The following is a 922,746-nucleotide window of genomic DNA, read 5'->3' on the forward strand; positions in this document are numbered from 1 at the left end:
TCCCCAGGACCCCGCCGCTTTGATTGATTTCGTTACAGGCAATCTGCGCGGCCCGGATGATCTCGGTACCATACATGCTCACCAATCCGGTTAAGGGTGACATCAAGCCAAGGCGTACGGTTTTTGTAGTGGACTGATCGGACACGGCGGTTAACGATATATGATGTTAATTGATAAACAGGTTAATAATCGCTGATTTAGCGGCCTGTTGCCACACCCAATTCGGCTTTAAAGCAATCCAGCCAACCACAATCTGGCGCGCAATCCCCATTCGCTGGTGTAGCCGGCACTGGCAAACGCGATGTTGCCTTGTTGATTGATGAAAAACAACGCGGGCACGCTGCGGGCGCCATACCCTTGACTGATGGCGGCATCGCTATCGTTGACGATGGGCCAGTCGAGTTTGTGCTGTTGTATATAAGCGGACAATTGGCCTTGATCATCGGAGCGTACGGCCACCGTCAAGCCGGGATAATTGTGTAAAACCGCGCTGACATTAGCTTGCATGGTGCGGCACACTCCGCACCATTCGGCCCAGAAATACAGCAATGCCGGTCCGTGGGCAATATATGGCATGGCCTGATTTCCGTTCAGGGTGCCCCGCTTGATCACTGGAGGTTGGCCGGTCACCAGGCCGCTGCCGAGCAAAAACTGGCCGGCGAAAATGAATAAGGCGGCGAAGATATAAAAAACCGATTTTTTCAGCATCACAGGCCTAGCATCAGACTGGCGCCGTGCTGTTTCAACCAGTGTCTATGCTGGAGATAATCCGGCATATGTTCGGACACCAGCGCCCAGAAATCCCGCGTGTGGTTCTTTTGTTTGATATGACACAACTCGTGCACCACGACATATTCCATGATCACCGGCGGCGCCAGCATCAGCAACCAGTTCAAGTTGATGTCATTTCGCGGCCCGCAACTGCCCCAGCGGCTTTTCTGGGTCTTGATTCGGAGGCTGCGCGGCAGTAGTTGATGTTTTTGACTGTGTCGATCGATCATCTGTAACGCATGTTGACGGGCCTGATGTTTCATCCAGCCTTCCAAGGCCAGCCTGATCGAGTCGGAGCCGTGTTCCGGCAAGGTCGAATTCGGCTGATAAACCAGGATTTGATCTTGCGCCAGCAATTGCACCCGGTGGCTTTTCGCCGATGTCGGCTTGATCGCCAACTCTATCCGCCGGCCTTGATAAGGCACCAGCGCCCCCGGCATGTATTGCGGCGGAGCCAGGGAATTGACGGCTTGAGCGCGATGACCGACGCGTTTGATCGCATCCCGGATCCAATCATGTTGGGCTTCGACGAAAGCGCGGATTCGGCGTTCGGAAACCTTGATCGGCGCCACCACCTCTATTTTTCCGGCCGCGACGATAATCCGGGTTTTCTTGGCCCGCTCGCTACGGCGCAGCTGGTAAGTCAAGGAGCAATCGCCGGCATGAGTCAAAAGACTGTTTTCCGGGCCTGAATCATTATTGGCTGACATCAAGGCTATCGCTCGCATCCTGATTGATCATATGCGTGGCCAAGTGTTGCAACGCAGCTTGAAGATTGGCGTGTAAACGCGGGTCCATCGGTATTTCGTCCAAGGCCTTGTTCATGCACAGCATCCATTGGTCGCGCTCGGATTCGCCGATTTTGAACGGAAAATGGCGAGCTCGCAGCATCGGATGGCCGAACTCCTCGATATACAGATTGGGGCCGCCCAGCCAGCCGGAAAAAAATTTGAATAACTTGTCCTTGGCCGAAGCCAAATTGGGCTGGTGCATGGCGCGTATGCCTTGCGCCTCCGGCAAAATGTCCATGTAAAAATAGAATCTATCCACCAGGCTGCGGATGGCCGGTTCCCCGCCTATAAAATCATAGGGCGTTTGTGCTGACATAGGTATTTACGCTCTCTTGGCTATTTGTTGTTTATACTAACAGTATGGACGGCAATTTTCGGAAACTCTACCGCAATCGCACAGTCCTATCGGCTACTTATCATTCAATATGGAGGACACTACCATGCGTTTAAATACCGCCGTTCGTTCGGAAGCCGGCATTCTGGAGACTAATAAAGTTCTCAGAAACACCTATATGCTGCTGTCGATGACATTGTTGTTCAGCGCCGCGATGGCTGCGGTGGCGATGACATTGAATCTGCCTCATCCGGGTTTGATCATCACCTTGGTGGGTTATTTCGGTTTGCTGTTTTTAACCGGCAAATTCAGTAACAGTGCCTGGGGCATTGTTTTCGTATTTGCCTTGACCGGTTTCATGGGCCTGACCCTCGGCCCGATTTTAAATATGTATATTCATGCCTTCAGTAACGGCCATCAGTTAATCCTGACCGCGCTGGGCGGCACCGGCGTAATCTTTTTGGGTTTGTCGGGCTATGCCTTGACGACCCGCAAGGATTTCAGTTTCATGGCCGGATTTTTGATGGTCGGCGTGATGGTGGCTTTTTTCGCGGGCTTGGCGGCACTGCTGTTCTCGGTACCTGCATTGAGCTTGGCGGTTTCGGCCATGTTCATTCTGCTGATGGCGGGCATGATTCTGTTCCAAACCAGTGAAATCATCCATGGCGGCGAAACCAATTACATCATGGCTACCGTGTCGCTGTATGTATCGCTCTACAATCTGTTCACCAGTTTGTTGCAGTTGCTGGGCGTGTTTGGCGGTGATGATTAAAATCTAGCCGTACAAATTAAAAAGCCCGGCTAGACCGGGCTTTTTTGTGTGAGGTAAAAAGTCAAACTTTAAGCAATTGCTAAAATTTCAATTTTTACTTTAGTGAGCCCGGCGTGGACAAATCCAAGCTCTTTGGCGGCTTTTTTCGACAGATCAACCAAATGCGTGTTCGATTTTGCTAAGCGATCGTTGACACGTACAATCACACTACGATTGTTTTTGAGGTTGGTAACGCGTAACCGGGTGCCCAAGGGTAACTTATTATGAGCAGCGGTCATGTCGTTTTTATCGTAGGCTTCGCCGCTGGAAGTGGCTCGACCATGATATTTGTCGTTATAAAATGAAGCGATACCCGCTTTGCGGGAATCCGCGTGATCTTGCTTTTCAACTTTTGCAAGACTGGCGGAAAAAAAGGACATCAACGAAATTGAAAGCATGGTTTTAACTAACCATCTGTTTTTCTTTCGCATCCTCTACCTCCTTACGTTCAGTAAATGATAAAAGAGGCTTCAGGTTAACCCGCAAGGAAAGGTTTGGCAACCCTTTGACCGTCTCTAATTTGCACCAAATGTTGCTCTATAACAACAATATTTGCCGCAAACGCCGTAAGGGCGGGTGTTAGCGGCGAGTCATTTTCAGTGAAATTTTTTTTAAAAAAACCAAAAAAATTGTTTGCCGCTGGCAATTTTTGCAATGATCAGCAAACAAACAATGGCAACTATCGACGCCAACCGACGTTTTAGGCCGGTTTTTCGCATCGCCACCATGCCCAGACCGATGTAAACCGTCAGCAAGATCAGTTTGGCGACTATCCAGCCATAATCCCTCGACAGTCAATCACCCTGAAAAATCAACGCGATACCGCTCAACAACAATAACGTATCGATCAAATGCGGAGTGACTTTTAACCATTTTTGCCGCAGTCGCTCGGGAGACAACTCGGCCAGCAGAATACGCCCGGTGAAACTGATAAAAACCATAACAACCAACAGCAGATGCAGATGTTTGAGCATCCGTCACTGTGACGCTAATTGCGGGAGAAACCAGGTACTCAGCCACGGCACATAGGTAATGATAAACACCGCGAGCAACAGCATCAGCATGAACGGCAAGGTGGCCTTATACAGTTCCGTGATGGATTTATTGAAGCGATAGCTGGCGATAAACAGGTTCATGCCCACCGGCGGGGTCAAATAGCCGATTTGCATGTTGGCCAGGAAGATGATGCCCAGATGAATCGGATGTATGCCGTAACCGATCGCAATCGGCACGATCAACGGCACCACGATCACCAGCGCCGAGAAAATATCCAAAATGGCACCCAACACCAGCAAGAACAGGTTCAACAACAGCAAAAAACTGATTTTACTGTCGATGTGCGCCTTAACCCAGTCAAACAACCGCATCGGCACTTCGGCGTCGATTAGGTAATTGGTAAAGGCCATCGACACGCCCAAAATCAGCAGGATGCCGCCCAGCATTTGCATGGCGTCAGTTACTACCTTAGTCAGGTTGGCGAAGCGGATTTCCCGGTAGACAAACATCTCCACCACCAACACATACAGCGCGGTAGCGGCCGCCACCTCGGAAATAGCCAAATAACCGCCGAAAATCCCGCCGACGATGAACAGCGGCAGCGGCAATTCCCAGGCTATGGCTTTTATCGCCGCGAAGGCCTCGGCCCAGTTGAACTCGGTTTTGTCCAGTTCGACATGGCGATTGGCCCACAAGGCCCAGACCGACAGCAGAGCGATCATCAATAGCGTAGGCAGCAACCCTGCCATGAATAGTTCCGGCAAGGTGAATTTTTCGCCGATGTTGATCTGCTGCACAATGACACCGTACAAAATCAACGGCACCGACGGCGGCAATAACAGTCCCAGGCTACCGGAAGTGGTAACCAAGCCCAGGCTAAATTTAGCGTCATAGCCTTCCTTGACCAGTACCGGCAACAACAAGGCACCCAAGGCGATAATGGTCACGCCGGAGGCCCCGGTAAACGCGGTAAAGGCGGCGCAAGTCAACAATGAGATGACGGCCAGTCCAAACGGCATCCAGCCGAACAAGGCGCGCGTCAGACGCAACAGGCGCTCCGAGGTATTACTCTCGGATAATAAGTAACCCGCCAGAGTGAACAAGGGTAGCGCGACCAGCAACGGTGTGTTGGCGATGCGGTATAACTCGGCGGTGATCACCGTTAAATCGATTTCGGCGCTGTAAAAACCCAGCATGGTTGCCGCCAGGATCACCGCAAACAACGGCGCCCCCAGAAGCAACATCAAGACCAGCAGTATCGCAAAAGCAAGAGTCATCGGTTCGGATTCGAAGGTTCGGCCATCAGTGCGGCGGCGCCGTAGCGCAAGGCGATGACGACAAAGGCAAACGGGATGATGGCTTCACACCACCAATTGGGAATCTCGGCGAATGCCTTGTCTCCATAGGCGTATTCCCGCATCACGAAGTCGCCGCCAAACCAAGCACCGGCAAAACAGATCAGCGCGGTCAAGCCGTCGCTGATCCGTTGACCCAGTGTTTTCCATCGGCCAGGTAAGCGTTGTATCAAAATATCGATAGCGATATGGCCATGTTGGCGACTGGCGATCATCGCTCCTATCATCGCAATCCACAGCACGCTGATGCGGGTATAGGCATCGGCCCACAGCAAACCACCGCCTAAAAAATTGCGCATCAGAATTTGAGCAACGGCGATCAAAATCAGCGATATTAGGATCATCACCAGCAGTAGGGTTTCGGCCTTTAGCAGCAGTTGATGCAGTTTTGCTAGAACACTCATCATGATCAGGGTTTGGCTTGAGCTCTAATTTCATCCAAAAGACCATGCAGTTTGCTGGTTTTTTCCGGGCTCAAATTGGCCGTTTTCTCAAACTCGGCATTGGTGGCGGCAATTTTTTGCTTCAGCTCATCGACGTCTTTTGGTGTGGGTTTGACCAGTTGAATACCCTGGTTTTGCAAGGCGGTAATGGCTTGTTGGTTATCCTGGCGGCTATGCTGGTCGATTTCCTTGATTACGCCCGCCATTACCTGGCGAACGATTTGCTGGTCGGCGGCGGCGATTTGGTCGAAATCCTGTTTATCGATCGCCAGTACGCCAAACAGGTATAACATGGGCAGGTCGGTGATATATTTGATTTTGCTATGCCATTGCAAGGCCAGCGCACCGACCGGTGAGCCGGCCACGACATTGATCATGCCGGTTTGCAAGCCCATCAAAACGTCCCGTAACGGCAATGGAATCGGTGAAATGTCAAAGGCTTGAAAGGCACTGATGGCGATTTTGTTGTCATCCGGCGCCCAGGCTTTCTGGCTACGCATGTCGGCCAGGGTTTGAATCGGCACGGTCGACATCATATAGGCGAAGCCGACATCGGCAAAACCCAGCGCCACTATGCCTTGCTGCTCCATGCCCAGCATCAATTCGGCGTCCATTTTTTGCCGGACATAGTCGACCTCCTGCTCGTTACGAAACAATAGAATCTGGTTATAGAGCTGAATATCGGGATAAATGCCGTTCAAGGCCCCGCTGGTCACGGCGGCGCCTTGCAATTGATGCAGGCGCATTTTGCGCAATACGGTGGCATCATCGCCCATCACGCCGCCCGGATAAAATTTCAAGCTCACCCGGCCGCCGGTCTGTTTTTCGATCTCGTCGCCGCCGGCTCGCATCTTTTGCATCCAGTAGGAACCATCAGGCGACAGCGTGGCGATTTTAAGGGTGAGCGCCGATGCGGTTTGGCTGCCGAGCAATAACAGTCCGAAAGCCAGGGATTTGAGTAGAGTCTGTTTCATGGGGATGCCGATGGTATTAAAAATAATCGTTGGCGCTATCCAGCAACCGACGGGCTTGCTGTTGCGCCAGGGTATTGATCAATGTCAGACCGGGGGCCTCGGCCTGGGCGGTCAGGGTTTGTTTTAATAGATTGTCGTGCAATTCCCGTTCAAATACCATCCGGGCATAGTGTTTGGCATATAGCACCTTGACCATCAGATTATCGGGAGCCAGTTGCGCGGCGCGTTCAAAATGTTGTTTGGACAACTCGGGCTTGCCGCCCAGCGCTTCCGGAATCAGGCTTTCCATCACCGCCAGGTAAAGATGAGCGCTACCTTGTTTGTAGGTTTCGTCCATTTCCAGAACCCGTTGCATGATCAGTTTGACTTGGGCAAGTTGGGCCACCGCGTTCCAATCGCTTTTGCTGGCCTGTATCCAGGCTGCCCAAGCCACGGCAACGCTGTAAAGTTGATCGATGTCATCAGTATCAGTTTGAGCGATCAACGTTTGCAGGTCGTCGAACGATTTCTGCTGCAAACCGCACCAACCTTGGTTATGCGCGCAAATACCGCGTAATGCAAAATCCAGGCTTCTGCGGCTTAAGCGCTGTTTGCGTAGCTCATCATCCGGCAACAGGTTCAAGTAAGCCCCATAAAGGTTGGCGGTCGATAGCAACAGATTTTCATCGCCGTTGTCTCCGGCCACCGAAGCTTCCAACATCAGCATATAGGCCGGCAAGGCTTCGGCAACGGTTTGCGGATCGTTATGCTCCATGACGGTTTGTTTCAATCGCTCGGAAAAATCCTGAGTTGCCGAATTGATCATAAAACCGCAGCCGTTGAGCCAGGCCGGCAGGGCTAACAGCAAAGCAATTTTGTAGTAAGTTCGGTTAAGCACGTTGTTCCTCATTTGTTGATTTCATCCAGCATTTTTTCCAGGCGCTCGCAATAAGCCTTGATGATTTTGATGCGCGCATAATATTTATCATTGGCCTCAACCTGTAACCAGGGCGACTTACTGGTACTGGTGCGAGCGATCATTTCATTGACGGCTTTTTGGTAATCGTCCCATTTCTCGCGGTTACGGTAGTCTTCTTCGGTGATTTTGAACTGTTTGTAACTAATCTGCTCGCGGCGCTTGAAACGCTCGATTTGCTCATCGCGATCGATATGCAACCAAAACTTTAGGATCACGATGCCATGGGCCAACATGGCTTCCTCGAAATTAACGATCTCCGAATACGCGCGTTGCCATTGCTGGGGTTTGGCCAAACCTTCGACGCGCTCCACCAATACCCGGCCATACCAACTTCTGTCATAGATGGTGACTTGTCCGGCGCGCGGCATGTGCCGCCAGAAACGCCAAAGATAATGGTGGGCGCGTTCTTCATCGGTCGGTGCGGCAATCGAAATGACCTGATAATGGCGGGCATCCATCGCTTCGATCAAGCGCCTGATGGCACCACCCTTGCCGGCGGCATCCCAGCCTTCGAACACCAGTATACTGGAGCGTTTGGCGGCCAACGCATGCCGGCTCAACTCGTTCAGTTTGCCCTGGTATTTTTCCAATTGCTTTCGGTAGTCGGATTTATTCAGTTTCAAACTCAAATCCAACGCATCCAGCAGATTGTATTGTTCGACCCGGCTGTTGGGCGGTTCAGCTTCAGCCGCCGCCGATAACCCATTGTTATACTGCAGGACGTGCTGCTCGATACGCTCCAGCACATGCTGCCCCACCGTCAGACTACTGTAACGAATGTCCGAGCCTTCCACGATCAACCAAGGCGCATGCGCCTTGCTGGTTTCGGTCAGTACTTGTTCCGCCACGCCGATGAAGTCGTCGTACAAACCAAGATGCTGCCTATCCTTGTCGGTTACCCGCCATTTAGTAGCAGGATTCTTGGCGAGCGCTTTCAATCGGTCGATTTGCGCTTCTTTTTTCAGATGCAGCCAGCATTTGATGATCAGGGTATTGTCGTCGGACAACAATTGTTCAAGCTGATTGATCTGGATTAATTCATTTTGCAGGGCGTTGTTGTCGATTTTTTGATAGACGCGCTGGGCAATCGGATCGCTATACCAGGAGCCTACATAAACACCTATGGTGCCCTTGGCCGGCAATGTTCGCCAGAAGCGCCAGAATTTAGGGCGCTCGCGTTCTTCATCGGAGGGAGGGCCCAGCGCAATGGTACGCATGTAATGTACATCCATCCATTCGTTCAGGCGATTGATGACGTCACCCTTGCCGCCGCCATCCACACCGGAAATGATGATGATGACCGAAAACGGACAGACCTTAAGCTGGCTCTGAATCGTCAGCAGCCTGGCACGCAACTCGGCGGATTTTTCTCGGTACACCGATTTTTCCACGGTGTGGCCTAATTCAGCAACTTCAAACATGGTTTACGCTCCTGATTTTTTTAGCCGCCACTTTACCGGACAATCGCCTTTAAAACACGTTTTGAAATAATGTTTTGACACAAAACAAAATTAAGTGTAAAAAATGTCCCGTCGACCAAAAACAATACTAACTTCGACATGCAACTCGAGTTGCCCCTTAATTAAGGGCTTTATTATTACAACAATCTAATGAGGATTTAAAAATGGCTGAACAAGAAAAAGATAACACAATGACCGTTGTCATCGCAGTTACTCTGATTGCAATCATCGGCGTTTTCCTGTTGAAAAAAGACGAAACCAAACACCTTCAAATGAGCGGCGAAACCACTGCTGCTGCTGAAGCTCAAGTTTTGGCCAAACACAAAGACTTCAACAACGACGTTTTGAGCCAAGCAAAATAAGTAAAGCTACAAAAATAATAAGATCTTAAGTCGATTCAGCCACCCCTTGCCGCGGCATCGGGTGGCTTTTTTATTTATGAGCAAGAACATTTAGCCTTTCACCCTTCAAAAAGCGCGGCAGCTGCATTCAATTATCCGAATGTACTGTTAAAATGCCCCCCTCTTAAATACTACCTGATCGAAAAAATGGACGTTATCCAGCGTATTGCCGAAGAGCTAACGGTTAAATCTCAACAAGTAGCCGCCGCCGTGGCTTTGCTTGACGAAGGCGCCACCGTGCCGTTTATTGCCCGCTACCGGAAGGAAGTCACCGGCGGCCTCGATGATACCCAGCTGCGCATGCTGGAAGAGCGTTTGATTTATCTGCGCGAACTCAACCATAGACGCTCCACCATCCTGGAAAGCATACGTTCGCAAGGCAAACTGACGCCTGAGTTGGAACAAGCTATTGTGGGCGCCGACACCAAAACCCTGCTGGAAGACTTGTACCTGCCGTACAAACCTAAACGCCGCACCAAGGCCCAGATCGCCCGCGAAGCCGGACTCGAGCCCCTGGCCGACGCACTGATGGAGAATCGCGATCTGATTCCCGAACAAGCCGCTATCCTTTATATAGATAGCGACAAAGGTGTGCCCGACATTGCCGCCGCGCTGGACGGTGCCCGCCAAATCATTATGGAACGCATTTCCGAGGATGCGGAATTGCTGTCCGAACTGCGCGAACGCATTTGGAACAAAGGTATTCTGCAATCGGCCGTAGTCAGCGGCAAGGAAGCGGAAGCCGCTAAATTCAAGGATTATTTCGAATACAGCGAAGCGATCAATAAAATCCCCTCGCATCGCGCCTTGGCACTATTCCGAGGCCGTAACGAAGACCTGTTGAATTTAACCCTGAAGCCGGCCGAACTGGATCAGGATGAACATCAACTTTGCACCCAGTTCGTTTCTCTACGCCTGAATATTACCGACACCCAAAAGCCCGCCGATGCCTGGTTGGCGGAAACCGCCCGTTTTGCCTGGAAAGTCAAACTTTTTACCCGCATTGACATGGATTTAAAATTGCGTTTGCGCGAAGCCGCCGAACAGGAAGCGATTCGGGTGTTTGCCAGCAATTTGCGCGATTTATTATTGGCTGCCCCGGCCGGCCCCAAAGCCACCATGGGACTCGATCCCGGCATCCGCACCGGCGTCAAGGTTGCCGTGGTCGATGCCACCGGCAAAGTTTTGGCAACCGACACCGTTTATCCGCATCAACCGAAAAACCAATGGGACCAATCGATTGCAACGCTGGCGCGCCTAATCGCCCAATACGGCGTGCAACTGGTCAGTATAGGCAACGGCACCGCGTCGCGCGAAACCGATCAACTGGTCGCCGATTTGATGAAACGGCATAAAGAACTGCTGTTCCAGAAAATCACGGTTTCGGAAGCCGGCGCCTCGGTCTATTCGGCATCGGAACTGGCCGCCAAGGAATTCCCCGATCTGGATGTATCGTTGCGCGGGGCGGTTTCCATCGCCCGCCGCTTGCAAGACCCACTGGCCGAACTGGTCAAAATCGACCCCAAATCGATCGGTGTCGGCCAGTATCAACACGATGTAAATCAAGTGCAGCTGGCCAGAATGCTGGATACCGTGGTGGAAGACTGCGTAAATGCGGTCGGCGTCGATGTCAATACCGCCTCGGTGGCGTTGCTGAAGCAGGTGTCAGGCCTATCCAATAGTATCAGTGAAAACATCGTGGCTTTCCGCGATGCCAACGGCCCGTTCACCAATCGTGGCCAGTTGAAAAAAGTACCTCGGCTTGGCGATAAAGCCTATGAACAGGCCGCCGGATTTTTACGCATCATGAACGGCGACAATCCGCTGGATGCTTCGGCCGTGCATCCCGAAGCTTACCCGGTGGTCAATGCCATTCTGGATGACACCGGTAAATCGATCCGGGATTTGATCGGCCAAAGCCAATTCTTGCGCAGCCTGAATCCGGCCAACTTCACCAGCGCCGGATTCGGTTTACCGACCGTGACGGACATCTTGCATGAACTGGAAAAACCCGGCCGCGACCCTCGGCCCGAATTTAAAAGTGTGCAATTTATGGATGGGGTGGAAAAAATTACCGACCTGCAACCAGGCATGACGTTGGAAGGCGTGGTCACCAATGTGGCCAATTTCGGCGCTTTTGTCGATATTGGCGTACATCAGGATGGCTTGGTGCATATTTCGCATCTGGCCGACGATTTCGTCAAGGACCCGCGCGACGTGGTCAAAGCCGGCGACATGGTGAAAGTTCGGGTACTGGAAGTGGATGTCGCGCGGCAACGGATTTCGCTAAGCATGAAAAAAAATGTCGATAGCAGCGACATCGTCCGCAGCGAAAAGCCGCAAAAAACCACCTATAAACCCAAGCCCCAACCGGCCGCGCAAAATAGCATGAGCAACGCCTTTGCCAAGGCACTGAAAAAATAAAATAAAAATGCTCTGCTATACTTTTGCTCCGACACGGCGGGCTAAGTTTCCGGTTTGATCCAACGTAGTAGGGGCTTGAGCGATTGCAGTCTTATCGCTTAACCCCGCCTAGACACCGAGCCAAATTTTAAGGCTGTCATGTGAGTCTACCTTTCGCAATCAAGCCTGTACGACCGCTGAAATATCCGCTATCGCACCCATACACAGGAAAAGTTATGAAACACACTACCCCTACCCTTGCATGCATGCTGCTAGTTGGCTCGTTCGCCGTCATGAGCCCGGTGCAGGCCGATGTTCCGGCTGAAAGTTACGGTGAAATTGTGGGGCGTAAGTTGCTGAGCGGACTAGGCAACATGACTACCGCAGTGGCGGAGGTGCCTAAAAACATCATCATCGTCAATAACGAAAGTAATTTTGCCTATGCGTTTTCCGGTGGCCTGCTGAAGGGCATACTGCATACGGTAGGCCGCATGGGGGTGGGCATAGCGGATCTGATTACCGCGCCGATTCCGACCTATCCAATTGTCCACCCCGGCTTTGTTTGGGAGGATTTTTATAGCGAAACCACTTACGGCCCCGCCATGGTAGGCCAAAGCACCAACCACTAGGCTTTGGGCGGCAACAGCCCGAAGACTGTTGCCGCCAATCCGTCAGGCCACCATTTTCAGCTCGCTGAAGCCGTTGGGCTTTTTCACCAGCTCGATTTGAGTCTTGATGCGTTTTCTGACGCCTTCCACGTGCGAAATGACGCCCACGGTCTTACCGTGAGTCTTCAGACTTTCCAGCGTGCTCATGGCCAGATACAGGGCATCGGCATCCAGATTACCGAAACCTTCGTCCAAAAATAACGAATCGATAGCCTTACCGTTATTGGCAATTTCCGCCAATCCCAGCGCCAGCGCCAGACTCACTACGAAGCTTTCGCCGCCGGACAAGGTTTGCGGCAAGCGCCGCACATTCTTCTGTTTGGTATCCTCGATTTCCAAAGCCAAGCCAAGATCGCTGTCGCCGCTGCGCACATAATAACGGCCGCTCAATTTTTCCAAAATCTGGTTGGTTTGCGCCAGCAGTTTATCCACCATCAGCCCCTGAATACGGCGCCTGTAACCGGCCGGATCGTCATTGATCAACCGCATTTCGGTTTGCGCCTGATCAAACAAGCGCTGCTGCTGATCGGCTTGCACCTGAATGGCTTGATATTTGTCCCGATATTGTTGCTGCTTATCCAGCTTGTTTTCCAGACTCAGGACTTCCTGCCGGGCGATGTCGAGTTTCCGGTTGATCTCGGACAATTCTCTTTCGATGTCGGCTTGCGACGACTCACCAGCGGTCGCCGCTTCTTCCTCAAGCTGTTCCTCCAGTGTCTTCAGCGATTGCTCGGCTTGGGCCAAGGCTGCGCGTTCGCTGTCCAGCTGTTGCCGAATTTGGCTTTCCCGGTCGATCAGGTGTAACAGTTGTTTTAATTCTTCCACCGATCCAAAGCCAGTCCCCACCATTTTGTCGGCCAGCATTTGCAAGATGGTTTTGTATTCGATTTGGGCAATCCGCAGATTTTGTTCTTGATCGACGATCAGCTTCTGTTTTTCAATGATCGCGATGTGTAAACTCAAGCGCTCTTGTTGGCTTAAACTCTCCAGACTGCTGGTGATTTGTTGCTGGTAATTTTCGATCTTGTTTTCGCTGTCCAGCAACCTTTCGTTCAATGCCGTAATTTCTTTTTGCAATCCCTGTTGGCGCAGGACGTAAACCTGATAATCCTGGCGCCGGCTGGTCAGCCGGTCGAACATCTGGTTTTCCTTGCCTTTGGCCGGCAGTTTTTCATTGAGCGCGCTTAATTGTTGCTCCAACTTTTCGATCAAGGCTTTTTCCTCGGCGACACAGCTCGTGTACTGCTGCTCGATTTGGTCGTATTCCGGCGGCCGATTGTTCCAGCTGGTTTCCAATTCCAGGACCGACTTAGTCAGCTTTTCCAGCTGAGCTTGTTTGCCGGCTATATCCGCCGTCATTTTGGCGATGTTACGCTGCAATTGCGCATGTTGCTTGACCAGATCGGCGACTTTAGCCAGCTCTTCGCTTTCTTCCGCCAGCAACTGCTTTTGCAGCGACGAATTGCCGATTTCCATGCCGTCTCGCATGATATTGAGCCGGTTGGCCAGCGTGGTCCATTGCGAATGCATTTGCCGCAAGCGCTGCTGTCTGGCCGACAATTGCGAGCCGTATTTTTGCGCGGCCTTCAACTGCGTGCCGGCGCTATCGATGCGCGATTTCAAGGCTTGTATTTTGCCGCGCTGATCGACCAAGGCCTTTCTGGCGTCGGTATACACCGGCGGCTTTAGTACATACGGATGGCTAATCGAGCCGCATAAATAACAAGGCTGGCCATCCACCAACTTGGCGCGATCGCCGCTCATTTTTTTGATCAAGGCCTCGTTACGTAATGCCTGCTCCAATACCTTGATGATGTTTTCTTCCCGGCTCATTTCCAGTTTAAGCTCATCGAAACGTGCCTGTAATTCAGCTTCATCGGGCGGAATATCGGCCTGTCTCTTAAAGCCCAACCAGCTGAAAAAGCCCTTGTTGGTCAATTTTGCCGTGACAGTAGCCAGTGATACCAACTCCTGCAAGTCGTTGACCCGTGCCTGCTGCTCCTGCTGCAACTCTTTCAGTTCATCGAAACTCTTGCCTTGCGCTATGTCCAGCAAGGTTTGCTGATCGGCTTCAATTTGAGCGGTCAAATCGGCCAGGTCGTTTTTAGTCGTTTGCAAAGCCGATTTGTTTTTATTCAACGCGGTTGAAGTGCCCTTGATCCAGTTGGCCTGAGATTTCTGCTTTTTACCGAGATCGATCTTGTCGTTTCTGAGGTTACGTAAACGGACGACATCGGGGAAATCCTCAACCAAACTAGCATCACTTTGATGTGCCCGCAGCCAAACCTCCAATTCCGCCAATGCGGACTGATTGTCGCTTAACTGCCGCCGAATCGACTGCGACAGTTCGCGCTGCCGAGGTAATTCCATTTTTAATTCGCTGACCGATAGCTTCAAGGCATCAATGGCCTGTTTTTGCTCGGCAAGCGACTTATCCGAAGCCGGCAACGCCGATTGATCCGCATCACCGCCCAGTTGCTGTTGCAGCATTGACAATTCCTTACGGTAACTGTCCAGAGTGGCTTGGTGCTGATCGACTTGCGCCTGTTTGCTATCCAGCAAGACTACTTCAGAGCGAAACCGCAGTGCCTCTTGCCCGTCCGCGATACGCTGTAAATCCTGTTGATAATGGTCAATCTTGTTCAGCAACTCCTGCTGCAGGCGTTGCTGCTGTTGCCGTTTAATTTCGAGGCTGGCGATATTCCGCAATGTTGCCAGTTGCTGCTGGGATTGGCGTTGCTGTTGTTTAAATTCGGCAACTTGCTCCTTAAAATCCTGCAGATCGTGACTGGCGGCTTCCAGAGTTTCCTCGCTCAACAATGGAATGGTGCTTAGATCCTGTTGCAACTGGGTTAGCCGGGTTTGTGCCTGGGTAAACTGGCTTTCGGTTTGCCGGCGATAATCGGCGTACAAATCGCTGCCGCTGATTTTCTCCAAAATATCCATGCGCTCGCTATCCAGCGCATTCAGGAAAGCGGCAAAGTCGCCTTGCGGCAACACGATCGATTTGCTGAATCGATGAAAATCCATGCCGGTCAATTCCGCAATCCGATTGCGGACTTGATGAGGCGTTTCGGCCAAAAGCTCTTCCTGCCCGTTGATCCGGCTCAGCGTCATACTCGGTAACGGTGGCTGGGTTTCATCAATTGTCACGGCCCAACTGGAGCGGAATTTGTCCTCGCCCAGCGCGAATTCGACTCGCGCAAAACATTCGCGAGTCTGCTTGGTCATCACATGAGCGGCCGGCTTATCAAAACGGAAGGTTTCGCCGTAGAGTCCTAGGGTAATCACGTCCAGAATGCTGGATTTCCCCGAACCATTGGGACCCGTAATCGCAAACACTCCGCTCTCGGCAATCGGGCCTTGATCGAAATAGACCCGTCCTTCGCCTTCCAGAGAGTTGATGTTTTTGAAGGAAATATTCAGTATGCGCATAAGGTGTTGTTTTAATTTGGCATTGTTAATGAGCGCATGTTTAGTGGGTACACGCCTTGGTACACAAATTTCAATAGCTTACATGGTACACGATGCGGCTGATTCAGAAAACAACCCAAAAGCTCGCAACGCGGGAAGAATGGCCCGCATAATTTTCGACACGGAACGACAATAGCCATTATAGATGCGATTCGCGCGAGTTCCTGATGAAAAACAGCGCCAACTGAACTACTATTGTCAACTTTCCAACCAATCTAAAAAGGATAGCCGTGAAACACACTAAAACATTGGCAGTCTTCGCAGCATTGATGCTGGGCGCGGGCTGCGCATCCACCAACAAAACTCCGGCGCAAGCCGAGGCTCAACCCGCGCAAGCCGGCAAACCCGCCGACTCACGCATCGATGGTAATTTTCCGGCCGACAGCCCGTTCGCAAAAATCAAACTGGGCATGGCACAGGGCCAAGTCCACGAAATCCTCGGCCAGCCGACCGATACTAAGTCCTATCAAACCGGAAAAGCCTGGATCCCGTTTTATTTTGGCCCGGACGTGATGCGCACCGATGAGTTTTATAAGGGCGTCGGCATTATCACCTACACCGGTGCGGGTATAGGCGGCGTGCATTGGACGGTGTTCCGCGCCGTTTACAACGCGGCCGAAGACGGTTACCCGGATAATTAAGATCAGGCTACGAATTATGGATCACAACATGCAAAACGGTTTCGACTTCGATGTCGTGGTGGTTGGCGGCGGCCCGGCCGGGTCGACTGCGGCCACCTTGCTGGCGCAACACGGCCACAAGATTTTACTATTGGAACGCGACAAGCATCCGCGCTTTCATATCGGCGAATCCATGCTGCCGTTCAGCGAACCGGTGGTGCAACGCTTGGGCATCGATTGGAGCGAGGGCAACCAGTTCAAGAGCGGCGCCGTCTTTATCGACGAAAACACCGACCAGCGCATGTATTTTCCGTTGAGCGTCTATCGCAAGACCTATCAACTGGAACGTGGCCCATTCGATCAGAAGTTATTCGAAAACGCCGCCAAGCACGGCGTCGAGACCCATCAGGAAGAGAAAGTACTCGAAGTGTCCTGTCAAAGCGGCGGCGTCGAAATCGTCTCCGATAAAGGCCGCTACCGTTGCCGTTATCTGGTGGACGCCACCGGCCGCACTGCGCTGATGGGCAGGAAGGACAGGACTATCGATCGGATCGAAAACCTGGGCAAGTTTGCCGTCTATACCCACTTCGAGCAGATTCAGCCCGGCGAAGAGGCGGACGAATTGTTCCGCTCCGGCAGCATCTATGTACTGGTGGTGGACATCGGTTGGATCTGGATCATTCCGTTGTCCGGGCGGCGCTTGAGCGTGGGCTTGGTGGTGCAGAAAGAACGCCCCAAGGACTGCGAAGTGGAGGACTTGTTGCAGCGTTATCTGGCGGCCTCGCCCATTCTGAATCGATTACTGGCAGGCGCCCGGCAATCGGCGCCGATTCGGGTCGAGGCCGATTTCAGCTACACCAACCAGAACCGCCATGGCTTGCGCTACGCCTGCTGCGGCGATGCCGCCGGCTTTTTGGACCCGGTGTTTTCCTCCGGCGTATTTCTGGCCTTTACCAGCGCAGCCCGTGTCGCCGATCGCATCCATCAGGGTTTTATCGAAGGCCGCGAAGCAGACCCGATGCTGCATGCCGTGGATGACGAAGAATATTTGCTGGGCTTTAACACCATGCGCCTGTTTGTGGAACGCTTCTATCAATCCAACATCGTGCATAATCTATTCTTCGAGGCCCACCGAGACCCTGATCTGAAAGACCAGATCGCCAGACTATTATCCGGTGATTTATGGGTCGACAATAATGCCTTGCAGAAAAGTTTACTGGCTAGCCGGCCAATGCCGGGTTAAATTTTCGCCCGCTACGACGGTTAAGCTTAGAAATCACTTCACGATATTCCACCACGGAGACACCGAGCTTGAAAACTCGCTGCTCTCCGTGACAACAGCGCTGATTATCATTCGCTGATAATGATGGCTAGACCATTTTCATTCAAGCCCTCTGCTTTAACACTATCGATCTTTTGCGGAGACCGAATTACCGAACTCCGTAACTATTCAGTGCGATAGCCCGTTTAACTTTTCCGAACATCAAGGATACCTCGAGTTAGCGGACAAGTAGACCTGAATCGATCAATTCCGATCGATCTCGATATTTTCTTTGCTGCCGCTATTGGAGACTGCGAGCATGATGCCAATACCAATTGCGATAACGACACCGATCAGGGTCCATTCTATCCCGATGCTGGCCAGTACGCCCAATTTCCAGAGCGCGGCCACAAGGCCGCCAATCAAGATAACGTAACCCAATAGAAAAATACCAGTCCATTTCATGAGTCCCCCTTGGTCTGATTCAAACCTTTATGTTATCTAAGGTGATTTTTGAGAAAGTTTGTAGCCACTGCCGATGCCAAACAAGTCGCTGGCTGAGCAGACTTGTACTGAGCAAAGCCGAAGTAAGTGTATCTCTTCTTGAAGCCGGACATATACTGTTTCGTTTCATCCGTCACAGGCTGGCTCACAGACTTAAGCTGCATCGTTCGATGGGTAAGACTCTATCACTAGCCGATCAAAGCCAGCAATCCCTTGATCAACGCCAACGGCGTCGGCGGACAGCCTGGAATGACCATGTCCACCGGGATCACATTGGATACAGAGCCGCAGCTGGCGTAAGACACGCCGAACTCGCCGCCGCAAGCGGCGCAGTCGCCGGCCGCGATCACCCATTTCGGATTCGGCGTGGCCTCGTAGGTGCGGAGCAATGCGGTTTGCATATGCCGCGACACAGGGCCGGTCACCAACAATACATCGGCGTGGCGCGGCGATGCGACGAAATGGATGCCGAAGCGTTCGATGTCGTAATAAGGATTATTCAGCGCATGGATTTCCAGCTCGCAGCCGTTACAAGAACCCGCATCGACTTGGCGAATGGCGATGCTGCCGGCAAATTTGCGGTCGATATGCCGCTTGATTTCCATGCCCAACTGTCCCAGCTCCGCGTCTTTATCGCTGTTTGGATGGGAGCGTAACTTAACCGGTTCGGTCACGATGCCGGTGGTGATGATTTTTTTAAACAGTCGCAGCATGATCGTTGCCTATAAATCGTTGGCCGAATACGAGCCGTTCACGGATTTGTTGCAGACCGGAAAGTCCGGCACGATATTGTTCAGCACCAGCTTTTCCAGCGCGGGCCAGTTCAGCATGCTGGGGTCACGCGGATAGAAACGGCTTATTATATTGTCCGCATCGAAACGCAAATAACTGACGATTTCACCGCGCCAGCCTTCGACAATACCCAGTCCTTCGCTACCGCCGGCAGGCTGTTGCCAGGCACTCACAATCTCGCCGGGTGCCAGCAAGTCGATAAACTGCTCGATCAGTTTCAATGCCGCCATGATTTCCTTGTAGCGTATCCAAAATCGGGAGGCGATATCGCCCTGCGTTTCCAATGCCACTTTAAATTTGACCCGGTCATACGGCGGATAGGCCGCATCGCGGCGTACGTCGAAATTCTGACCGCTGGCGCGGCCGACATAACCGACGGTGCCATAGCCAACGGCAATTTCTTCGGACAAAAAACCGGCGGTGTAAAGCCGGTCTTCCAGCGATGAATTCAGATCCAGCGCGGTGATGATGTCCGCCAATTCCTTCCGCAACTGGATGATTTCCTGCTTGATCGATAGACAAGCCGCTTCCGGCAGGTCGGATCTGACCCCACCCGCTATCACGCAGTCCATCAGCAAGCGATGACCGAAGATATGGGCATTGGTCCGTTGCCAGTTTTCCCTCAGACGGCTGAATTGCATCTGCGCGAACACGAACGCCACATCGTTACAGATAGCGCCGATGTCGCCCAAATGATTGGCCACCCGCTCGCGCTCGGCCAACACGCCGCGTATCAGGGCCGCGCGCGGCGGAATATCGATGCCCGCCGCCTGCTCCATCGCCATGCAGGCCGCCCAGGCATGGCCAACCGTGGTATCGCCGGATACTCGCCCGGCCAAACGCGCCAGCGACTCGGGCGTTCTGCCTTCGGCGATTTTCTCGATGCCTTTATGCACATAACCCAGGCGTTCTTCCAGGTTCAGGATGGTTTCTCCGACCGCCTGAAACCTAAAATGGCCCGGCTCGATGATGCCTGCATGCACCGGGCCGACCGGAATTTCATAAGTGCCGGCGCCATGCGATTTAACAAATTGATAATCCAGATCCGGTGGGGTAATGGCTTCCGGCGAGCCTTGCACCGGAAAATCCTTGCGTAGCGGATAACTATGCTTATCCCAGGCCTTGTGCCGGGTCCAGGACCGATGATCGGGATGGCCGATAAATTTGATCCCAAACATGTCCTGGGTGTGGCGCTCGCTACGGTTAGCGGCCGGATAGACAGTAGCCTGGCTGGGTAATTCGGGTTTCGCATGGCCGATCGTGGTGCGCGCCAGCAAATAGATGCCCTGTTTTTCCAACAAGACATTCACAAAAAACTGCTCCGCGAGTTGCTCAGCCCAGCCGGCCGACCAACGCAGCCCTTGTTCCATGGCCAGTTCCGCCAACTGTTGCCAGTGTTCAGCGGCTACTTGCCATGACAAGATATTGCTCGTGCGCGCGCCGCCATTGACCTGAACGGCGATGCCGGACGCCATCAGTTGTTGTTTAAAAGTTTCGGTCCAATTCAAAGCCGTCATAACGGCGTACTCCCGGAGATCAATAAGGTCGCGCGCGAAAACCAGTCGGCCAGAAAACCCGGAATCGCCAAGCCCAGCCATAACACCAGGACCAGATGTATCATCACCGGCCATAAGTTAGCTTGAATCGGCAACTGGCCTTCGGGCCGTTCGCCGTAAACCATTGGTTGGATGTGTCTGAATAAACCGGCGAAGGCGATGCCGATGCCCAATAACAGGAAGGGAGCCAGCCACGGATACAGATGCATGGTCGCCAGCAACACCAGAAATTCACTGGTGAACACTCCGAACGGCGGGAAACCGGCAATGGCAACGGTACCTATCAGCAAACCCCAACCGATCGTGGGCTGGGTTTTGATCAAACCGCGAATCCGCTCCATGCTCTGGCTGCCGGCCAGTTGCGCGGCGTGGCCGACGGTGACAAAGATGGCGGATTTGGTCAGCGAATGCACCGTCATGTGCAACAAGGCGGCAAAGGTCGCTAAAGGTCCGCCCATGCCGAAGGCAAAGGTCATCACGCCCATGTGCTCGATCGACGAATAACTGAACAGGCGTTTGATGTCTTTTTGCCGGTGTAAAAACAAGGCCGCCACCAAAAACGACAATAAACCAAAGCCCATCATCAGCAGTCCGGCCATATTATCGTGCGTGGCGCCATCGACCAGCATTTTGTTACGCACCACCGCATACAATGCGTCGTTCAACAACAAACCGGACAATACCGCCGACATCGGCGTCGGCCCCTCGGAATGTGCATCCGGCAACCAGTTATGCAAGGGCACCAGGCCAATCTTGGTACCGTAACCGACCAGCAAAAACACGAAAGCGATTTTCAGAATTTCCGGATTCAACTTATCCGCGTTTTGATACAGCACCGACCATAGCAAGGCATTTTGGCCGTCGCCGATTTGCACGGCGGCGTAATACAACAAGATGGTGCCGAACAAAGCCTGAGCGATACCGACCCCGCACAGGATGAAATATTTCCAGGCGGCCTCGATAGCCTCCGGCGTACGGTACAAACTGACCAACAACACGGTTGCCAGCGTCGCGCCTTCCATCGCCACCCACATCACCCCCATGTTGTTGGTGGTCAGCACCAGATACATCGCCAACATGAAACCCTGATACATCGAGTAATACAGCTTCAAGCGCCTGTCGGTCAGTTTGCCCAATTCCTTTTCGTGCGCCATGTACGGGCCGGAAAAAATCGAGGTGGTCAAGCCCACGAAGGCGGTCAGCACAATCAGGTAGACATTGAACGAATCGACCAATAAGGCCTGCCCGGCGGAGTACAGGCTGCCGCCGTTTAATACCATGGCCGCCAGCCAAATCGATGCCAGGAAGCTGATGGCATTAAAGCCGGTATTGAGCTTGCCGGTATCGTCGCGATGGCCGGTCAGCGCGAAAAAAACGATGCCGAGCAACGGAATCAGCAGTAATACATAGGCGGCGATCATTGATCTATCTCATGTAGACGGTTTAAACGGTCGACGTCCAGTGAATCGATGCTGGTGCGGATATGCAGAAAAAAGATACCGAACAATACCGCCGCCACCAGTACGTCAAAGGCGACACCCAATTCAACCACCATCGGCATGCCATTGGTAGCGACGATGGCGGCGAAAAACAAACCGTTTTCTATCGACATAAATCCGACCACATGCGCCACCGCCTGCCGGTGCGAAATCATCAACAGCATGCCCAGCAATACCACGGACAGGCTAACGGCCAAGGCATTGACCATCACGGTCGACGAGGTTTGCACGATCGGATGCAGCACGTAATAGCTGAACACCATCAGACTGGCTCCGCCCATCATCACCGCCGTATTGTTTTTTAACGCCTCCACGTCACGGTGCATGTTCATCGCCAGGACCTGCTTTCTTAACATCCATGGAATGAATATTACTTTCAGCACCAGGGTCAATCCGGCTGAAATATACAGATGATGGTTATTCAGGCTGTAAGCCGCCAGTGCCGTGGTCAAGGTCAACAGCAGGCCTTGCACCGCAAACACAAATATCAGCCTTAACAAGCGCCCCTGTCCCAGCATCAAAAAAGAAGCCAGCCCGACCAAGGCCGCCATCGACAGGATGGCCTGCGTATAAAAATCTTGTTGTTCGATATTCATCAGCGCGAGGCCTCCAGAATGATGTGGCTCAACATGCCCAGCAACCCCAGCAAATAAGCAAAACTGAGATATTCCTGTACTCTGAACAAGCGCATTTTCGCCAGCAAGGTTTCCGAAATGGCCAGTATCACGGCCAACACCGCCAGTTTTGCGGAGATGGCCAGCAAGCCGTAGCCTAATGCCGGCAGGCTAAAGTCTTGGGCGATGCCCCAAGGAAAAAAGATATTGGCGATCAAAACCCCATACAGCATTAACTTCAGCTGGCTGGCCCATTCGATCAAAGCCAGATGGCGGCCGCTGTATTCCAGAATCATCGCCTCATGAATCATGGTCAGCTCCAAATGAGTGGCCGGATTATCGACAGGAATCCGGCCGGTTTCCGCGATTGCCACCAGGATCAGCGCAAACAAGGCAAATACGAACGAAGGCCGCAGCACCAAGCCTTCGTTCAACACGTGTTCGATCGCAAACGACAGGTTGGTGGTCGAGGCGGTCATGGTCAGGGTAAAAACCGCCATCAACATGGCCGGTTCGGCCAACGAGGAAATAGTCATTTCCCGCGACGAGCCCATGCCGCCGAATGCGGTGCCTATGTCCAAGCCGGCCAGCGCTAAAAAGAACCGGGCAAAAGCAAAGAACCCCACCAACACGATCACATCGGCGCTGGCCGAGGTCGGCAAATCCACCGCAATCAAGGGTACTACCGAGGCCGCCAGCACCATGGCCGAAGAAATGATGTAGGGCGCACGGGTAAATATCCACGAGGCATGTTCCGCCACTACCGGCTGCTTGCGGGTTAATTTCAGCAAGTCCCGATAAGGTTGCAGCAGCGATGGCGCTTTGCGGTTCTGCAGGTGGCATTTACACCATTTCAGCCAGCCGGCCAATAACGGAGCCAGTCCGACAAACAACGCGGTTTGTAAAACGGCAATTAACCAGTTCATCAGCTGATCACCCATAGCATCAGGATTAATGTGACAAACGAATAGCCCAGATAAACCCGGATATTTCCGGTTTGAATCCGGCCAACCTGTTTGGCCAGTTGGTTGACCCCATGCGCGATCGGCTGATACAGCCTTGGCCAACAATGATCCTGAATCTGCAAGCGATAATGAACCGCCGCGACCTCCATATCCAATGCGCCTTTCATATCCTTGTCGATTTGTTCGTCCAGCAGCCAGACTTTGGCGAAAATCCGCCGGAACGGCATGGTAAAAGCGCTACCGCTGTATTGCATGCGCGGAGTTAAGCCGCCGAAACCGCAATCCCAGGCCGCCGCGCGGCGCATGGTTTTGGTTTCCGGATTACGGCGCAGATAGCGAAAACTAACGCCACCAGCCATCAATACCCCCACCAATACCAGGAGCGGCGAATACGAAACCTTATTGGCGGCAACCGGTGCCAACCATAACCAACTCGCCGCGCTGTCGCTGGGCAGAGAGTGGCCCAGCAATTGCCCGGCAACGCCATTGATTAGATTAATCACGCCCGAGGGGAATATTCCGAACAAGAAACATAAGCCCGCCAACAGCGCCGGGCCGTACAGCATCGATTTGTCATCGACTTCGTGGGCTTTTTCGCTATTGCGCGAACGCGGTAGGCCCAGAAACATCATGCCGAATACATTGACGAAACAGGCGGCGGCCAAGGCGGCGGTCAACGCTAATGCCGCCGCCGACACCGGAATCAAACTGCGCAACACGCCATTGTCGAGCGCGCTGACCTGTAGCGCGGTCTGGAAAGCCAACCATTCAGAGACAAAGCCATTGAAAAGAGGCAGCGAGGAAATACTCATACAGCCGACCAAAAATAGAAAACTGGTATGCGGCATGCGTTTGATCAAACCGCCCATGCTGTCGATATTCAAATCGTGGATTTGATGCTGCAGTATCCCCGCGCCCAGAAACAACAAGTTTTTGAACAGCGCGTGATTGAAGGCATGAAACAGCGCCGCCAGAAAACCCAGCGCAGCCAGTTGCGGATGGCCGTTGGCCATGAAAATCATCGCCAAACCCAGCACCATGAAAATAATACCGATATTTTCCACCGAACTATACGCCAGCAAGCGCTTCAAATTGGATTGCATCATCGCGTACAAAATGCCGCCCAGCGCGGAAACCGTGCCCAATATCAGCAATACCACGCCCCACTGCCATTGCACCTGGCTTAGCAAATCGAAACAAAACCGGATCAGCCCATATACCGCGACCTTAAGCATCACTCCGCTCATCAAGGCCGAGATGTGCGACGGAGCTACGGGATGCGCTTCGGGTAACCAGACATGAATCGGCACGATGCCGGCCTTCATGCCGAATCCCAGCAAGGCCAGCACGAAGGCGATATTGGCCCAGGTTGGAGACAGCGCGGCTTGGCGCAAGGCGTCGAAAGTAAATCCATCGGTAAAACCCGCCAATACTCCAAAAGCCAAAATAATGGCCAAGGCCCCGACTTCGGCCATCAACAAGTAAATAAACGCGGCGCGGCGGTTGGTGGAATATTCGTGCTGAAACGCCACCAGAAAATAACTGGCAACCGACATCAATTCCCAGGCAATCATGAAAAAGAACGCGTCGTCCGCCAATAGCACCAACAACATGCCGGCCACGAACAAGCCGGTAAACAAACCCAGCACGGCGAAAGGGTGTTGGCTTTCCTGGTAATCGGCCACATAGGCCGGACCGTACAGGCTGACAGCGCCGACGCCGATGCCGACGATCAGGAAGAAAAATCCCGACAAGCCGTCAAAGCGCACATGCCAGGGCAACCAAGGTAAGCCCAACGGAATTTGGCCGCTGAAAACCTGTTGGCTAATCAACACCGCCAGGCCGGCCAACACGGCAAACAGTCCGGACAGCCCCAGCAGTACGAACACCGCCTTCCGCAACAGTAACGGGTAACGATTTTCGTCGAGAGAATAGTCCAAAACCAACCGGCGGCGAGAGCCATCGGAATATCGGGCTAAATAACGCCGATCCAGCGCCAGCAGTAGCGGACGCCGATTCGTCAACAGCGCAAGCAAACCGGAAGCAAAGCTGAATAACACGGCGGCATAGGCCAGCATTAAAACCATCATCGTTTCTCACCTTCTAAAATCCGGTCGGCGACAATACACTCAGCCGAGAGCTGTCTCATCTTATGAACACCTGTTAAGTTCGAGCATACCGCTAGCCGCGGCCCTTGTCGTTATATATTCATGGCCACGAAAACATTTGCGCCACAAGCCAACATGACGGCAATCATCCACGCCGAAGGCAGATGAGATTCAGCAAGGATCAGGCCAAACAAAAATCATCATAAAAATAAGTGGGTTACAAAGCCTATGCCGCCGTACCAGCCCGATTGCCCGGATTAATGGTTGGCTTGAACCGATGACTGGTTGTGCTGAACCGCAGGTGTTGGCTGTTGATGCTTTCAACGCCCATCGTGCCATTTTGGCCCGTTAGGAAACTTAACCTATTGCCGACCTGCCGCTTTATCATGCTTTAACATGGACAGCCTTAATCATCCGCGTATAATTTCCGCAATTGCCGATGCGACCTGCTTGAGCCGCTGATGCGAACAGTCAAAAATCAACCCTAATCTTCCTGAGTTTCCATGAAAATTGTCATTCTTGGCGCCGGCGTCACCGGCTCTTCGGTTGCCGGCGCGCTAGCCAGTGAAGAAAACGACATTGTGGTGATCGATCAAAAGCCGCATCTGTTGTCCGCGTTGAAAGGCCGACTGGACATCGCCACCATCGAAGGTAACGCGGCCCACCCCAGCGTACTGGAGCAGGCAGGGGTCGGCAGCGCCGACATGGTCATCGCCGTCACCGATAGAGACGAAACCAACATGCTGGCCTGTCAGGTCATCAATACTTTGTACGATAAACCCAAAACCATCGCCAGGGTTCGGGCCATCGACTTTCTGAACCACCCGGAACTGTTTCAGCCCGGCGGCATCGACATCGTCATCAGCCCCGAACAAGTCGTCACCGATTCCATCCGCAATTTGATCAAATATCCCGGCGCATTGCATGTTTCCGATTTTGCCAATGGTCTGGTGCGGCTGTTTTCGATTCGGGTGGTGCCGTCCGGCTTCTTGACCGGTAAACGCATCCAGGCCGTCAAGGAAAAACTGGCCGACAGCATGATCCGGGTAGCGGCGATATTCCGCGACGGCAAAGCCATCGCGGTCAATGGCGAAGCGTTGATCGCCACCGGCGACGAAGTGTTTTTTGTCTGCCCGCGCGACAAGGTGCGTAAAACCCTGGTGGATTTGCACAAGCTGGAATCGCCGATCAAATCCATCATGCTGGCCGGCGGCGGCCATGTCGGCAAACGCCTGGCCATGGCCTTGGAGAACAATTATCAGGTCAAGGTCATCGAGCAAGACATCAATCGGGCCAAGGAAATTTCCAACGATCTGCGCAATACGCTGATCTTGCATGGCGACTGTACCGACGAATCCCTGTTGCAGGAAGAAATGATCGAAGATATCGATCTGTTCTGCGCCATTACCAATAACGACGGCATCAATCTGATTTCGGCCGGACTGGCCAAAAAACTCGGCGCCAAAAAAGCTATTTGCTTGATCAACAATAATTCCTATCTGAAATTACTGGACGGCACCGACATCGATCTGGCCATACAACCCAAACTGGAAACCTTGGGCGGCATCTTGAAACATGTCAGAAAAGGCGATGTGGTGGGCGTCAGTTCGGTATGCGGCGGTAGCGCCGAAGCGATTGAAGCGATTGCCCACCGCAGTTTGACTGCCGCATCGGTGGTCGGCTTACGGGTCGATCAGATCAATCTGCCCGACGGGGTTATTCTAGGCGCGCTGATTCGGGAGAAGGAGGTGATTCCGGTGCATCACGACACGGTATTCGCCGAAGGCGATCATGTGGTGATGTTCGCGTTGGATAAAAAGCTGATCAAAGCCATCGAAAACTATTTTCAACCGATTTAGGCGATTCTTTAATATAGGGTTCGCGGAGCGCGAGCCGGGTCAAAGCGAACGACAATATCAAGCGTCGCCATCGATAAACGCCAAAGTCTTTTGCGGCAGACTCTCGCGACCGTCATTCTCTAATGATAGCAAGCTATCCTCATGCACGGCCGTCATGAATTGAATCAGCTGCATTTCAATCTTCAGTTTTTCCTGGGCATCCTGCTCGTCCCACATCCGGTTAAGCAATAGCTTGGCATGATGGTGAATAGTGAAGGCTACCGCTTCCGGCAAATGCACATAACTGGCCCGTAATGATTGCTTGAGTTTGTCCAGCGACTGCAAATATTGCTGATAGTCTTTTAAATCCTGTTTGCACTGCACTTTTATCATCGCCAGTTCGTTACTGTTTCTGGCCTCGGCAACGGCCAACTCATGCGCCAACTGTTGCTCCTGCTTCTTCAGTTGCGCCAACAACGCCATTTCGGACAGCGCCTTGGAACGCTGCAAGTTAGCCACATCGTCCTGCCGGTTCAAGCGCCAATGCAAAGCTTCATCCCGCTTGTCGCGCCAAAGCTCCCAAGCTTGGTTAAACCACTGGCCTAGTATCGACATAAGACCTGATCGCGCAATGCCAGCATCGCTTCGGGATTGGCTTGGCTGTGATGCTGTTTCAAACTCTTATGCAGCGATTTCTCGCCGCCGGGTAGGCCATCATGCCCTTTCAATTCGACACTGATGGCATTGAACAATTCGCGGCTATGCTGCTTATTATTGGCCGCCAACAGACGCTGACGTTTTAATTGGTTTAAGTAATATATCTGGCGCTTTTCCAGCATCAGCCGTTGTTTGGCATCCCGCTGGCGTACTTGCAACATGATCACTCTGCGCATGGCCATGGCTTCGCGGCGGAAATAAAGCACTATATTCCGGCAACAAACCCGTATTAATAGACCGACGCCCAACAGGAACAATACTCCAAAAGCCAGCAGGATGATTTTGGTAGCCAGCGGATAGAGCACGCTCGCCAACCAGACTAGGCCGAGTTGCCAAGCGGCGAAACCGGCGACAAACATTAGCATTGCCAAGCAGAAAGCCATCAAAGCTCCGTGGAGCAATATTTTAGACATGTCTATCAGGCCGGCCGTTCGATAAATTCTAGCGCGTTGCCGTCCCTGTCCCGGCAAAACAAAGCCTTGCGTCCGGAAATACTCATCGTATAAACCATGCCGGCCTTGTCCAGGTCTGCGCGCAAGGCGTCGACCGAACTGCAATGCAAAGCCACATGCCGATCGCGTCCGCCATGTGCGGGGCGGCCGGTCGTTGGATCGGGATTATCCAGTTCCAGTAAATGAATCTGCTGTTCTCCGATTTGCAGCCAGGCACCCGGAAAAGGTAGGGGGGGGCGCTCGGTGGGTTGCATGCCCAATATATCCCGATAAAACCGCAAGGATTGCTCGGTATCCGACACGATCAGGCTGGCATGATGAATGGTGAGATTGAATTTAGACATGATAACGGCCCGTGGTTTAACGCGCGCGGATTATAGCGCGACTGAGAGTTTCGCCCGACCGGTTTTCAGCCAGTCCAGACTTTCCGAAGTATTGCCTAGTGGTTTGTATTCCGCCCCCACCCAACCTTGGTAGGGCGAATCGGCTATCAAATCGAACAATTGCTCGAAATCGACATCGCCGGTTCCTGGTTGGCCGCGGCCGGGACAATCGGCAAATTGGATGTGGCCGACTTTATCGGCATGCCGGGCTAAAAATGCCGCGCAATCTTCCCCCATCCGGCTCATGTGGTAAACATCGTATTGCAGGCGCAGATTGGGATGATTGATTTCAGCCAGTAACGACAGCATCTTCGGGCTGCCGTCGACGATAAAACCCGGCATATCGTGGCTGTTCACCGCTTCGAACACGGTCGTCACGCCGACTCCGGCAAACGTATCCGCGGCAAGGCGCAAATTGGTTTTAAAAGCTTGCAGATACTCATCCAGACGTTGCGGATTCAGGCAACAACCGGGCAAGACGTTGATCGCCTCAGGCTTTAACAGCCTGGCATAGGCTAGCGTTTGCTCTACCGCCGCCTCGAATTGCACCCGTTTCTCAGGCACGGCCGCCAAGCCTTCGCCGCCCCGCAGCAGGTTGTCGGCATCGACATTGAACAGCACTAGTTTGAGATTATATTCATCCAACGCGGCCCGGATGTGTTCGGCCGGCAAGTCGTAGGGAAACTGAATTTCCACCGCATCGAATCCGCATTCCTTCGCGGCCCGGAAACGTTCAAGCAACGGCAATTCGGTGAACAGCAGACTCAGATTGGCGGTGAAACGCAGCATCAGACTTTCCGGTAAAGCTTGATCAAGGTCGATGGATCTTGCTCCAAAAATCCCCGGCCACCATGCAATTGCATCATTTGGGCCGCCAAACCGGACATCGGTATCGCATTGCCCTGCTCGGCCGCCAATTCGACGGCCATGTTCAAATCCTTTAACAGGGTTTTGACTCGCCATTTCACCGGCTCGAATTGATCCGCCGCCATTTCCGGGCCGATGATTTGCAACGGTTTGGAATCGGCAAAACCGCCAGCCAAGGCTTCCGGAATTTTTGCGCTATCGACGCCAGCTTGTTGAGCAAGCGCCATCATTTCCGCGATCACCAACACATTACAACCGACGATCATTTGATTACAGATTTTTGTGGTCTGCCCGCTGCCGACCGGGCCCATGTGGGTCAAGCGACTATATAAAGGTTTCAATACTTGGCGGGCCACGGCTATATCTTCGGCATCGCCGCCGGCCATGATGGCCAATGTGCCTTGTTCGGCACCGGCCGTACCGCCCGACACCGGCGCATCGACCCAGTGCATGCCCGATTGTTTGAGTCGGACCGCCAGTTGCCGGCTGGTTTCCGGATCAATACTGGATAAATCGATCACTAGTTTGCCGGATTCAGCGCAAGGTAATATCTGTTGTTCGACTAGGGTTTCGACCACGGCCGTGTCGGCCAGGCACAACAAAATCACATCCGAACGCATCATCAGTTCGGCGATGTTCTCGCATACCCGCGCGCCGCCCTGTTCGAGCGCCGCCAGTTTACCGGCACTGCGATTCCAGACATTGACCTCGAATCCCGCCGCCAGCAGGCGCAAGACCATGGGCTTGCCCATCAGGCCGATGCCGATGAAGCCGAGTTTATAGCGTTGTTGCGTCATACTTATTCGTACAGGGCGTCGCTCAAATCCGGCGCTTGCGGCAAGGTTTCCTTGGCTATGCGCTGACCGTAATCGTGGCTGGTGCCGCCGGCTGGAGCGTGACTCTTGATCAAATTGGCATGCACGATATTAAAAGCTTTGTCGAAATCGGCATTGATAAAGCCGCGAGATAATTGCTCGCAGATATTGTAAAGCGCCGAATAATGAATGCTCTCGCCGGATGAGCAGCTATTGATCTTATCCGCCAGCACCCGCATCACCGACAACACCGATCCGTCCTGGCGCCAACGTACCGATGTCGCGATCACATCATCGCCGCGACAGGCAATGGCCGCCAAGGCGTTATAAGCCAGATCCACCAGTCCGGCCAATATCTTGGCCAAGTCGCCGGCGGTAATGGCTTTGAAAGTCTCGCTGCCGCAATCCATCAACAAGGCCTGGCGCATGACAATATCCATGTCGGACAAATGAGTGGTTTCCGGGTAATCGGGTTGCTCGATCCCGAATTGCTCGTGAAATGCTCTGACCAGTTGCAAATGTTTGTTCATGACACACCCCCAATCAATATAAATTGATCAGGCATGGTACAGGGTGAAACTGAAAAGCGCAAAAACCAGGCTTATGAAGTTCAGGTTTTTTATCGGGCAAAACCAACCGCGGTGTGCGAAGCGGGCGGAGATTTCTCTGCCCGCTTCGCGTCAAATAGCAGGCAAATCCTAAATATCGAAGTCCAGTTCAAAACCGCCGTAGGCGAATAAGGGCATGCCGGGACGTGGACCGTAGGGTTGACGTGAAACGATGTACTGTTCGTTGGACGCATTTTGTACGCCGCCGAGCACCTTGACGCCTTTGGCAACCTTATAATAGGCGGACACGTCCATGATCACGTATTCATCGGTTTTGCCGAAACGGGAATCCGGCGCGCCTACACCATTGAGTTGCTGATCGGTATTGTTGGCGCTGGTAAAGGTCTCGCCGACATAATTAGCCGCCACTTCGACCCCCCATTTCTGGAAGTGCAGCCCACTGCCGAAACTCAGCGCATACTCAGGAATATAAGGCACTTTGTTGCCTTTCTTGCCGTAGCTGAATATCGATTCGGCATCGGTGGACGCGGCATCGTTCAGTTGTTCGGTATCGGTATAGGTAAAGGATAGGAAGTACGGATTACGGAAGCCCCAACCCATGGCTTCGCCGGCATCGAAGTTCATCGCCAACTCGACACCTCTAGTATCGACCATGCCGAAGTTTTCACTCGCCCCGGTTCCGGTACCGCCGATGCTGCTGACCACCAACAGATTTTCAAACTGGGTGTAAAAACCGGTCACTTCGGCACTGAAAGCACCGTGCGTATAGCGACTGCCTAATTCATAGGCATTGCTGGATTCTTCATGCAACTTATCGACCACGGCATTTTGCGGGCTGGGCGGCGAAAATCCGCGATGGGCACTGGCAAACACCATCAAATCGTCGTTGAAGGTGTAATCCAAACTACCGCCACCCGCATACAGATCAAGCGAACTTCTGCCGTTGGTGTTGGGACTAAGATTATTGACATATTCTTGATTCAAATGCTCATAGCGGATACCGGGGGTAAAGCCCCAATTTCCCAACTCGATTCTATCCTTCAAATGAAAAGCATATGCATTGGTAAGCCCTGAGCGGTCATCCTGGCTGCCTGGCGCGCCCACTACGCTATTGGTAATGGTTCCAGTGGCTGATTGTGTATATCGGGTGTCATGCTGAAAACGAACCTCCTTATCCTCGTGATAACGGAAGCCCCCATTTAATTCGTGATGCGTTTCCCCCAGATCGAAGCGATACGTCGCAACGTTTTCCACTCCGGCGGCATAATAACTACGATTATTATCCCGTACCGTGAAATTACAAGCGCGCGTTCCCTTGAGGCAGGCCAGATTGTTAAGGTTGGTGACACTGCCGCCCGCCAATGCCTGTGCCCACTGGTTACCATCCAACTTGGCCCAATTCCGATCGAATTCCCTGTAATAAGCCGTGGTAACGATGTCCAGATTATCGGTCGGAGACACGAAATAGCGGGCAAAACCGCCGATTTGTTGGCTTTCGATATTGTCGAACCGCGTCGCCGCATAACGACGGTAAGGATCATTCTGGAAATCCTGCTCACTCAAGCCCAAATAAGTCTCGTCAGCGTCCATGCTGGAATAGCCGAATTTGACTTCCAGTTTCTGATACATCGCCGTATCGGGCTCCCAGGACAGGCGCAGCATGGGTTCGGTTTGCTGGAACCCCGTCTCGTCGCCATTGCGAAAATCCGGCGTGGTGTCGATGGTTTTGAAACCGTCGGAGCCACGATAATAACCCTCGACCAGATACCCCACCTTGCCATGCGCGGTATCCAAGGTATCGCCGACAAAACCGTGAGCCCGAAACTCGCCGTAACTGCCGTATATGGTTTTTAAATAGGCTTTACCTTCATAGGGAATAGGCGTGGACTGATAATTCATCACCCCGCCGGTGATGTGCGGGCCGTATTTGATCTGGCTGCCGCCTTTCAAGACTTCGACGCCGCTCATTCTGCCGCCGGCCGGATTGAAATAGGCCGCGGGCGCGGAATAAGGCGCCGGCGCGATCATCACACCGTCTTCCATCACGGTGATTTTTGCGCTACGGGTAGTATCGACACCGCGGAAGCTAATATTCGGGAATAAGCCGAAACCGTCTTCCTCGCGAATATTCACGCCTGGCGCCTTGCGTAGAATCCGATTGATGTCGCTATAGCTTTGGTCGCGAATTTCCTCGGTACCAATATAAGTAGCCGATGCCGGCAGATCCTTGACATCTTCCGCATCACCAACCACGCTGACCAAATCCAATGCCTCGGCCTCGGCATTCTTTTCGGCGGCCTGCGCCGCTGTCGTGGAAAGCCATATCAGCGACATAGCCCCGACAAGTCGTTTAGATTCGAACATATCAATCCCCGTTAAGTCATTGCAAAATGTAAAAACATGTAAACATGGGTCACATGATACATTTGACATCAATGAGAATCAATATCATTTTCATGCAAAGGGAATTTACTTTCCCATCGCTATTTACCTACAACCGAAACCTCCAAAGATTGCTTATCGGCAACCCTGGAACTCGTTCCGAAGAAATATGGCAGTTGCTAGTCTTTTAACTTTTCGGGCCAGCCCCGCAACGAGCAGTGGTTCTGTGCTATCGGCAACCGAATGATAGCCTCATCTATTTCTGGCTGACCTCGGCCTCCGCAATCAAAGCCTGCTTTTTCATCCGAGAGAGCTTTTTAATCGTACTTTCCCGCTGACTGGCGCTGGCGCGCGTGAAGCCAGTCTCGCGATAAGCAATTGCCAGTGGTCTTCGGCCTCTGAAAAATTTTGCGCCCTTCCCGGTCTGATGCTGACGAAACCGCCTTTCAACGTCGGTGCTGATACCGGTATACAAGCTGCCATCACTGCATAAAATGATATAGACCGACCAATTCGTCCGCATCGAATCAATCAGCGGACTTATTCAGCCACAAATTCACCCCGGCCGCCGCCATCAAACCGACTGCGATATAAGCGTAGCGAACGATAAAAATCAGCAAACCGCTCTGGTTATGAATGGCGGCGTCCTTGACACCCGGTGTCACAATCAGACTCCACAACAGCGCCGCCAAAAAATACACCACCACGCCCGATACTCCCCATGAAACCGGCGGACGTCCTGAACGCGATGCCGTGCTGTAAAACCAAACCCCAACCACTGTTGCCGCAATAACTCCCAACATAAAACTATCCCCCAACTTGTTTCATTGTGAACCTGATCGGCTTATGCCCAGATTAGCCAAGCTGTCGGCCCGTTCATTGCCATCATGACCGGCATGGCCTTTTACCCAAATCCATTCGATCGTATGTTGCTGAATGGACTGATCCAATCGACGCCATAAATCTTCATTCTTGACCGGTTTATTCGCGGCCGTTTTCCATCCGCGTTTCTTCCAGTTACTCATCCATTCGGTGATACCTTGCAACACATATTTTGAGTCGGTGTGTAATTTAACCGCGCACGGCCGATTCAAAGTTTCCAACGCTTGTATCGCCGCCATCAATTCCATTCGGTTATTCGTGGTTTGCGGTTCGCCACCGCACATCTCTTTTTCCTGCCCCTTGTAAGCCATGCAGACCCCCCAGCCACCCGGTCCCGGATTGCCCTTACAAGCGCCATCGGTATAAATCGTCACAATTTCAGTCATGTTGTCTTTCTGTCTTGAGTAAATTCGACTCCAAGCCCATATTGGCGGTCACCAACTTGGTTTTACCTTGGGTAACCGGGGTCAGTGGAATCAACGAATATTGCCTTTTTACCGCTTTTAAACCATAAGCCATCGAGAAAAAAGCGCTTGCCGCCGATGCGAACCCCCCATGAGTAATGATGAAGGTATCCAGTCCAAATTCGGCCGTGTTCAATAACTCAAAATTTAATAATTTGAGCCAATCCAAAACCCTGGCTCGCGACATAAAATGCGCTCGCCAGGATTCCCCCAGTTTTTTATCCCATAAAAACTGAAATCGCACATAGAGACTGATCGGATTGAAATTCAACACGACCAACTCGCCGCCAGGCTTTAAAACCCGATGCACTTCCCGCATCGTCCGAAAACGATGCGCATCAAATTCCAACAGATGCGGAATAATCACCAAATCCATCGATTCGGTCTGGACAGGCAAACTGTAGGCTTTGGCGTTCACCTTCAGAGCCTCCCCGGCGCCCATGCCCTTGCCATCGAGAATCAGATAATTTCGATACAAGGAACAATCGACGAATTCGCCCTCCCAGCCCAGCCCGCCGACTTGCAGCTGTTTTTGCTTGCAGCTAACGGTGATGCAGCGCTTTAGATACTGTGCTTCCATGGTCTGCAACAGTTTGCCGCGCGGCGTTTGATATAGGGTAAACAGAAATTCTCTTTTCATTGGATACTGCCCAAATGGGTAGGTTTTTTGGCTTTCAGGCGTAAGCCATGGTAGCATCTGATTCTTTTATTTTACGAGTAAAGACAATGCCCCGCTCAATTTCAAAAAAATCGGCCCGACATCTGTCCTATCTGCTGCCTGTTTTGCTGGTAACTGGATGTAGCCAAACGGCTCATAAAGACCCGCTAACACAAGGCTCAACCAGTAAATTCTCGGTTTTCACCCGTAATCACAACAGCCATCTTTCCAACAAAAAATCGGGCGAATTAAAAGATAACGCCACCATTTGGGATCGGATGCTGTCGCTCTATGCACTACCCGAAATCGATAATGCTCGAATTGATCGCGAGATCAGTTTTTATCTAAAAAATCCCGAGTATTTGAGCCGGGTTCAGCAACGCGCCGAGCCTTATTTATACTTCATTCTCAACGAAATCGAAGCCAAAAACATTCCCGGCGAGATGGCATTGCTGCCCGTGGTCGAAAGCGCCTTCAGACCGGATGCCGAATCACCGGCCCAGGCTTCCGGACTTTGGCAGTTCATTCCGCCAACCGGCCGCCTCTACGGGCTGGAACAAAACAGTTGGTATGACGGCCGCCGTGACGTCGTGGAATCGACCCGGGCCGCCACGACCTTTCTGAAACAACTCAGTGAAGAATTCAATAACGACTGGCTGTTGGCGCTGGCGTCATACAATGCCGGCAAGGGCAATATCCGGCATGCGATAGATAAAAACCTCGGCCAAGGCCAAGCCACCGACTACTGGTCGCTGGACTTAAACAGCGAAACCGCGGCTTACGTCCCCAGACTATTGGCAGTTGCCAAAATTTTCGCCAATCCGGAAAAATACAATGTCAATTTACATCGGATTGCCAACGCACCCTATTTCGAACTGGTTGACGTTCAATCCCAAATCGACTTGAGCAAAGCCGCGGAGATGGCGCAAACTCCGCTGGACGATTTCATTAAATTGAATCCCGGATTCAACCGTTTAAGCACGGCCCCGGACGGTCCGCACCGTCTGCTGATTCCGGTTGAAAAGGCCGATGGCTTTAAGGAAAAACTAGCCGAATTGGCCCCGCATGAAAGAATCCAATGGGAGCACCATGCCGTCGGCAAGAGAGAAACGCTGCAAAGTATTGCTCAAACACATCACACCAGTGTCGAGCAAATTCAGGAAGTCAATCATCTGGATAGTGATGAGGTTGCCCAAGGTAAAACCCTGCTGATCCCGATGTCGTATAAATCGTCCAAGGGGCAGTCCGAGTCGGCAGTCGCCTCTTCCGAACCACAAACACCGCCGCCACCGCAGGTCAGCAAGCAGACTTATACCGTCAAGAAAGGCGATACCCTTTGGAGCGTCTCTCAACGTCTATCAGTGGACAAAGACGACATCCTGAGCTGGAACAAACTATCCAAAAAAGCCGCCTTGAAACCCGGCCAAAAACTGACTATCAAGAAAACCGGCGGCAACATTCAGGTGGCGTCCACCGCGCCAAGCTTCAAACAAATCAGCTATACCGTCAAACCCGGCGATACCTTGGCGAAAATTTCCAAAAAATTCAAAGTCAACGTCACCGATATACGCAAATGGAACAACGTGCCTAAAAACCGCGCCGAAATCAAACCCGGCTCGAAGTTAAAAATCACGGTCGAAACCGGCCAGTCTTCATCGTAAGACACCGTTCCCAAGAACGCAAAACGGCGTGGTCATCATAAACTGGCCACGCCGTTTTGCGTTTCAACATAGCGGACAAATCCCCCGATCCCCATTGCCCATGCGGCTCGCATTATCGGCCACCATCAGAAATGGGGCACGCGTCATGGTTACCGCATTAACCCGCCATTCCGCCTAATCCTGCTTTACAATAACGGCATGAACACCGATGCCGCTAACGTCAAATCACTTTTCCCAGATCTCTCCGAAACCGATCTCGATTTGGTTAACGCCGCGTTGTCGTTGGTCGAACAGGCTTGTGCAAACGATTCGGCCGCCGGTAGCAGCGCCCGCCCTCGTGGCATTGACGTGGCCAGCATTCTGACAGCCGTCCATATCGACCTGTATTCAATTCTAGCCGCCGTACTGAGCGATTCACGGCTTGAAGGCCATGCGGACCAGGCGTCCATCACCGCGCAATTCGGCCCCGTGGTGGCGTCGTTGGTCAAGGACGTGCAATGGCTGAATAAAGTCAGCATTTATAATCCGGAAATGGCTAATCAGCCCAACCAGTCGGAAATTCTGCGCCGGATGTTGCTGGCGATGACCCACGACGTGCGTTCGGTGTTGATCAAACTGGCTTACCGCATTCAGCGCTTGCGGGGCTTGGGCCGGGAAAACGAAGACATACGCCGCTTCATCGCCCGCGAAACCCTGGATATTTACGCCCCCCTAGCCAACCGTCTCGGCATCAGCCAGTTCAAATGGGAACTGGAGGATTTGGCTTTCCGCTACTTGGAACCCGAACGCTATCGCGGCATCGCCCAATCCTTGGCCGACAAGCGGGTCCAACGCGAAGCCTGCATCGAGACTTTTCTGCATGACTTGCGTCAAGCCTTAGCCGAACACCATATCGACGCCAAGGTCTATGGCCGCCCCAAACACATCTACAGCATCTGGTGCAAAATGCGCCGCAAGCAACTGCCCATCGACGAACTCTACGATCTGTTGGCGGTGCGGGTAATCGTGGACGATTTGACCGCCTGCTATACGGTGCTGGGACTGGCGCACGGCCAATGGCAATATATTCCGAAGGAATTCGACGACTATATCGCCAATCCCAAGGAAAACGGTTACCAATCGCTGCATACCGTGGTGGTCGACAAGCAAGGCAACCGTATCGAAATCCAGATTCGCACCCGCGCCATGCACGAATTCGCCGAGTTGGGGGTAGCCGCGCATTGGCGTTACAAGGAAGGAGGCCGGCACAATGCCGCCTCGGAGAAAAACATCACCTCGCTGCGCCTATTACTGGAAGATCGCGGCCACGACAATCTGCTGGAAAGCTTTCATACCGAACTGTTTTCCGATCGGGTTTTCGTATTAACTCCGACCGGCAAACTGGTCGACCTCATCAAAGGCGCCACCCCGCTGGATTTCGCCTACGCGATTCATACCGACATCGGCCACAGTTGCCGTGGCGCCAAGGTCAACGGCCAGATCAAACCGCTAACCTATATTCTGCAATCCGGCGAACAAGTCGAAATCATTTCCGTCAAAAACGGCCACCCCAATCGTAATTGGCTCGATCCGAATCTGGGGTATTTGAAAACCCCGCGCGCCATCGGCAAGGTCAAAAGTTGGTTTAAACATCAGGAATACAGCGACAACATCGCCGCCGGCAAAAGTCTGCTGGACAAGGAAAGCAAACGCCTGGGCCTGAAACACATTGAGCTGAACGACCTGCTCAAGCACTTCAAAATGCCGGATGCCGAACACCTGTATCAGGCATTGGGACGCGGTGACATCAACAACCGGCAGCTGGCCAGCGCATTAAAAATCCCGGAACTGGCACCGGTCTCGTTCAAACTGACCGCGCCCAAAACCAGTCCCCAATCGGCCGTTACCGTGGCCGACATGGATAACGTGGTCACCACCCTGGCGCACTGCTGTTCACCGGTTAACGGCGATCAAATCATCGGCTTTATTTCGCACAAACGCGGCATCACCATCCATCGGGTCGACTGCGACAATATTCTGCACTTAACCCCCGAGCAACAAACTCACCTGCTCAAGGCGGAATGGAGCGGCAGCCACAGCGCCCGGCATAACGTACCGATTGTGATCGAAGCCCTGAATGCGCAAAACCTGCTGATTGAGGTCTCGCAACTATTGCACTACGCCAAGGTACAGATTACCGACGCCTCGCTAAAAACCCACGCCGACCAGTCCGCGACCCTGACCATGCAAATCCAGATCGAAAACACCGCCCAGTTGAGTTCGGTGCTGGGCCGTATCAGCCAATTACCGAATGTGGCCGAGGTCAAGCGTAAGGTCTAAAACCTAATAAGTTGACTTGCCGGGAGAGCCACTCTCGCCACTGACTTGCCCCACGTTTCAGCCAAGTTTCAAATCGATTTATTCATCCCTCCTTGAAAAATCCCTTCCTCGTCCCCAACTCGCCCCAGTCCCGTTTTTTTAACTTGCATGAGTGTAAATATGACTGTTGAAGCAAAAAAAGAAACCTTGGGTTTTCAAACCGAAGTGAAGCATCTGTTGCATCTGATGATTCACTCGCTGTACAGCAACAAGGAAATCTTCCTGCGCGAGCTGATTTCCAATGCTTCCGACGCCGCCGACAAATTACGTTTCGAGGCGCTGGCCAACGACAGCCTGTACGAAGGCGACAGCGAACTGAAAATCCGCGTCGATTTCGACGAAGCCAAAAAGACCATCACCATCAGCGATAACGGTATCGGCATGACCCGGCACGAAGTGCAGGATCATATCGGCACCATCGCCAAATCCGGCACCAAGCAATTCTTCGAAAAACTGACCGGCGACCAAGCCAAGGACAGCGAACTGATCGGCCAGTTCGGCGTCGGCTTTTATTCGGCCTTCATCGTCGCCGACAAAGTCACGCTGACCACCCGCAAGGCCGGCGCGGCGCATGAAGAAGGCGTGCGCTGGGAATCGGCCGGAGAAGGCGACTACAGCATCGAAACCGTCGATAAAGCCGGACGCGGCACCGAAATCGTGCTGCACATCAAGGAAGGCGAAGAAGAGTTTTTGAATAGCTGGAAGCTACGCTCCATCATTAAAAAATTCTCCGACCATATCTCCCTGCCCATCATCATGAGCAAGGAAATCCCGGCCGAGAAAGACGACGAAGGCAACGAAACCGCACCGGCCCGCGTCGAGGACGAAACCGTCAACAGCGCATCCGCCCTGTGGACCAAGTCCAAGGACGACATCAGCGCCGAGGATTACAACGAGTTTTACAAACACGTCGCCCACGATTTCCAAGACCCGCTGGTACACGTCCATAGCAAGGTCGAAGGCACCAACGAATACACCTTGCTGTTGTACGTCCCCGGCCGCGCGCCGTTCGACTTGTGGGACCGCGACGCCAAGCACGGCGTCAAGCTGTACATCAAAAAAGTCTTCATCACCGACGATGCCGAGCAACTGATGCCGCGCTTTTTGCGTTTCGTTCGCGGCATCATCGACACCGACAGCTTGCCGCTGAACGTATCGCGCGAAATCCTGCAACAAAGCAAACAAATCAGCAACATCAAGGCCGGCGCGGTCAAAAAAGTACTGGGCATGCTGGAAGACTTAGCCGAAAATGACGCCGAAAAATACCAAACATTCTGGGAACAATTCGGTAACGTGATCAAGGAAGGCCCGATCGAAGACCACAAAAACAAGGAGCGCATCGCCAAACTGCTGCGCTTCTCGTCCACCCATACCGACGACAAGACTCAAAACGTGTCGCTGGCCGACTACGTCAGCCGGATGAAGGAAGGCCAGGACAAAATCTATTTCGTCACCGCCGACAGCTTTGCCGCCGCCAAAAACAGCCCGCATCTGGAAGTATTCCGCAAGAAAGGCATCGAAGTCTTGCTGCTGTGCGACCGCATCGACGAATGGCTGGTATCCAGCCTGACCGAATTCGACGACAAACACATGCAATCGATTACCAAGGGCGAGCTGGACCTGGACAAATTCGACAGCGAAGAAGAGAAGAAACATCAGGAAGAAATCAACAAAGACTTCGAATCGGTGCTGAAACAAATACAGGAAGCCTTGAAAGACAAAGTCAGCGAAGTACGCGTCAGCCACCGTCTGACCGATTCGCCGGCCTGCCTGGTCACCGGCGCCTACGACATGAGCTTGAACATGGAGCGCATCATGAAGGAAGCCGGCCAAGCCATGAACATGATGGGCATGGGTGGCAGCAAACCGATCTTCGAGGTCAATCCGGATCACGCCATCGTCAAGGCGTTGAAAAACGAGCAGGATGATGCGCGCTTTGCCGACATCAGCCAGATTCTGTTCGACCAAGCCATCCTCAGCGAAGGCGGCCAGTTGGATGATCCTTCGGCGTTTGTGCATAAGTTGAATGGGTTGTTGCAGGGGTTGTTGAAATAACCTGTTTTTGATTGGAAAAGGCCGGGGAACCGGCCTTTTTTATGGTTGTTGTGCTAAAGTCGCCCTCTATATCCGTTAGTTTGGGATGATATACAGATCCATTTAATTACTTGTTGGGCGGTATAGGGAAAGTGGTACTAAGATGAAATACTACAATACAGAAATCAACTGGAAAGGAATTGGTGATTATATTTCAGCAGCACGAACTATCTCGCAGCATGGAACAAGTAATACATCTGGACCTCGAATCCATTGCCAAGGACTGGCGCTAGAGTTAGCGCTAAAATATTACCTTTGGGACAAGAATGGAGCCTATCCTGGAACGCATGACTTAGAGGCGTTGGCATTCAATAAATGCCAAGATCTTAATTTCTCTGACGAGGAAATAGTCGGAATAAAGAATCTAAATAGCCAATACTTAGTAGATGGGGAATTCCCATACCCATCTCGTTACCGTCCTTCGGCTGGGAGAGTTTTTGTGTCCATTTCTCAAGACGTTCTTGAGATAGTGATTTCAAAAATAATCCAAAATACTAGTCACCCGGAGTTAGTGAAACGTATTTTGGCAAGGTAAAAAATATAAACTTAACACTTATTGAGATTGAAATGAGAAAAATAATTTGTGAATATCGCCTAACGAATAAGGTTAGTCAGGTAGGTCACGTTGCCGCGATAGCGGTTACGTGACATTTCAAAGTCATGGGCCCAAAATTTGTCAGGGAACGCTATCGCGCACCCTGACCTACGCGACTTCCAAAATATTAATTGATTTCAAACTCCGTGATGGGTTTTCTCCCGTTATGCCGCGCCGAGCACCGGAGGGTTTGAGCGGGTCAGGACCATAGGATGTGCTGAACGAAAGTGAAGCGCATCGGTCGAGGAACCAAAAATTTATTTCGCTGCCGCGAAACCTAATTTAACGCCGGTTCGCGGACCGGCAACCGCGATACTTTTCTTTGGACGGCCAAAGAAAAGTATCCAAAAGAAAGGCCGCCCCATGCCGCTTAGCTCACTCAGCACATCCATGTGCCTCGCCCTTCGGGTGCGATGCATGCAAATCGGCTATCCTGCCGATTTGTCCTGCGCTCCTCGGGTTTGAACGGGGTTTTTCGAAGGGGCATCCCAGCCCCCGCGAAAAACGCGCGGCTTCCCTGCCGCGCCCCTATCGGGCAAATCCGCTCAAACCCTCCGGTGCTCGGCGCGGCATCAGGGGAATGAAACCCTCTCTGCGGCATAAGGATCGTCGATCAAAATTCTTTGGTCAATGACTGCATTGCCACGAGGCACGTAGGGACGAAAAAACTGTTTTGGGGTCCCATAGGCTACCCACGCGTTAATCGCTCCGCGCCTATGGGTCGCAAGCAAAAAAATATCGTGCAACCGGCCTTTTCGCCTTTACAAAATCTTGTCCGCTGCTATCGGCAATTTTGACGAGACAATGCAGATGCATTACGATTTAAGGAGTTTACTTTTACCCTGGAGGGTGTAATGCCAACCACACTCGAAATCGAATCCACGTTAACCGATCGTTATCAAACTACCGTGCCGGAAACCGTTCGACGCGCACTCAAGCTGGGAAAACGCGACAAAATCCACTACTCGATTCTTCCTGATGGCGCGGTTCTAATGAGTCGCGCCACGCAATCACAAGAAGATGATCCTGTTCTTGGGCGTTTTTTAGGCTTTTTAGCCCGCGATATCGCTAATCATCCCGAACACCTCCAATCGATCAATACAGACCTTGTCACACGGCTCCAGTCACTGACCGCTAATATCGAGGTCGATCTCGATGCGCCACTTTCCGCTGATGACGAATGAGTCAACCTTCATCGACTTTTTTGGTGATCAATGGTTGGTCAATTTTTGCCCATCCTTTATTTCTCGATCAGCTCGATATTTTAATCAAGCAGGTTGAAGCATTGCGTGAGAAAGCACCTGCTGGATACGGCCGCAAAAATGCCAGCAAACGCCTCGCAGCAATCGCCAAATTAGCATTCGAAATTATTCCGCAAGATCCGGCTAGAGCTGAATATCGCCAAGGAAATACACTTGGCGAAGAGCACAAACATTGGTTCAGAGCCAAGTTTTTTCAGCAATACCGCCTATTCTTCCGCTACCACGCCCAATCTAAGATTATTGTTTACGCTTGGGTCAATGACGAAAATACCAAGCGAGCATATGAGAGTGACTGTGACGCTTATCGGGTCTTTCGTAAAATGCTGGAAAGCGGACACCCACCTGATGACTGGAATAGCCTAATGCCTGAGGCTAAAGCCCATTCGGCTCGTTTGCAATCAGCGACTGAGCAGGCAATTCAATTATGATTCCATGAAACTGTATGAAAGCTGAAGAGTTCGGCAAACAATTCGACGACGACATCGACATCAGCCACGTCCTGGATTTGTCGCAAGCTCAACGGGTTATGCAAACCCAAAAGCGCGTCAACGTCGATTTCCCAACTTGGATGATCGAGTCGTTAGACCGCGAAGCCTGATTTGCCGCGTTGATCCTATGCTCCTCGGGTTTGAACGGGCAAATCCGCGCTCTAACCGCAAAACTTCATTTGATACAGGCCACTGGCATCAAGCATTAGGCATTTAAAACTGCCTCGAAGGCGCATCTTTTCAGGAGATTTAGACTTCCGGTCACGGTATTGGTCTATAAAGTGGCCGCGAAGGCATGCTGCATGGAGCCGATGGCATATAAAAATATCTTGAAGCTACCTTCGAGGAATCGGAACACGCCTTCGGCTGCGTTGGATGCGCCTTCGAGACTTTCGGGCATACCTTCCAGGTTTGCCGCCATGCCTTCGCGGTCTGTTAGAGTGCCTTCGCGTTCAATGGGAATCCGCTCGGATTCATCGGAAATCCTTGCAAACCAATTGGCTATACCTTCGCACGATTTTAAAATCCATTGGGAGCGCTGGATGAGTTCGCCCCTGCAATGAATTAATTCCAACCTAATCCTGATCAGTTAACCTGGCAAGCAAAAAGCCCTTGCAACCAGCCCTTTCGCCTTTACAAAACCCTGTCCGGGACAACATTCTGATTTACCTCAAACCCTCGTTCCTCGGGATGGTTATAATGCCCGCCTTTTAATTAACCGTCCGCCCCTGCGCTTTAACCGAGTAACAAGCTCTTTATTATGAATTTATTACTGAAATATCTTTCAAGTTGCTGGTTCCTGAACGATCCAACCCAGTTAACCCCGACCAAATCGTTCATGTGGAAAAACGTGACGTTTTATTTCATTTCCGGCTGCATCGTCGAAGGCCTGATCGCCGACCCGGCCGACGGCACGCTGGAAGTGACGGGTCGCACCATCATGGCTTTTACCACGGTGGCGTTGCTGCTGTTGCTGGAGAAAAAATGGCATTTCTACAGCCGTTTATACACTTCGATTTTCGTCTGCGAGAACTTCATCATGACTCTGGCGGTCGGCGCGGAGATGTTGGACTTGTGGATGACCATGCAGCACATCGAAAACCGCGAGGAAATCAATATTGGCGCGGCTACATTTCTGGTGACCTGGTATATCGCCATCGTCAGCTACATTTTCCGCCGCTTTTTTGCCTATCCAACCAGCGTCAGCATCATTTACGCCGTCGGTTATTTCGTGATGACCTACGGTATCCCGATGCTGCTGATGGACATTTAAAACCCGCTGGCTTAACCGGCGTAAAGACCGGATAATCAGCGGCCTTTTTATGTTTGCAAGCATTTCATGGAATTCAAACTCAAAACTACCGACGGCCTGGCTCGACGCGGCCAACTGACCTTTTCGCGCGGCGTGGTACAAACGCCGATCTTCATGCCGGTCGGCACCTACGGCGCGGTCAAATCATTAACCCCGGAAGACCTGGAAAGTCTAGGTGCGCAAATCATCCTCGGCAACACCTTTCACTTGATGTTGCGCCCCGGCATGGAGGTGATGAAGGCGCATGGCGATCTGCACGACTTCATGCGTTGGCAAAAACCGATTCTGACCGATTCCGGCGGTTTCCAGGTCTTCAGCCTGGGCGCGTTGCGTAAAATCAGCGAACAGGGCGTCACCTTCAAATCGCCGGTCAACGGCAGCAAAATATTCATGGGCCCGGAAGAATCGATGCAGGTGCAGCGCGATCTGGGTTCCGACATCGTGATGATATTCGACGAATGCACGCCCTACCCCGCTACCTACCAGCAAGCCGCCGATTCGATGCGGCTGTCGCTGCGCTGGGCGGAACGCAGCAAACGCGCCCACGAAGGCAATTCATCCGCGCTGTTCGGTATTGTCCAGGGCGGCATGTTTCCGGAATTGCGGCGCGAATCGATCAACGGCCTGACTAACATCGGCTTTGACGGCTACGCGATCGGGGGTCTGTCGGTCGGCGAACCCAAGCACGAAATGCTGGAAACCTTGGACGCGATCATGCCGGACATGCCGCAAGACACGCCACGCTATCTGATGGGCGTCGGCACGCCGGAAGATTTGGTCGAAGCGGTACGGCGCGGGGTGGACATGTTCGATTGCGTGATGCCGACTCGTAACGCCCGCAACGGCCACCTGTTTACCCGCTACGGCGTGATCAAAATCCGCAACCAGCAGTACCAGTTCGATACCCGGCCGCTTGATGAGGATTGCAGCTGTTATACCTGCCGCAACTATTCCAGGTCATATTTAAAACATCTGGACAAGTGCAAGGAAATGCTCGGCTCCAGGCTGAACACCATCCACAACCTGCATTATTATCTGGAGTTGATGCAAGGCATCCGCGATGCGATTGAAGCCCAGCGCTTCGACCAGTTTGTACGGGAGTTTTACCAACTGCGCGGCGTCACCATGCCGCATTGAAATAATGCTTTAGGACTGAAACGGTATTTGCTGAAAAGCAAACCCGATATCCCCGGAGGGAGCTAACGTTGTCTCCGGCTTTCTAAAAGGCTCATGCTTGATGCCTACCGTACAAAATCAGGTGGGGCGCATTGGCAAGTAGATCATCCCTTGACCATCCACTTGCCGTCAAAGCTGCTTATTCCTTAGGTTCCGGCGGGGTGGCCAATACCTTGGCATCCGGTCCCATCGGGATTGAAAAGTCATTCGAGGAGATGATGTTTTGGCTGGCCAATTCGACTACCCGCAACGATACATAGACGTTTTGACGTCCCGCCGCATAGGTGCCTATCACCAAGGCGCTTGCATGCACATTGTCCAAGGCTTCCCTGGTTTTTTCCGGCAGTTCTAAAATACCTGCTTCATTTTTACTGAAAATTTCAGTCGGCAGTTCCATGCCCATTACCCGATAACCGGCGCGATGCAGCGCCGAAGATACCTGGTCGGAGACGATACGGCCAAACGGCAGGGTTTGCCCCATATCATTGACATTGACCAATGAATTGATGACGATCAGGCTACCTCGGGGCAATGGCTGTTTCAAGTTGAGCAGCAACTGGTTGACAGTCTCGTAACTCACTTCCACCAAATTGTCGTCTTCGATTTCGCTGTGCCGGTAATATGGGCCGCAACCGTTGAGTAGGGTAAGCGCCAACAAAGCGGAAACAAGCGTTCGATTGTTATTCATAAGACATCTCCTGTTAATTTTGAGGGTATTAAGTGCTGAAAATAGCCGGTTAGTCAATGTTACTTGCGCCAAAGCCGATCAAATCCCAATCGTCTCCAGCCGTTATCCCTTGGTAATATACACGGATGAGCACAACACCCAAAAAACCGAAAAACCCGTTATTCAAGCCACAAGACCGTTATTTCGTTAACCATCGAGGCTGGTGGTTTTATACCGTGGATAAAATCAGCGGCCCTTACCCAACCAAGGCGGATTGTGTCGATGCCTGCCGTTTGTATATTCAACGCCGCGACGGGGTTTTATCCTAAACGTTCGATCATGCTTTCCGCCTGCTTGGCGAAAGCTTTTAAATCACCGGTTTTGACCGTTTCGCGCGGTATGACGATGGCCGCGTCAATAGCAATGTAAATGTAGACGTAATCCTTGTGTTTCTCGACCCGCAGCATATCGCTCCAGAGCGTTTTATGTTTGCCGCCGGGCGACTTTTCCAATAAATGCTCGGGTTCTATCTTCAAGCTATGAATACCGAACATGGCCTTTTTTTCGGCTTCGGTATATTTATCGAAAAATTGACGGCGTAAGTCGATTTTCATGATGAACGGTGAAGCGATGCCCCAGCCTATCGCCAGCAAGGTAATATAGGCGGTGGTCATCATGTCGACATAGTAAACATAATAAAACAAGCCGAAGACCAGCATCACGCCCGGCACCAACATACGGTTTTGACGAAGCTTTTTTTGCAATACCGGATCGCTTGCCAACCTTAGCTCGTTAAAGTGAATCAGGTCTTTCTCGCGGAATTCGTATTCTATTTCTAACATTCAGATGTCTCGCTGGGTTTAAAGTTAGTGCATTTTGATTTTTGCGTGCGTGCTGCGGCGGAATAAATTCGACAAAGTCAGCATCGTGGTGCGGAAATAACCGTGAATCGCGACTTGGTGCATTTTGTACAACGACAGATACACCACATAGGCGATGAAACCGCCGACGCTGACCGTGCCCATCAAGCTGCCCATCAGAGAGCCGACCGTGCTGAATTTGCCCAGCGACACCAACGAACCATAATCGTGATAAACGAACGGCACCGCCGGTTTGCCTTTCAAACGGTTGACGATGGTTTTCGCCACGGCCGAAGCCTGTTGGTGCGCGGCTTGAGCGCGTGGCGGCACGTTGCCGGTATGGCCGGCCCAAGCGCAGGCGGCACAGTCGCCGATGGCAAAAATGTCGTCGTCGCTGGTTTTCAGGGTTTGATCGACCACCAACTGGTTGATATTGTTGGTTTCCAGCCCATCGAGATTTTTCATCCAGTCCGGCGCCTTGATTCCGGCGGCCCAAACTTTCAAATCGGCATCGAACACTTCGCCATCGTGAGTGTGAACGGCGGTTTCGGTGACTTCCGTAACTCGCCGGCCCAATTTCAAATGGATGCCCAGCTTGACTAGCTGTTCTTGGGTTGCCTGCGATAACCGAGGCGGCAAAGCCGGCAGTAACTGAGTGGCGGCTTCGATGATGGTAATATCGACTTTAATCGAACCTTCCAAGCCATAGGTCGCCAGCAACTTGGTCACTTCGTGCAATTCGGCCGACAGTTCGACCCCGGTGGCGCCCGCGCCTACGATAACGATAGACAGCGGCTTGTCTCGTTGGCGATTTTGATTGGCGTACGATTGGATGTAATAAGTTTCCACCAACTGCTTTTGAAACCGATATGCCTGAGTGGTGGTATCGATGAACATGCAATGCCGGTCGACGCCCTTGATACCAAAGGTGTTGCTGACGCTGCCGACCGACATGACCAAGGTATCGTATTTGAAGACGCGGCTCGGAATCAGTTCGACGCCTTGCTTGTTGGTGATGGGGCCGACGACGATTTCCTTGGCCGCCCGATCTAATCCTTCCATTCTGCCGAACAAAAAGCGGAAATTATTGCGGTGGGCTTGCGCCAGATATTCGATTTCTTCCGCTTCGGCCAGCGTGCCGGACGCGACTTCATGCAGCAAGGGTTTCCAGATATGGGTGGATGCAGCGTCCAGCAGCGTGACCTCGGCCAGTCCCGGCTTACCGAGTTGCCGGCCTAGATGGGTTGCCAGTTCCAGACCCGCGGCCCCGCCACCGACAATCAGAATTTTATGTATATCGTCAGCCATTATTACCTTTCCCCCGCAATAGATGCCGCATGGCGGCGCGCACGAATGTGTCTGTTGTTATTCTAAATTTAGATCGAGAGTCATTATAACCAATCCGCTGCTGGCTGGCCGATTTTGACTTCCAAGGAGGTGCGGTTCAATTGGGAGTATCGATACGCCAACAGTTGGCGCCGCGAAGTGCTTGTCGAACGCTTTTTGCCTGTTGGCCATAACAACACCGATCTCGCGTGATTGATGGGGTATACGCTGTTCGGCCCGTCCCATGGGCTATTTGAATATACGGTGCAACCAGGATTGAAAGGATTGTTTCGGGGTGGCGGAATCCATGCAGATGTTTTCGAAATAGTTTGTAACGCATCCCCGCAGCCGTCCGGCCCGAGAAGGCGGCAAGGACCTATTCCAACACATCCGCCGCCTTGCGCCCAATGCCAAAATTTTCCAACAGCATCAAACCCACGCCAATACAAATCGCCGAATCGGCAATATTGAAGGCCGGCCAGTGCCAAGTTTGATAGTACACATCCAGAAAGTCGATCACATAACCGTAAGCTACCCGGTCGATCAGATTGCCGATCGCGCCGCCCAATACCAGCGACAAGGCTACCGCCATCAGAGTCTCGTGCTTTTTCAGACGCGCCAACCAGACGCCGATGATAGCGCTCATCACCAGCGCCAAACCGGCGAAAAACCAGCGCTGCCAGCCCCCTGCCTCGCTGAGCAAGCTGAAGGCCGCGCCGGTATTATGCACATAGGTCAAATTGAAGTAGGGCATCAGCGGAATCGACTCGAATAATTGCATGGCATTATCCACCGCCAACTTACTGGCCTGATCCAGCAGCAAGGTCACCAGCGACAGCCACAACCACTTAAGCATAACGGCGGGTCTCGCCATTGCCGGCCACGTTTTCGACGCAGCGGCCGCATAGTTCCGGATGCTCGGCGTGTTCGCCGATGTCGTAACGTTGATGCCAGCAGCGTACGCATTTCGGGAATTCGGAAACGGTGACTTTCAGTTTAACCCCCTCCAGCTCGGTGGCAACCGCATCGTCCGGGCAGAATTGCAGACCGGCGACGCCGGCGTTGGAGGTGATGAACACAAAATGCAGCTCTTTACCCAATTTGTTGAGTTCATCGGTATAGCTGTCGTCACAAAACAGCTCGACTTCGGCATTCAATGAGGCACCGATCGCACCCTTGCCGCGTAGTTGCTCCAATTCCTTGCTGACCACGGTGCGCACCGACATCACCTTGTCCCAAGTGTCGCGGTTGATTGCGGCGCCGGCATCGAGCGGAAACAGGCCTTCGTACCAGGTTTCCAAAAACACCGATTCGCCTCGTTGGCCGGGAATGGCTTGCCAGATTTCATCGGCGGTATAGCTGATGATGGGCGCCAGCCAGCGTACCAGGGCTTCAATGACGTGATACATCGCGGTTTGCCCGGAACGCCGCGCCAGGCAATCTTCCTTGGCGGTGTATTGGCGGTCCTTGATAATGTCCAGGTAAAACCCGCCCAGATCGATGCTGCAGAAGTTCAGCACTTTTTGATAAATCAGCTGGAATTGATAGGTGTTGTAAGCCGCCTTGATTTCCTCTTGCAACTGCCAAGCCCTGTCGACTGCCCAACGGTCCAGCGCCAGAAGGTCGTCGTTGCCGACCAGATGTTGGGAGGGATCGAAACCGTCCAGATTCGACAACAGGAAGCGGGCGGTGTTGCGCAGCCGGCGATAAGCGTCGGAAGTGCGTTTCAGGATTTCGTCGGATACCGACATTTCGCCGCGATAATCGGTACCGGCCACCCACAAGCGCAATACGTCCGCGCCCAGCGACTTCATCACCGTTTGCGGCAACACCACGTTGCCCTTGGATTTGGACATTTTCTTGCCCTCGGCATCGACGGTGAAACCGTGGGTCAGCACTTCCTTATAAGGCGCCACGTCGTTCATCGCCACCGAGGCCAATAGCGAGGACTGGAACCAGCCGCGATGTTGGTCCGAACCTTCCAGATACAGGTCGGCCGGGAAGCGCAGTTGCTCGCGCCGTTCCAGTACGGCGGCATGGGTGACGCCGGAGTCGAACCAGACATCCAGTGTGTCGCTCATTTTTTCATATTGCTCGGCATCGGCGCCTATCAGCTCAGCAGCGTCCAGTTCGAACCAGGCGTCTATGCCTTGCTGCTCGATGCGTTGCGCAACCTGTTCGATTAGTTCGGCGGTACGCGGATGCAGTTCGCCGCTTTCCCTGTGCACGAAGAAAGCAATCGGCACGCCCCAGGTGCGTTGGCGGGAGATACACCAATCCGGGCGGTTGTTGAGCATGGCTTCGATGCGGGCTTGCCCCCAATCCGGAATCCAGTCCACCCGTTTGACTTCGTTCAAGGCAGTATCGCGCAGGCCGTTTTTCTCCATGGCGATAAACCATTGCGGGGTGGCGCGGAAGATGATCGGAGTTTTGTGGCGCCAGCAATGCGGGTAGCTGTGCAAGAGCGCGTGATGATGGACCAGCTTGCCGCGCTCGCGCAGCACCTCCAACACTTTGTCGTTGGCGCTGAACACATGCTGGCCGGCGAACAGCTCGGTGCCGGGCAGAAATACACCGTTGCCGCCAACCGGATTATCCACCGGCAAATCGTATTTCAGGCCGACCGCGTAGTCTTCCTGGCCGTGGCCTGGAGCGGTATGCACCGCGCCGGTACCGGCATCGGTAGTGACGTGGTCACCCAGGATGATGGGCACCTGTCTATCGTAAAAAGGATGTTGCAATAGCTGATGTTCCAGCGCACTGCCCTTGCAGTAACCAACGATGTGGTGCTCGCCGATGCCGTAACGCAGCACCGCGTCTTTCAGCAAGGCTTCGGCCAATACCAAACGTTCGGTTTGACCGTCGATCTCGCATTGCACCACCGCGTATTCCAGCTCGGGATTCAAGGCCACGGCCTGATTGGCCGGCAAGGTCCACGGCGTGGTGGTCCAAATCACTACCGACAACGGTCCCTTGCCTTCGCGGTCACCGGCGTGATGGCACTTTTCCATGAAAGCGTGCTCATCCACTACCGAGAAACGCACGTCAATGGCCGGCGAATGTTTGTCTTCGTATTCCACTTCGGCCTCGGCCAGCGCCGAGCCGCAATCGGTACACCAGTGCACCGGTTTAGCGCCCTTGCTCAAATGGCCCTTGACGGCGATCTTGCCCAGCGCGCGAACGATGTCGGCCTCGAAGGCGAAATCCATGGTCAGATAGGGATTATCCCAATCGCCCAGCACGCCCAAGCGGATGAATTCTTCCTTCTGGATGTTGACTTGTTTCTTGGCGTAAGCGCGGCATTCCTTGCGGAATTCGGCCGGACTGACCTTGACGCCGGCCTTGCCGACCGATTTTTCCACCATCAGTTCGATCGGCAAACCGTGGCAGTCCCATCCCGGCACATACGGCGCATCGAAGCCGGCCAGGGTTTTGGATTTGATGATGATGTCCTTCAATACCTTGTTGACCGCATGGCCGATATGAATCGCGCCATTGGCGTAGGGAGGGCCATCGTGCAACACAAACTTGGGACGGCCGGCGCAATGTTCGCGGATTTTTTGATAAAGCTGGTTTTCGTTCCACTTTTTCAGCATCTCGGGTTCGCGCTGGGCCAGATTGGCCTTCATCGCAAACTCGGTTTTGGGGAGGTTAAGAGTCGTTTTGTAATCCGTGGTCATGATGATGTTGTGAGCGCCGCATGCAATCGTAAGTTAGAGTGATGCCGACTAACCTGACCAACCTTTTCCCTGACAGTTGCGTCGAATAGCCGTATGATTCTTGAAATTTTGAACAAAGGATTTTAGCATTAACTGGCAAACTCTATAAAGCCGGTAGACATTTACATTGATCAAAACCACTAGCTCCGAATGCCCTTTGAACTTTATTAAACGGCACGGCAGCCCATAATCCGCGCGGCATGATGCCGCTAGCCGGATGGCATGTCGCCCCGCATTTATTCTGCTTTACAGCAGCGGCAAGCTAAGTAATAGTTGCATTTTCGCAGTCGACATAAAGGAATGTCATGAAAAATAAAATTCTGATTCTCGCCCTTTGCCTTTGTTTCGATGCCGAGGCTGGGGTCTATAAATGCATAGACGCTTCGGGACACAGTTATTATCAAGCGTCCCCCTGCACCGAAGCAGACAAGGCGGTTCAAATCAACCCCAAAACCGGCAATAAAGTCGATCTAAATCAATTGGAAGATCAACAGACCCAAGAAGCGGAACAAAAAAAACAATTGGAACAGCAACACCAAGCCGAAGAACAAGCCAGACTGGAAGCCATCGCCCAACGCCGCCAATTGACACAAGCACAAAGCGCATTGACTCAGGCATTGGTCAAGCAAAACCCGCAGCAGTTTTCCGCTTACGCAATCCCCCCCTATGATCCCGACAAACTGCCGCCGGTAGTTAAGCCGTTTGAAGACCGCTTGCCGGACATCGAAAAATTCCGCCGTCTTGCCGCCCAAAAAGCCTTGGCCAGCGGCCAATGTCAACGCGTGGAAGCAGACGAACTAACGGCCAAAAGCACTAAAGACATGCTGGTAATTCTGGTCAACTGCAGTTCCGGAGCCGGCTTGTATTTCAATGAGGCAGAACTTAAAGAATGAAGCCAATCCCCCAAACTGTTTTTATCACCGGCTGTTCATCCGGCATTGGTCATACCACCGCCACCAGTCTAAAAAATCGCGGGCATCGGGTAATTTGCTCGGCACGCAAGTCCGACGACGTGAACCGCTTAATTGCGGAAGGCTTCGAATGTTTGCCATTGGATCTGGCCGACTCGGACAGTATCCGGCAAGCCGTGGCTCAGCTGATAGCCATCACGGACGGCAAAATCGATGCATTATTCAATAACGGCGCTTTTGGCCAGCCCGGCGCCGTCGAAGACCTGAGTCGAGAGGTACTCAGAAATCAGTTTGAAACCAATTTTTTCGGCACCCACGAACTGACCAACCTATTGATTCCATTGATGCGCGCACAGGGTCATGGCCGGATCATTTACAACAGTTCGGTACTGGGATTGGTGGCAATGAAGTTTCGCGGCGCTTATAACGCCAGCAAGTTTGCGCTGGAAGGTTTAGCGGATACCTTGCGGCTGGAGTTGCGCGGATCGGGCGTTCACATCGTGCTGGTCGAACCGGGCCCAATCGAAAGCCGCTTTCGTCAAAACGCCTTTGCGATGTACCGGAAAAACATCGATCCCGAGCACAGCGTCCACCGCGAAACTTACAAGGCGATGGAAGCCCGTTTGCAAAAACCCGGACCGGCGGCGCCATTTACGCTGCCGGCCACGGCGGTAGCGGAAAAAGTGATTCATGCGCTCGAATCCCAACGCCCAAAATCCCGCTATGCGGTCACGGTTCCGACCCACCTGTTTGCTTGGCTAAAACGCCTTTTACCGACAACCTGGCTGGACAAAATTTTAGTCAGCGTCGAATGAGCGCAAACCGATATTTTAGCGCCCAAATCGGGCAACAAACATACTATCAAACCGCACGAACTGTGATATTATCAGTTACAGCATGTAACCGATAAAAACCCATTATCAGCTATATGTTTCTTATAAAAACAACTGTGAGGTTCCATACATGAAAATTTTAAAAAGTGCTGTTATTGCTTTCTCTTTGACCACTGCCATGGGCGCTTTCTCGACTGCCGCAGTTGCGGAATCCGATCCAGGCAGGGTTTCTCATGCTCCTAGTGAAGTGATCAAAGAAGTTTCAGCTCGCATTACTGCTGCTGAAGCAGCGATCGATAACGGTGCTTCTCCCGACGAAATTAACGGCCTAATCAAAAAAGCCCGTGATTTCACCAAAGAATTGAATGCCAACGACAAAGTGGCAAGAGAAACCGCAAAAGTCAGAGACCACATGAAAGCCGCTGAAAAATCCGTCAAGGAAGCCAATTCATCGGAAGCCAAAGCTCACTTGCAAAAAGCCAAGGAAGCAAACGAAGGCCTGAAAAAACTGCTGTAATTGTTTCGTAATCGGGGCGCGGATACGGTGCCCCGATTTACACCTCCTTCCCCCGCGGCCCGATAATCCAGGCGGCTGATCAAAGACTGAATTTCACTGATTCAAGCTGATTTTCCATCCAAACCAACAATTCTTTTGCGTTTCTAGGATTAGCATCTCGCCAAGCCAATGCCTCGCCGCCCATGACTAACTCCCAACGCTGCAATAAGGCTTTTAGCCTCAGGTCACTGGTCACGCTAAAATGAAACTGTCCAGCTATTTGCCGATATAGCGGCGAATCTTCCACCACCGGCATCATTTGCCGCAACCGGTTCAATTCAATCAGCAGCTGCTCGATTGCCGCCAGCCGTTCACCCATCCAGCTTTCCACCAGCGCTTCATTAATATTGGCAATGGCATTTTCCGCATTATCGGAAACCACCTTAACCACATGAATCAACTCGCTGGAACTAAATTTAACCGCCATTTCATAAAAGCCGGCCGCCTCCATGTCGTATAAACAATCATCGGCATAGTCGACACGCGACCTTGCATGGGTCGTCAACGGTAGAGTCGGGCAAAACGTCGCGAACGGCAATTGAGGGAAAAAGCACCGGCCCGATTCGCTGTCGGTAATTTTATGCGCCAGGCAGAGCGCCCCCAACGGGTAATCGCGATGCCCGGCAATTCCCAAGTTAATCAGTAGCGGCCAGCGTCGGTGGTTGGGAAATAGCCCCAAACCGTATCCAACCGCTCCGGCCATTGCCAACTTACCCACGCCGCTAATGATCAAAACCATTTCATCGGCCGCATAAACCATAAACGCATGTTCCTTGCCAGGCAATTTCTTCAGCCGCCTAGCCTGAATCAGCGGCCTGGCTTCGCAGGCTAGCGCACAAAACACAAAAACCGAGGGTGACAATTCAGTCATTTAGCAAAATTAGTTGCTGCCATGCGGCGAGATTAATAATTTGACGTCACACTTTATCGGCGCGGCGAAACAGAAAAGCCCAAGGCTCGCAAAACCATGGGCTTGCTAGATTGGCTATAGAAAGCTTGATGATCGATTCAAAGCCAATGTTGGACAGTTATTTGCGGCCCAACCAGCCCCATCCTTCGCCGGCCCAATTCATATCCGACAAAACATGTATCAGGGCTGACTTTCAGTCGCTCCGGTTATGCCGGAACTCGGGTGTTTCGCCCCCCTGATAAACAAGTCTTTCAGGCGATTGAAAGCCGCCAACAAGGTTCTGTCCATTACCACCTGGTTGCCGATAGAGACGATCACTCGCGCCAATTCCGGCATTTTGGTTTTGGTGGCCAGCATGTAGATCGGTTGCACATAGAGAATCGAATTCCCCATCGGCAAAATCACCATCCGGCCCTTTTTAACCTCAGCGCCTTGCTGATTCCACAGTGTAAATTGCGCGGCGATATCCGGATTCTGATCGATCAAGGCATTGACCTGCGCCGGCCCATTGACCTGTACTTCCTTGGGAAATTTAAAAATGGTGATGCCGGGCTTGTAGCTATTCGGATCGCACAACTGGTGATCCATGGTGCCGGCGATACCGACCATACTCAAATTGTTGCTATTCACCGGGGTCATTGGATTAACCATCACAAACTCCTCCATACCGTTGCAACGCTCGAAATTCATGGTAATGAAATACGGCAGTACCGGCTCGCCGCCAACCGAGGCGTATTGCCAGGTTTCAGCCTGCTCATAAAACGCTTCCGGGGTATTCTGATGATATTTGGCGAAGATTTTCATCTGCATGTAATAAAGATCACGCGGATAGCGCAGATGGGCTTGCAGATGTTTCGGCATTTCATCCAGCTTGTTAAAAACACCGGGATATGCCCGGCTGTAGGCGGCTATGATCGGATCCTTCGGGTCGGCAATGTAATAATCGACATTGCCATTGTATGCATCGACCACCACCTTTACCGAATTACGGATGTAATTGAATTTTTGCGAACCATCCAAAAAGTCATCGGCGGCGGGCTTGGCCGCCGGGTACATATTGGACAAGGTGTAAGCATCCTGTATCCAGTAAAACCGGTCATTGCCGACGACCAGATACGGGTCTTTATCCAGATGTAAAAAAGGCGTCAGCGTGGCAATCCGCTCCGCGATATTGCGGCGAATCAATAAGGTACTGTCGGTCGATATATTGGGCGAGAAAAATATCTTTTCGTCCCTGAAATGAAAGGCAAACAGCAGTTTTCTGAAATAGGATGGAATCGGTACGCCGGTATTGTCCAGATAATCCCGGCTGATCTCCGGCTCTGTACTGCTGATATTCTGCGTCACCAACTTATTGGGCACAATCGCGTACTTGTAGTCTTCCAATCCGTAATAGATGTCCGGATACTTGACCGAAAAACCCACATTGGAGCTCAAGTTAAGATCGCGCAAGTACCAAACGATAGGAATATCGGCGTCCTGGGCGGCGGGGGAAATCACGGCGCCGTAGCCGTGCGTGTAGCGCAAATGGGTGTTCTCCCAGTTTTGCGCTTCTTTATTCAAGTTGCCGACATTGGCTTCGCGCGCCGCCAGATTGACTTGCTGATAATGGCCGCGAATGAAATAACGGTCTTCATCGACGGTCGGAAAGGTGTAATAAGGCCGAATACCCTGCAACTGCTTATAGCTATCGATCAAGTACTCTCTATCCCAGACCGGAATATTCTCAAAGTTCTTTTGATTGGCCCATTGTTCGATGTCTTTGGTGGCATCCAGATTGACGGTAAAGTTAACGGTATCGATGTTATTCAGATCATACGCCGCCATGGTCGCATCGATGTTATAGCGCATGGATGGGCCTTCGGTGCGGGTGAAATTAGGCTTGACGATAAACTTGTCGATCAACCGAGGCATAAACTCGACACTTTGTAAACTTTGTATCGCTAAAAAGCCGACGAAAGCCAAAAACACCTGCAATTTACTGCGGTGTCTCTCGGCGAACACATAAAACACGACCGAACCGGCAAACAGCAAAAATGCCACTATAGCCAACCAGATCAGCGGCAGGTTATAGCGCAAATCGATAAAACTGGGGCCGAAAAACACCGGCTCTCGAAGCGAGCCATATAGCAACGAAAAGCGGTCCAGCAAAAAACCCCAGACCACGAACAACGCCACAAACACAAACAGTACACTCAGATGAATCTTGGCGCCGAGCGGAAACTCCTTACCCTGATTCGGAATGAAGACATGCTCCATCCAATACAACATACCGGTTGCAACCAGCCCCACCACCGCGGAGGTTAGCAACTCCTTCTGTATCAACATATAAATGGGGTAGGAGAACAGATAAAAGCTGATGTCGTTGTTGTAAACCGGATCTTCGATACCCGATGAGCTACCGAAGAAAAACAACAGGGCATCTTCCCATTGCAGGTAAAACGGAATCGCGATCGCGATTGCCAACACTAAGGAAATTACACTGTAAACCTTGATGGACCCAGCCAGGAAAACATCGGTAAAACGCTGAAACCGGCGTCTTTTTCTGTCGTCCAGCAACACCTCGTCCGGCGGATTGAGACCAAGATAATGCGAAGCTATCCAGAAGTGGAACATGAAAATGGCGAAGAAAAATATCGTCACCGCGCCGGAAAAAATAAAGCGGTACAAAATTCTCAGCCAAAAATAGGCTTCAAAGTCCAAGGATCTAAACCACCACAAATCCACGAAAAAATCGAGAAACACGAAGTAGAATGCAACATACAGGACGATGGCGCCAATGATCGTAGCGCCAGCCAACGCAGGTAACAGTTTCCGGTTACGCATAATTTCCTCTTAAATTTAGAATTTTGAGCCCGCTTGGAATCGACTCCATGGCCGGCTTTAGATCTCAGCGTCTATCTGGCGCCATTCTATCATCCAAACCCGGAATGTGATTGTCCCGCGTTTGTAAGGTTGCCCGCCCTTCCCAATTCAGCGTTGTCCGTCCAGCGAAAAAAGAGTATGTTCAAAGCAAAACAAGAAGCTTAGTTCCATAAGACATACTATAAAGGGGGAGTACATATGACAGCTATCAATACGAGTCGGCGTCGATTTTTACAACAATCCGCGTTAGCCGCGGCCATGGTCAACTTTCCGTCCGTGCTGTTGGCGGGAACCGGCGGCCTTAAGAGAGCCGCGACGCCGGGCTTTAATCCCGACTTGGAAATTGAGTTTATTGCCCAAACGGCTCAAATTCCGATTTTGGCGAACGGGCCGACCACACGGGTTCAAAAATTCTCGGCAACCTTGCTGAAAGGCCCGCAACAAGCCTTGCAGCAATTACCGGGCAACTATCTGGGGCCCATTCTGAATTTTCAGCAAGGGCAAAAAGTCAGGATTTTTTTCAAGAACAGTCTGAATGAAGCGTCCATCATTCATTGGCATGGACTACATGTTCCTCAACACAGTGACGGCCACCCGATGTATTCGATCGAACCGGGCCAACAATTCGTTTACGAGTTCGAGGTACTGAATCGGGCCGGTACCAGCTTTTATCACTCACATTCTCACAACCTGACCGCCGAGCAGGTTTATCGCGGCTTGGCCGGCTTGATTACCGTCAGCGACGGCGATGAACAAAAGCTGGATTTGCCGAGCGGCGAATTCGATTTGCCCCTGGTGATCCAAGATCGCAGCTTTAATGAGCAAAACCAACTGCAATATGTACATAAGATGCATGACCGGATGCAGGGATTTTTGGGCGATACCATTCTGGTCAACGGCAAACCCAATGCCGAGTTTCGAGTTAAATCCCGGGCATATCGATTCAGAGCCGCAAATGGTTCCAACTCCAGGATTTACAAACTGGGTTGGGATGACGGCACGCCGCTGACGGTGATCGGCACCGACGCCTGCCTGTTGGGCAAACCGGAAACTCGCCCTTACATCATGCTGGCGCCGGGCGAGCGCGTCGATTTATGGCTGGATTTCAGCGGCCGGGCAGTCGCCGACAAATTGGTCATGTACAGCCTGCCTTTTTCCGGCACCTTGCCGGGCATGGCCGAAAACATGCAAAAACGCGGCGGCATGGGCATGATGCATCACGCTTTACCGCAAGGCGGCAAATTTGCCATCGCCACATTCAGCGTCACCGAAAAAGTCAATGATTCGCCCAAATTGCCTGAAACGCTGGTCCCGTTTCAGCGATTGACCTTGCAGGATGTCGACAATAGCGATAGCCCGCTACCCATTGCCATCTCGATGCAACCGATGCGGCCTTTAGTGAATGGCAAGAGTTTTGCGATGGATAAGGTGATGGATTTCGAGCGGGTTGCCTTGGGCTCGATCAAACGGATCAGGATTTTCCACGATCACGAAATGCACGGCGGCGGCATGGGCATGATGAAAGGCATGAGGCATCGCAACGCCCAACACGAAGCAGACGATAGTTCATCCGGCAATAAAATGGGCATGGGCGGAATGATGATGGACATGGCGCATCCGATTCATTTGCACGGGCAGCAGTATCAAATCCTGCGGCGTGTGACCGATAAAGTTCGCTCCACGGACTACGCCGGTGTCAAGGATGGCTTCGTCGACAGCGGTTGGAAAGATACCGTGCTGGTGATGCCTGGAGAGGAAGTGGAGATCATCAAGCCTTTCCAAGATTATAAAGGCCTGTTTTTATACCATTGCCATAATCTGGAACACGAAGACTTCGGCATGATGCGGCAATTCCTGGTGGAATAATCACTCAAACCTAAGCGGATAACACAAAAAAACCCGCGCGGCCTTTCGGTCGGCGCGGGTTTTAAAAGCGGGATAAAAAATCCCGTGGCTTATTTCTTCCCGAACAAGGCCATGATTTTTGCTCGTTTGACGAACAACAAATAGCCCAACAAGCCTAGGATAAAGCCGTAAAACAATTGCCCGATGAAAGATGACTCGTTCGCTGCCACTGCCTGGCTTGCGGCATCACTCGCCGGTTTCGCGGCTGGCGGAGCCGGCACAAAGGCTTTTTCCTTGGTAGTCCGAATTTCCGGCAAGCCCAAGCTTTTCCAAGCATCGTAATCCTGCCAAGCCGGATATTTGCCTTGCCAGAACTCCTTGGTGAAATAAGGCGCCAGACTCATGCCATGCACTTGCGGAATACCTTTTTCATCCGAAAAGCCTTTGTAAACCACCAGACTGATGTCTCCACCCTCGCCGATACCATCGGTGGTGAAGGATTTTTCAACGTGGTCATGAAACATCCACACACCTTGGCCAAAACTATTCAAACCGTCATCGACACCGCTCAACTCTAAATCCAGCCGTTGCGCCGGCACCATGCCATGCACATCGCGCTTGATGTATGAGGACGGGCCGTTATCGACACCATCGTAATGGGTAACCATCGGCTTATGACCATGAATATGCATCGCAAAGGCTTCTTCGTGACCGTTTAAGATCCGTAGTTTTACCTTTTTGTTCTCTTCCATCAGAATCAGCGACTCCCTCAATGTATAAGGAAAAGAACGGCCATTCAGCATGAAATAATCGGGCTCGGAGTCGGTGATGTCGTACTCCTGATTCAAGCGCTTGCCTATCAGACGCGGATCGTTAGCGGAACGCGCCATCAGATGCAGTTCCTTATCCGCCGATTGATAGTGCAGATCGTATTCTCCGGAATATTTTTCCTTGACCGCTACCGATGGGTGGCGAACCTGCCCGCCGCCGACATTGAATACCTGCACCCAGTTGTTGGGGCGATTTTCCTCGACTACGAAAATACCTTGCAAGCCCATTGGGATATGCACATGCGGTTGCACATGGCAGTGGTAATACATGGTGCCGGGTTGGCGCGGCTTGATCACATAGGTTTTGCTGCCGCCGGGTAATACGTCCATCTGCCCGGTTTGACCAACTCCGTCGTTACCTTCGCCGCTATGATCCATATAAGGATGATCGATACCGTGCAAATGGATGGAGTGCGGCAAATAATGGCTATTTTCCAGCACCAACCAGACGATATCGCCCTGTTCAACCCGAATCACTGGCGAAGGTGCGCGCAGCAATGGATTGGCGATAGGCTCATACAGACTCAAAGTCGACATATCGCGGGTTTTTGGGGCATAGACCCAAAAAGTCGGCTGTATGCCAGGCGCAATATCGAACGTGGTTGTGGGTTCGCGCATATCCGGCGAATGGCCATTCAATTCGGCAATTTCCAGCTTGATGATGTAATGATCGGGATCGCCGTCACCGTCCATGTCATCGCCCAGGGTGATGGCATCGGCGGCCAACTGCGTTTGCATCAGTGTCGCCATCGAAACATTGTTGGTACCTTTGACGAAAGCGGCAATATCGGCTGGATTGTCAGGGTTACACATCCTTGATTCTTGAATTTCCACTCCATCGACTACCTGGGCATCCCGCCATTTTGGATCCGTGAATTCGGAACACACTTCCTCCACCGCACCTAGTTTGACGCTGCTGGTGGGTGGCAGACTATTAGTAACCGCTGCGGCCAAGGGCGACAAGGGTAATAACAGGACTCCACACAAAATGGGAAGAACTTTTTTATGCATAGAAAGCCTCATAAAAATTGACGACGAGCTTATTGGATGACGAAACGTGGGTCCAATATCAGAAAAGCCAGATACTGTAACCAGAACCCATGGGCAAAGTACAGAAAATATTTCGAAAACTACAGTTTAACAAAGCGATTGGACAGGGCAAAAAGCCTACATGTTGGAAAATCGTTATAATCCCCCCAAAGAGCCTGTTTACCCAAAACGATTGCCACTCCGATCTCACGACATCTTATGCACCCAGCCAGACTATTGCTTTGTACTTTATTCATTCTTTTAGTTCACGGCGGTGTTAGCTGGTTTATCAATCAACCACAAAATGCCGGCACCGATGTACCCTCCGGGAAGCTAACCAGCTTATCTTTTGCCCCGTTTCGAGAGGGTTTTAGCCCACTGGAAGAAGTATTCCCGCCCATTGAGCATATCGATGAAGATATGCGTCTGTTGGCGGACAAAACCCATAGCATTCGCACCTATGCCAGCACGGGCGGACTCGAAGCCGCGCCCGGTATTGCCCGCAAATACGGTTTGACCATGATCCAGGGCGGCTGGCTCGGATACGGTGTTCTGGATAATAAGAAAGAAATGGCTGCCTTGATCGAATCCGCCAACAGCAATCCCGACGTAGTCAAACGCGTGATCGTCGGCAACGAAGTGTTGCTGCGCGGCGAAATGGATGCAAACCGCCTGATCGCGTATATCCGCCAGGTCAAAAGCGCCGTCAAGCAACCGGTCTCGTATGCCGATGTCTGGTCGATGTATATGAAACATCCGGAGTTAATCAAGGAAGTCGATTTCATCACCATCCATATTCTGCCTTATTGGGAAGACGAGCCGATTTCGGTGGAGCATGCCGGCGAACATCTGGAAAAAATCGTCAAGCAAGTCGAGGACGAAGCCCGCGGCATCGCACCGGGAAAACCAATTCTGATCGGCGAATCGGGCTGGCCCAGCGCCGGCCGCCAACGCGGCATGGCCATACCCGGCGTGGTCAATGAGGCCAAGTTTATTCGCGACATGATCCAGGTGGCCAATCGCCACGGCTTTGATTACAACATTGTGGAAGCCTTCAACCAGCCTTGGAAAAGTAACCTGGAAGGCGTGGTCGGGGCCAATTGGGGTTTGCTGTCGGCCGATAGAAAGCCCGTCTTCCCATTAACCGGGCCGGTCTACGAAAATCCCGATTGGCCACTGCATTTCGCGGCAGCCACCGTACTTTGGCTACTGATTATCGCGGCTTGTTTCAAGCAACTACGGATTGCATCCGTCGCTCGGCTCGTTGTTTTTCTGACACTGGCCCAGCTATTTAGTGCGTGCATGGTCACCCTGGCCGATTTCCTTTGGTATACAAGCTACAGCATGCTACAGCGCGGTTATACCTTATTTATAGTGTTAGCCAACGCGATGCTGGGATATTATTTAATTCGCCGCTACTTAGATATTTTGCACGGCAAGCCCGGCGATGAGCGGCTGGCAAAACGGCTGAGAAATATCTATCTGTTTTTTATCGCTTTGGCTTTATATAAAACCTACGGCTTGGCGGTCAATGGCCGCTATTTGAGCTTTCCTCTAGAACAATTTGCCATCCCCGTACTCGGCATCATCGGCCTGATCGTGTGTCAATGGCTATGCCAAGGCAAACCGAATGGCCAAATGTTAAGACTCGATTCATTAATCGGCGGGAATTTAGCCAGTCGCCGCGATCGACTGATTGCTTATTTTTTGAGTATTGCCGCAGTTGCCATGGTCTTAGGCGAAACCAAAGCCTTCATGGATGGCCGGGATTTTATACAAGCCCATCCAGGCCTATCGGAAGGCCTCCCCGTAGCCTTGAGCTACACGCTCAACAACCAGCAATTAGTCGGCTGGATTGCCTGTCTCTTGGCGTTATCCTTGCCTTTCTGGATCAGCAACACGGACCATAAAACCCAGCGTTGATACCCCGCACGCGGGCCGGCCTAGCCGACAACCCGCGTAACGATTTACGAACATGACAGTTTGCCGCGCGGCAATTTGTCACATTTTCAATGCCACATCAATTATTTAAACTATCTGCAACTCTTGTATGCGCTCCCTCTCCTAAGGGTAAAGAGTTTTAATATCCTTCCTCAATGCGGCTTAATGCCGCATCTTTTTTGGACGAGGTCTATGTATGGAAAGAAACTATCAGGTAGCCGCCTCCGCTTTCGTACATCCCGACGAATTACACTGGCGCACGGCCTTTCATGAAGCGGGCCACGCCGCAGCCATCCATATCCGCAACCAACAAAAACAATTACCCCCGGTATTTTTTGAAATCCAGGTCAAAAGACCCGCCAAACACACGGATGAATTCTTTGCCAAAGTCATCGATGGTAATTTGATTCAAAACCTACCGATTGCCGTCATCGAAAGCTTTTCCACGCTATCGAATACGGTGCAACATAGCTGTCAACGCGCCTACGAAGCCGACGTAGTAAATCTGTTAGTCGGCCCCTTGGCGGAAGCCAAGTACGTATCCATCCGTGACGATGAAATTTTCAATCTGAATTTGATCAATTTGAATGCCTTGCGCAATTACGGAGGACACAGCGATCTGGAAAGGGCAAACCATTATCTCGAATATTTCATAACCTCAAAAGCGCACCGCGAACAAAAACTGGCGGAACTGCTTACGCAGGCGTACCAGTTTATTAATACCCCTAATTATTGGAAATGTATCCAGTCGCTGGCCCACTTTATTCTGGACAGCCAGCAGGAAGTCATCACATGCGATGAGGCGATCACTATTTTCGACTGCTGCCTATTGGCGCAGCAACATACGCGTTGGGGTAATTTTATCGAATTCGCCGGACGATAAGCCTTAAACAGCTACAAGCCCATTTCGTTAATAAAGACCGCGCATTGATTTCGGCCGGCCTGTTTGGCCTGGTATAAAGCCTGATCGGCCCGCACAAACACATCGTCATGCTGATCGTGGCTGGTAAATTCGCAAATACCGCAGCTGAGCGTCAGGCTGATACTCTCGCCGTTATAGTTAAAGCCGCAGTGCTCAATCATATCTCTGATGTTTTCAGCCATTTCCAACGCCCTTGGGGCCGGGGTATTTGGCATCAGCATCACGAACTCCTCGCCGCCATAACGGGCGACAAAGTCAGTGGCCCTGCAGTTATTCAACAACAATTGCCCCACCAAAGCCAAAGTTTTATCGCCCGCCTTATGCCCATAACTATTGTTGATATTTTTGAAAAAATCGATATCCCAGATAGCCAACGATAGCGGCTCCCGATAGCGTTTCCAACGGTTTGCTTCCATTTCAACCCTATCTTTGTAAGCAAGCCGATTAGGTAAACCGGTCAACACATCGCACAAAGCCCGATCGTGCTCGATTTTCAGTTTGGTACGCAAGGTCTCGGTCTCGGTCTCCAGGGCTTGCAGCTTTTCCGTCATCAAGGAAATTTGCTGTTGCGCCTGCCGCTGCCGCTCGTCCTCCATCTGCTTTTGCTCGACCAATTGCAACATCAGACGATCCAGGTGCTCGCCGGTCATATTTTTTAATGACGCCAGTTCCTTGGCTTGATGGGTGGAATCCTTGATGTTGCTCAATTCAAAATTGATTTGAGCATTGAGCTGATCGCGATGATCCAAGGTCAGTCGCGCTGATTGCCCTACGATTTCCGCGTGCTGTTCGATTTCGCCTAATTGATCGGTTAAATTGGATAAAAATCCGTCTATCCCTTTTTGCTCGGCAACCGCATACTCTTTAATATCCAACAATAGCGCGACAGCCGAATCAATGACCTTATTCAATGACTGAGGGTCTGGGTTGGCCTTAACTCTCTGCCTCAGCCGGGCTTTTTGCTGCTGAAATCGCATGGGCACGGCAGTATTCAGCAACAACTCATCAATTCGCTGCAACAAATAATCATTTTGCTGTTGCGGCGAGTCTTCCGGCCCGACGTTTTGTTCGGATTGTTTCGAGATATGCAGCAAGGTCTTGGAAACGGCCTGCAACTCGGGCGCCAGCTCGCTCAAACTAGCGCCAGTTTTCAGGCGCTTACCAATTCGAAGCAGATGCGGCTCAAGCAACTTGTGGCTGCCCTGACAAAAAATCAAAAACTGTATCACCAACTTATAAAGCAGCTTTTCTTGCTCGACGGACGAAGAATTATTCATTCAGTTGACCCGCGACCTAAGCCAATACACATTGATTACGACCGCTCTGCTTTGCTTGATAGAGTGCCCCATCGGCACGCACGAACAGGGACTCGTTATTGTCGCCGTCGACATATTGGCTTAGACCACAGGAGAGCGTAATTGAAACCCGGTCGCCATTGGCATTAAACCCGCTCCGCTCCACGATTTCGCGTAGCTTATCCACCATCACCAAGCCATTCCTAGCTTCGGTTTCCGGCAACAACATCACAAACTCTTCTCCGCCGAAACGCGCCACAAAATCGGCTTCCCGGCAATATCGGGATAACAGCTTGGCGATAATAACCAATGCCTTGTCTCCGGACTTATGCCCATAGGTATCGTTAATGTTTTTGAAAAAATCGATGTCCCATACGGCTAGGGTCAATGCGGTACCGTATCGGCGGGCTCGGGCCACTTCGTCCGCCAACCGCTCTTCGAAAGCCAGCCGATTCGGTAAACCGGTCAATGAGTCACGCGTGGCCCGTCGCTGAGCCAAATCCAGCCGGGATTGCAACTCCAGGGTTTCCGACTCCATTTCCCGGAGTTTTTGCATCAAGGCCCTTAACTCGCGCTGTGTTCTATCTCTTTCGACCTGTTCCTGTAGCGTATGCGTCTGTAGCTGCTGACTGATACTGTGCAAGCGTGTGCTGATTAGCTGCTTCAAGGGTTCCAGCTGGGTGGCGGTGGCGGATTTTTTCTGTAAATCAGCCATTTGCGCGGCAACATCTCGGTCCAGGTTACTGCGTTTTTTTAGTGTATCTTCATTGGCAATGTTGACACCCGAAGTTTTCAAACCCAGCTCGGCCAACTCTTCGGTCAACGTTGACAGAAAATCCGCCATTTCCTGCTGTTCGACCTCCATGTGTTTTTTGATCGACAACAACAATGTCACCGCGTCATTAAAGACCGGCCCCAAAGCCTGCCCATCCTGTAAACGAATTTTTAGCTGCTTGGCATCGTCGGCAAAAAGATCGGGTAGTTCCGCGCTATCCAACAGGCGAATCATATGTTCACTGATGGTCTTGCTATCAGCCAGCGCCAATTCGGCGGCAAAACCGTCATTATCTTGGTGTTTTTCGTCAATCAGTTCGGCCAAGGCCAAAAATAAACGCTGAGGATTGGCAATCTCGCGGCCATCGTATTGCTTTTGAATCGTCTGTAATTCGGTCTGGCAATCCGGGTATTGATAGCCGAGAAAATCGAATAACATGGAAGTATCGCCCTGACTACCGACGGGCGTCTCTTCAAGCACCATCAAGGCATTGGTGAATACCTGCAACTCCTTTTGCAATCTCTGGCTTTGTACGCCTGTCTTTAACAGATCGCGAATGCGGTCCAGATGGGGATCGAGTGATTTATTGAAACCCTTGACGGCTAGCGCAAAACGGACAATGGTCTTGCACAGCAAATCTTCGTTTGCTTGATAATTTTTTTCGGCTTGTTCCTGGCTATCCAACAACTTGAAGTATTTTTCCTTCCAATGCTGGGGACTGCCGTCCTTGATTTTCGAAAAACCCATGAAATCTTGGCGCCTCGAGTAGAGAGTTTACAAACAGGCAATTATAGACCATCGGCCAAGCCATGCTGGCAACGAATCAATAAGCCCAGAAAAATCATTTAACCCCCGAGATCACGAAGAACCATCAATGCGTTATTCAATAAAAACACCGACTTGCCATTAACAGCAAAGATAAACCGGGCTCGATCAATAAACCATTGAAATTCTTCGCCCCCCTTGGCTTTACTCGGAACGAATTGACGTTACCGAAAGTGAATCCGCCAAATAGCAAAATGCTTCGTGACTATTTTGCCCCGGTTTCTTGCTGGATCAGCTGATTGGTTACCGCAATCATGTTGTCTTGCGACTTGGCGGTAGTGGCCGTCACCCGGTATTTGCCATTCACGATGATCGCCGGCACACCGGTGATACCGTAACGCGCGCCCATGGTTTCGGCCTGGCGCATTTTGGCGTCGACCAGAAACGAGCCGTATGCGGCGCGGAAATCTTCATCCTTAACCCCATGCGCGGCAAAAAATTTCGCCAATTCGTCTTCCGAAGTCAGCTTTTGCTTTTTATTTTGTATGGCGTCGAACAAATCGGCATGGACCTTTTCAGTGACGCCCAACGCCTCCGCGGTAAAAAAGGCTTTGGCATGCTTGCCCCATAATTCGCTGAATACCGCCGGCTGCCGGATAAACTCGACATTGGCCGGTTTGGTTTTCAGCCAGGCAGCCATCGAGGGCTCCAGACTATAGCAATGCGGACAGCCATACCAGAAAAATTCGATGACTTCGATCTTGTCCGGATTTTGCACCGGCTGCGCGGGTGACACGGCTTCATAGCCGCCCTCGGCTTTTACCAGAGAGGCAAAACAAAACAGGCCTATAAAGGCGATTTTTTTCAACATCAGAGTTCTCCGTAAGAATGTAATCCAGATAAAAACATATTCACGCCCAGAAACGCAAACAAGGTGACAAAAAATCCGACCACCGCCCACCAGGCCATCGGTTTGCCGCTCCAACCCTTGCTCAAACGCATGTGCAACCAAGCCGCATAATTGAGCCAGACGATCAGCGCCCAGGTCTCCTTGGGATCCCAGGACCAATAACCTCCCCAAGCTTCCGCCGCCCATAATGCACCCAGAATAGTCGCCAACGTAAAAAAGGCAAAGCCCAGTGCAATAGCCTTGTACATCAGATCGTCCAATAAGGCTAAATCAGGCAACCGCGTCTGCAGCAAGCCGTTTGGATCAGCAGTCCGAGCCTGGCTTTTCAGCACATAAACCAAACCTATCATCGCCGCCAGCGAAAACGCGCCATAGCCGACGAAATTGGCCGGCACATGAATTTTCATCCAGTAGCTGTTTAATGCCGGTACCAACGGTTGAATACCGTCGGCGTGCCGATCGAAGGTATACCATAGCAAGAAACCAACCGCCGCGCTGATCACCAACAGCACAAACGCACCCAATCCACGAGTTTGGTAATGTTGCTCATAATGCAGATACAGTAGCGCGGTGATGATCGAAAACAGGATGAAGACTTCGTATAAATTGCTGACCGGAATATGGCCGATGTCGGCACCCATCAAATACGACTCACGCCATCTGACTATCAATCCGGTCAAACCCATGGCGGTTGCACTCCAGGTTAAACAGGAGGCCACCTTGCCGACAAACTCGCGCCCTGACAATAACAAGCCAAAATAGGTCAGCGTCGCCATCACATACAAGGCACTCATCCACATGATGGCCGATTGGCTGGCAAACAGATATTTCAATAAAAATGCGCTGTCGGCCCGACCCAAATCACCGCCATACAACGAAATCGCCAGCAAACTGAATATCGCCACCGTCAGATTAAAGCCTTTTAATGCCGGCCAACTCCAACCCAGCCAAATCAGTAATGGCGCGGTAGCCAACAGAATAGCCACTTCATAGCCATCCATCAACGCATGATATTGGCCGAATACATAAGCGGCAGCGCTGATTACCAACCCGGCCCACAGCCAGTCGTGGAGGCTTCTTAATTGAAAATAGGCAAATTGCCGATGGGGGTGTTGCCAGGTGTTATCCATGAAAGTCTCGCTACGCAAAAGTGGCGTTTTGGGTCAGTTGCTGTTTGATAAGTTCAAATTCCTTGTCAAAATCATAGCGGTTACGTAACGCGCTACCGGCCAGCAACATCGCCGTGCCGGTTCCGCGTGCTTCCAGCAAAATCCATAAGCGGCGCTGAGGCAGGTAAAACATGCAAAACACCCCCACCACCAACAATAAACAACCGGGGAAGACCAGCCATTTACCTGGCGAACGGGTGATTTGCAAGCCGGTGGCTTCGATATGCTGGAAGCTTTTCAACTCCAGAAATAGCGGTGCATTATAGAAATGCGCCAGATTGACGGCTTCCACCGCATCCGAAAAAAACTGCGTATCGAATTCAGTCAACGATTTGCCGGTATCAATGCCTTCGTCGCGCAAAATCTCCAAATAAAGATTTTTTAGCAGACGCTGCAAAACCGTGACATAGACTTGCGAAATCTCCTGGCGCCTGCCCTCTTCCAGTGATTGATCAATGCCGGCGGAAATTTTTTCATAACCGCCCTCGACGAACTGGCCGGCCAGTGACTGCATGAATTGCGCCACGGCCAGCCTTTCTTGATCCGAGGATTGTTTACTGTTTTCCGTGGAAGCGGCGGTTTTCATGGCAATGGTTTTGATGACTTCCGGATTGCGCAAGGCCTGATAAAACGCCATGAAACGGCTTAACCGCTTTTCGCTATCAGCCGGCATAAACCAGTAATTGAACGGCTCGGATACTTTTGCGCGCATGCCGCTCAAATAAAACCAACGACCTTCCTGCAAAATCGGCTGCATGTAGGTCAGATATTCGTTGGCGGTTCCATCCGGACGGCGTAGTTTGTACTGAAAGCTGGGGCCGAGACTAATAAATTTCTTGTCGCCGCTGGGAGCGGGATTGACGTTGAACGGCCTAAAATCGGAAATCTCTAGTTGCTGGCCGCCGGCCTGAGTAAATTGCTTCACCGTGGCTTGCAAGTCAGCCACCAGTTGGTTTGCAGACATCGGCCACGCTTTCAGATTCAGTCTCGACCCGCCATCGCCAAAGCTATTTTGATAGATCGTGTAGCCTTGATAGGTCAGCGGATGATTCACCGAAATAGTCTGTTTTAAAGGTTCGGACAACGCGGGATCGATAATTACCAAATCGCTTTCGAAGGATTTGGGCTGGCCGCTGGGATAATGTTCGATCCGAAAATCATCGACATAAATGGCGAACGGCAGTTTTTGCAGCAAATAACCGTTTTTATAATCGATGAAGGCCAGATCGGCTTGCCCGCCCTCGGCGATATCGACATTGGCGCGAAAAGACAGGTTAGCGGCGGATAAGGTACTGATGGGCGGAATCTCGCCGGCCGGGATGCGCCGGGTTTCCACCGCGATCTTGCCGCGCCATTCGGCGATTTTCAAGGGCAGATTACCGTCCATCAGGCCGCCGATACAAATCACGATAATGGCGGCATGGCTAAAAATATAGCCGAGCCGGCCGCCACTGCCCTTTTTAGCGGCAATCAGCACATCCACGCCATCGCTACGCTGCCTGAAATTATACCGATGGGCCTTCAACAGTGCCGCTATTACGGTCAAATTATCCCGCACGCTGCCGGCGGTTTCCAGTTGCACCCTATGCTCCAGTTTCAGCAAGGCATTGCGCTGGCTGTGTTCGCGGTAATCATTCACATCGCGCAAGATACGCGGCAGATTGCGATAGACGCAAACGCTGGTCGACAACACTAGAAAGCCGAGTATGGTCAAAAACCAAGCCGAGGAATAGACATTGAACAGATCGAGGCTCTTGAACAGTTCGAACCAAAACGGACCGAATTTCAGCACATAGTCCGGATAAGGCTGGTTTTGCCGCACCACCGTACCGATCACGGCGGCGATGGCAATGGCGACCAGCAGGGTAATCGCCAGGTTCATCGAACCTAAAAACCGGAACAAGATACGTATTGTCGATTGCGGCATGAAGAGCGGAGTCAAGAAAGGTCAATCACTGTACAACCGACAGCGATTAAAACAGCTCCGGCGGCAAACACTGCCGGAGCCGGAGCAAGCAGATTATTTCATGGTCGAGATGTAATAAGAAACGGCCTTGATATCCTCATCGGTCATTTTTTTCGCAATCATGTACATCATATTTTCACGATTATTGGTACGTAAACCGTTTTTGAAATCGGTCAAAGTCTTGATCAAATAATCGGCATGCTGCGAATGCAAGGACGGATAGGCGGCGGGTTTATTGCCTTCGGCATAAGGGCCATGGCAGGCCACGCAAGCCGACACTTCCCGGCTGATATTACCGTTGCGGTATAAATCACTACCCTGATCGATCAAATCAGCCAATTCGGCTTTTTTCTGCTCATCGGTTTTTGCCGGCGCATCGTCATCCTCGTCGCTAGCGGGCAGTACCGGTGCCGGATTGGGTGAAATTCTATTGGCTGAATAATAAGCCGCAATCTCCTCCATGCTCTTGTCGTCAAGCGACATGGCTAACGGCGCCATCATCGCCGAATTGCGCAAACCGCCCTTGAAGGCTTGTAATTGCTTAACCAGATAAGCTTGGTGCTGACCCGCAAGCTTTGGAAAGCCGGGCATCATGCTATTGCCATCTTCGCCGTGGCAACCGGCGCAAGAGGCTGCTTTTTCCTTGCCCACGCTGGACGACTTACCTTGTGCGTAAGCAAAACCGGTGCTGGTGACGAGCGCCAAGGAAATGGAAACAGTCAGCAGTTTTTTTATCATTATTGGCCCCTGTTCAGGAAGGTTAATCGACGTAAAGCAGCCTGTAATACGCCGCCAGACGCTATAATGCTCGGATTCTAACCGATTTATAAGCCTTAAGCGAGATAGCGATGAATCCAGTGTACCATCAGGCCCAGTTCATCAACAGCGCCCCCCGATTGCAGGACGCCCCCCCGGATCAAGGCATGGAAATCGCTTTTGCCGGGCGCTCCAATGCCGGCAAGTCCAGCGCCATCAACACGCTGGTACAACAAAACGCGTTGGCCAGAGTCAGCAAAACTCCCGGCCGCACCCAGTTGCTGAATTTTTTTGCGATAGACGACCAGCGCAAACTGGTGGACTTACCGGGCTACGGCTATGCCAAAGTACCGGAAGCGATTAAAAAAGACTGGCAACAAATGATGGAAAATTATCTGAAAAACCGCAAAGCGCTGTGCGGCATCGTATTGGTGATGGACATCCGCCACCCCCTGACCGAATTCGACTGGCAAATGATCAATTGGTGCGAGCACTCCAATCTGCCCCTGCACATCTTGCTGACCAAATCCGACAAACTGAAATTCGGCGCGGCGAAAAACACCCTGTTGAAAGTCCAAAGAGATTTGAGCCAGGTCAGCGTCGTGGTGACGTTGCAATTGTTTTCCGCACTCAACAAAATTGGGATTGATGATGTTCATCAGGTTTTGGATGAGTGGTTCCAGTATTCGCAAACGGCAATCGAATGATCGAGTTCAATCCGTAAAAATCGGCCAACAGTCCTTTAACGGTTGGCGTATCCCTTGAGCAAAGACTGCCCTGCGCCCTTAGCGCTCGAGCCATTCGGCTTGGTTTAGCGCGATCTTCATGCCGCGCCAGCATTGCAGCTTTTGCTGATAAGACAGGGCGGCATGGGCCGGACTAGTCGATGGCAGGCGTTGTAAGTTGAGCGAGCGCTCAACCAATTCCGGCAATACCAATCGCCGAAAAGCCTGTTCGGCGGTAGCGCCGTTGAAAAATACCGTATCAACGCCTGGATGATCGGCCAAGAAGCCGTTGAAGTTGTTCGCCACAATCGAGTGTTTAGCGATAGCCGCATCCAGACTGCCGGGGCGGTAGCAAGATTTCATTACGTCCCACAACGCAATATCCGCCTCGATTAGCGCCTGGGTTCTCGTGGCATAGTCAGACAGCGGGTCGAACCCCACTATGTCGCCAAGTATCCGCCAAAATTGGTTGCGGGGATGAGCGTAATATTGGCCGGCATCCAGCGATGCCTTGCCCGGCATGCTGCCCAGAATCAACAACCGGGCGCTGGAGCCGGCAATCGGCGGAAAGCTCTGTATATTCGACATGATCTTGATTAAGCCGGCCTATTCCAACCCATCTTCCGCCGAACCAAACTTGTCGGATAATTTTAACAGCACATACAACGCGCCGGTGCCGCCGGCCCTCGGCGGGGTGGAGCAAAAAGCCAGCACATCCTGGTGTTGGCGCAACCACAGATTGATGTCGTTTTTCAGTACCGGTTGATTATCCGGCGAGTTATACCCCTTACCGTGGATAATTTGCACGCAACGGCAGCCGTCTTCCACGCAAAAATGTAAAAACCGCAATAACTGGCGTTGGGCTTCGCGACTGGTCAATCCATGCAGGTCTATATCCGCATCCAAGCCGAAATAACCCTTGCGTAATTTTTTCAACACATTTTTCTGCAAGCCGGGAGCGATGAAACCGACCTTGTCTTCCTGGAACAAGGTTTCCAGTTCGTCTTGCACCTCGTTTTGCAAGGGATCGACCTGTTCCAGCGGCTTAAACGTAGGGACCGGGCGCGGTTTCTTGTCGGGTTTTAGAACCACCGTATTGGTATCGATACGCCGGACGTTGCCGACGGCGTTTCTGAATAAATCGCCGTCTTCTGTAAAAGTGGTTTTTTTTGTCACGTAAGCTGCTGGTTTTGCGGTTTTTTTGCTAATATGGGCCAATTCTAAAGCGTTTCATAGCCGCATGCACATTCTGATTAGCAACGACGACGGGTATCTGGCTCAGGGCATCAATACCCTGGCGGCTACCTTACAGCAATACGCGGAAGTATCCGTGGTTGCTCCCGATAGAAACCGCAGCGCGGCCAGCAACTCATTGACGCTGGATATGCCCTTGCGCGCCACGCCTTGCGACAACGGTTTCGTCAGGGTCGACGGCACACCTACCGATTGCGTGCATCTGGCGGTCACCGGCTTACTGGAGAGCGAGCCGGACATGGTATTCGCGGGGATTAATCATGGCGCCAATCTGGGAGATGACGTGCTGTATTCAGGCACAGTGGCGGCGGCGACCGAAGGCCGCTTTCTGGGCTTGCCGGCCGTGGCGATTTCACTGGTCGGTAGCGACCCCAAGCATTTCGATACCGCCGCCCAGGTCGCGGTAACCTTGTTGCGCAAAATTCAAGCGCATCCCTTGCCGGAGGATACCTTGTTGAATGTGAACGTCCCCGACTTGCCGCTGGATCAGCTCAAGGGTTACCAATCGACCCGCCTGGGCCAGCGGCATAAAGCCGAAGCTGTCATACGCGGCAACGATCCGCGCGGCCATACCATCTACTGGGTAGGCCCGCCGGGTAGCGAGCAGGATGCCGGCCCCGGCACCGATTTCGATGCTATTCGCAACGGCTACGTTTCAATCACGCCCTTACAACTGGATTTGACTCGCTACGACCGCCTGGAAGGCTTGCGTGATTGGCTGGCATTGGAGACTACGGCATGAAGCATCGTTTGCAAGGCATGGGCATGACCTCGCGCCGCACCCGCGACCGCATGGTGTCACGGCTTAGACAACAAGGCATTAGCGATCCCAAGGTGTTGGCGGTGATGGCTGACATTCCTCGCCATGTGTTTGTCGACGAGGCACTGGAAAGCCGTGCCTACGAAGACACAGCCCTACCCATAGGCCATAACCAAACCATATCCCAACCCTATATCGTAGCAAAAATGACCGAGCTGTTGCTGGAAAAACGCTCCTTGGGTCGAGTGTTGGAAATCGGCACCGGCTGCGGCTACCAAACCGCCATTCTGGCCAGGTTAGCCGAGCAAGTCTATACCGTGGAACGCATTGCGCCATTGATGAAAAAAGCCCGAGACTTGCTATGGGAATTGGATATTAAAACCGTTGGATTCAAGCATAGCGACGGCGGTTGGGGCTGGCCCGAACATGCGCCTTATGACAGCATTCTGGCGGCGGCGGCACCGGCCGAAATCCCGGAAGCCTTATTACAGCAAATGGCTGTCGGCGCTGTAATGGTAATTCCGGTCGGACGGGAAGGCATGCAGGAACTACACCGCGTTACCCGTGCCGAAGACGGCTTCATTGACGAAGTGATAGAACGGGTGACCTTCGTGCCGTTTCTATCCGGCGTGAGCCAGTAGTCCCTCAACAATTCCAATCTTATTCCGACCCGACTGATACCGGCCCATCTAACCCAGCTCAATCATGGAGGCCGGCGCTTGCTGGTCGAGATCTTCCGCCTGTTTTTGCCATCTGACCAACTCAAGGCTGCCATCGTGATGTTCGACGATAGCGGTACAACTTTCGACGAAATCGCCGGTATTCACATACAAAAAACCTTCAATTTCCTTGATTTCGGCATGATGGATATGCCCACAAATCACGCCGTCGACGCCCTCGTTTTTCAGAGTCTTGACGATGGTTTGCTCATAATCCGACATAAACTGCACCACGTTTTTGACCTTAAACTTGATGAAGGCTGCCAGGGAAAAATGCGATTGCACCCCGAACATGCGCCGGCACAAGCGCAAGAAACGATTGATTTCGATCAGCCAGTCGTAGCCAACACTACCCAGCTTAGCCATCCAGCGATGATGTTGGGCAATGGTGTCGTACTCGTCACCATGCACCACCAAGAAGCGCTTACCTAGCCCGGTGGTATGAATATCCGACTTTTTGACCACGATGTCGCCGAAGATGTAATCGTCGTAATCCCTGACATTTTCGTCGTGGTTACCGGGAATATAGATAATTTGGGTGCCGTGCCTGGCCTTGCGTAAAATTTTCTGGATGATGGTGTTGTGATCGCGGGGCCAATACATTTTTTTGGATAGCGCCCAAAAATCGATGATGTCCCCGACCAGATATAGCTTGTGGCTATCGTTGTGCTTTAAAAAATCCAGCAGGGCGTCGGCCTGGCACTGGGTTGAGCCGATATGAAGATCGGATATCCAGATGGTTCTATATAACGCGGTAGTCATCGTTTAAATCTAAGTGGTCTCATGTTTAAAACGGATGTTCTATTTGTTCAAAGACCTTGTTCCAGTGATTCATTAACCGCTCGGAGATCCCTTGGCGAACGAAGCCGCGCAATCAGGTCTGGCGCCAATTGTAGGCAATCCAGGTTACGCTAATATGACAGACAGCGGTTCAGGTCAAATCCGACAGGCCGGTCAATTCCTGCAATGCCTGACCGGACCTGGCATGCAAATGGCTAAATGCCTTATGCAAAACTTCCCATCCTTCGAAAGCGATAAGTACCCAACGGCCGGTTTTGCGATCCCATTCGTTATCAAACAGCGCACCCAGCTTTACCAGGCGAATAAACGATTCATCGCTGGGCGAATCGATATAAGCCTGCGCAGCCTCCAGTTGGTCGGTTGAAATCAAGCGCGCCGCCGGTCGTCCGTTGCTGGCATGGTGGTTGGTATACATCACAAAACCGGGGTCGATTCCCACTCTTTTCAGGCCATGGCAGTGGCTTTCGAAGTTTTCAATTTGAAACGGCAGCAGCGAGGGCATGGTCATTCTCCAGTCAGGTGTTGAGCTATTATGCAGAATAACCTACAAGCCAATACCATTCCAGTCGATACATGATCCAAGGAGATTCCCACGGCCGAAATCGGGTAAGGTAAAATTCGGACTTATTTTCCATCATGCGCTTCCAGGGGTGAATAAGGCGTCGAAGCCTTCGTCATACACTGCTTTCAGGCACCGGCAGTCCATACTGGGACGCCAACGACTAATGCGAAATAACCATAAATTTCATTAAAGGGCTAAGCATTAACTTAGCCCGACATGGTATTGTGCGAAATCGATTTATTTACTAAACGTCAATCCATCCGTAGCGGTCTCCACCTTGATCACATCCCCCGGCACAAACCGGCCGGACAGGATTTCGTTGGCCAGCGGATTTTCCAGTTGGCGTTGGATGGCCCGTTTCAAGGGCCGCGCGCCGTAAACAGGATCGAAACCGACTTCGCCGAGCAAATCCAGCGCGGACTCGCTGATCTCGAAACCGATGTCGCGTTCCTGCAGGCGGCGGTGCAATAGCTCGATTTGGATTTTACAGATCGCTCTAATTTGGCCTTGGCCGAGCGGATGGAACACCACGGCTTCGTCGATGCGATTGATAAATTCGGGGCGAAAATGCTGGCCAACGATCTCCATCACCGCGTCTTTCATCGTATTGTAGTTTTCTTCACCCGCCAATTCCTGTATCAAGCTGGAACCAAGATTGGAAGTCATCACGATCACGCAGTTTCTAAAATCAACGGTACGGCCCTGGCCGTCGGTCAGCCGGCCGTCGTCCAACACTTGCAGCAGCACATTGAACACGTCGGCATGCGCTTTTTCGATCTCGTCCAGCAAAATCACTGAATAAGGTTTGCGGCGTATCGCCTCGGTCAGATGGCCGCCTTCCTCGTAGCCGACGTAGCCCGGAGGCGCGCCAATCAAGCGGGCCACCGAATGCTTCTCCATGAACTCGGACATATCGATCCGCACCATGGCTTCTTCGGTATCGAACATGAATTCGGCCAAGGCTTTGCACAACTCGGTCTTGCCCACGCCAGTCGGACCGAGAAACAGGAATGAACCATTGGGCCGGTTGGGGTCGGACAGCCCCGCGCGGGAGCGGCGGATCGCGTTGCTGACGGCTTTCAGGGCTTCGGTTTGGCCTATTACCCGTTTGGCTAGCTCATCCTCCATCCGCAGCAGCTTTTCGCGTTCGCCTTCCATCATTTTCGAAACCGGAATGCCGGTCCATTTGGAGACGACTTCGGCGATTTCTTCCTCGGTAACCTTGCTGCGCAGCAACGTGGTTTCCTGCATCTCGGCTTGCGAAGCCAAATCCAGCTCCTTTTCCAGCTTGGGAATTTCGCCGTATTGCAGCTCGGACATGCGGGTGTAATCCTGAACACGGCGGGCAGCTTCCAATTCAAGCCGAGCGTGCTCCAGATGCTCCTTGATGGTGGCCGTGCCTTGTAATGCGGCCTTTTCAGCCTTCCAGATTTCGTCCAAATCGGAATATTCCTTTTCCAGTTCGGCGATGTCGGCTTGCAATATTTCCAGGCGTTTTTTCGACGCGGCGTCGGATTCGTTTTTCATCGCTTCGCGTTCGATCTTCAGCTGGATCAACCGTCGGTCGAGCTTGTCCATGGCTTCCGGTTTGGAATCCATTTCCATCCGTATCCGGCTGGCGGCTTCGTCAATCAAGTCGATGGCTTTGTCCGGCAACTGCCGATCGGAAATGTACCGATGAGATAGCATTGCCGCAGCTACGATCGCAGGATCAGTAATATCGACGCTGTGGTGAATTTCGTAGCGTTCCTTCAAGCCCCGCAGAATGGCGACAGTGTCTTCCACGCTGGGTTCGTCAACCAACACTTTCTGGAAACGGCGCTCCAAGGCGGCGTCTTTTTCAATGTATTGGCGATATTCGTCCAAGGTTGTCGCGCCGACGCAATGCAGTTCGCCGCGCGCCAGGGCCGGCTTCAACATGTTGCCGGCGTCCATCGCACCTTCGGCTTTGCCGGCGCCGACCATGGTGTGTAGCTCATCAATGAACAAAATCACCTGACCTTCCAGCTTGGCGATATCGTTCAACACGGCTTTCAGGCGTTCTTCGAATTCGCCGCGAAATTTGGCACCGGCAATCAAGGCCGCCATGTCCAGCGACAATAATTGTTTGCCCTTTATTCCCTCGGGCACTTCGCCGTTAATGATGCGCTGTGCCAGGCCTTCGACAATCGCGGTTTTACCGACGCCGGGTTCGCCAATCAGCACCGGGTTATTTTTGGTACGGCGCTGCAGGACCTGAATGGTGCGGCGGATTTCGTCGTCGCGGCCGATGACCGGATCCAACTTACCTTGTTCCGCGCGCTCGGTCAGGTTGATCGTGTATTTTTTCAAGGCCTGCCTCTGATCTTCCGCATTTTGATCGTTGACGTTTTGGCCGCCGCGCATGTTGTCGATAGCTTTGTCTACCGCGGAAGCAGTGACGCCGGCGCGTTTCAGAATGTTCTGCAAAGTACCGCTGGTTTCCAATGCGGCCAGTACAAACAATTCACTGGAGATAAAGGCGTCCTTGCGCTTTTGCGCCAGTTTGTCGGTCAGATTCAGCATACGCGACAATTCGTTGGAAAGCTGCACGTCACCGCCGGCACCGGATACGCTGGCTAGCCTATCGATGTCCTTAACAAGATCGCTACGCAAGGCATTGACCTGAATACCGACTTGTTGCAGCAAGGGTTTGATGCTACCGCCTTCCTGATCCAATAGGGCCAGCATGACATGTAGCGGTTCGATGAATTGATGGTCCTTGCCCAAGGCCATACTTTGAGCATCGCCGAGTGCCTGCTGAAATTTGCTGGTGAGTTTGTCCATTCGCATGCTGTGTACCTCTAAAAAATGGGATGTTGCCGCTTAGATGAGGCCCCATTGGTTTTTTTCAAGTTGCTTCGGTCGTATTCAAGTATATATTTCATCCGCCAATATACCTGTACTGTTCAGCATGCAGTAAAGCTGATTCGGCAGTTAGTGCTGGAGGTAGCCTTGATAAATAAATCACAGTACAATTGCTAAGCTCGGATAAAGATATTGAGTTGAGCCTTGACCATTACGGAATGGGGTAACAACATGTTTTTTCCGGGTAACTATCAGTTTAAATTTGTAGGAGTTTTAAAATGGCAATAGGCACAGTCAAGTGGTTCAACAATACCAAGGGTTTTGGATTTATCGAGCCATCCGAAGGTAAGGAAGATGTTTTTGTTCACCACTCGGTGATTTTGGGTGATGGATTCAAAACCTTATCTCCCGGCCAATCGGTTCAATTCGACATCGAGTCGGGTCCAAAAGGTTTGACTGCTGCAAATGTTCAGCCTAAATAATCCATAAAGGCTCCGTCATAAAAGGCTCTTGAAATCAAGAGCCTTTTTTTTGTCTGTCAAAAATGGCATGCTTATCAAGCAGGCAGGCTATAATCGAAATACCCTTTCAAACTACCTTTCTTGCAACTATGGCCCGCGACTTTTCATCGTTAAAAAATCTGGATATTCCGGTCAAGGTTCTGTTTACAGGCTATCTCACCACGGTTGCCGTGGGTTATTTGTTCGCCTTGATTCAGATTCTGTTCACTCATGGCATGGCCGACGGTAAGTTTGGTTTATCGATAGACGATATTGTCTACAGCTATTACGGCAACCGCTCCGGTACCATGCTGGAAACCAAGCTGAATGGTTCGATGAAGGAAAATGCGTCGGAACAGGAGCGCTTCGTAATCATGCAATGGGTTCGAGATGGTGCCGATCAGGATGATTATGCCGACTCGGGCGCGGAAAAAGTCATACAAGAACGCTGCGTGATGTGCCACGGCAAGGATGCGCCAGTCCCCGATTTCACCAATTTCGAGGTACTAAAAGAGCTGACCCGTGAAGACGAAGGGGCTACTTTTAGTTCCTTGACCCGCGTGTCACATATTCATTTGTTTGGCATCAGCTTTATCTTCATGTTTGTCGGCTTGATTTTCAGCTTTGCCGAAACCAGTACCACCAAATACAAATCCATCGCCATTGGTATGCCGTACCTGTTTTTATTAGTGGATATTTTGTCTTGGTGGTTGACCAAATTGCATCCGATGTTTGCGATCTTGGTGATCCTGGCGGGTGCCGGCATGGCGTTGTCGTTTATGTTTATGTGGACGGTTTCCGTGTTGGAAATGTGGTTATTCGACAAAGTATTTCTGGATGTCAACGGCCAGCCGCGCCCCCAGTGGAGCACCCTGGTTGAAGCCAAACTGCAACAGGTCGGCTGTGATCATGCTCTGACGCTGGGAAACCAGCTATGTTGCATGACAAAATCCACGGCTATGCAATTGTGGCAACAATGGCTTGTTCGGGGCTTGCCATGGATCAGGCAATGGCTGCAAGAACGTTTGGGGAAGAAAAATTAGCCGACAATGTGATACGGCTTGCAAATGCGTAAACAGTTTTCAACTTATGACTATCCTTGCCGATAGCCATAGCATTAAGATTGATACTCAAACACGGGAGGTGTGATATGAACATAAACCCATTATCCAGCGCAACCAACCTAATTAGCTCCGCTCAGCAAAAAGCCGGTAACGCAGCGCAGACAATTGCCAGCATTCCGGTTCAAAGTCAAGAGGTCGGAGGCAACGAAGCGTTTAAATCCACCGATCTGTTCAAACCGGTTTTGAGTTTAAAAGAAGCCGAATTCGAGACTTCCGCCGCGACCAAAGTCATAAAAGCTCAAAACGAAATGCTGGGCAGCTTACTTGACATCAATGCCTAGGATTGCGCCAAAAGATAACGTCCCCAAATTAGTCGCCCTCGGCAAGAAGCCGGTAATTTCAGCAAACAACCAAAATGCTCCGCGTGTTTTCAATGAACTCCGCGGGGCATTTCGCTGAAATCATAAATGCATTCCCCTGGATGTTTCTTCCTCGCTATTGATTCTGGCAAGACCATGCATCAAAGAGGTTGGCGAGGTTTAATCGAGCATGCCGAGCATCAGGATGGATAACGCAAAATCCGTCCCTTCCAACGCCAATCAATCGCCGAAGGTTTCAATCTGAACAAACCAGACTAAGCATCATCTAACCTTGCCGCGCTTCAAATAATAGCCTAGGCCGTCCCCCTGTAGCGATGAGTCTGTTTGATGAATCATAGGCTTACAACATAAATAACGCCAAGAAATACACCACGGGATCGGCCCGTCTTGGCAACGAGGCATTCCAGCCTAAAAGCAATGAGTGTTCCAGTCGAAAATAACGGATCATTGGGCTATTGGGCGGTTGCGCCGGATTAGGCGCTATCACAACCCGGAATACCATACGATCAGGTTTACCTCTTGCTTCCACCGACAAAAAATCAATCGTTTGCGATTGAGTTAGGCGTTCGGCCTTTTCAGCTAGAGTGATATCTTGGCGATCAACATGGTAACGAGTGTATTCAGCTGAAATCCATCTTTTCAAGACATCCGTGGCTTCAGGGTCAATACTCAAATGTGCAAAAAACAATCTGAATACTAAAAAACACAAAGCGAATATGCCTAACGACGACGGCTTTAATACTAGTTTCAACAAGGGTATAAACAATTTATCTATAAATCAGCAATGCCAGTTAGTTATCTCTGACTCCCTCAAGCGCCCCTGCAATTTCACCTGTTTTATCTACTTGCTTGAGATAGGTAACCACTCTTGATCGCCCGCGCCAGTTCATGCACGGCCATCGCGTAGTGAGTGCTCTGGTTATAACGAGTAATCACGTAAAAATTTGGGTGGCCCAGCAAATATTCATCGGTGTCTTGATGCCGGAGCTGTAGCAAACGCAACGGATAATCACATTGGCAATTGTCGGCTGGCGATAGACCTATTTGTTTGAGGACAGTCAGCGGATACTGATTATCCAGTCCCGGCTCCAGGCTGCCTGCCGCGGCCAGATTACCGCGAATAGGGGAAACCACGGGTTGTCCCGATTTCCAGCCATGCTGGGCAAAGTAATTGGCAACACTGCCTATACAGTCTTCAGGGTCCCACAAATCGCGGCGACCATCGCCGTTAAAATCCACGGCCCATTCCAAAAAACTACTAGGCATGAATTGACCCAACCCCATGGCGCCCGCGAACGAACCAACAGGCTTGGCGGGATCGATGCCTTCACCGCGCGACATCACTAGAAAATTCTCCAATTCCCCCCGAAAGTAATCGCCGCGCCGCTGATAATCGAAAGCCAAGGTAGTCAGGGCGTCGATCACCCGGTGATTGCCGACATAACTGCCAAAGGTGGTTTCTACCGCCATGATGCCAAGGATATATTCAGCCGGCACCCCGTATTGCTGACTGGCGCGTTGCAAGGCGGTTCGATGCTTTTGCCAAAAATCGACACCACTATTGATATGCCTGTCATCCAGAAATTTGGCCCGGTAACGCGACCAGCTACCCTTCCCCGGTTTGGCCTTTAAGCTTTGATCCGATTTTACCAGGTAATCCAAGGTCCACTGCTTGCGCTTGGCTTGCGAAAACAGGCCGTTCAAGTAAGCCCGGTCAAACCCATGTTTTTGCGCCATGAAATCGATAAACTGATTTAAAGTGGAATAACCGGCATAATCGCCGGAAATCGACGCCGCCCGGTATCCACCGACGGCCGCTAGAGGGCGTAAGTCGGGCGTCGCCGTCCTGGATTGGCTGGGGACGGGTTGTTGCGTGAGAGCGCGCACGGGTTGCACAACGGCTTGAACTTTCTCGGCTTGATTCGCGCAACCGGCAAAAAATAATAGGGTCAAGCCCAGGCTGAAGCGTTTTGTAAAAGATACTGCAAGATTCATGTTTTAGGGGTATTTAGCGATACAGGCTGCCATTGTTTTCATCGGTCTCGGTCAAATGCATCTCGTCGTTGTCGAAATTGGCGTTTTCGGCTCCCAGTTTGATCATCAACCGGACTTCGTTTCTGGAGTCGGCCGAATTCAGTGCATCTTCGTAGCTGATTTTACCAGCTGTATACAGATCGTATAGGGCCTGATCGAAGGTTTGCATGCCATGTTCGCGGGAGTTTTTCATCAATTCCTTCAGTTTATGCACCTCGCCCTTGCGAATTAAATCCGATACCAACGGGGTGTTCAGCAAAATCTCAATGGCCGGATAACGTCCCTTGCCATCGGCACGCTTGACCAATTGCTGGGCGACGATGCCGCGTAAATTCAATGACAAATCCATGAATATTTGCCCATGCATCTCTTCCGGGAAGAAATGCAAAATCCGGTCCAGCGCCTGGTTGGCATTATTCGCATGCAGCGTGCACAAGCACAAATGTCCTGTTTCGGCAAAAGTAATAGCATGCTGCATGGTTTCCTTGGTCCTGACCTCACCGATTAGAATCACATCCGGCGCTTGCCGTAGTGTGTTTTTCAGCGCCACTTCGTAAGATTCGGTATCCAGCCCGACCTCGCGCTGAGTGATGATGCAGCCTTTATGTGGATGCACGAACTCGATCGGATCTTCGATGGTGATGATATGGCCGTTACTGTTTTCGTTGCGGTGCCGAATCAAAGCCGCCAACGAAGTCGATTTACCGGTACCGGTAGCGCCCACGAACATCACCAGACCGCGCTTGTACATGATCAGATCTTTCAAAACCGGCGGCAAATGCAACTCTTCCGAAGACGGAATATTGGTTTCGATGCGGCGTAACACCATGCCTGCGGCATCGCGCTGGGTAAAGGCGCTGACCCGGAATCGGCCCAAACCTTCGACGCCCATCGCAAACTGGCATTCCTTGGTATGTTCGAATTCGTCTTTCTGACGTTGCTCCATAATGCTCAAAACGATTTTCAGCGCCTGGTCGGCGGTCAAAATGTTTTTGGAAATTTCCACCACCTTACCGTCGATTTTCATACAGGGCGGCTTGCCGGCGGTAATAAATAAATCCGATGCCTTTTTTTCAACCATCAAGGCTAATAGTGCTTTGAAATCCATAGTGCCTCCCGATATTAGCGGAACATGTCTTTATTGACGGCTTTCACCATCGCGGCTTTGGCGGTAATCAAACCTTTGTCAACCAGTTCCTTGAGGTTTTGATCGAGAGTCTGCATGCCTTCCTTACGTCCGGTTTGAATCGCCGAATACATCTGCGCCACTTTCGCTTCGCGGATCAGGTTACGAATGGCGGCGGTGCCGACCATGATTTCATGCGCGGCGATCCGGCCACCACCAACTTTCTTCAACAGGGTTTGCGAAATAACCGCCTGTAGCGATTCCGACAGCATGGAACGAATCATGTCTTTTTCCGCCGCCGGAAATACGTCGATGATACGGTCTATGGTTTTGGCGGCCGAGGTGGTATGCAAGGTGCCGAACACCAAATGGCCGGTTTCGGCGGCGGTCAGTGCCAAACGAATGGTTTCCAAATCCCGCATCTCACCCACCAGAATGATGTCGGGGTCTTCCCGCAACGCGGAACGCAAGGCTTCGTTAAAGCCCAGGGTGTCGCGATGCACCTCACGCTGGTTGATCAGACATTTTTGGCTCTCATGCACAAACTCGATAGGGTCTTCCACGGTCAAAATATGCGAGTAATCATTGCAGTTGATGTGATTGATCATAGCCGCCAGCGTGGTGGATTTACCGGAGCCGGTCGGGCCGGTCACCAGAATCAAGCCACGCGGTTTAGTACAGACTTCCTCGAAAAATTTCGGCGCGCCCAACTCTTCCAGCGTCAACACCTTGGATGGAATGGTCCTAAATACCGCACCGGCGCCTCTATCCTGGTTAAAAGCGTTAACCCTGAAACGAGCCACGCCGGGCAACGCAAACGAAAAATCGGTTTCCAGAAACTCTTCGTAATCTCGCCGCTGCTTATCGTTCATGATGTCGTAAATCAGCGCATGTACTTCCTTATGATCCAAAGCCGGGATATTGATACGGCGGATGTCGCCGTCCACCCGGATCATCGGTGGTAGGCCGGCGGAAAGATGTAAATCCGAAGCTTTGTTTTTAACGGAAAAGGTCAATAATTCGGCGATGTCCATGGTTTATATCCCGGCTAGGTGGATGCAATAAATTGATAATAGAATAGTATAGATTAAGCGGTTTCCGGCAAGGCTAGCCTGCGCTCGCGAGGCCAGCCGGCAATATCGGGAACCAGAATGCGGGATTGCGAAAGCAATTCCGGTTCGGCCAAGGCGCGCCTAGCCGCCGGATACGGATGAATAATCAATTGGCCGTGAATGATCTCGCCGACGATATTGTCCGGCAGATCACCTAAATCTTCATATTGGGCAAACCGAGCCGTCGAGCTGTTCATGCTTACTTTCGCTCGCTACGTTCCGCGCAGCGAATGCATTGATTGGCATAGGGCAACACCGCCAAACGCTCCTTCTTGATCGGCTCGCCGCAAATCAGACAAATACCGTAGGTACCGGCGTCGATTCTGGAAATTGCCTGCTTGATTTTTTCCACTTCATCGCGGGCAGTGTTACCCAAGGCATCCAGCACTTCATCGTTTTCAGCTTCCACGGCCTGCTCGGAAAAGTCCTGGTCCAACGGTTTATCGACATGTCTGACATCATCGGTAATTTTGCTCAACCGGTCGTCAAGCTCTTCCAACATGTCGAGTAAATGGGTACGCACTTCTTGGTATTCTTTCATGATGTTCTCCGCAGCTAAGCTGCCATGGTGGCTGCCATTATAACGGCGTGCCGGGCGTCGGGTTCTTATACAATGAACCGAGAAGCGGTGCAATAATGCTTATCGATAGCCAGCAACAAACCGGAGCCGTTGGGCCGGGCGGCTCGCAATACTGGGATTTATGACTCACTTTCGGAGCATGGCATGACAAAAATACGCGTATTAAAGCCGGTGGTTGAAATCGATGGCGACGAAATGACTCGCATCATCTGGCATTTCATCAAGGACAAACTGATTTTGCCGTATCTGGATTTAACTATCGATTATTACGATCTGAGCATCGAACACCGCGATGCCACCGACGACCAAGTCACGATAGACGCCGCCAACGCCATCAAAAAATACGGAGTCGGCATTAAATGCGCCACCATCACCCCGGACGAAGCACGGGTCGAGGAGTTCGGCCTAAAAAAAATGTACAAGTCCCCCAACGGCACGATCCGTAACATCCTAGACGGCACCGTGTTCCGCGAACCGATCATTTGCAGAAACGTGCCTCGTCTAGTCCCGAACTGGACTCAACCAATCTGCATCGGCCGTCACGCCTTCGGCGACCAATACCGTGCCACCGACTTTATCACCCAAGGCAAAGGGAAACTCAAAATTACTTTCACGCCAGACGACGGCAGCGCCGAACAGTCCCACGAAGTCTACCACTTCGACGGCGACGGCGTGGCTCTGGCGATGTACAACACCGACGCCTCCATCGCCGGCTTCGCTCGCAGTTGTTTCAACGTAGCGCTGGATCGCGGCTGGCCACTGTACCTGTCCACCAAAAACACCATCCTGAAAAAATACGACGGCCGTTTCAAGGACATCTTCGAACAGATTTACCAGGCCGAATACAAAGACTTGTATAAAGCCAAAGGCATCATCTACGAACACAAACTGATCGACGACATGGTGGCTTCGGCCTTGAAATGGAACGGCGCCTTTGTCTGGGCCTGCAAGAATTACGACGGTGACGTGCAATCCGACACCGTCGCCCAGGGCTTCGGCTCGCTGGGATTGATGACATCGACGCTGGTCACGCCGGACGGCAAGGTCATGGAAGCCGAAGCTGCCCACGGCACGGTCACCCGCCATTACCGGATGCACCAACAGGGCAAGCAAACCTCGACTAACCCGATCGCCTCGATTTTCGCCTGGACTCGCGGACTGGCTTTTCGCGGCAAGCTGGACGGCAACGCCGAGTTAGTCAAATTTTGCGAAACCCTGGAAAAAGTCTGCGTCGATAGCGTGGAAGCCGGACAGATGACCAAGGACTTGGCTCTATGCATCCACGACGACGATCTCAACGACTCGCATTATTTGACGACCGAGAAGTTTCTCGAAACTTTACGAGAAAATTTGGAGCGAAGTCTGGCTCTTTAATACCTTAAAATAACCGAAGAAAGCGGCCGAAAGAGCGCCCAGCCATCATTGGCGGCCCCCTAGGATTTAATCCTCATAAACGTGAACGGCAAAGCTAGCGAGGCAGCAACCGAATCGAGTGAAAACTAACCAATCTTTGCCGTTGTTCATCCCACAGGTTCAACCATAACGATTTAAGACTATTGCGCAAGGTTAACGGCCTCACTGTCTGCAATAACGGTACTTCATCGAGGCAGCGCTGCAAATTGTAGTTGGGAATATTGGCCCTAACATGATGAATATGATGCAGACCGATGTTACCCACTATCCATTGCAACACTTTTGGCAACTTATAATAGGAGCTGCCGGCCAGCCCCGAATTAATCAGATCCCAATTTTGCTGGCGTGCCCAATACACATCTTCATACTGATGTTGAACATAGAACAACCACATCCCGGCAACAGACGCCATCAGGATAATCGGCAGTTGAATCAACAAATAATTTTTAAACCCCAAAGTCAAACTCATCAAAACAATAACCGCAACGATAGCCAAATTAGTGAACATCACACTGTTTCGTTCGCGTTTTTTGGCTCCGCGACTGGGGAAACGCTGAAGGATCAAAAACAACACCAACGGGACGACACCGAACAACACCAGCGGATTGCGAAACAACCGATAAGCCAGGCGCTTAGCTCGCGAAGCCGACAGATATTCGTCGACGGTTAGGGTCCAAATATCGCCCACGCCGCGCCGGTCCAGGTTTCCCGAAGCCGCATGATGAAGAATATGAGTGCGCTGCCAATCTTCGAAAGGCGTGAAAGTCAAAATACCGGCGACATATCCCAACACCCTGTTCGCCGCGCGCGACGGAAAGAAAGCACCATGGCAACAGTCGTGAAAAAGGATGAACAGGCGAACCAAAAAACCGGCGGCAGGCAGGCTTAATAATAAGGTTGCCCAATAAGGAAAATCATATAGCACGGTAACAATCATCAATACCCATAGCCCGAGATATGGAGAAAGGGTATTGGCGACTTGCCAAAACGCCTGACGATAATCTGGTTGCGCATACTTCGATACCGCCTGGATCAATTCTTGCCGAAAAGCCTGGGTATGTTGGTTAAAGATGGATGACTGGGGTTCGAGGTGAATAATTGGCTGCGGCATAAGTAAAAAAGGGAATGAGGGGACAAAGCCGGCAATGGGCTGACGGTTAATGAAGCGGCGGGAAATAGATTGAGGATTTCGAGCGGAAACAAACTGACTATTGGCGCATTGCAAGACATCTATTACACGCAAACTTCGGAGTCTTCACCCCACCCTATCCGACCGGACGCCTGCAGTGGTGCGGACAGGAAAGTGGCCTGGATCAGCTGGGGAAGAAGAGTTAAAAACCGAAGCTTAAATTGCAAAAAGTTATGTCGGCAATTTCTTACTAAATCGCTGTCTTTTTCAATAACTGGTCTTTAGTGATAAAAGCCATGTGGGAAGTTCAACAAAGATGAGAAAAAATATCCGCCCCCGGCGTAATTGCCGAATAGGTTGTGAACGTAGTCTTCTGTACCGCAAATAGACTCGTATTGTTTCTTCCTATTGCTTTGGTTGGGTCGCCAGCTAGAAGGCATAGAGAAATTTGTATTACCTTTCCAAGTATTTATTAGTTCAGGAATGGTTGTGGGAAAACAAAAATTCTTACACCCTCTCTATTGGCGGTTGGCACTGGCGGTATTTTTTCGCACCTGTCTTAATGGTTCGCTTAACGTAATGAATGCGACTGATACGCCTAGCGCCTTGGCGGCAAACTATGGCTCCTCCGTTCTTGCCAAGACCATAAGATGGCTGCAATAGCAAGGAGGCGTTTGCGCCGCGAGGAATCGTTTGACATTCGGCGCAATACCTATCGGCTTCCTGAGCGAGATGTATACCGGACCCCGTCTACCTACGCGCCTAAACAATTTAACTGACAAGAATTATCAAATTCGCAGCATGTCAAACCACACATTTAACAAGGAAATATGAGCGATTTCACTCGCTCTCTCAGCCCTCAAACTCCGCAACCAACATCATTCAATTCCATAACATATTGTTTTTTTAATTACAAACATCGTTTGGCATGCCATCCGCTATTTAGTGGGAGAGTGCGGCTTTTTCAAGACCGCGGCTCGCAAGGGGCCTTGTAGGGAGTTTCGCCTGGAACAAATTGGAAGGCTTTGAATTTCATCGGGGCCGGCCGATTGAGGCGGAAAGGGAACGAAATTTCTCCCGATGTCAATTGCGCTTGGGTTTGACGCGTCCGGTTATGAAAGGAGCGTCGGTTTCGATTTACGGACAACATAAGGTCTATATGAAATATCAAACAATTTCAGCCGCGCTTGCCTTGCTGGTGAACGTATCTTCCGCATCGGCGAGTTTAATTGCCGGCGATCTTCCCGCGCGTGCGGGCGAGGATGGCCTAGGCATCGACTACGCCTTTCAAATGTATCTCGATCCCTCTTCCGGATTGGTAACAGAAAACCAGGCCGGGCCAGTAGGTTCGAAAGCTTGGTCAGACCCCTCCAATATCAACGGGTCCAACGGCATACCGTTGGGCTGGACCCATACCTCGGTTTGGGGATACATCCGTTTGCAAACCGATGCCAATGTTCAAATCAGCTTGTCTCCAAACGGCGGCGACCTAGTGCCGGCCTGGTCCTTATGGCGCGGCGCCGAGAACGATGGCGGAAACTTCCATACCTATTATCAAGACGCCGTGCCGGCATGGGTAGACGCCGCCGGCTTTGCTCACATTGACCACGTCACTACCGGACCCGGACCTTATTCCGGACAAGCCGCGACATTATCGTTGTTCCTCACGGCTGGCGAATACACCATCGCAATCGGCGGAAACGACAACAACAGCGCCGGACATCAAGCCAATTATTCGTTTTCGGTGAACGCATCTCCGGTCCCCGTGCCTAGCGCAATTTACCTATTCGCCAGCACGTTAGCCGGTTTTCTCGCGGTCCGCCGTAAACACGCCATCTAAATTTGGAATTCGAGAATCAACATCATGAAAAATAACAAAAAGGCTATTCGCGGTTTACTGATGGTATCCGTCTCTGCGGTATTTCTAGGCGCTGGCCAAGCAAACTCGGCCACATTTTCCGGATTAGGCGCTTTCGCCAGCAACGCTACCGGCATTTCCGCTGACGGTTCAACCGTGATCGGTTACGGACCCAACGCCCTCGGCACCGAGGCGTTCCGATGGACTCAAAGTGGCGGTTTACAATCCCTCGGCGTCATTAGCAATGGCGTAGACCATAACAGTTACGCCGGCGCCGTGTCTGCCGACGGTTCGGTGATTGCAGGTTACAGCACGACAACGTCGGGAGCCTTTAACGCTTTCCGGTGGACTCAGGCGACCGGCATGGTTTCGCTGGGAGGCGTTGGCGGCAACGATGGGTTTACGCGAGCCGACGACATGAGTGACGACGGCTCCACTATCGTCGGCTACAGCCAAACAGCGGCCGCGCCGAACGGTGCCGGTTATCGATGGAATCAAGCTAACGGAATCGAGAATATCGGAACGTTGTCCGCGCCTTACAACGTTTGGAGCTGGGCGCGCGGTATCAGCACCGATGGCTCTACCATCGTCGGACAAAGCAATAGCTTTAGCAGCGGCCATGCGTTTCGCTGGTCAGAATCCGGCGGTTTTGTCGACTTAGGTGTTGCGGCTGGAGCAAGCAGTTCCGGCGCAACGGATATCGCCAACAACGGTACGATTGTCGGTGGCGGCAAGGTCGGTACTTCCAACCTAGCCATGATCCGGACCGAGGTCGGCGGCTGGGAAATTCTTGGAACCTTGGCCGGCTACAACAATAGCAGCGAAGCAGGCATTTCCGCCGATGGCTCTCTTGTTTACGGAATGGTATTCAATCTACCGACCACGTCCACGCCGTTTACGCAAGAGGGCATGGTATGGGATAGTAACCACGGCATGCGTTTTGCTGATGACTGGCTGACCCAAGACCATGGTCTCGATTTGTCTGATTGGACGATTCAATACGTCAGCGGCATCTCAGACGACGGCTTAGTAGCCGTCGGTTATGGTTTACATAACGGTAACGTGGAGGCATGGGTTGCCGATCTAAGACCGGTTCCGATTCCAGGCGCAGTTTGGTTATTCGGTTCAGCAATAGCCGGTTTAAGCGTTGTCGGCAGAAAGCGCAAATAGCCACCTACCCGTTCGCGCGGTGCCGAGTTCGCCATCGCGCGGTATTGTTTGTCGAATTATCGGGGAATTTGCTACGAGACAGACCGATATTTTCCGGCATCTGCCGCTTGTTGCCATGTTGTGGTAAGCAAACGGCTGCATGAAAAAGTTGGGCCGACTTACGACCGTTCAGGACGGGGATTATCACCCCCGTCCTGAACGTTTAAAACCAGCGTGAATCCATTCTACGCGGAAATTTTTGAATGTCTCCGATTGGCCAAGCTAAAGAATTCAAAATTTGGCCTGATATGTTTTTGGACAGTCGGCAATTTTCAGCGGAATACGCATTTATTCACCGAAACAGCGATTTGCGATAGAGATATAAATGCAGGCCCAGATTGACGACAAATAAGTAGCCAGTCATGGCATGTAAGCGTCTCCAGCGTTTCTTGCGTGCCGTGGCGAGGGCTAAAGAAGCCGCCAAACTGCCCATCATGACTATTTTGTTATAGCGGTTGATGCGTTTTTTCGTCAATAACGGCGGCGTTAGCGGTTCGGCTAAGACCTTGTCGACGGCTGTATCAAGTTTTGTTTCCAACACTGCTATTTCAATGACGTTGGGATCAAAATTCACCACAACGCTACCGGTGCGGGCATTGCCTTGCAATTCGGTGATGGCCGTAATGTTCAACAGCTGTTTGCTAAGTTCATTTAATCGCGCCTGGTCACGCAGGCGTTTGTCGCGGATTCTGATACGCCCCGGCAACGAAGATACTATTCTGCTCATTCTCCACTCGTCCATATTGGATAGATAAATTGATATGCCTTGTTTCGGCGTAGCATATGCTACAGCAGTTTGGGGCTTATTGGATCGGTCCGCTGGCCGCGAAGCCACGGACCATGGCAAGCGGTATAGTTGCAAGAGGTATTACTCGAACCGACAATCGAGCATACCTCTAGGGTAAGACGTGCTGCGCGCGGAAACGAGGCCAATCGTTAGCCGCGAAATGATTTTTACTCATCCTGTACTCGCCAGACCGACGCTGCCGAAACCAGCCTGCGCGCCGCATCAAAAAATCGATGAGGCCGATGGATGAATAATATTCAGAATCTCCAACGGATAGAGCAACGCTTCCGACGTCGCTGACTGGATAACGTCCGGCGATAATTGCAAAAACTCTAAAACGCCCTGGTTGAATTCCGCAGCCTGGGCATTGATGTCGTAAGCCTGATGATGGCAAGGTTGGATGTTATTGGATATTTTTGCCGCCACATGCAGTATGCAAGCTTCCCCTTGCGGTGCATTTTCGTTCAACGGATCGAACTGGTACAAAACCAGCCGGGAAATTTCATCGGGCAACTTCCATTCTTGCAGCAATGCCGCGCCCAATTCCGCATAATCAAAGCCGAATAACTCCTTTTCCAACTGCAATATCGCGGCATCGCTTTGATCGGGATGACTCAATATCCGCGCCGACTGTTGCGGATATTGGCTAAACAGAATCAATTGTCCAAGACTGCTCAATAAACCGGCTATATAAAATCGCTCGGGATTATTGAGTTTAAAATGCTTGGCCAGAATTTTCGCCAGTACGCCCTTGACGACACTGTGATACCAAAAGGTATTCATATCGACCAGAGTCTCCGAAATGCTATCGAACTGGGCCGTGACGGCAACCCCCAACACCAGATTTTTCAACTCCTGCAAGCCCAGCATTGCCACGGCACGGGAAACGCTATCGATTTTATTGGTGAAACCGTAATACGGGCTGTTAACCAATTTCAGCAGTTTCACTGTCAATGCAGGATCATGCAGAATCACCTCTTCCAGCTCGGTGAAATTCGGCTCCGCCGAGTTCAATATTTGATTGATCGTCACCACGATTTCGGGTAACGAAAAAACATTCCGCACTTGTCGGGCTAAGGTTTGGGCATTCATCTAGTAACCTTTTCGGCAATTGATTCGCTCATATCGAATCGGGATAAACCGTTGAATTTTGCTTAAATATCCAGAAAAACACTTAGTGTGCAATCGAGCGGCATGCGAGCCGATGACGCGGGGCTATTACAACGCAATTTATGCTAAAAGCCTATTAAAAATCATGAACAATTGCCCTTCACCCGCTGGAGAGAACATATTGTGCCTCGCGCTGAATCGTTACGAAAATCGCCATAAATCCACTTTGCTTTGAAAATCGCCGGTCTGGATGTAGTCTAATCAAAATAATCCACTCGCTTCTATTCAACACCCGCCATGAACAGCAAAACTCTCATTTTCGTTGTCGTGTTGACGATAGCCGGTGCCGTATTTTTTTATAGCAAACGCCCCCAACCGATTGAAGTGGAGGCTTATACCCTATCCGAGGGTGAGGTGCAGTCCACAGTGGCCAATACCAGAGTCGGCACCATCAAGGCATGCCGCAGAGCTTATCTGGCGCCGGCCACCGGCGGCCAGATTGCCGCTTTGCATGTAAAAGAAGGTGACAAAGTCAAGCAGGGTCAATTGCTGCTTGAAGTTTGGAATCAGGACCTGAAAGCGCAAGTTGTCTTGCAGAAAGCGCAAATAGGAGCCCACCGCGCCAGTGCCGAACAGGCATGCCAATTGGCCGGTGGTGCCGAGCGGGAAGCGGCGCGACTGTCAGAATTGCAGAAACGCAATAACGTAGTATCCGAGGAACAGGTCGATAAGTCAGTGACCGGCGGCAAGTCGCAACGCGCCGCCTGCCGGGCCGCGCAGCAAACTATCGAAGTCGCTCAAGCCCAGTTGGCCGTCGCCGAGGCGGCAGTACGCCGAACGTTGGTGTTGGCGCCGTTCGACGGTACCGTCGCCGAAGTTAATGCCGAGCTTGGCGAATTCGTCACGCCATCACCACCCGGCATCCCTACCCTACCGCCGATCGATTTACTGGATCTCAGTTGCCTGACCGTATCAGCACCGATAGATGAAGTCGACGCGGCCGCGATCAAAACCGGCATGAGCGCTTGCGTGTCGCTGGATGCCTTTGCCGACAAACGTTGCTCCGGCATTGTCACGCGGGTAGCGCCTTATGTATTGGAAAAGGAGAAACAGGCACGTACCGTGGAAGTGGAAGTTACGCTACGCGACCCGAAGGATCTGGCGGAACTGATGCCCGGTTACAGCGCCGACATCGAAGTGCTGTTGTCGAAAAAAGACCGGACTTTGCGCCTGCCGGCCGAAGCGATCTTGGAAAATAACCGGGTGCTGTTGATCGACGAACAGCAGGTGTTGCACGAACAACATTTTCAGGCTGGATTATCCAACTGGAGTTATACCGAGGTATTGTCCGGACTGAAGGTCGGCGATCGCGTTGTGCTGTCGGTGGGTAAGGAGGGTGTGGCCGATGGTACTAAGGTCGACATCAAGCCATGATTCAACTGAGTAATATTCATCGCTATTTTCAGGTGGGCGAGCAGACCGTACATGCGCTGAACGGTGTGGATTTATCGGTTGAGCGCGGCGAATATGTGTCGGTAATGGGGCCGTCCGGCTCAGGTAAATCGACGTTGCTGAATATCATCGCCCTATTGGACCAACCGAGTTCCGGTGGTTATATATTGAATGGGCATGATGTTACCCGGCAAACCGACGATGAACTCGCCAAAATCCGCCGTGACAACATCGGTTTCGTGTTTCAGTTTTTTCATTTGATTCCCCGCTTAACCGCGGCCGAGAATATCGAAATGCCAATGATCCTGGCTGGCATCGATAGCAAGCAGCGTAAGGAGAAGGTACGGCAGTCCTTGATTTCGGTGAATTTACTCGACCGCGCCGAGCACAAACCCAATCAGTTATCCGGCGGCCAATTGCAGCGTATCGCTATCGCCAGGGCCATGATCATGCAGCCGGCCATTCTGTTAGCCGATGAACCCACCGGCAATCTCGACAGCAAGTCCGGGCTGGAAATCATCGACTTATTGGAAGCCCTGAATCGTCAGGGCGTGACCTTGATGATCATTACCCATGACAACAACATCGGCGAACGGGCCAAGCGTCGGATCAAAATTGTGGACGGTATTATCGCTGATTGACCATGCCCGGCTGTATTACGGTGAATACGTGTTTCAACACATCGAGCTTATGCCGCCGGATTTGTAGGGACTCATGCTGCATATGGCTGCACAAGGCGCAGGTGGTGCCGGATAGCAGCTTCAATTCATCCGCCGAAATTTCATCGCCACAGCGGGAACAATAGACATTTTTGTGTACCTTTTTCATTTCCCCTCCCATTGAATAACAGGCTGACAGAATAAGTACAAATATCCGGAAGATCCGTGGAGCTGTCGGCACTTCTTCCGCGTTGATGCTTTGGTAATGTGATCTGGATAAAGTTCTGGCTCGATAAATTAAATGGGCGCCATTCAGGCAAACCGTCGATGGAACGGCTTGCTCTGAGTAAATGACCGTGGTCGGCGGAATATTGTATCAACGAGGCTAAGCGCCGCTATTGCTTGATGGTTTTATAACCTTCCTCGCTTTCGCGCATAACTTTCTGGCCTTCTTCAACTAGAGCCTGACCTTGTTCAATTTTAGCCTGGCCATCGCGTTGCATAGCCTGTCCCTTCTCAACCATTTTTTTGCCTTCTTGCCAGCGACTACCCAATTGCGCAATACCTTGGCTATCGCGCAACATTTGTTCGCCGGACAGAATTTTTTCTTGCGTGGTCGGCGGCGCGACTGGCTCGCTGGCGCAACCCGCCAATAGTAAGGCCAAACCCATGCCTTGCATATTGAGTAGGAAACGGTTTGTTTTCCGCATTGTAATACCCTCTTAATTTTGCTGATCAAAAATCGAAAAAAATAATGCTAACGGCCACCTTATCGCCATTGCTATCCGATGGACGAATATCCTAGCTTACCCGCCATACCGCGTATAGGGCAATACAGAAAACCAAGGTACTGGGAATTACCGCCATCAGCATGGGATTCATCTCGTACACCAAACCAAGATGGCCGGTTATTCTATCCATGATGTTAAAACTCATGCCGATCAACACCCCCATCATGATTCTGCCGCCGGTACCAATACCTCGGCCAATGCCGATCACGAACGGGACCGAGACCATCAGCATCACGAAGGTAACCAAGGGGTTGATCAAGCGACTCCAGAAGGCTAATTCATAGCTTTGTGATTTCTGGTTGTTGCTTTTCAGGAAGTCGATGTAATTGAACAGATCATACAGCGACAGGTTGTCGGAATTGACCACGGCCACCTTTAACAAATCCGAGTCGATCGAAGACTGCCACTGCATACTAGGCTGGCTATCGGCGTTTACCCGTTGCGGACTGATGAACGATTGCGCGACATTGCTCAATTGCCATTGTTTGTTACCCAGAAATTTCCCATGCTCGGCCTGGGTCACTTGACTAAGTTTATGCTGCCCATCAATTTCATAAACCCGAATATCACCCAGCGAACCGTCATCCAGAATTCTACGCACATTGATAAAGCGGTTACCTTCACGCAACCACATGCCGTATTGCGTGCGCATCACCACCCCATTGTTTTGAGCCGTGGTTTTTAATAACTGGGCGGAGCGCTCGCTGGAAGGGGCGACGAACTCGCCGACAAACACCGCCACCATCACCAGTAACAGACCGGCCAACATAATGCTGCGTATGATCCAGGCGGTCGATAAACCGGCGGCCCGCATCGCCACGATCTCGCGGTTGTTGGCCATGGCCCCGACCACAAACAAGCTACCCAGTAATGCCGCGGATGGCACCAATTCATAAAAAACCCGAGGCGACGTCAGCGCCAGAAACATCAGGATTTGCTTCAAGCCATAGCCGCCATGCCCCAGTTCCTTTAGTTCGTCACTGAAGGTAAACAGGTTGAACAGCGTCAACAGCAACAGCAAGGCTAGCAAAGAACCCTTGACGACTTCTCTGATGATATAGAAAGTCAGAACATTCATACCGTCACCTTGCCGGTCAATTTAAGTGCCACCCATTTCCAGCTGTATAAACGTACCAGCATGAATAAACCAACGATGAGCAACAAGGCTTCCACCCAAAAATAACCCAGCCAACTCGGCACAATGCCGCTGACGACCCAGCTATGGTTGATACGCTGTAAATTTCCGTAGGAAAAATAAATCCCGAATGCGATCAATACGCTGCCGTAAACGCCGCCGCGAGGCGAGGATTTGGCCAACGGTACCGCCAGAAATGCCAAAATTAGCACGCCCAACGGCACATTCAATCTGTCCTGCATCAGGGCAATCTCGGTAACGGTAGTCGATTTCCAGATTTTTTCGGTCGGCAAGGCTTCGATACGCGGCACAAAAGCGATGGCTTTTTTCTCCACCAATACCGCATATTCCCTAAAAGTTTCGATGGTGTAATCTTTTTGGCCGGGTATGCCTTGAACGCGCTCGCCCTGCTCCAGAATCAAATACAAGCCGCCGGGCAAGTACTCCAGTTTGCCGAACTCGGCATTCACCACGCCCAGCTTATCGCCTTGTTTGTTTTGGACAAACACATTATGCATTCGACCGTTGACATCGACATTTTCGGTATAAAAAATCAATTCGCCACTGCTATATTCGCTAAAACGGCCGGCGGAAATACCGCGGATATCGGAATTTTCCCTATCCTGATGCATCAGCAATTCGGTTTGCGCTTCCGCCCATGGCGCGGCAACCATCGATAAACCCGAAGCACAGACGCTTAGAGGCACCACCAGCCAGAATACCGCGCGATAAATGGTGGATACACCGCCTCCCGCCGAGGCGATCGCCGCGATTTCCTGCTCTCTATGCATGCGTCCCAGCACCATTAAGACCGCCATGAACAATGAGGCCGGCAAAAAGGTGGTAGCGGCAATCACGATTTTCAATCCAAGTAGCGCCAGCACGGTTTCACTGGCGATATTGCCTTCAATCGCCTGCGCCAAGACTTTAATGAATTTGCGGCTGACGATGATTACCACCAGCACGGTCAGAACCGACACGACGGTTTTAAACAGGTCCTTAATGATCATTTTGTCCAACACCGTCAACAGCCGGAAAGGCCTGCTAGCGCCGGGGATTGCTCGATCTATGCTCAACAATATTCTCCAGGTTTCAAATCGGCATTTGCCGTTATTTTAGATGGGCTGCATTAACCGTCGGCTTAAGTCCGGCCTCATGCTTGCCCGCGCTGTCATGTATAATTTATCTAACCCCCGCATCGGGAACTCTTTACTTTACGACAATCACAGACACTGACATGGACTATTCTATAGAAAGCGTAACCTTAGACAAACTGCAAAGCGACTGTCTGTTGGTTGGCATATACGAAAATCAGCAACTCAGCCCTTCCGCCACTCATCTGGATAGCCTTTGCAACGGTCTGGTCAGCAAACTGATTGCCCGTGGCGACATTAAGGGTAAAAATGCCGAAACGTTATTGATCAACAATTTGCCCGATACCGCTATCGACCGGGTGGTATTGGTGGGTTTTGGCGAACGCGGCAAGCTCACCCGCAAACAATTCCGTAAAGCATTGGCGGCGGCGACTAAAGTCGTCAAGTCGGGCAAGATTCAAACCGTCGGTTGCGCATTGCTGGATATGGAGGTCGAAAAATCCGATGCGCAGTGGTTGGCTAGACAAATCGTCGAAGTTTTCAATGACGGTCTGTATCAATATACCTTTACCAAGCAATGCGACGACAAAATATCGTTGCAACACTTAAGCATTATTGTCAACGATGCCAATAAACAGCTGGCCGAAATCGGCTTGCAACAAGGCATCGCCATCGCTCAGGGTATGGCGCTGACCAAACAATTGGCCGATTTGCCGGGCAATATCTGCACCCCGACTTATTTAGCCGAGCAGGCATTGGTTTTGGCCGGACAACACGACAAACTGACTTGCGATATTCTGGAAGAAAGCGATATGGAAGCCTTGGGCATGGGAGCCTTTCTGTCGGTGTCGCGCGGCAGCCGGCAACCGGCAAAGCTAATTTGCCTGGAATATCATGGCAACGATACACATGCCAAGCCGATTGTGTTGGTCGGTAAGGGTCTGACTTTCGACGCCGGCGGCATCTCGTTGAAACCCGGCCAAGGCATGGACGAAATGAAATACGACATGTGCGGCGGCGCCAGCGTGTTGGGTATTTTACGCGCCGCTAGTCTGATGAATTTAAAACTTAACATCATCGGCCTGATTCCGTCATCGGAAAATTTGCCGGACGGCAATGCCAACAAACCCGGCGACATCCTGACCAGCATGGCCGGCAAAACCATCGAGGTATTGAATACCGACGCCGAAGGCCGTTTGATCCTGTGCGACACCCTGACCTATGCCAAAAAATACGATCCCGAAGTGGTGATCGACATGGCCACGCTGACCGGCGCCTGCATCGTCGCCCTGGGCCGCGTGCCCAGCGGCTTGTTCGGCAACGACGACAAATTATGTGACGACCTGCTCGGCGCCAGTGAAACCGCTTGCGATTTACTGTGGCGGATGCCGATTTGGGAAGAGTATCAGGAGCAACTGAAATCCAATTTTGCCGATCTGGCCAACATTGGCGGTCCGGATGGCGGCAGTATCACTGCTGCGGTATTTTTATCCAAATTCGCCGAGGAATACCGTTGGGCGCATATCGACATTGCCGGCACTGCTTGGCGCACCGGCGCGGCCAAGGGCGCCACCGGCCGGCCGGTGGCCTTGTTGAGCCAGTATTTGATCAACCGTGCGGCGGCCTGAAGTCGTATTTTATGTCCTGGCGTCCACGTCTCAGCCTGAGCGCCAGGATTTTGCCTGCAAGCTGATCGAAAAAATTTATCGTAGTGGACAGTTTTGCTATGTATTGACCGACCATGACCAACAAGCCAGCGAAATCGATAAACTGCTGTGGACTTTTCGCGCCGGCAGTTTCGTCCCGCACCAGTTATATCGGGGCCAACTACCAACTTATCAAAACACCGTCTTGATCGGCGGCGGTAACATTCCGGAAAACTGGCAAAAAGTGATCGTCAATTTGTCCACTCACTTTCCTCCCACCGTCGCCCCTACCGAGCGCATCGTGGAAATTCTGGATAATAGCGAGGAATGCAAGCAAGCGGGTCGGCAGCGTTACCGGCACTATCTCGAAGCAGGACTGGAGATCACCACGCACAAAAACGAAGGCGGCATCTGGTTGGAAACGCGCACCCAACGCTAAGAGGCTGGGCGCGTGATGCAAACCCAGCCAATTGTTAACTTTATAGAGATTTATAAAGCGCTAATGCCTTATTCAATTCTTCGGTCGCCCTACTGACGTTTCCGTTTTTCGAAAGAATCTGGCCTTGGATCAGTATGGAATGAGCTTTTTTCGCAACATCCGAATTTCCAGCAATCAATTCAGAAGCCGTTCTGGCGGCTTTCAAATGAACTTGGGCGGCGGAGAAATCGCTTTTACTAACTTCAACCAAGGCTTTCTCGATATGCGAAATAACTTCACTTGTGCTAGAGGTTGATGAAGTCGCCGCCGCCGGAGCTTGAGCTTCTTCTTCCGCAAATACGCTAACGCTTGCCAAACTGAAGGACATGGCCAGGGACACTGTAAACGCTGCTTTTGTAAAAATATTCATGAAGTAAATTTTGTGTGATGGTTGATAAGGACCAATGCCCTAAAAAACACGTCATCACAGTATAGATTTCTTGAGCCAGAACGGCATATGGCTAGTATCACCATCCCTGCAGACTGGAACAAGACCCTCGAAAGGGCTTGACGCAAATCCATGCTGATTAAAGGTATCGTTTTTGCTATTGGTTTAGCTGAAAAGCACGATCGCTTTTCAGCTCCCATCATATCGGATATGGCGGCTTGCCAATGGCTTAATTGATGCGACAAGTTGTCGCGTGGCCGCAGACCATCCGCGCATTTTTCAGAACTTACTCCACCGTCCCCTGTAAACGGGTAATCCAGGCATGTTTGGCCAACGGATCGACATTAAACGCCAATGCCCAAGGCTTGTGCAACAAGCCTTCCTCGCCGGAAGCATTTGGATTGAGCTGGCGTTTCTGCACAAAATCCACCATGCGCTTCAGATTATAAATCAGCAAAACCCGATTGCACTCTCCGCCGCGATAGATCAGATAGCCAACGTTGTCTTCAGCCAGCGCCGGATTTCTGTCGATCAGCGCCGTCAACGCACTATCGCCGTCTTGAGCCAGACTTTTCAACACCGAATCCTTATGCCGGGTCATCATGGTTTTATAATGTCGCGCCAGGCCGCCGCCAATTTGCTGTTGCTGCAGATATTCGATGTCTTCGTCGTACAACAAAAAACTTTCCGCAACCAGATAATGTTGGTCGCGTTCGCCGTCGTTGGCAAACAACGACAACTTGGCCAGCGCACTATCTTGCAGGGCTAGTAGGAAGGAGTGCGGCGAGCGGATGTGTTTATCGATAGTCACCACCCAAGGCAGGGCGCGGCCGGTAGCGGCAAAACGCGACTTGACGCTACCGATGACGCCGGAACGCGATAATTCCTGTTCCCGGCCGGCTGGCTTGACTAAAAACGCGTCGACGGCGGTTATCTGGGTGTGGAAGCCGGCCGCCCGAAATTGATTGATCACGGTGGAATAGCGTGGTTGATAAGGAATCCCGGTACCGTCGTACAAAATATTGATCCGGCTTTCCCGTGCATGCTCGGCCACCAGATCGCGCAAACGGTTGGCAAAGGGTTCCACATAGACGTAATCGTCGCTATGGTGATCGGCCGCGGTCAGCAGGCAATACAAATCGCTCAGTTTGCGGAATTCATCCAGCGAGGCTATCACAAAATTATCACCGCATTGGGCTTGGGCGATTTCCTCCACTGCGGTTTTGCCGGCCCCCGCGCCGCCCATGCACATAAAGAGCTTGGGTTGCTCGACCGGCGTTTTGCCGTTAAAAATCTTGTCCAACGCAACTTGCAAGGCGCGATTAATCTTGGCCAGACGTTGGTAGGCAATTTCCACCGTACGCCGCAAACGCGGCTCGCTCCGGGTGGCCGCCAGCATTTTCCTCTTTAAAGACGGATTATCGGCCAAGGCAAATACATTGGCTTGTTCGCCGACGAATTGCTTGATCAAGTCCAGTAATTCGGCATGACTTGGCGGACGCAGGCTGGTCAAAATATTGATATCCAGGCAAAACAACGGCGCCACGCCATCTTCTCGTATCGGAATCGCATCGATCGCTGTTTTACCGGGCAAACGCAAATCCTCGGTACCCGGCAGGAAGCCGATGACCTGTTCGGACACGCTCAGCGGATTATCGACGAAATGTTGGCCGGTGATGAATTGATCGACCTGAATAGTTTGCAGCGGCACCAAGCCACCATTCACGGTGACCAGACACTCGATACCGTCGGCGGTGGTATGCGACAAAAACGGGATGCCTTGTAAAAAACGTTTGTTTTCCGGCCATTTGCCATAGCCATTGGCCTTGTTCGCCAGATTTTTGCTACGGGTCGGATCCAGCGCATGCCTGAATGCCTTACCGAGAGCGGCATGGGTACTGGCCGGATCATGCAGTGCCACGGCATCCGCCGGCGCCAGACGGCGAAAGTCGATGCCTTGTTCATAGACCGCTTTAAAAGCCGGCAAATTGCCCAGCGCCGTGATAAAAAAATCCAGCGTGATGCGATTGCCATAAGAGTAAGGCCGAATACAGCGTAACTCTTGATAGAAGCCGGCCAAGCGTTCGGCAATATCCTGGCTTTGAATCACGAAACCGTTATTGTCGAAGATCGCGCTATCTTGATTGCTGTCGCCATTCAACACCAGCCGCTCGATGGCAATCCGGAACCGCTTGCGCTGCTCCTTATCCAACATGGTTCCCGGCCTATGGTTGACGGTAATCTGTTCTCTCCAGTCGTTGAACATCTCTCTGTGTATGCGCGAAAACAGACCGGTCATATAGGTAACGCGCTTGGTTTGGTCGTGGGAGACCGTGGCCTCCAATTCCTGTAATAATTTTGACAGAAGCCGGCTACCTTGGGCGATCGCCAGAGCGGTGCGCAACCGCTTCAATTGCCGGTAAGCCGGGATGTTGCGGTGGGGATTTTGCTGCATATCTAGCCTTCCTATTGCTGGCCCGGCTCTTGATTGGCGGGCTCCGCGTTGTTTTAATAATTGTTATGGTGGCCGTCCTTTGCTGGGTGGGGATAGAATCGATGCCGGACATCTCATCATCAAGCTCGAAGGTTGTTGCCGATCCACGGAAACAGTATTCCCCCGCATCAGATTAACGTGCGACAGGATTTTTTCCAAGCAAAGCACATCGGCAATAATCGCATCGAGACAAATCAACCGCACCGCCAGCTTCCAAGGGACTCTGGACAGCTTGACATTCTTTGCTTGCAGCCGCTCAATCCGGGCTGTATCGTTGCCGATTTGATTATTTAGCCGCAGCCCAAGCATGTCCGACATTTCCGCAAACAAACTGATTCTGGTCGACGGCTCGTCGTTTTTATTCCGCGCCTTTCATGCCGTTCCGCCACTAAGCAATGCCCAGGGCCAGCCTACCAATGCGATTTACGGCGTGTCCAACATGCTGCGAAAGTTGATCAACGATTACGACACACCTTATGTCACGGTGGTGTTCGACGCGCCGGGCAAGACCTTTCGGCATGATTTATACGATCAGTACAAAGCACATCGGCCGCCGATGCCGGACGATTTGCGGGTACAAATTCAGCCGCTGCATGAATTGATCAAATCATTGGGTTTGCCTTTGATCATCGAACATGGCGTCGAAGCCGACGATGTATTGGGCAGCCTGGCGCAAAATGCCGCCCGGCAAGGCTTTGACGTGGTCATTTCCACCGGCGACAAGGACATGGCACAACTGGTGACCGAGCGGATCACGCTGGAAAACTCGATGACCAATACTCGGATGGATATTGCCGGCGTCGAGGAGAAGTTCGGCGTCAAGCCCGAGCAGATCATCGATTACCTGGCCTTGATGGGCGATGCGGTGGACAACATCCCCGGCGTGCCGAAAGTCGGTCCGAAAACCGCAGCCAAATGGCTGCAACAATATGGCACATTGGACAATCTGATCGCGCATGCCGGCGAGATCAAGGGCAAGATCGGCGATAACCTGCGTGAAGCTTTGCCGCAATTGCCGTTATCGCGGGAATTGACCACCATCAAATGCGACGTGGCCTTGCATTACAGCCTGGAGGAGTTGAAGCGCAAGCAGCCGGATATGGCCGCCTTGAAACAGCAACTGGGCACACTGGGCTTCAGCAGCTGGCTGAAGACCTTGAACGGCGAGCAAGCATCAACACTTTCTCCCACCGAGGAACAAAGTAAAGCGGCGGCGAGCAAACAGGAAACGGAGCAACGTAGGCATCAAGAGCCGATTGCTTGGTTAGCCCGTGACTATCAAACCCTTCTCGACCAGGCCGATTTCGATCGCTGGCTGGACAAACTAAGACAAGCCGAGCTATTCGCTTTCGATACCGAAACCACCAGCCTGAATTACAGCAATGCCGAAATCGTCGGCGTTTCGTTCGCGGTGGCAGCCGGACAAGCAGCTTATCTGCCGCTGGCTCACGACTATCCGGATGCACCGGCGCAACTCGATCGGCAAAGCGTGCTGGACGCGTTAAAGCCGCTGCTGGAAGATGCCGAAAAACCCAAACTGGGCCAGAATCTGAAATACGATGCCCATATTCTGGCCAATCACGGCATCAAACTGCGCGGCATTCAACACGACACCATGCTGGAATCCTATGTGTTGAACAGCACGGCGACCAAACACAACATGGACGACCTGGCCAAGCATTATCTGGGCGCCGACACCATACATTTCGAGGACGTGGCCGGCAAGGGCGCCAAGCAGATCGGTTTCCAGGAAGTGGCTGTCGAACAAGCCGCGGAATATGCCGCCGAGGATGCCGATATTACGCTACGCTTGCATCAGACCCTGTCGGAACAATTGAGGCAACATCCGCGCCTGTGGGCCTTGTATAACGAGATCGAAGTGCCGCTGATCGATGTGTTGGTACGAATCGAGGAAAATGGCGTACTGATCGACAGCGCGATGCTGGACCAGCAAAGTCTTGAGCTGGCCAATCGCATGATAGGCATAGAGCAGCAGGCGCATGATCTGGCCGGCTCGGCTTTCAATCTGGGTTCGCCCAAACAGATACAGGAGATTTTATACGACAGGCTGAATCTGCCGGTGCTGAAGAAAACCCCCAAGGGCCAGCCCTCCACCGACGAATCGGTATTACAGGAGCTGGCGCTGGATTATGCCTTGCCTAGGCTGATCCTGGAATTTCGAGGCATGAGCAAGCTGAAATCCACCTACACCGACAAACTGCCGCAGCAAATCAATCCCAAAACCGGCCGGGTGCATACCTCCTATCATCAGGCGGTGGCGGCCACCGGCCGCTTATCCTCGTCCGACCCTAACCTACAGAACATCCCGATCCGTAGCGAGGAAGGCCGCAAGATACGTCAAGCCTTTATCGCTCCGCCCGGCTACAAAATTGTTGCCGCCGACTATTCGCAGATCGAACTGCGCATCATGGCTCATTTATCCGGCGATGCCGGTTTATTGGCGGCATTTTCGCAGGGTCTGGATGTACACAGCGCCACTGCGGCGGAAGTGTTCGAAGTGGAGGTTGGCCAAGTTACTCACGAACTGCGCCGTTCGGCCAAGGCCATTAATTTCGGTTTGATTTACGGCATGTCGGCCTTTGGCTTGGCCCAACAATTGGGCTTGTCGCGTAACCAGGCACAAGCCTATATTGATCTATACTTTAGCCGCTACCCCGGCGTGAAACAATATATGGATAACATCCGCGAACAAGCCAAACAACTTGGATACGTTGAAACGCTTTTCGGCCGGCGCCTATATTTGCCGGAGATTAATGCCCGCAATCCCGCCATGCGCCAGTATGCCGAACGCACCGCGATCAACGCGCCGATGCAGGGCACGGCGGCCGACATCATCAAGCGAGCGATGATAGGCTGCGACGCCTGGATTCGGAACAGCGGCGCCGATGTCAAGATGATCATGCAAGTGCATGACGAGTTAGTGTTCGAGGTGGCGGAGCCGCAATTACAGGACAACACGGAAACGATACGTGACATTATGTCCGGCGCAGCCGAGTTGCGGGTGCCTCTGCTGGTGGAAGCCGGTTGCGGCGAGAATTGGGATCAAGCGCATTAATTGAGGAATAGAGCCTTGTGACGACTATAAACGACGACCAATTGCTGACCTTTGTCGACAAAATGCCGGCTTTTCGCGGCAGTGTTCAACGATTGTTGCAGTTGGCGGCGGATATCAATGCCGACAGTCGCGAAATTGTACAGGTGATCGAAACCGACCCGATCATGACGGTAAAAGTCCTGAAAGTGATCAATTCGCCATTTTATGGGCTGGCGCAAAAAATTAGTTCCGTGCAACGAGCAGTGGTGCATCTGGGAATCAACACCGTAAAAAACATGGCATTGTCGGTAGCCGTAATGGGCGTACTGCCGGCGCAAAATCAGGCCGGCTTCGATAATCGGGCCTTTTTGTTGCATTCCTTAACCAGCGCGGCAATCTGTAAATTATTGGCGGAACGGTTGAAAGTGGCTCCGATTCAAGGTAGCGATTATTTCGTCGCCGGTTTATTGCATGATTTCGGCAAAATCGTGTTTGCCGAATTTGTCCCGGCCACCTATAAAACCGTACTCCAAACCGCCAGTGAGCAAGGCATGGCACTGAATCAAGTAGAAATCGATATATTGGGGGTTGACCACAGCCAGGCCGGCAAATTGCTGGCGGAACATTGGGGGCTGGGGCCGGGATTGATAGAGGCAATAGACCACCACCACAGCGACCATCAACGCTCGGCGCTGAGCGATTGCTTGTTTGCCGCCAACCAAATCAGTAAAAAACTCGAATTTGGTTTTGCCGGCAATTCGGTGATAGAGGAGTTGCCGCCCGAGACCGAGCAATGCTTTGGCATGGGCCTGGATGGGCTGATTGCCGATTTGGGCGATATAAGCCGAGTAAAATCAGAAGCCATGGCGTTTATTGACTAGGGATATGCGGCAATGAAATTCAAATTTTGGGGCGTAAGAGGTTCAATTCCCACACCGGGCGCCAGTACAGTCAAATACGGCGGCAATACCACCTGCATTGAAATTCGAACGGTAGACAATGATTTATTGATTTTGGACGCCGGCACCGGCATCCACGCCTTGGCGCAAAGCCTGCTTGGCCAGGCGCCGCTGGTCGCGCATATCTTGATTACCCACACCCACTGGGACCACATACAAGGCTTGCCGTTTTTCCTGCCCTTTTTCGCGCCCGATAGCCATGTGCATGTTTATGGCGGACTGGACCCCGTTACCCAGCAAGGCATAGAGCGAGCCTTAAGCGTACAGTTACAATACAGTTACTTCCCGATCAGCGAAGCCCAACTCAAGGCACGGGTTCACTACCATACCCTGATGCCGGGGGAAACCGTGCGGATAGGCAGCGCCAAGGTTACTCCGACGGTGCTGAGCCACCCGGTCCTGAATTTCGGCTATCGGGTGGAGGATAGCGATGGACGCTCGCTGTTTTTCACCGGGGACTACGAAATGACGCAAAACCCCTATCGGACCGATGACCCCGACTTCGCCTCCAACCAGCAATTTATCGATGACAAACGGCTTGAAGTGCAGGCCGCGATGCGGAACGTCGACGTGCTGATAGCCGATTCGTCTTACACCGACGCCGAATACGCCGCCAAAAAAGGCTGGGGGCATAGCACTTACGGCGCGGCCATGCAGTTAGCCGAACAAGCCAAGGTTAAAAAACTGTTTTTTACCCATCATGAACCGACCCGTAGCGACAGCCAACTGGAAACTATTTTTCAAGATGTGTGTTTACACGCCGCGAATCCGGATTTTGAGATGTTTCTGGCTCGAGAAGGTGATGAATACCAAATACCATAGATGCAACCTCTTGCACGCCAATTATCGGCCTCTTGGCTCCTTGCCCCAGGAGCCTACAGAGCGCTTATCCACATGATTTTAATAGGTTTATTTATAAATCCTGGTGTTTTACGCAAAAAGCAGCAAATAAAAACCTATAAACCATTGTGATGGTTAAAACTTCAAGTCAAACAGGCTCCTAGCACGATACTTCAATTTCATAGCCGGTAAACTTGCGGATATTGATCACGCCGCTATCCAGCAGCAGATACTGGCCCTTGATTCCTTGCAATACGCCGGACACGACGGGGTCTTTATCCAGATTGAAGGATTTGACCTTGGTGGGGTATTGCAATACCGGATAGTGAATATCCAGCATTTCGGCATCGGCCAAAAGCTGCAACGCCTCTCCACCGAATTGTTCGGCAATAAGTGCTAGTCTATCGCTGCATTTTGCCAGCAGCTGATCGCGCAATGCCGGTAAATCCAATACCTGAACATTGTTTTTCAACATCTGCTGCCAGCTGGTTTTATCACTGACATGCGCGGCTAACGCCACCTCCACTAAACCCGAAACATGCCGGGAAGCGACTCTAAACACCGGCAGGGCCTGCACGGCGCCCTGATCGATCCAGCGCGTCGGAATTTGTGTTTGCCGGGTAATGCCGACCTTGATTCCGGATGAATTGGCCAGATAGACGATATGCGGCTGAAAACAAAATTCCTCGCCCCAACTCGGCTCGCGGCAAGTGCCGGCGGCATAATGGCAGGTTTCCGGCTTCATGATGCACATGTCGCATTGCGCCAGCTTGATGAAACACGGATAGCAATAGCCTTGGTTAAAACTTTTGGCGGTCTTTTTTTGGCAATGCACACAAAAAATCCGGCCGCTGTAGCGCAGCTCCAGCCTTTGTCCCAACAGCGGATTCAATTCCAATTCGGCATCCCCTACTGGTAACCGGTATTGCACCGGCTCCGCCAGTTGCGTCGTCATTTTTTCTAAACTGCCCAGCACACTCTTAACCTCGGTCTCGTTAAATCAGTCGGCTATAATGACAGTGTTTTTTATTTGCACAAGGCAGAAGTTCATGTCGTTTCTACTTGCTAGCCGTCTATTTCGTTACCCGATCAACGATGTTGCGAGCCCTACCGATGCGCGCTGCTCGAATTGCGCGAATCCTCGCAAGTCAGACCAGGGGTCTTAGACCTTGGCCATCAGCCCGAAACCCTCTGTATCCAGACCGAAACCCGCCGCGCGCAACGCCTCGAAGCCGGGCAAGCCGCGCCTACAACCGTCCGCAACCGGCAACAAACCTCGCAAATCCCCTGCCCGCAAACGCCAGCCCTCGTCTCCGTTCTGGAGCCGGAAAAATCTGTCGCTGATGACGCTGGAAGTGCTGGGCTTGGCAATCAGCGCCCTGCTGGGAACCATGCTGGCACTGGGCTCTTCGGCCCACACATTCTCGGGTTCGAATTTTTTTGCCAATTTGTTGCCGTTTGCCGCCGGCGTGGCCATTTGGGTAGTGGTAGCCGCCGGTCTGCTGTTGGCCTGGATTAAACTGCGTGGCCCAATTCGCCAGCGTTGGACCGGATTTCCGGCCCTATTGGCTGTCGGTCTGAGCTGCGGGCTGATTTGGTTTGTGTTTCATGACGGCTACATTCCGGTCTTCACCGATTTACGCAGCCTGGTGGGCGGCAAGCAACAGGCGGCCAGAACCACGCTGGCGCATCAGGTGTATGCCGCCTACCGGCGCCATGGCACCTCTCAACTGCGGAAACTGATTGAACGCGCCGAAGCATACAATCCGGATATTCAACAGGCGGCCGAAGCCTTTAAAGTGGACATCAACCTATTGCAAGGGGTTGCCGCGGCCGAATCGTCCTTCATGCCGCGCACCAGTCACGATGGCGGCCAGGGCTTGTTCCAAATTACCGCCGTGCCCAAGTTTATCCTGCAACAAGCTGGTGAAGCACTTGGCGTCGACAGTCCGGATGTCGCCAATCCGCGCCACAATGCCTTTATCGCCGCAGCCACTCTGAAACATTATTTGGCCGAAATGAAGGACGATTTATTCCTGGGCCTGTTGGCTTATAACATCGGCCCACGCAACGGCGGCCTACGCTTTATCATGCAGCAATACGGCGCCGACGACTTTGTCAGCTCACAGCCCTATCTGCAACAATTGCCGCGCGATTATCCGATCCGGGTTTTAGCCTATGCGCTGGCGTTCAAACTCTGGCAACAAGACGGCAAATTGCCGGCTTACGAGGAGGGCGATAATGCCGTTTATATTCAACGCCTGGGTATTCCCGGTTTTGCGCCTGCATTTTAAACCTCGAATTTAAATGCCTCCGCCGCCACCGGCTGGCTGAAATAAAAGCCCTGATAAAACAAACAGCCCTTGGCTCTCAGGAAATCCACCTGGGCCTGATTTTCCACGCCTTCGGCAATCACGTTCAGCCCCAGGCTTTTGGCCATCATGATGATGGTTTCCACGATGACCGCCGAGTTCGGATCATCGATATGCCTGACAAAGCTTTGGTCGATTTTTAGCTGACTCAAGGGCAGACTCTTCAGATAGGACAATGAAGAATAGCCTATGCCGAAGTCGTCGATCGAAATTCTGACGCCCATCTTCCGCAGAGCCTGCATTTTGGCGATGGTGTCATCGATATTCTCGATCACACAGCCTTCGGTCAACTCTATCACCAACCTTTCCGGATTCAAGCCGGCATCCATCAAGGTTTGTCTGACTTGCTGGACAAAATTGGCTTGGCGAAATTGCCTCGAACTGACGTTCACCGCGATATGGCCGATCGCATGGCCCTGGCTATCCCATATTTTGATTTGGCGACAAGCTTCCCGCAAAACCCAGCCCCCTATCGGCAAAATCAATTGAGTATCCTCGGCCAGCGGGATGAATTCCAACGGCGAAATCATGCCTTTGCGCGGATGTTGCCAGCGAATCAGGGCTTCGGCGCTGACTACCCGGTAAGACTCATCCATTTGCGGTTGGTAGTACAGAACAAACTGATTTTCCTGTAAAGCCACTCGCATTTCTTTTTCCAGGGTCAGGCGGCGATCGGCGGTTTCCTGCATCGACGGACGGAAAAAACTGATGCTGTTGCGGCCGCTTTCCTTGGCCCGATACATGGCGGTATCGGCTTGCTGGATAACCTCTTCCGGCTGCTGCACCGTTTCCGGGTACAGGGTAACGCCGATACTGGTGGAAAAATGGTGTTCGTTGCCTTGCACCACAAAGGGCTGATTGATGGCCAGTAGGATTTTTTCGGCCAGCATCGCCGCATGATTGGTGGCCTGTTGCAAGCTCGGGTATCGCACCGGCACCATCACGATGAACTCATCCCCTCCCAAGCGGCAGGCGGTATCTTCATCGCGGATGATGGATTTCAAGCGTTGCGCCACCTGAACCAGCAACTCGTCCCCCACCTGATGGCCACGGGAGTCGTTAAGATTTTTGAAATGATCCAGGTCCAAAAAAAACAACGCCCCATAACTCAACTGGCGTTTGGCCACGGCAATTTCCTGTTTCAATCGGTCCAGCATCAGGCGCCGATTGGGTAAATTGGTCAGCGGATCGTAAAAGGCCAGATTATGGATTTCCTTTTCGGCGGCTTTCTGAGCGCTGACATCGGAAAAAATCGCCACATAATGGGTCAGGCGATGGTGTTCGTCGCGCACCCCGGTTACCGTCAACAGTTCCGGGAAGACTTCACCGTTTTTACGCCTGTTCCATATTTCGCCCTTCCATTGATTTTTTTTCGCAAGTTCCTTGTACATTTGCTGATAAAACTGCTTGTCATGATAGCCGGACGACAATATGCGCGGATTTTTGCCGATGGCTTCCTCGGCGCTGTATCCCGTTATTTCGCTGAAGGCTTTATTGACCCGCAAAATGATGCCATTGGGATCCGCCACCACTATGGCTTCATGCGATTCGAAAGTGGTCGCGGCCACTCGCAGTTCGTTTTCCTGCTGCCTGCGAATTGCGATTTCCTGATTCAAGGCTTCGTTGATACGCGATAAATCCAGGGTGCGAACCGCCACCAAGTCTTCGACGCGCGCGGTGCGCCCAGTCAACAACAGCAAGCCGAAACCGCTGAGTCCGCATAATATCAAGCCGCCCAGCAACATCCACCAGGACACCACGGATTGTTGTTGATGGAAAAATTCGGCCGCCGGCAAATAATGCAGTTGCCAGCCGCGGCCGGCGAAATCGATAGTCCGGGTCTTACCCAGGTTTGAAAACTGCAAACTCCGGTGATAATCGGCCGGCAGGTTGCTGTAGATCAGGTTGCCTTGATCGTAAATAACCAGCAACAATTGCAGCTGCTCGGCGCCCAACCAGTTAAAAATCGCCCGAATATCGGCCTCGACCCGAAAAACGCTGGCGACAAAACCGGAAAAAGCCGCCCGTTTCTCCTGCACGCTATTCAATGGCTGATGCTTACGATAGACCGGCGAATAAATCACCGTGCCGACCTGGTAGCTAACGTCCTGAATCAGCTGAATAGGTCCGGTGGCCAAGGTTTCCCCGCTATCGATGGCCTTGAAAATCACGGGGGCAATTTGCGGATTGCTGCTGATGTCATAGCCCAAGGCTCGTTCATTGCCGGCTTCCGGCACCATATAGCTTACCGGGAAATAAAAATCCTTGGATTCGGCCGGCAGCAAATCCCTCTCGCCGCTTAATCGGCGGATAGGCGCATGGTTCATAGCCTGCCAAGCCAAGCGTTCGGCTTGACTGACGCGCGGCGTCCACTCCAGAACACCGCTGCGCTGGTTGCGAATAGACTCGGCAAAACGGATAAACTCTTCGCGCTCCACGCCTTCCGAACTGTCGAACAACGCCTTTAGTGTCGCTACGGTCGCCATATGATCATGTAAGTGCTCATCGATCGAGCTATGCAACAACTCGACCTGGCGCTCGAACAAACTTTGTATCCGCTGGTTTTCCTGATAGCGGCTAAATTCAAACGCCGCCACAACCAGTAAAACCACCAGTAACATCGGATAGAACACGAAGCGCCGCCTGGCCTGCCAAATCGCCTTCGGTTGCCCGATAAAAAGCAGTAATAACGGGGTAAAGATAGTTGCGCCTATCATGTCCCCCACCCACCAGGTTCCCCAGCTACCTATGATGTCCGATAAACCGATGACGCCGCGAACATACAAGGACGCCACGCCGACCGTAGCCGCCACCAGGCAACTGACGGCGATCAAGACAAAGAAGCGCAGAATTTTCCTATCCTCGATCAATGCATCGTGCGGCCCAACCCAGCGATTGATCAGTTGCATGCCTATCCAGGCCTGTAAACAGGAGCCGATGCCGGCCAATGTTCCCACGCCCAACGATTCCGGAATTTTTGCGAAACTCGATGCGTCGAGAAAGGCGTAGACCTGGGCAACCAATGCCCCAAGGAAAATGCCCGGTATCACCGATTCCCCAAACGCCAAGGTAAGTGCCAGCGCGACACCGGCCGCCGGCCAGATCGGGCTGGCATTACTGGGCGGCGTGGCCAACAAGGTTCCCAGCCAGCCGCCAACAAAATAGCCGGCCCCGGCCATCAGATTCAAAAAAATCAGTGTTTGCGGGTTTCGCATAACAGGCTCGGCATCAATTTGTCGTCGGCCACTGCAAGCCGCCTTGGGCATCGACGGCAAAAGCTTTACCGAAACCGGCGACAAACTGGCCTCGCTCCGGTGTCAAGGCAAACAAATGAAAGTCGGGCAAGCTCCGCAACAAGTTAACGGTCTCGCCAAATTTCGCCGCCATGCCGTCCAGAATTTGGCCATGGGCCGGATCGTTTTTGTTGATTTCCCGAACCCGGCAATCAAAGGTCAAACGCCGGCGCGCGAACGGATTGGCCGCCTCGGTTTCCGGCTCTATGAATAGCACCGAGGCTTGCGGATAACTCAGCAGGTTTTGGGTGTGTCTGGCCAACTGGCTGACAAAAATATAAAAATCGTCACCATCCCGCAGATAGGGCGCATAGCTAATGTCGGCCTTACCCTGTTCCGAGCGGCTGGCCAATAGCAGGCTTTGCTGGTGCTGGATTAAGCCGTCGCACGCACGTTGCAGGCCGTCGCGTTCGGATTCGGTCATGATGTAGCCAGTTGGGGATGGCGATAGCAATCGGTGGTATGGTCATTCACCATGCCCACCGCCTGCATGTAGGCATAGCAAATGGTTTTGCCGACGAATTTGAAGCCGCGCTGCCGCAAGTCTTTGCTCATCTGTTCGGATTCAGGGCTAAAGGCCGGTAACTGCTCATGGGTCCGCCAACTATTTTGCATGGGCCGCCCCTCGACAAACCGCCAGATGTAGGCATCGAAACTACCGAATGTTTGGCTGACATCCAGAAATGCCCTGGCATTGACCACGGCGGCCCGGATTTTCAAGCGGTTGCGGACGATGCCCGTGTTAGCCAACAAGGTATTGATCTTGTCTTCGTCATAAGCCGCGATTTTTTCCGCGTCGAAGTTGTCGAAGGCGGCGCGATAAGCCTCCCGCTTATCCAGAATAGTACGCCAGCTCAATCCGGCCTGCGCGCCTTCCAACAGCAGAAACTCGAACAACCCATGATCGTCATGCAACGGCACGCCCCATTCGTTGTCGTGATAGCGCTCTTCGCTGGCACTGGCCAAGGCCCATCGGCATTTGATCATTCGTCTTTTTGCAGCATTTTTTTCAAATCGGCAAACGGATTGAAGGTCGCTTGCGGCCCCTTGGATTCGCCACCGGCCTTGCCGCCAAAGCGGGTTTGCTCTTCGTAACGCTGATGTTCGTTATCGTGGCAATAAAGGCACAACAACTCCCAGTTGCTGCCATCGGCCGGGTTATGGTCGTGATTGTGATTGGTGTGATGTACGGTCAATTCGCGCAGATTTTTATGATCGAATTCGCGGGCGCAACGGCCGCAAATCCATGGAAACAGTTTTAACGCCTGTTCCCGGTAACCTTTTTCGCGCTCTTCTTTCTGACGCCGGGCTTCGGCAACGATTTGATGGGCTTTGCTGTGTGACATGGCTTTCTCCGCTTGCGTTAGCCGCCGGTGGCGCTCATATGGCGCAAGATGACCGGCTGTTCATGGATGTTGAATTCGTGCTTTTCGGGTTTGATCCGCATCGCGGTTATGATAGCCTGCTTCAATGCCTCGATGTCACCGGGATATTGCCTGACCACGGCTTTCAAATCGACCGAATGTTCATTGCCCAGACACAACAGCAAGCGGCCTTCCGCCGTCAGCCGCACCCGGTTACAACTGGCGCAAAAATTGGCGCTGTGGGGTGAAATAAAGCCCACTCGGCTATCACTGCCCGACACCTGAAAATAATCCGACGGCCCCCCGGTTTTATCCGGCACAGCCACTAAATCAAAACGCTGCTGTAAATCCTGTTTGATCAACTGGCTGGGGTAATAGGCGTCGGCCCGGTTATGGCTGTCCACCGTGCCCAGCGGCATTTCCTCGATAAAACTGATGTCCAACCCGCGATCGACAGCAAATTGCACTAAATCGGCAACTTCTTGATGATTGCGGTTTTTTAGAATCACCGCATTGATCTTGATACGCTCAAATCCGGCATCTCGGGCCGCATTGATGCCTTTCAGCACATTCTCCAGGTCACCGGTGCGAGTCAACACCTTGAATTTAACCGGGTCCAGCGTATCGAGGCTGATGTTGACGCGCTTGACCCCGGCGGCTTTCAGATCGTCGGCCATCCGCGCCAGCTTTGAGCCATTGCTGGTCATCACCAACTCCTGCAACCCCGGAAGTTGCCCTATCTGTTGCAACAAACCCAGCGCGCCCTTACGCACCAGCGGCTCGCCGCCGGTAATCCGGATTTTGCCCACGCCCAGTTCGACAAATGCCCGGCAGATGAATTGAATTTCTTCCAGACTCAAAATCTGTCCGCGAGGCAAAAACACCATGTCTTCCGCCATGCAATAGACGCAACGGAAGTCGCAGCGATCGGTAATCGAAACGCGTAAGTAATTGACTATGCGACCGAAACGATCGACCAGCCGTGTAGTGTGCGGAAAATCAGTCATGGCTATGCTTAAAAAATTGACCCGCAAATGGTAACACAGCCCGGCCCGACTGCTGATTGGCTATCTCGGCCGGCGACACGAGGAATCGCCCATCGATTTTTTGTCACATTTTTCGTTTATGTTGTCAGGATGTTGAGCCGCTTGCATATTTAACTCTTAGCATTTTTTATGCTGAAAGATTACCGCCGCCAAATATGGTCTTATTGCCCATTCCCCGCGGAATTTAGCCCTTATGAAGGCCGCAATCGATGGAAAAACAACCCGGACTAAAACAAAACACCTCAACAGATTGCAATTTTCAAACTATAGGCTAAACCTTAATACATCCTAAATTTGTACGGGAGAAAAATCATGAAAACCGTTGATTTTTTTTGTCTGAACAGCCACGTCATCCAATGTTTTTTCGTTGGCGTTCTAATCTGCCACGCCGGCTCAACCCTAGCCGAACCGCCCGCGCTGGAGGCTTTTAGCCAATCTTCGGATTTGGTACTGACGCTTTCGGATAAATGGCTGGAGTCCGACACCAACTCGGCGGATGAATTCCATAAACCGACCCGGAATTTGATTACAGCGAAGTCAAAACCCAAGCCCGCCAATATCGGTTGCGGCATGGATGTCAACTCTCTGCCTACTGACGATGACTCCATAGCCAGTCGGGTCGAAGGCAAATGTAACTTCAACTATCATTACTGAGTACCGTTGAAAAAGGACTAGTCAACCGACTTAGACTCGGTAGCCGATTAAGCCGGGAATGGTGGAAATCCTACCCCAAAGCCACCGTTCACAGAACAGCACCCCGATCGTCCGTTCCATCGTAGCTAAAACTAAACTAACACTAATGTGTTCATTGTGCTTATTAAAGGCACCCAAAAAACGCAGAAAGGCCTTGATAGCTTCACACGCTCCATCACGTTCAATCCGACAAAAACCATAATCGACAACAGCAACCAAAACAAGTAAAAGCGATGGTATCAAAATGAGGATGACTATAAAGAGTGGAAGAAAGTACCTACGCGCGATTGTGGCGACAGCAGGCATCACTGCCATGCTCACGGTGCGGGCAGAGTTGAGCAATCAGGAACTTGCCAAGATGACTCAAAACCCGGTCAGTGAAATGATCAGCCTGCCCTTCCAGAACAATACCGATTTCGACACCGGTCCACGTAAAGAGACAAAAAACATTCTGAACATTCAGCCCATTATTCCCCTAACAAGCAACGGCGACTGGAAAATCATCACTCGCACAGTCTTGCCGATCATTTCTCAACCGCGAGAGTGGCGCGGACAGGACTCAAGGGTCGGTCTGGGTGATACTCAATTCAGCGTGCTTTTATCGCCTGCCAACCAAGAGGGACTCATTTGGCGTATGGGAGCCGTGACCCAAATCCCCACAAATACGGATATTCGGTTTGGTAACGACAATTGGGGACTGGGCCCCGCATTTGTGATGATACATGTCGAAAAGGGAGATCCCTGGGTATACGGTGTGATCCTGAACAATATCTGGTCCGTATCCAACGACAGACCAGGAGGTAGCTACAACAGCGGCCTAGTCCAACCTATCATTAACTACAATTTCCCGGGTGGTACCTATCTGACCTCGTCACTGATGAACACAGTGGACTGGAAAACTGACAGTAGTCAGCGTTGGACCGCGCCAATCGGCGGCGGAATTGGTCACGTATTTCGTATTGGCAAACAACCAGTAAATGCGCAGCTATCCGCCTATTACAACGTCGTCCATCCAGACGACGCCCCGAGTTAGCAACTACGGGCTCAGGTTCAATTTCTGTTCCCTGAATAATTTATTTGGATTTATTCACTGATACCGCCAGGCTGAAATCCATCACTCGGGTGAGTTTAAAAACTGACGTTCAAACCTAACTCACCACCATAGCTTATTACTTGCGGATTGAAAAAAACCGATGAAAGTGATCCACGTAGCATCACCTGCGAGTTAAGCTTGTAGGAAGCACCGACCGATGCATTGGCCCAATCCGAAGCCACTTGGGCTGCATCGACGCTGTAGGATGGGGCGGCAACTGAGGTAAGCGAGGCTGTTACCATGCGATCCTTATCAGCCCACTCATGGTTCCACTTCGCTTCAACGAACGGTTGCCAATTGTCCAGGTCCGCCAATACCCGCCAGCCGAACTGGCTGACAAGCGAATCCCGTGTCTGGCTGCCAAACGACAAAGCCGTGACACCACTGGTGCCGGTTTCAGTGAAGCTATTGAGATGGACTTGTTGCATTACTACGCCAAACACTGGGCCGGTGGTAATTTGCCCTAGCTTGAAATCGCCGCCAACGCGAAACGCAAACAACGGAGACTCGCCACTGGTGTTGGCATTGTTATTGTCCGTGAAGATACCGAGTTGCACTTGCCGTGAGATCTCGTCCTGAAACAACCCATAGGTTGCCACCGCGCTCCCCCATACAGGCCCAACCTTATAGGCGGCATAAAGGCTAGGCGCTTCATCCACCTGATCAAAATGGCCTCCCGAGGAGAAATCCTGTGTCTGACTGCCCGCTGTAAACGCCGCGCCCACGATAACCCCACCAGACGTCCGATAATCCACCCCCACCGTCCCCCCGAAAGGCGTGCCGGAGCTGTCGGAGAAGCCCGAGGTATTTTCCACCTTCAATGTATTGGCCCCAGCACTGGCCCAGACGTTGATACCGTTTGGTCCCCTATGTTGGCCAGAAAGATCAAGTTGTCCCTCGATGGTGGCAACGCGCGCCAAACCAACCTGCACGGCGCTTTCCGCCACCAGGGAAATCTGGCTCGGCGCGATGAGCAGGCTGTAGGTGTAATCCGCTTCGATTGTCTGGCCTGCCGTGGTGAAGTGTGGGCCGGCGAGGAACAGAAAATTCTGTTGTTGGGCTGGGCTGGCAACGGCGAGAATGGCTGGGAACACTGCCCCCGACGGAGCATTCGCTGGCAATACCGAAGCGGGGGTGAATCCGAAAAGAGTCGGATTTTTCACAACGAATCTGAACAGGCTGTCGTTATCTGCCGGAATGAAGTGCACGCCCGCAGCGGTCAGGCTTGCCCACTCACTTGTTCCGAGCGCCACCGTACGCGCATAAGCGGCGGCATTGTCAGGGGGTATGTCGCCGCCCAAACCAGCAAAATAGGCGGAATCATAAGAATTCCGCACCACGATGGTTCTTGCGCCAGCGGCTTGCAGACGCGCGACTTCCACGGCCAGGGCGGCTGCCCCGTCGCTAAGGTAGTTGGGGTTCGTAGCGCGAAAAGCGGCGCCTTGATTGGTATAATAGGTCGCGTCGTTGTCGCCACTCTTGATTACATAAAGCGCGTTGGGATTGGCGACGCCGTTGACTGAAGAGAGGTAATTCTCAATCTGCTGAATAGTGGTCACATTCGTGGCTACGATCGGTGCGTTGTTGGGCACAGTGGTTGTGCCGCCATTGGCATAGTTGGTCCCGCCACCACCGATAGGCGCTGCGCTCAGGCCAAACTTTCCGGCCAGTATTGTGGTATTCATGACCCCATTCCCGGCCCAACCGCCGGTGGCACCTTGACTAATGGCGATACTGATATCTCGATCTAATGCCGCGTCTCCCGTTGTGTGATAGCGGAAATATCCGGTATCCAGGGTGCTGTCGCCAAATGCGATGAACTGATTGAACCCTTCGGCGTTGGCCACTCCGGATATGCATGAAGCGATAAAGGCAAGAAATGCAGCTAAAAAAGTAGGATGTTTCATTAGGTGCTTCTCCAGAGTTGTGTTCGCCATCTTAATAGAGGCGGAGTTGAGTCGCGTGAAATTCAATGAAACAAATGGCGAAAATGTTTCATTGAATTTCTTGAATCATCAGGCCTGTCAAGGCTTTCGAGCAGGTTTTAGCCTCTAATTCGCGTAAGTTCCAAACGAAAATTGAGGAACAGCAATCAGTGACACTGTTCCTGAGTCATAATCTCAATGAAGGCATACAAGAAACCTAAACTATCAAACAGTTACTCCTTCGCCATTTCACGGCAAGCCGCTACCCGAAAGGTTGGGCTCGCCTCGGTGTAACACAGTTCTAGCTTGTTATCCATCAAGGTACCGGTATAGACTCCGTTTTCGTCGCTCATCAGCAGGGTTTTGCCATCGCCGCGGATCACGCCCACCACATCCTCGCACTTGTGTTGACTGCACCAACGCGCATGGAAGGAGCGATTATCTTGCTGCTCCACGGTTAGCGTAAAGCTCAGATCGGCATTAGCCGCGTAACGGTCGCCATCTTGGCCTCCGTGGCTTGAAATACCAGCTTTAGCACCATGCCGGCTTCCTTCGATTTCCACCCACTTTCCGACTAGATTCCCATCAGCCAGTCCGGTATTACTAACCATTAAAAGCCCAACTGTTAGAGTAACTCCGATGTTATTCATTAGCTTTTCTCCTATTACAAGGCATTCAGGAGGATTAGATAAGAGTTTCAACCACATTTCCAATCCAGTTTTAGGCAAGCTCGGAATTTACGCTGATTTTTTTGATAAGACAATTTTATTACTCACGAATCAATGCTCTTGCTCACTGTGTCCATGTAACTCCAGTTGATTAATGAATAGATAAATATCTTTTCATTAATCAACTGGAGTTACATGGACACCATCAATGCCGAAACGGAGGCTGATGATGCATCCCTCCTCGTAAGACATCAAGACCACGGGATTGGTGAAATCGGCGACTGGCTTGCTCAATATTGGTAAAAGTGATTTTGAAGTGATTGCCCCCTCTGTGAGGGATCAAAATATCAGCAAGAAAGAAGTGATCAGCCTCGCCTATCAAGGCGTAGATATTTTCAAGTAGACCACGAAAAAGGGACTAGAAGTCAACATTCAGGCAAAAAAAGCCCACTATGCCTTTTCAACCAGGCATTCCAGATAGATATGCGAACTTCCGCTTAGGGGTCGAAGCCTAGCCGTCGCGCTCCATCGACCTAGAGCCTGCTCGGAATGAACGTAAGCAGTTAACTGTGTCTGGGTACCCGCGAATAGACTCCTCGCCAACAGCCCACCAAGGCTTTTTACCACGGCAGCAGCCATCACCCGAAAATAATCGATACTTGCCTGCACAAGTTGTTTTTCTCCGGCCATCCCGACAAACATTCTCGCTTCGAGGCCGGCTGCGCTAAAATTGGCCTTTGCATAATCAAAATAGGCAAGGCTCCACGATGAATCCGACTATTCTGTTGTTAATCTGTTTTACGCTATTTTCTAAACTTGGCATCAGCGCCGAAACACCCACTATTCGGCTGGGCGTCATGACTTCCGGCACACTGGCCTGGGAATTGGCGGCGATGAAAAACGAGGGGTTATTGGAAAACGCCGGCTTTACGCTCGAAACCGTCGCCCTCACCAATCAACAAGCCGGCAAAGTGGCCTTGCAGGCCGGCAGCGTCGATATGATCGTTTCCGACTGGATTTGGACATCCAGCATGCGCGCGGCGGGCAACGACTACACTTTTCATCCTTATGCCGACACCTCGGGCGGACTGCTGGTGCCGGCCAATAGCCCCATTAAAACCCTGGCCGATCTGAAGGGTAAGAAACTGGGTGTCGCCGGCGGAGAGTTGGACAAAAACTGGCTGTTACTACAGGCACTGAGCCAGCAACAAGGTATTGACCTGAACAGTTCACTGGAAAAAGTTTACGGCGCTCCGCCGCTGTTGAATCAGCAACTGGCCAGCCAACGCATCGACGCGCTGTTAACCTACTGGCAATTTGCCGCCCGCCTGGAAGCGCAAGGTTACCGGCAATTGCTGAGCGGCGAGGACATTGTCCGCCAACTGGGCATCACCGAATCGGTGCCGAGTCTGGGTTATGTGTTCAAGCAAAGCTGGGGCGATCACTATAAACCGGCTCTACAGCAATTTCTGAAAACCGCGCAAGCCGCCAGGGACAAACTGTGCAACTCGGATCAATCCTGGCAAAAAATCGCCAATCTCACCGAAACCGACGATGCAGGCACCCAGCAGCAATTAAGAACCCGCTACTGCCAGGGCCGCGTCGAGCGCTGGGGCGAAGCAGAGCAAAAGGCCGCCGAAAAAATTTACCAAATGCTGCACCAACTGGGCGACAACAAACTCACCGGCAAAATTGAGCAATTGCAACCGGGCACTTTCTGGCCCTCAAATTGATGCGATCGACCGGATTTTATCGGAGCCACCTGCCGGCGGTTTTATCGATAGCGCTGTTGCTGGCGATCTGGCAAATATTGGCGTTTGCCTTACAAAGCCCGACCTTGCCGGCTCCGGCGCGGGTCGCCGTCGTGTTATGGCAAGCCACGCTTTCGGGCGAACTGCCCTATCATTTGGGCGTGACCCTGTTGCGCCTGTTGGGTAGTTTCAGCGTGGCCATGCTGCTGGGCTGCGCGATAGGCATCGTGCTGGGTAAAAACAAAACCCTGAATGCTTTTTTTGACAACTGGCTGGTGATTTTCCTGAACATCCCCGCCCTGGTCACCATCATCCTGTGTTATGTCTGGTTTGGCCTGGTGGAATCGGCGGCGATACTGGCGGTGGTAATCAATAAGCTGCCCAATGTAATCGTCACCATCCGCGAGGGCGCGCGGACATTGGACCGAGACTTGCTGGAAATGGCGCAAAGCTACCGTTTCAGCCGGCGTAAAACCTTTCTGCATGTGATCTGGCCGCAATTGCATCCGTTTGTGATGGCGGCCACCCGCTCCGGCTTGGCGCTGATCTGGAAAATCATTCTGGTGGTGGAATTACTGGGCCGTAGCAACGGCATGGGTTATCAACTGCACATCTTTTTTCAGTTGTTCGATGTCGCCAGTTTGCTGGCCTATAGCTTTGCCTTCGTGGCGGTGATTCAGCTGATTGAAGTTATGCTGTTAAAACCTCTGGACAGAAAAACCCTAAGGTGGCGGCGATGAGCGACATTCGCATCCGCATAGCCAACAAAACCTATGTCTTGGAGCACGATACCGCCCAGCGCCATCATGCGATTGCCGGACTCGATTTTACCGTGCACCCCAATCAGTTTGTCTGCCTGGTCGGCCCCTCCGGCTGCGGCAAAACCACGTTGTTGAACATGATCGCCGGCCTGGACCGGCATTACGATGGCCAGATCAACATGGGCCGCCCCGACAAAGTTCCTGCTATCGGCTACGTTTTTCAAAATCCTCGACTTTTGCCCTGGCATACCGTCAGACAAAACATCGAACTGGTTTTCGAGGATCAGCCGCCTGCCGCGTTGATAGACAGCCTGCTGGACAGCATGCAATTGCTGGATGCTCAGCATCAATATCCGGAGCGGCTGTCGCTGGGTATGCAACGCCGGGTAGCCATCATCCGCGCCTTTGCCATCAATCCCGACATATTATTGATGGACGAGCCTTTTGTGTCGCTGGATGCGCCAACCGCCCGTCAGGTTAGGAGCCTTTTATATTCGCTATGGCAACAGCGGCCTCATACTGTGTTGTTTGTCACCCACGATTTACGCGAAGCCATCGCCTTGGCCGATAGGCTGATTTTTCTGTCGCCATCGCCGATGCGGATAGTCAGCGACATCAATGTAGCGATTGCCCGCGAGCAACGCCACGACGAAAGCCGCATCGACGCTTTTCGCGAACAATTGCTGCAACACCACCCGGAAATCAGCGGACTGTTGTAAGGTGAAAATCGTCGTAAAAACCCGCGAATACGAGGAGACTATCAAGAAATCCCGCTTCATCGGTATTATCAGTCCCTGCGCATCTGAACGCGAAGCTTTGCTGCTGCTGAAAAAACTGCATGACCAGCATCCCAACGCCAACCATATCGTCCATGCCTACCGGATTCAGTCGCCGGACGGTTTAATCCGCCGCTTTCACGATGCCGGCGAACCGAGCGGCACCGCCGGCAAACCGGTCTTTCAGCATCTGGAAGGCAAACAATTGATTAACCTGGTTGTGGCGGTAATCCGCTATTTTGGCGGCATCAAGTTGGGCGCGGGCGGACTGACACGAGCCTATGGCAATATTGCCAAACAGGTGATCGAGTGCGCGGAAATCATCGATTACATCGAAATGGCCGATGTGCGGTTAACCTTGGACTACAGCCAGCTTCAAATGCTGGACTATCAACTCAAAAAACTGGACGGTGAAGTTCTGCAACAGGATTTCGCCGAACAGGTTCACACCGTGATCAAAATCCCCAAACAAAATCTCGAAGCCTTGCGGCTTATCTTCCAATAATCCGGCAGCCTACTAAAGAACTGTGACAGATTCATGACTCATTGTTCTTTATTTTGAAACAAAGCATGCACAATTAACCTTATTGTAAATAAAAAAATAAGCGTTATAGTTAAGCCGTCTTCATTGAATTGACTGAAATCAGTCTAGGAGCTTCAAATGAACAAATCCAGCAACCTATATAGAGACATTGTTACCGGCATTTTTTTTACAACCGGCGTGTTCGGTTTTATGTCCGGTGAGTTCATTCTTTCCACTATGTTGTTCGGCGCGGCCACTATCTCGAGCAATCTCGATTTTACCGGCTCGTTTAAAGCTTAAGTTTTTTGTCGCACTTCCCTCGTTGTTAAGTAACAGTCAATCAAGCGCTGTTAACTACTCTGCCCCGCAGTTAGAAGCGGGGCTTTTTTTGTTTTGCTCATAGCCGCTTCAAACACTCTCTTACATACAAGCTTTTAAAGCCCTGAATTCAGTCATTATCTCGCCGGGCTGAATCTGGTTGACAGCGTTTTTCCGCTCTAAAACCCTGGTAAATTCGGCATAAGGCCGCCAATAGACCTGATGCCCCATGCCGGAAAGCACAATTACCCCCAATCCCAGCGCACCGGCTATATGCGCGCTACCACCCTCGGCGCTGATCACCCATTCGCACTGGGAAACTTCCCGAATGAACTCTTCGACATTTTGAGTCGAACACCATTGGGCACCGTATTGTTCCAATTCCCGATAAACGCTGCTTGCATTTTCGGTAAACAGTATGACTTTGTTAACCTCGTTGTTGCTCAACAATTCGGTTACGACTTGGGCATACTGATTTATCGCATATCGGCTTTCCATTCTCTTAACGTCGGGACAAATCGCCAACCAATTATCCTGTTTGAGGCTATTGCCGACCATCCGCGTATACGGCAATGGATCCGGCAACGCCAAGCCGGCATTGCGCGCGATATGCGCCATATCGTCGACATGATGCTTGCCATCCATCACGAGTTCATGCACGCCTTTATCGAAGGCCAGGTCATACAACGTGCCTTTTTTGGACAACATCCCGACGTTATATTTGCCTTTTACCCAAAAAACCAATTGCGCTAAAACCGAGGAATAGCCGCCAAGCCCAATAACCAGATCAAACGACTCGCCACGCAAACTCAGCAACAACGGGTGCATGAATAAACTGAGTTTCCCGAGCAGCCATTTTTCGTCAATCCGATGAACTTTATCCACATACGGGCTATGCTGAAATATCACTGCATTGTATTGACTAGCCAGAACATGTATTTCGATTCGGGGCTGGCATTGTTTGATACCTTCAATAACCGGCAACAGATTAACCGCATCGCCCAGACGATTCCGCCTTATCAATAATATTTTATTGACAGGCGCGGGATACTCTCTAGTCCTTACTATTTTTGCCAAACATTTATAGATAACAAATGAAATCGCCCGTTCAAAATCCAACCAAGGCTGCTTGATAATATCAACCGGCTTTTTTATTCGACATCTATACATGCTGAAGATATTCACCTTTGATATATTCCTAATCTGTTAACAATCCGAATCCTATTGACTCTACAGCACAAAACTTAAAGTATTTTTCCGCCCCGGCATCAGTTATATTCCATGCTTTTCTAATGCACCAATTGCATTTAACAAACTACGAGCGCGATTTGAATAAGTGTGATCACTAATTACTCGATTATAGGCGGCTTCAGCAACTACTCTAGCTTGATCAAAATGAGATAGGTAATGTCTAATTTTGCTAACACACTCATCCATATCACCAAAGTCGATCCATTGTGTATTCAGATCAAAATCTAATGCCGCATGTTGGCGACGGTCAGATAATAGAAAACCTCCACACGAAGGAATACCATAGCATCGTTCGGGCAAACCCCAGCTTATTTCACCATTATTATCGGCGGCAGCGGAATAATTAAGATTTATCCGGCTATGCTGAATTATTTCGACTTGATCTTTGACTTTCATATTTTCACTTTCAAATATAGCAATATTAACCCCAAAAACATGCAACTTAGCTTTTAATTGATTTAAAAAATCTAGCCTTTTTCTATGTTCAGGATATCGGTCTGCATTGATATTACCTATGAACGACACATCATATATGTAGCCACCGGAATATCTTAAAGATTCTAAAGTACGTCCATATAGATGATATTTTTCTATCCAAGCAGCATTTGGCAGATATAAAGACTGAGCAAAGCGATTCGATTCCTGGATGGAATGGGATGCATAAATATCCAATAGCTTCAGTTTTGACATTAACCAAAGCTTATGCCGTTTAACGCCTTTATGCCAAGGAGCATCCCTATCTATCCCAATTAAAATAGTTCCCGATTTACGTGAATAGCGATTCATTTGCCATAGGCGTTTTATGTGACGCGCACTATCACAAAAATCCACCAGACATGCGTCAAAGCCTTCTAATCCAAACTGTTCCCAATTGTAATCCCTGACAATTTCACAACCCTCAACAAACAATGCTTGTTCAAGAGCGACGAATGGCTTACGAAAGTCAATAAATATTCGCATTGATCACATTCCAAAGACACATTTATTTAACAGATAAGCTAACTAAGTATAATCTCGCAAACCACTACGACCTTGCATAAGATCAATGACACTTTTATAAACCAAATCAACCGAAATTTGATCCATGCATATATTTTGCTGACATTCCCTGGTTGTCCGGTTGCAACGCCTTACCCAGAAAACCGGTCGTTTGAACAATAGATTTTGATCCCTGCAAGGAATGTTGTCTACAATGATCGCCTTATAAAAACGATGATTGTTAAAGAACGAACCCTTGCCAAACAAAACATCCGAACCCTGCCCAAATAATACGATGACCGGCGTATCGGTTATCTTTGCCAAATGCGCAACACCGGTATCCGGGCATATCACCAATATTGCATGCTCGATCAAATCCCATAATTGGGGCAAACTTAAATTGGAATAGGCTGTAAATTTGTGCAGTGGATCGATTTGTTCAATGATTGCTTTCTCCTTATAACTGGCGGTCCAAACCACTTGATAACCCAAAGCATCGAGTTTGTTAGCCAAATCGAACCATTTTTCGCTTTGCCAATACTTAAGCGGGGTGGAAGCGCCCACATGCAAAATGACATAATTCTCGGGCCTTGGATAGGCTTCAAAAGAAGGTGCCGGCCAATCTTTCTTATTATATAAAACAACTGATTTTTGCTTATCGGGCTGCTTGGAAGCGGAATTAATCAACTGTAAGTTCATATCCTCCCAATTGATAGCTTCCTTGGGCAAAGGCACAAACTCATCCACAAACAAGTTTTTCAAACCGCTACCCGGCACATCTTCAAATGCCACAATCCATTTTGATTTGAGACTATAAGCCAACATCGAAAAGCGGTTATCGCCGGGAATAAAAGCTATATCGACCTGTTTGATAACCTTTTTTAGATTATCAAAAGAGTTTGGAATTCGTGGATCATAGCCGATTGCCCTAACATTATAGGGCGACTTTTCATACAACCCGGCAAACTGTTCCGAAACCAAAAAATACATGACGGAATCGGGATATAGATTGCGCAAATTCGCCAACATGACCGTCAGCATTAGGGTATCGCCCAGCAATAAATGATGGGCAATCAGAAAATAGCGGGGTTGTCTGGGCCGACAACGCTTTTTAAAAATGTTAATCAAAAAGTTATATAGCGCATGAACAAAAACCAACACCCTGAAATAGAATCGTCCATTTTTTTTATTATTCATTTTTACCACTAACTTTTTGAACTCAAGAACAACATAAAATAGGGTTCCGTTAAATTATTCCATCGTTTGAAATTGCATATTATGCAACTTCGCGTAAGCCCCGTTAAGCGCCAACAGCTCTTGATGCGAACCACTCTCGATAATTTGGCCTTTATCCATCACTAAAATCACATCGGCGTTTTCTATCGTGGACAGGCGATGAGCTACCACCAACGTGGTGCGGCCTTTCATGACCCGACTCAATGCGGCCTGAATATAGCGCTCCGACTCGGTATCCAGCGCCGATGTCGCCTCGTCCAGAATCAAAATCGGCGCATCTTTCAACAAAGCGCGCGCCAAAGCCAAGCGCTGGCGCTGCCCGCCGGATAGTTTGACGCCATTTTCGCCGATTTGAGTATCCAAGCCTTGCGACATTTTGCCGATAAACTCCATCGCATAGGCATCGGTTGCCGCCTGCTCGATTTGGTGACGTTCGGCATCTTGCAAGGCACCGTAGGCAATATTGTTCGCAACCGTGGTATTGAACAGGGTGACATGCTGAGTGACCAACGCGATCTGCTGCCTCAAACAATCCATTTTATAATGTTTCAATTCGATGCCATCGATCAAAATCTCGCCGTCAACGTAATCGTAAAACCGGGGCAATAAATTGATCAGCGTGGTTTTCCCACCACCGGAGGCGCCCACCAAAGCCACGGTTTTTCCAGGCTCGATAGTCAGATTAATATTATTCAAGGCTGGGGTATCGCTACCCGGATAGGTAAAACGAAGGTTCTTGAATTCAATCCGCCCCTGGCAACGCTGAACCTGATGCGTTCCCTGATCAACTTCCACCGGTTGATCCAATACTTCAAATAACGATTCGGCGGCGGCTATGCCGCGCAATATCTCGGCGTTGGCATCGCTAAGCTGCCGAATGGGTTTCGGCAGCATGAAGGCGGCGGTCAAATAAGCCACGAATTCGCCGGCACCGGCATCCTTCATCAAAATTAGAGCCAGATACATCATGCCGGCCAGTGCCAGCGAAATGATCAACTGCATCGTCGGGTTATTGATCGACACAGTCATGATTAGTTTTCGATACTGTTTACGGTTCTCCAGGCTGCAGTCCCTAAAGCGCTGGCGCTCGTAAGCCTCGCCGCCAAAGCCCTTGACGATGCGGTTACCCATCACCATTTCCGAGGTGATATGAGTCAGATCACCCACCGTGTCCTGCATGTTGCGGCTCAAGCGCTTCATGCGCCCGCCCACATATTTGACCATCAAGGCCACTACCGGCGCTATCGCCAGAAACACCAGGGATAACTGCCAGTTGGTATAAGTCAGATAGATCAACAAACCGGCCGCGGTAAATCCTTCCCGGACAAACGAACGCACCGAATCGGTGGTGGCGCGAGTCACTTCGCCGATATTATTGGTGATGCGGGAAATCATGTAACCACTGTTGTTGGCATCGAAATATTGCACCGATAGCCGCGTGTAGTGATTGAAAATCTCACAGCGCAATTTATGAATCACATTACCCGAGATCCGGGCCAGATAATAATTGCCTAAAAACGAGCCGACGCCCCTGACCACGAAGAGTCCTACAAACAGCAAGGGCAAATAAGCAATGTCCTTTTTATCCTGACTATTCAAGGTATCGATAATATGTTGAATAATCATCGCGAATATTGGCTGAGTGCCGGCATATATCGCATAGCCGATACTGCTGATAATGAACATGCGCCAATAAGGCAGCACGTAGCGCATTAAGCGTTTATATACGGCCGTATTCGACATGCCCGAATGTGTCACTTTATTCAATAGTTCACCTTTTTTAAAATTGTACTGTCCGACTCCGGTTCGCAGCCCCGGTAACCCCCGGCCAAGCCTTGCATTCCGCTATCGGTGGCAAGATACTGTTCAATCCGCTAGAATCAGCGAGAATCGGATTATTCTTGGTGCTTGCCTAAATTATTCCAAGAAACTAACCAACATTTTTTGCCAGCCGGAGTCATCTTGCCCGGCAAGCCCAACATCCATGCCCAATCAAAATCCCAAACTTAGCGTCATTATCATAACCCTAAACGAGGCGGAAAATATCCGCGCCTGTCTGGAATCGGTTAGTTGGGCCGATGAAATTATCGTGGTCGACGCCGGCAGTAGCGATGAAACAGTAAAAATTTGCCGGGAGTTGGGAGCAAAAGTGCTGATTAATTCGGACTGGCAAGGCTTCGGTTTTCAAAAAAACCTGGCCCTAAAACAAGCTACGGGCGATTGGGTGTTGTCGCTGGATGCCGATGAACGCATCAGCCCGACTCTGAGACAGTTGATCCAAAATATCCTGGTTGCACCCAGCGCCGACGGTTACCTATTACCGCGTCTGGCCTTTTTCCTCGGGACGGCCATGCACCATGGCGGTTGGTGGCCCGATTATGTGCTGAGACTATTTCGGCGCGAGCTTGGCGAATTTAGCCCGGTGCTGGTACACGAAACCGTGTTGCTTCAAGGAAAAGTCGAAAAACTGCAAGAACCGATTATTCATTACAGTTATGTCAGCCTCGAGCAATTACTCGAAAAAATTAACGCCTATTCATCCGCCGGCGCCAGCCAAGCGCACGGCAAACAAAAGCGAGGAGGCCTGGCCAAGGCCCTGGCCAGAGGCGGCTGGGCCTTCTTTAGGGCCTATTGTTTACGCGCCGGTTTTCTGGATGGCTCCGCCGGCTTAATAGCCGCGATCAGCAAGGGTGAAGAAACCTATTACCGTTATCTCAAATTAAGTTTCCTAGCCAAATAATGCAAAGCTATCTGAAGGATAAAGTCGACTTTTCCCAAGTACAACGGGTACTGGTGATTAAGTTGCAACATCTGGGCGATGTACTACTGACCTCTCCGGTATTTTCGACCCTGAAACGGCAATATCCGCATCTGGAAATCGACGCCTTAGTCTATGCTGATACCGCCTGCATGCTGGAAGGCAACCCGCATATCTCAAAAATCCTGACTATCGATAGAGCTTGGAAAGAACAGACGCTGCAAAAAGTTATCCAGGAATTCCGCCTATATCGTCGCTTAAAACAACGGAATTATCAGTTGCTTATCGGCTTGACCGACCGCATGCGCGCGGCCTGGTTGGCACGTCTGCTTGGCCCTACCTATAGCGTGGCGCAAAAATATCCGCACAAACGCGGTGAGTTTTGGCGCAACAGTTTTTCGCATGTTTACAGCCAACCGCAAACCCCGCGTCATACGGTGGAAACTCATCTGGATGCCTTGCGCCGTATCGGTCTCTACCCGCTAGCTGAAAACAAACCATTGCTGATGCCGATTAACACCGTCGCGGTGAACAAAATCAGCAGCCTCCTCGAATCGGAGAACCTGCAAGCCGGCCACTACATCGTTATTCATCCCGCTTCGCGCTGGATGTTTAAAAGCTGGAATACCCGCGGTTTTGCCAAAGTGTTGCAGGCATTGACCTCGCGCAACATTGCCACGGTCATGGTTTCCGGCCCCGATGCCGCCGAATGTAATTATGTGCAAACCATCCTTCGACATCAACCAAATACTGCAATCGACTTATCGGGACAATTAAGCTTGCCGGAGCTTGCTGCGTTGATTGCCAAGGCCCGCTGTTTCATCGGCCTGGACTCGGTAGCGATGCATATCGCCGCCGCCGTTGATACGCCCTGTGTCGCCTTGTTTGGCCCCAGTAGCGAGCAATCCTGGCACCCCTGGCACGTACATCATCGTATCCTGACCAGCCCCTTCAGTTGCCGGCCTTGCGGCCTCGACGGCTGCGGTAACGGCAAAATCAGCGATTGCTTACAAGCGATTCAGGCTGATGCTGTGATCCAGGCGACTCTGTCGTTGATAGGGGAACCCAGGGCTTGAAGATCGCCATCATCCGCCAGCGCTACAACCCTTATGGCGGAGCCGAACGCTTCGTCAGTCGCGCACTATCGGCTCTGAGCCAGCGGCGTGGTGTCACCTTGCATTTAATCGCCCGAAAATGGGAGCCCATCGAAGGCATACAATTTCATGCCTGCAACCCGTTTTATCTGGGCCGTCTGACACGGGACTTGGGATTCGCCGTTTTTGCCTGTAAAACCGCCGAAAAGCTGGATGTGGATTTAATCCAAAGCCATGAACGGCTGTGCTGCTGCGATATTTACCGAGCCGGCGACGGTGTCCATCGTGAATGGCTGAAACAGCGTTCGCGCCAGATGAATAGCCTTATGGGCTTTCTGCTGCAAGCCAATCCGTATCATCTGTATCTAAAGCTGGCCGAACGAAAAATGCTCGAAGGTGGTAGATTGCGAGCCGTGATATGTAATTCGGACATGGTCAAGAACGAAATGCTGGGCTATTTCCGGATTGCGGAACATAAAATCCACGTCATTCCCAACGGCATCGATACTCAAGCATTTCATCCGGGTTTAAAACAGGAGCGAGACCAACTACGCCAACAATGGCGGATTCCGGCCGATGCACCGGTTTATCTGTTCGTCGGTTCCGGCTACCAGCGCAAGGGACTGAAACAAACGTTGCAAGCCTTCGCTTTGCAGCAACAAGGTTACCTGCTGGTTGTCGGCCACGACAAACACGAACAGCGCTATCGGACTCTCGCTAAGCAGTTGAATATAGGCGAGCGGGTTTTATTTTTCGGCTCTCAACAAGACGTAAAGCCGTTTTATGGGCTGTCGGACGTGTTTGTGCTTCCCACGCTTTACGATCCTTTTTCGAACGCGGTATTGGAAGCCATGGCTAGCGGATTACCCGTCATCACCAGTCTAAAATCCGGCGCGGCCGAGATTTTGACCAACGGCGTGAACGGCTTTGTTTGCGATGCGCTGGATATTCAACAGCTGGCTGATTCGATGCAAAAACTCAGCGATCGCCAACTGGCTCACGACATGGGCCTCCTAGCCAGAGCCAGGGCCGAAAGCCACGACTGGAGCATTATCGGCGACGCGCTGACCCATTTATATCAATCATTAGGCGTATAAATAATGAAAATAGTGCATACCGAAGCTTCAATGGGCTTTGGCGGACAGGAAATGCGGATTCTAACCGAAGCCTTGGGACTCAAAAATCGTGGGCATCAGCTGACCTTGCTGTGTCCCCGCCATGCTGAAATCTACAGCATCGCCCAAACACGCGGCCTTGATGTGGTTGCCCTGCCGATAGGCAAAAAACGCCTAGCCGGACTGTGGGCAATCTATCGCTGGTTGAGCGCCAATCGTCCGGACGTGGTCAACACCCATAGCTCCACCGACAGCTGGCTAACGGCTCTGGCGGCAAAACTGATGCCTAATCCACCCGCCATTGTCCGCAGCCGGCACATTTCCGCGCCCATTGGTGACAATGCATTCAGCCGCTGGCTGTATACCAAGGCCAGCCGGCATATCGTCACCACCGGCGAAAAACTGCGCCGCACCTTAATCGATACTAACGGCTTTCCGGCCGAGCAAGTCAGCTCGATCCGCACCGGCATCGATCTACAACGCTTCAAACCCGGCGACAAACAGCAGGCGCGGCTTCAACTGAATTTACCTAGCGATAAAACGATCATCGGCATTGTCGCTACTTTGCGCAGCTGGAAAGGCCATCGCTATCTGCTGGAAGCCTTTGCAGCATTACCGGAACGGGAAAATTTACACTTATTGATTGTCGGCGATGGCCCGCAATGGGATGCCCTGCATGAACTAGTCAAACAATTGAATCTGGTGAATAACGTCAGTTTTGCCGGGCGCCAAAACAATATTCAAACTTGGCTGCAAGCGCTGGACATCTTTTGTCTGCCTTCCTATGCCAACGAAGGCGTCCCTCAAGCGTTAATGCAGGCTCAGGCCTGCGGTATTCCCGCCGTGACCACCTTGGTCGGCAGTATCGATGAAGCGGTTTTAGCGGGTGAAAGTGCGCTGATCGTCAGTCCAGAAAACACCGCTGAGTTGCAACAAGCCCTGGCCGCTTTAATCAATAACCCGGATAAACGCCGGCAAATGGGCGCCAAGGCGGCTGAATTCGCGGCGGAAAACTTCTCCGATAGCGCGATGCTGGATGCGATGGAACGGGTTTTTATGAATGCCTGCGCCCAATCCCGATAGCGCTATTGCGTTGATCCAGACCAGCCCACCACAACCCAATCAATAACAGCGTTAATAGTCCGTGCTCGGTATGCAGCGTGGTGTTGAGCAGACCGTTGACCAACACGACTTGAATGGCTCCGAAAGCAGCCAGCCAACTGCACCAATAGCTATTCGAGTCAGCTAACCTGGGGCGATTTTTGTACAACAAAAACCCAATTCGCCCCAATACCAGCAAGGTGATGCTGAAGCCAAACACCCCCTGCTCCGCCAACGTGGATAGATAAAAGTTATGCACATGCGCACAGGCTAAATATTGCCCTTCCACGAAGGCTTTACCTTCGGCACTCAGCCATTCTGATTGCAATTCCACAGTCGCTTGGCCAAAGTTTTTGATCCCTAGACCGAAAACGGGGAACTGACGCCAAGCCAGCAGACTACTGTTCCAAATTGCCTGCCTCTCCCCCAGATAAGGGCCTTGTGATGTTTGTTGAACATGCTTCTGCACCACTTGGGCATCTTCAAAATACAATCCAGCCACAGTTGTGAAAATACTTAACAGTAAAACCAACAACGGCCATTTACTCCGTTTCAACCATGTCAGCCCAAATGACATCGCAATAACGGCAATAGTGAAAATAGTGGCTCGGCTATTGGAAAGCACTACACTGGCCGCAGTGATCAGCAGACAGAAGATCACAAAGGCTTTCGAGGAAATTGAATCGGTTTTTTTTAATGTCAGACTCATCGCCAATGCCAACGCAAAGTTCAGTCCCAGATAAATGGCCGAATGGTTAACATGACCGACCGAGTTTAACTCCAACGCTGACTGTTGCTTGGTAACAAACAGTTGCCAAAGCCCCGCAGCCGTGGCTAACAAAGTGGATAATATAATAACCATGGAAACGGTTTGCCTGAGCCTTTCACTCAGTGAAATATTTTTTAAAACCAACAGAAACAATGACAGCTTTAAAATCCCAGTAGCCCCATCCCATTCCTTATGCTGAATACCGGCAAACCAAGCCACCACAAAACCGCTCAACATCCAAAACACTAACAATGTATCGTCGTGTTGCCAGCGATGACTTTCTCTATTTTTCCATATTGAATAGATGCCCAATAGATAAAATAAACATAAAAAGACCGTTTTCGGCGTTTCAAATACGGGTAGAACCAGAATAAACGCCAAAAGGCTCAACACAGGCGCTGCCTGCCATTTTTCGAAAACCGGCTTGAATACTTGCATTAATTTTTAAATATAAATAGATAGGGGCGTTTATCGCCCATGTAATCGAACCAACAAAACCGCCTCATCACGAGTTAAACCGCAACTTTTCACCAACTCTTCGACATTGGCACCTCGACGTATTTTTTCTATGGCCAGTTGGTAGCCTTGATCGTGGTGATCGTGATCCTGATCTTGCTCTTCGTCATGCTGAACGGCCTCTTCATAGCGGGCTTGCGATGATGATTGAGGCTGGAAGCTGATGCTATCGAGTAAGTTACTTAGCCGCGACTCGTTGGCGGCTAAGCGCTTGTCTACGGCAACGGCCGCCGAACACAAGCCGGCAATGTCATCGTTGCCACGCTGAAGTTGCGAGGCCAGAGTTCGCACATCCCGTATAAGCTTTTTTTGTTCGCGCCAAAGCCGAATCAAGCCGATAGCCAACAATGTAGACGCCAACGCTAAAACACCCGCAATACCTGGCAATAAAAGATCATTCATCACACAATTTCATCAATATGCCGAGCGGGCTGATCATTTCGAGTCGGCTGTTTGCCTGCCGACGTATCATCCTTGGATTGTTGTTTACTCTTGTCACTGTTCCGCTCTTTCTCGCGCTCGACTTTATGCACCACCGGCAGTGGCGGACTAGGCGGTATCGGCATGATTTCCGACATAGCTCAGCACCAAAATTACAAGCCAAATTAGAACATGTCCAACTCGGCTTTTTCGTCCTCGCTGAGGAATTTATTTAAATCGACCAAAATCAGCAACTTGTTATCACGACTGGTCACGCCCTGGATGTATTTGGAACTTTCCTCGTTACCGACATTCGGCGCGGTTTCGATTTCCGATGCCCGCATTTCCACCACTTCAGCAACACTGTCGACCAAAATACCGATAATATGCCGGTCGGTTTCGATAATCACCACCCGCGAGGCATCATCGGTTTCCTTTGAAGGCAAGCCGAAACGATTACGGGTGTCGATTACCGTCACCACGTTGCCGCGCAAATTGATAATGCCCAGCACATAGGACGGCGCGCCAGGAACCGGTGCGATTTCAGTGACCCGCAGTACCTCCTGTACCTGCATCACATTGATACCGTACTTTTCTTCACCCAGACAAAAAGTCACCCACTGCATGATGGGGTCGCTTTGTTTTCTATCTTCGCTCATGTTTTTCATCCAAAAGGGTTAGATTTATGTTCTTCGATGCGGCACCAACTCTTGCAAGTCGATTATAGCGGTCAATTCCTCAATCACGGTGCCGATCAGCCAGGGTCTTTTTTGCCGGCTAGTACGCCATCTGACCTTCTCTGGCTTTAGCTTACCTATCGACAAGATTTCGTCGCAAGCCAGACCCCAACGTTTATCCCGCGTAATCAGAAGGTTTGTAAATGGCTTGCTTTCCAAGTCCCGCTGACTGCCGCGACTTTTGCCAAAAATCAATTGCCCGGTGTCCAATACTCCGATGCGGCTGTCATGTTCATCCAACAATCCCATGAACCAAGACGGCTGGCCAGGTATTTTGCCGGGTTTACGCCCAATTTTGATGGTTCTGGACAATTCGACCAGAGGTGTGGCCAAAATCAAATGCTCAACTTTAAAAAACAAGGCTTGAAATTCGTGCTGAGCCCAATCGGGCATCACGGAAAGTGGATGTAGTTTAGCCGGATTTTCGAACGCTACAAGCTGGTTTTGCAAGGGTTCGATCAGGGGCTTGGCGCTAATGACCGGCTTGGGTGATTGTGTCACCGACTTCGGCGGATGTTTTGCCTCCGAGGCCAAGCCAAGCGGCGCCTGATCGTCTATCGGGGTAACCTCCGGAATTTCATCCAATAAGGTTCTCAGGTAGGCATCCAGGGCCAGTTGCTGATGAACGATACGCTGCGGGGGTTTTGCCTGATTCATGTCCGGTTCGCCAAGGGTTTGTCGCCGGCTTTATCAAGCAATAACAGTTCCAATAATTCCGAATAAGCTTCGACGGCCTTGGCGCTTTTATCAAACAGCGGTAAAGGCACGCCAACCCGACTGGCATCTCGCACCTTGGTATCGACCGGAATAACCGAATCCCAGACATTCGCCGGATACTGTTGATGCAGGGCCACCAAACTTTCTCGCGCCGCCTTGGTTCGTTTGTCGTACATGGTGGGTACGATGGTAAATTTGGGCGGTGTTTTGCGCGAATGGAATACCATGTTGATGGTATGCACCATTCTATCCAGCCCTTTTAGAGCTAAAAACTCGGCCAATACCGGAATGATCAAATGATCACACGCCGCCAAGGCATTGATCATCAACACCCCCAACATCGGAGGGCTGTCGATGATAGCGTAGTCATATTGGTCTTTTAATTTAGCCAGTGCGCTGGCAACCACCAAGCCCATGCCGCCCATTTGCGCCACCTGGCGGTCCAAGGTCGCGATAGCGGTCGACGCCGGCATCACTGCCAGCCCATCAAATTCGGTCTTAGCCAAATACAGTTCGGGGTCGACGTTTTTCCTTTTCTCGCCGGTATCGCGAAACAGGTTATAAACGCCGAACTCGACTTCGTCGGGATTCATTTTGAAATAACTGGTCAACGAACCATGCGGATCCAGATCAACTAACAGAGTTCTAAAGCCCCAGGAAGACAACAGCCCTCCCAGCGTCACCACCGAGGTGGTTTTACCCACTCCGCCTTTTTGGTTGGATACAGACCATATTTTCATAATTGAGCCGGGGCATCCGGCGCCTTTTCAACCGGTTCCGGTTGTTGAGTTTCGGTTTGCGGCGCCAATTTTAACGCTTTGGCGCGCTCGATATCGGTCATGCCATAGCGCGCAAATGCTTGCGACATCAGCACCAACACCACGCGCCGATTTTTGAATCGGCCCGCTTCGTCCTTGTTATCGGCAATCGGATGAAACTCGCCAAAGCCGACGGCCGATAATCGGGTCGGTGGAATGTTATTTTTGACCAATTCCTTGACCACGCTGGTGGCGCGAGCCGAAGACAAATCCCAGTTGGATGGATAAATTCCGGTCGAAATCGGCACATCATCGGTATAGCCTTCGACGTTAATCACATTCGGCACGTCGCGTACCACCTCGGCTACTTTTTCCAGAACCGGAATCGCCTTGCCCGACAGTTCGGCCTTGCCGCTGGCAAATAACAATTCGCTATTCATTTCCAGTTCCACCCAAAAGTCGTGTTTTTTGATGCCGACCAACTGGCTTTCGACAAAAGGCTGCAGCGCGCGTTGGAACTCATCGGACACTTCATTCAAGCGGCGTTTTTCTTCCATGATTTCCTCGCTCAACTGATGCTCTTCCTGGGTTACCGTAATCAGATTGGGCAATTCAATCGGCTGGATGCGCGTCGGAATGGTTCCCACCTGAATCGGCTCGACCTCCCTTAACACTTTTTCACTGTGAAACAAGGCTTTATCCAGAGACTCGGAAAATGTCTCGTACTTACCCTTGTTCACCGAAGATATCGAATACATCACCACAAAAAACGCAAACAACAAGGTGATGAAATCGGCGAAAGACACCATCCATCGATCCTGATGCTCAGCTTCCTCGATAACTCTTTTTCTGCGCCTGGCCATGGTCAATGCCGGAATCTATTTTTCCAGCAGAAAGCCGGACAATTTCAATTCGATATTGCGCGGATTTTCACCCTCCGCAATCGAGGAAATACCTTCAACTATCATTTCCCGAGCCTGCGTGGCCTGAAAAATGTGCGCTTTTAATTTATTGGCGATCGGAATGAATAGCAGATTGGCCAAACCGACACCGTAAATGGTTGCGACAAAGGCCGTGGCAATGCCGCTACCCAGTAATTCGGGTTTGGCCAGGTTTTGCATCACATGAATCAGACCGATCACCGCACCGATAATGCCTATCGTCGGCGAATAGCCACCCATCGCATCGAATACTTTAGCCGCCTGTAAATCCAGGTGTTCCTTGGTAGACAGTTCCACCTCCATGCAGTCGCGAATCACTTCGGGCTCGTTACCATCCACCAAAAGTTGCAAACCTTTCTTGGCAAAGCTGTCTTTTTCACCGTCGATAACGGTTTCAAGCCCCAGCAAGCCTTCTTTTCTGGCCATCGTACTCCAGCGCACAATTTTATCGATCTGCTTGTTCAGCATCAGCTTTTCCGGCTTAACAATCCAGACCACGATTCGTAAGCCGCGCAAAAAGACCTTGGGTGGAAATTGCAACAAGGTTGCGCCCAGAGTACCGCCCACCACAATCACAAAGGCATGCAAATTCATCAAAGAGCCTAATTCGCCACCCGCCATCAGGTTACCGCCGATGATGGCGGAAAACCCCATAAGAACTCCGATGATGCTTAAAATATCCATCAACTCAACTTGTTAAATGCGTTGGCAAATTCACCCAAGCTTTGGTAGTTTGACAGCGACAATCGCAATATCAATTATGCTTGGCTCTTTTTCGCGCCGCTGCCGGCCCGGCCTAAGGCAATTTCCCGCGAAACATATAGCCGGCATTAGCAGGCATATTTTTTCATCAATCCCGGCACATCCAGAATCAGCGCAATCTTGCCGTCACCGGTAATGGTTGCTCCGGACAATCCCTCCAGACCATGCAGCTTGGCGCCTAAAGCCTTGATGACCACTTCCTCCTGGCCGACCAGCTGGTCGACCACGAAACCGACTTGCCTACCGCCGGCGTTAACCACGACCACATGACTACTGGAGGACTTTTTATTGACGTTGTAATAAGGATCATTGACCAGCCATTCGCTTAAATAAAACAAAGGCAAGGCTTTGTTTCTGACCATCACGACCAGTTGGTTATCGACTTTGTTGGTTTTATTCAGATCAAGATCAAGAATTTCAAGCACATTGGCCAAGGGTAAGGCAAATGCCTGCCCGCCCAGTTTAACCATCAGCGTCGGCATGATGGCCAAGGTCAATGGTACTTTAATGATGATATTACTGCCCCGTCCCTCCACCGAATCGATTTCGACCACGCCGTTCATTTGGGCAATACGGGTTTTCACTACATCCATGCCGACCCCCCGGCCGGACACATCGGAAATCTCGGTCTTGGTGGAGAAACCCGGCATGAAAATCAGATTGTAGCATTCCTTATCATCCAGTCTGGCCGCGGTTTCTTCATCCATCAGACCCTTTTCGACCACCTTGGCCCGCAACAGATCAGGGTTCATGCCCTTGCCATCGTCCTGGATGGAAAGCTGGATATGGTCGCCTTCCTGAGAAGCCTTCAGTATCACCACTCCTTCGCGTGGCTTACCTTTTGCCTCGCGCTCGTCGGGCATCTCGACACCGTGATCGACCGCGTTTCTGACCAAATGCACCAATGGATCGGCCAGCGCCTCCACCAGATTTTTGTCCAGATCGGTATCTTCGCCGATCAATTCCAGCCGGATTTCCTTTTTCAAATTGCGGGCTAAATCGCGCACCACCCTTGGAAAACGGCCAAATACTTTTTTGATCGGCTGCATCCGGGTTTTCATCACCGCCAACTGCAAATCAGCCGTTACCACATCCAGATTGGAAATGGCCTTGGATAATTGCTCGCCGGCTTCGGAATTCGCTTTCAGGGTTTGGAATCGGTTTCGCACCAGCACCAGCTCGCCGACCATATTCATAATGTCGTCGAGTATCTGAGTATCGACACGTACTGTAGTATCGACTTGCGGCGCGGCGGCCTTGGCTTTATCAGCGGAAGTATCCGGGACGCTGGCTTTATTGACGGCTCTTTCCGGCTCGCTCGGTGCTAGGGCCTCCAACGCAGGCTTTTCGACCGGCTCGGGTTTAGCTTTGGGCTTTATCGGCTCCGGCTTGGCGGGAGCAGGAGGCTCAATCGGCGCATGTTCCATGGCTTTTTGGGCAATACTGGCGTCGAATTTACCTTTGCCATGCAATTGATCCAGCAGTTGATCGAACTCTTCCTCGGTGATGTCGCCCGAATCGGCCGAAGGCTGTGCCGGAGAAGCAGGCGCTTTGAACTTGCCCTTGCCGTGCAGTTCATCCAACAGGTTTTCGAACTCATCCTCGGAAATCTCGTCGTCCTCCACCACGACGTCGTCAAGCGGTTTTTTGGCCGTGGGGGAGCCGCCTTTTCCATGCAGGGCATCCAGCAGATCTTCAAACTCCCGCTCGGTAATTTCATCGGTTTCCGAACCGGGTTCGGAACGGGCCAGCAATTCGTCCGCATCCAGCATCGCATCGAATTCCTGAGCCACCAGATCTTGCGGGGAAGGGCTTTGGCTGAAATGTTCCTCGACTTCAGGCTCAACCGTCGCGGGCGCCATTTCTATCTGAGCTGGCCCCGCACTGTCGGCGCTGGCAAAGGCTTTTACCCTGGCCAGCAAATCCGCGGGCGCCGCCGCCGGTAAATTTCCGGCGCGCACTGTGGCAAACATCTCGTTGACAATATCCAACACCTGCAGGATAACATCCATTAACTCGGGAGTAACCCGGCGATCCCCCTGTCTCAGGACATTGAATACATCCTCGGCGCTATGACAAATTTCGACCAAAGCATGAATGGCTAAAAACCCGGCACCACCCTTGACGGTGTGAAAACCACGAAAGATCGCGTTAAGCAAGTCGAAATCATTGGGCGATTGTTCAAGCTCAACCAGTTGCTCACCTAGCAGCTCAATAATTTCTCCGGCTTCAACCAAAAAATCCTGCAGAATTTCGTCGTCCTGATCGATCGTCATCTGTTGTTCCTCAGAAGCCTAGACTGGACAACAAATCATCGACATCCACCTGACTGGTAGCCACATCTCCATCCCTGTCGTCCACGCCCGGCACCACGGGTCCCGGCAGCTCATGCGGGGCCTGCCCCCCTGCCCTGCCCGTGCCGGTTTTTTGCCCGGAAATACTGATCAACTTGACCATGCTGATTTCCAGTTCCTGTACCAATTCGATCACTCGACGAATAATTTGCCCGGTAATATCTTGAAAACCCTGCGCCATCAGTATGTCGTTCAAGCCGGCTTGAACCTGCTCCAACCCACCCTTCGATTCCTTGAAATGCCGCGAAATCTCGACACTCATGGCCTTAAATTCCTCCAGCGGCATTTCCCGATCCAGAAAGCGCAACCATTTGCCGGCTAATTGCTCGACTTGGTCGTTCAATGTTTGCGAAATAGGCAGCAGGTTTTCGACCGCCGTCAAGGTTTGATCGGCCGCTTGCTCGGTCATCGTAATCACGTATTGCAAGCGCTCCTTGGCATCGGGAATATCGTGCTCGGTCATCGCCGCGATTTTGGCATCGACGCTAAAACTGACCATGGTGTCGTGCAGTTGCCGGGTCAAGCGGCCAATTTCCTTGAATAACTGAGTCTCGCGTAAGCCCGCCAACTCATCCAATAAGGCATCGGCGACCACCTCGTCCCCTTTCTCCAGCGCGGCAACCAAGTCTTTGGCCAAGCTCAGAAGATCTTCATTCATCTTTCAATCCCCTAATTTAGCCTTCAATACGTTCAAAGATTTTTTCGATTTTTTCTTTCAGGGTCGCTGCGGTAAAGGGCTTGATCACATAACCGTTCACGCCGGCCTGTGCCGCCAAAATAATCTGCTCCCGTTTAGCCTCGGCCGTCACCATCAATACCGGCATGTTGGCCAAATTTGGATTGGCCCTGACGGCTTTCAGCAAGTCTATCCCGGTCATGCCCGGCATATTCCAGTCTGTAATCAAAAAATCGATACCGCCTTTTTGCAATATAGGCAATGCAGTCTTGCCGTCATCGGCCTCGACGGTATTGGTAAAACCCAGGTCTTTTAACAGGTTTTTTACTATTCTCCGCATTGTCGAAAAATCGTCGACAATCAGAATCTTCATGTTTTTATCCAAGGATAATCTCCACCCAGATTACTTTATCATTTAGGAACGAGCCCTCATTCGCCGCCAAAACCGGATAAAAATCAGTAGTCACGGCAAATCAACCTCTTGCGCCATTATCTTTCCGATCCAACCAATCCGCAAGCCTGGCCCGGAGCCGCAACATGGCCTGACTGCAAATCTGGCTGACTCGGGACTCGCTGACATCCAGTACCCGGCCTATCTCGCGCAAATTCAATTCGTCATCGTAATAGAGCGACACCACCAAGCGCTCCCTTTCCGGCAATTCGGCGATGGCCTTGGCCAAGGCTTGGTGAAAATTCTGCTGTATCAGTTGTTCTTCGGGTTGATAATTGGTATGGACATCATCAATGATGCTGTCTTCTCCCTGAATCAACTCCTCGACACTAAAGGTTTTACAAGACACGGTGTCCTGTAGGATCTGGCGGTATTCCTCCAGCCCTATTCCCATTTTACTCGCCACTTCGCTATCCTTGGCATCGCGGCCGACTTGATTTTCCACTTCACGTATCGCTTCGGCGACCATCCGGGCTTTTTTATGCACCGAACGCGGCGTCCAGTCGGCTCGGCGTAATTCATCCAACATGGCGCCACGAATGCGGATGCCCGCATAAGTCTCGAAACTGGCACCCTGGCCGGCATCATAATGCTTGATGGCTTCCAATAATCCCAGCATACCGGATTGAATCAGATCATCGATCTGAACGGTATCGGGCAAGCGCCCCATCAGATGGTAGGCAATGCGTTTGACTAACGGTGCATGCTGAATCACCAACTTATCGGTGTTTTCGGCCTGCACCGCGGCATACATTGCCGCTTTATTCATGCAACATCCTCGCGGGTGCTGTATTGAATCATGCGTTCGACGAAAAATTCCAAATAACCGCCGGCCTTGAGTTTGATCGGCCAATGATCTATTTTGCGCGCCAGATTTCGAATCGCCAGCGCGGACTTGCTCTGCGGAAAAGCTTCGACCACCGGAGTTTGTTTCTGCACGGATTTTTTCAAGTAGTCATCCTGGGGAACCGCGCCGACAAACTGTAAAGTCACATCAAGATAACGATCGGTCACCTTGCTTAATTTATTGAACAGGGCCTGACCGTGTTCGGCGGATTGCACCATATTGGTAATAATATGAAAACTGTTCAACCCGTAATCCCGATTCAGCAATTTGATGTAGGCATAAGCGTCGGCCAGTGATGTCGGCTCATCGCACACCACGACAATGATTTCCTGGCAGGCGCGGGCAAAATTTACCACGCTCGCCGAAATACCGGCCGCGGTATCCACGATAAGCACATCCAACTCCTTGTCGATTTCACTAAATGCCCGAATTACCCCGGCCTGCTCGGCATTGCTTAAATCCGACATACGTTGGATACCGGAAGATGCCGGAATAATTTTCACCCCGGCCGGTCCGGTCATCATGATTTGCTTCAAGGTTTTTTCGCCGCTCAGGACATGCGACAAATTAAATTCCGGAAACATGCCCAACAAAATGTCGACATTGGCCAAGCCCATATCGGCATCCAGTATCGCCACGCGCCGACCGACCTTGGCCAATGACACGCCGATATTGACCGATAAATTAGTCTTGCCGACCCCACCTTTGCCGCTGGTCACGGCTATCACTCGCACGGGTTTCATGTTTCTCATCTGTCTTATTCCAGTTGCCTGGTCGAATGATTTATGCATGGCTTTCGGCCATCCAATTGTCATAATTCATAGTATCAGCGTACTGGTCTTCATCTTCCAACTGCATGCACTGCTGAATTAATGAATCCGCCTCGGGCGCGTAAATATCCTCGGGTACTTGTTGACCGTCGGTAATGAATGATAATGGCATACGCCGCTCAATCAATGCCGACAAGGCCGACGCTTTTGTGACCGCCTCATCAAACTTAGTTAGTATAGTGGCTTGTGGCTCAAGAATCTGGAATGCATCCATAATTTCCAGCGCGGCCTTGTATTGCGTGGTTGCCGACATCACCAAATAGGATTGGATCGGCAGGTCGCCATGCTGCAAGGTTTTCAGTTGCTCGGCAAGCCGCAAGTCGCGTTGACTCATGCCGGCGGTGTCGATCAGGATCAAGCGCTTGTCGGAAAAACTATGAATATGCTGATGTAATTCTTCGGCATCGCCAGCCACCCGTACCGGCACATCCAGAATTTTACCGTAAGTGTTGATTTGCTCGTGAGCACCGATCCGGTAATTATCGGTGGTAATCAAGGCAATCTCCCTTGAACCGTGTTTCAGGATAAATTGCGCCGCCAATTTGGCGATAGTCGTGGTTTTACCCACGCCGGTTGAACCGACCAAGGCCGCAATACCGCCCTGTTCCAACAGGCGGTCGTCGGCGATCGGCATCACTTTGCTCAGCATTTCCCGCGACTTAGCCAAGGCCGTTGCAAGTTGTTTATGGCTACCGAGACGATTGACGATTTTGCCGGTAAGCGTTTTGGAGAAACCACAATCGACTAGGTGTTCCTGCAGCTCATGCCGGACCGGTTGTTCGTTTGACTGGGGCAACAGAGCGATACTGGACAACTTGGTATCCAGCAACGTCCGCATGTCCTGCATTTCCTTGCGCATTTCGTCGATGAATTTATCCGTGGTGGGTGACTGTACCGGTTTGGGAGCCTCGGTTACCGGATTACGCTTGACCTCGGCGGCGGCCCAGGCCGGCTTTTCCGCCACCTTTAATTTCTCGGAAATTTTTTGAGCGTTGACGCTGGCCAACTGCACTTTTTCCGCATAACCGATGTACTGGTCCAGATTCCGACGCACGGGGTTTTCAGCTTCATTGCCTTTTTTGCGGGCGCTACTAAGTAAATGCGCCGGTTTATTGTCGCCGGCAAACTCGGGCAAATCGTATTTTTTCAGACGTTTTGCCACCACTTCCTCTTCATGCTGCTGCTTCAGGTTTTTATGAATCACCTGCTCGTCGAAATCGCGTGCCGCCACGATCTCGACGCCACCATCAACGGAGCGATTGGACATAATCACCGCATCGGCGCCCAGTTCCTCTTTAACCATGCGCATGGCTTGGCGAATATCTGCTGCAAAAAAGCGTTTAATTTTCATCGCTTGTCCTCGTTAAACATTTAAGCACGCTGTCCGACCGTCGAAATCACCCGGATTTGCCTATCCTGAGGAATTTCGTTATATGCCAGCACATGCAAACCGGGTATCGAATGACGAACGAAGCGTGCCAGCCAGGGCCGGATGAAGGAGGAAACCAGCAATACCGCTGCTTGCCCTTCCATTTCCATCCGTTGCGCACTTTCTTCCAGAGATTGGTGCATTTGTTCCGCTAAACCAGGCTCCAATCCCGCACCACCGTCGCTCGCCGTCTGCAAGGATTTATGCAATATCTGTTCCAGGCTTGGATCCAACGTAATCACGGGAATCTCCATCCGTACCCCATTGATTTCATGGATAATTGAGCGCCCCAGCGAGGCCCTGACCGCCGAGGTCAAGATGTCCGGATCTTGACTCTTAGTCCCGTACTCCGCCAAAGTTTCGGCGATAGTGCGAATATCGCGAATCGACACCCGCTCCAACAATAGGTTTTGCAGCACTTTGACTACCACGCCCAACGGCAAGGTCTTCGGCACCAAATCCTCCACCAACTTAGGCGCAACCTTGGCTAAATTATCCATCAGTTGCTGAGCTTCCTCATAACCGAATAAATCATGCGCATTACTTTGCAAAATATGACTAAGATGAGTCGCCACCACGGTACCAGGATCGACCACGGTATATCCCAGGGTTTGAGCTTGGTCTTTCTGCGATAACTCGATCCACACCGCATCCAGTCCAAAGGCGGGATCCTTACAGGCTACGCCCTGCACGGTGCCGAACACCCGCCCAGGATTGATCGCCATTTCCTTGTCGGGCATGATTTCGGCTTCACCCACCGAAACCCCCATCAACGAAATACGATAGGCTGTCGGCGATAAATCCAGGTTATCCCGAATATGCACCGAAGGAATCAGGAAACCCAAATCTTGCGACAGTTTCTTCCGCACGCCCTTGATCCGGGTCATCAACTGCCCACCCTGATTCCTATCCACCAACGGAATCAAGCGATAACCTACTTCAAGGCCGATCGTATCCACCGGCATCACATCATCCCAGCCCAATTCCTTGATCTCGGCCTTGGCCAACTGCTGTTGCGGGGTGACGATGCGTTCCATTTCCAGGGCTTTTTCTTCCTCCAGCTTACGCCGGCGATCGATTAGATAAGCCGCCCCCACCAACGCCAGCGACAACAGGATAAACACCATATTCGGCATGCCGGGAATGATACCCAGCAAGCCCATCACCGCCGCAGTCACCAGTAAGGTTCTAGGATCCTCGAATAATTGGGCCGAGACTTGCTGACCTAAATCCTGCTTACTGCCTCTGACTCGGGTCACGACCATCGCCGAAGCCACCGACAATAACAAGGCCGGAATTTGCGCCACCAGACCGTCACCGATCGTCAACAGTACATAGACATTGGCCGCGTCGGCAAAACTCATTCCATGCTGCCCCACACCTATCGCCAAGCCACCGATCACGTTGACGAATAGAATGATGATGCCGGCCACGGCGTCGCCACGCACGAATTTGCTGGCACCGTCCATCGAACCGTAAAAATCAGCTTCGGCCGCTACTTCCTCGCGCCTTGCCCGGGCCTGGTCCTGATTGATCAAGCCTGAATTCAAATCGGCATCGATCGCCATCTGCTTGCCCGGCATCGCGTCCAAGGTAAAACGGGCACTCACCTCGGCCACCCGGCCGGCACCCTTGGTGACCACCACAAAGTTGATCACCACCAAAATGGCGAACACAACGATACCCACGGCAAAATTGCCGCCGATCACAAACGATCCGAAAGCCTCGATCACCTTACCCGCGGCATCGCCTCCCTCATGCCCCATCATCAACACCACCCGGGTAGAGGCGACATTCAGCGCCAAGCGAAATAGGGTCGCTACCAGGATCACGGTCGGAAACGAGGCGAATTCCAGTGGCTTCAGGGTATAAATCACCACCAGCAGGATGATCAACGAAAAAGCGATATTGAAGGTAAAAAACAAATCCAGCAGGAATGCCGGCAATGGCAGTACCAAAAGAGCCAGCAGCATGATGATGGCAAGCGGAGCCCCCAGTCCCATGCCTGTCAGTGATTTCAATGCGTTTATGATTTTTGCAAAATCCATGTTAGGCTCGTTTCGCTTTTATTGCCTGAATTCGTCGGGAACGTCTACATCACTCGGCGGCACTGGCTTTACCCAGCCTTGTTGGGACGCCGCCCTGAGCTGAAAAACGTAGGCCAGCACTTGCGCCACCGCCAGAAACAACCCCCGCGGAATCTCTTGATTCAGTTCCGTCGAATAATACAGAGCCCTGGCCAGAGAGGGTGCCGCCACCAGCACCACTTTATTGGCCAACGCCAGATTACGGATCTGGGCCGCCACCAAATCCGTACCCTTGGCCACCAGCACCGGGGCGCCGCCGCCATTTTGGTCATATTTTAATGCCACCGCAAAGTGTGTGGGATTGGTCACGATCACATCCGCGCTGGGCACAGCCTCCATCATCCGCCTTTGCGCGGCCTGCATCTGCATTTGCCGGATTTTGCCCTTGACTTCCGGACTACCCTCCGACTCCTTGGCTTCGTCGCGGATCTCCTGCTTGGTCATCTTCAACTGGCGCTGGTGATTCCATAACTGGTACGGCACATCGATCAACACCAACAATATAAAGGTCGCACTCAATACCAGCACGGACATCACAATGATTTCGCCAACCCGAAAGATACCGGCCTCGAGCGTTAACCTGCTCAAACTCATGAAATCATCGAAATAGACTTTGAACAGGTTCCAGGCCACGAAGCCGATCAATATCACCTTGATAACGGCCTTGACCAACTCCATCACGCCTTGAATGCCGAAAATCTTTTTGATGCCTTGCAGCGGATTAAGTTTGGAGAATTTGGGTTCGAAGGCTTCTTCCGAAAAATTCCAGCCTCCCATCAGCAACGGCGTCAATAAATCGGCGATCATCAGAATAATCATCAACGGCAACACGACCGAATAACCTTCAACCATAGCCATTTTGAAATGCATGACCGGCGTGATGGGGTCAAAGATGGTATCCCGCGACAACTGAAACTGATGTTTCATCATCTTCAGCAAGCCCTGTACCATGTACTGTCCCGTATAAAAAAACAGCGCGGCGCTGACAATCAACGTCACAAAGGTATTGAGTTCCTTGGAACGCGGTACCTGACCTTTCCTGCGCGAGTCAGCTAACCGCTTACCAGTGGGCTCTTCGGTTTTGTCGTCGGCATCTTCCGCCATCAGCTCATCCTCAACATTTCACTGATCAGGACAAAACCCGCGTGCAACCAATCGCTAAAGCCTTCCAGCATGGTAGCCAGCCCGACCCAAATCAGCGCCATTCCTAATAAAATAGTGATCGGAAATCCGACGCCAAACAGTTGCAATTGCGGCGCCGCTTTTGAAGCTACGCCGAAACTGATGTTGACAAACAACAAGGTCGCCATGATAGGCAGGGACAGCAACACGCCACCGGCAAATATCTGACTACTCCAAGCTATCATGCGCCACAGGTCGGACTTGTCCAAACTGTCGGCAGCCACCGGCAAAGTGCTAAAACTCTGTGCCAACATCTCGATCAGCAACAAATGCCCGTCAACGGCCAAAAACAACAAGCTGGATCCGATCACAAAAAGCTGCGCAATCACCGGGGTTTGCACGCCGGTTGCAGGATCGACCAGCGAGGCAAACCCCAATCCCATGCCGTAGGCAATCGTCTGACCGGCAAATAGCATGATCGAAAATACCATTTGCAGAATAAAGCCGGTCGAAATCCCCAACATGACTTGCTGTATGGTCACCATCAACCCCTCGGGACTGAATAAAGCAACCGCCGGCATCGGCGGCAAGGTGGGCACCACTGCAAACGTAATCAATAGACTCAGCATCATTTTCAATCTGGCCGGCACACTATTGACGCTAAAAACCGGAATTGAAATGAACATTGAGCTTATCCGCATGAATGGCCAAACAAATGAGGCGAGATAGGCTATGAGTTCGTCTTCTCGAAAGTTCATCCTATCAAGGTAGGAATTTCACGCATCAAATCGTGGAAATAATCGATCAACATTTGTAGCATGCCGGGACCGGCAATCATTAATACCACAATAATCGTTGCCAGCTTGGGTATGAAGGACAGAGTCTGTTCCTGTATCGAGGTGGCGGCCTGAAACATCGACACCAGCAAACCTACCGCCAACGAAGACAACAAAATCGGCCCCATCAGTTTCAAAGACACCAATACCGTTTCCTGCGCTATATTCGATATGGTTTCCGGAGTCATTTCGGCATCGTTAGCTTAGACATAAAAACTGGCGGCCAGCATTTCCAACACTAGCGACCACCCGTCCGCCAGTACAAACAGCATGATTTTGAAGGGCAGTGACACGATCATCGGCGACAACATCATCATGCCCATCGACATCAACACGCTGGCCACCACCAAGTCGATCACCAAAAACGGCAAAAAAATCAGAAACCCTATTTGAAAGGCGGTTTTGAGCTCACTGGTTACATAGGCCGGTAACAACAGCGAAAAAGGCACGTCCTCGGGTTTATCGATATTTTCCTTGCCGGAAATCCGGATAAACATATCGATATCCGCCTCGCGGGTCTGCTTCAACATGAATTGCTTGAGCGGTTCCGATGCATTGTCTATGGCCGTGGTCACATCGATCTTTTCCTCCAAATAGGGCTGCACCGCCGTTTCGTTGATCTTTTCCAGAACCGGCATCATGATGAATATGGTCAGAAACAAGGACAATCCCAACAATACCTGATTACTCGGCGCCTGCTGCGCGCCTAAAGCCTGTCTCAACAAACTCAGCACGATCATGATTCGGGTAAACGAAGTCATGGTTAACAACAATGCCGGCAATAGCGTCAGCATGGTCATGAGGGCCAAAATTTGAATCGTCACCGTATAGCTTTCCCCGCCCTTGGGGTTGCTGGTAACGGTAATGGCTTCTATGCCCGGCACGGCGGCCCAGGCCCCCTCCGGTAACAACAGGTTCAAAACGACAAGCCCGAATAAAACCAGCGTGGAATTAAACATCGGCCTTGCCCTGCAAGACTTGTTGCAACTTTTTCGCAAACAAACCGCTATCGTTATCGCCCGGTTGCTCTTGAAACAAGCGTGATTCACCTTCTAGTTCCAGCAATTTATCCACTCGCCCAGGCGTTACCCCCAGCAACAGCTGTTTCTCGCCGACTCTGACCAACACCAGCTTCTCCCGCATGCCTAACGACAAACCGGAGATTACCGCTAATTGACTCTTTCCGGCAAAAGACAAGCCGCCGGTTTTGCGTAACAACCAAATTAACAGCCCAAAAATTGCCAGCACCAAACCCAAGGCCAATACCCATTGCAAAACATCGGCATAGGAGACGATTTTTGCCGCCTGCCTTTGCGCGTCAACCTCTTCGGCATGCGCGGCAAAGGTATTCAGTAACCCCAGGCCAAAAACAATCGAACATTTTTTGTTCATCAGCCCAGCTTTCTAACCCGTTCCGACGGACTGATAATATCGGTCAAACGAATGCCGAACTTGTCGTTTACCACGACCACTTCGCCATGCGCCACCAAGGTTCCGTTCACCAACACATCCATCGGCTCCCCGGCAAATCGATCCAATTCCACCACCGAACCCTGATTGAGCTGTAGCAAATTCCGAATATTGATTTTTGTCCGACCGATTTCCAAGGAGACAGTGACCGGCACATCCAGAATCACATCCAACTTGACTTCATCGGAATTCGTATAGTTTTTCTGTTTCAGATCTTCCAGATTAGGGAACTCGGCCGCCGCATAACCGCCCGCCGGATTGGCGCCCGCTTGCTGCTCCTTCATCGCCTCACCCCAATCGGCCCCGGCCTGCTCGTTCAGGGCATCCGCCCAGTCATTACCTATTTCGTCGTTCTCGCTCATATTTTTGGCCCGTCTAATCCGTCACATATTGTCCAGCGATACCTTTTCCACTATTTCGATTGCATAATTGCCATCGGATAGCCCCAGCTTGCCCTTAAAAACCGGCACATTTTCGACTTCCAGCAATACGGTTTCCGGCATATCGATAGGAATCACATCGCCCTTCTTCAGCTCGATTACTTCACTGATAGACATTTCCTTCTCTATCAATTTGCTGTTTAACATAACCTCGCTACGCATGATTTCCGCCCTCAGCGACTCTTGCCAGCGGCCATCGACTTCCCCTCGATCGCTGGTCACCGCATCCAACAACTCCCGGATGGGTTCTATCATGGTATAAGGCATGGCAATGTTGATATCGCCACCACCGCCCTCCAACTCAACGTGGATAGTCGAAATCACCACGATTTCGGAAGGACTCACAATATTGGCAAACTGGGGATTAACCTCGGAATTGATATATTCAAATTCCACATCCATCACCGGCTTCCAGGCCTCGGACAAGTCCTTGAAAATCATATCGAGAATCAAGCGGATGATCCGCATTTCCGTCGGAGTAAACTCGCGGCCTTCCACCTTGTTATAAAACTGGCCGCCCCCGCCAAAAAAGTTATCTACCGCGGTAAACACCAAGCGTGGCTCCATCACGATTAACGCCCTTCCTCGCAACGGCGACATCCGAATCACATTCAAATTGGTCGGGACGAACAAACCCTGAATAAACTCGGAAAATTTTTGGACCTGAATTCCGGATACCGAAATCTCCGCGGCCCGCCTCAGAAAATTGAATAACGCAATCCGGAAATAGCGGGCAAAGCGCTCGTTGACCATTTCCAGCGTCGGCATACGGCCACGGACAATGCGTTCCTGGCTGTTGAAATCATATAATCTGGCGCTCTTGACCTCTTCATCATCATGAACGGTTTCAACATCGCCATCATCAACACCATGCAGCAGGGCATCGATTTCATCCTGGGAAAGTAGGTCCGCAGTTGACATTTATTGCAGTACAAATTCAGTAAAGTAAACATCTTTAGCTGTGTTTTTCCCAGCCATTTTCTCCATCACCTTGCCTATCTCGTTCAGCATCATCGCCTGCAACTCCTGTTTACCTTCCAATGTTTTGGCCTTGTCGGCACCAATCGAACTGATTGCCATCAATAAATTATTTCGAATCATCGGTTCGTGCTTTTTAAGAACACCCACGCTTGCATCGCTCTCAACCAATACGGACAAAGATACTTTGATGATCTTAGCGCTGGATCCGGGCGGAAAATTGACCAGTAGAGGGGCTGCCAAATCGTAATAAACCTCCGGAATGATTTCAGCCGGCTTAGCAGCTTCATTCTTGCCCCCCTCGCCATCCGTTACTTGGCCATGCGCCGTTTCGGACGACTGCTTCATAAAAAAGAAATAGCCCGCGCCCCCTCCGGCCAACAATAGTAGCAGCGCAGCCAACACTATGATTATGATCAATTTAGTAGATATTTTTTTTTCGCTCGGTTTCGTTTCAGCCATGCCTTACCTTTACAATTTTTATGCACGAAATAAGCCATGATGTAAACCCATCAATGCTCCGTGTTATTAATCCACTCATCGTTATTGATAATACAAGAAAAAACATTGTATTAGAAGAACAGCCCGAATGCCGGCGAAATCCAGATACTCCGGAAAAGCGGCGATAATTTGCAGAATATGTTTTGACGTGATTGCACCAGTCAAAGTTTTGACTGGTGCAACAAAGAGCGAGGACAGTCAAGAAATGTAGATTCTTTACCGTCTCCTTATTGATTTACAACGAATTTACCGCATTTAACTCTTGGAATGCTTGCTCTAAACGAGTCACCATACCAACCTGACCCGCACGTTGCCAAACGCGTGGATCGTAGTATTTTTTGTTTGGTTTGTCGGCGCCTTCAGGGTTGCCGATTTGACCTTGCAGATAACCTTCATTTTTCTTGTAAAACTCCATCACACCCGCCCAACTTGCCCATTGGGTATCGGTGTCGATGTTCATTTTAACCACGCCATAACTGATGGATTCCTTGATTTCTTCTGGAGAAGACCCGGAACCGCCGTGGAATACGAAGTTCAATGTGTTATGCGGCAAACCGAATTTTTCGGAAACATATTTTTGTGAATTTGCCAGAATGGTCGGAGTCAATTTAACGTTACCTGGCGAATAAACGCCGTGAACGTTGCCAAACGACGCCGCGATGGTGAATCGGTGGCTGATTTTGCTCAATTGCTCGTAAGCGTAAGCCACGTCTTCCGGCTGGGTGTACAACGCCGAGTGATCCATGCCGCTATTGTCAACGCCGTCTTCTTCACCTCCAGTGCAGCCCAACTCGATTTCCAGGGTCATGCCCATTTTCGACATGCGCTCCAGATATTTGCCGCAAATTTCGATATTTTCTTCCAGGCTTTCTTCGGACAAATCCAGCATGTGCGAGCTGAATAAGGGTTTACCGGTCGCCGCAAAATGTTTCTCGCCCGCATCCAATAATCCGTCAATCCATGGCAGCAGTTTTTTCGCCGCGTGATCGGTATGCAAGATGACTGGCACGCCATAATGCTCGGCCATCAGATGCACGTGTTGAGCACCGGAAATGGCGCCGACGATAGAACAACCTTGGCCTTCCAGTTTCAAACCTTTACCGGCAACGAACGCCGCGCCGCCATTTGAAAACTGAATCACAACCGCCGATTTTACTTTCGCGGCTGCTTCCAAAACCGAGTTAATGGTATCGGTGCTGATCACGTTGACCGCTGGCAACGCAAAATGGTTTTCCTTGCAGATTGCAAAGATTTTTTGTACATCTTCGCCGGTTACGACACCGGGTTTAACAACATCTAAAATTTTTTGTGACATGCAATGAGTCCCGCTGAGGAATCGGATTGCCGATAAAAACAATCCGAACTAAATCGAAATTGGAGCGTGCGCGGAGACTAAAGACTCCGCGCACAGTCTTTTTATGCTTCCAGGCTAGCCAAACGATCCGACAACAATTTTTCCAAGGTTTCCAACGCTTTGGCGAAACCGTCGATACCTTCCGCCAATTTATCCTTGGCCATGCGGTTCTCTTCGTGCATACGTTCGAAAGTCGCTTTGTCGACAGAAATTTTCTCGATGGAGGAAGTTGCTGCTTTTGCTGGGTCCAATTTACGTGGCAGATCGCCTTCAACGGATTGCAGTTCGGCCAACAGAGATGGAGCGATGGTCAATAAATCGCAACCGGCCAGTTCGGTGATTTCGCCAATGTTTCTGAAGCTGGCGCCCATAACTTCGGTTTTGTAACCGAATTTTTTGTAATAGTTGTACACATCGGTAACCGACAATACACCCGGATCTTCTGCTGGTGCATATGAATCGCGACCGGTGTCTTTTTTGTACCAATCCAGAATACGGCCCACGAATGGCGAAATCAGGGTAATGCCGTTTTCCGCGCAAGCGATCGCTTGGTGCATGCCGAACAGCAAAGTCAGATTACAATGAATGCCTTCTTTTTCTAAAACAGCGGCGGCTTGAATACCTTCCCAGGTCGCGGCAATTTTAATCAGCACGCGATCTTTAGAGATACCGGCGGCTTCGTATTGCGCAATCAGGTCACGACCTTTTGCAATGGAGCCTTCGACATCGAAAGACAAACGCGCGTCGACTTCGGTTGAAACTCGACCTTCGATGATTTCCAAAATTTTCAGACCAAAAGAAACCGCCAAACGGTCGAAAGCCAAGGAAACAACTTCGGCCGCTGATGCATCCGCGCCCAGAGTCGCTCTTGCACCTTTCAAGGTATCGTCAACAATTCCTTGATATTGCGGCATTTGAGCAGCGGCGGTAATCAGGGAAGGGTTGGTGGTTGCATCTCTCGGCTTAAATGTCTCAATCGCCTGAATGTCGCCTGTATCCGCGACAACGACTGTCATTTCGCGGAGTTGTTCAAGTAAATTTCTTGCCATGAAAATATCCTCGTTATGTAAATTAAATTTAAATCTGTATTCGACATTTCCGCCTAGACTTCGGTCGAGACGGAATGTTTCCGTAAGAAGTGACTGAAAACAATTTTTTCGATTGTTTTAGGTATTTGACTTTAAGAGCAAAATCGCCACTCCTTGCAACCTTAGCCTACACAGGGCAGTCAACTAAGGCGCAACTTGTGGCGATCTGGTCTAGCAATATCGTTTGTATACTAAATGTACAGTGCCCCAAACTTGAATCGAATTTTCAGTAAGCGCCACCCAATAGAGCTATTAGCCTTTATCGCGCAAATATTTTTCAACACCGGTAGCGCGCGCCGCTGCGGCTTCTTTGTCCTTGACGATCTGCTTGGCCATATATTTTGCCACGCCCGTAGCGGGATTAGCTGTTTGTTTTTCCAAATATTTAGCCACGCCGGTTTTATTGGCACCAATTTTTTCCAGGTACTTTTCAACCCCAGTCGCACCAGTCGAAACCGCATAATCCTCCGCCGCCGAGCCAGCAACCGATTTGGCGGATTTTTTGTTATAAACAAAAAATCCAGCTACAGCCAACAGAATCAAACCGATATATGAAAAATCGGAAGAAGCTGCCTTTTCATTCTGGATGACATCTACCGCTGCTTCCGCGGAAGTTGCGGAAGCGGACGATGTTGAAGAAGAGCCAGCGCTTGGAGCCGACGCGCTGTGTTTATACGCGGGGTCACTGTACAGTACTTTGGGTTGGAAGTTTGTCGCCGGATAAGCTGGATCCGCTTCGACCTCGGTTGCTGTCTGTTTCACAGCCGCAGTAGGTGCGGACTCTGATTTAGTTTCAGACGCTTTATAATCAGGGTCGCTATAAAGCACTTTAGGCTGATAGTCCGACGCGGGATAGTCAGACTCAGCCATTACCGAAGAGCTGGCAAGTACCAATGCAGCCAAGATGGCTTTAGTCAATTCATTCTTTTTCACGTTTATCACCTATGATTCGTTGAACCCTATTGAGGCTTGGTATAGCAAGCCTCAATTTGTTATTTTTACAGCACTGCTTCCACGTTGGCTACGACATTTTCCACGGTAAAGCCGAACTCCTTGAACAGCTGTCCGGCTGGCGCGGATTCGCCGAAGCGGTCTAAACCTACGATTTTGCCATTGCTGCCGGCATATTTCCACCAACTATCGGTGACGCCAGCCTCAACCACCACGCGATTGCCGATGCTAGGCGGCAATACGCTGTCTTTGTAAGCTTGGTCTTGCGCTTCGAACACGTTGGTCGACGGCATGGACACCACGCGGATTTTCTTGCCTTTGGCAGCCAAGGCTTCCGCGGCTTTCACGGCCAGCTCGACTTCGGAGCCGGTGGCGATGATGATCGCATCCGGTGTACCGTCGCTGTCTTTCAAGATGTAGCCGCCTTTGCCGATCGCGTCGATCTGCGCTTGGCTGCGTGCCATGTGCGGCAGGTTTTGACGCGAGAAGATCAGAGTGCTTGGGCCGTCTTTACGTTCGATGGCGGCTTTCCAGCTAACCGCAGACTCGACCGCGTCGCAGGGGCGCCAGACTTGCATGTTGGGAATCATGCGCAAGGTAGCGGTTTGCTCGATCGGTTGGTGAGTCGGACCGTCTTCGCCCAGACCGATGGAGTCGTGGGTGTAGACGAAGATGGTCGGTGCTTTCATCAGTGCCGCCATACGCAGGGCGTTACGGGCGTATTCCGAGAACATCAGGAAGGTGGCGCCGTAAGGCTTGAAGCCGCCGTGCAGCACGAGGCCGTTCATGATGGCGCTCATGCCGAATTCACGGACGCCGTAGTAGATGTAGTTACCGTCATGACCGGGGGCGCAGACGTCTTTGCAGCCTGACCACAAGGTCAGGTTAGAACCGGCCAGGTCGGCGGAGCCGCCCAGCAGTTCCGGCAACAACGGGCCGAAGCCGTTCAGGGTGTTTTGCGAGGCTTTGCGGCTGGCGATGGTTTCGCCTTTGGCATTGACTTCGGCGATGAAGGCATTGGATTTTTCCGCCCAATCGGCTGGCAGTTCGCCGGCCATGCGGCGTTTAAATTCCGCAGCCAATTCGGGGTGAGCGGCTTGGTAAGCAGCAAATTTGTCGTTCCAGGCACTTTCCAGACGTGCACCTTTGGCATTGGCATCCCAAGCCGCTTTGATGTCGGCGGGGATTTCGAACGGCGCATGCGGCCAGCCCAGTTGTTCGCGGGTCAGTGCAATTTCAGCTTCACCCAGCGCGGCACCATGACACTCTTCCTTGCCTTGTTTGTTCGGCGAACCGAAACCGATGATGGTTTGGCAGCAGATGATGGTCGGTTTGTCGCTGACTTTTTTGGCTTCTTCGATGGCTTTTTTGACTGCATCGGGGTTGTGGCCGTCGACTTTGGGGATGACGTGCCAGCCGTAGGCTTCGAAACGTTTCGGAGTGTCGTCCAGGAACCAGCCGTTAACGTTGCCGTGACCACGTACTTCGCCGTCGATGGAAATGTTGTTGTCGTCGTAGAAGGCGATCAGTTTGCCCAGTTTCATCGAGCCGGCCAGTGAGCAGGCTTCGTGGGAGATGCCTTCCATCAGGCAGCCGTCACCCATGAATACGTAAGTGTGGTGATCGACGATGTCGTGACCGGGACGGTTGAATTGACCGGCCAGGGTGCGTTCCGCCAGGGCGAAACCCACGGCATTGGTGATGCCTTGACCCAGAGGACCGGTGGTGGTTTCAACGCCGTCGGTATAACCGTATTCAGGATGGCCTGGGGTTTGTGAGTGCAGTTGGCGGAACTGTTTCAATTCTTCGATCGGCAGGTTGTAGCCGGCCAAATGCAACAAGGAATAAATCAGCATGGAGCCGTGACCGTTGGACAGGATGAAACGGTCGCGGTTGGCCCATTTTGGGTTGCTAGGGTTGTGTTGCAGAAAATCGTTCCACAATACTTCCGCAATGTCAGCCATCCCCATCGGGGCTCCAGGGTGTCCTGAGTTGGCTTTTTGTACGGCGTCCATGCTGAGTGCGCGGATGGCGTTCGCTAAGTCTCGGCGCGAAGGCATGTTAGTCTCCTTTTTATTATGTTTAGGTTCGACGTTTGCTTATCCAAACATCGTTATGGCTGAGGCTTGATGAATTGCAAGGACAACCAACACCACACTCTCGTTTTCAGACTGCTGGAATCGGTAACACCTTGACACCCAAAAAAGTAAAAGACCCGCGACCTCAAACGGCCGCGGGTCAAACGCTTTACTCTAAGTTAGCGTGTCTTGATCTCATCTCTTCTTCCGGAATGCCCTTGTCATGAATCACATGAGAAATAGTGGCTTCCAGGAAAAACAATGTTGACAGTTCAAACACAGTACCCATGGGCATGCCTTTGACTTTGCCATATTGCTCTGCTCTGCCGATTTGCAGGGTAACATCAGCCATATCGCCAATAGTCGAATCATCTTTTGCGGAAATCAAGCAGATTTTAGCGCCGATTTCCTTAGCTTTTTTGGTGAATGCCACAAGCTGTTCAGTTTCACCGGAACCGGAGATGATGATCAACAGATCCCCGGCTTTGATACTGGGCGTAACGATTTCACCAACCACGCTGACATCGTAGCCGCTGTGCATCAGGCGCATGGCAAAAAAACGACCAATCAAACCTGAACGGCCGGCGCCGGATACGAATACCCGCTTAGCCTGATCCAGCATATCGGTCAAAACTTTGTCGTACGAATCAGGAGTTGCTTCCAGAATACCGGAAATTTTGTCAATAATTAACTGCTGATGCATGACTTATACCGCCGCTGCGTCAACCAGTTCACGAATTTCACGTGCAGCTTCAGCAGGTGATGGAGCGCCGTAAATAGCCGCGCCAACCACGATAATGTTTGCACCGGCCTCAACGACTTGTTGAACGGTTGCGGGTTTGATACCGCCGGCAACGGAAATGCGAACACCCAGACCCAGACGAGCGATGTCATTCAAGTCGCCGAATGGTGTTTGGCCGGCTGCTTGTGCATCCAGACCGGTGTGAATACCGACGATTTGCGCGCCCAATTTTACAGACTCTCTAGCGCATTCTGCTTTGTCCGCAACATTGATTAAGTCGATTTGGGTTTCAGCAGCGTATTTTTTCGCGGCTTTGATCACGCCAGCGATAGTAGCCAGGCCTGATACGCCCAATACGGTACAGATGTCAGCGCCAGCGGCATAGAACGCACCGGCTTCGTATTCGCCAGCGTCCATGGTTTTCAGGTCAACCAACAACAGTTTGTCTGGAAAGCGTTGTCTCAATTCTTTAACCAGATTGATACCGTTGTATTTGATGCAAGGGGTACCAATTTCAAAAATATCAACATAAGGCGCTACTTGATCAGCCAATGCTACGGTTTGGTTGAAGTCCAGTGAGTCCAACGCCATTTGAATTAATGGTCTTGCCATGTGATGTGCTCCGAAAGTTTTAATTTTTAGTAATAGCCGATTTTGCCAACTGCCGCAATCCGCTAGGCTTGTCACATACTTGTGATGCGTCTGTAACTGTAAGATAGAAATGGGATGCCTGTCAATGCCTGCGATTCCACACTAACCCAGCATTTCTGATTGAACCCGCTGCTGGCGAACCCAAGCGTCATCCAGCAGTTATTTACTCATGAAGTCGTTTGATCGGGGGGCATGGCCCAGGCCGGACAATGCCCCCGTCATTCTAACTGCTATTGTTTGGTTTTTTTGGCGGTATCTTCCTTCTTGGCTGGCTCAGCCACTTTTTCCACCGGCCGGCTTTCAGCGGAATTCCCGGTAAACAAAATGTCTTTTTCATTGGCTTGAATGGTTTTTTCACCTATGCCGCTGACCTTCTCGAGATCTTTCAACGATTCAAAATCTCCGTGTTCTTTTCTATATTGAACAATGGCTTCCGCTTTCTTAGGCCCTATCCCGGTTAAGGCTTTCGAAATGGTTTCCGGATCTGCCTGATTAATATTAACCGGCTCCGCCAAAACATGCAGCGGGCACAAAAGCAGAATAAACATGAACTTTTTCATGGAATCTCTCCTAAATTATGGGGTTATGAATAACACAGGCCCAGGAAAGTCCCTTCCCCCCAAGAAAAATCCACCGAACCCGACCACTAGCTTAGACCGGGTTGATTTTTTTACAATCCTTGCTTACCACACAATTACTCGACACTGGCAATAATAATCGCCCTAACCGGCGCCGGCAGCCCTTCGCAAGTCAACTCATCATTTGTGGGATCAAGAAAATCCCGCAACGAATTAAATCGCATCCACTCCGTGCCACGCTGCTCTTGCACGGTTGTTTTAGAAACATCACACAGCCTGACGTTTTTAAAGCCGCAGCGCCGCATCCATAGCATCAAGGCTTCGATACTCGGCAGAAACCATACATTACGCATTTGGGCATAGCGCCTCTCGGGCAGCAATACCGTAGAGGCATCACCCTTGACCACCAAGGTTTCTAGAACCAACTCACCACCCGCGCGTAAACAACCTTTCAATTCCAGCAGATGATCGATTGGCGAGCGCCTGTGATACAAAACTCCCATTGAAAATACAGTATCGAAAAACTTCATCTCAGCCGGCATTTGCTCAATACCCAATGGCAGCAAGTAGATCGCCGCATCCCCGTACAATTTGCGCAAAGCCTTAAACTGCATAATATTGAGCAACGTCGGATCTACCCCAACAGCCAACCGCGCCCCGGCCCCCAGCATGCGCCAGCAGTGATATCCGTTTCCACACCCGACATCCAGAACCGCCCGATTATGCAGCGGCGAAATATGATTTTTCAATCGATCCCATTTCCAATCCGATCGCCATTCGGTATCGACATCAATTCCAAATACCCGATAAGGACCTTTACGCCACGGATGCAATTGTTGCAAACTTTCCCGTAACCGCGAACGAAGTTGGTCCGACAAATCCTCGCAGTTACCGATCCGAACCGACTCGAGTAAATCGACACTGCTTGGAGACAAGTTAGGCAAGCCATCCACTACCTTTTGCCAACGAGCCAAATCGCCGTGCGATTGCTGATCGAAAGCGATCTCGACCTGTTCGGAAATCCACTTGACCCAAGCAGCCCCGCCGGCCTGTTCCAACACCTGGTAAAACGGGCTGTAATCCATCATTTCAACGCCATCATCGAAGCGAAATGAAATACTGAAACCAGATTTCCGCGCCAATGAAGCCCGCAATTAAAAAACGTTGCCGATGCACCGAGAACGATTCCGCCAACAACCCTATCGCCGAGATTATGTTCGGAAACACATTGACTACGAATTCATCAAATTTAACTGTCGCGATTTCGCCAAGCGGGTTGGCATGAAGAGAATCTTTGTGAAATGACATAAGGGATTGCGTCCCGGCTCGTTAAAACCGGGACGTGGAACGGGGAAATTATGAATGGTTGTTGCCGGCCAGGGCTTCGTTATTGCGTTTAGCCAATTGATTGATCACTTCCTGCAAGGAACCGGTACGCTCGACTTCGTTTTTGAAGCTGGTTCTATAGTTTGTGACCAAACTGACCCCTTCGATCAAAATATCGTAAACCTTCCATTCGCCCTTGTTGAACAACATCCGGTAGTTCACCGCGATAGGTTGCAAACCAGGCTGCAATATTTCGGTTTTGACCATCACCTTACGCTCGTCTTCTTCGGGGTTGATCGGCAAAAACCTGACATTCCATTCCTTGAATTCGACAAATGCCCTAGAGTAGGTTCTGATCAATAAGGTTTGAAACTCTCTTTTAAACGCATCTTTTTCCGATAAAGACGCTTCTTTCCAGAGCTTACCCAGCACCAACGAGGAAATCAGATCGAAATCCGCGCGCGGATAGATTACTGAATGTACAAACTCGGTAATCTTGCGAAAATCCTTGGTAAACCCGGGATCCTGCATCCGCACTTTTAACTGACTGGATGCATCTTCGATCAGCTTTTGCGGCTCGATTAAATCAGCAGCACTGGACTGGGCCACCACCAGAACGTTTGCAAAAAAACTAAACAACAAAATTAGTACTACTTTTAAATAACGTTTCATGATTGTTATAACCGCCTAAGATGACGTATCACCGGCTAAATTCAAGCTGCCGGAATCGATACACTGTTACAATAATATCTACAATTTCTCGCCAATCTCAAATCAGACCAGCAAAGACTTTATTATTTTACTATGGAAAAGATGTCACCCCCTAAAGACTTTTTCCCCGCTACTCGCTTGCGCAGAATGCGCTATCAGGCATTCTCGCGCCGCCTAATGCGAGAACATCATTTATCGGTCGACGATTTGATTTGCCCTTTGTTTGTAATTGAAGGCAATAACCGACAAGAACAGGTTGCCTCCATGCCGGGCGTCAGCAGACTATCGCTGGACCTATTACTCAAGGAAGCCGAATCCTTGCTCAATCTTGGCATACCGGCGGTTGCGTTGTTTCCGGTCATCGATCCCAACCAAAAATCACTGGACGCCAGTGAAGCCTTCAATCCCGGAGGATTGGCGCAGCGTAGCGTCAGGGCACTGAAAACCGCGTTTCCAGAATTGGGCGTCATTACCGATGTTGCGTTGGACCCTTTCACCTCGCATGGTCAAGACGGCCTGATCGACGATCGTGGTTATGTCGTCAACGACCCAACCGTCGAAGTGCTTTGCAAACAAGCCCTATCTCACGCCGAAGCCGGCGCCGACATCGTCGCCCCCTCGGACATGATGGACGGCCGTATCGGCGCCATCCGTCAGACCCTGGAAAACCATGGCCACGTCAACACCCGAATACTGGCCTATTCCGCCAAATATGCCTCCGGCTTCTACGGCCCTTTCCGCGACGCGGTTGGTTCCGCCGGCAATCTCGGTGGCGGCAACAAATACAGTTATCAAATGGATCCGGCCAATTCCGACGAAGCCCTGCGGGAAATTGCTCTGGATTTACAAGAAGGCGCGGATATGATCATGGTCAAACCCGGCATGCCTTATCTCGACATCATCCGCCGCGCCAAGGATCAATTTGGAGTACCGACTTTCGCTTATCAGGTCAGTGGCGAATACGCTATGTTAAAAGCCGCCGCGCAAAATGGCTGGCTGGATGAAAAACAAGTCGTCATGGAATCACTGTTGTCGTTCAAACGCGCCGGTTGCGATGCCATTCTGACTTATTTCGCCAAATCCGCCGCCCAATGGCTGATTGATCACCACCACTAAGGTAAACAATTATGCATGTACCCGATTCCGACGAATTCGAAGACGAACAACCCCTTCCCTCCCGCCGCCACTTTGGCATCGAAGAAGGGGTCTTTATCTTACTGATCATTTTGTCGCTACTGGGCATCATCATTACCGACTTTTCCGTGCACGACGGCTACGGCTACTGGCTGTTGATGGTGTTTGTGTTTAGCTTGCTCTCGCTATTCGTATCCTGGTTGCAAGCCAAAACCAGGGAAGAAGACTTTGGCCAAATCGTCAAACAGCAAGGGCTGCACTGGCTGCATACCTTGATCATTGTCGGCGCGGCGTCGCTGCTGAATAAATCAGGGCAACTGTCTGAGATCGGCGCCACCTTGGTTATTTTGCTGATACTGGCATTATCCACCATGCTCGATGGCGCCCGCATCGGTTGGCAGTTCAGCCTGCTCGGTTTTTTCCTGGCGGCCTGCGCCATCATCGTCGCCTACGTCCAGCCCTTTATCTGGGCCTGTGTATCGCTAGCCATCGTTGTCGTAATCGGCAGTTTTTTATGGGGCTATTGGGCTAGTAAATACCGTACCGAAGATGAAAGTTGACGCCTATGCCGTTTTCGGCCAACCGATTACACACAGTAAATCGCCGCGCATACATCAGTTGTTTGCCGAACAAACCGGGCAAACCCTGAGTTATATTGCCCAGGAAGTATCCGCCGACGCCTTCAATTCAGCCGCCGACAAGTTTTTCAGTCAAGGCGGCAAAGGCCTGAACTGTACCGTCCCGCTGAAGGAACTGGCTTGGCGATACGCCGATAACCTCACCGAACGCGCCCGTCTAAGCAAGGCCGTCAACACCCTAGTCCTGCAAGACGACGGCGGCATCCTCGGTGAAAATACCGACGGCACTGGCTTGGTCACGGATTTGACCATCAACCACGCGATAAAATTATCGGGCCGACGGATTTTAATTCTGGGCGCGGGCGGCGCCACTCGCGGCATCCTTGCGCCAATGCTGGAACACCACCCGGAGCAAATCACCATCGCCAACCGCACTCTAGGCAAAGCCGAAATCATTGCCGCCGAATTCGCCCATTTAGGTGAGGTGATCAGCAGCGATTATCCCAACCTGGATCGACAACGGTTTGACTTGATTATCAACGCTACTTCCGCCAGCCTGAACGGTCAATTACCGCCGCTAGCCGACAACCTGCTATCCGAACAAGGTTGCTGTTACGATCTGGCTTACGGCAACGAGCCAACGACATTCGTACGCTGGGGTATTGCACAACATGCCCGCCTGAGCCTTGACGGACTGGGCATGCTGGTGGAACAAGCGGCCGAAGCATTCGCGTTATGGCGAGGTATCCGGCCTCAAACAAGCGCAGTCATCGAACTGCTGAATAGCGAACGCGGTAAAACCCTTCCGTCCGCCTGACTATTGACCCAGGCTGTGGGCACTGGGAAAATCGCCAATAACCACGGCCTAGATTCAATGCGACAAAATCAGGAAAGAAATGGCTTCAATCAAAGGTTTTTTTGACAAACTCTCTTCATCCGAGCCTCGTTTCGGTGAAAAGATTTCGCCCGAAGTACTTGCACAGCTTTTTCCGATTCGAAATCTTAGCGAAGAAATCCGTCAAAGCTTTGCGATGGAAAATCACGTTGAGCTGATCGCCGCCGGCACCACCTTGTTCAAGATCGACACCCCGTCCGATTGCGCGATTTACCTGATTAGCGGCAGCATCAACGTTACCGATCAGAACGGCCGCAGTTATACGGTTGAAGCCGGTAGCGCCCAGGCCAAATTCCCGATTTGTTGCTGCACCAAACATCCCACCACGGCGGTTGCACTATCCGATATCGGCATACTGCGGGTATCGCTAAATATCATGTCCGTCAGCAACCGTTTCCAGCATAAAGCATTGGAAATACCGGAGAAACTACGCGACAACCAAGTCTTGGCATTATTCGCCGACCACTATCAAAACCATGAACTGGAAATACCCTCGCTACCCAAGGTAGCGATGCGTTTACACCAGGCAATCCAACAAGATGTCAACCTGGAAGATGCGGTAAAAATCATTCAACTCGATCCGGTCATTTCCGCCAAGCTGATCGAAGTAGCCAATTGCCCGCTTTACCTGACCGTGGTCCCGACCCGAAACTGCCTGGACGCCGTCAACCGCATCGGCCTTAACGCTACTCGCAGTTTGGTCATAGCGCTCAGCATCAAACAGATTTTCACCAGCAACTCCCAAGTCATCAAAGAGCGCCTGGAAAAACTGTGGCGACAAAGCCTGTATCTGTCGGCCTTATGTCATGTTTTGGCCGCATCCAGCAAGCAGGCCAATCCCGAAGACGCGCTATTGGCGGGCCTAGTCTGCGACATCGGCGCAATACCCTTCCTCAGTTTTGTCTCCAACCTACCCAAGGAATTCATCATTGAAGAGGAAATTAAGCAGGCCATGCCGGTTGTGGTTGGCGCGGTGAGCGCCACCGTGCTGAATGAGTGGAAGTTCGCCGATGAATTCATCCACGTAGCCTTGAACTCCAGAAACTGGTATCAAAACAACAGCGAAACACTGTCGTTGACCGACATCGTCGTACTATCGCGTTTACATGCCCTGATCGGCAAAAAATCCACCAACGAATTGCCGTCCATCACCGCCATCCCGGCCGCCGGCAAGTTGAAAAACATCGCTCTCTCGCCTGAAAATACCTTGTCCATACTGCATGATGCCAAGGCTAAAATTCATGCCGCATTGACTTTATTTGCCGGCTAACAAGCCCATGTTCTGGAGCTTTTTAAAAAAATCCCCAAAAAAAACAGAGACGAGCGTCCGCGCGCCGACAACCGCGCCATCAACCCTGCCCTTGGATTTTTTACAAAAACTGATTCCGGTGGGGGATTTACCTATCACCGAACTGCAAACGCTGCCTGTCACCCAGCGCCATTTCAAGCCCGGACAACTCATATTCAATCGCGGCGAAAGCGCGGACAGCTTGATATACCTACATTCCGGCCAGGTATTTCTGGAAGCCGCCGACGGCAACGGCTACAGTGTCGACGACACCACCTTTAAAGCCTGTTACCCTTTATCCACCCACACCGAACATCATTTCAGCGCGATAGCCCAATCGGCGGCCAGTATCATCTACCTGCCGCTATCGGCCTTGCAACGTGGCGCCAAGGCGGCTTTTATCAATAATCCGCTGATCAATCCGCAAGACATTCCGCCGGATTTGGTCAACAGCGACTTTTTTCATGGCTTTTGCACCGCGTTTCGACAGGATAATCTGCGAGTCCCCAGCTTACCGGATGTCGCCATAAGACTAAGAAGCGCCCTGCAAAAAGAAATCAGCGTCGCCGACGCGGTAAAAATCATCAATCTGGACCCGGTGATCTCCTCGAAACTGATTCAAGTCGCCAATAGCCCGTTGTACAGGACGGTAAACCCCGCCGCCAAAAGCCACGATGCCATTAATCGCCTAGGATTGAAAACCACGCAGAACTTGGTCACCAGTATCAGTCTGCACAACTTGTTCCGTAGCGGCAATAAGCATCTAAACCAGCGCGTGCAACAACTGTGGAAGCAAAGCATACAAATCGCCAGCCTCAGTTACACATTGGCCAGCCTGACGCATAAAATCAATCCCGACGAAGCCCTGCTGGCCGGGCTGATTCATAATATCGGCGCATTGCCCATCATCACCCATGCCGAAACCCTGAAAGACGGCCAATACACTGACCTGGAACTGGATCGGACCATTGCGGTTTTACAAGGCTTGGTCGGAGTATTCATATTGAATAAGTGGCATTTTCCCGAACACTTGTTGCAAATCCCCACTCAAACCGGCAATTGGTATCACGACGAAAAGCCGGCGCTACAAATGAGTGATATAGTGTTGTTGGCCCGTTTTCACGCCCAGCTCGGCGGCGGCCAAAGCCACAATCTGCCGCCGCTCAATACCTTGCCGGCATTTCTAAAGCTTGGAGAAAGCAGACTGACGCCAGACATGTCGCTGCAGGCATTACATGAGGCTAAACAACAAATTACCGAAGCCATGGGTTTTTTCAGGGCCTAAGTCATGAATTGGTTTACAAATTTGTTCGGCAAGTCGGTTTCGGACGACTCCGGGGAGACACAAGCGGCCAATCGCGTTTCCACGCCGATTGCCCGCCCCGTGCGTCCTGGCCCTTCTCAAGCATTAGTCGAGTGCCAGCAAAACCTGAGCGTTGAACAATTAAAAAAATTCGCCCCTTTACGCGACATTGACCCACAAATAGTCGCAACCCTTGCCCATACCAGCTTGCTGTATCCCAAGGACGCCATCATCTTTGAACACGACCAGCCATCCGATGGCGTTTACTATCTACTGGAAGGCGAGCTTAGCTTACATCCCGATAGCGAAAACCATTACGAAGTCCGCGAAGGCACGACTCTGGCCGCACTACCGCTGAATAGCGGTAAAAACTTCGGCGCCACGGCCCATGCGCTGACCGATGTCACCATTCTAAAGCTATCTTCCGAAATCAATCTGCTATGGGCCAAACAGTGCCACGAACAAGTATCCTGCGTGGAACTGCTGGATATTCAATTACCCGAAGAAATCAGCAACCGGCAGTTTTTCGATAGTTTTACTCACGCCTATCGAGAAAACAAATTACGCCTACCCTCGCTGCCGAACGTGGCCTTGAAACTGAAGCAGGCCATGAACCGCGACATCGGCATCAAACAAGCGGTAGACATCATCCATATCGATCCACCCATCGTCGCCAAACTGATTCAGGTTGCCAACAGCCCGCTCTATGCATCGGCCATACCGATCAAAAACTGTCTGGATGCCGTCAATCGGATAGGCCTGAATGCCACGCGCAAATTAGTATTAGGTATCAGCCTGAAACAACTGTTCAACTGCAAGAATCCCGAACTGATGAAAGGCATGCAACAGTTGTGGAAAGACAGCCTGTATGTTTCCAGCCTCAGTTTCGTTCTGGCTCTGGAATGCAGCAACATAGACCCCGAAGACGCCCTGCTGGCGGGCCTGGTCTGCGACATCGGCGCGATTCCGTTGTTGCATTTTGCCGAACAGTTCCCGGACAAAAGTCCCAATCTCGCCGAGCTGCAATCCTCGCTGCCCTACCTAAGAGGCCCGGTCGGATCATTGGTGCTGCATACCCTGGGCTTTTCGGCCGAACTCTGCAACATCCCTTATCTGGCGGAAAACTGGCTGTACGATGGCGGCGACCAGCTAACCCTGCCCGACATTGTGATTCTTGCCAAACTGCACAGCTACTTCGGCACCCGAAAATCCACGGGGCTACCCTACATAAATTCGATCCCGGCCTACTCGAAAATCAATGAAGGCAAACTCAATCCGGATTTCTCGCTATCCATTCTGCACCAAGCCCAAAACCGCATTCATGCGGCCATGCAACTGTTATCCTAACGTTTATTGACCCTATAAATAACCGACATGACCAATCCCTTGCTCGAAAATACCGAACTTCCCCAATTTTCCCAAATTCTGCCCGAACACGTGGAACCGGCCATCAACCAGCGACTGTCAGACGCCCGGCAAACCATAGAAAGATGCTTGCAAGCCAGTGCGCCTTATACTTGGGACAACCTGATCGAACCGATCGACGAGGCCGAGGATAGGCTGAATAAAACCTGGTCGCCGGTCAGCCACATGAACTCGGTGGTCAACAGCGAAGCGATGCGCGATGCCTACAACGCCTGCCTAGCCAAACTCAGCGAATACGCCACCGAAGTCGGCCAAAACAAAGCACTTTACCAAGCCTACCAGTCCCTCCGCGACAGCGCCGAGTTTGCCTCCCTGGACCGGGCTCAGCAAAGAATCGTCACGAATTCATTGCGCGACTTTCATTTGTCCGGCGTCGACTTGCCAGCCGACAAGCAAGCCCGCTACAAGGAAATCAGCCAACAATTATCGAAACTGGGCAGTCAATACGAAGAAAACCTGCTGGATGCGACCAATGCTTGGCATAAACAGATCACCCATGGCGACGATCTGGCCGGCCTGCCCGAATCGGCGCTGGCGCAAGCCAAACAAGCGGCCGAGGCCGAAGGCAAGGATGGCTGGTTGATTAATCTGCAATTCCCGTCCTATCTGGCGGTCATGACCTACGCCGACAACCGCGAACTACGCCGTGAACACTACGAAGCCTTCTGCACCCGCGCGTCCGACCAAGGCCCGCATGCCGGCCGTTGGGACAATTCGGAGGTGATGGAACAAATCCTGGCCCTACGTCATGAAAAAGCCCAATTGCTGGGTTTTAACAACTACGCCGAATATTCCCTATCGACCAAGATGGCCAAATCGACCGACGATGTAGTGAAATTTCTGGAAGACTTGGCGGATAAATCCTGGCGTCAGGCTCGTAGCGACCTGACCGAGCTGAAGGAGTTCGCCGCCGCCGAACACGGCATCCACGACCTGCAATCCTGGGACATAGGCTATTACTCGGAGAAAATGCGCCAGCATTTCTACCAACTGTCGCAGGAAGAAGTGAAGGCTTATTTCCCCGACACCAAGGTCGTGCCCGGCCTGTTCGCTATCGTCGAGCGGCTTTATGGCCTGCAAATCAGCGAAATCAAAGACTTCGATAGCTGGCATCCAGACGTGCGTTTCTACCAAATCCTCGACCAAAACGGCCAGTTACGGGGACGCTTCTACCTGGATTTGTACGCCCGCGCCAAAAAACGCGGCGGCGCCTGGATGGACGACTGCGTTTGCCGGAAAAAAACCAGCGACGGCTTGCAAAATCCGGTCGCCTATCTGACCTGCAATTTCACGCCGCCGACCGGCAACGAGCCGGCCCTGTTGACCCACGACGAAGTGCAAACCCTGTTCCACGAATTCGGCCATGGTTTGCATCACATGCTGACCCGGATCGACCATTTGGGCGTGTCCGGCATCAACGGCGTCGAGTGGGATGCGGTGGAACTGCCCAGCCAATTCATGGAGAACTGGTGCTGGGAAAAAGAAGCCCTAAGCTTGATTTCCGGCCACTATCAAACCGGCGAAGCATTGCCGGACGCCTTGTTCGACAAAATGCTGGCGGCCAAGAACTTCCAGGCCGGCATGCTGATGGTACGCCAACTGGAATTCAGCCTGTTCGACTTCAAAATCCATCAAAACTATGACCCGGATAAAGGCGGCCGGATTTATCAAATCCTACAACAGGTCCGCGACCAGATCGCGGTGGTAAAAGTACCGGAATTCAACCGCTTCGCCCATAGCTTCTCGCACATTTTCGCCGGCGGTTACGCGGCGGGCTATTACAGCTACAAATGGGCGGAAGTATTGTCGGCGGACGCCTTTTCGCTGTTCGAGGAAAAAGGTATCTTCGACCGCGCCACCGGCGAATCCTTTTTGCAAAACATCCTGGAACAAGGCGGCAGCGACAATGCGATGAACCTATTCATCAATTTCCGCGGCCGGGAACCCAATATCGACGCCTTGTTAAGACACAATGGCATCGCCGCCTAAGCTTATCGGCATTCATCAATTTATAACAAATGTCGACCCGCAGCCTTGATAACTATCGATCAAGGCTGCTCCATTTAAGGAGAGTTCATGAAAAACTGCCCAAAATGCGGCCAACCCAGGCAAGGCGAGGAATACAAATGTCCCAGTTGCGACGTGTTTTATTCCCAGCTGGACGAACTGCTGTATGAAGATCAGGAAAAGCGGGAAAGAAACACCTTCAAAGGCGCCCTGAAACGGATTCGGGCGGCGGAAGATCGTAAACAGGCCTTGAAAGCTGAATTAGCAACCGCCTGGCGCAATACGCCGCTGAAAACCAAGATTGTGATTTGGACGGTAATTGCGTTTGTATTTGTGTTGGTGGTGCCGATTTTCTAATCAGCCGTGGAGACATGGAAGGAATAGCGGCCTTTGCTCTATTCCGAATGTGTCTTAGAAATACATGCCCCGGCTTGTGTCTGATCGTAATGCCGCCGCCTCCGCTCCGCATTCAGCAAAAATTGTTGGCGTAATCGAGAATCGGCCCGCGACCAATTGCAAATTTCTTCCAATGATCGAAAACAACCCAAACAAATGTTGTGCTCATTCAGGCAGCAATTGCGCACACAGGGCGATTCGATATTTTTTTCGTTGTCAGACATGCGGGTGTTGCCGGAAAAAATCATGCGCGGCTTCGATGTCGCGCTGGATTTGACTTTTCAACGCGGCCAGTGATTCGAAGCGGGCTTCATCGCGCAGCTTGGCTTTGAAATGAACTTCGACATAGTGGCCATAGATGTCGCGATTGAAATCGAATAAATGGGTTTCCAGCACGGCTTTGCCTCCACCTTCGAAAGTTGGCCGATTACCCAGATTGGCGACGCCTCGCAGCTCACAGCCCCCCAGCCCGGTCATCGTCACCGCGAATACCCCCACCAGCGGACTGTTCTTGCGGAACATTTGCAGATTGGCGGTCGGAAAACCCAGCTCGCGTCCACGCTTATCGCCATGAGCAACCCGGCCGCATACCGAGTAATCGCGCCCCAACAAGGTTTTAGCCTGTACTAAATCGCCCTCGCCTAGCGCGTCGCGAATCAGGGTGCTGCTGATGCGTAGACCGTCCAGCTCGAACGAATCGGTGGATTCGACCGAAAATCCGAACTCCTGGCCACGGTGTTGCAGCAAGGCAAAATTGCCGCGCCTGGCTTTGCCGAAATGAAAATCGTCGCCGACGACCAAGTGCTTGATGTTGAGTTTATTCAGCAAAATATCCAGAATGAAATGGTCGGCGTCGTAATCGGCCAGCACGCGATTGAACGGCAATACCAGCAACTCGTCGATCGGCAATTTGGCGAATTGAATCACTTTTTCACGTAAGCGGGTCAGCCGCGACGGCGCATGATCGCCGAGAAAATATTCCAACGGTTGCGGCTCGAAAATCATCGCCACCGTCGGCAATTGCAAACACCGGCCATGCTCGGCCAGGCGTTCGATCACGCGTTGGTGCCCTAAATGCAAGCCGTCGAAATTGCCTATCGTCAGCACGCAGCCGTCATGTAACGGCTCAAGATGATTCAAACCCCGGATTAATCGCATGATTGGATGGAAGGCAAAGACTGGGATTTTATCAGTAACCGACCGCGTGAACCTACCGGCAATGCGTTTGAGCCACCGCGCGATTTTTGTCGACTATCCATTCGCTCCAGGAGCCGGCATATAATTTCGAACCGCTCAATCCCGCAAGCTCCATCGCCAACAGGTTATGACAGGCGGTGACGCCGGAACCACACATGTGTACGACTTGCTCTGGAGGGCGGGGTCCGATCAAAGTCTGGAACTGTTGTTTTAGCTCGCTAGCCGGCAGAAACAAGCCAGTATTATCGAGGTTCAATTGAAAAGGCCGGTTCAGGGCCTTGGGCACATGGCCGGCAACCGGATCGATCGGCTCCTGCAATCCGGCAAAGCGTTCCGGAGTGCGGGCGTCGATCAAGGTAATGCCGCCAACGGCCAGGGCGTTTTCGACTTCCGCCGCCTTCAGCCATTGCTTGTGGTCCAGATAACCGCGGAACTGACTGGGGCTTATTCTCGGCAATACGGTGGTCAGAGGTAAGCCTTGTGTTTGCCAATGCCGAATGCCACCGTCCAGTACCGCCACCTGTTCATGGCCCATGCAGCGTAGCAACCACCATAGCCGGCCGGCAAAGGCGCCGCCGGCATCATCGTAGGCCACGACCTGAGTACGGTTGCCGACTCCCCAAGTCCCCAACTTTTGGGCCAACTGCGCAAAGTCCGGTAGCGGATGGCGGCCGGTATAGCTTTTAACCGGCGACGACAAATCGTTGTTTAAATCCGCATAACGGGCGCCGGGAATGTGGCCTTGGCGATATGCCTTGGCTCCGGCCTTGCCGTCGGCCAGCGAGAAGCGGCAGTCGAAAATCACCCAGTCGGTTTTTTCCAGGTTATCCGCCAATGTGGCTGCGGAAATGAGTGTGGTATGGGCCATTTAGATCTCCAGTATGATTTTGCCGAAATGTTGGTTGCCGGCCATGCGGGCATGGGCTTGCTCCGCGTCCGCCAGCGGAAATACCGAGTCGATTACGGGTTTAATGTTACCCGCCGCCAGCAGCGACCAAACCTTTTCCCGCAATTTCCCGGCAATCTCGCCCTTGAAGCCGTCGTCTCTGGCCCTGAGGGTGGAGCCGGTAATGGTCTGGCGTTTGAGCATGACATGCCATAAATTGATTTCGCTTTTGCCGCCGTTTTGAATCGCGATTTGCAGCAAGCGCCCGTCGATCGCCAGGCATTTCAGATTGCGCGGAAAATAATCGCCGCCGACCATGTCCAGAATCAGATCCACGCCCTTGCCATCGGTCAGGCGGTTGACGGTTTCGACGAAATCCTGTTGCCGGTAATTAATCGCGGCATCGGCGCCCAAGTCGAGACAGCGCCGACATTTTTCCTCGCTGCCGGCCGTGACATAAATGCTGTTGCCCAAGGCTTTAGCCAACTGGATGGCCGTGGTGCCGATACCGCTGCCGCCGCCATGCACCAGCAGGCTTTCTCCGGGCAACAAATGGCCGCGATCGAACAGATTACTCCAGACCGTGAACAGGGTTTCCGGCAAGGCGGCTGCCTGCGTGAAACTAAAGCCTTGCGGTACCGGCAGGCAGCAGGCCGCGCTGGCCAGACAATATTCGGCATAACCGCCGCCGGTAACCAACGCGCACACCGTATCGCCGACTCGATAAGCACTGTCCTTGTCGCCGATTTCAGCTATGGTTCCGGCCACCTCCAACCCCAGGATAGGCGAGGCGCCGGGTGGAGGCGGATATACGCCCTGACGTTGCATCAAGTCCGGGCGGTTGACACCGGCAGCGGCGACCTTGATCAATACCTGATCCGCGGCCGGCGAAGGGCGCGAAAACTCACCCAACCGCAACCGGTTTTCGACGGAATTTGGAATTATTTCAATCGCACGCATGACTTAAGGGTTTTTAGGATGGCCGATAGTCTTTATTATATGCGGGTTATGGATTTGGCGGCACGGCGGTTTTTGCCGGCCTGATCCTCTTTATACTGGTAATTAGCGAGACGGACAAAACATGATACGGGCTGGCATAGTGGGCGGGACCGGGTATACCGGGGTCGAATTGTTGCGGATATTGGCATTGCATCCGGCAGTAGAGGTTGCCACGGTAACCTCGCGCGCCGATGCCGGGCAACGGGTGGATAATTTGTATCCCAGCCTCAGAGGTTTGTGCGACCTGGTGTTTACGCTGCCCGACCTGGACAATTTAGCCGGCTGCGACGTGGTGTTTTTCGCCACCCCAAACGGCACGGCTATGACCATGGCGGCGGATTTGCTGGCGCGCGGTATCAAGATCATCGATCTGTCGGCCGATTTTCGGATCAAGGAGGTGCATGAATGGGAAAAATGGTACGGCATGCGTCATGCCAGTCCCGAGCTGATTGCCGAAGCGGTCTATGGCTTGCCGGAAGTCAATCGGCAAGCGATCAAGCAGGCCAGCCTGATCGCCTGTCCGGGCTGTTATCCGACGGCGGTGCAACTGGGCTTTTTGCCGCTGCTGGAAGCCGGCCTGATCGATGCGGGGCATCTGATTGCGGACGTCAAATCCGGCGTCAGCGGCGCGGGGCGCAAGGCGGAAATTTCATCCCTGATGAGTGAAACCGGCGAAAGCTTCAAGGCCTATGCGGTGTCCGGCCACCGGCATTTGCCGGAAATCCGGCAAGGCCTGCAACTGGCCTCGCCGCAAAACGTCGGTCTGACCTTTGTGCCGCATTTGACGCCGATGATACGCGGGATTCACGCCACGTTGTATGCGCGCTTAAATACCGGCGTAGATCTGCAAACCGTGTTCGAGCAACGTTATCAAACCGAGCGTTTTGTCGATGTATTACCGGCCGGCACCCATGCCGATACCCGCAACGTGCGCGGCAGCAACCGCTGCCAGATTGCAGTGCACCAACCGCAAGGCGACGACACGGTGGTGATTTTGTCGGTGATCGATAATCTGGTGAAAGGCGCATCGGGGCAGGCGGTGCAGAACATGAATCTGATGTTTGACTTGCCCGAACAACAAGGTTTGGAAACCGTGGCGTTGTATCCCTGAGCCAGCATGACTGTCATTAATGATGCCATCTTTGGCGCTGGTGGGCATTTAGCAAAATGCAAACGCGAAATCAGGCACCATGAACGACGCTGCCGGAAGCCAATCGGCCCTGGCTCTGGCTAGCTGGAAAAATTATTCGGCGATCTCGCCGAAATCGAGGCCTCGACAGAAGAACACGCTGTCCACCAGCATCAACGGAAAACAGGCTGGCAAATCGGCTTTAGCTATTTCAGTAAATCCGTTCTTACGGTAAAAACGCTGGGCGGCGGTGAATTGCGCAGTAGTCCCCAGATAGATTTGCCGTATCCGGTTCCGTCGGCTCCAGGCCAACAGTTCCGCCAGCAACGCATCGGCAACGCCATATTGCTTGCCGCGCCACGGCGCGGCGACGAACATTTTACGTAACGCGGCCTGATTATTTCCGATGTCCAGCAGAGCAATACAGCCGATCACCACGCCATCGTCCAGCGCCACCCAGAAATTGCCGCCGCCGTTTTGATAAAACACGGGGACTTCCAGTAAATCGGGCTGCTCCGCCAACGTTATATCGATACCGAATTCGCGTTGCTGGATTGGTAAAATCAATTCAATGACACCGGTTTGGTGTTGGAGCGAAAACGGTGTGATTTCAATCATGCCAACATCAATGCTCGCTAAACTTTTAAAAATTTTGATTTCATGGATCGTATCGGCATATCACCCCGCTAGATGATTTGCAACGCCCCCGGAATAACGCGCCGTGACGGCGAAGTTGTTCGCGTCGGTTCATTCTCTTTATAAATCACCGATGCCCGGCCTTCGAAATTAAAACACCGGAGCTAACGGATTAAACCATTCCCGACAAGTTCGGATAAAATCCTCGGCATCGACAGCTGTCCATGCGCTTTCTTGTTATTGTTCGGAGCTAGCCTCAATCTCATCATCATCCAAATAACAGCCCGGATCTTCGGCCCAAAAATCCCCGCTGATTTGATGAGCCCGCACCCGGGTGTTGCCGTTACAAATGGCTTGGTAATGGCAGCTACCGCAGCGGCCCTTTAGCGGCCTGGGTACGGATTTCAAACCCGCCATTAACGGGTCGGACACATCTGGCCAGATTTCGGAAAACGGCCTGTTCCGAACATTGCCTAAGCCATAGTGCCACCAAAAGGTATCGGGATGCACGTTGCCGAGATTATCGATGTTGGCGACGTTAACGCCGGAGGCATTGCCGCCCCATTGCCGCAGTTTGGCCTGCATATGTTCCGCGTGCTCGGGAAAGCGGCGCTTGACCCAATGCAGAAAGTACACCGCGTCGGCATCGTTATTGCCGGTGACCACTTCCCGCTGCAATCCCTGTTGCTCCCAACTTAAAGATTTCTCGAACAGCATATCCATCACCTGCCGGGTCAATTGGAACGCGGCATCGTCCTTACGGTTTTTGTTGCCGCGGCCGCCGTAATTCAGATGCGACAGATAAAATTTATCGATGTCTTCGTCGTCCATCAATTGCAACAGCGCGTCGAAATCGTGGGCATTATCCTGCGTCAACGTGAAGCGCACGCCGGCTTTGATATTGTGCTCCCGGCACAAGCGAATCCCCGCCAACGAGGCGTCGAATGAACCCTGTTTCTGGCGGAACTTGTCGTGCGCTTCGCGCATGCCATCCAGGCTGACGCCGATGTATTGATAGTCGATGGCGGCAATTTGCTCGATATTGTTTTCATTAATCAGCGTGCCGTTGCTGGACAAGGCCACATAAAAGCCCATGTCGCGGGCCCGCTGCGAGATGGCAAAAATATCCGGATGCAGCAGCGGTTCGCCGCCGGACAAAATCAGCACCGGCACTTTGAAGGCTTTCAGGTCGTCCATCACCGCGTATATTTCCGGCGTGGACAATTCGCCGGGGAAATTGATGTCGGCGGAGGTGGTATAGCAATGCTTACAGGTCAGGTTGCAACGGCGGATCAGATTCCAGATTACCACCGGCCCCGACGGTTTGCGCGGCGGGGTCAATGGCGTCGGCTGCAATAGTTCGCGCGTGTATTGGCTGAGTCGAAACATCTGTTACCCCGTTATCCGTAAGCCGGTTTTCTTCAAGATTTTGCTGCTGTACAGCACCGTCTGCCGGCGGGAATCAGCACCCAGCAAATCGGCAATAATGGCTATCTGCCGCTCTGCGTCCTGCTCGGTCTTGCCATGCACCATGGCGAACAGGTTATACGGCCAATCCGGCAGATAGCGGGGCCGTTGATAGCAATGGCTGACAAAGGGCAGTTCGGCGACACGTTGCCCCAGCATGTCTACGTGGTTATCGTCGACATCCCAGACCGTCATGCCGTTATATCGATAACCGAGTTTGTAATGATTGGGCACGGCGGCGATACGGCGGATCACGCCGGCCTCCCGCATGTCGGCCATGCGCAGCATCACTTCCTGGGCGCTCAGGCCCAATTGCTCGGCCACGGCCCGATACGGTTCGGCCACCAATGGCAAACCGGCTTGGGTGGCCTGGATGATTTGTCGGTCTATCGCGTCGAGTTTCATCAGGCTTCCAGCTGCAAACCCACGTAATATTCGCTGATTTTCGGCATGTTGTAGACGCTCAGACCGGTTTGCAGTTCGATTTGCCCGATTACGTCTTGCACTTGTTCCGGCCTTTCGGTAGCCAGCACAAACCACATATTCAAACTATGGTTCCTGGCATAGTTATGCGCCACTTCCGGAAAACCGTTGACGATTTCGGTCACTTCCTCGAAACGTTCATCCGGCACCTTGAGAGCCGCCAATGTCAGCGCGCCGCCCATGTGCTCGGCGTGATACATCGGCCCGAAGCGCGACAACACGCCGTCGGCCAGCAAGCGTTGCAGCCTGTTCAGTAAATCCGCTTCGGTGATGCCGAGTTGATCGGCCACCCGCCGATACGGCGCTTCGCAGATTGGAAAATCCTGTTGCAGCCGGTTGATGATGGTTTTGTCGATGTCATCCATGGCCGACCTCCAGCTGTGGCTGCCGATAAAGCGCCCCGCGCTGCTTGAAACAGCGGCGGCTGAACAGTACTTCGAACGCGATGCCGGACAAGCCGCAGCTTTGCTGCAACGCCGCCCATTGCTGCAGCACCAATTCGCGGCTCTTGCCGTGTATCATGCAATACAGGTTGTACGGCCAGGTTTCGCCCTGCCGCGGCCGCTGGTAGCACAGATTGACGCATTGCTGTTGACTGACCCGTTGGCCAACCGCCGCCACATCTTCGTCCGGAATATCCATCACGATCATCGCATTGGCCCGGTAGCCCAGCTGCCTGTGTTTGACCACCACCCCCCAGCGCTTGATCAATCCTTGGGTTTTCAGACTCATCAAGCGGTTGATGACGTCCTGCTCGCTGAGCGCCAATTGCTCGGCTATCGCGGCATAGGGCCGGGCCGCGATCGGCAGGCCGGCCTGCACGGCCGCAATCAGCTGAAAATCGATAGCGTCAATCATGCAGATTCAACTCGAAACCCAGGTTGATGAAATAATCGGCCAACATCGGCAGCGGCATGGCTCGGTAACCGGTTTTTGCTTCAATATCGGCAATCACCGCCTGCAGATGGGCTTCGCCGTCAGCAATCAACACAAACCACAGATTGAAGCGGTTTTCCCGCTCGTAATTGTGATTGACTTCCGGATAGGCGCTGACCAATTCGGCGACGCGCGGCAAATCCGCTTCCGGCACCGCCATCGCCACCAGCGCGCTGTTGCCTATCGCATTCGGCGCAATCACCGGGCCGATGCGGCTGATCATTTGTTGCTCGGATAAGGCCTGAAACGCCGACAAAACCTCGTCCTCGCTGACACCCAACTGCTCGGCAATATCCCGATACGGAGTGGGGCTGAGCGGAAAATCCTGCTGATAATTGTTTAACAGCTGCTTGTGCAAGGGCGACAACATGCTTACAAACCCAGTTGATTGGCGCGGTTACTGAAGAAAATCCCGCTGGGTTTTTGCGCCGGCAAGCGGGCGGTTTCAGCCAGGGTTTCGGTGTCGTACACCATCACCCGGTCTTCATCGCGTACAGCCAGCCAAACCGCTTCGCCGCGCGGGCTGAATTCCATGTGCAGTACCGCCTTGCCGGGTTGCAGAGTTTTAACCACCTTGAAATCCTTGACGTCGATCACCTGCACGGTCTGATTGTCCGGGAAGGCGAAATTCACCCACACCTGCCGTCCATCCGGGCGAGACATCACGAAGACCGGCTGGCCGGCCACCGGAATGCGCCGAACCAACGACCAATCCCGGGTATCGACCACCAGCACTTCATGGCGGCCGATGGCGGGCACCAACAACCAGTTGCCGGCCACCGTCCAGCCTTCCAGATGCGGCATTTTATAAACCGGGGTTTGCGCGTCGTCCTTGCCGTAATCTTGCAGGATGTGTTTGACGCCCTGCTCCGGCTGCCACAAATCCAGCAGAGCCAAGCCTTTTTCGCCGAACAGACCGGCAGCGTAGAAATGCCCATCCGGCGTCAACAAGGCATCGTAGGGCTGCTTGCCGATGTCCTGGAATTTTTGCACTTGCGGTTGGCGCGGATTCTTGGCATCGATCAGCCAGATTTGGTTGCCTTCAAACAAGCTGCAGACGAAACGTCGACCGGGCGCATCGACCAAGCCGACCACCTTGGATAATTGATTGTCTTCACCATAAACCGCCGGAATTTCCGCCAGTTGCTCCAGCGTATCGGCATCAAACAGTTTCACGCCGCCCGGCGTGTAGTTGGACACGGCGATGACCTTGCCATCCTGCGAGATAGCTCCGCCTATGCTGTTGCCGGCCTGGATGATGCGGTTGGCTATCTTGTCTTGCAGCAAATCGATCTTGCTCAAACCGCCGTCGCGCCCAAACACGTAGGCGTAGTGCTGATCGCGGGAAAACACCACCGAAGCGTGGGACAAGTCGCCCAAGCCCTCGATGCGGCTAAGCATGGCGGGCTTGCTGGTGTTGACGATTTGCACGCTGCCTTGCTCGCGCTCGATCACTACGCCGAGGTCGCCGGTGGCGCGCAATTCGGCCTGGCTGCATGCCGCCAACAGCAAAGGAAAAATCAACGGTAGGGTGTTAAATAGGGGTTTCATAATCTTGAATGCTTAGTCGGCGAATACTTCCTGCAAGTCGATCGTGCAATCCGGAAACAAATAAGGGCTGGCGCTGTCTTCGCCGGCAAACATGTTCAGCAACCGGTATAGATCCTGTTCTTCGTCGAGCACAAATTGGTGCACCGCCTGCTCGAATGGATAAACGATCCAGTATTCCTTGACCCCGCTTTCCCGATACAGCTCGAATTTGGTCTGGATTTCCTTTTTGGAGTTGCCCTTGGACAAAATCTCGATGATCCAGTCCGGCGCCCCCAGGCAACCGCGTTGATCGAGCTTTTCGGTATCGCAAATCACGCATAAATCGGGTTGGACGACAGTAAAAATATCCTGATTGGCCACCACCGATTTGCGGCGGTCATACAGGCGCACATCGAAGGGCGCGGCAAACAACTGGCAAGCTTGCCTCTTGAACTGCGCGTAGAGAATACCCGTCAGCCGCGTGGCAATTCGCTGATGATCCAGACTCGGCGCCGGGCTTATCAAACTGACCTTGCCCCTGAACAATTCTATGGTTTCGTCCAAACGCCAAGTCAGGTAATCCGCATAAGAATATCTGCCGTTTAAATCCAGTTGAGAAAGATGCGTGACTATTGCCATGAGTTTACCTCTGGGTTTAATGCCTGCGTTCCATGATTGTAAAGCTAACCCGGACTATTGATAGGTGCGCCCGGCATGCTGGAGCCAGCCGCCAACATGCCGCCGCTGGGGATCATGGTGGGTCCAGTGCAAGGTGCCGCCCTTCTCGCTCCATTCGTATTCGCCGAAAAAGGCTACCTTATCGCCGATCCGCAAAGCCTCTATCCTGTCCGCCAGATCGATATTGTGCGCAATCAACAGGGTTTGCCCCGAGTTCAAGCGCAGAATAAAGCGTTGGTGGCGGCTGCCGTGATTGTCGTCCGGCAATAGTTTAATCACCGTGCCTTCGCCTTCGATTTGCAAATCGCTACGTTGCTGCCGGTAGGCTTGTTCGATTAACCCATCAGCGGCTGAATTGTCGGCCAAAACCAGCTGCTGCAACGAAATCAGCACGCTAAACGCTAATAGCACAACTTTGTTCATTGCCCGAATCCTTGCCGCAATTGGCGAATCAGCCAAGCCGTTTCCTCGACGTTCAAAAACGGCTGCCACGGAGGCATTGCGGTGCCGGCCCGACCTTTTTGGATCGCATCCAGCAACAGTTCGTCGCTCTTGCCGGCCAACGCCTCCGGCATCAACGACGGCCCCAAGCCGCCCTTGGGCGGCAGGCCGTGACAGGAACCGCAATCGTGCTTGAGCATATTCAGCAGTTCCTGCTGCCGCTGCGGATTTGGTGCGTCCGCAACAGCGACATTGCAAAGCAAGGCTATCAACCAGACAAAGCGCATAAGCTACGGCTTGACGCTACCGTAATAACCGGCGATGTCGTTGATTTCGGCATCGGTCAGAGAGCCGGCAATCGCGTTCATAATATCCGACACACGAGTTTTATCACGATATTGCTTGATGGCGGTTTTCAGGTACTCGGGATCACGACCACCCAAGGGCGGAAATGGCGCGTCGGCGCTAGGCATGCGAATGCCGTGGCATTGCGAGCAAACCGCCGCCGCTTTGGCTTGCCCGACATACAAACTGGCCGCCTGGCTGGAGCCGGCCAGCGACAAGCCCGCTAGCAGTACAATGGAGGATTTCAATTTCATTTTGATTGCTCCATTTCGTCGGGTGACAAACCACGGGTCATGTATTTGACGCGGCCTCTGGAGAAAATCCCGGCCGGGCTTTCCATCGGAACGGTAGCAACTTTTTGTAACGAGGTGGAATCGTAAACCACCACTTCGTCGCCGTTATAGCCGGCGCTGATATATAAAAACTTGCCGTCGGCGCTATATTCCGGGAAGTAAGCGTGGCCGCCGACATCCAGGGTTTTCACCACTTCCAGAGTTTTCTTGTCGATCAACTGCACGGTGCGGGCGCGTCTGTCCTTGCTGATGATGTCCACCGCTACGTAGGGCGCGTTGGCGTGCGCGGCGGGCGATTCGGTGCCGCCGGAAACCGGGATTTGTTTGACCACTTCCATTTTATCCAGGTCCCAAACGCTGACCACCATCTTGTCGCAATCGCCAAAGTTGGTACCGAAGCCCAGGGTTCGGCCGTCAACCTTGACCGCCGAACCGCCACCGACATGCGGCACACAACCGGCCGGCAGTTGTTTGATCAACTTGCGCTCTTCCAAGTCGATGGCGGCGACGATGCTGTCGTCGTAAGAAGCCACCATCAATTTTTTACCGCCGTGAGTCAGGAAGGCGTCATGTAAATGACGACCGACTTTCTCGATCTTGGTAACCGGAAAACCTTCTTTTTTGTAATCGACAATCCAAACCTGGCCGGCATTTTCCAGCGCAATGGCGAAAATATCGGCATACGGTGTGCCGATGATCATGCCGGAATCGGACGACACCTGTTTACCGTCGGGGTCAATGCCTTCCAGCTCGAAAGTTTTCAACGGCTCCAACGTATCGGCATCGAGAATCACCGCGTTATGCGGCACGAAAGAGCCGGCCATGATGTATTTGCCGTCGCGGGAAACTCCCATGCCGGGGCCGTTCCAGCCGGTTTTGATGCTACGGGTGGCTTGCATGGAATACAAATCGACCTTGAAAATCTCGGCGGTATCGGTTTTTACATAGGCCCAACGCGGATTGGCCGGGTTGAAGTCGATAATGTGCGCGGCGGTACCGGTAGACACTTCGCCGACTTTTTGGTGCGTGGCGCTGTTGATAAAAATCGCTTTGGAACCTTCGCCACGACCGTATTTACCGCGCGCCGCCACCCCGATCAGATTTTCAAACTTTTCGTCGATTTGGAAAGTAGGCTTGGCCGGCAAGGTGCTTTCATCTTTAACATAGACTTTCAGCGACTTTTTCATGTCGTCGATAGTCCAGGCCGGATTCGGTTGCTTTGGCGTTTCCTGCAGATGTTTGATGACGCCGCGAATCTCGTCGTCGGACAGTTTGCCGTAAAACGGAGGCATCAGGGTGTCAAAGCTGCCGGCCATCACAATAGTACGAAGCGCGGTCGGGCTGCGACCTTTCAAGGTTTCGCTATTCAGGGCCGGCGCCAGATAACCGCCGTGATCGGAACCGTGGCAACTGGCGCAGTTGTCCTGATACAGCTGATGCATGTTGTCGGATTTTGCCATTGCCATCCCGGATGACAATAACGTGGCGATCGAAACCGCTAGAAGGGATTGATTCAGTCGTTTTGTATTCGTTATTTTCATTATGAATTCCTGTCATCCGCGAGTTAAAAAAAGAGCCAACGCGAGAGCATTAAACCATAAAAGCCAGGCTATACCGCCTTTCACGCACCGTTATGGAACAATTTCTGGTTGACTCGAGGCCGAATGTTATAAAATTTCGAGTCGCTATTAAACTGCCTGAGCCGCGCGCTTGTCAACCCCAGGAGCAATGATAGAATGCACCTTATGTCACAGACCGATATTTACGAACTCATAGAATGCATGACCGCGCTGATACGCTCCGAAGAGCGTAAAAAATGCACGGAGCTGGGCTTGCAACCGGTACATTTTCAGGTATTGAACTACCTGTCGCGCTGCAACAAATACAGCAATACGCCGGCCGCCGTCGCCAATTACCTAGGCATGACCCGTGGCACGGTATCGCAGTCGCTGATCATTCTGGAAAAAAAAGGCTTCATCGAAAAGACCCCGGATCCAAGGGACAAGCGTGTGATTCATCTGCGCTTGCTGCCGGAAGGCATAAGCATTTTGAAGCAAGCCCGCCCGTCCGGCCTGTTCAACAGCGCAACCGACATTCTGAAAGGCGGCGGCCCCGTACTTTCCGATGCCAATGTGTTCGAACAAGCCCTGACCGCGCTGCAAAAAGCCAATCAATCCCAATCGTTCGGCGTTTGTAAGACCTGCCGCAATTTTAGCGAAAAAGACGGCGAGTTTTTCTGTCAGCTGACTCAGGAAAAGCTGACCGACGGTGACAGCGAGCAAATCTGTCAGGAACACAAACCGGTTTGACCGGGCACACCTTGAACACCTCATCATGACACATACCGAATCAGTGCCGCGCATCGCCCTGACGCCGGGCGAACCGGCCGGTATCGGCCCCGATTTATGCGTGCAACTGGCACAGGAACCGCAGTCTTGCCAATTGATTGCCATAGCCGACCCCGATCTTCTCCGCCAACGTGCTGAACAACTAAGTTTGCCGCTGAATATACGACTGTTTGACCACACTCAACCGGCCTCCGTGGCAGCGGCCGGCAGTCTGACCGTGTTGCCGGTGAAGCTGGCCGCGCCCGCGGTTTGCGGCCAACTCAATCCGGCCAACAGCCACTATGTGATGGAAACCATCCGCATCGCTGCTCGGGGTTGCCTCGACGGCACTTTTGCCGCCATGGTCACCGCACCGGTGCACAAAGCCGTCATCAATGATGCCGGCCTCCCATTCAGCGGCCACACAGAATTCATCGCAGGCATCACCGGCGGCACCCCGGTGATGATGCTCGCCACCTCCGGTCTGCGGGTTGCCTTAGCCACCACCCACCTGCCGCTGTCGCAAGTCAGCGCGGCAATCACCCAACAGTCACTGACCGAAGTCATCCGCCTGCTGGACCGGGACTTAAGACTACGTTTCGGCCTTGCCCAACCCAACATTCTGGTTTGCGGCTTGAACCCGCATGCCGGCGAAAACGGCCATTTGGGCAGGGAAGAAATCGAAGTTATCGAACCGGTATTAAATCAATTACGCGGCGAAGGCATCAACCTGCAAGGCCCGTTGCCCGCCGACACCCTGTTCACTCCTAAATATCTGGAAACAGCCGATGCGGTACTGGCGATGTATCACGACCAAGGTCTGCCGGTACTGAAATACAAAGGCTTCGGCCAGGCCGTCAACATCACCCTGGGCCTGCCCATCATCCGTACCTCGGTCGACCACGGCACCGCCCTGGAACTGGCCGGCAGCGGCAAGGCCAATCGGGGTAGTTTGCGGTTTGCTCTGGAAACCGCGCTCAACATGATCCCATCACAGACAAAAACCCCATGACGCACCAACCCCGCAAACGCTTCGGCCAGAATTTTCTGCACGATGTCAATATCATCAACAACATCCTGTCTCACGCCCATCCGCAAACCGGAGAACATTGGGTGGAAATCGGCCCCGGCCTTGGCGCGTTGACCAAGCCTTTATTAAATACCGGAGTAAAGCTGGATGTGGTGGAATTGGACCGGGATTTGGTCAGCCGCCTGCAAAAACAGTATGCCGGCAATGAAAAGCTGACTATTCACAGCGCCGATGCACTAAATTTCGACTTTAACGCGCTGGCAAAAGCCGGCGAAAAATTGCGTGTAATCGGCAATCTGCCTTACAACATCTCGACGCCGTTGATGTTTCATTTGCTGGAAAATAGCGGTTGTATCGAGGATATGCATTTCATGCTGCAGAAGGAAGTCGTTAACCGAATTTGCGCCGAACCCGGCAGCAAAAAATACGGCCGCCTCAGCGTGATGATGCAATATTTTTGCGAAACGGAATGGCTGTTCGATGTGCCGCCGGAAAGTTTCGACCCCGCCCCGCAGGTCATGTCGGCCATCGTGCGTTTGGTGCCATACGCCAAACCACCGGTTGAAATTACGGATTTTCAGCATTTCAGCCGATTGGTCACCCAGGCCTTCTCGCAACGCCGGAAAACCCTGCGTAATTCGCTGAAAAACTATATCGCCGAAGACGCGATAGCGGCATTGGGCATCGATGCCAATTTACGCGCCGAATCGGTGTCGCTGGAGGAATTTGCCTTGATTAGTCGGCATAGCCAGCCTTAAGGGCCAATCTACGGGCAATTGCCGTAACCCGATTTGGAAGATTTCGATTTTGGATGTCGCTATCGCGACAGTTTTATCTAAGTCGGTTCTCGGACCGACAGCCGCTTCTCGCTTTTGACGAGGGTTTTCGAAGGGCCATCCCTGGCCCTGCGAAAACGAGCGGCATCCATGCCGCCCCCACCCCCCTTCAGGCCTATTTCGCCAAAAGCTGCGATGCTCGAGGCGGAATAACGGGAACAACCCCGTCGCGAGCTGAAAGGCTATTAAAGGATTTTGAAAGCCAGGAATTGTAATTGTGTTGCAGGACGCTACCGACGATAAAAGGCGCATCTAATGAAAAGCAGGCGTAGGGTGGGCACATGCTTTTTGTGCCCACGCGGAATAAACCATAACGTTTGAATTAACCCTCACAAATACAACCGAAAACAATGTCCCGTTACCGCCGCTCCCAAACACCCGGTGCAACGTATTTCTTTACGGTGGTGACCTATCGGCGGCAAGCGATTTTGTGCGATGCGCCGATACGCGAGGCCTTGCGCAAGGCGATTGCGGCGGTGCGCGCCAAACGACCGTTCACCATCGATGCCTGGGTGTTGTTGTCCGACCATTTGCATGCTATCTGGACTTTGCCGCCCGGCGACGCGGATTTTGCCACACGTTGGGCTGTGACCAAACGGCAGGTGAGCGTGAAGTGTGCGAAGGATTATCGGCGCGGCGATTGGATTGGCCCTTCGAAACAAAAACATCGGGAATCGACGCTATGGCAGCGCGGGTATTGGGAGCACCAAATCCGGGACGAATACGATTTCGAACGGCATATGGATTATATTCATTTCAATCCGGTCAAGCATGGGCATTGCCGGCAGGTTACCGATTGGCCGTATTCGACTTTTCATCGATATGCTGAACAAGGGGTTTATCCATTGGATTGGGGAGGCGGTAACGTGGATGATAATTTGGTTGCGGGAGAATGACGTGTTCTCGTGGGCACGAAAAAGCCGTGCCCACCCTACGCATTCCGAAGGTGTATTTCCCGTTATTCCGCCCCGAGCATCGCAGCTTTTGGCGAAATAAGCCCGCAGGGGAGCGGAATGGATGCCGCTCGTTTTCGCAGGGCCAGGGATGGCCCTTCGAAAACCCTCGGCAAAAGCAAGACGCGCAGGAATCTGGCGGAATCCGGGTCGCCTTTTCTTTGGATACTTTCTTTTGGCGAAACAAAAGAAAGTATCCCGCCTGTCGGTGCGGGAACCGACTTTAAATCATCCGTCGCGATAGCGACACCCATAAAACAAAAGCCTACGCCCCACCAAAGACACTTGCATATAAAATACAAGTCCCCAACCTACAGCCAAAAACCAACATTTAACGGCATTCCTATAAGGTTTGCGCTAAAATGCCCGATTTTTTAACGGCTTCCGTAGCCTGATCCGCTGCGGACACCAAACTATTAATATAGACGGCAAAAAGCCGCATTCATGCACCGGAGTTATTGATATGCGTATTATCCTGTTAGGTAGTCCTGGTTCGGGTAAAGGCACACAGGCCCAATTCATCACCGAAAAATTCGCCATTCCGCAAATTTCCACCGGTGACATGCTGCGCGCCGCCGTCCGCGAAGGTACTCCGCTAGGTATCGAAGCCAAAAAAGTCATGGATGCCGGCGGCCTGGTGTCCGACGAGATTATCCTCGGCTTGATCAAGGAACGCATCGCCCAGGACGATTGCAAAAACGGTTTCTTGCTGGACGGCTTTCCGCGCACGATTGCCCAGGCCGAAGGCTTGGCAAACATGGGTGTCGAGCTGGATTATGTGGTGGAAATCGCCGTCGAAGACGAGGAAATCATCAAACGCATGAGCGGTAGACGCGTGCATCTGGCTTCCGGCCGTACTTATCATGTGGTATTCAATCCGCCGAAAGTGGAAGGATTGGACGACGTCACCGGCGAAGCGCTAATCCAGCGTGACGACGACAAGGAAGAGACCGTGCGTAAACGTCTGACCGTCTACCACGAACAAACCAAGCCGCTGGTCGGCTTTTATTCCGCGCCCGGTCAAAAAGCCAAATTTTCAACTATCGCCGGCGTCGGCTCTGTCGGCGAAATCACCGACAAAGTATTCGCGGTGTTGAATTAAACCATCGTAGGGTACGCATCGCGTACCTTTAGCTTTCGGTACGCGGTGCGTACCCTACCTAAAGAGAAACCAAAATGGCAGGTAAAACCTTATACGACAAACTCTGGGACGACCATGTCGTCCATACCGAAGACGACGGCTCATGCCTGATTTACATCGACCGGCAATTGCTGCACGAAGTGACATCGCCGCAAGCCTTCGACGGCTTGCGTCTGGCCCATCGCCAACCCTGGCGCATCGCCAGAAATCTGGCGGTGGCGGACCACAACGTGCCGACCACCGACCGCGACAAGGGCATCGCCGATCCGGTTTCGCGTTTGCAAGTCGAAACCCTGGAAAACAACTGCAGAGAATTCGGCATTACCGAATTCGACATGGCCGACATTCGCCAAGGCATCGTCCACGTCATCGGCCCGGAACAAGGCGCTACGCTGCCCGGCATGACCATAGTCTGCGGCGATTCTCATACCTCGACTCATGGCGCTTCGGCGGCTTTGGCGTTCGGTATCGGCACATCGGAAGTCGAGCATGCGCTGGCGACCCAATGTCTGGCACAGAAAAAAGCCAAAAACATGTTGATTAAAGTCAACGGCAAGACTGGTCCGGGCGTCACCGCCAAGGACATCGTGTTGGCCATCATCGGCCAAATCGGTACCGCCGGCGGCACCGGTTACACCATCGAGTTTGGCGGCGACGCGATTTGGTCTTTGTCGATGGAAGGCCGGATGACGGTCTGCAACATGGCCATCGAAGCTGGCGCCCGCGCCGGCTTGATCGCGGTAGACGATACTACTATCGATTATTACCAAGGCCGCCCTTACGCGCCCAAAGGCGACGACTGGAACATGGCGGTGCGCTATTGGCAAAATCTGCGCTCCGACAGCTACAGCGGCGATTTATTCGACAAAGTCATCAATATTGATGCCGCCGGGATAAAACCACAAGTCAGCTGGGGCACTTCGCCGGAAATGGTGGTGGCAGTCGATGCCAACGTACCCGATCCTGCGCAGGAAGCAGACCCAACCAAACGCCAAAGCATCGAACGGGCTTTACAATACATGGGTTTACAAGCCGGTCAAAAAATCACCGACATCAAGTTGGATAAAGTCTTTATCGGTTCTTGCACCAATTCGCGGATCGAAGACTTGCGCGCGGCGGCGGCTGTGATTAAAGGCCGCAAAAAAGCGGCTTCCGTCAAACAAGTGTTGATCGTACCCGGCTCGGGTTTGATCAAGCAACAAGCCGAAGCGGAAGGCCTGGACAAAATCTTCACCGCCGCCGATTTCGAATGGCGCGATCCCGGCTGCTCGATGTGTCTGGCAATGAACGCCGACCGCCTGGAAGCCGGCGAGCATTGCGCATCGACATCGAATCGCAACTTTGAAGGCCGGCAAGGCTACGGCGGCCGCACCCACTTGGTCAGCCCAGCCATGGCCGCGGCGGCGGCGATTGCCGGTCATTTTGTCAACATTGCGGAGGACGTCGCATGAAAGCCTTTACTACCTTGACCGCTTTGGTTGCGCCCTTGGACAGAGCGAATATCGATACCGACGCGATCATCCCCAAGCAGTTTTTAAAATCGATACGCCGCGCCGGCTTCGGCCCCTATTTGTTCGACGAATGGCGTTATCTGGATCACGGCGAGCCCGACATGGATTGCACCAACCGTCCATTAAATAAGGACTTCGTGCTGAATCAGCCTCAATATCAAGGCGCGCAAATCCTGCTGACCCGCGAAAACTTCGGCTGCGGCTCCTCGCGCGAGCATGCGCCTTGGGCGCTGGAAGATTACGGTTTCCGGGCGATCATCGCGCCGAGCTTTGCCGACATCTTCTTCAACAACTGCTTCAAGAACGGCATCCTGCCAATCGTGTTGCCTAACGATGACGTCAACAGCCTATTCGACGAATTAAACGACGGTTATCAATTAACTATTGATTTAGAGCAACAAACGATTACAACGCCTTCGGGTAAAATCATCGGTTTTAATATCGATGAAACCCGCAAATATCGTTTATTGAACGGCCTGGACGATATTGCGCTGTCGCTGCAGCATGCCGACAAAATTAAAACCTATGAAGCCGAACGCGCCAAACGTGCTCCCTGGTTGTTCAAAGACGCATAAGTTCCATTGAAAGGTAAAAAAATGCCCAAAAAAATTGCAGTCCTGGCCGGCGACGGCATAGGCCCGGAAATCGTCGCCGAAGCTATCAAGGTTTTGAGTTTTCTGAACACCGACATGAACCTAGGTCTGGTATTCGAGAATGCACTGGTCGGCGGCGCGGCTTATGACGCTTTCGGCACACCACTGCCGCAACAAACCCTAAATCTGTGCAAAAACGCCGATGCAGTATTACTGGGCGCGGTCGGCGGCCCTAAATGGGAACCGCTGGCGCATGCGGTACGTCCCGAGCGAGGCTTATTGGGCATCCGCGCGGAACTGAACCTGTTCTCGAATCTGCGTCCGGCGATTCTGTATCCGCAATTGGTTGATGCATCGACCCTGAAACCGGAAGTGGTATCCGGCCTGGACATCATGATCGTGCGCGAACTGACCGGCGGCATTTACTTCGGTCAGCCACGCGGCGTGCATATCGCCGAAAACGGCGAGCGGGTCGGTATCAACACCAAAATTTACAGCGAATCGGAAATCCGCCGCATTGCTCATTCAGCCTTCCGGATTGCCCAAAAACGCCATAACAAGCTATGTTCGGTCGACAAGGCCAATGTACTGGAAGTCACCGAACTATGGCGGCAAGTCATGACCGAAGTCGGCAAGGAATATCCCGATGTCGCATTGAGCCACATGTATGTCGACAATGCCGCGATGCAACTGGTGCGGGCGCCAAAGCAGTTCGACGTGATCGTCACCAGTAATATGTTCGGCGACATTCTATCCGACACCGCCGCGATGCTGACCGGCTCTATCGGCATGTTGCCATCCGCATCGCTGGACGCCAACGGTAAGGGCATGTACGAACCGATTCACGGTTCGGCGCCGGACATCGCGGGATTAGGCATCGCCAATCCATTGGCAACAATATTGTCGGTGGCGATGATGCTACGCTACACCTTTAATCAAAACCAAGCCGCCGAACGCATCGAGCAAGCCGTCAATACCGCGCTGGACTCGAATGTCAGGACGGCGGATATTTATTCCGAAGGCATGACCAAGGTCAGCACTTCCGGCATGGGCGACGCCGTACTCAACGCCTTAAAAGGATAACTCCATGTCAAAAACCTATGATGTCGCAGTCGTTGGCGCCACCGGCGCGGTCGGTGAAACCATGATCGCTATCTTGGAAGAGCGTAATTTTCCGGTCGGTAAAGTCTATGCACTGGCCAGCGAGCGTTCGGCCGGCAAGCGTATTCCTTTCAAAGGCGGATCGCTGGTAGTTGAAGACTTGGCGACTTTTGATTTCTCCAAGGTCCAGATCGGCCTGTTCTCGCCCGGCGCCTCGGTGTCGGCCGAATACGCGCCGAAAGCCGCCGCAGCCGGCTGCGTGGTAATAGACAACACCTCGCAATTCCGCTATGACGACGATATTCCCTTGGTCGTACCGGAAGTCAATCCGGAAAAAGTCGCCGACTATAAAAATCGTGGCATCATCGCCAACCCCAATTGTTCGACTATTCAGATGCTGGTCGCCTTGAAGCCGATCTACGATGAAGTCGGCATCAGCCGCATCAACGTAGCCACCTATCAGGCAGTGTCAGGCACTGGCAAGGAAGCGATTGAGGAACTGGCGACGCAAACCGCCAATCTGCTGAACGCAAAACCGGTCAGCGCCAGTGTTTATCCGAAACAAATCGCCTTCAACGTATTGCCGCAAATTGATGTTTTCATGGACAACGGCTATACCAAGGAAGAAATGAAAATGGTATGGGAAACTCAAAAAATCATGGGCGATACCGATATTCTGGTGAATCCGACGGCGGTTCGTGTGCCTGTATTTTATGGCCACTCGGAAGCAGTACATATTGAGACCAAACAAAAAATTTCGGTGGCAAGGGTTCGTGAATTATTGGAATCCGCTCCTGGCGTGACAGTGTTGGATGATCGTGTCGATGGCGGCTATCCGACCGCCGTAACCGAGTCTTCCGGACACGACGATGTCTATGTCGGCCGGATTCGTGAAGACATCTCTCATCCTAACGGTATAGACTTATGGGTAGTGGGCGACAATGTTCGAAAAGGTGCGGCACTTAACAGTGTGCAGATAGCCGAGGTGCTGGTAAAAAATTACATCTAGTCTAAGATTAGCAAGCGTATTTGATGCATCTGTCCGAAAGTTCCGAGGTAATCCCAGTGAAGGAAAAGAATGTGAGTAATTTAACTAAAACCTTAGCGGTTGTATCGTTACTGGCGCCAATGAGCGCACAACCGTTAGGAATTGGCGACATTCAATTACATTCCGCTCTGAATCAAAGGCTTAACGCCGAAATCCGGTTGAATTTGGCTGCTGGCGAGAACCCGGCCGACATAAGCGTCAGACTGGCGCCACCGGAAAAATTCGATAAAGCCGGCGTACCTTGGAATTACTTCTTATCAAAAATCAAATTTGAACCGGTAGTGCAATCCAACGGCGCTGTGATCATCAAAGTCACTTCCCGCGAACCTCTCACCGAGCCGTTTCTGGATTTTTTGCTGGAAGTCAACTGGCCGCAAGGCAGTCAAATTCGCGAATTTACCGTATTGATCGACCCGCCCGCCGAATACGGCGCGCCGGTCATGCCGACTTTGGCCGCCAGCCCTTACCAAGTCGAAGCGCTTGACGAATACCAACCTCCGGTCAGAAAACCCCGCGCGGCCAAGAAACGAAGCGTCCGAACCGAAACGGCCTCCAACATCACGCCGCAAACCCCGACCAGCGGCGAATATGGTCCGACTCGGACCGCCGACACCCTATGGCGCATTGCGGAACGACTGGGTAGCGAACGCAATGTTCCCACCAATCAAATGATGCGGGCTTTATATCAGGCCAACCCCGACGCATTTGTCGGCAACAATATTGATTCGTTGAAAAAAGGCGTGGTGCTGAAAATTCCGGAAACCGACGCCATCCTGCAATCGGGCGGCCCCCGTGGTAAGCAAACGCCTCCGGCGCCGAAAGCCGTGGCCCCAAGCCCCAAAGCCCTGGAATTGGTGGCTCCGACCGAAGCAAAAATTACCGACACCCATGAACCGGTCAAACCAGGCCAAGAAAGCGGCGAACCCGGCGATGTTTCCAGCACGGGTGGAGGCACATCTCCGACTGGTCAAGATGTTGAACTGCAAACTCGGATAGATCGACTCGAACAACAGTTAAACATGATGCAGCAGTTACTGGCGCTGAAAGACCAACAACTGGCCGCCCTGCAAAGCAACGACAAACAAGCCGCGCAGCAAGCCGCCGACAGCGCGCAGAACCTAACGCGGCCGACACCTACACAGACTCCGGAACCGCAAACCACGCCGGCCACACAACCCCAAACAACTGCGGAGCCAGCGGTTCAACCGCCAGCCGTTGTAGCTACGCAACCACCCACTGTCCAACCGACGCCTCCGGCACCGGTGAAGCCAAAACCTAAACCGGCTAAACCGATAACACCCGCGCCGGTCGAAGCGGAAGAGGGCTTGTTTTCCTCGCCTCTCTACAATCTGGCAATGGGTGGTATGGGGGCCGGCATACTCGGTCTGCTCGGCTGGTTGTTGTGGCGCAAACGCAATATCGAGAATCAGACCAATACCGAAAGCATGTTTGCGTCGGCTAGCCAAATCAAAATGCCGGATTCGGACAGCAGTTTGTCGGTCCCCGTAATGGATATGAGCAGTACCGGCGCTTACGATGTCGGTACCGTGGGAGAAAGCTCCTTCATCAGCGATTTCACCCCTAGCGATTTCGAAGCCTTCGACACTGACCAAAGCGAAGTCGACCCCTTATCCGAAGCCGATGTCTACCTGGCCTACGGTCGTTATCAGCAGGCTGAAGATCTGATTCGCCACGCTATCAAGGATCAGCCTGAAAAAGACGAATACAAACTGAAATTACTGGAAATATTCTACGCCAATGAGAATAAGGATCGCTTTGCGGAATACGCCCAGGAATTGGCCGATGCCGGTAAAAATACCGATAGGCCGTTCTGGACCAAAGTCACCGACATGGGTAAGGAACTCATTCCAGAATCAGTCTTGTTTGGCGGCACGACCAAGGACTTTAGCCACGACCATTCGGCCCCCCAAACTAGCGACTCACACGCATCGGCGAAAGCAGCACCAACGAGCGAACAGGCGCATTTCGACAGCGTGGACGATTTGGATTTTGGCCAGGAATCAAGCCATGACGATCTAGCCGACCTGAATACTCTGTCGCTACCCGATATGGCATTGATGGATGACATCAATTCCGAGCTTGCCGAACTGCAGTTGACTGGCCCCGAAGAAACGCCAGCCGATGACAATAGCTTGGACTTTGACCTGAGTGCATTCTCCGGCAAAGCCGACACCGAACAAGCAACAATCCGCGAGGCGGCTCCCGACATTGAATCAATTGACTTCGATCTAAGCAGTCTCGCCCAGACCGCACCCAAACCGGCGGATACCGCGGAAGAAAAAGCAGCCGACACCCTGGAAGGTTTTGACTTCAACTTTGACCTTGAATCTACCGAGCCATCCTCCGAAGACGGAACGCCCTTGGCCGACACCAAAGCTTCGCTTGAAGAGCCCTTGGACATGGCCAGCCTGGAAAGCTTTGATTTTCCTGAGTTTGAATCGCTTAGCACCAAGGATAAACCCGATCAGGTCGGGCCAGCCACCAATAACAATGCCATCGATACGCCGGATGAATTCGACTTCAACTTCGATTTTAACGCCCCAAGCAGCCTGAGTATTGACGATGACGTTGATCTTGGCGTGGCCGATCTGACCGATATGGACGAATTCGAAACCAAAATCGATCTGGCGAAGGCCTATATCGACATGGGTGATGCCGCCGCGGCAAAAGCCATTGCGGAGGAAGTGCTGAAAAAAGGCACTGCGGAGCAACAACAAGCCGCGCAAGCCCTTCTGGACGAGCTGAAATAACCTCGCGGCGTTGATAGAGACAGCATTAAATAGACCGTATTTTTAATGGCATGCCAGCATGATGCATCGGCGGGGCCTAGCCGCGAAAATCGGCTTAAAGCAAGGGTTTTACATTTAACCCCGCATGGCAACGGTATAGCGCCGATAACTTCGTTAGGTCTCTAGCCTCCATTGAACCATGGAATACCGCCTGGGCACATCCGACCGAGACAGCGGCAGACTATAGAATGAACAATCTTCAAACTAAGGCGATTTATGGCAATAAATGTACCCAATCCAAGCAATTTGCCGTTGACTGAGCGGAGTCGAAGTCAACCGTTCGCTTCGACTCCGCTCAACGAACGACTTATTTGGCACCGGCAATGGGTACAAACTTTCTCAAAAATCACCTAAGTATCGCCCATCAGGACCCGATCCTGCCCTCCGGATTTGATGTACCCAGCATAATCTCCAATCGAAACACATCATGCCTACCCAAACTCCCGTTCCGGACGCCCCATTACCCGACGATGATCTGACGCTACTGCGCCCTGACACACTGGTCGCAACCTCGACCGAAGCACGGCAAAACAATTCACGATTTCCCAGCCATCTGACGGTTTTGGATATGATCGATCAAGGCGGTATAGGCCGGGTCCACCTAGCCTATGATGAAACTATCGGTAGAAGAGTGGCGGTCAAGGAACTGCTGGATGCATATACCATTAACACCCCCTCGAATATCGAAGTCGCCAACACATTTGTACACGAAGCCAAGATTACCGGCAAGCTCGAACATCCGGGCATTGTGCCGGTCTATGAACTGGGCCGGCGCAACGATGGACAGCCTTATTATGTGATGCGCTACGTCAAGGGCGAAACGCTGGAGCAGTTGATTAAAAATTGCGCTCAAACAGGTTCCGAAACGGCGTTTACCCATCGCCTCAAACTACTGGACAACTTGATCGCCGTCTGCGACACGGTGGCGTATGCCCACTCCAAGGGCGTCATTCACCGGGATCTGAAACCCGGCAATATCATAGTCGGTGGTTTCGGCGAGACCATCATTCTGGATTGGGGCTTGGCCCAGGTACTCGAGGACAACGACAACACCTATTTTTATCGCGAAGTTCTAACTCACCAACGCCACACCTTGAGCGACAACACCACGTCCGAAGTCTTGGGAACTCCGGCCTACATGGCCCCCGAACAATTCACCGGCCAAGCCGGCAAGACCAGCGACGTTTACAGCCTCGGCGTCATCCTATACCGCATACTGGCCGGCAGCCTACCCTATCGAGGATCGGTAACCGACATTCAAAGGCAGATCGAATTACCCCACGCGTCGCCGTCGGTCAAGCAAGCCAACCCATCCGCGCCGCCCGAACTGGTTGCCATCTGCGAAAAAGCCATGCGTAAACAAGCCGAGGAACGGTTCGCCGATGCCGGCGAATTGGCCACCCAATTAAAAGCTTTTCGGGAGGGCCGCATAGTCAATATCTACGCCTATTCCAAACAGGAGTTATTACGCCGCTTTCTGGCGCAAAACAAGACCATGATCGTGATGGCCGGCTTGCTATTGATGGCCGTGATCGGCGGTGCCGGCTTTTCGATTTACTATGCCAAACAAATGGAACAGGCTAAAACGCAAGCCGAGGAATCTCTGGTCATTGTAACGGCTTTCGGCGAACGGGCGCAGCAACAGGCACGGGCGATCGCCAAAACCATTTCATCCGGAACAGAGAGGCTATTTTCCGGACTAAATCAGGCTGCGGCTCAGATCAATGTCTCGGACCCGGAATCAGCGAAGCAAGTGTTGGCCCAATTGCACATTCAATATCCAAAATTCGAGTCCTTTACCCTACTCGACGCCTCCGAAATTTCGACCGCATTTAGCAAGGATGGCGATAATAATGCACAACAACTAGCAAGACCCATTGCCCAAATAGAAAACAATCGATTGGCACTGGTTTTTCGTGCCCCCGTAGCACAAGACGATGTTATTACTCACTACCTCGAAGCACGCCTATATCCTGAAAAAGTGCTGCCTGATTTTTTTCCTCTCAACACCAAGTCCGATACTCATCCCAGGGATGTCTGGATCATGCGCAACGACGGGCTGATTATCTATGACGAATCGCCCGATTACATTGCCACCAATCTGTTTATCGACCCGGCCAGCAACCGTTCGCCGTCCCTGCAGGCTTTCGCCAGGCTGATGCTGACTGACGACGATAGCATAGGCTATTATTCCTTTAGCGACGGCGACACCGAAGTTTCCAAGATTGCTGCTTGGGACTCGGTCGACTTCGGTACTGGCCACTATTGGAAAATAGTGGTGAATTATGCCTACATGCGCAAAAAGGCCATCCAATAAACTAAAAACCATAAGATGCCAGCGATAACCCAACCTTGGCTTCGACGCTGCTGATGCTGCCCATGGCCTTGCTTCAAACCTCCAGCCCCAGGAATGTCCAGAAATCCTGCTGCCTGGGCATATCCAATATCGCTTGCGCGGCCAATTGGGCGGAGACGCTGACCCCGGCCACGCCGCCGCCCGGCCGGGTCCAATGTCCGGTGTGATACAGCCCATTCAACACGCCACGCACGCCGGGCCGATTCGGACCAATCTGATCCGGCGTGGGCGCGAAGCCGTAGGCCGCCCCATGCTGGTTGAGGGTGTAGCGCTCCAGGGTTCTGGGCGAGCCGGACTCCACCAATAATAAATGCCGATTGAGGCCGGGGAAATAACGCTCGGCTTTTTCCAACAATCGCTGCTGAAATTCTTGTTTGGCTTGGCGCCATGACGATCCGGTCTGAAATTGGCACAGAGTGGTCAACAACATAATATGCCGGCCCTCGGGAGCCAGGGACGGATCGGCCAAGGACGGCAAGGTAGCCGAAAACCAATTGGATTGACCTTGTTGTGTCAGTGCGTAACCAGCCTCGTGATCGAAGGACTCGTAGAAAAAGGACTCATGGCTATGGCTTTGCTCGGCAAGCGGCAAATCGGTAGCCACATAGGCTGCGAAGATCGACAAGGAAGGACTCAGCTTTTCCAGGCCTTCGCAATGGCCTGGCGGCAGATGCTCCCGCCCGATCAGCAGGTCGGCGGTCAGGCGGGCATCGATATTCGAAACCACCGTCCCGGCCCGGATCACTTGGCCATTTTCCAGTACGATGCCGCAAACTTTACCTTGTTCGACGCTGATCTTACGCACGCTGGCGTTCAATAATACCTCGCCACCGAGCCCTTCAATGGCTTCGGCCAGCCGATTGGCATACACCTGAAAACTACCCCGGCAATAAAAACCGCCTTCATAGGTATAGCCCGCCATCATGCTGGCCCAATACAGAAAGGATAGCTTGGAAGGCGGCAAGCCTAAATAGGGCCACAGCGATGCGCATGCGCTCTTCAAGCGATTATCGACCAGAAACTCATCCAGCACCTCGGCCAAACTGGTGCGGCGGTAGCGCAACAGATTCGCCAAGACTTGTACCGGCGAAACGCGGGCCGACCTGCCCTGATCCAGTACCTCTTCCGCCAGCATGGACTCTTCGGCCAGCACCCGACATAGCCGGATCAGCGCTAGCAGATTGTCTTTTTCGCGTGGAAAATGTTCGGTCAATCCGGCTGCAAAAGCCGCCTCACCGGTCCGCAACGGCACTTCGAACTCAGGAAAAACCGCGCGCGCATAAGAATGGATAGGCAGAAAGATAGCCTGTGGATCGATGCCCACCGCTCGGTTGATCTTGTTGATGGTACTGCCGTTGCTATAGCCTTCGGGGCCGCAACCACTGACCAGATGCACGCCCGAATCGAAATGAAAATCCCGCCGCCTGAAGCCATGGGCATAACCACCCGGCCTGTCATGCCGCTCAACCAGCAGCACCGACTTGCCGGCCTTCGCCAACAATGCGGCCACGCTCAAACCGCCGATCCCGGCGCCGATAACGATCACATCATAAGTTTCATTTTTGGATTCGGTGTGAACGCCGCGCATTGATTGTCTTCCATGAGAATAGTTTCAACAGAGCTTAGGAAAAACCTTGGCAAAAAACAAGGACTGATTATTGTCCAAAGTAATCGGCGATGAAAAACTTCTTGTTCATTTTTTCAGGAAATTCCGGTAGGGTAGCGCCATGCCGAAAAACATGTTTTTATCATCGTGTCTCTCGGGTGCGGCTGTGAGTTTCGGCCCCACTTTCAGCCATTGAGGCCTATCTCGATTCAGAAACTGTTTGCAGTTTAGATGACCGGTAAGGCTATTTGGGGGAAAGCTTGTACCCATGGTCGATGCCAAATAGACCGTTCGCTGGGCGGATTCGAAGCCAATAATTAACTTCGACTCCGCTCAGTCAACAACAATCAACGACAGTTTTTTGGATGGGGTAAATCCATAAATCACCCAAGTTGGCGATGTTTGCCCCTTTACCCTACCGGATTTTCACACGGCCAGGGGCCACAAAACCAGCCTGATTGTTTCCTCTCGTTGGTTTAATGCTTCAATTATGGTCTGAACAGGGTAAAATCAGAACATGACGATGCCGGCTAGCTTGGCCGGCGAAAACTGCTAGGCATACGATAACGTTAAACCAGGAATTTCATTCGCGTAACGATGATAACGAAGCCGCACGCCCAAAAATATTCACACCACAGGTATGCTTGGTTTGCATTGGCAGCCTTTCCCTATGCCGCGACAGCGTCTGGATTGAATACGGACACGCCCGTTGCCGCGGTTGAAGCCAGCGTTCCTGCAATCGTTAGCCTTCCGGAGCTTGTGAAGCCTAATCCTATTCCGGCCGACAATCCAATTGGCGCCATTTTGCTCGGCAAGCAACATCCATTACTATTGCGCGCCGATTTCAGCCGCGTCAGCGAGCTTGTTAGCCAAATTTATCAAAGCACTGCCTTTCAACCGATCTGGTTTACCGCCAATCGCTCCGAAAAAAATTAATGGCTATGAACAAGTTGCAGGTTGAAGAAATACCGGGTCATGTGTGACGCATAGCGTGAGTAATCGGTTAGGAATCTGGTTTTCCCAAAATCGTCGATTCAACCGATAGCAAAATTCGTCGAGATATTCCTGTACATAGTTACCTGACACACCATGGTAAGTACCCAGCAAATAGCTTTTAAGGTTACTGATGACCACATGAACCCAAGGTAACCATTCACTCGCCATTTCAGGAGGGGTTACCTTGGCGATATGGTGATGTTCCTCGGCCAGCACATTGAGCGCAGCCAGCGCATCGGTATGCAGGGTTTGGCCTGGGGCAAGCGTTTGTTGGGCGAATGCTCTAACACTCTCGTGCGTCACCTGCTCAACCACCTTCATAGCCACAAAGCCGGGCTTACCATCATTATGTTCGCAAGCCACTAAAATAGTGGTTTTACCGGCGGCGCCTCGCCCGCGTTTACCGGCACGTTTGCCGCCGATAAAGGCATCATCGAATTCGATAATGCCGCTTAGTTTGTACAGATTATTCTGATCACCCATGGCCGTGCGTAATTTTCTCAACAGCCGTTGCGCCGTCAGCCAGGAAACACCAATTAGTTTGGTCAGCCGCAATGCGGAGATACTACCCTTGTCCGACGATACCCAATAAAGACTCCAAAACCATTTCACGAGCGGTAATTTGGTGTTGTGAAACAAGGTGCCGGCTGTCACCGATGTGTGATGATGACAAACTGCACATTCGTAGACATGTCGTGTCTGGAGCAACCAACCTTTCTGATGGCCACAGCGTGGACAGCAAAACCCTTCAGGCCACCTGAGGTTGATGATGGCTTGAAGACAACTTTTTTCATCGGCAAAGTGCTGTTGCCACTCCCAAAAACTCGTGATCTTTGCTTGCATGACCGCTCTCCAGAATATCCCACTAAAATTCAGATCGGGTAACCTGTGGTAAGTTCATAGCCATGAAAAAATTTGAACGACTTATTAAGCATAATAAGCGACGCGCCGAACGATGCGTTAAATCCGCTCAACTATGATGTCGACCGGCTCCGGAAATGGATCGGTGACCACAATCCCGAGAGCAGCACGACAGCCAGTTACGACGTGGCCTTGACGGTGTCCTTGGTCCGCTACCTGCACGATTTGCGGCAAGGCCAAGTCGATCCGCGCGATGTGCAATATCCGGTACATATCGCGCCAAAACCGCCTTTAGATCTGGTCGGCTTGCTGAAGCAACACCTGTCGTCAGAAACTTTAACCGAACTGGTCATCCAGTTTGAGCCTAAAGCCAGGCAGTACCGGCAACTCAAACAAATTTTGAACCGTTTGCAGCAGCTGGGTGATCAAGCCGAAGCAGACGAATTTAAACCCGACAAGGTGTTGCGACCAGGCGATAAGCATCCGCAAATTGCTTACTTGCGCCAACGCCTGCGAGCCATGGGCGCAATAGGCGAAAACATCGACACGGTTAGCAACACCTACGACGGCGATTTGGTGGCCGCCGTCAAAAAAGTGCAGCAACAACAGGAACTGAAAACCGATGGTGTAATTGGCCCTGCCACCGCCGCCTTATTCAACCAATCGGCCCAAGAAAAAATCGCTCAAATCGAACTCGCCATGGAGCGTGCCCGCTGGATTCCTGACCCTACAGACGGCCCGATGATCTTGGTCAACATACCCGCGTTCGAATTGTGGGCCTTCAATTCGACCGACGACCCAAACCCGCTCAACATGAAAGTCATCGTCGGTAAAGCGCCTGATAAGCAGACTCCGGTCCTGTGGGAAGAAATGAAATATTTGGAATTCATGCCGTATTGGAATATTCCGACAACGATCTTTAAAAAGGAAATCTTGCCGAAAACAGCAAACAATGAAGGCTATCTGGCCAGCCAGGAAATAGAACTGATTCGGCATCAAAACAGTGAAGAACAAGGCGGCGGCAGTTACACTCGCGCTCGGCAACGCCCCGGTAAGAAAAACCCATTGGGCCGGGTTAAATTCGTGTTCCCGAACACGGCGGACGTGTATTTACACGACACCCCCGGTCGGGCCGCGTTCAATCGGCCGCGCCGCGATCTAAGCCACGGCTGTGTTCGGGTGTCGGAACCGGAACGACTGGCCGAATTCGTGCTGGGTGATCAGGAAGGCTGGGACAAGGAAACCATCAAACAAGCGATGTCCGCGCCTAAAACCCGCCATGTGACGCTAAAACGCGCGGTACCCGTGTTGTTTTATTACGCAACCACCTTTGTCGACCACGAAAATCAATTGCGTTTCTACCCTGACGTGTATGGACAAGATGAGCAATTGAAAAAGGCCCTGCTCAAACTACAAACTCCCGCCACGGCCTATTCGAGTCCGAATAATCAGTTAGTGGCGAGCAAAACCATTGATGCGGCAGCCAATCCGTAGCACATAAAATTCGAAAACAAAAAAGCGCCTTTCAAGGCGCTTTTTTATGGCTGAGTGCATTACAACGACCAGGTTCTGAAGGTTCCGGTATCCAGATGAATAAAGTTGGACTCGGGATAGTAGCCCACTCCGCCACGGTGCATGGCTACCGCCGCATTGTGGATACGACGCAAATCGAAACGTTCGATGCGAATATCGACTGCCCGGCCATACATATGAAAACTGTTATTGGCCACGCCGGAATGTTCGGCATGGAGCTTGGCATTAGTCAAAGGCGAACGATAACCGCAAATCACGTCGAACGGTTGATGTAAACCCAGCATTTGTTTCAAATCGTGTAATTGATCCAGCAGCCCTGGATCGATGGCATGTACATCGTCCGTGCGGTGATCACGTAGCAAAAAGTTTATTTCCTCCAACGCATCATTCAGATAACGGCCTTTTTCGAAATAAGTCAGTGTCAACTTATCGCCGGTGTGCGGATTTTGAAATGCCAACGAACGGTGGGTCGCGAAACGGCCGTGATCCGCTAAAAACAGCGGCTCTTGCGCGGGCTGGATAATCGGCTCTTTTTGACCGGGTTGAATAATCGAATGCACTCTACCGCCGGCATGATGATTGTGGCGGTCATGGTTGGATGCGGTATTGACTGTCTGTTTTTTACCGGTGAAAACATCGCGCACCCGGGTGTTGTGCCGCGCATTATGATCGGCATGCGCGGCCTGTATATGCCCCTGTTTAACGGCAGCGGATTTATGGTTATTGGTCCCGGCGTTTTTACTTGATTTGCCGGCTTGAGCCAATTTAGCGGACCGAGATTTACCGGTTTGGTGCGCCGACCTATCGGCCTTAAGCGCGCTGTGCTTAGGCAAGCGCACGGCAGTCTTGGCCGAGTGTGCCAATCGATGGTTTTTATCCGCTTTTACAGACTCGCTTTTTGCGGCATGAACCACGCCGGGTATCCCTATCGATAAAAAAGCGCCGACAGCCAGACGCCCGAAAAAACTGCGTCGAGACAGTTCCACCTCGTCCTGCTCATTACTATGATTTTCTACATTATGTTTCAGCATCCATAATTTCCCAATTCAACATCATTCGGATAGTTATTGATTCCGATGGCAAAAACCCAAAAGGGCACGGCTTGATTATAGCACTCCATCTTGGTTCTATTTAGCTTTTACCCTCATTAAAGATTGTAAACCACGAGCGTAATTAATAGAAGCCAATGACAATCGCCCCTGGCCCCTAAGCGGCAAACACCGATTTTTTTACCGGCGATGGCGCTGAAAGCCATAAAGACTGGTAGTCTGCGCCAGGTTGCGCTTATAGTATAGTCTCACCCTCTAAACCAATCCGGCCAATAATTTTTCCATCTCCGAGTTCAGTAGTTTACCCGCCTGATTGCGGGGAATGGCGTCCACATATAGAATTTTTCTGGGTAGAAAAACCTGATCCAGATAAGGCTGAAGCGCTAAGCGTATCGTCTGTTTATCGAGCCGGCTGACCACTACGGCCGCCAGCCGGCCTTCTCCGGGCCCATCCCCCTGAATAAAGCAAAAACCGTCTTCCACCCCGTCTATATCCTTCAGCCTACGGTTCAATTCGGCCAGGGACGCGCGCTTGCCGCCGATCTTGACCATGTCCCGCCGCCGGCCCAGCACCTCAAAGCCGCCGTCCGCATTGATTCTCATCCTGTCTTGCAGAAGCGCCGGAACCGGCAAATGCGGCGATTCCAGGTAGGTATGGCCGCTATGGTCCAGGACCAGTCGGCTGCCCGCATAGGGTGTCCACGGGTTTTCGGACCGTGTTTGTCGACTGGCAAATGACAGGGTCTCGGTACTGCCGTAGATTTCACGCGGGTATTGCCCTAAAATTGCGCCAGTTTCGGCGGCCAGCTTCTCCGACAAGGTATCGGTTGCCGAGATCACGCCGGCCAAATTGAGCCACGGGCCGCTGGTTTTTACCAAGGAACGCAAGTGCGTGGGCGTGGTCAGCAGCATGGTAGGCCAAGCGGCGGTTTCTACCGTATGGCGCGCGTCTTCCGGGAAGAAGGGCTTGGTATCATGCAAGATCAGGTTGGAAAACAATGGCCAAAATACCGAGGTTTCCAGGCCGTACATATGCTGAGGCGGCGTGGTGGAAAGCATCAACAACGTTTGCCGCTCAAGCCCTAGACTGCGCACGGCCATCTCGGCCGAAACCCTGAAAGTTTCGAGACTATGGACGCAAGGCTTGGGCTTGCCGGTGCTACCCGAAGTGAAGGCAATCAACCGACCTCGAGGCCAATCGATGGCGGCCTCCTCGGCTATATCCTCGGACCTCGGTTGTTTTGGCCCGAACCATGCCAGATCCGGCAAACCGGGATCTTGTTCGCTGACGAGATAAGCATCGGGATAATCGGCTAAGATTTCCCGAACCACCGCCAACTGGTTGGAAGGCGGCAGCAGGCAAACCTGCCCGCGAACAGCCGCCGCCAGCAAGCACAGACAAAACAGATAACGGTTTTCGCATAAATTGAACAGATAGGGCCGGTCGGGCAAGCACGCAGCCAGCTCCTTTACATCGGCCCAAAAGTTTCCCCGGCTGACTACCCTGCCCCGATACACGGCAAACGGCAGGTGCTCGGTCGGCCGCATAACAGGGGGAGTGGTGGGATGTTGCGGAAAACTGAGCATGAATCGAACCCTGAAAGAGACCTTGAGCTAAAATTAGGTTGGACATCATTTTAACCGGACCCGAGGACCATGGACACAATGGATGCGGATGTATTGATTATTGGTGCTGGCCCGGCCGGCAGCGTCGCCGCGCGGATGCTGAAACTGCTTGGGCGGCGAGTCGTGGTACTGGAGAAGGAACGCTTCCCGCGTTTTTCGATCGGAGAAAGCCTGCTGCCGCAATGCATGGAATTTCTGGAACAGGCCGAAATGCTGGAGCCGGTGACGGCGGAAGGCTTCCAGTTCAAAAACGGCGCGGCATTTTCGCATGCCGGCAAACTGACGGAATTTGATTTCACCGAAAAATTCACGCCCGGCTGGGGCACCACTTATCAAGTTCCTCGCGGCCGTTTCGATCAGATTCTGGCCAATAGCGCCGAACAAGCAGGAGTGCCGATTCACTATCAACACAGCATCGTGGCGGCCGACTTCGATACGCCGGGCCGGGCCCGCTTGACCAGTGTCGACAAAAACGGCGGGCAGCGCGACTGGACCGCGTCGATGGTACTGGATGCCAGCGGATTCGGCCGAGTATTGCCGCGCTTGCTCGATCTGGAGACACCGTCTTCTCTGGCGCCGCGCCGCGCATTGTTCACTCACATCGAGGACAAGATAGCCGTCGACAATTATGATCGTAACAAGATACTGATCGCCATTCATCCCAAGTTCCATGAAGTCTGGTATTGGCTGATTCCGTTCAGCAACGGCAGAAGTTCGCTGGGCGTGGTGATGCCGCAAGGTTTTACGGATGACCGAACCGGCGATCCCTTGCAAATATTGCGCGAAATTGTGATGGAGGAGCCTCGCTTGGCGGAACTGTTAAGCAACAGTAACTTCGATACTCCAACCAATCAAATCGGCGGCTATTCGGCCAATGTCAAACAGCTGCAAGGCCAAGGCTTTGTGTTGCTAGGCAATGCCGGCGAATTCCTGGACCCGGTGTTTTCGTCCGGCGTGAGCATTGCCTTGAAATCGGCGTCCCTGGCCGTACCGCTGGTCGACAGGCAATTGCAAGGCCAGGAAGTGGACTGGCAAGTTGAGTATGAACAAACCTTGCGGCAAGGTATCGAGGTATTTCGAGCTTATGTCGACGCCTGGTATGCCGGAAGTTTCCAGCGCATCATCTTCGAACAGCGTCAATTGGCCAATATCAAGGCCATGATCAGTGCCATCCTGGCCGGCTATGCCTGGGACCGGACCAATCCGCTCACACAACGTTGCGCGCAAAAAATCGAGGCTATCGCCGACCTATGTCCGCCGTTGTGAAGCGGATTTCCCACGGAGATCAGGCTTGTATTTACAAGACTTAGGCATAATCTGCGCCCTGGGTGCCAACAAAGCCGATGTGTTGACGGCATGGCTGGCGGGCCGGCGCATTCAACCGGCACCGGCTGGCTGGCTGGCTTCAGATATTCCCGCATTCGGCGTACAAACCGAGTTGCCTTCTATCCCGCAAAATCTGCATCAGTATGCCTGCCGCAACAACCGCATGCTGTTGGCGGCTCTGAAACAGATCGAGCGGTCGATAGCCGCGGCCATCGCGGCTTACGGTTCCGAGCGCATGGGCTTGGTAATCGGCACCAGCACCTCGGGCATCGCCGAGGGCGAACATGCCGTTAATGTATTGTGTAAAACCGGGCAAATGCCGTCCGGCTACCATTACAAGCAACAGGAGCTGGGAGGGGCCGTGGAATTTCTGGTTCGCTATCTGGGCATTAAAGGCCCGGCCTACACGGTTTCGACCACCTGTTCTTCCAGCGCCAATGCCTTGGCCTCGGCTCGCCGCTTAATACGCTTGGGCTTATGCGATGCGGTGTTGGTGGGCGGCGCGGACAGCCTATGCAGAACCACGCTAGAAGGCTTTGCCGCGTTGGGCGCGCTGAGCAAGACCGACTGCAATCCATTCAGCAAAAACCGCAACGGCACTGTGCTCGGCGAGGGCGCGGCGCTGTTTTTGATGACTCGGGAACCGGCGAATTTAGCCCTGTTGGGAGTCGGGACCAGTTCGGATGCCTATCATATTTCCGCGCCACGCCCGGATGGCAGTTGCGCCCGCGCGGCAATGCTGGCCGCGCTAAAGGACGCCGACCTGGCTGCTGGACAAGTGGATTACATCAATCTACACGGCACGGCCACTTGGCAAAACGACGCGATGGAAAGCCTGGCCGTCGGCCAATTATTCGGAAACATCACCGCTTGCGGCTCGAGCAAACCGGCTACCGGCCATTGCCTGGGCGCGGCCGGCGCGATCGAAGCGGCCTTGTGTTGTCTGATTCTGTCCGACTTGAACCCAAACCGGTGCTTGCCTCCGCACCTTTGGGATGGCGAAGCCGATCCCGAAATGCCGGAGCTTGGACTGGTATCGCTGGAAAAAACCCGGCCAAATTCGCTACAATATTGCCTTAGCAACTCATTTTCTTTCGGCGGCAACAATGTGTCTTTGCTCATCGGGCACTCATGACAACCCGGCAGCGTTCCCTTACCCCATCGAAACCCTGTTGCCTCAATCCCGGTCAATGGTACTGCTGGATAGAATGCTTGAGGTGGGAGATGACCATATCGTGGTGGAACTTACCGTGCGCGAGGATGGCTTGTTTTCCCGTTCCGACCATACCGTGCCCGCCTGGGTGGGCCTGGAATACATGGCGCAAGCCATTGCCGCGTTTTCCGGCTACCACAGAAAATGCCTGGGCCAGGAGATAGAATTGGGCTTTTTATTAGGCACCCGTCACTACCAATGCTCGGTCGACCATTTCGACTGCGGTGTTCACTTGAAGGTGAGGGCCGAAAAAATCATTGAGGCAGCCAACGATATGTCGGTGTTCGCCTGCGACATCAAGGGTGATAGTATCCACGCCACATCGACGCTAAACGTGTTATTACCCAAGGACTCAAAAGAATTTCTCGCCGGAAAAGGAATATGAAGCAAAAAACCATCCTGGTCACCGGCTCCAGCCGGGGCATAGGCCGCGCCATCGCCTTGCGTCTGGCCCGTGAAGGATACAACATCGTGGTGCATTGCCGCGGCCGCATGGACGAAGCCTTGCAAGTACAAGGCACCATCATCGGGATGGGCCGGCAAAGCCGCGTACTCAAATTCGACCTGTCCGACCGCAACGCGGCCCAAGCGATACTCGAAACCGACATCCAGGCGCATGGCGCCTATTACGGCGTGGTATGCAATGCCGGACTGACCCGCGACAACGCCTTTCCGGCCATGAGCGGCGAGGATTGGGATCTGGTGCTGCATTCCAATCTGGACGGCTTTTACAACGTGCTGTATCCCTTGATCATGCCGATGATACAGCGCCGAAAACCGGGCCGCATCGTCACCTTGTCCTCGACCTCCGGATTAATCGGCAATCGGGGCCAAGTCAACTACAGCGCGGCCAAGGCCGGCATCATCGGCGCCAGCAAGGCGCTGGCGGTGGAACTGGCCAAACGCAACATCACGGTTAATTGCGTGGCTCCCGGACTGATAGAAACCGACATGCTGGACGGCCTGCCGTTGGACGAAATCATCCCGGCCATCCCGGCCAGGCGCATGGGTACTCCCGACGAGGTGGCCGCGCTAGTGGCGTTCCTGATGTCCGACGATGCCGCCTACATCACCCGCCAAGTCATTTCGGTGAATGGGGGCTTATGTTGAGCCGGCGGGTAGTGGTTACCGGCATGGCCGGTTTTTCGCCGATCGGTAACGATTGGGAGCGGATACACGCCTCTTTGCTGGCCAAACGTTCGGGCATACGCTACCTGCCCGACTGGGAAAAATACAACGGCCTGCTGACCCGCCTGGGCGCACCGGTGGAAAATTTCGAGCTGCCCGCCCATTACACCCGCAAAAACACCCGCAGCATGGGCCGGGTATCCTTGCTGGCAACCCGCGCCACCGAACTGGCCTTGATCGATGCCGGCCTGCTGGGCGATCCTATCGTCAGCAGCGGGCGTACCGGCGTGGCCTACGGTTCATCGGTCGGTTCGACCCCAGCCATTGCCGATTTCGGCAAAATGCTGATCAATCAGGACATCGGCAACCTCAACGCCACCACCTATCTGAAGATGATGGGGCATACCAGCACCGCCAATGTGGCCTTGTTTTTCCAGGTACGCGGCCGGGTCATCCCCTCCGTCAGCGCCTGCACTTCGGGCAGCCAGGGCGTGGGTTTTGCCTACGAAGCGATTAAGTTCGGCTTGCAGGATGTGATGCTGGCCGGCGGCGCGGAAGAGCTATGCCCGACCGAGGCGGCCACCTTCGACGCGCTGTACGCCACCAGCACGCGTAACGACACGCCCGAACTCACGCCGCGCCCATTCGACCGCGACCGCGACGGCTTGGTGATAGGCGAAGGCGGCTGCACCCTGGTACTGGAGGAACTGCAACATGCCTTGCAACGCGGCGCGAACATTTATGCCGAAGTTGCCGGTTTCGCCACCAATGCCGACGGCACCCACGTGACTCAGCCCAACGCGGAAACCATGCAGATAGTCATGCGTCTGGCTTTGGAGGATGCTGCAATATCGCCGGCCGACATCGCCTATATCAGTGCCCACGGCACCGCCACCGAACAGGGCGACATCGCCGAAAGCCACGCCACCTGGGCCGTATTCGGTTCAGGCACGCCTATCAGCAGCTTGAAAAGCTATACCGGCCACACACTGGGCGCTTGCGGCGCCTTGGAAGCCATGGTCAGCATTCGGATGATGCGGGAAAACTGGTTTCACCCCACTCTCAATCTCGACCATCCCGATCCGCGCTGCGCCGAATTGGACTACATCACCGGCGACGGCCGCCGGATCGAGTCCGAATATGTGATGAGCAATAATTTTGCCTTCGGAGGCGTCAACACCTCACTGGTTTTTCGGCGCTGGAAAACCTGATATGGCGGATGCCATGCAATCTTTGCCTGCGCCGGCCCCGGAATCGGCCGCCCCGGAAAGCCAATTGCGTTTCAGCCTGAATTACTGGTGTTTATGGCAATCGGAACCCCATGCCGCCGAGCATTGCTGGCCCGGCGGCGAAGTCTTGCCAAGCCATCGGGGTTGCGCCGACGTCGGATTTTTACCGATGATGCAAAGGCGCAGACTGTCGCCCCTGGCCCGAGCCGCCTGCGCGGTAGCCTGGCGCTGTCGGCAACAAGATGGCGACATGCCGTCGGTATTTTTTTCCAGCCATGGCGAAAGCCAATATTATCTGGAAATGCTGACCGGCATTGCCGACGGCGAAAGCCTTTCGCCCAGCCGCTTCAGCCTGTCGGTACACAATGCGGTCGCCGGCCAATACAGCATCCACGGCGGAAGCTTTCTTCCCTATGTAGCCCTGGCCGGCGGCACGGAAGGCATGTTTGGCGCATTCGTCGAAGCGGCCGGTCTGCTGCTGGAAACGCCCAAAGTCTTGGTGGTCTGGTACGAACAGCCGTTACCCAAGGCTTATAGCGCCTACCTGCCCTGCTCCGAAACCACCTGGGCCTTGGCCATGGTTTTGAGCTTGGCCGGCGAACCCAGCCGGCAACTACGGCTAACCCGGAGATCGGGCCTCGATCAGATTGAAACCCAAGCCGATAGCCCAGATTTGGTTCGGGCCATTCTAAACGGCCGACGCAACGGCTACAGCCAACAGAATGGTTCCATCTGGCACTGGAGTCTGAACGATGCTTGAGCGCATCAACTATTTTTGGCGGCTGGCCGGCACCGGTTTCAGCTTTTTCCTGTTCGGCGCGGTAGGTGTGTTGTTTTGGGGAATGCTGTTCCCGCTATTCGAGCGATTTCTGGGAAAAGGCAGCCTAAAAACACGACGTTCAAGACTGTTGATGACGCACATATTCCGGCTCTATATGAACTTCATGCGCGCCATCGGCATCCTCGACTACCAAGTACGCGGCGGCGAGCGGCTAAATAGCGCGGGCAGGCTAGTGATCGCCAACCATCCTTCATTGTTGGACATCGTGTTTCTGATTTCCCAAATACATAACGCCACCTGCATCGTCAAGCCGGCCCTGGCCGCGAATCCGTTCATGCGCATCCCGATTCGGGCCATGGGCTATATTTACGCCGAGGATCCGGCTGATTTGGTCGAGCGTTGTGCAACAGAATTGCGCGAAGGCGGCTCATTGATCATATTCCCGGAAGGCACTCGCACCACGCCCGGCAAACCAATCAAATTCCAACGCGGCGCGGCGGCGATTGCGCTGCAAGCCGAAGCTAAAATTCTACCGATTACGATAAGCTGTTCGCCGACGACGTTGACCAAGCAGGAAAAATGGTATCGTATCCCCGAAAAGAAGTTTACTTTGAGCCTGGATGTGGGGGAAGATATTGGACCAATTATGATGGACAAAAACGGTAACCGCTCGCTGGCAACCAGGCGCATTACTCGGCAATTGGAACAATATTTCATTGAGCGAATGGCCCACAATGAAAAGCCTTAAGACCCAACCAAAACGATAGAATAGCGATACTTGAACAACTAATCAGAACTTCCGCCATTTGGCGTGATACTAAACCGATAGCATAACCCTTTCGAAGGGGAACGGCCTGAAACAAAATTCGACACTCACATCGATACCGCCACAACCACGCTGACCTTATAATGTCGCTCCGGTCAAAAACCAAACTGGTTCCCCGGTACACCAACTAACAATCCAACCCTTATGAAAACCCAAGAAGAAGTATTCGCCACCTTACGCCAAATCATGTCGGACATGTTCGAACTGGCACCCGATGACATCGTGTTGAGCGCCAATCTGAGCACGGATCTGGACATCGACAGCATAGACGCCGTCGATTTGATGGTCAGACTACGCGACATTACCGGCAAACGCATCAATCCGGAAGACTTCAAAAACGCCCGCACCATACAGGACGTGGTCGACACCGTATATAGGATTAACGCGGACTAAGGATCATGCCAAAACCGGCACTGAACCAATGGCTCCCGTTCGTGCAGTTGAATGACGACCGGCACGGCGCCGGACAACCCGGCGAAGAACGCAATCGGCCGCTCCCCAAGCGTATATCAAGACTTCATCATAAAATCCTGAATAGCATCTTATTGCTGGTAACGGTCGGCTATCCCTTCCTGGTCTGGTTTTCGCGGGATTATGTTCAACCTCGTTCGCTGGCCTTAATTCTGGCCGGGCTGTTTCTGCTGCGCGGCCTACTGCAAAAGGAACGGCTAACCGGCGGCATGTTGCTGATCGCGCCAGCCTGCGTACTATTTCTGCTGACGGTCGCACTGATCAACCAAAACAGTTGGTTACTGACTTATCCGGCATTCGTCAGCCTGCTGTTTTTCACGGTTTTTTCGTATAGCCTGGCTTATCCGCCGACACTGGTGGAGCGACTGGCGAGACTCGAAGACCCGCAATTACCCGCCAAGGGTGTAGCCTACACACGCAAGGTCACCCTAGTTTGGTGCGTGTTCTTCCTGACCAATGCCACAGTGTCCCTGGCGACCGTTTGGTACGGCGACCCATGGCTGTGGAGTTTATATAATGGCTGCGTATCTTATATTCTGACCGGCCTGTTGATGGCCGCGGAAATGGTCGTACGCCGCAAAGTCAAGGCAAGCTATTGAAACCCTCTAGCCAACAGGACACAACTATGGTTGTGTTTCCCGAGATACTCGGAACCAATCCCGCTGACAAAGGCATTATCCTGAACTTACGGATACCGGAAAACTTGGCCTATTTTGACGGCCATTTCGATCAAATCTCCGTCGTCCCCGGCGTGGCGCAAATCCAGTGGGCGGTGCATTATGCCCGGCTGCATTTGGGATTAACCCTGGCGTTTAGCCATATGGAGTCGATCAAATTCAAAGAACTGTTATTACCGGGACAAGTCTTGCAGCTTGAATTACGTTACCTAACGCAGTCTCGAAAACTGGAGTTTTGTTATCGTTCCGACACCTCGGAATATAGCTCGGGTAGAATCTATTTCCATGATGACCGCATTTAATCCTTGCCTGCTTATCCCAGTCTACAATCACGAAGGCCCGCTACCCAAAATCGTGGAACGGCTGGCCCCTCATCGATTGCCCTGCATTTTGGTGGATGATGGCAGCGATGCCGCCTGCGCCGCCACCATCCGTGAGTTGGCCGGCCAATATCCCGAGGTGCAAAGTATTAGGCTGGATGTAAACCAGGGGAAGGGCGCGGCGGTCAAGACCGGCATTCTGGCGGCTCGAGCTCAAGGTTTTTCCCATGCCGTGCAAATCGACGCCGATGGCCAGCATGATCCGGATGATCTGGAAAAATTTCTGGCCGCCGCCCGGCAACATCCGGAAGCCGCCGTGATCGGCCGGCCATTATTCGACGAATCGGTTCCCAAACTGCGCTATTACGCCCGCTATCTGACGCATATCTGGGTCCATATCAACACCTTATCCTTTGCTATTCCGGACTCCATGTGCGGCTACCGGGTTTATCCGATCGAACCCAGCGCGAAGTTAATCCAACGCATCGCCCTGGAAGATCGCATGGCCTTCGATACCGAGATACTGGTGCATCTTTACTGGCAAGGCGTGCCCGTCGTTTCAATCATTACCCGCGTCCGTTATCCGCAAGACGGCATTTCGCATTTTCGGGGCTGGGAGGATAATTTGCGCATCAGCCTGACCCATGCCCGCTTGTTCTTTGGCATGCTCCCGCGCATTCCGAAACTGTTGGCGAGGCATTTTCGATGAGGCCCGAAAACGCTTCCGCCACCCGGCATTGGGCGGCGCTCGAGGAAACCAGTCTGCTCTGGGGTATCCGCATATTGGTGACGGTGTACCGGTTGTTCGGCCGCTGGGTTTTCCGGCTATTCCTGCGCCCGGTCGTCAGTTATTACTTCCTGGCCGGCCGGGTTGCCCGCGAGGCTTCAAGGGATTATTTACGCCATTTGGACCGGTTTTACCCGGAATTGGGTATAGGCAGCGGTTGCTGGCAAAACTATCGCCATTTCCTCAGTTTCGGCGAGACCTTGCTGGACAAAATCGTGGTGTGGACCGGCAACATAGCTCAAGATCAAGTGGATTTTCCCAACCGTAAACTTTTGCTCGATTTGATCGAGCAAAAGCGGGGCGCCATGCTCCTCACGGGCCATATCGGCAATTTTGAAATCTGTAAGGCCATCGCCAACCAGCGCGGCCACATCCATCTGAACATCCTGGTACATACCCGGCATGCCGAGAAATTCAACCGCCTGCTGGGCGGCAACCAAGGCAGTGCCACCATCAATCTGATTCAAGTCACGGAACTGAATCCGGCAATCGCCATCGATTTGCAGGAAAGAATCGAACGCGGAGAATTTCTGGTGATGGTGGGCGACCGGATTCCGGTTGACGGCAGCCGCACGATACCGGCCGACTTTCTCGGCCAGCCGGCCGAATTTCCGCAAGGCCCTTATCTGCTGGCTTCGCTGCTTCGCTGTCCGGTCTTCACCTTGTTTTGTTATCCGGTCAACGATCGCTTTGAAATTCACCTGCAGCCTTTCGCCGATGCTATCCGCATTCCGCGCACCGAACCGCAACGCCGGCAAATGCTTGAAAGCCTGGCCCGGCGTTATGCCGAAAGGCTCGAAAACCATTGCCGGGCTGCCCCGCTGCAATGGTTCAATTTTTATCCGTACTGGAAACCGTCAACCGACACAAATGATGCCAGCCCCGATTCAGAGAATGTGAAGCCATGATACGCGCCGAAGTTGAATTGACAGTGCCTTTTTTCGACATCGATATGTTGGGCATCGCCTGGCACGGACATTATTGCAAATATATCGAAGTCGCCCGCTGCGCGATGCTGGATTCAATCGATTACGGCTACATGGCGATGAAGGACACCGGCTATGTCTGGCCCATCGTCGATATGCAATTACGATTCGTGCGGCCGGCACGCTTCGAGCAACGCATTCGGGTATCGGCGGAGTTAGTGGAGTGGGAATACCGGATGAAAATCAAATACCAGATAAGCGATGCCGAAAGCGGCGAAGTGCTGGCCAAGGGCCACACCATTCAGGCGGCCGTCAACGCGAGCAGCGGCGAAATGAGCTACGCCTCCCCGGCTGTCTTTCTGGAAAAACTCGGAATCAAACCCGGTGCGGCCTAACCGTAATCTGGTGTTCTTGATCCCTGTCCTGGTCTGGCTGGGATGGTATCTGTTGCCGGATGATGCCCCGCCGTTTTGGGCAATCGCCAAGCACTGGCGCATCACCTTGACCATGGCTTTCGGCTCCTTCATCGCCGGCGCCACCAGCGAAGCCGGCGGCGCCGTGGCCTTTCCGGTGTTCACCAAGCTACTGGCCATTCCACCACTCCACGCCAAACTGTTTTCGCTGGCCACCCAGAGCATAGGCATGGGCTCGGCGTTCTTGACCATACTGTTATTGCGTATCCGGGTCGAATGGCGCGCCGTTCTGTGGGTGGTGATTGGCTCGATACCGATGTTGCCGGTGGGATTTGCGCTGGCCAATCAGTTGCCCACCAGCGCGGTGCGTATCGTATTTACCGTAGTCCAAGGCAGTTTTGCGCTAGCCCTATGGTGGCATAATCGGGATCCCGAGCGCGACCGTAACGATGGCCTGCCGCGTTTCGCCGGCCTGGAAAAAGCCACGCTGCTGGGCTTCGGCATGATAGGCGGCCTGATCAGCGGCTTATTGGGTAGCGGGCTGGAAATCATCGTGTTTTCGCTGTTGGTACTGTGGTTCAGAATGTGCGAGAAAGCCGCGACGCCGACCGTGATCGTGATGATGGTGCTGACCTCCTGGTCCGGCTTCGCGATGATACTCGGCAGCGGGCAGTTTGTAGCGCCGGTCAGCGAATACTGGCTGGCCGCCATTCCCGTCGTGGTAGTGGGCGCCCCCTTGGGCGTGTATGTCTGCTCCCGCATGTCCAGAATGCTGGTGGTGAAAACCCTGATCGCATTGATCCTGCTGGAACTGGTTTCGTCGCTGGTGCTAATTCGGTTGACGCCTGAAATCGCCGCCGTTGCGGCTTTGCTGTTCCTGGGATTTTCTTGCGTGTATTATGGGATGTACCGTTCGCGGCGCTATGTTTAGGCTATTTTTGAGTAAGCTTGTACCCATTGCCGATACCAAATAGATCGTTCGAAACGAATAGTTGACTTCGACTCCGCTCAGTCAACCACGGTTTTTTTTGCAGTCGCGACCGCAAACGCGCGCCACCATCCCGTAACCCTTTACCTGAGGATATGCCTGTGTTCAGAAAAACCGTTATCTTGACCCTCATGGGTCTGGCCGTTTTATCGTTTGGCTGTCAAAAGGATCTGAAACCCAATCCACCGGCGGCAAGCCTGCAACCGGCGCAAATCTACTACACCCAGTTCAGCCTGTTTCAAGAAAAAGACAGTTTCCGCACCACTAATTACCGCAAGGGCCAACTGATTCCGATCAATACCGCCGTCACACTGCAATCGATGGAGTCCGACGAAGCGAAGCTCAAGCTGGTGGACAATGGCCGGCCCCTAACCATCGAAAATGTGGCCAAATTTACCAAGGACGACATGCAAACCGCCTTCAATAAAATCGCCGGCCCCAACAAAGTCGACCTGAGCCGGTTCAGCGCCGACGAGAGAGACGCCATTCAGGCCGGACAGGTCAGGCAAGGTATGAGCAAGAAGGCGGTTCTGGCGGCGATCGGCTACCCGCCCCAACATGAAACCCCTTCGCTGGAAGGCAATACCTGGACTTATTGGTCCAACCTGTTTAACAAGTTCATCGTGAAATTCAAAAACGACAAGGTGGAAAGCATTGTTGATTAATGCCTCGATTCCCCGCCGCTGCGATGTGTTGGTGATCGGCGGCGGCCCTGCCGGTGCCAGTGTCGCGGCCTTGCTGGCCAAACAGGGCGTGGAGGTGGTATTGCTGGAAAAAGCCAATCACCCCCGGCCGCAAGTGGGTGAAAGCCTGATTCCGCATGTCTGGAAATACGCCGACCTGAGCGGTGTTTCGCCGTTGATCGAGCAGGAAGGTTTTGTCGCCAAGGCCGGCGGCATTACGGTCTGGAACGGCAAAATCCACCGTATCGCCTTTTCCGAATTCGGCTTCAGCCGGCCGGCCTTGCATGTGGAACGCGACGTGTTCGACGATTTACTGCTGAAACACGCCGCAAGCTTAGGCGTAAGCGTTTTCCAGCAAGTAACCGTGCGCGAGGCCGAACTGAATTCCGACACGCCCGAAGTAACCTATCTGGACCGGCGCGGCGGCGATACGGCGGCGGGCGGTATCCATTGCCGTTTCGTAATCGACGCCAGCGGCTCATCGGCGTTGTTGGCCGGCCAGTTCAAGTCCAAACAACTGGTGGATTCGCGCATGCGCTTTTTATCCTTGTGGGGACATTTCAAGGGTTCGCGTTATGTCGCCGCCGATGGCCGCAGCTATCCAGCCAGCGAAGTCGGCAAAACCAAACCCGTGACCTTCGTCACCTCGTTCGAGGACGGCTGGATCTGGCACATCGCGATGCGCCAATACGCCAGCGTCGGCCTGGTGATTAACACCGACCGCGCCCGCGCCATGGACAAGGCCGAGCGCGAGAGTTTCTTCCTGGACACCTTAAAAACCGCGCCTTACGTCGACCGGCTATTGGAAAACACCGAATATCTGCCGGACTCTTTCAGCCAAAGGCCGGATTACTCCTATTACTCCACCCGCTTGTGCGGAGAGAACTTTTACTGCATCGGCGACGCGGCTTCCTTCGTCGATCCGATTTATTCGCACGGCGTGTTGAACGCCTTTTACAATGCCTCGATCACAGCCCTGGCCATCGGCGAATCCCTGAAAGACCCGAGCTACCGTTCCCGCCATGCCCAGCTTTGCGAGAACCGCATCCGGCAGTTTTACGGCTTTTCCCGCTCGCTGGCGCTGGGCGAATTCGGCGGCGATGGGGTGGACGCGGAACTGGTTCGGCGCTTCATGCGCCAGGTGCCGGCGCTGGAATTGGAACTGATGCTGGCCGCCTCGGCCATGTCCGAACGTTCCGGAAACTTTCACCAGCTGGCGCAAAATGCCGGTCTTCACTTACCCGCGACTCGCGCAAGAACGCATTTCATGCAGGAGTTGATGCTGTAAAGGCGGAGTCCGACTTTCACCACCGAGAAAGCAAGGATTCTAGTTTACCCAACGGATTGATGAATTCCCGACGACGAATTCCACCAACCTCATAGTATCAAGCGCATCGGCAACATCTCCGAAGCCTTAAATCCCTGCCGCCGGTAAAATTGCTGTGCCGCCTGATTATCCTGGTCGGTCAGTAAGGTTATCCTGCGGCAGCCGTTCTGTTTGGCAAAGGCCAGGGCATGCTCCAATAACAAACGCCCTACCCCCATGCCGCGCGATTCCTGGGCCACGACCATATCCTCCAACCAAGCCACCCGTTCTCCCAGTGCAGTGGATACCGAGTACAACAAACTGACCATACCCATTACCCGCTGTTGCCGCCGGGCCACGAAGATATGCCCGATGGCCGGATCGGCGATGATCTGAGTCAGGCCCCGCTGTTGAGCTGAAGTATCCGGTTGAAATTCGACTTCCTGGCTGAATAGTTCGGCCAATAAGCGGCAAAGCGCCGGAATATCGGCTGCAGTGGCAAGATTGATTTTCATCTCAGGCTCCGGACATTGATCGGACAATGTGCTTAAACCGCAAGGTTTCCAAGCGCCGGGCTACAAAGTTCTTGTATAAAGGCAAACCTACCCAACCCGATGACGCTTAATCTATGCGATTATTAGCCTTGAACCACAATCACCAGGGTGCAAGGTATAAAACATGTCCGTTGTAAAAAAATTCGTTGTGGCTTTTTGCTGCTTGTTGTTAATCAATGGTTTCGGCATTGAGCCGTTGTCCGCGCAAGTCTCGCCTTTATATCGTCCAGCCACGGCCTTGGCCGCGAAGGACTTGGCGATTATCGTCAATGACAACGACCCGCTCAGCCAGCAGATCGCCGATTATTATCGGCAAATGCGCAAGATTCCGCCAGAGCAGCTCATTCACATCCGTCTACCGGCGCGGCGTGCTATTTTGACCAAGGGCGAGTTCGAGCATATCAAGCAGCAAGTCGACGAACAAACGCCCAAGCATGTGCAGGTGTTTGCATTGACTTGGTTACAACCGTTTCGGGTTGAATGCATGTCGATTACCACCGCCTTCGCCGCCGGATTCGATCCGGCATTTTGCTCGGAGGGTTGCCAGCAGACCCGCAAAAGCCCGTATTACGCTTCCGAAGCCGCTAAGCCGTTCGACAAGCATGCCTGGAGGCCGACCATGGTATTGGCGGCGCACAACCTAGCCGAAGCCAAGAAACTGATCGACCGGGGCATTGCCGCGGATTTCTCGCGGCCATCCGGCTCGGCCTATTTATTGAAAACCTCCGATCAGGCCCGCAGTTCGCGAGCAGGCGGGTTTAAAACTATCGCGGAAAAATTCAACCCATTCTGGCCAGTTAATTATCTTGAGCAGGATTATATTGCAGGGCATCAGGATGTGATGTTTTACTTTACCGGCCTGATCAGCGTCCCACATATCGGCGAAAATCATTTCTTGCCGGGCGCGGTGGCCGATCATCTGACCTCGGCCGGAGGCGTAATGTCGGGCAGCAGTCAGATGAATATTATGGAGTGGCTGAAAGCAGGCGCGACCGGCAGCTATGGCGCGGTGGTGGAACCCTGCAATTTTCCGGCGAAGTTTCCCAATCCAGGCGTGTTGATGTATCACTACCTGAGGGGTAGCACGTTAATCGAAGCCTATTGGAAAAGTGTGGCCCAACCGGGCCAAGGCATTTTTGTCGGCGAACCCTTGGCCAAACCCTTCGCCTTTCCTGTACAGATGTCTGCTAATTGACGACAGTTGGTTGACAAGGCGGGCATTGCGCCCGCCATCCAGCCTTATTTGCGGGTCATGAAAAGATACAGAAATTTACATTTCAAAGTCATCTGATTCCCGCTCATTTCCACTACCGAGCAATCTTCGTATTTTTCCCGGCCGGGCGTGAGTTGTTTTTTAATCACGCCATCAGCCACGCTGTATTTGATCGGGATATTCATTGCACCAATTCCGCTACGAGCGTCTTCACCCGTGGTGACTAATGTCCCGTCCTTTTGAAATTCCCAAGTCACATGCAAGGGTTTCTTTTCTCTGTCCAGCGCGAGAGCTTCGTGAGTGACCTGCCATGTACCCAGGATTTTAGAGCTGTCTTCGAGTTTGATTTCCGCCCGCGCGGAAAAAGCCACAAGTGCCACAAACAGGGATAAAAGTGTTGTTATTGTTTTCATTGAGTTCTCCCGACCGAGCGAAAAGATAGATTGAATCAGGAATATAGCATATTCAATTTGGCCGACGGTTATTTTCTCCGGGCATGAAATACGGGCGGGTTTTGGACAAATGATCGTGCCAGCTCAGCCGGTTTTTATCGAACAAGCACCACAGAAAACCCAGTCCCAGAAACGCCCAGGATAGGATGGCGGCGAAAAAGCGCAGGCTTGCCCTGCGCCAGCCGATACCGCTGCCGTCCAGGTTGCAAAGCTTGATTTTCCAAGCCCGCAGGCCCAGCGTTTGACCGCCATGAGTCCAGAACCAGGCATAAAACAAATAACTTATGCCGAATAGATAGAGCGGAAAATAGTATTGTCCAGCGGTAAAAGCCTGTCCCGAGTTGAAGGGCAAGGCGATGGCGGCGGCAAAAAACAACACTGCCAGCAGTAGCAACGCGTCGTAAACAACCGCGCACATTCTACGCAAAAAGCCCGGCGCCGAAGGTTTTTCGGCGCCGGGCTTTTTGGAGGTATTGCGTTCGTAAGTCTGCAATTACTTGCGAAACAATTCGAGTTTTTGCCCCATGTACATGCTCATAGCCACCAAAGCGCCTACCATCAACACCGAGAACATAAATGGTGGTCTATGGAACAGCAGCAGCGCAAAATCAGCTACAAACAAACTGGTGAATAAAGGCTGGTCAATAAAACCATTCAAAATTTTCTTAAACATTTCCCCACGCTCCTAATTTAGTTGCTGATCACATCAAACAACATGATGTATCGACTTAATTTTTTTGTGTCGCCTAGTATGGACACCACCAACTTGGCGATTCTACTATATTGCCCGACAATGTAAAAGATAGCGGCGGATTGAGCTGTAATCTTGCGCGGTGTTATGATAAGTCCATGGACGGCTTACGCTTGCGCTGCTTGATAGCAACCGGCGAGCGAGCATTAAAAATTCAAAAAAAGGGTTATAGCCATTTTTAAATTCTTCAAAAAAATATTTTCGGTTAGCGATTTGCCGGTTAACGAAGCGGGGGCAGAGCCTAAAATCCAGGTTAAGATCTACCCGCGTCCCGAACATTGTATTTCCCGTTCTCAAATCAGCGAAAACGCATTAAAGGTGTTACAACGCTTGAAAAAAGCCGATTTTGAGGCCTATCTGGTCGGTGGTTGTGTCCGGGACTTGCTACTGGGCAGGGAGCCCAAGGACTTCGATGTCGCCACCAATGCCAGTCCGGAACAGGTAAAGCAGGTTTTCCGCAACTGCCGCATCATCGGCCGCCGCTTTCGGCTAGCGCATGTGTTTTTTGGCCGCGAGATTATCGAAGTCGCCACTTTTCGCGGTTCCGAACCCGAAGAATCGGATCAACAAGTCATACACGAAGATGGCCGATTGCTGCGCGACAATGTGTTCGGCACCTTGGAACAGGATGTCTGGCGCCGCGACTTTACCGTGAACGCCTTGTACTACAACATTCGGGATTTTTCGGTGGTCGATTTTACCGGCGGCATACGGGATCATGCCGATGCGATATTACGCTTGATCGGCGATCCCGATGTGCGTTACCGAGAGGATCCGGTGCGGATGCTGCGGGCCGTCCGCTTCGCGGTAAAGCTAGGATTTACCTTGCATCCGGACACCGAACGACCGATTTATACCCAAGCCGAATTATTAAAAAGTATCCCGGCCGCGCGCCTCTACGACGAAGTTCTGAAACTATTTCTGGCCGGCTACGGCGTGCAAACCTTCGAAATGCTCAGGCATTACGGCTTGTTCGCGATGCTGTTTCCAGCTACCGACCGATGCCTGGAAACGCAGGACCATGACTTTCCGCGCTTGTTCCTGATTCGGGCCTTGGAAAACTCCGATCGGCGTTTTTCCGAGGGCAAAAGCCTGACCCCTTACTTCTTATTGGCTGCCTTGTTGTGGGAACCCTTGCAAATCAACGCCAACAATCGCATTCAGCAGGGCGAAAACGAAACCCTTGCCTATCAGAATGCCGCCAATGAAGTATTGAGCCGACAAATTAAAATTACCGCCATGCCGCGCCACATTACCCAGTCAATGCGCGATGTCTGGTTTTTGCAGACTAAATTTTCCAGAACCGTCGGCACCCGGCCCTATCGACTGCTTGAGCAGGCGAAATTTCGGGCGGCATACGATTTTCTGCAGTTGCGAGCGGAAACCGGCGGAGCCGATCCGGAGTTACTGACTTGGTGGACCCGCTTTCAGGAAGCCGACGAAGATTTGCAACGAAAAATGACGGCGCCGCCGAAAGGCGGCGCCTCCAAACCGCGCGGCAAACCGCGGCGCTACCGTAACCGCGCAAAACCCGGCCCACAAGAATGAACGTGGCCGCCACCTGGATTGAGGCTTATATCGGCCTCGGCAGCAACCTGAACGACCCGCTACGGCAGATCGAGTCCGCGGCCGAAGAAATCGCCAAACTGGAGTTGGTCGAAGAGGCGGCTTTATCGCCGCTATACGCCAGCCAACCGGTCGGCCCGCAAGATCAACCCGACTATATCAATGGGGTGATGCGGATCAAGACCCGGCTGACGGCCACGGATTTACTGGCACAATTGCAACAAATCGAAAACCGGCACGGGCGAATACGGATGGTACGTTGGGGCGCCAGGACCTTGGATCTGGATATCCTGTTGTACGGTGATCAACTCATCAACCTGCCCGACTTGGTGGTACCCCATCCGGAATTGCCCAATAGAGCCTTCGTACTTTATCCACTGGCCGATTTAGCGCCTGTCGGCTTGACTATTCCGGGCCAGGGCAATTTGGCAAGCTTGCTGGCCGCTTGCCCAGCAATCGGTTTAGACAGGATAACCCCAGTATGAGCCTCTATGCGGATTCGCTAAAAACCTTGTCGGTTACCGATCTGGCGGCGATGAAGCAAGCCAGGGAAAAAATCAGTTGCTTGACCGCCTACGACGCCAGCTTTGGCGCCTTGCTGGATCGAACGGGGATCGATGTGATCCTGGTTGGCGATTCGCTGGGCATGGTAATTCAAGGCCACGACAGTACCCTACCGGTCACCATCGAAGACATGGTCTACCATACCCGTTGCGTTGCTTCCGCCAGAAAACGGGCATTTATCGTCTCGGACTTGCCGTTTGCCAGTTATGCCACACCCAACGATGCCCTGCGAAATGCCGCGCGATTACTGCAAAAAGGTCAAGCACAGATGGTCAAGTTGGAAGGCGCCAGAATCGATGTGATCGGTTTTTTGGTTGAACAGGGTATCCCGGTCTGCGCTCATCTGGGCTTGCTGCCGCAATCGGTCAACAGGATCGGTGGCTATAAGGTGCAAGGCAGAGATCCCGCGCAAGCGCAAAAAATTCTCGACGATGCCTTAGCTGTCGAGCGCGCCGGCGCGAATTTATTGGTTCTGGAATGCGTTCCGGCACTGCTAGCGGCAGGAATTGCCCAAAAACTGTCCATCCCGGTAATAGGGATAGGGGCCGGTGTTGGTTGCGACGGGCAGGTGCTGGTGCTTTACGACATGTTGAATATCGGTGCCGGCAACCGGCCCCGTTTTTCCAAAAACTTCATGGCCGGAGCCGAAAGCATAGAAGACGCCGTGCGCCAATTTCATCGCGCCGTGAAAGCCGCGGAATTCCCCGCGGATGAACACTGCTATTAATTCGATGCATACCGTAACAACCATTGACGCCCTAAGACACTCTATTCAGCAATGGCGCCAAGCCGGGCACAGCATTGCCTTCGTGCCGACCATGGGCAACCTGCACGCCGGCCATTTCAAACTGATCGAAACCGCCCGGCAACAAGCCGACAAAGTTGTCGTCAGTATTTTCGTCAATCCGACCCAATTTGGCCCCAACGAGGATTTTGCCAGCTACCCGCGCACCGAACGGCAAGATAGCCAGAATCTGACCGCCCGAGGCACCGATCTACTGTTTTTACCCTCCGTGGCGGAAATGTATCCTCGGCCTTCGCAAACCCGTGTTTCCGTCGGCGGCCTGTCGACCCTGCATTGCGGCGCCATCCGCCCTGGACATTTCGATGGCGTGGCAATGGTGGTTTGCAAATTGTTGAACATGGTGCAGCCTGATCGTTTATTGCTCGGCGAAAAGGATTTTCAGCAATTAGCGGTGATTCGGCGCATGGTGGCCGACCTGAATATTCCGGTGGAAATTCAAGGAGTCGCCACCGTCAGGGAAGCCGACGGGCTGGCGATGAGTTCGCGCAACGGCTATCTATCCAGCCAGGAAAGGCCTCTGGCGCCGCTGCTGTATCAAGCCTTGCGCACGGTGAGAGATGCCGTGCTTCAAGGCTCTCAGGATTACCACACGCTCGTTGACCAGCAATCACGAATACTGACTCAGTCCGGGTTTTTAATGGATTATTTTCAGGTCTGTCGCAGCATCGATTTATTGCCTGCAACAGCCGAGGACCAAGACTTAGTCATTTTGATCGCCGCCAAGCTAGGCAAAACCCGTCTGATCGATAATATATATTTCTCTCGACAAAATGTCTGATCAGACTAGATTTCAGTCTAATTCAGCACATGCTTAAATTTGATAGCCTGTTCGATTTCAGGCATAATTTAAGGCTCCCTAGTATTTGAAGATGTTCACTATGCATATAAACATGCTTAAAGCCAAGTTACACCGGGCGCGTGTAACGCATTCCGAACTCGATTACGAAGGTTCGTGTGCCATAGACGGCAAGATTCTGGATTTTTCAGGAATCCGGGAGTACGAGCAGATTCACATTTACAACATCAACAATGGCCAACGTTTCACCACCTATGCGATTCGGGCTGAAGAAGGGTCCGGGGTATTTTCGATCAACGGTGCTGCGGCACGCTTGGCTTGTCCGGGCGATTTGATCATCATCGCCGCTTTTGCCAGTCTTGATGAAAAGGAATTGAAAAATTACAAGCCTACCCTGGTTTATTTCGACGGCAATAACAAAATCAGCCATTCCAGCCATTCCATTCCGGTTCAGGCTGCCTGAGTTTAGAATCAACCGCCGCAAACTGCGGCGGTTGAGGTTTTATTTAGGCTTCCGATACGTCAATTTCACTGACTTTCTCGGTCAGCGTGATGCTCTGTTCGATCGAAACCAGCACTTTTTGTAAGCCGATGCGCTTTTCGCTATTGATGACCAACGGCGATTTGATCGAACCTTTGATAGTCGGCTTGCCCGAATCGTCGTCATCCTTATGTAGCACGATCAAAATCAACAAATCGTCACTATTAGTGACTTGAAGCAGTTGCTCTTCCTCGTCGGTCAACACAAAGTTGTAATTGATGTTGAAATGGGCCGGGTGTGCCACGGACAAGGTCAGCTCTTCGTTATCGACCCCTTGCAGCCAATAGACGATTTCACTGCCTTCCTGATGCAGCAAGGTAAAGCGAGTTTGATCTTCAAACCCCGGAATACCGTGTGGAAAAGTAATAATGGTGTCGGGATTAACCTGTTGATTGCCTAGCAGCTTAGATTGAATTTCCATAATGTCGCCCGTAATTTTTTTGATGGTGAACTGTTTTAACTTGGGTTAGCAAGTTATAGCATGGAACAGGCTTTTTGCAATATTTCCGCACGCGGCCCAGGCATTTATACCTATTTAAGCTGTACATTCTCGATCGTCACACCCACCCAGATTGTTCCGCGGCCTCTTTCAATTTGCTTACCCGTTCGGCCTCTGCTTTCGTCAGTTGCCCAACTACGTTTCAGTCCAATCCGTTAGGCTCGCACCGTGGTCGTCGGGCGAAATACCTCCCGTCGTAAAAGTCAAAACAATCAGGTCAAATATCGGCTAAGACGTCACGGCATTGCAACGGTCTGTTTGCTGAGTTGGATCATGATCAGTAAATTTCTGGACCATTTAGCCTTGAAATCGAACTATACTGCCAGTCTAAAGCACGAAAATTGGCGCTCGCAATAATCCGTTATTGACTCAGAACCTGTTCACATAATGCCGGTAACGGGGGAGGTGGTATCGGCGGCGCATGCTTTGTCGGTGCTTTTGCTTCTTTGGAAAACCACCACGCCAAACCGGCATCACAGCCATCGCCTTCAGGCAAGGTTTCTTGTCCTTCGCAATGCAAATTGTCTTTAGGGCATTTCAAACGCACATGAAAATGATCATCGTGCTTCCACCAAGGACGGATTTTTCTGAGCCACCCAGCTGATGAATCTGTTTTATGCTCGCATAGCGTCTGCTTGATGCTTGGATTGACAAAAATCCGGTCAACTTCCTGCTGGCTCGCCGCCAGTTCGAGAATTTTTTCATGCGCTCGAGTCCATCGTTGGTAGTCCACGGTATCCGCTTTTATATCCACCATTGACGGTGCATTCCAAGTTTCGCGTTCGTTATGGGTCAGCAACCGGTTATTCAGTTTTTCCGACAACAAAAACCATATATCCACGTCCAAACCAGTTTGATGGCTGCGATGGCCATTAAGAGTTGGCCCTCCACGGGGCTGGGCTAAGTCCCCGATTAACAAAGTTCCTAGATTTTCAGCATCCGCTATTTGCCCTAACTGCTGTATAAATTCGATTAACAAAGGATGTCCATAATATCGGTTGCGCGACAAACGCATGACTTGATAGCCCGAGCCGGATATAGGCAAGGCTACGGCACCACTCAGACAACCGCTGTTGTAGGCGCCTATGCTTTGACCATTGGAGCTTGTTGTGGGAATTGTAACTGCCGCCCAATCTTGGGCTGTTGTGGCTGCAAAGCTGCTAGCACTGATTAGAACAGCCGCAAGACAGCTTAGGTGGAAGGATTTATTATGTGCCAGCATCAGGTCCGCAGCAACGGTAAGAATGTAAGCTCTATCATACACCGCTTCATCATGAGCTATCTAACAAAGTGTATCCGCGCAAGCGAGCGGGCAAAAAAAAGCCCATCATGAGTAGATGGGCTTTTAAATTTAAGAGCTTGGCGATGTCCTACTTTCACATGGCAACCTGCCACACTATCATCGGCGCTAAGCGGTTTCACTTCCGAGTTCGGGATGGGATCGGGTGGTTCACGCTCGCTATGTTCACCAAGCAAACTGGTTTGGCTGGATCTATTATCCAACCGTCATGCACAGGTTAGGTTCATGGCCTCATTGGGCTTTGTTCCCTTAGGCTTTTCTCTCGCGTGCTCACTTTTGATGGGTGTTCACCGCGGCTTTTGCCTTGACCTGTTTTTCATGGAAATCTGTATCGAGTTTTTCGTTCTCAGTTGCTTATCAGCTATTGTCGTCTGACCTACCCAAACGCATTGGGTGTTATATGGTCAAGCCTCACGGGCAATTAGTACACGTTAGCTACGCCCATTACTGGACTTCCACACCGTGCCTATCAACGTCGTAGTCTCCGACGGCCCTTCAGGGGACTTATAGTCCCAGTGAGATCTCATCTTGGGAGGGGCTTCCCGCTTAGATGCTTTCAGCGGTTATCCTGTCCGAACGTGGCTACCCAGCAATGCCCTTGGCAGGACAACTGGAACACCAGAGGTTCGTCCACTTCGGTCCTCTCGTACTAGAAGCAGCTTCCCTCAAATCTCAAACGCCCACGGCAGATAGGGACCGAACTGTCTCACGACGTTCTGAACCCAGCTCGCGTACCACTTTAAATGGCGAACAGCCATACCCTTGGGACCTGCTTCAGCCCCAGGATGTGATGAGCCGACATCGAGGTGCCAAACACCGCCGTCGATATGAACTCTTGGGCGGTATCAGCCTGTTATCCCCGGCGTACCTTTTATCCGTTGAGCGATGGCCCTTCCATACAGAACCACCGGATCACTAAGACCTACTTTCGTACCTGCTCGACTTGTCCGTCTCGCAGTCAAGCACCCTTATGCCTTTGCACTCATTGCCTGATTTCCGACCAGGCTGAGGGTACCTTCGTGCTCCTCCGTTACTCTTTGGGAGGAGACCGCCCCAGTCAAACTACCCACCAGACACTGTCCCTAATCCAGATAATGGATCGAGGTTAGAACTCCAAACATACCAGGGTGGTATTTCAAGGTTGGCTCCACAAGAACTGGCGTTCCTGCTTCAAAGCCTCCCACCTATCCTACACAAGTAGGTTCAAAGTCCAGTGTCAAGCTATAGTAAAGGTGCACGGGGTCTTTCCGTCTAGCCGCGGGTACACTGCATCTTCACAGCGATTTCAATTTCACTGAGTCCCAGGTGGAGACAGTGTGGCCATCGTTACGCCATTCGTGCAGGTCGGAACTTACCCGACAAGGAATTTCGCTACCTTAGGACCGTTATAGTTACGGCCGCCGTTTACTGGGGCTTCGATCAAGAGCTTCTCCGAAGATAACCCCATCAATTAACCTTCCAGCACCGGGCAGGCGTCACACCCTATACGTCCACTTTCGTGTTTGCAGAGTGCTATGTTTTTGCTAAACAGTCGCAGCCACCGATTTTTTGCAACCCCCTTCCGCTCCGTGAGCAAGTCACTTCACGACATGAGGGCATACCTTCTCCCGAAGTTACGGTATCATTTTGCCTAGTTCCTTCACCTGGGTTCTCTCAAGCGCCTTAGAATTTTCATCCCACCCACCTGTGTCGGTTTAGGGTACGGCCACTTGTAACCTGAAGCTTAGAGGTTTTTCTTGGAAGCAGGGCATCTATCACTTCGCTGTTCCGAAGAACAGCTCGTCATCACGCCTCAGCATAGAGACTCCCGGATTTGCCTAAGAGTCATGCCTACACGCTTAAACTGCCACTTCCAACCGACAGCTGATATAGCCTTCTCCGTCACCCCATCGCAGTTACAACTGGTACAGGAATATTAACCTGTTTTCCATCGACTACGCCTTTCGGCCTCGCCTTAGGTGCCGACTAACCCTGCGTCGATTAACGTTGCGCAGGAAACCTTGGGTTTACGGCGAGAGGGTTTTTCACCCTCTTTATCGTTACTTATGTCAGCATTCGCACTTCTGATACCTCCAGCCAACTTCTCAATTGACCTTCGCAGGCGTACAGAACGCTCCTCTACCACTCACGCTTAACGCGTAAATCCGTAGCTTCGGTACTATGCTTAGCCCCGGTAAATCTTCCGCGCAGACCGACTCGACCAGTGAGCTATTACGCTTTCTTTAAAGGATGGCTGCTTCTAAGCCAACCTCCTGGCTGTCTGTGCCTTTCCACATCGTTTCCCACTGAGCATAGATTTGGGGACCTTAGCTGACGGTCTGGGCTGTTTCCCTTTTCACGACGGACCTTATCACCCGCCGTGTGTCTCCCGTGCTTGCACTTGCTGGTATTCGGAGTTTGCATCGGGTTGGTAAGTCGGGATGACCCCCTAGCCGAAACAGTGCTCTACCCCCAGCAGTGATACACGAGGCGCTACCTAAATAGCTTTCGAGGAGAACCAGCTATCTCCGAGCTTGATTAGCCTTTCACTCCGATCCACAGCTCATCCCCGTCTTTTTCAACAGACGTGGGTTCGGCCCTCCAGTTAGTATTACCCAACCTTCAGCCTGGCCATGGATAGATCGCCCGGTTTCGGGTCTACACCTTGCGACTAAACGCCCTATTAAGACTCGCTTTCGCTACGCCTCCCCTATTCGGTTAAGCTTGCCACAAAATGTAAGTCGCTGACCCATTATACAAAAGGTACGCAGTCACCCCACGAAGGGGCTCCCACTGCTTGTACGCATACGGTTTCAGGTTCTATTTCACTCCGCTCTCCGCGGTTCTTTTCGCCTTTCCCTCACGGTACTGGTTCACTATCGGTCAGTAAGGAGTATTTAGCCTTGGAGGATGGTCCCCCCATATTCAGTCAAAGTTTCACGTGCTCCGACCTACTCGATTTCACTAAAGAGACATTTTCGTGTACGGGGCTATCACCCTGTATCGCCGGACTTTCCAGACCGTTCCACTAACATTTCTCTAGCTTAAGGGCTAGTCCCCGTTCGCTCGCCACTACTTAGGGAATCTCGGTTGATTTCTTTTCCTCCGGGTACTTAGATGTTTCAGTTCTCCGGGTTCGCTTCAGTGAGCTATGTATTCACTCAAAGATGACGCGCTTATGCGCGCCGGGTTTCCCCATTCAGACATCTCCGGATCAAAGGTTGTTTGCCACCTCCCCGAAGCTTATCGCAGGCTACCACGTCTTTCATCGCCTCTTACTGCCTAGGCATCCACCGTATGCGCTTATTCACTTGACCATATAACCCGAATACGTCTGCTGTCACTCGGCTTTGGATTTTCATCTTTGGCTTCGTTAGGCTTACTTATCTAAGTTATTTGTCAGCTGACATGTTCGCTGATGTTTTGCTTGAGAACGCTTTGCCGTTTGTTTTTTAGCGCTTGTTTTGCAACAATTGCCACCACAAACTGCAACTCGTTTTAATCGCGATCTTGGCAGATCGTGATTTTTGTTACAGATTTCCACATTGTTAAAGAGCTATTGATACGAATACCAATGCTATGCAGTCTTTATCGGATCGATAAAACCGCATAGCGCTGATGTTCCTACAAGCTTCAAACCGACAACACCTTTTACTCTCACCTCGCCACATCATGACAAATGGTGGAGCCAGGGAGGATCGAACTCCCGACCTCCTGCGTGCAAGGCAGGCGCTCTCCCAGCTGAGCTATGGCCCCTAATCAGATCAAAGACGATTGCCTTTTTTCGTTAGTTGGTGGGTCTGGGAGGAGTTGAACCTCCGACCTCACCCTTATCAGGGGTGCGCTCTAACCAACTGAGCTACAGACCCAGGTGTGTCTTTCAATCGAAATAATTTGTTGTGAGTACGTGAATCGGTGTTCCGTCTTTGTAAGGAGGTGATCCAGCCCCAGGTTCCCCTAGGGCTACCTTGTTACGACTTCACCCCAGTCATGAATCACAAAGTGGTAAGCGCCCTCCCGAAGGTTAAACTACCTACTTCTTTTGCAACCCACTCCCATGGTGTGACGGGCGGTGTGTACAAGGCCCGGGAACGTATTCACCGCGGCATTCTGATCCGCGATTACTAGCGATTCCGACTTCATGCAGTCGAGTTGCAGACTGCAATCCGGACTAAGATCGGCTTTTTGGGATTTGCTTACTCTCGCGAGTTCGCTGCCCTCTGTACCGACCATTGTAGCACGTGTGTAGCCCTACCCATAAGGGCCATGATGACTTGACGTCGTCCCCACCTTCCTCCGGTTTATCACCGGCAGTCTCCCTAGAGTTCCCGGCATGACCCGCTGGCAACTAAGGATAAGGGTTGCGCTCGTTACGGGACTTAACCCAACATCTCACGACACGAGCTGACGACAGCCATGCAGCACCTGTCTCAGAGTTCCCGAAGGCACTCCACTATCTCTAACAGATTCTCTGGATGTCAAGGGTAGGTAAGGTTCTTCGCGTTGCATCGAATTAAACCACATGCTCCACCGCTTGTGCGGGCCCCCGTCAATTCATTTGAGTTTTAGCCTTGCGGCCGTACTCCCCAGGCGGTCAACTTAATACGTTAGCTCCACCACTAAGTTCTTTAAGAACCCAACGGTTAGTTGACATCGTTTACGGCGTGGACTACCAGGGTATCTAATCCTGTTTGCTACCCACGCTTTCGTACCTCAGCGTCAGTTTTAGTCCAGGGAGCCGCCTTCGCCACTGGTGTTCCTTCAGATCTCTACGCATTTCACCGCTACACCTGAAATTCCACTCCCCTCTACTAAACTCTAGTTGCCCAGTATCAAATGCAGTTCCCAGGTTAAGCCCGGGGCTTTCACATCTGACTTAAACAACCGCCTACGCACGCTTTACGCCCAGTAATTCCGATTAACGCTTGCACCCTCCGTATTACCGCGGCTGCTGGCACGGAGTTAGCCGGTGCTTCTTGTATAGGTAATGTCAGTCTACCGGGTATTAGCCGATAGGTATTCCTTCCTATTGAAAGTGCTTTACAACCCTCAGGCCTTCTTCACACACGCGGTATTGCTGGATCAGGCTTTCGCCCATTGTCCAATATTCCCCACTGCTGCCTCCCGTAGGAGTCTGGGCCGTGTCTCAGTCCCAGTGTGGCTGATCATCCTCTCAGACCAGCTATGGATCGTCGCCTTGGTAGGCCTTTACCCTACCAACTAGCTAATCCAACATAGGCTCATCTATTAGCGCAAGGCCCGAAGGTCCCCTGCTTTCACCCGTAGGTCGTATGCGGTATTAGCGTGAGTTTCCCCACGTTATCCCCCACTAATAGGCAGATTCCTATGCATTACTCACCCGTCCGCCACTCGTCAGCGCCCGAAGGCCTGCTACCGTTCGACTTGCATGTGTTAAGCATACCGCCAGCGTTCAATCTGAGCCATGATCAAACTCTTCAGTTTAATTTTAACTTGATACTAAATAAGATTAGTATCCAATCTTGGCTCGACTACAGAACATCTCTTCTTGCGAATTGACGTGGATTCTGTGTCGACTATTTCTGACAGAAACAGGTCGATCCACATACCCACACAAATTATTTCGATTTAAGTTTTTAAAGAGCCAGGACGTTTCGTCCTGTTGAGCCGATGCATTATACAGCGATTTAAATCGTTGTCAAATTTATTTTTTCAGGTCTTTCGCAAAAACCAACAACCCAAAAATAAAACATAAACCCAACACTAAAAAACACTTACCGCATCAACCAGGGCGCCTTCAACTTCGTTTCCCGTCAACCCTGATGAGCCGCCCATTTTACATCGTTTATTACTCTCGTCAAGCAATTATTTAAAAAATCCTAAATAAGCGTTTAGCACACCTCAGATAATTCACAATCCGCGCCTATTTCAACGAACAAATCCGAGACTATCTTACTGAAATTATTCTTGATTTGATTTTTTAGCGCGAGGATGAGCTTTATCATAGACACTTGCTAGATGCTGAAAATCCAGATGGGTATAGATTTGGGTCGTACTGACATCCGCGTGCCCCAACAACTCTTGAACGGCTCTGATGTCCTGACTGGATTCCAACAAATGACTGGCAAAAGAATGCCTCAACATGTGCGGGTGAATATGCTCCGACAAGCCATTTTTACTACACCATTTTTCCAAGCGCAATTGAACACTGCGTTGCCCCAGCCGCGCGCCGCGCGCCGAAACAAATAATGCCGACGTCTCCACGTCGGGGCGATGTTTCAACCACTTCTCAACCGCGCACAGTGCTTTTGCTCCAACTGGCACCTGCCTTTGCTTTCCGCCTTTACCGAAGCGTACACGCAACACACCCTCGGTGAAGTTAATATCTTTCACATCAAGCATCACCAGCTCGCTGAGCCGAAGACCCGACGAATAAAACAACTCAAACATGGCTAGATCGCGTACTTCCAGTACGACATCGGGTTTCGCATCGAGCATACCCGCCACTTGATCCACATCCAGATTTTTCGGCAATTTTTTTGCGGCTTTAGGGGCTTGAATAGTCAGCAGTGGATTTTGTTCGGCGATTTGATTTTTCAGCAAAAACCGATAAAAGCTTCGGAAAGCCGCCAATTCACGCTGGATCGATTTTGCGCCGATATTGCCCTTATGCCTGCCGGCAATATACAGCCTTATGTCGGCCGGCTTTAGCTCCCGCCAATCCTGGATGTTGTGTTCGGAACAATAATTTTGCAGTCGGGCCAAATCCCTTTGATAGCCGGACAAGGTATGCTTTGAAGCCCTTTTCTCACCGCTCAAATAGTTCAAAAACTTGATTACGGCCTGCCGGGCTTGATCGGACATTTTTATTCCATGTCCTGAAGCAGTGAAATTAAGCGGGTACCGATGATTTCGCTCATCTGAGTCAGAAATAAACTCCCCATACTGTAATGGAATCGCGCTTCGTCCCGACTGCCAATAGCCAATAAACCTTCCAGCCGAGTAAATGCCATTGGAATGATCGCGCTCGACCGTACTTCCGCCGCCGCATCGCCAAACAGAAAGCGGGCTTGCGCCAGAGTCGGACGCCCGCATTTCGGTTGATTGCCAGTTAATTCACTAGTGAAATGCTTCCAGCCCGCATCATCCGGATCAACAAAAATATTATTTAAAGGCGAGTTCGGATGTTGCTTGATAATTTTAATCGCCACGAAATCGGTAAGAAAACATTCCGCCAATACTTCACTTAAATTGGCGACCGCATCTTCCAATGAATTCGCCTCCAACATCGCCAGAGTCAGTTCGTGCATGCGATTGAAAGCCGCGTCATTCTCGCGAGCAATATCGATCAATGCGGTCAACTGATTTTCTTGCTCTTGATGTCGAGTTCTGAAAAGCTCCAATTGCTTGGCAATCAACGATATGGCATTTCCGCTCGGATGAGGAATATGCATGCTCTCCAGCAAATCAAGATGAGCATGAAAAAACTCGGGATGTTGCTGTAAATAAGCCGCTACCTGTGCTTCGCTTAATAGCGCGTGCTGCTGATCGTTCATGTCTGTATTTGACCTTCGTAAACCGAAACGGCTGGGCCTGTCATCAAAACCGGATGCCCACGCCCAGCCCATTCAATCATTAAGTGCCCTCCAGGCAAGCTGACACCGACCTTATCATCGAGTAAACCCTGCTCAATACCAGCCACCACTGCTGCGCAAGCGCCACTGCCGCAAGCCAGTGTCTCGGCCGCGCCGCGCTCATAAACCCGCAGTTGAATCTCTCGTCGGCTTAAGACCTCCATAAAACCAACATTGACTCGTTGCGGAAACAATTTATGCTGCTCCAATTGAGCCCCGATTGTTTCAACAGGGGCCTGCCTGACATCTTCTACCTGAATCACCGCATGTGGATTGCCCATCGAAACAGCGGCAAAATTGACCGGTGTGCCGCCTATTTCTACATGATAAAGCAGCGACTCTTCTTTCATTAATAGAGGAATTTGTGCAGGTGCATGCTTCGGAATACCCATATTAACCGTGATCAAGCCTTCGGCATCGAAACGCAGTAACAGTTGTCCGGCATCGGTATCGACGACAACCTCACTTTTATCGGTTAGTTTTTTATCCCGGACAAAGCGAGCAAAGCAGCGGGCGCCGTTGCCGCATTGCGCCACCTCGCCGCCATCGGCGTTGAAAATCCGGTATTTGAAATCGGCATTTTCCCTGACCGGCCTTTCCACCAACAGCAGCTGATCGCAGCCCACGCCAAAATGCCGATCCGCGATAAAACGAATTTGCTCGGCAGTCAAGGCAATGGCTTGATTGATAGCATCGATAACGACAAAATCATTGCCTAAGCCCTGCATTTTGGTAAAGTTAATCTGCATAATTCTTCTTAAGGCAGCAACTGCTCGCCAGACCACAATTGCTCAATGCCTTCTCTGGCTCTGATCAAATGCACTCGGCCGCCATCGACCATCACTTCCGCCGGACGCGGACGCGAATTGTAGTTTGAACTCATGGTAAAACCGTAAGCGCCAGCCGAACGCACCGCCAGCAAGTCGCCGGGCAGGATTTTCATTTCCCGATTTTTACCCAGAAAATCGCCGGTTTCACATACTGGGCCTACGATATCCCAGGCCTGCTGTTCGGCGTAACTCGCGGTATCGGCCGGAATAATCTCTTGCCAGGCGCCATATAAAGCCGGCCGCACCAAATCATTCATTGCCGCATCGATAATCGCAAAATTTTTACCCTCCGTCGGCTTCAAATACTCCACTCTAGTCAGCAAGATACCGGCATTGCCGACAATGGCACGCCCTGGCTCCAGCATGATTTCAAAATCCCGCCCAGCCAATCGCCGCAGGATGGCCGAAACATAATCGAATGGCAACGGCGGCTGTTCGTCTCGGTAACAAATGCCCAGGCCGCCCCCCAGATCGAGATGACGTAAGACAATACCCTCGTCCCTCAACTGATCGACCAATGCCAAGACACGATCCAACGCATCCAGGAAAGGCGATACTTCGGTTAATTGCGAGCCGATATGGCAATCGATACCGACCACCTTGATATTAGGCATTTGCGCCGCGCGGCGGTATTCGTGAATGGCCTGCTGAATATCGATGCCGAATTTATTTTCTTTTAAGCCCGTGGAAATATAGGGGTGAGTCTTGGCATCGACATCCGGATTGACCCTGAATGATACCGGCGCAACCACGCCCAACTCACCCGCCAGACGATTAATCCTATCCAACTCGCCGCTGACCTCTACATTAAAACAACGTATGCCAACTTGTAAGGCCGCCCGAATTTCATCCTCGCGCTTGCCGACGCCGGAAAACACGATTTTTTCCGGTATGCCGCCGGCCGTCAACACTCGCCGCATTTCACCGACCGAAACGATATCAAAACCTGACCCCAGACGGGCCAGCAAATTCAATATCGCCAGATTGGAATTGGCCTTGACGGCATAACAAATTAAATGAGCATGCCCATTGAAGGCGTTATCGAATGCATGCCAATGCCTTTCCAAGGTCGCGCGCGAATAAATATAGCAAGGTGTACCGAATTCGGCGGCAATTTGGTCAACGGCAATCTCTTCGGCAAAAAGTCGATTTTGCCGATAATTGAAAAAATCCATAATTATTGATCTTTTGTATGCACTTCTTTCGGCACATAAATGGGTGGAGGGCTATCGGGCAAATATAACGGACCGGTTTGTCCGCAAGCTTGGGCAAGCATTGCCAGCAAAACCATTGAAAAAACTTTGTTATAGCTCATAGCAGCATGAATTATCCGAGGCGCGGAAGGCTCCGCAATAAAGGTAGCAAAATATAGCACAGACCATCCTACAAAAGCATAAATGGGAAAACCACCGGTCAATTCAGCAAGCCGAACCAAACGAGTTAATCAAACCCTTGTTGCGACAGACAACAATCCGACCATCATTAATACAGAGACCCTTAACAGTACCAAAGCAGACGCGATAAATAAGCGTAAAGGATGTTGCGATTTTAAATGCTTTAAGCCAACACAATCGGCCAACACGCAAAAATTGGATTTACTGATCATTAAACTAATAGGCCACCGCAGTTAGACGCCATCAATCCGAGCTTCACAGTTCCATTTTGACGACAGCCTGGTGTAGAGGTTCGGGCTTGGTGCCGAAGCATTTAACTTCGAATCTACTAAATCGATCATAATATGCGCCAACTCATCACCCCTTACCAGAAAAACCAGAATTTTTTAGCATTGAAAGATGAATACGACCGCAACTCCAATTAACAGAATCCCTTCAATTGACGCTTTGCGTGGCTTATTGATATTACTTGTCGTCGTAGGACATGTACTCCAGTTCAGCAGTCCTGACTACGATTCAAATTTAGCGTTCCGCTTAATATATTCATTCCACATGCCGCTTTTCATTTTTATAAGTGGCTACGTCTCATCAAATGATTCAAAAACACCGTGGCTCACACTAAAAAAACGCTTTCTGAGTTTGGTTATACCGTTTTTTGCTTGGCTGCCATTAACATTCCTATGGATGAACTATTCACAAGGTGAGTCTACAATTAGCATCAGCGATTTTATATTCCAAGTCATTAAGTCCCCAGATGCTGGCGGACTTTGGTTTTTATGGGTGCTATTCCTTCTCAATTTTCTAATCATAATTTGCCGAATAATTTCCAAAATACACACACTCACTATTGCTTTAGCGTTCTATTGCTTATTGAATATGATCGCGCTTTTATATCCCAGTTCAAACATCCTTGGGTTTAAGCTTGTTTGCTGGCATTTCCTATTTTTTATCATGGGTACCGCCTGGCGAAAATATCACGCAAGTCTTCAACCAAGTAATGGCACCATGCTAATATCTGGACTTGCATTTTTGATGCTATTTCCTATCTGGCAACGTGTTGGGAACAGCTCATTGGAACTATTTTTTTCTGACTCTCCAAATATAATTTTATTAATTGTAAATCGTATATACAACTACGTAACTGCTTACGCTGCAATTTTTGCGCTACTGGGGTTATTTGGAATATATTTCGATAAATTCAAACCAAATTTTCTGGTATTAAGGTTCTTTGGCTCCATTACACTTGAAATATATGCGACACATATTTATTTCATCTCCTGGGGAATATCACTCACTTCGCAATTCATCAATTATCCTTTACTGCGTACTACTGTAATTTTTTTAGTCGCCCTTACAGGTGCGGTGTTTACTCAGGCCGCAATCAAGCGAATCGATTTAATCTCATTAATATTTTTTGGGAAAAAGCCATTAATAAATCCCGGATATAAGTTGCAACCATATCCCCAAGCTCAATTGCAGGATGTTTTTAACCGCGTATTGCTCAAGTCAACCAAGAGGAAATGATGCTCACCAATCAGTTGTTGCGTACATGCCGTCATCAATACAGAAAACAAAAAAAACTACTCTCGCCTTAGAGAATTGATATTCCCAGCCAGTACGATGGCAACCTGGCCAAGAATAAGCAGCAATTTATTCCTCTTCTTTGTTCCGGTCGCGATTGATGATTTTTTCATCTATGGCTTTATGCAACAGACGCACCAGCTCGGCGGAACCATCTTCGCCAAACTCAAGTTCGTCCGGCTTATTCAGCGCGACATTCACCACCATGCCGCGGACACCTTCTTTAAGGGTGATGATGTATTCGGCTTCGGCGTAGTCATTGTTGAAAAACACATCCAGTACGCTCTCTTCCTTGCCACCGGTATCGGGGTCGTATTTGACCTGGAAGCGGGTTTCTTCCCGGTTTTTGTCCAACACTTCAATATTGCTGATTTTGAGTGCGGTAGCTACCATCTCCCAGGCCCGTTCAGGACGGGTTTTCAGCGTCAGTACCGGTTTACTGCCATCGTCTTCAAAAGCCATCAGGTCCGCCAAGGCCGATGACCTGGGCTTGAGATCGTCTGGGGCAACTACCGGTTGGGTATGCGTGTGCTCAATCGGCAACACTGGCGGCATTTCTAGTTGGTGGATGTCGCGGTATCGATCGGAGGTATCCGCGCAACCCAACAACAGCAAGGTCGGCAAACCGTAAACCAAGTTTTTCAACATAGCTTTCATTCGCAAAAATACCGGCGGTGTTCAAGAGCCGGGAAGGCGGCACGAGTCTTTTCAAGCCGGCTTTTATCCACATCGGCGCAAACAATGCCTGGCCCGATTTTAAAACAATCCAGCACGACTCCCCAGGGATCGACAATCATGCTGTGGCCGAAGGTTTGCCGGCCATTGACATGAAAACCGCCTTGATTGGGTGCAATTACGTAACACAGGTTTTCGATCGCCCGCGCGCGTAACAAAACTTCCCAATGCGCCGCGCCGGTTTTGGCGGTAAATGCCGATGGAATCACCAAAATATCCAAGCCCTTGCGGGACATAGGGCGGAAAAACTCAGGAAAACGCAAATCATAGCAAACCGCGATGCCCAAACGGCCAAACGGCGTATCGATCACGCAAGATTGATCGCCGGCTTCCACCGAATCGGATTCGCGGTATTCTTCGGCGGTATCCGGAACACTAACATCGAACAGATGCACCTTATCATACCGGGCCACGCGATGGCCTTGATCGTCGTAAACCAAGCAACTGGCGCGTACTTTTCGGTCCGCGTTGGCGACCATCGGCAGCGTGCCACCGACCACCCAGACCGCGTATTTTTTAGCCACCGAGGCCAGAAAGTCCTGAATCGGGCCATCGCCATCGGTTTCCCGAACATTGACCTTATCGTATTCGTTCATACCCATGATGGCGAAGTTTTCCGGCAATGCGACCAGTTTGGCGCCGGCCTTGGCGGCTTCGGCAATTTGCCGCTCCGCTTCCAAAAGATTGGCATTGACTTGCGGGCCCGAGGCCATCTGTATGGCTGAACAGATTGTCATAGAGTATTCCTAGGTTGTTTATTATTTTTGAAATGCATCACCACGAATATCAGGCGGTCGCCGGAAGACTATAGGCAAGCCTGGCAATCACAACTGACCCTGACCCATATCTGTTTCATCAATCAGTGAGCCAGCCGAAATCAGTTAGTCCACGCCAGGTTTTATTCAGCAAACCATCCTCGTCATGCAAGGGCGTGACCTGGACGTTGCCCCAGGCACCCGACAACTGATATTGCGAGCCGAAAAAATAGCCCTCTTTATAATCATCGGTCACCACCTGGGTGATGATACTGGCGATACCTCCCACGATTGTACCAGCAATGGGCACCGCGCCGGAACTCTTGGGCACTACGGCGACCCGCTGATCCAGCGTCTTGTCGGCCAGATTGACGAAACCCGCCAAATTAAAGGTTGCAGCCACCGCGTCCACTGTCAGATCGTCGGTAAATGCCATCCCATCCTTGATTTTATACCGGCCCTTGATTTGATCGAAAGCCAATCCCTGCCGATAGACATCGCTGAAATCCAGACTCAACCGCTTGACCCACTGTTCCATCGCGATTAATCCCAACAAACGGCCAAAGCCGGGCTCGATACTGGAAATACGCCCATCCTTCAGGTCGATCTGCAATTGGCCATTCAGTCTATCCAAACCAAATTGATGCGGCCCGCCTCGCCAATCGCCCTTGAAACTGATGTCGGCCGTGGTTTCCTTAATATCGTCGGTAAATCCCAATTGAGATAGAAACTCGCCGAAATCATCGGCTTGCAACTTACCTTTGATTTGAGTTGTCGTGCCCGTCAACTGTTTGAGCCAGTCGGCCGTCAGATCGATTTTGCTTTTTGGACCGTGCAATTGAACTTTCTTGAAATGAATACCATTGATCAAGCGCTCGGTCTGCAATTTAAGCGCCCCTAGCTCCACCGATCGCCACCATAATTGTTTGCTCTGGATGTCGATCAACGGTAAATCGGTCACAACCTCGTCGGCTGCCTCGAGACTGAATTTATCCATGGCCGAAAGGTTAAGAAAATCCATATCCAGGTTGATGCGATTGTTGCCGCCAAGCTGATCCGGAATAATGAAACGCCCCTTGGCCATCGCGCTATCGATACTGCCTTGCCAGCTCTGATTAAGATGCCGCAGGCGCGATTGGAATGCCCCCAGTTCCCGGCCTTGCCAGATCAATTGGTCGGTATCGATATTAACTTCTCTAGCTTCAAGTTGCTTGGCTTTGTCACTCGCGCTGAAAGCGGCTAGCGCTTGAGAGAGATTAAAAACGGGCTGCCTCACATCCAGTTTTAGACCCACGGGTTCAAAGCGATAAGCCTGGCCCGGACCGAATACGATATGCGCCGAATGCAGCGTGTCGCGATTTTTATCGATCAAAAACAAAGCCTGTAATTGGTCGCTATAGTGCAGTTCCAGTGGTAATTTCGCCGTATCGTCGAATTGAAAATCCAGGCTTAGCGGCTTCTCCTCGTTCGGGCTTTTGGTCAGCCCCGTCAAACCCTCGATGCTGACGCCTTTTAATCCGGTGGTTATACTCAACAAGCCCGGCAACTGAGTTTGGTAAGGTAGCGTCAGGCGGGCGTTATAAGAAAATGCGCCATTGACGCTGTCATGGTGCAAAAGAGCGAATTGTTTTTCCAGCATCTCGACGCTAGTTATACCTTCGATAGCCAAATAGGTCGCTTGGTCGTCACTACTCAAATGGCCCTGGACCGGATAACCCAAGGTGCGGGCATCGATGCGAGTGCTACCGATACGCTCTTCGGTGAAATTCAAAATCCCCTTGATGCCGTCCACTCTTAAATTAATCGGCTTGACGGTTAATTGCGCGCCATTTAGATGTGCATCAACATTGACCTTGACCGGTTCGGTCTCGGCGTAAGGAATTTTTAAATCCAGATCGACGCGGGCATCGCCTTCGCTGTTGATCAGTTTAGCTATGGGATCTATCTTTTGCCTTAGCGGGGATTTTTGCAAAAAAGCCAGGCTGTTCATGATTTTTGAGTGGACCTGTCCCCAGACATAGACATGCTCGCTATCGGCCAAGGCCGGAATGGTGACCAAAGCCTGATCGATCTCGACCTTTTCACTGCCGCCTTCCGCTATCGCCACCTGCAGGTCCTCGCCCCAAAACCGCACATCGGCATACAAATCGCGCAGATGCGGCCACTCTTCGTTGAATTGCAGCTCGCCGTTTTCGATGACGAACACGGTTTCGAATCGTCCCGGCCCGTTGGCGAACGGAAATTGATCCAACGCACCGTTGACAACCAGCTCGCCTTGATTGACCTGGCCAAAGATGAAAGCATGGTCCAACCAGTCGACCGCGCCCTCGTCCATGATTTTGGCCGGTAAATATTTAGGCGCTTGGCTGATGTCGTTAAACTGTCCAAACTTCGTGCGCAAATCGAGCACCGGTGAAGCATCGGACTTGGGCAACAGCAAGTTCAGATTGCTGACCGTGGCAAAATCGGCGCTGTCGGCCGCCAACCCTTGACTAAAAAACTGCCAGGCATCGGCCGTTTGCCACCAATGCAGCGTGCCGTGCAAGCGTTTGATGTCGATGGCATTTCTGAACCAGTTCGGCGCGTCGAATTGGGCATTTTGACTGTCTAATATAATTTGGCCGTAATCGTGAGTGACGCTGAATTGTCCGCTCAGATTTTGCAATTTCGGCATTGCTTCAAACTGTTGATTACCCAGTTGGTCGAATTTACCGCTGGCGGCATATTGCTGAAAACCCTTGTCGACATAGACACTGACATCCCGCAGACGGCCCTTGGGATTCAGCGCCAACCACTCGCTGTAATCGTTATCGGCCGGCATCACCAGCGGAGCTAGCAGCATGGCCGCCGGTAAATCCAGTTGCTTGATGACGGCGGATAGGTTTTCTTGCGCATCCAGTTGTAGATAAAACGCCCCGTCAGGCCAACGTTGATGATTGGCGAAGATGTTGACGTCATAGCCCGCCAGCCGCCAACGCCCATCGTTATCGCTCCAGGTGAAGCTAGCTTCAAAGGTATCCATCGCCAGCGGCTTGCCCTGATTTTTGCTGATTTTGAGCTGTTGGGCCTGAATATAACCGGCCACTTGGTAAGGGCTGGAATTTCGCCAAAAGCTCCAAAGCCGGATGTCGCCGGCGCCCGATTGCAGATTCAAACCTAGCGGCAAGTCGCCGGTGATCAACGGGCCGGCTTGCAGGTCGCTGCCCTCAATGTAAAGCTGGCCTTCGATGTCCTTGCCTTCGAAAATATTGCCCTTGAGCAGGGCGGAAATGCGCAGACTGTCGCCATAATGCCGAGGTAACTTGCTGGTTAAATGCACTTCGTGGCTTTTGTCGAAATAATGGTTTTTCAACACCAAATCGAAACGATCGAAATGCACGGCTTCGCCATGACGCTTCAAATCTTGCCAGGTAATTTCGCTGTCCAGAATTTCGTATTTTCCACCCCGTAACAACCACAACGGCTGTTCGTCACTGGCCTGCAATCCCTTGACAATCAAACTGCCGTCCAGATTGCGAATCAGGCTGACCTTGGCCCCCACCAGCGTCACTCGGCTGGACGATAGCAGGTCGCGGGTCAGCAGCAAATCCATGAAATCGATACCGAGCCGAATTTCCCGCAGCTGGATATCCGGCTTATTACGCGGATCGGCCGCCTCGATGCTGATCCCTCTGAGTATCACTTCGGGATTGAAGCCGCGCATGCCGGCTTCCATGGTACCGATACGAATCGGAAGATCGGTGGTCAGGCGGATTTTTTGTTCGAGCGCGGCCTGATAATCTTCTATATCGGCCAGAAAAATTCGCACCACGCTCAATAAAATCGCGGCCGCAATCAGCGACCAAAACAATAAATGACGGGTAGCGCGGGTCAGATGATGAATCACAAAACTTAATACCTACAACAAAACCACGTCGTAATGTTCCTGATTGTATTCGGATTCGGCCCGAATTTTGATCGCGACCTTCAGGAATACTTCCAGCTCGGCCAGCATATCGGCTTCCTCGTCCAGCAGCATTTCCACCACCTGCTCGGAAGCCAGCACCAGAATCTGCTGCACGCTGTATTGCCGCACCACCCGGATGATTTCGCGGAAAATCTCCAGGCAGATCGATTCGGCGGTTTTCAGTACACCGCGGCCGCCGCAGGTAGAGCAAGGCTCGCACAGGATATGCTCCAGGCTCTCGCGGGTGCGCTTGCGGGTCATTTCCACCAAGCCCAGCGCCGACACTTCGGTGATCTTGGTCTTGGCGTGATCCTTGTCCAGATTGCGCTGCAATGCGGTCAGCACCTGCTTCTTATGGTCATCGCTCTGCATATCGATGAAATCAATGATGATAATGCCGCCCAGATTTCGCAGCCGCAGTTGCCTGGAAATGGTCTGCGCCGCCTCCAGATTAGTCTTGAAGATGGTTTCTTCCAGATTACGGCCACCGACATAGCCGCCGGTGTTGACATCGACCGTGGTCATCGATTCGGTCTGATCGAACACTAGATGGCCGCCGGACTTGAGCTTGACCTTGCGGTCCAGCGCCTTGCTGATTTCGTCCTCGACGTTGTAGATGTCGAACACCGGCCGCTCGCCGGAATAATGCTCGATCACCGAGACGATTTCCGGCACGAAGGTTTCGGCGAACTCCACCAGGCGTAAAAAGGTTTCCTTGGAATCGACCCGGACTTTTTCGATGCCTTCCTTGTACAAATCGCGCAAGGTGCGCACGCTGAGCGGCAAGTCCTCGTGGATCAGGGATTTGACCTTGGCCTTTTTGCTCTTGTCCAGGATCGATTCCCACAGCTTGTGCAAAAAGGTCATGTCGGAATACAGAATCACGTCTTCCACGCATTCGGCGGCGGTACGGGCGATGAAGCCGCCGGGCACCGTGTGCTTTTGCAAATAGCTCTCGATACAGGCCCTAAGCCTTACCCGCTCTTCCTCGCACTCTATGCGTTGCGATACGCCGGAATTCGCGGCATAAGGCATGTAGACCTGATAGCGGGACGGTATCGAAATGTCGGTGGTCAGGCGAGCGCCCTTATTACCCAAGGGGTCCTTGGTAACCTGCACCACGATCTTTTGGCCTTCCTTCAAATAATGTTCGATATTGTCCGATCCGCCGGCCAACTCCTGGCTGTTGAAATCGGATAAATGCAAAAAGGCCGCCTTGTCCAGACCGATGTCGATAAACGCTGCCTGCATTCCGGGCAAAACCCGGCAGACCTCGCCCTTGTAAATATTGCCAACCAGGCCTTTCTGGCGCACGCGCTCGATGATCAATTCCTGCAATACGCCGTTTTCGATCACCGCCACCCGGGTTTCCGGCGGCGTGACGTTAATTAATATTTCTTCACTCATGCGATGACTTTAATCCCTTGTTTGGCTAATAGTTGTGCGGTTTCAAACAGCGGCAAGCCCATCACGCCGGAAAAACTGCCCGTAATCGATTCGATAAAAATACTGGCCAAGCCTTGAATGGCGTAAGCACCGGCCTTGTCACACGGCTCGCCGGTGTGCCAGTAGGCAACGATTTCCGCCTGACTCAAGGGCCTGAATCTGACCTCGCTGACGCTGACCGCCTGCCAATGATGATCGCCGCGTAGCGATACCGCGCTATAGACCTGATGGCTGCGGCCGGACAAGCGGCCAAGCATGGCGAAGGCATGCTCAAGATTATCCGGTTTGCCCATGATCAGACCGTCGCAGACCACGCTGGTATCGGCGGCTAAAACCGGCAGATTATCCTGCAATAATGCCCGGCAAGCCGCCGATTTTTCCGTTGCCACCCGCTCCACATAAGCCAAGGGCGATTCATGCGGCCAAGGACTTTCGTCTATATCCACCGCCTTGATCAAATGGCGAATGCCGATCTGAGTCAGTAATTCACTGCGGCGAGGAGAGGCGGAGGCAAGCACAATCTGTGGTGTCATGGAATTAACGGTGATAAGGATGATTATTTAATAGACTCCAGGCGCGATAGATTTGTTCAGCCACAATGACTCGCACCAGGGGGTGGGGGAAAGTCAGCGGGGACAGGCTCCAGGATTCCCGCGCCATATCCCTTACCTCGGCGGACAATCCTTCCGGCCCGCCCACCATCAACGCCACCGGCTGGCCATAACTCAGCCAACGTTCCAGCGCTTTGGACAAATCGGGCGTAGTCCAGGGTTTGCCGGGTATGTCCAACGTCACCATATGCGCACGGGCGGGTAGCGCCGCCAACATGCGTTCGCCTTCGTCCTTGGTGATACGGGCAATGTCGCCGCCACGGCGCTTATCGGGGGCGATTTCCTTCAACACCAGCTCGCATTCGCGCGGCAGGCGTTTAGCATATTCATTATAACCTTGCCGCACCCAGTCCGGCATTTTGTTGCCGACCGCAATTAGATGGATTTGCATGCTTTATGCGAGGCCGGACGGCATATCGCCTTGCGGAGACGGCCCGCTAAATTCAGCCGAATATAACGAGGCCGATCGGTCATAAATATGGCGGCATTGTGGTGCATGGCTTCGGAGCCCCTCTGGACAAAACTGAAAAAATTGTGGCCGGCTAGAGTACACGATGCCACCGGCTTTGCGAAATCAAACCAGCGGGATCATGATAAAAAATTCGGCCGCCCTCGCCATTTAAATAGCGCATGGCCGGATAAAACGCCCAGCCAAATGGGTTGAAATAAACCAATTTTTTTAAAATTGGCCTATTTCAACCAAACTCCTTTAGAATGTACCGCATATTGGACTTAACGCTACTTCTAACAATGGCAATCTTAAGCGCACTGCTGTGGACCCCGGCGCTGGGGGCGCTAATATTGGTTCCGGTTTCCGGCGACCGTATTGGCCTAATCAGAATCCTCGGCAATTTGATCACCTTGAGTGCATTTTTACTGACTTGCTGGCTGCTGATGGACTTCGATGCCGGCAATAGCGCAATGCAATTCGGCGAATTCTATCCACTCAATCCCAAGCTGGGCAGCGCCTACGCACTGGGTGTCGATGGGCTGTCGATGCCCATGCTGGTATTGGCAACGTTATTGACTTCCATCGCTTTGCTGGCGTCGTATTCGATAACCGACGGGGTCAAGGGCTATCACATTTGCATTCTGCTGCTGGAATTCGGCATGCTCGGCGTGTTTATGGCGCAAGACTGGGCCTTGTTTTATATCTTTTGGGAAGTCACGCTAATCCCACTGTTTTTTCTGATCGGCCGCTGGGGCGGCAAGCGCCGGCACGCGGCCAGTTTGAATTTTGTGCTGTACACCATGGGCGGCTCGGTGTTCATGCTGCTCAGCCTATTGGCGATCAGTCAATACGATCTGGAGCATCAAGGCTCGTTGATGGTTTCGATGGGGCAAGCGGCGCAAAGCATGCCGGTGCTGGAACAAGTGCTGGTGTTACTGGGCTTTTTGCTGGGTTTCGGCGTGAAGATGCCGATATTCCCGCTGCACGGCTGGCTGCCGCTGGCGCACGTCGAAGCCCCCAGCCCGGTCAGCATACTGCTATCCGGCATACTGTTGAAGATGGGTGCCTACGGTTTGCTGCGCACGGTGGTGATGCTGCCGGTTGCGGCTAAATTGATTCAGCCTGTGCTGGTGTTTTTGGCTTTGTTCGGCATGATTTACGGCGGCTTGCTGGCCTGGCGCCAACGCGATCTGAAGGCCATGGTGGCTTATTCGTCGCTGAGCCACATGGGCGTGGTGCTGCTGGGCATCGCCGCCTTGAATCAGACCGGTTTTACCGGCGCCATTTTGCAAATGAGCGCGCACGGCCTGATTGCCGGCGCCTTGTTTCTGCTAATCGGCCTGCTGTACGAACGCACCCATACCCGCAATATTCAGGATTACAGTTCGCTGGTACAGGTGATGCCGCGCTTCGCCGCCTTCACCACGCTGACGTTGTTGGCGGCCATGGGCTTACCCGGCTCGGTCGGCTTTATCGCCGAACTGCATACGCTGATCGGCGGCTTTCAACAATGGGGCGGACTGATGCTGTTTTTTAGCCTCGGCATCCTAATCAGCGCCGCCTATGCCATGCGCACCATCGGCTTGTTGTTCACCGGTCCGGTCAAACCGCAGATGCAGCGCATCAGCGACCTGAAACCGGTCGAATTAATGGCTTCGGGCATCCTGGTGATCGGCATTGTCTGGTTCGGCTTGCTGCCCGCGCCACTGATCGAATTATCGACCGCGACAGTGGGACGGATGATGGCGGTGATCGGAGAGCGACTGCCGTGAACCCTGCAAACATCCTCGGACTTAAACCCTCTTTCGCCTTGGCTCACCCACCAGTTTAATCATGCAAGCGCCCTCAGCCAATCACGATTCCATGCGCAAAAGCATACTCGATGCCATTCACCACCTGGATCATGTGCTGCCAGGGCAGGCGCCGATTCACGACTTCGTGCATCACAACACCTTGCACGGCTTTCAGCATTTGCCGTTCGAACAGGCTTTGGCCGAGTTTACCGCGCTGACCGGCATAAGCTGTTATTTGCCAGACCAGCAATTTCGAAGCTTTTATCGCGAAGGCCGCATCAGCGACGACGACATTAATACGGTCCTGGAGCGGCAATTCGCGCTATCCGCACAGCCCGAGGTTTGCTCGGTAGCCGGCAAAACCGTTACCCGCCAACAACTTTACCGGTTGGCATTGCTGCACGACCCGCAGCCAATAACACCCAGCCAATTGCGCTGGCAAATTCAGGAACTGGGCATACTGGATACACGGGCCGAGGACGAAACAGGCCACGCCTTGTGGAATGCCATATTGGATCAACTGGAACTGCAATTACCGGAGCTGCATCCCGAGGACTTGCTGGACTTATCCACCGAACAAGCCGCCAGCTGGCTACCCAATTCCGCGACCAAGGTCGAGCAACGCATGCGGCAACACGCCGCCGACCAGTTGACCGCTTTATTCGCGGCTGTCGGTGAAGGCCTATCCCTACGCGGACTGGTGCTGGCGTTGACCGGCCAGGACGTGCTGGACAAGGTGCGCCCCCAACTGATTCGCCTGTGCGCCTCATTACTGGATGAAGGCCTGGCGGCATGGCGTTTACCTAGCCGGCGGGACTTGGGCCTGTACCAGGCTTGGTTGCATAGCGCCGATTACGATGCCTTGCCGATTTTTCAAGAGTTGGCCGACTGGCAAAGCCTAAAAGCGGGACTGCCGGAAGATGCGGTCGAAGCGATTATTCAACAACTCCAAGCCCTTGCCATCCCATCGGATCGCTGGCCCGGTTATTTACAACGTCTGGCGCTGGAACTACCCGGCTGGTCGGGTTTGATCAACTGGCGCCAAACCCATCCCCATTATCATGCCGATGAAGCCACCCAGCCTTTACTGGCCGATTATCTGGCGATGCGTTTGATCCTCGATCGCTTGTATCTGCGCCAACTCTGCAAGGAACAGTGGCGTTGCGAGGCCGGTTACGACAAGTTGCGGGCTTATTTCGATAAAAACAAGGCCGAATTTGCCGTCAGGCAGGCCTTGTTCGGCGGCCAATTGCCGGAATATCTGGCGCAATCCGGACAAGCACTGGCAGGCGAAGCCTCGGCTAATCCTCGAGCGTGGCAAGCGTTGGCCGAACGTATCTGGACCTGGCAACACAGTCCGCTGGCAAGCCATCCCTCCAACAAACTCAGCGTCTATAACCATGGCTGGCGCCTGTTCCTGATTTGCCGGTGGCTGGAATTGAAATCCGGCGAAGTTCGGCAGTTAAGCAAAAATCAGTTACTGAGCTGGCTGGACCTGATCGACAGTTTTAATCAACAGCAACGTAGCCTTGCCTGGCTGAATGCCTACGAACGGCATTACCAGCAAGACCTCTTGCAAGCCCTGCATGCCAATCACGATCGCGGGCGCTGGGCGCGGCGCGACCGTCGACCGGAAGCACAAATCGTGTTCTGCATGGACGATAGGGAGGAAGGTATCCGCCGCCATCTGGAGGAATTGAACCCTGCAATCGAGACGCTAGGCGCGGCGGGCTTCTTCGGCGTGTCGATGAACTATCAAGGTCTGGACGACAGCAGGCTCACGCCGCTATGCCCGGTGGTGGTGACACCGTCCCACAACGTCCGAGAACAGAGTCAAGCCGGCCAGGAAACCCGGTTAAATCGCCATCGGCACGGTCTTAAATTGAAGCGGCGCATTGCCGATTTGCTGCATCATGGTTTGCGCCGCGATGCACTGTTGGCTTATCCGTTGATCAACGCAATCGCGCCGTTGACGCTGGCCGGTTTGCTGGCAAAAAGCTTCTTTCCCAAGGCTCAACAACGCCTGATGGCCGCCATGGCTGGGGCCGTCGCGCCGGAGCCGGCCACTTACTTGGATTTCAACGCCGCCGACCCGGACAGTCCGGCCACGCCGCAACAGCCACGCCCCGGATTCAGCGATAGAGAGCAGGCCGAACGCATCGCCGGCTTCCTGCGCAATACCGGCTTGACCTACGGCTTTGCCGAGCTGGTGGTACTGATGGGCCATGGTTCGATCAGCCAGAACAACCCGCATCTATCCGCCTATGATTGTGGCGCCTGCAGCGGCCGCCACGGCGGACCGAACGCACGCCTATTCGCGGCGATGGCCAACCGGCCCGAGGTACGCAAATTGTTGGCCGAAGGCGGCATCGCCATCCCGGAAGACACCTGGTTTATCGGCGCGGAGCACAATACCTGCGACGAAGACATTGTTTGGTTCGACCAAGCCGATGTGCCGTCCGAGCGTCTGCCGGCACTGGCTGGATTCATCGAACAAATGCGTCATGCCCAACGCCTGTCCGCGCACGAACGCTGCCGGCGGCTGGCATCGGCGCCTCGCCGGCCGTCCCCGCAACAAGCCTTGCGGCATTTCCTGGGGCGAGCGGCCGATTTTTCCCAGGCCCGCCCGGAACTCGGACACGCCACCAACGCCTCGGCCTTGGTCGGTCGGCGTTCGTTAACCCAGGGCGCGTTCTTCGACCGCCGTTTGTTTTTGATTTCCTACGACCCGACCCAGGATCCTGATGGCACGGTGCTGGAAGGCATCTTGTTGGCGGTCGGACCGGTCGGCGCCGGCATCAATCTGGAATATTACTTCTCCACGGTCAATAACGAACGCCTGGGCTGCGGCTCCAAGGTGCCGCACAATTTGACCGGGTTTTTCGCGGTGATGGAAGGCGCCGGCAGCGACTTGCGCACCGGTTTGCCCCGGCAGATGATCGAGATTCACGAGGCGATGCGGCTACAACTGGTGGTTGAAGCCAAGACGACGGTGTTGGAGAAAATCTACGCCCGTCAGGAAAGTTTGCGGGAATTGATAAGCGGCGGCTGGGTGCATCTGAGCGCCAAGGACCCCGACAGTGGCGAGATTTTTGTGTTTGAACGCGGTATCGGCTTCGCGGCCTGGCGGCCGGTGGATATTGAATTGCCGTTGCGTAACGATTCGCCTGACTGTTATCGAGACCAGACCCAGCCGGTGCCGCCGATGTTGATCAATCAACCTGATTTAATCGGAGCCGTTTGATCATGGCTGCCTGGATTGTGTTTGTCCCTTTATTGCCATTGCTGGCGGCCCTGCTGATCGGCGGCCTGCATTTTTTCCAGATTATCGACGGCGAAGCCGATGAAAAATCCACGGCACGGATTGGCTTAACGGCCATCAGCTTATCGGTGTTGATCTCGCTGGCAATCTTGGCTGGCGATTTATCCGGCCAGCTTGCGGATTCGTATCATGTCGGCAACTGGCTGGATAGCGGCAAACTGACGATAGCCTTTAAATTACAAACCGGAGGCTTTAACCTGTGGCTGGCGACCTTGTTTGCGTTGCTGCTGCTGATCGTGATGCGGTTTTCGGTGAACTATTTACACCGCGAGGCCGGCTTTCACCGCTTCTTTTTCATTCTGAATCTATTCGCGGCGGCCATGCTGTTGCTGGTGTTGTCCGGCAACGCACTGTTCACCTTTGTCGGCTGGGAAGTGGCCGGGGTCTGTTCATACTGGCTGATCGCTTACGCCTACAACAGGCCGGTGGCCGCGCATAACGCCACTCGCGCCTTCGTCACCAACCGGGTGGGCGATGGCGGATTTATGCTGGGCATCGCCCTGGCCTTGATCTGGCTGGAAAACTGCGATTGGCAAGCCATCAACGGCGGCGTGGCCGATCTGGCGCGCGGCGACGCCACGCTGCTGGCCTTGAGTTTCGCGCTGGCGGCCTTCGCCAAATCGGCGCAAGTCCCTTTTACCCCTTGGCTGGCCCGGGCGATGGAAGGGCCCACGCCATCCAGCGCGGTATTTTACGGCGGCGTGATGATACATGCCGGCGTGTTTTTGATCATTCAACTGCAACCCTTGTTTAGCCAGGCGCCGTTGGCCATGTGGGTTTTGGCCATGGTCGGCGGGTTGACCGCAATTTACGGTTATTGGGTGGGCTTGAGCCAAACCGATATTAAAAGTTCGCAGCTGTTCGCCACCTCGGCGCAACTGGGTTTGATGTTCCTGGAATGCGGCTTGGGCTTCTGGACGCTGGCGGCCTGGCATCTTTGCGCGCATGCCGTGGTGCGCTGTTATTTGCTGCTGACGGCACCCTCGATTTTGCATGCTACCCACGGCCGGCCAACCAAACCGGTACCGTCGGCTTTAGCCAATTGCCGTTGGGCTTTTATGGCTTCGTTGCAGCGTGGCTGGCTGGAGCCGGCCATGGATTTAGTCCTGGTCAAACCGATACTGCAACTGGCCAGGGATATGCGCGCGATAGACGACCGTATTATCGACCCGGCCTTGGGCGTACCCGCCCCGGCCATCAAAGCCATTTCCTCGCTGGCGCAATGGGAAGAACGGAAAATGGGAGCCAATCTGGATAGCGAGGAAGATAGCTTTGCCCAGGGCAGCGGCCTGGCCGGCAAGCTGGCGCAATGGACGGCGGCGTTGTTGAGTTGGTTTGAATACCACTTTATCTTGCGCGGCATCGGCAGTGACTCGATCCATCTCGGCCGGCGCCTGGGACGGACCGCCAATCGTTTCGAGCAATTGTTGTTAAGTCCGCGCTATCTGGCGCTGTTTGTGTTGATCACCCTGATGGTGGCGCTGGGGTATCAATGATGACCGATATCGTTTACTGGTCTTCGGCCACTTTTTTTCCGCTGTTAAGCACGCTGACCCTGGTGCCGTTGCTGAGCATGGCGGCGGTGCTTCTGACCCGCCCCTTTTATATCCTGCCTCTGGCGCTCGCCGGCGCTCTATTGAACGTATTGCTGAGCCTCTATTTATTGCACGTATTCGATTCGGAAGCGCCCGGCATTCATCTGGCTGAAAACCTGAATATTTTGGGCTTGGGCTACCGGGTCGGGGTCGACGGCACCAATGTGCTGTTCATACCACTGACGGCCATTCTGGGTTTGCTGGCTTTGATATATACGATGATTACCCGCCATCGTAGCGACCGTTTATTCGTGGCCTGCCTGCTGGCCTATCAGGCTATTTTGATCGGTGCATTCGCGGCCCTGAACGCGATGCAATTCTGGTTTTGGTGTTTGCTGGAACTGGTACCGGTGGTACTGCTGACGGTGTCGGCCGGCACCGGCCGGCAGCGTAACCAGGTGATCAAAACCGTGTTGCAATATTGGCTGTCCGGACTGGCGATGAGTCTGGCCGGTTTCTTGCTGCTAGGCTTCGGCCTGGCGGAAAACGGCATGGCCTTGAGTTTCGACTGGCTGGCTCTGAAGCATCATAATCTGGCAATTCCGAACGAAACGCTGATTTTCATCCTGTTATTTTTCGGGTTTGCGGTGAGGATGCCGCTGTTTCCATTTCATGCCTGGCTGCCATTGTTGGCCGAACACGGCACCGCCGCCAGCGCGGCGATTTTCCTGACCGGCCTGAAGCTGGGAATCTACGCCCTGATTCGTTTTATTTTGCCGTTGGTACCGGGCGCCGCCGAGCAATGGGTTCATTTCGTGGTCGGCCTAGGGTTGATCGGAATTTTCTACGGCGCCTTGCTGGCACTGATGCAAATCAACATGCGCCGCCTGCTGGCGTTCGCGGTGATCAGCCATACCGGCATGTTGGCGATTGGGGTATTTTCGTTTAACGATTTTGCGTTGGAAGGCAGCATTCTGCTGTCGGTGGCTTACGGCTTGGCTACAGCCGGCATGCTGTTCAGCATCGGGTTGATTTACGAGCGCACCCGCACCTCGTTTTTACCACGCCTGGGCGGATTGTTCGTAACCAATACCACTATCGCCTTGCTGTTTCTGGTTTCGGCCCTGAGCACGATGGTGATGCCGGGTACTCCGGGTTTCGATGCCGCGCATTTGCTGATCGAAGGCACCATCGAGGAGCACGGCTGGCTGACCGCGATCGCCATTTTACTGGGCAACGTACTGGCGGCCGGCTTTCTGCTGTGGGCGTTCCAGCGCCTGTTCATCGCCAACTCCAAACGCCGTATCCAGCCCTACAGCAGTATTCATCACCCGGTATTGCTGGAGAGGATTATCGCCTTGACGATTTGCGGCCTGCTGATCGGTACCGGATTTTACACCACGCCCTGGCTTAAGTTTATCGATCAGGAAGCCAGTGAAATCGGCGAACATTATCCCAAGCATCACAGCCACCATATGAACGTTCCGCATCATGATTGATAGTTTCCCCTTGCTTTCGTTATGCCTGACCTGGCCGATACTGGGCGCGGTGCTGCTGGCTTTTATCCGGAATCCGCAATGGGCCAAGCGTTTTACCCTGCTGGTGGCCGGCCTTGAGTTAGTGATCGCGCTGGTGGTCGTGCATGGATTCGACCCCAATATTGGCGGGTTTCAACTGCGGGAAGAATATGCCTGGATACCGGGTCTGAATATTCATTATCAATTAGGCATCGACGGCATCTCGGTGTTGTTTTTGCCGATGACGGCCTTGGTTACGTTGATGGCATTATTGGCCAGCTGGAATACGGTACAACACTTGAGCCGTTTTCATCTGGCGCTGATGCTGCTGCTGGAAACGGTCACCATCGGCGTGTTTACCGCGCTGGATCTGGGGCTGTTTTTTCTGTTCTGGGAGCTGACATTGCCGCCGATTTTCTTTTTGATCGGCCTCTGGGGCATAGGCGCCGAGCGGCGCTATGCGGCAATGAAATATACCTTGTATATGCTGTTTGGCGGGATTCCGCTGTTGTTTGGCTTTATTTTGCTGGCGCTTAATCATGCCCATCTTACCGGGGGCGATATTCCTGGGGATTTGGTGTTTAGCCTGCCGGTTTTGTTGAACACGCCGCTCGCCACGGCGGACCAAGGCCTGATTTTTCTGTTGTTGATGCTGGGATTTGCGGTAAAAGCGCCGTTGCTGCCGTTTCATACCTGGCTGCCGACCGTGGCAATGGAGGCACCGACCCAAATCAGCGCGTTGTTGATGGCGTTGAAACTCGGTGTGTACGGAATTTTGCGCTTTGCCATTCCGCTAGCGCCCTCGGCGGCCATCGAACATCGTTGGCTGTTGGCTATCATCGGTGCCATAACGCTGGTCTATGCCGGATTGATTGCGCTACAACAAACCAATCTGCGCCGATTGCTGGCCTATTCCGGCATCAGCCACGTCGGCCTGGTGTTGATGGGGATTGCCTCGTTTACCTTACAAGGCTTGCAGGGCGCGGTGATGCAGTTGCTGAATTTCAGCATCGTGGCCGGTAGTTTGATGTTGGTCGCCGGCATGATACAGCAGCGCCTGGGCAGCACTGATCTGGTTCATCTCGGTGGTCTGGCCAAGCCGATGCCGCGTTTAACCACGCTGTTTTTTCTATTTGGCTTGTCCAGTATCGGCGTCCCGCTGACCAACGGTTTTCCGGCCGAACTCTTGCTGTTGATAGGCGTATTAGAAGCTTACCCATCCTTGGCAATAGCCGGTTTATTTGCCGCCGTGTTAGGCGCGGCCTATTTGTTGGGGTTTGTCAGGCGCGGTTTTTTCGGGCCGATCACACACGCCGACGTTGCCGGGTTGCGGGATATACGGCCACGCGAACTACTGTTATTGGCGGTGCCAGCTTTATTGGTGCTGATGTTGGGCCTGTATCCTCAATGGCTGTTATCCAGCCAGGAAGTCACGCTGATTGGCTGGCTGCAGCGTTTACATCAACCCACCGGCGTGCTGGTAACCCGCATCTAACGGATGACAAGCCGGGACAACGATTCCATCGATCCGGGTCCAATTGAGTTGGGTAGGGATACAGCACATTTTTAGGATTAGCCGACAAATTCAATAGCGATTCAAAACTAATTCTTGAACAGTTTAAGCATTTGCCATATAGTTTCGATTCGATATATTAATTCAACCGACCGATACTCCTTGCTTGTTGTTGAACCGATGAACAATCATGCTTAAACGCCATCTACACCCTTGCAAATTAACCTAATAAAGGATGAGTCTTATGCTTACACCCGAGAAGTTATTACTGGAAAACAAAGCCTGGTCCGAAGAAGTCAGCAAAAAAAATCCTGAATTTTTTCTGCAGTTGGCAAAGGAACAAAAGCCCGAATTTTTATGGATAGGCTGCGCCGATAGCCGCGTGCCGGCTGAAACCGTGGTCAATGCACAACCCGGAGAAATCTTCGTGCACCGCAATATCGCCAATCAGGTGATCATGACCGACTTCAACTGCCTGAGCGTGCTGCAATATGCGGTGGACGTCCTGAAAGTGAAGCACATCATCGTCTGCGGACACTATGGCTGTGGCGGTGTCAAGGCTGCGTTACAGCCGCAGAAGTCCAATCTGGTAATCGCCAACAAATGGCTGATGCACATCAAGGATGTCTATCGTTTGCACCAGGAAGAACTGGAATCGATTTCACCCGAGAAAAAAATAGACCGCATGATCGAATTGAACATCATCGAACAGGTTTACCGGCTCGCCCACACCTCCATCATTCAGTGGGCCTGGAAGCATGGCCACAAGCCTTCGCTGCACGGCTGGGTATACGGTCTGAACGACGGATTGATCGATGAGCTGATCAAACTGGATCACAACACCCAAATCAATCCGATTTATCGATACGCCGACTAGTACCTGCCGCTGGGCAATGACTTAAGAGAACTTAATAATGAAATCCCATGTCAATTATTATCTGAGTAACCTGGGCAAGGATATTCCGGCCAGCATTGTTGTATTTCTGGTGGCATTGCCGTTGTGCCTGGGGATTGCGCTGGCCTCCGGCGCGCCGCTGTTTTCCGGCGTGATTGCCGGCATCATCGGCGGCATCATCGTCGCCTGGGGCAGTGGCTCCCATCTGAGCGTTTCCGGACCCGCCGCCGGCCTGACCGTGATAGTGTTCGACGCCATAGCAACCCTGGGCAATTTCAACGCATTTTTATTGAGCCTGGTGTTTGCCGGCGCCTTGCAAATGACGCTGGGTTTTCTGAAGGCCGGCTTGATCGGAGCCTTCTTTCCGGCTTCGGTGATCAAGGGCATGCTGGCGGCAATCGGCATGATTCTGATCATCAAACAGACACCGCATGCCACCGGTTACGACACCAGTTTCGCCGGCGATGAAAGTTATATGCAGGAAACCGCCAAATCGAGTTTTTTCGAACTGGTCGAAGCCTTACAAGGCATCTCGCCCGGCGCGACCGTGGTCAGCGGTGTGGCCCTGCTGATCCTGATCGTCTGGGAAACCGGATTTCTTAGACGCCTAAGCCTGGTGCGCATGATTCCTGGACCGCTGCTGGCTGTGGTGTGGGGCGTGGGCTATAACATCTGGGCCCAGCAGTATATGCCGGAGTGGGCCATCAGTGAAAAACACATGGTGTCGTTGCCGGAGCTGGGATCGGCCTCCAATTTTATCGCCCAGCTCCGCCTGCCGGATTTCAGCTATCTCAACAATCCCAAGGTCTACAGTATTGCGGTGACGCTGGCGATCATTGCCAGCCTGGAAACCCTGCTCAGCATCGAGGCGGTCGACAAACTGGACCCTCATAAACGCATCGCGCCGACCAATCGCGAACTAAAGGCACAGGGCTTTGCCAATATGACCAGTGGATTGGTCGGCGGACTACCGATTACCGCCGTTATCGTGCGTAGCGCGGCCAACATTAACTCCGGCGGTCAGACCCGCATGTCCAGTTTCTTTCACGGTATTTTGTTGCTGGTCAGCGTACTGTTTTTTGCCCAATATTTGAACATGATACCGCTGGCTTGTCTGGCGGCCATTCTGTTGCAAACCGGTTATAAACTGGCCAAGCCAGCGCTATTGGTCGAGTTTTACCGCAAGGGCTGGAACCAGTTCCTGCCCTTTGCCATCACCGTTATCGCCATTTTGTTTACCGACTTGCTGGAAGGTATCGTCATCGGCATGGGCGTGGGCATATTCTTCGTGTTACGGGCTAACTTCCATGAAGCGATGACGCTGACTCAGCACGGCCCGCATTATTTGCTGCGCCTGCACAAGGACGTCTCCTTTTTAAATAAGGCATTGCTGCGCAAACATCTGAGCAGTATCCCGGAAGACAGCGAATTGCTAATCGACGGCAACAAGGCGCTGTTCATCGATCAGGATATTCTGGAAACCATCGCCGACTTTATGCTGGCGGCTCCGGACAATAATATATCCGTCGAAATTCAAGGTTTTAGCGTGGCCAATGTCGTGCCGAGTTCGGGACACTAGCCAGGACAATAAAGGATGTAATCCCATCTCAACCTAACCCGCCTGGAAAGCCCGTCCCGCGTTACCGATGTCGTTCCCACTGGGGCTTTGCCCCTCGCAATGGGCTGCACTGTTCCGAGTGCAGCCCTTTTTTCGGACTTGAGCCGTCAACCGGCCCCGCGTAATGCCTTAATCAGCCGTTCGATTTCGGCGCGCCGGCCAGCGATATCCGAGCACAAGGCAAACTGAGCCAGTGCCCGTTCCAGGTTATGCCGTGGCCTGTCTACCTTGAAATAACGGTTGCCGTTCAAATAGTCGCTAAAGAAACGCAAACCCAACTCGAACGGAATCAACCATATGGCCGGATATAGAAAGTCGTAATCGCTTGCGCTGAAAAAACTCCCGGCTTCTTCCAGATAGCTTTTCAGGATAATCGCGCAACGATCGAGATCGAAGCGATTGCCGGCTTTGTCATGACAGCTCGAGCGCAGGCAGTCGCCGATGTCGTAATGCACCAGTCCCGGCTTGACGGTATCCAGATCGATCAGGCTGACGATGCGGTGGCTGCCCGGTTCAAACAGAAAATTGTTCAGCTTGGGGTCGCCATGTATCACGCGCGGCTGTAACTCACCGGCTTGCATTGCCTGCTCCAGAACATCGATATGACTTTGCCGGGATTCGATAAAGGCTTGGCAATAACGAAAGTCGTCATCGCTTGCCACTTGCGCCGGTTGACTGATCAGTTCCCGATATTGTTGGAAATAAGCGGGGGTGACATGAAAGCCTGGCAAGCTGTCATGCAGCAAGGCCGGCGACAGGTCGCTGCACAGCCGATGAAAATGGGCCAAAGCCCAACCGATTTGCCCGGCCTGGTCGGCATTCTGTATCTGCTCGCGGCTTTCCGCCGGGCTGATCAGTTGCAGTGCGCGCCAAATTTGCTTCTGTTCGTCCTGATAAAACGGCTTGCCATTTAGGCTATAGACGATATCCGGAATTTTCAGGCGCACCGAGCCGGCCGGTTTTTGCCGAATATGCCGGCTCAGTTGAGCCAGATTATGCATGACTTGTCGCGGATGCGGGAACACCCGAGGATTGATGCGTTGCAGCACAAAACTATCCACGCCGCAGCTGACCAAAAAAGTATCGTTGATCAGGCCATTCCCCAATGGCCTGATATCGATCAGACTGTGGCCCTGGGCAAATTGCCCGGCCACTTCGAATAAGCGCGCAGTCACCTTCCTAGCAGCTGTTGGCTGAGTAATCTCAAGGCCTGGCCGCGATGGCTGATGGCGTTTTTCAGCTCCGGCGCCAGTTGCGCCGACGAGCATTGATGCTCGGCCACCCAAAACACCGGATCATAACCAAAGCCGTTTTCGCCCACAGCCTCAGGCAAAATACTGCCTTCCCATACCCCTTGGGCAATCAGAGGAGTCGGATCAGATGCGTGGCGCAGGTAGACCATCACGCAAATAAAGCGTGCCGAGCGTTGTGCCCGCGGGACGGAATGCATGTCCAGTAAAAGTTTGTCCAGATTGGCTTGGTCGGATGCGCCAATGCCGGCATAACGGGCCGAAATCACTCCAGGCGCGCCATTCAAGGCGTCCACCACCAGCCCGGAATCGTCGGCAATGGCCGGCAGATTGCAATGCAGGGAAGCGTTGCGGGCCTTGATGATGGCGTTTTCGATAAACGTCATCCCGGTTTCTTCGGGTTCCAGCACATTGAATTGCGATTGCGGCAAAATTTTATCGTTTTGCAGAATAGCCTGAATCTCGCGAATCTTGCCGGGATTACTGCTGGCTAAAACAATCGAGCTCATGCGTCTCGGGCCGCGTTTTCGCCGATTTGTTTGGCGATTTTCAGCGCTTCGCGCTGTTTTTCGATCAGTTGGTTGATGCCGATCTCCGCCAGTTCCAGCATTGCGTTGAGTTCGTCTTTTCTAAACGCATGGCCTTCCGCCGTACCTTGCACCTCGATGAAGTGTCCAGCTTCGTTCATCACCACGTTCATGTCGGTTTCGGCCTGGCTGTCTTCGGCATAGTCCAGGTCCAACACCGGCACGCCGGCGAAAATACCGACCGACACCGACGCCACCTGGCCGTGCAGCGGGCTTTTCTTGATGCGTTTGGTTTTTAGCAGATGTTCGATCGCAATCGACAAGGCAACGAAACCACCGGTGATCGATGCGGTGCGTGTACCGCCGTCGGCCTGAATCACGTCGCAGTCGATGGTGATGGTGTGTTCGCCCAGTGCTTTCATATCCAACGCCGCGCGCAGGGAACGGCCGATCAGGCGCTGAATTTCCAACGTGCGGCCGCCCTGTTTGCCTCGGCCGGCTTCCCGGTCCATCCGGCTGTGGGTGGAGCGGGGCAGCATGCCGTATTCGGCGGTAACCCAGCCTTCGCCCTTGCCTTTCAAAAAGCGCGGCACATTGGTATCGACACTGGCCGTGCATAACACCCTGGTATCACCAAATTCGACCAACACGGAACCTTCGGCATGCTTGGTGTAGTGGCAAGTAAAACGTATTTCGCGCAGTTGGTCGGGGTTGCGTCCGCTAGGTCTCATGATGGTCTCGCAGGATAGAAAACTGCGGCATTATACGTGCTTTAGCGGGCTATTTTTGAACAATTGGCGCGGCTGCGCGAGCCATGTCCACCCAAACCGGGCACGACCAGCTAATGACAGTAATTTACTACCACATCAGGCATTTAGGGCCTGCTCCAACTCGGCAACGGTTTGAGGGCGATCGGCGGGATTTATCTGCATCGCCCAATCAATGGCTTGCAGCAAAGACTCGGGAAACTTGCGTTTATAAGCTTTTACCGCCGGAAGCAACCCGTCATGCCCGAGGCGGTCGGTCGACGCGGGGGGAACCTTCAAATCCAGGCAAGCCCGCATGCTGGCGCCGACCGCATAAATATCCGTCCACGGCCCGATATTGCCACGATTATCGTATTGCTCGACCGGCGAAAAGCCATTGGTCAGTACCTTGGCCCGGTTAGAGGATGGGGGGCTGGGAAACTTGCGAATGGCGCCAAAGTCCAGTAACAAAGGATCACTGTCGGCTCTGATCAAAATATTGGCGGGCTTGATGTCCAGATGCACCAAATGGTGACTGTGAATGACCTCGACCCCCTTCAACAACAACCTGAATACCGTCAGCAAAAAATCATCGGTGATCGGCAGGATTTTCTTTTGCAGTATCCTGTCCAGCGTGATGCCGTAATCGTAAGTCATCACCATGTAGACCGTTTCATTGGCCTGAAAAAAATTGATGACCTCGACGATGTTGTGATGCTTCAAGGTCGCCAACACCTTGGCTTCCTCGAAAAACAAGGCTCGCCCGCGCATGAACATCTGCCGGGCTTCTTCGTCATTGGGCGTGACGACATTGTTCCAGGTTCGGTGCGCCAGCTTCCGGGGCAAGTATTCCTTGATCGCCACCTGAATCTGATCTTCCAACTGCCTGGCCAGATAGACAGAGCTGAAACCGCCATGCGCAAGCTCCCGCTCTATCATGTACTGATCTATAATGGTGCCCGATTGCAGGTAGTTCCACTGCTGAGGGTAGGTTTCCGGGTCGTAATATTCGGCCATTGTTAATACGTTTCGCGGGTTATCGCGCGATTATAGGTGAAAAATGATCAGAAGCATGACTGCGTTTGCGGACGGCGAAATTAACGTCGAAAACTTGACCATCCTCTGCGAACTGCGCTCGGTCAATCATCGCTACAGTGATGTCAGCGTCAAACTGCCCGAACGCCTGCGCTTCGTTGAAGCCGATGTGCGCCGCCTAATCGGCGACAAGCTTAAACGCGGCAAGATCGAATGTGGATTAAGCTATAAAAAACACCCCAGCGCCCAGAGTTTCAATATTAATCCGGAAACCGTGCAAAAGTTGCTGGCCGCCACGACGGAAATCGAAACCCACATGGCTAACCCTCGGCCATTCTCCGCCTTGGATGTGCTGATGTTTCCCGGCGTGCAGCAGGACTCCGAAACCGACAGGGATGAATTGCGCGACAAAATCATTACCTTGCTGAATCACACCTTGGACAAGATGCTGGACACCCGCGCACGGGAAGGCGCGCAACTGGCGGGACTCCTGGCGGACCGGTGCGAAAAAATCGGCCAGTTGGTGGATGCGGCCAACCTTCGCATGCCGGAAGTGCTGAATAATTTGCGTACCAAACTGATCGCGCGAGTCACCGAACTGGTGGCCGAACCCAACTTCGACCGTTTGGAACAAGAACTGGCGCTGATGGCGCAAAAACTGGATGTAGCCGAAGAACTGGATCGTCTGCAAACTCATGTCACCGAAGTCACCCGCGCCCTTAAACAGGCCGAGCCGATCGGCCGCCGCCTTGACTTTCTGATGCAGGAAATGAACCGCGAAGCCAATACCCTAGGCTCGAAGTCCTCGGACCGCGACATGACCCAAATATCGATCGACCTTAAGGTACTGATAGAGCAAATGCGGGAACAGATACAGAACATTGAATGATGTTTCAGACTGTCCCTGACAGTCTCTCCACCCCACTACAGGCCGCGTAAATCGCGGCTTTTTTGTGCCTTGCTGTTTCATATTATCCCAGGGAAGCGCATAATATATGGACACCAGCGACTCAAAACTGTCTTTTTTACTGGTGCCACCTATTGCCGTTGAAAGCGGCTTTGCCGATCTTGATTTCTTCCATCGAACCTGCAACGGCAACGACAGAATTTCGTCGGATTCTTACCGCCCCGCAGTGCTGGCAAACATCCTTTGGCCCCCACAACTCGCCGCATTCGTGGCATTTGGCGGCTTCCTTTTCCTCTTCCGACGGCTCACGTTTGGCCTTTTCGGCGCCATCGTCAAGCGTGTGAGCGCCGTTGAAATAAAGATCCTCCCATTGATCCTGTAACCTCAAAAAGTTGCCAGAATGATCAATCCACAAGGCAAAATCCTTGCCGGGAAACGGGCGCATAGGGCGGCCCAACTGCTGAACATGGCTTGAAAACGACTTAGTAATGGCCGCGCCGATAAACGTTGCTTGCAACTCAATGCGGCGGCGGTGATCTTTGCGCATAATCACCCATCCGGAAAAACAGAACCCAGTTCGGCGGATATAAAGATTACCAACAAACTGATAGAGGCCTTGGGCTTGGTTGATGTCCGGGTGTTAGATCACTTCATTATTGGCAATGGTAAACCGTTTTCGTTTGCTGAGCGTGGAATGATAGACCGGCAATAGCTCAATGAAAAAATTCAACATTAACAGAAAAGCTGTATGTCGAAGCACTGGCACCCAAAACAAAGCGGCTGCGCAAGAAATAGTCTTAAAATGACTGATGAAAGCTGGCGGCGACCTTGATTGGCTTGCCGGTTTTTTCTTTTTCATACTTGTTTTTAAAAATCAAGTATGAAAAACTAGTTGATCTTATAACCTAATGACTCTTAAGCAAAAATATCATGAAAATACCAGCAATGCCGCCAAATATTCAGGATATTTTGGAGGCTTCATTTGAGCAAGACCATGCCAAAGCTTTTCAAATGATGAGTACTTTTCAGCCGGTTGACGAAAAAGGGCGCTATTTGCACTGGGATAAGTTGCGTCATTTGCCTAATCCTGATGGGTTCAGTAGTGAGCAATGGTGGTGTGGCATCAAATTCGCTCGTAGCAAATTGTATCAAGTATTGCCATTAGTTGATAAATATCAACAGCCATTTCAATACTGTATAACCGATAGCGTACAGAGGAAACTGCATTGGCTGGATCGTTATGCATCCGGAAGTATTCAGACTGAGAATGCCATTACCAATCCCCAAACGCGCTCCACGTATTTAGTTAGATCGCTTATTGAAGAGGCGATCAATTCTAGTCAATTGGAAGGTGCCTCGACGACGCTCAATGTTGCTAAGGAAATGATCAGACAACAACGTAAGCCGTCTGATAAAAGCGAGCAAATGATCTTTAATAACTACCGGGCTATGCAGTTTATTCGTGAAGTTAAAGATGAACAGCTTACTCCCTCAATAGTATTCGAGTTACAGCGCATCGTGACTGAGAATACCCTTGACGATAATGCCTTGGCTGGAAGGCTAAGAACTAATCGGGATGATATTCATGTCGTGGATAATGCCTCTCAGCAGATTTTACACACACCGCCCGATGCCGGCGAACTGGAAGCAAGAATAGAAAGGTTATGTAAATTTGCCAATAGTATTGATGATGGCGGAGACAATTCGTTTCTGCACCCGGTAATAAAAGCCATTACGCTGCATTTTATGCTGGCGTATGACCATCCTTTTTGCGATGGTAATGGTCGCACTGCGCGCGCCTTGTTTTATTGGGCTATGGCTAGGCATGGCTACTGGTTGATCGAATTTGTATCGATTTCGCGCATTATTAAGGAAGCGCCTGTTCAATACGGTAAGGCTTTTTTGTACACCGAAACCGATGATAACGATGTAACTTACTTCTTGCTTCATCAGCTCACAGTTTTGCATCGATCAATAGAAGCTTTACACTCGTATTTGGATACGAAATCGAAAGAGCTAAGTGTTACGGAAAAACTATTCCAGAATAATAAACGCTTGCGTGGCAAATTGAATTTCCGCCAGATTGCTCTTATAAGACATGCACTAAAACACCCCAGGTTTGCTTATATCGTACAAGAGCATCAAAACTCACATGGAATTTCCTACGACGTCGCTAGGAAAGATTTATTGGAACTTTCGGATGACCTTAAATTGTTGATTAAGACTAAAGAAGGTAAGCGTTATCTTTTTGTGGTGCCGCCTGATTTTGAGCAACGGATTAGCAAATGATCATGAGTACTCGCAAAAAATGAGCACCAATGCGGGCACCAGCAGCAAAGCCATACCGGAATATTTCCTTTAAAACCAATTACTTGTATATCAAATGTATATTCAAATTCAGTTACGACCAAGGAAATCATCTTCGCCGGGCGGGTTATTCAAACCAATCGAAACATTTTTGCTGCTTTCGAATCAGTCGAAAACGTTCGGGTCGGGTCATAAACCTCGCCCACTCAGGAATATGGTCGCGGAGTCGAGCAGCAAATAGAAAGCATTCAAGAAGTCTAGATACTCGCCCCACGCTTTTACTGTTGCTTCTGTGGGAAGAGGTATGTTGCCCTCATTAGGCTGAACTTGTTCCAATGCTTCGACCCGGAGCATGATTCTTCCGTCTCGGCAAACCTTTATCGTGTAGGTCGAGGTCTCATGCAAGAACACTTCTTCCACCATTTGATCGTAAAACCAGCCCTCACGGCTTTGGTTCGAAAAGTCGACCTTGCTGCCAGCCCAGAATGGCCTAGATGGGTAAAAAGCAGTGAACTGACTGATTGGCATACTAGCACTCAGATTGGTGACGCCCAGCGCTCTGCGTAACTGGCGCATTTGGAGTGAGCGTAGCGAATGAAAAATGCGTCCGCGTTTACGGCTTTGTTAAGTGAAGCCTCTCTGTCACACCGCAAATATATCTTCATGCCCTGTTTCCAATATTGCATGAATAGTATGGCTGCCGTTTCTAAGAAAGTGCTTACCTGTTATTAAATAGTGGTCATACTCGCCCGGCTCCTGCTCTTTGAACAGCGCCATCTCAAAATCATTCTCTGCCTCGTTAATAATAAAAAACCTAACGATTAAGGAACGGATATCGTTATGAGAGTGTGAGCATACAAAATTGTAAACGGACCTGTATTCGTCAACCATTCCTGCTTTATCAAATTTTTCAAATTGATTTAGTGCCTTATAACCTTTGCCTCGAAGCTCGGCCAGCTTATTTTTTTGCTCTTGTACCTGTGTGTCTAGCGTTGGATCCTCGGCTATTGATGCTAGAAACGCATTTTTCTTTTGGCTGGCCTCCTCAATTATTTTAAGCCATTCTTTGGCATAGCTAGCTTCCATGTTGTAACCATACAATCTATCTTCTGCAAGGTTCCTGAAATCAACATAAGCCTCAAGTAAGCCTCTAAAAACAACCGGAATGGCAATACACTTATCGTTTTCTACGAGAAATATCAGTGAATCGAAGTATTCGATAAGGGAACAATACAGAGCGATTAAGTTCCGATGCCAGGGATGCTGTTTATCGAATTTCAAGTGCTCTGCGTAGGCTAGAGCATTCTTGATTTCTTGCTTGAACTCATCCATTTCTTTCACCTAACGATAAGGGTAACTTGCCGGCGAAAGCGTAGCGACGAAAGGAGCGTAGCTTTTGCCGGTCAAGTTGACCCGCTGGTTAGCGATTAGGTCCCAGAAATATCTAAGGCTCATTTTTCGTCGTGACCATGGCCCCATACCGTTCTGTAAGGCAGCGCTTTAGCGCATAGAATTCTGTTTTCTCATTAGGGGTCAGTGGGGTGCCAAGACTACGAAAAGCAAACTGGACTTTGCTACCGCCAACAACATCTTCGATTCTTACCTCTGGTTCAGCAACTATCCAGCCCGCTGAATCCACGAAATCGAACCAAAAGCTAATCGCCTCAGCAGTAGGCTGTTCTCTGACCTCAGCCCAACGCCCTCCTTTTTTGTAACCACAAGCGAACCCAGCATCCAAGACTAATGGATGTACTTGCTCTTTTGTCTTCTTTGGAAACAAAACCTCGATATTAGAGCTATATATCCTATCCCCGTAGAAGCATCCAGTTAAAAGGAGGCAACCTACAGCAATTGCAACAGCCCGTATATCAGATGAGAAGTGCCGCACTGTAAGAAATATGGGAAGAGGGATAAGGTTCGAATGCATAATATTAGCTAACTAGTAATTAGATAGTTCTGTATATCTACCGAGAATTAGTCCTCGATCGGATAATTTATTAATTAATATGAGATTTTTCCTTCTGTATATCATCGGAACCTAGTAGATATGACTGGTAACCATCAAATTGCCGCCATTGAATCACATCAGGCGATAGGCAGCAAAGGGTCGGTTTTTGCCTGTCACTCCTTGGATTTTGCCATAACCCCTTCTCCAATCACCTTTACCTGCTTTAAGTTCTTCGTTAATTTCAAAGCTAGCTCATTTCAAAAATCATGAGATTTGACACTGCTTGCCGATTGACGAGTGATTTTTGTCGATTCAAGCATCTTTTTTACGTTGACTTTCAAATCTAATCAACTTTAACAAAGTATTTCAATGGTTTGATTTGAATCGATTTAGGTAAAACTCGACATTCTAAGCAAAGCGCGATTGTTAAAAAGACTATTGATTTTGCTGGAAGAAGTGGCAAACTCGCCGATCATTCATCGGATTTCGAGGGGGCGCCATGAAAATATTAACCATAATGGTATTAGCCGTTTTGGCCTACGGCTTTGTGCGTTTTATGATTGGTTTTATCAAAGAACTGGCTGAATTCGCGGCCGAGGCTTGGCATAGCGGAGAAACCGAGCTTTAACCCGTAGTTTCAAGCCTTATTAAGACAGTTTTACAGCAATATAGCGCCCGCCGAGTAGAGTAGCGCCAAAGAAAACGCCAAGTTCGAAGCTCAACTGCATAGGGCTGGAAGTCATGCATTTATTCGGCTATTCATCGGGCTTCAAGTCAATTATCGGCCGTTGCAATAAGCCGTAGCCGACACGCCATTGTTTATTATCCGTCGCGCGGAGCGTGACGGATTTCTGATTCAGGCGAATGATACAACCTTCGATATACCCGCCGTCGGTGGCAATGAAAGCAACATGGTCACCGGTTTTCAAGTGATGTCGCTCCAGTTTCTGGCCTTGGGGTAACACGACATCGACAGACTGGCCGCTCAGGTTCAGCATATGGGGCAGGATTTTGTAACGCCGTTGTTCGGCCAAATCCAGAACAACGACGTACTTCTGCAATATTTCCAGGATTCGGCAGGGGTGTTGTTGGTGAGTCTGGGCATCGAAATAATGAAGCTCCTGGCCGACACGCAGGCTGGCAAACAAAAGCCGTTGCCGGACCGGACTATCCAGTTCGTCATCGATTAGCACCCTCAGCCGGTATAGATCGAAGCTAGAAGCATGCTTTAGGGCATGGAGCCAATCGGTAAAAGACAGCTGCTTCATTCAAATCTTACCTCGCTCCCGCTTTTGCAGCCCATCAAGCCTTTTCGTGGTAGCGCGGACTCAGTTCTTGCACCGCATCCACCATCGCGGCAACGTGTTCGGGGTTGATGTCCGGCAGAATGCCGTGACCCAGATTAAACACATGCCCCGAACCCTGTCCATAGCGCTGTAAAATGTTGCCGACTTTTTCGCGTATCACGTCGGGTTGCGCATACAAGGTGATCGGGTCCATGTTGCCTTGCAAGGCAACCTTGTCGCCGACTCGGGCTCTGGCATTACCGATGTCGGTTTGCCAATCCAGGCCCAGCGCATCGAAACCGGTGGCCGCCATCGCTTCCAGCCACAAGCCGCCGCCCTTGGTGAACAAAATGGTCGGGATTTGTCGGCCGTCGCGGCTGGTATTCAACAATTGCCTGACTTGCTGGGCATAGCGCAACGAAAACTCCAGATAATCGTCATGACTCAGCATGCCGCCCCAGGTGTCGAACACCATCACAGCATCGGCGCCGGCGGCGATTTGCGCATTCAGGTATGAAGCGACCGATTGCGCCAGTTTATCCAGCATTTGGTGCATCAAACTCGGCTGCTCGAACATCATGCTTTTGACTTTTTGAAAGCTCTTACTGCTTTTGCCTTCCACCATGTAGGTCGCCAAGGTCCACGGACTACCGGAAAAACCGATCAGCGGCACCCGGCCCTGTAAATTGGTCTTGATCAAACGCACCGCGTCGATCACATAGCGCAATTCCATTTCCGGATCGGGAATCGGCAGTTTGGCAACATCGGCGGCGGTTCTAACCGGATGAGCAAACTGCGGCCCCTCGCCCTCGGCAAACGATAAGCCCAGGCCCATCGCATCGGGAATGGTCAGGATGTCGGAGAACAAGATCGCCGCATCGAAACCAAAGCGGTCCAGCGGCTGCAAAGTCACTTCACAAGCCAACTCGGGATTGGTGCATAGCTGCATGAAACTACCGGCCTTGGCCCGCACTTCGCGATATTCCGGTAAATAACGCCCAGCCTGACGCATCATCCAGACCGGAGTGCGTTCCACGGGTTGTCTTAACAGGGCGCGGAGAAATAAATCGTTGTCTAATTGAGTCATATTGAATGGGGGTTGAATAAATCAGCGCCGGCTTTCTTGTTGCACGGCTTTAAAACTTTTTTCCAGGGCCTGCTTAAATTCGCCCGGCATGATTTCCTTGTATTGGCGCGCTTCGGTCACCGATTCAAAGGAGCCGTAGATGACCACAAATTTTTCTTGGCCGTTTTTGGTGACAGGATAATAGGTCAGGCCTTCGCCGTAATCGGCGTACTTCTTCATGAACCGCTGCGCCGCGTCTTTGGTGGACAGGGTCATTACTTGCAATGTGACATTCTTGGGAGGTTGGGCCATGATCCAATCCTGCCCGCTACCGGTCGCAGAAGTTTTGGTAGCTTTACTATCCGCCGTTTTTTGTTCCGGTACCAGCAAAGGTTCCGCTGTCGGCGTGACTTGAACGCTGCTATCGGACGATGTCTTAGCATTATTATCCACCGGTTTGGTCGTTTCCGACTGAGAAACCGCCACATCAGTTTCTACTGGTTTTTCCGTTATAACCGGAGTTGCCGGCTTGGCCGGTTCGTTCGACTTGACGGGATGCGCAACCAACGGCGCTGGAATGGCTGTGGAGGTATTGGGTAGCGTAGACGCCGAAGGAGGTTCAGCCAATGGCGCAATTTGCATGGGTGCCGGCATCGGTGCGGCGGGCAAACTGGCAAGAGGAGCGGCTTCATTGGATATTTGCGGTTGCTCCATTGTCGGCTGGGCAGGCGGCGAAACGACATCAAGCTGTACTGGGGGTTCTGAGTCGGGCGCGGGCTTGGCATTACCGCCAGTGTTTTCCATTGCAAGATTTGGTGCGGCTGGTTGCGGCTGGGCGGCAAGCTGTTCGCTGCCCGGAAAAATCGGCGGGTTTTCCGGCAGCAAGGATTTGGCGACAAAACCGGCGGCAGCAACCACCATCGCCACTCCCACCCACAATCCCCAACCGCGTTGCCGCCGGCTTTGGTATTGGTTCAATTTGGGCAATTCATTCAGCAATTTGCCCGGTATGCCTTGTGTTTGACAGTACAACGTTTCAACCAGGTCGTCGGTGACCGCCTTGAACGACAGCGGCGTCCCCGGTTGCGCGGATAGGTTTTGCAGATATTCCAGGCATTGGCGCTGGTTCAGCGGCGGCAATTCAATGTAATGGCAGTCGTCCAGGGCTTTATCGGAGGCGGATTTGGTCTGGAATTGGTCGAAATTCATCGAAAACACCAGGCGTAATCCGGATAACGAATCGGCGAAATCGATCAGCTCGCCAATCAGGCCGGGTACCAGATCGCCGGCATCATCGATGATCAACACCACTTTTTGTTTTTCGCAAAAAGCCCGCAACGACGACATATCAAAATGAACACTGTTGCTGCTTAAATTTAAAAACTGGCTTAATTGAGTGATGACGGACTCGAAGCTTAAGCCCGACGAACCCCGCAGGATACAAATCGGCCAGACCTCTCCGTGGCTATCTTGCAAGGTTTTTAGCAAGGTGGTCTTGCCTATGCCATCCGGACCGCTGACAATCAAGGACTGCCGCAGGTTGGTCAATAAATGAATCAATAAATCCAGCTTTTGCGAGCGATCCGAAGTCAGCAGCACGCGCTCCGGCTGCATACCGCCACCCGCGATACGCCTGGGCTTGCCGTAGGTCAGATTATCGTTATCCAGCATAATCGCTCAAGGTTGCTTGCAATTGCGCCAGGTCGACGTTGACCGGCAGCGAGGCTTTGCCGACGGCTTCCAACAGAATCACGCGGATTTTGCCGTCGACATTTTTCTTATCCACCGCCATCAAATCCACATACTGCTCGGTAGTCATGCCGGCCGGTGGCGTCACCGGCAAATTGGCGGCCTTGAAAATCGCCACGATCCGTTCGACATCGGCATCGTTCAGCCAACCCAAACGCCGGGATAAATCAGCGGCAAAGCAAGTGCCTATCGCTACCGCCTCGCCATGCAAATAATGGCCGTAACCACTGCCGGTTTCGATCGCATGGCCGAAGGTATGACCCAGGTTCAACGTGGCGCGCACGCCGGATTCGAATTCGTCTTCGCCGACCACTTCAGCCTTGTTGGCGCAGGATCGCTCGATGGCATAGGCCAGCGCCGGCTTGTCGCGGGCCAATAGTTTAGGCATATTGGCTTCCAGCCATTGCAAAAACTCCGGATCGCGAATCAAACCGTATTTGATGACTTCCGCCAGTCCGGCCGACAGTTGCCTATCGTCCAGAGTGTTCAGCACCTCGGCGTCGGCAATCACGCATTGCGGCTGGTAAAACGCGCCTATCATGTTTTTGCCCAGCGGATGATTGACGCCGGTCTTGCCGCCGACCGAGGAATCGACCTGGGCCAGCAAGGTGGTGGGGATTTGGATAAAAGCGATGCCGCGCTGGTAGCAGGCCGCCGCGAAGCCGCCCATATCGCCGATCACGCCGCCGCCTAAGGCAATCAAGGTGGCGTTGCGGCTAAATTTTTTCGCCAACAACTGATCGAAGATTTTTTCCAAATATTGCAGGGTTTTATATTGCTCGCCGTCCGGCAAAATCACCGGCTCCACTTGATAATCGATCAACGCCGCGTGCAATTTCGCCAGATAAAGTGGGGCAATGGTCTGGTTGGTGACTATGGCTACCTGTTTCGAGCAAATATGCCGGGTGAGTAAATCTCCCTGACCTAGCAAACCGGAACCGATGTAAATCGGGTAACCGCGGGCATTATTTAATTCAACTTGCAATACTTTCATGATGTTCCAACGCAGCCTGATATTGCTGCAAAATGGTTTTGACCACGGTTTTTCCGGGCAAAGAACCGGAATCAATTTTAAAATTCGCGCATTCCATATACAGCGGCTCGCGTTCGGCCAACAAGGTTTGTAAGCGTTGTCGCGGATTCTCGGTGCGCAGTAGCGGTCTTTGAGTGTCGTGGCGGGTCCGATATAAAATTTTATCGATAGAACAATGCAGATAAACCACAAAGCCGTTGGCTTTTAATGCTTCGCGGTTTTCAGCTCTCAACACCGAACCGCCGCCGGTGGCCATTACGATACCCGGTATGCCGGTTAGCTGCCGGATGATACACTCTTCGCGCAACCGAAACCCCTCCTCGCCTTCATAGGAAAATATGGTCGGAATATCGACGCCCATGCAATCTTCGATAACCTTGTCGCTATCGTAAAACGGCCGTTGCAGCGCTTTGGCCAACTGCTTGCCTATGGTGGTTTTACCCACGCCCATCAGGCCGATCAAATAGATATTCTCCAGTTTTTTCATTGAAAACGGGTTAAAGCATGGAAAGGCCAGCATTATGCCCATTTTTCATGTTGAATAAAACGTTAACCGGTACGGAGGTTTAACCTTTTGCCATACACTCTCGACGTGGCACTGCATTCTTGATCAGACTTTGTGATAATAGCTCACGGGTTTTAGGCTGACGCCACCGGTTTAGCCGCTCATCACTCATTTCCGATGCAACGAATTCATTATTATTATGCCGCTTTGGCCGGATTTTTCGGCTTGTTTCTTTTACTGATGGCCTGGCCTACCTTGTTGGCGCCGTCGACCAAATTTCCGACGGCATTATTGCTGATCGTCGGCGTAGGCCCACTGTTGCTGCCTTTTAAGGGCTTTTTGAATCGGAATTTGAAAAGCTGTACCTGGATGAGCTATCTGAGTCTGCCCTATTTTATTCATGGCGTAACGGAAGCCTACGCCAACCAGGGTCAACGCTCGCTAGCCTTGCTGGAAATCCTGTTTAGCCTACTGCTATGCTTCGGCGCCGGTTTTTATGTTTACAAAGCCGAAAAGGCCTGACTATTTTGGGCATGCAGGTTCCGTTACAGTTTGAATTTCAGAGCAATCTGACCTTTGCCAGCTTTTTTGCCGGCAATAATGCCGAAATTCTCGACCAATTGCAGGCCTTGGCCGACGATGGCGAAGAACAGCAAATTTATATCTGGGGTGAAAACGGCAGCGGCAAGAGTCATTTATTGCAGGCCTGTTGCCAGCACGCCAAAATCAGGGGAAAAGACCCGTTCTTTCTGAAACTCATGGCCGACCAGCTGCCGTCGCCGGCATTGTTGGATGGCCTGGAGCATATGGAGCTGGTTTGTTTCGACGACATTCAACACATCGCGGGCCACGCCGACTGGGAAACCGCACTGTTCGCTTTTTACAACAGCCACCGCCAAAACAATCATAAATTGCTATTGGCGGCCGATTGCCCTCCCAAATACCTGCCTTTTGGCTTGCCCGACCTGAAAACACGGATGAGTTGGGGATTAACCCTGAAAATCCAGCCCTTGCGCGATGATCAGATCATCGACGCACTGGCCTTCAAGGCCCATTTTTTGGGCTTCGATATTCAGCCCAAGGTGGGGCGCTTCCTGCTGAACCACTACGTTCACGATTTACCGGCTTTATGGCTCTTGTTGGAAGAAATCGACCGCGCCACGCTGGCGGCGCAACGCAAACTGACGATTCCGTTTTTGAAGCAGATTCTGGCCGAGCAAGTATGAGTGACAAAATTCTGATTGTAGGAGCAGGCGCCATCGGCGCATTTTACGGCGCACTACTGGCCAGAGCCGGCGCGCAAGTTTCGGTGGTATGCCGCTCGGACTATGCCATAGTCAAACAGCAGGGCTTTATGATCGAGAGTTACAGCTTGGGCAACTGGCAATTTCAGCCCCGGCAGGTCTTACGCCATTGCGCCGACTACCGGGACGAAGCCGATTATCTGATTTTATGCACTAAAGTGACCGATCAAGTCGCTCGAGCGGAATTAATTCGCCCCGCTATCCGCAAAAACACCGCGATTGTTTTGATTCAGAACGGCGTCGAAATCGAAACCGAAATACGGAATGCCTTTCCGGATCGGGAACTGATCAGCGGTCTAGCCTTTATTTGTAGTAACCGGGTCGCGGCGGCCCAGATTAGCCACTTGGCCTATGGCAAGCTCTCCCTGGGAAATTATCCGGCTGGCGTGACCGCCAAGGCCCGGCATTTACAAAGCCTGTTTTTTCAGTCAGGCATAGAATGCGACACCAATGAAGACATCACCAGTGTGCGCTGGCAAAAATGCGTCTGGAATGCTGCGTTCAATCCCTTATCGGTACTTTCCGGCGGCCTGCCGACCCTGTCGATATTGCAGCATCAGGAAGGCTTGATCCGTCAAATCATGCGGGAAGTATGCGACATTGCCGCCACTTGCGGCCATCCACTGCCGGATGATGTGATAGAAGCCAATTTACAACGCACTTATGCGATGCCGCCCTACAAAACCAGCATGCTGCTGGATTTTGAGCGCCATCATCCGATGGAAACCGAAGCCATTCTCGGCAATACTGTCCGCGCCGCTCAACGCCAACAAATCGCCTGCCCCACCCTCCAAACTTTATACGCACTGATGAAACTAAGGGAACTACAAATTCAATTGGAAAGCCAAGAAAAATGCTGAAACACAATTGACATTCTGTTTTTTTTGATTTTCGGGTAGAATAGGCGGATTTTTCATTGACACTGTTCTTGAAGAAACCGAGGCAATGGTGCCAAGGGTTTTAACGTTTTCATCTCCACTTAGAGTACAACCATGACTGATCTATCGCTATACAGAAACATCGGCATCTTCGCGCACGTCGATGCCGGTAAAACCACTACCACCGAGCGGATTTTGAAGCTGACCGGAAAAATCCACAAAATCGGCGAAGTACACGATGGCGCGGCGACGACAGACTTCATGGTGCAGGAGCAAGAACGCGGCATTACCATTCAATCGGCCGCCACCACCTGTTTTTGGCCGGGTAGCACCAACCAATTCAAGCCACACCGTTTCAATATCATCGACACCCCGGGCCACGTTGACTTTACCATCGAAGTTTATCGTTCCTTGAAAGTATTAGACGGCGGTGTCGGCGTATTCTGCGGTTCCGGCGGTGTTGAACCGCAATCAGAAACCAACTGGCGGTATGCGAACGACTCCAAAGTAGCCCGCGTCATTTACGTCAACAAATTGGACCGTCTGGGTGCCGATTTCTATCGCGTTGTCAAACAAGTCGAAGACGTATTGGGCGCGAAACCGGTCGTGATGACCCTGCCTATCGGCACCGAAGAAAACTTTGTCGGCGTGGTCGACTTGCTGACCCGTAAAGCCTGGGTTTGGGATAACTCCGGCGACCCGTTGAAATACGAAATCAAAGACGTACCTGCCGACATGGTGGAGCAAGTCGAAGAATGGCGGGCGAAACTGATCGATCAAGTCTCCGATCAAGACGACGACATCATGGAGAAATATCTGGAAGGTGAAGAGCCTACCATCGAAGAAATCAAACGTTGCATCCGCAAGGGCACCATCGCGATGGATTTCTTCCCGACTTTCTGCGGCTCTTCGTTCAAAAACAAAGGCGTGCAATTGGTGCTGGACGGCGTTATCGAGTATTTGCCGAATCCTACCGAAGTCAAGCCGCAGCCCGAGACCGACATCGAAGGCGTTCCAACCGGCGAATACGCGATTGTCGATGCCGACCGCCCGTTGCGCGCACTGGTGTTCAAAATCATGGACGACCGTTTCGGCGCCTTGAACTTTGTCCGCATCTACTCCGGCCGTATCAAAAAAGGCGACACGCTGTTGAACACCTTCACCGGTAAAACCGAGCGCATCGGTCGTATGGTGGAAATGCACGCCGATGACCGCAACGAGATCGAATCAGCGCAAGCCGGTGACATCGTGGCCTTGATCGGTTTGAAAAACGTGCAAACCGGCCATACCTTGTGCGACCCGGACCAACCGGCCACGCTGGAACCGATGGTATTCCCGGACCCCGTTATCTCGATCGCGATTTCGCCAAAAGACAAAGGCAGCAACGAGAAAATGGGCATCGCGATCGGCAAGATGGTTCAAGAAGATCCATCATTCCGCGTCGAAACCGACCAAGAATCCGGCGAAACCATCATCAAAGGCATGGGCGAGTTGCATCTGGACATCAAAGTCGACATTTTGCGCCGTACCCACGGTGTGGACGTCAACGTGGGTAAACCACAGGTGGCTTACCGCGAAACCATTACCCAACGCATCGAAGACAGCTACACCCACAAAAAACAATCGGGTGGTTCCGGCCAATACGCGAAAATCGATTACATCATCGAGCCAGGCGAGCCAGGCAGCGGTTTTGTATTCGAATCACAAGTGACCGGCGGTAACGTACCTCGCGAATACTGGCCCGCGGTTGAAAAAGGCTTTAAAGCCAGTATCGACAAAGGTGTTCTGGCCGGATTCCCTTGCTTGGACTTCAAAGTCATTCTGACCGACGGTGCCTTCCACGCGGTTGACTCCTCGTCCATCGCGTTCGAAATCGCCGCCCGCGCCGCGTATCGTCAATCGATTCCAAAAGGCAATCCGCAATTGCTGGAGCCGATCATGAAAGTTGACGTATTCACTCCGGATGCGCACGTCGGCGACGTAATCGGCGATTTGAACCGCCGCCGCGGCATGATCAAATCGCAAGACGCGGGCGTTACCGGCGTCCGTATCAAAGCCGACGTACCGCTGAGCGATATGTTCGGTTACATCGGCGATTTGCGCACCATGACCTCCGGTCGCGGCCAGTTCTCGATGGAATTTTCACACTACACCGCTTGTCCACGCAATGTCGCGGAAGAAGTGATCAAGGAAGTGAAAGAACGCGAAAAAAATAAATAATCCCAATCCGGGCAACTGAAGCAGGTATTCGCCTGTTTCAGTTGTAAGCCCCCGTGATTTGTGTAAGTTAGCAACCTGCCGCGCCGCGGCAGTTTCTTTTTCAACCATAAAGCTTCCGCCATGTACGGAAGCTTGTTCCATCACCTAACCCTGGAAGAACATTATGGCTTTTGTTGTCACCGAGAACTGTATCAAATGCAAATTCACCGACTGCGTTGACGTCTGCCCAGTCGATTGTTTTCATGAAGGCCCCAACTTTCTGGTAATCGACCCGGACGAATGTATCGATTGCACTCTGTGCGAACCGGAATGCCCGGCTAATGCGATTCATGCCGAAGATGAAGTACCCGAAGGCCAAGAGCATTTCATCGCACTGAACGCCGAATTGGCCAAAGCATGGCCCACCATTACCGAAGTGAAGGATGCATTGCCCGACGCGGATGAATGGAATGGAAAACCCGGCAAATTTGACTTGTTGGAAAAATAATCTAAAAACAACCGATCAAATTATCCGCCCTAAGCGGTCGATTTTTTGGTCGGTTATTTTGATCCAGACAAAAAACCTAGAGGATTGAATCCTATGGGCTTTTGCGCACGAAGTCACCGGAACTGCTGAACTGTTCCGAAATATCTTTAATTATTTCCAGATCATTGCCGCGGCGGCGATCATTGATGCGCCGATCCAAAATATTCTTATCCACAACCCGGCGGGGATTTTGCCTGGGATCTTTATGCCAATCGCGGATAAAATATTGCCTGACGATAATAAGTTTTCCTTTAAATCGACTGCCTTTTAGTTTTCTAATTGCACGTATCCCTACCGCATCGGGCTCGACACTAACCAAACCGTGAAACTCCAAGGTATTTAAGCGCTTATCTTGTAATGCAAGAATCTTGACCGCGGTTATTCTCCCCGATTTTCTAAACAAGCCACCTTTTAGAGCAGGCCCGACGAAATCGATCAGTTCACTTGCCTTGGTTGCGGCGGGAATTTTTCTTATAAAAATAATCATTAGGGATTAAATTTAAGACGATGGCTAGATCACGCCGAATTCAACCACCGGCGTTATCCAATAATAGATATTCTTGCTGGAAAACCGAGTTTTGAGTGTTTCCAATAATGCTGAAATAACCTGCCTGGTGGCATAGATTTGAAAGCGGCGCGACTTTTGCTCCGGGCCTTCGTGTTCGGTCAGAAAACGGGTAATACGATAATCCTGCGCCTCATCTAACGGATGATCCGAATTGGATTGTTCCAATTCAAAACTGACCAGGCACTCCGCTACCGCCATTTCAATCTCGGCCGGCACGATAAAGGTCACCTGAAATTGTTGGTGATTAAAGGTATTCACAAAATCGGCCTCGGTATTGTAATGATCCGAGATGTTTTTGATAACTTCCAAATGATTGCCTCGCCGGCGATCGCCGTGACGCTTCTCAAGAATGGCATGGTTATCGACTTCGAGTTGATTCTGGCGCGGGTCGTTATTCCAACTACGATGATAATATGGCCTTACCATCACATAACGGCCATTCAAACGACGGCTTTTGAGTACATTGACCGCCTGATTTACCGACCATTCGGAATCCAAGGTCACCAGCCCATGATATTCAATCGAATCCAGCCGGGTATCTCGTAGCGCCAGGATCTCGATATTAAGGATACGCCCCGGCTTTCTAAAAAAACCATTTTTCAGCGCCGGTTTCACAAAATCCGAAATTTCAATGTGCTTGGTATTGGCGGGAATCCTTCTTAAGAAAATATTCATATAGCATGACTCAATAGCCTAAACTTGCCGCAACCTTTAGTCCCAAATTACGGCCCCCGATCAAAGATTAGCATCCAATCTCAATTACTGCACAAAAATAGTTTAAATCTCACCATGTTCCAGCACGGGCACTATCCAATAATGTAAACCGGTACCGGTAAATTCGGCTTTAATTTTATCCAATAAAGCCGGGACATGATCTTTATCAATATACATCTGAAAGCGCATTTTACGTTGCCGTCCAGTGACCTGCTCGGATACCGACAGCCCTTGATTTCGATGATCATGCGCGCTAACTGGAAAGCTGGAGAAACCCTGCGCCGTTTCAAAGGTCAACAAACAATCCACCATGGATTCTTCAAGACTCGGCGAGACATTGATGGTTACCAAATATGTGTCAAAGATCATTCCGCATCCTCCCGGCCTTGCCCGAATAATGTATACAAAATCGGCAATAGAATCAGCGTTAAGCATGTCGATGAGACCAAGCCGCCGGTCACCACGATGGCCAACGGTCGCTGGATCTCCGAGCCTGGCCCGCTAGCGAACAACATCGGGATCAAGCCAAAGGCGGCGATACTGGCGGTCATTAACACCGGCCGCAAACGCCGGGCCGAACCCACGATGACTGCTCGCGAAACCTCCATACCACTGGCGCATAGCTGATTAAAATAACTGACCATCACCACCCCGTTCAATACCGCGATACCCAGCAAGGCGATAAAGCCGACCGAAGCCGGCACCGATAAATATTCGCCGGATAACCACAATGCAAAAACCCCGCCTATCATCGCCAACGGAATATTGGATAACACCAGCGCGGCCTGCCTAATAGAACCGAAGGTTGAAAACAGTAACAGAAAAATCAAGCCTAGAGCCACCGGGATCACCAGCGTCAATCGTGCCGCAGCGCGTTGTTGGTTCTCGAACTGGCCACCGAACTCAACTCGATAACCGGTAGGCAACGACACCTTTTCGGCCACCAGCTTGCGCGCCTCATCGACAAACCCTACTAGGTCACGGCCTTCGACATTGCTGCGAATCACCACAAAGCGCTGCCCCTTCTCCCGTCCGATCGACACCACCCCTTCCACTTGCTCGATTTTAGCCAGCGCGGTTATCGGCACATGGCCGCCATTGGGCAGGGTAATTTGTAGATCGGCGAAATTAGCCGTGTTGCTATCGCCACGCAACAATAAAGGTGTTCTTTTGATGCCTTCCTGCACGATACCAAGTTGCACACCTTCGATTTGGGCACGCAGCATGTTTTCGATGCTGTCGCTATCCAAACCGAACCGGCCCGCCGCTTGTCTGTCGATACTCAGTTGCAGAAACTGCATGCCTTCGTTTTTACGCATGAATACATCGCTGGAGCCGGTGATGGTTTTCAACAAAGCTTCGATTTCCTCGCCCTTGTGATTCAACACATCCAGATCGCTGCCGAATAATTTGATCGCCACGTCGCCGCGAGTACCGGTCAACATTTCCGATACCCGCATTTCGATCGGCTGGGTAAACCCGAAAGCAATGCCGGGTGTGTGGGACATAATGGTTCGAATCGCTTCGATCAGCTCTTCCTTACTGTGCATGCGCCATTCGTCCTTGGGCTTCAATATTAAAAAAGTATCGGTTTCATTCAAGCCCATCGGATCCAGGCCCAGTTCATCGGTACCGACCCTCGACACCACGGTTTTCACTTCCGGGATGTGCTGCAGAATATTTTTCTGCACCTGACTATCCAGTTCCACCGAATCCTGCAAGGTAATCGAGGGCAGCTTTTCCAGTTGCACGATGATGTCGCCTTCATCCATGGTCGGCATAAACGTGCTACCGATTTGAGTAAAGACCAACACGGTCAAGACCAGTAACGCGCCGGCGCCGATAAATATTTTTTTACTGTTTGAGAGGCTCCATACCAGCATGGGCTGATACAACCTCAACAGATGCCTGGGTAGCCACGGCTCTTCGTGCGAGACATTTTTCAACAGAAACGACGCCAGGACCGGAATCACGCTCAGGGACAGAATCAGCGAACCGCTCAACGCAAAGACGATGGTCAAGGCCACTGGGCCGAATAATTTGCCTTCCAAGCCCTGCAGAGTCAGTAACGGTAAAAACACAATGACGATGATCAAAATACCCGAGGTTACCGGAACCGCCACTTCGCGGGTGGCGCGGTAGATCATGTGTAATCGTGGCAAGCGTTCGGCCTTTTCATGATCGGCCAGCTGGGTAATGATATTCTCCACCACCACAACCGCACCATCCACCAGCATGCCGATCGCAATCGCCAGACCGCCCAGACTCATCAGGTTGGCCGACATGCCGAACGCCTGCATCAAAATAAACGTCACCAGCGCCGCTAACGGCAAAGCCAATGCCACAGTCAATGCGGCGCGCAAATCACCTAAAAACAGGATCAGCAACACCACAACCAGCACAATCGCCTCGAACAAAGCCTTGGTCACGGTATTGACCGCCTTGCCCACCAATACACCCCGGTTATAAAACACCTCGACTTTGACATCCCGCGGCAAAGTAGCTTGCAGATCGGCCAGTTTGGCTTCGATCAACTCGACGGTTTGCCGGGCGTTGGCTCCGCGCAGGCTAAGAATCACGCCGGTCACGGCTTCACCCTTACCATCCTTACTCACCGCGCCATAGCGGGTCAATGCACCGATTTTCACTTCGGCGATGTCTTCCACTCTGACCGGCAGATCGTTATTCCGGGCCACCACGATGGCTTTGACATCCTGCTCGTTTTTGATCCGGCCTTCGGCCCGCACGATCAAAGTCTCTTCACCCTCGGCCAAGCGCCCGGCGCCATCATTTCGGTTGTTGTTTTGCAAGGCCGTAATCAATTGCTCCATGCCGATATTGCGAGCCGCCATCCGCGTATTGTCGGGTATTACTTCGAAACTGCGCACCAAGCCGCCTAGCGCATTGACGTCGGCGACACCCGGCACGGTGCGTAATGCCGGACGAATCACCCAGTCCAACAGATTACGGCGCTCCATCAAGCTTAAATCACCACCTTCCACCGAAAACATGAACATCTCGCCCAAGGGCGTGGTCATCGGCGCGATGCCGCCCTGCACACCGGCCGGCAAATTGCCCCACATGCCATTCAAGCGTTCGGCTACCTGTTGTCTTGCCCAATAAATATCGGTGCCTTCCTCGAAATCGAGAGTTATGTCGGTAATGGCGTATTTTGCCAGCGAACGCAGCATGGTCTGATGTGGGATGCCGAGCAGTTCGACCTCAATCGGCGAGGTGATGCGGGTTTCGACCTCTTCCGGCGTCATGCCATCGGCCTTGACGATGATTTTGACCTGGGTTGGCGAGACTTCCGGAAAGGCGTCGATAGGAATGTTTTTAAAGGCGTAATAGCCGCCCCCCATCAGTAACAATATGAACAAACACATCATCAGGCGCTGCGACAGCGCAAAGCGAATCAGCCTGACCATTATTCGTCTCCGCCCAAGCCAAGCCAATTGGCCTTCAATGCCACCGCGCCTTGCACGGCAATTTCCGCACCACTAGCCAAAGGACCATTAATTACCGTATCCTGATTTTGCTTACCGACTACCGCGACTTCCGTGACCGCAAAGCCATTCGCATTGCGGACGAAAACATAGCTATGGCCGGTATTTTGCGCGATGGCGGTATTAGGTACCTTAAAAGCCGCTTGTCGATCGTCCTGCAAAACTTGCACATTGACATGCTGGCCAACCTTAAGTCTATCGGCTTGGCCTTGAATCACCGCGCGCGCCAACAGTGTTTGAGTATCCCTATCGATGCTTTGCCCAAGCATGCTGATTTTGGCGCTAATCCCAGTATTAGCAATACTGACCAGATCACCAATTCGCAAGCTCTGTACACGCTCCTGTGGAATGCTGATTTCCAGCCACAGTTCCGACAAATCAGCGATACGGTATAAAGGTGCCTGCATGTCCAGGCGTGTTCCTAATGTCGCCAGCCGCTCCAGAATCACGCCACTCATCGGTGAGCGAACTTGCAACATGCTGCTGAGTTTGTGGGTTTTTGCCAGACCATTGATCTCGGACTCGGTCATGCCGGCCATGATCAACAATTGCCGGGATTCTCCGGCAAGCGCGGCCTTGCTGCTGTGCATGGCCTGAGTTTCCTGCCAGCGCCTTTCCGCAATCACTCCTTCCCCCAGCAATTTTTTGTCTCGCTGTTGTTCCAACCCAACCAAATTCAGATCACTCTGGGCGGTTAAAAATTGCTGCTGCAAAGCCACCAGCTCGGAGCTATGAACCTGTGCCAATACCTGGCCTTTTTCGACTTTATCGCCGATATTGGCCTGTAATTTTGTTAGAAGGCCCGGTTGAGGGGTACTCAACAATAATTCATGACTAGCCGGCACCACGACTGTAGCCGGAGCCGACAGCAGAGGAACTTGCTGACTGGCCGCCACCGGCGCAACTTTAATTGCCAAATTATCGATTTGCTCCGGCGTAATTCGAATTTGCATGTCTTCGGCGGAAACGGCGGCCGCTCCAGTCAACAACAGGCTGATTAGGGTTTTTCTCATGGCAATACTCCTACCGCCTGGTTATATAGGGCAATGTTGCGTTGCAGTTTGACTTCCTGCTCGTTGGCATTGCGGATGGCTTCCATACTGCGGGCTTGAATTTTCAATAAATCCAGCAAATTAATCTCGCCTGATTCAAAACTGATTTGCATCATTTTCAGATGTTGCTCGGCAATATCCTTCATTTGCTTGGCAATAGTCAGCTCCGCGCGCGTCACCTCCAAGCCATGTTCGGCTTCGTGCAGATTTTTCTCCAGTACTCGCATCAGATGCTCGCGTTGCGCCAACGTCTGATTTAACTCCAACTGGGCAGCTGCAATCTCGGGTGCGTCGTAGGTGCCGTGGCCGAACGGAATCACCACGCCGATATTGGCACTTTGCATGTCATCCATACCACGTTGATCCCTGCTGGTTTTGGCACCGATACTGACCTTGGGCTGATTGATACTGTCGGTGGTTTTAGTCCATTCAATGCCGGCTTGCTTGCGGGCAACCATGGCATTAATGGCTTCCAGTAACGGATGATCGGGAGGAATCGCTTGAATTGCACTCAATGGTTCCTGGTAATTGCCGGGAATGTGAGTGGTTTGAGTCAGACTGGCATAACTTTTCCGGCTATGCATCAGTTCGGCTTCGGCTTGAGTCAACAGCGTTTGGGTTTGCAGATGATCGCTTTCCATCAGCAACAAATCGGCGCGCGGCAAATCACCCAACTCCACCCGGCGCTGTACCTTGGCCAATAGTTGCGCCGATAACTCCCTGTTAATCCGGGCCTGCCGCAGCCGGTTTTCAGCTAAGGCCATATCCCATAGGGCTTCTCTTACCAGTCGCGCTACTTCCAGCTTCACGGCGGCCGATTGCTTCAGGGCGGAAAAATGCGCTTGTTCCGCTACATTTTGCGCGGCGGAACGTTGCCCCCAATTCCAGATAGTAAATTCCAGATTGGCCGACGCTTCGCGAGAGCCTTGGTCGCTGGCAACCCTATCGTCGGCATAATCCAACGCCAGCGCGGTTGAACCGGCCAGCCAGCTATCGCCGCGCTCTTGCAAGGCATCGGCTTCCCGCAGCAAGGCTTCGTTGATCAATCGGTCGGGATATTTTTCCAGGGTTTGCTCGACCAACAGCGGCAGCGTCATCATTGGATCGATTTCGACCGGGTCCAAATGCTCGATGGTCAAGGTTTCGGAGCCTTCGGCTTTGTCCGTTTGACCGCTGATGATAGGTTGATCCGCAATGCCCTCCGCATGACAAGGCGCAACGGCCAGCCACAGCAAGGGCAAACAGCATGTAATATGACGGGGTAGTGTCATATTGAACTCCAAACAATTATTAATTCAGGGAAACCGTTATAAACGGTAAAAATACAGAATGGGGCTAAGGAATTGCCAGACAATGCGGAACACCGGCTGGATAATTACCCTGAATCAGAGAAGCGGAGGCGCTCGAGAGGGATTTTGACTTAGGCAGGGCTCGGTGGGACAAACCGAAACGTGAGGCGAAAAATTAATAGTTCCGACCATCCGCTGGTCAACGAACGGCACATCGTCGCCATGTAAATAATAAACGGCGGAAAAATCTTCGGCATGCTGCCGGACTTCAATCAGCTGCCCCAACTCGACGATGGCGTAGGGCGAACTGGCCGAATAATCGGTTGCCGTAACCAACAAGGCATCGGGTTTGACATGTAGAGCTTCAAATTCGTGCAAATGCAAACCACGGGCGAGGCCCGATTCATCAACATGCGCATGCACCAGCGGTGCCGCAAATTGCAGCAACACTAAAAGCACAACAATAAATTGACGCAAAAATGCAACCATTTGAATAATCTGAATGTCAGTGTAGCGTCCCGACACTATACAGTAGTTGTAGAGAGCCTGACGAAAGGCTATTCTACTTGAAATTACTAATCCGACCCTAAAATTAGTTAATACTTTTCCACTAAGAAGGCAACAAAAACCATGAACAGAAAATTCGGTATCCTGGCTTCGCTTTTCCTATCGCTGGTCTTGATGATGACCGGCATCCACGAGGCACAGGCCAAACGCATGGGCGGCGGCAAATCCTTCGGCAGCAGACCGAGCTATAGCGCGCCCTACCAACGCTCCACATCCCCTGGCGCGACAAGTCAAACCACCCGCTCGGCCAGCCAGCAACAAGCGGCGACCCAAAATCAAGCGGCTCGCCAAAGCTGGGCCGGTCGTGGTGGACTGATGGGCATGCTAGGCGGTTTGGCACTGGGGGGATTGTTAGGCTCGCTGTTTTTCGGCGGCGCATTCGAGAACCTCAACCTGATGGACATGCTGGTGTTTGCCGGTATCGCCTACTTGTTATATCGCTTGTTTGCGGCTAGGGCCAAACAATCACAACCCGCCGCCAGTACCGGGTATAGCCGTTCCAGCTATAACGGTAACGAAGGCCAAGATGACAGCAGTACTCCGCGGACCGGCACCAACCCGGCCGGTTTCAATACCGACGTCATGTTTGGCAAAGCCAACCGAAACCAAGCCGTCAACTCAACCGAAGACGTTGCGCAAATACCCGCCGATTTCGATAAGCCCGCGTTTTTAGCCGGTGCCGAAAGCGCGTTTCGCTATTTGCAATCGGCTTGGGACAAACGTGACCTGGCCGCCATTCGTGGATTAACCACCGACAAAGTTTTCGCGGAAATTCAAGACCAACTTAAAGCCTCCAGCACCGACAACAAAACCGAAGTATTGAAACTGACTTCCGAATTGTTGGAAGTCAGAGAAGAGGGCACGGAAATGGAAGCCGTGGTGTTGTTCGATAGCATCATGCGAGAAGATGACGGCGAAACCGAACAAGTTCGTGAAGTCTGGCATTTCATCAAACCAGTGAACAGCAAACAAACCAAGTGGTTTCTGGACGGCATTCAACAACTGGAAATTTAAGCATGCCCGCCAGCGCCGAAAAAATCCGCCAGCGCTACGACAGGCTGGCGCCATGGTTCGACAGCCTGGAAGGTTTCCTGGAAGGCTTGATTTTTCGCCGCTTACGCAAAAAACTCTGGGCCATGGCCGAGGGCGAGCATATTTTGGAAGTGGGCGTTGGAACCGGAAAAAATTTCACATTTTACCCCGACCACGCCCGCATGACCGCGATAGACTTTAGCCCTAAAATGTTGGAACAGGCTCAACGCAAACGCGAGCGTAAACAGGTCAAGGTCGATCTTGATCTGATGGACGTGCAATCCTTATGTTATGCAGACAACAGCTTCGACACCGTGGTAGCCAGTTTTGTATTTTGTTCGGTGCCCCGCCCCAGAAAAGGCCTGAAAGAACTGTATCGGGTGCTGAAACCCGGCGGGCAGTTGCTGTTGCTGGAACATGTCTTGAGCTCCAACAGACTGATGGCCAAAGTCATGAATCTGATCAATCCGTTGGTAGTGAAAATTGTCGGCGCCAACATCAACCGGCAAACCGTCAAAAACGTTCAGGCCTGCCCTTTCCGCAGTATCTTTGTCGATCCTCGCAGCAGTGACATGATCAAGCTGATTCGGGCGGTAAAATAAGTCTGCATATTCCCTGCTCCCAATAAAACCGGACCGCTTGCCACATAAAGCGGTTTATTGCTTACCCATCGTATTGATAAAAGCATCCGCTTCGTTGATGGATTTTTCCATCGCCGCGATCAATGTCGACACATCGGACTGAACGCTGCCGAGTTGGCCTTTCAACGAGGCTATGGCCTGAGCATTCAGATTGTGCTTCAGGTAAAGCACCTGATCCCTGAATACGCTGAGTACGGGTTCGATCTTGGCTTCAGCCTGGCGCATTGCCGTAATCAATTGTTTGTATTGCGCACGAGTGGCTGTTAGTTTTTGTTGACTGCCCTGCCTCAAGGAAGCATTGCTATATTGATTCAGTTCGGCCTCCCATTCGCTGAACAATGCGCCGGACACGTCCTCGATATCGCCGATGCGTTTGTTAACGTCTTCGGCCATTTGTACGCTGGCCTCATATTCGCCGTTGAGTTTGTTGTAGGTACTCTCAAGGTTCCCGCCCTTGAACTGGGTAACGGCAGTAAACTGTTCCAACGCCGACTTAAATTGCTGCTTGGTTTGTTGCTGGCTATCGCGGGCTTTTTCTACCCGGTGCACCATCACATCCCGCTTGGGAATGCCGATTTTTTCCAAACCACTGTAATACAGACTGGAACAAGCGGATAAACCTATCGCAAACCCAAACATGGCCAAGCGTACTGTCAATTTCATGCCGATCTCCTGTTAATCAGGCTGTCATTATAGAGAAATCGCCTTCACGGAACACATGCAGCATGATGGCCGCCGGTCCGAAAATACTATTTTCCTAGTAACAAAACTGGCGACAATTTGTCGCGCGGCAATCCGCCACATTTTCCTGATGGCTGTTATTGATTAGACTCACCGCCACTCGTAAGCCCGTGTTTGCGAGTGTCAATCCATCGAAAATTATAGGGAGATAAACCATGCAAAAAAACACCATTATCTTGATTGCAACCGCATTAGTGCTGGTTTTGAGTGCATTTAAAGTGATCAGCGCCGAAGAATCGACTCAGGGGGCCGAAGCAAAATCGGTGGCCTGGTATGTAGCCAACGTCAAGGAGGCGCAAGCCAAAAATCAGCAATGTCACGACAATCCCGGCATACAGTCTTCCCCGGACTGCGAAAACGCCTTACACGCCCTACAAATCAGCTTTAAAGGGGGTAATTGATATAAATCATCAATAGTTTTGGAGGTTAACAGCCCGCGCTGTCAACTTATCTAAAAAACTAGGCAAATACTTGTATTGAGCGCGAACCATATTGCTCATGTCGCTACGCGGCACCTTATCATCTCTCTCCCGCAAGGGAGAGAGGCGATCACGGCGCGAATGTATCCTGCTAGGGAATCAACCAAGCTCGAGATCGTTAACGCGAAAATACCTTAAGGCCCATGCACCCAAGTTATCCATTCCTCAACCAGCCATTAATGCTGGACTGCGACAGTTTGCCGCGTGTGACAATCCGTCACATTTTCAACTTGGCACATCAACGCTAAACTGGCAACAACTCAAGTATTGTTATGCGCAACTGAGTTGCTTTACCCTTCTTCTTTAAGCGGCCAATGGCCGCTTTTTTTTGCCTACGACTTTTGCTCTTTCATCCAAAAGTTACAACTCTTCCCGCAGGCGTTGATAAATACCGCCAAAACTGCCGTTACTCATCAATAACACATGGCAAGGGCCTTCCGATTCCGCCTTGATCGCATCAATGATCGCGTCCAGGCTACTGCAAATGCGGATGTTTTTAGCATATTGCAGCAATTGGCTTAAATCCCAACCCAGATTTTCCGGCTGGTAAATAATGGCCTGGTCGGCTTCGGCCAGCGATTCCGCCAATGACTGAGTGTGAACGCCCAAGCGCATGGTGTTGGAGCGCGGCTCGACGATCGCCAGGATTTTTTGGTTACCGACTTGTTTGCGCAAACCGTCCAGCGTGGTTTCGATGGCCGTCGGATGATGGGCGAAATCATCGTAGACGGTGATGCCATCTTTACGGACGATGACTTCCATTCGGCGTTTGACATTTTGAAACCGAAGTAACGCCGCAATGGCGTCATAAGCTTGTATACCGATATGCCGGGCCGCGGCAATGGCCGACAGGGCGTTATAGACATTGTGACAACCGCTCAAGTCCCATTCGACGACGCCTTGTTCCCGACCTTCAAAGCTAACCTGAAAACAACTGCCGTCGGCTTTTAACAATTCAGCCCGCCAATCGGCCTCGCCGGCTATCGCGGTTTTGACTACGGGCGTCCAACATCCCATCCCCAGCACCTCCGCGATATGCTGTTCGCGGGCTGGCGCGATAATCAGCCCGTCGCCGGGAACGGTACGGACTAAATGATGAAATTGTTTTTTGATGGCATCCAGGTTTTCGAAAATATCGGCGTGGTCATATTCCAGATTATTCAAAATCGCGGTGCGGGGCCGATAGTGTACGAACTTGGAACGCTTATCGAAAAAAGCGCAATCATATTCGTCGGCTTCAATCACAAAAAAATCCGACTCGCCCAGACGGGCGGAAATACCGAAATTCAAGGGTATGCCGCCGATTAAAAAGCCGGGTTTGAAACCGTTGAATTCCAGGATCCAGCTCAACATGCTGGTGGTCGTGGTTTTGCCGTGAGTACCCGCCACAGCCAGCACCCAGCGCTTTTGCAATACATGCTGGGCCAACCACTGCGGGCCGGAGATGTAGGGTAGATTGCGATTCAGCACCGCTTCCACTTCCGGATTACCGCGCGACATAGCATTGCCGACCACCACCAGGTCAGGCTTGCAATCCAGATTCTCGGCCTTATAGCCGTTCATTAGGCGGATGCCCTGTTCTTCCAGCTGGGAACTCATGGGCGGATAGACATTTTGATCCGAACCGCTGACGCTGTAGCCCAGTTCGCGGGCAATCAGGGCCAATCCACCCATGAAGGTGCCACAGATGCCGAGGATATGAATATGTAAAGGTTTTTGTTGTGAAATCATGGTTTGGGTTATTGTGGTTTTTCTTCGGCGGGTTTGGGTTGATCTTCCGGTTTCGCTTCGGCGTCCGGGGCTGATTCGGGACTTGCCTCCGTCACCGCTGATTTTGCACCGGCGGTTTCCAATAATTTGACAATAGCCTCGCGCTCAAGCTTTTTGGCCTTGTCGATGACTTTTACACCTTGATTATCGGCCGCATTGACGTTAGAACCGGAAGCGATTAGCAATTTGACAATGTCGACGCCGCCAAAAAGCACGGCATCCGACAATGCGGTTGAGCCGAGTTTATCGGCGCTATTAACATCGGCGCCATAGCTCAGCAGTAGTTTGACGATGCGTAAATTGCCGTTGAAACTGGCGGCCATTAAGGCGGTTCTGTCTTGCTCTATCTTGCCGTTAACATCCAAGCCTTGCGCCAACAGGGCTTGAACCCTTTCCAACTTACCGCTGGCCGACGCCGCGAATAAATCCTTGGCGTCTTCCGCAAATACGGGTCGTGACATCATCAGAATCAAGGCGAACAGCGCCGTACTTATCTTCATCAGGTAGCTTGCGTTTGCGTATCAGTTAGGTTGAAATAGGGATAATTCAGAGTCACATAATCTATCAATGAGCGAAAAATACAAAGTTTTAGTTGAGGCGAAACCACATTACATTGAGGCCCAATCGTCGCCGGAGCAAAACCGGTTTGTATTTGCTTATACCATCACCATCACCAATGTCGGTTCGGTGCCGGCACGCTTACTGACCCGCCATTGGCTGATCACCGATGCCAACGGCAAGGTGCAGGAAGTCAACGGCGAAGGCGTGGTGGGCGAACATCCTCACTTGAATCCCGGCGACTCGTTTCGTTATACCAGCGCGGCGATGATTGAAACGCCGGTGGGTGTGATGCAGGGCAAATACCAGATGCAATCCGACACGGGTGAAAGTTTTAGTGCTTCTGTTCCCAAATTCACCTTGTCGATTCCCAGAACACTGCACTGATGGCAATTTATGCTATTGGTGACATTCAAGGTTGTTACAACGAACTGCGTCGCCTGCTGGATGTCATAAAGTTTGATCCGGATCAGGATCAACTTTGGCTGGCGGGCGACCTGGTCAACCGCGGCCCACATTCCCTCGAAACGTTACGCTTTGTCAAAAGCCTGGGCGATTCAGCCATTACGGTACTGGGCAATCATGACCTGCATTTGATTGCTACCGTGGCTTCGTTGAGCAAAACAGGTAAAAAAGACACACTGGGGCCAATCTTACGCGCGGCCGATTGTGATGAGCTAATCGACTGGTTGCGTAACCAGCCGTTATTTTATCACAACGACCAATTCTGCATGCTGCATGCGGGACTACCGCCGCAATGGGATTTTGAGCAGACCAAGACCATGGCCTCGGAAACCGAGCAAGCCATCCGTGGCGAGGATTATCAGCGCTTCTTCAGATCGATGTACGGCAATAAACCCACGGCCTGGCAAGACGACCTGCCAAAAACCGAAAAACTACGCTTTGCGGTCAACTGCTTTACACGCTTACGTTATTGCACGGCCGATGGCGAACTGGACTTTCATCACAAAGGCCCACCCGGCAGTCAGGCAGGGCATCTATTGCCATGGTTTGCCGTTCCGGGGCGTAAAAGCCGCGACATGTGCATCATCTTTGGGCATTGGTCCACGCTGGGCTTTTATCAAGAACACAATGTATATTCAATAGACACCGGCTGCCTATGGGGCGGACAACTGACCGCATTAAGGCTGGATCAGCCCGCGCAGCGTATCAGCATTGATTGTCAATGCGTACACAAACCCTCGGAGCTATAAACGATCAGCTCTTGAACTTTAGCGCCTAACCAACGTCCATGCCGAGTCGGATGTTAGACACGGATGTTTATTACCACTACCCCGGAGGCCGTTATGAACAAGAAAACTCTACTGTTAGCCACCGCGTTATCGTTGCCGCTTACCGTTTTTGCCAGGCAAGGCATGGAAGGACATGAAGCACCGCCCCATCACCGCTTGGAGCGCTTGGAAAAAGAATTGCAACTAAGCCCGGAGCAAAAGGCCAAATTGGAAGTGATATTCAAGGAACAGCATGACAAATTTCAGGCTATTCACGATGAATCACATTCCCGGATCAAAGAGGTGCTCAGCCCCGAACAAATAACGAAATGGGAGAAAATGAAACAGCAGCAACAAGAAAAACGCCGCGAAAAAATGCAGCAACGCCAGCCCACTTCGCAATAAGCTGGAAGTAGCGTGCATGTTGACCTCGCCGCGCATTGAGTCTCGCTGCAAATAATCAACAATATCAATTTGACAAATTGCCTGGTTCAGGCGCATTGTTGCTCCATGGCCTTACAACACTAGCGGTTTAGGTCTATGCTTGTTTCAAATTAGAGTCTAATATTTTTGTTAGAAGTTTTTTTTCGTGCCTGCCCGCGCGGTTTCGGACGGTATCAAATCTGTAAAACAAGGAGCTACTCATGAATAAAAATAAAATATTAGCCGCCTGCGTTCTATCCGGCGCATTAATGACGGCACCCACGGCACAAGCAGAAAGTTATTTTACTGGCTTTAGCAATAAAGTGAGTCAAGGCTTTGCCAATATTGCCTTTGGGTTCGTCGAAATCCCTAAAAATATCATCAACATTAGCAATCAACACAATATTTTCGTGGGCATGTCCTGGGGGCTGTTGCGTGGCGTTGGCCATACCGTTGGCCGCACACTGGTCGGAACGGCCGAGCTTGTGACTTCGCCGATCCCAACCCGTGAATTTGCCGCCCCGGCCTATGTCTGGGATCGCTTTAGTGAGGACAGTCGTTACTTTGGTCTGAATTACCCAGGTTATTGGACTATTTATGGTCCATTGGATAATGGCGACAACGAGTAAGCCTGTTGCGACTAATTGAATCACGAGGATATTATCATGAAAAAAAAATACGTAACCCTGCCGCTCGCGGTTTTAGCCCTGTCTCTGACCGCTTGTAGCACACCCAAAAAGGACTCCACCGATCTAAAAGCGGCAATTGATGCATCCAGAGCCGGCCACTATGGTCAAGCCATGCTGCACGAGGAATTGTCCGAAAAAGATCTGGAAGCAGCAAACATCATCCTGGGTCATCTGGAAAAAGATTACTACTGGAATATCAACGAGAAACAAAAAGGCTTGGATCTCGCTCAATCGGCCGCTCACCATCGTCTGCAATCGGAAAAAGAAATGTGCCAATGGCTGACGGAAGTTCATGCGCAAAACCATCACCATGTGGAAACTATTCATGAAACAGTGGCGTACTTTAAAACCGCCAGCGACGTTCCGTTCAAAACCAAGGACGAAACCATTCGCCATATAGGTCATTTCTTGCATGATCATCCCGATTCGACCGCAAACGTGACCGCATCGACCGACACGGTGGGTAAACCGGCCTACAACCAGGATCTCTCGGTGAGAAGAGCCCGGACTGTCAGCGATATGCTGGTCAAATTCGGCGCCAAGCCTTCTCAACTTGTCGTAAATGCAACGGGTGAAGCACATGGTCCCGATAATACACCAGACCAAAGCCATCGCGTTGCCGTCGTGATCACGGCGCATCCCGACTACATCGATTGCCCGAATGTAAAATAAGGCTTACTCTCCCGCCCCGCTGACTATCGGTCATGCGGGGCTTTCCTTACCGCGCCACCAGCTCCCGCATTCAAATTCTCGGCTTGTCACAAATCATCCAGCTGCTTTTTCTGCTCCACCGCATTTTCCAGAATTTGTTGTTCCACATCCTTGGCTTTATCCAGCGGTTGATTCATCTCATCGGCAATTGCTTGCCGCTTGGTTTTGTCGTTAGCCGCATCATCATTGTTCGAGCAAGAGCAAGCGGCTAACAAGATGAATAGAGCCGATGCAGCGATAATATTTTTCATGACAAACTCCGATAAAATTTTAAGCTAAAAAGCATGTTCCACCCTGAAGTTAAATCGGCCCATCCCGAGCAAGATCGAATGGAACAAACCGATGAAACAACCGTCGAAGTGCCAAACTTATAGCCGGACTCTCCATAATCGCCCTATGCCTTAGTTGCCACTCTTGCCGCTTGCCGCACAGTGAGCATAGAATGCCGGTTTTATACATTCAGCGTGAGGATATTCCGATGTCAGATTCATATTGGTTCAGAACCGGCGAAGCCACCGTATTTTCCAGCGAAGGCCAAGGCACCGATGCCATGCCGGAAATTCTGATTGGCGATGTAAAAGGTCCGGCCGGACATGCGTTTGCCAACCTGATGGGACAAACCGAGGGCCATACCCGCATGTTTGCGATTCGCGCCTGTAACCAGCAAGTCCGTCCCGCCACCATTATGGTGCCTAAAGTCACCATTAAATCCTCGGCTTATGTCAGTTTGTTTGGCGGTCCGGTGCAATCGGCTATTGCCGACGCCGTGATTGACAGTGTCGCGGACGGCATCATACCGCGACTGCAGGCCAACGATTTGTGCATTATCGCCATGCTGTGGATAGACCCATCCTGCGCAACCAACCCTAATCTCGATCGCAAGGATCTGTACCGGACCAATTACGAAGCCATGAAACTGGCGATTCAACGGGCGATGAGCAATTCCCCCAGTATCGACGAATTAATCGCCAACCGGCATAAAATCGTACACGAAATGTACGATCCCGAGACTGGCGAGTCGCAATGGTAATCCAAGTTCAGCCGAGGACTTAACACGAGTTCGCCACGAAACACTCAGCGGTTTAGATTTAGCAGTGTTTCGTGGAATAATCCCCTACCCCGAAACATGCCGTGCATTGCTTTACCGCGTATCAAAGCCGATATAGCGGCTGCAATGTATCGGACTCTATAGGATTTTTGTTCGGCGTGGAATCCTGTTTTGAAAACGCCCGCCATAAAGCCTCGCCGTCCCAGGCCTGTTGTTCACCGGAATACAACACGTGATTCAAGGCCAAAATTTCCTCGGATAACGGTCCGGAGCAACAATCGGCAACCGCCGTCAAATTGTCCGCCGCAAATTGCCGCCTACCCCAATCCAACAATGCTTGTTTCGCGGCGTGGGGATTATTTTGTTGGCAGGCTTTTTTTAGAGCTGTTTGCTGATCAAGCCTGGCCGCTTCGACTACCGGCATTTTGTCGACGGGGGATTTTTGTCTTTTGTCGCGAAAAAACCAAACCATGGTCAACAACCAACCCAAACCCAGAAAACCGGATAATGCTTGCCATAACAGATTGCCGTCAGTTGCCGAAACCGGCGAGGCTTGCTGATGGCCCGGTTCGATTTGCGCTTGCGACGGGGCCGTCGCGGCCGGCTGACTATCCTCGGTAGCGAGGGCCTTAATCCTCACCTCGGCTAGATGCGCGACTTCGGTTTTTTGAGTTTTGGTGTTGAACCAGTTGATAGTCAGCGCCGGCAGGGTATATTCGCCCGGTTTGCTGGAGATATAGGCAATTTTTTCCTCGCGCACAGCATTCAGACCATCGCTTGACTTGTCTTCCCGCAATAACGGCTGGTCGGGATAGGTCTTAATGCCATCAATGCCGGATTGTCCGGCCAATTCCGGCAACTGCCCGACCGTGGCACCTTTCGCCGTCAACTTAATAGTTCGGGTCAGAGGTTCTCCGACCTTGCCTTGTAAGCGATCATCCGACCAACTTTGGCTAAGTTCCAGCGATTCGGCGCTCAACCAGGCTGGTCCGGTAAAGCTGGCCGGTACCGGCTGCACATTCAAGGTAATAGCCTTGGAAGACACTCGCCGGCTTTCGGTAATCTGGCGATTGAAAAAACCGTTGAAACGCGGGTTTTGATTAGCGACCACCTCCGCCGTCAAGGTCAGCGGCTCAATGGTGAAAATACCGCTCTGTTGCGGGAAAATCGCGTATTTGCGCTCGGTCACCCAATAATCCATGCCCTTGACCTGGGTACTGTAGGTACTGTCCTCTCCCAGCTTTTCCACCACGGCATCCTTGATTTCCGGGTCGTTCAGGCTGGCCTGGGTAATCTGCACCCGTCGGTACAATTTCAAGGTATACAGTACTTGCGATTGTACATAGGGTTTTTCCGGCGTGACTTGCACTTCCAGGAATACCTCGTCGCTACTACTGGTCGTGAGCGGCGCGTCGTTCACCACCACTTTTAACGGTTTACTGCTGTCGGCGCCAAAGGCTATCGGCGGAATCAGCAGTTCGCCGGACTGCCTCGCTATCACACTGACTAGCCATTGCTCGTTACGGCTGCTCTTGCCGTTCACCCAGGATACATTACTGCTACGTTGTTGATTCAGAATCTCGAAATTTTGCAGCAGCGGGGCAAAATCCGGGCTGCCGTCCGGTGGTTCGCCTGCGCTAAAGGTAATCTGAAACGATTCGCTCAGATTGACCGGATTACGGTCGACACTGACCTGAATCTCCGCGGCGGCGGCTTGAAATGTCAGCAGAAAACCGCAGAGAAACCAATACAGCCAGATATAACGATTATTTTTAAGCATGATCATACTCGAGCTTAGAGGTTCTGAAATTGATCAACCCAGCCGTCGACACTCACCAGTCCGGACCGACATGAGCCGGCGGATTGCGTTGACCGTACTGGTATTTGAATTTGCGTTTCAACAAGCCGGTGGGCTCGTCGGGAATGCGCCGTAATAATTGTTCGTCGGCCCGTTTGGCTTCGTCCCGGTCAGCCGTGGCCGGTTCTTCTGCTTGCCCGGTTTGATTGGGCTGCTCCGGTTTGGGTTTCTCGGCCGAATGGCCGGCATCGTCCGGCTGATCGCCTTGCTGTTCCGGCCGGGGCGGTTGTTCCTGGTTTTCCGAAGGCTTCGGTTGCGAGTCACTACCGGATTGATCCTCGGCCTGTTTTTGCCGGTCTTGATTTTGGCCCCGCTCCTGATTTTGCTTGTCGGATTGACCGGGTTGCTGATCTTGTTGTTTTTGATCTTTTTCTTGCTGGCTCGGAGGCTGTTGATCGTTACTCTGCTGATTTTGCTGCTGCAGCTGTTTTTCCACCAGCTCCTTGTTGTGCTTGGCGTCGGCATGCTCAGGATCAATATTCAACGCTTGCTGATAGGCTTGCAGGGCTTCCCGCAACTGCCCGGCCTTGGCCAAGGCATTACCACGGTTGTAATGGCCGTCGGCGCTTTGAGTCGCTTTTAGGGTTTCGGCGGCCTCTTGATATTGACCGGCTTTATACTGGGCGGCCGCGCGCCAATCCGGATCGTTGAATTGTTCAGCGGCCTGCTGGTATTGCTGTTGCCGGAAGGCCTGTTGGGCGCGTTGATCCAGAGTTTGCCACAGGCTTTGCCAGTCCAGCGCCCAAGCGTCTTCTGGTAGCGGCAGCAGGCAGATTAGGGCAAACACCAACAAACCTTTCCTGAAACGTAGCGCTGCCCAAGGCAGCACCAGCAACAGTAGCCACGGGCCTTTTTCATCCCATTGTTGCAGCAGCAAATCGGTTTTTTCGGCCTTGTCGTTGCCGTTGGCTTGGTTAAATAAACCGCCCAGACGTTCGATGTCGTCGTCATTGGCCGTCACGGTTTGAAAAATGCCCCGCCCGGCCGAGGCCAGCGCCGATAATTCCGCCGTATCCAGTTTGGCAACCACCAGACTTCCTTGCCGGTCTTTTAAAAAACCGCCTCCGGGTAACGGAATCGGCGCGCCTTCCGGGCTGCCCAGCGCCAGCACCGATAACCGGTAATCGCCCAAAATTCGGCCGACTCGATCCACGCTATCGGCATCGGCGCCGTCGGTCACCAGCAATATGTGGCCTTGTGCCAGTCCGGCCTGATGCAATAAATCCACGGCTTTGCCGACGGCAATAGCGGTGTTGCCGCCGGGACTAGGCATGATGTCGGTAGTCAGCGCTTCCAGCTGGCTGTTGATGGTGGCGGTATCGGTGGTAAGCGGGGTCACGGTAAAAGCATCGCCGCTATAGACCATCAATGCCGTTTGGCCATCCTTGCGCAATTTCAGAATATCGCTAATTTTGTAGCGAGCACGGCTGACACGGCTGGGTTTGGTGTCGGTGGCATCCATGGATCTGGATAAATCCAACGCAATCACCAAGGCCGAATCGTTGCGAAAAGCAGGGCCTGGTAACCTTTCCCAGGTCGGGCCGGCCAGAGCCAGAATACTCAAACTGGTTGCCAGCGAGGCCGCAATCCAACCGCCGGCAAGAGGCTTGCTGGGCTTCTGCTGCAAAATATACGGTAACAATTCCGCATCGCAGACATCCGTCCAGTCGCCGCGTTGATATTTGTTTTTGATCAGCAAAAACAGCAAAACCGCCGCCGGCAACAAAGCCAGCAACCACCACGGCCTGAGGAAATGAAAATCCGCCAGCATCAAGACCTCCTCAAACGGCTGCCCGCCAACAGCCCGGCCAAAGCCAGTGCCAAGGCCAGCGGCCAATAATACAACTCCGATTTAGGCCGAAAAAACTGTTTGTCTTTTTCCACCGGTTCCAGTTGATCGAGAATGAAATAAATCTGGTTCAATTCCTCGGTGTTACGGGCGCGGAAATAACGGCCGCCCGTGGTATCGGCAATGGCTTTCAGGGTTTTTTCATCCAGGTCGGCGGACGGGTTCACCCGGCGGGTACCAAACAAGCTGCGCACCAGCATTTCATCGGCGCCGATCCCGATAGTGTAGATTTTCAGATGATGCTGGGCGGCGATTTCGGCGGCTTTCAACGGCGCCAGTTCACCGGCGGTATTGGCGCCGTCCGTCAATAAAATCAGCACCCGGCTCTGGTTTTTTTCGTCCTGCAAGCGTTTGACGGCCAATCCGATGGCGTCGCCGATCGAGGTTTGCGGCTCGTCTTCGGTGATACCGATAAAAGCTTCGTTCAGTAGGGTTTGCACGGTTTTACGGTCGAAGGTCAGCGGCACATGCAGATAAGCCTGAGTGCCAAATAAAATCAGGCCGATACGGTCGCCGATACGGCGTTGGACGAAATCGCTGACCACGTATTTGGTGGCGGTCAACCTATCGTAGCGCTTGTCCTTGATGATGAAATCCTTTTCGTCCATGCTGCCCGACACGTCCACCGCCAGCATCAGATCGCGGCCATTGACCGCCAGTTCCAACGGCTCGCCCAGCCACTGCGGACGGGTACAGGCTATCACCAGAAATATCCAGGCGAAACCCGCCAGCCGCAACGGCCAACGTCGTTGCGGACTAACTTGGCGCGGCTCGATACCCGGAAAATCATCCAGAAACGGCACGATCAAAGCCGCCTGTTCGGCCTGAAACTTGGCCGGCAGCAACCAGCGTAGTAAAAAAGGCAACGGCAACAACAACGCCAGCCAGGGCCATTGAAAGGCGATCATGATTTTTTTTCCCTCTGCTTCAGCCAACGCTCGCACAGAGCAAACAAAGCCTCGAGATCGATATCGTCGGCGACGGTGGGGCGATAATGCGCATCGGCCAAACAGCGGCCGATACCTTGCCCGAAAGGTTGGTCCGGCAAGGAACGGTCCAGATAATCCAGCCAAGCCTGACCTCGTAGGCTTGCCACCTCGGACCGGGCGGCGCTGGTACTGATCGCGGTGCGCCGCAGCAGCGCCGACAAGTCGGTCAAGGTACGCAATCTATCGTTTTGTTGCCGGCGAATATCGGCCAATAATCTCCGCGCGCCGCCGATAGCTGTTTTTCGAGTCAAGCGCTTGTACAATGCGCGCGCGGCCAAAATCACCAAAACCAGGATAATGGGCAACAGCCACCAACCGGGTGCCGGCGGCCACCAGCCTATGACCTCGGGCAAATGAATGTCTTTTAACGCTAAAGGTTCCATGGGCTTAATCAAGCATATTTCGTCAGGCAATCATCCAAGCGGCGTTGAGTTTGCGTTAATTCGGCAAAACCGGCGCGGGCGGCTTCCGTTTCCCCCTCCCAGAATTGATGCATTAGCACATCGCCTTTATGTAGCAATTCCGCATGCAGGGCGGCAAGTTGCGCCAGCCACTGCTTATTATACTGATCTTGATACTGGGCTTGCTTGAGCCAACGGCCAAAATGGCTTTTGCCCGGCAGCATGATGGGCCAATGATTGATACCGGCGATGCCGCCATTCAAGCATTGATTTATCCGTTGCAGCCATTGCTCGAGATCGATTCGGCGAATGGCGACTTGGATTTGCAGCGCCGTCAGCTCCTTGCCGGCATAGTCCCGCCACTGCGGATAGGGCCGATAATGGCTTATCCAGTCCAACATCTCCTCGGCCGGCATCGGCTTGGCTATGGCATAACCTTGGGCCAAATGACAGTCCATCAACAACAACATCAAGCCCTGTTCTTGGGTTTCCACGCCTTCGGCAATCACCTCATGGCGGAAAGCTTGGCTCAGGCTAATCACACTTTCGACGATGGCGTAATCATCCGGGTCATCCAGCATGTCCCGAACGAAGCCCTTATCGATCTTGACCGCGTTAACCGGCAGATGGCGTAAGTGGGCCAACGATGAATAGCCGGTGCCGAAATCATCCAGCGCGGTCGTCACGCCCAATGCGTCGCGGCAGACTTTGATGACCCGATTCACCGCCGACAAATCGTCCAGCGCGGTGCTTTCCAATATTTCCAATTGTAGATAACGGGAGGCGATGCCCGGGTGACTAGCCAGCGTGGTTTCCAGATGCTCGACAAACTTCGGCCATAACAAGTGGTAGGCGGAAATATTGACGCTGACTTCAAGCATGAAACCCAATTGTTGCCAAGCACACAGTTGTTGCCAGGCCTGTTCAATCACCCAGTTGCCGACGCGAATTTCCAGTTCGCTGGAAGCGATCACCGGCAAGAACGCTTGCGGCGCCAGCAGGCCACGTAGCGGATGTTGCCACCGGATCAGTGCCTCCGCCCCGGCAACCTGGCCGGTTTTGATGTTGACCTTGGGTTGGTAATACAGGCAAAACTGGTCATCGGCAAACGCCGTTTCGATATCGTGCAACTGCTTATGCAGATCGATCATCAGCTGGTCATGGCTGGCGTCGAACAAATGGTAACGGTTTTTACCGGACAATTTGGCCTGGTACATGGCGTGATCGGCATGCCGCAAAAGGGTATCCGAATCGGCCGCGTCGAGCGGAAAAATGGTAATGCCGCTGCTGACGCCGATGTTGATCGTGTGCTCGTTGATCAGATAGACCTCGGCGATGGACTGATGAATACGGCCTAGGGTTTGCGTGCACTCTTCGATGGTATGTAAATCGCCCATCAGCAAGGCGAACTCGTCGCCGCCGTGCCGCGACACCGTATCTTCCTCGCGCAGACAGGATTTAAGCCGCTCGGCAACCTCGATCAATACCTGGTCGCCCGTTTCGTGTCCGAACTGGTCATTGACAGGCTTAAAGCCATCCAAATCCAGAAAACAAATCGCCAGCAGGGATTTTTCGCGTTTGCTACGGGCAATGGCTTGTAACAGCCTGTCGGCAAACAGCGTGCGATTCGGCAAACGGGTCAAGGGATCATAATGAGCCAAGAGCTCCAGCATCTGTTGCTGATTTTTGAAATGGGTAATATCCGAAAACAAGCCCAGATAATTAATCACCTCGCCCTGGTCGTTGCAAAGGGCCGACATGGTCAACAGCTCGGCATAAAGTTCGCCGTTTTTTTTCCGATTCCAGACTTCGCCCTGCCAATGCCTGCAACTGGTTAAGGTATTCCACATCTCCTGGTAAAATTCGCGGTTATGTTTGCCTGATTGCAAGATGCGCGGATTCTTACCGATGATTTCTTCGCGGCTATACCCGGTGATTTCGCTGAACGTAGGATTGACATCAATAATGATAGCGTTGGCGTCCGTGATCAAGATCCCTTCGTGTGCCTCTCCGAAGACCCGCGCGGCCAGTTTCAGTTCCTCTTCGGCGGCTTTGCGGGCGGTAATATCGCGGGTCAAGCCCAATAAGGCCACGATATTGCCTTCGTTATCGCGCATCGGCACCGCATGGGTATCCATCCAACGGTGCGTGCCTTTCAGTCCGGTTATTTCGAATTCCAGCGTGGCCGGTTCACCGGCGAACACGCTCTGAATACTGTCGGTAAATGCCTGTTGGTATTTAGGCTGCACCAGCGGCAGCACGTTTTGGCCCTTGACCTGTTCAAGGCTGTCGGCCTCGATCAATGCCAGCCCGGCTTGATTCATGTCCAGCAAGCTGCCGTCGCGCGCCAACAATTTAACGCATTCCGGTTGCGATTGAACCAAGGTGCGCAATTTGGCCTCTGAAGCCTGTAAATCGCTGGCTATGGCCTCGAGTTCGGCATTGGCGGACTCCAACTCCCGGGTACGGGCATTGACCAGGGCTTCCGCCTGCGCCGTACGGCCGGTCATGACCAACAGCAGCACGGTCAGCAAACTGGTAAAGCACAACCCGCCCAACAAGGTCGCCCAGGGCAGGATAGAGCCGTGCTCGGTGATAAAGTTTTTATCGGCAACGATGCTAAGCAGCCAGCCGCGGTCACAAAACTGAAATTCGCGTTGCCGGTATTTGAGACCATAACTACGGTGAACCTGATTGGCTACGGCTTTCAGAAACAAATTGGCTTGCTCCGGCGGCGCGTCCGTATCTCTCAAACTGATGCCGAACTGATCGCTGTTTATGCCTTGCAGTGCGATTTGCGCCATCCTCGCCGGCAGCAACACGGTAGAGACAAACCCGGCTAAATGTTCGGCACCTGCCCCCGGCTGGTCGAAAACCGGTATCGATACCAGCACCCCGATTTCGGTGTCATCTTGTTGGGCCAAAGTCAGCCGCCGAGAAACACTGGGCTGGCCGGTGCGGCTCGCAATCCGCTTGGATTCGAGGCTTACCGGATTAGAAGAGGAATCCAGTCCGAAGGCTTTTTCGTTGCCGGCCATGGGCTCGACGAATAAAATCGGGAAATACTCATCGCGCCGGCCGACGGGGATTAGCGAGCCATCGGCCGCCCTTTCCGTTACCTTGAAATCGGCAAATCCTTCGGCCCTGACGGCTTGCTCGAAACTCGGCAACTGCTCCCAGGTAACGCGCGGCAACCATTCCAGGGCTTGTACCTCCGGATGGCGTTTCAACAAGCCTTGGGAGAAGCGCGAAAACTCCCGGCGGTCGACGATTTCCGAGGCACTCAATAAATCTTTCAGCACCAGGGTGCTATCCAGCACGTTGCCGACATATTCCAGCATCAAACTTTCGATGGCGGCCGCCTGACTATCGAAGGTCATTTGAATTCTGGCCTGTTCGGCACGGAAAACAAATACGAAGGCGGTGGACAAGGCCAACAACGCCCCCAGCAACGGCAGCGCCACCCGCAGCATTCGCGGTTGCCAAAGTGGCCTAGGCTCGGCAAACAGGCAAAATGCCAATGGCGCAACCAACAAAACCCCCAGGCTATCGCCGAACCACCAGTTCCACCAGGAAACCTTTAATTCGGAGGCGGGTAATACCTCCAGCAGATACAAACCGGTCACGCCGATACAAGGCGCGATTAAACAGGCCAGCGGTCCGGTCAGTAGAAAAAAAGTTAAAACTTGGCGAGGATTATCCAGCCGTGGCACACCGCAATCGACGAATTTTTTGCCGAGCCGAACCGCAATTAATGCTTGAATAGTGCTGGCCAAGCCGATCAGCGCCGCCGAGCAGACAACCGTGGCCGATAACTCCCCGACGGCATCGAGGCCGGCTGAAATATTGTTGGCGAAGGCACCTATCCAGATGGCGGGCCACAAACGTTTGCCGCTCAATAGCAGAGCCGCCAAGGCAATACCGGCGGGCGGCCAAATCGGGCTGGCATATCCCGGCGGCACCGCCATTTTCAACCCCAGCCAGCCCCCCAGAAAAATCAGGCCACTGACCAAAACGATGCGATAAAAGACGGACGGCATGGTATCGGGACAATGTGTCGTAGGTTAATACGATCTTGATTTTATGGGCGGCGAGGTCAACGCCGCCAGGGCCGACTGGTTGGTAGCGCAAGACAACAGACTCAGCCGTAATTTTTGGCTAAGCTGTTGTAAATACAGCTGTCTCTGTTGATATTGGTGCCGGTAATCCCGTAGGACTTTTTTGTCGCTGCTGTCGATGATGATGTCGCGGATTTTATCGGTAAAACGGTAGCGGCCAGTCTCGGGCAAATGGCTTTCCAACGGATCGTAAATTTGCAGCAATATCACTTCGCAATGCCGCGCCAACAGGGCCAAATGATTCTCCGCCACGCCATTCAGGCCGCGAAAATCGCTGATGATATAAACCCGGCTGCCGGGGTGGGCATGAAGTTGCAATCGGGCCAGAGCCAGTTCCAACCTATCATCGCGGGTGTTGGTATAGTGCGGGTGTACCAAGGCGTTAAAAAATTGCAGCAGCGCGGCCTTGCCGCTGCGCGGTTTCAATTCCAGGCAACCTTCGGCGCTAAAAACCTGTCCGCCAACCCGGTCGCCCTGTTGCAACGCGGCCCAGGCCAACAATCCGGCCAGTTTGGCGGCTTGTACCGATTTGAATACGCCACGGCTAGCAAACTTCATGGTCGGCCGATAATCGACCGAGATGAATAGCGGACGTTCCCGCTCTTCTTGGAAGATTTTACTGTGGGGTTTGTCGGTACGCGCGGTGACGCGCCAGTCCATGCGCCGCACATCGTCGCCGGGTTGATACAAGCGGGTTTCGGCAAAGGCCATGCCCCGGCCTTTAAAGTGCGACAGATAATTGCCGCTTTGCGCCGCGCCCACCCGCATTGGCGGCAACTTCAGCGCGGCCGCCGGCTTGGCCAGATCAAACAGGGTTTTCAAGCTGACGGCGATACGCTCGTTGGGATCGGTAGCGGCGGAGCTCATCGTCCCCAAGGCATCACCGGTACGGTGGAAATACTGTTGACCGGCGCCCCTTCGATCAGTTTACGGCTAATGGCCAGATAGACCAGGGTATTGTGGGCGTTGTCCCATAACCGCATCACTCGGGTTTCCTTGAACAGTAATGAGGTGTTTTCGGAAAACACTTCTTCATCTTGAGGCAGGCCGTTCGGCACCGAAATCGGTCCGGTCTGGCGACAGGCCAGCGAAAATTGAGAGGGGTCCTGCGCCAGCCCCAGCGTGCCGGAGACACCGCCGGTTTTCGCCTGGCTGACGTGGCAAGTCACCCCGGGAATTTTGGGGTCGGAAAACGCTTCGACGCAAACTTTATGATTGGCGCCGATCAATTTCCAGGCTGTCGTCACGCAGCCGACGGTCTCGGCCCGAGCCAGGGCCGATGCCGCCAGAAGCGGCAAAATAAGGCAAAATTGTTTCCGCATGAGTGGCATTCCTGAGTTGATGGCTAGGCGGTGACGGGAAAATAGCATGAATGGGTGTTTACGGTACCGCAATTCTGGCAATCAATTGTTTGATCACATCATCGCTGGTAAGCCCTTCGGCCTCGGCTTCGTAGGACAGAATCAAACGGTGCCGCAATACGTCGAAGGCAATCGCTTGTATATCGCCGGGATCGACGAAACTCCTTTGCTCAAGCCAAGCCTTGGCCCTGGCGCAACGATCCAGGGCAATGCTGGCGCGGGGACTGGCGCCGTACTCTATCCACTTGGCAAGATCCTGCCCATACGCGGCCGGGGTGCGGGTTGCCAGAACGATTTGCAGCAGATACTGTTCCAAGGCTTCGGCCATATAAATATCGAGCACTTCGTCGCGAGCGTCAAACAACGATTGTTGACTGATTTTCCGGACGCCGACGGCGTTTTTTTGCCCGGCTCCCCTAGCTTCCGCCCGAGCCAAGTGCAGAATGGCTTGTTCGTGGACCGCATTGGGATAATCGATTTTGACATGCATTAAAAATCGATCCAATTGCGCTTCGGGTAGCGGATAGGTACCTTCCTGCTCGATCGGATTTTGGGTCGCCATCACCATGAACAAGGGTGGCAACGGATAACTGGCCTTGCCGACGGTGATTTGGCGCTCGGCCATCGCCTCCAGCAATGCCGCTTGCACCTTGGCCGGTGCGCGGTTGATTTCGTCGGCCAAAACCAGATTGTGAAACAGCGGGCCTTTCTGAAATTCGAAACTCCCTTGTTGCGGCCGGTAGATCTCGGTGCCGGTCAAGTCGGCCGGCAACAAATCGGGCGTAAACTGTACACGATGAAAGTCCGCTTCGATGCCTTGGCTCAAGACGTTGATGGCACGAGTTTTTGCCAGGCCGGGCGCGCCCTCGACCAATAAATGGCCATCGGCCAGCAAGGCGATCATCATCCGCTCCACCAGCACGTCCTGACCGATGATCTGGGTGTTGATATGCGCTCTGAGTTGGTGCAGAGCGGTTTGCGCCGGGGTCAAGTCGGTTGCGGTCATGAGTATCAAAATCCTCCGTTTGAAAAAAGTAAATTACGGCGTGGGATGCCGGCGCTGCTGGTTTTTCCATTCCCGGTGATCGGCCATGATGCGGACGACTTCGCGCGGATCGTCGGTGACGGTGATTAACTCCAGATCTTCCGTCGATATGGTGCCGTATTCGAGCATTTTGGTTTTCAGCCAATCCATTAACCCACCCCAAAAATCGCTGCCGAACAATACCAAGGGCAACGGGTAAGCCTTGTGGGTTTGCATCAATGTCAACGCTTCGAAAAATTCGTCCAGCGTGCCGAAGCCGCCCGGCATGCAGACATAGCCCATCGAATAGCGCACAAACATCACTTTACGCACGAAAAAATAGCGAAAGTTCAGTGACAAACTTTGGTACGGATTGGGCTTTTGCTCCATCGGCAGCTCGATGTTCAGGCCTATCGAGAGCTGATCCTGCAACTGCGCGCCCTTGTTGGCGGCTTCCATCACGCCCGGTCCGCCGCCACTGATGATGGCAAAGCCCTCCTTGCTCAGCAGTTCCGCCAGTTCCACGGTTTTTTGGTAGTAAAAGTGTTCGGGCGCCAGGCGCGCGGAACCGAAGATAGAGATAGCGTCGCACAGGCCGGATAATTCGTCGAAGCCTTCGGTAAACTCGCTGATAATGCGAAAAATCCGCCAGGACTGATCGCCCTTTAAATCATCAATGATGCTGGGCGAGCTTGAGCCGGTGGCGGAACGATTTTTGATACACGTCATGTTGTTTCCTGCGCTACTACCCGATGTGATGGGCGTATAAAGTTATTATTATTTTCGGCGCGATGGATCGGCATCGCTCCCGCAATGCCGATTCATCAATTCGAGGTCATCCGCGATCCTGCAAACTGTAAAGCAAGCGTCCTTCCAGCAAGGTATGCGTGACTCTGCCGGTCAAGGTTTTCCCCCAGTAGGGCGTATTATGGCCGGCACTCCGCCAGGTCCGTGGATCGACCCGCCAACTGTGTTGGGGATCGAAAATACAGACGTCGGCGCGCATGCCCGCTGTCAGGGCTCCGGTATTCAACCCCAGAATCGCCGCCGGATTTTGGCTCAGGCTGGCGATAGCTTCCGACAAACCGATGCGCTGCTGTTGTGCCAGAGCCAGCGTCAACGGCAACAGGGTTTCCAAGGCGGCGATGCCGGGCTCGGTTTCCGGAAAAGCGCCGAGTTTGGCGTCCAAATCGTGCGGTTGGTGATCGGAACAGATAGCATCGATGGTGCCGTTCGCCAATCCTTCGCACAGATATTGGCAGTCCTCTTCGCTACGGAACGGCGGTATCACATGATAATGGCTATCGAATGGGACCACATCGTCCTCGGTTAAATGCAGCTGATGTATCGCGACGTCGGCCGTGACATTCAGACCGTATTTCTTGGCTTGCTGGATTTTGATTACCGACTGCTTGCTGCTGATCTGGCTGATATGAATCCGGCAACCGGTCAGTTGCGCCAGCTCCAGACACTGGGCCAGCGCAATCGATTCGGCGGCAACCGGAATGCCGGGCAATCCGTAACGGCTGGCAACCTCGCCTTCGTGCGCGCAACCGTTGCCGCTCAGAGCCGCTTCGTTGGCGCGGTATATCAACAGCAAATCGTGGCTGCTGGCGTATTCCATCGCCCGCCGTAATATCAGCAAATTTCCCACCGGAGCCCGCGCGTTGCTGACGGCGATGCAGCCGGCCTGCTTCAGCGCAAACATCGAACTCAGTTCGCTACCGTCCAGGCGTTGAGTCAACGCACCGATGCTGTAAACGTGTGGATAAGCGGCGGCTTCGGCCTTGTCCTTGATATATTCCACCACGGCCGGGGTATCGATACAGGGCTTGGTGTCGGGCGGCAAGCAAAGCGACGTGACGCCGGCACTCAGCGCGGCCCGTGTTTCAGTTTTAATCGTGCCTTTCTGGCTATGACCGGGTTCGCGTAGCCTCACGCTCAAATCGACAAAGCCGGGACAAACGACGCTACCGGTGGCATCGATGATTTGGTCGGGAGTGAAATCGGCCGGCGGCGTCATCAAATGCAGTATCTTTCCATCGGCAATGCACAAGGAACCGACAGCATCGATGGCATTGGCCGGATCGATGATCCGGCCGTTTTCGATCAAAATCCTGGTCATGACGCACCTCCGTGGCTACCCATGGTCATGGTCATCACCGCCATACGCACCGCTATACCGTTTCCAACCTGCCTCAGAATGACCGACTGCGCGCCGTCCGCTACGCTGGATGCGATTTCCACGCCGCGATTAATCGGCCCCGGATGCATGACGATTGCATCGGGCTTGGCAAATCGCAGCGTGGATTCGGTCAAACCGTAACAACGGAAAAATTCGCTTTCGCTGGGTAAAAACGCCGAATTCATGCGTTCTTTTTGCAAACGCAGCATGATAATGACATCGACATCCCGTAATCCTTCATTCAAGTCATGCAGCGGAATCACGCCCATGGATTTCACGTGTGCCGGCAACAGGGTTTTGGGGGCGATCACGCGCACTTCGGCGACACCCAGGGTATTCAGCGCCAAAATCTGCGAGCGCGCTACCCGCGAGTGCAGTATGTCGCCGACGATAGCGACTTTTAGATTCTCAAATTGCTTTTTATGCTGACGGATCGTGAACATATCCAACATGGCCTGGGTCGGATGAGCGTGCTGGCCGTCGCCGGCATTGATCACACTGATGTGCGGCGCGGTATGCTGGGCAATGAAATGGGCCGCGCCGCTCAATGCATGGCGCACCACGAACATATCGACATGCATCGCTTCCAGGTTATGGATGGTATCCAGCAAACTTTCGCCCTTTGAGGTAGCCGAGGTAGCGATATTCATGCTCAACACGTCCGCCGATAAGCGGGTCGCGGCCAGTTCGAAAGTGGTGCGGGTGCGGGTGCTGTTTTCGAAAAACAAGTTGACGATGGTCTTGCCGCGCAGCAGCGGTACTTTTTTGACCTGATGTTCGGAGATGCCGGCAAACGATTCGGCGGTATCTAGGATTTCGGTCAGCAAAGCCTTATCAAGGCCTTCAATAGTCAGAAAATGCTTGAGCTTGCCGTGTTCGGTGAGTTGTATATGCGGGGTCATATCAAGCGGCGCGGGCCATGGTCTCTACATGAATACCCAACGGTTCGGGGCCGGTGAGTTTGATGCGTTGCCCTTCCGGCAAATCGATGCGGGCGGCCCGGCAATCGGGTTGCAAGGGTATTTGCCGGCCATTGCGCTCTATCAGTACGGCCAGCAACACTTGGTTAGGGCGGCCATAATCGAAAATCTCGTTCAACGCGGCCCGAATGGTGCGGCCGGTGTAAAACACATCGTCGATCAGAATAAGGTTGCGACCCTCCAGATGCGGAGGCAACTGACTGGCTTTAACATTGGGATGCATGCCGATTTGGGAAAAATCATCGCGGTAAAAAGTGATGTCCAGCAGCCCCAGCGGCTCGCTAATACCCAAGCGCTGGTGCAAGTGCTTGGCAACCCAGGCTCCGCCACTGTGTATGCCGATCAACAGCGGATTGTTAAGTTTGCGTTCGGCAATTTGCCGGCGAACGGCGGCTTCGAGATTGTCGAGCAATTCGGCGATGTTTAGCTTTGCGGTTGGCATTGTCGGCTTACGGTTAAGATTGTTTTTTCTAAAAAATTCAGGCAAAAAGCGAAAAAACCAAGGAGCAACCCTGTTCGCCTTATATCTTTCGTCTACTTATCAAACCAGCTTTGCAGGATCAGTTGGGCGGCAAGTTGATCTTGAACTGCCCATAGTTTACCAGCACTAACTTTAAGGTCATCAAATAACAATTGCTTGGCGGCAAAAGTAGTCAGAGCTTCATCGACTTGATGCACCGGCAGGTTGTAACGGCCATTCAGTTGCCGACAAAACTTTTGCATGCGCGGGGTGATGATATTGTCCGAGCCATCCTGCTGGCGTGAGATGCCCACCACCAATCCGATCGGTCGCCATTCCGCTATCAATTTGCCTATCGTATCCCAGTCCGGAACCTGATTCACGGAACGTAGGGTTTGCAACGGACTTGCGATACCGGTATCGGCATAGCCGACCGCAATGCCGATTTTTTTATTGCCGAAATCAAAGCCCAAATAAGCATCGCTGCTGAGTTTGGCGGCCAGCGGATCGTGTTTAACCATGACCGGCCGTGGTCGTCAGACGGTTGATATCGATGCCCAGCTGGCTGGCGGCCGCGATCCAGCGTTGATTTATCGGAGTTTCATACAAAATGGCTTCGCCGCAAGGCGTATTCAGCCAGGCGTTTTCGATGATTTCCTTTTCCAGTTGACCGCTGCCCCAGCCGGCATAGCCCAGAGCAATCAGAAAATGATCCGGCCCCTTGCCCTTGGCTATCGCCTCCAGAATATCTCGGGAACTGGTCAGGGTGATGTTGTCGGCGGTCGAAATGCTGGAATCCCAGTGTTGTTCACAGGGGCTATGAATCACGAAGCCGCGTTCTTGCTGAACCGGGCCGCCGGCAAAAACCGGGGTATTCAATACGCGCTCCAGATCGGTATGGATGCCCATTTGCTCGAAGATGTCCTTCAGCTTCATGCCGGTGGGGCGGTTGATCACGATCCCCAAGGCGCCTTCCTGATTATGTTGACACAGGTAAGTCACGGTATGAAAGAAATGCGGATCGAACAAGCCCGGCATGGCGATCAGAAACTGATTGTTGAGATAAGTGCTGTTGATCATAACAATGATGAGTTAGGCTAGCGGGCAGTCATACCGGTTTCGTCGGAAAACTTCCAGACCCGGGTAACGACTAATACATTGACTTCCTTAAGCAGTTCTACCGGCAATTCCGCAAAAGGCGCGCTCATTTTAACGATGCGTTTGGCGGCTTCGTCCAATGCCGGATTTCCCGATGACCGGGCGATACGCATGCTGTAAATACTGCCGTCGGCGTTAATACCGACCTCCATCGTCAGCGATTGCGAACTGCCGGCTTTTCGCGCGGCCTCCGGATAATTCAGATTACCGGTGCGCTCGACCTTGTCCTCCCAATCCTTGACGTATTGTGCCGCCAGGTATTTATGGGTGCTGACGGAATTAACGAACTTGATTTTGCTGTCCTGCGTACTTTGCCGGCTATTGCGGATCTGTTCGCCCAGTTGAGCTATTTGTTGCTGCAAGGCTTCGGCGGTCAGTTTGGGTTTTTCTTCGACGGTTTCTTCCGCCGGCTCTTCTACCGTTTCGACTGGTGCGGCAATTTTTACCGGGGCCTTGGCTTGTGTCAGCACTTTTTGCGGGGTCGGTTTTTTGCTTTCGCGGGCCGGCTGTTTTTGCGGCTCGGCTTTGGTGGCGGGTACCGGCTCGGTCTGCGGCGTGGGTAGGCTCAGTTTAGGCGGGACCGGTTTTTGATTGTCGTCGCCCGCACCCAACTGATGGTCGGGCGCCAAATACTTGGCCTGTTTCGGAGCTTTTTTCAGTGGCGTGTGCGACAGGGTGATCTCAATCGATTTATGGGCTTTCGCGGGTTGCGGCGCTTTGAAATTGATACCCAGCAAAATACCGACATGCACGACCGCCGCGATAAACACCGCCAATAGCAATGAATCGTTGTTTGATAGTGGCGAGGGTGTCAGATTCTGCTGGTACATATTAACGGTGTTACTTGGAATCCATGCGAGATTGGATGTGATCCATTAACTGGGCGCTGATGTTGATGCCGAATTGCTTGTCAAGTTCCTGCACACAGGTTGGACTGGTGACGTTGACTTCGGTCAGATAGTCGCCGATCACGTCCAGGCCGACAAATACCAGACCTTTTTCGCGTAGCGTCGGGCCAACCTGCTCGGCAATCCAGCGGTCTCGTTCGCTGAGTTCGCGTCCCTCGCCGCGGCCGCCGGCGGCCAGATTGCCGCGGGTTTCGCCGCTGGCTGGAATTCTGGCCAAACAATAAGGTACCGGTTCGCCGTTGACCATCAAGATGCGCTTGTCGCCGTCCTTGACTGCCGGCAGATATTTTTGCGCCATGATGTAACGCGAGGCGTGCTCGGTCATGGTTTCCAGAATCACGCTCAGATTGGGGTCGTTTTCCCGCACATGGAATATCGACGCTCCACCCATGCCGTCCAGCGGTTTCAGGATGATTTCACGGTGTTGTTGCAAAAAATCACGGATTTTTTGCGGATCGCGGGCCACCAGCGTGTCGGTGCAGCATTGCGGAAACCATGCGGTATACATTTTTTCGTTGGCATCGCGCAGTGACTGCGGCTTGTTGACCACGTAAACGCCCTGACGCTCGGCTTGTTCCAACATATAAGTGGCGTAAATGTATTCTTGATTGAAGGGTGGGTCCTTACGCATCAGGATCACATCCAGTTCGGCCAGATGAAGTTCCTGCTCGCCAAGAAACTGATGCCATTGGTTTTCGTCGCGCTGAACCTTAACAATCCGGGTTCGGGCAAAAGTCTCGCCATTGCGCAAAAACAGATCGCCCAATTCGATATAGTGCAACTCCCAGCCGCGCGATTGCGCTTCCAGTAGCATGGCGAAACTGGTGTCTTTCTTGATGTTGATCTGGTCTATGGGGTCCATGACCATGCCGAATTTGAGAGTCATTAAAGTCCTGTTTTCATAAGTGTTCGATAAAGAATGCTAAAATTCTATCAAATTTATTTTTCATAAGGTGGTTTACCGGTAAAAGTTTTTTTGGTATAAAGCTCGGCTATTTTGAATCAAACGCTCGCATTGAGGTAGTCATGTCCAGAGTATGCCAAGTAACAGGTAAACGTCCCGTCACCGGGCACAACGTTTCACACGCAATGAACAGAACCAAAAGACGTTTTACGCCGAATCTGCATCACCACAGATTTTGGGTGGAAAGCGAAAACCGCTGGGTTCGCCTGAGAGTATCGTCGAAAGGCATGCGTATTATTGACAAGAACGGTATCGATGCTGTGTTGGCTGACATGCGTAGCCGCGGCGAAAAAGTTTAAGGAGAATTAACATGCGTGACAAAATCAAATTGGTTTCTAGCGAAGGCACCGGCCATTTCTACACCACCACCAAGAACAAAAAAACCATGCCCGAGAAAATGGAGATCAAAAAATTTGATCCCGTGGTTCGCAGACATGTGATTTACAAAGAAGCCAAAATCAAATAAACCTTTGGTTGTTACTGCTTCAAAAGCGACAGGCTAGTTTGGCATAACTGCTCGAACTAGCCGCCGCCTTTTATTCTCCCCAGCTCGGCCTTCAACGCCTCCAGTTGCCTGGTTATTGAAGCGCACTTCAGCTCCAAAGCCATTTTATCGGCCTCCAGCGCACTACATTTTGCCTTGAGTTCCCGCACAAGCTGATGCAAATCGGTTGCCTCCGACAATACATTGCCGGTTTCGGAAGGTATTCTTGATTCAGGCTGACTGGCTGACCCGGAAAAACTGCCAGGTTCATTACTGTCATCAATCACAAATAACGCGGGCTCCGCCTGTAATTGATCCGGCCGGAGTTTGGCGATACCGCCCCTCAGAATCAGCGCATTGAATTTGTGCCTCAGTAAAATAAATGCAGCGGTTTCGCTGGTTCTGCCGTCCTTGCAGACTACAATAATCGGCCGCTGCCGGTTCAGGCTTTTGAAATACATGCGTAACGAAAAAAACGGCACATTAATGCTGTTCGGCAGATGACTTTTCTTGTACTCGTCCGGCCCTCTGACGTCGATCAAATCGGCGCCATTGCGCACGCAGTCCTGAATATCTTGAAACTCGATATATTTTAGCGACGGAATCTTGATCAGCTTGATAAACTGCTCCTTGTTCAGCCGCAACAACGAACTCTCGACCAGCGCGGTAACCGAAACATTTCTCGGCTCATCGGAAATCAGCGCATCCTCGCCGAAGGTATCCAGATCGCCCAATTGTGCCAGTTTAATTTCCTTGGCGTTGGGTGTCGGTTTGCGGCTGATCAGGACCTGGCCTTTTTTGATGATGTAATAATAATCACCCTGTTCGCCTTGATTAATAATGACCTCTCCAGCTTTATAACTGACCTCTTCCAGGCTTATCAGGATTTTTTGCAAATTGGCGGGTGGAAGCCCCCGGAATATGGGTGACTTCAATAATGTCGTCATCCAGTCATCTTTGTCTTCCAAATCTTCGACCATCATAATGCTTTCATTCTCTTCGTAAGCTGTTTCCTGAGACGTTTTCATCATATCAGCATTCAGGCGTAAAAACTGAACTCTGCTGCCGGCAACCGCGTCGACTTTTCTGGGGCATTGATGGGCTATCGCAAAGCGCGCGGAATTGCTACCCGCGGTAATGGTTTCGATTTTAAACGCTTCGGTTTGCAAATCGACCGAGCCATCCAGCAGATAATACAGATCGCAATTCGCATCGCCGCGCCTGAACAAGAACTGCCCTTGTTCGGCAATTTCGATTTGCAATTGTCCGCACAAATTAGCAAATTTATGGGAAGGCAAAGTTGATACGGGTATCAATTGCCGGATGATGCGTGCTTCTTCGGACTGGGTATCGACAGCCATGGGTTTATGCGGGATTAGAGCGCTGTAAATTGCTGCGAGTAACAGTGGGTATCATAGACGATTATGCGTTAATATTTTCAATGAAACATTTTTTTAGCCAGATTGTCATTAGTCGCAACTTAACTGCTGGAAGCAAAATTATGATCAACAAAACCAAAATACTGCTGATTTTTGTTCTAGGGTTTGCCGGCTTGCAAGCTCGCGCCGCATTGCCGCTGCAAGTCGAGGGTGAAAATTTGCCCTCGTTGGCGCCGATGCTGGAACGCAGCATGCCGGCGGTAGTCAATATCTCGACCTCCACCAATGTCAAGATGCAGGAAAATCCGTTGATGAACGATCCGGTATTCCGCCATTTTTTCGGCATACCCAACAACCCGCGCCAACAACAACGAAACAGCCTGGGTTCGGGCGTCATCATCGACAAGGATGAAGGCTATGTGTTGACCAACAACCACGTCATAGACAAAGCCGATACCATCACCGTCACCCTACGCGACGGCCGGCAACTGAATGCCAAGTTACTGGGGGCTGATCCCGAGGCGGATGTGGCGGTGATTCAAATTCCGGCGGACAACCTGACAGCGCTGAAAATCGCCGATTCCAATCAATTAAAGGTGGGCGATTTTGTGGTGGCGATCGGCAACCCGTTCGGCTTGGGGCAAACCGTCACCTCCGGTATCGTCAGCGCTCTGGGCCGTTCCGGACTCGGCATTGAAGGATATGAAGACTTCATCCAAACCGACGCATCGATCAATCCAGGCAACTCCGGCGGCGCGCTGGTGAATCTACGCGGTGAATTTGTCGGCATGAATACCGCGATACTGGCACCCAGTGGCGGCAATGTCGGCATCGGTTTTGCGATTCCGTCCAATATGGCGATCAAGCTGATGGAGTCGTTGGTTCAACACGGCGAAGTACGGCGCGGTTTGTTAGGCGTGACCACGCAGGACTTAACCCCGGAACTGGTAAAGGCCTTCAATTTGAAAAGCCAGCACGGCGCGGCGGTCAGCCGAATTGAAGCCGGCTCGCCCGCCGAAAAGGCCGGCATGGAACCCGGCGACATCATCGTTGCGGTCAACGGCCAGGAAATCAAAAATGGCAGCAGCCAGATCCGTACGGCCATCGGCTTATTGCAGATCGGCGATACTGTCGAGTTAGAGGTCATGCGCGGGGAAGAACGCAAAACGCTGCATGCGACCATAGGCAAACCGAAACGCCCGCAATTGGCTGGCGATAGCTTGCATCCTACCTTAAAAGGCGCCACCTTGAGTCCGACCACCAAGGATCAGATTGAAGGCATCTTGCTGGAAAAAATCGAAACTAATTCCCATGCATGGAAAACCGGCCTACGTCCGGGCGACATCATCATCACCGCCAATCGCTATCGGGTCAGGAGCCTGGATGAATTGAAACAGGTCGTCAATCCACGCGCGCCGTTACTGGTCAACCTGCAACGGGGTGGCGAAGCCTTCTTCGCGGTATTGCAATAAATCATTGCCCGATGCTGGCTCGGATCAAGCCAGCATCGACTTCAATTGCGCCAGGCTGGCTTTACCCCGTTGTTTGATTTCCTCAGGGGCCAGCTGTTTTCTGTTGGCCCATTCCAAATCCTCATCCGGTAATTCGCTTAAAAAACGGCTGGGTTCGGATTCGCTGATCTCGCCGTAGCGTTTGCGGTGAGTGCAATAGCTAAAGGTCAAGGTCTTTTGGGCTCGGGTAATGCCGACATAGGCCAGCCGCCTTTCTTCTTCGATATTGTCGGTTTCGATGCTGTTTTGATGCGGTAACAAGTTTTCTTCCATGCCGATCAAAAACACATGCGGAAACTCCAAGCCCTTGGCGGCATGCAGCGTCATCAAGCTGACCTGGTCGCCGGCCTCCTGTTCCTGGTTGCGCTCCAGCACATCCAATAACATGACCTTGGCAATCACATCGGCCAGCGATTTCTCCACCCCCTCTTCATTGCCGGCAAGCCGTTGCAGCCACTCGATCAATTCCAGCACATTGCTCATGCGCCGCTCGGCCGCCGCCGGCGTTTTGCTGTTTTCCTGCAACCATTGCTGATAATGAATTTGCTCCAGCATTTGATGAATCACCTTGAAGGTGTCCTCGCGCTCGATTTTTTGCCCGGTTTCGATGATCCATTCGCGGAATTTTTGCAGGCGCGAAACCGACTTGTCGGATAAACGCTGCTGCAAACCAAACTCGGAACAGGCGTCAAACAAGCTGATGTGGCGCTCGTTGGCATAGGCTCCCAGTTTTTCCAGCGTAGTTGGGCCGATCTCGCGCCGGGGCGTATTGATGATGCGTAAAAACGCCGCGTCGTCGCCGGGGTTGACCATCAAGCGCAAATAAGCCAGCACGTCCTTGATTTCGGCAAAACTAAAAAACGAGGCATTGCCGCTGATGAAGTACGGCACATTGTTTTCGCGCAATTCCCGTTCGAACAAGCGCGACTGGTGGTTACCTCGATACAAGATGGCGTAATCGGCATAACTGCCGCCATGCTTGAAACGATGATGCACGATTTCCGCCGCGATCTGCTTGGCTTCGAGTTGGTCGGACTTATGGCTCAACACCCGCAACGGATCGCCGTAACCCAGCTCGCTCCACAATTTTTTCTCGAAGGTATGCGGATTATTAGCGATCAACTGATTGGCCACCTTTAAAATGCGGCCGGATGAACGATAGTTTTGCTCCAACTTGATGACTTGCAGCCGATTGTAATCTTTTTGCAATTGACTCAAGTTTTCCGGCTGAGCCCCGCGCCAGGCGTAAATCGACTGATCGTCGTCGCCGACCACGGTAAAACGGCCGAGATTGCCGGCCAATAGACGCACCAGTTGGTACTGGGTGATATTGGTGTCCTGATACTCGTCCACCAGCAAATAGCGGATTTTATTCTGCCACTTCTCTAATACCGGCGCATGTTGTTGAAACAATAGCACCGGCAGCAAAATCAGATCGTCGAAATCCACCGCGTTATAGGCTTTCAAACTACGGGTATAGGCGTCGTAGAGCAGCGCAGCCGAAAAACTTGAACTATCAGCTCTGCTGACGGCTTGCTCCGGGGTGACGAAAGCGTTTTTCCACTGGCCGATTTGTCGGTTGTAGTCGTCGACCTGATCGATGTCGCAATCTTGCATGCCATGACTGATCAGGTTGCGCAGCAAGGTCAAACGGTCCTGCTCATCAAACAAGGTGATGGTAGCTTTGTAACCCAGAGTCTTATGCTCGGCGCGCAGGATATCCAACCCTAATGAATGGAAGGTCGAAACCCTGAGGCCGCGACTTTGCTTGTCGTCCAGCAAGCGACTGACCCGACTTTTCATCTCGCGAGCGGCCTTGTTGGTAAACGTTACCGCCGCGATGTGCCGGGCGGCAATCCCCTGCTGTACCAGATAGGCGATTTTCTCGGTAATGACCCGGGTCTTGCCGCTGCCGGCGCCCGCCAGCACCAATAAAGGCCGATCAATGATTTTAACAGCGGCTTGTTGTTGCGGATTCAGTTTGGTGGACATCAAGGTTAATTCGAAGGGCAAGAGGCATTAGCCGCCATTGCTTATTTGGAGTGGCGGTCAACTGGGGCGATATTTTAAACGATCAGGCATTATGAAAGCCTAATAAAATCGCCCCCAACTTTCATATTATGAAGGGGTTGGGGGGGTAAAATGGAGCTAAATCAAGCAATGCGAGAATTTGGTCAATGCCCTTGCCGATCAAGTAATTACTGAAGGTTCAGTCCTACCGGTTCGTTGCTTGACTTGGCAAAGCTGTTCGGCAATATCCACCAGCTCCGCCAGAGCGACTTGAGCATCCTGGTCGTGATTGCGTACGTCGCGCTCGTAGCGCTCCAGATAGATACGCAGGGTAGCGCCTACCGTGCCGGTACCGGACAGACGGAAGACGATGCGCGAACCGTTGGCAAAGCCGACACGAATACCTTGGTTGCTGCTGACACTGTTATCGACCGGATCGGTATAACTGAATTCGTCGGCATATTTAACCGTGTAATCGCCCCAGCTTTTTCCGGGCAGGCCGCTTAATTGGCTACGCAAGTGTTCGACTATACCGTTGGCGCTATCGGAGTCGACAGCTTCGTAATCGTGGCGGCAGTAAATATCGCGGCCGTATTTTTGCCAATGCTCATGCACAATGTCCGAAACAGATTGGCGTTTACGAGCGATTAAATTCAACCAGAACAATACTGCCCATAATCCGTCTTTTTCGCGGACGTGATTGGAGCCTGAACCGAAGCTTTCCTCGCCGCAAATCGTGATTTTGTCGGCGTCCAGCAGATTGCCGAAGAATTTCCAGCCGGTCGGGGTTTCGTAACAAGGCAGGCTCAATTTGTCGGCGACGCGGTCGACCGCCTGGCTGGTCGGCATCGAGCGCGCCACGCCGCTGATCCCCTTGGCATAGGCGGGAATGGAGCGGGCGTTGGCGGCCATGATGGCCAAACTGTCGCTGGGCGTAACGAAAATATTGGCACCCATGATCATATTACGGTCGCCGTCGCCGTCCGAAGCCGCGCCAAAAACGGGAGGGTTGTCACCGAACATGATTTCGGTCAGTTCATGGGCATGCGCCATGTTAGGATCCGGGTGACCGCCGCCGAAGTCTTCCAATGGTATGGCGTTGAATACCGAACCCGGCGCGGCACCCAGCACGTGCTCGAGAATATGTTTGGCGTAAGGACCGGTGATGGCATGCATCGCGTCGAACTTTAACGTAATCAGACCTGCCGCTATGCTTTGTTTGATCAAGTTGAAATCGAAAATCTTGGCCATCAGTTCGGCATAATCGGCAACCGGATCGATGACGCGAATTTTCAAGCCGTCGATTTGCAGTTCACCGACGGCATCCAGATCAATATCGTCAATTTCGGCGATTTGGTAGCTGCTGATTGTCTTGCTGTTTTGGTACAAGGCATCGGTGAATTTTTCCGGTGCCGGGCCGCCATTGCCGACGTTGTATTTGATGCCGAAGTCTTCGTCCGGGCCACCGGGATTATGGCTGGCCGACAGCACGATGCCGCCGAAAGCCTGATATTTGCGGATAATGTTGGATGCGGCGGGGGTTGACAACAGCCCGCCCCGACCTATGATCAGCTCGCCAAAACCGTTAGCGGCCGCCATTTTGATGATGATCTGAATCGCCTGGCGATTAAAATATCGGCCATCGCCACCTAAAACTAGAATTTTTCCCTGAAAATCTTCTAAACTATTGATAATGGATTGGACAAAATTTTCCAGATACCGAGGCTGTTGAAAAACTTTAACTTTTTTTCGTAAACCCGATGTACCTGGTTTTTGGTCATCATAGGGTGTGGTGTTATAGGTTTTTGTTTGCATGCGCTACCCTTAATGCGACAATTGGAAGTCTTTAACTTACACTAAAACTTTAGCAATTTGTAGATTTACCGAAACATTGGCCATGAGACAGAAAACGTTGCTACGAAATTTGATATTAAGCTTTTGTATTGTTTCATCCAGCAGTTGGGCCGCCGACCCCGACGTCTGGTTGCTAATCGATACCCATACTCGCAATCTTGAAGTCAAAAAAGGCGATGAAACCTTGGAAATATTAGAAAATGTGGTTATTGGCCGAAAAGGAGCCGGGACCAAGGAGCATCGTGGAGACGATATTACGCCACTCGGCAATTATCGGATCGGTTGGATCAATGAAAAAAGTGCTTTCCGTAAGTTTTTTGGTTTGACCTATCCCAATGTTGAGCATGCCGAAAAAGCCTTGCTAAAAGGCCAGATTAATCGAGATACTTATGACGCCATTGCTAGAGCCGAAACCACTGGCCAAATTCCGCCACAAAATACCGATTTGGGCGGTCAAATTGGCATACATGGATTGGGGAGCGGGAGTTTAAGTATTCACGAAGTATTTGACTGGACTCATGGCTGTATTGCTTTACGGAATGATCAAATCGATCGCCTCAGCCAATACGTTGAAGAAGGGACGCTAGTGACCGTGAAATAATGTTGGTAAAATCCAAAAAAATGTTGGAAAATTGCCACCGTATGTATTTTCTGTTTTTTAAACCACAATCAAGGGGAAAACCATGATGAAAGCTGTAAAATTATCCGCACTTGTTGCTGTTGCTGCTCTGGCTACTGGTTGCGCAAGCACATCAGACATCGAAAACCTGCAAGGTCAAATCGACAGCCTGAAACCACAAGTTTCTGCTGCCGCTTCCGACGCTGCTTCTGCTAAAGCTGCTGCTGCTGAAGCTTCTGCTAAAGCTGCTGCTGCCGAAGCTGCTGCTAACCGTGCTGCTCAATATGCTCAAGATACCAACAGCAAATTGGACCGTATGTTCAAAAAATCACAACACAAATAAGCTTTATTGCTGTTGTTGATTTAAAAAGCCCGTGAACCGCAAGGCTCACGGGCTTTTTTATTGCTGTTTGAATGTTATTGCGCTTGAGTTTGAGCGGTAGTGCTGACGGGGCGCTCGAAAATGGCAACTGGAATGCCGGTGGCTTTTTCCAAGGCTAGCTTAAGCACCGAGCCTTTTATCACCGGCATTTGTCCGCCATTGGCTTGCTCGATCAAATTTAATGCCGTATGCAAGCGTTGTTCGTATGTCGCCGGCATTTCCTCCAACTCGGGGTAGACCTCCATATACAAAGTATCGTGATACCAGCCTAGCTTGATGGATTGATTGACGATGTTGACCTGAGTACCCGTCCTAACCATCGGGAAAAATTGTTCGATATCGGCCGGATACATCCGAATACAACCATGACTGACGCGCATGCCAATGCCGTTGGTTTTTGTGGTGCTGTGAATCAAGTAGCCGGGAATCCCCAGACGGAACGCAAACAAACCCAGTGGATTGTCCGGTCCAGGCGGGTAGTAAGGTTCCAACACATCACCCTCCGCCAAATGTTCGGCAATGATAGACGGCGGCGGCGTCCAGGAAGGGTTTTCCATTTTTCCGGCAATTTGGGTTCTACCTAACGGGGTCTTCCAGTTATTTTCTCTGCCGATGCCGATGGCGTAAGTAACGACTGTGTTAGCGTCGGGGTAATAATAAATTCGCATTTCCGGCAAATTGATAACGATACCCTTGCGTGGCGCGTTGGGCAGTATGAAACTGGTCGGGATGCGCACCGGCGTTCCCGCCCCCGGCAGCCAGCGATCGACATGCGGATTGGCCAGCACAATTTCGTCCTGCCCCAGCCGGTGCTCAACCGCAATATCAATCAGAGTGTCTTCGTATTTCGCCGGCACATATTTAACCTGATGCGGCGGACTGCCGATCAGACTGTCACCCGGCCGATCGGGCGCCGGCAAAGTGAGCGCCGATGCAGCCGTGTTGGTGAGCGCCAATAGGCAAGATAACAACGCACGTTTCATTAGGCATTACCCTCGACATTAAACAATTCAAGCAGACGCGGAAAGAACTGGGCAAGTTCCGCCGTCATAATAGAAAAATCGGCATCGAATTGCTCGACCTCGTCGATGGTTTCGATGTCTGCGGCCTGCTCCTGAATCAAGTCCAGAAATTTCAGGCGTTTGACTGACAGATTTTCATCCAGCACAAACGATAATCTTTCGGCCCAACTCAGCGCCAGCTTGATCACTTGCTTGCCGTTGTCGAGATGATTTTTGATTTCCGGCAACGCCAAATCGTGGCGTTTACAACGAATGATGCCGCCTTCTTCTTCGGGAGAACGTAATTCGCATTCATCCTCGATGACAATGTCTTTTGGCGCGTCATGATGCAGCAACCATTGAGTCATCACCGTTGCCGGCTTGATCGATGCGCCGATGGGTACGACCGGGAGCGAGCCCAGACATTTGCGCAATTGGCTGAGCAAATCTTCGGCTTTTTTCGCCGATGCCGCATCCACGACCAGCCAGCTGCCTTGGCTATCGATATAGGCGTAAGTTTTACGCGAAAACGAGAAGGCGCGCGGCAACAGCTCAAAAATCAGTTCATCCTTGATCCGCGTGCGCTCCTTTCCAGGTAATTTACGCGCCTCCAGCTCCTCTATTTCGCTGATTTTTTCTTGCAACATTTCGTTGATGACCGAAGCGGGGATGACTTTTTCCTCTTTTTTTGCGCACAGCATGAAGAAGCCATTGTTGGCGTGCACTAAGGCATCGGATGCCTTTCCAAGAGGCGAAGTCCAGCCGAAACTGAATTCATCATGCCCACCGCAAGGGCGAAACGGTTGTTGCTGCAGTTTTTGCTCCAAAACCTCGGATGTTAATGTGAAGGGCTCGGTAAAACGATAAACCGCCAGATTTCTAAACCACATGTATCAACTCAATTAAAAACAGGTGATTATCGCAAATTTATCGTAGGCATAGAACCTCGCCGGCCAAAAATTACCCTCCAGGCGTCTGTCGGCAACCATTCGCTCCTTCAGTTTATGCACATTTTGCATCAAAAACATAGAAAGGAAATGCACTTGACAGTCCAACTGATTGATATTGAAACATAGTTTGTAACATTTTGATTTGTAATAACTAAAGTACAAAACTGCTCGCCATGCGCTTTAGCTGTATGTCAGGCCGATTGAGTGTAAACACCGGTCCTCGGCAACTTACTCACAGACTTATCCACAGGAACCATTATGCCGATTAAAACACTTTGCCAGCCCATTTCAGGCTGACTGACGACAAATAGATTTAATTCATCGTTCGATTCGGATGAGTTTTTTAACCCCTAGCCAAAGCAAATCGATGTGACGGCGCCAAGGTTTGCTAGAATGCCGACAAGACTGAGTTTGTACAGCCTCATCAATACTACCAACCGATTGGAGTCATCATGTCGACCATGGAAAACCTCGCGCTCGGTGCACTGGCTTTATTACTGCTATTTTGGGTGCGGCCCGGCATCAATGCCGCCATCGCGCGCGGCAAGCAAACCCCAGCCGATTGGCAGAGCCTGGTTTTACCAATAGGTTTAGTCGTGATGTTTGTGCTTTTTTTAATTGCAATGGTTTGAAATGATAGATCAAGAATATTACCAAGAAGAAGACGATGAAGACGTCGAGTATTACGCGGTACGCCCCAATAAAACTCGAATCAAGCAAGAAATTGCCCTCGTTTTTGCAATGGCGGAGGAGATTTGCCAATTGACTCCGGCACAAATCACCGAATTTAATTTGCCCGAGCGCGTTGAGTCTGCCTTATTCGATGCGGGAAAAATGGGCCAAAACGCCGCGCGTAAACGTTTGCTGAAATACATTACCGCTCAACTTAGAACGCTGGATACCGAAGCCGTCCAAGAAAAGCTGGCTCGAATGAAAAACAGAAGCGCGCACGCGGTAAGAGAACACCATCAAGCTGAACGCTGGCGCGATCAATTGCTGGCCGATAGCGGCAATCGCCAATTGACACTGTTGATGGGCGATTATCCCGATGCCGACAGCCAGCATATTCGTCAATTACAACGGAATGCGCAAAAAGAGGCCAAGGAAGATAAACCGCCGAAATCGGCACGTCTGCTGTATAAATATTTGAAAGATTTGATTTCGGATCAGACTCCATCCGATCTGGATTTTAAATCGGATCAAATGGATGAGCAGGACATTTAATTTCAAGCTCCGTTTTCAAGGCTCCAAATTACGCATTTGCCGCAAAACCCAGCTTTGCCGGCGACCTAAATAGGCCGTCGGCTTATCAGCCTTCAATGCCGCTGGATTCGGCAGAGTAGCGGCCAATAGTGCTGCCTGGCTAGCTGAAAGCCGCTTGGCGGAGATACCGAAGTAATGCCGGCTGGCAGCTTCAATACCATACAAATGATCGCCGAATTCGGCGATATTCAAATACATCTCCAAAATTCTGGATTTATCCCATAACGTTTCAATCAACAAGGTAAACCAGATTTCCAATATCTTGCGCCCAAAATTCCGCGCGGGACTCAAAAATAAATTTTTCGCCACCTGCTGGCTGATAGTGCTGGCCCCGCGCAATTTACCGCCCCTCAAATTATGTTTGTATGCCTTGTAGATAGCATCAAGATCAAAGCCATAATGCTGATAAAAACGCTGGTCCTCGGATGCGATAACAGCCGCAAATGCGTACTTGGATATTTGTGCATTGCTAACCCAGTGCTGCTGAATGGGCCGATAAGACTTACCCGCAACCAAGTCGTCAATATGCTGGTGCAACATAAATGCCGAAGTCGGCGCTGGCAGGAAACGCAAGATTGCCGTCAAGACTATTGAACTAAGCAATAACGCGATTACAAAATAGGCCAAACCACGCAGCAAGCGTTTCGATACGGAAGTTGCGGCCCGATAGGTTTTGACTGGCTGACGTGAGTAACGTGAAGTTTGATAACGATTCAATGGGCTAATGGAGTGAAAATAATTGTGCATTATCCCTGATTCGGCAACGCAAGCCGAACAAGCCGGCTTGTTTTTATAAAAACAGGTGAAATCCCTACTTCATCAGGCTAAATAACATAGTTTATCTGTTAGATTGTACCGATCACTCCTTCAAGGCCTAGTAAAAACAAGGATTATAAAAGTGGCATGACTTTCGCTATAAATATGTCAGGTGTCAGGGATTTTGAGTTCTCTCCCCCGTGAACATGGAAAATTAAGATGCCAAGGAATAACCCGGATACTAGCATAAGGAATATGCTTTTATCCGGGCAGGGATGGCTCTCGGCGCCCTTGCCGCTTCAGCCCGGCTTGCTTAATTGAATAGCTCGAAACCTGGACATTTACCTCTTCCTCCCCAAGCAGTCCCGCCGTCATTTTTACTTGATCATGGCGCTCAATTAGCCACCATACACTAAAGCCGTTAAACCGAAATTCATCTTAATCGCCTGGCAAGGCAACACTCGTCAGACTGATTTATTCTTGTCAAGCAGCGCCTATTTCCTTATTCTTTACGGTTAATTCTAATGAGGAGAGCACCATGCGCGTCGCCGAGCTGATGACCAGCAAAGTATTTACTGTCGAACCCAATGATTTGATCGATCGGGTTTTCTTTTTAATTCATTACGAAAAAATCCGTCATCTGCCGGTGGTGGAAAAAGGCAAACTGGTGGGTATCGTCTCCGACCGCGATTTGTACAAGGCTCTGGGGCCTAAAAGCAACTCCAATGCGGTTGAAGCCAATAAGGACAACACCCAGCTGCATGTCATATCTCAAAAAGTAGTGCATATCATGCACCGTGGGGTCTATACCGTCACCCCCGATACGCTACTGTCGGATGCCGCGGCGATGATGGCCGAGCACCGTATCGGCGCCCTGCCGGTAGTAGAGAACAACAAGCTGGTAGGCATTTTGTCCGCCACCGATATCCTCAGAATATTCGCCAAACAGGAACATGCTCGAGAAGAGCGTGAAAAAAAGAGTAGCGAAAGCCAGGGTTAAGCAACATTTGTCTACATTACCGTGCCCTTTCGACCGGGAAGTTCTGTATAATCAGCAGCAGAGTTGGCCGAACAGCCGCCGTTTCATGCAAATGAGAGGGAGGAAAGTCCGGGCTCCATAGGGCAGGGTGCCAGGTAATGCCTGGGAGGCGCGAGCCTACGGAAAGTGCCGCAGAAAATATACCGCCTGGTTTTTCGAAACTCGGTAAGGGTGAAATGGTGCGGTAAGAGCGCACCGCGCGACTGGTAACAGGCGTGGCAGGGAAAACCCCACCCGGAGCAAGATCAAATAGAGGAACATACGCGTGGCCCGCGCGGTTCCTGGGTAGATTGCTTGAGCGACAGGGTGACCTGTCGCCTAGATGAATGGCTGTTCTCGACAGAACCCGGCTTACAGGCCAACTCTTTCTCTTCTCTTTTGCAATTCGCAAAATCTTTCTTGATGACTTTAAAAACCGACGAATTTTACAGCAAGGCCGACGAGCTGATTGCCGCCGGTCGTTTCATCGACAATAAAGGCTGGGTGCCCGCCACCAGTGGCAATTTTTCCGCGCGATTGGCTGACGGCAATATCGCGATTACCGTCTCCGGCCGCCATAAAGGCCATTTGCAGCGCGACGACATCATGTTGATCAACGCAGAGGGAAAGTCGCTGGACGGCAAGAAACCCTCGGCGGAAACTCTGCTGCACACGTCTATTTACCAGCGCTATCCCGAGGTGCGAGCGGTTTTGCATCCGCACTCGATGAATGCCACGCTGGCCGCGCGCTTGTTTAAACATGAAATCGTGCTGGAAGATTATGAGCTATTGAAAGCCCTGGCCGGCATAGACACTCACGAAACCCGCATCGCCATCCCGATTTTCCCTAACGACCAGAACATTCCGCGACTGGCCGCCGTGGTGGAAAATCATCTGGATAAGCACGGCGATATTCATGCCTATGTGATTGCCGGCCACGGTTTCTACACGTGGGGGCCTTCCGTGAATGACACGCTACGCCATTTGGAAGCATTGGAATTTTTATTCGATTGTGAAATACGTTTGCACGGAGTAAAACAAGCATGAGCGCCTTAACCACCTATCGAGCTGACCAACCTCAAAACGGTACCACCACGCGCGAGTTTGCCGCCATCGCCGAACAATTGCATGCCATCGGCGTACAATTCGAGCGCTGGCGGGCCGAATGCGAATTCGGCGCCGACGCCGAAGCGCAAGACGTCCTGAATGCTTATCAAGGTTCGGTAGACAGGCTCAAGCAACAATACGGCTTTCAGTCGGCCGACGTGATCAGCTTGAAAGCCGACCATCCCAGCAAGGATCAATTGCGGCAAAAATTCCTGTCCGAACACACCCACAGCGAGTTCGAAGTACGCTTCTTCGTCGAAGGACGCGGCCTGTTTTATCTGCATATAGCCGACAAGGTGTATGCGGTGTTGTGCGAACAGGGCGACCTGATCAGCGTTCCGGCTAATACCACACACTGGTTCGACATGGGCGAAAATCCCGATTTCAAATGCATCCGCCTGTTCACCACCGAAGACGGCTGGGTGGCGCAATATACCGGCAATCCGATCGCGGAAAGCTTCCCTACCCTGGACCACTATCTGGCGACATTATGATTAAGGCCATCGTCACCGATATCGAAGGCACGACTTCATCGCTGTCTTTTGTAAAGGATGTGTTGTTTCCCTACGCCCGCGCCCATTTGCCGGAGTTTGTAAAGCAACACCAGGATGAAGCCGAAGTTAAAGCGTTGCTAGCCGATGCCCGTCGCGAAGCCGGCTCGGAATTGGGCCTAGAACAACTCGTCGCCCAATGCATAGACTGGATAGACCGCGATCAAAAAATCACGCCGCTGAAATCCTTGCAGGGCCTAATCTGGGAAGCTGGCTACCGGCGGGGCGATTTCAACGGCCACCTTTACGAAGATGCCGTCCGAAACTTAAATGCCTGGAAAGAAGCCGGCTACGCGCTTTACGTGTATTCCTCCGGCTCGGTCCACGCCCAGAAGCTGTTGTTCGGGCATACCGAATACGGCGATTTGACACCGCTGTTTTCCGGCTATTTCGACACCCATATCGGCGGCAAGCGGGAAGCCGTGTCCTATCAACGCATTGCCGAACAGATTCAGCTTCAACCCGAGGAAATCCTGTTTCTGTCCGACATCAAGGAAGAACTGGATGCCGCTAGCCAAGCCGGCTTGAACACCTACTGGCTAATCAGAAATCGGACTGCCGACCCGCAAGCCGCTCATCGCCATGCCTATGATTTTGACGCGATCCGGCTGTAATCGGAATAGCTTTTCTGAATGAAAATAGCCATTCTTTCCCGCGATGCCACGCTGCATTCCAGCGTGCGTCTGTTGGAGGCCGCCACGGCACGCGGCCATCAAGCTCGAGTGCTGGATCCCACTCACTGCTACATGAACATCACCTCGATGAAGCCATCGATTCATTACCAAGGCGAAAATCTGGTCGGTTATGATGCGGTGATTCCGCGCATCGGCGCGTCGATCACGTTCTATGGCACGGCGGTACTGCGGCAATTCGAGGTAATGAACACTTTCTGCCTGAATAATTCGGCCGCCATCAGCCGCTCCCGCGACAAAATGGCTTCCAGTCAATTACTGGCCCGCAAGGGCATCGACCTGCCGATCACGGCTTTTGCCCATAATCCCGATAATATCGAGGATCTAATCGCCGAAGTCGGTGGCGCGCCGCTGGTCATCAAACTGGTGGAAGGGTCGCAAGGCATAGGCGTGGTACTGGCTGAAACCGACAACGCTGCCCGTAGCGTGATTCAGGCCTTCATGGGCCTGAATGCCAATATCATGGTGCAGGAGTTTATTCAGGAAGCCAAGGGCAGCGACATTCGCTGCTTTGTGATCGGCGACAAGGTGGTAGCCGCCATCAAGCGCCAGGGCCGAGAAGGCGAGTTCCGCTCCAACCTGCATCGCGGCGGTAGCGCCACACTGGAACGGCTAACACCGCTGGAGCGCACCACGGCAGTCAGGGCGGCCAAGATCATGGGCCTGAATGTCTGCGGCGTCGACCTACTGCGTTCCAAGCGCGGCCCCTTGGTGATGGAAGTCAACTCATCACCGGGCCTTGAAGGCATAGAAAAAGCCTCCGGCAAGGACATTGCCGGCTTGATGATCGAATATATCGAAAAAAATATCGCTACTAAAAATAAGTCGGCGGCCTTGAGCCTTTAGCTCTCGGAGTAACGAACCGCCACCGGACTTATTTCTCCAACGTCACAAACGCCAACTTGGCAATACCGGCATGTTGCACGGCCGCCATCACTTCCGCGACTTTACCGTAATTTACCGCTTGATCGGCGTAAACATGCACGGTCAGGTCCGAGTTTGCAACTAATTCTTTTTGCAGTGTCGCTTCCAACATCGCCAAATCGGCAATGGGATTTTTATTAAGTGTCACGCCGCCCTGGGCATCGATACCCAGCTGCATGGGCTGCTTGTCGACATCCGGTGTAGTGGATGCTGTTTTGGGAAGCGCCACGTTCACTGATTGGGTTAACAAGGGTGCGGTAACCAACAAAATAATCACCAATACCAACATGACATCCACCAGCGGCGTGACGTTAATCTCACTAACCGCGTCGTCGTCGTCCGATTGTGTTTTAAATCCCATCGAGTTACTCCTACTCCTTGGTAGAGCTGTCGCCAAAGGCGATATGTAAAAAACCGTCGACAAAATGTTCGAGCGAGGCCCTGTGATGTTTGGCGCGGCGTTGAAAAAAGTTATAGGCTAAGACCGCCGGTACCGCCACCGCGATACCGATGGCGGTGGCGATCAAGGCATCGCCAATCGGGCCCGCCACCACATCCAGGCTGGCCGAGCCGCTGGCGCTAATATCATGCATGGCATTCATGATCCCCATCACGGTACCGAACAAACCGACGAACGGCGCGGTACTGCCAATACTGGCCAGCATGGTCAAGCCGCTTTCCATGCTGCCTTGTTCTTGTTGAGTCTGTTTGCGCAAGGCCTGCTCCAGCAAATCCTGGGGTGAACCGCGAAATTTCAGACTGGCCGCGGCAACCGGGTCATTCAATTCAGCCAGCCAGGCAAAACCACAGGCGGCGATGCGCGATTTGGGGCCGCGTCTTATGTCGTCCGGTAATTGCTCGGCGGCCTTAAGATCGGAGGCATCCCAAAACGCGACGCCATAGCGTTTGTTGTAATAATTATTTTTGGCAAACTGCCAGACTTTGAAAAAAATCAAAGTCCACGTCACCAGCGAAAACGCCAGTAGCGTGTACAAAGTGCCATCAATGATGAAGGCAGTTTCAACATGAAAAGGCATTAAAGTCTCCTGATTTTAATTGCGCAAGGTAAATACAATCGGCACGATGACCGAACTGGCTACGGGTGTTTCGCCGCGTTTTGCGGGAATAAATCGCCATTTTTGAACTGCCTCAATGGCTGATTCATCGAGTATTTCATGGCCGCTGGATTGTTCGACGGCAACTGCATCGCTCAAACCCTCGGCCGACACTTTGACCCTCAACAAGACTTTTCCCTGCCAGCCGCGACTCTTGGCTATGGTCGGATACTCCGGCTTGGGGTTGTGGGCATAGTTGGCTCGAAAATTGGCTTCGGTAAAAGTCTCCGCGGTATTGGTCGACACGGCCTGACTCGGCGCGGCATTACTCGTGCTGGCCGACTGCGTGACCTGAGGTGTTGGCGCCGGCGCGGGCTCAACCGGTTCGGCTGGCGCAAAATCCGGGGCCTTTTGCACAACCAGCGGAGTTTTTTTGACAACCGGTTTAGGTGGCGTCTTTTTCGGAGGAGGCGGCTTTTTTTCCGGCGGCGGTGGCGCGGGCTTGGGTGGTGCGGCGGCCGGCTTCGGCGCCGAGATGGCAATCATGGAGACTTCCATCACCAAGGGCACGGCCTCGGTGATTTTCTCGACAGGCCGCATCAGCCATGTCAATAACCAAACGTGCAACAGCAAAACCAGTAATGTCAACAGCAACATCATATGGCTTGGCCGTTCTTCGCCCAGCAAAGCCACCCAAAAACGCCGCCCTCTCATTGTCATGTTGGCCGATGATCCGCCGAATAATGCCAAATCGTTGTTCTGCAAAGCACCCTCATTGCTTTTGTAATGAAAAAACAGTTGTATGACAAACTGATCAAAATTACTCGCATTGTAAGGGATAATCGGATTCGGCGTCAGTCCTAATCACGCGGTAAAATTGATCTGCTTTTCCATGGACGTTGCAACGCGGAAACGCCCTCGGCCCGATTACAATTTAGAGGTAGAAAATACAATATGTGGCATAATTTCCACACCTGTCTCTTTTCCGCAGATACCTTATGTCCGCAAACCACCCCGTCCAATCCAAACAACCGCTATCCAGCTTGGCTTTAAGCGCTATTGGCGTGGTTTTCGCCGATATTGGCACCAGCCCGTTGTATGCGGTTAAAGAAGTGTTTCATGGCGGACTACCCGCCGATACCCTTCATATCCTGGGCGTTTTGTCGTTGATTTTCTGGGCATTGACCCTGGTAGTGACCACCAAATACACTATTTATATCATGCGCGCCGATAACAGGGGCGAAGGCGGCATCATCGCCTTGATGGCTCTTGCCTTGCAAGGCTCCAAACTGCAGCCGAAACGCAAATTGCTGATCGTCACCCTCGGCTTGCTTGGCGCCTCGTTGTTTTACGGCGACAGCATCATTACACCGGCCATTTCGGTACTCAGCGCCATCGAAGGCATCAAAGTCATCGCTCCCCGTTTCGAAAACCTGGTAATTCCGCTCACCCTAATCGTGCTCGCCGCATTATTTTTATTGCAAACCAAGGGCAGCCGCCACCTTAACAAATTTTTCTCGCCCATCATGCTGGCCTGGTTTTCCGTGCTGGCTATTCTGGGGCTGATCAACATCCTTCGTTATCCTAGCGTATTGATAGCTATCAACCCCTATTACGCAGCGAATTTATTGGTCGAACTAGGTTGGCACGGTTTTGCGATCATGGGCGCGGTGGTATTGGTAATTACCGGCGCGGAGACTTTATATGCCGATATGGGCAACTTCGGCTTAAAGCCGATTCGGCTAGCCTGGTTTGGATTCGTATTTCCGGCTTTGCTACTGAATTATTTCGGTCAGGGCGCATTACTGATCAATAATCCCGACGCGCTGGCCAATCCTTTTTATCTGCTGGCACCGGCCTGGACCCAATACCCCTTGTTGATCTTGGCGACATTGGCCAGCGTGATCACCTCGCAAGCCGTCATTTCCGGCGCGTTTTCGGTGACCCGCCAGGCGATTCAGCTGGGTTATTGCCCGCGCATGGATATTCAGCATATTTACAACCAAGGCGTGGGGCAGATCTATATAGCGTCCATCAACTGGCTGTTAATGGCTTCGGTTTTGATTCTGGTCTTGAGCTTCAAGTCTTCCTCGGCCCTGGCCTCCGCTTACGGTATTGCGGTAACCGGCACCATGATAGTCGACACCATTCTGGCCTTCATCGTGATTCAGGCCCTATGGCAATGGGGTAAAATCACCAGCATCGCCTTCTTATCGGTATTCTTGTTGATCGATCTGACCTTCCTATTGTCCAACAGCCTCAAAATCCCGACCGGCGCCTGGCTGCCGTTGGCTGTTGCCGGAGTAGTATTTGCCATCATGACCACCTGGATAAAAGGCAAGGAAATGCTGGCAAGGTATCTGGAAGAGAAACGCGTACTATTCGAAGAGTTACAGGAACAATTAAAGGATCGTCCCTTGGCCATGGTCCCAGGTACGGCCATTTACATGGCGCGTAGCTTACATGGGGTACCGCAGGTTTTATTGCATAACCTGGAACACAACCATGTCATGCATTCAAAAATCGTGGTACTGACGATAGTCACCAAGGAAGAACCCTATGTCGACGAAGCACACCGGGTAAAAATTCGCTCGTTTGGCGATACCGGCAATTTTTTCCGGGTAAAACTGTATTTCGGCTTTCAAGAAGAACAAGACGTGCGCCGCGCCTTGCAATTATGTTGTCATGAAGGCTTGGACATCGATCAAAAGACCGTTTCGTTTTTCATCGGCAGCGAACGTTTGTCCTTCCGCCGCAAAAACCCGATGCCTACTTGGCAGCGCTCCTTGTTTAAATTTTTAACCCATAATTCCGCAAGCGCGATTGCCTTTTTCAAAATCCCCGTGAATAGAGTCATCGAGTTGGGCATACGCGTCGAGCTTTAAGGCCATTTCAGTCCGATTCCACCGCTTCGACCATCAATCGCGACGGCGGCCAAAACCGTGCCGGTCTTGGCCCTCCATGGAAAATGGAGACGGCCCTGAACGATGTTGCAACCTGCCTAAACTGCCCCTTAATTCCCGGTCGGGCCGCCAATCACGTCTCGACTCACTGTTGGATTGACGTTGTTGGGCTCGAGCCGCCCAAGGTCTATGTGGCGAGTCCGATCTATCTTCGCTCCAGCGTTTTTGCTCGCCGTGCTCTCCATGTTGCCGAGAACCGCCTTGTCGACGCGCTGAACTCGACCAATCCCTATCGCGCCCACGCCAATCATCGTGCCCATCATGCAGATGGGGGTAACTCGGCGCCAGATACTGCTGCTGATAACGGATAACGCCACCCGGCTGGTAATACGATCTGACCGGGTAATCATAATAACTTTGCCCAACATAAGCGCTGGAATGGCCGGAACTATAGCCGACATATCCGCGCTGATAACCGTTGTATGCGCAACCCGACACCCCTAGCATGAGTACCGAAAAAACCACGGGTAAGATCTTCATAATTGCCTCTTGGCAAATGCCTCAATTTTATGTCGAATTCAGCATAATCCACAGCGACTTAATCCAGGCTTAATACCGTCATTTAACGACGAATTATTCCGGCTCGGCAATTACCGGATTGGTCAGCGTACCGATAGACTCGATTTCAATCCGCACGGTTTGTCCAGGCATTAGATAACCGCGCGGTTTCATTTTCACGCCAACGCCGGCCGGGGTACCGGTGCTGATCACATCACCCGGTTCCAGCGTCATGGCCTGGCTCAGATAAGCCACCATTTCGTAACAGTTGAATATCATCTCGCCGGTATTGGCACTTTGCCGTAATTCGTCGTCGACCCAAGTTTTAAGGCCGAGATTATGCGGATCGGCGATTTCATCCGCCGTCACCAGCCAGGGCCCCATTGGCCCATGGGTATCGAAGGATTTGCCCAAGGTCCAGGTCGGCGTGCGCTGCTGCCAGTCACGGACCGTGACATCATTGCAAATCGTGTAACCGGCAATCACTTCATGAGCCTTATCAACCGGCACATTTTTACAACGCTTGCCAATCACGAATGCCAACTCGCCTTCGTAATCGACTTTTTCGGAGATATTCGGCACATGAATCGCCTCGCCGTTGGCAATCACGCAGGTACTTTGCTTGGTAAAAAACGTTGGATATTCCGGTTTTTCCCGCCCGGTTTCGCTAATATGGTCGGCATAGTTCAATCCAATCCCAAGAAACTTGCCCGGCCTTGGAACCGGCGCCAGCAAGGTAACGGCAGTCATCGGAATGCGGGGGGCGCTGCTATCGATTTGCCGTTGCAATTCGGTTTTGGCGGATTCGCCCGCCGCCAAAAATTCCATCATGTCGTTTGGCAGTTCGCCGCTGGCCGCAACGATAGCATCATCAATCAACGCCCCGATGTTGCTTTGTCCGTTACAGATAAACGTAACCAGTTTCATACATTACTCTCAATTTCCAATAGAAATCGGCATTGTAGCTCAGAGCCAACCGCTCCACACAGCAGTCGAGCAACCGTTGCCGTCCTACTTGGCGGCCGGAACTCTACCGTCCGCGAGAAAGGGAGAACAACGCGGCGCCTTACGGCTTGCACGATAAAACTGGACGTTTGATTTTTAAGCACTGTCTAGTTTCTAAACGCTATTACGGCAGCCCGGCTCTTACAAACAAAGGAGCCATTTATACGCAACTCGTTAATAGTTATAGGCTTTTAAAATAACACCAATACTGGTACGCATGTTGCTCTAGTGCATGGAGGCTGGCGCCAGAGCAAACGATGAAAGCCGTTCAAGACGACAGAAAAGCTCCCAACCGTTGAATGGCGCCGGCCTCATTTATTCCTATAAACCAATCTATGAGGAGTCAACATGGCTATAAGTGCTGCTACCAAAGCCGCAACCGATGCGCTGGCCATCAACCGCGCACCGACCAGCGTCAATGCCCAGGAAGTTCACCGCTGGTTACAAAGTTTTACTTGGGACTTTGATAAAAACCGCACCAAGTACCCCACCAAATACAAAATGGCCAACGAAACCAAGGAACAGTTCAAGCTGATCGCCAAGGAATACGCCAGGATGGAATCGGTCAAGGACGAACGCCAGTTCGGCAGCTTGCAGGACGTGTTGACCCGTCTGGATGCCGGCAACCGCGTGCATCCAAAATGGGGCGAAACCATGAAAGTCGCGTCCAACTTCCTAGAAGTGGGCGAATACAACGCCATCGCCGCGACCGGCATGCTGTGGGATTCCGCTTCCGCGCCGGAGCAAAAAAACGGCTATCTGGCCCAAGTGTTGGACGAGATTCGCCACACCAACCAATGCGGCTACGTCAACTATTACTACAGCAAGCATTACCACGATCCCGCCGGCCATAACGATGCCCGCCGCACCCGCACCATCGGCCCGCTGTGGAAAGGCATGAAACGGGTATTCTCGGACGGCTTCATCTCCGGCGACGCGGTCGAATGTTCGATCAACCTGCAACTGGTGGGTGAAGCTTGCTTTACCAATCCGTTGATCGTCGCAATCACCGAATGGGCGGCCGCCAACGGCGACGAAATCACTCCGACCGTGTTCCTGTCGATCGAAACCGACGAACTTCGGCACATGGCCAACGGTTACCAAACCGTGGTGTCGATCGCCAACGACGAAGCGGCTTCGAAATACTTGAACACCGACCTCAACAACGCCTTCTGGACCCAGCAAAAATACTTCACCCCGGTGTTGGGCATGCTGTTCGAGTACGGCTCCAAATTCAAGGTCGAGCCTTGGGTTAAAACCTGGAACCGCTGGGTTTACGAAGATTGGGGTGGCATCTGGATCGGCCGCTTGGGCAAATACGGCGTCGAGTCGCCACGCAGCCTGCGCGACGCCAAGAAAGACGCTTACTGGGCACACCATGACCTGTTCCTGTTGGCATATGCGTTGTGGCCGACCGGCTTCTTCCGCTTGACCTTGCCGACCCAGGAAGAAATGGACTGGTTCGAGGAAAACTATCCCGGCTGGTACGACCACTACGGCAAGATCTACGACGAATGGCGCGCGCGCGGCTGCGAGGACCCCAACAGCGGCTTCATTCCGCTAATGTGGTTCATCGAAAACAACCATCCGATCTATATCGACCGCGTCTCGCAAGTGCCGTTCTGCCCATCCTTGTGCAAGGGCGCCAGCACCTTGCGCGTACACGAGTGGAACGGTAAACGTCATTCGTTCAGCGACGATTGGGGCGAACGCATGTGGTTGAGCGAACCCGAACGTTACGAGTGCCAAAACATGTTCGAACAATACGAAGGCCGCGAACTGTCGGAAGTGATCGCCGAACAGCACGGCGTGCGCAGCGACGGCAAAACCCTGATCGCCCAGCCGCACACCGATAAAAACGGCAAGCTATGGACCCTGGACGACATCAAAAAACTGGGCTGCGTGTTTAAAGACCCGCTGAAAGCACTATAAAAGTCGATCCCATCATCTTTCAAAGGAGACATCTTAATGTCTGTACAAGTACAACAAGGAAAACGCGGATTAACCGACCCGGAAATGGCGAAAGTCATCCTGGATGCGATTCCGGACCAGCCGCTGGATACCCAGCGCAAAATGAATTACTTCGTCAAACCGCGCGGCAGACGTTTATCGGAATACGAAGTGCTTTGCTGTTACGCCCAGCCAACCCCGGATTGGATACCCGGCGGCCTGGATTGGGGCGACTGGACCCAGAAATTCCACGGCGGTCGCCCGTCCTGGGGCAACGAAACCACCGAGCTGCATTCCACCGACTGGCATATGCACCGCGACCCGGCCAAACGCTGGCACGCGCCCTATGTGAAGGACAAGGCCGAGGAATGGCGTTACACCGAACGCTTTCTGCTGGCTTATTCCGCCGAAGGCCAGGCCCGCTCCATTGATCCGACCTGGCGCGACGAAGTGTTGAACGATTATCTGGGCGCATTCTGCTTCAACGAATACGGCTTGTTCAACGCTCACTCCTCGGCCTCGCGCGACTGCCTGGGCGATACCCTGCGGATGAGCATCGCGATGATCGGTTTCGACAAGGTCGACAACGCCCAGATGATTCAAATGGAAAGAACCTTTTTGGCCAAACTGGTGCCCGGTTTTCCGGAATCCACCGACGAGCCTAAGAAGGAATGGACCCAAGGCGCTATCTACAAGGGTGCCCGCGAAACGGTTCAGGACATCTGGCAAGCGACCTACGACTGGAACGAAATCCTCTGGGCCTGCCACATGGTCTATGACCCGCTGTTCGGCCAATTCGTGCGCCGCGAGTTCTTCCAACGGCTATCGTCCTACTACGGCGACACGCTGACACCGTTCTTCATCAACCAGATGCAGCTGTATTTCTCGCAAACCAAGGGCATCACCTCCGACATGTTCTTCGACTGCCTGGGTGACGATGCCGAGTTCGGCGATTACAACCGGCGCATGATGCGGACCTGGACCGATAAATGGCTGCCGCGCACCGTGCAAGCCTTGCGCGACTTCATGGGTATCTTCGCCAAGATTCCGGAAATACCCGGCGTCACCAGCAAGGATGCGGTGGAAGCCGCGCTGGAACGGGTACTGGACGACTGGAAGATCGATTTTGCCGACAAGGTCAGTTACAAGTTCGACAAGGCCGCCATCATTAAAACCGTCATGCAAGGCATGAAATAAGGAGAGCAACATGTCAGTCAGTTCAAACGCATACGGCGCGGGCATTATGGCCAAAACCGGCAAAGCCTTTGCCGACGAATATTTTTCGGAAGAGAACCAGGTCGTGCATGAAAGCAACGAAGTGGTGCTGGTGCTGAAAAAGTCCGACGAAATCAACATCATCGTCGACGAAATCCTGCTTGGCGAGCGCAAGGCCGACAACCCAACCCTGGTGGTTGAAGACCGTGCCGGTTACTGGTGGCTGAAAGCCACCGGCAAAATCGAAGTCGATTGCGAGGAAGCCTCGGAAATTCTGGGCCGCAACTTCAGCGTCTACGACTTCCTGGTGGACGTGTCATCCACCATCGGTCGCGCCTTCACCCTGGGCGAGAAATTCACCATTACTTCGGAATTGATGGGCCTGGATCGTCAATTGGAAGACCTGAAATCATAGGAGTTAAGCATGGCAAATTACAAAATTCATGACAATCCGGTACGCGATGAATGGATCAAAAAAATCGGCGCCCTTAACACGCTGGCCAAGGGCGTTGAAATGTTGGGCGATTTTCGCCGCAAATACACCACACCGCTTCGTGACAGCTATGATCTTGAACTCGATTGGGGCTGGATCGAATGCAAACTGGAAGAAAAAGTAGCGCTGTTGAAACACCATGAGTTCAACGACGCACAGATTCTCAACCAATGCGCCAGCGGCGGCGATGCACAAAAACAAGCCGACGAGGTGCTAAAAAAAATGGCGGCTTGCACCGACAAATACGAGGCCGAACGGATTCATATCGGTTTCCGGCAAGCCTTCAAGCCACCCATAATGCCGGTCAATGTGTTCATGGATACCGACCGTATCCTCGGCACCAAATTGATGGAGCTCAGAAACATCGGCTATTACGACTTACCGTTGACTGAGTTGCGCAAGGTTCGCGGCGTTAAAGTGCTTACCTTGCAGTAACCGTCCGTAACTTGTCTCGGTGCCGACTCTTTTAATGTATGCGGGGGAGTCGGTAGGGCATGTTAGAGCGCCGCGCGAAATGCGCGGCGCTCACTTTTAACGTTAAACCGGTGTGACGCATGGGCAAACAATGCGAGTTCGGTCATCCGAATAAGCCACGATATTCAGGCTTGCGGACGGTTTAGCCGCCCAATGCCAAGCTGTTGCGTAACATCAAATCATCAATCATTAAACCGACAGATTCAGCATGATGGATTTATTTTCAACTATTAAATCGTCCCCACCGCCAGCCTTTCCCGGCGAAAACGCCAACATCACCAAGTTATACGATGACTCTTCCTACACGGCATTCAGCGAAGACCTGGAATTCATGTGGCGCTGGACCATCTATCGCGACAACAAACTGGTGCAGGAAGGCTGTTCATTAACGCTGGATGCATCGCGGCACGCCGTCAAGCATGTCTTGGCATTTTTCAACATCGCCGCCCAAAGTCAGCGACAAGGAGAATTAAGGTGAACGCCCATCAAGTCAAAATCACCACCGAGGATGGCGAAACAGTCTGCTTCGACTGTAATGAAGACGAAGACATTGTCAGCGCCAGCTTGCGCCAGGATATTTACCTGATGACTTCTTGCCGGGAAGGCGGTTGCGCCACCTGCAAGGGATTTTGCACCGAAGGCGACTACGAAATGGGTAAAGTCAGCGTGCAAGCCTTGCCGCCCGAGGAAGAAGAGGAAGGCTATGTCTTGCTTTGCCGTTGCTATCCGACCAGCGATGTCGAAATCGAAGTGCCCTATACCTACGACCGCATTTCGTTTTCGCCGGACGATCTCGGCTTCGAAGCCGAAGTAGCCGAACTGAGCAAAGTGTCCTGCAATGTGATGAAACTGCGCTTACATAAGCTCGGCGACAACCAACAGATCAAGCTGGATTCAGGCCAATATTACAACCTGGAAATTCCCGGCACCGATATTTTCCGGTCTTATTCGCCGGCCAATACCGCCAACAATCGCGGCGAGCTGGAATTTCTGATTAGGATCGTCGACAACGGCAAATTCTCCAGTTATCTGCAAAACGACGCCTATATCGGACAAAAGCTCAACGTCACCGGTCCCTTGGGTATTTTCGGGCTGAAGGAAAACGGCTTCACCCCGCGCTATTTCGTGGCAGGGGGTACCGGCCTGGCACCTATATTGTCCATGGTCCGGCGCATGCACGAATGGGAAGAACCTCAGCCTTGTGTCATTTATTTCGGCGTCAATACCGAGGAAGAGGTGTTTTACGCCGAGGAATTACAACGTCAGCAAGCCCAAATGCCAACTTTGTCGGTACGGATTTGCGTCTGGAAAGCCAGCGACAATTGGAGCGGCGAAAAAGGCAGCGTGGTCGATGTATTGCGGCGCGACCTGCGGGGAACCGGCGTCAAACCGGACCTGTACTTATGCGGACCGCCTGGCATGGTCGATGCCACCTACGCCGTTTGCGCCGATGTTGGCATACCGCAAAACAAGATCTATCTGGAAAAATTTTTACCTAGCGCCGCCTGAGTCGCATGAGATCCGAAGATCAGGACTTTATCATCCAAATGGTTAAGGAACTGGAACAAAGCATACGCCATCTGGTTGCCGAAGAACGAAGGCTGACAGACAAACTGGGCCAGGAGCGCGTGGCCGAACTGCTGGAATTCTGGCAAAAACGCATGCCGGCCGAGGAGGAGGAGGCCTTCAAACTGGCGCTCGACCATAATGATAAAAAGTTGACCTGGATCTGGCTACGGCTGAAACGAGCCCGACAGTCACGCGCCAAGGCCGGCCAAGCGTTGATGAAAGACCGAACCTAACTTTTTGGCGAACTAGTTATCTGGATTTATTCCCCTTCAACACGGGAGATCGAGAGGGGATTCATTTAAAAAATCTCCCCTAGCCCCTCTTTTTTCAAAGAGGGGGAATTCCATATCACTAGTTTTGCCCCAATAACCGCAGACGACATCACCATGAGCAAACAAATCATCTATAACCCCGAAGCACGGCAACGCATCATGCATGGCATGAACACCGTCGCCCGCGCCGCCAGCGTTACGCTGGGCAGTGCCGGACCGGCCGTCCTGATTCAGCACCGGACCGATGGTATCGCGCCGATTTTCACCCGCGATGGCGTCACCGTCGCCAACGCCATTATCCAGGAAGACCGAATAGCCGATCTGGGAGGACGCATGCTGCGCGACGTGGCCGGTTCCGTATCCAGGCAAGTCGGCGACGGCACTACCACCGCCATCGTGCTGGCCCGCATCATCGCCAGCGAATGCCTGAAAAGCGTGGCGGCCGGCTTTCATCCGCTGGAGCTGAAAAAAGGCCTAGATCTGGCGTTGACCTTGGTCGAGCAGCATCTGCACAGACAAGCCGTCACCGGCGTCACCGCCGACTGGATCGAGAAAATCGCCGCCGTCGCCACCAAGTCCGAACCTGGAGTGGGACAATTGCTGGCTCGGGCCTTGGCTGAACTAGGGGCCGATGGAACCCTGAGTTTTCAATTAGGTAGCGCGTTACAGGATCAACTGGACATCGTCGAAGGCATCCATTTCGGCCAAGGTTATCTGTCGCCGTACTTCGTCACCGACAAAACCCGTAACGAAGCGGTGCTGGATCATCCCTACATCCTGCTTTACGACCGGGAAATCACTGACTTGATGAACTTGGTCCCCATCCTGGAACAAGTCGCCGACCAAAACCGGCCACTGTTGATTATCGCGGAAAACGTCCATGATCAGGCCTTGACCGGCTTGCTGCTGAATCACATTCGCGGCGTGTTCAACGTGGTGGCAATCAAGCCGCCTGGATTTGGCGACAAACGCCTCAACCGGCTCAACGACTTGGCCTTGCTGACCGGCGGCCAGGCCTTGCACGAAGGGCGCGGAGACCAGCTCGAACGAGTCACGTTGGCCCAACTCGGCCAGGCCCGCCGCGCGGTAATTACCGCCGAACAAACCACCATCATCGGCGGTATCGGTGACCAAGCGCGCATCCGCCAACTCAGCCGGTCGCTTCGCCAGCAAGCCGAGGCCATACGCGCGCAAAAACCCGGTCAAGGTTCGGCCACCGGCAACCGGCACGACATCGACGAACTGGAAGAGCGCATCGCGATGCTGGCCGGCAAAGTAGGCCATTTTCAGGTCGGCGGGATTACCGATGTCGAAATCAAGGAACGCCTGGTGCGGATCGAAAACGCCTATATGTCGGCCAAGGCCGCGCTGGAAGAAGGCGTGCTGCCGGGCGGCGGCGTAGGGCTGTACAACTGCCTGCCGGCCATCGCCGAAGTGATCGCCGAAAACGCCGAACAACAGCAAGGCATAGCGATCATGCGTCAGGCTCTCGCCGCGCCGTTGCAACAATTGCTGGCCAACTCCGGGTTGAGTGGCGAAACGGTTCTCGCCAGACTTGACGCGGAATCGGATCGTCGGCAGGCTTTCGATATCCAACACCAACGCTACGGCCATTTTCTGGAGATCGGCATTATCGATCCGGTCAAAGTCACGCGTCTGGCATTGCGTAATGCGGTCAGCGTCATCACCACCCTGATGGCCACCGAGTCGGTGGTGATGGAGATACCCGACCTGAGCATTATGGATGGCTATTCACCGGAATGGGCCGCCGCCACCCGCGAAGACCCAAGAATGTAATTTCCTCAGCAACACCCCTCACCGAAAGTTCAATAGTCCTTTATTCCGCAATAGAATAAGGCAATGTGACGTTATGTCGCATTGCCTCTTTTTCGGAATTTGTTATTTTGACTGCACATTCATCAAAACAGCTAAGTCACTGTTTTTTATGTTTATGTTTTGCGCCGAAACTATTGCCGCGCGCCAAAATAAAGAGGAAAAATGGATATTGCCCTACATCTGCCCCACAACGTTAAAATCATCCAGGAAGCCGTTGCGTTTAAGCGTTCACTTGCTTATGAAATCGATCGTCCGGTTCAAGCCTGGCGCTGGATGATTCAATCCCGCTGCGTTCCCGATCATGCCGACTGGGTCAGGCCCGAAGTTTCGGAATCCTGGCGCCGCTGTCTGGAAGACTATCAACTGCCGTTAGGCAATTACGCCTGCTGGGAACATCTTCGCGATGCGGCGGAACCGGCCAAGGCCAGCCATAAGGCACAAGACGTGGTTAATCTGCTGGCGCACTTGGGTCATCAGTTTCATATTTTTCTGAAAGAAGCCGGCGTCATGTTGGTGCTGACCGACACCGACGGCAGCCTGTTGCAAGTGTTAGGCGAAAATCCGTTTCCGAGCCCGTTCATGACCTGTCTCCACCAACAAAACAGCCGCTGGAGCGAAGCCGTTTTAGGCAACAATGGCATCGGTACCGCCGCGCAACTGAAAAAACCGATTGCGTTTCAAGGCATGGAACATTTTCTGAGCCTGCTGCATCCCTTTACCACGGTCGGCTATCCCTTGCTGGATCAAGACGGCAACCTGATAGCGGTAATCGGCTTGATCAGCGATCGCCAGGAATGCATGAATTCACTGTTTGCCTTTCTGCATTTGCTGTGCGTACTACTCAACACCAATCTACCCCTGACCCAAAATCCGCTGGCACAGGCGCGGGTGTTGGAAAAAATCCCCTTCCGCCTGGCGAAGAAACCGCCGCAACACAACGAATCGGCAATGTCAGAAGCGTTGACTGCGTTAATCGATAAGGCCGTCAAACTGCAGAACCATAAGATCCCGATCCTAATCACCGGCGAATCCGGCGTCGGTAAGGATCACTTCGTCAACCTGATCAAAAACGCCGGCCCGCGCCGCCATCAAACCTTGATAGCCATCAATTGCGCCTCGATCCCGCATGACTTGATCGAAAGCGAATTATTCGGCTACGAAGCCGGCAGTTTCACCGGCGCTCGCAACGCCGGCAAACCCGGCAAATTTTTGCTGGCCGACAAGGGCATACTGTTTCTGGACGAAATCGGCGACATGAGTTTGGATTTGCAAACGACGCTATTACGAGTCTTGGAAACATCGGAGTTTACTCCGGTCGGTGGCAGCAAACCAATTCGAGTCGACGTGCAGATCGTAGCCGCCACCAACGTTCCCTTGCTGGAGGCGGTCGAAGCCGGCCGCTTCCGCCGCGACTTGTATTACCGGCTCAACGGCGCTCAAATCCATTTACTACCGCTACGCGAGCGCGAGGACAAGCAAGCCATCATTCATCATATTCTACAGCGCGAACTGGCCAATCTGCCGCATGCGGAATCCATCAGCATTTGCCCCAGCGTGATCACCCTGATCGAACAACATCCCTGGCCCGGCAACATTCGGCAGTTGATCAATGTGATCCGAGCCACGCTCTACACAGCCGGAGATGCTTTGATAACGCCCGGCGATCTGCCGCTGGATTTTGTCGAAGAACTGGAAAAAACCACCCAAGCCAGCGACATGACCCAACAGGGTCATGCGCCCGCTTTATTTGAGCAACGACTGAACGGCAAAGCCATGACCTTGGAAGAATGGGAGATCCAAGGCATCAAAACCAGCCTGCAGGCCTGCGCCGGCAATATTTCCCTGGCCGCCAAACAACTGGGCATTACCCGCACCACCCTATACAAAAAAATCGACCGCTTCGGCCTAGGCAAAACCGACTGGCGCGAGCGACCCCGCCCCGATTAATCGGCATTGAGCCTATCGAGCCATCCCAGCTGCCGTTCTCCCAAAATCGGCCCAAGATAGCGAAACTTGGGCGGCTCACAGACCATGGCTAGTGCATGGAGCGCTGGCCCACGGTTGTTGCCGTGAACGTCGTAGCGTCTCACTCCCTACACCCCTTGCTTACCTGTTCTTAAAAAATGCTTCCAAGGCCGCAGCTCTATCCTTGCCGACCTGTTGCGCATGGGGACGGCTTTCTATCAACTGCATATAGGCATCGATACCAGGAATGTGCTCGGCCACCAAGTTCTTGCCGTAAATTTGTTGGGTGGCGAACGACACCAATTGCAGATGCGGCCAAGCCACGATGTCGGCGGCACTGAAATGGTCGCCCAAGGCATACGGCGATAATGCCATCAACCGAGCCAAACCAGCCAAACCGGCTTCGACCTTGGTCCTCACTTCGTCCTTGGTTTCCTGCGATACCGTGCCGCCGAAAATGGCCTCGGAATAGATGCGGCGGGCAATCAGCTCGACATTCAATTCGATATGCTGGATGAACTCACGGCATTTGCCACGCTGGAAAACATCGGCCGGATAGAGCGGATTTTCCGGAAAGGCTTCTTCCAGATATTCCAGAATGGCTTGCGACTCGGACAAATAACCGTCCTCGGTCTTAATAAACGGTATTTTGCCCAACGGTGAGCGCTTTAATACGGCATCAGTTTGAACCGGTGCCAAATCTTCTTCGGCAAAAGCGATGCTTTTCTCCAACAGGGCGAATTTAACTTTGTTGTAATAGTTGCTGATGGCAATACCGTACAGTGTGATCATGATGTTATCTCCGTGAGTTACTAAATGTTACACCTATACCGACCGGTCGGTATGTTGAAATAATACATACCGGTCTGTATAGTTGCAAGTTTATTTATTCCTGTTTTTTATGACGCGTAATCTTCAAGAACATATTTTGCAGACAGCCTCCCAGCTGTTTTACAGCCAGGGCATCAAAACTACCGGTGTCGATGCGATCGTCAAGGCGGCCGGCACCACCAAGATGAGCCTATATAAATACTTTCCATCGAAGGACGATCTAGTGCTGGCGCATTTGCGCAAAAGCCGAGCCGCCATGCTGAAGCACATCCAAAATGGTATCGAAAACAGCGCCGGTGATCCTAGGCAAAAACTGCTGGCGGTATTCGACGTGTTTCAGTCGCTACTGAACACGCCGGAATTTCGCGGTTGCCCGTTCATCAATGCCGCCGCCGAATTTGCCGCCGAAAATAACCCGGTGCAACAGGCCGCCGCCGAGTTTTACACCGACTTCCGCAAGCTGTTGGCCGATCTGGCAACGCAAGCCGGCATCACCGACGCCGAGCTGCTGGCGACACAATTAACGACCTTAATCTCCGGCGCTATCGTCGGCGAGCAAATCCAAAGACGCGCCGATACCATGCGCAATGCCAATGCCGCCGCGAAAATCCTGATCGACTACTATCTTGCCGCCAGCCGATAAACAGGTTTCTTCATCCCTCCAACCTTTAATTTAGATTGTTGAGCCGCCCATGTGGATTCAAAAGGAAATACGCCTCAAACCGAAAAACCGTGGCTTTCATCTGGTCACCGATGAAATCCTCTCCCAGTTACCGGAACTGCGCGCGGTCAAAATCGGCCTGTTACAGGTATTCATCAAGCATACCTCGGCCTCGCTGACGATTAACGAAAACGCCGATCCGACCGTGCGGCAGGATTTCGAGAGCTATTTCAATCGCGCCGTGCCGGAAAATCAGCCTTATTACCGGCATCTGGACGAAGGTGACGACGACATGCCGGCGCATCTGAAAAGCAGCATCCTCGGTTGCAACCTAACCATTCCCGTCAGCAACGGCCGCCCCAATCTGGGCACCTGGCAAGGCATCTATATATGTGAACACCGCAACCACGGCGGCGGCCGCGCGCTGCTGTTGACCCTGAACGGCGAATAGGGCTTTGTGCATTACCCGCCCCGGCAGCGTACAATATGCTCTGTTTGAAAAGCCGATACGGGGGTATTTTATGAAACGCTTGAAAATGATGGTTAGCACTATACTGCTGGCGACGAGCATGACGACTACGGCCGAGGAAGCGGTCGACCGGGAAATGACCGTTTATCGCAGCCCAACCTGCGGTTGCTGCGGCAAATGGATAGAACATGTCAGCCAAAATCATTTTGCGATCAAGGACATCGTCAGCGACGACATGCAGGCGATCAAGCAAAAATACGGCGTGCCGGAAAAATTGGCGTCCTGCCATACCGCCATTGTCGATGGCTATGTGATCGAAGGCCACGTGCCCGCCGCCGACATCCAAAAACTGCTGCAAACCAAACCCAAAGTGGTCGGTATTTCCGCGCCCGGCATGCCGATGGGTAGCCCCGGCATGGAAATGGGCGGCCGGCAGGATAATTATGATGTGGTGTCGTTCGATAGCGCCGGCAATGTGCAGGTGTTTTCCGAGCATAAAGCCGGTCAATAAATTCTATTAGCCAGATTAGCGTAACCGTCCCGACCAATCACTTGATGCGCCCGATTTAAAACCGATGCAAATCCAGACCACACTGCAAAAACTGCTCGACCAGCAAAACCTTAGCGGCGATGAAATGCGCGCGGTGATGCGGGCGATGATGAACGGCGAATTGAGCGACGCTCAAATCGCCGGATTCCTGATTGCCTTGCGCTGCAAGGGCGAAACCATAGAGGAAATCGCCGCAGCGGTCGGCGTGCTGCGCGAATTGGTGCGGCACGTTCCCGTGACCGGCGAGCATGTGATCGATACCTGCGGTACCGGAGGCGACGGCGCCAACACTTTTAACATTTCCACCACGGCGGCCTTTGTCGTGGCGGCGGCCGGCGGCAAGGTCGCCAAGCACGGTAATCGTTCGGTTTCCAGCAGTTGCGGCAGCGCGGACGTACTGGAAGCCGCCGGCATCAACCTGGATATGCCGGCCGAACAAGTCGCCGACTGTGTCAATCGAATCGGCGTCGGCTTTTTATTTGCCGCCAAACATCACAGCGCGGTGCGCCATACGGTCAATGCCCGCAAGGAAATGGGGGTCAGAACCCTGTTCAATCTGATCGGCCCGATGTCCAACCCGGCCAATGCCCCGCATCAATTGATCGGCGTATTCGACAAACAATGGCTGGTACCGGTGGCCGAAGTGCTGAAACAACTCGGCAGCCGCCATGTACTGGTTGTGCATGCCGAGGACGGCCTGGATGAGATCAGCATCGCCGCGACGACCGATGTGGCCGAATTGAAAAACGGCGAGGTGACCAGCTACCGCGTCACGCCCGAGCAATTTGGCTTGCAACGCGCCGATCTGGCCAGTTTGGCGGTAACTGATGCGCGGTCCAGCCTGGAAATTATCCGCCAGGTGTTGAATAATCAACCTGGCCCGGCGCGAGACATCGTGGCCTTGAACGCCGGCGCGGCGATTTATGCGGCCGATTTGGCCGATTCGTTGGCGTCTGGGGTGAAACGGGCGCATGAGGTGTTGGTTGATGGGACTGCGTTAGGGAAGTTTGAGGCGTTGATAGAATATTCTCGGGCAACGTAGTTTTTAGTTTTGTATCGCTATCGCGATAGGGTCTTTTAGAAGTCGGGTCTCGGCCCGACAGCCGAGATACTTTTCTTTGCTTGTCCAAAGAAAAGTATCCAAAAGAAAAGACACCCCAATGCCGCTTTGATCCTGCGCTCCGAAGGCTTTGAACGGGGTTTTCGGAAGGGCTATCCATAGCCCTCCGAAAACGCGATGCCTCCCTGCATCGCCCCTAAAGGGCAATTCCGCTCAAACCCTCCGGTGCTCGGCGCGGCAAAAGGGGAAAAACTCGTTGGGCGAATATAAGTTGTTGGATTATTTTTTAGGACCGTAGGTCCGATTAGCGGAGCGTAATCGGACGCATGTATAAACTCATAATCCCGAAATTTTAAAATCCATGCCCAATTACCGATGCGCATTTGTCCCAGGTGGAACATGGTTTTTTACGGTGAATTTGCTGGAACGAAAAAACAACGATTTATTGCGCAAAACCGTGCGCGCGGTAAGAGAACGGTATCCGTTTAAAATCGACGCCTGGGTGGTGTTGCCGGAACACATGCCTGCGGTTTGGACATTGCCGCCGGGCGATGCGAATTTCAGCAAACGCTGGCGATTGATTAAAAGCGGGGTTTCGCGAGTGATACCGAAAACAGAGTATCGGTCGGATGTGCGTAAAGCCGCGAACGAACGTGGAATATGGCAACGGCATTTTTGGGAGCATTCGCTACGGGATGAAGCCGACTTTGAACGCCATGTGGATTATGTTCATATCAATCCGGTTAAACATGCGATTGTCAAAAGAGTCATTGATTGGCCGTATTCCAGTTTTCATCAGTATGTTGAAAAGGGAATTTATCCGGAAAATTGGGGTGATGATTTGGATTTGACGGTAGCAGGGGATGATTAACATTCGCTGACATGCGTCCGATTACGCTTCGCTAATCGGACCTACCGATCTGAAACGGTTTTCTCCCCTGTTGCCGCGCCGAGCACCGGCGGTTTCGAACGGCATTGCCCGACAGGGGCGACGCAGGGATGCATCGCTTTTTTCGCAGGGGCAGGGATGCCCCTTCGAAAAAACCAGTTCGAAACCGTTGGAGCGCAGGAAATATGCGGCATTGGGGTGTCTTTTCTTTTGGATACTTTTCTTTGGACAAGCAAAGAAAAGTATCGCGCCTGTCGGTGCGCGAACCGACTTAAAATATAATCAGTCGCGATAGCGACACCTCACTAAATCGAACATAAAAACATGACAGATACTCCCGACATCCTAAAAACCATCCTTGCCAAGAAAGCCGAAGAAGTCGCTCGCCGCAAGGCCAACACGCCGCTCTCGATGCTGCAGGAAATCGCCGGCAGCGTGCAAGGCCCGCGCGGTTTTTATCAGGCCTTGCGCGGCAAAGCCGATGCCCAAAAACCGGCCATCATCGCCGAAATCAAGAAAGCCTCGCCCAGCCAGGGCGTGATTCGGGAAGATTTCAGACCAGTCGAGATTGCGGTGGATTATGCGATGAACGGCGCCAGTTGCTTGTCGGTGTTGACCGACAAGGAATTTTTCCAGGGCTCCGAAGCCAATCTGCAAATGGTACGGGATAAATGTCCGCTTCCGGTGATTCGCAAGGACTTTATGATCGATCCTTATCAAATTCACGAATCCCGCGCACTGGGCGCCGATTGCATCTTGCTGATCGTCGCCGCCTTGGACGATGCCCTGTTGAAGGAACTGGCCGACACCGCCACCGGACTGGGACTGGATGTATTGGTGGAAGTACACGACGCGGCCGAACTGGAGCGGGCATTAAAGCTGAATACCAACATGATCGGCATCAACAACCGTAATCTGCGCACTTTTGAAGTGTCGCTGCAAACCACGCTGGACTTGAAAAACACCATTCCCGCCGACAAACTGATCGTTACCGAAAGCGGCATCCACACCCCGGCAGACGTCAAATTGATGCAGGACAACGGCATTTATAGCTTCCTGGTCGGCGAAGCCTTCATGCGCGCCGAGCGTCCGGGACTGAAAATGCGCGAACTGTTCTTTTAAGCGGCCGTGGCGCGCCGTAACAGGATAGACTTGAGACGCGCGCCATCCAGGCAAAACTCGACATCCGAGGCAGGTAACTATTATGGCGATAGCCCAGGTTTTCAATCGATATTATGTTTGCGGCAAAACCGATTGCGGTCAGCGCCGCGCGCATAATGAAGACACCATCCTGATCAACGACGATGCCGGAATAGTGTTACTGGCCGATGGCATGGGCGGCCACCAATACGGCGACAGGGCCAGCGCCGAAGCGACCCAGTTAATCAACCAGCTACTCGAACGTTATTTACCGCCGGCGCCCAACAAACCGGTTCAAACCGGCTTTTGGCAAAAAATCATCGGCCTCCTGAATCGAGCCGGCTCTTCCGACCCTTACCAGGCGCTCGAAACCGATGGCCAAATTATTGCGGACATTCTGATTGAAACCAACCAAACCATTTACCGCTATAACCAGGATGCGCAAATGGCCGATGGCAACGGCATGGGCACGACGCTGGTCGGCTGTAAATTCAGTGATACGTCGGCTAACATGCACGTGTTTCACCTCGGCGACAGCCGGCTTTACCGCTGGCGAAACCAGACCTTGACGCAACTGACCAAGGACCATTCGGCTTATCAAAATTGGCTCGACAATGGCCGAATCGGCGAAGCTCCGGGCTCGAACGTCATATACCAAGGCATAGGCCCCAAGCCCGAAGTGAAGCCGGATATTCAAATTATCGCTATCGAAGCCAACGATAGTTTCCTGCTGTGTTCGGACGGCTTGACCGATTTGGTCGAGGATGACCTGATAGCCGATATTTTGAAAAATCTTTGCCGAGAAAATATCGAGGAAAAGACCCAGGAGTTGATAGACATCGCCAACCAAAATGGCGGCACCGACAATATCTCGGTTATTTTGATCTGCCAATAGGAGTTATTCTTCCATAAACTTCAATAACAGATTTTTGATGGTGATACTGTCGTCATTACTCAACTTGATTTGTGAACTTAACTCGCGGCCATTCAGTTTGACCAGTTTATTCTTTCTCGGAAACAGATAATAACTATTGCCGATACGTGAAATCTCGGCCACCAGTTTCGGGGTAAACCAGCCGCCGACGCACAGGTCGCTATGCTTACTCTTACCGATGGAATAGTAATCCCGATTCAGTAATAACTTATTGATATTGCGTTTTTCGCCATGCACCAATAAATAACAATTACTAGCCTTTTGCGTGCCGGCGGCGGGCTGGCTGTTGCCGACCATCATCGTCCTGTCACTGTCGTCGCTTTGGTGAATATTCTGCGCTTGTCCGCCATGGCCGCGTTCGTTGACAAACTTCAAATCATGCTTGCAAATACTGATGGTGTCGCCGAATTTTAGTTTCTGCTTACCCTCTATCTTCACTCCATTTAAATAGGTGCCATTGGTGCTATTTAAATCCTCGATAAACCATTCTTTATTTTGTTGTGTAATAGCGGCATGCAGCAATGAAACGCCTTTATTATCTATTTGAATGGGGTTATAGCCGGCCCGGCCGATAGTCGCGGAGTTACTCTCGATTTCAACCGAGTTCTGTAGCGAACTATTAAAATAGATTTCAATAAAACTCATTTTGCTAGCTCCACATCTGGGTTTGTATTCGTTTCAAAACAGGGCTGTTTATTAGGATAGGCTTGGGTTGAAGCGGTCATCTGTCTGTTTCTATCTTATACCCGAATGCGTGAGTTAAAAAGACCATCATCAGCGCGTCGCCGCCCGCCGGAGCCTCCTTCCCAAGCCTCAATCGGTTAAATCAGGCAGCAAACTGTAATCGGCTTGCAGGCTATACTGGCTGCCCGGTTGAATCTGAATCAGGTCGAACGCTATATTTCCCACCTCTACGCAAATAAATTGCTGGTAAGCGATGGGGGCTAAATCCGGCATTTTTTTGATGGTTTTGGCCCAGGGATTCCAGACTACTGCCGTGCTGGTGTCGGGAGAGCTAACCCGAATCCGGCGCTTGAACACTGAATCCACGATAATCAAATCCTTTAGCGCGTTGGTGTAGACCCGATCGACTTCCCTGGTAACCGTGATGGCGCCATTTTGAGATTTTTGGGTGCCATGATCCAATTTATCGAAATACTCGCAATCCTCCAGCCCTAAAACCTTCACACGCTTGATATGGCCGATCCGAAAATAACTATGAAAAGCCTGGGTAATCGAGAAAGGCTTATCGCCGGTATTATATGTCGTCAGCTTTAATTGCAAGCTGGGACCGACGCTAATCTCCAGCATCAACATAAACGCCTGCCGCCAAGTATTTTCTTTTTTAAAGCTTTCGTTGAACAGCAGGCTGACCTTGGTTTCGGCCTCGCTGATTGCTTCCGTTTTCGCTAGCTGCCAAAAGTGATTACGAACGAAACCATGATTGGGGCGCTGCAAACCCTTGGGGTCCGGCCCGAACCAGGGCCAACACACCGGAATGCCGCCGCGAATAGCCTTGCCCTCGGCATACTCGGATTGTTGGCTCAAAAATAACATATCCTCGTTTTGATCCAACCGCTGATACGACAACACTTGCGCCCCATACACCGAAATCAAGGCCCTGGCGCTGCCATTGTCGATTTTAATCATGGGCAAGCCGCCCTGGCCTGAAATTATTTCAAGCTGGTTTGCAATACTAAAATCACGGTTTAATTGCTGAATATCCATGGACCCACTGTATTAAAATCGATTATGGCTGGCTTCATCCAACCGCCACCGTCCATGGCTCTGGATGCCCGAGTCCCGCGGGCATGACGACACACTATTTTACAGATGACATGTCACGTAACCGCTATCGCGGCAACGTAACCTACCTTACTTTATTTTTCTAGCGGGACGGGGTTAATCCCGTTTGCCGCGCCGAGCACCGAAGCTTTTGACGGGATCAGCCCGTTAGGGGCGATGCAAGGATACATCGTGGATCCGGGGTTCTGACTCGCGCCGTCCAGGCGCTCGCACGTCGTACGCCGTTGGCTTCCGCTAGGCGGGAACCGATATTAGATCAGGCCGCGATAGCGAATCATAATTTTACAGGACGACGCAGCGCGTCTAAGGCTGCATTTCCACGTAGAACGTGGGAACGATTAATAAGAGCATTTCCATCTTAAGTGTGCTACCACACAGACTCAGTATAATCAAATATTTATTATGTATAGCAAGGGACATTACTGCCTGGTTCTTCAAATTGATTTGTTGCAATTTTAAGATCTACCAAAATGGCTGAAGGAACATAGATTTTTTTTATTTGGAGAATACGACATGAGTAAACAAGCTTTCATAAAACCAAGCATTTGCTTAGCTTTAGGATTGAGTTTAATGGCACCTTCCGCATTTGCTAGCGTACCTTGGGTAGGCAGTGTGGATTATTCCCAAGCGCCAAGTGCACTTGGTACGGAACCAACTGTTGGACCGTTTGATACATATGACTTTGGGGCCGGTGTTACTCTAATTCAGCTAACCAGCGGCAGCACCTTTAATGGTTATTATCAAACCCTGGTTAGTGGGCATTTTTTGAACAATATCGGCATTAACGTTCCGGGACTTGATATTTCCGGAACTGGCGCCGGATTCGAGGTAACCGCAACCGCATCGTTTAGCGGCACTTATTCAAATGTCGGAAATTTATCAAACATAAATTATACGTCTGGTGAAGTCAATGTGTATTTCGATCCAACCTCGAATTACAGTTTTACATCCGATACCGGCTTTGATGATGGTGATGCTATATTATCGGGTACGATTACCGGTGGTTCAGCATTTATTGACTTGACATCCGGCTTGGGTGTTTCACAATTGGAATTACAGCTCTCGGGCACGGATGTCTTTTCTCCCAACACCATTAACGGTGGCTCTGCACTTTTTTCAATCAATCTAAGCAATCCGGACTTGCTGACCGGTATCACTAGTGTACTGGGGCAAGATGTTGCCGGTGGTGGCTTTTCCCTTTTATCGGCGGCCGATGGCTCGATACAGCTCACAGCTGTTCCTATCCCAGCGGCTGCGTGGCTGTTTCTCTCAGGGCTCATGGGATTTGTAGGGTTAACTAGACACAAATCCACGCTCAACGCTTGATAAAAAACAACCTGTAAGCTGGGGACTCTCCCGGTTCAACCGGGATGTTTGTCTCCGCCATTTCTCCGGCGGATCGCCTAATGGCATCCGCCCTTACATACCCAACCTAATCCCCCCAAAATACCTCTCCAAATCAATCCGAATCGGCATGAAATACACATTCAAACCGCTGGCCGCCGCCGAGGCGATTACCTGATTGGCAAATTCGACGTTCCAGTCGTAATCCGGCCGGAAACTCTTGGGAAACCTGACCTTGTTTTTGACTTCCCAGTAATTCTTCGAAGCCTGGGTGGTGATCGGGCTGATACCGATATAGGTTTCCAGACCGTGCATGTGTTCGGCGTAGATTTCGATCAAACGTTTGTCGTAGAAAGGCTGGGAGAAAAAGCCGGTGGCGCCGGCATCGGCCTTGCGTTGGGTATAGTCGCATTCATCCTGCAATCCTTGCCGGTGCGGATCGAAGCCGGCGTAGATAGCCAGCTTGGGGAAATATTGGCGCACCGCCCGGATCAAATCGACCACGTCGGTATTGTAATAAGCCCGCTTCAAGCCTTCCGGCGGATCGCCGGACACCAGTAACACGCTATCCAGCCGGTATTCCTCGATAATGCGGAACAGCTCGCCGCCATCGATTTTAAAATCGATCGCGCGAAAATGCGGAATAAAGCGGAATTTACTGCGATCGATACGGGTAGCCAACTCCCAGCTACGGGTATCGAAGCGCTGAATGTCCGGCACATTGATGATGTTGATGCCGTCATCCAGCTTTTCCACGAAGGCATATTGTTCGTCAAAAGCCTCCAGGCTTCTGGGTACGATTTCAAACGAGATGTTCATTGCCAACGTTATTCCACGGTCACCGATTTTGCCAAATTGCGCGGTTGGTCGACATCGGTTCCTTTCAATACCGCCACGTGATACGACAGCAGTTGCAGCGGTATGGTGTAAACAATAGGCGAAATGATGTTGGCGACGCTGGGCATTTTCAACACGAACACGTTTTCGTCGCTAGACTCATCCAAGGCTTCGTCCATGAATACAATCAACTGGCCGCCACGGGCACTGACTTCCTGGATGTTGGATTTGAGTTTTTCCAACAAACTGTTATTCGGTGCCACGGTCACCACCGGCATTTCCGCATCGATCAGCGCCAACGGGCCATGTTTCAATTCCCCGGCGGGATAGGCTTCGGCATGAATATAGGAAATTTCCTTCAGCTTCAACGCCCCTTCCATCGCAATCGGATAATGAGTGCCACGGCCCAGAAACAAGGCGTTCTGCTTGTCGGCAAAGCGTTGCGCCAGGATTTCAATCGCCGAATCCAGTTTCAAGGTTTGCTCAATGGCGCCCGGCAAACCGAACAACTCGGAAACGATGGTTTCCTCCAATTCCTTGGTCAACGCAAACCTACGTCCGACCGCAATCACCAGCATCAGCAATGCTACTAATTGGGTAGTGAAGGCTTTGGTCGATGCTACCCCGATTTCCGGACCTGCGCGGGTCATCATCACTAAATCGGACTCTCTGACCAGCGAACTTTCGGGGGCGTTACAGATCACCAGTGAATGCTTGACACCCAGTCTTTTGGCTTCTTGCAGTGCTGCCAGGGTATCGGCGGTTTCACCGGATTGGGAAATCGTCACCACCAAGGTATCCGCTGCAATGACCGGATTGCGGTATCTGAATTCGCTGGCAACTTCGATCGAGCAAGGAACCCTGGCCAGTTTTTCAAACCAGTAGCGCGCCACCAGGCCCGCGTGATAGCTGGTACCGCAGGCCAGGATCTGGATGGATTTGACTTGGTCAAACACTTCCGCCGCATTGTGGCCGAAGGCGTTGTCTTGCAGCCGGTTACCGATGAAACGCCCTTCCAGGGTTTCGGACACCGCCCATGCCTGCTCGTAAATTTCCTTCAGCATATAGTGGCGGTATTTGCCCTTATCCACCGAATCGGCTTTTAGCTGGCTTTCGATGACTGGACGCACCACTCGGCTGCCGTTTTTGTCGTAAATACTGGCGCCATTGATGGTCAATTCGGCGATGTCGCCATCTTCCAGAAAGATAAAACGTTGCGTGACAGGCAGCAGGGCCGCTATATCCGAGGCGATGAAATATTCACCTATACCGATCCCTATCACCAACGGACTACCTTTGCGGCAGGCAATCAAAATATCCGGCTGGTCGGAATACACCACGCCCAATGCGTAGGCACCCTGCAGGGTGGCGACGGTGCGTTTCACCGCATCCAGCAGACTATCTGCTGTTTTCAGTTCCTCGGCGATTTTATGGACAACGACTTCGGTATCGGTTTCCGAGGTGAACTGGTAGCCGTTTTGTTGCAGCGCGGTACGCAGGTTGTCGTGATTTTCGATGATGCCGTTATGCACCACCGCCACTTTATCCTGGCTTAAATGGGGATGGGCATTGCTGGTGCTTGGTTTGCCATGAGTGGCCCAACGAGTGTGCGCGATACCGACATTGCCTTGTATCGGATCACTGGCGATCAAGGCTTCCAGGCCCTTAACCTTACCCAATTCCCGTTTGCGGAATATTTCACCCTGATGAATCACCGCTAGCCCGGCGGAATCGTATCCCCGGTATTCCAGCCGTTTCAGACCTTCGATCAAAATCGGCACCACGTTACGTTGAGCGATGCCCGCGACTATGCCACACATTATTCTTTCTCCGACTTACAGGGATGTAATGAGTGCAGAGAACTGTCTGGAACAGTTTCCGCTAATTTTACCGGACGTTGCCAGCTTGCGACGCTAACCTGTTTGACTCGGCTCAACGTCAGTTGCTCCGCCGGCGTATCCTTGGTGATTGTCGATCCGGCACCTATCGTGGCGTTTTTGCCGACCGTTACCGGCGCCACCAACTGGGTGTCGGAACCGATGAAAGCGCCGTCTTCGATGATGGTCTTGAATTTATTCACGCCATCGTAATTGCAAGTGATGGTGCCGGCGCCGACATTGACCTTGCTGCCAATTTCGCTGTCGCCAATATAGCTCAAATGGTTGATTTTGCTGCCACTGGCTACCGTGGATTTTTTGATTTCGACGAAATTGCCGATATGCACATGATCGGCCAATTCGGCTTGCGGCCTGAGGCGGGCGAACGGCCCGATCCTGCTGTCGGCGCCAACCACGGCATCTTCAATCACACTGTTGGCGAGTATCTCCACCCCATCGGCAATCGTGGCATTTTTGATCAGGCAATTGGGGCCGATTTTAACATACGAGCCGATGCGGTTGACGCCCTCGAAGATTACGTTGATATCGACATCAATGTCCTGGCCCAGAGCGGCAAATTCGCCTCTGACATCCGTCCGATTCGGGTCGCGCAAGGTCACGCCTTTTTCCATCAACATTTCCGCTTGCTGGAGTTGGTAAACCCGCTCCAGATGCGCCAGTTGGCTGCGATTGTTGACGCCCAATACTTCATCCTGACTGTCGGCCTGGGTCGTTTCTATCGTCAAACCATCGTCCACCGCCATCTCGATAATATCGGTCAGATAGTATTCGTTTTGCGCATTGTTATTGCTCAAGCGGGACAGCCAGTTTTTCAACTGTTTGCCTTTGCAGGCCAAAATGCCGGTATTGCCTTCGCTGATTTGCAATTCCACTTCATTGGCATCTTTTTGCTCGACGATTTTGATCACGGCATGGTCCTTGTCTCGCACGATGCGTCCGTAGCCGGTTGGGTCATCCAGCGTCACGGTCAATAAAGCCAAGGATGTCGCGCTGACTTTTTTCAGCAGCGTTTGCAGGGTGCTTGCCTTAAGTAGCGGAACGTCGCCATACAAAATCAACACGGTATCGCCGTCTTCGACGTGATGTATGGCCTGCTGTACGGCATGCCCAGTACCCAGCTGCTGTTTCTGCTCTATCCAAGTCGCATCCAATTGGCTCAGGCTCTGTTTGACGGTTTCGCCGCCATGGCCGTAGATGATGAAGACCGTATTATTGTCGAGCGACAAACTGGTTTCGTGGACGTGTTGCAACAATGGCTTGTTGGCGATTTCATGCAACACCTTGGGACGGGATGAACGCATGCGCGTGCCCTGACCGGCGGCCAGAATGATGGTTTTTATCGACATGTCTTATTCCTTTAAACAAAAAAGCCCGATGACGCTAACGTTATCGGGCTTGGCTATTCACGAAGTTAATTGTTTACGAACCACGTTTTCTCAATCTTTCCAGCGTTTTTAGCTGCATCACCGCCTCGGCTAGTTTCGCCTGGGCAATAGCGTAATCTATCTTGCCTGATTTGTCGCTCAACATTTCCTCGGCGCGAGCCTTGGCTTGTAAAGCCTGGGCTTCGTCGATGTCATGGGCGCGTATCGCGGTATCCGCCAACACGGTAACCAGATGCGGCTGAACTTCCAACAGACCACCGGAGACATAAAACTCCTGACTTTCCTTGTCACTGATTTTTACCCGCACTTCACCCGGTTTCAAGCGGGTAATCAGCGGGGCGTGACGTGGAGCAATACCCACTTCACCCAGTTCGGCGGGCGCGAACAACATCTCGGCCAGACCCGAGAATACTTCCTGCTCGGCGCTGACGATGTCTACATGAATGGTCATGGCCATATAGTAACTCTCCTCTGTTGAGTCGGCTTACATGCCTTTGGCTTTTTCAATGGCTTCGTCTATGGTTCCGACCATGTAAAACGCTTGTTCCGGCAAATTGTCGTAATCGCCGTTAATGATGCCTCTGAATCCGGCAATGGTTTCCTTCAATGAAACATATTTGCCTGGCGAACCGGTGAATACTTCCGCCACGAAGAAAGGCTGCGACAGGAAACGTTGAATCTTACGGGCGCGAGACACGGTCAATTTATCTTCTTCCGACAACTCGTCCATGCCCAGAATCGCGATGATGTCGCGCAATTCCTTATAGCGTTGCAGGATACCTTGCACCGAACGCGCGGTATCGTAATGTTCCTGACCGATAACCAGAGGGTCCAACTGACGGCTGGTTGAGTCCAACGGGTCAATCGCAGGATAGATACCCAACTCGGCGATTTGGCGAGACAGTACCACGGTCGCGTCCAAGTGAGCGAAGGTTGTAGCCGGCGACGGGTCGGTCAAGTCGTCCGCTGGTACATAGACCGCTTGGATCGAGGTAATGGAACCGGTTTTGGTCGAGGTGATACGTTCTTGCAGAACGCCCATCTCTTCGGCCAGCGTTGGCTGATAACCTACCGCGGACGGCATACGGCCCAACAGCGCCGATACTTCGGTACCGGCCAGGGTGTAACGGTAGATGTTGTCGACGAAGAACAGTACGTCGCGGCCTTCGTCACGGAAAAACTCCGCCATGGTCAAACCGGTCAACGCCACGCGTAAACGGTTTCCGGGTGGCTCGTTCATTTGGCCGTAAACCAGCGATACCTTGTCGATAACGTTAGAATCGGTCATTTCGTGGTAAAAGTCGTTACCTTCACGGGTACGTTCACCGACACCGGCGAATACCGAGAAACCGCTGTGCTCGATCGCGATATTACGGATCAGCTCCATCATGTTAACGGTTTTGCCTACACCGGCGCCGCCGAACAGGCCGACTTTACCACCCTTGGCGAAAGGGCAAACCAAGTCGATAACCTTGATGCCGGTTTCCAACAGTTCGTTGGCGGGCGCTTGCTCGTCGTAGGAAGGCGCATCACGGTGGATGACCCATTTTTCTTTTTCGCCGATAGGACCTTTTTCGTCGATGGCTTCACCCAACACGTTCATGATCCGGCCCAGAGTCGCTTGACCGACTGGGACTTTGATCGCGTCGCCGGTGTTGCTGACTTCGATACCACGGCTCAAACCGTCGGTCGAACCCATCGCAATGGTACGAACCACGCCGTCACCCAATTGCTGTTGAACTTCCAGCACCAATCCGCCTTTTACATTCAGCGCATCATATACTTTTGGCAGGTTATCGCGTGGAAACTCCACGTCTACCACCGCTCCAATAATCTGAACGATTTTACCCAAACTCATTGTGTCGTCCTCTATTAAAATCTATCTAAAACTTGTGAATGCATTAAACGGCCGCGGCTCCGGCAACGATTTCCGAAATCTCTTGCGTAATGGCCGCTTGTCGGGCTTTGTTGTACACAAGTTGCAACTCTTTAATGATGTTGCCAGCGTTATCGGATGCGCTCTTCATGGCCACCATGCGGGCCGCTTGTTCGCAGGCGTTGTTTTCAACCAGGCCTTGATAAACGATGGATTCGACATAGCGCTGCAGTAAAACATCCAGAACATCTTTCGCGCCAGGCTCGTACAGATAATCCCAATGGCCGCTTAAATCTTCTTCAAGTTCGTTGGCTTCCACCGGTAGTAACTGAGTCATGACCGGTTTTTGGGTCATCGTGTTAACGAATTCGTTATTGACCACGTATAACTGGTCGATGCTGCCTGCCGTGTAGGCATCCAACATGACTTTAATCACGCCGACTATGTCGACCTGATGCGGCGTATCGCCCAGCTTGCTGACCTGTCCGATCAAATTAGCGTTGATATTGCTGAAGAAGTTAGCCGCTTTGCCACCAATGGTGCAAACATCGACTTCGATAGCGCGGCCGCTCCATTGCTGCATCTGATTCAGCACGTTTCTGAACAGATTAGCATTCAAACCACCGCACAAACCTCTGTCCGAGCTGATCACAATAATGCCAACCCGTTTGACTTCGCGCGCAATCATGTACGGATGTTTGTACTCGGGATTGGCGTGTGACAGATGCTTGATGATCTGGCTAATCTTTTTCGAGTACGGCCGAGTGGCCTGCATGCGGTCCTTGGTTTTACGCATTTTACTCGCGGCCACCATTTCCATGGCGCGGGTGATCTTCTGAGTATTCTTGATACTCGCGATCTTGGTACGTATTTCTTTGCCAACAGCCATGGACTATCCCTTTACCAGCTACTTGTTTTGACGAAACGTTCAATGGCACTGTGCATGCCCTTTTGGATTTCGTCGCTGAAGTCGCCTTTTTCGTTGATTTTCGCCATCAATTCGGATTCTTCGGTTCTCATAAACGACAACAACGCCGCTTCGAAATCCCGCACCTTTTTCACTTCCAGATTATCCAGGAAGCCGCTGTTGGCTGCGTACAGAGAAACGCCCATTTCCGCGACCGACATCGGCGCGTATTGGTTTTGTTTCATCAGTTCGGTGACGCGTTGGCCACGCTCGATTTGTTTGCGAGTGCTTTCATCCAGATCGGATGCAAACTGGGCAAATGCCGCCAATTCACGGAACTGCGCCAAGTCCAGACGAACACCGCCGCCCAGTTTCTTGATGATCTTGGTTTGCGCCGCGCCACCGACCCGCGATACCGACAAGCCGGCGTTGACAGCGGGACGGATACCGGAGTTGAACAAGCCGGTTTCCAGGAAGATCTGGCCGTCGGTGATCGAGATCACGTTGGTTGGCACGAACGCGGAGACGTCGCCACCTTGAGTTTCGATGATAGGCAGCGCGGTCAATGAACCGGTTTGACCTTTTACCTTGCCGTTGGTCAGTTTTTCGACTTCGGCGGCGTTGATACGCGCGGCGCGTTCCAGCAAGCGCGAGTGGATGTAGAACACGTCACCCGGATACGCTTCACGGCCTGGCGGACGGCGCAGCAGCAAGGAAATTTGGCGATAGGCCCAAGCTTGCTTGGTCAAATCGTCATAGATAATCAGTGCGTCTTGGCCGTTGTCGCGGAAATATTCGCCCATCGAGCAACCGGTGTACGGTGCGATGAATTGCAGCGCGGCGGATTCGGAAGCCGAAGCGACGACGACGATGGTGTGCTCCATCGCGCCATGTTCTTCCAGCTTACGCACCACGTTAGCAATCGAAGAACGTTTTTGGCCGATCGCGACATAAATACATTTGATACCGGTGCCTTTCTGATTGATGATCGCATCAACCGCAATGGCTGTTTTACCGGTTTGGCGGTCGCCGATGATCAACTCACGTTGACCGCGTCCGACCGGAATCATCGAGTCGATCGCTTTCAAGCCGATTTGTACCGGTTGATCGACCGATTGTCTGGCAATAACGCCGGGCGCAATTTTTTCGATCGGAGAAGTCAAGTCGGTATCGATGGCGCCCTTGCCGTCAATTGGATTACCCAATGCATCGACCACCCGGCCCAATAAAGCCGTACCAACCGGTACTTCCAGAATTCTGCCGGTGCATTTGACGGTATCGCCTTCGGTGATATGTTGGTAAGCGCCCAACATCACCACACCGACCGAGTCTCTCTCCAGGTTCAATGCCATGCCGTAAGAACCGCCGGGAAATTCCAGCATTTCGCCCTGCATCGCGTCCGACAGACCATGTACACGAACGATACCGTCGGTCACGCTGACTACGGTGCCTTCCGAGTGCGCCTCAACTTGGGCGTCGAAATTCTCGATCTTCTTCTTGATCAGATCACTTATTTCAGATGGATTTAATTGCATTTTATTTTCCCGATCTAGCTCTTAGAGCCTTTTGGCTAATTGATGAAGCTGGCCACTGACAGAACCGTCAATCACTTTGTCGCCTGCTTTCGCAAGTATGCCGCCAATCAACGATTTATCGACTGATACCACGGCATTGACCTTTTTGTTTAAATGCTTTTCCAGCATTGCGACATATTTACTCTGTTCGGCTTTGGTTAAGGCAAAGGCGCTATACAGATCAACATTAACGTAGCCTTCGTCATCGGCTTTGTATTGTTCGTACATAACCGAGATAGTCGGCAGCAGTTTCAGTTTGCCGTTTTCGATCAATAATCTCAGAAGGTTGGTTGCTTCCGTATCGATCCGATCCTGACAAATATCCAGCAGCAGTTGCTTGATTTTTTCCTTGCTAACCCTGGGATTTTTGACGATGGCCGTCATATCCGAATCCTGAACCACCGCCGATAAAAACCGCAACGCATCCGACCAGGCGTCGGCCTTCCCGGTTTCCTTCGCCAGCTTGAAAGCCGCCTCGGAATAGGGTCTTGCTAATGTCGCTAACTCAGTCATTGCTTAACCCAGTTGTTCCGCGGTTCTGCTCAGAAGTTCATGATGCTTGGCTTTGTCGATTTCTTCTTTCAAAATCTGTTCAGCAGCGCGCAAGGCCAAGGTAGACACTTCTTTGCGTAAATTTTCTCTGGCTTGCAGCATTTCCTGCTCGATTTGAGCCTTTGCCGCTTCCAATAAACGTTCGCCTTCTTTTTGAGCTTGAAGCTTGGATTCTTCAACCAGTTCGTTGGCGCGTTTTTGAGCTAAATTGATTATTTCAGCCGATTGTTCCCTGGCCTCTTTAAGAACGCTTTTGGCTTTCTTTTCAGCCAATTTGACTTCTTCCTGGCCTTTTTCGGCTGCAGCCAGGCCTTCAGCTATCTTCGCTTTACGCTCTTCCAGAGCCGCGATGATGGGCGGCCAGACATACTTCATGGTAAACCAAACCAGAAGCGTGAAGGTGATCATCTGCCCGATCAGAGTAGCATTGATGCTCATTGATGCATTCCTCGTATGCTGTTGTCGTACTATCCGTCCGCTGACGCGGCTATCGATTTATATTCGGATAACCGAAGAAGGCATTTGGCCTTCTTCCGACGAATCGCTGTTTTGCTAATCAGCCCGCGACAGATTGAACGGCTGCGAGGAATGGGTTGGCGAAAGTCAGCATCAGAGCCAGACCAACACCGATCATGGTTACCGCGTCAAGCAAACCGGCGATAATGAACATTTTGACCTGCAACATAGGAACCAGCTCGGGTTGACGTGCCGCGCCTTCCAAAAATTTACCGCCCAACAAACCGAAACCGATCGCGGTACCGATAGCGCCCAAACCCAAAATGATGCCAACTGCGATGACGGTGAAGCCTTGTACGTTGGCAATTAATGATGCGAGTTCCATAGTGTCTCCTAAGTATGTATATGAAATTAAAAATAAAACTGTTAGTGATCTTCGTGAGCCAGACTCAGATAAACGATGGTCAACACCATGAAAATGAAAGCCTGCAGGGTAATGATCAAGATGTGAAATACCGCCCAGGGGAAACCCAGCAATGGCTGGACGATAGGGGGCAACAACGCGATCAAAATGAATACCAGCTCACCGGCATACAGGTTGCCGAATAACCGCAAGCCAAGAGAGATAGGCTTAGCCAGCTCTTCGACCGTTTTCAGCAACAGATTGAACGGCATCATTTTAGGACCGAAAGGCGTGCAGGTCATCTCCTTGGCGAAACCCCAAAGCCCCTTTACCTTGATGCTGTAAAAGAAAATCAAGATAAATACACTGATAGACAAGGCAAAGGTGCCGTTCAAATCGGTACTCGGTACCACGCGCATATATTCCATGCCCATCAAGCTGCCTATCATCGGCAACAAATCCACCGGCAACATATCCATCGCGTTCCACAGGAATACCCAGCAGAATATGGTCAACGCCAATGGCGCGATCAATTCGCTTCGTCCGTGAAAACTGTCTTTTACCTGGGTATCGACGAATTCGACGATCATTTCGGCGAAATTCTGCGCCATGCCCGGCACGCCGGATGTCGCCCGTTCCGCAACCGATTTAAAAAACCAGATAAACAATCCGCCCAATCCCATCGAAAAAAACAGGGTGTCCAGATGCAATGTCCAAAATCCCTCACCCACCGATAATGGTGTCAAGTGATGGACAATATAACCTGTTGAGCCACCTTCACTAGCCATTTTGCCTCGCAATAATACTAATCGCGCCAATAATAAAGCGCGAACCAAAAAACCGACAGCACTGCCACATAACCTATCAGCAGCCTTATAAAATCAACAGAGGGAATCTGTAAAACAATCGTAAACAAGGCCGCGGTCAGTATTAGCTTACCTGCCTCACCCGCATAAAATGCATTGACAATACCTTGCGCTGGTTGATTTCTGGCAAGATAAACTTTATACGCAAAATAAAGATTGGGCAGTAACGCTACACCGCTTCCCATGAGTGGAGACATCGCATAATCCCAGCCTCCGATCATCAAAAACCCCGCTACCACTGCTACGGCCATCAGGATTTGCGCGTACAAAACTTTACCGACAGTAGAAAACTGATTTCCAACTGCCATTTTAATCCTCTCGACTGTTAAGCGCGGCGATTATATCCAGCCCACTGATTTAAAGCAAGGAAGCAGGTTTTTTGAGCTCTCGGCGGAACAAAATCGTTCAATCCGAATCAGCTTGGCCGGCCTTTCTATCGCCCTCGAATCAGTAAGTTGTCGTCAAATCTAGCTTCAGTGCCCCAATATACAGACAATTTACATGCCAACCCATAAAGCATTGATTTTATTTCATTTGTATTTATAAGGTTTTGTAGCACATCCAACAAAATTAGCCAGCCCAACTACAACCTTGCTAATTTTGTTGTTTTTGCGCCATGACCAAGGCTTGCCTCAATTGATCTTGTTAATGATGCCTTCCAGTTCTTCCAGACTGGTATAACTGAAAATCAATTTACCCTTGCCGCCACTTTGGTGATTGATCTCGACTTTGGCCCCGGTCCGCTCGCTCAACTCTCGTTGCAATCGCAAGGTATCGGGGTCAAGCTTTTTCGCCGCGACCGGCTTTTCTTCGTGCTGCTCGCGCACCAATTTTTCTACGGCACGCACCGTCAAACCCTGCTTGACCGCCTTGTTGGCGATTTCGATCTGCTTGTCCTCGTCCAAACCCAACAGCGCCCTCGCATGCCCCATTTCCAGCAAACCTTTGCCGAGCATGGTTTTGACCTCGGGCGCCAGTTCCAACAACCTTAATAGATTGGTCACGGTAGTACGGGATTTGCCGACGGCTTGGGCAATTTGTTGATGAGTCAATTCGAACTCATCCTGCAAACGGTGCAGGGCTTCGGCTTCTTCCAACGCATTCAAGTCTTCGCGCTGAATGTTTTCGATCAAGGCAATCGCCATCACCGACCTGTCGTCTATGTCCTTGATCAGGACCGGCACTTCCTGTAGTTCGGCCAGTTGCGCGGCGCGCCAGCGACGTTCGCCGGCAATGATTTCGTATTTGTCGGCGGCGACTTTACGTACGATGATAGGCTGAATAATGCCCTGCGCGGAAATCGAATCCGATAATTCCTTCAGCTTTTCCGGATCCATATCTCGGCGCGGCTGATATTTACCGCGCTGCATGAACTCGATTGGCAGGGTTTGTACATCCCTAGGCTTTTCCTGGGCCGGAGCGGCGGCTACATCGCCCAGCAACTCACTCAACCCCCGCCCTAAACCGCGCTTCTTATGCATCATTTTTTCGCTGCTTTTTCTTTTCTGATCATTTCGCCGGCCAATGCTATATAGGCCACCGCGCCACGGGAAGCCTTGTCGTAAGCCATCACCGGCACACCGTGGCTGGGCGCCTCGGCCAACCGGATATTTCTGGGGATCGTGGTCCTGAACACCTTATCGCCGAAATATTCGATCAGCTGATCCGACACATCCTTGCCTAGGCGGCTACGGTTATCGACCATGGTCCGCAAAATACCTTCCAACACCAAGCCCGGATTGACGGTGTCGCGAATATTGCGCAAAGTCGACATCAACGACGACAGCCCTTCCAGAGAATAATATTCACACTGCATCGGGATCAACACGCTATTGGCCGCCACCATGGCGTTCAGGGTCAGCATATTCAGCGACGGTGGGCAATCTATCAGGATGTAATCGTAATTTTCCTTGATGGGTAATAAGGCATCGGCCAAGCGCCGTTCGCGGTGTTGAGCCGTCATCAACTGAACTTCGGCGGCGGTCAGATCGGCGTTGCCGGGAATCAGATCAAAACCCAATGATTTATTTTTGATAATGATTTCCGAGACCGGCACCTCTTCCAGCAATAATTCACAACTGGAATATTCGATTTCATCCTTATTGACGCCGCAGCCCATCGCCGCATTGCCTTGCGGGTCCAAATCCACCAACAACACTTTGCGCTTGGTCGCGGCAAAGGCCGCCGCCAGATTAACGCTGGTGGTGGTTTTACCCACACCACCCTTTTGATTGGTTATCGCGATAATCTTAGCCATGCTTGCCTTTCTCCATACATATCAGACAGCGCTCGGCGGCGATGCCGGGCACTTCAAGTGGGATTACGCTGTAATCCGAGCCTAATTCCGCCAATTCCTGCTCGGGAATTTGACCTTTCATGGCCAGTAACAAACCATCCTCGGCCAATAAATGTCCGGTCAGCTTGACTATGTCGCTCATGCCGGCAAAAGCGCGGCAAATTACGGTAGAAAACAATTGTTGCGGCTTGATTAATTCCACTCGACTATGCACCACATCCACATTTTTCAACCGCAACTCCAACACCGCCTGTTGCACGAAACGAGTTTTCTTGGAGTTGGAATCGACCAAGGTGAAATGGCAATCCGGCTGGCAAATTGCCAACGGAATACCCGGCAAACCGGCACCGGTACCTATATCCGCGACATTTGGCGCCTTGACGTGCGGCAAAATGGCCAGACTATCCAGCAAATGCAGGCTAACCATTTCCAACGGATCGCGCACGGCGGTCAGATTATAGGCCTTGTTCCATTTTGCGATCAGTTTGATGAAATTCAGCAAAGTTTCGATTTGCGGCTCAGTTACCGGCAAAGCCAGTGTGGAAAGACCGTGATGCAGTTTATCCCGACAATTATCCATCAAGCGCTTTTCTTTTTCAGATGCACCAACAACAACGAAATCGCCGCCGGTGTGATGCCAGGTATCCGAGAGGCTTGACCGAGGGTTTCCGGACGTTGCTTTTTCAATTTTTCGCTGACTTCGTTCGACAAGCCGGACACCAAACTGTAATCAACATTATCCGGCAGTTTCAAATGCTCGTAACGCAACGAACGGTTGATTTCGGTTTGCTGGCGGTCGATGTAACCGGCATATTTGGCCTGAATCGCCACCTGCTCGGCGACTTGTTCGTCCACTTCGCTTTCGTCGCTAAATTGCAGCAGATTGTCGACATCCACTTCCGGACGCCTGAGCATTTCCATCAGACTGGCTTCCTTCAGCAGCTTCTTGCCCCATAACTGCTCGGCCAACGCGGCTTCGTCGCTTTCCGCCCTGATCCATTTCTTGGCCAGTTTGCCTTGTAGATTGGCAATCGCTTCGCGTTTTTCCTCGAAGCGCCGCCAGCGTTCGTCGCCGACCAAACCCAACTCCCGGCCTTTTTCAGTCAGTCGTAGGTCGGCGTTATCCTCGCGCAACTGCAAGCGGTATTCGGCGCGGCTGGTGAACATCCGGTACGGCTCTGAGGTGCCACGCGTGATCAGATCGTCGATCATCACGCCAATATAAGCTTCCTCGCGGCCGGGACACCAACTTTCCAGCCCTTGCGTCAGCCTGGCGGCATTCAAGCCCGCGATCAAACCTTGCGCGGCGGCTTCTTCGTAGCCGGTAGTGCCGTTGATCTGGCCGGCGAAGAACAAGCCGTTCATGTGTTTGGTTTCCAGCGAGGTTTTCAGGTCGCGCGGATCGAAGAAATCATATTCGATCGCGTAACCGGGCCGAATGATTTCGGCGTTTTCGAAACCCAGCATGGTGCGGATGAAGCGATATTGAATATCAAACGGCAGACTGGTCGAAATACCATTCGGATACACTTCGTTGGTATTCAGGCCTTCCGGTTCGACGAAAATCTGATGCGAATCCCTATCGGCGAAACGCACCACCTTGTCCTCGATCGACGGGCAATAGCGCGGGCCAACGCCTTCGATGATGCCGGAATACATCGGCGACCGGTCCAGCCCCGAGCGGATGATGTCGTGGGTTTCGCTGTTGGTGCGGGTGATATGGCAGCAGATTTGACGGGGGTGCTGGTCGCGGCAGCCCATGAACGAAAACACCGGCAGCGGCGTGTCGCCGTGCTGCTCTTGCAATTTGCCGTAGTCTATGGTTCTGCCGTCGATGCGCGCCGGCGTGCCGGTTTTCAAGCGGCCGACGCGGAACGGCAACTCGCGCAAGCGTTCAGCCAGCGCAATCGACGCCGCATCGCCGGCGCGGCCGCCGCTGTAATTTTCCAGGCCGATATGTATGCGTCCGGCCAAAAAGGTACCGGCGGTCAATACCACCGCTCTGGCATTAAACTCCAGGCCCATCTGGGTTTTAACACCCACCACCCGCTCGCCCTCGACCAGCAAATCGGACACGGTTTGCTGAAACAGCGCCAGATTAGGCTGGTTTTCCAACGCCGTGCGCACGGCCTGTTTGTAAAGCATGCGGTCGGCCTGCGCTCGCGTCGCCCGCACCGCCGGGCCTTTGCTGGCATTCAAAATCCGGAACTGAATCCCGCCTTTATCGATGGCCCGCGCCATGATGCCGCCCAATGCATCAACTTCCTTGACCAGATGCCCCTTGCCGATACCGCCGATGGCCGGATTGCAGCTCATTTGACCTAATGTTTCGATGTTTTGGGTCAACAACAAGGTCCGAACCCCGGCGCGCGCGGCAGCCAAGGCCGCCTCGGTTCCGGCGTGACCACCGCCCACCACGATCACATCAAAGTCTTTCTGGAATTTCACAGGCAATCTATGTTCAAATAAACGGTTAAAATTAAATTGCTATTTTAATAGCTTATGGAGAAAAAAGCATGAGAAAACAAAACAAAGCCAAGGGCTTGGATGACTTAGCCCTTAAAAACCCGGTGGCAAAATTTGCCCATCGCTTCAACAAAGCCCAGGTTTTTGCCGACAAACGCAAATATCAACGCAAAGCCAAACACTCGGGCCTGGGGCCTTTCTCAATCGTTTCGGGCGAAATGATCGAGAAAGGCTCTAGCGCTTTAGCGCTTAATGCCGCCGATTGAGGATTTCAAATTCAGTGAAAGCAACGATAGAAGACAAAGTTCAAACCCGGATTCCCACCAAACACGGCGAATTTATCCTGCACTATTACAGCAACAGCCTCGACAACAAAGAACACGTGGCTTTCGTCAAGGGCGATGTAGCCGGCAAGGATAACGTCCCGGTGCGCATCCATTCCGAATGCTTCACCGGCGACGTACTGGGTTCGCGCCGCTGCGATTGCGGCGCGCAACTGGATATGGCGCTGGACATCATCAACCAGACTGGCCACGGCGTGTTGATTTATTTGCGCCAGGAAGGCCGAGGCATCGGCTTACTGAAAAAATTACAGGCTTACAACCTGCAGGATCAAGGACTCGATACCGTCGATGCCAATATCAAATTGGGACACTTGGCCGACGAACGCGAATACGACATCGCCGCGCTGATTCTAAATAGCCTGCGGCTGCATTCGATTGCACTGATTACCAACAACCCGCAAAAAATCGACGAACTGACCAAACTGGGCATCCAGGTCAACGACCGCATTCCCATCGAAACCCACATCCACCACGACAACCTCGGCTACCTGAAAACCAAAGTAGAACGCATGCGGCATCTACTTAAAATGCCGGACAAAAAATAAGCCTCACATGCTGGAACATTTAAAACTAGCGCCATCGGCGCTGAAACTGGCTATCGATTTGCCGGCATTGGCACCGTCCAACAGCTCGCGCCGGCAAACCAGCATCGTTGGCCAATCCAGGGCACAATCGGCGCTAACCTTCGGCGTAGCGATGAAAGCGCCAGGCTACAATATTTTCGTGATGGGCGAACCCGGCACCGGCCGTTTATCGATGGTCAGCCATTACTTGGCTACCTATGCCGAACAGCAAGAATCACCGCTGTCCTATGCCTATGTCGACAACTTCGAAAATCCGCGCGAGCCGGTGGCTATCGAATTACCTTCCGGCGAGGGCCACGCCTTCAGCAAGGACATCGAAAAACTGATCGATAACATTTTGGCCACTTTTCCGGCCGCGTTCGAAAGCCCCAGCTACCAACAAAAAAAAACCGCGATCGAACGCCGCTTCAATCAGCGCTACAACGCCGCTATCGATCTAGTCGATTGCAAGGCCCGCGCCATGAGCGTGGCGCTTTACCGCGACAGCGAAACCATAACCTTTCTGCCGATTCGCAACGACAAGGCGCTGGATGAAGAACAATTTACCTTGCTGCCGCAAGCCGACCGCGACGCGTTTCACCAACATACCGAGGAACTGGAAGAATATTTGGGCGATGTGCTGTTGGAATTGCCGCAATGGCGTCGCACCCTGGTCGAGGAATTGCGCCTGTTGGACAATGAAACCATCAAACAGGCCTTGGAACCTTTGTTCACCGAGCTGAACGATAAGTACCAAAACGTCGATGATGTAATCACCTATTTGGCGGAAGTCGAGAAAAACCTAAGCAACACCATCAGCGATTTTCTGATGCCCAGCCGCAACCAGGAAAGCCGGGAAAGCATCGCCAAGCGCTTGATGCTGACCGAACAATACCTGCCCAACATCCTAGTGGATTGCAAGCATGACGGCAGCGGTGCGCCGGTGATTTACGAACCGCACCCGATTTATCAAAACCTGTTCGGCCGCATCGAATACGTCAGCGACCAAGGCACGCTAGTCACCAATTACCGCCGTATCTGCCCCGGCTCGCTACACCGGGCCAATGGCGGCTACCTGATCCTGGATGCCGAAAAAATCCTGACCTATCCCTTCGTCTGGGAAGGTCTGAAACGGGCCTTGCAAACCGGCAAAATCGAAATCGAATCGCCCTATTCGGAGCTGGGCATCAACACCATCACCCTGAAGCCCGAGGTGATACCGCTCAACGTCAAGGTGATCCTGGTCGGCTCGCGTGACATTTACTATCTGCTGGAAGAGATGGATAGCGAGTTTAACGAGATGTTTCGGGTGCTGGCCGATTTTGACGATCACATCAGGCGCACGCCCGATAATGTCGCCGAATTTACCCGGCTGATGATCACCCAGGCCAAGGACGCCGGCGCCAAACCGCTGACCGACGCCGCGCTGTTACGCTTGATCGAACACAGCTGCCGGCTGGCGGAACATCAGAACCGTTTATCCGCGCACGTCAATCTGTGCCTGGAAATCATCGCCGAAGCCAATTTGCTGGCCGATCAAACCCACGCCGCCAGCATCGGCAAGAACGAAATCGAACTGGCTCTGTCGGCCCGCGAACAACGCAACGGCCGCATCGCCGAAGCGATTCTGGAAGAAATGCTGGAAGGCACCATCCTGATCGACACCGACGGCGAAGCCATCGGCAAGGTCAACGGCCTGACCGTGATGGACATCGGCGGCAGCAGCTTCGGCGCGCCAGCCCGCATTACCACCACCGTGCACCCGGGTTCGCGCGGCATCGTCGATATTGAGCGCGAAGTGGAACTGGGCCAGCCCATACATTCCAAGGGAGTGATGATCTTGAGCGGTTATCTGGGCCATTGTTACGCCCAGCAATTCCCGTTGGCAATTTCCGCTAGTATCGCGATGGAACAATCCTACGGCCATATCGACGGCGACAGCGCGTCGCTGGCCGAATTATGCTGTTTGATCTCGGCCCTGACCCGGATTCCGATTCAACAGGGCATCGCACTAACCGGCTCGATCAACCAATACGGCGAAGTCCAAGCCATCGGCGGCGTCAACGAAAAAATCGAAGGCTTTTTCAGTTTATGCGCGGCTCGCGGCCTAACCGGCCGGCAAGCCGTTATCATCCCGGCATCGAACAAACCCAATCTGATGCTGAAACAGGACGTGATAGCCGCGGTCGAACAGGGTTTGTTCGCGATTTATACCGTCTCGAATGTCGACGAAACCCTGAGCCTGCTGATGGGCCAGGAAGCCGGCGGCATGAATGCCGAGGGCCAATATCCGGAAAACAGCATCAACTTCAAAGCCGTGGCGCGTTTGAAGGAAATTTCCGATATGTCTTCCGACGACGACAAGGAAACCGAAACGGGTTGAGCCTTTAGCTCAACCACTCCCAGTTTTTGAACCAAGCGGCCTGGCCGTGATAGACGCCTTGTTGATCATGGACATTCCAGATCACCGCGTCCTGTATCCGAAAACGCTTGCCGGTCTTTGATATGCGAACGCCTGAGTAATCATCGACAAAGCCGTTAGCCGAGACTGTCGCCATGATGCGTTCGCGTGCTTGCTGATTGACCGGCTCGACTGACAAACGTGACGGCATACCGAAAAACTCTTCCCAGCTCAATTCAAACAAATCCAGCGCCGTCTGATTGGCGTAATTAAATAAAGGATCCGGATCGGTATTATGTGACAACAACGCAAAATTCGCGCTAAACACCTGCCGTTCCAAATCATGGCTGTCAACGCTGTCCAGCAGCTGCCGGTTTAATAAGCGCCGATAGCTGTCCAGCAACAAAGCCACATGATCCCGATAAAAATGGTTAGCCTCGCAAGGAGGCAGTTGCCTATTCATTTTGATGATAGTAAAAGTTTCAGTGTTTTAAATTATTGCCACTACCGATAATCAAGTAGCGTTTTTTCTAGCGGCAGCCAAGAAAATAGGTTCCGCCGATTAAAACTACCCCTTACCGGATAAAGGACTAAACTTAATCGGCGGGCAATAGTCTATTGTCGTCATCGGCTCTCAATCAACCCAAGAGGTGGAACATGTCATTACAAACCGATTTTGAAAACTTACTCAGCAAACTGAATACCGAACGCGAAGAACTGCGGTTAAAACTGCATCTCGCCGGCATGGACGCCAAGGAGGAATTCGAAGAAGCCGAAAAACAATGGCAACAAATCAAAACCAAAGCCTCCGAAATCGCCGACGATTCGATCGAAACATCGGAGGAATATATCGCCAAAGCTAAAATCATCGGCGAAGAACTAAAAGAGTCTTATCACCGTATCGCGAAACGTTTGTCTGAATGAACCCCATCAGCCGGTTTCGGCGGGACGGATCAGTTTTATCATTCGTCCTGCATCCGGCCGATCGCTATACTCCAACGCGCTTACAACTGAGTTTTAGTGTTATTTTTCAGTTGCATTCATCCCGAAATTTTAGCTAAGCTAGCCATTGGTTATATCGGATTCAACAAACTCTCAACCCAGAAAGGTAAACAAGATGATCCTAATTTTGAAGAGAATTAGCCCTTCTACCCTGGTTCCCGACATTGAGTGTTTCATTACCCCGGCCTTGAAAGGCGGCTTATTTGCAAAATCAGGCAAATTGGAAAATATCACTGTTCAGATAGTGAAGGAAACCGAAACCCATAAATCCGAGTGCAACGCGCTGGTTAGTATTGAGCCGGCCATTGCCGGCAAGCGCGTGATTAAGCTGCTGAACCGAAAAGCCCTCAACGGTAAGCCCATCAATATTTCCGAGTACCACTTCAGGCATCGGGATAACGACCGCCGAACCGGCCGTTATCAACTAGCAAATGACAGGCGCCGACAAGACCGCAGACGCATGGGTTTGACGATTTCCGATATCACCGCGCAAAGAAAATCAGCCTCGCTCAATCAATCCGTTTCCGGCTGGAACACCGACATTACGCTTTGATACAGGCCCAACATAAGCGTTTGATCACCTCTTTTACTTGCCCCCTACGCTGAACCCGGCAACGCCTACTCGGGATTCCTTCAAAAATTAAATTCCCAATAATCGAATGTCCTGTTGGGGCGAATTCATTCGCCATGGGCGATTAAAATCGCCCCTTGTATGATGAATTTTAACAACCGATAGCCTAGAAGAACCGATTAAGCTGTCATCGTTCATTGGGAGGCCGTTCGCCCCTGAGGACTGGTAAATACCAGAGCCTGTGCTGTAGATTGGCCCCCGCCCTATTCACCCATACCGTGGAGTATCCGAGGCTTAGAGCCTGCATACACAAGGAAGGTAGGTGCATGCGCAGGGTCGGGAACCGGTGAATAGTGTACTTAACCTTTAACTGAATTAAAAAACGATTATGACGAACCTCCCAATCAATGCCATCGCTGAATCTATCCACCGCCTGTTTGCCGGCGTGGATGTCGGAGCCGATGAATTGGTGCTGGTGATCCGCAAGAACGGCAAGTCGTTCGATCCACAAAAATATGCCAATACCCGCTCTGACCGTGCCCGCTTGGTCAACAAGCTGATCAAGCTGCCGGGCATCAAAGTCTGCCTGGAAGCCACCGGCATTTACCATTTCGACCTGGCAATTGCGTTGCATGACGCCGGTATTCCCGTGATGGTCGTCAATCCCAAGGCCTCGCATAACTTCGCCAAGGTGTTGATGAGAAACAGCAAAACCGATGCCGTTGATGCCAATACCCTGGCCGAATACGTCGAGCGCATGGACTTTGTCGCCTGGACCCGGCCATCGAATCAGACCCTGGCTTTGCGCGGGTTTGCCCGCCGCATTGATGCGCTGACCGGTCAGAAAGCTGCCGCGAAAAACCATCTGCATGCACTGAGTGCGACTCAGGAAACTCCAAAGGCGTTGCTGCGCGATGCCAAGCTGGCGATCAGTCAATTGGAAAAACGCATCGATACCTTGGCCGCCGAAGCGATGACCTTGATCAACCAGCACCCGGAACTCAAGCGTGTTTTTGAGTTGCTGACCGGCATCAAAGGCATTGCCCAAACCAGCGCCATTGCTTTGATGGGCGAACTGCTGTTATTGCCACCCAACCTGTCGCATCGCGAATGGGTCAAGTTTGCCGGGCTCGATCCCAAAGCCTTTGAATCCGGCAAAAGCGTACATAAGAAAATGCGGCTGTCCAAGGCGGGTAACCGGCATATTCGCTCGGCATTGTATATGCCGGCCTTGAGCGCCAAACAGCATGATCCCCATGTCAGCGCTTATTTCCAGCACTTGGTCGACAACGGCAAGAAACCTTTACAGGCCGTCTGCGCAGTGATGCGTAAATTACTGCATGCGATCCATGGCATGCTAAAGCACGACCAGCCGTTCGATAACACACGGTTTTATGTCATTCCGACACCCATCATCGCTGAGTGAAAAAGTGATGGAATTTTGTTGACTTGGAACAGAGTATCTACAATCAATTTAGAGAAATTATTTCAAACCAAATTTATTCCACCCGCACCGGAATTTTACCGATCCTGGCCTGCCAGTGCTTGGGGGCGGTGTTGTGTATCGATTCGCCCCGGCTATCCACCGCCACGGTAACCGGCATGTCCTCGACGACGAATTCGTGAATCGCCTCCATGCCCAGTTCAGGGAAGGCAACGACGCGGGCGCGGCGGATGGCTTTGGACACCAGATAAGCCGCGCCGCCAATCGCGATTAAATAAACCGCCCGATGTTTCTGGATCGCGGCGACCGCCACCGGGCCGCGTTCTGCCTTGCCTATCATGCCCAGCAGGCCGGTCTTTTCCAATACGGTATCGGTAAAACCATCCATACGGGTCGCGGTGGTGGGGCCGGCCGGGCCAACCACTTCATCGCGCACCGGATCGACCGGGCCGACATAGTAGATAAATTTGTCTGTAAAATCGACACCGTCCGGCAAGGGCTCGCCTTTTGCTAACAAATCGACGATGCGCTTATGGGCAGCGTCGCGCCCGGTCAGCAAGCTGCCGCTGAGCAACAGGGTTTCGCCAGGTTTCCAGTCGGCGACGTCCTGCTTGGTGAGAGTGTCTATATTGACCCGGCGGGCGTTGCCGGCCGCTTGGGTGATGAGCGGCCAATCCTCCAGTTTCGGCGGCGTCAACAGCGCCGGGCCGGAGCCGTCCAGCACGAAATGCGCATGGCGGGTAGCGGCGCAGTTGGGGATAATCGCTACCGGCTTGTTGGCGGCATGGGTCGGGTAATCCAGGATTTTCACGTCCAGCACCGTCGTCAATCCACCCAGACCTTGCGCGCCTATGCCCAGCGCGTTGACCTTGTCGTACAATTCCAAGCGCAATTCTTCCAACGCATTGCCCGGCCCACGGGCGATCAAATCTTGAATGTCTATGGAACCCATGCAGGCCTGCTTAGCCAATATCATGGCTTTCTCAGCGGTACCGCCGATGCCGATGCCGAGGATGCCGGGCGGACACCAGCCTGCTCCCATGGTTGGCACCGTTTTCATCACCCAGTCGACGATGCTGTCGGAAGGATTCAACATCACAAACTTGGCTTTGGCTTCCGAGCCGCCGCCCTTGGCGGCCAGTTCCACTTCCACCTTGTCGCCCGCCACCACTTCCATATGGATTACCGCCGGGGTGTTGTCCTTGGTATTGATACGCTTGCCGGCCGGATCGGAGAGGATGGAGGCGCGCAGTACATTGTCGGGATTGAGATAAGCCCGGCGCACGCCTTCATTGACCATGTCGCCGACGCCCAACTTCGCATCCCAGCGCACGTCCATGCCGATCTTCAAGAACACCGTGACGATACCGGTATCCTGACAAATCGGCCGCCGGCCTTCAGCGCACATGCGTGAGTTGATCAGAATTTGCGCCATCGCATCCATGGCTGCCGGGCTTTGTTCCTTTTGATAGGCTGCATACAAGGCCTCGATGAAATCCTTGGGATGGTAATAGGAAATGTATTGCAAGGCATCGGCGATGCTTTGGATGAAATCGTCTTGGCGGATGGTAGTCATAGTAAATTCCAAACGGGGTGATCACTGATTTGGGAAATTTATCACGCTAGCTATCACTAAGACTAATCCCATGCCAATCAGTAGCGTTTTGACTTGTCAAATCTCCGCATATCGAGGACTTATGGCATTCCATGTAAGCGTTTCCTGACTGAATCGAAACCAACCGACGATGAGCGATTTACCCGGCATTCAAGACAGCCCCTAGCATCAAAACAGAATTACTCCCGTCCGAATCCCGCATGGTTATCGTCTAAAATTCCTTTTTGTCGGCAACAGCGTACAATTAGCTTCGGACTTGATATTGCTTCCGTCCCAGCATGTTTGGCTGTTAAAGGATTATTTTTAACTCTATGCCCTCGCTTCCCCTAATCCGGAACATTTCCAACGCCTTGCTCGCTTACCCGACGGCGCATGCGGTCTACCTTGCGCCCATCCTGGCCGGCATCGGCTATTATCTTGGCGCGGTACTCGGCGTTAAGGCTTCGATTATGTCGGAAGGTATCGCCATTTTGTGGCCGCCGAATGCCATTTTGCTGGCGGCATTATTACTGTCGCCACCACGGCACTGGCCCGCCTTTGCATGCGCCATTATTCCCGCTGAAATTTTGGCCGACTGGCCAACCTTCAGCATCAAACAGGCATTAATGTTTGCATCAGTCAATATTCTGGAAGCCGTTCTGACCGCTGTTTTGCTGAAACAAACCATCGGCCTGCCGGTCAAACTGGATCGTCTGCGGCACGTCGCTTTATTCGGTTTTTTTGCCCTAGTCTTGGCCAGCGGCTCGGCGGCACTACTGGGCGCCGGCGTTTATACCACAACGGCCGGCGGCGAAGTGTCCTATTGGGCTAACTGGCGCATCTGGTGGTTTGGCGACGGATTGGGGCTGCTGATTATTACGCCGGTATTGCTGAGCTGGTTGCAGTCTCAAAGCGATGATAAACCCGTACCTACGGCCCAGCGCCTGCCCGAAGCCGCGCTGTTGGTAATTACGACTATTGCGGTGGGCTTATGGATATTTTCTCAATCCGAGTATTTGACCAACCAGTTTCCGGTCAGCCCCATGCTATTGCTGCCAATGACGATTTGGGCCGCCGGGCGTTTCGGCATGCGCGGGGCGGCTTCGATCAATCTGCTGATTGCCGCCATCAGCATTTATTGCACCATCAAGCACCTTGGTCCATTCGTTTCGATGCAAGAGGCCGACAATGTACTCAGGCTGCAGGAATACATTGCCGCCTTGGCTTTGTCATCTCTGGCATTGGCCGCGCTACTACAGGAACTGCAATTACAAAATCAGCAGCTCAGAATTCTTGGACGCGCGATAGAAGCCGTCAATGAAGGCATTTTGATCGCCGACGCCAGAACAAAGGATAACCCGATTATTTATGTCAACAGCGGTTTCGAAGCTATCACCGGTTATCAAGGTGACGAAGTCAAGGGCAGGAATCCGCGTTTTTTGCAGGCCGGATTCGAACCGGCCGTGCTCGACAAAGTCAGGCAAGCTATTGCCGATCGGCGGCAGGTGCGCGCCTTATTGAGAAACCGCCGAAAAGACGGCTCGATTTTCTGGAACAATATCATCATCGATCCGGTGTGCGACGAAAGCGGCCAGGTCAGCCACTTCATCGGCATTCAGCATGATATTACCGACATCATGGAAACCGAAACCGCCTTGCGTAGCGCCAGGGATGAACTTGCGGCGATTAATCGCGATCTGGAACAGCGCATCGAACAACGCACCTGGGAGCTTAAGCAGGCCAATCAGAAGCTTGAAGGCTTGGCCGCAACCGATCCGTTGACCGGGGCTTATAACCGCCGCTATTTCCTGACCCATGCCGGCGAGGAACTCGAACGCGCCATTCGGCATCAGCGACCGCTGTCGGTTATTGCCATCGATATCGATCATTTCAAATCGATAAACGATCAATATGGACATGTTACCGGCGATAAAATATTGGTCGCGCTGACCGAGACCGCTAAAAAAGCGCTGCGTCCCGCCGATATTTTCGCCCGCTTTGGCGGCGAGGAATTTTTTATTTTGTTGCCGGAAACCTTACTGGACGAAGCCATCAACGTTGCCGAACGCCTGAAAGCCAGGATATTGGAGATCCGGGTTGCGGATGTAGGCTTTACCGTCAGTATCGGCATCGCCCTGCGGGCGGACGACACCGACATTCAGCCGTTGCTGGAGCGCGCCGATCAAGCCTTGTATGTCGCCAAAAACCAGGGCCGCAACTGCATTCGTACCGCGGCCTAACGATCCTGAAGCCTGTCGGCAAACTAGCGCGATATTTCGCTCCCGGATTCAACCCCGATTTGCACCAAGAAATCCCGAACCCGCTCGGCGTCGAATGGCCAGCCCAGTTCCGACCCGCTCGGCAGGTGCAGCAACACCGGTATGCGAATCGCATAGCGCTGCTGCCATTGTTCGTCGGCCATGATGTCTTGCTTGTCAAAACTCAAACCAGCCCGCAACAGCAATTGCTCGGCGTCCTCGCACAAATGGCAGCCATCGGTGCCAAACAACAGGAAAATGGTCATCAGTGTTTGGAAATTTTGTCCAGATAACCCATGATGAATGCGGAAAGCACCAAAGTCAGATGGATGATGACGTACCACAGCATTTTTTCGTTTGCGGTATTTTCCACTTCCATGAAAACTTTCAATAACCTGATCGACGAAATGGCGACGATGGAAGTGGCGACTTTCAGTTTCAGCGAGCCGTAATCGTGGGTACCCAGCCAATCCAGCTTTTCGGCTTCGCTGCCGATGTCCAGCCGCGAGACGAAATTCTCGTAACCGCTGAACATCACGATCAAGGTCAAACTGCCGACCAGGGTCAAATCGATGAATGTCAACAATTTCAAAATGATCTGGCCGTCGTCGACTTCCAGAATATGCGGCACGAAGTGGTACAATTCCTGGAAAAATTTAACGGCCAATACCAGCAAAATCAGGCTCATGCCCAGAAAAACCGGCGCCATGATCCAGCGGCTGGCATACATCAAGCGTTCCACAAAATGTTCGAGGCGTAACTGCATACTCTTTACCGGTCTCAATGGTGTAAATGCGCCGCCAACCAGCGTTCCGCCACTTCGATATTCAAACCTTTACGTTTGGCGTAATCCTGCAACTGGTCTTGATCTATCTTACCAACGTTGAAATACTGCGACGCCGGATGCGAGAAATACCAGCCACTGACTGCTGCGGTGGGATACATGGCAAAATTCTCGGTCAACTCGATGGTTGTGGATTCGGTCACGTTCAATAGCTCAAACAACTTGGCTTTTTCGGTGTGGTCCGGGCAGGCGGGATAACCGGGCGCGGGACGGATGCCCTGATAGGCTTCCTCGATCAAGGCGTGGTTGTCGTGGTCCTCGTCTTCGGCGTAGCCCCAATAATCGCGGCGCACCGCCTGATGCATGTATTCGGCGAACGCTTCGGCTAAACGGTCCGCCAAGGCTTTCAGCATGATCGAACTATAATCGTCGTGGTCTTTTTCGAATTCGGCCAGTTTGGTTTCGATACCGATACCGGAGGTGACCGCAAAACCTCCCAGATAATCGGCGATGCCGCTGCCGACTGGCGCGATAAAGTCGGACAGACAGTAATTGGCCCGGCCCGGCGCCTTGACGTTTTGCTGACGTAAATGGTGTAACACCTCACGTTGCTGGCTGCGACTGTCGTCGGTATACAGCACGATGTCGTCGCCGTCGCTATTGGCCGGAAAGAAACCGATCACAGCCTTGGCGGTTAGCCAGTTTTCGCGAACCAGCTGTTGCAACATGGTCTGCGCATCTTCGAACAACTTGGTCGCTTCAGTGCCGACTATGTGGTCGCTGAGAATCGCCGGATAGCTACCGGACAATTCCCAAGTCTGGAAGAACGGGGTCCAGTCGATGTAACGCACCAGCGTCTCCAACGGAAAATTGGCTATGACTTTGGTACCGAGGAATTTTGGTTTAACCGGCTGGTGGTCGGCGTAATTGAATTTATTTCTTCGCGCTGCTTCCAGGTCGTGCTGCGGATTCTTGGCGTGGCGGCCTTTATGACGTTCGCGCACCTGTTCATATTCGGCACGGGTTTTCTCGACGAAATCGGCTTTCAAGTCGTCGCTGAGCAGGGCGCTGACCACGCCGACGCCGCGCGAGGCATCGGTGACATAAACCGTCGGCGCTGCCTGATAATTGGGTTCGATCTTGACGGCGGTATGCGCGCGCGAAGTTGTGGCGCCGCCGATTATCAACGGAATCGTGAAGCCTTGCCGCTGCATTTCCTTGGCGACATGCACCATTTCGTCCAGCGACGGAGTGATCAGGCCGCTTAGACCTATCACATCGACTTTTTCATCGCGCGCGGTTTTCAAAATCGTCTCGGCCGGCACCATCACACCCAAATCAATGACTTCGTAGTTGTTGCATTGCAGCACCACGGCGACGATGTTTTTGCCGATGTCGTGGACGTCGCCCTTCACGGTGGCCATCAACACCTTGCCGTTGGTTTGGCGTTCGCTGCCATCGACTTCCGCGTCCATGAACGGCATCAGATAGGCCACGGCTTTTTTCATCACCCTGGCCGATTTCACCACCTGCGGCAGGAACATCTTGCCCTCGCCGAATAGATCGCCGACCACGTTCATGCCGTCCATTAACGGGCCTTCGATGACGTGTAGCGGTTTTTCGGCTTCCAGTCGCGCCTGTTCGGTGTCCTCTTCGATGTAATCGGCGATGCCTTTTACCAGCGCATGTTCCAAGCGTTTAGTAACGGGCCATTCGCGCCACTCCAGGGTTTCCACCTTGGCGGCCTGGCCGCTGCCGCGATATTTTTCGGCAATTTCCAGCAGTTTTTCGGTACCTTCCGGGGTGCGGTTCAGGATTACGTCTTCGACGGCGTTACGCAATTCCTGCGGAATATCGGCGTAAATCGCCAACTGGCCGGCGTTGACGATACCCATGTCCATGCCGGCTTGCACCGCGTGATACAAAAACACCGCGTGGATGGCTTCGCGCACCGGGTTGTTGCCGCGGAACGAGAACGAGACGTTGGAAACGCCGCCGGAAATCAAGGCATGCGGCAAGGTCTGCTTGATGATGCGGGTGGCTTCGATGAAGTCGACGCCGTAGTTGTTATGTTCTTCGATGCCGGTGGCGACCGCAAAAATGTTCGGGTCGAAGATGATGTCTTCCGGCGGAAAGCCGACTTGCTCGGTCAAAATTTTATAGGCGCGGCTGCAGATTTCCACCTTACGGGCCATGGTGTCGGCTTGGCCTTGCTCATCAAACGCCATCACGATCACTGCGGCGCCATAGCGGCGCACCAGCTTGGCGTGCTTAATAAACGCTTCCTCGCCTTCCTTGATGGAAATCGAGTTGACGACACCCTTGCCCTGGATGCATTTCAGGCCGGCTTCCAGAATCTCCCACTTTGAAGAGTCCAGCATGATCGGCACCTTGGCGATATCCGGCTCGGCGGCGAGCAGATTCAGAAATCGCACCATCGCCGCTTTCGAATCCAGCATGCCCTCGTCCATGTTGATGTCGATGATCTGCGCGCCGTTTTCGACCTGCTGTTTGGCAACGTCCAGCGCTTCTTCGTAGCGCTCTTCGACAATCATTTTTTTGAACACCGCCGAGCCGGTGACGTTGGTACGTTCACCGACGTTGACGAACAAGGTATCCGGACCGATGCTCATCGGTTCCAATCCGGCCAGATGACAGCGTTTTTCCAGTTCCGGGATCTGTCTCGGCGGATATTTACTAACGGCGCCGACAATGGCGCGGATGGTATCCGGCGAGGTACCGCAGCAGCCGCCGATAATGTTCAAATAACCGCTGGCGGCCCAATCGGCCAACTCTGCGGCCATTTGTTCCGGGGTTTCGTCGTATTCGCCGAATTCGTTAGGCAGGCCGGCGTTGGGGTGGGCGGAGACGTAGGTGTCGGCGATGTTGGACAGTTCTTCGATGTACTGGCGCAGCTCCTGGGCGCCCAGCGCACAGTTGAAACCGATCGAAATCGGTTGCACGTGTTTCAAGGAATACCAGAACGCGGCGGCGGTTTGTCCTGACAGCGTACGGCCGGAGGCGTCGGTAATGGTGCCGGAGATCATTACCGGCAATTTGTAACCGAGTTTGTCGAAAGTCTTTTCGACCGCGAATATCGCCGCCTTGGCATTCAAGGTGTCGAACACCGTTTCGATCAGAATAATGTCGGCGCCGCCGTCTATCAGACCCTGGGTGGCTTCGCTGTAGGCTTCGACCAAGTCGTCGAAGGTGATATTGCGGAAGCCGGGATCGTTGACGTCGGGCGACATCGACGAGGTGCGGTTGGTTGGTCCCAATACGCCGGCGACGAAACGTGGTTTGTCCGGTGTCAACTCGCTGACTTCTTCGGCCGCCTGTTTGGCGACTCGGGCCGAGGCGACGTTGATTTCATAGGCTAGTTCCTCCATCCGGTAGTCGGCCATCGCCACGCGGGTGGAGTTGAAGGTATTGGTCTCGATGATGTCCGCGCCGGCATCCAGATAGGCGCGGTGTATGGCCTTGATGATGTCGGGCTGAGTCAGCGACAGCAGGTCGTTGTTGCCTTTCAGATCGACCGGCCAATCGACGAAGCGTTCGCCCCGATAATCCTTTTCGCCCAGCTTGTAGCTCTGTATCATGGTGCCCATGGCGCCATCCAGATATAAAATTCGTTGTTTTAATTGCTGGTTTAATCGTTGTATGCTGTTCATCGGCGAATAATCGGGTGTTAATCGAACTGCGGCACCGGCTTGCCGCGCTTAATTTTGAACCATTGGATAAGGGAAATCATGACCAAGCCCAGTCTGCTGCACGTAGTAAAAAGTGTTCTTGCCGCCGCTATCGGCGTACAGAGCAACAAAAATCGAGAAGTGGATTTCAAGCATGGCTCGCTGCCAGCTTATATCATCGTTGGACTTATTGGGACAGTGCTATTCATTTTTGCGATCATCTCAATCGTATCGCTGGTGACAGGCTAAATTAGTATTGTTCAGCCACAAAAAAGCCCAAGTCTGCTTGGGCTTTTTTGCCGGCAACAAACCTTAATTACTGGATGTTTTGAAGCTGTTTTTGATGCTTTCGAACATCTCTTTGACGCCACTAAACAGATTGGCCGGTGTCAAAGCCTCTTTCAGGATGAACAGAGTGCGAATCACTGCCACCGCCAAGAAACCCGCGATTGGGGGCAATAGTTCAAAGACAACAGGCATAAACCATCCGCCCGCGCCTTCCTGAGTTTTACGGTCGCCGACGCTGGTTAATTCGCGATCATATTCGCCGCCGACATCCTTACCGTCCATCGCATCCACGAGCATGATGTTTACATTGTAGAACAACACCTGGATCACTAGAAAAACGATAGCACTACCCGCAACCCACATCAAAACGTTGCTTTTTTTTGCTCTCATCAATGATTGGTAAACCCAGATCACCGTCAAAACCATCACAATACCGCCAATCATATTCTTTCCCCTTATAATTAAACTGTTATTATTTTTGTAAAGTCAGCTTGAAATCTCATACTACCTATAATCCGGCAAGATGGCAATTTGTGGCGTCATCTTTCTTTATTAGCTATCAATTGCTTGACTTTAGAGACAGCTAAAGTAACATATCAATCTCGAAAGCCACGAGGCTGGCAGATTTTTTATAACAACTAAACTAAAGGTAGGAGGCACCCATGGGAGCGATCTTAGACTTAACAGAAATGTTAAAAGAACCATCAGGTATGATTGGAGCGGTAGTTATTATCGCTGCAGGATACTTCTTCGTAAAATGGGTGTTCGCTGAGCCTAAAGACGAAGAATAAGCTAGATTGCTTCTCGAAGCCTAGTTTTTCTGATTAAAGGCGGCACGGTATACCGAAGCCGCCTTTTTTATGCCCGGTTGTTTTTCGCGGCTTAAAATACCCTATAATTTGTGCATTTTTGCCTTCCAGGTTAACGATGTACCAATTACTCGCCTCCAAAATCCACGCGCTTTACCTGCAACAGGCTCCCGCCACCGGCATCGGCTTATTTCGTTTACTGTTTGGCCTGGTTACGCTGCAAGAAATATTCTTCCTGATTTATTTCAATCATCTGATTTTCGATCCGATTCCGTTCATGGATGTGGAATTCCCGATGATCACCACGTTCCTGTGGCTATGGGCGGCAATTGCTGTTTGCCTAATGGTAGGCTACCGCTGCCAAACGGCAAGCATCGCCAACTATCTATTCTGGCTGATTTTTGTCAATTTCACGCCGATGCAACGGGATTTCGACGGCGGCTTTGACCTGTTCATGATAGGCGCCAATTTCTTCCTGATCTTCATGCCCATCGATAAAGCCCTTGCAATCGATAGCCTCAGGAAAAAACTAGCCACGCCATTTATCCACGACTCCCAGCTTCACCCGGTAGCGGTATCGAGACTGACCTACTATCTTCCTATCATCATTTGCCTGGGTTTTTTATATTTCGATTCGGCCATACACAAGATGTTTGCCGAACATTGGCGTAACGGTCTGGGGGCCTGGCTGCCGTCGTCCATCCCTTATTACATTTCGGCGCTGGACATGTCCTGGCTTTTGAACATCGAAAGTCTGCAAAAGCTGATTGGCTATACGATCATCGTATTTCAGTTCACTTTTTTACTGTTTTTTCATTTCCGCCTGTTAAGACCATTATATCTATTGCTCGGCATGGCTCTGCACCTGGGCATTACTCTGTCTTTCAATATTTATCCTTTCGGCATGGGCATGCTGATTTTCTATAGCTTGATGATGCCGTTCTCCTGGTACCGCCAAATTGGGGTATGGCTCAAAAAACCTCGGCCTATTCTGACGGTTTTTTACGACCAATTATGCCCGCTGTGCAACCGCACCGTACTAATCCTGAATCATTTCGACATTTTGCAGGCGGTGGATTTCAAACCGGCTCAAATCCATGCGCGCGACTATCCGGCACTCAATGGACTGGATGATAAAACCTTATTGGTCGATCTCTATGCACTGAATGCGGAACAGCGGCTTTATGCCGGCATTGACACCTATGCCCAAATTTTTATCGCGATGGGCTACACGGCATTGATCGGTTGGATCATGAAACTGCCACTGATCCACAGCTTGGCGTCGTCTTGCTACCGCCGTATAGCCGATAACCGCGCTCGTTTGACCTGTGACGTCAGCTGCATTAAACAATCGAATCCGGTATTTCCAGCCACACTGTATGATCAAATTTTTGCGGTGGAACAGCCTAAACAACAAAAACGCCATGCTTATAAAATCGCAAAAATATTGATGGTGATTATTCTGTTTCAACTCAACTGCAGCTTGCACTATGGTTTGCTGTACCGGCTTAAGGTAGATACCCGTCAATCGCCGATCACCAGCGCCATGGCGGACATGAGTAATGCACTACTGATGTTCTCGCACACTTTTTTAGGGATTACGCCCCACGCCCTGTACCTGCACGATCATTTCGAAGGCTATAACCATTTATTGGCCATTACCTATCTAGACAGCAACGGCACCGAGCATTGGCTGCCGTTCATCAACGAACAAGGTCGCCTGTTGGCACCCAATTGGGGACGAGTACATTCGATGTGGGCCAACATTGCCGTCACCCCCAATATCGACGAAGTCAGGCTGAAAAAATTCATTATGAAAGTGACTGCTTTCTGGGGCACCAAAGTCAATCTGGACCTGGAAAACACTCGATTCATCATCAAAATGAAGAAAATAAATGCACCTTCTATCTGGGAAAAAGACTTGAGAAATAACAATTTAGCTGGTGACTGGCGGGCGATAGGCACGGCTGAATGGCGAGATAGAGAAATCAAGATCAACCTGCCTAAAGACATCGACGCGCTCTAAAAAATTGGTTCGAATTGGGTATTGCATACAAGGTTTTGTCATGTTATAAAATTTAGCGTGTCCGTCGGAGGGCACAAAAAATTATAAAAAACCTTATTTAATTCGGAGGATGTTATGAAAAAAGTATTTTCTGTCTTGGCTATGGCCCTTATGATTGTTAGCTTGAGCGGTTGCATGGACGATCCCGACCAAGGCAACCCGAAACCTAAAAACTATGGCACACCTAACCAACAAGGTACTGGCGTCAACTGATCATAGCACTGACAGGTTTTCAAAATCCCTGCGTAAGGCCCACAACCGTGGGCCTTATGCACATATAAGTACTTAATTTCTTCCAAAATATTTTTTTTAGTTTGCGCCAGCAGTTTTGCCATGATATAAATTCCGCCGTGCTTAATTTACTTTTAGTACACAAAAAATATAAAAACTTTTAATTGGAGGATGTTATGAAAAAAGTATTATCTCTTTTAGCGATGACCCTGATGATTGTTGGCTTGAGCGGTTGCATGGACGATCCTGATGCGTCAAAACAAAAAGTTTCTAGCTCTACTTCAGTACAGCTTTAAATTTTAGATGTAAGGCCCATTTAGGTGGGCCTTATGTTTTTTTCAGAACACCTTCTTTTTAAACTTCCTTTCCTTCAATACCTCAAGCCTCTATTGCGATACGATTCATGGCTTGAGCTATCCATTGCTCGGTTTCGGCAATAATTTCCTTTGTAGTTTTGTCCTGGGTTGAAATCAGCGGCCCGATTTTGACTTTTATTATCCCAGGGTATTTTAAAAAGCTGTTGCGAGGCCAAAATTCGCCGGCGTTATGCGCCAATGGAATCACCGGGAATCCGGATTTTTGCGCCAGCATCGCTCCTCCGGCATTGAACTTTTTATAGGCACCCGGGGCAACCCGAGTTCCTTCCGGAAATATCAATACAAATAAGCCCTCCCGCAGACGAGCAATGCCTTGATCCAGCAGCATTTTTAATGCTTCCTTCTGGTTACTCCGGTCAATCGCGATAGGCTTCAAGGTCGCCAATGCCCAGCCACCGAACGGAATTTGTAACAACGATTTTTTTAGCACCGCGGTTTGCGGCGAAATAATCTGGCGCAAGGCAATGGTTTCCCAGGCCGATTGATGCTTGCTGAGTATCACCGCCGCCTGATTTTTGGGGATATTTTCCAACCCTTCCACTTCGTAGCGCAAGCCACAGCAAAGATTCAGCATATACAGCAAACAATTGATCCAGATGTCGGCAAACTTATAGCGCGTGGCAAACGGCAGAAAAAAACCGCCCAGGATTGCCACACCGACGATAGGCGTCGAAAACACGACATAAATAAAAAACAGGGTAGAACCCAAATATACTTTGAAATTAGCTGGTCGAGACGATATGCGTGGCTGCGTCATAAAGATTGTCAAAAATAGGGAGTTTGAGTTGTGGATGGTTATGAATGGTTTGCCGGCCCTTACCGGTTTTTACCAGCATCGGCTTGGCGCCTGCCGCCAGACTGGCTTCGATATCCCGGTACGAATCGCCAACCGAATACACGTTTGTCAGATCAATCCGCTTTTCCTGGGCAAAAGCCTCAAATAGTCCGGGCTTGGGTTTACGGCAAGTGCAATGATCCTCGGGCCCGTGCGGGCAAAAATAAATCGCCTCGATCCTGCCCCCCATTTCGGCCAGCATTCGCCGCAGCTTATCGTGCATGGCCTCCAATGCCGCTAGATCGAACAAGCCCCGGGCAATACCGGATTGATTGCTGATCACGACCACCTTGTAGCCATGCCGGTTTAACTCGGCAATGGCTTCCAGGCTACCGGGAAGCGGCAGCCATTCGTCCGGTGATTTAATGAAAGTGTCGGAATCGACGTTGATGGTGCCGTCACGGTCCAGAATGACGTAACGATCCGTCACGATTGCAACTTGGAAATATCGGCGATTTTCAAGAACTGGTTGGATAACATAGCCAACAAGGCCAGACGGCTGTTACGCAATGCCACATCGTCGGTATTGACCATTACGTGATCGAAAAACGCATCGACCGTGTCGCGCAACTGCGCCAGCCGACTCAAAGCTAGCGGATAATTTTGCTCGGCCAACATCGGCAGAATCTCGGCATCGGAATCTTCGGCCGCCGACAGCAGATTTTTTTCTTGCGGCTCGACCAAAGTACCGATATTTTCCGAAATAGCTTGTTCGGACTTTTTCAGGATATTAATGATGCGCTTGTTGGCGGCAGCCAGACTTTCCGCTTCCGGTAAAGCGCGGAAAGATTGGACGGCGCGGATGCGCAGCATGAAATCCAGCGGCCGGGTCGGATTAACCGCCAGCACCGCTTCGAACTCGTCGCTGCTGTAGCCTTGATCTAGGCAATAGCCTTTCAGGCGGTCAAAGATGAAATCGATCACTTTCCGGCGGGTTTCGGTCTTGTCGAATTTGTGACTGAATTGCTCCAACGCCGCATCCAATAATTCGACCACGTCCAACGCGATGCCGTTTTCGATCAACACCCGCAAGATGCCGAGGGTCGCGCGACGCAAAGCATAGGGATCTTTGTCGCCGGTCGGAATCAAGCCGGCGCTGAAGATGCCGGCCAAGGTGTCGATTTTTTCTGCCAGCGCCAGCACTTGGCCGATCTGGCCGCTGGGCGTCGCGCCACCGGATTGTTTCGGGTAATAGTGTTCTTCCAACGCCAACGCCACCTCGGCATGCTCGCCATCGGCAGCCGCGTAATAACGCCCCATGGTGCCTTGCAGATTGGCGAATTCGCCGACCATGTTGGTCATTAAATCGGTCTTGGCCAACAGCGCGGCGCGCTTTACCAATGCAACATCGGCGCCCAGTTTTTCGGCGATCAAAGCCGACAGATTAGCAACGCGTTGGGTCTTGTCGAACAAGGTGCCCAGATCTTTTTGGAAGACGATGGTTTTCAGGCTGTCAACGCGGTCGGCCAGCGACTGTTTTCTGTCTTGTTTCCAGAAGAATTCGGCGTCGACCAGACGCGGCAACACCACCCGCTCGTTGCCTTGGCGAATCGAATCCGGGTTGGAGCTTTCGATGTTGGCGAAGGTGATGAAGTGCGGCAACAAGCCACCTTTGTCGTTCTTGACCGGGAAATATTTCTGGTTGGATTGCATGGTGGTGATCAACACTTCCTGTGGCAATTCCAGGAAGCGGGCGTCGAAGTTGCCGACCACCGGCACCGGCCATTCGTTCAGCGCCGCGACTTCTTCCAGCAAATCGTCCTCGATATGCGCAGTGCCGCCGACCTGGCTGGCGGCCTGATTGGCGGCATCACGGATAATGGTCATGCGTTCTTCGAAGTCAGCCAACACCTTGCCTTGCTGTTTCAAGGTTTCCAGATAATCGTGCGGGCTGGCGATGCTCAAATCCTGTGGCGCGTGGAAGCGGTGGCCACGGGTGATGCGGCCGGTAGTGCGGCGCAGTATTTCGGTTTCTATCACTGCGTCGCCGAACAACAATACTGCCCAATGCACCGGACGGGCGAATTCGGCGTCAAAATTGCCCCAGCGCATGCGCTTGGCGATCGGCAGATTGTTCAGGCTCTTGCGGATGATGTCCGGGATCAATTCGGCGGTGGCTTGGCCTTTGACCGCTTGCTTGAAAATCAGCCAGGAGCCCTTGTCGGTTTCCAGCTTTTCCAGTTGCTCGAAGCTGGCGCCGCAACTGGACGCAAAGCCCAGCGCTGCCTTGCTCGGTGTGCCATCGGGACCGTACGCGGCTTGCAATGCGGGGCCGCGTTTTTCCACGACCTTGTCGGCTTGGAAGGTTTGCAGATCGTCGATCAATACCGCCAACCGGCGCGGCGTCGCATAAGCACGGCCTCGGTTGTAGCCGAGGCCTGCCTCGTTCAAGCCGGCGAGGATGTTGTCCAGCAAGGCCTGGCTGAGTTTTTTCAAAGACTTTGGCGGCAATTCCTCGCAGCCCAGTTCGAACAATAAATGATTGGTCGCAGTCATGGTTACGCTCCCTGTCTGGCGAGAATCGGAAAGCCCAGCGCTTCCCGGCGGTTGTAATAGGCTTCGGCCACCGATTTGGCCATGTTGCGTACCCTTAGGATGAAACGTTGACGCTCGGTGACCGAGATGGCGTGGCGGGCATCGAGCAGGTTAAAGGAATGCGAGGCTTTCAACACCATTTCGTAAGCCGGCAGCGGCAGGTTTTTATCGAGCAGCATCAGGCATTCGCGCTCGTAGGTGTCGAAACAGTTGAACAGGAAATCGACATTGGCATGGTCGAAGTTGAACTCCGACATCTCCACTTCGTTTTGATGAAACACGTCGCCGTAGGTGACCACGCCTTGCGGGCCGCGGGTCCAGACCAAGTCGTAGACCGACTCCACGCCTTGCAGATACATGGCGATACGTTCCAGACCGTAGGTGATTTCGCCGGTGACCGGCTTGCATTCCAAGCCGCCGACTTGTTGGAAGTAGGTAAACTGGGTGACTTCCATGCCGTTCAACCACACTTCCCAGCCCAGTCCCCAGGCGCCCAGGGTCGGCGATTCCCAGTTATCTTCGACGAAGCGAATATCGTGTTCCAGCAAATCCAGACCCAAATGCCGCAACGAGCCCAAGTAAAGCTCCTGGATATTGTCCGGCGACGGCTTCATGATCACCTGGAACTGGTAATAATGCTGCAAACGGTTGGGGTTTTCGCCGTAACGGCCGTCGGTGGGGCGGCGTGAAGGCTGTACATAAGCCGAGTTCCACGGCTCCGGCCCGATGGCGCGTAAAAAGGTGGCCGGGTGAAATGTCCCCGCGCCTACTTCCTGATCCAAAGGTTGTAACAACACGCATCCTTGCTCCGACCAGTATTGCTGCAAGGTCAGAATCAGGCCCTGAAAGGTAGAGACATCGTTTTTGCTAGTCGACACGTTGTAGCCACTTGAGTGATAAAAATGGGCCGATTATAACTGAAAAACCGCGATCAAGCAGGCTGACGCCGGCTTGTGCCGCCTGCTTACGATCCTTCCGAATAGCCAGAACTTTCGAGTTTTTCCCGCAAAAATGCCGGAATGCGTTTATCCAGCCAATAAGCAGCACTATGCAGCTTGCGGCCACCGACAAAGCCCACATGCCCACCTCCGCTACAAACTTCCATTACCATACACGGAGCCAATTCGGCGGCATCCGGCAAAACCGATCGCGTCATAAACGGATCATCCTTGGCCTGGATCAACAATGTCGGCACTCGAATCGCCGGTAAAAACTGCCTTGAACTCGCTCGGCTATAGTAATCGGCCACATCCTTAAAACCATGCAACTTGGCCACCACCCGGTCATCGTATTGCCAAAACGAATGTATGTCGGACAAGTCGCCTAATCGCCGCAATTTTTCGGCTTCCTGATCAAAGCCATGCTGATCCAGATAACGCTGCTTATTGCGGATGTAATGTTTCAATTCCGTCAGTAAATAGCGGCGATAGATTCTGGAAAATCCCTTATCCAGTTTACTGGCGCATTCGCTCAGCACCAACGGCACCGAAACCGCCACCGCCGCAAACAAGGATAATTTGTCCCCTTGTTCGCCCAGCCATTTCAGCAGCACATTACCGCCCAACGAAAAACCCACCGCCGCCATGGCGGCATCGGGATAGCGTTGGCGCAAGCTTTGATAAACAAAAGCAATGTCTTCGGTTTCACCGGAATGGTAACAACGCGCCAAGCGATTCGGCTCACCACTACAGCCCCTGAAATTCATCGCGACACTGCTGAAACCCTGATCCAGTAAAACCTGTTGCAAACCCAGGATATAGCCTGAGCTGGAACTGCCGGATAAACCGTGCATAAGAATGACCAAAGCCCGATTGTTATCGCCATACCAATCCAGATCAATAAAATCACCATCCGCTGTGGATAATCGCTCCCGCCTTCTATCCAGAGGAACGGCTTTGCGCCACAATGCCGGATACAGCGTTTGCAAATGGGGATTATTCAGCCACCAGACAGATTTAAAGTCGCGTTGTAATACGGGCATCGCTCGGCATCCGAACAGCATTTAAAAAATTGACGATGTATTCTACTTTTTATACGCGATCCAGTTTACCAACACTACTTACCTGACGTGACAGTATTCACGAGGGGGATATGTGCAATACAAGGACTATTACCAAATCTTGGGCATCAAGCGCGATGCTCCGCTGGCGGACATCAAAAAAGCCTTTCGAAAATTAGCCCGAAAATACCATCCCGACGTATCCAAGGAACCTAATGCCGAAGCCCGAATGAAGGAAGTCAATGAAGCCTATACCGTGCTGTCCGACACCGAAAAGCGCGCGGCTTACGACCAACTCGGACGTGGTTATCAACCCGGTCAGGAATTCAAACCACCACCCAACTGGGATGCGGGCTTCGAGTTTTCTGGACGCGGTTTTAATCCGAATGAAGCGGCCGAGTTCAGCGATTTTTTCGCTGAACTATTCGGAAACATGCGCGCTGGCAAATCAAGCAAGGGTGGCTTTTACACTCAAGACAACTTTAACGCCCGTGGCGAGGATCATCACGCTAAAGTCATGCTGGATCTGGAAGACAGTTTCAACGGCAGCTCCAGGCAAATTTCATTGCGGGTACCGCGCATGGATACGCAGGGACGTGTGTTGCTCGAAAATCGGGTGTTAAATATAAAAATCCCGAAAGGCGTTTATGAAGGCCAAATCATTCGTTTAGCCGGACAAGGCGCTCCGGGAGCGGGCAGCGGCAAAGCCGGCGATTTATTACTGGAAGTCTGTTTCAACCCGCACCCCCGGTTTCGTATCGATGGCCGTAATCTGCATTTGATCCTACCCGTCACGCCGTGGGAAGCGGCATTGGGGGACATGGTCAGCCTCAATAATATCGATGGCAATCTGAAAGTAAGGATACCCGAGGGCACCCAAAGCGGTCGGCAATTACGCCTGATAGGCAAAGGCATCCCCAGCAACCCTCCCGGCGATCTAATACTGAACATACAAGTGGTTTTACCACCCGCCACCACACCGAAGGCCCGACAACTTTATCAAACCATGGCCCAGGAACTGGCTTTTGATCCACGCACCCACTAGGAGGTAAGCCATGCATAATTCGGAAATTTTGATTACCTCGATAGAGGTAGAACAAACCTATTTGACCGTTGAGCAATTGGCATCGCTGTGCGCGGTCGAAGCGGATTGGGTACTGCAACATATCAGTGACGGTCTTCTGCCCGCCCATAAGCTTGATAGCGGCAACTGGTGTTTCTCCTCGGCGCAATTAACCCGAGCCAAACGTATATTGATGGTGGAACGTACCTTTGATGCCATGCCAGAACTCGCTGCGCTTGTGGCGGATATGCAGGAAGAGCTGGATAGTTTACGGCGTCGGTTGCGGCGCGCCGGCCAAAGTTAAACCATGTTTCCCAACAACACCTGGCGCCGCCACCTCTGGAGTAACCGTATCCATACCCTGCTGTTAATCTTGCTATTGCTGGCTATCAGCAGTTTGGCGGGCGGATTGCTGCTAGGCGAAATGGGGTTATGGCTGGCGGTTGGCGGAGCGATATTTGCGCTGTTTGTCGAGCCGATTGCGGCTTGGCGCATGACGTTGAGCCTATACAGGGCCAGACCGATTTACCCCGAGGAAGCGCCAGACTTATGGCGTATCACACGGACACTGGCCAGCCGCGCGGAATTGCCGAGTACGCCGGTTTTGTATTACATCCCCAGCCCGGTGGTCAATGCATTCACGGTGGGGCACGGCAACCATGCCGCCATTGCGTTAACCGACGGCCTTTTGAGCCGATTGACTCTACGCGAATTAACCGGCGTTTTGGGGCATGAGATGGCTCATATTGCCAATGGCGATTTGTTGGTAATGGGACTGGCCGATTACATCAGCCGGCTGACAAATTTGTTTTCGGTCGGAGGACAACTGATGTTGCTGTTTTCGCTACCGCTATTATTCATTGAGGGATACGCGGTAAGCCTCAATTTATTTTCGATGCTGCTACTACTTTTTTCTCCCCATCTGGCAATCCTGGCTCAATTAGGTTTATCCAGAGTCCGCGAATACGATGCCGACCTGAAAGCCTCCACGCTTACCGGCGATCCGATGGGCTTGGCGTTTGCGCTTGCCAGAATAGAACAAACCAGCCGATCTTGGATCGAGATTTTGCTGCCCGGCTGGGGCAACCCACAGCCTTCCTGGTTAAGAAGCCATCCGGCGACGGAAGAACGCATCAAGCGCTTGCAGGAACAAGCGGCTACTTTTTACCTTTCTCTTGATTCGCTCTCGGCTAGCGATCATCCGATTGGCTACATCACCAAAGCCATTCAACGCCAACCCCGTTGGCGCGCGGGAGGATTCTGGTATTGAGTTTTAAGAGTAGGGGATTTGGTAAAGATCCCTCTCCCTGTGTTGTTAACAGCGAGAGGGAAGCAACGAGGCTCAGGCGGAATGTAAAAAATTACCTCTAACATGCCGCTGCTGTTGATGTGCTTTTGTGGTAATGCTGCTCATTGAGCTGGATACTTGCGATTTAGTCTCGCTTACCTTAGAAATTTCTTTGTCGGGCGGCAATAAAAAAACCAATGCCGCGAATGCCGCCAGTGTTAATGCGATATCAAATGTTTTAATTTTTATCATTACTCTCACCTGCCGCTGTCATTTTTATAAACCAATTTTGGCTGGCTTAGGGTTGTTGATAAACAATCCCTCCAACACCTGCCGATACCCGGTTATAGCCATTAGCGTGCCAAGTCATTCATTTCAAAAAACACGCTCGCTTTTTTATAAAAATATACAGCCGGCTTAAAGGCTTACGCCCCTAAAAAGCATTTAAGCCATTGTTTATAAAAGCGATTAAAACTTTAACATTTATTTAGCGCACCTTACCTTCCCTTGATTATTTTCCAAGGACGATATGCCAAGTTAGGATTCGTGGCCTTTCCGCGTTTGTTGATGCCACTAGAACGCTGTTCGCAGCTGACATCCTTGGCATAACTGACAAAAATGTCAGTTATGCCAGCCCGGGTCCGGCTGAGTAAACCGAACCGCCCGATGTTTGGTTTATGCAAACGCCTTTTTAAAAAACTCCGGCATCGCCAAACTGGCTTTATGAATATCGCTGTTGTAATAAACCGTATCGAAACTCTTGTTGAGGGCATCCTGTTCCCGGAACTTCGATAAATCGCCTTTGCTGGCCATCGTCGCGCTCCACCAGCCGGACGGATAAATACATTGCGGGAAAAACACGGTTTGCATATGTGTGAAACCGCCGGCCTGCATTTCCTCGCGCATTTCCCGCAAAATCTTCATGTGCAGCAGTGCTGATTCGCTTTGCTGCACCACGATGCCGTTTTCGCTCAAGGCTTTGCAGCAGTCTTTGTAAAAGTCGGCGCTAAACAAACCTTCCGCCGGACCTACCGGGTCGGTACTATCAACGATAATGATGTCGACGCTGTTCGGCGCGGCATCTTTCACCCATTTGATACCGTCGATGAATTTCAACTCGGCGCGCGGATCGTTGTTGGATTCGCACAATTCGGGAAAATAAATTTCAGCCAGACGAGTGACGCGCTCGTCGATGTCGATCTGCACGGCTTGCTCAACACCGGGGTGTTTCAGCACCTCGCGCAAGGTACCGCAGTCGCCTCCGCCGATAATCCAGACTCTTTTCGGATTGGGATGGGTGAACAAAACCGGATGGCTCATCATCTCGTGGTAGAAAAAATTATCGCGAGAGGAAACCATGGTACAACCGTCGATCACCATCAGATTGCCGAAGTGCTCGGTCTCGTAAATTTCCAGAAACTGGAACTCGGATTGCTCTTCGTGCAACTTGCGTTTGATTTTCAGGGAGAAGGCGGAGCCGTCGGAAGCGACCGGTTCGCTGAACCATTGTGAGTCGAGCATGAGGTTTCCTCAAAAAGTCATAAAAGTCGTGGCATTATACTTTAGAATTTCCACCACTTTATGACAGTACTTAGGAGTGTGTGTGCAAACACAACCATGGTCGATCGAGCAATCCAAACAACTTTATGCCATTCAACAATGGGGTAACGCTTATTTTTCGGTAAACGGCCAAGGCCACGTCTGCGTCAAACCGCAAGCAGACTGTCCCACCGAGATCGATTTGTTCGAAATTGCACGGGCCTTGCGGAGCAAAGGCTTGAACTTTCCGGTGCTGGTGCGTTTTACCGATATTCTTCGCGATCGGATTCGGCAGCTGCAACAGGCCTTCGATCAAGCCCGGCTGGCACACGCTTACAGCGGACACTACACACCGGTTTACCCTATCAAAGTCAATCAACAAGGCAATGTTGTGGAAAGCATCGTTTCCGCCGACAACATCGGCCTGGAAGCAGGCAGCAAGCCGGAATTGCTGGCGATACTGGGCTTGGCTAGACGCGGCGGCACCATAGTTTGTAACGGCTACAAGGATAGGTTGTATATCCGAATGGCCTTGATGGGACAGTTGATGGGCTTGTCGGTGTTCATCGTCATCGAAAAACCCTCGGAACTGGAATTGATTATCGAGGAGGCGGCCAAATTGCAGGTGCGTCCGTTAATTGGTTTGCGGGTTCGGCTATCGACCATCAGCGCCGGCAAATGGCAGAACAGCGGCGGCGAAAAATCCAAGTTCGGCCTGCATGCCAGCGAGGTATTACAATTGATCGCCCGCCTGAAGCAAGCCGAAATGCTAGATTGCCTGCAATTGATGCATTTCCACATGGGTTCGCAGATCGCCAATATTCACGACATCAAACTGGCGCTGAAGGAAGCCGGCCAGTTTTATCTGCAATTGCATAGGCTGGGCGCCCCTATCACGACCGTCGACGCGGGTGGCGGACTGGGAGTCGATTACGACGGCAGCGGCTCGCGCCGCGAATGCTCGATCAATTACAGCATGGGCGAATACGCCGACAACATCGTCCGTAGCTTTGCCGAAGTCAGCCGCGAGCATAGCTTGCCTCAACCTAACATCATTACCGAATCCGGCAGGGCCATAACCGCTCACCACGCGGTGCTGATCACCAATGTCACCGAAGTCGAAAGCCTGCAAGGCGCGGACAATCCGCTCACGCCGGTTTTCAATAACATCAGCGAAGCCTATCACAATGCCCAGTTCGACATGGCCGAAGCCCGCGCCCAATTCGTCCAAGGCGATTTGCCGCTCACGGGACTGGCGGAAGCGGAAAAACATTATGTCAGCCTTTGCCAGCAAATCCAGCGCGAGCTCAATCCGGATAATCATCACCACCGTGAAATTTTGCAGGAATTGGACGAAAAACTGGCCGACAAGGTGTTTTGCAATTTTTCCTTGTTTCAATCGATGCCGGATATCTGGGGAATAGACCAGATTTTCCCTATCATGCCTATTCATCGGCTCGATCAGCAACCGACAAAGCGCGCGGTTTTACAGGATTTAACCTGCGATTCCGATGGCCGCATCGACCATTATGTCGACCGGCAAAACATCAGCAATACCCTGCCGTTGCATGCCATTGGCGATGACGAAGATTATTTGATCGGCTTTTTCATGGTCGGCGCTTACCAGGAAATTTTGGGCGACATGCACAATTTGTTCGGGGACACCCATTCCATCAACATCGAACTGGACGCCAACGGCTACCGCTTCGGCGAATTCATGGAAGGCGAGGATGTCAGCGAGCTGCTGGACTATGTGCATATCAATACCGAAGCCTTGAAAGCCGCCTATCGGCAAAAGCTGGACGAAACTTCGCTGAGCACCGAACTAAAATGCGTGTTCGAACAGGAGTTACTGGCCGGATTAAATGCCTATACTTATCTGGAAAAATGAGGTTCGGCGAAAGGCAAAAATATTATAGGATTGTATAGAGGGAGTTTAGGCGATGAAAAAATGGATAATTTGTATAGTTTTGTTATGTTGCGTAGCTTGCAACAAACCCAAGCCACTGTTGAGCAAACTGCCGGATGACGCAGTGGTTCTGGCGTTCGGCGACAGCCTGACTTACGGCACCGGGGCATCGGCCGAGCATGATTACCCATATATTCTTAGCCAAATGATCGGCCGCGAGGTCATCAATTCCGGAGTGCCGGGTGAAATCAGCAGTGAAGGCCGGGAACGCTTGCCGACCGAACTCGACGAATATCAACCCCATTTATTGATTCTGATCCATGGCGGCAACGACATTTTACGCAAACTGCCGGCGGAGCAAACCCGCGATAATTTAAAGGCCATGATCAATGAAGCCAAACAGCGCAACATTCAGGTCGTCATGCTGGGCGTACCCAAGTTCGGGCTGGTGTTGTTGCATAGCGCGGAATTTTACACGGAACTTGCCGAATCGGAAGGTATAGCTAACGATCTTGAAGCCTTGCCTACTATCCTCGCCAGCAATGAACTTAAGTCCGATACGGTGCACCCCAACGATAAAGGTTACCAACGTCTGGCCGAAACGATTGCCGCCTTGTTACAACAACAGGGGGCGCTATAAACCGATGCCGACCCACACTATCGCTAACCCGAACCACGATACCAAAACGTTGCGACCATGATTATCGGAGAATCCAGAAAATGAAAACGGGCATGATCGGTTTAGGTGCGATGGGCCAGGGCATGGCACGCAATTTAGCCAAGGCTGGTTATCTGACTGCGGTTTATAATCGTACCAACAGCAGGGCGGAAACCTTATCCAAGGAATTGCAGGTCCACGTTTGCCAGACCCCACAGGCTTTGGCGCAACAAGTCGATCTGATACTGGTCTGCGTTTCGGCGGATCAAGACCTGCTGGATGTGATTGAAGCGATTGCCGAAACCATAAAACCCAATTCGGTGGTGGTCGACACGTCGACCGTCGCCAGCGACACCGCAAAACGAGCGGCCGCCATGCTGAGAGCCAAGCAGGCCGATTTTCTGGATGCTCCGGTATCCGGGGGCGTGGAAGGCGCCAGCAAGGGCACGCTGGCGATGATGGCCGGCGGCGACGCCAAGGTATTGGAACGTGTACGGCCGGTTCTGGCCGCCATGACGGCACGCATTGAGCACATGGGCGACACCGGTTCCGGCCAAGCTTGTAAAGCAGTGAATCAAATCATGTGTGCCGGCATCAATCAGGCCGTCACCGAAGCACTGGCATTTGCCGAGGCTCAAGGGCTGGCTTTGGAAAAAGTCATCGATGTGGTCTCCGGCGGCGCGGCCGGTAACTGGTTTTTGCAGCATAGAGGCAAGACCATGACTCAGGGTATTTTCCGGCCCGGCTTCAAGCTGAGTCTGCATCACAAGGATTTGCTAATTTGCCGGCAAATGGCTGAACAAGTCAACGTCGATTGCCCTTTAACGGAATCGACATTAAGCGATTACGCGCATTTGATGCAACAAGGTTTCGGCGACGAAGATATATCGGCGCTGTATCGGCTTAAACGGAAACAATAATTCACAAAGAGGTGTGAGGATGAAAATTACGGTATTTGGTAGTGGTTATGTAGGCCTAGTGACGGGTGCTTGTCTGGCCGAAGTCGGCAATCAAGTCATGTGCATGGATGTCGATCAACATAAAATCGAACAGCTCAAGCAAGGCATCATTCCGATTTACGAGCCCGGTTTGGAAGAAATGGTCAAGGACAATCAAGCCGCCGGACGCCTGCATTTCACTACCGATGTCAAGGAAGCCGTGGATTTCGGTTTGTTTCAATTCGTCGCGGTCGGCACCCCGCCGGACGAGGATGGTTCGGCCGATTTGAAATACGTTTTGGCGGTAGCGAAAAGCGTGGCCGAACATATGAGTGACTATAAAATCATCGTCGACAAATCCACGGTACCGGTCGGCACCGCCGATAAAGTCAAACAAACCGTGCTCGATGTACTGGCCCAACGCGGCGAAAACCTGGAGTTCGACGTGGTCTCCAATCCGGAGTTTTTGAAGGAAGGCTCGGCGCTGGACGATTTCATGAAACCCGACCGCATCATCATCGGTACCGACAACCCCAGAACCGCCGAATTGCTGAAAGCCCTGTATGCACCGTTCAACCGCAGCCGCGAACGGGTGATCAACATGGACATCCGTTCCGCCGAACTGACCAAATATGCCGCCAACGCGATGTTGGCCACCAAGATCAGCTTCATGAACGAACTGGCCAATCTGGCGGAAAGACTAGGCGCGGACATCGAACACGTTCGCCACGGCATCGGTTCCGACAGCCGCATCGGCTACAGCTTCATCTACCCCGGCTGCGGCTATGGCGGCTCCTGCTTTCCGAAGGACGTCAAGGCACTGGAACGAACCGCCAAGGAAATGGGCTATCACGCCGAACTGTTAAGCGCGGTTGAAAACGTCAACGACAGACAAAAATACCGCCTGTTCGAAAAAATCAGCGCGCATTATCCGGACGGCGTGAAAGGCAAAGTATTTGCGCTGTGGGGCCTGGCCTTCAAACCCAATACCGACGACATGCGCGAAGCGCCCAGCCGGGTAGTGCTGGAAGCCTTGATCGAAGCCGGCGCCAGTGTACAAGCCTATGATCCTGAAGCGATGCATGAAGCCCAACGGATTTACGGCGACAAGGCCGGCTTGAAATATTGTCCTAAACAAAACGAAGCGCTGGAAACTGCCGATGCGCTGATCATCGTCACCGAATGGAAACAATTCCGTAGTCCGGATTTCGAACAATTGAGCCAGCAGTTAAAAGACAAGGTGATATTCGACGGCCGCAACATGTACGAGCCAAAAATGGTGAAACAGGCGGGATTGCAGTATTACGCGATCGGGCGCTAGGATTTGTCCAATCCGGTTGACCTGAATCGCGGTTGAAATTGGCAGCGCTTATCCGGCGCTGCCTACCCATTGCGAGTAAAAATTTAACGCTGCGGTATTCTGCCTACGGCATCGGATTGGCTTTTCCGACACTTCCCGTACACCGTGGAGAAAAGTCGGGAATAATAACTTAGCTATTCTTGCGACGTACAAAACCTATCATGCCAACTACTGCCGAACCAAATAACCATGCGGATGCAGGCAAGGGAACAGCGCTTACTGTCGCGCTAAATGTTGCGGTTGTGAAATTCTCGAATGTGGTTTTACCCAGCGATGTCTCTACATCTATCCATTGCAATGGATCATCCACATCGGAAACACCTACTGTCAGGGGACCAAAATCCGAAATCAGATCATAAGTCAGAAATCCATTATCAAACAAGCCAAACAAATCTCCCTTGTCGTTATCGCCGAATCCTGCAAAACCGCCATCCTGACTACTATAGATGTAAAGTAAATTATCGAACGTAGCCGTACCTAAATCGCCAAGATCAATTGTTCCGGATAAATTGACGTATGTCGGTAATGTGGGAGGAGGTTGGACATCCACGTTATCGGCATTGAGTGTTACGGTAAAAGCAGTGTTATTGTGATTTGTGCCGTTTAAGGTCAAATCACCTATGCCACTAAAAGTAAACGTGATTGGCGATGCTTGTGCCAAGGTATTCACTAAGATCAATATAATAGTAAGTGCTGTTTGTTTAAGCATTGCGCTCTCCTTAATAAGGATGTTTATGTGATGGTATCTGACTATAAACCACATAAAAAACACTCTTTACAGCCATTAGGCCTCATGTTAGACCATTATTTGCACCTGTCAATAAAACCCTTGTAAAACCTTCAAGTCTTTGGCTAACAAAAAGCTCTTTATAGAGGATTAAGCCGGCTATGCTTGATGCCATAACCAAAGTAAATCCCAAACCCAATCAAGAGCCAGACTAACAGTCTCACCCAGGTGTCGAAAGGCAATCCCGCCATCAACGCCAAACAAACCAAAATCCCGGTAACCGGCACATACGGCGACGCCGGACATTTGAAATGACGTTCCATTTCCGGATGACTACCGCGCAACACCAACACACCACCACAGACCAACACAAACGCAAACAAGGTGCCGATACTAACCAACTCGCCGAGTTTTTCGATCGGCATGAAACCGGCCAACAACGCCACCGCCACACCCACCATCATGGTCGACAAATGCGGCGTGCGGAATTCCGGGTGGACCTGGGCAAACAAAGGCGGCAGTAACCCATCCTTGGCCATGGAAAAGAAGATACGGCTTTGCCCCATCAACAACACCAACATCACCGAGGTCAAGCCGGCTATCGCGCCGATTTTAACGATCGGCGACAACCAACTCATGCCGATATGATCGACGGCCAGCGCAATCGGCGCGGCCACGTTGAGTTCGGTATAGGAAATGATGCCGGTCAAAACTCCAGCCACCAAAATATACAATACCGTGCAAACCGCCAATGAAACGATGATGCCGAACGGCACATCCTTTTGCGGGTTGACCGCTTCCTGCGCGGCCGTCGATACCGCGTCGAACCCGATATAGGCAAAGAAAATCACTCCGGCCCCGGTCAAAACTCCGCCGAATCCGAACGGGGTAAAGTTGGACCAATTTTCCGCCTGGATGTGGCCCGCCCCGGCAAAGATAAACACCACGATAACCGCCAGCTTGATCAATACCATCGCGAAATTGAACATCGCCGACTGACGTATACCGACCACCAACAAACCGGTTAATAGCAAAATAATGGCTACCGCCGGCAGGTTGATAAATCCGGCAACCGGATCGGCCAAATAGGCCGTGGTGAGATAGCGCGGCAAATGTACTCCCAGCGAATCCATGAAACTGGTCAAATATCCGGCCCAACCTATAGCCACCGTACTGCTGGCCAAGGCATATTCCAGTACCAAATCCCAACCAATGATCCAGGCCATCAACTCGCCCAAGGTTGCATAAGCATAGCTGTAGGCGCTGCCCGATACCGGAATCATCGCCGCCAGTTCGCTGTAGCACAAGGCCGCCAGCGCGCAAGCAATTCCAGCCAACACGAACGATACGGTAATCGCCGGTCCGGCGTATTTGGCGGCGGCAATGCCGGTCAACACGAAAATGCCGGCTCCGATAATCGCGCCGATACCCAGCAAGGTTAAATCCTTGGCGGTCAGGGTCTGTTTCAGACTGTTTTCGATGGCGGTCAATGCATCGACCGATTTACGCTGGAACAGTTGTTTGGGGATTTGCATGAGTATGCCCGTTATTGGCCGAGACCGGCGGGTAGGTGTTGAGCGCCTTCGAAACGGGTGCCGGTGGTGATGGCATTAGTGAAAATCGCATCATGTAACTTGGTGGACGACAAGTTGGCGCCGCTCAAATCAGCTCCGGTCAGGTTGGCACCATCCATTTCCGCCGAAAACAAATCGGCATTTTTCAGATTGGCGTTGTTCAATTTGGCGTGTTTGAGCATAGCGCGGCCGAATTGGGCATTACTAAGGTTGGCGCCGGTTAGATTGGCGCCTTTCAGATTGGCGCGCATCAAACCCATCGACTGATTTTTCATATCCGCGGCCCAATTGGCATTGCTGACATTGGCGTTGGTGAAATTGGCCCCCTCCATCACCGCAATTACTCGGCTACCGCTGAAGTTGGCATTGCTGGCATCGGCATGCATCATACTGACCCCGAAAATACTGGTATTGGCCAGATTGGCGCCGACCAGTTTGATATTGGTCATCACCGTCAAATCCAGATTCAGCCCCGACAAATTGGTGCGGCTGAAATTGGCCCGCCGCAGATCGGCGCCCCATAAATCGGCGTGCCGAAAATCCAGCCCGGACAAGTCCAGATCGGTCAAATCCTTACGCCGCAGCGGAGCCGGATGGTCCTTATCGGCTTTTGCCAATAACTGCTCGACCTGCTGACGAGTCATCTCGGCGGCCTGCGCCAATGGAATGCCTAGTGCTAGCAGAGCCAGCACCGCCGGGATTTTACTAAACGGTCTCATATAACCCTCCTGATAAGGATATGTTTTAAAATGTAGGGCCGAATCCATTCGACCAACTGGTTAAACATAGGCTACCAACAAACCGATAAAAACCGCCAGACCAAACCAATTATTATTCAAAAATGCTTTGAAACAATCGGGTTTATGAAAATGAAAAATCAATTTTTGCTGGTATAGCGAAAACCCGCCGGCAACCAGCAAACCCAGATAATACGGCCAATTTAAATGCTGCATCAGGCCCACCGCAACCAGCAACATCATTATGATGAGTTGCAAAGTGGCGGTTATTTCCCGCACCCGCTTGCCGAACAGAATCGCGGTGGATTTGACCCCGATTTTCAAATCATCGTCGATGTCGACCATGGCGTACATGGTGTCGTACACCAGCGCCCATAGCAGCACCGCCAGATACAGCATCCAGCCGACTGTTGGAATTTCGTTGGTTTGCGCGGCAAACGCCATCGGTATCGCAAAGCCAAACGCAGCGCCCAGATAAGCCTGCGGCAGATGGGTAAAGCGCTTCATGAAAGGGTAACTGGCCGCTAGAAAGGCGCCAATAAAAGACAGGGCGATGGTATAGAGATTCATCAATAATACCAACCCAAACGCAGTCAGGCACAGCACCGCAAAAACGATCAGCGCTTCTTTCGGCGTAACCTTGCCGGCGGCAATCGGCCGCAGCTTGCAACGGTCGACATGCGGATCGAAATCCTTGTCGGCGTAGTCGTTGATCACGCAACCGGCGGCACGCATCAGTACCACGCCCAGCACGAACACAGTTAATACCAGCAAATCGGGTTTGCCATTGCCGGAGATCCACAAGGCCCACAATGTCGGCCAAAGCAGAATCAAAATACCGATGGGTTTATCGAAACGGGCCAGGAGCCAGTATTGGTGGAGGCGGTCGTTGAGTGTATTGGGAAACATATTGGAATTGATAGTAAGCTGGTAAAAGCTTTTAAGCTAAAGAGCTGGAGCTTATTTCGTCTATTAGGTTTACCAGCTCTTCATCTATTTGTCCTATCGATGCGATTATGTTGGCAAGGCAACCGCGCATTTCATCCCAATGATCGAAGCTATTAAGACCCAAATTGGTGGAGATGTAGCGGCACAAACGCATCAGACTCTTTTTTCCGTCCAAAATACGCGTTAGCCTTTCCCAGCGCTCCGCAGGATTGACATTGCTCCGATCAAATGACCTAATTTTTTCGGCATCGTTACTAATATCGGGACAAGCAGGAGCAGGAAATTGTCTTTTTAGAAATTTATCGATTTCCTGGGATAAATCTGAACCGGATGGAATATTGGTTCCAAAAGCCGGGCTCGGTGATTTTTGGCCGTTTGCGACAGAATAGGTCGTCAACGCAGTTACTTGAATAATGTCGTCAACTTCCACTAAAAATGTTTCGGCGGAAATATCTGGTGTCGGAGAACGAGAGATTCTTCTCGAAACTTCGTAGGCGAAGGCCTCCGGTTGCAATAAATAATTTTCCAATTCCCAACGGCGTAATACGTGAATATTTTCTCCATAAGGGTCAGAGGCATGGAATTTGGTATCGTCCGCCTCCCAAAATAAATCAAGCTTGGCATCGGATAGTAAAACGTCGCGATCGACAATGCCGTAAGCCTCGATTTTTTGACTGTTTGCTTCGGCGACTTTATTAATTACCGCCATACACCCGCCACCACCCGATTGTTCGCCTTCCGCGCTCACAAAACGCAATTTATCCTGTTTGTGACTAAACCAATGCTCGCTGAAGATACGCACATCCTCCGCCGACTCCAAATAGACTTTGATCCCACCTTCGTATTTTGCGTCAACAACCGATGTTTCAACTTTTTTAAAACTCGCCATAGTGCTATCTCAAATCCGTTTCTTCGATGAGTTCGCCGCCCAAATAGAGACTTTCTCTTTCCTGGCCCATGGTCGCGGTAAATCGCCGTAATATTTCAATGGAATGGGTGGTCAATATCACCGTAAAACCAGGGTTATCCTTGGCTAGTTTTTCCAAGGCGTTATATAAACGGTGTTGCCAGCGAATATGTAAATGAATATCCATTTCATCGATCAAAATAATGGTGTTGCGGGTGCTGTGGGCTCCCATGCGCAAAAACAGATAAGCCAAACTTTTTTCGCCGCTGCTCAATCTGTCTAGCCGATGGGTTTGGTTATTACCGGTATCGATAATGGCTTCGGGCGGATTCCGCCGCACTCCCTTTAATAACTTTGGCGTACCATCAAATAATTCTTTATTGATCCACTCTTGGGCTTTTTCAAACGAACCGTTATCGAGCCATTTAAGCCAAACCAACAAATTGTCCAGCGAGTTCTTCCAATAAGCGCTATGCGCTTCGAAAGCATGAACAGGCTGATAATTCCAATGGTTAGGTGTTGAAATACTACGTTCGTTTACGAACTGGGCCGTTTGCGGAATGCAGTCGTGATTGTCGTTATTCGGGTAGGGAATATCCCGGTAAGCGGAAAAATATAAAACGGTCGGCAAATGAAACGACGGTTGCAGAAAGTTATCCTCTGGTGCCGTTTCGCTGGCAGCACGGAGAGTCGCAAGTAAATCTTGTAACAGATCATCGCTTTTCAGCGCGATGCCTTCGTACCTTCCAGGAACCGGACTGCGAAATCCGGCCTTGTGCCAACTCTCGGCATTAAAAGTTTGCAGTTGATCCGGCGACCATGGATTTAAAAACGTTTCTTCACCAATAACGCCAGCCAAAACCGATAACACAATACCGATATTTCTACCTTGCCAGCGCAACCTAACCCAAAAATCCAGTTGCGCCCGGCCGTCGCGTTTGTCTAAATCCTCATGACCGTAGCTGTCGATAGTCTTTTTGCCCAACAGATTCATCAGGCACGAGAAGGTTTCCAGCGATGTGGTTTTGCCCAAGCCATTGGGCGAAACCATCATGAAGAAATTACAAGGATGATTGTTGTTGTCGGTGAAATCGACTTTATAAAAGCTTTGGAAAGGCCCCACCCGATCCAGTGTCAAAAGTAAGGGTTTAAATTCATAGATTAATAGGTCGTCCATTACATGCTCCTTATTTTGAATAAACTACCGGCAATAATGCGCAATGGCTTGGGCGATGTTGTCGTCAGTCAGTTTGGCACCGTGTAAGCGTATCGGATCCGGCTTATCGGTTAATTTAACTAACATATCGCCTTTACCCAATAAGGCTTCCGCGCCTTTGGTATCCAAGATAATGTTGGACTCGGTGTGTTTCTGCACACGCAATGCGATCCTGACCGGAATATTACTTCGCAACAAACCGCTAAACGTCGCGGAATCCGGTCTTTGTGTGGCAAGAATCAAATGTATGCCGGCGGAACGGGCCTTTTGCGCCAATCGTACCAGCGGAGTTTCGAGATCGCGAGATTGCATCAAAAGGTCGGCCAACTCCTCTACAACCGCGACGATGCGCGGCATCTGTATTTTTTGGCTGGCCTCTTCATAATTTCTGACACCCAGCTCGATGAAATGCTGGTTACGCGCCTCCATTTCATCGACCAAGGCATTGAGAATGTCGGCGGCTTCAACGATATTTCTGCCGATTTTACCGCCGAACAAATTAGCCAGTTTGCCATAAAGGGAAAACTCTGTGCCTTTGGGGTCGATCAAGGCCAGCTGGACTTGGCTGGCAGTTAAGGTCAGTAACAGTGAACAAAGCACGCTGTGCAAGCATACGGTTTTACCGCTGCCGGTCGCGCCGGCAATAAGGATGTGCGGTGCTTCGGCTAAATCCATTGAAAAATCGTCGCCCAAAACAGTACAGCCCAGCCAAATCGGCAATTTTTCCGGTCGTTTTGTTATAGCCCATTCGCTAAGGCGTTGAGCCGGCACGATCCGCCAGAATTCAGGGTTTCTAGGGATGTAAAGATTGGCGATACCCGCTTCAGAACCGAGTTCCAAGGTAATACTGTCGTCAGGAACGCCGAGCCGAAACGATAATTTGCCTAAACCTTTTTTCAGCAGGTCCAGATGATGGATATTGGCAAGATAAAGCGCATATTTGTTAAGACGTATGCCTTGTTTAGTTTCTTTGATTTCTGCAGTTAAACCGATTTCTTTCAACGCTGCTTCCAAGTGTTCCTGTTCGACTTGGGTGTCGGCAAGATTTTCATTCATTACTGATGAATCGGAAATCAGCTCTTCGCGTAACCAATGAATAAAACTATGGCCGCGATTCCAACTGGTTCGGATTTCTCTCAAGCCCCGGCGAATATGTCGTTGTAACAGCTTCTTATAGCGGGCATCTGCGTTGAATAAATCTTCGTTGTGATAAACGCTCAATACCACCCGAATTGCGTCATCGAAGTCTAAGCCTCCGTCGTTTTTGGTGTTACCGAACCCGGTGACTTGTTCCAACGAGTATTCGGAGCCCCTGCCGACCAACGTATCCAAATCATCACTAGGCGGAGTATTGATTGACAACGATTTGGCAAGAGCCAGTCTTAACACCCGATATTTCGGTGCTTTAGGCGTACGAAAACCATAGGTCTTAACCTGTTCGATGATATTTTCGTCATCGTGACTTGTATAAATGTCAGCCATGGCGATATTCCTTACCCGGCGTTACACATACGACTTCGGTGTTTTCCCCGTCAGGGTTGTGTAGATGAAACTCTCGATAAATATAGGGTTCGAGTAATCGGTGTTTGCGTTCATCTAGCTCCGAGTCTGTTGGCAACAAAATGACCTGTTTGGCTGCAGTGGGGTAATAACGACTCAGCAAATTATCCTGATGCTGCTTATCGATACGACCCAAAGGCGTATCGATAATCACCGGCAATTGTCTGCCGCAAGCATCCTTTAAAGCCCACAATAAGGCAGTGGCCGCAAGCTGTTTCATCCCAGCAGAGATGCTGCTCATAGCAACCGGCGCGCCAGTTACGTCCAGATAGTGCAGTTGAAAAAACTCGTCGATTTTGGTTTCCGCGATCAAGTGGTTGGAATCCAGCAGGCTACCCAGGTGTTGGTTAAAAAACTTTTCCAGTGCACCGCGTTGCTGTTCCTTGAGCTTTTGTTTGTAGGCGGCTAACAGCCGTTGCATTTTATCCAGCAACTCGATGCGCGCCCGACCTTGTTCGGATTGGCGCGCCTGTTTACGCAATTCGCTAATTCTCTCTTCCAGCGGCTTAAGGTCTCGCTCGATGATCGATAACTTGTGCAGAACATCTCTTTCTTCGTCTTTAAGCTTAAAAATGTCTTCCTGCTGACGAGCTTGCTGGTCGTGCAACTGTTTTAATTGTTGTTTGTTATCGTCGGAAAGCTGTCGCACTTCCAGCAAGGTTTTGTCAATCTCACTAATGATGGTATCGGCGCGCAATGCCTGCGTTAAATCATCTCGTAAACTGGCTTCAGGAGTGTATCGGGGTGTATAAGCCGTCAACATGGTTAACAACTTTTTGGCGCGTTCGGTGTCCAGACGGAACGGCATATTCTCGTTCTCGTCAATATCTCGAGAATCGAGGAGTTTGGTTATGCGCTTTTGGTAAAAGATGACTTGCGATTCGCTAAGCCGATATTCCGGGTAGGGCGGTGTGGTAAAAATTTCCTTCAAGGGCTCGCGTAACGACAGCAACATCTCCGATGTGGCACCGCGTTGTTCGTTAGCGCAATTTTCCACGGCCGGCAAGGCTTTTTGCGCGAGGTTTGCATTCAAACGCAGAAATGCATCGCGCTCGAACGCTTCGGACAAGCCGGTTAGCGCTTGTTCCAGATTATTGAGTTCGGCTTGCTTTGAAACTTCGAGTTTGGCGTTGTTTTCGATGGTACTCTGGCCACTAAGTATCTGGATTTTTTGCCGGGTATCGCGTAATTCGTCTTCAAGAGTATCAATATTGGAATGAACGGATTGTTTTTGGCTCTGTAACTCTTCACGCTGAATCAATAACGCCCGATTTTGGCTTTCGGCCTCATTTAAACGCTGCTTGATGTCTTTTGCAATGAACTCGCTTTCGACATTTCGCTTCAGCTCTTTCAAGCATATATTGAGATTGTCGGCTGAACGAATATTGAGTAACAGCTCCATTTTTTCTATCTGCTGATTGCGATTGGCCTCGGCTAAGTAACCGATTTCCTCGGCGTCAAAAAAAAAGAACGGAATGTAATCGAGTGGCAACAAGCCTGACAGATATTGCTCAGCAGCATTATCGGTTAATGGCGCGTGAAAAGGGGCTTTAACGGTTAGCTGATTTTGGTAATTGTCGTTATTTAAATTCCAGTTGCGCTCTAGAGCGATTTCGCGATGGTTTTCGTCCAGCAGAATGGCTGAAACTGAGCAATTAAAATGGCCTTCGCTTTTGGCTCGATGATTCAAGATACCCCACCAGTCTTTGTCACCCAACACAAAGCCTTTTTCGCGTGGCGGTTTGTCACGTTGAACACTCTGACACAACTCCTTGGTCACACCCCCGAACAATAACTTAACGCCATTTAGAAAACTGGTCTTACCAAAACCGTTACGCCCCATAATAACTACAATATTGCCATCATGATCGGGATCAGGGGCTAAATCGAAGGTTCGAGGACCGTAATAGGAAAAAATATTGTTGAGTGTGAGGCTTTTAAAGATCATTCCATTTCTACGAGTTTATTCCTAAAGGCGGATTCCAGGACTTTTTTCAGTTCGCCGGTTAATTCAGTTTTGCTGCCCCATAGGCTCAAATCAGGGTATTTCTGCATTAAAACAGCCATGTCCTCAGCAATTCCCAATGGAACTTGATGCTCCTTGGCCAGAGATTTAAGTAATTCAGTTGATTGATTTAGTGAGTTTTGTGCAATATCTTCCATGGTTCCCTGCCAAATTGTTCTGCGATTATAAAAGCGCTGTCCATAATATCGAAGTCGGTAGTCCATTGTTTCTGAATCTCCACGATTTCTTCATCTGAAATCAAGGGTTGACTGACCTCTTTTTCCGCCTCTAACAAACGTTGCAACATTTCTTTACGCGTCGAGGCAATAAAAGGCCCGTGACCTTCGGTACCGTTTCTTCTAACCGGACTACGCCGGGATTCGTCTTCTCGAATCTCTTTCAACCAATTCCGGTAATCGTTGAGCGGTTTCATCCATTCCTCGCCGTTTTCGATAAAACTTTCCATCGATTTATCGGTTTTAACGACAGTGCAAGTCCAGCAGCCGAAACGGCTGCCGCCGCAAGAAGGTGTGTTTAAATCCATCACCACCGGACATTCACCGCCGTTCGCCTGCCGGTACAAGTCCAGCATAAAGTCGTGACTACCGCCCCACGGCGGAGGATTGTTGGTAAACAGATATTCCCAGACATCGTCGCTGGTCCAATCCGCTATTGGGGCTAACACCAAGGCATTAGCAATTTCATGATGCGGGTTCAATTTACGGCTGCTCAACTCCCTCTTACCCATGGTATAAGAACGCTGACTACTTTCCGAGGTGCGAGTACCCAGCAATAAAATCACGCTGCCGAATTCAGCAATCACATTTTCAATTGCTGTCTGCATGGGTTTGATTTTCATCTTGGACGTACACCAACGAAACCAACGCGTCGGCGGCGGATAACCTTTACCGATCAAGTTAAACCAAAAGCTCTGTTCGACAGTGGGTTGTGCCAACTCGGCATGTATCGGCAGATCGTTTGCTGCCGCGTGTAGACTGATTTCCTTAATGCGCTGATCCAGATAGCTTTCCACATTGGGCGCTTCCACTCGGGTATCGGAAGCGATAACAAACACCGGTTTCCGCTGTTCTTTTTCCAAAGAATAGATCAGTTCATACACAAGCTGCAGAACCAACGTTGAATCTTTGCCGCCGGAATAGGCGACAACCCAAGGCCGGTTGTCGGCAAGATAATTACTCAGTAGCAATTCTTTGCTCAACTCCACATGAGAGGTTTGCTGGTCGGTTATGGAGTGCGCGGTTTTTGCCATTAATTTGCTTTGTAATTAAAATTCTTTAGCCATTTTAACCTTTTAGAGTGGCGTTCGCCATGGACCTCCAATTTCAAAGGATTTCGACATTTAGTATCCGCAACCGACTAATTGTGGGTTTTATCTTTAATCGTCTGAATAATCGCCGTAGTCGAATGCCCCTCGATAAACGACAAAATCTTCACTTCGCCGCCGTTGGCCAATACGCTATCGTGGCCGGCGATGCTGGTGATGTCGGTGTAGTCGCCGCCCTTGACCAGAATGTCCGGCAGCAATTGGTCTATCACCTGTTTCGGTGTGTCTTCCTCGAATTCCACCACCCAGTCCACGCATTCCAAGGCCGCCAACATTTCCATGCGGTGATCCAATGGATTGACCGGACGTTCCGGGCCTTTCAAGCGTTGCACCGAAGCATCGCTGTTGACCAACACCACCAAGCGGTCGCCCAAGGTCTTGGCCTGTTGCAGATAACGTACATGGCCCGGATGCAGGATGTCGAAACAGCCGTTGGTGGCGACGATTTTTTCGCCGGTTTTCTTGGCCGCTTCGCGTTCCAGCAAGATTTCCGCCAACGAGCAGACGCCTTTGTGATGCGCGCGCGGGCCGTGTAAAGCTTCCGCCAGTTCTTCGGTATTGACGGTGGCGGTGCCCATCTTGCCGACCACGATGCCGGCACCGACGTTGGCCAGTTGGGTGGCTTCGGCCAGGGATTTTTTTGCGGCTAGGCTAGCGGCCAATACCGAAATCACCGTATCGCCGGCGCCGGTGACATCGAACACTTCGCGGGCGTGGGTCGGCAGATGCAACGGCTCGGCTTCCTTACTTAATAAAGACATACCGTGTTCGCCGCGCGTCACCAACAAGGCCTCCAGTTCCAATTCAGCCATCAAATTCAAGCCGCGTTCGACGATTTGTTGCTGGTCGGCGCAACGGCCAACCACCGCTTCGAATTCGCTCAAATTGGGCGTGATCAAGGTCGCCTGTTGGTAAATGGAGAAATCGCTACCCTTGGGATCGACCAGCACTGGCTTTTTCAATTGCTTGGCTAATCGGATGAATTGCGGCACCTGACTCAACGTGCCTTTGCCGTAATCGGACAGCACCACCACTTGCGACTGCATCATTTCCGCATGATATTGATGTAATAGCGTATCGCTATCTACGTCCTGAAAACCATCCTCGAAATCCAGCCGGATCAATTGCTGATGCCGGCTCATCACCCGCAACTTGGTAATGGTCGGATGATGCGGCACACCCTGAAACAGACACAATACGCCGGCTTTTTTCAACAAGGTTTCCAACGCCACCGCGGCTTCGTCCTCGCCGGTAAAACCCAATAGGGAGGCTTTTGCCCCCAGCGCGGCAATATTCAAGGCCACGTTGCCGGCGCCGCCGGCGCGTTGCTCGTCGTGCTTAACATGCACCACCGGCACCGGCGCTTCCGGTGAGATACGTGAAGTAGGGCCGTGCCAGTAGCGGTCCAGCATCAGATCGCCGACCACCAGCACGCGGGCCGAGGAATAATTGGGTAATTGCATGGCTTTGTACGCGGTGAAAAAAACGGAATGCTATTATAACGGCTTGTCGAGAGTCTAAGGGGTGTAAACCATGAGCGTCAAAATCTATCACAACCCGCGTTGCGGCAAATCCCGCGAAACCTTGAAGCTACTCGAGGATCAAGGCCTGAAACCGGAAGTCATCGAATACCTGAAACACCCGCCCACTAGCGCCGAATTGCGCGACATCTTGGGTAAACTGGGCCTTCAACCGCGCGAGCTGATGCGCACCAAGGAAGCCGAATACAAGGAAAACGGCCTGGACGACAAATCCCTCAGCGAGGCCGAGCTGATCGAAGCCATGATCCGAATTCCAAAACTGATCGAACGTCCGATCGTGTTGGCCAACGACAAGGCCGCCGTCGGCCGCCCGCCTGAATCGGTACTGGCGATACTGTAATGGCTAAAATCCTGATTATTTACTACAGCCGCAACGGCAGCACCGCCAAGATGGCCCGGCAGATCGCCCGTGGCGTGGAATCGGTTGCCGGCGCGGAAGCGATCGTGCGCACCGTGCCGGAGGTATCGGCGCTCTGCGAGAAAGTGGCCGACGCCATTCCGGCAAGCGGCGAGCCTTATGCCTCCTTGCAAGAACTGGAAAATTGCGACGGTCTGGCTCTAGGCAGCCCGACCCATTTCGGCAACATGGCGGCATCACTCAAGCATTTCATCGACGGCACCAGCGCGATGTGGTTTTCCGGCGCATTGTCCGGCAAACCGGCCGGCGTGTTTACCTCCACCGGCAGCATGCATGGCGGGCAGGAAACCACCTTGTTGTCGATGATGCTGCCGTTGATGCATCACGGCATGCTGATGATGAGTTTGCCGTGCAATGAAATCGCCTTGCGCGAAACGATCAGCGGTGGCACACCCTATGGACCCAGCCATCGTTCGGAAACCGATAGCGAGTTGACCGATCACGAGAAGAGATTATGTTGGGTTTTGGGGCAGCGCTTGGCGAAAACGGCGCTGGCGTTAAAAACGATAGCCGTTTAATCCAATCTCTCAAGGATTCCCGGTAAAAATTAGGCGTTGGTTCGTTGGCGGTCAACACTCGATCAAATTGACCGCCAGGCCGCCGCGCGAGGTTTCCTTGTATTTGGTCTTCATGTCGGCACCGGTTTCGCGCATGGTCTTGATCACCTTATCCAGCGATACGAAGTGGGTACCGTCACCGCGCAAGGCAATCCGCGCCGCGTTGATGGCCTTGACCGCGCCCATCGCGTTGCGTTCGATGCAAGGCACTTGCACCAAACCGCCGACCGGATCGCAGGTTAGGCCCAGATTATGTTCCATGCCGATTTCGGCGGCATTTTCGACTTGCTCCGGCGTGCCGCCCAGCACCTCGGCCAACGCGCCAGCCGCCATCGAACAAGCCACGCCGACTTCGCCCTGGCAACCGACCTCGGCCCCGGACAGCGAGGCATTCTCTTTATATAGAATCGCAATCGCCGCCGCCGTCAACAAAAAACGGACCACGCCGTCTTCGTTGGCGTCCGGGCAAAAGCGCCAGTAATAATGCAATACCGCCGGAATGATGCCGGCCGCGCCGTTGGTCGGCGCAGTCACCACTCGTCCGCCCGAAGCGTTTTCCTCGCTGACCGCCAGTGCGAATAAATTCACCCATTCCATCGTCCCAACCGGCAAATTCGGAGTCTGTCTGGGGATTTCCCCACTTAATTGCCGATACAGATTCGCGGCCCGGCGCCTGACTTTCATGCCGCCCGGCATCACACCTTCTTCGCGCAGGCCGCGTTCAACGCAAGCCTGCATGACTTGCCAGATATTCAGCAAACCGTGGCGTATCCTCTCTTCGGGCAGCCAAGCCTTTTCGTTACTCATCATCAAGGCGCTGATCGGCTTGCCATGCGCCTTGCACAATTTCAGCAAGGTCTCGCCGGTTGTGAACGGATAAGGCAGACAGGTATCGTCATTGCTCAAACGATCGGCCGCGGCCGCCGCGCCGGTGACCACAAAACCGCCACCCACCGAATAATAATCGGCTTGCACCAATTCGGCGCCACTTGCATCGAAAACGGTGAAACGCATGCCGTTGGAATGATAGGGCAACAACTTGCGCTGAAACAGTAAATCGGTTTTTTCATTGAATGCCACCGGGTAGCGTTGCAACAACCGCACGGAACCCGTGTCCCGAATCGCCGCCAGCCGTTGCGGAATAATCTCGGGCTCGATCAAGTCCGGCGCTTCGCCTTCCAATCCCAGCAATACCGCCCTGTCGGTGCCATGGCCCTTGCCGGTCGCTCCCAGCGAGCCGAACAACTCGACCCGCAACCGCCGGACTTGGCCGATCACGCCCTGCTGTTCCAGCTTGCCGGCAAATGCCATCGCCGCCCGCATCGGTCCGACCGTATGCGAGCTGGAAGGGCCGATACCGATTTTAAAAATATCGAAGACGCTGATCGCCATGGCTCACCTGATGAGAGTAAAAAAGATTCACTACGAATTTACACGGTGTATCAAGCAATCACCATACCACCATGCTGAAAATCGCGATCACACAATCAGTACAGTGTATTTAGGATAAAATGCGCGCCTTCCAAACCTCGCCTACCCGCCGCTATGCCCGATTATCCTTCTCCGCAAGTTGCCATTATCGGTGGAGGGCCGGCCGGGTTGATGGCCGCCGAAGTCCTTAGCCTTGAAGGCTTGCAAGTAGATGTTTACGACGCCATGCCATCGCTTGGCCGCAAGTTTTTACAGGCCGGCGTCGGTGGTTTGAATATCACTCATAGCGAAGCCTACCAGGCCTTCCGCGCTCGCTATGGCGATAGGCAGCCACTGATGCAAGCGATGCTGGACAGATTCCCCCCGAGCGAACTGCGCTCGTGGGTACACGCACTGGGTATCGAGACCTTTGTCGGCAGCTCTGGCCGAGTATTTCCCACCCGGATGAAAGCCGCGCCGCTATTACGGGCTTGGCTGCATCGTCTGCGCAGCGGCGGTGTGCGCCTGCATGTGCGTCACCGCTGGCTAGGCTGGGATGCCGATGGCGGATTGAGATTGGCCAATCCGGACGGCGAAATTTCGATCAAGCCGCAAGCGACGGTATTGGCACTGGGCGGTGCCAGTTGGCCGCAACTAGGGTCGGACGGGGCCTGGGTGCCGTGGTTACAGACTAAAGGCGTAGAAATCGCGCCATTGCAAAGCGCCAATTGCGGTTTCGAGGTGGCATGGAGCGCGCATCTACGGGACAAATTTGCCGGCGCACCGCTCAAATCGGTAGCCCTGACCTTTACCGACGCATTGGGCCGCAGCGAACAGCGCCAGGGCGAAATGGTGATCAGTGCGCATGGCGTGGAAGGCAGTCTGATTTACGCGTTTTCGCGGCGACTGCGCGAGCACCTGAATACCCACGGCAGCGCCACATTTACGATTGATTTGGCCCCTGGACGCGCTGCTGAACGGGTGCTGGCCGAAGTCAACCACCCTCGCGGTTCCCGATCTTGGTCTAACCATTTGCAAAGCCGCGTCGGACTTAACAGCATCAAAGTGGCATTGCTGCACGAGGTTCTCGGCAAGAACCAATTGGCCGACACGGCCACATTGGCGGCGGCGATCAAGGCCTTGCCGATCACCGTCCGCGCAACCCGCCCCATCGCCGAAGCGATCAGCACCGCCGGCGGCGTGTGCTTTAGCAGCCTTGATCAAAACCTCATGCTCACCACAATGCCCGGCGTGTTTGTCGCCGGCGAGATGTTGGACTGGGAGGCACCTACCGGCGGTTATTTACTCACAGCCTGCTTCGCCACCGGTGTTTGCGCGGGGCATGGCGTGCGTAACTGGTTAACTCTCGGCAATTCGTCTTGATAAATAACTGGAATGCGGAACGCCCGGAGGCACTAGCCCACCAGCTTAATTTGTAGTTTTTAGCTTGCATAAGGATTAACGGCGTCTAATTTATCAGAACTTGTTGGTTATCCGTATCACTGTAGTGATACGATTAAGCCCATCTAAACACCACTCATTACAAACAGAACGCAAAACGTTTCAGTCGGGCTTGATCCGATCATCGGTCCGCCATTTACAGGCCGATGATTCAATGAATACCTTGCCGTGGCGATGAATAAATACGATCAAGCTTCCCTATAAACCCGGTTATGACCCATGTTTTTTTCTGTTGATTGCCGCAAAGCCAGCTTGTTATTTTTTTTGCTGAACTTGATGTATCGGGATGTGTTCGCCGCCGAAAATACCGCTGACGCACTGCAATCAACCAGCGAACTATTGCCGTTAAGCTGGGAAGAGCTGACCGAACTTGATGTTTCCAGTCTGGCCCGGCAGGAACAATCGGTAAAAAACAGCCCGGCCGCGGCATTTGTGATAACCGCGGAAGACATTCGCCGTTCCGGCGTAACCAGCCTGCCAGAAGTGCTGCGGATGGTGCCTGGCATGAATGTGGCCAAAATCAATGCCTGGAACTGGGCGGTCAGCGCGCGCGGCTTCAACGATCTGTATGCCAATAAACTACAGGTAATGATAGACGGCCGCAGCATTTACGACCCATTGGTAAGCGGGGTGTATTGGGGCCAACAAAATCCGGCTCTGCAAGACATCGAGCGCATCGAGGTTCTGCGTGGCCCCAGCGGTAGTTTATGGGGAGCCAATGCGGTCAACGGCACCATCAACATCGTCACCCGTTCCGCGCGCGACACCCAGGGGGGTCTGTTGTATGGCGGCGGCGGCACCGAGGAACGCGGTTTTGGCGGCGTCCGCTACGGTACAAAACTTTCCGACTCGACCTATTTGCGCGGTACCCTGAGCACTATCCACCGCGATGCCAGCATCGACCTGGCCGGCGATCAAGATACTCACGACACGGGCGATACCCAAACCGGTAATTTTCGGCTCGACAGTCAATTGAGCGAGCACGACCAATTGATGCTGGAGGCCAACGTAACCCGTTACCGTCAACACGGCTATTTTATCGGGGTAACCTCATTGAATCCGCCCAGTTGGCGAAACGACGACTTTGGCCGGGATGGCGTGATGGGCAGCCTGCAAGGCAGTTGGAAACATCAAACCGACAGCGGCCATAATTGGAATCTGAATACGGCTTTCACTCAAACCAACTGGTTGTTGGCGGTAAATGAGATGAGCCGTTCCCAATATGTACTGGATTTCGAACACAGCCTTCCGGAATTTGATGACCATCATCTGATGTGGGGGCTCAATTACCAATACATCGACGACCAGTTTGACAATAGCCTGACCCTGGGTTTCGAACCCGATCAATTCACCCAACACAATGTCGGCGTGTTTTTACAAGATCAAATCGATTTGTTGGACGATTTGAAATTGACCCTTGGCAACCGCGTCGAGCACTTCACCTTCACCGGCTGGGAAACCGAGCCGAATGCGCGCCTTTTGTGGACGCCCAATAAACAGCACAGCCTATGGGCCGCGGTTTCCAGGGCGGTCGTACTACCCAACCGGGCACAACACGGCATTCGTCTGTTCAAACCCATTCCCGGCACCAATACCTTTTTCGAGGCCAAAGCCAATCCCGACATGAAGACCGAAAATCTGTTGGCTTATGAACTGGGCTGGCGTTGGCGGATAGCCAATAACCTGGATGTCGACACGGCCTTGTTTTATAACATCTACGACCGCATGCAAGGCACTAAATTTACCGGCATCACATTGGATGACCCCATAGCCGGCACCCGGCAGGCCACGGTCGGCAATTATCGGCAAGTTAAGAGTTACGGTCTGGAAATGTCGTTGGATTATCGGGTCAGTCACGACTGGCGCTTACAAACCTCATATAGCGCCACCCAATTCGATGTGATTTACGACCCAAGCCAACCTTGGTTTCGTGACCCGCTGACCGAACAAAATTTCAATCCCAGCCAGAGCGTATCCCTACGTTCGCTATTCAATCTGACCGATGAAATCGAGCTGGATGCCTGGGGGCGCTTTGTGGATGAATTGACTATCGACCGGCGCAGTATTCCGGCCTATTTCACGCTGGACTTGCGCTTGGGATGGCATCCGCATAAAGACCTCGAATTATCGCTGAGCGGCCAAAATCTACTCGATAATCAGCACCCCGAGTTTAGCGATATTCTGTATATTCCGGTCGCCAGCCAAATCCAACGCGGCTATCTGGCGCAACTTTCTTGGCGGTTTTGAGATAAAGACCGTGGCGAAAATCCTTCTTACCTGGTTGCTACTGAGCATTGGCGTTTGCTTATACAGCAACAGTCAAGCGAACGAAGACATTAGCGTCAACAACCGCGAGTATCAGCTGAAAACCGCTTACCTGCTGCATTTTGCCGAATTGACGGAATGGCCCGAATTGAAACCGGTGACGATTTGTTTGGAGGGCTCCAGTGCCTTGCGCACCTATTTGCCAATCCTGGAAGGCATGAAAGTCAATAACAATGCGGTGCATGTCATTGTTGGCGAATACCGGCCCAACAATGATTGTCGAATCCTGTTTCTTAGCGAGCTGACGGCGCTTACCAAACCAATACGGGAGCAGGCCAAAATTCGCCACATCCTTTTAGTCAGCGATGCCGAAAATTTTGCCGTAAATGGCGGAATGATTCAATTTTCCTTGCGCGACAACAAGCTAAAGTTGGTCGTGAATTTATCCTCGGTCAAGGATGCCGGATTAAAACTGAGTTCAAAACTACTGCGCATGGCGGAAATACTGGAATGAATACGAGCCCAATCCCCCGGATATCCATCACCCAAAAGCTGGCGAGAGTTTTGCGTCTGATGGCCGCCATGACGCTGCTGGTGGCGACCCTAACCCTTTTGATTCGCGAGTACGAAACCCTGCAGGGAAATCTCGCCAACAGGCTTGCGCTGACCGCCGACATGATCGGACATAACAGCAGCGTCGCGTTGATCTTCGAAGATAAAAAAACCGCGCGGGAAGTGCTTGCCGCGTTGGAACACGATCCGGATATCATTGCCGCCGTAATACAAACCAGTTCCGGCGAAGTGTTTATTGCTTATTCTAAATCCGGTCCTCCTTGGCAAGACTGGTGGCCCGACTTTCTGCCTAAAACTCGCCAAATCCGCCGACCTATTTATTATGACAATCAAACGATTGTCGGCCATATCACGCTAACGGCGGATTTGGGCCGACCTTATCATGCTCTGCTGCGCAACACCGCTATCAATGCCGGGATAGTGACGCTGGCATTAGGCTTGGCGGCATTGTTCGTACTGCGCCTGCAACGCTCGTTGCTGCGGCCTATTTTGAAATTGGCCGATACTGCCCGCCAAATCGAGCGGGATCATGATTACAACAAACGCTCCAACTATGAAGGCAACGATGAAATCAGTGATTTATCGGACGCATTCAACAGCATGCTGACCCAAATTCAGCTCAACGAAGCTTATCTGGAAAATAAGGTATTTACCCGCACCCGTGAATTGGAATTGGCCAAACAGGATGCCGAGACCGCTAATCGGGCCAAGGGCCAATTCCTAGCGAATATGAGTCATGAGATCCGCACACCGATGAACGCGATTGTCGGCTTGGTGGAACTGTGTCTTAACAGTCCCCTAACCGCCAAGCAGCGCATCTATTTGCAACGAGTGGAAACCGCCTCCCGTTCGTTGATGACCATCATTAACGATATTCTGGATTTTTCCAAAATGGAAGCCGGCAAAATGCAGCTGGAACAGATTCCGTTTTTGCTGGAGGAAATGCTGGATCAGGTTTATTCCACCATGACCCAGTTATCCGCTCGTAAAGGCCTTAAATTAATCCATCCCGCGACAGAGCATTATCACGCCGTGGTTGGCGACCCAAATCGTTTACGACAAGTGCTGATCAATCTGATCGGCAACGCGATCAAATTTACCCCGCGTGGCGAGGTCGGCATCAGCCTAACCGAACTCTGCCGTAATGCCGATAAAGTCTGTTTGCAATTTTGTGTCAGCGATACCGGAATCGGCATCGGCGCGGAACAACAAAAGCAGTTGTTTCAAGCGTTCGGACAAGGCGACAGTAGCGTGACCCGTAACTATGGCGGTACCGGTTTGGGTCTGGTGATTTCGAAACAGCTCATCGAGCAAATGGGCGGCACGATTAGTTTCACAAGCCAGGAAAATGTCGGCACTAGCTTCACGTTTACGGTGACATTAGGAGTCTGTGACCCGGCCAGTATCCGCCGCATGGAACAAAAGCATTCTAACCCGGTTGACAACCCCCGCTATGCAACGCTTCGCGGTGCGCGCGTGCTATTGGTCGAAGACAACGATATTAATCGGATGGTGGCGGTGGAATTATTGGAAAAACTTCATCTGGAGGTTGATATAGCCGAAAACGGTGCGATTGCCCTCGCTAAATTGCGGCAAACCGATTACGACTGTGTATTAATGGATGTGCAGATGCCGATAATGGACGGCTGCATGGCGACTCGCCAGCTAAAACAAATAGAAACCTGCCGAGACTTACCCGTGATTGCGATGACCGCCAACGCCATGAACGATGACAGGGCCAAGTGTCTGGATGCCGGCATGGTGGATTACATCAGTAAACCCATTCTGCCGGATACCCTGTACCAGGTACTGTCCAAATGGATCAAACCCGGCAAGGATGTACGGCAAATTACCTGATAACAATAATCCGGTTGAGCCTATCTTTCTATATTACTCGGCGCAACCAAATCGGAATGGATCCGCCCTATTTACCCTGTTCGGTCACAATCACACCGATACCATTCTTTTGCAGCAATTCCTTGATAGTCGAAACGCTGGAGGGATTGTCGTAAGGGCCGATTTTGATCCGGTGCCATATCACATTGCCGACTTTGGCTTTTTCCACCCAAGATTCTATGCCGAGCAAGGCCAGTTTGGCCTTATGGCGCTCGGCTTCATCAGCTTCGCGGAAAGAACCGGCCTGCATCACATACTTAGTGGCCTTGGTTTTGCCCACCAACTCTTCACGCACCCGACTCTTGATTTCATAATCCGGTACCACGGTTTCCGCTTGCGGCAGGATCGTGTAGAAATCATAGCGAGGTTCTTCCGGTTGCACCGGCTCCGGCTCGGGCTCAGCTTTCTTTTCCGGCTCGGCGGTGGCGACCTCAGGTTTGGCCTGTACCTGAACTTCCTGGGTAATTTTTTGCGCTGGCTGGGCCGTTTCCGATTCCGGCTTGCCGGCAATCAGTTCGGAAACCATATTCCGCACCATGTTCAAGAACACTACAAACGCCACAACCAGCACGGCAACCAGCAACCAGCGCCACCATAGAGTCGGCGCTTTCTTGCCTCTTCTACGATTGCCGCCGTAACTGGGGTTCTGGACGCGGTGTTTGTAGTCTCTGGCCATTACATCGATTCGGGAGTATTGATTTTCAGCAAGGTCAGGGCATTGGCCAATACCTGTTTCACCGCGCAAATCAGGTTGAGACGGGCATTGCAGACCTTGTCATCTTCCACCAAAAATTGATGGGCGTTGTAATAACTGTGGAATTGATTGGCTAATTCACGCAGGTACTGAATCAACTGGTGCGGCTCGTACTGCTGCGCCGCGCGTTCCAACACTTCCGGATATTTCGACAGCGTGGTCAACAACGCCGTTTCCTGTTCCTCGGTCAACAGATTCAAATGCTCCATGCCCAGGAGTAGATTGCGCTCGCGGCCTTTTTCGTCCAACTGCCGTAACACACTACAAACCCTGGCATAAGCGTATTGCACATAATAAACCGGGTTCTCGTTGCTTTTGGACGTCGCCAGCTTCAGGTCGAAATCCATGTGCTGCTCGGATTTACGCATCACGTAGAAGAAACGGCAGGCATCCTTACCGACTTCGTTGCGCAATTGGCGCAGAGTGACAAACTCGCCGGAACGGGTAGACATCTGCACTTTTTCGTCGCCGCGATATAACACCGCGAATTGAACCAACAGCACTTTCAACTTGGATTCGTCGGCACCCAAGGCTTGCATCGCCGCTTTTACTCGCGGGATATAACCATGATGATCGGCACCCCAGATATTGACGATCCGATCGAAACCGCGATCCAACTTGTTCATGTGATAGGCAATGTCGGAAGCAAAGTAGGTACTTTGGCCGTTGTCGCGAATCACGACCCGATCTTTTTCGTCACCCAAACGGCTGGAGGCAAACCAGGTAGCGCCTTCCTGTTTATATAGATAGCCGGCGTCATCCAGCCGTTGCAAGGCTTGCTGAATGGAACCGTCGTCCATCAACAGGCGTTCGGAAAACCATTGTTGGTAGCTGACGCCGAATTCGGCCAGATCGTCCTTGATGTCGGCCAGTATGTCATCCAGGCCTGCCTGAAAAATATCGCTATATTGCGCCGGCCCCAGCAGGGTTTTCGCCCGCTCGATCAAGGCGTCGATATGTTTTTCCTTGTCGCCACCCTGGTTTTCGTCGGCGGGAATGTCCTCCAACACCAGATCAGCCGGCCTGCGGTAATCATTACCAGCTTTTTGGTGCAGATTGACGGCGATTTCGCGCACATATTCGCCGCGATAACCGTTGCAAGGGAATGGCAGCACTTCGCCGCACTCTTCCAGATAGCGTAGCCAGACGCTGGTAGCCAGAATATCCATCTGCCGGCCAGCATCGTTGACGTAATATTCGCGCTCGACCTTGAAACCGGCCGCCTCCAACAGGTCCGCCACCGCGGAACCATAGGCCGCGCCGCGGCCATGACCGACGTGTAACGGTCCGGTGGGGTTGGCCGAAACAAATTCGACCTGTATCCGTTTGCCATTGCCGATATTGCTCAAACCAAATTTGGGGCCGGCATCGTGAATCTGTTTGACGATCTGAAACTGGCTATCGGGATTGATAAAAAAATTGATGAAGCCGGGGCCGGCGATCTCGACCTTGCTGACCAAGCTGTGTGCGGGAATTTCGGCGACGATTTTTTCCGCCAGTTGCCTTGGATTGGTCTTGGCCGGTTTGGCTAGCAACATGGCCAGATTGGTGGCGAAATCCCCATGCTGGGTATCGCGAGCGCGCTCCAAAACTACTTGCACCGCCAGCTCGCGTTCAAGAACACCTTGCGTTTTCAGGGCTTCGACAGCGTGTTGCAACAGGTATTCGAGCTTATGTTTCATTATCGGAGCAAAGAAGATGTGGATAAAAAATAGTCATTATTATCCATTAAAAAGCCCCTAATAGCTACCAAGGGCCCGGTAACGGATGGAACGAGGTTTATAGCCGTTCGCCGAACAGCGCCGTGCCTATCCTGACCATGGTCGCGCCTTCCATGATAGCCGCCTTCAAGTCGCCACTCATTCCGAAGGAAAAACTGTCCAACGTTGGGTCGTTGAGTTGCCCCACGGCCTGATATAACTGGCGATACGGTTGGCGCTGCTTGGGATAGCTGGTTTCCGGTTCCGGAATTGCCATCACGCCGCGTAAACGTAAACCCGGTAATGCGCGCACGGCTTGGACCAGCTCCGGCAATTCGTCGAGACTAACGCCTGATTTACTGGCTTCACCGCTGATATTGACCTGCAGGCAAATATTCAGCGGCGGCAAATGGGCCGGGCGCTGTTCACCAAGGCGTTGGGCGATTTTCAAACGATCGACGCTATGCACCCAGTCGAAATGGCCGGCTATCGGCTTGGTTTTATTGGATTGAATCGGTCCGATGAAATGCCAGGTAATATTGAATGCGGCCAAGTGCTGTTGCTTGGCCAAGGCTTCCTGCAGATAATTTTCGGCGAAATGCCGCTGCCCGAGCCGATACAGCGCGGCAATATCGGTTGCCGGCTTGGTTTTGCTGACGGCCAGTAATTGCACGCTATCGCGCGGCCTGCCGGCAATGCCGATCGCATGCCTGATCTGGCTGCGTATATGTTGAAACCGCTCGGCCACATTTTCCATGGCTTAACCATCCCGTCTTTTGCCGACAAAAAGCCTGGAAAATAACAAGCCGGACTCGAATAACAGACACATCGGCACCGCCAGCAAGGTTTGCGACAAAGCATCCGGCGGCGTCAGGAACATCGCAACCACAAACACACCGACAATCACATAGGGACGTTTATCCGCCAGACTCTCCGGGGTGGTAATTCCCGCCCAGACCAGCACTATGGTGAAAATCGGTATTTCGAACGATATTCCGAACGCAAAAAACATCGCCAGAATAAAATCCAGATACGTCGCTATATCGGTCATTACCGCCACACCGGTCGGCGCGGCAGAAGTCAAATAACCGAACACCAGCGGAAACACCACGTAATAGGCAAACGCGGCACCCGCGTAAAACAATACCGTGCTGGCGATTAACAACGGCAGCACCATCAGTTTTTCATGGCGGTACAGGCCCGGGGCCACGAAGCCCCAGAACTGATACAAAATATAAGGCACCGAGATGAACGCAGCCACCACGAACGCCAATTTGATAGGCGTGAAAAACGGCGAAGCCACGTCTATCGCGATCATGGTGCTGTTTTTCGGCATATGTTGCAGCAAGGGTTCGGCCAGATATTGATAAATCTCGTTGGCATAAACCGCCGTGCCGATAAACACCAGCAACACGCATAAAATCACCCGTAACAACCGATCGCGCAGTTCAATCAAATGGCTGATGAAGGGTTGTTCGCCTAGCGGATCAAACTGGTTTGTCATCGTTTTGGCTGTTTTCGTTGCCGTTTTGAATACTGGTTTTGATCTCATCCACCGTAGCCTGGGTGTCGCCGGCTATTTGCCGCAACTCATCGGCGATGGAATGTTGCTGTTGTAACAGCTGCCGCATTTCCTCGGCATGCAATTCCTGTTTGATTTCCGCCTTGACATTGGCGATGGTCGTGCGAGTTTTGCCCAGCCAAAAACCTGCAATCCGCGCCGCTTTTGGTAAACGTTCCGGGCCGATCACCAACAAGGCAATCAACCCCACCATGATTAATTCAGAGAAACCGACATCAAACATGGTTAGAATTAGGCCTGATCTTTTTCTTTATGAGTTACTTCACCTTCCAGGGTCTCGCCTTCCTTTTCGGCCAGATTTTTTTCCGCGCCACCTTCTTTCATCGCGCTACGAAAACTTTTAATGGCATCGCCCAGGTCGCTTCCGACATTTTTCAGCCGCTTAGTCCCGAACACCAAAATCACAATAACCAGTACGATTAACAATTGAGTCATGCTAACGCCCATCTTTCACTCCTTATTATATAAATGATTAGGACGAACCGCGTTGCGCCTTTTCCCGTAGGCCGGACAGGCCGAAACGGCGTTGTAATTCGTTGATGACCAATTCCGGACCCAGACCCTGATCGGCCAGCATTACCATACAGTGAAACCACAAATCGGCGGTTTCATAAATAATTTTATCCTTGTCGCCGTCTTTGGCTGCTATTACGGTTTCCGTAGCCTCTTCGCCGATTTTTTTCAGAATATGATCCAGGCCCTTGGCATACAGGCTGGCAACATAGGATTGATCGGCTGATTGTTGTTTGCGTTGTTCCAGAACTTCGGCCAACTGTTGTAAAACATCATTCATTAACGCTTACTCTTGATTGAATACTCAAAAAATCATAACACGTTGAGCAGCCAGCTAAAACGACAGACAAAAAAAACCTCCCAATGCTTGCGCAGAGGGAGGTAAAAAACCAAGCAGAGTGCTATGAGGAGATTCCGCTTGTTATTACAACACCAGGAGGTAGTTACAAATTCTTTAGCTTCAGCCGTTGATATGCGCCTTGCCCGCCATATTGCTGAACAAGGAGGTAGTGGCAAAAATCACGGTTGAAATCACAAACAAACCCGAGATAAAGCTCCAAATACCTGCTATAAACAGGGAGCCAATCAGGACATCTTTGCTTAAGTCGTTCATTTAGTTTTAATTTCCTATTAAATTAAAGCTTATCTTGACAAAGCAGCTTTGCTTTGCTCTTCAGTTGCTGCATACTATACAGTATAAAAAAATGTTTACAATTAGGTGTTTATAAAATAAATTGTATACAATAAAGAAACAATTAGAATGTCAAACATTTTTTTACTTAACCTTATTCTCGCGTGAGCCGCTTATGGACAAATTAACCAGCATGAACGTGTTTGTTCGCGTCGCCAAGGCCGGCAGCTTTGCCGGTGCCGCCAAGGATCTGGACATTTCCAGAGCCATGGCAACCAAACACATCATGCAACTCGAGAGCGAGTTGAACACTCGCCTGTTTAACCGCACGACACGCAGCTTAAGTCTGACCGAGGCCGGCGAGGAGTACCTGGAACGTTGCCAACAAGTCCTGTTGGATGTAGCGGAAATGGAATCGGCCGTCACCAAGCTGCAAACCGAACCGCGCGGAGTACTAAAAATCTGCGCACCGCCTGTGATAGGTGCGACCCATATCGCCCCTGGGCTAACCGAATATCTAAAGAGTTATCCTGATCTTTCAGTTGATATGATACTAAAGGGTGGACAAGTCGATTTGATCGACGAAGGCGTCGATATCGCCATTTATCTGGGCCAACTGACCGATACCAGTTTGGTGGCTCGAAAATTGGCCAGCTCGTCGCTGGTAGTTTGCGCATCGCCGGATTATCTGAAGGCCCACGGTACGCCGCAAGATCCGGAGGATTTGGCGGATCATAGTTGTCTAATCAACTGGGCGATTCCGCCTCGAAATAAATGGCGATTCAAAGGTATACTCGGCGACCGCACAGTCACTATCACCGGCCGCATGCAAGCCAATATGGCCGACCCGGTTCGCAACGCCGCCGTCAACGGGCTTGGCCTAATCATGTTGCCTCGCTACATTGTAGGGCGCGACATCGAACTGGGCCGTTTACAGGTGATCATGGAACAATATGCCATCAGCCCGCTGGCCATATATGCGGTCTATCCGCATCGTAAATACCTGTCGGCCAAGGTTCGCTCGTTTCTGGACTTCATCCAAGCCTGGTTGCCGCACCGCATCGGCATGGATCCGCCTTGATTGAGTTGCAGGCAAAATGGGATGCGATTTATAGCGGCCATCAACCGGAATTTAACGTCGCCGACGTGCTATCGAACAACCGCCATCTATTACCCAATCATGGCGCAGCATTGGATTTGGCCTGCGGTTCCGGAGGCAACGCCTTATTTTTGGCGGAACACGGCTTGCATGTCGATGCCTTGGATATTTCACCGGTGGCGCTGGCCTGCTTGCAAGATCAAGCCGGCCAGCGCCAACTATCGGTCACGACTCGTCAAGGCTTTATCACCCCCGATAGCCTTGATCAAGATCATTATGACGTGATTGTCATCAGTCGTTTTCTTGACCGTTCTCTGTGTAATGCGATAATGTCGGCTTTAAAATCCGAAGGCCTGTTGTTTTATCAAACATTTACCCGTGACAAGCTTGATCAACATGGCCCCAGCAACCCGGACTATTTGCTGGAACGCAACGAACTATTGGACTTGTTCTCCCCATTAACCCTTGTCTATTATCAAGAAAATGCCGGAATCGGCGACTTGCGACACGGCAATAGAAACGAAGCCTGCTTCATCGGACATAATATCGACCCGGTATCAAAATGATAGAAAATCTCGACCCCAAACAAGCCTGGGCTGTGCTGCGGGACAATCCGGCAGCCGTACTGATCGACGTTAGAACCAGCATCGAACACAGCTTTGTCGGCCATCCGCCTAAAGCCATCCATATCGCCTGGAAAGAATTCCCCGGCATGCAGTTGAATAACGCCTTTGTCGAACAAGTACAGCAACACGTCCCCGATAAATCGGCCCCGGTCTTATTATTGTGCCGCAGCGGAGTACGTTCGGTGGATGCCGCCAAGGCACTGGAAGCCTGCGGCTACCAACACCTGATCAATATTCTGGATGGTTTTGAAGGCCCGCTGGATGAAAACAAACATCGAGGTACAGTCGGTGGCTGGCGTTTTCATGGCTTGCCTTGGCAACAAAGTTAATCCCACGAAATTTTAATTATTGGTTGGGCTAACGCTGCCCATTCCACTTTTTCCTTACCCAAAATCCCAAGTAAATCCTGTGATAGAAAAACTTAGAAACATCGCGATCATCGCCCACGTCGACCACGGCAAAACCACGTTAGTCGACCAACTTTTACAGCAATCCGGTACCTTCGACGCCCACACCAAAGTCGACGAACGGGTCATGGACTCCAACGCGCTGGAAAAAGAGCGCGGCATTACCATCTTGGCGAAAAACACCGCGATCGACTGGAACGGCTATCACATCAACATCGTCGACACCCCAGGCCACGCCGATTTCGGCGGCGAAGTCGAGCGGGTGTTATCGATGGTGGATTCGGTTTTATTGTTAGTGGATGCCGTTGATGGCCCAATGCCGCAAACCCGCTTCGTGACCAAAAAAGCCTTTGCCTTGGGTTTAAAACCCATTGTCGTAATCAATAAAGTGGATCGCCCCGGCGCCCGCCCGGATTGGGTGGTTGATCAAACCTTTGATTTGTTCGATAACTTGGGCGCAACCGATGAGCAATTGGATTTCCCTATTGTCTATGCCTCGGCGTTGAATGGTTTTGCCGGATTGGAAGCCGATGTGTCGGGCGGCGATATGACACCGCTGTTTCAAACCATTGTCGACAAAGTAGCCCCACCTCCGGTTGAAGTCGATGCACCGTTCCAAATGCAGGTCATCAGCCTGGATTACAACTCTTATGTCGGCGTCATCGGTATCGGCCGTATTCAACATGGCAAAGTCACCCGCAATATGCCGCTAACCATCGTCGATAACGAAGGTAAAACCCGTAGCGGCCGGATGTTGAAACTCTACGGTTTCCATGGTTTGGAACGGGTTGAAGTGGAAACCGCGCAAGCGGGCGACATTATTGCCTTCTGCGGTATTGAGAATCTAAAAATCTCGGAAACCTTGTGCGACCCTAATAATGTAGTTGCCTTGCCGCCACTATCGGTCGATGAGCCGACCGTCAGCATGACCTTCCAGGTCAATAACTCACCGTTTGCCGGTAGAGAGGGTAAATTCATTACCACCCGCCAAATTTATGACCGCTTACAAAAAGAGTTACAGCACAACGTAGCCTTGCGGGTTGAAACCACCGATGATCCGGATAAATTTAAAGTATCGGGTCGTGGCGAATTGCATTTATCGGTCTTGATCGAAAACATGCGACGCGAAGGTTTCGAGATGGGCGTTTCACGTCCACAAGTGATTATCAAGGAAATCGATGGGGTTAAATCGGAACCCTATGAAAATGTCACGATTGAAGTGGAAGAGCAACACCAAGGCGCGATCATGGAAAAACTGGGCGACCGCAAGGGTGATCTAAAAGACATGGTGCCGGATGGTAAAGGCCGTATCCGTTTGGAATATGTGGTGCCTTCGCGTGGCTTGCTGGGCTTCCAAACGGAATTCCTGACCGCAACGTCCGGATCGGGTTTGTTCTATCACGTATTCGACCATTACGGCCCGGTGAAAGAAGGTGCCGTGGGTAATCGAATTCGTGGCGTTTTGATCTCTATGTCCAAGGGCAAAGCGGTAGATTATTCTTTATATCCACTACAGGCTCGCGGTGAGCTATTAGTGGTGAATGGTGATGAAATCTACGAAGGTCAATTAGTTGGTATCCATTCGCGTAGCAATGATTTGGTGGTTAATCCAACCAAACCCAAGCCATTAACCAACATTCGCGCAGCAGGTACCGATGACAGTTTGACCTGCGCCAAAATACAAAAAATGACTTTGGAGCAAGCTTTGGAATTTATCAGCGACGATGAACTAGTCGAAGTCACACCGAAGTCGATTCGATTACGTAAAATTTTATTGACTGAAAACGACAGAAAACGCGCCTCTCGCTAAGCGGAATAAACGCGACCGTTCCCATAGATATGGGAACGGCTTCCTATCCTACCCTTGAATATTTCAAACCGCGGTCATAGCGCGAGTTAATTAGCGCCACAATGTGAACTTTCCAGCTGCGCTTGATTGGCTTGCAACAAGCGCGATAGTTCACGATTCTCCCGTTGCAACTCGTAAATATCGAAAGCATCCTTGATATGCTGGCACAGCGCCTCGTCTTCCCAGGGCTTGGTCAGAAACTTGTAAACCGCGCCCTGGTTCACCGCATCGATCACCGAATTCAGTTCGGCATAACCCGAAAGCACCATGCGCATCGTGTCTGGATAAATTTGCTTGACCCGGCGCAGGAATTCGGTACCGGTCATTTCCGGCATGCGCTGGTCACAAAGCACAACTCCCGGCTGATAAGTGGCCATCAAATCAAATCCTTCTCTGGCACTGGTGGTACTGAGGATACTGAAACCTTTACGGCGCAACGAGCGAGTCAGTGCGGAAATAATATTCGGCTCATCATCCACCAACAGCAACACCCGTTCGGGTTTATCGATCTGTCCAGGCGGTATGCTGCGCCCCTCGCGCAATAGTAAGGCAAAGTCATCCGCAAGCAACGGACGGCTGAAGAAATAGCCCTGAATTTCCTCGCAGCCCACCCCGCGCAAAAATCCTAGCTGACCTTCGGTTTCGACACCTTCGGCGATGACGGTCAAGCCCAGACTGTGGGCCATCCCGACAACGGCACGGACGATGGCCGCGTCGCTGGGATTGGAGGTAATATTGGTAACGAACGATCGATCGATCTTGATACGAGCGGCTGGCAGCCGCTGCAAATAACTCAATGAAGAATAGCCGGTACCGAAATCATCCAACGCGAAACTGACACCATCCGCATTCAAGTCGTGCATGGTGCGGATTACATTATCGGCATTCAGCAGCACGATACTCTCGGTCAGCTCCAACTCCAACCATCTCGGTTCAAGACCCGACTCATCCAGAATACGTCCAACCATGGCCCGAATATCGCCGCTGAGAAACTGCCTGGCCGAAAGATTGACCGCCATCCTGATCGGCGGCAATCCTTCGTTCTGCCAATCTCGAGTGCAACGGCAGGCCTCCTGTAACACCCATTCACCGACTTCGCTGATCAGTCCATTCTCTTCCAATAATGGAATAAAATCCTGGGGCGATACTAAACCGTAATCACGACTCTGCCAGCGCAACAAAGCCTCCGCACCGATAATTTTACCGGTGGACAGTTCCAACTGCGGTTGAAAATGCAGGATGAACTCATTGCGTTCCAATGCCCGGCGCAGGGCGGTATCGAGATTTAACTGCCGACGCGACCCTTCATCCATGTCGGCAAAAAAGAAACGGCAGGTGCTGGTTGTGTCCTGGGTAGATGCCGCCTGTATGGCATGCTTCAATACCTCGGCCGGTTCGCCATCCAAGGGATAACGCGCGATGCCAATGAATGGGTCGAGGAAGAATTCCTGATGATTGACCGCTATGGACTCAGCCAATCCCTTATGAATCCGCCATGCCATCTCTTCGACTAGATCGAGTCCTTCGGGATCTAGCAGCATGAGCGCGAATTTGGATTCGGTGATACGCGCTACAGTAACGCCGGTCACTACCGTTTCCAGCCTGCTTCCCATGGCTCGAATGATGTCTTGGCCGGCATCGGGCCCCAACAATTGCACGATGCCATGAAAGCGACGCAGATTAACAACAACCACGACCACCTGCTGAGCGGCTCCATTCTTACACGCCTCGATTAGCCGCTCCTCGAATAATGCTCGGCTGGGCATGCCGGTTTGGGAATCATAGTAAACCAGATAACGCATTTTACTTTCGGCGGCGATGCGTCTTTCCTCAAGCCTGATCACATCGAGAGCAAACGAAATATCATCCACCACTTCCACCAGCAAATTGACTTCCGCTTCACGAAAAATCCCGGCCTCGGTAGCCGCAACATTGAAAGCGCCGATGATTTTACCTTCTAGCCGGATAGGGAAGGAACTTCCCGCATGTAAGCCCAACTGCTCGGACATATTGCCCCATGTAGTCCTACACAGATCCTCGCTGGCTTCCTTGTCGCCGCTAAAGGCTACGGTGTTGCATTTATTCAGCTTCTTCAGTTGCGATATCGTGATTGCACCGGCCGAGGCAACCGGAATAACGTCATCCATTTCTGGATTGAGTAATCCAACCCACGCCAGCGCAAAACCGCCTTGTTCGACGGCGATACGGCAAGCGGCACGGTAAAGCTCTTGCGGATCCTTTGTACGAATAATAATCCGGTTGATATGACTCAGCATGGCATAAAGCTGCATCTGGCGTTTCAGCTCGGTTTCCGCATTGATCGATTCAATCCGCAAATCACTCGCTTCCATGATTGTCTCCCAACAGTTTATTGATACAAGCCTGCATACCCAACGATCCAATGGTTTAGTAACGATCTCAAATATCCCGGCAGGGCCAGACAGGCTTGAGAACCATCATCGAGAGTGATCACCATAACGATAGGATTATTAGTAGCAACCAACGGCTACTTAGGCTAATCGATAACTTCATCCCCGGACTAGCAAGACTGATGAAGTGAGTAAAATCCGCTCGAAACATGTGGAGCTTTCTTCATGTTGAGTAATACACGTTGGTTGCGATACCTATTTAATCGGATACATCGATGCAACCTAAATTAATCAGAGCTATGAATTTCGGTAGCTGGCGGATTTGGGTAGCTTATCGAAATTTCAATTTTGCGTAAGATTTTCTAACATCAATTCTCTTGCTAAGCCGTAAGGAATGCAAGCCTTTTCCTTGCAAAGCTCTATCAGGAAATGTTATGAGATTTGTATGATTGGATAAGCGAGGCTGGTTGGCTCGGAATGTATTTCCCGCTAAACCCAACTTGGCCAATAGATTGGCAATCAGTCCGATTCTAGATCCGGCTTCAGCCGCAATTCAAAGTTAACTATTGCGCTTGAAGCCGTTTCTTAAGAAACCACTGTTATTGAAGAACGAACTTGAAACCGATAACCATCAACAAAGTCGCCAGCACCGGCCGCAAAAAATATTCCGGTATTTTGGCGCTCAAATGGCTCCCTATCCATATGCCAGGTACAGAACCCAACAACAAGCTCCCCAATAATTCCAGATCGAAATTTCCCATGCTCAAATGGCCTAATCCCGCCACGGCCGTCAACGGAATCGCGTGGGCAAGATCGGTACCGACCACCTTTACCGTGGTCATACGCGGGTAAAGAAACAACAAGGCTACCGTTCCCAGTGCGCCGGCGCCTACGGAAGATAGTGTTACCAATACACCTAACACCATACCGGTCAATACCGTGGCAATTTTTTCCCAACGCGGTGAAAAACGGCCACTGTTCTCCGGGGTACTATGCTCGTCATCGACTAGCTCCTGTTTCGCCGCTCTATGCAACAGCACGCTACGCACCAACAATGCGGATGCCGTCAACAACAAGGCTATTCCCAGGGTGAAAGTAATCATGCCGGTGATTTCCTTGCCCACGTCCATCAAGTTTTTCAGCACATAAAGGGTAATGCCGGCAAACGGTAAACTTCCCAACGATAACCAACCCACGATTTTCCAATCCACCGATTGATGTTTGCCGTGATGAACAAACACGCCGGCGGATTTGGTTATTGCCGCATAGAGCAGATCGGTACCCACCGCTACCGCCGGTTTGAAGCCGAACAAAAATACTAGCAACGGTGTCATTAAAGAGCCACCGCCAACTCCGGTGATGCCGACCAGGAAACCGACCCCAAATCCGGAAGCCGTGTACAGTAAATTCATGAATCTAGTCCTTCAAAAATAGCTATGTTAGAAAATACTATATCAGTCGGACCATTGAATACTTAATGATTAATCGACATATCCCTATTCAATTTTTAGATAAGCAGCCATCGAATATTATCCCAGCCTTGATCGCCAATTACTTGAAAACAGACAATTCATCCTAACAACAGCCGAATGCGTCAAGCCCGACACAAGTTGCCGTTTACCCGTATCATTGTAAAGACTGTACAAGCAATTCCAATGGCGACAATGAAATGATTGCTCTGAACAGTAATACATTATTGCTGCCGACCAAACCGAAACATTCATAGTCCAACGCCGTAGCGGACGGCTCACCAAAATCGTGTTCAGACGAATTCCGAGCCGGTTTGATCAAAATATGCAGCGCATCGGTGCTTTTCAGTTGGGACAACCCAGTTCGATCAACACTGATTTTATGTGAAGTGAAAACCATCGGATTTTTTTCGAAATCGTGACGTTTTTTCAAGGCCTTTTCCAACAAGGCGCTGGACAGCAAAGAACAAGGAAACATCTCCGGAAAAACGACCTTATCCTGTAATTCATCGAAAAACTCGGTTTGATCCCGCAAGGAACCACACAGAAAATTTTTTGCGTTACTGGTGGTCATGAATTTACGTTTTAAAAAATGCCCGCTAGCGAGAAAAGTTCGATCGGGTTCAGACCGTAAATCGCCCATTCCGGAAAAATCCGCATCGGCCAGATACAGGGGTTCCGCGCTTTCCTTTTTATACCCCAGCAAGGCCAGACTAGCATCGCTTTTGACCATGATCCGATTACTCAACATAGGCAAGGGCTGCGTTTTGAACTGAGAAGCCTTGATCTCCACTTCAACGAACTGGCCAGGTTTGATGGCGCTGGCGAATGAAAACTGATAATTACTGAAGTTCAGCCCATGTTGTTCGATCAAGCCATACTCATCGGCTTGACGCCGGTAGGCGGCTATCTTGCCTTCCACCAGCGATTCCAATTGAAAACCTAGCGTTATCGGCCCGTTGAAAGGATTGCCCTTGATCTTGTGCCAGTTTCTGCTGTCATGAAACAGGTTGAAATCATCCGTGGAATTTCGGGCAACATCGATATGAAGTTGAGTGAAAATATCTGCGTTGATCTCATACATAGTTGATTCCTCTGTCTATGAAGCACGGTCAATGTGACAAAATTTTAACATCCGCTATGGCGAAAACCATTAGGCACCACCCCAACTCAGAAAACCCGTCTATCTTAAGCACAGCTGTTAGCAGCTTGTGTGAAGTAATTAGCCAAAGCTGTGGATAAACTGCTGTAAAAAATACCATCTCAAGTTATCCACAATCAGTAAACAAGCACGAACCCGGACAAACCACAATATTATTTTTCATACAAAGCTATGATTTTTATTAAAAATAATAGCTTTTCCACAACAAACATCAATGCTAGTAGTAATAATTAAATAAAGATATTTATATGTTTATAATTATTAAGCAACGGCAGTCTTACGGCAAACAACCTTGTTTAAACCTTGATGAATTGGTCAAGCTAACTGCCTTGATCTTGCTGCATTTGCTCGGTCAAACTTTTTGGCAACTTCTTCTTGACCTTCACGCCTAATTCCTCAAAAGCGCTGGCTTGACGGAGCAGATTGCCACTGCCGGTACTCAGTTTGTTGACAATACCGTCGTAAGTCTTGTGGACAGTGTTGAGCTGGTTGCCGAGTTTTTCGATGTCTTCCACGAAGCCTCTGATCTTGTCGTACAAACTGCCGGCCTTATCGGCGATCAGTCTGGCGTTTTCGTTCTGTTGCTCGTAGCGCCAGATGTTTTGCACGGTGCGCAGCGTCGCCAGCAAGGTGGTCGGGGTGACGACGACGATCTTGTGTTCGAAGGCATCGTTGAACAGCTTTTCATCGGCCTGAAACGCAGCCATGAAAGCGGCTTCGATCGGCATGAACAGCAACACGAAATCCAGCGAGCGCAGGCCTTTCAGGCTGGAATAATCCTTGTTGCTCAGGCCCTTGATGTGGTTACGCACCGCTTCGGTGTGCTGTTTCAAGGCTTCGATACGCTGGTTGTCGTCTTCCGCCGAACAATAACGCTCATAGGCCAACAAGGATACTTTGGAATCGATGATCACATCCTTGTTTTCCGGCAGGCGGACGATGACGTCGGGCTTGAACAAGCGGTTGTCTTCGTCGCGGAACGCGCCCTGGGTTTGATATTCGATACCCTTGCGTAAACCGGATTGCTCCAGCACTTTTTCCAAAATCATCTCTCCCCAGTTGCCCTGGGCTTTGTGATCGCCTTTCAAGGCGCGGGTCAAATTCAGCGCTTCCTGGTTCATTTTGGCGGTATCGCGGCGTAGGGAAACGATTTCCTCGCGCAGACTGATCCTGTCCTTGGTTTCGTTGTCGTAGACGCTTTCGACGCGGTTTTTGAATTCACCAAGTTGCTGTTTCAGCGGTTCGACTAAGGTTTCTATGCTGACTTTATTGTGTTCTGCAAATTGCTTGCCGCGTTCTTCAAAGATCTTGTGCGCTAGACTCTCGAACTGGGCTTTTAACTGATTTTCCGCATCTTGCAGCAAGCGAATTTTTTCGGCATTGCTTTTATGTTGTTCCTGCTGGCGGGCGTTGAGATCGGCGTTTTCGGTTTTCAGTTGTAACAATTGCTGTCGCAGGGTCTCCAGCTCGGCTTCCTTGGTTTGCAACAAGGTCAGTCTTTCCTCGGCCACCGCCAGTTTTACGGCTTGTTGCTGGAGTTGCTGTTGCTGCTCTTCGATTTGCCGGCTTAGTATCAACCGGCGTTTGCCAGTTAGCCAGGCGCTAACGCCATATCCAACCAATGCAGCAAGCACTGTGGTTATTGGCAAAATCCAAGTTTCAATCAAAATCCTTGCTCCAAGATGATAACAACGACGATAGTCGGCCAATGCATCTCCGCCCAGCCATTATCAAATTATGCATTCGTTCCGCTGCGAAACCTTGGAAACGAAGCGTTAGCGAGTGAAGGTTGAGTAGTCCCTGGAAGCCGTAGCGCCGGGCGGTTTTTCGACTAGAAAAACTGCAAGGCATCGCGAAACGGCGTCGAGTCATGCGAGAGCCAAGGCTTTGATCCCCTTGTTGGGTCAAAGGCGAGGCGACGCGGACGGCCAGGGCCGCCGCAGGCAATCACGTGGCGGTGTAGGCGCGATTGCTAGCCAGGGATGGCTAGCAATCTTTCCCGCCGGAAGCCGACACTCGCCGACTGGTTCCCACGCGCTGTGTGGTAACCCAGATTTCGCCGCGCTGCGGCGAGAAAGCCCGGCATTCCCTTGCAGCGAGTGGGAATGAGGAATAACAGCTGTCATAGGGCAGATATCCGCCCTTGTACGGGTTACACGTTGCGGAAAGCAGGTCGCGGTGTCGCCCACTAGATTAGAGGTCACTGTCGCTCCCTTCCCCAGCAAGCTCTTTAAGTTCCTCAAGACGCTCAGACGTGATTCTAGAAACGCACCGCCCATAGCTAACGGAGTTGATCCCTCCATGAACTATTTGCTCAAGATCACATTCAGACTTTTTGTATTTGACCCAACTCTCCTGGGATTTAACCAATGAGTCTCGTGCATTATCCATTTTATTTTTCTTGTATTCGACCAGGAGTTGTTTGTACAAAACATTAATTTTTGATTGACCGTCATCAGCGCTCTTCCTGGCAATACACGCAGAAAAATAAGTGCTCCCGTCAGCCTCTCCGCAGTCGTCAAAGGAATAGGCTTGAGATGCAAATAATGCTGTAAAAAACATAGCTAAAACTCTAATGCCCATGTCGCAACCTCTAACAAGTAATCAAAAAATTTCCGCATATCATCCCAAATCAACCTCACAACCCCTTAAACACCTCACCCGCAGCATCCACAGTCGCCTGCAAATCCTGATCCGTATGCGCCGCCGAGACGAAACCAGCCTCAAATGCCGAAGGCGCCAGATACACGCCTTGTTCCAGCATGCCATGGAAGAAGCGTTTGAAACGGTCCTGATCGCACTTCATCACCTGGGCGAAACGGCTGATGGATTTTTCCTCAGTGAAGAACAAACCAAACATCGCGCCAACCTGATTGGTGGTGAAGGCGATGCCGGCCTGGTCGGCGGCAGCTTGCAGGCCGGCCAGCAATTGCGTGGTTTTGGAGGTCAAGGCCTGATAGAAACCCGGTGCGCTAATCAATTCCAGGGTTTTCAAACCCGCCGCCATTGCCACCGGATTGCCAGACAAGGTGCCGGCCTGATAGACCGGACCCAGCGGGGCCAGATGTTCCATGATCTTGCGGCTGCCGCCGAAGGCGCCGACCGGCATGCCGCCGCCGATGATCTTGCCCAGCGTGGTCAGATCGGGTTTGATGTTGTATAGGCCTTGCGCGCTATGCAGATCTACTCGGAAACCGGTCATCACTTCATCGAAAATCAGCACGCTGCCGTATTGGTCGCAGACTTCACGCAAGGTTTGCAAAAAGCCCGGTTTCGGCGGAATGCAGTTCATGTTGCCGGCCACCGGCTCGACGATGATGCAGGCGATCTTGTCGCCGAGTTCGACGAAGGTGCTGCGTACCGCGTCGCTGTCGTTATAGGTCCGCGTGATGGTGTCGGCGGCGACAGAGGCCGGCACGCCGGGCGAGCTGGGCACGCCGAAAGTCAATGCGCCGGAACCGGCCTTGACCAATAAAGAATCGGAATGGCCGTGGTAGCAGCCCTCGAATTTGACGATCTTGTCGCGGCCGGTGTAGCCGCGCGCCAGACGCAAGGCGCTCATGGTGGCTTCGGTGCCGGAGCTGACCATGCGCACCATGTCTATGGACGGCAGCATTTCGCAGACTTTTTGCGCCATGCGGGTTTCGATTTCGGTCGGTGCACCGAAGCTCAGGCCTTTTTCGGCGCTTTGCTTGACGGCTTCAATGACATCCGGATGGGCGTGGCCCAGGATCATCGGTCCCCAGGAACCGACGTAATCGATGTAGCGTTTGTTTTCGCTGTCATAGACGTAGGCGCCCTGGGCGCGGTCGAAGTAGACCGGCGTGCCGCCGACGCCGCTAAAGGAGCGCACAGGGGAATTAACGCCGCCGGGGATGAATTTTTTGGCTTGGGTGAATAGGTCGCTGGATTGTGTCATGGAGAATCAGAAATTTGGCTTAATCGGAAGGCTTGGGTTAGCTCGAAAAAGACTAACCCAAAACTCAGGCTGACAGGTTGGGTTACGGCTTATTAAACCCAACTGAATAATATGACTACTTGCCGAACAAATGCGGTCCCTTGGGTTGCGGCTTGTTTTGCAGACAGAAAAAAGCGGCGGCGTCGAACTTGATTTGCAAGGTATGGGTATCTTCGTGATCATCCAGATATTTCTCGGCATCCACTTCGGCCAAGTCTTCGACAATATGTTCGGCGATACAACCGCAGGATTCGGTAAAGCGTTTTTCGTCGATGTCTTTATTGACCGAATTTTTCATTTCCCGAGTCACGCAATTTTTGGCGAAGGTTTTTACGAATTTTTGTTTAACCGTATCGCTAGCTTCACCGGCATCGACGTTGTTATTGTTGACCGGTTTGGTTTTGGCGGCGGGTTTTTCCGGTGCGGCAGTGTCTGGTTTGTCGTCTGAACAGGCAGTCAGCAAGATTGCCGACATCGAAATTATTAACAAACCCAGAAACCTTTTTGTACTTTTTGTGTTTTTCATCATTGTCATCTATTGATTAGTTAAGTAAATCTTCCAGCAACGGCGCTAATACCTGTTGCTGCCGGTTTTGAAGTAGACGGTTGGCTATGATCACGCTCTTTAATTGATTCAATGCCGTGGCAAAATCGTCATTGACGATCAGATAATCGAACTCGGGATAATGGCTCATTTCCGTAACGGCATCGCGCATACGTCTGTCTATCACCTCGGCGTTATCTTGACCGCGATTTTGTAAACGCCGCTTTAGCACCTCGATCGAGGGTGGCAAAATAAAAATGGAAACACTTTCCGGCAACATTTGCCTGATCTGTTGCGCACCTTGCCAATCTATTTCCAGAATCACATCCAGCCCTTGGGCCAGGTTATCTTCCACGGTTTTTTGAGCCGTGCCGTAAAAATTGTCGAATACCCGAGCATGCTCCAGAAAGGCCTGATGTTCGATCATATCTTTAAACTGATCGATCGAAACGAAAAAATAGTCGACGCCGTTGCTTTCTCCGGCACGCATGGCGCGGGTGGTATGGGATACCGAAACCGCCAGCATGTCCATCTCTATCTTAAGCTGTTTAACCAGACTGGTTTTGCCGGCGCCGGAAGGAGCCGAGATGATGTAAAGTTTGCCTGTAATCATTTGAGTTTGAAGGTGTAATCAGTGCGGCCGTCATTTTTTTCTGATAACGTCCAAGAGTCAAGCCAAAAAACCGTCCGGCGGGGGGGCTGTGGTATTATGAACAGCCTTTCCAACCCCATTTATACATGCCAATGAGCGCTATTTGGAACAATTGTCTGGCCAAACTTGAGCACGAAATACCTACGACCGATTTCAGTACCTGGATAAGGCCATTACAGGCCGTGGAAACCGATAGCCAGTTGAAATTGCTGGCCCCCAACCGTTTCATCATCGACCATATCAAGCAACATTTTTTTTCCGCAATAGAAGACGCGGTTAATGAATTTTCCAATGCAACCCTGGCCGTGCAATTTGAAATCGGCAGCAAAAAAGCCCCAGCCATCAAGGCTCCCACGCTGAACAAAAGTCCGACTCAAAAAAAGAACCAGCCTAATTTTTTGAACAAAGCTTTTACCTTTGAAAGCTTCGTCGAAGGTAAATCCAATCAACTGGCCAGAGCCGCATCGGTGACGGTTTCCGATAATATCGGCAAAGTCTATAACCCGCTGTTCATTTACGGCAGTTCCGGTTTGGGCAAGACTCATTTGATGCATGCGATTGGCAATGCCGTGTTGCTGAAAAATCCCAATGCCAACATCGTTTATCTGCACTCGGAAAAGTTCGTGCAGGACATGGTCAAAGCCTTACAACAAAACAGCATCAATTACTTTAAAGACTACTATCGTAACATCGACGTATTGTTGATGGATGACATCCAGTTTCTGGCCGGCAAGGAACGTTCACAAGAAGAGTTTTTCCACACCTTTAATAATTTGTTGGATCAAAAACATCAAGTGGTACTGACCTGCGATAAATATCCCAAGGAAATCGTTGGTCTGGAAGACAGACTGAAATCGCGTTTCGGCTGGGGTTTGCCGGTGGCGATCGAACCGCCCGATTTGGAAACACGCACCGCGATTTTGATCAAAAAAGCCATGCAGGCCGGCGTAACCCTGGAACAGGAAATAGCCTTCTTCATCGCCAAACGCATTCCTTCCAATGTTAGAGATCTGGAAGGCGCATTAAGACGTGTGGTTGCCAACTCGCAATTTACCGGCCGTGAAATCACCCTGGAATTTACCAAGGAAGCCTTGCACGACTTGATCAGCCTGCAGGATAAACTGGTTAGCATCGACAACATTCAAAAAACCGTGGCCGAGTATTTCAAAATCCGCGTGGCGGATTTGTCAGCCAAAAGCCGTAAACAATCGTTGACCCGCCCCCGGCAAATTGCCATGTGTCTGGCTCGAGAATTAACTTCGCATAGTTATCCGGAAATCGGCGATGCCTTTGGCGGTCGCGACCACACCACGGTCATCAACGCTTGTAAGCGGGTTGCCGAGTTGAAAGACGACGATGTAAAAATTGCCGAAGACTATAAAAACCTGTTGAGAACTCTATCGCATTAATTGCGGATAAGTTGGGGATAAACCGGGGTGAAATCGTGCTAGTTGAGTTATCCCCAATCCTCCAACAGGCTAAATTTGAGATAAGCAACAAGTTAAAACTTAGCTAAACTTATGTTTATTCAGTATAAACAATGGTTTTCCACAGCTTTTTGTCTACATAGTAGTAACAATAAATAAAAAATATTTATATGAAATTTATTATAAGCAGAGATCAAATCTTAGCGCCGCTACAACAAATCGTCAGCGTGATCGAGAAACGGCAAACCATGGTCATCCTGTCCAATGTGTTGCTGCAAGTAAACGATGGACGCTTGGTAATGACCGGCTCGGACACCGAAATTCAGATTGTCAGCCAGCTTAATCTGGAATTACCGGCGGACGATGGCGAAATCACGGTTCCAGCCCGTAAATTTTTGGATATTTGTCGCTTACTCCCTTCCGGCGCCGAAATTAAATTTGAACTACAGCAAGACAAAGTTAAATTGGCATCGGGACGCAGCCGATTTTCATTAAGTACCCTTCCCGCCGAAAATTATCCCGAGTTCAACGAGTCCGAATTTGACTATCAGTTTTTCCTAAATGCTGGAAAATTCAAGAAAGGTTTGGATAAAACGCTGTTTTGCATGGCTAACCAGGATGTGCGCTATTACCTAAATGGTTTGTTACTGCATGTCAGCAACTCCAAACTGAAATTAGTCGCATCGGATGGCCATCGTTTATCGATTTTCGAAGGCGATATAGGCCAAGCCACGGGGTATGAGGCTCGTATCATCCTGCCTAGAAAGGCTGTTCAGGAAATCAACCGTTTATTGGATGATGTCGATGCCGAACTCAACATCCAGTTTTCCAATAATCACATCCGTATTTTGTATAAAGACGTGGTGTTCTCGTCGAAACTGATCGACGCAAAATTCCCCGACTTTAGCAAAGTGTTTAACCAATCCTTCATGAGCCCTTTACTGATTCAAAAGCAATTGTTGAGAGAGGCACTGACTCGTGTGGCGATTCTCTCCAATGAAAAATACAAGGGGGTGACATTTGATATTGGTGGCGACTTATTAAAACTCAGCACGCATAATCCGGAGCATGATGAAGCCGAGGAAGAATTGATCATCGACTATCAGGGACAGTCATTGAACATTGCTTTTAATTCACAATACATGTTGGATGCGGTTTCCAATCTGGATTCAGAACTGGCAGTGATGACAATAGCCAGCAATGCCAGCAGTTGCATCATAGAGGAACCCGAACAACCTTTATTCAAGTTTATTGTGATGCCGATGCGGATGTAAGCACCAATCATGACCTTGTTAAAACTGGATGTTTTGTCGGTTAGAAACATTCAATCGGCTAGTATTTTGCCTTCACCAACAATCAATTTCATCACCGGTGACAATGCCAGCGGTAAAAGTTCGTTATTGGAGGCAATCTTTATTTTGGGCAGAGCCCGCTCATTCCGCACCCATCACATCAGACAATCCATCAGCTTCGAGCAACCGGGCTTGATAGTGGCCGCGCAACATCGTCAACACACTGGCTCTGTCAGCAGTATCGGCATCAAGATCGATACCAAACAATGCGAAATTCATATCGATCAGGAAAATTGTCAAAAAGCCGAGTTAGCCTACAGGTTGCCGGTACAATTGATACACCCGAAAAGCTATCGGTTATTGGATGCGGGTCCGCAAATCCGCCGCGAATTTCTGGATTGGGGGATTTTTAACCACAGCAAAAACTTTTTACCTAATTGGCGAAAATTCAGCAAAGCGCTTCAACAGCGCAATGCCTTACTTAAGACTCGTCAGGTAAAACAGCTTTCTGCTTGGGACAAGGAACTGGTCGAGTACGGCAGCGTGGTAAACGATTTCCGGAATGAATACCTCCAAGCCCTACAACCGGTGTTTTTAGACTTGGCTAGGCAATTTCTCGACACGGCACGGATCGAGTTTCGTTTTAGTTGTGGTTGGGACGCTAAAAGTAGCTTGGAACAAATACTGAAAACCGATCTTGAAAAGGATCTGCGTTACGGTTTTACCCATAGTGGTCCGCATAGGGCTGACTTTCAAGTTCTGCATAATTCAAGAATCGCTAAGGATTATCTATCGCGCGGGCAGCTAAAACTGTTAATGCTGGCTTTAATGTTGTCGCAAGTTAGTTTGCTAAACCTCGAAGGCCAAAATGACTGCTGTATCTTGATTGATGACCTTACCGCCGAATTGGATACAGAAAACAGGGCAAAATTGCTAAAATACCTGGCTAGGATCGGATGCCAGGTTTTCATGACCAGTACCGAACTAGCCGATTTCGGCGATTTGATTACCCTAAATAATTATAAAGTGTTTCACGTGGAACACGGTTGCATCCGGCAATTTTAGTGTTTCACGTGAAACATCAACAACACACATCAAGCACGTTTCTTCAAACTCTTTTGTTTGTTAAACAAAAGCAGACGCGGCATTGTTGTACAACACCAAACAATGGAATACAAAACCATGAGTGAACAATACGATAGTTCGAATATCACAGTACTTAAAGGACTGGATGCGGTAAGAAAACGCCCCGGTATGTACATCGGCGATACCGACGATGGTTCAGGGTTGCATCACATGGTATTCGAGGTTGTCGACAATTCCATCGATGAAGCACTGGCGGGTTACTGCAAGGGCGTTGATGTCGTGATTCACGAAAATGGTTCAATATCGGTCTATGACGACGGTCGCGGTATCCCGGTCGATATTCACCAAGAAGAAGGACGCTCGGCGGCGGAAGTCATCATGACCGTGTTGCATGCCGGCGGTAAATTCGATGACAACGCCTACAAGGTTTCCGGCGGATTACATGGCGTGGGCGTATCGGTAGTCAATGCGCTGTCGGAAGAATTGACCCTAAAAGTACGCAAGGGTGGCAAGCTGTACCAACAAAAATATCTGCTGGGGGAACCGGTAGCACCAATGGCTGTAGTAGGAGAATCGGAAGGTTCCGGTACCTATATCAACTTCAAACCCAGCCCCACGATTTTTACCCATATCGAGTTTCATTACGACATCCTAGCCAAACGTTTGCGCGAACTGTCGTTTTTGAATTCCGGGGTGAGGATCTCGCTACGAGACGAAAGAACCGGCAAGGAAGACGTATTCGAATTCGAGGGCGGCATCAGTGCCTTCGTCCAACATCTGAATAAAAACAAAACCCCGCTGTTTGAAAAAGTTTTCCATTTCATAGCCGAAAAGGAAGGCGTCACCGTGGAAGTTGCGATGCAGTGGAACGATTCCTACCAGGAAAACGTGTACTGTTATACAAATAACATCCCGCAACGTGATGGCGGTACTCACCTGGCGGGTTTCAGGGGGGCATTGACTCGCACTATCAATCAATACATCGAAACCAACGGTCTGGCGAAGAAGGAAAAAGTCGCCACCACCGGCGACGACGCCCGCGAAGGCTTAACTGCGGTATTGTCGGTGAAAGTGCCCGATCCCAAATTTTCCTCCCAAACCAAGGATAAACTGGTCTCGTCGGAAGTGAAGCCGTTGGTCGAATCGACCATGAACGAAAAGCTGCAGGAATTCCTGCTGGAACAGCCTCAAGTGGCCAAGGCTATCGTCAACAAGATAATTGATGCCGCCAGAGCGCGAGAGGCCGCGCGTAAGGCCCGCGAGATGACGCGGCGCAAGACAACCCTGGATATTGCCGGCCTGCCCGGCAAATTGGCCGACTGCCAGGAAAAAGACCCAGCCTTGTCCGAACTGTTCATCGTGGAAGGGGACTCGGCGGGAGGATCGGCCAAACAAGGCCGCGATCGCCGCACCCAAGCCATCCTGCCTTTGAAAGGTAAAATCCTCAACGTCGAAAAAGCCCGCTTCGACAAAATGATTTCGTCCGAGGAAGTTGGCACCCTGATCACCGCGTTGGGCTGCGGCATCGGCAAGGACGAATACAACGTCGACAAACTGCGCTATCACCGTATCATCATCATGACCGATGCCGACGTCGACGGTTCGCACATCCGTACCCTGCTGCTGACTTTCTTTTACCGGCAACTGCCGGAACTGGTCGAGCGCGGCCATATTTACATCGCCCAACCGCCGCTGTACAAAGTCAAAAAAGGCAAACAGGAACATTACGTCAAGGACGATAGCGCGTTGAACCAATACTTGATTCAACTGGCACTGGACAAAGCTCAACTGCAAACCGATGCCGATACCCCAATTATTCAAGGCCAAGGCCTGGAAAAACTGGCGACTGAATTTGCCGAAGTCACGGCCGTGATTAACCGTCTGTCCAGACGATATGACGATCTCTATCTGGAACAGATGACTTATCTGCAACCCTTGGACGAAGCAACCAAAGCCGACAAGGATAAATTAAGCGCTTGGTTTGCCCAGCTCGAAAGCAACCTGAATGTCGGTAATAACAAAGCCGTATTTAGCACCGAGCTGAAATATCACGGTGGCGACGATTTCGACGTTACCGTCAATAAACGCCTGCACGGGATTACCAAAACATTTGTTTTGCACGCGACTTTCTTTACCGGCAATGATTACCAAAAAATTGCCCGTTACTCTGAACAAACCTTGAGCTTGTTCGGCCCGGATTCCGTGATGCGCATGGGCGAACGCGAGCAATCGGTCAGCAACTTCAAGGAAGCCTTCGAATGGATGATGAAGGAAGTCAAAAAAGGCCAGCATATCCAGCGCTACAAAGGTCTAGGTGAGATGAACCCTGAACAGCTCTGGGAAACCACCCTGGACAGCAACAGCCGCCGCTTGCTGCAAGTCACCATTAACGACGTCATCGCCGCCGACGAAATCTTCACCACGCTGATGGGCGATGTCGTAGAACCTAGACGAGATTTTATTGTGAAGAATGCGTTGGATGTGACGAATTTGGATGTTTAATGATGAAGCCGTCGGAAGCCTTGGAATCCAAGCGCATGGTGATTCGCCAGTTGGTCGGTCGGTTCCGGGCGGCCAACCCAAGAGTTTTTGGCTCGGTGCTTTACGGCACCGACCGCGACGGCAGCGATCTTGATTTGTTGGTGGATACGCTGCCCGGAGCGACCTTGTTTGATCTCGGCGGATTGCAACTTGAACTAGAAGATTTGTTGGCAGTTCCCGTCGATCTGCTGACTCCCGGCGATCTTCCTTCGAAATTCCGCGATCGGATATTGGCCGAAGCCCAACCAGTATGATTGTCAATCGCCTTGCCGATTATCTCGACCACATGCAACAAGCCGCATCCGATGCTTGTAGTTTTGTCGAAGGTTTGAGCAAGGAAGAATTTCTTAGCGATAAACGCACGCAACAAGCGGTAGTGATGAGTTTGATCATCATCGGTGAAGCCGCAACCAAGGTGATGGATCGTTATCCCGCCTTCATCGAAAAGCATTCGAATGTGCCCTGGCGGAACATGCGCGGCATGCGCAATCGGATTGCCCACGGTTATTTTGAAATCAACTTCGAAGTGGTTTGGGATACGGTTTGTTCTGCTTTGCCGGAGCTATTGAGTCAACTGTCGTTGGTGCGTAGCGATGCCGATGCAGAAGATGATTAGCGCCCACGGTTTTTTCACATAAAGCCGGAAAATCCTGCTCAAAATGTTTTTATAGCGGATCCATTTCGTTCAATTTAGTCTGCGTTCCCAGCCTTCTCATAAAGGATTACATGAAGTTTACCGAAGATACGCGCGTCAAGATTCCAGTCATCCTGCATTTGGTTCGTCTCGGCTACCAATACTTATCACTGAAGGAACAGCGATGGGATTTGGAGAGCAACTTATTTCCCGATTTGTTTAAAGCCGCAATCAGCAAGATCAATCCCGGTATGGCCGATGCGGACGTAGATCGTTTGTTCGCGGATGTAAAACTCACGCTGGACAACGACGACCTCGGCCAAGCTTTCTACCAAAAACTGATAGACCGCTCCGGCACCAAGCTGATCGACTTCGAGAACTTCAACAATAATAGCTTCCACGTCGTTACCGAGCTAACCTACCAAAACGGTGACGAAGAATTCCGGCCCGACATCACCTTGCTGATCAACGGCATGCCGCTGGTGTTTATCGAAGTTAAAAAGCCTAACAACCGCGAAGGCATACTCGCCGAACGAGACCGCATCAATAAACGCTTCCAAAACGCCAAGTTCAAGCGTTTCGTCAACGTCACTCAGTTGATGATCTTCTCCAACAACATGGAGTACGACGACGGCGACGTTCAGCCGATTCAGGGCGCGTTTTATGCCAGCCCGTCTTATCTGGAACCGCAATTCAACTATTTCCGCGAAGAAGAAGTGTTGAATTGGACGGCTATGCTCAAGCCCTTATCCGACGAGACGGAACGGAATGTCCTGAAAGACAATAATCTGGAAGTCATCCGCAGCAATCCGGAATTCATCACCAATAAAGACCCTAACAGACCAACCAATCGGATTTGCACCTCGTTGTTGAGCCGAGAGCGGCTGGCGTTTGTATTACGTTACGCCTTGACCTACGTTCATGAAACCGACGGCTTGCAAAAGCATGTCATGCGTTACCCGCAGCTATTCGCCACCAAAGCCATCGAGCGTAAACTCAACGATGGTATTAAGAAAGGCATCGTCTGGCACACCCAGGGCAGCGGCAAAACCGCGCTGGCCTATTACAACGTGCGTTTTTTGACCGATTACTTCCAACAGCGGCAAATCGTCCCCAAGTTCTATTTCATCGTCGACCGTATCGACTTGCTGACTCAAGCGCACCGGGAATTCACCAGTCGCGGCTTGACCGTGCATACCATCGACTCGCGCGAAGCCTTCAGCCGCGACATCAAAGCCACGCAAGTGATCCACAACCATTCCGGCAAGCCCGAGATCACCGTCGTCAACATCCAAAAATTCAAGGATGACCCGGATGTGGTTTCCACCAAGGATTACGACGTTGCCATTCAGCGGGTGTACTTTCTGGATGAAGTACACCGCAGCTACAACCCCAAAGGCAGCTTCCTGGCCAATCTGGACCAATCCGACCGCAACGCCGTCAAAATCGGCCTGACTGGCACGCCGTTGCTGGGCGACGATTACAACTCCCGCACCCTGTTCGGCGACTATATCCACAAGTATTACTACAACGCCTCTATTGCCGACGGCTACACCTTGCGACTGATCCGGGAAGAAATCGCCACCAACTATAAAATCGCCCTGCAACAGGCACTGGCGGAAGCGGAAGTATTACAAGGCGACGTCGACAGGAAACTGGTCTACGCTCATCCTGCCTTCGTCGAACCGATGCTCGATTACATCGTCACCGATTTCGAAAAAAGCCGAGGCGCGCTGAACGATGCCAGTATCGGCGGCATGGTGATTTGCGACAGCGCGGAACAAGCCCGGCAACTGTTCGAGCTATTCAATGCCAAATACGCAAAAGCCCCTGTTCCGGCAGAAGCAGCCGCCAATGATCCCGACTTTCCCCAGTTAAAACAGGCAGCCGAAACGTCCGGCTTTTACCGAGTCAAACGCAAACAAGATAACAAGGTCAGATCGGCGGCCTTGATTCTGCACGATGTCGGCGGCAAGGAAGAACGCAAGGATTGGGTGGAGGATTTCAAGGCCGGCAAAATAGACTTCCTGTTCGTATACAACATGTTGCTCACCGGTTTCGATGCCAAGCGCCTGAAGAAACTCTACCTGGGCCGGGTGATCCGTAAACACAACCTGCTGCAAGCCTTGACGCGGGTCAACCGCACCTACAAAGACTTTCGCTATGGCTATGTGGTGGATTTTGCCGATATTCGCCAGGAGTTCGATGCCACCAACAAGGCCTATTTCGACGAACTGCAAGCCGAACTTGGCGACGAGATGGAGCATTACTCCCACCTGTTTAAATCCCAGGAGGAAATCGCCGCTGAAATCGAACATATCAAGGATATGCTGTTTCGATTCGATATTGAAAATGCCGAAGTGTTTTCCCAACAGATCAGCGCCATACAAGACCGGGAAACCGTACTGGCCTTGAAAAAATCCCTGGCCGATGCCAAGAGCCTGTACAACCTGATCCGCTTGCAGGGCGAATACGGCTTTTTGGAACAGCTGGATTTTCAAAAACTCAATCAGCTCTACCGGGAAACCAGCAATCGCCTGGATTTGCTCAATCTCAAGGAAACCATCGAACAGGGCAGCGATACCATCAACCTGCTGAACGTCGCGTTGGAAGAAGTGATCTTCAAGTTCATCAAGATCGGCGAAGAAGAGCTGGTATTGGCCGACAAGCTGAAAAACACCCTGCGCCGCACCCGTGAAGCGCTGGCCAGCAACTTCGACCAACAAGACCCCAAGTTCGTCACCTTAAAGGAAGAGCTGGAACGGCTGTTCAAGAAAAAGAATTTGTCCGAAGTGACGCAGGATGACATGAACGCCAATATCGACGCCCTGAACAAAATTCATGAGCGCATCAAGGAACTGAACCGCCAGAACCAGCAACTGCGCGATAAATACCACGGCGATGCCAAATACACCCGCATTCATAAACGCCTGATCGAACACGGCGGCCTGTCCGATTCCGAACGTCAAATCTTCGCGGCACTGACCGGCATCAAACAGGACGCCGACCAGCAAGTGCTGCAAAATACCCAAATGCTGGATAATGAAAGTTATTTCGAGCGCACCATGATGCCGATTGTCATCAACCGCTTCATGAAACAGCAACACATCAAACTCAATCCTGACGCCAGCCATTACATCAACCATCTGGTCGTCGCGGAATACCTGAAAGAATTTAATACCGGAGCAAGTAATTGGTAGAGCTGGAATTTCAACAAAAAACCAAAGCCCTGATCGACAGCCTGAAAGCCATTTGCGCCAATTATGGCCTGGGCAATGACGGCAACGAATTCAAAATCATCACCCAGACTTTTCTCTACAAGTTCTTAAACGACAAATTCGCTTTCGAAGCCAAAAAGCTGGATGCATCCATCGCCAAGGCCGACAAATGGGAAGAGGCGCTGGCCCAACTCAGCGCAAACGATCTGGAAATGCTGCAATTGCAACTGGGCCCGGACACCGCGCGCCTGAAACCCAGCCATTTCATCAATTACCTGTTCAGCCAGCAAAACGCGCCGGACTTCGCTAAGCTGTTCGACGACACCCTGATGGACATCGCCATCAGCAACAACGACGTGTTCGCGGTCAAAACCGACGGCGGCGCGAAAGTGGTGCTGTTCGACCGCCTCAGCAACTACATCGCCGACGATTCCAAACGCGACGAATTCTGCCGCGCCATTATCAACAAACTGGTGGAGTTCAGCTTCGAGCGCATCTTCAATCAAAAATTCGACTTCTACGCCACCATCTTCGAATACCTGATCAAGGACTACAACAGCAACAGCGGCGGCAAATACGCCGAGTATTACACCCCGCACGCCGTGGCCCGCATCATGGCGGCGATTTTGGTGCCGGAAGATCAACAAGGCATCGTCAAAAACGTCAGCGTCTACGATCCGTCGGCGGGTTCCGGCACCTTGTTGATGAACGTCGCCCACGCCATCGGCGAAAACCGTTGCTCGATATTCACCCAGGACATTTCGCAAAAATCCTCCAACCTGCTGCGCCTGAATCTGATCCTCAATAATCTGGTGCATTCCATCCCCAACGTCGTCCAGGGCAACACCTTGCTGCACCCGTCGCACAAGGACGGCGGCGAACTCAAGCGTTTCGATTACATCGTCTCCAATCCGCCGTTCAAAATGGACTTCAGCGATTTCCGTGACGACCTCGACACCAAAGCCAACAAGCAACGCTTTTTTGCCGGTATCCCCAAGATCAAGGCCAAGGCCACCGACAAAATGGAAATCTACCAGTTGTTCCTGCAACACATCATTTACTCGCTTAAACCCAGTGGCAAGGCGGCGGTCGTGGTGCCGACCGGCTTCATCACCGCCCAAGCCGGCATCGACAAAGCCATCCGCGAACATCTGGTCAACAATCAAATGCTGGCCGGCGTGGTGTCCATGCCCAGCAACATCTTCGCCACCACCGGCACCAACGTTTCCATCCTGTTCATCGACACCCTGAATCTGGGCAAGGTGGTGATGATCGACGCCTCCAACCTGGGCGAGAAGATCAAGGACGGCAAAAACCAGAAAACCGTGCTCACCGCCGCCGAAGAGCAACGCATCATCGACGTCTTTAACGGCAAGCAGCAGCAGGACGATTTTTCGGTGGTGGTCAGCTACCGCGACATCGCCGCCAAGAATTACTCGCTCAGCGCCGGGCAGTATTTCGATGTGAAGATTGAATATGTCGATATAACGCCGGAGCAGTTTGCCGAGAAGATGCGGGTGTTTAATGAAAATTTGGATAGTTTGTTTGGTCAGTCGCGGGAATTGGAAGCCGAGATTAAAAAACAGATTGCAGGGTTAAAGTTCAATGCCTAGAAATGTCGAATTGGCTTGTAATATTACGACTGGAAAGCTAGATACCAATTGGCTTGTAGGATGTGCCGACGCAAGGAGGCGCATCGATCGCGACCGATGCGCTTCACGTAGTTCAGCACATCCTACGTCCTTAAGGCTGGTGAGAAAGTAAATGCAAGCATATAAAACCAAGCCTTTAGGCGAATTAGCAAATGACATTACCGTTGGATTTGTTGGCACTATGGCAAGTGAGTACGTTTCAAATGGAATACCTTTTCTCCGATCATTAAATATTAAGCCGTATAGGTTTGAATCAACGGACCTGAAATATATAACAAAAGAGTTTCATGAGAAGATTAAAAAGTCGGCCTTAAAACCCGGAGACGTAGCTGTAGTAAGAACCGGAAATCCTGGAGCATCATGCGTCATCCCTGATTCTCTTGCCGAGGCAAACTGCTCAGATTTAGTAGTGATTAGATGCGGAGAAAATTTAGATCCTCACTTTGTTTCTTATTATATAAATTCGGTAACTCATTCACATGTTAAAAGTCAGCTTGTTGGTGCTATTCAAAAGCATTTCAACATTGGGTCTGCTAAAGAATTGGCGTTCCCGAATTTAACAAAACAAAGGCAATCTGAGATTGCATCAATATTGAAGATACTCGACGCCAAAATCGAACTCAACAACCGCATCAACGCGGAGCTGGAAGCGATGGCGAAGTCCTTGTATGACTACTGGTTTGTGCAGTTCGACTTTCCCTTCGACTTCGCTTCCTGCCCTGAGCGGAGCCGAAGGGAAGGCAAGCCTGCCGCCAACGGCAAACCCTACAAATCCTCCGGCGGCAAAATGGTCTACAACCCAATCCTGAAACGGGAAATACCGGTGGAGTGGACTGTTAAAAATTTAAATAATTGTGTTGATACAATTCTTGACCATCGGGGTAAAACACCAACAAAACTAGCTGGCGAATGGTGTAATGATGCTGACGGAATAATAGCTATTTCTGCAAAAAATATAAAAAATGGAAAACTAGTTAATCTTGAGTCTGCAAATAAAGTTAATCATGAATTGTTTAACAAGTGGATGCCCGATAAGCTGAAAGAAGGCGATATTCTGATGACATCTGAAGCACCTGCGGGTGAATTCTACTTCATCTTAGGTGAAACTAAATACTGCATGAGTCAAAGGATTTTTGCCATAAGAGCTAACTTAAGTGTCATTTTTCCTTCAGTGCTTTATTTTGAACTATCAAAAGGTAACGGACTTAGCCAAATATTATCAAGTTTGAGTGGTAGTACTGTTTTTGGCATCAGACAGGATGTGTTAAGAGAAATAAAGGTTTTGGTTCCAGAAATTTATTTGCAAGAATTATTCAATAGCATCGTATTGCCACAATTAAAGAAAATAGAAATTATCGATCAAGAGACCAAGCACTTGGAACAAATTCGTGACTGGCTCCTCCCCATGCTGATGAACGGTCAGGTAACGGTTCAATCATCGACGGGTGGCTAAAAACACGGATTTTTTCAATAATAATGTCATCCGGCTATCGCCTAAAAAAACCGATCATTCTGAATAAACATGAATACCAATGACGTTCAAACCATTGCCCGCCAAAGCCGCGCGGCATCGCGCCAGTTGGGCTCAGCCCCCGAAGCCATGCGAAACCTGGCCCTGGCGAAAATGGCCGAGGCGCTGGAGTCGGTCAAGCAGCAGGTGCTGGAGGTCAATGCTCAGGAAATCGTCAAAGCCCGCGATGAGGGCCAACCGGATGCGATGGTCAAGCGGCTGACGATAGACGACAAAACTTTTAATTACATGTTGTCGCGCCTGAAAAAGGTGGCGCAGTTGCCGGACCCGCTGAATCGGATACTGACAGGCCACACCAATCCGGCCGGGCTGCGGGTCTATAAAAAATCGGTGCCGCTCGGCGTGATCGGCATCATCTATGAGTCTCGGCCCAACGTTACCACCGATGCCGCCGGCGTCTGCATCAAAAGCGGCAATGCGGTGATCTTGCGCGGCGGTTCGGAAGCGCTGCAAACCAATGCGATATTGACCGACGCGATGATAGCTGGCGCAGTCGCCGCCGGCCTGCCGCAACATGCGATCCAAATCATCCGCACGCCCGGCCACGAAGCGGTCGGCGAACTGCTGAAAATGGACGACTATATCGATGTGTTAATCCCGCGCGGCGGCAAAGGCCTGATCAAGCGCATCGCCGAAGGCACGCGGATTCCGGTCATCAAGCATTACGACGGCATTTGCCATTTGTATATCGCCGTAGACGCCGATCCCGAGCAGGCCATCGCCTTAGCCGTCAACTCCAAATGCCAGAGCGTGCAGGTCTGTAACGCGCTGGAAACTTTGTTGGTCGATCAACATTGTGCCGAACAACTGTTGCCGCTACTGCATGAAGCCTTTATCGCCAATAACATCGAGCTGCGCGGCTGCGAAGCGACGCAAAGGCTATTGCCCAATGTCCAAGCGGCGACCGAAGAAGACTGGCATAGCGAATATCTGGCGCCGATCCTGTCGGTCAAGGTCGTCGACGGCATTCAACAAGCCATAGACCACATCAATCACTATGGCTCGGGGCACACCGACGGCATTGTCACGCAAAGCCTGAGCATGGCTCGGCAATTTGAAGAACAGGTGGATTCGGCTTCGGTGATGATCAACGCCTCCACCCGCTTGTCCGGCGGCGGCGATTACGGCTTAGGCTCGGTAGTCGGCATCAGTACCGATAAACTTCATGTCCGCGGCCCGGTCGGACCAGACGAGCTGACCACCTACAAATGGGTGGCTTATGGGGATGGGCATTTGCGGGGATAGAAAACAGTGCCGTAGGATATGCCGACGTAAGGAGGCGCATTGATCGCGATCCATGCGCTTCACATTGTTCAGCATATATATTTTTTCCATATTTTTTAGGAGTCGATCATCATGTTGACCACGGTACAAGGCCATTATCATCATGGTGTCATCCAACTGGATGAATTGCCGCCTGACTTGAGCGATGCACGCGTCATCGTCACTTTTCTGGTAGAAGCCAAATCCATCACCCCAAAAGCCAAGCGCCCGTTGGGATTGGCTCCGGATCGCGGACAAGCGTTGCCGACCGATTTCGATGCGCCATTGCCAGAGGACATCATGGCGGCTTTTAGTGGGCAAAACGAATGAAACTCCTGCTGGATACTTGTGCGTTTCTATGGATAGTGCGCGACGCACCTCAGCTTTCCGATAAGGCGCGCGCCTTGTTCGAGGAGCCGGATCACGAGGTTTATCTTAGTGTCGTTTCCGTATGGGAAATTGCGGTAAAGCATCGTCTGGGACGTTTGCCCTTGGCCGATCCCCCTGGAATCTATATTCCCCGCGAACGCGAAAGGCATGGCATAACGCCGCTGATACTGACGGAAACCGATGCCTTGGAGCTGGAAAAACTACCGGATCACCATCAAGATCCCTTTGATCGCATGCTGATTTGTCAGGCAAAAGCTAATGATTTGGTATTGTTGACACCCGATAGATGGATTCAAGCTTATCCGGTTGCTACAGCTTGGTAACGTTTGAAATAGTAAAGCAAGGGAATGATGAGTGCCGTAGGATGTGCTGAACAGCGTGAAGCGCATCGGTCGCGATCAATGCGCTTCGCTACCGCTCAGCATATAGCATCATTCGACAGCTGATTTCGCGTATAAAACCAATCCGAGCGCACTTCCAGCCGCCGCGACCGCATATAAACCCAAGCCGGTGGCGTATAAAAAGGTCCGGAAGGCATGCCCCAGGGATGCGGTGCTACCCTCCGTGCTTTTGAATGCGCCTTCAAACCTGTCGGCCGTGTCTTCCAGGTTGGCGAAGGTGCGTTCCTGACAGTGGGATATGCCTTCGGGAGTGTTTTATACGCACTCGGGACTGTTTAGGATGCCTTCGCGAGCGTCGGAAACCCGCCCGGATGCTTCGGAAATCATAACAAGGCGATTGGTCATGCCTTCGCCCGGTTTTATCGCTCCACGGCGCGGCATTTTGCCGCACTTGTAGAAGAGGAGAGCTTGCCTATAATTCCCGGTGACACAGTCTTAATGTTAGAAATCCTGTCGATCGTTTATGACCGCTCTGTCGGCTTTCGGATTCGCCGATTGCCGCATGGCTTGAATATCTTTGTTTTAAAAGGAGAGCACCCTATGGCTAAATCGGATTATTTTCCGCGTCCCGATGGCGAGTTATTGATATGGCATGACCGATTTATCTTGAATCTTGCCAGTTTGAAAACGCAGTTGGGCTTATCGGATGAGGATATTGCAGGTTGCGGTAGCGACAATAAAGAGCTGCACGGCAAAGTGGCCGCCGCCAATATTGCCGCGGCGGCCTCCCATCATGCCACCGCCGAGAAGCAAGCCTATCGCGGCCAATTGGAAAATAGTGTAAGAGCATTGACTCGGCGTATCAAAGCCCATCCCAGTTATACGGAAGCACTCGGCAATCTGTTGGGTATCATCGGCCCGGAAAGCAGTATGGATTTATCGGATGCCAAACCGGTGCTTAAAGCCGCCGATCAGACGGGCGGTATTGTGATATTGAGTTTCCAAAAATTTAAAAGCGATGGCATCAATATTTATTCTCAGCGCGATAATGAAAGTGAATTTATATTTCTGGCGCGCGACACCCAAACCCGTTATGCCGATAATCGTCCTCTATTGGTTGCCGGTAAGCCGGAGCTGCGCCGCTATACCGCTGTCTATGTGCATAAAGATGCGGAAGTCGGCCAATATAGCGATGAATTGGTCGTCAGCTGCGCGCCTTGATCTGGCATCCATGGTCAGTTTGTCGGTTTTTGCAGGCTATTAAAGCTTAAAAATATCAGTGGGCATGGGTAAAATCCGTTCGTGCTGAGGATTCGGTAACAAACAACTTACCGGTTGGACCTTGTGGGAGGGGCTTTAGCCGCGACGATAAGCCTCTTTGGTTGCGGCTAAAGCCCTTCCCACAATGGCGACATGCAATCGTCAAAAACAGGAAGTTATTTTTGGTGAAATCCTGCTCTTCGGCTACGCTCGGGAGAGCTTTATCGAAGCGCGAGCGAATTTTACCTCCAACTCATTGTGTCATTCGGCGGCTTGCTTGACCTTGTACCAGTCCATGTCGAATTTGAATGTTTGTTTTGGCTCGGCGGCGGCGGATACGCGTTTGATCCGTTCCTCGGACAACGGATGGGTTTGAAACAGTTCCGGAATGTCCCCCGAAATCGAATCCGCTTTTTGGATTTTTTCGAAAAAGGCCGCCAGATGTTGCGGGGATAAACCGGCGGCTGTCATGATTTTAATCGCTCCATCATCGGCATTGCGTTCCTGGCTGCGGTCGAAAGACAGGCTGTCCAGTTGCGAGCTTAATTCGATCAGTTGCGATAACGCGGTAACATCGCCGAACACGATGCCGATCAATACGCCCAATCCGGCCTGCCGTACTAATTTGCGCATGCCGTGGCGTTCCAGCACATGGGTTATTTCATGAGCCAGCACTCCGGCAACCTGGTCGGGGTTATCGGAATTTTTGATCAAGCCGGTCGTCACCACCACATAGCCACCCGGAAAGGCAAAGGCATTGATCATGTCCGCATCGACTACCGCCACTTGATAAACGATCTCGGCGCCGTCGAATTGGTCTATGCGATTGACGATGGTATTGACGGCGTCATTCACCGATTTGTCGCTGACGGTTTTTTTCCCGATTTGATAATTTTCAAAGGCAAAGGAACCGATTTTTTGCTCCCATTGGTAGGGAATCAAATCGGCAACCAGCGGCGCCGAATAATGTAGCGCGAAGTAGCCGCCGATAAAAAATACCGCAATAAGGCTCAAATAGAGCGGTACCCGGTGTTGTTCGCCCTTTAAGCCTTGTTGTTGCTTTTTTTGTAGCGTTGCTAGTTGTGCCAAAGTCGGAGCAGGCAAATTAAGCCTCAACAATGTGTCGAACAACGCCGGCTCCGGGCAGAGCAAGGCATGCCGACCGTTCTCGCCGTCCCAACTGATTTGCAATGTAGTTTGGGGATCGCCAATCAGGTCCAGTAAGGTATTGTGCAGGGAAATTTCCAATCTGTTTTGTTCACCGACTTCAATTTCCGCCACGCCATGCCTGGATATGGAAAACCGGACGCTAAATCTGTTACGTCCGGCATAATACAGTCCATTGAAGTAGGTTTCTAAAGACATATCGGTTTGTTGATTGTTGAAGATTTCGGTGATTTATCGGGTCGGAATAAACTGCCGAATCCATGAACCGAAACCGGGCGAATTGCGGGTTTGGATATAAACATCCCCCGGCCCATGAAAGCGGCAAACCAAGCCTTCGCCGCTGGTGAAACTGGAAACCCAGCCTTTCGAGGCTTTTTCGATTTTATAGTTGGCATTGGCGCTCCAGGCCACCATGTGGCTATTATCGATAATACGAGTTTCGCCCGGCGCCAGCGTGAGTTTTTGAATGCCGCCGTAGGTACTGATCGCCAATTTTCCCCTCCCGCTGATACGCATCACGAAAAAGCCTTCGCCGGAAAACAAACCCTTGGTTAAATTCTGCGCCTTGGTGGCAACTTGCACCGAATGTTCGGCGGCCAAGAAACCGTCTTTTTGTAATAGGAATTCTTCCGAACCGTCCAGTTCCAGAATTTGAATTTCGCCGGGATAAGATGACGCCATCATTACTTCACCGGGACCGCGCGAAGCGGTGATGGTTTGAAAAAACAAGGATTCGCCGGTCAGTAGTTTACGGGACAATCCGCCCAGCAAACCTTTTTCCATTTTGGAATCGACATCCAGGGTCTCGCTCATGGTAATCATGGCTCCCGATTCGGCCTTGATGGCTTCGCCTTGTTCGAGATGCACCAGCAATGTAGAAAAGGCCCCCGGATTGGTGATATTGAATTTCATGAATCTCTCCTGTATTAATGATAATGAACGTCGAACCTAACAGTTATTATTATTCCAGTAATGCGCAAAATCTAATTTAAATTTTTATGCATTCGAAACCAGGTAAGGTGATTCTTGAGAAAGTTTGTAGCAATTGCCAATGTCAAATATGTGTCGTCCGCTCAGTCAACGGCAAATTGCTTGGATTGAGTACATTTATTGCCATAAATCGCCTAAGTCCGAAAGCGTCATGTCTATGTCAGATACAGGTCATCCGTTTGACAAAATCCTGCAGACTTTGCCCTTCAACGTCGGTAAAGGTCGCGCTATCCGGCTCAATGTTTTGAATCCGATCCAGCCGGAAATTGCGAAAGTCGTCGCGCAGTTCGCACCAGCCGACCAAGGTCCAGACGTTCCCCCAAAAATACAAGCCTAGCGGGCGGATGCTGCGCAGGCTTTGTTCGCCGTCGGCACGGCAATAACACAAGCGTAACAGGCGTTTAGCATCAATGGCCTTGCGACAAATATCCAGGTTCACATCCAAATCCCGGCGCGGCGTGAATCGCAACGAAAACAGCTTGCTGTCTTCGATCTTGTCCCTCAGTTCGGCCGGGATCACGGCGGTAATCTTGTCCAGCGCCGATTGCGCCGAGTAACCCAGTTCGGTTCCGGCCCACGTTTTTGCCATCCGCGCCCCGACCACCAATGCCTCGATTTCGTCCAAGCTAAACATGATAGGCGGAATATCGAGGGTGTGCCGTAACCGGTAGCCGACACCGGCTTCGCCCTCGATCGGCACACCGGATAGGCTGAGATCTTGAATATCCCGATAGATGGTGCGCTCGGATACCTCCAGGCGCTCGGCCAGCGCCTTGGCGGTAACCAAGCGCTTGTTACGCAGGATTTGTACGATTTGAAATAAACGGTCGGCGCGGCGCATGGTGTGGGGCAGGCGGTCTTGCTCGGACCACCTGCCGATCAAGGTTGATTAGGAGGGGGAATATAAGCCGACCCGGTTGCCTTCGCTATCCGAAAACAGCGCGAAGTAGCCGCATTCGCCGTCATGAATGGGTGTTTTAGGAACCAATACGCTGCTGCCCTGTTTGACCGCCCTATCCAACGGCATGCTCAAGTTTTCTCCACCGTTGAAATAAACCACCGCGCCGGTCTGGCTGGGCTGATACTGTTCGCCCAGAATCAGCATGCCGCTGACCGAGCCTTCGTCGGCATTGAAAATCGCCATCTGATAACCGCTCATAGTTTCGTCTTTGAAGGATGCTTGCAGCACTTCTTGATAAAAGGCCTTGGCGCGCTGCATATCGGTGACCGGAAGTTCGAACCAGGTTGCTACATTATTGTTCATTGTGATCTCCATCTAGCAAAAGTTAAGGAGTTGCCATGTTAGGCCAGCCCTCCTGACAGCGTGGTGTCAGGAGGGTTTTGAGAGTTCTGAAAATTTCGCTCGCGGGCGGAGCCTAAGCGCGCATCTCTCAGTGTTGCAACCTTGCCAATCGGTGCAAACCTACCGTCGGTTGCGCGCCGAAAGTCTTGCGGAATTCGTGGCTGAAATGGGCTGAATCGGTAAAGCCTGTGGCATGCGCGGCGGTAGTAAAGTTGTGGCCTCTGATGATTTCGCGGATAGCTTGCCGCATCCGGTTCCAGCCCCGGTAGCGGCGGAACGGCACGCCGATTTGTTGGGTAAATAGGTGCTGAAACCGCGACGGCGATAGCCCGATCTGCCCGGCCAGTGTTGTCACCGAGGTCAGATCGTCACCGTTTGCGAATAAATATTCCAGCACTTGCGAGATGCGAGGATCGATAGCTGCGGCTCTTGCCCGCCGTTGGCTAAATCCCATCAGATCGGCCAACGGCTGTGCGTTCCAGTGTGGGTTATAACGGTCTTCGTAAAGCTCGCGCATGAAGGCTACCTCGCCACCGCTACCAACTAAGGCGCCGTTAACCTGGCGGCTGTTACGGATGAGCGGCTTCAGAGCCTCGGCTCCGGCTATGGTCGGTTCGATATAAAACACCGTCAGCGGGTCGCCGCCGACATCCAGTTCGTGCAACACACCGGCTGGAATCACGGCGGTGCGGCAAGACAGCCAATTTCCACCCTGTAATTTCAAACGAAAATTGCCGTAAAGCCCGGCAAGAAACACCGGGGCGCCGTGCTGATGGCTAGCGTTATAGTACAGTGGCCCGCTAAAAAGGGTGCGCCCGTCGCTGATGTCCCAAAGGGCATCGAACGCGCTATGCATCGCCGTAGCACGTTCATACAAGCGAGGTCTGTCGATCATTGTTTATGCTCCTTAGCGTCTCGATCCGTTCGCATGGGCGCAGTCTAGCCATTGCGGCCGTTATTGGCAATGCCGCAATAGGATCGGATAGCCGAGTTCGGCGAGCAACAACCAGAAATAAAAATCCCAAATAACGATGAGGACAAATATGACAACCCCTAAATCTTTATACGCACCTATCGCAACGGCAAACTTTGTCTTGCTGGCCTTTGCCATATTCTGTCTTGCGATAGCGCTTGCCATTGCTTGGATGCTGGGCATCACGCTATTTTTTCCCGACGGCAGGTTGGCGGGTCACCTAGTCGAGCGGTCCGACATCATCAGGGCGCATATCGACTATCTGATGATGGCGCAATTTCTATTCATCTTTTTCCTGTTGTTTCGACAGTACGCTATCAATCCACCCATCTGGCTGGTCGCCGCCTGCAGTTTCGGGGCATTTTTCAATCCATTGGCGTTTTTGATCAGGGGTTTGAGCGCGAAACCGGACGCCGTTGCCGCGGCGCTGGTCGAGCCGCACTTTCCGCTGCAAGCCGCGATCAGTTTTACGCTGACCACTGTCGGCTTTCTCGGCTCCACGCTGTTGGTCGGACGCGCGGCATGGCAATCGATTGCCGCGAGAACAGACTAATCCGCGTCGAAATCCGGTTTGCTTTTGGACCGAGCATTATTGAATAATCGAGTCTTTTGAATCAGCCTTGGTCTTTCGCAAAAACCTATGTTCGAACTTTATTTAGATAGCGCAAATTTAGCCGAAATCCGGATTTTATCCGAAAGCTTGCCCTTGGCCGGCGTGACCACCAATCCATCGATTCTGGCCTCGGGTGGTGCGGGTTTGACACAAGTGCTGCCGGAGTTGGCGGAAATTTTGGGCTCCAATAGCCGCTTTCATGTGCAAGTAATCAGTCACACGGTAGAGGATATTGTGGCCGAGGCCATGCAGTTGCATGCCCTGCCGTTCGACATTGTGGTCAAAATACCGGCTCATGCCACCGGCTTGGCCGCGATCAAACAAATCAAGCAACACAATATTCCGGTATTGGCCACTGCGATATACAACGTTCAGCAAGGTATGCTGGCGGCTTTGAACGGTGCGGATTACTTGGCGCCGTATCTGAATCGCATCGATAACCTGGGATTCGACGGCATCGGTGTGGTGGCTGACTTGCAGGGCATGATAGACCGGTATCAATTACCGGCCAAACTGCTGGTCGCCAGTTTCAAGAACGTACAACAAGTGTTGCAGGTTTTAAAGCTCGGCGTAGCTGCGGTCACCTTGCCGTTGGATATTGCCCAGCAAATGCTGACCAATCCGGCCACAGATGCCGCCGTGGCGAAATTCGAACAGGACTGGCAAACGGTGTTTGCGGATAAGCTATCGTTCGAAAGTTAAGGCGATTTATGGCAATAAATGTACCCAATCCAAGCAATTTGCCGTTGACTGAGCGGAGTCGAAGTCAACCGTTCGCTTCGGCTACTTCGGCTTTTTCCCAAAAATCACCTAAGTTCGCTGATTCCTAAGTGTAGGTAGATAGACCGCTGGCGGCGGAATGCCGGTCAGCAAACCAACCGAGACGGTTCAAACATGTTGAGCGCATTCGCCGATGTCTTCGAACCAGATATGCGGAGATTGCGCAATAAACCGCCGCATCAGCGCAGTGCATTGCTCGTCGTGCATTTCGATGACCTTGACCCCGGCTTCGCGTAGCCAGTCCAGATGGCCTTCGAAGTTTTCCGATTCACCTACCACCACGGTGCCGATATTGAACTGTCGGATCAGACCGGAGCAATACCAGCAAGGTGCCAGCGTGGTGACCAAAATCTTGTCTCGATAATTGGTTTGACGGCCGGCCTTGCGGAAGGCGTCGGTTTCGCCGTGGACGGATGGGTCGTTATCCTGCACCCGCCGGTTGCGTCCGCGTCCAAGCAGCTGGCCTTCGGCATCGAACAAGGCCGCGCCCACCGGCACGCCGCCTTCGTCGAATCCGGCCTGGGCTTCGGCAAATGCCACGCTCAACAGTGTTTCATAGTTCATCGAGGTTCTCCAGGGTGTGATGCCAATACAGCGATTCGATATGCGGGGCTAAATTAGGATTTTCCTCGATCCGAGTCTATTGGGTCGAGTTTTTTTCATCGCGTGTTTGCCTATCCACCAAGGCGGCAATCACCAGATCGCCGCTAACGTTCAAGGTCGTGCGGCACATGTCCAAAAATCGATCCACGCCCAGAATCAAGCCCATGCCTTCGGCCGGAATGCCGATTTGCTGGGTGAGAATCATGATCAGCGGTAATGAGCCCCCAGGCACGCCGGCGGTACCGATGCCGGCCAGAATCGCCATCAGCACCACTTGGATTTGCTGCGACAGGCTGAGATCGACGCCGTAGACCTGGGCCAGAAACAATACGGTAACGCCTTCGAACAACGCCGTGCCGTTTTGATTGGCGGTGGAGCCTATGGTCAGCACGAAGCGAGAGATTTCCGGCGCCAGCTTCAGGCGCTGCTCGGCCAGCTCCAGCGAGCGCGGCAAAGTGGCATTCGACGAGGCGGTGGCAAATGCGTAAAGATACACTTCGCGGCATTGTTTAAAGAACGCCAGCGGCCGCAGATTGCCGAACAGGCGCAGCATTAGCGTGTAGACCACGCCTTGCTGCAATAACAGGCCAAACACCACGACCAGCAGATAAAAGCCTAGCGACAGTAAAATCTGATAGCCGAACTTAAAGGTCGATTGAAATACCAGCGCAAACACCGCCAATGGCGCGAATTTCATCACCGTATCGACGATCAGCATGCAGGCGGCATAGGTTTCTTCCAGCACTTCCACCCAGCGCGACGGCTTGCCGGCGCTGGTCAAAGCCAATGCCGCGCCAAACACCAGCGAAAAAAACATCAGCGGCAGCATGCCGCCTTCCAGTGCCTTGCCGGCGACATCGAACGGATTTTTCGGAATGATTTCGAGCAAGGCCTCCACCATCGGTTTGGCCTGTTCGGCGTTTTGCTGGATGTTGCGCACACCGGTAATATCGCCGTGTAGTTGCGGAATATCCATCCCCCTACCGGGCTGAAAAAAATTTACCAGCCCTACACCGATTACCACCGACGCCGAACTGGCCAGCACGGTAAAAAACAGTGTGCGTTTAGCTACCTGTGCCAGACCGTGATGACTGCTGAGTTGAAACACCCCCAGCATCAGCCCGCTGACCACCATCGGTGTCACGATCATGAAAATCAGCCGCAAAAACAACTGTCCGACCGGCTCTATCGCGTAACGGTTGAACTGTTGCAGAAGGTCATTCTCGCCGAATTGATGCAACGCCAGCCCGGCACAAGCGCCAAGCAACAGACTCAACAATAATCGGTGGTGATTTTTCATAGGCGAGTCGGCAAAGGCTGTTGGGGTTGGATTTATCCTGGATTACACATCGGTTAATCCAGGTTACGATTTTTCCGAGATAATGGTTACTCAATAAAGTTGCCTAATTACAAAGATGCTTCAGCTAATTCGAAAGTACGTCCCGTAAGTCGTCATTTCGGGAGGGGTTGCCGAAATCCAGTCCGCTTGGATAGCTCAAAACTTGCCATCCATGGCAGCTGGATGCTCGCACTTGTACCCTGGGGTTCCCTGAATGCATGGATGGACCTTTGGGTTTAGTTTAAGCATTAATCAGCAAGCTGTCTTCTGGTGGAGGGTTGTTCCGTAGGTAATCCCGTGCTTCGCAAATAATTTGCTCCGCCGTTTCCATTCTTGGTTGGCATTTTTCCGCCCAATGTCGACCAGGGTGTAATACATCCCAGCGAGGCCGAAGTCCGGCGTGTCTCCCGCTGCCAGGGTCGTGATTGCCAAATCCATCAATGAGTTTATTCCATAAGGGATCAAACCTGGCGATTAGCAAAGATTCGCCGAGGGGAATCCATATATCGTCAACGATCAAATAACGGCAATGGAAATCAGCAATATCAAGGTTGGATGCCTCCTCGATACTTTTAAAATGTTGCGTTAACCGGTTATATAAAACCTTACCAGGACTTGATTCCAGGTCGCCACCCTTGCGCGCGCCCTTGGGAACGGCTTTACCAACATAAATAGGCGCATTAAATTTGCCATTGGTATTACGCTGCGTAATGGCTTCATAGGCGGGAAATCCGCCCGAATAGTAAATGGCATAGATTCCGGCGCCTTCAAAAGTTTTCAGGTCGGTCATGGATGTCACGGCTTGCTGAAGCATTGCTTGGCCGACGCTTTCCCCCAAATGACGCTTGTCGAGAGGATTGAATGGAATGATTTTCCTGATTGTCATGCGCTACGCCTTTGCCTTGAACGAACAAGCGTACGCATTTGCGCTTCCGCTAACCGCTCCGCAATGGAAGCAGCCACTCGTCGTCCCAAGGTCACGGGTACCGCATTGCCCAATTGGCGCATGGTTTCGCTCCATGATCCGTGAAAAACGTATCCATCCGGAAAGGTTTGTAGCCTCGCCGATTCGCGCGCGCTGAAATAGCGGACTTCCCCATTCTCGAAAACCATCATGTTTTCCCCGCCGGGCACGCCGTGATCTCCAGCCTTCAAAGTCTTTGCCGGCAAATCGAGAGGGCTGCCGGTATGACCCGGATACGCTCTTGCCCCACTCTGGAAATTGTGGTTTAAAAAATTGCGCGCATTGGCAAGGCGAGGGTCGGGAATATCGATCAGGGCATCGCGGACGGTTCGCCAAGGCTTTTCCTCGGGCGGCAGGAGCGAAGAGAGCTTGCGAACGCTTGGCTCCAGCCGAGAGCAGAGTGGTGGTTTGTTATTGTTCCCGATTTTATGATGCTCCCAGTATTCTCCGGTAATCCATTGTGAGTACAACAGGGAATCGAGCCCATGCGTGGGGCGAGGAAAAGACCAGCGTACATCAAGATCGGAGCGGAATCCCACGATAAAAACCCTTTCTCGTTTCTGTGGTACGCCATAATCCGCGGCATTAACCAAAGTTGGGACGACGCGATATGTCAAGCCGGATAAGTGTAGTGCTCCAGATGATTTTTCCGTTTGCAGTCGCTTTAGATGCTCCAGCCATGTTTCACCATCCTTGCGAGAAACTTCCGGAAACTCTAGTTGAAGAAGAATGTATTGATAATAGTTGGCGAAGCTGGATCGAGTCAGGCCTTTGACGTTCTCGATAATGAATGACTTGGGACGCAGTTTTCTAACCACATCGACCGTAGCGGGAAACATGTCGCGATTATCGCCAAAGGCACGGTGTTTGCCGCCCATGGAAAAGGGTTGGCATGGTGGGCCGCCAGCCAATAAATCGATATTCTCGGGAATGGAGGACCAATCGAATAAACGAACATCGCCTTCCCATAAAGGCCAATCTTGGACAATTGGAAACCCACGTTTTTGGTTTTCCCGGATTGTGTCGCAAGCCCATTTATCCCATTCGACAACGGCCAAGGATTTAAATCCCGCGAGGGATATACCCATCGCCAGCCCACCAGCACCGGCAAAAAGTTCAACTGATTTCATTACTATTTACCTGTTCGGTGTCCAGAAATTCTTTAACTCGCAAAGATACAGTTTCAAGATCGTCCATTTCGCATTCCCAAATAACCAAGACCCTCCACCCAAGTTCCCATAATTGTTTCTGGTGCGTTATGTCGCGCTGTTTATTGCCTTCCAATTTTTCAACCCAGAAATCCAGTTTGGATTTCGGCAGTCTGGCTAATTTACAACCGGGATGCCTATGCCAAAAACAGCCGTGCATGAATATTACCGAGCGTCTGCCTGGAAAAACCAAATCCGGTTTTCCAGGCAGTTTGCCAACATGCAATCGATAGCGGTAACCCAAGCCATGAACCAGTCGTCGCAATTTCATTTCCGGGATCGAATCCTTGTTTCGAACCCTGGACATGCGCTCGCTTCGTTCTTCTGGAGAAAGCGTGTCGCTCAAGCCTTACCTCGGTAAAAAACTGCCCAGAAAATTAAGTTTTAGCGCTCCAAAAAATTCCTCAACATGTCATGCCCATGCTCGGTCAAAATCGATTCGGGATGGAACTGCACGCCTTCGACGTCCAGGGTTTTGTGGCGCACGCCCATGATTTCATCAATGTTGCCGGCTTGGTCCTGGGTCCAGGCCGTCACTTCCAGGCAATCCGGCAAGCTGGTTTGTTCGATCACCAACGAGTGGTAGCGGGTCGCGGTGAAGGGGTTGCTGAGTCCTTTGAACACGCCGACATCCTTGTGATATACCGGCGACACCTTGCCGTGCATGATTTGCTTGGCGTGGATGATGTGGCCGCCGAAAGCGTAGCCTATGCTTTGGTGGCCTAGGCAGACGCCCAATAGCGGGATTTTACCGGCGTAAGTTCGGATAGTTTCGACCGAGATGCCGGCTTCCTTGGGCGTGCAGGGGCCTGGGGAAATGACGATCTTGTCCGGGCGCAAGGCTGCGATGTCATCGACGGTAACTTCATCGTTGCGTACTACGGTGACGTCGGCGCCGAGTTCGCCGAAGTATTGCACCAGGTTGTAGGTGAACGAATCGTAGTTATCGACCATCACCACTTTGACGGCGCTCATGCTTTTCCTCCCAGACCGGCTTCGGCCATGCTGACGGCGCGGAACACCGCTCTACCTTTATTCATAGTTTCATCCCATTCGCTGCGCGGCACCGAGTCATAGACGATGCCGGCGCCGGCCTGGATGTGTAATGTTTGGTCCTTGATCACGGCGGTGCGGATGGCGATCGCGGTATCGAGATTGCCTGACCAGGAGATATAACCCACCGCGCCGGAATAAATGCCGCGCTTGACCGGCTCCAGTTCGTCGATGATTTCCATGGCGCGGATTTTCGGCGCGCCGCTGACGGTGCCAGCCGGAAAGGTGGCCGCCAATACATCGAAGGCATTTTTGCCTTCCTGCAATTCGCCGGTTACGTTGGAGACGATGTGCATCACATGCGAGTAACGCTCGATGATCATCTTGTCGGTGAGTTTGACGCTGCCGATCTTGGCGACCCGGCCGGTGTCGTTGCGGCCCAGGTCGATCAGCATCAGATGTTCGGCGATTTCCTTGGGGTCGGCCAACAGCTCTTTTTCCAGTTCCAAATCCTGTTCGTGGGTTTCGCCGCGGCGGCGGGTGCCGGCGATAGGGCGCACCGTGACTTCGTTGTCTTCCAGCCGCACCAGAATTTCCGGAGAAGAGCCGACGATGTGGAAGTCTTCCAGATTTAGGTAATACATATACGGCGATGGATTCAGGCAGCGCAGCGCGCGGTAGAGATCGAGCGGCGAGGCGCTGAACGGTATCGACATGCGCTGCGACAGTACTACCTGCATGCAATCGCCGTCGGTGATGTATTGCTTGGCCTTGCGCACCGCATCCTCGAAACCCTGTTGGGTAAAACCGGAGACGAAGTCGTTTTCGTGGACGTGCTTGACCGACGCATGCGGTTGCGGATGGGCGTGGGGTTCGCGCAGTTTCGCCACCAGCCGATCCAGCCGGGCCTTGGCATTGTGATAGGCATTGTCCTGGGCAGGGTCGGCGTGAGTCAGCAGCAGCATTTTGCCCGACAGGTTGTCGAACACCAGCAAGTCCTGCGAAACCATCAACAAGATGTCCGGCGTGCCGATAGGGTCCGGCTTGGCGCTGGCTCGCAGGCGCGGCTCGATATAGCCTATGGTCTCGTAGCCGAAATAACCGACCAAACCGCCGTTGAAACGCGGCAGCCCCGGCACGTCCGGTACTTGATATTGTTGGCGGAACTCTTCTATCCACTCCAATGGCTGGGCATGTTCGAAGGTTCGGGTGTCGCTACCGTCCTGTTCCACGGTGATCGTAAGCCCACTGATTTTGACCCTGGTTTTGCAAGGCAGGCCGATGATGGAATAACGTCCCCACTGCTCGCCGCCGTGTACCGATTCGAATAAATAAGAATAAGGGCCGTCCGCCAATTTTAAATAAGCGCTGAGCGGCGTATCCAGGTCGGCCAGCACTTCGCGGCAGACGGGGATGCGGTTGAAGCCTTGTTGGGCGTATTCGGTAAATTCGGCGGGTGTCATTGTTATTCTCTGGTTGCAACCGGTTATGCAACCCAAGATTGTAACGCACAACGCGCCGAGCAGCGACCCAAGCGGCTTAAAACAATTCGCCCAGCCAAAAGGATAGATGATATATAGCTACAAGGCTTTAGACGGTTGGCCATATATCATTCGATGATGTTCTTGGCTTTTAGCGCTTCAAGGCTCAATTGCTGGCGCAACGGCAGGTCGGCTTCGCTACGGATGTCGATGCTGGTGGCGAAAAACCAGATGTCCCGCGTTGTTTCCACATAGCCGACATACCAGCCGGTTTGCGGCTGCGATCGCGCGGCCCAGCCGGTCTTGGCAAAGAGGGAAAAAGCCGGAGTCAGCTCTACCAACATGATCCGCCGTAGCGTTTGGTAGGACAAGGCACTGAAGGGCAACGAACGCTGATACAGTTTTTTCAGGAATGCCACTTGTTCCAGCGCGGAGATTTGTAGTGCGCCATCGAGCCAGAACGTAGTGAGATCGAAAGTCTCGGTTAGCTCGCCGTAAGCCGATTCCTGTAAGTAATACCGGTATTTTTCCACGCCAATCCGACGCGCCAACGCCTGAAAACACCAGACACACGACGTTTTGAAGGCGCTTGCCAGCGTCTGATCCTTATTCCATGCCGGAAATTCATAGTGTTGGCCATCCCACTTCAGCACCTGGTCTTCGCCCGCGATGGCCTTTTCTTCCAACGCAATCAGCGTGTTCAGTATCTTGAAGGTGGAGGCCGGCGATAGTTTTCGGTTGGCGCGGGCATCGTTGTGGATGAAAGTCTGACCGCCGCCGAGCGATGAGATCACCATCGTTCCGCCTACGCCTTGCCGGGCGAAGAGTTGGGTAATGGTTGCATCTTCGGCTGAGAGGCCGACTGAAAATAGACAGGCAAATAGGGTGAAAGCAAGTTTGGGCATAGTGAAATTGGAAGCTAATTCCGTTAGGTTAGGCAAAGCGAAGCATTTTGGGTTTAACCTAAGACTTCGATGATGGACATGCCGGTATCAATCCGAAAATCTCGATTCGGCAACGGATGCATTGGCTGTGAAGTAGCGTTTCCAAAGCGCCGAGCTCCAATTTTTGAAGTCGTCCAGATAGGTATAGGCCACCGGAATCACCAATAGGCTGAGCAAGGTGGAGGTCACCAGGCCGCCGATCACCGCAATCGCCATCGGGCTGCGGAAGGATGAATCGGCGTTTCCCATGCCGATCGCAATCGGCAGCATGCCGGCACCCATCGCGATGGTGGTCATCACGATCGGTCTGGCCCGCTTATGGCAAGCATCCAGTAGCGCCTCCATGCGGCTCATGCCGTGCTCGCGCCGCGCGACAATGGCGTATTCGACCAGCAGGATGGAGTTCTTGGTGGCGATCCCCATCAGCATCACCAGACCGATCAACGACGGCATCGAAAAGGCCTTGCCGGTCAACAACAGCGCCACGAAGCCGCCGCCGAACGCCAGCGGCAGCGCCGCTAAAATGGTGATGGGTTGTAAAAAATCCTTGAACAGCAATACCAGCACGATAAAGATGCAAAGCACGCCGGTCAGCATCGCCAGGCCGAAGCTGCCGAACAACTCTCCCATCATTTCGGCGTCGCCGATGTTGACGCGCTTGACGCCGGCCGGCAAATTCTTGATGCTGGGCAGATTTTCCACCGCGGCGGTGACGTCTCCCAGCGGCATGCCGGACAATTCGATTTCAAAATTGATATTGCGCGAACGGTCGTAGCGGACGATCACGGCCGGCCCGTTGGATAGTTCCAGCTTGGCCACTTGGCTGACCATCACCGCGCCGATGCCGGCTTTAGCGGACGGCACCGCCAGACGTTCCAACACGGACAGATCGTGCCGTCCTTCCGCGGCCAACTTGACGACCACCGGTACTTGGCGATTTGCCAGGTTGAGTTTGGACAAAGACCAATCGTAATCGCCGATCGTGGCGATGCGCAGGGTTTCCGCCAGTGCGGTGGTGGTGACGCCCAAATCGGCGGCGCGGGCAAAGTCGGGTCGTACCGCAATTTCCGGCCGCACCAGCGCGGCGCTGGAGGCAATGCTGCCCAGGCCGGGAATGGTTCTAAGATCGCGCTCCAGGCTGCGGGCCGCGCTGCTCAAGGCTTGCGGATCGTCGCCGCTCAACACTAATATATACTTCTCGCCGGAAGCGCCCAGCCCGACTTTGGTGCGCACGCCGGGCAGCTTTTCCAGCGCCTTACGGATGTTTTGCTCGATGACCTGCTTGCGCACCGGCCTATCTTGGCGATTGGCCAAGGTAATCGTCAGCGTGGCCTTGCGGACCTCGCCGCTGCCTTGGGCGCCAGCCATCGGGTCGGTGCCGGCGGAGCCGCCGCCGATGGTGGTGTAAACATTTTTCACAAAATCGATACCGGCGACCAATTGTCTGGCGGCTTCGGCCGATGCTCTGGTTTGCGCCAGGCTTGAACCCGGCGGCAATTCCACGAAAACCTGGGTTTGCGGATTGTCGTCCGCCGGGATGAAGCCGGTGGGAAGTAATGGAATCAAAAACAGCGAGCCGATAAAAAACGCCGCCGCACCGCAGATCGTGATTAATCTATGCTTCAAACACCAGCCGGCCGATTGCATATAGCTGCGCATCACGAAACCTTCCTTGGGCGCCGAGTGATTACTGCCTTTCAACAGATAGGCGGCCATCATCGGCGTCAGCATCCTGGCGACCACCAACGAGGCCAACACCGCCAGCGCCGCCGTCCAGCCGAATTGCTTGAAAAACCGGCCGGCGACACCACTCATGAAGGCGGTGGGTAGAAAGACCGCGACCAGCGCCAGGGTGGTCGCCACTACGGCCAGGCCGATTTCGTCGGCGGCCTGCATCGCGGCTTGGTAGGGCGATTTGCCCATCCGCAGGTGGCGGACGATGTTTTCCACTTCGACGATGGCATCGTCCACCAAGATGCCTATCACCAAGGACAAAGCCAACAGCGTGATCACATTGAGCGAGAAGCCCAAATAATCCATGCCCAGGAAGGCCGGAATCACCGACAGCGGCAGCGCGACGGCGGAAATGAAGGTGGCCCGCCAGTCGCGTAAAAACAGCCAGACCACCAATACCGCCAGCAAGCCGCCTTCGTAGAGCATGGTCATCGAGCCCTGAAACTCTTCCTCGACCGGGGTGACGAAGTTGAAGGCTTCGGTGAATTCGATATCCGGGTTGGCAACGCGCAGTTCGCTTAGCGCTTTTTGCACGCCGGCGCCAACTTCCACTTCGCTGGCGCCCCGGCTGCGGGTGACTTCGAAGCCGACGACCGGTTTGCCGTTCAGCATGGCCAAGGCGCGCGGTTCGGCGACCGAGTCGTCGACCTTGGCCACTTGATCGAGCCGGATACGGCGGCCGTCGGCCAAGGACAGTTGCAGCGGCCGCATTTCATCCACCGAGGCCACGTTCGCCATGGCCCGTAGCGGTTGTTCGCCGCTGCCCAAGTCGATGCGGCCGCCGGCGCTCTCGCGTTGCATTTCGTGCAATTGGCGGGAAATGTCGGCCGCCGTCGCGCCCAAGGCCTGCAGCTTGACCGGGTCCAGCGCGATGGTGATCTCGCGGCTGACGCCGCCCACCCGATTGACCGCGCCCACGCCGCGCACTGCCAACAGCCGTTTGGCGACCGTGTCTTCGACAAACCACGACAGTGCTTCCTCATCGCGTTGTGCGGAGCCGACCGTAAACGCCAAGATCGGCGAACCGGCCAAATCCAGCTTGGTAACGATGGGGTCGCGTAAATCGCCGGGCAAATCGGCGCGGACTTTGGACACGGCGGAACGTACGTCGTCCAAGGCTTCCTGCACCGGTTTTTCCAGGCGGAATTCGGCGGTCATTGTGACATTGCCGTCCTGAACGATGGAGCTAATGTGCTTCAAACCCTGCAAGGTGGCGATGGCGTTTTCGATTTTTCGCGCCACCTCGGTTTCCAGTTGCGACGGTGAAGCGCCGGGCAGCGATGCCGAGACGGTGACGGTAGGCAGCTCCAGATCGGGAAAATTCTGAATCTTCATGGCTTTAAAGCTGAGCATGCCGCCGAAACTGAGCAATACGAACAGCATCATCGCCGGGATCGGATTGCGGATACACCAGGCCGAGACGTTCATGGGGTCACCACCCTGACGCTATCGCCGTCGGCCAGGAAGGAGGCGCCGCCGGCTACCAGTTGGTCGTCAGGCTGAAGCCCGGACAAAATTTCCAATGCATCGCCGATTCTGCGGCCCAACTGTACTTTGACCTGCTGAACGCGTGCCCGGTCGCCGGCTTGATCGGCCAGACGGAATACATAGCTGAAGCCGTCCCGGAGCGACAGCGCTTCTTGCGGTACGGTCAGGCCGGCACTGGCGCCCAAGTGAAATTCGCCTCGGGCAAACATCCCGGCGCGCAATCCCTTGAGTGTGGCATCTGGCAAATCGACGTAGACCAGACCGTTACGGTTTTGAACATCCAGGGTCGGGGCCAGAAAGCGCACAGCGCCATCAATGCTGCCGACATTGGGCACTTCGACCGTCACGCTAATACCGGGCTTGAGTTGGGGCATTTCAGCGGCGGTGACTTCGCCGCGCCATTCCAGCCGGTTTTGCCGGATCAAGCGAAACAACTCCTCGCCCTTGGCCGCAACCGCGCCCAAGGTGGCGCTGCGCGATGAAATCACGCCATCGTCGCTGGCCAATACCTTGGTGTATTTCAGCCGTAGCAATTGCGCATCCAGTTGCGCCTTGGCCAATTGCAGCTTGGCAAGGGCGGTTTTCTCGGTCGTCAGATATTGATCTACTTGTTGAGCACTTAAGGCCTTGCTGGCGAGCCTTGTTGCCCGATCGGCGTTAACCTTGGCATCCGCCAGGTTGGCTTCGGCCTCGGCCACGACCGCTCGGCTTTGAGCCACATCGGCCTGCACGCTTTCTTCGGAGAAAGTCGCCAATATCTGGCCCTTCCTAACCGCTTCGCCCACCTGCACATTGACAGCGCTCAGGCGCAGCTCGCCCACTTCAGCGCCGATCACAGCCTCCTGCCAGGCCGCGATCGAACCGTTTGCCGTTAGGCTAACCGGAATATCACGCATTTGCGGCCTGACTACCGAAACACTGAGCGCCGGATTGGCGGCTGGCGGCGCGTCCGGTGGACTTGGCCTGTTGGCGCGGCTGATTGCCACGCCAAAACCGACGAGTAATACTAGGGTGGCTAATAGCGTGGCTATTTTTCCTTGGGTCATGATTTTCCACCGATGAACAGGGCAAGATAAGTGAATGACCGGCGACGCGGCAGGAAAAAGTTATTCTTCATGAATGCCGCCCTCGGCACGGCGCGCGGCTTCGCCTGCTATCATCGCTACCGCGTAGCCGGCCAGACGTTCGGCCAATACATCAACGGCTTTGGGGGCGCTCAAAATTTGCGGCGAGATGGCCGACACGATTTCTTGTCCGACATAAAAATGCACCGCCATGCCTATCATCGCGAAAACCAGCCTATGCAAATCCGCATCGATGCGGCGCAAACCCAAATGTTGTTTGAGCAGCGAAGCCAGCGCTTCATGTTGCGGCTTGATTTCCGCGTCGATTTCCTGTTGCCAGGCACCGGTCGGCTCGATCATTTCCCGGTAGTGCAGCTTCATCACCAGCCCCAACTCCTCGCCTTTTTTCAGAGGCTCGAGAAACTCGCTGAAAAATCGGCCCAGCACTTCGGCCAACGGTAAGTCGGCATAAGTTGCGACATTGGAACCACAAGATGTGTCGCCCATCGGCTCGGTAAAGGCGGCACGATACAGGCCGGCCTTATCGCCGAAGTAATAACGTATGGCAGAAATATTTGCCCCCGCCGCTTCACAGATATCTCGGGTGGAGGCGGCCTTGTAGCCTTTTTCGGCAAACAGCCGCAATGCCGACATCACCAGCCGGCTGCGGGCGTCGGGAGTTTCTGTTTCGGAATTTTCGCTAATGCCCATGCTGCCTCGGTAAAATGTCGGCTAGAAATAAATCAATCGATTGATTTAAACGGTATCAATCAATCGATTGATTGTCAATCCGAGGGCTTGCTGTCTCTGCATGTGGCCTATAGGCGCTGGAAACGGCTGGCAAAACGGGAAGTTATTTCTAACCAATTCCTTACCGGTGGAGTAGTGTTAAACTGAAGCCAGATAAACACTCGGATCTTTGGCCAACATCGGGAGAAAGAATATGAAAGGCAACGAACAAGTCATCGCACATTTAAACGAATTATTGGCTGGCGAATTGACCGCCATCGATCAGTACTTCATCCATTCCCGGATCTACGAAAACTGGGGTTTCGGCAAATTGTACGAACGCATCGCTCACGAAGTAATGGACGAAACCAATCATGCCGACGCATTGATCAAGCGCATCTTGTTTTTGGAAGGCATGCCGGATTTATCCCAGCGCGAACCTCTAAATGTTGGCCATAGCGTCGAAGAAATGTTGAGAAACGATCTGGCCGTGGAACTGAAAGTGATCCAAGAGTTGCGCAAGGTCATGGCGTTTTGCGAATCGGTGCGTGACTATCAGACACGCGAGATTTTACGCGTCATGTTGGATGACACGGAACACGATCATGCCCATTGGCTGGAACAGCAGCTCGGCTTGATCGGCAGTATTGGCCTGCAAAATTATCTGCAATCGCAAATGTAACCAGCCGAAGTCGCCAAGTTGAGTGGCTAGCCGGTGCTCTGCTTGGCGAGAGTTTTTTACTACCCTATCGATTTTTCACTCAGGACCCCTCGGCTCTGATCGACAAACTTTTCGGTTTCCGCGTCCAATTGCCGGCTGGACCGTCCCAGTGGTTGATGGATGTAAAGCGACTTGGAAAGGGCTTTGGCACTGGCATGCCGAACATCGCGAACCGGCGGCTTCATTTGATATTGTATCGGCGATTTATGGTCGGCCAACTGCAGGGCGGGGTTGAATACTTTATCGAATTTCCAAAGATTCCTGACGAAGTTGGTCTGGCCGCGCATTAAGTTTCCGGCAATTATTTTAGACATGCCACGCATCGCGGTCCAGCCCATGTGCTTGGTGAACATCACCCGTTGCGTTTCGACCAGTTCGGCGTAAAACTCGTCGAGTGGCAAACGAGTCGGCAGTACCGCATGCTGTATGTCGAACAATCGATAATCATGGGTCGTCAGATTGCGCGACTCGGTCAGCCAACTTTCCGTGCCGGGATAGGGCGTATTGACACTGATATTGACGATTTCCGGCACCTCCTTACACCATTGCCTGATCACCCGAAAACGTTCGTGATCCCAATCGGTATCGGCAATGATGTTGATCGCAACCTGAATGCCCAAGGAGCGGGCAAATTCCAGCGCCTCGAAGTTACGGCTCAAATCGATACGTTTGCGGTATTTTTCCAAGCCTTCCGCATCAATGGATTCAATGCCTAAAAACATATATCTCATGCCGAGTTCTTTCCAGAACTTAAACACATCTTGGTTACGCAGCAGCACATCGCCACGGGTTTCCAGGTAATACTCTTTTTTAATGCCTTTTCTGGCGATGGCTTCTCCTATCTGGAAGCCCAGTTTTTCTTGAATGAAAGCAACATCGTCAACGATAAAAACGCCCGGTTCCCTGATCCGCTCCATTTCTTCAAGCACTTTTTCCGGACTCATTACCCGGTAACTACGGCCGTAAAAAGTCCAGGCACTGCAAAACGAGCAGTCCCACGGGCAGCCCCTGGAAAATTCGATCGAGGCACAAGGATCCATCGTGCCCAGAAAATATTTCTTGCGATATTTGATCAAGTCTCTGGCCGGCGACAGATTGTCCAGGTCGGAAACGAAAGTCGGCTGCGATCCTTCTCCCCTCGGAGTCACGACACCCGGCACATAATGCACGTTCTCGCGATCCTCCTTGATGGCTTGCAGTAACAGCGGCAAGCCCGATTCGCCTTCGCCTTTCAGAATGGCGTCGATTTTGCCCTCGCCGTGTTCGAGCAACTCTTCCGCGGTAAACGACGCGCTATGGCCGCCAATAAAGACAAAGCTATGCGGCAGTCTGGTTTTGGTGAATTTTGCCAAATCGATGACTTCCGGCACATTGGCCAAATAGTTCAACGAGAATGCCACGACATCCGGTTGCCAATCTTCTAGTAAGCGGGCTAGGTCTTGATGGGATTCGGTTTGTAAATCGATCAAGCGTGTCTGGCAGCCATGCCGCCTGGCCGTTTCAGCCACCAACTCCAAGCCCAGCGGCTCGAGGCGTAAAAATACCTTGGTATACATTAAGGGACTGGGATGCACGGCCAGAAATTTCATATCGTTTAATCCTTAAGCTAATGATTCATAAGCTATATTCGCGCGATTGCTAGACGGTGTAAGACGAAGAGCAGCGCGACCAAATCCATGCTCACTTCGACAAACAATCCGATCGGCATGGACTACGGTTGATAGAGATAAGGCGATGTCGCTAAGGTAGCACAACGGCGATTCGAAAGCAGGTTTGGCTTAGCGTCATTCACCAACAGGGCTAAATGCTGTCGAATTTGCGAGTCGCCCAATTTCCGATGACTACTCCTATAATGTCACTGACCTCACAAGCCTACTTGATAGATACTGGTAATGAACAATTCAATCCGATTGGCGATTTTCGATCGCCTCGCCGCCGCCATTCCGGAGCCGACCACAGAACTGAACTACAGCACGCCGTTCGAACTACTGGTCGCGGTGGTGTTGTCGGCTCAAGCCACCGATAAGGGAGTCAACAAGGCTACTGAAAAATTGTTTCCGGTTGCCAACACGCCTCAAACAATTCTGGCGCTGGGCGAGGACGGACTCAAGGAATACATCAAAACCATCGGCCTGTTCAACAGCAAGGCCGCCAATATCATCAAATTGTGCGAGGCGTTGTTAAGCCGGCATCACGGCCAGGTGCCGCAAAGCCGTGAAGCATTGGAAGCGCTGGCCGGCGTCGGCCGCAAGACCGCCAATGTGATTTTGAACACGGCCTTCGATCAGCCGACCATCGCGGTTGACACCCATATTTTCCGAGTCGCCAACCGCACTGGCTTGGCACCCGGCAAGAATGTGCTGGAAGTGGAGAAAAAACTGGATAAAACCGTACCCAAGCAGCATAAAAAAGATGCCCATCATTTGCTGATTCTGCATGGCCGCTATGTGTGCGTGGCTCGAAAACCGCGCTGCCCAAGCTGTTGCATCGCCGATTTATGCGAGTTTAAGGAAAAAACCTGGCAGTGAGTTTACAATGGAGGAGACTGAACTTAAGGATGAAGCATTGGTCGCAGATGCTCGGCCTTTCAGCTGAAGCCAAATAATAAAAAACTTGAGAGAGGATACATCATGAAAAAATTCAACAAAACTCCTTTAACACTGGCGATGGGTACGGCGGTTATCTCCGGCTTTGCGGTCAATGCCAATGCCGAATCCAATCCGTTTGCGATGAATGAGTTGTCTAGCGGTTACATGGTGGCGGCTGCCTCCAACAAAAGCAGTCACGGCGCTTGCGGCGGGAATGTCGCCGATGCCAACGGCAATAAAATCAATGGCGCCCACAAGGAAGACAGCAAAATCGCCGCCAAAACCAAAAAAGCCGAGGGTTCCTGCGGTGAAGGCATGTGCGGTGGCATGATGCAAGGCGGCAAAATGAAAAAAGGCATGGAAGGCATGTGCGGCGAAATGATGAAAGGCAAGGAAGGCGCTTGCGGCATGATGGGCGGCATGGGTGGTATGAATCATGGCGATGATCAAAAGGCCAAAACCGAGGAAGGCAGCTGTGGCGCCATGATGAAAGGCGACGACGCTAAAAAAGGCGCTGAAGGTTCCTGCGGCGGCATGATGAAGGGTGGCGAAGGTAGCTGCGGCTCCAAGGTCGATGCGGATAAAGCCGCCGGCGAATAAGCCCGGTGCTTTGATCTGATATTTCTCGGCCATGGATAAGCAAAACACGCTTGTTAACGATGCCGGTTTAGGATTACGGCGGTCTTTTCTGAACGAGATCGTCGTTAATCCGCCCGCCAATGTTAGTTTTTATGAAGTGGCGCCGGAAAACTGGATGACCTTGGGCGGCAAGCTGGGCAAGCAGTTCCGGGCCATGACCGAGCGTTTCGATTTTATCTGCCACGGTTTGTCGTTATCGATAGGCAGTAGCGACGAGCTGGACGAAAACTTCGTCCGTGACCTGAAAAAGTTCATGGCCGAACACGGCATCAAGTTTTATAGCGAACACTTAAGTTATTGCAGTCACGACGGTCATTTATACGACCTGATGCCGATGCCGTTTACCGAAGCTGCGGTCAAGCACGTTGCCGGCCGGATTCGGCGGGTACAGGACATTCTCGAGCACAAAATCGCCATCGAAAACATTTCCTACTATGCCGCGCCCGGCCAAGAAATGTCGGAAATCGATTTTTTCAAGGCGGTGGTCGAGGAAGCCGATTGCAATGTGCTGATCGACATCAACAACATCTACGTCAACAGCGTCAATCACGTTTACGACGCCGAAACCTTTTTAAAAGCCATGCCGGGCCATCGCATCGCCTACGCCCATATAGCTGGCCATTATGTCGAGGCCGAGGATTTTCTGGTCGATACCCACGGCGCGCCGGTGGTCGATCCGGTCTGGGCCTTGCTGGACAAGGCTTATGAAGTATTCGGCGTGTTTCCGACCTTGCTGGAACGCGATTTTAATCTGCCTCCGTTGGCGGAATTATTGAGGGAAGTAGACACTATCCGAACCATTCAGCAACAGGCTTCCAGCCATCCCCCGCAGCGGGTTGCTTGATGAACGCGGGCTTCAAAACCAAGCAGGCCGAGTTTGCCGCCTATATTCGTGATCCCGATACCTATCCGGTCCCGGCCGATGTCGACCCGCGACGCATGGCGATGTACCGCGAGCTGTTTTTTAACAACATCGACAGCTTTGTCAGCAGCAATTTTCCGGTGATGCGGACGATATTGAACGATCAACAGTGGCAATCCCTGACGCGGGATTTTTTTGCTCGACATCGTTGCCGGACTCCGCATTTTTCCGAAATTGCCGAAGAATTTTTGGAATATCTGCAAAGCGAGCGCCAATCGGATCACGATTTCCCGTTTCTGCTGGAACTAGCGCATTACGAATGGGTGGAGATGGCTTTATCGATAGCAAAGGACACTCCGGTATTCGGCGAAGCGGCGTTTGTAGACGATGTGTTCAACCAAACCATCGCCCTTTCACCTTTGGCCTGGCCGTTGGTCTACCAATATCCGGTGGAACGGATAGGCCCGGACTACCTGCCTCAATCCGCGCCGGAACAAGCCACATATCTGATTGTTTACCGAGATCGTGACGACGAGGTACATTTCATGCAAACCACGCCGATCACTTACCATTTGTTGCTGTTGATAGAGCAGCAAGGCGGCATCGGCGGCGAAGCCAGTTTATGGGCTTTGGCGGCCGAATTGGCTGATCGGATCGATCCCCAGTCCCTGATGCAATTCGGCCAGCAAACCTTGCGGGAACTGGCCGACAAAGGCGTCATTATTCCGGCTGTTGCCGATTGAAGCGGTGCACCCACACTAGCGCATCCTCGTTCCACTCCATGCTGGCATGCATTTTCAGGATAATGTCCCTATACATCGCCAGACTCGGATAACCTTCCGCCCGAGCGTCGGCATCGGTCATATCGCCGATACGTTGCCGGTCAACGCCGGTGACTACGAACGAAACCCCCTCCAGTACGAAGGTTTCGCCGGGATAAGCGTATAAGCCATCGCGGCGTTGCTCGGTCTTTTGGCCATTGATGGCGGCCTCGACCAGTTTCGGATGGCGGATCAGGCGATCAATCTCGCAGGTTTTTTCAGGGTATGCGTTCACGGTAACTTGTGCCTTATCAATTAATCAGCCGGCAGCCTAATGCAAACGCCGGGTGCGATCAAGCAAATTGCATGGAAACTTGGTGGTGGGCCACGATATGCTGCAAATACTCCCAGGCTGCGACAGTAAGCTTGCCGGGGCTCTCCCGGGGTGCCTTCGGAGCATGGTCCTACCTAAATTCTTCGTCTGTTGTATTCGTTTGCAGACAAAATGTCGGAAATTTCTCAGAGAAATCCTTGCTGAAAAATCAGGATATGCCGATTGTTGTGTTGTTTCGATTTGTCTATTTTATATGTTGAGGAGTTCACCAAAATTAACTTCCCGATGTTCAATTGACGGTTACCAGCTTAGTCAGGGTATCTTTTTAAATTGCCATACCTGCATGCCCTCTAGGGAAAATGGATTGCCGGAGTCGTAGACCGCCAAGCAAATCCAGACTCCAGCGTGCCTCCTTGGCTCTGAATATCCGCTCTTGTGCCCGGTTGATAGGACCAACTTCTGAATAATCCGACAAATAACTAAGTTGGAGTTCTTGAATTGTCCTAATTACAAGGAACTTGAGGACGAACAGCTTATATCTGACATCGGCATCGTTTTGACTTGAGCGAGTCAATCTGTCGGCTAGGATAAAGGCGGTTTCACCCTCGATTAAGATGGATCGACCAGAAAGTTTAGCTGACATTTTTATGTCCAAATGTCTAACATGGACTATAGTGACTGCAGTCAAGGATGCCAAAAATGGCGTGGCACAAGTTCATTGCGCTACTCGTGTTGAATACCCGTAACCGGGCGACCAAGAGGCCAAACTTGACCGACAAATCATTCCACATAGAAAATACTGCGCGACAATTGCCACACCTATTCTGTGGTAAAAGCAAATATAAGGCGCACGACCAAAGCGGCTTCAGCTTTTTGCCTTATGCGCTTTCAACCTTAATTCAGGAGTACGCAAATGCAAACCCTGGCTATTGATGGCGAATTAACCATTTTTACCGCAGCCAAGCGGAAACCTCATTTACTTGAATTTTTGAAATCCGCCGACGAGCTGGAGCTCAATCTTGCGGCTGTCACCGAAATCGACACGGCGGGCCTGCAACTACTGATTTTATTGAAGCGCGAAGCCGCTCGAGCAGGAAAAAGCCTGAGTTTTGTGATGCACAGCAACGCCGTGCTGGAGACATTGGAGCTTGCCAATCTCACCAGCTCGTTTGGCGATCAGGTTATGCTGACCCGCGGCCAGGAGTAATCAGGATGAACTTCGATGCGGAAATGCGCGATGCGCTTAAAACCTTCACCGTCGAAAGTCTCGAACTATTGCAGGATATGGAAGACGGATTACTTGGCCTGGAACAAGACCCGGATCCCGCCGAACGCATTAATGCCATATTTCGAACCGCTCACACCATCAAGGGTTCCGCCGGTCTGTTCGGGCTGGATCATATCGTCGCCTTCACCCATGTGGTGGAAAGCGTGCTCGATAGCTTGCGCGACGGTAAATTGTCGGTCACCTCGGAACTGGTCGCCGCGCTACTGCCTTGCCGCGATCATATTTCCGTGTTGATAGGCTGCGTTGCCGACGGCCAAACCGAGGAAGACTCTACGCTGACAGCCGCCGGCCGGCAACTGCTGGACGGATTACAGCCTTTTTTGAATTCCAGGCCGAACAGCAGCGTAACTGCGGTTGCCCAGCCTGACGACAAGGTCGAGGCCGTCGGTGGAGGGGTTATCGAAGCCGGTAACTGGCATCTATTCCTGCAATTCGGCGAAAACAGCCTGCGCGATGGCATGGATCCCTTGTCGTTTATTCGCTATCTGGCAACCTTGGGCGAAATCGTGCATATAGCAACCCTCAGCCATTCGATACCGGATGCGGAGAATATGAACCCGGAAAACAGTTACCTGGGTTTCGAAATTATCTTGAAAAGCGATGCGAGCAAGGAAACCATCGACAGGGCATTCGATTTCGTCCGCGACGGCAGCCACATTCACATCTTGCCGCTGGAAAATCGTATCCCCTATTACGTCGAACTGATCGAGTCGCTAACGGAAGACAACGCCCAACTCGGCGAACTGCTGATCAAAAGCGGGGTGATTACCCAACGCGAACTGGAACAAGGTCTGAAAACGCAACAAACTCAAGCTGAAACCTTGCCGGAAAACGCCCGCATCGGCGAAATTCTGGTGGATCAGCAAGTGGTACAGCAGCCATTGATCGATGCCGCGCTGGAAAAACAAAAACAGCTTAAGGATACTAAAGCCCGCGAAAACCAAAGCATCCGGGTCGACGCCGAACGCCTGGACAAATTGATAGACTTGATCGGCGAATTGGTGATTTCCACCGCCGCCGCCAGCCTGCGTGCTCAGCAAATTGGCGATGTAGCCTTACAGGAAACCAATGCCGGCGTAATCAGCCTGGTCGAGGAAGTGCGCGACAGCGCGTTGCAATTGCGGATGGTGCCGATAGGTACCACCTTCAGCCGCTTTCAGCGCGTGGTACGCGATGTCAGCAAGGAACTGGGCAAGGACATCAAGCTGGTGATCAGCGGCGCTGAAACCGAAGTCGATAAATCGGTGGTCGAAAAAATCGGCGATCCGTTGATGCATCTGGTGCGCAACGCGATGGACCACGGCATCGAACGCGCGGAGATCCGCGCCGAACGCGGCAAACCCGTGCAAGGCACCTTGCGGCTCAACGCTTATCACAGTTCCGGTAACATTGTGATCGAAGTCGGCGACGACGGCGGCGGATTGGACCGCGATAAAATCATGGCCAAGGCGGTCGAACGCGAACTGATACCAGCGGGAGCAACGCTCAGCGACCAGGAAATTTACGCGCTGATCTTCGAACCCGGTTTCTCCACCGCCGACCAGGTGTCCAGTTTGTCGGGACGTGGGGTCGGCATGGACGTGGTCAAACGCAACATCACCGAATTGCGCGGCATTATTCATGTCGACAGCCTGCCCGGCCAAGGCACCACGCTACGCATCCATCTGCCGCTGACGCTGGCGATCATCGACGGTTTCCTGGTCGGCGTCGGCGATACCTCGTATGTGATTCCGCTGGATCGGGTGGTGGAATGCGTGGAGCTGCCGGTCGACGACAACCGTGACTACATGGAACTGCGTGGCGAAGTGTTGCCGTTTATCCGCTTGCGCAATCTGTTCCGTAAAAGTGGCGGATTGGCGCGGCGGCAAAACGTCATCGTCGTCGAGCATCTCGACCTGAAAGCCGGCTTGGTGGTCGACAAATTGATGGGAGAACTGCAAACCGTGATCAAACCCTTGGGCAAATTGTTCGGCCACGTACAGGGTATCGGTGGGTCGACCATCCTCGGTAGCGGCGAAGTCGCGCTGATTATCGATGTTCCGACCATGCTTAGACAGCAAGAACAAGGTTCCGCAGCCGGCTGAGTTGGGTTAATGCCAACGCGGGACGGAATGCGTATCCCGTCCCGAATATTTCGATTTAGCGCTAAATACAGGCAAACGTTTGGGGGCGGTGACTAGGATTTGGTTGGAAATAATTTCCTTGAATTGATTGTAGGGGCGATTTTAATCGCCCTGGGCGAAAGAATTCAGCCTACAGGATATTCGAATATCGGGAACTTATTTTTGACGGAATCCTAAGTTGCCCCGCTAGGATGTAGGGCGAACGCCCATAAGCGATCCGCCCGTTAGGATTCATCACGAGGGTTTGTTGGTTCCTCTGTCATTGATCGGGAGAAGAAACATGTTTAAAAATATGAAAATCGGGATGCGACTCGGCCTAGGGTTTGCCGTGGTGTTGCTGTTGATGGTGGTTTTGACTTATGAAGGCCTCGGTGGCTTGTCGACTATCAATGGCAAGCTGGATAAAGTCCTGGATGAAAACAACGTTAAAACCGCCCTTTGCAATACCATGGCCGAGAATACCCATATTGTTACGCGTGTCATTCGGACCCTCATTTTGGTGACAACGGATGACGAGATGCGGACGGAAAAGGAAAAAATCGATAAGGCGCGAGCCGCCTATAACAAAGCCAGAGAGGAGCTGGAAAAGTTTCCGGCCAGTGAAAAAGGCCAGGCGATCAGGAAAGCCATCGACGACGCGGCCGAGGCAGCCCGCGAAGTGAACAACAAGGTCATCGAACTGGCGCTGGCCAATAAAAATGCCGAAGCGACCGAGTTACTGATAAAAACCGCCGCGCCGCTGACCAATAAATGGCAGGAGGCCATCGATGACAATCTGCAACGTCAGATCGAGAACAACGAAGCCGATGACAAGGCCGCCGAGGAGGCCTATAACGAGGTGCGCAGCCTGATGTTCCTGTTGGGCGGTATCGCCATCGTCATGGGCGTCGGTATTGCATTCTGGGTGACGCGCTCCATCACAGTACCCCTGAACACCGCGATGGATACCGCCCAAAAAATTGCCGCCGGCGATTTGTCTTCCAATATTCAGGTCAACAGCAGCGATGAAACCGGCCAGTTGCTGGCGGCGATGAAAGCCATGACCGACACGCTGAAAGGCGTACTGGCCGACACCGATATATTGATCAAGGCCGCCGCCGTCGGCGAACTCGAAACCCGTGCCGATGCCAACAAATACCAAGGCGATTTTCGCAAATTGGTACAAGGAGTCAACGATACCATTACCAACATTGCCGAACCACTGAAAGTGACCTCCGGCTATGTCGACCAGATTGCCAAGGGCATCATTCCCGCCAATATCACCACGGACTACAAGGGCGAATACCGAGTAATCCGGGATAACCTCAACACATTGGTCAAGATGATGGGCGATCTGCTGGCGCAGACCGATGTCATCATTCAGGGCGCCACTAGTGGCGTGCTGGATAAACGCGCCAACGCCGACATGTTTCAGGGCGGCTGGAATCAATTGGTGGCCGGCATCAATAAAACCCTGGATGGCATCGTGTTGCCGATCAATGAAGTGGTCGAAGTGTTGACGCAGGTGGAACAAGGCGACCTGACCCGCACCGTCAAGGGCAACTATCAAGGCCAGCTCGGCGACTTCAAGGACACTGTCAATAACACCATCGCCAAACTCTCGCAAACCATCGCCGAAGTGATCAGCGCCGCCGATCAGCTTGGCAATGCGTCCGAGCAAATCAGCGCCACCTCGCAATCCCTGTCGCAAGCTTCCAGCGAGCAGGCCTCCAGCGTCGAGGAAACCAGTTCCAGCATCGAGCAAATGGCGGCCAGCATTAACCAGAATACCGAAAACGCCAGGGTCACCGACGGTATGGCCAGCAAGGCTTCGCAGGAAGCCAGCCAAGGCGGCATCGCCGTCAAGCAAACCGTGGAAGCAATGAAAAGCATCGCCGGCAAAATAGGCATCATCGACGATATCGCCTACCAAACCAATATGCTGGCGTTGAATGCCGCTATCGAAGCCGCTCGTGCCGGCGATCACGGCAAGGGTTTCGCGGTGGTGGCGGCCGAGGTGCGCAAATTGGCCGAACGCAGCCAGGTGGCGGCCCAGGAGATCGGTGAGTTGGCGGAAACCAGCGTCAAAACCGCCGAAAGCGCCGGCCAATTGCTGGATGCCATCGTGCCCAGCATCGCCAAAACCTCCGATTTGGTGCAAGAAATCGCCGCTGCTTCACAGGAGCAATCGGCCGGAGTCGGGCAGGTCAACACCGCGATGAACCAGATGAACCAGATTACTCAGCAAAATGCGTCGGCCAGCGAACAACTGGCGGCCACCGCCGAGGAAATGACCGGCCAGGCCGAACAACTCCAAAATCTGATGAGCTTTTTCAAAATCGGCCAGGACAGTAAATCCGGCTTTAGACATTCCGGTACGAAAGTCGATAAAAAAGCCGACAGACCCAAACAGATTTTGCAGGTTAACCGTGTCGGCGGCGATGGCGACATTAATGCAAGCAAATTTGAACGTTTCTAGGAGCGGATCATGTCAGTCATCGCAACTAACGACCAATTACCGGCCGTGCTGGCGGAAAACCGGCTTGCCGGTGCCGGCCAATACCTCACCTTCGTGCTCGGCAGCGAGGTCTATGCGCTTGGGATTTTGCACATCAAGGAAATTATCGATTACGGCAATTTGACCGAAGTGCCGATGATGCCGGCCTGCGTGCGTGGCGTAATCAACCTGCGCGGTAGCGTGGTGCCGGTAGTCGATCTGATGGCGCGTTTCGGTAAAGGCAATACCTCGATTGCCAAGCGCACCGGTATTGTCATCGTCGAAACAGTTGGTCAATCCGCCGATAATCAGCAGGATATCGGCATCATTGTCGACGCAGTCAACGAAGTGATCGATATAGCCCGGCAAGACATAGAGCCTCCGCCCAGTTTCGGTGCCGGCATCAGGCCGGAATTCATCAACGGCATGGCCAAACGCAACGACCGCTTCATCATACTGCTCGACGTCAATAAGGTCTTGTCGGTGGAAGAGATGGTGGCTTTAGGCAAAAGCGGCGATAGGCTTGCCGCTCCGGAATAAATAGGCACAATTTATTTCGAAGTACCCGATCCGATTCATCCCGCAACATAAGATGGAGAGAGTCGGATGATCCTGAACTTGAGTTATAGGCTTGATGAATGAAGCGCATCCGTCAGAGAGGGGAAGGAATAAAGCATGAAAAATATCAAAATTGCAGCCAAGCTCGGCCTTGGTTATGGCATGGCTATCTTGATTCTGTTGGCAATTGGAGGGTTTTCCTTTCTAACTTTGGACAAGGCCGACACACAGTGGCATAGCTTCGAAAACAATGACATCGTCAAGAAGGACTTGATCGCCAATGGCAACCGTACCCTGGGCGATGCGATTCACCATTTCAAAAACTATCTGCTGCGCGGCGCCCAATACGACCGGAAATTCTCATCTGATATCGAAGCCCTCAAGCGCATTGTCGCTTCCTATCGAGCCATTGCCAAAACCACCGACGAAGAGCGCGCATTGCTCCGAGAGATCGATGCGGCGGCGGATGCCTATCTGGCGGATATGGGAAAACTGGTTCAATTGCGGGGCGATGGAGCTAACATCGAGGCTTTGGACACGGGCATCAAGGGCGCGGACAAACCTATTTATGCCGCATTCGAACAGTTGCAAATTCTGTCCGCAAAACAATTCAGCCAGTCGACTCAAGAATTTGGCGAGGCATTGGATAATGCCAAGGCCATTATCGGAGTCATGATGCTGCTGGCCTTGGTACTGATGGCCGTACTGTCGGCAAGCATCACCTCGGCGATTACTCGGCCGCTACGGAATGCGCTGGAAGTGGTCAATCGTATTTCCGAGGGCGATTTTCGCAATAGCCTCGACATCAACCGCAAGGACGAAATCGGCCAGTTATTGGCCGCCATGAAACGGATGAGCGATACGCTAACAAGCGTGCTGCTTGATACCGATAACCTGATAGAAGCCGCTTCGGTGGGTAAACTCGATGCGCGGGCCGATTCGGATCAATACCATGGCGATTTCCGCAAACTGGTTGCCGGCCTCAACCAGGCTATCGCTACCATTGCCGAACCGGTCAAATTAGCCTCGGTCTATATCGATCAAATTGCCGTGGGTATGATCCCCGCCACTATCACGACCGATTACAAGGGCGAATACCGGGTCATTCGCGATAATCTCAACATCCTGGTTAAGCTAATGGGCGACTTGCAGGCCCAGATCGACATCATCATTCAGGCGGCAAGCGATGGCGAACTGGATAAACGCGCCGATGCCGAGATGTTTTCCGGGGACTGGAATAAATTGGTAAAAGGCATCAATCAATCCCTGGATTGTATTGTTCTGCCAATCAACGAAGTCATAGAGGTTTTAGCTCGGGTCGAACAAGGCGATTTGACGTATAGCGTCAAGGGTAACTACCAAGGCCAGCTCGGCGATTTTAAGGACACCGTCAACAACACAGTCTCGCAACTATCACACACCATGGAAGAAGTCGTCGACGCGGCCGACCAGTTGGGCAATTCTTCCGGCCAGATCAGTTCCACGTCGCAATCCCTATCTCAGGCAACCACCGAACAGGCGGCCGGCGTCGAGGAAACCACCTCGAGTATCGAACAGATGGTATCCAGCATCAAGCAAAATGCCGAGAATGCCCAAGTCACCGACAGCATGGCGGGCAAAGCCTCCAAGGAGGCTATCGAAGGCGGCGAGGCGGTGAAACAAACCGTGGAAGCGATGAAGGTTATCGCCGATAAAATAGGTATTGTCGATGACATCGCCTATCAAACCAATATGTTGGCCCTGAACGCCGCGATCGAAGCCGCTCGCGCCGGCGATCACGGCAAAGGCTTCGCGGTAGTGGCGGCGGAGGTGCGCAAACTGGCCGAACGCAGCCAGATCGCGGCCCGGGAAATCGGGCAACTGGCGGAAACCAGTGTCAGTACCGCGGAGAATGCCGGGCAACTGCTGGATGCCATCGTACCCAACATCGCCACGACCTCGACCCTGGTAAGGGAAATCGTTGCCGCGTCGCGGGAACAATCCTCCGGGGTGGTACAGATCAATACCGCAATGAACCAGATGAACCAGATCACGCAGCAAAACGCCTCGACCGCCGAAGAGCTGGCGAGCACCGCCGAGGAAATGACAGGCCAGGCCAAGCATCTGCAAACGTTGATGAGTTTTTTCAAGATCGGACAGCATACCAACGCGGGCATGGCCGGAGCGGAGATTGATATCGACTTGAATGAAGCCATCCAGGCGCATGGCGAATGGAAAACCAAATTGGGCAATGCGTGCCAATTCAGAGAACACATGGATAGCGCCACCATCAGCCGCGACGACTGCTGCAAACTTGGCAAATGGCTGCATGGCAAGGCCAGGCGCGATTATCGGCAACTGGGCGGTTATTCGGATTGTGTAAAGAAACATGCCGCTTTCCACCGCGAGGCCGGCAAGGTGGCCGAATTCATTAATAGCGAGCAGTATGCCGTGGCTGAAACCATGCTGAAGAACGGTAGCCGGTATGCCTCGGTATCCGCCGAGGTCTGTAAGGCTATTGTGGCGTTGAAGAAAGAAGCGGGCTTGTAACCGGGTGCAAAAAAGAACCTGTAAGCCATGGCCGGCCGGATCATATTTCAGGGCCGATTGGTTGCCACCATCAAGATTAGCAACTGAACGGAAGAGCTAACAAGGGAGGGGGTTATGTTTAACAACATGAAATTAGGGGTACGTATCGGCTTAGGGTTTCTGATTGCGCTGTTTTTCCTGATTACTACCGGTATCAATAGCGTCGGCAATTTGAAATCGGCAAATCAGGGTTTGAAAACGGTTTATGAAGACCGAGTACTACCGTTGAAAGGGCTTAAAGTCATCGCGGATGCCTATGCGGTCAGCGTGATAGACGCCGTTAATAAAACCAATGCCGGTCTTATGAACGCGGAGGATGCACTAAAGAGCATTCAGGATGCCGACCGACTGATTAAACAAGAGTGGGATGCCTATATGGCTACCGAGTTGACGGTGGAGGAAAAAAGGCTGGCGCAACAAGCTAAAACGTTGTTCGATGCGGCCAACCGGGATATTCAGCACCTGGTATCGGCTCTATCCGGCAAAACCGGGAATATTCAGGGACAATTGGCGGTATTCGACGGGCCGTTATACGCGAATATCGATCCTATCGGCGGCAAGGTCACCGAATTGATCGAATTACAACTCAGGGTAGCCGAGCAGGTCTATCAAACCGCTTCGGCTGAATATCGCGATACGCTGAAGCTGACTATCGCGATAATTATTGCCGCTGTTGTTATCTCACTATTGACCGGTTTTGCGATCACGCGTAGCGTGACTAGGCAGTTGGGCGGAGAGCCGGATTTCGTCGCCACGCTGGCCAATAAAATTGCCGCCGGCGACCTGACTACCCGGATCGATCTGAAGCCCGGCGATGCCGCCAGCGTGATGGCGGCGATGAAAAGCATGGTATTTGCCATTCAGGCGCTGGTTGACGATATGGCCGAGTTGTCCAAGGCGGCGGTGGAAGGCAGGTTGGAGTCGCGCGCCGATGCCGGCCGGCATCGGGGCGATTACCGCAAGATCACCGAAGGCGTCAATGCCACGCTGGATGCGGTGATAGGGCCGCTCAACGTAGCGGCCGATTATGTCGACAGTATCGCCAAGGGCCGGATCCCAGCTAAAATCACTGATTCCTACAACGGCGATTTCAACATCATCAAAAACAACCTCAACACCTGCATCGACTCTATTGATTTGATGCGCGCCGATGTGCGCACCCTTTCGATTGCAGCGCTTGAAGGACGGTTGACCACGCGCGCGGATGCTAGTCAACATCAGGGTGCCTACGGAAAAATCATTCAGGGTTTCAACGATACCCTAGACAGCGTGATACAGCCTATCAATGAGGTGGTGGAGGTGTTGGCCCGAGTGGAACAAGGCGATCTGACGCATAGTGTAAGCGGCAATTACCAGGGGCAGCTCGGCGATTTCAAGAACACCGTCAACACAACCATTGCCAAACTCTCGCAAACCATTGCCGAAGTCATCAGCGCCGCGGAGCAACTGAGTAATGCGTCCGAACAAATCAGCGCCACCTCGCAGTCATTGTCGCAAACCTCCAGCGAACAGGCCGCCGGTGTCGAGCAAGCCAGTTCCAGTATTGAGCAGATGTCGGCCAGCATCAATCAAAATGCCGAGAACGCCAAAATCACCGATGGCATGGCCGGTAATGCTACACGGGAAGCCGGCGAAGGCGGCGCCGCGGTCAAGCAAACCTTGGAAGCGATGAAAAGCATAGCCGGCAAGATTGGTATCATCGACGACATCGCCTATCAGACCAACATGCTGGCGTTGAACGCCGCGATCGAAGCGGCCAGGGCGGGCGATCAAGGCAAGGGGTTCGCGGTGGTGGCCGCCGAAGTGCGCAAACTGGCGGAACGTAGCCAACTGGCGGCCCAGGAAATCGGCGAACTGGCCGGAACCAGTGTCAGAACGGCTCAAACCGCCGGTCAGTTACTGGATGATATTGTCGGCAGCATCGTCAAAACCTCGGGTCTGGTGCGGGAAATCTCCGCCGCATCGGGGGAACAATCGGCGGGCGTCAATCAGATTAACCTCGCGATGAACCAGATGAACCAAATTACTCAACAAAATGCGGCGGCCAGTGAACAACTGGCTGCCACCGCCGAGGAAATGACCGATCAGGCCGAACAGTTGCAAAACCTGATGAGCTTTTTCAATATCAGCCTCGCCAAGGGCGATTCGGGATTTTCGGTGCCGAAAACCGGCAAGAAGAAATCCGCCATATTATTGGCATTCGATCGCAGTAGCGTCGGCGGTAAATTCGGTCGGTTCTAGGAGGCACCGAACATGTTGCTATCCGAATCTGTATTTCAACCGGAAACCTACGGTCCGCCGGTTTTGCAAAAACACGAGTTTTGCTGGATAAGAGAATATTTGTATAAAACGGCCGGCATTGCGCTGAACGATAGCAAACGCGCGCTGGTATCGGGGCGGCTGGACAAACGCTTGCGTCATCACGGCATGTCCAGTTATGGCGAATATTTCCGATTAATTGGCAAGCCAGGGTTCGAACGGGAAACGTCGATAGCTATCGATCTGCTGACAACCAACGAAACCTATTTCTTTCGGGAACCCAGGCATTTCGAGTTTTTGACGCGGCAAGTTTTTCCTCGGCTAGCGGCGGGCCGGCCGTTACGCTTTTGGAGCGCGGCCAGCTCCAGTGGTGAAGAGGCTTATACGATGGCTATGTTGGCGGCGGAATATTGCAAGACGCGGCAATGGGAAATTATCGGTACCGATATTTCCTATAGGGTATTGGAAAAGGCCAGAAAGGGTTTATATCCAATAAGCTGCGCCGAAAAAATACCGGTCCTTTTATTGAGAAAGTACTGTCTGAAAGGTAGCGGAGATTACGACGGTTTTTTTCTGATAAATTCGGCCTTGCGCAAACACGTCAAATTTATCCACGCCAATCTGAATGACAAGCTGCCGAACCTGGGCCGGTTCGACGTCATTTTTTTACGCAACGTTATGATCTATTTCGATATTCCGACCAAAGAGAGCCTGGTTCAGCGCATGCAGGCCTACTTGCGCCCCGGCGGTTATTTGATTGTCGGTCATTCCGAATCGCTGAATGGCATGAAAAACGATTTGCGGGTGGTTGCACCATCGATTTACCGCAAAATTGCCGACAAAGAGTGAATTACACCTCCTGTTTATGTCATCGGCATTTTTGCCGGCGACGGTTTTCACCGATAATACGGTAAATTTAACACCGGAGGATATTATCGTGCGTTATCTACACACTATGGTCAGGGTTAAAAATCTGGACGAATCGCTGGATTTTTATTGCAACAAGCTAGGCTTAGCCGAGGTACGCCGCATGGAAAGCGAGGCGGGCCGCTTTACCCTGGTTTATCTGGCCGCGCCGGCCGACCTCCCGCAAGCCGGTGAAAGCGATGCGCCGCTGCTGGAACTGACTTATAACTGGGATCCCGAAGATTACAGCGGCGGCCGTAATTTTGGTCACTTGGCCTTTGAAGTGGACGATATTTATCGGGTTTGCCAAACACTGATGGATCAAGGCGTCACCATCAACCGCCCGCCACGCGATGGCTGGATGGCGTTTATTCGCTCGCCGGATCAAATATCGATCGAATTATTGCAAAAAGGCGCGGCATTAGCGCCGCAAGAACCTTGGATCAGCATGGCCAATATCGGCGCTTGGTAAGGAGTAACTGTTGCCGCCGCTGAGTCTTTATATCCATTTCCCCTGGTGTATCCAAAAATGCCCGTATTGCGACTTCAATTCGCACGCGGTTAAAACCGGCATTCCGGAAATGCAATACGTGGCGGCATTGCTGGCCGATCTGCGCGCCGACTTAAGTTTGTTCGATACGCCACCAAGCATACACAGCATTTTTATGGGTGGGGGTACGCCTAGTCTATTTTCTCCGGCCGCCTTGCAACAGTTATTGGCCGGGGTGAAACAGCTGGCCGACTTGAGTTCGAACTGCGAAATCACGCTGGAGGCCAATCCCGGCACTTTCGAGAGCGCTAAATTCCAGGCCTTCCGTGACCTAGGCATCAACCGTTTATCGATAGGCATACAAAGCTTCAATGATAGGCATTTGAAATCGTTGGGGCGTATCCATGATGCCGAGCAGGCGGTTAATGCCGTAAACATTGCGTTGCGGGCGGGTTTCGACAATCTGAATCTGGATTTGATGTTCGGTTTGCCGGCACAAACCCAGGCCGAAGCCTTGGCGGATATTAATACCGCAATTTCGCTGAAGCCGACCCATATTTCGTTTTATCAGCTGACGCTGGAGCCCAACACTTATTTTTATAAATTCCCGCCTAAGCTGCCGGAAGACGAAAGTATTTTTGCACTGCAAAAAGCCTGTCAGCGAATACTTGCACGGAACGGCTATCGCCAATACGAGATTTCGGCCTATGCCAAGCCCGGTTATCAATCCCGGCATAATCGCAATTATTGGCAATTCGGCGACTACTTGGGCATAGGTGCCGGCGCTCACGGCAAGATCAGCCGGACTTTACCGCGCGACATCATTCGCACCGCCAAACCGAAAAGCCCGGAGCAATATTTGAAGCAAGACTATCCTTCGACTTTGTTTGGGGCGAATTCATCCAGCCGGGAAACGATTTCCATCGAGCAATTGCCGCTGGAGTTTGTCATGAATCATCTGCGCCTGAAGGAAGGTTTTAATTTGGACGATTACCGGGCCTTGACCGGCTTAGCCCCCGAAACATTGGAACCCGCCCTAACCGAATGCCTGAATCAGGGCTTGTTGATCAAACACCAGCAGCAGGTGTTTTGTTCCGAACAAGGTTGGGACTTTCTCGATGAAATTCTGGAAAAGTTCATTCCATGAAATCGCGCGGGTTATAATGCCCAGCCTGTCTGACCGGATAATATTTATATGCTTGAATATCAAAACCAGTTCATCCACTACGCCCTGGATTGCGGCGTGCTTAAGTTTGGCGAATTTCAATTAAAATCCGGGCGCATCAGTCCTTATTTTTTTAACACCGGCTTGTTCAACACCGGTGCCCAACTGGATAAACTGGGGCAATTCTATGCCCAGGCCTTGATCAATGCCCAGGTTGAAATCGATGTACTGTACGGTCCGGCCTATAAGGGTATTCCACTGGTCAGTACCACCTCGATTGCCTATTCACGCCTGCATCGCGATATCCCTTTCGCCTTCAACCGCAAGGAAGCCAAGGATCACGGCGAAGGCGGCATGTTGGTCGGCGCGCCATTACAAGGCAAAGTCTGGATTTTGGACGACGTCATCACGGCCGGTACTTCGGTACGGGAATCGGTCGAGATCATCCGCGCGGCGAATGCAACGGTGGCCGGTGTCGTGATAGCGCTGGATAGGCAGGAAAAAGGCCAAAATCAACTGTCCGCCGTACAAGAGGTTTCCCAGCAGTTCGGCATCCCGGTGATTGCTATCATTTCCTTAGCCGAAATCATCGAGTTCATCGAACACGACAGCCATTTTGCCGACAAGTTACCGGTTATCCGCGCTTATCGTCAACAATACGGCATTTAGTTTATGATGCGCGCGTACCTTCCGCTTATTCGTAATTAGTCTACAATTAGCGCTTATTATTCGCCCTCCTAGTAATGAGTACAGTTAGCAGAAAGGCTTGCCATGAGAAATCTGGAATTTAAAGAACAATTACACGAATATTCGAATTGGCGTGAGCAACTGATACAAGCAATCGAGATGTATCGGGAATGGCGAAACCGTTATAAATTCAGCGACCCACAAAGTACCGACACCTTGCTGAATATTCTGCAAGGTTTGAATATGGACCGAGTTACCCTAGCCTTCGTTGCCGAGTTTTCCCGTGGCAAAACCGAACTGATCAATGCCTTGTTTTTTGCCGAAACCGGCGTACGTCTATTGCCGTCTTCGCCCGGCCGCACCACCATGTCGCCGACTGAATTGTTCTGGGATGAAGCCGGCGGCAGTTATATCCGCTTGCTGAATATCGAAAGCCGTCTGGAAGATATTTCGCTGATGGATTTCAAACGCAATCCGGATCGCTGGACTCAAATCGGCCTTAATATCGACTCTCCCACCCAAATGCAGGAGGCCTTCAAGGAGCTGATCTCGGTCAAAAAAGTCAGCAAGGAAACAGCCGATAAACTGGGCTTGTGGAACGAACGCGAAGCGGCCGAACAAGGCATCATCAATCCCGAATTCGTCGAAGTGCCCTGCTGGCGGCATGCGCTGATCAGTTTTCCGCATCCCTTGTTGAAAGAAGGCTTATGCATCCTCGATACGCCGGGCCTGAATGCCTTGGGTACCGAGCCCGAGCTGACCCTCAGCATGCTGCCCAGCGCCCAAGCCATCGTGTTTGTATTGGCGGCCGATACCGGTGTCACCAAAAGCGATTTGGAAATGTGGAAAAGCCACGTGTGCAGTTCCAGGGGCCAACGCCGCCAAGGTTTGGCGGTGGTAATGAACAAGATCGACTCCATGTGGGACGATCTGGCCGGCGAAACCGGCTACGATGCCGCGATTCAAAAACAAATCGAGACCTCGGCCACCATTTTAAACTTGAACCAGGACGTGATTTTCCCCGTTTCCGCCAAGCAGGCCTTGTTGGCCAAGGTCAAGGGCGACGATACGTTACTGGAAAAAAGCCGCCTGAAAAAACTGGAGCACTATCTTTCCGAAGATATTTTGAATCAGCGCCGTGAAATTTTAAAAGGTGTGGTCGAAAAAGACATCGGCTTCTTGGTCAGCGAATCGATCAAGCTGATGAATACCAAAGTCGTCAATGCGTCCAAGCAGCTGGACGAATTCAAACAAATCGATTTCGAAAATCAGGAAATGACTGGCAAGCTGATGGCCGAAACCCGTGATCGTCAAAATGCCTACATGGCCAATATCGAAAACTTCCAGGCCAGCCGCAAGGTGTTTGCGGTACAGGCCAGAATGCTGATCGATTCGTTCTCCAAGGAGAAAATCGACGAAATCATTCAGCGCACCAAACAGGATATGAGTAAAAGCCTGACAACCTATGGCATGAAGCAAAACATGCGTAAGTTATTCGACGAACTGCGCGATTTGTTACAAGACTCGGTCGACATCACCGAAGAGACTCGTCGCCTGATCAAAGCCATCCACAAGAAATTTCAGGATGAATACGGCTTCAAGGAAATAGAGCCGCAACTGTTTTCAATCAAGCAATACCAGTTCGAACTGGAGCAGATCTTTGAAGAGGGCGAAGCTTTCCGCAACAGCGCCAGGACCACGATGACCGAACAAAGTCTGGTGGTTAACAAGTTATACAGCACCCTGATCGCTAAGGCTCGCACTATCTTGCAGCAGGCGCACAAGGACGCGGCAACCTGGAGCAACAGCGTGCTAACACCGTTGATGCACCAAATCAAGGATCATAAGAAACAGATCGAAAGCCGTTTAGTCATGCTGCGGAAAATCAACGAATCCAAAGGCACGGTCAGCGAAAGCATGGCCCAGCTTGAAGCCGAACTGGCGCCTTTGAAACAACAACGGCAAGAATTACTGGCCATTATCAGGGCCATGCAAATCAATATTACCGATGCCGAAACCATCTAAGGGTTTGGTTGCAAATAATGGCCTTAAATATAGATACGGCGGCGGTTTTTTAATCGCCATGGGCTTTAATCCATACCGTTAAGTTAAGGCTCGCTGTTCTGCTTGAAAGAATCCGGGCAATCCATGCCCATCAATGCCTTCTCCCGGAGGGAGAAGGCATTGAGACAATCAACTAAAATTACGGCCGTAGAAAATCTCGGCCATTTCGTCCTGTAATTGCTCCTGGATTTCCACCTTTTCATCTTCGCTGAAATTACTCTCTTTTTCGAACAAATAGTTCTCCAGCTCGGTTTCCTTCAGCATCATCTTGGTATGAAAGATGTTTTCCTGATACACGTTGACATCGATCATTTGATACAACTCTTTGGTGCTTTCGGCAATGTAATTTTGGATTGAGTTGATCTTGTGGTCGATGTAATGTTTTTGACCGGAAATATCCCGGGTAAAACCACGCACCCGATAATCCATGATGACGATGTCCGACTCGAAACTGTGAATCAGATAATTCAAGGCTTTCAGCGGAGAAATCTGTCCACAGGTCGATACGTCTATATCGGCTCTGAAGGTGCAAATATCGGTATCCGGATGGCTTTCCGGATAGGTATGTACCGTAATATGGCTTTTATCCAAATGCGCCAGAATCGTGTCCGGTAAAGGCCCGGGGGATTCGGAATTCATGCCGGCCGGGATCACCGCACCTTCGGAAATCAGCATGGTTACGCTGGCGCCTTGCGGATCGTAATCCTGGTGGGCAATATTCAAAATCTGCGCGCCGATAATGTTGGCGACATCTTTTAAAATTTGCGTCAGCCGCTTGGCGTTATAAGCTTCATCGATATATTCGATATAGGCTTTTTCCTGATCCTTGGGCGCATAACAAACATCGTAGATGTTAAAACTCAACGACTTAGTCAGGTTATTGAACCCGTGTAATTGTAATTTGCTCAACCGATCAACCCTCTATAACTTCAAAATCATGACTAATTTCCACGCCGGCCTTGCTCAGCATGATGGATGCCGAGCAATATTTTTCCGCCGATAATTTAACGGCACGCTCGACGGCGGCGGCCGGTAAGTTTCTGCCTACCACTTTAAAATGTAAATGGATCTTGCTGAATACGGCCGGCACGGCATCCACCCGTTCGGCGCTTAATTCAGCAGTACAATCGATGATGTCATGCCGGCCTTTTTGCAGAATATCGATCACATCGAATGAGGAACAGCCGCCGACACCCAACAAAATCATTTCCATCGGTCGCACCCCTATGTTGCGCCCGCCGTGATCCGGTGGCCCATCCATCACCACGGCATGCCCACTGCCGGACTCGCCGACAAATAACCTACCGTCAACCCATTTAACCGTTGCTTGCATGCTGAATTCCGCAAAAATAAAAATGCTGTAAATTTTACAACGATACCGCTAAATAAATTGTTTTTTTTGCAAAAACCCCATGTTTTGGGTAGGGTAGTGGAACTATACGGAAAAAATTATTACAACCATGAACTCGGTAAAAAAAAATAACAAGATTTCCCAGGCTGCCTTGGATGCATTTTTACATGTGTGCCATGTCCGCAGCTATCCAGCCAAATTGACCATCGTCAGGCCCGGAGACATCGGCGACAAGCTGTTGTTCGTGGTTGACGGCTCGGTTAGCGTCAGCGTCGAGGATAATGAAGGGCATGAATTGATTCTGGCCTATCTGAATAAGCACGATTTTGTCGGCGAGATCGGCGTATTTAAAAATGCCGAAGTGCGTAGCGCTTATGTAAAAACCCGCAGCAAATGCCATATGGCCGAAATCGGTTACGATCGATTCAAGATGCTGCTAAACACCGACCTACGCGAGCATGCCGTGGAAATTCTGACGGTGCTGGGCGAACAACTGTCCAGCCGCTTATTGATCACCAGCCGAAAATACCGCGATTTGGCCTTTATGGATGTCGAAGGCCGCATTGCCCGTACGCTATTGGATCTGACCAAGGAACCGGACGCGATCACCCATCCCGACGGCATGCAATTGCATATTACCCGCCAGGAAATCGGCCGGATTGTCGGTTGCTCCAGGGAGATGGCGGGTCGGGTGCTGAAGGAACTGGAAGACAAGGGCTTGATCACCGCTCACGGCAAGACTATTGTCGTTTTCGGTACACGTTAGTTTAGGACGTAAACAAGGCTAAAGACAGCATGGATTTAGCCTACCCCTGCTTACTCCAAGCCTATCCATAACCCCATGGAGCCCTCTCGACGACAGGTCTGGAGGCAGATCCCCAAAAGCGTCTGGGCGCTAGGTTTCGTTAGCCTGCTGATGGATATTTCATCGGAAATGATTCATAGCCTGCTGCCGTTGTTCATGGTGATCAACCTGGGTGCCAGCAGCACGACCATAGGCTTGATCGAAGGCGCGGCCGAAGCCACCGCATTGATAGTCAAAGTGTTTTCCGGTGTATTAAGCGACTATCTCGGCAAGCGCAAGGGACTGGCGTTGCTGGGTTATGGCTTGGGGGCGTTGACTAAACCCCTGTTTGCGATAGCCGGCGGCAGCGGCATGGTGCTCAGTGCCCGCTTGCTCGATCGTATCGGCAAGGGCATACGTGGAGCGCCTCGCGATGCACTGGTGGCGGATGTTACACCGCCGGCAATTCGCGGCGCGGCTTTCGGTTTACGCCAATCGTTGGATACGGTGGGAGCCTTTCTCGGCCCCTTATTGGCCGTGGGCTTGATGCTATTGTGGGCCGACGATTTTCGCGCGGTGTTTTGGGTGGCGACAATTCCGGGCGTGCTGGCGGTGTTGGTATTGTTTTTCGGTGTCCGGGAACCCGAAAATAGTCATACTCAACATCGCCGCAATCCGATCAGCCGTGAAAATCTGCGTCGTCTGAGTTCGGCTTACTGGCGCGTGGTGGCAATCGGCGCGGCATTTACCCTGGCTCGTTTCAGCGAAGCATTTCTGGTGTTGCGTGCCCAGCAAAGCGGAATTCCGATTGCCTGGGTACCCTTGGTGATGGTGGCGATGAATATAGTCTATGCCGCAAGCGCCTATCCTTTCGGCAAGCTCTCCGATGCTTATTGTCCGGCTAAATTACTCGGTTGGGGCCTGTTGGTTTTGATAGGCGCCGATCTGGTGTTGGCCAGCAATGCACATTGGGCAGTAGTATTGGCCGGGGTGATTTTATGGGGTATTCACATGGGCATAACTCAAGGTCTGCTGGCAAAAATGGTTGCCGACACCTCGCCTCAATATCTGCGTGGTACCGCTTACGGTTTTTTCAACCTGGTTAGCGGCATTGCGATGCTGATCGCCAGTCTACTGGCCGGCCTGCTATGGGACAGCTTCGGCGCATCGTCAACATTCTATACCGGCGCGATTTTTTGCCTGATGACCTTGTCGGCGCTAAAACTCGGCGGCATCAAGGTGGCGCATTGATGCCGAGCAACCAACGCCCTTGCCGCGGAACAAATGTATTATCGTCCGCATCGATAAATTCAAACGGCACCGACGCTAACTCCATGCCTCGATTGACTTGTACCGCAAAATGCAAATGCGGTCCGCTGCTAAAGCCGGTATTGCCGGAATAAGCGATCAACTCGCCGGCTTGCACCTGCAGTCCGGGATGAACCAAGGCTTTTTCCAAGGCCAGATGCGCGTAAACCGCCATCGAACCATCCTCGTGCAGAATATGAATGCTGTTTGCCTTGTCGGCAAAAGCTTGCTCGGTGCCGCCGGAGAAAAAATCATTTTCCACTTTCAGCACTATCCCTCCGCGCGCGGCATGTATTGGAGTACCGGTCGGCATCATGATGTCGACGGCATAACGATTTTGAACATCGGTGTGGCTAAAATCACCCTCGAAAGCTTGGGTAACCAGAAAGCGGCCGCCGGGCGCCACCGGCGGAAGATAAGCCGTGGTGCTGACATAATCCGGTAACGGCCGGCCTATCATATAGCGGAATTGCAAGGTAAATCGCCTGGACACGGTCTGGTCCACGGCCTTTACCGTAAAAAGATTTTTGGAGCGGCCCGGCTCCAACAGGAAACGTTGCGGCAATGGCGGGGTAGCCGTTACGCCGTCGTGCTCGCCCCAATCGACCGAGATTTCAACCGGCCCCGGATATTGGTTGATCGCATCAAAGCCAGGATTTTCTTTAGCGCCGGATTGCTCTAGCCAGACTCGCTGATTGGCCGCCGGCTTTAGTTGCCGCACTTCGACCTTTTGTTCGGTCGCCGGCGGTTTGTCGCTAAAGTACCAGCGGCCTTGCTGATCCTGGTACTTATAAAGCTTTTTCGCCGCGACCGTCGAACTGATCAGCAGCAGCGAAATCAGCAAAAACCTGCGTTTCAGCACTATTGGCGGGAATTATTTACGAGTCGAGCTAAAGGTATAGGAGCGGACGATGCCTTGCGGGTCAAAACGAATCAGCAAATCCTGGGTATCGTCGGCACCGAACACCGAATATTTATAAATGCCGTAAGTCCAGGTGGTCTTGCCGTCTTCCATGCCGGTGCGCCAGGGCCTGCCGAAAATTTCGGTGATTTCCTGCTTGGTGGTTTGACCGATTTTAATTTCCGGCACGCGCGATCCGGCGAACTCCTGGCCCACGGTAAAACAGCCCGTCAACTGAGTCGAAGCCAGTCCCCCCATTAACAGCAACGCAGTTAATCTGGCCGCTTGAGCGCTACGTTTAAGAAACAGTTTTTTCATGAAATGACCCTCTTTTGGTTGGATGATTGGTATACAGTGCCGAATGACTCTATCTTAGCCGCTACTTGCCACTATCCGAAACTGATTTTCGCCAAAAAACCATGCCGACTCAATCTAACATCAGTAATCTCGATACGCTCCAGTTTGATAATCGCTTCGTCCGTGAATTGCCGGGCGATCCGGAACCGGACAATTACCGTCGCCAGGTTTACCAGGCCTGTTACTCGCTGGTGCGGCCAAAAACCGTCAAACAGCCGCGCTTGTTGGCTTATTCGGCGGAAATGGCCCAACAACTGGGTATATCCTCTGAAGCCTGCGAATCGGAAGATTTTTGCCAGGTGTTTGCCGGCAATCGTCTGGCCGAGGGCATGCAAGCCTATGCCAGTTGTTACGGTGGTCATCAATTCGGACATTGGGCCGGGCAACTCGGAGATGGTCGGGCCATCAATCTGGGTGAAGTCGTTGATCATCGGAATCAGCACTGGACCCTGCAACTGAAAGGGGCCGGACCGACACCCTATTCGCGCAGCGCCGACGGCTTGGCCGTATTGCGTTCGTCGATACGCGAATTCCTATGCAGCGAAGCCATGCATCATCTGGGCGTGCCAACTACCCGCGCCTTGAGCGTAATCCTGACCGGCGAACAGGTAGTTCGCGATATGTTTTACGACGGCAATCCGCAACTGGAACCTGGCGCCGTGGTGTGCAGGGTGGCGCCATCGTTTACTCGTTTCGGCAACTTCCAGCTCTTTACCGCTCGTGACGATTTGGACAGTTTGAAAACACTGGTCGAATTCACGATACGCGCCGATTTTCCGCATTTGGGCGAACCTTCCAAGGCCGTCTACTTGCAATGGTTCGAGGAAGTCTGCCGCTTGACCGCTCAAATGATAGCTCACTGGCAACGGGTGGGTTTTGTGCATGGGGTGATGAATACCGATAACATGTCGATACTAGGTCTGACCATCGACTACGGTCCCTATGGCTGGCTGGAAAATTACGACCCGAACTGGACTCCCAATACCACTGATGCCCAAGGCCGCCGTTACCGCTTCGGCAATCAGCCCAAGATTGCCTATTGGAATCTGGTGCAACTGGCCAATGCGCTTTATCCCCTGATTCAAAAAGCCGAGCCTTTGCAACAAGCCTTGAATGTCTATACCTCGACCTTCGAACAAACCTGGCGGAGCATGATGGCCGACAAATTGGGATTGCTGGCCTTCGACCCGGTCAACGACGAAGCCTTGGTGGCCGACTTGGCTTCATTGTTGCAGGCTTCGGAAACCGATATGACACTGTTTTATCGCGGCTTGGCCGATATTGCCATGGACTCGATCGAAGCGGATTTTTACAGCTTGCTGGAAGGCACCAGTTATGGATCGGTAAATTCGGAAACTCAACAGCTGGCCGGATTGTGGTTCAAGAGCTATAAAGCTCGTCTCCAACGCGACAATAGGCCGCAACCCGAGCGGATTCAAGCCATGAATGCGGCCAATCCGCTCTATGTTTTACGCAACTATCTGGCGCAGCAAGCCATCGATTTAGCCGAGCAGGAAGACTACAGCATGGTGCGGGAATTGTTGGAGGTTTTACGCCATCCTTACACCCAGCAAGCCGGCAAGGAACGCTTTGCCGAAAAGCGACCGGACTGGGCCAAGCAGCGGGCGGGTTGCTCGATGTTATCCTGTAGTTCTTGAACAACAAAAAAACATGCTGAAAACGGTCATTTCGGGTATCCTTTTCGGGCTAAGCCAACGATTTTCTAGGTTCCGTAATGAACAACAATACCGATATTGCCGCCAAACACGATATTGATCCCGCAGAAACCCAGGAGTGGATGGAGGCGTTGCAAGCGGTGATCGAAAAGGAAGGCAGCGACCGCGCCAGTTACCTGATCGAAACCCTGCTCAGCACCGCCAGACAAGCCGGTCTGGATATTCCCTTCTCCGCCAACACGCCCTATATCAATACCATTCCGGTTGATCAACAACCCAAGTTTCCCGGCAATACCGACATCGAGCGCACCATACGGTCCTACGTGCGCTGGAACGCGATGATGATGGTGCTGCGCGCCAACAAGCACACCAATGTCGGCGGACATATCGCCAGTTTCGCATCGGCGATCACGCTGTACGACGTTGGCCAAAATCATTTCTGGAATGCTGCCTCCGACAAACATGGCGGCGACTTGATTTTCTCCCAAGGCCACTCGGCCCCCGGAACCTATGCCCACGCCTTTTTGCTGGGCCGTTTGACTGACGAACAAATGGACAATTTCCGCCAGGAAGTCGGCGGCAACGGTTTGTCGTCTTACCCGCATCCTTGGCTGATGCCTGAATTCTGGCAATTCCCCACCGTGTCCATGGGCTTGGGTCCCATCATGGCGATTTACCAAGCCCGCTTCATGCGCTATATGCAAGGGAGAGGCATGGCCAATACCGAAGGCCGCAAGGTTTGGGCTTTCCTCGGTGACGGCGAGACCGACGAGCCGGAAACCCTGGGCGCGATCGGTATGGCCGGCCGGGAAAAACTGGACAACCTGATTTTCGTCGTCAACTGTAATCTGCAGCGATTGGACGGTCCGGTGCGCGGTAACGGCAAGATCATCCAAGAATTGGAAAGCAATTTTCGCGGAGCCAACTGGAACGTGATCAAGGTGATCTGGGGCCGGCGCTGGGACGCCATCCTGGCTCGCGACAAAGATGGTCTGGTGGTTAAGCGCATGATGGAATGCGTGGACGGCGATTATCAAACCTTCAAATCCAAGGACGGCGCCTATGTTCGCGAACATTTCTTCAACACGCCCGAATTGAAGGAACTGGTCAAGGATTACACCGACCGCGACATCTGGGAATTGAATCGCGGCGGGCATGATCCGATCAAGGTCTTCACCGCCTTCAACGCCGCCGTCAATACCAGCGGCCAGCCGACCGTGATCCTGGCCAAGACCATCAAAGGTTACGGCATGGGCGACTCCGGCCAGGCGCAAAACACCAGCCATCAACAGAAGAAGATGAGCCTGGAATCGATCAAGGCTATCCGCGACCGCTACCAACTGCCGATCAGCGACGAAGAGCTGCCCAACCTGCCGTACATCCGCTTCGCGGAAGATTCCGAAGAATTGAAATACTTGCGCCAACGCCGCGTCGATCTCGGCGGCTATTTGCCGGCGCGGCGCCCGAAATCCTATCCGCTGGAAATTCCGGCGTTGTCGGCCTTCAAGGCCCTGCTGGACGGCACCGGCGAAGGCCACGAAATTTCCACCACCATGGCTTTTGTCCGCATCCTGAACATTCTGGTCAAGGACAAGCAAATCGGCAAACGCGTGGTACCGATCGTACCAGACGAGTCTCGTACCTTCGGCATGGAAGGCATGTTCCGCCAGTTGGGCATCTGGTCGCAAGTCGGCCAACTCTACACCCCGCAAGATGCCGAACAGTTGATGTTCTACAAGGAAGACAAACACGGCCAAGTCTTGCAGGAAGGCATCAACGAAGCCGGCGGCCTGTGTGACTGGATCGCGGCCGGTACTTCGTACTCGACCCACGGCGTGCCGATGATTCCGTTCTTCATCTACTACTCGATGTTCGGCTTCCAACGCGTCGCCGACCTGATCTGGGCCGCCGCCGACCAGCGTACCCGCGGTTTCCTGCTGGGAGGCACAGCCGGCCGTACCACCTTGAACGGTGAAGGCTTGCAGCACGAAGATGGCCATAGTCATTTGATGTCGGCTACCGTGCCGAATTGCTATTCCTACGATCCGACCTTCGCCTGCGAGTTGGCGGTGATCATTCAGGATGGCTTGCGCCGGATGTATGTCGAGCAGGAAGACATTTTCTATTACATCACCTTGATGAATGAAAACTACGATCAGCCGGCGATGCCGGAAGGTGTCGAAAACGACATCCTGAAAGGCATGTATTTGTTCAAGAAAGGCCCGCACAGCAAGAAGCCGCGCGTGCAATTGCTGGGCTCCGGCACCATTTTCATCGAAGTGATCTTTGCGGCTCAACTGCTGCATGAGGATTGGGGCGTGGATGCGGATTTGTGGAGCTGTCCGAGCTTTACCGAACTGGGTCGCGACGGTCAGGCCTGTGAACGCTGGAATCGCTTGCATCCGACCGAAAATCCGCGCATCACGCATATCGAACGCTGCTTGGAGGGCACCAACGGCCCGGTGATCGCCGCTACTGATTATATGCGCGTCTTCGCCGAGCAAATTCGGCCTTGGGTCAATCGTCCTTACACGGTGCTGGGCACCGACGGTTTTGGCCGCTCCGATACCCGCGCCAATCTGCGCGGTTTCTTCGAGGTGGACCGGTACCACGTCGCCGTCGCCGCGCTGCATGCTTTGGCGCGGGCCGGTGAATTCGACGCCGCCAAGGTCGAGGTGGCGATTGCTAAATACAACATCAACCCCGACGCCACCGCGCCTTGGTTGATCTAACGGCTGATTTAACGGAAAGCAACACATGAGTTCTTTAATCGAAGTAAAAGTCCCCGACGTCGGTAATGTTCCCGAAATCGACATCGTCGAAGTGTTGATCAAGCCCGGCGATGTTGTGACGCTGGAACAAACCCTGGCGGTGATGGAAACCGACAAGGCGACCATGGACCTGCCGTCCAGCGCCGCCGGTATCATCAAAACGGTGCATATCAAGCCGGGCGATAAAGTGGCCGAAGGCAGTTTGATTGCGACCGTTGAAGTCGGCGAAGCTGCCGCGACACCGTCCGAAGCGGCGCCTGCCCCGGCTCCAGTAGTTGAAGCGCCGAAAGTCGAACCGGCCAAACCGGCTACGGTACCTGCCGCACCGGTTGCGGTCAGTGGCGAAGGTTTCAAGGCGCATGCCACGCCTAGCGTCAGATTATTTGCCCGCGAACTTGGCGTCGATTTGAGCAAAATTCAAACCGGTAGCGGCCGCAAGGGACGGATTTTGCAAGACGACGTGAAAAACTTCGTCAAAAAGATAATGACCTCGGGCCCCACTGCAACCGGCGGTGCCGGCATCCCGGCCATCCCGGCGGTCGATTTCACCCAATTCGGTGAAATCGAGGAAAAACCCTTAAGTAAAATCAAACGCCTGACCGGCCAAAATTTAACCCGGGTCTGGCTGAATCTGCCGCTGGTCACCTATCACGATGAAGTCGCCATCGACGAGATGGAAGAATTCCGTAAAACCACGAACGCCGGGCAAGGCAAGGACGGTATCAAACTGACTGGCCTGGTCTTCATCATGAAGGCGCTGGTCGCAGCGATGCAGAAATACCCATCTTTTAATAGTTCCTTGTCTCCGGAAGGCGATAAGCTGATCTACAAGAAATATTTCCATCTCGGCATCGCCGTCGATACCCCGAACGGCTTGGTGGTACCGGTGATTCGCGACGTCGATAAAAAAGGCATTTTCCAGCTGTCTGTCGAATTGGGCGAGAAAAGCGAATTAGCCCGAACCGGCAAACTGATGCCGGCCGACATGCAGGGTGGCTGCATGACCATCTCCAGCCTGGGCGGCATCGGCGGCACGGCCTTCACTCCCATCGTCAACGCGCCGGAAGTGGCGATCCTGGGTGTCACCCGTTCCAGGGTGCAGCCGGTCTGGAACGGCTCCGCGTTCGAACCCAAACTGATGCTGCCGCTGGACATCACCTACGACCACCGCGTCATCGACGGCGCCGAAGGTGCGCGTTTCATGGAAGCGTTGAAAGCCAATCTGGGCGATATTCGACGCTTGTTATTGTAATGTAGTAATGTAGGGTGGATAAGCGCCAGCGCATCCACCTGCCATCAAAATGAGCGATTACCGGCGCATATTCATTCCGGGCGGATGTTATTTCTTCACCGTAGTGACCTATCAACGCCGCCCGGTTTTCGCGCTGCCGGAGAATATCGAGTTATTGCGCGGCGCGTTCAAACGGGTGATGGCCCAAAAGCCTTTCCAGATCGACGCCATCGTAATCCTGCCCGATCATTGCCATTGTATTGGCGATTACCCAAAGACGACCAGGATTTTTCTGGACGTTGGAGCGAAATCAAGAAATACGTTTCCAAACGCATCGGCGCGGACGGCAAGCGCCCCGGCGAAAAGGGTATTTGGCAACGCCGTTTTTGGGACCACCTCATTCGCGACGAAAACGATTGGCGGCGGCACATGGATTATATTCATTACAATCCAGTCAAACACAGGTTGGCGCCATCGCCCATCGAAAGGCGGTCGAGGCCGGGTGGTACGACGTTACCTGGGGCGGGAACGGTCAACCGGATTCGGTTCGTGATATGAATTTAGAATAAAGGCGGTAGCAGCTGGTAGATGCGCTCGCGCTTATCCACCCTACTTATTTGCTCATGTTGATTGTTCAAATTTATGCGGAAAATACTATGGCCACCAAGCATGATTTAGCTGATTGGGTTCATGATGCGCTGAAGGATTCAGGCGGTAGTGCTCGTCTGGTGGATGTTGCTAAGAAAATATGGAATAACCATGAAATTGAACTCAAGGCATCTGGCGATTTGTTTTTTACTTGGCAATATGACATGAGATGGGCTGCCAATTTGCTCAGGCGCTCAGGAATTATGAAAGCTAGCGAGGATTCTCCAAACGGAGTTTGGGAGTTGAAAAAATAGCGCTAGTTGCGTAGTGTGGATAAGCGTAGCTCATCCACCAACAACCCGAAATAGCCCACGACGCGCCGATTAACATAACCGGACGAATTGAATTACCAACCTATGCAACAAGACACCCGCTGGCAACAACGATTTTCAAACTATCAAAAAGCCCTGGAACAACTGCGCAAGTTCATCGAACACGGCGAATTGAACGAGCTGGAAGAGCAAGGCTTGATTCAAGCTTTCGAATACACTCACGAACTGGCCTGGAATGTGTTGCGCGATTATTTGTTGTTCAAAGGCCATCAGGCCATTCATGGCTCGCGTGACGCTACTCGAGAAGCCTTCAAGCTGGAATTGATAACCGACGGCGAATGCTGGATGGACATGATCCGCGATCGCAATCGTACCGTCCACACCTATAACCAGGAAACCGCGCAATCGATTGCCAGCAACATCCGCGAACGCTTTTTTGCCCAATTCGAACAATTAGCGCAAACCATGGCGGGCTTGATCGATGCCGAATGAGGCCTTGGTCGAGCATTGCGGACTCAGCATCAAAACCATCGTCGCCTTGCAAAAGGTATTCGCCAAGCATCCGGAAATCACGCAGGCGTTGTTATACGGCTCGCGCGCCAAGGCTAATTACCGAAATGGCTCGGACATCGATTTGACCCTGCTCGGCGATAAGCTGGACTATCACTTGTTAAGTCGTATCGAAACCGAGATCGACGATTTACTGCTACCTTACACTGTCGACTTGTCGCTATTTGCGCAAATCGACAATCCGGATTTAATCGATCACATTCGCCGGGTCGGATTAATTTTCTATCCAGCGACATAACCGGTAAAATCGTCGTTAAGCTCCGCGCCCGGTCGAATTAGGGTGCGTGCAAACGATTTTACTATTCAGGAGTTTCATTTCATGAGCAATTCAACTCACGCCGAAGTATTGGTTTTGGGCGGCGGCCCCGGCGGTTATACCGCGGCGTTCCGCGCCGCCGATCTGGGCAAGCAGGTGGTGCTGGTCGAACGCTACCCGGTGTTGGGCGGCGTCTGTTTGAACGTCGGCTGCATCCCGTCCAAAGCCTTGCTGCATGTCGCCCAAATCATCCACGAAGCCGAGGCGATGGCCGAACACGGTGTCAGTTTCGGTAAGCCTAGCGTCGATCTGGACAAAATACGCGGTTGGAAACAAAGCGTCAGCCAAAGTCTGAATCAAGGCTTGGCAAAATTGGCTAAGCAACGCAAAGTCACCGTGATCAACGGTGTAGGCAAATTTGCCTCGGCCAACAGTTTGACGGTGGAAAACGAGTCCGGCAGGCAAACCGTGACCTTCGACAACGCCATTATCGCCGCCGGCTCGCAACCGACAAAAATCCCCGGTTTCCCGCATGACGACCCGCGCGTTTGGGATTCGACCGATGCCTTGGAAGTGAAATCGGTGCCGGAAAAGCTGCTGATTGTCGGCGGCGGCATCATCGGCCTGGAAATGGCGACGGTTTATCACGCGCTGGGTTCGAAAATCAGCGTTGTCGAGTTGATGGACCAAATCATCCCCGGCTGCGACAAGGATTTGGTCACCCCGCTGCAACGCAAAATCAAAAAGCAATACGACAATTTGTGGCTGAAGACCAGTGTCAAGGCCATGGAAGCCACCGATGCCGGCATCAAGGTCGCGATGGAAGGTAAGGACGCACCGGAATCGGAAGTGTTCGACGCGGTATTGGTCGCGGTCGGCCGTCGGCCGAACGGTAAGCTGATCGATGCCGATAAGGCCGGTGTCAACGTCGACGAGCGTGGTTTCATTTCGGTCGACAAGCAAGGCCGCACCAACATCAGCCATATCTTCGCGATCGGCGACATCGTCGGTAATCCGATGCTGGCCCACAAAGCCACCCACGAAGGCAAAATCGCCGCCGAAGTTATCGCTGGCCACAAAGCCGGTTTCGACGCATTGACCATTCCGGCCGTGGCCTACACCGATCCGGAAGTGGCTTGGATGGGCTTGACCGAAACCCAGGCCCAACAAGAGGGAGTGGAATTTAACAAAGCCGTGTTCCCATGGGCGGCCAGCGGCCGCTCGCTGGCCTTGGGCCGCAACGAAGGCATCACCAAGATACTGACCGACAAAACCAGCGGCCGTATACTCGGCGCCGGATTCACCGGTCCCGGTGCCGGTGAACTGGTCGCCGAGGCCGTATTGGCATTGGAAATGGGCGCAGATGCCACCGACATCAGCCTGAGCATCCACCCGCATCCAACCCTGTCGGAAACGTTCGCGTTCGCGGCGGAGATGATAGAGGGCACGATTACGGATTTGTACGTGAAGAAATAAAACTTGGTTCGGTAGCCAAACCCAGCCGCAAAACACCGCGCATCCTTATTGGTGGCTATTGCCTTCGTGGCGGAAATAATCGAAAGTGGTTTGTGCCTGGGCAATAGGGCGGTAATAGTGGCAATGTATTTAGCCTTACCAGGCGATTAGTTTGATTGTTCCATTTGTTTGGCAAGCCAGTTGTCATATTGGGCTCGCGTATTAGGATCGATTAGCACGTCGAAGGCTTCACGCAGGTCTTCGGCAATTTTTACGGCTTCATACTCTCGACCTTCAAAATTGTCGGGGTGATTTAATTGCATTAAAGCCCTGCAGGCAGCCTGAATCACAATGGCGGGCGCATCGCGTGTCACTTTAAGCGTATCGTAATAGGTCGTAACGTGTAGCATCAGCAAGCTCCCGAGAAACAAAGGCCTTTAATTGGATTTTTGATCCGTGATTTTGACAATCCAAAATCAAACATAAACTCCAAGAGCAAGGTTGATGCCATTTTTGATACACGCAATTTGCCTACGTTCCAGCGGCAATCGCCACGCTATTGGCATTTGAAAAATATCGGCCTAGTCAGATTTGTCAGCTCGTGACTGACAAATCTGTCAGCAACATCTATGGGGCGACCGTAGGTATTTATAGTTTCAGGGTAGTTACTCGCACATAAATAATCCGGCAAAATGCCGACCTAGAATTCCAAGTGAAGTTCTTCGGGAAGTCTTTGAAAATATGGCGCCGGTTTAAAATACCTGGTTAATGTTGTTGTATGGCCGCTTCCCTTAACTCAAACAACCTCTCCTTAAACTGAAATCGGGGCCTTGATTGCTGGATGGGCTTGATAATCGACGATTTCAAAGTCTTCATAGCGATATTCGAATATCGACGCCGGTTTGCGATTGATTTGGAGACGCGGTAGAGCAAATGGCTGCCGGCTTAACTGCAGTTTGGCTTGTTCCAGATGATTCAGATATAGGTGCACATCGCCGCCGGTCCAGACCAGATCACCAACCTCTAGGCCGCTTTGTTGGGCCAGCATGTGCGTTAGCAAGGCATAGCTGGCGATATTGAACGGCAAGCCCAAAAAGGTATCGCAGCTGCGTTGATAGAGCAGGCAGGACAGTTTGCCGGCTTGTCCGGGGTTGGCTGGAGGCGTCACATAAAACTGAAACAGGGCATGGCAGGCGGCCAAGGCCATTTTGCCGTGGGCGACGTTGGCTTGGGGCGATTGGGTTTCGTCCGGCAAGTCGGCCACGTTCCAGGCCGAAACCAGCATGCGCCGGCTGTTGGGGGTATGCTTGAGTTGTTCGGTAATCTGTGCAATCTGGTCTATATAAGCGCCGTTACCGGCAGGCCAGCGACGCCATTGCGCCCCGTACACCGGGCCTAAATCGCCGTTTTCGTCGGCCCATTCGTCCCAGATCGTGACGCCGTTTTCGCGCAGATAGGCGATGTTGGTATCGCCTTTCAGAAACCACAGTAATTCGTGAATGATGGATTTTAAATGGACTTTTTTGGTGGTCACCAGAGGAAAACCCTCGGCCAGGTCGAAACGCATCTGGTGGCCGAAGATAGACAGGGTGCCGCTGCCGGTGCGGTCGCCCTTGCGGTTGCCCTGGTTGAGTAAGGTGCTCAATAAGTCGAGGTAGGTTTGCATGAATGGGTCCGCGGATAATAATCGACTGATTTTAACGCGCCAGGTCACAGATTGGTATTACCAGGACGCCTTGGCTAGTGCCATGCCGAAACGACGGAACTCCGTGGCGCGGAGGATAAGGCGGGAGCATCGAAACCGCGCGAGTAGGATGTCGGTCTGCGTTGGCCATTATGGCGGGATCGAAAAAAAGGCCGGCATGATGCAAACCATGCCGGCCTTTTCTCAATCCCTCGCTTGAGCGCGGGAATACTTAGGGTTTATTACGCGTCGTAATTGGCGCTGGCGAATTCCCAGTTGACTAATGCCCAGAACGCTTCCAGGTATTTAGGACGCAGATTGCGGAAATCGATGTAATACGCGTGTTCCCAAACGTCGCAAGTCAGGATCGGTGTTTGACCGGCTGTCAACGGGCAGCCTGCGTTGCTGGTGCTGACCAGTTCCAGTGTGCCGTTCGGATTTTTAACCAGCCATGCCCAGCCTGAACCGAAAGTGGTGACTGCGGTTTTGGTGAATTCTTCCTTGAATTTTTCGAAAGAGCCGAAAGTTCTTTCGATGGCGTTAGCCAAGCCGCCAGTCGGTTCGCCGCCGCCATTGGGAGACAGACAGTTCCAGTAAAAACTGTGGTTCCAAACTTGAGCCGCATTATTGAAAATGCCGCCGGAGGATTTTTTGACGATGTCTTCCAATGACAGGCCTTCAAATTCTGTACCGGGAACCAGATTGTTCAGGTTGGTGACGTAAGTTTGATGGTGTTTGCCGTAGTGGTATTCGATGGTTTCGGCGGAAATGTGCGGAGCCAGTGCGTCTTTTGCGTAAGGTAATGCAGGTAATTCGAAAGTCATCTTGATTCTCCAGAGTGAATGAACAACAACAGTATAGCGCGTAGGCTTAGCCCCTTGTGCTAATAACCCAGTATTATAATAAAGAATTATTGCAAATCACTATCCTTTTGGGGAGATAACCGCATGGCATTAGAAGTTGAGCATAAATTTCTGCTGGCAAATGACAGCTGGCGTAACGAAATTGAGCATTCCGTACACTATAAACAAGGCTACTTGAGCAGCAGTCCGCTCAGTTCGGTTCGTGTCAGGATTTCGGACAGCAACGCCTGGCTGAATATCAAAAGTGCCACTATCGGTAGCCATAGGCAGGAATATGAATACGAAATTCCACCGGCCGACGCTAATGAAATCTTGGACGAACTCTGTCATAAGCCCTTGATCGAAAAAATGCGCCATTTCGTCCATCGCGGGCATCATGTCTGGGAAATAGACGAATTCATGGGGGAAAATGTCGGCTTGATCGTCGCCGAAATCGAGTTATCGGAAATAGGCGAATCTTTTACGCAACCGGAGTGGCTGGGCGCAGAAGTAACCGACGATTTGCGCTATTACAACAACAATCTTTGCAAGCATCCGTTTAAGGATTGGGATAAGTAGCGAGGCAGGGTGATCGATTCGCGGGGATTTAATGCTGGTTGTTGCAAAATGTAAACAATATATTTCAAAATAGTGTGCTTGCGACAATAAAGTGGGGTTATAGCACGCCTAAGTCAACAAATCAGTAGGGCAATATAGGAATTGTAGGCTCAATAAAACAATAATTTAGCGGGCATATTGAAATATATCGGGCAATGCTCTATATTTTCTGTATGAACAAAGCCACTATTGTTGTTTTTTTGTTACTTTTTAGCTTGCCGTTACGGGCCTCGGAGTTGAGCACCTCGATTGCCGACCTGGAAAGCGCGTGGGCGGCTGTTTATTACCAGCTCGACGAGGGTCGGCAAAAACAAACCTACCCGGTATTACTGGAACAAGCCGCCGAACTCGGCAAGCGCTTTCCCGACGCGGCGGAGCCGAAAATTTGGCAGGCTACCATCATGGCCACTAATGCCGCGTTCGAGTCGTCATTGACAGCTCTGTCGACCCTGGAGAAGGCAAAAATCCTGCTGGAAGAATCCATCATGCTCAATCCCAAGGCTCTGGACGGTGCTGCTTATGTCACGCTTGGCACGCTGTATTACATGTTGCCGAGTTGGCCGGTTTCGTTCGGCGATGATGAAACGGCCGAGCGGCTATTGAAAACCAGCCTCGACATCAATCCCAATGGTATCGATGCCAATTATTTCTATGCCGATTTTTTGCTGCGTCAAGATAGGCCGGCTGAAGCCGAAATCTACTTCCAAAAAGCCACGCAGGCTCCGGTGCGCACAAGCCAGTCTTTTGCCGATTTACAGTTACAAAACGAAGCCAAAATAGCACTGACCAATACCCAGCAAAGAAGAGCCAATATCGGGAAACATAAATTCCAAGCCATGTTTGCCACGGCTGCATTGAGTCATAAGTGAAGGCCATTCGGCGCTTTATGCATCAGCGATAGGATCGTCATAAAAACATAACTAACGCTTAAACCATTATCTGTAAAATGCCTTTCGAAGGAATCTTCGTTTTAGACGGGATATTCGGCTGGGCATCTATGATTAAACCCCTTCTCTTATTACTGACAACGTTTGTTAATTTCGCCCGGGCCGATAGCCGAGTGCTGAAATCCGAAGGTATCGGCACGCAAGCGCTTGCCCAGTATGCCGGTGTAAGCTTGTTGGTTTTATTATTGTTTGGCTATTGGGTTTATCGATTATGCCGGGAAATCAAGGCCAGGCGTGTCAGCGAATCCGAATTGGCGATGCTGTACAGCAATATGTCGTTGGGATTTGCCTTGCATCAGGCCATTCGTGACCAGCAAGGTAAAATCGTCGATTCCCGTTACTTGGAAATCAATCCGGCTTTCGAGAAAATCACCGGAATTTCCCGTCAACAATGCATAGGCACGCGATCCAGCCGGATAGCGTTGAATAGTTTGAACCATTGCGCCAAGCATTTTACCGATGTCGAAACCGGTAAAAAGCCGCTGCATGTTGAAATTCATTGTCAAACCACGGGACGCTGGTTCGACAACGATAGCTACCAAGCCGGCCCTAATCATTTCGTGGTATTGCTGCACGATATTAGCGAGCGTAAGCGGGACGAACTGGCGCTGAAAGCCAGCGAGGAAAAACTGCGCTTGAGCCAATATTACGGCGGCATCGGCATCTGGGAATACGACATGCTCAACAACCGGCGGATTTGGTCGGAGATCGTCGCCAACGGTTTTGGCTTCCCAAAAACCGAAAATCCGAAATGGGCGCATTTTCTGGCAACGGTTTGCAAGGAAGACCGGCCCCTAGTAATCGATGCCTTACGCCAACACCTGAGGCGTGGCCGCAAGTATGATGTCGAATACCGTATCAACGTCAGCGGAAAAAAATGCTGGATGCGCTCGGTCGGCCAGGTGGAGCGCGATCAAAATGGCAAGCCGTTGCGCATGCTGGGTATCGTGCACGACATCAGCGAGCGCAAACGGGCAGAGGAAAAGTTGAAGCTGTCCGCCCGAGTGTTTTCCGATGCCCACGAAGGCATCATGATTACCGATGCCGATGTGCGTATTATCGATGTCAATGCGGCTTTTACCGAACTTACCGGTTACGGCCACGACGATGTGATGGGTAAAAACCCAAATCTGCTGAAATCCGGCCGACAAGATGCCGGTTTTTACGCGGCGATGTGGGGGACATTGAGTCGCGACGGCCATTGGCGGGGAGAAATTTGGAACCGGCATAAAGACGGTAATATTTACCCCCAACTGCTGACGATCTCGGCCATGCGCAATGGAGGCGGCGAGGTGATCAACTATATCGGCCTGTTTTCAGACATCAGCGAAAGCAAGCAACATCAGCAGACCCTGGAACGTTTGGCGCATTTCGACCCGCTGACCGGTCTGCCCAACCGCTCCCTGTTCGCGGATCGGTTTAGCCAAGCCATTGCCCACAGCAAACGCGCGGGCTCGCTATTGGCGGTCTGTTATCTGGATCTGGATAACTTCAAACCGGTCAACGATAGTTTTGGCCATGAAACCGGCGATGAATTATTGATCGAGGTATCGCTACGCATCAAATCCAATCTGCGCGAATACGATACGGTTTGCCGACTGGGCGGCGATGAATTTGCATTGTTGCTGCAAGACCTGCAATCGCAGCAACAATGCGAGGAAACCCTGCGGCGCATACACGATGCACTGGCCGATCCGTTTATCTTGAGCAGCCACCCGGTTTGGATAGGTGCCAGCAGCGGTGTAACGGTTTATCCGCTCGATTCGGCGGAACCCGATATCCTGTTACGGCATGCCGATCAGGCCATGTACCAAGCCAAACATGCCGGACGCAACTGTTATCGGATTTATCAGGATTTAATCGTTGCTGGTATTTTGAGTCCGGATCATCAGCCGCCAAGCGTTGAATAACCGAATCGCTTCCAGGTTGCGTATTTCGCCCAAAAACAGCCACCCATTCCGATAGGATTATCGCCAGTTGAGAATGAGAGCTTTGTAAAGTAGCGAATTGGCGCAATTGATCCGTTGCGGTCTATCGCTCCATCTGTTTTAATGGCTGCACTTTGATCTTTACCGGTCGTTGTTAGTTCGTGACGATGATATACGGATAGACAAAAAACATAAGCAGATTTAATCGGTATTGTATCGAAGTAAATTTAGCGGTATATGTACGATTAAATATCTAATTCCTTGTTGTATTGCTTGTATGCCTGCAGACACGGTTCGTGTTTATCTGTGAAGGTAGCGTCGTGGTATAAGAACAATCGAATAAGCTATCCATTACCGTTTAAATTCAGAAAACACATGCACTTAGCGTAAATATGGCTAACAAACTTCCAAAGCGACTTTGCAAAGAACCACTATTGGACGCCTTATTTGAGTGTCGTTTTATTACTCATTTTCCCGTGTCGAGTATATTGCCTGGAATTCTGTTTTCGGAATTTGAAGGAGAAAAGCAATTAGAACGACTTCCTCAGTCCGAAATACCAGAAGCGGTAAGAAACAGCGATCCAAATTTAAAATATGTTCCACTCGTCCGTATGCGATTGGATAATTATAGTTTTTTAATTGGCGATCGCAGTCTAGCTGTTTCTTGCAACTTGCCATATAAAGGATGGAATGATTTTAAGCCAACAATTATTAAAGTGATTGGCGTTTTAAAGAAAAGTGGATTAATTAACAAGGTTATACGATATTCGACTAAATATGTTGATCTTATAGAATCTGATGACTTCGCTGATCAAGTTAGCTTAGCTAATTTATCATTGAGAATTGGTAGCCATAACTTAACTAAAGAGTCTTATCAGGTGCGAATGGAAATTGCCGTTGAAGGGTTCATAAATATCCTCCAGATTATTTCTGGAGCGAAAGTGCTTATGCCAGACAACTCTGAACATCACGGCGTTGTGATTGATATTGATACTATAAAGGATACTGGCGGCATTTCCATTGAACAGCTTGAGGTAAACTTAGATAACGCTCTTGAACATATTCACCGGATAAACAAAGAGACATTTTTCGATTGCATTACTGAACAGACTATTGCGCGATTGGAGCCAGAATATGAATAAATACTATACTGCACAGACATCACGAACATTTGGCACGGTTGTGATAGCAGGAATATTGGCTGGCACCTTCTTGCCTTCCGATCGCAATATTGAACCATCCTCAAGTACATTAAACTCCACGGATAGTAATAATTATGCCTTTGTTCTGCTTGGAACATCTCCAACGCATGAACCAAACAAGAATATTTTGACCAGACAATACGCCGCATTAGAGGAAACAATATTTGAGGTTGCTATTACTGGATTTTATGAGGAGCTTTCTTCAAATCAAGAAGCTCTAGGACATGAATTTGAACGGGTTTTATTTGATAACTTATGGGACTTGTATCAAAGCTAACTTGTTTATGGGCATTACTTTAGAGAACATTAACGATCACATTCCGTATTATTTGACTCAGGAAGCCAAGAATGGCCTTGTTAAAGCACTTAAAGATTTTCCTGAGAAAATTAATTATTACACGACAAAATGTCAAGATGAATTATTGCAGGGCGATGGCTGGAACAGCCTTGATATAATTAACCTAGAAAGCGGTGATCGAAAATCAATAAGAGGAATTATCGTTAGCAACAGTTGCGATATTAGCCCCGAAAATCCGAGAGAGATTCCGGCGCGTATGATATTTGCTCCCATCATTCCTCTTTCTCTATATGAAGATTTGCTTGCTAGGAACGGAATGGATATAGAGAAAGTTTCTACGAAAGTTAATTCAATTAAACTACAAAGAGTGACTTCTTTGTTCTATCTTCCCAAGGGAGGATGTTTGGAATCAGATCATATTGCTGTGCTAGATGACGTGCACACATTGCCCGTACAGCTTTTCTGCAAAAAAACGGATAGAAAAAAACAATTTACCCTTAGCCAAGCTGGCTTTTACTTATTTCTGTTTAAGCTGTCTATACATTTCTGCAGATTTCATGAAAAAGTATTTCGTGATTATGATCAGCAACAGGCATCCTAGAACACCCTCAGGGTTGATGAGGGATTATGTAACCTTAAGCGGTCATTCGAAAATATAGGTCACTCCCAGAAATTGGTCGACCCCCAGCATTCAATATTTTGCTGGGTCTGTAGTGGAATCAATTGCTTGGTTTGAGTCGGAATGGGTGTGGTTTTGCGATCGGAATCCGTGGTGGATTTCAACGGAATACGTTACCAGGTTAAGAGATGGCGCGAGCCGAGTCATAAAACCCGGCCAAGGCCGCGTCCAGCGCGGCAAAATTACAATGCTCGGCCCAGGTGTCGGCAATCCTATCGATGCCGGCTTCGCGCAGGGCATTAAAGTTCACGGACTGCCGTTGCCGATAACCGGCCCAGTTTAACAAGGCGTCACAGGCTTCCGGTAAATCGAACAGCCCGTGCAGATAAGTGCCCGCCACTTGATCGTCCAGGGATATGGCGCCGTCATGCTCGCCGGCCAATTTGAACAATGGCTGATTCAGCGCCGGTCCGATACTACGGCCCAAATGAATTTCATAGCCCGCGACCGGTGTTGCATGGTCGGCAAATTCACCTGTTACCTGCCGCAGACATTTAGCGCTTTGTAGCGTGGTTTCCATATCCAACAGACCCAAACCAGCGGCGCTGCCGGCGGCGCCTTCCAACCCGTGCGGATCGTGTATCGCCCGGCCCAGCATCTGAAAACCGCCGCAAATACCCAGCACCTTGCCGCCGTAACGCAAATGCCGTTGAATAAAGGCCTCCCAACCTTGATCCTTGAGGCGCGCCAGATCGCTACGCACCGACTTGCTACCCGGCAGAATGACCAAATCGGCGCCATCGGCCTGCTCCGGATTGTTGGCGAAATGCACCTTCACGCCGGCATGCAATTGCAAGGGGTCGAAATCGGTATGATTGCTGAAACTGGGCAGATGCGGCACGACGATATTGAACAGTTTTTCGCCATGATTGATGGCGTGGCGGCTGGACAGGGCGTCCTCGGCTTCTAGATACAAGTCGTGCAAATACGGTAATACCGCCAATACCGGTTTGCCGGTTTCGGCTTCCAGCCAGTCTAGGCCGGACTGTAACAAAGCCATATCACCGCGAAAACGGTTGATCACAAAACCGATCACCCGTTGGCGCTCGGACGGCGACAGCAGCGCCAGCGTGCCGACGATGTGGGCAAATACGCCGCCCCGGTCGATGTCGGCGATCAAGATCACCGGACAATCGACCGCTTCGGCAAAGCCCATGTTGGCAATGTCGCCGGCGCGCAGATTGATTTCGGCCGGACTGCCGGCGCCTTCCACGATTATGGTTTGGTAACTTTGGGTCAGGCGTTGCCAGGAAGCCAACACCGCCTGTTTGGCGACTTTTTTGTAATCATGGTATTGAGTGGCCGATTGATTGCGTAAGACCTGGCCGTGGATGATGACTTGGGCGCTGGTATCGGTATTGGGTTTCAACAGTACCGGATTCATGTCGCTATGGGCAGGCAGTCCGCAGGCCGCCGCCTGCACCGCCTGGGCTCGGCCGATTTCGCCGCCATCGGTGGTGACCGCGCTGTTCAAAGCCATGTTTTGCGGTTTGAACGGCGCTACCTTGATGTTTTGCCGCCGATAATAGCGGCACAAGGCCGTCACCAGCGTGCTTTTGCCGGCATCGGAGGTGGTGCCTTGCACCATCAGCGCTTTTGGAATCATTCGCCCCAACCGTTTTCCCAAATCATGGCCGAAAGCGGCCGCGGGCTTGCCCAGTTTTCTAGTTCCAGCATCGGTTTGGGATAAAATTCGGCGACATGCCCCAGGCAAAGGATCGCAATCGGCCGGCTGCCCGTCGGCATGTTTAATAATTCGGCCAGCGCATCGGGATCGAACAACGATACCCAGCCCATGCCCAGCCCTTCGGCCCGCGCGGCCAGCCATAGATTTTGGATTGCGCAGGCCGCCGAAGCCAGATCCATTTCCGGCAAGGTACGCCGGCCAAAAACGTGTTTTTCGCGCTGATCGGGCAAGGCTACTACCAGCAGTTCGCCGCAATCGAGTATGCCTTCCACTTTTAATTGCATGAATTCGTCATGGCGTTGATCGAGCGCAATCGCAGTCCGATGGCGCTCTCGTTCCACCAAGGCATGTATTCGGGTTCGTAATTCAGGAACTGTAATACGGATAAAGCGCCAGGGCTGCATCAGGCCCACGCTGCCGGCTTGATGGGCCGCGCCCAGCAGGCGGGCCAATATCTCGGGTTCGACCGGATCGTGTAGAAAATGCCGCATGTCGCGGCGCTCGGCAATCGCGCGGTAAACTCCGGCCCTTTCCTGATCGTTGAAGCGGTGTGGATTCACAACAAGACCACCGCCAGCAATACCGCGGTTTCCACCAGTTCCACCGCAGCCCCATAGACATCGCCGGTGACGCCGCCCAAGCGGGTTATCGCCGCATAGCGTATCCATAGCAACAGAAACCCGGCCAGCAATACATTGAACCATCCCATGATCATGCCGGCGAACGCCAGCGAAATCAGCAGTACCCAACGCGCATCGCTGAACGGCAAATGTTGCAGAATTTTTTCCGCCAACCCCCGAGGACTGACATAGGGAGTTGACAGCATCAACACCAATATTGCGCTTCGGCCCAATAACGGCGCCAGCATCAAGCAGATCAGATTATTTTGCTGGATCAACACCAGCACGGCGGCCCATTTCAACAGCAGCACCAACAATAAAGCCAGTACGGCAATCGGACCCGCCGCCGGGTCTTTCATGATCTGTAGACTGCGCTGCCGGTTGCCAAGCCCCCCTACCCAGGCATCGGCACAGTCGGCCAGTCCATCCAGATGCAAGCCGCCGGTTAGCCCTACCCATGCGCTCAATACCACGGCGGCGGCCAGCATATCCGGGCTGCCCGACAGCAAAAGCGCCAGAATACTCAGCAACACTCCGATCACAAATCCGACTAGCGGGTAATACAATACCGAGCGGCCCAAGGCGTCGTCATCCGCAATAAACGGGTAACTAACCGGAATCCGCGTCAAAAATTGCAGTGCTATCAGGAAAGAATCCATGGGTGGGCTGATTGAGTGAAATAGTGTGTCTAAAAAGACCAGGCAAAAGGGTTGGACTCAAAACAGCATAGCAAACCTTTTGCCTTTCGCCATTGGCTTAATTTATTTCAAATGTCGGCCTTTGGCATCCTTGTTGATATGTCCGGTAAAAATCAATACTCCTTCGATGAAACCCCAGACCACCCCAAATCCGCCGGTTAAATAAGTTACGATGACTTGAGTGATGCCCAGGCCCCAAAATCCCAGGTACATCCGGTGCAAGCCGATCGCGCCGAACACGATACCCAATAGCGCCGCCACTATATGGCTTTTCGCCGGCTTAGTATCCACTAAATAGGCGCCGACCGGCCCGATCTCGGTCACTTCGCCGTGTTCGTGGTCGAAATCGACATCGTCACCCTCTTTCGGTGGCTCTTGGGAAGTCCATTGATCAACATGAAATTCGTAAAATTTGTCTTCGAACTTAACGATTCCGGTCTGGCAGCGTTCGTCGTAACTTTCTATATGTCCAAGCATGGTTTTTATCCTGTTGTTATATTTGCTTGTGTAAAAGTGGCCATTTCATTATGCAGGCGGCAAGCCATTTGTAAAATCGGCACCGCCATCAACGCGCCGCTGGCCTCGCCCAGGCGCATGCGTAAATTTAAAATCGGCTCGGCAGCCAACGCGTCCAACACTATTTTATGGCCTTTTTCCTCGGAACGGTGACCATAAAAAAACCAATCCCGGCAAGCCGGGTTGATTCTACTTGCCGTCAGCGCAGCCACGCTGCTAATAAAACCGTCGACCATTACCGGCAAGCCGTGCTGAGCAGCGCGGATGTAAGCGGCGACCAGAGCCGCGATTTCGAATCCACCTAAAGTCCGCAATATTGCCAGCGGCGAGTCCAAATGCTTTTGATGCCTGTGCAAGGCCTGCTCGATCACGGCGGCCTTATGGGCGATTTGTGCGTCATTCAAGCCGGTGCCGGCTCCGGTGATATGGCAGGCCGGAATGGCCAGCAAGGCCGCCGACATCGCGCTGGCGCTGGCGGTATTGGCTATGCCCATTTCACCGCCGACAAACAAGTCGGCTTTAGCCTCGATGGCTCGGGTGACGGCCGATTGCCCCGCTACCAGCGCCAGCTCTAATTGCAACGCTGTCATCGCCGGCTCGATTTTGAAGTTCCCGGTGCCGCATCCGGCGCGGTGGTTGACCACGTTCGGTAGGTCGACCGGTTGCAGCAAACCGACATCGATCACCTCGAAGCGGGCGTTCAGATGTTTTGCCAGCACATTGACCGCCGCGCCGCCGGCGGCAAAATTTTTCACCATTTCCGATGTCACCGCTTGTGGAAAAGCTGACACGCCTTCGGCGGCGATGCCGTGATCGGCGGCGAAGACGCTGACGTGGACGTGTTGCAGATTTGGATCGTCCCGGCCCTGCATCGCGGCGAGTCTGACGGCAAGCTGTTCCAGCATGCCTAGTGAACCAGGGGGCTTGGTCAATTGGGCTTGCCTGTCCAGCGCTCGCTGGTAAAACGCCGTGTCGGGCGCGGCGATCTGGTCTAAAAGAGGTTTCATCTTGGATTTAGCGAGTGTATAGGAAAAGTTGGCTTAATCGACCGCCGGACATGGGAAATAAATAAGGATGCCGTCAAAAATAAGTTCCCTATATTCGAATGCCCTGTAGGGGAGAATTCATTCGCCCCAGGGAACCTTATTGTCGGCAATAGCTTCGGATATCGAAGCCATTTGATCGGGAACGGCTTGGGTTAGTGATGTAAGCCGACATCATTTTAGTTTTTGCGGCAAACCGGCGCTCACCAACACCACGCTGTCGCAGATTTGGGCCAAGGCTTGATGCAAAAAACCGGCTTCATCGACGAAACGGCGAGTCAGCGGATCGGCGGCGACCACCCCCATGCCTACTTCGTTGCTGACCATGATTACGCGGCCGTCGCAATGGTTCAACGCATCCAGCAAGGCCGTGCGCTGGGTTTGAAATAGCGCTTCTTGCGGATTGCCATTTTTGTCGAACATTACGTTACTGAGCCACAGCGTCAGGCAGTCGATCAATAAACAACAGTTGGGACTGGCATGCTGTTGTATTGCGTTTGCCAGTTGGACCGGTTCTTCCAAGGTTTGCCATTCCGCGGGCCGCCGATGGCGGTGATGCTCGATGCGTTGCCGCATTTCGGCATCGCCGGCTTCGGCCGTGGCCAGATAGATAACCGGTAGATTGGAGGCGACGGCCTGCTGTTCGGCATAACGGCTTTTGCCGGAACGGGCACCGCCCAGTATCAATTCAATCATCTTTTAGGCGTACCGCCAGCACGTCGCATTTGGCGTGATGCAGCACGCCATTGGCGGTGGAGCCCAATAACAAGGCCAAGCCGTGCCGGCCGTGAGAACCGACCACGATCAAATCTACGCCGTTTTCCTCCGCGACCCGCACGATTTCCAGTTTGGCGCTACCCATTTCCAGCCATTGCCGTTGTTCGGGCACTCCCATATCATCGCCCAATTTAGCCAGGCGTTGCTTGGAGGCGTCCAGCCACTCCTGGGTCAGGTCGACGTCAAATGGAATGGGGCCGTATGCCGCATCGGTAATCGGCAAATTTTCCACTACATGCACCAGGCTCAAATTTGCCTGATTTTGCTCGGCCAATTGCTTGGCTTTTACCGAAACCTCTTGGCCGTGTTCGGAAAAATCGACGGCCAATAAAATATGTTTATAGTTGTTCATAGCAACCTCATTGTGAAGTGTTGGTGATCTCGGGAAACAGCGCGGCCATTACCTGCGAGGACAACATGATATATAAAAGCGCCAATCCCAAACCGAAAAACAACGACCTATCCAAGGCATGTCTGATGATGTGCCCGCTGACCAGCCAGTGCCACAATACCAGCGCCAGCATGGCAAAATAAGCTAGATCAGTGGCATGAGTATTTAGCGTGGCGATGGCCGGCAAGGCAAAAAAACTGATGACGATGTCGGTACCTATCATCGCGCCCAGTGTTTGCCGAAAGCGGGTGGTTTTGCCGGCGAAATACAGCAACGGCCAGCAGAACAAAACAATCAGGCTAAAATCCACCACGATTTGCAGCAATGCAGTCGCCAAGGCACCGTTCAACAGCAGAATCAAAAAATTGATCGCTACATACATCGGCAACAGCAACTTCAAGATCAGCGGCGACGCCGGCACATCCTGCGGCCCTTTCTTGAAAACGGCAATTTGAAAAAACAATAGTATCAGTTCGTACATGTTTACTCCGCTTGTGACAGATTTTCCTCGGCCGTCATCCAGTCGAGTTCGGCTTGTTCCAGCGCATTATCGGCCTGACTTTTCCGGCTCAACAGTTTTTTCAATTGTTCCTTATTTTCATCGCTATAGATAGCAGGATCGGCCAGTTGCTGCTCCAGTTCCTGCTGTTCCTTATGATATTTTTCTACCGCCGCCTCGGCTTTTTTTACCGCATCCAGCAAGGGCTTCAGGCGCTGGCGCCGATCGGCCTCCTGTTTGCGCTGATCCTTGCGCGAGACATTGGCTTGACTGGACTGATCCACCGCTTCAGGTTCGTTGCCGGCTTTTTTTTGTTCGGCTAGCCATTGTTTGTAATCGTCCAGGTCGCCGTCGAACGGCTGGATCTTGCCATCGGCCACCAGCAATAGTTGGTCGGTCACCGAGCGCAGCAAGTGCCGGTCATGCGAGACCACCACGATGGCGCCTTGATATTCCTGCAAGGCCACGCTCAAGGCATGGCGCATTTCCAGGTCCAGATGGTTGGTCGGTTCGTCCAGCAACAGCAGATTGGGATTTTGATACACCAGTAGCGCCAGTACCAGCCGGGCTTTTTCGCCGCCGGAAAACGGTCCGACCGGGTCGTTGACCTTGTCGCCGCGAAAATCGAAGCCGCCCAGAAAATTGCGTAAATCCCGCTCCAGCGCCTGCTTGTCGAGTTGCTGTAGATGCCACAGCGGGCTCTCGTCCAGCCGCAACAGTTCCAGCTGATGCTGGGCAAAATAACCGATATTCAAGTCCTGCGCGGTTTGCAACTTGCCGCTCAAGGCCGGCATTTGCCCGGCCAACACCTTGATCAAACTGGACTTGCCGGCGCCGTTCGGTCCCAGCAGACCGATGCGGTCGCCGGGCGAAATCGACAAAGAAGCGTTTTTGATCACCACCTTGTTCGGGTAGCCGATCTCGGCATGCTCGATTTTCAGCAAGGGGTTGGGCATTTTCTTCGGCGGCGGAAAGCTGAAATTGAACGGCGAATCGACATGAGCCTGGGCGATCAGCTCCATCCGCTCCAGCGCCTTGATCCGGCTTTGCGCCTGTCGAGCCTTGGTGGCCTGAGCCTTGAAGCGGTCGACGAAACTCTGGATATGAGCAATCTCGCGCTGCTGCTTCTCAAAAGCCGTTTGTTGTTGGGCCAGCTTTTCGGCGCGCATGCGTTCGAAGTCGGAATAATTGCCGGTGTAAATCTCGGCCTTGCCCTGTTCGATATGGACGATGTGGTCGGTGATGGTGTCCAGAAAATCCCGGTCGTGCGAGATCAGCAGCAAGGTACCGGGATATTTGCATAACCAATCCTGCAAATAAATCACCGCGTCCAAGTCCAAATGGTTGGTCGGTTCGTCCAAAAGCAGCACGTCCGAACGGCACATCAGCGCCTGAGCCAGATTCAGACGCATCCTCCAACCGCCGGAAAACGAACTGACCGGCTGGCTTTCTTGCGTGGTGCTGAAGCCCAAGCCGTTCAGCAAGCGCGAAGCCCTCGCTTGAGCGGTATAGCCGCCGACATGCTCCAGCGAAGCATGCAGTTCGGCCAGCTTCAGGCCATCGTGGGCTTGCTCGGCTTCGTGCAATTGCCGTTGCAAGCCGCGCAACTCGCGGTCGCCGTCCAACACATAATCGATAGCCGAGCATTCCAGGGCCGGCGTTTCTTGCGCCACATGCGCCACTTCCAGATTCGGCGGCATGGAAAATTCGCCTTCGTCGGCATGCAGTTCGCCGCGCAGCATCGCAAACAGACTGGATTTGCCGGCGCCATTGGCCCCGGTCAGACCGATCTTCTGGCCTTTATGTATCGTGAATGAAGCCTCGCTAAACAGTAAACGGTTGCCGCGACGGATGGCGATATTTTTGAAATTGAGCATGTTGGTTAGGGAACGATCTTAAGTGAGTGGCCAAGGCAAAAGGCCGGGCGATGAGGGGATTTTATCGCGGGATGCTTTTGCGGGTGCGATGATTTTCCAAAAGGGGCGATGCCGAGAGTATCTGTAACCGGTATCTCGCCGCTACAGCAGGTTCTATCTTCATGTGCATCACGCGGCGTACATAGTCCTGCAAGGTTGGTGGCTTGGTGCTTGACATGGCATGGCTACCTGATAAAGTGCGCTGGCACTCAATATACAGGCGCATTTGGCCTGATTTAGTGGCTGATAGCAAGTTATCGAGGGGAATATGCGCGGCTTTCCGAATATCAAGGCAAATGTGCCTGAAAACACCGATAATATCAGGTTATATGGGCGGATTTGTCTGCTAATCAATAGCTATGCTGCGAGACCGCATGCCAATTAGTCGTGGATTTGGCTCGCAAAACACATTAACTTTTTGCTAGGCGCTTATACAGGGTGTCATATGGATTTAAGAAAACTTTACTGGCTTTCACTACAGCACACTGCTGAATTAATAAAAAAAAACAGACCTTTATACAATAGGTTTAATTCTATTTATTGTTTTTTTCAGCAAAAAAGAAATCATGGCATTTATGCAATAAACATAAACTCTACAAATGGTTTTTTTGCACAGCTCAATTGGTGTATATACATTTTTGATTATTGTGATCATCTTGGTCTTCGTCCATTTATTCATTTATCCAGCCCTTTTTATACTGTTAAAGCCGGCGACAATTGGCTGGATTATTTTTTCACACAAAATCAGGCAACCAAGATAGATAAAGATATCCTGGACAACAAAGCAATCATATTCAGTGAAATTTCAGAAATAAATCAACTATGGAATGCAAGCAAAATTTCAGAAAAAATGTCACTGAATCACGCAAATTATTTACTTAACAAGTATTTAACAATAAGCAATGACATTCAACAATATGTTAATTTATTCGTTCAAGAAAATTTTAGTCTGAATGGGACTCTAGGCATTCATTTTCGAGGAACAGATAAGACTTCTGAAGCATCACGGGTTAAATGGGAATATGTAAAACAATGCATATCTAATTATCTTGAGAAACATAACCAAGTCGATACAATTTTTGTTGCCAGCGATGAAATAGCTTTTATTGAATGGATCAAAGCAGAATTTAACTATAGACTCCGAGTGGTTTCACACAATGATCAAGAAATCAGCCGTGACGGAAAACCTATTCATGCCAATCCGAATAAAGGCTGTAATTATACCAAGGGAAAAGAAGCGTTAATTAATTGCTTGTTATTATCAAAATGTGACGCATTAGTTAGAACTGCATCGTTTCTTTCAGGCTGGGCTAGTATATTTAATCCAACCATGCCCGTGATTATGCTAAATAAGCCTTACACTCAAACAACTTGGTTCCCCGATAAAGTGATTCTCCAGAATTCTCTGAGCAGTTATTTACCTCACGAAACATCGAAGTCATCATAACAGTCGCGTGGACTGAATGCACCTTTCAATCAGACTATTAGGATATCACCCAAAACTACTTCACTGAATTGATAAGGCGAATTGAGGATAATGCAGCGTTTTTAACCAGCCCGCGTAGGGCGCAATAACCAAAGGGCATTGCGCCGAATGGTCGAATGCCAACATACGGCGCAATATGGCTATCGCCTATTACGCCCTACGCGGCTATCGGTGGTGGCGCCGTAGGCTATTATGCCTGTGGCGGCGGTGTCTGGGGCCGGTATGTCCTCGGAGTGATGGAGCGCAGTCCCGAAGCCGTTGCGTTTTTTAAACCTTGGTTTCCATGGCCGATTGACCGGTAAACAAGCGTATTCGGTGTATTGTTAACGGCATAACTCAATCCATTTCCAGCATGAACGATTTCCCTTTATCGCAAGTTTATCAATTGCTGGAACCGGGGCCGGTGGTGCTGTTGACCACCGCCGACCGGGGGCGAGCCAATGTGATGACGCTGTCCTGGCATATGGTGGTGGAGTTCGAGCCGCCATTGCTGGCTTGCGTGGTCAGCAGCGACGATTTCAGTTTTGCTGCGTTGCGGGCCACCGGCGAATGCGTGATAGCCATTCCTGCGCTGGAGTTGGCCGCCAAAACGGTTGAAATCGGCAATGTGTCGGGCAGCAAGCTAGACAAATTTCAGACATTCGGCCTGACGCCGGTACCGGCCGAACAAGTCGCGGCGCCTTTAATCGCCGAATGTATCGCCAATCTGGAATGCCGGGTGGTCGATAGTCGGCTGGTCGACACCTACAATCTGTTTGTGATGGAAGTGGTGCAAGCCTGGCACGATCCCGAGCAAGCGGCCGCAAAGACTTTTCATCACCAAGGGTACGGACGTTTCGTGGTCGATGGAGATACCTTGGAGCTGGCCTCCAAAATGCGCTAATTTGCCGGATGAGGGCAGGTTAGCGGAAGTTGGATTTAAGAGAAAATCGCCGAAGTAGCCGACGCGAACAGTTGACTTCGACTCCGCTCAGTCAACGGCAAATTGCTTGGATTGGGTACATTTATTGCCATAAATCGCCTAGAGATAAGCATACGGCTCGATGCGCCAACGGGATGGGATTTCGAAACAGACGATGCGCTGATGGCAGCTGGGTTTGGACAAATCGTAATCTCTGGGCCGGATGAAACTGCGTAGACGGCTGTTGAAAATAGCCTTGACTTTGGGATGCAGCAAATCCTCATGGTGTTGTTCGACCACCACGGCCAGATCGTCGTTTTCAAGCTTGACCAGAGCGCCGACCGGATAAATGCCGACGGTACGGATGAAGCTATGCACCAGCGGCATATCGAAATGTTGTCCGCAGCATTCCAACAACTGTTTCAACACGGCGGTGGGTTCCGCTCCGGCGTGATAAACCCGTTGGGAGGTTAATGCGTCGTAGACATCGACAATCGCGGCCATTTGGCCGAAACGGCTGATTTCATCACCCTTCAAGCCCAGCGGATAACCGCTGCCATCGTAATGTTCGTGATGTTCGGCGGCGATATTGATGGAAATCGGCGATATGCCGGGAGTGTTTTCCAATACCAGCCGGCCTTCGGCGACATGTTGCTGCATCAGCGCAAATTCGCGCTCGGAGAGCTTGCCGGGTTTGTTCAATATATAGCGTGGGATTTTCATCTTGCCGATGTCGTGCAGCAGACCGCCGATGCCGGCCAGCTCGATTTCGGTGCGGCCTATATCCAATGCTCGACAAAAGCTGATCAACAGTGTGCCGACCGCTACCGAATGTTGATAGGTGTATTTGTCGGCTTGTTTGATTCTGAGCAGGCTGACGAGGGCGTCGGGATTGCGGAAAATGGATTCGGTGATCGAGGTGACGAGGGGCTGGGTTTTTTCCAGTTCAACCTGTTTGCCCAATCGGCAATCCTGCAAGATGTCATGCACCATGATGTTGGCTTCCTTGACGACATGCTTGGCCTGGCGAATTTCTTCCTGGACCGAAACCAGGGGCGTTGTGCGTTTCAGGGTTCTGCCAAGATCTTGCAGCGTGTCTTCCAAGGTTCGATCGACGGTTCTGAAAGGCGTAGGATTCGGTAGATCCTGACCCAATTCGGTATCGATATAGACGTAGCGCGCTCCCAGTTCCCTGACTCTTTCCAGATCGCGCGGCGATTGCACCAGGAAACGATTACGCAAGAAAGGATGTTCGACCCAATCGCGATTCAGGTCGTGGATATACATACCCAGGCGGAGATCGGAAACATCGACTTTTTTGATCATTCGCGATTTACCTTCCTTTTTATTGCCTAAGCCGGCATCGGTACTTAAGCTCTTTGGTATTTATACCAGCAGTTGCCGGATACCGCAGGCTAAATCGGCGATATGGCCAGGCTTTAACCCTCGAAGCGATGCGCGATACTCTGCATCAGCAAAATCAACAGCACGCCGGCCAGAATAAAGCCTATCTGTTGCAGCGAGGTTTTGATGTCGGTCTTGTGGTGGAGAGACGGAATCAAATCGGCGACGGCGATGTAGATAAAGCTGGAGGCGGCCAGCGTCAGGAAATAGGGCAAGATGTGGTGCAGATCGCCTAGGCTGAAATAAGCCAGCACGCCGCCGATGACGGTGGATAGGCTGGCCAGCACGTTATAGAACAAGGCTTTGCCTCGGGTGTAGCCGCTATGCAGCAATATCGCAAAATCGCCGACTTCCTGCGGAATTTCGTGGGCGGCCACGGCCAGGCTGGTCACCATGCCCAGCTGCGGGTCGGTCAAAAAGGCCGCGCCGATCAATACGCCATCGACAAAGTTGTGGATGCTGTCGCCCAAAATGATGAACATGCCTGCAACCCGGCGGCCATGGTCGTTATGCGGGTTGTGATCGTGATGATCCTCGTGCGAGTCCTCGCCGTGTGCTTCGCAGGCATGGGAATGGCAATGGCGCCAAACCAGTAGCTTTTCCAGCATAAAAAACAGCAGGATGCCGATCAAGATGGTTGCCGACAGTATCGACATGTCTTCGACCGGCACTTCCTCGAACGCATGCGGAATCAGGCCGCAAAATGCACCGGTCAATAGCGCGCCGACTGCAAAACTGATGCCGTGTGGCAGCACGTTTTGCCGTTGTTTTTCGGGCAACAGCAAAAACACGCCCGCCGCCATCACGCTGAGGATGCCGCCGATAGCCGTGAAGATGACGATCAATAACAAAATACTCAAGATTAATCTCTCCAGATCAGGCTGGCCATGCGCCCGGTAGTCGCGCCGTCGCGGCGGTAGGAATAAAAACGTTGCGCATCGCTGACGGTGCAATAAGCGCCGCCATGAATTTGTTCGACGCCCAATTCGGCTAATTGCAGTCTGGCCAGATGATAAATATCCGCCAGCCATTTGCCTGGGCCGGTGGCTTTAAAGGCCTCGGCGGCCTTGGCGTTATCGGCCACAAAGGCCTCGCGCACGTCCTCGCCGACTTCAAAATGTTCCGGTCCAATCGCCGGTCCCAGCCAGACCGAAACCTTTTGGCAACTCATCGCCGATAACGTCCGCTCGATCACGCCGGCCTGCAAGCCACGCCAGCCGGCATGGGCGGCGGCAATCACACCGCCATGGTCGCCGCAGAACAAAACCGGCAGACAATCGGCCGTCAACACCGCGCACACGGTGCCGGGTTGGTCGGTAAAGCTGGCATCAGCCTGCTCCAAACCTTGGGCCTGATCGGCCTTGATTACGCGCGTCCCATGTACTTGTTGCAACCAAACCGGTTCGGCGGGAAGTTGCAGCATGTCGCGAATGATTTTGCGGTTAGTTTCGACATGATCAGGGTCGTCATCGACATGGGCGGCCGGATTCAGGCTGGCATAAGCGCCGCTGCTGGCACCGCCGCCACGCAAGGTGGTAGCGGCATGCACTCCCTCGGGCAGCGGCCAATCAGGCTTGATCCAGTTCATTTTCCGCCAGCAATGTGATCAGGTTTTGCATATCCTCGGGCATCGGTTGTTCCCATTCCAGGTATTCGCCGGTTTCCGGATGATCCAGACCCAATTTGGTCGCATGCAGGGCTTGGCGCTTGAAATTACGCAGCGCCTCGGCCAGGGCCGGGTTGCAATCGGCCGGCATCTGAAAACGGCCACCATACACCTGATCGCCGACCAAGGGGTAATTGATATGCGCCATGTGTACCCGAATTTGATGGGTACGGCCGGTTTCCAGCTTGACTCGGATCAGGGTATGGCGTTTGAAACGTTGCTCCAGCCGGTAATGCGTTACCGCTTCCTTGCCGTCGCGGCGTACCGCGTTGCGTTTGCGGTCCACCGGATGGCGGCCGATTGGCTGGTCGACGGTACCGCCGGCGGTCATCCAGCCCTTCACCAAGGCCAGATATTCGCGGTGTATCGTGCGTTCCTGCAATTGTTCGATCAGGCTGTTGTGCGCTTGCAAGGTTTTAGCCACCATCAGCAGGCCGCTGGTGTCCTTGTCGATCCGGTGCACGATGCCGGCGCGCGGCAGAGTATCCAGGCTAGGGGCGTGATTCAGCAGCGCGTTGACCAGCGTACCGGTCCAGTTACCGACCGCCGGGTGCACCACCAGTCCGGCCGGTTTGTTGACGATCAGCAGCGACTCGTCTTCGTAAACGATGTCCAGCGGAATGTCTTCCGCGTCATATTCGATGACCTGCTCGGCTTCGGCGTCCAGCTCGATTTCCTCCCCGCCGTCCAGCTTATCGCGGCCCTTCATCGCTTCGCCATCGACCAGTACCCTCCCGGCTTTTACCCAGGTTTGCAGCTTGCTGCGGGAATAGTCGGGGAACATCTCCGCCAGACACTGGTCCAGGCGCATGCCGGCCAGTTCATCGGGAACCCTTGCGGTTAATATCGTCATAGTCGTTTTTAAGTTATACTCGCGATTTGGGCATTGCCTCTAACCGCAAAAACCCGCAATATTACAACGTGTTGTCTTTTCTATGCGATTACTTTTAGTAAAAACTGTTTTTATCGCCAGTTTGGCCTGGACTTTGCCGGGCTGTGAAACCTTGAGTGCCTTGGGCGGCAAGGATAATTCGGCCAAGGAAGACGAATACGTCGGCTGGGACGATGCCAAGTTTCACCAGCAGGCCAAGGAAGCGCTGGACAACAAAAATTACCAAAAAGCCATCACGCTTTATGAAGCGTTGGAAGCCCGCTATCCGTTCGGCGATTATGCCGCTCAGGCGCAATTGAACGTGGCCTATGCCTATTATAAAAATGACGATCCGGAAGCGGCTCTGGCGGCGGCCGATCGATTTATCAAGGTGCATCCGCGAAACCCCAACGTCGACTACGCCTATTATTTAAAAGGTTTGATCAACTATAACCGTGGTATCGGTTTTTTAGACCGTTTCCTGCCGACCGATTCCTCGCAACGCGATCCCGGCAATGCCAAGGACGCCTACGACAATTTTCAGGAGTTGATCCAACGCTTTCCGCAGAGTAAATATGTGCCCGATGCTCGTTTGAGAATGGTGGCCTTGCGCAATAACATGGCGATGTATGAAGTGCATGTAGCTGATTTTTACATGCGCCGCAAAGCTTATGTGGCGGCGATTAACCGAGCGAATCACATCATCAAGGACTTTCAACGGACTCCGGCGGTGCCGCATGCCTTGCAAATCATGCAGGAGGGCTATCGCAAGCTGGGCATGGAGGATTTGGCGGCCGATGCCGAACGCGTATTCAATCTGAACTACCCCAACGGTATTCCGGTGGCCGATTACAAGGAAAAAACCATGATGGAAGAAACCTGGGACGCGATAGGCATGGATAAATAAGGCTTGAACCGACTGCAAGCGTTAGCGGTCGCGGGGTTGCTGCTGTTCAGCCTTTCGACGCTGGCGGAATCAAACCCCGAGCCGCTGTTTCAAAACCGCTTCTTCACCTTGTCGCAAAATGCCGAATTGTTGTGCGCCACCAGCGAACAGCAGTTCACCCCCAGCGAACAACTGGCGGAGATCATTCGGTTTTATGAAAAAGATCATCCGAACCTGCGCCAGCAGGCGGTTGCGGTTCTAACCGAGCATACCAACCCCGAGCATCTGGAAGATCTGGCCGATTTTCGTGATGACTGTAGGGACAGTGCCTCGGTGGATTTATGCGTATTGGAAAAATACTGGGACGACAAGGATGCGGCCTGGCGGGCGCTGGCGCTGTTTTACGACAGTAAGACCGTGATCAAGCACAGCGAGGATTATCGCTACCAAGTAAAGCGTTTCGATGCGGATCATCTGCGCATCTTCGAAAAAGCCATCCGCAAGATTCCGGCGTTTTTACGCGAAAGTATCAGCAAGGCCAAGCCAACCGACAAGCTGGAACAGGAAATCGCCGACAAGCCGACGGTCATGCAGGAGTTGATCCGCGACGCTTTTCCGGAGGATTACAAAATCAGCATCTGGCAGGATTACACCCATCCGCTAACGCTGGTGCCGGGTGTCGGTTTTCGCTCGCAGACCGTGGCCCAGGTGTTCAGCGGCCAGAATTTGATCGTATTTACCGTTAAGGAATTCGACAAGGCCAAGGAAGAATCGACTTATCGCGACATCGAGGTGCAATATTTGGTGGATTTTCGCCTGCCCATCGTCGTGCATGAAATCGCCCATACCATCGATAATTTCCATTTCTGGAACGGCGAGGACGATCTGTATTTTTTCTATAAATACCACAAGATTTCCAACGACGAACAGATCATGAAAATCATCGCCGAGGCCAAGTTGGCCTTGTGGCCATCTAAATGGTTCGAAGCCTTCGAATTTCTTGCCGAAGTCAATGAGGGCCGTTACGACGGCAATACCCAGGAAAAGCTGGCCGAGCTGGTCGCGCAATACATTTTGATTCCGGAACGTCTGCGGCAAAGCGCGCCGGCGGCTTATCAATGGCTGCGCAACGAGGTGTTTCGGGGTATCGAATACCAAGGCTACGATCGCTGTCCGACTCCGATTACCCGGCCGCTGACCTGGTGGCAAAAGCATGCCAGCGGTAAACTGTTGGGACATTAAAGCCTATGTTATGCTTGCTTAAACAATGAATTTCTAGGCTGTGTCATGGCTTTTACATTGGAACAAGGCAAGCATTACACCTCTCGCGATTATCTGACCTGGCCTACAGGATGTTGACGCCTTATTTAATCAACGACGACTGAAAACATGAAAAAACCGCAAACCATATCGCTACAGGAACAGCTGTTGAAATCCGGCCTAGCCAGCGATGCCAAGGCCAAACAAGTCAAGGCCGAAAAACGCAAGCAGACCAAGCTGCAGCGCAATACCGGCGTGGAAATGGTCGATGACATCAAACTCAGCGCGGAACAGGCGCGCCAGCAGCAAATCGAGCGGGATCGGGAATTGAACCGGCTACGCAAACTGGCCGACGAACAAAAAGCCCTTGCCGCGCAGATCAGGCAAATCACCCAATTGAACCGTATAGCGCAGGATGTCAACGGCATCGCCTATCATTTCAATCACGACAACAAGGTCAAACAGGTCTATGTGGCGGACAGCGTGCGTGAAGCCCTGATCAATGGCCGCGCCGGCATCGTCAGGCTGGAACAGGGCTATGAAGTGGTGCCGGCTGAAATCGCGCGCAAAATCCAGGCGAGGAACGCCGACAGCGTGGTGGTGCTCAACCAGCCGACACAGGATGTTGCCGAAGCCGACGATCCGTATGCCGCCTATCAGATTCCGGACGATTTGATGTGGTGATGCGGTATTAAAGCAGTGTTAACCGGCATATTATGGAGCAGTCTGTGTCTGAAGTATTTCACCGAGCGGGCGGGCCAACAGGTTTTCTGCAAACCGGCAAGCCTGGCGCAGATTTTCGGCAGTAGCTTGGCAGACAGCTTCGCCCAGCTCGAAAGATTCGGCTTTGATACTTAACAAGAAGCTGGGCGGAGTGGGCTGGCCGGTCACGGTTTCAAACACTTGCAGCAATGCCGCCGGACTCATCGCATGGCTGGTATAGCTGTTGTCGCGGCAGGGCTTGAGTTTGCTAAATACAAAAGCATCGTTGCCCGTTACCGAAGCGTCCACAAACACCACCAGGTCGCGATCCTGTAAATCCAGCGCATGTTCGATTTGTAATTGAAAGTCGGTCAGCAATTCAACTTGCGTCAGATCGGCCCGCTGTTCCAGGTATTCCAACAATAGTGGGCCGACGGCGTCGTCGCCACGGCTGAGATTGCCGTAGCCAAATACCAGAATAGGCTTTTTCATTCGGCCTGTCAGCGTTCGAAGCTGCCGTCGCCGTGACGAACTAGACGGTCGACCATGGCTCCCTGGGCATCGACCAACTCCAGTTGCAGCGGCATCTTGCCGACCGCGTGGGTAGCGCAGGACAGACACGGGTCGTAGGCTCGGATCGCAACTTCCAGATTATTCAACAAGGGTTCGGTCAACTCTCGGCCGGACAGGTACTCCGCGGCAACCTGCCGCACCGATTCGTTCATGCCCATGTTGTTGCTGGTGGTCGATACGATCAGGTTGGCCTTGGTAACGATGTCGTTTTCGTCGACCTGATAATGATGAAACAGCGTACCTCGCGGCGCTTCGATCACGCCAATGCCCTCGTAGCGTTTTTCGCCCTTGGCCACCAGATCGTTACTCATCACATCAGGATCGTGCAGCAGAGTTTTGATGCTTTCCGCGCAATGCAGCAGTTCGATCAACCGTGCCCAATGGAAGGCCAAGGTACTATGCACCATGGCTTCGCCGCCGTGTTGCTTGAATTCGACTCGCGCGGCTTCCGCCAGTGGCGTATCGATGAAGTCGCAGTTATTGACCCGTGCCAACGGCCCGACCCGGTACCAGCCCATTTCTTTACCCAACGAAGTCAGATAAGGGAATTTCATGTAGCTCCAGGAGCGTACTTCTTCGTGTATCAGATCGTTGTAATGGCAATAATCGAAATGGTCGACCAGGGTTTCGCCACGGTCGTTTTTAGCCCTGATGCCGCCATGGTAGAGTTCCAGCGCGCCGTTAGGTTTGATCAAGCCCAGATAATTGCTACGGATGGTGGCGAACTCGTCGTAAAACGGCAGATTGGTGGTGTGGACTTTTTTGATCAGTGCCACCGAAGCGTCGGCCCAGGCGATAATTTGATCGATGTCCTGCAATAGGTAATCGCGTTCTTCCTTGCTCAGGGCCTTATTCATGCCGCCGGCAATCGCGCCGGTACCGTGCACCCGCTTGCCGGACACCATGCGGATCACTTCCTGGCCGTATTTACGCAGCTTGACGCCTTGCAGGCCGATATCGGGATAATCGGCTAACACGGCAATCACATTGCGTTTGCCGATGTCGCTCTCGAAGCCGAACAGTAAATCCGGGCTGGACAGGTGGAAAAAGTGTAAGGCATGCGATTGCAATACTTGACCGAAATGCAGCAGGCGGCGCAGTTTGTCGGCGGCCGGCGGCAGATCGGCTGGATCGATGCCAACCAGCTGATCGATGGCCTTGGCGGCGGCCAGGTGATGGCTGACCGGACAAATACCGCACAGCCGTTGTACAAGAACCGGCAATTCCCAATACGGGCGGCCCTGGATGAATTTTTCAAAGCCGCGGAATTCGACGATATGCAGCCGTGCCTGTTGAACCTTGTTATTTTCGTCGAGCAACAGCGTGACTTTGCCATGGCCTTCGACGCGGGAAACGGGGTCGACCACGACCCGTTTCAACTGGGCAGGGTTTTGGGCGGTTTCGAGATGTTCGTACATAAGGGTTCCTTATTAGTCGTAATGGACTAATTCATAAGGTAAAGCCGGTTCGCGGCCTTCCAGTAAGTCGGTCAGGAAAGTCCAGAACACGTCCGCCGACGGTGGGCAGCCCGGTAGGAAATAGTCGATCTTGACGATTTCGTGGATCGGATGGACTTTATCCAGCAGCAAAGGTAATTCAGGGTCGTTGGGAATTTGGGCGTTTTCGACGCCTATGCCGTCGCGATAGGCTTCCAACAGACAGGCTTCCAACGAAATAGGATTACGTAGCGCGGGCAGTCCGCCGTTGATGGCGCAGGCACCGACCGCTACCAGGATTTTGCAGTTTTTACGAAACTCTCGCAGGACATGCACGTTTTCGGAATTACAGACGCCACCTTCGATCAGGCCAATGTCGCAAGGGCCGCAATGTTCGATGTCGGTGATCGGCGAGCGGTCGAATTCGGCGACTTCGGCCAGAGTCACCAGCCGTTCATCCAGATCGAGGAATGACATGTGGCAGCCAAAGCAACCGGCCAGCGAGGTGGTGGCAACTTTAATCTTGGCCATGAGCATTCTCCTGGGCTAATGCCACTTCGCTGATGTGTTTGTGGTCGTAAATGCGTTGTCCGATCGGCACCTGATAACCGGTACGCTTGATCAGAATTGCGCCGGTCGGGCAAATATGAACGGCACAGTCGTTAACGTCAACGTCGCTGTCCTTCAATTGCCCGCTAGGGGAATTGATGATCAGGCGTTTGTTGATGCCGCGTCCGGCAATGGCGAATACGTTCTTGCCGTCCTTCTCCTTGCTGGCGCGCACGCACAGGTTGCAGAAAATGCAGCGGTTGTGGTCAATCAAGATGTCCGGATGCGAGGCATCCATTTCCCGTTGAGGGTAAAAATGCGGGTAATGGTTGTCGAGCATATTCAGATGATAGGCCACCCCTTGCAACTGGCAGTTGCCGGATTTTTCGCAGGATGGGCAGAGATGGTTGCCTTCCACGAACAGCATCTGGGTGATGCGGCGCCGGTCTTGTTCCAATTCCTCGTTGTTGCTGATCACGCTTTGGCCGTTCACGGCCGGAAAGGTGCAGGCCGAACAATTGCGGCCGTTGACTTTTACGGTGCATAGTTTGCAGCTGCCGTGCGGCGTGTAGCCGGGCTTGTGGCATAGATGCGGAATGTAGACGCCCGCCGCGGTAGCGGCTTCGATAATGGTTTGGCCGTCCTCGAATGGAATGGTTTGGCCGTCGAGATTGATGGTGCCTGTCATGATTAATCCTCCACTTGCGACAAATGCGCGGCGGCATCGTCGCGATGCGCCATGCGGCGGGCGACTTCCAGCGCCCCGTCCAGATCAAAACCGGGTTCGTAGCTGATGTCCTTCAACTGCCTCTCGTACAAATCCGGATAGCGTTGCAAGGTCGATAAGATCGGGTTGGCGGCGGTTTGTCCCAGGCCGCAATGGCTGTTGTTTTTTACCAATTGGCACAAGCTTTCCAGCTCGACCACATCGCCGGCCGAACCGTGGCCATCGACGATTTTATCCAGCTGTTTTTTCAATAGCGAAGTGCCGACACGGCAAGGCGTGCAAAAGCCGCAGCTTTCATGGGCGAAGAAGTGGATGAAGTTCTGCGTGATCTCGAAAATATTACGGCTGTTGTTAAACACGATGAACGAACCGCCGGTGGCCAAATCTTCGAATGCCAGCTGGCGGTCGAATTCGCGGTTGGAAATAAAGGTGCCGGAAGGGCCGCCGATTTGCACGCCCAGCACGTCTTCTGCGCCACAATCGTGCAAGATCTGGCGGATGCTGATACCGAACGGATACTCATAAATACCGGGTTCGGCGCAATCGCCGCAAATGCTCAAGATTTTGCTGCCCGCCGATTTCTCGGTGCCGAATCCGGAGAACCAGGCACCGCCATGCACAGCAATTTTACCGGCCGCCAGGAAGGTTTCGACGTTGTTGACCACGGTCGGTTTATTCAAATAGCCGCTGGTCACCGGATAGGGTGGCCGATTGCGCGGTATGCCCGGTTTGCCTTCGAGGGATTCGATCAGCGCCGATTCCTCTCCGCAGATATAGGCGCCCGCGCCTAGGCAAATTTCGATATCGAAATCCAGGCCCAGTTCCAGAATGTTGTTGCCAAGCAAGCCTTCAGAGCGGCGTTGTTGCAAAATGGCTTGTAATTTTGAATACAGGTGTTGATATTCGCCGCGTAGGTATAAAAAGCCTTGTTTGGCGCCGATGATTGCCGCTGCCAGAGTCATGCCTTCGAAAACTTGGTCGGCGTAACTGTTTAGCAGTACCCGATCCTTGAAGGTACCTGGTTCGCCTTCGTCGGCGTTACAGACCACGTAATGGACGTCGGATTTTTCGTCGGCGCAGAAACGCCATTTCATTGCGGTTTTAAATCCGGCACCGCCGCGTCCGCGCAGGCCGGAACGATCAATTTCATCCAGTGTGGCGGCAATTCCACGGTTATATGCGGCTTTGATTGCCGCGCCTTTATCTGTAGGTAGGTTCAGTAGCAATCCGGCCTTATGGATATTGTCGCTGACCTCGAATAAATGGGCCGGCCATTCGCCCAACGGCTTTTGCTGGTCGATCAGCGCGGCGATTTCGTCGATTTTGGGTCTGTCCAGCCGGGTTAAAGCCAGGCCGTTGACCAAACCGGCCGGCCCTTGATCGCACATGCCGGTACAGGACGTATTGTTCAGGCTAACCAGGCCATCGCCGCGCACTTCGCCGACTTTCACTTTCAACACACTGGATAGATAACTGAGTAGATTTTCCTTGTCGAGCATGCGGTCGGTAATCGAATCGCTGATCAGAATGTCGTAGCTGCCTTGTGGTGTTAGGTGTAGAAAACTGTAGAATTCCACCACCGAGATGATCTGCGTGCGGGGAATGTGTAGGGCCTCGGCCAATAGGGTTATGGCTTCGGCCGGAATATGCCGATATTGCGCTTGAACTTCCCTGAGTATGGTTAACAGCCTAACCGGTTGGTAGTCTGCTTGTGCGAGAACTGTCTCTAAAAACGTTTTCATCGTATTGTTACCGGTCATTTAAGTTGCTTGGAAGGTTATGAATCACTCAAAAAAACCTGTGTTTAAATCAGCCTTGGATTTCGATGGCGGGCCGCTGGCGCTGTGTCTGGAAAAAATCGCCGAGCAAAAGGTGTTGTTGCGCGTCGTGCAAGCCGCCATGCCGGCGCCGATAGCCGAACATGCCTTGCATTGCCTGCTAAACGGCTCGCGCTTGCTGATTTATACCGACTCGGCTGCCTGGGCCTCGCAAATTCGTTTTTTCCGTGAGTCAATACTAAACAAAATGCAACAGTCTGGACAGCGAAAAATTACCAATATCCAGGTAAAAATTTTGCTGACATCAAGGGAGATGCAATCCGACAGGACCGCGAACTTACCCTCGACCGAAACTGTACAGGCAATTCTGAGACAGGTTGATCAGAAAAGCAATGATGTTTTGGATTTGGCTCTGTCCCGATTAGCCAAGACACTGCGGAAACGATTGGAAGATTGAAGCCTCTGTTCGCTGGAACAGCCGGCTTCAAGGTCGATGAGGAAAGGATTGGGCGATTAGCGGGCGGCGGGGATAGGCGTTTGCGCCGAACGCATAAAGGAGATGGGTGCTTCGTCCGCATTGTCGAAAGTGACCATTTCCCAGGCGTCCTTGTCTTCAAGCAATGTCAGCAGCAGTTTGTTATTCAGTGCGTGACCGGATTTGAAGCCTTTGTACTCGCCAATCAGGCTGTGTCCCAATAAATACAGATCGCCTATCGCGTCGAGGATTTTATGTTTTACAAATTCATCGGCATAACGCAAGCCATCTTCGTTCAATACTCTATCGTCATCCACGACAATGGCGTTGTCCAGGCTGCCGCCTAGGGCCAGATTGTTTTCGCGCAAAAATTCGATGTCGCGCATAAAGCCAAAAGTCCGGGCGCGGCTGACTTCCTTGACGAAAGTGGTGGATGAGAAATCCATCACGGCGGTTTTCAGATGCTCGGAAAAAGCCGGGTGTTCAAAATCGATGGTAAAAGTGACTTTAAAGCCGTCAAACGGTTCGAACGCCGCCCATTTATCGCCCTCTTCCACTCGGATCGGTTTTTTGATACGGATGTATTGCTTGGGCGAATCCTGTTCGACCACGCCGGCCGATTGCAGCAAAAATACAAAAGGTCCGGCACTGCCGTCCATGATCGGTACTTCGGGGGCGCTGACATCGACGATGGCATTGTCGATACCCAGGCCAGCCATGGCCGACAACAGATGCTCGACCGTTGAGACCTTGATGTTGTCGCGTACCAATGTCGTGGATAATTTGGTTTCGCCCACGTTTTCGGGGCGGGCTTCTATCATGACAGGTATTTCCAGATCGGTGCGGCGAAAACGTATACCGGTATCCGCCTCGGCGGGGTGCAGGGTCAGATAGACCTTATCCCCGGTGTGTAAGCCAACGCCAGTGGCTCGTATCGTGTTTTTGAGTGTGCGTTGTTTGATCATGAAATGCCGACAAAATAATTAAAACAAAGCGGGGGAGTCTATCATAAATTAGCCGATAGCTCCCCTTGGACTCGCAATGGTTTTTAATCCGCCTGACGTCGTAGGAAGGCCGGTACATCCAGATATTCCAGATCTCCATCGGTTCTGGGTTGCGCGCCGAAACGGGTCTCGCGGGTAGACTCCGATCTTTGTTGGCGTATCACGGTGGGTTTTTCCAGTTGGTCGTAATTGACTTCGCCGGCCGCGACTTTTTGTACCAGTTTGATCGGGGCGCTGGCCTTGACCTTTTCACCCATGCCGGTGGCGACCACGGTGACTTTGACTTCGTTGCCCATGGATGGGTTGACCGCCATACCAATTTTGATGTCGGCATCTTCGGAAGCGAAAGCATGCATGATGCTGCCGATTTCGTCGAATTCGTTCAAGCCCAAGTCGCCGTTGGAGGTGACGTTGACCAGAATGCCGCGCGCGCCATGCAGATTGATGTCTTCCAACAACGGGCAGGCAATGGCTTTTTCCGCCGCCAGACGGGCGCGATTTTCGCCATTGGCAACACCGGTGCCCATGATCGCGCTGCCCATGTTGGTCATTACGGTTCTGACGTCGGCAAAGTCGACGTTCATCAAACCTGGATGGGTAATCAGTTCGGTGATGCCTTGCACCGCATCCAGCAACACGTCATTGGCGACCCGGAACGAGTCGACCAGAGAACGGTTATTGCCCAAGGTCGGCAATAATTTTTGGTTGGGGATGATGATCAGAGAATCGACCAGTTTTTCCAGCTCGCGTAGACCGGTTTCGGCTACCGCTTTTTTCTTGGTGCCTTCGAAGTCGAACGGTTTTGACACCACGGCCACGGTCAGTATGCCGAGTTCCTTTGCCACTTCGCCAAATATCGCGATGGCGCCGGTACCGGTACCGCCGCCCATGCCGGCGGTTAAAAACACCATGTCTGCGCCTTCAAGCACTTCCCTGATGCGTTCACGGTTTTCTTCCGCGGCCGCGCGGCCGACTTCGGGACGAGTGCCGGCACCCAGACCCTTAGTCAGTTCGACACCCAATTGTACGATGGTGTCGACGTTCATTTGCCGTAAAGCTTGCGCATCGGTATTCGCGCAAATAAATTGGACGCCGTCGATGCCGGCGTTAACCATATGATTAACGGCATTACCGCCGCCGCCGCCCACGCCTATAACTTTGATAACGGCATTGCCACTGTTATCCATTAATTCATATTTCATTTTCACACCCTCCACACACAAATTAAAAATTACCTTGAAACCAGTTTTTGATTGTTGACCATAGACTTGCTCCGTCGTCGTTCAAACCTAATGCTCGGCCATGATGGTCCTTGCCATAAATCAGCAAACCCACTGCAGTCGAATAAATCGGATTTTGCGCTACATCGGTCAATCCGGACACATGCAGCGGTGTCCCCATTCGAACCGGCATATGGAAAATTTCCTCCGCCAATTCGGTCAATCCTCGTACTTGCGAACTGCCGCCGGTAATCACCATCCCGGCCGCAATCAAATCTTCGTAACCACTGCGTCTTAACTCAGCCTGCACCAGCAGCATCAATTCCTCGTAGCGCGGCTCGACTATCTCCGCCAGATTCTGCGCGGAGATTTTGCGCGGTTCGCGGTCGCCGATACTGGGTACGTCAATCATCTGCTGAGGATCGGCCAATTGCGTCAATGCACAAGCATGTTTACGCTTGATGTCCTCGGCATTTTTGGTCGGCGTGCGCAAGGCCACGGCGATGTCGTTGGTGACTTGGTCGCCGGCAATCGGGATTACCGCCGTGTGTTTGATAGCGCCTTCGGAAAAGATCGCCAGGTCGGTGGTGCCGCCGCCAATGTCGATCAAGCAAACCCCTAGCTCTTTTTCGTCGTCGGTCAGGACGGCGGAGCAAGAGGCTAGTTGTTCCAGCACGATGTCGTCGACATCCAGTCCGCATTTGCGGATGCATTTGACGATATTTTGCTCGGCGCTGACGCTGCTGGTGACCATATGAACCTTGGCTTCCAGCCGTATGCCGGACATGCCGATCGGCTCCTTGATGCCTTCCTGCTGGTCGATTACGAACTCTTGAGGCAGGATATGCAGAATTTTCTGATCGGCCGGAATCGCGACCGCCCGTGCCGAATCGATCACTCGGTCGATGTCGTGTTGGGTGACTTCCTTTTCCTTGATCGCGACAATGCCGTGCGAATTCAAGCTTTTGATATGGCTGCCGGCGATACCGGCAAACACCGATTTAATCTGGCAACCGGCCATCAGCTCGGCTTCCTCTATCGCGCGCTGAATTGAATGCACGGTCGATTCCAGATTGACGACGATGCCTTTTTTCAAGCCTTTGGACGGTGCGGTGCCGATGCCGATGACTTCGATTTCGTCACCGCCTCGGAACTCGCCGACAATAGCAGCCACCTTAGACGTGCCTATGTCCAACCCCACTAATAAATTTCGATCTGTCTTTTTGGCCATTTTTTTGCTCGATAAGCGTTTAATTCAGGTTTTATTTTTTTGCGCGATTGCTTTCCAATCGATTTCTGTTACTTCCGGTTTCCAGGTCACCGCATAGCCGTTGGGATAACGGGTATCGACGCTGGCTATCATGGCCAGCTGTTCCTCACCCAGTAAATCCATGGTTTGTAGGAAGCGCTGCATATTTTCCAGCGGCGCCTTTCTGCCCAGTTGCATCTCCAGGCCATTGGCCAGTTTAATTCGCCACGCCCGCCGGTCGTTGACGTGGAATTCGGCCAATTGCAACGATTTATCCTTTAAGACGATGTAAACGCCCTTCATGATTTCCAGCAGTTTCTTTTCCTGACCCTCCGGCCCGGTGATCCATGGCAGATTTTTAAAATCGGCTATGTCATCCGGAATCAATATATCGCCCTGTTTATTCAGCAGAGCATTTTTTCCCCAGCGTACGATCGGTTTTTGTTCGGTAATCGTGATATGCACCGCATCCGGCCATACCCGTTTCACGTCCACTTTTTCCACCAGCGGTAAACTGCTGATCAGATGATGGATGGTATCCATATCGGCGTGGTAAAAACCCCGCTTCATCTCGGGCGTCAGTGCCTGTTTTAACTTGTCCTTGTTGGTGTACTGAAATGCCCCTTCAATCTTGACATAACGTATCGGTTTGCTGATGGCATCCTGGGTATGCAGCTGTCTCCAGCCATACCAGCCGCCTGTCAGAATCAGCAAGCCGAACATGATGACTCTTAATCTCGACACCTTAACCCGCCATGCTGGTTTCCAGGATGCGCCAGACCAGTTCGCCGAAATCCACGCCCACGGCTTTGGCCGCCATCGGTACCAGACTATGATCGGTCATGCCGGGCACGGTATTCACCTCGATCAATTGCGGGCAATCTTTATCGTCGATAAACACATCCACCCTAGCCCAGCCTTTCACATCCAGACCTTGGCAAGCTTTTAGCGCCAGTGCCCGCAATTGTTGCTCGCGCTCGGCGCTCAAGCCGCATGGGCAATGATACTGGGTGGTGTTGGCGCGGTATTTGGCGTCGAAATCGTAAAACGTATTTGGCGTTTCCAGCCGGATTGCCGGCAAGGCCTCGCCGTTTAGAATACCTACCGTGTATTCCTTACCCCGCACCCACTGCTCGGCATAGACGTCGCAACGATATTGCTTGGCCAGTTGCAACGCGGCCAGCAGTTGGTCGCGGTTATCGGCCTTGCTCATGCCGATGCTGGAGCCTTCCTGAGCCGGTTTGACGATGACCGGAAAATCTAAGTTTGCAATGCAGGCGTCGATATCTTGTTCGCTTTGCAGCACGAACCATTTGGGGGTGGAAAGCCCCATGCCTTGCCAGCACAGCTTGGTGCGCAGCTTGTCCATGCTCAGTGCAGAAGCCATTACGCCGGAACCGGTATAAGGCAATCCGAGTACCTCCAACACGGCCTGCAGCACACCGTCCTCGCCGCCACGGCCATGAATAATGTTGAATACCCGATCGACCTTGACATTGGCCAGAGCGGCTATCGGACTGCCGGTCACATCGATCGCAATCGCATCAATGCCTTGGTTTATAAGGGCTTGATAAACCTGATTACCGCTATTCAACGAGATTTCGCGTTCGGCGGCGGAGCCTCCCATCAGAACGGCGACTTTACCGAAATCAGCCGCATTTTTTATTGTCAATGGTTTCATGCTTTTTCACCTACGCGGCAGACTTCGGTTTGCAGGCTGATGCCAAATTGAGTCCGCACCTGAGTTTGAATATGTTCGATCAAGGTTTCGATGTCGGCGGCCGTGGCGCTACCCCGGTTTTCGATAAAATTGGCGTGTTTTTCCGATACCACCGCTCCGCCCACGGCAAAGCCTTTCAAGCCGCAAGCCTCGATCAGTCGGGCCGCATAATCGCCGGGTGGATTTTTAAATACCGAGCCGCAGGTCGGTTTATTGGTGGGCTGGCTGGTGTTGCGTTTTTCCAGCAAGGCCTTGATATGTTGCTGGCTGGCTTCGCTGTCGCCCTTTTTTAAGGTCAGTTGCGCCGACAAAAACCATTCGTTATCCAGGCCTTTCACCGAACGGTAAGCGACGTCGAACTCCTGCTTACCGCGCAAAATCACTTCGCCGCTTTGGTTGATCATCTCCACCCGGTCGACGATGCTCCAGGTTTCGCCGCCGAAGGCGCCGGCGTTCATTTTCAGCGCGCCGCCCATGGTGCCGGGGATGCCGGCTAAAAACTCGGCGCCGGTCAGCCCCAAATCGCTGCAAAACCTTGCCACATGGGCGCAGGGTACGCCGGCTTCGACATAGACTCGTTCGGAGTCGATCAGACGCATATCTTTCAGCCGGCCACGGGTGTTGATGACTATGCCGCGGATGCCGCCGTCGCGAACCAATAAATTGCTGCCTAGCCCTATCCAGAACAATGATTGGTCTTCCGGCAAGCTTGCGATGAATTCGATTAAATCGGCTTTGTCGTCGGGGATATACATCTGTTGCGCGGGGCCGCCAACCCGCCAGCTGGTGTATTTCGCCAACGGTTCGTTGTTCAACAAGGTGCCTTTCAATGCAATCTCGGCCATCATGCCAAAGCCTCCGTCAGTTTTTGCGGTAATTCGGCGGCGATTTGGCCGACATTGCCGGCGCCCATGGTCAGAATCACATCGTCCTTATGCACGATGCCGGCCAGGATAGTCGGCAGGTCTTCGCGATTTTGTACAAATACCGGATCGACCTGGCCGCGGATTCGGATCGAGCGGCTCAAGGCTTTGCCGTCGGCGCCGGTAATCGGTGCTTCGCCGGCGGAGTACACATCCAATAAGATCAGCACATCGACGCCGGATAATACTTCGACGAAATCCTCGAATAAGTCGCGGGTTCGGGTGTAGCGGTGCGGTTGAAATACCACCACTTTGCGCCTATCGGGCCAGGCCTGGCGCAGGGCTTCCAGCGTCGCCGCCAGTTCCCGCGGATGGTGGCCGTAATCGTCGACCAGGGTCAATTGGCCGCCATCGAAATTGAGATCGCCGTTGATCTGGAACCGCCGGCCCACGCCCTTGAATTCGTTCAAGCTTTTGACGATGGCCGCATCATCAACCCCCAAGGTGGTGGCGATGGTAATCGCCGCCAGCGCATTCAGCATGTTGTGCCAACCCGGCAGATTCAGCGTGACTTTCAAGGGTGGTAGATCGCCCCAGCGCAGCACCGTGAAATGGGTGCGCAGACCGTCCTGCTTGATGTCGACCGCGCGAACATCGGCGTAACTGCTGACACCATAGGTTTTGATCGGCTTGGATACGTTGGGCAGTACATCGCAAACGCCAGGATCGTCGATGCACATCACCGCCAGCCCGTAAAACGGCAATTGATGCAGGAATTTGAGGAAGGTATCCTTCAAGCGGTCGTAGCTGCCGCCATAGGTTTCCATGTGATCCTGGTCGATGTTGGTGACGATGGCCATCATCGGTTGCAGAAAAAGAAACGACGCATCGCTCTCGTCGGCCTCGGCCACCAGATATTTGCCCAAGCCCAGTTTGGCATTGGCGCCGGCGCTGTTCAGGCGTCCGCCGATCACGAAGGTCGGATCCAGGCCGCCCTCGGCCAGCATCATCGTGGTCAGACTGGTGGTCGTGGTTTTGCCGTGGGTTCCGGCAACGGCGATGCCGAAGCGGAAGCGCATCAGTTCGGCCAGCATTTCGGCGCGTGGGATTACCGGAATACGGTTTTCATAGGCCGTGGTAATTTCGGGGTTGGTGCGATCGACGGCGGTGGAGGTGACCACCACGTCGACATTGGCCACATTTTCGGCTTTGTGGTCGAAATAAACTTTGACCCCCATGCCTTCCAGCCTATCGGTAACGGAGGAAGCCTTGATGTCCGAGCCGGATACGCTATAGCCGAGGTTGGATAGAACTTCGGCAATCCCACTCATGCCGGTGCCGCCGATGCCGACGAAATGGATTTTATCGATGCTGCCGAGTGCCTGGGCAGGGTGAGTTAGCGGGCGGTTCATGGCTTGGCCTCCGCGATGCAAAGGTCGGCAACGGTTTCGGTGGCCGTTAATCGAGCTAGGTTTTTGGCGGCCCGGCTCATGGATGTCAATGATGTCATGGTATGTTCTATGGCCTTGCGCAAATTTTCGGCATTCAATTGGGGTTGCGGTAATAACAGGGCGGCTCCGGCTTCACTCAAGTAACGGGCGTTAGCGGTTTGATGGTCGTCAATTGCGTGTAATAGAGGCACAAAAATCGCAGGTAAGCCGCAAGCGGCTACTTCACTGACGGTCATCGCTCCAGCCCTGCATATAATTAAATCGGCCCATTGATAGACTTCCGCCATATGTTCGATGAAGGCCAAAACCTCGGCTTTCAGCCCCAGAGCTTGATAGCGTTCGGCGACCTCCGGCCGCATTTCGGTGCCGGTCTGGTGTTTGATGTCCAAATTTTTCAGGCCGGCCAAGGCTTCCGGTACGTTATCGTTCAATACTTTGGCGCCCTGGCTGCCGCCCAGCACCAGAATCCTCAAGTTGCGCTCCGAATCGGGCCGCCATTCGGATTTTTCCGGCAGTCCGATAAAGGCTTTGCGCAACGGATTGCCGGTACGGATCGCGTTGAATGATACCGGGAAACTGTCCGGAAAGGCTTCCAGCACCTTACTAGCGGCCAGTTTTACCAGCCATCGGTTGGTGGTGCCGGGGATACGGTTTTGTTCATGCACCACCAGCGGTATACCCAGCCATTTGGCCATCAATCCGCCTGGGCCGGCGACGAAACCGCCCATGCCCAGCACGACATTCGGTTGGCGGCGGCGCAAAATCCCATGCGCCTGGATGCAGGCCTGCAGTAAACGTAATACCGAGGATAGTTTCGACAGCAGGCCCTTGCCGCGCATACCCTCCACCGCCAGCCAGTCGATTTCGAATCCGTTAGCGGGTACCACCCGGCTTTCAAGGCCCTTACGGGTGCCCAGCCAGCTGACTTGCCAGCCGCGCGCGCGAAGTTCCTCGGCCACCGCCAGAGCAGGAAATACATGCCCACCGGTGCCGCCAGCCATAATCACTATACGCCCACTCATCGCTGTACGCCCTTGACGTTGCTTTTATGCAGTTCGGTCACTTCGTAATGAATCCGAAACAGTACCGCCATTGCGCCGCACATAATGATCATGCTGCCGCCGCCGTAACTCATCAGCGGTAGGGTCAACCCCTTGGTGGGTAGGATGCCCATGTTGACGCCCATGTTGACGAAGGATTGAAAGCCGAACCAGATCGACAATCCATAAGCCACTAGCGCGGAAAACCTTTCCCCGGCTTGTTCGGCTTGTTCGCCGATGGCAAAGCCTCTGACGACCAGCGCGGTGAACAGGCCGATCACCAGTACCACGCCGATCAGCCCCAGTTCTTCGCCGAGTACCGAAAACAGAAAGTCGGTGTGGGCTTCGGGCAGATAAAACAGTTTTTGCAGGCCATTGCCCAAACCGACGCCGGAAAATTCGCCACGGCCGAACGAAATCAAGGCCTGGGTTAGCTGATAGCCGCTATCCTTGGCGTGTTCCCACGGATCGATGAAGCCGGTTATGCGCTTCAGACGGTAGGGCGAGGTATAGGCCAGTATCGCCGCGGCACTTGAAACCAAGCTTACCAACACCACGAACGGCGATAAACGCGCTCCGCCCAGGAACATCATGCCCATGGCGATGATCAAAATTACCACTGCCGAACCGAAATCAGGCTCCAGCAGCAGCAGGATGCAGGCTACTGAAAACAACATCAACGGACGCATCAAACCGAAGATGGAATAGCGGACATGATCGCTATGGCGGGTGATGTAGCCGGCCATGTAAATCACCGAGATAAATTTCATCACTTCCGAAACCTGAATCCGCATGCCCAGTAGCGATAGCCAACGGGTGCTGCCGTTGACCTTGACGCCGACGCCGGGGAGTAGCACCACCAACAGTAACACCAAGCCGGCGATGAATAATGGTTGTCCGATCCGGTGCCAATGTTTCATTGGGATAGCCAGAATCGCGGCGGCAAACATCAGTCCCAGGATAATATGTACCAGTTGCTTGAACGGGTAGTAGGATACGTCGTCGGCCATTTTTACCCCCAAGTGCATGGAGGATGAAGCCACCATCACAAAGCCTATGCCGAGAAGGCACAGACAGGTGGTCAGCAAGGCTTGATCGATATGAAACCGATGGCTTGGCCGGGATTTGGCGGGTGCTGTTGACGCCATCAGATCAGCTCCAATACGGCTTCGGCAAATTTATTGCCTCTATCCGCGTAACTCTTATATTGATCGAGGCTGGCGCAGGCGGGCGACAGCAGAACGCTATCACCCGTCGCGGCTAAACCGGCGGCCATTTTTACCGCTTCTTTCATGTTGCCGGCAAAATGGGTAGGCACGCAATTATTCAAGGCTTGATCGATCAGGGGCGCATCCTTGCCCATCAAAATGACGGCCTTGGTTTTGTCCTTGATGATGGGGGCCAGTTCGGCCATATCGGCGCCCTTGCCGTCGCCGCCCGCTATCAGGATGACTTTTCGGCTATAGCCCTGTAATGCCGCAATGCAGGCGCCGATATTGGTGGCCTTGGAATCGTTGACCCAGCGCACGCCAGCAATTTCCGCTACTTTTTGCATGCGGTGCGGCAATCCCTTGAATTTTTTCAGAGCCCGGCACATGGCGTTCATGTCCATGCCGGCCGCATGCCCCAGCGCCAGCGCAGCCAGGGCATTGGCGATGTTATGGCTACCTTCCAGATTCAACTCGTCGGCGTTCATCAACACGGCATTACCCATCATCAGTTGCTCGACTTCGCCGCCGCATTTCAGATAAAAATCGGCTGTTTGTTGTACCGAAAAGCTAAAGCAGGTTCTGTGGTTGTCCCGCATGGCCATGACCGCCGGATCGTCGGCGTTCAGTATCATCGCGCCGTCGCCTCGGAATATGCGCTGCTTTTCGTGCGCGTAACCGGCCATGCCATCGTGGCGATCCAGATGATCGGCGCTTAAATTTAATACCGTGGCGGCCTTGGCATTCAGCGCCGTGGTGCGTTCCAGTTGGAAGCTGGACAGTTCCAACACGTATAAGTCGGCTTCCTGTTGCAGCAAATCCAGCGCCGGAGTGCCGAGATTGCCGCCGATGGCGGTTTTGATGCCGGCCGCATTGCCCATGTCGCCCAGCATGGTGGTTACCGTGCTTTTGCCGTTGGAACCGGTGATGGCGATAATCGGTTTGTCGGTGGCGCAAGCGAACAGATCAATGTCGCTCAATACGGTGACACCGGCTTGCATGGCCTTGTGTATGGCTTTTTCGTTCAGCGAAACGCCCGGACTAACCAATAAATGAGTGGCGACATCAAAGGCCGATTGGTCGAAACCGCCGGAAAACACCGGCACATCCGGCATTTGTTCGCGCAGGCTATCGATTCGCGGCGGATTTCTGCGGCTGTCGATCACGGCGAATTTGATCGGCGTGTTTTGTAAAAATTGAGCGGCCGAATATCCGGTCGCGCCCAGGCCGACGATCAGCAGCCGGGCATTGGCTGGCTCCAGCTTGAAATGGGTTTGCAGATTGCCGAGTAGCGCGCTGGTATCCATGACTATCTCAGTTTTAAGGTGGCCAGGCCGATTAACACCAGGATTACTGAAATGATCCAGAAGCGGACGATAATGCGCGGTTCCGGCCAACCTTTCAATTCGTAGTGGTGGTGGATGGGTGCCATCAGGAATACCCGTTTCTTGCGGGTCTTGTAGGAGCCGACCTGGATGATCACCGATATGGTTTCCATCACAAAAATACCACCCATGATCACCAGCACCACTTCTTGTCTGACTAGAACCGCCACGATGCCGAGCGCGGCACCTAAAGCCAGAGCGCCGACGTCGCCCATGAATACCATGGCCGGATAGGCGTTAAACCATAAAAAACCCAGGCCGGAACCGACCAATGCTCCGCAAAAGACTACCAGTTCGCCGGCTTTCGGGATATGCGGGATGGCCAGGTATTGCGAGAAATTAACGTGGCCGGACAGGTAGGCAAAAATCGCCAGCGCTGCGGCGATCATCACGGTCGGCATGATCGCCAAACCGTCCAGGCCGTCGGTTAGGTTAACGGCGTTGCTGGAACCGACGATGACAAAGTAAGTCAGCACCACATAGCCCCAACCCATATTCAAAATAACGTTTTTGAAAAACGGTACGATAAATTGAGTTTCGGCCGCGACTTGCGCGGTTTTATATAGATAAATTGCGGCACCCAGGGCTACGACCGATTGCCAGAAATATTTGGCCTTGGCCGAAAGGCCGTCGCTGTTACCGAGCAGGACTTTTTTGTAATCGTCGATAAAGCCGATCACGCCATGGGCCAGAGTCACCAGTAACACCACCCATATATAGCGGTTGCTTAAATCCGCGCATAACAAGGTGCTGATGGCGACCGCAAACAGTATCATCGTACCGCCCATGGTAGGCGTGCCGGATTTGGATAAATGGCTTTGCGGACCGTCGTCGCGCACGCTTTGGCCGATTTTTTGACGGGTCAACTTGTCGATCATGATCGGGCCGATGACGAACGAAATGATCAGTGCGGTCAAAATGCCTAAGATGGCGCGAAAGGTCAGGTAATTCAATACCCTGAAGCCACTGTCCAGGCTGATTAAAAAGTCTGCGAGTAAAAGTAACATTATGCCGCTCTGAAGTTGTCTACTAGCGCCGCCACTACATTTTCCATTTTTTGGGCGCGCGAGCCCTTAACCAAAATAATTTCCTGGCCGGTAATCGCCTGGTTCAAGGTGTTGATTAACTGTTCCTGAGTGTCGAAAAATTGGCCATTGTCGCCAAAATTATTCACGGTGTATCGCGCCAACTCGCCGGTGGCGAACAGGCGTTGTACCGGAATGGCTTTGATCATATCGCCCATCTGGGCGTGGATGGCCGGGCTGTCGTTACCGAGTTCACCGAAGGCTCCTAGTGCCAGCCAAATCGGCTGTTGGCAATGGCTGACGGCTGTCAGGGCGGCTTTTAACGAAGCCGGATTAGCGTTATAGGTGTCGTCGATGACGAGATTATTTTTACGGCCTTGCAGGGCTTGCATGCGGCCGGTGACCGGTTTCATTTGTTCCAATCCGCGTTTTATGTCAGCTAACCCGATGCCGAATTGCATGGCTACCGCCGCCGCCGCCAACGCATTTTTTACGTTGTGTTCGCCGGCCAGGTTCAATTGAATGCCCAGGCTCTCGGTTTTGGTTTTTAAATCGAATCGGGTGGTAAAGCCTTGTTGATCCAGTTGCGCGATGATGTTTTCGGCACGGACGTCCGCCGCTGCGTCAAAGCCGAAGCTGGCGTGTTTACGCTGGCCGACTTTTTCCTCCAGCCAAAAATCGTAGAACGGATCGTCGCGGTTTAATACCGCCGTACCCTCGGGACTCAGGCTTTCGATGATTTCGGCCTTGGTGTTGGCGACGCCGCTAATGTCGCCAAAGCCTTCGATATGTGCCTGGCCGACATTGGTAATTACGCAGACATCGGCTTGCGCGTAGCGGCTGGTGTAGGCAATTTCGCCTGGGTGGTTGGCGCCCATTTCAATGACGGCATATCCGTGGCTTTGGTCCAGGCGCAGCAAAGTCAGGGGGACACCGATGTCGTTATTTAAATTACCCTGGGTAAATAAGGTGTTGCCCTGGGTGGCAAATATGGCCGCAATCATTTCCTTGACGCTGGTCTTGCCGTTGCTGCCCGTGACGCCGGCGATTTTCACCGCTAACCGTTTACGCCAGTAACCGGCCAATTCCGCTAACGCAAGATGGGTGTCCTTGACTCGAATTTGCGGCAACGGGCTGGATAAAGGCTGGCTGACTAGAATCGCCGCCGCTCCGGCTTGCTCGGCTTTGCCGACAAAGTCGTGACCATCGAAATGTTGGCCTTTGATCGCGATGTACAAATCGCCGCTGTTCAGCGTGCGCGTATCGATACCCACTCCGGTTACGGTCAGGTCGTTGCCGATCAGGGTGCCTTGCACGGCTTGGGCAATGTCGCTGAGTTGCAATTTCATGGCTTGGGTCTCCATGCGGCTAATGCCTGTTGCACCACGGCCTGGTCACTGAACGGAATTTTGACACCTTTGATCTCCTGGTAATTTTCATGGCCCTTGCCGGCGATCACCACGCGATCGTCTTGGCCTGCTTGTTGTATCACTGTCGTTATTGCCGTGTTTCTGTCGTTAATAATGCTGACTTTATTACTCTGGCAGCCCGCTAAAATGTCGTTAATAATGTCAGCCGAAGCTTCGCTGCGTGGATTGTCGTCGGTAACAATCACATGGTCCGCATAGGTTTCGGCGATTCGGCCCATCTGTGGCCGTTTGCCTTTGTCCCGATCGCCGCCGCAACCGAATACCGTCCATAACTTGCCGGTGCCTCTGGCCGCTAAAAGAACTTTTTCCAAGGCGTCCGGGGTGTGAGCATAATCAACCACCACCGAAGGCTTGCCTTGTCCGCCGAATGTTTCCATGCGGCCAGTCACGGCTTTTAGTCGCGCCAATTGCGCCACGGCTTGGTCAAATGGCCAGCCCATCGCTAGCAATACGCACAAAACCGTCAATACATTCAGTAAATTGAATGCGCCCACCACCGAGGTGCTTGCGCGAAGCGTCTGTCCCGACCAGTGCACGTCGAAGCAAATGCCGCCGCTGTTGTGTTGCACGTTATCGGCTACTACGCATTCCACGTCATCGGCTCTCCGGCCGCTGGTGCTGAATCCCCAACAGTTGACGTTTTCATCCAAAGCCGAAAGCACTTCTTCGCTGTTGGGATCGTCCAGATTGATCACGGCAAACTGTAAGGCCGGATTGGTGAACAAGCCCAGTTTGGCGCGCAGATACTCCCGCATGGTGCCGTGATAATCCAGGTGATCACGGCTCAAATTGGTAAATACGGCGCCTTTAAAGTCAACAGCATTCACCCTGCCTTGCTGTAAACCGTGGGATGACACTTCCATCGCCACTATCCGTTTGCCTTGTTTATCCAAGGTATGCAGCATGTGCTGCACGGCTAGCGCGTCCGGGGTCGTATTGGCCGTCGTTTGTAATTGTCCTGGTTCGCCCCAGCCCAGCGTGCCGATCACGCCGCAATCGGCTGCCGCTTGAGCGATTAACTGGCTGCAAGTGGTCTTGCCATTGGTGCCGGTTATGCCGATTACATCAAGCCGTTTTGAGGGGTGACTGTAAAAACGGGCCGCTATCTGGCCTAAATGCCGGCTCAAGTCAATGATCGCAACCGCCGGAACACCCGTGGTTTTTGGTTGCGGATCGGCTATCCCCTCGGGATCGTAAATCACCGCAACGGCACCGTTGTCTATCGCTTGTTCTGCATGATTAAGTCCATGCCGCAATGCGCCATTCAGTGCGATAAACAGTTCGCCCGCTTTGACCGATCTGCTGTCCAGACACAAGCCGCTGATTTCAAGATCGGTGTTAATCTCGGCGATGCCGAGCAATAACTGGCTTAATTTCATTGTCTGGTCAGCAATAATGGCATGGTGTCCATCCCGTCCGGTTCCACGCCGTAAATTCTCAATAGGCCCGACATCACGCCGGAAAATGCCGGCGCCGCAACCAGTCCACCATAATATTGGCCGGTGGTCGGTTCGTCGACGACCACCGCAATCACAAAGCGTGGATTGCTGGCGGGCGCCATTCCCACGAATACCGATAAGTATTTGTCGTGGGTGTAACCGCCTTCAGCGGAGGCTTTCTTTACGGTGCCGGTTTTGCCGGCTACCCGATAGCCTTCGACTCTGGCTTGATAAGCGGTGCCCTCTTTGCTGATCACATGTTCCAGCATATCTCTAACCTTGCGCGCGGTTTCCGGTTTGAATATGCGTCTGGCGTCCGGATCTTCGTCGCGCTTCAACAACGAAACAGAATGCACGATGCCGTCATCGGCGATGGCCGTATAAGCTCTTGCCAGTTGCAATATCGAGGTCGAAACGCCATAACCGAACGACAAAATGGCTTGGTCGAACTCATGCCAGCCTTGGTAATCCAATAAAGAACCGCTGGCCTCTCCCGGAAAGCCGACGCCGGCGGAGTTGCCGAAACCCAAATTGCTGTATACGCTCCAGAAATATTCCGGCGGCATGCTCATCGCAATCTTAGTTACCGCGATGTTGCTGGACTTTTGCAACACCAGGGTCAAATCCATCGTGCCGTAGTTATGAATGTCTTTCACCACATTGCGGCCGACGTGATAGACCCCATGCGTTTCAATCATGGCATTGGGATCGACATAGCCGCCGTCCAGCGCCGCCGCGACCACGAACGGTTTCACGGTCGAGCCCGGCTCGAAACTGTCGACCATAGCGCGATTGCGGTAACGGTCGCTACGCAGTTCCCGCCGGTTGTTCGGATTAAAAGCCGGCTGGCTGACCGATGCCAATACGTCGCCGTTATTTGCATCCAAAACCACTAGCGACGCCGAGTGGGCCTTATGTTTCAGTACGGCGGTCTGCAATTCCCGATAAGCCAGATACTGTATTCTTTCGTCTATGGTTAACACCAGGTCTTGGCCGGGTATGGCTTCCTGAATGTTTTCCACGTCCTTGATGATATGGCCCTTGCCATCCTTGATCACACGTTTCTTGCCGGGTTTGCCGCGCAGGATGTGCTCATAACCGTGTTCCATGCCTTCCTGGCCGGCATCGTCGATATTGGTAAAGCCGAGCAAATGCCCGGACGTGGCGCCGGCCGGATAATAGCGTTTGAAAGCCTTCTCAAAATACACCCCGGTAATTTCCAGCGCCTTTACTTTTTCCGCCAGATCCGGATTGATTTGCCGTTTGACGTAGACAAAGCGTTTATTGGCTTCCTTTTTTAAGAATGCCCGCCAGTCCTTATCGGCAATTCCCAGGATCTTGGCCATTTGTTCGACTTTTCCCCGATCGCCATCCTTGATCTGGCGCATGTTCATCCAGATCGACTGCACTGGTGTACTGATGGCCAGGGGTTCGCCGTTTCTATCTTTAATCTGCCCGCGATAGGCGGGAACGTCGACGATACCCACATGTTGTAAATCGCCTTTATCCTGTAAAAACTCTTTATCAAGCACTTGCAAATACACCGCGCGCCCGGTCAATGTCATCATCGCTGTCAATATGACGCCCAATAACAGCTTGCGCCGGATCGGAAAGTCCATGGCTGACGAGGTTGCCGATCGGGCTCCTGTGGAAATTCGCATTTAAGGCTTGATATAAACAATTTTATTTTGGGCCGGCAAAGTCAGTAAAAGGCGGTTTCTGGCTTCGATTTCAACCCGGTTTTCTTCTGTAAGCGTGGTCAGTTCCAATTGCAAGCGCCCCCACTCGACTTCGAAGTCATCCAGTTGTTTTTCCTTTTTCTGGATTTCAATAAACAACAGTCTGGACTGGTATTTGCTGTAAATGACCGCGATTGCCGATAACATCAGCATCGCAACCAAAATGCTCAGCAAAATATTTTTTATGGCGGCCATCAAATCTTCTCCGCCACGCGCATGATGGCGCTACGCGCTCTAGGGTTGCGTTCTAATTCTTGTTGCTCGGCGCGTATCGATTTACCTATTTTTTTAAGCTGACCTCTTGCGATGTCCTGTTCTTTAATCGGCAAACGTCCGGGATTGTTTTTAAGTCCGGATTCTTCGCGGATAAAGCGTTTTACAATGCGATCCTCCAGCGAATGAAAAGCAATGACGACCAGCCGTCCCCTTGGCGCCAATACCTGAACCGATTGGGTCAGCGCGGTTTTGATCTGCTCCAGCTCTTGGTTGATTTCAATTCGAATCGCCTGAAAGGTGCGCGTGGCGGGATGTTTGTGTTTATCCCGAAACGGCACGCATTCTTCAATCAATTTGGCCAGTTGCAACGTGGTTTCCAGCGGTTTATGCAGCCGCTGCTGAACGATTGCCTTGGCAATGCGCCGAGCAAAACGTTCTTCGCCGTACTCAAACAATACCTTGGTCAAGTCTTGTTCATCGACCTGGGCGAGATACTGTGCGGCGGTCAAACCGTCGTGGGTATTCATCCGCATATCCAGCGGGCCGTCGCGTAGAAAGCTGAAACCGCGATCGGCGCTATCCAGTTGTGGCGACGACACGCCTAAATCCATCAGAATGCCATTTACTTGGCCGCTGTAACCAAGCCGGGCCACCGTGGCGGCCAAATCGGCAAAGCAACCGTGGTGTAGACTAAAACGGTTGTCGGTCAATAATTGTTTGGCCTCATCGCTATTGATGGCCTCTATGTCCCGATCAAATGCCAGTAATTTTCCTGAATCATCTAGAGCTTGCAATATCCCCGAGCTGTGTCCGCCTCGGCCAAATGTGCAATCGACATAGACCCCGCCCGCGATGAGGTTGAGGCTTTCTAGTGCCTCGCTATATAAAACGGCTTGATGCGGGGGCATGGTTGTCAAAATGACAAAGCGCCGAGCTCTTCAAGGCCCTCAGTGTCGCTGCCGTCCAGCCATTCTTGTTCTTTTGCCTGCCAGGCGCTGTCGCTCCATATTTCAAATTTATTTAACTGGCCCACCAGAAAAATATGCTTATCCATGGCTGCAAATGCGCGCAATTTTTCCGGAAGCAACAAGCGGCCCTGGGTGTCCATTTCGCATTCCGTGGCATTGCCGATCACAAAACGGCGAAGTTTGCCGGCCATTTTGTTGAGGGTAGGCAGCTTGCTGATGGTTTGCTCGAGTTTTTCCCATTCCGGTAATGGGTAAAGCCATAGGCAGCCGGGTTCACCGACGCATTTATCATCAACGGCAACCGTTACAACCAATTGACGCTCGCAGCATTCCTGTAACTCCTCCCGATAGCGGGTAGGAATCGCAATGCGCCCTTTCGCATCCAAATTGATTGAACTTATGCCTCGAAACAAGATGAGCCTCAACTAATCGAAAAAATCCCTTTTTAACCACTTTACATCATTTTTGCACCACTATAGTTTTCAATAGAAGCTTAGTCAAGTGAGATTCTGATTAAATTCTTTCTTTTTCTACAATGACTTACGGGTTATTTGTTCATAATGAAAGGGTTTCGCCGGACAAAAAAATAAAGTTTATTTTTATCAGATGCTTAATATATTTTATTGATGTTGAATATGACTAAGTCGCTCGGGCAATATGCCGAGTTATCGGTAATAGTGGGATGCGGGCAGGTGTTTTGAGGCGAGGAGTTCGCGGGATTTATTCTTGACGTGTTAGGAGCGAAAAGCCCAATCAATTTTAGATTTCAGGCTTTTGATCCCTTGTAAGCAGGTTTTGCACGGCTAATTTGGGGTCGAGATCATGAAATAGCACGTTGTAGACTTGTTCGGTGATCGGCATTTCGATGTGGTGTTTTTGCGCGAGAAGGTGGGCTTCGCGCGCGGCCGATATGCCTTCGACGGATTGATCGATTTCCTGGATTGCTTGTGCTCGGCTTTTCCCTTGACCTAATGCTAGGCCGAATCTCCGGTTTCTTGATTGATTGTCGGTACAAGTCAAAATCAAATCGCCTAAGCCCGCCAAGCCCATGAAGGTGTCGGGTTGGCCGCCTAATTTGATTCCCAGGCGCATGATTTCAGTTAGGCCGCGAGTGATTAGAGCCGCCCGAGTATTGGCGCCAAAGCCCAAGCCATCGGCTATGCCGGCGGCTATAGCCAGAACATTCTTGCAGGCACCGCCGGCCTGCACGCCGATGATGTCGTTGCTGGTGTAGGTTCTAAAGCGATGGTTATGGAAGATGGCGGCAACTTGAGCTGCAAATTGATGGGAGGCGGAGGCTACTGTGATGGCCGTGGGTAGGCCATCGGCGACTTCCTTGGCAAAAGTGGGGCCGGAAAGCGCGGCGGTTAATACATTTTTACCGAGTACCTCCATAACCACATTGCTTAATAGCGCGCCGCTGTCGCTGTCAAAGCCCTTGGTTGCCCAGGCGATTTGCGGTTGTGGCCCTAAAAAAGGTTTAATATTTTGCAGCGTGGTTCTGAAGGCATGGCTGGGTACCGAAATCAGTATCAGGCCGCTAAATTGTACGCACTCTTTTAGGTCGGCGGTTACACTAAGATTGTCGGGGAACGGAGTCCCCGGAAGGTAGCGTTGATTTTCGCCGGCCAGCTTCAGTGCGCTTATGCTTTGCCAGCTATGCCCCCATAACATGGTGTTGCAACCATTTCGAGCAGATTGAATAGCCAGGGCGGTGCCCCAGGAGCCGGCGCCCAGTACGCTAAGGGATGGGGGCATGGATTACTCAATTTAATGTTTTTGCTTCGGAGTTTTGTTGGCTCTGTTGTAAATGTTGCATATACAGGGCATCAAAGTTGACCGGGGCCAAAATTAATTGAGGAAATCCGCCCTTGTTGACGAGGTCGGATATGGCTTCTCGAGCATAGGGAAACAAAACGTTAGGGCAAAAACTGCCTAGCATCGGCCCCATTTCCTGTTCGTTAAAGCCTGCGATGGTAAAGATGCCGGCCTGATTGATTTCAACCAGGTAGGCAGTGGTATCGGCTATTTTTACGGTGACCGTGATGGTCAGCGATACTTCGTACATCGAATTTTCAAGGTTTTCGACATGAGTGCCCAGATTCAGGTCAAGTGCCGGTTCCCATTTTAAGGTAAACACTTTAGGTGAGTTAGGGGTTTCAAAAGAAATATCCTTGGTATAGATCTTCTGGATGGCGAATTGCTTTTCGCCGGCTGTGGTGGTTTCTGCCATGATTCAGTGCCAGGTTGGTTGATGTTAGTTGTTGGTTTTATTGCTGATTTTGATCGGTAGTTTGTTTTCTTCCCAGGATTGCATGCCGCCCAGCATGTTGAATACTTGGCCGAACTCCGCTTTGGTCAGGGTTTTGCATGCCGGTACCGAACGGGCGCCGGTTTGGCAAACGACGATAATCGGCTGGCTTTTGTACTTTTCCAGGGAGGGCAATTTTTCCTCTATTTTGCCCAGCGGAATGTTGATGGCATTCTCGATGTGGCTTTTTAGAAATTCATTCGGTTCTCTGACGTCGATCACCACGGTTTTATCGTTGTTCATTTTGGTTACGGCAATCAGTGGTGAAATACTTTCGTAACCGTTGAATGAATTAGAGACTAAATCCTGGATCAGCAGAAAAATAACGCAGACCAGCGAAAATGAAAGCAGATAATGGTTGGAAATAAATTCAATATATTGGTCCATCGCGGATTTGAAGTGGTTGATTGGAGGAATAAGGTTAGGTTTCGCAAAAAACCTTGCGCATCATTTCGATCAGATTTATCACGCGCTTATCATCGATATAATAAAAAACTCGATTGGCATCCTTCTTGAAATCGAGGATACCCTTGTCTCTTAATATGGCCAAATGTTGTGATATGTTGCTTTGACTGGTGCCAACCTGGTCGACGATGTCCTGGACGCTGATCGATTTATCGCCAAGCACGCAAAGTATCTTAAGGCGTAAAGGGTGTGACATGGCTTTTAGGCAGCGAGAGGCGCGATTAATATCGTGGTCGTCGTAGAGTATGTGATCGTCGATGTCTTCCATAGGGGTCGTCATAAGATTTTCAATGTGCCCTCATTAGCGCGTTTTTCACGCTACGTCAGTATACGCCTGCTGTATAATGATGGCTAAATCAGCGAACTTAGCGCTTGAGTTGCTGCAAAAGGCTAGCAAATCTAACAGAGTGAGCGCCAATGTTCAATAGCTGGGGTTCGATCCGGCATTGAAGCAATATGTCGGCTGAATCCGCTGGACGCCGGCAACAGAATCCACGCAACGTTTGGAGTTACTAAACAATGGGGAATCGACCGAAACCCTTGGTGTTATTGATCGTCGATTACGGCAATATCGAGCAAATGACCGATGAAATCAGTGGTCGGCAAATACCGCGCGCACGATGAGTCTTGTCGCCCTGGTCAATGTTGGTGACGGCAAGTCGCTACTGTCCGGTGGGAATCCGGGGGATTTGGCGCCTATCATATTAGCGATTTTAGGCGCGCAACATTATTCGTCGGCAATGATGGATCGGTTCTTGAGCGGGCAATAATGAAAGCGAGAGTTTGTTTTTGGCTTATTTGCGCCGGTGTCAGCCCTGTCTTGTTGGCCGAGGCCGATGTCGCTAGACAGCGTGAATTGTCCGACATACAGACCAGGATCCAGCGGGTAGGCGCGGACGTTAAAATGCTGGCGGCCGAAAAATCCACCGAGATTGAGCAGTTGAGGCGATTGGAGAAGCAATACGGTGAACAAATCAACGCATTGAATCAGATCAAGTCTGAAATCAAGCAGCAAGAGCAGGCGCTAGAGGAAGTAAGAAATAAAGTAGCCGTTACCCAGAAAGATGTACAAACCCAGCGGCGTGGGCTCGAGGGTTTAGTCAAGTCGGCTTATGCCATCGGCGACAAGGAAGGCTTGAACGTGCTATTGAATCAGCGAGATCCTGCCCTGTCGGGCCGCATGCTGATTTACTATGATTACATCGGCAAGGCTCGCGTGCAAAAGTTGGCGGCGATAGAAAGCGATATTAAAACCTTGCGGCAGTTGGAAGCGCAAAAAGATACCGAATCGCAATTGTTGCAAGTGGCGCTGGATAAGAAACAGCAGGAAACCGATGCATTGCAGGCGCTTAGAGATCAGCGCGAAAAATTGTTGACCGAAGTCAGTCGCAACTATGCATCAAAACAGGAACAGTTGGTCAGTTTGATCCATGACGAGAAAAAACTGGAAGCCTTGGTGGCGTCATTGCCTAAAACTGATGATAATGCACCAGAATCACCTCCACCCGAACCGGTAGTTGAAAAAAAACCACCCATTCTCAAGCAACGGGCGGAGCAAGCTCAATCCAATAAAACCGAGGAGCGTCAACCGGTTGTTCTGCCCGGAAAAGCCTTTGCCGAGTTGCAGGGCCAATTGCCTTGGCCTGTTCAGGGGGCGATTGTCGAACGTTTCGGTAGCCGGCGCTTTGAAACCACTTGGGATGGAACGGTGATTGGAGCGCGTGAAGGGGCCGACATTCATGCGGTGGCGGCTGGGCGTGTAGTCTATGCCGATTGGCTGCGCGGATACGGTTTGATGATCATTGTCGATCATGGGAAAGGCTATATGAGTCTATATGCTTTTAACCAGAATTTGCATAAAAGCGTGGGTGATCACGTTAGAGCGGGTGAAACCGTGGCATCGGTAGGGCGTAGCGGCGGTCGTTCCAGCGCGGCGCTTTATTTTGGTATACGTCAGAAAGGTAAGGCGGTAAATCCCGAAAAATGGTGTCGCAAGCCGGGAAAGGGTTAATTTTAATAGGAAACAGGTTGTTGGAGTTTTAAAACAGATGCGGAAAAAAACAAATATTTTGATTCTTTTGGTCGGGTTTATTCTGGGCGCCACGGTCAGCGTATGTAGTAGCGTGGTTGCTCAGAAAGAGTCGCCCGTTACTCCGTCCGCCGAAGAGGTACAAACCCTGCCGTTTGATGAGCTGAGGACATTTACCGAAATCTTTGGACGCATCAAGCAGGATTATGTCGAGCAGGTTTCCGATAAAAAATTGTTGGAAGATGCGATTCGAGGCATGTTGTCCGGTTTGGACCCTCATTCCGCCTATCTGGCCAGCGAAGAATATAAAGAATTACAGGAAGGCACTACGGGCCAATTCGGCGGCTTGGGTATCGAAGTGGGGATGGAAAATGGTTTTGTCAAAGTCGTTTCGCCTATTGACGATACGCCGGCGCAAAAAGCGGGTATCAAGGCCGGCGATTTGATTGTGCGCCTGGATGATAAACCCGTGAAAGGCATGACACTGGCTGAAGCGGTAAAACTTATGCGCGGCGAGCCAGGCAGCCAAATCGTCTTAACGGTTATTAGGGAAGGAGCCGAAGCGCCGTTAAAGTTCGAGCTGACGCGTGACATCATCAAAGTCAAAAGCGTTAAAAGCCGGATGTTGGAGAAAAACTACGGTTATTTAAGGATCAGCAGTTTCCAATCCGGAACCGGTGAAAGCCTGCTTGAAGCGATATCCGAATTGAAAAAAGAAAATGAAGGCCCGCTGAAAGGCGTGGTGCTGGATTTGCGGAATAATCCGGGTGGCGTGCTGAATGCGGCGGTCGATGTCAGCGATGCCTTTATTGAGTCCGGCTTGATAGTGTACACCGAGGGACGAATCAAAAACTCCGAAATGCGCTTTAATGCAACTCCGGACGATGTGATCAACGGCGCGCCGATTGTGGTGTTGATCAACGGTGGTTCGGCCTCGGCTTCGGAAATCGTCGCCGGTGCATTGCAGGATCATAAGCGTGCCATCATCATGGGTGAGAAATCGTTCGGCAAGGGCTCCGTACAGACTATATTGCCGACCAGCAATGGCGCGGCGGTTAAATTGACTACCGCGCGCTATTTCACGCCTTCGGGCCGATCCATCCAAGCGGAAGGTATCGAGCCGGATGTTTCCCTGGCGCGGGTTAAGTTGGAAGCCTTGGAAAAGGCCAAGATTGACTCCATCAAGGAAGCCGATTTGTCGGGTCATCTGACCAATGGTAATAAGCCCGAGAAAAAGTCGGATGACAATGAAAAAATCGACGATAAGGACGGTCAGGAGAAAGATGTGGACGGCACCGATAATTCGGATACCGAAGGTGTACGTGACTATCCGCTGCATGAGGCTTTGAATTTACTGAAAGGCGTCAGTATTTGGAAAAATAAGTAGCCGACTATGAAAAACCGGCTGGCGGTGAACACTGCCAGCCGGTTTTTTTATGCCCGATAGCTGTAGCAACCTGTAATCAAAAACCACAAACTAGCAATCAGCGCATTTTTCGAGCGAAATTAAATGCAATTGACGGTCGCCCAAACCGAGTTTATTTACAATTGAAATTATGTCATTGACCCTCGGCAGTAGTCGGCAAAAATTCTGCCGTCCAAAGGTGCTTGGCAAGGCTGGTTTATGTCAGAACTATTCACTGCCAAAGCCTAACCGGCTGCGCTAAGATAAGCATGGCCCGCCCGCTACGCATCGGCTTTGTTATTCCAAGATACAGTCGGCTTTCATGGCACCGAGATGGCCCTATTCCCCTAGGCTGTGTTGCCACTCGCCGCCGCTTTTTCCAAACCGAGCCCAAGCAACGATACGGCGGCCAAGACTCAAAATGTCGTCGATAGCGGTGTAGGCCACCGGAATCACCACCAGGCTCAGCGCGGTCGAAGTCAGCAAGCCGCCGATCACGGTAATCGCCATCGGCGCCCGAAAACTCGGGTCGGCGCCCAAGCCTAGCGCAATCGGCAGCATGCCGGCACCCATCGCAATCGTCGTCATCAATATCGGTTGCACCCGCTTGCGGCAACTGTCGATCACCGCGTCCAGCTGGCTCAGGCCGCGCTCGTGGCGGGCTATCATCGCGTATTCGACCAGCAGTATCGAGTTTTTGGTGACCACGCCCATCAGCATCAACAACCCGATTACGCTGGGCATCGCGAAACTGCCGCCGGTCATCAGCAAGGCCAAGAAGGCCCCGCCCAGCGACAAGGGCAGCGCGCCGAGTATCGTCACCGGCTGACTGAAGTCGCCGAACAACAGCACCAACACCAGGTAAATGCACAACACGCCAATCGCCATCGCCCCGCCGAAACTCCCGAACAACTCGTTCATCCGTTGCGCATCGCCCGATTCTATCGTGCGCACCCCGGCCGGCAGGTTTTGCAGGGTTGGCAATTGCATGGCCTCTGCCAACACGTCGCCGACCGCCCGCTCGCCCAACTCGATGTCGAACGTGGTATTGCGCATCCGGTCCAGCCTGTCGATCTGCTGCAAGCCGCCGGCCAAACGAATGTCGGCCAGGGTGGCCAAACTCACACTGCCGCCGCGTCCGGCCACCCGCAGTTGGCCGATTTCGTCCAAGCTGTGGCGCACCGACTCGGCCAGCCGGACTCGAATCGGAATTTGCCGTTGCGGCAGATTCAGCTTGGCCATCACGTTGGAGTAATCGCCGTAGCTGGCGACCCTGACCACGTCGGCCAAAGCCTCGACCGTGACGCCCAATTCGGCGGCCTTGCCGAAATCCGGGGTAATCTGTATTTCCGGACGTTGCAGGCTGGCGCTGGAGGTAATATTCCCGAGACCGCGCAGTTGGCGCAACTCAAGCTCGACCGCATCGGCGGCCCGGCGCAAGGATTGCGGATCGTCGCTCGCCAGGGTCAATTGCAGTTTTTCGCCGCTGCCGCCGGTACCGACGGCCACCCGCACGCCCGGCAGATCGGCCAGTTTCTCGCGTATCGTCGCTTCGACCGCCGCTTGTTTATACGGGCGTTCGGCGCGGTCGCGCAGACTCAAGGTCAAGGTCGCCTTGCGCACTTCGTAGTTGGTGGTCGCGGCATCCGCACCGCCACCGCCGCTACTGGAGACGCCGCCCGCCGCGAACACTTGGGTGACGTCGGGCAATTCGCGCAAGCGGCGTTCGGCTTCGGCGGCGATATGGCGGGTTTGCGCCAGCGTGCTGCCGGGCGGCAATTCCAACGCCACCTTGGTTTGACTATTGTCCGCCGCCGGCACGAAGCCAGTGGACAACAAGGGCATCAAACTCAGCGAACCGGCCACGAACACCACCACGCCGACGCCGACCGCCAAGCGATGGCTCAGACACCAGTCCACCGCCTTCAGATACGCGCGCATCATCGCGCTGTCGCCGCTATCGCGTTCCGGATGCGGCTTCAGCAGATAGGCCGCCATCATCGGCGTCAGCAAACGCGCCACCAACAACGAGGCCAATACCGCCGCTGCGGCGGTCACGCCAAATTGCCGAAAGAATTTGCCCGCTACGCCGCCCATGAACGCGGTCGGCAAGAACACCGCCACCAGCGTAAAAGTGGTGGCGATCACCGCGAAGCCGATTTCGTCGGCGGCGTCCATCGCCGCTTGCAGCGGCGTCTTACCCATCCGTAAATGCCGGACGATATTTTCGATTTCGACGATGGCGTCGTCCACCAAAATCCCCACCACCAAGGCCAGGGCCAGCAACGAGATGATGTTCAAGCTGAAGCCGAAATACCACATTGCCGCGAAAGTCGGCAGAATGGACAAGGGCAAGGCAACCGCCGCAACCAGCGTCGCCCGCCAATCCCGCAAAAACCACCAGACTACAATGACGGCCAGGAAAGCGCCTTCGTAGAGCAAATGCATGGAGCCGGTGAAGTTGTCTTCGACCGGCTGAACGGTGTCGAAGGCTTCGCGGATTCGCACTTGCGGATTGGCGGCGGCAAACTTGGCCAGCGCCGCGCGCACCGCTTCGGCCACGGTCACTTCGCTGGTGCCTTTGTTGCGGACGATGTCGAAACCGATGACCGGCCGGCCGTCCAAGGTCGCGTAGGTGGAACGTTCGGCGATGGTGTCGGTAACGCTGGCAATTTGGTCCAGTTTGATGTGGCTGCCGTTGGCCAGCGGAATATCCAGGTTGCGCAGCTCGCCGGCTGTCGCTACTCGTCCCAGGGTGCGTACCGATTGCACGCCGCCGCCGATGTCGCCGCGTCCGCCGGACGCGTCTTGCTGTACTTTTTTCAGTTGCGTCGCCACCTCGCTGACCAACGCGCCCAAGCCCGCCATCCGCACCGGGTCCAGATCGACGTGCACCTCGCGATCGACGCCGCCGGTGCGGGTCACCTTGCCGACGCCGGTCACCGCCAACAGCCGCTTGCTGATGTCGTTATCGATGAACCACGACAAAGCCGCTTCGTCCATGTTTTCGGCGCTGACCACGTAGGTCAGAATCGCGCCGCCGGCCGTAGTGGTCTTGGACACAATCGGCGCGGCCATCGCCGACGGCAATTCCGAGCGGGCGCCGTCCACCGCGTTGCGCACCTGATTCAGCGCCTCCTCGGAGTTTTTGTCGATGTTGAACTCGACCTTGATCGAAACCGAGCCGTCGGTGATCGTGGTCCGCACGTGCTCGACGCCGCCGATCGCGGCGATTTTGTCTTCGATCTTGCGCGCCACTTCGGTTTCCAACTGCGCCGGCGCCGCGCCTTCCAAGGTTGCGGCGACGGTGATGGTCGGCACTTCGATGTCCGGAAAATTTTGTTTGCCCAATTGCTTAAGGCCCATGCCGCCCAGGATGGACAGCACCGCGAACAACAATAGACTGGGTACCGGCTTGCGGATGGCCCATGCGGAAAAGTTCATGATTTTGCTCCCGCGCCCAAGACCGCGATGTGGTGCTTGGGCGCTGATAAATGGTGATGCGTTCGGCATCGTGGTTGAAAAGCCGCCGTTGGCAGGCTCCCGCGGGCGCTCTACCGGGTGGATTGCTTCGACGCGGTTCAGATCTTGGGCGTTACGCTGACGATGTCGCCATCCTTCAAAAACGCCCCGCCGCCGGCAACCAAACTGGCATCGCTGGCGATGCCCTCGCGAATTTCCACCCAATCGCCGACCCGGCGGCCGGTGACGACGCTACGTTGAATTACCGACTTGGCGCCGGGGGCGGCCGAGCCGGAAGAGTCGACGATTTCAAACAAATAATCGCGACCGTCGCGCAAGACTAACGCGGTCTGCGGCACGACCAAGGCCGCTTGCGCGCCGACGGCGATGCTGCCTTGCAAATACATACCCGGCTTGACCGCGGCGTTGGGAATATCGACGTAAACCAGCGCGTTGCGGGTGGTGTCGTCCACGGTCGGCGCGGTCATCCGCACAGTGCCGGTCACGCTGCCGCCGTCCGGCAAGCTCAATGCCACCGCTTGGCCGGTGCGGATTTGCGCGAGCTGCTGGGCGTTGACCTCGGCCCGCCACTCGACCCGCCCCTGGCGCACCAGCCGGAACAACTCGGTCCCCGCCGCCACGACATCGCCCAAGCCGGCGCTACGCGCCGAAACGACGCCGTCGTCCGGCGCGACGATATGGGTCTGGCTCAAGCGGATCCTCTGGTTTTCCAACTCCGCTTGTGCCAAGGCCAGGTCGGCGCGCGCGGTTTGTTCGTCGATTAAATATTCGTCGATTTTCTGCGACGACAAGGCCCCGCTGTCTTCAATTTCGCGGGCGCGGGCGGCGTCGGCCTGGGCCTTGGCCAGATTGGCCCGGCTTTTATCGACGCTGGCTTGTTGCTTGTGCAGTTCGGCAACGACGGTTTCGTCGGCCAACACCGCCAAATCCTGGCCGCGTTTGACCCGGCTGCCGACGTCGACCAGTATCTGCTTGATCCGCAAACTGCCGATTTCGGCGCCGATTTTGGCTTCCTGCCAGGCCGCTACCGCGCCGTTGACCTTGATCGTCACCGGCCAATCCTGTCGGGTCGGCGCTACCGTTTCGACCGCCAGCACCGCCTTGGATTTAACGGCAACAGCCGCCGGCGCCGGTTTACCGGCGAATACCAGCAAACCGATGCCGAGGCCAGTCAGGGTCACGCCGACCAGCCAAGTTCGTAAAGTAAACTTTCGCCCGATGATGTTCATAGTTGCTCCTCGCTTCGGCGGTTGCCGTCGCTCAATGGGGTGCCGGCGTTCAATTGCGTATCCTGGGCGCGCCAACCGCCGCCCAGCGCCTTGTAAAGCGCGATCCAGTACTGCACGCGATTTTGTTGTTGAGTAATGTGGCTGATTTCCTGCGCGATCATCTGGCCGCGCGCATCCTCCAGCGACAGCAGACTCAGACCGCCGGCCCGCCAGTTGATCTCGGCCGCCCGAAAATACTGGCGATATTGCTCGGCGCTGCGGCCTTCGGCGATTTCCCGTTGCTCGGCGCCGTTCAGATTGACCAAGGCTTGTTCGACTTCCTTGATCGCGGCGCGAATGTCGTTCCGGTAACTGGCCCACGCGCTGGCATAAGCGGCTTCGGCGCTATCGACCTTGGAGCGCAATTCGCCGCCGTCGAAGATCGGCAAAGTGACGGTCGGGCCGATCGACCAGGTGTTGCTGCTCAGAGTCAAGCCGGTGGTCTCGGTTTTGCGCTTGCCGATCGAACCGGTCAGGCTGACGCTGGGATAGCGCTTGGCGACCGCGTTGCCGATGTCGGCGCTGGCCGCCGCCAGCTTGCGCTCGTCGGCGGCCAAGTCCGGACGCTGGGTCAGCAGGTCGGCCGGCACGCTATCCACTTGAAATTGCGCGGGTGTCGGTATGCCGCCGCCCGCTGCTAACCAGGCGCGCAAATCGGCTTCGGCGAGACCGGTCAATGCCACCAAGGCCTTGACGGTGTTGTCGCACTCGACGCGTTGGGCGATCAGACTGGATTCGCTGGCGTGCAAGCTGGCCTCGGCCAAGACCGCGTCAGCCGGCGACGAAAAACCCGCGCCGGCCAGGACGCCGGTCAAGCGCGCGGTATCTTGCTTCGAAGCGATCGCGTTTTGATAGGCCGCCACCGTCAGTTGGCAGGCCCGGTAACTGACATACTGGCTCGCCACTTCCGCCGCCAAGCTGATCTTGGCATTCTGCCAAGTCAATTCCGCAGCTGTCAGGCGGGCTTGCTCGGCCTGCCGGCCGAAGGCGAATTTGCCGAATAAATCCAGCTCCCAACTGGCATCCAGACTGCCGGACAGGATTTGGGTAATGCCGCTACTGAAGCCCGTGCCACTGCCGGTAGCGGTTTGCGAGTTCGCCCCGGACGTGCCGCCGCCCTTGGAGCGGCTAAAAGCCCCGCTACCGGTCAAGCTGGGCATGCCCCCGGCTTCCGCGCCGGCCAGACTGGCGCGCGCCGAGGCAATACTGGCCACGGCTTGCTCCAGCGTCGGGTTATCTTGTTCGGCGGCCTGCTGCAAGCGCGTCAATACCAGGTCGTCGAATTGACGCCACCAATCGGTGAATTCAGTCGCGCCGCCGGCGTCCTTCCGTTGCGCTTGCCATTGCGCCGGGGTGTCGATCGCCGGCCTGACGTAGTCGGGAAACACGCTGCAACCGGCCAAAACGCCGCTACCGGTCAGAATTGCCAACATTGCCGCTTTCACGACAGTCTCCGGGCGGTGACACCGTCTAAAAACACCTGAACGACAAATAAGACATGGGCGCGAGCGTCCCAGTTCGCTTCCAGGCAACCGAACAAGGCTTTGTTTCTCGGTTCGGCAAACAGCATTTCCAAAAACAAGGCCGCCGCGCGTTCGACGTCGTGTGCCGGCAAACCGTTCGCCGCGCCGTGTCGACGCAGGTAATCGGCAATCACATTTTGAATGCGCTTGGGTCCGGTGGTTTCCATCCGTTCGCTCAGTTTCGGAAAGTGCAGCGCTTCGGCGACGCCCATCCGGTAGAACGAGATCATGTCGGGCTGCATGACCTTTGCAAGCATGTTTTCGCCAAGCGCGATCAAGCCGTCGCGGCATGACATTTGCGCTAGGTTCTCGATACTTTGCAATTGGGAAATATCGGATTCCACCAGGCGCTCGACCGAGGCCAACATCAATTCGGCCTTGTTTTTATAGCGCTCGTAGATGGTTCGGGTGGAAACTCCGGCCGCCGCGGCAACCTTGGCAATGCTGGTGTTGGCATAACCCTCGCGCATGAACAGTGCCAGAGCATGATCCAGCAAACTGTCGTTGCGCTCGGTTTCGGTACCGGCTTTCGGCCGTCCCACTTTGGGTTTGTTCGGCGTTTCCGCTGTCATCGTCTGCCCCGGGAAAATAAAAATAAAACGTTTCGTTTTTATTATTCCCGAAGAATAGCTTTTAGGCAAGTAGCGAACAACAAAATTTGTGGCGCTATGCAAAATACAGGGGGTAACTAAACTTCAGCATTCCGCGGAGGAAGAAAATCCTAACGATGAAGTGATTGATATTGCGATACCCAGTTGTTCGCCGCTTGACGAGTTAAACCTTGCTAATGATCCCTTCCGGAATGCTGTTGGTAATCCGAGATTCCACAAAATGCACAATGCCAGACCAGTGAGCGCGCACCGTATGGGCAATTTTAGTGACTAAGCGATTTCAAGGGGCGGTAGAAGGGGGGAATCAACGTGCATCATCGGCGATAAAACCTCGATCGAGCTTGTGTTTGTTTACCGATTTGCCGCGCTTTGCCAAGGGTGTCCGATAGCGTTGGGCGATTGAAAACTCACGGCCCTGGGTGCTGGATGTGCAATTTGGCGAAGACGCCAATCGAGCCAGAAATGATCATCTGGTATTGATGTGATGGATGGCCTTGAATCTGCTCAGGAACAACGGTCCAATTAAGGATGGCTTGACGCGCCGTAAACTGCGGGCTTGTTTCAACGACAACTATCGCTTCAAGTTAATTTTCGGAACAGAAGCTACATAGAGCGATTGCCCTGTGGCTCAAGAGGTGTTGTTTTGCGCCGCTAGCCGAACGGGTGTCAAATAGTCGGAAATGTCATTTCCGCTGTGCATGTATTGAGTGGTGCTTTATTGATGGGGGGATATTAGCGGAATGTGTGCTGGGTTAGCAAAGCGTAACCCAACACAGGTCATGGCAGGACTAGTAAAAGCCCTTAATTGCTGGAGGCTTGGTATTTGACCGAGAAATCGTTTAATGCCGCCAGCGCTAGCTCAATATCTCTGGGTTGATTGATATCAAAAGCATCGACGCCGACGCGCCGCAGATAAAATACCTGGTCTGTCAGGAAGTTTCCGACCGCGCGGATTTCGCCTTGATAACCAAAACGGTCTCGGAGTAAGCGAGCTTGAGAAAAGCTTCTTCCATCGGTAAATACCGGAAACTCCAGTTCAACTAGGCTGATGCTTGATAGGTCGTCGGCAAGCAGTTCCACCGATTCGTTGGGGGCGAGTCTGACTCCGATCGCGCCGGCATGTTCTAACAATTGATCCTTGTTTTCCGTCCAGCGTTTTAGCGAGACTGTGATATCGCCGCTGGTTAACGGACTCTCATCGGCAACAAATGTCCATGTGTTTTCGGATATTTGCTGGTTTTTAATGATTGGCATAGACTTTTTCTCTAAAAGGTTCGAGGCCGACGCGATTGACGGTTTGCAAAAAGGCCTCGTCTTCAAGGCGTTGTTGAACATAAACGTCAAGAATACTGGTAATGGCGGATGTGATTTGATCCTTGGCGACCGAAGGGCCTAAACGATCGCCGATGGCGGCTTCGTTTTCGGAAGAGCCGCCCAGGGTGATTTGATACCATTCCTCGCCTTTTTTATCGACACCTAAAATACCGATGTGACCGACGCTTTGGTGGGCGCAGCCGTTCATGCAGCCGGACATGTTGATTTTGATGTCGCCGATGTCGTGGATGTAATCCATGTCATCCAAGGCAGCATTGATTTCCTTGGCGATACCGATTGAGCCTGCGTTGGCCAGGGAGCAAAAATCCAGGCCCGGGCAGCAGATCATGTCGGTGACCGTGCCGATGTTAGGCGTTGCCAGTTTTAATGCGTCCAGTTTTTGCCAAAGCGCGTAAAGATCAGCGAATTTGATGTCCGCCAATACTAGGTTTTGCCTATGGGTGCTTCTAATTTCACCGAAACTGTATTGATCGGCTATGTCGGCCAAGGCATCCAATTGATCGGCCGTAATGTCGCCGGGAGGTGAGTCGGGTGCTTTCAGGGAAACAAAAACCGCGCGATAGCCCGCTACTTTATGTTCCACGGTGTTGTATTTGACCCACTTGCTAAAACTTTCGTCGGCAGCCAAATGCCCGGCAAAGCTGGTGTCGCTCGCGGCGGAGGGATCGTAATTCGGCGGCGTGAAATGGGCTTTCATCGATTGAATGCGGTCTTCATCTAGTAGCATATTGTCGCGGATGCGCAGCCACTCTTCTTCCACCAGCGCGGTGAATTTCTCCAGGCCGGTTTCCTTGACCAGGATTTTGATCCGGGCTTTGTATTTGTTGTCGCGCCTGCCAAGCAAATTGTAAACCCGCAGTATCGCTTCCAAATAAGACAGTAAATGCTTTTTCTCCAGGAAGGGTTTTACCGTCTGGCCAATGATGGGGGTTCGGCCCAAGCCGCCGCCGGCCAATACTCTAAAGCCGATTTCACCGCTTGCGTTTTTAACCAGATAGACACCGATGTCATGCAGTTGGACCGCGGCACGATCATGCTCCGAGCCGCTGACGGCTATTTTGAATTTGCGCGGCAGGAAGGCGAATTCAGGGTGTAAGGTTGTCCATTGGCGGATTATTTCACAGTACGGTCTGGGGTCTTCGATTTCATCGACACAAATGCCTGCCAGATGGTCCGATGTGGTGTTGCGCAAACAATTGCCGCTGGTTTGAATAGCGTGCATCTGTACGGTGGCCAGCTCGGAAAGCAGATCGGGCACTGTTTCCAGCGCGGGCCAGTTGTATTGAACGTTTTGGCGGGTCGTGAAGTGGCAGTAACCCTTGTCATAATCGCGAGCGACCTTGGCTAACATCCGAAGTTGCTTGGATGCGAGCAGTCCATAGGGTACCGCCACCCGTAACATGGGGGCGTGAGTCTGAACGTAAAGACCGTTCATCAGACGTAGAGATCTGAACTCGTCGGGGCCGAGTTCGCCATTCAGAAAACGCTGCGTTTGTCCCCGGAACTGAGTGACGCGCTCTTCAATAAGCGTTTGATCTTGCTCGTTATATTGATACATTTAGAAGTGCTTTTTGCTTTGCAGACAAGTATGACAAGGCAGGAAATAATATACCGACAGGCATTAAATGACAAAGAATATTGTATGGTGATAACATGCCCAGTTGATTTTTCCACTGTTAATAATGACTAAAACTTAGAGGGTAAAGGGGGTTATCTTGTTGCGCTTACTGTTGATTTTGGCCGGCTTGCTATTTTTGCCGGAAATAGCCATGGCCGAAGAATTTAAAAATCTGGGGCTAACCGGAACGGAGCGGGGGATTTATACCGTTTTGATTTTCATAGTCGCCTATGGTTTTGTGATGGCGGAGGAGTTTACGCATCTACGTAAATCCAAGCCGGTCATTTTTGCCGCGGCAGTCATCTGGGCGCATGTGGCTATTTTGGCTCAGGAAGCCGGCGTACCCGGGGAAGAGTTGCATAAGGCGTTCGAGCATGATTTAAAAGAATATGCCGAACTAATGCTGTTCTTGTTGGTGGCTATGACTTACATCAACGCGATGGCTGAACGAAATGTATTCGAAGCCTTACGCTCCTGGATGATCAGAAAACAGTTTGGTTACAAACAACTGTTCTGGATCACCGGTATTATTACCTTCTTTTTGTCGGCCGTTGCGGATAATCTGACCTCTGCATTATTAGTAGGGGCGGTGGTTTTGGCCGTGGGCGCCGATAATGAAAAGTTCGTGTCCATAGGCTTTGTCAATCTGGTGATTGCCGCCAATGCCGGTGGCGCGTTTTGTCCGTTTGGCGACATTACGACGCTGATGGTTTGGCAGGCTGGTTATGCGGAGTTCTTCGACTTCTTCAAGCTGTTTATTCCATCAATTGTCAATTATGTAGTGCCGGCGTTTTTCATGTGGCAGGCAATACCGGATGAACGGCCTCAAGCCACCAACGAAGCCGCGGTGGAGCTTAAGCCTGGAGCGCTTCAGGTTTGTGGTTTGTTCTTGTTAACCATCATGTCGGCGGTCAGTTTTAAACAGTTTCTGCATTTGCCGCCTTTCATGGGCATGATGTTGGGCTTGTCGGTATTGATGTTATATGGCTATAGCTTGAAAGTGCGCTACAGTGTTGAAGGTAGTCGTTTTGATATTTTCAATAAAGTCAAAGAGGCCGAATGGGATACTTTGCTGTTCTTCTTCGGCGTGGTATTCGCCGTGGGCGGTCTGGGTTATATCGGTTATCTCGAATTGTTGTCGGCTGGCATGTACGATGGCTTGGGAGCAACAACCGCCAATATTCTGGTGGGTTTGATCTCGGCGGTGGTTGACAATATCCCGGTGATGTTCGCCGTGTTGAATATGCATCTGGATATGGATTTGTATCAATGGTTGCTGGTGACGCTGACTGCCGGCGTGGGTGGTTCGTTGTTCTCCGTCGGATCGGCCGCCGGTGTGGCGTTGATGGGGCAATCCAATCATAAATATACCTTTTTCAGCCATTTAAAATGGACCCCCGTGATTGCGGCGGGCTACGCGGCCAGCATCGCGACGCATTATCTAATTAATGGTTAAGTTGCTGTTTTTTAGATCTTCGTAATCGATAAAGGGAGGAAGCGTTTGGCAAAAGCTAAGCAAAGTTGGCGCCACGCTTTCTCCGTTTATACCCAGCCAGCAGTTCTGGGTATGATTTTTCTGGGTTTTTCCGCCGGTCTTCCTTTTATATTGGTTTCTTCGACCTTGTCTGCCTGGTTGGCGGATGAGAGTGTCAGTCTGTCCGTCATCGGCTATTTCAGTCTGGTTGGTGTCGCTTATTCCATCAAGGTATTTTGGGCACCGGTTGTCGACCGTTTGCCGCTACCTTTTATTACCCGGGTTTTTGGTAGGCGGCGCGGCTGGATGCTGCTCTCGCAGTTTGGTATCGCCGCTGGTTTATGGGGCATGAGTCAAATGCCTGTTGCTACACATCTGCAACAATTGGCCTGGTTGTCCGTTTGGGTGGCATTTTGTTCCGCGACCCAGGACATCGTTATCGATGCCTATCGTATCGAAGTCGTTGCCGTGAAATTTCAAGGGGCGATGGCGGCCATGTATGTGTTTGGCTATCGCTTGGCCTTGCTGGTAGCCGGGGCCGGGGCCTTATACATAGCCGAATTCATCAATTGGCAAATCGCCTATCAGGTGATGGCAGGTTTAATGTTGATAGGGATTATTTCGACGTTGCTGATTGACGAGCCTAGGCATGATGTCGATCAGTTTACCCAAACCATTGAAAAGAATGTGGGGCAAACCTTCAATATTGAGCCCGATGCCGGGCCGATAACCGGATTGCTTAGATGGTTCGCCGATGCGGTCATCAGTCCTTTTGTCGAGTTTTTTCAGCGTAATGGCCGTGCCGGTTTTTTGATACTGGCTTTGATCGCGCTGTATAAAATGAGCGATATTGCGATGGGGGTGATGGCGAATCCGTTTTATCTGGATTTGGGGTTTACGAAAAAAGAAATCGCCGATGTCACTAAGGTGTTCGGTTTTTTCATGACCATACTCGGCACCTCGTTGGGTGGGGTATTTGTTTTGCGTTATGGCATTATGCGGCCGTTGTTATTGGGCGCGATCATTGTAGCGTTGACGAATCTGTTATTCGCGGTCTTGGCCGTTGTTCAGCCGAATTTGTATTTGTTGGCCGCCGTGGTCAGCGCCGATAATCTATGTGGCGGTATTGCCGCGTCGGTATTTATTGCCTATTTATCCAGTTTAACCAATAGCACTTATACGGCTACACAATATGCCTTGTTTAGCTCGTTGATGACGCTGCCCGCAAAGTTGATTGGCGGGTTTTCCGGTGCGATTGTGTCCGGTTATGGATACGCTGGATTTTTTATATATGCGTCATTAATTGGCATTCCGGCAATCATTCTAGTGGTTTTAGTGATCAGAAAAAAGGCTATTAACGTTGATGATGGGTTGAAAGCTAAGGTAGCGGAATAGGCGCGGCTGTAGTTTTTTATTGCAGTTAAATGGAGTAGGTCGTATCATAAGCAGTTCTCTATTATGATGTAGCCCAAACGGGTATGTGAGCAATATGAAACCAGAAATTCATCCTGAATATAAACAGATTACTGTCACTTGCGGCTGCGGTAATACTTTCGAAACAGGTTCGGTCCTGTCAAAAGACTTGCATATAGAGGTTTGCTCGTCTTGCCACCCTTTTTATACCGGCAAGCAACGGGTAGTCGATACCTCCGGACGTGTGGATAAATTCCGTAAAAAATTCGGTAAATAAGTATTTTTGCACGTCATTTATAGCCGCCGTTGTAGAGGCGGCTATCGCATCTGATTCTCGGATATTGTCTTAGAACAGCGCTTCTTGATACCATTCTCCATCAAGTTCAAATTCGGGTTGTTTCGGGGCTGAATATACCTTCGGTACCGTTTCCTCGGCAAAATATTCCCATAGCCCATTTTTGTTATCTTGAGCTAGTAATAATCCATCCCTAGGATTGATATAGGCTTGAACAATGCCGGTCGGCGGGATCAATTGTGTTTCCGGGATGTTTTCGAGCGCGGTTTTCATGAATTCTATCCACATAGGCAAGGCAGCCTTACCGCCCGTCTCCCCTTTTCCCAATGAATGTGAATTGTCGAAGCCCAGCCAGGCCGAGGCGGCGATATTATGGGTATAACCATTAAACCAGGCGTCGCGTTGCTCATTGGTAGTCCCTGTTTTACCGGCAAGATCACTACGGTTCAGCACTTGTTTAGCCTGGGTGGCCGTGCCGCGCTCAACCACGTCACGCAGCAGGCTATTCATCAAGAAATGAGTTTTTTCCGAAATGACCCGTGGCGCGGGCTTGCGAAGGGATTGATTGTCGTCCTGGCAATCCAGGCATGCCGTTTCCGGATTGGCCTGAAATAACACGCTGCCGGTATGGTCCTCAATGCGATCGATTAAATAGGGTTTCACTAAAAAACCACCGTTAGCAAACACGGCATAAGCGGCAGCCATTTTTAAAGGAGGCGCATTACCGCTGCCCAGCGCCAGTGATAAGGTTGTGGGAAGTTGTTCGCGGGAGAAGCCAAATCGCATGGAAGTCTCCAACGCATATGGAATACCGACGTCCTGCAATAACCGGATAGAGACGAGATTGATGGATTGGCGCAACGCAACCCTTAATGCGGTAGGGCCTAGATATTTGCGGGTGTAGTTTTCCGGACGCCAATCGTTTTCAAGCGAAGGATCTTCGATCACGATCGGAGCGTCATTAATGATGCTGGCCGGAGTGAAGCCTTTCTCCAGGGCTGCCGTGTATATGAAGGGCTTGAAGCCCGAGCCAGGTTGGCGTCGGGATTGCGTGGCGCGATTGAAACTGCTGCGATTGAAATCAAAGCTGCCGGAAATGGCTAAGATGGCGCCATTAACGGGGTTGAGCGCGGCAAACGCCCCTTCGGCCGCTGGTATTTGGCTTAAGGCCCAGGACTGATCGGCTAGTTGTCTGACCCAAATTATATCGTTGGGCTGAATGAAGGAAAATTTGTTGTCTTGATATCGGGTTTTATTGATAACTAAATTTTCCCAAGGAATGTTTTGCCAAGGTAGTGATGCAGTTGAATCGTCCGGCAATTTAATCGTAATTCCGGTGGCCGACAGCGAAGTAACTACAGCCTGCCGGCAATCGCCCAAGGTTTGTAGGGCAGGCAGCATATTGCCCGGCTTAAACTTTTTATGCGGCAGGCCTCGGTAGTGGTGGCGTTCGTCGTATTGATGCAAGGCGCTTTGTACGGCACGGTCCGAGGCTGTTTGCAAACGGGATGGAACCGTGGTGTAGACTTTGAGGCCGAGGGTATAGGCATCGTCGCCATATTTGTCCACCAGTTCCTGTCTGGCCATTTCGGCAACGAAGGGCGCGTTGAATTGGATATTGGTCGGCTGGATGGTAGCGTCATCGGCTGTGTTGAGTGCCTGATTGTATTCGTTGTATTTGATGTAATTCAATTCCAGCATGCGGCGTAATACATAGTTACGTCTTTCCAGTGCTCTGTCTGCGTTAACGATAGGATTATAAACCGATGGGGCTTTGGGCAGGCCGGCAATCATGGCCTGCTGATAGAGTTTTAGTTCGTTCAGGTTTTTTCCGTAATAGGTTTGCGCGGCGGCGGCCAGGCCATAAGCGCGTTGGCCCATGTAGATTTTGTTCAGGTAAAGCTCGAGAATTTGATCTTTTGAATAACGCTGTTCGATTTGCAGAGCCAACAGGATTTCTTTTAATTTACGTAAAAAAGTCTTTTCTTTGCTCAGTAAGAAATTACGCGCGACTTGCATGGTAATGGTGCTGCCGCCCTGCCGTTTTTTGCCGGTTGCAATAAGCTGATTAGCCGCCCGCAGTAATCCTTTATAGTCCACCCCCGGATGAGTGTAGAAGCGTTCATCTTCGGCGGCCAGAAAAGCACGGATTTGCAGTTGTGGCACTTCGCCGATTGCAATGGGTATACGGCGTTTTTCGCCAAATTGCCCGATCAGCAATCCGTCCTGGCTGTACACGCTCAAGGGGGTTTGGTATTGGACATTTTCAAGCTGACCGATGTCGGGCAGTTCCTTGCTCAACTCAAGAATGAAAAAATAGCAGGCAATTATCAAACCAAGGGCAAACGTGAAAAAAATAAAGGCAAGCCACTTAAACAGCGTTTTGATCAACCGTCTGGGTTTGGACTCTTTCCTAATTGGCACAGGGTTCGGGTTTAAAGTTGGTTTACGTATTGCTAGCCAAAATACCTGCTTTTGTTAGCGGGAACAACTTAAAGTTTGTATTTAAAAAATGCTTGGGCTGTGAAAATTACAAAATCTAACTATACTTCCCACCTAGCTGGAATCCGCAGGCTTGGTTGAATGCGCCGCGGACCCATTTTAAGTTTTCACGATTCAATAGGTTTCATTCATGAGCTGGTTTAACAGGAATCAGTCCGCTTTGCTCGGTATCGATATCAGTACGGCAGCGGTTAAATTATTGGAGTTAAGTCAAACCGGCGCCCGCTTCAAAGTCGAAAGCTATGCGGTAGCGCCGCTTCCGCAGGATGCGATTATCGACAAAAACATTACCAATGTTGAGTTAATCGGTAATGCGATAAAAGCCGCAGTCAAACAATCCGGTACTCGTGCCAAACGCGCCTGCGTGGCTGTCGCGGGTTCGTCGGTCATGACCAAAATAATCTCCATGCCGGCATCCTTGAATGATGCCGAGATGGAAGAGCAGATCATGGTCGAGGCAGATCAATACATTCCGTATTCACTGGATGAAGTAAATCTTGATTTTGAGGTGCAAGGGGTTTCAAAAAACAATCCGGAGATGCTGGACGTGTTGTTGGCCGCATCTCGGCGTGAAAATATCGAAGACCGGGTTGAGGCGCTGGCGCATGCCGGCTTGAAAGCCGCCATCGTCGATGTGGAGGCCTTTGCCATGGAAAATGCTTTTACCTTGCTTGCCGACCAATTGCCTGAAAAAGTCGAAAATAAAACCGTCGCCATTGCCGACATTGGCGCAACCATGACCGCGTTGAATATTTTGTACGAAGGCAAAACCATTTACACGCGTGAACAAGGATTTGGCGGCAAACAGCTTACCGAAGAAATTCAACGCCGCTATGGGCTTTCCTATGAAGAAGCGGGATTGGCAAAGCGTCACGGTGGGTTGCCCGATAATTATATTCCCGATGTGTTGGAACCTTTCAAAAGGGCCATGCTGCAACAAATCGCCCGCTCGCTTCAGTTTTTTGTGTCTTCGAGCGCCAATCGCGGGGTAGATGCCTTGATTTTGGCGGGAGGCTGTGCCTCTATCCCCGGTTTGGACAAGTTGGTCGAACGTGATCTCGGCATTCCTTCGTATATCGCCAATCCGTTTATCAATATGGCGCTATCCAATCGAGTCAAGCCCCAGAGTTTAAGTAACGATACGCCTGCCATGATGATTGCTTGCGGTTTAGCGTTAAGGAGTTTTGATTAATGGCAAAAATTAACTTACTTCCTTGGCGTGAAGAACTGCGTAAAAAAAGGCAACAAGATTTTGTAACCGGTATTGGTGCGGGCGTTTTGGGTACTGCCTTAATTTTGGTTCTGGTTTATCTGTTTATAGAAGGGATGAAAGAGCACCAAGATCACAGAAACTCAATGTTGAAGAGTGAAATTGCCGTTCTTGATAAGAAAATCGCGGAAATTAAGGATATAGAAGATAAAAAAAATAGGCTGCTTACTAAAATCGATGTCATTCAAAAGTTGCAGGAGAGTCGGCCGGAAATTGTGCACTTGTTTGACGAGTTGGCCAAATCGACTCCCGAAGGGGTTTATCTGACAAAATTTACTCAGATCGATACCGCGTTAACGATGGATGGTAAGGCTGAGTCGAATGCCAGGGTTTCTGCATTAATGCGGGCCATCGACAATTCACCTTGGCTTAACAGTCCGGTTTTGGGCGTTATAAAAGGCCAAGGCAAAAAGAGTGGTGAAATGAATGATTTTTCAATGACGGCCAAACAGGGGAAAAAGGCCGTTAATGATCAGAAGGGGGCGGCGCAATGAACCTATCTGAAGTGAATTGGGATATCAATTCCGCGGGCAGCTGGCCTACTCCGATAAAAATCGCGGCCGGATTGATTGTGTCGCTTTTGGTTGTGGCGGCAAATGTGTATTACATAACCATCCCCCAGCTTGATCAGCTTGAAGTGTTGGAAAAGGAAGAAAGCACGCTAAAAACCTCCTTTGAAACCAAACAAAAAAAGGCCATCAATCTACAGGATTATCGTGACCAATTGGCTTTGATCGAGTCTTCATTGGGTGAAATGTTGAAGCAAATGCCTACCAAGGCCGAGGTGGCCAACTTATTGGTCGATATCTCTCAGACCGGTTTAGCCAGTGGATTGGAATTTAAGTTGTTTCAACCCAGCGCGGAAATTCGTAAAGAGTTTTATTCGGAGCTACCGATTAACATACAGGTGGTTGGCAAGTATGAAGAATTGGGCCTGTTTGTCAGCGGTTTGGCTTCTCTGCCGCGTATCGTTACCGTGCATAATGTCAATATTGCTCCGCCTAAAGGCGATAAAACAAGTGCTTCAGATAAATCAGGTATTTTGACCATGTCCGCCGTTATAAAAACCTATAACGAAGGCGACCAGGAAAATGTCCCGAAAAAGAAAGAAACGGGTAAGCCGAGAAAAAAGGGAGGTAAGTGATGTTAATTCAGTACAGCTCATGGACTCCTAATCAAGCGTTGACTATTGTATGCGTTGTTATGCTGAGCGTGATGAGTGGCTGCGGTGGTGATGACGTCAGTGATTTGACTAAATACATTCAAGATGTCAAAGCTCGCCCGAAGGGTGCCATTGAACCCCTGCCGGAAAATAAAATTGTCGAAACCTTTGTTTTTAAGCCCGAGGGTTTACGGGATCCTTTTAAGCCGACGGAGCTAAACGCCGATGAAGCCAATCCGGACGTTTCCGGGGTTACCGGCATCAGGCCCGATACCGAGCGCAGAAAGGAAGAATTGGAAGCTTTTTCGCTCGATACGCTCAGAATGGTTGGAACCCTGAAAGATCAACAGGGATTATGGGGCTTGGTTAAGGCCAAGGACGGTACCATTCATAGCGTCCGGGTAGGCAACCATATGGGGCAGAATTACGGCAAGATCATCCGCATACTCGAAGATAAAATTGAATTGATGGAAATCGTACCGGATAAGCCGGGAACCTGGCGCGAACAACAAGCAACATTAGCATTGGTTGAGTAAAAAAGGTTATAGACATGAGTACTAAGCAAAACAAAATGATGATGAACTTACGAGACCATTTTTCTCTCCGATGGCTGTTAATGTTGATGTTAACTTTACAGGTGTTCTCGGTGGCTGCGGAGGAAGCGACGATCAATAATCTGGAGTTTTCCAGCCTGGCCGGGAATCAATTACAGATCCAATTGGAAATGAGTGGTCCCGTTACCGAGCCAAAAGTATTTCAGACCGACAATCCATCCAGAATTGCCCTGGATTTCGAGGGTGTAAAAAGCAATCTGGCAAAAAAAAGTTTTCCGATTAATCAGGGGGCGGCAAATACGGTTTATGTGGTAGAGGCATCGGGACGGACCAGGGTAGTGATTAACCTGACTGAAAAAGTGCCTTACGAAACTAAGCTCGACGGTAACAAATATTATGTTGTATTGAAGTCCGCCGGAGCGGTTGCCGCAGTCAATAAAATTGTGCAAACCAGTGCCGCAAAGGAAACATCACTGAGTCGGTTTCTACCGGAACAAGCTATCAAAAGTATTGATTTTAGACGCGGACCTAACGGAGAAGGTCGTTTGTTGTTAGGTTTATCAACCCCCAATACCGTGGTTGATGCCAAACAAAGTGCCGGAAAAGTAGTCTTGAACTTTCTGAATACCAAAATTCCGGAATCCTTGGTGAAAAGTTTCGATGTTTCTGACTTCGCTACGCCTGTTCAAAGCATTGAAGCGGTACCCAGGGGCGAAAGCGTTAATATCACGATTACGCCCGGTAACCCGAATTATGAGTATTCTTCATACCAGTCGGATAACTTGTTAACCGTCGAATTTAGGCCGTTGACTCCGGCGGAAAAAGAAGCCCAACTCAGGGAAAAGCAACCTTATATAGGTAGCAAATTATCGCTGAATTTTCAGGAAATCGACGTCAAAGCGGTGTTGATGATTCTTGCCGACCACATCAAAACCCAGGAAGGCAAGGAAGTAAATATCATCACGACAGATTCGGTGACGGGTTCCATTGCGTTGCATGTTAATGACGTGCCATGGGATCAGGTGTTGGATGTGGTGATGAAGTTACGCGGTCTTTCCAAAAGAGAAAACGGCAACGTGATTTTGGTCGGTCCGACCGAAGAAATTAAAGTTCTGGAAGAGAAAGAACTGGAAGCTAGACGAATTTATGAGCAGTTGGAGCCGTTAAAAACCGAAAACATCCAGATAAACTATGCTCGCGCCACCGACATCTGTAATGTGTTGGTCGGTAAAGGTAACTTTAATCAGGGTGGCGGTCCATTAACTCAATCGACTAAGGGGGGCTCGGGCGGCTCTGGTGGTAGTTCAGGTGGTTGTGGAGGCACATCTAGCGGGAGTACATTGAGTAGTCAGCAACTGCAGGGTGGTTCCGGGGTTCAAGCCAGCGATTTAAGATTGATTTCTCCCAGAGGCGCAGTGATTGTCGATGCCAGAACCAACACCTTGATTGTGAAGGATACGGCAAAACAATTGGAAGAAATCCATAAAATGATTGCCAAGCTGGATGTTGCGGTCAGGCAGGTTTTAATCGAATCCCGAATTGTGATTGCCACGACTTCTTTCGCACAAGATATTGGTACCAAGTTTGGAGTCATTAAGCGTGGGGATGCGCTTTTAATGCGGGGAAAAGGGCTTTCGGATACGCCGGATAATACATACGGCCAAGGTCTTGAAGACGGCTCTGATACATCAAGAATCTTGCAGGACTTGGGAACGGCATTGGCGGCTTCCAGCGGCGGATCTCTGGCCTTGACTCTGGCCCGAGGCGCCGATTATTTGCTGAACCTTGAAATCAGCGCTCTTCAGGATGATGGCAAGGGTGAGTTGGTATCCAATCCAAGAGTTATGACCCAAGATAGGGTGCCTGCTACCATCAAGCAAGGTATAGAAATTCCCTATACCACAGTCAGTCAAAACGGAACTCAAACTGAATTTAAGGAGGCAGTGCTTGAGTTGAAAGTGATACCCCAAATCACGCCGACCGGCAGTGTGATCATGTCGCTGAATATCAAAAGGGATTCGCAAGGCCAAGCCGTTACGACTGGTGGTCAAAACACTACGGCCATTGATAAGCGCGAGGTTGAGACCATGGTGCAGGTTGAAGATGGTGAAACAGTGGTTCTAGGTGGGGTTTATGAATCGGACGCTGTTACCTCTGTCAGTACTATTCCTTGGGTGTCCGATTTGCCGATTGTAGGCTGGATGTTCAAAAAGACCGTCAAGGATGAGGCGAAGCGTGAACTGTTGGTGTTCATTACCCCAAAAGTGATTAAGGATAGTTTGACCACCAACTAATTTTCGAAGCAAAGTATTGGCTACCGGGTTCGGTCTAGTTTCCGGTAGCTGATGGCTTCGCTAAGGTGGTGGATTTCGATGGTTTTCGAGTCGGCCAGGTCGGCAATGGTGCGGGCCAGTTTTAGAATACGGTGATAGGCGCGATGAGATAGGCCGAATCGATCAAGAGCCTGTTCCAGCAGTTGATGACCGGCTTCGGACAACGTGCAAAATAGTTTTATTTCTTTAGCGCTTAACAAGGCATTGGTTTTACCTTGGCGTTGATAAGCAATTCCTCGGGCGGCGATCACGCGACAGCGGATCTCGCTACTATTTTCCTCCCCTTGCAGCGAACCCTTGCGTAACACTTCCAAGGGTACTCGCGGTACTTCCAGATGCATGTCGATCCGGTCCAACAAAGGTCCCGAGATGCGTGCGCGGTAGCGTGAGACCTGTTCCGATGTGCAATGACAGCGTCCGGACGCGTCGCCCAGGTAACCGCATGGACAAGGATTCATCGCGAATATACTTTTACGAAAAATCCCAAAAAATGAACTTAGCAAAGTGCTTGTCAAAGTCTATCTAAATAAAGCAAATTAAAAAAATATAATTTGTTGTGATTTGTGCGCGGAGCGCGTCTTTAAATGGCTTGGATGTTATCTCCCAAGGTTGTGGTCAGGCGGTGGATTAGTGTGTAGAAGGGGTGGGTAACGCGCTTTTTGCGTTATCCATGCCTTCTGCACACGTCCCGTAAGGGAATCCACGGGCTGTCCACATCCTTGGGCGAGACAGGCTCTTAAATCAGGTTTTTAAAAATATTTGAAAGCGAAAGTAACCTCGTGAGCCCTATTATCGGTCGGCTATCGTGAGTCGAAGGCATCCTGGATGAATGAGTTACTGGATTTACAGACTCGTAATTTGTTGGCCTTTTCCGACTTTTCAGCTGAACACTCGATTCATATCCGCACGCCCAACCCAATCGAATCGAATCGAATCTAGTTTTTCTACGATTCGCCTTTAGTAAAACTCGCATCAAAACTCGTGTGGCGCAATACCTGATGAGCTTGGTGTCCAATTGGTGATCACCAAAGAGAAAAGTTGGCGTAAGAAATGAGGTTTAAAACGACACCGTATCTGATTGATGGAATTCATTTTCAAGATAGCATTGCCGTCATTTCGATTCGGATAAAACAGACAACATACGGCAGATCTCTTCGCATACACCTAAATTGACTATTTCTTAAATTATTAAGTGTATTGACTGTGTTATATCAAAATACCGCCAATGTAAGTTGCACAAACTAAGATTAGTATTTATTCTGATTTCTTTTAGATGAAATTCGGTTTTTGATAGTTTAGTTTCTTATCATTATATAGTGTTCCGCCTATAATAATAATTATCTTTATTCTGCCAATAATTAGTCATGCATAAAACTTCATTAGTTTCGGCAATCCTTGCCTTCAACATCACTGAAATTGAATCGCTCATCAACTCAGGCGAAAACATAAACCAATCTTGGGATGGTTTTACCCCCATTCAATATGCAATATATCTCAAAAAAGTTAAAATCGCCAAACTTCTGATTGCAAATAACGCCGACTTACGGATCTATGATTGCGAAAACGAATCCCCGCTTGAACACATATTCAAGAAATTCAAAGAGCCAACAGCGCTGTCGATCTTAAAATCTCTCCCCGACATCCATATCGCGGACAATTACGAACGAAACACTGCGCTTCATTACGCCTCGCGCCGCAACTATACCAAATGCATTGATTACCTTATTGATAAAGGAGCAAACCCGAATGCCCTAAACAGACATGGGCAATCAGCGATATTCTTCGCTGCTAAAAGCGACGCTTGGCAAAGCATAGATTTGCTGGCCAGCAGAGGTGCTGATGTTGATTTGCGTGACAAAGTTGATAAAAAGTTTTGGAGCCCAATCTTTTACGCAATATGCAAATCACATGCTGAATGTGTCTCAGCACTAATCAAGCACGGCGCTTATGTCAATCTTGTCGATAGTGATGGATCAACGCCGATTTTTTATGCGTTTCACGATATCCAGCTTGTGAGCTTATTGGTCATGAACGGCGCTAATCTTGAAGTTGAAGATAAGTATGGGCGAACACCGCTATTCCATGCAGTGTTCAGCGGAAATGCTCAAATTGTGGAGCTACTGATGAGGTATGGTTCCAAAGTTGATCATCGTGACTATCAGGACCGGTCATCAATGCAATATGCGATACAGCGAGGTGATGATCGGATTGTTCAGATTTTGATGAATCGCTGTAACAGTGTTGAGTATTTGGGCAACACGAAAAATTGTGCGGTTGAGCTGGCCACCGATATTGGATAACGTGATTTACTTAAATGAATGCGACGGCCTTTTATTAGTTTATTGTTTTGAACTTATTTTGTATCTTATCAAGAGTGTCGGTGAAGCCATCGATGTCCGGTATAAAATAATTATATAAAACATGACTTAATACGCTACGAGGTAATGAGCTGATTCTTTCTTTGTTCGGAATCGCTATGTTACTTGATTTTGATTCTTTCCCTAAGTTTTTGCAATGGTTTAACATGTACTCGGCGGCCGATGAAGAGTTGCTGCCTGTTATGACAAAATAATCAGATGCCGCTTTTGCGCCTTCGCTAATTATATATTGGCATTGTGATACAGAATAGTCATTAAGTAATGTAGTTATCATCCCTGTTACTGATAGCCGTGCAGATGCAGTAAATTTCCTTTGCTTAGAACTCCATTCGTAAAACGCCAAGCATTCTGCTATCGCTATAGTATGCGCAATATTATATATTTGGCACACCCAGCGGTCTGGAAGGTTCTCTTCTTCAATGTGCCTCAGTATAGAATCTGTAAGTTCTTGACGTTGTTTTGTTGGCATGTTCCACGAAAAGGTATTGGATAGTTGGTTAATAAGACTAGTGCCATCCAGCGAAAATAAATTTTCGTGTTTATGATATCTAACAATTAAATTAGTTCTCAATAACTCTTTAATGAGATTAGCGCCATATACCTCATCCGGCGCAAAAGGTATTTTAATTCTGCGTCTGTCTTCTATTGAAATTCCATCTGATTTTTCTTGGCATGTGCAAATCGCGAGCGCAAGAACTGTCACTACTTGATCGAGAGTCAAATCGTGCGGATGAAATGGATAATCGAGCGAATATCTTTTGCATACAGTTTCCGGTGCGATTGTCAGGCGCAATTCACGATCCTGGCAGGAATCGCAAGAACAATCACGATCATCTATATGGTTACATTCCGTGCATCTCCAGGCTGTTGATTTTCTTGCATGCGTACCAATGAAATGATTTCTTGATGGCCTAGGCTTTGTCATTGCAGCGCCGCAGTTCGGGCATGGATCAGAATCTCGTATTAATGGCGGAAGCAGGCGGTAAAGATTGTTAGTTGCACAGTCGAGTTTAAATAACTTTTTTAGATCTGTAATCTTAGTGCCAGCGTCGTACTGCTTCGTTAGTTCGTTGATCTCAAGCTTGGTTAGATGCGATAGACATGGGTGTGCGTTTGATTTCATGATTTGCTACCAAGGTAAGTTCACAAGCCAACAGCTGCAAATTGACTGTAACTTGTGCGCAATCGAAAATTTTCGAAATTATAACTTATAGTCTATGACATTATAAAGTTCGGGTTTGTATCATTAAAAGATGCATAACAACCCTGAGCCTGACGATTGCGTTCTATTTGGACGTCGTCTCACTAAAATTCGCAAAGAGAGAGGTTTCTCTCAGGAACAGCTGTCCCGAAATTGTGGCATTGCGCAGTCCTATCTAAGTAATGTGGAGCAGGGTAAAAGAAATATTTCTCTGCGCAATATTTGTCTGCTCGCTAGAGTTCTAGCTATCGCACCGTCTGAATTGCTTATGTTTGATACTGAATGAGCTGATGAATTGCATTGTTTCAATAGATTGGCACAACACCAATTTACTAAGGCTTTGGTTATTTTGATTTTTTGTTGTTGACTATCTCTGGTGAGTAAGTTCTTTTAGGGTAAGCGAGCAACTTATTGACTAGGGCAGCCGTTTGAAAAGACATGGTGGCCAGCAGGAAGTCGCTGATCTAATGCAAAATTCCAATTGAAACAGTTGGTTTTTTGAATTCGGAATTCCTTATGAGGTTGACGTTGGAATCAATGACGGTTGCGATCGGATCATCGCGTGATTGAAAATACATCAGGCAGTAAGTGGGAAGGTTGGGTTTGTAAAACTTGGTGTCGGCTAACACATCACCTAATTTTTTTAAAAGCCAAAGGCTGCCGATTCGTCTTTGGGGTATTCTCTTCGAAGCGCTGCGATCTGTAGATAAATGGATCCGTTAGGACAATGTTGTAGTCTTGATGGGAGCCGGCCGTTGCTTTGGAACAATAGCGACTTAATGCATTTTTTTGCTGGTAATTACCGGCTAAGCATTCATTTGGTTTAACCTGTTCCACAGTTCGACGATTATCATATGAGATGCATCGTCGGGATCAACAAATCCGCAAGCGGCCAGCAAAGGGTTGCCAGGTTCATACAATCCAAAAGCATTGCGGATCGACAAGCCAAGCGTAAAGTGCAAATCTATCAGATCGCCTTGCTGCATGCCGGCGATTGCCAGTCGATCTTCGTATGTTAGAATCAATAAAAGACGATCAACGGCTTCATCTATGGTTGCGGGTGGCTTTAGGATGGCTAGATTTTCTGTTGACCAATTTTTGTACAATTTAAGAATTCCTGATGTGCAGCGATAACTTACAGGTGGCTGTCACTGCTTTGTCACAAAGTTATCCACAAGAAGTGGGGATAACATGCGCGTTTGGGTAGAATATTGAATACCATGAGAAATCTTTCGCCTGACATCCTTGACCTGATAAGCACTGATAATTTTGTCATTGCTATACCTACATTTGATGCACTAGTGTCGTTAACCAAAAATGAAAATTTTAAGCTATGGTTAACCAAAAAACCGACTATCCAGATCGTCATTATTGATGTTGTCCAGATGTTTTTGGTGCAAATAAAATTGAATCCTGCTGAATTACAAATAATCGACGATTTTCTGGCAAACTTTGCTGATCGGATTGTGTTTCAAAAAACTGAGTACGGCATGCTTATCGAAACGGCGGTGGATGATCCTGATTTTGAGTTTCCGCCGGAAACGTGGGATTTGTCAATTATTAGTTATTGTAAGTTCGTGACCGGCAATCCCTTTGAAAAGCCAGTTCTAGGACTAATTGAAGACGAATGGTTTGTGATGCATGCCGGTATCGATATCGATGCGCTCAGGCTTATTCCAGTTAGTAATTTTTTAGCAGAACTGGGTAATATTGCTGTGTTTGGGAAGCAAGATCAAAGCACGTATCAGAGGTAATATTTCGAAAAATTTTTATGATCTAGAGATTTGAAGAATTCTAATATAGCTGTTGAATTTAGGTCCTCGCAGTTTTTCAAGGTCGCTTCTGCATAAGACTTTCGATACTTGCTAAAATCAATTCGGAGTTCAGGCTCAGAATTGCATCTATTCAGATAGTTTCTTACTAGATTTTCTGAATATAGCTCTCGTAGTCGATTAATTGCTTTTTGCGCTAGAGGTACAAGAGCATCTGGTATAAAAATAATATTCTCATCGGCATTCATTCGAATTTTTGAAGGTTTATAACGCCAGCAATAATGCCGTGTACCATCATGCATAGTTCGCCAAATTTCGACGGTTTCGGGAGTGATGCTCAGCATTTCATTCTTACGCAGCGATGGCGCACAATGAAGCATAATGATTAAGCAATCTCTATAAGCCTTTAACTTGTCAACGGGTTCTTTGCTTATTAATGCATCTAAGTCTATCGTCATAAAATTTTCTCCTAGAAAGCGCTCAAAATTAAGCCGAAACAGGTTTGATTCTAGAGCAGGCAAGACGGCAATGCAACATGAAAACTTTTGTAAGCTATTGATTTGTGAAAACATTTATATGAAATCACATGCGAAGCTGAGCTTTCATGTTCGATGCATCAAGAAGTTACGAGCGTGCATCGATCGATAGGAAATATCATCTTGTTTGTATGCGGTTGTAATGGTAGGTAGGAGCTCTCGGTATTTGGCGCAGGCGCCAGGCAAATTGCTATCTGGAAGAGCGAGAAAAACCGCAGGATTGCGATCTTGGCTTTGTGTCCCACATTACTGTAAGGTTTGATTTTCCTTGTAATCGCTAATGGTAGAACCTGGCATCGGGTTACTTAAACGCCCTAATTTTTCTTCAACGCCAACGCTACCGATCCGTCCTTGGGGCGTTCACTTTGAAATGCTGCGGTCTGTAGAAGAATGAATCCGTTAAAACAATGCGCTAGATCCTTGATGGATAGAACAGAACCAGTTCAATCAAGATTTTTAAACATCAAAAACTTAACCCTAACAAGCCTTAATCGCTGTTAAGCGATAAATTTTTATCGCTTATGGCCGGCAATCCATAAGCAATAGGCTATACGAATAAATCAACGCTGACTTAAAAGCTCAACAAGTAAGTTCGCATGTTTTTCAAGTTCGTCATCGGGTAAAGTGAATAATGGTAAATCTGCCTCACCCATGGCAACCAACAGTTCCGCATAGTCACGTAAGCCGAGCTTTTCAATGGCTTGTTCTTTGGTTATCAGGCCTTGCGAAAATAAGACTAAAGAATTTTGCTGCATATGATCACCTAAACCAGTCATTCCGTGCTTTGCAACCACTCCAAAGCACGTTGTTTATCGCCGTATACAAAATGCCGCACTTGAGCATGAACAAAATGACCTACAATGCTGGGCATAATTGTCAGAAACCCACTGTCTGTTACCGCCGCGATTTTGGCAACATGTTGGTGATGGTCTTTGACGAATTTCATGTGCGCTAATAATGCGGCAAAATCTGACCAGCCTGGAAATTTTTCAGTATAGATAAGCAGGCCATGCAGTTCACCTTGAGTCTCGATAAATGGATCAACGATTTCGGCTAAAGTCTCGAAATCCGATTGTTGAAGAGGGCCTTCGGGTGTAATGATTAGGATACCCCGATCGCGCAGCAGTTCTGAATGAATCATGGTGTGTCTCCAGTATTGTGCAAATCAATAGATTTGTACGCCGCAGAAAGGTAGTTGTAAATAGAATTGGCCGCTGTCAACAATAGGTTACAAGGTTCATGTGAGCCATTCGTCATATCAGTTCAGCCTTGACGTGTTTTGTCTCCATTATTTAGCATGCCGTTCGGGATTCAATATCTCAACTTAGCAATAACAGCATTGGCATGGATTGGGCAGGCTATTGTGAGTTCCGATTCTGCGGTTGTTGCGCGGGGTGGGAATCGGGGGAAGAAATAGATTGGTAACTAGGCCTTGGGTAAATAACCAGCTAGGGATTTTCAAATGCTGAAAATTTTGAAACGTTTTTAATGCATTCCAGGGTATTGTTAGGTATTGTTTCTGCCAGTTGAAAACCATCAATCCTTCTTGGCTCTATTGTTGACCCAGATGATGAGAACTGCTACCTCGACTCGAACAGCAGGCACCGAACCGTTGGGCAACCTATCTATCTGATTCCAATGGCTGCAACTTGACCATATCCACGGATATTTCGGATAAAAATGAGTAACACTCCACGTGGAATGAGTGTCCAAGAAGTATATCGCCTGTTTCGAGACAATCGATTAATCGTAAATCGAAGGTATCAAAGGAAACTTGTTTGGACCTTATACAAGATATCGCATCATTGTTCCTACTCGATCAATAAAATATTTCTACGTCAGGTTACCCAAAAATCATTTGGGAGAGCGATGCAAAAACTATTAAGTGTTGCGATTGGCGCTGGCAATCGGCATATAATTGGATTTGTTAGGGCCTCAACCACAATATCATCTAATGGACAGTTACCTCAATATAGTTAGTCTGGCACTTGCAATAGCAGCGCTTGTACCTGTTCTTCTGCCTAGTTCCCGTGTGCGATTTTGGACAATTACAGCGGCACTGATTTCAGGACTTATCCTTATAACCACCTACCAGATGTATAAAAACTATGAAATGCAAAAGGAAGTTGTTGCTGTAGAAGAAGAAATTTGGTCACTGCTTACAGATCACGAGAAAGGATTGACCTTTGAGCAAATATATAATGGTCTGTATCATCGGTCATTAACTGCGGCAAACCAGGCCATTGACACAATGGTAAAGAATAAGAAAATTTTTCAAGAAATGTCCGAGGTTTCTGATCCAACTGGAAACAAATATGTTTTACGGAAATTCTTCCGGCGCTTTGGGGATTGAGGTGTCTACAATTAGTTAAATAGCGTATAAGAGGAACTGTATATGGAATTGGGATCTAATCAAAAAAGCAGACCCTGAAAAAATGTCAAAATTTCGGGATATTTGTAAAATAATAAAATGATCACAATGAGGAAAGGAGTCAAGCTAAGCCAGTTCAGTCTTTCCAAATCTCTGTCAATGGATTCTGATCTTTTGATCAAATTATTTTGTTTATCATTAACAAATTGAGCTGCACTTTCTTCTCTATTTTCAAACTTTTCAAAAACCTCATTCAACGCCAATTTAATGTCTTTTAATCTGTCTCGATGTTGTTTAATTAATCTGCACATAAAGACGGATATCAGTAAAACAGAAAAACTTATTACCAGGCCATTAATTAATTCTTTTTCTTTGATTAATGCTGCTATAGTTGCTATTGATATTGGTATTGAAAAGCCTTTATTTAAGACATCATTTAATGTGTTTTCTATTTTATGCGCGAATTCCTCATGTTTTTCTATGACTTCTTTTTTGAAGTCCTTTAATGAGAATCCATTAATATATGTTTCATAATTATCTTGATAAAGCTGTTTAAATACTTCAAACTCAGAGAGAATATCGCCGAGACGTTGATTTATGGTCGGTCGTTTAGAAAGGAGTTCTTCCAAAGCATTACGAACGACAGCAAGCCTTTCATGGCTGTGTAAGTCTTCGTTTGTCAGCATTTCCTCAAAATACTCTAAACCATCAAGATTTTGTAATTCATGAAAAGTAAAGCGCGATTCTATTAGATGTTTTTTAAACCCCTTGCTTTCTTTGTCTTCAGTTAAAAGGACAAAGAGGTAGGAATCTCTTTTTTCTTCTGTGTGAGGCAGCGCTTGCTTTAAAAAGACAATCCATCGGCAAACTTTTCTTAACTGTTGGAGTTTTTCAGGTTCGTCAACCTCACCAGTTAGGTAATCATTTTCGATCAGATAAAATTCGTCAGGTAACAATCCTTTTTTTACGCCAGTATGGTGTGATATTAAATCATCTACATTTAAAAAGAACCGTTTAAATCCACTTATAATCGGGAAATTTAATGTAAATTTTAATTTTGGGTTATTTTGAGTTTCTGGTATAGGCAAGCTTTGGGCGCTTTCGTTGCAGCTAACCAATTCTAAAATATCATCTTTTTGCTGATAAATTTTATTGATAAGTAATCTTACTTCTTCGTCATATAATATCTCACAATTAACAGAAGAGTTGCCATTAAAATCAGGCTTGCCACATAGCCTGTATAGCTTTACAACATTGCTTAATAATGACAGACTACCCATTTATTTCAGCTATTACATTGCCTAACTCATCTATCAATTTTTGAGGTAGGTTATTTATAGTTAACGATTTTTCTTCAAAATCAAAAATAATTTCAGCTTGGGAATCTGGAGTTCCTAAGGAGTTCTTGTCAAAAGACAAATCCCATGTGGCCGATTTATAAGAAACGCGCTTATATTTTTTTAATGCGGTTATATTCGGAACAAACTCTTGGCTAATTCTAAACTCTTCAGAATTAGCTTTTTCAATAAAATTATCGTGAAACTCAATTGGCAAGTGGGCGTTAAGCTTTGCTGCAATTTCTTCTAACATAACACTTTTGGGATGTCTTTCCTTAAGAAAATCATGAATTTCGGCTCTAATAGATTTCTTGTCTAAGATATCGGCATCTGAACAGATTGCCTCTATCAAATGAAAAACATTATCTGTTGCGAGATTTGAAGGAATTAAATCAGTACAACCCAATGCCTTAGTAAAATATCCAGTAATATCCTTTTTCTGATCTCCCTTAAGAAAACTTAAATAAGCTTCTTCTGCATTTTCAAGGCGATTTAAATCTATGCGAGCAGCTTGGTGAAGTTTATCCAAATCTATTTGATGTACATCAGTTAAGTCCATGTCTGAAGTAAAGGTCAGGCCACCTTTATCTTTGATCATAACAACTAGGTAATATGGTCCATTGTTGTTGATGTAATGAGCAAAAACAAGGTATCCACCTGTTGCAAAGTTTTCCTTTTCAATCTCAATTTTGAGTCTATTTACTGCTTTACGCGATAACTCAATAAACACTTCTTTTGAATAGTCATCTTTGTTTATTTCTTTGACCCATGACTGAAATGGGTGATTGTTAACATCCCTATTAAATGACCCAAATGTTTTTCCTGTTTTATAAATTTTTAAAATAGATTCTATTAATGTTATTACTTTTTGGTTTTCGGAATCAAAGATATCGTCTCGATATTGAATTACTGCTTCAACTTGTGGTTTGCCACTTTCTTGCTTGTCCTTAATAATTTTATGCGCAATTGCATTGATGATTTCCATTTAGTAAAGCTCCCCGTCTATTTTCAACAATTCACAAATTTGGTTGCATGGTAGCCACAATCATCTAGTTAGTCTAGGCGACCCGTCAAAAAGTAACGTTTTACTGCGAAGACCGGCATAGTGTGCTGAGTGCGGCTCATGCCATTTAATAAAAGCAACCATCTCAACTGATAAACTGTGTTGTGATCAGCTGCTAGCCAGAAGGTCCGACACATGGTGTGATGGACCGCTTTCAACTTGGTCTGAAACATATCGCTGACTGCGTTTGCTCGCATCCGATATAGGTCTCGAATTTTAATCTCACCAAAACGCAGCCGCTGTTAATAAGCCCTTCTTCACATAGGATTTGGGTAAACAATCATTGATGAAAGATTGCGGTTAGATGCTATCCTGAAGCCTAATACGCTCGTTTTTGGCTTTGTATTTCTCGACTTTATTTTTTCTAATCAAAGATCCGAGTGCTTTTGATACTTTCTTTTCAAACTCAACCCGTGGTTTACCTCGGGTAATTATTTCGAGTTGTTTGAGCACCCTAGTGCCAATTGACTCGATTGTGCATGACTGATTCGGGCAATTTGCAAGTACGGTGAGAATTGCTTCTTGAATTTCAGACAATTCAATGATGTCTAGCTTTCGATGTTCAGCAGACTCAATAGCGTCTTCAATGATATTGTCAGCAAAGAGATCTTCATTTTGGGGAGTAATTTGACGTTTTGTTTCAACGCTATCTTCCTTGACCTCAAACGCTAATTCTTCTGATTCATCCTCTTCAACAACATTGATGACTTGGTATGGATCGACAACTTTCGAGCAAACCCATTGGGAATTATCAACAGATTCCGAACCCAATGGATCAATTCCCATTTTGTAGAGAGTATTCAATAAATCATCGAATACTTCTTGTCTACGCATGACGAAACTGGACGCAAAGCATCGCCAGAAAGTCCAGCCGGCCCGTTCAAGAACACGCTGCCTGGTCATGTCATTCATCCATTGGCCTGGGCCATGGAATTTATCACCATCACATTCAACAGCCAGTCTTCGACCTTCCGAACCTTCAACGACAAAATCAATGCGATATGCGCCACAGCGAACCTGTGGTTTGACTCGATAATTTCGCTCGACCAATAGATCAAAAATTTCGCGCTCAAAATCCGATTCACACAATTCTCGTAGCGACGATACCTGTTTGGCGTCTTGAATGAATGGTTGTTTAAAATGGCGAAAAACCTTGGCAGTTAAACTATCAGGCTTCAACTCATTTTCATCGATCGAACGAAACAGATACATACGATCGCGAGCACGCGAAAGCGCAACGTTAAACCGCTGCTCAATTTCCAGGCGATTGGCGGCCGATTTATCACCTTTAGCCAACACATTTGATACCAGCATGATGTCGCGTTCACGTCCTTGGAATACTGGTGGCGCGCCCACCGAGATCATCCGTTCAACGATTTCAGCTTGCGAAATTTCAGTATTAATCAAATTCCATATGTGATTGGCCTGTTCGTTTCCTAACAAAGTCACAACCCCAATAGTCCTGCCAGCCATTTCTGGATCAGCGATGATTTCTTTGATTTCATTCACAATCGCTCGAGCCTCTGGCGGGTTGTTATCGCCTTTCCGGTAGCCGCCAATAACCATGACATCAATCAATGGTGGGTCAAGGCGCTCTGAGCTTTTGGGTACACGCAATGGCTTGATTTGACCATCGTAAAATTCGCGATTTGAAAATTCGATGATGGCGTGAACACACCTGAAATGCTCTTTCAGCATTACTGAGTTTCCAGCGAAGACCACTCGTGCCAAATCGTAAATTGATTTACCTGGCGTCATCTCCGAGCCATGCGGCTGATCTCTGAGGAACCGGTCTCTCAATTCCTGAATTTTAACTTCCTTGGTTCCAACGGTTGAAGGCGACACCTGCTTATGGTCACCGACGACCAATAGCTTCTTTCCCCGCAGTAAGGCTGGTAATGCCCAAATATCGGATTGTGAGGCCTCATCGATAACGACCAAATCAAATAAACCCACTTCAGGTGGAATTGTCTCTGATACTCGCCACTGGGGTAGAATCCAGCACGGCACGGCTTTATAAGCTCGCTGCATGGCAGCGCGAGCATCCTGCCTAAAGCGAACCGCTCTGATACCATTGCCTGAGCCCATCGACTGAATAGCATTGAGGTACGCTTGCAGTGCCTGCCTAATGTCATTTGGCGAATTGTTATAAACGCCTAACCAAGTTTTTTCAGCGATCAATTCTTGATAGGTTTTTGATAACGTTTTTTCGAGCGAATGCCTTTCGTCAAATAACTTTTTGAGCTTTTGGTGGCCATCGATGTGTTCGATAAACGTTTTTGCCGCCCGCCAGTTCCAAGCTTCCAGCCAATCCGCCGCAGTTAAACGTTCATAGTCTTGAAATGGTGTCGATATGACGGCATGCGCCCATTTTGTGGCGCCAGATTCAGTTAAAAGAACCGATACCCTCTGAATTTCACGTAATGCTGGCTGAAGACTATTCAACCGATTCAATTCGCTCATCAATGCATACCATGTCTCGCGAAGGGTTATTTCGTCACGATCTGGATGCCCAAGCGATGCATGTAGAAATTGTAAAATGTCATCAACAATAGCGCCTGAGTGCCCTTCAATCTTTTTGAAAAGTGCTGTCGCTTGCTGATGGGCATAGGTGAATCGATCGCGATCAAGATGCTGTGAAAGGCTCAACGTTATGGCTTCCACCTGTTGCTTGAGATCGATGTTTTTTGTTCCTATGACTGCATGGCCAAATACGCGTGAAATTTTTTCACTGAGAGGCCGATCAAATTCAACGGATAATTTCTTAATATCATCAATATGATCTTTGTGCCGCGCTAAAAGCCTAAACGCATCATCTAAGTTGTCATCGACAGAATCAAGACCAATTTCCCTTCCAATGACATTCCAGCGCGAAAGTAATTTTCTGGCGTTTAATAAATATTCGGCGTGAACAACGACAGCCTGCCAGGCCTCTTGGTTATCATGTTTTGGATTAAGCCCCATAACGGTAACTTTTACCAAAAGCTGTTTAATTTCCTTGGAACCAAAAAATTTGAATGGGCTTTTTCCCTGCGATAAGCGTTGAATCGCTTGCATAAAGTCTTCGTTGAGCTCTGAGTCATCAGCAAAAGCAACTGCATGCGATAAATTCGTTTTACGAATTGAATCCAGGTTACCGATCTCGTCACAAAGCGATAATAGATGCGTGATGGCAGCATCTTCATCGACAGCTATGAATTTTGCGCGCAGGCGAGATGACCAGGTAATGGCTGCTTGCTCAACCTTTTCCTCAAGCACATGCCTTTTATTTAGGAATTCAAGTAGTTTTTTGGCTTCTTCAAAGGTCTCATGAGTGGCATCAGAAAGCGGTATGACGCAGCCACTATCCACTTTATCCTTGAAATTGCTGGCTCTGACTAAATCATTATGCAAATAGGATAAATTTGACCATTCTGGAAATGCATCGCAAACCGGCAATGAATGATCAAGATAGATGATGTCACCGGCGACATCAGCCCGTGATTTCCTTAAAGATTTGATATCATCGTCGCTGAATCTAAGCGTGTTGTGCTTTGAATTAATCTCATCCTCTAACCAGTCATAATTGTCCTGGTTATCCAGTACGAACTTAGCTAATTCAGCACACAAAACCTCTTTGCCATGAAACGGATAGTGTTTCATGTGCTTTTCGGCAAAGCTATTAATCGCTTGATCTACGGACGCAATTTTGGCGTGCAGCCCATTCAATTGCTCTTCTAAATGCTGGATGGTGTGATGAGATTGAGTGGGATTTAAGCTATTAACGCTGCTGGCTATCTCTTGAATGGAATATTCAAATTGTCTTCTGCCATCACGCTCATCGGTGAGTAGCGCCACGCTTAATGGCTTGATTTGCGGTGGCAGTTTTTCCTGAAGAACAGACAAAGCTGATTCACCCGACGCTGTGACCAAGACACTTTTGCCTTGAGCGAGGTAATGGCAAATCACATTCGCAATCGTGTGTGTCTTGCCTGTTCCTGGCGGGCCTTGAACGACAACGCCATCATTGGTTTCAAGCTTTTCGATAATTGAAACCTGCTCATCGTTGTAAGGCATCGGAAAATAGAGCTCTTTCAGCCCATGCCTTGCGTCACTACAGGATAACCCTCTGAAAGCTACCGATTCTCGGGGTTTAACAACAGAATCGCCTGTTTTGACAAAACCTTCGATAACAGCCGGTATTTTGATGTCATCTGAGATATTTTTCTTCAGCCTTTCGATATCTTGGATGAAAATATGTTCAGAGCGTTTTCTGCCAAATAACACCCAAGTATCGGTAATGATCAGCTTGTCGGTAGGTGTTGGTAAATTGGGTTCAGGTTGATTTTCAAGATAACTCCCATTGGCATCAAGATGTAAAACAGCCGCTTTCAAAACGCCTTCAAAAGTTGATGCCTCAAATGGATTTACACGATCCGCAGCATTCTCGTTGACACTTTTCCAGAACTCAACTAAGGGTCTGACGCCGTGGTTTTCCTGGTCCTCGTAACAACTCAGTTCCAATCTGGGATCTAAATCGCGCGGCCGAATTTCAATATCAAAGGTTTTTGGATTAAGGTAAATCTCGCAGGTTTGCGTTACCAATGGGTACTTAATCGACCTGTTGCTCTCTGGCGCCGACCAGACAGCACAACCGATTCCCCAAGCGATCTCTATCGGTGAGTCGGTACTATCGGAAGATATCGTTTGCTGAACCGCGAATAATTTATTGTAAAAACTGATGGTTTTACGGCGTGGCTTTTCCGAGAAAGACCATGGCTCCCAGCGGGTGTTGATATAGCTATCAAACTCAACTTGAATTTCGGGATGTTGTTCAAGCGTTTCGACACCAACTTCAACTTTGTTTTCGTAGACGGCATATTCGTCCTTGAGTATTGGCGTCTTGTCTGGAGACTTGGAGATGATCACCCAAGGTTTTAATGCATCGCTCGGCTCAGGGGCGGGTGTTTCTTTCAAGCGGGTGATACGAAGCCAAACATCGTCGTGTTCGGATTGGATGTTGAAATCAATGCCTGGAAGCCCTTTGAGATCGGATTGGCTGGCTTCAAAAATGTCGCTTGGAACGGTGTAGACTGGTTTCCTGTTTAGCTTTTCTACTTGCTCTATATAGTCCAGCAGGTCGATAAGTAGTTGATTGCTTTCTTTCATGCCCCAAAAATCCCAGATTGATCCCTATCATCCCAGCACGACCTAACTTTAGGCCATTCCTAGTATCTGTTATCAGCAATCAGAAAGCAATTGCGGCGATGTTAATGTATCAACTCGCGGGCTAATATATTCCTAGACGGTAAGAGTATTGCCGGCCAGCAGAAAACATTGAAATTAACAATTACCGTGCCATAGTATTAGCGTTGGAGTGAAGAGTTCGTGTACTGATTGAACTCGTCACAAGGGACAGGTGCTTCTTAGTGCATTTTGCAAGGCGACATTTCCATCGCTAATTTACATCTGCTAAACAATTTATGGACCAGCAAACAATAGAAACATACGATAAAGAAGCGGCAAGCATTGCCCAGCTTCACTCAACTCTCGTGCCTGAGCGTATATACGAGTTAGCGAAACAATTCTTTATCCAAGACGGCAAGACGCTAGATGTTGGCTGCGGAATAGGCCGAGATACCAATTGGTTATGTCAACAAGGGTATCAAGCGATTGGTACCGATGCTTCGGACAGTATGTTGACCTACGCTCGATCTTTGTATCCAGAGGTAGATTTCATTCTTGATTATCTTCCGAACCTCGAAACACAGGGAGAGGCAGCGTTCGACAATATTTTATGTTCAGCGGTATTGATGCACTTAAACGATGCTGATTTTATGGCTTCATGTGCGCGGTTATTTTCCTTGTTAGCCGAAAATGGTGTTCTGATTGCATCATTTAGGGGTACCAATCAGCAAGATAATAGGGAAAAAGGAAAGCTTTATAACCCAATAGCAGTCGATGACTTTCTGGAGTTTTTTACCAACCGAAAGTGCGCAGTGTTAATCAATGAGTCAGTGGCTGATAATAGCAGAGGTTTAGTCTGGAATAACTTTGTGATCAAAAAATAGCGCTACCTTGTTTTGCCGGCTGCCATTTCTTGGTGACGCCATAATAAAGTGATGAGCAGTTGTAAGCGTCTTGAAGATAATCTCGCCGTTTATCGCTTGTGTAACCGGTCTGGGCGATCAGGGTTTCTCGAAGAGGGTGATGACTGGTAATCAAGTATTCGTTGCGGTTGTAAAGGCGTTCCAGTAAATCGATTGAAGGGAGATTTTGGAATTTGCCGTTCGCGCCTCGATTGCAATCGGTGCAGGATAGTACAAGGTTGGCTACTCCGTTTACCGGTTTATCTGGATCACATTGCCGTAGCAGGTGTGGAAAAAAATGGTCTACATCGGCGAAATCGGGGTGGCCTTGATTGATGGAGATTTCGCGAAAGCAGTAAAAACATTTGCCTTTTTGATAGCCGTTGAGTGATGGTCTGGCAGATGTAACTGATACTCTACGCAGTTTATTGTCTGCCAATAGTTCTTTGGTGTCTTCCTTATAATCAATTTGAATAAGGTGTTTGGGCAGATTAAGCTCCCACGCTGTTTCGACTAAACGCCATCGGGCTTCCGTTTCGTCTTTGAGACTTTCATATTGAAAGTTCTCTGCCAGTTGAAAAAACGCATCCGTTAAAACAATGCCATTCTTTGATTTACGTTCATCAACAAAGAATCGGGTTGGGACTTCTTGATTATGGACATTATGGAATGCGTCGATTACGTTGTTAAAGCCTAACCTTACGGTCGTTTCGATTAACTGATCTTTGGTTATTTGGCGGGCATTAAATTCTCTACAGGCATTCAAGAATCGACTGTTTTCAGATGTACCTTGCTTGTCGCAGATGACCAAATGTTGAGCTATATGCTTGGAATAAGGCTCGGCCAACTTATCCAACGTTATAACAGTTTCACCCGAACCCTTCAAATCATATAAGGCTTTGGCGAGCGCGAATTTGTAAGAGGCGACGTTTCGGCCGAACAGTATGATTGATCGCCAGTAGTTCTCAAGGGTCGGTTCGATTTCGTAAAACCTTGCCATTAGATATTTTTTCTAAAGTAGGCTGATACGAAGATTTCTAATACCTAGATTATTGATCCATCTCAAAATAAACACGTCTTCTTTCAAAGTCGATGTCATTTATTTTTACCACTACTTCATCACCATACTTGAGCATGTCACATTTCTCTTCGTATGGTTTGTCGCAATGGATATCTTTAAAGTATAACGAGCCTGAATATCCATCTACAATTTCAATATGACAACCATATCGCTCTTTAATGCCAATGATTTTTCCAGTTACAGATGTTCCGACGGGATACTGTTTGCTGAGTTCTAGCCATGTATCAGGGATCAATTGCTTCATACCCAACCTAAATAAATCGCTTTCTTCATCGTACGAAAGAACTTTAACTTGGATAGTTTGACCAACTGATAAATATTCAAAAGCATTACGTACTCTTTCCCAGGCAATATTTTTAATATCCAAATAACCATGCGAATTATGTATCTCAACTAAAGCTCCACCGTCTACAACATACAAAACAGTGCCGGAATAATCTTTCCCAATTTCAGGAGATATATATTTTATATAGCAATCTTCGGATCGGTTATTGGCAAATAACGCGGCTACTTTGTTTTTTATAAGGTCAAGCATCTTTGAGTTTTAGGTAAGTGGATTTAAAGAAATAATTATAACGATGTGAAGTTGCTAGATTGAATTACGTTACTTGCAGAAGCTAGTATTCTCGCCACACTCGCGTCAAACGCCCGCTTGAAATCTGGGTCAGACGCATAGCGCTTATATAAATCTAGTTCTCGCTTTCGCTCGATACTGATGGCGTTCTGGATTAACTTTTCCAGAGCCAGTTGTCGATTTTGGACATCAGGGTTGTCCTCGACCTGAGCCTTGTAGTCTGCGTGTTCCACGACATGCTTGGCGATATTGATAAATTTAATCTTTTGCTCTTCCGGTGTGGCTTCCCAGCCGGCAAAATAACGTTCATTAAAGGCTTTGATAATCTCGTCCAGCGGGTCTTTTTCTTCGCCGCCAGGGAAATAACCTCGTAGATTGGGATTTTGGGGTTCCAGCTCTGTTTCACTGGCGTCCAGGCCGATTGGAACATTCAGCTTGGAACGTTCCAACCCGTAGGTAGATAAATCAACGCTGTTGAGTAATTCGTCCAGTTTGTCTTGGTCTGGGTCTTTGACTTTGAGCTTGGGTATCAGAAATTTTAAAAACCAATACAGCATTTCCCAGTTCACATTATTGAATGGGATGATGGCTGCGACTTGAGCGTATATTTTGACGAACTGTTTGGCCTTTATCTTGAAATCGATACGATGTTCGTCGTCCAGATCGGTATCAAAGCGGGCAACAACTGTATCGATGATGGGATGTAGTTGTTCAGCATCGACACCGGCAAAAAACTTGTCATTGAAGTCGGTGACTTCACTCCATTCATAGATGCCGAAATCATCTATTGAATCCTTCAAATCATGCAGTACATTGACGTCAGTTGCCTGGCTAAGTGTGGTGGCTGTATAGAATGGATCAAAGGCGGATTTGATGTCATCGACTGAATTGTAGAAGTCCAAGACAAAGGTATCGGTCTTGCCCAGTTTCCAGTTACAGCGATTTAGTCGTGATAAAGCTTGCACGGCTAGTACGCCTTGTAATTTTTTGTCGACGTACATGGTGTGAAGCATGGGTTCGTCGAAGCCGGTTAAGTATTTGTTGGCTACGACTAATATTTTGTAGTCGTCTTTCTCGAATTCATCCGGTAAGTCGCGGGCGGATATGCCGTTGATACCGTCTTCGGTATATTTAATTCCATCTACTGTCTTGTCGCCTGAAAAAGCCACTAGAGCTTTAAATGGAGCATTGTTTTCCTTTAAGGCGGAGCGAATCGCAAAGAAGTACCGGATTGCGCATTCGATGTTACGAGTGACAACCATGGCCTTGGCCTTGCCTTTTAGCTTTTTGGCTTGCCAGACATTGTGCATGAAGTGATCGACCATAATTTTGGCTTTTACTTCGATAGTATTTGGGCTGGCTTCAACATATGCCTTCAGCTTTTTTTGCGCTTTGGCGGTATTAAATAAAGGGTTTTCTATGATGGATTTTTGTACTTCGTAGTAGCTTTTGTAGGTGGTGTAATTAGCCAGTACATCGAGAATGAATTGCTCTTCGATGGCTTGTTTCATTGAGTACAGATGGAATGGATAAAATTTACCATCAGTACCTTCACGGCCAAATTTTTCTAACGTTTGAGGTTTAGGTGTGGCGGTAAAGGCAAAGTAGCTGGCATTTCTGCTCATCTTTCGATCTTTCATGGCAGCCAGAATTTTGTCCTGTAAATCTTCTGGGACTTCTTCCTCATCTGCGCCCAAGGTGATGTTTAACTTGTCAGATGCGCTGCCAGATTGTGACGAGTGTGCTTCATCGATTATGACAGCAAAATTTCGGTCGGTCAGATCGCAGACAGCGGTGTAAATGACAGGGAATTTTTGTACAGTCGTGATGATGACCTTTTTGCCCAGTTCAAGATGTGCTTTTAGTTCAGCTGCGCTTTCGCAATGGGCGACGATGTTTTTGACTTCTGAGAATAGCTTGATGTTGTCTCTAAGCTGACCGTCCAGTACCTTGCGGTCGGTGACGACTATTACTGAGTCAAAGATATTTTTACTACCTGTAAGATCGTATAACTCGACCAACTGGTACGCTAACCACGTTATGGAATTGGATTTGCCTGAACCAGCGGAATGCTGGATTAAGTATGTCTGGCCAATGCCGTTTTGCTTGGCATCAAGCAAAACGCCACGCACTACATTGAGTTGGTGATATCGCGGGAAAAACAGCGCCTTCTTTTCTTTTCCGGTTTTCTTATCTTTCTCGACGGTGAACTTGGCAAATTGCTCAATGATATTCGTCATACTATGGCGGGAAAGAATGTCTTGCCATAGGTAAGCCGTTTTATGGCCGCTGGGATTTACAGGGTTGCCTTTACCGAAATTGAAGCCTTTGTTGAACGGCAGAAAGTTGCTGTCGTTGCCGGCCAATTGTGTGCACATATAGGCTTCGTCGGGATCGACGGCAAAATGCACCAGACAGCGCCCGAACTCGAACAATGGTTCCTTGGGGTTGCGGTCGGTGCGATATTGTTTGATGGCGTGATAAACGGTTTGGCCGGTCCATGGATTTTTTAGCTCCAAGGTAGCGATGGCCAGTCCGTTGACGAATAACACCATATCTACCGACTTCAAGCCATCGGTTTCACTGTAATGCACCTGGCGGGTGACACTAAAACGGTTGGTTTCAAAATTGGCTAAGACTTCTGGATTGAGGTCGTTGTATGGCAGCCTGTAAAGTAATCTGAAATGAGTGTCGTCGATATCCAAGCCTTTTTTCAAGACTGACAGCAAGCTGTCTTTCTTGATCTTCTTGTTCAGTCGTTCCAACACCAGCCGTTTCCAATTGGGACGGTCTTTTAGCTTGGCTAACTCTTCAGGTTGAGTTGCTTCGAGAAACTGCCAAAACAGCTTGGCGTCGATAGCAAACTCGCGGTCGAAATCGGAAGGATTGCCGGTCAGGTAGCCATCTTTGGTAAGGGTGTTTTCGATGTGTGTTTCGAGGGCGGCTTCGTTGGTTTGGCTGACCATTCTAAATCCTGTAAAAACCTGTAACTGCCATGGAAACCACACCGACTCTGAATTCGACAAGTTTATCTATTTGATTAGTCGTCATTCGGATTACCTCGTTAATTTTAGATTCTAGTTCTGACAGGTAGTTTGCAATCGCTACTTGTTCATATATTGGGGGACAAATAACAATCCACGACTTAATATGCTCTTGGCTTACCTTAACCATTGTTGAACTGGAACCACGAGCATTAATACGCACTTGGTTACGAATGATTGGACATTGGAAAAAATACCTCATGTATCGACCATCAACTTTTTCAGCATTAAAAGTTAATCGGTAAATTAAATCCGAAAGCATAACTGGAGAAGAAGGGCTGTTTTCTACATAACAAACATCCGCTACCAATTCTGGGGTGTTTCCGCGAGTCAGTAAGAAGTCGCCAGCCCTAATTTGGTATTCCATACGGTACAGTTTTCGAGGTATGGGTTTAACTTCGCCATCAATATACTGACCAGCTTTTACGACACTGATCTTGGCAACAGCGAACCCACTTTCATCGTTAAGATTATCAATTGCGGGACTAGAGCCTTGAACTATCTTTTTTATAAAGCGTCGGTTTGCGGCAATTTCCCAATGTGCAGGCACTTCTCCAATCCATTCTATCCCGCTATCGCGCATAGCCACATTCGGGTTCAGACCGAGAGTAACGGCTTGATTGATCAGGATGCTTTTCTGCTCTTGCAGTAATTCAATCAGCCGTTGCTTTTTGGCAATCGCGGCATCGATTTCAGCGGTTTTCTGGTCGAGGAAGTTGACGATGCGATCTTGTTCGGAATGAGGTGGTATTAGCACCGGAATCTTGTTGAAATCACTATTCTTGATTTGTAACGAGTTGGGCCTGATGCCTTGCATCTGACCAGTGTACCCCTGGATGTAAGGATGAGACCTTAATAAGTAATGTGCGTATTGAGGTCGTAAGCGAGAGTCGAGCCAATATGAACGATAGGCAGGACTAACATATCCTTCATGACTACTAACTCCAAGCCCAGCATAGTTAAGCCACATCGTATTCACTACTAATTGCCCTGGACGAACAACTCTATAGTCCTTAAGCTCTTTATCCGTTCGTTTTTGTTCTTCAAACTCGTATTGCTTTACTTCAATACCTCGATAGCCAGAAACTGAGAGCATTTCGCCGATTATGTCTTTGTCGTTTTTCTCATTGCTCATAGTGAATAAGGCTTTGAAAGGGAGAATCTCCCAATGACTCGGTACATCGCCAAGCCATTTTTCGCCGCTGGACTTGTAACTTTCATGCCGCCGCATCACTGAGTCCCTACAAAGCTGACCAATTGTTTCACCAATCCATCGGTTTCCGCTTCCAAGGACAGAATCTCTTTGGTCACTTCTTGTAGGCCACGCAACGGCTTATGCTGGTAGAAATATTTATTGAAACTGATCTCGTAACCGATTACGGTTTTGTCGAGAGCGATCCAGGCATCGTCGATGTACGGATAGACTTCGCGGATGAAATAGTCGTGAATTACATTGGATGCCGAAGGCTCGGTGCTGGTTGTCAGTGGCACGTTCTCGGTGTCGCGCAGTTCGCTGTCGGCCTCGTATTCCAGGTATTCACCAGTTTTATCGGTAGGCCAGTAACCATGGTTGGCCAGTTTGTCAGTCGTGGTTTTAAATTGTTCCGTTAGCTCTTGCTGTTTTGCACTACTCAGCTTATGGAGCTTTTTGATGACCTTGGCGGCGCGCTCATCACGCCAACTGATAGCATTCAGGATTTGCTTGCGCTCTGGCGCAGACAGTTTCAGCTTTAGATACTTGATGGAGTCATCCACCAAAGCTTCAAATTTGTTGAAATCCAGGTATTCGTCGCCGCCAATTTGATCAGCCAGTTGTTGGGCCGTTTGCATGATGGCCAATTGCGCCTTCCAAGAGATTTCCGACAGTAACTCCTTCCGGTTTTTCGGCGACAAACTAATTTCTTCACGATCTAGGTGTGCCTCAATGGTAGTGATATGTGCTTTCAGGTTGGTGTAAACCTCGTCGCCGTATTTGCCATACACCCATTCCATGATGTCCTGCAACCCAGGCATAAAGCGCAAAGTGGTGATACGTTCTGGACTGAATTGGGCCGCTAGCCGCAATGGCCTTTCTATAGTAACTTTGTAGTAACCGAAATCGCGATTGTCGAACACTTTGGAAATGCCATCATTGGACATGCTCAGGTAAAGCTGGGTTATCTGTTTGATGTGCAAGTCACTCAATTCGCAGTTTTTTGCCCCCAGGCTTTTACGTAGTTTTTGATATAGGCTGGATGCATCGATCAATTGCACTCTGCCACGACGCTGCTCAGCTTTGTGATTGGACAATATCCAAACGTAAGTGGTGATGCCGGTGTTATAGAACAGGTTGTTGGGCAACTGAATAATGGCTTCCAGATAGTCACTTTCAATGATGTGACGGCGAATATTACTTTCGCCACTGCCGGCGTCACCAGTAAATAAAGACGAGCCGTTGTGTACCGATGCAATGCGAGAACCCAATGGGCTGTCGGTCTTACGTTTCATCTTGTCGACCATTTCCATCAGGAACAACAATTGGCCATCTGACGATCGAGGAATTGCAGGATAGAAGTCGTAGTTTTCTCCAGTGTAATCGCTCAGGTTGACCTGAAAACGGTGATCTTGTACTTCTTTACCTTCAACAATGTACTTTTGCTCGGTTTTCCACGACTTGCCGTATGGGGGATTCGTGAGCATGAAATCAAAACGCTTGTTCGCAAAGTCATTGGTTTGGAGTGTCGATCCGAACAGGATGTTTTCTGGGTCGTTACCCTTAATCATCATGTCCGATTTACAAATTGCGTAGGTTTCGGGATTGACCTCTTTGCCATACAGAAACACGCCAACTTTGGCTTTGATTTCTCCTTCAGGATCGGTAATGAAATCTTGAGACTCAGTGAGCATGCCACCACTACCACAGGCAGGATCATAGATAGTCAGTGGATTAGGCAGGTGATCCTTGACCGGAATGAACACCAGATTGGTCATTAGTTTGATCACTTCACGCGGGGTAAAGTGTTCGCCGGCTTCTTCGTTGTTTTCTTCGTTGAATTTACGGATGAGCTCTTCGAAGACATAGCCCATCCCCAAGTTCGATAAACCTGGCTGAGTACGACCATCAGGGCCTTTGCGTTCGTCAGGGCTGAGGTTGAGTTCTTCGGAAACGAATTTTTCGATTACATCATGCAGTACATCCGATTGAGCCATTTTTCGGATTTGGTTTCGCAAATCGAATTTGTCGATGATCTCTTTAACGTTATCAGAAAAACCGTCGAGGTAATTCTTTAGGTTCGCTTCCAGTTGGGAATGGTTGCCGAGTAATGTCTTCAGGGTAAAGCGGGAAGTGTTGTAAAACACATAGCCGGATGCATCGCGTAAACCAATAGAATCCAGATCGGTCATGCCGGCATCTTCAAGTTGAAAACGCACTTCTTCAAGAACGGCTTCCTTGGTAGGCTCTAACAAGCAATCCAAGCGACGCAGTACGAACATCGGTAGGATTACGTCACGGTATTTGCCTCGGACGAAGACATCTCGAAGGCAGTCATCGGCAATTGACCAGATGAAGCTGACAATTTTGTTGTGGGTGGTATGGTCCATTTATTTCTTCGTAGTGTTCGTAGTTTCGATAGTGAAAAGAATCGAGCTATCGAAATTAAATATTAAGCATGTAACAACGCCATGGCAATATGCCAGAAAGAGATCGCAGAATAAAAGGATACATCGGAAAAAGTTATTATATTTATACTTTGACAGATATTCGCCGCACGTGATAATCGCTACTCTTGTACAGATGAAAAATCAAGAAAACTGAAATCATTTTTAAAAATATTTGCATGATTTTTATTTTTACCCAGCTTCCCCTGGTATCTTTTATTAGAGTGTAGATGTTCAAAAATAAGTTTTCGGGCGGATTCTACAAGGGCATGATCCTCTGATAAAAATCCAATAGGTATTGGAATAGACGAAAAATTCGAAGGATAAAAATAGTGAAAAACCACGCCTACAAAGTATGGGGCATACAAAAATATTTCTAATTGTCCATTTAACAACGGCTGGGTGTAACCGTATGTGTCAAAACTGTTTGTAAAAACAGTAGATTGTTGCTGGTCTTCTATTGGAACGAGTAATTTTATTTCACTTCCTTTATTAGTGTTTTTTACCGACTTAATAAAGTCGCCAAAAACCGAAGTTCGCCCGTATAAGCTGTATTCGGGGGCAAGCCAACATATCGACATGCTGTGTTTTTTAAACTTTGATAGCTTTGATATTAACGTATGATAATTAGATTCTGTTTCACGATCTTTGCAATAAATATTACCAATGATCGGTTGGGTGTTAGCGCCGTAATTAGAGATATTGTTAATGTGTACATCTTGAAGGTAGGACAGAACATCGAGTGTGTTTCTACTGCCGAGCTTATTATTTAAAACCCTGTCTTTAAATAATTTTATGTACTCCATAAAATATTTATTTTGATCATTAAAATTGTGAAATGAATCATTCCTGATAGAAAGGGTTTCTATAATAGATTTATAGATTTCATCATCACTCTTAATTAATTCTTCTGTGTCTTGAGAATTATAAATATCAACGCAGTCTTCATCAATTTTTAAATAAAAATCAAGAGGCAAAGCTGCGTTATAACGAGACTTGGTTTTTACGCTAGTAATTTTGTATAGTTCAGGTAAATCATTTTGCTTGCCCTTAGCAATTTTATAAAAATGGCTTTCAAAAGATTTTTCTGCAAAAAATTTGCTCTTTGAGATATGCTCATCTTTTTCTTTAAGGGTGATAGAAAGCGCATTTGATCGTGGTTTTGTGGGATCAATAGGAGTAAAACTGACTAGATTAAAAGAAACATTATCAATTTTGTTTTCTATCTTAAAAAAACGCGGATAATCATCTGAGCTTTCAGAAAACTTTGATTTTGCGTATTCAGTTAATTCTAACTCATGGTCATCATTAAATAATACAAGCCGCTCAGAGATTAGACTTTGTATCAAAACCTCTGTTTCTTTTAAGCTAAATCCAAAATACTCTTGTATTTGAGCTATAGAAATAGCATTGCACACATAAATAAGTCGGATGACGAACTCTGTAACTACCGGTAAACGCTCTTGTTTTGTAAATGAATAATCAATTTCAAAAGATTGGCACGGTAATGAGTAAGTTATTTGATTAATTAAAAATTTAACTTCTTGAATCGATGTATTGTTTTGTGTCATAAACTAAATACTCATTAGAGCTTTTGTGTTCGTTGATGAAGTTCAGAGCAGAGCCAAGTGCAGAAGTCCTATTTTTTTCATGCTCCCAAATTTTGGAAGCGCCTACAATTATTAACCTATTTTTAGCTCTAGATAAGGCCACATTTATGCGTTGATAATCGTTCAAGAAACCTTGTTTATATTGAGGATTATTGCGTGTAAGTGAAAGTATAATTATCTGATTTTCTTTACCCTGATAGCTATCAACTGTATCTACTTTAATTAATTTTTTAAATTCACTTCCAATGGTGTCTGATTCAATTATTTTCTTAATAATAGATCGTTTTTGTTCGGCATACATGCAGATTATGCCCACCAGCTTTTCTGAGTCATGTAAATCGTTATTAATATTTAATAAAAAATCCTCGTTATTAGATATATCTTTTAAAATCGTCAGAATAACATCTACTTCATATGTATTATAACAGCCAGAATTTTTTACTGTTGTTTCATGAGACTTCGCCCCTTCTGAGCTGGTATCCATCCAAATGACCTGTGCTTTGTCAAATGGGACAGGCAAATATTGATAGTACGCACTTGGCTCACCTCGCCCTGTCTTAAGTTCATTTTTGTAAAAGCAAGAAGAAACCATAGCCCCTATCGCTGATGCCATACGATATTGTGTCGTTAGCGTGACTCCTATAGTATTTCCATATTCGGACTGAAACGCTCTTTCAAAATCGCTTTTTCTTATTAACTGTTCATCAACAGATAAGCGATGGGAAACGTGCTTTAGCAAGTCCTGTGGATTGTATTGTGGCGGTAATTGCAAATGATCGCCGACAAGTAATATGCGCTTACCGGTTTGCATAGCTATAGCCAATTCACTTGCCGTTGCGCGGGCAGCTTCATCAACTATTACCCAATCGTATTGGTTGTTTGCAATACCCATGTGCCATTGACCAATCCCGACACATGTTCCACAAACTAGCGTCCTTGTCTTAGCAAGAAATTCATCAAAATTACCTCGCTGAATAGCAAGAACATCAATCCATTCGAATGAAATTTGTAACACCTGATCAAGTTTTTTTAACGCTAATGATGAGTTAATGTTGTATTTATTGATAAGGCTATTCTTTAAAAACAGGAAAAGCTCGTCCGGCGCTATGTGATCGCCAGAATAGTTAAACATCTTTTGTGCAATGCTGAAAAATCTTGATTGAATTTGGTGTCCTTTGTGGTCGCCTTCCTGTTCCTTATCGATTTTATTAAATTCTTTCAGCAAAAAACCCAAATGAAATTCTAGGTCGAAATAATTTTCGACAAAATCTTTTGGTAATTGAAGATTAGTGCTTAATGATGTTGCTCTGGATTTAACTGATGCCCTAAATGTTTCCCTGTATTTGTATTGAATAGATGATATATGTAAGTGCCTTATTGAGTCGGACAGCATGCCTTCTGATCCGAATCGTACTATATCTAAGTTAAGTTTTGTTTTTTCACAAAGCCCATTTATACCTTCAATCGCATTGTTCACAGCTTCATGAGACTGGCTAACTAATAATATGTGCCTAGCATGTCCATTTATAACCAAATAATGAACAAATGAAGCAATGAAAGCAGTTTTTCCTGTTCCTGGTGGGCCTTGTAGCAAACTTAATGGCGATGAAGTAAATATTTTGTTAAATGCTATTCGTTGTTGAGCATTTAGCGCATATATTAGTTTACCATTATCATACACATTATAATCATCTAGCTCATCGTCAGTTATAGCAGTCGAGGATAATGCAATTTCTTTGCTAATACTGGCATCAAAATAATCTATTAAATTTCTTACTACTGATTTATGATTTAGTAATCTTTCTAAAGCTAATTTCCTTCTCTGATAGGAAGATTTTGTCTGTTGATTTAACAACTTAAGCTTCACCCCAAGCTTAACTTGACCTAAATTTTTATAATCATCGATCACCAGAATGTCATTATCTGATTTCCTAATATTCATATAACCGATTCTACGTTTGTTTTCGTTATCATTTACATAAATTTCCACGCGATCATTGCTATCAAAATCCAGTGTTTCAGATGTGTACGGGATAAATAATTGATTGCCAATTATTTCATGTGTCCCTGTAACTTCAACCTCAGGTTGCATTTCTTCTTCCATCGATAAAACTGTTTCCCAAATTTTTGAAGTTCTGACGATCTGAGAGTTTTCCGAATAAGAGTAAATCGAAGAGGGTGTTATTGAATCCTCGTCAATTACTTCGTCTTCAATAAGATCTTCAATTTTTACCAATACCTTTAAGCAAGTTAATAGATCCTCTGCATCATCAGCAGCACCGTTACTTATCTTTATTTCAGAATCTGGAATTGTTATATTTGAATTTCGTATCGTCTTTTGCAAATCTTGATGTGTTATTTCATCAAGTTTGATGCGTTTTAGTGAAAAATCATTTTTGTCGACAATTAATGTTATTTTTTTTCGGACACCAGTAACCCATATAATGAGATCATTGGTGAATTTTTTAGAAGGCTCGGCAGAAACATAATATGTATCATTGTCTGATAATAATTCTTCCGGCGCATTCAATTTAGCAATAGATATCTTATATGAATGCAGTTTTTTAGGCGGGACCAAAACATCATTTAAAGATTTAGTAATTTCGTCAATCGTAAGATATGGTGACGAAACTAAAAAATGCTTTAGTTTTTTAGCTAATTCATTATCTTCGGTTAAAGGCTGTATGCTTCTATCTATTCCAAATATATCGCAAACTAAAGCACAGACGGCATAGTTGTCTATTTCGATAGGTTGACATGTTTCGTAACTTGTCGGTGCATATGCTGTGTTATGGGGTTTTAAATCACCTTCATAATACTCTATCGTATCAATTATGAATGCAGATATCCCTTCAGATGAGTTCACTATTATATTCTTAGGGTGCAAATCCCCATGAAATAGATCTAATGTATGAAGATATGTCACAGCTTCAACTATCTCTAACGCTAGTTCTGTTTTGCTTTCAATAGAAAGATGATTATTTTGTATATAATCATCCAAATGTTCTCCTGTTATCAATTCCTGTACAAAATAAGTGCCCGTGTTCGATATGCCAAAATCTAATATTTTCGGGAAGAATTTTTCTCCAAGCTGCTTTAATGTTTTTATTTTTTCAAAGAACAAGTATAGATAATAGTTGGTTGCAGAACTATTAATTATTGGTTTTATTCCATGCCAAACTTTAACAACTACTTCTTTGTTATCCTTAATAGAAGTATAAATGTCGCACTTTGAGGATTCTTTTATTTCTTCGTGTACCGGATATAGTTTGTAATGCGCCTTTTCAACCCTAAGATCTTCAAAGTATATTAAATCTATGTCTTCATATTCATTGACAATAGCCTTGTTAAGACAGTCGAGCATTTCTCTTGCGTTTTTGAAACGCTCTTTAGCGTCCCATTCCATCCCTTTTTCGAACCAGGCATCTAGTTTTTTATTAAATGTGTCATCTGAAACACCTTTCCATACATATAGTTCTTCATCCTGTGCTGGGTATTTTCCATACGCGATTAGATAAGCTGCTATAGCTAGCAAAAACACATCTCTTTTGAAAGGATCAGATGCGGAATCACCTAATGTATCTTCTGGTATCTTTGTTAATCCAGCTTTTATAAAATTACGTAGCCCTGCAATTGTTTTAACTTCTCTAAAATATGCAGTGATAAATCCTGAGATTGTTATTTTTGATGATCTTTCAAACCACAAACTATGTTCGCTTATATCCCTATGTGCAACATCAATATCGTGTAAATCCGCAAAATGCGAAATCATTATTTTAATTATATCAAGCCGGTCTTGGCAGTTTAATTTTTCATTATATTTATGAATAAATTCGTTTAACCTAAGTTGCTTCTGTGGTAATTCATATAGTTCACAGAAATCGGCAGTAACTTCATCTTTTGTTGCGCTTGTTAATGGCTGAAGAAAATAATCCTTATATTCCGGCTTAATTGATTTAATGTATCCAAGAACTTTGTTTTCCCTTAGCACTATATCTGCACGTTCTTCTTGAGTGACTGCATCATTCCCAACCTGAATTAAGTCCCATCTTCTCAATAGCGCTTGATAGTTTTTATCATCCTTTTTAATTGCCCTATATTCTCTATAAAAATCTTGAGGATGCTTAAAGGTTGATTCTCCTTCAATACGATAATTATTAAAGCTAAATTGCCTTGGTTTAAACACAGCATCTTTTGCGTTAAAAAAATTATCAAACCAACCTAGATCGTTTATTTTTGTTGCCGTGTTTTTAGGAAAAAACCTTTTATAAGTTTTTTCATCTTTTATCTTCAAAAAATCGTCTAACTTTATTACGTAGTCTGATTCTTCATCTTTAAAGTTTTCTAATCGCGCATTTCCACATAAGATTACTCTATTCTCTACAAATGGCGGCGGATCCAATTTTCTTTTAAGGGCGCTAACCAACAACCTATTTTTATTTTGGTTAATTTTTACGGGTGATGATCTTCGTTCATTATTATGAATCCATGCCCCATTCTCATACCGAATTACTCCATTCCAGTTTTTTAGTTCTAGCAATATCAATCTATCTTCGGTAACTAATATGAAGTCTATTTCCTTTGTTCCTTCCCTTATGTCCACCATTTCTAGAGCAGAATACCCTCTCCACTTTGAACTGAACTCCCGTTCCATTTTTTGATTAGCATCTTTTTCGTATCTATTTATGCCTTCTGGATTAAGACAAATTATTTTCATTCTATTTCCGTTTTTTTATTATTTTCAGTAAAATATTTTTATGATTAATATTTTGCTATTTACTTATATTTACTTCCGATCTAGTCCTTAAAGATATACCTTGATACATAAATTGGCATAGTGAGAACCAAGCAGATTGGAATCCCTTTCTCTTAAGTGAACTCGGTATCAATCCGCTCGGTTTTTACTGCCTACAAGCTTTGGATTAATTCACTAGTACATAAAGATCAGCCCTAAATGTATAGGACTGTATTAACTGTTAATCGTAGTTCAATACGCTTGCACACCAAACTTCAACAATAACCTCGGCAAAATATCATCCAGATTCAGCACATCTTGATCTGTGAGTTCGATAAGGTTGAAGTTGTATTTTTGGTAGATAGCCTGTTTTTCTTGTTTTCGAGCTAGATATTTTTCATCGTTATCATAGCCCCAGTATTCGATGTATACCTTGCCTGTTGGGATATAGAAATCGCAGTACATTTCTTCTTCGATGGGCAGTTTACGTTCATAGGCATGAACGATCTCAGCCATGTAGAGCCAGTTGTCGATCAGCATTTCGGCCTTCGATCGGACAAAATGACCATCGGTAGCTCGGTGGGTAGCTTCAAATTTGTGTCGGAAGCTATCCATTTTGTCGCTATCGGTTTTAGGTTTGTCGACGCCTTTCATATTGTCGACGCTATCCTTCAGTGCGCGGATTTTGAGGATCTTTTCTGGCCAGCGGGCGTAAGGAATACCTGAGCGACTGTCTTCACCCTGTTCGGCACCCATTTTTTTGCCTTGATCGGTGACAAGCCAGCCTTTAAGCCCTTTTTGAATCCAGCCTAACTCAGAAAGGATGTAGTTTATTTTTGTGGCGGAGACCTCAAAATGCTGACCAAGAGCTGTTGCTGTTAGCATTTTAGGAGCATCTGCTTTGGCGGGCTGAACGTGAACGTCGAAACTTTCTGGCCAAGCAACATATTGTCCGTATTTACCAGTTTGATAAACGCCGCCAGCTTTAACACCAGCATCGGTCAACGTCCATTTGTCGTCCTTCTTCTCTATCAATCCCTGACTGCTTAATTGGGTAAACAGTTGATCTTGGGGAATACCACGCAATTTGGCTAACTGAGTGGTGGAAACTCTTTTTTCTTCGGTCATAACGTTCAGGTTAAGGGAATGTCGGGCAAGTTTAGCTGTTAAGCCATGAGAAATTCAATCTTGGGTTACTGAGATCCTTTCCGTTTTGCGGCCTGTAAATCAATAAATTTCTCTTTATGAGAACAAGAAAATTCTGCGCCTTTGCGATAATTTGAACATCCCCAGAATTCCCCGTAAGGACCTTTGCGTAAACTCAGCGTACCGCCACATTCGGGGCAAATGGGTTCAACATAATCACAACGATGATTTTCGCATACCCTAAATTGGCCTTTATTTTGTAAGCCACCGCCACACCACTGGCAGGCGTGTTGGGTATGAGTGCAGAGTGGATATTGGTTGCATCCAAAAAAGCTTCCGTGTCGACTATCCCTTGGAATCATGTATCCAGTTTTACATTTCGGGCATGGGATGTTGGCCACATGATCTTGAAAGCCTTCGCCTTTGAACTCATCTAGCAAAATGGGGTAGCGTTTGTCGATGAGCTCCCTTACAAACGGCGACGGATTGTTGCCGTTCGTAATCAGATAAACATGGTGTCTTGCTCGGGTTAATGCCACATAGAACAATCGCCGCTCTTCAGCATGTTCATATGGTTCGTTTTTCGGTAATAACATTTCCAACAGCGGATGAGTGGCTTTTTCTGATGGGAAGCCGTGTTTACCTTTTTCAAGCCCGAATACCACAACGTAATCAGCTTCCTTGCCCTTTGATGCATGAACGCTCAAAAACTCGATTTTCAATTGCGGGTATTGGCGTTTCAGGGCCGCCATCTGAGGCCTTTTGAAATGAAATCGGGCAAGCAGTAAAACGCTTGCTGGTTCGGTTAATTTGGCACTGATGTTTGTTAGCGCTGCATGAATACCAAGTATCTCCTGATTGGTTTTAATCAGCGAAATAGCGTTATGCTCGACCTGGCGATGACTATTGATATTTTTTTTGAGTTGACTCGGGTTTTGACTAACGAAGCGCGATGCAACTTCTCCGATTTTGTTGTTAAACCGAAACGTTTTATCGAGGATGCTCATTGCAGTGGCGCCAAAATGATTCGAGAATTCTTTCGTCAGTGACACGTCACTGCCGGAGAATCGATAAATCGACTGCCAATCATCGCCAACGCAAAACAAACTGGTTTCGCGATTCTGTGCCATTAGAGCTTTAAGCAAGCGTGCACGACTCGCCGAGATATCCTGAAACTCGTCGACCAATAAATATCGGTAAGTTGAACGGTATCGTCCTGATTCTACATACTCGATCGCTCGACCAATCATGTCTTCGAAATCGATACTTGCCTCATCACGTAAATGAAGCTGGTAAGCCTCATAAATCGGTTCGAAAAGATAAGCCGCAGCCAACATGCGTTCATGGTCCTCATGAACCTTGGCCAATTCGACCATGTTTTTTATTCCCATGTGAGCAGATTTAAATAGCGACAAAACATCTGCCATCAATTTGGCGAACTCAGAGACGCGCCCCAGTCCTTTCAAGTTGGTCAGTAATTCGTTTGCGGGAATTGGATTGAATTTAACATCCGCAGCTAGCAGTTTTTCACTCAAAACGTCAGTCAGGCGGCCTTGGTGTTTGAGGTAACTGTAAGTTTCGATTAGAGGCGTTTTGTATTTTTCGTGTAAAGAGCGCTTCCATGCCATCCCTTCAAGATAGCGTTGCTGCTCTATGAATGGCGGTGTTTGATTTTGTTCGTTGACGGCGAAGTGCTCGATGTAAATTCCGTACTCAGGCAAATAAAAATCCGGTTGATAAACCTTGTAATCAGGTCCCGATGTGTTCACCTGATAATTAGCCTCATACTGGTAAGCGATGCCTTGCCGATAGAGAAAATTGGCGATTTCGCATTCCTCGTAGCTTTTGACCAGCTCGCCTTGGAGTGTACGGATGTCATTTTCCAGAATGTAGGCGTTATATTCGCCTAAGCTTTTAAAGTCGTACTGACTTTTATACGGATAAGAAAATCGTAAAAAATAGGTGACCAGACGGGATTTATACCGCTCATCTTGCAGAAGTCGTTGAATCTGCTCATCGACAAACCGAGTTCTTAATTCAGGATCCTCTGCCATTTTGTCGATTGATGGGACGATTCCCTCGACCTGAGTAATGATGTGTTTGCCAAGACTATGAAAGGTTTTGACTGTTAAGTTATCGATGCCGAGTTTTTCCTTTATTCGCTCATCCATTTCCTCGGCAGCTTTTCGTGCGTAGGCCAACATCAATATCTGATTTGGTTGAGCTAACCCTGCATTGATCAAATAGCCGGCGCGACCGATCATCGTACTGGTTTTGCCTGTCCCAGCGCCTGCTAATACTAAGTTATGCTGTTCATCGATAACGCAAGCTCTGCGCTGATTATCGGTCAGCGGGTTCGTCTCTACCTTGTCGAAGAATGACTTCCATTCACCAACTTGTTGATTGACGAATGTCTGATTTAAGTAATCGATTTGAGAATGTCCGCGTTCAAGCAAAGGCAATATCAAGTGATAATTTGGCAGAGATTCTGACGTCAAATGACGGTAACTATCTTTTCGTTTGAGGCCGACTGTTAACCACTGATGAGCCGTTAGCCATTGATGTGCGGTTGCTCGACGAATATAACGGTTGCCGAAAAATAGTAGATTGGCTTCTTGTGCTGCTTGTTTTATGGCAGGTTCGAACTGCTGATAAAAGCGTTGTATAGTGTCTCGAATCTGGGTGTTCAGTCGCGTTTGCAGTTGCTTGGAAACGGTTTTACGTACTCCGCCGAAGTGAAAAGACTGAGCATCTTCCAATGTTATGGAGAGCTGATCCCAAAACCAACCGGACTCAACGATTACGCCACCTGCGATGCTTAGGATTTCGATATGATGGATGTGGTTGGCCCCAAAAAACTCGATTTTGCCGTCTTCTACGCTGAACGAGTGATAATCGTTATTTGAAGCGAAAAGTCGTGCCCAACGACCAGTTTGATAGGAAAGCTTGTCGGGTTCAATTGTAAAACGGGGCATATGTCCTTATTGGCGGCTTTCCAAATATAACTAAGTGCCTACAGGATACAAGAATTAACGGACAATCAAAACCGATGTACTTGTAAGCGCAGCAAAGTACGGGGGCATTAGTTTTACCGAAGAGAGGACAACCGCGCAGAATTGTCTGACCACCTATGAATGAGTTGCGCGGAATATTGGCGTTGCCAGAATCCGCGCAATGACTTAGTTGATCAAAAACTCGTCTTTATTTCGACCTTGATCCGTTAATGCTTTCATCCATTTCGGAGCCAGGCCACGACCAGTCCAGGTTTCAGAAGAGTTAGCAGGGTTTGCGTATTTAGCAGATACAGAAGAAGATGCCTTTCTGGATCTCTTTTCATCAGTGATTTCAACAGTAACGCCAATCGAAGCAGCCAGTTCTTTAATTTGCGTGATGACTTGTTTGCGCATACCTGCTTGTTTAGCTTCTAATTCCGCTTGGGCGTCTTTAATTAATTTTTGGAGTTCGTCGGGTGACAGGTTTTGAATGTCCATCTTTGATTGAATAACGGATAAGTTAATAAAGTTGTAGTTTATCAAATGTTGCTGATAAGCAGTAAGGTTGTTTTGCCGAATTGTTAAAGAAAAGTCAAGTTTAATTGTTTGCCACTAAAGGGGGATTGTGTCTAACCGCTTTTTTGACATAGAAGTGATGTTTCGATTCAGTTGGTACCTTGGGTGCTAAAACAAAAAGGGCATCCAATGAAACAGCTTTATTTGTTTTGCAAGAACAGATTAGATTTCGAAGTGATATTGCCGATGGAGTGATAGTCGTTCCTGTTGGCTATGAATCAGATTTGGCTTCAATTCCAACATAAACGAGGATATCTGCTGATTTATTGCTAGGCGCTTAAGTCTCTGAAAACTGACAGATGTTAAAGGACAAAATGATATGGGAATAGCAAAAAGATTTATGGAAGAGCAACAGAGTAAGGGATATAGCTCTAAGGAAGACATAACTGTATGCAAAAACTGTTTTGATGAGTATGGAATAGAGCGATTTATTGAAGACCATCAAACTCACAATACTTGTTCGTATTGCCGAGAAAGCGGTGCAGAAGTTGTTGCTTGTGAGTTGGACGCATTAATCGAGCACATATTAGAGAGCATTAGCTATGAATGGGGACATCCGGCAAATGAATGTCTCCCCTATGAATCACGTGAAGGGGGGTGGCAGTTTGCAGATGTATATAATACTTGGGAACTACTCGACGAAATTGATATTGGAAATAAGGATGGACAAATATACGAAGATATATGCAGTTCAATATACAATCAAGAATGGTGTCAAAAGAATCCTTTTTCTTTGAAGCAAAATGAGACACTGATGGATGGTTGGCATAAATTTTCAGATTTTGTATGTAATACTGCAAGATATGTTTTTTTCAAAGCTGAAAATTCTAGTTATGATGAAAATCAGCATGACGAGATGAATCCAGTTGATATATTGGATGCCCTTGGATCAATTTTCAATAAAATTGGCATGGTGAAAAAACTTAGTAACTCGACTCTAATTAAAAGGGTTAGGATCGTCAATCCCGAAGTAGAACTATCATCTGCAAAGGAACTAGGATCACCACCAAATGAATTTGCGCGCATGGCAAATAGAATGAGTCCAGCTGGTATATCAATGTTTTATGGTGCTTTCGATGTTGAGACGGCTATTAAAGAAACTTATGAACCCGATCAGAGAAGAAAGAAAGCAATTTGTGGAACATTTAAGCTCACACGAGACCTTATAGTAATAGATTTGTCCAAAAAATCCTCTATACCCAGTTTATTTGATGAACATGAGAGACATCTTAGAGATGAAATGAGCTTTCTCTCCGACTTTATTTCTGATTTCACTAAGCCGATTGAACGTACGGATCGTGCCCATGTTGACTATGTGCCAACTCAAATCGTCACGGAATATATTCGTCACATTTTTAAAACGGCAGATGGGAGAAATATAGACGGAGTGATATATCCAAGCTCGAAAAATAAAAGAAAATGTGCCATAGTTATATTTGCTGATTCGGAGAGTTGCGTAGAACTTACACACGAAGGTTATAGCGGCGCTATTCTTGCTCTAGTTGATGTTGAAGAGCACGAGTTGGTAGCGTTTTCTGAATGACCTCTTTTCGAAACTAATCTGCTGTTATTACAAAATTGGCGAATAGCTCCTTGGCTGTTGGCGGCCACCTTAGAATCAAACATGCGCAAGTTGGTCCTCAGTGGTTTTATTACCTTGCACAGCTTCGTCTTTACTGACAAAACCGGCTTCCTTACCTTGCAAATCAATTCTCGCGGCACCCTCGATCATGCACTCGGAATATCGTTTGCCTTTTACCCATTTTTTCATTGCAGCACGAATGTCATTTGGAGTAAGTCCAAGAGCTTTTGCATGTTCAAGAAGATCTTTATGAATGCCGATTTTCAGCGGAACTTTAGGAAGCGGCTTTTTCGGAAAAGCTAAAGGAAAATGCTTTTGCAGCAATCCAATTGTCCGTAATACCGGATCAACTTGTGGTTTTTTAATATTTTCAGATTCTCGTTTTTGTTTTTGAGCTTCTTTTTTTGCGGCTGCTTGTTTCGCCAGTTCATCTTTCAAAGAAGCAAGTTGTTCAAATCCCATAACGTGGTTGGCAGTATGTGGTGGAGAAGGTTGATGTCTTGATTAGCTTACCTGTTGATTTACTGCTAAGCGCTTATCACAAGCGCATCTCGGTGATTGCCTCAGGAACATCATCGAGATCATTGCGAAGAATTAAACTTTCTAATTTATGATGGATTAATGATTTCATGTTTTTTTTGGAATGAATATATGCATCTTTCCCGCTCTTATCTTTTATTGTGTAATCAATGCATTGATTGAGCAATATTTTTATAAAATCTTCATCTGGTGATTTAATTTTAGCAGCGTAAAAAAATGGAGTGTATCCCCTCTTGTCCTGAAGATTAATATTCGCATTATTAACTAATAATGCTTCTAATATTGGAATGTGCTTTTTTTTGCAGGATGAGCAAATCAATGAAAGAGCCGATCTTCCATTTTTGTTTGGAAGATCTACTGTAGCCTTCGCTGAAATTAATTTGTTGACATATTCCAGTCGAGCCAAGTCAGCAGCAAGTATTAATGGTGTACTTTTTTTATTATAGACATCAGGGACTAAGTTTACATTGGCACCTTTTTCAATCAGCAATTCAAACGACTCCATTTGGTTTCCATGAATAGCGGCCATCAATGGCGTGAATCCCTTTTGGACAGGCCTCATTTCTTCACAACACACGACATTAATGTTTGCGCCTTTGTCTATCAAGTCAGACAGATCCTTGTATCCTTTATGCGCACTCCAAATTAATTGCCTATCTAGGTCGTTTATCATTCTTTTTTTTATAAGTGAAAAAATGCCTATTTTAAGTTAAGTCACATGTGAATTGGCTTACATGTTTTCACACGCGGGCATTGAAACCAAGAGTTGCGAAGAAGATTTATTAGCAAAATCTAATATTTAATAGGTACTTAGATTGCAGAAGAGCACTGAAATGCCCCCCCCCCGTCAGTTACTTAAACTAGATCTTATAGAGTGGCAACCAGTCATACAATTCCTAACTAGATTTGGTGTGATCTCGAGATTTGGTCACTCGCATTAGCTGCGAAAAGATTGTCGCCTCAGAGGTGGGTCGAAAAAAGAACATTGCACCCCTTGACAACTGATGATAGATGTTAGTATATTAAAAGCTCAACAACTCTCAAGGAGACTCCATGAATGAAATTTCATTAACAAGTTATAAAACCACCCCAGGAAACGAAACAACAATAGAAGGAATCAATGCATTGCCATTGCCAGATGGAAGGCCTGCACCAAAAGGCTTATTTACGGCGTTTTACGGTGCGAGGGACCCTCTCATTGGATTGTGTGATGCCCGCCTAAAAGCACAGCAGGCGGGTCAGGTGGTCAAGACTGTTATTTTGAAGGTTCAAGCTGGAGAAAATACAACATCAACCGTTACGACCGCTTCGGCTGCGAATGCGGTGTTTATTAATGTCGAGAGGATTGATGCCTCATTAGAGGCTGAATTGATCAATTATGTCGCTCCAGGTAAAGATGGGTCATTAGCATCAATAATCGATGATAACCCAGAATTATTGAATAGGTTGTTCTCCTGTCCTGAGTTGCCATCAGTCAATATGATTGTCTGGCCAGCGTCTTTTAAGAAGGGAGCAATGCTGAAAATGGCAGCTGTTCGCGATTTGACTAAGATTCGAGTGGCAAATGTTCCTAGTTATACTGTTATAAGGAATGACAACCAGTGTGAAGCTAAAACTTTGAAAATTTCATACTAATCTGTTCAAAAGCCTTCGGCTTGCATGAGCCGAGGGCTTTTTTTGCGCCTACACTTTTTTGACGTTGTATCCAGTCTTGATTGTTATCAGCTCTTGAAAATATGCATTTGAATTTCCGGTTTATCAGAAGCAATCAACAATCGGTTTTGCCTGATCTGGAAGTGCTGAATATTTACAAGAAAATCAAATCCGGCCGACTGAAGCCCGTCGATCAAAACGCATGTTGATCATATGAAAACGATAGCTGAACCGAAACGGCATCGTATTAGCCACAGCAAGATGATAATCCTTGCCCGAAATGCGGCAAGCCCATGGTGTTGAGAACCACGCCGAATGGGGCTAACCAGGGTGGTCAGTTTTGAGGGTGTAGCTAATTTCCGAAGTGTCGGGCGGCTAGATCAGCAGCCTAGAATCGTCAGTAACTACTTAAGTTTGTTTTGATGACCTAAGAATTAGTCTCCTGTTTATGGAAACCAATTTGATTTTTTTGCCCCCGCTAATGCAAAGGGTCATGTTCGATCACCTACCTTGCCAGCATATTGATATCTATCATTGCGCTACCTTTATCAGTGCGCAATTCAGGCAAAGACATTCACTGTCTTTTTAAAACTGCCTATACGGCATTGAACAATGTTCCAGCACCAGGTCCTATACCAATTCTTTTATAAACTGCCTATACGGCATTGAGCTGTAGGTTACTTATATAAATATATTCAATATCAATAGCTTATACATATTTTTAGATGTTTGCCATCAAAAAGTCTGCATACATTGTTTTTTTCTGAGTCCAATTATGCTCATTCGACAAAGTAAGGATAACTGCGGACCGTAGAAAAGCACTTAATTACCACATCAATTCTAAAAACGCTTAATTTTGTATACCAGATTTGTTTGTATTGCAAGCTAAACTTATTAGACCGTTATGTAGGTATATACAACACCATACAATTGATTTGTTTGCTGTAAACTACCGTCATTGCATTGAAAAACAAAAGCCATTTTTTTTAACCTAATCCGGTATGCGCTAGCGATGGTTATTAAACAAGTACCAGACCTGAATTTACACCATGGTTAGCAACCATCTTGTAAAGCATGTCATGCAATATCAAAAGGTTCCGGTACTGAAATCCTTTATCTGTTTGCGCCAGATCGCGTGTCATTTCATGAAAAATTAGGCTGACAAATTTTTAAATAAGAAGAATATCGCGGGTATTTGGTTACCGGTATGAGAGTCAAACTGAATAACTGTGTTTGAAATTTTGTGCTGAAATTCCTATCTGGTAGGAATTTCTTTGATGCTTTCACCCAATTAGTCGATAGTACATAGCAACATGTGAATTGATGATATCGACTCTTAGGAACTTTCATTAAAATCACTGATATGGCATGACAGACAGAAAGTTATCAAATATATTGTTCGCCTATGAAAAGATGTAGATCTGCATAACTCTGATATATTTTAATCGCTTCAAGGAAGTAAATGCGTTGGCCACAATAATTACCAAAACTAAACTGTGGAATTTTAAGCGATTCCAAGACTTCTCCCTACAGCTTCAGCCTGAGCGGAATATACTTATCGGAGACAACGAATCGGGAAAATCGTCGATTTTACAAGCTATTGACTTGGCTCTAAGTGGGAGCCGTAGTAGGGTCGAAACGTTGGGGCTGGAGAGTCTAATGAATATTGATGCTGTCTCTGGATTCTTGGCTGGGGATCGGGATTTTGGGCAATTGCCCTGTATGCGGGTCGAGGTGTTCCTTAACGAGCAACACAACCCAGATCTCAATGGCCGAAATAACAGCGACAGCGTCTTATGTGATGGACTGGCGTTAATTTGCTCTCCGATGGACGAATATTCAGCGGACATCATAGCTATCCTAAAGGATCCTGACGCTTCATTCCCTTTTGAATACTACTCGACTAAATTCCGCACCTTTGCTGGGGAGTCGTATGGCGGTCCTCGAAAGTATTTACGACATCTTCTTTTAGATAGCTCACTGATCAATAACGAGTACGCGACTAGGGAGTACGTGAAGAGCGTCTATCGGGCTAACTCAGAAGATGGCGACCGTAATAAGCATCAAAATGAATACAGGAAGCATAAAGTTCAGTTCAGAGATGCTGTCCTAGGTGATATGAACGCAAAGCTGGATGCCTGTCAGTTTTCTATTGCGACCAATAACAAGTCGAACTTGGAAGCTGATCTTACGATTACAGAGGGCGACATATCGATTGATAACAAAGGCAAGGGACGCCAATGTTTTATTAAGACTGAGTTCGCCTTGCGAAAAAAGAAATCGGCTAACTCGCTTGATGTATTGCTACTAGAGGAACCTGAAAACCACCTTAGCCATACGAACATGAAGCGCCTCGTCTCAACCATTGCTGATGCTGAAGATCAACAGATGATTGTGACCACGCACAACAGTCTGATCAGCACTCGGCTCGATCTTCGAAACGCTATATTGTTGAACAGCTCAGGAACAGATGCCGTTACCATGAAGAACTTGGCCAAAGAGACTGCTGATTTCTTTATGAAGGCCCCTGACAACAACGTTTTGGAGTTCGTCTTGTCAGGTCGGGTGATCTTAGTTGAAGGAGATGCTGAGTTTATCCTGATGCAAGCGTTGTTCAAACGGGTAACGGGAGTGGAACTCGACAACACAGATATTCACGTCATCTCTGTCGGGGGGACGAGCTTTAAACGTTACATGGAACTGGCAAAAATCCTTGGAGTGCGTACAGCCGTGCTGCGTGACAATGATGGTGATTACGAGAAAAACTGCCGTGATAACTACGTGGCGTATGTGACCGATGGTATTCGAGTGTTTTCAGAGATTGCAAACGGTCTGAGCACATTCGAGATATCCATGTACCAAAATAACCCCACCTTGTGTGACGAAATGTTCTCTGGCGGGAAGATCCAGCTGGCGCCCCAAGACTATATGCTCAATAACAAAACGCAGGTGGCGCTGCGCCTATTGGAAGAAAAAGCAGACCAGTTGGTTGTTCCAGGCTATATCCAGGAAGCGATAGAGTGGATCAGTTCGTAATTCTATCAGTCGCGGGTTCGGGAAAGACAACTCATATCGTTAATTCAATCGATCCAGAAAAGTCGAATCTGGTCCTGACCTACACTGACAATAACCACTTAAATCTAAGAAATCGGATCGTTAGTCGATTCGATGGCATTCCTGACGGCACGCGGATCTACACGTATTTTTCGTTTTTGTACTCGTTCTGTTTAAGGCCACTGTGCGGAGATAGGTACAGGCTGAAAGGAATTAATTTCGATATTCCGCCTGAGTTCACTCGCCGTATCAAGCGCGACAAATTGCGTCACTATGTTGATTCTCATGGACGCATCTACGCGTCACGTATCGCAAGCTTTCTAATCAATTTCAGTATGGTTGATGAAGTACGGGGTCGAATTGCGAAGTATTTTGATTGCGTTTATGTAGACGAAGTGCAGGACTTCGCTGGGTATGACTTCAACTTGTTGGCTAAAATTACGGCTGGAAACACCGATTCAATTTTTGTCGGGGATTTTTTTCAGCACACCTACGATACCAGTCGTGATGGGAATGTGAACATAGGGTTGCATGATGACTATGACAAATACAAGAAGAAATTTGAAAGCTTGGGCTTCGAGGTTGATGAAACCACATTGGGGCGTAGTCATCGATGCAGTATTACTACCTGCGAATTCGTGACTGATAACCTTGGGGTAGCTATTGGCAGCCACCATAAAAAGGAGACTCTACTGGAATTCGTGGATGACGATGGACTGGCTGGAGCAATCTTTTATCAGGAACATATCGTGAAGCTTTTCTATCAGTCGCATTCGAGTTATCCATGTTATTCGAACAACTGGGGAGCTTCTAAGGGGGTGGATGACTATGATTCAGTTTGTGTTGTATTAAATGGTAAAACTGAAAAATTGTTCAGAGAGGGTAAGCTTTTAGAGTTGCCGCCAACCACTAAGAACAAATTATACGTGGCATGCACTCGCGCACGTTCTAAGCTGTATTTTGTACCAGAGCGCCTTATTCGAAAGCACAAAAAATAGATTTTCGTAAAAACAGCCACCATCAAACACGACAATTATACCTGTGATCGGCGATTTTAGCTGATGGTGCTCTTTAGCGTACGAACTGGTAATTCAGGCCCATTGCTACCTGTGAAACGCCCTTTACTGTGATATTTGGAAATCAAAATACTGGTCAGTCACATCAACCTCGTTTTTCGCATCATTAATCATCGCCCACCTATCCCAGACATAATCGCCGTCTCGAGTCATTCCTGGTTCGCCTTTTAAATGATAGATTCGACCACTACCGGTTTTCACAAGCATATTCTCTCTATCAAAAGTTTCAATTTTTGATGAGACCCGTCCTGAATATTGCCAAGGGATGTACCCCACAAGATGATGTGTTTTTTCCGTTTCACAGCTTATTTTAACTTCACGTACAGACCAGTGAATTATGTTTTCTTCAGGCTGTTCGGATATTGAAGCTATAGCAAAAAATGTCATGTGATTGAGGATATGTAAGTCAATGTTTAATAAAATTAATGGAGCCGGAAGTATTCATGAGTTACATCTGATGCCCAGACAACATTGTTGTTTTGCAACCAGATCTTGAGGATATATTCGACATCCTCATCAAAAAACGGATGACCGATTAAATGATAAAGCCGGCCGCTTGATGTAGTAATTTGCAAAGCGGCGCCGCTAAAATGCTTGATGGGGGTGGTAACACGCAAAGTCCCTTTCGATGGCAGGAATCCGACCAAATGCCGCGTTTTCTCCGCGACTCCTTCGAACTGTAATTCTCTGATAGACCACAATGCTATTGATTGTTCGGGCTCTAAAAAGATAGGTGGGGCTGGGCGGTCTGCCATTGTTGTTATCACTTTTTGGGATGTGAATGAGCGATGAGGGACGGTGCTAATGGGTAATTTTTATGATTATGATGCATCTTTTACGAGATGGCAACTTGTTGTATTTTCAGTAAAAAGTGCAAAAAACTTCAAAAATAATCCATGTGAATTCATTCAGATGTTTCCACACAAAAGGCCCGAAATTCATAAAATTTAGTGATCACGTGTGAAACCTATTAAATGTTTTCACATGAAAAAAAACACTAACATGCGCGATATGCCGCCAGGAAGTCCTCACAATTTCCGTTTTTACATTCCCGATAGCGATACGTCTAATCACAAGGCTTGCATTCCTAACCGAATCGACGGAGAATTTAACGTCGGCTTATCATTCATCTCAAACGTAAGGGGGGCATCATGGCTACAAGCATTGAACATGTTGATGTTTCTCTGCGTGCGCATAACCTGGTCAGTACGACCATATAAACAACCGTTTTACTGGGGCATGTCCTCGGTGCGGTATCGCGTTTTTCTCTCTCTTTGAAAAATTCTCTACAGCAGTGATGTTCATGCCTCTCTAACCAAGAGAGAGCAATGCACACAAGTGGCAAAAACATTCTGACTAGTCAACCAAGACAAGCTTCTGAAAAATACGGCATTCGGCTTGTTTGTATTTCAGACATACACGGTGCAACTGGTTTTCATGTTCCCGATGGCGACATTTTGATTATCGCGGGGGACGTGTGTGGATATGGGAAGGTCAGTGAGCTTGCGATTTTTGACCAATTTCTTTCTAGCCTGCCTCACCCGCTCAAATTACTAGTTGCGGGCAATCACGATTGGCCTTTTGCTAATCCCAACGGACCTGATGCTAAAGACCTTGTAAAAAACGTAGTTTACCTGCAAGACGCTAGCTTTGATTATTACGGCCTACGGTTTTGGGGCTCGCCGTGGCAGCCCTGGTTCCTCAATTGGGCTTTCAACCTGCCGAGGGGGCCTGCTCTTGAGGCTGTTTGGCAAAAAATTCCAAACGACACGGATGTTTTGATTACGCATACCCCGCCGTATGGCATTCTTGATGAGACATATAGGGCGAAGCATGTTGGGTGTAAAGCTTTGTCTGATGCATTAAAGCGTGTAAGGCCGGCAGTACATGTTTTCGGACACATTCATGAAAGCTATGGTGTACAAGAGAGTGAAGGCACTATTTTTGTTAATGCGTCTTTATGCAACTTTCATTATCAGCTTGTTAATGCGCCGATCGTTATTGATCTGTAATTTTTACCCTCTATGAAAGTTTTTTCGTTTTTTAAGAAACTTCATCTTCCGACATTCAAACGCAAGAAAAAATAGAACATAAACCCTGTTTTAATATTCTTAATATTTCCATTAAAAACACCGCATCGGCAGGTTAGTGGTAATTCGTTTAATTAACCTCATCATGAAATAAAATCGGCCGCGTTGATTTATCGCACGAGTTAGTTATCAAAAATTAATTCAATCTCATAAGCAATTTCCTGATCTACAAATCTACTTAAGGCACAGCGTTTTCTCGCTTATCAATGAACCCCGTTTCGTACGATTTTTCACACCTAACATGTGCCCAAAAAGTCCCTGCAAAAACTACTAAAACGGGCATTTAGACTGCCACATGTGATCGTATATATATGTTACCACATAAAATAAGCCATTTTTTGCATACCCCCTAGACACGCGCATTTTTTTATGATCCCATCGAGCCAAAATCGATTGTCAGAATCATGCCAAATGGTATGCATCCATTTAACAATAGACGTGTATATGTGTTATGTATTTACGAAAGAAAGATAATAAATTTCGATTCTTTTTAAAAAAGAAGGCGCAAGATTATGATTACCGAGTAAGGCTCGGAGTCGAGGAAGTAGTCTACGAGAAAGTACCCGAAGCAGTGCAGGTCTTTGATGTTAATTTGATGAATTATATAATGAGTGAAAACTCATCAAAAAATAACTTACACCAAAATCACAAGCGAATTTTAAGCTATTTGTCGAATACCTTTGGTTATCTTGAATTAGTTCAGTTAAATGAAAATGTAATTCGAGAGCTAGATGAATTAACGGAAAGTTTTCCGAATTTCACAAACGTTGTTGAATACTACAAGCAACAGCTTTCATTATCCTTAATTGTTGAGAAAGGTTATTTTTCTGCTAGTCCGCTGTTAATTAGTGGCCCACCAGGAATTGGAAAAACAGTATTTTGCCATGAGCTCGCAAAAATAATTGGTGCTCACTTTGATGTGATTAGTATGTCAGGTATGACCGCGAGCTTTGTTTTGAGCGGGTTGGCATCCGGTTGGTCTGAGGGGCGCCCAGGTAAAATCGCAGAAACACTCGCAAAAGGACAATGTGCATCAACAATGATCGTACTGGATGAGCTTGATAAAGTTTCGCATGACGCGCGCTATAATCCATCCGCCCCTCTTCACCAGCTGCTTGAAAAAGAGACAGCTAAAAGCTTTGTTGATGAAGCATTGGAAATAAGTATCGACTGTTCATACATCGTATGGGTGGCTACAGCTAATGATTTAAATCATATTTCAGCGCCAATTCTGTCACGCTTTGCAGTTATCGAAGTCAATTCGCCCACGCCAGACCAGATGATCAAGGTAATTAATTCGATCTATAAAAGAATCAGAGAAAATCATCCATGGGGCGATCAATTCAGTTCTGACTTACAAGAATCTGTGATTAATAAAATTAGAACGACTGGACTTGAGCCTCGACTAATTCAGCGTGAGTTAATTACCGCCTGTGGGCGAGCAGCGCTAAAAGCTCGTGAAAACAATCAACAATTGGCTAAGTATGATATACACCCTGAAGATTTTGTAGTATCGGTAGAGAAGAAACTACTAGCACAAAATACTCATACTTCAGAAAATCAGTATAATTTTTATATGCCGATTTTGAATGTTACCAGCGTTGCAGATGATCAAGAAGAAGTGGTTGAGTATTGGTCCGTTAAAGAACTTATATACGGAAATGAAACTCAGCGAACAAAGCATATTGTTGGTCGTCTAATTTCAACTAAAAGCGCTATAGTATCTTTGCCAATCATTGAGTTTGATAGAAAATCAATGCGCATAAAAACATTGGACAACAGAGCTTATCAACTGAAAGGTCCGCCTGGCATCGATAAAAATACTGAATCCGTATGGGAGCAATGGATGCTTTCAAATAATGCGAGAGATATTGTGGATGTGACACATCAATTTTTTTCCATTCATTAAGATTTCTAAGCATAAATATTATGAATAGCGAATTAGATGCGGCATTATGCCGTAAATATCCAGGATTTTTCCGTTACAGAACTGTTAGCTCGGATAAAAGCTTAATGAGTCGGGGATTTTCATGTGAAGATGGCTGGTTCACATTGATTGATGTCATTTCTGAATTACTGACAAAACATAATCCTGATGTATTTGCTATCCACATAAAGGAAAAACTGGGCAGCTTGATTTTTTGTAACAGCGATACCAGCGATTATTCTGTCGGGGTAGAGATGGCTGCTGACAGAGTATCGAAATACGTTTGTGAGATTTGTGGGGCACTAGGTGTACTAAATCATAACGAGAACGGCTGGTTGGCGACACGATGCGATGAGCATAAGTCTGAAAATTCAGCTACTGATAATTGCGATCTTGATCTTTCAGATGTTGCGAATTTGAAAATGGGTAAGGCTTGGTCACGCCTGGCCGCAATATTGCAAGAATTAGCAGATTGGTTCACAGCACATAATAGAATGCCGGCTGCATACTTTTTTATCAATATTGATAAAAAAGGCCAATTGAATATCCAGTATTCGCGAGGCAATGAAATCACCCGTGGTATGGTCGACTTGATCGTGGGTTATGCCAATCGGATCGATCAAGATTCAGGGCGCCCCAAAGACATATGAAAAGTGAGCTGGATGATCAGTTATGCCGTAAGTACCCGACCCTTTACCGCGACAGACACGGTGATCCGAAATCGACTGCGATGTGTTGGGGATTTGACTGCGGAAACGGATGGTTTCCGGTAATCGATGTTTTATCCGAACTGCTTTCAAAACATAACGCAGAGGTGTATGCCAGTCAGGTCAAAAAACAGTTCGGCTCGCTGCATTTTTACTACAGCGGGAGAGATAAATATACCGATGGCCTCGTTTCTTCAGCTCAATCTCTGTCGAGCATGCTATGCGAAATTTGCGGCAGCCAAGCTTTGATTCAAACCAAATACACTGGATGGTTTACTACTCGATGTAAAGAGCACACAAAAGACTATAGCGATAAAGAATATGTCGAACTCGATGTTTCCAAAGTTGCTTACCTCGGCTTTGGCAAAGCATGGTCAGCACTGGTTTTAATTTTGATTGACTCATGCGATTGGCGTACAGAACACAATGGCATGCCGGCAACTCATCTAAGCATCACAAAAGAAGCCGGTAAGCTCATCGTCAGCCACAGTGGGGGTGATGATTTTACCTACACGATCCGAAGTTTGCATGCTCGCTTCCAGTAATAATTTGAATGTCAGTATAAGATATGAAGTTAGAGAACCGAAAGACAAACGGGCGCTTCCAGTTTGATCAACACAGTTTCTGATAGCACTAATTGCAAACGGCTTTGAGGTTATTGACGATTAGCTGATGTGGACCCATAAGCGACACTCAGTATCAAGCTAATTGAAAATCAGTTCAATTTAAAGCAGGCATTGAATAGTTCAATATTATTAGAGGCGCTAGCACTAAAGACTGAGTTTATATAATACTTCTTTACGAGCTTATCTGGTTTTGCCAGTATGATTTTTTATGTGATTTTGTTTTATCCTAAATATATATATCCACAAACACCTCGCAAAATCGCTCTTTTCTCGCATAATTACTCTTTTAATAGTTCAGCGCGCCAGTACATAAGATATTAATGCTCTGAATCTGGTAGTTGTTCTGATTCAGCGGATTGTTCTTTGTTACCCAAAAATGGGAAACTAGATTCTATATAATTAGATAAATTGCGATAATAAAAATATTGTATTCTCGTGTTTTCATTATTATACCTGCGACTGATTTCAGCTAATGTTTTAGCTAATCCATCGATATGCGATATTAGGTAATCATTATTGTATAAATTATCAGAATTGGCCACTAATCCATTTGGCAGAAAAACACGGCTAGAATTATAACGACCATAATCAAAACCTTGTGTTTGATTATGAATGATTTGATATGTATTCAAACTTTTTTGAACAAGTTCAACAACGTATTGCTGAAAAGCTCCATTCATCAATGGATCGTTTAGCAATAGATTTTCAAAATCATTATTCAAAAAAATAGCTAAATAAAAATTATATTGATTGTACGCGATATTGATTTTGGCAATATTGCCAATGATTCTTGCTGTATTAATATGTAATGATCTCTGGTCTAGTTTTGATATTTTTTCTTCATCCAGATAAATCTCTTTTTTTGTATTTTCACTTTTTTCTGATGATATTTTTTCATCTGTCTTTTTTGAATCAGAAACAAAATTCTGCTGAAATACAAATTGCCTTTCTGCGCCATTAGACTGAGAAAAATCAGGTTTTGATTTGTTGATATTCGGTGAAAAAATGCGATCTATATAATCTATTTTCTCAAGTTTAGAGGCTGCTTTAGGGCTATCGGGAGAATTAATTTTATGCCTTGACCATTCGCTTTCATAAATCCTTTTAGCCTCTTTTGTCTCTCCTTTTGCTAATTCACTTTTAGCCATTTTTATTTGATCTTCGGGTATATTTTTCTTTAAATCATTTAATCCATTATAAATATTTTCCAACTTTCCTTTGAGTGACGCATACGAGGATTTGGTGTCTTTTAATTCATTTCTTACAACTTCCAAGTCCTTGTCAAGCTGAGCTGATTTTTCTTTATCAAACGCAGTTGATCGACCTTGTTCCTCTAGTATTTCTCTTTCTCTGCGTTTTAGCCCAGCTTCGTATTCTTGTATGGATATTCCTATATTTCCTGTATTAAGAGTATCAATTGTATTGCTATTGCCAACTATAATACTTCCACCACTATTAGTAATACTGGGCGGATTTTGATGCTGGTTATTAAAAGCATCTGATGCATTAGTCGTAGAAGAACCAATCGTAACATAAGACCACGCTAAAATACCTGCTATAGCTACGCCAAAGGCCATAGTCGCAAGAACAACAACAGCCATTGGTGCTTTATCGCGTGGCAACCTGTTTGATATGACCTTGTTTATTAATTCACGGAACACAATAAGAAAAACACCAATTGCAATTCCCGCAGGTGCAGCAATTTGACCAAATGATTCAATTATCTTTGTATCGACTGTTCCAGGCATTTGTTCACTCCTCAAAAGGTTTTCAATTGAATTTGATTCAAAACTTAGCACGGGCTGGAATATCTATTATAGCGTTAGCTTAAGTAATTCGTCTTCTGTTCAACTATAAGCAAATATGGATTGAAATTTAACGACCGTTTTTAGTAATCGAGATGATAACCTCGACTGACCGCTCTTGAGAGGTCACAGCACTAGATCGAGATAGTCAACAACTCATCCCATTTGGTCGTGTAAGATGCTGATTTGAACTGTTGCCGCATTCGCCACCGATCACTAACCAGTTCGCTGCCAAAGCAAACGCTATTTTTCCCATGTCGACGATTGATTTTGTCCAAAGCCGACATTAACTGGTCGGAGCGTTCTGCATTGACAGCATCGAACAAAGATATCAAGCAGCGACGATGTTTAAATGCAGACCGAAACGAAGGCTTTTCCCGAACTGTCTCGACTCGGGCATTGATCAAATGCGAACTGTTTTTGGCATCTTTTGCCCATGACGGCACCAAGCCCCAGAACAGGTTGACGGCTTTTCGTGAGTGATCATCCAGTTCAACAATGGTGAGAATTTTCTGAGCGGGAGCAATGTTGTAACTGGATTGGAAACGAGGTGGCCGCTGTAGCTGAAAATGATCGACTATGGATTCAGGTGTTGCTGTCAGTTGATACCGTCCGCACATGCAAAAGCCTTTAGAACTTTGGATACCGCAAACTCTGAATTAAACAAGTATCTTTGCAGAATCCGGTTGCCAGTGTCATTGTTAAGTTAGGATCAGTCATTGTAGAACAAGACGTGAATGCAATATTCACATCACTACTGGTGACCACCATGATTAATTCGGCGCGTCTTAGATCAGCTCTTGCTCAAACGTCGAAAGTTATGGTGGAAACAAGCCATAAAAACTCTGCTTACTTGATTTGAAACTATCCTGATCAGTGGCGTCACGACACGTTGGGGATACAAAAATAATTCAACTGAGCCTAATTTCCAGTGTTATCGTTTTCGGCCCTCATAACAAGACCGCAAGAAAAGAAATGAATAGAGATATGTTTGATGCGTATGCAGAGCGCTTAGAACGTCATGGTATTAAGGGCGTTGGCAATCCGGCCTTTGAATTGGGTAGAGAGGGTAAATACTCCCTTCGCTACATCCCCTTTGAATACGTCAATAAAGACGCCAGACTGGTGATTGTCGGTATCACTCCAGGCAATACACAGCTAGAGATTGCTTATCAAACCGCGCAAAGCCGATTGCGGACGGGTAAAGACAAAACCAATACCCTGATTGAAATTAAAAAGAATGGAGCCTTCGGCGGCGACATGCGCAAAAACTTGGTCAAAATGCTCAATCACTTCAAGCTTGACCGCATTCTTGGCATCCATGACATCAATGAGCTTTGGAACAGCCAAGCCCATTTATTGCATTCAACATCGGTGGTGCCACATGCTGCTTATGAAGTGAAAAAAGGCCAAGACGCTATGTTTAACGGCAGTTTCGGTGAAGTGATGAAAAGCCCTTTGCTGAAAGACTGCTTCTTAAAGTGCTTCATTCCAAGCATTCAAGAAATGAACCCAGAAGCGTTGTATATCGGGCTAGGTGTCTGTCCAACTGATGCTTTGAACTGGTGTGTTGAGCAGGGTTATATTCGTGCCGAACAGATGCTAGGTTCGCTCAGTCATCCATCTAGCAATGGCGGTAACAGTGTGCCGTATTTTTTGCGCGAAAAACGGCTGGAAGACCTTAAACCTAAAGACCCTATACGTTATAGAGCCGATTGGCTGGATGCGGCACATGACAATCTAAAGGCCAATTCTGATAGATTGGTGGAAAAAATCAGGGGCTTTTAAAGCGGTGATGGCGGAGAGGGTAGAAGATTAAGCTAATCAAAGCCTCTCTGCCAAATTGGTCATCCTACGCTGCGAGCTTTGATTTTTGACAGCCATACCCAACGCCTTGGGCTGTGCGATGACCACAACTAATTGTTTTCCACGGGTTACCCCCGTATAAATCAAGTTCCTCTCAAGAAGCATGTAATGCTGCATCGCCATAGGTATGCCGCTGAGCCGATGACCGTAATCAAATCACGATGTCCTTTAACTTTGACCCGCAGGACGCAGAACCCCGATGCTTCACTATGGAAGGTCACTCGCTCAATAGAGCCTTGAAGTTTTTCAAGTGGATTGTCGGCAGAATGAGTGATGAGAGTGGGGGAACTCATTTAAATGCACGATGTGCAACAAATCAAAAAAGAAAGTAACGATTCAATGAATATCCATTAAGAAGTAACTAGAATTTCACCGACTCCGTTGTTCAAGCATACGACGTAACTCTGCATTTTCAATAGATAGCCTAGTATTTTTGTCCTTTTCGGCTTGTAACTCTTCATTTAACCGATGAGTTGCCGATCCTTGTCGCCGGCGTTTATTATGACGAATATAAGCTTGCTGAGATAATATTGAGTTATGACCTAGCTTCTGAGCAGTTCTCAACCCCACTGCTTCAATAGAAGTATCTAATCCCAGTTCGATTGAGCAATCAATATCGTCGTCGATAGTTTCACAAGCAAATAATCGCCGCAAGCAATGTAACCCGACACCTTTTTTATCCCAACCAAGTTGGATTGCAGCACTGTAAAATAAATTACTAATATGATTTGATTTAAGAGCAGTCCCCTTTGTTGTACTTAAAAAGACATTACTAGATTTCGCCTGAAATTTATTAACAATTTCTTGTCTGTCCGTTTTTATATAATTAAGTATTTGAATTGCTAGAGTTAACGGGATCTCAAACTCTTTACTATAACCAAATTTCTGTACTTTTGGACGGACAAGAAAAACATCAACACATTTATTAATTTCAGCTTCGTTGAACTGGTCAACTGTTAAACTAGCAACAGAGCCTACACGCAGACCAGATTTTCGAAATGTCATTAACATTAGTGTATTTCTACTGGCAACATTCGGACGTGCCTGAAGAAAAAAATCAAACATTTCGTTATATTGGTCATCCGATGGTACAAAGTTAACGGTGTGTTTACTGTTCTCTCCAACCCTTTGAAAACATTTTGGATAATTAAGGCTCGGTTGTTGATCAGTTTTACTAGCAAGCAATGAACTGGTAATTTGATGCCCGCCAACGCCTAAAATGCGCTTTCTAGGCTCTTGTCCTTGAACCCATTTATAAAAATTGTAAATTTGTCTTAGATAAACATTAATGCTGATTTTACGGTTGTTAGTAGTGCTATGACGATTACGATTACCTTTGTTAAGTAAATTATCTCGAAATTCTTCGATTATATTATCGTCGACTTCTAAATAGTCTATGTTTTTGTCTGAAAGATATTGAAAAAATACTCTAAGGGTACATGCGCGATCTTCCACAGTACCATTTGCAGCGTCTTGACGATCAGCCATATCAATAAGATAGTCAGTCGGCGGATAAAAAACCTGTCCTTTATTATCAAAAAAGGAATAAAAGACCTTGCCATCGATCTCTCTCTTAATAAATCTTATTTGAAATTTTGGCGAGCTAGCCATTAAAAGTCTCCCGAAGAGTTTGAGAAAATCCTATGCATCGTTTAAAAGCTTTAGGCGGTGTAGTGCAATTCTCGTAAAAAACTTTGATATCTCCAATAATAAAGGCTTGTATTTTTGCACACGTAATGGCTGTGTATACCCACGAGTTATCTAGAATTGTTGACGCAGGCATTGCTATAATGACACGATCGAATTCCGATCCCTGGGCACTGTTGCACGGTATACAATAGCCAAGTTTTATTTTCTTAAAGTCTGCTGCACTAAGTTTAACTATATGACCATCAAATTCTGCTAAGGCATAACAAAGTTCGATTTCACCACTAGGAAGTGATTGCGCTATAGGTGAATCGAATACCTGGATAACTTTGCCTAAGGAGCCAGAACTTAACCCTTTGTAATCAAGATTATCTTTGCAAACTATCACATCATCTAAACCAATAGATTTAGTACACTTCACCAATGCTTTTACATTGCCGACATTGTCTTTTCGATAACTGTCGTGAATGCGAATATTAATATCATCACATAGAGATACTGTGGGCGCTATTATCTGTATATCTCCCCACTTTAAAATAAAGTGGCGAAAACTAACCGTAATTTTAGCAATATCTTCAGATGGTATAGATATATGACACAGTCCAACCTGCTTATCCTCAGGACAAGTTTTATCAAAGTCGGAAACACAGGGTATCCTTTCAAGTCGTATCGAATCAGCGACGATTGGAATGCTAGACGATGCATCAAAACAGTGAAGTTGAGTCAATGTGATAGTAGGGATAATTGGACTCATACATAATGCATGAAAAATTAACCCTGGACCAATTGGTGGTAATTGCCGAGAATCACCAAGCAAAACTATACTTCCACTATCAGGTATGGCTCTCATGAGCCTTATCATTGTCGGCAAATCGATGGTATGTGCATCGTATACAACAAGCTTTGAATGCGCTGGTAAACGTTCTTCTGAAATTCTGAATAGAAACGAAGAAATAGAACTCGCCTCTTTGTGAGTAGCCATAGAAATCCGTTTTACTGCGTCTCGTGAGAGTGCTACCTGAAACACACTAGCAGTGTTACTGAGTAGATAATGTAACACCGACAAACAGGTTGTCTTCCCTACACCCTTACCCCCATCGATAATGGAGAATCTGTGTGTTATTGCGGTTTCGACAGCTTGCTTTTGCTGATTGGTTAAAGTGATATTATTCATTTGTTCAAATTGGGCGAGTAGCTCAGGCTTAAACTTATATATTGTCCCCGTCAGCTCCCCAGTGATCACATGGCTGAGAAGATTTGCAATCTTCTGTGCTATGAATCTTTCCATTAAGGCATGCCCAAAGCCCTGATACGTAAATTCATCACTAATGACAATAGTTCGATCTAACAGTGCTTGTTCGATTACCAGTTGAGCATCTTGTTTGCTAAATTGAGTCAATGATCTTATTGATTGAATCAGATCTTTTTTTAAAATTGCTGTATTACCAGCATCGTAAGCTTTATATATCGCGGCGGAAACAGCGGCACTCATACGTCGCGGATCATGTAGTGCAACACCAAAAAATGTTATGGCCTGTTTATCGACAAGAGGAAAATTAGTAAAAGCTAACAATCGATAGGGATTATCAATTATCTTTTCGATAGTAGTTACACCAAAAAACTGGAGTGCGAATATAGCTAGTGATGTAGTGAGTCCGTTTTTCTGAAAAAAACGAACCACTTCTGTCTCAACTTTATTTTTATGCCATTTATCGATGAGCAGATACGCTATATCCGTAGGGATTTTGCCTAGCTTTTTGTCTGTTAATGGATCAATATCACCCTTGTCAAGTAACCAATAAAGATTTTGACCGAATTTAGTCCAAAGTTGTCTAGCTTTAAAGACTCCAATTCCTGGTGTGTGGTAATGAATATAATTAACGATTAGTTTTCCAACAGGATGTTGACGAAAGCATTCTTGAGCTACAAATTGATCACCATATTTAGGGTGCACTTCATCAGCGCCAAACAACTCCCATATTTCCCCTAACCGTGGTAAATCAGGAGTAATTAGCCGAGTTATCACGGCCTTTATGGATTCATCACCAAGCGAAAGCTTTAATATACTGATTGCATCATTAGCGTATATTATCGACTCAACTATTCCGACAATAGTTCGGTTTTCATCTTGTTCTAAGGAAAATGCAGGATGATTAAACATCAATGAACCTTCCAGTATCGATCAGATGTTCATTTATTGAAATTTTTATTTTCAATTCAGCAATTTCTAATTTTGCACACTCCAACTGGTTTTCAAGTTGACTAATCCTGCTTTGTAATTGACGCTCTTTGTCACCACGTATGTCAAGAAATTGATAAGACGTTATATTTGATTCAAGGGCATCAAGTACAGCTTTAAGTTCTTTGTTCGTGCCGAGAGTAGATTTAGGTATCTTTATTAATTGGCATATAGCCGATTTGTTCAATCGACCATTACGGATCGGAATTTCCGGTTTACTATCTATCCATTCCTTTAGTCGAGTAACGGCCTGCTTGGCTTTGTTTTGATTACTAATTGCCATTGTGTTTAACTGACAAGGGTTGTAGTTTTACAATCGTTTTAGTAAGACTGCTAATTTGAGATTTTAAGCGCTCAATCTCATCTTCCATGATCTGATAGTTGTTATAGAATTCTTTTTCATGTCCTTCCGTTTCTCGCAACAAGGCCTGATATTTGTTTTGGCTTTCAACGTAGTTTCGACGTAAAATAAGATTTTGTTCTGATAGACTGCGAATATTTATTTCCATTTCACTTTGTGCAGCTTTGAAACGTTTTATTTCACTAGCTGAAGTGCGTTGGAGTTGAAGTTCAGCTTTTTGTTTGAGCGCTCTTACAATGCTTTCAACTTCAGCTCTGTGAGTTTTATACTGGGCGAGCGTTGAATTATTCAGCGATCTTATTGCAGGCAAACTTTTTCTGAGGAAGGCACAATTCTGGCTACCGTCCCAACCCAAGAATTGTCGAACGGTCTTAGGTGAAAAATCTAAAACCTTATTATCTTTTTCATCTAAGATGTGATGCCCATTTTCGTCGCATCGAAATGGAATTCCATCTTTTAACCAAGAATTAAGAATATTAATTTTTATCTCAATATTCTTTAGGGCATTTTCTTTAGAATTACTCACAAAGCTCCATCCTTGCCAGCTTCATAAGGTCACTGTTTTTAACCATATTAATTTTATTTAATTCAATGATTTGAATTAAGTTTTCATAATCAGTTCGTGCTCGCTCCTGCTGCATTGGTGGAAGCATAAAATCATTCATGTCTTCTTTTAATTGTTCAGCATCTTCTTCAAGATTTTTCAGAAAACCATTATTGTTATAATGATATGGGCACTCCCTACATAAACTTGCGCAAGCGCGCTGCGTATTAGTCTGATTTTCCTCATCCCTGCATCTAGCATTTAAGGCATTCCTTTTTGTGGGCGCATTACACTGACCGTGTGGCATACAGTTTGGCTTATATCCTTGAGCTTGCAACCGCTCGCTAATAATTTGCCCTTGAACTTCAGCTGGTGAGTTAACAAAATTTATATCGGAAGCGAACCTTCGAAATAATTTACGTATGTAACGTGGGAATCCACCCCCTGATTGATCTCCACTAATAATACGTGTAATAACATCGGTGAGTCTTTCTTTACCAACTGCTTCGATCTCATCCTCTAACTTCTTATACTCTAATTCAAGACTATCAACGAGTTTCTTTTCTACCAATGTTACATCTTTTCTATTTCCGATAGTTGCCGCAATATTTTTAGCTTCATCCCTAAAATCTGGATCTGTAATGTATACTTTTGTCATTACAATAGTAAAATGACGTAAATGCTGTTTTAAACTTAACAGATCCGAATTGTCATAGCGATAATGATAAAGTAACGCAAAAAATCGCCGCCCCATGTGAGATGCAAGATCAGGTGCACCGTCTGGATACAAATAATTGGTCAAAGTAAAAATTGACAATACACTATTGATCTCGCCAAAATTAAAATACCTTAAATTCAAATTAATAGATCGCATTAACGGCACGGGATTACAAATTGAAAACAAATTAACATTGTTAGGCTTCATCATGAGATCAGAAAGAGCAACTTTCATGTCAACCAAAAGTTGAATAGCACAAGCGGTTGAACGATTAACATAGAATAGATGGCGATCTTGATAGGTTTTTTCAATGTAAAAATTGCAAAGAAAGATCCCCAGTTCTTCATTAATTTTATAAAGATCAGTTGTTCTTAAACCTGTACTTTTGTCTGCTATTTCCCCTATGCGCCGCCCATTTAAAAATAATATGACTATGCAACATGCACCTTGTATTATTGCGATTAAATGCATGAGGGATATCGCAGCACTTTCAGTAATCTTTCCAGTTCTGTCGGCCCAAGACCTGATAGGTGGCAATTGCATTCTTTCAGTTAAAATATCGAAAGGCTTATCATTTTTTAAAAAATCTATAATTTGTTTTGAAAGCAAATCATTAAAAGACTTATTTTTTCTAACATTTGAATTTGCAATTTTTACAAATAATTCTTCCTGTCTTATTTTTTTTAGAATTTCGACAAAAGCAGGCCCATATTCGAACACTATTTCTAACGAGCGTTTGATTATATATACTGCATCCGATAGAGGAATATTATCCGTTCTGTCATCACCGTTTTTACAGTATTTGTAAGAATATTTTAAGGCGTTTAAGAAAGGAATATAGTTAAGATGGTCAACGCCATCTTCTTTCTGAGATAAATGATTTAAACTCATTAAGGTTTTGTAAAAACTAGATCTTGATACTTGCGATCTTGAGGTATCTCTTTCAAGCCATTGTTGGAATTTGGCAGCAAACACATAGCTTCTTTTTTGGCAATATTCATTTATAATTTGTTTAGTTTCATGACTATAATATGAACAAGCACCATAACCAAGTCTTTTCTCCCAATATCTCTTATTCAAAGATTCAATTCTTCCCTTTTTATCTATGTTAAATATTACATTTTTTGGAGCTTCAGTCTCGTGTAAATCAAGATCAGCAAGAGCCTTCTGCCAGCGCTTTTCGAAGCCAAAGATTACATATGTGTGATTTTTTCCTAATTCTTTTGCTAGGCATTCAATATCTCTTTGCTGAATCTCATTAAGTCTATATATTCCCCGTTCTCTGTAATATGTCATCACAGATACATATATATAGATCCTAGTTGCCACGACCTTTAACTTATCTTTTGATTTTTCTTTGCAGCGACCAATAGATATATCTATTTGAAACAACAAAGTATTTATATATAAGTCATTTGAAGCAATAGATACTGGTGTTATATTGCCCTTGCATGGCGGGAAAAATATTTCGCGAAAATCATAGTCATTTACTGTGTTATCAGACTTTAAAACTCTTAATGTTTTTTCGTCTTCTCGCCACTCCAGAAGTGCAGATTTAACCTTATATCTAAGCTGACGGTCATCAATATGATGGCTTATCGACTTTTTTTTGTGACTTGTTTCTTTCATGCTTCTTTTTTTAAAAAATCTGGACGATTTTGTTTGATATATGCCAGAAATACGTGAACGAATATTATCTTTTGCATATGAATATCTATAAAATTCTTTGGATTTTTTTCATACAAGTATGACCAACGTGATCGATAGTAACTGAGCGTTTTTTGGGCCAACTCAACGTCTATTTTACAAACCTGAATTACATTGTTTTTGCAACCACCATTAACATGGCAGTGCATACCCTCACATCTTTCACCTTTTTTTGTATTTGGGTCTGGGCTATCGAACGGATCATGACAACGAGTTCCATCGCCAACCATCTCTGCTGGTATTAGACTCGTGTCAATATGACGTTTATTCAAATTTCGGGAATTAACCAAATAATCCCCTTCTGAAATGAATGAAATGGTTGCTTCTATTCTTCGCTGGAACTCTAATATTCTGGCTTCGTTAAGCCTAAAGAAAAGAGTGTCATTTAAATACCCTTCTGTTATTGATATGTTATTGTGCCCGAGCAATACTCTTACTGTTTCAATATTTTTTGACATAAGCATAGTTATTCCAGCTCGAGATACTCGTAAATCTGACGCTGAAAAATTATTTAGCTTATATGGCTTTATTATGTTATTTAGCAAGTTATTTTTTGTTAAAGGAAAAAATATTCCAAAAACCGTATTGAAATTTCCAATAAACAATCTGGGCTCTGTTAAGTTGTAAATATTAGTTACTTGCTTGTGATGCCATAATAAAAGTTCAATTGCTCTAAACAACAGTGGCTCAGAACCTTTTCTTACTTCATAGATTGGAGTTTTATCATCAGTTTTGTTTTTGACACTTTGCAGCGAGTACCGAGTAGAACTCAGTTTCTCTATATCACTTTTTATTATGGCGTGAACGCTACCTGGATTCCATGCTGTCTTCATGCAAATTAATACTGCAATTGAAATTAACACGTGGTTAGGTAAAAAATATTGCGCATAGAAAAAATTGTAATAGCTAGCAGGGTTTCGCCACAGTTGCCTTTCTTTAAGAAAGGTGGGAAGTAACGCTATTCCTGGGAGTTTTATTTTTGAATTTAGGATTTCACTTGAAGCGGACTGAATAATGAATGCTAATAAGCTTAGTTCAGTTGCATTTTTTGGTTGATTGAAATAATTATTGTTCCAAGGATCGTTAAGTACTATCCTTGAATTGTAATATTTCTTTACTTCTGGGTGAATCTCATAATCATTTAACGCCTTATGCTCATTAACTACTTTTATATAATCATCTATGATATTTTTACAGGCATTTTCTATCAATTGTAACTCTGAATTGATTTTTGTTTTTGCTTGATGTTCTAACTCTTTAATATCAATGTGCTCTATTGTTGATATATTGCCTAGTACCGTCCCTATCTTTCTATATTTTTTAGGTCGTATTGCATGTTCCTTATTCGGCCTCAATTCTTCATTCGCTAATCTTCCATCGAATAATCTCAATTTTGTACTAGCTATGTGACGTCTTATCAGGCAAACATAAATCTTTTGCTTGCTCAGAGGTGCGCCTGCATGATTTAAAAAGTCTTCAAACTCGTATATTGCTTGCCTGATTTCAACTCCTTTTATGTCACACGCCGGTTTTGAAAGTATCCTTATTGCTTTATTACAACTTTGCAATAAGTGAATTGCATTCTTAGTGTTTAGCGCAACAGTGTAGCCTGGGGTCTGTGCTTTAAATGTATTTTCTAACAAACTAAAAGTTTCCATGAGAATACTATTTTTATTTGTAGATAATGAAATAGTAATTTCTTGAAATCCCTTTTTCGAATTTTTCCGTGTAGCAATCGTGAAGCTTACGTTCATTAAGGTAGGAGAACTACTTTCCATTCCTAATGAAGTTCTATACGTGTTCATCAGCCCCCCCTCACTTTTGGCCATCACCAACAACCGACGAAGCATTTCGTCTTAGTGGAAAAGTCTAAGATTGGCGAGATCGCTTGTCAAGGACAAAAAATCTACAAGTCATTGAAAAAAAAGGAAAAAAGAATGGTTAGATTTATATCTTTTCACACTGTCATATTTGTTTTCTCCTGCCTTGCTCTATTCAATTTGTAATTTATTGACTCTAAGCCCCTCATTTCAAGTGCTATCACACAACATCAATACAATTCGCAACTTATTGATACAATTAACAATTAATTGGCTTGCATTTTTCTAAGGATAGCCATTAATTGTTTACTTATTTTTAACTTGAGTTAAATTAATAATATTTTTGTTTATATAAACATTTGGCTACAAAATCTTTTTTTATTTAAATAATTTTTATTGCTAATTTTGTAGATAATATATATACGTTGATTGATGTGCCTGATAGTAGATTTGCTAGTGAGAGTGTCTTTGGCTCATAAATTTGCTGTGATACACAAGTAAAGCAGCTGATCACGACACGGAATGCACAGACCACTATCTAAAGACCACGTACTGGCGAGACTACATAGCCACATGGTTTCTGTATTGCCGTGAATTGACAAACAAATTGATTGGTTAGCGCTTGGTAGCGGTAAACGATATCGAGCAGATAAGTTTTTCCGACGAGGCCAGTCAGTTTTGTTTGCTGATCAATAATCTTTTCGGCCTGGCGTTCGACAGGCTAGCGCGATGGTGGCTAGTTTATTGAAGTTGTCCGGCCTTGATTGGTCGACGCCGAATTACACGTAGCTTTGACGTCACCAGTTGAATTTGCAGGTATCCATTTCTTATCGTCCCAATCCGAACGGATCTCACTTATTATTCGCTAGAACGGGGGTAAAAACGCTATGGGTAGGTGAATTCCCATAGTGCAAAAGTGGAGAACCAAAAAGCATGATGCAGAGTATCGTCGGCAATAGCGCAAGGTTCACTTTGGTATTAATGCCGAAACATAGGAAATTCGTATGATTGAAGTCACTTCGAATCTTGTCATGCACTGGTTTTGCCTGATTTGCTCATTCTGCTACCCCGCGCATACGCATCGATTCAGTTGCTGGCGACTGAGTATATGACACCAATGGAATATTCATAATGCTATTGGCGAAGCAGGGGGCTGAGGCTGTCATTCCGGTCTGCACTGTAATCCACCTAAAATAAATATGCCAGGAGCTCAAGTCAGAAATGAAACGCTACGTGCCATCCAGCGTTAGATAGAGTGTTTTGGAAAAAAATGAAGTAGGCATCATCGCCGCAATCTGTTAGAAACCAAAATGGTTCGCTTCAAACTTTTGGAAGAACGCGTCAAAGCTCGTCTCTTTAATTGCCAAGTCGCCGAACTTCGAATTCATACGGCGCTATTAAATCTGTTTACTCAATTGGGTTCACCGATAACGGTTGTCATGCCCTAAATCCATCTGGCAATTTGAGTAAGGAGGGGGCACTCTAAGAATTCTAGAGTCAAGGAACAGGTGTCTCAAGTTTCAGTTGTTTTGGGTTCTACCGATGTGAGTACTGGCAATTCCATGCATATATCCATCAACTTAGTGAAATTTTCATCGATATAATTTCAACCTTATGAAAATACAACTACAAAGTCGTTCGTTCAGTCAGTTCACCATTTTTTGAGGATATTACAAGGCTGCAATCAGTTGAAAGCGGGCTGGAAAATCGGATTGTCGGTTAGCTCGGGAAATGGTGATATGTCCGGTTTCCAGGGGTTCGCGCAGCACTTCCAATACTTTTCGATCAAACTCGGGTAGTTCGTCCAAAAATAACGCGCCGTTATGCGACAACGAAATCTCGCCGGGTTTTGGGTTGCTGCCGCCGCCAACCAGAGCGGCGGCCGATGCGGTATGGTGCGGAGCCCGGAAAGGCGGTTGCCTCCATTTTTCGGCATCCAGGCCATGGTCGCTGATCGATGCTATCGCGGCGGTTTCCTGGGCTTGTTGTTCGCTCAATTCCGGCAGAATTGTGGGCAGGCGCGCCGCCAGCATGGATTTTCCGGTGCCGGGAGGGCCAAGCATCAGCAAGTTGTGAGCCCCGGCGGCGGCAATTTCCATCGCGCGCTTCACATGAAACTGTCCGTGGACATCGGAGAAGTCGACATTGAAATGCGTTTTTTCGGTGACAATGGATGTAGACGGTGACGGTATGATTTTTTGGCCGGTTAGATGGGCGCAGACATCAAGCAAATTTTGCGCTGGCAGCAGTTGAGCGTCACGAATTAAACTGGCTTCGGGTATGCAGCCAACAGGTAGAATCAGTTGCCTATGAGCGTCGCGACAGTGAATCGCTACCGGAAGCGCGCCGGCAATCGGCCGCAATTCGCCGCCCAACGACAACTCACCTATACATTCGTATTGGCCGAGATGGGTTTTGGGAATTTGGCCCGAGGCGGCGAGTATGCCCAACGCAATGGCCAGGTCGAAACGCCCGCCTTCCTTGGGTAAGTCAGCCGGAGCTAGATTGATGGTAATGCGTTGAAACGGAAATTCAAAATGGGAGTTGATAATCGCGCCGCGCACTCGATCCTTGCTTTCCTTGACCGCGGTTTCCGGTAAGCCGACGATATTGAGAGCCGGCAAGCCGTTGCTGACATGGACCTCCACCGTCACTTGCGGAGCAGCGATGCCAGACCGACCGCGGCTGTAAACAACGGCCAGCGACATTGGCACTTATTCGGGTTTTAAGTGCTTTTCCAGCTGATCAACGCGCTTTTCCAGCTCTTCCAGTCGCGAGCGGGTTTTAGCCAGCACGGCTTTTTGTACTTCAAACTCTTCGCGGCTGACCAGATCCAGTTTGGATAAGGCGCTTTGCAATAAGGCGTGTACGTTTTTTTCCATGTCATCCTTGAAGTGGTGCAGTCCGGGTGGAATGGCATTGCTGATACGGTTGGCAATATTATCGATGGATTTGGGATCGAACATGGCGGTTACTCTTGGTCTATGAATGGATTGGGTTTAGGAATGTGGTCGCGGCATATTTTATCAGTATCCTCGCGGTCCAAATGTTCGTCTGTCAATTTGCACTGATAGTGATGGGCTTCGACCCCAAAATGACTACAGGAGCGGCACAACCCGAAACTTTTGCTGCGATTGACCTTTTGCAATACGCCTAGGGTGGTTTGCAAGGCGTTGTCGATGCTATCAAATTCCTGGCGACTGACTTTGGCTTCGGCCTGCTTGAATATATCCAGCGGTTTGAGCTCGTCTATCAATCCCCTGCCGGCCTCGCTAAGGCTTAAATGAACGACACGGCCATCAAGGCTATCGGCGGTTTTTTCCAGAAAGCGTTTTCGCTCTAAAATCTGGATGGTCTGCGACACAGTGCCCTTGGTCAAGCCCAAATATTCAGCTACCGAAGCGTGAGTGTTGCTGTATTTGTTACATTTGCCAAGATATTCCAATACTTGTCCATGTATCGGTTGTAAACCGATGGCAGCGTATTTTTTGCGTTCTTCCGAGCGAAGTAATGAACTGATGCGTTCGATTAATTTAAAAGTTTCCAATTCATGCATGCAGACGATTTTAGCACAAGCAGTGCCGCTTGCCGGTAAATGCTAAGGAATAGGAGATTTGCACTTTATTGGCAAGTCGGGCCACAATTGAACCGATTCTATATTCGGCTGATTTTACCAAGATGAACAACGCGCTCGATCAATTACTTGCATCCGCCGATAGCGTCATTCTCGGCAAACAGCGGCAAATCCGGTTAGCCGTTTGCTGTCTGCTGGCGAAAGGCCATTTGTTGATCGAAGACATACCCGGCGTCGGTAAAACCACGCTTTCGCATACGCTGGCACGCTTATTCGGTCTGGCCTATCAGCGGATTCAGTTTACCAGCGATATTTTACCGGCCGATATTATAGGTTCGTCGGTGTTCGATGCCCGGCAAAACAGTTTTAGTTTTCATCCCGGGCCGCTATTCAAACAGATGATTCTGGCCGATGAAATCAATCGGGCCACGCCCAAGGCGCAAAGCGCCTTATTGGAAGCCATGGAAGAACGCCAGGTCACGGTGGAAGGTCAAACCTATGAGTTACCAAAGCCGTTTTTTGTGATTGCCACCCAAAACCCATCGCATCAGATCGGTACATTTCCATTGCCGGAATCGCAGTTGGACCGGTTTCTGATGCGAATCGAATTGGGTTATCCCAGCCGACAGGCCGAGCGCGAGTTATTGTTGGGGCAGCCTAGGCATACCGTCATTCAAACTCTGAAGGTGCAATTGTCGCCCCCGCAGTTGGCCGAATTACAGCAAGCGGTGAGCGATGTGTATGCGGCACCGGCATTATTGGATTATTTACAAGCCATCATCGAATTTACCCGGCAATCCAATCATTACCCTTGCGGACTCTCGCCAAGGGCCGGTTTGTCATTATTGGCGGCGGCCAAGGCCTGGGCCTTCATGGATCAGCGGCAGTCGGTGCTGCCGGAAGACCTGCAAGCAGTGTTGGCCGCAGTTGCCGGCCACCGGTTGAGAGCTGGCGGTAACGATTCGGCGGCAATTGTCGCCCCTATTTTGAAGGAAGTACCTGTCCATTGACCGAAGCGCTATTATCCTTGAAGCAGCGTTTTAATCCGAGCCGTTTTTTTCGCGGCGAAGATCCGGTTGCCGGGCCGATTACACTAAATCAACGGCGGATTTTCATTTTGCCGACCGGACAGGGGCTGTTGTTTGCCGCGTTGATCGTATTGGTATTGTTGATTGCCTTTGTCTATAACAATAATCTGGCCTATCTATTAAGCTTTTTATTAGCAAGCATTTTCTTTGTCACCATTTTGCACAGTTACAAGTCTTTGGCCGGTCTGGTGATTCAGGCCGGATACAACCAGCCGGCATTTGCTGGTGCCGCGGCGGGGTTTAATTTTCATGTCCATGATCCCTCGGGGCAACTCCGGGTAGGGCTCGATATCCGATTGCGGGAAGGCCAAACTAGCCTTGCGCCTCGGCAAACACAAACGGTCACGTTATATGTGTCCGCCGAACGTCGTGGCTGGTTGTCATGCGATATTTTGACGATATCCAGCCGTTATCCGCTTGGCTTGTTTCGTGCCTGGTCGCCGCTTCGGTTCGATAGTAGGGTGCTAATTTATCCTATGCCGGCTCGAGAAATGCGGCCTTTTCCGGAAACCGATGCCGAGTATGGGCAACAAGGCCAAAATAGACGCAATGGCGATGAATTCCTTGGACTCAAAACCTACCAAACCGGTGATTCGATTAGGCAAATTCATTGGAAAAGTTTTGCCAAGGGCCGTGGTTTGCATAGTAAACAATATGCCGGTGCCGGTAGTGTCGATTTATGGTTGGATTATGCCGCCGCGCCAGGAAGCAATGTCGAGGAACGTTTGAGCCAAATGTGCCGATGGGTCGTTGAGGCGGAGCGGCTCGGCCTGGCTTATGGATTGATGTTGCCGGGGATAAGAATCGAGCCGAATGTCGGGGCGGATCATTATCACCAATGCCTGGAAATCTTGGCACAATTTTAGATTTGATAAAAATACTGACAAAACTGTCAGTTTTGAATGGGTAAAAAAATAACATTAAATATTAATGTTTTATAACGTTATCGATTAGCTGCGTTGCGGGTTTTTCGAGGGCTTCGAGACTGGCAATTACCACTAATAAGATTGGGGGATATAACTTAAACTGAGTTATATCCCTTATTTTTTGATTACCCGATATTTTCATTCATCGCTATATCGATCGCTATCCTGCGTCCGTCAAGGCTTACAACATTTTGGCCCGTCTATTGCATTTGTAGAAGCACGGAGCTGGATTGCTCTCCCCCCGTTAAATATTTGCGATTAATGCGTACCCGGACTGCCTTGGGCGGTTGGCGGCGGCCCTTGTTTGGCAAGGGAGAATACGATTAAACGTCAATGACTACAGGTTAAGGTATGAACGAAGCGAACATGATTGGAACCACGAATATTGCCGGTCTTTATTATTTACAAACCCGCAGTTGATCCAGGAGAACTGAATGAAAAGGAAACAAAATCTCAACGTTGCGATGAAAAAGATTTTTAAGCTATCCGCAACATTTGCCGCGGTTTCGGCGCTGGCAATTGCACTCTACTCGCAATCCGAGCAATCGTCCGCCGGGTATAGCGAAACCGCCGACATGGCAAGTAGTGTGGGCCATGGCGATGTGGATACGCTCAAGGCCGCGCTGGATGTATGGCGGGAAAATTATGAAGCCAAGGGCGGAAGTCCGGAGATATTGAAAGTATCGCTTGGTTATTCCAAAGTGCTGTCGGCCGATTTTACCCAGGCACGCGGGCAAATGGAGCTCAATCTAAAAAGCGGTAGCCTGGAGCTAAAAACCAAAGGACTCGACAACGGCAACTATAGCCTTTGGTTGGTAGACAATCGTAACGGTTCCGTGCTGCCCGAAGCCAGCGACAACATGATGCAACTCGGCGATTTCGTGGTCGCCAACGGTTCAGGTCAATTGACCACTCAATTGCAACGTCAACAACTCATGGGTTTTACCCTGGACTCGGTGGTCGTCACCAAGCAGGGTGTTTCCCCGTCGCAAGGCCTAAGTATCGTTGGCTCCCCGGATTTGATGCATAAACTGTACTACGCCGACAAGCCTTGGTTGACCACGGCGATGGGCGACTTCAAAGGGCGCGCGGTTGAGTCAACAACCGGTTTCGAGTTTTTGTTGCCGAAAGCAGCAAACGCCGACACATTGTCCGACTTAACCCCGGTGCTGGGTGCGCAGATTGCTCAAGGTCGGCAAATTTTTCATAACGAAACCTTCGCCGGTAATGGTAGAACCTGCGGTACTTGCCACCGGGCGGACAACAACTTCACGATCGATCCCAATTACATCATGAAGTTGCCGAACAACGATCCATTATTCATCGCGGAAACCAATCCGGCTTTGGCGGATCTGGAAAACCCGACACTGTTGCGTAAGCACGGCTTGATTCTGACCAATGTAGACGGCCCTAGTGTCGATATTTTCCGTAGTGTGCCGCATACGCTGTCGATGGCCACTACCGCAAAAAGCGAGAGATTCGAGAACCCGGAACCCAACTATCCGAAAGGCGAATTCGCGGCCGACGACGCCTTTGCCAATGCTACCGGGTGGAGTGGCGACGGTGCGCCGGGCGGTGGCTCGCTGAACGAATTCGCGTTGGGTGCGGTTGCGCAGCACATGCCGAAGACTATGAACCGGATTGCCAACGTCGATTTTCGCGTGCCGACCGTGCCAGAGCTCGATGCCATCGAAGCGTACACCTTGTCATTGGGTCGCAGTAAAGACTACCCAGTGTATAAAATCACCTTTAACGATCCGTTAACTGAAGCTGGTAAGTTGCTTTTCGACACCAAGCAAAACCCCTGCTCGGATGGTTCGGCGCAAGGCGGCGCCATTCCACAGCAATGCCTAAACGGCTCGTCCGTAGTAACTGGCGCTTCCGCAAACTGTAACGGTTGTCACCAAAATGCCGGTGGACGCAGTTCTACTACCAATTCCAACCCCACGCGTAATACCGGGGTAGAGCAGATGAAAATACATCCCGCTCGCCTACTCAAGCCTGATATGGCTTATGACGGCGGATTGGGACAGACTCCAGCGACCTGCGGACCGGATGGGGAACCTTGTTTTGGCGATGGCCGTTTCAGCACGGCACCGTTGATTGAAGCCGCCGATACCGCACCGTTTTTCCATAACAATGCGGTCAGTACTTTGGAAGAGGCGATCGCCTCGTATAACAGCGATGCGTTCAATACCTCGCCAACCTCGTTGACCTCAAAAGGCGCTAATCGCCAAGTCAAGCTGGATTCTACTCAGGTGGTGGCTGTTGCGTCCTTCCTGCGCGCGATCAATGCGGTGGAAAACATCCGCTTGTCGGATCGTTTGGACGGCCAGGCCAAATTGGTTTCCAATAATGCCACGGCACGAGAATTGGTCAGATTGGCGGCCGAGGAAAATCTGGATGCGATTCAGGTGCTGAAAGAGGGCGTGCTGGGCAACAATTGGCAAGCAGTTCAGAAACTGGAAGAAGCGGCCTACCAACAAAAATTGGCGCAATTAGCACCTATCCAAGCCTTGCGTAATGCCTTGTTGAATAATGCGATGAGCAAGAAACAGCAAGCCCGTGCGTTGATCGCAAGTTGCAATAATGCCGCCGTTGCGCCGAGCACGGCAACTCAGCCGCCTGCAGCTATTTTCGAGGATCACGTCTACTCCTGCGCCGAAATCGGCATGTAAATCCCGTCTGTCTACCGCTGGCGCAGTCCGGTGGTAGACGTCCCAAGCTTAGCAAAACATACGAGGTTTTTAATCAATGGCTTTTCAATCACGAATCATCACCGCCGGGATAGTCTTGGCTGGTGCTCTTTTCGCTGCAACACCGACGCATGCCGCCCCGGTCAGTTTTTTTGTGGACTGGAGTGGTGCGGAATTTCTTAATAATGCCGAGGCCCACGGGATACTGACACTGGATGACAGCGTTTTTGCAAATTCGAGTGCCGCGCCATTTCTTTTTCCAGGTGCGGAAGTTATCGACTTCTCTTTGACCGTTAGTGGGGCCGATTCAGGCAACGGGCAATTTTCACTTTCCGATTTTACTGCTTTTACCTGGGATACCGCGGGTGCTGAATTAGATCCGGATTTGGAGTTAATCGGTCAAGCTACAACGGGTGGTTATTGGGGAAGCGTTCATAACTGGAGTAGCGGTACCGGGGACTTCAATGTTTACGCCGCCGAAAGCAGCTTCGCGCCGACCGCTGATATGAGCTTTACCCTGCGCACCAACAACGATCTGATTAACGGCGACAAACTGAATCTCGTCTCTTTCCGTCCGGTTCCACTCCCTGGCGCTGTCTGGTTATTCGGTTCGGTCTTGATGGGCTTGATCGGTGTCGGTCAGAGGCGCCGCTCCGCGGTATGAAAAGCCATGCAAGTGTTCGGCGTAGGTGCGGATTTATCCGTACAGTGCGAATGAATTCGTAACTAGCGCTCATGAAGGCTCGGCATCGCCCCTCCGAATTTTTTACTTTCAGAGTAACGTTAGCAGAATGTTTCATAGGTGTTCACTAGCTTGAGCGTCTAGCATTTACTGTTGAAAAGCCCGGTTGCTGTCGCGGCAAGCGGGCTTTTTTGCTAGGTAGCTAGGGCCGGCTTAATGCCATTGTCAGTTCGGGCAAAAGATTGTAGCCTTTAGGCATCAGAGATTTCGTTATTGGATTCAGACATGCGTGATAGGGTGCTTACAGCTTAATGCATGACACTAGTCTTAATCTGCGTAGCCTGGTTTTTTTACTCGTTTCGATTGGATTGATTAGCCTACCGCATGGCTGGCATATTCCCCTGCCCTTGTTCGGATTTTTCTCGGTGTTGTGGGTTTGGCGTTTCGCGGCTGTTTGGTATAGCCGTTGTTTGCCGAATCGATTGGTGCTGTTTGTGTTGACCTTGGCCGGCATCGCGCTGTTGGTTAGTCAGCATGGAGGATTGTTCGGCCGGGATGCCGGTACGGCGCTGTTTGTGGTGGCGTTAGGCTTAAAGCTTCTGGAAATTCACGGCAAGCGCGATGTCTATCTAATCGTATATCTGGCCTTCATCGTCGCGGCCTCGCAGTTTCTGTACGAACAAAGCATTTTGATGGCCGGTTATATCTTGCTGGTGTGTGCCGCACTGTTGGCAACCCTGATCACCCAAAATGCGAAACAGGTGCAAACGTTAGTGGCGGTAAAAACCGCCGCCATCATTATTTTGCAGGCCTTGCCGATGACCGTGGTGGTATTTGTATTATTTCCCAGGCTTGAGGCGCCACGCTGGATGTGGCTGCAAGACGATACCAAGGCCTTATCCGGATTGAGCAATACACTCGAACCCGGCTCCATCAGCGAATTGAGTCTATCCGACGAGTTGGTATTCAGGGTGCGGTTTGCCGGCGATGTCCCTCCTCCGCAATTACGCTATTGGCGTGGGCCAGTCTATTCTCGGACCGATGGTATACGTTGGTCCGCTACCGGCAACAACAATCAATCCACCGTTAAACCTAGCTTTAGCGGCGAGGCCTATCAATACACTTTGCTGATGGAGCCGCGGAAGGAAAATTGGGTCTTTGGGTTGGATATGGCCGAAAGCTTTGATGCCAGTTTGAGCAGGAATGATTTATTGCAGTTGCAAACCAGCAAACGGCCATCGGAGCGTGCCGAATACAAGATTGTCTCCAGGCCTTTTTATAACACCGGTGCTATCAGCCCATCGGAAAAACAGGAAAATTTACAGCTGCCCGCAAACGCCTCCGCCAGGCAGTTGGAATTGGTTGCAAGCCTACGTGGTTTCCATGCCGAGCCGGAGCAGTTCATCGGGAATCTGCTGAACCATTTTCGGCAGGAAAAGTTTTACTACACCCTGACTCCGCCGCTGATGCCGGATAACCCGATCGATACGTTTTTATTCGAAACCCGTAGCGGATTTTGCAGCCACTATGCCACCGCGTTTGTGTACTTGTTGAGGATAGCCAAGATACCGGCAAGAGTCGTCGGCGGGTATCAAGGCGGTGAAATCAACAAGGTCGGCGGTTTTCTGGAAGTCAGGCAGGCCGATGCGCATGCCTGGGCCGAAGCCTGGCTGGAACACAAAGGTTGGGTCAGATTCGACCCTACGGCGGCGGTGGCGCCGGAACGCATAGAGCGTGGCGTCAATGTGGACCTGCAAATCGCCAGCGGCGCGGTCAGTTTCAGCCCGATGGTTGTCGAATCGGCGGCCTTGAATTGGTTAAAACGTAGCCGGCAGTTATGGCAGAGCATCGACTACAATTGGCAACGCTGGGTAATCAATTATCATGGCGGAAGCCAGAAGCAGTTTTTGCAATTGCTGGGAATAGACGGGGTGGGCGAGTTGGTCAAATGGCTGGTCGGCGGTTTGCTGTTGATTACCCTGCCGTTGGCCTGGTGGTTGTTAAGGCAAAAAGCCACGGCCACAGACAAAGCCGTACGCTATTACCGGCGCTTTTGCGCCAAGCTGGCCAAGGCCGGGATCGAAATAAGATTGGGCGAAGGGCCGAAAGATTTTGCCGAACGCGCCCAAAAGCAATGTCCTGAGTTGGCGGCAAGAATCGAGCAAATCACCGCCCTCTTCATCCGCTTGCGTTATCAAGCGGATGCGAAAGCCGGCGATTTGCAAGCCTTAAAGACGCTGGTCGGCGGCCTACGCATCTAGGCCGCCCGGTGTTTAATGCAGGTCTGGGACTTCGGCGCCGGGTTGCTGAGTCGTTTGTTGTTTATTGAGTTGAGCTTTTTCCTGCTGCAATTGCTTGTTGCCTTCGCCAAACATCACGGCCGCGATCATGAACAACACGCCGGCAATCATTGCCACGGGTAGGCGGCCGGGTTTATCCATCCACAACAATATCCATTTGGGTTTGTACATGCCGACGGCCAGCACGATCAAGCAAAGAACAAAGACGTTGAAGGCGTAATAAATCAAAGTATTCATGAATCCGGTCCTATAACCTGCAAGTTTGAGAGGGATGCATTATTATTAGTCGGGTGACAGTTTGCAATAAACAAAAATTAACAATCACTTTTAGGGGGCGCTATGGGCGGCTTTGGTTTGTTTGTAACGGTACTGTTTATTTTCGCGATACTGATGGTGTTCATGAGTGTCAAATCGGTGCCACAAGGCATGGAATATACCGTCGAACGTTTTGGCAAATATACTAATACCTTGACTCCGGGCTTGAACATCATCATGCCGATCATTGACCGTATCGGACGTAAGCTGAACATGATGGAACAAGTGCTCGATGTGCCGTCGCAGGAGGTCATCACTAAGGACAACGCCATGGTTCGGGTCGATGGGGTAGTGTTTTACCAAGTCATGGATGCGGCCAAGGCGGCCTATGAGATCACTTACCTGGATATGGCCATCATCAATCTGGTAATGACCAATATTCGTACCGTGATGGGTTCGATGGACCTGGACGAATTGTTGTCGCGCCGGGATGAAATCAATGCCCGCTTGTTGAACGTAGTCGACGAAGCCACCTCGCCCTGGGGGATCAAAGTCACCCGTATCGAAATCAAGGACATTTCGCCGCCCAAGGATTTGGTCGATTCGATGGCCCGCCAAATGAAAGCCGAACGGGAAAAACGCGCGCAAATTCTGGAAGCTGAAGGCATGCGGCAAGCGGAAATTCTGAAAGCCGAAGGCTTGAAACAAGGCGCCATTCTGGATGCCGAAGGCCGAAAGGAAGCCGCATTCCGCGACGCGGAAGCTAGGGAGCGTCTGGCGGAAGCTGAAGCCAGGGCCACCACCATGGTCTCGGAGGCGATAGCCAAGGGCGATGTGCAGGCCATCAATTATTTCGTCGCGCAAAAGTACATCGAATCCTTGAAAGACGTGGCCACTGCCAACAACAGCAAGCTGATCTTCATGCCGCTGGAAGCTTCCAGCGTGATCGGCGCGCTGGGCGGGATTGGCGAACTGGCCAAGGAAGCCTTGAATAAAAAGGTTTAAACCATGAATGAACTGGATATCGTGTTCTGGTATTGGTGGGTGCTGGCCGTCGGCTTTTTAGCCGTCGAACTGCTGGTGCCCGGCTTTTTCTTTCTGTGGTTGGCGGTGTCGGCGTTTGTGGTCGGATCGATATTGCTGATGATTCCGTCAGCCCCTTTGGACGTGCAATTGCTGTTGTTTTCAGTGTTGGCCGTGATCTCGATATTGGTTTGGCGGCGCTATGTCAGCGCCAAGTCGCAGGAAAGCGACCACCCTCTGTTGAATCAACGCGGCGCCCAATACATCGGCCAGACTTTTAATGTAGTAACCGCTATCGAAAATGGCCAGGGTAAGGTCAAGGTAGCCGATGGTCTATGGAAGGTTCAGGGCCAGGATTGTCCGGCGGGGACCAAGGTTAAAGTGGTGGCGGTTAGGGGGACGGTGTTTGAGGTGGAGGTTTGCGGGTGAAATGGCTTGGCTGTTGCCAGATGAATTTGCGTGATAATCAATAGGTAGTTTAACCATGGCACATCTCAGCAAATCGGCAGCTACATTACGAGTGATGGGCGACAATCTAGTGCCTGACGAAATTAATTCTCTCCTTGGATGCCTTCCTTCAACGAGTTATGTCAAAGGCGAGGTTATTCGAGGAAAAAAATCAGGTCGTGACTTTACAATGAGAACTGGAATGTGGCGGCTTGAGGCTACTAGCTGCGAACCAGAGAACTTAGATAGCCAAGTAGCAGAGATACTAAGTCAGCTCACACAAGACTTAAACGTCTGGACGAACCTCAAAGATCGATTCGATATTGATCTCTTCTGTGGGTTTTACATGGAAGTGACAAATGAGGGAGTAGAAATATCAAGTGCGACACTTAAGTTGCTTGGGGAACGAGGAATTGCTTTAGGCCTAGATATCTATGGTCCAGTTAAAGAGAACACCTCCGCTGCGAAACCTTGGAAACGAAGCGTTAGCGAGTGAAGGTTGAGTAGTCCCTGGAAGCCGTAGCGCCGGGCGGTTTTTCGACTAGAAAAACTGCAAGGCATCGCGAAACGGCGTCGAGTCATGCGAGAGCCAAGGCTTTGATCCCCTTGTTGGGTCAAAGGCGAGGTGACGCGGACGGCCAGGGCCGCCGCAGGCAATCACGTGGCGGTGTAGGCGCGATTGCTAGCCAGGGATGGCTAGCAATCTTTCCCGCCGGAAGCCGACACTCGCCGACGGCTCTTGAAGGTGTCGCTATCGCGACGGCTTAATTTAATCGGGTACTCGCACCCGAAGGCGAGTTTCTTTCTTTTGCTCCGCCAAAAGAAAGAAACCAAAGAAAAGGCGGCCCGGATGCCGCTTGTTTCCTGCGTTCCTCGTTTTCGACGGGGGTTGCCAGAAGGCACGTCCCTGTACCTCCGGCAACGTGCGGCATCCATGCCGCACCCCTTTGGGCTGATCCCATCGAAAACTCCGGTACTCGGCGCGGCATACGGGAGAAACCCCATTCCATTGGAAAATTCGTCGTGCTAATTTGATGTTTGGTGTAGCCATGTGGGGTACGCACCGCGTACCTTTTGGGTTGAGGCGTATAACCATCAAGCCGCGAAGCGGAACGATGCCGAAGGCATGGGGTTAAACCCCTGATACCGCCCCGAGCATCGCAGTATTTGGCGAGAACAGCCCGCTAGGGGAGCAGCAGGGATGCTGCTCGTTTACGGAGGGGCTGGGAGCCCCTTCCGGAAACCCTCGCCAAATACGAGAAGCGCAGGAACTAGGCGGTAGCGGGGCGGCCTTTTCTTTGGTTGCTTTCTTTTGGCCGAGCAAAAGAAAGCAACTCGGTCGTCGGTCCGAGAACCGACTTTAAATCAGGCTTCGCGTAGCGTGTCTTATTATTTGCGCCTCAGTTTGAATCGCACCCTGCGCGGCAATTGCCTAATAGCAAATCCTACGGCTTTCTGTATACATAGCCATACTCGCGGGATAGAATAACAATGAATTGACATTATCATATTTCCCGTATATGCCACAGTCTGCACAATCACCTACTCAAAAGGCTCGCCAAGTCTTGATTAATCATTGGGATGGTGAGCTGCCTATCGATCCGGCCGCGATTGCGGGAAAGCTGGGCATTTCCGTCAAACCGGTGGCCGGCTGCGACTATAGCGGCAAGGCTTATCAAGAAGGCGGCTTCGGGATTATCGAATACAACGATTCAGAATCGAAACTACGGCAGAGATTCACTATCGCCCACGAGTTGGGCCACCATGTCATGTCCCACACCGATGCCACGCATCAATTTCGCGACGATCCCAGCAAGTTTAATCTTAACGTCGCTATCCCCGAAGAAACTCAGGCCAATAAATTCGCCGCCGAGTTGTTAATGCCGAAATTGGCGATAGAACATTTCGTGTTTAACGAAAAAATCAGCTCCTTAAATAAGTTGGCGGAATTATTTTCCGTATCGACGGTAGCCATGCAATACCGATTGAAGAACCTCGGCTTGCTGTAGAAAAAACCATGATTGGCGACAGCCCTAGCCCGCAATCGGATTTGAGCGAAGGCAGCATCGCCGAAGAGCAATCGCTGCTGGGCAAGGATATATTGGAAGAGCAACAGCTGAAAAGAAGATTCAGGACATGGAGCTTTTTTATCGCCTGGGCCTTGAGCATCGTCTTTTTTCTGGCGGTTCTTTGTTTTTCATATCGATTTTTTGCCCATCCAAATTGTTATTGGATAGCCAGAACTGTCAAATCGTCACAAGCCGCGGATCAAAAACCGCCAGTTCCCGCGGAAATTCATAAAACGGTCGATGGCGAGGGCCAGATGGTCAAAGAGGCCGTGCCGCAAACTGCCTATCCGCTCAATCAGTTTCTTATCCTGCTTGGACTGTTATCGGCCATCGGCACAACGCTGGCGGTCTCGGTCATGCGTTTTTCATTCGCTAATGATAAGACCTCCGAAAAAGACAATGGCGCAATACCCATCAGCCCGATTGCCTCTTCCTTGACTGAATTACTTAACGCGATCATTGCTTTAGTTAAGAAAGAAAAATAGACCTGCAAAATTCATTCTCGGTGCTCCGGCGCCGGAACGCATTCCTGGGCGCTCTGCATCCTTGCAAAATCAATTCCTTGGTACAATGCTGTCCAAGCAACTCACTCGACGGACAACCCCCAAAAGCTATGCGATTGTTATTGGTAGAAGACGATGCCATCCTGGGCGATGGCCTGAAAGTTGGCTTGAGCTTGGAAGGCTATGCCGTGGACTGGCTGACCGACGGCGCTCAAGCCGACGAAGCGCTGAAGTTAAATCATTACGACTTGATCGTGCTGGATTTGAACCTGCCACGGATGGACGGCATGAACGTGTTGAAGAACTTGCGCAAACGCAAGGACAGCACGCCGGTCTTGGTGTTGACCGCCCGCGATGGTGTGTCGGAACGGGTGGCCGGGCTGGATAACGGTGCCGACGATTTCGTTTGCAAACCGTTCGATCTGACCGAGGTTTGCGCGCGTCTGCGGGCGCTGGCGCGCCGGCATGAAGGCCATGGCATCCCGTTGTTGGAGCATAAGGGCGTGACGATAGACCCGGCCGCGCATCTGGTGTTTTACAACGGCATCGCGGTGGAATTGTCGCAAAAAGAATACGAAATTCTGAATTATCTGATGACTCACATCGGCCACGTCACCTCGCGGGCCCGTCTGGAAGAGGCGTTGTACGCCTGGGGTTCCGAGGTGGAAAGCAATGCGGTCGAGGTGCACATTCACCATTTGCGCAAGAAACTGGATGTCAACTTGATCCGCACCATACGCGGGGTAGGTTATATCATCGATCAAGCCTGATCGCATGAAATTTAGGTTACGCCCGCGTTCACTGAAAAAACAGCTGCTATTTTCCCTGCTGTCCTCGCTGTTTTTGGTCTGGGGCATGACGGTTTATGTCAGTTACCAGCAAACCCGCGACGAAATTACTAAGTTGTTCAGCGCCGATTTGGCCCAATCGGCGCGGGTGGTGCATGCCTTTGTCGAGAATTTGCTGCAGCAACGGCGCCTGACCAAATTATGGGATCAGGACAAATCGCCCGACTTGTTTCAGATGCCGATACTCGGGCACAAATACGAACGCAAAATTGCCTTTCAATTGCGTTCGGTCAAGGACGGCGTGGTGCTGCGCTCGGAAAGCGCGCCGGAATTCGCGTTGTCGCTGACGCGTAACGGATATAGCGAAACCACGATTAATAACCAGCTCTGGCATGTGTTCAGCATTAGCAGCGAAAATGGCGATTATGTGATACACACCGGCCAGCGCGATGACATGCGGCGCGAATTGGTCAAGGCCTTGGCCAATCAGCAGGTATTGGCGATGTTGCTGGCGTTGCCGATGCTGGGCTTGGTGATCTGGTTGATCGTCAGCCGCACCTTGCGGCCGGTAAATCAGCTCAAGGAACAACTGGCCGTGCGCGAAGTAGGCCATTTGCAGCCCTTGTCCCTGGATAAACTGCCGGAAGAAGTGGTGCCGATGGTCGAGCAGATCAACGCCTTGTTTGAACTGCTGGAACAGGCTTTTGCCAACGAGCGCAATTTCACCTCGGATGCCTCGCATGAGCTGAAAACTCCGCTGGCCGGGTTGATGACGCAATTGCAGGTGGCGCAAAAAACCACGGAGGATGCGATGCGCCGTCAAGCCTTGCAAAAATGCCAGCAGGCGGTATTGCGGATGACGCATATGGTGCAGCAGCTTTTGACCTTGTCCAGAGTCCAACATCATAACGTTCAGCTGACGAAACAACCGGTTGATGCCAATCAGGCCATGATAGGCGTGATTGCCGATATTGACTTTTCGGCGCATGAAAAACGGATAGAAATCGAATTGAACGGCGGGAACGGTCTGGTGATTGAAGCCAATCCGCAATTATTGAATATTCTGCTGCGGAACTTGCTGGATAACGCCATCAAGTACACGCCGGCGGGAGGTAAGGTCAACGTCGGTTTACGGCGAGACCGTGAGCAGCTATGCGTAACCGTCGAAGATAGCGGACCGGGCGTGGCCGATCAGGATTACGAACGTATCAGCCAGCGGTTTTACCGTTGCGTGGAAACCGCGCAACAGGCCGAGGGTAGCGGCTTGGGGCTGTCGATTGTGCAGCGCATCATTCGTCTGCATGATGCCAATATCGAGTTTTCAAAATCGGAACTGGGTGGATTGAAAGTGACGCTACGGTTTGATTTGCCAAAATCGGCCGGTTAGTTTCAATTCCGGTTCAGCTTTTAGTGTCAGTATGATGTAATCATCGCTCGTTTTTCTCGAGTAAGCCTATATGCCGGTTTTAATGTTGCGGAACATGCGCAAGGGATTGTTGTTTATGATGGTTGCGGGCCTGACGGCTTGTTCGCAGCTATTGCTGCCTAACAAGCCGCTGGACGTTAGCCTGGCTAGTCCGATAACTGTTCAAGGCTTGCCGGTACAAAATCTGATTAGTTACGATTTATATGCCGATGGCACGGTGTTGCACGCTATGTTTTCTACGGCAACGGCTGATCCTAAACAGCCTTATATCGGTTATTTGCACTCCGATGATGATGGTCGGCATTGGTCCGCCCCGATTGCATTAGGCCAATACGCAAGAGCGACTATCGAATCGATGGCCGGTAACGATCTACAGATTGCGGCGTCCGGCGATACGTTGTTGGCGATCTGGCAAGTGACCGGCGAAATTCCAGGCATGGGGCCGTTAGCGGCAATGTATTCCAAGGATGGCGGACAAACCTGGGTAGCCGGTGCCAATCCAACCGGCAGCGAGGGCGATCAATCGCATCCCGATCTGGTTGCCGATAGCGATGGCCGGTTTCATCTGATCTGGCTGGACGATAGGGACGAGAACGGTTACCAGGGTGTGCGTTATGCCCGCAGTTCGGATGCCGGACAGCATTGGGAACTGGCGCAAACCGTTGATGAGTCCAGCTGTTCCTGTTGCTGGAACCGCTTGATAACCGGTCCGGATGGGCAGCTCAATGCGCTTTATCGGGATATGGAGCCGCGCGACATGGCATTGGCGCAGTCCATGGATGGCGGGAAAAGCTGGCGCCGAATCAGTACGGTGGGCGAATTTAACTGGATATTCGACGGCTGTCCGCACAACGGCGGCGCCTTGATCCGAACCGAGTCCCAAACCTTGCATGCCTTGGCCTGGACCGGCGTCGAACATAAATCGGGCCTGTATTATCTGCGGTCGGCGGATAACGGCAAAAACTGGTCGTTGCCGCAAGCCATGAGGGGCGAGGCTTTGGCGTTTCACGGCGACATCGCGGCCGGCGATGAAGGACGTTTAATCGCAATTTGGGATGCGATGGGTGCCGACGGTTCGGTGGTGGTGATCAGCGAATCGGTTGATAATGGCCGGAATTGGTCGGCTTCCAGACAGATTTCGACCGTGGGCGGTTCGGCGGTGTTTCCCCGGATTATCGCCACCAGGTCCGGATTTTTGGCGATGTGGTCGGAACAGAAGCCCGGCGGGGGCAAGCAATGGATGTCCGCGATACTTGAATAACTATAACCATAACGAGATAGTCATATGCGCAAATCAACAATAATATTTTCTTCAGTGCTTTTGCTGGCTTCCTTGCTGAGTCCGATTGCGGCCTCCGCGCATGCAATTCTGGTGAAATCGCAACCGGCCAAGGATGAAGAAGTCAAGGAAGCCCCCAAGCAAATCGACCTGTGGTTTAACGATCCGGTCAAGAGCGAGTACAAAGCCTTGGCGGTGATCGATAGCGAAGGCAAGCGCGTCGATAATCACGATGTCGAACAAAGCTTGACCGACGGATCGAATATCCACGCCACGGTAGCGGATTTGGCGCCGGGTACTTATACCGTGCGTTATCGGGTGGTTTCGCAGGATACCCATATCGTCACCGGCAAATTCCAATTCACCGTAAAACCTTAATGCGGGTTCAGCCCTTAATCGTTAATTTCATGAATATTCAGCGACTCTCCTCTTTCCGTGTTTCCGTTTTAATGGTCTGTACTTTATTGCTGGCGGGTTGCGAACAGCTCGGATTCGGGGCCAAGCAATCCAATGCGCTGGGAAATAGGCCCGATCTGGACTGTATTATCGCCAACGATTTTTATGCGGTGCATTTCAGCACCTATTTGCAGCCTTCCAAGGACGATCGAAATGCTGATCCTAAAGCCGCTTTCGTGCCGTTTTGCCAGCAGATTCCGCGCGCCGGCAAAATGTTTTTTACCGCCGATTTAATCGATCGCGACATACGCACCACGCCTATCGGCATTCGCTTGGTCGAAGTGGAAAAAACCGGTCAAAAAGCCCCGAATGATATTCGCGAAATCCGCACCATTGCCGAAATTCCAAGCCAGCTTTATCCGCGCGGCGCGGTGGAAGCCCAGGCCGAAATCGATAAAAACGGCGATTATGTGCTGTATTTCCTGATTGGAGATGCGATCGAGGAAGACGATAAATTCAGAGTGGCGCTGGAAGTCGGCGTTGAGCCGGGCGGCTCCAAGTTGCCGATGATTGCGATTGCCTCGGTGGCGGCCTTGTTATTGGTGGTGCTGGGCTTTTTGATTTACTTGCATAAACGAAAATCCAATAGTGCGAACGGAGATAGTCAAGTATGAAGCATGTTCAGGGACGGAATGGCTGGCCTGTTTTGGCAAAATGCTTGCTGATCGTCGGCTTGTTGTTGCAAGCGAATTGGGTTGCCGCGCATCCACCCGGCCTCAGCTCAGTGGATGTTGTGATCGAAGTCGAACTGTTGGCTGTCAAGGTGACCTTTGCATTGCAGGACATCGAGGCCTTTGCGCCGATGGATAGCGACCTTGATGCCGAGGTCAGCAATGCCGAGCGCGATGCGGCCAAGCCCGCAATTGCCCAATTACTGGCAAACCAGTTGCGGGTCAATGTCGACGGCAAGGATTTGGCGTCGGCCGAGCCAGGTATCGTCAACTATGACGATCAGAACAATGCCCATGTCGAGTTTCGGTTTGAACCGTCGCCGCGGCGGCAGTTGCTGGTGCAATCCAAGTTTTTGGCGTTATTGCCGGATGGTCATCAGCAATTCGTCAAGATTCGGGATGTGAACGGCAATACCTTGTTGGAAAAAATGCTGGGCAGAGCCAACGATCAGGTTCAGGTAGAATTTGATTTGGTCGATGGTAAGCAACAGGTTAGCGGGCATGCATGGTTCGCGGCTTTTATCGATTTTTTCAAGCTAGGTGTCGAGCATATTGTCACCGGCTACGATCATTTGCTGTTTTTGTTGGCGTTACTGGCGGTTACCCATAGCTTCTGGCCGGCGATTAAGATCATTACCTTTTTCACTATTGCGCATTCGATCACCTTGGCCCTGGCTGGACTGAATCTGATTGAATTACCCTCAAGTTTCGTCGAGCCTTTCATTGCAGCCACCATCGTTTATGTGGCCGTGGAAAACTTGATACGGGGCGATCACCCGAAGGGCCGCCACTGGCTGACCTTCGGTTTCGGTTTGATTCACGGTTTTGGTTTCGCTGGTGTTTTGCGGGAAATGGACATATCCAGCGGCGACACCGGTATTCTGTTGCCATTATTGTCGTTCAACCTAGGGATAGAAACCGGGCAAATCGTGGTGGCGGCTATCGTATTGCCGATGATCTGGTGGTTGAACAACAAGCCGGAGTTCTCCGTGAAATTCCTAAAAGGTTGCTCGTTCATGATCAGTCTGATGGGCGCTTACTGGTTCTTGGAACGTACCGTGTTGTAAGCAAGTAACCGACGGCGGATTCGCGGGCCACCGCCGGTTGTTTCTCATCCTCTCCCGCTGCTTTCCGGCCTTCATTCCGATCCCGTTTCTTGATCCGGTCAGGCTCGGGCTTGTTATTGCGCGGCAAAGAAGCGCGAACGATGCCGGTAGGAAATATATAAATTTCATCATACAATAGGGTCCGCTGTGCTTCAGCCGGATACGAGCCTATGTCTACCAATCGATGCCGGACAAGCACAAAGCGGATGGTTTCAGTCACTGACGGGATTGGCGGAGAAGATGAGGGTTTTTGTAATGATGTTAGGACTGGCATTGTTGAATGCTTGCGGAAATGCCGGGCAAATCAATGGCCTTAGTTTAACTACCGCCCATAAGTCGGTCAGCTTTATCAAGGAGCATTTGCCGGCCAATCAGCGGGTTGAATTTGAAGTGGCTTATTGGGCTCTACGGGCGCAATTCAAAACCGATGGCGATTTTCTAAAAGCCATCGACGGTAAAACGGCCGGTGATTTGATTGCCTCGGCCAAGGCCGGTTTTATCGATGGCAAGGTATCAGGCGCCAAGGAATATGCCGCTTATCCAAACTGGGAGCAAATGATAGCCGAGCAAACCCGGATACGGACCGAACAGGATCGTGGCGCCATCGACCCGCACGATAAGAAAGGCTATCCCAGGGTTGATTACAAGATGCATGCGATGTAACGCTTTGCGTTGCATCGGGATTGAGTATGCGGTTACTGCTGGTTGAAGACGATCTGGTTCTATCCCGGTCCTTGGAAATAGATTTGGGCGCTGCGGGATATGTGGTCGACACGGCTAGGGATGGCGTAAACGGCGAGTTTCTGGGGGCAACCGAAAATTATGACGCCGTCATTCTTGATTTGGGTTTGCCTAAACTGCCTGGAATCGAAATTTTGCAACGCTGGCGAGCGGCCGGCAATAGTGTGCCGGTGATCGTACTGACGGCGCGCGATGCCTGGCATGAAAAAGTCGATGGCTTCAAAGCCGGTGCCGATGATTATCTGGGCAAACCCTTCCACCCGCAAGAACTGCTGGTTCGGTTACAAGCCATATTGAAACGCGTGCATAGCTGTAACCAAGTCCGGTTGAATGTGCTGGGCGTGGAACTCGACGAGGACGAACAGACCGCTTCGGTCAATGGCGGGCCAGCGCATGCTCTAACGGCTATCGAATTCAGATTGCTGCGCTACTTCATGCTGAATGCCGGCAAAGTACTCAACAAGGCGCAACTCAGCGAGCATATCTATAGCGAATCCTCGGAACCGGATAGCAATGTGATCGAAGTGTATGTAAAGCGTTTGCGTCGGATCGTTGGCAGCGATTTGATCCAAACCCGGCGGAGCCAAGGTTATGTTTTCGGGGCAAAGCCATGATGCCGTTGCGCAAACGCTTGGGTCGTGGATTGATCGTGTTGTTATGCATCATTTTCGTGATTCATTGGATTGCCGCCGATTGGATGATACGTAGCGTTGCCGAAAAGCAGATGGCCAACCGCTTGGAGGACGACGGCCATTCGCTGCTGGAAACGCTCACCGCCACGGCGGACGATCAGGTCGGTTTCGATAGTTATCATATCAGCTCGGTCTACAACCGCCGTCTTTCCGGCCACTATTATCTGGTGAAAGTGGATGCGCAAGCCTATCCCTCGCCGTCATTGCTCGATTTTCCGTTGCAAGCAGAGCCGATCGGACCGGAGCAGTCTAAGATCTACCATATCAATGGGCCGGAGCAGCGGCCGCTGTTGGTTCTCGGTTTAGGGGCGGTGAAATTCGGCCATAGAATCAACATCAGCATTGCCGAGGATTTATCCGCCGTGGATCACGACATTACCGCGATGCGCCTAACTTATTTCGGCTTGACGCTGCTGATTTTGGTCAGTGCGATCGTATTGCTGAACTGGGATGTCAAACGATCCTTGCGGCCGCTGGCACTGGTGGGCGGCGAACTCGAGCAGGTTTCCAGCGGGCGGCGGCAGCGGATTGGTTTGGATGTGCCGGAGGAAATCGAACCCCTGGTGAAAGAGATCAATCGTTTGTTGGAGCTGGTTGTGCGGCGCTTGCAGCAATCGCGCACCGCAATCGGCAATTTGGCCCATGCTTTGAAGCCGCCGATGGCGCTACTGTACCGAATCGCCGAGGAGCCGGTATTCGACGATTACCCGGAGTTGCGCCGGCAACTGCACACTCAAACCGAAAACATCCATCGGTGCATTGAGCGAGAACTGAAACGCGCGCGAATTGCCGGGGACCAGCAGCTGACTATTGCCTTCAACCCCAGGCAGGAACTCATCGCGCTGAAAAAAACCTTGCGCGCCATCTACGCCGAAAAGGCATTGGATATTCAAATCACCGCGCCCGATGGACAGATTCATTTCGATCGGGAGGACATGATGGAGATGTTGGGCAACCTGCTGGATAACGCCTGCAAGTGGGCTAAACATCGGATCGATGTCGAAATGGATTTTTCCGATGTTTTAGATATCCGGGTGGCGGACGACGGCCCTGGATGCTCCGAAGCGGAACTGCAAACCCTGACTCAACGCGGATTACGCTTGGATGAATCCATACAAGGACACGGGCTTGGTCTGGCTATCGTTTCGGACATCGTCAATTCCTACAAGGGCAATTTACAAATTGGCCGCAGCAAGCCCTTAGGCGGTTTTTTGGCCACGGTGAGCCTACCCCTATCTCGATAATTCTCTCTGTCGTTTGTTGATGGCCCGTTTTTCAGTTTCGATTCACGCCCTTTCGTTAAATTAGGGACAGTACCCGGTGATCAGTGGGTACCCAACTAATCAGCATTTTCAAGTTTCAAACGGTGAGAGGATAATATGAATTATAAAGACGGGCTACTACCGGCTTTGTTATTGAGTGTCATCGCTCACGGCGCGGTGGCCGTGGAACAAGCCAAAGTCGGCCGGACAGCCAGCGACAACAACGCCGAAACGCTGCCCAGCGTGGAAGTCGAGGAAAGCGTCGAAAAAGCCGCGACTTTTTCCGGATCGACCTCGGTGATCAACAAGCAGACACTGGAGCGCGATCAGGTATTCACCGTCAACGAAGCCTTGCGCAAGGCGCCGGGCGTATATGTTCGCGACGAGGAAGGTTTCGGCATTCGGCCCAATATCGGCATACGCGGCCAGAACCCATTCCGCTCCACCAAGGTATTATTTCTGGAAGACGGCCTGCCGTTCAACTTCGCGCCCTACGGTGACAACGACATCTATTATCATCCGCCGATCGAGCGCTATGACGGCGTGGAAATTTATAAGGGCGCCGATTTGACTCAGTTCGGCCCGCAAACCCTCAGCGGCGCGGTCAATTATCTGACCCCGAAAGTGCCGACCAAGCCCGGCGGTTTCGCCAGCTTTACCGGCGGTAATCGCGATTACCTGAACGGCCATGTCCGCTACGGCGGCATGTTCAACGGCGTCACGGGCGTCGATAGCGCCGGCGGCACTATCGATTACATCCACAAGCAAGGCTCGCGCGCGCGCGACAACACCTTTGCCGAACTCGACGATGTCAATCTGAAAAGTATCATCGACATCGACGCGCAAAACCGCCTGACCTTGCGCGGCGATTTTTACCGCGAGGACTCACAGTCCACCTTCGGCCTGACCGAGGCCGAATACAGTAATTTCGGTCCGCGTTACAACCCGTTCAAGAACGACCGCTTCACGACCGAGCGCTGGGCGGCATCGGCAACCCATCAGCATTATTTCAACGATGATGTAACCTTGGAAACCAGTTTCTATTGGTCGAGTTTTCATCGCGACTTCTGGCGGCAGATGAACCAGCAGCCCAGTGATTTGAACAACTGCTTCGCCGGCAATAATGCCGCTAATCTGGCGTTCCGGGAGGCCAGGTTGAGCGGCCAGGCCATTGATGTCGATAGCTGCAATTTCGTTCGAGGCCGCTTGCGCGAATACGAAACCTGGGGTGTCGCGCCGACCATTCATGCCAAGCACGACTTGTTCGGCGTCGACAACCAACTGGACGCGGGGTTTAGAGCGCATGTCGAAAATCAATACCGGCGCACGGTGGATGGAGGATTGCCGACCGCGCGCGACGGGGTTCTGGGCGAATTTCAGGACCGTTATGCCCAGGCCTTTTCCGGCTTCGTGCAAAATAAATTCATGCTGGGCGACTGGACCGCCACGCCGGGCGTGCGGGTCGAATCGGTCAGCTACCAGCGCGAGAACAAGCTGAATGGACAGAAAGGCGAGTCTTCGGTGACCGAAGCCTTGCCGTCGTTCGCGATGACGTACACGCCGGTCGATCAAGCCACGCTGTTCTTCGGCGTGCATCGCGGTTTCGCTCCGCAGCGGGTTGAAGACACCATAGGCAACGACGGCAATAGCGTCGAAATCGGCGCCGAAAAAAGCTGGAATTTCGAGTTCGGTGTGCGCAGTCAGCCTATGCGCGGCGTCAAAAGCGATTTGACCTTTTTCCATAACGATTTTGAAGTGCTGACCGTGCTCGGCACCGTGGGCGGAAACGATTCGCCGGTCGCCCAAGGCGCGGCCTTGTTCGAGGGCGTGGAGTTTTTCAACCGCTTCGATCTTGGCGAGACTTTCGGCTGGAACCACAACCCATATCTGCAAGTCGCCTATACCTGGCTGCCGACCGCAGAATCGACCTCGCCGTTTCAGTGCATGTCGCAGTCCAATGGCCAACCGCAGCCGCAAAGCCGTTGCCCAGGCGGAAACGTCTACGGCTCGGAGGCCGGCAAGCGCTTGCCCTATGCGCCGGAAAACTTGTTGACTGCAACGCTCGGTTATTCGAATCCCGGCAGCGGTTTCGATGCGCATTTCGAGACCGTGTTCGTCGATCAGCAATTCGGCGATTTCATGAATCTGGAAAGCGGGTCCGATCACCCTGATGGTCCAAATAGCGTCAATGCCCGCTCCGGCCAGTTCGGCAAAATCAGCGATTATGTGGTGGTCAACTTCGCCACCTCCTACAAGATTCATCGTGACATTACCCTCTATGCATCCTTGAAAAACATGCCGGATAACGATTATCTGGTCGACCGGGTGCGCGGTATGTTGCCGGGTTCGCCGAGGTTGGTACAGGCCGGATTCAAATATGAGTTTTGAAGAAGGGGGGTCTTCCTGGAATTGAATAATATGAACTATTATTTATTTTTCATATTTCTGGTACTATGTACTCGTCTTGTTCGCCGCGATTGAGTCCGATTTTGCTAACTCGTCGGTCTTAGCCGTGGCAATAAGACAATGAGATACCGCGCACATCATCATGCACGGAAACTTTTTTGCATTCCCTAGCACTTGGCGCTTCCGGTCGTATTTCGTGCAACCAGAGGCGTCAAGGTTTTTTCCTAAAGTTATGTAACAACAGAGCCCGGTTTCCGAACGGAATTCGGCAACCAAGATTAGGAGGCGGTGATGAAAGGCAAGGCAAAATTTTTTCAAAAACTCACGGCGATGACACTTGCGCAACCCTTGGTTGCCGATGCGCATTCTTTTCATTGGGCGAGTGAATCGATAGGCTTTTTGGGTGGTTTGATTCATCCAACCACCAGTATGGAACATGTGTTAACCATGTTGCTGGTCGGATTATGTCTGTCCCAAATGGGTAATCGATCGGCCTATGTTATGCCTTTTTTGTTTGTCGTTTTAATGCTGATGGGCGGCGGCTTGACGCTGATTCCGATTGAAATTGCAGATGCGGAAAATTTGATGTGGCTGTCGGTGTTGCTGTTGGGCTTAATGCTGGTATTTGTCCGTAGGGTTTCACAGTATGTCGGAGCGCTGATTATCGCGAGTGTGGCCGTGTTACATGGCTATGTGCATGCCTACGACATCTGGCTGGATGTCGATGCCGTCGGCTACTCGATAGGTTTTGCCTTGATGACCATGGTGCTGATTCTGGTTGGAATTGGCTCGGGATGGATGGTTAAACGCCTTGCGGTTAAATTTTCCCCAGTTAGTCTGGTAGAGCGCTAGGGGGCCTGTTTTTCGCTTTAATAAAAACAACAAGGAGTACGCAGCTTGCTTCAATTGAACGTCATACCCGGAAAACCAGTTTTTACTTTATAAAATTAATCATTTACTACAGAGATTTATATGTCACTCAAGAAAGTTTTTATCACAGTCATGCTGTTTTTTTCGATGTTGGGCCTTTCCGGTTCAACCTTCGCGAAAGAAGCCCATAAGGCTATACCCGAGATATTGAAAGAGGTTGACGCCAAAATTCAAGCCGCTTTGGATGCCATCCCTTCCGGCAATGCCCAACAAATAGCTTCGCTGATCAAGGAAGCTTCCGAAAGCGCTAGCGAACTGAGCGCCAACTATAAATTTGAGTTCGAGCGCGATAAAGTCGTACTGAAATTGAAAAAAGCCAGGGAATTAACCAAGAAATCCGATTTTCCCGCTGCGGAGCAAGAGCTGAAAACCGCTCGCGAAGGCTTTGCAAACTTGCCGAAGTACCAATAATGGAACCAAGCGGCCTTTGATTTAAGTAAAGGGCTGCATTTTATTCGGCCCGGCCGAAATGGATTTTCGTGTATGACTTGGGTGGCTGTTGCCACCCTTTTTTACGCGGGTTAGAAATTGACGTTGATATTGGTCAGCCAGACGTGGTTGGTTAAATCCGGCGTGCCGTAGTTATGCACGTACTGCAATTGATAGCCGGTGTCCAGGTTGAGTTGCGGCGTTAGTTTATAACCGATGCCGACGTAGCTGCGGTTCTGGTTAATGCCGGTTTGTACCGAATGGGCCAGACGGCCTTGGTCGATGGAATTGAAATAGACAAACAGTTCGTCGACCGCAATCAGATAGGCTTTGCTGTCCGGTATCGTGTATACGAAACGTAGCCGGTGCCGCATGCGGTGACCGGTGTCTTCCCCTTCAAACAAGCGCTGTTCCAGCCGGAAGCGGTACTGAAAGTTCAGTTGCGGAGTCCAATTGTCTATCCACTGCACCTGCTCTATGATGTCGTTGGTAGCCAGCTCGAAATCGGTTTGTTCGTTATATTCGCCCTGCCAGGTATAGCCAGCCCACAGTTGCAAGTGCTGGCTTAGTTTGTAACCAAGCAAGGGGCGGACGATGATCTGGGCAAAATCGTTATTGTCGTTTTTGGTGCGCGGCGCCAGTTCCAGGAAAGCCAGATACGGGCTGCCGCCGAAGTCGGTCTGATAGGTGTTGCTGAGCCAGATACCGAAATCGTCATTCGCCGGTGCCGCCAGAGCCGGCATGACGGCGAGGGTTAAGCCGGCGGATAACAGGATGGATGTGGCTTTATGCATGATTCCTATGTTTATTTTGCAGCCTCAAACGCCTGATTCGCGAAAGGATTGAAGCTAGGTCGGGTGACGAGGTTAAAACCAAAGTCGGTGCCTTGGTGGCAAGCGTTACAACCGGCGGTGAGTCTATCGTAATTTGCGATAAATGCCTGCTGATTTTTGTCCTTGATGGCTTGCTCTATGGCGGCCAGCGGTTGGGCCATATGATTGGCAATCAAGTCCGGAATGGGCTGGGTGATGTGTTTGTGGGTGGGATGATACTTGCCGGCATCCTCGAAGCCTTCGTGTAACTCGTCCACCTCATAGGCCGCCAAGGCCCAGTTCCGAGCCTGTCCGGCAAACCACAGCTTGGCGTGGCGTGTCGCGCTTTGCGCCATGATTTCACCGAGTCCGGGTGCATATTGGCTGAGTTGCTCGGCGTGATGATCACGCAAAGGCGTGGTGCAAGCCGTTAACAGAGCGGTGGCGGCGAAAGCCAGGCCAAGGTTCGAAATTGACGATTTCATAATGATTCCTTATCAATGGAGGCAAGGGGGATGTGAATAATATTGACTTCAATCAAGCCGTGATCCGGGCGGAGTCGAAGCCGGTGAGTGCATCGGCCCCAGTCCGCGAGCGGTTGACTTTGGTTCCGCTCAGTCAACGGCAAATTGCTTGGATTAGTACATTTGTTGCCGTAAATCGCCTAAGGCGTGGAGTTGACCGGTTGTTGCGGCTTTAGAAAGCGTGGCACGAAGAAAGCAAGCCCGGCGATAAGGGCGGCGATAAGGCCGAAAAAGATCAGCAGACTGCCTTGTCCGCCGGATTGCTCAGTCACTAGGGCAACGGTCAACGGAATGGTTAGGGCGCCGGTTTCCGGGGGGATATTCAAATCGGTGTCGTTGACATATAACACTGCTTGGTATTTGCCGGCGGCCTTGAAATCCACCGTGGCGGAGACCACGCCTTGTTTGGCGATCGGCATCGGCAATTCGGCGATGATCTGCCCATCTTCGCGCAGTATTTTTAGTGAAACCAGCTTTTTACGCACGTCGCGGTCCAATAAGTCCAGGGTAATTTGGGTCTTGCCGGTCAACGGAATGTCGATGCATTCCGCGCTGGGCAAGTTTTTCGGGTCCTTGGTTTGCTTCGGGTCGAATTGATAGGCGGCGAAATTGACCACATAGTAATCATTGCTTTGCATGCAGCCATACATATCGTAGCTGCCGCCGACGCCTTTGCGATTGCCGCCCAACGGCACCGAGGCGCCGGCTTGTCCGATCGCGGCCAGTATTAGAATTACAGTCATGCAATTTTGGAATGTGTTCATCAGTTTACCTCCGGCTTGGACGGTTTGTCCGTTATGCTAAATTTCAATACGCCGCTGACGATCGGCGAGTGTCGGCTTCCGGCGGGAAAGATTGCTAGCCATCCTTGGCTAGCAATCGCGCCTACACCGCCACGTGATTGCCTGCGGCGGCCCTGGCCGTCCGCGTCACCTCGGCTTTGACCCAACAAGGGGATCAAAGCCTTGGCTCTCGCATGACTCGACGCCGTTTCGCGATGCCTTGCAGTTTTTCTAGTCGAAAAACCGCCCGGCGCTACGGCTTCCAGGGACTACTCAACCTTCACTCGCTAGCGCTTCGTTTCCAAGGTTTCGCAGCGTCAGACCATCCTCTGTCACCACGCGGTAACGAACCGCATGCGGGCCGGGTTGCAAGGATTGGGTGGTGGCGGTCAAACGGTGGCGTTCACCCAGTACCAGGCGGGTGTCGCCGTTGTCGACCCGCTTGCCCTGCCCGTCAATCACCACTATCGATGGGGAACGCTCGCTGACATTGCCGCTGAACCAGAGCTTGACGGTGCCGTCGAAGGCGGCAATTTCGGCGTTATCCTTGGGTTCGGACTTTATCAGTACCCCTTCGGCATGGCTAATTTGGCTGATGCCGAGTAGCGAAATCGCGGCGAATAATGTTTTGAGAGTCATGATATTCATATGGCAAACGAATTAGGGGAGCCCGAAGAAATTGGCGATAAACAGTACGATGGGATCGGACAGCGGATGGAAAAAACCCAGAGTGATTGTTGCCAGGCCGATGACGAACCAGCGGGTCCAGGTCTGTAGCGGCAAATCCAGTTTGCGCCACAACAAATGAAATATCAGCCAACTGCTCAACCAAACGATGATGGCCAGAGTCTCCTTGCCGGAATAAGAACCAATGCTGCCTTCCGGTCCGCTGCCGGTCGAGCCGGGAATCCAATGGCCGTATGCGTGTATGGCTTTATCCAGCATCGGGGTTAGTCTGGAAATATGATGGCTGATCATCAGGGTTAGAAAGGCCAGCAATAGCGACAGGCTGGCGGCCACTACCGGGCCGGAGTAAAGCGGTTGATTATCCGAGTCGTTTTGTATTGTAGTTTTCCCGTTAAACGAAGCGTAATTTGGCCAATACCAAGCCGGCCACGAAGCCCAGCATCAGAAAGCCCCACGACACCAGGATGGTAATGCCGACGAAGCGGGCGATGTCGCGGCGCAGTTGTTGCGGCAGTCCGTAGTAATACAGCATGGCCGTGGCGGACAACATCAACGGAAATGGAAAAAGCGAAACGAATTCCTTGAATTCCATTAATACGTTATGAAATGACGGGACGTGTTCCAAAATCCAGTCGCGCGGGCCGTTCTGGCCGCGATAACGCATATAAATCCAGTTGCCACTGATGGCGCCGGCCAAATTCAGTAAGGTGGCGGCCAAGAGCCAGCGGCGCAGCGATTCCAGTCTGATATGCATGCCTTTGATCAAGGGGATGGCGCGATGAGTCAGATAAGTGCCAATGATGATGGCCAGTATCGCGCTGACTCCGTGTATGCCAGCTTTCAAGTTGTAATCCGTCGGATAGAAAAAATTGGCGGTGGGCAGCAACAGTAGCAATGTCAAGGCTATTGCTATCTGGCTACGGATAACAATCTTGCCGAAATGATCGTGTAAATATTCTCCAGCGGACATGACGTCTCCTGATTATTGGTGTGTTTTGAAATCCTTGGTTACACGCACGGCTCTTATCGATAACTTCCCGGCCGGCGGGCTTATAAGCGCTTTGCGTTATAATCGGCGATCCAATAACTAATAATAAAAAAGACAGGAGCCGACCGTGGAACGTTTTACTATCTCTCTCAGCGACGAATTGGCCGCCGATTTCGATCAATGGATCGAGGCGCGGGGCTATTCCAATCGTTCCGAAGCGGTTCGTGACTTACTGCGCAAGGAAGTCGAAACCCAGCGATTGGATCAGGGGCAGGCCATTTACAGCGTTGCCACGCTTTCTTACGTTTATAATCATCATGAACGCAATCTGGCCGAGCGTTTAACCAATTTGCAGCACGCAGCCCACGATCTGGTTGTTTCATCCATGCATGTGCATCTCGATCATGACGATTGCATGGAAAGCCTGTTTTTGCGCGGCTTGACGCAGCATATCCGCGATTTCGCCGACAAGCTTTCCGCCGAAACCGGCGTCAGGCATGGCACGCTTAACTTAGTACCGGTAAAAATCGTGGCGCTTCAGCATGATCATTCTCATGCCCATTTTCATCCCCACAGTTAGCTGTGATGTCCAGTCGGATTTTTTAGTTGTGAATGATTTGACTGAGGGTGAATGCAATTTGGCAAAAAAATGAGCATCATCGCTGGTGATTTTTCGCTATCGGAACGCTGGCTGATGCCGGTCAATTAGTTGCCGTGAGTCATTCGCGTGTTTGTGAGCAAATTTTCCGCCGAATCCAATCCAAAGCCCTGAGTTTTTTAATAAAGATCCCATCAAAATAAATGCATACCGGCATTGGATGCTTGCGAATCGTGTTATTTTTTAAGTTTGAAATTTTTTATTTCATACTTTTGCGGTATCATCTCCTAATAGGCTGCATTTACACATAGGATTATCGGCGAGCCGATTGTGCAAATAGCCGGGAAGGAAATCATTGTTTGTCATGGATTTTGCCTAACTAAACAGGAATAGCCAATAGCCTGAAGTAGGGATATTTTGATACTCAAAAATACTCATTAAAATTAACGTCATTTTCCCTTTTATTGTCCTCATTGACACGCATGCAACCTAATCGTTCAAGCAAGCCCTCTGCCGTAAGACGAAGTCTTTTAAGGTTATTGCTTTCGTTCGTGCTTCCACTTCTGCTGGCATTGGTCTTCTTGGGTAAGCAATTTATCAATTTCGACGGCATTGGATGGAGTAACGGCTTTAGTCATCCACTGACCGGATGGGATCATTTATTAACGATGCTCGCCGTTGGCATTTGGGCGGCGCAGTTACGTGGACAGGCTATCTGGATGTTGCCGTTGGCATTTGTCGGTGTCATGAGTCTTGGTGGGCTCGCGGGTGCGGCAGGTCTATCCATTCCCAGTGTAGAGGGTATCATCCTGCTTTCCACCGCCGTTTTCAGTGTGCTAATCACTCGAAAAGTCCGTTTCAGTACCAATATCAACGTGCTGATCGTGGCCTTTTTTGCCTTTTTCCACGGCTTTGCGCATGGACAGGAAATTTCTACCTCTGCCAGTCTGATTTCTTATACCCTCGGTTTTATGCTGGCCACGCTGTTATTGCACGGTACCGGTATCTTGGTGGCTAAGTTGGTCGTTTTGGGGATCACTTGTTTGCTAACCGCGCTGTTTTCCAGCGCTGCCTTGGCGAAAACCTCCGCATCGATTATCGATGGCAGTCTCAATGTCGGCGCGAATAGCTCACGCTCAGTTTCTCACGGTTGGAGTCCGGATGGCCCAATTGTTTATCGAGAGCATTATCATGCCTTAGCTAATGAAGTGTCGCGATCGGACGGTTTTTTCCAACGTCAGGTCGGATTGAACGATCAGGACGCCATGGATAGCTTGCGAGGGATAGGCTTGTCCGATTTGGTTAATGCGTCCATTCAAACCGGTAGTGAAAAGTTAACGGTATTCGCTAATGCCGACGGCTTGATTTTTAAATCGGCCTCTGTGCAAACCGTAATTTATTGGCTGAGCCCGGTTGTATCGAGCTTCAACTTCAGTAACCCAGCCGGTTTAGACTTCAAGCATTATTTCCCCGACATTAACCATACGCCGGGTACGCATTTGCTTGGCAACGGAGTGGGTCTGACGTCTCCGCCCGTTGCAATTCCTGCCGTATATGCTTCACAAGTCGTTCCTGATTTCCTCAAGTTTTCGTTCCCGTTCATTGAAGAGTCCAATCTTCGATCGATCGTTGCCAAATTCGATGTTGGCAAACGCTTTTCCAAGGCCCATAAGCTCTGTAACCATGCCGCCGCCCATGATTCGGGCCATGACCCGTTGTTTACAGCCGCAAACGTTCCTCGCCTGATTCGGTCTTTTTTATCTTTAGTGCTCGGTGGTTACTTAAATCGCCGAAACTGCGGCGCCACGAGTTTATTTTCCAAACACCCTCTGTTGTTTCCAGGTCAGGGTTCATCACCATGGCAAATGAAGGTTCGATGTTGCCGGTATCCATTAAAAAACAATGCGCTAGCTACTTATGAACATACCCGGCGGCAATTCGAAAAAATGAAAAACGGGGCGACCCGGCGGAACCAACAAGCGAAGAAACCATTTAAAAAAATAATAATTAATAACAGGAGACAGTATGTACGCTCGCTATAAAAACAAAAAATTCATGCTCACACCCTTAGCCATTGGTTTAGGCATCGCATTGGGCATGAGTTTTTCGCCGGCTCAAGCTCATTCGGTCGACCCGGATAAAGCCGAAGAGCTTGAAAGCGTAGAAGTCGAAGAGGATGGTCGTGGCAGGGATTTGATCGGTATCGCCGAGACCGCTTCGCAAGGCGAGGTTAGCCAAAAGCAGTTTGAAAACCGGCCATTGTCGCGCAACGGCGAACTGATTGAGGTCGTTCCTGGCGCGGTGGCTACCCAGCATAGTGGTTCCGGCAAGGCTAATCAGTATTTCCTGCGCGGTTTCAATCTCGATCACGGTACCGATTTCACCACCTATGTCGACGGCATTCCGATGAACATGACTACTCATGCTCATGGTCAGGGCTATATGGATATTAACAGCATCATTCCCGAGTTGGTGGAAAAGGTCGAGTATGGGAAAGGGCCTTACTATGCCGAAGTGGGTGATTTTGCCGCCGCCGGTTACGCTAAAATGCATACCATGAACAAGTTGAAGGATGGAGGGATAGCCAAGTTTACCGCCGGTGAATATGACTATTACCGGGGTTTGGTTGCCAATTCCAATTCGCTCGGCGATGGCGATCTGCTGTATGCGGCCGAGTTCAATCTGTACGACGGTGTTTGGAATGTGCCGGAAGATACCAAGCGCTTCAACGGGATGTTGAGGTACACCCTGGACAGACATGATTGGGGGATGGCGATTAACGGCAAAGCCTATAGCAATAGCTGGACGGCAACCAACCAGATCCCACAGTACGCTATCGACGGTGGCGCATTGGGTTTATACGACTCGATGGACCCGACCGACGGCGGGTCATCGAATCGCTACAGCTTGTCCGGTAATTTCTGGCAAACCGGCAAGAATTGGAAAAACGATGCCAATATCTATGCGCTGTATACCGATCTGGATTTGTATTCCAATTTCAGTGGGCATGTATTAAGTTCCGATAATCCATGTAATCAGGCCGGGGCGGAATGTAATCCCGATGGCGACATGAGAACCTACCCATCCGATCAGATTTTTCAAACCGAGCGCCGGGTGCAGGTCGGCGGTAATTTCGACCACACGCGCTACAACAAAGTGTTTGGGTTCGAAATGGATAACACGGTAGGTATACAGTTGCGTCATGACCAAATCATGGATTTGGGCCTGTATCAAACCAGTGCCAGACAAATAATGGATACCGTCAGTAAAAGCGATGTGGGTGTGACGACCATCGGTACCTATCTCAAAAACCATACGCATTGGCACGAAAAATTTCGCACCATTACCGGGTTGCGGGCCGATTTCATCAATAACGATGTCAGGGTGCGCGACACAATGGAGCATGATTCGGCGGTCAGTGAGGCCAATTCGGGTAGTCGCGGTAAGGTCATGCTGAGCCCCAAGATGAGCGTGGTCATCGGGCCTTGGTACGATACCGAGTATTTCGTCAATGCCGGCTACGGCTATCATTCCAACGATGCACGGGGAACTTCGATACGCCGTGATCCGACCAATGGCGAATTTCTCGATGCCGGCTCATCCAGAATCGACCCGGCGGCTTGGTCGCGCGGGGCCGAGGTCGGTGTGCGCAGCAACTTTATTCCCGGCTTGAACACCACCGTGGCGGCCTGGTGGTTGAATTCCAGTAACGAACTGGTGTTTGTTGGCGATGCTGGCACCACCGAAATCAATGGGGCGTCCGACCGTTACGGCATCGAATGGACTAACTACTATAAACCGACCGATTGGATGACGCTGGATTTCGACTATGCCGTCACTACCGCCCGCTTTGCCGATGTGCCGGATGGCGCCACTGACAATTACATCCCAAATTCCGTGGGCCGGGTGATTAGCACAGGTATTTTGGTCGAAGATCCTACCGGTAGTACCGGGCTGTTCGGCACCTTGCGTTTCCGCCATTTCGGGCATGTGCCGCTCGACGAGTCCGGTACTTTTTGGGCGGGCGATACCAATATCGTCAACCTCGGAGCCGGTATCAAGCGTAAGAATTACAAAATCGAAATTGACGTCTTCAATATATTGGGATCGGAAAGCAACGATATTGCCTATGCCTATGACTCCTCATATCCCAATGGCGCCGATACCGTGAATGGTATTATGAAACATCCCGTAGAGCCTCGGATGGTGCGCGGTACGATAACCGTCAATTTTTAATTCGTTAAACTCAAGAAGGCATGGATGTCGACAATGCTGTCGATGACCATGCTTTTTTTGTGTTTGGGGTAATCAGAATTAGTGCCGGCTGGACTGCCTTGAATTGTTTGTGCTTCGTCGGGCTAATGGAGAGCCGGGGTGGGAAAAGGATGCGTTAGAGCGATGTAGCGGTTGGTTGGGCGTTAGGTTGAAAATAAAGGTCATTGCCGCTGACAACAATGACCAAGCCATATTTGAGCCGAGTTTTATAAGTCGGGTAAACCGGTTATACCTTCGATGGACCAGTTGTTGATATCGGTGGCGCCGGTAAGATCATCGCCGTTGGCGTATTGAATGCGGCAAACATAGTGGTAAATGGTGCTGGGGGCTTCTTTTGAAGAAATGTCGACTTCGGCGTTGATAATGTATTCGTAGTTGCCGATGCTCCATGCGTTGGTAGGTTGGCTGGCAAATGAGGCGGTGGTTTCGGGATCGATTTTGCTGTTGACGTAGCTGTTGCACTGGGTAAAGGCAATTGCCGTCATGTCATTTGAAATCGGCATCGGGTTTGCATTGTCTTTGCTTTCTACAAGAAATAAATCGGATGCGGCAATGTCGTACATCCAGGGAAGAAAAAATTTAATTTGAATGGCAAGTAAGCCGGCTAAACAGACAGCAAACAGGATAATTTTTTTTTTGTTCATGGCAGGTGTCGTAGGGTGTTGTTGTAATAAAGAGGTGCTAACTCTGCGAGAATTCTAGCAAAAAAAAATTGGCCGCGTTAAGCGATTGCTGGCGGATAAAGATCGCCGCTCGATGAGTGAGAAAATGCGGAATATTGTCTTGACAACGAATATCGTGGTGGTAGACTGCCAGGCACTCTCAGGGATGCGGGTGGTTTATTCGAAGATGGGTAAGCCGGTATAACAGGAAAAACAAAGAACTCCCGGTTATATTCCGGGGATTTAAAAATCTTTTAGGAGGTAGAAATGGCTGCTACAACTGAATCAGTTAAGGCTGATGCTGCGGAAGCACCGCTTTTAAATAAAAGAAACCTGACACTGGGCATTATGCTCTATCTGGTTTTTTATTCTTTCATTCGTTGGTACGAAGGTGTTTACGGCTGGTCCGCTGGTCTTGACTCGTTTGCTCCAGAGTTTGAAACATACTGGATGAACATGTTGTACATCGAGATCGTATGCGAAGTTATACTGTTCGCAGGTATCAACGGTTACATCTGGAAAACTCGTGATCGTAAAGTAATGTCAATCACTCCACGTGAAGAACTGCGTCGTCATTTCACACACTGGACATGGTTGGTTTGCTACGGTTGGGCTATCTACTGGGGTGCTTCTTACTTCACAGAGCAAGACGGTACATGGCACCAAACCATCGTTCGTGATACTGACTTTACTCCAAGTCACATCATCGAGTTCTACCTGTCTTACCCAATCTACATCATCACCGGTACTGCTTCATTCATGTATGCAAAAACAAGACTGCCTACATACCATGAAGGTCTGCACCTGATGTATCTGATTGCGGTTATCGGTCCTTTCATGATTCTGCCTAACGTAGGTTTGAACGAATGGGGTCACACATTCTGGTTTATGGAAGAGTTGTTCGTTGCACCATTGCACTACGGTTTCGTATTCTTTGGTTGGGCTGCTCTGGCCATCATGGGTGTTGTGAACACCGAAGTAATGGCAATTACCAAATTGCTGAAAAAAGACCTGGCTTAATCGTCGGGCTTTAAAAGTAAAATACTATCTCCTTTCTTGCCCTACCTTGTGTAGGGCAGGATAAGGAAAGTAATAAAAAATAATTTTAATTCTTTAGGAGGTAAGCTAATGAGCGCATCTCAATCAGCTGTACGTTCTCGTGCGGAAGCGGTACAAGTTTCCCGTACGTTTGACTGGATGATTCTTTTTACACTGTTCACAGCGGTTCTGGGCGGTTATCACATTCACTATATGTTGACTGGTGGTGACTGGGACTTCTGGACCGACTGGAAAGATAGACGTCTATGGGTAACCGTAGCACCTATCGTTTCTATTACATTCCCTGCGGCTGTTCAAGCTTGCTTGTGGTGGAGATACCGTTTGCCAGTTGGCGCAACTCTGTCTGTTGTTGCTCTGATGATTGGTGAGTGGATCAACCGTTACATGAACTTCTGGGGCTGGACATATTTCCCAGTTAACATTTGCTTCCCATCTAACCTGTTGCCAGGTGCTATCGTTCTCGACGTCATCCTGATGTTGGGTAACAGCATGACTCTGACTGCGGTTGTTGGTGGTTTGGCTTATGGCCTGTTGTTCTACCCAGGTAACTGGCCTGTTATCGCTCCATTGCACGTGCCTGTAGAATACAACGGCATGATGATGACTTTGGCTGACTTACAAGGTTACCACTATGTTCGTACCGGTACACCTGAGTACATCCGTATGGTAGAGAAAGGTACATTAAGAACTTTCGGTAAAGACGTTGCTCCTGTATCAGCGTTCTTCTCTGGATTCGTTTCTATCATCATTTACTTCTTGTGGCACTTCTTCGGCAGATGGTTCGCTAAAACCGATTTCATCGCTGACGACGCATCCTAATCTGAAGTTTTGATTGAAAATGAAAGCTGGCACGGCAGTAAATGTGCCAGTAGATCTTAATTACAAGATTCTCTAGTAATAGAGGAGGAAATATGAAAATAATTAAAGACAAAGTTGCAAAACTGTCCTTTGTCGCACTGCTGATCACAATGACAGCAGCGATGTTCTATGCTCCAACAGCATCTGCTCATGGTGAAAAGTCACAGGCTGCGTTCATGCGTATGCGTACTATTCACTGGTTTGACTTGAACTGGTCAAAAGAAGAAGTGCCTGTTAACGACACTATGACCATTTCCGGTAAATTCCTGGTATTCGCAGGATGGCCTGAAACTGTTGATAAACCAGAAGTATCGTTCCTGAACGTTGGTATCCCTGGCCCAGTATTTATTCGTGCTGGTTCTTGGATCGGTGGTCAGTTGGTTCCTCGTTCAGTTTCTTTGGAACTGGGCGAAGTTTATGAGTTCAAAGTTCTGTTGAAAGCACGTCGTCCAGGCGACTGGCACGTTCACTCTATGATGAACGTTCAAGGCGGTGGTCCAATCATCGGCCCAGGCAAATGGGTAACCATTACTGGTTCTATGAGCGAGTTTGTTAACCCAGTTACAACTTTGACTGGTCAAACAATCAACTTGGAAAACTACGCTCTGGATAACGTTTATTTCTGGCACGCAGTATGGTTTGCAATTGCCTTTGCTTGGTTGTTGTTCTGGATCAAACGTCCATTGTTTGTTCCACGCCACATCGCTGTAAGCACTGGTAAAGCTGACTCTCTGATCTCTGCTGGCGACAAAAAAGTCGGTATGCTGTTCGGTGTAGGTACTCTGGTTATCGTTGCTGCTTCCATGGGCGCAACCAACGAAAAATACCCTGTAACTACTCCTCTGCAAGCTGGTTTGTTGCGTGGTATGAAAACTTATCAAATGCCAGAAGCAACTGTTTCTGTCAAAGTTGATGACGCTACCTACCGTGTACCTGGTCGTGCTATGCAAATGACACTGACCATCACCAACAACGGTGATTCAGCAGTCCGTTTGGGCGAGTTCAACACCGCCGGTGTACGTTTCTTGGATCCAGCTGTTCATGAAGATGAAACTGCTTATCCAGATGACTTGCTGGCTGAAGAAGGTTTGACTGTTAGCGACAACAGCCCACTGGCTCCAGGTGAGACCCGTACTGTTGAAGTTACAGCTTCCGACGCTGCATGGGAAGTATACCGCTTAGCTGACTTGATCTACGATCCAGACAGCCGTTTCGCGGGTCTGTTGTTCTTCTGGGACGAAAGTGGCAACCGTCAATTGGTAACTGTTGACGCTCCATTAATCCCAACTTTCATCTAATGAAAGTATTCTAAGAATAAAATCTTAGAATGATTAGAAGCCTCCGTTACCTTAGGGTAGCGGGGGCTTTTTTATTTAGAGGGATATAGATTTAACCGACCTAATATTCTTAGTAAATAAGCTATGAAATAGGTTTTTAAAAAATTTAGCCGAAAATTGTGACAAGAAAATGAATAAAGTGTTAATGGTTTTAGCAGCGTTATTATTGGTAGGTTGCGCGGAAAAAGCGGAATATGAACAAGCCGTTCTTGAGCAGGTAACCCAAGATAAGGATAGTAAGGATTACAATATCAAGCCGGAAAAAATGGTGGATTGCGTGGTGGCGACGACCGCAAAGAAAATGCCGGGTCTAGTGCCTATTGACCCAACCCGTCGGCAAGCATATATAAATTATACAAAAATGCTAAAACTGAACAGTTCCGCCGATCCTAAAAAGACGATGGATGAACTTAGGGAAGCCTTCGGGTCACCCAAGGAACTTGCCGAGGCTCATGCTAATTTTGCCGAAAGCATGGTTGAATGCTTATCGGGATTGGTGTCCGGGACCGAAGAAGAATCAATGAAGTAAATTTCGAGAATCTCAAGTGGGTCCTAAGTTAAGCAAAGGCCTTGTTTGCAATTTAAAAATACTGGATGTATGGGCAAAAATCAGAGGCTATATCAGATGTGGGCCTGATCATTTGGTAATTGCCGATAGGGCAAGAGAATAGTGTATTTATTAAAAACAGAAACGAACTGGCTACCAATAGTTAACAATGGTGGGCTGGATAGCGGTATCTAGTTAGAATAGAATACAGGTGGCCTGCAATGTGCCGGCAAATCCAATCCAGGAGAGATTCAATGACTGAAAAATACATATCGTTAGCTGAAAGTGGGGACGGGCAAGCCTATCAGCTGCCTATCATCCAGGGGACCATGGGGCCATCAGTAATCGATATACGCAGTCTTTATGCACGGACAGGGAATTTTACATACGATCCCGGATTTACTTCCACGGCCAGTTGTTCATCCAAGATAACTTTTATCGATGGTGATGCGGGGATATTGTTGTATCGGGGGTATCCTATCGAACAGCTTGCCGAAAAGTGTGACTTTCTTGAAGTATGTTATCTGTTGCTGAACGGCGAGCTGCCAAAAGGCGCGGAAATGAAAGGATTTGTCACAACCGTTAGCCAGCACGTGATGGTGCATGAGCAGTTAACAAAATTCTACAGTGGCTTTCGTCGGGACGCGCATCCGATGGCGGTCCTGGTGGGCGTGGTGGGAGCATTGTCGGCTTTTTATCACGATGTAATGGATATTACCTGTCGTGAAGATAGGTATATGTCGGCCATACGGTTAATTGCGAAAATGCCGACCATGGTTGCGATGTGCTACAAATACAGCACGGGCATGCCTTTTATTTATCCAAAACGAAAGCTTGGATATGCCGAAAACTTTATGCGGATGATGCACGGTGATCCTTGTGATGAGTATATGGCAAATCCTGTCTTGATCAGAGCGTTGGACAGAATTTTGATATTGCATGCCGACCACGAGCAGAATGCATCAACATCCACGGTTCGGTTGGCTGGATCAAGCGGCGCTAATCCTTATGCTTGTGTCGCGGCGGGAATTGCGTGTCTATGGGGGGCCGCGCATGGAGGCGCTAATGAAGCGGTATTGAATATGCTGGAAGAGATTGGTGACGTATCGCATATTGCCGAGTATGTGGCAAAAGCCAAGGATAAAAACGATCCGTTCCGTTTGATGGGATTTGGTCACAGGGTTTACAAAAATTACGATCCGCGCGCAAAATTGATGCGGCAGACATGTCATGAAGTACTGGATGAGTTAAATCTGAATGATGATAGGCTATTCAAATTGGCGATGGAACTGGAGCGGATTGCTTTGGAAGATCCATATTTTGTAGAGAAAAAGCTATATCCGAATGTGGATTTCTATTCGGGAATAGTGCTAAGGGCTCTAGGAATTCCAACAGAAATGTTTACGGCAATTTTCGCATTGGCACGATCGGTGGGATGGATCGCGCAATGGGATGAAATGATCTCCGATCCGGAGCTGAAAATAGGGCGGCCAAGACAGTTATATCGTGGCGTCGCCATGCGGGACGTACAATCCATTTCGAATCGTTGAAACCAAGACAAGACAGATCAACGGACAGATAATCTTGGCAAGTGGCGGGGACCTCTTGCCAGGTGTTATCTCCGCAAGCAAGATAAAATTCAATCGTATCTGTTCTCATGAGGATGGCGTCGGACTTGCTCCATCGCCCTCTCGATAGCATGGCCGACAGTGGTCCTGATTTGCTGATGGTCCTGTTCGGTCATCGTGGCGCCTTTATCAACTAAGCTTCGAACGTAACAGGTCGGCAAATTATTCAGTGCCAAGCAGGCAACATCCTCGAGAAATGACTGCGTGAAAGGGTTTTCGGAAACTTCGGAAAGTTCCCATAATTTGTCGATCACAAGCTGTTCGTAGTAGTTAGATATATTAATCATGAGCACTCCATTCTGCCGGGGTGGAAATTATCTTCATTGTATTCGACAGCCAATACTAGTCGAAACCTTTACGCGGACAACTGTACCTGATTTTTTCAGGTAATTGCGGCTGGTCTCGAACAAGCGGGACAATTCAGAACAGAATCAACGCAATAGAACTAAAGTGCGGATAATGGCTCAAAGAAATATAAATGTCGAATTGAATGGTTTATGCCGTAAGCTTAAGCTATTACTGTTAGGCTTCTATTTTGGTAATACTTAGGGGAAATTTATGGCTCAGTCCGATTTAAGCTATGGACAACGGTTGGTAATTGTTGTCGCGACATTGTTGCTAGCGGCACCAGTAAGTGCTGAAAAACCAGCCAATGCGGGGCGAGAAAATCAAAAGTATAAGCCGCATCATGAACAAAAGCATGAAAAAAGAAACGATGTTAGGCCGTATGATGAGAAGCATGAATCGAGAGGCGATAATTATAATAGAGCAGATCGCTACTTTAACGATCAGCATCGTACGGTAATTCAAAACTATTACGCCGATGAATTCCGTATTGGCCGTTGTCCTCCGGGATTGGCAAAAAAACATAACGGTTGCCAGCCGCCTGGTCAGGCAAAAAAATGGGCGCTTGGACGTCCGTTACCACGAGACGTGGTTTTTTATGATTTGCCCGACACCATAATTAGACAAATAGGTTATCCGCCGGCTGGCTATCGATTTGTCCGTGTAGCGTCGGATATTCTGATGATTGCGATTGGCAGCGGTTTGGTAGTGGATGCTATTTCCGACTTGAGTGGGATGCAGTGACGCACTAATCGTAAAAGCCGTAAAGCGACAGATTGCGGGAGCTTCCGGCGAAGAGCACGGAATCGAGTAATCATGGCTTTGTGGCTTGCATCATAGCTCAGTTCTGATCAAACGGATTTCAACGGCTTGTTAGCATGCATCGACATCATGTTGACCGGAATAAAATTGACGGTGGATTTTGGATTGTCATAAAAGGGTAATATTCCATTGTTAAATTCCCGGGTTGATTAGGTTGAAACAAGTAAATGATTATGTCGAATATGAATGTTCTGGTTGTCGAAGACGAAGATGCCATCAGGGAAATGTTGGTGATGGTGCTTGAGCAGGCTGATTTGCATGTCATTGCCGCCGCCAGCGCGGAACTTGCCATACAGTCCCTGGCGGAAAATCGGGTGGACTTGATTGTGCTGGATTGGATGTTACCCGGTATCAGTGGAGTCGAACTAGCTAAACGCTTGAAAAGAGATCCGGGATATAAGGAGTTGCCCATCATATTATTGACCGCGCGCGGCGAAGAAGAGGACAAAATTCGAGGCCTGGAAATTGGCGCCGATGATTATATGACCAAACCGTTTTCGCCCAAGGAGTTAATAGCCCGTATTAAAGCCGTCATGCGCCGTAGCGGCAAGCTGACCGAGGCCGGGCAGCTCAGCGTGGGTGATCTGACCTTGGATGCGGAACAACACCGGTTGACGATTGCCGGAAGAGCGTTGGATGTAAGCCCAACCGAATTCAGGCTGATGCAGTTTTTTATGACTAATCCGGATAAGGTTTACAGTCGAACCCATTTGCTGGATCAAGTATGGGGACGCAGTGTTTACATCGAAGAGCGTACGGTGGATGTGCATATTCGGCGTTTGCGTAAATTATTGGCGGAATTCGGTCGCGAGGATTTGATTCAAACCGTGCGAGGGTTCGGTTACCGCTTTTCGATGGCGGGCTGATCACGATGGATCGCTGGAAACGAGAAATCAACATAGTGATGGCGTGGTTGTTGCCCGCGCTGCTATTAAGCTACTTTGTCGGTCATCTGACACACATGCTTTTGTTGATTACGCTGGGTTTGTTAATCAAGCAAACCATGGCTGTCAATGATCTGGAAAAATGGCTGAGCCGTGGCGCTTTTCGTGACTATCGGGATCGCAAGGGGATTTGGGGCGACATTTATTATCATCTATGGAAAATTAAAAAAACCGATAAAAAACGCAAGAAAAAACTGAGTCGGATGATTGATCAATTTCGAAATTCAACCGACGCACTGCCGGACGCGGCCGTGGTGTTGGGTGAATATGCCGAAATCGAATGGATAAATAAGGCGGCTCGCGAGGTATTGGGACTGAAAAAATCCGATAAAGGACAGCGCATCCCCAACTTGATACGGGCGCCGAAGTTCATAGAATATTTGAAATCACAGGATTACCGGCAGAAGATTTGTATCTCGTCGCCGGTCAACGACAGCTTGATCCTGCAAATCAGTATCGTGCCCTACGGCGCGGGCTTACGTCTGTTGGTGGCGCAAGACGTCACCCAAATCAAAAACATGGAGCGTATGCGTACAGATTTCGTCGCCAACGTTTCTCACGAATTACGGACGCCGCTGACCGTCTTAAAAGGCTATCTGGAAACGCTGCAAGACATGGATGATCTGCCCGCCAGTTACGCCCGCTCATTTGAAAGCATGTCGGCGCAAACCGTACGTATGCAAAATTTGATCGATGACTTGTTGTTACTGGCCAGATTGGAAACCAAGCCCAAACAGACCGAATGTATCAATATGCATGATTTGTTGGGGCAGATCTGTAAAGAAAGCGATTTGTTGGAAAAAGACGAACGTCGGATCGAATTGAATATAACGGCGGATGCTAACCTAATCGGCGATGCCCAGGAATTACAAAGCGCATTCACCAATTTGCTGGTGAATGCGCTGAAATATTCTCCCTCAACATCGCCTGTCAAAGTCGGCTGGCATCAAAAGCAGGACGGTTCGGCTTATCTGGAAGTTGAAGATTTCGGCGAAGGTATCCCGGCGGCTGAAATTCCGCGGATCACCGAACGCTTTTATCGGGCAGATGCCAAGCGTAATCATAAAGTGATTGGTACCGGATTAGGGTTGGCCATTGTCAAACATGTTTTGGTCAGGCACGATGCCAAACTGGAAATCGACAGTCAGCTGGGCAAAGGTAGCCGGTTCCGTTGCGTATTCACCGCAAAACGGATCTGCTGACTCGATGTAAAAATGGTGGTTTATCGATACGTTTGAGCATGATGAGTCAGTTTGCCTCCTCCCTGTTTTTACGGACCCGTAGGTTGGCTTGGACAACCTTTTTTCTAATTGTGACTTGCCATTGTTCAGACCTCAGGGAAGCAAAACTGCTTTTCGTGTAAAATTTGAGCTTGTTTATCTGGGTTAACTTTTACGCGAGATATTGTGAGAGTGTGTTTAAGGTGATTTTTGAGAAAGTTTGTACCCATTGCCAATGTCAAATATGTGTCGTCCGCTGAGCGGACTTGTGCTAAGCGAAGCCGAAGTAGCCGAAGCGAACGATTGACTTCGACTCCGCTCAGTCAACGGCAAATTGCTTGGATTGGGTGTATTTATTGCCATAAATCGCCTAACTAACTGAATCTTCTTGTTTTCTCCAGTGTCCCGACTTACCGCCGCTTTTTTCCAGCAAGCGTACACCCTGAATCACCATGCCGCGATCGACTGCCTTGCACATGTCGTAAATGGTTAGCAGGGCGATTTGGGTGGCGGTTAGCGCCTCCATTTCCACCCCGGTTTGACCTTTGGTTTTGACCGTTGTCAGGCAATGCACCCGGTTTTGTTGGGGTTGCGTCCGCAATTGAATCTCGACATGAGTCAGTGGCAACGGATGGCAGAGCGGAATCAGATCGGCGGTTTTTTTGCTGGCCATGATGCCGGCGATACGGGCAACACCCAGCACATCGCCTTTTTTATGATTGCCTGCCATAATCAACGCCAATGTGTCCGGCAACATCTCGATAAAGCCTTCGCAAACCGCGCTACGCTCGGTAATGGCCTTGTCGCCGACATCCACCATGTGGGCCTCTCCGGCGCTGTTGAAATGACTGAGGGGTGAATTTTGCATGGCCAACATTGATAATGAGTGAACTTCCATTGTATTACCGGGTAAACCAGCATGTCGATTAAAGTCCGCTATTTTGCCAGCTTGAAAGAAAAGGTTGGCCGTGGCGAAGATGAAATAAACCCTGCCTCGCCCCTGTCGGTTCGCGCTATCTGGCGGCAACTCAATCCCAATCTAAGCATGCCGGAGTCGGTGTTGGCGGCGGTAAACATGGATTATGCCGATCTTGACGCGATAGTTCGAGATGGCGACGAACTGGCGTTTTTTCCGCCGGTAACGGGAGGCTGACAGGATGATCCGGCTCAGCGAACAGACCTTTGATCCCTGGCAAGAAATACAAACTTACCAGACCAGCCAAACGCACATGGCGGGCAAATTCGGCGCCACTAGCGTATTCGTCGGCAGTATGCGTGATTTCAATCAAGGTGACGGTGTGGCATCCATGTACCTGGAGCACTACCCCGGCATGACCGACAAACAGCTGCATCTAATTGTCGAACAGGCCCACGGTCAATGGCAGCTATTGGATAGCCTAGTGATACACCGGATAGGAATGGTCTACCCGGATGATGTTTTGGTACTGGTGGCGGCGTGGTCCGCACATCGCGGAGACGCTTTCGACGCCAGCCGTTTCATCATGGAAAAGCTAAAAAACCGCGCCCCGTTCTGGAAAAAGGAAACCCTGGCCTCGGGCCAACAACGCTGGGTGGAAAAAAATAGCGATGGTTATCAGCCAAAAACTGGCTAACGCAAATAGCTGCCGGAGGTTTTTCAACTGCTTGAAATGATATTCTCAAAGCGCAGTTAATGGATGAAATTTATCGCCGTTGTTTGCGGGTAGTCGCCACTTTTCGTCCGGGACTTTGCTTGGAACCGTAGCATTTACTTTTCGGAATGCTCAATATTTACTGGCTCCGATTATATTTGCCGCCAGTTCCGGATAGTCCTGCCTTAACTGTTGTAAAGTTTCCAACGCCTCCGGATATAGAAAGTGCGTGATTCTGTGTTCTAATTCCTTACCCAGGGCTCCGAGTCCAGCCATCAGATACGCTGAATGAGTGTCGAATAGAAAGTTAGCTTGTATGCTGCAAGACGCAAGCAACGGTTCCAATTCGTTCAACACCCGGTTTATCACTGCCCAGTCAACTTCGCCTTCTTCCAGCGTAAAGGCGTCATCGGGAAGAGCGGCAAGACAAGAGGCTTTCAGCCGTTGCAGCTCGTTTTCCAAACGGCTCGCCAATCGTTCGATTTCCGCAACCGCGCGCCTGTCCTTGAGAGCCAGTTCCAGGTCGGCGGCCAGATGTTGCACACCGGTTGCACCCAGATTACTTGAACTGCCCTTCAAGGTATGGGCAAGCCGCCTGGCTGACTCCCAGTCGCCGATGGCCAGTTGCGCCCGCAAGCCGGAGACATCTTCCACATGATCGTTCGCAAAACGTCGAAGCAGGCGTAAATAGGCAGCAATGTTGCCGTTCAACACCCGGAGGCCGCGTTCGATATCCAAGCCGGGAATTGACCTCAGTCCGGCGGGAATCTCTATCTGTTCGTTCTGACTGGCGGGGGGCGTTATCTCGGCGGCGGGCAGCCAGCGTAACAGCGTTCCGTACAGTTGATCGGGATCGACCGGTTTGGCGATGAAGTCATTCATGCCTGACTCGTGGCAGTGTTGGCGATCTTCGTCGAAGGCATTGGCGGTCATGGCCAGGATAGGCAATGTTGTCCGGTTGGGTAGGGCTCGGATGGCGCGAGTTGCCTCCAAGCCGTCCATACCCGGCATTTGCATATCCATCAGAATGAGATCGTATTCATGGTCGCGAGCCTTTGCCAGCGCCTCAAAACCGTCGTTGGCGACATCGACCTTCAGTCCGGCCTCGACGAGCAGGGCAACCGCAACCTCCTGATTGAGCCTGTTGTCTTCGGCCAGCAGAATGCGGGCAGCCGGCATGGCTCGCAAACTATTTTCGGCCAAGTCCGACGTTTCCATCAATTCATTGACGCTTAACTTACTCTTGCCGAGACAAGCGGTGAACCAGAAGATACTGCCCTGGCCGGGTAAACTTTGCGCGCCAGCCTCGCCGCCCATCAAATGCGCCAGCCGCTTGGTGATGGCCAGCCCAAGCCCAGTGCCGCCGTAGCGACGCGAGGTTGTGCCGTCGACTTGCTCGAAGGCGGCGAACACATCCGCGATTTTTTCGGGCGGAATACCGATACCGGTATCCGCCACCTCGAAACGCACCAGCAAATCGCTGGCGGTTTCCGCCGCTTTAGAGATGTTTACGCGAATTCCGCCGCGCTCGGTAAATTTTACGGCGTTGGATAAATAATTCAGCAGCGCTTGCGCCAATCGGGTCGAGTCTCCCGCCAGCACGGCCGGAATCGAATCGCGGTCGACGCTAATTTCCAGCCGCTTTTCGCGCAGCTTCGGGCCGATCATCGAAATCGCATTATCCAGCATCCGGTCGAACGCGAAATCGGCGATATTGAGATTGAGTTTTTCCGCCTCGATTTTGGACAGGTCCAGAATGTCGTTGATTACGGCCAGCAGGTGCCGGGATGCATCGACGATTTTATCCAACTTCTCTTTCTGCGCCGCATCGGAACTGTTTCGCCGCAACATATGCGTGATGCCGACAATAGCATTCAATGGCGTACGGATTTCGTGGCTCATGTTGGCGACAAAGGCGCTCTTGGCCGCGTTCGCCACCTCGGCCGCGCGCTTGGCCTCTTCCAGTTCCCGGGTGCGGATTGCGACCAGTTCCTCCAGGTGATGGCGGTAGTGGTCCAACTCCTGGTCGAGGCGTTTTTTCTCCGTGATGTCCTTGATCACGCCGTCGTAGGACAGCAGTTTACCGGTCTCATCCCTGAACAGAATGGCCGTGTCGCAGATCCAACGAATCTCGCCGTTTTTCCGGATAATGCAATGTTCCAAGGGCGGAACATCCTGCCCGGAAAGAATTCGCCGCACATGCTGTAACACCCGTTCGCGATACTCCGGCACCACCATTTCAAGCCATAGATGGGGATTATCGGCGAATTCTTCCACGGTGTAGCCGGTTACCGCCAGGCAGGCCGGGCTTTGCGTGGCTTCGACCGGAAGCCCGTTTTCGATGCGGACCGTATAGTGATAATCGGTCAGCCCCTCGGTAATGCGCCGGTAACGTGCTTCGCTTTCGCGCAAATATTCCTCTATCCGCCTACGCTCGGTAATGTCTTCCTTCACCGCCAAATAATGGCTGACGCGCCCATCGGCTTGGTGAATAGGAGAGACACTGGCGGACTCGATATATTCGCTACCATCCTTACGCCGGTTAGTAAATTCGCCCTTCCAGGTCTGCCCCAGGTTTAATGCCGCCCACATCGCGTCGAAGACCTCGGCTGGCGTCTTGTCGGAATGCAAAATGCGGGGATTTAGCCCGATCACTTCTTGCCTACGATAACCGGTAATATCCAAGAAGGCCTCGTTGACGTACTCGATATTGGCATCCAGATCGGTAATGACGATGCTGGCCGGGCTTTGTTCCACGGCAAGAGATAGCTTGCGAACCAGTTCCTCGGATGCCTTGCGCGCGGAAATATCGCGCACGATCATGCTGGTCAATAACTGTCCGTCCGGTGCTTCGAATACTTGTGAAAGCAGTTCGGCCGGGAACTTGACCTTATCCTTACCCACCAATGTCAGCTCTCCCCGGAAACGGCCGGTTCTGTCGCGCTCCGCCAATGCCACCGCCAGACGAGGATCGCTTGGGTCTACGACCGCCTGCCGGCCTTGTTGGCGCAGCATCTGTTCGTCGAGTCCGAACAAGCGCTGAGCTTCGGGATTGGCGGCGAGGATGTCGCCGCTGGGAGTGGTCAGTAATATCGCATCCAGGCTGTTGTCGAACAAGGAACGGTACTGTGCCTCACTGTGGCGTAGGGCCTGCTCGGTAACTTGCAGGTTGACCTTGGCCCGCAAATTGATGATGCCATAGGCAATGTCGTCCGCGAGTTCATTAAGCAATTGAGCTTCCTGCTGGTCAAAGGCATTTTTCTCGGAAGAATAAATGCTCAGGGCACCGAAGACCTTTTCGCCGTCGGTCAGGGGTATGGCGATGTTTGCGATATAGCCGCGGGCCAACGCGGTTTCTTTCCAAGGAGCGAACCCAGGATCCACGGAAATATCGCGGCATATCTGCGGCATGCCTATGCCTATGGCTCGGGTGACCGGCAATTGCTCATCATCGCTATCCACCCAACTAGGCGGTTGTTGCAAGATGCGACCCTCTTCTACTCCGGACCAAGCAACCAATGAGATGATTTTTCCCTCGGTGCCCTTTCCAAAGCTAATCGACGCTAGACAGTAGCCGCCTTGTTCGACGATATTGCGCACCGCGCACCGCAGCAATTCCTCTTCGCTATTGGCTCGCACCAACGCTTGATTGCAAGCCGACATGGTTTTTAATGCGCGATTGACGCGAGCCAGCGCCTCCGTGCGTTCGCGCACCTGCTGGTCCAGGCTCTCGTTCAACAAGTTGAGTTGGGCTTGAATGACCAACTGTTCCTGACTCTGTTGAAGGGTGTTTTCATACAACGACAGCAGCAGATTAAGTATTTGCTGCCCGCCTCCGGTAAGGATATGGCGCTTACCGCCATAACCGACGATTTCCCGCCGCCGTTCTTCCTTGCGCTTTCTTTCTATCGGCGCATTCAGCAGGGAGTCGATACGTTCCAGCAGCTTCTCCTCGGCGAAAGGTTTGATAATATAGGCATCCGCGCCGCTATTGATCGCCTCGATAATATCCTTCGGCTCCGACAGTACCGTCAGTAGAATCAATGGTATATTCCATAAATCATCATCAAACTTGATGGTGCGGCACAATTGATAACCGTCCATCAAAGGCATGTTGATGTCGCTCAATACCAGAGCCGGGCGTTGCGCGTGCGCCATTTGCAGGCCTTCGATACCGTTGCCAGCCACGGCCACAGTATATCCAGCCCGAACCAGCGTGCGGCGCAGCAGCTCCGCTTCCAACGGGCTGTCCTCGACAATCAAAATTTGGCGCCCGGATTCGGTTCCAGGATTAGGTGATCGAGGTGTTTCGCTCATGCCACATCCTTCGAGTTTGGCTGATAACGCTTGCCGTCAAGATTGCCAGCCAGTCCGATTAATGCCGGGGCAATCTGATTCAACGGCAACACATGCCGCACGGCACCCAATGCCGCCGCCGCCCTGGGCATGCCGTAAACCACGCTGCTTGCCTCGTCTTGAGCGATGGTGACACCGCCGGCTAACGCAATTTCGGCCATGCCCTCGGCGCCATCGCGGCCCATGCCGGTCAGCAGCACGCCCACCGCGTTCGCGCCGAAGTGACGCGCCGCCGAGCGCAGCGTGACGGTTGCCGATGGCCTGTGACCGTCGTACGCTGCCGAATCCGACAATGTAAACCGGCCGTGTTGGTCGAATTCCAGATGTGTATCCTCGGGGGCGAAATAAACAACCCCGTTCCGAGGTATCTCACCTTGACTGGCTTTACGCACCGGCAACGGGCATGCTTCGGCCAACCACAACACCAGGTCGGCCAGGAAATCGTTACCGATATGTTGGACACAGGCCACCGGCGCGGCGAACGATGCCGGCAAGGTGGACAGAATGGTGCGCAATGCCTGCGGGCCGCCGGTGGATGCCCCGATCGCGATCAATTTAACCGGCGCGGCGGGTGATGGCAGGGGTTGTAGCGGTGGTACGTCGCGCGTCGCCGCCGTTTGCAGGCGGAACACATGTACGCCGGCGACGATGCGGATTTTGGAAGCCAGCTCCCGCGCCAACTTATCTTGATCCGCTTCCAGAATGGCGCGCGGCTTGGGATAGACATCCACCGCGCCCGCCTCCAGCATCCGGAACACGTTGAGCGAATCCGGTTCCACCGATACGCTCACCACCAGAATCGGACATGGCCGCGTTGCCATCACCGCGCGGGTAAGCTCCAAACCGTTCATACCCGGCATGTGCAGGTCGGTACAGATCACATCGGGATTCAGCGTCGGCAACAGTTCGAGAGCCTCCTTGCCGTCGGCGGCCGTGCCGACTACCTGAATATCGTTTGCGCGGAGCAACAGCCGTTGCAAGATGTGTAGTGCGATTGGGGAATCGTCGACGAGTAACACCCGGATTGCGGAATCGATGCTGGTCATGTTTTGATTGCCTCGGCTGTTCCGATTAAGGCCACAATGATAGCCACGATTTCATCTTTCATTACTCCTGGCAAATTATCGACGCTGACTACCGTTCGCAACGCGAAACGCTGGATACGATTTTTAAAATGATTTCGCATTCCGCACTCTGTGTTCAAATGAGCCTTTTCAAGGTGTCCAGCAACACTCGCTGGTCGAAGGTCGGCTTGGGTATATAGGCATTGGCGCCGGCATCGAGTCCTCGACGCTTGTCTTCATCGGAGGCGAGACTGGTCACCAGGATCACCGGTAGATTCCGGTGGCGAGGCTCGGCGCGGATCCTAGCCGTCAACGTCAGCCCGTCCATGTTAGGCATCACGATATCCGTCACCACCGCAGCGAAAGGCCGGCTGCCCAACAGGTTAAGCGCATCCAAACCGTCCACCGCCGTAACTACCTCGTAGTGGGCGTCTTCGAGGATGCGTTTCTCCATCGCGCGGATCAAGGCCGAATCCTCGGCCAACAGCACGGCCGGTTTCGATTGCGGCATATCGGGTGCTGATTGCGGAACGGCGTCGGCGGTCCGCAATCCTAATTCCGTAATCCGTAGGGCTTTGTGTGCCGAGCGCGTGAGGTCGGCGGGGTTCAATAGCGGGCAAATCGTACCGTCGCCCAGCACGGCCAAGGCCGAAACGTTGCGTACCCGTTTCAACGGCGCCCCCAACGGTTTGGGCACGACTTCCTCTTCGCCGGGCAACTCGTCCGCCAATAGCCCCAGACGCCCATGATCGAGTTGGAGTACTACGCAAGCTTGTTGTTTCGATCCAGTGGCAGCGGCGGCGCGATGAGCCCCTTCCGGTATTTCCAGCAACTCGGCAAGGCCGGCGACGATCACCGGCTCGCCGTCCAATAATATCGCCCGACGGCCGTCGAGCTGGAAAATCTCCTCCGGTCGCACCCTACGGGAAGTGTGTATGGATTCGACCGGCAAGCCGTAAAGCCGGCCGTCCACACTAGCTAACAGCAAACGCGTGGTGGCGAGACTCAGCGGCAGGCGCATTTGCACCGCCAGCCCTTGGCCCGATAGCGATTCCAGCCGGATGCCGCCCTTTAAACGTTCGACATTGACTCGCACCACATCCAGACCGACACCGCGCCCGGATAACTCGGTCAGGTAACGGCTAGTGGAAAACCCGGAGGTAAAAATCAACTGCTGTATTTGCCGAGACGTCATCGAAGCTAACACCCCGTCGTCGAGCATGCCTCGCTTGCCGGCTTCCAGCCGGATCGCCGCCGAATCCAATCCTCGGCCATCGTCGCGCACCTCCAGCAACACATAGATGTCCTCGCGCACCGCGCGCAAACGTAGCGTGGCTGCACGGGGCTTGCCCATGCGGGCGCGCTCGTCCGGCGGTTCGATGCCGTGATCGATCGCATTGCGCAGCAGGTGCATCAAAGGATCCTTCATCTCTTCCAGGATGCGCTTATCGACGGTGATGTCTCCGCCTTCCAGCAGCAACTCGACCTCCTTACCTTGCTCCCTAGCGAGATCGCGAACCATGCGTGGAAACAATCCGAACAGGCTGGACAGCGGCAGCAAGCGCATGCTGCTTACCTGATCATCCAAACGTTGGACGGTCGACTCCAGACGTGCATTGTCGTCGAAGAAAGCATCGCGCGCCTGCTTCAGCAAACTTCCAAAACATCCATCCGCCGTTTCCACCGATGCATGTTTCGCGGATAGCCCGGCTTTAGTCTGGTTTCGTCGCCTCTCAAGTACCGCCCACAGGTTCATCAGTTCCTCGATCAGCTTCAGGCGGTGTTGCGCCTGTCCCTGGATCACGGCGAGCTCGCCGACTTGTGTCAGCAAATCATCCAGTTTGCGAGTCTCGACCCTTACGGTTTCGATCCGAAAAGGCTTGATTGCTTGCGGATTGGCGGCTTCGGGCCGCGGATTTGGGCTGTGCGATTGCGGAATGGGGGATGCCGCAATCAACAGGCTGCCCGCGTCCGCTGGGGGCTCTGTGATTTCCAATCCGCAATCCGCGTTGGTAGCCAACGCTTCCCGCGCGCGTTGACGCAAATCGGCCAGCGCGATATTCATTTGTTCGATCGACTCCGGCGTCAGCGGCGCCTCGCCCTTGCGGGCCGCATTGAAGATGCTTTCCAGCCCATGGGCGGCGGCCTCGATTCGCGACAGCCCCAGCATGCGCGCCGCGCCCTTCAGACTATGCGATTCGCGGAACATGTCGTCCAATAATTCAGGATCGGCCGGCATTTTCTCCAAGCGCAGTAGGCCGTCATCCAGGCGGGCGAGATGTTCATCGCTTTCCGCCTTGAACAGTTTGTGCAGTTCCGGGTCGGTAATCATGGCCATTGCGGGTAGAAAACCATCGCTCCGAATTCCACGGTCCGCAATCCGGGCGCCGCAATCACCATTGGTATCATGCGATCGCCTTCAAGTTTTCCGCTGCCTGGTTCATGCTTTGCACCCCCAATTTGGTCTGGCTGATGCCGGCGGCGGTTTCCTTGACGCCGGAGGCAATACTGTTGGTAGCCTCGACTACCTGACTGAAGGCGGCGGATTGCTGTTTGGCATTCAGCATCACTTGCTGGGCATTTTCATTGGCACTGCTAGCCAGGCCGGCCAGGCTATTGAACAACTCGGAAACCTTGCGCACCGTCTGAGTTACTTCGTTGACGGTGCGCGTGCCCTCTTCCGTCATCATGATGGAGGAATTGGTGGCCTTCTGGATGTCGGCCACTAGCAATGCGGTCTGTTCCGCTGACTTCTTGCTCTCGTCGGCCAGTTTGCGTATTTCGCTGGCCACCACGGCGAAACCCTTGCCGTGCTCGCCGGCGCGGGCGGCTTCGACCGCTGCATTCAATGCCAGCATGTTGATCTGCCCGGCCAAGTCTTTCAACACGGTGGCAATGCCGCCGATCTGCCCGGTCTGTTCGCCCAAATGCAGAATCTGCCCGGCCATCGTGCCGATTTTATCCTTCAGCCCGGCCATCGCCGATACGGCCTGACGAGTGGCTTCATCGCCTTGCAAGGTGGCGGCGCCGGCCTTTTCCGTCATCGACGCCGCGTTTGCCGCCTGCTCGGCCGACTTCCGCGATGAAATGGAAAGTTCTTCGATGGTGGCGGAAGTCTCGTTGGCCGCGGCCGCTTGCTGGCTGGCGGTGCGTTCGTGTTGATTGACGGTTGCGGCGATTTCGGTCGAGACCGACGAAACCATATTGATTACTTCGTTGATCGGACGGAGGAAATTACGATTTATCAACCACAATACCGACAGGCCGATGGCAATCGATAATAATGTGCCTCCGACAATGGATAGCGATGAAATTGTTTGAATGCTTTCCGCGTCCCCGGTTCTCCGAGCCAGCAGGGTTTCTTCCTCGCGGTACATGTCATCCCTTATGCTACGAATATCGTCCATCAGATTCTTGCCGGTTCCGCTGGAAATAATGAGTTTCGCTTCGTCCTTCTTGCCGGCTTTATGTAATGAAATGGTTTTCTCCATGATGTCGATCTTTTGCTTGGATAAATCGCTTATCGCCTTCAACCGCTGAATTTGCGCCGGATTATCCTTAACCAATTCCAAGGTGGTGTTCAGGCTGTCCTGAATCTTGCTCACTGCCTTGGTATAGGGCTCGAGAAACACCTCGTCGGAACTGTAAAGATAGCCGCGCTGTCCTGTTTCGGCATCGATCAGCCGGCGCAACAGTTTTTCCAATTCCCCTTTAACCTCGTAAGAATGGGTAACCCAAGCCATACTCTGTACCAAATTACGGGTGGTCACGAATGAAGCGGCACCGTTGATGATCATCAATGCCAGAACCCCGATAAAACCAATCTGAATAATTTTATTCAGCCCCATCCGCCTTGCATCCATAAGTCACCTCAAAAGTATTATTGATAGCTGCTTGGTTGTTTTTCTACACGTTCTCGTTGACGATCCATTCATCACGCGCCAACAGTACCGGCAGATCCAGCACCGTCATAGTCCCTCCCGCATATCGCGCGGTGCCGGTAATTTCCGCTCCGTACTGCTCGATGAGCGTCGAAGGCGGCGCTTGCAAGTCCTCGCGCCGGAGGTAAACCACGTCATGCACTTCATCCACGGCGATCCCAATCAACTGTTCCCCGGGGCCGGTGTCGGAAGCGGCGGAAACGCGGGTGATCACGGCCTTGTTGCCCCTGGCGGCGGGCGGCAGGTTTAGCGCGCTACGTGGGTCCATCAACGTCAAAAGGTTGCCTCGCAGGCTCATGACCCCAAGAATATGCGGCGGGCAACAGGGTATGGGACTGAAGGGGCCGATGTTGCAAAACTCCTGCACGGCCACCAACTCGATGGCGAAATATTCGCCGCCCAACTCCACCACGGCCAATCCCAGTCCGGAATCCTTCTCCTCTTCGGCGGCGCTTTGCCGTAAGGCCATGGCCCGCGCGTGGAACAAGGCCCGAACTTCGGCCGTGGTTTCCGCATCATAAAAATCGCGGACCGGCGCCGTCGGCTCCTCCATATCGTCTAGGACAGCTATTTGAGGCAATTTGGCCAGTCGCGAGACATCCAGCAGACTGACCAAGTCCTCGCCCACGTTTACCACGCCCGCCACGAAGTGCGTCATCGAACTATCGAATTCCGGAGGCGGCTGGATCGAGTCCGATGCCAGTTCAATGACCTCGAGCACCTCGCTGACGATCAAGCCCGCCACTTGGCGATCGGTTTTCAGCACTACGACCTGATCGCCGAGGCGGTAATGCCGCGCGGGACGGCCAAACCGTAAATGCAGGTCGGTAACGGGCACGATACGGCCACGCAAACTAAACATACCCACAACCCATGGCGGAGCCTCCTCGATGAAAGTCAATTCGGGCAGCCAGACCGACTCGAACACCTCGGTCGCCTCCAGAGCAAAGCGCGAACCATCGAGATCAAAAATCAGCAAGGAGCGAGAAGCCACGTCATCACCCCCCAGCGCGGCTATTCATTGCGCGAGCCATTGCGCCATTTCCGCCGCCGTGATGTCATAGGGCGCTATCGCCGCGTCGCCGGGCAACGAACGGATAATATCCAACGCAGCGCGCCTGAGGGTTTGTGCGCGTGGCAGGTTTGCCGCGCGCTCGCAAAGCGCCGCCAGTTCCAGCGTGGCGGCGACGCAACCGGGATCGAGATAAAGCGTTCTGTCCAACAACTTGCCCGCCCGCTCGAAATCGCCTCCTAGCTGGGCCAATTGCGCCAATAGGAAATACGGCGCAGCCGCCAGTGGAGCGATAGACAACGCCCGCTGGCAGGTCTGCTCGGCTAGGCCATAGTCGCCCCTATCGGCGAACTCCCGCGCGGTCGCCAGCAAGGCGTCGGCACTAGCCGCCAAAAGAGGCGCCTGATCGGGTGCGCGTTGCAGCGCGACTGGCGACGGCGGCGGGCGCACATCCGGCAACGCGGCCCCGGCGGCCATGTGCGCCACCCGTTGATACACCACGCTTTCGCTGAATAGTCTGCTCTGCATATCCTTCGGATGCAGGCCGGTGAGTTCGGCGTGAGCGGTCATCAAGTAACCGCCTTCGCAAAGAGCCCTCGCCAGTTTGTTCGCAACCGTCGCCACGGTGTCGGCATCGAAATAAATGAAGACATTGCGGCATAAAATCAAATCCATGTCCCGCAACTCGGCGTCGGGGAACGGCTCGGCTACCAGGTCGAGGCGACGGAAACCGACCATGCGCCGGATGCGCTCGTCCAACGCCCACTCGCCACCCTGGAGCCGAAAATAGCGTTGTTGCAAAGCCGGCGGCACCATCCGAAAAGACCACCGCCCATAGCATCCTCGCCGGGCTTTTGCCAGCGCGGTCGGGTCGATGTCGCTACCGACGATCAAAATGTTCCAGTCATTGCGCTCCGGCAATAAGCTGTCCACCAACATGGCCAGCGAGTAGGCTTCCTCGCCGCTGGCGCATCCGGCGCTCCACAAGCGCAAAATTTTTGTATCGCGGCGGCGTTTGATCAACTCCGGCAACAGGCGCAGGAAGAGCAAGTCGAACTGGCCATGATCGCGAAAAAAATAGGTCTCGCCGCTGATCGGCTTTCCCGCGCTATTCATGAGGCCTGTCACCGTTTTTATAGTCGCGGGAAACGGTTAAAAAATCATCCAAGCAAGCCAGAAAGGCGTCAACCACGTCGGGATCGAAGTGGCGTCCGCGCTCGCCGGCAATAATGCCGCGCGCTTGCTCGATCGACATCGGTGCTTTATAGACCCGAGGCGAAACCAGCGCGTCGAAGACATCGGCCACGGCCATCAGTCTGGCGGGAATCGGAATGGCGTCGTTTTTTTGGCCGTCTGGATAACCGCTGCCGTCCCATTTTTCATGATGAAAATGGGTAATTTGCTTGGCAATGTCTAGGAACTCGACGCTACGGCCGGCATCGCGCACGGCGCGCTCGATGGCTTGCGCTCCCAGCAGGCTGTGAGTTTTCATGATGGCCCATTCCTGTTCGGTCAACTTACCGGGTTTGAGCAGGATATGATCGGGTATGCCCACCTTGCCGATGTCGTGCAGCGGCGCGGACTTGGCCAACAGTTCCACGACCTTGTCGGTCAGAAAGCCTGAAAAGCGGGGATGGTCTTGCAAGCGTTCGGCCAAGATACGCACATATTCCTGGGTACGATGGATGTGGTAGCCCGTTTCCGGATCGCGGGTTTCGGCCAGCTCGGCCAAGGCCTTGATGGTAACATCTTGAATCAGTTGAATATCCTGCGTGCGGGATTCGACCTCGGCTTCCAGGTAGGCGTTCTGGTTCGCCAACCGGTCGCGGGCATGCTTGAGTTCGAGCTGGGTGCGCACCCGCGCCAGAATGATGGGCGGGCGGTAAGGTTTGGCGATGTAATCCACCGCACCGAGCGTCAGACCGCGCTCCTCGTCTTCGCTGGAATCCAGCCCGGTGACGAATATAACCGGAATATCGCGGGTCGCGGCATTGTCACGCAGGCGAGCGAGTACATCATAGCCGTCCATGTCCGGCATCAAGACGTCGAGCAGGATCAAATCCGGTTTCAGCGGACCGGCGGCGATCTGTAATGCGCGTTCTCCGGAAGGGGCGGCTAGGACATTAAAATAGGGCCGTAGGAATCCGCCGAGATTAGACAGATTACTCGGGTCGTCATCGGTGATCAGGATGGTGGCCGGTGAAATAGCCGCCGACGTAAAGAGGTTTATATCCAAATCGTGCAATCCCGTCCCCCTGTAATTCAAACCGGAATATCCAATTGCCCCCCGTAAGTCTCCTATTCCAAAGAGAGCCGCCTTACTCCAAGGGCAAGAGCAATGATAAGCCAAGCACTTAAACTCTTCTGCTTTTTATCAAATCAAACTCGGGAAAGCAAATAGCGATAGACTATGATCGAACATGGACCGGGTTTCCAGAACATCCGTGTCCGGCCAGGTTTTTATATTTGACGCTATCGGCGTTCTCGTCTTGGTCGGAGTCCCTTTCGAGCTTGCAAAATAACCACGGGTACTTTTCGGCCGGCAAGCACCGACTTTGCCACGGAATTTAAGGATTAGGCTAGGGAAATTTTTGACAATCGTTTTTACGACAAGCGCGAATTAAGTATTGAGGGCTGACCGCTAGCAGGCAAAGTTATCCGGCAGCCAGCCTCTTGCCACGCAATCGCGAAAACTCCAATGCAACATGGTCTCGGTTTTATAACTCCAGAAGAACCAGCCCAGGTATTTTTCAAAGCAGGCCAGTTGGGCGGCGGCATAACCGCGATAGGCTAGATTCAATTGGAAATCGTCCATGGTGTTTTGCGGATAATCGAATGCACCGGCGGCCCAAGTCTCGGTCATTTTCAAATCCAGGCCCAGACTCCATTCGCCGACATAGGTGGGGAGGCCGGAATGGGTGATGATGTCCTCGGCCTCGTTCTTCCAGTCAACAACGGCTTTTTGCAGGTGTCCGAAGATATCCAGTTCGACATCTTCCCGCACAAAGCACTGGTAGCGGTGGATGTCGAATATCACATTTTGATAGCCCGGACCGGATATAAAGCCCTGATAGTCGCGGAAGCCGCGAAAGCCGTCATGAAACACCACGGCAACTTGTTCCGCGTTACAGTATTGGCGAATGGCTCGATAACCGGCCAGGGTATAACGCTGCAACAACGCGGTGTCCAGGTCCCAGCGCGGCTCATTCAGCACTTCGATGCCAAGCAAGACTGGCCGATTGGCGTAGCGTTGCGCCAGCCGCTCCAGGGTTTTTACCGCATATTCGATATAGGCTTCCTGGGTATGCCATTCGCAAACATCTTGAATGCCGCCATTATCGAAGCCGTTTTGGCAACCGGGGGCCGCGTGCAAATCGACCAGGATCGATAGGCCAAATTCCTCGGCCCAATCAAAAGCCCGATCCAATATCTCGACGCCGCCTTGCACAAAAGGATGGCGGTTTTCGCCATAGCTTGGATGGTAAGGATAATCGGCCGCGAACAACCAGTGTCCGACCGGGATTCTGACTGCGTTGATACCGATTTGGGCCAGCCAGGCGAAATCGTCGCGGCGGATGAAAATGTTCCAATGTTCTCTCAAGCGCGGCCCGGCCTGCTTGCCCAGTTCAACGCACCACGCGGTTTCATCCCGCGCGGACAGGCCTTCGAACAGACTGGGCGTCATCCATTTTTCCAGTACCAGCCAGCCGCCGAGGTTGACGCCACGGACTTTTTTGCCGAGTATTCTCGGTTGGCTTTGCATCATCGGTGCCTGTCTCATATCAACATAGAAGGATCTGCCGCTTGTGCATGGCTTGTATGGTCGGTTGCTTGGTAATCGTCAACAGGGCCGAATCCGGCAGTTTTTGGTTAATGATGCGTATCATCTCGACTTCCCCGTCCGGATCTAGGGAATCAAAGGCTTCTTGCATCAAGATCCATTTGGGTCGTTGCAATAGCAAACGCACCATGCCCAGGCGTTGTTGTTGCTCGCGCTCCAGATTCTTCTCCCAATCGCCGATATCGTCCAGCTGTGGAATCAATTCCTTAACTCCGGCCAGTTCGAGAGCATATTCGATGTCGGCCTGGCTAAAGTCCGTGCGGTGGGATGGATAACAGATCGCCGCGCGTAATGCGCCGGTGGGCAGGAAAGGCCGGGGCGGCATGAAAAACATCGGCTCGTCATCCGGCAATTCGATGATTCCCTCGCCCCAAGGCCAAAGCCCGGCGATGGCTTTGAATAATTTATTGCCGGTAAACGCGTTACCGGCGATCAAAACCCTGTCGCCCGCCTTGATCTCTTCGTTAAGACAGGAAATGCAGACAATGCCATCCAGGCGGGTCAGGCATAGATTGTCGAAGCGCAAGACCGACTGCGGTTTTTTTAGCAAATGAATGCGGCGCGGATCCGGTTTGGCAATCTCTTTTTCCAGTTGGTCGAGCGCACCCGAGAGCCCCAATACACGCTCAACCGAAGCGCGCCATTCGGCGACTCGCCCCATGTTATCCACCGGCCAGGACAAGGCGGACACCATGTGCTGAAAGGATTGGGCCGACTGCATCAATGCACCCAGGGTAATGCTGCCGAGAATGTAGCGTGGAGCCGATACCAGAATCGGAAATGCCATCGACAGCACCGAATAACCGGAGCTGAACAGCATAATTTTTTCCCAGGCGCTGGTCTGCTGGTTCCAGGCATTGATGATGTCGCCAAACAGTTTGTGAAAATGCGGATTTTCATGGCGTTCGCCATGAATCAGCGCAATGGCCAGCGAGTTTTCGCGCGCCTTTACCAGGGCAAAGCGGAAATTGGCCTCGACCGTTTGCCTATCGTCGGTAGCCTTGGTCAGGGGGCGGCCTATCCACCAGCCCAGCATCGAAGCGCTGGCGGCGTAAATCATCGCAATCAAGACCAAATGCCCTTGTATCGACATTTCCACGATGCCCAGATCCAATATCACGGTGCCGGATAAGTCCCACAAAATCTCGGTAAAACTGATCAGCAGCAGAACGCTGTACAACAAACTATGAACCAGATCAATGGCATATTCGGTAGCAATCCGAATGTCCTCGGCGATGCGTCCATCCGGGTTATCGTGCTTGCCCGGAATATGCGTTACCAGATAGTGGCGGCCGTCGTGCATCCATTGGCCGATTAATTTATCCGTCAACCAGCCGCGCCAATCCAGTTGTATGCGACGCTTGACCTTTAAATGGGTGACGGTAATCGCCATGTTGGCGATGAAAATCAAAACAATCAGGCCTATCTGAGTAAAGAACCGCGACATCGAGCGTTGATCGAGGGCGTCGAATAAATCGGCGCTCCATATCGTGATGATGACCGAGATGGCGATTTGCAAGATAGTCAGCAGCAACAACGCCAAGGATAACCCTCGGATAGTCGCTTTGTTTTCCGAGTACCAAAAAGGTCCCGCTAGACGGATAAATTGAATGAAAAATCTGCTGGTGGTCTGCAAGGCCATACTCCTAATTCAGGTGAGTGGCCAATATACAAACTAGGCGCGCTAATAACAATACTCAGGCGGACTCGCCTGAATGCGGGCGATAGACCTTGCCAGCAGCGAGTGAGTTAAAAAGACTGTTAAAAGCAGGGAAATAGCGCGGATATTGTGGCTATCGCCGGGTTTGCTGCGATTGGCAATCCCGGCTTTTTGCGGCTAAAAAACCAACGTTAGCGTTTCATCGAATCGAAAAATTCGGCATTGGTTTTGAAATCCTTCAACTTGCCCAGCAAGAATTCGGATGCGGCCAATTCGTCCATCGGTTGCAGAATCTTGCGCAGAATCCAGGTTTTTTGCAGTTCGTCGGGATCGACCAGATATTCTTCGCGACGGGTACCGGAACGGTTGATGTTGATGGCGGGGTAAATACGTTTTTCGGCGATTTTACGTTCCAGGTGCAGTTCCATGTTACCGGTGCCTTTGAATTCCTCAAAGATCACCTCGTCCATCCTGGAGCCGGTTTCGACCAGTGCGGTAGCGATAATCGTCAAGCTGCCGCCTTCCTCGATATTCCGCGCCGCGCCGAAAAAGCGCTTGGGTTTTTCCAGCGCGTTGGCGTCGACACCGCCCGACAACAGTTTGCCGGAAGACGGCACCACCATGTTATAAGCGCGCGCCAGACGGGTGATAGAGTCTAACAGGATAACCACGTCGTGCTTATGTTCGACCATGCGCCGGGCTTTTTCGATCACCATGTCCGCCACCTGAACGTGGCGGGTCGCCGGTTCGTCGAAGGTACTGGAAACCACCTCGCCACGCACGCAACGTTCCATTTCCGTTACCTCTTCCGGACGTTCGTCGATCAACAGCACGATCAGATAACACTCGGGATTCTTCTCGGCAATCGCATGGGCAATGCTTTGCATGATCATGGTCTTGCCGGCTTTGGGTGGTGACACAATCAAGCCGCGCTGGCCCTTGCCGATCGGCGCGATCAAATCAATGATGCGGGCGGTCAAGTCTTCGCTGGTACCGTTGCCCTGTTCCAGGCGGAAACGCTTGTTGGCGAATAATGGGGTCAGGTTGGAAAAGGAAATCTTGTTTTTGGCGTGTTCGGGCGATTCGAAGTTGATGCTTTCCACTTTAAGCATCGCAAAGTAACGTTCGCCTTCTTTCGGCGGCCGAATCTTACCGCTGACCGTATCCCCTGTACGCAAACCGAAACGTCTGATTTGGCTGGGCGAGACATAGATGTCATCGGGTCCCGCCAGATAAGAACAACCCGGCGTCCTAAGAAAACCAAACCCGTCTTGCAATATTTCCAGAACCCCATCGCCGAAAATGTCTTCGCCGCTTTTCGCCTGCTTTTTCAGGATAGAAAAAATCAGCTCCTGTTTTCTGGCTCTATCGATATTTTCAAGGCCAAGGGTTTCTGCTATGGAAATAATTTCACTGACTTGTTTAAGTTTTAACTCGGTAAGGTTCATAAGGGTTATGGGAAATGAGGATAAGCAAACGGCATGAAACCGTTTACGACAGAAGTGGCTGTTGGAATTATTATGGACGTCTTAGAAGCGTAAGAAGCAAGCGCCGAAGATTTTAGCGCAATAACCGGACTTATCAAAACGTTTTGTGACAAGTCCGGTAATCGGGAGCGTATTGCTAGATATTGCTATCGATAAAAGCGGTCAGCTGCGATTTGGTCAGAGCGCCGACCTTAGTCGCCTCGACTTCGCCGCCCTTGAACAGCATCAGCGTCGGAATGCCGCGTACGCCGTAATGTTGGGGGGTTTTAGGGTTTTCGTCGATATTCAGCTTGGCAATGGTCAATTTGCCTTGATACTCAGCTGCGACTTCATCCAGAACCGGGGCAATCATTTTGCAAGGACCGCACCATTCCGCCCAATAATCCACTAAAACCGCACCGTTGGCTTTAATTACGGTATCGTTGAAATCAGCATCTGATACATGAAGGACTAAGTCGCTCACGCCATTCTCCAAAAGTTTACAAAGTAAAAACTATAGAATCGACCCATTGCAATTGTCAATCGATTTCAACCTAACGCTATTTTACGTTATCCTATCACGCTATGAAAAAAGCACATTTGACGGAAACACGTTTTAGCAATCTGGAGCTTTCCGACTCCATTATCAAAGGCCTGAAGGAAGCGGGATTCATCCAATGCACGCCCATTCAGGACAAATCCTTGCCGCTGGCGCTACGCGACAAAGACGTGGCCGGTCAGGCCCAAACCGGCACCGGCAAAACGGCCAGCTTTTTGTTGGCCACGTTTCAACGCCTGATCAACGACGAAAGCGAAAAAATCAAGAATCCGCGGGCATTGATTTTGGCGCCGACCAGGGAACTGGCAATTCAGATTCATAAAGACGCGCTGGTTTTGGGCAAATATCTGAACCTGAAGTTAGCGTTGATCTACGGCGGCACCGACTATCAGAAACAGCTCGATAAGCTCAAAACCAATGTCGACATCATCATCGGCACGCCTGGACGCATCATCGATTTTTACAAGCAAGGCGCCTTCACGCTGGATAATATTCAGGTCACGGTAATGGACGAAGCCGACCGCATGTTCGATTTGGGCTTTATCAAGGATATACGCTTCTTGCTGCGCCGGATGCCGCCACCGGAAAAACGCCTGAATTTGCTGTTTTCGGCCACCTTGTCCTACAAGGTCACCGAACTAGCTTATGAGCATATGAACAATCCGGTCTTGATTCGGATAGAAACCGAAGAAGTGACCTCCAAGGCCATCAATCAAATCGCCTATTGTCCGGCCAACGACCAAAAAATTCCGTTGTTGCTCGGCTTGCTGAAGACCCATCAACCCGTGCGCAGCATCGTCTTCGTCAATACCAAGCGTTGCGCGGAACAACTGGACGATTATCTGCAAGCCAACGGCCATAAAACCGCAATGCTCAGCGGCGACGTGCCGCAGGAAAAACGCCAACGCTTGTTGGCCGATTTCCAGGAAAACCGGGTGACGCTGCTGATTGCCACCGACGTGGCGGCGCGTGGCCTGCATATTCCGGATGTCTCGCATGTGTTCAATTACGATTTGCCGCAGGACGTGGAAGATTACGTGCATCGCATCGGCCGTACCGCCCGCTTCGGCGCCAGCGGCGAGGCCATCAGCTTTATTTGCGAGGAATATGCCTATTCGATGCCAGACATCGAAGACTATATCGGTGAGAAAGTGCCGGTGGAATCGATTACCCCGGAACTACTGGTCGAGGATGTGATCAAGCCGGAACGCCGCGAACCGCGTGAAAGAGTGGTACCGCACGGCAAACGTCCGCCGCGCTCGGATCATAAACCCCGTGAGTTCAAAGGCCCTCGGCGGGACACAAGCCCGGCATCAGCCCCCGAAAATCCTCCGTTGCCGGAAACTCCGTAATTTGCCGAGTCGGTGCCCGGCTATCCGGCTTGCTGATCGAGATCAGATGAGCGATGCCAAAAGCCCGAGCCGAGCGCAACACCGCCAGGCTATCGTCGACCAACAAGGTGCTGTGTTTGTCAAAAACATGCTTGTCTTGCAGGGTTTGCCAAAAACCCTGCTGTTCCTTGGCCAGACCGTAATCATGCGAGCAAATGATGTCGTCAAAAAAACGGTGCAAACAAGTTTTTTCCATCTTCAGACTCAGACTATCCCGGTGCGCATTCGTCACCAGCAATAAACGCCGGCCACTGCCGCGCACGGCATCCAGAAACTCGATGACATGCGGATGCACCGCGATCAAGCCGGCTAACTCCTGCTTCAAACCGGCAATATTTAACTGCAGTTCGATGCTCCAGTAATCCAGGCAATACCATTCCAGGCGGCCTTCCATGGCCTTGAAGCGCGGCGCCAATTGCCGCTTGGCTTCGTCCGGCGAAAGTTGGTGTAACTCGGCAAAACGCAACGGCACAAACTCCCGCCAGAAATGATTATCGAAATTCAAATCCAGCAAGGTGCCGTCCATGTCCAATAGCACGGTTTCGATGTCTGGCCAGTTGAGCATCTGTCTGTCCCTTAAATTGATCGAGCGCCATCGCTCGCGGCGGGCAGATGGTAACGAAAAAGCAAGGGCTTTGCCATCACGGCTCTGTTACGATGCGAACTATTGAAAATCGTACATGTAATTTATGCCATGCACCGAAAAATGCCCATTATCCATAGTCAGGCCGTCATCGCCGAAACCCGCCAATTCCGAATCGAGTCACTGGAGCTGGAATTTAGTAGCGGACAATTTCGACAGTATGAGCGCCTGGCCAGAAACGGCACATCCGGCGCGGTATTGGTGGTGCCCATGCTGAATCGCGACACGGTGTTACTAGTCAGAGAGTACGCAGCAGGCTTGCATCGCTATGAATTGGGGTTACCAAAAGGCAAGATTGACGCCGGTGAAAATAATCTCAACGCGGCCAATCGCGAACTGAAGGAAGAGGTGGGTTATGGTGCCAGGCGACTTCGCCATCTGCATACGGTGTCCCTGGCACCGGCCTATCTGGAGCATACCATCGACATCATTCTGGCCGAGGATCTATACCCTGAAAAATTGGCGGGCGACGAACCGGAAGAGTTGGAAGTGATACCTTGGAGCATCTACGATATAGACAAATTGATGGCGACTGGCGAATGTAGCGAAGCTCGCTCAATAGCCGCGCTCTATCTGGCCGCAGCCTTTTTGGATAAAAATTAAACCATTTGACTCAGCTGTTGATGAAATTTTTGCCAGTCGAACCAGGGGCCGGGATCGGCTTTTCGTTCCGGCGCAATATCGCTGTGGCCGACGATCCGCTCTCGGCTCAGTTTGGGGTAGTTTGCGATTAGCAACCCCGCCACCTCGGCCAAACGCTGATATTGAAGTTCGGTGTAAGGCTGATTGACAGAACCTTCCAGTTCAATCCCTATCGAAAAGTCATTGCAACGCTCCCTGCCTTGGTAGCTTGAGACGCCGGCATGCCAAGCCCTCCGGTCGAACGGCACATATTGCACCAACTCCCCGTCACGCCGAATCAACACATGCGCCGACACTTTCAGTTGGTAAATATCCCGAAAATAAGGATGCAAATTAGGATCTAGACGATTGCAAAATAACTGATCGATAAAATCGCCGCCGAATTGTTCGGGCGGCAAGCTGATGCAATGAATCACCAGCAAGGAAATATCCTCGGAATTGGGCCGAGCATCGGAATTGGGTGATGGCAGCTGTTTGGCATCGTCGATTTGGTGATCGTGGATACGCATTGTTATTGGCAAAAACACCATTTTCCCATAGCCGCTAGCTTCATGCAGCTTGGTTTATAATGGCCAAGTGTTTAATCTTGCCCCGCCATGCTCATGAGCCCACAGCCCACCCCCGAAGAAATTGCCGCTTATCTTGCCGAAGACTTGGGCAGCGGCGACATTACCGCCGCAATCATTCCCGAGTCAACCCAAGCCACTGCCCGCGTGGTAACTCGCGAAACCATGGTGCTGTGCGGCCAAGCCTGGTTCGATGCGGTTTTTCGGCAGCTCAGTCAGGACATTATGATCGAATGGTTTTGTCGGGAAGGCGATGAGGTCGCGGCCAATACCATGCTTTGCCGACTCGTCGGACCCGCCAGAGCGTTATTGAGTGGCGAACGTACCGCGTTGAACCTGTTGCAAACCTTGTCGGCTACCTCCACCACGGCCCGGCGCTATGCCAACGCGATAGCTGGAACCGGCTGTAAGGTGTTGGATACTCGCAAAACCCTGCCCGGCCTGAGACTGGCCCAAAAATACGCGGTCACATGCGGCGGCTGCGTCAATCATCGGATTGGTTTATTCGATGCAGTGTTAATCAAGGAAAACCACATCCTCGCGGCCGGCTCGATTTGCGCGGCAGTCAACAAGGCTAGAGCCATAAGCTCGGTTTTGGTCGAAGTCGAAGTCGAATCTTTAGTGGAATTGGAGGAAGCACTGGCCGTCGAGCCGGATCGTATCATGCTGGATAATTTTTCCTTGGCCGACATGCGGAGCGCGGTAGCCTTGAATCAAGGCAAGGTCGAATTGGAAGCGTCCGGCAATATCAGCTTGGATAATATCCGCGACATAGCTGAAACCGGCGTCGACTATATTTCAATCGGCGCCTTGACCAAGAACGTGGTCGCGATCGATTTATCCATGCGCATCGAAATATCGACCGCGCAATAACAAATTGGGCGTGGGCCTAGGCGAAATAAAGCGAAATCAGCCCGCCTAGGCTTAACACCAAAAACACTTCAATCCAAACGGGTCAGGACACCACATTCAGATTTTCGTTTTCGTACAGCCGCAATTTTTTCCAGTTAACGAATTTACTATCATCGAAATGGGCGTCGTGATCGATAGCATGCTCGTAACAGCTGCGGAATAACCGTGCCGTGCGGAATGCATGCAACTCATCGTCCGCCGTCACGGTTTGCACATTGCCGACCTGAAAGGTTTTATTGCGTGATTTGCCATCCTTGACCCAAAACACCGTGTAGCACAAATAACTTTTGTCCTTGCGGTGATCGAATTTGATGGTTCTGGAGACGCCGGTTACCCCGGTGGTCGTCTTGTTTTTCGGCGGTTTCAAAAAGCGGGTCTTACTGCCCTTCAATACCACCAGCATTTGATCGCGCCAAGTAATGGCGGCCTTCAAGGATTTGGTTTTGCTTCCCCAAAGCTTATGTGAAAAATAGCGGCTACTTTCTTTGCCGCGCCGAACAATGCGAACCTGAAACCCAAATGAGTCCGGCTCTGTAATATGTTTAACTTTTGCCATATGTCTTCTACCCAAAAAGCAACAAAAGCCCACAAGATGATCCTAAATTAAGTCCAACACCGTCCGTTAGTCATGTAAGCGTCGGATTACAAATTAACGTGAATTTGTCAGTTGCGCAAGTTTATTTTGCTAGGATAGGTGGATGATTCCCGACTAATTTAGTGTAGAATACATGTCAGCCCTATCCGATAGGCGCGAATACACTCGTAACCTTTTGTTTTATATGTAACTTTGGAGAGAAATCGATGAGCGTTTTAGTAGGTAAGCAAGCCCCTGATTTTACAGTCCCAGCAGTCCTGGGTGACGGCTCGATCGTCGATGCATTCAGTTTTTCCGATGCGACTCGTGGCAAATATGCTGTCGTATTCTTCTATCCGCTGGATTTCACTTTCGTCTGCCCAAGCGAGTTGATCGCATTTGATCACCGCATCGACGAATTCAAAAGCCGCGGCGTCGAAGTTATCGGCGTTTCTATTGATTCACACTTTACCCACAATGCATGGCGTAACACCCCGGTCAACCAAGGCGGTATCGGCCCAGTCCGTTACACCCTGGCCGCCGACATAAGCCACGGCATTTGCAAGGACTACGATGTCGAATCCGCGGGCGGTGTGGCTTTCCGTGGAAGCTTCCTGATCGACAAAAACGGTATGGTTCGCCACCAAGTGGTCAACGATCTGCCGCTGGGCCGTAATATCGACGAAATGATTCGCATGATAGATGCACTGCAATTCCACGAAGAGCACGGCGAAGTTTGCCCAGCCGGCTGGAACAAAGGTGATTCAGGCATGAATGCCAGCCCAGCTGGCGTGGCTGACTACCTGAGCAAAAACGCTGACAAGCTGTAATCATTTACTGCCCTAGCTATTAAGGCGCATTGTCAAGGCAATGCGCCTTTTTTATATCTTCTTTTTCTAAAATCCGCCGCCTTGAATACGATCACAACGCGGCTGCTTTTGACACAGGGCGGCGCAATTCTCACAAAAATATGTCAACGAATTTTGAGTTTTATTTGACAAAGCGTTAATCGCTGGAACACTCATAGCGATATTAGGCTTCCCGACGAGGCTCTTCATTATCAATAAATTAAGCGACAACTCTCGGCATATCCTAAACATACTGGGCTGCCAGTTATCACTCTAAAGCCAGCCGATGGTGCGTCGCTTATGTGCTTGAGAATTCCGGCACGCTAATTTGAGCGGACGCCGACCCAGACAAGTCAGGATTGGGCTATTTTCGATCCAATATTGCAAGAATACGTTTCGACTGCCGAGTATTTTGTTAACAGCAAGCATTACAACCACGGAGACGTCATCATGAGCTTTACAGCCACGGCACAGCCAGTTGCCATATCTAGCCTTGACCCCGCCTTGATTAATCAGATCATCGATGTTTTGTACGACAAAATGCTGGATGACTATCGGGTTAATCGATTCTTCAACACGACTCCGGCAACCTTGCAAACCGGGCCGTTAAAAACGCTGATTCATAGTCTGCTGACGGGCAAAAAGCTCAAGGAACTGAGCGAATTGCTGGACGATTATTTCATGGCCGCTTTTGCCAGAAGCAATGCCAAACACAGCCTAGTGACCGGTAGCGACTTTGCTTTTCTACTAGATGTGATTGGCGGCCAGGAAATCCGCACTATTACCCGCATCTGTGACGCGCATTCTCATTTGCTTAAACTGGGACCGGACGATTCCCATTTTGATGCCTTGATGGAGCACCTGAATACGACATTGAATCAAATCAACATAACCGGCACGCTAAAAGAACAGCTGCTAGCACTTGCCGAAAGCGCTAGAGAACCGCTTCTTGGTCGACAAGCGGAAGCAGCATAACCCTTGCGTCGGTAAGCCAGGCATTTGCCACGCGTCAATCTGGCTCAAAGCCAGCTTCTAGCCCAATCAACAATATCCAGCGCCCGCATGGCGCCGGATTGGCGAGCCAGCTCTTGGCCATTTTTAAACAGGATCAAGGTCGGAATGCTGCGAATGTTGTAGCGAGCACTGAGCGACTGCTGCGTTTCCGTATTGACTTTAGCCAAGCGAAAATTCGGCTCCAACTGTTCCGCGGCCTGCGCAAAAGCCGGAGCCATCATCTTGCAAGGCCCGCACCACTCGGCCCAAAAGTCGACTACCAGTGGAATATCGTTATGACTGACATGTTTGTCGAAGTTGTTGGCCGTCAATTCCAGTGGGCGGAGATTAAAAAGAGCTTGATGGCATTGTCCACATTTCGGCTGTTGCCGTAGCCGGTTAGCGGGTAAACGATTGATGGCTAGGCAGGATGGGCATACCAGATGCAGCAAATCATTCATGGCAATATCTCCGATAGCGATAAATTGCAAAATTATTACATTGAAAATATCGGTCAGCATTGGCATGGTACAGCCTGTACAACCGCATTTAATTTATAGTCACTGACAATATGAAACAGTTTCACGGGCTGGAAAAGCTTATTCAATCGGATAAAGCCACACTTGGAAATCAAGATTTAGCCCGTTTGCTGCTAAAGGATTTACAGCATTGTCAGTGTTTAATCTACGGCTGCCTAGATACCGACGACAAGATTTTACTCGCCACACTTGATTTGATCCCAGACTCGTTGAATTATGAGATGTTTGATCAACGCATTGATTTAATCCTATCCGGCCCCATATTACGTAATGACTGCGTACCGTTAACATATCGGTTGCAAGGAAGTGATTTTGGCATCAGTGGCCGTTGCTCAATGATCGCCAGGGTTTGTGGTGTCGATTTGTACCTACAACGCAGCTATACCGGCATAATTGGCGAAATGGCCCGGCAGAAATTTTCCATCGCCGTCAAACCCTTGTTAAAAATACTAAAAGCGACTTGAGCCGCTAAAATATAGTTATGACAATTTTTATTGAAATTCGATAGAATAAAGGCTCTTGGGGGTGACATGGCTTCGACGTGGGTAGCAAAACCTCAGGTGCATGCCGAGCACAGTACAGCTCGTAAAACCTACTGAAAAAAAGTATTCGCAAACGACGAAAACTACTCAGTGGCCTTAGCAGCTTAAAACCTGCACCACTTCTCTGACCAGATGTACTTATGCGTCTGGAGTTCCCTTCGGGGGGCGTTCAGGGATCATATTACATAAGATCGCGCCAGGGCTTAGTTCGGAGCCTGAATCGCTAAATCCAATCGAAATCGCTGTTGATCCTCTTGGCCCGACGGGTAGTCAACAGTTAAATTAAAAGCGCGGGATAAGCATGTAGAGCTTGTGGCGGAGTGCTTGCGGACGGGGGTTCAATTCCCCCCACCTCCACCAAGTAAACTACTGAATAATAAGGAAAATGATTTTTTATTGTTCAGGCAATGGCGGTAAATTGGCGGTTTGCTATGTCGCAAACCGCCATTTCTTTTCAAAATCCGAATTCAAAGTTCACGGCAAGTCCATAGGACATACGCCACCTACAAACCAATCCTTCAAAAATAAATTTCAGAGCACCAAACTTGTGCAAAAACCGCGCGGGCGAGGAGGAGTGATTTTCAGCCGGGCTAGTGTTTGGTTTTTTTTTAGTTGGCTGATTGGAATCTAATTACTTTCCAAACGTGTAACCGCTCCGTTGAATTCTGATTCACCCATCTCAGATCCAATAAAACACCGCAATAAGTTGCGACATGCCAATGCAGTCGATCCGGATCCGGTAAACGTATCCAATACCGTATCGCCAGGCCTAGAACTCGCCTCAACTGAAATGGTTTATGTAATGGTCAACAAAAACCGGACACCACTTCAGGCAGCGTTTCTATAAAATTCCCGTTCGAATTCGAGCGGGGATAGATAGCCCAATGTTGAGTGTGATCGGCGGCCGTTGTAAAAAGCCAAATAATCGATCACGCTCAGTTTTGCCGCTTCTTGGGTTTTGAATTTTTCGTAGTTGAGTTGCTCATGCTTCAAACTGCGAAAAAATCGTTCGGTTGGGGAGTTGTCCCAACAGTTGCCTTTGCGGCTCATACTCTGTTCCATCTTCATCACCGCCAAATGTTGACGGTATTCACGACTCGCATACTGGCTGCCACGATCCGAGTGATGCAGCAAACCGGGTGGCGGCTTACGACGCCAGAAGGCCATTTGCAAGGCCTGCACGCAGAGCGAGGTGCGCATGTGATCGTCAATCGCCCAGCCCACCACTTGGCGGGAAAACAGATCGATCACTACCGCGACATACAGCCAACCTTGCAGGGTCCACACGTAGGTAATATCGGTCGTCCATACTTGATTAGGCTTAGCCACTTGGAATTGCCGATCTAACCGGTTGGGCGAAATGGCCTCGCTATGATTACTGTCGGTCGTGACTTTAAAGCGCTTGGGATAGCGAACCTGCAATTTTAAATCGCGCATGATGCGCCGCATTTTAAAACGCCCAACGGTAAAGCCTTGTTTTTGCAATCGATCCGCTAAACGACGCGAACCAAAGCACTGCTTATTGTCGATGAAAATCTGCCTCGCCTTTTCAGAAACGCTTTGATCTTGTTGATCTTTGTCGCGTTCTTGCGGGGCCTTTAACCATTCATAATACGCACTGGTGCTCACCTGCATCACTCGACAAAGCGCGGTCACTGGATACGTCTTCTGTTGCACCTGAATAAACCCGTACTTTATTCGGCTTCTTTCGCAAAGAAGACGGCGGCCTTTTTTAATATCTCGCGCTCCATTCGCAACTGTTCATTTTCCTTGCGCAAGCGAATCAATTCATCGTGATCCCCTAGGCTCAAGCTTGGCTTTTTCGTCGCCGAGCCATTGGTAGATGGCTTGCTCTCCGCTCGAACCCAGCGTCCCAGGGCACTTAATGATATGCCTAGATGATCGGCCGCTTGTTGCTGGCTGTAGCCTTTTTCAAGAACCAGCTTGGCGGCATCTTGCTTAAATTCCAGATTGTATTTGGGCCGTTTGTGTATTTGGGCCGTTTGTGTTTTTGCTCGTTTGTCATGGTCACCTCTGCTGACAGTATAAAGTCTGCCTTTTGAAGTGTCCGGGATCATTAAACCATTTCAAGTGTGTCCGGTTTAGTGTAGCCACATCAGATAGATGCCTGAAGGCAGCGAATTGTCTTGGGTTGACGCGTCCATCTTTGCAATTACGCTGGCAGTCGCTTGTCGATTGCGACCCCGTTGCAAAGCTCGATTTCGCTCGGCATACTTTGGATGTGATTTGCGATATTGCCGCCAATAGTCTGGATTTCGCTCAAGCCAAGTGTGTTGAGCACTGCGCTGGTTATCCTGATAATCGGGATCATTCTGCAGTTTGTGACGTTGCCACTGCTTTTTGCGCTGGCGCTGGCAACTGGGTGCTGAGCAATAAGATTGATGAGGGCTTTGTGGTCGAGGCAGAAATTGTTGGCCGCAGGCAGGACATTGTTTATTCTCCATAAAAGGCTCCAGACATAAACTCCTGACTTGAGCACATCACGGACAATCAAAGACGGATTAGTCTGGTACAAATACTGCCTTATTACCTATTGGGTCGCTGACTTGGTTAATGACAGTTGAACAGACATGAGCAGATTAAAAGTCTTTGCAATTCTGTAGACTGCGTGCGTCATTTGTACTAACATTGCAATAAGTATTTTGTTCCTTGAGGTTTCACTATGACAGTTACTGCCACTACCGTAACCCGATCTTCACGATTGGGACTGCGTGCTACACCAGAACAAGAAGCGGTATTGCGTCGTGCCGCCGAGGTAGCACACAAATCTCTGACGGATTTCATTCTTGACAGCGCCTGTCAGGCGGCTGAGCAAACATTATTAGACCAGCGTTTGTTTATGGTATCTGGCAGTCAATACGAAGCTTTTTTGGATTTGTTAGACAGCCCCAGTCAAGAAAATGAAGGACTTCGCGATCTGTTTACACACCGAGCTCCCTGGGATAAACGTTCTTGATTGGACAAGGAGTAATAATGGATTTCACTCAGGAAGATACCCAAAACTTCGAAAAAATTGCTGAAGACACACTGACACAATTTGAAAAAATAGCCGAGGCTGCAAAAAAAGCGCTGAGCAATGCCGCGCCTCATGGAGGAGACGCTTTTGCCAGTGTTAACACCATGACATCTTCGGCAGTTCATAATTTAGGGCAAATAAGTCAGGCTAATAGAGAAAGCTATCAGACTTTGGTCAAAGAACCAGCCATTGCACATCTAGGCATATCATTAAGTGCCCTGGGACGCTGGGTTCGAGCGGAGAGCAAGCCATCTACCAATGGCTCGGCGACGAAAAAGCCAAGCTTGAGCCTAGGGGATCACGATGAATTGATTCGCTTGCGCAAGGAAAATGAACAGTTGCGAATGGAGCGCGAGATATTAAAAAAGGCCGCCGTCTTCTTTGCGAAAGAAGCCGAATAAAGTACGGGTTTATTCAGGTGCAACAGAAGACGTTGATGTGTCAACACTTTTCCGGACACACAGCTAAGCAGCTTTAAGCTGCAATTCGTAGTCAACGGGCGACAGGTAGCCATTGGCGGAATGAAGTCGCTCGCGGTTATAAAACACTTCGATATATTCGAATACGGCCTGCCTGGCCTCGGATCGGGTTCGATAGGTCTGGTGATGTATCAACTCGGTTTTCAGGGTATGAAAGAAACTTTCCGAGACGGCATTATCCCAGCAGTTTCCCTTACGACTCATGCTTTGCCGGATGCCGTGTTGCGTTAATAAGGCTCGATGGCTGTCCGATGCATATTGGCTGCCGCGATCGGTATGCCATAGCAAGCCTTTCTCGGGCTTGCGCTTCCAAACCGCCATCAGTAGCGCATCGTTCACCAGTTTGGTCCGCATATGTTCGGCCATAGACCAGCCCACGACTTGCCGGGAATAGAGATCAATCACCACGGCCAGATACAGCCAGCCCTCCTGCGTATGGATATAGGTGGTGTCGCCGGCATAGACTTGATTGGGCTTTTCCACGGCAAATTGCCGATCCAGGTGATTGGACGCAACCGGTTGATGATGCTTCGAATTCGTCGTGGCTTTGAATTTGCGCTTGGTTTTACAGGCCAACCCCGCTTCTCGCATCAAACGACCGATACGGCGGCGGCTGACGGTTCGGTTCTGAGCGGATAAGGCGGCTTTGAGACGGCGCGTACCGTAGGTTGCCCGGCTTTTGCCAAAGGTGCTTTGGATCATCTCGGATAGGGCGGCATCGTCTTGTTCGCCCGCAGAGGGGCCTTGCTTCAGCCAGTCGTAGTAGGCGCTTCGGGATACCCTCATGAACCGGCACAGGGTATCTACCGCAAAGTCCTCTGCATGCTGCTTGATCCAGGCGTACTTCATCTTTGTTCCTTGGCGAAGTACGCCGCTGCCTTTTTTAGTAAATCGCGCTCCTCGGTCAATCGGGCCACTTCCTTCTTAAGGCGCTTGAGTTCATCGTACAGATGTTCATCGGTACGGACCGCTTTATTGCTGTCTTTGGGGCGACTGTATTTTCCTATCCAGGTATGCAAGGTATTGACGTTAATGCCAAGATCCTGGGCTACCTGGCTGATCGGTTTATCGGATTCATTCGCCAACTTGACGGCTGAGGCTCTGAATTCGGCTGTATAGGTATTGGGTTTTTCTTGGCTCATTTTGGATTCACGCTTTTTTAGATTATTTTAAAAAGTGTGTCCGGTTTAGTGTAGCCACATCACGTATCCAGTGACCGCGCTTTGTCGAGTGATGCAGATGAGCACCAGTGCGTATTATGAATGGTTAAAGGCCCCGCAAGAACGCGACAAAGATCAACAAGATCAAAGCGTTTCTGAAAAGGCGAGGCAGATTTTCATCGACAATAAGCAGTGCTTTGGTTCGCGTCGTTTAGCGGATCGATTGCAAAAACAAGGCTTTACCGTTGGGCGTTTTAAAATGCGGCGCATCATGCGCGATTTAAAATTGCAGGTTCGCTATCCCAAGCGCTTTAAAGTCACGACCGACAGTAATCATAGCGAGGCCATTTCGCCCAACCGGTTAGATCGGCAATTCCAAGTGGCTAAGCCTAATCAAGTATGGACGACCGATATTACCTACGTGTGGACCCTGCAAGGTTGGCTGTATGTCGCGGTAGTGATCGATCTGTTTTCCCGCCAAGTGGTGGGCTGGGCGATTGACGATCACATGCGCACCTCGCTCTGCGTGCAGGCCTTGCAAATGGCCTTCTGGCGTCGTAAGCCGCCACCCGGTTTGCTGCATCACTCGGATCGTGGCAGCCAGTATGCGAGTCGTGAATACCGTCAACATTTGGCGGTGATGAAGATGGAACAGAGTATGAGCCGCAAAGGCAACTGTTGGGACAACTCCCCAACCGAACGATTTTTTCGCAGTTTGAAGCATGAGCAACTCAACTACGAAAAATTCAAAACCCAAGAAGCGGCAAAACTGAGCGTGATCGATTATTTGGCTTTTTACAACGGCCGCCGATCACACTCAACATTGGGCTATCTATCCCCGCTCGAATTCGAACGGGAATTTTATAGAAACGCTGCCTGAAGTGGTGTCCGGTTTTTGTTGACCATTACAGTTTGTGCCGGATTGGGATAACTTGTAAAGATTCGGATGGAAACCATGAATCATCATAGCCCTGAATCACTTGGGACACCCCACTACCTTGATTCGTTTGACTGCGGAAAACCTGCACTAAACGAATGGCTGACTCGTCACGCGAGGCAAGCGCAGGGCGCAGGTTCGGCCAAGACCTTTGTTGTCGCAGATGATTCTCAACGAGTCATTGGCTATTTCAGTTTGACTGTTGGTCAGATCGACACGTTGGACGCCCCTGAACGCATTCGCAAAGGAATGGCCCAGTACCCCATCCCAGTTGCAATTCTTGCTCGTTTGGCGGTTTCCAAAGATCATCAAGGGCGCGGTATCGGCATCGGATTGTTGCAGGATGCTATTCGAAGATCACTGCTGATTGCTGAGCAAGCAGGTATCCGGGCAATGTTAACGCACCCGATTGATGATGAGGCTGCCCGTTTTTACAGACGTTTTGGGTTTATTGCCTCTCCTTTACAAGAACAACAGCTGCTGTTATTGCTTAAAGACGCGCGGCGCTGGGTCAAGTAATTTTGTTAATTGGGTGTTAATGGGTGTTGTTTTGGTTATAGCTAGATTTCAGAGCATTGCGTGTTAAGCATTGAACCCCGGTTCAATTGCGGAATCGGGAATTGAACTTATTGTCAAATTGTCAGCAAACCTGAGTGAAAAACAGCGGGTTTCTGGAGTTTCAAAAGGCTGTCAAAATCACTTCCCTAACGAACCCGCAACAGCCTGCATCCACCTGAAATAGCAGAGTAGACGCGGTTTGTTTCGGGAGTCGACACCACCACCAAATACAAGGGCTTGGAAATTCTCCAGGCCCTTTTTTATGTCCAAAACCCCGCTGGAGATTATGGAGTGAGCACCAAGAAAAATTCAGCCTCTTAGGGTGACGTCAAAGCTAAGCTGGCTGATCTTAATCGAGCTAGTCTGATTGGCCTCGTGCAAGACCTACCCATTGATCATTGGCACACCTATCTCAACGATCCCACGCTGGCCGATGCCATCCTGGACCGCATTATCCACGGCAGTCACCGCCTCGAACTCAAAGGAGAATCCATGCGAAAAACTAAACCCATTTGACCCATCGTGAACAGATGAGGTAAAAATCAACCTTCCAGAACTTCCGTTCTTTAACGTGTTCACGATCGCTGGAATCCACACAGTGGGCCATCCTGCCGGAATTGACCCTATTTATTGTGAGGAAGTATTCGATTTTCTAGGCTACTGAGGCATGGATGACGAAGGCTTTTTTCGATGCGTTGGTCCGGATGTTCGAACAGGCGCTTAAATATGTACTTGCGCTCCCGGAAGCGCAGCGTACCCCATTCCTATAAAGTGCGACAGCAAGGTCAGAGTGTTTGGTTGGGGTGTCGGAGAGGATTTCGACGCATTGTTTGTTGAATACGGATTGGTTGAAGAGTCGTGAAAAAACGGAAACGTGTGTTGTTGGCCAGTGGCGCATCACTAGTATGGCAGCTTCGGATAGCGATTACATTGATATGGAAGTGCCTGCGTACATCATGGTGCGTGATGGGCTGACCGGTGAATTTTAATTCAGCCTAATAAAAGGAGAGCTGGACGGCCGCGTTTCTGTTGTCGACGGATTGGCATGTCCAATGCGGGAGCGCCGTTAAATGTGCTTCAGGAGTTGGGTGGTTGGTCTGATTACAAGATGGTCTCACGCTATGCGCATTTGGCGCCAGAGCATCTGGCACATCATGCCGCCAATATAGGCAAATTTTTGGGCATAGTTACAAAGGAGAATTCAATTAACTTAGGTTAAGTTATTGAATTTATTGGGGTGAACGATGGGGCTCGAACCCACGACAACCGGAATCACAATCCGGGACTCTACCAACTGAGCTACGCTCACCATAATGAATTTTTGTGATTGGCACGCTTGGCAGGACTCGAACCTGCGACCCTCGGCTTAGAAGGCCGATGCTCTATCCAGCTGAGCTACAAGCGCAAATCTTGGTCGGGGTAGAGAGATTCGAACTCCCGACATTCTGCTCCCAAAGCAGACGCGCTACCAGACTGCGCTATACCCCGAATTTGACCTTCTATTTCAAGACAGAGACAATGTCTCGTGATTGAGCTGCCTATATTACCCTTCGAACTTTAACGTGTCAAATATTTTTACTACGACCACTGAAAAATCAGTTAAAACCACAAATTTTTCAGCTGTTTGGCTTAACAAAAACTATTTCCCGATGCTAAAAAGATAGTTGCGGGTGGGGCAGGGCAATCGCGCTATGTAGCTTCTGTCCCAAAAAGTAACTTGAAGCGATAGTTGTCGTTTAGACAGGCCCGCAGTTTACGGCGCTTCAAGCTATCTTTAGTTGGACCGTTGTTCCTGAGCAGATTCAAGGCCATCCGTCGCATCAATGCCAGATTTTCGGCGGAATGATCAGTTCTGGCTCGATTGGCGTCTTCGCCAAATTGCACATCCAACACCCAGTGCTGTGAGTTTTCAATCGCCCAATGTTGTCGGACACCTTTGGCAAAGCGCGACAAATCGGTAAATGAGCACAAATAGTAACGATGCTCGACCGAGGTTTTATCGCCGATGATGCGCGTTGATTCAACCCTTCCAACGGCTTGTAGTCCGGCCCAGTCTGGCTTTTGCGTCAACCAATCAATCTGGGTACTCAAGCTATAGCGGCGTATTTCGATGCGCCCGTGACTTTTGTCGATCGTTTCATGGATGGGTAATCGACTTTGGGCATTTTCCGTATCCAGCCAGAGTCGAACGTCTTCGCAAAGCAAGGCGTGATTATCCTTGAGAGCCAACACATAATCGGCTTGCGCCGCGACGATGGTTTGGGCAATGGCTTTTTGGCAGCCCATGGCATCAATCGAGATCAAGGCGCCTTGAATATCCAACATCGACAACAAATCCGGAATGGCCGTGATTTCGTTAGTTTTTTCGCCGACCGCTTGCTGCGCTAATACCCAGCGCGCTTCAGCGGCAAAAGCACTCATCAAATGCACGGCTTTATCCCCTTCACGACTGCCGCGCAGGGTTTTACCATCCAAACAAACTTGCTGACCCGAAAGGCTGGGCAAGGCCGCCCGCACCCAACACTGAAAGGCATCCGCAAAGGCTTTGGGATTCAATCGCCCAAATACATCGCTCAAGGTATCGTGCGAGGGAATGCCGTTCGGTAGTGCCAGAAATGTCCTAAGCCAATCTTCTTTTTCTTCGGCAAACTCTTCCATGCCTACCCAGTCTTCAATGCAGGGCAATCGCGCTATGTAGCTTCTGTCCCAAAAAGTAACTTGAAGCGATAGTTGTCGTTTAGACAGGCCCGCAGTTTACGGCGCTTCAAGCTATCTTTAGTTGGACCGTTGTTCCTGAGCAGATTCAAGGCCATCCGTCGCATCAATGCCAGATTTTCGGCGGAATGATCAGTTCTGGCTCGATTGGCGTCTTCGCCAAATTGCACATCCAACACCCAGTGCTGTGAGTTTTCAATCGCCCAATGTTGTCGGACACCTTTGGCAAAGCGCGACAAATCGGTAAATGAGCACAAATAGTAACGATGCTCGACCGAGGTTTTATCGCCGATGATGCGCGTTGATTCAACCCTTCCAACGGCTTGTAGTCCGGCCCAGTCTGGCTTTTGCGTCAACCAATCAATCTGGGTACTCAAGCTATAGCGGCGTATTTCGATGCGCCCGTGACTTTTGTCGATCGTTTCATGGATGGGTAATCGACTTTGGGCATTTTCCGTATCCAGCCAGAGTCGAACGTCTTCGCAAAGCAAGGCGTGATTATCCTTGAGAGCCAACACATAATCGGCTTGCGCCGCGACGATGGTTTGGGCAATGGCTTTTTGGCAGCCCATGGCATCAATCGAGATCAAGGCGCCTTGAATATCCAACATCGACAACAAATCCGGAATGGCCGTGATTTCGTTAGTTTTTTCGCCGACCGCTTGCTGCGCTAATACCCAGCGCGCTTCAGCGGCAAAAGCACTCATCAAATGCACGGCTTTATCCCCTTCACGACTGCCGCGCAGGGTTTTACCATCCAAACAAACTTGCTGACCCGAAAGGCTGGGCAAGGCCGCCCGCACCCAACACTGAAAGGCATCCGCAAAGGCTTTGGGATTCAATCGCCCAAATACATCGCTCAAGGTATCGTGCGAGGGAATGCCGTTCGGTAGTGCCAGAAATGTCCTAAGCCAATCTTCTTTTTCTTCGGCAAACTCTTCCATGCCTACCCAGTCTTCAATGCCACTCAACACCGCGCACAATACAATCATGACAATATCGCCGAGGTTGTGCAGCTTGTTTTTGGTTTCGCGCCGCGGGTCTTCAAGATTAGCCAAATAGGGCATTGGATCAGGTAACATCTGCGTTTTGGGGCAAATCACTATACTAAACGATAGGATCGGGCAAGTGCTACATAGCGCGATTGCCCTGGTCTTCAATGCCACTCAACACCGCGCACAATACAATCATGACAATATCGCCGAGGTTGTGCAGCTTGTTTTTGGTTTCGCGCCGCGGGTCTTCAAGATTAGCCAAATAGGGCATTGGATCAGGTAACATCTGCGTTTTGGGGCAAATCACTATACTAAACGATAGGATCGGGCAAGTGCTACATAGCGCGATTGCCCTGGCGGGTGGGGCGTCAGCCATTGACCGAGTAGGCTTTAAAGCGTACCCGGTCAATTTAAAACTAGGTTTACAACCGAAATCAATCGCGCAACAACTCGTTAATTCCGGTTTTGCTACGGGTTTTTTCATCGACTTGTTTGATGATCACCGCGCAATACAGGCTGTGGCTGCCGTCTTTGGACGGTAGGTTGCCGGAGACGACCACCGAACCGGCAGGGATGCGGCCGTAGCTGACTTCGCCGGTCATACGGTTGAAGATCTTGGTGCTTTGGCCGATGTAGACGCCCATCGATACCACGCAGTTGTCTTCGACGATCACGCCTTCGACGATCTCGGAGCGGGCGCCGATGAAGCAGTTGTCGCCGATGATGGTCGGGTTGGCTTGCAAAGGTTCCAGTACGCCGCCGATGCCGACGCCGCCGGACAAATGCACGTTTTTACCGATTTGCGCGCAGGAGCCGACGGTGACCCAGGTGTCGACCATGGTGCCGCTGTCGACGTAGGCGCCGATGTTGACGTAAGACGGCATCAGAATCGCGCCGGGCGCGACGTAGGAACCGTAACGGGCAACCGCATTGGGTACGACGCGAACGCCGGCTTTGGCAAAATCTTCTTCGCTGTATTGGCCGTATTTGGTCGGCACTTTGTCGTAATAACGCACGTCGCCGCTTTCGACGACCTTGTTTTCGTTGATGCGGAACGACAGCAGCACGGCTTTTTTCAGCCATTGGTTGGTGACCCAGTCGCCGTCTTTTTTCTCGGCGACGCGGGCTTCGCCTTTGTCGAGCATATTTAGGACTTCCGCAACCGCGTTGCGGACTTCGGCGGAGACGGTGGACGGGCTGATTTCGGCGCGGTTTTCGAAGGCGTCGTTGATGATGGTTTCCAGATTCGACATGGTATTTCTTTAGGGTTGGAGATTAACGGAGGTAGGATGTGCCAACGCAAGGAGGTGCATCGATTTCGCGACCGATGCACTTCACGTTGTTCAGAGCAGCCTACGGGGTATTTTCATTGAGAAAAGCTTTGATGCGTTGCGCGGCCTCGACACATTCTTCCTGCGGCGCGACCAACGCAATGCGGACATGGTTGGCTCCGGGGTTGATGCCAGCGCTGTCGCGTGACAGGAAGCTACCGGGCAGCACGGTGATGTTTTGCTGGGCAAACAACTGTTGAGCAAAAATAGTATCTGAACCAGCTGTCTTCAACCAGATATAAAAACTGGCCGGAGGCCGGCTAATTTCGCAAACATCCTGCAAAACCTCGATAAACGAGGTGAACTTGTCGCGGTACAACTGGCGGTTGTGCTTGACGTGTTCCTCGTCGTTCCAGGCGGCAATGCTGGCGTGCTGGGTTGGTACCGGCATCGGGCAACCGTGATAGGTGCGGTACTTGAAATATTGTTTCAACACCTCGGCGTCGCCGGCCACGAAGCCGGAGCGCAGGCCCGGCGAGTTGGAGCGTTTGGACAGGCTTTGGAAAATCACGCAACGCTTGAAATCGCTGTTGCCGGCTTGATAAGCACTTTGCAGAAGGCCTTGCGGCGGATTGGCCTCGTCGTCGTACAGTTCGGTATAGCACTCGTCGGAGGCGATCACAAAATCGTACTTTTCGGCCAGCGCCAGCAATTTCAAGTGATCGGCTTGCGACAGTAGCGTGCCGGTCGGATTACCCGGCGAACAGATAAAGATCAATTGGCAGCGTTGCCAGATCACTTCAGGTACGCTGTCGAAATCCGGCAAATAGCCATCGGCTTCCAACGTATTCAAATAATACGGCTCGGCGCCAGCCAGCAGGGCCGCGCCTTCGTAAATCTGGTAAAAGGGGTTGGGCATGATCACCACAGGCTTGTCGCGCGGATCGACCACTGCCTGCGCGAACGAGAACAAAGCTTCGCGGGTACCGTTGACCGGCAACACCTGTGTTTCGCCATCAACGCCGCCAACAGGAATTTGGAAACGGCGGCAAATCCAGTCGGCAACCGCTTGTCGCAGTTCCGGCAACCCCTTGGTCGTCGGGTATTGTGTTAGGCCGTGCAAATGCCGCAATAACGCCTCCTGAATGAAATGCGGCGTGGCATGCTTGGGCTCGCCAATCGACAGCGCGATGTGGGTTTTATCGGCCGGCGGCACGAGGCCTTGTTTCAGCGTCGCCAGTTTTTCAAATGGGTAAGGATGTAGCTTAGGTAAATTCGGGTTCATTATTTGGCGCAATGCGGCTGCTTGCCGGCATTCAAAGCTTGTTGCTGAAGCTGAAGAGCGTTGTTCATGCGCTGGTTTAAATTGTCGATACGGCTGCCATGGGAAGGGTGCGTCGACATAAATTCGATAGGCTGCCCGCCTTGCGCGGCCTTGTCCATTTTTAGCCAGAGATTGATGCTTTGGCGTGGATCAAAGCCGGCACGGGCTATTAAATCCAGACCTATGGTGTCGGCTTCGGTTTCATGGATACGGCTATAGGGCAATATAACACCGTATTGAGCACCAACGCCCAACAGACCCAACGCGGTTTGTCCCATCGCGGTTTGGGGCTGAGTGACGGCTTGCACCATCGACAAACCGGTGCTAACCGCAGTTTCCTGGGACAATCTTTCGTTACTGTGTCGAGACAACACATGGCCGATTTCATGACCGATCACGGCGGCCAATTGATCCTGGTTATCGACCAGATTGATTAAGCCGGTATGCACGCCGATTTTGTTGCCAGGCAGTGCAAACGCATTCAAGCTTTCGTCCTGAAACACCACCACTTCCCATTGGCCGCCGGTTTCCCGCGTAAGGGCATAAGCCACGCACTGGGCAAACTGATTTTGCCGAGGATCACGGCTGACTGGTTCCTTGCTTTTCATGCTATTGAAAGCCTGCAAGCCCATTTGATCAACTTGATTGTCAGGCATGTAAATAAACTGGGTCCTACCAGTAGGACTAGTGGCGCAGGCGCTTAGTAATAACAAGGCACCGAGCTTAAGCAAATTTTTTTTCAACATGGCGTAAACATCCGCAAAGTGAACAGAGGCTGCATTTTAGCGCAATTGGCCCCGGTGGACTAAACCCTTTTTGGCTATAAATTCAGCTATGTAATGAATAAGTCGCCATTGTGAATAACCAATTGGCAATTCCGAAATTACGCTTTTGCCATCACTTCCAATGCCTGTTGCAGGCAGAATGCGATGACTTGTCTCCGCACCGCCAGGCGATCGCCGGAAAACTGCCGCAAGGCACAGTAGCCAGTATGGCCTCGTTGTTGCCAGGCAATGAACACCGTACCTACCGGCTTGTCGATACTACCGCCATCCGGGCCGGCAATTCCGGTTACCGCGAAAACCAGATCCGCATGACTATGCGCCAATGCGCCAGCCGCCATTTCCAGCGCGGTTTCACGGCTTACCGCCCCCACGCTATCCAAAGTCGACTGTTGCACGGCCAACATTTCGACTTTGGCCGCATTGCTGTAAGTCACAAAACCACGATCGAACCAGGCCGAACTGCCCGGCACATCGGTAACCGCTTGCGCGATACCTCCACCGGTGCAGGACTCGGCCAAGGCCAGCCGCCAATGACGCGCCGCCAGTTGTCGGCCTAGTAATGCAGCCAATTCAAAAATGCCGTTCAGCATAATCAGCGAAGACAATTAAGATGGAACTTGTTGCGGACCAACCCCGACTCCGCAACAACCATATATCTTAAGGTTACTTCGGCAGTTGTGTCGCCTCGGAGAGCTTCTCGTAATCGGCGCCGACGCTGATGATGAAGCTGGTGACTTGCTCGATACTCATGTCCGACTTAATAATTTTCGATTCATGCACGATGACCGCGAAACCGGAGGTTGGATTAGGCGATGTCGGCACAAATAGGATATATCGGTCTTCCACCTTATTGGTAACATAGGCCGGCACCCATAGGCCTTCCTTGGGGTACTCAACATAGACCACTTCGCGCGGTTCCTTCAGCTCATGGCCGGCAATCATGTGCACCAGTTTTTTAGTGACCCGGTAAATGGTGCTTAACAACGGAATGCGTTCGATCAGATTTTCAAAACCGGCGATGATGGAAAAGCGGCCCAAGCTGACCCGGTGCCCGATAAAGGTAATCAAGGTAAAACTGACGCCAAACAGCAAAAACGTCACAAAATAGTTATCCGAGTAACCGTAAACAAATTGAAACAGATCGCCAAAGCGGTCTTTAACAAACAGAATGATTTGTAAAATGACCACCACCGGAATCAACGCCAAAATCCCGATCAGCGTGTAATTGAGCAATTTTTTCATGCGATTTTCCTTTTTAGTTTTTGTTGATGGAAGTAAAAAATTAAGCGCTAAAGAGTGCGGCATGTTTACTGAAAAATCAATCTTAACGCGTCAACTGGAGTCCGACGGATCGCTCAGAATCGCTCGACGCTTTCGGACAAACAACTTAATAAGGTCAAACCTAGCCATCGGCCTCCGGTCGATGATATAGAGCTAAGAGTCGTTGTTCACCAGATGGCTCGAGGCGCTCTAATCCCTTGGGCTTTATCGGCTCTCGTTGTTCTCTGGGGTATAACAACCGGTTTTATCGGCAAACAGCCGAAACACCCAGCGGCAATAAATCATTATCAACGGTAGCGCGAAGGCCGCCACGCCTAGCAAGGTCTGCAAGGCCAACTGGCTGGCACTGCTATCCCAGATCGTCAAGGAACTGTTCAGTGAGATATTGGATGGCAGTAAAAACGGAAACATCGAGATGCCGAAGGTTAATACGGCCATACCGACACAGATTGAACTGGCGATCATGGCCCGGTAAGCCTTACCCATATACGCCAACCATACGGCAGCTCCGCCTCCGATAATGGTTAAAATCGGAATGCTCCACAGCATGGGCAGATGTTCGTAATTATCCAGCCACAATCCTTCGCCGCGTTTGACGAATTTCGCCAGTGGATTGGAGCGCGCGTTGGGGAATATGTCCGAGGTGATGTGATAGCCTTCCAGGTGGGTAATCCACATCCCGGCCGCGACAAACAAAATCAAGAAAGCCACGCCGGCGCGCAAAGTCATGGCTTGCGCCTGCTGTTGAAGCGAGCCTACTGTTTTCAACTGTAAAAACACAGCGCCATGCATCGCCAACAATGCCAGACAGGCGATGGCAATCAGCAGCGAAAACAGATTGAACAATCCGGCAAAGTCCCCCAAAAATAGTATCCGCATATCGCTGTCCAGATGAAATGGAATACCTTTTAACAAATTACCCACCAATAGCCCCAATAGTGCCGCCGGCAACATGCCGCTAGCCGCCAGTACTTTGTAGCCATATTGCCGCCATCGGACGTTGTCATGGGCATCCAGAAAATACAAGGCCAGCGGCCGCAATAAAATGCTCAGCAACACCAGTAGCAAAAGCAGATAAAAGCTGGACATCGCTACCGCATAAGCAATCGGCCAAGCGGCAAACACGATCGCCACCATGGCCACCAGCCAGGCCAAATTACCCAGACTGGTTGGAGCGATACTATGGAGCAGACTTTGTTTGTCCTGATTGGTTTCCCCCAATATCGGCAACAACAACATTACTCCCAGCGTCAGACCTTCGGAGAGTGCAAGCCCCAGCATCACCGCACCGAGTATGGCCCACCATATCAGCCGCAAAGATTCCAGATCGAATGTCATTGTTCCACTCCCTTGGCGCTGATACGGCGATTGAGTATGGCTTGGCGCATCAAAAACAGCCCCGCGCCCAACAATACGATATAAACCAATACCAAAGCGGCGCTGCTGATGATCAATTGCGTGGTAGACAGCGACGACACGCCGACAAATGTTGGCAAAACTCCGGCCACGGCCCATGGCTGTATGCCGGCTTCGGCCACAAACCAGCCGCAAATGTTGGCCAGCCAGGGCAAGGGGGCCATGTAAACACTCAGCGACAGCATCCAGGTAGGCAGTGGTTTATTGGAAAATTCGCTGGCAACCGCCAACACAAACAATATCAGACTGAAAATACCGCAGGCGATCATCAAACGATAACTCCCAAACAACAAGGAGGGATGCGCCGGCAAAGCCGATTGGGCGGCCATGCTGATTTGTTTGTCCTTGACGTCAACAATTTTTTTATTCCAAGGGGTTACCAATAAGGCGTAACCCAAATCGGCTTTATGTTGGACAAATTCCGACAATACCTGCGGATCTTTATTGTCATCGCGGAGCTCCTGCAGCCGTGTATAAGCCGTGATACCGCTGCGGATACGGGTTTCGATCCCTGGCAACGGACTTTTATCGATTTCGGCATGAATGGCTGCGCGTTTGGCCTGTTGCACCGGATGGTTTAAGTTCGGCGTATCGTCTCCCAACCAGACTGTAACCGTTATCGCGACTAAACCCAGACCCGCGGCCAGCCTAAAACTAAGTCTAGCTAATTGATCGTCCTGCCGTTTTCGTAAATAGTAAGCACTGATCGCCATCAGCGTACCGGCAGCGGTGGCATAGCTGCCGGCGACGGTATGCAGGTATTTTGTAAGTACGGCCGGATTAGTCAGCAGTAAGTTAAAATCGGTCAATTCCATTCGGTAGGACTGATAGTTGAACTCGGCCGCCAGCGGGTTTTGCATCCATCCATTGGCCACCAAAATCCAATAAGCCGATACATTCACAGCCAGCGCGATTAACCAAGTTAATAGCAGATGCCGATATTTGCCCAGCTTATTCCAGCCGAACCAATACGGCCCAAACAGAGCGGCAGCCAGGAAAAAACCGGTCAACGCTTCTATCGCCAAAGGTAACGCGAATATATCGCCGACATAATGCGAAAAATACGAACCATTCAAGCCAAACTGCAATACAACCACTAACCGTGTGGCAACCGCCAAGGTAAAATTTATCGCGAAAATCCGCCCCCAGAACCGGGCCATGGTTTGGTAAATCGGCTTTCCCGTGAAGACGAAAGCCGATTCCGTCAACGCCAGCGGCAAGGCTAATCCAAGCGTTAGCGGGATGAACAAAAAATGCAGCATCGCAGTTATCGCAAACTGCCAGCGCGATAATTCGACAACGGTTTCGGAAATCATTCCTGCCTCTTGGTCTGCGTTACGAAAACCCGCAATTATAGATTTTTCGGGAGGATAGCGATGGTTTTTATGCCCGGTGCGGCCGTTGAAGGTCCTATTGAGCTGAATCCGTGTCCAGTTCAATATGCTTCACAGAGTATCAAACTCAATGAGCAGGCTGTTAATTATTCGGATAAATTAAAGCCAAAAGACTTGTTCTTTTAGCTATCATGATATTTCGTTAATATTGTGCATAAAAAGTAAGCAATCTTAATCAAGTGCCTGCATGAGGCTTGAAAAGCCTTAGTCAATATTTCCAGGAAAGAATGTTTAGGTTAGTTGATAATCCCTGCTTCTAGCTTGTTTAACAGCTGTTAGTGAGAGCCGGATTTATTTTCTGCTTCGCGTAAATATTCAGACTCCCGAAATTCATAAAGATGGGTAATATCTTTAAAGGCATCGTCATCAAAGCCTTTGCGTTCCCCGCCCCTGGTGTCAAGTAGAAGCGTTGTGAAATAGTGGTCTATCTCGGGTTGATTCCAGAGCTCTATGATTTTATTTAAAACATGTGGATATTTTTGTTGCAAGGCGTATGGATACTCTCGCCCCATTACTTCAAACAAATTATGTTTCATATTTAACCCCAGTTTTAATGACCAGAAACGGTGAGGTCCGATGCCTTTTCTAAAATTAGAACAGGTGCGGGGATGATAATATTGCAAAGCCTGGCGACGTTCAAATTGCCAAAAGCATGGCTTTAATTTTGGGTGATCGATTTTGTCAATCCGGACGGATTCGAGCAATCGCCGAAACCCTATATGCTAACGCCGACATCATAGCCTAATGCTTGGATGTCGGCCGCAAATGAATTCATTTCATCAAGACTGACTTTTGCCAATTCATCGGCCTCCGGCTGAAATGATTGCCGGGCTAGGCTATACAGCATGACTTTCTGCAACTTAATCTCTTGCTTGCGCGCTTCCCGCAAAAGTTCTAAATACGCCTGCTTTTCAGCATTCGACCAGACTTGATCCCGGTAATGCAACATGCAGGTTTGCAATTTGGTTGTGCATAACCGGCTGGCGATTTTTAGATTTTGCAGCAGCTTTTGCTGGTTTTGGCCGGTGTTGTTGATCAGTTTTCGGCCTTCGACCGTGGCGCTGTCGAGCTTAAACCACAGCTCGCCCCCATGGCGATGCAATTCAACTAAACCCTTTTGCACGGCCGGTTGATGCAACAAACTGCCATTGCTGATCAATACAAACTTTCCGGCCGGAAATATACCGGCTTCCGTGGCAATGTCCCCGATTAATTTCACGGCCTTGTCAAAATCCTTCAGGCTGGTTGGCTCGCCATTGCCGGAAATGGCAATATCCTTGATGACTCGTTGGTCGACATCCAGATTAAATTGTTCGAAGAAATCACCATGCTGGACATAATCCAAGAAAAAACCTAATTCCTCCGCCAGCAATTCGAAATCCATATCCGGTGCATTGCCGCGTTGCAAATCCGGCACTTGGCAATAAATACAGCGCCAATTGCAGGCGTTGTTGGGGTTGAAGTTGACACCTATCGACAGCCCGCCCGCCCTGCGGGATATGACAGGGTAAACGTATTTCAATCCCGCGACGTGGCGATCATGGTTGGTGGTTGATAGTTTTTGCGTCATTTAAGGCCTGGGGCCAATGGAAACTGGGGCGGTTGCCCCAGTTTGGAGAGGGGTGAGCGTTAGATTTTGACTAATACTTCACCGCGTCCAGTCTCCGCCATGTCGCCGCCATAACGTTGCACCCGGTTAAATGCCGCGCTGCTGTCGGCAAAGCGCGAATTCAGTGATTTGAACGAGGCAAACAGCAGCGGCAAAAACGCCAGGGTATGTGAGCCGCAGTCGTTGAAAGTGGCGGACAATTGCGGCGGGTTCCACAACAGCAAGGTGCCGCGCCGCATGGCATAGCCGAGATAACGGCCGGTGTTGCCCATCACGGCGATGGTGCCGGCCACCATACGTGAGCCGCAATAATCGCCGGCATTGCCTTCGATTAAAATCTGACCTCGGCGCATGTGGTCGCCGGCGCGCTGGCCGACGTTGCCTTTCACCAGTACGATGCCGCCTTTCATACCCTGCTTGTTGCCGGGCAAGGCGCCGCCGAGGAAGTCGCCTGCGTTGCCGTCGATCTGCAGAAGGCCGTTTTTCATTTCGCAGGCTGCGTATAAGCCGGCATCGCCGGTTACACAAATACAGCCGGATTTCATTTGCATGCCTAGATAGGCTCCGGCATCGCCTTGCACGCTGATGCTGCCGCCATCCATTTCCTTGCCGATGAAATCCAGTTTAGCGGTAGCGTTGGCGATAATGATTTCCTGGGTGTTCTTGCCGGTGATATAAAACAATTCGTCGACGCGCAGTTTACGCTTGCCGTTTTGTAGTTCGATGGCGGCGATGGCATCAACATCCAAACCTTGCAGCTTTTGGCATACCAGTGGCGACATATCGACGCGCTGAGCAGTGGGCTGTTTCAGGGTAAAGGTTAACGCGCTCATGCCATGATCTCCTGCAGATGAAAGTGAAACGGTCCCAGTTTGCCGCCGTAATTGCCGGCGCTGATGCGTTTGATGCCGTTGGCGGCGCCCAAGTCGCACACGGCTTGAATGCCGACCCGCATCGCCTTGTCGATGTCTTCCTTGGATAAACCGTCGATGACGATCTCCATCACCGATTCGATTTCCGGCGACAAGTCGGTTTTGGTCATGCCTTTCAAGGTCGGGCAGAAGGCGTCGTTGGTCGATGCGCCCAGCGCCGGATATTTGGAGCCGACCTTGGAGCCGGAACGCACCACGCCGCCGGGGAAGGGCATGATGACGTTGGGTATTTTACGCATCTCTTCAATGGCTGCTTCGCAGGCCGCCAGGGCTTGGGGTTGCGATTCGGCCAAGACCAGGAAGTTGCCGCCGCCGACTGCATCCACCATGCCGGTGGTGGCTTCGGTTAGAAACTCGCCGTCCATCACCGGCACCCGCCAGTAGCGCTTGCCGCCGATTTTCTTAGCCACCTGGAAGCCGTCGCCGAAGTAGCGCAGGTTTTTGCCCAATGGAATCGGTTTGCCGCCTTCGATGCCGGCGAACAGCGCCGAGGTTGGCGAGGTCAACACGCATTGGCCGGCGCGGGTTTCCAGTTGTTTGGCCAGACCCTTGCCTCCCATGGCGTAAATCATGATAGCCACGCCGGGGCGTCCGTCCGGGGTTTCCTCCGGGCTCAACACCCGTTCTATGCCCGCTTCGCAGCCGCAGGCAATCACGGAAGTGGCAAAGCCGGTCATGGCTTGCGCGGAAATCATCGCCCATTTCTCGTTCTGGGCGGTGATGATGGCTCGCGTGGCCTTCATCGGGAAGGCTTCGGCAAAGGTTTGGTCTATGGTTACGCCGTTAATGATCATGCTGCACCTCTTAGTGGATGCGCCGTCAAACTGCCGCGTCCGTCTTCGCTAATTTCGTCGTCGCTGATTTTAAAGTTGCCGAGTTTCATAGTCAGGTATTTGTCGAAATACGGCTTGAGGTCATTTTCGATAGACAAATCGTATTCCGGCTTGACGATGTGGGTGGTTCCCCAGGTGACTTTGACGACTTGGCCGTCTTTGACCACCAGTTCGCCGTCCTTGAACACGTAATCCGGTTTGGTGAACATCGCCTGTCTATCGGCATTTTCGGTGTAGACGGTGATGTCGGCCCAGTTGCCGGCACTCAGCGCGCCTCTGTCTTTCAAGCCTATGATGCGGGCCGCGCCGGCGCGGGTCATGATGGCGATTTCGTTGAAGCTGTATTCGCGTTCGATGGATGCCAGTGTGGTCATCTTCTGCGCTTCCGGGTGAATAGTCGCCAGCATGTCGTTGCGGAAGCTTCTGTCCATCAGCAGACGGATCAAATGCGGATAGCTGGTGAACGGCGCGCCGTTGGGGTGGTCGGTGGTCAGGAATATTCGCCACGGATCTTCGACCAGCAGGAAAATTTCCAAACCAATGGCCCATTGCAAGGCGTTGACGAAGTTCTGGTCCTTGTATTTAAACGGCACCACGCCACAGCCGGCATCGCATTCGATGTCCATGCACACCCATTTGTTGGGGCTGGCGAAGCGGTGGTTGGCATGTTGGCGCATGTTGTCGCCGGAGGCGGTAACGGTTTGTCCGAACAAGATCTGGCCGACGTCGGCGGTGATGTTGGGGTTACTGTTGATCGCTTCGGCAATTTGCGCGGCGCCGGAGGAGAATTTGAAATCGCCTTCGGTGCCGTAGCTATGGAACTGGATATGGGTTAAGTGCATCGGCAAGCCTTCGACTCCTTGAATCGTGTTCAAGGTGGTGTCGACGTTGCCGGGTACCCCCAGGTTACAGCCATGCACGTGCAGCGGGTGAGTCAGTCCGATTTCCTGGACCGCGCGGGCCAGGGTTTGCAGGATTTGACGCGGCGTGACGTTGTAATAGGCGTTTTGCTCGTCCAGATCCAGTTTGCGCTGGTTAAATTTGAAGGCGTTGATGCCGCCGGCGTTAACGACCTTGATGCCTATGCCTTTCGCCGCTTGCAGGGTCCAGGCCACGTAATCGTTGATGGCTTTCTGGTCCTTGTTGGCTGTCATCATGCGCAGCAGGAAATCGTCGCTGCCCATCAATACATAGCCGCCCTTATCCAGAATCGGCATGTCGCCCATTTCCATGTGGGCTTGGCGGGCGTTGATCGGCAATACCGCGGGCTCGAAACCGGCGGTGTAGCCCATCTCGGCGTAACGGTAGCCGGCGACATAGGTGCTAGGCATGGCGTGGCCGTTGCCGGAGCGAGTGATGTGGGTGCGGGGCACCGGGTCCATGCGGTGGTCTTCCGGCAGCAGGGTGCGGGCGATATTGCCCTTGCCGCCGCCGATGTGGGTGTGCATGTCGATGGCGCCGGACATCACTACCTTGCCGCGCAAATCGTATTCCCGGTCGACCGGTGCGCCGTCCGTCGGGGGGGCGACGATGCGGCCATCCCGGATGTAAATGTCTTGTTGCTGACCGTCGATGCCGCTGGCCGGATCGTAAACGGTTCCACCTGTGAGTTTTATCAGCATGTTTTGATCCTAAAGAGCTTGTTCGATGGCGGACAATACTTCGGCGGTGCTGGGCAGGCCGGAGTCGCGCAGTTTTTTCAGGCGGATGGCCACCACATTATCCAGACGGTAAGCGTGGCCCGGATGATCGATGCCGGGGGTGCCGACCGGAATGAAGACGTCGGGTTCCTTATCGAATTTCATGCCGGAACGGCCGACGACGATGGTCGGCAAGTCGGATTTTTGCGGCCGAGCGTTGCTATTGAAGGCTTGTACCCAAAGCAAGGCATCGGCTTCGCCATTGTTGACCATGGCTTGGCTGTCGTACAGGAACGGATCGTACTCGGGATAACCTCGGGCGAAATTGACGCGCGCCGGATAGCCGGTGGTCCAGCCGCAAACCTGGTTGGCGGTTTGGTCGCCTTCCTTGCCACCCAAAGGAAAACCGGAGCAGCGCGTGTCTTGCAGATTGATGTCGCGGACGATGTTGCAGATGGCCTGCACTGTTAGTTCCGCATGGTCGTAAGACAAGGCTGCCGCGCCCCACAGCACTACGCTATAACGGGCGGCTTTCAGTTTATCGGCGATGGCTTGCAGATCACTGATGGCGATGCCGGCGACGCTTTGCGCTTGCAGCAAACGGCCTTTGATTAAGGCGGATAATGCGGCGGTAACGTCCGGCAAATCGGAGTCCGAGCAACAATGCACGGTCGCCTGGCGTCCGGACGGAGAAGTCGATGCGTTGCCGGAGGGTGCCTTGCCCAAGTAAATGATTTCGCGGTTGGCGGTGTCGTCCAGAAACATGGCTTCCTGGTTCCACAGATAACGCTCGAAGAAGCGCGGCGCGAAAGCCTCCAAATCGGCACCGACGATCAGCAGCAGATCGCAGCGATTTTTCAGTTCGGCTAGCGTGGTGTTCATCCAACCCGAATCCTGCAAGGCCAGTAGATTGCGGCGGGCGGCCGGGAAATTAATGTTATCGACCACCGCGCCGGTTTTATCGGCCAGGGCCAGCAGGGCTCGCATGCCGTTGACGTCGGTGGCGCAACCGCCGATTACCGGTTGGCTGGTATCGCGCAACAATTGCGCGGCTTTGGCTACGGCGGCGTCCAGGCTGGCCGCTTGACCGCTGACTCTGGGGTTGGTATCGGCGATCGGCTGTTCAAAAGCCGGGGTATTAATGGCGCAACCATTGGTGCTTACTTTTAGGCTCACACCGTCGACTTGTATCGCTAGGTCGTCGGTGCCGATACCGCAGAACGGGCTGGGTATCTCAGTGATTTCAGTCATGTTGCTGTCCTCAGTCTTGTTTGATGTATTTGAAACGCGGATCGTCCGGCGTGCCTTCAAAGACGCCGTTGGACGTGGTTGCGGCATCCCACATCACCACGTCTTCGATTTTTTTTGCCAAGGCGAAATCTTTTTCGGTCACGCCCTTGGCGGCATGGGTGACCAGTTTCACGATCACAAACGCATAGGAAACGGTTAAATCCGGATGATGCCAGGCTTTTTCAGCCAGATGGCCGACGGTATTGACCACCATTAACGTGGCTTTCCAGCCGCTGGTCTTGAATTTTCGGCGTATCCAGCCGTTTTCGTAATACCAGTGTGGTAATTCCGTGCCGAGTCTGCTGATGATTTCGGCTTCGGACATGGCGGTTTGAATATCGTGAGTCATGGCCTTTTCCCCGCAAATGAGTAACGTCGCATTCTATCGCACAGTTTTGCCGGTGTCTGCAACGCCTGGCTCGGCCGGGGATTGATATGGATTGTCCGGCATTTGCGGCGACTCTACTTGACGACTCTCAGTTGGGGTCTTTGTGGCGGCTTGTTTTCGGGTTCGGGCGGCGGGGTGTCGTCGTCGATTTCTTCCGGATCGAATACCATGCCCCTGCCGTTTTCCTTGGCGTAAATCGCCAGGATGGCTTGGGTAGGCGCATTGATGCGCATGGGTTTGCCGGAGAAACGGGCGTTGAATTGAATTTCATCATTGCCCAGCACCAAGCCTTGAATGGCTTCGGGTCGAATATTCAGCACAATGCGGCCATTTTCAACAAACTCGGTCGGCAAGTTGACGCCTGGGAATTCGGCATTGACCAAGAGATGGGGGGTGAGATTGTTATCGGTGATCCATTCGTAAATCGAGCGGATCAAATAGGGCTTAAGTGGTGTCATTTGCTTGAGGGCATCAATTCTTTTTCTTCGCGGCTCAGGCTGTCCTGAAACGCCTTGCGAGAGAACAGGCGATTGGCATAAGCGGTAATGCCTTTGCCGAGGCCGGTGATGTCGATGCCGATACTAGGCAGCCGCCATAAAAAAGGCGCCATCACGCAGTCGATTAATGAATATTCCTCGCTCATGAAATAGGGGGTGGATTCGAATACCGGCGCGGCGGCCATCAGGCTTTCCTTCAGCATTTTCTTGGCTTTGGCGGCTTTTTTGTCGCCGTGTATCTGGACTTCCTCCAGCAAGGGGTACCAGTCTTGGTCTATGCGTTTGATCAGCATCCGGGCATTGGCGCGAGAAACCGGGTCCATCTGATGCAGGGCCGGGTGCGGGAAGCGTTCGTCCAGATATTCCATGATGATACGGGCATCGTATAACACCAAATCTCGTTCCACAAAAGTAGGCGAGTTGCCGTTGGGATTGAGCTCCACAAGATCTTCCGGCGGATCGTTCGGATCGAAGTATTCGATATCAGCTGGAACGCCTTTTTCATGAACAACGAGGCGGGCACAGTGACTCATAATACAGTTCGCGGAAGTGAACAGAATCATTGCGGATTTTCGGCTGGTGATGTTTGCCACGAAGAATAACCTCTTTAATAAACAGAGTTCAAAACGGGGCGAATTGTATCATGGTTGATTAGGGATTTGGGGGGGTGGCTAGAGTAGCCGAAAACAGTCTGGGCAAAGGGCGGGACGCCGGATGGCATCCCGCTTGAGAGGTGGTTAGTGTACGTCCTTCCAGTATTCTTTTTTAAGCAGGTAGGCCAGGATGATGAACATCAGGATAAAGAACAGCACATATTTACCCATTTGCTGTCTTTCCAGTTGCACGGGCTCGCCAACATAAACCAGGAAGTTAACCAGGTCGTTAACCAAGCGGTCGAATTCCTGCGGTGATAACTGGCCTGGTTCTTCCAGTTTCAGCTCGGTAATGACCTCCTGACCGTCAATGGTTTTGGTGATGGCGGTCTGCGTGCCTTGTAGTTGCCAAAACACATTCGGCATCGCCACATCCTTAAATATCGCATTATTGACGCCGGTCGGTTTGCCTTTTTCGGTATAGAAACCCTTCAGGTAACTGTACAACCAGTCGGCCCCGCGCGAACGGGCGATCAAGGATAAATCCGGCGGCGTGGTACCGAACCATTTTTCCGCGTCGTGGCCGTTCATCGCCGAATGCATCTGGTCATAAATGCCGGCGCCCAGCGGCGCGACGTTTTTCAGGATCTCCGCTTCATCCAGATGCAAGTCGAGCGCAATACGTTTATAACGGATGTGCTTGGCCGAGTGGCAGCCCAGACAATAGGTCACGTAATGGTGCGCGCCGCGCTCTAATGACGCGCTGTCGGTTAGATCGATGTCGGCTGATTCCAGTTTGGCGCCGCTGCTAGCGCTGACAGTGAAAGGCAGCAAAAATAAAAGAGTGTAGAGAACTTTTTTCATGGCTTAATCCAGGCTCTTTTTCAAGTTTTTTGCAAAACGAATCAATACGGCTGAGATGCCTGAATAATTCGGCCTTCTTTTGACAACGGTGGCTCCCATCATGCCCGGAGTGGTTTCGACGCTGACGACCTCGTCAATCAACGCCTTCACGGCCGGGATTCGATCTTCCAGGGTTGGCTGCTCGGTTAAGCGCTCGGGCAGAGGTTTGGTTTTTTCCCAGCGGGTATACAGCGGCATCAGCAGGAAGAAGCCGAAGTAAACCGCGGTTAATATCCTGGCCACGGTGGTTGCGCCGGGCGTGGCGGGTTGAGTGCCCAAATAGCCCAAGCCGATAAAGGCGATGACGAACAGCAGTACGGCTTTTTTGAAAATGCCGCCACGGTAACGGATGGATTTGACCTTGCTACGATCCAGCCAAGGCAGCATGAACAGCACGACGATGGCGCCACCCATCGCGATTACGCCGGCAAACTTATCCGGAACCGCGCGCAGGATGGCGTAGAAAGGGGTGAAATACCAGACCGGCGCGATATGCTCGGGTGTTTTCAGAGGATCGGCCGGGATGAAGTTGGCGTGCTCGAGGAAATAGCCGCCCAATTCCGGCATGTAAAAAATCACCGCGGCAAAGAAGAACATGAATACGCCGACGCCGACGATGTCTTTTACGGTGTAATAAGGATGGAAAGGAATGCCGTCCAGCGGTCTGCCCTGCCAATTGACGTTGTCCTTGATTTCGATGCCGTCGGGATTGTTGGAGCCGACTTCATGCAGCGCGACGATGTGCAGGAATACCAAAATCAGCAACACCAGCGGCACGGCGATGACGTGGAAGGCAAAAAATCTGTTCAAGGTTGCATCGGAGACTACATAGTCGCCACGTACCCACAAGGACAACTCGTCGCCCACCACGGGTATTGCGCTGAACAGCGAGATGATGACTTGCGCGCCCCAGTAAGACATCTGGCCCCAAGGCAACAGATAGCCCATGAAGGCTTCGGCCATCAGGCAGACGAAAATCAGCATGCCGAAAATCCAAATCAGCTCGCGCGGTTGCTTGAACGAACCGTAGATCAGGCCGCGGAACATGTGCAGATAGACCACGATGAAAAAGGCCGAGGCGCCGGTGGAATGCATGTAGCGCACCAGCCAGCCCCAGTTGACGTCGCGCATGATGTATTCGACCGAATCGAAGGCCAATTTGGCGTCGGGTTTGTAGTTCATGGTCAGCAAAATGCCGGTGATGAACTGGTTGACCAGTACGAACAAGGCTAGGGAGCCGAAAAAGTACCAGATGTTAAAGTTTTTTGGCGCGTAGTAATGCGCCATGTGCTCGTTCCACAAATCGGAGATAGGGAAACGGCCCAGCAGCCATTCGCTGCATTGATTCATTCTTTGTTTCATACAGTAGTTGCCTCGGTGTCTTCGCCAATAATGATCAAGGTGTCCTTTACATAACGGTAAGGCGGAACCTCGAGATTGGTGGGCGCGGGGACGCCACGATAGACCCGGCCGGCCAGGTCGAACCAGGAGCCATGGCAGGGGCAGAAGAATCCGCCTTTCCAATCGCTACCCAGATCGCTAGGCGCGATTTCCGGGCGGAAGGTCGGCGAGCAGCCTAAATGGGTGCAAAGGCCGACCGCGACGAAAATTTCCGGTTTGATCGAGCGCAAGGCATTTTTACTATATTCGGGCTGAATAGACTCGTTGGATAATGGGTCGGCCAGCTTACTATCCAGAGTGGACAAGGTATTGATGACTTCGGGGGTGCGGTTGAGCACCCAGACCGGCTTGCCGCGCCAGGCGGCGCGAATCAACTGGCCTGGCTCCATTTTGCTGAGATCGACTTCAACAGGGGCTCCGGCAGCCATGGCCTTGGCACTGGGTTGCATCTGGGAAAGAAATGGGACGGCCAGGTAACCCGCCCCGACGGCTCCAACCACCGACAGAGCCGAGGTTAGAAACTGGCGTTTTGAGGTATCGACGCCTTCATGGTTCATAAGTGACACTCCTGTTGCGAGATGATGTATATCGCGATACACCAATTATTATAGTTTTCCGCAAATATACCTTACTGGCCTTGATTATTGAAAGTGTTATTGCGGCTGAAATGCAGCAAAACAACGAGGGGTAAGGTTTTGCGGGTTTGGGGCTATTCGGTCAGCGCATGATGCAAAGCGTCTAGGAATGCCCGGTTTTCTTCCGGCTTGCCTATCGTTACACGCAGGCAGTTGTCCAACGGGCCGCCCTGAGGCGAAAGGTTTTTGATCAATATGCCTTGTTGCTTCAATGAGGCAAATACAGCACTTGCCGGTCTATCGAGGGTTTTGAATAAAATGAAATTCGCCGAACTGGGATAGGTTTTGAGACTGTCTATCGCACTGAGCGCGTTGAATACTTCGGCTCGTTGTTGGCGGATGGTTTGGGTTTGTTCCAATAGGAATTGTTGGTGCTTCAATGCAAATTCGGCCGTCAGTTGGGTCAGGCAGTTGATGTTATAAGGCAGACGCACTTTGTCGAGTTGTTCCAATATGGCTTTATCGCCGGCAAGAAAGCCCAGGCGCAAACCGGCCAGCCCTAGTTTGGACACGGTGCGCATCACCAGTAAATTGGGTCGATGGGGCAGCTGATCGATAAAACTGGCGTCGGCAAACGGCGCATAAGCCTCATCGACCACCACCAGGCCCGGAGCAGCGGCCAGTATAGCTTCGATGGCATTAACATCGAACAAATTGCCGGTGGGATTGTTCGGGTAGGCCAGAAAAATCAGTGACGGCCGCAAACGTTCGATCGAGGCCAGCATCGCCGGCAGGTCCAGTTCGAAGCCGTCGTCCGACAAGGGCACTCCCTGGTAACGCAATCCCAGGCTGCGGGCGATTTGTTTGTACATCACAAACCCCGGTTCCGGTGCCAGCACGGCGGCATTGTTCGGCAACGCCATCATTAAAATCTGGATGATTTCATCCGAGCCGTTGCCTAGTAATAAATCCGATTGTTCGGGTATGCCATTGGTCAGTCGCAGCGCGGCAGCCAAATCTTTAGCTTCCGGGTCCGGGTAGCGATTCAGCGGACAGGATTTTAATTGCTCCAGCCAGACTTGTTGTAGCTCTTCCGGCCAATTATAGGGATTTTCCATGGCGTCGAGTTTGATGAAATTGTTGGCATCGGCGACGTGATAAGCCGACATGGCGAGAATTTCAGGGCGAAACAAGGATGTAAGCGCTTGGTTGGGCATGTTGGTAAATCGGCGGAATTGGAAATAAACGGCGTCTGTTGTCGGCCCAATCAAACTTGGGCTGTCGTGGGACAAAAAATCGGCGGATTTTTAACAAAGCGGAGGACGAAAGCATAACCTTGTAAACCTGCCATCTTGCGTCCACGTTGACGCGAATCGCTCGCGGCAATGCGAGCGTCGGTGGCGGGATTCTAACATCATGGTATTAGGCTGGCAAAGCTAAAGCCTTGAGAAGTTATTTTGTCTATTTCCGGCTCCCAGGTTTCGGCTTTAGTTTTGCATTAGTCTTTGTGGACCTGATTACAGCATGCTAATTGGAACCATGGGTACTGAAATAGCGATCAGTCTCTTCCTTGACGACTTTCGACAGCATCAACAGCCCAATCAAGTTGGGCAGCGCCATCATGCCGTTCATCAGGTCGGAGAAGTTCCAGACGAACTCCAACTCCATCATCGCGCCGACGATCACCGTGGCGATAAAGGCGATGCGGTAGATGCGGATGGCGCGGGCGCCGAACAAATACTCGATGGCCTTTTCGCCGTAATAGTTCCAGCCGATCAAGGTGGAATAGGCAAATAGCGAGGTGGCCACGGCGACCAATATTTCGCCGGAGACACCCAAGGTTTCGGCAAAGCTGGCGCTGGTCAATTGGCCGGCGGCGACGCCGTGGGTCCAGGAATCGGCGGTCAGAATCACCAGCGCGGTCATGGTGCAGACCAGCAGCGTATCGATGAAGGTTTGGGTCATGCTGACCAGCGCCTGCTTGACCGGGTCGTGAGTGCGCGCGGCAGCGGCGGCAATCGGCGCGGAGCCGAGGCCCGATTCGTTGGAGAATACGCCGCGCGCTATGCCGAAGCGCATCGCCGCGGCGACACCGGCACCGGCAAAGCCGCCGCTGGCCGCGGCCGGAGAAAAAGCGTGGCCGAAGATCAGTCCGAATGCGGCCGGGATTTCGGCGGCGTTCAGCACCAGCACCGTCAGCGCTGAGCCGACATAACCCAGAATCATGAACGGCACCAACACCGAGGTGAATTTGCCGATCGAACGGATGCCGCCCAAAATCACCAGCGCGGTCAGCGTCATCAATACTAGGCCGGTGACCCACGGTTCGACGGCGAAAGTGGCCTCGAAAATTTTGGCGGTGGAATTGGCCTGGGTCATGTTGCCGATGCCGAAAGTCGCCAACGCGGTGAACAGTGCGAACAGCCAGCCGAGCTTGGGCAGGTTCGCGCCCTTGGCCAGATAATACATAGGCCCGCCGCGCATGCCGTGCTCGCCTTTTTCCCGGTATTTGACCGCCAGCACCGCTTCGGAATATTTGGTCACCATGCCGACCAAGCCCGTCATCCACATCCAGAACACCGCGCCCGGTCCGCCGAGCGTGATCGCCGTGGCCACGCCGACGATGTTGCCGATGCCGACCGTCGCCGCCAATGCGGTCATCAACGCGGCAAAATGGCTGATGTCGCCGGCGTGGCCGTGGTCTTTATGTAGGATCAGCCGAAACGCCAAGGGCAGCGCGCGAAATTGCAAGCCTCGCAACAATACGGTCATATACAAGCCCGTGCCGACCAATAACGCCAACATCGGCGGCCCCCACACCCATCCGGACAATGTGGCGACTAGTGTTTCGATGGCTTGCATGGGGTGAGCTCCGGAAGTGATTGAAAAGAGTAGTGGATGGTTTTACACAACAGGTTGAATATTAATCCAACTCATGTAACAGGAATGGCTTTTTTGGGTGCCGGTATCGCGACGGATGTTTTGAAGTCAGTTCTTGGACCGACTACCGAGATACTTTACTTTGCGTCGCCAAAAGAAAGTATCCAAAGAAAAGGCGCCCCGGATGCCGCTTGAATCCTGCGCTCCGAAGTGCAAACGGGAAAGCCCCGCTACGAAACTCGAAATCGTCTGATATTTTCAAAGCTCTTAGGACGGAATGCCTGTCGGCCTTGTTGGTGAGTAATATTTTTCAGGAATTTGATTATTTATCCCCCATTTTGGAGGGTAAAACATCTTTAATTCTTGGCTATTTAAAGAGAATTTTTGTTTGATTCTAGTTCTTCCGCCTACGGTTAATTCCGGATCATAGGCCCTAGCGTATTTATCAATTTCGCAAAACAAATTCTGGCAATCGATTAATTGTAATGGCCGGCCGAATAAATCTTTAAACTCGATGCCTCGGATAGAAAATTCTTCGTGCTGGCGTTCTGCAACGTAGCGAATGATTTCGCTGGGTGTTAATTTTCCGGTGTCGCCGAAACATTTTGTTATTCCTCGCAATGCGCCGGGCCCCGGTACGACAAAATCGCTTTCTTGGCCGCAGTCAAGATTGCTATAGGCAAGATCGATGGTGTACTGATAGGCTAAAAAGTCGCCTAATGTCGGATAGCTTTTTAAAATATCAAAGACAGTCTTTAGATTTTTCGCCTCGGCTACTCGTTCCGGGACATTGTCCCGCATCATATATTCAAGAAGCTTTAAATTGTTTTGATGTTTGCGCGGGAAACCAAATTCTCTGATGCCGGATGGCATAATGTATGCCGCAGAGTAAATTTTATTTTTACTGTCGATCAGGTTGCTCAAAATTTCGTCGTATAGACGAAAATCGTAATTGGCAAAGCTGATGGTATCCTTTAAAACGTTACTAAGATTTTCCCATGTGGAAATGCGGTTAAAAAAACGAAATAGCAGCGTCCTAAAGAAAATCTCTTTTGGAGGTTGGCTCCCGGTGTATATGACGTGCTGGATAAGGTATTGGCTAACTCTATCGGAAGCGCGATAAGCGTTAGTGAAACGATATTTAGATAAAATTGGATCGGCGGTTAAATTATTGCTTTCGCCTGCTAGGCGCTTATAAAAAATATTTTGGCGTTCTGCTGCAAATTTCCAATATAGGTCATAAATTTTGCTTTCTTTCATTTAGGCCTATTGTTGCTAGCTTCCTGCTTATGTTCCGTGTTTTGATTGGCTTTCTTATGATGTTCAATTAATTGATCAAGCTCTTTTTTATATTCAACAAATCCCGTAAAAAATTCATGCTGCTCTATTGCAAATTTTGTAATGCTTATTATGGAATTTCCGAAGAAGAATGCTACTGGAAATACTATGACTAAAAACAATGCAACAATTCCCTTCCAAACCCAACCAATAACAGAAACTGCTTTTTCAGCTTTTTGCTTTGCGTCATCAATCTCTGTTATCTTTTTGGAAACGATTGAATCTATGTTACGAAATTCGCTTGTTAGAGCTTGTAACGAATATATTTCCTCTGTTGATATCTGATTTAAAACATCGATAGGGATATTGATATTCTCAGGGGATGACTGAGGTTCTCTGGGCTTGTTGTCTGTTTGATCAAGGCCCGCAAACCATATTACGAAAAATCGCAGCCCTCGATTAAGATGCATCGGGGTTGGACCCGCATTATAAATAGTAAACAACAATTTACCCTTAAAGCCTGGGTCAACATGAAAACCAGATATATTAACTAGGCCTTTATATTTGTACTTCGCCTTTATGGAGATAAAAGCAATTGCATAAGCAGGTACTTCTACAACTTCCTCAGTTAATAAAAATGCAAACTGGCCAGGCGGTATTACAAAATCCTGACTTGGTGAAAGCCTGGTTCTTGTTTGAAGGGCGTTTGAGTTTCTATGATCGTTGGTAACAAATACCTCATCCCCTATCTTAAGAGTATATGAGGCTTCTTTTACCTGAGTGGGATCAAAGGGCGCTATAAGCGAAGGTAATTCTGAATTAAGCTTTTGACTACTCCAAAACGTCATCCTAACGTCCCTGAGTTCAGTGATTCATGTAGTGATCAAAAAAAATCGATTTCTTTTTTACGCCATTCAGCCGCGAAGGAACTTCGGATACCAAGTCAATTTTATAGACGGAGGCTGCTATTAACATCAGAAAACAAATTCTGATGACATTGTCAGTAATCAATTCTCTATAGGCGTAAGGCTCCAGATGGTCGACCGATTCGCATGCCTTTGCAAGCTTGCCAACGGTAACAGGATAATTTTTTGCCAACCACAAAGAATCTTCCGTGTTAATTTCCAATTGAGCGGCAATATTTCCACCTAGCTCAAAAAAGCCAGTAGCTCCATCCAACATCTCGGTAGTCAATTTGTCTGAAATGCGGATGTTCAAAGTATTGGCGCAGGTTGTTGAAATAATGAACGAATCAATGATGTTCTTTTTTAGAGTTGTTTCATTGGGTCCGTTAAATAGGCAGTCGCAAATACTGCCAGAGTATTTGGCAAAATGAAGTGCCATATGATTTATGCGCTGATGGACATTGAGTCGAGTAATTTCTTTATGAAACAACTCGTCATGATCTAGCTGTGCTGTTTGCAGCTTAAACAGTTGTTCGATGATGCCATTCATGATGTGCGACCCATTAGTTCTTAAATATTTCATTGAAGGAATGACTGTTAGCCACCTTGCCGCATTCATAGACCGCTCAATCTTCTGCGATATCCCTGTTCATCCTCCTAAAGAACGATCTACGGCAAATACCTAAATATTTTGTTGGTCTTGATGCATGTTTTGGCTGGCTGATGCCATTGCCTACTTTCGATTCGTTAGCTGATGTGTCCTTACGGATCATGAAATCGAAATAGTCTGTACCTCTAAAGCTTGTGATGCTGCTTTGTTTCTGTAAAGCAGTTTGCTTGTATCGGTACATAAGCAGCTAAAGATGTTTGGATTTTGCTGCTTCTTTTAGGGAAGGAATTATATGCTAACTGGTAATCAATCGGAAATTTATAACGCGATACGTGCGCCACCACAAATAGGTTGTGCCGCGCGAAGCAAGGCGCAGAGGTCGCGATCGATGCGCCTCCTAGCTTCGGTGTATCCTATATTTCGAAACTGTAACTTTTATATTGATTTTCTACCGAATCGTGGGATGGTTTTATTCCCGTTATTTCGCCCCGAGCATCGCAGCTTTTGGCGAGATCAGCCCGTCAGGGGAACGGCAGGGATGCCGCTCGTTTTCGGAGGGCTAAGGATAGCCTTTCCGAAAACCCTCGCCAAAAGCGAGAAGCACAGGATCAAGGCGGAATGCCGGGTCGCCTTTTCTTTGGATACTTTCTTTTGGCGACGCAAAAGAAAGTATCGCGGTTGTCGGTCCGCGAACCGACATTAAATTAACCCGTCGCGATAGCGACACAATAATTGCCTCGTTTTGATCTCGTTGGATTGACTGGCGCTTCGTTACCGCTGGCGCGGTTACGCTGCATTCCCACGCGGCGCGCGGGAACGAGATCAATAATCTTAAATCCTATACTCCGCCGACCTGGCATGCGCGGTCAAACTCTCCCCCCGCGCCAGTACCGAGGCAATCTTGCCGAGTTCCGAGGCGCTGGCAGCCGAACAATTAATCAAACTGCTGCGTTTTTGAAAATCGTACACTCCCAACGGCGACGAATAGCGGGCGGTGCTGGAGGTCGGCAACACATGGTTGGGGCCGGCGCAATAATCGCCCAGGGCTTCGGCGGTGTAGCGGCCCATGAAGATGGCGCCGGCGTTGCGAATCTGCGCGCACAAGGCTTCCGGCTCGGCGACCGACAACTCCAAATGCTCGGGAGCGATGCGGTTGGCGACTTCGGCGGCGGCCGACAAATCCGGCACCTTGATGAAGGCGCCGCGTCCGGTCAGCGAGGCGCGGATGATGTCGGCGCGCTCCATTTCCGGCAACAGCTTGTTGATGCCGGCTTCGACCTTGTCCAGGAAATCGGCATCGTCGCTGATCAGAATCGACTGGGCGTTTTCGTCGTGTTCGGCTTGCGAGAACAAGTCCATCGCGATCCAGTCCGGGTCGGTCTGGCCGTCGCAGATGATCAATATTTCCGACGGGCCGGCGATCATGTCGATGCCGACCTGGCCGAACACCAGTTTTTTGGCCGTGGCGACGTAAATATTGCCGGGGCCGACGATCTTGTCGACTGCGGGAATGGTTTCGGTGCCGTAAGCCAGCGCCGCCACGGCTTGCGCGCCGCCGATGGTGAAGACTCTGTCCACGCCGGCGATATAGGCCGCCGCCAACACCATGGCGTTGGTTTCGCCACCGGGGGTCGGCACCACCATGATCAATTCGCCGACGCCGGCAACCTTGGCCGGAATTGCATTCATCAATACCGAGGATGGATAGGCGGCTTTGCCGCCCGGTACATACAGCCCTGCCCTATCCAGCGGCGTGACTTTCTGGCCCAGCACTGTGCCGTCGGCTTCGGTGAATTGCCAGGATTGCATTTTTTGATGTTCTGCATAAGCGCGGACGCGCTCGGCGGCGGTTTGCAAGGCCTGGGCTTGATCCCCGGGCAGGCTGTCCCAGGCTTGTTTTAATGCGGCTTGGCCCAATTCCAGTTCAGCGGCGGATTGAAAGTCTGTCCGGTCGAAGCGGTTGGTATAGTCGATCAAGGCCTGATCGCCCTTTTGCCGCACATTGGCGATAATCTCTAAAACCCGTTGGTGTATCTCCAAATCGTCGCTGGCGTCCCAGGCCAGTCTTTGCGTTAACGCGCTTGCAAAGTGAGGGTCGGCGCTGTCGAGGCGCAACATTTGGATTGCTGTCATGGTGATTGCCGTTGTGCCAAAGTGGTTTCGAACTGGTCTATCAGGGCTTGTATGGCCTGGTGTTTCATTTTCATCGCCGCCTTATTCACTACCAGGCGCGAGGTGATGTTGGCGATCAATTCGCGCGGTTCCAGGCCGTTGGCTTTCAGGGTGTTGCCGGTGTCGACCAAATCGACGATGCAATCGGCCAGGCCGACCAGCGGTGCCAATTCCATCGAGCCGTAGAGTTTGATGAGTTCGGCCTGTATGCCCAGGTCGGCGTAATAGCGCTGCGCGGTCTTGACGTATTTGGTGGCGACACGCAAACGGCCTTTGACTTCCGGCGCATTCACCGGGCCGGCGGTCATCAGACGGCAGCCGGCGATGCCCAAATCCAAGGGTTCGTACAGGCTTTCGGCGCCGTGTTCCAGCAGCACGTCTTTGCCGGCTATCCCTAGGTCGGCGGCGCCGTATTCGACGAAGGTCGGCACGTCGGTGGCGCGGATGATCACCAGTTGCACGTCGGGACGGGTGGTTTGCAAGATCAGTTTGCGGCTTTTGTCCGGATCGTCGACCGGCGTGATGCCGGCCTGTTCCAGAAACGGCAGGGCCTCTTCGTAAATACGGCCCTTGGATACGGCGATGGTCAGCATGATGGTATCGTTGGTTTAATTAGGAACGCGGCGAATGCTTGCGCCGAGCTGAGTCAACTTTTCTTCGATATGGTCGTAGCCGCGATCAATGTGATAAATCCGGTCGACCAGGGTTTCGCCGTCGGCTACCAGGCCGGCCAATACTAAACTCGCGGAGGCGCGCAGGTCGGTGGCCATCACCGGAGCGGCTGTCAGTCTGTTGATGCCGGTAATGATCGCGGTGTTGGATTCCAGCTTGATTTGCCCGCCCATGCGCTGAAGTTCCTGAATATGCATGAAACGATTCTCGAACACGGTTTCGGTAATCAAGCCCACGCCTTCGGCGACCGAGTTCAGCGCGGTAAATTGCGCCTGCATATCGGTGGGGAACGCCGGATAGGGCGCGGTACGCACGGTGACAGCCTTGGGACGCTTGCCGTGCATGTCGAGTTCGATCCAGTTGTCGCCGCAGGTGATGTCGGCGCCGGCTTCCTTCAGCTTCACCAGCACGGCGTCCAGCGTATTCGGGTCGGTATTTTTCAGTTTGACCCGTCCGCGGCTGATAGCGCCCGCCACTAAATAAGTGCCGGTTTCGATCCGGTCGGGCAGAATGTCGTAGTGTAAATTCGGCACGCCGAGTTTTTCGACGCCTTCGACGGTCAAAATATCGGTGCCGATGCCGGTGATGTTGGCGCCCATTTTGTTCAGGAAATGCGCCAGATCGGAGACTTCCGGTTCCTTGGCGGCATTTTCGATGATGGTGGTGCCCTCGGCCAGGGTCGCCGCCATCAGGATGTTTTCGGTGCCGGTCACGGTGATCTTATCCAGCACCAGGTGGCAGCCTTTCAGGCGTTTGGTCTTGGCGTGTATGTAGCCGGCTTCAACCTGAATATCCGCGCCCATTTTGATGAGTGAGTCGATATGTATATCGACCGGCCGGGTGCCGATCGCGCAGCCGCCCGGTAGCGAAACGTGAGCCTCGCCGAAACGGGCCAGCAAAGGTCCCAGTACCAGAATCGAGGCGCGCATGGTTTTGACCAGTTCGTAGGGCGCTTCGTATTTATCGATGCTGTTGGAGTCGACTTCGATGTTCATTTTTTCGTCGACCATCAAGCCCACCCCCATTTGCCCCAGCAGTTCCAGCGTGGTGGTTATATCGTGCAGGTGCGGAATGTTGCCGACGCTGACCGGATGCTCCGAAAGCAAGGTGGCGGCTAAAATCGGCAGGGCGGCATTCTTGGCGCCGGAAATTCTTAGTTCGCCGTTAAGCGGCTGACCGCCGGTAATCAGTAATTTATCCATGGATATTTAAGTGTCTGGGACTGTGTCGGGAGCAGGTCAGGATGAGCTGCTGGAAAAATATTCGGTTTCGTCAAAACCGCTCAGTTTGGCAAGCGCCATTAGCTGTTCGGGAATGTTTTTAAAGGACAGTTGCGCCCGTATCATCCGGCTGTGCCTGATCCATTCGATCATCAAGGCCAGGCCGGCACTGTCGGTGGTTTCGACTTTGGCCAAGTCTATGCAGATTCTATCGATTCCCTTCAGAAATTTGAAGGATTGCAAGGTCTGCTTATCGATGCTGGCGAAGGTCAGATTGCCTTCGACGGTAAAATAACCGGGCGACTGCTCGATCAGGCTCAGTTTGGCCATTATTTGCCTTCCGCCTTGTTCAGCATGAATTTGCCTATCATTTCCTCCAGCACGATGGCGGAACTGGTGATGTCGATCTTGCTTTTGTCCTTCAAAAACTCCTCGGACGAGCCGGGGTCGATGCTGATGTATTGTTCGCCCAGCAGGCCGGCGGTATAGATGCTGGCGCCGGAGTCCTCGGGCAAATTGCCGTATTGCGATTCGATGCGCATTTCCACCACCGATTCATGGCTTTCCTTGTCCAGGCTGATCGCGGAAACCCGGCCGATGCGCACGCCGGCAACGGAAACTGGCGACTTGACTTTCAAGCCGCCGGAATTTTGAAAGCGAGCGGTTACGGTATAGCTATCGTCGCTGGCATAGGTGCCGAGATTGCTGATTTGCAGGGCCATGTAAAACAGGGCGGCAATGCCGCTGGCGACAAAAAATCCGACCAGAGTGTCCTGTGTCTTGGAATGCTGCATGTTAAATGTCTCCAAACATGAGTGCGGTTAGAATGAAATCGAGTGCCAGTACCGCGAAGGCGGAGTTAACCACGGTGCGGGTGGTGGCGCGGCTGACGCCTTCCGAGGTGGGGATGGCGTCGTAGCCTTCGAACAGGGCGATCCACGATACCACGAAGCCGAACACGATACTTTTGATGACACCGTTGACGATGTCTTCGTTGAAGTCGATGCTGGCCTGCATCTGCGCCCAGAATGCGCCGTCGTCGACGCCCAGCATGCCGACACCAACCAGATGGCCGCCCATCACGCCGATGGCGCTGAACAAGGCGGCCAGCAACGGCATGGAAATAAAGCCGGCCAGAAAGCGTGGCGAAATGATGCGGTTGATAGGGTCAACCGCCATCATTTCCATGCCGGACAATTGTTCGGTGGCTTTCATGAGCCCGATCTCGGCGGTCAGAGCCGACCCGGCCCTGCCGGCAAACAGCAATGCGGTGACTACCGGTCCAAGTTCGCGAACCAGCGAGGCCGCAACCATCACGCCCAGGGATTCCTCGGCGCCAAAGTCCGACAGAATATTAAAGCCTTGTAGGCCTAGCACCATGCCGACGAACAAGCCGGAGATCGTGATGATTAGAAACGACAATACGCCGACCGAATACATTTGTTTCAGCAGTAGGCTGGGTCTAGGGATGATTTCGCCAATTCCCGCCAGCGTATGTATCAGGAAAAAAGTGCCTCGGCCCAGTTTGGCAAAACTGTGGCGGGTGTTTTTCCCCAGGTTTTCTAAAAATTCAAGCATATTGAGCCCGGGTTATTTGGAGGTCAGCAAGTCGTCGAGGTAGTCCTTGGCGGGGTAATGAAAATGTACGGGGCCGTCGGCATCGCCATTCATGAACTGTTGTACCCATTCCGAATCGGATTGCTCCAGTTGCCGCGGCGTGCCCTGGCCGACGATTTTGCCTTCGGACAAAACATAAATGTAATCGGCGATAGCGGCGGTTTCTTGCACATCATGCGAGACGATGATGCTGGTCAATTTCAAGGTTGTATTCAGAGACTTGATTAAATGCACCAGCGCGCCCATCGAGATCGGGTCCTGGCCGGTGAAAGGCTCGTCGTACATGATCATCATCGGGTCGAGCGCGATGGCGCGCGCCAAGGCCACCCGTCGGGCCATGCCGCCGGATAATTCATTCGGCATCAAATCGCGGGCGCCGCGCAGACCGACCGCTTGCAGTTTCATTAATACCAGCGTGCGTATCATCGATTCCGGCAAGTGAGTGTGTTCGCGTAACGGAAACGCTACATTGTCGTAGACATTCATGTCAGTCAACAAGGCGCCACTTTGGAACAGCATGCCCATGCGTTTGCGCAGGGTATATAAATCGGCGGTTTTGAGGCGATGCACGTTTTGCCCGTCCACCTGAATTTGGCCGGCGTCGGGATAGAGCTGGCCGCCGATCAGTTTTAGCAATGTGGTCTTGCCGGTGCCGCTTGGACCCATAATCGCCGTGACTTTGCCGCGCTGAATGTTCAGGCTGACATCATCGAAAATTTTTCTGGCGCCACGGGAAAAGCTCAGATTTTTGACGGTGACGATATGGTTATTTGAGCTTGCGCTATTAGGCATCTACCGAAATTACAACAATTTTTTGATTGGAAACAGGCTATTTTGTATGAGGCATTGAGAATAAGTCAATGACTTGGGGTGAAAAGGTCCTTAATAACATGCAATAATGGTTCCTTTTTTAGAGTCGGGCAATAGGGTGACAGGTTTGGGGAGTGATCGGGAGATCCGGGCATTAGCTGCAGCGGTCATACAAACCGAAATGCGGGCGGTTGCCATGCTGGCCGAGCGTATCGACGAACAGTTTGTCGGCGCCTGCCACCTGTTTCTGGCTTGCAAGGGCCGGGTCGTGGTAACCGGCATGGGCAAGTCCGGACATATTGCCGGTAAAATCGCCGCGACCTTGGCCAGTACCGGCACGCCGGCTTTTTTTGTACACCCCGGCGAGGCCAGTCATGGCGATCTAGGTATGATTACCCGGCAGGATGTGGTGTTGGCTTTGTCCAATTCCGGCGAAACCGAAGAAATTTTGACGATTCTGCCTATCATTAAGAGGTTGGGCGTGCCGTTGGTGGCGATGACCGGTAATCCCGATTCGGCCCTGGCCAGATTGGCCACGGTGCATATCAATGTTGCCGTTGAACAGGAAGCTTGCCCGTTGGGGTTGGCGCCGACCTCCAGTACCACGGCGGCATTGGTGATGGGCGATGCTCTGGCCGTGTCATTGTTGCAGACCAAGGGTTTTACCCGTGACGATTTTGCCTTGTCTCATCCGGGTGGCAGCCTGGGTAAACGCTTGTTGTTACAGGTGAATGACATCATGCATCGCGGCCGGGAAGTTCCTAGGGTTGCCGATAGCGTGCTAGTGAGTGAAGCGTTGCTGGAAATGACCGAAAAAAAACTGGGCATGACGGCGGTGATCGATGCCAACAGCCATGTGATAGGGATTTTTACCGACGGCGATTTGCGGCGCATGCTGGAAAAAAATCTGGATGTGCATAAAACACCGGTTGCCAAGGTGATGACGCATCCTTGCACGGTGATCCAAGCCGATATTTTGGCGGCGGAAGCGATGCAGATCATGGAAAGCAAAAAAATCAACGCCCTGCTGGTGGTGGATGAAGATCAGGCTTTGCAAGGTGCGTTGAATATGCACGACTTGCTGCGAGCCGGTATTGTTTGAGGATAGTTTTATGCAGGATTTGACCCAGGACCAATTCGATAAAATCAAACGCTTGAAATTGCTGATTCTCGATGTCGACGGCGTGCTGACCGATGGCCGCTTGTTTTTTGACGATCACGGCAAGGAATACAAGTGCTTTCACGCCCGGGATGGGCACGGCATCAAGTTACTGCGGCAATCCGGAGTTGATGTGGCGGTGATTTCCGGGCGTAAATCCAACTCGGTGGCGATCAGAATGCAAAACCTGGGGGTTGAACATGTTTATCAGGGGCACGAAAACAAACGCGCGGCATTTGCCGAAATCCTGAAAAGTTTGGGCTTGAACGCGGAACAAGTGGCGCATGTCGGAGACGATGTGTTGGATTTGCCTATCATGGTACAGGCCGGTTTCGCGGTAGCGGTTGCCGATGCCCATTTTGCGGTTAAGCGCTATGCCGACTGGTGCACTCAAACGCCGGGAGGGCTGGGCGCCGTGCGTGAAATTTGTGATTTGATCATGCAGGTTCAGGGTAGCTTTGAGCCGATGTTGCAAACCTATTTATGAGTTTTTGGGACAAGTATCAGCTTTATTTCTATGTCGCCCTGGTGGCCTTGCTGACCTGGTGGTTGCAACAGCTGTACGAGGAGCGTGCCGCTGAAATCAAGGTGGCGGAAAATAGCCCGGACTTTTTCAGCTCGGGTTATTACAAAAAAGAAATGGGCTTGGACGGCTTGCCAAGGAGCGAGTTGGCGGCCGATAAGATGCGGCATTACAAGGCCGATGGCTCCACTCATCTGGAACAACCGGTGATGACTTTGTATAACCCCAATGCCGCGCCCTGGGTAATTAAATCCGATAGCGGTATCATGGCCGCCGACGGCGATAACTTGCAATTGAACGGCCAGGCACTGATTACTCGCGAAGCGTCTAAAACCGCTTCGGCCTTGAAAGTGACCACCTCGGATTTGCGGGTCAAGTTGTCCACTAATTACGCCGAGACGGCGGCATGGGCGGATATAGTCAGTCCGCCCAATCAAACATCGGGTACGGGGATGGAAGTCACTTTTGCGAGTCCTATTCACTTGAAATTATTGTCCAAAGTCAAAGGGCGTTATGAAATTAAGTAAAGTTATCGGGTTGGGATTATTGTTGATTATGCGGCCGGTTTTTGCGTTGGATACCGATTCCGAGCAGCCGGTGTATGTTGATTCGGACAATGCGGTTTATGACGAAAAATCCGAGATCAGCACGTATACCGGCAATGTGGTGGCAACGCAGGGTAGTATTAGAATAGATGGCGATAAGCTGGTGGTATATCTGAAGGAGGGTGCTATTACCAAGTTGGTGGCGACCGGAAAACCCTCTAAATTCGAACAGCTGCCGGCGGTGGGTAAGGACAAAATGTATGGCGAGGGCTTGATCAATGAGTTTTATCCGGATAAAAACCTGCTGATTTTCATGAAAAATGCATCGGTCTGGCAAGGCGATGCCAAGCAATCCAGCGAATATATCGAATATGATACGAAAAACTCCTTGCTGAAAGCCGGCGAGCCTAGTTCCGACGGCAAGCGCGTGCATTCGGTCATCAAGCCCAAGCCCAAGGCGGCTCCCTAGCCATGGCGCGTCTGACTGCGGAACAATTGTTTAAGAGTTACAACCGGCGCAATGTGGTCGCCGGCGTCAGCTTGCAAGTCAATACCGGCGAGGTCGTCGGTCTGCTGGGGCCAAACGGCGCAGGCAAGACTACCAGCTTTTATATGTTGGTGGGGCTGGTTAAGGCCGATGCCGGTGACATTTACCTGGATGATCAGCGTATTACTCATCATCCCATGCATAGGCGGGCGCGGTTGGGCATAGGCTACTTGGCTCAGGAGGCCTCGGTATTCCGCAAATTGAGCGTGGCCGATAATTTACGCGCGGTATTGCAGATTCGGGCCGATTTGACCGACGGTCAGATCGAGTTGACTATCGACGAGTTACTGGGCGAGTTCGGCATCAACCATCTGCGCGACCAGCTGGCGCTGGGTTTGTCGGGCGGTGAGCGGCGGCGGGTCGAGATTGCCCGTGCCTTGGCTTCCGAGCCGCAATTCATTTTATTGGATGAGCCGTTTGCCGGAGTCGATCCGATCTCGGTGTTGGAATTGCAAAAGATCATTGCTCACCTGAAGGATAGGGGAATTGGTATTTTGATTACCGAACATAAGGTTCGGGAAACCCTGGAAATATGCGATCGGGCTTACATCCTGAATGGCGGCCAAGTCATCGCGGAAGGGCAGTCCAGGCAATTGGTCGATAATGAGGAAGTCCGCCGCGTGTATCTGGGCGAGACATTTAGTTTATAGAGATCGAGTGGTTATGAAGCAATCCTTACAGCTCCGAATCGGTCAAAGCTTGACCATGACACCGCAGTTGCAACAGGCGATTAAGCTGTTGCAGATGTCGACGTTGGATCTTCAGCAGGAAATCCAGCAGGCGCTGGAATCCAACATGATGCTGGAAGTGGAAGAAGACGATTTACCTACTCTGGAATATCGGGAAAAGAAAAGCGAAAACAACGACCAGGTCACCAGCGAAGGTTCTCAGACCGATATGCCCGACGAACTGCCGGTCGACGTCAGCTGGGATGATGTCTATGAAAGTGCCCTGCCAGCCGGCGGCGATGACTCCGAGGGGCAGGAATTCGAGACCTTTCGCGGCAAGACTCAAACCTTGCAGGATCATTTGATCTGGCAATTGGAATTGACCCATGTCTCGGAACGGGATTATGCGATTGCCGTGGCTATTATCGATGCGATCAACGATGACGGCTATGTCGCCAGCGATTTGAACGATATTTATCAAGGCTTGCTGGAGCAGCTGGATGATCTGGAAATGGACGAAGTGCAGGCGGTTTTGCACATGATCCAAAATTTCGATCCGGTTGGGGTGGCCGCGCTGGATTTGGCCGATTGCCTGCGTTTGCAATTACTGCAATTGCCGGATGATATGCCCTACAAAGCCGATACCTTGGATTTTGTTTGCCGGCATTTGGAATTGCTGGCGACTTGCGATCAGGCTCGCCTGATCAAGCGGGTTGGTTTCAGCGAGGAGCAAATGAAGGGGGTGCTGGCGTTGATTCGCACCCTGGACCCCAAGCCGGGTGCGCGCTTGCAGGAAATGGACGTGGAATATGTGGTGCCGGACGTCTTTGTCAGCAAGGTCAAGGATCAATGGCTGGTTACGCTGAATCCGGAAATAGCGCCCAAGCTGCGCGTCAACCCGTTTTATTCGGGCATGATCAAGCGGGCCGACAATAGTTCGGATAACGTCAGCATGAAAAACCATCTGCAGGAAGCGCGTTGGTTCATCAAGAGCTTGCACAGCCGTAACGACACACTGCTGCGAGTGGCCAAAAGTATCGTCGAAAAACAGGGCGAATTTTTCGAGCATGGTCCTATCGCGATGAAAGCCATGGTACTTAGGGATATTGCCGAAGAACTGAGCCTACACGAATCGACCATCTCCAGGGTTACCACTCAAAAATACATGCATACGCCACAAGGCGTGATCGAATTTAAATATTTCTTCTCCAGTCATGTCAGTACCGACGGAGGAGGCGAGTGCTCGGCCACGGCCATTAGAGCACTGATAAAAGAGTTGGTCGGCAACGAAAATCCGGCCAAGCCATTAAGCGATAGTAAAATATCCGACTTATTGAACGAGAAGGGCATCAACGTGGCGCGTCGCACCATTGCGAAATACCGCGAAGCGATGTCGATTCCTTCGACCAGCCAGCGGAAAAGGCTAATTTAAACTAACGGGAAGCACATTTTTTATAAACAGGAGTATTTCCATGCAAGTCAGTATCACAGGTCATCACGTAGAAGTCACCGAGGCATTAAAAGCGTATGTCGAGGAAAAAATCAGTAAAATCAAACGTCATTTCGACAACGTGGTTGATGTTCATGTCATTTTGACGGTTGAAAAACTGCAGCAAAAAGCCGAAGCGGCCGTGCAAATCAGCGGCGCCAAACTGTATGCCGAAGATGTACAGGAAGATATGTATGCCGCGATCGATTTTATGGTCGATAAACTGGACAGACAAATCGTCAAACATAAAGAAAAATTACAAAACCATCGTTAATTGGGTGCTTAACAGGACAGGGTGAAATTTAGTTTCACCCTGTTTGGTCATTATATGAAACTGGTCATTATTAGCGGTTTATCGGGCTCCGGGAAAAGTATCGCCCTGGATACCTTGGAAGATTGCGGTTACTACTGCGTCGATAATTTGCCGGTTGCGTTGCTGCAGAACTTTATCGATTATGTAATGTTGGAGGATAGGGGAACCTATCAAAAAACCGCCATCGGGATCGATGCCCGAAATCAAACCGAAAAACTGGTCGATTTTCCCGAGAACCTTAAATATATTCGGAGTAAGGGCATTGCCTGTGAAGTGGTCTATATGCAGGCAGAGGAAAGCATTATTCTCAAGCGCTATAGCGAAACCCGCCGCCGCCATCCCTTGACCACCGCCAACAGACCCTTGCGCGAAGCGCTGGAAATTGAGCAGGAAGTGTTGAGGCCGGTAGCCACTCATGCCGATATTGTCATCGATACCAGTTACACCTTGTACCACCAGTTACGCGGTTTGCTGAAAAACCGGCTGGGCGAAAAGGCTAAAAACAATTTATCGCTTTTATTTCAATCCTTTGGTTTCAAGTATGGCATACCTCTGGATGCGGATTTTGTGTTCGATGCCAGGAGCTTACCCAATCCGTATTGGGTGCAGGGGCTACGGGGGCTTAACGGCAAGGACCAGCAAGTGGTTGATTTTCTTCAGCGAGAGGAAATCGTCCAAGAGTTTTTACATGACATAGCCCACTTTGTAGAACGCTGGGCGCCGAGGTTTGAATCGGATAACAGAAGTTATCTGACGATTGCCATTGGATGTACCGGGGGGCAGCATCGTTCGGTTTTCCTGGTTGAATCGCTCACCAAGCATTTTCGAAGCATTATTCCGAATGTGATTGTTAGGCATCGCGAGCTGCGTTAGCGCGGCTCAGAACCTCTCACGGATTATTTTCCCATGACCTCATCAATACAATTAGAAAACAGTAAACAGCTGTTGGACAGGGCCAGCAAAATTCTGGAAAAAGATTCTCGGATCGAAATCAGGGAGCTGGTGCATTCGCTTTATCCGGCCGAAACCGCGCATATTTTGGAGGCGCTGGAGCCGGAGCAACGAGCCAAGATCTGGGCCGTGATTCCACCTAGCGTAATGGGTGAAATTTTGGTGGAAGTCAATGTCGAGGTGGGCAGCGGCTTGCTGAAAATCACCGACAGAAAGGATTTGATTGCTGCTTGTGAAAATTTGGGTTCGGATAACATGGTCGATTTGTTGCATGTGTTGCCGGAACCGTTGTTGTCGCAAGTCATTGAAACCATCGGTACCAATAACCGCAATCGGTTTGAAAAGGCGCAAGGTTACGACGAGCATACGGCGGGCAATTTGATGTCCCAGGATGTGTTGACGGTGCGGGCCGATGTGACGTTGGATGTGGTGGCGCGTTATATGAGATTACGCGGCAAGATACCAGCTTCCACCGATAGCTTGGTTGTGGTCGATCGTAAGGAACAATTTCAGGGCGTTTTGCCATTGAGCCAATTTTTGTCTCATGATCCGCATAAAAAAGTGGCCGATGTGATGGATGCGCGCGGTACCGGCGTGTCTTACCGAATGCATAACCGGGATGTGGCGAAGTTGTTCGAGCAACGCAAATTATTGTCGGTGCCGGTTTTGGCGGACGACGGCAAGGTCATTGGTCGCATTACCATGGACGATGTGGTCGGCGTGATTCGGGAAGAGGCTGATCATTCCTTGATGGGGATGGCCGGTTTGACCGAAGAGCATGATATGTTTTCGCCGGTGATGACTAGTGCCAAGCGCCGTGCCGTGTGGCTGGGAATTAACTTGATGACTGCCTTTCTGGCGGCTTGGGTGATCGATTTATTCGAAGATACTATTCAACAAATCGTGGCTCTGGCGGTTTTGATGCCGATAGTCGCCAGCATGGGCGGTATTGCCGGCAGCCAGACCTTGACTTTAGTGATTCGGGGCTTGGCATTACAGCAAGTTTCGACTAGCAATGCGGTAAGTTTGTTATTCAAGGAAGTCTCTGTCGGCCTGGTCAACGGCTTGATCTGGTCGGTCGTGGTGGCTAGTGTTGCCGGTTTCTGGTTTCACGATATGCATCTGGGCTTGTTGCTGGGCTCGGCGATGATGATTAATCTGGTATGCGCGGCGTTATCCGGGGTAGCGATTCCGGTGGCGCTTGACCGGTTAGGCATTGATCCGGCCTTGGCGGGAGGCGTATTGTTGACCACGGTGACCGACGTCGTCGGTTTTATGGCTTTCTTGGGTTTGGCAACCCTGTTCTTGCTCTAAGTAGCGCTATGCTTTTTCGGGCGGAAAATGATAGTATTTCCTTGCATAAAATAGCCGATTCTATTTAAAACTCTATGTCAACTAGTTCCCCACCCTTGCAAAAAGTCGCTTTAGAGTTTAAAAGCACGTCATTGACAGTTCCGGTTTTGCTGTTGTTCAGTAATGATCTGGGGTTGATCCGGCAACAATTGCAAGAAAAGACCTCGCAGGCACCGGAGTTTTTTAAGCATTCACCGTTACTGATCGATTTACAAAAGTTGAATAGCCAGGAGTTAGCGCTTGAACTGCGCGACATCGTGTCACTGGTGCGTGAACAAGAGTTCATGCCTATCGGCATACGCGGCGGATCGGAAAAACAAAATCATGATGCCTTGGCGATGAATTTGCCGGTTCATTCGATGCATGGCGGCAATTCGCCGATTAGCACCAAGCCCGCCACGAAAACATTGGCCGTGCCTGAGGTGGAAGTCAAACAGCCGCCTTCCGGCCAAGCCTTGGAAAATAAATTGATTACGCAACCGGTTCGTTCCGGGCAGCGGGTATATGCCAAGGGCGACTTAATCGTGACCGCCACGGTCAGTGCCGGTGCCGAAATCATGGCCGAAGGCAATATTCACGTATACGGTACGCTGCGGGGGCGCGCGTTGGCCGGGGTACTCGGCAATGTCGATAGCCGGATTTTTTGTTCGGACCTTCAGGCCGAATTGATTTCCATCGCCGGCATTTATCAACTCAGCGATGATTTGACTAAGGCGGTTGCCCACAAACCGGTACAAATTAGCCTGGATAATCAGGCGCTCATTATTAAAGATATTTAAGCTTCTCTCGGAGGAATAACATTGGCCAGAATAATCGTCGTGACGTCAGGAAAAGGTGGCGTGGGCAAGACCACAACCAGTGCGGCTATCGCAATGGGGCTGGCTAAGAGAGGTCATAAAACCGCCGTCATCGATTTTGACGTGGGCTTGCGTAATCTTGATTTGATCATGGGTTGCGAGCGCCGGGTGGTCTATGATTTGGTGAACGTCATCAATAACGAGGCGACCCTGAATCAGGCGCTGATTAAAGATAAACGCTGCGATCAGCTGTTTATCCTGCCCGCTTCGCAAACCCGCGATAAAGACGCCTTGACCACGGAAGGGGTTGGGAAAATCCTGGAAGAACTGTCGAAAGATTTTAAATACATTGTGTGCGATTCCCCCGCGGGAATCGAACGTGGTGCTACACTTGCGATGTACTTTGCCGATGATGCGTTCGTGGTGACTAACCCCGAAGTGTCTTCGGTTCGGGATTCGGATCGGATGCTGGGTATATTGGCCAGTAAATCTCGCCGAGCCGAAAAGGGCGAGGAACCGATCAAGGAATATTTATTATTGACCCGTTATTCTCCGGATAGGGTCAAGCTGGGGGAAATGTTGAGCGTCGACGATGTTCAGGAAATTTTGTCCCTGCATTTGTTGGGCGTTATTCCGGAATCGAAATCGGTATTGAATGCATCAAACTCGGGTACCCCGGTGATCCTCGATGAACAAAGCGACGCGGGCCAAGCGTATGCCGACATCGTGGCCCGCTATCTGGGGGAGGCAAAACCCCATCGTTTTATTGAGGAAGAGAAGAAAGGCTTGTTAAGCAAGTTGTTCGGGAGTAAGTGATGAGTCTCTTGGATTATTTCAGGTCATCGAAGCCCAACACCGCATCGCTGGCAAAAGAGCGATTACAAATTCTGGTTGCCCATGAGCGTTCGTCTCGCAATCAGCCTTCGTATTTGCCCCAATTACAGCAGGAGCTGCTGGCGGTCATTCGTAAATACGTCAACGTCGGACAGGATGCCATTACTGTTAATTTTGAACAGGATGGCAATCAGGAAACCTTGGAGTTAAACATTGTGTTACCCGATGAGCGTTAAAGGTTTTCAGTTACAATGAAAGGGCAATTTGTTGTGCCAACCTAGTTGGAAAATGGTTTTTTTGCTGAAGTGTGAGGTGTTGAAATGAGAGATGTAATTGGCGATGCAGCTGGAAAAATCTGGCATTATCTGGATGCAAATGGTGAGTCCAGTGTAACTAAAATCACGACCGAGACCGGCTTGGGAAAAAACGAAGTCCAGCGCGCTATCGGTTGGTTATTGAAAGAAGATAAACTGAATATCGAAATAATCGGACGCGCGGAAACCCTCTCCTTGAAATAAGTTGCCCGCAGCCGTAACCCTGCCTTAAGTCAGGCCTAAGCAGAACTGATCAAACTAGTGGCTTAATGCCTGATTTGATTCGTGCTGTGTTTAGGCTTGGTTTATAGCAGGGTTTTTTTTGGGCGGTTTTATCCGCCAAAATTGTTGCCAGTCTGAATCTTGTTTAACGCAGGAAAGCGTACAGATTGCCTTGTGATGTGTTTATAAAACGAATCCGTTCCGATGGATTTTTAATTCCTATCTCTTCATAGTTTGGAGTTTCTTGCTCGAAATGAAAGCCAAAATAGCTACTTTCTTTACCCTAGTATTTCTGGTCGCCGTCAACGTGGCGATCTGGACATATGTCAATAACCCCTTGCAGCTACCTTCTTGGAGCAGCACCATGATGGGGGTGACGTATAACGCTACGCGGCGAGACTTCAAACCCGAAAAGAAAAACTATCCGACCCGCGAGCAGGTTCAAGAAGACTTGGAACTGTTGGCCGATAAAGTACATTCGATAAGAACCTACACCTCGTTGGAAGGCATGGAAGTCGTGCCGGAGCTGGCGGCGCAAAACGGGATGCACCTGGCGATGGGAGCCTGGATAGACATCGTCGAGGACAATGCTAGCGAAGAAGATAAGCTAAAGATCGAGGAAAAAAACCGTCAAGAAGTCGAAAGCTTGGTCAACCTGACTAACCAATATCCTAAAACCATTGTTCGCACGCTGGTGGGCAACGAATCCTTGTTGAGAACCCGTCAGAAACAGGCAGGCCCCATCGCCGAGCAAATCAGGGAACAGTACAAGGATCAACTGAGCGAACAGGAAATAGACGAAAAGATTAAGGCGGAAATAAAAGTCAAGGTTGCGGAAAAAGCCAACCAGTTAATTGAATACATCAGGGAAGTCAAAAAACGTACCTGGAAGCCGGTAAGCACCTCGGAAACCTGGGATATTTGGGTGGACAATCCTGCCCTGGTTGCCGAGGTTGACTATATTGGTGTGCATATCCTGCCCTATTGGGAGGGGGTGCCGGTGGATAAGGCGCGCGGCGCGGAAGGATATGCGGCGGTTGATTACGTATTCAAACGCTATTACGAGTTGCAACAGCTCTATCCGAATAAACCGATTGTAATAACCGAAACCGGTTGGCCTTCCGATGGTCCACCGCAAAAAACCGCGACGGCCTCGCTGATTAACGAAGCCAAGTTTTTGCGGGCCTTCCTGAATCGGGCTACTGCGGAAAATATCATTTATTACGTGATCGAAGCCTTCGACCAGCCTTGGAAAATCGAGATCGAGGGTACCGCCGGTGCCTACTGGGGCTTGTTTAATGCGGACCGCCTGGCTAAATTCCCGATGGAAGGCGAGGTGGTGGCCAATCCGATGTGGCGTAACTTTGCCACCGGCGCGGCGATACTCAGCGCCATTTTGATGATTGCGTTCTTGTTTACCCGTAAGAGCCTGAAACTGCCGGGCAAATTGCTGTTTGGTATTATGGCCAACTTGGCGGCCTCGGTGTTGTTCTGGTCGGCATCAATTGCCGCAGCACAATATCAAACCAGCTTTTCGATTGTGTTCTGGGCCATTTTGCTGATGATGCAAGCCATGGCAATTCTGGTGTTGTTGACCGAAAGCCTGGAGTTGGCCGAAGTCTTGTGGCATAGGAAAGGCCGCCGTACCTTCACACCGCTGACACCCTCGCCGGAATTTAAATATCCCAAGGTCTCCATCCATTTGCCGATTCATAACGAGCCGCCGGAAATGGTGCGCAAGACTTTGAACGCCCTGGCAAAAGTCGATTATCCCAACTATGAAGTGTTGGTGATGGATAACAATACCAAGGATCCCGCCGTTTGGCAGCCGGTGCTGGAAGACTGCGACCGATTGGGCGAAAAATTCCGTTTCTTCCATTTGGACAATTGGCCCGGTTTCAAGGCGGGTGCCATCAACTACGCCCTGACCAATACCGCCGAAGATGCCGAAATCATCGCGGTGATCGACAGCGATTACATCCTGTCGCCGGATTGGTTGAAGTGCATGGTGCCGTATTTCGATCAGGAAAATGTCGGCTTCGTGCAATCGCCGCAAGACTACCGGGATTCCCATCAAGGCGCATTCAAGGACATGTGTTATTGGGAATATGCCGGATTCTTTAATATTGGCATGGTGCAACGTAACGAGTTTAATGCCATCATCCAGCATGGCACCATGACCATGGTGCGTAAGTCAGCCTTCGAAAAAGTCGGAGCCTGGGGCGAATGGTGTATTTGCGAGGATAGCGAGCTGGGCTTGCGCCTGTATGAAGCCGGTTACGATTCGGTTTACTGCAAGGAATCGTTCGGACGCGGCCTGATGCCGGATACGTTCTCCGGTTACATGACCCAACGCTTCCGCTGGGTTTACGGTGCGATGCAAATCATCAAGAAGCACTGGCGGCACTTTTTGCCCAACAAAAAGTCCGCGCTCACCTCGGCCCAGCGCTATTACTTCGTGGCGGGCTGGTTGCCGTGGTTTTCCGATGCGTTGGCATTGTTGTTTACCGGAGCCAGCTTGGTGTTGACGACTATGCTGGTCCTCAATCCGTACCATAGCGAGCTACCGATCAATGCATTCCTGCTGCCTACCATAGGCTTGTTTGTGTTTAAAGTCTTGCGCGGGCTGTGGTTGTACAAGGCGCGCGTGGCCTGTTCGTTGTTCCAATCCCTGGGGGCGGCATTGGCGGGTTTATCGCTGACGCATACCGTGGCGCGCGGTACGCTGCAAGGCCTGTTTACATCCGGCAAACCGTTCATGCGCACCCCTAAATACGAAGCGCAGGGCCCATTGATCGCCGGTTTGTTGGTGATTTGGCAGGAGCTGTTGCTGTTGAGTTTATTGGTGGCGGGCATCGTCGCGATGCGGATGGAGCCTCAGTTCGACAATACCAGCGGCCGCCTGTGGGTTGCCGTGTTGGCGGTGCAAGCGGTGCCTTACGTGGCCACCTTCTTGACTATTCTGATTAGCGTGGCGCCCAATTACATTCCGGGTAAAAAACTGGCCGCCGAAGAAATGGACGTCGACAAGTAAATCGAGCTTGTAACAACCAAAAGGCCCGTATCGAGCATTGCTCGATACGGGCCTTTTTTCTTTGCGGGGAATAGCGCTTTAATCGCCAATCAGCTTGAGTTCCGCTTCGCGATATTTATCGGCGCATTTTTGCGAGACTTCGTCCGGCAACTTAGGTCCGGGCGCGGTTTTGTTCCAGTCCAGGGTTTCCAGATAATCGCGCAAATACTGTTTATCGAAGCTGGGGGGGCTGATGCCGACTCGATATTGCTCCACCGGCCAGAAACGGGAGGAGTCCGGTGTCAACGCTTCATCGATCAAATACAGCGTGCCGTCGTCATCCAAGCCGAATTCGAACTTGGTGTCGGCAATGATGATGCCGCGTTGGCGGGCGTAGTCGGCGGCGGCACTGTATAGTTGAATACTGACATCGCGGACTTTTTCGGCGATATCTTGGCCCATCAATTTCACCGTATCGGCGAAGCTGATGTTTTCATCATGAACGCCGATTTCGGCCTTGCTGGATGGAGTATAGATCGGCTCGGGTAGTTGCTGAGCTTGTTGCAAGCCGGTCGGCAGTTGAATGCCGCACACCGCGCCGCTGGCCAGATAATCCTTCCAGCCGGAACCAATCAGATAGCCGCGGACGATGGCTTCAACCGGTAGCGGTTTTAAACGCTTGACGATGATTGCCCGCCCTTCCACTTGTTGGCGCAATTGCGGGTCGGGGATCACCTGCTCCAGGCTCAGATCGTGCGCCAGATGGTTGGGGATGATGTCCCGCATTTTTTCAAACCAAAAATTGGAAACCCTGGTCAAGACGCGGCCCTTGCCGGGGATCGGATCGGGCATGATGACGTCAAAAGCGGACATTCGGTCGCTGGTGACGATCAGTAAATGCCGGTCGTCGATTTCATACATATCGCGGACTTTACCGCGTCCGAGCAGTTTCAGGTTGGGAAGGGAGGATTCGTAAAGCGCGGCTGGAGCATTCATAATGCGAGAGGGCGGTCAGTTAAAAATGGCTCGATTTTAGCATTAATCCGGCCGGCAGCAGGTAGGGCGAGATTTTGCGGCAATACCGAATTTGAAGGTTTAGCTTGATCCAGGGGCCGTACAAGTTTCTCGATGAGCGCCGCAAACGTGTTCTGGAGCTTGCTGTCGATAGTTGCCATTGCTGAATTGAACTAAGTTTTTCGATTCACAAGGAATCGATATTATTTTCCTATTCGGCCATATCATGGGATAAACTTCAACATTTACAATAAAAAAGGTTGCCGACGCAGCCCAATTCTTAATTTTTTTCATGGCTTGATTTGAGGAGCAACATGATTATCAAACCTCGTGTACGCGGTTTTATGTGCGTTACCACCCATCCGGTCGGCTGCGAAGCCAATGTCAAACAGCAGATCGAGTATGTCAAAGCTTGCGGCGCTATCGCGGGCGGCCCCAAAAACGTGCTGATTTTGGGCGCTTCCACCGGCTACGGACTGGCTTCGCGCATCGTTTCCGCTTTCGGCGCCGGCGCCAAAACCCTGGGTGTGTTCTTTGAGCGCGAAGGTACGGCCGATAAACCGGGTACGCCTGGCTGGTACAATTCGGCGGCGTTTCATAAATTCGCCGAAGCCGAAGGCTTGTACGCCAAAAGCATCAACGGCGACGCCTTTTCCGACGACATCAAACAAAAAACCATAGCCGCCATCAAGCAGGACATGGGTAAAGTCGATCTGGTGATTTACAGTCTGGCCGCGCCGCGCCGCACTCACCCCAAAACCGGCGTTACCCACAACTCGACGCTGAAACCGATAGGCAAGGATTTGGTGCAAAACGGCATTGACACCGATAAGGAAGTGATTAAATCGTTTACCTTGCCGGCTGCAACGCAGGAAGAAATCGATAACACCGTGGCGGTAATGGGCGGCGAAGACTGGCAAATGTGGATAGACGCCTTGGCCGAAGCCGGCGTGCTGGCGGAAGGCGCCAAAACCACCGCTTTTACCTATCTGGGCGAAAAAGTCACCTGGGACATCTATTGGGACGGCACCATAGGGGCGGCCAAGAAAGACTTGGACAAGCGCGTCATCGATATCCGCGCCAAATTGGCGGCACTGGGCGGCGATGCCCGCGTGTCGGTATTGAAAGCCGTGGTCACCCAAGCCAGCGCGGCGATTCCGGTAATGCCGTTGTATTTGGCATTGCTGTTCAAAGTCATGAAGGAACAGGGCAGCCACGAAGGCTGCATCGAACAAGTCAACGGCTTGTTCCGCGACAGCCTGTACGGAGCCAGCCCGATACTGGACGACGAAGGCCGCCTGCGCGCCGATTTAAAAGAACTGCAACCGCAAGTGCAGGACAAGGTCAATGCATTGTGGCAACAGGTCAACAATGACAATATCAACGCCTTGACCGATTTCGCCGGTTATAAACACGAGTTTATGAAGTTGTTCGGCTTTGAGGTGGACGGGGTCGATTACGAGGCCGACGTCAATCCGGAAGCACCGATAAGCAATCTGGCATAAGGCCTTTATGCCGCATAGGGTTGTATCGCCACTACCCTATGCGGAGATTGGCGAATGGGTGACTTCGACTCCGCTCAGTCAACGGCAAATTGCTTGGATTGGGTATAGTTATTGTCATAAATCGCCTTAGCAATATTCGGACGGTCGCCATGGCACCAGTATTGAAAAATTGGCAAGTTTTCTAACCATCTAATGATGTCCCGCACTTTGGCTATTCCAAAAATTCGCGCCATGCTCCTGCTGCTGTTGGGTTTTTCGCAAACCGCGTGCGATATTTCCCAACTCAATAATCCCTATCCGAAGGCCGATAGCGAGCAGACCATCCTCTACTCGTCGTTTGCCGAACGGCCCAAGCATTTGGACCCCGCCGTTGCCTACAGCAGCGATGAATACGGTTTTATCGGCCAGATTTACGAACCGCCGCTGCAATATCATTATTTAAAACGCCCCTATCAATTGCAGCCGCTGACGGCGGCCGATATGCCCAGGGTGCGCTATCTGGATGCCCAAGGCAATCCGTTAGCGGACAATGCCGGCGAGCGGGATATTGTTTACAGCGAGTATCTGATAACCATCAAGTCCGGCATCCGTTATCAGCCGCATCCGGCATTTAGCCGTAATGATCAAGGGCGGTTTTTGTATCACACGCTAAACGATCAGCAATTGGCCTCCAGCAGCACGATAAAAGATTTCCCGATACAGCAAAGCCGTGAGTTGCTGGCCGAGGATTATGTGTATCAGATCAAACGCCTGGCCTATCCGAAAATCCAGTCGCCTATCGCCGAACTGATGGCGGGCTATATCGACGGCTTTGCCGAGTTCGCTCAACAGACCCGCAAAATCGATATTGCCGAGCTTAAAAACCAATCCATGAGCGGTGTGCAGGCCGTCAACGATCATCAGTATCGGATACGCATCAAAGGCAAATACCCGCAATTTCAATATTGGCTGGCGATGCCGTTTTTCGCGCCGATGCCGTGGGAAGCCGATGCCTTTTATGCCCAGCCGGAGTTGAAAAAGCAAAACATCACATTGGACTGGTTTCCGGTAGGCACCGGGCCGTATTGGCTGGAGGAGAACAATCCCAATCGGCGCATGGTGCTGGCCAAAAACCCCAATTATCACCCGGATTTTTATCCGGTCGAAGGTGAGCCAGGCGACCGTGAAGCCGGTTGGCTGGACGATGCCGGCCAGCCTCTGCCGTTCGTCGACAAGGTAGTTTACACGCTGGAAAAAGAAACTATTCCTTACTGGGCCAAGTTTTTGCAAGGTTACTACGATGCTTCCGGTATTGCCTCCGACAGTTTCGACCAAGCCGTGCAGTTTTCCGGCAGCGGCGATCCGCAACTGACGCCTATTATGCGGGATAAACAGATTCAACTGCAGACCTTGGTGGCGACTTCGGTGTTTTACATGGGCTTTAACATGTTGGATCCAGTAATTGGCGGCGGTTCGGATGCAAACCGCAAATTGCGTCAAGCCATTTCCATCGCGGTCGATTATGAAGAATATATTGCCATTTTCGCCAACGGCCGGGGTGTCGCCGCCCAAGGCGCGTTGCCGCCGGGCATATTCGGCCATCAAGACGGCGAAGACGGCATCAATCCCGTGGTGTATCAATGGCAAAACGGCAAACCGCAGCGCAAAGCTATCGAAAAAGCCAAACAATTAATGTCCGAGGCCGGCTATCCCAACGGCATCGATCCCAAAACCGGCGAAGCTTTGCTGCTCTATTTCGATACCACCGCCGTCGGCACCGACGACAGAGCCTTGATGAACTGGTATCGCAAGCAGTTCGAAAAGCTGGGCATACAACTGGTGATACGCGGCACCGATTACAACCGTTTTCAGGAAAAAATGCGCACCGGAGCCGCGCAGATTTTCGTCTGGGGTTGGAATGCCGATTATCCCGATCCGGAGAATTTTTTCTTTCTGCTTTATGGCCCCAATTCCAAGGTCAAGCAGGGCGGGGAAAACGCCGGCAATTACGCCAATCCGGAATTCGACCGCCTGTTCGAGCAAATGCGCAACATGGACAACGGCCCGGAGCGCCAGATCATCATTGATCGCATGCAGACGATATTGCGCCAGGATGCTCCGTGGTTGTTCGGTTATTACCCCAAGGATTTCGCCTTGTTGCACAGCTGGTATAAAAACCTGAAACCGGCGCGGATGATCAGCAACCGCTTGAAATACAGCCGAATCGATACCGGGTTGCGCGAGCAAAAGCGCCGGGAATGGAACCAGGCTGAGTTTTGGCCGTTATTGGTGTTGATAGCGCTATTGGGGGTTGCGATCTATCCAGCGGTTAAGGCTTATCGGCGACAACAACAAGAGAGGTGATGTCTAGCGTTTTAGGCTCAGTTGATTTTGTTTTACTTTTATGGAATCACTCCTCACAATGGCTACGGCGACACAGTTGTGTAAGCCTCCATTTTTCAAAATAAAGGAACTTATTTCATGAAATTGTTTACGAACAAAATAGTAAGGCTATTAGGTATATCGTGGATTGCGGTACTCAGTGTGGGTAAAGCTGATGCCGTCATCGTAGTCGGTGGCGGTGTCGATCTGATCGACACTAAACACTATGTCATCAACTCTGAACAGAGTAGTGTTTCTTTTACTTCCGGTACATTAGTTTTTCCTGATGATGGTTCGTCGGCTATTCAAACTTATGACTTGGCGGGTAGTTTTGACGCAGAGATGAAACGTTATTGGTGGGATTACTATCTTGACGGCGATACCGACGGTAGCCAAGGCACTTTTACCTATTCGACTAATTGGCTTGAGTTGGTGAAGCCATCACTGATTGCGGACGGGTTATCTTCCGAGTTTAGATTTCCAAATTTCCCTAGCTTTATGAATACGGCTACAGAGTTTTTTGGTAGCAATAATCCATGTGCATTGCCTTTAGGGCCGGATACTTTTTGTTCCGGTAGTTCTTTCGGTGAATCTTCGCTGACTGGACAGTTACAAGGGACCAAAATTTTAATTAACGGCACGCAGCCTGACGTCTTTTTCTCTTTTGGCGGTGGCTACACGTATCATATCGAAGCTGCTGTTGTGCCGGTGCCTGCAGCCTTTTGGTTGTTTTTTTCCGGCCTGAGCATGTTGGTTGTTCGTCGTCGATAGATAGGCCAGACTCAACAATTTGCCCTATCATGTTCAAGTTAGTCATGAAAACTTGCGTACCGTGACTCATGATAGGGCCATTCAAGCTTATCTCGATGAAATGTTGTTGATTCGGCGATAACGGCGCCGAGACGAAAGATGTATAGCCCTCATATCGATAGATGCGCTCAACCAAACACATGATCGCCTACCCATCATTGGGCACGATCGCTATTTTAGTGAATATGCACTTGCCGGGTCTTGCCCCTATCGCTTCTGCTCAAGGTGTAGTCTTCCTGATCGCCCGACATCGGCTTGCCGTCACTGTCCAGCGTGACCAAGGCTCCTTCGTCTTGAATGGTATATAGCCGTTTGGCGGCGCCTTCCTTACTGGGCGTCAACGTCAGGATATGGGTTTTATCGTCCCAATCGTATTTGCCTTTTTCGTAATACTCTCGCATTGAAAACTCTTTGGTAAATTGTGTGACCAGCAAATAATTGTTCCTGGGTTTTAGCGACAGGGTTTGCTTGATGCCGTCGCACCCCTCTTCCTTACACGGCAAGTAACCGTAAAAAACACCCCGAAATCCGCCGCTAGAATCTTCCGATTTTTGATGCATCGAATGACCCATGCCGTCCTGGTGCCTCATTTCCCGTGCCTTCAGGGCTTCTTCCTGCAGTTGCATATCGGATTTTGCCCATGCGGGGTTGCATGTTAAAAACAATGCGCCAAAAACCGTCAGCGCGACATTTTTTGTAATTTTTTTGTTTAATGTGTGCATATAAAATCTTTCTGTTTCTGTGCATAAATATACGAAGCAAAGGCGCTCACCACAAAAGCGTCTCGGCCTAAGGTTACCAGCATAATCTTTTCTCGCCTATCACTTCAATTTGCCGTTTGTTGAAAAACGCCAAAGTTGCGAGAATGGGGCTTAATTCCAATACCAGTGGACATTGCCAACCAGACATGATCACCTACATCATCCGCCGCTTTCTCTATGCATTACCGCTGCTGATGGCGGTCAACGTGCTGACCTTCGTCTTATTCTTCGTCGTCAACAGTCCGGACGACATGGCGCGCATGCAACTGGGGCAAAAACATGTCACCGAGCAGGCCATTCAGAATTGGAAGCATCAGCACGGTTACGACCTGCCCTTGTTGTGGAATGGCGGGCAGGATGGCGGCAAGCAGTTGACCGAGACCATTTTTTATCAAAAATCGGTGAATTTGTTTTTATTCGATTTCGGCATTTCCGACAGCGGCCGCAACATCGGCACCGACATTCAGCAACGCATGTGGCCGAGTCTGGCGCTGGCCTTGCCTTCACTGCTGGTCGGATTATTGGTCAATATCACGCTGGCTTTGCTGATGGTGCTGTTCCGCAACAGCTATCTGGAATTGGCCAGCAGTGTGGTCTGCGTGATGCTGATGTCGGTATCGTCGTTGTTTTACATCATCGGCGGCCAGTTCTTCATCGGCAAACTGCTGAAACTGGTGCCGATCTCGGGGTACGACGAAGGCCTGGCGGCCGCTAAGTTTCTGATATTGCCGGTCATTATCAGCGTGGTGGCCGGCATCGGTTCCGGTGTGCGTTGGTATCGAACATTGTTTCTGGAAGAAGTGGAAAAAGACTACGTGCGTACCGCCCGCGCCAAGGGGCTGACGGAAACCCAGGTGTTGTTCAAGCATGTGCTGAAGAATGCGATGATCCCTATCCTGACCGGCGTGGTGGTGGTATTGCCGCTGTTGTTCATGGGCAGTTTGATCATGGAATCGTTCTTTAGCATCCCTGGCCTTGGTAGTTACACTATCGATGCGATCAATCGGCAGGATTTCGCTATCGTCCGCTCCATGGTGTTTCTGGGTTCCGCCTTGTACATAGCCGGTTTGTTGATGACCGATATTTCCTACACCTTGGTCGATCCGCGCGTGAGGTTGAACTGATGCTGGTGTTATGGACCGACGCGTTGATTTATCTGCTGGTAGTGGCCGCCGGCATGCTGGCTTGGTATCTAAGTCGCCAGCAGCATATGCGTAGGCCCTTGCATAAAATCGCCGCCAGCCCGGTGGCGATGGCCTCGCTGACGCTACTGTTGTGTTTCGCGCTGATCGGCTTGGCCGATTCGATTCATTTCAAGGATACTGATAGCCGCAGTAACGACGCTATCAGTCTGCTGGATGTGGCCTGCTCCACCATGCGCTCACACAGCGAAAAAACCTATTCCGCGCCGTTCTCGGCTTATCTGTATGCCAAGGAAACCCTTACCGCCGAGGATGGCGCTACCCGCTGGGATTATCCGCGTTTGACCTATGGCGGCGCGCATTTGCACGATCCGGACAGCGAATTAAATCGCGATGTATTGTTGAAAACTCTGGGCGGTTTTAGCAAAGGCGCCGGCTTGATGCTGATGATTTTGTTGTTTGCCTGGGGCGATAAACGCGAACGCAGCAGGCGGTTCATGCGCAGTTCTAGCGGCAAGGCGGTATGGCTGGTGATGTTTTTAGTCGTGTCATTGTTTTACACCCTGTTTTCCTTGTCGGCTTTTTACCATGTGCTCGGCACCGATAAGGTTGGAGAGGATGTGTTTTATCAGGCTTTGAAAAGCATACGCACCGGCCTGGTGATTGGCTCGTTGACCACCTTGGTGATGCTGCCGCTGGCTATCGTATTCGGCATCATGGCCGGCTTTTTCAAGGGTTGGGTCGACGATCTGATTCAGTTCATTTATACCACGCTGAACTCGATCCCCAGCGTGTTATTGATAGCCGCCTCGATTCTGATGGTACAGGTCTACATGACCAACCACGCCGAGGATTTTAATAATTCGCTGGTGCGGGCCGACATGCGCCTGCTTTTTCTGTGCCTGATTCTGGGCGTCACCAGTTGGACCGGCCTATGTCGCTTGCTACGCGCCGAAACCTTGAAGCTGCGCGAGATGGAGTATGTATTGGCCGCGCAGGCGCTGGGCGTCAAACCGGCGATGATACTGTTCCGCCACATCCTGCCCAATGTGATGCACATCGTTTTGATTAGCGTGGTGCTGGATTTCAGCTCTCTGGTGCTGGCCGAGGCCGTGCTGTCCTACATCAACATCGGCGTCGATCCCACTACCCATAGTTGGGGCAACATGATCAACAGCGCCCGCCTGGAAATGGCCCGCGAACCGGTGGTGTGGTGGTCGCTGGCGGCGGCGTTTGTGTTCATGTTCGCGTTGGTGCTGGCGGCGAATTTGTTTGCCGATAGTGTCAGGGATGCGTTTGATCCAAGGAGGGCTGCGCGTGGTTAATACTTTGTTGAAAGTGGAAGGATTAAGTGTTGCATTTGGCAATGCCGATGTGGTTGACAATATCAGCTTCGACATCCACCCCGGCGAAACCTTCGCCCTGGTTGGCGAATCCGGTTCCGGCAAGTCGATTACCGCGCTGTCGGTGTTGCGCTTGCTACCGAATGCAGCAAAGATGCATGCCGGATCGATGGCATTGCAAAACGATGATTTGCTGAATATTCCGGAAATCGAGTTCTGCAAGCTACGCGGCCGCCGCATAGGCCTGATTTTCCAAGACCCGATGTCGTCGTTGAATCCGGTGCTGACTATTGGCGAGCAGATAGCCGAGGTGTTGCATATTCATTTCCAGTTGTCCGGTAGTGAAGTTCAGCAGCGGGTACTGGAATTGTTGCAGCAAGTCGAAATCCCCGACCCCGTGCGGCGTCTCAACGAATATCCGCATCAATTGTCCGGCGGACAGCGCCAACGTGTGATGATTGCGATTGCCTTGGCCGGCCAGCCGGATTTGTTGATCGCCGACGAGCCGACCACGGCGCTGGACGTGACCATACAGGCTCAAATTCTGGATTTACTAAAAAATATTCAGAGACAAACCGGCATGGCCTTGTGGCTGATCAGCCACGATCTGGCGCTGGTATCGAATATCGCCGACCGTATCGCGGTGATGCAAAACGGCAAGATCGTCGAAACCGCGACGACCCAGGAGTTTTTTAAACAGGCCCGACATCCTTACAGCCTGAAATTGCTGGCGGCGTTGCCGAAGATGGAAAGCTGCCTCGGCAAGGAAAGCAAATCCGCCTCTCCTCTGCTGAAAGTCGAGGACTTCAAGGTTTACTACCCTATCCGCAAAGGTGTGTTCAAACGGCTGGTCGGTCACGTCAAGGCTGTGGACGGGGTCGATTTTGAGTTGCATGCCGGCACGACGCTGGCGCTGGTCGGAGAATCCGGTTGCGGCAAGACCAGCATGGGCAAGGGCTTGCTGAATCTGATTCCGGCCCATGCCGGACGGGTGTTGTTCGGCGGTGTCGACTTGACCCGATTAAGCGGCGAAACCTTGCGTAGGCAGCGTGCCGAAATGCAAATCGTGTTTCAGGATCCATTCGCGGCGATGAATCCGCGCATGCTGGTCGGCGACATCATCGTCGAAGGATTGACTGCGTTGCGTCCCGACATTGGCCGCGAAGAAAAGCAAAACCGGGTGGCGGAATTGTTACATCAGGTGGACTTGCCGGTTGAGGCGGCGTTACGTTATCCGCACGAATTTTCCGGCGGCCAGCGCCAGCGTATCTGTATCGCGCGCGCGTTGGCGGTGCGGCCGAAATTGATCATCTGCGATGAGCCGACCAGCGCGTTGGACGTATCGGTGCAGGCACAAATTATCGAGTTGTTGAAAAACCTGCAGAAACAACAAGGCTTGAGCTATTTGCTGATCACCCACAATCTGGGCGTGGTGGCGGAAATGGCCGACGAGGTGGCGGTAATGTACCAAGGCAAGATCGTCGAATATGGCCGGGTCGAACAGGTGTTGACCCAGCCGCGCCATGATTACACCAAGACTTTATTGGCGGCCGTGCCGCTGCTACGAGTCGCTTAGGCTTGCGTCGAAAAGGACCCGATTTTCATGCCTATCTTCATCATCTGCTGTTTAACGCTGACTGCATTGATCCAAATCCAAAGCCTGTATTTACCCCTCCTGAACATCGAGCCGGTATGGATGGCCGCTGCCGGTCTGGCGGTTATTTTTCTATTGGCCGGCTGCCTGAAAAAGCTGCCCGGCAGTGTTTGGCATGACGGTTTTGCCTGTAGCGGTTTGTGGGCTTGGTATGGTTACTGGGAGCCGCTTTTTAGCAAAGGTTCGCCGATTTTTGATGTGTTTCCGGTGTATTACGCCGTACTCAGCGGTTGGATGTTGCTGGCGTTCATCAATAAAAGTCATCGCTTCGATCAGGCCTCTCAAGAGGCCTTGCGTTATCTGCAGCAGTATTTAGTCCGATTTGACACCTGCTGGTTGGCTGGTTTGGTTTTGCTTGGTCTGGCGTTGCCCGAGCATTATTTGTCGTATCCGCTGGCAATGACTTTTTTCATTGTGCGCAGTGCTTTTCAGCGTTGCCTGGAGATTATCGATAGCCAGTGACGCGGTTGCGCTAAACCGAATTTAAGCAGCCGCGGATTGCAGGGATACTGTTTTACAGGCGGCTATCTGTGTGATAATGGCCCGCTTTCATCAGTCACGGATATACCGGGTACAGATATGGACGAGAACAAAAAAAAGGCGCTAGGCGCCGCGTTGATGCAGATCGAGAAACAATTCGGCAAAGGCTCCGTGATGCGGATGGGCGATGTCGCCGCCAGCCGCGATATTGAGGTCGTGTCGACCGGCTCGCTGTCCTTGGATATTGCCCTCGGTGTCGGCGGCTTGCCGCGCGGGCGCATCATCGAAATCTATGGCCCGGAGTCGTCCGGTAAAACCACCTTGACCCTGCAAACCATCGCCCAGATGCAGAAACTGGGCGGCACGGCGGCGTTTGTCGATGCCGAGCACGCGCTGGATCCGGTCTATGCGCAAAAGATCGGCGTCAATATCGACGATTTATTGGTTTCCCAACCGGATACCGGCGAACAGGCCCTGGAAATCACCGACATGCTGGTACGCTCCGGCGCGGTCGACATCGTGGTGATCGACTCGGTGGCGGCCTTGACGCCGAAAGCCGAAATCGAAGGCGACATGGGCGATTCGCACATGGGCTTGCAGGCGCGTTTGATGTCGCAAGCCTTGCGTAAATTGACCGCCAACATCAAGCGTTCCAACACCTTGGTGATTTTCATCAACCAGTTGCGGATGAAAATCGGCGTGATGTTCGGTAATCCCGAAACCACCACCGGCGGTAACGCCTTGAAATTTTATGCCTCGGTACGTTTGGATATCCGCCGCATCGGCGCGATCAAGAAAGGCGACGAGGTGATTGGTAACGAAACTCGCGTCAAAGTGGTCAAAAACAAGGTGGCGCCGCCGTTCAAACAGGCCGATTTCGAGATTTTGTACGGCGAAGGCGTGTCCTTCTTCGGCGAACTGGTCGATCTGGGGGTCGAGTTTGGCTTCGTACAAAAGTCCGGTTCCTGGTACGCATACAACAACGAGAAAATCGGCCAAGGCAAGGATAATGCCAAGCAGTTCTTGAGAGATAATCCGGATAAAGCCAAGGAACTGGAAGCCGCAATCCGTGAAAAAGCCTTTGCAAAACTGGCAACGGTAGCGCCATCACATGATACAGACGCGGACGACACCGAATTCGTCGACGGCGACTGAGCGACGGTCACAAATCGAAGCGGTCTGTTTACGCTTGCTGGCCCGGCGCGAACATAGCCGGCGCGAGTTGCTGGATAAGCTGGCGCTGAGGGGTTTTCAGCGCGACGAGGTCGAACCGGTCATTGAGGTTTTGGCCGAGCAAAACTGGCAGAACGATGACCGTTACGCCGAATGCTATGTCCGGCAGCGCATTCAAAATGGCTACGGCCCGATAAGGATACGTTACGAGTTGCAGCAGCGCGGCATAGACGATGCCGACCTGGATGCACAGGCCGAAGAACAGGGCGGTGGCTGGCGGAACCTGCTGCTGGACGTTTATATCGGCAAATACGGCGAAGAGAAATCGTTGACTCAGGCCGAATGGCTGAAACGCAGCCGCTTCCTGCAGCAGCGCGGCTTTAGCGGCGAGATGATTAAACGCTTGTTTGCGGAATTGAAAATCAAACTATGTAGGTCGGGTTAGCGTAACGTAACCCGACCTACGTTTGTTTAGAACAAAAAACCGAAGTCCGTAGCTCCGAATAGCGAAGCGTATTCGGAGGAAAGTGAAGTCTGCATGACGAACAAAAATGCCAACTAGCGAGATAAGCAAAATGACAGCACATTCAAATGATCTTATGTTGTCGACTCCGCAATTTCGGCAAGTGTATGACGATGCACCCGAGGCAATTGTTATTCCCAAATACTTGCAACACCACCGCATCGTGGTCACGGTGTCATTGCTGGATGAAGATCAATCAGCTACGCCGATCAGAAAACGCAGGCCGCCCGCGCAATTCGCGGGACGAGTGAAAGAATTGGGTGACGTCATCAACACGCTGTCGGCCGAGGATTGGGGGTTGGCCGATTGATCGTATTGGATACGCATATTTGGTATTGGTGGATTAATCAGATTCCGGGGCGATTGTCGTCCGGTATTGTCGATTTAATCGAGCAAGCCGATGAAGTAGCTGTTTCCGCGATTTCCGTTTTCGAGATGGCGTGGTTGGTTCGGCACGGAAGAATCGAATTGGGTGGCGAATTCGAGCAATGGCTTGAAGATGTCATTGAATCGGATTGTGTCAAATTCCTGCCAGTTACTCCGCAGATTGCCAGTTTAGCTGTGGCGTTTCCGGCTTATCTTGAGTTGCAAGGCCGGGATCGGCCGTGATTATTGAATCCAAATTTAAAAATTGAAATTAAATCAACCGAAATAACCACCATGAAAAAAATGACCAGCGCCGAATTACGGGCCGCCTTTTTGGAATTCTTTCGCCAACACGGCCACGCCGTGCGCCCTTCCAGTTCGCTGATACCGGGCAATGATCCGACATTGTTGTTCACCAACGCCGGGATGGTGCAGTTCAAGGATGTGTTCCTGGGCCGCGAAAAGCTTGATTTCACCCGCGCCGCCACCAGCCAGCGTTGCGTTCGCGCCGGCGGCAAGCATAACGACCTGGAAAACGTCGGCTATACCGCGCGTCATCATACTTTCTTCGAAATGCTGGGTAATTTCAGTTTCGGCGATTACTTTAAACGCGATGCGATCCATTTTGCCTGGGACTTCTTGACCAAGGAATTGGGCATTTCGCCGACAAGATTATGGGTAACGGTGTTCGACGAAGACTCCGAAGCCGAAGCCATCTGGCTGGAAGACGTCAAGATCGACCCGACCCGCTTTTCCAGAATCGGCGCCAAGGACAATTTCTGGTCGATGGGCGACGTCGGCCCGTGCGGACCTTGCACCGAAATCTTCTACGATCATGGCGAACATGTCGCCGGCGGCCCTCCAGGCAGTCCGGACGAAGATGGCGACCGCTACATTGAAATCTGGAACCTGGTGTTCATGCAATACGACCGCGACAAGGATGGCAATCTGACGCCGCTGCCGGCGCCATCGGTCGATACCGGCATGGGCCTGGAGCGGATTTCCGCCGTGATGCAGGGTGTGCACAGCAACTACGAAATCGATTTGTTCCAAAACCTGTTGAAAGTGGCGGCGAGCTTGGCTGGCACCGACGACTTGACCAATAGCTCGTTGCGGGTTATTGCCGACCACATCCGTTCCTGCGCATTTTTGGTGGCCGACGGCGTACTGCCGTCCAACGAAGGCCGTGGCTACGTGTTGCGCCGCATTGTCCGCCGCGCAATCCGTCACGGTTACCGTTTGGGCATTAAAGACACTTTCTTCTACAAACTGGTCGCGCCGCTGGTCGCCGAAATGGGCGAAGCGTATCCGGAACTGGCCAAGGCCCAGGAGCAGGTCGAGCGCGTCTTGAAAAAAGAGGAAGAGCGCTTCGCCGAGACCCTGGAACAAGGCATGAAAATCCTGGAAACTTGCGTCGCCAAGCTGGACGGTCACGTCATCCCCGGCGATGTGGTGTTTCAACTTTATGATACCTACGGCTTCCCGGTGGATTTGACCGCCGATTTCGCTCGCGAACACGACCTCAGTGTCGATCACGCCGGCTTCGAAGTGGAAATGGCTGCTCAGCGCGACCGTGCCCGCGCCGGGGGCAGTTTCGCGGCCGATTACGATCAAGACATCAAGCACGACAGCGCTACCGAATTTACCGGTTATTTCCATCTGGACGGCTCGGTGCAAATCCTCGGCCTGTTCAAGAAAGGTCTGCCGGTCGATAGCCTGGAAGCCGGCGACGAAGGCGTGGTGATTCTTGATCAAACGCCGTTCTATGCCGAGTCCGGCGGCCAGGTCGGCGACAGCGGACGCATCGAATGCGACGGCGCTGTCTTCGAAGTCCACGATACCCAAAAGCAGGGCGGTAAACTGTTCTTGCACAAAGGCAAGGTGTTGCAAGGCGTACTGAACGAGGGCCAAGCTTGCGAAGTCAGCGTCGACGCCGAAATCCGCAAGGCCACCGAACGCAACCACTCCGCGACCCATTTGCTGCATGCCGCCTTGCGAGCTACGCTGGGCGAACATGTGGCACAGAAAGGTTCTCAGGTCAACGCCGAGCGCCTGCGTTTCGACTTTTCGCATTTCGAGCCGATGACGGCGGCGGAAATTGCCACCGTCGAACGCTTGGTCAACGAACAGATTCGTTTGAACAACCCGGTGGCCGCCGAAATCATGGCTAAAGACGACGCGGTGAAAGCCGGCGCGATGGCCCTGTTCGGCGAGAAATACGGCGACGAAGTGCGGGTGTTGAAAATCGGCGACTTCTCCACCGAGTTGTGCGGCGGCACTCACGTTGATAGAGCCGGCGACATCGGCTTGTTCAAAATCGTCGGCGAGACCGGCGTCGCCGCCGGCGTCAGACGTCTTGAAGCCGTCACCGGCCAAGGCGCCCTGGAATGGATAGAACAGCGTGAAAAAGCCTTGCTCAGCATCGCCAGCCTGCTGAAAGCCGCGCCGGATAAAACCGCCGACAAGGTTCAACAGTTGTTGGAAAAGAACCGCAACCTGGAAAAAGAGCTGGAAAAACTCAAATCCAAACTGGCCAGCTCGGCCGGCGACGAAATGACCGGCCAGGCGGTCGATGTCAACGGCGTCAAAGTGTTGGCCGTGAAACTGGACGACGTCGATCCGAAGGCTCTGCGCGATCTGGCTGATCAACTAAAAAACAAACTGGGCAGTGCGGCCTTGGTGTTGGCGGCGGTGAGCGGCGACAAAGTCAGCCTGATCGCCAGCGTTTCCAAGGATGCGATGGACAAGGTCAAAGCCGGCGAATTGGTGAATTTCGTCGCTACCCAAGTCGGCGGCAAAGGTGGCGGCAGGCCCGATATGGCGCAAGCCGGGGGTAATGATCCTGCCGGATTGCCGGCGGCGCTGGCGGCGGTGCCGGAATGGGTGAGAGAAAGGCTGGGTTAAGAAACTAACTGATCTTAACGTTGTTAATCCGTTGACGTTTATTCAAGAAGAGACAGATTCATGAGAACAGATAGCGAAGTTATTAATAGCGGATTTGAATCTATTTTTTCATCGTTGGGCATGGTCGATGCCGAACGCTTTATTATTTTGATAAAGCGCGATAAGTTCGATTATGCCGAATGGCAGAAACAGCTTTGGGTTGGGGAATCGGTGGAGACTTTGTCGGAAATGGCGCAGAGGGCTTGGAAACAGACTGAATAATTTTTGAGATGAGGGAATGCGATGCCTTATGTATCGATGTTTTTTGGAATAATTATTCGAATGTTTCATAACGAGCACAATCCGCCACATTTTCATGCCGAGTATCAAGGTCAAAGAGGTGTATTCAGCATTGATGGCAACATGGTCAAAGGCAATATTACCTCCAAGACGGCCAAGAAATTGATACAGGAGTGGGCGTTGCTTCATCAAAACGAACTCATGCAAAATTGGCATAAAGCCACGCAAGGTAAACAGATTGATAGAATTGAACCTCTCAATTAGAGGAGAACAGCCATGCAATACATGCCCGTTGTTGTTGATGCCGAATATTTAAGCGATTACAAAATCAAGCTGACTTTTGATAACGGCGAAAAAAGGATTGCCGATTGTTGGAAATGGTTGAATGGCGAGGTTTTCGAGCCATTGAAGGATAAACAGTATTTTCAGAAGTTTTTTGTCGATGGTTGGAGTATATCCTGGCCGAATGGGGCGGATATTGCGCCGGAGACTTTGTATGAAGAGGGTGAGGTTATTTAGCCTTTAGTTATTAAAAAGTTAACTGGTTTAAATGTGTTGCTATCGCGACGGATTGTTTTGAAGTCGGTTCGCGGACCGACAACCGCGATACTTTTTGCTATAAAAGCCATCCCTGGCTTTCACCCTGCGGGCCAGCCTTTGGCTGTTCAAATTCGCTTCTGGCGAATTTGTGCGTCGCCAAAAGAAAGTATCCAAAGAAAAGGCGACCCGGACGCCGCTTAGCTCACTCGGCATATCCGTGTGCCTTGCCCTTCGGGTGCTCGGCGCGGCATACGGGACTGTCGAAAGCTGATAATTGATTTTGTAGATTTGACTGTAGGATGCTGCCGACGCAAGGAGGCGCATCGTTCGCGATCGATGTGCTTCACTTTGTTCATCATCCTACGAACTTGGGGAGCTTATGTGTCGCTATCGCGATGGGCTGTTTTGAAGTCGGTTCTCGCACCGACAGGCGAGATACTTTCTTTTGCGTTGCCAAAAGAAAGTATCCAAAGAAAAGGCAACCCGGATGCCGCGTTGATCCTGCGCTCCGAAGGCTTTGAACGGGGTTTTCCGAAGGGGCGTCCCAGCCCCTACGTAAAACGCGATGCATCCTTGCATCGCCCCTATCGGGCAATTCCGTCCAAAGCCTCCGGTGCTCGGCACGGCATAACGGGACAAAACCCGTCCCAGTGTAGGTTGGGTTAGCAATAGCGTAACCCAACATTTCGGAGTCGCATCGTTCGCGATCAATGCGCATTATTTTATTCAGCACATCCTACGAGCTGGTGTAGATTTTTAGTCGCGGAATGAAATAAATATGAAAAATAATGAGATAGGATGGGTACATCCAGACCCATAATTCGTTTAGGAGGAGATAGCCTTGGATATTAGGGAAAGTATTGCTCATACGGCGATTGAAGCTGGTGGACGCTTGCGAGTCAAAAGTGCATTGAATCCAATGTTGTGGCTTTGTGCCATAGTCACAATACCTGGATTTTCATATTTATTGTTTTCCGAAAAAGAAGTTTCTCTGCTGGTTCAAGTAGTAATTATTTCTCCTGTTTTCGCAACAATTTTTGGTTTTTTAATTCTTCTAATATTTGATCGTGATAAATTGCAATCAGAGGATTATCAAATAAGGAAAAGAACTTTAGAGTTAGTTCAAGAAAAAGGAGATTCATTTCCTTCCATTGCTAGGACGTTGCAGGCTATTACAAATCCTTCCTCACAATTGAGAGAGCATGATAAAGAGGGGGGGCGATAATGAAAAATTCATATATTTTTATATACAATCGCTCGTTGGGGACAAAAGAAGAAGTAAGAGACTTCGTTAATTCATGTGAGAGCATAATTACATGGAGATCTGAGCTTAGTAATACCTTTTTTATTGTGTCTGAGCTGTCAGCGTACAAAATTTATGATCTTGTCGCGGAATATTTTGGTGAAGGAAAAGGCGAATTTTTGATTTGTAAGTATGATGAAAATAATTCACAGGGACTGTTAAATGAAAGGTCATGGCATTTATTAAATAATAATGAGCTTCCTCCGAAAGAAAAGACTAATTCGTAAAAACTGATGGGGCGATTTGGAGATAAGCCAAGTAGGGTACGCATCGCGTACCTTTTTAAAAGGACGGATTGAACATGGTACGCGATGCGTACCCTACATTTGAATTCGAAATTTTAAATAGCGGGATGGTTTTGGTCCCGTATGCCGCGCCGAGCACCGGAGCTTTTGTAGAGAATAGCCCGTAGGGGTGCGGCATGGATTCCGCACGTCGGCATAGGGGCAAGGAGCCCCTTCTGTCGACCCTCTGCAAAAGCGAGGAGCGGAGGATGCAAGCGGCGTCCGGGTGTCTTTTCTTTTGGATACTTTTCTTTGGACATGCAAAGAAAAGTATCTCGCCTGTCGGTGCGAGAACCGACATTAAAATAATCCGTCGCGATAGCGACACTATGAAGCTGTTCGGTTAGATTGACGAAATGAAACTAAAGCAGATTGAACAGATTGAAGGCTACCGTTTTACATTGACGTTCGAAAGCGGCGAAGTCATACAGACCGATTTGAAAGATTTGATTAGTTCATTTGTAGCCGAGGATGCCTTGCAGACAGCTCGAATCGACCCGGACTGGGCATGCTTGGAGTTTAATCAGGGTTTTGCTGATATAGAACCCAAAACCTTGTATCGATATGCTTGCGAAGCGAGCCATCATCAACAGGCAGCATAATTTAGTTGCAAGTCTGCCGGAGTTGTTCGGCATTATTTAACCGTCGCGATGCGACATATTGAAAAAGCCTAAAAGCCAAAAGGTCAATAAAAACATGGCATTGTACGTCTATAAATTTGGCGGCACTTCTGTTGGTACGGTCGAACGTATCAAGGCAGTTGCCGAGAAAGTCAAAAAAGCCCACGACGCGGGCGATCAGATTGTGGTAGTGGTCTCGGCGATGAGTGGCGAAACCAACCGTCTCGTGGCGCTGGCGAAAGAAATGCAGCCGCAACCGACCGACCGGGAAATGGACGTATTGTTGTCCACCGGCGAGCAGGTCACCATCGCATTATTATCGATGGCGCTGCATCAACTCGGTTGCGAGGCGCGTTCCTACACCGGCGCCCAGGTTCGCATCCTGACAGACAGTGCTCATACCAAGGCGCGGATTCGCGAAATCGACGAGGCCAATATGCGGGCTGACTTGGATGCCGGCCGGGTGGTCGTGGTGGCGGGATTTCAGGGCGTGGACGAAAACGGCAACATTACCACCTTGGGACGCGGCGGCTCGGATACCACCGGCGTGGCGCTGGCGGCGGCATTGAAGGCAGACGAATGCCACATCTACACCGATGTCGATGGCGTCTATACCACCGACCCGCGCGTGGTGCCCAAGGCCCGCCGCCTGGATAGCATTACTTTTGAGGAAATGCTGGAAATGGCCAGCTTGGGCTCGAAAGTGTTGCAAATTCGCTCGGTCGAGTTTGCCGGCAAATATAATGTCAAGCTGCGCGTACTGTCTTCGTTTGCGGAAGGCAATGGCACTCTTATTACCTACGAGGAATCAGAAATGGAAAAAGCGTTAATTTCGGGCATAGCTTTCAACCGGGACGAGGCGAAGCTGACGTTGACCGGTGTGTCCGATCTGCCCGGCGTGGCGTCGAAAATCCTGGGGCCGATCGCCGCCGAAAATATCGAAGTCGATATGATCGTCCAGAACATTTCCGCCCACGGCACTACCGACTTTACCTTTACCGTTAACCGCAACGATTTTGCCCGAGCCCAAAAAGTGTTGGAAGGCTTGCGGGCCGACTTGGGCGGCAACAGCACGGTGATTGGCGATAACAGTATCGTCAAGATCTCCATCGTAGGCGTCGGCATGCGCTCACATGCCGGTATCGCCAGTACCATGTTCAAGGTGCTGGCCGACGAAGGTATCAACATCCAGATGATTTCCACTTCCGAGATCAAGATTTCGGTAGTGGTGGATGAAAAATATTTGGAGCTGGCGGTGCGTGCCTTGCACAAGGCGTTTGGCTTGGATCAGGAATAGTTCGCCCTGGGATTGCAACGCCGCCGACCTCGGTGATATTGGCGGCGTTAGGTCTCGATGTGTAGAGACTCTAGCGGCTTTCCGATCAAGCTTAGTTTTAGACAATCCTTACTACAAGGCATACAATCCTAGGGATAGATATAAGCTTAGCGCCGACTACTCGGCGTCGTTCCACACGTTGTTATTCTTTAGATAATTATTGAGGAGGCTTTATGTCAGGTACTTGGATTGTAGTAGCGGATAGCAGTAGGGCGCGGTTTTTCTCATGGGTAAGCCGGGTGGAGCCGTTGCTGGAGCTGGAGGGTATGGCGCATAGCGAAGGCAGAATGCGAGACCAGGACGAGGTTAGCGATCGACAGGGCGGAATTGCCGGCGGCCATGGCGAGGGTGGGCATGCCTTCGAAGCGCCGACCGACCTGAAACATCACGAAGCTGAGGTTTTTGCCAAATTGATCGCGGACAAACTGGAACACAGCCGAGTCAATCACGATTACGACAAGTTGATTTTGGTCGCGCCGCCGGCTTTCTTGGGAGCTTTGCGGCATGCGCTGAACGATCATGTTCAGGCCTTGGTCGGCAATTCGCTGGATAAAAATCTGGTTGCGGAAGACGAAGCCTCGATTCGCGAGCATATTTTGTAAATTCACCGCAGCAAACCGTAAAACAACAGTCAAGATTAGACGTTTCTCAAGCAGGCTTCGACAGCTAACTTCCTTTCCGGTTGGGCTGTGTGGGAGAGGACTTTAGCCGTGACCAAAGGCTTATCGTCGCGGCTAAAGTCCCTCCCTCGCCGGCGACATACAATCGTCGAAAACGGGAAGTTATTTTGGCTAAATCCTAAGCATGACGGTTGGCCTTTCCGTAAACCCTTATCACCGGCTGGTTCAAGGATTACAAACTCCGCACGACCACCTATGCCGGTTACATCAACAGTCTGCTTAATCCGCTGGAACGGCGGATGATGCTAAAACCAACCCAGCAAACCTCCAAATCAATTACGCGCGCCGCGAGGTGGCGGATGGCGGCGAAATTTGCCGCACTGGATAATTTGAGACCCAAGGCCGAGTACATATCCTGGAAACCCCGGCGCCGCTGTATAGCTATGAAGTTCGCTGAATCAGGATATGGATTGTTACCAAATGGTTATGCTATTTATTGATATTAGTCTCTAATAATATCGTTTTATATCCGGATTTTATCCCTGTATTCTTCAAACCGTACCTAGCTTTTCGAGGAATCAGGAATGATTAAAAACAAGATAGACGCCATCAAACAAGAGCTGGAACACGTGCTTTATCTCAATCTGGATGAGTTTCGACTCGAGGCCGAGCGGGATGAGGTGCTGAGCCGATTCATCGGCCTGCGTCTGCGTAGCGAGTTTCAGCCGATATTCGACACCGGTAGATCTGAAGGTTTGCTGGGTTATGAAGCCTTATTGCGCCCTTCCACCGGTATCGAGGCCGTTACTCCCGGTTTTGCCTTCAGCGTGGCCGACAGCGAAGGCAAACTGGTCAAGCTGGATCGGGTCGCCAGGACTTTGCATATGCTCAATTATCTGACATTGCCGGAACAACGCGGTTTGCTGTTCCTGAATGTGCACCCTAAATTACTGGTCAGTGTCACTACGCATGGCAAGGTATTCGAACATATCCTGCATCAGCATTCGGTACCTACCCGGCAGGTCGTAATCGAAATCAACGAAAGCCAAGTCGATGCCGACGGAGCCTTGCTGGAGGCGATCGATAATTATCGCGACCGGGGCTATCGGATCGCGCTAGACGATTTTGGCAGTCAACATTCCAATTTGAACAGGCTTTGGAAATTGTCACCCGATTTCGTCAAACTCGATCTGACGATTATCAAGCAAGCTCAACGCGATACCAAACTACGAAGGGCTCTGCCCAAACTTATCGACGTGATTCATGCGCTCGGCGCCCAAACCATTATCGAAGGTATCGAAAACGAAATTCAACTAGACATCGCCCTTGATGCCGGCGCAAAACTGTTGCAAGGCTATTATCTGGGGCGGCCCGCTGCGGCCGGACATTGGGGGCAACAGTCCAAACCGTTTCATGACAATGTGTTGATGCCGGGAGCGCCGCACCATTTCGGTAGTTTCAGCGTGCCGGCACAATGCGGCATGTGATTGATCGCCCTCGCTTTGTTGCTCTCTCCTCCGACGAGACTTTTCCCGCCCGCCGTGGCGGGATTTTTTTGATGACCCACTTTCAATTTCCGTCCATTGCATGAATATAGCCAGCCATGTGGTATCACGATAATTCCCAGTCCATAGGCCGCACGCCGCTGGTTAGGTTGAACCGGATTACCCAAGGCTATCAAGCGAGGGTACTGGTCAAAGTGGAAGGGCGTAATCCATCCTATTCGGTCAAATGCCGGGTGGGCGCCGCGCTGATTCTGGATGCCGAACGGCGGGGGCTAATCCATGCCGGTACGGAATTGGTGGAAGCAACCAGCGGCAATTCCGGGATTGCTCTGGCCGCCATGGCGGCCGCGCGCGGCCTGTCCGTCACCTTGACCATGCCTGATAACATGAGCCTGGAGCGGCAAACCTTGCTGAAAGCATACGGCGCCAAGCTGGTTTTGACCGACGGTTCCCTGGGAATGCGCGGCGCGGTTGTTCAGGCAAACGCAATCGCAGCCGATGATCCGGAACGCTTTTTATTGTTGGAACAGTTCAAGAATCCGGCTAATCCGGCCATTCACCAGCAAACCACCGGACCGGAGATTTGGCGCGATACCGATGGCGAGATTGATGTATTCGTTGCCGGTGTCGGTACCGGCGGCACCCTGACCGGTGTCAGCCGCTATTTGAAACAACAATGCCGGCAAGACGTGTTCAGCGTGGCAGTCGAGCCGGCGGCCAGTCCGGTTTTGAGCCAGCTTCGCGCCGGCTTGCCGCTGATGCCTGGGGCGCACGCTATTCAAGGCATTGGCGCCGGTTTCTTGCCCGATAATCTGGATATGAATCTGGTCGATGCCGTCGAGCAGGTATCCGATGACGAAGCCATCGACTATGCACGCCGCTTGGCCAAGGAAGAAGGTATTCTGGCCGGAATTTCCAGCGGCGCCGCGGTTGCGGCCTCGGTGCGTTTTGCCGCTAATCCCAAGTACGCGGGCAAAACTATCGTTGTGATATTGCCGGATTCAGGCGAAAGGTATTTGAGCTCCCGTTTGTTCCGATGAGCGCAATCTGGCGGCAACAAGCGGCTACAATTTTCGGCGGTCAGCAGGCGTTTTCGCGTATCAATTCAAGCTTACCTTAAAACAAGCGCCAGTCGGCCGGTAGGCGATTTTTGACCATTACCGCCGCGTTTGCCAGCGAGCGTTTGAAGCTAGTTTGAAGAAATTGCACCTGTTCATGGCTCGATAGCTCGGACACAAACGCCAGCGTAATGCCGGGCATGCCTTTGAGCCTGCCGTAAAATTTAAGCAGCCCCTTGCCGGATAAGGACATGGCCCTGCCGGCAATGACTTGTACGCGGGCGTCCCACACGGCCGGCATCCACATTTGATACAAACTGAGTCCAATCTGAAAACTCAAGGATAAGCCCATCAATCCACCGCTCAGCACTAGGAGGTAAGCAAAATCCGGCGTTTCACGGGTTAGATACCAGGCTAGGATGTCGGTCAGCATGCTGATAAACGGTACGCCTATGGTCATGCGTTTTAACCACACCGGTATGTCGCATAGCACGAAAAGTTTTCCGACGAAAAACAGGATGAAGGCGATACCGAACAAATGGATGTGCGAGACTCGAACCAACGAAGGAATCGACGCTCCGCGATCGGCTTCGGTCAGTTTCACTACCTGCTCGTAATGGGTCAATGGTGGCACATTCATGCCGCTGGCGGGCGAGTGGCAGCCCAGGCAGTCGCGTTGCAGAATCGGCGCGACTTGAGTTTGATAGATTGCCTGCCGCGCGCCCGATGCGATCCAATCCAGAATGACTGTTTTGTCCGCGGGCGATTTCAGGTTTCCGGCCATTGGTCCATTTATGGCCGCCGCCAGCCGGGTTTGCTCGGGACTGCCGTGATAGGCGATGGCAATATCGTCGATCGATAATCCGGGTTGGCCATCGCGGCCTTGGTGGGTAAAAAACACCTGCCCCAGTGAAAACAAATAGCCTATCGCGATGCTCAACAAAAACAAGCTGTTGAGTATTCGCTCCGAAACCGATATATCGCTGAAACGTTGACAGTTAGCCATAATCCACCTCGTGCGGATTGGAAGACAATCAAAGTTACGCAATATGCATGCCTTAAGCAATATAGTTATTTATCAATAACATGGCTTGATGATGGGGCCAAAAAACTAGCCTAGATGGTGCGGCTTGCACCGCTGTAGCGCAAAATTAACACTCGTAGCTACATAACAACATTAACGCAAGAACGGTAACAGCACCCCAAATAGTAGAATCAGCAAGGAACCCAATAAGGCATTTCGGCCGGGGATTTGATCGAGCCAGGCAATGCCCCAAGCCAGGCTCAAAACGGGCGCCAGATAACCCACCGCGCTGACCAGCGCGGCCGGTGCGACTTGGTAGGCGCGAGTCATAAAAAATTGCGCGCCGCTGCCGAGCACACCGATCAACAACAATATGCCCCAGGTTTCCGGATTGGTCGGCAGTTGGTAGCCGTGGTAGGTGAAATACAGCAGATGAACCACCAAGGCCACTAGGCAAAAATAAAAAATCACCGATTGCGGCGAATTGCTGCGCCCGGCCCGCGCCACCATCAAATAGGCCAGGGCCGACAGCAAACCCGACAGCAAAGCCATCGCACGCCCCAACAAGTCCACACTATGCCCGTCCGGCTTGAACAGCAATACCACCCCGGCGAACGAGCCGATAATCGCCAGCCACACCAGCCAGGAATTCTTTTGCCCCAACACCAGCGGTCCCAACATCGCGACAAATACCCCGCTACTGGCGGTCAGAAACGCGCTTTCGCCCGGACCGATCCGGATGATCGAGCCAAACGACAGCATCAGGGCAAGGGTGCCGAATAAGCCACGCAACCACAGCGATGGCCGTTTGTCACCAAACAGCGCCGATAACCTTTTGCCGAACAAAATCGGTGTCAGCAAGATCAATAGATTAGCGAGGATTCTGACAAAGCTGATCATGCTGGCCGGCAGGCCGGCATCGAATAATTTGATGGCAAAGACACAGGCATTCATCAGCGAAAACAGCAGACAAGCCAGTAGCATTTGCAGAAGGCCTCGTCGGCTGGGCGATAAGGATCGATAGCTATCGGAAGGTTGGCGAAAACGGATTAAATTCACGGACAAGAAATAAATCAATGGGAGTGGCGGAAATTCCGATGCAGACATTGCCGCCGGTGGAAATCTCAGTTTACCCGCTTTTTGATGCGACTTTGCGGTTTATCAGGCTAAACTGCCGGCTTAGTTATCCGATGTGACTCATGCATATCCAAGACATCCTGTTTCAGGCCGGCAAGGCCATTAAAACCCAGCCGCTTAGGGCGGTGCTGATCGTGTTGGCGATGAGCATAGGCGTGGCGTCGGTCAATGTATTGACCGCACTGGGCGATAGCGCCCGCAATTACGTAATCAACGAATTCGAGTCGCTCGGCACCCATCTGGTTATCGTACTTCCCGGACGCACCGAAACTACCGGCGGTCATCCGCCGATTTTCGGCGAAACCCCGCGCGATTTGACCCTGGGCGATGCCGAGGCCTTACTGAAAAGTAGGAATATCGCCGCCATCGCGCCGGTCAGCATCGGTTCGGCGCCGGTGTCGTTTGCCGGTTTGGAGCGTGAGAGTAATATCATGGGCTCCAATCATGCCTTGCTTCGGGTGCGGCATTTAACCATCGAACAAGGCCAGTTTCTGCCTATCATCGATAGCGACCAGGAGGTACCGGTGTGCGTGATCGGCCAGACCATACGCGAGGAACTGTTTCCGCGCCAACAGGCGGTCGGCCAATGGCTGCGCATCAACGACAGACGCTTTCGCGTGATCGGCGTGTTGGCCAAGGAGGGCCAGTCCATCGGCGTCGGTTTCGACGAAATCGTCATCGTGCCGGTGGCGTCGGCCCTGGCCCTGTTCGACAGCCACTCCCTGTTTCGTATCCTGATCGAAGCGCACTCCCAAGCCGCCATGTATAAAGTGGTCGACGAAGTCCGCGATATCATCAAACCGCGGCACGAGGGCGAGGACGATGTCACCGTGATTACCCAGGACAGCGTGGTCAATACTTTCGATAAAATTCTCGGTGCCTTGACCTTGACCGTGGCGGGGATTGCCGCCGTCAGTCTGGCGGTAGCCGGTGTGTTGGTGATGAATGTGATGCTGGTCAGCGTGACGCAACGCACCGCCGAAATTGGCTTGCTGAAAGCCCTGGGCGCTACCCAAGGTCAGATACACCGCCTGTTTTTAGCGGAAGCGGCGCTGCTTTCGTTGGCCGGCGCGCTGTGCGGCAGCCTGATCGGCCGGGTGGGGATCTGGTTTTTGCAGTGGCTGTATCCCAATTTTCCGTTGAGTCTGCCGGCCTGGGCCTGGCTATCCGCGTTGGCGGTAGCCTTGGCTACCGGTCTGATTTTCGGCGTACTGCCGGCGCGCAAAGCCGCCAAGCTGGACCCGATTTCGGCGCTAGGTAGGCGATAAGCTGATGAACTGGATGGATTTAATCAAACTGGCCTTGCGCAGCATCGGCAGCCATAAACAACGTTCGTTGCTAACGGCGCTAGGCCTGATCATCGGCATAGCCGCCGTGGTGATATTGACCTCCATCGGTCGCGGCATCCATCGCTTCGTGCTGTCCGAATTTACCCAGTTCGGTACGCATTTGATTGCCGTTACCCCCGGAAAAACCACCACCTTCGGTTTGTCCGGCGCCACCATCAGCACCGTGCGGCCGTTATCCACCGCCGATGCCGCTAGTTTGCAACAGCTGGAACAAATCATTGCGGCCATGCCCGTGGTGCAAGGCAACGCCCGCATAGAAGCCGGAAAAAAACAACGCCGCGCCAACGTAATCGGCGTCAGCGCGGTATTGCCGCAAGTATGGCAGTTAAATGTCGGCATGGGCCGCTTCCTGCCCGACGACAGCCTGGAAAATCCGCGCGCCTTTGCGATACTGGGCAGCAAAATGCATGCGGAGTTGTTCGGTAGCGCCAGTCCGCTGGGTCAGCGTATCCGAATAGGCAGCGACCGTTTTCGTGTCATCGGCGTGATGCGGGCTAAGGGCCAAATGCTGGGCTTCGATTTGGATGACACGGTTTATATTCCCAGCGGCAAGGCCATGGAAATGTTCGACCGCCAGAGTCTGATGGAAATCGACGTGCTATACGACAGCGAAGCCAGCAGCCAAAGCGTCGAGCAAAATATCAAACGCCACCTGATTGCCCGCCACGGTTCCGAAGACTTTACCATCGTCACTCAGAATCAGATGTTGGAAAAAATGGACTCGGTGTTGAGCATCTTGACCATGGCGGTAGCGGCGTTGGGCAGCATTTCGCTGTTGGTGGGCTCGGTCGGTATTTTGACCATCATGACTATCGCCGTGTCGGAGCGGGTCACCGAAATTGGATTACTGCGCGCGATCGGCGCCGAACGTAGGGTGATTTTCAGGTTGTTTTTGGGCGAAGCCTTGTTGCTCAGCCTGAGCGGTGGTGCCGGCGGGGTGTTATTAGGCGTGACCTTGGTGCAGCTGACCGCCACCTTCATTCCGGCGTTACCGGTGCAACTGGCCTGGAGCTATATTGCCGCCGCATTTTTGATCTCGTTGATGATAGGCGTCATTGCCGGGGTGGCGCCCGCGATCAAGGCCGCCCGCTTGAATCCGCTGGAAGCGTTGCGGGCGGAATGATCCGGGGGGCGCGGAGTCGACATTCCATGTAGGGTCGAATTTATTCGACTTTTGGGTCAACCGTGCGAATGAATTCGCCACATAGCATTTCAATGGGCGAATGAATTCGCCACATAGCATTTCAATGGGCGAATGAATTCGCCCCTACAATAATTGTTCTCCAAATCCTCAATGGCTTTTGAAATCGCCATGATGCCGGACAAACCATTGATAGGTGGTCTTCAGGCCTTGTTCCAAGCCGATAGTCGGTTGCCAGCCCAAGGAGCGTAATTTGGCGTTATCCATCAGTTTGCGCGGCGTACCGTCGGGTTTAGTGCTATCCCAAACGATATCGCCTTCAAAACCCACTACCGCCTGAATCGTTTCGGCTAATTGGCGAATCGTCACATCCTCGCCGGTGCCGACATTCAAATGCGACAGCATCGGTTCGGTCGCCGCTTGATAAGCCGGCTTGGGAAGCCCGAGCACATGCAGGCAGGCCGCGGCCATGTCGTCCACATGTAAAAACTCGCGCATGGCCTTACCCGTACCCCATAAGGTAACCGTCGGGGCGCCCGACATTTTGGCATCATGAAATTTGCGGATCATGGCCGGAATGACATGGCTGTTTTCCAGATGAAAATTATCGTTCTCGCCATACAAGTTGGTCGGCATCACCGAGCGGTAATCAGTGTCGTATTGGCGGTTATAGGACTCGCACAATTTAATGCCGGCGATTTTGGCAATCGCATAGGGTTCGTTAGTCGACTCTAAAATGCCGGTCAATAACGCCGATTCCCGCATCGGCTGCTCGGCAAATTTCGGATAAATGCAGGAACTACCAAGAAATAATAATTCCCGGCAACCCGCCGCCCAGGCCTGGTGAATGATATTGGCTTCCATCATCAGATTTTGATAGATGAATTCGGCCGGGTACTGGTTGTTGGCGTGTATCCCGCCCACCTTGGCCGCCGCCAAAATCACTTGATCCGGCTTCTGGGTTTGCATGAATTCGCGCACAGCGGATTGATCGGTCAAATCCAGTTCGTCGTGCGTGCGCACGACAATATTATCGTGGCCCGCCGCCTGCAATTGCCGCAAAACGGCCGCTCCAACCATACCTCGATGGCCGGCCAGATAGATTTTCTTGTCCGCCATGAGCTTATTCCTTACTGACGGCTACGTTGTAACCTTGATTTTGCAACAGCGCATGTTTTTGTGCCTGCTCCAAGTCGTAAGCCACCATTTCGCCGACCATTTCCTTCAGGGTGATTTGCGGAACCCAGCCCAGTTTTTCCTTGGCCTTGGTGGGGTCGCCCAACAAGGTTTCCACTTCGGCCGGACGGAAATAACGCGGATCGATCGCAACGATTTGCTGGCCGACGCTGGCATGCGGTGCTTTATCGCCGCTGATGCCGGCAATGTAACCTTTTTCATCGACACCGCTACCTTCCCAGCGCAGCGTGATGCCCAATTCCTGGGCCGACATTTCGATAAATTGCCGCACCGAATATTGCACGCCGGTGGCAATCACAAAATCCTCGGGTTGCTCTTGTTGCAACATCATCCATTGCATCCGCACATAATCCTTGGCATGGCCCCAATCGCGCAGCGAATCCATATTGCCCATATATAAGCATTGCTCCAGACCCATGGCGATATTGCTCAAGCCTCGGGTAATCTTACGCGTGACGAAGGTCTCGCCACGGCGCGGCGACTCGTGATTGAACAAGATGCCGTTACAGGCATACATGCCGTATGCCTCGCGGTAATTCACGGTGATCCAGTAGGCATAGAGTTTAGCTACCGCATACGGCGAGCGCGGATAAAACGGAGTGGTTTCCTTTTGCGGAATTTCCTGCACCAGACCGTATAATTCGGAGGTCGAGGCCTGATAAAACCGTGTGGATTTTTCCATCCCCAAAAAGCGCATGGCTTCCAGTAACCGCAGGGTACCGATGGCATCCACGTCGGCGGTATATTCCGGAGATTCAAATGATACGGCTACATGGCTCATGGCGCCCAAGTTATAGACCTCGGTCGGATTGGTTTCCTTCAGTATCCGCGTCAGGTTGGAGCTGTCGGTCAAATCACCATAATGCAAATAAAACTTGGGGTCCTTGACATGCGGGTCTTGATAAATATGATCGACCCGTTCGGTGTTAAACAACGATGCCCGGCGTTTGATGCCATGTACTTCATAACCCTTTTCCAACAAGAACTCGGCGAGATACGAGCCATCCTGACCGGTAATCCCTGTTATCAAAGCCACCCGCTTTTCCATATCAACTCCATACACTTCGATTAAAAAAACTGATTTTACACGCGAGGTAACACACCTGCCAGCCTAAAAAAGTCGCACGGGCAATTGTAACCATGTCATGTTACGTCATAACGTAAATTGTTTGGATGGATAGAGGCTGCTCGGTAGGGTTGAAGTGATTCAGCGGGTGTTAAGGAAATTTGCAGCAATCGATGTACCCAACGCAAGCAATTTGCCGTTGACTGAGCGGAGTCGAAGTCAACCGTTCGCTTCGGCTACTTCGGCTTCGCTCAGCGAACGACACATATTTAACATTGGCAATGGGTACAAACTTTCTTAAAAAATCACCCTAAATCGGCAACTTTGCCCAAGCAAACAGTTTACAAAGGAGAGTATGGTAAAAGCCCCTCTCCCGCGAGGAGGGGCTTGTTCGACAACCTCCAAAGGACAAGTCAACAATAACCAACCCCTCAAATCAGCAACTCTTGCTATACTGGAACGCAAAAAATGCTGCCCGCCAGGCCGGCATTGACACACAACCCTAACATACGCAACGGATACTGCACCTATGCCCGGCTTGAATCAGCTAAAACGTCACCTCGTTTACCATGTTCACAGCCTAACCTTCGTCCAATTGACATGGGTGGCCCATGCATGACCAAAGTTTTAAAAACTTAATTCTGGATTACCCTCTGGAGGCTTTGGCGTTCTTCGCACCTGTAGAAGCCACCGAAGATATGGCTCAAGCCCGTATCATTCCGATACGCCAGGAACAACTCAAGGAGCGATTGGGTGATCGATTCCGGGAGCTTGTGTTCCTTTATTGGTAGAGTGGCCGAACGGCGAGCGTGAAGCCTTATTGTTTGTGATCGAAGAAGAAACCGAGAGTAGCCGTTTCTCCATCCATCGCCTAGCGCATTATTGTCTGGATATCGCCGACTTGATGAAAACCAACCGCGTGGTGCCGGTTGTGATTTTTCTTAACACTGGTAAGCGACAAAGTAGCCTAAAATTAGGCGGTGAAAGGCACACGTACTTGGACTTTAATTTTCTTATTTGTGACCTAAAACAACTGTCAGCGGACGAATACATAGACAGCAGCAACATTGTTGCCCGTCTCAATTTGCCCAACATGAATTACCCCAGAAATCAGCGACTGCAAATCTACCTGGCGGCACAATTGGGCTTGGTGCGTAACGAAACAGACCCGAATAAAATCCGCAAATACAGTGACTTCATCGATTATTATGCCGACCTGACCCAGCAAGAAGTCATAGAATATCAACTACATTACCAAACGAAAGAAGGTGACATCATGGGCATGGTAAAAATCTGGACAGACCAAGGTATACAGCAAGGCATACAACAAGGCATACAACAAGGTATGCAACAAGGTATGCAACAAGGTATGCAACAAGGTATGCAACAAGGTATGCAACAAGGCGAACAAATTGGAGTGAAAAAAGAATGTATTGCCTTGCTCAGTCGCCAACTCCGACGTAAATTCGGCCTAAAACCAGAGCTGGAGCAAGCATTGCAACACCTGCCGGCTATGCCGTTGGAAACATTGGAAGACTTGGCCGATGCGCTGCTGGATTTTACGAGTATCCAAGACTTGGAAAGTTGGTTGGGTTTGTAGAGAGGGCTGCATGTTGTTTAGGAATGCGTGAGAAACAAGTGCAGCAACGGTAGTCCATTGTCGATTTTTAAGGGCTCTGGTCACTTTCCTCAGCAATGAAATGATACACACAAACTTAACACCTGCAACGGATAATGCACCCATGAAAACCGACAGCCTGTTTTACCGCTTATTTCAACAATGGCCCCAACTGGCCCTAGAACTGCTTGATCTGCCTTACAGTGGCGACAGTTACCAATTTGTTTCCGAAGAAATCAAGCAAACCGGCTTTAGAATTGACGGCCTATTCAAACCGAGAGCCAACAACCCGGATCAGCCACTGATCTTCGCCGAAGTACAATACCAGGCCGACAGCGACTTTTATGGCCGTTTCATCAGCGAAAAAACCCTATACCTATACCGGCAAAAGCCTGGACGCATTGGCGGGCAATGGTCATCTACCCCATGCGTTATACCGAAAAACCGCCGAGTATCGAATTTGCGCCCTTTATGCAACTGCCTTGTATACAGCGCATCTACCTGGAAGACTACCGGCAACTCCAATCGGACAATCCGGCTCAATCCTTGTTGGGCCTGATCGCCTGCCAAGAAGAACAAGCTGTCGAATTTGCCCAAAAACTGCTAAAACAACGTACCATAGACGACCTTGATATCCTCAACTTCGTTGAAACCGTACTCGTCTACAAACTGCCGCACCTGACGCGGGAGGAGATTAGAACCATGCTTGGCTTAGACACCGAACTCAAACAAACCCGTTTTTATCAGGAAATTGCCGAAGAAGAACGGCAGGAAGAGTGCATTAAAATGTTGGCCCGATTTTTACGTCGAAAATTTGGTTTACTGCCCGAACTGGACGCTGCATTGCAAAAGCTATCCGGCATTCCGCTAGACGCGCTGGAAAATCTGGCCGACGAGTTACAGGATTTTGAAACCCTGGAAGAACTGCAAAACTGGATTGCAGCGCAAACCAAGCGTGCAAATAGACAAGCTTAAAAGAGGAAATATTGGTCATGGACTTCTTAGGCGTCGAACTGAAACAAACCCTGTTTTATCAGGAAATTGCCGACGAAGAGCAGCGGGAAGGCATCAAAGAAGAAAGTATGACGCTACTAACTCGCCTGCTCCGCCGAAAATTCGGCCTGCAGCCAGCACTGGAAACCGCCCTGGAACAACTGCCAAGCATGGAAACAGCCACGCTGGAAGGCTTGGCTGATGCCCTGCTGGGTTTTACCGACATAAGCGATTTACAAGGCTGGCTAGGCAAACGCTAAAACCAAGCCCAACCCTAACACCCGCAACGGAAAATGCACACATGGCTAAATCAGATCGGCCGAAACATATTTTCATAAATCGCTATTTTTACCCGGATCATTCCGCTACCAGCCAAATGCTGACCGACTTGGCCTTCGGATTGGCGAAAAATAGCTCAAACGAATCAATTCATATTGTTACCAGTCGCCAGCGCTATGATGATGCCTCGGCCAGACTGCCGGCATATGAAGTTATCCGGAACGTCCACATCCATAGAGTCGCTACTACTCGTTTCGGTAGACAAAATTTGCTGGGCCGAGCTTTCGACTATTTGAGCTTTTATCTGTCGTCCTTTGTCACGTTAATTAAACTGACAAAATCCGGCGATACACTGATAGCCAAAACCGATCCGCCTATGATTTCCGTCATCGCTGCGCTAGTGGCCAAACTGAAAAATGCGCATTTGGTTAACTGGCTGCAAGACCTATTTCCGGAAGTCGCCGCCGAACTGGGCGTAAAACTTGCGAGCGGCCTGCCCTATAAACTACTGAAGGCCATCAGAAACAAAACCCTGCACCAAGCCAAAATGAATGTTGCTATTGGAGAACTGATGGCCGAGCGCCTGAGACGAGAAGGCATACCCAACGACAAAATTACAGTGATTCATAACTGGGCCGACGAAGAGCAATTGCATCCAGTTCCACATGGGCAAAATCCATTGCGCACTGAATGGGGGTTGCAAGGAAAATTCGTGGTCGGCTATTCCGGCAACCTGGGGCGCAGCCATGACTTCGCCACCATTTTGGAGGCGGCGGAAGCCTTGAAAGAGCGGGACGACATCGTCTTTTTACTGATCGGCGGCGGTGCGCAACTGCCGCAAGTGCAACAGGAGTGCCTGGAAAAAGGCCTGAAAAACGTCATATTCAAACCCTACCAACCCCGAGAAAAACTTTCGGAAAGCTTGTCAGTAGCCGATGTGCATTTGATCAGTTTAAAGCCGGAACTGGAAAGTCTGATTGTGCCTAGCAAATTTTATGGGATTCTAGCAGTGGGGCGACCGGTGATATTTATTGGGGCGCAAGACGGTGAGTTGGCAAAAATAATATATAACAACGAATGTGGAAAAGTAATAAAACAACAAGACACTGAACAAATGGTAACCGACATAATTTATTTTTTTCAGCATTCGCAACAAAACGAAAATATTAGGGAAGTGTTCGAATCTTTGTTTTCAAAGAAAAATGCTATTGCGGAGTTTGGAAATAGATTGAAATAAAATCCCATAGATTTTTTCAAAAAACCATCAAAGAATATTTGAATGTCAAGCGTACACCATATTATTAAATCAATGGCAAGTGGCTACATTGTCGTAGCAGTGCAAGCAGTTATTGGCATAATAATGGTTCCTTATTTAATTTCAGAAAGAAATCTAGGCTTGGAAAAATATGGCACCCTGATGCTAATTCAATCATCAGTAGCTATACTAACAGTTCTGTTGGATGGTTTGCGATTAGAATCCGCGAGGCTGATTGGAAAATCAATAATAACAAAGGTTTTTGCATTAGACGAAATAAATATAATAGCTTTGGTGTTATCGTTTCTATTAGGCTGTGTATACTTGCTTATCCTAACAAATATTACTCCAGGATATAGTAATTTATACATTACTAATGAAATAATCAATACCTCTATTGTTTTGGTTGCTGCATTTATAATAGAACAGATTTATTACGCAATAGACTCGCATTTTCATGCGACCCAAAAATCACTGATTTCAAACGCACTAAGCATTGCCGACACTGTTACAAGGGCATTGTTTATATTTTTAATGTTTGAATATATAAATGCGGATATAGCGCACTATGCACAGGCCATATTCCTCTGCCTAGGCATCAAATACCTGGCTGCAAGAGCTATATTGAGACAGCAGAATTACAATCAAGACAAAATGTCTACAAAAAGCATAATTCGGGTTGTGAGGGGCTTTAAGAGTGCGCCGACTCAGACTTTACAAGGATTGTCACCTTATATGATATTTCGCGGAGCGGTTATTCTCTCGGGGCTGCGGTTGGGTACTGAACAGGCTGCGGTAGTAGCAATATTCATACAGACACTGAGAAACTATTTCAATCAGGCGGTCTTCTCCGGACTTCGCCCTTTTATATTACCGTTTTTATCCGCGACACAAAATGACGAGGTACAACGGAAGGGAATCAATAAATTCTTTATAATTTACCAGTTAATCGTCCTTACAATTGGCGGTGTCGCGGCAGTTACCGCAGAGTTTTGGTTCCCTCTTTGGTTGGGGCATGATTTGGGTAAATACTATTACCTGACATGGATAGTTTTGATTGGGTATTCTGTAGAAGTAGCTCTTCTATTCCACTATTATGATCTTATCGCCGCAGGTAAAAGTCTGGGACTGGCTTATTTAACATTTTGCGGGGCTCTATTGGCACTATTAATCATGTATTTCACGCCGCCGATGTATATGAATATAGAAAATTATTTGTGGATTGTAACGGGCTATATTTTATATTGGTCAGTACTCGTGGTATCCATTAAAACAATAAAAGGGAAAGCATGAAGGCATCTATTGTAATATTAAACTGGAAAGGCAAGGTCGAAGACTGTGCTGAGGCGGTAGAGTCCGCTATAGCCCAGAGTTACGAAGATAAGGAGATAATATTTGTAGATAATGGTTCTAACGATGACGCTTTAACTTTATTGAAAAGCCAATATCCAAAAATAAATTATATTGGCTTGCCAGATAATTTAGGTGTAACCGGAGGCAGAAATAAAGGAGCAGAAGCTTGTGAAGGCGATGTTATCTTTTTTCTTGAAAATGACGGTGCATGGGCCACAAAGAATGTGGTTGAAGATGCCGTTAAACTATTCGAAAGGTATAAGCACTTAGGGGTGTTGTATACAGCGGTTGAAGGTTATGAATCCGGAATAAAAGACCGGACTGTTGATTTATATGCGGACACAAATGATGAGATTTTAATCTCTTCGTCTTTTAGGGGCGGTGCAGCGGTAATAAGAAAAAGTTTGTTTGAACAAATTGGTGGCTACCCGGATGATTATTTCAGGCAGTGTGAAGAAAAGTACTTTTCCATGTTTGTTTACGACTTGGGATACTATATTGGGTATGCGCCTTTATTAATAATGCGCCATAAAGGATCGGATTACCAAGGTAAGTCTAATGTCGTTAACTGGTACAACTGCATAAACGACCTCAAAAATTTAATAAGACATTATCCAGGATCAACTAAGTATGGTCTGATTTTAGCTAAAGTACTTTTATGGACGGGTAGATTTGTAAGAAGTGGAAAAATCAGAGAACTTATAAAAGTTTATACAGCTGTTTTGTTTGAAATCTGGAATAATTCGAAACACAAAAAAGTAAAAAAGCAAACAGTAAGTTTTATCGAAGCATTAGGTTGTAATGCTATGGAAATAAGGCCATTCAGTGAATACTTAACTCATTCAATTGACAATTCGCATTATCCATCGCCATTTTTATCTAAATTGACTCATTCACTCCATCAAAAATCACATTCGAGGGGCCGCGCATGAATCGCATTCATATTTTAGTGATATTCTTTTTTTTATTTAGCTTCAGTAATGCCCATTCGGCTGAAAAATTAATATACGATGGCACACTCTATATTAAAAAACCAGATTTAGAAAAATGTGGATTTTTATCAACCTATACTGTGTATGAGCATTTCGTATTTGACATAAAAGATGCAAAAAAACGTTCTAAAGAACAATTGCCAAACATTGATTTGATTAGAGAGCAGATTCAGGCTTCTAAGAATAATGAACTTATTATATTGGACATCGAAAGCTGGCCGGTGACTTTTTACAGAAGACACAAGAGCGTGATTGATATCAGCAAACATAATTATCTGACCACTCTACAACACTTTAGGGAAGAGGGGCCAAATAAAAAATTTGGCTATTTTGGTGTAGTGCCCACCCATAGCCCCAAGGCATTAGTCAGCAACGATGGCGAACCGCAGTATGAAGAAATGCAGGAAGACAACGACAATCTAAACGAGTTGGCAAATGAGGTTGATGTGATATTTCCAATTGGCTATACATTTTCAAGAAATGTTGAAGATTGGAAAAAGGCCGTGGCAACCCAAATTAACGAAGCGCGGCGTTTAGCGCCGCAAAAAAAAGTAATTGTCTATTTATGGCCACAATATGCCGATTATGGATTGATAGACAAAAGCTTAAAATTAAAATGGATAGAAGCCAGCTTTTGGCGAACTCAAATTGAGTTTAGTCTTGCAAATGCAGATGGAATTATTGTCTGGGGCGGGTGGAATGGAAAAAAAATGCCATGGAACAGAAATGCCAGTTGGTGGAAAATACTGAAAGAATACCTACCAAACGCAACCTATGTAAAATACTCTGGCAATTGTTAAATGGCATTTTTATTAATCATTTCGCTGGGATTATCAAGTTTTTTTTCCCCCGCATGGCTAACAACAAGGCCTGAATACTTCATCGTTCTGACTGGCCTCATAATTTATCTCACAAAAATACTTAAGACCGTTGGCATATTTAAAACAGAATTACTTTTACTAACAACCCTTACTGTTGGTGCCGGGATATCACTAATTGGACAAACTTTATCTGGAACAGTACTAGTTAATCAAGACTTAATGATTCTATGGCGTTATTTGTATTACATGGCTTTAATAGTATTTGGCGGAATAATAGCAACCAAAATCAAGCCGGGTTTTCTATTAAGGCTTTTTATTTTTCTGCTTGCAACAGCTATTATATCGGTTAGTTTTGCTCAATATTACAATATCCTGGGAATCAATAAAATAATTGTCCCTTTATATACATCCTCAGGGGCTGCAGAGTCGCTATTACATGACGAATTTTGGCGAAGAGTTACTGGTACTTATGGTAATCCAAATTACTGGGGATTTGCCATGGGTATAATATCTGCAACAAGCTTTTATTTTATTTATTTCAAAAAAAAAATAATCGGAGTACCTTACTTATTGCTCTCAATAATATCAGTTATATTTACTGGTTCGCGTGCAGCTCTAATATCAACAATTGTCAGTATTTTTTTTTCAACTATCTTTATATTACACCAGGAACGAAAGCTAAAAAATATTTTTCTTTTTATGGTTGCTGCTTCAGTTTCTGTCGGCCTACTATACTTCATATTTACTAACTTTATTCAATACGAAAACAAAGGCAGATTTGACTCTACCAATGTAGCAACCTTGGATTCTAGGATTGAATACTGGCTGCAGATTCTTGAAAGCATTCAAAAAAGCACAGTTAATATCTTAATTGGCTACGGTTCATCAAAAGGTGTGTCAATCCAATACGGCGACAATATGTATATAAGAATGCTTAGAGATTATGGGGTAATTGGATTGTCTACCTATATAGCTTTCTTGTTTGTTCTTATAAAAAATATCATCTTTCTTTCTTATAAAAAAATTACAGAAGCAAGGCTGCTTTTGTATTATATTGTAATATTTCTTGTATTTGACTTAACCGCTGATTGTTGGTTTGAAGTTAGAATTATTTGTTTGCTTTTAACATTCTACTCTTACATGAAAATTAGAAATATTGACGTAATACACCCTTTCAACTAAATATAATCATGAAAAGCATTGCAATAATATATGACTCTTTTCCGCACTACAGATCCGGTATCATTAATGCGCTGAATAAATCAAAATATTTTAATTATTATTTTTATGGATCATCAATCTCGCGCGACGCTAGCATAAATACATTCAACTTTGAGCGCAATTTTAAGTTTAAAGACATTAAAAACATTCAGATTGGTCCCTTTGTTTTCCAAGTAAATTTATTTCACCAGCTATTAAAATCAAATCATTGCCATTTCATAATACTTGGCAATCCTTATTTCTTGTCTTCATGGCTTATTGCTATCGCCATAAAAATAAAAGGCAGTAAAATATATTTTTGGTCTCATGGCTGGTTATCTGAATACGAAAGTATCTATAAAAGATTTTTTCGCAACATTTTCTTTCGACTTGCTGATGGCATATTTCTTTATGGGGAACGCGCAAAAAGAATCGGCATCAACCAAGGCTTTAAGGAAGATACTTTATATGTAATCAATAACTCACTTGACTATGATTTACAAAAAGACATTTTTACTCATGTAAAAAAATTAGATAGAGTTTCGCTTTGCAATGAACTTGGTCTATCCACCTCAAAGAGAATAGTTATTTGTAGCGCTAGACTGACACCTAAATGCCGATTTGACCTTCTTCTTAATGCAACCAACTTGATTCAAAATTCAACTAATATTGCACTTCAGGTTGTTTTAATTGGTGATGGTGTTGAAAAGCAAAATCTATCAGACTTAGCAGATTCACTACAGCTAGATGTTGTCTTCTGGGGCTCCTGCTATGATGAAACTACACTTTGTAAACTATACGCTGTATCGGATTTAGCGGTTTCCCCTGGCAAAGTTGGGTTGACTGCAATGCATAGTATGGCATATGGTACCCCTGTTATTAGTCATAACAATTTAGACAACCAAATGCCGGAGGTTGAAGCAATAATCTCCGATGTAACTGGATATCTATTTAAAGAAAATTGTTCAAAAGATTTAGCTGAAGTAATACAACATTGGTTTAATACTCACCCCCATAAACCCGTTGAAGCCTGCGTTCAACAGATTGAAAAGTTTTATACCCCTGAATTTCAGCGAACTGTCATTGAATCAGTCTTAATGAGATATTCATAAGTTATGAAAAATATAAGAATATTTTTTAGATTTATTAAATGTTTTTGCCAACGAATTTATTATCGTTTGAGTTCCGTTGATCAAACAGCCTATATTGCGTTTGGTTCTGATATTTCCAGGGATCTGATTGCTGAAGCATTTTCCTATATAGGTCATGGGGCAATCATAGGGCCAAAAGTTTCTATAGGCACCTATAGCATGCTAGGTCCACGAGTCATGTGTTTAGGTGATGATCACCGCTTTGATTTGGTGGGTGTGCCTACTATATTTTCTGGTCGCCCTAATTTAAGGTCAACGCTTATTGGCCGGGACGTATGGATTGGCGCTGGCGTCGTTATTCTTGCTGGCGTGGAAATTGGCGATGGTGCAATCGTTGCTGCTGGCTCGGTGGTTTCGAAAAACATTCCACCCTGTGAAATTCATGCTGGTGTACCCAATAAAAAAGTTAGAGACCGATTTGAAAATATTGAAGACAAAAATCGTCACTTAGAAATGCTTTTACAACCTCCTCAAATGGGTGATTTTGCTGGGGCTAAAGAAACACAACAATACTAAAATGAACCTCGATATTGTCGGCAATAGAAAGACTAAAAAATACTCTAGGAAAGAACTCTTATACCGTTTGGTTTGGGTTATCGGTAAGTTTTTTTTCCGGAACTCACCCCGAATATTCTTTGGCTTTCGCAGAAGCTTGCTACGTGTATTCGGGGCTTCTGTCGGAAAAGCTGTGAACATTTATCCTTCCGCCATCATCTATATGCCTTGGAACCTGGCAATAGGTGATTATGCAGCAATCGGCGAAGACGCTCTTATCTACAATCTCGGTAAAGTCACAATTGGCAACTATGCGACCATATCCCATCGCGCTCACCTTTGCGCGGGCACTCATGATTATTCCGATCAGACCCTACCCTTGCTAAAACCGCCTATTACGATCAAAGATAATGCCTGGGTATGTGCACAAGCTTTTATCGGTCCTGGCGTGACAGTGCATGAAGGCGCTGTGATAGGTGCAGCGGCTGTAGTGACTAAAGATGTTGATCCTTGGACCGTGGTTGCCGGTAATCCAGCCCGAATGATTAAACAACGTATTTTAAAAACGGATAGTTAAATGAATATGGATATAACCGCTGTCATCTTAACCTTTAACGAAAGTATTCATCTGCGACGTTGCATCGAAAGCTTACAAGGTTTTGCCAGCAAAATTGTGGTTGTAGATAGTTATTCTACTGACGATACTCAACATATTGCCGAATCATTGGGTGCGATGTTTTTTCAAAACCCTTGGGTCAATCATGCCCATCAATTCCAATGGGCATTGGATAACGCAGACATTAGTACCGACTGGATATTGCGTCTTGATGCCGACGAATATATCGAGGAGGAACTAAAAAATGAAATTCTTGCTTCATTGCCTTTGGCCGATTCGAACACCTGTGGTTTTTACCTGCGGCGTAAATATGTGTTTTTGGGGCAATGGATACGCCATGGTGCGATGTATCCGATCGATGTGTTGCGCTTGTTCAGACGGGGCACGGGATACGTCGAACAGCGTTGGATGGATGAGCATATTGTTTTGGCGCGTGGTTTTGCGATTTTTTTGAAGGGCAATATTGTTGATGATAACTTGAATAGCGTTGGCTGGTGGGTTGATAAACATAATAGGTATGCTACTTTGGAAATGGTTGAGTTGTTGAACTTAAAATATGGATTTGTAGTTCTAGATAACTCTATGGAGCTGCACGGCGCAGGACAAGCGAAGTTGAAGCGCTGGTTAAAAACGGCGGTTTATGCCAAATTGCCTTACTTTGTGCGGCCACTTTTGTATTTCTTGTACCGGTATTTCTTTAAATTGGGTTTTCTGGATGGATCAAAAGGTTTTGCCTTTCATTTCATGCAGGGTTGTTGGTACCGATGCCTGGTGGATTTGAAAATGCTGGAAGCGGAGCGTTGGATTGGCGATGAGCGCGATCCGGTGGCGATTAAAGCGATTCTCAAAGCCAAAACCGGGTTGAGGTTGTGATTTAACCAAATGAAATTTGCATCCACAACGAATGAGAGATGCGTGCCCAGCCGTGATCTTGTAATGTTAAAAAAATCTTATTTATGAAGCTATACAAACTGGAAGCTTTGCGTGGCTTTGCCGCCATCTATGTAGTGCTTCATCACAGTATGCCTCATCATCTGATTCTTGGCGGGATTGATATTGGCGCTCTATTTAGATTTGGACAAGAGTCTGTCATTTTATTTTTTTTGTTGTCAGGTTTTGTAATTAACTACGCCTATCGTTCAGGCTCCGATAAAACATTTCGCACCTATTTTTTTAAAAGACTGGCTAGGATTTATATACCATTAATCTTAATCATGGTGCTTGGATATTCAATTTCGTGTTTTCGTTCAGGCCAACTCGTCGATCCTGAACTCAAAGTTCTTATTCTCAACCTATTGATGTTTCAAGACATCGAAACCCTTAAGCCGAATACTATTATAAACCCTTATATGAATAACAGTCCTTTGTGGTCGTTGTCATACGAGTGGTGGTTCTATATGTTATTTTTTCCAATCAAAAACCTGTTGCATACAGAAAAATCACAAAACATATTTGTATTTTCCCTGGCAATTTTTGCATCAATTTTGTATACGGAACTACCCAATTTTATTACCAGACTATTAATGTATTTATCTATCTGGTGGACAGGGGTTCAGTTAGCCAACACCTATCTGAATGGCTCCGCAATAAATTTTAGTGCAATCCGCCTGCCTATTATATCGTTATCGATTATCTGCATGATTCTAGCCATTCAGATTTATTTGTTTTTAGCATCAGGAAAATCTGTAAGTATCGGGGTGCATCCATTCCTTGAACTCAGGCATGTTCTATTTGCAAGCACAGTAGTTGTTTTAGCAATTTGTTGGCACAAACTTCATTGGAAGTATTTTGATGCTCTATTTAAACCATTTGGTATTTTTGCTCCAGTTTCTTATGTCATTTATATAAGTCATTATTATTTTGTTACCGATGCCAATTACTTGAGTTTTTTCAATAACATTTATGTTGAGAAACTTGTTTATTTCAGTCTTTTATTATTGTTTTCATATGCGCTTGAACTTAGAATATACCCGCCACTTCAAAGAGCATTCCTGAGTAGAGCGCTTTACAAAAATCAATAATAGTGCGGTCGGGTTGTATGCCATGAAACCCCGTATCAATGCGTTAAGAATCGTGACTTCTTCGCTTCGACTCCGCTCAGCGAGCGGGCTGTCGTTAACGAACGGTCTGTAGTGAGCAAAGCCAACGGTTTATCCTGACGGCGTTGGCTGTAGATGGCTTTCAGTCGAGATCAACATGACATCAAGTACTCCAACTATGAATCCGATTGAAATTATTCAAGAAATTTATCGCGGCGCGGCTCAGTCCGTCGCGTATTTGAACAGCCTAGCCGAGGATTTGCAGTGCTGGTATCGGACCTATCCCGAGAATAACTATCTCCAGCCTTGCGTCATTGAGGGCAAGGCCTCCCTGATTTGCCAAAAGCAATTAAGCCGCTTGGCTCCCGAGGCTTACCAGGCATTAAATTCAATTTGCCAACGCTATGGAGTCTATCTAAAAGAAGATGCCAGGGATCAAATGAGTCATTTCGGCTTTGCCGACAATCGCCGCAAAATGGCGGTGGTGTTGACGTTTTGTCTAACCATGGCGTCGGGTGCCCAAGCCGCTACCGTTGGTAGTAGTGCGCTTTCAGCCGTCTCTGGGGGGGGGCTCAAACTCAATCGGTTTCCTTGGCGATTAAAAACCAAACTTTATCCGCTGTGACCCGTAAGATCGCCGGTCAAACCGGTATTCAGTTTAAATTTAATGTGGCGGTCGAGGATGATCTGATCAATCAAAAGTTGGTTGCGCAAGACTGGAACGGAGCGCTAACCCAGTTGTTGCAGGGGTACAATTTCACCACGATTCAAGAACACAATGCGATCAAGACCGTGCTTATCACCGGCTATAAAGGTGGCGTGAAACCGGTCGCAGATACTGGCCAAAGACACCCTGTCGATTCGGACAGGGTTGATCCGGGCGAGCTATTCGATAACAGAATTGTGGTGGATATCGATATCCCAATCGATCAACTGGCTGAACTGCCGGAAGGCGGGGAGATGATGGTTGATTTGCCGGTGGGTGCGTTCAATGTCAAGCAGGCCAGTATGTTGACCTCGGAAGATGGTTCGTTGAGTTGGGAGGGTACGCAGGAAGGCGACCAAACTGTTTATCAGTTGTATCTCGCTAAAACTCGGGATGGTGAAGTCGTTGGTAATGTGTATGGGCCGGATGGCTTATATAGCATCGAAACCGTCAACGGCCAGTTAGTCATGGTTGAGGTTGATCGAAGGCTTGACCAAATCAGCATGCGGTAGAGCCTATAACTTCCCGCACTCCAGGCACATGGTTCCCACGTTTTACGTGGGAATGCAGACTGAACCGCTCCGCGGTTCGCGACGCTGGAGCGTCCCCGAGCTGGTTCCCACGCAGAGCATGGGAACCATAAAAAGTCAGCGGCAGTTATGTGAGCGACGATATTCGCGACCGAGAGATCGTGCATTCTTTCGCGTCGAATGCATGCTTTCCGCATCTTTCCGTAATTCCATTAGTTGGTGATGCCGGCATTATCGTCAGAAATCATCCAAGCGGGGGATGTCGCGATGACCATGTAAGACACGCCAGACGTCGATATGATTTTCATGCTCAACATAGAACACCAAGTGAGGATAGTGTGTTAGTGGCCAAAACCGGAGACCGGGGAGGTTGAGTTCATGAGCGTAACGAGATGAACCTGTCGTAGGGTTGCGACTAATATGCATGTAGGCATCTTCCAGAGCATCAATGAAGCCTATTGCCGCTTGTCCGGCATTTTCAGTCAGGTAGTAATCGATAACGTTTTCAACATCCCGGTTGGCCAGTTCACGCGGGATGACAGGTTTGGAACTCACTTATCAGTTCGTTGCCGAATCCGGTCGCGCAGTGCAGCAAAATAACCCGCATCGACAGCTGTGGCTGGAGAGGATGCTGTGCCATCAAGCAGCAGGCCACGTAATTGCTGCCGATCTGCGTCCTTGCGGATCAGTTCGCGTACGTACTCACTGCTGGTACCGTAGCCTCTTTGAATGACTTGTTCATCCACGAAGGATTTAAGCGAATCAGGTAGGGAAATGTTCATTGTGCTCATGAGCCAAATTTTGGACTCTTTGGCAAAATTTGGCAAGAATCAACGTGATAAACCCCTTTTTATAGGGTGCAATAGGTACTATCCATATTGCACCGGGAGTGTTGCAAGGCTATCGGCCACAACTACGGTATTTGTTGCTGGATGAAGGGCGTTATAATGATGTCGAATTGGGCGAAAGCCAAAATTTGGTTTCGGCGTTGTTTCAACTGGAAAACAGTCGTTCAACCGAAGACATTCAAGCGGTACTGGAACGGCTGATCGACTGGCTGAAAGAACCGTCGCAAACCAGTTTGAGGCGGGCTTTTACGGTGTGGATGCGTAGGGTACTTTTGCCGGCCAAAAAAGCGCCCAAGGTAGAATTGCCTCCTTTAACCGATCTTCACGAGGTACATACAATGCTAGCGGAACGCGTCAAACAGTGGGCGGAAGAGTGGAAAGAACAGGGGCTTAGGGAAGGACGTCAGGAGGGACGTAAAGAAGGACGGCAGGAAGGTCTTCAGCAGGGAGAAGCCGAAACTTTGCTGAAGTTGTTCAAACTGAAGTTCGGCGAGGTGCCGGACTGGGCGGTACAAAAAATCCTTGAGGCCGATAAAGCACAATTGGATAGCTGGGTTGAGCTGATTCTGACAGCGGACTCGGTGGAAAGCTTGTTGGGTTAAGAATGTTTAGATAGAACTAAACACCTGTCGCTTCGTGATCTTTACGGGTACATGTGACAAACAGTCGCAGAAAGCAGTTGGTTTGGCCTGCGTATAATTTCGGCTCGTTTATTTGGACACGATAATTTTGGGTATTCCGCTGGTGCGGAATTTGTATGGACTTAACTTAGTTTTTATCAATGGACTCACTAAAAGACACTGCTTCAATCTCGCGCAATCCAATGGTTTTGATTTTATCGCTTTGGGGTTTAGCCCTTTTACTATTGGGAGTCGTATTTAACGAAAGCCTGATGGAAATGGGCGGCATCTGGATGGGCAGCGAAGAATATAGTCACGGCTTTTTTATTCCGGCAATCAGCGTGTACTTGATTTGGGTGCGGCGGCATGAACTCAACTTCATCGAGGATTTTAAATCGTCCGTTTTAGGCTTGGTAATTCTGCTGCTGGGCTTGTTGCTGTTTTTACTAGGCGGCTTGGCAACCATTCGCACCATCCAGCACTATGCCTTCATCGTGGCGGTGACGGGCATTTTTGCCGCCGCTTTTGGCCGGACAGGATTGAAGATAGCTTGGGTGCCGTTGTTATTCCTGATTTTCATGGTGCCTTTCCCTCAATTTATTTTGAATAACTTGTCTTCCAAGCTGCAGTTGATTTCGTCCTGGCTGGGGGTTGAGTTTATCCGAGCCTGCGACATCATGGTCTATCTGGAAGGCAATGTAATCGATTTGGGCGGTTATAAATTACAGGTGGTGGAAGCTTGTAGCGGGTTGCGCTACCTATTCCCGCTGGCTAGTTTGTCTTTTTTGTGTGCTTACTTGTTCAAAGGGCCGTTCTGGCAAAAAGTGTTGATCTTTTTGTCTTCGATTCCGTTGACTATATTTATGAACAGTTTCCGCATCGGTGTAATCGGCCTGTTAGTGAATAGCTGGGGCACCGAGATGGCGGAAGGCTTTTTGCATGATTTCGAAGGCTGGGCGGTGTTCTTGTTGTGTATGGTGCTGCTGTTTATCGAGATGTGGTTGTTTTCCCGCTTGAGCGGCAAGAAAACCGCGTTTTCGGAATTGGTGCAGTTGCCGGAGGAATGGTTTAGTGCTGCCGGACAATCTCAAATGGGCTTTCATTTGAATAAGTCGGTGTTTGCGGTGATTGGCTTGGTCGTGGTGCTAGGGCTTTCGGGACAATTTTTGCGTGGCGGCGAGGATATTATTCCTCAACGCAAAGCCTTCTTAAATTTCCCGTTGCAATTGGGCAACTGGAATGGCCGCCAGGATTATATCGACAAGAAATATTTGGATACGTTGAAGTTGACCGATTACATCGTGGTGAATTATCTGGCGCCCGGCGGCCAAAGTTCGGTGAATTTTTACACAGCTTACTATGAGTCTCAACGCAAGGGGGCATCCGTCCATTCGCCGCGCAGTTGTATTCCCGGCGATGGTTGGCAGATCACCAGTTTTGGCCAGCGCGATTTCCCTGAGCTGAAGATCCAAGGCACGCCGTTGCGGGTGAATCGGGCGGTGATCGAAAAAGGCGATTACAAGCAATTGGTATATTACTGGTTCCAACAACGCGGCCGTTCGATTACCAACGAATATCTGGTGAAATGGTATTTGTTTTACGACGCGATCACCATGCAAAGAACAGATGGATCTTTGATACGGTTGGTTACATCGCTGGATAAGGGCCAGGATATTGAGGTGGCCGATCAACGGTTGCAGTCGTTTATGAAGGATATGGTAACGGTGTTGCCGGACTATTTGCCGGGCAAGGATATTGTGCCGGTTGCGAATTAGGAAGCAACTAAAAATAGCTTCTAGGAATGTTATGCGGCAAAAATAAGTTCCCGATATTCGCATGTCCTGTAGGGGCGAATTTATTCGCCCTGGGCGATTAAAATCGCCCCTACAATGAAATTCAGGGAAATTATTTTCAACCAAATCCCAAGCTGCGAAACGCGTGTTGTTTAGGGCAGGGATTGCCGGAACCAGTGATCAAGGCTGGTATGATATTTTCATATTCCTGTGTACTAGATACCGGTAATCCCCGCCGGCATGAATGATATTGGGGTAGACGGAGGGTTCATTTATTCAGTATTGCCATGATCTGAAATCGCCTATTACTGGAAAATATATGAGCAGCGGCTGTGGTTAGCTCGTCGAGGCTTTGACCTTTCAGTTATTATGGATTATAAAAAAACCGAATAAAGTATCTGCTTTAACTGGATTATAAAAATGGAATTATTTTTAAGTTTTACCCTGTCAACTTTGATCAGCGTGTTGCTGATGCCGGTCTTAATCAGATCGGCTAAATATTTAGGTATGCTGGATGAACCCGATGAGCGCAAGGTGCATCAGCATGCGATCCCTCGTTGTGGAGGGTTGGGTATATCGATTGCCACTTTAGTTACTATTTCGGTTCTGGCGCCATTTGACGAGCCATTTAATAGTTTGCTGATCGGCGGCTCCATTATTGTGTTTTTCGGTTTATTGGATGACATATTTAATCTGAATTATAAATGGAAGTTTTTTGGCCAGTTTATTGCCGTTATATTCGTTTTATATAAAGGCATTTATTTAAGGTGCTTGCCTTTTGCCGGGCTGGATGACGCCTCTTTGTGGATAGCTTATCCGTTGAGCTTTATTTTCGTGGTGGGCGTCACTAACGCGGTTAATTTGTCGGACGGACTGGATGGGTTAGCGGCCGGTATTATGTTAATGACCCTGGCCGCCATTGCTTTTTTTGCCGAACATGTGGGCGGGAAGGATTTGGCGCTGATTGCGCTGGCATTGATCGGCGGCATATTGGGTTTTCTACGCTTTAACAGCCATCCGGCAATCGTGTTTATGGGGGACACGGGCAGCCAGTTTATCGGTTTCATGGCTGCGTTTTTGTGTATTTACCTGGTCGAGAATGTCTATATCACCCTCAATCCGGCGCTACCTCTGCTGCTGTTGGGGCTACCGGTCCTGGATACTTTGATGGTGATGAGTCAACGCATTTATCACGGTAAATCTCCATTCTCGCCGGACAAACGGCATATTCATCATCGCTTATTGGCCCATGGATTTAGCCACGCCGAGGCCGTATCCTGTATTTATGCGCTGCAGTCGATTTTTTTATTGGCCGCGTTTCTGTTGCGCTATCAAAGCGATTTGGCGGTAGTTGGTATCTATGGGCTGATTTGCGCCGCTATCTTGTCGCTTTTTTACTGGGCCCAACAAACCGGTTGGCGGCTACGGGCGGAACTTAATCCGCGCGATCGGCGCAGAGGCGTGTTAAGGCGTATCGGCGGATTGTATTGGGGGTGCCGCTTATATATCGAATTCGCGCTGTTGCTATATTTATGGGTAATGATTTTTGCGATGTTCGAGTCGTTCACATTATTTTCCAAGCCTGAACCCTTTTTTTTAATGAGCTTGTTCTTGTCGGCTTTACTGGTTTTGTTGTTTAAAAGTCCTTTTTTAAATTCGCTGATTAAGTTGTGTGTGTATATCACGGCTACTTTTTCCGGTTTTATTTTAACTCCTGAAAATTTGAATTTTAACTATATTGAAATTGGAGTTAATGGTTATTTGATTGCGTTAATGCTGGTGATTTTTGTCGGGATTAGAGTGACGAGAAGGAATGTCTTTTCTTTCTCTACTCAGGATCTTTTGATTTCATTGTTTGCAGTGGCAGCGGTATTGCTATCCGATACTCCGTTTCCGGTGAATTTTTTATTTAAATTGCTGTGTTTGGCTTATGCGGTTGAATATTTATTTAATTTTCCTCTTAGGGCGTACAGGTTACTCAAACTGTCCGCGTTGGTTTCCGGCATCATGGTTTTTGCGGTTCTGCTGAATGGTTACGACCTCAAATCGGATTCTTTCAAACTCAGTGGAAATTTGCCTTATTCTGCTTTTTTTGCCGATTTGCTTTAATTTAGCCTGCCGGATTTATTTGCGCGTGATCCCAAGGTCCGGCGTATAAACGATAAAAGTACTCCGCCAACCAGCTTTTACATGGCTAGGACTTACCGGATAGACATGGGCTAAAATCTTGTCTGCATTAACTCTTTAACCCTACGGAAGCTTTTATATGAGCGATTCATTTATCTCCACCAAACCCATTCCCGTCCGCGAGCGCTTGATCATGGCATTGGATCTGCCCACTATTACCGAAGCCCAGGCTTTAGTCGAGGAGCTGGGAGATGCGGTGATTTTTTACAAGGTCGGCATGGAGTTGTTCATGTCCGGAGATTATTTCGGTTTTATCGAATGGCTGAAGGCGCGCAATAAAAAAGTATTTGTCGATCTGAAATTTTTCGATATTCCGGCCACCGTGGGCCGCGCGATCAAGGCGTTGAGCAATAAAGGCGTGGATCTTGCCACCATTCACGGCAATGACTCCATCATGGAAGCCGCCGCTCAGGCCAAGGGGGATTTGAAAGTGCTGGCGGTTACCGCATTAACCAGTCTGGATCGCGGTGATTTGGACGACCTGGGATTTCAATGCGATGTCAAACAGTTGGTATTGTCTCGGGCCAAACGGGCACTGCAAATCGGCTGCGACGGTATCGTGTCGTCAGGCCTGGAAGTATCGATGATACGCGAGGAGTTGGGACAGAAACTATTGGTCATCACGCCCGGCATTCGTCCCGTGGACAATCGCGAGGATGACGATCAAAAACGCGCGGTCAGCGTGGAGCAGGCGATTCAAAACGGAGCGGACTATATCGTGGTGGGCCGGCCGATTCGTGACGCCGCTGATCGCAAAGCCATGGCTGAAAAAATCCAGGCGCAAATTGCGGCGCAGTTTATTTAAGAATTGGTATCCGGGCATTTTCCGGTGCCGATTGCTCAATCGTCACCGAGGCGGCTGGCTTGATTGTTATGGATTTAACAGGGTGATGTTGCCCATTATCGTCGTATCTGTTAATCAAGCCGGACGTTCCAAATCTGGATTCTATGTATACTTGATCAGCCAAATCCGACCGGGCAGACACCCATTCACTGAGATATGAAGGCAGTTTGATTATTTGAATTGAGTTGTCCGCAGGCGGCTAATACGTCATCACCTTTAGCGCCCCTGATTAAAGTTGGAATTTTGAAAGCATCCAAAACTTCTTTAAACTTTTCAACTTTATCCAAATCAGGTGATATGTATCGTGAACCTGGGAATGGGTTAAAAGGGATTAAGTTGATATAAGCACTTTTGCCAGCCAGCATCATTCCCAATTGTTTGGCGTCCTCTGAAGAATCATTAAAATTCGCTATCAGAATGTATTCATAAGTCACGAATTGCTTCTTTTGCAAAGGGATGTTGTCAATATAAGTCAACACCTCGTCTAGCGGATATTTTTTATTAATGGGGATCAGTTCATTTCGCTTTTCTTCAAAGGGCGAATGCAGCGATAACGCAAGGTTTACCCCAGGAATTTCCTGGCTCCATCTTTTCAGCCCAGGAATATAGCCAGCCGTTGAAATAGTAATTTTCTGAACGCCAATTGAAGTGCCGTGTTGCGATAAAAAAATTTCACAGGCTTTTTTAACGGCATCAAAATTATGCAAAGGTTCGCCTTGCCCCATAAAAACAATATTTAAAATCCGCTCTTCTCCAGGTCTGTTGCTTGCCAGCCAACGCCAAGCCTTTAGGAACTGTCCAACGATCTCGCTGGTTGCCAAATTTCTTTTTAGCCCTTGTTCCCCGGTAAAGCAGAAAGAACAATTCATGGCGCAGCCCACCTGCGATGAAAGGCAAATCGAATATTTGTTATTAAACGGAATAAGCACCGTTTCAACTTTATGGCTATCTTTAAGCTTAAACAGAAATTTTACTGCTCGATCTTTTTTTGACTCATAAACCGTATCGATTTCAGGCAGAGAAAAGTCATAATTTTGTTCAAAGAAAGCCAATGAGTGTTTGGAAATTTTGCCATGGCACGGAATGGTTTCTTTTTTCTTGTAATACCAGTTAAAAAGCGTTGTTGCTACTGAGTTATTCAAATTATTTTCACTGACAATCAACTCCAAGTCAGCGTAACTTTGATCATAAAAAGACTGTTTCAAGAAAATTTCCCTGGCGTTATCAATATTTTGCCGATGCCGATTAAATTCAAAACTAGAGGCATAATGCTGAACACTACCCAATCTCATGTGAATTTAGCTGTGTTGATGTCGAGTAACATAATCTAGCAAATACCTCCAACTCAGGGCAAACTACTCAGCAGGCGAAGCATGATGCTGCTCGTGTTCAGGTAATGCGGCACTGCCATGCTCCTTAATTTGCGCGTCGAACCAGTTATGTAGAGCATTGAGCAGATGAGGATATTCGGTTGAGAAATGGATTTGTCCGCCATTGGGCAATGCTTGGTAGTCGTAGCGGATGTCATCGGCTTTTGCCGACTTCATCTGAGCTAGGCCGGGCATATCCGAACCGTGAAAGCGTTCAGTTGATGAAAAGTCGCCTTTTTTATATTCTGCGGCAGTTTGTCGTAAGTATTGTTGGATGAGTTTTATTTGCTGTGTGTTGTCGGCAGATTTGGCAACGATATGCATGACGCCGCCATGCACGGTTTTGGAAAACGATTCGAGTGCCTGTTGGGCATCGTAGGGAACCCGCGACGAACTGGCAGGCGTATTTTCAGCCGGTTTTGTAGCGACGGTTTCCTTCGCCTCAGCGAACCCCATCAAAAGAGAAAGCGCAATTAATAGCAACGTTTTCATGTTCTACCCCCTGTTTTGGTAAAAAGACATAGCTTATGTCGAGACTCATCGGACAGGCAAGTGCGAATAACCCCTGTGATGACAATTACCCTCGATTTCGACATACTGGCTCCAAACTTAGTGAACTCCAACCATATAACCCCGATTAAAGCACGATCATGACCAGAACCAGCTACCAACAGCCATCTCCACAAACGCAAGAAGAGGCGTTAAAAATCGCCAAATGCATTCAACGCCCCGCTCAGACCAAAGAGCAAACCAAGCTGATTGCCCAAGGTATCCAGCAAGGTATAGATCTTTATAAAAGACAGCAAAAAGAAAAAGCCAGAGAGCTGAACAAGCAACGCAAGAAACAGGCCAGACAGAACGTCACGCAGACCGAGCAGGATGACTCGGAAATTCCTGAAATCATTGTTTATCAACAACACTGGTTACCGTGGACATTACTGATGCTAACTTGGCTAGGTATCGGTATCTATTTTGGCACTGGGCATTCGCTCTAGTCTGATCCGCTGTAGAATTTTCATCAAACCGCACGAAATGAATACACTTGCCAAACTTCACGCCGACATCGACCAACGAGTAGATTGTATTCGCGCTGAATACCCTGATTGGCTTTGCCGCAGTGGCTGCGAAGGCTGTTGCCATCGGCTGGCCGAAATTCCGCAGTTAACGGCAGCGGAATGGGACTTGTTGCGAGAAGGACTGTCGCAATTACCCGAAGCATCGCAACATAGCATTCGCCAAAACGTCATAGCACTGACTGAGCAGCAATCACGCCCTATCGTCTGCCCGATGCTGAATCAAGAATCCGGGACTTGCCGCGTGTATCTGTACCGGCCCACTGCTTGCCGCACTTACGGATTTTATGTGCAACGCGATAAAGGGCTTTACTGCAACGACATTGAAGCCCAAGTAGCCAGTAGTGCGCTGGATAACGTGGTATGGGGCAACCAGGATGCGATTGATCAACGATTGAAAAGCACGGGAGAAACGCGCGAACTTACTGCGTGGTTTTCTGGTTGGAAGATCAGCGTGGGGAATGATAGTCTCTACCCAAATTGCCTCGATACACCTGTTTCCCGATAGGGCCGAGCATCTATGTCCGATTGCTGCTGCGCCGATACATCCTCATCTAGTAAAACCAAACAGGCTTGCCCTGAATGCGGCTCCACCTGCAAAAGTGCCGGCATGCCGACGCTATACCATCAAGTCCGGTTTCCAGAAAATCAGGGGCTCACCACTGGCAGCTATTATTTTTGCCCGGCAAAAACATGCTCGCTTGCTTACTTTTCCAACGCGGGCAACACCGTTTCCAAGCAGCATTTACGCAGCTATCAAGCGATTCAGGACGATACGCTTTGTTACTGCTTTGATATAGCCGTCGAGCAGTATGTATCGGCATTAGAAGGTCGCCGGGCAGAATCGATCAAAGCTTTCGTCATCCAACGCACCCAAGCAGGCGAATGCGCCTGCGAAGTCAGGAACCCGTCAGGCCAGTGCTGTTTAGCAAATTTCAAGCGTTTGGAAAACGAATGAAATGCAGTTGCCGGTTTATTGCTCGGAGCCGGCCATTTCGATATTCGATTTTGACTCAGCCACTGACCTGAATTGGCCGATAGGAAGCACCTGCTCAACTTATTCTGCTAACAACGCTTCGATTGCCGTCTTTGCATTACACTGGGTTATGACTTCGGCAAGCTGCGCGTCATTCAGTTTATGTTTGATAGCTTCGGTTCCATCGAAGGAAAATTCTTGGTAGTCCTTTTTAGCAAAGGTAGCAATCTGACATTTTTTAAAGGGTGAGTTCTCAAAGGGCATTTTGGCATTCGGCGTTAAGGGCTCCATGCCTTCCGAGCTAGGCGCATAAATTAAAAAATCACCATTCATCGCCAGGACCGCACGGTATTGGTTGGCCGTAGCGAAATATAAATAACCGACTTCAATCTCGGTTTCTTTTAGCCAGAGATTTTTGTTTTTCTTGTTCTTTTTCATTATACATTCGGATTCAAGCAGATGGTTGTTGCCTTGCTGTCAAGCTCACGACATTGCTGATCGATCATCCCTGACAGAGGCAGGCTGTCAATTCAGTGCAAACACGTTACAGCAGACTGGACGCAACAAAATATATCGCCGCAATTTCCAACATGATTGGCAGTATAAAAAAGTAAGGGCATCGCTCTTTGATCGTCAGCAGGGATTCTCTAACCCGGCTTTGCTTTGGTGTGATTGAACGAGGCGTGCTAGATGTTAGGTAAAGATTTTCCGATTGCGATGAACTAACGCTACTGATGAAGTAGCTACCATCATCGAAGATGGAATCAAACAAATCGTCCAATTTATTTTGGTTTTCAAATAAGCTGTTTAAAACATTGCTATCTATGGTGGCAGCAGACATGACACAGACCTCCGATTTGTTCAAGTGGGGAAAGATTAACGAATTAGCGAAAACTATTCCGTGAAGGTTGTCATAAAGCGCAGCAATGCAACAATACACAGTCAACCGCAATCTGCCGAAAAACCGGGCTATTGCGGCAACTGTACGAAACCATGCTCATCCAAGGGAAAGAAGGGGTTGTAACAGACTTCCCATAGGAAACCGTCGGGATCGGCAAAGTAACCCCTGAAACCACCCCATGGCGCTTTTTCTGCTACTCGAATCAATTTGCCGCCAGCTGCCACGGCTTCCAATAATGTGACATCGACTTCGCTTTCGGAAGCTACGTTGTGGGCCAAGGCAAATCCGGGGAACCCCGAGCCCTCTGGCGACACATCCGCATCATCAGCTAACGATTCACGACCAAACAGGGCAAAGGCGATGCTGCCGACTTGAAAGAAGGCAACTTCCGTCTGACTGCCCGAAGATTCAGTCCAACCTAACGCCTTGTAGAAACGGCGACTTCTTTCGAGATCGGTTACCCCTAAGGTGATGTGTCAACACTTTTCCGGACACACAGCTAAGCAGCTTTAAGCTGCACTTCGTAGTCAACGGGCGACAGGTAGCCATTGGCGGAATGAAGTCGCTCGCGGTTATAAAACACTTCGATATATTCGAATACGGCCTGCCTGGCCTCGGATCGGGTTCGATAGGTCTGGTGATGTATCAACTCGGTTTTCAGGGTATGAAAGAAACTTTCCGAGACGGCATTATCCCAGCAGTTTCCCTTACGACTCATGCTTTGCCGGATGCCGTGTTGCGTTAATAAGGCTCGATGGCTGTCCGATGCATATTGGCTGCCGCGATCGGTATGCCATAGCAAGCCTTTCTCGGGCTTGCGCTTCCAAACCGCCATCAGTAGCGCATCGTTCACCAGTTTGGTCCGCATATGTTCGGCCATAGACCAGCCCACGACTTGCCGGGAATAGAGATCAATCACCACGGCCAGATACAGCCAGCCCTCCTGCGTATGGATATAGGTGATGTCGCCGGCATAGACTTGATTGGGCTTTTCCACGGCAAATTGCCGATCCAGGTGATTGGACGCAACCGGTTGATGATGCTTCGAATTCGTCGTGGCTTTGAATTTGCGCTTGGTTTTACAGGCCAACCCCGCTTCCCGCATCAAACGACCGATACGGCGGCGGCTGACGGTTCGGTTCTGAGCGGATAAGGCGGCTTTGAGACGGCGCGTACCGTAGGTTGCCCGGCTTTTGCCAAAGGTGCTTTGGATCATCTCGGATAGGGCGGCATCGTCTTGTTCGCCCGCAGAGGGGCCTTGCTTCAGCCAGTCGTAGTAGGCGCTTCGGGATACCCTCATGAACCGGCACAGGGTATCTACCGCAAAGTCCTCTGCATGCTGCTTGATCCAGGCGTACTTCATCTTTGTTCCTTGGCGAAGTACGCCGCTGCCTTTTTTAGTAAATCGCGCTCCTCGGTCAATCGGGCCACTTCCTTCTTAAGGCGCTTGAGTTCATCGTACAGATGTTCATCGGTACGGACCGCTTTATTGCTGTCTTTGGGGCGACTGTATTTTCCTATCCAGGTATGCAAGGTATTGACGTTAATGCCAAGATCCTGGGCTACCTGGCTGATCGGTTTATCGGATTCATTCGCCAACTTGACGGCTGAGGCTCTGAATTCGGCTGTATAGGTATTGGGTTTTTCTTGGCTCATTTTGGATTCACGCTTTTTCAGGTTATTTTAAAAAGTGTGTCCGGTTTAGTGTAGCCACATCAAGGTGACAAAACTGATGCTCTGCTTCATGTAACAAATGTCTCCCGCATGGCTTTGCCTCGAACAATAAAAATTGCGTCAATTTCTGGGAAACATCATGGTGCCCATCAAACTGGTGGTGATGCTAAAAATGATAATAGCAGGTATCGACGCTAACGCCCATTTGACCATCAATACCACGATGGAAAAAACGGCATCTGTAAATCGACTACGATGACTTTCTTAGCTTCTTCGTCGCTCATGGCTCTGTTAATAGCCAGAATAGCAGAAAATGTGTAGGCCGGTGAAATCTGACCGAGCTTCGTCAGTTATGTTAACTGCGATTAGGAAAGTAATTGCAGCTTCGGAAAATTGCGACAAACACTTTGCGTATTGCCTCATAGAAAAAAGTAACCGAAGGGTCAAAGTCGTTGCCTCACATTAGAGGTAACCTGGATGTGTGAAAAAATGAGTTTCAATTGTTGCTCAATGGCCGCCTTGATAGCAAATGGATTGAGTTTGGCATGCTGTTTCCGGAGAGCGTGTTTGGTGGCTTCCGGGATGTTAGGATGATCGATCACCCGTTGATAAGGGGTTTGCGGCGCGTGGTATTTTTTGATGATCTTGGCGCCGTCCCTGTGTTTTTTGTGAAGTTTTAGGCTGGGACAGAAATGATTTTGCAAAGGACACCAAAGGGTGCTGTATACCTGGTTCATCAACGGCACCAGGGAGGCGTTGTCCAGCCGGTCGTAGCCGAATAATTGTCGGGCGTGCGTCCAGTTTTTCTGCTCGACATGGGCATTGTCATTCTTTTTGTAGGGCCGGGAGCGTGTGAAGGCGGGTTGCTGTGGATGATCGGTGAAATAGCGCAACAAGTGCTGGTTGAGAAATTCAGAACCGTTGTCACAATCGAAGCCCTTCAACGGGAACGGCAATAGTCCTTCGATGGCCTGAATTTGTTCCAACACCCCTTGCGAACCTTTGTTCCAGGTCGTTCGGCACTCGGTCCAGCCAGTCACGATATCCGTCATCGTCAGGCTCCAGACGAAATCACCCGCTAGTGAATTCCCGCAATGAGCCACCGTGTCAGCCTCGACGAAGCCAGGCTGAGTTTCGTTCCAGTGATGGGTGCGGATGGGAATCTGGGATTTCAACAGCGAACCGGGTTTAGTGCCGGACAAGCCTTTGGAATTCTGGACACGCAAGGGCTTGAGCAAGCGATCCAAGGTCGCCGCCGAAATCGTCAGCAAGTCGACGCGAACACTGTCCGCTAGTGTGCCGTACTGGTCTTCGTAGTGTGGTAACCAGAGCGGAATTGCCGCCTTCAAGCGCTTGCCGCACAACTGGTCACTGGCGAACCAGATGCGTTTCAGGGGCTCCAGCAACACCTCGGCTTGATATTTTCGCTTGGGTCCGGGCCGTTTGGTTGGAGAGGCTGCTGGCTTTGCTTTTCGATTCAGTAGACGAATGGCGTACTTGCGGGCGTAGCCGCAGACTTCGCAAAACTCGTTCAGGATCATTTGTTTAGTGGCCCTATCGCTTTGTCGATAGCGCTTTTGGATGGCTTGCAAATAGGCTCGTCGTTCGCGTTTCCCATGGTGGTAACCCGCTTGATTTCGGTTACACACAATGTGAGGCAACGACCCGTTTTTATTGCCCCCTTGGGTTACTTTTAATTTGAGGCAATTCGTTTGGTCGCCTGTCGATTATTTTTGTAACTTTTTGATTTATAATGGTGCCGGCAATAGGAATCGAACCTACGACCTTCGCGTTACGAGTGTAATGAGCTGCTTTTCCCTCGCTTTCTCAAGTGTTCTCGTTTCATCTTAATTGTTTGATTTTTATAGGGAAGTATTAGCTTCCCTCCTAAATCAACATCCCCATAGTTCCTTCAAAATCGCTGCTTTTCCTGGCGCAATTACACAGGAATTACACACACTTTATCTGACTCCAACAGCTGATTTACCTAGCTTTCGTTGTCTTCGTCACTTTCGAATCTTTTCTCGATCAACGTTTCGCCATCTTGTTTGTCCTGTTTGATAGTGACCTTAGGTTGCTTTTTGGAAGGAACTTCAAACTTACGAAGATTGAGACGTTCAAGTTGTGCTAGAAAATACGAGTCGTAATGCCAATTCGGTTTTGCTGAAATTGGCTCTGGTTTAGTGTCGGTGATGTCGCTCATATTGCTTTTTCGTTAATTTCGATCAAGTACCGCGAGAAAACTTGCTGCATTGATAATGGGGGTAACACCAACTCGCTGCATTGAAAGCAAATCCCGCTTATCTCCTGTAACAAGAAAATCAGCTTTGCATTCCAAAGCAATGGCTAATATCGGATTGTCGTCAGGGTCTTTGCATAGATCGACTGCTGGGAGCGATTGGTAAACGAAAGCATTAAGCTTGATTCCGTTTATCATCTGCCCCGCTTCAGCAGGGTTGATAAATTTTTTGAGTTTTGGATAGCGACTGACACGACGAAACTCTTCAAGTTGCCATGATGTGTCTGGAGCAACCAACCTTTCTGATGGCCACAGCGTGGACAGCAAAACCCTTCAGGCCACCTGAGGTTGATGATGGCTTGAAGACAACTTTTTTCATCGGCAAAGTGCTGTTGCCACTCCCAAAAACTCGTGATCTTTGCTTGCATGACCGCTCTCCAGAATATCCCACTAAAATTCAGATCGGGTAACCTGTGGTAAGTTCATAGCCATGAATTTATTTGATTCATTACGCCACCTCAGTGAGCAAAATAAAGCAGCACTGCGGAAGGTGTCCTGAATTTTGTGTAAACGGGTTTAATTAACGGTTTGGCATCCGGTCGTCGAACTGAATGCTAAACCGATTTAAAGCCGCTTTCCAGTCATGCAATGGCATGGTCCATTTTTTACTGATATTCATCAGCGCCAGATAAAACAGTTTCGATAATGCCTCGTCATTGGGGAAAGAGCCACGATTTTTGGTGATTTTCCTCAGGCTCATATTGACCGACTCAATGGCATTGGTGGTGTAGATGATTCGGCGTATTTCCGGCGGATAGTCGAAAAACGGGATGCCCCGACTCCAGTTACGCCGCCATATCTGGGCAATCGAAGGATAATCGCCATTCCATTGTGCCTCGAACTCAGCCAATTGCTGCTCGGCTTCTGCAACGGTAGCCGATTGATAAATCCGCTTGAGGTCATCGGCAATCCGTTTGCGCATTTTCCAATTGACATAGTTCAGGCTGTTACGCACCAGATGGACGATGCAAAGCTGAACGGCGGTTTGCGGATAAACGGTTTCGATGGCTTCGGGAAACCCTTTCAGCCCATCGACACAGGCGATAAAAATGTCCTGCACGCCGCGATTTTTCAGTTCGGTGACCACCTGTAACCAGAACTTAGCCCCTTCGGTTTGGGCGATCCATAACCCCAGAACTTCCTTCTCGCCATTCAGATTGATACCAATCGCCAGATAGACGGCTTTGACCCGCACAGCGCCGGTATCGCGCACTTTGACGTGTATGCAGTCGAGATAGACAATGGGATAAACCGGTTCCAGCGGGCGCGATTGCCAGGTTTTAACTTCATCGGCTACCGCATCGGTGACCGAGGAAATCAACGAAGGCGAAACCTCGGTGCCATACAGCTCTTCCAGATGACTCTGAATTTCTCGGACCGTCATTCCACGCGCATACAGCGAAATGATCTTGTCGTCGAAGCCAGTCCAGCGCGTTTGATGTTTGGCGACGATTTGCGGCTCGAAGCTGCCATGACGGTCACGCGGAATCTCAATCGGTAATTCGCCGAAGTCGCCTTTCAGGTTTTTTCGGCTTTTGCCATTACGGGCATTGCCACTCGGATTGGTGATGGGGTCATGCTTGGCGTGGCCCAGATGTTCGGTCAGTTCGGCTTCCAACGCACGTTCCACCAGCGCCTTGGTTAATTGCTTCAACAGACCATTTTCACCAATCAGGTCTTCGGGTTTTTGATAACCCGATAGCAAGGTATCGAGCAATTCGGTTGGGATGGATTTTAATACGGTCATTTTTGCTCCTTTAAGGATCGGCAGTTTCCTGCCTAATGGCCGTTTACACAAAAATTCTTACACCCTCGCACTGCGCCTAAATTTGCGCCTTGCTGCGGTTATGTTGCTTCAACTCGACGGGCAATCTAGTTGTAAAGCTTTATCTATCAACCACTTAAATGGTGCCGGCAATAGGAATCGAACCTACGACCTTCGCGTTACGAGTGCGCTGCTCTACCTGCTGAGCTATGCCGGCTTTTTGTATTATTTGTAGATGGATTTGGGGTCTTTCAGTACCGGTTCGGCAGTTTGCCATTCGCCGTCATGCAGGCTGCGGAAGAAGCAACTTTGTCGTCCAGTGTGGCAGGCGATTCCGCCTTGTTGTTCTATTTTAATCAAGATGACGTCGGCATCGCAATCCAGTTGAATATCGATGACTTTTTGCCGATGTCCGGACTCTTCGCCCTTGCGCCATAAACGCTGGCGTGAACGCGACCAGTATACCGCATACCCCTCTTTCACGGTAAGTGCCAACGATTCGCGATTCATCCAGGCGAACATCATCACGCGACTCGTATCGTGCTGCTGGGCGATGACAGGCACTAGGCCGTCTTCGGTCCATTGGATTTCGTCCAGCCAAGCTTCGCTCACAGTCTCACCTCTATGCCTTTGGATTGCATGTGGTGTTTGGCTTGTTCTATGTTGTACTCGCCGAAATGGAAAATGCTGGCCGCCAGTACCGCATCGGCCTTGCCTTCGATGATGCCGTCAGCCAAATGGTCTAAGGTACCGACGCCGCCGGAAGCAATTACCGGAATGGTGACGGCTTCGCTCACTGCGCGGGTCAATGCCAGGTCGAAACCGGACTTGGTGCCGTCTCTGTCCATGCTGGTCAACAGAATCTCGCCGGCGCCATAGTTCATCATTCTGACCGCCCATTCGACGGCGTTGATGCCGGTGGGTTTGCGGCCGCCGTGGGTAAAGATTTCCCAGCGGTTTTCCTCGCCGTCGTGGCTGACTTTCTTGGCGTCGATGGCGACCACAATGCACTGCGAACCGAATTTTTCGGCCGCTTCCTTGACGAATTCGGGCCGAAACACCGCCGCGCTGTTGATGCCGACCTTGTCGGCGCCGGCATTCAGCATACGGCGGATATCTTCCAGCGTTCTGATGCCCCCACCAACCGTCAATGGGATGAACACCTCGCTGGCTACTTCCTCCACCACATGCACGATGGTGTCGCGGTTGTCATGGGTGGCGGTAATGTCCAGGAAGGTGATTTCATCGGCGCCTTCCCGGTCATAACGGCGGGCGATTTCCACCGGGTCGCCGGCATCGCGAATGTCGACGAATTTGACACCCTTGACCACGCGACCGTTATCGACATCAAGACAGGGGATGATACGTTTAGCAAGACTCATGAGTTACGGCGGGCTAGAAATGGGGAGCGAGTGGCAATCATGAGCCTACGTCGGTGAACGATTCCGCCAGTTTTTCGGCTTCGGCAAAGTCCAAGGTGCCTTCGTAAATGGCTCGTCCGGTGATAGCGCCCATGATACCTTCGTGAGCCACGGTGCCCAAGGCGCGAATATCGTCCATATTGGTAATGCCGCCGGATGCGATGACCGGAATTGTGATCGAGCGCGCCAAATGGGCGGTGGCTTCAACGTTGACGCCTTGCATCATGCCGTCGCGGGAAATGTCGGTGTAGATAATGGCCGAGACACCTTGTGCTTCGAATTTTTTAGCTAGATCGACCACGTCGTGACGGGATAATTTCGACCAGCCATCGATAGCAACTTTACCGTCTCTAGCATCTAAACCGATGATGATGTGACCGGGGAACTCAATTGCCACGTCGCGCACAAAATGCGGTTCGCTGACGGCTTTAGTGCCGATGATTACATATTCCACGCCAGCTTCCAGATAGGCCTGAATGGTATCTTCGTCGCGGATACCGCCGCCAATTTGTACCGGCACGTCGGGATAAGCTTGGACTATGGCATGAATGACTTCGGCGTTTTTAGGCTTACCGGCAAAAGCTCCATCCAGATCGACCAGATGCAAACGCCTGGCGCCGGCTTCGACCCAGCGACCGGCAACGGCGACCGGATCATCGGAGAATACCGTATTGTCGTCCATCCGGCCTTGGCGCAAGCGAACACATTTCCCTTCTTTTAAATCAATTGCAGGTATCAGCAACATAGTTCAATCTCAACGGTTAAATCACTCGATCAAAAGGTTAAAAAAAGCCAAAGTATTGGTCGCTTCAGCGTCCTGCCTTGCTCGACAGTGGCACATCGCTGCGTAGCGCGGCATACGATATTAAGCAGCGCCATCCCAGCGCAAAAAATTCTGTAACAATTGCAATCCCGCCGTCTGGCTTTTTTCCGGATGAAATTGCACGGCGAATACATTGTCCTTGGCTAGCGCGCAAGTAAATGGCCGAGGATAGTCGCTGCTGGCAATGCTGTCTTGCTCGCGATCGGGGGCGGCGAAATAGCTATGCACGAAATAAAAACGGCTGTCTTGCGGAATGTCATGCCAAAGCGGGTGAGGCTTTTGTTTGACTCGGTTCCAGCCCATATGCGGGATTTTCAGTGCCCGCCCTTCGGCATCGGTCAGATTATCGGGAAAATGGCGAACGTGGCCGGGAAACAGATTCAAGCAGGCCGTGCCACCGTTTTCCTCGCTATCGGTCAACAAGGCCTGCATGCCAAGGCAAATTCCCAGAAAGGGTTTGTTCCGCGCCACGTCGTTGATCACGTCGGCCAAGCCTAGTTCCCGTAAAGCCTGCATGCAGTCGCGCATGGCGCCCACGCCGGGAAAAACCACCCGGTCCGCCGTTTTAATGACATGGGCGTCGGCACTGATTTGCACATGAGCCCGAGCATCGGCATGTTGAAGTGCTTTGGCGATGGAGTGCAGATTACCCATTCCGTAATCGATAACGGCAACTGATGACATAAAAACTTGAAGATTAAGAGGAAAACAACTTGAAGGATTATAGACTACCTTTGGTTGAAGGCATGATACCTGACATGCGCGGGTCGGGGCTAATCGCCATGCGTACCGCTCTGCCGAAGGCTTTAAAAACCGTTTCGGCTATATGGTGGGCATTTCCGCCCTTCAGGTTGTCGATGTGCAGCGTGACACCGGCATGATTGACGAAACCCTGGAAAAATTCGCGAAACAAATCGGCATCGAAACTGCCTATCATCGCCCGTTTAAATTCAACTTGATAAAACAAGCCGGGACGGCCGGAAAAATCGACCACGACTCGCGACAGGGATTCATCCAGCGGGCAATAAGCATGGCCGTAACGGTAAATGCCTTTTTTGTCGCCCAATGCCCGCGCAAAAGCCTGGCCCAGGGTGATGCCTATGTCTTCGACGCTATGATGCGCATCGATGTGCAAATCGCCTTGCGAAACCAGGTCCATGTCGATTAAGCCGTGGCGAGCTACCTGATCCAGCATATGGTCGAGAAAAGGTAAGCCGGTGCTGAATGAAGCAGTACCATTGCCATCCAGGTTTATGGCAATTTTAATCCGGGTTTCTAGGGTATTACGTTCAACCTGTGCGGTGCGTGAATTCATGCTGGAGGCAAATGGGTTATTTCCGAACTAGTTTACGTGATTGTGACATCTACGCCAAACTCTTACTGGCAATTTCGTACACATCCTTTGAAAGGTGTTCGGCGGCGATAATGCGCTGCAATTGCTGTTGCATCAATTCTTGACGCTCCGCATCGTAACGGCGCCATTGCGCCAGTCCGGATACCATCCGCGAGGCGATTTGCGGATTGAGACTGTTCAACACCAGCACTTGGTCGGCCAGGAAACGATAGCCCTCGCCGTTTTTGGCGTGAAAATGCAGAGGATTGGATTGACTGAAGGCTCCGATCAGTGCTCGTACCCGATTTGGGGTTTTTATATCAAAGGCCGGATGCCGCATCAGTCTCTGCACGGTGGCAAAGGTATCCGGCATACTGCTGCTAGCCTGCAACGCAAACCATTTGTCGATAACCAAGGCTTCCTGCTGCCATTGCTGGTAAAAATGATCCAGGCAATCCACTTTTGCGGGGTGATGGCTGTTGACGATCACCGTTAAAGCAGCCATCTGGTCCGTCATGTTGCGGGAGCCGCGGAATTGTTGTTCGGCCAATCGATAGTAGTCCGCTGCTTCCCGTTTGATCAGATAGCTCAGGCAGACATTTTTCAGTCGCCTTCTGCCGACCGCGCCCGCGTCGAAACAGCCGGATTCGTCACGATGATGCCTGTCGTAAAGCCGCTGGAAATCGGTTTGCAATGCTTCAGCCAAACTTGATTTGACGAATTCGCGAGCCTGATGAATCGCATCGACATCGATCACCGCCATTTGCCCGGCCAGATAGCTTTCTTCCGGCAGCGACAGTAATAATGCGCGATAAGACAAATCATCGCCTTCTTCCGCCAACACGCCGTGGAAGGCTTCAATCATCACTGGATCGAGCCGTAGCCCACGATCATTTTGTAGATCGTCGATCAGTTTGAAAATGATCTGGCAAGCCAATTGTTGGCCGGCCTCCCAGCGATTAAACGTGTCGCTGTCGTGGCGCAGTAAAAACGCCAGCTGTTCCTGGCTGCGCGGCATTTTCAAGTTGACCGGCGCGGAAAAACCTCTGAGCAACGATACCAGGGGTTGTTCCGATAACTGCTCGAATACAAAGGTTTGTTCGGCTTCGGTGAGGCTTAAAGTCACTTCGTCATGAGTTTGGCCGTTCCAATGCAGCGGAGCCGCCGAGCCGTCACTTGCCAGCAAGCCCAACTTCACCGGAATGTGCAGCGGTTGTTTCACCGGCTGATTCGGCGTAGCAGGACAGCCTTGCTGTATCGTTAAATACAGTTTTTGCGAATCGGCGTCGTAACGCTGCTCGACCGTCAGCACCGGTGTACCGGCTTGCGAATACCAGCGGCGGAACTGACTTAGTTCCACACCGTTGGCGCTTTCCATCGCATTGATGAAGTCTTCGCAAGTTACCGCCTGGCCATCGTGGCGTTTGAAATATAAATCACAGCCCTTGCGAAAACCTTCGGCACCCAGCAAAGTGTGCAGCATGCGCACCACTTCCGCGCCTTTTTCGTAGACAGTCAGGGTATAAAAGTTATTGATTTCGATGTAGGCTTCGGGACGCACGGGATGCGACAACGGGCCGGCGTCCTCGGCAAACTGGCGGGTACGCAGGGCATTGACATCCTCGATGCGTTTGACTGCCGGCGAGGTTCTATCGCCACTGAATTGCTGGTCGCGGAATACCGTAAAACCTTCCTTCAAACTCAACTGAAACCAGTCGCGGCAGGTCACCCGGTTGCCGGACCAGTTGTGAAAGTATTCATGGCCGATCACGCCTTCGATATGCTCGTAATCGCTGTCGGTGGCGGTATCGGGTCGGGCCAGCACGAACTTGGTGTTGAACACGTTCAAGCCCTTGTTTTCCATCGCGCCCATGTTGAAATGGTCGACGGCCACGATCATGTACAAATCCAGATCGTATTCCAGGCCGTAGGTTTCCTCGTCCCAGCTCATCGCGTTTTTCAGCGATTGCATCGCGTGCGCGCATTTGTCGACGTTATGCTGTTCGACGAAAATTTCCAACGCGATACTGCGGCCGCTGATCGTGGTGAAGCTGTCCGACACGCATTCCAATTGGCCCGCCACCAGCGCGAACAAGTAGCAGGGTTTAGCGAACGGATCCTCCCATCTGACCCAATGCAGATTATTGTCGAGTTCGCCTTGAGCGATTTTATTGCCGTTGGATAACAGCACAGGATAGAGACTTTTATCGGCGGTTAGTGTGGTTTGGAATCGCGTCATCACATCCGGTCTGTCCAAAAACCAGGTGATTTTGCGGAAACCTTGCGCCTCGCACTGGGTGCAGAGCATGCCGCTGGATAGATACAAGCCTTCCAGAGCGGTATTGGCCTGGGGATTGATGCGGTTTTCGATGCTGATCGCGAACAGCCTGTCTTGAGGGACTGTGTGTATCGTCATCGCTTCCTGACTGACGCTAAAATCGGCATCAGCCAGCGGTTTGCCATCCAGCGAAATACTGATCAGCTCCAGTTCTTCGCCCATTAATACCAAGGAAACACCACCTGCCTTGCATTGCGGATTGCGGCGTATGCTCAGTCGTGAATGTACCAGGGTGCGGGTTTCATCCAGCTCGAAATTCAGCTCGACATTGTCGATCAAATATTCGGGCGGGGTATAGTCCTTCAGGTAGACAGTGTTGGGAGCTGCATCGCGCATCTTTATCGCTCGTCGGGTTGAATGGTTTTAGGTTTGTAGGAAATCAGCCAGTAGGTCAGGCCCAATGCCACGATCACCGCGGCAATAGCGAGGATGTAGCGCCAATCCAAGTCTTTGAAATCCAGCATGATGACTTTACGGGATATTGCCATCAAGGCCGTGGCTATCACCATCTTGATCGGCAGCACATCACGTTTGATGTACACGGTGATGTTAATGAATATTTCAATGGCGATCAGCACAGCCATGAATGAGCCGAAAACCACCAGAATGTCGCTGACCGTCAGCAACAGAAACGGTTCGGCAACCAGGCGTTGATACAGCACGTAAACGACGTCGGCAACTCCCCACAAGATGACCAATGTCATCAATACGGCCAAGACTCTGACCGCAAAGTGAATCACTAAATGCAGTGCCTTGATTAAGCCATCTTCATCGATAGTCGGTAATTTTTCCTCGTGGCTATCCAAGTCGCGCTGGTTGCGGCCGGACGCATGTGGAGACGCGGTAGTCGAAGGACGAATCGGGGCTTTATCCATGGTTCAGTTCCTCTGGTATTGAAAGGCGACCAGGGCCAATAAGCCCCATCCCAGTAACAAGGCGAGTCCGCCAAGCGGCGTGATCATGCCCAGCCAGCCTATATCAAATAGGGTTAGCAAATAGAGGCTGCCGGAAAACAGCACGATGCCGGCAACTAGCGACCATCCGGCCCAACACAACCATTTATGTGGCGGTAGCACCGCAATCAATGCGAGCAGCAAGGCATGCCACATTTGATAGCTTACCGCTGTTTTGTAGATGTCCATGTAATGCTCGGACAGCATGGGCTTAAAAGCATGAGCGCCGAAAGCCCCCATCGTCACGCCCAAGAAACCGGCTAAGGCGGCAATAAACATAAAACGTGCTTGCATTATTTCTCCAGCAAACGCGGTATCAGCTGCACCAGATTGCATGGCCGGGTACGGTAATCAAGCTGATCCTTTATCAAATGTTGCCAAGCGGTTCGGCAGGCGCCGGACGAACCAGGTAGGCAGAAAATGTAAGTGCCGTTGGCAACGCCGGCCACGGCGCGCGATTGCATGGTCGAGCTTTTGATCTCCTGGTAGGAGACCATCCTGAAGACTTCGCCAAAACCATCCAACAGCTTGTCCAGCAACGGAGTAACGGCTTCCGGGGTGCCGTCGCGGCCGGTCACGCCGGTGCCGCCGGTGCTGATAATGATCTGAATCTCGCTGTCGGCTATCCATTGGCTGACGATAGCACGAATTTGATAAATGTCGTCGGGAACGATTTTCTTGTCGCCAAGCTTATGCCCAGCCTCGGTCAGGCCGGTAACCAGGGCTAAGCCGGATATGTCATCGGCTTCGGTTCGCGTATCCGATACGGTCAATATCGCAATATTCAGAGGGATAAATTCTCGTTCTTGGTTCAAGCGCTTCTCCAGCATAAGCAGAACAGCATTCTAAGTAACCCCTCAAGAGCAAGCAAGCGATGTTTCTTGATCGTTTATGGGTGGGGGCCGTCGGATAACACGGTTTTTTTGTGGTCATTCATTGCGCCTGTGATTTACCTGTTTTGCGCGCAACGGTCGATATAACAACGAAGCTGAGTTTTTCGTGAGGTCATAAAAGCGTAAAAAACCACGCCGATCAATCCACTGAAACGTCATGCCTTATATGACGCAATTGTGTCTTTGTATGCTGGTTGTGAGACGCGTCTCGATTTGAGTATTGCACATTAGTCCAATGTTTGAAGTAGATCACGGATGTTAATCTTGAGCCGGTGCGTGTAATGCCGGAAATTGTTGACGCATTGTTGTTTCAAATCTTTTATTTTTCTGTCATAAACGCGTAATATGCCTCATGTATAAGGCATATCACTTACATCTAGTGTTAGATGACACAATTATTTCATTGTCCATGCGGTTTAAGGAGGATTCGATTTAGATATACCCATATACAAGTTTCTATTAACCACTTTGCTGGCTGCATCCAACGGTGCATCGGCTAGCGGATGGGCACGCACCAACAACTTGCACTGTTAATTTCTTTGCTTATTCAGGTTTTGTTTTCGACTCTTTAGACAGCGTCGTGAACTAGATGGGGTATTTGTTAAGAGACTGAAGCAGGTGGCTGGCGGCCCGATTTGTCGGATTTACCTATTAGGAAGATTAACGTATGAAAAAACTGAATTTATTTTTGGCCGCGGCCAGTCTTGCCCTTGCCAGTTCAGGCGCTAACGCGGCGCTGGTTACCGTTTCAGGGGCAACGGTCAATTTCTCTTTTGATGATGACTTTTTGAGCCCTTTATTCGGCAGTTACTCGGTAGCTGGCGATACCTTGAAATTTTCGCCAACCACTTTTAGCGTTGAAAAAGACAGTAAAGGTTTGGCCAAAATATCTGCCACTACACCCTTGATCACTGTTTCGGCAAAATCGGGTTATGCTTTGAATGGCCTTGAGTTATTTGAACAAGGCGATTATTTGCGTATAGAAGATGCCAATAAAAGCACTAAAGTTAGTGTTCTCGGCCAGTTCATCGTTAACGATACCCCTGCCTCAATTCAACCTGCCGATTTATTGAACGTTGCAATCTCGGCAGACGACTACTTTGAAGACGATAACCTTAATCCTCAGACTACAATCTGGAATGCAGTAAATCATGTTTCTTTGAGTTCGGCAGACTTCGCTACGGTTAAAATTGAGAATATCCTGGTGGCAGGTGTTAAAACCGACACAGGCTTGAACTTGGCGTTCATCGAGAAAAAACTAATGAATCTGAGCGCTGAAACCATCTCTTTTGCGGCTCCTGTTCCTGTCCCTGGTGCGATATGGCTGTTTGGTTCCGCCTTGGCTGGTATTGTTGTTTCCAGGCGTAGTAGTCTTGCCGCCCGATAGCTCAATACCATTCTTGATGGTCATTTGATCGATACTTCCGACCCAACATATCACCCGTCACCGATATATTGGGTCCCCCAGTAAAAACAAACCAGCTTCCAACTCCTTCCCAAACAGTTTTTAGCTGCGTCATATTGATTACGCTAAGACTGTCGTAAGATTAGCTCTTACACACTCAAACAGCCTCTTCGGGAAAAGCCATGATTCAGTCGATTACCCGTTACGAAAAAATCGCCAGTCTTGCCGCGCTGTGTTTGCTTTTATTTGCCTGCTATCAGGTGCTGCAACCCTTCATCTTCGACCTGCTCTGGGCCGCGATACTTTGTTATGTTACCTGGCCGTTATATTCGAAATTGCGCGGCTGGGGGTTGACACGCGACTGGGCCGCGACTTGCATGGTTTTGCCGATAGGAATCTTGCTGCTGACACCGTTTGTTGCGGCCGCATTCACTTTTACCGACGACATCAATCGCATGCTGAAATGGTTGGGTGACAACTCGCATAGTTGGCCGGGGACCCCGCCCAACTGGCTAAAAAACCTGCCGTTAGTTGGCGACAGTGCAACCGAGGCCTGGAAAAATTTCGGTGACGATTCCGGCCGTATCATCAATCTAGCCCGGCAATACGCTTTAAGTGCCAGCAGCTGGGTATTGAAGCAAGGGATCAATCTGGCAGGTGAGTTGATGCATATGGGGCTTAGTATTCTGGTACTGTTTTTTTTATATCGCGATGGCGAGGAAGTTGCCGCGCATGTGGTCAGTGGCATGCAACGCCTGGCGGGAGAGCAGACTCAGCGTATTTTGCATATTGTCCGGACCAGTTTGCGCGCCGTGGTTTACGGCATACTGGGCACGGCCTTGGCGCAGGCGTTGGTTTCGATATTGGGGTTCATGATTGCCGGCGTGCCTTATGCGTTTGCGTTAGGTGTGGTGGCTTTCTTTTTGATGATCATTCCCGCCGCGGGAACCATAGTCTGGCTGCCGATAGCCGTCTGGCTATTGCTGGAAGGCGAGACCGGTTGGGCTATTTTTATCGCGCTATGGTTTTTATTGCTTGTGGGCACTATCGATAACTGGCTGCGGCCTATTCTGATAAGTCGCGAAGTGGAATTGCCGTTCGTGTTGATCATGTTCGGCATTTTCGGCGGCCTGCTGGCCTTCGGCTTTATTGGGGTATTTATCGGTCCAACCTTGCTGGCGACCAGCTATGCGCTAATGCTGGATTGGCTGATTCGAAAGGAGCATGAGACGTTGGAGCCTTTAGCCGACGACACCAGGCAAAGTTGAGTCGTTGGTCTAAGCCCGATAAGTAGTACGCGTTGAGTTCGGGATTCGGTATCAGAGAACGGATTTGGGGGGCATGGTGACATAGTCGTCCCCCGATAAGGTCGAGGAACGAGTATGTCGTGAGCTCTTAGTGAGCCGCGTTGTACAGCTTCATCATTTCTTTATACATGTCTTGCAATTCTTTCAAGGTAGCAGCCGCTTCAGCATCGCCACTTTCAACCTGACTGCGCGCGATTCTCAGTTTGTCGCCGGCTTTTTGGCGCAAGCGTTCGGTACCTTCAAAACGAAACTCTTTTTGCAGTTGGCGGACATCGCTTAATGCCGCGCTAACTTCTGCTTTATCCGCGCCTTTTGCTTGCAAGCTTACCGCTTCTTCAACTTTGGCAAGTGCACCTTCGCCGGCAGCTCTTACTTTTGCGTCAGTCGCACCTTCCGCAAATGCGGATGAAGACAGCAGCATTGCAGAGGTTATTACCAAGGAAACCAAAATTTTTCTAAATTTTTGCATTCGTTAAATCCAATTAATAGGGTGTTGTATGACTAGTTATAAATACTATTCGCTGATGAGTCGGCATTTTTAGCTAGTTGTCATTTTGTAGCAGTTAAATCGTATCATATAAGGCAAGATAAAACTAAGATAAAGATGGGTGCGAAAATCGGAATAACGTATTTACTTTGTGGTTTATGGGGCATTGTTATAGGGGTTTTGAATGCGGCTTTAAAACTAAAAAATATACAAAATATCATTATATTTCAATGATTTGCTTTAAGTGTTGCTTGTTTTTTTACTGTATATTTTTGAGATTTTTTGTCCGGTGCCGTCAGGATAATTTTTGTTGGTCAACCTTTAATTGCTAAGGGTTATTGGCGTGAATTAAATGTCATTTTTCCGTAATAATTGAAGGGCTTTTTAATATTTTATTTCGATCCAAGATAGCGGGTTGAGTTGACGAAAATGATTGGTCTCTGTAAGGCTTATGCGGGCGCTTATCAGTATATCGATCCGAGTCAAGCGAAATGTGAGTCAAATTTAAAACAACTTGTCCAGCAACGACATCACGATTTCTACCGCGATCAGCCAGATAATGATCCATTCTAGCGCCGAGGAATGTTGGTGCTTTTGCTCATCGGCCAGCATTTCCAGTAACTCGTGTATGGTTTCCAGTTTCTTGGATAGCACGTCGGTGCGTTGCCGGATTTCCAGATAATTGGCCGCCATCGAATAAATATTTTGATATTCGGGGTGTTCCCAGAAAAATTCCGGGGTATCGAGCAAATCGTAGTTAAGAATGATGTCGCTTTTGGTCAAGAACAGCTGGCCGCGGATCTTGGCCATGGTTTTACGATTGAGCTTGATGACTCCATCGCGCGCCAGTGCTTGCGGTAGATGGCTGGTGGTATGGATAGTGTCGATGGCGTGGCCTTCAAAGGCGGCCAGTTTGATCGATTGCGCCATGGCGTGGGATAGCGCCAATAATACTTTGAAGTCGCCGGACTGTAATTCGATATGGTCGTGCTGAAACCGGTCTTGCTCGCATTCCACCTCGTAACTGAAATTATCTTCCTGCGGCTCGGCATCAGGCTTGATGGCGTAGTCTAGTAAAATATCCTGCAAGGAGCGGCGGTCATCGAGGTCGATGTTCCAATGCACCACGACGCCGTAGGAGAACACGACCGAGCAACCGGTTTTAAAGTCGACAATCAATGCATTTCTAAATACCTGGGCGCGAGTGCTGTCGAGTAGTTTTTCCCGCAATTTGACGAATTGGAACGATTGCGCCAGACACACCGTCAAGCAGTGTTTAATAGTCCTATTCTCTGTCATATCGGTATTTTCTGATTTTGGATTCAGGATTAGTTTGTAACATCGGGGCGGCAAAATGGTTAAAATAGCCGACTTCGTCCATCATTAAAAGCTGATTGCCCAGTGCCATGCAAACTAACTATAACACCGATGATTTAAGAATTTGTGAAACCAAGGATGTGGTGGCGCCGATTCAGGTTCACGATGAAATCCCGATGACCGAAACGGCCGCCAAAACCATTTTGAAGGCACGGGCAGCGATTCATAAAATTCTGACCGGTGAAGACGACCGCCTGTTGGTGGTTATCGGTCCGTGCTCGATTCACGACCCTAACGCTGCCGTCGAGTATGCCGGCAGGCTGAAACGTGTAATCGATCAGTTACAGGACGATTTGGTCATTGTAATGCGGGTCTATTTTGAAAAGCCTCGTACTACCGTGGGCTGGAAGGGCTTGATCAACGATCCCGATCTGAATTCCAGCTTCAACATCAACAAAGGCTTGCGACTGGCGAGGCAGGTATTATTGGATGTCAATAATCAGGGCGTGCCGGCCGCCACCGAATATCTGGATTTGATTACTCCGCAATACGTGTCCGACCTGATTTCCTGGGGCGCGATCGGTGCGCGCACCACGGAAAGCCAAGTACACCGCGAGCTGGCGTCCGGCTTGTCCTGTCCGGTCGGCTTCAAGAACGCCACCGATGGCGGCGTTAAAATCGCCATCGACGCGATCAACGCGGCGATGAGTCCGCATCATTTCCTGTCCTTGACCAAGGAAGGCCGTTCGGCGATTTTCTCCACCCGCGGCAATGAAGATGCCCACATCATTTTGCGCGGCGGCAACAACCGCCCCAATTACGATGAAGTCAGTGTCGAGCAAGTGGCGGAAGGCTTACTGGCCGGTGGTTTGCGTCCCAATATCATGATCGATTTCAGCCATGCTAATTGCCAAAAGAAATACCAAAAGCAAATGCATGTCGCGCAAGACGTGGCCGGACAAATCGCCAACGGCGACAGCCGTATCATCGGCACCATGGTGGAAAGCCATCTGGTTGAAGGTCGTCAGGATGTGGAAGAAGGCAAGCCTCTGGTTTTTGGGCAAAGTATCACCGACGCCTGCCTGGGCTGGGATGATAGTGTCGGATTATTGAACGAATTGGCCGTGGCCGTGCAACAACGCCGTGCCGCAATACGAAGAAAGGGTTAAACATGAAAATTCAGGTTAATGGCGATAATCGAGAATATGGTGACAATTGCACCGTGGCCGATGTGGTTGCCGATTTGGGATTGACCGGCAAACGCATAGCCGTGGAATTGAACAAGGAAATATTGCCGTATACCCAGCACGCCAATCAACGTTTGCATGAGGCCGACCGCCTGGAAATCGTGCAGGCTATCGGCGGTGGCCAGGACGATTATTTCACGCTGGCCGGTAAGCAATACCGTTCGCGCCTGTTGGTCGGTACCGGCAAATACAAGGATCTGGAAGAAACTCGCTTGGCGACCGAAGCCAGTGGCGCCGAAATCGTCACGGTAGCGATCCGCCGCACCAATATCGGCCAGAATCCAGGCGAACCCAATTTGCTGGACGTGATTTCCCCCGACAAATACACGATACTGCCGAATACCGCCGGCTGCTACACCGCCGAAGATGCGGTCAGAACCTGCCGTCTGGCCCGCGAACTATTGGGCGGACACAAACTGGTCAAGCTGGAAGTGTTGGCCGATCAGCTGACTTTGTTCCCGGACGTTTCCGAAACCTATGTAGCGGCCGAATTGCTGGTCAAGGACGGTTTCGACGTGATGGTGTATACCAATGACGATCCGATTGCCGCCAAACGCCTGGAAGAGATAGGCTGCGTGGCGGTGATGCCTTTGGCGGCACCTATCGGTTCGGGTCTGGGTATCCGTAATCCCTACAACATTCTGACCATTGTCGAAAACGCCAAGGTGCCGATTCTGGTCGATGCCGGTGTCGGCACCGCGTCCGATGCGGCGATTGCGATGGAGCTGGGATGCGACGGCGTACTGATGAATACGGCGATTGCCGCAGCGAAAAATCCGGTGCTGATGGCCTCGGCGATGAAAAAAGGCATAGAAGCCGGCCGCGAAGCCTTTCTGGCCGGGCGGATGCCGCGCAAACGATTTGCCTCGGCTTCTTCGCCGATAGACGGTTTGTTTTTGTAGATTCCCGCGATTGAGTACCCTGGCACGGGAGGGACGATGAAACAGGGGATGCGAATTTATTCGCATTGCGCCGAAAAGGTGGCGCCTACGGCAATAGGTTGCCTGATCGGAGCCTAGGTTTTTGGGAGTGGCAAGAAGCGGGCGTTAAATTTGGCTAGTGGCTCGGGCTGGCCAAACAGATAGCCTTGAAAAAACTGGCAGCCATTCTTCAGCAAATAGGCTAACTGCAGCTCGTTTTCGACACCTTCGGCGATGACCTGTAATTCCAGGCTGATACCCAACGCCAGGATAGTGCGAATAATCACTGCATCATTACTGTCCTTGTTCAAATCGCGAACAAATGATTGGTCAATTTTCAACTGAGTCAACGGCAATCGCTGCAAATAAGATAGGGACGAATAGCCGGTGCCGAAATCGTCCATCGAAAACCCCACCCCCAATCTTTGCAGTTGTTGCATGATCAGAATGGTGTTTTCCACGCTATCCAGCACCGTACTCTCGGTAATTTCCAACTTGAGCCGTCTTGGATTGACACCGGTTTTGTCGAGTATGGCTTGCAATTGTTCGACGAAGTTACTTTGATTCAATTGTTTGGCGCTGATGTTGACGGCCAGATTCAAATGCCCCATTCCCGGTCGTTGCGCCCAGTTCAGCAAAGTGTTGCAGGCTTCTATCAGAGCCCAGGCCCCCAACGCTACGATCAAGCCGCTTTCTTCGGCCAAGGGGATAAATTCCATCGGCGATATGTCGCCTCGCAACGGGTGTTCCCAGCGCAATAAAGCTTCGGCACCCACGGCTTGCTGCTGGTGATCGACTTGGATTTGATAAAACAGCTTGAATTGGTTTTGCGCCAGGGCGTTGCGCATATCCGCTTCCAGGGCGGCGCGCTGATTGAGTCCGGCTTGCATCTCCGGATCGAACAGGCACAAGGTGTTTCGTCCGGCTTGTTTGGCTTGATACATCGCCATGTCTGCCTGTTTCAGCAAATCCTCGCTATCGACATGCGGGCCGTGAAACAAGGCGACGCCCATGCTGGCGCTGGAATGGTGCGCCACCACGCAGGATGTGCCTTGCGGATTGACTTGATGTAACAAATAGGTTCGGCTCATTTCGTTTAGAATCTTGTTGCCGATCTTCTGCGCGTAAATCGCGGCCGTAGTGACATCCTCCGACAGCTCCTGCAGCAAAATTACGAACTCATCACCACCAAGCCGGGCTACGGTGTCGGCGTCGCGCACCGCGTTGCTGATGCGTCTGCCGGCTTCGATCAATAACTGATCACCTAAATTATGGCCTTGGGTATCGTTCAGGATTTTGAATCGGTCCAGATCCAGAAACATCAATGCCCCGTAACTCCTCTTACGTTGGTTGCCGAGCAAGGTTTCCTGCAATCTTTCGATCAACAGTCGGCGATTAGGCAGGTCGGTTAGCGGGTCATAAAACGCCAGTTTATAGATGCGTTCTTCGTTGAGCTTGCGCTCGGTGATGTCGGTAAAAGTGGCGACATAATGGGTGACCTCGCCGGATTTATCCTCGACCCGGTTAATGGTCAGCCACTCGGGGTAGCTTTGGCCGCCCTTGCGCTGGCTAATGACTTCGCCCTGCCAATAATGATTGGCGGCGACGCTATCCCAGATTTTTTGATTGAGACTAGATTGCTGATAACAAGTCAATTGTTCCGGAGTTTTGCCTATGACTTCTTCGGCTTCATAGCCGGTTAGCGTGCTAAACATCTGATTGACGCGAAGAATGGTCTTGTCGGCATCGGTAATCATGATGCCTTCCTGGCTGTTTTCGAACACCGATGCCGCCAGTGCCAACTCGATTTCGCTCTGTTTCCGCTGATTCTCGCGATCGAAATTGTCCAGCGCATACGATATGTCGTTGACCAGGCCGCCGAGCAGGGTAATGATATTTTCGCTGAAAAAATGGGTTTCCGCCGAATATACGACCAATCCGCCAATGGTTCGGTGATTGCGCAGCAGGGGAAAGGCGGCCACGGCATGAATGCCGGATTCGCGGGCAATTTGATGCCAGATCGCCGTATCCGGTTCACCGAGGAAGTCATTCAAAATGCAAGGTTTATGTTGGCGGATCGCTCGCGATAAGGCACCTTGCCCATGCGGCAGCATCGGATCGATACTAATTTGCAGCTTGCTCAAATAGTGCGGTTCGCCATCGCTATGAGCTTGAATGCGTATCCAGCCCGATGATTCGACCAGGCCGACGAAGGCCAGACGTAAATGTATGGTTTCCACCAGGATGTTGCAGATTCGGGTCAACAGCCTTTGCTCGTCGGATTCACGCACAATCGTGGCTACACTCTCGGTCCAGGCCGCATAGACCCTGTTTAACAGATCCAATTGTTGTTCCGACTGAACGATAGTATCCAGCATGTGGTTTAGCGAACGGCCCAACTGACTGATCTCATCGTTGCCCATCAATTGACTGCGTTCGGCGCGGGAACCGCTTTCGATGGCCGATGCAATCCCCTTTAGCGTCTGCAAGGGTTTGACCAGGCTTCGGGCCAGCATTAAGGACGCCAGCAACATAATCAACCCGGTGACGACAATAAACCGCAGGCTGATCATGGCTACATTGCGCAAGTTGGTTTTGGTGGCCTCCTGATCCAGTTCGATACGAGCCCAGCCGACCAGGCGCTGATTGACTAATATCGGTACGGCAACATCGATCAAATCTCTGTCGGCAAGTAATAATCGCGGCTTAACCTGACCATTCAGCAACTGTTGACTCAAGTCGTCGGTTACGAACAGGCCTATTTCGCTGGGAATGCTGGAGCCCAGTACCTGGCCGCGTGGCGACAGCACAAATGCCCGCCGCAGATTCGGGGTTTCCGCATGGCCTTGCAGTATTTCCTGTAAACCGCCCAGGTCATTGGCCAGTACCCAGGAGCTGCTGCTGTGCGCCAGACTGTGAGCCAAGGCCTGAGCTCGCGATATACTGGTTTGATCCAGAAAATTTTGTTGTTGTTTCAGCAACAGCCCGGCCATCCCCAGCATCATCGCCAACGAAACGCCGCCAAAGGCGAGTGCCAATCGCCGATAGATCGAATCGTGGCCGAATCGTCTCAACCAGCCGGGTATTGGTAAGGTGAATAATTTAGCCATCAGTCGATAGGACGCACGTTTTGATTAAAAGTTTTCAGGAATTCTTCAACCGGCGCATAGGTTTGATTGTCGGCCGGCTCAAAACGGGAAACCGGCACGGCTTTCAAAATGCCCCGTCCGGCGGGGCTATCTTGTAACGAAAACAACACGGCGGCAACTTGAACGACTATATCGGCCGCTATGTCTTCACGTACCACCCAGCCATTATTCAGCAACGATTCGGTTTGCCATTTTACTTCCAGTTCGGCGGCTTGTTCCGGGTGCTCGAGGGCGAAGGTTTTCCAGGGCACCGGCCAGGTCGCCGCCGCCGCCACATTACCCATCAACACATTGAGGATCGAGGATTCCTGTGATCCCACATAACGGTTTTCAATGTCACGATTGACATCGATGCCGTGGGTATGCAGGAAATGTTGCGGCAGCATGGTGGCCGCCAGCGCGGTTTTTGCCGGATAAGAGACGGCTTTGCCCTTCAGGTCGGCCACGCCGTTGATGCCGCTATCCTTGCGCACCAGGATAATGCCGCGAAAGTCCGCGTCATCGGCCATTTTACCAAACACCCGATAGCCGTGTTTCAAGGCATTGATGGTTTGATAGGGGTTGGGCAGCGCGAAATCGAAATGGCCGCTATACAGCTTTTTATCGAACTCCTGGTAATTGCGGGAGGCTTCCAGTTTGAACTCGCTACCGGGAATTTTGTTGTTGATGGTTTCGACAAGCGGTCCATAAATCTCGAACAAGCGTTTGGGATTATGCAAGGGATGAATGCCGACGATGTATTCCCTGATGGGGTGTTTGGGGTTGGGGCTAAAAACAGGCTGATAGGGCTGGGCCGATTTTGTACCGAACCGGTCTTGCAGATGTTGTAGCCAATCGCCGACTCGCGGGGATGCCGGTTCCTCGGCCACCGGCTCGGCTAAGGCCATTGGTCCAGCCAGCGGTAAACATAGGCACAACGCCCTCAAAGTCCGGCGGAAATTCAGCATTTAATGGTATCCAGCAAAGACGTAAACGGGATTAAAGCAATCTTGATCGGCGTTATCGGATTAAGGGCGAGATTATGATTTGCGCCTTCCGCCTATTTTAGCCGGCATTTATGGCTACACTTGCTAACAATACATTAACCGGAGTCGCATAAATGAATTACTTTCGCGGATTGTTGATCTTGTTGATGCTTGTTTGCCAAGGGAACCCGGCCGTGGCGTTCGATACCCAAACCCTGCCCGAAGTATTGAAAGCCTGGGTGCCATGGGTTTTGGCCGATCAGACTCAATTCCCGTGTCCTTTTTTTTATAGCGATTTTCAGCAAAAACGCTGTAGCTGGCCTGGTTCGATGAAGCTGGAATTACAAGCCGGTCACGGCCGTTTTGTCGGCGAATGGACGCTTTACCAGTCGGATTGGATAACTTTGCCGGGCAATAACAGTCATTGGCCGCAGCTTGTCAGTATTAACCAGAAGCCGGCGCTAGTCGTCGAGCATGAGGGCAAGCCGGCGGTATGGATGCCGGCCGGACACTATCAGCTCAGCGGTGAATTTTTTTGGGACCGATTGCCGGAAAGCCTGGCAATTGCCGATGACACCGGTTTGTTGCAACTGAGCGTCAATGACAAAGTCATTGCTTATCCCCGCATCGAGCAGGATGCGCTCTGGCTGAGCTCGGAACAAAGCGACGAAGACCAAGATCAACACGACAGCCTGGATTTGCAGGTTTTCAGACAGGTGATCGATGACAACCCGCTACAAATAATTACCAGGCTTGAGTTGAATGTGTCCGGCAAGGCGCGGGAAATTAGCCTGCCGCATGCGTTGTTGCCGGATTTCATCCCGATCGGGCTGGACAGTCCGTTGCCGGCTCGAATCGAAAGCGATGGACGATTGCTGATGCAAGTTCGTCCCGGCCGCTGGATCGTTGATATCCATGCCCACCATCCACGGCCTCTGGAGCAGCTGGATTTGGCTATCAGCGACGCCAACTGGCCGGATGCCGAAATATGGGTGTTTCAAGCCATGCCGGCCTTACGTTTGGTGGAGGTCGAAAAATTGGCTTCTATCGACGCCAGTCAGACCAATCTAGCGCCGGAGTGGCGGCACCTGCCGACCTATCAGATCAAACAGGGCCAGACCATGCGGTTTAAATTAATCCGGCGTGGCGACCCGGAGCCGGAACCCAATCAACTGCGGTTGCAGCGCAAACTTTGGCTGGATTTCGATGGTGGCGGCTACAGCGTTAGCGATCGGATCGACGGCAAAATGACCCGTGACTGGCGCTTGAATGCGTTAGCGGAAACCGAATTGGGCCAGGTGTTGTTGAATGGGCAAAATCAATTGATTACCCAAATCAACGGTCAACAGCATGGCGTGGAAGTGCGCCGGGGCGTTATTCAATTGCAGGCGGATAGCCGGATCCAATCCGGCATAGGAGAACTGAATGCGGTGGGTTGGCGGCAAACGTTCCAGCAGGTACAGGCGGAATTGAATATTCCACCCGGTTGGCGCCTGCTGGCCGTCACGGGAGTCGATAACGATCCCAATAGCTGGCTGACCCTGTGGACGCTGCTGGACTTGTTCCTGGTGCTGATCGTGGCGTTGGCGATTAGCCGGCTTTGGTCTTGGCAGTGGGGGCTTCTGGCCTTGTTCAGCTTGATGTTGTTCTGGCATGAAGCGGATGCGCCGCGCTGGATCTGGCTAAATACCCTGGCTGCACTGGCTCTGCTGCGGGTGTTGCCGGAAAGCCGTTTTTCGCGCGGGGTCAAGTGGTATCGCAATCTGTGCTGGCTGGGCTTGGGATTGATCGTGATTCCATTCATGATCGAACAGATCCGAATCGGCATTTATCCGCAGCTGGAACGGCCCTGGCAACCGATCGAACCCGCACCCTATGCCGCCAGTCTGGCTGCACCTGGCGAAGTGGCCGAAGGCGCGGCGATGGAGATGCCGGCGGCGCCGATGCCGCAAATGGCGAAAAGATCGCTCAAAGCCTATTCGTCGATTGCAGATGATGCCGGTTCCGCCGTCAATTTCGACCGGATCGATCCGGAGGCGAACCTGCAGACCGGTCCAGGCTTGCCGCAATGGCAGTGGCAGACTGTGCGGCTGTCATGGAATGGTGCCGTGGATAGCCAACAAAAAGTCCGGCTTTGGTATTTGACGCCGGCATGGAGTCTGGTGCTGCATATTGTTCAGGCCTTATTGGCGGCCTTGATGGCCTTGAAACTCATAGGCGTGCTGAAAAAGCCGTGGCGCTTGTCATTACCGGCACTCGGCGCCTGGTTGTTATTGCCAATTTTGAGCATGCCCACTACGGACAGTTTGGCCGATATTCCGGATCAGGTCATGTTGGAACAGTTGAAAACGCGATTATTACAAACGCCGGAATGCTTGCCGGCCTGCGCCGAAATTGCGGCGATGAAGCTAACCGGCAATTCGAATGAAATGCTGATCGAACTTCAAGTCCATGCTCAACGGGACGTGGCTATACCGTTACCGGCTCAGTTGGACCAATGGTGGCCGGAGCAGGTCGGTGTCGATGGGCGGATGGCAAATGCTCTTGTCAGGCGGGACGATGGCTTATGGTTGGCTTTAGACAAGGGCGTGCATAGGGTTTTGCTGTCCGGGCGGCACGACCGGAAATTTAAATTCAGTCTGCCTCTGCCCTTAATTCCGCAACATAGCGAAGTGAAAGTCGAGGGTTGGCGGGTCGAGGGTTTATATGAAGACGGCAAAACAGCCGAGCAATTGGAATTTAGCCGGATCGGCATGAATACCGCGCAAGCCGAACCGCGTTTTCAGCAAAGTGCGCTGCCGGCTTTTGTGCGGGTTGAAAGAACTCTGCATCTGGGACTGGATTGGCGTGTCGGCACTCGGGTCGTGAGACTGGCGAATGCCGATACCCCGGTGATTTTACAAATTCCATTGTTGCCGGGGGAAGCGGTTACCTCTGAACAAATACGGGTCGAAAACGGCAAAGTGTTGGTGAATATACCCGCCGGGCAAGACGGCTTGGAATGGGAGTCGTTACTGGAAAAGCGCGAGCAATTGGAGCTGCGCGCCGGCGATTCGGATAAATGGAGCGAACTATGGCGAGCCGATGTCAGCCCGATCTGGCATTTGCAAAGCGCCGGAATTGCCGTGGTGCACCATCAGGACCAGCAAGGGGCTTGGTTGCCGGAATGGCGGCCATGGCCCGGTGAAACCGTGCAATTACTTATCAGCCGTCCGCAGCCGGTGCCGGGGCCGACGCTGACTATCGATAAGAGCCAGCTCAACATTCAGCCCGGCAAGCGCGGCCAGATAGCGGATTTGACCTTGAGCATCCGTAGTTCCAAGGGGGGGCAGCATAATTTAATTCTGCCGCCCGACGCGGAGCTGCAAAGCGTCAGCATCGACGGTGTCGCGCAGCCGATTCGACAAAAAGCCGATACCGTGACCTTACCGATACATCCGGGTGCGCAGCAAGTCGCCCTGAACTGGCGGACCGTCAGCGAGCCGGCGCTGATTTTGAGGACACCGCCAGTCAATTTGAACGTCAATAGCGTCAATAGTCACATACGGGTGATTTCTGGCGAGGATCGCTGGGTTTTATTCACCCTTGGGCCAAAGTTCGGTCCGGCCGCGTTGATCTGGGGGTTATTGAGCGTTCTGTTGCTGCTGGCGCTGGGATTGGGCCAATCCACACTGACACCACTGAAGTCCTGGCAATGGTTTTTACTGCTGATCGGGTTGAGTCAGATTCACTTAGCTGCCGGTATGTTGGTGGTAACGTGGTTTTTTGGGTTGGGTATCCGCGGTCGGCATAGTACCGAAACACTCGGCGGTTTCAATCTGATCCAGGTTGGTTTGGGCCTATTGACCCTGCTATCCGTTCTGTTTTTATTCGTAGCCGTTCAGCAGGGGTTGTTGGGCTCGCCGGATATGCAAATTACCGGTAATCAATCCAACGCCATGAATTTGAATTGGTATCAGGATCATAGCGTTGCACAGCTACCTACGGCAGTAGTGGTATCGGTGCCGGTGATGCTATATAGGCTATTGATGCTGGGTTGGTCGTTGTGGATGGCGCTATCGCTGTTGGATTGGTTGCGTTGGGGCTGGGATTGCTTTGCCAGCGGTGGGATTTGGAAAAAGAAACTCCCTCAATCAAAAGCTGCCGAATAATCGAAATCGGCCCGTACTGCGCTCGCGCTATCCAGGCCGAGAATCTAGCCCCGGTGTTTTTCTTCGACCATTTCGTCGATAAATTTCATTACTTGGCCGCTGGCTTCCTCGGACAAGCGCATTTGCTTGATGATCTCGTCGAGTTTGTGTTCGTCTTCGGCCCAGTTGCCGCGCGAGGCTTGATAGGCTAGCTGAGTGGTTATATGTACTTCCTGATGCGGCAGGTCGAGATTGCTATAGGCATGGGTGGAGCGGAATTTTTGATGGCCAATGCCTTCGTAATACCATTTACCCAACCGGCAATTATGGTTGTCGACCATGATGGCATTTTGTTGGGCACATGTCTCCGGATTCTCGATTGCAATATAACCGTTTTGTTTATAAATAATGTGGTCCAGCTTGGTCAGCAAGCCAAAGGATTTGTCCTTGGCATAGGAAATATAGCCCACCGAAGCCTTGGCTGATTTTGACAGTTCGGAGAACTGTTGCCTGAACGAGCTGACTTGGCCCATGACCTCCTGGGATAGCTCGGCGGAACTGCCGGCTTCCTCGTGCATTTGCTCGACCCGTTTGTTGAAGGCTTTCAATGTTTTGGAAACCTCAAGGGCGGCATCCTTGGTGTGCTCGGACAGGTTTTTCACTTCGTCCGCAACTACCGCGAATCCTCGGCCATGTTCACCGGCTCGGGCCGCCTCGATTGAGGCGTTCAGCGCCAGCAGATTGGTTTGATCGGCGATGCCGGTAATCATCGATAGCGATTCGGTAATTTTCTTGCTGTCGTTAATCAGCGCGGTGATGACTTCGGAGACAGAATGCACGGTATCGTTGATGTTATGCAACGAAGAGCTGATTTGTTCAACGGTGCCGAGACTGGCATCGGCATTTTTGCCGGTCTCCATCGTGATGTTTTCGACCTTTTCCAGCTGTTCGGTGATGTTGATCAGATCGTTTTGGCTGGTTTTCAGATTGCCGGATAAATTGGCGGTATTGAGTGCATGTAAGCCGGCCGACAAGCGTCTCTTTACCATCAGTTTTTCATTTTCATTCATATGTCGCAGGGCGGCATTCATGTTTTTGGCGGACTGTTTTAACAGGCCGGGCAAGCCATCCGCCAAGGCATAGCGATCATGATTGCCTTGGGATGCCTGGCTGAAGCAGGTGTTGATTTCCTTGAAATAGGACTCCATGATATCCAGGGTTTCATTCAACTCCCAAGCGACTTTACCTACCTCACCCAAGCCGCGGGTGCCGGTGATCCGGTGGTAAAGCTCTCCCCGATTGGTCAGGACCAAGACTTCTTCCATGCGCGCCAAGACGTCCAGATTTTGCTGGGCGGTTTTCCAAATATAAAACGCAATGGCGGGTAGCGGAACTGACAGGCCTAATGCTATCCAAGAAAAACCGTGTCCAAGAAGGCAAAAGGTAAATAACGCCAGCGTGGATAACAAGATTCCGGCAACGGCGTAATTGACTCGGGTTTTCAAAAACGGGATGTTGGAGCTAACCTTGCTCATGCTAGCACTCCGTTGGGTTTATAGAGTTGAAGTACTAGATTGTTATAGGATTTGGCCCCGGTTTGATTGACCACGTCGAAAAGATATTCCAGTGATTTGTCGGGCGCCTCCTTGGTAGAGCTTTTTTTTTCAATAGCTAACATTTCCTGATAAATGGGGGTCAGAACTTCAAGCGCGGAGCGCGGAGGATTGCGGCGCACGGAATAATAGCCTTGTAATTTGCCTTCCCTATCGTAATCCGGGGTGATGTTGGCAAACACCCAGTAATAACCTCCATCCGCGCACAGATTCTTGGCAAAGCCAAAAAATTCCTCGCCCGCTTTCAGCGTATTCCACATGAAGCGAAAAACGCCGCGCGGCATGTCCGGATGCCGAATGATGTTATGTTGTACGTTTAATAATTCATGCTCGGGATAACCCGCGATTTCCATAAATATGCGGTTGGCGTAAGTAATCCGCCCGGATGGATCGGTCTTGGACACAATAAAATCCTCATCGGCGAGCTTCTTTTCCGTATTGGTTGGGGTAATAGCGGGTTTCATGGTCCATACCTTGTTAAAAATTCTGGCTAAATTCTAGGCCTTTTTTCAAAAAACACTAAATTTGAGAGCTTTTTCTGACTGGGTTTACGGCCTAAGCTCACAAAACTTTAACAAAATTGGCGTCCGGCGGCGTGTTCTGAAAAACAAATAAGGATATCCGGACTAAGGCTAAGCGTTTCGGGGTGAGTATGGGGCGGGTTGGCAAAAACGCCGTTGGTTAAATGCTGGGAATGGTGAAAGCCGCAGGTGATCGGTTTTTGCGTGATCACCTGCAATCATAGCTGTTGAGGACCGCTTAATTGACCACTGTATGTCCGCGTTGTCTCATGCAGCTGCGGTAAGCGTTTTTATATTGGTCGTCGGATCGAATGCCTTGCGTGGCTGCTCCGCCAATGCCGCCGGCTGCCCCGCCAATTGCCGCGCCCGTGCCGGGACTACCGGCTATCGCGCCGATCGCGGCACCGCCGGCCGCACCGATCAAGCCTCCAACTACGGCGCCAGTCGCTGTTTCCTTGACCGAGCTGGCCGCTTGGGAGGCCAGTTGCTCGCAGTCCCGCATGTCCTGATTCAGGCGGTAGGCATTGGGGTCATTGTAAGTATCAACGGTTGGAGTCCAACCGGTGGTCGCGGCGCAACCCGTCATCAGCAAACCCGCTGACATTAATGTGGCTAGATTTAATCTTTTCATGATTATACTCCTTGATGTAGAGCCGAAGCCTCGGCCCATTCTGGTGATGGTAACGCCCTTTCTACCAATTTGGTAATGCCAAGTCAAATTGACATTGGGCCGGCTCTTCACGTATTATCCGCAGCCTTTTTTATCCGTTTTATTTAATTAGGCAAACCTCATGAAAAGAACCTATCAACCCAGCAAAATCAAACGCGTCAGAACCCACGGCTTCCGCGCCAGAATGGCAACCGTCGGCGGCCGCAAGGTGATTAATGCGCGTAGGGCCAAGGGCCGCGCGTCTTTGACAGTTTAATTGTCGGCCCAGGACTTCGGCTTCCCCGATCTGTATCGGCTACGGACACCAGCCGATTATAAAAATGTCTTTACGGACCCGGTAAAATCCACCGATAAGTTTTTTACGGTCTTGGCGATCAGCAGTTCCTTGCCGCATCCGCGGTTGGGGCTGGCTATCGCAAAAAAAGCCATCAGAAAAGCAGTCGCACGGAATCGCATAAAAAGAGCTGTTCGGGAAAGTTTCCGGTTACAACGGCAACAGATCGTCAACATTGATATTGTTGTATTGGCGCGCGGTGATGCAGCAAATGCGGATGCGCACATTTTGAGGAAGTCATTGGAAAGGCATTGGCTTAAATTGGTAGATCGATGCGATTCCTGCTCATAACCCTGATCAAGGTTTACAAATACTTCATAAGCCCGCTACTGGGACCGAGATGTCGTTTTTATCCCAGTTGCTCAAGTTATGGCTTGGAGGCAATCCAGCTCCATGGCGCCGCCAAGGGCTCCTACCTTACGCTTCGACGATTATTAAAATGCCACCCTTTTCACGAGGGCGGCATCGATCCTGTTCCAGAAAAATTGAGTAAATAACAATGGATAACATTAGATTTGTACTTGTCATGGCGATGTTGATGATTTCCTATATGCTTTGGGAATCATGGCAGATCGATTATGGCCCGAAACCGCAAGCGATTGTCTCCGATAAGCCCCTCGTGGCCGGCGGTAACAACCTGGCTTCATCCGCGGAACCTTCCCAAGAAGGCGCGAGCCAACAAAACCCAGCCGCAATCGAGCCAAGCAACAGAGTCATCAAAGTCAAGACTGATGTATTTGCGCTGGAAATCGATACCGAAGGTGGTACCCTGCGCAACCTGGATTTGTTGCATTATCCCCACGAAAAAGAAAACACCGTCGTCAACAAAGCCTATGCCCTGATAGGTATGGATGCGCCGGAAAAAGACCTGTCGCCAATCCGCTTGTTCGACAGCACTCCGGAAAACCTGTTTCTGGCGCAAAGTGGCTTGGTAGCCAGCGAAAACGCTGCGGCGGCTCCGGATCATCACGCCACCTATAGCAGCGACAAAATCGCTTACGAATTACAAGAGGGTCAGGAAGAATTGACTATTCCGTTGACCTGGACCAACGACCAAGGCTTGCGTATCACTAAAACCTTTACCTTCAAACGGGGTAGTTATGCGGTCGACGTGACGCACAAGGTCAATAACCGTTCCGGCAAACCCTGGTCCGGTCGTCAATACAACCAATTACTGCGCGTCGAACATAGCGACAAAAGCAACAATAACTTCATCAGAACCTATTCCGGCGGCGTGATTTACACCGACAAGGAAAAGTTTCAAAAAGTTAAATATGAAGACATGGCCGAGGGTAATCTGGCTGTCACTACCCAAGGTGGCTGGAGCGCATTTATTCAGCATTATTTTGCCAGTGCCTGGATTCCGCCCGCCGATCAGGAAAATCATTTCTATACCAAGGCGCTCAACGATGCGCGCTATGTGATCGGCTCCTATTCGCAGGATGTCAGCGTTCAACCCGATGGTGAAGGTGTCTTCAAGGCGCAAATGTTTGTCGGGCCGAAAATCCAGCCGGTCATGGAGGCTCTAGCGCCCGGCTTGGAGCTGACGGTAGATTACAGTTGGCTGACCATCATCGCCAAACCGATTTACTGGCTGTTGAACCAAATATTTGGCTATGTTAACAACTGGGGTTTGGCAATTTTGGGCGTGACCTTAATCATTAAAGGTTTGTTCTTCAAACTGTCGAAAGCCAGCTTCCAGTCGATGGCGAAAATGCGCAAAATTCAGCCGCGCCTGAAAGAGCTGCAAGAGCGCTATGCCGACGACAGACAGAAGTTCAACACCGAAATGATGGCGATGTACAAACGGGAGAAGGTCAACCCATTGGGCGGCTGCTTGCCTATCATGGTACAAATTCCGGTGTTCATCTCGTTGTACTGGGTGCTGATCGAAACCGTGGAGCTGCGCCAAGCCGATTTCGCCTTGTGGATACAAGACTTGTCCGCGCAAGACCCGTTCTATCTGCTGCCGATTCTGTACGGCATCACGATGAAGATTCAGCAAAGCTTGAATCCCGCGCCTATCGATCCATTGCAAGCGCAGGTGATGAAAATGTTCCCTATCGTTTTCACCGTGTTCTTCCTGTTCTTCCCTTCGGGTCTGGTACTGTACTGGATTTGCAACAACAGCTTGTCGATCATTCAGCAATGGTACATCACCAAGCATGTGCTTGAAGGCGACTCACACGCCCATTAAGCCGGCATGGTAAGCAACGGCGACACCATTGCCGCCATCGCCACACCGCCGGGTAACGGCGGTGTCGGCGTTATCCGCATTTCCGGGCCGGTAGTGCTGGAGATTGCGCGGCAAATCGGCCAAAAAACGCCCAAACCTCGTTACGCCCAACTTTGCCGATTTCGCGATGCCGATGGCAGCGCCATCGATTCCGGTCTGATGCTTTATTTCCCCGGTCCGGCTTCGTTTACCGGCGAAGACGTTCTGGAGCTGCAAGGTCATGGTGGCAGCGTGGTGTTGGATATGCTATTACGCAGGGTTTTAAGTTTAGGGGCTAGGCTGGCCAATCCCGGCGAATTTAGTCAACGGGCATTTTTAAACAATAAAATCGATCTGGCTCAAGCCGAAGCCATTGCCGATCTAATCACCAGCGGCACCGAACAAGCCGTGCGTTCCGCCCAGCAATCCATGCAAGGCGTGTTTTCCGAGCAAATCAACGAGCTGATTGATGAACTGATCGAATTGCGCGTCTACATCGAAGCCGCCATCGATTTCGTCGATGAAGAAATCGATTTTCTCGGCGACGGCATGATCGCCAGCAAAATCGAGCAATTGCACGCCAGAATCCAAAAAATTCACGCCACGGCCCAGCAAGGTCGGCTATTGCACGACGGTATCACCGTGGTGTTGGCCGGCAAGCCCAATGCCGGCAAATCCAGCCTGCTGAATGCGTTGGCGGGTCACGAGGCGGCAATAGTCACCGACATCGCCGGCACTACACGCGACGTGTTGCGCGAGCGGATCCAAATCGACGGCATGCCGCTGCACATCATCGATACCGCTGGCCTGCACGACAGCGACAACATCGTCGAACAGGAAGGCATCCGCCGCGCGCATAGGGAAATCGAAAAAGCCGATAAAGTTCTGCTGCTGATGGATAGCATGGGCGCCGACAGCGCAGAGCTGTTGGATAAACTGCCCGCCGACATCAATGTCACCCGTATTTTTAACAAAATCGATTTATCCGGGCATTCCGCGCAAATGATAGAACGCGAGCATGGCGCCGAAATTTATTTATCGGCCAAAACCGGTGTCGGTCTGGATTTGCTGAAACAGCATTTGAAAAACAGCGTCGGCTTCGGCGAAACCACCGACAATGTCTTCATAGCCCGCAGACGCCATTTGCAAGCTCTGAGTCTGGCCCAACAATCCGTAGCAAATGCCGGAAACCAGTTAAGCCATCAGGCCCCTGAATTAGTAGCCGAAGATTTGCGACAGGCTCAAGCTAGTTTGTCCGAAATTACCGGTGAATTCAGTTCCGATGATCTGTTGGGCGAAATTTTCGGCAGCTTTTGTATCGGAAAATAAAGTCATCGCGCAAGCCAATGGATTTTTGTTTTTATCACCGTCACCCGCTTAAAGGCTTTGCCGATAGCATCCAGAGCCGGTTTGCCTTTAAAATAGCGGCTTTACACTCTTATGCAAACATGGGCCTGTCGCCCCGGAACCGTTCATGACCGATTATAAATTGACTCACCTGAAACAGCTCGAAGCTGAAAGCATTCATATCATCCGCGAAGTGGCGGCGGAATTTGATAAACCGGTCATGCTGTATTCTATTGGCAAGGATTCAGCAGTAATGTTGCATTTGACTCGCAAGGCATTCTTCCCAGGTAAACCGCCATTTCCACTGTTGCATGTCGACACTACCTGGAAATTCAAGGAAATGATCGAATTCCGCGACCGAATGATCACCGATTTGGGTTGGGATTTGATGGTACATATCAATCAGGAAGGAGTGGAGCAGGGCATAGGGCCGTTTACTCACGGCAGTAAAAAGCATACCGACGTGATGAAAACCGACGGACTGAAACAGGCCTTGAATAAATACCAGTTTGACGCGGCTTTCGGCGGCGCCCGCCGCGACGAGGAAAAATCCCGCGCCAAGGAGCGTGTGTATTCGTTTCGCGATAAGAATCACCGCTGGGATCCGAAAAATCAGCGTCCGGAATTGTGGAATATCTACAACGGTAAGATCGACAAGGGCGAAAGCATCCGTGTGTTTCCGCTATCCAACTGGACCGAGCTGGACATTTGGCAATACATCCATCTGGAAAATATTCCCATCGTGCCGCTGTATTTCGCCAAGCAGCGCCCCGTTGTCGAAAAAGACGGCATGCTGATCATGGTCGACGATGACCGTATGCCGATCGGTCCGGAAGATAAAATCGAGATGAAAATGGTGCGTTTTCGTACCCTGGGCTGCTACCCCTTGACCGGCGCCGTGGAATCCACAGCCACCACCTTGCCGGAAATCATTCAGGAAATGCTGCTGACCACCACCTCCGAACGGCAAGGCCGTTTGATCGATCACGACCAGGCCGGCTCGATGGAGCAGAAGAAGCGCGAAGGCTACTTCTAAGCACGTTCATCCGATCAGCAACGAATTCAGAGAAAAACATGTCCCACCAATCCGACCTAATTAGCACCGACATCAACGCCTATCTGGCGCAACACGAACGCAAGGAACTGCTGCGATTTTTAACCTGCGGCAACGTCGACGACGGTAAAAGTACCTTGATCGGCCGCTTATTGCACGATTCGAAAATGATTTACGAAGACCAATTGGCGGCGGTACAGGCTGACAGCGTCAAGTCCGGCACCACCGGCGCCGGCAAGATCGATCTGGCCTTGCTGGTCGACGGTTTGCAGGCCGAGCGCGAGCAAGGCATCACCATTGATGTGGCCTACCGTTATTTTTCGACCTCGACCCGCAAATTCATCATCGCCGACACTCCGGGCCACGAGCAGTACACCCGCAATATGGCCACCGGCGCTTCGACCTGCGACTTGGCGGTGATTTTGATCGACGCCCGTTACGGTGTGCAAACCCAGACCAAGCGGCACAGCTTCATTGCGTCCTTGCTGGGACTGAAACACATCATCGTCGCCATCAACAAGATGGATTTGGTCAATTACAGCGAAGACACCTTCAACAAAATCAAGGCGGATTATCTGGCGTTTGTTAAAACCCTGGATTTGCACGACGTGCATTTCATCCCGATGTCGGCCTTGGACGGCGACAACGTGGTCAACCCCAGCGAGAATATGCCTTGGTTCAGCGGCATGCCGATGATGGAGTTGTTGAACACTATCGAAATTGCCAGCGACCATAACTTCGATGACGCCCGTTTCCCGGTGCAATACGTTAACCGGCCAAATCTGGATTTTCGCGGTTTCTGCGGCACCGTCGCGTCCGGCGTGTTCCACAAGGGCGATGCAATCACCGCGTTGCCGTCCGGCAAGACCAGCCACATCAAGTCTATCGTCACCTTCGACGGCGAACTGGAAGAAGCGTTTGCCTCGATGGCGGTCACGCTGACCTTGACCGACGAAATCGACATCAGCCGCGGCGACATCATCATCGGCCGGCAACAATCCGCGCCCAGCGTGGCGGACAAATTTAAGGCCGACATCGTCTGGATGACCGAACAGCCGATGACGCCTGGCCGGCAATACTTGATCAAACTGGCAACCCGTAGCGTTTCCGGCTCGGTGTCGATGATTCATCACAGGATCGACGTCAATACCCTGGAACATCACGACGCCAACGAACTGAAGCTGAACGAAATCGGCCATTGCACGGTCGCGGTCAATGCACCGGTGGTGTTCGACCCATACAAACGCAACAAAACCAGCGGTTCATTCATCGTCATTGATCGGTTGACCAACATCACGGTCGGCGCCGGCATGATTACCGGCAATGCCAGCGAAGAGGACTGGTCGCCGGTCAGCGCGGACGAGCGGGCCACACGCTTCGGCCAGATCGCATCAGTGATCGGGTTAAGCGGTAGCCATGCCCAGCAGACGGTTTATCATCTGGAGCGTAAACTATTCGACACTGGCCATGCCGCCACCATACTCGAGACCGGTAGCGAGGAATTGACTACTGCAATCAAAAATGCCGGTCTGTTATGTCTGTGTTTGGATAGCAAGCCGGGACAGGCCGATGTGTCGTTCAATTGCGACGAGTATAATGTCGATGAGATTTATGCGGCGATGAAGAATCGCGGTTTGATTCACTGATAGCAAAAGAGCCGGCTTCCGGCCGGCTCCGATTGATTATCGTTAGCCACATAAGCGGCCATGGATAGGTTCAATTCTGTTTAGCGGGCACATAGCCCTCCGGTACTTCAAAACCACCGGCAAACAAAAATTTCTCGCGTTCGGTTTCCAAAATCTTTTTGGCGGCCGGATCGAAGCTGGCCAGCCGGCGTTCGTTGATGATCATGGTTTGCATGGCCAGCCAGTCCTTCCAGGCCTGCTTGGAAACGTGATCGAAAATACGTTGGCCGTTTACACCTGGAAACGGCGGCGAGTCCAAGCCCTCCGCTTCCACGCCTAGTTTTACGCATTTAACCATTCTCGTCATAGTAATCCTCTGTGTAATATTGTTGCAGCAGGCGCTTGATGGGCGCCGGCAATCCTAAAGAATCGATCTCGCCGGTTTTATACCAAACCGTTCGCCCGGCTTCCATCACATTGTTTATGGGGTTTTCCAATTTCGCCAGCACGGGGATGTAATCCAGGTGATAGTGCGAAAAAGTATGCCGTTGGCTGGGCAGGGTTTGCGGTGGGCCGATCCGGTAATCGCGCTGAACGCACCAGTGCAGAAGTTCCCGCAGATCGGCAAATTCCGGTAAACTCCAAAGTCCACCCCAAATGCCGGTCGGCGGGCGTCTTTCCAGCAGAATTTGTAACCGATTATCCTGTAACAACAGAAAATACAGTTGTTTAACCGGCAAGGTTTTGCGCGGCTTAGGTTCCGGTAATTGACTGGTCAAATTCAGCTGCTTGGCCTGACAACTCTCGGCGACCGGACAGATGTCGCAACGGGGTTTGCCGCGCGTGCAAAGGGTCGCGCCTAAATCCATCATGGCCTGGGTGTAATCGCCAGTGCGCTGTCCCGGCGTATATTGGCCGCTGAGGGCCCAAAGTTGGGTGGCAACCTTGCTGTCTCCCGGCCAGCCATGCACGGCATGAAAGCGGGCTAACACCCGTTTGACGTTGCCGTCCAGTATCGGCTGGCTCTGGCCGCAAGCGATGCTGAGTATTGCCCCGGCGGTGGAGCGGCCGATGCCGGGCAGGGCGCTCAAGTCTTCCGCCGTTTGCGGAAACTGGCCTTGGTTGGCGGCGATCCGTTGCGCGGTCTTATGCAGATTGCGGGCGCGGGCGTAATAGCCCAGCCCGGCCCAATGCCGCAAAACTTCGTCCAATTCGGTTTCGGCTAGGCTCTGCACGGTTGGGAAACGGGCCATGAAACGCTGGAAATAACCGATTACGCTGGCAACCTGAGTCTGCTGCAACATGATCTCCGAAACCCAGACCCGGTAAGGGGTGATGTCTTGCTGCCAAGGCAAATCCTTGCGGCCGTGGATGTCGAACCAGGCTAGGAGTTGTTGTTGGAATTGTTCTGGGGGCATGAGACTCAGGAAAAAAGGAAGAGAGAAGAAAAGGCTTTCACGTTTTATCGTGATCAACCCAGTAATCCGGCTTCCTGTGTTGATGGGCCACAGCCAACACTAAAATATGATTATTCTCAATCGAATAGAGTAATTTGTAAGGAAATTTATGGAGTAAACATTTTCTGACTTCTCCGCGCTCAAGCGACCATGCCAGGGGGTATTCGGAAATTCTTAAGGCGGCTTTCCTGACTTCTTCCTTGAATCTTCGGCTTAACCCTGGGTACTCAAGCTCGTAGTAGCACGGCATCCAATAATTCTTGCCGGGCGTATTTCGAGAACAATACCTTCATGTTGCATCCCTAAATATATCCTCCATCGGTATCGCTTCCAAACGTCCTTCCCTATAGGCCTTGAGTCTTTTTTCCGCCTCATCCGCCCAAACGGCATCAAGTTGCTTATCCGGTTCGTCCAGGCTACGGAGCAAGACCTCGATCAGTGTGAAGCGTTCGTCCGGTTTTAGTCGCAATGCTTGTTCAAGAATTTCCTGGCTGCCCATTACATACCACCTCAGTCTCTTTGAAATATAAAACAGGTAGGATGTGCTGAACGGAGTGAAGCGCATCATTCGCGATCGATGCGCCTCCTATCGTCGGCGCATCCTACGGTCCTGGAGCATTGACATCATCATGCATTACATTACGCAAATTAGGAGTGACGCGGACAGCAGATTGCCGCCATTCCGCTAGGTTAGCGAATCGCGATGTTATCCACGCAGCGAAAGTTCAATTCCGCGCGCGCGTATCTTTGGAAAAAGCGACTTTCTCTAACCTTAAGATCAACCGTTTCTACATTTCTTTGTCTGCCGGAGCAGAAGTCGGTTGCTTCCTCGTACACTTTGGCTTTTTCCCATGAGTCAGTTGAAAGAAGCGGGAACAAAAGCGAAACTGGTTGGCTATGAGCTACCATGTAGGCATCTCTATCTGTTGAGACAATTCCTGTGCTGCAACCAGTTAAAGTTAGCGCCAAAACAACAATAATTTTATTCATTAGTTTTCCTCCTGAGAACTTACATAAATATTGAACAATAAAATCAATTCACAACAACTATTTTTTACGTCGAAAGGAGTCAGTATAATCGCAAAAGCCCGATAGACAGTTAAGTTGCTGCGGATCTGAGTCTACCCAATTAGTCCGGAAATCTTCATTCCCACTCTATCGTCGCCGGCGGCTTGCCGGAGATGTCGTAGGTGACGCGAGAAATGCCCGCCACTTCATTGATAATTCGTCGCGAAATTAAATCCAGAAACTCATATGGCAAATGCGCCCAACGTGCGGTCATGAAGTCTATGGTTTCCACTGCGCGGATCGCGATGACGTAATCGTACTTACGCCCGTCGCCCATTACGCCGACCGATTTGACCGGCAGGAACACCGCGAAGGCCTGGCTGACTTTGTCGTACAGATTGTGGCGATAGAGTTCTTCGATGAAGATCGCATCGGTCTGGCGCAGTAAGTCGGCATATTGCTTTTTGACTTCGCCCAGAATGCGCACGCCCAGGCCGGGGCCGGGGAATGGGTGGCGGTGGATCATGTCGGCCGGCAGGCCTAGTTCCAGGCCTAGCTTGCGAACTTCGTCCTTGAATAGTTCGCGCAAGGGTTCGACCAGTTTCAGGGTCATGTTTTCCGGTAGACCACCGACATTGTGGTGGGATTTGATCAGATGCGCCTTACCGCTCTTGGCGCCGGCCGATTCGATCACGTCCGGGTAGATGGTACCCTGTGCCAGCCACTTGGCGTCGGTCAGCTTGCCGGCTTCTTCGTCGAAGATTTCCACGAACAGGCCGCCGATGATTTTGCGTTTAGCTTCAGGATCGTTGACGCCGGTCAGCGCGTCCAGATAACGCTGTTCCGCATCGACGCGGATGACTTTGATGCCCATGTGTTGAGCGAACATTGCCATCACCTGATCGCCTTCATGGAGGCGCAGCAGGCCGGTGTCGACGAACACGCAGGTCAGCTGATCGCCTATGGCTCTGTGCAACAAGGCCGCGACCACCGAGGAATCGACGCCGCCGGATAAACCGAGAATCACCTGGTCGCTGCCGACTTTTTCCCGCACCGCCTGAATGCTGTCTTCGATAATATTGCTGGCGTTCCATAGCGCCTGGCAGCCGCAAATTTCCAGCACGAAACGGCTCAAAATCCGCCCACCTTGTTTGGTGTGGGTTACTTCCGGGTGGAATTGCAGCGCATAGAAATTACGCTCTTCGTCGGCGATGCCGGCGATCGGCGCGCCGTCGGAGCTGGCGATTAATTTAAAGCCGGTCGGCAATTCCACGACGCGGTCGCCGTGGCTCATCCACACATCCAGCAAGCCGTAACCTTCCGGCGATGCGTGGTCTTCGATGTTCAACAACAATTTGGAATGGCCGCGAGCGCGAATCTGCGCATAGCCGAATTCGCGGTGATCGGATGATTCGACCTTGCCGCCCAATTGCTCGGCCATGGTCTGCATGCCGTAACAAATGCCCAGTACCGGAATGCCCAGTTCAAAAACGATCTGCGGCGCGCGCGGGGTGTCGCTGCTGGTCACGGTTTCGGGGCCGCCGGACAGGATAATGCCCTTGGGGGCAAAGTTTTTAACTTCTTCCGGGCTGCAATCGCAGGAGTAGATTTCGCAATAAACACCGATTTCGCGGATGCGGCGGGCGATCAGCTGGGTGTATTGGGAGCCGAAATCGAGGATCAGGATTTTGTCGGAATGGATGTTGGCTTGTGTCACGGGAGGCCTGCAAAATTGTCGATTGGGTAGGGTGGATTTGTCCAGCGGGCAATCCGCCATAGCGGGCATTGGTGGGTTGCCTTGCGGCCAACCCACCCTGCAGAATGCTTAATTCATATGGTAATTCGGCGCTTCTTTGGTAATGGTCACGTCGTGGACATGGCTTTCGCGCATGCCGGCGCTGGTGACTCTGACAAATTGGGCGTTGTCATGCATTTTTTGGATGGTGGCATTGCCGGTGTAGCCCATGCTGGAGCGCACGCCGCCCAGTAATTGGTGAATGATGGCTAATACGCTGCCTTTGTAGGGTACCCGGCCCTCGATGCCTTCAGGCACCAGTTTTTCCACGTTCTCGGTGGCTTCCTGAAAATAACGGTCGCTGGAGCCTTGCTGTTGCGACATCGCGCCCAAGGAGCCCATGCCGCGATAGGACTTGTACGATCGGCCCTGGAACAATTCCACTTCGCCCGGCGCTTCCTCGGTACCGGCGAACAAGCCGCCCAGCATCACAGCATGCGCACCGGCCGCCAGGGCCTTGGCCACGTCGCCGGAATAGCGGATGCCGCCATCGGCAATCAGCGGTACGCCGGTGCCCTTCAATGCCGCGGCCACATTGCTGACGGCGGTGATTTGCGGTACGCCGACACCGGCCACGATTCGGGTGGTGCAGATTGAACCAGGGCCTATTCCGACCTTGACCCCATCGGCGCCGGCTTCCAGCAGCGCTTTTGCCGCCGCCGCCGTGGCGATGTTGCCGCCTATGACTTGCACTTGCGGAAAGTTTTGTTTAACCCAGCGGACTTTATCCAGTACCCCTTGGGAGTGGCCGTGCGCGGTATCGACGATGATCACGTCGACGCCGGCTTCGACCAGCGCGGCAACACGTTCTTCGGTGCCGGCACCGGTGCCGACGGCGGCCCCGACTCGCAGGCGTTCCTGTTCGTCCTTGCAGGCATAGGGGTTGTCCTTGGCTTTCTGGATGTCCTTGACGGTGATCATGCCGCGCAAATGAAAATCATCGTTGACCACCAATACTTTTTCGATGCGGTGTTTATGCAATAACTCGATGGCTTCCTTGCGGTTGGCGGTTTCGTTGACGGTAATCAGACGTTCCTTCGGCGTCATCACAGAGCGGATGGATTCATCCAGCCGGGTCTCGAAACGCAAATCGCGGCTGGTGACGATACCGACCAGTTGTTCGCCATCGACCACCGGCACCCCGGAAATGTTTTTGGCATGGGTCAATTCCATCACTTCGCGCACCGTCACATCGGGTGAAACGGTGATAGGGTCTTTAATCACGCCGCTTTCGTATTTTTTGACACGGCTGACTTCGGCGGCCTGCTGCTCGGTGGTCATGTTCTTATGGATGATGCCGATGCCGCCTTCCTGGGCAATCGCAATCGCCAGGCGGGCTTCGGTGACGGTATCCATCGCCGCCGATACCAACGGGATATTCAGGGTGATTTTTTTGGTCAGCTGGGTTTTAAGTTCCACTTCGCGCGGCAACACTGCTGAATGCGCCGGTACCAATAAAACGTCGTCAAACGTGAGCGCTTCCTGAATAATTTTCATGATTACACCTGAGCTAGAATTCTAAATAGCAGCGCATTGTACAACCTAACCCCACTCCGGCAAAAACCGAAACAGCAAAGAATGAAGCCGGATCAGCGGTTTTTTGCCGATAAAGCCTGATTTATGGCTTCGAGTTCTGGCTGATTGGGCTTGTGTAGATAAATCCCTACCGCGCCCAGCAGGCTGAAAATGTATAGGGTGTTAAAGTCGTCGCCCAATATGAACATCACCAAACCGAACAGGCTGACGGTTTCTATCATGCTTTGAGTGGCGATGATGGTCACTAGATAGCGTTGCTCGGCGGGTTTTTCGCCGGGCATGGTTTGGTTCAGGCGTAGCAGGATATGCCGCACCAAATTGGTTAGCGGGAATAAGGCGATTGTGATGGCGTAGAAAACAGTTCGGATTAGTACCCTTTGCGATTCCTCCAGGTTCAGCCTGAATGGGTCGGCCCAAACATGGCAAAAAATATTGTAGGCCAGTAATAACAGCAGCATGCTTGCGCATATCAGCCAGTGCGGGAGTAGGCCGTTGGGATTTTGTGGCGATCGATTAGACATGCTGTGGCTCTCTAAAGGCTGTGGCGATAATTGCGAAGAATAACGATGAAGGCGATGAAATCATAAAAGCCATGTATGACTATCGGGGTCAGCAAGTTACGCTCTCCGCCATAGTCAAGGCTCAGGCCCAGATAGAGACCCATCAGCATCGCCAATAGCGCATAGAGCGGCGTGACTGCATGCACCAATGCAAATAAGATGTTGCTGATGATTAGTCCGGCCGTAATGCCGGTGGCATTTTCCAGCCAGGGTTGCAACATGCCGCGAAACAATACTTCTTCGGAAAAACCGGCTATGCCGGCCAGTATCAGCAAGTCGGTCCAGTGGCGGCGATGCAATCTCGCGCCCAAGGTTTCCATCAATAAGGTCTTGATGTTTTGCAAGGGCGCGTAGGGTAATTGTTGCAGCGCAAAAAACAACAAGGTTAAGGGCAAAGTCAGCAGCATGCCGATGGCTAGCCCCTGTTCGTTAAAATCGAGGTCGGCAAATGGGTTGACGTCCAGCAGCCAGCCCAATAACATCGCCAGCAGGGTCAGGGCTGCTTCGAAATAACAGGCAACGCGAAAGAAACGATCGGGGGCTGAATTGGCGTTTGGCATCGATAGGCGGGGAGAGAAAAAGTGTGCTGAAAATTTTATACAAAAACCGTTAGAATTGGCAGCGTTAGTCCGCCGGAGCCTCATAATGCAATGCTTTATCTATAAAAGCCTAAAAAAAGACCAACTTTATTTGTATCTGGATAAGAAAGACGATTTTTCCTCGCTACCGCCGGATTTATTCCAAAGCCTTGGCCGCCTGGAGTTTGTGATGGAATTGCAGCTAAGCCCGCAGCGTAAATTGGCCAGGGAAGATGCGGTCAAGGTAATTGCCGGTCTTGAAAGCAAGGGTTTTTACATTCAAATGCCTCCCGTGATGGTTCCATCACGCTTGCTGCTCGCCAACAATCAACTGCACTGAAATCGGATGTTATCGCGACAAACCGTGCTACCATACGCGAAAGAAAAAGCGGTTATTTGCACAATCTCTCTTTAGCCACATCAGGATACGCAACACATGTCAGACAATCCACTCGCTTACGAAGACGCAAAGTCGAAAGGCATACTTTGGGGTTTTGGCACATTGATAGGCGTTGTTGCAGTCGTCATGTTGGTGTTGGGCGAATGGTGGAGCCGCGAACCGGCACAGTTCAACGTTCAGGACGAAGCCATCGAACGCATGAATGTGACCCATACCGACCAGATGCCTATCGGTTATGTGTATGCCAACACATTGGCGCATATTGCCGACGTGATTTTGTTCAAGCCCGGCGGCTATCTGACCAACGACGTGGCTCCCCCGGGTTTGTTTTGCGACAACATTCAAAACTGGGAATACGGCGCGCTGGTGATGTTGCGCGATGCCACCACCGCCCTACGTAACCATTTTGCCCGCGATCAATCCCAATCGGCCGAAGACCCCGATTTGGCGATGGCAGAGCCTTATTTTTACTACGAACATAACTCCTGGGCCTTGCCTTCGACCGAGGCCGAATATGTCAAGGGTATCGAAGCCTTGCATAAGTATATGATGCGATTGCAAAATCCGACTTCGACTTCCAAGCCGGCTCAATTCCATTCCCGCGCCGATAACCTGTGGCAATACACCGAGGTCGTGATCAAACGCTTGGGCGGATTGTCTACCCGTCTGGCGGCCAGTACCGATAAGTTTGCCGGTGCCACCCATGGCGATCCCTCCAATTTGGTGGACATCAATATGCCCACCATTGGTAAAACCCCCTGGCTGGAAGTCGATGACGTTTTCTACGAGGCGCGTGGTGCTTGCTGGGCCTTGTTGCACATTTTGAGAGCGATCAAACACGACTTCTCGGATATTTTGTTGGACAAGCGCGCCATGAACACCCTGGATAACATGATCCAGGCCTTGGAAAACGCGTTGACGCCGACCCTGAGTCCGGTGGTGTTGAACGGCGACGGTTTCGGTATGTTCGCCAACTATTCGCTGGCCATGGCCAACTATATCGCCCGCGCCAATGCCGCAGCGCTCGACTTGCGGGACGTGATGAACAGAGGCTAGAACCATGCAGCAACAAATCAACGAAAATCTGAAAAAAATCGACACCTGGAAGCGGATTATTTTCATGCTGGTGTTTGCCATGATAGACAGCATAGTGAAGCTGTTGATATGGTTGATCGTGCTATTGCAAGTCGGTTCGGTGCTGTTAACCGGCGCAACCAATCCCAATATTTTAGGTTTCGGACGTAGCCTGTCCACCTACCATTACCATATCCTGCTGTTCCTGACCTTCAATACCGAACAGTTGCCGTTTCCTTTTTCCGATTGGAATCTGACGGCCGAACTGGAGCCACCCAACCAGCAGTAAAACCATGCAAGGCTCGCCGCGAAAAATCATCCATATCGATATGGATGCGTTTTATGCCTCGGTGGAGCAGCGCGATAATCCCAAATACCGCAACAAACCGGTGATTGTCGGCGGCAAACCCGACTCGCGCGGCGTGGTCGCCACCTGTAGTTACGAAGCACGTGTCTACGGCATCCATTCGGCCATGCCGTCCTCTCAGGCTTATCGTCTTTGCCCGCAAGCCATTTTCGTCAAACCCCGTTTTGACGCCTACCGGGAAGCTTCCGAAACCATCCGTGACATTTTCTCCCGATATAGCGACCGCATCGAACCCTTGTCGCTGGACGAAGCCTATTTGGATGTCAGTGCCAGTTCGTTGTTTCAAGGTTCGGCCACCTTGCTGGCCAAACAAATCAAACAGGATATTCGCCGTCAAACTCAATTGATCGCATCGGCCGGTATTTCCTATAACAAATTCTTGGCCAAGATTGCTTCGGATTTGGGTAAGCCGGATGGCTTGTATGTCATTACGCCTTCACAAGCCGCCAAATTTATAGAAAATCTGCCTATCGGCAAGTTTCACGGCATAGGTCCGGCTACCGAAAAGAAAATGCACGAATTAGGAATTAAGTCCGGGCTGGACTTAAAGCAGACGCCATTGCCGGTATTACAGCAATATTTCGGTAAAGCCGCGGCTTATTACCATGATATTGCCCAAGGCATGGATAGACGTCCGGTTAATGCGCGGCGAGAGCGTAAGTCGGTCGGGGTTGAAACTACTTTCGAGCAAGACATCGGCGATCCGCAATTGGTCGGCCGGCATTTGCTGCTATTGTTAAAACAGGCGCTGGCCAGGCTTACGGAAAAGCAGCTGACGGCGCATAGCCTGACCATCAAAATCAAATACCGGAATTTCGTCCAGATCACCCGTGGTCGAACCTTGCCGTACGCCATTAGCGATGGTCCAGATGCTGAGTTATTGATCGCTGAATTATTGAAAAATACCGAGATCAGCCGGAAAAAAGTTCGCTTGCTGGGAGTGACCTTGTCGGCTTTACAGCAGCGCAATAGCCTAGCCCACTATCGGCAAATGGACCTATTCAATTCTATTTGAAGCACGCCGTCCGGTTTATAGTGCAATGTCGAAAATGAGCCCCCTCGTTGTCATCGCCGAAATACCTTTGATCAGCCGGCAGGTAAGCCGATTCGGTCTATAATTAGCTCGGTTAACCAATTAGTCGATACCTATGTTGTTGTATTTTCTCCGCCATCATCTGAATTTATCCTTGGTATTGCTGATGTTGCTGCTGTCCGGTTGTGCCAGCACCGACAAGCCCCCCGTGGCCGGCATTTATCCGGCCGGGATGGGTAACGCCAGGGCGGTGGCCGACGCGATGCAATTGCAAGGCCATCCTTATGTCTATGGCGGAAAGTCGCCGCGGGAAGGTTTCGACTGCAGCGGGTTGGTGGTGTATGTCTATGACCAGCAGGGGTTGCGGTTACCGCGCACTACCCAGTCTCTGGCTCGCCAGCTGCCGGGCGTAAACCCCGATCAGCGGCTGCCCGGCGATTTATTGTTTTTCAATACCGACAAACCTTTTTCGCATGTCGGCATTTATGTCGGAGACGACAACTTTGTGCATGCCCCCAGCGCCCGCACCGGGCGGGTGATGCTGTCCAGCTTGAGGCAACCCTATTGGCGTGAACGCTTCATGGCTGTCCGCCGCCCGCAGCAGTTTCAGTCATTGTCGCAAAACACGGTGCTGGACGGTATTTGCGCTATTCAGTAGTGTTACTTCGAGCTTAGTTCGGCGCTTCGATTCCGAGATTCCATTCTCTCGCGCAATGATGACCGGTTTTTTCCAACTCTCTTGGCGGCGGGGTGTGTGGGAGAACGACAGGCGTCGGTTTGCGGAGGGGTTGCCAGCGGTCAATCCGACGCCTAAACCAAGTCAGGATCAATTGACCTTGATTAATTCCACATCGAAAATCAATGCCGCATTCGGACCGATGTCTCGGCCGGCGCCGCGTTCGCCATAAGCCAGGTTGGAAGGGATGAAGAAACGGTATTTGGCGCCTTCTTTCATCAATTGCAAACCTTCGGTCCAGCCGGCAATAACACGGTTTAGCGGGAAGGTGGCCGGCGCGCCACGGCTGTATGAGCTGTCGAATTCTTTGCCGTCGATAGTGGTGCCTTTGTAATGGACGGTGACATTGTCGGTGGCTTTAGGGGCTAGGCCCGTGCCTTCGGTGAATACTTGATATTGCAGGCCGCTGGCGGTGGTGGTGACACCGGCATTTTGGGCGTTGTCCTTCAGGAATTTTTCGCCGGCGGCTTTATTTTCGTCAGGGGTGGCGTTGGCCATGGAAAACATAACAAATCCTATAATAAAAGCGATGAAAGTGGCAATGACGCGGTTTCGTGTAGATTTCAAGGGATACTCCGGATAAAAAAGGTCATTATTTATTATTTAAGCGTATTTCCAAATCGTAACCGGCCAGAGCAGTGGGGACACGCGGATCACTGCGTCGCGGTACGAAATGGAGGTTTTAGTGTATCAGTTTTCGCTTTCCAACTCCTGTCTGCAAGTGGCTAATTGCGCATCGTACATCCAGGCCCGCTGATCGACTTTTTGCGCGGTATTCAATAACCAGCGTTTGTTTTGGTGGTTTTGCCGGCGATAGCCGTTGTGGCCTTCGTGGTAGGCTAGATACAGATTGCGGGCGTCGGAGGTTGGGATGCCGAGCTTTTGGTGGCTGATGGCGCAATACCAGGCCACAAAGTCGCAGCTATCGGCAAAGTCCTCCCGGTCGGCCCAATTGTTGCCGGTTTGGCGCTGATAATCGGACCAGGTGCCATCTTGCGCCTGCGGATAGCCGTAGGCGCTACTGGAGCGGAACCAGGGGATGAATCCAAGGATCGTGGGTCTGGGCGGCTCGGCATCGTTGACGAAGCTGGATTCCTGCTGAATAATCGACATTTGTACCGCTATCGGCACGCCCCAGCGGCGGGAGGCCGCCAATGTGGCTTGATACCAGTCGTCCTTTTCCAGGAATATTTGGCAAATATTGTTGGAGTTTTTAGGCGGCAATGTTGCGCAGGCGGATAAAATGGCTAAGCTAGCCAGTATTAAGAACTTAATTTTCATTCCACTTGAACTCCGCGTTCGGTAATTTTTTGAGGTGAATGCCATGATGAACGACACGCCAATAGCCGAAAAGCGCGCCTATCGCAAAAATCTCCGCAGCACGGGGCTTATTTATCTTGGCTTCGAAGAGCATCAATTTAATGTGATCAATCTTTCTGTAACAGGCCTGTTGGCGGAGCTGAAATATGATACCGTGGCACATGACGTGAAAGACATTTTTAGGAGTCTGCAAGTTTCACCGTTGGTCGATATCTATCTACCCGATATAAGGGTGGCGGGTGAAGCGGAGGTGGTCAGGGTCGAGACGGTCGACGGCTGTGTACAGGTTGGTGTCGAATTCCGTAACCTGTCCTACGATGTCGATAATCTGTTGTATAACCGTAGAGCCTACCGTAAGAATATGACGGCCGCCGGCCAGATCATCATCAACGAAACCGTCTACGCTTTCAATACCGAAAATGTCTCGGTGGATGGTTTAATGGTTCGGATTCCCGGCCAAGTCGATGCCAAAACCGGTGCGTTGGTTCACTTCATCTTCAAGCATCTCGACCTGCAAGGGGAAGCGGAAGTGATTTGGGTGGATCGCAACGGCGACTCGGCCTTGCTGGGTTTAAAATATATGCATCTGAAGCGCGATGTCATTCCAGGAGTGCCGCGTTTTGTCCGTGACGAACCTCTGTTAGCCTAAAAGGCGTCGGCGGTTACGGGCCGACCAGTATTCCTGGGCCAGGGCATGCGCATCTTGTTGATTATCGGCTTTTCCGAGTAGTTTCAAGGCTACGGCGGTCGTGCCGATCACGGTAGCCTCGGCAAACTCGTCTTCCAATATGCCTTGCCATAACGACGCCAGTTGTTGCGGGTTCAGTTCCTCGTCCTTCATGTGCCGGCGCGCAAACAAGGCCGGCCATGGGTCGTCCATCAACTCGCCCTGGCTGACGCTTTGCACCAGACACTCCACGTCCGGATTGCGTTCGGTTTCGCCGCCCTCGCCCTTCAGCACCGCCATATTGCGCTCACCCAGCAACAATGCGGCTTTTTGGTGGACTTGTCGGTAGCTGGGATGGAATATGCCTTGAATGCTGTGGTCGGCGTTGAATGGGTTCAATAGCCTAACCAGGGTGTGTACCGGCGAACGCAGCCCCATCAGCGGGCGTAGGTTGATCATATCGTAAAGCTGTGGACAGATATGCCGCAGCGATAGATAGCTGAAGTTGGCGGCGAGCAATTGCTGTTCGGCTTCGGCCAACGAACCGGCGGGACTCAGACCTAAGAATTGCAGGACTTTTTCGGTATATATCCGGCCCTGGGTGTGGCCGCCGGCGCCGTGCATGAATACCTTGATGCCGTTTTCGGCCAACAAAAATGTCGACAGCAAAAACCAGGGCAGATGACGCCGCTTGCCGGCATAGGACGACCAATCCAGATCGACCTGAACCTTAGGTTGAAATTGAAAACTTTCCCTGGCCGCCAAGACAAAGCCGGCCAGTTCCTCGCAGGTTTCTTCCTTGATCCGCATCAGCATCAAAAAAGCGCCGAGCTGAATCGGCAGAACTTGGTCGGCCAGGATCATTTTCATGGCTCGATAGGCTTCGTCCTGGGTTAATGGGCGCGAACCCTTCTTGCCTTTACCCAGAATTTTGATGAATTCGGCGAAGGGGTGTTCTGGTTCGGATAGGGTCATGACAGCGACAGCGGGAAATAGTGGTCGATTAGCAAGGCGGCGAAAATCAGCATCAGATACACAATCGAATAGCCGAAGGTGCGCATCGCGGTTTTATTGTCTTTTTTACGCATCATCTGCACGGCGTAATACAAAAATCCCAGTCCCAGAACCAGAGCCGATAACAGATAAATCAGCCCGCTCATGCCGGTCAGATAGGGCAGCAGCGTGGTGATCAGTAGCAGAATGGTATACAGCAGGATTTGCAGCCGGGTAAATTCGACGCCATGGGTAACCGGCAGCATCGGAATGGAGACTTTGGCGTATTCCTCGCGGCGGGCGATGGCCAGCGCCCAGAAATGCGGCGGGGTCCAGACGAAAATGATCAATACCAGCAACAAGGCATGCGGATGGATTTCGCCGGTGATGGCGGTCCAGCCTAATAACGGTGGCGCGGCGCCGGCTATACCGCCGATCACGATGTTTTGCGGCGTCATTTTTTTCAAATAAACCGTGTAAATCACCGCATAACCGATTAGCGACAAAAAGGTCAGGAAAGCCGTTAGCGCGTTGATTTTTAAAATCAGCAAAGCCATGGCTAGTGCGCCGATAATGGCCGCGAATATCAGTACATGATGTGAACTCAACTCGCCGGTCGGCAGTGGCCGATGTTTGGTGCGGGCCATTTCGGCGTCGGCCTTTTGGTCGATGAAATGGTTGATGGCGGCGGCGGATGAAGCGGCCAGCGCAATGCCGATAGTGCCGTAGAGAAAATCGGCCAGGGGTGGCAGGCCCGGCACAGCCAGCAGCATGCCGACGATAGCGGTAAACACGATCAAAGCAACAACCCTGGGTTTGCAGAGTTCCAGATAATTTTTCCAGTGCAGTGTGGCTGTTTGGCTTGTCATTCGCTTCCGAATAGGTTCTTTAGGCGTTAAGCATATAGAATAACAGTGAACCTTTGATTATTAAAATCGTCACAGGCGCTCATTTTTTCTATCAACGAGGGAGTTATGAATTTGGAATTGATGAAACCGGGGCTTGCGGCACTGATGCTGCTTTGTCCAGCGTTGTCCGCTCATGCCCAAGACGGCAAGGTGCATGAACAAGTTTTTGCCAATGGCTTGAAAATTCTGGTCAAGGAGGACCATCGCGCGCCGGTGGTGGTGTCTCAAGTCTGGTACAAGGTCGGCGGTAGTTACGAGCCGGGCGGCATCACCGGCATTTCGCACATGCTGGAACACATGATGTTCAAAGGCACCCAGCAATATCCGGCCGGCGAGTTTTCCCGCATCATCGCCGAGAACGGCGGCCAGGAAAATGCCTTTACCGGCAACGATTACACGGCTTATTTCCAAACTCTGGAAAAGTCGCGGTTGGAAATCAGCTTCAAACTGGAAGCCGACCGGATGCGCAATCTGGATTTGAGAGCCGAGGAGTTGGAAAAAGAATTGCAGGTCGTCACCGAAGAGCGGCGCATGCGTACCGAAGACAAGCCTCGCGCCAAAATGCAGGAACAGTTCAACGCGGTGGCTTTTGCCAATAGCCCTTATAAAAATCCGGTCATCGGCTGGCCATCCGACATCGCCAATTACAAGGTCGAAGACCTGCAAGCCTGGTATCGTCAATGGTATGCCCCCAACAATGCCACGTTGGTGGTGGTGGGCGATGTCAATGGCCCGCAAACGATCAAATTGGCCGAGCAGTATTTCGCCGGTTTGAAACCCAGCGAAATCAAACCGATCAAACCGCAAGCCGAAATCGAACAAAAAGGCGTGCGTAAAATCAGCGTCAAGGCTCCGGCCAAACTGCCTTATCTGATGATGGGCTATAAAGTGCCGGTGCTGAACAGCGCTAAACCGGAATGGGAAGCCTACGCTCTGGAAGTGCTGGCCGGCATATTGGATGGCGGTAACGGTGCCCGGTTGACTTCGCGCCTGATACGCGGCAAGGAGATCGCCGTATCGGCCGGTGCCGCTTACGACATGACCTCCCGTCTGCCGGAAATGTTTTTACTGGAAGCCACCCCGGCCGAAGGCAAGAGCGTGTTCGATCTGGAATATGCCTTGAAGGATGAAGTGTACCAACTGCAAAACGAACTGGTCGGCAAGGACGAGTTGCAGCGGATCAAGGCCCAAGTATTGGCGAACGATATTTATCAAAAAGATTCCAATTTTTATCAGGCCATGCAAATAGGCCTGCTGGAGACGGTGGGCATAGGTTGGCAAAAAGCCGACGACTATGTACAAAACATCAATCGGGTCACGGCCGAACAAGTGCGCGAGGTGGCGCGTAAATACCTGGTCGAGGATACACTAACCGTGGCTTATCTCGATCCGCAGCCCATCACCGAAACCCCAAAAGCCGGCAAAACGATAGGAGGTCGCCATGCGTTTTAATTTGATAGGTTTGTGTTTGTTGTGCTTGAGCCAACTCGGTTGGGCCGGGGTAAATATTCAACATTGGCAAACCACGCAAGGCACAAGGGTGTATTTTGTGCAAACGCCAAGTCTGCCGATGGTCGATATTCGGGTGGCGTTCGATGCCGGCAGCGCTCGCGACGGTGCCCAATTCGGTTTGGCGGCGTTGACATCGGCCATGCTGGATACCGGTGCCGGCGACTGGAATGCCGATGAAATCGCCAACCGCTTCGACTCGGTGGGTGCGGCCTATTCCGCCGGCGTGTCCGAAGACATGGCCTGGTTGTCGCTGCGTAGTTTGACCGACAAGGCTCTGTTCGATACCGCCTTCTCGACTTTTCAAACCTTATTGACTCAGCCGCGCTTCAACGAGGACGATTTTCAACGCGAAAAGGGCCGAACCCTGGCCGGGCTGAAACATCGGGAAGAATCGCCTGGGGCATTGGCTAGCATCGCCTTCAACAAGGCCTTGTATCAAGATCATCCTTATGCCCATCCCGAGGAAGGCATGGTAGAAACCGTGGCCGGATTCGAAGCCGACGATTTAAAAGCGTTTTACAAAAAACACTATGTATCGTCCAATGCCATTGTGGTGTTGGTGGGCGATTTGGAAAGGCAACAGGCCGAACAGATAGCGGAAAAGTTGATCGCCGGCTTGCCGGTGGGTGAAAAGCCGGCCGAAATTCCGCCAGTGGCGATGCCGACGCAGTCCGGATTGCAACGCATAGACTTTCCCTCCAGCCAGACTCACGTGTTGTCAGGCATGCCCGGCACCTATCGCAAGGATCCGGATTATTTCACCTTGTATGTCGGCAACCATATTTTGGGCGGCGGCAGCCTAGTGTCGAAATTGTTTGATGAGGTGCGGGAAAAGCGCGGCTTGGCTTATAGCGCGTCCAGCCAGTTCACGCCGTTGTACCGGGAGGGGCCATTCATCGTGAGCCTGCAAACCCGTAACGACCAGACCGGCCAAGCCATTGAGGTGATGAACGCTACGCTGAATGACTTCATCAAAAACGGCCCGACCGAGGCCGAGTTACAGGCGGCGAAGAAAAACATTACCGGCGGTTTTGCCCTGCGCACCGACAACAACAGCAAGCTGACCGAATACGTGACCATGATCGGCTTTTATCAACAGCCGCTGGATTATCTGGACCAGTTTCCGGCCAAGGTCGAAGCAGTGACGGTGGCGGACATCAAGGATGCCTTTCAACGCCGGATACGGCCTGAATGGCTGCAAACCGTCACGGTTGGTGGTGGCAACTAACGGATGAGTAGCAAGCTGCGTATCATCGGCGGCGAATGGCGCAGCCGGGTCATCGTTTTCGACGATGCGCCGGGGTTGCGGCCCACGCCGTCGCGGGTCAGGGAAACCTTGTTCAATTGGTTGCAAGCCGATGTGATGGGTAGCCGCTGTCTGGATTTATTTGCCGGCAGCGGCGCCTTGGGTTTCGAGGCTGCTTCCCGTGGCGCCCGCCGCGTGGTGCAGGTGGAAAATAATCCCAAGACTTGCCAAAAGCTCGGAGAAAATTGCCGGGCGTTGGCGGCGGAAAATGTTGCAGTCGTGCAAATGGATGTAGCTCGGTTTATTCAAAACCGCGGCGAACCCTTCGATTTGATCTTTTTGGATCCGCCGTTTGGGCAAGGCCTGATTCAACCGACCTGCCGGCAGCTGGCCGAGACTGGCTTGCTGGCAGCCTACGGCAAAATCTACATCGAAGCCGAGCGCTCATTGGTACTCGACGGCCTGCCGGCCGATTGGCGCTTGTTGAAACATAAAGTCGCCGGCGATGTCAGTTACAACTTGTTTCAACGTCAATAGGCAGTCAACAAGGACGGCAATCTTTTTTTAGCCACGAGGCAAGCCTATTGCCGACTGCTTTTATTGGGCGGATGCTTTAAAATCCGCCCTCCCACAATTTAACTATTCACATGCAAATCACCGCAATTTATCCGGGAACCTTCGACCCGATTACCAATGGCCACCTCGATCTGATTCACAGAGCGTCGCGGCTGTATGACAACATTATCGTCGCCGTGGCCGAAAGTCGCGGGAAGCAACCTCTGTTTACGCTGGAAGAGCGGGTAAGTTTGATCGAAGGCGTGGTCGGCGAATTTTCCAATGTACAAGTTATCGGCTTTAATAATTTGTTGGTTGAGTGCTCCAAGCAGCATGGGGCTAGTGTCATTATTCGAGGCTTACGAGCGGTATCGGATTTTGAATACGAATTTCAATTGGCGGGCATGAACCGCAGGTTGGCGCCGAATATCGAAACCGTGTTTTTGACGCCGGCCGAACAATACGAATTTATTTCTTCCAGCATGATCCGGGAAATCGCCAAGTTAAATGGCGACGTATCGAGTTTCGTGCCGGAAAGCGTAAGACAACAGTTAATCAGTAAATTTAGATCGGAGTAAATGATGGCCCTTATTATTAGCGATGAATGCATCAATTGTGATGTTTGTGAACCGGAATGCCCTAATGGCGCCATTTCCCAAGGGCAGGATATTTATGTGATTAATCCCGATCTATGCACCGAGTGCGTCGGACACCATGACAAGCCGCAATGCATGGAGGTGTGTCCGGTCGATTGTATTAGCAAGGATCCCGATCATGTCGAAAATCAGGCCGGTTTGCACGAAAAGTATCTGCGTCTGACTCGCTGATTGCTTTTGGTTGAGGATTTGGTTGGAAATAATTTCCCTGAATTCATTGGGGCGAACGAATTCGCCCCTTGTACAGGGCATTCGAATATCGGTAACTGAAAAGGGAGGTTTGGGGGGATAAATTCATGCCCTAATTGCCATTATCGTTAATCGGCCATTTAGACAATGGTTAGTGATTCGCGCTGAATCAATCCCAAATGCGATTGATTGGTCAGAAGCGTGGTATCGGCAAGCCGCTATGCGTTACAATTAGTTACATTTCAATCCCGCTGCCTTGATCAGCGGCAAAGTTTCCCTTCTTTAATCCCAACCCACGAGACCATCATGCCAGAAAATATTTCCAATAACGCCCTGATCCTTGCCTTGCTATCGTTAAACGGCGAAATTGCTATTCAAAAAGATTATCTGGAGTCGGGAGAAATCGCCGATGAGGAGATTGAGGATGAGCAAGAAGTCCTGGAAGACCTGGAGCAAGCATTTATGGAATTTGTCGATTTCTATAAGGCGCGCACCAAAGCCGACCAATCCTTGCCTAGCCTGGAAGAGTTGCTGGCCGGCGAAGCCTAATTTTGACGGCCTGGTGTATCTCGAGCATGCGCGCATCGAGGTATGCCGGCGCCTTGTATCAGTTTGTCTTATATCAGGGCTTGCCGTCGCTCAAACCGCAAACAGGTTGCAAGCATATGACACCGCCTTTATCGGTGCCGCTCCGTGCGGTACTAATGCTTTTAGCCTGAATTCTTAACCGGCTTTATCTAAAAAATTGAGTCGAAATGCCTAGATTAATCGCCTGTCTTGAATTACATCAATCCATCCCGACGTCATGAAATATAAAGATCTGAGAGATTTTATCCAGCAATTGGAAAAGCAAGGGGAGCTTAAGCGGATAAAGGCCGAGGTCGATCCGCTGCTGGAGATGACGGTGATTTGCGACCGGGTGCTGAAACAGGGTGGCCCGGCGCTGTTGTTCGAGAACGTCAAAGGTTCCAATATCGCCGTGCTCGGCAATCTGTTCGGCACGCCCAAGCGGGTGGCGATGGGGATGGGCGCCAAGGATGTTTCCGAACTGCGCGGCATCGGCGAACTATTGGCCTATTTGAAGGAACCGGAGCCGCCTAAAGGCATGAAGGATGCGATGGAAAAGCTGCCGGTGTTCAAGCAGGTGTTGAATATGGCTCCCAAGCTTATTAATTCGCCGCCCTGTCAGGAGGTGATCCGTATAGGCGACGAAATCGATCTGGCCGACTACCCGATTCAGACCTGCTGGCCGGAAGACGCCGCGCCGCTGATTACCTGGCCACTGGTGATCACCAAGGGGCCAAACAAGGACCGGCAAAATCTGGGCATTTATCGCCAACAGGTGATAGGCAAAAACAAAGTCATTATGCGCTGGCTGGCGCATCGCGGCGGCGCGCTGGACTTCAAGGAATGGCAGGAAAAACATCGGGGTAAGCCGTTTCCAGTCGCAGTGGCCTTGGGCGCCGACCCGGCGACGATATTGGCGGCGGTGACGCCGGTGCCGGACTCCTTGTCCGAATACGCCTTCGCCGGGCTGCTACGCGGCAGCAAGACCGAAGTCGCCAAGTGTCTGAGCAACGACCTGCAGGTGCCGGCCAGCGCCGAAATCGTGCTGGAAGGATTCATCTATCCGGGCGAAACCGCGCCGGAAGGCCCGTATGGCGACCATACCGGTTACTACAACGAGGTCGACGAGTTTCCGGTATTCACCATTGAACGTATCACCCAGCGCCAGGTGCCGATTTATCACAGCACCTACACCGGCCGCCCGCCCGATGAACCGGCGATCCTAGGCGTGGCGCTGAACGAAGTTTTCGTGCCGATATTGCAGAAGCAATTCCCGGAAATCGTCGATTTTTATCTGCCGCCGGAAGGCTGTTCATACCGGATGGCGGTGATCAGCATGAAGAAACAGTACGCCGGCCACGCCAAGCGAGTCATGCTGGGTACCTGGTCTTATTTGCGCCAGTTCATGTACACCAAATTCGTGATCGTGGTCGATGACGACGTCGATGTGCGCAACTGGCAGGACGTGATCTGGGCCATCACCACCCGCATGGATCCGGCCCGCGATTTGACCATACTGGAAAACACGCCCATCGATTACCTGGATTTCGCGTCGCCGGTGTCCGGCCTGGGTTCCAAGGTTGGCTTCGACGCCACCAACAAATGGCCGGGAGAAACCAGCCGCGAATGGGGCAGACCCATCGTGATGAGCGAGGATGTAATCAAGAAGGTCGATGCGATGTGGGAAACCTTGTTTGATTGATAGTTTTCAGTGGCGGCAATTGCGCGAATAGATGACATTTTCCACTGCTATTCTTAGAATCTATTTCATTTAATGAGCAATACATGACGACCGGCATCAGCCAGCAACAAATTTTTGCATGGGTGAATCAGCTGACCTTGCAGCCTGATTACCACTCATTGACACATAGCTTCATCGACTTGCTGACGCAATTGCCGCGGGTCGAGCAGGCCACTGCTTACGAAGTGTATGGCGGCAAAAACCGAAAAGCCTGCGAAACCTGTTCGGTCTGCGAGCAACTGGTCCGGCGTTTTCCCATTGATTTGACCGAGGAAGCCAGCGAGGAACATGACGGCTTGTTGGCCGATTTCAATCGCGCCAATGACCTGGTGCCGAGCGAGCCTGACCAGGATGGCTTTTTTACCCGGGTGGTGGCTTCCGTGCGCGAGGGGGCGGGGCCCAATCGGGCACTATTGCTGCGGGGGAAATTCGATCGGGATATGCTGGAATTACTGGCGAGTTTGATCAAGCTTTTTCAAAACTTGGTTGGGCTGCATGACAGCAAGGAGCGGGATACGCTGACCAAGCTGCCTAATCGGCAGTCGTTTGACAGCCGATTGATGCAAATCTGCGAATATTACCTAAAGCAACCGCCGCTCAATCCGCAACTGAGTAAAAGTTCCTGGTTCGCGATGCTGGATATCGATCATTTCAAGCGGATCAATGATACTTTCGGCCATTTATACGGCGACGAAGTGCTGTTGATTTTCAGCCAGTTGATGGAAAAGCATTTTCGCTACAACGACTTTTTATTTCGTTTCGGCGGCGAGGAATTTGTGGTGATTTTGAATTTGTCCGATCAGGCCAATGCCGAAGCGGTGTTCGAGCGTTTTCGAAAGCGCATTGAAGAATATGCTTTTCCGACGGTGGGCAAGGTGACTGTCAGCATAGGCATGACGCATATCGATACCGCCATCATGCCATCGATTTTGTTGGATAGGGCGGATAAGGCGCTGTATCACGCCAAGGGCAACGGCCGGAATCAAGTGGTGGTTTATGAGAAAACCGCCCAGCTTAGTCTCGACAACATGGAGAGCGAGCCTGATTTATTTTAGAACCAGGCCCATGCTCTTTATATATCGTTTGCTGAGCGGAGTCGAAGCGAATAATTGACTTCGACTCCGCTTAGTCAACAATAGTTTTCTTGGTGGGCAGTCAACGACCGTTTTTTGGGATTGGGTAAATTTATTGCCATAAATTACCTAAGCTGAAGTGGCGGCGATGGTTTCCACTTGGGTGATGACTTCGTTGGAAGCCAGTTCCAGGCCCTGTTTGAAATAATCGCAGGCTTTATCCTTGTCGCCTTGGCTAAACATCACTTCGCCCAATAACTGATAAGCGCCCACCGTGGTTTCTATATTGAGACTTTTCAGTAAATATTGTTCGGATTTTTCCATTTGACCGACTTTTTGTGCCAGTTTGCCCAGAACCTTGAGTAAGGTTGGGTCGTTGGGATAAACCGCCAGCCATTGTTCGGCGGTTTGCAATTGTCTGGCATTGTTGTCGGTTTCGATGTTGGAATACAGTTCCAGCAGGGTGGCATCCCAATGTTTGCTCAACTGCTTGATGATGGCTTGTTCCATGCCGCTGCCGGCACCGCTGGCTATCATGGCCGCAAAGTAGATGTTGGCAATACCGGGTAGGGTTTTGATGTGATCGGGAATTTCGTTCCAGCAAGCTTGAACGGCGGCTTCGTCGTTTTGGGCCGCGGCTTTTTTCAATAAGCTGCTATAGGTTTTGGTTTGCAGTAGCTTGACTTCGGTTTCCATCAGGACTTTGTTTTGTTGCAGCGACGGCAACAACTTGCTCAAGCCTTCCCAGTCGCCGATATGCTGGTAAGCCTGGTGCATCATTTTTAATACGCGGGCATGGCTAGGATCTATCGACTGTAGCTTGCCCAGCGTTTCCAGTGCTTGCTCGAATTGCTGTTCGGACATATGCAGTTCGGCTTGGGTCAAGCCGACGGTCAAGCTGTTATCCGAAGATTGTTCGGCGGCTTTTTGCAGATATTCATCGCGTTTGTCCAGCGCGCCACGCGATTGGGCGGCGCGGGCGGCGGTCAAATAATGCAGCAAGGGCGCGCCGCTGTTGGCCGCGTGCTTGATCAATATCCTTTCGGCACTCTCCCAGTTGCCGTCAGCCGCGTCGAACAGGCCGGCGACCAACGCTTCCTGCGAGCGGTTGAATTTGATGTTGCGCCGGCGCTTGGAAAACTGCCCCGGCATGCGCAACAAAACGCCCAGCAAGCGGAAAAAACTGTACAAGGCAAAGAAGCCGAGCACCAAGGCCACGGTGAATACGGTTAACGAGGTTTCCAGGGACCAGTGCCCGAAACCGATCAATACATAGCCGGGATCATTGTGTTTGGCCAGCCAGCTATGCAGTGCAAATGCCGCGGCAACCGCGGTTAACAGGGATGCAGCGAAATACAGTAAGTTTTTCATGATACGGCTCGCTTATTGCTGGCCGGTGCCAGGTTGCTCGGAACTGGCTGGAGTTGCGATCGATGCTGGCTCGGGTAGTACGGCTTTGTCGGTTTCTAGGCGCAACTTGCTGATGTCTTTCAATAATTTCAACGAACCGCTGACATCGGGATACTGGCTTTTCAATTGCACGCCGGACAATTTGTCCAGTTCGGCGATGAATTGATCGGTTTTCGGGTTTTCGGCAAAGTTTTTCTTCAGCCACTGCTTGGCATCGGCAATGCTGCTGGTAAACAAGGTATCGTTTTGTTGTACCAGGGCAATTTCGATCATTTCCAGCCTGACTTTCAGCTGTTGTTTGATGAAGTGCGCTTCTTCCGGTGTCAGAATGGCGTTGACCGGTTGTTCGGTGTGACGCAACACCACATAGCCTTCCAATTGCTTGGCGACTTGATCCAGGATTTCGTGACCATGTTCGGAAAGATCCTGCGGGGCTTCGGTCTTTTCTGGTTGTTTGCCCGCATGCGGCAGGAATACCGCCAATCCTTCCACGGCGTCCTGCAAATGTTGGATGCCGGAATAAATGCCGACAATATCCGGTACTACCACACCGTTTAACAGGGCGATTTCCTTGGCGATTTGTTCGCGTACTTTAAAGACCGAGGCGTCGCCGCTTTCTCTGAGGCGTTGATCGGCGGCTTCCAGCGCTTGGCGGGTGGTTTCAATATCGCCCACCAGATGCAAACGTTGATTGGCCACGCTGAGCAAATATTCGGCATCCGCCAACAGCCAGTCGCCGCGGGTTTTGCCAAGTTGGCGTTGCAGCACCAGGATCGATGCTTCCAGTTCCTTGCGGGCGGTATTCAGGTGCTCTTCATGCAGTTTGGAGAAATCGGTCAGGGTTTGGGTGAAATGATTGTCCTTGCCGGTCATTTCGGCATTGACGTTGGCGATTTGAGATTGCAGCCCGGAAAGTTGTTGTTGTAGCACGTTCAGTTGCTTGTCGACCTCAATCAGTCTCAGGCTATCCTGGCTGTTTTCGGTGTCTTGGGTGGCGCGTAACTGTTGCATAAAGTAAAACCCGGCGGCGGCCAGGGCGATCACCAGCGTGATGGAAGTGATGCCTATCCACAAACCGGCGCGAGACTTTTTAATCACCACCACCGGGGCTTGTTTTTCTTGTTGTTCTTCAATTACTTCGGCCACTGTTTTCCCCGTTCAATAACGTCGTCAATGTCTCTAAAATTGCAGCATCCGTTGGCTGCAGGCTGACTGCAATATGTTCAAAGCCCAGTTGTTGCGCTTGTTGTCCTATCCTGTCGCTGACCACGACCAACGGCAGCTTCCGCAGCAGGGCCGCCGATGCCGTATCCAGCATCGCCAGCAGGTTTTGCAAGGCCTCGCCGCTGGTGATGGTGGTTGCGGCTAAAGTGCCGGCGCGTAATTGGTCAATCAGCGGGCTATTGTCGATGTCTGGCCGCTGCCGGCAATACACTTCCAGATAGCCGATCGTGGCACCGCGACTTCGCAAGGTTTCCGCCAATTTTTCCCGGCCACCGACACCGCGCACAAGCGTAATATGTTTGGCGTCAACCTGTCGCATGGCCACTTGGGCCAGCAGGCCTTCGCTAGTAAACTCGGTTTCCGGTACGCAAGCCACGCTGAGCCCGGCTTGCCGTAATGCATTAGCCGTGGTTGGCCCGACGGCGGCAATTCTCGCCGTTTGCAGACGCTGCATTTTGCCATCTAACGCCTTCAACGCAAAATCCACGGCATTGGTGCTGGTAAAAATCAACCAATCACTGCCGAGGGCATTTTCTATCGCTTCGTCATCGACCGGTGCCGGCCGGATTTCCAGGGTGGGGAAGCGTAAAGCCTTGCCGCCCTGTTGCTGTATCAATCCGCACAATGTGTCGGCTTGTGCCGCCGGACGAGTGACCAGAATTTGCGCGCCGTTTAGGCCGGATGTCACTGATACAACTCGCGCAAAATTTTATCCGCGCCTTGTTTGAGCAAATCGTCGGCGATCATGTGTCCCAATTGTTCGGCCCGGTCCAGTGGGCTATCGGCTTCGGAGCGATACAGTAATGTGCCGTCCGGGCTGCCGACCAAACCGCGCATATACAATCGGTCGCCTTGGATTTCGGCGAAACCGGCGATCGGCACCTGGCAGCCGCCGTTCAGGCGGGCGTTCATGGCGCGTTCGGCGCTGACTCGGATGCTGGTGTCCTCGTCGTGCAATACCTTTAAATAGTCATGAATTTGCGCATCGTCGATCCGGCATTCGATGCCGATAGCGCCTTGTCCCATGGCCGGCAGACTTTCGCCGGGTGACAAAGCGGAGGTGATGCGTTCCGCCATCCCTAAGCGTTTCAAGCCGGCGGATGCCAGAATGATGGCGTCATATTCGCCGGCATCCAGTTTAGCCAAACGAGTATTGACGTTGCCGCGCAGACTCAAAATCTCCGCGTTCGGGAATTTTTCCTTGATTTGGCATTGCCGGCGTAGGCTCGACGTGCCGATACGGGCATTGGACGGCAATTCGGCCAGATTGCGGTATTTGTTCGATACAAAGGCATCGGTCGGATCCTCGCGCTCAAGGATCACCGCCAGATGGAGGCCTTCCGGAAATTCCACCGGTACATCCTTCATCGAATGTACCGCAATATCGGCGCTGCCTTCCAGCATGCCTTGCTCCAGTTCCTTGACGAACAAACCCTTACCGCCGACCTTGGCCAGCGGCGCGTCGAGGATTTTATCGCCGCGAGTCACCATTTTTACCAATTCGGTTTTCAAGTTTGGAAACGCCTGTTGCAGCCGCAGGGCGACATGTTCGGCCTGCCACAAGGCCAACGGGCTTTGCCGGGTTGCGATTCGAATAACTTTTTCAGTCAAAATAATTCCCGCCGGTTGAGGACGAAACCAGAAAACCTGTTCTACCAGGCTACCTGAAAATAAATAGCGGTATTGTAATCCGATTCGCCGATGAAATTCTTTAGAACTTAATTCTATTGCTTCGAGCTGGTTGCCGATTGCCGATACGGCTAGGATGGTATCCATGGGGGCTTTGGTTTTTAAAGCGAATCTCTGGCCGCGCGAGCCCACTACTTTGGCGGGCGCCAGGATGTTTTGGCATTGAATGTGTCATGAATTGGTTAAATAGCTGTCATCTTACCTTCATATTGGCGACATAGAATTTAGTCTGCTGTTTCGCAGGCAGCATCTGTTTTCTTTCGTACATTTATGGAGCTCGACATGTTTATGTTCAAAAAAAGCGCGTTGGCGGCAGTGGTGGCTTCGCTGTTGTCCGGCTCGGCATTGGCCGAGGCGACTCAGGTTAATGGTCCAATGGGGTTTGATCCAATTTCCGCTTCGGCTTATGGCCACGAAACCGACATTGATCTCAATGCCACCCCTTGGCTGATTCCCGACGGCTACACGCAAAGCATTGTTTCCGACGAGAGCGATCTGGATATTTATGTCGGTACCGACTGGCCGGACATGAACACCGTCAACGAAACCAAAAAGCATGCCGGACGCTATTTGTATCGGACCCATGAAGTTCGCGGCGGCGCGATCGGTAATGACGCCAACTCCTTGCGTCACGATGGCGGCAGCGGCGGCGCGGTGTCCGTGGTCGATTTGAAAACAGGCGAGACCAAGGAAGTGGTAGGCCGCGCGGATTGGGAAGCGCTGGACGGCATCGTCTGGACACCTTGGCACACCGTGCTTTTTGCAGAGGAAGTCATTGACTCCTTGCGTCCCGATCCCGATGCGCCGCTGGCAAAAAGCGGCTTGGTCTATGAACTGAAACTGGATAAAAAAGACCCTACCAAAATGGAAAGCGTCTCCGTGCTGCCGAAATTGGGCGCACTGTCCCATGAAGGCCTGGAAATCGATGATCAAGGCAATGTCTATGTCATCGACGAAGACAAAAAAGGTTCTATCTACAAATTTGTTCCAACGACTTACGGTGATTTAACCGACGGCCAATTGTATGCATTGAAAGTGGATGCCGGCAAAACCGGTTCCGCTCAATGGGTAGCTCTGGATATGGATCAAGTCCAAATCAGCGCAAGGGTAGCCGCAACCACCGCTGGCGCCACCCAGTTCTGCCGTCCAGAAGATTTGGAACGTATCGGCCAGACCTTATATGCCGCTTTGACTTGTGAAGATGTCGACAATAGCGCCAACATTTCCGGTGCTAATGCGGCCGGTTATGCCGTGGGTGCCGTATTGGCGGTGACACTGGATGAAACGCCAATGGTCAAATACGCGGTCGCTTCCGGTAAAAACACTTCGTTCGAGAAGCATTCAATTGCTCAAACCGGCTTTGCCAAAGTGGACAACTTGGCCCATGGCCCGGACGGCAAACTGTGGATGGTCGAAGATAATGACTACAGCGATATTTGGGTATTCGACCCAGCCTCCGACGATGCAAACAACGATGGCTATCAAGACGGTGTTCATTTGTTCGCTTCATTGAAGGACAAACCGGCTGAAGGCACGGGAATTTATTTCGGCAAGGATCCCCATAGCTTGTTTGTGAATGTCCAGCACTCCGGTACCGGCAACGACAAAACCATCATGATTACCAAGCGCGAAGACAAAAAGCATCATCATGAAAATCACAAGCAAGATCAGCATCACGCGAAGAAAAAATAATCTGCGTTAATTCTGCTTGCTTTGAAGCGGTTGAAAGGCATGGTCGCCGAAAGCGCCATGCCTTTTTATTGCCGGTCTTTTAATCTTTGCCGATACCGGCTGGCGTCAAAGCCATGGTTGCCGCAACCGCGTAATCAGAGGCAACGGCTTCCGGGTTATCGAATTTCAAATTCCGCGAAATGTTCACCGCCGTGATGTGGATTGACGAGCACCTCGGCCACCTTGGCCAAAATCGGACCTTTGTGACACCAGGTGATCAGTTTTTGCAGGTCTTCCGATTCACCGTGGGCGACGATTTCGACATCGCCATTCGGCAAATTTCTGACGAATCCGGACAGGTTCAATTTGACGGCCTGTTTTTGGGTGTAGGCGCGAAAATACACGCCCTGTACCCGGCCCTTGACGATAATATGCAAACAGTCGTTCATCGGGTGATCCTCCAGCAATAATGAATCTTGGCGTCACGGGCAAAATCTTCCGGTATCGTCGACGCGCTGATGTCTTCGATAGTCAAGCCCGCCAAGGATTCCCGCTCCAGCTTGAAGCGGCGGAAATTGGTCGAAAAATACAATATTCCGCCGGGTGCCAGCAAGGCAGCGGCATTTTTTAACAATTGCACGTGGTCGTTTTGAATGTCGAAAGCCTCGTCCATTTTCTTGGAATTGGAGAAAGTCGGCGGATCGAGGAAAATCATATCGAACTGCGGTTTTTGTTTGGCGCCGGCCTGTTCGGCCAGCCAGGTCAGACAATTGGCGCGCAGCAATTTGTGATCGCCGCGTATGCCGTTGAGGTCGAAATTGCGCTTGGCCCAGTCCAGATAAGTGTTGGACATGTCGACCGTAACGCTGGACGCCGCGCCGCCCACCGCCGCATGCACGCTGGCGCTGCCGGTATAGGCAAACAGATTCAGGAAACGCTTGCCCTTGGCTTGTTGCTGAATCAGTAAGCGCATTGGCCGATGATCCAGAAATAAACCGGTATCCAGATAGTCCTCGAAATTGACCCAAAACTTGCAGCCGCCTTCCTCGACCACATGAAACTGGCCGGATTCGCCCTGTTTCTCGTATTGGTCGGTGCTTTTCTGTTTGCGGCGGATTTTCAGAAACACCTGCTCCTTGGGTGTCTCCAGCACCTTGGGGATTTCCACCATCGCCCCGGCCAGACGTTGATTGGCCTTGGCAGGATCGATGGTCTTGGGCGATTCATATTCCTGCACGTTGACCCAAGTTTTCTCGCCTTGGTAGACATCCACCGCCACCGCGTATTCCGGCAAGTCGGCGTCGTACAAACGGTAGCAACTGACGTGGTTTTGCTTAGCCCATTTGCCGATTTTTTTCAGATTCTTGCGCAAGCGGTTGCCGAACATTTCCGCCTGATTATCCGGCTGCTCGGTCTCGGTACGCCGGCTGATTTGTTCGATGCGTTCCTGTTGGGATTTGGCCTTGGGTTCGAAAAAGCTTTTTTCCTCGATGTTGAAGCGCAGCAATTTGCACTCCAGCGCACCGTTAAACAGGGTGATGGGTTTTTGCGAACGCAGGCCCAATCTAAAGCCCAGTTCCGGATTGCTGATGATCATAGCCGCTTGCCAGCCGGCGAAATGCTGTTTCAGCACCTCGCCGAAGCGCCGATACAACTCGGAGGTTTCCGTCTCGTCGCCCAGCCGTTCGCCGTAGGGCGGGTTGCAGGCGATCAGGCCCTTGGGCCAACTTTCCGCCGCCGTGGCGTCCGCTATGTCGCGTTTTTCGATATGAATCTTGCCGGCCAGGCCGGCGTTTTCGACGTGCTGCAATGCAGTCGCCACGGTGCGACGGTCCTGATCGAAACCGACGATCACCGGCATTTTGTTCAAGCCAACGTCACGGCGTTGGTCAGCCTCGTCCAACAGGCTTTGCCAAAGTTCTGCATCGTGCTTCTTCCAGCCCAGGAAGCCGAAATAATCGCGCTGCAAACCCGGCGCATAATCGGCGGCGATCATCGCGCCTTCCAGCAGCATGGTGCCGGAGCCGCACATAGGGTCGAGCAGCGAACCGCCTTGCTCGGCGATTTTCGGCCAGCCGGCGCGCAGCAAAATCGCCGCCGCCAGGTTTTCCTTGATCGGCGCGGCGATGCTGACGTCGCGGTAGCCGCGCTTGTGCAAACTCTCGCCGGACAAATCCAGGCTCAGCTGCGCGGTTTCGTTATGCAAATAGACATTGACGCGAATGCCGGGCCGCTCGGTGTCGATATTGGGGCGTTGGTCGAATTTTTCCCGCATCTGGTCGACGATGGCATCCTTAACCTTCAACGCGCCGAAATGGGTGTTGTTAATGGCCGGATTGTTCTTGGCGCTGAAAGATACCGCCAGGCTGTCGTCGGGTTTCAGATGTTCGAACCAGTTGATCTTTTTGACACCGTCGTACAAATCTTGTTGGGATTTGACCTCGAAGCTGCCGAGTAACAGTAAAATCCGGTTGGCGGTGCGCGACCACAGACACACCCGGTAAGCCAGCGCCAGATCGCCTTCGAAAGCCACGCCAGCCATTTTTTCGCGGACGTTTTGGCCGCCCAGGGCTTTGATTTCATTGGCAAGAATGCCCTCCATTGCTTTGGGCGTGGTGGCGAAGAGTTGATGGCTGGTCATGAATGAGAACTGAAAATTTAGCGGTCTGAAAGAATACCAGGGTGGGACTGGTTGCGCGGATATTTTAACCGTTTGCGGGGTTTAAGGGCTTTAAAAAGCCAAATTGCGGAATAGTCTGTCGATGTGGATTAACCCGTGATTTTGCCAAAATAACGCTTTATGGCGCTTGAAATAAGAATAGGATTGGGGCGCCGGAATGTATCTTGACTATACTAGCGCTCATTTCCAGCCGGCCTGAAATTTATTTAGACAAGATTTGCGGCATGGTTTAAAGGCCTATATAGGCCACCTAGCTTGGCCGCATGCCTTTGTGGCTGCCATGGCTTGATTATTTAAAATTTCGGCATCTTGGGGGCACATCTTCCAACGATGTTTACAGGGATGTGGGTAGTAAGGCAATGCCGGCAATTGTCGACAGGTTTGGGGGAATCAAAAAAATTTGAAGTGCGATGACTATGGCAAACAGTATCTAAGTAAGTCAACGAGGTGTTCATGATCAAAAAAATCAGCGTTTCCGATCTCCGCCCAGGGATGTATATCCATGATCTCAATTGCTCCTGGATGAATCACCCGTTTATGAGTAATCGCTTTGTGCTGGAGTATGCGCGCGATATAGAAAAAATGATCGAATGCGGCATTACCCAAGTTTATATCGACACCAGTCTGGGAGTGGATGTTGGTCATGCGCCTGGCGATGGGGGGGTAAGGCTCTAGGCGATAATCCCACCGATCTGAATATTCCACTCAAGCGATCGGAGCCGAAATTAGTCCCTATTGAAGAAGAAATTATCCAGGCCAAGCGGATTTACAAGGAGGCCAGCAGTATAGTCCATGCCACACTGCGGGATTTTCGGCTAGGTAAACAGGTTGAATTGGAAAAACTGGAACCCGTGGTTTTAGACATCTCGGAATCGATACTGCGGAATCCCGACGCCATCGTCAGCTTGCTCAGGATCAAGCAAGCCGATACCTATACTTTTCAGCATTCGGTGGCGGTTGGTACGTTGCTGATCAGCTTTTGCCGCTCGATGAAGAATCGATCCAGTGTTGAGCAGATCGGCATTGGTGGCTTTCTGCATGATATAGGCAAAATGAAAGTGCCAGAACATATTCTCAATAAACACGGAAAGCTTGATGAACTGGAATTTGAGCTGATGAAGTTGCACGTCAATTATGGTCGGGAGATCGCGGAAACCATCGCCGGGATTTCGACCATCTCATTGAGTATCGTTGCTGAACATCACGAACGTTATGACGGCAGTGGTTACCCGCTAGGCTTAAAGGGAGAGGAAATAAGCCTTTTTGGCCAGATGGCGTCCATAGTCGATGTTTATGACGCGATGACCTCCACTCGTGTCTACCATACCAGCGCCGAGCCAACCGAAGTCATAAAAATGTTGCTGGAATCGGGAGGTCGGCAGTTCAATGACAAGCTAGTTCAGTACTTCATCCGTACAGTCGGCATTTATCCCATTGGCTCGCTGGTCAAGCTTGAAAGCGGGTTCTTGGCGGTGGTGATAGATCAGCATCATGAAGATTTGCTTCATCCCAGGGTCAGAATTATTTTCAACATCCAAACCCGCTGTTACATTTTTCCCAAGGATTTCGATCTTTCCAAGCCGGATAACAGCCATCGAATCGTATCTTTCGAAAACCCCGCGCGCTGGGGCATAAACCCGATCCGGCATATGAGATTTTGATGCATGCGGACTATAGGCTATTGTTCTTAGACATCTAAGGCGAAAGGTATTTCCGTTACCAGTCTTTTCCCATCGGCGTAAAAATGACGGCGGAATTATTGCAGTGCGGACACATTTTTTTCAAGGCTGGTCACGCTAATTTGCTTCGTATTTGCATGGCGATGGCGTCTGATAATATATTGTAGGTTTAGCCCGATCACCCGATGCCGTTGAGCCGTTCCCTTTATGACTACCGTTACCCCAGACATTCTGATTAACCAAAACGCGCTCTGGCTGATGGACATTGCCGCGGACGCCATGCTGATCGCCGACTTGGATGGGCGTATCCTATTGGCCAATCCCGCCGCCGAGCGCTTGTTCGGATACACGCGGGACGAATTCAGCGGTCTCGGTATCGAAGACTTGATTCCGCAACGCTTCCGGGCAATGCACGGGGCCAAGCGCGCCGACTACGCCGAGCAACCCGAAAGCCGCACGATGGGCAGCGGGCTTGAGCTTTACGGTTTGCGCAAGGACGGCAGCGAATTCGCCACCGACTTGAGTCTCAGCCCGATCGAGGACGGGCGGGTGCTGGCAACGGTGCATGACATCACCCAGCGCAAGCGGCTGGAGGCGGAGCAAAAGCGCATGATTCACGAACTGGAAAACGTGAACGAGGAACTCAAAAATTTTGCCTACGTGGTCTCCCACGATTTAAAGGCGCCGTTGCGCGCGATCGGCTCGCTGGCCGACTGGATCTCCGCCGACCAGCATGACCGTCTCGACGCCGACGGCCAGGAGCATTTACGTCTTTTGATACAACGCGTGCGGCGGTTGGACGCCTTGATCGACGGCGTGTTACGCTTTTCACGCATCGGCCGTCTGCACGAGGCGGTAGTCGCTGTCGATCTTAACGAACTCGCGCACGAGGTGATCGACTCGCTGGCCCCGCCTTCTCACATCACCGTTACGGTTGCATCCGGCTTGCCGACGATCCAGGCGGAGAAAACCAGTATTCAGCAAGTGTTGCAAAATCTGATTTCTAATGCCATTCGCTATTCGGATAAACCCCAAGGGCAAATAACAATCGATTGCGCCGATCAAGGCGATAGCTGGCGGCTCGGCATTGCAGACAATGGGCCTGGCATAGAGACTCGCCATTTCGAGCGTATTTTTCAGTTATTCCAGACTCTGAATCCGCGTGATCGAGTGGAAAGCACCGGCGTGGGTCTATCCATAGTCAAAAAAATCGTCGAGCAGTACGGTGGACGGATTTGGGTCGAGTCTACAGTCGGCCAGGGCAGCACTTTTTACTTCACGGTGCCCAAGCAGCACCCCGCATCAACGGAAATAGAAAAGAACCATGAGAATTAAGAGTAAACCCATCTTGCTGGTCGAGGACGATAGTGTGGATGCCATGACCGTGCGGCGAGCCATCAGGGAATTACATGTCGCCAACCCGCTCGAACACGTCGAAAACGGCGAGGAGGCCTTGGCCTATCTGCGCGATCCCGGCCGCGAGCGTCCTTGCCTGATACTGCTTGACCTTAACATGCCGGTCATGAACGGTATCGAATTCCTGCAGGCGGCCAAGGGGGAGTCCGAATTGAAACGCATCCCCGTGGTCGCGCTCACCACCTCCGATGAGCAGGAAGACAAAGTGGAAAGCTTTGAACTGGGGGTGGCCGGTTACATGCGTAAGCCGGTGGAATATCAGCAGTTCGTCGACATTATGCGTACCATCGACGCCTATTGGACCATTAGCGAGTCGCCGCTATGAACGCCTTGCCCAGCATCCGTCTGCTGTTGGTTGACGATGACCAGATCGACCGCTTGGCCTGCAAGCGCGCACTCATGCGGCACGCGGACTGCGACTTTGTGATATTCGAGGCCGAAACCGGCAATCAGGGGCTTAATCTCGCTCGCAGCCAGCAGATCGATTGTATTCTGCTTGACTTTCATTTGCCGGATTTAAGCGGCGTGGAGTTTCTGGCCGAACTGGCAGAGGAAACCGGCGACTTGCCGGTGCCGGTAGTGATGTTGACCGGTTCCGATAACGCCATGATCGCGGTCGACGCCCTTAAGCTCGGCGCGCGCGACTATGTGGTCAAGGGTTCGGACCGGGAATCACTGCAATGGCTACCGGCCGTGGTTATCCGTGCCCTGCATGAGCAACGGGTCATTCAGGACAAGACTCAGGCCGTGGAGCAATTACGGGAGGCTGAAGCGAAGTACCGCACTTTGGTGGAACAAATTCCGGCCATCACCTACATCGCCTCGCTGGACAATCCGGGACAACTGCTTTATGTCAGCCCGCAGATTCAACAACTGGGTTTCCCGGCGGAGGAATGGCTAAACGATCCGGAAGGCTTGCTGAAGCGAGTGCATGCCGACGACCGGCCAAGCGTCATTGAGGCCTACGCGCAAACCTACGAACATCACACCCCGTTGAGTTGCGAATATCGGCTGCTGAAACACAACGGACAGGCCCGTTGGTTTTTGGATGAAGCCAACGTGGTGCGCGACGAGGCGCGCGGCGCCTTGTGTCTGCAAGGCCTTCTGGTTGACATCACGACGGACAAGGAAACCGAGCAGGAGTTGTATTATTACCGCAGGCGTCTCGAGGAACTGGTGGCCCAGCGCACGGACCAGTTGGAAAAACAAAGCGCGATCCTGGAAGCCGCCAACGCCAGCATGGACAAGGAATTGTGCGAGCGCAAGCGGGCGGAAGCCGCGTTGCGTAACAGCGAGACGCGCTTTCGGCTACTGCTGGAGTCGGCCGGAGAAGGTATCATAGGGCTCGACACCGAGGGCCGTTGCACCTTCGTCAACCACGCCGCGCTGGCGATGCTGGGCTATGCTCAGGAAGAACTTCTGGGTCAAGACACCTGTGCGACGATACATTCAGGCCACGCCGACGGCTCGCCCGTCTCCAAGGAACAATGCAGTATTTACGATGCCTTTCGAGACAGTGTCCCGCAACGATCCTCGGAATTATTTCGGCGTAAGGGCGGCGGTTCCTTTCCTGTCGAATGTACCGCTCATCCGATGCAGTTGGACGGAAAAGTCATCGGTGCGGTGCTGGTGTTTCGAGATATGACCGAGTCCGGTTCTTGAAGAGGGGCGTACTATTTATTGCAACTTTCGGCGCCTTGGCCCGCTTTGCTGCAATTTCCGAGGTTCGTGAACCGTCTGTTTTGATGGAGCGTCGCTGGTTAGCAATCCCCGGTTAGCCGAAGCCGACTATTCGCTTCAGCCCCTCTGTTAAGAATCTAGGCCAAGGGCTTGGCCCTCGATATATTCGGCATCGGCAAGGGGGCATTCTCCCCGAAAAATCGCCTTAATTTGATAAGTTGAATCAATATTTCAATCAACATTCATGCCGAACCATTAAAATGCAGTTTTGGTTTATCCTTGAGTTTTCGCATTGACCTCAACAGCCGTTACCCCTCAATCCATTCAACACGCCGCCGAACTGCTTCACCAGGGCAAGCTGGTGGCTATACCTACCGAAACCGTTTACGGACTAGGCGCCGACGCCTCCAATCCGGATGCCGTGGTAAAAATTTTCAAGGCCAAGGGTCGTCCCTCCGATCACCCCTTGATCGTGCATTTGGCTTATGCTTCGCAAATGAAAGACTGGGCCGAGCCGGTACCGGATGTGGCCCTAAAGTTGGCTAGAGAATTTTGGCCGGGGCCGTTGACTTTGATTTTGAACAAAAAAGCCTGGGTGCCGATGGCGGTCACCGGCGGGCAAAATACCGTGGCTCTGCGGGTGCCGGATAATCCCGTGGCATTGTGGTTGCTCCGAGTGTTCGGCGGCGGGATTGCCGCGCCGTCCGCCAATCGTTTCGGCCGCATTAGTCCGACCTTGGCTGCTCATGTGGCTGAAGAGTTGGGCGATGCGGTGGATTGTATTCTCGACGGCGGACCCTGTACGGTGGGGCTGGAATCGACCATCATCGATCTGACCGATAGCCAGCCGACCATTCTGCGGCCAGGACGCATTACCCGCAGCCAACTGGAAGAAGTGCTGCAAATGCCGGTCACGCTAAAGTCGCAACATAAAATCCGCGCGCCCGGTATGTTAGCCTCGCATTACGCACCCAACACGCCGGCTTTTTTGTGCGCGGCGGAAGCTTTGCCGACCCTGTTGGAGCAGCGGCAAAATCAGGGCCAGCAGGTCGGGGTATTGACATTCAGTACGAAATTATCCGATTTGTCTTGCCGGCATTTGCTGCGTTTGCCCGATCAGGCCGAAGCTTACGAACCTGCCTTGTACAGCGCTTTGCGCGAGTTGGACCAATTGCAATTGGACAGCATTCTGGTGGAACAGCCGCCCGATAGCGAAGAGTGGATGGCGGTCAACGACAGACTCGGCAAAGCCACGCTATGAAGGACGAAGACTGGATGCGGCATGCATTGCGGCTGGCGCAACGTGCCGAACAACAAGGCGAGGTGCCGGTTGGAGCCTTGTTGGTACAAGGTGATCAATGCATCGCCGAGGGCTGGAATCAACCGATTCAAGCTAACGATCCCACCGCTCATGCCGAGATCGTGGCGTTAAGAAAAGCAGGGCAGGCCCTGCAAAACTACCGGCTGATCGATACGACTTTATATGTGACGTTGGAACCCTGCGTGATGTGCATGGGCGCGATTGCGCATGCACGGGTCAAGCGCTTGGTGTTCGGCGCTTACGATCCCAAGCGCGGCGCGGTTTGCCACGCCTTGCAACTGAGCGATGCGCCATTTTTGAATCATAGCGTCGAGTGGTTGGGCGGTATTTTAGGCCAGGCGTGTGGAGAGTTACTCAGTGATTTTTTTAAAACCAGAAGGCAAGGTCTAAGTCACTATTCAAGGGTAAGCGGAAAAACCCCTTTCGCGCGGGAAAGGGGTGGGTGATTTTGATCTCCTGATCCAAGCTTTCCCCGATGGAAGAAGGAATATCGCTCTTTATATTCCGCTTATCGTCCTGAGATACTGAATTGGTAGCTTAGGAATGATCATCGAGCGTATGCAAGGTTCGGCGGAGGTGTGGATTTAACCGCGCCTACGCCGACTTGTTTCATGCGCATTTCTTACTTTTTAATCTCTTCCGCTAAGCGTTGCGCATTCATTTCACGCTGTGCTTTATCATGGACTTCCTGCATTTTTTCCTGTTGCTGATGCATTTTTTCCAGCTGTTGCTGATGTTGTTGCGGCGTCAAGCCGGCAGGGCCTGGCGCGGGCTGTGACTGCTGTTGGCCGGCCGCGAGGATGCTGCTACTGGTAAATGCCAGCAGGAATGGAATTAGTTTGTAAAAAAATGACATGCTTAATCTCCAAGCAAAAAAGAATAGGGGTTGAACTGTGAATCGGCCGTCGAAAGGGAGGCTTAAACTGCCTCCCTTTCAAGCCTTACTCAATTATCAATAAGGTAAACCATTGTTGTACTGAGTGTCGAAGTACGGCAGATCGATCCTGATTTCACGAGCCGAGCCATTGACCGGACGACAGTTATCGATTGAGTAGTTGGTGTACCCAAAATAATAATTGTCATGGGTAAAGTAAAAATATCCCGGTTTTACGTCGGTAAATACAAATTGGCCATTGGCGTCTGTTACCGCCTGTAAATTGCCATCCCAATTTTGGTTGTAGTAGTAATTACCGTCGGACCAAGCGTTGATGCTAAACCCTTCACCCAATGGCTGGCCGTTGCCGCCGTAGGCCACCCCGATGACTTTGCAACTGTCCGGGCTGTTGATATCAAGGTTTACCGGTTGGTCCTTAGTGGTGACATAGCCATAGTTGTAGCGGGTGCCAACGTTTGGATAAACCGCACTGCCGTAGAACTGGCTCAGTGGCAATGGTGAGGTCAACTGACCTTGGTTATCGGTAACGCCGGTGAAACTGGTATTGCAGTTATTGTTGCTTGTGCAGCCATAACTGGTTCCAGTGACTGAAATGCCTGGCAAAACGCCGCCTTGACCATCGAATGCCGTGAGGGTTACCGGAGCCGTGGCGTCACCAAAATCCTGATGCTGACCTTGTGTGCTTGGCATCATGAAATTCTGGCTATTATCGTAAGAACCGGTATTGGTGTAGCCATACATGTAGCCTTGACCAACAGGCACGGAAATCGGGCCGTAACTGCTTTGAGCTTGATCGAAGTATATCCATGTGTAGTCTGAGCCGTTGTAGCCGTAACTGTATTGGTATGAATTGATATTCAACCATTGAAACGCTTCGCCTTGAGGCGGATACAGATTACCGCTCAATGAGCCCCATACGGTAGGCAACCGGATGTCGTGATGGCATTGGGTGGCCGCGTTTGCTTGTACCGAACAACTATTGATTTCGGAGTAATAATAGTTGTTTAGATACTCGGAACGGGTTCTTTGGGTGTTGTCATGGCTATAGTTGATAGTCATATAGCCAAGGTCGTAATAACCTTCGCCACCGCTGCAATTTTGAGTATTGAATTGCACGCTATAGTGGCCGTTGCCATCGGTCGTTACCTCCTGAGACCCATTATTGTTGCAATTGTTGTTGGAGTACTGCATCAAGGTATTCGGCAACGGCTGGCCATCGGTACCATACAGGATGCCCTCCACCTCGTACTGATAGCTGCCTGTCACGTATACCCATTGTTCCGCGCTGGAACTCATGCCGTCGCTATCCGTCGCAGTGGCAGTGATGCGACACCACTCAACCGGATAGCTCAGCGTGCCAGGCGCGGTATAGGTGGCATTGAACAAGGCCGGTGATGCGGTAAAGTCTTGGCTGGCCGGGGATATTGTTCCTGGATTGCCTTGCTCATACCAACTACATTCGGTGCTCCAATTCACTTTGACATTAGTACCTTCCGGATCAGTGACTGTTGCATTGACATTAGCCGATGCGCCGACCAATAGATTGCTGGTCGCGGCCCCATTAGCATCGGTGATGTTAAAGTTGCTGATCACGGGCGGATAATTAATGTTGGCGGACAATGGCAGAATGCCATCGGCGTTTGCACCATCTAAATAATCCAGGAATGCGCACTGGTCGACATTGGTATTGTTCAAGCAACTTGCGTTGGCATTGGGGTTGTCGAACACAGTTGCGTCGGCTTGGTTGGTCAGGCTATAAGTGCCGTCGCCGTCGCGTTTCAGGTAGAACTTATTGCCGCCGATGTCGGCAAACACGCGGATTTTCTCGATTGTCGAACCGTCGGATTTTTTTACAGTCAACGAGTCGATAGTGCTGCCGACATTCGGGTCGTCAGCGTCAACACTACAGGCGCGTTCCGGTGAAGTGCCGCTGTAGGTCACGCCCTCCGCTTGCCAATCGATGTTGCCGGACAAACGGTTGCCGGTTGTCTCGTCGCGCACATCGAATTTAAAGCAGGAGTGCGTATTGATCGGCTGGTCGTAGTTCCACCAGGTAAAATGAGTAACATTGCCGCAAATCATCAACTGGCCGTTTTTATCGGCTACCGTGCCTTGGCCCTGCTCTTTCCATAAACCGGTGGCCTCATCGTAGTACCAAAGCGGAATAGTATCGCCGGCATTTAGGCCGGGCGTGGCTTTCATGCAGACTTCAGCGGTGCCGCCCAATTCATGAATCGGGTTGCCGTTTTGATCCTTCAAGTCGAATTCCATCATGCCAAAGCTTTCCAGCGGCACCGGCGTGGCTGTATTGGGGTCGACACCCGCGGGTAAGGCCAGCAAGTCGCCGCCAGGAGCGGATTGGATGTCATCGGTGGTTGGGTCAAGATAAGTTACGGTCCCGGTAACTTCCGTGACGCCATCGGGAAGTGAGCTATCGGGAATAGTCAATTGACCGACCGCGGCACCTTGTTTGTTGATTTCCACGCCGTTGTTGAGGTTGTCGTCGGTTGTAAAATTATCCGACACCGGTTGCAGGTCGATCGCCACGCTGTATTCGGCTTTGCCTTTTTCCAGCACGACTTTGGCATAACCGCTGGAGTAACCCGATGCGCTGACTTCGACCGGCAGGAAATCGTTCAGATTGTCGTGCGCCGCTTGCGCAGAGCCTAGGCCGGTAGCACTGAATGTGCCGAGGCTGTCGGTAACCGTTGTTTTATTGTTGGTATCGGTACCGATTTTGATGTTCACACCGCTCAATACCGCACCGTTGCCTTTTACTCGGCCGTTGACGGTTACGCAGCTATTGCTGGCGTCGGTTGGGCAAAAATCGACATTGCCGCAAATATTATCGCGATCGACGTCATTTTGAGGATCGAGCGGACAACTATCGACATTGGCGCATTGGCCGTCGCCATCTTCGTCGTTTTTAGCGTCCAATGGGCAGTTATCTACGTTGCCGCAGGTTCCATCGCCATCCGCATCATTTTGCGCATCCAAGGGGCAGTTGTCGCTGGTGTCGGGAATACCGTCACTGTCGCTATCCACGACTGTTTCGACCCATTTTTGCACTTCCACGCTATAAGCAAAAGTGGCGCGGGACGATTGAAAATTGATGCGGGTCCCTCCGCCGGTGGCGGCATTGGCGAGCGACGCGCCGCTGGCCAACACATCAAAATAAGGTTTGCCGTTAGCGTCGGTGCCGGTGGCGTTGGCTACCGGAAAACTGCTGCTGGTGACCACTAGGCGCACGGGGCCACTGAGTGGCGCGCCTGAATTGTTGGTCATTTTGTTCAGGGTGTAATAAACCCGATTGGCCGTGTCATACACGCGGCTGCCTTTCTCAACCGTTACACCGGTTGCCGTCTGCCAAGAGCCGGTAGCGTTTACGGCATAAGCGGTTTGCGCCAGTAACGCATAAATCAGCGAAATAGCCGTCATCATAAAGATGAAGCTGCCGCGCTGAAGCGGTTTTATTTTTGTCGATCTATACATTTAATCCTCCAAGGGAAGCATAGGTACGTCTGGTAATTGAAGAGGTTTTGACACACATATCCCAGGTGTCAGGCAGATTTACGCCTTGCGGCAAGCAAGCCGGCGCTAATTAGCAGCAAGGTGCCGGGTTCGGGCACGGAAGCGTTGGGTTGACGCTCGGTGATGACGATGTTGTCTATGGTTAAACTGTCATCAGCGCCGCCGATATTTTCCAGGCCGAACAACAGTTGTACGGTTAGTCCGCTGAATCCGGCAAGATTAAACTGTCCGTTTCCGCTGGTGTTGGCGCTGTTAAAGACCAAGAAATGACTGGAATCAGATGCGTCGACTAATTGAGCCAGCCAAGTATCGTCGGCATCATCCGCGAGCCATGAGTAATCAAAATTCAGCGTCAGTGCGTTGCTGGATAAATCAAAGGTTTGAAACAGATTGACGGAATAATTTAGGCCGTCGCTATCGAAACTCGTGGACAAAACGGCCGCGCCACTGGATGCATCGAAATTATTGCCAAAAGCTCCTGGTAAAGGAGATATGGGGCCGGCAGAGGTCACATCTCCCCGCCAGCCGTCGAAGTTTGATGAGAAGTCTCCGTTGGTTAAACCCGCAGCGGATGAGAAGCCGCCCCAAGCCAATCCGGCGGCCAATGCAGCCGCCTTTAAGTAGGTCTTGCATTCTATTTGTTTCATTATTCACCTCATTGTTGATAAACCCCAAAGAATAAGCAAGTTGCATACCCACTGATTTGGCATGTTTGGAGGATGAATGCATTAGGCTAAAATTTCCATGATTATCATAAGGTTGTCTGAAAAAACTTTTGAGATATAGCTTAAAGGCTAGGAAGATACGGGAATAATGGCTGCGACATCATCAATGGATTGTAAAAAAAACTGACATATAGACTATGGCGATTTTGGGTTATTAGCGCATTAAAAACAGATTTATAGGCTTAAAAAGCATGGTATGAGCACTAGTGTTTGATTGATTGGTATAGATTTCTATTTCAAGAATACTGTAAATAATTCTTACAAATAAAGTCCGCCGTTTTTTGTTTTTCGGCATGGATAAGGCACAATAAAGCAAACGGCTATTGTGGATATGCCAAAAATATTAAATGCGCTTTTGCCGGAAGCGCGGCCTGTTGTGGGACGGTAAGCATTACAGTTAAGTGATGGATCGCAACCACCTAGCTCAATTCTGTCGGGAAATTCGTTTGGAAGCTAAAAATTTATGAAATATCGATTTAATATTATTTTCGCATTGTCATTGATCGGACTTTTTCTAGGATGCGCCAATGTTTTTGCGGAGATTTCCGAACCGGAGAGAGAGCAACTTAAGCAGGAAATTATCGATCAGCTTATGCAAAGCGATAGTTTGAAACAAAAAATCATGGATGAAATTAAACTTCACGAAACTCAAAAATCCATACAAGGCCGGGATACCGCGCAGCAGCGGACCATTGTGCAAAATCAAATTCAGACTAAATTACGGCCTGTTGCGCTTGAGAGGGATAGACTTTATGGCAATGCCGACGCGTTGATTAGCGTGGTCGAGTTTGCTGATTTCGACTGCCCGTATTGTCGAAAAATTCATCCGGTCCTGAAGCGTTTGGTGGATGATTCGGGAGGGACGATCAATTGGGTGTTTAGACATTTTCCTATATCCGGACATAAGCCCAATGCCGAACGGGAAGCGGAAGCCGCCGAATGCGCCGGTGACTTGACGGGCCAGCAAGGCTTTTGGAAGTTTACCAATGCATTATTTCTCCAAGCCCGGCGCGGTGTGTCTGATAGCCAAGCGATTATCGATAGGGCTTTAGTTCATGCGGAGATAGATAAAGAAGACCTATTGGCATGTTTGAACGCCGGCAAATTTAAAGACAAGGTTAAGCAGGATGAGGACGAAGCATTAGCGCTTGGTTTGCAAGGTACGCCAGCAAATGTTTTGATCAACCATAAAACCGGGCAGGTTGTATTTCGCCAAGGAGCCGCTTCATTGGAAACCTTATCCGTGGATGTGGATCAGCTGTTGGGGAAAAGTCATTAAGCGTAATTTGAAATTGAATGTCTCGTTTTGCGATTGTCACGCTAATCCCCGATGTCCACAGCGCTGGACAATTGCCGTCAAACATCCGTATGGGAGGGCTTTCCGTCACGGGTCAAGCTTTTTCGGCGCATCGGTAGCAATACAACCGGGTTTGATGCGTGCCGCAAACGTCAATAACCGCTTCGGATTCCCAATCGGGCACGTCAAACGACGATGAAATTAGCAGGCTGCCGCCGGGCATTTCCCTTCGGCATTTGGCGCCGATGCGCGACATGACTTTGGGCGACAGAAAGGCAAAAGCCAGGGTAAAGTCGGCTAAACTGTAGGTCCACAGATTTTTCCCGACAACCCGGACATTGGCGAGATGCCTGCAGCGCCAATTTAATATCAACCAGGGTAAGGGCGCATTTTCCACCGCCGTTATTCTCAGCTGCGGCAAGCGGCGAGCCAATGGCACCACGACACTGCCCACGCCCGCGCCCAATTCGATCAAATTATCGGCCTGTTCCCGATTGACGATGGCAAACAGGGCGTCGGTGACGGCGGACGAGGATAAAAACAGCGGTACGTCGCCCTTGACCGTACCCCAAAATATCAATATCAACAGCCCAAAAGCCAGGCAATAGAGCCAGGATGGCAAGTGGTACTGCATTAATATCCAGGCTGTGGGCATAAACAATAAATGGATAGGCCACCACCAGCGTGGTTGGCGCAATAAGCTGGAAAAAAGGGCGGCCAGCACGGCTTGAATCCAGACCAGCCAGCCAGTTCCGGAGACCCATTGAGCCAGCCAGGCGCTATTCCATGCGACAACAAGGTAGGCCAGTAACTGGCAAAGCAGAGCCTTGATCGGTTGCATGGGCGTTGGGATAGGTTAAGCCGCCGGCGGGCAACGGTTTTAGTGCAATTCGGGGGCCGGCGTTATCCGGATGTTTTTCTGGGTATCGTTGGGAATTCCCGGTATGCCGGTGGGGACGGCGGGTTTGGCTTCGGCGCCTTCATGCAACACCTGATTTTCAGTCTTTTTGTTCATGACGATGATCGAAATCCGTCTGTTCATCGGATCGTTAGGATTCTCTGCTTTATAAGGAATGCTCGAGGCCAGGCCGACCACGCGTAAAACTTTTTCCTCGGCCAATCCGCCCAGCGTGAGTTCGTGGCGGGCGACATTGGCCCTGTCGGTGGACAGTTCCCAGTTGGAATAGCCCGATTTATTGTCCGGGTAGGGCAGCGCGTCGGTATGGCCGTTGACGCTGACCTTATTGGGCAATTCATTGATGACCGGCGCCAGCGCCCTGAGGATGGTTTGCGCATAGTCTTCGATACTCGACCTGGCCAGCTTGAACATGGGCCGGTTTTTGGCATCGATAATCTGAATCTTCAAGCCTTCCGGCGTCCTTTCCAGCGTGATCTGGTCCTTGTATTCGGCAAGACTTGAGTTGGCCTGCACCATTTTTTCGATATTTTCCTGTAATTCCTCGAGTTTTTTCTGTTCCTGTAGTTCGGCTAGTTTTTCAACATCTTCGGCGGGTGGGGGGACGTCTTCGCCTTTGTGTGTCTCGCCGGCGTCCTTGTTGGTTAGATCGGAACCGCCGCCTTGAACGATGGAACTTCGATCGGCAATGCCTTCGCCGGTGCTTTTGATGTTGACGCCAAAGGGGTCTTGAAAATATTCGGAAATCCCTTTTTTGGTGGCGTCGTCGGTGGAGCCGAGCAACCACATCAACAAAAAGAAGGCCATCATTGCCGTCACGAAGTCGGCGTAGGCGATTTTCCAGGCGCCGCCGTGATGGCCGTGGCCCGCTTTCTTTTTGATTTTCTTGATGATAATGGGTTGTTCGGCCATCAGTGATTATCCCTTGGCGGCTTTGATCTGTTCTTCCAGCTCGGTGAAGCCTGGGCGAATGTGGTGTGGGATGGTGGTGCGCATGAATTCCAGCGTCATGGCCGGTGATGTGCCTTTAGCGCAATTCAGCAAGCCTTTTTGCGCGCAACGGTAGGAGCTGGCCTCTTCTTCCAGCCGGTCTTCCATCACCGCCGCTACCGGGGCGACAAAACCGTAGGACACCAAAATACCCAGAAAGGTACCGACCAAGGCGGCGGCAATCAGTTTTCCCAGTTCCGCCGGCGGTATGCCGACAGACTCCATGGTATGCACCACCCCCATTACCGCCGCGACGATACCGAATGCCGGCATGCCGTCGGCGATGCGTTGCACGGCTTTGATCGGAGCGTGCCCATCTTCGTGGTGAACCTCGATTTCCGCATCCATGATGTCTTCCAGCTGATTTACGTCGACGCCGGTCAGAATCAAGCGTAATTTGTCGCAAATGAATTCCATCAAGTGATGATCATGGGCAATCTTTTCGCCGAAAATCGAGCTGCTTTCCGGGTCGTCGACTACTTTTTCCAGCGACAGCAGGCCCTCCTTACGGGCTTTCTGGCTCAGGGCATTAAAGCTCAGCAGTAATTCCATGTAATAGTCCTTAGTGAAGCGGCTGCCTTTTAGAGTGCCCATGCCGCCGGCAACCGCCGTCTTGATGGTGTTCATCGAGTTGCTGGCGAAAAACGAGCCCAAGGCCGCGCCAACGATGATGACCACCTCGACCGGTTGCCAGAGTACCCCCAGATGGCCTCCGGCCATCAGGAAGCCACCCAATACGCAGCTTAAAATGATCACATAACCAATGATGACGAACATGCTTGCCTCGGAATAGAAAAATGATGAAAACTCACCGTATGGAACGGCAATTTTGACGGGTTATTCGGGGTCGTACAAGCGGCATTTGCTTTCCGCCATTTTTTGGCAATCCGCCTTTTACGCTCTCGGTTTCAGTACAAGTTTGCTGATGGCCGGTAGCACAATAAAGGTGCTAGTCATGATCCAGAAAATGCCGATCGTGATCACCAAGCCCATGCTGGCGATGCCTTGGTGCGGCGAAAACGCCAGGCCGGCAAAGCTGGAAATGGTGGTCAAGGCTCCGTAAAACATGCCGCGCGCGGTGCTGGACTGGTAGATGTTCTGATCTTCGGACAAGGAATGATGCAGTTTTTCCACCATATGAATGCCGTTATCGACACCCAGGCCCATCAACAACGGCAAGGCGATGATGTTGGCAAAATTGATCGGCGTGCCGGTAAACACGGTGGTGGCCATGGTGAACAAACCGGCCAGTACCAGCGGCGTCATCACCAGCAAGGTGTCGACGATACTGCGGCGGATAAACAGCAACAGCAGCGCAATCGAAACCAGGGCGATGATGATAGCCTCCTGGAAGGCGCCGATTACGGCTTTCATCGATTCCCAATACATGATGGGCAGGTCGGTGGTGTCGGGGGCGACGGCCTGTACTTCGCTAATAAAGGCCTGTAAGTTAGCCAAATCGTTCAGGTCTTGCTTGGGGAAAATCTGTATCCGGTACAGGCCGTCCCGGCTTAGCCAGCGGTCCTTGATTTCGTCCGGAATACCGGATGGAGTGATTTCTTGAGCTTGAAACCCGGTCAGTAGCTGATTCATCACCGTCGGTAGGGTACCCAGCAACGAGGTCTGGATTTTCTCGACAAAAACGCCGCGATCCGGCGGGAAACGCGCATCCAGTTCAGTCAGTACGTCCTGCAATTGCTGTTTAAACGCGCGTAGCGATTGAATTTCGGTTGGATTGGTTTTCTTCGGCAAGTTGGCGTCGATGGCCGCGATCATTCGGATGATACTGGGCTTGGGATCCGAGCCGGTTTTCAGTTGCGGAAACGATTGGCTCTGCGGTCCCAGGGTCAGCATCATGTCGTCTATGATCATCAGTTTGCTGTCCTGATCCTCGGGCACGAAATCGAACAGACTGACGGTTTTATCCACGGTTTTTAAGCCACCGAGTTTTTTCCGCATGGCCTGGGCTTCGTTGGCGTTTTTGGCCAACACCGTCAGTGTCATCGGCGAGGTGTCTCGGGTTTTCATCAACTCCTTAAAAGCAATCACCGATTCCGTGTGCGGGTCGCGCAAGTTGAGCGGGTTGAAATCGGTTTTGATTTGAAAAACAAAAAATAGGGCGACGAGGGTCGCCAACACCGTTGCCAAGGTGA

Annotated in this window: 888 protein-coding genes, 6 tRNA genes, 3 rRNA genes, 2 other RNA genes and 10 pseudogenes (2 of these 909 cut by a window edge); 407 read left to right on the forward strand and 502 right to left on the reverse strand. The window is 51.0% G+C overall.

Going from position 1 to position 922,746, the window contains the following annotated elements:
• From IVG45_RS14140 to IVG45_RS14155, 4 genes are all read right to left on the reverse strand, one after another.
• On the reverse strand, positions 1-76 hold the 5' end (the start) of the coding sequence (locus tag IVG45_RS14140; RefSeq protein WP_230874591.1) for an EAL domain-containing protein. The gene continues 3,215 nt to the left of window position 1, outside the view; the window shows 76 of its 3,291 coding nt (coding positions 1-76); the start codon lies at positions 74-76; its stop codon lies beyond the left edge, outside the window.
• A gap of 152 nt (positions 77-228) precedes the next feature.
• Positions 229-708 carry a protein disulfide oxidoreductase gene (locus IVG45_RS14145; protein ID WP_196434451.1) on the reverse strand — a complete coding sequence of 160 codons (480 nt, stop codon included), beginning with the start codon at positions 706-708 and terminating at the stop codon, positions 229-231.
• Positions 708-1,481 carry a M48 family metallopeptidase gene (locus IVG45_RS14150; RefSeq protein ID WP_196434452.1) on the reverse strand — a complete coding sequence of 258 codons (774 nt, stop codon included), beginning with the start codon at positions 1,479-1,481 and terminating at the stop codon, positions 708-710. Before IVG45_RS14150 ends, IVG45_RS14145 begins: the two co-directional genes overlap by 1 nt.
• Complete coding sequence (locus IVG45_RS14155; RefSeq protein WP_196434453.1) at positions 1,468-1,878, reverse strand: group II truncated hemoglobin; 411 nt, start codon at positions 1,876-1,878, stop codon at positions 1,468-1,470. The genes IVG45_RS14150 and IVG45_RS14155 overlap by 14 nt, the downstream gene beginning before the upstream one ends.
• A gap of 124 nt (positions 1,879-2,002) precedes the next feature.
• Between IVG45_RS14155 and IVG45_RS14160 the strand changes: the two genes are divergently transcribed.
• Entirely contained in the window at positions 2,003-2,668 is a 666-nt protein-coding gene (locus IVG45_RS14160; RefSeq protein WP_196434454.1) for a Bax inhibitor-1/YccA family protein, read from the forward strand.
• Positions 2,669-2,736: 68 nt separating this feature from the next.
• On the opposite strand, the gene IVG45_RS14165 is transcribed toward IVG45_RS14160, so the two are convergent.
• The 8 genes and pseudogenes from IVG45_RS14165 to pap all read right to left on the reverse strand — a co-directional run bounded on the left by IVG45_RS14165 (position 2,737) and on the right by pap (position 8,854).
• On the reverse strand, positions 2,737-3,138 hold the full coding sequence (locus IVG45_RS14165) for a septal ring lytic transglycosylase RlpA family protein (protein ID WP_196434455.1): 402 nt from the start codon (positions 3,136-3,138) through the stop codon (positions 2,737-2,739).
• 44 nt (positions 3,139-3,182) lie between these two features.
• On the reverse strand, positions 3,183-3,362 hold the full coding sequence (locus IVG45_RS14170) for a hypothetical protein (protein WP_196438124.1): 180 nt from the start codon (positions 3,360-3,362) through the stop codon (positions 3,183-3,185).
• Positions 3,319-3,681: pseudogene (locus IVG45_RS14175) on the reverse strand (SirB2 family protein). Before IVG45_RS14175 ends, IVG45_RS14170 begins: the two are co-directional and overlap by 44 nt.
• 3 nt (positions 3,682-3,684) lie before the next feature.
• Positions 3,685-4,980 (reverse strand): TRAP transporter large permease, encoded by a 1,296-nt coding sequence (locus IVG45_RS14180; RefSeq protein ID WP_196434456.1) that lies wholly within the window; start codon positions 4,978-4,980, stop codon positions 3,685-3,687.
• The gene (locus tag IVG45_RS14185; protein ID WP_196434457.1) at positions 4,977-5,465 is read right to left on the reverse strand and encodes a TRAP transporter small permease; all 489 of its coding nucleotides are present in this window, start codon (positions 5,463-5,465) and stop codon (positions 4,977-4,979) included. Before IVG45_RS14185 ends, IVG45_RS14180 begins: the two co-directional genes overlap by 4 nt.
• A gap of 2 nt (positions 5,466-5,467) precedes the next feature.
• Positions 5,468-6,475, reverse strand: a complete 1,008-nt coding sequence (locus tag IVG45_RS14190; protein ID WP_196434458.1) for a TRAP transporter substrate-binding protein — start codon at positions 6,473-6,475, stop codon at positions 5,468-5,470.
• A 16-nt stretch (positions 6,476-6,491) separates the two neighbouring features.
• Entirely contained in the window at positions 6,492-7,352 is an 861-nt protein-coding gene (locus IVG45_RS14195) for a TRAP transporter TatT component family protein (protein WP_196434459.1), read from the reverse strand.
• 8 nt (positions 7,353-7,360) lie between these two features.
• Positions 7,361-8,854 carry a polyphosphate:AMP phosphotransferase gene (pap, locus tag IVG45_RS14200; RefSeq protein WP_196434460.1) on the reverse strand — a complete coding sequence of 498 codons (1,494 nt, stop codon included), beginning with the start codon at positions 8,852-8,854 and terminating at the stop codon, positions 7,361-7,363.
• A 203-nt stretch (positions 8,855-9,057) separates the two neighbouring features.
• Here pap and IVG45_RS14205 point away from each other — a divergent pair, with 203 nt between their 5' ends.
• The 3 genes from IVG45_RS14205 to IVG45_RS14215 all read left to right on the forward strand — a co-directional run bounded on the left by IVG45_RS14205 (position 9,058) and on the right by IVG45_RS14215 (position 12,326).
• Complete coding sequence (locus IVG45_RS14205; protein ID WP_196434461.1) at positions 9,058-9,255, forward strand: hypothetical protein; 198 nt, start codon at positions 9,058-9,060, stop codon at positions 9,253-9,255.
• A gap of 186 nt (positions 9,256-9,441) precedes the next feature.
• Entirely contained in the window at positions 9,442-11,718 is a 2,277-nt protein-coding gene (locus IVG45_RS14210) for a Tex family protein (RefSeq protein WP_196434462.1), read from the forward strand.
• A gap of 215 nt (positions 11,719-11,933) precedes the next feature.
• Positions 11,934-12,326, forward strand: a complete 393-nt coding sequence (locus IVG45_RS14215) for an exosortase system-associated protein, TIGR04073 family (protein ID WP_196434463.1) — start codon at positions 11,934-11,936, stop codon at positions 12,324-12,326.
• Between the two features lie 42 nt (positions 12,327-12,368).
• Here IVG45_RS14215 and IVG45_RS14220 read toward each other — a convergent pair whose 3' ends face one another.
• Positions 12,369-15,800: an AAA family ATPase gene (locus tag IVG45_RS14220; protein ID WP_196434464.1), complete on the reverse strand. Its 3,432-nt coding sequence runs from the start codon at positions 15,798-15,800 to the stop codon at positions 12,369-12,371.
• A gap of 269 nt (positions 15,801-16,069) precedes the next feature.
• Here IVG45_RS14220 and IVG45_RS14225 point away from each other — a divergent pair, with 269 nt between their 5' ends.
• The gene (locus tag IVG45_RS14225; RefSeq protein ID WP_196434465.1) at positions 16,070-16,480 is read left to right on the forward strand and encodes a hypothetical protein; all 411 of its coding nucleotides are present in this window, start codon (positions 16,070-16,072) and stop codon (positions 16,478-16,480) included.
• A 28-nt stretch (positions 16,481-16,508) separates the two neighbouring features.
• On the forward strand, positions 16,509-17,702 hold the full coding sequence (locus tag IVG45_RS14230; RefSeq protein ID WP_230874592.1) for an NAD(P)/FAD-dependent oxidoreductase: 1,194 nt from the start codon (positions 16,509-16,511) through the stop codon (positions 17,700-17,702).
• Positions 17,703-17,984: 282 nt separating this feature from the next.
• Here the strand turns inward: IVG45_RS14230 and IVG45_RS14235 are convergent, their stop codons facing one another.
• The 7 genes from IVG45_RS14235 to hyfB form a co-directional block, all read right to left on the reverse strand.
• Positions 17,985-18,185: a hypothetical protein gene (locus tag IVG45_RS14235; RefSeq protein WP_196434467.1), complete on the reverse strand. Its 201-nt coding sequence runs from the start codon at positions 18,183-18,185 to the stop codon at positions 17,985-17,987.
• 227 nt (positions 18,186-18,412) lie between these two features.
• Positions 18,413-18,937 (reverse strand): NADH-quinone oxidoreductase subunit B family protein, encoded by a 525-nt coding sequence (locus IVG45_RS14240; RefSeq protein ID WP_196434468.1) that lies wholly within the window; start codon positions 18,935-18,937, stop codon positions 18,413-18,415.
• Positions 18,938-18,946: 9 nt separating this feature from the next.
• Positions 18,947-20,533: a hydrogenase large subunit gene (locus IVG45_RS14245; RefSeq protein WP_196434469.1), complete on the reverse strand. Its 1,587-nt coding sequence runs from the start codon at positions 20,531-20,533 to the stop codon at positions 18,947-18,949.
• Positions 20,530-21,993, reverse strand: coding sequence for a hydrogenase 4 subunit F (locus IVG45_RS14250; RefSeq protein WP_196434470.1), 1,464 nt, complete (start codon positions 21,991-21,993; stop codon positions 20,530-20,532). Before IVG45_RS14250 ends, IVG45_RS14245 begins: the two co-directional genes overlap by 4 nt.
• Positions 21,990-22,667, reverse strand: coding sequence for a formate hydrogenlyase (locus tag IVG45_RS14255; RefSeq protein ID WP_196434471.1), 678 nt, complete (start codon positions 22,665-22,667; stop codon positions 21,990-21,992). Before IVG45_RS14255 ends, IVG45_RS14250 begins: the two co-directional genes overlap by 4 nt.
• Positions 22,667-23,611, reverse strand: coding sequence for a respiratory chain complex I subunit 1 family protein (locus IVG45_RS14260; RefSeq protein WP_196434472.1), 945 nt, complete (start codon positions 23,609-23,611; stop codon positions 22,667-22,669). The genes IVG45_RS14255 and IVG45_RS14260 overlap by 1 nt, the downstream gene beginning before the upstream one ends.
• Positions 23,611-25,737, reverse strand: a complete 2,127-nt coding sequence (hyfB, locus tag IVG45_RS14265; RefSeq protein WP_196438042.1) for a hydrogenase 4 subunit B — start codon at positions 25,735-25,737, stop codon at positions 23,611-23,613. The genes IVG45_RS14260 and hyfB overlap by 1 nt, the downstream gene beginning before the upstream one ends.
• Positions 25,738-26,261: 524 nt before the next feature.
• On the opposite strand from hyfB, the gene trkA reads away from it, so the two are divergent.
• Positions 26,262-27,617 carry a Trk system potassium transporter TrkA gene (gene trkA, locus IVG45_RS14270; protein WP_196434473.1) on the forward strand — a complete coding sequence of 452 codons (1,356 nt, stop codon included), beginning with the start codon at positions 26,262-26,264 and terminating at the stop codon, positions 27,615-27,617.
• Positions 27,618-27,674: 57 nt separating this feature from the next.
• Here trkA and IVG45_RS14275 read toward each other — a convergent pair whose 3' ends face one another.
• The 11 genes from IVG45_RS14275 to IVG45_RS14325 all read right to left on the reverse strand — a co-directional run bounded on the left by IVG45_RS14275 (position 27,675) and on the right by IVG45_RS14325 (position 35,767).
• Positions 27,675-28,211 (reverse strand): hypothetical protein, encoded by a 537-nt coding sequence (locus tag IVG45_RS14275; protein ID WP_196434474.1) that lies wholly within the window; start codon positions 28,209-28,211, stop codon positions 27,675-27,677.
• Positions 28,199-28,696 (reverse strand): hypothetical protein, encoded by a 498-nt coding sequence (locus tag IVG45_RS14280; protein ID WP_196434475.1) that lies wholly within the window; start codon positions 28,694-28,696, stop codon positions 28,199-28,201. The genes IVG45_RS14275 and IVG45_RS14280 overlap by 13 nt, the downstream gene beginning before the upstream one ends.
• 35 nt (positions 28,697-28,731) lie before the next feature.
• On the reverse strand, positions 28,732-29,109 hold the full coding sequence (locus tag IVG45_RS14285; protein WP_196434476.1) for a VOC family protein: 378 nt from the start codon (positions 29,107-29,109) through the stop codon (positions 28,732-28,734).
• A gap of 30 nt (positions 29,110-29,139) precedes the next feature.
• Entirely contained in the window at positions 29,140-29,937 is a 798-nt protein-coding gene (locus tag IVG45_RS14290) for a hydroxypyruvate isomerase family protein (RefSeq protein ID WP_196434477.1), read from the reverse strand.
• Positions 29,937-30,812: an NAD(P)-dependent oxidoreductase gene (locus IVG45_RS14295; RefSeq protein ID WP_196434478.1), complete on the reverse strand. Its 876-nt coding sequence runs from the start codon at positions 30,810-30,812 to the stop codon at positions 29,937-29,939. The genes IVG45_RS14290 and IVG45_RS14295 overlap by 1 nt, the downstream gene beginning before the upstream one ends.
• A gap of 2 nt (positions 30,813-30,814) precedes the next feature.
• Positions 30,815-31,360, reverse strand: a complete 546-nt coding sequence (locus IVG45_RS14300) for a nucleoside triphosphate pyrophosphohydrolase family protein (protein ID WP_196434479.1) — start codon at positions 31,358-31,360, stop codon at positions 30,815-30,817.
• 168 nt (positions 31,361-31,528) lie between these two features.
• Positions 31,529-33,763, reverse strand: a complete 2,235-nt coding sequence (locus IVG45_RS14305) for a TonB-dependent receptor family protein (RefSeq protein WP_196434480.1) — start codon at positions 33,761-33,763, stop codon at positions 31,529-31,531.
• A gap of 274 nt (positions 33,764-34,037) precedes the next feature.
• Positions 34,038-34,256: a GIY-YIG nuclease family protein gene (locus IVG45_RS14310; RefSeq protein WP_230874594.1), complete on the reverse strand. Its 219-nt coding sequence runs from the start codon at positions 34,254-34,256 to the stop codon at positions 34,038-34,040.
• 52 nt (positions 34,257-34,308) lie between these two features.
• The gene (locus tag IVG45_RS14315) at positions 34,309-34,584 is read right to left on the reverse strand and encodes a hypothetical protein (protein ID WP_196434482.1); all 276 of its coding nucleotides are present in this window, start codon (positions 34,582-34,584) and stop codon (positions 34,309-34,311) included.
• A gap of 21 nt (positions 34,585-34,605) precedes the next feature.
• Entirely contained in the window at positions 34,606-35,049 is a 444-nt protein-coding gene (gene rnhA, locus IVG45_RS14320; protein WP_196434483.1) for a ribonuclease HI, read from the reverse strand.
• Positions 35,042-35,767, reverse strand: a complete 726-nt coding sequence (locus IVG45_RS14325; protein WP_196434484.1) for a class I SAM-dependent methyltransferase — start codon at positions 35,765-35,767, stop codon at positions 35,042-35,044. The genes rnhA and IVG45_RS14325 overlap by 8 nt, the downstream gene beginning before the upstream one ends.
• A gap of 86 nt (positions 35,768-35,853) precedes the next feature.
• Between IVG45_RS14325 and IVG45_RS14330 the strand changes: the two genes are divergently transcribed.
• From IVG45_RS14330 to brnA, 7 genes are all read left to right on the forward strand, one after another.
• The gene (locus IVG45_RS14330) at positions 35,854-37,446 is read left to right on the forward strand and encodes a LysM peptidoglycan-binding domain-containing protein (protein WP_196434485.1); all 1,593 of its coding nucleotides are present in this window, start codon (positions 35,854-35,856) and stop codon (positions 37,444-37,446) included.
• Between the two features lie 198 nt (positions 37,447-37,644).
• Positions 37,645-39,765: a RelA/SpoT family protein gene (locus tag IVG45_RS14335; RefSeq protein ID WP_196434486.1), complete on the forward strand. Its 2,121-nt coding sequence runs from the start codon at positions 37,645-37,647 to the stop codon at positions 39,763-39,765.
• Between the two features lie 159 nt (positions 39,766-39,924).
• Entirely contained in the window at positions 39,925-41,859 is a 1,935-nt protein-coding gene (gene htpG, locus IVG45_RS14340; RefSeq protein WP_196434487.1) for a molecular chaperone HtpG, read from the forward strand.
• 142 nt (positions 41,860-42,001) lie between these two features.
• The gene (locus tag IVG45_RS14345; RefSeq protein ID WP_196434488.1) at positions 42,002-42,433 is read left to right on the forward strand and encodes a HEPN domain-containing protein; all 432 of its coding nucleotides are present in this window, start codon (positions 42,002-42,004) and stop codon (positions 42,431-42,433) included.
• Between the two features lie 914 nt (positions 42,434-43,347).
• Positions 43,348-43,677 (forward strand): type II toxin-antitoxin system PrlF family antitoxin, encoded by a 330-nt coding sequence (locus tag IVG45_RS14350; RefSeq protein WP_196434489.1) that lies wholly within the window; start codon positions 43,348-43,350, stop codon positions 43,675-43,677.
• Positions 43,674-44,183, forward strand: coding sequence for a type II toxin-antitoxin system YhaV family toxin (locus tag IVG45_RS14355; RefSeq protein ID WP_196434490.1), 510 nt, complete (start codon positions 43,674-43,676; stop codon positions 44,181-44,183). Before IVG45_RS14350 ends, IVG45_RS14355 begins: the two co-directional genes overlap by 4 nt.
• Positions 44,184-44,197: 14 nt before the next feature.
• Positions 44,198-44,353, forward strand: a complete 156-nt coding sequence (brnA, locus tag IVG45_RS14360; protein WP_230874595.1) for a type II toxin-antitoxin system BrnA family antitoxin — start codon at positions 44,198-44,200, stop codon at positions 44,351-44,353.
• A 164-nt stretch (positions 44,354-44,517) separates the two neighbouring features.
• Here the strand turns inward: brnA and IVG45_RS14365 are convergent, their stop codons facing one another.
• Entirely contained in the window at positions 44,518-44,817 is a 300-nt protein-coding gene (locus IVG45_RS14365) for a hypothetical protein (RefSeq protein WP_196434491.1), read from the reverse strand.
• A 186-nt stretch (positions 44,818-45,003) separates the two neighbouring features.
• Between IVG45_RS14365 and IVG45_RS14370 the strand changes: the two genes are divergently transcribed.
• Together IVG45_RS14370 and tgt are read left to right on the forward strand one after the other, a co-directional pair.
• Positions 45,004-45,516 (forward strand): hypothetical protein, encoded by a 513-nt coding sequence (locus tag IVG45_RS14370; RefSeq protein WP_196434492.1) that lies wholly within the window; start codon positions 45,004-45,006, stop codon positions 45,514-45,516.
• A 66-nt stretch (positions 45,517-45,582) separates the two neighbouring features.
• Positions 45,583-46,692, forward strand: a complete 1,110-nt coding sequence (gene tgt / locus IVG45_RS14375) for a tRNA guanosine(34) transglycosylase Tgt (RefSeq protein WP_196434493.1) — start codon at positions 45,583-45,585, stop codon at positions 46,690-46,692.
• Positions 46,693-46,870: 178 nt separating this feature from the next.
• On the opposite strand, the gene IVG45_RS14380 is transcribed toward tgt, so the two are convergent.
• Positions 46,871-47,419, reverse strand: a complete 549-nt coding sequence (locus IVG45_RS14380; protein WP_196434494.1) for a FlgO family outer membrane protein — start codon at positions 47,417-47,419, stop codon at positions 46,871-46,873.
• 125 nt (positions 47,420-47,544) lie between these two features.
• On the opposite strand from IVG45_RS14380, the gene IVG45_RS14385 reads away from it, so the two are divergent.
• Positions 47,545-47,727 carry a hypothetical protein gene (locus IVG45_RS14385; protein ID WP_196434495.1) on the forward strand — a complete coding sequence of 61 codons (183 nt, stop codon included), beginning with the start codon at positions 47,545-47,547 and terminating at the stop codon, positions 47,725-47,727.
• On the opposite strand, the gene IVG45_RS14390 is transcribed toward IVG45_RS14385, so the two are convergent.
• The 4 genes from IVG45_RS14390 to ileS form a co-directional block, all read right to left on the reverse strand.
• Positions 47,719-48,240 (reverse strand): YcxB family protein, encoded by a 522-nt coding sequence (locus IVG45_RS14390; protein ID WP_196434496.1) that lies wholly within the window; start codon positions 48,238-48,240, stop codon positions 47,719-47,721. The genes IVG45_RS14385 and IVG45_RS14390 overlap by 9 nt on opposite strands.
• A gap of 24 nt (positions 48,241-48,264) precedes the next feature.
• Positions 48,265-49,566 (reverse strand): NAD(P)/FAD-dependent oxidoreductase, encoded by a 1,302-nt coding sequence (locus tag IVG45_RS14395; protein WP_196434497.1) that lies wholly within the window; start codon positions 49,564-49,566, stop codon positions 48,265-48,267.
• A 394-nt stretch (positions 49,567-49,960) separates the two neighbouring features.
• Positions 49,961-50,440 carry a signal peptidase II gene (gene lspA, locus IVG45_RS14400; RefSeq protein ID WP_196434498.1) on the reverse strand — a complete coding sequence of 160 codons (480 nt, stop codon included), beginning with the start codon at positions 50,438-50,440 and terminating at the stop codon, positions 49,961-49,963.
• Positions 50,433-53,264: an isoleucine--tRNA ligase gene (gene ileS, locus IVG45_RS14405; RefSeq protein WP_196434499.1), complete on the reverse strand. Its 2,832-nt coding sequence runs from the start codon at positions 53,262-53,264 to the stop codon at positions 50,433-50,435. The genes lspA and ileS overlap by 8 nt, the downstream gene beginning before the upstream one ends.
• 344 nt (positions 53,265-53,608) lie before the next feature.
• On the opposite strand from ileS, the gene IVG45_RS14410 reads away from it, so the two are divergent.
• The 3 genes from IVG45_RS14410 to IVG45_RS14420 all read left to right on the forward strand — a co-directional run bounded on the left by IVG45_RS14410 (position 53,609) and on the right by IVG45_RS14420 (position 55,564).
• The gene (locus IVG45_RS14410; RefSeq protein WP_196434500.1) at positions 53,609-54,196 is read left to right on the forward strand and encodes a DUF4124 domain-containing protein; all 588 of its coding nucleotides are present in this window, start codon (positions 53,609-53,611) and stop codon (positions 54,194-54,196) included.
• Positions 54,193-55,029: an SDR family oxidoreductase gene (locus tag IVG45_RS14415; RefSeq protein ID WP_196434501.1), complete on the forward strand. Its 837-nt coding sequence runs from the start codon at positions 54,193-54,195 to the stop codon at positions 55,027-55,029. The genes IVG45_RS14410 and IVG45_RS14415 overlap by 4 nt, the downstream gene beginning before the upstream one ends.
• 148 nt (positions 55,030-55,177) lie before the next feature.
• Positions 55,178-55,564, forward strand: a complete 387-nt coding sequence (locus IVG45_RS14420; protein ID WP_196434502.1) for a hypothetical protein — start codon at positions 55,178-55,180, stop codon at positions 55,562-55,564.
• A 79-nt stretch (positions 55,565-55,643) separates the two neighbouring features.
• On the opposite strand, the gene IVG45_RS14425 is transcribed toward IVG45_RS14420, so the two are convergent.
• Both IVG45_RS14425 and IVG45_RS14430 read right to left on the reverse strand, forming a co-directional pair.
• Positions 55,644-56,474, reverse strand: coding sequence for a hypothetical protein (locus tag IVG45_RS14425; RefSeq protein ID WP_196434503.1), 831 nt, complete (start codon positions 56,472-56,474; stop codon positions 55,644-55,646).
• A gap of 219 nt (positions 56,475-56,693) precedes the next feature.
• On the reverse strand, positions 56,694-59,339 hold the full coding sequence (locus IVG45_RS14430) for a UPF0182 family protein (protein WP_196434504.1): 2,646 nt from the start codon (positions 59,337-59,339) through the stop codon (positions 56,694-56,696).
• Between the two features lie 237 nt (positions 59,340-59,576).
• Here IVG45_RS14430 and IVG45_RS14435 point away from each other — a divergent pair, with 237 nt between their 5' ends.
• Positions 59,577-61,244, forward strand: a complete 1,668-nt coding sequence (locus IVG45_RS14435) for a multicopper oxidase family protein (RefSeq protein WP_196434505.1) — start codon at positions 59,577-59,579, stop codon at positions 61,242-61,244.
• Positions 61,245-61,333: 89 nt separating this feature from the next.
• On the opposite strand, the gene IVG45_RS14440 is transcribed toward IVG45_RS14435, so the two are convergent.
• Complete coding sequence (locus tag IVG45_RS14440; RefSeq protein ID WP_196434506.1) at positions 61,334-63,064, reverse strand: multicopper oxidase domain-containing protein; 1,731 nt, start codon at positions 63,062-63,064, stop codon at positions 61,334-61,336.
• A gap of 237 nt (positions 63,065-63,301) precedes the next feature.
• Between IVG45_RS14440 and IVG45_RS14445 the strand changes: the two genes are divergently transcribed.
• Entirely contained in the window at positions 63,302-65,005 is a 1,704-nt protein-coding gene (locus IVG45_RS14445; protein WP_196434507.1) for a glycoside hydrolase family 17 protein, read from the forward strand.
• A gap of 214 nt (positions 65,006-65,219) precedes the next feature.
• A complete protein-coding gene (locus tag IVG45_RS14450) occupies positions 65,220-65,906 on the forward strand; it encodes a hypothetical protein (protein WP_196434508.1) in 687 nt (228 codons plus the stop codon).
• Positions 65,907-65,917: 11 nt separating this feature from the next.
• On the opposite strand, the gene IVG45_RS14455 is transcribed toward IVG45_RS14450, so the two are convergent.
• The 6 genes from IVG45_RS14455 to IVG45_RS14480 all read right to left on the reverse strand — a co-directional run bounded on the left by IVG45_RS14455 (position 65,918) and on the right by IVG45_RS14480 (position 73,563).
• Entirely contained in the window at positions 65,918-67,222 is a 1,305-nt protein-coding gene (locus IVG45_RS14455; RefSeq protein ID WP_196434509.1) for a GGDEF domain-containing protein, read from the reverse strand.
• Positions 67,223-67,238: 16 nt separating this feature from the next.
• Entirely contained in the window at positions 67,239-68,762 is a 1,524-nt protein-coding gene (locus tag IVG45_RS14460; RefSeq protein WP_196434510.1) for a GGDEF domain-containing protein, read from the reverse strand.
• Between the two features lie 283 nt (positions 68,763-69,045).
• Positions 69,046-69,651 carry a thiol:disulfide interchange protein DsbA/DsbL gene (locus tag IVG45_RS14465; protein WP_196434511.1) on the reverse strand — a complete coding sequence of 202 codons (606 nt, stop codon included), beginning with the start codon at positions 69,649-69,651 and terminating at the stop codon, positions 69,046-69,048.
• Positions 69,651-70,820, reverse strand: a complete 1,170-nt coding sequence (gene ccsB, locus IVG45_RS14470) for a c-type cytochrome biogenesis protein CcsB (RefSeq protein ID WP_196434512.1) — start codon at positions 70,818-70,820, stop codon at positions 69,651-69,653. Before ccsB ends, IVG45_RS14465 begins: the two co-directional genes overlap by 1 nt.
• 10 nt (positions 70,821-70,830) lie before the next feature.
• A complete protein-coding gene (locus IVG45_RS14475; RefSeq protein WP_196434513.1) occupies positions 70,831-72,762 on the reverse strand; it encodes a cytochrome c biogenesis protein ResB in 1,932 nt (643 codons plus the stop codon).
• Positions 72,763-72,879: 117 nt separating this feature from the next.
• Positions 72,880-73,563 carry a c-type cytochrome gene (locus tag IVG45_RS14480; protein ID WP_196434514.1) on the reverse strand — a complete coding sequence of 228 codons (684 nt, stop codon included), beginning with the start codon at positions 73,561-73,563 and terminating at the stop codon, positions 72,880-72,882.
• A gap of 110 nt (positions 73,564-73,673) precedes the next feature.
• On the opposite strand from IVG45_RS14480, the gene yihA reads away from it, so the two are divergent.
• Complete coding sequence (yihA, locus tag IVG45_RS14485; RefSeq protein WP_196434515.1) at positions 73,674-74,288, forward strand: ribosome biogenesis GTP-binding protein YihA/YsxC; 615 nt, start codon at positions 73,674-73,676, stop codon at positions 74,286-74,288.
• Positions 74,289-74,366: 78 nt separating this feature from the next.
• Here the strand turns inward: yihA and IVG45_RS14490 are convergent, their stop codons facing one another.
• Together IVG45_RS14490 and IVG45_RS14495 are read right to left on the reverse strand one after the other, a co-directional pair.
• The gene (locus tag IVG45_RS14490) at positions 74,367-74,894 is read right to left on the reverse strand and encodes a DNA-deoxyinosine glycosylase (protein ID WP_196434516.1); all 528 of its coding nucleotides are present in this window, start codon (positions 74,892-74,894) and stop codon (positions 74,367-74,369) included.
• An 18-nt stretch (positions 74,895-74,912) separates the two neighbouring features.
• Positions 74,913-75,482: a Smr/MutS family protein gene (locus tag IVG45_RS14495; protein WP_196434517.1), complete on the reverse strand. Its 570-nt coding sequence runs from the start codon at positions 75,480-75,482 to the stop codon at positions 74,913-74,915.
• A 64-nt stretch (positions 75,483-75,546) separates the two neighbouring features.
• On the opposite strand from IVG45_RS14495, the gene surE reads away from it, so the two are divergent.
• Entirely contained in the window at positions 75,547-76,302 is a 756-nt protein-coding gene (gene surE / locus IVG45_RS14500; protein WP_196434518.1) for a 5'/3'-nucleotidase SurE, read from the forward strand.
• Positions 76,299-76,961 carry a protein-L-isoaspartate(D-aspartate) O-methyltransferase gene (locus IVG45_RS14505; protein WP_196434519.1) on the forward strand — a complete coding sequence of 221 codons (663 nt, stop codon included), beginning with the start codon at positions 76,299-76,301 and terminating at the stop codon, positions 76,959-76,961. Before surE ends, IVG45_RS14505 begins: the two co-directional genes overlap by 4 nt.
• Before the next feature lie 48 nt (positions 76,962-77,009).
• Here the strand turns inward: IVG45_RS14505 and IVG45_RS14510 are convergent, their stop codons facing one another.
• From IVG45_RS14510 to clpB, 3 genes are all read right to left on the reverse strand, one after another.
• On the reverse strand, positions 77,010-77,801 hold the full coding sequence (locus IVG45_RS14510) for a UDP-2,3-diacylglucosamine diphosphatase (RefSeq protein ID WP_196434520.1): 792 nt from the start codon (positions 77,799-77,801) through the stop codon (positions 77,010-77,012).
• Positions 77,802-77,970: 169 nt separating this feature from the next.
• Positions 77,971-78,342, reverse strand: coding sequence for a hypothetical protein (locus IVG45_RS14515; protein WP_196434521.1), 372 nt, complete (start codon positions 78,340-78,342; stop codon positions 77,971-77,973).
• Positions 78,343-78,639: 297 nt separating this feature from the next.
• On the reverse strand, positions 78,640-81,213 hold the full coding sequence (clpB, locus tag IVG45_RS14520; RefSeq protein ID WP_196434522.1) for an ATP-dependent chaperone ClpB: 2,574 nt from the start codon (positions 81,211-81,213) through the stop codon (positions 78,640-78,642).
• Positions 81,214-81,506: 293 nt separating this feature from the next.
• Here clpB and IVG45_RS14525 point away from each other — a divergent pair, with 293 nt between their 5' ends.
• The 3 genes from IVG45_RS14525 (at position 81,507) to IVG45_RS14535 (ending at position 83,133) form a co-directional block, all read left to right on the forward strand.
• Entirely contained in the window at positions 81,507-81,710 is a 204-nt protein-coding gene (locus IVG45_RS14525) for a cold-shock protein (protein WP_196434523.1), read from the forward strand.
• Between the two features lie 128 nt (positions 81,711-81,838).
• The gene (locus IVG45_RS14530) at positions 81,839-82,771 is read left to right on the forward strand and encodes a hypothetical protein (protein ID WP_196434524.1); all 933 of its coding nucleotides are present in this window, start codon (positions 81,839-81,841) and stop codon (positions 82,769-82,771) included.
• 107 nt (positions 82,772-82,878) lie between these two features.
• Positions 82,879-83,133: a hypothetical protein gene (locus IVG45_RS14535; protein ID WP_196434525.1), complete on the forward strand. Its 255-nt coding sequence runs from the start codon at positions 82,879-82,881 to the stop codon at positions 83,131-83,133.
• 379 nt (positions 83,134-83,512) lie between these two features.
• On the opposite strand, the gene IVG45_RS14540 is transcribed toward IVG45_RS14535, so the two are convergent.
• The 6 genes from IVG45_RS14540 to IVG45_RS14565 form a co-directional block, all read right to left on the reverse strand.
• On the reverse strand, positions 83,513-83,881 hold the full coding sequence (locus tag IVG45_RS14540; RefSeq protein WP_196434526.1) for a hypothetical protein: 369 nt from the start codon (positions 83,879-83,881) through the stop codon (positions 83,513-83,515).
• A 128-nt stretch (positions 83,882-84,009) separates the two neighbouring features.
• Complete coding sequence (gene mltB / locus IVG45_RS14545; protein ID WP_196434527.1) at positions 84,010-85,167, reverse strand: lytic murein transglycosylase B; 1,158 nt, start codon at positions 85,165-85,167, stop codon at positions 84,010-84,012.
• A 13-nt stretch (positions 85,168-85,180) separates the two neighbouring features.
• Positions 85,181-86,314 (reverse strand): PilT/PilU family type 4a pilus ATPase, encoded by a 1,134-nt coding sequence (locus IVG45_RS14550; RefSeq protein WP_196434528.1) that lies wholly within the window; start codon positions 86,312-86,314, stop codon positions 85,181-85,183.
• Between the two features lie 14 nt (positions 86,315-86,328).
• On the reverse strand, positions 86,329-87,366 hold the full coding sequence (locus IVG45_RS14555; protein ID WP_196434529.1) for a type IV pilus twitching motility protein PilT: 1,038 nt from the start codon (positions 87,364-87,366) through the stop codon (positions 86,329-86,331).
• 53 nt (positions 87,367-87,419) lie between these two features.
• The gene (locus tag IVG45_RS14560; protein WP_196434530.1) at positions 87,420-87,641 is read right to left on the reverse strand and encodes a hypothetical protein; all 222 of its coding nucleotides are present in this window, start codon (positions 87,639-87,641) and stop codon (positions 87,420-87,422) included.
• A gap of 2 nt (positions 87,642-87,643) precedes the next feature.
• A complete protein-coding gene (locus IVG45_RS14565) occupies positions 87,644-87,985 on the reverse strand; it encodes a TraR/DksA family transcriptional regulator (RefSeq protein ID WP_196434531.1) in 342 nt (113 codons plus the stop codon).
• Between the two features lie 183 nt (positions 87,986-88,168).
• Here IVG45_RS14565 and IVG45_RS14570 point away from each other — a divergent pair, with 183 nt between their 5' ends.
• Positions 88,169-89,398: an NADP-dependent isocitrate dehydrogenase gene (locus tag IVG45_RS14570; protein ID WP_196434532.1), complete on the forward strand. Its 1,230-nt coding sequence runs from the start codon at positions 88,169-88,171 to the stop codon at positions 89,396-89,398.
• A 94-nt stretch (positions 89,399-89,492) separates the two neighbouring features.
• On the opposite strand, the gene IVG45_RS14575 is transcribed toward IVG45_RS14570, so the two are convergent.
• Positions 89,493-90,548: a fatty acid desaturase gene (locus IVG45_RS14575; protein ID WP_196434533.1), complete on the reverse strand. Its 1,056-nt coding sequence runs from the start codon at positions 90,546-90,548 to the stop codon at positions 89,493-89,495.
• A gap of 1,177 nt (positions 90,549-91,725) precedes the next feature.
• Between IVG45_RS14575 and IVG45_RS14580 the strand changes: the two genes are divergently transcribed.
• Together IVG45_RS14580 and IVG45_RS14585 are read left to right on the forward strand one after the other, a co-directional pair.
• Positions 91,726-92,406, forward strand: a complete 681-nt coding sequence (locus IVG45_RS14580; RefSeq protein WP_196434534.1) for a hypothetical protein — start codon at positions 91,726-91,728, stop codon at positions 92,404-92,406.
• A gap of 24 nt (positions 92,407-92,430) precedes the next feature.
• Complete coding sequence (locus IVG45_RS14585; RefSeq protein WP_196434535.1) at positions 92,431-93,594, forward strand: hypothetical protein; 1,164 nt, start codon at positions 92,431-92,433, stop codon at positions 93,592-93,594.
• 331 nt (positions 93,595-93,925) lie between these two features.
• Here the strand turns inward: IVG45_RS14585 and IVG45_RS14590 are convergent, their stop codons facing one another.
• Together IVG45_RS14590 and IVG45_RS14595 are read right to left on the reverse strand one after the other, a co-directional pair.
• Positions 93,926-94,360: an HMA2 domain-containing protein gene (locus tag IVG45_RS14590; RefSeq protein ID WP_196434536.1), complete on the reverse strand. Its 435-nt coding sequence runs from the start codon at positions 94,358-94,360 to the stop codon at positions 93,926-93,928.
• A gap of 282 nt (positions 94,361-94,642) precedes the next feature.
• Positions 94,643-95,512 (reverse strand): HDOD domain-containing protein, encoded by an 870-nt coding sequence (locus IVG45_RS14595; protein ID WP_196434537.1) that lies wholly within the window; start codon positions 95,510-95,512, stop codon positions 94,643-94,645.
• 315 nt (positions 95,513-95,827) lie between these two features.
• On the opposite strand from IVG45_RS14595, the gene IVG45_RS14600 reads away from it, so the two are divergent.
• Together IVG45_RS14600 and IVG45_RS14605 are read left to right on the forward strand one after the other, a co-directional pair.
• The gene (locus IVG45_RS14600; protein ID WP_196434538.1) at positions 95,828-96,964 is read left to right on the forward strand and encodes an efflux RND transporter periplasmic adaptor subunit; all 1,137 of its coding nucleotides are present in this window, start codon (positions 95,828-95,830) and stop codon (positions 96,962-96,964) included.
• Positions 96,961-97,623, forward strand: a complete 663-nt coding sequence (locus IVG45_RS14605; protein ID WP_196434539.1) for an ABC transporter ATP-binding protein — start codon at positions 96,961-96,963, stop codon at positions 97,621-97,623. The genes IVG45_RS14600 and IVG45_RS14605 overlap by 4 nt, the downstream gene beginning before the upstream one ends.
• On the opposite strand, the gene IVG45_RS14610 is transcribed toward IVG45_RS14605, so the two are convergent.
• The 4 genes from IVG45_RS14610 to lptF all read right to left on the reverse strand — a co-directional run bounded on the left by IVG45_RS14610 (position 97,610) and on the right by lptF (position 100,577).
• Positions 97,610-97,810 carry a hypothetical protein gene (locus IVG45_RS14610; RefSeq protein WP_196434540.1) on the reverse strand — a complete coding sequence of 67 codons (201 nt, stop codon included), beginning with the start codon at positions 97,808-97,810 and terminating at the stop codon, positions 97,610-97,612. The genes IVG45_RS14605 and IVG45_RS14610 overlap by 14 nt on opposite strands.
• A gap of 226 nt (positions 97,811-98,036) precedes the next feature.
• Positions 98,037-98,351: a hypothetical protein gene (locus tag IVG45_RS14615; RefSeq protein ID WP_196434541.1), complete on the reverse strand. Its 315-nt coding sequence runs from the start codon at positions 98,349-98,351 to the stop codon at positions 98,037-98,039.
• A gap of 91 nt (positions 98,352-98,442) precedes the next feature.
• The gene (gene lptG, locus IVG45_RS14620) at positions 98,443-99,510 is read right to left on the reverse strand and encodes an LPS export ABC transporter permease LptG (RefSeq protein WP_196434542.1); all 1,068 of its coding nucleotides are present in this window, start codon (positions 99,508-99,510) and stop codon (positions 98,443-98,445) included.
• Positions 99,507-100,577: an LPS export ABC transporter permease LptF gene (lptF, locus tag IVG45_RS14625; RefSeq protein WP_330165361.1), complete on the reverse strand. Its 1,071-nt coding sequence runs from the start codon at positions 100,575-100,577 to the stop codon at positions 99,507-99,509. Before lptF ends, lptG begins: the two co-directional genes overlap by 4 nt.
• Positions 100,578-100,804: 227 nt before the next feature.
• Between lptF and IVG45_RS14630 the strand changes: the two genes are divergently transcribed.
• Together IVG45_RS14630 and IVG45_RS14635 are read left to right on the forward strand one after the other, a co-directional pair.
• Positions 100,805-102,289 carry a leucyl aminopeptidase gene (locus IVG45_RS14630; protein ID WP_196434544.1) on the forward strand — a complete coding sequence of 495 codons (1,485 nt, stop codon included), beginning with the start codon at positions 100,805-100,807 and terminating at the stop codon, positions 102,287-102,289.
• Positions 102,276-102,746, forward strand: coding sequence for a DNA polymerase III subunit chi (locus IVG45_RS14635; protein WP_196434545.1), 471 nt, complete (start codon positions 102,276-102,278; stop codon positions 102,744-102,746). Before IVG45_RS14630 ends, IVG45_RS14635 begins: the two co-directional genes overlap by 14 nt.
• 40 nt (positions 102,747-102,786) lie before the next feature.
• Here the strand turns inward: IVG45_RS14635 and IVG45_RS14640 are convergent, their stop codons facing one another.
• From IVG45_RS14640 to IVG45_RS14650, 3 genes are all read right to left on the reverse strand, one after another.
• Positions 102,787-103,155, reverse strand: a complete 369-nt coding sequence (locus IVG45_RS14640; RefSeq protein ID WP_196434546.1) for a hypothetical protein — start codon at positions 103,153-103,155, stop codon at positions 102,787-102,789.
• Positions 103,156-103,459: 304 nt separating this feature from the next.
• The gene (locus IVG45_RS14645; RefSeq protein WP_196434547.1) at positions 103,460-105,628 is read right to left on the reverse strand and encodes a zeta toxin family protein; all 2,169 of its coding nucleotides are present in this window, start codon (positions 105,626-105,628) and stop codon (positions 103,460-103,462) included.
• A 63-nt stretch (positions 105,629-105,691) separates the two neighbouring features.
• Positions 105,692-105,976: a hypothetical protein gene (locus IVG45_RS14650; RefSeq protein WP_196434548.1), complete on the reverse strand. Its 285-nt coding sequence runs from the start codon at positions 105,974-105,976 to the stop codon at positions 105,692-105,694.
• Between IVG45_RS14650 and polA the strand changes: the two genes are divergently transcribed.
• Genes polA through IVG45_RS14665 form a run of 3 tightly spaced genes read left to right on the forward strand, consistent with a single transcriptional unit; the run spans position 105,975 to position 110,503 of the window.
• The gene (gene polA / locus IVG45_RS14655) at positions 105,975-108,743 is read left to right on the forward strand and encodes a DNA polymerase I (RefSeq protein ID WP_196434549.1); all 2,769 of its coding nucleotides are present in this window, start codon (positions 105,975-105,977) and stop codon (positions 108,741-108,743) included. The two genes, IVG45_RS14650 and polA, sit on opposite strands and share 2 nt — an antisense overlap.
• A gap of 17 nt (positions 108,744-108,760) precedes the next feature.
• A complete protein-coding gene (locus IVG45_RS14660) occupies positions 108,761-109,603 on the forward strand; it encodes an HDOD domain-containing protein (RefSeq protein WP_196434550.1) in 843 nt (280 codons plus the stop codon).
• 12 nt (positions 109,604-109,615) lie between these two features.
• Positions 109,616-110,503: an MBL fold metallo-hydrolase gene (locus IVG45_RS14665; RefSeq protein ID WP_196434551.1), complete on the forward strand. Its 888-nt coding sequence runs from the start codon at positions 109,616-109,618 to the stop codon at positions 110,501-110,503.
• Positions 110,504-110,681: 178 nt separating this feature from the next.
• On the opposite strand, the gene IVG45_RS14670 is transcribed toward IVG45_RS14665, so the two are convergent.
• Complete coding sequence (locus IVG45_RS14670; protein WP_230874596.1) at positions 110,682-111,497, reverse strand: DUF2797 domain-containing protein; 816 nt, start codon at positions 111,495-111,497, stop codon at positions 110,682-110,684.
• Between the two features lie 193 nt (positions 111,498-111,690).
• Between IVG45_RS14670 and IVG45_RS14675 the strand changes: the two genes are divergently transcribed.
• On the forward strand, positions 111,691-112,815 hold the full coding sequence (locus IVG45_RS14675; RefSeq protein WP_196434552.1) for a lytic transglycosylase domain-containing protein: 1,125 nt from the start codon (positions 111,691-111,693) through the stop codon (positions 112,813-112,815).
• Here IVG45_RS14675 and IVG45_RS14680 read toward each other — a convergent pair.
• The 5 genes from IVG45_RS14680 to moaA are packed head-to-tail and all read right to left on the reverse strand — an operon-like array spanning position 112,812 to position 118,557.
• Positions 112,812-116,108, reverse strand: a complete 3,297-nt coding sequence (locus tag IVG45_RS14680; protein ID WP_196434553.1) for an EAL domain-containing protein — start codon at positions 116,106-116,108, stop codon at positions 112,812-112,814. The two genes, IVG45_RS14675 and IVG45_RS14680, sit on opposite strands and share 4 nt — an antisense overlap.
• A gap of 13 nt (positions 116,109-116,121) precedes the next feature.
• The gene (locus IVG45_RS14685; RefSeq protein WP_196434554.1) at positions 116,122-116,610 is read right to left on the reverse strand and encodes a HugZ family pyridoxamine 5'-phosphate oxidase; all 489 of its coding nucleotides are present in this window, start codon (positions 116,608-116,610) and stop codon (positions 116,122-116,124) included.
• On the reverse strand, positions 116,607-117,173 hold the full coding sequence (locus IVG45_RS14690) for a DNA-3-methyladenine glycosylase I (RefSeq protein ID WP_196434555.1): 567 nt from the start codon (positions 117,171-117,173) through the stop codon (positions 116,607-116,609). The genes IVG45_RS14685 and IVG45_RS14690 overlap by 4 nt, the downstream gene beginning before the upstream one ends.
• Positions 117,170-117,532 (reverse strand): YajD family HNH nuclease, encoded by a 363-nt coding sequence (locus IVG45_RS14695; protein WP_196434556.1) that lies wholly within the window; start codon positions 117,530-117,532, stop codon positions 117,170-117,172. The genes IVG45_RS14690 and IVG45_RS14695 overlap by 4 nt, the downstream gene beginning before the upstream one ends.
• A gap of 17 nt (positions 117,533-117,549) precedes the next feature.
• On the reverse strand, positions 117,550-118,557 hold the full coding sequence (moaA, locus tag IVG45_RS14700; RefSeq protein WP_196434557.1) for a GTP 3',8-cyclase MoaA: 1,008 nt from the start codon (positions 118,555-118,557) through the stop codon (positions 117,550-117,552).
• Positions 118,558-118,908: 351 nt separating this feature from the next.
• Between moaA and IVG45_RS14705 the strand changes: the two genes are divergently transcribed.
• Both IVG45_RS14705 and IVG45_RS14710 read left to right on the forward strand, forming a co-directional pair.
• On the forward strand, positions 118,909-119,250 hold the full coding sequence (locus IVG45_RS14705) for a hypothetical protein (protein ID WP_196434558.1): 342 nt from the start codon (positions 118,909-118,911) through the stop codon (positions 119,248-119,250).
• A gap of 289 nt (positions 119,251-119,539) precedes the next feature.
• Positions 119,540-120,322: a hypothetical protein gene (locus IVG45_RS14710; protein ID WP_196434559.1), complete on the forward strand. Its 783-nt coding sequence runs from the start codon at positions 119,540-119,542 to the stop codon at positions 120,320-120,322.
• A gap of 95 nt (positions 120,323-120,417) precedes the next feature.
• Here IVG45_RS14710 and IVG45_RS14715 read toward each other — a convergent pair whose 3' ends face one another.
• Together IVG45_RS14715 and IVG45_RS14720 are read right to left on the reverse strand one after the other, a co-directional pair.
• On the reverse strand, positions 120,418-122,289 hold the full coding sequence (locus tag IVG45_RS14715; protein ID WP_196434560.1) for an autotransporter outer membrane beta-barrel domain-containing protein: 1,872 nt from the start codon (positions 122,287-122,289) through the stop codon (positions 120,418-120,420).
• 251 nt (positions 122,290-122,540) lie between these two features.
• Entirely contained in the window at positions 122,541-122,957 is a 417-nt protein-coding gene (locus tag IVG45_RS14720) for a hypothetical protein (RefSeq protein ID WP_196434561.1), read from the reverse strand.
• Positions 122,958-123,742: 785 nt separating this feature from the next.
• On the opposite strand from IVG45_RS14720, the gene IVG45_RS14725 reads away from it, so the two are divergent.
• The 5 genes from IVG45_RS14725 (at position 123,743) to IVG45_RS14745 (ending at position 127,086) form a co-directional block, all read left to right on the forward strand.
• Entirely contained in the window at positions 123,743-124,708 is a 966-nt protein-coding gene (locus tag IVG45_RS14725; protein ID WP_196434562.1) for an ABC transporter substrate-binding protein, read from the forward strand.
• Positions 124,708-125,466, forward strand: coding sequence for an ABC transporter permease (locus IVG45_RS14730; RefSeq protein ID WP_196434563.1), 759 nt, complete (start codon positions 124,708-124,710; stop codon positions 125,464-125,466). The genes IVG45_RS14725 and IVG45_RS14730 overlap by 1 nt, the downstream gene beginning before the upstream one ends.
• A complete protein-coding gene (locus tag IVG45_RS14735) occupies positions 125,463-126,206 on the forward strand; it encodes an ABC transporter ATP-binding protein (RefSeq protein WP_196434564.1) in 744 nt (247 codons plus the stop codon). Before IVG45_RS14730 ends, IVG45_RS14735 begins: the two co-directional genes overlap by 4 nt.
• A gap of 1 nt (position 126,207) precedes the next feature.
• Complete coding sequence (locus IVG45_RS14740; protein WP_196434565.1) at positions 126,208-126,768, forward strand: YigZ family protein; 561 nt, start codon at positions 126,208-126,210, stop codon at positions 126,766-126,768.
• A 156-nt stretch (positions 126,769-126,924) separates the two neighbouring features.
• Complete coding sequence (locus tag IVG45_RS14745; protein WP_196434566.1) at positions 126,925-127,086, forward strand: hypothetical protein; 162 nt, start codon at positions 126,925-126,927, stop codon at positions 127,084-127,086.
• Positions 127,087-127,206: 120 nt separating this feature from the next.
• On the opposite strand, the gene IVG45_RS14750 is transcribed toward IVG45_RS14745, so the two are convergent.
• The 4 genes from IVG45_RS14750 to msbA form a co-directional block, all read right to left on the reverse strand.
• Positions 127,207-128,127, reverse strand: coding sequence for a glycosyltransferase family 9 protein (locus tag IVG45_RS14750; protein ID WP_196434567.1), 921 nt, complete (start codon positions 128,125-128,127; stop codon positions 127,207-127,209).
• A gap of 249 nt (positions 128,128-128,376) precedes the next feature.
• Positions 128,377-129,315: a glycosyltransferase family protein gene (locus IVG45_RS14755; protein WP_196434568.1), complete on the reverse strand. Its 939-nt coding sequence runs from the start codon at positions 129,313-129,315 to the stop codon at positions 128,377-128,379.
• Positions 129,316-129,357: 42 nt separating this feature from the next.
• A complete protein-coding gene (locus IVG45_RS14760) occupies positions 129,358-130,530 on the reverse strand; it encodes a glycosyltransferase family 9 protein (protein ID WP_196434569.1) in 1,173 nt (390 codons plus the stop codon).
• Positions 130,531-130,584: 54 nt separating this feature from the next.
• A complete protein-coding gene (msbA, locus tag IVG45_RS14765) occupies positions 130,585-132,312 on the reverse strand; it encodes a lipid A export permease/ATP-binding protein MsbA (RefSeq protein WP_196438044.1) in 1,728 nt (575 codons plus the stop codon).
• A gap of 241 nt (positions 132,313-132,553) precedes the next feature.
• Between msbA and IVG45_RS14770 the strand changes: the two genes are divergently transcribed.
• Genes IVG45_RS14770 through IVG45_RS14785 form a run of 4 tightly spaced genes read left to right on the forward strand, consistent with a single transcriptional unit; the run spans position 132,554 to position 136,619 of the window.
• Positions 132,554-133,309 (forward strand): glycosyltransferase family 2 protein, encoded by a 756-nt coding sequence (locus IVG45_RS14770; protein WP_196434570.1) that lies wholly within the window; start codon positions 132,554-132,556, stop codon positions 133,307-133,309.
• Positions 133,309-134,403 carry a putative lipopolysaccharide heptosyltransferase III gene (gene rfaQ, locus IVG45_RS14775; RefSeq protein ID WP_196434571.1) on the forward strand — a complete coding sequence of 365 codons (1,095 nt, stop codon included), beginning with the start codon at positions 133,309-133,311 and terminating at the stop codon, positions 134,401-134,403. Before IVG45_RS14770 ends, rfaQ begins: the two co-directional genes overlap by 1 nt.
• Positions 134,400-135,518, forward strand: coding sequence for a glycosyltransferase family 4 protein (locus tag IVG45_RS14780; RefSeq protein ID WP_196434572.1), 1,119 nt, complete (start codon positions 134,400-134,402; stop codon positions 135,516-135,518). Before rfaQ ends, IVG45_RS14780 begins: the two co-directional genes overlap by 4 nt.
• Before the next feature lie 3 nt (positions 135,519-135,521).
• The gene (locus IVG45_RS14785) at positions 135,522-136,619 is read left to right on the forward strand and encodes a glycosyltransferase (protein WP_196434573.1); all 1,098 of its coding nucleotides are present in this window, start codon (positions 135,522-135,524) and stop codon (positions 136,617-136,619) included.
• Here IVG45_RS14785 and IVG45_RS14790 read toward each other — a convergent pair.
• The 33 genes from IVG45_RS14790 to IVG45_RS14945 form a co-directional block, all read right to left on the reverse strand.
• Positions 136,591-137,844 carry an O-antigen ligase family protein gene (locus tag IVG45_RS14790; protein WP_196434574.1) on the reverse strand — a complete coding sequence of 418 codons (1,254 nt, stop codon included), beginning with the start codon at positions 137,842-137,844 and terminating at the stop codon, positions 136,591-136,593. The two genes, IVG45_RS14785 and IVG45_RS14790, sit on opposite strands and share 29 nt — an antisense overlap.
• A gap of 30 nt (positions 137,845-137,874) precedes the next feature.
• Positions 137,875-138,324: a DUF2802 domain-containing protein gene (locus tag IVG45_RS14795; RefSeq protein WP_196434575.1), complete on the reverse strand. Its 450-nt coding sequence runs from the start codon at positions 138,322-138,324 to the stop codon at positions 137,875-137,877.
• Entirely contained in the window at positions 138,324-138,500 is a 177-nt protein-coding gene (locus IVG45_RS14800; RefSeq protein ID WP_196434576.1) for a hypothetical protein, read from the reverse strand. Before IVG45_RS14800 ends, IVG45_RS14795 begins: the two co-directional genes overlap by 1 nt.
• Positions 138,501-138,527: 27 nt before the next feature.
• The gene (locus IVG45_RS14805) at positions 138,528-139,001 is read right to left on the reverse strand and encodes a chemotaxis protein CheW (protein ID WP_196434577.1); all 474 of its coding nucleotides are present in this window, start codon (positions 138,999-139,001) and stop codon (positions 138,528-138,530) included.
• Positions 139,002-139,025: 24 nt separating this feature from the next.
• A complete protein-coding gene (locus tag IVG45_RS14810) occupies positions 139,026-139,736 on the reverse strand; it encodes a chemotaxis protein CheW (RefSeq protein WP_196434578.1) in 711 nt (236 codons plus the stop codon).
• Positions 139,733-140,536, reverse strand: coding sequence for a ParA family protein (locus tag IVG45_RS14815; protein ID WP_196434579.1), 804 nt, complete (start codon positions 140,534-140,536; stop codon positions 139,733-139,735). The genes IVG45_RS14810 and IVG45_RS14815 overlap by 4 nt, the downstream gene beginning before the upstream one ends.
• Positions 140,533-141,417: a flagellar motor protein MotD gene (gene motD, locus IVG45_RS14820; RefSeq protein ID WP_196434580.1), complete on the reverse strand. Its 885-nt coding sequence runs from the start codon at positions 141,415-141,417 to the stop codon at positions 140,533-140,535. Before motD ends, IVG45_RS14815 begins: the two co-directional genes overlap by 4 nt.
• A gap of 15 nt (positions 141,418-141,432) precedes the next feature.
• A complete protein-coding gene (locus IVG45_RS14825) occupies positions 141,433-142,149 on the reverse strand; it encodes a flagellar motor protein (RefSeq protein WP_230874597.1) in 717 nt (238 codons plus the stop codon).
• Between the two features lie 176 nt (positions 142,150-142,325).
• Complete coding sequence (locus IVG45_RS14830) at positions 142,326-144,533, reverse strand: chemotaxis protein CheA (protein ID WP_196434582.1); 2,208 nt, start codon at positions 144,531-144,533, stop codon at positions 142,326-142,328.
• A gap of 10 nt (positions 144,534-144,543) precedes the next feature.
• Positions 144,544-145,269: a protein phosphatase CheZ gene (locus tag IVG45_RS14835; RefSeq protein ID WP_196434583.1), complete on the reverse strand. Its 726-nt coding sequence runs from the start codon at positions 145,267-145,269 to the stop codon at positions 144,544-144,546.
• 16 nt (positions 145,270-145,285) lie between these two features.
• Positions 145,286-145,660, reverse strand: a complete 375-nt coding sequence (locus IVG45_RS14840; protein WP_196434584.1) for a chemotaxis response regulator CheY — start codon at positions 145,658-145,660, stop codon at positions 145,286-145,288.
• A gap of 100 nt (positions 145,661-145,760) precedes the next feature.
• Positions 145,761-146,507: an RNA polymerase sigma factor FliA gene (locus IVG45_RS14845; RefSeq protein WP_230874598.1), complete on the reverse strand. Its 747-nt coding sequence runs from the start codon at positions 146,505-146,507 to the stop codon at positions 145,761-145,763.
• Positions 146,504-147,337 (reverse strand): MinD/ParA family protein, encoded by an 834-nt coding sequence (locus IVG45_RS14850; protein ID WP_196434585.1) that lies wholly within the window; start codon positions 147,335-147,337, stop codon positions 146,504-146,506. Before IVG45_RS14850 ends, IVG45_RS14845 begins: the two co-directional genes overlap by 4 nt.
• A 31-nt stretch (positions 147,338-147,368) precedes the next feature.
• Positions 147,369-148,766 carry a flagellar biosynthesis protein FlhF gene (flhF, locus tag IVG45_RS14855; protein ID WP_196434586.1) on the reverse strand — a complete coding sequence of 466 codons (1,398 nt, stop codon included), beginning with the start codon at positions 148,764-148,766 and terminating at the stop codon, positions 147,369-147,371.
• Between the two features lie 20 nt (positions 148,767-148,786).
• Positions 148,787-150,892, reverse strand: a complete 2,106-nt coding sequence (flhA, locus tag IVG45_RS14860; protein ID WP_196434587.1) for a flagellar biosynthesis protein FlhA — start codon at positions 150,890-150,892, stop codon at positions 148,787-148,789.
• An 18-nt stretch (positions 150,893-150,910) separates the two neighbouring features.
• A complete protein-coding gene (flhB, locus tag IVG45_RS14865; protein ID WP_196434588.1) occupies positions 150,911-152,035 on the reverse strand; it encodes a flagellar biosynthesis protein FlhB in 1,125 nt (374 codons plus the stop codon).
• On the reverse strand, positions 152,035-152,739 hold the full coding sequence (gene fliR / locus IVG45_RS14870) for a flagellar biosynthetic protein FliR (protein ID WP_330165362.1): 705 nt from the start codon (positions 152,737-152,739) through the stop codon (positions 152,035-152,037). Before fliR ends, flhB begins: the two co-directional genes overlap by 1 nt.
• Before the next feature lie 68 nt (positions 152,740-152,807).
• Positions 152,808-153,077: a flagellar biosynthesis protein FliQ gene (gene fliQ, locus IVG45_RS14875; protein ID WP_196434590.1), complete on the reverse strand. Its 270-nt coding sequence runs from the start codon at positions 153,075-153,077 to the stop codon at positions 152,808-152,810.
• 15 nt (positions 153,078-153,092) lie between these two features.
• The gene (gene fliP, locus IVG45_RS14880) at positions 153,093-153,848 is read right to left on the reverse strand and encodes a flagellar type III secretion system pore protein FliP (RefSeq protein WP_196434591.1); all 756 of its coding nucleotides are present in this window, start codon (positions 153,846-153,848) and stop codon (positions 153,093-153,095) included.
• Positions 153,841-154,281 carry a flagellar biosynthetic protein FliO gene (gene fliO / locus IVG45_RS14885; RefSeq protein WP_196434592.1) on the reverse strand — a complete coding sequence of 147 codons (441 nt, stop codon included), beginning with the start codon at positions 154,279-154,281 and terminating at the stop codon, positions 153,841-153,843. Before fliO ends, fliP begins: the two co-directional genes overlap by 8 nt.
• On the reverse strand, positions 154,281-154,721 hold the full coding sequence (fliN, locus tag IVG45_RS14890; RefSeq protein WP_196434593.1) for a flagellar motor switch protein FliN: 441 nt from the start codon (positions 154,719-154,721) through the stop codon (positions 154,281-154,283). The genes fliO and fliN overlap by 1 nt, the downstream gene beginning before the upstream one ends.
• Positions 154,722-154,742: 21 nt before the next feature.
• On the reverse strand, positions 154,743-155,720 hold the full coding sequence (gene fliM / locus IVG45_RS14895) for a flagellar motor switch protein FliM (protein ID WP_196434594.1): 978 nt from the start codon (positions 155,718-155,720) through the stop codon (positions 154,743-154,745).
• Positions 155,721-156,239, reverse strand: coding sequence for a flagellar basal body-associated FliL family protein (locus IVG45_RS14900; RefSeq protein WP_196434595.1), 519 nt, complete (start codon positions 156,237-156,239; stop codon positions 155,721-155,723).
• Between the two features lie 274 nt (positions 156,240-156,513).
• Positions 156,514-157,593, reverse strand: a complete 1,080-nt coding sequence (fbaA, locus tag IVG45_RS14905) for a class II fructose-bisphosphate aldolase (RefSeq protein ID WP_196434596.1) — start codon at positions 157,591-157,593, stop codon at positions 156,514-156,516.
• Between the two features lie 101 nt (positions 157,594-157,694).
• A complete protein-coding gene (locus IVG45_RS14910) occupies positions 157,695-158,681 on the reverse strand; it encodes a transaldolase (RefSeq protein WP_196434597.1) in 987 nt (328 codons plus the stop codon).
• A gap of 291 nt (positions 158,682-158,972) precedes the next feature.
• Positions 158,973-159,653 carry a hypothetical protein gene (locus IVG45_RS14915; protein WP_196434598.1) on the reverse strand — a complete coding sequence of 227 codons (681 nt, stop codon included), beginning with the start codon at positions 159,651-159,653 and terminating at the stop codon, positions 158,973-158,975.
• 65 nt (positions 159,654-159,718) lie between these two features.
• Positions 159,719-161,731, reverse strand: a complete 2,013-nt coding sequence (gene tkt / locus IVG45_RS14920; protein ID WP_196434599.1) for a transketolase — start codon at positions 161,729-161,731, stop codon at positions 159,719-159,721.
• Positions 161,732-161,918: 187 nt separating this feature from the next.
• Entirely contained in the window at positions 161,919-162,452 is a 534-nt protein-coding gene (hxlB, locus tag IVG45_RS22685) for a 6-phospho-3-hexuloisomerase (protein ID WP_230874599.1), read from the reverse strand.
• 3 nt (positions 162,453-162,455) lie between these two features.
• Positions 162,456-163,103, reverse strand: a complete 648-nt coding sequence (gene hxlA, locus IVG45_RS22690; protein ID WP_230874600.1) for a 3-hexulose-6-phosphate synthase — start codon at positions 163,101-163,103, stop codon at positions 162,456-162,458.
• Positions 163,104-163,372: 269 nt separating this feature from the next.
• Complete coding sequence (locus IVG45_RS14930; protein WP_196434600.1) at positions 163,373-163,702, reverse strand: ComEA family DNA-binding protein; 330 nt, start codon at positions 163,700-163,702, stop codon at positions 163,373-163,375.
• A 134-nt stretch (positions 163,703-163,836) separates the two neighbouring features.
• A complete protein-coding gene (gene cmoB / locus IVG45_RS14935; protein ID WP_196434601.1) occupies positions 163,837-164,808 on the reverse strand; it encodes a tRNA 5-methoxyuridine(34)/uridine 5-oxyacetic acid(34) synthase CmoB in 972 nt (323 codons plus the stop codon).
• 10 nt (positions 164,809-164,818) lie between these two features.
• Positions 164,819-165,028: a hypothetical protein gene (locus IVG45_RS14940; protein ID WP_196434602.1), complete on the reverse strand. Its 210-nt coding sequence runs from the start codon at positions 165,026-165,028 to the stop codon at positions 164,819-164,821.
• A gap of 48 nt (positions 165,029-165,076) precedes the next feature.
• Positions 165,077-165,718 (reverse strand): MlaC/ttg2D family ABC transporter substrate-binding protein, encoded by a 642-nt coding sequence (locus IVG45_RS14945; protein WP_196434603.1) that lies wholly within the window; start codon positions 165,716-165,718, stop codon positions 165,077-165,079.
• A 132-nt stretch (positions 165,719-165,850) separates the two neighbouring features.
• Here IVG45_RS14945 and hemB point away from each other — a divergent pair, with 132 nt between their 5' ends.
• From hemB to IVG45_RS14985, 8 genes are all read left to right on the forward strand, one after another.
• Positions 165,851-166,873: a porphobilinogen synthase gene (gene hemB / locus IVG45_RS14950; RefSeq protein WP_196434604.1), complete on the forward strand. Its 1,023-nt coding sequence runs from the start codon at positions 165,851-165,853 to the stop codon at positions 166,871-166,873.
• 11 nt (positions 166,874-166,884) lie between these two features.
• Positions 166,885-167,451 (forward strand): hypothetical protein, encoded by a 567-nt coding sequence (locus IVG45_RS14955; RefSeq protein ID WP_196434605.1) that lies wholly within the window; start codon positions 166,885-166,887, stop codon positions 167,449-167,451.
• Positions 167,441-168,286, forward strand: coding sequence for a shikimate dehydrogenase (gene aroE / locus IVG45_RS14960; protein ID WP_196434606.1), 846 nt, complete (start codon positions 167,441-167,443; stop codon positions 168,284-168,286). The genes IVG45_RS14955 and aroE overlap by 11 nt, the downstream gene beginning before the upstream one ends.
• Before the next feature lie 79 nt (positions 168,287-168,365).
• Positions 168,366-169,634 carry an HDOD domain-containing protein gene (locus tag IVG45_RS14965; protein ID WP_196434607.1) on the forward strand — a complete coding sequence of 423 codons (1,269 nt, stop codon included), beginning with the start codon at positions 168,366-168,368 and terminating at the stop codon, positions 169,632-169,634.
• 91 nt (positions 169,635-169,725) lie between these two features.
• The gene (locus IVG45_RS14970; protein ID WP_230874601.1) at positions 169,726-170,937 is read left to right on the forward strand and encodes an HDOD domain-containing protein; all 1,212 of its coding nucleotides are present in this window, start codon (positions 169,726-169,728) and stop codon (positions 170,935-170,937) included.
• A gap of 3 nt (positions 170,938-170,940) precedes the next feature.
• Positions 170,941-172,302 carry an HDOD domain-containing protein gene (locus tag IVG45_RS14975; RefSeq protein ID WP_196434609.1) on the forward strand — a complete coding sequence of 454 codons (1,362 nt, stop codon included), beginning with the start codon at positions 170,941-170,943 and terminating at the stop codon, positions 172,300-172,302.
• A gap of 27 nt (positions 172,303-172,329) precedes the next feature.
• A complete protein-coding gene (gene prlC, locus IVG45_RS14980) occupies positions 172,330-174,369 on the forward strand; it encodes an oligopeptidase A (protein ID WP_196434610.1) in 2,040 nt (679 codons plus the stop codon).
• Positions 174,370-174,456: 87 nt separating this feature from the next.
• Entirely contained in the window at positions 174,457-174,744 is a 288-nt protein-coding gene (locus IVG45_RS14985; RefSeq protein ID WP_196434611.1) for a hypothetical protein, read from the forward strand.
• A 38-nt stretch (positions 174,745-174,782) separates the two neighbouring features.
• Here the strand turns inward: IVG45_RS14985 and IVG45_RS14990 are convergent, their stop codons facing one another.
• Genes IVG45_RS14990 through IVG45_RS15005 form a run of 4 tightly spaced genes read right to left on the reverse strand, consistent with a single transcriptional unit; the run spans position 174,783 to position 177,826 of the window.
• Positions 174,783-175,031, reverse strand: a complete 249-nt coding sequence (locus IVG45_RS14990; protein ID WP_330165363.1) for a DUF1289 domain-containing protein — start codon at positions 175,029-175,031, stop codon at positions 174,783-174,785.
• Entirely contained in the window at positions 175,000-175,941 is a 942-nt protein-coding gene (gene ribF, locus IVG45_RS14995) for a bifunctional riboflavin kinase/FAD synthetase (RefSeq protein ID WP_196434613.1), read from the reverse strand. The genes IVG45_RS14990 and ribF overlap by 32 nt, the downstream gene beginning before the upstream one ends.
• A gap of 52 nt (positions 175,942-175,993) precedes the next feature.
• Complete coding sequence (locus tag IVG45_RS15000; protein WP_196434614.1) at positions 175,994-176,848, reverse strand: sulfurtransferase; 855 nt, start codon at positions 176,846-176,848, stop codon at positions 175,994-175,996.
• The gene (locus IVG45_RS15005; protein ID WP_196434615.1) at positions 176,849-177,826 is read right to left on the reverse strand and encodes an NAD(P)H-quinone oxidoreductase; all 978 of its coding nucleotides are present in this window, start codon (positions 177,824-177,826) and stop codon (positions 176,849-176,851) included.
• Between the two features lie 121 nt (positions 177,827-177,947).
• Between IVG45_RS15005 and argC the strand changes: the two genes are divergently transcribed.
• The gene (gene argC / locus IVG45_RS15010) at positions 177,948-178,976 is read left to right on the forward strand and encodes an N-acetyl-gamma-glutamyl-phosphate reductase (protein WP_196434616.1); all 1,029 of its coding nucleotides are present in this window, start codon (positions 177,948-177,950) and stop codon (positions 178,974-178,976) included.
• Between the two features lie 132 nt (positions 178,977-179,108).
• Here the strand turns inward: argC and IVG45_RS15015 are convergent, their stop codons facing one another.
• The 12 genes from IVG45_RS15015 to IVG45_RS15070 form a co-directional block, all read right to left on the reverse strand.
• Positions 179,109-179,612, reverse strand: a complete 504-nt coding sequence (locus IVG45_RS15015) for a GNAT family N-acetyltransferase (protein WP_196434617.1) — start codon at positions 179,610-179,612, stop codon at positions 179,109-179,111.
• Between the two features lie 255 nt (positions 179,613-179,867).
• On the reverse strand, positions 179,868-181,019 hold the full coding sequence (nirJ, locus tag IVG45_RS15020; protein WP_196434618.1) for a heme d1 biosynthesis radical SAM protein NirJ: 1,152 nt from the start codon (positions 181,017-181,019) through the stop codon (positions 179,868-179,870).
• Between the two features lie 3 nt (positions 181,020-181,022).
• The gene (ahbB, locus tag IVG45_RS15025) at positions 181,023-181,502 is read right to left on the reverse strand and encodes a siroheme decarboxylase subunit beta (RefSeq protein ID WP_196434619.1); all 480 of its coding nucleotides are present in this window, start codon (positions 181,500-181,502) and stop codon (positions 181,023-181,025) included.
• A complete protein-coding gene (locus IVG45_RS15030; RefSeq protein WP_196434620.1) occupies positions 181,502-181,945 on the reverse strand; it encodes an Lrp/AsnC family transcriptional regulator in 444 nt (147 codons plus the stop codon). Before IVG45_RS15030 ends, ahbB (IVG45_RS15025) begins: the two co-directional genes overlap by 1 nt.
• The gene (gene ahbB / locus IVG45_RS15035) at positions 181,938-182,438 is read right to left on the reverse strand and encodes a siroheme decarboxylase subunit beta (protein WP_196434621.1); all 501 of its coding nucleotides are present in this window, start codon (positions 182,436-182,438) and stop codon (positions 181,938-181,940) included. Before ahbB (IVG45_RS15035) ends, IVG45_RS15030 begins: the two co-directional genes overlap by 8 nt.
• Entirely contained in the window at positions 182,431-182,886 is a 456-nt protein-coding gene (locus IVG45_RS15040; protein WP_196434622.1) for an Lrp/AsnC family transcriptional regulator, read from the reverse strand. Before IVG45_RS15040 ends, ahbB (IVG45_RS15035) begins: the two co-directional genes overlap by 8 nt.
• A 2-nt stretch (positions 182,887-182,888) precedes the next feature.
• Positions 182,889-184,067: a cytochrome D1 domain-containing protein gene (locus IVG45_RS15045; RefSeq protein WP_196434623.1), complete on the reverse strand. Its 1,179-nt coding sequence runs from the start codon at positions 184,065-184,067 to the stop codon at positions 182,889-182,891.
• 12 nt (positions 184,068-184,079) lie between these two features.
• Complete coding sequence (locus IVG45_RS15050; RefSeq protein WP_196434624.1) at positions 184,080-184,685, reverse strand: Uma2 family endonuclease; 606 nt, start codon at positions 184,683-184,685, stop codon at positions 184,080-184,082.
• 54 nt (positions 184,686-184,739) lie between these two features.
• Complete coding sequence (locus IVG45_RS15055; RefSeq protein WP_196434625.1) at positions 184,740-185,147, reverse strand: DUF3465 domain-containing protein; 408 nt, start codon at positions 185,145-185,147, stop codon at positions 184,740-184,742.
• The gene (locus tag IVG45_RS15060; RefSeq protein ID WP_196434626.1) at positions 185,144-185,452 is read right to left on the reverse strand and encodes a c-type cytochrome; all 309 of its coding nucleotides are present in this window, start codon (positions 185,450-185,452) and stop codon (positions 185,144-185,146) included. Before IVG45_RS15060 ends, IVG45_RS15055 begins: the two co-directional genes overlap by 4 nt.
• 3 nt (positions 185,453-185,455) lie before the next feature.
• Positions 185,456-185,764, reverse strand: a complete 309-nt coding sequence (locus tag IVG45_RS15065; RefSeq protein ID WP_196434627.1) for a c-type cytochrome — start codon at positions 185,762-185,764, stop codon at positions 185,456-185,458.
• Positions 185,761-187,344, reverse strand: a complete 1,584-nt coding sequence (locus IVG45_RS15070) for a nitrite reductase (protein ID WP_196434628.1) — start codon at positions 187,342-187,344, stop codon at positions 185,761-185,763. Before IVG45_RS15070 ends, IVG45_RS15065 begins: the two co-directional genes overlap by 4 nt.
• A 204-nt stretch (positions 187,345-187,548) precedes the next feature.
• Here IVG45_RS15070 and IVG45_RS15075 point away from each other — a divergent pair, with 204 nt between their 5' ends.
• The 11 genes from IVG45_RS15075 (at position 187,549) to IVG45_RS15125 (ending at position 201,470) form a co-directional block, all read left to right on the forward strand.
• On the forward strand, positions 187,549-188,112 hold the full coding sequence (locus IVG45_RS15075) for a MarR family winged helix-turn-helix transcriptional regulator (RefSeq protein WP_196434629.1): 564 nt from the start codon (positions 187,549-187,551) through the stop codon (positions 188,110-188,112).
• Between the two features lie 25 nt (positions 188,113-188,137).
• On the forward strand, positions 188,138-189,142 hold the full coding sequence (pdxA, locus tag IVG45_RS15080) for a 4-hydroxythreonine-4-phosphate dehydrogenase PdxA (protein ID WP_196434630.1): 1,005 nt from the start codon (positions 188,138-188,140) through the stop codon (positions 189,140-189,142).
• Positions 189,139-189,918, forward strand: a complete 780-nt coding sequence (gene rsmA / locus IVG45_RS15085; protein WP_196434631.1) for a 16S rRNA (adenine(1518)-N(6)/adenine(1519)-N(6))-dimethyltransferase RsmA — start codon at positions 189,139-189,141, stop codon at positions 189,916-189,918. Before pdxA ends, rsmA begins: the two co-directional genes overlap by 4 nt.
• A 428-nt stretch (positions 189,919-190,346) precedes the next feature.
• Positions 190,347-190,892: an REP-associated tyrosine transposase gene (locus IVG45_RS15090; protein WP_196434632.1), complete on the forward strand. Its 546-nt coding sequence runs from the start codon at positions 190,347-190,349 to the stop codon at positions 190,890-190,892.
• A 520-nt stretch (positions 190,893-191,412) separates the two neighbouring features.
• On the forward strand, positions 191,413-192,051 hold the full coding sequence (adk, locus tag IVG45_RS15095) for an adenylate kinase (RefSeq protein ID WP_196434633.1): 639 nt from the start codon (positions 191,413-191,415) through the stop codon (positions 192,049-192,051).
• 74 nt (positions 192,052-192,125) lie between these two features.
• Positions 192,126-193,541, forward strand: a complete 1,416-nt coding sequence (gene leuC / locus IVG45_RS15100; protein ID WP_196434634.1) for a 3-isopropylmalate dehydratase large subunit — start codon at positions 192,126-192,128, stop codon at positions 193,539-193,541.
• Positions 193,538-194,176, forward strand: coding sequence for a 3-isopropylmalate dehydratase small subunit (leuD, locus tag IVG45_RS15105; protein ID WP_196434635.1), 639 nt, complete (start codon positions 193,538-193,540; stop codon positions 194,174-194,176). The genes leuC and leuD overlap by 4 nt, the downstream gene beginning before the upstream one ends.
• A 21-nt stretch (positions 194,177-194,197) precedes the next feature.
• Positions 194,198-195,277: a 3-isopropylmalate dehydrogenase gene (leuB, locus tag IVG45_RS15110; RefSeq protein WP_196434636.1), complete on the forward strand. Its 1,080-nt coding sequence runs from the start codon at positions 194,198-194,200 to the stop codon at positions 195,275-195,277.
• A gap of 4 nt (positions 195,278-195,281) precedes the next feature.
• Positions 195,282-196,304 carry an aspartate-semialdehyde dehydrogenase gene (locus tag IVG45_RS15115; protein ID WP_196434637.1) on the forward strand — a complete coding sequence of 341 codons (1,023 nt, stop codon included), beginning with the start codon at positions 195,282-195,284 and terminating at the stop codon, positions 196,302-196,304.
• Between the two features lie 71 nt (positions 196,305-196,375).
• On the forward strand, positions 196,376-199,114 hold the full coding sequence (locus IVG45_RS15120; RefSeq protein WP_196434638.1) for a FimV/HubP family polar landmark protein: 2,739 nt from the start codon (positions 196,376-196,378) through the stop codon (positions 199,112-199,114).
• A gap of 466 nt (positions 199,115-199,580) precedes the next feature.
• On the forward strand, positions 199,581-201,470 hold the full coding sequence (locus IVG45_RS15125) for a serine/threonine-protein kinase (RefSeq protein WP_196434639.1): 1,890 nt from the start codon (positions 199,581-199,583) through the stop codon (positions 201,468-201,470).
• Positions 201,471-201,543: 73 nt separating this feature from the next.
• Here the strand turns inward: IVG45_RS15125 and IVG45_RS15130 are convergent, their stop codons facing one another.
• Positions 201,544-203,097 carry a phytoene desaturase family protein gene (locus tag IVG45_RS15130; protein WP_196434640.1) on the reverse strand — a complete coding sequence of 518 codons (1,554 nt, stop codon included), beginning with the start codon at positions 203,095-203,097 and terminating at the stop codon, positions 201,544-201,546.
• A 615-nt stretch (positions 203,098-203,712) separates the two neighbouring features.
• Between IVG45_RS15130 and IVG45_RS15135 the strand changes: the two genes are divergently transcribed.
• Positions 203,713-204,051: a hypothetical protein gene (locus IVG45_RS15135; RefSeq protein ID WP_196434641.1), complete on the forward strand. Its 339-nt coding sequence runs from the start codon at positions 203,713-203,715 to the stop codon at positions 204,049-204,051.
• Between the two features lie 3 nt (positions 204,052-204,054).
• Here IVG45_RS15135 and IVG45_RS15140 read toward each other — a convergent pair whose 3' ends face one another.
• On the reverse strand, positions 204,055-204,954 hold the full coding sequence (locus tag IVG45_RS15140; RefSeq protein WP_196434642.1) for an IS1595 family transposase: 900 nt from the start codon (positions 204,952-204,954) through the stop codon (positions 204,055-204,057).
• A 72-nt stretch (positions 204,955-205,026) separates the two neighbouring features.
• On the opposite strand from IVG45_RS15140, the gene IVG45_RS15145 reads away from it, so the two are divergent.
• Positions 205,027-206,466 (forward strand): L,D-transpeptidase family protein, encoded by a 1,440-nt coding sequence (locus tag IVG45_RS15145; protein ID WP_230874602.1) that lies wholly within the window; start codon positions 205,027-205,029, stop codon positions 206,464-206,466.
• 59 nt (positions 206,467-206,525) lie between these two features.
• Here IVG45_RS15145 and IVG45_RS15150 read toward each other — a convergent pair whose 3' ends face one another.
• Positions 206,526-207,536: a YcbK family protein gene (locus tag IVG45_RS15150; protein ID WP_196434643.1), complete on the reverse strand. Its 1,011-nt coding sequence runs from the start codon at positions 207,534-207,536 to the stop codon at positions 206,526-206,528.
• 273 nt (positions 207,537-207,809) lie between these two features.
• Positions 207,810-209,141 carry an AMP-binding protein gene (locus IVG45_RS15155; RefSeq protein ID WP_230874603.1) on the reverse strand — a complete coding sequence of 444 codons (1,332 nt, stop codon included), beginning with the start codon at positions 209,139-209,141 and terminating at the stop codon, positions 207,810-207,812.
• Between the two features lie 69 nt (positions 209,142-209,210).
• Here IVG45_RS15155 and IVG45_RS15160 point away from each other — a divergent pair, with 69 nt between their 5' ends.
• The 16 genes from IVG45_RS15160 to IVG45_RS15235 all read left to right on the forward strand — a co-directional run bounded on the left by IVG45_RS15160 (position 209,211) and on the right by IVG45_RS15235 (position 222,236).
• The gene (locus IVG45_RS15160; RefSeq protein ID WP_330165364.1) at positions 209,211-210,446 is read left to right on the forward strand and encodes an NAD(P)/FAD-dependent oxidoreductase; all 1,236 of its coding nucleotides are present in this window, start codon (positions 209,211-209,213) and stop codon (positions 210,444-210,446) included.
• A gap of 25 nt (positions 210,447-210,471) precedes the next feature.
• A complete protein-coding gene (locus IVG45_RS15165; RefSeq protein ID WP_230874604.1) occupies positions 210,472-211,641 on the forward strand; it encodes a beta-ketoacyl-ACP synthase in 1,170 nt (389 codons plus the stop codon).
• A 37-nt stretch (positions 211,642-211,678) separates the two neighbouring features.
• Complete coding sequence (locus IVG45_RS15170; RefSeq protein ID WP_230874605.1) at positions 211,679-212,104, forward strand: ApeP family dehydratase; 426 nt, start codon at positions 211,679-211,681, stop codon at positions 212,102-212,104.
• Positions 212,101-212,829 (forward strand): 3-oxoacyl-ACP reductase FabG, encoded by a 729-nt coding sequence (gene fabG / locus IVG45_RS15175; protein WP_196434645.1) that lies wholly within the window; start codon positions 212,101-212,103, stop codon positions 212,827-212,829. The genes IVG45_RS15170 and fabG overlap by 4 nt, the downstream gene beginning before the upstream one ends.
• The gene (locus tag IVG45_RS15180) at positions 212,823-214,058 is read left to right on the forward strand and encodes a beta-ketoacyl-ACP synthase (protein WP_196434646.1); all 1,236 of its coding nucleotides are present in this window, start codon (positions 212,823-212,825) and stop codon (positions 214,056-214,058) included. Before fabG ends, IVG45_RS15180 begins: the two co-directional genes overlap by 7 nt.
• A gap of 13 nt (positions 214,059-214,071) precedes the next feature.
• Positions 214,072-214,836, forward strand: coding sequence for a beta-ketoacyl synthase chain length factor (locus IVG45_RS15185; RefSeq protein WP_196434647.1), 765 nt, complete (start codon positions 214,072-214,074; stop codon positions 214,834-214,836).
• Complete coding sequence (locus IVG45_RS15190; protein WP_196434648.1) at positions 214,829-215,605, forward strand: lysophospholipid acyltransferase family protein; 777 nt, start codon at positions 214,829-214,831, stop codon at positions 215,603-215,605. Before IVG45_RS15185 ends, IVG45_RS15190 begins: the two co-directional genes overlap by 8 nt.
• 222 nt (positions 215,606-215,827) lie before the next feature.
• The gene (locus IVG45_RS15195) at positions 215,828-216,076 is read left to right on the forward strand and encodes an acyl carrier protein (protein WP_196434649.1); all 249 of its coding nucleotides are present in this window, start codon (positions 215,828-215,830) and stop codon (positions 216,074-216,076) included.
• A 5-nt stretch (positions 216,077-216,081) separates the two neighbouring features.
• Complete coding sequence (locus tag IVG45_RS15200; protein ID WP_230874606.1) at positions 216,082-216,753, forward strand: hypothetical protein; 672 nt, start codon at positions 216,082-216,084, stop codon at positions 216,751-216,753.
• Between the two features lie 26 nt (positions 216,754-216,779).
• A complete protein-coding gene (locus IVG45_RS15205; protein ID WP_196434650.1) occupies positions 216,780-217,133 on the forward strand; it encodes an ApeI family dehydratase in 354 nt (117 codons plus the stop codon).
• Entirely contained in the window at positions 217,117-217,860 is a 744-nt protein-coding gene (locus IVG45_RS15210; protein WP_196434651.1) for a glycosyltransferase family 2 protein, read from the forward strand. Before IVG45_RS15205 ends, IVG45_RS15210 begins: the two co-directional genes overlap by 17 nt.
• Positions 217,857-218,846, forward strand: a complete 990-nt coding sequence (locus IVG45_RS15215; RefSeq protein WP_196434652.1) for an LpxL/LpxP family acyltransferase — start codon at positions 217,857-217,859, stop codon at positions 218,844-218,846. Before IVG45_RS15210 ends, IVG45_RS15215 begins: the two co-directional genes overlap by 4 nt.
• Positions 218,843-219,259: an acyl-CoA thioesterase gene (locus IVG45_RS15220; protein WP_196434653.1), complete on the forward strand. Its 417-nt coding sequence runs from the start codon at positions 218,843-218,845 to the stop codon at positions 219,257-219,259. The genes IVG45_RS15215 and IVG45_RS15220 overlap by 4 nt, the downstream gene beginning before the upstream one ends.
• A complete protein-coding gene (locus tag IVG45_RS15225) occupies positions 219,249-220,208 on the forward strand; it encodes a sulfite exporter TauE/SafE family protein (protein ID WP_230874607.1) in 960 nt (319 codons plus the stop codon). Before IVG45_RS15220 ends, IVG45_RS15225 begins: the two co-directional genes overlap by 11 nt.
• A gap of 152 nt (positions 220,209-220,360) precedes the next feature.
• Entirely contained in the window at positions 220,361-220,930 is a 570-nt protein-coding gene (locus IVG45_RS15230) for a hypothetical protein (RefSeq protein ID WP_230874608.1), read from the forward strand.
• The gene (locus tag IVG45_RS15235) at positions 220,920-222,236 is read left to right on the forward strand and encodes an NAD(P)/FAD-dependent oxidoreductase (RefSeq protein WP_196434655.1); all 1,317 of its coding nucleotides are present in this window, start codon (positions 220,920-220,922) and stop codon (positions 222,234-222,236) included. Before IVG45_RS15230 ends, IVG45_RS15235 begins: the two co-directional genes overlap by 11 nt.
• A gap of 89 nt (positions 222,237-222,325) precedes the next feature.
• On the opposite strand, the gene IVG45_RS15240 is transcribed toward IVG45_RS15235, so the two are convergent.
• Positions 222,326-222,769, reverse strand: coding sequence for a GNAT family N-acetyltransferase (locus IVG45_RS15240; RefSeq protein ID WP_196434656.1), 444 nt, complete (start codon positions 222,767-222,769; stop codon positions 222,326-222,328).
• A 163-nt stretch (positions 222,770-222,932) separates the two neighbouring features.
• Between IVG45_RS15240 and IVG45_RS15245 the strand changes: the two genes are divergently transcribed.
• Complete coding sequence (locus tag IVG45_RS15245) at positions 222,933-224,003, forward strand: TIGR03790 family protein (protein WP_196434657.1); 1,071 nt, start codon at positions 222,933-222,935, stop codon at positions 224,001-224,003.
• A gap of 44 nt (positions 224,004-224,047) precedes the next feature.
• Here the strand turns inward: IVG45_RS15245 and IVG45_RS15250 are convergent, their stop codons facing one another.
• Genes IVG45_RS15250 through IVG45_RS15260 form a run of 3 tightly spaced genes read right to left on the reverse strand, consistent with a single transcriptional unit; the run spans position 224,048 to position 225,146 of the window.
• Entirely contained in the window at positions 224,048-224,434 is a 387-nt protein-coding gene (locus tag IVG45_RS15250; protein ID WP_196434658.1) for a lipocalin family protein, read from the reverse strand.
• Positions 224,435-224,486: 52 nt separating this feature from the next.
• Positions 224,487-224,966 (reverse strand): RDD family protein, encoded by a 480-nt coding sequence (locus IVG45_RS15255; protein ID WP_196434659.1) that lies wholly within the window; start codon positions 224,964-224,966, stop codon positions 224,487-224,489.
• Positions 224,967-225,146, reverse strand: coding sequence for a hypothetical protein (locus IVG45_RS15260; protein WP_196434660.1), 180 nt, complete (start codon positions 225,144-225,146; stop codon positions 224,967-224,969).
• A 291-nt stretch (positions 225,147-225,437) separates the two neighbouring features.
• Here IVG45_RS15260 and pcnB point away from each other — a divergent pair, with 291 nt between their 5' ends.
• The 5 genes from pcnB (at position 225,438) to panD (ending at position 229,418) form a co-directional block, all read left to right on the forward strand.
• Positions 225,438-226,772, forward strand: coding sequence for a polynucleotide adenylyltransferase PcnB (pcnB, locus tag IVG45_RS15265; protein ID WP_230874609.1), 1,335 nt, complete (start codon positions 225,438-225,440; stop codon positions 226,770-226,772).
• Positions 226,769-227,275, forward strand: a complete 507-nt coding sequence (folK, locus tag IVG45_RS15270) for a 2-amino-4-hydroxy-6-hydroxymethyldihydropteridine diphosphokinase (RefSeq protein ID WP_196434661.1) — start codon at positions 226,769-226,771, stop codon at positions 227,273-227,275. The genes pcnB and folK overlap by 4 nt, the downstream gene beginning before the upstream one ends.
• Positions 227,272-228,081: a 3-methyl-2-oxobutanoate hydroxymethyltransferase gene (gene panB / locus IVG45_RS15275; protein ID WP_196434662.1), complete on the forward strand. Its 810-nt coding sequence runs from the start codon at positions 227,272-227,274 to the stop codon at positions 228,079-228,081. Before folK ends, panB begins: the two co-directional genes overlap by 4 nt.
• 4 nt (positions 228,082-228,085) lie before the next feature.
• A complete protein-coding gene (gene panC / locus IVG45_RS15280) occupies positions 228,086-228,937 on the forward strand; it encodes a pantoate--beta-alanine ligase (protein WP_196438052.1) in 852 nt (283 codons plus the stop codon).
• Positions 228,938-229,037: 100 nt separating this feature from the next.
• Positions 229,038-229,418, forward strand: coding sequence for an aspartate 1-decarboxylase (panD, locus tag IVG45_RS15285; protein ID WP_196434663.1), 381 nt, complete (start codon positions 229,038-229,040; stop codon positions 229,416-229,418).
• A gap of 43 nt (positions 229,419-229,461) precedes the next feature.
• Here panD and fliW read toward each other — a convergent pair whose 3' ends face one another.
• From fliW to lptM, 12 genes are all read right to left on the reverse strand, one after another.
• On the reverse strand, positions 229,462-229,917 hold the full coding sequence (gene fliW, locus IVG45_RS15290) for a flagellar assembly protein FliW (protein WP_196434664.1): 456 nt from the start codon (positions 229,915-229,917) through the stop codon (positions 229,462-229,464).
• Between the two features lie 439 nt (positions 229,918-230,356).
• Positions 230,357-231,217 carry a penicillin-insensitive murein endopeptidase gene (gene mepA, locus IVG45_RS15295; RefSeq protein WP_196434665.1) on the reverse strand — a complete coding sequence of 287 codons (861 nt, stop codon included), beginning with the start codon at positions 231,215-231,217 and terminating at the stop codon, positions 230,357-230,359.
• Between the two features lie 135 nt (positions 231,218-231,352).
• Positions 231,353-231,468 (reverse strand): 5S ribosomal RNA (gene rrf, locus IVG45_RS15300).
• A 227-nt stretch (positions 231,469-231,695) separates the two neighbouring features.
• Positions 231,696-234,591: ribosomal RNA gene (locus IVG45_RS15305) — 23S ribosomal RNA — on the reverse strand.
• 363 nt (positions 234,592-234,954) lie between these two features.
• A tRNA-Ala gene (locus IVG45_RS15310) sits at positions 234,955-235,030 on the reverse strand.
• Between the two features lie 36 nt (positions 235,031-235,066).
• A tRNA-Ile gene (locus IVG45_RS15315) sits at positions 235,067-235,143 on the reverse strand.
• Positions 235,144-235,203: 60 nt separating this feature from the next.
• Positions 235,204-236,737, reverse strand: a 16S ribosomal RNA gene (locus tag IVG45_RS15320).
• The 16S, 23S and 5S rRNA genes sit together here with 2 tRNA genes alongside, the layout of an rRNA operon.
• Before the next feature lie 477 nt (positions 236,738-237,214).
• On the reverse strand, positions 237,215-238,117 hold the full coding sequence (xerC, locus tag IVG45_RS15325; RefSeq protein ID WP_196434666.1) for a tyrosine recombinase XerC: 903 nt from the start codon (positions 238,115-238,117) through the stop codon (positions 237,215-237,217).
• 2 nt (positions 238,118-238,119) lie between these two features.
• Positions 238,120-238,809 carry a DUF484 family protein gene (locus IVG45_RS15330; RefSeq protein ID WP_196434667.1) on the reverse strand — a complete coding sequence of 230 codons (690 nt, stop codon included), beginning with the start codon at positions 238,807-238,809 and terminating at the stop codon, positions 238,120-238,122.
• Positions 238,806-239,636 carry a diaminopimelate epimerase gene (gene dapF / locus IVG45_RS15335; RefSeq protein WP_330165365.1) on the reverse strand — a complete coding sequence of 277 codons (831 nt, stop codon included), beginning with the start codon at positions 239,634-239,636 and terminating at the stop codon, positions 238,806-238,808. The genes IVG45_RS15330 and dapF overlap by 4 nt, the downstream gene beginning before the upstream one ends.
• An 8-nt stretch (positions 239,637-239,644) precedes the next feature.
• Positions 239,645-240,892, reverse strand: a complete 1,248-nt coding sequence (lysA, locus tag IVG45_RS15340) for a diaminopimelate decarboxylase (RefSeq protein WP_196434668.1) — start codon at positions 240,890-240,892, stop codon at positions 239,645-239,647.
• A 2-nt stretch (positions 240,893-240,894) separates the two neighbouring features.
• Complete coding sequence (gene lptM / locus IVG45_RS22695) at positions 240,895-241,032, reverse strand: LPS translocon maturation chaperone LptM (protein ID WP_330165397.1); 138 nt, start codon at positions 241,030-241,032, stop codon at positions 240,895-240,897.
• A 478-nt stretch (positions 241,033-241,510) separates the two neighbouring features.
• Here lptM and IVG45_RS15345 point away from each other — a divergent pair, with 478 nt between their 5' ends.
• Positions 241,511-242,635 carry an acyltransferase family protein gene (locus tag IVG45_RS15345; protein WP_196434669.1) on the forward strand — a complete coding sequence of 375 codons (1,125 nt, stop codon included), beginning with the start codon at positions 241,511-241,513 and terminating at the stop codon, positions 242,633-242,635.
• A 126-nt stretch (positions 242,636-242,761) separates the two neighbouring features.
• Here the strand turns inward: IVG45_RS15345 and IVG45_RS15350 are convergent, their stop codons facing one another.
• The 6 genes from IVG45_RS15350 to rlmH form a co-directional block, all read right to left on the reverse strand.
• On the reverse strand, positions 242,762-243,349 hold the full coding sequence (locus tag IVG45_RS15350; protein WP_230874610.1) for an outer membrane protein assembly factor BamC: 588 nt from the start codon (positions 243,347-243,349) through the stop codon (positions 242,762-242,764).
• Positions 243,346-244,164, reverse strand: a complete 819-nt coding sequence (locus tag IVG45_RS15355; protein WP_196434670.1) for a carbon-nitrogen hydrolase family protein — start codon at positions 244,162-244,164, stop codon at positions 243,346-243,348. Before IVG45_RS15355 ends, IVG45_RS15350 begins: the two co-directional genes overlap by 4 nt.
• Positions 244,165-244,282: 118 nt before the next feature.
• Positions 244,283-248,068 (reverse strand): YhdP family protein, encoded by a 3,786-nt coding sequence (locus tag IVG45_RS15360; RefSeq protein ID WP_196434671.1) that lies wholly within the window; start codon positions 248,066-248,068, stop codon positions 244,283-244,285.
• 12 nt (positions 248,069-248,080) lie between these two features.
• A complete protein-coding gene (rng, locus tag IVG45_RS15365; RefSeq protein ID WP_196434672.1) occupies positions 248,081-249,535 on the reverse strand; it encodes a ribonuclease G in 1,455 nt (484 codons plus the stop codon).
• Positions 249,532-250,107: a Maf family protein gene (locus tag IVG45_RS15370; RefSeq protein ID WP_196434673.1), complete on the reverse strand. Its 576-nt coding sequence runs from the start codon at positions 250,105-250,107 to the stop codon at positions 249,532-249,534. The genes rng and IVG45_RS15370 overlap by 4 nt, the downstream gene beginning before the upstream one ends.
• 4 nt (positions 250,108-250,111) lie before the next feature.
• Positions 250,112-250,576, reverse strand: a complete 465-nt coding sequence (gene rlmH / locus IVG45_RS15375) for a 23S rRNA (pseudouridine(1915)-N(3))-methyltransferase RlmH (protein ID WP_196434674.1) — start codon at positions 250,574-250,576, stop codon at positions 250,112-250,114.
• A gap of 359 nt (positions 250,577-250,935) precedes the next feature.
• On the opposite strand from rlmH, the gene IVG45_RS15380 reads away from it, so the two are divergent.
• The 7 genes from IVG45_RS15380 (at position 250,936) to IVG45_RS15410 (ending at position 262,790) form a co-directional block, all read left to right on the forward strand.
• Positions 250,936-252,408 carry a complex I subunit 4 family protein gene (locus IVG45_RS15380; RefSeq protein WP_196434675.1) on the forward strand — a complete coding sequence of 491 codons (1,473 nt, stop codon included), beginning with the start codon at positions 250,936-250,938 and terminating at the stop codon, positions 252,406-252,408.
• Between the two features lie 61 nt (positions 252,409-252,469).
• Positions 252,470-255,673, forward strand: coding sequence for a DUF2309 domain-containing protein (locus tag IVG45_RS15385; protein WP_196434676.1), 3,204 nt, complete (start codon positions 252,470-252,472; stop codon positions 255,671-255,673).
• A gap of 2 nt (positions 255,674-255,675) precedes the next feature.
• Positions 255,676-257,247: a proton-conducting transporter transmembrane domain-containing protein gene (locus tag IVG45_RS15390; protein WP_196434677.1), complete on the forward strand. Its 1,572-nt coding sequence runs from the start codon at positions 255,676-255,678 to the stop codon at positions 257,245-257,247.
• The gene (locus IVG45_RS15395) at positions 257,244-258,785 is read left to right on the forward strand and encodes a complex I subunit 4 family protein (protein WP_196434678.1); all 1,542 of its coding nucleotides are present in this window, start codon (positions 257,244-257,246) and stop codon (positions 258,783-258,785) included. Before IVG45_RS15390 ends, IVG45_RS15395 begins: the two co-directional genes overlap by 4 nt.
• Positions 258,778-260,298 carry a complex I subunit 4 family protein gene (locus IVG45_RS15400; RefSeq protein ID WP_196434679.1) on the forward strand — a complete coding sequence of 507 codons (1,521 nt, stop codon included), beginning with the start codon at positions 258,778-258,780 and terminating at the stop codon, positions 260,296-260,298. Before IVG45_RS15395 ends, IVG45_RS15400 begins: the two co-directional genes overlap by 8 nt.
• A gap of 262 nt (positions 260,299-260,560) precedes the next feature.
• A complete protein-coding gene (can, locus tag IVG45_RS15405) occupies positions 260,561-261,193 on the forward strand; it encodes a carbonate dehydratase (protein WP_196434680.1) in 633 nt (210 codons plus the stop codon).
• Between the two features lie 37 nt (positions 261,194-261,230).
• On the forward strand, positions 261,231-262,790 hold the full coding sequence (locus IVG45_RS15410) for a SulP family inorganic anion transporter (RefSeq protein ID WP_196434681.1): 1,560 nt from the start codon (positions 261,231-261,233) through the stop codon (positions 262,788-262,790).
• A 146-nt stretch (positions 262,791-262,936) separates the two neighbouring features.
• Here the strand turns inward: IVG45_RS15410 and IVG45_RS15415 are convergent, their stop codons facing one another.
• The 4 genes from IVG45_RS15415 to IVG45_RS15430 all read right to left on the reverse strand — a co-directional run bounded on the left by IVG45_RS15415 (position 262,937) and on the right by IVG45_RS15430 (position 266,369).
• Positions 262,937-264,004: a phosphotransferase enzyme family protein gene (locus IVG45_RS15415; protein WP_230874611.1), complete on the reverse strand. Its 1,068-nt coding sequence runs from the start codon at positions 264,002-264,004 to the stop codon at positions 262,937-262,939.
• On the reverse strand, positions 264,001-264,588 hold the full coding sequence (rdgB, locus tag IVG45_RS15420) for an RdgB/HAM1 family non-canonical purine NTP pyrophosphatase (protein ID WP_196434683.1): 588 nt from the start codon (positions 264,586-264,588) through the stop codon (positions 264,001-264,003). The genes IVG45_RS15415 and rdgB overlap by 4 nt, the downstream gene beginning before the upstream one ends.
• A complete protein-coding gene (rph, locus tag IVG45_RS15425) occupies positions 264,585-265,337 on the reverse strand; it encodes a ribonuclease PH (RefSeq protein WP_196434684.1) in 753 nt (250 codons plus the stop codon). The genes rdgB and rph overlap by 4 nt, the downstream gene beginning before the upstream one ends.
• 135 nt (positions 265,338-265,472) lie before the next feature.
• The gene (locus IVG45_RS15430) at positions 265,473-266,369 is read right to left on the reverse strand and encodes a serine/threonine protein kinase (protein WP_196434685.1); all 897 of its coding nucleotides are present in this window, start codon (positions 266,367-266,369) and stop codon (positions 265,473-265,475) included.
• 55 nt (positions 266,370-266,424) lie between these two features.
• On the opposite strand from IVG45_RS15430, the gene IVG45_RS15435 reads away from it, so the two are divergent.
• Positions 266,425-267,276, forward strand: coding sequence for a YicC/YloC family endoribonuclease (locus tag IVG45_RS15435; protein WP_230874612.1), 852 nt, complete (start codon positions 266,425-266,427; stop codon positions 267,274-267,276).
• A gap of 136 nt (positions 267,277-267,412) precedes the next feature.
• Here the strand turns inward: IVG45_RS15435 and IVG45_RS15440 are convergent, their stop codons facing one another.
• Complete coding sequence (locus IVG45_RS15440; RefSeq protein WP_196434687.1) at positions 267,413-267,841, reverse strand: hypothetical protein; 429 nt, start codon at positions 267,839-267,841, stop codon at positions 267,413-267,415.
• Here IVG45_RS15440 and IVG45_RS15445 point away from each other — a divergent pair.
• Positions 267,797-268,006 (forward strand): annotated as a pseudogene (locus IVG45_RS15445) (JAB domain-containing protein); the annotation flags it as partial. The gene IVG45_RS15440 and the pseudogene IVG45_RS15445 sit on opposite strands and share 45 nt — an antisense overlap.
• Positions 268,007-268,224: 218 nt before the next feature.
• Positions 268,225-269,583, forward strand: a complete 1,359-nt coding sequence (locus IVG45_RS15450; RefSeq protein ID WP_196434689.1) for a Fic family protein — start codon at positions 268,225-268,227, stop codon at positions 269,581-269,583.
• 207 nt (positions 269,584-269,790) lie between these two features.
• Here the strand turns inward: IVG45_RS15450 and IVG45_RS15455 are convergent, their stop codons facing one another.
• Together IVG45_RS15455 and IVG45_RS15460 are read right to left on the reverse strand one after the other, a co-directional pair.
• Positions 269,791-270,177, reverse strand: coding sequence for a hypothetical protein (locus IVG45_RS15455; protein ID WP_196434690.1), 387 nt, complete (start codon positions 270,175-270,177; stop codon positions 269,791-269,793).
• Between the two features lie 66 nt (positions 270,178-270,243).
• Positions 270,244-270,933, reverse strand: a complete 690-nt coding sequence (locus IVG45_RS15460; RefSeq protein ID WP_196434691.1) for a DUF5677 domain-containing protein — start codon at positions 270,931-270,933, stop codon at positions 270,244-270,246.
• A gap of 1,115 nt (positions 270,934-272,048) precedes the next feature.
• Here IVG45_RS15460 and IVG45_RS22840 point away from each other — a divergent pair.
• Positions 272,049-272,177 (forward strand): hypothetical protein, encoded by a 129-nt coding sequence (locus IVG45_RS22840; RefSeq protein WP_269059622.1) that lies wholly within the window; start codon positions 272,049-272,051, stop codon positions 272,175-272,177.
• 127 nt (positions 272,178-272,304) lie between these two features.
• Here IVG45_RS22840 and IVG45_RS15465 read toward each other — a convergent pair whose 3' ends face one another.
• Genes IVG45_RS15465 through IVG45_RS15485 form a run of 5 tightly spaced genes read right to left on the reverse strand, consistent with a single transcriptional unit; the run spans position 272,305 to position 277,170 of the window.
• Positions 272,305-272,817: a hypothetical protein gene (locus tag IVG45_RS15465; RefSeq protein WP_196434692.1), complete on the reverse strand. Its 513-nt coding sequence runs from the start codon at positions 272,815-272,817 to the stop codon at positions 272,305-272,307.
• Between the two features lie 34 nt (positions 272,818-272,851).
• A complete protein-coding gene (gene hemE / locus IVG45_RS15470; RefSeq protein WP_196434693.1) occupies positions 272,852-273,922 on the reverse strand; it encodes a uroporphyrinogen decarboxylase in 1,071 nt (356 codons plus the stop codon).
• Between the two features lie 21 nt (positions 273,923-273,943).
• On the reverse strand, positions 273,944-275,572 hold the full coding sequence (locus tag IVG45_RS15475) for an AAA family ATPase (RefSeq protein WP_196434694.1): 1,629 nt from the start codon (positions 275,570-275,572) through the stop codon (positions 273,944-273,946).
• Positions 275,562-276,644, reverse strand: a complete 1,083-nt coding sequence (gene aroB / locus IVG45_RS15480) for a 3-dehydroquinate synthase (protein WP_196434695.1) — start codon at positions 276,642-276,644, stop codon at positions 275,562-275,564. The genes IVG45_RS15475 and aroB overlap by 11 nt, the downstream gene beginning before the upstream one ends.
• Positions 276,625-277,170, reverse strand: coding sequence for a shikimate kinase (locus tag IVG45_RS15485; RefSeq protein WP_196434696.1), 546 nt, complete (start codon positions 277,168-277,170; stop codon positions 276,625-276,627). Before IVG45_RS15485 ends, aroB begins: the two co-directional genes overlap by 20 nt.
• A 195-nt stretch (positions 277,171-277,365) precedes the next feature.
• Between IVG45_RS15485 and IVG45_RS15490 the strand changes: the two genes are divergently transcribed.
• The 5 genes from IVG45_RS15490 to fdxA all read left to right on the forward strand — a co-directional run bounded on the left by IVG45_RS15490 (position 277,366) and on the right by fdxA (position 282,077).
• Positions 277,366-277,710, forward strand: coding sequence for a DUF2069 domain-containing protein (locus tag IVG45_RS15490; protein ID WP_196434697.1), 345 nt, complete (start codon positions 277,366-277,368; stop codon positions 277,708-277,710).
• A gap of 11 nt (positions 277,711-277,721) precedes the next feature.
• Complete coding sequence (gene hda, locus IVG45_RS15495) at positions 277,722-278,414, forward strand: DnaA regulatory inactivator Hda (protein ID WP_196434698.1); 693 nt, start codon at positions 277,722-277,724, stop codon at positions 278,412-278,414.
• Positions 278,411-279,352 (forward strand): ketopantoate reductase family protein, encoded by a 942-nt coding sequence (locus IVG45_RS15500; RefSeq protein ID WP_196434699.1) that lies wholly within the window; start codon positions 278,411-278,413, stop codon positions 279,350-279,352. The genes hda and IVG45_RS15500 overlap by 4 nt, the downstream gene beginning before the upstream one ends.
• Positions 279,353-279,484: 132 nt before the next feature.
• Positions 279,485-281,590 carry an elongation factor G gene (gene fusA, locus IVG45_RS15505; RefSeq protein WP_196434700.1) on the forward strand — a complete coding sequence of 702 codons (2,106 nt, stop codon included), beginning with the start codon at positions 279,485-279,487 and terminating at the stop codon, positions 281,588-281,590.
• 163 nt (positions 281,591-281,753) lie between these two features.
• Positions 281,754-282,077 (forward strand): ferredoxin FdxA, encoded by a 324-nt coding sequence (gene fdxA / locus IVG45_RS15510; RefSeq protein WP_196434701.1) that lies wholly within the window; start codon positions 281,754-281,756, stop codon positions 282,075-282,077.
• A gap of 91 nt (positions 282,078-282,168) precedes the next feature.
• Here fdxA and IVG45_RS15515 read toward each other — a convergent pair whose 3' ends face one another.
• The 7 genes from IVG45_RS15515 to IVG45_RS15545 all read right to left on the reverse strand — a co-directional run bounded on the left by IVG45_RS15515 (position 282,169) and on the right by IVG45_RS15545 (position 289,722).
• Positions 282,169-282,603 (reverse strand): hypothetical protein, encoded by a 435-nt coding sequence (locus IVG45_RS15515; RefSeq protein WP_196434702.1) that lies wholly within the window; start codon positions 282,601-282,603, stop codon positions 282,169-282,171.
• A gap of 24 nt (positions 282,604-282,627) precedes the next feature.
• Positions 282,628-283,359: a DUF3240 family protein gene (locus IVG45_RS15520; protein ID WP_196434703.1), complete on the reverse strand. Its 732-nt coding sequence runs from the start codon at positions 283,357-283,359 to the stop codon at positions 282,628-282,630.
• A 102-nt stretch (positions 283,360-283,461) separates the two neighbouring features.
• On the reverse strand, positions 283,462-283,767 hold the full coding sequence (locus IVG45_RS15525) for a DUF3240 family protein (protein WP_196434704.1): 306 nt from the start codon (positions 283,765-283,767) through the stop codon (positions 283,462-283,464).
• Complete coding sequence (locus IVG45_RS15530) at positions 283,764-286,826, reverse strand: efflux RND transporter permease subunit (RefSeq protein WP_196434705.1); 3,063 nt, start codon at positions 286,824-286,826, stop codon at positions 283,764-283,766. The genes IVG45_RS15525 and IVG45_RS15530 overlap by 4 nt, the downstream gene beginning before the upstream one ends.
• A complete protein-coding gene (locus IVG45_RS15535; RefSeq protein ID WP_196434706.1) occupies positions 286,826-287,917 on the reverse strand; it encodes an efflux RND transporter periplasmic adaptor subunit in 1,092 nt (363 codons plus the stop codon). The genes IVG45_RS15530 and IVG45_RS15535 overlap by 1 nt, the downstream gene beginning before the upstream one ends.
• Entirely contained in the window at positions 287,914-289,227 is a 1,314-nt protein-coding gene (locus tag IVG45_RS15540) for a TolC family protein (protein WP_196434707.1), read from the reverse strand. The genes IVG45_RS15535 and IVG45_RS15540 overlap by 4 nt, the downstream gene beginning before the upstream one ends.
• 114 nt (positions 289,228-289,341) lie before the next feature.
• Positions 289,342-289,722: a hypothetical protein gene (locus tag IVG45_RS15545; protein ID WP_196434708.1), complete on the reverse strand. Its 381-nt coding sequence runs from the start codon at positions 289,720-289,722 to the stop codon at positions 289,342-289,344.
• Between the two features lie 153 nt (positions 289,723-289,875).
• Between IVG45_RS15545 and IVG45_RS15550 the strand changes: the two genes are divergently transcribed.
• Together IVG45_RS15550 and IVG45_RS15555 are read left to right on the forward strand one after the other, a co-directional pair.
• The gene (locus tag IVG45_RS15550; protein ID WP_196434709.1) at positions 289,876-290,826 is read left to right on the forward strand and encodes a Tim44 domain-containing protein; all 951 of its coding nucleotides are present in this window, start codon (positions 289,876-289,878) and stop codon (positions 290,824-290,826) included.
• 2 nt (positions 290,827-290,828) lie between these two features.
• On the forward strand, positions 290,829-291,446 hold the full coding sequence (locus IVG45_RS15555) for a class I SAM-dependent methyltransferase (protein WP_196434710.1): 618 nt from the start codon (positions 290,829-290,831) through the stop codon (positions 291,444-291,446).
• Between the two features lie 54 nt (positions 291,447-291,500).
• Here the strand turns inward: IVG45_RS15555 and IVG45_RS15560 are convergent, their stop codons facing one another.
• Positions 291,501-292,148 carry a DUF2959 domain-containing protein gene (locus tag IVG45_RS15560; protein ID WP_196434711.1) on the reverse strand — a complete coding sequence of 216 codons (648 nt, stop codon included), beginning with the start codon at positions 292,146-292,148 and terminating at the stop codon, positions 291,501-291,503.
• Between the two features lie 233 nt (positions 292,149-292,381).
• Here IVG45_RS15560 and IVG45_RS15565 point away from each other — a divergent pair, with 233 nt between their 5' ends.
• Positions 292,382-292,627 (forward strand): EexN family lipoprotein, encoded by a 246-nt coding sequence (locus IVG45_RS15565; protein WP_196434712.1) that lies wholly within the window; start codon positions 292,382-292,384, stop codon positions 292,625-292,627.
• A gap of 438 nt (positions 292,628-293,065) precedes the next feature.
• Here IVG45_RS15565 and mpl read toward each other — a convergent pair whose 3' ends face one another.
• Complete coding sequence (gene mpl / locus IVG45_RS15570) at positions 293,066-294,436, reverse strand: UDP-N-acetylmuramate:L-alanyl-gamma-D-glutamyl-meso-diaminopimelate ligase (protein WP_196434713.1); 1,371 nt, start codon at positions 294,434-294,436, stop codon at positions 293,066-293,068.
• A gap of 8 nt (positions 294,437-294,444) precedes the next feature.
• Positions 294,445-294,975, reverse strand: a complete 531-nt coding sequence (locus tag IVG45_RS15575) for an ankyrin repeat domain-containing protein (RefSeq protein ID WP_196434714.1) — start codon at positions 294,973-294,975, stop codon at positions 294,445-294,447.
• A 67-nt stretch (positions 294,976-295,042) separates the two neighbouring features.
• On the opposite strand from IVG45_RS15575, the gene apaG reads away from it, so the two are divergent.
• From apaG to IVG45_RS15600, 5 genes are all read left to right on the forward strand, one after another.
• On the forward strand, positions 295,043-295,420 hold the full coding sequence (gene apaG, locus IVG45_RS15580) for a Co2+/Mg2+ efflux protein ApaG (RefSeq protein WP_196434715.1): 378 nt from the start codon (positions 295,043-295,045) through the stop codon (positions 295,418-295,420).
• Complete coding sequence (locus tag IVG45_RS15585) at positions 295,420-296,247, forward strand: symmetrical bis(5'-nucleosyl)-tetraphosphatase (protein ID WP_196434716.1); 828 nt, start codon at positions 295,420-295,422, stop codon at positions 296,245-296,247. The genes apaG and IVG45_RS15585 overlap by 1 nt, the downstream gene beginning before the upstream one ends.
• A 93-nt stretch (positions 296,248-296,340) precedes the next feature.
• Positions 296,341-296,670: a hypothetical protein gene (locus IVG45_RS15590; RefSeq protein ID WP_196434717.1), complete on the forward strand. Its 330-nt coding sequence runs from the start codon at positions 296,341-296,343 to the stop codon at positions 296,668-296,670.
• A gap of 239 nt (positions 296,671-296,909) precedes the next feature.
• Positions 296,910-297,317: an exosortase system-associated protein, TIGR04073 family gene (locus IVG45_RS15595; protein ID WP_196434718.1), complete on the forward strand. Its 408-nt coding sequence runs from the start codon at positions 296,910-296,912 to the stop codon at positions 297,315-297,317.
• Between the two features lie 36 nt (positions 297,318-297,353).
• A complete protein-coding gene (locus tag IVG45_RS15600; protein WP_196434719.1) occupies positions 297,354-298,049 on the forward strand; it encodes an OmpA family protein in 696 nt (231 codons plus the stop codon).
• An 86-nt stretch (positions 298,050-298,135) separates the two neighbouring features.
• On the opposite strand, the gene IVG45_RS15605 is transcribed toward IVG45_RS15600, so the two are convergent.
• Positions 298,136-298,339, reverse strand: coding sequence for a hypothetical protein (locus tag IVG45_RS15605; RefSeq protein WP_196434720.1), 204 nt, complete (start codon positions 298,337-298,339; stop codon positions 298,136-298,138).
• 227 nt (positions 298,340-298,566) lie between these two features.
• On the opposite strand from IVG45_RS15605, the gene fae reads away from it, so the two are divergent.
• Complete coding sequence (fae, locus tag IVG45_RS15610) at positions 298,567-299,118, forward strand: formaldehyde-activating enzyme (protein ID WP_196434721.1); 552 nt, start codon at positions 298,567-298,569, stop codon at positions 299,116-299,118.
• A 121-nt stretch (positions 299,119-299,239) separates the two neighbouring features.
• Here fae and IVG45_RS15615 read toward each other — a convergent pair whose 3' ends face one another.
• The 16 genes from IVG45_RS15615 to gshB form a co-directional block, all read right to left on the reverse strand.
• Positions 299,240-300,916, reverse strand: a complete 1,677-nt coding sequence (locus IVG45_RS15615; RefSeq protein ID WP_230874613.1) for a BatD family protein — start codon at positions 300,914-300,916, stop codon at positions 299,240-299,242.
• A 52-nt stretch (positions 300,917-300,968) separates the two neighbouring features.
• Positions 300,969-302,765, reverse strand: a complete 1,797-nt coding sequence (locus IVG45_RS15620) for a VWA domain-containing protein (protein ID WP_196434723.1) — start codon at positions 302,763-302,765, stop codon at positions 300,969-300,971.
• Complete coding sequence (locus tag IVG45_RS15625; protein ID WP_196434724.1) at positions 302,765-303,751, reverse strand: vWA domain-containing protein; 987 nt, start codon at positions 303,749-303,751, stop codon at positions 302,765-302,767. Before IVG45_RS15625 ends, IVG45_RS15620 begins: the two co-directional genes overlap by 1 nt.
• Positions 303,748-304,215 carry a DUF4381 domain-containing protein gene (locus tag IVG45_RS15630; RefSeq protein ID WP_196434725.1) on the reverse strand — a complete coding sequence of 156 codons (468 nt, stop codon included), beginning with the start codon at positions 304,213-304,215 and terminating at the stop codon, positions 303,748-303,750. Before IVG45_RS15630 ends, IVG45_RS15625 begins: the two co-directional genes overlap by 4 nt.
• 8 nt (positions 304,216-304,223) lie before the next feature.
• Positions 304,224-308,273 (reverse strand): EAL domain-containing protein, encoded by a 4,050-nt coding sequence (locus tag IVG45_RS15635; protein ID WP_196434726.1) that lies wholly within the window; start codon positions 308,271-308,273, stop codon positions 304,224-304,226.
• 24 nt (positions 308,274-308,297) lie between these two features.
• Positions 308,298-309,218, reverse strand: a complete 921-nt coding sequence (locus tag IVG45_RS15640) for a DUF58 domain-containing protein (protein WP_196434727.1) — start codon at positions 309,216-309,218, stop codon at positions 308,298-308,300.
• Positions 309,215-309,673, reverse strand: coding sequence for a CreA family protein (locus IVG45_RS15645; RefSeq protein WP_196434728.1), 459 nt, complete (start codon positions 309,671-309,673; stop codon positions 309,215-309,217). Before IVG45_RS15645 ends, IVG45_RS15640 begins: the two co-directional genes overlap by 4 nt.
• 58 nt (positions 309,674-309,731) lie before the next feature.
• Positions 309,732-310,718, reverse strand: a complete 987-nt coding sequence (locus tag IVG45_RS15650) for an AAA family ATPase (RefSeq protein WP_196434729.1) — start codon at positions 310,716-310,718, stop codon at positions 309,732-309,734.
• 33 nt (positions 310,719-310,751) lie between these two features.
• Positions 310,752-311,465 (reverse strand): TIGR00730 family Rossman fold protein, encoded by a 714-nt coding sequence (locus IVG45_RS15655; protein ID WP_196434730.1) that lies wholly within the window; start codon positions 311,463-311,465, stop codon positions 310,752-310,754.
• A 106-nt stretch (positions 311,466-311,571) separates the two neighbouring features.
• Entirely contained in the window at positions 311,572-312,861 is a 1,290-nt protein-coding gene (locus tag IVG45_RS15660) for a dihydroorotase (protein ID WP_196434731.1), read from the reverse strand.
• On the reverse strand, positions 312,858-313,823 hold the full coding sequence (locus tag IVG45_RS15665) for an aspartate carbamoyltransferase catalytic subunit (protein ID WP_196434732.1): 966 nt from the start codon (positions 313,821-313,823) through the stop codon (positions 312,858-312,860). The genes IVG45_RS15660 and IVG45_RS15665 overlap by 4 nt, the downstream gene beginning before the upstream one ends.
• Before the next feature lies 1 nt (position 313,824).
• A complete protein-coding gene (gene pyrR, locus IVG45_RS15670; RefSeq protein WP_196434733.1) occupies positions 313,825-314,343 on the reverse strand; it encodes a bifunctional pyr operon transcriptional regulator/uracil phosphoribosyltransferase PyrR in 519 nt (172 codons plus the stop codon).
• 92 nt (positions 314,344-314,435) lie between these two features.
• Positions 314,436-314,882, reverse strand: coding sequence for a Holliday junction resolvase RuvX (gene ruvX, locus IVG45_RS15675; RefSeq protein ID WP_196434734.1), 447 nt, complete (start codon positions 314,880-314,882; stop codon positions 314,436-314,438).
• The gene (locus tag IVG45_RS15680) at positions 314,875-315,438 is read right to left on the reverse strand and encodes a YqgE/AlgH family protein (protein ID WP_196438055.1); all 564 of its coding nucleotides are present in this window, start codon (positions 315,436-315,438) and stop codon (positions 314,875-314,877) included. Before IVG45_RS15680 ends, ruvX begins: the two co-directional genes overlap by 8 nt.
• A 20-nt stretch (positions 315,439-315,458) precedes the next feature.
• Positions 315,459-316,349: an energy transducer TonB gene (locus IVG45_RS15685; protein ID WP_196434735.1), complete on the reverse strand. Its 891-nt coding sequence runs from the start codon at positions 316,347-316,349 to the stop codon at positions 315,459-315,461.
• Between the two features lie 10 nt (positions 316,350-316,359).
• Positions 316,360-317,313 (reverse strand): glutathione synthase, encoded by a 954-nt coding sequence (gene gshB, locus IVG45_RS15690; RefSeq protein ID WP_196434736.1) that lies wholly within the window; start codon positions 317,311-317,313, stop codon positions 316,360-316,362.
• Positions 317,314-317,453: 140 nt separating this feature from the next.
• Between gshB and rpmB the strand changes: the two genes are divergently transcribed.
• Both rpmB and rpmG read left to right on the forward strand, forming a co-directional pair.
• Positions 317,454-317,690, forward strand: coding sequence for a 50S ribosomal protein L28 (rpmB, locus tag IVG45_RS15695; RefSeq protein ID WP_196434737.1), 237 nt, complete (start codon positions 317,454-317,456; stop codon positions 317,688-317,690).
• 11 nt (positions 317,691-317,701) lie between these two features.
• Complete coding sequence (gene rpmG / locus IVG45_RS15700; protein WP_196434738.1) at positions 317,702-317,857, forward strand: 50S ribosomal protein L33; 156 nt, start codon at positions 317,702-317,704, stop codon at positions 317,855-317,857.
• 56 nt (positions 317,858-317,913) lie between these two features.
• Here the strand turns inward: rpmG and IVG45_RS15705 are convergent, their stop codons facing one another.
• Positions 317,914-319,236 carry a cyclic nucleotide-binding domain-containing protein gene (locus tag IVG45_RS15705; RefSeq protein ID WP_196434739.1) on the reverse strand — a complete coding sequence of 441 codons (1,323 nt, stop codon included), beginning with the start codon at positions 319,234-319,236 and terminating at the stop codon, positions 317,914-317,916.
• Between the two features lie 140 nt (positions 319,237-319,376).
• On the opposite strand from IVG45_RS15705, the gene IVG45_RS15710 reads away from it, so the two are divergent.
• Complete coding sequence (locus tag IVG45_RS15710) at positions 319,377-320,726, forward strand: DegQ family serine endoprotease (RefSeq protein ID WP_196434740.1); 1,350 nt, start codon at positions 319,377-319,379, stop codon at positions 320,724-320,726.
• 24 nt (positions 320,727-320,750) lie between these two features.
• Here IVG45_RS15710 and rep read toward each other — a convergent pair whose 3' ends face one another.
• Together rep and IVG45_RS15720 are read right to left on the reverse strand one after the other, a co-directional pair.
• Complete coding sequence (gene rep / locus IVG45_RS15715; protein ID WP_196434741.1) at positions 320,751-322,757, reverse strand: DNA helicase Rep; 2,007 nt, start codon at positions 322,755-322,757, stop codon at positions 320,751-320,753.
• A gap of 198 nt (positions 322,758-322,955) precedes the next feature.
• Positions 322,956-324,590: an alpha-D-glucose phosphate-specific phosphoglucomutase gene (locus IVG45_RS15720; RefSeq protein ID WP_196434742.1), complete on the reverse strand. Its 1,635-nt coding sequence runs from the start codon at positions 324,588-324,590 to the stop codon at positions 322,956-322,958.
• A 169-nt stretch (positions 324,591-324,759) separates the two neighbouring features.
• Here IVG45_RS15720 and IVG45_RS15725 point away from each other — a divergent pair, with 169 nt between their 5' ends.
• The gene (locus tag IVG45_RS15725; RefSeq protein ID WP_330165366.1) at positions 324,760-325,230 is read left to right on the forward strand and encodes a L,D-transpeptidase family protein; all 471 of its coding nucleotides are present in this window, start codon (positions 324,760-324,762) and stop codon (positions 325,228-325,230) included.
• Positions 325,231-325,312: 82 nt separating this feature from the next.
• Positions 325,313-325,591: an Lpp/OprI family alanine-zipper lipoprotein gene (locus IVG45_RS15730; protein WP_196434744.1), complete on the forward strand. Its 279-nt coding sequence runs from the start codon at positions 325,313-325,315 to the stop codon at positions 325,589-325,591.
• Positions 325,592-325,665: 74 nt separating this feature from the next.
• On the opposite strand, the gene IVG45_RS15735 is transcribed toward IVG45_RS15730, so the two are convergent.
• Positions 325,666-326,613, reverse strand: a complete 948-nt coding sequence (locus tag IVG45_RS15735) for a L,D-transpeptidase family protein (RefSeq protein WP_196434745.1) — start codon at positions 326,611-326,613, stop codon at positions 325,666-325,668.
• Positions 326,613-327,521, reverse strand: a complete 909-nt coding sequence (gene rdgC / locus IVG45_RS15740; RefSeq protein ID WP_196434746.1) for a recombination-associated protein RdgC — start codon at positions 327,519-327,521, stop codon at positions 326,613-326,615. Before rdgC ends, IVG45_RS15735 begins: the two co-directional genes overlap by 1 nt.
• Positions 327,522-328,033: 512 nt before the next feature.
• On the opposite strand from rdgC, the gene IVG45_RS15745 reads away from it, so the two are divergent.
• Both IVG45_RS15745 and yjgA read left to right on the forward strand, forming a co-directional pair.
• Positions 328,034-328,213 (forward strand): hypothetical protein, encoded by a 180-nt coding sequence (locus IVG45_RS15745; RefSeq protein ID WP_196434747.1) that lies wholly within the window; start codon positions 328,034-328,036, stop codon positions 328,211-328,213.
• A 1-nt stretch (position 328,214) separates the two neighbouring features.
• Positions 328,215-328,805, forward strand: a complete 591-nt coding sequence (yjgA, locus tag IVG45_RS15750; protein WP_196434748.1) for a ribosome biogenesis factor YjgA — start codon at positions 328,215-328,217, stop codon at positions 328,803-328,805.
• A gap of 15 nt (positions 328,806-328,820) precedes the next feature.
• Here the strand turns inward: yjgA and mtgA are convergent, their stop codons facing one another.
• Positions 328,821-329,591, reverse strand: a complete 771-nt coding sequence (gene mtgA / locus IVG45_RS15755; protein WP_196434749.1) for a monofunctional biosynthetic peptidoglycan transglycosylase — start codon at positions 329,589-329,591, stop codon at positions 328,821-328,823.
• Between the two features lie 547 nt (positions 329,592-330,138).
• Between mtgA and IVG45_RS15760 the strand changes: the two genes are divergently transcribed.
• The 6 genes from IVG45_RS15760 (at position 330,139) to rimK (ending at position 333,814) form a co-directional block, all read left to right on the forward strand.
• Entirely contained in the window at positions 330,139-330,600 is a 462-nt protein-coding gene (locus IVG45_RS15760) for a CBS domain-containing protein (protein ID WP_196434750.1), read from the forward strand.
• Between the two features lie 59 nt (positions 330,601-330,659).
• Positions 330,660-331,009, forward strand: an RNA gene (rnpB, locus tag IVG45_RS15765) — RNase P RNA component class A.
• A 32-nt stretch (positions 331,010-331,041) separates the two neighbouring features.
• Positions 331,042-331,665: a methylthioribulose 1-phosphate dehydratase gene (locus IVG45_RS15770; RefSeq protein WP_196434751.1), complete on the forward strand. Its 624-nt coding sequence runs from the start codon at positions 331,042-331,044 to the stop codon at positions 331,663-331,665.
• The gene (locus tag IVG45_RS15775; RefSeq protein WP_196434752.1) at positions 331,662-332,219 is read left to right on the forward strand and encodes a 1,2-dihydroxy-3-keto-5-methylthiopentene dioxygenase; all 558 of its coding nucleotides are present in this window, start codon (positions 331,662-331,664) and stop codon (positions 332,217-332,219) included. The genes IVG45_RS15770 and IVG45_RS15775 overlap by 4 nt, the downstream gene beginning before the upstream one ends.
• Positions 332,216-332,890 (forward strand): acireductone synthase, encoded by a 675-nt coding sequence (gene mtnC, locus IVG45_RS15780; RefSeq protein WP_196434753.1) that lies wholly within the window; start codon positions 332,216-332,218, stop codon positions 332,888-332,890. Before IVG45_RS15775 ends, mtnC begins: the two co-directional genes overlap by 4 nt.
• Before the next feature lie 18 nt (positions 332,891-332,908).
• Entirely contained in the window at positions 332,909-333,814 is a 906-nt protein-coding gene (gene rimK / locus IVG45_RS15785) for a 30S ribosomal protein S6--L-glutamate ligase (RefSeq protein ID WP_196434754.1), read from the forward strand.
• Between the two features lie 28 nt (positions 333,815-333,842).
• On the opposite strand, the gene IVG45_RS15790 is transcribed toward rimK, so the two are convergent.
• From IVG45_RS15790 to IVG45_RS15800, 3 genes are read right to left on the reverse strand one after another with little or no spacing between them, the layout of a single operon-like run.
• A complete protein-coding gene (locus IVG45_RS15790) occupies positions 333,843-334,253 on the reverse strand; it encodes an ExbD/TolR family protein (RefSeq protein WP_196434755.1) in 411 nt (136 codons plus the stop codon).
• Positions 334,254-334,263: 10 nt separating this feature from the next.
• Positions 334,264-334,929, reverse strand: coding sequence for a MotA/TolQ/ExbB proton channel family protein (locus IVG45_RS15795; RefSeq protein ID WP_196434756.1), 666 nt, complete (start codon positions 334,927-334,929; stop codon positions 334,264-334,266).
• Positions 334,930-334,944: 15 nt separating this feature from the next.
• Positions 334,945-335,667 carry an energy transducer TonB gene (locus tag IVG45_RS15800; RefSeq protein ID WP_196434757.1) on the reverse strand — a complete coding sequence of 241 codons (723 nt, stop codon included), beginning with the start codon at positions 335,665-335,667 and terminating at the stop codon, positions 334,945-334,947.
• A gap of 278 nt (positions 335,668-335,945) precedes the next feature.
• Between IVG45_RS15800 and IVG45_RS15805 the strand changes: the two genes are divergently transcribed.
• Positions 335,946-337,832, forward strand: coding sequence for a potassium transporter Kup (locus tag IVG45_RS15805; protein WP_196434758.1), 1,887 nt, complete (start codon positions 335,946-335,948; stop codon positions 337,830-337,832).
• Between the two features lie 33 nt (positions 337,833-337,865).
• On the opposite strand, the gene IVG45_RS15810 is transcribed toward IVG45_RS15805, so the two are convergent.
• Both IVG45_RS15810 and IVG45_RS15815 read right to left on the reverse strand, forming a co-directional pair.
• Positions 337,866-338,390, reverse strand: a complete 525-nt coding sequence (locus tag IVG45_RS15810) for a hypothetical protein (protein WP_196434759.1) — start codon at positions 338,388-338,390, stop codon at positions 337,866-337,868.
• A gap of 93 nt (positions 338,391-338,483) precedes the next feature.
• A complete protein-coding gene (locus tag IVG45_RS15815; protein WP_196434760.1) occupies positions 338,484-339,335 on the reverse strand; it encodes a fumarylacetoacetate hydrolase family protein in 852 nt (283 codons plus the stop codon).
• Between the two features lie 426 nt (positions 339,336-339,761).
• On the opposite strand from IVG45_RS15815, the gene mmoX reads away from it, so the two are divergent.
• The 9 genes from mmoX to IVG45_RS15860 all read left to right on the forward strand — a co-directional run bounded on the left by mmoX (position 339,762) and on the right by IVG45_RS15860 (position 349,169).
• Positions 339,762-341,345, forward strand: a complete 1,584-nt coding sequence (gene mmoX / locus IVG45_RS15820; RefSeq protein WP_196434761.1) for an aromatic/alkene monooxygenase hydroxylase subunit alpha — start codon at positions 339,762-339,764, stop codon at positions 341,343-341,345.
• A 36-nt stretch (positions 341,346-341,381) separates the two neighbouring features.
• Positions 341,382-342,560: an aromatic/alkene monooxygenase hydroxylase subunit beta gene (gene mmoY, locus IVG45_RS15825; RefSeq protein ID WP_196434762.1), complete on the forward strand. Its 1,179-nt coding sequence runs from the start codon at positions 341,382-341,384 to the stop codon at positions 342,558-342,560.
• 10 nt (positions 342,561-342,570) lie between these two features.
• Positions 342,571-342,993, forward strand: coding sequence for a methane monooxygenase regulator MmoB (gene mmoB, locus IVG45_RS15830; protein WP_196434763.1), 423 nt, complete (start codon positions 342,571-342,573; stop codon positions 342,991-342,993).
• 9 nt (positions 342,994-343,002) lie between these two features.
• Positions 343,003-343,506: an aromatic/alkene monooxygenase hydroxylase subunit gamma gene (mmoZ, locus tag IVG45_RS15835; protein WP_196434764.1), complete on the forward strand. Its 504-nt coding sequence runs from the start codon at positions 343,003-343,005 to the stop codon at positions 343,504-343,506.
• Between the two features lie 247 nt (positions 343,507-343,753).
• A complete protein-coding gene (gene mmoD / locus IVG45_RS15840; RefSeq protein ID WP_230874614.1) occupies positions 343,754-344,023 on the forward strand; it encodes a soluble methane monooxygenase-binding protein MmoD in 270 nt (89 codons plus the stop codon).
• Positions 344,020-345,054, forward strand: coding sequence for an aromatic/alkene monooxygenase hydroxylase FAD-binding subunit MmoC (mmoC, locus tag IVG45_RS15845; protein WP_196434765.1), 1,035 nt, complete (start codon positions 344,020-344,022; stop codon positions 345,052-345,054). Before mmoD ends, mmoC begins: the two co-directional genes overlap by 4 nt.
• A 5-nt stretch (positions 345,055-345,059) precedes the next feature.
• Positions 345,060-345,347, forward strand: coding sequence for a hypothetical protein (locus tag IVG45_RS15850; protein ID WP_196434766.1), 288 nt, complete (start codon positions 345,060-345,062; stop codon positions 345,345-345,347).
• Positions 345,348-345,500: 153 nt separating this feature from the next.
• Positions 345,501-347,183 carry a chaperonin GroEL gene (gene groEL / locus IVG45_RS15855; RefSeq protein WP_196434767.1) on the forward strand — a complete coding sequence of 561 codons (1,683 nt, stop codon included), beginning with the start codon at positions 345,501-345,503 and terminating at the stop codon, positions 347,181-347,183.
• Positions 347,184-347,384: 201 nt separating this feature from the next.
• On the forward strand, positions 347,385-349,169 hold the full coding sequence (locus IVG45_RS15860) for a sigma-54-dependent Fis family transcriptional regulator (protein WP_196434768.1): 1,785 nt from the start codon (positions 347,385-347,387) through the stop codon (positions 349,167-349,169).
• 159 nt (positions 349,170-349,328) lie between these two features.
• Here IVG45_RS15860 and IVG45_RS15865 read toward each other — a convergent pair whose 3' ends face one another.
• Entirely contained in the window at positions 349,329-349,979 is a 651-nt protein-coding gene (locus IVG45_RS15865) for a glutathione S-transferase family protein (RefSeq protein ID WP_196434769.1), read from the reverse strand.
• Positions 349,980-350,088: 109 nt separating this feature from the next.
• Here IVG45_RS15865 and IVG45_RS15870 point away from each other — a divergent pair, with 109 nt between their 5' ends.
• The 7 genes from IVG45_RS15870 to IVG45_RS15900 all read left to right on the forward strand — a co-directional run bounded on the left by IVG45_RS15870 (position 350,089) and on the right by IVG45_RS15900 (position 355,682).
• Positions 350,089-350,661 carry a TetR/AcrR family transcriptional regulator gene (locus IVG45_RS15870; protein WP_196434770.1) on the forward strand — a complete coding sequence of 191 codons (573 nt, stop codon included), beginning with the start codon at positions 350,089-350,091 and terminating at the stop codon, positions 350,659-350,661.
• A gap of 49 nt (positions 350,662-350,710) precedes the next feature.
• Complete coding sequence (locus IVG45_RS15875) at positions 350,711-351,130, forward strand: secondary thiamine-phosphate synthase enzyme YjbQ (protein ID WP_196434771.1); 420 nt, start codon at positions 350,711-350,713, stop codon at positions 351,128-351,130.
• A 70-nt stretch (positions 351,131-351,200) separates the two neighbouring features.
• Positions 351,201-351,659, forward strand: a complete 459-nt coding sequence (locus IVG45_RS15880; protein WP_196434772.1) for a DUF411 domain-containing protein — start codon at positions 351,201-351,203, stop codon at positions 351,657-351,659.
• Between the two features lie 64 nt (positions 351,660-351,723).
• Positions 351,724-352,740 (forward strand): anthranilate phosphoribosyltransferase, encoded by a 1,017-nt coding sequence (trpD, locus tag IVG45_RS15885; RefSeq protein ID WP_196434773.1) that lies wholly within the window; start codon positions 351,724-351,726, stop codon positions 352,738-352,740.
• A 379-nt stretch (positions 352,741-353,119) separates the two neighbouring features.
• A complete protein-coding gene (locus IVG45_RS15890; protein WP_196434774.1) occupies positions 353,120-353,629 on the forward strand; it encodes an REP-associated tyrosine transposase in 510 nt (169 codons plus the stop codon).
• Positions 353,630-353,971: 342 nt separating this feature from the next.
• Positions 353,972-354,769, forward strand: coding sequence for an indole-3-glycerol phosphate synthase TrpC (trpC, locus tag IVG45_RS15895; RefSeq protein WP_196434775.1), 798 nt, complete (start codon positions 353,972-353,974; stop codon positions 354,767-354,769).
• Positions 354,770-354,851: 82 nt separating this feature from the next.
• Entirely contained in the window at positions 354,852-355,682 is an 831-nt protein-coding gene (locus tag IVG45_RS15900; protein ID WP_196434776.1) for a PP2C family protein-serine/threonine phosphatase, read from the forward strand.
• A 3-nt stretch (positions 355,683-355,685) separates the two neighbouring features.
• On the opposite strand, the gene IVG45_RS15905 is transcribed toward IVG45_RS15900, so the two are convergent.
• Both IVG45_RS15905 and IVG45_RS15910 read right to left on the reverse strand, forming a co-directional pair.
• Positions 355,686-356,366, reverse strand: a complete 681-nt coding sequence (locus tag IVG45_RS15905) for an FHA domain-containing protein (RefSeq protein WP_196434777.1) — start codon at positions 356,364-356,366, stop codon at positions 355,686-355,688.
• 168 nt (positions 356,367-356,534) lie between these two features.
• The gene (locus tag IVG45_RS15910; protein ID WP_230874615.1) at positions 356,535-357,371 is read right to left on the reverse strand and encodes a D-hexose-6-phosphate mutarotase; all 837 of its coding nucleotides are present in this window, start codon (positions 357,369-357,371) and stop codon (positions 356,535-356,537) included.
• A 669-nt stretch (positions 357,372-358,040) separates the two neighbouring features.
• Between IVG45_RS15910 and pepA the strand changes: the two genes are divergently transcribed.
• On the forward strand, positions 358,041-358,853 hold the full coding sequence (gene pepA, locus IVG45_RS15915) for a flocculation-associated PEP-CTERM protein PepA (protein ID WP_196434779.1): 813 nt from the start codon (positions 358,041-358,043) through the stop codon (positions 358,851-358,853).
• Between the two features lie 93 nt (positions 358,854-358,946).
• Here the strand turns inward: pepA and IVG45_RS15920 are convergent, their stop codons facing one another.
• The 16 genes from IVG45_RS15920 to mnmG form a co-directional block, all read right to left on the reverse strand.
• On the reverse strand, positions 358,947-359,690 hold the full coding sequence (locus IVG45_RS15920; RefSeq protein WP_196434780.1) for a methylenetetrahydrofolate reductase: 744 nt from the start codon (positions 359,688-359,690) through the stop codon (positions 358,947-358,949).
• 8 nt (positions 359,691-359,698) lie between these two features.
• Positions 359,699-361,528, reverse strand: coding sequence for a glutamine--fructose-6-phosphate transaminase (isomerizing) (gene glmS, locus IVG45_RS15925; protein ID WP_196434781.1), 1,830 nt, complete (start codon positions 361,526-361,528; stop codon positions 359,699-359,701).
• Positions 361,528-362,952: a bifunctional UDP-N-acetylglucosamine diphosphorylase/glucosamine-1-phosphate N-acetyltransferase GlmU gene (glmU, locus tag IVG45_RS15930; protein WP_196434782.1), complete on the reverse strand. Its 1,425-nt coding sequence runs from the start codon at positions 362,950-362,952 to the stop codon at positions 361,528-361,530. The genes glmS and glmU overlap by 1 nt, the downstream gene beginning before the upstream one ends.
• Before the next feature lie 73 nt (positions 362,953-363,025).
• On the reverse strand, positions 363,026-363,448 hold the full coding sequence (locus IVG45_RS15935; RefSeq protein WP_196434783.1) for a F0F1 ATP synthase subunit epsilon: 423 nt from the start codon (positions 363,446-363,448) through the stop codon (positions 363,026-363,028).
• A 27-nt stretch (positions 363,449-363,475) separates the two neighbouring features.
• Positions 363,476-364,849 carry a F0F1 ATP synthase subunit beta gene (atpD, locus tag IVG45_RS15940; protein WP_196434784.1) on the reverse strand — a complete coding sequence of 458 codons (1,374 nt, stop codon included), beginning with the start codon at positions 364,847-364,849 and terminating at the stop codon, positions 363,476-363,478.
• A gap of 43 nt (positions 364,850-364,892) precedes the next feature.
• Positions 364,893-365,756 (reverse strand): F0F1 ATP synthase subunit gamma, encoded by an 864-nt coding sequence (gene atpG / locus IVG45_RS15945; protein WP_196434785.1) that lies wholly within the window; start codon positions 365,754-365,756, stop codon positions 364,893-364,895.
• Between the two features lie 11 nt (positions 365,757-365,767).
• Complete coding sequence (gene atpA, locus IVG45_RS15950; RefSeq protein WP_196434786.1) at positions 365,768-367,309, reverse strand: F0F1 ATP synthase subunit alpha; 1,542 nt, start codon at positions 367,307-367,309, stop codon at positions 365,768-365,770.
• Positions 367,310-367,330: 21 nt separating this feature from the next.
• Positions 367,331-367,861, reverse strand: coding sequence for a F0F1 ATP synthase subunit delta (locus IVG45_RS15955; protein ID WP_196434787.1), 531 nt, complete (start codon positions 367,859-367,861; stop codon positions 367,331-367,333).
• A 3-nt stretch (positions 367,862-367,864) separates the two neighbouring features.
• Entirely contained in the window at positions 367,865-368,338 is a 474-nt protein-coding gene (locus tag IVG45_RS15960; RefSeq protein WP_196434788.1) for a F0F1 ATP synthase subunit B, read from the reverse strand.
• 118 nt (positions 368,339-368,456) lie between these two features.
• Positions 368,457-368,741, reverse strand: a complete 285-nt coding sequence (atpE, locus tag IVG45_RS15965) for a F0F1 ATP synthase subunit C (protein ID WP_196434789.1) — start codon at positions 368,739-368,741, stop codon at positions 368,457-368,459.
• Positions 368,742-368,782: 41 nt separating this feature from the next.
• On the reverse strand, positions 368,783-369,547 hold the full coding sequence (atpB, locus tag IVG45_RS15970; RefSeq protein ID WP_196434790.1) for a F0F1 ATP synthase subunit A: 765 nt from the start codon (positions 369,545-369,547) through the stop codon (positions 368,783-368,785).
• A 17-nt stretch (positions 369,548-369,564) separates the two neighbouring features.
• The gene (locus tag IVG45_RS15975; RefSeq protein WP_196434791.1) at positions 369,565-369,933 is read right to left on the reverse strand and encodes an ATP synthase subunit I; all 369 of its coding nucleotides are present in this window, start codon (positions 369,931-369,933) and stop codon (positions 369,565-369,567) included.
• Between the two features lie 324 nt (positions 369,934-370,257).
• The gene (locus IVG45_RS15980) at positions 370,258-371,109 is read right to left on the reverse strand and encodes a ParB/RepB/Spo0J family partition protein (protein WP_196434792.1); all 852 of its coding nucleotides are present in this window, start codon (positions 371,107-371,109) and stop codon (positions 370,258-370,260) included.
• Positions 371,106-371,882 (reverse strand): ParA family protein, encoded by a 777-nt coding sequence (locus IVG45_RS15985; RefSeq protein ID WP_196434793.1) that lies wholly within the window; start codon positions 371,880-371,882, stop codon positions 371,106-371,108. Before IVG45_RS15985 ends, IVG45_RS15980 begins: the two co-directional genes overlap by 4 nt.
• Positions 371,875-372,501: a 16S rRNA (guanine(527)-N(7))-methyltransferase RsmG gene (gene rsmG, locus IVG45_RS15990; RefSeq protein ID WP_196434794.1), complete on the reverse strand. Its 627-nt coding sequence runs from the start codon at positions 372,499-372,501 to the stop codon at positions 371,875-371,877. Before rsmG ends, IVG45_RS15985 begins: the two co-directional genes overlap by 8 nt.
• Positions 372,501-374,369, reverse strand: coding sequence for a tRNA uridine-5-carboxymethylaminomethyl(34) synthesis enzyme MnmG (mnmG, locus tag IVG45_RS15995; protein WP_196434795.1), 1,869 nt, complete (start codon positions 374,367-374,369; stop codon positions 372,501-372,503). The genes rsmG and mnmG overlap by 1 nt, the downstream gene beginning before the upstream one ends.
• A 68-nt stretch (positions 374,370-374,437) precedes the next feature.
• Here mnmG and IVG45_RS16000 point away from each other — a divergent pair, with 68 nt between their 5' ends.
• From IVG45_RS16000 to IVG45_RS16010, 3 genes are read left to right on the forward strand one after another with little or no spacing between them, the layout of a single operon-like run.
• Complete coding sequence (locus IVG45_RS16000) at positions 374,438-374,653, forward strand: DUF7230 family protein (protein WP_196434796.1); 216 nt, start codon at positions 374,438-374,440, stop codon at positions 374,651-374,653.
• 14 nt (positions 374,654-374,667) lie between these two features.
• Positions 374,668-375,276, forward strand: coding sequence for a GTP cyclohydrolase II (gene ribA, locus IVG45_RS16005; RefSeq protein ID WP_196434797.1), 609 nt, complete (start codon positions 374,668-374,670; stop codon positions 375,274-375,276).
• A 7-nt stretch (positions 375,277-375,283) separates the two neighbouring features.
• On the forward strand, positions 375,284-377,677 hold the full coding sequence (locus IVG45_RS16010; protein WP_196434798.1) for a Lon protease family protein: 2,394 nt from the start codon (positions 375,284-375,286) through the stop codon (positions 377,675-377,677).
• A 4-nt stretch (positions 377,678-377,681) separates the two neighbouring features.
• Here the strand turns inward: IVG45_RS16010 and IVG45_RS16015 are convergent, their stop codons facing one another.
• Positions 377,682-378,158 (reverse strand): MEKHLA domain-containing protein, encoded by a 477-nt coding sequence (locus IVG45_RS16015; RefSeq protein WP_196434799.1) that lies wholly within the window; start codon positions 378,156-378,158, stop codon positions 377,682-377,684.
• A gap of 194 nt (positions 378,159-378,352) precedes the next feature.
• On the opposite strand from IVG45_RS16015, the gene IVG45_RS16020 reads away from it, so the two are divergent.
• The 3 genes from IVG45_RS16020 (at position 378,353) to IVG45_RS16030 (ending at position 380,694) form a co-directional block, all read left to right on the forward strand.
• A complete protein-coding gene (locus tag IVG45_RS16020) occupies positions 378,353-378,619 on the forward strand; it encodes a hypothetical protein (RefSeq protein WP_196434800.1) in 267 nt (88 codons plus the stop codon).
• Positions 378,620-378,824: 205 nt separating this feature from the next.
• Positions 378,825-379,250 (forward strand): hypothetical protein, encoded by a 426-nt coding sequence (locus IVG45_RS16025; protein WP_196434801.1) that lies wholly within the window; start codon positions 378,825-378,827, stop codon positions 379,248-379,250.
• A 406-nt stretch (positions 379,251-379,656) separates the two neighbouring features.
• A complete protein-coding gene (locus IVG45_RS16030; protein WP_196434802.1) occupies positions 379,657-380,694 on the forward strand; it encodes an IS110 family transposase in 1,038 nt (345 codons plus the stop codon).
• Positions 380,695-380,767: 73 nt separating this feature from the next.
• On the opposite strand, the gene IVG45_RS16035 is transcribed toward IVG45_RS16030, so the two are convergent.
• Positions 380,768-382,288, reverse strand: coding sequence for a fumarate hydratase (locus IVG45_RS16035; RefSeq protein WP_196434803.1), 1,521 nt, complete (start codon positions 382,286-382,288; stop codon positions 380,768-380,770).
• A gap of 350 nt (positions 382,289-382,638) precedes the next feature.
• Between IVG45_RS16035 and IVG45_RS16040 the strand changes: the two genes are divergently transcribed.
• Positions 382,639-384,546, forward strand: a complete 1,908-nt coding sequence (locus IVG45_RS16040) for a sensor domain-containing diguanylate cyclase (protein ID WP_196434804.1) — start codon at positions 382,639-382,641, stop codon at positions 384,544-384,546.
• 23 nt (positions 384,547-384,569) lie between these two features.
• Here the strand turns inward: IVG45_RS16040 and IVG45_RS16045 are convergent, their stop codons facing one another.
• Genes IVG45_RS16045 through metH form a run of 3 tightly spaced genes read right to left on the reverse strand, consistent with a single transcriptional unit; the run spans position 384,570 to position 389,019 of the window.
• Positions 384,570-384,830, reverse strand: coding sequence for a glutaredoxin family protein (locus IVG45_RS16045; RefSeq protein ID WP_196434805.1), 261 nt, complete (start codon positions 384,828-384,830; stop codon positions 384,570-384,572).
• Positions 384,830-385,330, reverse strand: a complete 501-nt coding sequence (locus IVG45_RS16050) for a TIGR00645 family protein (protein ID WP_196434806.1) — start codon at positions 385,328-385,330, stop codon at positions 384,830-384,832. Before IVG45_RS16050 ends, IVG45_RS16045 begins: the two co-directional genes overlap by 1 nt.
• A 14-nt stretch (positions 385,331-385,344) precedes the next feature.
• On the reverse strand, positions 385,345-389,019 hold the full coding sequence (gene metH / locus IVG45_RS16055) for a methionine synthase (protein ID WP_196434807.1): 3,675 nt from the start codon (positions 389,017-389,019) through the stop codon (positions 385,345-385,347).
• Positions 389,020-389,097: 78 nt separating this feature from the next.
• Here metH and IVG45_RS16060 point away from each other — a divergent pair, with 78 nt between their 5' ends.
• A complete protein-coding gene (locus tag IVG45_RS16060; RefSeq protein ID WP_196434808.1) occupies positions 389,098-389,286 on the forward strand; it encodes a DUF2970 domain-containing protein in 189 nt (62 codons plus the stop codon).
• Between the two features lie 63 nt (positions 389,287-389,349).
• Here the strand turns inward: IVG45_RS16060 and IVG45_RS16065 are convergent, their stop codons facing one another.
• Positions 389,350-389,769, reverse strand: coding sequence for a hypothetical protein (locus IVG45_RS16065; protein WP_196434809.1), 420 nt, complete (start codon positions 389,767-389,769; stop codon positions 389,350-389,352).
• 218 nt (positions 389,770-389,987) lie between these two features.
• Between IVG45_RS16065 and IVG45_RS22845 the strand changes: the two genes are divergently transcribed.
• The 3 genes from IVG45_RS22845 (at position 389,988) to IVG45_RS16075 (ending at position 392,412) form a co-directional block, all read left to right on the forward strand.
• Positions 389,988-390,116 (forward strand): hypothetical protein, encoded by a 129-nt coding sequence (locus tag IVG45_RS22845; RefSeq protein ID WP_255189959.1) that lies wholly within the window; start codon positions 389,988-389,990, stop codon positions 390,114-390,116.
• Positions 390,117-390,252: 136 nt separating this feature from the next.
• On the forward strand, positions 390,253-392,160 hold the full coding sequence (locus IVG45_RS16070) for a DCC1-like thiol-disulfide oxidoreductase family protein (RefSeq protein WP_196434810.1): 1,908 nt from the start codon (positions 390,253-390,255) through the stop codon (positions 392,158-392,160).
• A 114-nt stretch (positions 392,161-392,274) separates the two neighbouring features.
• Positions 392,275-392,412: a hypothetical protein gene (locus tag IVG45_RS16075; RefSeq protein ID WP_196434811.1), complete on the forward strand. Its 138-nt coding sequence runs from the start codon at positions 392,275-392,277 to the stop codon at positions 392,410-392,412.
• 396 nt (positions 392,413-392,808) lie between these two features.
• On the opposite strand, the gene IVG45_RS16080 is transcribed toward IVG45_RS16075, so the two are convergent.
• The 5 genes from IVG45_RS16080 to IVG45_RS16100 form a co-directional block, all read right to left on the reverse strand.
• Positions 392,809-393,564, reverse strand: coding sequence for a lysophospholipid acyltransferase family protein (locus IVG45_RS16080; protein ID WP_196434812.1), 756 nt, complete (start codon positions 393,562-393,564; stop codon positions 392,809-392,811).
• Positions 393,530-394,072, reverse strand: a complete 543-nt coding sequence (gene gmhB / locus IVG45_RS16085) for a D-glycero-beta-D-manno-heptose 1,7-bisphosphate 7-phosphatase (RefSeq protein ID WP_196434813.1) — start codon at positions 394,070-394,072, stop codon at positions 393,530-393,532. Before gmhB ends, IVG45_RS16080 begins: the two co-directional genes overlap by 35 nt.
• Positions 394,069-396,138 (reverse strand): glycine--tRNA ligase subunit beta, encoded by a 2,070-nt coding sequence (glyS, locus tag IVG45_RS16090; RefSeq protein WP_196434814.1) that lies wholly within the window; start codon positions 396,136-396,138, stop codon positions 394,069-394,071. The genes gmhB and glyS overlap by 4 nt, the downstream gene beginning before the upstream one ends.
• Positions 396,139-396,140: 2 nt before the next feature.
• Complete coding sequence (glyQ, locus tag IVG45_RS16095) at positions 396,141-397,055, reverse strand: glycine--tRNA ligase subunit alpha (protein WP_196434815.1); 915 nt, start codon at positions 397,053-397,055, stop codon at positions 396,141-396,143.
• An 86-nt stretch (positions 397,056-397,141) separates the two neighbouring features.
• Positions 397,142-398,158, reverse strand: a complete 1,017-nt coding sequence (locus IVG45_RS16100) for a hydrolase (protein ID WP_196434816.1) — start codon at positions 398,156-398,158, stop codon at positions 397,142-397,144.
• A 112-nt stretch (positions 398,159-398,270) separates the two neighbouring features.
• On the opposite strand from IVG45_RS16100, the gene IVG45_RS16105 reads away from it, so the two are divergent.
• The 3 genes from IVG45_RS16105 to IVG45_RS16115 are packed head-to-tail and all read left to right on the forward strand — an operon-like array spanning position 398,271 to position 400,509.
• Positions 398,271-399,221 carry a DnaJ C-terminal domain-containing protein gene (locus IVG45_RS16105; protein WP_196434817.1) on the forward strand — a complete coding sequence of 317 codons (951 nt, stop codon included), beginning with the start codon at positions 398,271-398,273 and terminating at the stop codon, positions 399,219-399,221.
• 10 nt (positions 399,222-399,231) lie between these two features.
• Positions 399,232-399,543, forward strand: coding sequence for a MerR family transcriptional regulator (locus tag IVG45_RS16110; protein ID WP_196434818.1), 312 nt, complete (start codon positions 399,232-399,234; stop codon positions 399,541-399,543).
• 3 nt (positions 399,544-399,546) lie between these two features.
• Positions 399,547-400,509, forward strand: coding sequence for a zinc metalloprotease HtpX (locus IVG45_RS16115; RefSeq protein WP_196434819.1), 963 nt, complete (start codon positions 399,547-399,549; stop codon positions 400,507-400,509).
• A gap of 72 nt (positions 400,510-400,581) precedes the next feature.
• Here IVG45_RS16115 and IVG45_RS16120 read toward each other — a convergent pair whose 3' ends face one another.
• Positions 400,582-400,779: a hypothetical protein gene (locus IVG45_RS16120; RefSeq protein WP_196434820.1), complete on the reverse strand. Its 198-nt coding sequence runs from the start codon at positions 400,777-400,779 to the stop codon at positions 400,582-400,584.
• A gap of 423 nt (positions 400,780-401,202) precedes the next feature.
• Positions 401,203-402,048 (reverse strand): polyamine aminopropyltransferase, encoded by an 846-nt coding sequence (speE, locus tag IVG45_RS16125; protein ID WP_196434821.1) that lies wholly within the window; start codon positions 402,046-402,048, stop codon positions 401,203-401,205.
• An 82-nt stretch (positions 402,049-402,130) separates the two neighbouring features.
• Here speE and speA point away from each other — a divergent pair, with 82 nt between their 5' ends.
• From speA to IVG45_RS16145, 4 genes are all read left to right on the forward strand, one after another.
• A complete protein-coding gene (gene speA, locus IVG45_RS16130) occupies positions 402,131-403,957 on the forward strand; it encodes a biosynthetic arginine decarboxylase (RefSeq protein WP_196434822.1) in 1,827 nt (608 codons plus the stop codon).
• A gap of 52 nt (positions 403,958-404,009) precedes the next feature.
• A complete protein-coding gene (locus tag IVG45_RS16135; protein ID WP_196434823.1) occupies positions 404,010-404,615 on the forward strand; it encodes a GDSL-type esterase/lipase family protein in 606 nt (201 codons plus the stop codon).
• Positions 404,616-404,695: 80 nt separating this feature from the next.
• Positions 404,696-405,553, forward strand: coding sequence for an NAD(P)-dependent oxidoreductase (locus tag IVG45_RS16140; protein WP_196434824.1), 858 nt, complete (start codon positions 404,696-404,698; stop codon positions 405,551-405,553).
• Between the two features lie 19 nt (positions 405,554-405,572).
• Entirely contained in the window at positions 405,573-406,892 is a 1,320-nt protein-coding gene (locus IVG45_RS16145; RefSeq protein ID WP_196434825.1) for a UDP-glucose dehydrogenase family protein, read from the forward strand.
• Positions 406,893-407,061: 169 nt separating this feature from the next.
• Here IVG45_RS16145 and IVG45_RS16150 read toward each other — a convergent pair whose 3' ends face one another.
• The 11 genes from IVG45_RS16150 to hldE all read right to left on the reverse strand — a co-directional run bounded on the left by IVG45_RS16150 (position 407,062) and on the right by hldE (position 419,413).
• Positions 407,062-407,640, reverse strand: a complete 579-nt coding sequence (locus tag IVG45_RS16150) for a VPLPA-CTERM sorting domain-containing protein (RefSeq protein WP_196434826.1) — start codon at positions 407,638-407,640, stop codon at positions 407,062-407,064.
• A 158-nt stretch (positions 407,641-407,798) separates the two neighbouring features.
• Positions 407,799-409,193 carry an amino acid permease gene (locus IVG45_RS16155; RefSeq protein ID WP_330165367.1) on the reverse strand — a complete coding sequence of 465 codons (1,395 nt, stop codon included), beginning with the start codon at positions 409,191-409,193 and terminating at the stop codon, positions 407,799-407,801.
• Positions 409,194-409,204: 11 nt separating this feature from the next.
• Positions 409,205-409,951, reverse strand: a complete 747-nt coding sequence (locus IVG45_RS16160) for a pentapeptide repeat-containing protein (RefSeq protein WP_196434827.1) — start codon at positions 409,949-409,951, stop codon at positions 409,205-409,207.
• A gap of 60 nt (positions 409,952-410,011) precedes the next feature.
• On the reverse strand, positions 410,012-410,878 hold the full coding sequence (gene ubiA, locus IVG45_RS16165; protein WP_196434828.1) for a 4-hydroxybenzoate octaprenyltransferase: 867 nt from the start codon (positions 410,876-410,878) through the stop codon (positions 410,012-410,014).
• A 31-nt stretch (positions 410,879-410,909) separates the two neighbouring features.
• The gene (locus IVG45_RS16170; protein WP_196434829.1) at positions 410,910-411,806 is read right to left on the reverse strand and encodes a hypothetical protein; all 897 of its coding nucleotides are present in this window, start codon (positions 411,804-411,806) and stop codon (positions 410,910-410,912) included.
• A 4-nt stretch (positions 411,807-411,810) separates the two neighbouring features.
• Complete coding sequence (locus IVG45_RS16175) at positions 411,811-413,001, reverse strand: AAA family ATPase (RefSeq protein WP_196434830.1); 1,191 nt, start codon at positions 412,999-413,001, stop codon at positions 411,811-411,813.
• Positions 413,002-413,025: 24 nt separating this feature from the next.
• Positions 413,026-414,522, reverse strand: a complete 1,497-nt coding sequence (locus IVG45_RS16180; protein WP_196434831.1) for an FtsK/SpoIIIE domain-containing protein — start codon at positions 414,520-414,522, stop codon at positions 413,026-413,028.
• Positions 414,515-416,548, reverse strand: coding sequence for a DNA sulfur modification protein DndD (gene dndD, locus IVG45_RS16185; RefSeq protein ID WP_196434832.1), 2,034 nt, complete (start codon positions 416,546-416,548; stop codon positions 414,515-414,517). The genes IVG45_RS16180 and dndD overlap by 8 nt, the downstream gene beginning before the upstream one ends.
• Positions 416,545-416,763, reverse strand: coding sequence for a DNA modification system-associated small protein (locus IVG45_RS16190; RefSeq protein ID WP_196434833.1), 219 nt, complete (start codon positions 416,761-416,763; stop codon positions 416,545-416,547). The genes dndD and IVG45_RS16190 overlap by 4 nt, the downstream gene beginning before the upstream one ends.
• Positions 416,736-417,875, reverse strand: coding sequence for a DNA phosphorothioation system sulfurtransferase DndC (dndC, locus tag IVG45_RS16195; protein ID WP_196434834.1), 1,140 nt, complete (start codon positions 417,873-417,875; stop codon positions 416,736-416,738). Before dndC ends, IVG45_RS16190 begins: the two co-directional genes overlap by 28 nt.
• Before the next feature lie 107 nt (positions 417,876-417,982).
• Positions 417,983-419,413: a bifunctional D-glycero-beta-D-manno-heptose-7-phosphate kinase/D-glycero-beta-D-manno-heptose 1-phosphate adenylyltransferase HldE gene (gene hldE, locus IVG45_RS16200; protein ID WP_196434835.1), complete on the reverse strand. Its 1,431-nt coding sequence runs from the start codon at positions 419,411-419,413 to the stop codon at positions 417,983-417,985.
• A gap of 70 nt (positions 419,414-419,483) precedes the next feature.
• Between hldE and arsC the strand changes: the two genes are divergently transcribed.
• Together arsC and wrbA are read left to right on the forward strand one after the other, a co-directional pair.
• The gene (arsC, locus tag IVG45_RS16205; protein ID WP_196434836.1) at positions 419,484-419,831 is read left to right on the forward strand and encodes an arsenate reductase (glutaredoxin); all 348 of its coding nucleotides are present in this window, start codon (positions 419,484-419,486) and stop codon (positions 419,829-419,831) included.
• Positions 419,831-420,427, forward strand: a complete 597-nt coding sequence (wrbA, locus tag IVG45_RS16210) for an NAD(P)H:quinone oxidoreductase (RefSeq protein WP_196434837.1) — start codon at positions 419,831-419,833, stop codon at positions 420,425-420,427. Before arsC ends, wrbA begins: the two co-directional genes overlap by 1 nt.
• A 51-nt stretch (positions 420,428-420,478) precedes the next feature.
• Here wrbA and IVG45_RS16215 read toward each other — a convergent pair whose 3' ends face one another.
• On the reverse strand, positions 420,479-421,858 hold the full coding sequence (locus IVG45_RS16215) for an L-serine ammonia-lyase (RefSeq protein ID WP_196434838.1): 1,380 nt from the start codon (positions 421,856-421,858) through the stop codon (positions 420,479-420,481).
• Between the two features lie 153 nt (positions 421,859-422,011).
• On the opposite strand from IVG45_RS16215, the gene IVG45_RS16220 reads away from it, so the two are divergent.
• The 4 genes from IVG45_RS16220 to IVG45_RS16235 all read left to right on the forward strand — a co-directional run bounded on the left by IVG45_RS16220 (position 422,012) and on the right by IVG45_RS16235 (position 428,032).
• A complete protein-coding gene (locus IVG45_RS16220) occupies positions 422,012-423,259 on the forward strand; it encodes a TIGR03862 family flavoprotein (protein WP_196434839.1) in 1,248 nt (415 codons plus the stop codon).
• 297 nt (positions 423,260-423,556) lie between these two features.
• Positions 423,557-425,584, forward strand: coding sequence for a TonB-dependent receptor plug domain-containing protein (locus IVG45_RS16225; protein WP_196434840.1), 2,028 nt, complete (start codon positions 423,557-423,559; stop codon positions 425,582-425,584).
• 10 nt (positions 425,585-425,594) lie between these two features.
• Positions 425,595-426,116 (forward strand): YfiR family protein, encoded by a 522-nt coding sequence (locus IVG45_RS16230; protein ID WP_230874616.1) that lies wholly within the window; start codon positions 425,595-425,597, stop codon positions 426,114-426,116.
• Entirely contained in the window at positions 426,113-428,032 is a 1,920-nt protein-coding gene (locus tag IVG45_RS16235; RefSeq protein WP_196434841.1) for a response regulator, read from the forward strand. The genes IVG45_RS16230 and IVG45_RS16235 overlap by 4 nt, the downstream gene beginning before the upstream one ends.
• 67 nt (positions 428,033-428,099) lie before the next feature.
• Here IVG45_RS16235 and IVG45_RS16240 read toward each other — a convergent pair whose 3' ends face one another.
• From IVG45_RS16240 to IVG45_RS16275, 8 genes are all read right to left on the reverse strand, one after another.
• Positions 428,100-428,747, reverse strand: coding sequence for an SPOR domain-containing protein (locus IVG45_RS16240; RefSeq protein WP_196434842.1), 648 nt, complete (start codon positions 428,745-428,747; stop codon positions 428,100-428,102).
• Entirely contained in the window at positions 428,747-430,507 is a 1,761-nt protein-coding gene (gene argS / locus IVG45_RS16245; protein ID WP_196434843.1) for an arginine--tRNA ligase, read from the reverse strand. The genes IVG45_RS16240 and argS overlap by 1 nt, the downstream gene beginning before the upstream one ends.
• A gap of 97 nt (positions 430,508-430,604) precedes the next feature.
• On the reverse strand, positions 430,605-431,282 hold the full coding sequence (locus IVG45_RS16250; protein WP_196434844.1) for a YggS family pyridoxal phosphate-dependent enzyme: 678 nt from the start codon (positions 431,280-431,282) through the stop codon (positions 430,605-430,607).
• Between the two features lie 3 nt (positions 431,283-431,285).
• Positions 431,286-432,029, reverse strand: coding sequence for a twin-arginine translocase subunit TatC (tatC, locus tag IVG45_RS16255; RefSeq protein WP_196434845.1), 744 nt, complete (start codon positions 432,027-432,029; stop codon positions 431,286-431,288).
• Positions 432,013-432,330: a Sec-independent protein translocase protein TatB gene (gene tatB, locus IVG45_RS16260; RefSeq protein WP_196434846.1), complete on the reverse strand. Its 318-nt coding sequence runs from the start codon at positions 432,328-432,330 to the stop codon at positions 432,013-432,015. The genes tatC and tatB overlap by 17 nt, the downstream gene beginning before the upstream one ends.
• 8 nt (positions 432,331-432,338) lie before the next feature.
• Positions 432,339-432,554: a twin-arginine translocase TatA/TatE family subunit gene (gene tatA, locus IVG45_RS16265; protein ID WP_196434847.1), complete on the reverse strand. Its 216-nt coding sequence runs from the start codon at positions 432,552-432,554 to the stop codon at positions 432,339-432,341.
• 25 nt (positions 432,555-432,579) lie between these two features.
• Positions 432,580-432,900, reverse strand: coding sequence for a phosphoribosyl-ATP diphosphatase (locus IVG45_RS16270; RefSeq protein ID WP_196434848.1), 321 nt, complete (start codon positions 432,898-432,900; stop codon positions 432,580-432,582).
• Positions 432,901-433,080: 180 nt separating this feature from the next.
• Positions 433,081-433,233, reverse strand: coding sequence for a hypothetical protein (locus tag IVG45_RS16275; protein ID WP_196434849.1), 153 nt, complete (start codon positions 433,231-433,233; stop codon positions 433,081-433,083).
• Between the two features lie 193 nt (positions 433,234-433,426).
• Between IVG45_RS16275 and IVG45_RS16280 the strand changes: the two genes are divergently transcribed.
• The 4 genes from IVG45_RS16280 (at position 433,427) to typA (ending at position 437,193) form a co-directional block, all read left to right on the forward strand.
• The gene (locus IVG45_RS16280) at positions 433,427-434,332 is read left to right on the forward strand and encodes a LysR family transcriptional regulator (RefSeq protein ID WP_196434850.1); all 906 of its coding nucleotides are present in this window, start codon (positions 433,427-433,429) and stop codon (positions 434,330-434,332) included.
• Positions 434,329-434,916 (forward strand): class I SAM-dependent methyltransferase, encoded by a 588-nt coding sequence (locus IVG45_RS16285; RefSeq protein WP_196434851.1) that lies wholly within the window; start codon positions 434,329-434,331, stop codon positions 434,914-434,916. Before IVG45_RS16280 ends, IVG45_RS16285 begins: the two co-directional genes overlap by 4 nt.
• Positions 434,913-435,305 carry a rhodanese-like domain-containing protein gene (locus tag IVG45_RS16290; protein ID WP_196434852.1) on the forward strand — a complete coding sequence of 131 codons (393 nt, stop codon included), beginning with the start codon at positions 434,913-434,915 and terminating at the stop codon, positions 435,303-435,305. The genes IVG45_RS16285 and IVG45_RS16290 overlap by 4 nt, the downstream gene beginning before the upstream one ends.
• 79 nt (positions 435,306-435,384) lie before the next feature.
• The gene (gene typA / locus IVG45_RS16295; RefSeq protein WP_196434853.1) at positions 435,385-437,193 is read left to right on the forward strand and encodes a translational GTPase TypA; all 1,809 of its coding nucleotides are present in this window, start codon (positions 435,385-435,387) and stop codon (positions 437,191-437,193) included.
• A gap of 86 nt (positions 437,194-437,279) precedes the next feature.
• Here the strand turns inward: typA and IVG45_RS16300 are convergent, their stop codons facing one another.
• The 8 genes from IVG45_RS16300 to gmk form a co-directional block, all read right to left on the reverse strand.
• The gene (locus tag IVG45_RS16300; RefSeq protein WP_230874617.1) at positions 437,280-439,583 is read right to left on the reverse strand and encodes an EAL domain-containing protein; all 2,304 of its coding nucleotides are present in this window, start codon (positions 439,581-439,583) and stop codon (positions 437,280-437,282) included.
• Positions 439,584-440,200: 617 nt separating this feature from the next.
• A complete protein-coding gene (locus IVG45_RS16305; RefSeq protein WP_196434854.1) occupies positions 440,201-441,013 on the reverse strand; it encodes a sulfite exporter TauE/SafE family protein in 813 nt (270 codons plus the stop codon).
• A 214-nt stretch (positions 441,014-441,227) separates the two neighbouring features.
• The gene (locus tag IVG45_RS16310; RefSeq protein WP_196434855.1) at positions 441,228-442,154 is read right to left on the reverse strand and encodes a hypothetical protein; all 927 of its coding nucleotides are present in this window, start codon (positions 442,152-442,154) and stop codon (positions 441,228-441,230) included.
• A gap of 398 nt (positions 442,155-442,552) precedes the next feature.
• On the reverse strand, positions 442,553-443,899 hold the full coding sequence (locus IVG45_RS16315) for a DNA recombination protein RmuC (RefSeq protein ID WP_196434856.1): 1,347 nt from the start codon (positions 443,897-443,899) through the stop codon (positions 442,553-442,555).
• Between the two features lie 526 nt (positions 443,900-444,425).
• Positions 444,426-444,815 (reverse strand): lysozyme inhibitor LprI family protein, encoded by a 390-nt coding sequence (locus IVG45_RS16320; protein WP_196434857.1) that lies wholly within the window; start codon positions 444,813-444,815, stop codon positions 444,426-444,428.
• A gap of 55 nt (positions 444,816-444,870) precedes the next feature.
• Positions 444,871-446,151 carry a glutamate-1-semialdehyde 2,1-aminomutase gene (gene hemL, locus IVG45_RS16325; RefSeq protein WP_196434858.1) on the reverse strand — a complete coding sequence of 427 codons (1,281 nt, stop codon included), beginning with the start codon at positions 446,149-446,151 and terminating at the stop codon, positions 444,871-444,873.
• A 115-nt stretch (positions 446,152-446,266) separates the two neighbouring features.
• Positions 446,267-446,665, reverse strand: coding sequence for a hypothetical protein (locus IVG45_RS16330; RefSeq protein ID WP_196434859.1), 399 nt, complete (start codon positions 446,663-446,665; stop codon positions 446,267-446,269).
• Positions 446,666-446,732: 67 nt separating this feature from the next.
• Complete coding sequence (gmk, locus tag IVG45_RS16335) at positions 446,733-447,347, reverse strand: guanylate kinase (protein ID WP_196434860.1); 615 nt, start codon at positions 447,345-447,347, stop codon at positions 446,733-446,735.
• A gap of 131 nt (positions 447,348-447,478) precedes the next feature.
• On the opposite strand from gmk, the gene dnaA reads away from it, so the two are divergent.
• The 13 genes from dnaA to IVG45_RS16400 all read left to right on the forward strand — a co-directional run bounded on the left by dnaA (position 447,479) and on the right by IVG45_RS16400 (position 463,982).
• Entirely contained in the window at positions 447,479-448,795 is a 1,317-nt protein-coding gene (gene dnaA, locus IVG45_RS16340) for a chromosomal replication initiator protein DnaA (protein WP_196434861.1), read from the forward strand.
• A gap of 188 nt (positions 448,796-448,983) precedes the next feature.
• Entirely contained in the window at positions 448,984-450,087 is a 1,104-nt protein-coding gene (dnaN, locus tag IVG45_RS16345; protein ID WP_196434862.1) for a DNA polymerase III subunit beta, read from the forward strand.
• A gap of 9 nt (positions 450,088-450,096) precedes the next feature.
• Positions 450,097-451,170, forward strand: coding sequence for a DNA replication/repair protein RecF (gene recF, locus IVG45_RS16350; protein WP_196434863.1), 1,074 nt, complete (start codon positions 450,097-450,099; stop codon positions 451,168-451,170).
• A 117-nt stretch (positions 451,171-451,287) separates the two neighbouring features.
• Positions 451,288-453,693 carry a DNA topoisomerase (ATP-hydrolyzing) subunit B gene (gene gyrB / locus IVG45_RS16355; protein WP_196434864.1) on the forward strand — a complete coding sequence of 802 codons (2,406 nt, stop codon included), beginning with the start codon at positions 451,288-451,290 and terminating at the stop codon, positions 453,691-453,693.
• Positions 453,693-453,986: a nucleotidyltransferase family protein gene (locus tag IVG45_RS16360; RefSeq protein WP_442923328.1), complete on the forward strand. Its 294-nt coding sequence runs from the start codon at positions 453,693-453,695 to the stop codon at positions 453,984-453,986. The genes gyrB and IVG45_RS16360 overlap by 1 nt, the downstream gene beginning before the upstream one ends.
• Positions 453,983-454,348, forward strand: coding sequence for a HepT-like ribonuclease domain-containing protein (locus IVG45_RS16365; protein ID WP_196434865.1), 366 nt, complete (start codon positions 453,983-453,985; stop codon positions 454,346-454,348). The genes IVG45_RS16360 and IVG45_RS16365 overlap by 4 nt, the downstream gene beginning before the upstream one ends.
• Before the next feature lie 110 nt (positions 454,349-454,458).
• On the forward strand, positions 454,459-457,566 hold the full coding sequence (locus IVG45_RS16370; protein WP_196434866.1) for a type I restriction endonuclease subunit R: 3,108 nt from the start codon (positions 454,459-454,461) through the stop codon (positions 457,564-457,566).
• Positions 457,560-459,197: an HsdM family class I SAM-dependent methyltransferase gene (locus IVG45_RS16375; protein WP_196434867.1), complete on the forward strand. Its 1,638-nt coding sequence runs from the start codon at positions 457,560-457,562 to the stop codon at positions 459,195-459,197. The genes IVG45_RS16370 and IVG45_RS16375 overlap by 7 nt, the downstream gene beginning before the upstream one ends.
• Positions 459,198-459,348: 151 nt before the next feature.
• Positions 459,349-460,689: a restriction endonuclease subunit S gene (locus IVG45_RS16380; protein ID WP_196434868.1), complete on the forward strand. Its 1,341-nt coding sequence runs from the start codon at positions 459,349-459,351 to the stop codon at positions 460,687-460,689.
• A gap of 69 nt (positions 460,690-460,758) precedes the next feature.
• Positions 460,759-462,012 carry a glutamate-5-semialdehyde dehydrogenase gene (locus tag IVG45_RS16385; protein ID WP_196434869.1) on the forward strand — a complete coding sequence of 418 codons (1,254 nt, stop codon included), beginning with the start codon at positions 460,759-460,761 and terminating at the stop codon, positions 462,010-462,012.
• A gap of 111 nt (positions 462,013-462,123) precedes the next feature.
• Positions 462,124-462,360 (forward strand): hypothetical protein, encoded by a 237-nt coding sequence (locus tag IVG45_RS16390; protein WP_196434870.1) that lies wholly within the window; start codon positions 462,124-462,126, stop codon positions 462,358-462,360.
• Entirely contained in the window at positions 462,357-462,743 is a 387-nt protein-coding gene (locus tag IVG45_RS16395) for a type II toxin-antitoxin system VapC family toxin (protein ID WP_196434871.1), read from the forward strand. Before IVG45_RS16390 ends, IVG45_RS16395 begins: the two co-directional genes overlap by 4 nt.
• A gap of 618 nt (positions 462,744-463,361) precedes the next feature.
• On the forward strand, positions 463,362-463,982 hold the full coding sequence (locus tag IVG45_RS16400) for a hypothetical protein (RefSeq protein WP_196434872.1): 621 nt from the start codon (positions 463,362-463,364) through the stop codon (positions 463,980-463,982).
• A 300-nt stretch (positions 463,983-464,282) separates the two neighbouring features.
• On the opposite strand, the gene IVG45_RS16405 is transcribed toward IVG45_RS16400, so the two are convergent.
• The 5 genes from IVG45_RS16405 to IVG45_RS16425 form a co-directional block, all read right to left on the reverse strand.
• Positions 464,283-465,386, reverse strand: a complete 1,104-nt coding sequence (locus IVG45_RS16405) for a M48 family metallopeptidase (protein WP_196434873.1) — start codon at positions 465,384-465,386, stop codon at positions 464,283-464,285.
• Between the two features lie 33 nt (positions 465,387-465,419).
• A complete protein-coding gene (locus IVG45_RS16410) occupies positions 465,420-466,100 on the reverse strand; it encodes a TIGR00266 family protein (RefSeq protein ID WP_196434874.1) in 681 nt (226 codons plus the stop codon).
• 238 nt (positions 466,101-466,338) lie between these two features.
• Positions 466,339-467,019 (reverse strand): helix-turn-helix transcriptional regulator, encoded by a 681-nt coding sequence (locus IVG45_RS16415; RefSeq protein ID WP_196434875.1) that lies wholly within the window; start codon positions 467,017-467,019, stop codon positions 466,339-466,341.
• Positions 467,020-467,067: 48 nt separating this feature from the next.
• Positions 467,068-467,442 (reverse strand): VOC family protein, encoded by a 375-nt coding sequence (locus tag IVG45_RS16420; protein WP_196434876.1) that lies wholly within the window; start codon positions 467,440-467,442, stop codon positions 467,068-467,070.
• A 127-nt stretch (positions 467,443-467,569) separates the two neighbouring features.
• Positions 467,570-468,376, reverse strand: a complete 807-nt coding sequence (locus IVG45_RS16425) for a helix-turn-helix transcriptional regulator (protein ID WP_196434877.1) — start codon at positions 468,374-468,376, stop codon at positions 467,570-467,572.
• A 148-nt stretch (positions 468,377-468,524) separates the two neighbouring features.
• On the opposite strand from IVG45_RS16425, the gene IVG45_RS16430 reads away from it, so the two are divergent.
• Together IVG45_RS16430 and IVG45_RS16435 are read left to right on the forward strand one after the other, a co-directional pair.
• Complete coding sequence (locus tag IVG45_RS16430) at positions 468,525-469,007, forward strand: hypothetical protein (RefSeq protein ID WP_196434878.1); 483 nt, start codon at positions 468,525-468,527, stop codon at positions 469,005-469,007.
• Positions 469,008-469,094: 87 nt separating this feature from the next.
• Positions 469,095-469,769 (forward strand): transaldolase family protein, encoded by a 675-nt coding sequence (locus IVG45_RS16435; RefSeq protein WP_196434879.1) that lies wholly within the window; start codon positions 469,095-469,097, stop codon positions 469,767-469,769.
• A 186-nt stretch (positions 469,770-469,955) separates the two neighbouring features.
• Here the strand turns inward: IVG45_RS16435 and IVG45_RS16440 are convergent, their stop codons facing one another.
• The 11 genes from IVG45_RS16440 to IVG45_RS16490 form a co-directional block, all read right to left on the reverse strand.
• The gene (locus IVG45_RS16440) at positions 469,956-470,411 is read right to left on the reverse strand and encodes a nucleoside deaminase (RefSeq protein ID WP_196434880.1); all 456 of its coding nucleotides are present in this window, start codon (positions 470,409-470,411) and stop codon (positions 469,956-469,958) included.
• Positions 470,412-470,487: 76 nt separating this feature from the next.
• Positions 470,488-471,750: a dicarboxylate/amino acid:cation symporter gene (locus IVG45_RS16445; protein ID WP_196434881.1), complete on the reverse strand. Its 1,263-nt coding sequence runs from the start codon at positions 471,748-471,750 to the stop codon at positions 470,488-470,490.
• A gap of 280 nt (positions 471,751-472,030) precedes the next feature.
• Entirely contained in the window at positions 472,031-472,675 is a 645-nt protein-coding gene (locus IVG45_RS16450) for an Eco29kI family restriction endonuclease (protein WP_196434882.1), read from the reverse strand.
• Positions 472,672-473,883: a DNA cytosine methyltransferase gene (locus IVG45_RS16455; protein WP_196434883.1), complete on the reverse strand. Its 1,212-nt coding sequence runs from the start codon at positions 473,881-473,883 to the stop codon at positions 472,672-472,674. Before IVG45_RS16455 ends, IVG45_RS16450 begins: the two co-directional genes overlap by 4 nt.
• A complete protein-coding gene (locus tag IVG45_RS16460) occupies positions 473,870-474,268 on the reverse strand; it encodes a very short patch repair endonuclease (RefSeq protein WP_230874856.1) in 399 nt (132 codons plus the stop codon). The genes IVG45_RS16455 and IVG45_RS16460 overlap by 14 nt, the downstream gene beginning before the upstream one ends.
• 77 nt (positions 474,269-474,345) lie before the next feature.
• The gene (locus IVG45_RS16465; protein ID WP_196434885.1) at positions 474,346-474,936 is read right to left on the reverse strand and encodes an anthranilate synthase component II; all 591 of its coding nucleotides are present in this window, start codon (positions 474,934-474,936) and stop codon (positions 474,346-474,348) included.
• On the reverse strand, positions 474,933-476,417 hold the full coding sequence (gene trpE, locus IVG45_RS16470; RefSeq protein ID WP_196434886.1) for an anthranilate synthase component I: 1,485 nt from the start codon (positions 476,415-476,417) through the stop codon (positions 474,933-474,935). Before trpE ends, IVG45_RS16465 begins: the two co-directional genes overlap by 4 nt.
• 146 nt (positions 476,418-476,563) lie before the next feature.
• Entirely contained in the window at positions 476,564-477,340 is a 777-nt protein-coding gene (blaOXA, locus tag IVG45_RS16475; RefSeq protein WP_196434887.1) for a class D beta-lactamase, read from the reverse strand.
• Between the two features lie 87 nt (positions 477,341-477,427).
• A complete protein-coding gene (locus IVG45_RS16480) occupies positions 477,428-480,541 on the reverse strand; it encodes an efflux RND transporter permease subunit (RefSeq protein ID WP_196434888.1) in 3,114 nt (1,037 codons plus the stop codon).
• Positions 480,538-481,647: an efflux RND transporter periplasmic adaptor subunit gene (locus IVG45_RS16485; protein WP_196434889.1), complete on the reverse strand. Its 1,110-nt coding sequence runs from the start codon at positions 481,645-481,647 to the stop codon at positions 480,538-480,540. The genes IVG45_RS16480 and IVG45_RS16485 overlap by 4 nt, the downstream gene beginning before the upstream one ends.
• Before the next feature lie 60 nt (positions 481,648-481,707).
• Entirely contained in the window at positions 481,708-482,376 is a 669-nt protein-coding gene (locus IVG45_RS16490; RefSeq protein ID WP_196434890.1) for a CerR family C-terminal domain-containing protein, read from the reverse strand.
• Between the two features lie 232 nt (positions 482,377-482,608).
• Here IVG45_RS16490 and bfr point away from each other — a divergent pair, with 232 nt between their 5' ends.
• On the forward strand, positions 482,609-483,076 hold the full coding sequence (gene bfr, locus IVG45_RS16495; protein ID WP_196434891.1) for a bacterioferritin: 468 nt from the start codon (positions 482,609-482,611) through the stop codon (positions 483,074-483,076).
• Positions 483,077-483,135: 59 nt separating this feature from the next.
• Here bfr and hpnR read toward each other — a convergent pair whose 3' ends face one another.
• Positions 483,136-484,704: a hopanoid C-3 methylase HpnR gene (gene hpnR / locus IVG45_RS16500; RefSeq protein ID WP_196434892.1), complete on the reverse strand. Its 1,569-nt coding sequence runs from the start codon at positions 484,702-484,704 to the stop codon at positions 483,136-483,138.
• 303 nt (positions 484,705-485,007) lie between these two features.
• On the opposite strand from hpnR, the gene nth reads away from it, so the two are divergent.
• From nth to IVG45_RS16520, 4 genes are all read left to right on the forward strand, one after another.
• Positions 485,008-485,643 (forward strand): endonuclease III, encoded by a 636-nt coding sequence (nth, locus tag IVG45_RS16505; RefSeq protein ID WP_196434893.1) that lies wholly within the window; start codon positions 485,008-485,010, stop codon positions 485,641-485,643.
• Between the two features lie 102 nt (positions 485,644-485,745).
• Entirely contained in the window at positions 485,746-486,303 is a 558-nt protein-coding gene (locus IVG45_RS16510) for a hypothetical protein (protein ID WP_196434894.1), read from the forward strand.
• Between the two features lie 31 nt (positions 486,304-486,334).
• Positions 486,335-487,186, forward strand: coding sequence for an HvfB family MNIO-type RiPP peptide maturase (locus IVG45_RS16515; RefSeq protein WP_196434895.1), 852 nt, complete (start codon positions 486,335-486,337; stop codon positions 487,184-487,186).
• Positions 487,186-487,947, forward strand: a complete 762-nt coding sequence (locus IVG45_RS16520) for an HvfC family RiPP maturation protein (protein ID WP_196434896.1) — start codon at positions 487,186-487,188, stop codon at positions 487,945-487,947. Before IVG45_RS16515 ends, IVG45_RS16520 begins: the two co-directional genes overlap by 1 nt.
• Here the strand turns inward: IVG45_RS16520 and IVG45_RS16525 are convergent.
• Together IVG45_RS16525 and IVG45_RS16530 are read right to left on the reverse strand one after the other, a co-directional pair.
• Positions 487,925-488,260, reverse strand: a complete 336-nt coding sequence (locus IVG45_RS16525; protein WP_196434897.1) for an ASCH domain-containing protein — start codon at positions 488,258-488,260, stop codon at positions 487,925-487,927. The two genes, IVG45_RS16520 and IVG45_RS16525, sit on opposite strands and share 23 nt — an antisense overlap.
• 364 nt (positions 488,261-488,624) lie before the next feature.
• On the reverse strand, positions 488,625-488,942 hold the full coding sequence (locus IVG45_RS16530) for a hypothetical protein (RefSeq protein WP_196434898.1): 318 nt from the start codon (positions 488,940-488,942) through the stop codon (positions 488,625-488,627).
• 270 nt (positions 488,943-489,212) lie between these two features.
• Between IVG45_RS16530 and IVG45_RS16535 the strand changes: the two genes are divergently transcribed.
• The 11 genes from IVG45_RS16535 (at position 489,213) to IVG45_RS16595 (ending at position 504,844) form a co-directional block, all read left to right on the forward strand.
• The gene (locus tag IVG45_RS16535; RefSeq protein WP_196434899.1) at positions 489,213-489,506 is read left to right on the forward strand and encodes an STAS domain-containing protein; all 294 of its coding nucleotides are present in this window, start codon (positions 489,213-489,215) and stop codon (positions 489,504-489,506) included.
• A 5-nt stretch (positions 489,507-489,511) separates the two neighbouring features.
• On the forward strand, positions 489,512-491,671 hold the full coding sequence (locus IVG45_RS16540; RefSeq protein ID WP_196434900.1) for a chemotaxis protein CheA: 2,160 nt from the start codon (positions 489,512-489,514) through the stop codon (positions 491,669-491,671).
• Between the two features lie 319 nt (positions 491,672-491,990).
• On the forward strand, positions 491,991-494,168 hold the full coding sequence (locus IVG45_RS16545) for a methyl-accepting chemotaxis protein (protein WP_196434901.1): 2,178 nt from the start codon (positions 491,991-491,993) through the stop codon (positions 494,166-494,168).
• A 9-nt stretch (positions 494,169-494,177) separates the two neighbouring features.
• Positions 494,178-494,726: a chemotaxis protein CheW gene (locus IVG45_RS16550; RefSeq protein ID WP_196434902.1), complete on the forward strand. Its 549-nt coding sequence runs from the start codon at positions 494,178-494,180 to the stop codon at positions 494,724-494,726.
• A gap of 135 nt (positions 494,727-494,861) precedes the next feature.
• A complete protein-coding gene (locus tag IVG45_RS22700) occupies positions 494,862-497,273 on the forward strand; it encodes a methyl-accepting chemotaxis protein (RefSeq protein ID WP_230874618.1) in 2,412 nt (803 codons plus the stop codon).
• A 114-nt stretch (positions 497,274-497,387) separates the two neighbouring features.
• Positions 497,388-499,553 (forward strand): HAMP domain-containing methyl-accepting chemotaxis protein, encoded by a 2,166-nt coding sequence (locus tag IVG45_RS16570; protein ID WP_230874619.1) that lies wholly within the window; start codon positions 497,388-497,390, stop codon positions 499,551-499,553.
• A gap of 12 nt (positions 499,554-499,565) precedes the next feature.
• Positions 499,566-500,420: a CheR family methyltransferase gene (locus tag IVG45_RS16575; RefSeq protein WP_196434903.1), complete on the forward strand. Its 855-nt coding sequence runs from the start codon at positions 499,566-499,568 to the stop codon at positions 500,418-500,420.
• A gap of 88 nt (positions 500,421-500,508) precedes the next feature.
• Positions 500,509-500,949: a VOC family protein gene (locus tag IVG45_RS16580; protein ID WP_196438063.1), complete on the forward strand. Its 441-nt coding sequence runs from the start codon at positions 500,509-500,511 to the stop codon at positions 500,947-500,949.
• Positions 500,950-500,959: 10 nt separating this feature from the next.
• Positions 500,960-502,114, forward strand: a complete 1,155-nt coding sequence (gene hemW / locus IVG45_RS16585) for a radical SAM family heme chaperone HemW (protein ID WP_196434904.1) — start codon at positions 500,960-500,962, stop codon at positions 502,112-502,114.
• A gap of 48 nt (positions 502,115-502,162) precedes the next feature.
• Positions 502,163-502,801 carry an orotate phosphoribosyltransferase gene (gene pyrE / locus IVG45_RS16590; RefSeq protein WP_196434905.1) on the forward strand — a complete coding sequence of 213 codons (639 nt, stop codon included), beginning with the start codon at positions 502,163-502,165 and terminating at the stop codon, positions 502,799-502,801.
• A 102-nt stretch (positions 502,802-502,903) separates the two neighbouring features.
• Positions 502,904-504,844: a dynamin family protein gene (locus IVG45_RS16595; protein ID WP_196434906.1), complete on the forward strand. Its 1,941-nt coding sequence runs from the start codon at positions 502,904-502,906 to the stop codon at positions 504,842-504,844.
• A 168-nt stretch (positions 504,845-505,012) separates the two neighbouring features.
• On the opposite strand, the gene speD is transcribed toward IVG45_RS16595, so the two are convergent.
• Both speD and IVG45_RS16605 read right to left on the reverse strand, forming a co-directional pair.
• Positions 505,013-505,792 (reverse strand): adenosylmethionine decarboxylase, encoded by a 780-nt coding sequence (gene speD, locus IVG45_RS16600; RefSeq protein WP_196434907.1) that lies wholly within the window; start codon positions 505,790-505,792, stop codon positions 505,013-505,015.
• 4 nt (positions 505,793-505,796) lie between these two features.
• Entirely contained in the window at positions 505,797-506,216 is a 420-nt protein-coding gene (locus IVG45_RS16605; protein ID WP_196434908.1) for an OsmC family protein, read from the reverse strand.
• A gap of 127 nt (positions 506,217-506,343) precedes the next feature.
• Here IVG45_RS16605 and crp point away from each other — a divergent pair, with 127 nt between their 5' ends.
• Together crp and IVG45_RS16615 are read left to right on the forward strand one after the other, a co-directional pair.
• Positions 506,344-507,000: a cAMP-activated global transcriptional regulator CRP gene (gene crp, locus IVG45_RS16610; protein ID WP_196434909.1), complete on the forward strand. Its 657-nt coding sequence runs from the start codon at positions 506,344-506,346 to the stop codon at positions 506,998-507,000.
• Positions 507,001-507,075: 75 nt separating this feature from the next.
• Positions 507,076-508,269, forward strand: a complete 1,194-nt coding sequence (locus IVG45_RS16615; RefSeq protein ID WP_196434910.1) for an MFS transporter — start codon at positions 507,076-507,078, stop codon at positions 508,267-508,269.
• Here IVG45_RS16615 and IVG45_RS16620 read toward each other — a convergent pair.
• Positions 508,253-509,170, reverse strand: coding sequence for a peptidoglycan DD-metalloendopeptidase family protein (locus IVG45_RS16620; protein WP_230874620.1), 918 nt, complete (start codon positions 509,168-509,170; stop codon positions 508,253-508,255). The genes IVG45_RS16615 and IVG45_RS16620 overlap by 17 nt on opposite strands.
• 30 nt (positions 509,171-509,200) lie before the next feature.
• Positions 509,201-509,545 carry an outer membrane protein assembly factor BamE domain-containing protein gene (gene bamE / locus IVG45_RS16625; protein WP_196434912.1) on the reverse strand — a complete coding sequence of 115 codons (345 nt, stop codon included), beginning with the start codon at positions 509,543-509,545 and terminating at the stop codon, positions 509,201-509,203.
• A gap of 101 nt (positions 509,546-509,646) precedes the next feature.
• Here bamE and IVG45_RS16630 point away from each other — a divergent pair, with 101 nt between their 5' ends.
• From IVG45_RS16630 to lpdA, 8 genes and pseudogenes are all read left to right on the forward strand, one after another.
• A complete protein-coding gene (locus IVG45_RS16630; protein WP_196434913.1) occupies positions 509,647-511,242 on the forward strand; it encodes a protein adenylyltransferase SelO in 1,596 nt (531 codons plus the stop codon).
• A gap of 77 nt (positions 511,243-511,319) precedes the next feature.
• On the forward strand, positions 511,320-513,992 hold the full coding sequence (gene aceE / locus IVG45_RS16635; RefSeq protein WP_196434914.1) for a pyruvate dehydrogenase (acetyl-transferring), homodimeric type: 2,673 nt from the start codon (positions 511,320-511,322) through the stop codon (positions 513,990-513,992).
• 25 nt (positions 513,993-514,017) lie between these two features.
• Positions 514,018-515,283 carry a 2-oxo acid dehydrogenase subunit E2 gene (locus IVG45_RS16640; protein ID WP_196434915.1) on the forward strand — a complete coding sequence of 422 codons (1,266 nt, stop codon included), beginning with the start codon at positions 514,018-514,020 and terminating at the stop codon, positions 515,281-515,283.
• Positions 515,284-515,332: 49 nt separating this feature from the next.
• A pseudogene (locus IVG45_RS16645) lies at positions 515,333-515,820 on the forward strand (REP-associated tyrosine transposase).
• Between the two features lie 98 nt (positions 515,821-515,918).
• Complete coding sequence (locus tag IVG45_RS16650) at positions 515,919-516,164, forward strand: hypothetical protein (protein ID WP_196434916.1); 246 nt, start codon at positions 515,919-515,921, stop codon at positions 516,162-516,164.
• Between the two features lie 102 nt (positions 516,165-516,266).
• On the forward strand, positions 516,267-516,674 hold the full coding sequence (locus IVG45_RS16655) for a nucleotidyltransferase substrate binding protein (protein ID WP_196434917.1): 408 nt from the start codon (positions 516,267-516,269) through the stop codon (positions 516,672-516,674).
• On the forward strand, positions 516,664-516,990 hold the full coding sequence (locus IVG45_RS16660) for a nucleotidyltransferase domain-containing protein (protein WP_196434918.1): 327 nt from the start codon (positions 516,664-516,666) through the stop codon (positions 516,988-516,990). Before IVG45_RS16655 ends, IVG45_RS16660 begins: the two co-directional genes overlap by 11 nt.
• An 81-nt stretch (positions 516,991-517,071) precedes the next feature.
• The gene (lpdA, locus tag IVG45_RS16665) at positions 517,072-518,484 is read left to right on the forward strand and encodes a dihydrolipoyl dehydrogenase (RefSeq protein ID WP_196434919.1); all 1,413 of its coding nucleotides are present in this window, start codon (positions 517,072-517,074) and stop codon (positions 518,482-518,484) included.
• 146 nt (positions 518,485-518,630) lie between these two features.
• On the opposite strand, the gene IVG45_RS16670 is transcribed toward lpdA, so the two are convergent.
• The 3 genes from IVG45_RS16670 to sodB all read right to left on the reverse strand — a co-directional run bounded on the left by IVG45_RS16670 (position 518,631) and on the right by sodB (position 520,971).
• Positions 518,631-518,873, reverse strand: a complete 243-nt coding sequence (locus tag IVG45_RS16670) for a J domain-containing protein (protein WP_196434920.1) — start codon at positions 518,871-518,873, stop codon at positions 518,631-518,633.
• Between the two features lie 401 nt (positions 518,874-519,274).
• On the reverse strand, positions 519,275-520,129 hold the full coding sequence (gene thyA, locus IVG45_RS16675) for a thymidylate synthase (RefSeq protein WP_196434921.1): 855 nt from the start codon (positions 520,127-520,129) through the stop codon (positions 519,275-519,277).
• 260 nt (positions 520,130-520,389) lie between these two features.
• Entirely contained in the window at positions 520,390-520,971 is a 582-nt protein-coding gene (sodB, locus tag IVG45_RS16680) for a superoxide dismutase [Fe] (RefSeq protein ID WP_196434922.1), read from the reverse strand.
• Positions 520,972-521,094: 123 nt separating this feature from the next.
• Here sodB and IVG45_RS16685 point away from each other — a divergent pair, with 123 nt between their 5' ends.
• From IVG45_RS16685 to IVG45_RS16710, 6 genes are all read left to right on the forward strand, one after another.
• Positions 521,095-521,568, forward strand: a complete 474-nt coding sequence (locus tag IVG45_RS16685; RefSeq protein ID WP_196434923.1) for a CYTH domain-containing protein — start codon at positions 521,095-521,097, stop codon at positions 521,566-521,568.
• A gap of 212 nt (positions 521,569-521,780) precedes the next feature.
• Positions 521,781-522,476: a tetratricopeptide repeat protein gene (locus IVG45_RS16690; protein WP_230874622.1), complete on the forward strand. Its 696-nt coding sequence runs from the start codon at positions 521,781-521,783 to the stop codon at positions 522,474-522,476.
• A 191-nt stretch (positions 522,477-522,667) separates the two neighbouring features.
• The gene (locus tag IVG45_RS16695) at positions 522,668-524,464 is read left to right on the forward strand and encodes a sensor domain-containing protein (RefSeq protein WP_230874623.1); all 1,797 of its coding nucleotides are present in this window, start codon (positions 522,668-522,670) and stop codon (positions 524,462-524,464) included.
• A 410-nt stretch (positions 524,465-524,874) separates the two neighbouring features.
• The gene (locus IVG45_RS16700; protein ID WP_196434926.1) at positions 524,875-525,624 is read left to right on the forward strand and encodes a TIGR04255 family protein; all 750 of its coding nucleotides are present in this window, start codon (positions 524,875-524,877) and stop codon (positions 525,622-525,624) included.
• On the forward strand, positions 525,617-525,961 hold the full coding sequence (locus IVG45_RS16705) for a hypothetical protein (protein WP_196434927.1): 345 nt from the start codon (positions 525,617-525,619) through the stop codon (positions 525,959-525,961). The genes IVG45_RS16700 and IVG45_RS16705 overlap by 8 nt, the downstream gene beginning before the upstream one ends.
• Positions 525,962-525,968: 7 nt before the next feature.
• Positions 525,969-526,583 carry a hypothetical protein gene (locus tag IVG45_RS16710; RefSeq protein ID WP_196434928.1) on the forward strand — a complete coding sequence of 205 codons (615 nt, stop codon included), beginning with the start codon at positions 525,969-525,971 and terminating at the stop codon, positions 526,581-526,583.
• A gap of 199 nt (positions 526,584-526,782) precedes the next feature.
• On the opposite strand, the gene IVG45_RS16715 is transcribed toward IVG45_RS16710, so the two are convergent.
• The 9 genes from IVG45_RS16715 to IVG45_RS16755 all read right to left on the reverse strand — a co-directional run bounded on the left by IVG45_RS16715 (position 526,783) and on the right by IVG45_RS16755 (position 534,769).
• A complete protein-coding gene (locus IVG45_RS16715) occupies positions 526,783-528,267 on the reverse strand; it encodes a cobyric acid synthase (RefSeq protein ID WP_196434929.1) in 1,485 nt (494 codons plus the stop codon).
• The gene (bluB, locus tag IVG45_RS16720) at positions 528,264-528,908 is read right to left on the reverse strand and encodes a 5,6-dimethylbenzimidazole synthase (RefSeq protein ID WP_196434930.1); all 645 of its coding nucleotides are present in this window, start codon (positions 528,906-528,908) and stop codon (positions 528,264-528,266) included. The genes IVG45_RS16715 and bluB overlap by 4 nt, the downstream gene beginning before the upstream one ends.
• Positions 528,905-529,627, reverse strand: coding sequence for an adenosylcobinamide-GDP ribazoletransferase (locus IVG45_RS16725; protein WP_196434931.1), 723 nt, complete (start codon positions 529,625-529,627; stop codon positions 528,905-528,907). The genes bluB and IVG45_RS16725 overlap by 4 nt, the downstream gene beginning before the upstream one ends.
• 102 nt (positions 529,628-529,729) lie before the next feature.
• A complete protein-coding gene (locus IVG45_RS16730; RefSeq protein ID WP_196434932.1) occupies positions 529,730-530,143 on the reverse strand; it encodes a TM2 domain-containing protein in 414 nt (137 codons plus the stop codon).
• Positions 530,144-530,148: 5 nt separating this feature from the next.
• Positions 530,149-531,189 carry a nicotinate-nucleotide--dimethylbenzimidazole phosphoribosyltransferase gene (gene cobT, locus IVG45_RS16735; protein WP_196434933.1) on the reverse strand — a complete coding sequence of 347 codons (1,041 nt, stop codon included), beginning with the start codon at positions 531,187-531,189 and terminating at the stop codon, positions 530,149-530,151.
• 210 nt (positions 531,190-531,399) lie between these two features.
• A complete protein-coding gene (gene cobU / locus IVG45_RS16740; RefSeq protein WP_196434934.1) occupies positions 531,400-531,921 on the reverse strand; it encodes a bifunctional adenosylcobinamide kinase/adenosylcobinamide-phosphate guanylyltransferase in 522 nt (173 codons plus the stop codon).
• Complete coding sequence (locus IVG45_RS16745) at positions 531,914-532,354, reverse strand: universal stress protein (RefSeq protein ID WP_196434935.1); 441 nt, start codon at positions 532,352-532,354, stop codon at positions 531,914-531,916. The genes cobU and IVG45_RS16745 overlap by 8 nt, the downstream gene beginning before the upstream one ends.
• A gap of 7 nt (positions 532,355-532,361) precedes the next feature.
• Positions 532,362-532,874 (reverse strand): hypothetical protein, encoded by a 513-nt coding sequence (locus tag IVG45_RS16750; RefSeq protein ID WP_196434936.1) that lies wholly within the window; start codon positions 532,872-532,874, stop codon positions 532,362-532,364.
• A gap of 2 nt (positions 532,875-532,876) precedes the next feature.
• The gene (locus tag IVG45_RS16755) at positions 532,877-534,769 is read right to left on the reverse strand and encodes an ATP-binding cassette domain-containing protein (protein WP_196434937.1); all 1,893 of its coding nucleotides are present in this window, start codon (positions 534,767-534,769) and stop codon (positions 532,877-532,879) included.
• Between the two features lie 484 nt (positions 534,770-535,253).
• Here IVG45_RS16755 and IVG45_RS16760 point away from each other — a divergent pair, with 484 nt between their 5' ends.
• The 3 genes from IVG45_RS16760 (at position 535,254) to IVG45_RS16770 (ending at position 537,177) form a co-directional block, all read left to right on the forward strand.
• On the forward strand, positions 535,254-536,255 hold the full coding sequence (locus IVG45_RS16760) for a hypothetical protein (RefSeq protein WP_196434938.1): 1,002 nt from the start codon (positions 535,254-535,256) through the stop codon (positions 536,253-536,255).
• A 155-nt stretch (positions 536,256-536,410) separates the two neighbouring features.
• Positions 536,411-536,596 carry a hypothetical protein gene (locus IVG45_RS16765; RefSeq protein WP_196434939.1) on the forward strand — a complete coding sequence of 62 codons (186 nt, stop codon included), beginning with the start codon at positions 536,411-536,413 and terminating at the stop codon, positions 536,594-536,596.
• Positions 536,597-536,646: 50 nt separating this feature from the next.
• Positions 536,647-537,177: a flavin reductase family protein gene (locus tag IVG45_RS16770; protein WP_196434940.1), complete on the forward strand. Its 531-nt coding sequence runs from the start codon at positions 536,647-536,649 to the stop codon at positions 537,175-537,177.
• A gap of 138 nt (positions 537,178-537,315) precedes the next feature.
• On the opposite strand, the gene IVG45_RS16775 is transcribed toward IVG45_RS16770, so the two are convergent.
• From IVG45_RS16775 to rluD, 4 genes are all read right to left on the reverse strand, one after another.
• A complete protein-coding gene (locus IVG45_RS16775) occupies positions 537,316-538,521 on the reverse strand; it encodes an HD-GYP domain-containing protein (RefSeq protein ID WP_196434941.1) in 1,206 nt (401 codons plus the stop codon).
• Positions 538,522-538,634: 113 nt separating this feature from the next.
• On the reverse strand, positions 538,635-539,459 hold the full coding sequence (locus tag IVG45_RS16780; protein ID WP_196434942.1) for a ZIP family metal transporter: 825 nt from the start codon (positions 539,457-539,459) through the stop codon (positions 538,635-538,637).
• A 2-nt stretch (positions 539,460-539,461) separates the two neighbouring features.
• Positions 539,462-540,187 carry a peptidoglycan editing factor PgeF gene (gene pgeF / locus IVG45_RS16785; RefSeq protein ID WP_196434943.1) on the reverse strand — a complete coding sequence of 242 codons (726 nt, stop codon included), beginning with the start codon at positions 540,185-540,187 and terminating at the stop codon, positions 539,462-539,464.
• Positions 540,168-541,118: a 23S rRNA pseudouridine(1911/1915/1917) synthase RluD gene (rluD, locus tag IVG45_RS16790; protein ID WP_196434944.1), complete on the reverse strand. Its 951-nt coding sequence runs from the start codon at positions 541,116-541,118 to the stop codon at positions 540,168-540,170. The genes pgeF and rluD overlap by 20 nt, the downstream gene beginning before the upstream one ends.
• Before the next feature lie 82 nt (positions 541,119-541,200).
• Here rluD and IVG45_RS16795 point away from each other — a divergent pair, with 82 nt between their 5' ends.
• The 3 genes from IVG45_RS16795 to IVG45_RS16805 all read left to right on the forward strand — a co-directional run bounded on the left by IVG45_RS16795 (position 541,201) and on the right by IVG45_RS16805 (position 543,966).
• On the forward strand, positions 541,201-542,043 hold the full coding sequence (locus IVG45_RS16795) for an outer membrane protein assembly factor BamD (protein WP_196434945.1): 843 nt from the start codon (positions 541,201-541,203) through the stop codon (positions 542,041-542,043).
• A gap of 3 nt (positions 542,044-542,046) precedes the next feature.
• Positions 542,047-543,264, forward strand: a complete 1,218-nt coding sequence (locus IVG45_RS16800; RefSeq protein ID WP_196434946.1) for a hypothetical protein — start codon at positions 542,047-542,049, stop codon at positions 543,262-543,264.
• A 147-nt stretch (positions 543,265-543,411) separates the two neighbouring features.
• Positions 543,412-543,966 (forward strand): DUF2058 domain-containing protein, encoded by a 555-nt coding sequence (locus tag IVG45_RS16805; protein ID WP_196434947.1) that lies wholly within the window; start codon positions 543,412-543,414, stop codon positions 543,964-543,966.
• A 30-nt stretch (positions 543,967-543,996) separates the two neighbouring features.
• On the opposite strand, the gene IVG45_RS16810 is transcribed toward IVG45_RS16805, so the two are convergent.
• Genes IVG45_RS16810 through IVG45_RS16830 form a run of 5 tightly spaced genes read right to left on the reverse strand, consistent with a single transcriptional unit; the run spans position 543,997 to position 549,011 of the window.
• Entirely contained in the window at positions 543,997-544,476 is a 480-nt protein-coding gene (locus IVG45_RS16810) for a hydrogenase maturation protease (RefSeq protein WP_196434948.1), read from the reverse strand.
• 8 nt (positions 544,477-544,484) lie between these two features.
• A complete protein-coding gene (locus IVG45_RS16815) occupies positions 544,485-545,975 on the reverse strand; it encodes a Ni/Fe hydrogenase subunit alpha (protein WP_196434949.1) in 1,491 nt (496 codons plus the stop codon).
• A gap of 12 nt (positions 545,976-545,987) precedes the next feature.
• Positions 545,988-546,524, reverse strand: a complete 537-nt coding sequence (locus tag IVG45_RS16820; RefSeq protein ID WP_442923330.1) for an NADP oxidoreductase — start codon at positions 546,522-546,524, stop codon at positions 545,988-545,990.
• Positions 546,511-547,230 (reverse strand): 2Fe-2S iron-sulfur cluster-binding protein, encoded by a 720-nt coding sequence (locus tag IVG45_RS16825; RefSeq protein ID WP_196434951.1) that lies wholly within the window; start codon positions 547,228-547,230, stop codon positions 546,511-546,513. The genes IVG45_RS16820 and IVG45_RS16825 overlap by 14 nt, the downstream gene beginning before the upstream one ends.
• Before the next feature lie 2 nt (positions 547,231-547,232).
• A complete protein-coding gene (locus IVG45_RS16830; protein ID WP_196434952.1) occupies positions 547,233-549,011 on the reverse strand; it encodes an NAD(P)H-dependent oxidoreductase subunit E in 1,779 nt (592 codons plus the stop codon).
• 37 nt (positions 549,012-549,048) lie between these two features.
• Here IVG45_RS16830 and IVG45_RS16835 point away from each other — a divergent pair, with 37 nt between their 5' ends.
• Positions 549,049-549,504: a DciA family protein gene (locus tag IVG45_RS16835; protein WP_196434953.1), complete on the forward strand. Its 456-nt coding sequence runs from the start codon at positions 549,049-549,051 to the stop codon at positions 549,502-549,504.
• Positions 549,505-549,560: 56 nt separating this feature from the next.
• Here the strand turns inward: IVG45_RS16835 and lpxC are convergent, their stop codons facing one another.
• The 21 genes from lpxC to IVG45_RS16940 form a co-directional block, all read right to left on the reverse strand.
• Complete coding sequence (lpxC, locus tag IVG45_RS16840) at positions 549,561-550,487, reverse strand: UDP-3-O-acyl-N-acetylglucosamine deacetylase (RefSeq protein WP_196434954.1); 927 nt, start codon at positions 550,485-550,487, stop codon at positions 549,561-549,563.
• 83 nt (positions 550,488-550,570) lie between these two features.
• Complete coding sequence (ftsZ, locus tag IVG45_RS16845) at positions 550,571-551,728, reverse strand: cell division protein FtsZ (protein ID WP_196434955.1); 1,158 nt, start codon at positions 551,726-551,728, stop codon at positions 550,571-550,573.
• 22 nt (positions 551,729-551,750) lie between these two features.
• The gene (gene ftsA / locus IVG45_RS16850) at positions 551,751-552,977 is read right to left on the reverse strand and encodes a cell division protein FtsA (protein WP_196434956.1); all 1,227 of its coding nucleotides are present in this window, start codon (positions 552,975-552,977) and stop codon (positions 551,751-551,753) included.
• 24 nt (positions 552,978-553,001) lie between these two features.
• A complete protein-coding gene (locus tag IVG45_RS16855; protein WP_230874624.1) occupies positions 553,002-553,739 on the reverse strand; it encodes a cell division protein FtsQ/DivIB in 738 nt (245 codons plus the stop codon).
• Position 553,740: 1 nt separating this feature from the next.
• On the reverse strand, positions 553,741-554,676 hold the full coding sequence (locus tag IVG45_RS16860; RefSeq protein WP_196434957.1) for a D-alanine--D-alanine ligase: 936 nt from the start codon (positions 554,674-554,676) through the stop codon (positions 553,741-553,743).
• Positions 554,673-555,563, reverse strand: coding sequence for a UDP-N-acetylmuramate dehydrogenase (murB, locus tag IVG45_RS16865; protein WP_196434958.1), 891 nt, complete (start codon positions 555,561-555,563; stop codon positions 554,673-554,675). Before murB ends, IVG45_RS16860 begins: the two co-directional genes overlap by 4 nt.
• Positions 555,560-556,990 carry a UDP-N-acetylmuramate--L-alanine ligase gene (gene murC / locus IVG45_RS16870; protein WP_196434959.1) on the reverse strand — a complete coding sequence of 477 codons (1,431 nt, stop codon included), beginning with the start codon at positions 556,988-556,990 and terminating at the stop codon, positions 555,560-555,562. The genes murB and murC overlap by 4 nt, the downstream gene beginning before the upstream one ends.
• Positions 556,987-558,051, reverse strand: a complete 1,065-nt coding sequence (gene murG, locus IVG45_RS16875) for an undecaprenyldiphospho-muramoylpentapeptide beta-N-acetylglucosaminyltransferase (protein WP_196434960.1) — start codon at positions 558,049-558,051, stop codon at positions 556,987-556,989. The genes murC and murG overlap by 4 nt, the downstream gene beginning before the upstream one ends.
• Complete coding sequence (ftsW, locus tag IVG45_RS16880) at positions 558,048-559,217, reverse strand: putative lipid II flippase FtsW (RefSeq protein ID WP_196434961.1); 1,170 nt, start codon at positions 559,215-559,217, stop codon at positions 558,048-558,050. The genes murG and ftsW overlap by 4 nt, the downstream gene beginning before the upstream one ends.
• A complete protein-coding gene (gene murD, locus IVG45_RS16885) occupies positions 559,217-560,584 on the reverse strand; it encodes a UDP-N-acetylmuramoyl-L-alanine--D-glutamate ligase (RefSeq protein ID WP_196434962.1) in 1,368 nt (455 codons plus the stop codon). Before murD ends, ftsW begins: the two co-directional genes overlap by 1 nt.
• A 2-nt stretch (positions 560,585-560,586) precedes the next feature.
• Entirely contained in the window at positions 560,587-561,669 is a 1,083-nt protein-coding gene (gene mraY, locus IVG45_RS16890; RefSeq protein ID WP_196434963.1) for a phospho-N-acetylmuramoyl-pentapeptide-transferase, read from the reverse strand.
• Positions 561,669-563,036 carry a UDP-N-acetylmuramoyl-tripeptide--D-alanyl-D-alanine ligase gene (locus tag IVG45_RS16895; RefSeq protein WP_196434964.1) on the reverse strand — a complete coding sequence of 456 codons (1,368 nt, stop codon included), beginning with the start codon at positions 563,034-563,036 and terminating at the stop codon, positions 561,669-561,671. The genes mraY and IVG45_RS16895 overlap by 1 nt, the downstream gene beginning before the upstream one ends.
• Positions 563,033-564,496 (reverse strand): UDP-N-acetylmuramoyl-L-alanyl-D-glutamate--2,6-diaminopimelate ligase, encoded by a 1,464-nt coding sequence (locus IVG45_RS16900; protein ID WP_196434965.1) that lies wholly within the window; start codon positions 564,494-564,496, stop codon positions 563,033-563,035. The genes IVG45_RS16895 and IVG45_RS16900 overlap by 4 nt, the downstream gene beginning before the upstream one ends.
• A complete protein-coding gene (locus tag IVG45_RS16905) occupies positions 564,493-566,217 on the reverse strand; it encodes a peptidoglycan D,D-transpeptidase FtsI family protein (RefSeq protein ID WP_196434966.1) in 1,725 nt (574 codons plus the stop codon). The genes IVG45_RS16900 and IVG45_RS16905 overlap by 4 nt, the downstream gene beginning before the upstream one ends.
• On the reverse strand, positions 566,218-566,490 hold the full coding sequence (ftsL, locus tag IVG45_RS16910; RefSeq protein ID WP_196434967.1) for a cell division protein FtsL: 273 nt from the start codon (positions 566,488-566,490) through the stop codon (positions 566,218-566,220). It abuts the gene before it with no gap.
• Positions 566,490-567,419, reverse strand: a complete 930-nt coding sequence (gene rsmH, locus IVG45_RS16915; protein WP_196438065.1) for a 16S rRNA (cytosine(1402)-N(4))-methyltransferase RsmH — start codon at positions 567,417-567,419, stop codon at positions 566,490-566,492. The genes ftsL and rsmH overlap by 1 nt, the downstream gene beginning before the upstream one ends.
• Before the next feature lie 5 nt (positions 567,420-567,424).
• Positions 567,425-567,892, reverse strand: coding sequence for a division/cell wall cluster transcriptional repressor MraZ (gene mraZ, locus IVG45_RS16920; protein ID WP_196434968.1), 468 nt, complete (start codon positions 567,890-567,892; stop codon positions 567,425-567,427).
• 346 nt (positions 567,893-568,238) lie between these two features.
• Positions 568,239-569,237 carry an NAD(P)H-dependent glycerol-3-phosphate dehydrogenase gene (locus tag IVG45_RS16925; RefSeq protein WP_196434969.1) on the reverse strand — a complete coding sequence of 333 codons (999 nt, stop codon included), beginning with the start codon at positions 569,235-569,237 and terminating at the stop codon, positions 568,239-568,241.
• A 7-nt stretch (positions 569,238-569,244) separates the two neighbouring features.
• Positions 569,245-569,712: a protein-export chaperone SecB gene (gene secB, locus IVG45_RS16930; protein ID WP_196434970.1), complete on the reverse strand. Its 468-nt coding sequence runs from the start codon at positions 569,710-569,712 to the stop codon at positions 569,245-569,247.
• A 24-nt stretch (positions 569,713-569,736) separates the two neighbouring features.
• Entirely contained in the window at positions 569,737-570,177 is a 441-nt protein-coding gene (locus IVG45_RS16935) for a rhodanese-like domain-containing protein (protein WP_196434971.1), read from the reverse strand.
• A gap of 34 nt (positions 570,178-570,211) precedes the next feature.
• Positions 570,212-570,523, reverse strand: a complete 312-nt coding sequence (locus tag IVG45_RS16940) for an ArsR/SmtB family transcription factor (protein ID WP_196438066.1) — start codon at positions 570,521-570,523, stop codon at positions 570,212-570,214.
• 352 nt (positions 570,524-570,875) lie between these two features.
• Between IVG45_RS16940 and IVG45_RS16945 the strand changes: the two genes are divergently transcribed.
• The 3 genes from IVG45_RS16945 to IVG45_RS16955 are packed head-to-tail and all read left to right on the forward strand — an operon-like array spanning position 570,876 to position 573,671.
• Complete coding sequence (locus IVG45_RS16945; RefSeq protein ID WP_196434972.1) at positions 570,876-571,025, forward strand: hypothetical protein; 150 nt, start codon at positions 570,876-570,878, stop codon at positions 571,023-571,025.
• The gene (locus IVG45_RS16950) at positions 571,025-572,266 is read left to right on the forward strand and encodes a murein hydrolase activator EnvC family protein (protein WP_196434973.1); all 1,242 of its coding nucleotides are present in this window, start codon (positions 571,025-571,027) and stop codon (positions 572,264-572,266) included. The genes IVG45_RS16945 and IVG45_RS16950 overlap by 1 nt, the downstream gene beginning before the upstream one ends.
• A 37-nt stretch (positions 572,267-572,303) precedes the next feature.
• On the forward strand, positions 572,304-573,671 hold the full coding sequence (locus IVG45_RS16955; RefSeq protein WP_196434974.1) for a S41 family peptidase: 1,368 nt from the start codon (positions 572,304-572,306) through the stop codon (positions 573,669-573,671).
• A 357-nt stretch (positions 573,672-574,028) separates the two neighbouring features.
• Here the strand turns inward: IVG45_RS16955 and IVG45_RS16960 are convergent, their stop codons facing one another.
• The 7 genes and pseudogenes from IVG45_RS16960 to IVG45_RS16985 form a co-directional block, all read right to left on the reverse strand.
• Positions 574,029-577,133, reverse strand: a complete 3,105-nt coding sequence (locus IVG45_RS16960; protein ID WP_196434975.1) for an efflux RND transporter permease subunit — start codon at positions 577,131-577,133, stop codon at positions 574,029-574,031.
• A 137-nt stretch (positions 577,134-577,270) separates the two neighbouring features.
• The gene (locus IVG45_RS16965) at positions 577,271-578,401 is read right to left on the reverse strand and encodes an efflux RND transporter periplasmic adaptor subunit (RefSeq protein ID WP_196434976.1); all 1,131 of its coding nucleotides are present in this window, start codon (positions 578,399-578,401) and stop codon (positions 577,271-577,273) included.
• Positions 578,398-579,885 carry an efflux transporter outer membrane subunit gene (locus tag IVG45_RS16970; RefSeq protein WP_196434977.1) on the reverse strand — a complete coding sequence of 496 codons (1,488 nt, stop codon included), beginning with the start codon at positions 579,883-579,885 and terminating at the stop codon, positions 578,398-578,400. The genes IVG45_RS16965 and IVG45_RS16970 overlap by 4 nt, the downstream gene beginning before the upstream one ends.
• Positions 579,882-580,535 carry a TetR/AcrR family transcriptional regulator gene (locus IVG45_RS16975; RefSeq protein ID WP_196434978.1) on the reverse strand — a complete coding sequence of 218 codons (654 nt, stop codon included), beginning with the start codon at positions 580,533-580,535 and terminating at the stop codon, positions 579,882-579,884. The genes IVG45_RS16970 and IVG45_RS16975 overlap by 4 nt, the downstream gene beginning before the upstream one ends.
• A gap of 94 nt (positions 580,536-580,629) precedes the next feature.
• Positions 580,630-580,833: pseudogene (locus IVG45_RS22705) on the reverse strand (transposase); the annotation flags it as partial.
• A 542-nt stretch (positions 580,834-581,375) separates the two neighbouring features.
• Positions 581,376-581,828 (reverse strand): DUF934 domain-containing protein, encoded by a 453-nt coding sequence (locus IVG45_RS16980; protein ID WP_196434979.1) that lies wholly within the window; start codon positions 581,826-581,828, stop codon positions 581,376-581,378.
• The gene (locus IVG45_RS16985) at positions 581,815-583,467 is read right to left on the reverse strand and encodes a nitrite/sulfite reductase (protein WP_196434980.1); all 1,653 of its coding nucleotides are present in this window, start codon (positions 583,465-583,467) and stop codon (positions 581,815-581,817) included. The genes IVG45_RS16980 and IVG45_RS16985 overlap by 14 nt, the downstream gene beginning before the upstream one ends.
• Positions 583,468-583,678: 211 nt before the next feature.
• Here IVG45_RS16985 and nhaD point away from each other — a divergent pair, with 211 nt between their 5' ends.
• From nhaD to rpmE, 3 genes are all read left to right on the forward strand, one after another.
• Positions 583,679-584,983, forward strand: coding sequence for a sodium:proton antiporter NhaD (nhaD, locus tag IVG45_RS16990; RefSeq protein WP_442923359.1), 1,305 nt, complete (start codon positions 583,679-583,681; stop codon positions 584,981-584,983).
• 45 nt (positions 584,984-585,028) lie between these two features.
• Entirely contained in the window at positions 585,029-586,396 is a 1,368-nt protein-coding gene (locus IVG45_RS16995) for an AmpG family muropeptide MFS transporter (protein WP_230874625.1), read from the forward strand.
• Positions 586,397-586,490: 94 nt separating this feature from the next.
• Positions 586,491-586,691: a 50S ribosomal protein L31 gene (gene rpmE, locus IVG45_RS17000; protein ID WP_196434982.1), complete on the forward strand. Its 201-nt coding sequence runs from the start codon at positions 586,491-586,493 to the stop codon at positions 586,689-586,691.
• A 69-nt stretch (positions 586,692-586,760) separates the two neighbouring features.
• Here rpmE and IVG45_RS17005 read toward each other — a convergent pair whose 3' ends face one another.
• Positions 586,761-588,947: a penicillin-binding protein 1A gene (locus tag IVG45_RS17005; protein ID WP_230874857.1), complete on the reverse strand. Its 2,187-nt coding sequence runs from the start codon at positions 588,945-588,947 to the stop codon at positions 586,761-586,763.
• A gap of 18 nt (positions 588,948-588,965) precedes the next feature.
• On the opposite strand from IVG45_RS17005, the gene IVG45_RS22710 reads away from it, so the two are divergent.
• The 6 genes from IVG45_RS22710 to pilQ all read left to right on the forward strand — a co-directional run bounded on the left by IVG45_RS22710 (position 588,966) and on the right by pilQ (position 594,491).
• Entirely contained in the window at positions 588,966-589,148 is a 183-nt protein-coding gene (locus IVG45_RS22710) for a hypothetical protein (RefSeq protein WP_230874626.1), read from the forward strand.
• Between the two features lie 193 nt (positions 589,149-589,341).
• On the forward strand, positions 589,342-590,403 hold the full coding sequence (locus IVG45_RS17010) for a pilus assembly protein PilM (protein ID WP_196434984.1): 1,062 nt from the start codon (positions 589,342-589,344) through the stop codon (positions 590,401-590,403).
• Entirely contained in the window at positions 590,403-590,975 is a 573-nt protein-coding gene (locus IVG45_RS17015; protein WP_196434985.1) for a PilN domain-containing protein, read from the forward strand. The genes IVG45_RS17010 and IVG45_RS17015 overlap by 1 nt, the downstream gene beginning before the upstream one ends.
• Positions 590,972-591,625, forward strand: a complete 654-nt coding sequence (locus IVG45_RS17020) for a type 4a pilus biogenesis protein PilO (RefSeq protein WP_196434986.1) — start codon at positions 590,972-590,974, stop codon at positions 591,623-591,625. Before IVG45_RS17015 ends, IVG45_RS17020 begins: the two co-directional genes overlap by 4 nt.
• On the forward strand, positions 591,625-592,179 hold the full coding sequence (locus tag IVG45_RS17025; RefSeq protein ID WP_196434987.1) for a pilus assembly protein PilP: 555 nt from the start codon (positions 591,625-591,627) through the stop codon (positions 592,177-592,179). Before IVG45_RS17020 ends, IVG45_RS17025 begins: the two co-directional genes overlap by 1 nt.
• 14 nt (positions 592,180-592,193) lie before the next feature.
• Positions 592,194-594,491, forward strand: coding sequence for a type IV pilus secretin family protein (pilQ, locus tag IVG45_RS17030; protein ID WP_196434988.1), 2,298 nt, complete (start codon positions 592,194-592,196; stop codon positions 594,489-594,491).
• A 20-nt stretch (positions 594,492-594,511) separates the two neighbouring features.
• Here pilQ and IVG45_RS17035 read toward each other — a convergent pair.
• Positions 594,512-594,997 (reverse strand): annotated as a pseudogene (locus IVG45_RS17035) (ATP-binding protein); the annotation flags it as partial.
• Between the two features lie 897 nt (positions 594,998-595,894).
• Here IVG45_RS17035 and IVG45_RS17040 point away from each other — a divergent pair.
• Positions 595,895-596,830, forward strand: a complete 936-nt coding sequence (locus tag IVG45_RS17040) for an ankyrin repeat domain-containing protein (protein ID WP_196434989.1) — start codon at positions 595,895-595,897, stop codon at positions 596,828-596,830.
• Positions 596,831-596,864: 34 nt separating this feature from the next.
• On the opposite strand, the gene IVG45_RS17045 is transcribed toward IVG45_RS17040, so the two are convergent.
• On the reverse strand, positions 596,865-598,031 hold the full coding sequence (locus IVG45_RS17045; protein ID WP_196434990.1) for a hypothetical protein: 1,167 nt from the start codon (positions 598,029-598,031) through the stop codon (positions 596,865-596,867).
• A 130-nt stretch (positions 598,032-598,161) separates the two neighbouring features.
• Between IVG45_RS17045 and IVG45_RS17050 the strand changes: the two genes are divergently transcribed.
• Positions 598,162-598,395, forward strand: a complete 234-nt coding sequence (locus IVG45_RS17050) for a helix-turn-helix domain-containing protein (protein WP_196434991.1) — start codon at positions 598,162-598,164, stop codon at positions 598,393-598,395.
• A gap of 520 nt (positions 598,396-598,915) precedes the next feature.
• Here IVG45_RS17050 and IVG45_RS17055 read toward each other — a convergent pair.
• The gene (locus IVG45_RS17055) at positions 598,916-599,215 is read right to left on the reverse strand and encodes a DUF6794 domain-containing protein (protein ID WP_196434992.1); all 300 of its coding nucleotides are present in this window, start codon (positions 599,213-599,215) and stop codon (positions 598,916-598,918) included.
• A gap of 105 nt (positions 599,216-599,320) precedes the next feature.
• On the opposite strand from IVG45_RS17055, the gene IVG45_RS17060 reads away from it, so the two are divergent.
• A complete protein-coding gene (locus IVG45_RS17060; protein ID WP_196434993.1) occupies positions 599,321-599,863 on the forward strand; it encodes a hypothetical protein in 543 nt (180 codons plus the stop codon).
• On the opposite strand, the gene IVG45_RS17065 is transcribed toward IVG45_RS17060, so the two are convergent.
• The 3 genes from IVG45_RS17065 to IVG45_RS17075 form a co-directional block, all read right to left on the reverse strand.
• Positions 599,854-600,339, reverse strand: a complete 486-nt coding sequence (locus tag IVG45_RS17065; RefSeq protein ID WP_196434994.1) for a hypothetical protein — start codon at positions 600,337-600,339, stop codon at positions 599,854-599,856. The genes IVG45_RS17060 and IVG45_RS17065 overlap by 10 nt on opposite strands.
• 638 nt (positions 600,340-600,977) lie before the next feature.
• The gene (locus IVG45_RS17070) at positions 600,978-601,193 is read right to left on the reverse strand and encodes a hypothetical protein (protein ID WP_196434995.1); all 216 of its coding nucleotides are present in this window, start codon (positions 601,191-601,193) and stop codon (positions 600,978-600,980) included.
• Positions 601,190-601,558 carry an STAS/SEC14 domain-containing protein gene (locus IVG45_RS17075; RefSeq protein ID WP_196434996.1) on the reverse strand — a complete coding sequence of 123 codons (369 nt, stop codon included), beginning with the start codon at positions 601,556-601,558 and terminating at the stop codon, positions 601,190-601,192. The genes IVG45_RS17070 and IVG45_RS17075 overlap by 4 nt, the downstream gene beginning before the upstream one ends.
• Positions 601,559-602,371: 813 nt before the next feature.
• Between IVG45_RS17075 and IVG45_RS17080 the strand changes: the two genes are divergently transcribed.
• Positions 602,372-602,770, forward strand: coding sequence for a hypothetical protein (locus IVG45_RS17080; RefSeq protein WP_196434997.1), 399 nt, complete (start codon positions 602,372-602,374; stop codon positions 602,768-602,770).
• A gap of 59 nt (positions 602,771-602,829) precedes the next feature.
• On the opposite strand, the gene IVG45_RS17085 is transcribed toward IVG45_RS17080, so the two are convergent.
• The 3 genes from IVG45_RS17085 to IVG45_RS17095 all read right to left on the reverse strand — a co-directional run bounded on the left by IVG45_RS17085 (position 602,830) and on the right by IVG45_RS17095 (position 610,336).
• On the reverse strand, positions 602,830-604,068 hold the full coding sequence (locus IVG45_RS17085; RefSeq protein WP_196434998.1) for a hypothetical protein: 1,239 nt from the start codon (positions 604,066-604,068) through the stop codon (positions 602,830-602,832).
• The gene (locus IVG45_RS17090) at positions 604,061-605,110 is read right to left on the reverse strand and encodes a nucleoid-associated protein (RefSeq protein WP_196434999.1); all 1,050 of its coding nucleotides are present in this window, start codon (positions 605,108-605,110) and stop codon (positions 604,061-604,063) included. The genes IVG45_RS17085 and IVG45_RS17090 overlap by 8 nt, the downstream gene beginning before the upstream one ends.
• Before the next feature lie 378 nt (positions 605,111-605,488).
• A complete protein-coding gene (locus tag IVG45_RS17095; protein ID WP_196435000.1) occupies positions 605,489-610,336 on the reverse strand; it encodes an AAA domain-containing protein in 4,848 nt (1,615 codons plus the stop codon).
• 314 nt (positions 610,337-610,650) lie between these two features.
• Here IVG45_RS17095 and IVG45_RS17100 point away from each other — a divergent pair, with 314 nt between their 5' ends.
• The gene (locus IVG45_RS17100) at positions 610,651-611,238 is read left to right on the forward strand and encodes a class I SAM-dependent methyltransferase (RefSeq protein WP_196435001.1); all 588 of its coding nucleotides are present in this window, start codon (positions 610,651-610,653) and stop codon (positions 611,236-611,238) included.
• Here IVG45_RS17100 and IVG45_RS17105 read toward each other — a convergent pair.
• The 10 genes from IVG45_RS17105 to IVG45_RS17150 form a co-directional block, all read right to left on the reverse strand.
• Positions 611,228-612,256, reverse strand: a complete 1,029-nt coding sequence (locus tag IVG45_RS17105) for an HNH endonuclease domain-containing protein (protein WP_196435002.1) — start codon at positions 612,254-612,256, stop codon at positions 611,228-611,230. The two genes, IVG45_RS17100 and IVG45_RS17105, sit on opposite strands and share 11 nt — an antisense overlap.
• Before the next feature lie 49 nt (positions 612,257-612,305).
• On the reverse strand, positions 612,306-612,872 hold the full coding sequence (locus tag IVG45_RS17110; RefSeq protein ID WP_196435003.1) for a S1 RNA-binding domain-containing protein: 567 nt from the start codon (positions 612,870-612,872) through the stop codon (positions 612,306-612,308).
• Positions 612,873-612,907: 35 nt separating this feature from the next.
• On the reverse strand, positions 612,908-615,877 hold the full coding sequence (locus IVG45_RS17115; protein WP_196435004.1) for a type I restriction endonuclease subunit R: 2,970 nt from the start codon (positions 615,875-615,877) through the stop codon (positions 612,908-612,910).
• Between the two features lies 1 nt (position 615,878).
• A complete protein-coding gene (locus IVG45_RS17120; protein ID WP_196435005.1) occupies positions 615,879-617,186 on the reverse strand; it encodes a restriction endonuclease subunit S in 1,308 nt (435 codons plus the stop codon).
• Positions 617,186-619,537, reverse strand: coding sequence for a type I restriction-modification system subunit M (locus tag IVG45_RS17125; RefSeq protein WP_196435006.1), 2,352 nt, complete (start codon positions 619,535-619,537; stop codon positions 617,186-617,188). Before IVG45_RS17125 ends, IVG45_RS17120 begins: the two co-directional genes overlap by 1 nt.
• A gap of 179 nt (positions 619,538-619,716) precedes the next feature.
• Positions 619,717-621,165, reverse strand: coding sequence for a hypothetical protein (locus IVG45_RS17130; RefSeq protein WP_196435007.1), 1,449 nt, complete (start codon positions 621,163-621,165; stop codon positions 619,717-619,719).
• Positions 621,131-625,921: an AAA domain-containing protein gene (locus IVG45_RS17135; protein ID WP_196435008.1), complete on the reverse strand. Its 4,791-nt coding sequence runs from the start codon at positions 625,919-625,921 to the stop codon at positions 621,131-621,133. The genes IVG45_RS17130 and IVG45_RS17135 overlap by 35 nt, the downstream gene beginning before the upstream one ends.
• 270 nt (positions 625,922-626,191) lie before the next feature.
• Positions 626,192-627,067 (reverse strand): glycerol kinase, encoded by an 876-nt coding sequence (locus IVG45_RS17140; protein WP_196435009.1) that lies wholly within the window; start codon positions 627,065-627,067, stop codon positions 626,192-626,194.
• A gap of 65 nt (positions 627,068-627,132) precedes the next feature.
• Positions 627,133-630,060: a UvrD-helicase domain-containing protein gene (locus IVG45_RS17145; RefSeq protein WP_196435010.1), complete on the reverse strand. Its 2,928-nt coding sequence runs from the start codon at positions 630,058-630,060 to the stop codon at positions 627,133-627,135.
• A 204-nt stretch (positions 630,061-630,264) separates the two neighbouring features.
• Complete coding sequence (locus IVG45_RS17150) at positions 630,265-630,576, reverse strand: H-NS histone family protein (protein ID WP_196435011.1); 312 nt, start codon at positions 630,574-630,576, stop codon at positions 630,265-630,267.
• A gap of 397 nt (positions 630,577-630,973) precedes the next feature.
• Here IVG45_RS17150 and IVG45_RS17155 point away from each other — a divergent pair, with 397 nt between their 5' ends.
• Positions 630,974-632,197 (forward strand): HEPN-associated N-terminal domain-containing protein, encoded by a 1,224-nt coding sequence (locus IVG45_RS17155; RefSeq protein WP_196435012.1) that lies wholly within the window; start codon positions 630,974-630,976, stop codon positions 632,195-632,197.
• Between the two features lie 75 nt (positions 632,198-632,272).
• Here IVG45_RS17155 and IVG45_RS17160 read toward each other — a convergent pair whose 3' ends face one another.
• Positions 632,273-632,698 (reverse strand): ProQ/FinO family protein, encoded by a 426-nt coding sequence (locus IVG45_RS17160; protein ID WP_196435013.1) that lies wholly within the window; start codon positions 632,696-632,698, stop codon positions 632,273-632,275.
• Positions 632,699-632,774: 76 nt separating this feature from the next.
• Positions 632,775-633,449, reverse strand: a complete 675-nt coding sequence (locus tag IVG45_RS17165; protein ID WP_196435014.1) for an ankyrin repeat domain-containing protein — start codon at positions 633,447-633,449, stop codon at positions 632,775-632,777.
• Positions 633,450-633,829: 380 nt separating this feature from the next.
• Here IVG45_RS17165 and IVG45_RS17170 point away from each other — a divergent pair, with 380 nt between their 5' ends.
• The 4 genes and pseudogenes from IVG45_RS17170 to IVG45_RS17180 all read left to right on the forward strand — a co-directional run bounded on the left by IVG45_RS17170 (position 633,830) and on the right by IVG45_RS17180 (position 638,481).
• Positions 633,830-634,411, forward strand: coding sequence for a hypothetical protein (locus tag IVG45_RS17170; protein WP_196435015.1), 582 nt, complete (start codon positions 633,830-633,832; stop codon positions 634,409-634,411).
• Positions 634,412-635,896: 1,485 nt separating this feature from the next.
• Positions 635,897-636,007: pseudogene (locus IVG45_RS23025) on the forward strand (hypothetical protein); the annotation flags it as partial.
• 81 nt (positions 636,008-636,088) lie between these two features.
• On the forward strand, positions 636,089-637,465 hold the full coding sequence (locus tag IVG45_RS17175) for an ATP-dependent nuclease (RefSeq protein WP_230874627.1): 1,377 nt from the start codon (positions 636,089-636,091) through the stop codon (positions 637,463-637,465).
• Positions 637,450-638,481 (forward strand): hypothetical protein, encoded by a 1,032-nt coding sequence (locus IVG45_RS17180; RefSeq protein ID WP_196435017.1) that lies wholly within the window; start codon positions 637,450-637,452, stop codon positions 638,479-638,481. The genes IVG45_RS17175 and IVG45_RS17180 overlap by 16 nt, the downstream gene beginning before the upstream one ends.
• A gap of 123 nt (positions 638,482-638,604) precedes the next feature.
• On the opposite strand, the gene IVG45_RS17185 is transcribed toward IVG45_RS17180, so the two are convergent.
• Positions 638,605-638,946 (reverse strand): hypothetical protein, encoded by a 342-nt coding sequence (locus IVG45_RS17185; protein ID WP_196435018.1) that lies wholly within the window; start codon positions 638,944-638,946, stop codon positions 638,605-638,607.
• A gap of 35 nt (positions 638,947-638,981) precedes the next feature.
• Entirely contained in the window at positions 638,982-639,314 is a 333-nt protein-coding gene (locus IVG45_RS17190; RefSeq protein WP_196435019.1) for a hypothetical protein, read from the reverse strand.
• Between the two features lie 573 nt (positions 639,315-639,887).
• On the opposite strand from IVG45_RS17190, the gene IVG45_RS17195 reads away from it, so the two are divergent.
• The 4 genes from IVG45_RS17195 (at position 639,888) to IVG45_RS17210 (ending at position 643,828) form a co-directional block, all read left to right on the forward strand.
• A complete protein-coding gene (locus IVG45_RS17195; RefSeq protein WP_196435020.1) occupies positions 639,888-640,571 on the forward strand; it encodes a metallophosphatase domain-containing protein in 684 nt (227 codons plus the stop codon).
• A gap of 529 nt (positions 640,572-641,100) precedes the next feature.
• Positions 641,101-642,558, forward strand: a complete 1,458-nt coding sequence (locus IVG45_RS17200; RefSeq protein ID WP_196435021.1) for an AAA family ATPase — start codon at positions 641,101-641,103, stop codon at positions 642,556-642,558.
• A gap of 20 nt (positions 642,559-642,578) precedes the next feature.
• Positions 642,579-643,226 (forward strand): hypothetical protein, encoded by a 648-nt coding sequence (locus IVG45_RS17205; protein ID WP_196435022.1) that lies wholly within the window; start codon positions 642,579-642,581, stop codon positions 643,224-643,226.
• Positions 643,223-643,828 carry a hypothetical protein gene (locus IVG45_RS17210; RefSeq protein WP_196435023.1) on the forward strand — a complete coding sequence of 202 codons (606 nt, stop codon included), beginning with the start codon at positions 643,223-643,225 and terminating at the stop codon, positions 643,826-643,828. Before IVG45_RS17205 ends, IVG45_RS17210 begins: the two co-directional genes overlap by 4 nt.
• A 398-nt stretch (positions 643,829-644,226) precedes the next feature.
• Here IVG45_RS17210 and IVG45_RS17215 read toward each other — a convergent pair whose 3' ends face one another.
• A complete protein-coding gene (locus IVG45_RS17215) occupies positions 644,227-645,657 on the reverse strand; it encodes a hypothetical protein (protein ID WP_196435024.1) in 1,431 nt (476 codons plus the stop codon).
• A 191-nt stretch (positions 645,658-645,848) separates the two neighbouring features.
• Positions 645,849-646,334 (reverse strand): SOS response-associated peptidase family protein, encoded by a 486-nt coding sequence (locus tag IVG45_RS17220; protein WP_196435025.1) that lies wholly within the window; start codon positions 646,332-646,334, stop codon positions 645,849-645,851.
• 355 nt (positions 646,335-646,689) lie between these two features.
• Between IVG45_RS17220 and IVG45_RS17225 the strand changes: the two genes are divergently transcribed.
• The gene (locus IVG45_RS17225) at positions 646,690-647,502 is read left to right on the forward strand and encodes a hypothetical protein (protein ID WP_196435026.1); all 813 of its coding nucleotides are present in this window, start codon (positions 646,690-646,692) and stop codon (positions 647,500-647,502) included.
• Between the two features lie 36 nt (positions 647,503-647,538).
• Here the strand turns inward: IVG45_RS17225 and IVG45_RS17230 are convergent, their stop codons facing one another.
• The 11 genes and pseudogenes from IVG45_RS17230 to IVG45_RS17275 form a co-directional block, all read right to left on the reverse strand.
• Positions 647,539-647,703, reverse strand: coding sequence for an ATP-binding domain-containing protein (locus IVG45_RS17230; protein ID WP_196435027.1), 165 nt, complete (start codon positions 647,701-647,703; stop codon positions 647,539-647,541).
• Positions 647,664-647,873, reverse strand: a complete 210-nt coding sequence (locus tag IVG45_RS23030; protein ID WP_442923333.1) for a YrrC family ATP-dependent DNA helicase — start codon at positions 647,871-647,873, stop codon at positions 647,664-647,666. Before IVG45_RS23030 ends, IVG45_RS17230 begins: the two co-directional genes overlap by 40 nt.
• A 76-nt stretch (positions 647,874-647,949) precedes the next feature.
• Entirely contained in the window at positions 647,950-649,191 is a 1,242-nt protein-coding gene (locus IVG45_RS17235; protein ID WP_196435028.1) for a tyrosine-type recombinase/integrase, read from the reverse strand.
• Positions 649,184-651,388, reverse strand: a complete 2,205-nt coding sequence (locus IVG45_RS17240; protein ID WP_196435029.1) for an AAA family ATPase — start codon at positions 651,386-651,388, stop codon at positions 649,184-649,186. Before IVG45_RS17240 ends, IVG45_RS17235 begins: the two co-directional genes overlap by 8 nt.
• On the reverse strand, positions 651,381-651,749 hold the full coding sequence (locus tag IVG45_RS17245; RefSeq protein ID WP_196435030.1) for a hypothetical protein: 369 nt from the start codon (positions 651,747-651,749) through the stop codon (positions 651,381-651,383). Before IVG45_RS17245 ends, IVG45_RS17240 begins: the two co-directional genes overlap by 8 nt.
• Positions 651,739-652,353 carry a hypothetical protein gene (locus tag IVG45_RS17250; RefSeq protein ID WP_196435031.1) on the reverse strand — a complete coding sequence of 205 codons (615 nt, stop codon included), beginning with the start codon at positions 652,351-652,353 and terminating at the stop codon, positions 651,739-651,741. The genes IVG45_RS17245 and IVG45_RS17250 overlap by 11 nt, the downstream gene beginning before the upstream one ends.
• Positions 652,346-654,718, reverse strand: a complete 2,373-nt coding sequence (locus tag IVG45_RS17255; protein ID WP_196435032.1) for a hypothetical protein — start codon at positions 654,716-654,718, stop codon at positions 652,346-652,348. The genes IVG45_RS17250 and IVG45_RS17255 overlap by 8 nt, the downstream gene beginning before the upstream one ends.
• Positions 654,715-656,601 (reverse strand): hypothetical protein, encoded by a 1,887-nt coding sequence (locus tag IVG45_RS17260; RefSeq protein ID WP_196435033.1) that lies wholly within the window; start codon positions 656,599-656,601, stop codon positions 654,715-654,717. The genes IVG45_RS17255 and IVG45_RS17260 overlap by 4 nt, the downstream gene beginning before the upstream one ends.
• A 1,688-nt stretch (positions 656,602-658,289) precedes the next feature.
• Positions 658,290-659,324, reverse strand: a pseudogene (locus IVG45_RS17265) (YifB family Mg chelatase-like AAA ATPase); the annotation flags it as partial.
• A gap of 6 nt (positions 659,325-659,330) precedes the next feature.
• Positions 659,331-659,582, reverse strand: a complete 252-nt coding sequence (ubiK, locus tag IVG45_RS17270) for a ubiquinone biosynthesis accessory factor UbiK (RefSeq protein WP_196435034.1) — start codon at positions 659,580-659,582, stop codon at positions 659,331-659,333.
• A 5-nt stretch (positions 659,583-659,587) separates the two neighbouring features.
• A complete protein-coding gene (locus IVG45_RS17275) occupies positions 659,588-660,172 on the reverse strand; it encodes a MarR family winged helix-turn-helix transcriptional regulator (RefSeq protein ID WP_196435035.1) in 585 nt (194 codons plus the stop codon).
• Between the two features lie 122 nt (positions 660,173-660,294).
• On the opposite strand from IVG45_RS17275, the gene IVG45_RS17280 reads away from it, so the two are divergent.
• The 5 genes from IVG45_RS17280 (at position 660,295) to IVG45_RS17300 (ending at position 667,843) form a co-directional block, all read left to right on the forward strand.
• A complete protein-coding gene (locus IVG45_RS17280; protein WP_196435036.1) occupies positions 660,295-661,200 on the forward strand; it encodes an AAA family ATPase in 906 nt (301 codons plus the stop codon).
• On the forward strand, positions 661,197-662,144 hold the full coding sequence (locus tag IVG45_RS17285; protein WP_196435037.1) for a DUF58 domain-containing protein: 948 nt from the start codon (positions 661,197-661,199) through the stop codon (positions 662,142-662,144). The genes IVG45_RS17280 and IVG45_RS17285 overlap by 4 nt, the downstream gene beginning before the upstream one ends.
• A 494-nt stretch (positions 662,145-662,638) precedes the next feature.
• Positions 662,639-664,882, forward strand: a complete 2,244-nt coding sequence (locus IVG45_RS17290) for a hypothetical protein (protein ID WP_196435038.1) — start codon at positions 662,639-662,641, stop codon at positions 664,880-664,882.
• A gap of 76 nt (positions 664,883-664,958) precedes the next feature.
• The gene (locus IVG45_RS17295) at positions 664,959-665,564 is read left to right on the forward strand and encodes a hypothetical protein (protein ID WP_196435039.1); all 606 of its coding nucleotides are present in this window, start codon (positions 664,959-664,961) and stop codon (positions 665,562-665,564) included.
• Positions 665,565-665,893: 329 nt separating this feature from the next.
• The gene (locus tag IVG45_RS17300) at positions 665,894-667,843 is read left to right on the forward strand and encodes a transglutaminase TgpA family protein (protein WP_196435040.1); all 1,950 of its coding nucleotides are present in this window, start codon (positions 665,894-665,896) and stop codon (positions 667,841-667,843) included.
• Positions 667,844-667,855: 12 nt separating this feature from the next.
• Here the strand turns inward: IVG45_RS17300 and IVG45_RS17305 are convergent, their stop codons facing one another.
• The gene (locus IVG45_RS17305; RefSeq protein WP_196435041.1) at positions 667,856-668,119 is read right to left on the reverse strand and encodes a hypothetical protein; all 264 of its coding nucleotides are present in this window, start codon (positions 668,117-668,119) and stop codon (positions 667,856-667,858) included.
• Between the two features lie 102 nt (positions 668,120-668,221).
• On the opposite strand from IVG45_RS17305, the gene IVG45_RS17310 reads away from it, so the two are divergent.
• The 17 genes from IVG45_RS17310 (at position 668,222) to IVG45_RS17390 (ending at position 684,347) form a co-directional block, all read left to right on the forward strand.
• A complete protein-coding gene (locus IVG45_RS17310; RefSeq protein ID WP_196435042.1) occupies positions 668,222-669,142 on the forward strand; it encodes an SPFH domain-containing protein in 921 nt (306 codons plus the stop codon).
• Between the two features lie 3 nt (positions 669,143-669,145).
• Positions 669,146-669,589, forward strand: coding sequence for an NfeD family protein (locus IVG45_RS17315; RefSeq protein WP_196435043.1), 444 nt, complete (start codon positions 669,146-669,148; stop codon positions 669,587-669,589).
• A gap of 55 nt (positions 669,590-669,644) precedes the next feature.
• Complete coding sequence (locus IVG45_RS17320; RefSeq protein WP_196435044.1) at positions 669,645-670,103, forward strand: DUF4279 domain-containing protein; 459 nt, start codon at positions 669,645-669,647, stop codon at positions 670,101-670,103.
• A gap of 1,069 nt (positions 670,104-671,172) precedes the next feature.
• Positions 671,173-671,616 (forward strand): ImmA/IrrE family metallo-endopeptidase, encoded by a 444-nt coding sequence (locus tag IVG45_RS17325; RefSeq protein ID WP_196435045.1) that lies wholly within the window; start codon positions 671,173-671,175, stop codon positions 671,614-671,616.
• Between the two features lie 92 nt (positions 671,617-671,708).
• Positions 671,709-672,161 carry a hypothetical protein gene (locus tag IVG45_RS17330; RefSeq protein ID WP_196435046.1) on the forward strand — a complete coding sequence of 151 codons (453 nt, stop codon included), beginning with the start codon at positions 671,709-671,711 and terminating at the stop codon, positions 672,159-672,161.
• Between the two features lie 128 nt (positions 672,162-672,289).
• Positions 672,290-672,949, forward strand: coding sequence for a response regulator (locus tag IVG45_RS17335; RefSeq protein ID WP_196435047.1), 660 nt, complete (start codon positions 672,290-672,292; stop codon positions 672,947-672,949).
• 4 nt (positions 672,950-672,953) lie between these two features.
• The gene (locus IVG45_RS17340) at positions 672,954-674,354 is read left to right on the forward strand and encodes an ATP-binding protein (RefSeq protein WP_196435048.1); all 1,401 of its coding nucleotides are present in this window, start codon (positions 672,954-672,956) and stop codon (positions 674,352-674,354) included.
• 115 nt (positions 674,355-674,469) lie between these two features.
• On the forward strand, positions 674,470-675,654 hold the full coding sequence (locus tag IVG45_RS17345; RefSeq protein ID WP_230874628.1) for a sialidase family protein: 1,185 nt from the start codon (positions 674,470-674,472) through the stop codon (positions 675,652-675,654).
• A gap of 24 nt (positions 675,655-675,678) precedes the next feature.
• Positions 675,679-676,050, forward strand: a complete 372-nt coding sequence (locus IVG45_RS17350; protein WP_196435050.1) for a copper resistance CopC family protein — start codon at positions 675,679-675,681, stop codon at positions 676,048-676,050.
• Positions 676,051-676,079: 29 nt separating this feature from the next.
• On the forward strand, positions 676,080-676,742 hold the full coding sequence (locus IVG45_RS17355) for a hypothetical protein (protein WP_196435051.1): 663 nt from the start codon (positions 676,080-676,082) through the stop codon (positions 676,740-676,742).
• The gene (locus IVG45_RS17360; RefSeq protein WP_196435052.1) at positions 676,739-677,866 is read left to right on the forward strand and encodes a HupE/UreJ family protein; all 1,128 of its coding nucleotides are present in this window, start codon (positions 676,739-676,741) and stop codon (positions 677,864-677,866) included. Before IVG45_RS17355 ends, IVG45_RS17360 begins: the two co-directional genes overlap by 4 nt.
• A 294-nt stretch (positions 677,867-678,160) precedes the next feature.
• On the forward strand, positions 678,161-678,568 hold the full coding sequence (locus IVG45_RS17365) for a hypothetical protein (protein ID WP_230874629.1): 408 nt from the start codon (positions 678,161-678,163) through the stop codon (positions 678,566-678,568).
• 26 nt (positions 678,569-678,594) lie between these two features.
• Positions 678,595-679,260 (forward strand): response regulator transcription factor, encoded by a 666-nt coding sequence (locus IVG45_RS17370; protein ID WP_196435054.1) that lies wholly within the window; start codon positions 678,595-678,597, stop codon positions 679,258-679,260.
• Positions 679,257-680,582 carry a sensor histidine kinase gene (locus IVG45_RS17375; protein WP_196435055.1) on the forward strand — a complete coding sequence of 442 codons (1,326 nt, stop codon included), beginning with the start codon at positions 679,257-679,259 and terminating at the stop codon, positions 680,580-680,582. Before IVG45_RS17370 ends, IVG45_RS17375 begins: the two co-directional genes overlap by 4 nt.
• Before the next feature lie 135 nt (positions 680,583-680,717).
• Entirely contained in the window at positions 680,718-682,988 is a 2,271-nt protein-coding gene (locus IVG45_RS17380; protein ID WP_196435056.1) for a TonB-dependent receptor family protein, read from the forward strand.
• 309 nt (positions 682,989-683,297) lie between these two features.
• A complete protein-coding gene (locus tag IVG45_RS17385) occupies positions 683,298-683,858 on the forward strand; it encodes a HupE/UreJ family protein (protein WP_196435057.1) in 561 nt (186 codons plus the stop codon).
• A gap of 120 nt (positions 683,859-683,978) precedes the next feature.
• A complete protein-coding gene (locus IVG45_RS17390; RefSeq protein ID WP_196435058.1) occupies positions 683,979-684,347 on the forward strand; it encodes a hypothetical protein in 369 nt (122 codons plus the stop codon).
• Positions 684,348-684,457: 110 nt separating this feature from the next.
• Here the strand turns inward: IVG45_RS17390 and IVG45_RS17395 are convergent, their stop codons facing one another.
• From IVG45_RS17395 to IVG45_RS17420, 6 genes are all read right to left on the reverse strand, one after another.
• Positions 684,458-685,159, reverse strand: coding sequence for a DUF2490 domain-containing protein (locus tag IVG45_RS17395; protein WP_196435059.1), 702 nt, complete (start codon positions 685,157-685,159; stop codon positions 684,458-684,460).
• Between the two features lie 11 nt (positions 685,160-685,170).
• Positions 685,171-685,662, reverse strand: coding sequence for a hypothetical protein (locus tag IVG45_RS17400; protein WP_196435060.1), 492 nt, complete (start codon positions 685,660-685,662; stop codon positions 685,171-685,173).
• A gap of 179 nt (positions 685,663-685,841) precedes the next feature.
• The gene (locus tag IVG45_RS17405; protein ID WP_196435061.1) at positions 685,842-686,465 is read right to left on the reverse strand and encodes a hypothetical protein; all 624 of its coding nucleotides are present in this window, start codon (positions 686,463-686,465) and stop codon (positions 685,842-685,844) included.
• A gap of 291 nt (positions 686,466-686,756) precedes the next feature.
• Entirely contained in the window at positions 686,757-687,122 is a 366-nt protein-coding gene (locus tag IVG45_RS17410; protein WP_230874630.1) for a copper resistance CopC family protein, read from the reverse strand.
• Between the two features lie 21 nt (positions 687,123-687,143).
• Positions 687,144-687,503: a hypothetical protein gene (locus tag IVG45_RS17415; protein WP_230874631.1), complete on the reverse strand. Its 360-nt coding sequence runs from the start codon at positions 687,501-687,503 to the stop codon at positions 687,144-687,146.
• Between the two features lie 58 nt (positions 687,504-687,561).
• Positions 687,562-688,140 (reverse strand): hypothetical protein, encoded by a 579-nt coding sequence (locus IVG45_RS17420; RefSeq protein ID WP_196435063.1) that lies wholly within the window; start codon positions 688,138-688,140, stop codon positions 687,562-687,564.
• A gap of 145 nt (positions 688,141-688,285) precedes the next feature.
• Here IVG45_RS17420 and nikR point away from each other — a divergent pair, with 145 nt between their 5' ends.
• The 3 genes from nikR (at position 688,286) to IVG45_RS17435 (ending at position 692,992) form a co-directional block, all read left to right on the forward strand.
• Positions 688,286-688,738 (forward strand): nickel-responsive transcriptional regulator NikR, encoded by a 453-nt coding sequence (gene nikR / locus IVG45_RS17425; protein WP_196435064.1) that lies wholly within the window; start codon positions 688,286-688,288, stop codon positions 688,736-688,738.
• A gap of 500 nt (positions 688,739-689,238) precedes the next feature.
• Positions 689,239-690,798, forward strand: a complete 1,560-nt coding sequence (locus tag IVG45_RS17430) for a HupE/UreJ family protein (protein ID WP_196435065.1) — start codon at positions 689,239-689,241, stop codon at positions 690,796-690,798.
• A gap of 13 nt (positions 690,799-690,811) precedes the next feature.
• The gene (locus tag IVG45_RS17435; protein WP_230874632.1) at positions 690,812-692,992 is read left to right on the forward strand and encodes a TonB-dependent receptor; all 2,181 of its coding nucleotides are present in this window, start codon (positions 690,812-690,814) and stop codon (positions 692,990-692,992) included.
• A gap of 245 nt (positions 692,993-693,237) precedes the next feature.
• On the opposite strand, the gene IVG45_RS17440 is transcribed toward IVG45_RS17435, so the two are convergent.
• A complete protein-coding gene (locus IVG45_RS17440; RefSeq protein ID WP_196435067.1) occupies positions 693,238-693,675 on the reverse strand; it encodes a hypothetical protein in 438 nt (145 codons plus the stop codon).
• A 285-nt stretch (positions 693,676-693,960) separates the two neighbouring features.
• On the opposite strand from IVG45_RS17440, the gene amoC reads away from it, so the two are divergent.
• The 5 genes from amoC to gltA all read left to right on the forward strand — a co-directional run bounded on the left by amoC (position 693,961) and on the right by gltA (position 699,044).
• Complete coding sequence (gene amoC / locus IVG45_RS17445; protein ID WP_196435068.1) at positions 693,961-694,713, forward strand: bacterial ammonia monooxygenase, subunit AmoC; 753 nt, start codon at positions 693,961-693,963, stop codon at positions 694,711-694,713.
• Positions 694,714-694,821: 108 nt separating this feature from the next.
• Positions 694,822-695,571, forward strand: a complete 750-nt coding sequence (amoA, locus tag IVG45_RS17450; protein ID WP_036280011.1) for a bacterial ammonia monooxygenase, subunit AmoA — start codon at positions 694,822-694,824, stop codon at positions 695,569-695,571.
• A gap of 92 nt (positions 695,572-695,663) precedes the next feature.
• Positions 695,664-696,908, forward strand: a complete 1,245-nt coding sequence (gene amoB / locus IVG45_RS17455; protein WP_196435069.1) for a bacterial ammonia monooxygenase, subunit AmoB — start codon at positions 695,664-695,666, stop codon at positions 696,906-696,908.
• 169 nt (positions 696,909-697,077) lie between these two features.
• Positions 697,078-697,476 (forward strand): hypothetical protein, encoded by a 399-nt coding sequence (locus tag IVG45_RS17460; RefSeq protein WP_196435070.1) that lies wholly within the window; start codon positions 697,078-697,080, stop codon positions 697,474-697,476.
• Between the two features lie 272 nt (positions 697,477-697,748).
• Positions 697,749-699,044 (forward strand): citrate synthase, encoded by a 1,296-nt coding sequence (gltA, locus tag IVG45_RS17465; RefSeq protein ID WP_196435071.1) that lies wholly within the window; start codon positions 697,749-697,751, stop codon positions 699,042-699,044.
• 89 nt (positions 699,045-699,133) lie between these two features.
• Here the strand turns inward: gltA and IVG45_RS17470 are convergent, their stop codons facing one another.
• The gene (locus IVG45_RS17470) at positions 699,134-699,409 is read right to left on the reverse strand and encodes a late competence development ComFB family protein (RefSeq protein WP_196435072.1); all 276 of its coding nucleotides are present in this window, start codon (positions 699,407-699,409) and stop codon (positions 699,134-699,136) included.
• Positions 699,410-699,680: 271 nt separating this feature from the next.
• Here IVG45_RS17470 and IVG45_RS17475 point away from each other — a divergent pair, with 271 nt between their 5' ends.
• The 3 genes from IVG45_RS17475 (at position 699,681) to phoR (ending at position 702,435) form a co-directional block, all read left to right on the forward strand.
• Positions 699,681-700,211 carry a hypothetical protein gene (locus IVG45_RS17475; RefSeq protein ID WP_196435073.1) on the forward strand — a complete coding sequence of 177 codons (531 nt, stop codon included), beginning with the start codon at positions 699,681-699,683 and terminating at the stop codon, positions 700,209-700,211.
• Between the two features lie 251 nt (positions 700,212-700,462).
• Complete coding sequence (phoB, locus tag IVG45_RS17480) at positions 700,463-701,155, forward strand: phosphate regulon transcriptional regulator PhoB (protein WP_196435074.1); 693 nt, start codon at positions 700,463-700,465, stop codon at positions 701,153-701,155.
• Positions 701,156-701,160: 5 nt separating this feature from the next.
• The gene (phoR, locus tag IVG45_RS17485) at positions 701,161-702,435 is read left to right on the forward strand and encodes a phosphate regulon sensor histidine kinase PhoR (protein WP_196435075.1); all 1,275 of its coding nucleotides are present in this window, start codon (positions 701,161-701,163) and stop codon (positions 702,433-702,435) included.
• Between the two features lie 388 nt (positions 702,436-702,823).
• On the opposite strand, the gene moaC is transcribed toward phoR, so the two are convergent.
• The gene (gene moaC / locus IVG45_RS17490) at positions 702,824-703,321 is read right to left on the reverse strand and encodes a cyclic pyranopterin monophosphate synthase MoaC (protein WP_196435076.1); all 498 of its coding nucleotides are present in this window, start codon (positions 703,319-703,321) and stop codon (positions 702,824-702,826) included.
• A gap of 51 nt (positions 703,322-703,372) precedes the next feature.
• On the opposite strand from moaC, the gene IVG45_RS17495 reads away from it, so the two are divergent.
• Together IVG45_RS17495 and IVG45_RS17500 are read left to right on the forward strand one after the other, a co-directional pair.
• Positions 703,373-703,606 (forward strand): MoaD/ThiS family protein, encoded by a 234-nt coding sequence (locus IVG45_RS17495; protein ID WP_196435077.1) that lies wholly within the window; start codon positions 703,373-703,375, stop codon positions 703,604-703,606.
• A 4-nt stretch (positions 703,607-703,610) separates the two neighbouring features.
• A complete protein-coding gene (locus tag IVG45_RS17500; protein ID WP_196435078.1) occupies positions 703,611-704,066 on the forward strand; it encodes a molybdenum cofactor biosynthesis protein MoaE in 456 nt (151 codons plus the stop codon).
• 150 nt (positions 704,067-704,216) lie between these two features.
• On the opposite strand, the gene IVG45_RS17505 is transcribed toward IVG45_RS17500, so the two are convergent.
• The 11 genes from IVG45_RS17505 to trxA all read right to left on the reverse strand — a co-directional run bounded on the left by IVG45_RS17505 (position 704,217) and on the right by trxA (position 721,908).
• Entirely contained in the window at positions 704,217-708,401 is a 4,185-nt protein-coding gene (locus IVG45_RS17505) for a PAS domain S-box protein (RefSeq protein WP_196435079.1), read from the reverse strand.
• Complete coding sequence (gene cheB / locus IVG45_RS17510; protein ID WP_196435080.1) at positions 708,398-709,486, reverse strand: chemotaxis-specific protein-glutamate methyltransferase CheB; 1,089 nt, start codon at positions 709,484-709,486, stop codon at positions 708,398-708,400. Before cheB ends, IVG45_RS17505 begins: the two co-directional genes overlap by 4 nt.
• 154 nt (positions 709,487-709,640) lie before the next feature.
• Positions 709,641-711,836 (reverse strand): hybrid sensor histidine kinase/response regulator, encoded by a 2,196-nt coding sequence (locus IVG45_RS17515; RefSeq protein WP_196435081.1) that lies wholly within the window; start codon positions 711,834-711,836, stop codon positions 709,641-709,643.
• Between the two features lie 73 nt (positions 711,837-711,909).
• On the reverse strand, positions 711,910-713,367 hold the full coding sequence (locus IVG45_RS17520) for a CHASE3 domain-containing protein (protein ID WP_196435082.1): 1,458 nt from the start codon (positions 713,365-713,367) through the stop codon (positions 711,910-711,912).
• Positions 713,368-713,410: 43 nt separating this feature from the next.
• Complete coding sequence (locus IVG45_RS17525) at positions 713,411-714,439, reverse strand: chemotaxis protein CheW (RefSeq protein ID WP_196435083.1); 1,029 nt, start codon at positions 714,437-714,439, stop codon at positions 713,411-713,413.
• A gap of 24 nt (positions 714,440-714,463) precedes the next feature.
• Positions 714,464-715,573 (reverse strand): CheR family methyltransferase, encoded by a 1,110-nt coding sequence (locus IVG45_RS17530; RefSeq protein ID WP_196435084.1) that lies wholly within the window; start codon positions 715,571-715,573, stop codon positions 714,464-714,466.
• Positions 715,566-716,693 carry a response regulator gene (locus tag IVG45_RS17535; protein WP_230874633.1) on the reverse strand — a complete coding sequence of 376 codons (1,128 nt, stop codon included), beginning with the start codon at positions 716,691-716,693 and terminating at the stop codon, positions 715,566-715,568. Before IVG45_RS17535 ends, IVG45_RS17530 begins: the two co-directional genes overlap by 8 nt.
• A gap of 405 nt (positions 716,694-717,098) precedes the next feature.
• Positions 717,099-718,223, reverse strand: a complete 1,125-nt coding sequence (locus IVG45_RS17540; protein WP_330165368.1) for a glycoside hydrolase family 5 protein — start codon at positions 718,221-718,223, stop codon at positions 717,099-717,101.
• Positions 718,224-718,239: 16 nt separating this feature from the next.
• Positions 718,240-719,940 carry an ABC transporter ATP-binding protein/permease gene (locus tag IVG45_RS17545; RefSeq protein ID WP_196435085.1) on the reverse strand — a complete coding sequence of 567 codons (1,701 nt, stop codon included), beginning with the start codon at positions 719,938-719,940 and terminating at the stop codon, positions 718,240-718,242.
• A gap of 209 nt (positions 719,941-720,149) precedes the next feature.
• A complete protein-coding gene (gene rho, locus IVG45_RS17550; protein WP_196435086.1) occupies positions 720,150-721,406 on the reverse strand; it encodes a transcription termination factor Rho in 1,257 nt (418 codons plus the stop codon).
• 175 nt (positions 721,407-721,581) lie between these two features.
• Positions 721,582-721,908 carry a thioredoxin TrxA gene (gene trxA / locus IVG45_RS17555; RefSeq protein ID WP_196435087.1) on the reverse strand — a complete coding sequence of 109 codons (327 nt, stop codon included), beginning with the start codon at positions 721,906-721,908 and terminating at the stop codon, positions 721,582-721,584.
• Positions 721,909-722,009: 101 nt separating this feature from the next.
• On the opposite strand from trxA, the gene IVG45_RS17560 reads away from it, so the two are divergent.
• On the forward strand, positions 722,010-723,335 hold the full coding sequence (locus tag IVG45_RS17560; protein ID WP_196435088.1) for a DEAD/DEAH box helicase: 1,326 nt from the start codon (positions 722,010-722,012) through the stop codon (positions 723,333-723,335).
• Here the strand turns inward: IVG45_RS17560 and yrfG are convergent.
• A complete protein-coding gene (gene yrfG, locus IVG45_RS17565) occupies positions 723,265-723,939 on the reverse strand; it encodes a GMP/IMP nucleotidase (protein ID WP_196435089.1) in 675 nt (224 codons plus the stop codon). The genes IVG45_RS17560 and yrfG overlap by 71 nt on opposite strands.
• A gap of 141 nt (positions 723,940-724,080) precedes the next feature.
• Here yrfG and nudE point away from each other — a divergent pair, with 141 nt between their 5' ends.
• Positions 724,081-724,620, forward strand: coding sequence for an ADP compounds hydrolase NudE (nudE, locus tag IVG45_RS17570; protein ID WP_442923336.1), 540 nt, complete (start codon positions 724,081-724,083; stop codon positions 724,618-724,620).
• On the opposite strand, the gene ampD is transcribed toward nudE, so the two are convergent.
• Positions 724,617-725,168, reverse strand: a complete 552-nt coding sequence (ampD, locus tag IVG45_RS17575) for a 1,6-anhydro-N-acetylmuramyl-L-alanine amidase AmpD (protein WP_196435090.1) — start codon at positions 725,166-725,168, stop codon at positions 724,617-724,619. The genes nudE and ampD overlap by 4 nt on opposite strands.
• Positions 725,169-725,261: 93 nt before the next feature.
• Between ampD and nadC the strand changes: the two genes are divergently transcribed.
• Positions 725,262-726,098 (forward strand): carboxylating nicotinate-nucleotide diphosphorylase, encoded by an 837-nt coding sequence (gene nadC, locus IVG45_RS17580; protein WP_196435091.1) that lies wholly within the window; start codon positions 725,262-725,264, stop codon positions 726,096-726,098.
• Between the two features lie 82 nt (positions 726,099-726,180).
• On the opposite strand, the gene IVG45_RS17585 is transcribed toward nadC, so the two are convergent.
• Positions 726,181-726,693 carry a hypothetical protein gene (locus IVG45_RS17585; protein ID WP_196435092.1) on the reverse strand — a complete coding sequence of 171 codons (513 nt, stop codon included), beginning with the start codon at positions 726,691-726,693 and terminating at the stop codon, positions 726,181-726,183.
• Positions 726,694-726,938: 245 nt separating this feature from the next.
• Between IVG45_RS17585 and IVG45_RS17590 the strand changes: the two genes are divergently transcribed.
• Both IVG45_RS17590 and IVG45_RS17595 read left to right on the forward strand, forming a co-directional pair.
• Positions 726,939-727,541, forward strand: coding sequence for a peroxiredoxin (locus tag IVG45_RS17590; protein WP_196435093.1), 603 nt, complete (start codon positions 726,939-726,941; stop codon positions 727,539-727,541).
• 468 nt (positions 727,542-728,009) lie between these two features.
• Positions 728,010-728,534, forward strand: a complete 525-nt coding sequence (locus IVG45_RS17595) for a hypothetical protein (RefSeq protein WP_196435094.1) — start codon at positions 728,010-728,012, stop codon at positions 728,532-728,534.
• 44 nt (positions 728,535-728,578) lie between these two features.
• Here IVG45_RS17595 and trxC read toward each other — a convergent pair whose 3' ends face one another.
• Complete coding sequence (trxC, locus tag IVG45_RS17600; RefSeq protein ID WP_196435095.1) at positions 728,579-729,013, reverse strand: thioredoxin TrxC; 435 nt, start codon at positions 729,011-729,013, stop codon at positions 728,579-728,581.
• A 110-nt stretch (positions 729,014-729,123) separates the two neighbouring features.
• Between trxC and IVG45_RS17605 the strand changes: the two genes are divergently transcribed.
• Both IVG45_RS17605 and ssrA read left to right on the forward strand, forming a co-directional pair.
• Entirely contained in the window at positions 729,124-729,555 is a 432-nt protein-coding gene (locus tag IVG45_RS17605) for a hypothetical protein (RefSeq protein ID WP_196435096.1), read from the forward strand.
• A 57-nt stretch (positions 729,556-729,612) separates the two neighbouring features.
• Positions 729,613-729,993, forward strand: a transfer-messenger RNA (tmRNA) gene (gene ssrA, locus IVG45_RS17610).
• Between the two features lie 267 nt (positions 729,994-730,260).
• Here the strand turns inward: ssrA and IVG45_RS23035 are convergent.
• The 3 genes from IVG45_RS23035 to IVG45_RS17625 all read right to left on the reverse strand — a co-directional run bounded on the left by IVG45_RS23035 (position 730,261) and on the right by IVG45_RS17625 (position 731,711).
• A complete protein-coding gene (locus IVG45_RS23035; RefSeq protein ID WP_196435097.1) occupies positions 730,261-730,386 on the reverse strand; it encodes a DNA methyltransferase in 126 nt (41 codons plus the stop codon).
• A 75-nt stretch (positions 730,387-730,461) separates the two neighbouring features.
• On the reverse strand, positions 730,462-731,310 hold the full coding sequence (locus IVG45_RS17620) for an IS3 family transposase (RefSeq protein WP_230874634.1): 849 nt from the start codon (positions 731,308-731,310) through the stop codon (positions 730,462-730,464).
• A 17-nt stretch (positions 731,311-731,327) separates the two neighbouring features.
• On the reverse strand, positions 731,328-731,711 hold the full coding sequence (locus IVG45_RS17625; RefSeq protein ID WP_196435098.1) for a transposase: 384 nt from the start codon (positions 731,709-731,711) through the stop codon (positions 731,328-731,330).
• A gap of 89 nt (positions 731,712-731,800) precedes the next feature.
• On the opposite strand from IVG45_RS17625, the gene IVG45_RS17630 reads away from it, so the two are divergent.
• The 3 genes from IVG45_RS17630 to IVG45_RS23040 all read left to right on the forward strand — a co-directional run bounded on the left by IVG45_RS17630 (position 731,801) and on the right by IVG45_RS23040 (position 733,071).
• On the forward strand, positions 731,801-732,100 hold the full coding sequence (locus IVG45_RS17630) for a hypothetical protein (RefSeq protein WP_196435099.1): 300 nt from the start codon (positions 731,801-731,803) through the stop codon (positions 732,098-732,100).
• A 216-nt stretch (positions 732,101-732,316) separates the two neighbouring features.
• The gene (locus IVG45_RS17635) at positions 732,317-732,610 is read left to right on the forward strand and encodes a type II toxin-antitoxin system TacA family antitoxin (protein WP_196435100.1); all 294 of its coding nucleotides are present in this window, start codon (positions 732,317-732,319) and stop codon (positions 732,608-732,610) included.
• Positions 732,611-732,627: 17 nt separating this feature from the next.
• Positions 732,628-733,071, forward strand: a complete 444-nt coding sequence (locus IVG45_RS23040; protein ID WP_196438125.1) for a hypothetical protein — start codon at positions 732,628-732,630, stop codon at positions 733,069-733,071.
• A 63-nt stretch (positions 733,072-733,134) separates the two neighbouring features.
• Here IVG45_RS23040 and IVG45_RS17645 read toward each other — a convergent pair.
• A pseudogene (locus tag IVG45_RS17645) lies at positions 733,135-734,291 on the reverse strand (IS3 family transposase).
• Between the two features lie 97 nt (positions 734,292-734,388).
• On the opposite strand from IVG45_RS17645, the gene IVG45_RS17655 reads away from it, so the two are divergent.
• The 4 genes from IVG45_RS17655 (at position 734,389) to IVG45_RS22900 (ending at position 737,023) form a co-directional block, all read left to right on the forward strand.
• Positions 734,389-735,189: an IS3 family transposase gene (locus tag IVG45_RS17655; RefSeq protein WP_196435101.1), complete on the forward strand. Its 801-nt coding sequence runs from the start codon at positions 734,389-734,391 to the stop codon at positions 735,187-735,189.
• 75 nt (positions 735,190-735,264) lie between these two features.
• Positions 735,265-735,765 carry a GNAT family N-acetyltransferase gene (locus IVG45_RS17660; protein ID WP_196435102.1) on the forward strand — a complete coding sequence of 167 codons (501 nt, stop codon included), beginning with the start codon at positions 735,265-735,267 and terminating at the stop codon, positions 735,763-735,765.
• Between the two features lie 414 nt (positions 735,766-736,179).
• Positions 736,180-736,320 (forward strand): ATP-binding protein, encoded by a 141-nt coding sequence (locus IVG45_RS17665; RefSeq protein ID WP_442923338.1) that lies wholly within the window; start codon positions 736,180-736,182, stop codon positions 736,318-736,320.
• A 529-nt stretch (positions 736,321-736,849) separates the two neighbouring features.
• Positions 736,850-737,023: a tyrosine-type recombinase/integrase gene (locus tag IVG45_RS22900; protein ID WP_196435103.1), complete on the forward strand. Its 174-nt coding sequence runs from the start codon at positions 736,850-736,852 to the stop codon at positions 737,021-737,023.
• Between the two features lie 14 nt (positions 737,024-737,037).
• Here IVG45_RS22900 and IVG45_RS17675 read toward each other — a convergent pair.
• From IVG45_RS17675 to IVG45_RS17855, 37 genes are all read right to left on the reverse strand, one after another.
• Positions 737,038-737,113 (reverse strand) — tRNA-His (locus IVG45_RS17675).
• A 19-nt stretch (positions 737,114-737,132) separates the two neighbouring features.
• Positions 737,133-737,209 (reverse strand) — tRNA-Arg (locus IVG45_RS17680).
• A gap of 6 nt (positions 737,210-737,215) precedes the next feature.
• Positions 737,216-737,292 (reverse strand) — tRNA-Pro (locus IVG45_RS17685).
• A gap of 201 nt (positions 737,293-737,493) precedes the next feature.
• Positions 737,494-738,489 (reverse strand): ISAs1 family transposase, encoded by a 996-nt coding sequence (locus IVG45_RS17690; protein WP_230874635.1) that lies wholly within the window; start codon positions 738,487-738,489, stop codon positions 737,494-737,496.
• Between the two features lie 5 nt (positions 738,490-738,494).
• Positions 738,495-739,601: an ISAs1 family transposase gene (locus IVG45_RS17695; RefSeq protein ID WP_196435104.1), complete on the reverse strand. Its 1,107-nt coding sequence runs from the start codon at positions 739,599-739,601 to the stop codon at positions 738,495-738,497.
• A gap of 49 nt (positions 739,602-739,650) precedes the next feature.
• Positions 739,651-739,800, reverse strand: a complete 150-nt coding sequence (locus IVG45_RS17700; RefSeq protein ID WP_442923339.1) for a transposase family protein — start codon at positions 739,798-739,800, stop codon at positions 739,651-739,653.
• Between the two features lie 148 nt (positions 739,801-739,948).
• Positions 739,949-740,767 carry a 2,3,4,5-tetrahydropyridine-2,6-dicarboxylate N-succinyltransferase gene (gene dapD / locus IVG45_RS17705; RefSeq protein WP_196435105.1) on the reverse strand — a complete coding sequence of 273 codons (819 nt, stop codon included), beginning with the start codon at positions 740,765-740,767 and terminating at the stop codon, positions 739,949-739,951.
• A gap of 100 nt (positions 740,768-740,867) precedes the next feature.
• Positions 740,868-742,070, reverse strand: a complete 1,203-nt coding sequence (dapC, locus tag IVG45_RS17710) for a succinyldiaminopimelate transaminase (protein ID WP_196435106.1) — start codon at positions 742,068-742,070, stop codon at positions 740,868-740,870.
• A complete protein-coding gene (locus IVG45_RS17715; protein ID WP_196435107.1) occupies positions 742,070-742,855 on the reverse strand; it encodes a M48 family metallopeptidase in 786 nt (261 codons plus the stop codon). Before IVG45_RS17715 ends, dapC begins: the two co-directional genes overlap by 1 nt.
• A 137-nt stretch (positions 742,856-742,992) precedes the next feature.
• Positions 742,993-743,499: a CinA family protein gene (locus tag IVG45_RS17720; protein ID WP_330165369.1), complete on the reverse strand. Its 507-nt coding sequence runs from the start codon at positions 743,497-743,499 to the stop codon at positions 742,993-742,995.
• Positions 743,500-743,557: 58 nt separating this feature from the next.
• Positions 743,558-744,136, reverse strand: coding sequence for a DUF502 domain-containing protein (locus IVG45_RS17725; protein WP_196435108.1), 579 nt, complete (start codon positions 744,134-744,136; stop codon positions 743,558-743,560).
• A gap of 243 nt (positions 744,137-744,379) precedes the next feature.
• A complete protein-coding gene (gene cydB, locus IVG45_RS17730) occupies positions 744,380-745,513 on the reverse strand; it encodes a cytochrome d ubiquinol oxidase subunit II (RefSeq protein WP_196435109.1) in 1,134 nt (377 codons plus the stop codon).
• On the reverse strand, positions 745,510-746,907 hold the full coding sequence (locus IVG45_RS17735; RefSeq protein WP_196435110.1) for a cytochrome ubiquinol oxidase subunit I: 1,398 nt from the start codon (positions 746,905-746,907) through the stop codon (positions 745,510-745,512). Before IVG45_RS17735 ends, cydB begins: the two co-directional genes overlap by 4 nt.
• A gap of 353 nt (positions 746,908-747,260) precedes the next feature.
• Positions 747,261-747,689, reverse strand: coding sequence for a hypothetical protein (locus tag IVG45_RS17740; protein ID WP_196435111.1), 429 nt, complete (start codon positions 747,687-747,689; stop codon positions 747,261-747,263).
• Between the two features lie 11 nt (positions 747,690-747,700).
• The gene (locus tag IVG45_RS17745; protein WP_196435112.1) at positions 747,701-748,555 is read right to left on the reverse strand and encodes a radical SAM protein; all 855 of its coding nucleotides are present in this window, start codon (positions 748,553-748,555) and stop codon (positions 747,701-747,703) included.
• Positions 748,556-748,614: 59 nt separating this feature from the next.
• Positions 748,615-749,427 (reverse strand): formylmethanofuran dehydrogenase subunit C, encoded by an 813-nt coding sequence (locus IVG45_RS17750; RefSeq protein ID WP_196435113.1) that lies wholly within the window; start codon positions 749,425-749,427, stop codon positions 748,615-748,617.
• Positions 749,424-750,320, reverse strand: coding sequence for a formylmethanofuran--tetrahydromethanopterin N-formyltransferase (fhcD, locus tag IVG45_RS17755; RefSeq protein WP_196435114.1), 897 nt, complete (start codon positions 750,318-750,320; stop codon positions 749,424-749,426). The genes IVG45_RS17750 and fhcD overlap by 4 nt, the downstream gene beginning before the upstream one ends.
• Positions 750,317-751,981, reverse strand: a complete 1,665-nt coding sequence (locus IVG45_RS17760; RefSeq protein WP_196435115.1) for a formylmethanofuran dehydrogenase subunit A — start codon at positions 751,979-751,981, stop codon at positions 750,317-750,319. The genes fhcD and IVG45_RS17760 overlap by 4 nt, the downstream gene beginning before the upstream one ends.
• Before the next feature lie 9 nt (positions 751,982-751,990).
• Positions 751,991-753,250, reverse strand: a complete 1,260-nt coding sequence (locus IVG45_RS17765; protein ID WP_196435116.1) for a formylmethanofuran dehydrogenase subunit B — start codon at positions 753,248-753,250, stop codon at positions 751,991-751,993.
• 10 nt (positions 753,251-753,260) lie between these two features.
• On the reverse strand, positions 753,261-753,638 hold the full coding sequence (locus tag IVG45_RS17770) for a 4a-hydroxytetrahydrobiopterin dehydratase (RefSeq protein WP_196435117.1): 378 nt from the start codon (positions 753,636-753,638) through the stop codon (positions 753,261-753,263).
• Positions 753,639-753,751: 113 nt separating this feature from the next.
• The gene (locus IVG45_RS17775) at positions 753,752-754,135 is read right to left on the reverse strand and encodes a ClpXP protease specificity-enhancing factor (RefSeq protein WP_196435118.1); all 384 of its coding nucleotides are present in this window, start codon (positions 754,133-754,135) and stop codon (positions 753,752-753,754) included.
• Positions 754,132-754,707, reverse strand: a complete 576-nt coding sequence (locus IVG45_RS17780; RefSeq protein WP_230874636.1) for a glutathione S-transferase N-terminal domain-containing protein — start codon at positions 754,705-754,707, stop codon at positions 754,132-754,134. Before IVG45_RS17780 ends, IVG45_RS17775 begins: the two co-directional genes overlap by 4 nt.
• 204 nt (positions 754,708-754,911) lie before the next feature.
• Positions 754,912-755,631, reverse strand: coding sequence for a cytochrome c1 (locus IVG45_RS17785; RefSeq protein WP_196435120.1), 720 nt, complete (start codon positions 755,629-755,631; stop codon positions 754,912-754,914).
• A gap of 3 nt (positions 755,632-755,634) precedes the next feature.
• Positions 755,635-757,032 (reverse strand): cytochrome b, encoded by a 1,398-nt coding sequence (locus tag IVG45_RS17790; protein ID WP_230874637.1) that lies wholly within the window; start codon positions 757,030-757,032, stop codon positions 755,635-755,637.
• A complete protein-coding gene (gene petA / locus IVG45_RS17795; protein ID WP_196435122.1) occupies positions 757,029-757,628 on the reverse strand; it encodes a ubiquinol-cytochrome c reductase iron-sulfur subunit in 600 nt (199 codons plus the stop codon). Before petA ends, IVG45_RS17790 begins: the two co-directional genes overlap by 4 nt.
• A gap of 152 nt (positions 757,629-757,780) precedes the next feature.
• Positions 757,781-758,863 carry a histidinol-phosphate transaminase gene (gene hisC, locus IVG45_RS17800; protein WP_196435123.1) on the reverse strand — a complete coding sequence of 361 codons (1,083 nt, stop codon included), beginning with the start codon at positions 758,861-758,863 and terminating at the stop codon, positions 757,781-757,783.
• Between the two features lie 310 nt (positions 758,864-759,173).
• Positions 759,174-760,508, reverse strand: a complete 1,335-nt coding sequence (locus IVG45_RS17805; RefSeq protein WP_196435124.1) for an alanine/glycine:cation symporter family protein — start codon at positions 760,506-760,508, stop codon at positions 759,174-759,176.
• 285 nt (positions 760,509-760,793) lie between these two features.
• Positions 760,794-761,786, reverse strand: coding sequence for a nucleotide kinase domain-containing protein (locus tag IVG45_RS17810; protein ID WP_196435125.1), 993 nt, complete (start codon positions 761,784-761,786; stop codon positions 760,794-760,796).
• On the reverse strand, positions 761,783-762,652 hold the full coding sequence (locus IVG45_RS17815) for a dCTP deaminase domain-containing protein (RefSeq protein WP_196435126.1): 870 nt from the start codon (positions 762,650-762,652) through the stop codon (positions 761,783-761,785). The genes IVG45_RS17810 and IVG45_RS17815 overlap by 4 nt, the downstream gene beginning before the upstream one ends.
• Positions 762,653-762,668: 16 nt before the next feature.
• On the reverse strand, positions 762,669-763,259 hold the full coding sequence (locus IVG45_RS17820) for a hypothetical protein (protein ID WP_196435127.1): 591 nt from the start codon (positions 763,257-763,259) through the stop codon (positions 762,669-762,671).
• An 891-nt stretch (positions 763,260-764,150) separates the two neighbouring features.
• Positions 764,151-765,452 (reverse strand): histidinol dehydrogenase, encoded by a 1,302-nt coding sequence (gene hisD / locus IVG45_RS17825; protein ID WP_196435128.1) that lies wholly within the window; start codon positions 765,450-765,452, stop codon positions 764,151-764,153.
• On the reverse strand, positions 765,449-766,084 hold the full coding sequence (gene hisG, locus IVG45_RS17830) for an ATP phosphoribosyltransferase (RefSeq protein WP_196435129.1): 636 nt from the start codon (positions 766,082-766,084) through the stop codon (positions 765,449-765,451). The genes hisD and hisG overlap by 4 nt, the downstream gene beginning before the upstream one ends.
• Before the next feature lie 15 nt (positions 766,085-766,099).
• Positions 766,100-767,365, reverse strand: a complete 1,266-nt coding sequence (gene murA / locus IVG45_RS17835) for a UDP-N-acetylglucosamine 1-carboxyvinyltransferase (RefSeq protein WP_196435130.1) — start codon at positions 767,363-767,365, stop codon at positions 766,100-766,102.
• A 36-nt stretch (positions 767,366-767,401) separates the two neighbouring features.
• Positions 767,402-767,713 carry an STAS domain-containing protein gene (locus tag IVG45_RS17840; protein ID WP_196435131.1) on the reverse strand — a complete coding sequence of 104 codons (312 nt, stop codon included), beginning with the start codon at positions 767,711-767,713 and terminating at the stop codon, positions 767,402-767,404.
• On the reverse strand, positions 767,713-768,177 hold the full coding sequence (gene mlaD, locus IVG45_RS17845) for an outer membrane lipid asymmetry maintenance protein MlaD (RefSeq protein ID WP_196435132.1): 465 nt from the start codon (positions 768,175-768,177) through the stop codon (positions 767,713-767,715). Before mlaD ends, IVG45_RS17840 begins: the two co-directional genes overlap by 1 nt.
• A 1-nt stretch (position 768,178) precedes the next feature.
• Positions 768,179-768,961 carry a lipid asymmetry maintenance ABC transporter permease subunit MlaE gene (mlaE, locus tag IVG45_RS17850; protein ID WP_196435133.1) on the reverse strand — a complete coding sequence of 261 codons (783 nt, stop codon included), beginning with the start codon at positions 768,959-768,961 and terminating at the stop codon, positions 768,179-768,181.
• A 12-nt stretch (positions 768,962-768,973) separates the two neighbouring features.
• On the reverse strand, positions 768,974-769,792 hold the full coding sequence (locus IVG45_RS17855) for an ABC transporter ATP-binding protein (RefSeq protein ID WP_196435134.1): 819 nt from the start codon (positions 769,790-769,792) through the stop codon (positions 768,974-768,976).
• A 106-nt stretch (positions 769,793-769,898) separates the two neighbouring features.
• On the opposite strand from IVG45_RS17855, the gene IVG45_RS17860 reads away from it, so the two are divergent.
• The 14 genes from IVG45_RS17860 to IVG45_RS17925 all read left to right on the forward strand — a co-directional run bounded on the left by IVG45_RS17860 (position 769,899) and on the right by IVG45_RS17925 (position 782,559).
• Positions 769,899-770,912 carry a KpsF/GutQ family sugar-phosphate isomerase gene (locus IVG45_RS17860; protein ID WP_330165370.1) on the forward strand — a complete coding sequence of 338 codons (1,014 nt, stop codon included), beginning with the start codon at positions 769,899-769,901 and terminating at the stop codon, positions 770,910-770,912.
• 10 nt (positions 770,913-770,922) lie between these two features.
• Entirely contained in the window at positions 770,923-771,456 is a 534-nt protein-coding gene (gene kdsC / locus IVG45_RS17865) for a 3-deoxy-manno-octulosonate-8-phosphatase KdsC (RefSeq protein WP_196435135.1), read from the forward strand.
• A complete protein-coding gene (gene lptC, locus IVG45_RS17870) occupies positions 771,453-772,019 on the forward strand; it encodes an LPS export ABC transporter periplasmic protein LptC (RefSeq protein ID WP_196435136.1) in 567 nt (188 codons plus the stop codon). Before kdsC ends, lptC begins: the two co-directional genes overlap by 4 nt.
• A complete protein-coding gene (gene lptA, locus IVG45_RS17875; RefSeq protein WP_196435137.1) occupies positions 772,006-772,506 on the forward strand; it encodes a lipopolysaccharide transport periplasmic protein LptA in 501 nt (166 codons plus the stop codon). The genes lptC and lptA overlap by 14 nt, the downstream gene beginning before the upstream one ends.
• Before the next feature lie 2 nt (positions 772,507-772,508).
• Positions 772,509-773,234, forward strand: a complete 726-nt coding sequence (gene lptB / locus IVG45_RS17880; protein WP_196435138.1) for an LPS export ABC transporter ATP-binding protein — start codon at positions 772,509-772,511, stop codon at positions 773,232-773,234.
• A gap of 13 nt (positions 773,235-773,247) precedes the next feature.
• Positions 773,248-774,684 (forward strand): RNA polymerase factor sigma-54, encoded by a 1,437-nt coding sequence (locus tag IVG45_RS17885; RefSeq protein ID WP_196435139.1) that lies wholly within the window; start codon positions 773,248-773,250, stop codon positions 774,682-774,684.
• 40 nt (positions 774,685-774,724) lie between these two features.
• Complete coding sequence (gene hpf / locus IVG45_RS17890; RefSeq protein WP_196435140.1) at positions 774,725-775,015, forward strand: ribosome hibernation-promoting factor, HPF/YfiA family; 291 nt, start codon at positions 774,725-774,727, stop codon at positions 775,013-775,015.
• 54 nt (positions 775,016-775,069) lie between these two features.
• Positions 775,070-775,927 carry an RNase adapter RapZ gene (rapZ, locus tag IVG45_RS17895; RefSeq protein WP_196435141.1) on the forward strand — a complete coding sequence of 286 codons (858 nt, stop codon included), beginning with the start codon at positions 775,070-775,072 and terminating at the stop codon, positions 775,925-775,927.
• Positions 775,928-775,960: 33 nt separating this feature from the next.
• Positions 775,961-777,319, forward strand: coding sequence for a magnesium transporter (gene mgtE / locus IVG45_RS17900; protein ID WP_196435142.1), 1,359 nt, complete (start codon positions 775,961-775,963; stop codon positions 777,317-777,319).
• A 74-nt stretch (positions 777,320-777,393) separates the two neighbouring features.
• Positions 777,394-778,137, forward strand: coding sequence for a septum site-determining protein MinC (gene minC / locus IVG45_RS17905; protein ID WP_196435143.1), 744 nt, complete (start codon positions 777,394-777,396; stop codon positions 778,135-778,137).
• A 21-nt stretch (positions 778,138-778,158) separates the two neighbouring features.
• A complete protein-coding gene (minD, locus tag IVG45_RS17910) occupies positions 778,159-778,971 on the forward strand; it encodes a septum site-determining protein MinD (RefSeq protein ID WP_196435144.1) in 813 nt (270 codons plus the stop codon).
• On the forward strand, positions 778,971-779,225 hold the full coding sequence (gene minE, locus IVG45_RS17915) for a cell division topological specificity factor MinE (RefSeq protein WP_196435145.1): 255 nt from the start codon (positions 778,971-778,973) through the stop codon (positions 779,223-779,225). Before minD ends, minE begins: the two co-directional genes overlap by 1 nt.
• Before the next feature lie 84 nt (positions 779,226-779,309).
• Positions 779,310-779,507 (forward strand): winged helix-turn-helix domain-containing protein, encoded by a 198-nt coding sequence (locus tag IVG45_RS17920; RefSeq protein ID WP_196435146.1) that lies wholly within the window; start codon positions 779,310-779,312, stop codon positions 779,505-779,507.
• A gap of 271 nt (positions 779,508-779,778) precedes the next feature.
• A complete protein-coding gene (locus tag IVG45_RS17925) occupies positions 779,779-782,559 on the forward strand; it encodes a glycosyltransferase (protein ID WP_196435147.1) in 2,781 nt (926 codons plus the stop codon).
• A 78-nt stretch (positions 782,560-782,637) separates the two neighbouring features.
• Here IVG45_RS17925 and IVG45_RS17930 read toward each other — a convergent pair whose 3' ends face one another.
• Together IVG45_RS17930 and IVG45_RS17935 are read right to left on the reverse strand one after the other, a co-directional pair.
• Positions 782,638-783,534, reverse strand: coding sequence for a phosphoribosylaminoimidazolesuccinocarboxamide synthase (locus IVG45_RS17930; RefSeq protein ID WP_196435148.1), 897 nt, complete (start codon positions 783,532-783,534; stop codon positions 782,638-782,640).
• On the reverse strand, positions 783,531-783,713 hold the full coding sequence (locus IVG45_RS17935) for a hypothetical protein (protein WP_196435149.1): 183 nt from the start codon (positions 783,711-783,713) through the stop codon (positions 783,531-783,533). The genes IVG45_RS17930 and IVG45_RS17935 overlap by 4 nt, the downstream gene beginning before the upstream one ends.
• 153 nt (positions 783,714-783,866) lie before the next feature.
• On the opposite strand from IVG45_RS17935, the gene fabV reads away from it, so the two are divergent.
• From fabV to IVG45_RS17950, 3 genes are all read left to right on the forward strand, one after another.
• A complete protein-coding gene (gene fabV / locus IVG45_RS17940) occupies positions 783,867-785,057 on the forward strand; it encodes an enoyl-ACP reductase FabV (protein ID WP_196435150.1) in 1,191 nt (396 codons plus the stop codon).
• A 195-nt stretch (positions 785,058-785,252) separates the two neighbouring features.
• Positions 785,253-787,400 carry an ABC transporter substrate-binding protein gene (locus tag IVG45_RS17945; RefSeq protein WP_196438075.1) on the forward strand — a complete coding sequence of 716 codons (2,148 nt, stop codon included), beginning with the start codon at positions 785,253-785,255 and terminating at the stop codon, positions 787,398-787,400.
• A 117-nt stretch (positions 787,401-787,517) separates the two neighbouring features.
• On the forward strand, positions 787,518-788,189 hold the full coding sequence (locus IVG45_RS17950) for a hypothetical protein (RefSeq protein WP_196435151.1): 672 nt from the start codon (positions 787,518-787,520) through the stop codon (positions 788,187-788,189).
• Positions 788,190-788,404: 215 nt separating this feature from the next.
• Here IVG45_RS17950 and IVG45_RS17955 read toward each other — a convergent pair whose 3' ends face one another.
• Positions 788,405-788,950 carry a copper resistance protein NlpE gene (locus IVG45_RS17955; protein ID WP_196435152.1) on the reverse strand — a complete coding sequence of 182 codons (546 nt, stop codon included), beginning with the start codon at positions 788,948-788,950 and terminating at the stop codon, positions 788,405-788,407.
• 185 nt (positions 788,951-789,135) lie between these two features.
• Here IVG45_RS17955 and IVG45_RS17960 point away from each other — a divergent pair, with 185 nt between their 5' ends.
• The 19 genes from IVG45_RS17960 (at position 789,136) to cysK (ending at position 806,101) form a co-directional block, all read left to right on the forward strand.
• On the forward strand, positions 789,136-790,113 hold the full coding sequence (locus IVG45_RS17960; protein WP_196435153.1) for an ABC transporter permease: 978 nt from the start codon (positions 789,136-789,138) through the stop codon (positions 790,111-790,113).
• Positions 790,113-791,456 (forward strand): ABC transporter permease, encoded by a 1,344-nt coding sequence (locus IVG45_RS17965; RefSeq protein WP_196435154.1) that lies wholly within the window; start codon positions 790,113-790,115, stop codon positions 791,454-791,456. Before IVG45_RS17960 ends, IVG45_RS17965 begins: the two co-directional genes overlap by 1 nt.
• Positions 791,449-793,050, forward strand: a complete 1,602-nt coding sequence (locus IVG45_RS17970; RefSeq protein WP_196435155.1) for an ABC transporter ATP-binding protein — start codon at positions 791,449-791,451, stop codon at positions 793,048-793,050. The genes IVG45_RS17965 and IVG45_RS17970 overlap by 8 nt, the downstream gene beginning before the upstream one ends.
• Positions 793,051-793,077: 27 nt before the next feature.
• On the forward strand, positions 793,078-793,590 hold the full coding sequence (locus tag IVG45_RS17975; protein WP_196435156.1) for a hypothetical protein: 513 nt from the start codon (positions 793,078-793,080) through the stop codon (positions 793,588-793,590).
• Positions 793,591-793,707: 117 nt separating this feature from the next.
• On the forward strand, positions 793,708-794,763 hold the full coding sequence (gene recA / locus IVG45_RS17980; RefSeq protein ID WP_196435157.1) for a recombinase RecA: 1,056 nt from the start codon (positions 793,708-793,710) through the stop codon (positions 794,761-794,763).
• On the forward strand, positions 794,720-795,226 hold the full coding sequence (locus IVG45_RS17985) for a regulatory protein RecX (protein WP_196435158.1): 507 nt from the start codon (positions 794,720-794,722) through the stop codon (positions 795,224-795,226). Before recA ends, IVG45_RS17985 begins: the two co-directional genes overlap by 44 nt.
• A gap of 130 nt (positions 795,227-795,356) precedes the next feature.
• Positions 795,357-795,614: a hypothetical protein gene (locus tag IVG45_RS17990; protein ID WP_196435159.1), complete on the forward strand. Its 258-nt coding sequence runs from the start codon at positions 795,357-795,359 to the stop codon at positions 795,612-795,614.
• Between the two features lie 5 nt (positions 795,615-795,619).
• The gene (locus IVG45_RS17995; RefSeq protein ID WP_196435160.1) at positions 795,620-795,913 is read left to right on the forward strand and encodes a type II toxin-antitoxin system VapC family toxin; all 294 of its coding nucleotides are present in this window, start codon (positions 795,620-795,622) and stop codon (positions 795,911-795,913) included.
• 51 nt (positions 795,914-795,964) lie between these two features.
• A complete protein-coding gene (gene alaS / locus IVG45_RS18000) occupies positions 795,965-798,574 on the forward strand; it encodes an alanine--tRNA ligase (protein WP_196435161.1) in 2,610 nt (869 codons plus the stop codon).
• A 60-nt stretch (positions 798,575-798,634) separates the two neighbouring features.
• Entirely contained in the window at positions 798,635-798,835 is a 201-nt protein-coding gene (locus IVG45_RS18005) for a hypothetical protein (RefSeq protein WP_196435162.1), read from the forward strand.
• 60 nt (positions 798,836-798,895) lie between these two features.
• A complete protein-coding gene (locus IVG45_RS18010; protein ID WP_230874638.1) occupies positions 798,896-799,117 on the forward strand; it encodes a DUF4160 domain-containing protein in 222 nt (73 codons plus the stop codon).
• 12 nt (positions 799,118-799,129) lie between these two features.
• Positions 799,130-799,372, forward strand: a complete 243-nt coding sequence (locus IVG45_RS18015) for a DUF2442 domain-containing protein (RefSeq protein WP_196435164.1) — start codon at positions 799,130-799,132, stop codon at positions 799,370-799,372.
• Between the two features lie 862 nt (positions 799,373-800,234).
• On the forward strand, positions 800,235-800,618 hold the full coding sequence (locus tag IVG45_RS18020) for a hypothetical protein (RefSeq protein ID WP_196435165.1): 384 nt from the start codon (positions 800,235-800,237) through the stop codon (positions 800,616-800,618).
• A complete protein-coding gene (locus IVG45_RS18025) occupies positions 800,618-800,923 on the forward strand; it encodes a hypothetical protein (protein WP_196435166.1) in 306 nt (101 codons plus the stop codon). The genes IVG45_RS18020 and IVG45_RS18025 overlap by 1 nt, the downstream gene beginning before the upstream one ends.
• Before the next feature lie 413 nt (positions 800,924-801,336).
• Complete coding sequence (locus IVG45_RS18030) at positions 801,337-801,582, forward strand: DUF2442 domain-containing protein (RefSeq protein WP_196435167.1); 246 nt, start codon at positions 801,337-801,339, stop codon at positions 801,580-801,582.
• A gap of 94 nt (positions 801,583-801,676) precedes the next feature.
• Positions 801,677-802,897 carry an aspartate kinase gene (locus IVG45_RS18035; RefSeq protein ID WP_196435168.1) on the forward strand — a complete coding sequence of 407 codons (1,221 nt, stop codon included), beginning with the start codon at positions 801,677-801,679 and terminating at the stop codon, positions 802,895-802,897.
• Positions 802,898-803,109: 212 nt separating this feature from the next.
• Positions 803,110-803,538, forward strand: coding sequence for a host attachment protein (locus IVG45_RS18040; RefSeq protein WP_196435169.1), 429 nt, complete (start codon positions 803,110-803,112; stop codon positions 803,536-803,538).
• A gap of 602 nt (positions 803,539-804,140) precedes the next feature.
• Positions 804,141-805,043 carry an EAL domain-containing protein gene (locus IVG45_RS18045; protein WP_196435170.1) on the forward strand — a complete coding sequence of 301 codons (903 nt, stop codon included), beginning with the start codon at positions 804,141-804,143 and terminating at the stop codon, positions 805,041-805,043.
• A gap of 116 nt (positions 805,044-805,159) precedes the next feature.
• Positions 805,160-806,101 carry a cysteine synthase A gene (gene cysK, locus IVG45_RS18050; RefSeq protein ID WP_196435171.1) on the forward strand — a complete coding sequence of 314 codons (942 nt, stop codon included), beginning with the start codon at positions 805,160-805,162 and terminating at the stop codon, positions 806,099-806,101.
• A 76-nt stretch (positions 806,102-806,177) separates the two neighbouring features.
• Here the strand turns inward: cysK and IVG45_RS18055 are convergent, their stop codons facing one another.
• Both IVG45_RS18055 and IVG45_RS18060 read right to left on the reverse strand, forming a co-directional pair.
• On the reverse strand, positions 806,178-807,125 hold the full coding sequence (locus tag IVG45_RS18055; RefSeq protein WP_196435172.1) for a hypothetical protein: 948 nt from the start codon (positions 807,123-807,125) through the stop codon (positions 806,178-806,180).
• Positions 807,126-807,296: 171 nt separating this feature from the next.
• Positions 807,297-808,127 (reverse strand): DMT family transporter, encoded by an 831-nt coding sequence (locus tag IVG45_RS18060; RefSeq protein WP_196435173.1) that lies wholly within the window; start codon positions 808,125-808,127, stop codon positions 807,297-807,299.
• A 215-nt stretch (positions 808,128-808,342) separates the two neighbouring features.
• Between IVG45_RS18060 and IVG45_RS18065 the strand changes: the two genes are divergently transcribed.
• A complete protein-coding gene (locus IVG45_RS18065; protein WP_196435174.1) occupies positions 808,343-809,548 on the forward strand; it encodes an ABC transporter permease in 1,206 nt (401 codons plus the stop codon).
• 4 nt (positions 809,549-809,552) lie between these two features.
• The gene (locus tag IVG45_RS18070) at positions 809,553-810,752 is read left to right on the forward strand and encodes an ABC transporter permease (protein ID WP_196435175.1); all 1,200 of its coding nucleotides are present in this window, start codon (positions 809,553-809,555) and stop codon (positions 810,750-810,752) included.
• Between the two features lie 168 nt (positions 810,753-810,920).
• On the opposite strand, the gene fcl is transcribed toward IVG45_RS18070, so the two are convergent.
• Entirely contained in the window at positions 810,921-811,889 is a 969-nt protein-coding gene (gene fcl, locus IVG45_RS18075) for a GDP-L-fucose synthase (protein ID WP_196435176.1), read from the reverse strand.
• A 4-nt stretch (positions 811,890-811,893) separates the two neighbouring features.
• Positions 811,894-813,015, reverse strand: coding sequence for a GDP-mannose 4,6-dehydratase (gmd, locus tag IVG45_RS18080; protein ID WP_196435177.1), 1,122 nt, complete (start codon positions 813,013-813,015; stop codon positions 811,894-811,896).
• A 629-nt stretch (positions 813,016-813,644) separates the two neighbouring features.
• Here gmd and IVG45_RS22725 point away from each other — a divergent pair.
• The 17 genes and pseudogenes from IVG45_RS22725 (at position 813,645) to IVG45_RS18155 (ending at position 827,063) form a co-directional block, all read left to right on the forward strand.
• Complete coding sequence (locus IVG45_RS22725; RefSeq protein ID WP_230874639.1) at positions 813,645-813,824, forward strand: hypothetical protein; 180 nt, start codon at positions 813,645-813,647, stop codon at positions 813,822-813,824.
• Complete coding sequence (locus tag IVG45_RS18085; RefSeq protein ID WP_230874640.1) at positions 813,818-814,633, forward strand: DUF4351 domain-containing protein; 816 nt, start codon at positions 813,818-813,820, stop codon at positions 814,631-814,633. Before IVG45_RS22725 ends, IVG45_RS18085 begins: the two co-directional genes overlap by 7 nt.
• A gap of 142 nt (positions 814,634-814,775) precedes the next feature.
• A pseudogene (locus IVG45_RS22730) lies at positions 814,776-815,299 on the forward strand (DUF2887 domain-containing protein); the annotation flags it as partial.
• 138 nt (positions 815,300-815,437) lie between these two features.
• Complete coding sequence (locus IVG45_RS22735; protein WP_230874859.1) at positions 815,438-815,626, forward strand: DUF4351 domain-containing protein; 189 nt, start codon at positions 815,438-815,440, stop codon at positions 815,624-815,626.
• Positions 815,627-815,643: 17 nt separating this feature from the next.
• Positions 815,644-815,904 (forward strand): DUF4351 domain-containing protein, encoded by a 261-nt coding sequence (locus IVG45_RS18095; RefSeq protein WP_196435179.1) that lies wholly within the window; start codon positions 815,644-815,646, stop codon positions 815,902-815,904.
• 41 nt (positions 815,905-815,945) lie between these two features.
• A complete protein-coding gene (locus IVG45_RS18100) occupies positions 815,946-817,160 on the forward strand; it encodes a glycosyltransferase family 4 protein (RefSeq protein ID WP_196435180.1) in 1,215 nt (404 codons plus the stop codon).
• A 42-nt stretch (positions 817,161-817,202) separates the two neighbouring features.
• The gene (locus tag IVG45_RS18105) at positions 817,203-818,471 is read left to right on the forward strand and encodes a lipopolysaccharide biosynthesis protein (RefSeq protein ID WP_196435181.1); all 1,269 of its coding nucleotides are present in this window, start codon (positions 817,203-817,205) and stop codon (positions 818,469-818,471) included.
• Positions 818,468-819,463 carry a glycosyltransferase family 2 protein gene (locus IVG45_RS18110; RefSeq protein ID WP_196435182.1) on the forward strand — a complete coding sequence of 332 codons (996 nt, stop codon included), beginning with the start codon at positions 818,468-818,470 and terminating at the stop codon, positions 819,461-819,463. The genes IVG45_RS18105 and IVG45_RS18110 overlap by 4 nt, the downstream gene beginning before the upstream one ends.
• On the forward strand, positions 819,460-820,323 hold the full coding sequence (locus IVG45_RS18115) for a hypothetical protein (RefSeq protein ID WP_196435183.1): 864 nt from the start codon (positions 819,460-819,462) through the stop codon (positions 820,321-820,323). Before IVG45_RS18110 ends, IVG45_RS18115 begins: the two co-directional genes overlap by 4 nt.
• Positions 820,324-821,526: an O-antigen ligase family protein gene (locus tag IVG45_RS18120; RefSeq protein WP_196435184.1), complete on the forward strand. Its 1,203-nt coding sequence runs from the start codon at positions 820,324-820,326 to the stop codon at positions 821,524-821,526.
• Positions 821,527-821,534: 8 nt separating this feature from the next.
• Complete coding sequence (locus IVG45_RS18125) at positions 821,535-822,656, forward strand: glycosyltransferase (RefSeq protein WP_196435185.1); 1,122 nt, start codon at positions 821,535-821,537, stop codon at positions 822,654-822,656.
• 3 nt (positions 822,657-822,659) lie between these two features.
• Positions 822,660-823,211, forward strand: coding sequence for a DapH/DapD/GlmU-related protein (locus IVG45_RS22905; RefSeq protein ID WP_196435186.1), 552 nt, complete (start codon positions 822,660-822,662; stop codon positions 823,209-823,211).
• Position 823,212: 1 nt separating this feature from the next.
• Positions 823,213-823,767 (forward strand): colanic acid biosynthesis acetyltransferase WcaF, encoded by a 555-nt coding sequence (locus IVG45_RS18135; protein ID WP_196435187.1) that lies wholly within the window; start codon positions 823,213-823,215, stop codon positions 823,765-823,767.
• The gene (locus tag IVG45_RS18140) at positions 823,768-824,679 is read left to right on the forward strand and encodes a glycosyltransferase family 2 protein (protein ID WP_230874641.1); all 912 of its coding nucleotides are present in this window, start codon (positions 823,768-823,770) and stop codon (positions 824,677-824,679) included.
• An 83-nt stretch (positions 824,680-824,762) separates the two neighbouring features.
• The gene (locus IVG45_RS18145) at positions 824,763-825,827 is read left to right on the forward strand and encodes an acyltransferase family protein (RefSeq protein ID WP_196435188.1); all 1,065 of its coding nucleotides are present in this window, start codon (positions 824,763-824,765) and stop codon (positions 825,825-825,827) included.
• A gap of 175 nt (positions 825,828-826,002) precedes the next feature.
• Positions 826,003-826,470 (forward strand): hypothetical protein, encoded by a 468-nt coding sequence (locus IVG45_RS18150; protein WP_196435189.1) that lies wholly within the window; start codon positions 826,003-826,005, stop codon positions 826,468-826,470.
• A complete protein-coding gene (locus IVG45_RS18155; RefSeq protein WP_196435190.1) occupies positions 826,467-827,063 on the forward strand; it encodes a hypothetical protein in 597 nt (198 codons plus the stop codon). Before IVG45_RS18150 ends, IVG45_RS18155 begins: the two co-directional genes overlap by 4 nt.
• A 255-nt stretch (positions 827,064-827,318) precedes the next feature.
• Here IVG45_RS18155 and IVG45_RS18160 read toward each other — a convergent pair whose 3' ends face one another.
• Both IVG45_RS18160 and IVG45_RS18165 read right to left on the reverse strand, forming a co-directional pair.
• Positions 827,319-827,636 (reverse strand): type II toxin-antitoxin system RelE/ParE family toxin, encoded by a 318-nt coding sequence (locus IVG45_RS18160; RefSeq protein WP_196435191.1) that lies wholly within the window; start codon positions 827,634-827,636, stop codon positions 827,319-827,321.
• Positions 827,633-827,872, reverse strand: coding sequence for a ribbon-helix-helix domain-containing protein (locus tag IVG45_RS18165; protein WP_196435192.1), 240 nt, complete (start codon positions 827,870-827,872; stop codon positions 827,633-827,635). The genes IVG45_RS18160 and IVG45_RS18165 overlap by 4 nt, the downstream gene beginning before the upstream one ends.
• A 98-nt stretch (positions 827,873-827,970) precedes the next feature.
• Between IVG45_RS18165 and IVG45_RS18170 the strand changes: the two genes are divergently transcribed.
• The 4 genes from IVG45_RS18170 to pyrF all read left to right on the forward strand — a co-directional run bounded on the left by IVG45_RS18170 (position 827,971) and on the right by pyrF (position 833,334).
• Positions 827,971-828,531: a hypothetical protein gene (locus IVG45_RS18170; protein ID WP_196435193.1), complete on the forward strand. Its 561-nt coding sequence runs from the start codon at positions 827,971-827,973 to the stop codon at positions 828,529-828,531.
• A 290-nt stretch (positions 828,532-828,821) separates the two neighbouring features.
• The gene (gene xrtD / locus IVG45_RS18175; RefSeq protein WP_230874642.1) at positions 828,822-830,324 is read left to right on the forward strand and encodes a VPLPA-CTERM-specific exosortase XrtD; all 1,503 of its coding nucleotides are present in this window, start codon (positions 828,822-828,824) and stop codon (positions 830,322-830,324) included.
• A gap of 438 nt (positions 830,325-830,762) precedes the next feature.
• Positions 830,763-832,451, forward strand: a complete 1,689-nt coding sequence (locus tag IVG45_RS18180; protein WP_196435195.1) for a glycosyltransferase family 4 protein — start codon at positions 830,763-830,765, stop codon at positions 832,449-832,451.
• Positions 832,452-832,608: 157 nt separating this feature from the next.
• Complete coding sequence (gene pyrF / locus IVG45_RS18185; RefSeq protein ID WP_196435196.1) at positions 832,609-833,334, forward strand: orotidine-5'-phosphate decarboxylase; 726 nt, start codon at positions 832,609-832,611, stop codon at positions 833,332-833,334.
• Positions 833,335-833,519: 185 nt separating this feature from the next.
• Here pyrF and rlmN read toward each other — a convergent pair whose 3' ends face one another.
• Positions 833,520-834,665 (reverse strand): 23S rRNA (adenine(2503)-C(2))-methyltransferase RlmN, encoded by a 1,146-nt coding sequence (gene rlmN, locus IVG45_RS18190; protein ID WP_230874643.1) that lies wholly within the window; start codon positions 834,663-834,665, stop codon positions 833,520-833,522.
• Between the two features lie 63 nt (positions 834,666-834,728).
• Positions 834,729-835,235, reverse strand: coding sequence for an aspartate carbamoyltransferase (locus tag IVG45_RS18195; RefSeq protein WP_196435197.1), 507 nt, complete (start codon positions 835,233-835,235; stop codon positions 834,729-834,731).
• A gap of 158 nt (positions 835,236-835,393) precedes the next feature.
• Here IVG45_RS18195 and IVG45_RS18200 point away from each other — a divergent pair, with 158 nt between their 5' ends.
• The 3 genes from IVG45_RS18200 to IVG45_RS18210 are packed head-to-tail and all read left to right on the forward strand — an operon-like array spanning position 835,394 to position 836,774.
• Complete coding sequence (locus IVG45_RS18200; protein WP_196435198.1) at positions 835,394-835,738, forward strand: DUF2956 domain-containing protein; 345 nt, start codon at positions 835,394-835,396, stop codon at positions 835,736-835,738.
• Positions 835,739-835,775: 37 nt separating this feature from the next.
• On the forward strand, positions 835,776-836,324 hold the full coding sequence (locus tag IVG45_RS18205; protein ID WP_196435199.1) for a YkgJ family cysteine cluster protein: 549 nt from the start codon (positions 835,776-835,778) through the stop codon (positions 836,322-836,324).
• A gap of 12 nt (positions 836,325-836,336) precedes the next feature.
• Positions 836,337-836,774, forward strand: a complete 438-nt coding sequence (locus tag IVG45_RS18210) for a putative iron-sulfur cluster-binding metallochaperone (RefSeq protein ID WP_196435200.1) — start codon at positions 836,337-836,339, stop codon at positions 836,772-836,774.
• 99 nt (positions 836,775-836,873) lie between these two features.
• Here the strand turns inward: IVG45_RS18210 and IVG45_RS18215 are convergent, their stop codons facing one another.
• The 19 genes and pseudogenes from IVG45_RS18215 to moaB form a co-directional block, all read right to left on the reverse strand.
• Positions 836,874-837,230 carry a hypothetical protein gene (locus IVG45_RS18215; RefSeq protein WP_196435201.1) on the reverse strand — a complete coding sequence of 119 codons (357 nt, stop codon included), beginning with the start codon at positions 837,228-837,230 and terminating at the stop codon, positions 836,874-836,876.
• A gap of 106 nt (positions 837,231-837,336) precedes the next feature.
• A complete protein-coding gene (locus tag IVG45_RS18220) occupies positions 837,337-837,633 on the reverse strand; it encodes a hypothetical protein (RefSeq protein WP_196435202.1) in 297 nt (98 codons plus the stop codon).
• 128 nt (positions 837,634-837,761) lie between these two features.
• A complete protein-coding gene (locus IVG45_RS18225) occupies positions 837,762-838,166 on the reverse strand; it encodes a VOC family protein (RefSeq protein WP_196438078.1) in 405 nt (134 codons plus the stop codon).
• Between the two features lie 26 nt (positions 838,167-838,192).
• A pseudogene (locus IVG45_RS18230) lies at positions 838,193-839,349 on the reverse strand (IS3 family transposase).
• 461 nt (positions 839,350-839,810) lie between these two features.
• Entirely contained in the window at positions 839,811-840,959 is a 1,149-nt protein-coding gene (locus tag IVG45_RS18240) for an integrase (RefSeq protein WP_230874645.1), read from the reverse strand.
• Between the two features lie 395 nt (positions 840,960-841,354).
• The gene (locus tag IVG45_RS18245) at positions 841,355-841,570 is read right to left on the reverse strand and encodes a hypothetical protein (protein ID WP_196435204.1); all 216 of its coding nucleotides are present in this window, start codon (positions 841,568-841,570) and stop codon (positions 841,355-841,357) included.
• 12 nt (positions 841,571-841,582) lie between these two features.
• The gene (locus tag IVG45_RS18250; protein WP_442923341.1) at positions 841,583-841,903 is read right to left on the reverse strand and encodes a putative toxin-antitoxin system toxin component, PIN family; all 321 of its coding nucleotides are present in this window, start codon (positions 841,901-841,903) and stop codon (positions 841,583-841,585) included.
• Positions 841,801-842,034, reverse strand: a complete 234-nt coding sequence (locus IVG45_RS23045) for a transposase (RefSeq protein ID WP_442923342.1) — start codon at positions 842,032-842,034, stop codon at positions 841,801-841,803. The genes IVG45_RS18250 and IVG45_RS23045 overlap by 103 nt, the downstream gene beginning before the upstream one ends.
• 152 nt (positions 842,035-842,186) lie before the next feature.
• Positions 842,187-843,413, reverse strand: coding sequence for an IS256 family transposase (locus IVG45_RS18255; RefSeq protein WP_196435206.1), 1,227 nt, complete (start codon positions 843,411-843,413; stop codon positions 842,187-842,189).
• A gap of 159 nt (positions 843,414-843,572) precedes the next feature.
• Positions 843,573-843,648 (reverse strand) — tRNA-Thr (locus tag IVG45_RS18260).
• Between the two features lie 8 nt (positions 843,649-843,656).
• The gene (gene hisI, locus IVG45_RS18265; RefSeq protein WP_196435207.1) at positions 843,657-844,043 is read right to left on the reverse strand and encodes a phosphoribosyl-AMP cyclohydrolase; all 387 of its coding nucleotides are present in this window, start codon (positions 844,041-844,043) and stop codon (positions 843,657-843,659) included.
• Positions 844,040-844,813, reverse strand: a complete 774-nt coding sequence (hisF, locus tag IVG45_RS18270) for an imidazole glycerol phosphate synthase subunit HisF (protein ID WP_196435208.1) — start codon at positions 844,811-844,813, stop codon at positions 844,040-844,042. The genes hisI and hisF overlap by 4 nt, the downstream gene beginning before the upstream one ends.
• Before the next feature lie 37 nt (positions 844,814-844,850).
• Entirely contained in the window at positions 844,851-845,597 is a 747-nt protein-coding gene (gene hisA / locus IVG45_RS18275) for a 1-(5-phosphoribosyl)-5-[(5-phosphoribosylamino)methylideneamino]imidazole-4-carboxamide isomerase (RefSeq protein WP_196435209.1), read from the reverse strand.
• 120 nt (positions 845,598-845,717) lie between these two features.
• Positions 845,718-846,359 (reverse strand): imidazole glycerol phosphate synthase subunit HisH, encoded by a 642-nt coding sequence (gene hisH / locus IVG45_RS18280; RefSeq protein ID WP_196435210.1) that lies wholly within the window; start codon positions 846,357-846,359, stop codon positions 845,718-845,720.
• Between the two features lie 37 nt (positions 846,360-846,396).
• A complete protein-coding gene (gene hisB, locus IVG45_RS18285) occupies positions 846,397-846,990 on the reverse strand; it encodes an imidazoleglycerol-phosphate dehydratase HisB (protein WP_196435211.1) in 594 nt (197 codons plus the stop codon).
• 49 nt (positions 846,991-847,039) lie between these two features.
• Positions 847,040-849,682: an aminopeptidase N gene (gene pepN, locus IVG45_RS18290; protein ID WP_196435212.1), complete on the reverse strand. Its 2,643-nt coding sequence runs from the start codon at positions 849,680-849,682 to the stop codon at positions 847,040-847,042.
• Positions 849,683-849,684: 2 nt separating this feature from the next.
• Positions 849,685-850,221, reverse strand: coding sequence for a phosphate-starvation-inducible PsiE family protein (locus tag IVG45_RS18295; protein WP_196435213.1), 537 nt, complete (start codon positions 850,219-850,221; stop codon positions 849,685-849,687).
• Positions 850,222-850,224: 3 nt separating this feature from the next.
• On the reverse strand, positions 850,225-850,593 hold the full coding sequence (locus tag IVG45_RS18300) for a DUF423 domain-containing protein (RefSeq protein ID WP_196435214.1): 369 nt from the start codon (positions 850,591-850,593) through the stop codon (positions 850,225-850,227).
• Positions 850,593-851,114 carry a molybdenum cofactor biosynthesis protein B gene (gene moaB / locus IVG45_RS18305; RefSeq protein WP_196435215.1) on the reverse strand — a complete coding sequence of 174 codons (522 nt, stop codon included), beginning with the start codon at positions 851,112-851,114 and terminating at the stop codon, positions 850,593-850,595. The genes IVG45_RS18300 and moaB overlap by 1 nt, the downstream gene beginning before the upstream one ends.
• 745 nt (positions 851,115-851,859) lie before the next feature.
• On the opposite strand from moaB, the gene IVG45_RS18310 reads away from it, so the two are divergent.
• Positions 851,860-852,579, forward strand: a complete 720-nt coding sequence (locus tag IVG45_RS18310; protein WP_196435216.1) for a PEP-CTERM sorting domain-containing protein — start codon at positions 851,860-851,862, stop codon at positions 852,577-852,579.
• 200 nt (positions 852,580-852,779) lie between these two features.
• Positions 852,780-853,865 (forward strand): AI-2E family transporter, encoded by a 1,086-nt coding sequence (locus tag IVG45_RS18315; protein ID WP_196435217.1) that lies wholly within the window; start codon positions 852,780-852,782, stop codon positions 853,863-853,865.
• A gap of 127 nt (positions 853,866-853,992) precedes the next feature.
• On the opposite strand, the gene IVG45_RS18320 is transcribed toward IVG45_RS18315, so the two are convergent.
• Positions 853,993-854,373, reverse strand: coding sequence for a hypothetical protein (locus IVG45_RS18320; protein ID WP_196435218.1), 381 nt, complete (start codon positions 854,371-854,373; stop codon positions 853,993-853,995).
• A gap of 522 nt (positions 854,374-854,895) precedes the next feature.
• Positions 854,896-855,690: an RMD1 family protein gene (locus tag IVG45_RS18325; RefSeq protein WP_196435219.1), complete on the reverse strand. Its 795-nt coding sequence runs from the start codon at positions 855,688-855,690 to the stop codon at positions 854,896-854,898.
• A 107-nt stretch (positions 855,691-855,797) separates the two neighbouring features.
• Between IVG45_RS18325 and aroG the strand changes: the two genes are divergently transcribed.
• Together aroG and thiS are read left to right on the forward strand one after the other, a co-directional pair.
• Positions 855,798-856,877, forward strand: coding sequence for a 3-deoxy-7-phosphoheptulonate synthase AroG (aroG, locus tag IVG45_RS18330; RefSeq protein ID WP_196435220.1), 1,080 nt, complete (start codon positions 855,798-855,800; stop codon positions 856,875-856,877).
• A gap of 2 nt (positions 856,878-856,879) precedes the next feature.
• Positions 856,880-857,857 carry a sulfur carrier protein ThiS gene (gene thiS, locus IVG45_RS18335; protein WP_196435221.1) on the forward strand — a complete coding sequence of 326 codons (978 nt, stop codon included), beginning with the start codon at positions 856,880-856,882 and terminating at the stop codon, positions 857,855-857,857.
• Between the two features lie 113 nt (positions 857,858-857,970).
• Here thiS and IVG45_RS18340 read toward each other — a convergent pair whose 3' ends face one another.
• Complete coding sequence (locus tag IVG45_RS18340) at positions 857,971-860,985, reverse strand: EAL domain-containing protein (protein WP_196435222.1); 3,015 nt, start codon at positions 860,983-860,985, stop codon at positions 857,971-857,973.
• Positions 860,985-861,971: a phosphate/phosphite/phosphonate ABC transporter substrate-binding protein gene (locus IVG45_RS18345; RefSeq protein ID WP_230874646.1), complete on the reverse strand. Its 987-nt coding sequence runs from the start codon at positions 861,969-861,971 to the stop codon at positions 860,985-860,987. The genes IVG45_RS18340 and IVG45_RS18345 overlap by 1 nt, the downstream gene beginning before the upstream one ends.
• Before the next feature lie 152 nt (positions 861,972-862,123).
• Between IVG45_RS18345 and IVG45_RS18350 the strand changes: the two genes are divergently transcribed.
• Positions 862,124-866,140, forward strand: a complete 4,017-nt coding sequence (locus IVG45_RS18350; protein WP_196435223.1) for a hypothetical protein — start codon at positions 862,124-862,126, stop codon at positions 866,138-866,140.
• 44 nt (positions 866,141-866,184) lie between these two features.
• Here IVG45_RS18350 and IVG45_RS18355 read toward each other — a convergent pair whose 3' ends face one another.
• From IVG45_RS18355 to IVG45_RS18365, 3 genes are all read right to left on the reverse strand, one after another.
• The gene (locus IVG45_RS18355; protein WP_196435224.1) at positions 866,185-867,654 is read right to left on the reverse strand and encodes a methyl-accepting chemotaxis protein; all 1,470 of its coding nucleotides are present in this window, start codon (positions 867,652-867,654) and stop codon (positions 866,185-866,187) included.
• Positions 867,651-868,196 (reverse strand): PAS domain-containing protein, encoded by a 546-nt coding sequence (locus IVG45_RS18360; protein ID WP_196435225.1) that lies wholly within the window; start codon positions 868,194-868,196, stop codon positions 867,651-867,653. Before IVG45_RS18360 ends, IVG45_RS18355 begins: the two co-directional genes overlap by 4 nt.
• A 295-nt stretch (positions 868,197-868,491) precedes the next feature.
• Positions 868,492-868,884 (reverse strand): glycine zipper family protein, encoded by a 393-nt coding sequence (locus IVG45_RS18365; protein WP_196435226.1) that lies wholly within the window; start codon positions 868,882-868,884, stop codon positions 868,492-868,494.
• A 160-nt stretch (positions 868,885-869,044) separates the two neighbouring features.
• Here IVG45_RS18365 and rpmH point away from each other — a divergent pair, with 160 nt between their 5' ends.
• The 7 genes from rpmH (at position 869,045) to cysN (ending at position 875,519) form a co-directional block, all read left to right on the forward strand.
• Positions 869,045-869,179, forward strand: coding sequence for a 50S ribosomal protein L34 (rpmH, locus tag IVG45_RS18370; protein ID WP_054763660.1), 135 nt, complete (start codon positions 869,045-869,047; stop codon positions 869,177-869,179).
• A complete protein-coding gene (rnpA, locus tag IVG45_RS18375) occupies positions 869,180-869,548 on the forward strand; it encodes a ribonuclease P protein component (RefSeq protein ID WP_196435227.1) in 369 nt (122 codons plus the stop codon).
• Positions 869,530-869,754 carry a membrane protein insertion efficiency factor YidD gene (gene yidD / locus IVG45_RS18380; RefSeq protein ID WP_013820712.1) on the forward strand — a complete coding sequence of 75 codons (225 nt, stop codon included), beginning with the start codon at positions 869,530-869,532 and terminating at the stop codon, positions 869,752-869,754. The genes rnpA and yidD overlap by 19 nt, the downstream gene beginning before the upstream one ends.
• Before the next feature lie 2 nt (positions 869,755-869,756).
• Entirely contained in the window at positions 869,757-871,454 is a 1,698-nt protein-coding gene (yidC, locus tag IVG45_RS18385; protein ID WP_196435228.1) for a membrane protein insertase YidC, read from the forward strand.
• Between the two features lie 6 nt (positions 871,455-871,460).
• On the forward strand, positions 871,461-872,801 hold the full coding sequence (gene mnmE / locus IVG45_RS18390; protein ID WP_196435229.1) for a tRNA uridine-5-carboxymethylaminomethyl(34) synthesis GTPase MnmE: 1,341 nt from the start codon (positions 871,461-871,463) through the stop codon (positions 872,799-872,801).
• Positions 872,802-872,946: 145 nt separating this feature from the next.
• A complete protein-coding gene (gene cysD, locus IVG45_RS18395) occupies positions 872,947-873,855 on the forward strand; it encodes a sulfate adenylyltransferase subunit CysD (RefSeq protein WP_196435230.1) in 909 nt (302 codons plus the stop codon).
• Positions 873,856-873,893: 38 nt separating this feature from the next.
• The gene (gene cysN / locus IVG45_RS18400; protein WP_196435231.1) at positions 873,894-875,519 is read left to right on the forward strand and encodes a sulfate adenylyltransferase subunit CysN; all 1,626 of its coding nucleotides are present in this window, start codon (positions 873,894-873,896) and stop codon (positions 875,517-875,519) included.
• Between the two features lie 70 nt (positions 875,520-875,589).
• Here the strand turns inward: cysN and IVG45_RS18405 are convergent, their stop codons facing one another.
• The 9 genes from IVG45_RS18405 to IVG45_RS18445 form a co-directional block, all read right to left on the reverse strand.
• Entirely contained in the window at positions 875,590-875,865 is a 276-nt protein-coding gene (locus IVG45_RS18405; protein ID WP_196435232.1) for an oxidative damage protection protein, read from the reverse strand.
• On the reverse strand, positions 875,849-876,916 hold the full coding sequence (mutY, locus tag IVG45_RS18410; protein ID WP_196435233.1) for an A/G-specific adenine glycosylase: 1,068 nt from the start codon (positions 876,914-876,916) through the stop codon (positions 875,849-875,851). The genes IVG45_RS18405 and mutY overlap by 17 nt, the downstream gene beginning before the upstream one ends.
• 37 nt (positions 876,917-876,953) lie before the next feature.
• The gene (locus IVG45_RS23050) at positions 876,954-877,205 is read right to left on the reverse strand and encodes a type II toxin-antitoxin system RelE/ParE family toxin (RefSeq protein ID WP_196435234.1); all 252 of its coding nucleotides are present in this window, start codon (positions 877,203-877,205) and stop codon (positions 876,954-876,956) included.
• 39 nt (positions 877,206-877,244) lie between these two features.
• Positions 877,245-877,523 carry an addiction module protein gene (locus tag IVG45_RS18420; protein ID WP_230874647.1) on the reverse strand — a complete coding sequence of 93 codons (279 nt, stop codon included), beginning with the start codon at positions 877,521-877,523 and terminating at the stop codon, positions 877,245-877,247.
• Positions 877,524-877,645: 122 nt separating this feature from the next.
• Complete coding sequence (locus IVG45_RS18425; RefSeq protein ID WP_196435235.1) at positions 877,646-877,945, reverse strand: hypothetical protein; 300 nt, start codon at positions 877,943-877,945, stop codon at positions 877,646-877,648.
• Between the two features lie 154 nt (positions 877,946-878,099).
• Complete coding sequence (guaA, locus tag IVG45_RS18430; protein WP_196435236.1) at positions 878,100-879,680, reverse strand: glutamine-hydrolyzing GMP synthase; 1,581 nt, start codon at positions 879,678-879,680, stop codon at positions 878,100-878,102.
• Positions 879,681-879,788: 108 nt separating this feature from the next.
• Entirely contained in the window at positions 879,789-881,255 is a 1,467-nt protein-coding gene (gene guaB, locus IVG45_RS18435) for an IMP dehydrogenase (RefSeq protein WP_442923344.1), read from the reverse strand.
• A gap of 92 nt (positions 881,256-881,347) precedes the next feature.
• Positions 881,348-881,815 carry a hypothetical protein gene (locus IVG45_RS18440; RefSeq protein ID WP_196435237.1) on the reverse strand — a complete coding sequence of 156 codons (468 nt, stop codon included), beginning with the start codon at positions 881,813-881,815 and terminating at the stop codon, positions 881,348-881,350.
• Between the two features lie 11 nt (positions 881,816-881,826).
• Positions 881,827-882,414, reverse strand: a complete 588-nt coding sequence (locus tag IVG45_RS18445; RefSeq protein WP_196435238.1) for a CPBP family intramembrane glutamic endopeptidase — start codon at positions 882,412-882,414, stop codon at positions 881,827-881,829.
• Between the two features lie 85 nt (positions 882,415-882,499).
• Between IVG45_RS18445 and IVG45_RS18450 the strand changes: the two genes are divergently transcribed.
• The 5 genes from IVG45_RS18450 to IVG45_RS18470 all read left to right on the forward strand — a co-directional run bounded on the left by IVG45_RS18450 (position 882,500) and on the right by IVG45_RS18470 (position 885,964).
• The gene (locus IVG45_RS18450) at positions 882,500-882,772 is read left to right on the forward strand and encodes a YcgL domain-containing protein (protein ID WP_196435239.1); all 273 of its coding nucleotides are present in this window, start codon (positions 882,500-882,502) and stop codon (positions 882,770-882,772) included.
• A 96-nt stretch (positions 882,773-882,868) separates the two neighbouring features.
• Positions 882,869-883,888 (forward strand): DUF2333 family protein, encoded by a 1,020-nt coding sequence (locus IVG45_RS18455; protein ID WP_196435240.1) that lies wholly within the window; start codon positions 882,869-882,871, stop codon positions 883,886-883,888.
• A gap of 4 nt (positions 883,889-883,892) precedes the next feature.
• Positions 883,893-884,195 carry a DUF4389 domain-containing protein gene (locus IVG45_RS18460; protein ID WP_196435241.1) on the forward strand — a complete coding sequence of 101 codons (303 nt, stop codon included), beginning with the start codon at positions 883,893-883,895 and terminating at the stop codon, positions 884,193-884,195.
• Positions 884,196-884,199: 4 nt separating this feature from the next.
• Entirely contained in the window at positions 884,200-885,288 is a 1,089-nt protein-coding gene (dinB, locus tag IVG45_RS18465) for a DNA polymerase IV (protein WP_196435242.1), read from the forward strand.
• Positions 885,289-885,421: 133 nt separating this feature from the next.
• Positions 885,422-885,964: a C40 family peptidase gene (locus IVG45_RS18470; RefSeq protein ID WP_196435243.1), complete on the forward strand. Its 543-nt coding sequence runs from the start codon at positions 885,422-885,424 to the stop codon at positions 885,962-885,964.
• Positions 885,965-886,132: 168 nt separating this feature from the next.
• Here the strand turns inward: IVG45_RS18470 and IVG45_RS18475 are convergent, their stop codons facing one another.
• Both IVG45_RS18475 and IVG45_RS18480 read right to left on the reverse strand, forming a co-directional pair.
• Positions 886,133-886,549 carry an FKBP-type peptidyl-prolyl cis-trans isomerase gene (locus IVG45_RS18475; RefSeq protein ID WP_196435244.1) on the reverse strand — a complete coding sequence of 139 codons (417 nt, stop codon included), beginning with the start codon at positions 886,547-886,549 and terminating at the stop codon, positions 886,133-886,135.
• A 183-nt stretch (positions 886,550-886,732) separates the two neighbouring features.
• Positions 886,733-887,323 carry a transglycosylase SLT domain-containing protein gene (locus IVG45_RS18480; protein WP_196435245.1) on the reverse strand — a complete coding sequence of 197 codons (591 nt, stop codon included), beginning with the start codon at positions 887,321-887,323 and terminating at the stop codon, positions 886,733-886,735.
• 43 nt (positions 887,324-887,366) lie between these two features.
• Here IVG45_RS18480 and IVG45_RS18485 point away from each other — a divergent pair, with 43 nt between their 5' ends.
• Complete coding sequence (locus tag IVG45_RS18485) at positions 887,367-888,011, forward strand: PilZ domain-containing protein (RefSeq protein ID WP_196435246.1); 645 nt, start codon at positions 887,367-887,369, stop codon at positions 888,009-888,011.
• Here the strand turns inward: IVG45_RS18485 and IVG45_RS18490 are convergent.
• Both IVG45_RS18490 and cyoE read right to left on the reverse strand, forming a co-directional pair.
• On the reverse strand, positions 888,003-889,004 hold the full coding sequence (locus IVG45_RS18490) for a glycosyl transferase family protein (RefSeq protein ID WP_196435247.1): 1,002 nt from the start codon (positions 889,002-889,004) through the stop codon (positions 888,003-888,005). The genes IVG45_RS18485 and IVG45_RS18490 overlap by 9 nt on opposite strands.
• Complete coding sequence (gene cyoE, locus IVG45_RS18495; protein ID WP_196435248.1) at positions 889,001-889,891, reverse strand: heme o synthase; 891 nt, start codon at positions 889,889-889,891, stop codon at positions 889,001-889,003. The genes IVG45_RS18490 and cyoE overlap by 4 nt, the downstream gene beginning before the upstream one ends.
• A gap of 105 nt (positions 889,892-889,996) precedes the next feature.
• Between cyoE and IVG45_RS18500 the strand changes: the two genes are divergently transcribed.
• The 8 genes from IVG45_RS18500 (at position 889,997) to IVG45_RS18535 (ending at position 897,451) form a co-directional block, all read left to right on the forward strand.
• Positions 889,997-891,382 carry a M16 family metallopeptidase gene (locus IVG45_RS18500; RefSeq protein ID WP_196435249.1) on the forward strand — a complete coding sequence of 462 codons (1,386 nt, stop codon included), beginning with the start codon at positions 889,997-889,999 and terminating at the stop codon, positions 891,380-891,382.
• A complete protein-coding gene (locus IVG45_RS18505) occupies positions 891,372-892,670 on the forward strand; it encodes a M16 family metallopeptidase (protein WP_196435250.1) in 1,299 nt (432 codons plus the stop codon). The genes IVG45_RS18500 and IVG45_RS18505 overlap by 11 nt, the downstream gene beginning before the upstream one ends.
• Positions 892,671-892,673: 3 nt before the next feature.
• Positions 892,674-893,225 (forward strand): 16S rRNA (guanine(966)-N(2))-methyltransferase RsmD, encoded by a 552-nt coding sequence (rsmD, locus tag IVG45_RS18510; RefSeq protein ID WP_196435251.1) that lies wholly within the window; start codon positions 892,674-892,676, stop codon positions 893,223-893,225.
• Positions 893,226-893,335: 110 nt separating this feature from the next.
• Entirely contained in the window at positions 893,336-893,821 is a 486-nt protein-coding gene (coaD, locus tag IVG45_RS18515; RefSeq protein WP_196435252.1) for a pantetheine-phosphate adenylyltransferase, read from the forward strand.
• A 3-nt stretch (positions 893,822-893,824) separates the two neighbouring features.
• Positions 893,825-894,070 (forward strand): YfhL family 4Fe-4S dicluster ferredoxin, encoded by a 246-nt coding sequence (locus tag IVG45_RS18520; RefSeq protein ID WP_196438082.1) that lies wholly within the window; start codon positions 893,825-893,827, stop codon positions 894,068-894,070.
• A gap of 324 nt (positions 894,071-894,394) precedes the next feature.
• A complete protein-coding gene (locus tag IVG45_RS18525; RefSeq protein WP_196435253.1) occupies positions 894,395-894,637 on the forward strand; it encodes a hypothetical protein in 243 nt (80 codons plus the stop codon).
• A gap of 256 nt (positions 894,638-894,893) precedes the next feature.
• Entirely contained in the window at positions 894,894-896,357 is a 1,464-nt protein-coding gene (gene ubiD / locus IVG45_RS18530) for a 4-hydroxy-3-polyprenylbenzoate decarboxylase (protein WP_196435254.1), read from the forward strand.
• A gap of 83 nt (positions 896,358-896,440) precedes the next feature.
• The gene (locus IVG45_RS18535) at positions 896,441-897,451 is read left to right on the forward strand and encodes a GGDEF domain-containing protein (RefSeq protein ID WP_196435255.1); all 1,011 of its coding nucleotides are present in this window, start codon (positions 896,441-896,443) and stop codon (positions 897,449-897,451) included.
• A 147-nt stretch (positions 897,452-897,598) separates the two neighbouring features.
• On the opposite strand, the gene IVG45_RS18540 is transcribed toward IVG45_RS18535, so the two are convergent.
• The 4 genes from IVG45_RS18540 to hemC are packed head-to-tail and all read right to left on the reverse strand — an operon-like array spanning position 897,599 to position 901,879.
• Positions 897,599-898,840 carry a heme biosynthesis HemY N-terminal domain-containing protein gene (locus tag IVG45_RS18540; RefSeq protein WP_196435256.1) on the reverse strand — a complete coding sequence of 414 codons (1,242 nt, stop codon included), beginning with the start codon at positions 898,838-898,840 and terminating at the stop codon, positions 897,599-897,601.
• Positions 898,841-898,852: 12 nt separating this feature from the next.
• On the reverse strand, positions 898,853-900,025 hold the full coding sequence (locus IVG45_RS18545; protein ID WP_196435257.1) for a uroporphyrinogen-III C-methyltransferase: 1,173 nt from the start codon (positions 900,023-900,025) through the stop codon (positions 898,853-898,855).
• Complete coding sequence (locus IVG45_RS18550; protein ID WP_196435258.1) at positions 900,009-900,791, reverse strand: uroporphyrinogen-III synthase; 783 nt, start codon at positions 900,789-900,791, stop codon at positions 900,009-900,011. The genes IVG45_RS18545 and IVG45_RS18550 overlap by 17 nt, the downstream gene beginning before the upstream one ends.
• Positions 900,788-901,879, reverse strand: coding sequence for a hydroxymethylbilane synthase (gene hemC / locus IVG45_RS18555; protein ID WP_442923346.1), 1,092 nt, complete (start codon positions 901,877-901,879; stop codon positions 900,788-900,790). The genes IVG45_RS18550 and hemC overlap by 4 nt, the downstream gene beginning before the upstream one ends.
• A gap of 195 nt (positions 901,880-902,074) precedes the next feature.
• Between hemC and IVG45_RS18560 the strand changes: the two genes are divergently transcribed.
• The gene (locus IVG45_RS18560) at positions 902,075-903,484 is read left to right on the forward strand and encodes an alkaline phosphatase PhoX (protein WP_230874648.1); all 1,410 of its coding nucleotides are present in this window, start codon (positions 902,075-902,077) and stop codon (positions 903,482-903,484) included.
• A 155-nt stretch (positions 903,485-903,639) separates the two neighbouring features.
• Here the strand turns inward: IVG45_RS18560 and yccX are convergent, their stop codons facing one another.
• Together yccX and rlmKL are read right to left on the reverse strand one after the other, a co-directional pair.
• Positions 903,640-903,912: an acylphosphatase gene (gene yccX, locus IVG45_RS18565; RefSeq protein WP_196435259.1), complete on the reverse strand. Its 273-nt coding sequence runs from the start codon at positions 903,910-903,912 to the stop codon at positions 903,640-903,642.
• Entirely contained in the window at positions 903,909-906,104 is a 2,196-nt protein-coding gene (gene rlmKL, locus IVG45_RS18570; RefSeq protein WP_196435260.1) for a bifunctional 23S rRNA (guanine(2069)-N(7))-methyltransferase RlmK/23S rRNA (guanine(2445)-N(2))-methyltransferase RlmL, read from the reverse strand. Before rlmKL ends, yccX begins: the two co-directional genes overlap by 4 nt.
• A gap of 492 nt (positions 906,105-906,596) precedes the next feature.
• Between rlmKL and IVG45_RS18575 the strand changes: the two genes are divergently transcribed.
• The 7 genes from IVG45_RS18575 to tadA all read left to right on the forward strand — a co-directional run bounded on the left by IVG45_RS18575 (position 906,597) and on the right by tadA (position 912,685).
• A complete protein-coding gene (locus IVG45_RS18575; RefSeq protein WP_196435261.1) occupies positions 906,597-906,818 on the forward strand; it encodes a DUF3391 domain-containing protein in 222 nt (73 codons plus the stop codon).
• A gap of 158 nt (positions 906,819-906,976) precedes the next feature.
• Entirely contained in the window at positions 906,977-907,804 is an 828-nt protein-coding gene (locus tag IVG45_RS18580; protein ID WP_196435262.1) for an HD-GYP domain-containing protein, read from the forward strand.
• A gap of 225 nt (positions 907,805-908,029) precedes the next feature.
• Positions 908,030-909,157, forward strand: a complete 1,128-nt coding sequence (locus tag IVG45_RS18585; protein WP_196435263.1) for a sensor histidine kinase — start codon at positions 908,030-908,032, stop codon at positions 909,155-909,157.
• Complete coding sequence (locus tag IVG45_RS18590) at positions 909,147-909,563, forward strand: response regulator (protein ID WP_196435264.1); 417 nt, start codon at positions 909,147-909,149, stop codon at positions 909,561-909,563. The genes IVG45_RS18585 and IVG45_RS18590 overlap by 11 nt, the downstream gene beginning before the upstream one ends.
• Positions 909,560-910,900 carry a PAS domain-containing response regulator gene (locus IVG45_RS18595; RefSeq protein ID WP_196435265.1) on the forward strand — a complete coding sequence of 447 codons (1,341 nt, stop codon included), beginning with the start codon at positions 909,560-909,562 and terminating at the stop codon, positions 910,898-910,900. The genes IVG45_RS18590 and IVG45_RS18595 overlap by 4 nt, the downstream gene beginning before the upstream one ends.
• Positions 910,901-911,210: 310 nt before the next feature.
• Complete coding sequence (locus tag IVG45_RS18600; protein WP_196435266.1) at positions 911,211-912,179, forward strand: L-threonylcarbamoyladenylate synthase; 969 nt, start codon at positions 911,211-911,213, stop codon at positions 912,177-912,179.
• Positions 912,176-912,685, forward strand: a complete 510-nt coding sequence (gene tadA, locus IVG45_RS18605) for a tRNA adenosine(34) deaminase TadA (protein WP_196435267.1) — start codon at positions 912,176-912,178, stop codon at positions 912,683-912,685. The genes IVG45_RS18600 and tadA overlap by 4 nt, the downstream gene beginning before the upstream one ends.
• Positions 912,686-912,861: 176 nt before the next feature.
• Here tadA and IVG45_RS18610 read toward each other — a convergent pair whose 3' ends face one another.
• The 3 genes from IVG45_RS18610 to IVG45_RS18620 all read right to left on the reverse strand — a co-directional run bounded on the left by IVG45_RS18610 (position 912,862) and on the right by IVG45_RS18620 (position 917,312).
• Entirely contained in the window at positions 912,862-913,095 is a 234-nt protein-coding gene (locus IVG45_RS18610; RefSeq protein ID WP_196435268.1) for a hypothetical protein, read from the reverse strand.
• A 96-nt stretch (positions 913,096-913,191) separates the two neighbouring features.
• A complete protein-coding gene (locus IVG45_RS18615; RefSeq protein WP_196435269.1) occupies positions 913,192-916,626 on the reverse strand; it encodes a hypothetical protein in 3,435 nt (1,144 codons plus the stop codon).
• Positions 916,627-916,694: 68 nt separating this feature from the next.
• Entirely contained in the window at positions 916,695-917,312 is a 618-nt protein-coding gene (locus IVG45_RS18620; RefSeq protein ID WP_196435270.1) for a PEP-CTERM sorting domain-containing protein, read from the reverse strand.
• A 541-nt stretch (positions 917,313-917,853) separates the two neighbouring features.
• Between IVG45_RS18620 and IVG45_RS18625 the strand changes: the two genes are divergently transcribed.
• The gene (locus tag IVG45_RS18625) at positions 917,854-918,669 is read left to right on the forward strand and encodes a DsbA family protein (RefSeq protein WP_196435271.1); all 816 of its coding nucleotides are present in this window, start codon (positions 917,854-917,856) and stop codon (positions 918,667-918,669) included.
• Between the two features lie 112 nt (positions 918,670-918,781).
• Here the strand turns inward: IVG45_RS18625 and IVG45_RS18630 are convergent, their stop codons facing one another.
• The 4 genes from IVG45_RS18630 to IVG45_RS18645 all read right to left on the reverse strand — a co-directional run.
• Positions 918,782-919,528, reverse strand: a complete 747-nt coding sequence (locus IVG45_RS18630; protein ID WP_196435272.1) for a hypothetical protein — start codon at positions 919,526-919,528, stop codon at positions 918,782-918,784.
• A gap of 39 nt (positions 919,529-919,567) precedes the next feature.
• A complete protein-coding gene (gene motB / locus IVG45_RS18635) occupies positions 919,568-920,515 on the reverse strand; it encodes a flagellar motor protein MotB (RefSeq protein ID WP_196435273.1) in 948 nt (315 codons plus the stop codon).
• Between the two features lie 6 nt (positions 920,516-920,521).
• Entirely contained in the window at positions 920,522-921,370 is an 849-nt protein-coding gene (motA, locus tag IVG45_RS18640) for a flagellar motor stator protein MotA (protein WP_196435274.1), read from the reverse strand.
• A 117-nt stretch (positions 921,371-921,487) separates the two neighbouring features.
• Positions 921,488-922,746 carry the final stretch of an MMPL family transporter gene (locus IVG45_RS18645; RefSeq protein WP_196435275.1) on the reverse strand. Its footprint extends 1,399 nt past the window's final position, so 1,259 of the gene's 2,658 nt are visible here — the last part of the coding sequence; its start codon lies beyond the right edge, outside the window; the stop codon is at positions 921,488-921,490.

Origin of the sequence: Methylomonas sp. LL1, assembly GCF_015711015.1 — a bacterium.
Lineage (GTDB): Bacteria > Pseudomonadota > Gammaproteobacteria > Methylococcales > Methylomonadaceae > Methylomonas.

What these genes read in the sequence shown, in the direction of transcription:
- IVG45_RS17040 (WP_196434989.1), top strand. Translation starts at nt 595,895, where the DNA reads ATGCATAAAACTTCATTAGTTTCGGCAATCCTTGCCTTCAACATCACT.
- IVG45_RS16175 (WP_196434830.1), bottom strand. Translation starts at nt 413,001, where the DNA reads ATGGACGACCTATTAATCTATGAATTTAAACCCTTACTTTTGACACTG.
- IVG45_RS17515 (WP_196435081.1), bottom strand. Translation starts at nt 711,836, where the DNA reads ATGATTACCGACCCGGAACTGCACAAACTGTTCAAGGCGGAAAGCGAT.
- IVG45_RS14550 (WP_196434528.1), bottom strand. Translation starts at nt 86,314, where the DNA reads ATGGATTTCAAAGCACTATTAGCCTTGATGGTTGAAAAAAAGGCATCG.
- IVG45_RS16685 (WP_196434923.1), top strand. Translation starts at nt 521,095, where the DNA reads ATGGCATTAGAAGTTGAGCATAAATTTCTGCTGGCAAATGACAGCTGG.
- IVG45_RS18485 (WP_196435246.1), top strand. Translation starts at nt 887,367, where the DNA reads ATGATGAACGACACGCCAATAGCCGAAAAGCGCGCCTATCGCAAAAAT.
- IVG45_RS17170 (WP_196435015.1), top strand. Translation starts at nt 633,830, where the DNA reads ATGAATGAAATTTCATTAACAAGTTATAAAACCACCCCAGGAAACGAA.
- aroE (WP_196434606.1), top strand. Translation starts at nt 167,441, where the DNA reads ATGAAAGTTGACGCCTATGCCGTTTTCGGCCAACCGATTACACACAGT.
- IVG45_RS14505 (WP_196434519.1), top strand. Translation starts at nt 76,299, where the DNA reads ATGAAGCATCGTTTGCAAGGCATGGGCATGACCTCGCGCCGCACCCGC.
- IVG45_RS14605 (WP_196434539.1), top strand. Translation starts at nt 96,961, where the DNA reads ATGATTCAACTGAGTAATATTCATCGCTATTTTCAGGTGGGCGAGCAG.
- IVG45_RS16810 (WP_196434948.1), bottom strand. Translation starts at nt 544,476, where the DNA reads ATGAAAAAGCCTATTCTGGTATTTGGCTACGGCAATCTCAGCCGTGGC.
- IVG45_RS14735 (WP_196434564.1), top strand. Translation starts at nt 125,463, where the DNA reads ATGAGCGACATTCGCATCCGCATAGCCAACAAAACCTATGTCTTGGAG.
- IVG45_RS16320 (WP_196434857.1), bottom strand. Translation starts at nt 444,815, where the DNA reads ATGGGCATTAGAGTTTTAGCTATGTTTTTTACAGCATTATTTGCATCT.
- IVG45_RS16760 (WP_196434938.1), top strand. Translation starts at nt 535,254, where the DNA reads ATGGATTTAAGAAAACTTTACTGGCTTTCACTACAGCACACTGCTGAA.
- IVG45_RS14230 (WP_230874592.1), top strand. Translation starts at nt 16,509, where the DNA reads ATGCAAAACGGTTTCGACTTCGATGTCGTGGTGGTTGGCGGCGGCCCG.
- IVG45_RS17700 (WP_442923339.1), bottom strand. Translation starts at nt 739,800, where the DNA reads ATGTTACCTGATCCAATGCCCTATTTGGCTAATCTTGAAGACCCGCGG.
- IVG45_RS16425 (WP_196434877.1), bottom strand. Translation starts at nt 468,376, where the DNA reads ATGATCGACAGACCTCGCTTGTATGAACGTGCTACGGCGATGCATAGC.
- rpmH (WP_054763660.1), top strand. Translation starts at nt 869,045, where the DNA reads ATGAAAAGAACCTATCAACCCAGCAAAATCAAACGCGTCAGAACCCAC.
- IVG45_RS17605 (WP_196435096.1), top strand. Translation starts at nt 729,124, where the DNA reads ATGAAACAGTTTCACGGGCTGGAAAAGCTTATTCAATCGGATAAAGCC.
- IVG45_RS18590 (WP_196435264.1), top strand. Translation starts at nt 909,147, where the DNA reads ATGAGAATTAAGAGTAAACCCATCTTGCTGGTCGAGGACGATAGTGTG.
- IVG45_RS22905 (WP_196435186.1), top strand. Translation starts at nt 822,660, where the DNA reads ATGAAAAATATAAGAATATTTTTTAGATTTATTAAATGTTTTTGCCAA.
- IVG45_RS16520 (WP_196434896.1), top strand. Translation starts at nt 487,186, where the DNA reads ATGAACGCGGGCTTCAAAACCAAGCAGGCCGAGTTTGCCGCCTATATT.
- IVG45_RS18045 (WP_196435170.1), top strand. Translation starts at nt 804,141, where the DNA reads ATGATTAAAAACAAGATAGACGCCATCAAACAAGAGCTGGAACACGTG.
- IVG45_RS14450 (WP_196434508.1), top strand. Translation starts at nt 65,220, where the DNA reads ATGGAAAGAAACTATCAGGTAGCCGCCTCCGCTTTCGTACATCCCGAC.
- IVG45_RS15775 (WP_196434752.1), top strand. Translation starts at nt 331,662, where the DNA reads ATGAGCGCCTTAACCACCTATCGAGCTGACCAACCTCAAAACGGTACC.
- thiS (WP_196435221.1), top strand. Translation starts at nt 856,880, where the DNA reads ATGAAAATTCAGGTTAATGGCGATAATCGAGAATATGGTGACAATTGC.
- IVG45_RS18040 (WP_196435169.1), top strand. Translation starts at nt 803,110, where the DNA reads ATGTCAGGTACTTGGATTGTAGTAGCGGATAGCAGTAGGGCGCGGTTT.
- lptC (WP_196435136.1), top strand. Translation starts at nt 771,453, where the DNA reads ATGAGTTTTTGGGACAAGTATCAGCTTTATTTCTATGTCGCCCTGGTG.
- IVG45_RS16965 (WP_196434976.1), bottom strand. Translation starts at nt 578,401, where the DNA reads ATGAACATCATCGGGCGAAAGTTTACTTTACGAACTTGGCTGGTCGGC.
- ubiD (WP_196435254.1), top strand. Translation starts at nt 894,894, where the DNA reads ATGAAATATAAAGATCTGAGAGATTTTATCCAGCAATTGGAAAAGCAA.
- IVG45_RS16950 (WP_196434973.1), top strand. Translation starts at nt 571,025, where the DNA reads ATGAAAGCGAGAGTTTGTTTTTGGCTTATTTGCGCCGGTGTCAGCCCT.
- IVG45_RS15460 (WP_196434691.1), bottom strand. Translation starts at nt 270,933, where the DNA reads ATGGATGAGTTCAAGCAAGAAATCAAGAATGCTCTAGCCTACGCAGAG.
- IVG45_RS15660 (WP_196434731.1), bottom strand. Translation starts at nt 312,861, where the DNA reads ATGACCAGGATTTTGATCGAAAACGGCCGGATCATCGATCCGGCCAAT.
- IVG45_RS17560 (WP_196435088.1), top strand. Translation starts at nt 722,010, where the DNA reads ATGAAAAAAGCACATTTGACGGAAACACGTTTTAGCAATCTGGAGCTT.
- IVG45_RS17475 (WP_196435073.1), top strand. Translation starts at nt 699,681, where the DNA reads ATGGCTCAGTCCGATTTAAGCTATGGACAACGGTTGGTAATTGTTGTC.
- yccX (WP_196435259.1), bottom strand. Translation starts at nt 903,912, where the DNA reads ATGAACGACTGTTTGCATATTATCGTCAAGGGCCGGGTACAGGGCGTG.
- IVG45_RS14965 (WP_196434607.1), top strand. Translation starts at nt 168,366, where the DNA reads ATGGCTTCAATCAAAGGTTTTTTTGACAAACTCTCTTCATCCGAGCCT.
- IVG45_RS18215 (WP_196435201.1), bottom strand. Translation starts at nt 837,230, where the DNA reads ATGAAAAAGAACAAGAAAAACAAAAATCTCTGGCTAAAAGAAACCGAG.
- IVG45_RS23030 (WP_442923333.1), bottom strand. Translation starts at nt 647,873, where the DNA reads ATGAGTTCCCCCACTCTCATCACTCATTCTGCCGACAATCCACTTGAA.
- IVG45_RS15180 (WP_196434646.1), top strand. Translation starts at nt 212,823, where the DNA reads ATGTTGAGCCGGCGGGTAGTGGTTACCGGCATGGCCGGTTTTTCGCCG.
- IVG45_RS17045 (WP_196434990.1), bottom strand. Translation starts at nt 598,031, where the DNA reads ATGAAATCAAACGCACACCCATGTCTATCGCATCTAACCAAGCTTGAG.
- IVG45_RS16750 (WP_196434936.1), bottom strand. Translation starts at nt 532,874, where the DNA reads ATGTACGAACTGATACTATTGTTTTTTCAAATTGCCGTTTTCAAGAAA.
- IVG45_RS15395 (WP_196434678.1), top strand. Translation starts at nt 257,244, where the DNA reads ATGATGACCGATATCGTTTACTGGTCTTCGGCCACTTTTTTTCCGCTG.
- IVG45_RS16145 (WP_196434825.1), top strand. Translation starts at nt 405,573, where the DNA reads ATGAAAATTACGGTATTTGGTAGTGGTTATGTAGGCCTAGTGACGGGT.
- IVG45_RS17295 (WP_196435039.1), top strand. Translation starts at nt 664,959, where the DNA reads ATGGCTTTTCAATCACGAATCATCACCGCCGGGATAGTCTTGGCTGGT.
- IVG45_RS18320 (WP_196435218.1), bottom strand. Translation starts at nt 854,373, where the DNA reads ATGCAAAAATTTAGAAAAATTTTGGTTTCCTTGGTAATAACCTCTGCA.
- IVG45_RS17590 (WP_196435093.1), top strand. Translation starts at nt 726,939, where the DNA reads ATGAGCGTTTTAGTAGGTAAGCAAGCCCCTGATTTTACAGTCCCAGCA.
- IVG45_RS16935 (WP_196434971.1), bottom strand. Translation starts at nt 570,177, where the DNA reads ATGGACCAATATATTGAATTTATTTCCAACCATTATCTGCTTTCATTT.
- gltA (WP_196435071.1), top strand. Translation starts at nt 697,749, where the DNA reads ATGACTGAAAAATACATATCGTTAGCTGAAAGTGGGGACGGGCAAGCC.
- IVG45_RS14410 (WP_196434500.1), top strand. Translation starts at nt 53,609, where the DNA reads ATGAAAAATAAAATTCTGATTCTCGCCCTTTGCCTTTGTTTCGATGCC.
- mmoY (WP_196434762.1), top strand. Translation starts at nt 341,382, where the DNA reads ATGTCTGTACAAGTACAACAAGGAAAACGCGGATTAACCGACCCGGAA.
- IVG45_RS15685 (WP_196434735.1), bottom strand. Translation starts at nt 316,349, where the DNA reads ATGTACCAGCAGAATCTGACACCCTCGCCACTATCAAACAACGATTCA.
- IVG45_RS17385 (WP_196435057.1), top strand. Translation starts at nt 683,298, where the DNA reads ATGAAAGGCAAGGCAAAATTTTTTCAAAAACTCACGGCGATGACACTT.
- IVG45_RS17715 (WP_196435107.1), bottom strand. Translation starts at nt 742,855, where the DNA reads ATGTTGAAAAAAAATTTGCTTAAGCTCGGTGCCTTGTTATTACTAAGC.
- IVG45_RS17320 (WP_196435044.1), top strand. Translation starts at nt 669,645, where the DNA reads ATGGCACATCTCAGCAAATCGGCAGCTACATTACGAGTGATGGGCGAC.
- IVG45_RS18525 (WP_196435253.1), top strand. Translation starts at nt 894,395, where the DNA reads ATGCCAGAAAATATTTCCAATAACGCCCTGATCCTTGCCTTGCTATCG.
- IVG45_RS15345 (WP_196434669.1), top strand. Translation starts at nt 241,511, where the DNA reads ATGAATACGACCGCAACTCCAATTAACAGAATCCCTTCAATTGACGCT.
- IVG45_RS18125 (WP_196435185.1), top strand. Translation starts at nt 821,535, where the DNA reads ATGAAAAGCATTGCAATAATATATGACTCTTTTCCGCACTACAGATCC.
- IVG45_RS15370 (WP_196434673.1), bottom strand. Translation starts at nt 250,107, where the DNA reads ATGACACCACAGATTGTGCTTGCCTCCGCCTCTCCTCGCCGCAGTGAA.
- IVG45_RS17240 (WP_196435029.1), bottom strand. Translation starts at nt 651,388, where the DNA reads ATGTTTAATCATCCTGCATTTTCCTTAGAACAAGATGAAAACCGAACT.
- IVG45_RS17020 (WP_196434986.1), top strand. Translation starts at nt 590,972, where the DNA reads ATGAACCTATCTGAAGTGAATTGGGATATCAATTCCGCGGGCAGCTGG.
- hisH (WP_196435210.1), bottom strand. Translation starts at nt 846,359, where the DNA reads ATGTCATCAGTTGCCGTTATCGATTACGGAATGGGTAATCTGCACTCC.
- mlaD (WP_196435132.1), bottom strand. Translation starts at nt 768,177, where the DNA reads ATGCAGCATTCCAAGACACAGGACACTCTGGTCGGATTTTTTGTCGCC.
- IVG45_RS17175 (WP_230874627.1), top strand. Translation starts at nt 636,089, where the DNA reads ATGAATATTGATGCTGTCTCTGGATTCTTGGCTGGGGATCGGGATTTT.
- hyfB (WP_196438042.1), bottom strand. Translation starts at nt 25,737, where the DNA reads ATGGTTTTAATGCTGGCCTATGCCGCCGTGTTATTCAGCTTTGCTTCC.
- IVG45_RS15155 (WP_230874603.1), bottom strand. Translation starts at nt 209,141, where the DNA reads ATGCTCAGTTTTCCGCAACATCCCACCACTCCCCCTGTTATGCGGCCG.
- IVG45_RS18595 (WP_196435265.1), top strand. Translation starts at nt 909,560, where the DNA reads ATGAACGCCTTGCCCAGCATCCGTCTGCTGTTGGTTGACGATGACCAG.
- IVG45_RS15515 (WP_196434702.1), bottom strand. Translation starts at nt 282,603, where the DNA reads ATGATTATTTTTATAAGAAAAATTCCCGCCGCAACCAAGGCAAGTGAA.
- pyrF (WP_196435196.1), top strand. Translation starts at nt 832,609, where the DNA reads ATGAGCGATTCATTTATCTCCACCAAACCCATTCCCGTCCGCGAGCGC.
- hemC (WP_442923346.1), bottom strand. Translation starts at nt 901,879, where the DNA reads ATGGATACCATCCTAGCCGTATCGGCAATCGGCAACCAGCTCGAAGCA.
- IVG45_RS15525 (WP_196434704.1), bottom strand. Translation starts at nt 283,767, where the DNA reads ATGATCTTTGACACATATTTGGTAACCATCAATGTCTCGCCGAGTCTT.
- IVG45_RS23040 (WP_196438125.1), top strand. Translation starts at nt 732,628, where the DNA reads ATGGATTTCACTCAGGAAGATACCCAAAACTTCGAAAAAATTGCTGAA.
- tkt (WP_196434599.1), bottom strand. Translation starts at nt 161,731, where the DNA reads ATGCCTTCGCGCCGAGACTTAGCGAACGCCATCCGCGCACTCAGCATG.
- IVG45_RS18560 (WP_230874648.1), top strand. Translation starts at nt 902,075, where the DNA reads ATGTTTATGTTCAAAAAAAGCGCGTTGGCGGCAGTGGTGGCTTCGCTG.
- amoC (WP_196435068.1), top strand. Translation starts at nt 693,961, where the DNA reads ATGGCTGCTACAACTGAATCAGTTAAGGCTGATGCTGCGGAAGCACCG.
- IVG45_RS17390 (WP_196435058.1), top strand. Translation starts at nt 683,979, where the DNA reads ATGTCACTCAAGAAAGTTTTTATCACAGTCATGCTGTTTTTTTCGATG.
- IVG45_RS17530 (WP_196435084.1), bottom strand. Translation starts at nt 715,573, where the DNA reads ATGAATAGCGCGGGAAAGCCGATCAGCGGCGAGACCTATTTTTTTCGC.
- rdgC (WP_196434746.1), bottom strand. Translation starts at nt 327,521, where the DNA reads ATGTGGTTTAGAAATCTGGCGGTTTATCGTTTTACCGAGCCCTTCACA.
- mmoZ (WP_196434764.1), top strand. Translation starts at nt 343,003, where the DNA reads ATGGCAAATTACAAAATTCATGACAATCCGGTACGCGATGAATGGATC.
- mepA (WP_196434665.1), bottom strand. Translation starts at nt 231,217, where the DNA reads ATGCTGGCACATAATAAATCCTTCCACCTAAGCTGTCTTGCGGCTGTT.
- yidD (WP_013820712.1), top strand. Translation starts at nt 869,530, where the DNA reads ATGCGATTCCTGCTCATAACCCTGATCAAGGTTTACAAATACTTCATA.
- rpmG (WP_196434738.1), top strand. Translation starts at nt 317,702, where the DNA reads ATGCGTGACAAAATCAAATTGGTTTCTAGCGAAGGCACCGGCCATTTC.
- IVG45_RS15540 (WP_196434707.1), bottom strand. Translation starts at nt 289,227, where the DNA reads ATGACACTACCCCGTCATATTACATGCTGTTTGCCCTTGCTGTGGCTG.
- IVG45_RS14825 (WP_230874597.1), bottom strand. Translation starts at nt 142,149, where the DNA reads ATGGGGTTTTCCGCCATCATCGGCGGTAACCTGATGGCGGGTGGCGAA.
- IVG45_RS14560 (WP_196434530.1), bottom strand. Translation starts at nt 87,641, where the DNA reads ATGAACAGCTCGACGGCTCGGTTTGCCCAATATGAAGATTTAGGTGAT.
- IVG45_RS17100 (WP_196435001.1), top strand. Translation starts at nt 610,651, where the DNA reads ATGGACCAGCAAACAATAGAAACATACGATAAAGAAGCGGCAAGCATT.
- IVG45_RS15355 (WP_196434670.1), bottom strand. Translation starts at nt 244,164, where the DNA reads ATGACAATCTGTTCAGCCATACAGATGGCCTCGGGCCCGCAAGTCAAT.
- nhaD (WP_442923359.1), top strand. Translation starts at nt 583,679, where the DNA reads ATGGCCGAAGAATTTAAAAATCTGGGGCTAACCGGAACGGAGCGGGGG.
- IVG45_RS18030 (WP_196435167.1), top strand. Translation starts at nt 801,337, where the DNA reads ATGAAACTAAAGCAGATTGAACAGATTGAAGGCTACCGTTTTACATTG.
- IVG45_RS15590 (WP_196434717.1), top strand. Translation starts at nt 296,341, where the DNA reads ATGAACAAGAAAACTCTACTGTTAGCCACCGCGTTATCGTTGCCGCTT.
- IVG45_RS14180 (WP_196434456.1), bottom strand. Translation starts at nt 4,980, where the DNA reads ATGACTCTTGCTTTTGCGATACTGCTGGTCTTGATGTTGCTTCTGGGG.
- yrfG (WP_196435089.1), bottom strand. Translation starts at nt 723,939, where the DNA reads ATGCTCAACTGGCCAGACATCGAAACCGTGCTATTGGACATGGACGGC.
- IVG45_RS15045 (WP_196434623.1), bottom strand. Translation starts at nt 184,067, where the DNA reads ATGAAACCCCTATTTAACACCCTACCGTTGATTTTTCCTTTGCTGTTG.
- rho (WP_196435086.1), bottom strand. Translation starts at nt 721,406, where the DNA reads ATGAACCTTACCGAGTTAAAACTTAAACAAGTCAGTGAAATTATTTCC.
- IVG45_RS17105 (WP_196435002.1), bottom strand. Translation starts at nt 612,256, where the DNA reads ATGGCAAGGTTTTACGAAATCGAACCGACCCTTGAGAACTACTGGCGA.
- IVG45_RS17625 (WP_196435098.1), bottom strand. Translation starts at nt 731,711, where the DNA reads ATGATCCCGGACACTTCAAAAGGCAGACTTTATACTGTCAGCAGAGGT.
- IVG45_RS16065 (WP_196434809.1), bottom strand. Translation starts at nt 389,769, where the DNA reads ATGATTGGCGGTATTGTGATGGTTTTGACGGTGATCTGGGTTTACCAA.
- IVG45_RS15240 (WP_196434656.1), bottom strand. Translation starts at nt 222,769, where the DNA reads ATGAAAATCAATCTTGCCACTGCAGCCGATATTCCGGCGCTTTGCCGC.
- IVG45_RS18610 (WP_196435268.1), bottom strand. Translation starts at nt 913,095, where the DNA reads ATGTCATTTTTTTACAAACTAATTCCATTCCTGCTGGCATTTACCAGT.
- murB (WP_196434958.1), bottom strand. Translation starts at nt 555,563, where the DNA reads ATGATGGCCGAGATTGCATTGAAAGGCACCTTGTTGAACAACGAACCG.
- IVG45_RS15090 (WP_196434632.1), top strand. Translation starts at nt 190,347, where the DNA reads ATGTCCCGTTACCGCCGCTCCCAAACACCCGGTGCAACGTATTTCTTT.
- IVG45_RS16160 (WP_196434827.1), bottom strand. Translation starts at nt 409,951, where the DNA reads ATGAGACCGTTTAGTAAAATCCCGGCGGTGCTGGCTCTGCTAGCACTA.
- hisF (WP_196435208.1), bottom strand. Translation starts at nt 844,813, where the DNA reads ATGAGTCTTGCTAAACGTATCATCCCCTGTCTTGATGTCGATAACGGT.
- fliM (WP_196434594.1), bottom strand. Translation starts at nt 155,720, where the DNA reads ATGTCAACTGCGGACCTACTTTCCCAGGATGAAATCGATGCCCTGCTG.
- alaS (WP_196435161.1), top strand. Translation starts at nt 795,965, where the DNA reads ATGAAAAAAATGACCAGCGCCGAATTACGGGCCGCCTTTTTGGAATTC.
- pdxA (WP_196434630.1), top strand. Translation starts at nt 188,138, where the DNA reads ATGACACATACCGAATCAGTGCCGCGCATCGCCCTGACGCCGGGCGAA.
- leuB (WP_196434636.1), top strand. Translation starts at nt 194,198, where the DNA reads ATGCCCAAAAAAATTGCAGTCCTGGCCGGCGACGGCATAGGCCCGGAA.
- IVG45_RS15380 (WP_196434675.1), top strand. Translation starts at nt 250,936, where the DNA reads ATGGCAATCTTAAGCGCACTGCTGTGGACCCCGGCGCTGGGGGCGCTA.
- IVG45_RS17230 (WP_196435027.1), bottom strand. Translation starts at nt 647,703, where the DNA reads ATGGCGATGCAGCATTACATGCTTCTTGAGAGGAACTTGATTTATACG.
- IVG45_RS15975 (WP_196434791.1), bottom strand. Translation starts at nt 369,933, where the DNA reads ATGGCAGTTGGAAATCAGTTTTCTACTGTCGGTAAAGTTTTGTACGCG.
- hisB (WP_196435211.1), bottom strand. Translation starts at nt 846,990, where the DNA reads ATGAATTCACGCACCGCACAGGTTGAACGTAATACCCTAGAAACCCGG.
- xerC (WP_196434666.1), bottom strand. Translation starts at nt 238,117, where the DNA reads ATGTCCGATCAAGCCCGGCAGGCCGTAATCAAGTTTTTGAACTATTTG.
- IVG45_RS14975 (WP_196434609.1), top strand. Translation starts at nt 170,941, where the DNA reads ATGAATTGGTTTACAAATTTGTTCGGCAAGTCGGTTTCGGACGACTCC.
- IVG45_RS16300 (WP_230874617.1), bottom strand. Translation starts at nt 439,583, where the DNA reads ATGGAAGCGAGTGATTTGCGGATTGAATCGATCAATGCGGAAACCGAG.
- IVG45_RS17200 (WP_196435021.1), top strand. Translation starts at nt 641,101, where the DNA reads ATGTATTTACGAAAGAAAGATAATAAATTTCGATTCTTTTTAAAAAAG.
- IVG45_RS16540 (WP_196434900.1), top strand. Translation starts at nt 489,512, where the DNA reads ATGAACTTCGATGCGGAAATGCGCGATGCGCTTAAAACCTTCACCGTC.
- IVG45_RS16575 (WP_196434903.1), top strand. Translation starts at nt 499,566, where the DNA reads ATGTTGCTATCCGAATCTGTATTTCAACCGGAAACCTACGGTCCGCCG.
- IVG45_RS17495 (WP_196435077.1), top strand. Translation starts at nt 703,373, where the DNA reads ATGTCGATTAAAGTCCGCTATTTTGCCAGCTTGAAAGAAAAGGTTGGC.
- IVG45_RS15475 (WP_196434694.1), bottom strand. Translation starts at nt 275,572, where the DNA reads ATGCTGGATAACGATAATCTGACCTACGGCAAGCCCAGGCGTATCGCG.
- IVG45_RS15770 (WP_196434751.1), top strand. Translation starts at nt 331,042, where the DNA reads ATGACTTTAAAAACCGACGAATTTTACAGCAAGGCCGACGAGCTGATT.
- IVG45_RS17505 (WP_196435079.1), bottom strand. Translation starts at nt 708,401, where the DNA reads ATGAGCGAAACACCTCGATCACCTAATCCTGGAACCGAATCCGGGCGC.
- IVG45_RS15520 (WP_196434703.1), bottom strand. Translation starts at nt 283,359, where the DNA reads ATGAATATTTTCTTAAGAAGGATTCCCGCCAATACCAAGCACATTGAA.
- IVG45_RS15030 (WP_196434620.1), bottom strand. Translation starts at nt 181,945, where the DNA reads ATGGATGACATCGACAAAACCATCATCAACCGGCTGCAACAGGATTTT.
- nirJ (WP_196434618.1), bottom strand. Translation starts at nt 181,019, where the DNA reads ATGTTTCGACTCAGCCAATACACGCGCGAACTATTGCAGCCGACGCCA.
- IVG45_RS14415 (WP_196434501.1), top strand. Translation starts at nt 54,193, where the DNA reads ATGAAGCCAATCCCCCAAACTGTTTTTATCACCGGCTGTTCATCCGGC.
- IVG45_RS16280 (WP_196434850.1), top strand. Translation starts at nt 433,427, where the DNA reads ATGGACAAATTAACCAGCATGAACGTGTTTGTTCGCGTCGCCAAGGCC.
- IVG45_RS16755 (WP_196434937.1), bottom strand. Translation starts at nt 534,769, where the DNA reads ATGCTCAATTTCAAAAATATCGCCATCCGTCGCGGCAACCGTTTACTG.
- flhA (WP_196434587.1), bottom strand. Translation starts at nt 150,892, where the DNA reads ATGGATTTTGCAAAAATCATAAACGCATTGAAATCACTGACAGGCATG.
- IVG45_RS16170 (WP_196434829.1), bottom strand. Translation starts at nt 411,806, where the DNA reads ATGGCGAGTTTTAAAAAAGTTGAAACATCGGTTGTTGACGCAAAATAC.
- IVG45_RS14510 (WP_196434520.1), bottom strand. Translation starts at nt 77,801, where the DNA reads ATGACTACCGCGTTATATAGAACCATCTGGATATCCGATCTTCATATC.
- IVG45_RS16045 (WP_196434805.1), bottom strand. Translation starts at nt 384,830, where the DNA reads ATGACCATTTTCCTGTTGTTTGGCACCGATGGCTGCCATTTGTGCGAG.
- IVG45_RS15055 (WP_196434625.1), bottom strand. Translation starts at nt 185,147, where the DNA reads ATGAACAAAGTTGTGCTATTAGCGTTTAGCGTGCTGATTTCGTTGCAG.
- IVG45_RS15795 (WP_196434756.1), bottom strand. Translation starts at nt 334,929, where the DNA reads ATGCCTTTTCATGTTGAAACTGCCTTCATCATTGATGGCACTTTGTAC.
- IVG45_RS14755 (WP_196434568.1), bottom strand. Translation starts at nt 129,315, where the DNA reads ATGCGAATATTTATTGACTTTCGTAAGCCATTCGTCGCTCTTGAACAA.
- yihA (WP_196434515.1), top strand. Translation starts at nt 73,674, where the DNA reads ATGAATCCAGTGTACCATCAGGCCCAGTTCATCAACAGCGCCCCCCGA.
- IVG45_RS17125 (WP_196435006.1), bottom strand. Translation starts at nt 619,537, where the DNA reads ATGGACCATACCACCCACAACAAAATTGTCAGCTTCATCTGGTCAATT.
- mraY (WP_196434963.1), bottom strand. Translation starts at nt 561,669, where the DNA reads ATGTTACTTTTACTCGCAGACTTTTTAATCAGCCTGGACAGTGGCTTC.
- dapF (WP_330165365.1), bottom strand. Translation starts at nt 239,636, where the DNA reads ATGCAGATTAACTTTACCAAAATGCAGGGCTTAGGCAATGATTTTGTC.
- ileS (WP_196434499.1), bottom strand. Translation starts at nt 53,264, where the DNA reads ATGACCACGGATTACAAAACGACTCTTAACCTCCCCAAAACCGAGTTT.
- rsmH (WP_196438065.1), bottom strand. Translation starts at nt 567,419, where the DNA reads ATGCCCCCGCATCAAGCCGTTTTATATAGCGAGGCACTAGAAAGCCTC.
- polA (WP_196434549.1), top strand. Translation starts at nt 105,975, where the DNA reads ATGTCCGACATTTCCGCAAACAAACTGATTCTGGTCGACGGCTCGTCG.
- IVG45_RS17935 (WP_196435149.1), bottom strand. Translation starts at nt 783,713, where the DNA reads ATGGCAACTATCGACAGCAAGCTCCAGAACACGTTTGCGGCGCTCATC.
- IVG45_RS15440 (WP_196434687.1), bottom strand. Translation starts at nt 267,841, where the DNA reads ATGCGCAAAGATCACCGCCGCCGCATTGAGTTGCAAGCAACGTTTATC.
- IVG45_RS14285 (WP_196434476.1), bottom strand. Translation starts at nt 29,109, where the DNA reads ATGTCTAAATTCAATCTCACCATTCATCATGCCAGCCTGATCGTGTCG.
- pap (WP_196434460.1), bottom strand. Translation starts at nt 8,854, where the DNA reads ATGTTTGAAGTTGCTGAATTAGGCCACACCGTGGAAAAATCGGTGTAC.
- IVG45_RS15935 (WP_196434783.1), bottom strand. Translation starts at nt 363,448, where the DNA reads ATGGCCATGACCATTCATGTAGACATCGTCAGCGCCGAGCAGGAAGTA.
- IVG45_RS14990 (WP_330165363.1), bottom strand. Translation starts at nt 175,031, where the DNA reads ATGATTTTTTCCGGCAACACCCGCATGTCTGACAACGAAAAAAATATC.
- IVG45_RS16765 (WP_196434939.1), top strand. Translation starts at nt 536,411, where the DNA reads ATGCCAACATACGGCGCAATATGGCTATCGCCTATTACGCCCTACGCG.
- atpE (WP_196434789.1), bottom strand. Translation starts at nt 368,741, where the DNA reads ATGGAACTCGCATCATTAATTGCCAACGTACAAGGCTTCACCGTCATC.
- IVG45_RS16510 (WP_196434894.1), top strand. Translation starts at nt 485,746, where the DNA reads ATGAAAAAATTCAACAAAACTCCTTTAACACTGGCGATGGGTACGGCG.
- leuC (WP_196434634.1), top strand. Translation starts at nt 192,126, where the DNA reads ATGGCAGGTAAAACCTTATACGACAAACTCTGGGACGACCATGTCGTC.
- IVG45_RS14900 (WP_196434595.1), bottom strand. Translation starts at nt 156,239, where the DNA reads ATGGCTGAAACGAAACCGAGCGAAAAAAAAATATCTACTAAATTGATC.
- IVG45_RS15430 (WP_196434685.1), bottom strand. Translation starts at nt 266,369, where the DNA reads ATGGCCGAATATTACGACCCGGAAACCTACCCTCAGCAGTGGAACTAC.
- IVG45_RS18360 (WP_196435225.1), bottom strand. Translation starts at nt 868,196, where the DNA reads ATGAAACCCGCTATTACCCCAACCAATACGGAAAAGAAGCTCGCCGAT.
- IVG45_RS17775 (WP_196435118.1), bottom strand. Translation starts at nt 754,135, where the DNA reads ATGACACCACTTAAGCCCTATTTGATCCGCTCGATTTACGAATGGATC.
- IVG45_RS18445 (WP_196435238.1), bottom strand. Translation starts at nt 882,414, where the DNA reads ATGCCAAACGCCAATTCAGCCCCCGATCGTTTCTTTCGCGTTGCCTGT.
- IVG45_RS18500 (WP_196435249.1), top strand. Translation starts at nt 889,997, where the DNA reads ATGAATTTGGAATTGATGAAACCGGGGCTTGCGGCACTGATGCTGCTT.
- IVG45_RS16040 (WP_196434804.1), top strand. Translation starts at nt 382,639, where the DNA reads ATGCCCTCGCTTCCCCTAATCCGGAACATTTCCAACGCCTTGCTCGCT.
- hemE (WP_196434693.1), bottom strand. Translation starts at nt 273,922, where the DNA reads ATGACTCAATTAGACAACGATTTATTTCTCCGCGCCCTGTTAAGACAA.
- msbA (WP_196438044.1), bottom strand. Translation starts at nt 132,312, where the DNA reads ATGTCGAATACGGCCGTATATAAACGCTTAATGCGCTACGTGCTGCCT.
- IVG45_RS15730 (WP_196434744.1), top strand. Translation starts at nt 325,313, where the DNA reads ATGATGAAAGCTGTAAAATTATCCGCACTTGTTGCTGTTGCTGCTCTG.
- IVG45_RS14205 (WP_196434461.1), top strand. Translation starts at nt 9,058, where the DNA reads ATGGCTGAACAAGAAAAAGATAACACAATGACCGTTGTCATCGCAGTT.
- IVG45_RS17860 (WP_330165370.1), top strand. Translation starts at nt 769,899, where the DNA reads ATGGTTCCTTTTTTAGAGTCGGGCAATAGGGTGACAGGTTTGGGGAGT.
- IVG45_RS18505 (WP_196435250.1), top strand. Translation starts at nt 891,372, where the DNA reads ATGCGTTTTAATTTGATAGGTTTGTGTTTGTTGTGCTTGAGCCAACTC.
- IVG45_RS18095 (WP_196435179.1), top strand. Translation starts at nt 815,644, where the DNA reads ATGGACTTCTTAGGCGTCGAACTGAAACAAACCCTGTTTTATCAGGAA.
- IVG45_RS17090 (WP_196434999.1), bottom strand. Translation starts at nt 605,110, where the DNA reads ATGGAAATCATCAATGCAATTGCGCATAAAATTATTAAGGACAAGCAA.
- IVG45_RS14145 (WP_196434451.1), bottom strand. Translation starts at nt 708, where the DNA reads ATGCTGAAAAAATCGGTTTTTTATATCTTCGCCGCCTTATTCATTTTC.
- IVG45_RS17420 (WP_196435063.1), bottom strand. Translation starts at nt 688,140, where the DNA reads ATGTCCGCTGGAGAATATTTACACGATCATTTCGGCAAGATTGTTATC.
- IVG45_RS16905 (WP_196434966.1), bottom strand. Translation starts at nt 566,217, where the DNA reads ATGCGAATTTCCACAGGAGCCCGATCGGCAACCTCGTCAGCCATGGAC.
- adk (WP_196434633.1), top strand. Translation starts at nt 191,413, where the DNA reads ATGCGTATTATCCTGTTAGGTAGTCCTGGTTCGGGTAAAGGCACACAG.
- IVG45_RS16615 (WP_196434910.1), top strand. Translation starts at nt 507,076, where the DNA reads ATGGAGCCCTCTCGACGACAGGTCTGGAGGCAGATCCCCAAAAGCGTC.
- IVG45_RS15985 (WP_196434793.1), bottom strand. Translation starts at nt 371,882, where the DNA reads ATGGCTAAGATTATCGCGATAACCAATCAAAAGGGTGGTGTGGGTAAA.
- IVG45_RS16070 (WP_196434810.1), top strand. Translation starts at nt 390,253, where the DNA reads ATGTACCAATTACTCGCCTCCAAAATCCACGCGCTTTACCTGCAACAG.
- IVG45_RS16430 (WP_196434878.1), top strand. Translation starts at nt 468,525, where the DNA reads ATGACAACCCCTAAATCTTTATACGCACCTATCGCAACGGCAAACTTT.
- IVG45_RS15745 (WP_196434747.1), top strand. Translation starts at nt 328,034, where the DNA reads ATGTCGACCATGGAAAACCTCGCGCTCGGTGCACTGGCTTTATTACTG.
- IVG45_RS15130 (WP_196434640.1), bottom strand. Translation starts at nt 203,097, where the DNA reads ATGCGCGGCGTTCACACCGAATCCAAAAATGAAACTTATGATGTGATC.
- IVG45_RS15390 (WP_196434677.1), top strand. Translation starts at nt 255,676, where the DNA reads ATGGCTGCCTGGATTGTGTTTGTCCCTTTATTGCCATTGCTGGCGGCC.
- rdgB (WP_196434683.1), bottom strand. Translation starts at nt 264,588, where the DNA reads ATGAGCTCGATTGTTTTAGCCAGCAGTAATCCCGGCAAGATTCGCGAG.
- IVG45_RS15905 (WP_196434777.1), bottom strand. Translation starts at nt 356,366, where the DNA reads ATGAGTTTTATTGAAATCTATTTTAATAGTTCGCTACAGAACTCGGTT.
- IVG45_RS14590 (WP_196434536.1), bottom strand. Translation starts at nt 94,360, where the DNA reads ATGAGCAGAATAGTATCTTCGTTGCCGGGGCGTATCAGAATCCGCGAC.
- IVG45_RS14430 (WP_196434504.1), bottom strand. Translation starts at nt 59,339, where the DNA reads ATGCGTAACCGGAAACTGTTACCTGCGTTGGCTGGCGCTACGATCATT.
- brnA (WP_230874595.1), top strand. Translation starts at nt 44,198, where the DNA reads ATGAAAGCTGAAGAGTTCGGCAAACAATTCGACGACGACATCGACATC.
- IVG45_RS17010 (WP_196434984.1), top strand. Translation starts at nt 589,342, where the DNA reads ATGAGCTGGTTTAACAGGAATCAGTCCGCTTTGCTCGGTATCGATATC.
- IVG45_RS16940 (WP_196438066.1), bottom strand. Translation starts at nt 570,523, where the DNA reads ATGGAAGACATCGACGATCACATACTCTACGACGACCACGATATTAAT.
- IVG45_RS14815 (WP_196434579.1), bottom strand. Translation starts at nt 140,536, where the DNA reads ATGAAAATATGGTCTGTATCCAACCAAAAAGGCGGAGTGGGTAAAACC.
- IVG45_RS18210 (WP_196435200.1), top strand. Translation starts at nt 836,337, where the DNA reads ATGTCCGATTGCTGCTGCGCCGATACATCCTCATCTAGTAAAACCAAA.
- IVG45_RS17805 (WP_196435124.1), bottom strand. Translation starts at nt 760,508, where the DNA reads ATGCAAGCCATCGAAACACTAGTCGCCACATTGTCCGGATGGGTGTGG.
- IVG45_RS15000 (WP_196434614.1), bottom strand. Translation starts at nt 176,848, where the DNA reads ATGGCCCATACCACACTCATTTCCGCAGCCACATTGGCGGATAACCTG.
- IVG45_RS17405 (WP_196435061.1), bottom strand. Translation starts at nt 686,465, where the DNA reads ATGAACACATTCCAAAATTGCATGACTGTAATTCTAATACTGGCCGCG.
- IVG45_RS17120 (WP_196435005.1), bottom strand. Translation starts at nt 617,186, where the DNA reads ATGCGGCGGCATGAAAGTTACAAGTCCAGCGGCGAAAAATGGCTTGGC.
- fcl (WP_196435176.1), bottom strand. Translation starts at nt 811,889, where the DNA reads ATGGCGGACAAGAAAATCTATCTGGCCGGCCATCGAGGTATGGTTGGA.
- prlC (WP_196434610.1), top strand. Translation starts at nt 172,330, where the DNA reads ATGACCAATCCCTTGCTCGAAAATACCGAACTTCCCCAATTTTCCCAA.
- IVG45_RS16120 (WP_196434820.1), bottom strand. Translation starts at nt 400,779, where the DNA reads ATGATAAAAATTAAAACATTTGATATCGCATTAACACTGGCGGCATTC.
- rlmN (WP_230874643.1), bottom strand. Translation starts at nt 834,665, where the DNA reads ATGAGATTGGGTAGTGTTCAGCATTATGCCTCTAGTTTTGAATTTAAT.
- mlaE (WP_196435133.1), bottom strand. Translation starts at nt 768,961, where the DNA reads ATGCTTGAATTTTTAGAAAACCTGGGGAAAAACACCCGCCACAGTTTT.
- IVG45_RS18135 (WP_196435187.1), top strand. Translation starts at nt 823,213, where the DNA reads ATGAACCTCGATATTGTCGGCAATAGAAAGACTAAAAAATACTCTAGG.
- IVG45_RS15550 (WP_196434709.1), top strand. Translation starts at nt 289,876, where the DNA reads ATGAACAGAAAATTCGGTATCCTGGCTTCGCTTTTCCTATCGCTGGTC.
- IVG45_RS17820 (WP_196435127.1), bottom strand. Translation starts at nt 763,259, where the DNA reads ATGAATGGCATCATCGAACAACTGTTTAAGCTGCAAACAGCACAGCTA.
- IVG45_RS16240 (WP_196434842.1), bottom strand. Translation starts at nt 428,747, where the DNA reads ATGGCCAGAGACTACAAACACCGCGTCCAGAACCCCAGTTACGGCGGC.
- IVG45_RS18150 (WP_196435189.1), top strand. Translation starts at nt 826,003, where the DNA reads ATGACATCAAGTACTCCAACTATGAATCCGATTGAAATTATTCAAGAA.
- IVG45_RS17095 (WP_196435000.1), bottom strand. Translation starts at nt 610,336, where the DNA reads ATGAAAGAAAGCAATCAACTACTTATCGACCTGCTGGACTATATAGAG.
- IVG45_RS14335 (WP_196434486.1), top strand. Translation starts at nt 37,645, where the DNA reads ATGAACACCGATGCCGCTAACGTCAAATCACTTTTCCCAGATCTCTCC.
- IVG45_RS17840 (WP_196435131.1), bottom strand. Translation starts at nt 767,713, where the DNA reads ATGGCCAAACTGAGCCTGATCGAGCAGTCGCCCGGTTATTTTACCGTC.
- IVG45_RS15735 (WP_196434745.1), bottom strand. Translation starts at nt 326,613, where the DNA reads ATGAAACGTGCGTTGTTATCTTGCCTATTGGCGCTCACCAACACGGCT.
- IVG45_RS14955 (WP_196434605.1), top strand. Translation starts at nt 166,885, where the DNA reads ATGCATGTACCCGATTCCGACGAATTCGAAGACGAACAACCCCTTCCC.
- IVG45_RS14580 (WP_196434534.1), top strand. Translation starts at nt 91,726, where the DNA reads ATGAAATATCAAACAATTTCAGCCGCGCTTGCCTTGCTGGTGAACGTA.
- IVG45_RS18220 (WP_196435202.1), bottom strand. Translation starts at nt 837,633, where the DNA reads ATGTCTGCTGCCACCATAGATAGCAATGTTTTAAACAGCTTATTTGAA.
- IVG45_RS16705 (WP_196434927.1), top strand. Translation starts at nt 525,617, where the DNA reads ATGAATAAATACTATACTGCACAGACATCACGAACATTTGGCACGGTT.
- ribF (WP_196434613.1), bottom strand. Translation starts at nt 175,941, where the DNA reads ATGCGATTAATCCGGGGTTTGAATCATCTTGAGCCGTTACATGACGGC.
- IVG45_RS14810 (WP_196434578.1), bottom strand. Translation starts at nt 139,736, where the DNA reads ATGAATCAGGCAAAACCCCCGCAGCGTATCGTTCATCAGCAACTGGCC.
- flhF (WP_196434586.1), bottom strand. Translation starts at nt 148,766, where the DNA reads ATGAAAATTAAACGCTTTTTTGCAGCAGATATTCGCCAAGCCATGCGC.
- glmU (WP_196434782.1), bottom strand. Translation starts at nt 362,952, where the DNA reads ATGTCGATAAAAACCATCATTCTGGCCGCCGGTCAGGGCACGCGCATG.
- IVG45_RS16220 (WP_196434839.1), top strand. Translation starts at nt 422,012, where the DNA reads ATGCCCGATTATCCTTCTCCGCAAGTTGCCATTATCGGTGGAGGGCCG.
- IVG45_RS14220 (WP_196434464.1), bottom strand. Translation starts at nt 15,800, where the DNA reads ATGCGCATACTGAATATTTCCTTCAAAAACATCAACTCTCTGGAAGGC.
- IVG45_RS16925 (WP_196434969.1), bottom strand. Translation starts at nt 569,237, where the DNA reads ATGCCCCCATCCCTTAGCGTACTGGGCGCCGGCTCCTGGGGCACCGCC.
- IVG45_RS16135 (WP_196434823.1), top strand. Translation starts at nt 404,010, where the DNA reads ATGAAAAAATGGATAATTTGTATAGTTTTGTTATGTTGCGTAGCTTGC.
- fbaA (WP_196434596.1), bottom strand. Translation starts at nt 157,593, where the DNA reads ATGTCACAAAAAATTTTAGATGTTGTTAAACCCGGTGTCGTAACCGGC.
- IVG45_RS15650 (WP_196434729.1), bottom strand. Translation starts at nt 310,718, where the DNA reads ATGACCGCAACCGACTTGACCCCGGCGCAAACCGCTCTGCACCAACTC.
- IVG45_RS18165 (WP_196435192.1), bottom strand. Translation starts at nt 827,872, where the DNA reads ATGAGCACAATGAACATTTCCCTACCTGATTCGCTTAAATCCTTCGTG.
- IVG45_RS16595 (WP_196434906.1), top strand. Translation starts at nt 502,904, where the DNA reads ATGAGAAATCTGGAATTTAAAGAACAATTACACGAATATTCGAATTGG.
- IVG45_RS16895 (WP_196434964.1), bottom strand. Translation starts at nt 563,036, where the DNA reads ATGAAATTGCAACTCAGCGACATTGCCCAAGCCGTGCAAGGCACCCTG.
- IVG45_RS17290 (WP_196435038.1), top strand. Translation starts at nt 662,639, where the DNA reads ATGAAAAGGAAACAAAATCTCAACGTTGCGATGAAAAAGATTTTTAAG.
- IVG45_RS16630 (WP_196434913.1), top strand. Translation starts at nt 509,647, where the DNA reads ATGCCGACTCAATCTAACATCAGTAATCTCGATACGCTCCAGTTTGAT.
- mtgA (WP_196434749.1), bottom strand. Translation starts at nt 329,591, where the DNA reads ATGCACAATTATTTTCACTCCATTAGCCCATTGAATCGTTATCAAACT.
- IVG45_RS18625 (WP_196435271.1), top strand. Translation starts at nt 917,854, where the DNA reads ATGAAATATCGATTTAATATTATTTTCGCATTGTCATTGATCGGACTT.
- IVG45_RS18115 (WP_196435183.1), top strand. Translation starts at nt 819,460, where the DNA reads ATGAATCGCATTCATATTTTAGTGATATTCTTTTTTTTATTTAGCTTC.
- IVG45_RS15865 (WP_196434769.1), bottom strand. Translation starts at nt 349,979, where the DNA reads ATGATCACACTGTACGGTATTGCCATCAGCAACTATTACAACAAAGTT.
- rluD (WP_196434944.1), bottom strand. Translation starts at nt 541,118, where the DNA reads ATGACGATATTAACCGCAAGGGTTCCCGATGAACTGGCCGGCATGCGC.
- lysA (WP_196434668.1), bottom strand. Translation starts at nt 240,892, where the DNA reads ATGGATTTTTTCAATTATCGGCAAAATCGACTTTTTGCCGAAGAGATT.
- IVG45_RS14850 (WP_196434585.1), bottom strand. Translation starts at nt 147,337, where the DNA reads ATGAGAAACATGAAACCCGTGCGAGTGATAGCCGTGACCAGCGGCAAA.
- hisA (WP_196435209.1), bottom strand. Translation starts at nt 845,597, where the DNA reads ATGTTGCTGATACCTGCAATTGATTTAAAAGAAGGGAAATGTGTTCGC.
- amoA (WP_036280011.1), top strand. Translation starts at nt 694,822, where the DNA reads ATGAGCGCATCTCAATCAGCTGTACGTTCTCGTGCGGAAGCGGTACAA.
- IVG45_RS16415 (WP_196434875.1), bottom strand. Translation starts at nt 467,019, where the DNA reads ATGCGCCGCGCCGACCGTTTATTTCAAATCGTACAAATCCTGCGTAAC.
- tgt (WP_196434493.1), top strand. Translation starts at nt 45,583, where the DNA reads ATGGAATTCAAACTCAAAACTACCGACGGCCTGGCTCGACGCGGCCAA.
- IVG45_RS14290 (WP_196434477.1), bottom strand. Translation starts at nt 29,937, where the DNA reads ATGCTGCGTTTCACCGCCAATCTGAGTCTGCTGTTCACCGAATTGCCG.
- hda (WP_196434698.1), top strand. Translation starts at nt 277,722, where the DNA reads ATGCAGGTTCCGTTACAGTTTGAATTTCAGAGCAATCTGACCTTTGCC.
- IVG45_RS22725 (WP_230874639.1), top strand. Translation starts at nt 813,645, where the DNA reads ATGCATGACCAAAGTTTTAAAAACTTAATTCTGGATTACCCTCTGGAG.
- IVG45_RS15185 (WP_196434647.1), top strand. Translation starts at nt 214,072, where the DNA reads ATGCAATCTTTGCCTGCGCCGGCCCCGGAATCGGCCGCCCCGGAAAGC.
- IVG45_RS15500 (WP_196434699.1), top strand. Translation starts at nt 278,411, where the DNA reads ATGAGTGACAAAATTCTGATTGTAGGAGCAGGCGCCATCGGCGCATTT.
- IVG45_RS15435 (WP_230874612.1), top strand. Translation starts at nt 266,425, where the DNA reads ATGACTGCGTTTGCGGACGGCGAAATTAACGTCGAAAACTTGACCATC.
- IVG45_RS16955 (WP_196434974.1), top strand. Translation starts at nt 572,304, where the DNA reads ATGCGGAAAAAAACAAATATTTTGATTCTTTTGGTCGGGTTTATTCTG.
- hisD (WP_196435128.1), bottom strand. Translation starts at nt 765,452, where the DNA reads ATGACAGCAATCCAAATGTTGCGCCTCGACAGCGCCGACCCTCACTTT.
- thyA (WP_196434921.1), bottom strand. Translation starts at nt 520,129, where the DNA reads ATGCAAACCTACCTCGACTTATTGAGCACCTTACTCAACCAGGGCAAC.
- IVG45_RS18005 (WP_196435162.1), top strand. Translation starts at nt 798,635, where the DNA reads ATGAGAACAGATAGCGAAGTTATTAATAGCGGATTTGAATCTATTTTT.
- IVG45_RS15625 (WP_196434724.1), bottom strand. Translation starts at nt 303,751, where the DNA reads ATGATCGCCTTTCAATGGCCCTGGCTGGCGTTGTTGTTGCCGTTGCCT.
- rsmD (WP_196435251.1), top strand. Translation starts at nt 892,674, where the DNA reads ATGAGTAGCAAGCTGCGTATCATCGGCGGCGAATGGCGCAGCCGGGTC.
- pgeF (WP_196434943.1), bottom strand. Translation starts at nt 540,187, where the DNA reads ATGAACTGGATCAAGCCTGATTGGCCGCTGCCCGAGGGAGTGCATGCC.
- IVG45_RS17760 (WP_196435115.1), bottom strand. Translation starts at nt 751,981, where the DNA reads ATGCTGATAAAACTCACAGGTGGAACCGTTTACGATCCGGCCAGCGGC.
- IVG45_RS17660 (WP_196435102.1), top strand. Translation starts at nt 735,265, where the DNA reads ATGAATCATCATAGCCCTGAATCACTTGGGACACCCCACTACCTTGAT.
- IVG45_RS15890 (WP_196434774.1), top strand. Translation starts at nt 353,120, where the DNA reads ATGCCCAATTACCGATGCGCATTTGTCCCAGGTGGAACATGGTTTTTT.
- IVG45_RS14490 (WP_196434516.1), bottom strand. Translation starts at nt 74,894, where the DNA reads ATGTCGAATATACAGAGCTTTCCGCCGATTGCCGGCTCCAGCGCCCGG.
- IVG45_RS16980 (WP_196434979.1), bottom strand. Translation starts at nt 581,828, where the DNA reads ATGCCAATCATTAAAAACCAGCAAATATCCGAAAACACATGGACATTT.
- arsC (WP_196434836.1), top strand. Translation starts at nt 419,484, where the DNA reads ATGAGCGTCAAAATCTATCACAACCCGCGTTGCGGCAAATCCCGCGAA.
- IVG45_RS15115 (WP_196434637.1), top strand. Translation starts at nt 195,282, where the DNA reads ATGTCAAAAACCTATGATGTCGCAGTCGTTGGCGCCACCGGCGCGGTC.
- cheB (WP_196435080.1), bottom strand. Translation starts at nt 709,486, where the DNA reads ATGACCAGCATCGATTCCGCAATCCGGGTGTTACTCGTCGACGATTCC.
- IVG45_RS18520 (WP_196438082.1), top strand. Translation starts at nt 893,825, where the DNA reads ATGGCCCTTATTATTAGCGATGAATGCATCAATTGTGATGTTTGTGAA.
- lptM (WP_330165397.1), bottom strand. Translation starts at nt 241,032, where the DNA reads ATGAGCTATAACAAAGTTTTTTCAATGGTTTTGCTGGCAATGCTTGCC.
- IVG45_RS14800 (WP_196434576.1), bottom strand. Translation starts at nt 138,500, where the DNA reads ATGTCGGAAATCATGCCGATACCGCCTAGTCCGCCACTGCCGGTGGTG.
- IVG45_RS18255 (WP_196435206.1), bottom strand. Translation starts at nt 843,413, where the DNA reads ATGACCGTATTAAAATCCATCCCAACCGAATTGCTCGATACCTTGCTA.
- ahbB (WP_196434621.1), bottom strand. Translation starts at nt 182,438, where the DNA reads ATGATTGACGCTATCGATTTTCAGCTGATTGCGGCCGTGCAGGCCGGC.
- IVG45_RS14480 (WP_196434514.1), bottom strand. Translation starts at nt 73,563, where the DNA reads ATGATAAAAAAACTGCTGACTGTTTCCATTTCCTTGGCGCTCGTCACC.
- IVG45_RS15810 (WP_196434759.1), bottom strand. Translation starts at nt 338,390, where the DNA reads ATGAAGATCTTACCCGTGGTTTTTTCGGTACTCATGCTAGGGGTGTCG.
- IVG45_RS15455 (WP_196434690.1), bottom strand. Translation starts at nt 270,177, where the DNA reads ATGCGCCAGTTACGCAGAGCGCTGGGCGTCACCAATCTGAGTGCTAGT.
- IVG45_RS16225 (WP_196434840.1), top strand. Translation starts at nt 423,557, where the DNA reads ATGTTTTTTTCTGTTGATTGCCGCAAAGCCAGCTTGTTATTTTTTTTG.
- hisC (WP_196435123.1), bottom strand. Translation starts at nt 758,863, where the DNA reads ATGCCCAACCAAGCGCTTACATCCTTGTTTCGCCCTGAAATTCTCGCC.
- IVG45_RS15215 (WP_196434652.1), top strand. Translation starts at nt 217,857, where the DNA reads ATGAGGCCCGAAAACGCTTCCGCCACCCGGCATTGGGCGGCGCTCGAG.
- IVG45_RS17885 (WP_196435139.1), top strand. Translation starts at nt 773,248, where the DNA reads ATGAAGCAATCCTTACAGCTCCGAATCGGTCAAAGCTTGACCATGACA.
- IVG45_RS18205 (WP_196435199.1), top strand. Translation starts at nt 835,776, where the DNA reads ATGAATACACTTGCCAAACTTCACGCCGACATCGACCAACGAGTAGAT.
- IVG45_RS14185 (WP_196434457.1), bottom strand. Translation starts at nt 5,465, where the DNA reads ATGATGAGTGTTCTAGCAAAACTGCATCAACTGCTGCTAAAGGCCGAA.
- IVG45_RS15645 (WP_196434728.1), bottom strand. Translation starts at nt 309,673, where the DNA reads ATGCGGAAACAATTTTGCCTTATTTTGCCGCTTCTGGCGGCATCGGCC.
- trpD (WP_196434773.1), top strand. Translation starts at nt 351,724, where the DNA reads ATGCAAATCCAGACCACACTGCAAAAACTGCTCGACCAGCAAAACCTT.
- IVG45_RS15880 (WP_196434772.1), top strand. Translation starts at nt 351,201, where the DNA reads ATGAAACGCTTGAAAATGATGGTTAGCACTATACTGCTGGCGACGAGC.
- IVG45_RS17160 (WP_196435013.1), bottom strand. Translation starts at nt 632,698, where the DNA reads ATGGGATTTGAACAACTTGCTTCTTTGAAAGATGAACTGGCGAAACAA.
- IVG45_RS16060 (WP_196434808.1), top strand. Translation starts at nt 389,098, where the DNA reads ATGACCAAGCCCAGTCTGCTGCACGTAGTAAAAAGTGTTCTTGCCGCC.
- gmk (WP_196434860.1), bottom strand. Translation starts at nt 447,347, where the DNA reads ATGATTACAGGCAAACTTTACATCATCTCGGCTCCTTCCGGCGCCGGC.
- mmoX (WP_196434761.1), top strand. Translation starts at nt 339,762, where the DNA reads ATGGCTATAAGTGCTGCTACCAAAGCCGCAACCGATGCGCTGGCCATC.
- IVG45_RS18470 (WP_196435243.1), top strand. Translation starts at nt 885,422, where the DNA reads ATGTTGTTGTATTTTCTCCGCCATCATCTGAATTTATCCTTGGTATTG.
- xrtD (WP_230874642.1), top strand. Translation starts at nt 828,822, where the DNA reads ATGGAAATGGGCGGCATCTGGATGGGCAGCGAAGAATATAGTCACGGC.
- mpl (WP_196434713.1), bottom strand. Translation starts at nt 294,436, where the DNA reads ATGATTTCACAACAAAAACCTTTACATATTCATATCCTCGGCATCTGT.
- IVG45_RS17725 (WP_196435108.1), bottom strand. Translation starts at nt 744,136, where the DNA reads ATGAAAAAATTGCTCAATTACACGCTGATCGGGATTTTGGCGTTGATT.
- IVG45_RS15860 (WP_196434768.1), top strand. Translation starts at nt 347,385, where the DNA reads ATGGATATTGCCCTACATCTGCCCCACAACGTTAAAATCATCCAGGAA.
- IVG45_RS22700 (WP_230874618.1), top strand. Translation starts at nt 494,862, where the DNA reads ATGAAAAATATCAAAATTGCAGCCAAGCTCGGCCTTGGTTATGGCATG.
- petA (WP_196435122.1), bottom strand. Translation starts at nt 757,628, where the DNA reads ATGAACCATGAAGGCGTCGATACCTCAAAACGCCAGTTTCTAACCTCG.
- IVG45_RS18200 (WP_196435198.1), top strand. Translation starts at nt 835,394, where the DNA reads ATGACCAGAACCAGCTACCAACAGCCATCTCCACAAACGCAAGAAGAG.
- IVG45_RS15160 (WP_330165364.1), top strand. Translation starts at nt 209,211, where the DNA reads ATGGACACAATGGATGCGGATGTATTGATTATTGGTGCTGGCCCGGCC.
- IVG45_RS16640 (WP_196434915.1), top strand. Translation starts at nt 514,018, where the DNA reads ATGAGTTCTTTAATCGAAGTAAAAGTCCCCGACGTCGGTAATGTTCCC.
- IVG45_RS17960 (WP_196435153.1), top strand. Translation starts at nt 789,136, where the DNA reads ATGATCACCTACATCATCCGCCGCTTTCTCTATGCATTACCGCTGCTG.
- argS (WP_196434843.1), bottom strand. Translation starts at nt 430,507, where the DNA reads ATGAAACATAAGCTCGAATACCTGTTGCAACACGCTGTCGAAGCCCTG.
- IVG45_RS17595 (WP_196435094.1), top strand. Translation starts at nt 728,010, where the DNA reads ATGAGCTTTACAGCCACGGCACAGCCAGTTGCCATATCTAGCCTTGAC.
- IVG45_RS18475 (WP_196435244.1), bottom strand. Translation starts at nt 886,549, where the DNA reads ATGTTTTCCATGGCCAACGCCACCCCTGACGAAAATAAAGCCGCCGGC.
- IVG45_RS16725 (WP_196434931.1), bottom strand. Translation starts at nt 529,627, where the DNA reads ATGGATTCTTTCCTGATAGCACTGCAATTTTTGACGCGGATTCCGGTT.
- IVG45_RS14720 (WP_196434561.1), bottom strand. Translation starts at nt 122,957, where the DNA reads ATGAATAACATCGGAGTTACTCTAACAGTTGGGCTTTTAATGGTTAGT.
- fabG (WP_196434645.1), top strand. Translation starts at nt 212,101, where the DNA reads ATGAAGCAAAAAACCATCCTGGTCACCGGCTCCAGCCGGGGCATAGGC.
- IVG45_RS17195 (WP_196435020.1), top strand. Translation starts at nt 639,888, where the DNA reads ATGCACACAAGTGGCAAAAACATTCTGACTAGTCAACCAAGACAAGCT.
- cydB (WP_196435109.1), bottom strand. Translation starts at nt 745,513, where the DNA reads ATGACATTCGATCTGGAATCTTTGCGGCTGATATGGTGGGCCATACTC.
- IVG45_RS16180 (WP_196434831.1), bottom strand. Translation starts at nt 414,522, where the DNA reads ATGGCTGACATTTATACAAGTCACGATGACGAAAATATCATCGAACAG.
- rpmE (WP_196434982.1), top strand. Translation starts at nt 586,491, where the DNA reads ATGAAACCAGAAATTCATCCTGAATATAAACAGATTACTGTCACTTGC.
- IVG45_RS16215 (WP_196434838.1), bottom strand. Translation starts at nt 421,858, where the DNA reads ATGGCGATCAGCGTCTTCGATATTTTTAAAATCGGTATCGGCCCTTCC.
- IVG45_RS15640 (WP_196434727.1), bottom strand. Translation starts at nt 309,218, where the DNA reads ATGAGCTCCGCCGCTACCGATCCCAACGAGCGTATCGCCGTCAGCTTG.
- IVG45_RS15450 (WP_196434689.1), top strand. Translation starts at nt 268,225, where the DNA reads ATGAAAATACCAGCAATGCCGCCAAATATTCAGGATATTTTGGAGGCT.
- IVG45_RS17790 (WP_230874637.1), bottom strand. Translation starts at nt 757,032, where the DNA reads ATGAAACAAAGAATGAATCAATGCAGCGAATGGCTGCTGGGCCGTTTC.
- IVG45_RS16150 (WP_196434826.1), bottom strand. Translation starts at nt 407,640, where the DNA reads ATGCTTAAACAAACAGCACTTACTATTATATTGATCTTAGTGAATACC.
- IVG45_RS16485 (WP_196434889.1), bottom strand. Translation starts at nt 481,647, where the DNA reads ATGACCCAAGGAAAAATAGCCACGCTATTAGCCACCCTAGTATTACTC.
- nth (WP_196434893.1), top strand. Translation starts at nt 485,008, where the DNA reads ATGAACAATTCAATCCGATTGGCGATTTTCGATCGCCTCGCCGCCGCC.
- IVG45_RS18065 (WP_196435174.1), top strand. Translation starts at nt 808,343, where the DNA reads ATGCATATCCAAGACATCCTGTTTCAGGCCGGCAAGGCCATTAAAACC.
- IVG45_RS16975 (WP_196434978.1), bottom strand. Translation starts at nt 580,535, where the DNA reads ATGACAGCGGAAACGCCGAACAAACCCAAAGTGGGACGGCCGAAAGCC.
- IVG45_RS17235 (WP_196435028.1), bottom strand. Translation starts at nt 649,191, where the DNA reads ATGGCTAGCTCGCCAAAATTTCAAATAAGATTTATTAAGAGAGAGATC.
- IVG45_RS16270 (WP_196434848.1), bottom strand. Translation starts at nt 432,900, where the DNA reads ATGAATGATGTTTTACAACAGTTGGCCGAAGTTCTGGAACAACGCAAA.
- IVG45_RS17340 (WP_196435048.1), top strand. Translation starts at nt 672,954, where the DNA reads ATGAAATTTAGGTTACGCCCGCGTTCACTGAAAAAACAGCTGCTATTT.
- lptF (WP_330165361.1), bottom strand. Translation starts at nt 100,577, where the DNA reads ATGATCATTAAGGACCTGTTTAAAACCGTCGTGTCGGTTCTGACCGTG.
- IVG45_RS14615 (WP_196434541.1), bottom strand. Translation starts at nt 98,351, where the DNA reads ATGCGGAAAACAAACCGTTTCCTACTCAATATGCAAGGCATGGGTTTG.
- blaOXA (WP_196434887.1), bottom strand. Translation starts at nt 477,340, where the DNA reads ATGCCCAAACTTGCTTTCACCCTATTTGCCTGTCTATTTTCAGTCGGC.
- ampD (WP_196435090.1), bottom strand. Translation starts at nt 725,168, where the DNA reads ATGCGTATCCACGATCACCAAATCGACGATGCCAAACAGCTGCCATCA.
- IVG45_RS15260 (WP_196434660.1), bottom strand. Translation starts at nt 225,146, where the DNA reads ATGTTTAAGAAAATTTTGAATGGTTTTATTGACCAGCCTTTATTCACC.
- IVG45_RS15790 (WP_196434755.1), bottom strand. Translation starts at nt 334,253, where the DNA reads ATGGGATTTAAAACACAATCGGACGACGACGACGCGGTTAGTGAGATT.
- atpA (WP_196434786.1), bottom strand. Translation starts at nt 367,309, where the DNA reads ATGCAATTAAATCCATCTGAAATAAGTGATCTGATCAAGAAGAAGATC.
- IVG45_RS17770 (WP_196435117.1), bottom strand. Translation starts at nt 753,638, where the DNA reads ATGACTCACGATATTCAAACCGCCATGTCCGAAGCCGAAATCATCAGC.
- IVG45_RS17205 (WP_196435022.1), top strand. Translation starts at nt 642,579, where the DNA reads ATGAATAGCGAATTAGATGCGGCATTATGCCGTAAATATCCAGGATTT.
- IVG45_RS17925 (WP_196435147.1), top strand. Translation starts at nt 779,779, where the DNA reads ATGAAAGCCAAAATAGCTACTTTCTTTACCCTAGTATTTCTGGTCGCC.
- IVG45_RS14665 (WP_196434551.1), top strand. Translation starts at nt 109,616, where the DNA reads ATGAAATTCAAATTTTGGGGCGTAAGAGGTTCAATTCCCACACCGGGC.
- IVG45_RS17380 (WP_196435056.1), top strand. Translation starts at nt 680,718, where the DNA reads ATGAATTATAAAGACGGGCTACTACCGGCTTTGTTATTGAGTGTCATC.
- IVG45_RS14930 (WP_196434600.1), bottom strand. Translation starts at nt 163,702, where the DNA reads ATGAAAAAGTTCATGTTTATTCTGCTTTTGTGCCCGCTGCATGTTTTG.
- tatA (WP_196434847.1), bottom strand. Translation starts at nt 432,554, where the DNA reads ATGGGCGTTAGCATGACTCAATTGTTAATCGTACTGGTTATTGTGATT.
- IVG45_RS17545 (WP_196435085.1), bottom strand. Translation starts at nt 719,940, where the DNA reads ATGGCCTTGCAGACCACCAGCAGATTTTTCATTCAATTTATCCGTCTA.
- rfaQ (WP_196434571.1), top strand. Translation starts at nt 133,309, where the DNA reads ATGCAAAGCTATCTGAAGGATAAAGTCGACTTTTCCCAAGTACAACGG.
- IVG45_RS17375 (WP_196435055.1), top strand. Translation starts at nt 679,257, where the DNA reads ATGATGCCGTTGCGCAAACGCTTGGGTCGTGGATTGATCGTGTTGTTA.
- IVG45_RS15245 (WP_196434657.1), top strand. Translation starts at nt 222,933, where the DNA reads ATGTCCGTTGTAAAAAAATTCGTTGTGGCTTTTTGCTGCTTGTTGTTA.
- IVG45_RS17945 (WP_196438075.1), top strand. Translation starts at nt 785,253, where the DNA reads ATGTCCCGCACTTTGGCTATTCCAAAAATTCGCGCCATGCTCCTGCTG.
- IVG45_RS18035 (WP_196435168.1), top strand. Translation starts at nt 801,677, where the DNA reads ATGGCATTGTACGTCTATAAATTTGGCGGCACTTCTGTTGGTACGGTC.
- IVG45_RS16365 (WP_196434865.1), top strand. Translation starts at nt 453,983, where the DNA reads ATGATTGTCAATCGCCTTGCCGATTATCTCGACCACATGCAACAAGCC.
- IVG45_RS14535 (WP_196434525.1), top strand. Translation starts at nt 82,879, where the DNA reads ATGAACATAAACCCATTATCCAGCGCAACCAACCTAATTAGCTCCGCT.
- IVG45_RS17135 (WP_196435008.1), bottom strand. Translation starts at nt 625,921, where the DNA reads ATGAAAATAATTTGTCTTAATCCAGAAGGCATAAATAGATACGAAAAA.
- rep (WP_196434741.1), bottom strand. Translation starts at nt 322,757, where the DNA reads ATGTCCACCAAACTGAATCCGCAACAACAAGCCGCTGTTAAAATCATT.
- phoB (WP_196435074.1), top strand. Translation starts at nt 700,463, where the DNA reads ATGTCGAATATGAATGTTCTGGTTGTCGAAGACGAAGATGCCATCAGG.
- coaD (WP_196435252.1), top strand. Translation starts at nt 893,336, where the DNA reads ATGCAAATCACCGCAATTTATCCGGGAACCTTCGACCCGATTACCAAT.
- IVG45_RS16020 (WP_196434800.1), top strand. Translation starts at nt 378,353, where the DNA reads ATGTCATTACAAACCGATTTTGAAAACTTACTCAGCAAACTGAATACC.
- IVG45_RS15195 (WP_196434649.1), top strand. Translation starts at nt 215,828, where the DNA reads ATGAAAACCCAAGAAGAAGTATTCGCCACCTTACGCCAAATCATGTCG.
- IVG45_RS14160 (WP_196434454.1), top strand. Translation starts at nt 2,003, where the DNA reads ATGCGTTTAAATACCGCCGTTCGTTCGGAAGCCGGCATTCTGGAGACT.
- IVG45_RS16445 (WP_196434881.1), bottom strand. Translation starts at nt 471,750, where the DNA reads ATGAAAAATCACCACCGATTATTGTTGAGTCTGTTGCTTGGCGCTTGT.
- IVG45_RS14555 (WP_196434529.1), bottom strand. Translation starts at nt 87,366, where the DNA reads ATGGACATCGCCGAATTATTGACCTTTTCCGTTAAAAACAAAGCTTCG.
- IVG45_RS22900 (WP_196435103.1), top strand. Translation starts at nt 736,850, where the DNA reads ATGTCCAATGCGGGAGCGCCGTTAAATGTGCTTCAGGAGTTGGGTGGT.
- surE (WP_196434518.1), top strand. Translation starts at nt 75,547, where the DNA reads ATGCACATTCTGATTAGCAACGACGACGGGTATCTGGCTCAGGGCATC.
- IVG45_RS17165 (WP_196435014.1), bottom strand. Translation starts at nt 633,449, where the DNA reads ATGATAAACGACCTAGATAGGCAATTAATTTGGAGTGCGCATAAAGGA.
- IVG45_RS14515 (WP_196434521.1), bottom strand. Translation starts at nt 78,342, where the DNA reads ATGCCCTCGCTGCTGCCGTTTCAAATTGAAAACTTCGAAAGCCACTGC.
- IVG45_RS18055 (WP_196435172.1), bottom strand. Translation starts at nt 807,125, where the DNA reads ATGGCTAACTGTCAACGTTTCAGCGATATATCGGTTTCGGAGCGAATA.
- IVG45_RS17075 (WP_196434996.1), bottom strand. Translation starts at nt 601,558, where the DNA reads ATGATTCATTCAGAACTGCTGCGCGATCGGGGTATCCTAATCATTACA.
- motD (WP_196434580.1), bottom strand. Translation starts at nt 141,417, where the DNA reads ATGGCCAGGCGCAGAAAAAGAGTTATCGAGGAAGCTGAGCATCAGGAT.
- IVG45_RS17920 (WP_196435146.1), top strand. Translation starts at nt 779,310, where the DNA reads ATGAGAGATGTAATTGGCGATGCAGCTGGAAAAATCTGGCATTATCTG.
- IVG45_RS17540 (WP_330165368.1), bottom strand. Translation starts at nt 718,223, where the DNA reads ATGATGCAAAGCCAACCGAGAATACTCGGCAAAAAAGTCCGTGGCGTC.
- cobU (WP_196434934.1), bottom strand. Translation starts at nt 531,921, where the DNA reads ATGATTGAATTGATACTGGGCGGTGCCCGTTCCGGCAAAAGCCGTTAT.
- IVG45_RS15065 (WP_196434627.1), bottom strand. Translation starts at nt 185,764, where the DNA reads ATGAAATTGAAATCCTCCATTGTACTGCTAGCGGGCTTGTCGCTGGCC.
- IVG45_RS14940 (WP_196434602.1), bottom strand. Translation starts at nt 165,028, where the DNA reads ATGTCATTTCACAAAGATTCTCTTCATGCCAACCCGCTTGGCGAAATC.
- ccsB (WP_196434512.1), bottom strand. Translation starts at nt 70,820, where the DNA reads ATGGATAACACCTGGCAACACCCCCATCGGCAATTTGCCTATTTTCAA.
- IVG45_RS16450 (WP_196434882.1), bottom strand. Translation starts at nt 472,675, where the DNA reads ATGACAATCAGGAAAATCATTCCATTCAATCCTCTCGACAAGCGTCAT.
- IVG45_RS14275 (WP_196434474.1), bottom strand. Translation starts at nt 28,211, where the DNA reads ATGTCGATACTAGGCCAGTGGTTTAACCAAGCTTGGGAGCTTTGGCGC.
- IVG45_RS16000 (WP_196434796.1), top strand. Translation starts at nt 374,438, where the DNA reads ATGAGAAAACAAAACAAAGCCAAGGGCTTGGATGACTTAGCCCTTAAA.
- IVG45_RS16115 (WP_196434819.1), top strand. Translation starts at nt 399,547, where the DNA reads ATGTTTCCCAACAACACCTGGCGCCGCCACCTCTGGAGTAACCGTATC.
- lspA (WP_196434498.1), bottom strand. Translation starts at nt 50,440, where the DNA reads ATGCTTAAGTGGTTGTGGCTGTCGCTGGTGACCTTGCTGCTGGATCAG.
- IVG45_RS15955 (WP_196434787.1), bottom strand. Translation starts at nt 367,861, where the DNA reads ATGACTGAGTTAGCGACATTAGCAAGACCCTATTCCGAGGCGGCTTTC.
- hemL (WP_196434858.1), bottom strand. Translation starts at nt 446,151, where the DNA reads ATGACACAATCCAGCGACCTATTCACCCAAGCCAAAAAATTCATCCCC.
- IVG45_RS15250 (WP_196434658.1), bottom strand. Translation starts at nt 224,434, where the DNA reads ATGAAAACAATAACAACACTTTTATCCCTGTTTGTGGCACTTGTGGCT.
- mtnC (WP_196434753.1), top strand. Translation starts at nt 332,216, where the DNA reads ATGATTAAGGCCATCGTCACCGATATCGAAGGCACGACTTCATCGCTG.
- IVG45_RS16420 (WP_196434876.1), bottom strand. Translation starts at nt 467,442, where the DNA reads ATGAACAATAATGTAGCAACCTGGTTCGAACTTCCGGTCACCGATATG.
- IVG45_RS14385 (WP_196434495.1), top strand. Translation starts at nt 47,545, where the DNA reads ATGAGCACAACACCCAAAAAACCGAAAAACCCGTTATTCAAGCCACAA.
- rnhA (WP_196434483.1), bottom strand. Translation starts at nt 35,049, where the DNA reads ATGACTGAAATTGTGACGATTTATACCGATGGCGCTTGTAAGGGCAAT.
- rpmB (WP_196434737.1), top strand. Translation starts at nt 317,454, where the DNA reads ATGTCCAGAGTATGCCAAGTAACAGGTAAACGTCCCGTCACCGGGCAC.
- IVG45_RS14395 (WP_196434497.1), bottom strand. Translation starts at nt 49,566, where the DNA reads ATGGCTGACGATATACATAAAATTCTGATTGTCGGTGGCGGGGCCGCG.
- IVG45_RS15220 (WP_196434653.1), top strand. Translation starts at nt 218,843, where the DNA reads ATGATACGCGCCGAAGTTGAATTGACAGTGCCTTTTTTCGACATCGAT.
- IVG45_RS16530 (WP_196434898.1), bottom strand. Translation starts at nt 488,942, where the DNA reads ATGTCAGCTAAACTTTCTGGTCGATCCATCTTAATCGAGGGTGAAACC.
- IVG45_RS17695 (WP_196435104.1), bottom strand. Translation starts at nt 739,601, where the DNA reads ATGTTACCTGATCCAATGCCCTATTTGGCTAATCTTGAAGACCCGCGG.
- IVG45_RS18245 (WP_196435204.1), bottom strand. Translation starts at nt 841,570, where the DNA reads ATGAGCGACATCACCGACACTAAACCAGAGCCAATTTCAGCAAAACCG.
- IVG45_RS17300 (WP_196435040.1), top strand. Translation starts at nt 665,894, where the DNA reads ATGCATGACACTAGTCTTAATCTGCGTAGCCTGGTTTTTTTACTCGTT.
- IVG45_RS16480 (WP_196434888.1), bottom strand. Translation starts at nt 480,541, where the DNA reads ATGAACGTCTCGGCCTGGTGTATCCGCAATCCGATCCCGGCGATGATG.
- IVG45_RS14250 (WP_196434470.1), bottom strand. Translation starts at nt 21,993, where the DNA reads ATGATCGCCGCCTATGTATTACTGCTGATTCCGTTGCTCGGCATCGTT.
- IVG45_RS15060 (WP_196434626.1), bottom strand. Translation starts at nt 185,452, where the DNA reads ATGCGCTTTGTCTGGTTGATAGCCTTGCTTTGCAATGTCGCTGTTGCG.
- IVG45_RS17190 (WP_196435019.1), bottom strand. Translation starts at nt 639,314, where the DNA reads ATGGCAGACCGCCCAGCCCCACCTATCTTTTTAGAGCCCGAACAATCA.
- IVG45_RS14830 (WP_196434582.1), bottom strand. Translation starts at nt 144,533, where the DNA reads ATGACGATCGATCAGGACGACGAAATTCTGCAGGATTTTTTGGTTGAA.
- IVG45_RS17810 (WP_196435125.1), bottom strand. Translation starts at nt 761,786, where the DNA reads ATGAAAGAAAGCAAAATTTATGACCTATATTGGAAATTTGCAGCAGAA.
- IVG45_RS18060 (WP_196435173.1), bottom strand. Translation starts at nt 808,127, where the DNA reads ATGCTACTGGCTTGTCTGCTGTTTTCGCTGATGAATGCCTGTGTCTTT.
- IVG45_RS15205 (WP_196434650.1), top strand. Translation starts at nt 216,780, where the DNA reads ATGGTTGTGTTTCCCGAGATACTCGGAACCAATCCCGCTGACAAAGGC.
- IVG45_RS14355 (WP_196434490.1), top strand. Translation starts at nt 43,674, where the DNA reads ATGAGTCAACCTTCATCGACTTTTTTGGTGATCAATGGTTGGTCAATT.
- crp (WP_196434909.1), top strand. Translation starts at nt 506,344, where the DNA reads ATGAACTCGGTAAAAAAAAATAACAAGATTTCCCAGGCTGCCTTGGAT.
- IVG45_RS16900 (WP_196434965.1), bottom strand. Translation starts at nt 564,496, where the DNA reads ATGAAATTAAGCCAGTTATTGCTCGGCATCGCCGAGATTAACACCGAT.
- IVG45_RS17765 (WP_196435116.1), bottom strand. Translation starts at nt 753,250, where the DNA reads ATGACTGAAATCACTGAGATACCCAGCCCGTTCTGCGGTATCGGCACC.
- IVG45_RS23050 (WP_196435234.1), bottom strand. Translation starts at nt 877,205, where the DNA reads ATGCCGTGCTACTACGAGCTTGAGTACCCAGGGTTAAGCCGAAGATTC.
- IVG45_RS15005 (WP_196434615.1), bottom strand. Translation starts at nt 177,826, where the DNA reads ATGCGTGCGATTGAAATAATTCCAAATTCCGTCGAAAACCGGTTGCGG.
- IVG45_RS14150 (WP_196434452.1), bottom strand. Translation starts at nt 1,481, where the DNA reads ATGTCAGCCAATAATGATTCAGGCCCGGAAAACAGTCTTTTGACTCAT.
- dndD (WP_196434832.1), bottom strand. Translation starts at nt 416,548, where the DNA reads ATGATCTTTAAAAGCCTCACACTCAACAATATTTTTTCCTATTACGGT.
- IVG45_RS17050 (WP_196434991.1), top strand. Translation starts at nt 598,162, where the DNA reads ATGCATAACAACCCTGAGCCTGACGATTGCGTTCTATTTGGACGTCGT.
- IVG45_RS16140 (WP_196434824.1), top strand. Translation starts at nt 404,696, where the DNA reads ATGAAAACGGGCATGATCGGTTTAGGTGCGATGGGCCAGGGCATGGCA.
- IVG45_RS14770 (WP_196434570.1), top strand. Translation starts at nt 132,554, where the DNA reads ATGCCCAATCAAAATCCCAAACTTAGCGTCATTATCATAACCCTAAAC.
- lptA (WP_196435137.1), top strand. Translation starts at nt 772,006, where the DNA reads ATGAAATTAAGTAAAGTTATCGGGTTGGGATTATTGTTGATTATGCGG.
- aroG (WP_196435220.1), top strand. Translation starts at nt 855,798, where the DNA reads ATGCAAACTAACTATAACACCGATGATTTAAGAATTTGTGAAACCAAG.
- IVG45_RS14640 (WP_196434546.1), bottom strand. Translation starts at nt 103,155, where the DNA reads ATGAATATTTTTACAAAAGCAGCGTTTACAGTGTCCCTGGCCATGTCC.
- IVG45_RS18120 (WP_196435184.1), top strand. Translation starts at nt 820,324, where the DNA reads ATGGCATTTTTATTAATCATTTCGCTGGGATTATCAAGTTTTTTTTCC.
- IVG45_RS17470 (WP_196435072.1), bottom strand. Translation starts at nt 699,409, where the DNA reads ATGATTAATATATCTAACTACTACGAACAGCTTGTGATCGACAAATTA.
- IVG45_RS18325 (WP_196435219.1), bottom strand. Translation starts at nt 855,690, where the DNA reads ATGACAGAGAATAGGACTATTAAACACTGCTTGACGGTGTGTCTGGCG.
- IVG45_RS16380 (WP_196434868.1), top strand. Translation starts at nt 459,349, where the DNA reads ATGCAAGCATATAAAACCAAGCCTTTAGGCGAATTAGCAAATGACATT.
- yidC (WP_196435228.1), top strand. Translation starts at nt 869,757, where the DNA reads ATGGATAACATTAGATTTGTACTTGTCATGGCGATGTTGATGATTTCC.
- IVG45_RS16410 (WP_196434874.1), bottom strand. Translation starts at nt 466,100, where the DNA reads ATGAAATTCAATATCACCAATCCGGGGGCCTTTTCTACATTGCTGGTG.
- atpB (WP_196434790.1), bottom strand. Translation starts at nt 369,547, where the DNA reads ATGGCTAGTGAAGGTGGCTCAACAGGTTATATTGTCCATCACTTGACA.
- IVG45_RS17750 (WP_196435113.1), bottom strand. Translation starts at nt 749,427, where the DNA reads ATGAGCGCGTTAACCTTTACCCTGAAACAGCCCACTGCTCAGCGCGTC.
- IVG45_RS14805 (WP_196434577.1), bottom strand. Translation starts at nt 139,001, where the DNA reads ATGAGCGAAGATAGAAAACAAAGCGACCCCATCATGCAGTGGGTGACT.
- IVG45_RS14835 (WP_196434583.1), bottom strand. Translation starts at nt 145,269, where the DNA reads ATGAATGAAGATCTTCTGAGCTTGGCCAAAGACTTGGTTGCCGCGCTG.
- IVG45_RS17395 (WP_196435059.1), bottom strand. Translation starts at nt 685,159, where the DNA reads ATGCATAAAGCCACATCCATCCTGTTATCCGCCGGCTTAACCCTCGCC.
- motA (WP_196435274.1), bottom strand. Translation starts at nt 921,370, where the DNA reads ATGTTCGTCATCATTGGTTATGTGATCATTTTAAGCTGCGTATTGGGT.
- IVG45_RS16275 (WP_196434849.1), bottom strand. Translation starts at nt 433,233, where the DNA reads ATGAACGACTTAAGCAAAGATGTCCTGATTGGCTCCCTGTTTATAGCA.
- IVG45_RS15705 (WP_196434739.1), bottom strand. Translation starts at nt 319,236, where the DNA reads ATGGCTGTCGATACCCAGTCCGAAGAAGCACGCATCATCCGGCAATTG.
- IVG45_RS14725 (WP_196434562.1), top strand. Translation starts at nt 123,743, where the DNA reads ATGAATCCGACTATTCTGTTGTTAATCTGTTTTACGCTATTTTCTAAA.
- IVG45_RS14730 (WP_196434563.1), top strand. Translation starts at nt 124,708, where the DNA reads ATGCGATCGACCGGATTTTATCGGAGCCACCTGCCGGCGGTTTTATCG.
- IVG45_RS16820 (WP_442923330.1), bottom strand. Translation starts at nt 546,524, where the DNA reads ATGGCCAAGATTAAAGTTGCCACCACCTCGCTGGCCGGTTGCTTTGGC.
- IVG45_RS16010 (WP_196434798.1), top strand. Translation starts at nt 375,284, where the DNA reads ATGCTGGAACATTTAAAACTAGCGCCATCGGCGCTGAAACTGGCTATC.
- IVG45_RS16395 (WP_196434871.1), top strand. Translation starts at nt 462,357, where the DNA reads ATGAAACTCCTGCTGGATACTTGTGCGTTTCTATGGATAGTGCGCGAC.
- IVG45_RS15230 (WP_230874608.1), top strand. Translation starts at nt 220,361, where the DNA reads ATGCCTGTGTTCAGAAAAACCGTTATCTTGACCCTCATGGGTCTGGCC.
- mmoD (WP_230874614.1), top strand. Translation starts at nt 343,754, where the DNA reads ATGATGGATTTATTTTCAACTATTAAATCGTCCCCACCGCCAGCCTTT.
- IVG45_RS15600 (WP_196434719.1), top strand. Translation starts at nt 297,354, where the DNA reads ATGAAAAAAAAATACGTAACCCTGCCGCTCGCGGTTTTAGCCCTGTCT.
- murA (WP_196435130.1), bottom strand. Translation starts at nt 767,365, where the DNA reads ATGGATAAATTACTGATTACCGGCGGTCAGCCGCTTAACGGCGAACTA.
- guaB (WP_442923344.1), bottom strand. Translation starts at nt 881,255, where the DNA reads ATGAAAATTATTCAGGAAGCGCTCACGTTTGACGACGTTTTATTGGTA.
- IVG45_RS18535 (WP_196435255.1), top strand. Translation starts at nt 896,441, where the DNA reads ATGACGACCGGCATCAGCCAGCAACAAATTTTTGCATGGGTGAATCAG.
- IVG45_RS18460 (WP_196435241.1), top strand. Translation starts at nt 883,893, where the DNA reads ATGCAGCAACAAATCAACGAAAATCTGAAAAAAATCGACACCTGGAAG.
- IVG45_RS15630 (WP_196434725.1), bottom strand. Translation starts at nt 304,215, where the DNA reads ATGGAACCTTTAGCGTTAAAAGACATTCATTTGCCCGAGGTCATAGGC.
- IVG45_RS17355 (WP_196435051.1), top strand. Translation starts at nt 676,080, where the DNA reads ATGAATATTCAGCGACTCTCCTCTTTCCGTGTTTCCGTTTTAATGGTC.
- moaA (WP_196434557.1), bottom strand. Translation starts at nt 118,557, where the DNA reads ATGACTGATTTTCCGCACACTACACGGCTGGTCGATCGTTTCGGTCGC.
- IVG45_RS17345 (WP_230874628.1), top strand. Translation starts at nt 674,470, where the DNA reads ATGATGGTTGCGGGCCTGACGGCTTGTTCGCAGCTATTGCTGCCTAAC.
- dnaA (WP_196434861.1), top strand. Translation starts at nt 447,479, where the DNA reads ATGAGCGCTATTTGGAACAATTGTCTGGCCAAACTTGAGCACGAAATA.
- IVG45_RS15350 (WP_230874610.1), bottom strand. Translation starts at nt 243,349, where the DNA reads ATGAAAGCTATGTTGAAAAACTTGGTTTACGGTTTGCCGACCTTGCTG.
- IVG45_RS17435 (WP_230874632.1), top strand. Translation starts at nt 690,812, where the DNA reads ATGCTCACACCCTTAGCCATTGGTTTAGGCATCGCATTGGGCATGAGT.
- rsmG (WP_196434794.1), bottom strand. Translation starts at nt 372,501, where the DNA reads ATGGATAATTGTCGGGATAAACTGCATCACGGTCTTTCCACACTGGCT.
- IVG45_RS14760 (WP_196434569.1), bottom strand. Translation starts at nt 130,530, where the DNA reads ATGAATAATAAAAAAAATGGACGATTCTATTTCAGGGTGTTGGTTTTT.
- IVG45_RS18025 (WP_196435166.1), top strand. Translation starts at nt 800,618, where the DNA reads ATGAAAAATTCATATATTTTTATATACAATCGCTCGTTGGGGACAAAA.
- IVG45_RS14845 (WP_230874598.1), bottom strand. Translation starts at nt 146,507, where the DNA reads ATGAATAAAGCGGCAATGTATGCCGCGGTGCAGGCCGAAAACACCGAT.
- IVG45_RS16550 (WP_196434902.1), top strand. Translation starts at nt 494,178, where the DNA reads ATGTCAGTCATCGCAACTAACGACCAATTACCGGCCGTGCTGGCGGAA.
- cysN (WP_196435231.1), top strand. Translation starts at nt 873,894, where the DNA reads ATGTCCCACCAATCCGACCTAATTAGCACCGACATCAACGCCTATCTG.
- IVG45_RS14235 (WP_196434467.1), bottom strand. Translation starts at nt 18,185, where the DNA reads ATGAAATGGACTGGTATTTTTCTATTGGGTTACGTTATCTTGATTGGC.
- IVG45_RS17245 (WP_196435030.1), bottom strand. Translation starts at nt 651,749, where the DNA reads ATGGCAATTAGTAATCAAAACAAAGCCAAGCAGGCCGTTACTCGACTA.
- IVG45_RS15125 (WP_196434639.1), top strand. Translation starts at nt 199,581, where the DNA reads ATGCCTACCCAAACTCCCGTTCCGGACGCCCCATTACCCGACGATGAT.
- wrbA (WP_196434837.1), top strand. Translation starts at nt 419,831, where the DNA reads ATGGCTAAAATCCTGATTATTTACTACAGCCGCAACGGCAGCACCGCC.
- IVG45_RS17305 (WP_196435041.1), bottom strand. Translation starts at nt 668,119, where the DNA reads ATGAATACTTTGATTTATTACGCCTTCAACGTCTTTGTTCTTTGCTTG.
- IVG45_RS17065 (WP_196434994.1), bottom strand. Translation starts at nt 600,339, where the DNA reads ATGACGATAGACTTAGATGCATTAATAAGCAAAGAACCCGTTGACAAG.
- hxlB (WP_230874599.1), bottom strand. Translation starts at nt 162,452, where the DNA reads ATGCATCAGCAGTTAATTATTGACAAAATTTCCGGTATTCTGGAAGCA.
- IVG45_RS16985 (WP_196434980.1), bottom strand. Translation starts at nt 583,467, where the DNA reads ATGTATCAATATAACGAGCAAGATCAAACGCTTATTGAAGAGCGCGTC.
- IVG45_RS14425 (WP_196434503.1), bottom strand. Translation starts at nt 56,474, where the DNA reads ATGACTGAATTGTCACCCTCGGTTTTTGTGTTTTGTGCGCTAGCCTGC.
- IVG45_RS17025 (WP_196434987.1), top strand. Translation starts at nt 591,625, where the DNA reads ATGTTAATTCAGTACAGCTCATGGACTCCTAATCAAGCGTTGACTATT.
- IVG45_RS17655 (WP_196435101.1), top strand. Translation starts at nt 734,389, where the DNA reads ATGAGCACCAGTGCGTATTATGAATGGTTAAAGGCCCCGCAAGAACGC.
- IVG45_RS17255 (WP_196435032.1), bottom strand. Translation starts at nt 654,718, where the DNA reads ATGAAAGAAACAAGTCACAAAAAAAAGTCGATAAGCCATCATATTGAT.
- ubiA (WP_196434828.1), bottom strand. Translation starts at nt 410,878, where the DNA reads ATGTTTCCCAATACACTCAACGACCGCCTCCACCAATACTGGCTCCTG.
- IVG45_RS17460 (WP_196435070.1), top strand. Translation starts at nt 697,078, where the DNA reads ATGAATAAAGTGTTAATGGTTTTAGCAGCGTTATTATTGGTAGGTTGC.
- IVG45_RS16330 (WP_196434859.1), bottom strand. Translation starts at nt 446,665, where the DNA reads ATGTCGGCAATCTTGCTGACTGCCTGTTCAGACGACAAACCAGACACT.
- IVG45_RS14280 (WP_196434475.1), bottom strand. Translation starts at nt 28,696, where the DNA reads ATGGCTTTCTGCTTGGCAATGCTAATGTTTGTCGCCGGTTTCGCCGCT.
- IVG45_RS18195 (WP_196435197.1), bottom strand. Translation starts at nt 835,235, where the DNA reads ATGAAAACGTTGCTATTAATTGCGCTTTCTCTTTTGATGGGGTTCGCT.
- lptG (WP_196434542.1), bottom strand. Translation starts at nt 99,510, where the DNA reads ATGAATGTTCTGACTTTCTATATCATCAGAGAAGTCGTCAAGGGTTCT.
- IVG45_RS17990 (WP_196435159.1), top strand. Translation starts at nt 795,357, where the DNA reads ATGACAGCACATTCAAATGATCTTATGTTGTCGACTCCGCAATTTCGG.
- trkA (WP_196434473.1), top strand. Translation starts at nt 26,262, where the DNA reads ATGAAAATTGTCATTCTTGGCGCCGGCGTCACCGGCTCTTCGGTTGCC.
- IVG45_RS17275 (WP_196435035.1), bottom strand. Translation starts at nt 660,172, where the DNA reads ATGCATGAATTGGAAACTTTTAAATTAATCGAACGCATCAGTTCATTA.
- IVG45_RS18010 (WP_230874638.1), top strand. Translation starts at nt 798,896, where the DNA reads ATGTTTCATAACGAGCACAATCCGCCACATTTTCATGCCGAGTATCAA.
- IVG45_RS15555 (WP_196434710.1), top strand. Translation starts at nt 290,829, where the DNA reads ATGCCCGCCAGCGCCGAAAAAATCCGCCAGCGCTACGACAGGCTGGCG.
- ruvX (WP_196434734.1), bottom strand. Translation starts at nt 314,882, where the DNA reads ATGGTTAAACACGATCCGCTGGCCGCCAAACTCAGCAGCGATGCTTAT.
- IVG45_RS14390 (WP_196434496.1), bottom strand. Translation starts at nt 48,240, where the DNA reads ATGTTAGAAATAGAATACGAATTCCGCGAGAAAGACCTGATTCACTTT.
- IVG45_RS16815 (WP_196434949.1), bottom strand. Translation starts at nt 545,975, where the DNA reads ATGTACGAACATCTCGAAACCGCCCAAAACCCTGCCCAGTTGAAACGG.
- IVG45_RS16035 (WP_196434803.1), bottom strand. Translation starts at nt 382,288, where the DNA reads ATGACTACCATCCGCCAAGACGATTTCATCCAAAGCATCGCCGATGCC.
- hpnR (WP_196434892.1), bottom strand. Translation starts at nt 484,704, where the DNA reads ATGAAATTTCTGGCCGTGCATCCCAGTCCCTTAATGTATACCAAGGTA.
- cobT (WP_196434933.1), bottom strand. Translation starts at nt 531,189, where the DNA reads ATGAAACCTCTTTTAGACCAGATCGCCGCGCCCGACACGGCGTTTTAC.
- hemB (WP_196434604.1), top strand. Translation starts at nt 165,851, where the DNA reads ATGGAAAAGATGTCACCCCCTAAAGACTTTTTCCCCGCTACTCGCTTG.
- IVG45_RS17185 (WP_196435018.1), bottom strand. Translation starts at nt 638,946, where the DNA reads ATGACATTTTTTGCTATAGCTTCAATATCCGAACAGCCTGAAGAAAAC.
- IVG45_RS14705 (WP_196434558.1), top strand. Translation starts at nt 118,909, where the DNA reads ATGAAAACCGTTGATTTTTTTTGTCTGAACAGCCACGTCATCCAATGT.
- IVG45_RS15875 (WP_196434771.1), top strand. Translation starts at nt 350,711, where the DNA reads ATGTGGATTCAAAAGGAAATACGCCTCAAACCGAAAAACCGTGGCTTT.
- IVG45_RS16075 (WP_196434811.1), top strand. Translation starts at nt 392,275, where the DNA reads ATGAAAAAAGTATTTTCTGTCTTGGCTATGGCCCTTATGATTGTTAGC.
- IVG45_RS16770 (WP_196434940.1), top strand. Translation starts at nt 536,647, where the DNA reads ATGAACGATTTCCCTTTATCGCAAGTTTATCAATTGCTGGAACCGGGG.
- IVG45_RS15760 (WP_196434750.1), top strand. Translation starts at nt 330,139, where the DNA reads ATGCGCGTCGCCGAGCTGATGACCAGCAAAGTATTTACTGTCGAACCC.
- IVG45_RS14440 (WP_196434506.1), bottom strand. Translation starts at nt 63,064, where the DNA reads ATGCATAAAAAAGTTCTTCCCATTTTGTGTGGAGTCCTGTTATTACCC.
- panC (WP_196438052.1), top strand. Translation starts at nt 228,086, where the DNA reads ATGCATACCGTAACAACCATTGACGCCCTAAGACACTCTATTCAGCAA.
- IVG45_RS18100 (WP_196435180.1), top strand. Translation starts at nt 815,946, where the DNA reads ATGGCTAAATCAGATCGGCCGAAACATATTTTCATAAATCGCTATTTT.
- IVG45_RS17955 (WP_196435152.1), bottom strand. Translation starts at nt 788,950, where the DNA reads ATGCACACATTAAACAAAAAAATTACAAAAAATGTCGCGCTGACGGTT.
- yjgA (WP_196434748.1), top strand. Translation starts at nt 328,215, where the DNA reads ATGATAGATCAAGAATATTACCAAGAAGAAGACGATGAAGACGTCGAG.
- pepN (WP_196435212.1), bottom strand. Translation starts at nt 849,682, where the DNA reads ATGCGCGATGCAGCTCCCAACACTGTCTACCTGAAGGACTATACCCCG.
- IVG45_RS17280 (WP_196435036.1), top strand. Translation starts at nt 660,295, where the DNA reads ATGAACAACGCGCTCGATCAATTACTTGCATCCGCCGATAGCGTCATT.
- minC (WP_196435143.1), top strand. Translation starts at nt 777,394, where the DNA reads ATGTCAACTAGTTCCCCACCCTTGCAAAAAGTCGCTTTAGAGTTTAAA.
- IVG45_RS14985 (WP_196434611.1), top strand. Translation starts at nt 174,457, where the DNA reads ATGAAAAACTGCCCAAAATGCGGCCAACCCAGGCAAGGCGAGGAATAC.
- IVG45_RS17500 (WP_196435078.1), top strand. Translation starts at nt 703,611, where the DNA reads ATGATCCGGCTCAGCGAACAGACCTTTGATCCCTGGCAAGAAATACAA.
- trxC (WP_196435095.1), bottom strand. Translation starts at nt 729,013, where the DNA reads ATGAATGATTTGCTGCATCTGGTATGCCCATCCTGCCTAGCCATCAAT.
- IVG45_RS17350 (WP_196435050.1), top strand. Translation starts at nt 675,679, where the DNA reads ATGCGCAAATCAACAATAATATTTTCTTCAGTGCTTTTGCTGGCTTCC.
- fliN (WP_196434593.1), bottom strand. Translation starts at nt 154,721, where the DNA reads ATGAGCGAGAACGACGAAATAGGTAATGACTGGGCGGATGCCCTGAAC.
- IVG45_RS14690 (WP_196434555.1), bottom strand. Translation starts at nt 117,173, where the DNA reads ATGATCAAATGCCGATGGGCCTTGGCCAGTGCCAGCGAAGAGCGCTAT.
- IVG45_RS14745 (WP_196434566.1), top strand. Translation starts at nt 126,925, where the DNA reads ATGAACAAATCCAGCAACCTATATAGAGACATTGTTACCGGCATTTTT.
- cyoE (WP_196435248.1), bottom strand. Translation starts at nt 889,891, where the DNA reads ATGACAAGCCAAACAGCCACACTGCACTGGAAAAATTATCTGGAACTC.
- IVG45_RS15385 (WP_196434676.1), top strand. Translation starts at nt 252,470, where the DNA reads ATGCAAGCGCCCTCAGCCAATCACGATTCCATGCGCAAAAGCATACTC.
- IVG45_RS17975 (WP_196435156.1), top strand. Translation starts at nt 793,078, where the DNA reads ATGCCTATCTTCATCATCTGCTGTTTAACGCTGACTGCATTGATCCAA.
- can (WP_196434680.1), top strand. Translation starts at nt 260,561, where the DNA reads ATGCTTACACCCGAGAAGTTATTACTGGAAAACAAAGCCTGGTCCGAA.
- IVG45_RS18450 (WP_196435239.1), top strand. Translation starts at nt 882,500, where the DNA reads ATGCAATGCTTTATCTATAAAAGCCTAAAAAAAGACCAACTTTATTTG.
- IVG45_RS14255 (WP_196434471.1), bottom strand. Translation starts at nt 22,667, where the DNA reads ATGAATATCGAACAACAAGATTTTTATACGCAGGCCATCCTGTCGATG.
- IVG45_RS16775 (WP_196434941.1), bottom strand. Translation starts at nt 538,521, where the DNA reads ATGATCAAAAAAGTCGATGTTTCCGATCTCCGCCTGGGTATGTATATC.
- recF (WP_196434863.1), top strand. Translation starts at nt 450,097, where the DNA reads ATGACCTTGTTAAAACTGGATGTTTTGTCGGTTAGAAACATTCAATCG.
- IVG45_RS16100 (WP_196434816.1), bottom strand. Translation starts at nt 398,158, where the DNA reads ATGCCCGTATTACAACGCGACTTTAAATCTGTCTGGTGGCTGAATAAT.
- IVG45_RS18180 (WP_196435195.1), top strand. Translation starts at nt 830,763, where the DNA reads ATGGAATTATTTTTAAGTTTTACCCTGTCAACTTTGATCAGCGTGTTG.
- amoB (WP_196435069.1), top strand. Translation starts at nt 695,664, where the DNA reads ATGAAAATAATTAAAGACAAAGTTGCAAAACTGTCCTTTGTCGCACTG.
- IVG45_RS14380 (WP_196434494.1), bottom strand. Translation starts at nt 47,419, where the DNA reads ATGAATAACAATCGAACGCTTGTTTCCGCTTTGTTGGCGCTTACCCTA.
- IVG45_RS16605 (WP_196434908.1), bottom strand. Translation starts at nt 506,216, where the DNA reads ATGCAAGCAACGGTTAAATGGGTTGACGGTAGGTTATTTGTCGGCGAG.
- IVG45_RS14715 (WP_196434560.1), bottom strand. Translation starts at nt 122,289, where the DNA reads ATGAAACATCCTACTTTTTTAGCTGCATTTCTTGCCTTTATCGCTTCA.
- IVG45_RS17520 (WP_196435082.1), bottom strand. Translation starts at nt 713,367, where the DNA reads ATGGATGCAAGGCGGATGGGGCTGAATAAAATTATTCAGATTGGTTTT.
- IVG45_RS16030 (WP_196434802.1), top strand. Translation starts at nt 379,657, where the DNA reads ATGACGAACCTCCCAATCAATGCCATCGCTGAATCTATCCACCGCCTG.
- mltB (WP_196434527.1), bottom strand. Translation starts at nt 85,167, where the DNA reads ATGAATCTTGCAGTATCTTTTACAAAACGCTTCAGCCTGGGCTTGACC.
- IVG45_RS16545 (WP_196434901.1), top strand. Translation starts at nt 491,991, where the DNA reads ATGTTTAAAAATATGAAAATCGGGATGCGACTCGGCCTAGGGTTTGCC.
- IVG45_RS15535 (WP_196434706.1), bottom strand. Translation starts at nt 287,917, where the DNA reads ATGAGAAAAACCCTAATCAGCCTGTTGTTGACTGGAGCGGCCGCCGTT.
- motB (WP_196435273.1), bottom strand. Translation starts at nt 920,515, where the DNA reads ATGGCCGAACAACCCATTATCATCAAGAAAATCAAAAAGAAAGCGGGC.
- IVG45_RS16190 (WP_196434833.1), bottom strand. Translation starts at nt 416,763, where the DNA reads ATGGAAGATATTGCACAAAACTCACTAAATCAATCAACTGAATTACTT.
- IVG45_RS14215 (WP_196434463.1), top strand. Translation starts at nt 11,934, where the DNA reads ATGAAACACACTACCCCTACCCTTGCATGCATGCTGCTAGTTGGCTCG.
- IVG45_RS14165 (WP_196434455.1), bottom strand. Translation starts at nt 3,138, where the DNA reads ATGCGAAAGAAAAACAGATGGTTAGTTAAAACCATGCTTTCAATTTCG.
- bamE (WP_196434912.1), bottom strand. Translation starts at nt 509,545, where the DNA reads ATGAAAAAACTGTTTCTTAAACGTAGCGCTCAAGCGGCCAGATTAACT.
- ubiK (WP_196435034.1), bottom strand. Translation starts at nt 659,582, where the DNA reads ATGTTCGATCCCAAATCCATCGATAATATTGCCAACCGTATCAGCAAT.
- IVG45_RS17335 (WP_196435047.1), top strand. Translation starts at nt 672,290, where the DNA reads ATGCGATTGTTATTGGTAGAAGACGATGCCATCCTGGGCGATGGCCTG.
- IVG45_RS14910 (WP_196434597.1), bottom strand. Translation starts at nt 158,681, where the DNA reads ATGGCAAGAAATTTACTTGAACAACTCCGCGAAATGACAGTCGTTGTC.
- IVG45_RS17400 (WP_196435060.1), bottom strand. Translation starts at nt 685,662, where the DNA reads ATGAAATCGTCAATTTCGAACCTTGGCCTGGCTTTCGCCGCCACCGCT.
- fliW (WP_196434664.1), bottom strand. Translation starts at nt 229,917, where the DNA reads ATGGAAATTCAATCTAAGCTGCTAGGCAATCAACAGGTTAATCCCGAC.
- IVG45_RS16305 (WP_196434854.1), bottom strand. Translation starts at nt 441,013, where the DNA reads ATGAATTTACTGTACACGGCTTCCGGATTTGGGGTCGGTTTCCTGGTC.
- IVG45_RS15900 (WP_196434776.1), top strand. Translation starts at nt 354,852, where the DNA reads ATGGCGATAGCCCAGGTTTTCAATCGATATTATGTTTGCGGCAAAACC.
- IVG45_RS16650 (WP_196434916.1), top strand. Translation starts at nt 515,919, where the DNA reads ATGGCCACCAAGCATGATTTAGCTGATTGGGTTCATGATGCGCTGAAG.
- clpB (WP_196434522.1), bottom strand. Translation starts at nt 81,213, where the DNA reads ATGCGAATGGACAAACTCACCAGCAAATTTCAGCAGGCACTCGGCGAT.
- IVG45_RS17210 (WP_196435023.1), top strand. Translation starts at nt 643,223, where the DNA reads ATGAAAAGTGAGCTGGATGATCAGTTATGCCGTAAGTACCCGACCCTT.
- IVG45_RS16730 (WP_196434932.1), bottom strand. Translation starts at nt 530,143, where the DNA reads ATGCTTGGACATATAGAAAGTTACGACGAACGCTGCCAGACCGGAATC.
- atpD (WP_196434784.1), bottom strand. Translation starts at nt 364,849, where the DNA reads ATGAGTTTGGGTAAAATCGTTCAGATTATTGGAGCGGTGGTAGACGTG.
- mutY (WP_196435233.1), bottom strand. Translation starts at nt 876,916, where the DNA reads ATGCCCCCAGAACAATTCCAACAACAACTCCTAGCCTGGTTCGACATC.
- tadA (WP_196435267.1), top strand. Translation starts at nt 912,176, where the DNA reads ATGAAGGACGAAGACTGGATGCGGCATGCATTGCGGCTGGCGCAACGT.
- tatB (WP_196434846.1), bottom strand. Translation starts at nt 432,330, where the DNA reads ATGTTTGATGTCGGTTTCTCTGAATTAATCATGGTGGGGTTGATTGCC.
- IVG45_RS16655 (WP_196434917.1), top strand. Translation starts at nt 516,267, where the DNA reads ATGCAACAAGACACCCGCTGGCAACAACGATTTTCAAACTATCAAAAA.
- IVG45_RS16535 (WP_196434899.1), top strand. Translation starts at nt 489,213, where the DNA reads ATGCAAACCCTGGCTATTGATGGCGAATTAACCATTTTTACCGCAGCC.
- fusA (WP_196434700.1), top strand. Translation starts at nt 279,485, where the DNA reads ATGACTGATCTATCGCTATACAGAAACATCGGCATCTTCGCGCACGTC.
- IVG45_RS14575 (WP_196434533.1), bottom strand. Translation starts at nt 90,548, where the DNA reads ATGCCGCAGCCAATTATTCACCTCGAACCCCAGTCATCCATCTTTAAC.
- IVG45_RS17015 (WP_196434985.1), top strand. Translation starts at nt 590,403, where the DNA reads ATGGCAAAAATTAACTTACTTCCTTGGCGTGAAGAACTGCGTAAAAAA.
- IVG45_RS17115 (WP_196435004.1), bottom strand. Translation starts at nt 615,877, where the DNA reads ATGGTCAGCCAAACCAACGAAGCCGCCCTCGAAACACACATCGAAAAC.
- IVG45_RS14295 (WP_196434478.1), bottom strand. Translation starts at nt 30,812, where the DNA reads ATGACGCAACAACGCTATAAACTCGGCTTCATCGGCATCGGCCTGATG.
- IVG45_RS14330 (WP_196434485.1), top strand. Translation starts at nt 35,854, where the DNA reads ATGCCCCGCTCAATTTCAAAAAAATCGGCCCGACATCTGTCCTATCTG.
- sodB (WP_196434922.1), bottom strand. Translation starts at nt 520,971, where the DNA reads ATGACTTTCGAATTACCTGCATTACCTTACGCAAAAGACGCACTGGCT.
- ftsL (WP_196434967.1), bottom strand. Translation starts at nt 566,490, where the DNA reads ATGGCCGCCATAAAAAATATTTTGCTGAGCATTTTGGTTGCGATGCTG.
- IVG45_RS17930 (WP_196435148.1), bottom strand. Translation starts at nt 783,534, where the DNA reads ATGAATGCTCCAGCCGCGCTTTACGAATCCTCCCTTCCCAACCTGAAA.
- IVG45_RS14315 (WP_196434482.1), bottom strand. Translation starts at nt 34,584, where the DNA reads ATGTTGGGAGTTATTGCGGCAACAGTGGTTGGGGTTTGGTTTTACAGC.
- IVG45_RS15565 (WP_196434712.1), top strand. Translation starts at nt 292,382, where the DNA reads ATGCAAAAAAACACCATTATCTTGATTGCAACCGCATTAGTGCTGGTT.
- murG (WP_196434960.1), bottom strand. Translation starts at nt 558,051, where the DNA reads ATGAGTGGGCGTATAGTGATTATGGCTGGCGGCACCGGTGGGCATGTA.
- rlmKL (WP_196435260.1), bottom strand. Translation starts at nt 906,104, where the DNA reads ATGACCAGCCATCAACTCTTCGCCACCACGCCCAAAGCAATGGAGGGC.
- mmoB (WP_196434763.1), top strand. Translation starts at nt 342,571, where the DNA reads ATGTCAGTCAGTTCAAACGCATACGGCGCGGGCATTATGGCCAAAACC.
- IVG45_RS15620 (WP_196434723.1), bottom strand. Translation starts at nt 302,765, where the DNA reads ATGCTGGCGGATTTTCATTTCCTCAGGCCGTGGTGGTTGCTGGCTTTG.
- IVG45_RS17150 (WP_196435011.1), bottom strand. Translation starts at nt 630,576, where the DNA reads ATGGACATTCAAAACCTGTCACCCGACGAACTCCAAAAATTAATTAAA.
- IVG45_RS16385 (WP_196434869.1), top strand. Translation starts at nt 460,759, where the DNA reads ATGAATACCAATGACGTTCAAACCATTGCCCGCCAAAGCCGCGCGGCA.
- atpG (WP_196434785.1), bottom strand. Translation starts at nt 365,756, where the DNA reads ATGGCTGTTGGCAAAGAAATACGTACCAAGATCGCGAGTATCAAGAAT.
- IVG45_RS14260 (WP_196434472.1), bottom strand. Translation starts at nt 23,611, where the DNA reads ATGAACTGGTTAATTGCCGTTTTACAAACCGCGTTGTTTGTCGGACTG.
- IVG45_RS17785 (WP_196435120.1), bottom strand. Translation starts at nt 755,631, where the DNA reads ATGAAAAAAGTTCTCTACACTCTTTTATTTTTGCTGCCTTTCACTGTC.
- rph (WP_196434684.1), bottom strand. Translation starts at nt 265,337, where the DNA reads ATGAGACCTAGCGGACGCAACCCCGACCAACTGCGCGAAATACGTTTT.
- nudE (WP_442923336.1), top strand. Translation starts at nt 724,081, where the DNA reads ATGCCCATTATCCATAGTCAGGCCGTCATCGCCGAAACCCGCCAATTC.
- IVG45_RS14525 (WP_196434523.1), top strand. Translation starts at nt 81,507, where the DNA reads ATGGCAATAGGCACAGTCAAGTGGTTCAACAATACCAAGGGTTTTGGA.
- IVG45_RS18425 (WP_196435235.1), bottom strand. Translation starts at nt 877,945, where the DNA reads ATGAATAAAATTATTGTTGTTTTGGCGCTAACTTTAACTGGTTGCAGC.
- IVG45_RS16945 (WP_196434972.1), top strand. Translation starts at nt 570,876, where the DNA reads ATGAGTCTTGTCGCCCTGGTCAATGTTGGTGACGGCAAGTCGCTACTG.
- IVG45_RS15465 (WP_196434692.1), bottom strand. Translation starts at nt 272,817, where the DNA reads ATGAAGCAGCTGTCTTTTACCGATTGGCTCCATGCCCTAAAGCATGCT.
- gshB (WP_196434736.1), bottom strand. Translation starts at nt 317,313, where the DNA reads ATGACTCTCAAATTCGGCATGGTCATGGACCCCATAGACCAGATCAAC.
- ftsZ (WP_196434955.1), bottom strand. Translation starts at nt 551,728, where the DNA reads ATGAAATATGAATTAATGGATAACAGTGGCAATGCCGTTATCAAAGTT.
- argC (WP_196434616.1), top strand. Translation starts at nt 177,948, where the DNA reads ATGATACGGGCTGGCATAGTGGGCGGGACCGGGTATACCGGGGTCGAA.
- IVG45_RS14305 (WP_196434480.1), bottom strand. Translation starts at nt 33,763, where the DNA reads ATGTTCGAATCTAAACGACTTGTCGGGGCTATGTCGCTGATATGGCTT.
- IVG45_RS18405 (WP_196435232.1), bottom strand. Translation starts at nt 875,865, where the DNA reads ATGACGAGAATGGTTAAATGCGTAAAACTAGGCGTGGAAGCGGAGGGC.
- gyrB (WP_196434864.1), top strand. Translation starts at nt 451,288, where the DNA reads ATGAGTGAACAATACGATAGTTCGAATATCACAGTACTTAAAGGACTG.
- IVG45_RS14350 (WP_196434489.1), top strand. Translation starts at nt 43,348, where the DNA reads ATGCCAACCACACTCGAAATCGAATCCACGTTAACCGATCGTTATCAA.
- IVG45_RS16310 (WP_196434855.1), bottom strand. Translation starts at nt 442,154, where the DNA reads ATGTATGAGATCAACGCAGATATTTTCACTCAACTTCATATCGATGTT.
- lpxC (WP_196434954.1), bottom strand. Translation starts at nt 550,487, where the DNA reads ATGATCAAACAACGCACACTCAAAAACACGATACGAGCCACTGGCGTT.
- fdxA (WP_196434701.1), top strand. Translation starts at nt 281,754, where the DNA reads ATGGCTTTTGTTGTCACCGAGAACTGTATCAAATGCAAATTCACCGAC.
- IVG45_RS14460 (WP_196434510.1), bottom strand. Translation starts at nt 68,762, where the DNA reads ATGGGTTTTTCGAAAATCAAGGACGGCAGTCCCCAGCATTGGAAGGAA.
- IVG45_RS18620 (WP_196435270.1), bottom strand. Translation starts at nt 917,312, where the DNA reads ATGAAACAAATAGAATGCAAGACCTACTTAAAGGCGGCTGCATTGGCC.
- IVG45_RS17140 (WP_196435009.1), bottom strand. Translation starts at nt 627,067, where the DNA reads ATGACCGAAGAAAAAAGAGTTTCCACCACTCAGTTAGCCAAATTGCGT.
- IVG45_RS18455 (WP_196435240.1), top strand. Translation starts at nt 882,869, where the DNA reads ATGTCAGACAATCCACTCGCTTACGAAGACGCAAAGTCGAAAGGCATA.
- IVG45_RS14210 (WP_196434462.1), top strand. Translation starts at nt 9,442, where the DNA reads ATGGACGTTATCCAGCGTATTGCCGAAGAGCTAACGGTTAAATCTCAA.
- IVG45_RS16490 (WP_196434890.1), bottom strand. Translation starts at nt 482,376, where the DNA reads ATGGGCATTAGCGAAAATTCCGAAACAGAAACTCCCGACGCCCGCAGC.
- IVG45_RS15530 (WP_196434705.1), bottom strand. Translation starts at nt 286,826, where the DNA reads ATGGTCAGGCTGATTCGCTTTGCGCTGTCGCAGCGCCTGATGATGTGT.
- IVG45_RS18585 (WP_196435263.1), top strand. Translation starts at nt 908,030, where the DNA reads ATGACTACCGTTACCCCAGACATTCTGATTAACCAAAACGCGCTCTGG.
- IVG45_RS14610 (WP_196434540.1), bottom strand. Translation starts at nt 97,810, where the DNA reads ATGAAAAAGGTACACAAAAATGTCTATTGTTCCCGCTGTGGCGATGAA.
- murD (WP_196434962.1), bottom strand. Translation starts at nt 560,584, where the DNA reads ATGGATACCAGCGCGCTACTCGGCAATCTGCAAACCCATTTCAAGCTG.
- speE (WP_196434821.1), bottom strand. Translation starts at nt 402,048, where the DNA reads ATGCTCGACTCACAATGGTTCAGCGAACCGGTCGCTTCCGACGGCTCC.
- IVG45_RS17110 (WP_196435003.1), bottom strand. Translation starts at nt 612,872, where the DNA reads ATGCTTGACCTTATAAAAAACAAAGTAGCCGCGTTATTTGCCAATAAC.
- mgtE (WP_196435142.1), top strand. Translation starts at nt 775,961, where the DNA reads ATGACCTCATCAATACAATTAGAAAACAGTAAACAGCTGTTGGACAGG.
- fae (WP_196434721.1), top strand. Translation starts at nt 298,567, where the DNA reads ATGTCAGATTCATATTGGTTCAGAACCGGCGAAGCCACCGTATTTTCC.
- IVG45_RS16745 (WP_196434935.1), bottom strand. Translation starts at nt 532,354, where the DNA reads ATGAACAACTATAAACATATTTTATTGGCCGTCGATTTTTCCGAACAC.
- IVG45_RS14680 (WP_196434553.1), bottom strand. Translation starts at nt 116,108, where the DNA reads ATGCGAAACCCGCAAACACTGATTTTTTTGAATCTGATGGCCGGGGCC.
- IVG45_RS15040 (WP_196434622.1), bottom strand. Translation starts at nt 182,886, where the DNA reads ATGTTGTCGCCCTTGCACAAGCAGCTGTTAAACAATTATCAGCAGGAT.
- IVG45_RS18105 (WP_196435181.1), top strand. Translation starts at nt 817,203, where the DNA reads ATGTCAAGCGTACACCATATTATTAAATCAATGGCAAGTGGCTACATT.
- trpE (WP_196434886.1), bottom strand. Translation starts at nt 476,417, where the DNA reads ATGACACCCGCCGAATTTACCGAATACGCCCAACAAGGCTTCAACCGC.
- IVG45_RS18340 (WP_196435222.1), bottom strand. Translation starts at nt 860,985, where the DNA reads ATGGCTAAATTATTCACCTTACCAATACCCGGCTGGTTGAGACGATTC.
- IVG45_RS15800 (WP_196434757.1), bottom strand. Translation starts at nt 335,667, where the DNA reads ATGACAATGAGAGGGCGGCGTTTTTGGGTGGCTTTGCTGGGCGAAGAA.
- IVG45_RS15135 (WP_196434641.1), top strand. Translation starts at nt 203,713, where the DNA reads ATGATAACGAAGCCGCACGCCCAAAAATATTCACACCACAGGTATGCT.
- IVG45_RS14370 (WP_196434492.1), top strand. Translation starts at nt 45,004, where the DNA reads ATGAATTTATTACTGAAATATCTTTCAAGTTGCTGGTTCCTGAACGAT.
- IVG45_RS16015 (WP_196434799.1), bottom strand. Translation starts at nt 378,158, where the DNA reads ATGAATAGGCAACTGCCTCCTTGCGAGGCTAACCATTTTTATCGGGAT.
- phoR (WP_196435075.1), top strand. Translation starts at nt 701,161, where the DNA reads ATGGATCGCTGGAAACGAGAAATCAACATAGTGATGGCGTGGTTGTTG.
- IVG45_RS15070 (WP_196434628.1), bottom strand. Translation starts at nt 187,344, where the DNA reads ATGAAAATAACGAATACAAAACGACTGAATCAATCCCTTCTAGCGGTT.
- IVG45_RS14600 (WP_196434538.1), top strand. Translation starts at nt 95,828, where the DNA reads ATGAACAGCAAAACTCTCATTTTCGTTGTCGTGTTGACGATAGCCGGT.
- IVG45_RS18070 (WP_196435175.1), top strand. Translation starts at nt 809,553, where the DNA reads ATGAACTGGATGGATTTAATCAAACTGGCCTTGCGCAGCATCGGCAGC.
- IVG45_RS15575 (WP_196434714.1), bottom strand. Translation starts at nt 294,975, where the DNA reads ATGAAGATAAGTACGGCGCTGTTCGCCTTGATTCTGATGATGTCACGA.
- IVG45_RS14695 (WP_196434556.1), bottom strand. Translation starts at nt 117,532, where the DNA reads ATGTCACACAGCAAAGCCCATCAAATCGTTGCCGAAGCCCGGCGTCAG.
- hpf (WP_196435140.1), top strand. Translation starts at nt 774,725, where the DNA reads ATGCAAGTCAGTATCACAGGTCATCACGTAGAAGTCACCGAGGCATTA.
- IVG45_RS15635 (WP_196434726.1), bottom strand. Translation starts at nt 308,273, where the DNA reads ATGCCGTCCGTCTTTTATCGCATCGTTTTGGTCAGTGGCCTGATTTTT.
- IVG45_RS16830 (WP_196434952.1), bottom strand. Translation starts at nt 549,011, where the DNA reads ATGAAAACGTTTTTAGAGACAGTTCTCGCACAAGCAGACTACCAACCG.
- IVG45_RS14325 (WP_196434484.1), bottom strand. Translation starts at nt 35,767, where the DNA reads ATGAAAAGAGAATTTCTGTTTACCCTATATCAAACGCCGCGCGGCAAA.
- IVG45_RS17155 (WP_196435012.1), top strand. Translation starts at nt 630,974, where the DNA reads ATGGGAATAGCAAAAAGATTTATGGAAGAGCAACAGAGTAAGGGATAT.
- fliQ (WP_196434590.1), bottom strand. Translation starts at nt 153,077, where the DNA reads ATGACTCCGGAAACCATATCGAATATAGCGCAGGAAACGGTATTGGTG.
- IVG45_RS17440 (WP_196435067.1), bottom strand. Translation starts at nt 693,675, where the DNA reads ATGAACAAAAAAAAAATTATCCTGTTTGCTGTCTGTTTAGCCGGCTTA.
- glmS (WP_196434781.1), bottom strand. Translation starts at nt 361,528, where the DNA reads ATGTGTGGCATAGTCGCGGGCATCGCTCAACGTAACGTGGTGCCGATT.
- IVG45_RS15850 (WP_196434766.1), top strand. Translation starts at nt 345,060, where the DNA reads ATGAGATCCGAAGATCAGGACTTTATCATCCAAATGGTTAAGGAACTG.
- leuD (WP_196434635.1), top strand. Translation starts at nt 193,538, where the DNA reads ATGAAAGCCTTTACTACCTTGACCGCTTTGGTTGCGCCCTTGGACAGA.
- IVG45_RS15075 (WP_196434629.1), top strand. Translation starts at nt 187,549, where the DNA reads ATGTCACAGACCGATATTTACGAACTCATAGAATGCATGACCGCGCTG.
- rlmH (WP_196434674.1), bottom strand. Translation starts at nt 250,576, where the DNA reads ATGCAAATCCATCTAATTGCGGTCGGCAACAAAATGCCGGACTGGGTG.
- IVG45_RS14645 (WP_196434547.1), bottom strand. Translation starts at nt 105,628, where the DNA reads ATGCAGCAAAATCCCCACCGCAACATCCCGGCTTACCGGCAATTGAAG.
- groEL (WP_196434767.1), top strand. Translation starts at nt 345,501, where the DNA reads ATGAGCAAACAAATCATCTATAACCCCGAAGCACGGCAACGCATCATG.
- IVG45_RS17310 (WP_196435042.1), top strand. Translation starts at nt 668,222, where the DNA reads ATGGGCGGCTTTGGTTTGTTTGTAACGGTACTGTTTATTTTCGCGATA.
- IVG45_RS15330 (WP_196434667.1), bottom strand. Translation starts at nt 238,809, where the DNA reads ATGAACGATCAGCAGCACGCGCTATTAAGCGAAGCACAGGTAGCGGCT.
- IVG45_RS18490 (WP_196435247.1), bottom strand. Translation starts at nt 889,004, where the DNA reads ATGACCCTATCCGAACCAGAACACCCCTTCGCCGAATTCATCAAAATT.
- IVG45_RS18110 (WP_196435182.1), top strand. Translation starts at nt 818,468, where the DNA reads ATGAAGGCATCTATTGTAATATTAAACTGGAAAGGCAAGGTCGAAGAC.
- IVG45_RS15960 (WP_196434788.1), bottom strand. Translation starts at nt 368,338, where the DNA reads ATGAGCATCAATGCTACTCTGATCGGGCAGATGATCACCTTCACGCTT.
- IVG45_RS14650 (WP_196434548.1), bottom strand. Translation starts at nt 105,976, where the DNA reads ATGCTTGGGCTGCGGCTAAATAATCAAATCGGCAACGATACAGCCCGG.
- IVG45_RS16370 (WP_196434866.1), top strand. Translation starts at nt 454,459, where the DNA reads ATGAAGTTTACCGAAGATACGCGCGTCAAGATTCCAGTCATCCTGCAT.
- IVG45_RS16455 (WP_196434883.1), bottom strand. Translation starts at nt 473,883, where the DNA reads ATGAAATCAGTTGAACTTTTTGCCGGTGCTGGTGGGCTGGCGATGGGT.
- IVG45_RS18300 (WP_196435214.1), bottom strand. Translation starts at nt 850,593, where the DNA reads ATGCAAGCACGTTTTATGTTTATTGCCGCCTTAGCCGGTTTCTTGGGC.
- IVG45_RS17965 (WP_196435154.1), top strand. Translation starts at nt 790,113, where the DNA reads ATGCTGGTGTTATGGACCGACGCGTTGATTTATCTGCTGGTAGTGGCC.
- IVG45_RS17085 (WP_196434998.1), bottom strand. Translation starts at nt 604,068, where the DNA reads ATGGGTAGTCTGTCATTATTAAGCAATGTTGTAAAGCTATACAGGCTA.
- IVG45_RS15140 (WP_196434642.1), bottom strand. Translation starts at nt 204,954, where the DNA reads ATGCAAGCAAAGATCACGAGTTTTTGGGAGTGGCAACAGCACTTTGCC.
- IVG45_RS14630 (WP_196434544.1), top strand. Translation starts at nt 100,805, where the DNA reads ATGGACTATTCTATAGAAAGCGTAACCTTAGACAAACTGCAAAGCGAC.
- IVG45_RS22735 (WP_230874859.1), top strand. Translation starts at nt 815,438, where the DNA reads ATGTTGGCCCGATTTTTACGTCGAAAATTTGGTTTACTGCCCGAACTG.
- IVG45_RS16670 (WP_196434920.1), bottom strand. Translation starts at nt 518,873, where the DNA reads ATGCTACACGTTACGACCTATTACGATACGCTTAAAGTGACACGCGAT.
- IVG45_RS17130 (WP_196435007.1), bottom strand. Translation starts at nt 621,165, where the DNA reads ATGACACAAAACAATACATCGATTCAAGAAGTTAAATTTTTAATTAAT.
- IVG45_RS17985 (WP_196435158.1), top strand. Translation starts at nt 794,720, where the DNA reads ATGATACAGACGCGGACGACACCGAATTCGTCGACGGCGACTGAGCGA.
- IVG45_RS16390 (WP_196434870.1), top strand. Translation starts at nt 462,124, where the DNA reads ATGTTGACCACGGTACAAGGCCATTATCATCATGGTGTCATCCAACTG.
- IVG45_RS16405 (WP_196434873.1), bottom strand. Translation starts at nt 465,386, where the DNA reads ATGTCTTTAGAAACCTACTTCAATGGACTGTATTATGCCGGACGTAAC.
- mnmE (WP_196435229.1), top strand. Translation starts at nt 871,461, where the DNA reads ATGGTAAGCAACGGCGACACCATTGCCGCCATCGCCACACCGCCGGGT.
- IVG45_RS17780 (WP_230874636.1), bottom strand. Translation starts at nt 754,707, where the DNA reads ATGAGTCACTGTGCCCGCCTCGTTGTTCATGAAAAAGGCGTTCCAGCT.
- IVG45_RS17365 (WP_230874629.1), top strand. Translation starts at nt 678,161, where the DNA reads ATGATGTTAGGACTGGCATTGTTGAATGCTTGCGGAAATGCCGGGCAA.
- rimK (WP_196434754.1), top strand. Translation starts at nt 332,909, where the DNA reads ATGAAAATAGCCATTCTTTCCCGCGATGCCACGCTGCATTCCAGCGTG.
- IVG45_RS16080 (WP_196434812.1), bottom strand. Translation starts at nt 393,564, where the DNA reads ATGACGCAGCCACGCATATCGTCTCGACCAGCTAATTTCAAAGTATAT.
- IVG45_RS14435 (WP_196434505.1), top strand. Translation starts at nt 59,577, where the DNA reads ATGACAGCTATCAATACGAGTCGGCGTCGATTTTTACAACAATCCGCG.
- hisG (WP_196435129.1), bottom strand. Translation starts at nt 766,084, where the DNA reads ATGCTGACCATCGCCGTATCCAAGGGCCGTATTTACGAAGAGGCCCTG.
- IVG45_RS16515 (WP_196434895.1), top strand. Translation starts at nt 486,335, where the DNA reads ATGGATAAGCAAAACACGCTTGTTAACGATGCCGGTTTAGGATTACGG.
- minE (WP_196435145.1), top strand. Translation starts at nt 778,971, where the DNA reads ATGAGTCTCTTGGATTATTTCAGGTCATCGAAGCCCAACACCGCATCG.
- rapZ (WP_196435141.1), top strand. Translation starts at nt 775,070, where the DNA reads ATGAAACTGGTCATTATTAGCGGTTTATCGGGCTCCGGGAAAAGTATC.
- IVG45_RS17080 (WP_196434997.1), top strand. Translation starts at nt 602,372, where the DNA reads ATGGACAGTTACCTCAATATAGTTAGTCTGGCACTTGCAATAGCAGCG.
- dndC (WP_196434834.1), bottom strand. Translation starts at nt 417,875, where the DNA reads ATGGCAAAAACCGCGCACTCCATAACCGACCAGCAAACCTCTCATGTG.
- apaG (WP_196434715.1), top strand. Translation starts at nt 295,043, where the DNA reads ATGAGCGAAAAATACAAAGTTTTAGTTGAGGCGAAACCACATTACATT.
- IVG45_RS14595 (WP_196434537.1), bottom strand. Translation starts at nt 95,512, where the DNA reads ATGAATGCCCAAACCTTAGCCCGACAAGTGCGGAATGTTTTTTCGTTA.
- cmoB (WP_196434601.1), bottom strand. Translation starts at nt 164,808, where the DNA reads ATGATGGATTACAGCCCGTTTTACCAGGTGTTGGAACAGGCCGGCGGG.
- IVG45_RS16690 (WP_230874622.1), top strand. Translation starts at nt 521,781, where the DNA reads ATGAACAAAGCCACTATTGTTGTTTTTTTGTTACTTTTTAGCTTGCCG.
- IVG45_RS18350 (WP_196435223.1), top strand. Translation starts at nt 862,124, where the DNA reads ATGAATTACTTTCGCGGATTGTTGATCTTGTTGATGCTTGTTTGCCAA.
- aceE (WP_196434914.1), top strand. Translation starts at nt 511,320, where the DNA reads ATGAACAACAATACCGATATTGCCGCCAAACACGATATTGATCCCGCA.
- aroB (WP_196434695.1), bottom strand. Translation starts at nt 276,644, where the DNA reads ATGAAAGTATTGCAAGTTGAATTAAATAATGCCCGCGGTTACCCGATT.
- lptB (WP_196435138.1), top strand. Translation starts at nt 772,509, where the DNA reads ATGGCGCGTCTGACTGCGGAACAATTGTTTAAGAGTTACAACCGGCGC.
- fliP (WP_196434591.1), bottom strand. Translation starts at nt 153,848, where the DNA reads ATGTTTAATTCCACGCTGGTTTTATTCGGGCTTGTCGTTTTGAACCTG.
- IVG45_RS16860 (WP_196434957.1), bottom strand. Translation starts at nt 554,676, where the DNA reads ATGAAACCATTGACAATAAAAAATGCGGCTGATTTCGGTAAAGTCGCC.
- IVG45_RS16825 (WP_196434951.1), bottom strand. Translation starts at nt 547,230, where the DNA reads ATGACAGGCACCATCAATCTCGACGGCCAAACCATTCCATTCGAGGAC.
- IVG45_RS18315 (WP_196435217.1), top strand. Translation starts at nt 852,780, where the DNA reads ATGATTCAGTCGATTACCCGTTACGAAAAAATCGCCAGTCTTGCCGCG.
- IVG45_RS14300 (WP_196434479.1), bottom strand. Translation starts at nt 31,360, where the DNA reads ATGAACAAACATTTGCAACTGGTCAGAGCATTTCACGAGCAATTCGGG.
- IVG45_RS16400 (WP_196434872.1), top strand. Translation starts at nt 463,362, where the DNA reads ATGGCTAAATCGGATTATTTTCCGCGTCCCGATGGCGAGTTATTGATA.
- IVG45_RS15210 (WP_196434651.1), top strand. Translation starts at nt 217,117, where the DNA reads ATGATGACCGCATTTAATCCTTGCCTGCTTATCCCAGTCTACAATCAC.
- IVG45_RS14245 (WP_196434469.1), bottom strand. Translation starts at nt 20,533, where the DNA reads ATGACGGCTTTGAATTGGACCGAAACTTTTAAACAACAACTGATGGCG.
- IVG45_RS17145 (WP_196435010.1), bottom strand. Translation starts at nt 630,060, where the DNA reads ATGCCCCGTTTTACAATTGAACCCGACAAGCTTTCCTATCAAACTGGT.
- secB (WP_196434970.1), bottom strand. Translation starts at nt 569,712, where the DNA reads ATGGCAGAAACCACCACAGCCGGCGAAAAGCAATTCGCCATCCAGAAG.
- IVG45_RS15605 (WP_196434720.1), bottom strand. Translation starts at nt 298,339, where the DNA reads ATGAAAAATATTATCGCTGCATCGGCTCTATTCATCTTGTTAGCCGCT.
- IVG45_RS15720 (WP_196434742.1), bottom strand. Translation starts at nt 324,590, where the DNA reads ATGCAAACAAAAACCTATAACACCACACCCTATGATGACCAAAAACCA.
- IVG45_RS16710 (WP_196434928.1), top strand. Translation starts at nt 525,969, where the DNA reads ATGGGCATTACTTTAGAGAACATTAACGATCACATTCCGTATTATTTG.
- IVG45_RS16440 (WP_196434880.1), bottom strand. Translation starts at nt 470,411, where the DNA reads ATGAACTATGAAACACTGTTGAGCGTGGCATTTGCCGAAGCCCAGGCC.
- hxlA (WP_230874600.1), bottom strand. Translation starts at nt 163,103, where the DNA reads ATGGCAAGACCATTAATTCAAATGGCGTTGGACTCACTGGACTTCAAC.
- IVG45_RS16360 (WP_442923328.1), top strand. Translation starts at nt 453,693, where the DNA reads ATGATGAAGCCGTCGGAAGCCTTGGAATCCAAGCGCATGGTGATTCGC.
- IVG45_RS15410 (WP_196434681.1), top strand. Translation starts at nt 261,231, where the DNA reads ATGAAATCCCATGTCAATTATTATCTGAGTAACCTGGGCAAGGATATT.
- IVG45_RS23045 (WP_442923342.1), bottom strand. Translation starts at nt 842,034, where the DNA reads ATGCAAGCAAAGATCACGAGTTTTTGGGAGTGGCAACAGCACTTTGCC.
- IVG45_RS14465 (WP_196434511.1), bottom strand. Translation starts at nt 69,651, where the DNA reads ATGTTGAAAAAAATCGCCTTTATAGGCCTGTTTTGTTTTGCCTCTCTG.
- htpG (WP_196434487.1), top strand. Translation starts at nt 39,925, where the DNA reads ATGACTGTTGAAGCAAAAAAAGAAACCTTGGGTTTTCAAACCGAAGTG.
- IVG45_RS17220 (WP_196435025.1), bottom strand. Translation starts at nt 646,334, where the DNA reads ATGTGCGGACGGTATCAACTGACAGCAACACCTGAATCCATAGTCGAT.
- IVG45_RS18140 (WP_230874641.1), top strand. Translation starts at nt 823,768, where the DNA reads ATGAATATGGATATAACCGCTGTCATCTTAACCTTTAACGAAAGTATT.
- IVG45_RS17360 (WP_196435052.1), top strand. Translation starts at nt 676,739, where the DNA reads ATGAAGCATGTTCAGGGACGGAATGGCTGGCCTGTTTTGGCAAAATGC.
- IVG45_RS15910 (WP_230874615.1), bottom strand. Translation starts at nt 357,371, where the DNA reads ATGATTAAAATCGACAATGGCAGCGCCAGGGCCTTGATTTCGGTGTAT.
- flhB (WP_196434588.1), bottom strand. Translation starts at nt 152,035, where the DNA reads ATGGCGGAAGATGCCGACGACAAAACCGAAGAGCCCACTGGTAAGCGG.
- IVG45_RS16660 (WP_196434918.1), top strand. Translation starts at nt 516,664, where the DNA reads ATGCCGAATGAGGCCTTGGTCGAGCATTGCGGACTCAGCATCAAAACC.
- IVG45_RS17815 (WP_196435126.1), bottom strand. Translation starts at nt 762,652, where the DNA reads ATGACGTTTTGGAGTAGTCAAAAGCTTAATTCAGAATTACCTTCGCTT.
- metH (WP_196434807.1), bottom strand. Translation starts at nt 389,019, where the DNA reads ATGAACAGCATACAACGATTAAACCAGCAATTAAAACAACGAATTTTA.
- IVG45_RS14585 (WP_196434535.1), top strand. Translation starts at nt 92,431, where the DNA reads ATGAAAAATAACAAAAAGGCTATTCGCGGTTTACTGATGGTATCCGTC.
- fhcD (WP_196435114.1), bottom strand. Translation starts at nt 750,320, where the DNA reads ATGATCATTAACGGCGTAACCATAGACCAAACCTTTGCCGAAGCCTTC.
- IVG45_RS15595 (WP_196434718.1), top strand. Translation starts at nt 296,910, where the DNA reads ATGAATAAAAATAAAATATTAGCCGCCTGCGTTCTATCCGGCGCATTA.
- IVG45_RS17225 (WP_196435026.1), top strand. Translation starts at nt 646,690, where the DNA reads ATGAATAGAGATATGTTTGATGCGTATGCAGAGCGCTTAGAACGTCAT.
- IVG45_RS18015 (WP_196435164.1), top strand. Translation starts at nt 799,130, where the DNA reads ATGCAATACATGCCCGTTGTTGTTGATGCCGAATATTTAAGCGATTAC.
- IVG45_RS14445 (WP_196434507.1), top strand. Translation starts at nt 63,302, where the DNA reads ATGCACCCAGCCAGACTATTGCTTTGTACTTTATTCATTCTTTTAGTT.
- IVG45_RS17635 (WP_196435100.1), top strand. Translation starts at nt 732,317, where the DNA reads ATGACAGTTACTGCCACTACCGTAACCCGATCTTCACGATTGGGACTG.
- IVG45_RS14570 (WP_196434532.1), top strand. Translation starts at nt 88,169, where the DNA reads ATGACAAAAATACGCGTATTAAAGCCGGTGGTTGAAATCGATGGCGAC.
- IVG45_RS15560 (WP_196434711.1), bottom strand. Translation starts at nt 292,148, where the DNA reads ATGAAATTGACAGTACGCTTGGCCATGTTTGGGTTTGCGATAGGTTTA.
- IVG45_RS16570 (WP_230874619.1), top strand. Translation starts at nt 497,388, where the DNA reads ATGTTTAACAACATGAAATTAGGGGTACGTATCGGCTTAGGGTTTCTG.
- IVG45_RS15665 (WP_196434732.1), bottom strand. Translation starts at nt 313,823, where the DNA reads ATGACCCCGCATATACAACTCACCGAACACGGCAAGCTCAAGCATTTT.
- panD (WP_196434663.1), top strand. Translation starts at nt 229,038, where the DNA reads ATGCATATAAACATGCTTAAAGCCAAGTTACACCGGGCGCGTGTAACG.
- IVG45_RS14530 (WP_196434524.1), top strand. Translation starts at nt 81,839, where the DNA reads ATGGCCCGCGACTTTTCATCGTTAAAAAATCTGGATATTCCGGTCAAG.
- dapD (WP_196435105.1), bottom strand. Translation starts at nt 740,767, where the DNA reads ATGTCGAATCTGGAAACCATCATCAACGACGCCTTCGAAAACCGCGCC.
- IVG45_RS17855 (WP_196435134.1), bottom strand. Translation starts at nt 769,792, where the DNA reads ATGCCTAATAGCGCAAGCTCAAATAACCATATCGTCACCGTCAAAAAT.
- IVG45_RS17260 (WP_196435033.1), bottom strand. Translation starts at nt 656,601, where the DNA reads ATGAACACGTATAGAACTTCATTAGGAATGGAAAGTAGTTCTCCTACC.
- rsmA (WP_196434631.1), top strand. Translation starts at nt 189,139, where the DNA reads ATGACGCACCAACCCCGCAAACGCTTCGGCCAGAATTTTCTGCACGAT.
- dnaN (WP_196434862.1), top strand. Translation starts at nt 448,984, where the DNA reads ATGAAATTTATTATAAGCAGAGATCAAATCTTAGCGCCGCTACAACAA.
- dapC (WP_196435106.1), bottom strand. Translation starts at nt 742,070, where the DNA reads ATGAACCCGAATTTACCTAAGCTACATCCTTACCCATTTGAAAAACTG.
- IVG45_RS14945 (WP_196434603.1), bottom strand. Translation starts at nt 165,718, where the DNA reads ATGAAACGTTATTTAAAAGTAGTACTAATTTTGTTGTTTAGTTTTTTT.
- IVG45_RS16835 (WP_196434953.1), top strand. Translation starts at nt 549,049, where the DNA reads ATGAATCACTCAAAAAAACCTGTGTTTAAATCAGCCTTGGATTTCGAT.
- IVG45_RS14420 (WP_196434502.1), top strand. Translation starts at nt 55,178, where the DNA reads ATGAAAATTTTAAAAAGTGCTGTTATTGCTTTCTCTTTGACCACTGCC.
- IVG45_RS15655 (WP_196434730.1), bottom strand. Translation starts at nt 311,465, where the DNA reads ATGACGTGTATCAAAAATCGTTCCGCCACCGGCTCAAGCTCGCCCAGC.
- IVG45_RS18295 (WP_196435213.1), bottom strand. Translation starts at nt 850,221, where the DNA reads ATGGATAAAGCCCCGATTCGTCCTTCGACTACCGCGTCTCCACATGCG.
- IVG45_RS16805 (WP_196434947.1), top strand. Translation starts at nt 543,412, where the DNA reads ATGAAAAAACCGCAAACCATATCGCTACAGGAACAGCTGTTGAAATCC.
- IVG45_RS14790 (WP_196434574.1), bottom strand. Translation starts at nt 137,844, where the DNA reads ATGCAAGTATTCAAGCCGGTTTTCGAAAAATGGCAGGCAGCGCCTGTG.
- IVG45_RS17370 (WP_196435054.1), top strand. Translation starts at nt 678,595, where the DNA reads ATGCGGTTACTGCTGGTTGAAGACGATCTGGTTCTATCCCGGTCCTTG.
- murC (WP_196434959.1), bottom strand. Translation starts at nt 556,990, where the DNA reads ATGAACCGCCCGCTAACTCACCCTGCCCAGGCACTCGGCAGCATCGAT.
- IVG45_RS15490 (WP_196434697.1), top strand. Translation starts at nt 277,366, where the DNA reads ATGCAACGAATTCATTATTATTATGCCGCTTTGGCCGGATTTTTCGGC.
- IVG45_RS16110 (WP_196434818.1), top strand. Translation starts at nt 399,232, where the DNA reads ATGCATAATTCGGAAATTTTGATTACCTCGATAGAGGTAGAACAAACC.
- IVG45_RS16250 (WP_196434844.1), bottom strand. Translation starts at nt 431,282, where the DNA reads ATGGAAAATGTGGCCGAGCGGTTTCAACATATACGCAGCCAGATCAGG.
- IVG45_RS18145 (WP_196435188.1), top strand. Translation starts at nt 824,763, where the DNA reads ATGAAGCTATACAAACTGGAAGCTTTGCGTGGCTTTGCCGCCATCTAT.
- pyrE (WP_196434905.1), top strand. Translation starts at nt 502,163, where the DNA reads ATGCTTGAATATCAAAACCAGTTCATCCACTACGCCCTGGATTGCGGC.
- IVG45_RS15150 (WP_196434643.1), bottom strand. Translation starts at nt 207,536, where the DNA reads ATGCTGAAACATAATGTAGAAAATCATAGTAATGAGCAGGACGAGGTG.
- IVG45_RS17215 (WP_196435024.1), bottom strand. Translation starts at nt 645,657, where the DNA reads ATGCCTGGAACAGTCGATACAAAGATAATTGAATCATTTGGTCAAATT.
- IVG45_RS14710 (WP_196434559.1), top strand. Translation starts at nt 119,540, where the DNA reads ATGACTATAAAGAGTGGAAGAAAGTACCTACGCGCGATTGTGGCGACA.
- IVG45_RS16795 (WP_196434945.1), top strand. Translation starts at nt 541,201, where the DNA reads ATGCGATTACTTTTAGTAAAAACTGTTTTTATCGCCAGTTTGGCCTGG.
- IVG45_RS18480 (WP_196435245.1), bottom strand. Translation starts at nt 887,323, where the DNA reads ATGAAAATTAAGTTCTTAATACTGGCTAGCTTAGCCATTTTATCCGCC.
- ftsW (WP_196434961.1), bottom strand. Translation starts at nt 559,217, where the DNA reads ATGGCGTCAACAGCACCCGCCAAATCCCGGCCAAGCCATCGGTTTCAT.
- IVG45_RS18440 (WP_196435237.1), bottom strand. Translation starts at nt 881,815, where the DNA reads ATGTCTAATCGATCGCCACAAAATCCCAACGGCCTACTCCCGCACTGG.
- IVG45_RS15615 (WP_230874613.1), bottom strand. Translation starts at nt 300,916, where the DNA reads ATGCTTAAAAATAATCGTTATATCTGGCTGTATTGGTTTCTCTGCGGT.
- tatC (WP_196434845.1), bottom strand. Translation starts at nt 432,029, where the DNA reads ATGACAAACCAGTTTGATCCGCTAGGCGAACAACCCTTCATCAGCCAT.
- gmd (WP_196435177.1), bottom strand. Translation starts at nt 813,015, where the DNA reads ATGGAAAAGCGGGTGGCTTTGATAACAGGGATTACCGGTCAGGATGGC.
- rng (WP_196434672.1), bottom strand. Translation starts at nt 249,535, where the DNA reads ATGAGTGAAGAAATATTAATTAACGTCACGCCGCCGGAAACCCGGGTG.
- IVG45_RS18630 (WP_196435272.1), bottom strand. Translation starts at nt 919,528, where the DNA reads ATGCAACCGATCAAGGCTCTGCTTTGCCAGTTACTGGCCTACCTTGTT.
- fliO (WP_196434592.1), bottom strand. Translation starts at nt 154,281, where the DNA reads ATGAACAAAAAATGTTCGATTGTTTTTGGCCTGGGGTTACTGAATACC.
- IVG45_RS18365 (WP_196435226.1), bottom strand. Translation starts at nt 868,884, where the DNA reads ATGAAAAGATTAAATCTAGCCACATTAATGTCAGCGGGTTTGCTGATG.
- pyrR (WP_196434733.1), bottom strand. Translation starts at nt 314,343, where the DNA reads ATGCCAACCGCAAAGCTAAACATCGCCGAATTGCTCGACAATCTCGAA.
- IVG45_RS16290 (WP_196434852.1), top strand. Translation starts at nt 434,913, where the DNA reads ATGATAGAAAATCTCGACCCCAAACAAGCCTGGGCTGTGCTGCGGGAC.
- IVG45_RS17745 (WP_196435112.1), bottom strand. Translation starts at nt 748,555, where the DNA reads ATGACGCAAAAACTATCAACCACCAACCATGATCGCCACGTCGCGGGA.
- IVG45_RS14190 (WP_196434458.1), bottom strand. Translation starts at nt 6,475, where the DNA reads ATGAAACAGACTCTACTCAAATCCCTGGCTTTCGGACTGTTATTGCTC.
- IVG45_RS15485 (WP_196434696.1), bottom strand. Translation starts at nt 277,170, where the DNA reads ATGAAAAAACTGGAGAATATCTATTTGATCGGCCTGATGGGCGTGGGT.
- IVG45_RS15870 (WP_196434770.1), top strand. Translation starts at nt 350,089, where the DNA reads ATGACGCGTAATCTTCAAGAACATATTTTGCAGACAGCCTCCCAGCTG.
- kdsC (WP_196435135.1), top strand. Translation starts at nt 770,923, where the DNA reads ATGCAGGATTTGACCCAGGACCAATTCGATAAAATCAAACGCTTGAAA.
- IVG45_RS17430 (WP_196435065.1), top strand. Translation starts at nt 689,239, where the DNA reads ATGCAACCTAATCGTTCAAGCAAGCCCTCTGCCGTAAGACGAAGTCTT.
- IVG45_RS17735 (WP_196435110.1), bottom strand. Translation starts at nt 746,907, where the DNA reads ATGATTTCCGAAACCGTTGTCGAATTATCGCGCTGGCAGTTTGCGATA.
- IVG45_RS18575 (WP_196435261.1), top strand. Translation starts at nt 906,597, where the DNA reads ATGATCAAAAAAATCAGCGTTTCCGATCTCCGCCCAGGGATGTATATC.
- IVG45_RS16715 (WP_196434929.1), bottom strand. Translation starts at nt 528,267, where the DNA reads ATGATTCCAAAAGCGCTGATGGTGCAAGGCACCACCTCCGATGCCGGC.
- nadC (WP_196435091.1), top strand. Translation starts at nt 725,262, where the DNA reads ATGAGCCCACAGCCCACCCCCGAAGAAATTGCCGCTTATCTTGCCGAA.
- IVG45_RS15710 (WP_196434740.1), top strand. Translation starts at nt 319,377, where the DNA reads ATGATCAACAAAACCAAAATACTGCTGATTTTTGTTCTAGGGTTTGCC.
- IVG45_RS14785 (WP_196434573.1), top strand. Translation starts at nt 135,522, where the DNA reads ATGAAAATAGTGCATACCGAAGCTTCAATGGGCTTTGGCGGACAGGAA.
- IVG45_RS18420 (WP_230874647.1), bottom strand. Translation starts at nt 877,523, where the DNA reads ATGATGCGCTTCACTCCGTTCAGCACATCCTACCTGTTTTATATTTCA.
- IVG45_RS18540 (WP_196435256.1), bottom strand. Translation starts at nt 898,840, where the DNA reads ATGAAAAACTTACTGTATTTCGCTGCATCCCTGTTAACCGCGGTTGCC.
- IVG45_RS14155 (WP_196434453.1), bottom strand. Translation starts at nt 1,878, where the DNA reads ATGTCAGCACAAACGCCCTATGATTTTATAGGCGGGGAACCGGCCATC.
- moaC (WP_196435076.1), bottom strand. Translation starts at nt 703,321, where the DNA reads ATGCAAAATTCACCCCTCAGTCATTTCAACAGCGCCGGAGAGGCCCAC.
- IVG45_RS17585 (WP_196435092.1), bottom strand. Translation starts at nt 726,693, where the DNA reads ATGGCAAAAGTTAAACATATTACAGAGCCGGACTCATTTGGGTTTCAG.
- ftsA (WP_196434956.1), bottom strand. Translation starts at nt 552,977, where the DNA reads ATGGCCAAAAAGACAGATCGAAATTTATTAGTGGGGTTGGACATAGGC.
- IVG45_RS14795 (WP_196434575.1), bottom strand. Translation starts at nt 138,324, where the DNA reads ATGAATGATCTTTTATTGCCAGGTATTGCGGGTGTTTTAGCGTTGGCG.
- IVG45_RS15400 (WP_196434679.1), top strand. Translation starts at nt 258,778, where the DNA reads ATGATTGATAGTTTCCCCTTGCTTTCGTTATGCCTGACCTGGCCGATA.
- IVG45_RS18355 (WP_196435224.1), bottom strand. Translation starts at nt 867,654, where the DNA reads ATGAGCAAGGTTAGCTCCAACATCCCGTTTTTGAAAACCCGAGTCAAT.
- IVG45_RS16960 (WP_196434975.1), bottom strand. Translation starts at nt 577,133, where the DNA reads ATGAACTTTTCCGCATGGGCCATCCGCAAGCCGGTACCCAGTCTATTG.
- fliR (WP_330165362.1), bottom strand. Translation starts at nt 152,739, where the DNA reads ATGTTCATTTCAATTCCGGTTTTTAGCGTCAATAGTGTGCCGGCCAGA.
- IVG45_RS17070 (WP_196434995.1), bottom strand. Translation starts at nt 601,193, where the DNA reads ATGACTGGTTTAGGTGATCATATGCAGCAAAATTCTTTAGTCTTATTT.
- cysD (WP_196435230.1), top strand. Translation starts at nt 872,947, where the DNA reads ATGACCGATTATAAATTGACTCACCTGAAACAGCTCGAAGCTGAAAGC.
- IVG45_RS14455 (WP_196434509.1), bottom strand. Translation starts at nt 67,222, where the DNA reads ATGAATAATTCTTCGTCCGTCGAGCAAGAAAAGCTGCTTTATAAGTTG.
- IVG45_RS16235 (WP_196434841.1), top strand. Translation starts at nt 426,113, where the DNA reads ATGAATACGAGCCCAATCCCCCGGATATCCATCACCCAAAAGCTGGCG.
- IVG45_RS15815 (WP_196434760.1), bottom strand. Translation starts at nt 339,335, where the DNA reads ATGAAACTGGTTACGTTTATCTGTAACGGACAAAGCAACATCGGGGCG.
- folK (WP_196434661.1), top strand. Translation starts at nt 226,769, where the DNA reads ATGAACGTGGCCGCCACCTGGATTGAGGCTTATATCGGCCTCGGCAGC.
- IVG45_RS18310 (WP_196435216.1), top strand. Translation starts at nt 851,860, where the DNA reads ATGAAAAAACTGAATTTATTTTTGGCCGCGGCCAGTCTTGCCCTTGCC.
- IVG45_RS15805 (WP_196434758.1), top strand. Translation starts at nt 335,946, where the DNA reads ATGTCCGCAAACCACCCCGTCCAATCCAAACAACCGCTATCCAGCTTG.
- dinB (WP_196435242.1), top strand. Translation starts at nt 884,200, where the DNA reads ATGCAAGGCTCGCCGCGAAAAATCATCCATATCGATATGGATGCGTTT.
- IVG45_RS16155 (WP_330165367.1), bottom strand. Translation starts at nt 409,193, where the DNA reads ATGCAAATCCCCAAACAACTGTTCCAGCGTAAATCGGTCGATGCATTG.
- IVG45_RS16435 (WP_196434879.1), top strand. Translation starts at nt 469,095, where the DNA reads ATGTTCGAACTTTATTTAGATAGCGCAAATTTAGCCGAAATCCGGATT.
- lpdA (WP_196434919.1), top strand. Translation starts at nt 517,072, where the DNA reads ATGAGCAATTCAACTCACGCCGAAGTATTGGTTTTGGGCGGCGGCCCC.
- pilQ (WP_196434988.1), top strand. Translation starts at nt 592,194, where the DNA reads ATGAGTACTAAGCAAAACAAAATGATGATGAACTTACGAGACCATTTT.
- IVG45_RS15585 (WP_196434716.1), top strand. Translation starts at nt 295,420, where the DNA reads ATGGCAATTTATGCTATTGGTGACATTCAAGGTTGTTACAACGAACTG.
- IVG45_RS18615 (WP_196435269.1), bottom strand. Translation starts at nt 916,626, where the DNA reads ATGTATAGATCGACAAAAATAAAACCGCTTCAGCGCGGCAGCTTCATC.
- IVG45_RS22845 (WP_255189959.1), top strand. Translation starts at nt 389,988, where the DNA reads ATGGGAGCGATCTTAGACTTAACAGAAATGTTAAAAGAACCATCAGGT.
- trpC (WP_196434775.1), top strand. Translation starts at nt 353,972, where the DNA reads ATGACAGATACTCCCGACATCCTAAAAACCATCCTTGCCAAGAAAGCC.
- IVG45_RS15015 (WP_196434617.1), bottom strand. Translation starts at nt 179,612, where the DNA reads ATGATTGAAATCACACCGTTTTCGCTCCAACACCAAACCGGTGTCATT.
- recA (WP_196435157.1), top strand. Translation starts at nt 793,708, where the DNA reads ATGGACGAGAACAAAAAAAAGGCGCTAGGCGCCGCGTTGATGCAGATC.
- panB (WP_196434662.1), top strand. Translation starts at nt 227,272, where the DNA reads ATGAGCCTCTATGCGGATTCGCTAAAAACCTTGTCGGTTACCGATCTG.
- IVG45_RS16700 (WP_196434926.1), top strand. Translation starts at nt 524,875, where the DNA reads ATGGCTAACAAACTTCCAAAGCGACTTTGCAAAGAACCACTATTGGAC.
- IVG45_RS14240 (WP_196434468.1), bottom strand. Translation starts at nt 18,937, where the DNA reads ATGCTGCGACTGTTTAAAAAAATCATCACCACCGGCATCGTGACCGAA.
- IVG45_RS15190 (WP_196434648.1), top strand. Translation starts at nt 214,829, where the DNA reads ATGCTTGAGCGCATCAACTATTTTTGGCGGCTGGCCGGCACCGGTTTC.
- IVG45_RS14840 (WP_196434584.1), bottom strand. Translation starts at nt 145,660, where the DNA reads ATGAAGATTCTGATTGTCGACGATTTTTCGACAATGCGGAGAATAGTA.
- pepA (WP_196434779.1), top strand. Translation starts at nt 358,041, where the DNA reads ATGAGTAAACAAGCTTTCATAAAACCAAGCATTTGCTTAGCTTTAGGA.
- IVG45_RS22840 (WP_269059622.1), top strand. Translation starts at nt 272,049, where the DNA reads ATGAAAATATTAACCATAATGGTATTAGCCGTTTTGGCCTACGGCTTT.
- bfr (WP_196434891.1), top strand. Translation starts at nt 482,609, where the DNA reads ATGAAAGGCAACGAACAAGTCATCGCACATTTAAACGAATTATTGGCT.
- IVG45_RS18345 (WP_230874646.1), bottom strand. Translation starts at nt 861,971, where the DNA reads ATGCTGAATTTCCGCCGGACTTTGAGGGCGTTGTGCCTATGTTTACCG.
- IVG45_RS15200 (WP_230874606.1), top strand. Translation starts at nt 216,082, where the DNA reads ATGCCAAAACCGGCACTGAACCAATGGCTCCCGTTCGTGCAGTTGAAT.
- glyS (WP_196434814.1), bottom strand. Translation starts at nt 396,138, where the DNA reads ATGACTGCGACCAATCATTTATTGTTCGAACTGGGCTGCGAGGAATTG.
- IVG45_RS16465 (WP_196434885.1), bottom strand. Translation starts at nt 474,936, where the DNA reads ATGAGCGCCGTCAAAGTGGTGATGGTCGATAACTACGATTCGTTCACC.
- IVG45_RS17410 (WP_230874630.1), bottom strand. Translation starts at nt 687,122, where the DNA reads ATGACTCTCAAAACATTATTCGCCGCGATTTCGCTACTCGGCATCAGC.
- IVG45_RS15050 (WP_196434624.1), bottom strand. Translation starts at nt 184,685, where the DNA reads ATGGCAATAGTCACGCATCTTTCTCAACTGGATTTAAACGGCAGATAT.
- IVG45_RS14565 (WP_196434531.1), bottom strand. Translation starts at nt 87,985, where the DNA reads ATGAAAGAATACCAAGAAGTGCGTACCCATTTACTCGACATGTTGGAA.
- IVG45_RS17950 (WP_196435151.1), top strand. Translation starts at nt 787,518, where the DNA reads ATGAAATTGTTTACGAACAAAATAGTAAGGCTATTAGGTATATCGTGG.
- IVG45_RS15980 (WP_196434792.1), bottom strand. Translation starts at nt 371,109, where the DNA reads ATGATGCATAAGAAGCGCGGTTTAGGGCGGGGGTTGAGTGAGTTGCTG.
- cysK (WP_196435171.1), top strand. Translation starts at nt 805,160, where the DNA reads ATGTGGTATCACGATAATTCCCAGTCCATAGGCCGCACGCCGCTGGTT.
- IVG45_RS15920 (WP_196434780.1), bottom strand. Translation starts at nt 359,690, where the DNA reads ATGAACATCTCGTTTGAAATCGTACCCAGAAGCCTGGAGGCTTTTGAC.
- IVG45_RS16460 (WP_230874856.1), bottom strand. Translation starts at nt 474,268, where the DNA reads ATGTCCAGGGTTCGAAACAAGGATTCGATCCCGGAAATGAAATTGCGA.
- IVG45_RS16050 (WP_196434806.1), bottom strand. Translation starts at nt 385,330, where the DNA reads ATGCAGTTACGCCTCGAACATTTTGTGGAACGCTTGATGTATGCCAGC.
- ahbB (WP_196434619.1), bottom strand. Translation starts at nt 181,502, where the DNA reads ATGAAACTCGACGCGATAGACCGACAAATCATCCAGGCCACCCAAGCC.
- IVG45_RS14685 (WP_196434554.1), bottom strand. Translation starts at nt 116,610, where the DNA reads ATGACCGAATCCGAACGCGACGGCCTGCAACGTGCGTGCGACGGCTTA.
- IVG45_RS14345 (WP_196434488.1), top strand. Translation starts at nt 42,002, where the DNA reads ATGAAATACTACAATACAGAAATCAACTGGAAAGGAATTGGTGATTAT.
- IVG45_RS17315 (WP_196435043.1), top strand. Translation starts at nt 669,146, where the DNA reads ATGAATGAACTGGATATCGTGTTCTGGTATTGGTGGGTGCTGGCCGTC.
- hldE (WP_196434835.1), bottom strand. Translation starts at nt 419,413, where the DNA reads ATGCAATTACCCAATTATTCCTCGGCCCGCGTGCTGGTGGTCGGCGAT.
- fabV (WP_196435150.1), top strand. Translation starts at nt 783,867, where the DNA reads ATGATTATCAAACCTCGTGTACGCGGTTTTATGTGCGTTACCACCCAT.